815 protein-coding genes, 6 tRNA genes, 5 pseudogenes and 2 riboswitches (2 of these 828 running past the window's edge) are annotated in these 919159 nt (G+C 65.4%); of the genes and pseudogenes, 426 read left to right on the top strand and 400 right to left on the bottom strand.

Going from position 1 to position 919159, the window contains the following annotated elements:
* Window positions 1-22 carry the 5' portion of a TonB family protein gene (locus tag AC1ME3_RS05190; protein ID WP_480955131.1) on the bottom strand. 644 nt of this gene lie to the left of the window's left edge, so only the first 22 of its 666 coding nucleotides appear in the window; it begins with the start codon at window positions 20-22; its stop codon lies beyond the left edge, outside the window.
* 518 nt (window positions 23-540) lie between these two features.
* Window positions 541-1866 carry a glutamate--tRNA ligase gene (gene gltX, locus AC1ME3_RS05185; RefSeq protein ID WP_480955130.1) on the bottom strand — a complete coding sequence of 442 codons (1326 nt, stop codon included), beginning with the start codon at window positions 1864-1866 and terminating at the stop codon, window positions 541-543.
* A gap of 97 nt (window positions 1867-1963) precedes the next feature.
* On the opposite strand from gltX, the gene AC1ME3_RS05180 reads away from it, so the two are divergent.
* Entirely contained in the window at window positions 1964-2902 is a 939-nt protein-coding gene (locus AC1ME3_RS05180; RefSeq protein WP_056064113.1) for a ribose-phosphate pyrophosphokinase, read from the top strand.
* A gap of 185 nt (window positions 2903-3087) precedes the next feature.
* Here the strand turns inward: AC1ME3_RS05180 and AC1ME3_RS05175 are convergent, their stop codons facing one another.
* Window positions 3088-3417, bottom strand: coding sequence for a PilZ domain-containing protein (locus tag AC1ME3_RS05175; protein ID WP_056064110.1), 330 nt, complete (start codon window positions 3415-3417; stop codon window positions 3088-3090).
* Window positions 3418-3757: 340 nt separating this feature from the next.
* Between AC1ME3_RS05175 and sucC the strand changes: the two genes are divergently transcribed.
* The 4 genes from sucC (at window position 3758) to AC1ME3_RS05155 (ending at window position 8083) form a co-directional block, all read left to right on the top strand.
* A complete protein-coding gene (gene sucC / locus AC1ME3_RS05170) occupies window positions 3758-4960 on the top strand; it encodes an ADP-forming succinate--CoA ligase subunit beta (RefSeq protein WP_056053980.1) in 1203 nt (400 codons plus the stop codon).
* Window positions 4961-5194: 234 nt separating this feature from the next.
* Window positions 5195-5941, top strand: coding sequence for an electron transfer flavoprotein subunit beta/FixA family protein (locus AC1ME3_RS05165; RefSeq protein ID WP_056064107.1), 747 nt, complete (start codon window positions 5195-5197; stop codon window positions 5939-5941).
* A complete protein-coding gene (locus tag AC1ME3_RS05160; RefSeq protein WP_480955129.1) occupies window positions 5938-6867 on the top strand; it encodes an electron transfer flavoprotein subunit alpha/FixB family protein in 930 nt (309 codons plus the stop codon). Before AC1ME3_RS05165 ends, AC1ME3_RS05160 begins: the two co-directional genes overlap by 4 nt.
* A gap of 457 nt (window positions 6868-7324) precedes the next feature.
* Entirely contained in the window at window positions 7325-8083 is a 759-nt protein-coding gene (locus AC1ME3_RS05155; protein ID WP_480955128.1) for an energy transducer TonB, read from the top strand.
* 3 nt (window positions 8084-8086) lie between these two features.
* On the opposite strand, the gene AC1ME3_RS05150 is transcribed toward AC1ME3_RS05155, so the two are convergent.
* Complete coding sequence (locus AC1ME3_RS05150) at window positions 8087-9277, bottom strand: acyltransferase family protein (protein ID WP_480955127.1); 1191 nt, start codon at window positions 9275-9277, stop codon at window positions 8087-8089.
* Between the two features lie 3 nt (window positions 9278-9280).
* Here AC1ME3_RS05150 and AC1ME3_RS05145 point away from each other — a divergent pair, with 3 nt between their 5' ends.
* On the top strand, window positions 9281-10510 hold the full coding sequence (locus AC1ME3_RS05145) for a dipeptidase (RefSeq protein ID WP_480955126.1): 1230 nt from the start codon (window positions 9281-9283) through the stop codon (window positions 10508-10510).
* Between the two features lie 162 nt (window positions 10511-10672).
* Here AC1ME3_RS05145 and AC1ME3_RS05140 read toward each other — a convergent pair whose 3' ends face one another.
* The 5 genes from AC1ME3_RS05140 to AC1ME3_RS05120 form a co-directional block, all read right to left on the bottom strand.
* A complete protein-coding gene (locus tag AC1ME3_RS05140) occupies window positions 10673-11905 on the bottom strand; it encodes an MFS transporter (protein WP_480955125.1) in 1233 nt (410 codons plus the stop codon).
* Complete coding sequence (locus tag AC1ME3_RS05135) at window positions 11895-12899, bottom strand: histone deacetylase family protein (protein ID WP_480955124.1); 1005 nt, start codon at window positions 12897-12899, stop codon at window positions 11895-11897. Before AC1ME3_RS05135 ends, AC1ME3_RS05140 begins: the two co-directional genes overlap by 11 nt.
* 91 nt (window positions 12900-12990) lie before the next feature.
* Complete coding sequence (locus AC1ME3_RS05130) at window positions 12991-13548, bottom strand: 2'-5' RNA ligase family protein (protein WP_480955123.1); 558 nt, start codon at window positions 13546-13548, stop codon at window positions 12991-12993.
* A 217-nt stretch (window positions 13549-13765) separates the two neighbouring features.
* Window positions 13766-15331, bottom strand: coding sequence for a lysine--tRNA ligase (locus tag AC1ME3_RS05125; protein WP_480955122.1), 1566 nt, complete (start codon window positions 15329-15331; stop codon window positions 13766-13768).
* A 57-nt stretch (window positions 15332-15388) separates the two neighbouring features.
* Window positions 15389-15694: a hypothetical protein gene (locus AC1ME3_RS05120; protein ID WP_056053958.1), complete on the bottom strand. Its 306-nt coding sequence runs from the start codon at window positions 15692-15694 to the stop codon at window positions 15389-15391.
* Window positions 15695-15917: 223 nt separating this feature from the next.
* Here AC1ME3_RS05120 and AC1ME3_RS05115 point away from each other — a divergent pair, with 223 nt between their 5' ends.
* Window positions 15918-18668: an ATP-dependent DNA helicase gene (locus AC1ME3_RS05115; protein ID WP_480955121.1), complete on the top strand. Its 2751-nt coding sequence runs from the start codon at window positions 15918-15920 to the stop codon at window positions 18666-18668.
* Complete coding sequence (locus AC1ME3_RS05110; RefSeq protein WP_480955120.1) at window positions 18665-19201, top strand: SixA phosphatase family protein; 537 nt, start codon at window positions 18665-18667, stop codon at window positions 19199-19201. The genes AC1ME3_RS05115 and AC1ME3_RS05110 overlap by 4 nt, the downstream gene beginning before the upstream one ends.
* 203 nt (window positions 19202-19404) lie before the next feature.
* Here AC1ME3_RS05110 and AC1ME3_RS05105 read toward each other — a convergent pair whose 3' ends face one another.
* Window positions 19405-19929, bottom strand: a complete 525-nt coding sequence (locus tag AC1ME3_RS05105) for a YceD family protein (protein ID WP_480955119.1) — start codon at window positions 19927-19929, stop codon at window positions 19405-19407.
* Window positions 19926-20432, bottom strand: a complete 507-nt coding sequence (locus AC1ME3_RS05100; protein ID WP_480955118.1) for a ubiquinol-cytochrome C chaperone family protein — start codon at window positions 20430-20432, stop codon at window positions 19926-19928. The genes AC1ME3_RS05105 and AC1ME3_RS05100 overlap by 4 nt, the downstream gene beginning before the upstream one ends.
* A gap of 134 nt (window positions 20433-20566) precedes the next feature.
* Between AC1ME3_RS05100 and AC1ME3_RS05095 the strand changes: the two genes are divergently transcribed.
* The 6 genes from AC1ME3_RS05095 (at window position 20567) to AC1ME3_RS05070 (ending at window position 27276) form a co-directional block, all read left to right on the top strand.
* The gene (locus AC1ME3_RS05095; RefSeq protein WP_480955117.1) at window positions 20567-21070 is read left to right on the top strand and encodes an outer membrane protein assembly factor BamE; all 504 of its coding nucleotides are present in this window, start codon (window positions 20567-20569) and stop codon (window positions 21068-21070) included.
* A 252-nt stretch (window positions 21071-21322) separates the two neighbouring features.
* Window positions 21323-22765 carry a glycosyl transferase family protein gene (locus tag AC1ME3_RS05090; protein WP_480955116.1) on the top strand — a complete coding sequence of 481 codons (1443 nt, stop codon included), beginning with the start codon at window positions 21323-21325 and terminating at the stop codon, window positions 22763-22765.
* Window positions 22766-23031: 266 nt separating this feature from the next.
* Window positions 23032-23763: a hypothetical protein gene (locus AC1ME3_RS05085; RefSeq protein ID WP_480955115.1), complete on the top strand. Its 732-nt coding sequence runs from the start codon at window positions 23032-23034 to the stop codon at window positions 23761-23763.
* Between the two features lie 48 nt (window positions 23764-23811).
* The gene (locus tag AC1ME3_RS05080) at window positions 23812-24726 is read left to right on the top strand and encodes a sulfite exporter TauE/SafE family protein (RefSeq protein ID WP_056487904.1); all 915 of its coding nucleotides are present in this window, start codon (window positions 23812-23814) and stop codon (window positions 24724-24726) included.
* Window positions 24727-24761: 35 nt separating this feature from the next.
* The gene (locus AC1ME3_RS05075; RefSeq protein WP_480955764.1) at window positions 24762-25481 is read left to right on the top strand and encodes a TIGR02186 family protein; all 720 of its coding nucleotides are present in this window, start codon (window positions 24762-24764) and stop codon (window positions 25479-25481) included.
* A gap of 124 nt (window positions 25482-25605) precedes the next feature.
* Complete coding sequence (locus AC1ME3_RS05070; RefSeq protein ID WP_480955114.1) at window positions 25606-27276, top strand: ATP-binding protein; 1671 nt, start codon at window positions 25606-25608, stop codon at window positions 27274-27276.
* Between the two features lie 12 nt (window positions 27277-27288).
* Here AC1ME3_RS05070 and AC1ME3_RS05065 read toward each other — a convergent pair whose 3' ends face one another.
* Together AC1ME3_RS05065 and AC1ME3_RS05060 are read right to left on the bottom strand one after the other, a co-directional pair.
* Entirely contained in the window at window positions 27289-28275 is a 987-nt protein-coding gene (locus AC1ME3_RS05065; protein WP_480955113.1) for an amidohydrolase family protein, read from the bottom strand.
* 152 nt (window positions 28276-28427) lie between these two features.
* The gene (locus tag AC1ME3_RS05060) at window positions 28428-29915 is read right to left on the bottom strand and encodes a M23 family metallopeptidase (RefSeq protein ID WP_480955112.1); all 1488 of its coding nucleotides are present in this window, start codon (window positions 29913-29915) and stop codon (window positions 28428-28430) included.
* 453 nt (window positions 29916-30368) lie between these two features.
* Here AC1ME3_RS05060 and AC1ME3_RS05055 point away from each other — a divergent pair, with 453 nt between their 5' ends.
* The 4 genes from AC1ME3_RS05055 (at window position 30369) to AC1ME3_RS05040 (ending at window position 34495) form a co-directional block, all read left to right on the top strand.
* On the top strand, window positions 30369-32861 hold the full coding sequence (locus tag AC1ME3_RS05055) for a helicase-related protein (protein ID WP_480955111.1): 2493 nt from the start codon (window positions 30369-30371) through the stop codon (window positions 32859-32861).
* A gap of 7 nt (window positions 32862-32868) precedes the next feature.
* On the top strand, window positions 32869-33162 hold the full coding sequence (locus AC1ME3_RS05050) for an RNA-binding S4 domain-containing protein (RefSeq protein WP_480955110.1): 294 nt from the start codon (window positions 32869-32871) through the stop codon (window positions 33160-33162).
* 251 nt (window positions 33163-33413) lie between these two features.
* On the top strand, window positions 33414-33755 hold the full coding sequence (gene fdxA, locus AC1ME3_RS05045) for a ferredoxin FdxA (protein ID WP_031393648.1): 342 nt from the start codon (window positions 33414-33416) through the stop codon (window positions 33753-33755).
* A 206-nt stretch (window positions 33756-33961) separates the two neighbouring features.
* Complete coding sequence (locus tag AC1ME3_RS05040; RefSeq protein ID WP_056053923.1) at window positions 33962-34495, top strand: CarD family transcriptional regulator; 534 nt, start codon at window positions 33962-33964, stop codon at window positions 34493-34495.
* Between the two features lie 135 nt (window positions 34496-34630).
* Here AC1ME3_RS05040 and AC1ME3_RS05035 read toward each other — a convergent pair whose 3' ends face one another.
* Window positions 34631-36919 (bottom strand): TonB-dependent receptor, encoded by a 2289-nt coding sequence (locus AC1ME3_RS05035; protein WP_480955109.1) that lies wholly within the window; start codon window positions 36917-36919, stop codon window positions 34631-34633.
* A 165-nt stretch (window positions 36920-37084) separates the two neighbouring features.
* Between AC1ME3_RS05035 and AC1ME3_RS05030 the strand changes: the two genes are divergently transcribed.
* Window positions 37085-38611, top strand: a complete 1527-nt coding sequence (locus AC1ME3_RS05030) for an alkaline phosphatase D family protein (RefSeq protein WP_480955108.1) — start codon at window positions 37085-37087, stop codon at window positions 38609-38611.
* A gap of 10 nt (window positions 38612-38621) precedes the next feature.
* Here the strand turns inward: AC1ME3_RS05030 and AC1ME3_RS05025 are convergent, their stop codons facing one another.
* The 4 genes from AC1ME3_RS05025 to AC1ME3_RS05010 all read right to left on the bottom strand — a co-directional run bounded on the left by AC1ME3_RS05025 (window position 38622) and on the right by AC1ME3_RS05010 (window position 43430).
* On the bottom strand, window positions 38622-39821 hold the full coding sequence (locus AC1ME3_RS05025) for an AMP-binding protein (RefSeq protein WP_480955107.1): 1200 nt from the start codon (window positions 39819-39821) through the stop codon (window positions 38622-38624).
* A complete protein-coding gene (locus AC1ME3_RS05020; protein WP_480955106.1) occupies window positions 39818-41107 on the bottom strand; it encodes a GGDEF domain-containing protein in 1290 nt (429 codons plus the stop codon). The genes AC1ME3_RS05025 and AC1ME3_RS05020 overlap by 4 nt, the downstream gene beginning before the upstream one ends.
* Before the next feature lie 10 nt (window positions 41108-41117).
* Window positions 41118-41486 carry a phosphonate transporter gene (locus AC1ME3_RS05015; RefSeq protein ID WP_480955105.1) on the bottom strand — a complete coding sequence of 123 codons (369 nt, stop codon included), beginning with the start codon at window positions 41484-41486 and terminating at the stop codon, window positions 41118-41120.
* Window positions 41487-41648: 162 nt separating this feature from the next.
* Window positions 41649-43430 (bottom strand): sensor domain-containing phosphodiesterase, encoded by a 1782-nt coding sequence (locus AC1ME3_RS05010; protein WP_480955104.1) that lies wholly within the window; start codon window positions 43428-43430, stop codon window positions 41649-41651.
* A gap of 253 nt (window positions 43431-43683) precedes the next feature.
* Here AC1ME3_RS05010 and AC1ME3_RS05005 point away from each other — a divergent pair, with 253 nt between their 5' ends.
* From AC1ME3_RS05005 to AC1ME3_RS04970, 8 genes are all read left to right on the top strand, one after another.
* The gene (locus AC1ME3_RS05005; RefSeq protein WP_480955763.1) at window positions 43684-44652 is read left to right on the top strand and encodes a cytochrome c oxidase subunit II; all 969 of its coding nucleotides are present in this window, start codon (window positions 43684-43686) and stop codon (window positions 44650-44652) included.
* On the top strand, window positions 44649-47195 hold the full coding sequence (gene ctaD / locus AC1ME3_RS05000; RefSeq protein ID WP_480955103.1) for a cytochrome c oxidase subunit I: 2547 nt from the start codon (window positions 44649-44651) through the stop codon (window positions 47193-47195). Before AC1ME3_RS05005 ends, ctaD begins: the two co-directional genes overlap by 4 nt.
* Window positions 47192-47593: a hypothetical protein gene (locus AC1ME3_RS04995; protein ID WP_107952930.1), complete on the top strand. Its 402-nt coding sequence runs from the start codon at window positions 47192-47194 to the stop codon at window positions 47591-47593. The genes ctaD and AC1ME3_RS04995 overlap by 4 nt, the downstream gene beginning before the upstream one ends.
* Window positions 47590-48210 (top strand): cytochrome c oxidase assembly protein, encoded by a 621-nt coding sequence (locus AC1ME3_RS04990; RefSeq protein WP_480955102.1) that lies wholly within the window; start codon window positions 47590-47592, stop codon window positions 48208-48210. The genes AC1ME3_RS04995 and AC1ME3_RS04990 overlap by 4 nt, the downstream gene beginning before the upstream one ends.
* On the top strand, window positions 48207-49235 hold the full coding sequence (locus AC1ME3_RS04985; protein WP_480955101.1) for a c-type cytochrome: 1029 nt from the start codon (window positions 48207-48209) through the stop codon (window positions 49233-49235). Before AC1ME3_RS04990 ends, AC1ME3_RS04985 begins: the two co-directional genes overlap by 4 nt.
* 341 nt (window positions 49236-49576) lie before the next feature.
* Window positions 49577-50128: a TspO/MBR family protein gene (locus tag AC1ME3_RS04980; protein ID WP_480955100.1), complete on the top strand. Its 552-nt coding sequence runs from the start codon at window positions 49577-49579 to the stop codon at window positions 50126-50128.
* On the top strand, window positions 50125-50487 hold the full coding sequence (locus tag AC1ME3_RS04975) for a thiol-disulfide oxidoreductase DCC family protein (RefSeq protein WP_480955099.1): 363 nt from the start codon (window positions 50125-50127) through the stop codon (window positions 50485-50487). Before AC1ME3_RS04980 ends, AC1ME3_RS04975 begins: the two co-directional genes overlap by 4 nt.
* Entirely contained in the window at window positions 50484-50981 is a 498-nt protein-coding gene (locus AC1ME3_RS04970) for a DUF427 domain-containing protein (RefSeq protein ID WP_480955098.1), read from the top strand. Before AC1ME3_RS04975 ends, AC1ME3_RS04970 begins: the two co-directional genes overlap by 4 nt.
* A gap of 193 nt (window positions 50982-51174) precedes the next feature.
* Here the strand turns inward: AC1ME3_RS04970 and AC1ME3_RS04965 are convergent, their stop codons facing one another.
* Window positions 51175-51804, bottom strand: a complete 630-nt coding sequence (locus AC1ME3_RS04965) for a TlpA family protein disulfide reductase (RefSeq protein WP_480955097.1) — start codon at window positions 51802-51804, stop codon at window positions 51175-51177.
* 16 nt (window positions 51805-51820) lie between these two features.
* On the opposite strand from AC1ME3_RS04965, the gene argH reads away from it, so the two are divergent.
* From argH to AC1ME3_RS04940, 5 genes are read left to right on the top strand one after another with little or no spacing between them, the layout of a single operon-like run.
* Window positions 51821-53203: an argininosuccinate lyase gene (gene argH / locus AC1ME3_RS04960; protein WP_480955762.1), complete on the top strand. Its 1383-nt coding sequence runs from the start codon at window positions 51821-51823 to the stop codon at window positions 53201-53203.
* Window positions 53200-53442 (top strand): hypothetical protein, encoded by a 243-nt coding sequence (locus AC1ME3_RS04955; RefSeq protein ID WP_056061645.1) that lies wholly within the window; start codon window positions 53200-53202, stop codon window positions 53440-53442. The genes argH and AC1ME3_RS04955 overlap by 4 nt, the downstream gene beginning before the upstream one ends.
* A gap of 11 nt (window positions 53443-53453) precedes the next feature.
* Window positions 53454-54716 carry a diaminopimelate decarboxylase gene (lysA, locus tag AC1ME3_RS04950; protein WP_480955096.1) on the top strand — a complete coding sequence of 421 codons (1263 nt, stop codon included), beginning with the start codon at window positions 53454-53456 and terminating at the stop codon, window positions 54714-54716.
* Window positions 54701-55486 (top strand): precorrin-2 dehydrogenase/sirohydrochlorin ferrochelatase family protein, encoded by a 786-nt coding sequence (locus AC1ME3_RS04945; RefSeq protein ID WP_480955095.1) that lies wholly within the window; start codon window positions 54701-54703, stop codon window positions 55484-55486. Before lysA ends, AC1ME3_RS04945 begins: the two co-directional genes overlap by 16 nt.
* Window positions 55483-56436 (top strand): CorA family divalent cation transporter, encoded by a 954-nt coding sequence (locus AC1ME3_RS04940; protein ID WP_480955094.1) that lies wholly within the window; start codon window positions 55483-55485, stop codon window positions 56434-56436. Before AC1ME3_RS04945 ends, AC1ME3_RS04940 begins: the two co-directional genes overlap by 4 nt.
* 3 nt (window positions 56437-56439) lie before the next feature.
* On the opposite strand, the gene AC1ME3_RS04935 is transcribed toward AC1ME3_RS04940, so the two are convergent.
* From AC1ME3_RS04935 to AC1ME3_RS04850, 18 genes are all read right to left on the bottom strand, one after another.
* On the bottom strand, window positions 56440-56838 hold the full coding sequence (locus AC1ME3_RS04935; RefSeq protein ID WP_480955093.1) for a flagellar export chaperone FliS: 399 nt from the start codon (window positions 56836-56838) through the stop codon (window positions 56440-56442).
* Entirely contained in the window at window positions 56838-58406 is a 1569-nt protein-coding gene (gene fliD / locus AC1ME3_RS04930) for a flagellar filament capping protein FliD (protein ID WP_480955092.1), read from the bottom strand. Before fliD ends, AC1ME3_RS04935 begins: the two co-directional genes overlap by 1 nt.
* Before the next feature lie 57 nt (window positions 58407-58463).
* On the bottom strand, window positions 58464-59606 hold the full coding sequence (gene flhB / locus AC1ME3_RS04925) for a flagellar type III secretion system protein FlhB (RefSeq protein ID WP_480955091.1): 1143 nt from the start codon (window positions 59604-59606) through the stop codon (window positions 58464-58466).
* Window positions 59606-60379, bottom strand: a complete 774-nt coding sequence (fliR, locus tag AC1ME3_RS04920) for a flagellar biosynthetic protein FliR (protein WP_480955090.1) — start codon at window positions 60377-60379, stop codon at window positions 59606-59608. The genes flhB and fliR overlap by 1 nt, the downstream gene beginning before the upstream one ends.
* A gap of 127 nt (window positions 60380-60506) precedes the next feature.
* On the bottom strand, window positions 60507-60776 hold the full coding sequence (gene fliQ, locus AC1ME3_RS04915; RefSeq protein ID WP_055874447.1) for a flagellar biosynthesis protein FliQ: 270 nt from the start codon (window positions 60774-60776) through the stop codon (window positions 60507-60509).
* Between the two features lie 4 nt (window positions 60777-60780).
* Complete coding sequence (fliP, locus tag AC1ME3_RS04910; RefSeq protein WP_480955089.1) at window positions 60781-61695, bottom strand: flagellar type III secretion system pore protein FliP; 915 nt, start codon at window positions 61693-61695, stop codon at window positions 60781-60783.
* On the bottom strand, window positions 61692-61946 hold the full coding sequence (locus AC1ME3_RS04905; protein WP_056054129.1) for a flagellar biosynthetic protein FliO: 255 nt from the start codon (window positions 61944-61946) through the stop codon (window positions 61692-61694). The genes fliP and AC1ME3_RS04905 overlap by 4 nt, the downstream gene beginning before the upstream one ends.
* A gap of 5 nt (window positions 61947-61951) precedes the next feature.
* Window positions 61952-62254, bottom strand: a complete 303-nt coding sequence (gene fliN, locus AC1ME3_RS04900; protein WP_055874438.1) for a flagellar motor switch protein FliN — start codon at window positions 62252-62254, stop codon at window positions 61952-61954.
* Window positions 62251-63213 carry a flagellar motor switch protein FliM gene (locus AC1ME3_RS04895; RefSeq protein ID WP_480955088.1) on the bottom strand — a complete coding sequence of 321 codons (963 nt, stop codon included), beginning with the start codon at window positions 63211-63213 and terminating at the stop codon, window positions 62251-62253. Before AC1ME3_RS04895 ends, fliN begins: the two co-directional genes overlap by 4 nt.
* A 3-nt stretch (window positions 63214-63216) precedes the next feature.
* Window positions 63217-63846: a flagellar basal body-associated FliL family protein gene (locus AC1ME3_RS04890; RefSeq protein WP_480955087.1), complete on the bottom strand. Its 630-nt coding sequence runs from the start codon at window positions 63844-63846 to the stop codon at window positions 63217-63219.
* Between the two features lie 19 nt (window positions 63847-63865).
* Window positions 63866-65005, bottom strand: coding sequence for a flagellar hook-length control protein FliK (locus AC1ME3_RS04885; protein ID WP_480955086.1), 1140 nt, complete (start codon window positions 65003-65005; stop codon window positions 63866-63868).
* 33 nt (window positions 65006-65038) lie between these two features.
* Window positions 65039-65464: a hypothetical protein gene (locus tag AC1ME3_RS04880; protein ID WP_480955085.1), complete on the bottom strand. Its 426-nt coding sequence runs from the start codon at window positions 65462-65464 to the stop codon at window positions 65039-65041.
* 1 nt (window position 65465) lies between these two features.
* On the bottom strand, window positions 65466-66791 hold the full coding sequence (locus AC1ME3_RS04875) for a FliI/YscN family ATPase (RefSeq protein WP_480955084.1): 1326 nt from the start codon (window positions 66789-66791) through the stop codon (window positions 65466-65468).
* Entirely contained in the window at window positions 66785-67522 is a 738-nt protein-coding gene (locus AC1ME3_RS04870; protein ID WP_480955083.1) for a FliH/SctL family protein, read from the bottom strand. The genes AC1ME3_RS04875 and AC1ME3_RS04870 overlap by 7 nt, the downstream gene beginning before the upstream one ends.
* The gene (fliG, locus tag AC1ME3_RS04865; RefSeq protein ID WP_480955082.1) at window positions 67515-68525 is read right to left on the bottom strand and encodes a flagellar motor switch protein FliG; all 1011 of its coding nucleotides are present in this window, start codon (window positions 68523-68525) and stop codon (window positions 67515-67517) included. The genes AC1ME3_RS04870 and fliG overlap by 8 nt, the downstream gene beginning before the upstream one ends.
* Window positions 68522-70186 carry a flagellar basal-body MS-ring/collar protein FliF gene (gene fliF / locus AC1ME3_RS04860; protein WP_480955081.1) on the bottom strand — a complete coding sequence of 555 codons (1665 nt, stop codon included), beginning with the start codon at window positions 70184-70186 and terminating at the stop codon, window positions 68522-68524. Before fliF ends, fliG begins: the two co-directional genes overlap by 4 nt.
* Window position 70187: 1 nt before the next feature.
* On the bottom strand, window positions 70188-70550 hold the full coding sequence (gene fliE, locus AC1ME3_RS04855) for a flagellar hook-basal body complex protein FliE (protein WP_120299622.1): 363 nt from the start codon (window positions 70548-70550) through the stop codon (window positions 70188-70190).
* Window positions 70547-71860 (bottom strand): sigma-54 interaction domain-containing protein, encoded by a 1314-nt coding sequence (locus AC1ME3_RS04850; RefSeq protein WP_480955080.1) that lies wholly within the window; start codon window positions 71858-71860, stop codon window positions 70547-70549. The genes fliE and AC1ME3_RS04850 overlap by 4 nt, the downstream gene beginning before the upstream one ends.
* A 281-nt stretch (window positions 71861-72141) precedes the next feature.
* Between AC1ME3_RS04850 and AC1ME3_RS04845 the strand changes: the two genes are divergently transcribed.
* Together AC1ME3_RS04845 and AC1ME3_RS04840 are read left to right on the top strand one after the other, a co-directional pair.
* Window positions 72142-73080 carry a flagellin N-terminal helical domain-containing protein gene (locus AC1ME3_RS04845; protein ID WP_480955079.1) on the top strand — a complete coding sequence of 313 codons (939 nt, stop codon included), beginning with the start codon at window positions 72142-72144 and terminating at the stop codon, window positions 73078-73080.
* Window positions 73081-73408: 328 nt separating this feature from the next.
* Window positions 73409-73816: a VOC family protein gene (locus tag AC1ME3_RS04840; protein ID WP_480955078.1), complete on the top strand. Its 408-nt coding sequence runs from the start codon at window positions 73409-73411 to the stop codon at window positions 73814-73816.
* Window positions 73817-73818: 2 nt separating this feature from the next.
* On the opposite strand, the gene AC1ME3_RS04835 is transcribed toward AC1ME3_RS04840, so the two are convergent.
* The 8 genes from AC1ME3_RS04835 to AC1ME3_RS04800 form a co-directional block, all read right to left on the bottom strand.
* Complete coding sequence (locus AC1ME3_RS04835; RefSeq protein WP_480955077.1) at window positions 73819-74568, bottom strand: FliA/WhiG family RNA polymerase sigma factor; 750 nt, start codon at window positions 74566-74568, stop codon at window positions 73819-73821.
* Window positions 74565-76625: a flagellar biosynthesis protein FlhA gene (gene flhA, locus AC1ME3_RS04830; RefSeq protein WP_480955076.1), complete on the bottom strand. Its 2061-nt coding sequence runs from the start codon at window positions 76623-76625 to the stop codon at window positions 74565-74567. The genes AC1ME3_RS04835 and flhA overlap by 4 nt, the downstream gene beginning before the upstream one ends.
* A gap of 3 nt (window positions 76626-76628) precedes the next feature.
* Window positions 76629-77474 (bottom strand): lytic transglycosylase domain-containing protein, encoded by an 846-nt coding sequence (locus AC1ME3_RS04825; RefSeq protein WP_333923407.1) that lies wholly within the window; start codon window positions 77472-77474, stop codon window positions 76629-76631.
* Between the two features lie 210 nt (window positions 77475-77684).
* The gene (locus AC1ME3_RS04820) at window positions 77685-78002 is read right to left on the bottom strand and encodes a flagellar protein FlgN (RefSeq protein WP_107963439.1); all 318 of its coding nucleotides are present in this window, start codon (window positions 78000-78002) and stop codon (window positions 77685-77687) included.
* Window positions 77989-78285, bottom strand: a complete 297-nt coding sequence (gene flgM / locus AC1ME3_RS04815; protein ID WP_480955075.1) for a flagellar biosynthesis anti-sigma factor FlgM — start codon at window positions 78283-78285, stop codon at window positions 77989-77991. The genes AC1ME3_RS04820 and flgM overlap by 14 nt, the downstream gene beginning before the upstream one ends.
* A 100-nt stretch (window positions 78286-78385) precedes the next feature.
* Window positions 78386-78880 carry a flagella basal body P-ring formation protein FlgA gene (locus AC1ME3_RS04810; RefSeq protein WP_480955074.1) on the bottom strand — a complete coding sequence of 165 codons (495 nt, stop codon included), beginning with the start codon at window positions 78878-78880 and terminating at the stop codon, window positions 78386-78388.
* Complete coding sequence (locus AC1ME3_RS04805) at window positions 78877-79398, bottom strand: hypothetical protein (RefSeq protein WP_480955073.1); 522 nt, start codon at window positions 79396-79398, stop codon at window positions 78877-78879. The genes AC1ME3_RS04810 and AC1ME3_RS04805 overlap by 4 nt, the downstream gene beginning before the upstream one ends.
* Window positions 79395-80057 carry a motility protein A gene (locus AC1ME3_RS04800; RefSeq protein ID WP_480955072.1) on the bottom strand — a complete coding sequence of 221 codons (663 nt, stop codon included), beginning with the start codon at window positions 80055-80057 and terminating at the stop codon, window positions 79395-79397. The genes AC1ME3_RS04805 and AC1ME3_RS04800 overlap by 4 nt, the downstream gene beginning before the upstream one ends.
* Window positions 80058-80567: 510 nt before the next feature.
* Here AC1ME3_RS04800 and AC1ME3_RS04795 point away from each other — a divergent pair.
* From AC1ME3_RS04795 to AC1ME3_RS04735, 13 genes are all read left to right on the top strand, one after another.
* On the top strand, window positions 80568-80906 hold the full coding sequence (locus AC1ME3_RS04795; RefSeq protein ID WP_279628692.1) for a flagellar basal body rod protein FlgB: 339 nt from the start codon (window positions 80568-80570) through the stop codon (window positions 80904-80906).
* Between the two features lie 18 nt (window positions 80907-80924).
* A complete protein-coding gene (gene flgC, locus AC1ME3_RS04790) occupies window positions 80925-81320 on the top strand; it encodes a flagellar basal body rod protein FlgC (RefSeq protein ID WP_107952494.1) in 396 nt (131 codons plus the stop codon).
* 2 nt (window positions 81321-81322) lie between these two features.
* Window positions 81323-82006, top strand: coding sequence for a flagellar hook assembly protein FlgD (locus AC1ME3_RS04785; RefSeq protein ID WP_480955071.1), 684 nt, complete (start codon window positions 81323-81325; stop codon window positions 82004-82006).
* A 28-nt stretch (window positions 82007-82034) separates the two neighbouring features.
* Complete coding sequence (locus AC1ME3_RS04780; protein ID WP_480955070.1) at window positions 82035-83303, top strand: flagellar hook protein FlgE; 1269 nt, start codon at window positions 82035-82037, stop codon at window positions 83301-83303.
* Between the two features lie 24 nt (window positions 83304-83327).
* A complete protein-coding gene (gene flgF, locus AC1ME3_RS04775; RefSeq protein ID WP_480955069.1) occupies window positions 83328-84080 on the top strand; it encodes a flagellar basal-body rod protein FlgF in 753 nt (250 codons plus the stop codon).
* Window positions 84081-84093: 13 nt separating this feature from the next.
* Entirely contained in the window at window positions 84094-84882 is a 789-nt protein-coding gene (flgG, locus tag AC1ME3_RS04770) for a flagellar basal-body rod protein FlgG (RefSeq protein ID WP_480955068.1), read from the top strand.
* 38 nt (window positions 84883-84920) lie between these two features.
* Window positions 84921-85562 carry a flagellar basal body L-ring protein FlgH gene (locus AC1ME3_RS04765; protein ID WP_480955067.1) on the top strand — a complete coding sequence of 214 codons (642 nt, stop codon included), beginning with the start codon at window positions 84921-84923 and terminating at the stop codon, window positions 85560-85562.
* A gap of 179 nt (window positions 85563-85741) precedes the next feature.
* The gene (locus AC1ME3_RS04760) at window positions 85742-86848 is read left to right on the top strand and encodes a flagellar basal body P-ring protein FlgI (RefSeq protein WP_056061566.1); all 1107 of its coding nucleotides are present in this window, start codon (window positions 85742-85744) and stop codon (window positions 86846-86848) included.
* The gene (locus AC1ME3_RS04755) at window positions 86845-87174 is read left to right on the top strand and encodes a rod-binding protein (RefSeq protein ID WP_426282793.1); all 330 of its coding nucleotides are present in this window, start codon (window positions 86845-86847) and stop codon (window positions 87172-87174) included. The genes AC1ME3_RS04760 and AC1ME3_RS04755 overlap by 4 nt, the downstream gene beginning before the upstream one ends.
* A complete protein-coding gene (gene flgK, locus AC1ME3_RS04750) occupies window positions 87171-88517 on the top strand; it encodes a flagellar hook-associated protein FlgK (RefSeq protein ID WP_480955066.1) in 1347 nt (448 codons plus the stop codon). Before AC1ME3_RS04755 ends, flgK begins: the two co-directional genes overlap by 4 nt.
* Window positions 88518-88522: 5 nt before the next feature.
* On the top strand, window positions 88523-89443 hold the full coding sequence (locus AC1ME3_RS04745) for a flagellin N-terminal helical domain-containing protein (RefSeq protein WP_480955065.1): 921 nt from the start codon (window positions 88523-88525) through the stop codon (window positions 89441-89443).
* A 110-nt stretch (window positions 89444-89553) separates the two neighbouring features.
* Window positions 89554-90417, top strand: coding sequence for a flagellar motor stator protein MotA (gene motA / locus AC1ME3_RS04740; RefSeq protein ID WP_056061555.1), 864 nt, complete (start codon window positions 89554-89556; stop codon window positions 90415-90417).
* Between the two features lie 4 nt (window positions 90418-90421).
* Complete coding sequence (locus AC1ME3_RS04735; protein ID WP_056061553.1) at window positions 90422-91327, top strand: flagellar motor protein MotB; 906 nt, start codon at window positions 90422-90424, stop codon at window positions 91325-91327.
* Between the two features lie 86 nt (window positions 91328-91413).
* On the opposite strand, the gene AC1ME3_RS04730 is transcribed toward AC1ME3_RS04735, so the two are convergent.
* Entirely contained in the window at window positions 91414-91917 is a 504-nt protein-coding gene (locus AC1ME3_RS04730; RefSeq protein ID WP_136189090.1) for a Ros/MucR family transcriptional regulator, read from the bottom strand.
* Window positions 91918-92253: 336 nt separating this feature from the next.
* On the opposite strand from AC1ME3_RS04730, the gene AC1ME3_RS04725 reads away from it, so the two are divergent.
* Window positions 92254-93735 carry an O-antigen ligase family protein gene (locus AC1ME3_RS04725; RefSeq protein WP_480955064.1) on the top strand — a complete coding sequence of 494 codons (1482 nt, stop codon included), beginning with the start codon at window positions 92254-92256 and terminating at the stop codon, window positions 93733-93735.
* On the opposite strand, the gene AC1ME3_RS04720 is transcribed toward AC1ME3_RS04725, so the two are convergent.
* Complete coding sequence (locus AC1ME3_RS04720) at window positions 93719-95659, bottom strand: acyltransferase family protein (RefSeq protein WP_480955063.1); 1941 nt, start codon at window positions 95657-95659, stop codon at window positions 93719-93721. The two genes, AC1ME3_RS04725 and AC1ME3_RS04720, sit on opposite strands and share 17 nt — an antisense overlap.
* Window positions 95660-95782: 123 nt before the next feature.
* Between AC1ME3_RS04720 and AC1ME3_RS04715 the strand changes: the two genes are divergently transcribed.
* The 11 genes from AC1ME3_RS04715 (at window position 95783) to AC1ME3_RS04665 (ending at window position 109535) form a co-directional block, all read left to right on the top strand.
* Window positions 95783-96955 carry a glycosyltransferase family 4 protein gene (locus tag AC1ME3_RS04715; RefSeq protein ID WP_480955062.1) on the top strand — a complete coding sequence of 391 codons (1173 nt, stop codon included), beginning with the start codon at window positions 95783-95785 and terminating at the stop codon, window positions 96953-96955.
* Window positions 96952-97962, top strand: coding sequence for a glycosyltransferase family 2 protein (locus AC1ME3_RS04710; protein WP_480955061.1), 1011 nt, complete (start codon window positions 96952-96954; stop codon window positions 97960-97962). Before AC1ME3_RS04715 ends, AC1ME3_RS04710 begins: the two co-directional genes overlap by 4 nt.
* Window positions 97959-99308, top strand: a complete 1350-nt coding sequence (locus AC1ME3_RS04705; RefSeq protein ID WP_480955060.1) for an oligosaccharide flippase family protein — start codon at window positions 97959-97961, stop codon at window positions 99306-99308. Before AC1ME3_RS04710 ends, AC1ME3_RS04705 begins: the two co-directional genes overlap by 4 nt.
* Window positions 99305-100474, top strand: coding sequence for a glycosyltransferase (locus tag AC1ME3_RS04700; protein WP_480955059.1), 1170 nt, complete (start codon window positions 99305-99307; stop codon window positions 100472-100474). The genes AC1ME3_RS04705 and AC1ME3_RS04700 overlap by 4 nt, the downstream gene beginning before the upstream one ends.
* On the top strand, window positions 100471-101598 hold the full coding sequence (locus tag AC1ME3_RS04695; protein ID WP_480955058.1) for a glycosyltransferase: 1128 nt from the start codon (window positions 100471-100473) through the stop codon (window positions 101596-101598). Before AC1ME3_RS04700 ends, AC1ME3_RS04695 begins: the two co-directional genes overlap by 4 nt.
* 9 nt (window positions 101599-101607) lie before the next feature.
* The gene (locus AC1ME3_RS04690) at window positions 101608-102978 is read left to right on the top strand and encodes an O-antigen ligase family protein (protein WP_480955057.1); all 1371 of its coding nucleotides are present in this window, start codon (window positions 101608-101610) and stop codon (window positions 102976-102978) included.
* A complete protein-coding gene (locus AC1ME3_RS04685) occupies window positions 102978-104579 on the top strand; it encodes a hypothetical protein (RefSeq protein WP_480955056.1) in 1602 nt (533 codons plus the stop codon). The genes AC1ME3_RS04690 and AC1ME3_RS04685 overlap by 1 nt, the downstream gene beginning before the upstream one ends.
* A gap of 187 nt (window positions 104580-104766) precedes the next feature.
* Window positions 104767-105522 (top strand): WecB/TagA/CpsF family glycosyltransferase, encoded by a 756-nt coding sequence (locus tag AC1ME3_RS04680; RefSeq protein WP_480955055.1) that lies wholly within the window; start codon window positions 104767-104769, stop codon window positions 105520-105522.
* Between the two features lie 37 nt (window positions 105523-105559).
* The gene (locus AC1ME3_RS04675) at window positions 105560-107977 is read left to right on the top strand and encodes a WD40/YVTN/BNR-like repeat-containing protein (protein ID WP_480955054.1); all 2418 of its coding nucleotides are present in this window, start codon (window positions 105560-105562) and stop codon (window positions 107975-107977) included.
* A 335-nt stretch (window positions 107978-108312) separates the two neighbouring features.
* Complete coding sequence (locus AC1ME3_RS04670) at window positions 108313-108597, top strand: hypothetical protein (RefSeq protein ID WP_480955053.1); 285 nt, start codon at window positions 108313-108315, stop codon at window positions 108595-108597.
* A gap of 422 nt (window positions 108598-109019) precedes the next feature.
* The gene (locus tag AC1ME3_RS04665) at window positions 109020-109535 is read left to right on the top strand and encodes a Ros/MucR family transcriptional regulator (RefSeq protein ID WP_056490139.1); all 516 of its coding nucleotides are present in this window, start codon (window positions 109020-109022) and stop codon (window positions 109533-109535) included.
* 68 nt (window positions 109536-109603) lie between these two features.
* On the opposite strand, the gene AC1ME3_RS04660 is transcribed toward AC1ME3_RS04665, so the two are convergent.
* From AC1ME3_RS04660 to rpmF, 5 genes are all read right to left on the bottom strand, one after another.
* On the bottom strand, window positions 109604-109963 hold the full coding sequence (locus tag AC1ME3_RS04660; protein ID WP_480955761.1) for a MerR family transcriptional regulator: 360 nt from the start codon (window positions 109961-109963) through the stop codon (window positions 109604-109606).
* Window positions 109964-110075: 112 nt separating this feature from the next.
* Window positions 110076-110375 (bottom strand): integration host factor subunit alpha, encoded by a 300-nt coding sequence (locus AC1ME3_RS04655; RefSeq protein ID WP_056063634.1) that lies wholly within the window; start codon window positions 110373-110375, stop codon window positions 110076-110078.
* Window positions 110376-110469: 94 nt separating this feature from the next.
* Window positions 110470-111438: a beta-ketoacyl-ACP synthase III gene (locus AC1ME3_RS04650; protein WP_480955052.1), complete on the bottom strand. Its 969-nt coding sequence runs from the start codon at window positions 111436-111438 to the stop codon at window positions 110470-110472.
* A complete protein-coding gene (gene plsX / locus AC1ME3_RS04645; protein WP_480955051.1) occupies window positions 111435-112463 on the bottom strand; it encodes a phosphate acyltransferase PlsX in 1029 nt (342 codons plus the stop codon). The genes AC1ME3_RS04650 and plsX overlap by 4 nt, the downstream gene beginning before the upstream one ends.
* A 41-nt stretch (window positions 112464-112504) precedes the next feature.
* Entirely contained in the window at window positions 112505-112684 is a 180-nt protein-coding gene (rpmF, locus tag AC1ME3_RS04640; protein WP_056054400.1) for a 50S ribosomal protein L32, read from the bottom strand.
* A 237-nt stretch (window positions 112685-112921) separates the two neighbouring features.
* Between rpmF and AC1ME3_RS04635 the strand changes: the two genes are divergently transcribed.
* Window positions 112922-113365, top strand: coding sequence for an MAPEG family protein (locus tag AC1ME3_RS04635; protein ID WP_480955050.1), 444 nt, complete (start codon window positions 112922-112924; stop codon window positions 113363-113365).
* The gene (locus AC1ME3_RS04630; protein ID WP_480955049.1) at window positions 113362-114987 is read left to right on the top strand and encodes a M28 family metallopeptidase; all 1626 of its coding nucleotides are present in this window, start codon (window positions 113362-113364) and stop codon (window positions 114985-114987) included. Before AC1ME3_RS04635 ends, AC1ME3_RS04630 begins: the two co-directional genes overlap by 4 nt.
* Window positions 114988-115252: 265 nt before the next feature.
* Here AC1ME3_RS04630 and AC1ME3_RS04625 read toward each other — a convergent pair whose 3' ends face one another.
* Window positions 115253-115930, bottom strand: a complete 678-nt coding sequence (locus AC1ME3_RS04625; protein WP_480955048.1) for an MBL fold metallo-hydrolase — start codon at window positions 115928-115930, stop codon at window positions 115253-115255.
* An 80-nt stretch (window positions 115931-116010) separates the two neighbouring features.
* Here AC1ME3_RS04625 and pabB point away from each other — a divergent pair, with 80 nt between their 5' ends.
* The 4 genes from pabB to msrA all read left to right on the top strand — a co-directional run bounded on the left by pabB (window position 116011) and on the right by msrA (window position 120242).
* Window positions 116011-117771, top strand: a complete 1761-nt coding sequence (gene pabB, locus AC1ME3_RS04620) for an aminodeoxychorismate synthase component I (protein ID WP_480955047.1) — start codon at window positions 116011-116013, stop codon at window positions 117769-117771.
* Window positions 117772-117821: 50 nt separating this feature from the next.
* Window positions 117822-119021 carry a pyridoxal phosphate-dependent aminotransferase gene (locus tag AC1ME3_RS04615; RefSeq protein ID WP_480955046.1) on the top strand — a complete coding sequence of 400 codons (1200 nt, stop codon included), beginning with the start codon at window positions 117822-117824 and terminating at the stop codon, window positions 119019-119021.
* A gap of 347 nt (window positions 119022-119368) precedes the next feature.
* Window positions 119369-119518, top strand: coding sequence for a hypothetical protein (locus AC1ME3_RS04610; protein WP_165895481.1), 150 nt, complete (start codon window positions 119369-119371; stop codon window positions 119516-119518).
* A 64-nt stretch (window positions 119519-119582) separates the two neighbouring features.
* Window positions 119583-120242: a peptide-methionine (S)-S-oxide reductase MsrA gene (gene msrA / locus AC1ME3_RS04605; RefSeq protein WP_480955045.1), complete on the top strand. Its 660-nt coding sequence runs from the start codon at window positions 119583-119585 to the stop codon at window positions 120240-120242.
* 156 nt (window positions 120243-120398) lie between these two features.
* Here msrA and pdeM read toward each other — a convergent pair whose 3' ends face one another.
* Window positions 120399-121061, bottom strand: a complete 663-nt coding sequence (pdeM, locus tag AC1ME3_RS04600) for a ligase-associated DNA damage response endonuclease PdeM (protein ID WP_192975211.1) — start codon at window positions 121059-121061, stop codon at window positions 120399-120401.
* Between the two features lie 125 nt (window positions 121062-121186).
* On the opposite strand from pdeM, the gene AC1ME3_RS04595 reads away from it, so the two are divergent.
* Window positions 121187-123160, top strand: coding sequence for a potassium transporter Kup (locus AC1ME3_RS04595; RefSeq protein WP_480955044.1), 1974 nt, complete (start codon window positions 121187-121189; stop codon window positions 123158-123160).
* 199 nt (window positions 123161-123359) lie between these two features.
* On the opposite strand, the gene AC1ME3_RS04590 is transcribed toward AC1ME3_RS04595, so the two are convergent.
* The 3 genes from AC1ME3_RS04590 to AC1ME3_RS04580 form a co-directional block, all read right to left on the bottom strand.
* On the bottom strand, window positions 123360-124769 hold the full coding sequence (locus tag AC1ME3_RS04590; RefSeq protein ID WP_480955043.1) for a M20/M25/M40 family metallo-hydrolase: 1410 nt from the start codon (window positions 124767-124769) through the stop codon (window positions 123360-123362).
* 60 nt (window positions 124770-124829) lie between these two features.
* Window positions 124830-125828 (bottom strand): aspartyl protease family protein, encoded by a 999-nt coding sequence (locus AC1ME3_RS04585; protein ID WP_480955042.1) that lies wholly within the window; start codon window positions 125826-125828, stop codon window positions 124830-124832.
* A 203-nt stretch (window positions 125829-126031) separates the two neighbouring features.
* A complete protein-coding gene (locus AC1ME3_RS04580; RefSeq protein ID WP_480955760.1) occupies window positions 126032-128455 on the bottom strand; it encodes a ligase-associated DNA damage response DEXH box helicase in 2424 nt (807 codons plus the stop codon).
* 91 nt (window positions 128456-128546) lie between these two features.
* On the opposite strand from AC1ME3_RS04580, the gene AC1ME3_RS04575 reads away from it, so the two are divergent.
* Window positions 128547-129152: a hypothetical protein gene (locus AC1ME3_RS04575; RefSeq protein WP_480955041.1), complete on the top strand. Its 606-nt coding sequence runs from the start codon at window positions 128547-128549 to the stop codon at window positions 129150-129152.
* A 91-nt stretch (window positions 129153-129243) separates the two neighbouring features.
* Here AC1ME3_RS04575 and lepB (AC1ME3_RS04570) read toward each other — a convergent pair whose 3' ends face one another.
* Complete coding sequence (lepB, locus tag AC1ME3_RS04570) at window positions 129244-130182, bottom strand: signal peptidase I (protein WP_480955040.1); 939 nt, start codon at window positions 130180-130182, stop codon at window positions 129244-129246.
* A gap of 92 nt (window positions 130183-130274) precedes the next feature.
* Here lepB (AC1ME3_RS04570) and AC1ME3_RS04565 point away from each other — a divergent pair, with 92 nt between their 5' ends.
* Window positions 130275-131273, top strand: a complete 999-nt coding sequence (locus AC1ME3_RS04565) for a ligase-associated DNA damage response exonuclease (protein WP_480955039.1) — start codon at window positions 130275-130277, stop codon at window positions 131271-131273.
* 11 nt (window positions 131274-131284) lie between these two features.
* Here AC1ME3_RS04565 and AC1ME3_RS04560 read toward each other — a convergent pair whose 3' ends face one another.
* The 6 genes from AC1ME3_RS04560 to AC1ME3_RS04535 form a co-directional block, all read right to left on the bottom strand.
* Window positions 131285-132676 carry a DUF418 domain-containing protein gene (locus AC1ME3_RS04560; protein WP_480955038.1) on the bottom strand — a complete coding sequence of 464 codons (1392 nt, stop codon included), beginning with the start codon at window positions 132674-132676 and terminating at the stop codon, window positions 131285-131287.
* A 61-nt stretch (window positions 132677-132737) separates the two neighbouring features.
* On the bottom strand, window positions 132738-134237 hold the full coding sequence (gene rpoN, locus AC1ME3_RS04555; protein ID WP_480955037.1) for an RNA polymerase factor sigma-54: 1500 nt from the start codon (window positions 134235-134237) through the stop codon (window positions 132738-132740).
* A 153-nt stretch (window positions 134238-134390) separates the two neighbouring features.
* Window positions 134391-135173: an LPS export ABC transporter ATP-binding protein gene (gene lptB, locus AC1ME3_RS04550; RefSeq protein ID WP_107963957.1), complete on the bottom strand. Its 783-nt coding sequence runs from the start codon at window positions 135171-135173 to the stop codon at window positions 134391-134393.
* Between the two features lie 134 nt (window positions 135174-135307).
* Window positions 135308-135856, bottom strand: a complete 549-nt coding sequence (locus AC1ME3_RS04545; RefSeq protein ID WP_480955036.1) for an LptA/OstA family protein — start codon at window positions 135854-135856, stop codon at window positions 135308-135310.
* A gap of 5 nt (window positions 135857-135861) precedes the next feature.
* Window positions 135862-136518: an LPS export ABC transporter periplasmic protein LptC gene (gene lptC / locus AC1ME3_RS04540; RefSeq protein WP_480955035.1), complete on the bottom strand. Its 657-nt coding sequence runs from the start codon at window positions 136516-136518 to the stop codon at window positions 135862-135864.
* Entirely contained in the window at window positions 136515-137135 is a 621-nt protein-coding gene (locus tag AC1ME3_RS04535) for a ribonuclease D (protein ID WP_056063589.1), read from the bottom strand. The genes lptC and AC1ME3_RS04535 overlap by 4 nt, the downstream gene beginning before the upstream one ends.
* A 302-nt stretch (window positions 137136-137437) precedes the next feature.
* Between AC1ME3_RS04535 and AC1ME3_RS04530 the strand changes: the two genes are divergently transcribed.
* On the top strand, window positions 137438-138307 hold the full coding sequence (locus tag AC1ME3_RS04530) for a cold-shock protein (protein WP_480955034.1): 870 nt from the start codon (window positions 137438-137440) through the stop codon (window positions 138305-138307).
* 67 nt (window positions 138308-138374) lie between these two features.
* Window positions 138375-139172, top strand: coding sequence for a glutaminyl-peptide cyclotransferase (locus AC1ME3_RS04525; protein WP_480955033.1), 798 nt, complete (start codon window positions 138375-138377; stop codon window positions 139170-139172).
* A gap of 366 nt (window positions 139173-139538) precedes the next feature.
* Here the strand turns inward: AC1ME3_RS04525 and AC1ME3_RS04520 are convergent, their stop codons facing one another.
* From AC1ME3_RS04520 to AC1ME3_RS04500, 5 genes are all read right to left on the bottom strand, one after another.
* The gene (locus AC1ME3_RS04520; protein ID WP_480955032.1) at window positions 139539-140312 is read right to left on the bottom strand and encodes an AcvB/VirJ family lysyl-phosphatidylglycerol hydrolase; all 774 of its coding nucleotides are present in this window, start codon (window positions 140310-140312) and stop codon (window positions 139539-139541) included.
* Window positions 140313-140382: 70 nt separating this feature from the next.
* Window positions 140383-141975 (bottom strand): cisplatin damage response ATP-dependent DNA ligase, encoded by a 1593-nt coding sequence (locus AC1ME3_RS04515; protein ID WP_480955759.1) that lies wholly within the window; start codon window positions 141973-141975, stop codon window positions 140383-140385.
* Window positions 141976-142242: 267 nt separating this feature from the next.
* Complete coding sequence (locus AC1ME3_RS04510) at window positions 142243-142740, bottom strand: Dps family protein (protein WP_056063578.1); 498 nt, start codon at window positions 142738-142740, stop codon at window positions 142243-142245.
* 61 nt (window positions 142741-142801) lie between these two features.
* Window positions 142802-143368, bottom strand: coding sequence for a TMEM165/GDT1 family protein (locus AC1ME3_RS04505; protein WP_480955031.1), 567 nt, complete (start codon window positions 143366-143368; stop codon window positions 142802-142804).
* A 3-nt stretch (window positions 143369-143371) separates the two neighbouring features.
* Entirely contained in the window at window positions 143372-143704 is a 333-nt protein-coding gene (locus AC1ME3_RS04500) for a hypothetical protein (RefSeq protein WP_480955030.1), read from the bottom strand.
* 193 nt (window positions 143705-143897) lie between these two features.
* Between AC1ME3_RS04500 and rpmG the strand changes: the two genes are divergently transcribed.
* Complete coding sequence (rpmG, locus tag AC1ME3_RS04495; protein ID WP_055881863.1) at window positions 143898-144065, top strand: 50S ribosomal protein L33; 168 nt, start codon at window positions 143898-143900, stop codon at window positions 144063-144065.
* A 388-nt stretch (window positions 144066-144453) separates the two neighbouring features.
* Here the strand turns inward: rpmG and AC1ME3_RS04490 are convergent, their stop codons facing one another.
* A complete protein-coding gene (locus tag AC1ME3_RS04490) occupies window positions 144454-144816 on the bottom strand; it encodes a response regulator (protein WP_480955029.1) in 363 nt (120 codons plus the stop codon).
* Window positions 144817-144852: 36 nt separating this feature from the next.
* On the opposite strand from AC1ME3_RS04490, the gene AC1ME3_RS04485 reads away from it, so the two are divergent.
* The 4 genes from AC1ME3_RS04485 (at window position 144853) to AC1ME3_RS04470 (ending at window position 147752) form a co-directional block, all read left to right on the top strand.
* On the top strand, window positions 144853-145137 hold the full coding sequence (locus AC1ME3_RS04485; protein WP_056054478.1) for a DUF3572 domain-containing protein: 285 nt from the start codon (window positions 144853-144855) through the stop codon (window positions 145135-145137).
* Complete coding sequence (locus AC1ME3_RS04480) at window positions 145134-145760, top strand: HAD family hydrolase (RefSeq protein ID WP_480955028.1); 627 nt, start codon at window positions 145134-145136, stop codon at window positions 145758-145760. The genes AC1ME3_RS04485 and AC1ME3_RS04480 overlap by 4 nt, the downstream gene beginning before the upstream one ends.
* A gap of 200 nt (window positions 145761-145960) precedes the next feature.
* Window positions 145961-146425 (top strand): RidA family protein, encoded by a 465-nt coding sequence (locus AC1ME3_RS04475; RefSeq protein WP_120300634.1) that lies wholly within the window; start codon window positions 145961-145963, stop codon window positions 146423-146425.
* Between the two features lie 178 nt (window positions 146426-146603).
* A complete protein-coding gene (locus AC1ME3_RS04470) occupies window positions 146604-147752 on the top strand; it encodes a GNAT family N-acetyltransferase (protein WP_480955027.1) in 1149 nt (382 codons plus the stop codon).
* Here AC1ME3_RS04470 and AC1ME3_RS04465 read toward each other — a convergent pair.
* Both AC1ME3_RS04465 and AC1ME3_RS04460 read right to left on the bottom strand, forming a co-directional pair.
* Window positions 147712-149301: a hypothetical protein gene (locus AC1ME3_RS04465; RefSeq protein WP_480955026.1), complete on the bottom strand. Its 1590-nt coding sequence runs from the start codon at window positions 149299-149301 to the stop codon at window positions 147712-147714. The two genes, AC1ME3_RS04470 and AC1ME3_RS04465, sit on opposite strands and share 41 nt — an antisense overlap.
* A 123-nt stretch (window positions 149302-149424) precedes the next feature.
* Window positions 149425-150669: an argininosuccinate synthase gene (locus AC1ME3_RS04460; RefSeq protein ID WP_480955025.1), complete on the bottom strand. Its 1245-nt coding sequence runs from the start codon at window positions 150667-150669 to the stop codon at window positions 149425-149427.
* Between the two features lie 160 nt (window positions 150670-150829).
* Here AC1ME3_RS04460 and AC1ME3_RS04455 point away from each other — a divergent pair, with 160 nt between their 5' ends.
* Window positions 150830-151219: an EF-hand domain-containing protein gene (locus AC1ME3_RS04455; protein WP_175518309.1), complete on the top strand. Its 390-nt coding sequence runs from the start codon at window positions 150830-150832 to the stop codon at window positions 151217-151219.
* A 165-nt stretch (window positions 151220-151384) separates the two neighbouring features.
* Here AC1ME3_RS04455 and AC1ME3_RS04450 read toward each other — a convergent pair whose 3' ends face one another.
* The 3 genes from AC1ME3_RS04450 to AC1ME3_RS04440 are packed head-to-tail and all read right to left on the bottom strand — an operon-like array spanning window position 151385 to window position 154166.
* The gene (locus AC1ME3_RS04450) at window positions 151385-152611 is read right to left on the bottom strand and encodes a class I SAM-dependent methyltransferase (protein WP_480955024.1); all 1227 of its coding nucleotides are present in this window, start codon (window positions 152609-152611) and stop codon (window positions 151385-151387) included.
* A gap of 50 nt (window positions 152612-152661) precedes the next feature.
* A complete protein-coding gene (locus AC1ME3_RS04445; protein ID WP_136188557.1) occupies window positions 152662-153423 on the bottom strand; it encodes a molybdopterin-dependent oxidoreductase in 762 nt (253 codons plus the stop codon).
* Window positions 153420-154166 carry a cytochrome b/b6 domain-containing protein gene (locus AC1ME3_RS04440; RefSeq protein ID WP_480955023.1) on the bottom strand — a complete coding sequence of 249 codons (747 nt, stop codon included), beginning with the start codon at window positions 154164-154166 and terminating at the stop codon, window positions 153420-153422. Before AC1ME3_RS04440 ends, AC1ME3_RS04445 begins: the two co-directional genes overlap by 4 nt.
* 51 nt (window positions 154167-154217) lie before the next feature.
* On the opposite strand from AC1ME3_RS04440, the gene AC1ME3_RS04435 reads away from it, so the two are divergent.
* Window positions 154218-154835, top strand: coding sequence for a flavin reductase family protein (locus tag AC1ME3_RS04435; protein ID WP_480955022.1), 618 nt, complete (start codon window positions 154218-154220; stop codon window positions 154833-154835).
* A 62-nt stretch (window positions 154836-154897) separates the two neighbouring features.
* Window positions 154898-156073, top strand: coding sequence for an MFS transporter (locus AC1ME3_RS04430; protein ID WP_480955021.1), 1176 nt, complete (start codon window positions 154898-154900; stop codon window positions 156071-156073).
* A 317-nt stretch (window positions 156074-156390) separates the two neighbouring features.
* Here the strand turns inward: AC1ME3_RS04430 and AC1ME3_RS04425 are convergent, their stop codons facing one another.
* Window positions 156391-157722 (bottom strand): MFS transporter, encoded by a 1332-nt coding sequence (locus AC1ME3_RS04425; protein ID WP_480955020.1) that lies wholly within the window; start codon window positions 157720-157722, stop codon window positions 156391-156393.
* Window positions 157723-157935: 213 nt separating this feature from the next.
* On the opposite strand from AC1ME3_RS04425, the gene AC1ME3_RS04420 reads away from it, so the two are divergent.
* The 11 genes from AC1ME3_RS04420 to AC1ME3_RS04370 all read left to right on the top strand — a co-directional run bounded on the left by AC1ME3_RS04420 (window position 157936) and on the right by AC1ME3_RS04370 (window position 168214).
* Window positions 157936-159165, top strand: a complete 1230-nt coding sequence (locus AC1ME3_RS04420) for a COX aromatic rich motif-containing protein (protein ID WP_480955019.1) — start codon at window positions 157936-157938, stop codon at window positions 159163-159165.
* 10 nt (window positions 159166-159175) lie between these two features.
* A complete protein-coding gene (cyoB, locus tag AC1ME3_RS04415; protein WP_480955018.1) occupies window positions 159176-161176 on the top strand; it encodes a cytochrome o ubiquinol oxidase subunit I in 2001 nt (666 codons plus the stop codon).
* A gap of 4 nt (window positions 161177-161180) precedes the next feature.
* A complete protein-coding gene (cyoC, locus tag AC1ME3_RS04410) occupies window positions 161181-161819 on the top strand; it encodes a cytochrome o ubiquinol oxidase subunit III (protein WP_480955017.1) in 639 nt (212 codons plus the stop codon).
* Window positions 161816-162199, top strand: a complete 384-nt coding sequence (cyoD, locus tag AC1ME3_RS04405) for a cytochrome o ubiquinol oxidase subunit IV (RefSeq protein ID WP_056063531.1) — start codon at window positions 161816-161818, stop codon at window positions 162197-162199. Before cyoC ends, cyoD begins: the two co-directional genes overlap by 4 nt.
* The gene (locus AC1ME3_RS04400; protein WP_480955016.1) at window positions 162199-162921 is read left to right on the top strand and encodes an SURF1 family protein; all 723 of its coding nucleotides are present in this window, start codon (window positions 162199-162201) and stop codon (window positions 162919-162921) included. Before cyoD ends, AC1ME3_RS04400 begins: the two co-directional genes overlap by 1 nt.
* Window positions 162918-164246 carry an ATP-binding protein gene (locus tag AC1ME3_RS04395; protein ID WP_480955015.1) on the top strand — a complete coding sequence of 443 codons (1329 nt, stop codon included), beginning with the start codon at window positions 162918-162920 and terminating at the stop codon, window positions 164244-164246. Before AC1ME3_RS04400 ends, AC1ME3_RS04395 begins: the two co-directional genes overlap by 4 nt.
* A 20-nt stretch (window positions 164247-164266) precedes the next feature.
* Window positions 164267-164800, top strand: a complete 534-nt coding sequence (locus AC1ME3_RS04390) for a response regulator transcription factor (protein ID WP_056490014.1) — start codon at window positions 164267-164269, stop codon at window positions 164798-164800.
* Window positions 164801-164836: 36 nt separating this feature from the next.
* The gene (locus AC1ME3_RS04385; protein ID WP_480955014.1) at window positions 164837-165904 is read left to right on the top strand and encodes a spore photoproduct lyase family protein; all 1068 of its coding nucleotides are present in this window, start codon (window positions 164837-164839) and stop codon (window positions 165902-165904) included.
* Between the two features lie 76 nt (window positions 165905-165980).
* Window positions 165981-166775: a DODA-type extradiol aromatic ring-opening family dioxygenase gene (locus AC1ME3_RS04380; RefSeq protein WP_480955013.1), complete on the top strand. Its 795-nt coding sequence runs from the start codon at window positions 165981-165983 to the stop codon at window positions 166773-166775.
* 10 nt (window positions 166776-166785) lie between these two features.
* Window positions 166786-167358 carry an NADPH-dependent FMN reductase gene (locus AC1ME3_RS04375; protein ID WP_480955012.1) on the top strand — a complete coding sequence of 191 codons (573 nt, stop codon included), beginning with the start codon at window positions 166786-166788 and terminating at the stop codon, window positions 167356-167358.
* A 1-nt stretch (window position 167359) separates the two neighbouring features.
* The gene (locus AC1ME3_RS04370) at window positions 167360-168214 is read left to right on the top strand and encodes a pirin family protein (RefSeq protein ID WP_480955011.1); all 855 of its coding nucleotides are present in this window, start codon (window positions 167360-167362) and stop codon (window positions 168212-168214) included.
* Here AC1ME3_RS04370 and AC1ME3_RS04365 read toward each other — a convergent pair.
* Window positions 168211-169068 (bottom strand): peptidylprolyl isomerase, encoded by an 858-nt coding sequence (locus AC1ME3_RS04365; protein WP_480955010.1) that lies wholly within the window; start codon window positions 169066-169068, stop codon window positions 168211-168213. The genes AC1ME3_RS04370 and AC1ME3_RS04365 overlap by 4 nt on opposite strands.
* An 88-nt stretch (window positions 169069-169156) precedes the next feature.
* On the opposite strand from AC1ME3_RS04365, the gene AC1ME3_RS04360 reads away from it, so the two are divergent.
* Window positions 169157-169247, top strand: a tRNA-Ser gene (locus AC1ME3_RS04360).
* 507 nt (window positions 169248-169754) lie between these two features.
* On the top strand, window positions 169755-171029 hold the full coding sequence (locus AC1ME3_RS04355) for a methyltransferase family protein (RefSeq protein WP_480955009.1): 1275 nt from the start codon (window positions 169755-169757) through the stop codon (window positions 171027-171029).
* Between the two features lie 110 nt (window positions 171030-171139).
* Here AC1ME3_RS04355 and AC1ME3_RS04350 read toward each other — a convergent pair whose 3' ends face one another.
* The 3 genes from AC1ME3_RS04350 to AC1ME3_RS04340 all read right to left on the bottom strand — a co-directional run bounded on the left by AC1ME3_RS04350 (window position 171140) and on the right by AC1ME3_RS04340 (window position 173689).
* Window positions 171140-172513 carry a glutamate--cysteine ligase gene (locus tag AC1ME3_RS04350; RefSeq protein ID WP_480955008.1) on the bottom strand — a complete coding sequence of 458 codons (1374 nt, stop codon included), beginning with the start codon at window positions 172511-172513 and terminating at the stop codon, window positions 171140-171142.
* 73 nt (window positions 172514-172586) lie between these two features.
* The gene (locus AC1ME3_RS04345) at window positions 172587-173336 is read right to left on the bottom strand and encodes a 16S rRNA (uracil(1498)-N(3))-methyltransferase (RefSeq protein ID WP_480955007.1); all 750 of its coding nucleotides are present in this window, start codon (window positions 173334-173336) and stop codon (window positions 172587-172589) included.
* Window positions 173337-173527: 191 nt separating this feature from the next.
* The gene (locus tag AC1ME3_RS04340) at window positions 173528-173689 is read right to left on the bottom strand and encodes a hypothetical protein (RefSeq protein WP_480955006.1); all 162 of its coding nucleotides are present in this window, start codon (window positions 173687-173689) and stop codon (window positions 173528-173530) included.
* An 82-nt stretch (window positions 173690-173771) separates the two neighbouring features.
* Here AC1ME3_RS04340 and ubiA point away from each other — a divergent pair, with 82 nt between their 5' ends.
* The 3 genes from ubiA to AC1ME3_RS04325 are packed head-to-tail and all read left to right on the top strand — an operon-like array spanning window position 173772 to window position 176877.
* Window positions 173772-174713 carry a 4-hydroxybenzoate octaprenyltransferase gene (ubiA, locus tag AC1ME3_RS04335; protein ID WP_480955005.1) on the top strand — a complete coding sequence of 314 codons (942 nt, stop codon included), beginning with the start codon at window positions 173772-173774 and terminating at the stop codon, window positions 174711-174713.
* 9 nt (window positions 174714-174722) lie between these two features.
* Window positions 174723-176069 carry a TldD/PmbA family protein gene (locus tag AC1ME3_RS04330; RefSeq protein WP_480955004.1) on the top strand — a complete coding sequence of 449 codons (1347 nt, stop codon included), beginning with the start codon at window positions 174723-174725 and terminating at the stop codon, window positions 176067-176069.
* A 43-nt stretch (window positions 176070-176112) separates the two neighbouring features.
* The gene (locus AC1ME3_RS04325; RefSeq protein ID WP_480955758.1) at window positions 176113-176877 is read left to right on the top strand and encodes a 3'(2'),5'-bisphosphate nucleotidase CysQ; all 765 of its coding nucleotides are present in this window, start codon (window positions 176113-176115) and stop codon (window positions 176875-176877) included.
* A gap of 130 nt (window positions 176878-177007) precedes the next feature.
* Here the strand turns inward: AC1ME3_RS04325 and AC1ME3_RS04320 are convergent, their stop codons facing one another.
* From AC1ME3_RS04320 to AC1ME3_RS04305, 4 genes are all read right to left on the bottom strand, one after another.
* Window positions 177008-177481 carry an NUDIX domain-containing protein gene (locus AC1ME3_RS04320; protein ID WP_480955003.1) on the bottom strand — a complete coding sequence of 158 codons (474 nt, stop codon included), beginning with the start codon at window positions 177479-177481 and terminating at the stop codon, window positions 177008-177010.
* A gap of 105 nt (window positions 177482-177586) precedes the next feature.
* The gene (locus AC1ME3_RS04315; RefSeq protein WP_480955002.1) at window positions 177587-178048 is read right to left on the bottom strand and encodes a VOC family protein; all 462 of its coding nucleotides are present in this window, start codon (window positions 178046-178048) and stop codon (window positions 177587-177589) included.
* 510 nt (window positions 178049-178558) lie between these two features.
* Window positions 178559-179266, bottom strand: a complete 708-nt coding sequence (locus tag AC1ME3_RS04310; protein ID WP_480955001.1) for a hypothetical protein — start codon at window positions 179264-179266, stop codon at window positions 178559-178561.
* 5 nt (window positions 179267-179271) lie between these two features.
* Window positions 179272-180483 (bottom strand): toxic anion resistance protein, encoded by a 1212-nt coding sequence (locus AC1ME3_RS04305; RefSeq protein WP_480955000.1) that lies wholly within the window; start codon window positions 180481-180483, stop codon window positions 179272-179274.
* Between the two features lie 152 nt (window positions 180484-180635).
* Between AC1ME3_RS04305 and AC1ME3_RS04300 the strand changes: the two genes are divergently transcribed.
* The 3 genes from AC1ME3_RS04300 (at window position 180636) to typA (ending at window position 185000) form a co-directional block, all read left to right on the top strand.
* Entirely contained in the window at window positions 180636-181649 is a 1014-nt protein-coding gene (locus AC1ME3_RS04300) for a zinc-binding alcohol dehydrogenase family protein (protein ID WP_480954999.1), read from the top strand.
* Window positions 181650-182087: 438 nt separating this feature from the next.
* Window positions 182088-183065 carry a DUF2268 domain-containing putative Zn-dependent protease gene (locus AC1ME3_RS04295; protein WP_480954998.1) on the top strand — a complete coding sequence of 326 codons (978 nt, stop codon included), beginning with the start codon at window positions 182088-182090 and terminating at the stop codon, window positions 183063-183065.
* 90 nt (window positions 183066-183155) lie between these two features.
* Complete coding sequence (gene typA, locus AC1ME3_RS04290) at window positions 183156-185000, top strand: translational GTPase TypA (protein WP_480954997.1); 1845 nt, start codon at window positions 183156-183158, stop codon at window positions 184998-185000.
* A 427-nt stretch (window positions 185001-185427) separates the two neighbouring features.
* Here the strand turns inward: typA and AC1ME3_RS04285 are convergent, their stop codons facing one another.
* The gene (locus AC1ME3_RS04285) at window positions 185428-186087 is read right to left on the bottom strand and encodes a L,D-transpeptidase family protein (protein ID WP_480954996.1); all 660 of its coding nucleotides are present in this window, start codon (window positions 186085-186087) and stop codon (window positions 185428-185430) included.
* Between the two features lie 220 nt (window positions 186088-186307).
* Here AC1ME3_RS04285 and AC1ME3_RS04280 point away from each other — a divergent pair, with 220 nt between their 5' ends.
* A complete protein-coding gene (locus tag AC1ME3_RS04280) occupies window positions 186308-186712 on the top strand; it encodes a hypothetical protein (protein WP_480954995.1) in 405 nt (134 codons plus the stop codon).
* 108 nt (window positions 186713-186820) lie between these two features.
* On the top strand, window positions 186821-187141 hold the full coding sequence (locus AC1ME3_RS04275) for a DUF3297 family protein (RefSeq protein WP_480954994.1): 321 nt from the start codon (window positions 186821-186823) through the stop codon (window positions 187139-187141).
* A gap of 122 nt (window positions 187142-187263) precedes the next feature.
* Here the strand turns inward: AC1ME3_RS04275 and AC1ME3_RS04270 are convergent, their stop codons facing one another.
* The 6 genes from AC1ME3_RS04270 to ligA all read right to left on the bottom strand — a co-directional run bounded on the left by AC1ME3_RS04270 (window position 187264) and on the right by ligA (window position 198725).
* Window positions 187264-189132: an ABC-F family ATP-binding cassette domain-containing protein gene (locus AC1ME3_RS04270; RefSeq protein ID WP_056051982.1), complete on the bottom strand. Its 1869-nt coding sequence runs from the start codon at window positions 189130-189132 to the stop codon at window positions 187264-187266.
* 405 nt (window positions 189133-189537) lie between these two features.
* Window positions 189538-190554: a cell wall hydrolase gene (locus tag AC1ME3_RS04265; protein WP_480954993.1), complete on the bottom strand. Its 1017-nt coding sequence runs from the start codon at window positions 190552-190554 to the stop codon at window positions 189538-189540.
* 295 nt (window positions 190555-190849) lie between these two features.
* Window positions 190850-191647 (bottom strand): LytR/AlgR family response regulator transcription factor, encoded by a 798-nt coding sequence (locus AC1ME3_RS04260; RefSeq protein ID WP_031393111.1) that lies wholly within the window; start codon window positions 191645-191647, stop codon window positions 190850-190852.
* Window positions 191644-192789, bottom strand: a complete 1146-nt coding sequence (locus tag AC1ME3_RS04255; RefSeq protein ID WP_480954992.1) for a sensor histidine kinase — start codon at window positions 192787-192789, stop codon at window positions 191644-191646. The genes AC1ME3_RS04260 and AC1ME3_RS04255 overlap by 4 nt, the downstream gene beginning before the upstream one ends.
* Window positions 192790-192926: 137 nt before the next feature.
* Window positions 192927-196397, bottom strand: coding sequence for a TonB-dependent receptor (locus AC1ME3_RS04250; protein ID WP_480954991.1), 3471 nt, complete (start codon window positions 196395-196397; stop codon window positions 192927-192929).
* Window positions 196398-196601: 204 nt separating this feature from the next.
* Window positions 196602-198725 carry an NAD-dependent DNA ligase LigA gene (gene ligA, locus AC1ME3_RS04245; RefSeq protein WP_480954990.1) on the bottom strand — a complete coding sequence of 708 codons (2124 nt, stop codon included), beginning with the start codon at window positions 198723-198725 and terminating at the stop codon, window positions 196602-196604.
* 113 nt (window positions 198726-198838) lie between these two features.
* On the opposite strand from ligA, the gene AC1ME3_RS04240 reads away from it, so the two are divergent.
* Together AC1ME3_RS04240 and AC1ME3_RS04235 are read left to right on the top strand one after the other, a co-directional pair.
* Window positions 198839-199810 (top strand): SDR family oxidoreductase, encoded by a 972-nt coding sequence (locus AC1ME3_RS04240; RefSeq protein WP_480954989.1) that lies wholly within the window; start codon window positions 198839-198841, stop codon window positions 199808-199810.
* A gap of 124 nt (window positions 199811-199934) precedes the next feature.
* Entirely contained in the window at window positions 199935-200279 is a 345-nt protein-coding gene (locus AC1ME3_RS04235) for a hypothetical protein (protein WP_480954988.1), read from the top strand.
* A 129-nt stretch (window positions 200280-200408) separates the two neighbouring features.
* Here the strand turns inward: AC1ME3_RS04235 and recN are convergent, their stop codons facing one another.
* Window positions 200409-202073 (bottom strand): DNA repair protein RecN, encoded by a 1665-nt coding sequence (recN, locus tag AC1ME3_RS04230; protein ID WP_480954987.1) that lies wholly within the window; start codon window positions 202071-202073, stop codon window positions 200409-200411.
* Between the two features lie 63 nt (window positions 202074-202136).
* On the bottom strand, window positions 202137-203036 hold the full coding sequence (locus AC1ME3_RS04225; protein ID WP_480954986.1) for an outer membrane protein assembly factor BamD: 900 nt from the start codon (window positions 203034-203036) through the stop codon (window positions 202137-202139).
* A 244-nt stretch (window positions 203037-203280) separates the two neighbouring features.
* On the opposite strand from AC1ME3_RS04225, the gene AC1ME3_RS04220 reads away from it, so the two are divergent.
* Both AC1ME3_RS04220 and AC1ME3_RS04215 read left to right on the top strand, forming a co-directional pair.
* Window positions 203281-204105: a class I mannose-6-phosphate isomerase gene (locus AC1ME3_RS04220; protein WP_480954985.1), complete on the top strand. Its 825-nt coding sequence runs from the start codon at window positions 203281-203283 to the stop codon at window positions 204103-204105.
* A 313-nt stretch (window positions 204106-204418) separates the two neighbouring features.
* Entirely contained in the window at window positions 204419-205588 is a 1170-nt protein-coding gene (locus AC1ME3_RS04215; RefSeq protein ID WP_480954984.1) for a glycosyltransferase, read from the top strand.
* 145 nt (window positions 205589-205733) lie between these two features.
* Here the strand turns inward: AC1ME3_RS04215 and AC1ME3_RS04210 are convergent, their stop codons facing one another.
* From AC1ME3_RS04210 to yajC, 4 genes are all read right to left on the bottom strand, one after another.
* Complete coding sequence (locus AC1ME3_RS04210) at window positions 205734-206108, bottom strand: Mth938-like domain-containing protein (protein WP_480954983.1); 375 nt, start codon at window positions 206106-206108, stop codon at window positions 205734-205736.
* Window positions 206109-206226: 118 nt separating this feature from the next.
* Window positions 206227-207201, bottom strand: coding sequence for a protein translocase subunit SecF (gene secF / locus AC1ME3_RS04205; protein ID WP_056066739.1), 975 nt, complete (start codon window positions 207199-207201; stop codon window positions 206227-206229).
* Between the two features lie 14 nt (window positions 207202-207215).
* Window positions 207216-208820, bottom strand: coding sequence for a protein translocase subunit SecD (gene secD, locus AC1ME3_RS04200; protein WP_107954621.1), 1605 nt, complete (start codon window positions 208818-208820; stop codon window positions 207216-207218).
* Window positions 208820-209164: a preprotein translocase subunit YajC gene (gene yajC, locus AC1ME3_RS04195; RefSeq protein WP_056066746.1), complete on the bottom strand. Its 345-nt coding sequence runs from the start codon at window positions 209162-209164 to the stop codon at window positions 208820-208822. Before yajC ends, secD begins: the two co-directional genes overlap by 1 nt.
* A gap of 170 nt (window positions 209165-209334) precedes the next feature.
* On the opposite strand from yajC, the gene AC1ME3_RS04190 reads away from it, so the two are divergent.
* Together AC1ME3_RS04190 and AC1ME3_RS04185 are read left to right on the top strand one after the other, a co-directional pair.
* The gene (locus tag AC1ME3_RS04190) at window positions 209335-209643 is read left to right on the top strand and encodes a putative quinol monooxygenase (RefSeq protein WP_480954982.1); all 309 of its coding nucleotides are present in this window, start codon (window positions 209335-209337) and stop codon (window positions 209641-209643) included.
* Window positions 209644-209736: 93 nt separating this feature from the next.
* Window positions 209737-209813, top strand: a tRNA-Pro gene (locus tag AC1ME3_RS04185).
* Between the two features lie 141 nt (window positions 209814-209954).
* Here AC1ME3_RS04185 and AC1ME3_RS04180 read toward each other — a convergent pair.
* Window positions 209955-212237: an NADP-dependent malic enzyme gene (locus AC1ME3_RS04180; protein ID WP_480954981.1), complete on the bottom strand. Its 2283-nt coding sequence runs from the start codon at window positions 212235-212237 to the stop codon at window positions 209955-209957.
* 519 nt (window positions 212238-212756) lie between these two features.
* On the opposite strand from AC1ME3_RS04180, the gene AC1ME3_RS04175 reads away from it, so the two are divergent.
* From AC1ME3_RS04175 to AC1ME3_RS04155, 5 genes and pseudogenes are all read left to right on the top strand, one after another.
* Window positions 212757-213293, top strand: coding sequence for a glycoside hydrolase family 108 protein (locus AC1ME3_RS04175; protein ID WP_480954980.1), 537 nt, complete (start codon window positions 212757-212759; stop codon window positions 213291-213293).
* Between the two features lie 87 nt (window positions 213294-213380).
* A pseudogene (locus AC1ME3_RS04170) lies at window positions 213381-213614 on the top strand (3TM-type holin); the annotation flags it as partial.
* A 163-nt stretch (window positions 213615-213777) separates the two neighbouring features.
* Window positions 213778-214320: an ATP-dependent protease subunit HslV gene (gene hslV, locus AC1ME3_RS04165; protein ID WP_056066793.1), complete on the top strand. Its 543-nt coding sequence runs from the start codon at window positions 213778-213780 to the stop codon at window positions 214318-214320.
* 120 nt (window positions 214321-214440) lie between these two features.
* Window positions 214441-215736, top strand: a complete 1296-nt coding sequence (hslU, locus tag AC1ME3_RS04160) for an ATP-dependent protease ATPase subunit HslU (protein ID WP_121904380.1) — start codon at window positions 214441-214443, stop codon at window positions 215734-215736.
* A gap of 120 nt (window positions 215737-215856) precedes the next feature.
* Window positions 215857-216522, top strand: coding sequence for a nitroreductase (locus tag AC1ME3_RS04155; RefSeq protein WP_480954979.1), 666 nt, complete (start codon window positions 215857-215859; stop codon window positions 216520-216522).
* Window positions 216523-216745: 223 nt separating this feature from the next.
* On the opposite strand, the gene AC1ME3_RS04150 is transcribed toward AC1ME3_RS04155, so the two are convergent.
* From AC1ME3_RS04150 to AC1ME3_RS04135, 4 genes are all read right to left on the bottom strand, one after another.
* Window positions 216746-217012, bottom strand: coding sequence for a hypothetical protein (locus tag AC1ME3_RS04150; protein ID WP_480954978.1), 267 nt, complete (start codon window positions 217010-217012; stop codon window positions 216746-216748).
* Window positions 217013-217069: 57 nt separating this feature from the next.
* The gene (locus AC1ME3_RS04145; RefSeq protein WP_480954977.1) at window positions 217070-218506 is read right to left on the bottom strand and encodes a DEAD/DEAH box helicase; all 1437 of its coding nucleotides are present in this window, start codon (window positions 218504-218506) and stop codon (window positions 217070-217072) included.
* 225 nt (window positions 218507-218731) lie between these two features.
* Entirely contained in the window at window positions 218732-219466 is a 735-nt protein-coding gene (locus tag AC1ME3_RS04140; protein ID WP_480954976.1) for a Crp/Fnr family transcriptional regulator, read from the bottom strand.
* Window positions 219467-219643: 177 nt separating this feature from the next.
* On the bottom strand, window positions 219644-219874 hold the full coding sequence (locus AC1ME3_RS04135) for a DUF6894 family protein (protein ID WP_480954975.1): 231 nt from the start codon (window positions 219872-219874) through the stop codon (window positions 219644-219646).
* Between the two features lie 151 nt (window positions 219875-220025).
* Here AC1ME3_RS04135 and AC1ME3_RS04130 point away from each other — a divergent pair, with 151 nt between their 5' ends.
* The 5 genes from AC1ME3_RS04130 (at window position 220026) to AC1ME3_RS04110 (ending at window position 225184) form a co-directional block, all read left to right on the top strand.
* The gene (locus AC1ME3_RS04130) at window positions 220026-221045 is read left to right on the top strand and encodes a fumarylacetoacetate hydrolase family protein (RefSeq protein WP_480954974.1); all 1020 of its coding nucleotides are present in this window, start codon (window positions 220026-220028) and stop codon (window positions 221043-221045) included.
* A 139-nt stretch (window positions 221046-221184) separates the two neighbouring features.
* On the top strand, window positions 221185-222474 hold the full coding sequence (locus tag AC1ME3_RS04125) for a thiamine pyrophosphate-dependent enzyme (protein ID WP_480955757.1): 1290 nt from the start codon (window positions 221185-221187) through the stop codon (window positions 222472-222474).
* A gap of 56 nt (window positions 222475-222530) precedes the next feature.
* Window positions 222531-223538: an alpha-ketoacid dehydrogenase subunit beta gene (locus AC1ME3_RS04120; RefSeq protein ID WP_480955756.1), complete on the top strand. Its 1008-nt coding sequence runs from the start codon at window positions 222531-222533 to the stop codon at window positions 223536-223538.
* Window positions 223538-224953 (top strand): dihydrolipoamide acetyltransferase family protein, encoded by a 1416-nt coding sequence (locus AC1ME3_RS04115; RefSeq protein ID WP_480954973.1) that lies wholly within the window; start codon window positions 223538-223540, stop codon window positions 224951-224953. Before AC1ME3_RS04120 ends, AC1ME3_RS04115 begins: the two co-directional genes overlap by 1 nt.
* 6 nt (window positions 224954-224959) lie before the next feature.
* Window positions 224960-225184 (top strand): hypothetical protein, encoded by a 225-nt coding sequence (locus AC1ME3_RS04110; protein WP_480954972.1) that lies wholly within the window; start codon window positions 224960-224962, stop codon window positions 225182-225184.
* A gap of 128 nt (window positions 225185-225312) precedes the next feature.
* Here AC1ME3_RS04110 and AC1ME3_RS04105 read toward each other — a convergent pair whose 3' ends face one another.
* Both AC1ME3_RS04105 and AC1ME3_RS04100 read right to left on the bottom strand, forming a co-directional pair.
* A complete protein-coding gene (locus tag AC1ME3_RS04105; protein ID WP_480954971.1) occupies window positions 225313-226089 on the bottom strand; it encodes an SDR family NAD(P)-dependent oxidoreductase in 777 nt (258 codons plus the stop codon).
* A gap of 146 nt (window positions 226090-226235) precedes the next feature.
* Window positions 226236-227432, bottom strand: a complete 1197-nt coding sequence (locus AC1ME3_RS04100; RefSeq protein WP_480954970.1) for a thiolase family protein — start codon at window positions 227430-227432, stop codon at window positions 226236-226238.
* Between the two features lie 123 nt (window positions 227433-227555).
* Between AC1ME3_RS04100 and AC1ME3_RS04095 the strand changes: the two genes are divergently transcribed.
* The gene (locus tag AC1ME3_RS04095) at window positions 227556-228344 is read left to right on the top strand and encodes an enoyl-CoA hydratase/isomerase family protein (RefSeq protein WP_480954969.1); all 789 of its coding nucleotides are present in this window, start codon (window positions 227556-227558) and stop codon (window positions 228342-228344) included.
* An 80-nt stretch (window positions 228345-228424) separates the two neighbouring features.
* On the opposite strand, the gene gorA is transcribed toward AC1ME3_RS04095, so the two are convergent.
* The 3 genes from gorA to pgi all read right to left on the bottom strand — a co-directional run bounded on the left by gorA (window position 228425) and on the right by pgi (window position 231900).
* Window positions 228425-229798: a glutathione-disulfide reductase gene (gene gorA / locus AC1ME3_RS04090; protein ID WP_480954968.1), complete on the bottom strand. Its 1374-nt coding sequence runs from the start codon at window positions 229796-229798 to the stop codon at window positions 228425-228427.
* A gap of 106 nt (window positions 229799-229904) precedes the next feature.
* Window positions 229905-230282, bottom strand: coding sequence for a DUF4174 domain-containing protein (locus AC1ME3_RS04085; protein WP_480954967.1), 378 nt, complete (start codon window positions 230280-230282; stop codon window positions 229905-229907).
* A 127-nt stretch (window positions 230283-230409) separates the two neighbouring features.
* Window positions 230410-231900, bottom strand: a complete 1491-nt coding sequence (gene pgi, locus AC1ME3_RS04080) for a glucose-6-phosphate isomerase (protein WP_480954966.1) — start codon at window positions 231898-231900, stop codon at window positions 230410-230412.
* 125 nt (window positions 231901-232025) lie between these two features.
* Between pgi and lepB (AC1ME3_RS04075) the strand changes: the two genes are divergently transcribed.
* From lepB (AC1ME3_RS04075) to era, 3 genes are all read left to right on the top strand, one after another.
* Window positions 232026-232835: a signal peptidase I gene (lepB, locus tag AC1ME3_RS04075; RefSeq protein WP_480954965.1), complete on the top strand. Its 810-nt coding sequence runs from the start codon at window positions 232026-232028 to the stop codon at window positions 232833-232835.
* Complete coding sequence (gene rnc, locus AC1ME3_RS04070) at window positions 232832-233494, top strand: ribonuclease III (RefSeq protein ID WP_480954964.1); 663 nt, start codon at window positions 232832-232834, stop codon at window positions 233492-233494. The genes lepB (AC1ME3_RS04075) and rnc overlap by 4 nt, the downstream gene beginning before the upstream one ends.
* A gap of 252 nt (window positions 233495-233746) precedes the next feature.
* A complete protein-coding gene (gene era / locus AC1ME3_RS04065) occupies window positions 233747-234664 on the top strand; it encodes a GTPase Era (protein ID WP_480954963.1) in 918 nt (305 codons plus the stop codon).
* Window positions 234665-234840: 176 nt separating this feature from the next.
* Here the strand turns inward: era and AC1ME3_RS04060 are convergent, their stop codons facing one another.
* Entirely contained in the window at window positions 234841-235542 is a 702-nt protein-coding gene (locus AC1ME3_RS04060; RefSeq protein WP_480954962.1) for an NAD-dependent deacylase, read from the bottom strand.
* Between the two features lie 204 nt (window positions 235543-235746).
* Between AC1ME3_RS04060 and AC1ME3_RS04055 the strand changes: the two genes are divergently transcribed.
* From AC1ME3_RS04055 to AC1ME3_RS04040, 4 genes are all read left to right on the top strand, one after another.
* Window positions 235747-236541 carry a hypothetical protein gene (locus AC1ME3_RS04055; RefSeq protein WP_480954961.1) on the top strand — a complete coding sequence of 265 codons (795 nt, stop codon included), beginning with the start codon at window positions 235747-235749 and terminating at the stop codon, window positions 236539-236541.
* Between the two features lie 217 nt (window positions 236542-236758).
* On the top strand, window positions 236759-238276 hold the full coding sequence (locus AC1ME3_RS04050) for a fumarate hydratase (RefSeq protein WP_480954960.1): 1518 nt from the start codon (window positions 236759-236761) through the stop codon (window positions 238274-238276).
* Window positions 238273-238947, top strand: coding sequence for a hypothetical protein (locus tag AC1ME3_RS04045; RefSeq protein WP_480954959.1), 675 nt, complete (start codon window positions 238273-238275; stop codon window positions 238945-238947). The genes AC1ME3_RS04050 and AC1ME3_RS04045 overlap by 4 nt, the downstream gene beginning before the upstream one ends.
* 70 nt (window positions 238948-239017) lie before the next feature.
* Entirely contained in the window at window positions 239018-239500 is a 483-nt protein-coding gene (locus AC1ME3_RS04040; RefSeq protein WP_480954958.1) for a DUF2501 domain-containing protein, read from the top strand.
* A 789-nt stretch (window positions 239501-240289) separates the two neighbouring features.
* Here the strand turns inward: AC1ME3_RS04040 and AC1ME3_RS04035 are convergent.
* Window positions 240290-240871, bottom strand: coding sequence for a hypothetical protein (locus AC1ME3_RS04035; RefSeq protein ID WP_480954957.1), 582 nt, complete (start codon window positions 240869-240871; stop codon window positions 240290-240292).
* A gap of 112 nt (window positions 240872-240983) precedes the next feature.
* Here AC1ME3_RS04035 and AC1ME3_RS04030 point away from each other — a divergent pair, with 112 nt between their 5' ends.
* Window positions 240984-241361 (top strand): PRC-barrel domain-containing protein, encoded by a 378-nt coding sequence (locus tag AC1ME3_RS04030; RefSeq protein ID WP_480954956.1) that lies wholly within the window; start codon window positions 240984-240986, stop codon window positions 241359-241361.
* Here the strand turns inward: AC1ME3_RS04030 and AC1ME3_RS04025 are convergent.
* From AC1ME3_RS04025 to uvrB, 3 genes are all read right to left on the bottom strand, one after another.
* Window positions 241358-241678 (bottom strand): HigA family addiction module antitoxin, encoded by a 321-nt coding sequence (locus tag AC1ME3_RS04025; RefSeq protein ID WP_480954955.1) that lies wholly within the window; start codon window positions 241676-241678, stop codon window positions 241358-241360. The genes AC1ME3_RS04030 and AC1ME3_RS04025 overlap by 4 nt on opposite strands.
* Window positions 241647-241934, bottom strand: coding sequence for a type II toxin-antitoxin system RelE/ParE family toxin (locus AC1ME3_RS04020; RefSeq protein ID WP_480954954.1), 288 nt, complete (start codon window positions 241932-241934; stop codon window positions 241647-241649). The genes AC1ME3_RS04025 and AC1ME3_RS04020 overlap by 32 nt, the downstream gene beginning before the upstream one ends.
* A 112-nt stretch (window positions 241935-242046) precedes the next feature.
* A complete protein-coding gene (gene uvrB, locus AC1ME3_RS04015; RefSeq protein ID WP_480954953.1) occupies window positions 242047-244245 on the bottom strand; it encodes an excinuclease ABC subunit UvrB in 2199 nt (732 codons plus the stop codon).
* Between the two features lie 276 nt (window positions 244246-244521).
* Between uvrB and AC1ME3_RS04010 the strand changes: the two genes are divergently transcribed.
* The gene (locus AC1ME3_RS04010; protein WP_060526489.1) at window positions 244522-245352 is read left to right on the top strand and encodes a ferredoxin--NADP reductase; all 831 of its coding nucleotides are present in this window, start codon (window positions 244522-244524) and stop codon (window positions 245350-245352) included.
* A 171-nt stretch (window positions 245353-245523) separates the two neighbouring features.
* The gene (locus AC1ME3_RS04005; protein WP_480954952.1) at window positions 245524-245913 is read left to right on the top strand and encodes a VOC family protein; all 390 of its coding nucleotides are present in this window, start codon (window positions 245524-245526) and stop codon (window positions 245911-245913) included.
* Between the two features lie 273 nt (window positions 245914-246186).
* Here the strand turns inward: AC1ME3_RS04005 and AC1ME3_RS04000 are convergent, their stop codons facing one another.
* The 7 genes from AC1ME3_RS04000 to AC1ME3_RS03970 all read right to left on the bottom strand — a co-directional run bounded on the left by AC1ME3_RS04000 (window position 246187) and on the right by AC1ME3_RS03970 (window position 254416).
* Window positions 246187-247365: an MBL fold metallo-hydrolase gene (locus AC1ME3_RS04000; RefSeq protein WP_480954951.1), complete on the bottom strand. Its 1179-nt coding sequence runs from the start codon at window positions 247363-247365 to the stop codon at window positions 246187-246189.
* Window positions 247366-247427: 62 nt separating this feature from the next.
* Entirely contained in the window at window positions 247428-247850 is a 423-nt protein-coding gene (locus AC1ME3_RS03995) for a DUF4345 domain-containing protein (RefSeq protein WP_480954950.1), read from the bottom strand.
* A complete protein-coding gene (locus tag AC1ME3_RS03990; RefSeq protein ID WP_056065567.1) occupies window positions 247847-248305 on the bottom strand; it encodes a DUF2721 domain-containing protein in 459 nt (152 codons plus the stop codon). Before AC1ME3_RS03990 ends, AC1ME3_RS03995 begins: the two co-directional genes overlap by 4 nt.
* 128 nt (window positions 248306-248433) lie before the next feature.
* Window positions 248434-250761: a TonB-dependent receptor gene (locus AC1ME3_RS03985; protein WP_480954949.1), complete on the bottom strand. Its 2328-nt coding sequence runs from the start codon at window positions 250759-250761 to the stop codon at window positions 248434-248436.
* 88 nt (window positions 250762-250849) lie between these two features.
* Window positions 250850-252097 (bottom strand): MFS transporter, encoded by a 1248-nt coding sequence (locus AC1ME3_RS03980; RefSeq protein WP_480954948.1) that lies wholly within the window; start codon window positions 252095-252097, stop codon window positions 250850-250852.
* A 361-nt stretch (window positions 252098-252458) separates the two neighbouring features.
* Window positions 252459-253526 carry an LLM class flavin-dependent oxidoreductase gene (locus AC1ME3_RS03975; RefSeq protein WP_480954947.1) on the bottom strand — a complete coding sequence of 356 codons (1068 nt, stop codon included), beginning with the start codon at window positions 253524-253526 and terminating at the stop codon, window positions 252459-252461.
* Window positions 253523-254416 carry an aldo/keto reductase gene (locus AC1ME3_RS03970; RefSeq protein WP_480954946.1) on the bottom strand — a complete coding sequence of 298 codons (894 nt, stop codon included), beginning with the start codon at window positions 254414-254416 and terminating at the stop codon, window positions 253523-253525. Before AC1ME3_RS03970 ends, AC1ME3_RS03975 begins: the two co-directional genes overlap by 4 nt.
* Window positions 254417-254458: 42 nt before the next feature.
* On the opposite strand from AC1ME3_RS03970, the gene AC1ME3_RS03965 reads away from it, so the two are divergent.
* The 3 genes from AC1ME3_RS03965 to AC1ME3_RS03955 all read left to right on the top strand — a co-directional run bounded on the left by AC1ME3_RS03965 (window position 254459) and on the right by AC1ME3_RS03955 (window position 258773).
* Window positions 254459-255535: a Gfo/Idh/MocA family protein gene (locus AC1ME3_RS03965; protein WP_480955755.1), complete on the top strand. Its 1077-nt coding sequence runs from the start codon at window positions 254459-254461 to the stop codon at window positions 255533-255535.
* Window positions 255536-255668: 133 nt separating this feature from the next.
* Complete coding sequence (locus tag AC1ME3_RS03960) at window positions 255669-256388, top strand: alcohol dehydrogenase catalytic domain-containing protein (protein WP_480954945.1); 720 nt, start codon at window positions 255669-255671, stop codon at window positions 256386-256388.
* A gap of 363 nt (window positions 256389-256751) precedes the next feature.
* Window positions 256752-258773 (top strand): putative bifunctional diguanylate cyclase/phosphodiesterase, encoded by a 2022-nt coding sequence (locus AC1ME3_RS03955; RefSeq protein ID WP_480954944.1) that lies wholly within the window; start codon window positions 256752-256754, stop codon window positions 258771-258773.
* 103 nt (window positions 258774-258876) lie between these two features.
* On the opposite strand, the gene AC1ME3_RS03950 is transcribed toward AC1ME3_RS03955, so the two are convergent.
* On the bottom strand, window positions 258877-259503 hold the full coding sequence (locus AC1ME3_RS03950; RefSeq protein WP_480954943.1) for a TetR/AcrR family transcriptional regulator: 627 nt from the start codon (window positions 259501-259503) through the stop codon (window positions 258877-258879).
* A 105-nt stretch (window positions 259504-259608) separates the two neighbouring features.
* Here AC1ME3_RS03950 and AC1ME3_RS03945 point away from each other — a divergent pair, with 105 nt between their 5' ends.
* Together AC1ME3_RS03945 and AC1ME3_RS03940 are read left to right on the top strand one after the other, a co-directional pair.
* Window positions 259609-260811, top strand: coding sequence for an MFS transporter (locus AC1ME3_RS03945; RefSeq protein WP_480954942.1), 1203 nt, complete (start codon window positions 259609-259611; stop codon window positions 260809-260811).
* Between the two features lie 34 nt (window positions 260812-260845).
* Complete coding sequence (locus AC1ME3_RS03940) at window positions 260846-261859, top strand: zinc-dependent alcohol dehydrogenase family protein (RefSeq protein ID WP_480954941.1); 1014 nt, start codon at window positions 260846-260848, stop codon at window positions 261857-261859.
* Between the two features lie 149 nt (window positions 261860-262008).
* Here the strand turns inward: AC1ME3_RS03940 and AC1ME3_RS03935 are convergent, their stop codons facing one another.
* Both AC1ME3_RS03935 and AC1ME3_RS03930 read right to left on the bottom strand, forming a co-directional pair.
* On the bottom strand, window positions 262009-262521 hold the full coding sequence (locus tag AC1ME3_RS03935) for a hypothetical protein (RefSeq protein ID WP_480954940.1): 513 nt from the start codon (window positions 262519-262521) through the stop codon (window positions 262009-262011).
* A gap of 493 nt (window positions 262522-263014) precedes the next feature.
* Window positions 263015-263089 (bottom strand) — tRNA-Thr (locus tag AC1ME3_RS03930).
* 89 nt (window positions 263090-263178) lie between these two features.
* On the opposite strand from AC1ME3_RS03930, the gene AC1ME3_RS03925 reads away from it, so the two are divergent.
* The gene (locus AC1ME3_RS03925) at window positions 263179-263316 is read left to right on the top strand and encodes a hypothetical protein (protein WP_480954939.1); all 138 of its coding nucleotides are present in this window, start codon (window positions 263179-263181) and stop codon (window positions 263314-263316) included.
* On the opposite strand, the gene AC1ME3_RS03920 is transcribed toward AC1ME3_RS03925, so the two are convergent.
* Window positions 263309-265108 (bottom strand): aminopeptidase P family protein, encoded by a 1800-nt coding sequence (locus AC1ME3_RS03920; protein WP_480954938.1) that lies wholly within the window; start codon window positions 265106-265108, stop codon window positions 263309-263311. The two genes, AC1ME3_RS03925 and AC1ME3_RS03920, sit on opposite strands and share 8 nt — an antisense overlap.
* Window positions 265109-265574: 466 nt before the next feature.
* Here AC1ME3_RS03920 and AC1ME3_RS03915 point away from each other — a divergent pair, with 466 nt between their 5' ends.
* Window positions 265575-267629, top strand: a complete 2055-nt coding sequence (locus AC1ME3_RS03915; protein ID WP_480954937.1) for a S9 family peptidase — start codon at window positions 265575-265577, stop codon at window positions 267627-267629.
* Window positions 267626-268018: an acyl-CoA thioesterase gene (locus AC1ME3_RS03910; RefSeq protein WP_480954936.1), complete on the top strand. Its 393-nt coding sequence runs from the start codon at window positions 267626-267628 to the stop codon at window positions 268016-268018. The genes AC1ME3_RS03915 and AC1ME3_RS03910 overlap by 4 nt, the downstream gene beginning before the upstream one ends.
* Before the next feature lie 112 nt (window positions 268019-268130).
* Here AC1ME3_RS03910 and ppc read toward each other — a convergent pair whose 3' ends face one another.
* The 3 genes from ppc to AC1ME3_RS03895 form a co-directional block, all read right to left on the bottom strand.
* Window positions 268131-270806, bottom strand: a complete 2676-nt coding sequence (gene ppc, locus AC1ME3_RS03905; protein WP_480954935.1) for a phosphoenolpyruvate carboxylase — start codon at window positions 270804-270806, stop codon at window positions 268131-268133.
* A 105-nt stretch (window positions 270807-270911) separates the two neighbouring features.
* Entirely contained in the window at window positions 270912-271286 is a 375-nt protein-coding gene (locus AC1ME3_RS03900) for an EF-hand domain-containing protein (protein WP_056065595.1), read from the bottom strand.
* A 25-nt stretch (window positions 271287-271311) separates the two neighbouring features.
* Window positions 271312-271878, bottom strand: a complete 567-nt coding sequence (locus tag AC1ME3_RS03895; RefSeq protein ID WP_056052248.1) for an HNH endonuclease — start codon at window positions 271876-271878, stop codon at window positions 271312-271314.
* Between the two features lie 89 nt (window positions 271879-271967).
* On the opposite strand from AC1ME3_RS03895, the gene gluQRS reads away from it, so the two are divergent.
* The gene (gene gluQRS / locus AC1ME3_RS03890) at window positions 271968-272801 is read left to right on the top strand and encodes a tRNA glutamyl-Q(34) synthetase GluQRS (RefSeq protein ID WP_480954934.1); all 834 of its coding nucleotides are present in this window, start codon (window positions 271968-271970) and stop codon (window positions 272799-272801) included.
* Between the two features lie 311 nt (window positions 272802-273112).
* Here the strand turns inward: gluQRS and AC1ME3_RS03885 are convergent, their stop codons facing one another.
* Complete coding sequence (locus AC1ME3_RS03885) at window positions 273113-273463, bottom strand: DUF3147 family protein (protein ID WP_480954933.1); 351 nt, start codon at window positions 273461-273463, stop codon at window positions 273113-273115.
* Between the two features lie 83 nt (window positions 273464-273546).
* Between AC1ME3_RS03885 and AC1ME3_RS03880 the strand changes: the two genes are divergently transcribed.
* From AC1ME3_RS03880 to egtD, 4 genes are all read left to right on the top strand, one after another.
* Complete coding sequence (locus tag AC1ME3_RS03880; protein ID WP_056052241.1) at window positions 273547-273777, top strand: twin transmembrane helix small protein; 231 nt, start codon at window positions 273547-273549, stop codon at window positions 273775-273777.
* 148 nt (window positions 273778-273925) lie between these two features.
* Entirely contained in the window at window positions 273926-274510 is a 585-nt protein-coding gene (locus AC1ME3_RS03875; protein WP_480954932.1) for a cob(I)yrinic acid a,c-diamide adenosyltransferase, read from the top strand.
* A 48-nt stretch (window positions 274511-274558) separates the two neighbouring features.
* Complete coding sequence (egtB, locus tag AC1ME3_RS03870) at window positions 274559-275827, top strand: ergothioneine biosynthesis protein EgtB (protein WP_480954931.1); 1269 nt, start codon at window positions 274559-274561, stop codon at window positions 275825-275827.
* Entirely contained in the window at window positions 275827-276804 is a 978-nt protein-coding gene (gene egtD / locus AC1ME3_RS03865; protein ID WP_480954930.1) for an L-histidine N(alpha)-methyltransferase, read from the top strand. Before egtB ends, egtD begins: the two co-directional genes overlap by 1 nt.
* Before the next feature lie 20 nt (window positions 276805-276824).
* On the opposite strand, the gene AC1ME3_RS03860 is transcribed toward egtD, so the two are convergent.
* From AC1ME3_RS03860 to AC1ME3_RS03815, 10 genes are all read right to left on the bottom strand, one after another.
* Window positions 276825-277511: a FadR/GntR family transcriptional regulator gene (locus AC1ME3_RS03860; protein WP_480954929.1), complete on the bottom strand. Its 687-nt coding sequence runs from the start codon at window positions 277509-277511 to the stop codon at window positions 276825-276827.
* Window positions 277508-278254: a helix-turn-helix transcriptional regulator gene (locus AC1ME3_RS03855; RefSeq protein WP_480954928.1), complete on the bottom strand. Its 747-nt coding sequence runs from the start codon at window positions 278252-278254 to the stop codon at window positions 277508-277510. Before AC1ME3_RS03855 ends, AC1ME3_RS03860 begins: the two co-directional genes overlap by 4 nt.
* A 67-nt stretch (window positions 278255-278321) precedes the next feature.
* Window positions 278322-279614 (bottom strand): MFS transporter, encoded by a 1293-nt coding sequence (locus AC1ME3_RS03850; protein WP_480954927.1) that lies wholly within the window; start codon window positions 279612-279614, stop codon window positions 278322-278324.
* On the bottom strand, window positions 279611-281011 hold the full coding sequence (locus tag AC1ME3_RS03845) for an FAD-binding oxidoreductase (RefSeq protein WP_480954926.1): 1401 nt from the start codon (window positions 281009-281011) through the stop codon (window positions 279611-279613). Before AC1ME3_RS03845 ends, AC1ME3_RS03850 begins: the two co-directional genes overlap by 4 nt.
* 4 nt (window positions 281012-281015) lie before the next feature.
* On the bottom strand, window positions 281016-283196 hold the full coding sequence (locus AC1ME3_RS03840) for a TonB-dependent receptor (protein WP_480954925.1): 2181 nt from the start codon (window positions 283194-283196) through the stop codon (window positions 281016-281018).
* 129 nt (window positions 283197-283325) lie between these two features.
* Window positions 283326-284087 (bottom strand): SDR family NAD(P)-dependent oxidoreductase, encoded by a 762-nt coding sequence (locus AC1ME3_RS03835; protein ID WP_480954924.1) that lies wholly within the window; start codon window positions 284085-284087, stop codon window positions 283326-283328.
* 13 nt (window positions 284088-284100) lie between these two features.
* Window positions 284101-285594, bottom strand: a complete 1494-nt coding sequence (locus AC1ME3_RS03830; protein WP_480954923.1) for a carboxylesterase/lipase family protein — start codon at window positions 285592-285594, stop codon at window positions 284101-284103.
* Between the two features lie 99 nt (window positions 285595-285693).
* Window positions 285694-285996: a Rap1a/Tai family immunity protein gene (locus AC1ME3_RS03825; RefSeq protein ID WP_480954922.1), complete on the bottom strand. Its 303-nt coding sequence runs from the start codon at window positions 285994-285996 to the stop codon at window positions 285694-285696.
* Between the two features lie 48 nt (window positions 285997-286044).
* Window positions 286045-286767, bottom strand: coding sequence for a hypothetical protein (locus tag AC1ME3_RS03820; RefSeq protein ID WP_480954921.1), 723 nt, complete (start codon window positions 286765-286767; stop codon window positions 286045-286047).
* A 102-nt stretch (window positions 286768-286869) separates the two neighbouring features.
* A complete protein-coding gene (locus tag AC1ME3_RS03815) occupies window positions 286870-287169 on the bottom strand; it encodes a hypothetical protein (protein WP_353465457.1) in 300 nt (99 codons plus the stop codon).
* A 682-nt stretch (window positions 287170-287851) separates the two neighbouring features.
* Here AC1ME3_RS03815 and AC1ME3_RS03810 point away from each other — a divergent pair.
* From AC1ME3_RS03810 to uxuA, 3 genes are all read left to right on the top strand, one after another.
* Window positions 287852-291049, top strand: coding sequence for a TonB-dependent receptor (locus AC1ME3_RS03810; RefSeq protein ID WP_480954920.1), 3198 nt, complete (start codon window positions 287852-287854; stop codon window positions 291047-291049).
* Between the two features lie 153 nt (window positions 291050-291202).
* Entirely contained in the window at window positions 291203-292000 is a 798-nt protein-coding gene (locus AC1ME3_RS03805) for a FadR/GntR family transcriptional regulator (protein ID WP_480954919.1), read from the top strand.
* A gap of 114 nt (window positions 292001-292114) precedes the next feature.
* Entirely contained in the window at window positions 292115-293281 is a 1167-nt protein-coding gene (gene uxuA, locus AC1ME3_RS03800) for a mannonate dehydratase (RefSeq protein WP_480954918.1), read from the top strand.
* Window positions 293282-293290: 9 nt separating this feature from the next.
* On the opposite strand, the gene AC1ME3_RS03795 is transcribed toward uxuA, so the two are convergent.
* The 7 genes from AC1ME3_RS03795 to AC1ME3_RS03765 all read right to left on the bottom strand — a co-directional run bounded on the left by AC1ME3_RS03795 (window position 293291) and on the right by AC1ME3_RS03765 (window position 304734).
* Window positions 293291-294091, bottom strand: coding sequence for a FadR/GntR family transcriptional regulator (locus tag AC1ME3_RS03795; protein WP_480954917.1), 801 nt, complete (start codon window positions 294089-294091; stop codon window positions 293291-293293).
* Between the two features lie 145 nt (window positions 294092-294236).
* A complete protein-coding gene (locus AC1ME3_RS03790) occupies window positions 294237-296324 on the bottom strand; it encodes a right-handed parallel beta-helix repeat-containing protein (protein WP_480954916.1) in 2088 nt (695 codons plus the stop codon).
* 150 nt (window positions 296325-296474) lie between these two features.
* Complete coding sequence (gene xylA / locus AC1ME3_RS03785; protein ID WP_107951986.1) at window positions 296475-297785, bottom strand: xylose isomerase; 1311 nt, start codon at window positions 297783-297785, stop codon at window positions 296475-296477.
* Window positions 297786-297791: 6 nt separating this feature from the next.
* Window positions 297792-299237 (bottom strand): xylulokinase, encoded by a 1446-nt coding sequence (xylB, locus tag AC1ME3_RS03780; protein WP_480954915.1) that lies wholly within the window; start codon window positions 299235-299237, stop codon window positions 297792-297794.
* The gene (locus tag AC1ME3_RS03775) at window positions 299237-300370 is read right to left on the bottom strand and encodes a glycoside hydrolase family 43 protein (protein WP_480954914.1); all 1134 of its coding nucleotides are present in this window, start codon (window positions 300368-300370) and stop codon (window positions 299237-299239) included. Before AC1ME3_RS03775 ends, xylB begins: the two co-directional genes overlap by 1 nt.
* Window positions 300371-300520: 150 nt before the next feature.
* Window positions 300521-302164 carry a glycoside hydrolase family 43 protein gene (locus AC1ME3_RS03770; protein WP_480954913.1) on the bottom strand — a complete coding sequence of 548 codons (1644 nt, stop codon included), beginning with the start codon at window positions 302162-302164 and terminating at the stop codon, window positions 300521-300523.
* An 8-nt stretch (window positions 302165-302172) separates the two neighbouring features.
* Window positions 302173-304734: a glycoside hydrolase family 9 protein gene (locus AC1ME3_RS03765; protein WP_480954912.1), complete on the bottom strand. Its 2562-nt coding sequence runs from the start codon at window positions 304732-304734 to the stop codon at window positions 302173-302175.
* Between the two features lie 217 nt (window positions 304735-304951).
* Between AC1ME3_RS03765 and AC1ME3_RS03760 the strand changes: the two genes are divergently transcribed.
* From AC1ME3_RS03760 to AC1ME3_RS03725, 8 genes are all read left to right on the top strand, one after another.
* The gene (locus tag AC1ME3_RS03760) at window positions 304952-306607 is read left to right on the top strand and encodes a carboxylesterase/lipase family protein (RefSeq protein ID WP_480954911.1); all 1656 of its coding nucleotides are present in this window, start codon (window positions 304952-304954) and stop codon (window positions 306605-306607) included.
* Between the two features lie 34 nt (window positions 306608-306641).
* A complete protein-coding gene (locus tag AC1ME3_RS03755) occupies window positions 306642-307562 on the top strand; it encodes an alpha/beta hydrolase (protein WP_480954910.1) in 921 nt (306 codons plus the stop codon).
* A gap of 22 nt (window positions 307563-307584) precedes the next feature.
* Complete coding sequence (locus tag AC1ME3_RS03750) at window positions 307585-308310, top strand: acetylxylan esterase (RefSeq protein ID WP_480954909.1); 726 nt, start codon at window positions 307585-307587, stop codon at window positions 308308-308310.
* A 13-nt stretch (window positions 308311-308323) separates the two neighbouring features.
* Window positions 308324-309775 (top strand): family 43 glycosylhydrolase, encoded by a 1452-nt coding sequence (locus tag AC1ME3_RS03745; protein WP_480954908.1) that lies wholly within the window; start codon window positions 308324-308326, stop codon window positions 309773-309775.
* A 188-nt stretch (window positions 309776-309963) separates the two neighbouring features.
* Window positions 309964-311502, top strand: coding sequence for an alpha-N-arabinofuranosidase (locus AC1ME3_RS03740; RefSeq protein ID WP_480955754.1), 1539 nt, complete (start codon window positions 309964-309966; stop codon window positions 311500-311502).
* Between the two features lie 7 nt (window positions 311503-311509).
* Entirely contained in the window at window positions 311510-313858 is a 2349-nt protein-coding gene (locus AC1ME3_RS03735) for a glycoside hydrolase family 95 protein (RefSeq protein ID WP_480954907.1), read from the top strand.
* 55 nt (window positions 313859-313913) lie between these two features.
* The gene (locus AC1ME3_RS03730) at window positions 313914-314936 is read left to right on the top strand and encodes an alpha/beta hydrolase (RefSeq protein WP_480955753.1); all 1023 of its coding nucleotides are present in this window, start codon (window positions 313914-313916) and stop codon (window positions 314934-314936) included.
* A complete protein-coding gene (locus tag AC1ME3_RS03725) occupies window positions 314933-316498 on the top strand; it encodes a glycoside hydrolase family 43 protein (protein ID WP_480954906.1) in 1566 nt (521 codons plus the stop codon). The genes AC1ME3_RS03730 and AC1ME3_RS03725 overlap by 4 nt, the downstream gene beginning before the upstream one ends.
* Before the next feature lie 308 nt (window positions 316499-316806).
* Here the strand turns inward: AC1ME3_RS03725 and AC1ME3_RS03720 are convergent, their stop codons facing one another.
* From AC1ME3_RS03720 to AC1ME3_RS03700, 5 genes are all read right to left on the bottom strand, one after another.
* Window positions 316807-318714 (bottom strand): NPCBM/NEW2 domain-containing protein, encoded by a 1908-nt coding sequence (locus AC1ME3_RS03720; protein ID WP_480954905.1) that lies wholly within the window; start codon window positions 318712-318714, stop codon window positions 316807-316809.
* Window positions 318711-321383: a glycoside hydrolase family 3 C-terminal domain-containing protein gene (locus AC1ME3_RS03715; RefSeq protein WP_480954904.1), complete on the bottom strand. Its 2673-nt coding sequence runs from the start codon at window positions 321381-321383 to the stop codon at window positions 318711-318713. The genes AC1ME3_RS03720 and AC1ME3_RS03715 overlap by 4 nt, the downstream gene beginning before the upstream one ends.
* 64 nt (window positions 321384-321447) lie before the next feature.
* Complete coding sequence (locus tag AC1ME3_RS03710) at window positions 321448-323400, bottom strand: sialate O-acetylesterase (RefSeq protein WP_480954903.1); 1953 nt, start codon at window positions 323398-323400, stop codon at window positions 321448-321450.
* A gap of 18 nt (window positions 323401-323418) precedes the next feature.
* Window positions 323419-324960: a tryptophan halogenase family protein gene (locus AC1ME3_RS03705; RefSeq protein ID WP_480954902.1), complete on the bottom strand. Its 1542-nt coding sequence runs from the start codon at window positions 324958-324960 to the stop codon at window positions 323419-323421.
* A 64-nt stretch (window positions 324961-325024) separates the two neighbouring features.
* On the bottom strand, window positions 325025-327994 hold the full coding sequence (locus AC1ME3_RS03700; protein ID WP_480955752.1) for a TonB-dependent receptor: 2970 nt from the start codon (window positions 327992-327994) through the stop codon (window positions 325025-325027).
* A gap of 324 nt (window positions 327995-328318) precedes the next feature.
* On the opposite strand from AC1ME3_RS03700, the gene AC1ME3_RS03695 reads away from it, so the two are divergent.
* Together AC1ME3_RS03695 and AC1ME3_RS03690 are read left to right on the top strand one after the other, a co-directional pair.
* Window positions 328319-329002: a SapC family protein gene (locus AC1ME3_RS03695; protein WP_480954901.1), complete on the top strand. Its 684-nt coding sequence runs from the start codon at window positions 328319-328321 to the stop codon at window positions 329000-329002.
* Window positions 329002-330015, top strand: a complete 1014-nt coding sequence (locus AC1ME3_RS03690; protein WP_480954900.1) for a cupin-like domain-containing protein — start codon at window positions 329002-329004, stop codon at window positions 330013-330015. Before AC1ME3_RS03695 ends, AC1ME3_RS03690 begins: the two co-directional genes overlap by 1 nt.
* A gap of 25 nt (window positions 330016-330040) precedes the next feature.
* Here AC1ME3_RS03690 and AC1ME3_RS03685 read toward each other — a convergent pair whose 3' ends face one another.
* The 3 genes from AC1ME3_RS03685 to AC1ME3_RS03675 form a co-directional block, all read right to left on the bottom strand.
* Complete coding sequence (locus tag AC1ME3_RS03685) at window positions 330041-330970, bottom strand: alpha/beta hydrolase (protein ID WP_480954899.1); 930 nt, start codon at window positions 330968-330970, stop codon at window positions 330041-330043.
* 31 nt (window positions 330971-331001) lie between these two features.
* A complete protein-coding gene (locus tag AC1ME3_RS03680; protein WP_480954898.1) occupies window positions 331002-334088 on the bottom strand; it encodes a TonB-dependent receptor plug domain-containing protein in 3087 nt (1028 codons plus the stop codon).
* Window positions 334089-334274: 186 nt separating this feature from the next.
* Window positions 334275-335321, bottom strand: coding sequence for a LacI family DNA-binding transcriptional regulator (locus AC1ME3_RS03675; RefSeq protein WP_480954897.1), 1047 nt, complete (start codon window positions 335319-335321; stop codon window positions 334275-334277).
* A gap of 261 nt (window positions 335322-335582) precedes the next feature.
* Here AC1ME3_RS03675 and AC1ME3_RS03670 point away from each other — a divergent pair, with 261 nt between their 5' ends.
* From AC1ME3_RS03670 to AC1ME3_RS03660, 3 genes are all read left to right on the top strand, one after another.
* Window positions 335583-337670, top strand: coding sequence for an alpha-L-arabinofuranosidase C-terminal domain-containing protein (locus AC1ME3_RS03670; RefSeq protein ID WP_480954896.1), 2088 nt, complete (start codon window positions 335583-335585; stop codon window positions 337668-337670).
* A 135-nt stretch (window positions 337671-337805) separates the two neighbouring features.
* Window positions 337806-339047, top strand: coding sequence for an MFS transporter (locus tag AC1ME3_RS03665; protein WP_480954895.1), 1242 nt, complete (start codon window positions 337806-337808; stop codon window positions 339045-339047).
* The gene (locus AC1ME3_RS03660) at window positions 339044-340660 is read left to right on the top strand and encodes a glycoside hydrolase family 43 protein (protein WP_480954894.1); all 1617 of its coding nucleotides are present in this window, start codon (window positions 339044-339046) and stop codon (window positions 340658-340660) included. The genes AC1ME3_RS03665 and AC1ME3_RS03660 overlap by 4 nt, the downstream gene beginning before the upstream one ends.
* Window positions 340661-340713: 53 nt before the next feature.
* On the opposite strand, the gene AC1ME3_RS03655 is transcribed toward AC1ME3_RS03660, so the two are convergent.
* Window positions 340714-341712, bottom strand: coding sequence for an LLM class flavin-dependent oxidoreductase (locus tag AC1ME3_RS03655; protein ID WP_107954719.1), 999 nt, complete (start codon window positions 341710-341712; stop codon window positions 340714-340716).
* A gap of 195 nt (window positions 341713-341907) precedes the next feature.
* Window positions 341908-344241 carry a S8 family peptidase gene (locus tag AC1ME3_RS03650; RefSeq protein ID WP_480954893.1) on the bottom strand — a complete coding sequence of 778 codons (2334 nt, stop codon included), beginning with the start codon at window positions 344239-344241 and terminating at the stop codon, window positions 341908-341910.
* A gap of 136 nt (window positions 344242-344377) precedes the next feature.
* Here AC1ME3_RS03650 and AC1ME3_RS03645 point away from each other — a divergent pair, with 136 nt between their 5' ends.
* From AC1ME3_RS03645 to AC1ME3_RS03625, 5 genes are all read left to right on the top strand, one after another.
* On the top strand, window positions 344378-345055 hold the full coding sequence (locus AC1ME3_RS03645; RefSeq protein WP_480954892.1) for a pyrimidine 5'-nucleotidase: 678 nt from the start codon (window positions 344378-344380) through the stop codon (window positions 345053-345055).
* The gene (gene dapD / locus AC1ME3_RS03640) at window positions 345052-345870 is read left to right on the top strand and encodes a 2,3,4,5-tetrahydropyridine-2,6-dicarboxylate N-succinyltransferase (RefSeq protein WP_480954891.1); all 819 of its coding nucleotides are present in this window, start codon (window positions 345052-345054) and stop codon (window positions 345868-345870) included. The genes AC1ME3_RS03645 and dapD overlap by 4 nt, the downstream gene beginning before the upstream one ends.
* Before the next feature lie 61 nt (window positions 345871-345931).
* On the top strand, window positions 345932-346903 hold the full coding sequence (glpX, locus tag AC1ME3_RS03635; RefSeq protein ID WP_056065803.1) for a class II fructose-bisphosphatase: 972 nt from the start codon (window positions 345932-345934) through the stop codon (window positions 346901-346903).
* 242 nt (window positions 346904-347145) lie between these two features.
* Entirely contained in the window at window positions 347146-347877 is a 732-nt protein-coding gene (locus tag AC1ME3_RS03630; RefSeq protein WP_480954890.1) for a CPBP family intramembrane glutamic endopeptidase, read from the top strand.
* Window positions 347878-347929: 52 nt separating this feature from the next.
* Entirely contained in the window at window positions 347930-349780 is a 1851-nt protein-coding gene (locus AC1ME3_RS03625) for a CocE/NonD family hydrolase (RefSeq protein WP_480954889.1), read from the top strand.
* Window positions 349781-349916: 136 nt separating this feature from the next.
* On the opposite strand, the gene AC1ME3_RS03620 is transcribed toward AC1ME3_RS03625, so the two are convergent.
* The 5 genes from AC1ME3_RS03620 to AC1ME3_RS03600 form a co-directional block, all read right to left on the bottom strand.
* A complete protein-coding gene (locus tag AC1ME3_RS03620; protein WP_480954888.1) occupies window positions 349917-350678 on the bottom strand; it encodes an ABC transporter permease in 762 nt (253 codons plus the stop codon).
* The gene (locus AC1ME3_RS03615; RefSeq protein ID WP_480954887.1) at window positions 350675-351604 is read right to left on the bottom strand and encodes an ABC transporter ATP-binding protein; all 930 of its coding nucleotides are present in this window, start codon (window positions 351602-351604) and stop codon (window positions 350675-350677) included. The genes AC1ME3_RS03620 and AC1ME3_RS03615 overlap by 4 nt, the downstream gene beginning before the upstream one ends.
* A gap of 144 nt (window positions 351605-351748) precedes the next feature.
* A complete protein-coding gene (locus AC1ME3_RS03610) occupies window positions 351749-352459 on the bottom strand; it encodes a DsbA family protein (protein WP_480954886.1) in 711 nt (236 codons plus the stop codon).
* Complete coding sequence (locus tag AC1ME3_RS03605; protein ID WP_480954885.1) at window positions 352456-353811, bottom strand: M48 family metalloprotease; 1356 nt, start codon at window positions 353809-353811, stop codon at window positions 352456-352458. The genes AC1ME3_RS03610 and AC1ME3_RS03605 overlap by 4 nt, the downstream gene beginning before the upstream one ends.
* Window positions 353812-354385: 574 nt before the next feature.
* A complete protein-coding gene (locus AC1ME3_RS03600; protein ID WP_480955751.1) occupies window positions 354386-357352 on the bottom strand; it encodes an Rne/Rng family ribonuclease in 2967 nt (988 codons plus the stop codon).
* Between the two features lie 552 nt (window positions 357353-357904).
* Here AC1ME3_RS03600 and AC1ME3_RS03595 point away from each other — a divergent pair.
* Both AC1ME3_RS03595 and AC1ME3_RS03590 read left to right on the top strand, forming a co-directional pair.
* On the top strand, window positions 357905-359146 hold the full coding sequence (locus AC1ME3_RS03595) for an N-acetylmuramoyl-L-alanine amidase (protein ID WP_480954884.1): 1242 nt from the start codon (window positions 357905-357907) through the stop codon (window positions 359144-359146).
* Between the two features lie 161 nt (window positions 359147-359307).
* Entirely contained in the window at window positions 359308-361281 is a 1974-nt protein-coding gene (locus AC1ME3_RS03590; protein WP_480954883.1) for an OPT family oligopeptide transporter, read from the top strand.
* 339 nt (window positions 361282-361620) lie between these two features.
* On the opposite strand, the gene AC1ME3_RS03585 is transcribed toward AC1ME3_RS03590, so the two are convergent.
* The 3 genes from AC1ME3_RS03585 to queF all read right to left on the bottom strand — a co-directional run bounded on the left by AC1ME3_RS03585 (window position 361621) and on the right by queF (window position 365844).
* Entirely contained in the window at window positions 361621-362904 is a 1284-nt protein-coding gene (locus tag AC1ME3_RS03585; protein ID WP_056051630.1) for a glycoside hydrolase family 130 protein, read from the bottom strand.
* Window positions 362905-362968: 64 nt separating this feature from the next.
* Complete coding sequence (locus tag AC1ME3_RS03580) at window positions 362969-365239, bottom strand: glycosyltransferase family 4 protein (RefSeq protein ID WP_480954882.1); 2271 nt, start codon at window positions 365237-365239, stop codon at window positions 362969-362971.
* A gap of 146 nt (window positions 365240-365385) precedes the next feature.
* Window positions 365386-365844, bottom strand: coding sequence for a preQ(1) synthase (gene queF, locus AC1ME3_RS03575; protein WP_056411723.1), 459 nt, complete (start codon window positions 365842-365844; stop codon window positions 365386-365388).
* A gap of 20 nt (window positions 365845-365864) precedes the next feature.
* On the opposite strand from queF, the gene AC1ME3_RS03570 reads away from it, so the two are divergent.
* The 5 genes from AC1ME3_RS03570 (at window position 365865) to AC1ME3_RS03550 (ending at window position 371204) form a co-directional block, all read left to right on the top strand.
* Window positions 365865-367421: a cryptochrome/photolyase family protein gene (locus tag AC1ME3_RS03570; protein ID WP_480954881.1), complete on the top strand. Its 1557-nt coding sequence runs from the start codon at window positions 365865-365867 to the stop codon at window positions 367419-367421.
* Window positions 367422-367445: 24 nt separating this feature from the next.
* Complete coding sequence (locus tag AC1ME3_RS03565) at window positions 367446-368276, top strand: sulfurtransferase (protein ID WP_480954880.1); 831 nt, start codon at window positions 367446-367448, stop codon at window positions 368274-368276.
* Window positions 368273-369469, top strand: coding sequence for a cystathionine beta-lyase (metC, locus tag AC1ME3_RS03560; protein ID WP_480954879.1), 1197 nt, complete (start codon window positions 368273-368275; stop codon window positions 369467-369469). Before AC1ME3_RS03565 ends, metC begins: the two co-directional genes overlap by 4 nt.
* A gap of 18 nt (window positions 369470-369487) precedes the next feature.
* Window positions 369488-370135, top strand: coding sequence for a 5,6-dimethylbenzimidazole synthase (gene bluB, locus AC1ME3_RS03555; RefSeq protein WP_480954878.1), 648 nt, complete (start codon window positions 369488-369490; stop codon window positions 370133-370135).
* Between the two features lie 220 nt (window positions 370136-370355).
* Window positions 370356-371204 (top strand): TorF family putative porin, encoded by an 849-nt coding sequence (locus AC1ME3_RS03550; protein ID WP_480954877.1) that lies wholly within the window; start codon window positions 370356-370358, stop codon window positions 371202-371204.
* 333 nt (window positions 371205-371537) lie between these two features.
* Here the strand turns inward: AC1ME3_RS03550 and AC1ME3_RS03545 are convergent, their stop codons facing one another.
* The 4 genes from AC1ME3_RS03545 to AC1ME3_RS03530 all read right to left on the bottom strand — a co-directional run bounded on the left by AC1ME3_RS03545 (window position 371538) and on the right by AC1ME3_RS03530 (window position 376529).
* On the bottom strand, window positions 371538-371951 hold the full coding sequence (locus tag AC1ME3_RS03545; RefSeq protein WP_056065856.1) for a DUF3035 domain-containing protein: 414 nt from the start codon (window positions 371949-371951) through the stop codon (window positions 371538-371540).
* Window positions 371944-372447, bottom strand: coding sequence for a signal peptidase II (gene lspA / locus AC1ME3_RS03540; protein ID WP_056065859.1), 504 nt, complete (start codon window positions 372445-372447; stop codon window positions 371944-371946). Before lspA ends, AC1ME3_RS03545 begins: the two co-directional genes overlap by 8 nt.
* Window positions 372440-375421, bottom strand: coding sequence for an isoleucine--tRNA ligase (locus AC1ME3_RS03535; protein WP_480954876.1), 2982 nt, complete (start codon window positions 375419-375421; stop codon window positions 372440-372442). The genes lspA and AC1ME3_RS03535 overlap by 8 nt, the downstream gene beginning before the upstream one ends.
* A gap of 184 nt (window positions 375422-375605) precedes the next feature.
* Window positions 375606-376529, bottom strand: coding sequence for a bifunctional riboflavin kinase/FAD synthetase (locus AC1ME3_RS03530; RefSeq protein ID WP_480954875.1), 924 nt, complete (start codon window positions 376527-376529; stop codon window positions 375606-375608).
* 240 nt (window positions 376530-376769) lie between these two features.
* Between AC1ME3_RS03530 and AC1ME3_RS03525 the strand changes: the two genes are divergently transcribed.
* The 12 genes from AC1ME3_RS03525 to mdoH all read left to right on the top strand — a co-directional run bounded on the left by AC1ME3_RS03525 (window position 376770) and on the right by mdoH (window position 392547).
* Window positions 376770-378164, top strand: a complete 1395-nt coding sequence (locus AC1ME3_RS03525) for an FAD/NAD(P)-binding protein (protein ID WP_480954874.1) — start codon at window positions 376770-376772, stop codon at window positions 378162-378164.
* A complete protein-coding gene (gene nhaA, locus AC1ME3_RS03520; protein WP_480954873.1) occupies window positions 378140-379285 on the top strand; it encodes a Na+/H+ antiporter NhaA in 1146 nt (381 codons plus the stop codon). The genes AC1ME3_RS03525 and nhaA overlap by 25 nt, the downstream gene beginning before the upstream one ends.
* A 297-nt stretch (window positions 379286-379582) precedes the next feature.
* Complete coding sequence (locus tag AC1ME3_RS03515) at window positions 379583-380431, top strand: TorF family putative porin (protein WP_480954872.1); 849 nt, start codon at window positions 379583-379585, stop codon at window positions 380429-380431.
* A 113-nt stretch (window positions 380432-380544) separates the two neighbouring features.
* Window positions 380545-380634 (top strand): K(+)-transporting ATPase subunit F, encoded by a 90-nt coding sequence (kdpF, locus tag AC1ME3_RS03510; protein ID WP_480954871.1) that lies wholly within the window; start codon window positions 380545-380547, stop codon window positions 380632-380634.
* Between the two features lie 12 nt (window positions 380635-380646).
* On the top strand, window positions 380647-382350 hold the full coding sequence (kdpA, locus tag AC1ME3_RS03505; RefSeq protein ID WP_480954870.1) for a potassium-transporting ATPase subunit KdpA: 1704 nt from the start codon (window positions 380647-380649) through the stop codon (window positions 382348-382350).
* A gap of 14 nt (window positions 382351-382364) precedes the next feature.
* Window positions 382365-384395: a potassium-transporting ATPase subunit KdpB gene (gene kdpB, locus AC1ME3_RS03500; protein WP_480954869.1), complete on the top strand. Its 2031-nt coding sequence runs from the start codon at window positions 382365-382367 to the stop codon at window positions 384393-384395.
* 322 nt (window positions 384396-384717) lie between these two features.
* Window positions 384718-385299 (top strand): potassium-transporting ATPase subunit KdpC, encoded by a 582-nt coding sequence (kdpC, locus tag AC1ME3_RS03495; RefSeq protein ID WP_480954868.1) that lies wholly within the window; start codon window positions 384718-384720, stop codon window positions 385297-385299.
* Window positions 385296-387956, top strand: a complete 2661-nt coding sequence (locus AC1ME3_RS03490; RefSeq protein WP_480954867.1) for a DUF4118 domain-containing protein — start codon at window positions 385296-385298, stop codon at window positions 387954-387956. The genes kdpC and AC1ME3_RS03490 overlap by 4 nt, the downstream gene beginning before the upstream one ends.
* Window positions 387953-388642: a response regulator transcription factor gene (locus tag AC1ME3_RS03485; protein ID WP_426279749.1), complete on the top strand. Its 690-nt coding sequence runs from the start codon at window positions 387953-387955 to the stop codon at window positions 388640-388642. The genes AC1ME3_RS03490 and AC1ME3_RS03485 overlap by 4 nt, the downstream gene beginning before the upstream one ends.
* 267 nt (window positions 388643-388909) lie before the next feature.
* Window positions 388910-389155 (top strand): hypothetical protein, encoded by a 246-nt coding sequence (locus tag AC1ME3_RS03480; protein WP_480954866.1) that lies wholly within the window; start codon window positions 388910-388912, stop codon window positions 389153-389155.
* Between the two features lie 90 nt (window positions 389156-389245).
* Window positions 389246-390739 (top strand): OpgD/OpgG family glucan biosynthesis protein, encoded by a 1494-nt coding sequence (locus tag AC1ME3_RS03475; protein WP_480954865.1) that lies wholly within the window; start codon window positions 389246-389248, stop codon window positions 390737-390739.
* The gene (mdoH, locus tag AC1ME3_RS03470) at window positions 390739-392547 is read left to right on the top strand and encodes a glucans biosynthesis glucosyltransferase MdoH (RefSeq protein ID WP_480954864.1); all 1809 of its coding nucleotides are present in this window, start codon (window positions 390739-390741) and stop codon (window positions 392545-392547) included. The genes AC1ME3_RS03475 and mdoH overlap by 1 nt, the downstream gene beginning before the upstream one ends.
* Before the next feature lie 136 nt (window positions 392548-392683).
* Here mdoH and AC1ME3_RS03465 read toward each other — a convergent pair whose 3' ends face one another.
* The 13 genes from AC1ME3_RS03465 to AC1ME3_RS03405 form a co-directional block, all read right to left on the bottom strand.
* Window positions 392684-394183: a DHA2 family efflux MFS transporter permease subunit gene (locus tag AC1ME3_RS03465; RefSeq protein ID WP_480955750.1), complete on the bottom strand. Its 1500-nt coding sequence runs from the start codon at window positions 394181-394183 to the stop codon at window positions 392684-392686.
* Entirely contained in the window at window positions 394180-395571 is a 1392-nt protein-coding gene (locus tag AC1ME3_RS03460; RefSeq protein WP_480955749.1) for an efflux transporter outer membrane subunit, read from the bottom strand. The genes AC1ME3_RS03465 and AC1ME3_RS03460 overlap by 4 nt, the downstream gene beginning before the upstream one ends.
* A gap of 146 nt (window positions 395572-395717) precedes the next feature.
* Window positions 395718-396620 (bottom strand): efflux RND transporter periplasmic adaptor subunit, encoded by a 903-nt coding sequence (locus AC1ME3_RS03455; RefSeq protein WP_480954863.1) that lies wholly within the window; start codon window positions 396618-396620, stop codon window positions 395718-395720.
* Window positions 396617-396823, bottom strand: a complete 207-nt coding sequence (locus tag AC1ME3_RS03450; RefSeq protein WP_056065737.1) for a DUF1656 domain-containing protein — start codon at window positions 396821-396823, stop codon at window positions 396617-396619. Before AC1ME3_RS03450 ends, AC1ME3_RS03455 begins: the two co-directional genes overlap by 4 nt.
* Window positions 396820-398862, bottom strand: a complete 2043-nt coding sequence (locus AC1ME3_RS03445) for an FUSC family protein (protein ID WP_480954862.1) — start codon at window positions 398860-398862, stop codon at window positions 396820-396822. The genes AC1ME3_RS03450 and AC1ME3_RS03445 overlap by 4 nt, the downstream gene beginning before the upstream one ends.
* A gap of 10 nt (window positions 398863-398872) precedes the next feature.
* A complete protein-coding gene (locus AC1ME3_RS03440) occupies window positions 398873-399325 on the bottom strand; it encodes a MarR family winged helix-turn-helix transcriptional regulator (RefSeq protein WP_480954861.1) in 453 nt (150 codons plus the stop codon).
* A 212-nt stretch (window positions 399326-399537) separates the two neighbouring features.
* The gene (locus tag AC1ME3_RS03435) at window positions 399538-400335 is read right to left on the bottom strand and encodes a TOBE domain-containing protein (RefSeq protein ID WP_480954860.1); all 798 of its coding nucleotides are present in this window, start codon (window positions 400333-400335) and stop codon (window positions 399538-399540) included.
* A gap of 13 nt (window positions 400336-400348) precedes the next feature.
* On the bottom strand, window positions 400349-402799 hold the full coding sequence (locus tag AC1ME3_RS03430; RefSeq protein ID WP_480954859.1) for a TonB-dependent receptor: 2451 nt from the start codon (window positions 402797-402799) through the stop codon (window positions 400349-400351).
* Between the two features lie 210 nt (window positions 402800-403009).
* The gene (locus AC1ME3_RS03425) at window positions 403010-403669 is read right to left on the bottom strand and encodes a dTMP kinase (protein ID WP_480954858.1); all 660 of its coding nucleotides are present in this window, start codon (window positions 403667-403669) and stop codon (window positions 403010-403012) included.
* 19 nt (window positions 403670-403688) lie between these two features.
* Complete coding sequence (mprF, locus tag AC1ME3_RS03420) at window positions 403689-406235, bottom strand: bifunctional lysylphosphatidylglycerol flippase/synthetase MprF (RefSeq protein WP_480954857.1); 2547 nt, start codon at window positions 406233-406235, stop codon at window positions 403689-403691.
* Between the two features lie 4 nt (window positions 406236-406239).
* Window positions 406240-406626 (bottom strand): DUF2147 domain-containing protein, encoded by a 387-nt coding sequence (locus AC1ME3_RS03415; RefSeq protein ID WP_107954708.1) that lies wholly within the window; start codon window positions 406624-406626, stop codon window positions 406240-406242.
* 10 nt (window positions 406627-406636) lie between these two features.
* Window positions 406637-407338: an AcvB/VirJ family lysyl-phosphatidylglycerol hydrolase gene (locus tag AC1ME3_RS03410; RefSeq protein ID WP_480954856.1), complete on the bottom strand. Its 702-nt coding sequence runs from the start codon at window positions 407336-407338 to the stop codon at window positions 406637-406639.
* 296 nt (window positions 407339-407634) lie between these two features.
* The gene (locus AC1ME3_RS03405) at window positions 407635-407928 is read right to left on the bottom strand and encodes a chorismate mutase (protein ID WP_480954855.1); all 294 of its coding nucleotides are present in this window, start codon (window positions 407926-407928) and stop codon (window positions 407635-407637) included.
* 149 nt (window positions 407929-408077) lie between these two features.
* Between AC1ME3_RS03405 and AC1ME3_RS03400 the strand changes: the two genes are divergently transcribed.
* Window positions 408078-409106, top strand: coding sequence for a polyprenyl synthetase family protein (locus AC1ME3_RS03400; RefSeq protein ID WP_480954854.1), 1029 nt, complete (start codon window positions 408078-408080; stop codon window positions 409104-409106).
* A gap of 5 nt (window positions 409107-409111) precedes the next feature.
* Here AC1ME3_RS03400 and AC1ME3_RS03395 read toward each other — a convergent pair whose 3' ends face one another.
* From AC1ME3_RS03395 to AC1ME3_RS03380, 4 genes are all read right to left on the bottom strand, one after another.
* The gene (locus tag AC1ME3_RS03395) at window positions 409112-410629 is read right to left on the bottom strand and encodes a lipopolysaccharide biosynthesis protein (RefSeq protein WP_480954853.1); all 1518 of its coding nucleotides are present in this window, start codon (window positions 410627-410629) and stop codon (window positions 409112-409114) included.
* A 133-nt stretch (window positions 410630-410762) separates the two neighbouring features.
* Complete coding sequence (polA, locus tag AC1ME3_RS03390; protein ID WP_480954852.1) at window positions 410763-413537, bottom strand: DNA polymerase I; 2775 nt, start codon at window positions 413535-413537, stop codon at window positions 410763-410765.
* 346 nt (window positions 413538-413883) lie between these two features.
* Window positions 413884-414840 carry an isopenicillin N synthase family dioxygenase gene (locus tag AC1ME3_RS03385; RefSeq protein ID WP_133029502.1) on the bottom strand — a complete coding sequence of 319 codons (957 nt, stop codon included), beginning with the start codon at window positions 414838-414840 and terminating at the stop codon, window positions 413884-413886.
* Window positions 414841-414970: 130 nt separating this feature from the next.
* Entirely contained in the window at window positions 414971-415483 is a 513-nt protein-coding gene (locus tag AC1ME3_RS03380; RefSeq protein ID WP_480954851.1) for a hypothetical protein, read from the bottom strand.
* 128 nt (window positions 415484-415611) lie between these two features.
* On the opposite strand from AC1ME3_RS03380, the gene AC1ME3_RS03375 reads away from it, so the two are divergent.
* On the top strand, window positions 415612-416871 hold the full coding sequence (locus AC1ME3_RS03375; protein WP_480954850.1) for a multidrug effflux MFS transporter: 1260 nt from the start codon (window positions 415612-415614) through the stop codon (window positions 416869-416871).
* A 79-nt stretch (window positions 416872-416950) separates the two neighbouring features.
* The gene (locus AC1ME3_RS03370; RefSeq protein ID WP_480954849.1) at window positions 416951-417295 is read left to right on the top strand and encodes a DNA primase; all 345 of its coding nucleotides are present in this window, start codon (window positions 416951-416953) and stop codon (window positions 417293-417295) included.
* A gap of 36 nt (window positions 417296-417331) precedes the next feature.
* Here AC1ME3_RS03370 and AC1ME3_RS03365 read toward each other — a convergent pair whose 3' ends face one another.
* Window positions 417332-417541: a hypothetical protein gene (locus AC1ME3_RS03365; protein WP_480954848.1), complete on the bottom strand. Its 210-nt coding sequence runs from the start codon at window positions 417539-417541 to the stop codon at window positions 417332-417334.
* A gap of 308 nt (window positions 417542-417849) precedes the next feature.
* Between AC1ME3_RS03365 and AC1ME3_RS03360 the strand changes: the two genes are divergently transcribed.
* On the top strand, window positions 417850-418515 hold the full coding sequence (locus tag AC1ME3_RS03360) for an outer membrane protein (RefSeq protein ID WP_480954847.1): 666 nt from the start codon (window positions 417850-417852) through the stop codon (window positions 418513-418515).
* Window positions 418516-419050: 535 nt separating this feature from the next.
* The gene (locus AC1ME3_RS03355) at window positions 419051-419854 is read left to right on the top strand and encodes a thermonuclease family protein (RefSeq protein ID WP_480954846.1); all 804 of its coding nucleotides are present in this window, start codon (window positions 419051-419053) and stop codon (window positions 419852-419854) included.
* 2 nt (window positions 419855-419856) lie between these two features.
* Here AC1ME3_RS03355 and AC1ME3_RS03350 read toward each other — a convergent pair.
* The 3 genes and pseudogenes from AC1ME3_RS03350 to AC1ME3_RS03340 form a co-directional block, all read right to left on the bottom strand.
* Window positions 419857-421302 (bottom strand): annotated as a pseudogene (locus AC1ME3_RS03350) (P-loop ATPase, Sll1717 family).
* A 5-nt stretch (window positions 421303-421307) separates the two neighbouring features.
* Window positions 421308-422360 (bottom strand): ribonucleotide-diphosphate reductase subunit beta, encoded by a 1053-nt coding sequence (locus tag AC1ME3_RS03345; RefSeq protein WP_480954845.1) that lies wholly within the window; start codon window positions 422358-422360, stop codon window positions 421308-421310.
* Between the two features lie 62 nt (window positions 422361-422422).
* On the bottom strand, window positions 422423-422626 hold the full coding sequence (locus tag AC1ME3_RS03340; protein WP_480954844.1) for a hypothetical protein: 204 nt from the start codon (window positions 422624-422626) through the stop codon (window positions 422423-422425).
* Window positions 422627-422682: 56 nt separating this feature from the next.
* Here AC1ME3_RS03340 and AC1ME3_RS03335 point away from each other — a divergent pair, with 56 nt between their 5' ends.
* Window positions 422683-422943, top strand: coding sequence for a DUF2171 domain-containing protein (locus AC1ME3_RS03335; RefSeq protein ID WP_056055125.1), 261 nt, complete (start codon window positions 422683-422685; stop codon window positions 422941-422943).
* A gap of 138 nt (window positions 422944-423081) precedes the next feature.
* Here AC1ME3_RS03335 and AC1ME3_RS03330 read toward each other — a convergent pair whose 3' ends face one another.
* From AC1ME3_RS03330 to AC1ME3_RS03300, 7 genes are all read right to left on the bottom strand, one after another.
* On the bottom strand, window positions 423082-424968 hold the full coding sequence (locus AC1ME3_RS03330; protein WP_480954843.1) for a ribonucleoside-diphosphate reductase subunit alpha: 1887 nt from the start codon (window positions 424966-424968) through the stop codon (window positions 423082-423084).
* Window positions 424969-425673: 705 nt separating this feature from the next.
* Window positions 425674-427779 (bottom strand): hybrid sensor histidine kinase/response regulator, encoded by a 2106-nt coding sequence (locus AC1ME3_RS03325; RefSeq protein ID WP_480954842.1) that lies wholly within the window; start codon window positions 427777-427779, stop codon window positions 425674-425676.
* A gap of 105 nt (window positions 427780-427884) precedes the next feature.
* Entirely contained in the window at window positions 427885-428610 is a 726-nt protein-coding gene (locus tag AC1ME3_RS03320) for a haloacid dehalogenase type II (protein WP_480954841.1), read from the bottom strand.
* 281 nt (window positions 428611-428891) lie between these two features.
* On the bottom strand, window positions 428892-431546 hold the full coding sequence (locus tag AC1ME3_RS03315) for an EAL domain-containing protein (RefSeq protein WP_480954840.1): 2655 nt from the start codon (window positions 431544-431546) through the stop codon (window positions 428892-428894).
* A 133-nt stretch (window positions 431547-431679) separates the two neighbouring features.
* Window positions 431680-433272, bottom strand: a complete 1593-nt coding sequence (locus tag AC1ME3_RS03310) for an efflux transporter outer membrane subunit (protein WP_480954839.1) — start codon at window positions 433270-433272, stop codon at window positions 431680-431682.
* Window positions 433269-436562, bottom strand: a complete 3294-nt coding sequence (locus tag AC1ME3_RS03305) for a multidrug efflux RND transporter permease subunit (RefSeq protein WP_480954838.1) — start codon at window positions 436560-436562, stop codon at window positions 433269-433271. Before AC1ME3_RS03305 ends, AC1ME3_RS03310 begins: the two co-directional genes overlap by 4 nt.
* Window positions 436563-436568: 6 nt before the next feature.
* Window positions 436569-437804, bottom strand: coding sequence for an efflux RND transporter periplasmic adaptor subunit (locus AC1ME3_RS03300; RefSeq protein WP_480955748.1), 1236 nt, complete (start codon window positions 437802-437804; stop codon window positions 436569-436571).
* Between the two features lie 459 nt (window positions 437805-438263).
* Between AC1ME3_RS03300 and rpiA the strand changes: the two genes are divergently transcribed.
* The 14 genes from rpiA (at window position 438264) to AC1ME3_RS03230 (ending at window position 453002) form a co-directional block, all read left to right on the top strand.
* The gene (gene rpiA / locus AC1ME3_RS03295; RefSeq protein WP_480954837.1) at window positions 438264-438944 is read left to right on the top strand and encodes a ribose-5-phosphate isomerase RpiA; all 681 of its coding nucleotides are present in this window, start codon (window positions 438264-438266) and stop codon (window positions 438942-438944) included.
* Between the two features lie 69 nt (window positions 438945-439013).
* Window positions 439014-441104, top strand: a complete 2091-nt coding sequence (tkt, locus tag AC1ME3_RS03290; protein ID WP_480954836.1) for a transketolase — start codon at window positions 439014-439016, stop codon at window positions 441102-441104.
* Window positions 441104-442228 carry a transaldolase gene (gene tal, locus AC1ME3_RS03285; RefSeq protein ID WP_480954835.1) on the top strand — a complete coding sequence of 375 codons (1125 nt, stop codon included), beginning with the start codon at window positions 441104-441106 and terminating at the stop codon, window positions 442226-442228. Before tkt ends, tal begins: the two co-directional genes overlap by 1 nt.
* Before the next feature lie 127 nt (window positions 442229-442355).
* The gene (gene gnd, locus AC1ME3_RS03280; protein WP_056060803.1) at window positions 442356-443339 is read left to right on the top strand and encodes a phosphogluconate dehydrogenase (NAD(+)-dependent, decarboxylating); all 984 of its coding nucleotides are present in this window, start codon (window positions 442356-442358) and stop codon (window positions 443337-443339) included.
* Window positions 443336-444151: an HAD family hydrolase gene (locus AC1ME3_RS03275; RefSeq protein ID WP_480954834.1), complete on the top strand. Its 816-nt coding sequence runs from the start codon at window positions 443336-443338 to the stop codon at window positions 444149-444151. The genes gnd and AC1ME3_RS03275 overlap by 4 nt, the downstream gene beginning before the upstream one ends.
* Window positions 444148-444891: an HAD-IIB family hydrolase gene (locus AC1ME3_RS03270; protein WP_254685397.1), complete on the top strand. Its 744-nt coding sequence runs from the start codon at window positions 444148-444150 to the stop codon at window positions 444889-444891. The genes AC1ME3_RS03275 and AC1ME3_RS03270 overlap by 4 nt, the downstream gene beginning before the upstream one ends.
* Before the next feature lie 4 nt (window positions 444892-444895).
* Window positions 444896-445363 carry a GreA/GreB family elongation factor gene (locus AC1ME3_RS03265; RefSeq protein ID WP_480954833.1) on the top strand — a complete coding sequence of 156 codons (468 nt, stop codon included), beginning with the start codon at window positions 444896-444898 and terminating at the stop codon, window positions 445361-445363.
* Entirely contained in the window at window positions 445363-445545 is a 183-nt protein-coding gene (locus tag AC1ME3_RS03260) for a hypothetical protein (protein ID WP_055881387.1), read from the top strand. Before AC1ME3_RS03265 ends, AC1ME3_RS03260 begins: the two co-directional genes overlap by 1 nt.
* A gap of 514 nt (window positions 445546-446059) precedes the next feature.
* Complete coding sequence (locus AC1ME3_RS03255; protein ID WP_480954832.1) at window positions 446060-447232, top strand: BaiN/RdsA family NAD(P)/FAD-dependent oxidoreductase; 1173 nt, start codon at window positions 446060-446062, stop codon at window positions 447230-447232.
* Window positions 447233-447288: 56 nt separating this feature from the next.
* Window positions 447289-449058 (top strand): DEAD/DEAH box helicase, encoded by a 1770-nt coding sequence (locus tag AC1ME3_RS03250; protein ID WP_056055171.1) that lies wholly within the window; start codon window positions 447289-447291, stop codon window positions 449056-449058.
* Between the two features lie 164 nt (window positions 449059-449222).
* Entirely contained in the window at window positions 449223-449693 is a 471-nt protein-coding gene (locus tag AC1ME3_RS03245) for a YaiI/YqxD family protein (protein ID WP_480954831.1), read from the top strand.
* 296 nt (window positions 449694-449989) lie between these two features.
* The gene (locus AC1ME3_RS03240; protein ID WP_480954830.1) at window positions 449990-451288 is read left to right on the top strand and encodes an Hsp70 family protein; all 1299 of its coding nucleotides are present in this window, start codon (window positions 449990-449992) and stop codon (window positions 451286-451288) included.
* Window positions 451285-451947, top strand: coding sequence for a spermidine synthase (locus AC1ME3_RS03235; protein ID WP_480954829.1), 663 nt, complete (start codon window positions 451285-451287; stop codon window positions 451945-451947). Before AC1ME3_RS03240 ends, AC1ME3_RS03235 begins: the two co-directional genes overlap by 4 nt.
* Window positions 451944-453002, top strand: coding sequence for an AbrB family transcriptional regulator (locus tag AC1ME3_RS03230; RefSeq protein WP_353465591.1), 1059 nt, complete (start codon window positions 451944-451946; stop codon window positions 453000-453002). The genes AC1ME3_RS03235 and AC1ME3_RS03230 overlap by 4 nt, the downstream gene beginning before the upstream one ends.
* Window positions 453003-453163: 161 nt before the next feature.
* Here the strand turns inward: AC1ME3_RS03230 and AC1ME3_RS03225 are convergent, their stop codons facing one another.
* Window positions 453164-454489: a sigma-54-dependent transcriptional regulator gene (locus AC1ME3_RS03225; protein ID WP_480954828.1), complete on the bottom strand. Its 1326-nt coding sequence runs from the start codon at window positions 454487-454489 to the stop codon at window positions 453164-453166.
* Window positions 454486-456270, bottom strand: a complete 1785-nt coding sequence (locus AC1ME3_RS03220; protein WP_480954827.1) for a sensor histidine kinase — start codon at window positions 456268-456270, stop codon at window positions 454486-454488. The genes AC1ME3_RS03225 and AC1ME3_RS03220 overlap by 4 nt, the downstream gene beginning before the upstream one ends.
* A 204-nt stretch (window positions 456271-456474) precedes the next feature.
* Between AC1ME3_RS03220 and AC1ME3_RS03215 the strand changes: the two genes are divergently transcribed.
* The 4 genes from AC1ME3_RS03215 (at window position 456475) to AC1ME3_RS03200 (ending at window position 461934) form a co-directional block, all read left to right on the top strand.
* Window positions 456475-457821, top strand: a complete 1347-nt coding sequence (locus AC1ME3_RS03215) for a dicarboxylate/amino acid:cation symporter (protein WP_480954826.1) — start codon at window positions 456475-456477, stop codon at window positions 457819-457821.
* A 51-nt stretch (window positions 457822-457872) separates the two neighbouring features.
* Window positions 457873-459411: an alginate export family protein gene (locus AC1ME3_RS03210; protein WP_480954825.1), complete on the top strand. Its 1539-nt coding sequence runs from the start codon at window positions 457873-457875 to the stop codon at window positions 459409-459411.
* Window positions 459412-459650: 239 nt separating this feature from the next.
* Window positions 459651-460847 carry an acyl-CoA dehydrogenase family protein gene (locus AC1ME3_RS03205; protein WP_480955747.1) on the top strand — a complete coding sequence of 399 codons (1197 nt, stop codon included), beginning with the start codon at window positions 459651-459653 and terminating at the stop codon, window positions 460845-460847.
* A gap of 4 nt (window positions 460848-460851) precedes the next feature.
* Entirely contained in the window at window positions 460852-461934 is a 1083-nt protein-coding gene (locus AC1ME3_RS03200) for an acyl-CoA dehydrogenase family protein (protein ID WP_480954824.1), read from the top strand.
* A 123-nt stretch (window positions 461935-462057) separates the two neighbouring features.
* Here AC1ME3_RS03200 and AC1ME3_RS03195 read toward each other — a convergent pair whose 3' ends face one another.
* Together AC1ME3_RS03195 and AC1ME3_RS03190 are read right to left on the bottom strand one after the other, a co-directional pair.
* On the bottom strand, window positions 462058-462405 hold the full coding sequence (locus tag AC1ME3_RS03195; protein WP_480954823.1) for a hypothetical protein: 348 nt from the start codon (window positions 462403-462405) through the stop codon (window positions 462058-462060).
* A gap of 53 nt (window positions 462406-462458) precedes the next feature.
* Window positions 462459-463376 carry a LysR family transcriptional regulator gene (locus tag AC1ME3_RS03190; protein ID WP_480954822.1) on the bottom strand — a complete coding sequence of 306 codons (918 nt, stop codon included), beginning with the start codon at window positions 463374-463376 and terminating at the stop codon, window positions 462459-462461.
* Between the two features lie 106 nt (window positions 463377-463482).
* Here AC1ME3_RS03190 and AC1ME3_RS03185 point away from each other — a divergent pair, with 106 nt between their 5' ends.
* The gene (locus AC1ME3_RS03185; protein ID WP_060527230.1) at window positions 463483-465009 is read left to right on the top strand and encodes a CoA-acylating methylmalonate-semialdehyde dehydrogenase; all 1527 of its coding nucleotides are present in this window, start codon (window positions 463483-463485) and stop codon (window positions 465007-465009) included.
* A 93-nt stretch (window positions 465010-465102) separates the two neighbouring features.
* Here the strand turns inward: AC1ME3_RS03185 and AC1ME3_RS03180 are convergent, their stop codons facing one another.
* The gene (locus tag AC1ME3_RS03180; RefSeq protein WP_480954821.1) at window positions 465103-465387 is read right to left on the bottom strand and encodes a GIY-YIG nuclease family protein; all 285 of its coding nucleotides are present in this window, start codon (window positions 465385-465387) and stop codon (window positions 465103-465105) included.
* Window positions 465388-465524: 137 nt separating this feature from the next.
* Here AC1ME3_RS03180 and AC1ME3_RS03175 point away from each other — a divergent pair, with 137 nt between their 5' ends.
* The 4 genes from AC1ME3_RS03175 (at window position 465525) to mmsB (ending at window position 469674) form a co-directional block, all read left to right on the top strand.
* Window positions 465525-466670, top strand: coding sequence for an acyl-CoA dehydrogenase family protein (locus AC1ME3_RS03175; RefSeq protein WP_480954820.1), 1146 nt, complete (start codon window positions 465525-465527; stop codon window positions 466668-466670).
* A gap of 68 nt (window positions 466671-466738) precedes the next feature.
* Window positions 466739-467782, top strand: coding sequence for an enoyl-CoA hydratase/isomerase family protein (locus AC1ME3_RS03170; protein ID WP_480954819.1), 1044 nt, complete (start codon window positions 466739-466741; stop codon window positions 467780-467782).
* Between the two features lie 116 nt (window positions 467783-467898).
* Entirely contained in the window at window positions 467899-468672 is a 774-nt protein-coding gene (locus tag AC1ME3_RS03165) for an enoyl-CoA hydratase (protein ID WP_480954818.1), read from the top strand.
* Between the two features lie 132 nt (window positions 468673-468804).
* Complete coding sequence (mmsB, locus tag AC1ME3_RS03160; protein WP_480954817.1) at window positions 468805-469674, top strand: 3-hydroxyisobutyrate dehydrogenase; 870 nt, start codon at window positions 468805-468807, stop codon at window positions 469672-469674.
* Between the two features lie 24 nt (window positions 469675-469698).
* On the opposite strand, the gene AC1ME3_RS03155 is transcribed toward mmsB, so the two are convergent.
* The 9 genes from AC1ME3_RS03155 to AC1ME3_RS03115 form a co-directional block, all read right to left on the bottom strand.
* Complete coding sequence (locus tag AC1ME3_RS03155) at window positions 469699-470094, bottom strand: MAPEG family protein (protein WP_480954816.1); 396 nt, start codon at window positions 470092-470094, stop codon at window positions 469699-469701.
* A 36-nt stretch (window positions 470095-470130) separates the two neighbouring features.
* A complete protein-coding gene (locus AC1ME3_RS03150) occupies window positions 470131-470349 on the bottom strand; it encodes a hypothetical protein (protein ID WP_480954815.1) in 219 nt (72 codons plus the stop codon).
* 85 nt (window positions 470350-470434) lie between these two features.
* A complete protein-coding gene (locus AC1ME3_RS03145; protein WP_480954814.1) occupies window positions 470435-471808 on the bottom strand; it encodes an MATE family efflux transporter in 1374 nt (457 codons plus the stop codon).
* A 343-nt stretch (window positions 471809-472151) separates the two neighbouring features.
* Complete coding sequence (locus AC1ME3_RS03140) at window positions 472152-473270, bottom strand: extracellular catalytic domain type 1 short-chain-length polyhydroxyalkanoate depolymerase (protein WP_480954813.1); 1119 nt, start codon at window positions 473268-473270, stop codon at window positions 472152-472154.
* A gap of 98 nt (window positions 473271-473368) precedes the next feature.
* Window positions 473369-474622: an adenosylmethionine--8-amino-7-oxononanoate transaminase gene (locus tag AC1ME3_RS03135; protein WP_480954812.1), complete on the bottom strand. Its 1254-nt coding sequence runs from the start codon at window positions 474620-474622 to the stop codon at window positions 473369-473371.
* The gene (gene bioD / locus AC1ME3_RS03130) at window positions 474619-475236 is read right to left on the bottom strand and encodes a dethiobiotin synthase (protein ID WP_480954811.1); all 618 of its coding nucleotides are present in this window, start codon (window positions 475234-475236) and stop codon (window positions 474619-474621) included. Before bioD ends, AC1ME3_RS03135 begins: the two co-directional genes overlap by 4 nt.
* Window positions 475233-476354, bottom strand: coding sequence for an 8-amino-7-oxononanoate synthase (locus AC1ME3_RS03125; RefSeq protein WP_480954810.1), 1122 nt, complete (start codon window positions 476352-476354; stop codon window positions 475233-475235). The genes bioD and AC1ME3_RS03125 overlap by 4 nt, the downstream gene beginning before the upstream one ends.
* A gap of 56 nt (window positions 476355-476410) precedes the next feature.
* A complete protein-coding gene (locus tag AC1ME3_RS03120; RefSeq protein WP_480954809.1) occupies window positions 476411-477043 on the bottom strand; it encodes a 2-dehydro-3-deoxy-6-phosphogalactonate aldolase in 633 nt (210 codons plus the stop codon).
* Window positions 477040-477903, bottom strand: coding sequence for a 2-dehydro-3-deoxygalactonokinase (locus AC1ME3_RS03115; RefSeq protein ID WP_480954808.1), 864 nt, complete (start codon window positions 477901-477903; stop codon window positions 477040-477042). Before AC1ME3_RS03115 ends, AC1ME3_RS03120 begins: the two co-directional genes overlap by 4 nt.
* Window positions 477904-478062: 159 nt before the next feature.
* On the opposite strand from AC1ME3_RS03115, the gene AC1ME3_RS03110 reads away from it, so the two are divergent.
* From AC1ME3_RS03110 to AC1ME3_RS03100, 3 genes are all read left to right on the top strand, one after another.
* The gene (locus AC1ME3_RS03110) at window positions 478063-478788 is read left to right on the top strand and encodes a FadR/GntR family transcriptional regulator (protein ID WP_107954384.1); all 726 of its coding nucleotides are present in this window, start codon (window positions 478063-478065) and stop codon (window positions 478786-478788) included.
* 31 nt (window positions 478789-478819) lie between these two features.
* Entirely contained in the window at window positions 478820-479761 is a 942-nt protein-coding gene (locus AC1ME3_RS03105) for a Gfo/Idh/MocA family protein (protein WP_480954807.1), read from the top strand.
* 82 nt (window positions 479762-479843) lie between these two features.
* The gene (locus AC1ME3_RS03100) at window positions 479844-483026 is read left to right on the top strand and encodes a TRCF domain-containing protein (protein WP_480954806.1); all 3183 of its coding nucleotides are present in this window, start codon (window positions 479844-479846) and stop codon (window positions 483024-483026) included.
* 10 nt (window positions 483027-483036) lie between these two features.
* Here AC1ME3_RS03100 and AC1ME3_RS03095 read toward each other — a convergent pair whose 3' ends face one another.
* A complete protein-coding gene (locus AC1ME3_RS03095; protein ID WP_480954805.1) occupies window positions 483037-483882 on the bottom strand; it encodes an N-formylglutamate amidohydrolase in 846 nt (281 codons plus the stop codon).
* 110 nt (window positions 483883-483992) lie between these two features.
* On the opposite strand from AC1ME3_RS03095, the gene cpdR reads away from it, so the two are divergent.
* Both cpdR and AC1ME3_RS03085 read left to right on the top strand, forming a co-directional pair.
* A complete protein-coding gene (cpdR, locus tag AC1ME3_RS03090; RefSeq protein ID WP_056065257.1) occupies window positions 483993-484370 on the top strand; it encodes a cell cycle two-component system response regulator CpdR in 378 nt (125 codons plus the stop codon).
* Between the two features lie 44 nt (window positions 484371-484414).
* Window positions 484415-484489, top strand: a tRNA-Val gene (locus AC1ME3_RS03085).
* Between the two features lie 24 nt (window positions 484490-484513).
* Here the strand turns inward: AC1ME3_RS03085 and AC1ME3_RS03080 are convergent.
* The 19 genes from AC1ME3_RS03080 to AC1ME3_RS02990 form a co-directional block, all read right to left on the bottom strand.
* Window positions 484514-485758: a hypothetical protein gene (locus AC1ME3_RS03080; RefSeq protein WP_480954804.1), complete on the bottom strand. Its 1245-nt coding sequence runs from the start codon at window positions 485756-485758 to the stop codon at window positions 484514-484516.
* A gap of 144 nt (window positions 485759-485902) precedes the next feature.
* Window positions 485903-486190 carry a hypothetical protein gene (locus AC1ME3_RS03075; protein WP_480954803.1) on the bottom strand — a complete coding sequence of 96 codons (288 nt, stop codon included), beginning with the start codon at window positions 486188-486190 and terminating at the stop codon, window positions 485903-485905.
* The gene (locus tag AC1ME3_RS03070) at window positions 486187-486348 is read right to left on the bottom strand and encodes a hypothetical protein (RefSeq protein WP_480954802.1); all 162 of its coding nucleotides are present in this window, start codon (window positions 486346-486348) and stop codon (window positions 486187-486189) included. Before AC1ME3_RS03070 ends, AC1ME3_RS03075 begins: the two co-directional genes overlap by 4 nt.
* Window positions 486345-486956 (bottom strand): hypothetical protein, encoded by a 612-nt coding sequence (locus AC1ME3_RS03065; protein WP_480954801.1) that lies wholly within the window; start codon window positions 486954-486956, stop codon window positions 486345-486347. Before AC1ME3_RS03065 ends, AC1ME3_RS03070 begins: the two co-directional genes overlap by 4 nt.
* Before the next feature lie 259 nt (window positions 486957-487215).
* The gene (locus AC1ME3_RS03060) at window positions 487216-487419 is read right to left on the bottom strand and encodes a hypothetical protein (protein WP_480954800.1); all 204 of its coding nucleotides are present in this window, start codon (window positions 487417-487419) and stop codon (window positions 487216-487218) included.
* Complete coding sequence (locus AC1ME3_RS03055; protein ID WP_480954799.1) at window positions 487416-487694, bottom strand: hypothetical protein; 279 nt, start codon at window positions 487692-487694, stop codon at window positions 487416-487418. Before AC1ME3_RS03055 ends, AC1ME3_RS03060 begins: the two co-directional genes overlap by 4 nt.
* A gap of 311 nt (window positions 487695-488005) precedes the next feature.
* Window positions 488006-488671, bottom strand: coding sequence for a hypothetical protein (locus tag AC1ME3_RS03050; protein WP_480954798.1), 666 nt, complete (start codon window positions 488669-488671; stop codon window positions 488006-488008).
* Complete coding sequence (locus tag AC1ME3_RS03045) at window positions 488668-489693, bottom strand: recombinase RecT (protein WP_480954797.1); 1026 nt, start codon at window positions 489691-489693, stop codon at window positions 488668-488670. Before AC1ME3_RS03045 ends, AC1ME3_RS03050 begins: the two co-directional genes overlap by 4 nt.
* Entirely contained in the window at window positions 489693-490631 is a 939-nt protein-coding gene (locus AC1ME3_RS03040; RefSeq protein WP_480954796.1) for a PD-(D/E)XK nuclease-like domain-containing protein, read from the bottom strand. The genes AC1ME3_RS03045 and AC1ME3_RS03040 overlap by 1 nt, the downstream gene beginning before the upstream one ends.
* Window positions 490628-490882, bottom strand: a complete 255-nt coding sequence (locus AC1ME3_RS03035; protein WP_480954795.1) for a hypothetical protein — start codon at window positions 490880-490882, stop codon at window positions 490628-490630. The genes AC1ME3_RS03040 and AC1ME3_RS03035 overlap by 4 nt, the downstream gene beginning before the upstream one ends.
* Window positions 490879-491544, bottom strand: coding sequence for a hypothetical protein (locus tag AC1ME3_RS03030; RefSeq protein WP_480954794.1), 666 nt, complete (start codon window positions 491542-491544; stop codon window positions 490879-490881). Before AC1ME3_RS03030 ends, AC1ME3_RS03035 begins: the two co-directional genes overlap by 4 nt.
* A 148-nt stretch (window positions 491545-491692) precedes the next feature.
* On the bottom strand, window positions 491693-491905 hold the full coding sequence (locus AC1ME3_RS03025) for a hypothetical protein (RefSeq protein WP_480954793.1): 213 nt from the start codon (window positions 491903-491905) through the stop codon (window positions 491693-491695).
* Complete coding sequence (locus tag AC1ME3_RS03020) at window positions 491905-492144, bottom strand: hypothetical protein (protein WP_480954792.1); 240 nt, start codon at window positions 492142-492144, stop codon at window positions 491905-491907. Before AC1ME3_RS03020 ends, AC1ME3_RS03025 begins: the two co-directional genes overlap by 1 nt.
* A gap of 152 nt (window positions 492145-492296) precedes the next feature.
* On the bottom strand, window positions 492297-492509 hold the full coding sequence (locus AC1ME3_RS03015) for a hypothetical protein (RefSeq protein WP_480954791.1): 213 nt from the start codon (window positions 492507-492509) through the stop codon (window positions 492297-492299).
* The gene (locus AC1ME3_RS03010; RefSeq protein WP_480954790.1) at window positions 492506-492781 is read right to left on the bottom strand and encodes a hypothetical protein; all 276 of its coding nucleotides are present in this window, start codon (window positions 492779-492781) and stop codon (window positions 492506-492508) included. The genes AC1ME3_RS03015 and AC1ME3_RS03010 overlap by 4 nt, the downstream gene beginning before the upstream one ends.
* On the bottom strand, window positions 492778-493020 hold the full coding sequence (locus AC1ME3_RS03005; RefSeq protein ID WP_480954789.1) for a hypothetical protein: 243 nt from the start codon (window positions 493018-493020) through the stop codon (window positions 492778-492780). The genes AC1ME3_RS03010 and AC1ME3_RS03005 overlap by 4 nt, the downstream gene beginning before the upstream one ends.
* Entirely contained in the window at window positions 493017-493352 is a 336-nt protein-coding gene (locus AC1ME3_RS03000; protein WP_480954788.1) for a hypothetical protein, read from the bottom strand. The genes AC1ME3_RS03005 and AC1ME3_RS03000 overlap by 4 nt, the downstream gene beginning before the upstream one ends.
* Complete coding sequence (locus AC1ME3_RS02995) at window positions 493349-493774, bottom strand: hypothetical protein (protein ID WP_480954787.1); 426 nt, start codon at window positions 493772-493774, stop codon at window positions 493349-493351. Before AC1ME3_RS02995 ends, AC1ME3_RS03000 begins: the two co-directional genes overlap by 4 nt.
* Window positions 493775-493919: 145 nt before the next feature.
* The gene (locus AC1ME3_RS02990) at window positions 493920-494564 is read right to left on the bottom strand and encodes a helix-turn-helix domain-containing protein (protein ID WP_480954786.1); all 645 of its coding nucleotides are present in this window, start codon (window positions 494562-494564) and stop codon (window positions 493920-493922) included.
* Between the two features lie 29 nt (window positions 494565-494593).
* Between AC1ME3_RS02990 and AC1ME3_RS02985 the strand changes: the two genes are divergently transcribed.
* Window positions 494594-494869: a hypothetical protein gene (locus AC1ME3_RS02985; protein ID WP_480954785.1), complete on the top strand. Its 276-nt coding sequence runs from the start codon at window positions 494594-494596 to the stop codon at window positions 494867-494869.
* Window positions 494870-494914: 45 nt separating this feature from the next.
* Here AC1ME3_RS02985 and AC1ME3_RS02980 read toward each other — a convergent pair whose 3' ends face one another.
* A complete protein-coding gene (locus tag AC1ME3_RS02980) occupies window positions 494915-495211 on the bottom strand; it encodes a hypothetical protein (RefSeq protein WP_480954784.1) in 297 nt (98 codons plus the stop codon).
* A 98-nt stretch (window positions 495212-495309) separates the two neighbouring features.
* Here AC1ME3_RS02980 and AC1ME3_RS02975 point away from each other — a divergent pair, with 98 nt between their 5' ends.
* From AC1ME3_RS02975 to AC1ME3_RS02790, 38 genes are all read left to right on the top strand, one after another.
* Window positions 495310-495702, top strand: a complete 393-nt coding sequence (locus tag AC1ME3_RS02975; protein WP_480954783.1) for a hypothetical protein — start codon at window positions 495310-495312, stop codon at window positions 495700-495702.
* 244 nt (window positions 495703-495946) lie between these two features.
* Window positions 495947-496357, top strand: a complete 411-nt coding sequence (locus AC1ME3_RS02970) for a hypothetical protein (protein WP_480954782.1) — start codon at window positions 495947-495949, stop codon at window positions 496355-496357.
* The gene (locus AC1ME3_RS02965) at window positions 496354-496620 is read left to right on the top strand and encodes a DUF6378 domain-containing protein (RefSeq protein WP_480954781.1); all 267 of its coding nucleotides are present in this window, start codon (window positions 496354-496356) and stop codon (window positions 496618-496620) included. Before AC1ME3_RS02970 ends, AC1ME3_RS02965 begins: the two co-directional genes overlap by 4 nt.
* Entirely contained in the window at window positions 496617-497354 is a 738-nt protein-coding gene (locus AC1ME3_RS02960; protein ID WP_480954780.1) for a hypothetical protein, read from the top strand. The genes AC1ME3_RS02965 and AC1ME3_RS02960 overlap by 4 nt, the downstream gene beginning before the upstream one ends.
* On the top strand, window positions 497351-497515 hold the full coding sequence (locus AC1ME3_RS02955) for a hypothetical protein (RefSeq protein ID WP_480954779.1): 165 nt from the start codon (window positions 497351-497353) through the stop codon (window positions 497513-497515). The genes AC1ME3_RS02960 and AC1ME3_RS02955 overlap by 4 nt, the downstream gene beginning before the upstream one ends.
* The gene (locus tag AC1ME3_RS02950; RefSeq protein WP_480954778.1) at window positions 497512-497838 is read left to right on the top strand and encodes a hypothetical protein; all 327 of its coding nucleotides are present in this window, start codon (window positions 497512-497514) and stop codon (window positions 497836-497838) included. Before AC1ME3_RS02955 ends, AC1ME3_RS02950 begins: the two co-directional genes overlap by 4 nt.
* On the top strand, window positions 497835-499217 hold the full coding sequence (locus AC1ME3_RS02945) for a DEAD/DEAH box helicase (protein ID WP_480954777.1): 1383 nt from the start codon (window positions 497835-497837) through the stop codon (window positions 499215-499217). The genes AC1ME3_RS02950 and AC1ME3_RS02945 overlap by 4 nt, the downstream gene beginning before the upstream one ends.
* Window positions 499214-499543 carry a hypothetical protein gene (locus AC1ME3_RS02940; protein WP_480954776.1) on the top strand — a complete coding sequence of 110 codons (330 nt, stop codon included), beginning with the start codon at window positions 499214-499216 and terminating at the stop codon, window positions 499541-499543. The genes AC1ME3_RS02945 and AC1ME3_RS02940 overlap by 4 nt, the downstream gene beginning before the upstream one ends.
* Complete coding sequence (locus AC1ME3_RS02935; RefSeq protein ID WP_480954775.1) at window positions 499530-500714, top strand: virulence-associated E family protein; 1185 nt, start codon at window positions 499530-499532, stop codon at window positions 500712-500714. Before AC1ME3_RS02940 ends, AC1ME3_RS02935 begins: the two co-directional genes overlap by 14 nt.
* Window positions 500715-501016: 302 nt before the next feature.
* On the top strand, window positions 501017-501253 hold the full coding sequence (locus AC1ME3_RS02930; protein WP_480954774.1) for a hypothetical protein: 237 nt from the start codon (window positions 501017-501019) through the stop codon (window positions 501251-501253).
* 178 nt (window positions 501254-501431) lie between these two features.
* The gene (locus tag AC1ME3_RS02925) at window positions 501432-501767 is read left to right on the top strand and encodes a hypothetical protein (RefSeq protein WP_480954773.1); all 336 of its coding nucleotides are present in this window, start codon (window positions 501432-501434) and stop codon (window positions 501765-501767) included.
* 8 nt (window positions 501768-501775) lie between these two features.
* Window positions 501776-502000, top strand: coding sequence for a hypothetical protein (locus AC1ME3_RS02920; protein ID WP_480954772.1), 225 nt, complete (start codon window positions 501776-501778; stop codon window positions 501998-502000).
* A gap of 288 nt (window positions 502001-502288) precedes the next feature.
* Entirely contained in the window at window positions 502289-502585 is a 297-nt protein-coding gene (locus tag AC1ME3_RS02915; protein ID WP_480954771.1) for a DUF5681 domain-containing protein, read from the top strand.
* Window positions 502578-503792, top strand: a complete 1215-nt coding sequence (locus tag AC1ME3_RS02910; RefSeq protein ID WP_480954770.1) for a PBSX family phage terminase large subunit — start codon at window positions 502578-502580, stop codon at window positions 503790-503792. The genes AC1ME3_RS02915 and AC1ME3_RS02910 overlap by 8 nt, the downstream gene beginning before the upstream one ends.
* Window positions 503793-503883: 91 nt before the next feature.
* Entirely contained in the window at window positions 503884-505983 is a 2100-nt protein-coding gene (locus AC1ME3_RS02905; RefSeq protein WP_480954769.1) for a portal protein, read from the top strand.
* 46 nt (window positions 505984-506029) lie between these two features.
* Window positions 506030-506233 carry a hypothetical protein gene (locus AC1ME3_RS02900; protein WP_480954768.1) on the top strand — a complete coding sequence of 68 codons (204 nt, stop codon included), beginning with the start codon at window positions 506030-506032 and terminating at the stop codon, window positions 506231-506233.
* Window positions 506230-507048 carry a hypothetical protein gene (locus AC1ME3_RS02895; protein ID WP_480954767.1) on the top strand — a complete coding sequence of 273 codons (819 nt, stop codon included), beginning with the start codon at window positions 506230-506232 and terminating at the stop codon, window positions 507046-507048. The genes AC1ME3_RS02900 and AC1ME3_RS02895 overlap by 4 nt, the downstream gene beginning before the upstream one ends.
* Before the next feature lie 60 nt (window positions 507049-507108).
* On the top strand, window positions 507109-507402 hold the full coding sequence (locus AC1ME3_RS02890) for a hypothetical protein (protein ID WP_480954766.1): 294 nt from the start codon (window positions 507109-507111) through the stop codon (window positions 507400-507402).
* A 140-nt stretch (window positions 507403-507542) separates the two neighbouring features.
* Window positions 507543-508838, top strand: a complete 1296-nt coding sequence (locus AC1ME3_RS02885) for a P22 phage major capsid protein family protein (RefSeq protein ID WP_480954765.1) — start codon at window positions 507543-507545, stop codon at window positions 508836-508838.
* A 12-nt stretch (window positions 508839-508850) separates the two neighbouring features.
* A complete protein-coding gene (locus tag AC1ME3_RS02880) occupies window positions 508851-509306 on the top strand; it encodes a hypothetical protein (RefSeq protein ID WP_480954764.1) in 456 nt (151 codons plus the stop codon).
* Between the two features lie 62 nt (window positions 509307-509368).
* Window positions 509369-509758 (top strand): hypothetical protein, encoded by a 390-nt coding sequence (locus AC1ME3_RS02875; RefSeq protein WP_480954763.1) that lies wholly within the window; start codon window positions 509369-509371, stop codon window positions 509756-509758.
* Window positions 509759-509923: 165 nt separating this feature from the next.
* Window positions 509924-510238, top strand: coding sequence for a hypothetical protein (locus AC1ME3_RS02870; protein WP_480954762.1), 315 nt, complete (start codon window positions 509924-509926; stop codon window positions 510236-510238).
* On the top strand, window positions 510235-511512 hold the full coding sequence (locus AC1ME3_RS02865; protein ID WP_480954761.1) for an SGNH/GDSL hydrolase family protein: 1278 nt from the start codon (window positions 510235-510237) through the stop codon (window positions 511510-511512). The genes AC1ME3_RS02870 and AC1ME3_RS02865 overlap by 4 nt, the downstream gene beginning before the upstream one ends.
* Window positions 511513-511554: 42 nt before the next feature.
* Window positions 511555-512109 carry a hypothetical protein gene (locus AC1ME3_RS02860; RefSeq protein WP_480954760.1) on the top strand — a complete coding sequence of 185 codons (555 nt, stop codon included), beginning with the start codon at window positions 511555-511557 and terminating at the stop codon, window positions 512107-512109.
* On the top strand, window positions 512109-512555 hold the full coding sequence (locus AC1ME3_RS02855; protein ID WP_480954759.1) for a packaged DNA stabilization gp4 family protein: 447 nt from the start codon (window positions 512109-512111) through the stop codon (window positions 512553-512555). The genes AC1ME3_RS02860 and AC1ME3_RS02855 overlap by 1 nt, the downstream gene beginning before the upstream one ends.
* Window positions 512555-513943: a packaged DNA stabilization protein gene (locus AC1ME3_RS02850; RefSeq protein ID WP_480954758.1), complete on the top strand. Its 1389-nt coding sequence runs from the start codon at window positions 512555-512557 to the stop codon at window positions 513941-513943. Before AC1ME3_RS02855 ends, AC1ME3_RS02850 begins: the two co-directional genes overlap by 1 nt.
* Window positions 513940-514461, top strand: a complete 522-nt coding sequence (locus AC1ME3_RS02845; RefSeq protein WP_480954757.1) for a hypothetical protein — start codon at window positions 513940-513942, stop codon at window positions 514459-514461. The genes AC1ME3_RS02850 and AC1ME3_RS02845 overlap by 4 nt, the downstream gene beginning before the upstream one ends.
* Before the next feature lie 78 nt (window positions 514462-514539).
* On the top strand, window positions 514540-515181 hold the full coding sequence (locus AC1ME3_RS02840; RefSeq protein WP_480955746.1) for a hypothetical protein: 642 nt from the start codon (window positions 514540-514542) through the stop codon (window positions 515179-515181).
* Window positions 515181-517004 (top strand): hypothetical protein, encoded by a 1824-nt coding sequence (locus tag AC1ME3_RS02835; protein WP_480954756.1) that lies wholly within the window; start codon window positions 515181-515183, stop codon window positions 517002-517004. Before AC1ME3_RS02840 ends, AC1ME3_RS02835 begins: the two co-directional genes overlap by 1 nt.
* Window positions 517004-519499, top strand: coding sequence for a hypothetical protein (locus AC1ME3_RS02830; protein ID WP_480954755.1), 2496 nt, complete (start codon window positions 517004-517006; stop codon window positions 519497-519499). The genes AC1ME3_RS02835 and AC1ME3_RS02830 overlap by 1 nt, the downstream gene beginning before the upstream one ends.
* 25 nt (window positions 519500-519524) lie before the next feature.
* On the top strand, window positions 519525-520121 hold the full coding sequence (locus AC1ME3_RS02825) for a hypothetical protein (RefSeq protein WP_480954754.1): 597 nt from the start codon (window positions 519525-519527) through the stop codon (window positions 520119-520121).
* Between the two features lie 447 nt (window positions 520122-520568).
* Window positions 520569-522362, top strand: a complete 1794-nt coding sequence (locus tag AC1ME3_RS02820) for a hypothetical protein (protein WP_480954753.1) — start codon at window positions 520569-520571, stop codon at window positions 522360-522362.
* On the top strand, window positions 522359-522772 hold the full coding sequence (locus AC1ME3_RS02815) for a hypothetical protein (protein WP_480954752.1): 414 nt from the start codon (window positions 522359-522361) through the stop codon (window positions 522770-522772). The genes AC1ME3_RS02820 and AC1ME3_RS02815 overlap by 4 nt, the downstream gene beginning before the upstream one ends.
* A gap of 51 nt (window positions 522773-522823) precedes the next feature.
* Window positions 522824-523135: a hypothetical protein gene (locus tag AC1ME3_RS02810; protein WP_480954751.1), complete on the top strand. Its 312-nt coding sequence runs from the start codon at window positions 522824-522826 to the stop codon at window positions 523133-523135.
* Entirely contained in the window at window positions 523132-523452 is a 321-nt protein-coding gene (locus AC1ME3_RS02805) for a hypothetical protein (protein ID WP_480954750.1), read from the top strand. Before AC1ME3_RS02810 ends, AC1ME3_RS02805 begins: the two co-directional genes overlap by 4 nt.
* Window positions 523449-524000 (top strand): glycoside hydrolase family 108 protein, encoded by a 552-nt coding sequence (locus tag AC1ME3_RS02800; protein WP_480954749.1) that lies wholly within the window; start codon window positions 523449-523451, stop codon window positions 523998-524000. Before AC1ME3_RS02805 ends, AC1ME3_RS02800 begins: the two co-directional genes overlap by 4 nt.
* On the top strand, window positions 523997-524290 hold the full coding sequence (locus AC1ME3_RS02795) for a hypothetical protein (RefSeq protein WP_480954748.1): 294 nt from the start codon (window positions 523997-523999) through the stop codon (window positions 524288-524290). The genes AC1ME3_RS02800 and AC1ME3_RS02795 overlap by 4 nt, the downstream gene beginning before the upstream one ends.
* Window positions 524287-524418 (top strand): hypothetical protein, encoded by a 132-nt coding sequence (locus AC1ME3_RS02790; RefSeq protein WP_480954747.1) that lies wholly within the window; start codon window positions 524287-524289, stop codon window positions 524416-524418. Before AC1ME3_RS02795 ends, AC1ME3_RS02790 begins: the two co-directional genes overlap by 4 nt.
* Here AC1ME3_RS02790 and AC1ME3_RS02785 read toward each other — a convergent pair.
* The 10 genes from AC1ME3_RS02785 to AC1ME3_RS02740 all read right to left on the bottom strand — a co-directional run bounded on the left by AC1ME3_RS02785 (window position 524415) and on the right by AC1ME3_RS02740 (window position 530828).
* Entirely contained in the window at window positions 524415-524561 is a 147-nt protein-coding gene (locus AC1ME3_RS02785) for a helix-turn-helix domain-containing protein (RefSeq protein WP_480955745.1), read from the bottom strand. The genes AC1ME3_RS02790 and AC1ME3_RS02785 overlap by 4 nt on opposite strands.
* A gap of 466 nt (window positions 524562-525027) precedes the next feature.
* A complete protein-coding gene (locus tag AC1ME3_RS02780) occupies window positions 525028-525300 on the bottom strand; it encodes a hypothetical protein (RefSeq protein ID WP_480954746.1) in 273 nt (90 codons plus the stop codon).
* The gene (locus AC1ME3_RS02775) at window positions 525297-525536 is read right to left on the bottom strand and encodes a hypothetical protein (protein WP_480954745.1); all 240 of its coding nucleotides are present in this window, start codon (window positions 525534-525536) and stop codon (window positions 525297-525299) included. Before AC1ME3_RS02775 ends, AC1ME3_RS02780 begins: the two co-directional genes overlap by 4 nt.
* The gene (locus tag AC1ME3_RS02770) at window positions 525523-525774 is read right to left on the bottom strand and encodes a hypothetical protein (RefSeq protein ID WP_480954744.1); all 252 of its coding nucleotides are present in this window, start codon (window positions 525772-525774) and stop codon (window positions 525523-525525) included. Before AC1ME3_RS02770 ends, AC1ME3_RS02775 begins: the two co-directional genes overlap by 14 nt.
* Window positions 525771-525935, bottom strand: coding sequence for a hypothetical protein (locus AC1ME3_RS02765; RefSeq protein ID WP_480954743.1), 165 nt, complete (start codon window positions 525933-525935; stop codon window positions 525771-525773). Before AC1ME3_RS02765 ends, AC1ME3_RS02770 begins: the two co-directional genes overlap by 4 nt.
* A gap of 207 nt (window positions 525936-526142) precedes the next feature.
* Window positions 526143-526328: a hypothetical protein gene (locus AC1ME3_RS02760; protein ID WP_480954742.1), complete on the bottom strand. Its 186-nt coding sequence runs from the start codon at window positions 526326-526328 to the stop codon at window positions 526143-526145.
* Entirely contained in the window at window positions 526325-526981 is a 657-nt protein-coding gene (locus AC1ME3_RS02755; RefSeq protein WP_480954741.1) for a hypothetical protein, read from the bottom strand. Before AC1ME3_RS02755 ends, AC1ME3_RS02760 begins: the two co-directional genes overlap by 4 nt.
* Entirely contained in the window at window positions 526978-527391 is a 414-nt protein-coding gene (locus AC1ME3_RS02750; RefSeq protein WP_480954740.1) for a GIY-YIG nuclease family protein, read from the bottom strand. The genes AC1ME3_RS02755 and AC1ME3_RS02750 overlap by 4 nt, the downstream gene beginning before the upstream one ends.
* Before the next feature lie 306 nt (window positions 527392-527697).
* Window positions 527698-528780, bottom strand: coding sequence for a catalase family protein (locus tag AC1ME3_RS02745; protein ID WP_480954739.1), 1083 nt, complete (start codon window positions 528778-528780; stop codon window positions 527698-527700).
* An 8-nt stretch (window positions 528781-528788) separates the two neighbouring features.
* The gene (locus AC1ME3_RS02740) at window positions 528789-530828 is read right to left on the bottom strand and encodes an L-dopachrome tautomerase-related protein (protein WP_480954738.1); all 2040 of its coding nucleotides are present in this window, start codon (window positions 530826-530828) and stop codon (window positions 528789-528791) included.
* Window positions 530829-531038: 210 nt separating this feature from the next.
* Between AC1ME3_RS02740 and AC1ME3_RS02735 the strand changes: the two genes are divergently transcribed.
* On the top strand, window positions 531039-531500 hold the full coding sequence (locus AC1ME3_RS02735; protein WP_480954737.1) for a hypothetical protein: 462 nt from the start codon (window positions 531039-531041) through the stop codon (window positions 531498-531500).
* A gap of 59 nt (window positions 531501-531559) precedes the next feature.
* Here the strand turns inward: AC1ME3_RS02735 and msrB are convergent, their stop codons facing one another.
* On the bottom strand, window positions 531560-532009 hold the full coding sequence (msrB, locus tag AC1ME3_RS02730) for a peptide-methionine (R)-S-oxide reductase MsrB (protein ID WP_107961427.1): 450 nt from the start codon (window positions 532007-532009) through the stop codon (window positions 531560-531562).
* 16 nt (window positions 532010-532025) lie between these two features.
* Window positions 532026-532787: a meso-2,3-butanediol dehydrogenase gene (gene budC, locus AC1ME3_RS02725; protein WP_480954736.1), complete on the bottom strand. Its 762-nt coding sequence runs from the start codon at window positions 532785-532787 to the stop codon at window positions 532026-532028.
* A gap of 161 nt (window positions 532788-532948) precedes the next feature.
* Between budC and AC1ME3_RS02720 the strand changes: the two genes are divergently transcribed.
* The 7 genes from AC1ME3_RS02720 (at window position 532949) to alr (ending at window position 541928) form a co-directional block, all read left to right on the top strand.
* Window positions 532949-533413, top strand: a complete 465-nt coding sequence (locus AC1ME3_RS02720) for a DUF4126 domain-containing protein (protein ID WP_480954735.1) — start codon at window positions 532949-532951, stop codon at window positions 533411-533413.
* 48 nt (window positions 533414-533461) lie between these two features.
* Window positions 533462-535525, top strand: coding sequence for a TonB-dependent receptor (locus tag AC1ME3_RS02715; protein WP_480954734.1), 2064 nt, complete (start codon window positions 533462-533464; stop codon window positions 535523-535525).
* A gap of 322 nt (window positions 535526-535847) precedes the next feature.
* A riboswitch (cobalamin riboswitch) is annotated at window positions 535848-536063 on the top strand.
* Between the two features lie 116 nt (window positions 536064-536179).
* A complete protein-coding gene (locus AC1ME3_RS02710; RefSeq protein WP_480954733.1) occupies window positions 536180-538078 on the top strand; it encodes a TonB-dependent receptor plug domain-containing protein in 1899 nt (632 codons plus the stop codon).
* Window positions 538075-538875, top strand: a complete 801-nt coding sequence (locus tag AC1ME3_RS02705; protein WP_480954732.1) for an ABC transporter substrate-binding protein — start codon at window positions 538075-538077, stop codon at window positions 538873-538875. Before AC1ME3_RS02710 ends, AC1ME3_RS02705 begins: the two co-directional genes overlap by 4 nt.
* 157 nt (window positions 538876-539032) lie before the next feature.
* On the top strand, window positions 539033-540001 hold the full coding sequence (locus tag AC1ME3_RS02700) for a FecCD family ABC transporter permease (protein ID WP_480954731.1): 969 nt from the start codon (window positions 539033-539035) through the stop codon (window positions 539999-540001).
* Window positions 539992-540771 (top strand): ABC transporter ATP-binding protein, encoded by a 780-nt coding sequence (locus tag AC1ME3_RS02695; protein WP_480954730.1) that lies wholly within the window; start codon window positions 539992-539994, stop codon window positions 540769-540771. The genes AC1ME3_RS02700 and AC1ME3_RS02695 overlap by 10 nt, the downstream gene beginning before the upstream one ends.
* Before the next feature lie 128 nt (window positions 540772-540899).
* Window positions 540900-541928 carry an alanine racemase gene (alr, locus tag AC1ME3_RS02690; protein ID WP_480955744.1) on the top strand — a complete coding sequence of 343 codons (1029 nt, stop codon included), beginning with the start codon at window positions 540900-540902 and terminating at the stop codon, window positions 541926-541928.
* On the opposite strand, the gene AC1ME3_RS02685 is transcribed toward alr, so the two are convergent.
* The 4 genes from AC1ME3_RS02685 to AC1ME3_RS02670 form a co-directional block, all read right to left on the bottom strand.
* Complete coding sequence (locus AC1ME3_RS02685) at window positions 541921-542892, bottom strand: 2OG-Fe(II) oxygenase (RefSeq protein ID WP_480954729.1); 972 nt, start codon at window positions 542890-542892, stop codon at window positions 541921-541923. The genes alr and AC1ME3_RS02685 overlap by 8 nt on opposite strands.
* A gap of 88 nt (window positions 542893-542980) precedes the next feature.
* The gene (locus tag AC1ME3_RS02680; protein WP_480954728.1) at window positions 542981-546151 is read right to left on the bottom strand and encodes a TonB-dependent receptor domain-containing protein; all 3171 of its coding nucleotides are present in this window, start codon (window positions 546149-546151) and stop codon (window positions 542981-542983) included.
* 270 nt (window positions 546152-546421) lie between these two features.
* Window positions 546422-547609 carry an acetyl-CoA C-acetyltransferase gene (locus AC1ME3_RS02675; protein WP_480954727.1) on the bottom strand — a complete coding sequence of 396 codons (1188 nt, stop codon included), beginning with the start codon at window positions 547607-547609 and terminating at the stop codon, window positions 546422-546424.
* A 33-nt stretch (window positions 547610-547642) separates the two neighbouring features.
* Window positions 547643-548590: an alpha/beta fold hydrolase gene (locus AC1ME3_RS02670; protein ID WP_480954726.1), complete on the bottom strand. Its 948-nt coding sequence runs from the start codon at window positions 548588-548590 to the stop codon at window positions 547643-547645.
* A 125-nt stretch (window positions 548591-548715) separates the two neighbouring features.
* On the opposite strand from AC1ME3_RS02670, the gene phaR reads away from it, so the two are divergent.
* Together phaR and AC1ME3_RS02660 are read left to right on the top strand one after the other, a co-directional pair.
* Entirely contained in the window at window positions 548716-549258 is a 543-nt protein-coding gene (phaR, locus tag AC1ME3_RS02665; RefSeq protein ID WP_056065197.1) for a polyhydroxyalkanoate synthesis repressor PhaR, read from the top strand.
* A 12-nt stretch (window positions 549259-549270) separates the two neighbouring features.
* Complete coding sequence (locus tag AC1ME3_RS02660; RefSeq protein ID WP_480954725.1) at window positions 549271-549459, top strand: hypothetical protein; 189 nt, start codon at window positions 549271-549273, stop codon at window positions 549457-549459.
* A gap of 72 nt (window positions 549460-549531) precedes the next feature.
* On the opposite strand, the gene AC1ME3_RS02655 is transcribed toward AC1ME3_RS02660, so the two are convergent.
* Together AC1ME3_RS02655 and AC1ME3_RS02650 are read right to left on the bottom strand one after the other, a co-directional pair.
* Window positions 549532-550752: a pepsin/retropepsin-like aspartic protease family protein gene (locus AC1ME3_RS02655; protein ID WP_480954724.1), complete on the bottom strand. Its 1221-nt coding sequence runs from the start codon at window positions 550750-550752 to the stop codon at window positions 549532-549534.
* 435 nt (window positions 550753-551187) lie between these two features.
* Window positions 551188-552732 carry a TadA family conjugal transfer-associated ATPase gene (locus tag AC1ME3_RS02650; RefSeq protein WP_480954723.1) on the bottom strand — a complete coding sequence of 515 codons (1545 nt, stop codon included), beginning with the start codon at window positions 552730-552732 and terminating at the stop codon, window positions 551188-551190.
* 144 nt (window positions 552733-552876) lie between these two features.
* On the opposite strand from AC1ME3_RS02650, the gene AC1ME3_RS02645 reads away from it, so the two are divergent.
* Window positions 552877-554379 carry a S1C family serine protease gene (locus tag AC1ME3_RS02645; RefSeq protein WP_480954722.1) on the top strand — a complete coding sequence of 501 codons (1503 nt, stop codon included), beginning with the start codon at window positions 552877-552879 and terminating at the stop codon, window positions 554377-554379.
* Here the strand turns inward: AC1ME3_RS02645 and ada are convergent.
* The gene (gene ada, locus AC1ME3_RS02640) at window positions 554355-555401 is read right to left on the bottom strand and encodes a bifunctional DNA-binding transcriptional regulator/O6-methylguanine-DNA methyltransferase Ada (RefSeq protein WP_480954721.1); all 1047 of its coding nucleotides are present in this window, start codon (window positions 555399-555401) and stop codon (window positions 554355-554357) included. The genes AC1ME3_RS02645 and ada overlap by 25 nt on opposite strands.
* A gap of 113 nt (window positions 555402-555514) precedes the next feature.
* Between ada and AC1ME3_RS02635 the strand changes: the two genes are divergently transcribed.
* Window positions 555515-556360 (top strand): oxidoreductase, encoded by an 846-nt coding sequence (locus AC1ME3_RS02635; RefSeq protein ID WP_480954720.1) that lies wholly within the window; start codon window positions 555515-555517, stop codon window positions 556358-556360.
* A 270-nt stretch (window positions 556361-556630) separates the two neighbouring features.
* On the opposite strand, the gene AC1ME3_RS02630 is transcribed toward AC1ME3_RS02635, so the two are convergent.
* Window positions 556631-557308: a dienelactone hydrolase family protein gene (locus tag AC1ME3_RS02630; RefSeq protein ID WP_480954719.1), complete on the bottom strand. Its 678-nt coding sequence runs from the start codon at window positions 557306-557308 to the stop codon at window positions 556631-556633.
* Between the two features lie 332 nt (window positions 557309-557640).
* On the opposite strand from AC1ME3_RS02630, the gene AC1ME3_RS02625 reads away from it, so the two are divergent.
* The 5 genes from AC1ME3_RS02625 to AC1ME3_RS02605 all read left to right on the top strand — a co-directional run bounded on the left by AC1ME3_RS02625 (window position 557641) and on the right by AC1ME3_RS02605 (window position 562622).
* Entirely contained in the window at window positions 557641-558195 is a 555-nt protein-coding gene (locus AC1ME3_RS02625) for a F0F1 ATP synthase subunit delta (RefSeq protein ID WP_480954718.1), read from the top strand.
* A 4-nt stretch (window positions 558196-558199) separates the two neighbouring features.
* A complete protein-coding gene (gene atpA / locus AC1ME3_RS02620) occupies window positions 558200-559729 on the top strand; it encodes a F0F1 ATP synthase subunit alpha (RefSeq protein ID WP_480954717.1) in 1530 nt (509 codons plus the stop codon).
* A gap of 124 nt (window positions 559730-559853) precedes the next feature.
* The gene (locus AC1ME3_RS02615; protein ID WP_056065178.1) at window positions 559854-560747 is read left to right on the top strand and encodes a F0F1 ATP synthase subunit gamma; all 894 of its coding nucleotides are present in this window, start codon (window positions 559854-559856) and stop codon (window positions 560745-560747) included.
* 17 nt (window positions 560748-560764) lie between these two features.
* Window positions 560765-562246, top strand: a complete 1482-nt coding sequence (gene atpD, locus AC1ME3_RS02610) for a F0F1 ATP synthase subunit beta (protein ID WP_480954716.1) — start codon at window positions 560765-560767, stop codon at window positions 562244-562246.
* A gap of 121 nt (window positions 562247-562367) precedes the next feature.
* On the top strand, window positions 562368-562622 hold the full coding sequence (locus AC1ME3_RS02605; protein ID WP_056065173.1) for an ATP synthase F1 subunit epsilon: 255 nt from the start codon (window positions 562368-562370) through the stop codon (window positions 562620-562622).
* Between the two features lie 6 nt (window positions 562623-562628).
* On the opposite strand, the gene AC1ME3_RS02600 is transcribed toward AC1ME3_RS02605, so the two are convergent.
* The 5 genes from AC1ME3_RS02600 to AC1ME3_RS02580 all read right to left on the bottom strand — a co-directional run bounded on the left by AC1ME3_RS02600 (window position 562629) and on the right by AC1ME3_RS02580 (window position 567413).
* Window positions 562629-562907: a hypothetical protein gene (locus AC1ME3_RS02600; RefSeq protein ID WP_480954715.1), complete on the bottom strand. Its 279-nt coding sequence runs from the start codon at window positions 562905-562907 to the stop codon at window positions 562629-562631.
* Window positions 562904-563113 (bottom strand): hypothetical protein, encoded by a 210-nt coding sequence (locus AC1ME3_RS02595; RefSeq protein ID WP_480954714.1) that lies wholly within the window; start codon window positions 563111-563113, stop codon window positions 562904-562906. Before AC1ME3_RS02595 ends, AC1ME3_RS02600 begins: the two co-directional genes overlap by 4 nt.
* A 2-nt stretch (window positions 563114-563115) precedes the next feature.
* Window positions 563116-563406, bottom strand: coding sequence for a hypothetical protein (locus AC1ME3_RS02590; protein WP_480954713.1), 291 nt, complete (start codon window positions 563404-563406; stop codon window positions 563116-563118).
* Window positions 563407-563738: 332 nt separating this feature from the next.
* On the bottom strand, window positions 563739-565910 hold the full coding sequence (locus tag AC1ME3_RS02585) for a primosomal protein N' (RefSeq protein ID WP_480954712.1): 2172 nt from the start codon (window positions 565908-565910) through the stop codon (window positions 563739-563741).
* A 42-nt stretch (window positions 565911-565952) separates the two neighbouring features.
* Window positions 565953-567413 (bottom strand): sensor domain-containing diguanylate cyclase, encoded by a 1461-nt coding sequence (locus AC1ME3_RS02580; RefSeq protein WP_480954711.1) that lies wholly within the window; start codon window positions 567411-567413, stop codon window positions 565953-565955.
* A gap of 93 nt (window positions 567414-567506) precedes the next feature.
* Here AC1ME3_RS02580 and AC1ME3_RS02575 point away from each other — a divergent pair, with 93 nt between their 5' ends.
* Window positions 567507-568382, top strand: coding sequence for a tyrosine recombinase XerC (locus AC1ME3_RS02575; RefSeq protein ID WP_480954710.1), 876 nt, complete (start codon window positions 567507-567509; stop codon window positions 568380-568382).
* On the opposite strand, the gene AC1ME3_RS02570 is transcribed toward AC1ME3_RS02575, so the two are convergent.
* From AC1ME3_RS02570 to rsmI, 4 genes are all read right to left on the bottom strand, one after another.
* Window positions 568379-568978 carry a DedA family protein gene (locus AC1ME3_RS02570; protein WP_480954709.1) on the bottom strand — a complete coding sequence of 200 codons (600 nt, stop codon included), beginning with the start codon at window positions 568976-568978 and terminating at the stop codon, window positions 568379-568381. The two genes, AC1ME3_RS02575 and AC1ME3_RS02570, sit on opposite strands and share 4 nt — an antisense overlap.
* A gap of 230 nt (window positions 568979-569208) precedes the next feature.
* Window positions 569209-570162: a glutathione synthase gene (gshB, locus tag AC1ME3_RS02565; protein WP_480954708.1), complete on the bottom strand. Its 954-nt coding sequence runs from the start codon at window positions 570160-570162 to the stop codon at window positions 569209-569211.
* Between the two features lie 64 nt (window positions 570163-570226).
* Window positions 570227-570580, bottom strand: a complete 354-nt coding sequence (locus AC1ME3_RS02560; RefSeq protein WP_056488495.1) for a YraN family protein — start codon at window positions 570578-570580, stop codon at window positions 570227-570229.
* Between the two features lie 123 nt (window positions 570581-570703).
* Complete coding sequence (gene rsmI / locus AC1ME3_RS02555) at window positions 570704-571552, bottom strand: 16S rRNA (cytidine(1402)-2'-O)-methyltransferase (protein WP_480954707.1); 849 nt, start codon at window positions 571550-571552, stop codon at window positions 570704-570706.
* 10 nt (window positions 571553-571562) lie between these two features.
* Between rsmI and AC1ME3_RS02550 the strand changes: the two genes are divergently transcribed.
* A complete protein-coding gene (locus AC1ME3_RS02550; protein WP_480954706.1) occupies window positions 571563-572765 on the top strand; it encodes a penicillin-binding protein activator in 1203 nt (400 codons plus the stop codon).
* A 125-nt stretch (window positions 572766-572890) separates the two neighbouring features.
* On the opposite strand, the gene hemW is transcribed toward AC1ME3_RS02550, so the two are convergent.
* Window positions 572891-574075, bottom strand: coding sequence for a radical SAM family heme chaperone HemW (hemW, locus tag AC1ME3_RS02545; protein WP_480954705.1), 1185 nt, complete (start codon window positions 574073-574075; stop codon window positions 572891-572893).
* Between the two features lie 31 nt (window positions 574076-574106).
* Here hemW and AC1ME3_RS02540 point away from each other — a divergent pair, with 31 nt between their 5' ends.
* On the top strand, window positions 574107-574664 hold the full coding sequence (locus tag AC1ME3_RS02540; protein WP_480954704.1) for a CAP domain-containing protein: 558 nt from the start codon (window positions 574107-574109) through the stop codon (window positions 574662-574664).
* Window positions 574665-574818: 154 nt separating this feature from the next.
* Window positions 574819-575529: an EAL domain-containing protein gene (locus tag AC1ME3_RS02535; RefSeq protein ID WP_480954703.1), complete on the top strand. Its 711-nt coding sequence runs from the start codon at window positions 574819-574821 to the stop codon at window positions 575527-575529.
* A 129-nt stretch (window positions 575530-575658) separates the two neighbouring features.
* Here the strand turns inward: AC1ME3_RS02535 and rdgB are convergent, their stop codons facing one another.
* On the bottom strand, window positions 575659-576294 hold the full coding sequence (rdgB, locus tag AC1ME3_RS02530; RefSeq protein ID WP_480954702.1) for an RdgB/HAM1 family non-canonical purine NTP pyrophosphatase: 636 nt from the start codon (window positions 576292-576294) through the stop codon (window positions 575659-575661).
* Window positions 576291-577007, bottom strand: coding sequence for a ribonuclease PH (gene rph, locus AC1ME3_RS02525; protein WP_056055360.1), 717 nt, complete (start codon window positions 577005-577007; stop codon window positions 576291-576293). Before rph ends, rdgB begins: the two co-directional genes overlap by 4 nt.
* 202 nt (window positions 577008-577209) lie before the next feature.
* Between rph and hrcA the strand changes: the two genes are divergently transcribed.
* The 4 genes from hrcA (at window position 577210) to AC1ME3_RS02505 (ending at window position 580644) form a co-directional block, all read left to right on the top strand.
* Window positions 577210-578253 (top strand): heat-inducible transcriptional repressor HrcA, encoded by a 1044-nt coding sequence (gene hrcA, locus AC1ME3_RS02520; RefSeq protein WP_480954701.1) that lies wholly within the window; start codon window positions 577210-577212, stop codon window positions 578251-578253.
* A gap of 25 nt (window positions 578254-578278) precedes the next feature.
* A complete protein-coding gene (grpE, locus tag AC1ME3_RS02515; protein ID WP_480954700.1) occupies window positions 578279-578836 on the top strand; it encodes a nucleotide exchange factor GrpE in 558 nt (185 codons plus the stop codon).
* A 238-nt stretch (window positions 578837-579074) separates the two neighbouring features.
* The gene (locus tag AC1ME3_RS02510) at window positions 579075-580298 is read left to right on the top strand and encodes a threonine synthase (RefSeq protein ID WP_480954699.1); all 1224 of its coding nucleotides are present in this window, start codon (window positions 579075-579077) and stop codon (window positions 580296-580298) included.
* 106 nt (window positions 580299-580404) lie between these two features.
* Window positions 580405-580644: a hypothetical protein gene (locus AC1ME3_RS02505; RefSeq protein ID WP_480954698.1), complete on the top strand. Its 240-nt coding sequence runs from the start codon at window positions 580405-580407 to the stop codon at window positions 580642-580644.
* Window positions 580645-580681: 37 nt separating this feature from the next.
* Here AC1ME3_RS02505 and AC1ME3_RS02500 read toward each other — a convergent pair whose 3' ends face one another.
* From AC1ME3_RS02500 to AC1ME3_RS02490, 3 genes are all read right to left on the bottom strand, one after another.
* Window positions 580682-580912 (bottom strand): hypothetical protein, encoded by a 231-nt coding sequence (locus AC1ME3_RS02500; RefSeq protein ID WP_480954697.1) that lies wholly within the window; start codon window positions 580910-580912, stop codon window positions 580682-580684.
* On the bottom strand, window positions 580909-581397 hold the full coding sequence (locus AC1ME3_RS02495; RefSeq protein WP_480954696.1) for a hypothetical protein: 489 nt from the start codon (window positions 581395-581397) through the stop codon (window positions 580909-580911). Before AC1ME3_RS02495 ends, AC1ME3_RS02500 begins: the two co-directional genes overlap by 4 nt.
* A 74-nt stretch (window positions 581398-581471) precedes the next feature.
* On the bottom strand, window positions 581472-581909 hold the full coding sequence (locus AC1ME3_RS02490) for a copper chaperone PCu(A)C (RefSeq protein ID WP_480954695.1): 438 nt from the start codon (window positions 581907-581909) through the stop codon (window positions 581472-581474).
* Between the two features lie 168 nt (window positions 581910-582077).
* Here AC1ME3_RS02490 and dnaK point away from each other — a divergent pair, with 168 nt between their 5' ends.
* On the top strand, window positions 582078-583985 hold the full coding sequence (gene dnaK, locus AC1ME3_RS02485) for a molecular chaperone DnaK (RefSeq protein WP_480954694.1): 1908 nt from the start codon (window positions 582078-582080) through the stop codon (window positions 583983-583985).
* Window positions 583986-584106: 121 nt separating this feature from the next.
* Complete coding sequence (gene dnaJ / locus AC1ME3_RS02480) at window positions 584107-585240, top strand: molecular chaperone DnaJ (RefSeq protein ID WP_480954693.1); 1134 nt, start codon at window positions 584107-584109, stop codon at window positions 585238-585240.
* 39 nt (window positions 585241-585279) lie between these two features.
* On the opposite strand, the gene AC1ME3_RS02475 is transcribed toward dnaJ, so the two are convergent.
* From AC1ME3_RS02475 to purB, 3 genes are all read right to left on the bottom strand, one after another.
* Window positions 585280-586293, bottom strand: a complete 1014-nt coding sequence (locus tag AC1ME3_RS02475; protein WP_480954692.1) for a hypothetical protein — start codon at window positions 586291-586293, stop codon at window positions 585280-585282.
* Between the two features lie 204 nt (window positions 586294-586497).
* Window positions 586498-586716: a hypothetical protein gene (locus AC1ME3_RS02470; RefSeq protein WP_480954691.1), complete on the bottom strand. Its 219-nt coding sequence runs from the start codon at window positions 586714-586716 to the stop codon at window positions 586498-586500.
* 116 nt (window positions 586717-586832) lie between these two features.
* On the bottom strand, window positions 586833-588131 hold the full coding sequence (gene purB, locus AC1ME3_RS02465; RefSeq protein WP_480954690.1) for an adenylosuccinate lyase: 1299 nt from the start codon (window positions 588129-588131) through the stop codon (window positions 586833-586835).
* 231 nt (window positions 588132-588362) lie between these two features.
* On the opposite strand from purB, the gene AC1ME3_RS02460 reads away from it, so the two are divergent.
* On the top strand, window positions 588363-588791 hold the full coding sequence (locus AC1ME3_RS02460) for an EF-hand domain-containing protein (protein ID WP_480954689.1): 429 nt from the start codon (window positions 588363-588365) through the stop codon (window positions 588789-588791).
* 75 nt (window positions 588792-588866) lie between these two features.
* Here AC1ME3_RS02460 and AC1ME3_RS02455 read toward each other — a convergent pair whose 3' ends face one another.
* From AC1ME3_RS02455 to radC, 3 genes are all read right to left on the bottom strand, one after another.
* Window positions 588867-589250 (bottom strand): BLUF domain-containing protein, encoded by a 384-nt coding sequence (locus AC1ME3_RS02455; protein WP_480954688.1) that lies wholly within the window; start codon window positions 589248-589250, stop codon window positions 588867-588869.
* A gap of 84 nt (window positions 589251-589334) precedes the next feature.
* Complete coding sequence (locus AC1ME3_RS02450; RefSeq protein ID WP_244186988.1) at window positions 589335-589544, bottom strand: hypothetical protein; 210 nt, start codon at window positions 589542-589544, stop codon at window positions 589335-589337.
* Window positions 589545-589626: 82 nt separating this feature from the next.
* Window positions 589627-590331, bottom strand: a complete 705-nt coding sequence (gene radC, locus AC1ME3_RS02445) for a RadC family protein (RefSeq protein WP_107961467.1) — start codon at window positions 590329-590331, stop codon at window positions 589627-589629.
* Window positions 590332-590417: 86 nt separating this feature from the next.
* On the opposite strand from radC, the gene AC1ME3_RS02440 reads away from it, so the two are divergent.
* The 20 genes from AC1ME3_RS02440 (at window position 590418) to AC1ME3_RS02345 (ending at window position 606663) form a co-directional block, all read left to right on the top strand.
* On the top strand, window positions 590418-593585 hold the full coding sequence (locus AC1ME3_RS02440) for an intermembrane phospholipid transport YdbH family protein (protein ID WP_480954687.1): 3168 nt from the start codon (window positions 590418-590420) through the stop codon (window positions 593583-593585).
* Between the two features lie 47 nt (window positions 593586-593632).
* On the top strand, window positions 593633-593809 hold the full coding sequence (locus AC1ME3_RS02435) for a YnbE family lipoprotein (RefSeq protein WP_132738250.1): 177 nt from the start codon (window positions 593633-593635) through the stop codon (window positions 593807-593809).
* A gap of 1 nt (window position 593810) precedes the next feature.
* On the top strand, window positions 593811-594191 hold the full coding sequence (locus AC1ME3_RS02430) for a YdbL family probable chaperone protein (RefSeq protein ID WP_480954686.1): 381 nt from the start codon (window positions 593811-593813) through the stop codon (window positions 594189-594191).
* A 451-nt stretch (window positions 594192-594642) separates the two neighbouring features.
* A complete protein-coding gene (locus tag AC1ME3_RS02425) occupies window positions 594643-594963 on the top strand; it encodes an AtpZ/AtpI family protein (RefSeq protein WP_056488546.1) in 321 nt (106 codons plus the stop codon).
* A gap of 70 nt (window positions 594964-595033) precedes the next feature.
* Window positions 595034-595792: a F0F1 ATP synthase subunit A gene (locus AC1ME3_RS02420; protein ID WP_060527334.1), complete on the top strand. Its 759-nt coding sequence runs from the start codon at window positions 595034-595036 to the stop codon at window positions 595790-595792.
* Window positions 595793-595832: 40 nt separating this feature from the next.
* Window positions 595833-596060, top strand: coding sequence for a F0F1 ATP synthase subunit C (locus AC1ME3_RS02415; protein ID WP_055873230.1), 228 nt, complete (start codon window positions 595833-595835; stop codon window positions 596058-596060).
* 54 nt (window positions 596061-596114) lie between these two features.
* Window positions 596115-596609 carry a F0F1 ATP synthase subunit B family protein gene (locus AC1ME3_RS02410; protein ID WP_056065115.1) on the top strand — a complete coding sequence of 165 codons (495 nt, stop codon included), beginning with the start codon at window positions 596115-596117 and terminating at the stop codon, window positions 596607-596609.
* 37 nt (window positions 596610-596646) lie between these two features.
* Window positions 596647-597219, top strand: coding sequence for a F0F1 ATP synthase subunit B family protein (locus AC1ME3_RS02405; RefSeq protein ID WP_480955743.1), 573 nt, complete (start codon window positions 596647-596649; stop codon window positions 597217-597219).
* A gap of 155 nt (window positions 597220-597374) precedes the next feature.
* The gene (locus AC1ME3_RS02400; RefSeq protein ID WP_480954685.1) at window positions 597375-597695 is read left to right on the top strand and encodes a DMT family transporter; all 321 of its coding nucleotides are present in this window, start codon (window positions 597375-597377) and stop codon (window positions 597693-597695) included.
* Between the two features lie 348 nt (window positions 597696-598043).
* On the top strand, window positions 598044-599969 hold the full coding sequence (gene uvrC / locus AC1ME3_RS02395; protein ID WP_056055419.1) for an excinuclease ABC subunit UvrC: 1926 nt from the start codon (window positions 598044-598046) through the stop codon (window positions 599967-599969).
* 155 nt (window positions 599970-600124) lie between these two features.
* Window positions 600125-601102 (top strand): polysaccharide deacetylase family protein, encoded by a 978-nt coding sequence (locus AC1ME3_RS02390; protein WP_480954684.1) that lies wholly within the window; start codon window positions 600125-600127, stop codon window positions 601100-601102.
* Window positions 601103-601173: 71 nt separating this feature from the next.
* Complete coding sequence (gene recO, locus AC1ME3_RS02385; RefSeq protein ID WP_136190996.1) at window positions 601174-601905, top strand: DNA repair protein RecO; 732 nt, start codon at window positions 601174-601176, stop codon at window positions 601903-601905.
* Between the two features lie 41 nt (window positions 601906-601946).
* Window positions 601947-602993, top strand: a complete 1047-nt coding sequence (gene leuB / locus AC1ME3_RS02380; protein WP_480954683.1) for a 3-isopropylmalate dehydrogenase — start codon at window positions 601947-601949, stop codon at window positions 602991-602993.
* A complete protein-coding gene (locus AC1ME3_RS02375; RefSeq protein WP_480954682.1) occupies window positions 602968-603390 on the top strand; it encodes a glycosyltransferase in 423 nt (140 codons plus the stop codon). The genes leuB and AC1ME3_RS02375 overlap by 26 nt, the downstream gene beginning before the upstream one ends.
* Window positions 603366-603485: a hypothetical protein gene (locus AC1ME3_RS02370; protein ID WP_480955742.1), complete on the top strand. Its 120-nt coding sequence runs from the start codon at window positions 603366-603368 to the stop codon at window positions 603483-603485. Before AC1ME3_RS02375 ends, AC1ME3_RS02370 begins: the two co-directional genes overlap by 25 nt.
* A complete protein-coding gene (locus AC1ME3_RS02365) occupies window positions 603470-603640 on the top strand; it encodes a hypothetical protein (RefSeq protein ID WP_480954681.1) in 171 nt (56 codons plus the stop codon). The genes AC1ME3_RS02370 and AC1ME3_RS02365 overlap by 16 nt, the downstream gene beginning before the upstream one ends.
* A gap of 74 nt (window positions 603641-603714) precedes the next feature.
* Window positions 603715-604920, top strand: coding sequence for a trans-sulfuration enzyme family protein (locus AC1ME3_RS02360; protein ID WP_480954680.1), 1206 nt, complete (start codon window positions 603715-603717; stop codon window positions 604918-604920).
* A complete protein-coding gene (apaG, locus tag AC1ME3_RS02355; protein ID WP_480954679.1) occupies window positions 604917-605315 on the top strand; it encodes a Co2+/Mg2+ efflux protein ApaG in 399 nt (132 codons plus the stop codon). Before AC1ME3_RS02360 ends, apaG begins: the two co-directional genes overlap by 4 nt.
* Window positions 605312-606094: a LysR family transcriptional regulator gene (locus AC1ME3_RS02350; protein ID WP_480954678.1), complete on the top strand. Its 783-nt coding sequence runs from the start codon at window positions 605312-605314 to the stop codon at window positions 606092-606094. The genes apaG and AC1ME3_RS02350 overlap by 4 nt, the downstream gene beginning before the upstream one ends.
* Before the next feature lie 41 nt (window positions 606095-606135).
* Complete coding sequence (locus AC1ME3_RS02345; protein WP_243643223.1) at window positions 606136-606663, top strand: GNAT family N-acetyltransferase; 528 nt, start codon at window positions 606136-606138, stop codon at window positions 606661-606663.
* Between the two features lie 165 nt (window positions 606664-606828).
* Here the strand turns inward: AC1ME3_RS02345 and AC1ME3_RS02340 are convergent, their stop codons facing one another.
* Entirely contained in the window at window positions 606829-608100 is a 1272-nt protein-coding gene (locus AC1ME3_RS02340) for a serine hydrolase (RefSeq protein ID WP_480954677.1), read from the bottom strand.
* Window positions 608100-608954, bottom strand: a complete 855-nt coding sequence (locus tag AC1ME3_RS02335; protein WP_480954676.1) for an ABC transporter permease — start codon at window positions 608952-608954, stop codon at window positions 608100-608102. Before AC1ME3_RS02335 ends, AC1ME3_RS02340 begins: the two co-directional genes overlap by 1 nt.
* 65 nt (window positions 608955-609019) lie before the next feature.
* Here AC1ME3_RS02335 and AC1ME3_RS02330 point away from each other — a divergent pair, with 65 nt between their 5' ends.
* Entirely contained in the window at window positions 609020-609784 is a 765-nt protein-coding gene (locus AC1ME3_RS02330) for a GcrA family cell cycle regulator (RefSeq protein ID WP_480954675.1), read from the top strand.
* Window positions 609785-610240: 456 nt separating this feature from the next.
* Here the strand turns inward: AC1ME3_RS02330 and AC1ME3_RS02325 are convergent, their stop codons facing one another.
* Window positions 610241-611098, bottom strand: a complete 858-nt coding sequence (locus tag AC1ME3_RS02325) for an outer membrane protein (protein ID WP_253071021.1) — start codon at window positions 611096-611098, stop codon at window positions 610241-610243.
* A 159-nt stretch (window positions 611099-611257) separates the two neighbouring features.
* Here AC1ME3_RS02325 and parE point away from each other — a divergent pair, with 159 nt between their 5' ends.
* From parE to queE, 7 genes are all read left to right on the top strand, one after another.
* Window positions 611258-613267: a DNA topoisomerase IV subunit B gene (parE, locus tag AC1ME3_RS02320; protein ID WP_480954674.1), complete on the top strand. Its 2010-nt coding sequence runs from the start codon at window positions 611258-611260 to the stop codon at window positions 613265-613267.
* A 163-nt stretch (window positions 613268-613430) separates the two neighbouring features.
* Entirely contained in the window at window positions 613431-614621 is a 1191-nt protein-coding gene (locus AC1ME3_RS02315) for a hypothetical protein (protein WP_480954673.1), read from the top strand.
* 151 nt (window positions 614622-614772) lie between these two features.
* The gene (locus AC1ME3_RS02310) at window positions 614773-615963 is read left to right on the top strand and encodes an acetylornithine transaminase (protein ID WP_480954672.1); all 1191 of its coding nucleotides are present in this window, start codon (window positions 614773-614775) and stop codon (window positions 615961-615963) included.
* Between the two features lie 187 nt (window positions 615964-616150).
* Entirely contained in the window at window positions 616151-617068 is a 918-nt protein-coding gene (gene argF / locus AC1ME3_RS02305) for an ornithine carbamoyltransferase (protein ID WP_480955741.1), read from the top strand.
* A 32-nt stretch (window positions 617069-617100) separates the two neighbouring features.
* On the top strand, window positions 617101-618018 hold the full coding sequence (gene hslO / locus AC1ME3_RS02300; protein ID WP_480954671.1) for an Hsp33 family molecular chaperone HslO: 918 nt from the start codon (window positions 617101-617103) through the stop codon (window positions 618016-618018).
* Window positions 618019-618326: 308 nt separating this feature from the next.
* Window positions 618327-619031, top strand: a complete 705-nt coding sequence (gene queC / locus AC1ME3_RS02295) for a 7-cyano-7-deazaguanine synthase QueC (RefSeq protein ID WP_107954448.1) — start codon at window positions 618327-618329, stop codon at window positions 619029-619031.
* Between the two features lies 1 nt (window position 619032).
* The gene (gene queE, locus AC1ME3_RS02290; RefSeq protein WP_480954670.1) at window positions 619033-619665 is read left to right on the top strand and encodes a 7-carboxy-7-deazaguanine synthase; all 633 of its coding nucleotides are present in this window, start codon (window positions 619033-619035) and stop codon (window positions 619663-619665) included.
* 160 nt (window positions 619666-619825) lie between these two features.
* Here queE and AC1ME3_RS02285 read toward each other — a convergent pair whose 3' ends face one another.
* From AC1ME3_RS02285 to lipB, 4 genes are all read right to left on the bottom strand, one after another.
* Entirely contained in the window at window positions 619826-620536 is a 711-nt protein-coding gene (locus AC1ME3_RS02285; RefSeq protein ID WP_480954669.1) for a hypothetical protein, read from the bottom strand.
* A complete protein-coding gene (locus AC1ME3_RS02280; protein ID WP_480954668.1) occupies window positions 620533-620769 on the bottom strand; it encodes a hypothetical protein in 237 nt (78 codons plus the stop codon). The genes AC1ME3_RS02285 and AC1ME3_RS02280 overlap by 4 nt, the downstream gene beginning before the upstream one ends.
* 64 nt (window positions 620770-620833) lie before the next feature.
* Window positions 620834-621115 carry a hypothetical protein gene (locus AC1ME3_RS02275; protein WP_056065069.1) on the bottom strand — a complete coding sequence of 94 codons (282 nt, stop codon included), beginning with the start codon at window positions 621113-621115 and terminating at the stop codon, window positions 620834-620836.
* 103 nt (window positions 621116-621218) lie between these two features.
* Window positions 621219-621872 carry a lipoyl(octanoyl) transferase LipB gene (lipB, locus tag AC1ME3_RS02270; RefSeq protein WP_480954667.1) on the bottom strand — a complete coding sequence of 218 codons (654 nt, stop codon included), beginning with the start codon at window positions 621870-621872 and terminating at the stop codon, window positions 621219-621221.
* A gap of 118 nt (window positions 621873-621990) precedes the next feature.
* On the opposite strand from lipB, the gene AC1ME3_RS02265 reads away from it, so the two are divergent.
* Together AC1ME3_RS02265 and AC1ME3_RS02260 are read left to right on the top strand one after the other, a co-directional pair.
* Entirely contained in the window at window positions 621991-622851 is an 861-nt protein-coding gene (locus tag AC1ME3_RS02265; protein ID WP_480954666.1) for a hypothetical protein, read from the top strand.
* Complete coding sequence (locus AC1ME3_RS02260; protein ID WP_480954665.1) at window positions 622848-623588, top strand: hypothetical protein; 741 nt, start codon at window positions 622848-622850, stop codon at window positions 623586-623588. Before AC1ME3_RS02265 ends, AC1ME3_RS02260 begins: the two co-directional genes overlap by 4 nt.
* Window positions 623589-623746: 158 nt before the next feature.
* Here the strand turns inward: AC1ME3_RS02260 and AC1ME3_RS02255 are convergent, their stop codons facing one another.
* The 3 genes from AC1ME3_RS02255 to AC1ME3_RS02245 all read right to left on the bottom strand — a co-directional run bounded on the left by AC1ME3_RS02255 (window position 623747) and on the right by AC1ME3_RS02245 (window position 625833).
* On the bottom strand, window positions 623747-624346 hold the full coding sequence (locus AC1ME3_RS02255) for a GNAT family N-acetyltransferase (RefSeq protein ID WP_480954664.1): 600 nt from the start codon (window positions 624344-624346) through the stop codon (window positions 623747-623749).
* Between the two features lies 1 nt (window position 624347).
* A complete protein-coding gene (hemF, locus tag AC1ME3_RS02250) occupies window positions 624348-625190 on the bottom strand; it encodes an oxygen-dependent coproporphyrinogen oxidase (protein ID WP_480954663.1) in 843 nt (280 codons plus the stop codon).
* Window positions 625191-625383: 193 nt separating this feature from the next.
* Window positions 625384-625833, bottom strand: a complete 450-nt coding sequence (locus AC1ME3_RS02245; protein ID WP_480954662.1) for a tRNA (cytidine(34)-2'-O)-methyltransferase — start codon at window positions 625831-625833, stop codon at window positions 625384-625386.
* A gap of 203 nt (window positions 625834-626036) precedes the next feature.
* On the opposite strand from AC1ME3_RS02245, the gene petA reads away from it, so the two are divergent.
* From petA to AC1ME3_RS02220, 5 genes are all read left to right on the top strand, one after another.
* On the top strand, window positions 626037-626603 hold the full coding sequence (gene petA / locus AC1ME3_RS02240) for a ubiquinol-cytochrome c reductase iron-sulfur subunit (protein ID WP_056489394.1): 567 nt from the start codon (window positions 626037-626039) through the stop codon (window positions 626601-626603).
* 10 nt (window positions 626604-626613) lie between these two features.
* Window positions 626614-627945, top strand: a complete 1332-nt coding sequence (locus AC1ME3_RS02235) for a cytochrome b (RefSeq protein WP_480954661.1) — start codon at window positions 626614-626616, stop codon at window positions 627943-627945.
* A 21-nt stretch (window positions 627946-627966) separates the two neighbouring features.
* Window positions 627967-628809: a cytochrome c1 gene (locus AC1ME3_RS02230; protein WP_480954660.1), complete on the top strand. Its 843-nt coding sequence runs from the start codon at window positions 627967-627969 to the stop codon at window positions 628807-628809.
* A gap of 147 nt (window positions 628810-628956) precedes the next feature.
* Entirely contained in the window at window positions 628957-629505 is a 549-nt protein-coding gene (locus AC1ME3_RS02225; RefSeq protein WP_480954659.1) for an adenine phosphoribosyltransferase, read from the top strand.
* A 252-nt stretch (window positions 629506-629757) separates the two neighbouring features.
* Entirely contained in the window at window positions 629758-630507 is a 750-nt protein-coding gene (locus AC1ME3_RS02220; protein WP_480954658.1) for a hypothetical protein, read from the top strand.
* Between the two features lie 99 nt (window positions 630508-630606).
* Here AC1ME3_RS02220 and AC1ME3_RS02215 read toward each other — a convergent pair whose 3' ends face one another.
* The 4 genes from AC1ME3_RS02215 to AC1ME3_RS02200 form a co-directional block, all read right to left on the bottom strand.
* Window positions 630607-631068 (bottom strand): MaoC family dehydratase, encoded by a 462-nt coding sequence (locus AC1ME3_RS02215; protein WP_480954657.1) that lies wholly within the window; start codon window positions 631066-631068, stop codon window positions 630607-630609.
* 11 nt (window positions 631069-631079) lie between these two features.
* Window positions 631080-632390 (bottom strand): alkaline phosphatase family protein, encoded by a 1311-nt coding sequence (locus AC1ME3_RS02210; protein WP_480955740.1) that lies wholly within the window; start codon window positions 632388-632390, stop codon window positions 631080-631082.
* Between the two features lie 278 nt (window positions 632391-632668).
* On the bottom strand, window positions 632669-634306 hold the full coding sequence (locus tag AC1ME3_RS02205; RefSeq protein WP_480954656.1) for a hypothetical protein: 1638 nt from the start codon (window positions 634304-634306) through the stop codon (window positions 632669-632671).
* Window positions 634307-634357: 51 nt separating this feature from the next.
* A complete protein-coding gene (locus AC1ME3_RS02200) occupies window positions 634358-634711 on the bottom strand; it encodes a hypothetical protein (RefSeq protein ID WP_480954655.1) in 354 nt (117 codons plus the stop codon).
* Between the two features lie 124 nt (window positions 634712-634835).
* Here AC1ME3_RS02200 and AC1ME3_RS02195 point away from each other — a divergent pair, with 124 nt between their 5' ends.
* The 4 genes and pseudogenes from AC1ME3_RS02195 to AC1ME3_RS02180 all read left to right on the top strand — a co-directional run.
* Entirely contained in the window at window positions 634836-635075 is a 240-nt protein-coding gene (locus AC1ME3_RS02195) for a hypothetical protein (protein ID WP_480954654.1), read from the top strand.
* A 124-nt stretch (window positions 635076-635199) separates the two neighbouring features.
* Window positions 635200-635424, top strand: coding sequence for a hypothetical protein (locus AC1ME3_RS02190; protein WP_480954653.1), 225 nt, complete (start codon window positions 635200-635202; stop codon window positions 635422-635424).
* A gap of 107 nt (window positions 635425-635531) precedes the next feature.
* Window positions 635532-635717 carry a hypothetical protein gene (locus AC1ME3_RS02185; RefSeq protein ID WP_480954652.1) on the top strand — a complete coding sequence of 62 codons (186 nt, stop codon included), beginning with the start codon at window positions 635532-635534 and terminating at the stop codon, window positions 635715-635717.
* A 107-nt stretch (window positions 635718-635824) separates the two neighbouring features.
* A pseudogene (locus AC1ME3_RS02180) lies at window positions 635825-635932 on the top strand (excalibur calcium-binding domain-containing protein); the annotation flags it as partial.
* Window positions 635933-635955: 23 nt separating this feature from the next.
* Here the strand turns inward: AC1ME3_RS02180 and ychF are convergent.
* Window positions 635956-637053 (bottom strand): redox-regulated ATPase YchF, encoded by a 1098-nt coding sequence (gene ychF, locus AC1ME3_RS02175; RefSeq protein ID WP_056047251.1) that lies wholly within the window; start codon window positions 637051-637053, stop codon window positions 635956-635958.
* Between the two features lie 329 nt (window positions 637054-637382).
* On the opposite strand from ychF, the gene AC1ME3_RS02170 reads away from it, so the two are divergent.
* The gene (locus AC1ME3_RS02170; RefSeq protein WP_480954651.1) at window positions 637383-638447 is read left to right on the top strand and encodes an NAD(P)-dependent alcohol dehydrogenase; all 1065 of its coding nucleotides are present in this window, start codon (window positions 637383-637385) and stop codon (window positions 638445-638447) included.
* 307 nt (window positions 638448-638754) lie between these two features.
* Here the strand turns inward: AC1ME3_RS02170 and AC1ME3_RS02165 are convergent, their stop codons facing one another.
* From AC1ME3_RS02165 to AC1ME3_RS02150, 4 genes are all read right to left on the bottom strand, one after another.
* Window positions 638755-639360: a TIGR02466 family protein gene (locus AC1ME3_RS02165; protein WP_133020586.1), complete on the bottom strand. Its 606-nt coding sequence runs from the start codon at window positions 639358-639360 to the stop codon at window positions 638755-638757.
* A complete protein-coding gene (gene pth / locus AC1ME3_RS02160) occupies window positions 639357-639926 on the bottom strand; it encodes an aminoacyl-tRNA hydrolase (protein WP_120301056.1) in 570 nt (189 codons plus the stop codon). Before pth ends, AC1ME3_RS02165 begins: the two co-directional genes overlap by 4 nt.
* Window positions 639927-640132: 206 nt before the next feature.
* Window positions 640133-640831, bottom strand: a complete 699-nt coding sequence (locus AC1ME3_RS02155) for a 50S ribosomal protein L25/general stress protein Ctc (RefSeq protein WP_120301055.1) — start codon at window positions 640829-640831, stop codon at window positions 640133-640135.
* A gap of 455 nt (window positions 640832-641286) precedes the next feature.
* Window positions 641287-642198: a TraB/GumN family protein gene (locus AC1ME3_RS02150; RefSeq protein WP_480954650.1), complete on the bottom strand. Its 912-nt coding sequence runs from the start codon at window positions 642196-642198 to the stop codon at window positions 641287-641289.
* 186 nt (window positions 642199-642384) lie between these two features.
* Between AC1ME3_RS02150 and AC1ME3_RS02145 the strand changes: the two genes are divergently transcribed.
* The 3 genes from AC1ME3_RS02145 to ppdK all read left to right on the top strand — a co-directional run bounded on the left by AC1ME3_RS02145 (window position 642385) and on the right by ppdK (window position 648551).
* Entirely contained in the window at window positions 642385-643224 is an 840-nt protein-coding gene (locus tag AC1ME3_RS02145; protein ID WP_480955739.1) for a glycine--tRNA ligase subunit alpha, read from the top strand.
* A gap of 232 nt (window positions 643225-643456) precedes the next feature.
* The gene (glyS, locus tag AC1ME3_RS02140; RefSeq protein ID WP_480954649.1) at window positions 643457-645796 is read left to right on the top strand and encodes a glycine--tRNA ligase subunit beta; all 2340 of its coding nucleotides are present in this window, start codon (window positions 643457-643459) and stop codon (window positions 645794-645796) included.
* A gap of 91 nt (window positions 645797-645887) precedes the next feature.
* Window positions 645888-648551, top strand: a complete 2664-nt coding sequence (ppdK, locus tag AC1ME3_RS02135; RefSeq protein WP_480954648.1) for a pyruvate, phosphate dikinase — start codon at window positions 645888-645890, stop codon at window positions 648549-648551.
* A gap of 39 nt (window positions 648552-648590) precedes the next feature.
* Here the strand turns inward: ppdK and AC1ME3_RS02130 are convergent, their stop codons facing one another.
* Both AC1ME3_RS02130 and AC1ME3_RS02125 read right to left on the bottom strand, forming a co-directional pair.
* Window positions 648591-650732 carry a GDSL-type esterase/lipase family protein gene (locus AC1ME3_RS02130; RefSeq protein ID WP_480954647.1) on the bottom strand — a complete coding sequence of 714 codons (2142 nt, stop codon included), beginning with the start codon at window positions 650730-650732 and terminating at the stop codon, window positions 648591-648593.
* Between the two features lie 36 nt (window positions 650733-650768).
* On the bottom strand, window positions 650769-652892 hold the full coding sequence (locus AC1ME3_RS02125; RefSeq protein ID WP_480954646.1) for an alpha-glucuronidase family glycosyl hydrolase: 2124 nt from the start codon (window positions 652890-652892) through the stop codon (window positions 650769-650771).
* A gap of 154 nt (window positions 652893-653046) precedes the next feature.
* Here AC1ME3_RS02125 and AC1ME3_RS02120 point away from each other — a divergent pair, with 154 nt between their 5' ends.
* From AC1ME3_RS02120 to AC1ME3_RS02080, 9 genes are all read left to right on the top strand, one after another.
* Window positions 653047-655416: a glycoside hydrolase family 3 N-terminal domain-containing protein gene (locus tag AC1ME3_RS02120; RefSeq protein ID WP_480955738.1), complete on the top strand. Its 2370-nt coding sequence runs from the start codon at window positions 653047-653049 to the stop codon at window positions 655414-655416.
* 10 nt (window positions 655417-655426) lie between these two features.
* On the top strand, window positions 655427-656638 hold the full coding sequence (gene manD / locus AC1ME3_RS02115) for a D-mannonate dehydratase ManD (protein ID WP_277984441.1): 1212 nt from the start codon (window positions 655427-655429) through the stop codon (window positions 656636-656638).
* Window positions 656639-656646: 8 nt separating this feature from the next.
* A complete protein-coding gene (locus AC1ME3_RS02110; RefSeq protein WP_480955737.1) occupies window positions 656647-657918 on the top strand; it encodes an MFS transporter in 1272 nt (423 codons plus the stop codon).
* Window positions 657915-659327: a glucuronate isomerase gene (gene uxaC / locus AC1ME3_RS02105; RefSeq protein WP_480954645.1), complete on the top strand. Its 1413-nt coding sequence runs from the start codon at window positions 657915-657917 to the stop codon at window positions 659325-659327. The genes AC1ME3_RS02110 and uxaC overlap by 4 nt, the downstream gene beginning before the upstream one ends.
* Window positions 659328-659696: 369 nt before the next feature.
* Window positions 659697-662891 carry a TonB-dependent receptor gene (locus tag AC1ME3_RS02100; protein WP_480954644.1) on the top strand — a complete coding sequence of 1065 codons (3195 nt, stop codon included), beginning with the start codon at window positions 659697-659699 and terminating at the stop codon, window positions 662889-662891.
* 337 nt (window positions 662892-663228) lie between these two features.
* Window positions 663229-663963: a SapC family protein gene (locus AC1ME3_RS02095; protein WP_480954643.1), complete on the top strand. Its 735-nt coding sequence runs from the start codon at window positions 663229-663231 to the stop codon at window positions 663961-663963.
* 23 nt (window positions 663964-663986) lie between these two features.
* Entirely contained in the window at window positions 663987-664508 is a 522-nt protein-coding gene (locus AC1ME3_RS02090; protein ID WP_480954642.1) for a cupin-like domain-containing protein, read from the top strand.
* Entirely contained in the window at window positions 664505-665995 is a 1491-nt protein-coding gene (locus AC1ME3_RS02085; protein WP_480954641.1) for a tryptophan halogenase family protein, read from the top strand. The genes AC1ME3_RS02090 and AC1ME3_RS02085 overlap by 4 nt, the downstream gene beginning before the upstream one ends.
* A complete protein-coding gene (locus AC1ME3_RS02080) occupies window positions 665988-667031 on the top strand; it encodes an SMP-30/gluconolactonase/LRE family protein (protein ID WP_480954640.1) in 1044 nt (347 codons plus the stop codon). Before AC1ME3_RS02085 ends, AC1ME3_RS02080 begins: the two co-directional genes overlap by 8 nt.
* A 139-nt stretch (window positions 667032-667170) precedes the next feature.
* On the opposite strand, the gene AC1ME3_RS02075 is transcribed toward AC1ME3_RS02080, so the two are convergent.
* The 3 genes from AC1ME3_RS02075 to AC1ME3_RS02065 all read right to left on the bottom strand — a co-directional run bounded on the left by AC1ME3_RS02075 (window position 667171) and on the right by AC1ME3_RS02065 (window position 672411).
* On the bottom strand, window positions 667171-670140 hold the full coding sequence (locus AC1ME3_RS02075) for a TonB-dependent receptor plug domain-containing protein (protein ID WP_480954639.1): 2970 nt from the start codon (window positions 670138-670140) through the stop codon (window positions 667171-667173).
* Window positions 670141-670343: 203 nt separating this feature from the next.
* Complete coding sequence (locus AC1ME3_RS02070; protein ID WP_480954638.1) at window positions 670344-671075, bottom strand: FadR/GntR family transcriptional regulator; 732 nt, start codon at window positions 671073-671075, stop codon at window positions 670344-670346.
* Complete coding sequence (locus AC1ME3_RS02065) at window positions 671065-672411, bottom strand: GntP family permease (RefSeq protein ID WP_480955736.1); 1347 nt, start codon at window positions 672409-672411, stop codon at window positions 671065-671067. Before AC1ME3_RS02065 ends, AC1ME3_RS02070 begins: the two co-directional genes overlap by 11 nt.
* Window positions 672412-672692: 281 nt before the next feature.
* On the opposite strand from AC1ME3_RS02065, the gene AC1ME3_RS02060 reads away from it, so the two are divergent.
* Both AC1ME3_RS02060 and AC1ME3_RS02055 read left to right on the top strand, forming a co-directional pair.
* On the top strand, window positions 672693-672950 hold the full coding sequence (locus AC1ME3_RS02060; RefSeq protein WP_480954637.1) for a helix-turn-helix domain-containing protein: 258 nt from the start codon (window positions 672693-672695) through the stop codon (window positions 672948-672950).
* A 226-nt stretch (window positions 672951-673176) separates the two neighbouring features.
* Window positions 673177-676206 carry a glycosyl hydrolase family 28-related protein gene (locus AC1ME3_RS02055; protein WP_480954636.1) on the top strand — a complete coding sequence of 1010 codons (3030 nt, stop codon included), beginning with the start codon at window positions 673177-673179 and terminating at the stop codon, window positions 676204-676206.
* Between the two features lie 17 nt (window positions 676207-676223).
* Here the strand turns inward: AC1ME3_RS02055 and AC1ME3_RS02050 are convergent, their stop codons facing one another.
* The 4 genes from AC1ME3_RS02050 to AC1ME3_RS02035 all read right to left on the bottom strand — a co-directional run bounded on the left by AC1ME3_RS02050 (window position 676224) and on the right by AC1ME3_RS02035 (window position 679744).
* A complete protein-coding gene (locus tag AC1ME3_RS02050; RefSeq protein WP_480954635.1) occupies window positions 676224-677429 on the bottom strand; it encodes an MFS transporter in 1206 nt (401 codons plus the stop codon).
* A 97-nt stretch (window positions 677430-677526) separates the two neighbouring features.
* A complete protein-coding gene (locus AC1ME3_RS02045; RefSeq protein ID WP_480954634.1) occupies window positions 677527-678954 on the bottom strand; it encodes a deoxyribodipyrimidine photo-lyase in 1428 nt (475 codons plus the stop codon).
* A 111-nt stretch (window positions 678955-679065) separates the two neighbouring features.
* Window positions 679066-679209 (bottom strand): hypothetical protein, encoded by a 144-nt coding sequence (locus AC1ME3_RS02040; protein WP_156362367.1) that lies wholly within the window; start codon window positions 679207-679209, stop codon window positions 679066-679068.
* Window positions 679210-679342: 133 nt separating this feature from the next.
* Window positions 679343-679744 carry a GNAT family N-acetyltransferase gene (locus AC1ME3_RS02035; RefSeq protein ID WP_480954633.1) on the bottom strand — a complete coding sequence of 134 codons (402 nt, stop codon included), beginning with the start codon at window positions 679742-679744 and terminating at the stop codon, window positions 679343-679345.
* 185 nt (window positions 679745-679929) lie between these two features.
* On the opposite strand from AC1ME3_RS02035, the gene AC1ME3_RS02030 reads away from it, so the two are divergent.
* From AC1ME3_RS02030 to AC1ME3_RS02010, 5 genes are all read left to right on the top strand, one after another.
* Window positions 679930-680265, top strand: a complete 336-nt coding sequence (locus AC1ME3_RS02030) for a hypothetical protein (protein WP_133020572.1) — start codon at window positions 679930-679932, stop codon at window positions 680263-680265.
* Window positions 680266-680564: 299 nt separating this feature from the next.
* Window positions 680565-680674: riboswitch (TPP riboswitch) on the top strand.
* A 149-nt stretch (window positions 680675-680823) separates the two neighbouring features.
* On the top strand, window positions 680824-683037 hold the full coding sequence (locus AC1ME3_RS02025; protein ID WP_480954632.1) for a TonB-dependent receptor: 2214 nt from the start codon (window positions 680824-680826) through the stop codon (window positions 683035-683037).
* 1 nt (window position 683038) lies between these two features.
* Window positions 683039-684169: a phosphotransferase enzyme family protein gene (locus tag AC1ME3_RS02020; protein WP_480954631.1), complete on the top strand. Its 1131-nt coding sequence runs from the start codon at window positions 683039-683041 to the stop codon at window positions 684167-684169.
* Window positions 684169-684726, top strand: coding sequence for a nicotinamide riboside transporter PnuC (gene pnuC, locus AC1ME3_RS02015; protein WP_480955891.1), 558 nt, complete (start codon window positions 684169-684171; stop codon window positions 684724-684726). Before AC1ME3_RS02020 ends, pnuC begins: the two co-directional genes overlap by 1 nt.
* 25 nt (window positions 684727-684751) lie before the next feature.
* Window positions 684752-685105, top strand: coding sequence for a hypothetical protein (locus AC1ME3_RS02010; protein ID WP_480955890.1), 354 nt, complete (start codon window positions 684752-684754; stop codon window positions 685103-685105).
* Between the two features lie 47 nt (window positions 685106-685152).
* Here the strand turns inward: AC1ME3_RS02010 and AC1ME3_RS02005 are convergent, their stop codons facing one another.
* From AC1ME3_RS02005 to AC1ME3_RS01970, 8 genes are read right to left on the bottom strand one after another with little or no spacing between them, the layout of a single operon-like run.
* Window positions 685153-685545, bottom strand: a complete 393-nt coding sequence (locus AC1ME3_RS02005; RefSeq protein ID WP_480954630.1) for a hypothetical protein — start codon at window positions 685543-685545, stop codon at window positions 685153-685155.
* Window positions 685546-685599: 54 nt separating this feature from the next.
* The gene (locus AC1ME3_RS02000; RefSeq protein WP_480954629.1) at window positions 685600-686592 is read right to left on the bottom strand and encodes a type II secretion system F family protein; all 993 of its coding nucleotides are present in this window, start codon (window positions 686590-686592) and stop codon (window positions 685600-685602) included.
* A gap of 10 nt (window positions 686593-686602) precedes the next feature.
* Entirely contained in the window at window positions 686603-687568 is a 966-nt protein-coding gene (locus AC1ME3_RS01995; protein WP_480954628.1) for a type II secretion system F family protein, read from the bottom strand.
* A 46-nt stretch (window positions 687569-687614) separates the two neighbouring features.
* Window positions 687615-688904 (bottom strand): CpaE/TadZ family protein, encoded by a 1290-nt coding sequence (locus AC1ME3_RS01990; RefSeq protein ID WP_480954627.1) that lies wholly within the window; start codon window positions 688902-688904, stop codon window positions 687615-687617.
* Window positions 688904-689536: a CpaD family pilus assembly protein gene (locus AC1ME3_RS01985; RefSeq protein WP_480954626.1), complete on the bottom strand. Its 633-nt coding sequence runs from the start codon at window positions 689534-689536 to the stop codon at window positions 688904-688906. Before AC1ME3_RS01985 ends, AC1ME3_RS01990 begins: the two co-directional genes overlap by 1 nt.
* 47 nt (window positions 689537-689583) lie before the next feature.
* Window positions 689584-691194 (bottom strand): type II and III secretion system protein family protein, encoded by a 1611-nt coding sequence (locus tag AC1ME3_RS01980; protein ID WP_480955889.1) that lies wholly within the window; start codon window positions 691192-691194, stop codon window positions 689584-689586.
* A gap of 23 nt (window positions 691195-691217) precedes the next feature.
* Window positions 691218-692258: a Flp pilus assembly protein CpaB gene (cpaB, locus tag AC1ME3_RS01975; protein ID WP_480954625.1), complete on the bottom strand. Its 1041-nt coding sequence runs from the start codon at window positions 692256-692258 to the stop codon at window positions 691218-691220.
* A 49-nt stretch (window positions 692259-692307) separates the two neighbouring features.
* Window positions 692308-692781, bottom strand: coding sequence for an A24 family peptidase (locus AC1ME3_RS01970; RefSeq protein WP_480954624.1), 474 nt, complete (start codon window positions 692779-692781; stop codon window positions 692308-692310).
* A gap of 79 nt (window positions 692782-692860) precedes the next feature.
* Between AC1ME3_RS01970 and AC1ME3_RS01965 the strand changes: the two genes are divergently transcribed.
* Both AC1ME3_RS01965 and AC1ME3_RS01960 read left to right on the top strand, forming a co-directional pair.
* Window positions 692861-693808: an alpha/beta fold hydrolase gene (locus tag AC1ME3_RS01965; RefSeq protein ID WP_480954623.1), complete on the top strand. Its 948-nt coding sequence runs from the start codon at window positions 692861-692863 to the stop codon at window positions 693806-693808.
* The gene (locus AC1ME3_RS01960) at window positions 693796-694896 is read left to right on the top strand and encodes an NAD(P)/FAD-dependent oxidoreductase (protein ID WP_480954622.1); all 1101 of its coding nucleotides are present in this window, start codon (window positions 693796-693798) and stop codon (window positions 694894-694896) included. The genes AC1ME3_RS01965 and AC1ME3_RS01960 overlap by 13 nt, the downstream gene beginning before the upstream one ends.
* A 2-nt stretch (window positions 694897-694898) precedes the next feature.
* Here AC1ME3_RS01960 and rnhA read toward each other — a convergent pair whose 3' ends face one another.
* The 3 genes from rnhA to ispH are packed head-to-tail and all read right to left on the bottom strand — an operon-like array spanning window position 694899 to window position 697268.
* The gene (gene rnhA, locus AC1ME3_RS01955; RefSeq protein ID WP_056064977.1) at window positions 694899-695363 is read right to left on the bottom strand and encodes a ribonuclease HI; all 465 of its coding nucleotides are present in this window, start codon (window positions 695361-695363) and stop codon (window positions 694899-694901) included.
* The gene (gene thrB / locus AC1ME3_RS01950) at window positions 695360-696310 is read right to left on the bottom strand and encodes a homoserine kinase (RefSeq protein WP_480954621.1); all 951 of its coding nucleotides are present in this window, start codon (window positions 696308-696310) and stop codon (window positions 695360-695362) included. Before thrB ends, rnhA begins: the two co-directional genes overlap by 4 nt.
* Before the next feature lies 1 nt (window position 696311).
* The gene (gene ispH / locus AC1ME3_RS01945) at window positions 696312-697268 is read right to left on the bottom strand and encodes a 4-hydroxy-3-methylbut-2-enyl diphosphate reductase (RefSeq protein ID WP_480954620.1); all 957 of its coding nucleotides are present in this window, start codon (window positions 697266-697268) and stop codon (window positions 696312-696314) included.
* Window positions 697269-697425: 157 nt separating this feature from the next.
* Here ispH and AC1ME3_RS01940 point away from each other — a divergent pair, with 157 nt between their 5' ends.
* Window positions 697426-698028 (top strand): hypothetical protein, encoded by a 603-nt coding sequence (locus AC1ME3_RS01940; protein WP_480955888.1) that lies wholly within the window; start codon window positions 697426-697428, stop codon window positions 698026-698028.
* An 81-nt stretch (window positions 698029-698109) separates the two neighbouring features.
* Here AC1ME3_RS01940 and AC1ME3_RS01935 read toward each other — a convergent pair whose 3' ends face one another.
* Window positions 698110-698718: a Dps family protein gene (locus tag AC1ME3_RS01935; RefSeq protein ID WP_056488739.1), complete on the bottom strand. Its 609-nt coding sequence runs from the start codon at window positions 698716-698718 to the stop codon at window positions 698110-698112.
* Between the two features lie 165 nt (window positions 698719-698883).
* Between AC1ME3_RS01935 and AC1ME3_RS01930 the strand changes: the two genes are divergently transcribed.
* From AC1ME3_RS01930 to AC1ME3_RS01920, 3 genes are all read left to right on the top strand, one after another.
* Window positions 698884-699798 carry an ROK family protein gene (locus AC1ME3_RS01930; RefSeq protein WP_056488750.1) on the top strand — a complete coding sequence of 305 codons (915 nt, stop codon included), beginning with the start codon at window positions 698884-698886 and terminating at the stop codon, window positions 699796-699798.
* A gap of 87 nt (window positions 699799-699885) precedes the next feature.
* Window positions 699886-701796, top strand: a complete 1911-nt coding sequence (locus AC1ME3_RS01925; RefSeq protein WP_480954619.1) for a putative bifunctional diguanylate cyclase/phosphodiesterase — start codon at window positions 699886-699888, stop codon at window positions 701794-701796.
* Window positions 701796-703646: an ATP-binding protein gene (locus tag AC1ME3_RS01920; protein ID WP_480954618.1), complete on the top strand. Its 1851-nt coding sequence runs from the start codon at window positions 701796-701798 to the stop codon at window positions 703644-703646. The genes AC1ME3_RS01925 and AC1ME3_RS01920 overlap by 1 nt, the downstream gene beginning before the upstream one ends.
* 2 nt (window positions 703647-703648) lie before the next feature.
* Here the strand turns inward: AC1ME3_RS01920 and dinB are convergent, their stop codons facing one another.
* Window positions 703649-704734, bottom strand: coding sequence for a DNA polymerase IV (gene dinB / locus AC1ME3_RS01915; protein ID WP_480954617.1), 1086 nt, complete (start codon window positions 704732-704734; stop codon window positions 703649-703651).
* Between the two features lie 100 nt (window positions 704735-704834).
* Between dinB and AC1ME3_RS01910 the strand changes: the two genes are divergently transcribed.
* Window positions 704835-706271 carry a phospholipase D-like domain-containing protein gene (locus tag AC1ME3_RS01910; RefSeq protein ID WP_480954616.1) on the top strand — a complete coding sequence of 479 codons (1437 nt, stop codon included), beginning with the start codon at window positions 704835-704837 and terminating at the stop codon, window positions 706269-706271.
* Window positions 706272-706327: 56 nt separating this feature from the next.
* Here the strand turns inward: AC1ME3_RS01910 and ctrA are convergent, their stop codons facing one another.
* From ctrA to AC1ME3_RS01890, 4 genes are all read right to left on the bottom strand, one after another.
* Entirely contained in the window at window positions 706328-707029 is a 702-nt protein-coding gene (ctrA, locus tag AC1ME3_RS01905; RefSeq protein WP_056064964.1) for a response regulator transcription factor CtrA, read from the bottom strand.
* Window positions 707030-707181: 152 nt separating this feature from the next.
* Complete coding sequence (locus AC1ME3_RS01900; RefSeq protein ID WP_480954615.1) at window positions 707182-708273, bottom strand: AI-2E family transporter; 1092 nt, start codon at window positions 708271-708273, stop codon at window positions 707182-707184.
* A 363-nt stretch (window positions 708274-708636) separates the two neighbouring features.
* The gene (mqo, locus tag AC1ME3_RS01895; protein ID WP_480954614.1) at window positions 708637-710373 is read right to left on the bottom strand and encodes a malate dehydrogenase (quinone); all 1737 of its coding nucleotides are present in this window, start codon (window positions 710371-710373) and stop codon (window positions 708637-708639) included.
* A gap of 232 nt (window positions 710374-710605) precedes the next feature.
* Window positions 710606-711511: a LysR family transcriptional regulator gene (locus AC1ME3_RS01890; RefSeq protein WP_480954613.1), complete on the bottom strand. Its 906-nt coding sequence runs from the start codon at window positions 711509-711511 to the stop codon at window positions 710606-710608.
* Window positions 711512-711769: 258 nt separating this feature from the next.
* Between AC1ME3_RS01890 and AC1ME3_RS01885 the strand changes: the two genes are divergently transcribed.
* The 3 genes from AC1ME3_RS01885 (at window position 711770) to AC1ME3_RS01875 (ending at window position 713835) form a co-directional block, all read left to right on the top strand.
* Window positions 711770-712489, top strand: a complete 720-nt coding sequence (locus AC1ME3_RS01885) for a pirin family protein (RefSeq protein ID WP_480954612.1) — start codon at window positions 711770-711772, stop codon at window positions 712487-712489.
* 117 nt (window positions 712490-712606) lie between these two features.
* Window positions 712607-713209: an NAD(P)H:quinone oxidoreductase gene (gene wrbA, locus AC1ME3_RS01880; RefSeq protein ID WP_480954611.1), complete on the top strand. Its 603-nt coding sequence runs from the start codon at window positions 712607-712609 to the stop codon at window positions 713207-713209.
* A gap of 110 nt (window positions 713210-713319) precedes the next feature.
* A complete protein-coding gene (locus AC1ME3_RS01875) occupies window positions 713320-713835 on the top strand; it encodes a YciE/YciF ferroxidase family protein (protein ID WP_056489424.1) in 516 nt (171 codons plus the stop codon).
* A 62-nt stretch (window positions 713836-713897) separates the two neighbouring features.
* Here AC1ME3_RS01875 and AC1ME3_RS01870 read toward each other — a convergent pair whose 3' ends face one another.
* From AC1ME3_RS01870 to AC1ME3_RS01845, 6 genes are all read right to left on the bottom strand, one after another.
* Window positions 713898-714278 carry a hypothetical protein gene (locus AC1ME3_RS01870; protein WP_235524733.1) on the bottom strand — a complete coding sequence of 127 codons (381 nt, stop codon included), beginning with the start codon at window positions 714276-714278 and terminating at the stop codon, window positions 713898-713900.
* Between the two features lie 100 nt (window positions 714279-714378).
* Window positions 714379-716637, bottom strand: a complete 2259-nt coding sequence (locus tag AC1ME3_RS01865; RefSeq protein ID WP_480954610.1) for a glycosyltransferase family 4 protein — start codon at window positions 716635-716637, stop codon at window positions 714379-714381.
* Window positions 716634-717734, bottom strand: coding sequence for a zinc-dependent alcohol dehydrogenase (locus AC1ME3_RS01860; protein WP_480954609.1), 1101 nt, complete (start codon window positions 717732-717734; stop codon window positions 716634-716636). Before AC1ME3_RS01860 ends, AC1ME3_RS01865 begins: the two co-directional genes overlap by 4 nt.
* A complete protein-coding gene (locus AC1ME3_RS01855) occupies window positions 717727-719799 on the bottom strand; it encodes a glycosyltransferase (protein WP_480954608.1) in 2073 nt (690 codons plus the stop codon). Before AC1ME3_RS01855 ends, AC1ME3_RS01860 begins: the two co-directional genes overlap by 8 nt.
* Window positions 719796-721994 (bottom strand): UDP-galactopyranose mutase, encoded by a 2199-nt coding sequence (gene glf, locus AC1ME3_RS01850; RefSeq protein WP_480955887.1) that lies wholly within the window; start codon window positions 721992-721994, stop codon window positions 719796-719798. Before glf ends, AC1ME3_RS01855 begins: the two co-directional genes overlap by 4 nt.
* Window positions 721995-722174: 180 nt before the next feature.
* The gene (locus AC1ME3_RS01845; protein WP_480954607.1) at window positions 722175-723365 is read right to left on the bottom strand and encodes a glycosyltransferase family 4 protein; all 1191 of its coding nucleotides are present in this window, start codon (window positions 723363-723365) and stop codon (window positions 722175-722177) included.
* A gap of 341 nt (window positions 723366-723706) precedes the next feature.
* On the opposite strand from AC1ME3_RS01845, the gene AC1ME3_RS01840 reads away from it, so the two are divergent.
* Window positions 723707-726535: a DUF2339 domain-containing protein gene (locus AC1ME3_RS01840; RefSeq protein ID WP_480954606.1), complete on the top strand. Its 2829-nt coding sequence runs from the start codon at window positions 723707-723709 to the stop codon at window positions 726533-726535.
* Window positions 726532-727881 (top strand): DUF3999 family protein, encoded by a 1350-nt coding sequence (locus AC1ME3_RS01835; protein ID WP_480954605.1) that lies wholly within the window; start codon window positions 726532-726534, stop codon window positions 727879-727881. Before AC1ME3_RS01840 ends, AC1ME3_RS01835 begins: the two co-directional genes overlap by 4 nt.
* A 68-nt stretch (window positions 727882-727949) precedes the next feature.
* On the opposite strand, the gene AC1ME3_RS01830 is transcribed toward AC1ME3_RS01835, so the two are convergent.
* A complete protein-coding gene (locus AC1ME3_RS01830) occupies window positions 727950-728792 on the bottom strand; it encodes an alpha/beta fold hydrolase (protein ID WP_480954604.1) in 843 nt (280 codons plus the stop codon).
* 309 nt (window positions 728793-729101) lie between these two features.
* Between AC1ME3_RS01830 and AC1ME3_RS01825 the strand changes: the two genes are divergently transcribed.
* Window positions 729102-729704 (top strand): TMEM175 family protein, encoded by a 603-nt coding sequence (locus AC1ME3_RS01825; protein ID WP_480954603.1) that lies wholly within the window; start codon window positions 729102-729104, stop codon window positions 729702-729704.
* 31 nt (window positions 729705-729735) lie between these two features.
* On the opposite strand, the gene AC1ME3_RS01820 is transcribed toward AC1ME3_RS01825, so the two are convergent.
* The 10 genes from AC1ME3_RS01820 to AC1ME3_RS01775 form a co-directional block, all read right to left on the bottom strand.
* A complete protein-coding gene (locus AC1ME3_RS01820; RefSeq protein WP_480954602.1) occupies window positions 729736-731319 on the bottom strand; it encodes a phospholipase D-like domain-containing protein in 1584 nt (527 codons plus the stop codon).
* A 124-nt stretch (window positions 731320-731443) separates the two neighbouring features.
* A complete protein-coding gene (locus AC1ME3_RS01815) occupies window positions 731444-731587 on the bottom strand; it encodes a hypothetical protein (protein ID WP_156348916.1) in 144 nt (47 codons plus the stop codon).
* Between the two features lie 171 nt (window positions 731588-731758).
* Window positions 731759-732652 carry a hypothetical protein gene (locus AC1ME3_RS01810; RefSeq protein ID WP_480954601.1) on the bottom strand — a complete coding sequence of 298 codons (894 nt, stop codon included), beginning with the start codon at window positions 732650-732652 and terminating at the stop codon, window positions 731759-731761.
* A 38-nt stretch (window positions 732653-732690) separates the two neighbouring features.
* Window positions 732691-732942: a hypothetical protein gene (locus AC1ME3_RS01805; protein ID WP_480954600.1), complete on the bottom strand. Its 252-nt coding sequence runs from the start codon at window positions 732940-732942 to the stop codon at window positions 732691-732693.
* Window positions 732939-734471, bottom strand: a complete 1533-nt coding sequence (locus AC1ME3_RS01800; protein ID WP_480954599.1) for a PAS domain S-box protein — start codon at window positions 734469-734471, stop codon at window positions 732939-732941. The genes AC1ME3_RS01805 and AC1ME3_RS01800 overlap by 4 nt, the downstream gene beginning before the upstream one ends.
* Before the next feature lie 4 nt (window positions 734472-734475).
* Window positions 734476-734841: a CsbD family protein gene (locus AC1ME3_RS01795; protein ID WP_480954598.1), complete on the bottom strand. Its 366-nt coding sequence runs from the start codon at window positions 734839-734841 to the stop codon at window positions 734476-734478.
* 41 nt (window positions 734842-734882) lie between these two features.
* Window positions 734883-735212 carry a hypothetical protein gene (locus AC1ME3_RS01790; protein ID WP_056488860.1) on the bottom strand — a complete coding sequence of 110 codons (330 nt, stop codon included), beginning with the start codon at window positions 735210-735212 and terminating at the stop codon, window positions 734883-734885.
* A gap of 122 nt (window positions 735213-735334) precedes the next feature.
* Window positions 735335-735508 carry a hypothetical protein gene (locus tag AC1ME3_RS01785; protein ID WP_480954597.1) on the bottom strand — a complete coding sequence of 58 codons (174 nt, stop codon included), beginning with the start codon at window positions 735506-735508 and terminating at the stop codon, window positions 735335-735337.
* Between the two features lie 185 nt (window positions 735509-735693).
* Window positions 735694-737619, bottom strand: a complete 1926-nt coding sequence (locus tag AC1ME3_RS01780; protein WP_480954596.1) for a CocE/NonD family hydrolase — start codon at window positions 737617-737619, stop codon at window positions 735694-735696.
* A gap of 73 nt (window positions 737620-737692) precedes the next feature.
* Window positions 737693-740038, bottom strand: coding sequence for a GH92 family glycosyl hydrolase (locus AC1ME3_RS01775; protein WP_480954595.1), 2346 nt, complete (start codon window positions 740036-740038; stop codon window positions 737693-737695).
* A gap of 360 nt (window positions 740039-740398) precedes the next feature.
* Here AC1ME3_RS01775 and AC1ME3_RS01770 point away from each other — a divergent pair, with 360 nt between their 5' ends.
* The 6 genes from AC1ME3_RS01770 to AC1ME3_RS01745 all read left to right on the top strand — a co-directional run bounded on the left by AC1ME3_RS01770 (window position 740399) and on the right by AC1ME3_RS01745 (window position 752413).
* Complete coding sequence (locus AC1ME3_RS01770; RefSeq protein ID WP_480954594.1) at window positions 740399-741598, top strand: ROK family transcriptional regulator; 1200 nt, start codon at window positions 740399-740401, stop codon at window positions 741596-741598.
* Between the two features lie 369 nt (window positions 741599-741967).
* The gene (locus tag AC1ME3_RS01765; RefSeq protein WP_480954593.1) at window positions 741968-745039 is read left to right on the top strand and encodes a TonB-dependent receptor; all 3072 of its coding nucleotides are present in this window, start codon (window positions 741968-741970) and stop codon (window positions 745037-745039) included.
* Between the two features lie 83 nt (window positions 745040-745122).
* Window positions 745123-746217, top strand: a complete 1095-nt coding sequence (locus AC1ME3_RS01760) for a glycoside hydrolase family 43 protein (RefSeq protein ID WP_480954592.1) — start codon at window positions 745123-745125, stop codon at window positions 746215-746217.
* A 125-nt stretch (window positions 746218-746342) separates the two neighbouring features.
* The gene (locus tag AC1ME3_RS01755; RefSeq protein ID WP_480955886.1) at window positions 746343-748604 is read left to right on the top strand and encodes a GH92 family glycosyl hydrolase; all 2262 of its coding nucleotides are present in this window, start codon (window positions 746343-746345) and stop codon (window positions 748602-748604) included.
* 14 nt (window positions 748605-748618) lie between these two features.
* A complete protein-coding gene (locus AC1ME3_RS01750; RefSeq protein WP_480954591.1) occupies window positions 748619-750064 on the top strand; it encodes a glycoside hydrolase family 125 protein in 1446 nt (481 codons plus the stop codon).
* Between the two features lie 21 nt (window positions 750065-750085).
* Entirely contained in the window at window positions 750086-752413 is a 2328-nt protein-coding gene (locus AC1ME3_RS01745; RefSeq protein WP_480954590.1) for a GH92 family glycosyl hydrolase, read from the top strand.
* Window positions 752414-752495: 82 nt separating this feature from the next.
* Here the strand turns inward: AC1ME3_RS01745 and AC1ME3_RS01740 are convergent, their stop codons facing one another.
* Together AC1ME3_RS01740 and AC1ME3_RS01735 are read right to left on the bottom strand one after the other, a co-directional pair.
* Window positions 752496-754883, bottom strand: a complete 2388-nt coding sequence (locus tag AC1ME3_RS01740) for a GH92 family glycosyl hydrolase (RefSeq protein WP_480954589.1) — start codon at window positions 754881-754883, stop codon at window positions 752496-752498.
* Between the two features lie 157 nt (window positions 754884-755040).
* A complete protein-coding gene (locus AC1ME3_RS01735) occupies window positions 755041-756054 on the bottom strand; it encodes a LacI family DNA-binding transcriptional regulator (protein WP_480954588.1) in 1014 nt (337 codons plus the stop codon).
* A gap of 161 nt (window positions 756055-756215) precedes the next feature.
* Here AC1ME3_RS01735 and AC1ME3_RS01730 point away from each other — a divergent pair, with 161 nt between their 5' ends.
* Genes AC1ME3_RS01730 through AC1ME3_RS01690 form a run of 9 tightly spaced genes read left to right on the top strand, consistent with a single transcriptional unit; the run spans window position 756216 to window position 764905 of the window.
* Window positions 756216-757430 (top strand): MFS transporter, encoded by a 1215-nt coding sequence (locus AC1ME3_RS01730; RefSeq protein ID WP_480954587.1) that lies wholly within the window; start codon window positions 756216-756218, stop codon window positions 757428-757430.
* Window positions 757427-758491, top strand: a complete 1065-nt coding sequence (locus tag AC1ME3_RS01725) for a sugar phosphate isomerase/epimerase family protein (RefSeq protein ID WP_480954586.1) — start codon at window positions 757427-757429, stop codon at window positions 758489-758491. The genes AC1ME3_RS01730 and AC1ME3_RS01725 overlap by 4 nt, the downstream gene beginning before the upstream one ends.
* 17 nt (window positions 758492-758508) lie before the next feature.
* Window positions 758509-759633 carry a Gfo/Idh/MocA family protein gene (locus AC1ME3_RS01720; RefSeq protein WP_480955885.1) on the top strand — a complete coding sequence of 375 codons (1125 nt, stop codon included), beginning with the start codon at window positions 758509-758511 and terminating at the stop codon, window positions 759631-759633.
* Window positions 759630-760016, top strand: a complete 387-nt coding sequence (locus tag AC1ME3_RS01715) for a c-type cytochrome (RefSeq protein WP_480954585.1) — start codon at window positions 759630-759632, stop codon at window positions 760014-760016. Before AC1ME3_RS01720 ends, AC1ME3_RS01715 begins: the two co-directional genes overlap by 4 nt.
* Before the next feature lie 13 nt (window positions 760017-760029).
* A complete protein-coding gene (locus AC1ME3_RS01710; protein WP_480954584.1) occupies window positions 760030-760941 on the top strand; it encodes a hydroxypyruvate isomerase family protein in 912 nt (303 codons plus the stop codon).
* An 11-nt stretch (window positions 760942-760952) separates the two neighbouring features.
* Window positions 760953-761771: a 3-keto-disaccharide hydrolase gene (locus tag AC1ME3_RS01705; RefSeq protein WP_480954583.1), complete on the top strand. Its 819-nt coding sequence runs from the start codon at window positions 760953-760955 to the stop codon at window positions 761769-761771.
* Window positions 761768-762349, top strand: coding sequence for a gluconate 2-dehydrogenase subunit 3 family protein (locus AC1ME3_RS01700; protein WP_480954582.1), 582 nt, complete (start codon window positions 761768-761770; stop codon window positions 762347-762349). The genes AC1ME3_RS01705 and AC1ME3_RS01700 overlap by 4 nt, the downstream gene beginning before the upstream one ends.
* Complete coding sequence (locus AC1ME3_RS01695) at window positions 762346-763179, top strand: sugar phosphate isomerase/epimerase family protein (RefSeq protein ID WP_480954581.1); 834 nt, start codon at window positions 762346-762348, stop codon at window positions 763177-763179. Before AC1ME3_RS01700 ends, AC1ME3_RS01695 begins: the two co-directional genes overlap by 4 nt.
* 49 nt (window positions 763180-763228) lie before the next feature.
* Window positions 763229-764905, top strand: coding sequence for a GMC oxidoreductase (locus AC1ME3_RS01690; RefSeq protein WP_480954580.1), 1677 nt, complete (start codon window positions 763229-763231; stop codon window positions 764903-764905).
* A 34-nt stretch (window positions 764906-764939) separates the two neighbouring features.
* On the opposite strand, the gene AC1ME3_RS01685 is transcribed toward AC1ME3_RS01690, so the two are convergent.
* On the bottom strand, window positions 764940-766703 hold the full coding sequence (locus tag AC1ME3_RS01685; protein ID WP_480954579.1) for an aspartyl protease family protein: 1764 nt from the start codon (window positions 766701-766703) through the stop codon (window positions 764940-764942).
* A 457-nt stretch (window positions 766704-767160) separates the two neighbouring features.
* Between AC1ME3_RS01685 and AC1ME3_RS01680 the strand changes: the two genes are divergently transcribed.
* On the top strand, window positions 767161-770172 hold the full coding sequence (locus tag AC1ME3_RS01680; protein WP_480954578.1) for a TonB-dependent receptor domain-containing protein: 3012 nt from the start codon (window positions 767161-767163) through the stop codon (window positions 770170-770172).
* 332 nt (window positions 770173-770504) lie between these two features.
* Here the strand turns inward: AC1ME3_RS01680 and AC1ME3_RS01675 are convergent, their stop codons facing one another.
* The 4 genes from AC1ME3_RS01675 to AC1ME3_RS01660 form a co-directional block, all read right to left on the bottom strand.
* Entirely contained in the window at window positions 770505-771830 is a 1326-nt protein-coding gene (locus tag AC1ME3_RS01675; protein WP_480954577.1) for an MFS transporter, read from the bottom strand.
* A gap of 205 nt (window positions 771831-772035) precedes the next feature.
* Window positions 772036-773832 (bottom strand): alpha-amylase family glycosyl hydrolase, encoded by a 1797-nt coding sequence (locus AC1ME3_RS01670; RefSeq protein WP_480955884.1) that lies wholly within the window; start codon window positions 773830-773832, stop codon window positions 772036-772038.
* A 20-nt stretch (window positions 773833-773852) separates the two neighbouring features.
* The gene (locus AC1ME3_RS01665) at window positions 773853-776351 is read right to left on the bottom strand and encodes a TonB-dependent receptor domain-containing protein (protein WP_480954576.1); all 2499 of its coding nucleotides are present in this window, start codon (window positions 776349-776351) and stop codon (window positions 773853-773855) included.
* Window positions 776352-776450: 99 nt separating this feature from the next.
* On the bottom strand, window positions 776451-777434 hold the full coding sequence (locus AC1ME3_RS01660; RefSeq protein ID WP_480954575.1) for a LacI family DNA-binding transcriptional regulator: 984 nt from the start codon (window positions 777432-777434) through the stop codon (window positions 776451-776453).
* Between the two features lie 229 nt (window positions 777435-777663).
* Here AC1ME3_RS01660 and AC1ME3_RS01655 point away from each other — a divergent pair, with 229 nt between their 5' ends.
* The gene (locus AC1ME3_RS01655) at window positions 777664-780057 is read left to right on the top strand and encodes a membrane-bound PQQ-dependent dehydrogenase, glucose/quinate/shikimate family (protein ID WP_480954574.1); all 2394 of its coding nucleotides are present in this window, start codon (window positions 777664-777666) and stop codon (window positions 780055-780057) included.
* Between the two features lie 180 nt (window positions 780058-780237).
* On the opposite strand, the gene AC1ME3_RS01650 is transcribed toward AC1ME3_RS01655, so the two are convergent.
* A complete protein-coding gene (locus tag AC1ME3_RS01650) occupies window positions 780238-780630 on the bottom strand; it encodes a barstar family protein (protein WP_480954573.1) in 393 nt (130 codons plus the stop codon).
* A 296-nt stretch (window positions 780631-780926) separates the two neighbouring features.
* On the opposite strand from AC1ME3_RS01650, the gene AC1ME3_RS01645 reads away from it, so the two are divergent.
* From AC1ME3_RS01645 to AC1ME3_RS01610, 8 genes are all read left to right on the top strand, one after another.
* The gene (locus AC1ME3_RS01645) at window positions 780927-782210 is read left to right on the top strand and encodes an NAD(P)/FAD-dependent oxidoreductase (RefSeq protein ID WP_480954572.1); all 1284 of its coding nucleotides are present in this window, start codon (window positions 780927-780929) and stop codon (window positions 782208-782210) included.
* Between the two features lie 759 nt (window positions 782211-782969).
* Window positions 782970-783923: a helix-turn-helix domain-containing protein gene (locus AC1ME3_RS01640; RefSeq protein ID WP_480954571.1), complete on the top strand. Its 954-nt coding sequence runs from the start codon at window positions 782970-782972 to the stop codon at window positions 783921-783923.
* Window positions 783924-784258: 335 nt separating this feature from the next.
* Window positions 784259-794008 carry an Ig-like domain-containing protein gene (locus AC1ME3_RS01635; protein ID WP_480954570.1) on the top strand — a complete coding sequence of 3250 codons (9750 nt, stop codon included), beginning with the start codon at window positions 784259-784261 and terminating at the stop codon, window positions 794006-794008.
* A 484-nt stretch (window positions 794009-794492) separates the two neighbouring features.
* Window positions 794493-795788, top strand: coding sequence for a TolC family protein (locus tag AC1ME3_RS01630; RefSeq protein WP_480954569.1), 1296 nt, complete (start codon window positions 794493-794495; stop codon window positions 795786-795788).
* Window positions 795785-797509 (top strand): type I secretion system permease/ATPase, encoded by a 1725-nt coding sequence (locus AC1ME3_RS01625; RefSeq protein WP_480954568.1) that lies wholly within the window; start codon window positions 795785-795787, stop codon window positions 797507-797509. The genes AC1ME3_RS01630 and AC1ME3_RS01625 overlap by 4 nt, the downstream gene beginning before the upstream one ends.
* A 14-nt stretch (window positions 797510-797523) precedes the next feature.
* A complete protein-coding gene (locus AC1ME3_RS01620) occupies window positions 797524-798825 on the top strand; it encodes an HlyD family type I secretion periplasmic adaptor subunit (protein ID WP_480954567.1) in 1302 nt (433 codons plus the stop codon).
* 416 nt (window positions 798826-799241) lie between these two features.
* A complete protein-coding gene (locus tag AC1ME3_RS01615) occupies window positions 799242-800072 on the top strand; it encodes a 23S rRNA (adenine(2030)-N(6))-methyltransferase RlmJ (RefSeq protein WP_480954566.1) in 831 nt (276 codons plus the stop codon).
* Between the two features lie 664 nt (window positions 800073-800736).
* A complete protein-coding gene (locus tag AC1ME3_RS01610) occupies window positions 800737-801051 on the top strand; it encodes a transposase (RefSeq protein ID WP_480955883.1) in 315 nt (104 codons plus the stop codon).
* Window positions 801052-801122: 71 nt separating this feature from the next.
* Here AC1ME3_RS01610 and AC1ME3_RS01605 read toward each other — a convergent pair.
* A pseudogene (locus AC1ME3_RS01605) lies at window positions 801123-801404 on the bottom strand (MFS transporter); the annotation flags it as partial.
* 128 nt (window positions 801405-801532) lie between these two features.
* A complete protein-coding gene (locus AC1ME3_RS01600) occupies window positions 801533-801958 on the bottom strand; it encodes an MFS transporter (RefSeq protein WP_480954565.1) in 426 nt (141 codons plus the stop codon).
* Between the two features lie 357 nt (window positions 801959-802315).
* Here AC1ME3_RS01600 and AC1ME3_RS01595 point away from each other — a divergent pair, with 357 nt between their 5' ends.
* The 3 genes from AC1ME3_RS01595 to AC1ME3_RS01585 all read left to right on the top strand — a co-directional run bounded on the left by AC1ME3_RS01595 (window position 802316) and on the right by AC1ME3_RS01585 (window position 804903).
* Window positions 802316-803227, top strand: coding sequence for a hypothetical protein (locus AC1ME3_RS01595; RefSeq protein ID WP_480954564.1), 912 nt, complete (start codon window positions 802316-802318; stop codon window positions 803225-803227).
* Window positions 803228-803246: 19 nt separating this feature from the next.
* The gene (locus AC1ME3_RS01590) at window positions 803247-804233 is read left to right on the top strand and encodes a hypothetical protein (RefSeq protein WP_480954563.1); all 987 of its coding nucleotides are present in this window, start codon (window positions 803247-803249) and stop codon (window positions 804231-804233) included.
* Window positions 804234-804411: 178 nt separating this feature from the next.
* A complete protein-coding gene (locus AC1ME3_RS01585; protein ID WP_480954562.1) occupies window positions 804412-804903 on the top strand; it encodes a hypothetical protein in 492 nt (163 codons plus the stop codon).
* A gap of 885 nt (window positions 804904-805788) precedes the next feature.
* On the opposite strand, the gene AC1ME3_RS01580 is transcribed toward AC1ME3_RS01585, so the two are convergent.
* Window positions 805789-806682, bottom strand: coding sequence for a restriction endonuclease (locus AC1ME3_RS01580; protein ID WP_480954561.1), 894 nt, complete (start codon window positions 806680-806682; stop codon window positions 805789-805791).
* A gap of 544 nt (window positions 806683-807226) precedes the next feature.
* On the opposite strand from AC1ME3_RS01580, the gene AC1ME3_RS01575 reads away from it, so the two are divergent.
* Together AC1ME3_RS01575 and AC1ME3_RS01570 are read left to right on the top strand one after the other, a co-directional pair.
* The gene (locus tag AC1ME3_RS01575) at window positions 807227-808900 is read left to right on the top strand and encodes an alkaline phosphatase family protein (protein WP_480954560.1); all 1674 of its coding nucleotides are present in this window, start codon (window positions 807227-807229) and stop codon (window positions 808898-808900) included.
* A gap of 111 nt (window positions 808901-809011) precedes the next feature.
* Window positions 809012-809233: pseudogene (locus tag AC1ME3_RS01570) on the top strand (sigma factor); the annotation flags it as partial.
* Window positions 809234-809411: 178 nt separating this feature from the next.
* Here AC1ME3_RS01570 and AC1ME3_RS01565 read toward each other — a convergent pair.
* Together AC1ME3_RS01565 and AC1ME3_RS01560 are read right to left on the bottom strand one after the other, a co-directional pair.
* A complete protein-coding gene (locus AC1ME3_RS01565) occupies window positions 809412-812063 on the bottom strand; it encodes a glycoside hydrolase family 3 C-terminal domain-containing protein (protein WP_480954559.1) in 2652 nt (883 codons plus the stop codon).
* Window positions 812064-812133: 70 nt separating this feature from the next.
* The gene (locus tag AC1ME3_RS01560; RefSeq protein ID WP_480954558.1) at window positions 812134-814149 is read right to left on the bottom strand and encodes a glycoside hydrolase family 97 protein; all 2016 of its coding nucleotides are present in this window, start codon (window positions 814147-814149) and stop codon (window positions 812134-812136) included.
* Window positions 814150-814319: 170 nt separating this feature from the next.
* On the opposite strand from AC1ME3_RS01560, the gene AC1ME3_RS01555 reads away from it, so the two are divergent.
* The gene (locus AC1ME3_RS01555) at window positions 814320-815102 is read left to right on the top strand and encodes an IclR family transcriptional regulator (RefSeq protein ID WP_056484400.1); all 783 of its coding nucleotides are present in this window, start codon (window positions 814320-814322) and stop codon (window positions 815100-815102) included.
* On the opposite strand, the gene fucP is transcribed toward AC1ME3_RS01555, so the two are convergent.
* From fucP to AC1ME3_RS01540, 3 genes are read right to left on the bottom strand one after another with little or no spacing between them, the layout of a single operon-like run.
* Window positions 815090-816388 carry an L-fucose:H+ symporter permease gene (gene fucP / locus AC1ME3_RS01550; protein WP_480954557.1) on the bottom strand — a complete coding sequence of 433 codons (1299 nt, stop codon included), beginning with the start codon at window positions 816386-816388 and terminating at the stop codon, window positions 815090-815092. The genes AC1ME3_RS01555 and fucP overlap by 13 nt on opposite strands.
* 41 nt (window positions 816389-816429) lie before the next feature.
* Window positions 816430-817443, bottom strand: a complete 1014-nt coding sequence (locus AC1ME3_RS01545) for an aldo/keto reductase (RefSeq protein WP_480954556.1) — start codon at window positions 817441-817443, stop codon at window positions 816430-816432.
* A gap of 12 nt (window positions 817444-817455) precedes the next feature.
* Complete coding sequence (locus AC1ME3_RS01540; RefSeq protein ID WP_480954555.1) at window positions 817456-818466, bottom strand: zinc-binding alcohol dehydrogenase family protein; 1011 nt, start codon at window positions 818464-818466, stop codon at window positions 817456-817458.
* 98 nt (window positions 818467-818564) lie between these two features.
* On the opposite strand from AC1ME3_RS01540, the gene AC1ME3_RS01535 reads away from it, so the two are divergent.
* From AC1ME3_RS01535 to AC1ME3_RS01485, 11 genes are all read left to right on the top strand, one after another.
* Entirely contained in the window at window positions 818565-819398 is an 834-nt protein-coding gene (locus tag AC1ME3_RS01535) for an amidohydrolase family protein (protein WP_480954554.1), read from the top strand.
* On the top strand, window positions 819395-820156 hold the full coding sequence (locus tag AC1ME3_RS01530) for a mannitol dehydrogenase family protein (RefSeq protein ID WP_480954553.1): 762 nt from the start codon (window positions 819395-819397) through the stop codon (window positions 820154-820156). Before AC1ME3_RS01535 ends, AC1ME3_RS01530 begins: the two co-directional genes overlap by 4 nt.
* Window positions 820153-821649 (top strand): UxaA family hydrolase, encoded by a 1497-nt coding sequence (locus tag AC1ME3_RS01525; protein ID WP_480954552.1) that lies wholly within the window; start codon window positions 820153-820155, stop codon window positions 821647-821649. The genes AC1ME3_RS01530 and AC1ME3_RS01525 overlap by 4 nt, the downstream gene beginning before the upstream one ends.
* Window positions 821650-822115: 466 nt before the next feature.
* Window positions 822116-825127 (top strand): TonB-dependent receptor domain-containing protein, encoded by a 3012-nt coding sequence (locus AC1ME3_RS01520; RefSeq protein ID WP_480954551.1) that lies wholly within the window; start codon window positions 822116-822118, stop codon window positions 825125-825127.
* Between the two features lie 67 nt (window positions 825128-825194).
* Window positions 825195-827279, top strand: coding sequence for a beta-galactosidase (locus tag AC1ME3_RS01515; protein WP_480954550.1), 2085 nt, complete (start codon window positions 825195-825197; stop codon window positions 827277-827279).
* Window positions 827280-827318: 39 nt separating this feature from the next.
* Window positions 827319-829985 (top strand): glycoside hydrolase family 31 protein, encoded by a 2667-nt coding sequence (locus AC1ME3_RS01510; RefSeq protein WP_480954549.1) that lies wholly within the window; start codon window positions 827319-827321, stop codon window positions 829983-829985.
* Window positions 829986-830372: 387 nt separating this feature from the next.
* The gene (locus AC1ME3_RS01505) at window positions 830373-830543 is read left to right on the top strand and encodes a hypothetical protein (protein WP_480954548.1); all 171 of its coding nucleotides are present in this window, start codon (window positions 830373-830375) and stop codon (window positions 830541-830543) included.
* A gap of 37 nt (window positions 830544-830580) precedes the next feature.
* Complete coding sequence (locus tag AC1ME3_RS01500; RefSeq protein ID WP_480954547.1) at window positions 830581-832326, top strand: chloride channel protein; 1746 nt, start codon at window positions 830581-830583, stop codon at window positions 832324-832326.
* Between the two features lie 194 nt (window positions 832327-832520).
* Window positions 832521-833738: a trypsin-like peptidase domain-containing protein gene (locus AC1ME3_RS01495; protein ID WP_480954546.1), complete on the top strand. Its 1218-nt coding sequence runs from the start codon at window positions 832521-832523 to the stop codon at window positions 833736-833738.
* A gap of 65 nt (window positions 833739-833803) precedes the next feature.
* Window positions 833804-834481 (top strand): winged helix-turn-helix domain-containing protein, encoded by a 678-nt coding sequence (locus AC1ME3_RS01490; RefSeq protein WP_480954545.1) that lies wholly within the window; start codon window positions 833804-833806, stop codon window positions 834479-834481.
* Window positions 834482-834483: 2 nt separating this feature from the next.
* Complete coding sequence (locus tag AC1ME3_RS01485; RefSeq protein ID WP_480954544.1) at window positions 834484-835833, top strand: sensor histidine kinase; 1350 nt, start codon at window positions 834484-834486, stop codon at window positions 835831-835833.
* 229 nt (window positions 835834-836062) lie between these two features.
* On the opposite strand, the gene AC1ME3_RS01480 is transcribed toward AC1ME3_RS01485, so the two are convergent.
* The 7 genes from AC1ME3_RS01480 to AC1ME3_RS01450 form a co-directional block, all read right to left on the bottom strand.
* Window positions 836063-836332: a hypothetical protein gene (locus AC1ME3_RS01480; protein WP_056483526.1), complete on the bottom strand. Its 270-nt coding sequence runs from the start codon at window positions 836330-836332 to the stop codon at window positions 836063-836065.
* A gap of 90 nt (window positions 836333-836422) precedes the next feature.
* A complete protein-coding gene (locus AC1ME3_RS01475; protein WP_480954543.1) occupies window positions 836423-837436 on the bottom strand; it encodes an AI-2E family transporter in 1014 nt (337 codons plus the stop codon).
* A complete protein-coding gene (locus tag AC1ME3_RS01470) occupies window positions 837433-838302 on the bottom strand; it encodes a YihY/virulence factor BrkB family protein (RefSeq protein ID WP_480955882.1) in 870 nt (289 codons plus the stop codon). The genes AC1ME3_RS01475 and AC1ME3_RS01470 overlap by 4 nt, the downstream gene beginning before the upstream one ends.
* 603 nt (window positions 838303-838905) lie before the next feature.
* Entirely contained in the window at window positions 838906-839724 is an 819-nt protein-coding gene (locus tag AC1ME3_RS01465; RefSeq protein WP_480954542.1) for a YncE family protein, read from the bottom strand.
* Window positions 839724-842321 carry a TonB-dependent receptor gene (locus AC1ME3_RS01460; RefSeq protein ID WP_480954541.1) on the bottom strand — a complete coding sequence of 866 codons (2598 nt, stop codon included), beginning with the start codon at window positions 842319-842321 and terminating at the stop codon, window positions 839724-839726. Before AC1ME3_RS01460 ends, AC1ME3_RS01465 begins: the two co-directional genes overlap by 1 nt.
* Before the next feature lie 86 nt (window positions 842322-842407).
* Window positions 842408-843943 (bottom strand): alkaline phosphatase D family protein, encoded by a 1536-nt coding sequence (locus AC1ME3_RS01455; protein WP_480954540.1) that lies wholly within the window; start codon window positions 843941-843943, stop codon window positions 842408-842410.
* A 481-nt stretch (window positions 843944-844424) separates the two neighbouring features.
* Window positions 844425-844811, bottom strand: a complete 387-nt coding sequence (locus tag AC1ME3_RS01450) for a winged helix-turn-helix transcriptional regulator (RefSeq protein ID WP_480954539.1) — start codon at window positions 844809-844811, stop codon at window positions 844425-844427.
* 90 nt (window positions 844812-844901) lie between these two features.
* Here AC1ME3_RS01450 and AC1ME3_RS01445 point away from each other — a divergent pair, with 90 nt between their 5' ends.
* Complete coding sequence (locus AC1ME3_RS01445) at window positions 844902-845507, top strand: FMN-dependent NADH-azoreductase (protein WP_480954538.1); 606 nt, start codon at window positions 844902-844904, stop codon at window positions 845505-845507.
* Between the two features lie 261 nt (window positions 845508-845768).
* Here AC1ME3_RS01445 and AC1ME3_RS01440 read toward each other — a convergent pair whose 3' ends face one another.
* The 4 genes from AC1ME3_RS01440 to AC1ME3_RS01425 form a co-directional block, all read right to left on the bottom strand.
* Window positions 845769-846509, bottom strand: a complete 741-nt coding sequence (locus AC1ME3_RS01440) for a site-specific integrase (protein WP_480954537.1) — start codon at window positions 846507-846509, stop codon at window positions 845769-845771.
* Between the two features lie 72 nt (window positions 846510-846581).
* On the bottom strand, window positions 846582-847421 hold the full coding sequence (locus tag AC1ME3_RS01435; RefSeq protein ID WP_480954536.1) for a hypothetical protein: 840 nt from the start codon (window positions 847419-847421) through the stop codon (window positions 846582-846584).
* Window positions 847422-847677: 256 nt separating this feature from the next.
* Window positions 847678-847752 (bottom strand) — tRNA-Glu (locus AC1ME3_RS01430).
* Window positions 847753-847835: 83 nt separating this feature from the next.
* Window positions 847836-849209 carry a class II 3-deoxy-7-phosphoheptulonate synthase gene (locus AC1ME3_RS01425; RefSeq protein ID WP_480954535.1) on the bottom strand — a complete coding sequence of 458 codons (1374 nt, stop codon included), beginning with the start codon at window positions 849207-849209 and terminating at the stop codon, window positions 847836-847838.
* A 205-nt stretch (window positions 849210-849414) separates the two neighbouring features.
* Here AC1ME3_RS01425 and AC1ME3_RS01420 point away from each other — a divergent pair, with 205 nt between their 5' ends.
* Window positions 849415-849579 (top strand): hypothetical protein, encoded by a 165-nt coding sequence (locus AC1ME3_RS01420; protein ID WP_480954534.1) that lies wholly within the window; start codon window positions 849415-849417, stop codon window positions 849577-849579.
* Here the strand turns inward: AC1ME3_RS01420 and AC1ME3_RS01415 are convergent.
* Window positions 849573-850511 carry a D-2-hydroxyacid dehydrogenase gene (locus AC1ME3_RS01415; RefSeq protein ID WP_480954533.1) on the bottom strand — a complete coding sequence of 313 codons (939 nt, stop codon included), beginning with the start codon at window positions 850509-850511 and terminating at the stop codon, window positions 849573-849575. The genes AC1ME3_RS01420 and AC1ME3_RS01415 overlap by 7 nt on opposite strands.
* Window positions 850512-850754: 243 nt before the next feature.
* Window positions 850755-852188 (bottom strand): cysteine--tRNA ligase, encoded by a 1434-nt coding sequence (gene cysS / locus AC1ME3_RS01410; protein WP_480954532.1) that lies wholly within the window; start codon window positions 852186-852188, stop codon window positions 850755-850757.
* A gap of 177 nt (window positions 852189-852365) precedes the next feature.
* Between cysS and rpsU the strand changes: the two genes are divergently transcribed.
* Together rpsU and AC1ME3_RS01400 are read left to right on the top strand one after the other, a co-directional pair.
* A complete protein-coding gene (gene rpsU / locus AC1ME3_RS01405; protein WP_055878578.1) occupies window positions 852366-852572 on the top strand; it encodes a 30S ribosomal protein S21 in 207 nt (68 codons plus the stop codon).
* Window positions 852573-852699: 127 nt separating this feature from the next.
* Window positions 852700-853296: an FKBP-type peptidyl-prolyl cis-trans isomerase gene (locus AC1ME3_RS01400; protein ID WP_480954531.1), complete on the top strand. Its 597-nt coding sequence runs from the start codon at window positions 852700-852702 to the stop codon at window positions 853294-853296.
* Window positions 853297-853907: 611 nt separating this feature from the next.
* On the opposite strand, the gene AC1ME3_RS01395 is transcribed toward AC1ME3_RS01400, so the two are convergent.
* Together AC1ME3_RS01395 and AC1ME3_RS01390 are read right to left on the bottom strand one after the other, a co-directional pair.
* A complete protein-coding gene (locus AC1ME3_RS01395) occupies window positions 853908-854141 on the bottom strand; it encodes a hypothetical protein (protein ID WP_176501462.1) in 234 nt (77 codons plus the stop codon).
* A gap of 199 nt (window positions 854142-854340) precedes the next feature.
* A complete protein-coding gene (locus AC1ME3_RS01390) occupies window positions 854341-855126 on the bottom strand; it encodes a metallophosphoesterase family protein (protein ID WP_480954530.1) in 786 nt (261 codons plus the stop codon).
* A 68-nt stretch (window positions 855127-855194) separates the two neighbouring features.
* On the opposite strand from AC1ME3_RS01390, the gene AC1ME3_RS01385 reads away from it, so the two are divergent.
* Window positions 855195-856328 (top strand): M48 family metallopeptidase, encoded by a 1134-nt coding sequence (locus AC1ME3_RS01385; protein ID WP_480954529.1) that lies wholly within the window; start codon window positions 855195-855197, stop codon window positions 856326-856328.
* Here the strand turns inward: AC1ME3_RS01385 and wecC are convergent.
* Both wecC and wecB read right to left on the bottom strand, forming a co-directional pair.
* On the bottom strand, window positions 856285-857604 hold the full coding sequence (gene wecC / locus AC1ME3_RS01380) for a UDP-N-acetyl-D-mannosamine dehydrogenase (RefSeq protein WP_480954528.1): 1320 nt from the start codon (window positions 857602-857604) through the stop codon (window positions 856285-856287). The genes AC1ME3_RS01385 and wecC overlap by 44 nt on opposite strands.
* Window positions 857588-858712, bottom strand: a complete 1125-nt coding sequence (gene wecB / locus AC1ME3_RS01375; RefSeq protein ID WP_480954527.1) for a non-hydrolyzing UDP-N-acetylglucosamine 2-epimerase — start codon at window positions 858710-858712, stop codon at window positions 857588-857590. Before wecB ends, wecC begins: the two co-directional genes overlap by 17 nt.
* 109 nt (window positions 858713-858821) lie before the next feature.
* On the opposite strand from wecB, the gene galU reads away from it, so the two are divergent.
* Window positions 858822-859694, top strand: coding sequence for a UTP--glucose-1-phosphate uridylyltransferase GalU (gene galU, locus AC1ME3_RS01370; RefSeq protein ID WP_480954526.1), 873 nt, complete (start codon window positions 858822-858824; stop codon window positions 859692-859694).
* Window positions 859695-859718: 24 nt separating this feature from the next.
* Here galU and AC1ME3_RS01365 read toward each other — a convergent pair whose 3' ends face one another.
* The 8 genes from AC1ME3_RS01365 to AC1ME3_RS01330 all read right to left on the bottom strand — a co-directional run bounded on the left by AC1ME3_RS01365 (window position 859719) and on the right by AC1ME3_RS01330 (window position 867546).
* Window positions 859719-861104, bottom strand: a complete 1386-nt coding sequence (locus AC1ME3_RS01365) for an exopolysaccharide biosynthesis polyprenyl glycosylphosphotransferase (RefSeq protein ID WP_480954525.1) — start codon at window positions 861102-861104, stop codon at window positions 859719-859721.
* A 169-nt stretch (window positions 861105-861273) separates the two neighbouring features.
* Window positions 861274-862041 (bottom strand): HesA/MoeB/ThiF family protein, encoded by a 768-nt coding sequence (locus AC1ME3_RS01360; protein WP_480954524.1) that lies wholly within the window; start codon window positions 862039-862041, stop codon window positions 861274-861276.
* Window positions 862038-862463, bottom strand: a complete 426-nt coding sequence (locus AC1ME3_RS01355) for a hypothetical protein (RefSeq protein WP_480954523.1) — start codon at window positions 862461-862463, stop codon at window positions 862038-862040. The genes AC1ME3_RS01360 and AC1ME3_RS01355 overlap by 4 nt, the downstream gene beginning before the upstream one ends.
* Window positions 862460-862897, bottom strand: a complete 438-nt coding sequence (gene dut, locus AC1ME3_RS01350) for a dUTP diphosphatase (RefSeq protein ID WP_480954522.1) — start codon at window positions 862895-862897, stop codon at window positions 862460-862462. Before dut ends, AC1ME3_RS01355 begins: the two co-directional genes overlap by 4 nt.
* A complete protein-coding gene (gene coaBC, locus AC1ME3_RS01345; RefSeq protein WP_480954521.1) occupies window positions 862894-864081 on the bottom strand; it encodes a bifunctional phosphopantothenoylcysteine decarboxylase/phosphopantothenate--cysteine ligase CoaBC in 1188 nt (395 codons plus the stop codon). The genes dut and coaBC overlap by 4 nt, the downstream gene beginning before the upstream one ends.
* A gap of 10 nt (window positions 864082-864091) precedes the next feature.
* Window positions 864092-865237, bottom strand: coding sequence for a hypothetical protein (locus tag AC1ME3_RS01340; protein ID WP_480954520.1), 1146 nt, complete (start codon window positions 865235-865237; stop codon window positions 864092-864094).
* A 4-nt stretch (window positions 865238-865241) separates the two neighbouring features.
* Window positions 865242-866774: a 2-polyprenylphenol 6-hydroxylase gene (ubiB, locus tag AC1ME3_RS01335; protein WP_480954519.1), complete on the bottom strand. Its 1533-nt coding sequence runs from the start codon at window positions 866772-866774 to the stop codon at window positions 865242-865244.
* A gap of 7 nt (window positions 866775-866781) precedes the next feature.
* Window positions 866782-867546 carry a class I SAM-dependent methyltransferase gene (locus tag AC1ME3_RS01330; RefSeq protein WP_056051226.1) on the bottom strand — a complete coding sequence of 255 codons (765 nt, stop codon included), beginning with the start codon at window positions 867544-867546 and terminating at the stop codon, window positions 866782-866784.
* Between the two features lie 56 nt (window positions 867547-867602).
* Between AC1ME3_RS01330 and mutM the strand changes: the two genes are divergently transcribed.
* The 3 genes from mutM to dnaA all read left to right on the top strand — a co-directional run bounded on the left by mutM (window position 867603) and on the right by dnaA (window position 870718).
* Window positions 867603-868418 carry a bifunctional DNA-formamidopyrimidine glycosylase/DNA-(apurinic or apyrimidinic site) lyase gene (gene mutM, locus AC1ME3_RS01325; protein ID WP_480954518.1) on the top strand — a complete coding sequence of 272 codons (816 nt, stop codon included), beginning with the start codon at window positions 867603-867605 and terminating at the stop codon, window positions 868416-868418.
* 94 nt (window positions 868419-868512) lie between these two features.
* Entirely contained in the window at window positions 868513-868776 is a 264-nt protein-coding gene (gene rpsT / locus AC1ME3_RS01320) for a 30S ribosomal protein S20 (protein ID WP_031394736.1), read from the top strand.
* A 427-nt stretch (window positions 868777-869203) separates the two neighbouring features.
* Window positions 869204-870718 carry a chromosomal replication initiator protein DnaA gene (dnaA, locus tag AC1ME3_RS01315; RefSeq protein WP_480954517.1) on the top strand — a complete coding sequence of 505 codons (1515 nt, stop codon included), beginning with the start codon at window positions 869204-869206 and terminating at the stop codon, window positions 870716-870718.
* Between the two features lie 215 nt (window positions 870719-870933).
* Here dnaA and trpS read toward each other — a convergent pair whose 3' ends face one another.
* The 3 genes from trpS to secB are packed head-to-tail and all read right to left on the bottom strand — an operon-like array spanning window position 870934 to window position 874054.
* The gene (gene trpS / locus AC1ME3_RS01310; RefSeq protein ID WP_480954516.1) at window positions 870934-871941 is read right to left on the bottom strand and encodes a tryptophan--tRNA ligase; all 1008 of its coding nucleotides are present in this window, start codon (window positions 871939-871941) and stop codon (window positions 870934-870936) included.
* A gap of 8 nt (window positions 871942-871949) precedes the next feature.
* Window positions 871950-873515, bottom strand: a complete 1566-nt coding sequence (gene murJ, locus AC1ME3_RS01305) for a murein biosynthesis integral membrane protein MurJ (protein ID WP_480954515.1) — start codon at window positions 873513-873515, stop codon at window positions 871950-871952.
* 26 nt (window positions 873516-873541) lie between these two features.
* Window positions 873542-874054, bottom strand: coding sequence for a protein-export chaperone SecB (gene secB / locus AC1ME3_RS01300; RefSeq protein WP_056062172.1), 513 nt, complete (start codon window positions 874052-874054; stop codon window positions 873542-873544).
* A 168-nt stretch (window positions 874055-874222) separates the two neighbouring features.
* Between secB and AC1ME3_RS01295 the strand changes: the two genes are divergently transcribed.
* The 3 genes from AC1ME3_RS01295 to AC1ME3_RS01285 are packed head-to-tail and all read left to right on the top strand — an operon-like array spanning window position 874223 to window position 876844.
* Window positions 874223-874867, top strand: a complete 645-nt coding sequence (locus AC1ME3_RS01295) for a Tim44/TimA family putative adaptor protein (protein ID WP_480954514.1) — start codon at window positions 874223-874225, stop codon at window positions 874865-874867.
* Between the two features lie 11 nt (window positions 874868-874878).
* Window positions 874879-876240 (top strand): murein transglycosylase A, encoded by a 1362-nt coding sequence (gene mltA, locus AC1ME3_RS01290; RefSeq protein WP_480954513.1) that lies wholly within the window; start codon window positions 874879-874881, stop codon window positions 876238-876240.
* The gene (locus AC1ME3_RS01285) at window positions 876215-876844 is read left to right on the top strand and encodes a Smr/MutS family protein (RefSeq protein ID WP_480954512.1); all 630 of its coding nucleotides are present in this window, start codon (window positions 876215-876217) and stop codon (window positions 876842-876844) included. Before mltA ends, AC1ME3_RS01285 begins: the two co-directional genes overlap by 26 nt.
* Window positions 876845-877013: 169 nt before the next feature.
* On the opposite strand, the gene dapE is transcribed toward AC1ME3_RS01285, so the two are convergent.
* The 10 genes from dapE to AC1ME3_RS01235 all read right to left on the bottom strand — a co-directional run bounded on the left by dapE (window position 877014) and on the right by AC1ME3_RS01235 (window position 885369).
* The gene (gene dapE, locus AC1ME3_RS01280; protein ID WP_480954511.1) at window positions 877014-878129 is read right to left on the bottom strand and encodes a succinyl-diaminopimelate desuccinylase; all 1116 of its coding nucleotides are present in this window, start codon (window positions 878127-878129) and stop codon (window positions 877014-877016) included.
* Window positions 878126-878797, bottom strand: a complete 672-nt coding sequence (locus AC1ME3_RS01275) for a glutathione S-transferase (protein ID WP_426280895.1) — start codon at window positions 878795-878797, stop codon at window positions 878126-878128. The genes dapE and AC1ME3_RS01275 overlap by 4 nt, the downstream gene beginning before the upstream one ends.
* Before the next feature lie 10 nt (window positions 878798-878807).
* Entirely contained in the window at window positions 878808-879824 is a 1017-nt protein-coding gene (locus AC1ME3_RS01270) for a phosphatase PAP2 family protein (protein ID WP_480954510.1), read from the bottom strand.
* 150 nt (window positions 879825-879974) lie between these two features.
* Entirely contained in the window at window positions 879975-881426 is a 1452-nt protein-coding gene (locus AC1ME3_RS01265) for a S41 family peptidase (protein WP_480954509.1), read from the bottom strand.
* Window positions 881427-881607: 181 nt separating this feature from the next.
* A complete protein-coding gene (gene yihA / locus AC1ME3_RS01260) occupies window positions 881608-882276 on the bottom strand; it encodes a ribosome biogenesis GTP-binding protein YihA/YsxC (protein WP_480955881.1) in 669 nt (222 codons plus the stop codon).
* A gap of 20 nt (window positions 882277-882296) precedes the next feature.
* Complete coding sequence (gene yidC / locus AC1ME3_RS01255; RefSeq protein WP_480954508.1) at window positions 882297-884006, bottom strand: membrane protein insertase YidC; 1710 nt, start codon at window positions 884004-884006, stop codon at window positions 882297-882299.
* Window positions 884003-884248: a membrane protein insertion efficiency factor YidD gene (gene yidD, locus AC1ME3_RS01250; protein WP_133018837.1), complete on the bottom strand. Its 246-nt coding sequence runs from the start codon at window positions 884246-884248 to the stop codon at window positions 884003-884005. The genes yidC and yidD overlap by 4 nt, the downstream gene beginning before the upstream one ends.
* Window positions 884249-884428: 180 nt before the next feature.
* A complete protein-coding gene (gene rnpA / locus AC1ME3_RS01245; protein ID WP_480954507.1) occupies window positions 884429-884788 on the bottom strand; it encodes a ribonuclease P protein component in 360 nt (119 codons plus the stop codon).
* 56 nt (window positions 884789-884844) lie between these two features.
* Complete coding sequence (rpmH, locus tag AC1ME3_RS01240; RefSeq protein WP_031393806.1) at window positions 884845-884979, bottom strand: 50S ribosomal protein L34; 135 nt, start codon at window positions 884977-884979, stop codon at window positions 884845-884847.
* A gap of 87 nt (window positions 884980-885066) precedes the next feature.
* Window positions 885067-885369, bottom strand: coding sequence for a hypothetical protein (locus tag AC1ME3_RS01235; RefSeq protein WP_480954506.1), 303 nt, complete (start codon window positions 885367-885369; stop codon window positions 885067-885069).
* Window positions 885370-885499: 130 nt separating this feature from the next.
* Between AC1ME3_RS01235 and AC1ME3_RS01230 the strand changes: the two genes are divergently transcribed.
* From AC1ME3_RS01230 to AC1ME3_RS01220, 3 genes are all read left to right on the top strand, one after another.
* Window positions 885500-887008, top strand: a complete 1509-nt coding sequence (locus AC1ME3_RS01230) for a YifB family Mg chelatase-like AAA ATPase (RefSeq protein WP_480954505.1) — start codon at window positions 885500-885502, stop codon at window positions 887006-887008.
* 57 nt (window positions 887009-887065) lie between these two features.
* Window positions 887066-887150: transfer RNA gene (locus tag AC1ME3_RS01225), tRNA-Leu, on the top strand.
* Between the two features lie 87 nt (window positions 887151-887237).
* On the top strand, window positions 887238-887909 hold the full coding sequence (locus tag AC1ME3_RS01220) for a cell wall hydrolase (RefSeq protein WP_480954504.1): 672 nt from the start codon (window positions 887238-887240) through the stop codon (window positions 887907-887909).
* 9 nt (window positions 887910-887918) lie between these two features.
* Here the strand turns inward: AC1ME3_RS01220 and AC1ME3_RS01215 are convergent, their stop codons facing one another.
* Window positions 887919-888506: a DUF1989 domain-containing protein gene (locus AC1ME3_RS01215; protein WP_480954503.1), complete on the bottom strand. Its 588-nt coding sequence runs from the start codon at window positions 888504-888506 to the stop codon at window positions 887919-887921.
* The gene (gene gntA, locus AC1ME3_RS01210) at window positions 888499-889185 is read right to left on the bottom strand and encodes a guanitoxin biosynthesis heme-dependent pre-guanitoxin N-hydroxylase GntA (protein ID WP_056051135.1); all 687 of its coding nucleotides are present in this window, start codon (window positions 889183-889185) and stop codon (window positions 888499-888501) included. The genes AC1ME3_RS01215 and gntA overlap by 8 nt, the downstream gene beginning before the upstream one ends.
* Window positions 889186-889316: 131 nt before the next feature.
* On the opposite strand from gntA, the gene AC1ME3_RS01205 reads away from it, so the two are divergent.
* From AC1ME3_RS01205 to AC1ME3_RS01190, 4 genes are all read left to right on the top strand, one after another.
* A complete protein-coding gene (locus tag AC1ME3_RS01205) occupies window positions 889317-890033 on the top strand; it encodes a Crp/Fnr family transcriptional regulator (RefSeq protein ID WP_480954502.1) in 717 nt (238 codons plus the stop codon).
* Between the two features lie 53 nt (window positions 890034-890086).
* Window positions 890087-890269, top strand: coding sequence for a hypothetical protein (locus AC1ME3_RS01200; protein WP_480954501.1), 183 nt, complete (start codon window positions 890087-890089; stop codon window positions 890267-890269).
* A 103-nt stretch (window positions 890270-890372) separates the two neighbouring features.
* The gene (locus AC1ME3_RS01195; RefSeq protein WP_480954500.1) at window positions 890373-892505 is read left to right on the top strand and encodes a M3 family metallopeptidase; all 2133 of its coding nucleotides are present in this window, start codon (window positions 890373-890375) and stop codon (window positions 892503-892505) included.
* On the top strand, window positions 892505-893794 hold the full coding sequence (locus tag AC1ME3_RS01190; RefSeq protein ID WP_480954499.1) for an MFS transporter: 1290 nt from the start codon (window positions 892505-892507) through the stop codon (window positions 893792-893794). Before AC1ME3_RS01195 ends, AC1ME3_RS01190 begins: the two co-directional genes overlap by 1 nt.
* Window positions 893795-893898: 104 nt before the next feature.
* Here the strand turns inward: AC1ME3_RS01190 and AC1ME3_RS01185 are convergent, their stop codons facing one another.
* The 5 genes from AC1ME3_RS01185 to AC1ME3_RS01165 all read right to left on the bottom strand — a co-directional run bounded on the left by AC1ME3_RS01185 (window position 893899) and on the right by AC1ME3_RS01165 (window position 899113).
* The gene (locus AC1ME3_RS01185; protein WP_480954498.1) at window positions 893899-895245 is read right to left on the bottom strand and encodes a sensor histidine kinase; all 1347 of its coding nucleotides are present in this window, start codon (window positions 895243-895245) and stop codon (window positions 893899-893901) included.
* A gap of 10 nt (window positions 895246-895255) precedes the next feature.
* Window positions 895256-895975, bottom strand: a complete 720-nt coding sequence (locus AC1ME3_RS01180; RefSeq protein ID WP_056062218.1) for a response regulator — start codon at window positions 895973-895975, stop codon at window positions 895256-895258.
* Between the two features lie 68 nt (window positions 895976-896043).
* Window positions 896044-896541: an EF-hand domain-containing protein gene (locus tag AC1ME3_RS01175; protein ID WP_480954497.1), complete on the bottom strand. Its 498-nt coding sequence runs from the start codon at window positions 896539-896541 to the stop codon at window positions 896044-896046.
* 113 nt (window positions 896542-896654) lie between these two features.
* Window positions 896655-897431, bottom strand: a complete 777-nt coding sequence (locus AC1ME3_RS01170) for a thioesterase family protein (RefSeq protein ID WP_480954496.1) — start codon at window positions 897429-897431, stop codon at window positions 896655-896657.
* 89 nt (window positions 897432-897520) lie between these two features.
* On the bottom strand, window positions 897521-899113 hold the full coding sequence (locus AC1ME3_RS01165; RefSeq protein ID WP_480954495.1) for a class I adenylate-forming enzyme family protein: 1593 nt from the start codon (window positions 899111-899113) through the stop codon (window positions 897521-897523).
* 74 nt (window positions 899114-899187) lie between these two features.
* Between AC1ME3_RS01165 and AC1ME3_RS01160 the strand changes: the two genes are divergently transcribed.
* Both AC1ME3_RS01160 and AC1ME3_RS01155 read left to right on the top strand, forming a co-directional pair.
* A complete protein-coding gene (locus AC1ME3_RS01160) occupies window positions 899188-899802 on the top strand; it encodes a glutathione S-transferase family protein (protein WP_480954494.1) in 615 nt (204 codons plus the stop codon).
* Window positions 899799-900596, top strand: a complete 798-nt coding sequence (locus AC1ME3_RS01155; protein WP_480954493.1) for an SDR family NAD(P)-dependent oxidoreductase — start codon at window positions 899799-899801, stop codon at window positions 900594-900596. Before AC1ME3_RS01160 ends, AC1ME3_RS01155 begins: the two co-directional genes overlap by 4 nt.
* Before the next feature lie 286 nt (window positions 900597-900882).
* Here the strand turns inward: AC1ME3_RS01155 and AC1ME3_RS01150 are convergent, their stop codons facing one another.
* A complete protein-coding gene (locus AC1ME3_RS01150) occupies window positions 900883-901026 on the bottom strand; it encodes a hypothetical protein (protein ID WP_480954492.1) in 144 nt (47 codons plus the stop codon).
* A gap of 602 nt (window positions 901027-901628) precedes the next feature.
* On the opposite strand from AC1ME3_RS01150, the gene AC1ME3_RS01145 reads away from it, so the two are divergent.
* Window positions 901629-902930: a spinster family MFS transporter gene (locus AC1ME3_RS01145; protein WP_480954491.1), complete on the top strand. Its 1302-nt coding sequence runs from the start codon at window positions 901629-901631 to the stop codon at window positions 902928-902930.
* Window positions 902931-903014: 84 nt separating this feature from the next.
* Here the strand turns inward: AC1ME3_RS01145 and AC1ME3_RS01140 are convergent, their stop codons facing one another.
* Both AC1ME3_RS01140 and AC1ME3_RS01135 read right to left on the bottom strand, forming a co-directional pair.
* Window positions 903015-903416: a hypothetical protein gene (locus AC1ME3_RS01140; protein ID WP_480954490.1), complete on the bottom strand. Its 402-nt coding sequence runs from the start codon at window positions 903414-903416 to the stop codon at window positions 903015-903017.
* 95 nt (window positions 903417-903511) lie between these two features.
* Window positions 903512-904756: a TetR/AcrR family transcriptional regulator gene (locus AC1ME3_RS01135; RefSeq protein WP_480954489.1), complete on the bottom strand. Its 1245-nt coding sequence runs from the start codon at window positions 904754-904756 to the stop codon at window positions 903512-903514.
* Between the two features lie 156 nt (window positions 904757-904912).
* Between AC1ME3_RS01135 and AC1ME3_RS01130 the strand changes: the two genes are divergently transcribed.
* The 6 genes from AC1ME3_RS01130 (at window position 904913) to AC1ME3_RS01105 (ending at window position 910947) form a co-directional block, all read left to right on the top strand.
* The gene (locus AC1ME3_RS01130) at window positions 904913-906196 is read left to right on the top strand and encodes an acyl-CoA dehydrogenase family protein (RefSeq protein ID WP_480954488.1); all 1284 of its coding nucleotides are present in this window, start codon (window positions 904913-904915) and stop codon (window positions 906194-906196) included.
* A 188-nt stretch (window positions 906197-906384) separates the two neighbouring features.
* Window positions 906385-907467 (top strand): Zn-dependent alcohol dehydrogenase, encoded by a 1083-nt coding sequence (locus AC1ME3_RS01125; protein ID WP_480954487.1) that lies wholly within the window; start codon window positions 906385-906387, stop codon window positions 907465-907467.
* 17 nt (window positions 907468-907484) lie between these two features.
* Window positions 907485-908528, top strand: a complete 1044-nt coding sequence (locus tag AC1ME3_RS01120) for a phosphotransferase family protein (protein WP_480955880.1) — start codon at window positions 907485-907487, stop codon at window positions 908526-908528.
* 125 nt (window positions 908529-908653) lie between these two features.
* Window positions 908654-909418 (top strand): SDR family oxidoreductase, encoded by a 765-nt coding sequence (locus AC1ME3_RS01115; protein ID WP_480954486.1) that lies wholly within the window; start codon window positions 908654-908656, stop codon window positions 909416-909418.
* A 15-nt stretch (window positions 909419-909433) separates the two neighbouring features.
* Entirely contained in the window at window positions 909434-910231 is a 798-nt protein-coding gene (locus AC1ME3_RS01110; protein WP_480954485.1) for an SDR family NAD(P)-dependent oxidoreductase, read from the top strand.
* A gap of 101 nt (window positions 910232-910332) precedes the next feature.
* Complete coding sequence (locus tag AC1ME3_RS01105; RefSeq protein ID WP_480954484.1) at window positions 910333-910947, top strand: superoxide dismutase; 615 nt, start codon at window positions 910333-910335, stop codon at window positions 910945-910947.
* A 121-nt stretch (window positions 910948-911068) separates the two neighbouring features.
* On the opposite strand, the gene AC1ME3_RS01100 is transcribed toward AC1ME3_RS01105, so the two are convergent.
* From AC1ME3_RS01100 to AC1ME3_RS01085, 4 genes are all read right to left on the bottom strand, one after another.
* Window positions 911069-911686 (bottom strand): septation protein A, encoded by a 618-nt coding sequence (locus AC1ME3_RS01100; RefSeq protein WP_480954483.1) that lies wholly within the window; start codon window positions 911684-911686, stop codon window positions 911069-911071.
* 181 nt (window positions 911687-911867) lie between these two features.
* The gene (gene ftsY / locus AC1ME3_RS01095) at window positions 911868-912803 is read right to left on the bottom strand and encodes a signal recognition particle-docking protein FtsY (RefSeq protein ID WP_056051078.1); all 936 of its coding nucleotides are present in this window, start codon (window positions 912801-912803) and stop codon (window positions 911868-911870) included.
* The gene (mtaB, locus tag AC1ME3_RS01090; protein WP_480954482.1) at window positions 912800-914047 is read right to left on the bottom strand and encodes a tRNA (N(6)-L-threonylcarbamoyladenosine(37)-C(2))-methylthiotransferase MtaB; all 1248 of its coding nucleotides are present in this window, start codon (window positions 914045-914047) and stop codon (window positions 912800-912802) included. Before mtaB ends, ftsY begins: the two co-directional genes overlap by 4 nt.
* Window positions 914048-914338: 291 nt before the next feature.
* A complete protein-coding gene (locus AC1ME3_RS01085) occupies window positions 914339-915964 on the bottom strand; it encodes a putative bifunctional diguanylate cyclase/phosphodiesterase (protein ID WP_480954481.1) in 1626 nt (541 codons plus the stop codon).
* 388 nt (window positions 915965-916352) lie between these two features.
* Between AC1ME3_RS01085 and ffh the strand changes: the two genes are divergently transcribed.
* The 4 genes from ffh to rimM all read left to right on the top strand — a co-directional run.
* Entirely contained in the window at window positions 916353-917909 is a 1557-nt protein-coding gene (gene ffh / locus AC1ME3_RS01080; protein WP_480954480.1) for a signal recognition particle protein, read from the top strand.
* 123 nt (window positions 917910-918032) lie between these two features.
* Window positions 918033-918479 (top strand): 30S ribosomal protein S16, encoded by a 447-nt coding sequence (gene rpsP, locus AC1ME3_RS01075; RefSeq protein ID WP_107961785.1) that lies wholly within the window; start codon window positions 918033-918035, stop codon window positions 918477-918479.
* A gap of 197 nt (window positions 918480-918676) precedes the next feature.
* Complete coding sequence (locus AC1ME3_RS01070; RefSeq protein ID WP_156362298.1) at window positions 918677-918820, top strand: hypothetical protein; 144 nt, start codon at window positions 918677-918679, stop codon at window positions 918818-918820.
* A protein-coding gene (rimM, locus tag AC1ME3_RS01065) for a ribosome maturation factor RimM (RefSeq protein WP_480954479.1) crosses the window boundary here: on the top strand, window positions 918798-919159 show its 5' portion. It continues 139 nt past the right edge of the window; only the first 362 of its 501 coding nucleotides appear in the window; its start codon is at window positions 918798-918800; its stop codon lies off the right edge, out of view. The genes AC1ME3_RS01070 and rimM overlap by 23 nt, the downstream gene beginning before the upstream one ends.

Below are 919159 nucleotides of genomic sequence, written 5' to 3'. Positions count from 1 at the left end.
GGTTCAGTCGATCCGCGTACATTTTCCGTCTCCCCTGTTTCTCCTCGAGGATGGCGGCGAGATAGGTACCGCCAGTTGGGATGGTACATCATTACATTCCAGGGGCAAGGGGTTTGGAGGGCGACGCGTGTGCTGTCTGACCGGCGTCTGATCTGCGCCAGCGAACTTCGCGACGCGGCGGACGCAGCGGGCAGGTTTGATGTTCCGGTTCGACCAGTTGCATCCCTAGTGGAAACATCCACCACCCCGGCGGAGGCCGGGGCCCAGTTGGGGGACGTTGCTAACTGAAGCCGGCGCTTCGTCACTGCGGCCTTTCCAACTGGGCCCCGGCCTCCGCCGGGGTGGCGGCGTTGGGAAAGGTGGGAGACTTTTTCCGAGCGCGGGCAAAGTGACCGCCAGCAAAGTATAGTCTGCAACTATCGGATCGACTGAAGCCCGTCCTTACTTTGTTCTCCCGCGAAGGCGGGAGCCCAGACTGGACTCCCGCCTTCGCGGGAGAACATGCTTTCCACGGGTCGAACTTCGTCCGGAACCGCGAGATTAGCGTGCCGCTAATCGCTCCAAAGCCCGTTCCCGTCCGATCAGCGGCAGCAGCGCCGCCATGTCCGGCCCATGATCGCGCCCGGTCAGTGCCCGCCGCAGCGGCAGGAACAAAGTCTTCCCCTTGCGCCCGGTCTCCGCCTTCAAACGCGCCGTCAGCGCGTGCCAAGGATCGCTCGACCAGTCGATCTCACCCGCCGCAGCCAGCGCCTGATTAAGATACTCGGCCTCCACGTCGCCCTCGACGGCAACCGGCCCCTCGATCACGCCCCACCAGTCCACCGCATCCGCCAGCGTCACGAGGTTCGGCCGCACCGCCTCCCACGCCGCGACGTCCATACCCTCGGGCAGCCGATCGGCTACCGCCTCGAACGGCAGCGCATGCAAAATCCGCGCGTTCAACGCTGCCAGTTCCGCCTCGTCGAACCGCGCCGGCGCGCGCCCGAACCGCGCAAAGTCGAACCCCGCGATCAGCGGCGCTACGTCGGCGATCGGCTCGACCGGATCGCTTGTCCCGATCCGCGCCAGCAGCGCACGCACCGCCTGCGGCTCGATCCCGACCTCGCGGAAATGATCGACGCCGAGCGAGCCGAGTCGCTTCGACAGCTTACCCTCCGCGCCCGTCAGCAAAGCCTCATGCGCAAACCGCGGCGGCGCGACGCCCAACGCGGCGAACATCTGCAACTGGAGCGCGGTGTTCGACACATGATCCTCGCCGCGCACCACGTGCGTCACCCCCATCTCGGCATCGTCGATCGCCGACGGCAGCATATACAGCCATGACCCATCCGCACGCCGGATCACAGGATCGCTCATCGTCTTCGCCTCGAAATGCGCCGCGCCGCGGATCAGGTCGTCCCACGCGATCGCCGAGTCGTGATCGAGCTTGAACCTCCAATGCGGCTTCACGCCGTCCGCCTCCAGCTTCGCCCGCGCATCGTCGTCCAACGCCAGCGCCGCGCGGTCGTAGATCGGCGGCAACCCGCGCCCGGCCTGGATCTTCCGCTTCAGGTCGAGTTCCTGCGTCGTCTCGTACGCGGGATACACGTGCCCGCTCGCAACGAGCGTCGCGAACCGCGCCTCGTACAGAGCGAACCGCGCCGACTGCCGTTCCTCCGCATCCGGCGTCATCCCGAGCCAGTCGAGATCGGCACGGATCGCGTCGACGAAGCGCTCTTCGCTGCGTTCTGGATCGGTATCGTCGATCCGCAGCACGAACTTGCCGCCATTGGCCCGCGCGAACATCCAGTTGTGGAGCGCGGTGCGGATGTTGCCGACATGCAGCCGGCCGGTGGGCGAGGGGGCGAAACGGGTGATCACGGTCATCCCGCCGCTGTACGGAGCGGCGCGGCGGCGGGCAAACCCTTCCACCAACGGGAAGCTGCGCCTAAGGGGTGCGCACTATCGAGCGGGAAATAGCTTCATGAAACTGATGACCGGCAATTCGAACCTGCCGCTGGCGCAGGAAATCTCCGCGTATCTGGAGATCCCGCTGACCGACGTCAGCGTGCGCCGCTTCGCGGACGAGGAGGTCTTCGTCGAGATCAACGAGAACGTCCGCGGCGAGGACGTGTTCGTGATCCAGTCGACCGGTTATCCCGCCAACGACAACCTCATGGAATTGCTGATCATGATCGACGCGCTGAAGCGCGCGTCGGCGCGGCGAATCACCGCGGTGATCCCGTACATGGGTTACGCTAGGCAGGACCGGAAGCCCGGCCCGCGCACGCCGATCTCCGCCAAGCTGGTCGCCAATTTGATTACGGTTGCGGGCGCCAACCGCGTGCTGTCGGTCGACCTGCATGCCGGCCAGATCCAAGGCTTTTTCGATATCCCGACGGACAATCTCTACGCGGCGCCGGTGATGTCGGCGGACATTCTGGCGCGGTTCAAGGGCAAGAACCTGATGGTGGTGTCGCCCGACGTCGGCGGCGTCGTCCGTGCGCGCGTTCTCGCCAAGCGACTCGACAACGCACCGCTCGCGATCGTCGACAAGCGTCGCGAGCGCGCGGGCGAATCGGAAGTGATGAACATCATCGGCGAGGTCGAGGGGCGCTTCTGCATCCTGGTTGACGACATCGTCGATTCGGCGGGAACGCTGTGCAACGCGGCGGCGGCGTTGAAGGAAGCGGGCGCCGAGGACGTCGTCGCCTATGTTACGCACGGCGTGCTGTCGGGTGGCGCGGTAGCGCGTGTTGAAGGCTCGGAACTCCGTGAGCTGGTGATCACCGATTCGATCGGGAATCACGAAGTGATCAAGGACGCCCACGGCAAGATCCGCCATCTCCAGATCGCGCCGTTGCTCGGCGAGGCGATCAAGCGGATTGCGGACGAGACGTCGGTTTCGAGCTTGTTCGACTAAGAGAGAAGTTTGTTTCCCCGTGAAGGCGGGACCCAGACTGGGCTCCCGCCTTCGCGGGAGAACACATTAAGGCAAGTTCACGTCGGCAAAGCCGCCGTCGGATGGGTTCGCTTGGAGCGACCCACCGGCCGAGCCTGCGATTGCGCATCGCTAACGCTCGCGCACCGACGCGGACGTAGCCGCGCCTATCGCTGACTTAGCGCCACGATATGCTCGAACACCGCCGGATGCAGCGGCTTGGCGAACGCACAGCCATATTTGAACTTGTCGCGCCACGCGACCACCGCCTCGAGCGCCGCCAACCCCGGCAATGTCAGCCATACGACCGTCCCCGGCCACAACGTAAAGCTCGTCTCCGCGCGAAATCCCGAGAGCGACAAATCCGTCACCTCGATCTCGAATCGCGTCTGGCCCCGGTCGCGCAGGTGGGCGCGCATCTTGACGGCCTTGCGTAGCGCCTGACGGAGCTCCTCGCCGGTCGGTTCGGCGGGGGGGATGGGGACGGGCTGTGTCATGTCCGGAACACTGCTCCCCAAGTGGTTACTAATCTCCAAACGCCCTACGATTCGGCCGCTTGAGGTTTGGCCGCGCTTGGCTGGACGAATGTACCATCGGCACCGGCCAGGTAACTGCGGAACGCGATGATGCGGAGTCGGATCGTCATGGTACTACTGTAGAGGCGGCGGAGCGGGACGCACAAGGAATTGCCTTAGATCAGGCCATTCGCGGTCGTTAAATCGGTTTAATGATAACGACACGCAACTGCAAATGCCTTAAGGGTGGATTTGCTGGCCGCCCTGTGCTTTACGCCCAACCAATTCCCGAGTTTCCTAAAAATTGCGTGGAGCCTTCCCGATGAACATCCATGAATACCAGGCCAAGGAACTGCTGGCCAAGTTCGGCGTCCCCGTGCCTGCCGGTTTCGCGGCACTGACCGTCGAGGAGGCCGTCGAGGCCTCGAAGAAGCTTCCCGGACCGCTCTATGTCGTCAAGGCGCAGATTCACGCCGGCGGCCGCGGCAAGGGCAAGTTCGTCGAGCTCGGCCCCGATGCCAAGGGCGGTGTCCGCCTCGCCAAGACCGAGGATGAGGTTCGCGCGGCGGCGACCGACATGCTCGGCAACACGCTCGTCACCATCCAGACGGGCGACGCCGGCAAGCAGGTCAACCGCCTCTACGTCACCGACGGTGTGGACATCGACAAGGAATTCTACCTCGCCCTAACCCTCAACCGCACCACCGGCCGGGTGATGATGGTCGTCTCGACCGAAGGCGGCATGGACATCGAGGCGGTTGCGCACGACACCCCCGAGAAGATCCAGTCGATCGACATCGACCAGGCGACCGGCTTCATGCCGCATCACGGCCGCGCGGTCGCTGCCGCGCTGAAGCTGACGGGCGATCTCGCCAAGCAGGCTGCGAACACCGCGTCGAAGCTGTATGACGCGTTCATGGGCACCGATGCCGAGCAGATCGAGATCAACCCGCTCGCCGTCACCAACGACGGCAAGCTGATGGTGCTCGACGCGAAGGTCGCATTCGACGGCAACGCGCTGTTCCGCCACAAGGACCTGCTCGAACTGCGCGACGAGACCGAGGAAGATCCCGCCGAGCTCGAAGCGTCGAAGTACGATCTGGCCTACATCAAGCTCGATGGCGACATCGGCTGCATGGTCAACGGCGCCGGCCTCGCGATGGCGACGATGGACATCATCAAGCTGAACGGCATGTTCCCGGCCAACTTCCTCGACGTCGGCGGCGGCGCCAACAAGGAGAAGGTGACGGCCGCGTTCAAGATCATCCTCGCGGATCCGAACGTTAAGGGCATCCTTGTCAACATCTTCGGTGGCATCATGAAGTGCGACATCATCGCCGACGGCATCGTCGCCGCGGCGAAGGAAGTGAACCTCTCGGTACCGCTGGTCGTCCGTCTCGAGGGCACGAATGTCGAAAAGGGCAAGGAGATCCTCGCGAACTCCGGCCTGGCGATCGTTCCAGCGAACGACCTCGGCGATGCGGCCAAGAAGATCGTAGCAGAGGTGCAGAAGGTCGCAGCGTGACCGCTACCGACTTCGCATACTGATTCTGCGAAAAACGGGGCTCGGGCGGAAACGTCCGGGCCCTTTTTCGTTGATCTCGCACGCTACTCGGCAGGTGGTCCGGCCGGCATCTCGTCGTGACGCTACGGCACAGCGATGATTCCGTACCGCACTTGCGAAAACGGCTCGAAACGGCCATCTGTCCGGCCAACGCCGTAAGGCGAAAAGACGATATCGACCTTGGAAGGAACCCCGATGAAGGTGCTGGTGCCGGTCAAGCGCGTGCTTGACTACAACGTGAAGCCTCGCGTGAAGGCGGACGGAACGGGCGTCGATCTGGCGAACGTCAAGATGAGCATGAACCCGTTCGACGAGATCGCGGTCGAAGAGGCCATCCGCCTCAAGGACAAGGGCGTGACCGAGATCGTCGTCGTCTCGATCGGCGAGCAGAAATCGCAGGAAACGCTCCGTACCGCGCTCGCGATGGGTGCAGACCGCGCGATCCTCGTCGTCAGCGAGACCAAAGTCGAGCCATTGGGCGTCGCCAAGATCCTTGCGAAGATCGTCGAGGAAGAGAAGCCCGACCTCGTGATCCTCGGCAAGCAGGCGATCGACGACGATAACAACCAGACCGGGCAGATGCTCGCCGGCCTTCTCAACTGGGGGCAGGGCACGTTCGCCTCGAAGGTCGAGATTGCCGACGGCTCGGTCAACGTGACGCGCGAAGTCGATGGCGGTGCGGAGACGGACACGCTCAAGCTGCCCGCGATCATCACCACCGATCTTCGCCTCAACGAACCGCGCTATGCTTCGCTGCCGAACATCATGAAGGCAAAGTCTAAGCCGATGGCGCAGAAGACGCCGGCCGATTTCGGCGTCGACGTGACGCCGCGCCTGACCACGCTGAAGGTGGTCGAGCCCGCCAAGCGCTCGGCCGGGATCAAGGTCGCCGATGTCGACGCACTGGTCGGCAAGCTCAAGGAAATGGGAGTCGCCAAGTGAAGACGCTCGTCTGGGTCGAACATGACGGTCAGGCCGTCAAGGATGCCACGCTGTCGGCGGTGACCGCCGCTTCGCAGCTCGGCGAAGTCCATCTGCTGGTCGTCGGGCAGGGCGTCGACGGCGTCGCTGCCGAAGCCGCGAAGATCGCCGGCGTCGGCAAGGTGCACGTCGCAGACGATGCTGCGTTCGCGCATGCGCTCGCCGAGAACGTTGCGCCGCTGATCGTCGAGTTGATGGGCAGCCACGATGCGTTCGTCGCGCCGTCGACCACGCACGGCAAGAACATCGCGCCCCGCGTGGCGGCGTTGCTCGACGTCATGCAGATCAGCGACATCCTGTCGGTCGAGAGCGAAGACACGTTTACGCGCCCGATCTACGCTGGCAATGCGATCGCAACCGTCCAGTCTTCGGATGCCAAGAAGGTGATCACGGTCCGTGGCACGGCGTTCGCCAAGGCCGCGACCGAGGGCGGTTCGGGCGAGATCGAGGCGGTCGCGTCGACCGGCGACAAGGGTCTGTCGACCTTTGCCGGCTCGGAGATTGCCAAGAACGAGCGTCCCGAGCTGACCAGCGCGAAGATCATCGTCTCGGGCGGCCGTGCGCTGGCCTCTAGCGACCAGTTCCACGCACTGATCGATCCGCTGGCGGACAAGCTGGGCGCCGGCGTCGGTGCTTCACGCGCTGCGGTCGACGCGGGCTATGCGCCGAACGACTATCAGGTCGGCCAGACCGGCAAGATCGTCGCCCCGGAAGTGTATGTCGCGGTCGGCATTTCGGGCGCGATCCAGCATCTCGCCGGCATGAAGGACTCGAAGGTCATCATCGCGATCAACAAGGACGAGGACGCCCCGATCTTCCAGGTCGCGGACATCGGCCTGGTCGGCGATCTGTTCAAGATCGTACCGGAGTTGACGGCGAAGCTGTAAGCCTGAGCGAGGCGTGCAGCAGCACGCCGCTGCGAACCAGCGAAGCGCAGGTTCGCACGCGAAAGGCCGGCCGGCGGCGCTCCAGCGCCGACCTACGACGCGGGATTTACTCCCGCGGCGCGTGCCACGAACGGGCGGTGTGATTTAGGTCGCACCGCCCGTTCCTGTGTCTGCCGAACACGAAGGTCGGCGGATTTCGAACCGATACGCTGACAAACCGAGATCTATCTCATCCAGAGTGACCACCTCCCCGGCGCAGGCCGGGGCCCAATTGGGAAACGGCGGTAACGACGGACGGTCCTTCGTTACATTGACCTTTCCAATTGGACCCCGGCCTGCGCCGGGGAGGTGCACCTACCGAAGCGGGATACGTACTGAATACGTCCGCAGTACCGAGATCGTTCTTGCGCCCTCATGCGCAGTTGCCTCCCACCGCACGCCTCCCCAATTGACCAGCATGTACGGCGTCCACTCGAACCCGCGCGACCGCCTGATATCCGCGGCCAGCGCGGCGATACTCTGCGCCGTCATCGGCTACGCGCTGATCCTCGGGCTCGGCGTCAGCATCCCCACCGCTATCCCAGATGCGCTGAAGACATTCGTGGTCGGCCCGAAACCCCCTCCACCGCTGCCTGACCAGATCATTCCCCGCCCCGCGAAAAGCCACCGCCCCGAAGGCGCCGCGTCCCCCGCCAACCTCCTCTCGAAGGTGACCGAACTCGTCGTCCCGAAGCCGATCGTCCCCCCGATCGTTCCACCGCCCCCGGTTATCGCCACACTGAACCCAGGCTCCGGCAGCGACGCCACCACCGGCGCCGCGCCCGTCCCCGGACCTGGCACCGGGGCCGGCGGCGAAGGGAACGGCACCGGTAGCGGGCGCTCCGGAAATGGCGACGGCGACGGTGGCGACGAGACTCGGCCTCGTCTCATCAAAGGCCGCTTCAAGAACAAGGATTTCCCCAACGCCGAAGCCATAATCGGCGCGGGCGGGATCGTCGGCGTGCGCTACACCGTCGAGACCGACGGCAGCGTCACGCACTGCATGGTCACGCGCTCCAGCGGCAACGCGGTGCTCGACGCGACCACCTGCCGGCTGATCGAACTGCGCTTCCGCTATCGCCCCTGGCTCGACGTCGCGGGGAAACCGGTCCGATCGACCGTCGTCCACAACCAGGAATGGGTGAACCGGCTCGGTCCGCCATCACGCGGTAACTGAAGCCTACCGCCCCAGCCGCCCGCCACTAAGCATACGCGCCACCGCCGGCGAAACCGTCATCAACCCCCGCCCCAGAACGATCGTGACCCCGAGCACCAGCAGCGGCTGCACCAGAAGATAGGCCGGATACAACCCCGCCCCCAGCGCGCCGGTCGCCAATCCGATCATCGGCCCGAACAGCCACAGCAGCACCAGATGATCGCAGAACGCGAGAAATCCGTACCGCTCGATCCCGCGCAATCGGTCCGCAACGTTGCTCCCAGCCAAGCCCCAGGCTAGCCGCCAGAACAGCACCGCGGAGGCCAATCGAAACACGATATCGAATGCCGCCATCAGATGCGGATGTGCGTCGAAGAACGCGTTCCCCAGTAGCGCGGTCCACAGCCGCGGCGCGATCAGTGCGACGAATGGCAGCGCGCATAGGGCGACAGGCCAGCCCGCCACCCGCTCCGCCACGCCAAACCGTCGCACGGCGACTCCCGCGGTAAAGAACAACAGGATCTGCGGTCGCAGCAATAGCGGAACGTGTACTCCGGACACGCTCCACACGACCACTATCGATGCGACCAGCGCCAGCCGGGCATTCGACGCGCGTACCAGACCGGGCGCGAGCATCATGCAGACGAACAGGTCGCGCAGGAACGGCATCTGCACGTTGACGTCGTTCGCCTGCACGAGCGGCACCAGTTCGTTGAGCGTCCAACCGATACTCGTCGGCGTCGGCGCCTTCAAATCGCCGAACGTCGCCGCCGCCCCCACCAGCAGGATCGCGATCGCGTTCCACAGAACCATCGGCAGCAGGATCGTCCGCGCCTTGCCGAGCAGGAACGGGCCGTAGTCCTGGCGCGTCGCGGTCGAGACGACCAGCCAGCCGGAGATCATCCCGAGCAGCGGCACCGCGCTGCGCCCGAACACCTCGCCGAGCGCCGTTCGCAGCACCGCCTGCCAACTGAACGCCACCGCCGCCAATTCCTCGGCAGTGCGTCCGGTCCAGGCGTGGACGTAGACGATTCCCATGATCCCGATCAGCCGGGCGATCGCGATCGCGGTGGAGAGCCGGCTATCCGCCTCGCGCGCCGGTTCGACCATTCCCGTATACAATTCTGACCTCTTCTCACGTTCGGCGAGCGCCTTACCCGGCTTGTCGCGCGCGAACACCTCCTTCAGGATGGAGCGGACGCCATGGGGGACCAAGACATGATCGCCGCATTCCTGCTGCTGGCCGCGCAGGCTAGCCCCGACGCGGCCCTATTGCGACGCGTCGAACGCGTGCTGGAGCGCAGCCCGGTGATCGACGGGCATAACGATCTGGCCTGGGAAATCCGCGAACTGCACGACGCGAAGGTCGAGGCGGTCGATCTTTCCGTTGACACTGCGCGGCTGCCGGACCCGTTGCAGACCGACATTCCTCGCCTGCGCGAAGGTCATGTCGGCGGCCAGTTCTGGTCGGTCTACATCCCCGCCGATGCGCCAGAGCCGGTCAGAACGACGCTGGAGGAGATCGATATCGTACGCCGCTTCGTTGCGGCCAACCCGGCGACGTTCGAACTCGCCACCACCGCCGCGGATATTCGAAGGATCGAGAAGGCCGAGCGGATCGCCTCGCTGATCGGCGTCGAGGGCGGGCACCAGATTGATGGGCGGCTGTCGATGCTGCGCCAATATCGTGGGCTCGGTGTGGCCTATATGACCCTGACGCACGGCAAGAGCCTGAACTGGGCGGACAGCTCGACCGACACTCCGCGTGCCAACGGTCTGAGCGACTTCGGGCGGCAGGTGGTCGCCGAGATGAACCGGATCGGGATGATTGTCGACGTGTCGCACGTGTCCGACGCGACGATGGCGGCGGCGCTGGCGGCGACCAAGGCGCCGGTGATCGCCTCGCACTCCAGCGCGCGGGCGATCGCCGATGCGCCGCGGAATATCCCCGACGACCTGCTCCGCGCGATCGGCGCGAACGGCGGCGTGGTGATGGTGAACTTCTATCCCTCGTTCCTGTCAGGCGAGTGGCGGGCCTGGGATGTCGCACGCTCGGCCTATGCGAAGTCGGTCGGCGTTCCGGCGAACGTTTACGGCGCGAAATCGCCTGTGCCGTTGGCGACCTGGGACGCGGCGCATCCGGAGCCTAAGGTCACTGCCGCGACGGTCGCCGATCATATCGAGCATATCGCGAAGATCGCCGGTCACGATCATGTCGGGATCGGCGGCGATTTCGACGGTATCCAGGGGACCGGGCCGATCGGCTTGAAGGGTGTCGACGGCTATCCGCTGCTGTTCGCCGAACTGGCGCGGCGCGGGTGGAGCGATGGCGACATGGCGAAACTGTCCGGCGGCAACGTCTTGCGCGTCATGGAACGGGCCGAAGCGGTCGCGAAGAGCATGGCAGGTATGCCGCCCATCGACGCGACCGACGTGGCGTCTCGGTAGATCGGGTTCCCGTTCCCAAGTCGGAGCAAAGCCGGACTTCTTCTCCCCTCCTTGGAAGGGAGGGGGCGGGGGTGGGTCTGGTTCCGCGAATACCAGGGCTGATGACTCACACTCGCCAACCCACCCCCAGCCCCTCCCTTTCAGGGAGGGAGAGTTCGCCCTTCAAGGATCCGGCATCCGCTGCGGCACCGGCGGCTCGACCACCAGCGGCGGCACCGTACGCAGCACAAGCCCGATCACCAGCGCGGCCACGCCGAGCAACAGGCAGAATGCCGTCACCCCCGGCCACCCGGCATGCGTCCACGCGAATCCACCTGCCGATCCGAGCACGCTCGACCCCATGTAATAGAAGAACAAATAGAACGCCGCCGCCTGTCCGCGCGAGCCCTGCGCCCGCCGTCCCACCCAGGCGCTCGCGATCGAATGGGCACCGAAGAAGCCGATCGTCACCACCGCGATCCCGGCGATCACTAGCACCAGCGGCGTCATCGCGGTGAGCGCGACGCCGGCGATCAACAGCACGACCGGGATCCAGAATACCTTCCGCCGCCCGAGCCGCCCCGCTAGCGTCCCGAACTTGGCCGAACTCACCGACCCCAGCACGTACAGCAGGAACACCCCGCCGACCGCCGCCTGGCTGAGGCCGTAGGGCGGGCTCATCAACCGGAAGCCCGCGTAATTATAGATCGTGACGAACACGCCCATCAGCAGGAACGCCTCGAGATACAGCAGCGGCATCGCACGATCGGTGAACAGCGATCCGGCACTCCGCAGCAGCGCACCCGGCCGTCCGACGCTTGGCGTGAAATTGCGCGAGAGCGGCGCGAGCCGACGGAATGCCTCCGCCATTGCGAGGCCGGCGACGCCGACTGCGGCGAGTGCCCAGCGCCAGCCTTCGAGATCGGCGACGATGCTCACGACCAGCCGCCCCGCCATCCCGCCGAGTGCGCTGCCCGCGATATACAGCCCCATCGCCGCGCCAACCGCGCCCGCATCGACCTCCTCCGCGACATAGGCCATCGCCACCGCCGGCACGCCCGCGAGCGCGACGCCGGTCAGGAAGCGCAACACGAGCAACCCGCTCCACCCCGGCACGACCGCCGCCGCCAAGGTCAGCGCCCCCGCCGCGAACATCGCCGCGATCATCAGCGGACGCCGGCCGACGCGGTCCGAGACGAACCCCGCGAACAGGATGCCGATCGCGAGCGGTCCGGTCGCGAGCGACACCGCCAGCGACGCAGCTTCCGCAGTCAGGCGATACTGCGCAGCGAACAGCGGCAGCAACGGCTGCACCGAATAGAGCAGCGAAAAGGTCGAGAACCCTGCGAACAGCATCGCCAACGTCAGGCGACGATAGGCGGGCGTGCCAAGAGCGATAGGCGCTTCAGAAGCCACTCAGGAAGCTCGCAACGTTGTGCCCCAGTGCAGCGACCGCGTAGCCGCCTTCCATGACGATCGCGGTCGGCCAGCCCCGTGCGGCGATATCTCTGGCCAGCACCGCATAGTCGGGCATGGTCAGCTTGAAGTGCGAGATCGGATCACCCTCCCACGTGTCCGCGCCAAAGCTGACGACCAGCAGGCCGGGGTCGAACGTGGCGATCGCGTCGAGCACGGTCGTCTGCGCGGCCCGAAATGCATCGATCTGCGTGCCGTGTGGCAAGGGAAGGTTCAGCGTGGTCCCGACTCCTTCGCCTTCGCCGGTTTCGTCGTCGTGGCCCCAGTAGAACGGATAGTCGGTCTTGGGATCGGCGTGGACCGATGCATAGAACACGTCGCTCCGGGCATAGAAGATGTCCTGCGTGCCGTTGCCGTGGTGATAGTCGATGTCGAGGATCGCGACGCGGGCGACACCGGCGTCGCGCGCGGCCTGCGCGGCGATCGCGGCGGTGTTGAGGTGGCAATACCCCCCGCAATAGTCCGCGCCGGCGTGGTGGCCGGGCGGGCGGCACAGCGCGAACGCGGCGCGGTCTCCGTCGAGTACGGCGTGCGTCGCGGCAAGTGCGGATTGCGCGCTGGCATAGGAGGCGGCCCAGGTCTCGGGCGTGATCGGCGTGGTCGCGTCGAAGCTGTGCGCGCCGATCAGCGCGTCGATCCGGGTGAGGTCGAGCGGACGGCGGCCGCGGATCGGGAAGGTGTAGGGGATCGCGTCGCCCTCGCGTCCGGCTTCGCGCCACAGTCGCGCCGCGTCCTTCAGGAACGCGACATAGGCGAACGAGTGGACGGCCAGGATCGGCGCCTCGCCCCGATCTTCCGGCGCCTCGACCGGACCGAGCGCGCGGAGGATCGCGTCGATCCGCGCGGGCGTCTCGGCATAGGCGGTGAACGCGCCATTGTGCAGTTCGCGCGCAGGGGCGTGGGTTCGCTGGGGGTCGTCAAAGAACAGCCGCATGTTTGCTCCTTGGTGCGCGGTCACGAGGGAAGAACCAACCGATCGCGTCCTGGGTCCTACGGGATCTCGCGCGCCCGGCAAATTCGAAGGCTCAGAACAGCGCCAGTTGCCGATCGTCGTCGCCGCTCAGCAGCCAGCGCCCGATCACGTCGTGCCGGGTCCGGCCGACATGGCTGTGGACCAGCACGAACGCATCCACGTCCCAGCCGATCGGCGCAATGGGTTGCGTGAACGACACGCCGTCGCGGTAGCCGAGCGTCATGTGCGGACTGAACCGATAGCCTTCGCGGGCGCGTAGCCCTGCCGCCTCGCGTGCCACCGCAATCCGCTGATGCAGTGCCGCGAGCGAGGCGTTCTTGTGGCGCGGACGCAGGGCGATAGAGCGATCGCTGCCGACCGCGGTATCGAACTGGAGTGCGAATGGCGCCCCTTCGACCGCATCGCCGATCGCTTTCAGGTCGCGTTCCAGCGTGGTCGAGACGCGATCATGGTCGTCGAGGATATCGATCGTCACGTGCAGATGCTCGGGGCGCAGCTTGTCACGGTCGGTCTCGAACCACGACGCTGCGGCGGTGATCTGGCGCGCTAACGGGAGTGGCGGGCGGAGCGCGAAGAACAGGCGGTGACGAGCGAGCGGTCGATGAAACATGCCGGTTTCCGAATTGGGTGAGGCAGGCTTGTTGCTAATATGTTCCACTGCTTTCGTCTAGTTAGCGCGCGCGATCGGAGGGCTCCATCCACACCCCGGCGGAAGCCGGGGCCCAATTGGAAAGGTCATAGTAACAAAGCGTGGAGGCCAGTTAGCAACGTCGCCCAATTGGACCCCGGCCTCCGCCGGGGTGGTGCATCTTTGCTAGCTCGCCCTTCTACCGCGCCAACGCTTCCGCGATCAGTTTCCGCGAGTTCGCGACCCCGTACAGCGCGATGAAGCTCCCCATCCGCGGCCCCTGCTCGGACCCGAGCAACGTCTCGTACAACGCCTTGAACCAGTCGCGCAGGTTCTCGAACCCGCCGGTCTTGCCGATCTCGTAGACGATGTTCTGGATATCCTCCGCGCTCGCCTCAGCCGGCAACGCGGCGAGTTCCGCATCGAGCCGGTCCAGCGCCGCGACCTCGACACCCTCGGGCGCGCGGCGCTTCAACATCGGCGCGACGAAATCGCGACTATAGGCCAACGCATAGCCGATCAGCCGGTCGAGCTCGGGGTATTTCGCCGCCGACGCATCGGGCACATAATTGGCCAGATAGCCCCAGACCTGATCCTTGCTCGCGTCGCCCATCACGCCGACGAGGTTGAGCAACAGTCCGAACGTCACCGGCAACTCGCCAGTCAGCAACTTACCGTCATGAATGTGATGCACCGGATTGCCGAGCTTCTGCTTCAGGTCCTGGCCCGCATAATTGCCGCGGAACTGCCAATATTCGTCTACCGCGCGCGGGATCACGCCCATGTGCAACGACTTCGCCTTCTTGGGCTCGCGGTACGCGTAGAAGGCCAGCGATTCCTCGGGACCATAGGTCAGCCACTGCTCGAGGCTCAGACCGTTGCCCTTCGACTTCGAGATTTTCTCGCCATTCTCGTCGAGGAACATCTCGTAGTTGAAGCCCTCGGGCGGGCGGCCGCCGAGCACGCGCGCGATCTTCGACGACTGGGTGACCGAATCGATCAGGTCCTTGCCTGCCATCTCGTAATCGACGCCGAGTGCGACCCAGCGCATCGCCCAGTCGACTTTCCACTGGAGCTTGGCCTTGCCGCCGAGGACGCTTTGCTCGATCCGCTGGCCCTCATCCTCGAACGCGATCAAGCCTGCTTCGGCATCGATTACTTCGATCGGCACCTGCAATACGATGCCGCTGGTCGGCGAGATCGGCAGCACCGGCGAATAGGTCGCGCGGCGCTCAGCCCGCAGCGTCGGGAGCATCACGTCCTGGATGCCCTGGAAGTGACGGAGCACGCCTTTCAGCGCCTCGTCGAAGCGGCCGGACGTGTAATATTCAGTGGACGACGCAAATTCATAGTCGAAGCCGTAGCGATCGAGGAATTCGCGGAGGATCGCGTTGTTATGCGCCGCGAAGCTCGAATGCGTCCCGAACGGATCGGGGATCTTCGTCAGTGGCTTGCCGAGATGCTCGCGCAGCATGTCGCCGTTGGGAACGTTGTCCGGAACCTTGCGCAGCCCGTCCATGTCGTCCGAAAACGCGATCAGGCGCGTCGGCGTGTCGCTCAGCGCGTGGAAGGCGTTGCGCACCATCGTCGTGCGCAACACCTCGTTGAACGTGCCGATATGCGGCAGGCCCGACGGTCCGTAGCCCGTCTCGAACAGCACCGGGTCGCCCGACTTACCGTTCGGATAGCGCTTGAGGAGTTTGCGCGCTTCCTCGTACGGCCAGGCTTTGGATTCGAGGGCGGCGGTGCGGAGTTCGTCGGTCATGATGCAGCGCGACTAGCGCGTGCACTCCGATCCGTCACCCCCACCGCCGCTCGCGACTCAGCGGCAACGATCCTTTGCGGTGATCGTCCGGTCGACCGCACGGCCACCGAGCGCACCCGCTGCACCGCCGGCCAGCGTGCCGAGCAAGCCGCCGCCGACCGCATTGCCGAGCACTGCGCCACCGACGCCGCCTGCGACGAGGCCGGTCGTGCCGCTCGAATGACGGCAACGCTTGGCGCGATAACGACGGTCATGGCCGCGATATTCGCGCTTCGAGCGGGCTTCGGCCTTGCCCGTGGGGATCACGGCAGCCGCCGGAATTGCGAGCGAGAGCGCGCTCAGCGCCATGAGAAATTTCCGCATGATGATCGTCCCTGCTGATGTAGGTAAAGTTTGGTATCGATGAGTGCGCAACGCACGTGGACCGTGCCGGTTGCGTAACGGCCGATAAGGGTGAGTTTGTTGGTGGAGGTTTGCACAACCGCGAGGGGTGCAGCACATCAGGCTGAAACCGCCGAAAGCGTGTTTCCCCGCGAAGGCGGGGATTCAGACTGGGCTCCCGCCTCCGCGGGAGAACAAGCAGCGAATGGTTGCCCTTTCGTTCTCATTGCAGCAAGGTCGCGCAGTGCTTCGCTATCCTGCCCTCCACGCCAGCCACGCCGGCATCTGGATCGCGAACGCCGAGGGCACGCGTCCGATCGGACGGGGCGAGGCGATCCGGATCGCGGCCGATACGCCGGTCATCATGCTTAATGCGCCGCTAGTCGGGCAGCGACTCGGCTATCCCGACCTGTCGGGGCTCGACCTGCTCGAACTCTACGCGTTCCTCCGCCCCGCACAGTTCGCCGTGCCGACGCCGAAGGGGATTGCGCGGGTTACCGGGCTCGACGTGCCGAGTGAGGATGCTGAGGTTGCACCGTTTCTGCTGCGTGCGGCTGAGGCAATGCTGGCGCTTACTGATGGCGACTGGCCCGAGCGCGAGGGCGCGTGGACCGCGGCGCAGTCGCTGTTCCGCCTCCGCTGGCCCTGGGCGCCGGTCGTTGCCGAGCGATTGAAGAAACCCGCGGTCAACGAACGCTGGCTGTTCTCGTCGCTCCCCGAATGGGAGGAGCACGCGCCGCGACCCGCCCCGCGTACCGTGACGATCGAGCCCGGCGATGCCGAAGCGCGGCTCGTCGACCTCACCGGCCACGGCGCCGAGGAACGTCCCGGCCAGCGCGCCTATGCCGGCGCCGCCACCGCCGCCTTCGCGCCACGGGCGATGCGCGACACGCCCAATCTCGTCCTCGCCGAGGCGGGCACCGGGATCGGCAAGACGCTCGGCTACCTCGCCCCCGCGTCGCTATGGGCGGAAAAGGCCGGCGGCGCGGTGTGGATTTCGACCTACACCAAGACGCTGCAGCGCCAATTGGGCCAGGAAACCGCGCGCCTTTATCCCGACGCCGCTATCCGCAAGGCGAAGGTCGTCACGCGCAAAGGCCGCGAGAACTACCTCTGCCTGCTCAATCTGGAGGACGCGCTGCAAGGCGGGTTCGCAGGCCGCGCGGCGATCCTCGCACACCTCGTCGCGCGCTGGGCCGCGTATAGCGCGGACGGCGACATGGTCGGCGGCGACCTGCCGGGCTGGCTGCCGACGCTATTCCGCCGCAACGGCTCGACCGCGCTGACCGACCGGCGCGGCGAGTGCGTGTATGCCGGCTGCCCGCACTACCGGAAATGCTTCATCGAGCGCGCCGCCCGCGCCTCGTCCGACGCCGACATCGTCATCGCCAACCACGCGCTGGTGATGGTCAACGCCGCACGGGGCCGCGAACTCGCGACCCGGCCGACGCGCTACGTGTTCGACGAGGGCCATCACATCTTCGACGCCGCTGATTCGATGTTCGCGACCGCGCTGACCGGCGCGGAGACGATCGAACTCCGCCGCTGGATACTCGGCCCCGAATCGAGCGGTCGCGGACGCCGGCGGGGGCTCGCCGCACGCCTGTCCGATCTCGCCAGCTATGACGAACAGGGCGCGCGGGCAATCAGCGATGCGGTGACCGCAGCGGGCGCACTGGCGAGTGACGGCTGGCTGCAACGCCTCGGTGAAGGCGCGCCGTTCGGACCGATCGAGACGCTGCTCGCCGCCGTCCGTGGCCTCACCTACGCGCGGGCCGAACAGCCGGGCGACGCAGGATACGGGCTGGAGACCGAACTCGCCGAACCCGATGCGACGCTGATCGAAGCCGCCGCGCCCGCCGCCGCAGCCCTCGACGCACTGGTCCGCCCGCTCGTGACGCTCGGTCGCCGCCTCGAAGCCGTGCTAGCCGAGGCACCCGACTGGATGGACGCGCCGGCCCGAGCGCGAGTCGAGGGCGCGATCGCCTCGATCGGCTGGCGCGCGGAGACGGTGGCGTCGTGGCTGTCGCTTCTCGCGCGCGTCGGTGGACCCGTCGACGGCGATTTCGTCGACTGGCTCGCGGTCGACCGGATCGAGGGCCGCGAGTTCGATATCGGCCTCCATCGCCACTGGCTCGACCCGACCCGGCCGTTCGCCGAGATCGTCCTGAAGCCCGCGCACGGTGCACTGGTTACCTCGGCGACTCTGACCGGCGGCGGCGATTGGGAAGTCGCCGAAGCTCGGAGCGGTGCGCCGCATCTCCTGCGCCCCGCCGCCCGGTTCGAGGCGAAGAGCCCGTTCGATTATACGCGGCAGGCCGAAGTGCTGATCGTCACAGACGTGAAGCGCGGCGATATCGGCGCGCTCGCCAACGCCTATGCGCAGCTGATCGTCGCCAGCCGCGGCGGCACGCTTGGGCTGTTCACCGCGATCCGGCGCCTGCGCGGTGTGCATGGGCGCATCGCCGATCGACTCGCGCGTGAAGGCCTGCCGCTTCATGCGCAACACGTCGATCCGATCGATACCGGCACCCTGGTCGATATTTTCCGCGACGATCCGGGGGCATCGTTGCTCGGCACCGATGCACTGCGCGACGGCGTTGACGTGCCCGGCGAGTCGCTGCGGCTTGTCGTGATGGAGGGCGTGCCCTGGGCGAAACCATCCGTCCTGCATGCCGCACGCAGGCTCGCGGGCGGCGGTTCGGCGTATGACGACCGGCTCGTCCGCGCGCGCCTCGCGCAGGCGTTCGGCCGGCTTATCCGCCGCGCCGACGATTCCGGGGTGTTCGTGATGCTGTCCGCCGCGATGCCCTCGCGCCTGCTAAGCGCGTTCCCGCCGGGCGTGCCGATCGCGCGCGTCACGCTCGAAGAAGCGGTGGCCCGAGTCGCAAGCCGGCTTTCCTCTAGCCCGCGCGTAGGGCATGAAAGCCGCGAACCGGCTCGAGGATTGCCATGAAGACGTTGACGCTGTTGCGCCACGCCAAGTCCGGCTGGGACGATCCGGTCGCGCGCGATTTCGATCGCCCGCTTAACGCCAAGGGCAAGCGTGCCGCGGCGATGGTCGGTCGGCACATGCGATCGCTAGGGCTTACGTTCGATCATGCGATCGCGTCGCCGGCGGTGCGGGTTTCGGAGACGTTGGAGCAGATCGAATCGGGCTATGGTCGGACGATCGCGCCGGACCTGGATCGGCGGGTGTATCTGGCTTCGGCTGCGACGTTGCTGGATGTGGTGCACGGGTTTCCGGCCGAGGCGGACAGCGCGTTGCTGGTCGGGCACAATCCTGGGTTGGAGGATCTGGTGCTGATGCTGGTCGCGGATGGGGCCGATCCGCTGCGCGACGCGGTCGAGGACAAGTATCCGACGGCCAGTATTGCGGAGCTTCAGTTCGAGGGGGAGTGGGGCGATGTTGCGGCGGGTACGGCCCGCCTGACCCGCTTCATCCGCCCCCGCGATCTCGATCCGACTTTAGGGCCCGACGCGGACTAAATCATGTTCCCGGGAGAACAAGGAGGCCGAGGTTGCCCCAAACACGCACCACCCCGTCGAAGGCCGGGGCCCAATTGGAGAGGTGGTTGTAACGGCGGACCGCCCTACCTCACTATCGGCCCCCAATTGGGCCCCGACCTTCGCCGGGGTGGTGCAAGTTTTTGGTAAACTAATCTCGAACAAGTCCGAGACCGCGCCGCCGCTCAGTTCTTCCCCGCCATTCTCGCCTTGAGATCCGAGAACGCATTCGCCGGCCGGAACTCGTCCTCGCTGATCACCCCCGCCGCCGCCAGCGCCGCTGCCGCGTTCGGCCCGCGCGGAAACGGGTTGATCGACAGCGCCAGCGTATCCGCCGCCGCCTCGCCAAGATCGATCGTCCCCCCCTCGATCGCGACCGTATCGAGCGCATCGTCTGACAGTTCGACCTCGTCGCCCTCCGAAACCAGCTGATCGACGAACAACAACGCAACCGGCTCGTCGATCTGCGTATCGAGCGGCTCGTCGGTCACCGAACACGCCTGCACCGCCGCGCCAGTCACGCGCCCCTTCACGACGATGCCACTGTCGGTGCGCTTGATCCCGAGTCGAGCGTCGAGTCGCGTTATCGAGAGCAGCGCAAACCGCTTCGCCAGCGCCGCGCGCTCGTCCTCGGTCGCGGCGATCTCGACGATCCGCTCGCGCTCGCCGATCGTGTCGAGGCGTTCGGGACGGCTGAACTCGGGCTTCACGGCAATTCTCCAGATAACAGATGTGGTAGTGGCGTCGCAGCCAGCCCCGCATGAAACGTCATCACCGACTCGCGGACATGCGTCAGCGCGGCATCGTCGGGCGTCACACCCCGGTACAGGTTGCGCACCAGCGCCGGCGCGATATCGCCCGCCGCCAGCCCGTCGCGATATGCACCAAGACGCCCGCCGAGCATGCTCATCATCTTGCCGATATGCTTGCCGACGATGATGTCGCCGATCCCGATTTCCCGGAGCTGCCCATCCATGTCGTCGACGAAGCGTTCCGCCAGACGCGCCGCGGGTTCGCCGCCAGCGGGCTCCGTCTCGAGCCGCAGCATGACGATCGCCAGCAACGTCGCGATCATGTCGAAGCGACCGTCGACCGTGTCCGGCACCGCGCCCTCCCGATACCAATGCTCCGCACGCGCTCGACCGACGACGGCGTTGTACAGCGGCAGCGCCTCGTCGGGCTTCTCGCCGAGCAGTCTTCCCAACCAGCTCAAAATCTATCGTCCTCAACACGAAGCCGCGCTTCGGCTTGTTTGCCCGCGCATCCTCGCATATCGAGGCGATCGGCGGCCGATGCAATCGCGTGGGACCCGTCACGTGTTTTCGCGTGCCCCGGTTGGGAGTTTATATGAGCGTGTTTTCCGCCCGTACGGGTCTCGCCGCCGCACTTGCGGTCGCCGCATTGGCCAGTGGGGGCTGCACCCAGTTGCGCTCGCACCAGGGCTATGTCGTCGATACCGACCTCGTCAATTCGGTCCAGCCGGGCGTCGACAACCGCCAGTCGGTGCTCGCAACGCTGGGCAAGCCGACGCTCGCCGGCCAGTTCGACCAGGGCGACTGGTATTATCTTGCGCGCGACAGCCGCAACCTCGCGTTCCGCAATCCGCGGCCGAACGCGCAGATCACGCTGCAGATCAGCTTCGACCAGAAGGGCACCGTCACCGCGATTCGCCGCGGCGGGCTCGACCAGGTTGCCTCGATCGCACCCTATGGCAAGAAGACCCCGACGCTCGGACGCGAGCGCGGTTTCTTCCAGGATCTATTTGGCAACATCGGCACGGTCGGCGCCGCGGGTGCGGGCGGTGGCGGCAATGGCAGCAACACCGGCGGCGGCGGTCGCAACCAGCCGTAGCGTATAGGCTTCCGGTGAAACCTTCGGAGGACGGTTAGGCCGCACCGTGTGCCAGAGCAACGGTGCGGCCGGGCCGGGCATCATCGGCGCCGATCCCGAAAGGGGGGAAAGGGATCATCGTCGTAACGCACGTTTGACGCGATGGTTCGCCTTGCGGTGCCGTAATTTGCGAAAACAACAAACATCCGTTCTCGATAAGACTATATCCGTTACGACGGTGACTTTGCGGTACCCTCCGTCCGGGGGTGTGGTTTGGGCGAGTCGCTGTGGATCATCGACGCGTCCGCGCGAGAGATGCTGCTGTTTGCGGGCGTCGGGCTGTTCCTTGGTGGTATCGACGATCTCCTGATCGACCTGATCTATTTCGGTAACAGGATCAGGCATGGTGGCCGGCCTCGCCTGACCCTCGCCACTCTGCCGTCGCCGTGCATCGCAGGACGGATCGCGGTGTTCGTCGCGGCGTGGGACGAGGTCGCGGTGATCGGTGGGATGCTGACGACCGCGCTCGAGCGCTACGACCACGAGTATTACCGCATCTATGTCGGCGCCTATCCGAACGACCGGGGGACGATCGACGCGATTGCCGCGGTTGCCGAACGCGACGCGCGGATCCGGCTCGTAATCGGGCCACGCAACGGGCCCACGACCAAGGCCGACTGCCTCAACACCCTGTGGCATGCGCTGTGTCGCGACGATCTGCGAAACGACGCGGAGGGCGATCGGCCGACCAAGGCGGTCGTTATTCATGATGCCGAAGACGTGGTGCACGCGCAGGAATTGCGCGTCTTCGACAGCCTGATCGAGCAGTATGACGTCATCCAGCTCCCCGTCCTGCCGCTGGTCCACCGCGGTGCGCGGCTGGTGTCGGGACATTATGCCGACGAGTTCGCCGAATCCCATGCCAAGCAGATTGTCGTCCGGACCGCACTGGGCGCCGCGATGCCGCTGGCCGGCACCGGCTGTGCGATCGCACCCGCCGTCCTTGCGAAGATTGCGCAGGCACGGGGCGGCGATCCGTTCGACGCCACCAGTCTGACCGAGGATTACGAGCTGGGTTTGCGGCTCGCCGAGCTTGGCGCACGAGGCATCTTCGCGCGTGTCGCGGCGGACGACGCCGGGACGGTGGTCGCGGTGCGCGCGTATTTCCCGTGCACGCTCGGCGGCTCGGTGCGCCAGAAGACGCGGTGGATGATGGGTATCGCGCTGGCCGGCTGGGATCGTACCGGTTGGGGGCGGCCTCGCGCGGTCGCCGATCACTGGATGCGAATGCGCGATCGACGCGCGCCGCTGGCCGTCGTGATCCTCGCGGTGGGCTATCTGGCGGTGCCGATATGGGTGTTGTCGCTGCTGGCGCATGGCCAAGCCGGCGGGGCGTCGCCCTATGCGAACGGCGCCTACCCGATCGCGTTCTGGCTGCTCGTCGCCAATGGCGCGTTGCTTGCATGGCGGTTGATCGTGCGGATGATATTCACGGGACGCAGTTATGGCATGCGCGAGGCGATCTGGGCGCTGCCGCGGTTTCTCGTGGGCAACCTCGTCTCGCTGATCGCAGCGCCGCGCGCGGTGATCGTCTATATCGGCATGCTGCGCGGTGCCGCGCCGGTCTGGGACAAGACGCAACACGAGTTTCCCGACCTGCCGCCCGACGACGTCGTCACCGTCAACGATTCAGGCCTCGCCGCCGCCGCACGATGAGTGTCGGGCGCCCGCTGCGCTTTCTCGCATTGGCATTAGGCGGATGGGTCATGGTCCGCGTGGCGTTGTTGTTGCCGGAGGTAGCCTCGCTTCCACCGTCGGACATGGTCCCACGGGTTGTCCAAGTGCTAGTGCCGAAAGTTGCCGCAGCAGTTTTCGCGGGACAGCGCGTGCCGCCGCGCCTTGCGATCGTCCCATACGGTGCTGTCGCACCGCCGATGGTCTTCAAGCCGCGACCATGGCAAGCATCAACAGCTATGCCGCCGGTGTCAGTACAGCGAGATCTTCCGGATCTTCCAGCTGCGGCAGAGACACAGACTCAGGCATACGCCATTCCGTCGCCGGTAGCGCCGCCTTTGGTCGCCAACGGGCCAAGTCGTCTCACTGGAAGCGCATGGCTGCTCGCGCGTGGCGGTCCCGCCGGTACGGTGTCGGGCGGGCAGCTCGGCGCATCGCAGGGTGGTTTGCGACTGGCCTACGCGCTCGGCAGCCAGCGCAAGGTCGCGCTGGTGGCGCGCGTCGCCACACCGCTCAAAAGCGCCGGACGGGAGGCCGCACTCGGAATCGAATGGCAACCGACGCGGCTGCCGATCCGCCTCGTCGCCGAGCAACGGTTCGCGCTCGATGGTGGACGTGGCGGACCGACGATCGGCGTAATTGCCGGCTATGGTCCGGGCGACGTCGCACCCGGTCTCCGCCTGGAAGCGTACGGTCAAGCTGGCGCGATCGGGCGAGACGGGATCGAAGGCTTTGTCGATGCCTCTGGACGACTTACGCACCCGATCGGGACGCTCGCCGGGGCAAAGGTCGATGTCGGTGTCGGTGTGTGGGCAAGCGCGCAACGCGACGCCGAACGCTTCGACATTGGCCCCTCGATCGTCGCCGCGCTGCCTGTCGCGCGCAAGACCATCCGCCTGACACTCGACTGGCGCGAACGCATCGCCGGCGGCGCGCGTCCGGGCTCTGGACCGGCCCTGTCGATCGGCAGTGACTTCTGAGCGGTCGAGCCTAGCCCCGCCCGCGCAATCCGGTGTAATGCTGCGGCCGTGGATCTGTATCTCCCCGTCGCCAACCTGTCGGTCAACGCGCTCGTAATCATCCTGCTGGGCGGGGGCGTCGGGCTGTTGTCGGGGATGTTCGGCGTCGGCGGCGGCTTCCTGACGACGCCGCTGCTGATCGTCTACGGCATTCCACCGACCGTCGCCGCTGCCTCGTCCGCGAGCCAAGTGACCGGCGCCAGCGTCTCGGGCGTGTTCGCGCATTTCCGCCGCAAGGGCGTCGATACCAAGATGGGCGGGGTGCTCGTCGCGGGCGGCATCCTCGGCTCGTTCTTCGGGGCATGGCTGTTCCGCCTGCTCCAGCAAAGCGGCCAGATCGATACGGTAATCGCGATCGTCTATGTCGTGATGCTCGGCTCGATCGGCGGCCTGATGGCGAAGGAATCGATCGGCACGATCGGCCGCGCGCGGACCGGCCGGCCTCCGAAGGCACGCAAACGCCGCCATCACCCGCTCGTCGCCGCGCTACCGCTCAGGACGCGCTTCTACGCATCAGGCCTGTATATCTCGCCGCTCGCACCGCTGTTGCTGGGGTTCTTCACCGGCATCCTCACGATCCTGCTCGGCATCGGTGGCGGCTTCATCCTCGTCCCTGCGATGATCTACCTGCTCGGGATGGCGACGTCGGTGGTGGTCGGCACGTCGCTGTTCCAGACGCTGTTCGTGACCGCGGTCGCGACCATGGTGCACGCGACCACCACCAAGGCCGTCGACATCGTGCTGGCGGCGTTGCTCCTGCTCGGCTCGGTGGTGGGGGCGCAGGTCGGCGCGCGGTTCGCGACCAAGTTCCGGCCCGAATATCTTCGCCTTGGACTTGCGGTCATGGTGCTGCTGGTCGGCGCACGCATCCTGCTCGGACTCGTCTGGCGCCCCGAGGAGATCTTCTCGGTCGCGCTGTCGTGAAGCCGGGCTGGTTAGTTCTGCTCGCGCCATTACTGATGGCGCAGGCCAAGCCCGTGCTCGTCCCAGACGTGTCACAACGCAATATCGAGATCGCCTACAGCTTCACCGGTGCCGAGCTGCTGCTGTTCGGTGCGATCCTCTATCCCGGCGGCCGCCTGCCGACCGGTGAGCAACCCACCGACATCGTGGTCGTCGTCAAGGGTCCGACCCAGTCGATCCTGATGCGCGAGAAGGAGAAGGTCGCCGGTATCTGGGTCAACGCCGCGCGCCTGCGATACCGCTCCGCCCCCAGTTTCTACGCGATTGCCTCGTCCAAGCCGATCGACCGCCTCGTCGACGACCGGACGCGCGCGATCTACGAGCTCGGCCTCGACAGCCTGCAATTGTCACCCGCGTCGAGCGCACCGGCGCCGACCCAGGATCGTTTTCAGAAAGGGCTCGTCGACCTCAAGCGCCGCGCCGGCCTGTATTACGAGGCACCCCGCGCGGTCGAGATCACCGACGGCGTGCTCTACCGTGCGCGCGTGTCGATCCCCGCCCGCGTGCCCGTCGGACGATTCACCGCGGAGACGTTCCTGATCCGCGACGGGCGGGTCCTGGCGGCCGCGGTTCGCGACATCGACATTCGCAAATCGGGCTTCGAGCGATTCGTCGCCCGCGCCGCAGACCGTTCGGCGGTAACCTACGGGCTGGTCGCGGTCGCACTGTCGGTGTTCCTCGGCTGGGCAGCAGGCTGGATCGCGCGCAGGGTTTAGCGCGTCGCAGCGACCAAACGCGCACCAACGCACCGGTTTTCTCAGCAAGTTCAACGCCATCGTCATCGGATATTTACAATTATCGCGGCAGGGTCGGTCCGAAATGACTGGAGACCTTGCGGCTATGAGCGACATGCCGGGACCTGGCGCATTTTTGCGCGCAGCACCCCTGACGGGCGGATTCGCGAGCGTGAGCGCCGCAGCGGCACCGGTCGGCGTGGTCTTCGCGATCGCCGGATCGAGCAGCCGCATCCTGCTCGATAGGGCTGCGATCGCGGTGCTGCATGACGATTCCGATCCCGTCGTCGCAGCGGCCGGACAAGTCGGCAGCCAGATCAAGATGCGTGTCGGCGCGACGTGGCTGGTCGCCAACATCCGCTCGCTCAAGCTGGAGGATGCCGCCGGGACCTGCGTCGCGGCGGAGATCGACTATCTCGGCGAAGGCGACGAGGACAAACTCACCGGCAAGCTCTATCGATTCCGCCGCGGCGTGACGCGCTATCCGATGCCCGGCTGCGAGGTGTTCCCGATCACCACGGCCGACCTGCAACAGGTTTATGCCGCCGACGACCGTGCGAACATCACGATCGGCACGGTATATCCGACGACCGATATCCCCGCTGCGCTGTATGTCGATGCGATGCTCGGCAAGCATTTCGCGCTCGTCGGTTCGACCGGCACTGGCAAGTCGACCAGCGCCGCGCTGATCCTGCACCGCATCTGCGAACTCGCGCCGCAGGGGCATATCGTGATGATCGACCCGCATGGCGAATATGCCGCGGCGTTCAAATCGAACGGGGCGATCTACGACGTTTCGAACCTGCAGATGCCGTATTGGCTGATGAACTTCGAGGAGCATTGCGAGGTCTTCCTGACCAGCAGCGGCTCCGCGCGGCAGTTCGATGCCGACATCCTCGCCAAATGCCTGCTCGCCGCGAAGGCGAAAAGCCGCCTCGGACAGGAAATCGCAAAGCTCACCGTCGACGCGCCGATACCCTATATGCTCAGCGACCTGACGACGATCATCAGCGCCGAGATGGGCAAGATGGACCGCGCCGGCGACACCGCGCCCTATCTCCGGCTCAAGGCCAAGATCGACGAGATCAAGGCCGATCCGCGCTACGGGTTCATGTTCTCAGGCATGCTCGTAGCGGACACGATGGCAAGCTTCCTTGCCCGCATCTTCCGCCTGCCCGGCGACGGCAAGCCGATCTCGATCATCGACGTGTCAGGCGTGCCGTCGGATATTACGTCGGTGGTAGTCGCGGTACTCGCGCGGATGACGTTCGACTTCGCGATCTGGTCGCGCAACGAACCGCAGCGGCCGATCCTGCTCGTCTGCGAAGAGGCGCATCGCTACATCCCGGCAGGGCAGGAGGCAAACAGCTCGGTCGGGCGCATTCTCGGCCGCATCGCCAAGGAAGGGCGCAAATACGGCGTATCGCTCGGGCTTATCACGCAGCGTCCGTCCGATCTCGCTGAGGGCGTGCTGTCGCAGTGCGGCACGATCATCGCCATGCGCCTCAATAACGACCGCGACCAGGCCTTTGTCCGCGCGGCGATGCCCGAAGGCGCGCGCGGCTTCCTCGATTCGATACCCGCGCTACGCAATCGCGAATGCATCATCTGTGGGGAGGGCGTGACAATCCCGATCCGCGTGAGCTTCGACGGATTGGAGGAATCGAAGCGACCGGCGTCGGGCGATCCGCTGTTCTCCGAACTGTGGCGCGACGTCGGCGGCGAGGACCAGATCATTGGTCGCACGATCCAGCGCTGGCGGGCTCAGGGCAAGTAGCGGAAAACCGGCCTATCCGTCGGCGCCCGTCAGCCGCTCCCAATTGCCGTGCGCGAAGCCGGCCCGAGTGGCATCGTCGAGCGTTACCTCGTCGAGGAAGCGCCGCGGTGCGCCGCCCTCGCGGTACTGGTAGGGAAAATCGGTCGAGAACAGCAGGCGTTCGGGACCAACGATCTCGAGGCAGCGCAGCAGATACGCTTCGCTCCACATACCGCTGCCCGTCACGTACAGATTGTTGCGCGCATAGTCCGCAAGAGGGCAGCGAAGATCGAGCGCACGTTCGAAGACCGCGGACGTCCGTTCCAGGTAGAACAGCACCACTTCGCCCCAATGGCCGAGGATGATCTGCAGATCGGGGAGTTCGTCGAACACGCCCGCCGCGGCCAGCCGTATCCATTGCAGCCCGGCCTCGTAATGCCAGCCCAGGCCAAACGCCGCGAGCGCGAGATCGGCCTTTTCGCTGATGCCCGAGTAATTGGCGTCGCGGACCGCCGCCAACGGGACCTGCGGATGGATGAACAGCGGAACGCCGAGTTCCGCCGCTTTCGCCAGCATCGGTCGCATGTCGGGATGATCGAGATGGCGCTCACGCGTCCGGCCACAGAGCAGCGCGCCCTTCAGGCCGAGGTCGCGGACCGAGCGTTCCAGTTCGCGCGGCGCCGCGTCGGCATGCGGGGTCGGCAAGGCGGCGAAACCCTGGAAGCGGCCCGGATGGCGAACGCACGTTTCGGCGATCAGGTCGTTGACGCGCTGCGCCATGTCGACGGCGGTAGCGGGCACAAGGTTGTGGAGTCCCGGCGTGGTCAGCGACAGGACCTGCACATCGACGCCCTGATCGTCCATCAGTGCCAGCCGGCCCTCGCTGAGATCGGCAAGGCGGGTGCCGGCCTCGCCGCCATCGGCAAAGGCGGACACCGGGTCATGCGGCGGCGGAGCGGCGCTCCACGCATCGCGCACGGCATGGGGCAGGATATGCTCTTCGATTGCTATCAGACGCATCGGCCATCTCGCGCTGGTGGTACCACGGGCCAACGAGCGATCGGCCGATAGGTTCGTTTCGAGTAGTGAAACGACGCCGGTCGCCTTGGTAGGGCCTACAGTGAATCGACCGCTTGGCCCTCGGCAATGCGACTGCTCTCAACGTGCCTCCGCTACCCGCCCACGCGCACGGCCAGCAATTGCGCCACCTTCGCCTTGAATTCGCACAGTTTCTCGCCAGACAGTTGCGCGACGTTCGCGAACGAGACCGAGCGCGGATTGATAGCCGCGCCGTCTTTCCACACTTCCCAGTGCAGATGCGGGCCGGTCGACATGCCCGTGGAGCCAACATAGCCGATCACCTGGCCGGCGCGCACCCGCGTTCCCGAGGACACTGCGATCCGGCTCATATGGCCGTAGCCGCTTGCCATCCCGCCACCGTGAACGAGCTTGACGAAATTGCCATAGCCGCCAGTCCGCCCGGCGAATTCTACGACGCCATCGGTCATCGCGTGGATCGGCGATCCGTACGGTGCGCCGATGTCGAGGCCCTTGTGCATTCGCGTGAAGCCCAGCAGCGGGTGGAACCGCATGCCGTAGTTCGACGTGATCCGGCCGGTGACCGGCATGCCAGAAACGGCACGGCGTTCGGTCTGCCCGTTCGCATCGAACCAGCCGCCGCGACTCGACTCGTCATCGGTATCGACGGTCGTCGCACCGGGTGCGAACCGCACGAGTTGCACTTTGCGTCGGCCCTGATCGATCCCGGCGAAGAGTAGGTCGCCCATCTGGGTCTCACCGGTTGCGGCACGCTCACGCTCCACGATGACGTCGAAGGTGTCCGCCGCCGTCACGTCGCGGCCGATCGAAAGCCGGGTCGAGATAGCCTTGATGAACGACTCCACGGCCTTTCCGGGAACACCGGCAGCACGCGCGGATCGGTACAGGCTGGAGCCGACCAGGCCCTGGATGCGCAACGGTGTCGTATCGACCGCGATCGGCTTGCGGTTCACGGTCAGCCCGCCCGCGCCGCGCGTCAGCGATAGCGCCAGATCGAACCGCGCGCGGAAATTAAGCTGCTCCAGCGGCCGCGCGACGGTGCGATCCGGCCGCCGCCCGAGCGTCAGCGCGATCCGCGTGCCCGCCGGGATGGCCTTCGGATCGACCGACTGCGCGACCAGCGCCGCCGCAGCCTCGGCGTCGTTCCGGCCAACGCCGGCGCGCATCAGCGCTCGGTCGAACGCATCGCCTTGGCCGAGCGTCGCTGACAGTTCGAGCGTCGGCCGTTCGGGCACGTCGGCGAGCGGCGCGACGAGATCGTTGGCTGCCATCCGCCGCCCGGTAGTCGCGCCTTGGCCGAGCGGCGCAATGCCCTGCGCCCGCGTTTCCTCCCACTCGGCACCAGCGAGCGTCGCTGGCACCGCACCGACCAGCGGTTTGAACCCCGGCGCCAGCATGACGGTCGCGGCACACAGCGCGGTGCAGGTCGCGAGACCGCGCCACCAGTCGCGACTACCGATCCGTGCGCCGAGATCGGGCACCCAGTCGATCCGCGAAGGCGCAGCATTTGGCGCGATATCCGATTGCCGATCGAGCGCACGACCAAAGCCGCGTGCCCCGCCGCCCGCCAGTTCCAGCGCCTGATCCTTCTGCAAATACACGCGTGCCCGCCCTGAAATCGTCCGAATTCTCGTGCGCCGTTTCATCCCCGGCGCGAGCGTCGGGTTGTGGCGAGGACATGCTAAAGTCAAATTAACCGGTGTGATTGTGAGGCTTGGCGGCGGCGGGGCGTGCTCGGGCCGGGGCGGACGAGATTTGGAGACGGATACGCTGACTTTTGACTGTCCGGTTCGAAGACCGACCGATCCTTTCTACCACCCCGGCGAAGGCCGGGGCCTAGTTGGGCAGGCCAAGGTGACGAAGCGCGGCGCTATGTTAATCCTGTTCCCCAACTGGGCCCCGGCCTTCGCCGGGGTGGTGTTGGATATAAGTGAACGCGTCCTCTCCGCTCGCTGGTTCAGCAATCGAGCGCACCCGGCAATTCATCCCATCAACACCCCGCAATTCTACCCAGGTCATTGCGCCAGCCCACTTTACCCCCGATGTTGCCCGCCATGAGCGACGAAGTCTCCGCTGGCGTGACCGCGGTTCTCGGCCCGACCAACACGGGCAAGACGCACCTCGCGATCGAGCGTATGTGCGCGCATTCGAGCGGCATGATAGGCTTCCCGCTGCGCCTGCTCGCGCGCGAGGTCTACGACCGCGTCGTCGCGATAAAGGGCGCGAACCGAGTCGCGTTGGTCACGGGCGAAGAGAAGATCGTCCCGCCCGACGCGCGCTGGTTCCTCTGCACCGCCGAGTCGATGCCCGACCGCGACGTCGCCTTCGTCGGTATCGACGAAGCGCAACTCGGTGCCGATCCGGAGCGCGGCCACGTCTTCACCGACCGGCTGCTGCGTGCGCGGGGGCGCGAGGAGACGATAATCCTCGGCTCCGAGGCGTTGCGGCCGATGATCAAGAAGCTCGTCCCTGGCGCGGAGATCGTCAACCGGCCGCGATTCTCGACGCTGACCTACGCCGGCGCGAAGAAGATCAGCCGGTTGCCCAAGCGCTCGGCGATCGTCGCGTTCTCGGCGGAGGAAGTGTACGCGGTCGCCGAAATGCTGCGGCGTCTTCGCGGGGGTGCTGCCGTCGTGATGGGCGCACTCAGCCCCCGCACCCGCAACGCGCAGGTCGCGATGTTCCAGGCGGGCGAGGTTGATTACTTGGTCGCGACCGACGCGATCGGCATGGGGCTCAACATGGACGTCGCGCATGTCGCGTTCGCCAGCCTCAACAAGTTCGACGGCAAGCGCCAGCGTCGCCTCACGGTGGCGGAGATGGCGCAGATCGCGGGGCGTGCGGGGCGGCATCAGCGCGACGGCACGTTCGGCGCGCTGTCCGACGATGGTCCCGGCGCGTTCCTGCCCGAGGAAGTGCTGGCGATCGAGGAACACCGGTTTCCGCGGCTCGAAAACCTCTATTGGCGGCAGGGCGAGCCTGATTTTTCCAGCATCGACGCGCTGGTGGCAAGCCTCGAAGCGCGCCCGCCCGCTGGCATTTTGCGCGCCGCGCCGCAAGCGCTCGACCTCGGCGTCTTGAAGCGGCTGGCCGAGGAGGGCTGGGTGCGCGAGCGCGCGCGGCATCCGGCGATGGTCGCGCGACTATGGGCTGCTTGCGGCCTGCCCGATTTCCGCAAAGTCGGCCTTGATCCACATGCTCGGTTCGTGTCACGGGTGTTCGGGCATCTCAGCGAGGGACGGGGGCATATCCCGCACCAATGGTTCGCGGACGAGATCGCGCGGCTCGATACGGTGGCGGGCGACGTGCCGGTGATCGCCGGGCGGATCGCGGCGACGCGGATCTGGGCGTATATCGCGCAGCGCGCCGACTGGCTGGCGGAGCCGACGCTCTGGGCCGCGCGCACCGCCGCGCTCGAAGAACGCCTGTCGGATGCGCTGCACGCGAGCCTGACGCAGCGCTTCGTCGACAAGCGCACGACCGCGTTGATGCGCCAGATCGGTGCGGATGCGGGCGCGTTGCCGGTGGTGATCGGGCCCGAGGGCGAGGTGATGGTCGAGGATCATCCGATCGGTCGCCTCGACGGGTTCCGCTTCACCGTCGCCGCGGACGCCCGCGCGAGCGACAAGCGGCTGCTGCTCGCGGCGGCGGAGAAGCGGCTGACCGGCGAGCGGTCGCGGCGCGGGCAATCGCTGGTCGATGCGCCGGACGCCGATATCGCGCTCGACGATGCAGCGCAGATCATCTGGGCGGGTCACCCGGTCGCCAAGCTTGGCGCGGGGCCGTCGTTCGCGCGCCCGAAGCTGATTCTCGACCGGTCGCTCGATTGCCTCGGCAAGCCCGCGCGGGATCGGATCGAGGCGCGGCTGGCGTTGTGGCTTGCGGGAATGCTGAAGCGGCGGATTGCCGTGCTGGTCCACCTCGCCGAATTGAGCCGTGATCCCGCGGCGACGCCGGCGTTGCGCGCGGTCGCCAGTGCGATCGAGGAGGCTGGCGGGATCCTGCCGCGGTTGCCGATGCGGCTCGCGCTCGACGCGATCGATCCCGAGGAGCGCAAGCGGTTGCGGAAAATCGGCATTACGGTCGGCGCGCTCGACCTGTTCGACGCGCGGTTGCTCAAGCCCGAGTCGGCGCGTTGGCGGCGCATCCTCGCGGCGGCTCGCGGTACGACGATAGCCGCCCCGCGAGATGGGGCGACCGTGCTGACGCGTGGCAGCACGGGTGCGGTTCTGGAGGCGGGGTTCCGTCCGCTTGGACTCCAGGCAGTCCGGATCGACCTGATCGAGCGCATCGCGCGGGCCGCGCACGATTCGCGGCAGGGTCGCACGCCGTTCGCGCCCGATCCGGCGCTCGCCACCTCGATCGGCGTCGATGCGGCATCGCTGGAGCGGTTGATGGCCGAACTCGGGTTCAAGGCGCTGGCGGGGGACACACCGCGCTGGGTGTGGCGCGGCCGTCCGCCTGCACGCGCCGTTGCGCCCGCTCCGATCGATCCGTCGCGGCAGAATGCCTTTGCCGGGCTAGCCGCACTGGTCCGCCATGGTTGAAGGCGCGATGCGGATCGATCGGTTCCTGTGGTTCGTGCGGCTCGCGAAAACGCGCAGCGCCGCGCAGGCGATCGCCGAGAAGGGGCACCTGCGCATCGACGGCCGTCCGATCGATCGCGCGCATTGCCCGGTACGGGTCGGCAACGTGCTGACGTTTGCAGTGGCCGATCAGGTTCGGGTGATCCGTGTCGAAGCGCTCCCCTCGCGCCGCGGCCCCGCCCCCGAAGCTCAGGCGTGCTATCAGGACCTGATCGCTGGAAGGACGCCCGCCGGCACGATCCGCGGTCCTGCTTCGGAATAAATTCGATCCCCCCCCGCAAGGGGAAGGTGGCGCCGACGGTGACGGAGGGGGAGGATACGCAACCGAGGTTTTTCCTTTCCTCCCTTTCCGCCTAGTAAGTGCCAGCCACCTCCCCCTGGCGGGGGAGGATACGAGAGTGCAAAGCCTGATAACGTCTCGCAGAAGGCTTGCTATGATTGACGCGAGGGGTAGGCGCGCATAGTCGCTGGCGCGTTCGTCGCCGGAAAGGAATCCGGCCCAGGAGTTCTGCAATGACCTACGTCGTCACCGATGCCTGCATCCGCTGCAAGTACATGGACTGCGTGGAAGTGTGCCCGGTCGACTGCTTCTACGAAGGCGAGAACATGCTGGTGATCAATCCCAGCGAGTGCATCGACTGCGGCGTGTGCGAGCCGGAATGCCCCGCCGAAGCGATCCTGCCCGACACCGAAAGCGGCCTTGAGCAATGGCTCGAGTTGAACACGACGTTCTCGGCGCAATGGCCCAACGTCACGCGCAACGACAACCAGACGCCGCCGGACGCCGACGCGATGAAGGGCGTCGAGGGCAAGTTCGACAAGTATTTCTCGCCGGAGCCGGGCGCGGGCGACTGATTGATCCCAGTTAGGTCAAGCCGTATGCCATGTGCGGCGTACGTGCGGCTGGTAATTTTGTTGCAAAGCTGCTACTCACGTCCGCGACGGGCGCGATGACGATAGTCGTGCGCCTGGCGTGAGTTAGACCTATCCCTCCCCCGATGCAGCAGCGACGAGTCCTTCGTCGAGGCGTCGCGGCGAGGCCTGATCCGGAAAGGCCCCAAATGGCTGCCAAGGCACTGTCCTTCGATGTCGGTGATTTCGTCGTTTATCCCAAGCACGGAGTCGGCCGTGTGATCGAGCTCCAGCGCTCGGAAATCGCCGGCATGACACTGGAACTCTACGTCCTCCGGTTCGAGAAGGAGCGCATGACGCTCCGCGTACCGACCAACAAGGCCGAAAGCGTCGGCATGCGCAAGCTGTCGTCCGACAAGACGATGCGCGAGGCGATGGACACGCTCAAGGGCAAGCCCAAGGTCAAGCGCACCATGTGGTCGCGCCGTGCGCAGGAATATGAAGCGAAGATCAATTCGGGTGACCTCGTGTCGATCGCCGAAGTGGTCCGCGACCTGTTCCGTGCCGACGACCAGCCCGAGCAGAGCTATTCCGAGCGCCAGATCTTCGAAGGCGCGACCAGCCGCCTCGCGCGCGAACTGGCGGCGATGGAAGAGCTCGACGAGCCCAAGGCGCAGGAGAAGATCCTCGACATCCTCCGCGCCGCGGCCGCGATCTACAACAAGGACAAGGTGCCGGCTTAACCGCCGGGCGCTTTGACGAGATGAAAGGGCGGTCCTGCGGGGCCGCCCTTTTTTATGCGTCTCGATCCGGGGATCGAGCGCGACCGCCCCAAAGGGGCACTTGCGATTCGGCCTCCCCGTGCGCTTCCAGGCGCATCAAAAGCGCCGGCGGACCGTCCCGAATATTTGGCGGGGCGACCCCGCCTGCATCGTGTTGTTGAGCGACGCCGCGGTGTTGAAGAACTGGCCCGATCCCAGCGCAGCGATGTATTTCTGGTCGGTGAGGTTCACCGCGTTGACCTGGATCTCTACGCCGGCGAGCGCACTCGTCACCGGGAAGCGATAGCCGACCGCAGCATCGAACAGCGTGTAGCCCTTGACCGTCACGTCGCCGGTATAGGTGACGTTGCGCCGCGAGGTAAAGGCGCCCGCGACGTTCCCGAAGAATACGCCGTCGTCGTAGTTGATCTCGCCCTTGGCGAGATGCGCCGGCGTATCGACGGTGCGCACCCCCTTGGTCGCGACGAAGGCAGCGCCGTTGACGGTGTCGTCGTCATACGTGCTGTCGTTGTACGAATAGGAGGCGATCAGCGCGAGCGGGTGGGCCACCTGATAGGTCGCGCCGACTTCGACCCCGCGGCTGGTCACGCTGCCGACGTTCTGCAGGATGCTGGGGTTGCCGAGAATGTTCGCGCCGCTGAACGCCGCAAGGAGGCGGTTCTTGAACTTGACGTCATAGCCCGCGATCACGCCGCGAAGCTTGCCCAGATCGAACCGCCACCCGCCTTCGATAGTGCGCGAGGTCTCGGGCTTCAGCGTGTCGCGGATCGCCTCGAACCCGACCTGCGTCGTGCCGAACGGCCCGCGGAACGAACTGATATACGCGCGCATGTTCTCGGCATAATTGGCAAAGAACTCCTGCCGACCGAGCTTGTAGGTCGCTCCGACCTGCGGCTGGAACCAGTCCTTGGCGGCGATCTTGCCGTTGATGAACGGTGTGCCGAACGTCGTCGTGATGCCGTTGGCGACGCGCGTGCCCTTGAACCCGCCGGCGACCGTCAGCGCGTCCAGAACTTTCCAGCTGTCGCTGACGAAATACTGGTTCGTGACCGTCGTTAGGTCGGTCAGGAAGTCGCTGCGAAACGGGTTGGTCAGGAAATCGGTGACGTCGGGGCGGTTGTTGAGGCTCGCCGCGTAGTAATTGCGATCGGTACGGGCCTGGTTGTCCTCATGCCAATAACCGACCTGCAGCGTGTGGTCGCCGAGGCGTGCGGTTGCCTTGGCGATGCCGCCGTCGCGGTTGATGCCGTATTCGGTCGTACGCACGGATAGCGCGAAGCCGTCGGGCGAGAACACGGCGGGCGTGTAGATGCCGCCGCTGCCCTTGTCGTAATGATGGTAGTATGTCGCGGTCGCGTCGAGCCAGTCGGCGACCGGCACGTCCAGCGTCATCGCGCCGAGCCAGTCGCGACGCACGCCGCCGCTGTCGTAATAGGTGTCGTTGACGTTGGTGTAGGGCGTCGGGAACACGACCCCGGCGGTCGGGAAGGGCAGCGCGCGCTTGGCGGCGGCGGCGGTCTGGTTCGCGCTGACCTGCGACAGCAGGATCGCGGTCGCATAGTCGGGGCGCAGGAAGTCGAGACCGTAGCCGATCCGCTTGAGAGTCGCGGGCGACAGGTCGGCGTAATTGCGCTCCTTGTGGAGTGAGTAATTGAGCCATCCGGTCAGCGTCGCATCGCCCAGCTTCTGGACGATCTTGCCGTTCACCTTGGTGTCGGACTGGTTGCCGTATCCCTTCCACTTGCTCGCGTCGTGAATCACGCCCGACACCGACAGCAGCGTGCCGGTCGACAATTCGCCGCTGTCGAGCCGGCCGTACAGGTGCACGGTGTCGTACATGCCATAGGTCAGCGCGACCTCGCCGCCGGCCACTTGCGACGGCGCGCGCGAGACGAATTCGAGGTTGCCGCCCAGATTGCTGGTCGAGGCGATGCCGAGCGAGCCGGCGCCCTGCGACACGTCGACGCGGGCGATGTTCTCGGCAGCGATCGCGCGGCTGACGTGGAGACCGTTATGGCCGTTGTAGAACATGTCACCCAGCGGGACGCCGTCGAGCGTATAGCCCATCTGGCTCTGGTTGAATCCGCGCACCGACAGGCGCGTGCCGAGCTCGTAGCTACCGAACGGATCCGAGCTCTGGAGCGCGACACCCGGCAGGCGGGCGACCGCCTTCAGTGGCGAACTGCCCGGCGGCAGGATCTCGATCGCTTTGCGCGACACCGTCTGTTCCTGGCGGACTTTGCCGGTGCCGTAGACGACGATCTCGCCGTTGGTATCGGGCACGTCCTGCGCAGGCGCGGCGGCGGCTGTAACCTGGGCAAAAGCGGAGCCGGCAATGGCCAGCATCGCGCTCGCCGAGGCAAGCAGAAGCGTCTTCGAAATCACTGGAGGGTCCCGCCTGTTGAATATTTGGAGCGTCGCCGCTGGAGCGGCAATCGTTGTCGCCCGCCTAACTGTCGCTCGGGTCGCTTTCGTTACGGTGACGCTACGGAATTGTGACGTTTCGTCGAAGTGTCATGGGCTGGTCATCGGACGGCGATAGGCAACCCCATGACCAAACCCGATTTCCTGTGGCATCGGCGTGCCGTGCTGGGCGCAATGGCCTCGCTTGCCGCGCTTCCCTCGATCACGGTCGACGCCGCCGCGCGCAGCGATGCCGACCCGTTCGCGCTGGGTATCGCGAGCGGCGATCCCGATACCGACGGCTTCGTGCTATGGACCCGGCTGGTCGGCGCTCGCGCAGAGCCGCTCGCAGCATCGGCGGTGATCGTCCGGTACGAAATCGCCGAGGACGCCGCGTTTCGGCACATCGTCCGCTCCGGGCAGGGCCTCGCGCATCCCGAGCGCGCGCATTCGGTCCATGTCGAGATCGTCGGATTGCCTGCGGGACGCCTGTATTGGTACCGGTTCCATGCGCTCGGCGCGACCAGCCCGGTCGGTCGCGCGGCCACCGTGCCGAAGGTCGCGGACCGGCTGCGGCTTGCGGTGACGTCGTGCCAGCATTGGGAGCAGGCACGGTTCGGCGTCTACCGCGACATCGTCGCCGCCGAGCCCGACCTCATCCTGCAACTCGGCGACTACATCTACGAACAAAGCTACCCCGACGGTACGCGCGTCCGCGAGTTTGGAGCACCCGAACCACGCGATCTCGCCGGCTATCGCCAGCGTCACGCGCTTTACAAGACCGACCCCGACCTCCAGGCGGCCCATCGCGCGTGTCCCTGGGTAGTGACGTGGGACGATCACGAGGTGCTGAACGACTATGCCGGGCTCGCCAACCGAGAAGGCCTTCCCCCGGCGCTGTTCGCACCTCGGCGGGCCGCGGCGTACCAGGCATATTTCGAGCATATGCCGATCCGCCCGAGCCTCTGGCGCGGCAAGCGCGAACCGCGGCTGTATCGGGGCGTGGATTGGGCGGACCTAGCTTCGCTGTCGGTGCTCGACACACGGCAGTATCGGAGTGCACCACCCTGTGCCGCGCCGAACGTCGCGCGCAACGTGAAGCTCGACGCGTGCGCAGAGGCTGCGGCCCCGGCTCGGACGATCATGGGGGCGGCGCAGGAACGGTGGCTGTCCGATCGCCTAGCGCGCGAGCACCGGCCCTGGTCGCTGGTCGCGCAACAGGTGTTCTTCGCACCGCTATGGCTGGACGGTGCGCGGCGATCGACCTTCAGCGACCAATGGGACGGTTATGCTGCCAACCGCGAGCGATTTCTCACCGAGATGCGCCGACCGGCGGTACGCAATCCGGTAGTACTCAGCGGCGACGTGCATTCCTTCTGGGTCAACGACCTGGACGGACCCGGCGGCGCGCCGATCGGCAGCGAGATCGTCACCTCGGCACTTGGCGCCGCATCGCCACCCGCCGGGCGGTTCGGCGACGTGGAACGCAACAATCCACACATACGATTCCACGACGTCGATCATGCCGGATGGGTGAGGCTGGATATCGACCGGTCCGCCGTCCACGCGGACCTTCGCATGATCGCCGACCGTACGCGGGCCGACAGCGTCGTTCGGTCCGGAGGGACCTTCACGTCCTCGTCCGGATCGCGGCGGATGACGGCAACAAGCTGAACGCAGTCCCTCAAACCCAGTCCGCCAGCTTGCCCATCTCGCCGCGCGGAAGGCTGCTGCCGTAGCTAAAGCTCTTAGGTCGCTCGGGAGCGGTCAACCTGTCGGCGACCACGCGATCGAGCGCAGCGGACAGGTCGGCCTGGTCTCGCCCATCGACCGGGACGATAAACGCTTTCAACCGACCGTTCGTATCGAGCCGCACCGCGACGTCCGCTACACCGTCGGTATCGCACAAGATCCGGGCGACCCGGTCCGGCCAGACATTATGCCCGCCAACCTGCACGGCCCCGTCACGCCGCCCGATCGGTCGTAGCGTGCGATCTCCCGTTCGGTCGATCCTGTCGGGAAACTCGACCCGTGCACCGTCGCGATCGACGAGGTCCCAGTCGCCATCGTCGCGCGGTGCCAGATGCCAGCGCGGCAACAGGTCGTACGTGGACGCCGGCACCTCGCGGATCGCGATCGCGCTGGTTTCGGACGCGCCGTAGACATCGACGAGACGGGCCAACCCCATCGCCAAAAGGCTGGTCGCTACGTGATCTTCGAGCGCGCCCGCCGAACTGACGCCGACGACATCGTCCGGAAAACGCTTCACGATCCGCGACAGGGCCAGCCACTGCTCCGGTACCGCGATGACGATATCACCCGCCGTCAGGTCGAGCGCCGCGCCGATCGTCCGGACGACGACGGGTATGCCCAGCGTGCCCGGCAACAGCGCAGTCCAGACCATGCCGTACAGATGATGCGCAGGAACCATCGCGACGACCCGTCGCCGATCCGCAAACCGTGCGCCCATACAGGCGGCCTCGTCGAGCAGATCGGCAAGGGCGTGACGGCAAAGACGCGGCGTCCCGGTCGAGCCTGAAGTCGCAACGGTCACCTGGGGGTCGGAAGCGTTTAGGGCTGCAAGAATCCAGTCGATCCATGCACCGACCCGCGCCGGTGGTTCCGTACCGAGCCGGTCGTCGTCCAGGCCAAACGTCTCCGCCAGCGCGCCAAGCGCGCCCAGTTGCTCGATCGAGTCGAGCTCCAGACCCTGGTCGCCGATCGGCATATCCTCGGACCAGTCGACCACCGGCAAACGGGACACGTCGCCAGCGCGCAGACGGCGTATCTCGGCTGCGACGACCGCGCAGGCGATCCGGTGCGCGGCGGATCGTTGGAGCGCGAACACGCCGGCGCGGTCGATGACGCTTTCGTCTGGCGTCACGCCGCGTCGGACTGGGTATCGAAAACCTGGTTCCGACCCGCCCGCTTGGCGGCGTAAAGGCGTTTGTCCGCCAGCGCGATCAGCGCGTCGATCGAGCCATCGGCTTCCTCCAGCGTCGCGCAACCCAGGCTCGCAGTCACATGCAATACACCGGTCGACGTCTCGACCGCGACGGTCGCGATCTCGACGCGCAGTCGCTCGGCAAGCGCCATTGCCTGTTCGAGACGGTAGCGGGGGAGGAGGACGCCGAACTCCTCACCACCCAGGCGCGCGAAGACGCCGCTCGGGGGCAGCAGCGCCGTGCAGACCTCGGCCACCCGGCACAACAGGGTGTCGCCGGCGGGGTGTCCGTGGCTGTCGTTGACGGCCTTGAAATGATCCAGGTCCAGTGCGATCAGCGCCATTGGTTCGCGCAGATCGCGCCAGCGTGCCTGTGCTTTGGCCATCGCCTGACTGAATTGGCGCCGGTTGGCGGCGCCGGTCAGGTGATCGCAAGTGAGCAGTCGCCGCAGATCCCCGGTGGCGGCTTCGCGTCGCGGCACGTCGCGCAAGATGACAGAGAACCGGGGCGGTTTCAGCGGATCGCCAGCGGAGCGCGCGACCACCAGCCGTTGGCACCAATAGCGTTCGCCATCCGCACGTTGCTGCCATCCCTCCTGCAGATGCCAACCCTCCCGACCGGCAATCACCAGTTGCTCGTCGAGACGCATGTCGTCGCCGGCCAAGTCCGTGCTCAACACATCGGCCAGATTATGGCCGGTGACGTCGGCCGGTGCATGCCCCGTCTGCCGCAGGAAACAGCTATTGGCCGATGCGATCTCGCCCTCGGGCGTGATCGTCAGTGCGGCATACCCGTCGACATCGTCCAGCAGCGTGGCAAACCAGGTATCCGCCTGACGCAAGCGGTTCTCCTGGACGACCTGTTGGCTGATGTCGGCCAGCGTCGCCATCAAGCGATCCGGACCCAGCTTGACCAGCGTGCAGGCCAGCACCTTCGGTATCAGGCCCTGCCGCCCCGGCCCGAGCTCGACGAAAATGCGGTGACCATCGCAGATACGACCGGTGGCTGGCACGAACGCCGCTACCATGCTTCGTAATTCCGGTGCGTGCTGTTCGAACGCCGAGAACAGGTTGCTGGCGTCTCTGGCACCGGCGAGCGGCAACAGGTGCTGCATCGCATGCGGGTTCATCAGACTGATCTCGCCCGCCGCGCTGCATTCGATCAGCCCGACTGGACAGGCATACAGAAATTCGAGCAGTTCCTGTTCGCTGGACGTGTCGGTCATGTGCCCGGCCTCAACGTTCGATGAGCACGTAGCGCCGCTGTATCCCGGCTGTCGCTAGCAATCGCAGCCGCACCCTTGTCGGCCGCATGCGCAACGTCAGGACGTACGGAACGATGGCGTCGAGTTCCGGCTCGTCCTCGAACCGCTGCGCCACCATGAAATTGTTCATGCACTGCGCCACCGCTTCGAAGAACGGCACACCGATCACGGTTGCGGCGTCGAGCCCCGATAGCCGAGCCTCTGTCGCATTGTAGGTCTGAACGATCGTATCCTTGGCGAAGCCGACGACCCCGTACGGCAGTGAGTCACGCTCCTGGTCGCTCATGGCGTCTAGATAGCGCAACGGTATCGACTCGAAACTCGCTTCAATCACTGACACGGTTCGTAGCTCCCTGACGACGCGTCATGCCTTCATATCGTTAAATATTGCCTTCGGTTCAACGCTATAAGCCTGACAACATCACGTTTTAAGCAATGCCATGCCCGAACGCTCGCGCCTGAAAATGGGCCCCGCCTTTCTCGGCATCATTCGCGTCGCGGGTCAGATATACTGTGGTTCGGCGACCTCCACGGTTCGTCGATCAGAAAGCCAAGCCGCGAACTGATCGGCTTCCATCGGCCGCGCGAACCAGAAGCCTTGCACCTCCTCGCACCCTAACTGCGTCAGGATCGCCGCCGCCTCCGGCGTTTCGATCCCTTCCGCGACGACACGGTATCCCAGTTTGTGCGCGAGACCGATCATCGTCTCCACCAGCACGAAATCCGGCCCCGTTGCCCGGCTCAGGTTTCGCATGAATGCCTGGTCGATCTTGACAATGCTCGCGGGTAGCCGCTGTAGATAGGCAAGGCTGCTATGCCCCGTTCCGAAATCGTCGATCGCCAGGCAGATACCGGCTTCGGCGAGTTCGCGCAGCATTGCCAGCGCTTGGTCCGGCTGTTCCATAATCGCACTTTCGGTCAGTTCGATCTCCAGCCGTTCCGGTTGCAGGTTCCGCTTCAGCAGCGCCAGCTGGATCCGGTGGATCAGATCCACCTCGGCGAGATTGGCAGCGGAGATATTCACCGACAGTACCGGCAGGATACCCGCAGGTTGCCAGTCGACCAGTTGATCCATCGCCGCGTCGAGGACCCATTGGGTCGTCGGTCGCGCCAGCGACGTCTGCTCGATGATCGGGATGAATTCGGCAGGCGATACGTCGCCCAGTCTCGGATGGCGCCACCGCAGCAGCGCCTCCGCGCCAAGGCAGCGGCCGGTCGCCAGTTCGATCCTCGGCTGGTACATCAGCCGTAACTGGTCGCCCGCCTCGAGCGCCGCCCCGAAATCCTGCAACAGGCCGTATTGGCGGCGGTGCGCAATGTCGTTCGCAGGAGAATGGAGCGCGATAGAGCCGTCCGTGCCGCGTGCATCCTGCGCCGCGCTGGCTGCACCGCGCAGGACGTCGTCGGCCGAAACGCTGCCGACGATGAACGATCGTACGCCGATCGCGACGTTGGTGACGAAGCGGACGGACGACGATGCGTGCATGGCCTCGAAGCTGGATTTAAGCAGCGTCACATAGGCTAGTTGTTCGACTCCGGGCGGCGAGATGAACGCGAATTGGGCGCTGCCCACCTGATACGCGATCCGTCCCGGTCCCAACGTCACGCGGAGCGACTGCGACGCCTCGCGAATGAAGTCGTCGACTCGTGCCAGGCCCAGTGCGCGCGTGATCCGGCTGATCTGATCGTCGCGTGCCATATCGACGACGACGGCGAACCGTTGCTCACCCGGATGGTCTCGCTCGAGATCCATCAGGTCGTCGCGGAACTGGTTCCGGGTCGGCATGCCGGTGACGGGATCGATACGTCCGAACGCGTGCTGTAATTCGATCTGCGCCATGACCATTGCTGCAAGGTCGACGAGCGCGGCCAGTTCGACGTCGGTCGCCTTTCGGGGTTCGGTCCCCAGCACGCATAGCGATCCGAGGCCGTAGCCATCACGCGTGATCAGGGGCGCGCCGGCGTAGAACCGCGTACCGGCACGGCCAAGCACGCTGTCGGCATAGCAAGGGTCGACCTGAAAATCCTCGATGACCAGCAGTTGCGCCGATTCAGCGACCTGCGCGCACGGTGCTTTTTCGCGGGGAATGCTGCAATGCTCGACGCCCACGCGTGACTTGAACCATTGGCGGTCACGGTCAGTCAGCGATACCGCCGCTACGGGGAGCCTAAAGATCTGGCTCGCCATTCGCGTAATGCGATCGAATCCTTCGCTGGGCGGAGTGTCGAGCAACTTCAGCTGATACAGAGCATCTAGCCGGGCTTCTTCGTGATGGTCGCGCACACGATTCCTTTCACGTTCCCCTCTATATTCAGAACCTTAATGGTTTAATCTACATTAGAAAACGAGCGATAAACCTACATTAGGCAGTCTTTACATCGCTGATTTCGCACGGGGCTCGAACAGGGAAAGCGGATCGCGCCGCAGCGCCGCCAAACGATCGACGCCCCCAAACATGAAGAACTTGTCATTTTTGGTTTACCTCGACCCATGACCGCGGCTAGGGAGCGCGCTTCAAAAGGGTGGCAAGGTAATGATGCGGAAGGCTATTTTTCTTTCCGTGGGCGCGTGCCTGCCGCTGTTGGCGGCGTGCAACCGGCACCAGTCGACGCTCGCGCCGTTCGGCGAAGAGGCGGACAAGGTCCTCTCGATCACCATCGTCCTGGTCATCGGCGCGATCATTCTCGCGGGCGGGCTCGCGCTGCTGATGCGCCACGCGATGCGCGCGCCGGAAGGTCGGCTGACGCACAAGGGTGGGATGAAGCTGGTACTGTGGCTCGGCGGCATCGGGCCTTCGATCCTGCTGCTGGGCCTGTTGCTCTACGCCCTGCCCGCGATGCGGCCGCGCGAGGTGGCCAATAGCGACCTGCGTATCGGTGTCGAGGGCGAGCAGTTCTGGTGGCGCGTCCGCTATGCGCCGCCGGGCGGTTCGGTTGTCGAGACCGCGAACGAGCTCCGCCTGCCCGTCGGCCGCACCGTTGAACTGTCGCTCCGCAGCCCCGACGTCATCCACAGCTTCTGGGTGCCGGGCCTCGCCGGCAAGATGGACATGATCCCCGGCCGCACCAACCGGCTGGTCGTTCGCGCGACCAAGGCGGGGACGTACCGCGGCGTCTGCGCGGAGTTCTGCGGGCTCAGCCACGCGCTGATGGCGTTCGACGTAATCGCGATGGAGCCTGCCGCGTTCGAGCGGTGGCTCGCCGAGCAGCGCAAGCCGGCGGTCGTCACTGCGACGCCGGGCGCGCGCCTGTTCGCAAGTTACGGCTGTAGCGGGTGCCACAGCGTCCGCGGCGTCGGCCCGGTCGCGAAGATCGGCCCCGACCTGACGCACTTCGGCTCGCGTCCGACGCTCGCCGCGGGCGTGCTGCCGATGACGCATGCCAATATCGCCGGGTTCGTCCGCGATCCGGGCAAGACCAAGCCCGGCGTGCGGATGCCCGCCTTCCCGCAGATGTCGGCCGCCGAAGCCGACCAGATCGCAAGCTACCTTCAGGGGCTCAAATGACCACCGAGAGCACCCAGTACGTCGCCCCCGACCAGAACGATCCCGCGGTCCGCAAGGGCCAGGAAGATCGTTTGCGTGAAGTCTGGAAGCCGCCCACCGGCTGGTTCTTCCGCTGGACCGACGTCAACAACAACCGGATCGGCGTGTGGTACACGCTGACCGCGTTCGGGTTCATGCTGTTCGCGGGCGTGCTCGCGTTGATCATGCGGACGCAGCTCGCGGTGCCGAACAACGACCTCGTCACGGCGAACACGTTCAACCAGCTGTTCACGCTGCACGGCTCGATGATGATGTTCCTGTTCGCGGTGCCGATGTTCGAGGCGGTGTCGATCATCCTGCTGCCGCAGCTGCTCGGCGCGCGCGACCTGCCGTTCCCGCGGCTGTCGGGGTTCGGCTATTGGAGCTTCCTGATCGGCGGCGTCTTCGTGTCAGGCTCGATCTTCTTCGACGCGGCACCCGATGGCGGCTGGTTCATGTACCCGCCACTGACGACGCGCACCGATCTGAGCGGCCTAGGCGCGGATATCTGGATGCTGGGCCTGAGCTTCATCGAGGTGTCGTCGGTCGCCGCCGCGGTCGAGCTCATCGTCGGCGTGCTGAAATGCCGCCCGCCGGGCATGCGGCTGAACCTGATGCCGCTCTATGCCTGGTACATTCTGGTCGTCGCGGTGATGATCCTGTTCGCGTTCCCGCCACTGATCGCGGGCGACGTGCTGTTCGAGATGGAGCGGCTGCTGAACTGGCCGTTCTTCAACGCAGAGAAGGGCGGCGACCCGCTGCTGTGGCAGCACCTGTTCTGGATCTTCGGCCACCCCGAGGTCTACATCGTCTTCCTGCCGTCGATCGCGCTGTTCGCGATGCTGATCCCGACCTTCGCGCAGCGCCATCTACTCGGCTATCCGTGGATCGTTCTGGCCGCGGTTGGCACTGCGTTCCTGAGCTTCGGGCTTTGGGTCCACCACATGTTCACGACCGGGCTGCCGAAGATCAGCCTCGCCTTCTTCGCCGCGGCGTCGGAAGCGGTGGCGATCCCGACCGGCGTGCAGATCTTCGTGTTCATCGCGACGCTGTGGGCGGGCAACGTCAAGAAGTCGACGCCGCTGCTGTACGCGAGCGGAAGCCTGGCCGTGTTCGTGATCGGCGGGCTGACTGGCGTGATGGTCGCGGTCGCCCCGTTCGACTGGCAGGCGCACGATACGTATTTCATCGTCGCGCATCTTCATTACGTGCTGATCGGTGGCACGCTGCTGCCGCTGTTCGCCGGGCTGTATTATTACTGGCCGTTGGTGACGGGGAAGAAGCTGTCGGACAAGCTCGGGCGGATCGCGTTCTGGATCATGTTCGTCGGTATGAACCTGACCTTCTTCCCGATGCATCTGTCTGGCCTGCTCGGCATGCCGCGGCGCGTGTTTACCTATCCGGAGGAGCTCGGGATTGGTGGGCTTAACCTCGCCTCGACCGCGGGCTCGTACATGTTCGCGCTCGGCGTACTGATCGTCTGCATCGACCTTGCGCTGTCGCCGCGCCGTCCGAAGGCGCCGCGCAACCCGTGGGACGCCGGCACGCTCGAATGGCTCGCGCTGCCCGACGACGAGGACTGGGGCATCCGCTCGGTGCCGCTGATCGAGAGCCGCTATCCGATCTGGGACCAGAAGAACTTCGTCCAGAAGGTCGACGAGGGCCGCTTCTTCCTGCCCGACGCGGAGGAGATGCGGCGCGAGTCGATCATCACCACCGTGCTCGACGCGCGTCCGGTGCAGGTGATCCGCCTCGGTACGCCGAGCGTGAAGCCGATGATGACCGCGGTTGCGCTCGCGGGCGTGTTCATCCTGACGACGTACCACCTCTACATCTGGTCAGCGGTCAGCGGCGTCGCGACGCTTGCCTGCGTGCTGTGGTGGCTGTGGACCGGCACCGCCGAGATCCCCGAAAAGCCGACCAAGCATATCGGCCACGGCATCGAGGTGCCGCTCTATACGTCGGGGCCATCGGCGCCGGGCTGGTGGGCGATGTTCATCACGATGATGGCGGACGCGACCGCGTTCTCGGGGCTCGTGTTCGGCTATTTCTTCTTCTGGACGATCCACAACGACTTCCCGCCGAGCGGGGTCGGGCTCAACGGGCCGGGCGTTTTCTGGCCGATGGTCGCGCTGGCGCTGACGCTCACCGGCTGGGCTGCCACCGTCGGCGCGCGCGAAGTGCACCGCCGCGGCAACGTCGGTGCGGGCCGCGCGCTGCTGGTGGTCGGGATCGTCGCGACGCTGGCGAGCCTGTTCGCCGGGCTCGCGGGACCGTGGTATTCTGGGCTGGATCCCGAACTCCACGTCTATCCGGCGATCGTCTGGACGCTGGCGATCTGGACTGCGGTCCACGCCGCGATTGGGGTCATCATGCAGGCCTACACGCTCGCGCGCAGCCTCGCAGGCAAGATGACGCCGGTCTACGACGCGGACCTGCGCAACATCACCGTGTACCACCATTTCCTCGCGCTGACGGGCATCGTGACGTTCTGCACGATCGGCCTGTTCCCGGGTGTCGCATGACAGAGCCCAAGTCTGACCGGAAGCATTGGGCGCGCGACCTGAAGGTCACGTTGTGGACGCTGATCGTCCCGCCGACGATCTGGGCCGTACATTTCCTGTTCTGCTATCTGTGGGTCGCGGTAACCTGCGCGAAATCGTCGACCCCGGGGACGGCGTTGACCGGCTTCCCGCTCGCGACGCTGATCGCGACGATCGTCGCGCTGCTGGGGATCGTAGCGGCAGGCTATATCGCGCGTGTCCAGTCGGAGACGCCCGGCGATCCGGCGCCGCACGAACAGGGCACCGCGATTGATCGCCTCCGCTTCCTCGCGCTGTCGACGCGGTTGCTGGCGGGACTGAGCTTCGTCGCGGTGATCTTCACGGCGCTACCGGTCATAATGTTCGGCGATTGCCGATGAGACGCGCGAGCCTCGCACTGGGCGCCGTGCTAGTCCCGCTCGGCTGGGCGTTTGCCGCAGCGCCGCTTGGGATGGTCGGCCACATGGCGGGTCACATGATAGCGGTCGCCGTCGCCGCGCCGTTCCTCGCGTACGGGATCGCGGGAAGCCGCTTCGATCCCGCCGAGCGCTGGCCGACGGTCGTGACCCCACTCGCGATGTCGCTCGTCGAACTCGTCGTCGTCTGGCTCTGGCACCTCCCCGCGCTGAGGCTCGGCGTCGACATGCAGCCGCTCGCGCTGCTCATCGAACAAGCCAGCTTCATCATCGCCGGCGTCCTTCTCTGGAGCGCAGTTCTCGGGACCCGCATCGGCGGTGCGACCGACCGTCGCGCGTCGGGTGTGGCAGCGTTGCTGCTGACCTCAATGCACATGACCCTGCTCGGCGCATTGATCGGCCTCGCCCCGCGCCCCCTCTACGCGATGATGGCGATGCACCCGGCGATCCACGGCCTCGACGCACTCGAAGACCAGCAGCTTGGCGGCGTCGTCATGCTGATGGTCGGCGCGGCGAGCTATTTCATCGGCGGGCTCGCGATGCTCGGCGGACTGTTGAAGACACGGAGCGCGACCGCATGACGATCCGGATAACCTGGGCGCGCGCCGCCGCCGCCATCGTCGGACTGGCACTGGCCGGGCTGTTGTTCGCCTGGTCGGGGGTGTTCAACATCGCCGCATCGTCGGGCCATTGGAAGATCACCGACTGGTTCCTCCACTGGACGATGCGCAACTCAGTCCGCACCTACGCCGCGGTCACCACGCCCGACGATCCCAAGGCGAACGAAGGCCTCGTCAGTGCCGCCGGCCTGTTCAAGGCAAGCTGTGCCTCGTGCCACGGCGCCCCTGGTGTGCGGCCGCTGCCGGTGATGCAGGCGGCGACGCCACCCGCTCCGAACCTGTCGATCAACGCGCGCGATTGGACCGACAAGCAGATCTTCTGGATTCTCAAGCACGGCGTCAAATACACCGGCATGCCCGGCTGGGCCGCCAAGGACCGCGACGACGAAGTCCGCCGCATGGTCGCGTTCGTCCGCCTGCTGCCGGAAATGTCGCCCGCGACCTATCGCTCGCTGACCGAAGTGCCCGGCGTCACCGATGCCAGAATCGCCACCTGCGCAGGCTGCCACGGCGCAGATGGGCGTGGTCGCGGCCAGCCTGACATGCCGGTACTGGGCGGCCAGAGCCGCGCGTATCTCCGCGCCGCACTGGAAGCATATGCAACCGGCAAGCGGCAAAGCGCGGTGATGGCAAACGCCGCCGCGACGCTGACGCCGGAAGAGATGGCGCGGCTGGCAGATCACTTCGCGGCGATGCCCGGCATCGGCCGTGCAACACCGTCAGGTTCGCTTGAAGCGGCAAAGATCGATCGAGAAGGCCTGCCCAAGGTCCAGCTCCCCGCCTGCGCAAGCTGTCATGCCCCCGGGAAACCCTACCCGGTACTCGCCGGCCAGCGCGCCAGCTACATCGCACAACGCCTCCGCAACTGGCGCGGCGACGAGACGGTGGTCGACGCACGAAAGTCGCAGTCGACGATGCCGGTCATCGCCCGCCGCATTCCGGAGGACATGATCGATCCGCTCGCACGCTACCTCGCGGGCCGCTGATCCGTCCGGCCGCTCCGTCAGCGACTGCGGTAGTGCTGACGCGCAGCCGGCAGCCCCGGATTGCTGGGCTTTAGGCATCGCCTAGGGACCCAGCGCTTTTCGGGCAGTCGTCGGTAGATTCTATTGATTATGCGGGTGTCCGGCAGGCTTGCAAATTACGCGATGACCGTCGGCCAGGAACCCAACTATGCCGACACGCAGCGTCGCGTCGCCGATGTGGTGGGCGAGCACATCTTTGTACTGATCACGAGTTACCCCCCGGTTCCGGCGCACGGAACGTCGCGGCCGCTGCTTCGCTGTGATGTCAGCGGGCGGCGTGCCCGGGGATGAGGACGGCGAGCATGACCCAGAAACCAAGCGATACGATCACGGATGAGCGTGGCGGTGGCCTGTCCCGTCCAGCTGCGCTGGCGGTGGTCGTGGCGGTGCTCGGCGCGAGCGCGGTGCTCGGGCGCCGCAACGCGCCCGATCCGTCGCACCCCGGTATTCGACGCTGGTACAAGCGGCTCGACAAGCCAGCCTACACGCCGCCCGACGCCGCGTTCGGCGCGGTATGGCCGGTTCTGGAGACTGGCCTCGCGGTCGGCGGCTATCGGTTGTTGCGCCGCCCCGCCGACGCGCCGCGCAACTTGGCGGTCGGACTTTGGCTGCTGAATACGGGGATGGTCGGCGGCTGGACCGAATTGTTCTTCCGTCGCAAGGCACTCGGCCCCAGCGCGGTCGCGTCGGGTGCGATGATCGCCAGCGGTGCCGGCTATGTCGCGGCCGCGGCCAAGGTCGATCGTACCGCGGCGGCCACTGCGGTCCCGTTCGTAGCCTGGCTCGGTTTCGCGACCCTGCTTGCCGAGCGCATCTGGGAGCGGAACCGGTCCGACGGCCCGGACAAGGCATGACTCGCCTGACGGTCTGGCATGATGGCGGATGTCCGCTGTGCCGACGCGAGATCGCGCTGATGCGCCGTCTCGATCGACGTGGCGCCATAGATTTCGTCGATGCCAGCGACGGCGAGACGAGCTGCCCGATCGATCGAGCTGCGATGCTGGCGCGGTTTCATGCGCGCGAAGGGGACCGGATGCTGTCCGGCGCCGCGGCTTTCGCAGCGATGTGGCGCGCCATCCCGCTGCTGCGACCGCTGGGGCTGGCAGCGCGCAACCCGGTCGTCCTGACTGGGCTAGAGCGAGTGTATCGGGCGTTTCTCCACGTCCGACCTCGCTTGCAGTCGTTCGCCCGGAAGGTGGATCGCACCGCATGAGGCCGGTCGTTCCCGATACCGCGCGACCGGGCCAGGAAAGCGTCTGGGATTATCCGCGTCCGGCGATCGCGCAACGCAGCGATCGTCATGTCCTGATCGAGCACCGCGGGGTGACGCTCGCCGACACACGGCACAGCGTCCGCACGATCGAGACCAGCCATCCGCCGAGCTATTATATCCCGCCCTCCGACATCCTGATGTCGGCGCTCCGGCGTTCCACGCGGCAATCCTTCTGCGAATGGAAGGGCAACGCAGTCTATTACGATGTCGAGATCGCGGGCGATGTCCTTCGCGATGTCGCCTGGAGCTATCCGTCGCCGACCGCTGCGTTTGCCGGCCTGCGCGACCACATAGCGTTCTACGCAGGCCCGTTCGACGGGTGCTTCGTCGATGGTGAACGCGTCATCCCACAGCCCGGCGAGTTTTACGGCGGCTGGATCACCGCCGATCTCGCCGGACCGTTCAAGGGCGTGCCCGGTAGCCGCTACTGGTAGGTCGCCGCGCGACGACCCGAATGCGCTCACCCTCCAGTATGGGCGTTACTCGGTTCATCGCATTTCGATGTTGTTTACACCTTTGGCATAGCCGGACGCGTTAGAGGGGTGTGCCGGCTCGCCATCAACCTTTGGCTCGTCACCAAGGCGGGTCGGCACACCCTGTTGAAGATCCCCGAGCCAGATCGACGCGTTACGATGCCTCGGCGATCAGCTTTGCGGCGGCGGGCGTGTTCCATTCATAGCCGCCGGTCATCCGCCACACTTCCTTGCCCGTCGAATCGTACAGGATCGTGGTCGGCAGGTTCGCCTGATAGGCGAGGCTGAGACCGAGCTTCGGATCGAGATACGGCTTCAGCGTCGAGAACTTCTTTTCGGCGAAGAACGGCGTCACCTTCTCCGCGCCCTGCATGTCCTGGCTGACCGCGATCACCTGAACCTTGCCCTCCATCGATTTGGCAGCGGCATCGAGCGTCGGCATTTCCGCTACGCACGGCGCGCACCAGGTCGCCCACATGTTGAGCAGCAACGGCTTGCCCTTGAACGAGGCGAGCATGACGGACTTGCCATCGGGCGCGGTGAAGGCGACCGTCGGGCCGGTCTCGCCCTTGTGGCTGCGGTCGAGCTTTTCGGTGCTGGCGGCAGGGCCGGTGGCTTCGTCGGGCGTGGGGCCGGACGCGACCTCGTCGGCTGACACGGTGTTCGCGGTGACGACGTTTGCTTGCTCCGGCGCGGGTGATTTCCTATCGCAGCCGGCGACCAGCAGGCCCATCCCGACGAAACAGATGATGGGGCGCGAATTGAACACAGGACGCGAAAACATGGACGGTTCCAATTCGATGTGGGGCGGGCGGTTCGCCGAAGGGCCGGCAGCGGTCATGCGCGAGATAAACGCCTCCATTCCCTTCGACAAGCGCCTCTGGCAGCAGGATATTGCCGGATCGAAGGCGCATGTCGCGATGCTCGGTAAGCGGGGCATCGTTTCGGCCGATGACGCGGCGACGATCTCGGCGGGCCTCGACACGGTGGCGGCGCATTATGCCGAGCACGGCGTCGAGGAGGATCTGGTCCTCGAGGATATCCACATGCAGACCGAGGCGCGGCTGGCCGATGCGATCGGTCCTGTCGCCGGGCGGCTGCACACCGCACGCTCGCGCAACGATCAGGTCGCGACCGATTTCCGATTGTGGGTGCGCGATGCGATCGACCAGGCGCTGGCGGCGCTCGCCGAGTTCCAGGCGGCGTTGCTTGCGCGGGCGGAAGAGCATGCGGCGAGCGTTATGCCGGGCTTTACGCACCTTCAGTCCGCGCAGCCGGTGACGCTCGGGCATCATCTGATGGCGTATCACGCGATGATCTCGCGTGACGTCGGGCGGTTCGCCGATGCCCGCGCTAGGATGAACCGCTCGCCGCTGGGGTCGGCTGCGCTGGCGGGCACGGGCTTCCCGATCGACCGCGCGATGACCGCCGAGGCGCTCGGGTTCGACGGGCCGATGACCAACTCGCTCGACGGCGTAAGCGACCGCGATTTCGCGATCGAGTATCTCACCGCCGCGACGCAGACTTCGCTCCATCTGTCGCGGCTTGCCGAGGAGTTCGTGCTGTGGGCGTCGCAGCCGTTCGGCTTCGTCGCTCTCAGCGACCAATGGTCGACCGGCAGCTCGATCATGCCGCAGAAGCGCAATCCCGACGCCGCCGAGCTGGTGCGCGGGCATGCCGGGCGGATCCTCGGCTGCATGACCGCGCTGATGGTGACGATGAAGGGCCTGCCGCTCGCCTATTCGAAGGACATGCAGGACGACAAGCCGCCGGTGTTCGAGGCGCACGACCTGCTCGCGCTGTCGATCGCGGCGATGACCGGCATGGTCGAGAGCGCGACGTTCCGCACCGATCGGATGCGCGGGCTGGCCGAGAGCGGCTTCGCGACCGCGACCGATCTCGCAGACTGGCTGGTGCGCGAGGCCGGGCTGCCGTTCCGCGAGGCGCATCATGTCACCGGGCGTGCGGTGAAGCTGGCGGAGGAGCGCAAGGTCGCGCTCGACGCGCTGCCGATCGAGGACCTGAAGGCAATCGATGCACGGATCGACGAACGCGTGTACGGCATGCTCTCGGTCGACGCGTCGGTCGCCAGCCGGACCAGCTTCGGCGGCACGGCGCCGGACAATGTGCGCGCTGCGATCCGTGCAGCGCGTGCCGAGACAGCTGGGGGAGAGACGGCATGAAACGGCTTTTTGGCATCGTGGGATTGGCACTCGCCCTATCGGGCTGCGGCGCCGCGGACGGGCTCGTCCCGGCCGAGGGAAAGACGCTCCCGATCGCGCCTTACGGTGCGAAAACGCCGCCGACTCCCGAGCAGTTGCTGACCCCCACGACGCAGCAACGCCCTCAGCGCAGTGACGAGCTGCTCACCACGTCCCAGCCGCGTCGCAGCGACGAGTTCGACCTGCCGCCGCCGAATTGAAGATCTGAACCATGGATCATTTCGCCTATCGTGACGGTGTCATGCACGCCGAGGACGTCGCCCTGCCGGCGATCGCCGAGGCCGTCGGCACGCCCGTCTACGTCTATTCGACCGCCACCTTCCGCCGCCACGCACAGGTGTTCCGCGACGCACTGAAGGGCGCCGGGCGCGTTCACCTGGCCTATGCGATCAAGGCGAACCCCAACGTCGCGGTGCTGCGCGTGCTGGCCGACGAGGGATACGGCGCCGACGTCGTTTCCGCGGGCGAGATGCAGCGCGCGCTGGCGGCGGGTATTCCTGCGTCGGACATCGTGTTCTCGGGCGTCGGCAAGACGCGGCGCGAACTGGCGCAGGCGCTCGATGCGGGGATCGGCCAGTTCAATCTGGAGCTGGAAGAGGAGGGCGAAGTCCTTGCCGCGCTCGCCCACGCGCGCGGTGAACGCGCGCCGGCGGTGCTGCGCGTGAACCCCGACGTGGACGCCGGCACGCACGCAAAGATATCGACCGGGCGCAAGGAGAACAAGTTCGGCGTCGCGATCGACCAGGCTGTGGCGATGTTCGACCGCCTGTCGAAGCATGACGGGCTCGACCTGCGCGGTGTCGCGATCCACATCGGCAGCCAACTGGCCGATCTCGCGCCGCTGGAGGCCGCCTATGCGCGGATCGGCGAGCTGGTCGCGGAACTTCGCGCGGCGGGTCACACCATCAGCCGCGTCGATCTCGGCGGCGGTCTCGGCGTACCGTACAAGCCTGGCGACGTACTGCCGAGCCCGGCCGACTATGGCGCGATGGTCGCGCGCGCGACCGCCGACTGGGATGTCGAACTGATGTTCGAGCCAGGTCGCGTGATCGCGGGCAATGCCGGCGTGCTGCTGACCGAGGTGATCTGGGTAAAGCCCGGCGTTGTGAACCCGTACGTCATCGTCGACGCTGCGATGAACGACCTCGCGCGCGTCGCGATGTACGACGCGTATCACGATTTCGTTGCGGTCGAGCCGAGCGGCGATCGGATGACCGCCAACATCGCCGGGCCGGTGTGCGAGACCGGCGACACCTTCGCGATGGGCCGCGACATAGACGCCGTGAAGTCGGGCGATCTCGGCATCTTCCGCACTGCGGGCGCGTACGGCGCGACGATGGCGTCGACCTACAACAGCCGCGCTTTGGTCCCCGAAGTGCTGGTCGATGGCGACCGGTTCGCGGTGGTCGCCGACCGCATCCACCCGGAGACGATCCTGGCCGCCGAACGCGTGCCGGAATGGCTCAAGCGGTGATACTCCAGAGCCTGCCGCTGTTCGTGAGGCTGGCGGGTCGCCCAGTGATCCTGCTGGGCGAGGGCGAGGCGGCGGATGCGAAGCGGCGGTTGCTCGATCGCGCGGGCGCGGACGTCGTCGGCGAGGATGCTTCGGCGTCGCTCGCGATCGTCGCGATCGACGACGAGGACGAGGCACTGGCGGCGGTCGCGCGGTTGAAGGCGCGCGGCATCCTCGTCAACGCGGTCGATCGTTCCGCGTTGTGCGACTTTACGCTGCCCGCCATCGTCGATCGCGCCCCGGTGCTGATCGCGATCGGCACGAGCGGTGTGTCGGCCGGGCTGGCGGCGGCGTTGCGCCAGCGACTGGAGGCACTGGTCCCCGCCGATCTCGGCAAGCTCGCGCTGGCGTTGCAGACGGCGCGCGGCGCGTTGCGGAAGCGCTGGCCCGACATGGGGGAGCGTCGCCGGGCACTCGCCACGGCGATGGGGGCGGGCGGTATGCTCGACCCGCTGTCGCCGACGCATGATGTCGACGCATGGTTGGGCCCAACAGCCGAGCCCGCTGCAAAGCGCGACGTGGCGATAACGCTCGTTCTGCTTTCCGATGATCCCGAGGATCTGACGCTCCGCCAGGCTCGCGCGCTCGCCAGCGCCGACCGGGTCTATCACGGCCCCGACGTACCCGCGGCGATCCTCGACCGTGCGCGCGCCGATGCCGCGCGGCTGTGCAAGGCGATGCCCGCCGATCCCGGCACCGGCCTGTCAGTCGAAGTCGAGATGGCCTTGTGAGCGGTTTTGCGTTCCGGATCGTCGATGGGGAGGCAACGCGTGTCGACGTCAAGGAGGCACTCGATTATACCACCGACCTCGTCTGGGTGCATTTGTCGACCACTGCCGAGCATGCGCAGACATGGCTCCGCGACGAGGCAAAGCTGCTCGACTATGTCGTCGACGCGCTGACCGCGACCGAGACACGACCGCGCTGCGAGGCGGTCGGCGACGGTGCGTTCCTCAACTTGCGTGGGCGATCGAAGGAGGAACTCGATACGTCCGACATGCTCGCGTCGGTGCGGATCTGGGCAGTGAGGGGCCGTGTGTATTCGGTCACACGGAAGCCGTTGATCGCGGTCGCCGAGGTGGAGAAGATGGTCGAGCGTGGTGAGATTCGCGATCCTGGCGACCTGATCGCCGCGTTCGCGACCGCGATCACTGCCGACCTCGACCCCGACGTCGCGCAACTCGGTGACGAACTCGACGATTGCGAGGAGCAACTCGACGCCAACCGCGTATTCGAATTGCGCCGCACGGTCAGCAAGGTGCGCGTCGCGGCGATCGGCTACAAACGCTTCCTCAGTCCGCAACGCGCGGCGCTGGAGAAGCTGGCCGCGCTACCCGGCGACTGGCTGGCGGACGATGATCGACTGCATCTCTCGGCAGCGGCGGATCGCGCGGCGCGGATGGCGGAGGAACTGGAGTCGATCCGCGAGCGCTCGGCGCTGGTCCACGAGACGTTGACCGACCTGCGCGCCGAGCAGATCGACAACCGCTCGCTGATCATCTCGATCGCGGCGATGGTGTTCCTGCCGCTGACGTTCCTGACCGGGCTGTACGGCATGAACGTGAAGGGCCTGCCCTATGCCGAGGAACCGTGGGCGTTCGATGCGATCGCCGGAGCCTGCGTGCTGATCGCGGTCGGTGTCGTGGCCTATTTCTCCATGCGACACTGGTTCAAGCGGTAGCGTTTACGCGGCGCTGGCGGTCCGCCACGCCTGCGCGATCTCGTCCAGCATATCGGCAGCGTCGCGAAACGGTCTCGGGTCATGGCCGATCGAAGCGTTGACGATGGTCTTCCGCGCGCCGCCATAGAGCCGCGAGAGCGTCTCCGACACCTGACCGCCATTCTCGAAATCGAGTCCGGCCTCCAGCGCGAACAGGATCGCGGTCGCCCGCGTGACGCGCTCGCTTTTAATCCCGAACTTGCGGTTTTCACAAGCCCAGCCGGCCGCACGCAGGGCTGCGACCAGTTCCTTGTAGAGCAGTTGCACCAGCGCCGGGCCGTCGGCGGTCGCAGTGCGGCCGACGGCATCGATCTGGCGATAGGTGGCGAACGGGTCGCGCGCGAGGGTGGAAGCGTAGGCCATCAGTCGCTCTTGTTCCACGCTGCGATCTGGTTGGTGAGGAAGGTCTGCGTCGACTTATACGCCGACACGCGGGAGTTCATGCTCGCATATTGCTGGGTCAGCCGCGTCGTCAGCTGATCAGCCTGCGCGGTGATCTTGTCCTGCTCCTTGGCGACATCACTTTGCGCCGCGGTATAGCGCGCGGTCGATGCGCCGAGGCCGGTAGTCGTGCTCGTCGCATTCTTTGCCAACGCGCCCAGAACTACGGACAGCCCGGCCGGATTGCTGGTCGAGGGTGCAAACATCGTCTCGATTCCGGCTGGGTTGGCGTTGATCTGCTTCGCGAGTTGGGCGGTATCGACACGCAGCGTACCGTCGCGGTTGGTCGCTACGCCGATCTCGGCGAGCGTGGTCGGGACGCCCGGTCCCACCCCGGTCGCCAGCGGCTTCAGCGTCAACGCCTTGAGCGACCGCAACAGCGATGCCGCGGCGGGATCGGCGCGCAATACGCCCGTCACCGGATCGGTCTGCTCGTTGATGATCGCAAGGATCTGGTTGTAGGTCTCGACCAAGTCGTTGACCGCCTGCGTCAAGCCATCGGTCGGCGGCGTACTCGACAGCGTGACGGGCGCCTTCGATACCCCGCCGAGCTGAAGCTTCACGCCATCGACCAGATCGCTGATCATGTTGCTCGATCGCTCGACGGGAATGCCGTCGACAGTCAGCTGCGCGTTCAGCGCGCTGCTCGTGATTTGGGTATTGGCGGCGCCAGGGCCGATGTCTATCACGGGGGCCGGTTTCATGCCGTCTGCCGCGGATCCCGTTGAATCCTTGGCAACGCCTTTCAGCGTGAACGCCTGCGCATCGCCGGTTGCACCCTTGACCGAGAGGAAGGCGCCGCCTTTGCCGTCGGACACCACCGATGCCGTCACGCCGCTCTTCGTTGCGTTGATCGCCGCCGCGACCGTATCCATGGTGTCGCTGGCACTTACGGAGATACTGATCGACTTCGCATTTTTCGGGTCGATGCCGTCCCATACCGGCGTACCTTGGTCGGCCGTCGTAGGATTGCCCTTGGCGTCCTCGTAGCGGAAGGATTTAGTGCCGATCGTCAACGTCAGGCCGTCGATGCCAAGTGCCGCCGTGCGGTCCATAGGGACCTTGGTCCCCGCGACCTGAGCGGTCGCGAGGCGCGTGACCGAGATCGTCGACGACAATGCCGATACCTTTGCGCCGCTGATCGCCGTGGCCGAGATCGAACTCGTGTCGGAACTGGTCGGCTGCGTCTGTAGCGTGCCGCCCTTCACGAGGCTGTCGAGCGCGCTGGAGAAAGTGGTGATCGCGCTTTTCAGCGAGCTGACCCCGGAAATCTGCGAGGTAAGTGCGGTCGATTTCGCCGTCAGCGCGGCGGTCTTCGCGGCGAACTGCGCCGTCACCAATGCCGGCACGAGCGCACCGGTATCGATGCCCGACCCGGCATTCAGCGACGTCAGCAGCGACTGCGTTGCCGACTTGACCACGCTTTGCGCATTCGCGGGCGTAGCTGTGGGTGTCGGTGTGGCGGTCGTGCTGGTGGTCGAAGTTACCATCGTGAAATCCCTGCACGTGCGCGCTCGTCTGTTAGAACGGCCACGTGGCGCGAATGTTTAGGCCTGCTTCATGCCGTTTTCGTCGAACCGCGCATCCTTCGGCACGGTGACGAAGGGCTGGACTCCGGGCGTGGTCCCTCCAGCCGCGGCGTTCAGCCCGAACACGAACGCCAGCACGGTCGCGATCGCGGTGTAGAGGTCGTCGCGGACTTCCTGGCCCTCCTTGCTAGTATAATACACCGCGCGCGCCAGCACCGGATATTCGAGGATCGGCACGCGGCCTTCGCCAGCCAGCTCGCGGATCGCCAGCGCGGTCGCACCGCGACCCTTGGCGACCACCACCGGCACTTGGTCCTTGCCACGATCATAGCGCAGCGCCACCGCGAAGTGCGTCGGATTGGTCAGCACGACATGCGCCTCCGCGACCGATTTCCGCAAGCCGCCGCTCGCCATCGCGCGCATCTTGGCCCGCATCTGGCCCTTCGCCTCGCCGTTCCCCTCGGTCGACTTGTGCTCGTCCTTCACCTCCTGCTTCGACATCCGCATCTTGCCCAGGCGTCGGATGATCTGGATCGGCAGGTCGATGCCGGCGATCGCACACAGCCCGAACGCCATCGCGATCAGGATGCCCTTGAAGATTCCACCAAGCGTCGACAGCGCCTGGTTGAGATCTGCGGACGAGGCGAGGCCCATCGTGGAATGCGCGGCGTTCCACAGCATCCAGCCGCCGATCGTGCCGAGCAGGATCACCTTCAGCAACGACTTGCCAAGTTCGATCCAGCCGTTCGCACCGAAGATGCGCTTCAGCCCGGCTGCGGGATCGACGCGGCTGTATTTGGGGGCGAGCAGGCCGCCGTTGAAGCCGAGCGAGCCGAGCCCCGCCTGGCTCAGGATCGCAGCGCCGATGCTGACGATGAACAGCGTGATGAGCGACGGCGCGAGCTTGCCGCCGGCTTCCATCAGCGGGCGCCAGGGGGAGAAATCCTCGACGTCGGCATGCGTGAACTGGAAGCTCGAGCTCATGATCGCCTTGCACGCGGTGATCAGGGTAGGGCCGGCGTAGATCAGCCAGGCGACGCCGGCGAGCATGCTCAGCGCGGTGGCGAAATCGCGCGACTTGAGGATGTCGCCTTTCTCGACCGCATCCTTCTTGCGCTTTGCGGTTGGTGCTTCTGTCTTTTCGCCGCCATCCTCGGACATCAGCCGAGCACCAGGTTTTCGGTGGCGGCGAGGCCTTCGCGGACGATCACGAGCATATAGTCGCCCATCGTCGGGAACGCGATCGCCAGCGTGACGACGCCGACCGCGAGGCTGGCGGGAAGGCCGACCGCGAACAGGTTGAGCGAGGGCGCAGCGCGGCTCAGCATGCCGACGACGATGTTGAGGCAGAGCAGCAGGAAGCCGACCGGGAGCGCAAGCAGCAGGCCGGCGAGAAACGCATAGCCACCGAAGAACGCGATCGCCTTGAGGCGCTCGACGCCGATCCACGCGGCGCCGGGGGGGAGCACGTCATAGCTCTTCACCAGCAGGTCGATCAGGATCAGGTGGCCGTCGACCGAGAGGAACAGCAGGGTGAGCATGATCGAGAAGAACTGGCCAAGCGCGGGAGAGGACTTGCCGTTCTGCGGATCGATCGAGGACGCGAAACCAAGCCCCATCGCGCCGCCGATCACCTCGGCTGCGATCATCGGCGCAGCGAACGCGATCTGGAGCACGAAGCCGAGCGCGAGGCCGACGAGCGCTTCGGCGGCCGCGGAAAGCACGGTGGAGACGGCAAAGATGTTCTGCGGCGGGACGATCGGATGGGCCGCGAGTACGAGGAACCCGATCGCGCCCGACAGCGTGACGCGCACGGTCAGCGGCACCGAGACGGACCCGAACACGGGTGCTGCAATGAACGTCGCACCGATGCGGATCATCACGAACACGAGCGCCCAGAGCTGCGGCTCGATGCTGAGCCCAAAACCCAACACGACTAAATCCCCCTCCCGCTTGCGGGAGGGGTCAGGGGAGGGCGCGACGTACGTACTGGCGTCCGGCCCATGAGGCACGCCCCTCCCCCGACCCCTCCCGCAAGCGGGAGGGGAGCAGCAAGTGCGCTCATTTTACGAGATCCGGAATACGCTCGAAGATCCCAATCGTGAAATCGCTGAGCAACCCCAGGATCAAGCTCCCGAAGATCAGGATCGACACCGCCACCACCACCAGCTTGGGCACGAACGACAATGTCTGCTCGTTGATCGACGTCGCCGCCTGGATCATCCCGAGGATCAGCCCCGCGAGCAGCGCGGGGATCAGGATTGGCGCACTGGCGAGCGCCAGCACCCACATCGTCTGATTGGCGACGGTCAGGAAATATTGCGCGTCCATGCTCTCAGGTCGCGAACGAGTTGGCGAGGCTGCCCATCGTCAGCGCCCAGCCGTCGACCAGCACGAACAGCAGCAACTTGAACGGCATCGATATGATCGTCGGCGACAGCATCGCCATGCCAAGCGACATCAGCACGGTTGCGACGACGAGATCGATGACGATGAACGGCAGGAAGATCAGGAAGCCGATCTGGAACGCGGTCTTCAGCTCGGACGTCACGAATGCCGGCAGTAGTACCGAGAACGGAATGTCGGTCGGCGTCGCATAGGGGCCGGACTTGGCGATCTGTGCGAACATCGTGACGTCCTTGATCCGCGTCTGCTTCACCATGAACGCATGCAGTGGCACGCCAGCGGTCGTTATCATCTGCGTGCCCGCGAGCTGTCCGGCGGCATAGGGCTGGACCGCGGTCGTGTTGATCTGGCTGATCGTCGGCGCCATGATGAAGAAGCTGAGGAACAGCGACAGCCCGAGCAGCACCTGGTTCGGCGGTGTCTGCTGAAGCCCGAGCGCCTGACGCAGGATCGCGAGCACGATAATGATCCGCGTGAAGCTGGTCATCATCAGCAGGATGCCCGGCAGGACCGTGAGCAGCCCCATGATGATGAGGACTTGCAGGCTGAGCGACAGCGAGCCGCTCTGGCCGGTATTGCCCGCGGCCTGGCCGCCGAGCTGGCCGAGTGCGCGATCGACCGCGTCGCCGACGGCGGGGTTGGTTGGGGCGGGGACGCCTTGCGCGAAGGCGGGCATCGCGAGGAAGAGGGCGAGCAGGACCGCGAGGCCTATCCACAGCCATGCGTTTGCGCGCTTGGATCCTGGATTCCCGCGTACGCGGGAAAACGGCTTGGCGGAGGATGCGGCGAACAAGGCAGGACCCGAGCCTTTCCGCGTCACCGTCGGACGAGCGACCGCGCTCATGCGTCGACCTTGTCGATCAGGTGCACGCCGCCACGGCCAACCGAGACGAGCAGCCGGCGGCCCTCGAAATCGATCACCGCGAGGCGCAGGCCCGGCGAGATCATCATCGTTTCCTTGACGCCGATCAGCCGCGTCGAGGGCTTGCCCGGGATCCGGCTCTCGAACTTGCGCCACAGGTACAGGCAGCCGAACATCAGTCCGCACACCAGCGGGAGCAGGATGACGAGCTTGAGGATATAGGTCCAGAGCATCGGGTTCAGCCGCGCCCAACGAGTGATTTGTCGGGCGACACGAGCTCGGTCATCCGCACGCCGAAGCGCTCGCCGACCGTGACGACTTCGCCGCGACCGATCAAAGTGCCGTTGACGAACACGTCGAGCAGTTCGTTGGCCTGGCGATCGAGCTCAATCACGCTGGATTCACCCAGCGCTAGCAACTCGCGAAGCGTCAGGCTGGTCGAGCCGATCTCGACGGTCAGCTTGACGTCGACATCCTGGAGCAGCCGGAAATTGGCGGCGACGGCAGCATCTACGGGGAAGCCTCCGGTCATGTCGTTCATGCTGCAAATCCTTCGTCGAAACTGGTAATCGAGGTGAGCTGGATGGCGGCGAAGCCGTTCGATGTGCCGACCGTGCCGCAGCCGAGCCGGTTGTTGCCGACCATCACCGGCACGTCGCCCGAGATGGTGATCGGGATCACGTCGCCGGGCTTCAGGTCCATCAGCATGGTCAGCTTGACGACCGGCTCGGCGAGCACCGAGCGGATCGGGAAGCGCACGTTCATCGCCGCGCGCGTCAGCTCGGTGCGCCAGGCCGGATCGGGCTCGGCCGACTTGCCGACGACCTTCGCGGTCAGCGACGGCGCATGCGGCTTCAGCGCGGAGACGGGGTAGACGAGATCGAGGAACACCGGCTTCGCGGCGCCCGCGGCGATGCCGAAGCGCGTGACGATCATCGCGTCCTCGCCGTCGAGATCGGCGATCATCGCCGGATTCACCTCGACGCGGGTCGGCAGGAAGTCGAACCGCGCCATCGGCTCCCACGCGGTCTTGAGCGGCGCGGCGATCATCTGGCCGATCCGTGCGACCATCGCCTCGGCGGCGGGCGAGAACTCGGTCGGCAGCGTGTGCGGCGCGGCGCCAGTGCCACCGAAGAACATGTCGAGCATCTCGAGCACGAACTTGCCGTCCATGATGCACAACGCCTGCGCCATCCCCGGCGTCATGATCAGCGGCAGCCACGCGGTCAGCACATCGCTGCGTTCGGCGCGGTAATCGGTGAAGCGCTGGACCACCAAAGGCTCGGCCCAGCAGCGGACCTCCTGGCGCAGCAACGGCTCGAACACGCCGCGCAGACCGCGCGCGAACCGGGCGGAGAGATGCTGCAGCGAATGCAGGTCGCCGAACGGATTGAGCTTGGTCCCGCCGAGCACGCCCTGATGCAGCACGCCGTCCTTGGGCGCGCCGGAGCGGTCCCGGTCGCGTCGCTCGCGCGTCTTTGCTGAGGCCTCGTTAACCATGACTCACTGAACGACGAAACTGGTAAAGTAAACGTTACCGATGCCGCCGAATCCTTCCTTCTGCTTGAGCGTATCGTTGATCGCCTTCGCCAATCGGACCTGCAGCTGGCGCTTGCCGTCGCTGCTCATCACCTGCTCCTCGGTGGTGTCGCCGAGCGCCATCAGGATCGCAGACCGGACCGCGATATCGTTGGTCTTCAGGTTGGTAATGACGGTGTCGTCATACGGCGTGGAGACCGCGACGCCGACCTGGACGAAGTGCACCGAGTCCTGGAGATTCGAGGTGAAATCCTTCTCCAGCGGGTAGTAGGTGGAGGCATATTTATCGCCGCCCTGCCCTGCGGGGGGCTTCATCCCATGGTTTTCGGGGGCTGCTTCCTCGCCGCCGTGACCGCCGCCTTCGCCGCCCTCGGTCGCGTGCTTCTGCTCGCTTTTGGGGACGAGCTTGGGCTTACCGTCCTCGGCTTCGGCGGCATGACTGCCGCCGCCGATCAACCCGGCACTGGACGCATAGACGCCCGCGCCGACGCCGCCGCCGACCAGTACCAGCAGCGCGACGCCGCCGATCAGGATCGTCTTCATCTTGCCCTTTTTCTTCGGGGCGGCGTCGGGCGTTTCTTTTGTGTCGCTCATGATTTCAGGGTCCTTCGGTTCAAGCGATTCGGATGTCGTCGGGCGTGTCCGCGATCACGGTCGAGACCGGCGCGGGGCGATTCGGGGTTTGCGGAGCCGCGGGCGCGCGCTGTTGTTGCGCGCCGCTGTCGCCGAGCGATCCTTGCGCGAGCTTCAACCCGCGCGCCTCGGCGAGTTCGGCGAGCCGTGGCTGCGCGTCCGCCAGCAACGTCCGCGTCGCGGCCTGTTCGGCATTGAAGTGCACCCGCACCGTGTCGCCGTCCGCCTTCACCGAGACGTCGATCGCGCCGAGCGCGTCGGGGACGAGGCGAATGCGCGTGTCGACCGCATCGGCGGCGTCGCGGAGCATCTCGATCCGCTCGATCATCGCGTGCGGCCATCGCTCCTGACGCATGTCGAGTGGCGCCTGCTGCGCGTCGGCGACCTTGATCTCGTGCGTTGCAGTCGTGCCTACCGGAGCCAGTGGCGTATCGGATGGGGCGGCGGGGGTATCCGGCTCGTCGCGCTTCCTGGTTGCCGCCTGGATCGCGGCGCCGAACACCATCGCCGCCGACGCGACCGTACCGGGTTGCGGCTGGGCGATGTCGGGTTGCACGGCGGCGAGGGTAACGGACGCCGTATCGGGCGTGGGCCAACGCGGCGCGTCGGTGGTCGGCGTGTCCACCGGCGTCTGCACGGCCGTCTTTACGGGCGGCATCGCAGCCATGATCGCGGCGGCGAACTGCGTTGCGGGTGTACCGCCGGCTTGGGGCGGTGCGGAGGGCAGGGGCGGTTGAGGCTCTATCGGAATGGGCGTGGCGGCCTGCGGCTGCGATTGCGCGAAGGTCGGTCGCTGCACGCTAGTTGGTTGAATGGTGGATGCATCGGCGATGCGTGCAGCGGGCAGCGAAACGGCTGGGGCAGGGGCAGGGGCTGCAATGATCGGCTGCCACACGAACGCGGCATCGGGCACGACATCCGGGAGCGGCAAGGCGTTGCCGGTCGCGGCGTCGTCCTGCCGGGGCTCGTCTTCCGGCGCTGCGGCGAAAGGTTCGGGTTTCGCGTCGTCGCTGACCTGTTCGAAGGCGCCCGCGAAATCGCCCGACTCGCCGCCACTCTTCGCAGCAGAGGCGCGAGGATGGAGGGGAACGGTACGGGAAAGGGTCGCGGTCTGGATCATTCGGGCACTCGCGTTCGGGCTTCTCCCCGACACTCAGCAAGGATCGTGCCGAACCTTCCGGAAGGCGGGTGCCTCTTCCATCGCGCGGATCGCTTTCAGCACCGCATCGGCGTCGGCGCGCGCGAGCAGCTTCTCGACCGCGCTCTGGTCGCGCTTGGCGGCGCGGGTTGCTTCCGCTGCGCGTTCGACATGATATCCAGCCGCCTGGACGCGCTCGACCGCGGCGTTGGCGGATTGTTGCAGGCGGTCGCGATAATGTGCGGCGGCGCCGAGCGACACGGAGACCTGCGTCTCGTGCACCGGCGCGACGGCTTCGGCGAGCAGCGCGATGCGGCCCGACAACGCCTGTTCGCTGGCGAACTTGTCATGCGCGCGCGCTTCGTCTGCGCGGGTCAGCCCGAGCTGGAGCGTACGGACGCGGTGGATGCGCGCCAGCGTCTTGCTGCGGGCATCCGCCATGTCAGCCGCCGAACACGCCGGTCAGCTCGGCGACCGCGTCGTTCAACGACACGGTCTCGTCGGCGTCCTGGCGGATATATTCCATGACCGCGGGGTGACACGCGATGGCGGCGTCGATCGCCGGATCGGCACCGTGGCGGTAGGCGCCCATCAGCACGAGATCGCGGTTTTCCTCGTAGGTGGCGAGATGGCGGCGGAGCGTCCGCGCAGCCTTGGCATGGTGCGCGGGCACAATGTCGGTCATCACGCGGCTAACCGACGGGCCGATATCGATCGCGGGATAGACGCCGCGCTCGGCGAGGTGGCGGTTGAGGACGATGTGGCCGTCGAGGATCGAGCGGGCGGAGTCGACCACCGGATCGTTGCCGTCGTCGCCGTCCGCCAGCACCGTGTAGATCGCGGTGATCGAGCCGCCGGTGTGGACGTCGACGCCAGCGCGCTCGATCAGGTTCGGCAGCATCGCGATGGCGCTGGGTGGATAGCCGCGCGCGGATGCAGGCTCGCCGAGTGCGAGACCTATCTCGCGACCGGCGTGGGCGACGCGGGTGAGTGAGTCCATGATCAGCAGGACCTTCTTGCCTTCGTCGCGGAAGGATTCGGCGATCGCGTGGGCCCGGAGTGCGCCGCGGATGCGGAGGACCGGGGAGTGGTTGGCGGGGACCGCGACGACGACCGAGCGTTTGCGCGCCGCGCCTGCGACCTTGGTTTCGAGGAAGTCGGCGACTTCGCGGCTGCGCTCGCCGATCAGGCCGATGACGATCACGTCGGCTTGGGCGGCACGGACGATCATCCCGAGCAGCACCGACTTGCCGACGCCCGAACCGGCCATGATGCCGACGCGCTGGCCCTGGCCGATCGTCAGCAGGCCGTTGATCGCGCGCACGCCGACGTCGAGCGGTTCGAGCACGCGGCCACGATCGAGCGGCGACTGGAGCTTGCCGGCCAGCGGCCAGCGGCCGGCACCGCGGATCGGGCCGAGCCCGTCGATCGGCTTGCCGGCGCCGTCGACGACGCGCCCGAGCATGGCTGCGCCGACTTCGGCCTCACCCGGCGCGCCGATCGGCTTGACCGGTGCGCGCGGAAGGAGGGCGGCGGGGCCGCCGAGGTTCATCATCAACGTGCGGCCGTTGCGGAAGCCGATGACTTCGGCCTCGACACTCGCCGCGCCTTCGCCGACCTGGCAGACGGTGCCGACCGGGAGGGTCAGGCCGACCGCTTCCATGAGGAGCCCGTCGAACGAGGCGAGACGGCCGGAGACCTTTGGCTTGGCGACGAAATCTGCGTTGGAGAGGGTTTCGAGATAGTCGGCGGTAAAGCGGTTCAGCATTTGGGCACCGGCACGCGGTCGATCGCCTGCGCGAGTTGATCGAGCCAGAGTTCCGGACCGTCCTCGACGATCGTCGACGCGCTTTCGAGCACGAAGCTGCCGCGCGCGACGTTGGGGTCACCGGCGGCGAAGATCGATTTCGGCAAGCGGCCTTCGAGCAGCTCGACATCGTCCGGGTGGACGCGGAGCAGCGCGGACTCGGCGGAGTCCGACAGGAGTTCGGCGGCGGTCTCGATCCGGCCCGCCAGCACGTCGGGCGCGATGCCGACTTCGCCAACCAGTTTCGAAACGAGGAACAACACCGTCTGGCGGAGCTGCGCCGCAACGCGGTCGCGGTCGATCCGGTCGTTGCCGAGTGCGGTGGTAAGATCGCCGAGCAGCGCGCCGTCGCGTGCAGCCGTCTCCTGTGCGGCCGCGGCCGCAGCGGCGAGGCCTTCCGCATAGCCGGCGGCATGCGCGTCGGCGAGCGGATCGATGAACGACGATTCACTCACCGGATCGAGTGGATCCCAGCCGGCGGTCGGGTTCACGTCCTTGTCCGCCGGGCTGAAGTGGCGTGGCGTGCTCGGCTCCGACGAGAAGTTCGGCGACGCGAAGTTCGCGGGCCGCACCGTCGCCCGCTCTCGAATATCCGCAGCCGCAAACCCGGATGGCGGTGCAAATGCGCTCGCCAGGACGTTCGCCGTCGTCGTGTGGCGCGACGCGAAGCCCGCGGTAAAGCCGTTAGACATAATCGTCTTCCCCCCCGCCCATCTGGATCGTGCCGTCCTTCGCAAGCCCGCGCGCGATCGCGATCATCGCCTTCTGCGCCTCGAGCACTTCGGCGAGCTTCATCGGCCCGCGTGCCTCCATCTCGTCGCGGATGCCGTCGGCCGCGCGTGCAGACATGCAGCCGAGGAAACGGTTGCGGATCGTTTCATCGACGCCCTTCAACGACTTGGTCAGGATCTCGCTGTCGACGTTGCGGATCAGCGTGCCCAGATTCTTGTCGTCGAGTGCGAGCAGATTGTCGAAGACGAACATCGCCTCCTCGATCGCCTTCGCCACTTCGCGGTCGATCTTGAACAGCTTCGGCATGACGCGCTGTTCGGTCGCCTTCCGCGCGCCCGACAGGATCTTGGCCGCCTCGCGCGTGCCGCCGAGCGTGACGCCGACCGAGCCGGGCGCGGCCGTGGTACGGTTGGCGAGCACGGTCTTCAGCGTCTCGACCGCCTCGGGCGTGATCGGACCCAGCCGCGCGATGCGGTGGAGGATGTCGGGCTGGACCGCGTCGGGCAGCAGTTCAAGCACTTGGCCGCCGATCGACGCATCGAGATTGGCGATCAGCACCGCGGCGATCTGCGGGTGCTCCTTCTCGATCATCGCCGCGATCTCGGGTGCGTCGAGCCAGTCGAGCAGTTCGAGTTCGCACGCGGCTTCCGGGGGGGTGATGCGCGCGAGTACGCTTTCGGCTTTCTCGGGCCCAAGCGCGCGGTTCATCACCGCCTCGATCTGAGGGCGCGGATCGAAGCCGATCGCGGTGCGCTCGCGAGCGCGACCGACGAAATCGTCGAGCACGTCCTCGACCTCCTGCTCGCTGACATCGGCGACTTTGAACATCGCCGCGCCGAGCTGGCGCACTTCCTCGGGCTCGAGCTTCTGGAGGATGGCGGCCGCCTCCTCCTCGCCGACGAGCATCATCAGCACCGCGGCGCGCTCGACGCCCGTATAGGTGCGGATTGCAGCCTCGCTCACTTGGCGTCGGCCTTGATCATGTCGCGCACGGCGAGCGCGGCGCGCGTCGGATTGTCGCGGGTGAAGCCGCGGACTGCGCCGATTCGGTCGTCATAGCCGCGCGTGTTCTCGAGCTGGTCGAGGCTGACGGGGGCGGCGACCGCCATGCCGTCGCCGCTCGCCGCGCCGCTTGGCTGGCCGAGCGCAGGGCGAGTGCCGGCGTCGTCGCGCTTCTTCATCAGCGCCTTGGCGATCGGGCGAACGCCGAGCAGCAGCACCAGCAGCGCGATCAGGATCGCGGTGCCGTTGCGCGCGAGCACCGGCAGCCACGCATTGTCGTACCAGGCCGGGCCGCTCGTCGCGGACGCATCGGCGCCGGCGAACTTGCGGCTGATGACCGTGACGTTGTCGTTGCGCGCCTGGTCGAAGCCGACCGCACTCTTCACGAGATCGCTGATCTGGTTGATCTCCATCGCGGTGCGGCGGCCCTTGTCGGGATCGCGTAAGAGGACGGCGACAGACAAGCGCTTGACCCCGCCCGGCGTGGCGCGCGTGACCGACACTTCGCGGCCGAGATCATAGGCGCGCTGATACTGGTCGGACTGCTTCATCGCGTCCGGCGCAGCGCCACCGGCGACCGGCTGAGCGCTGCCCGTCGCGCCGTTAGCGGCTTGCGGCGTCGACAAGGTGCTCGCGGCGGGCGGCGTGTTGCTCAGCGCACCGGGAATACCGCCGGGTGCAGCCGGGCCGTCCTTCTGGTTGCCGGTCCAGTTGCCCGTCTCGGCGCGCAGCACGCCCTGCTTTTCATAGCTTTCGCGCGTCGCCTGGCTCTCGTCGAGATTGACGTCGGCCTGGACTTCGGCGGTAAAATTGCCAGCGCCGACCAACGGCGTCAGCAGCGCAATCAGCTGCGTGCGATACTTGTCCTCGACGCGGCGCTGGATATCGATCCGCGCGTCGCTTGCGGCTCCTGCGCCGTCGTTGCCGCCGGCCTTGGTGAGCAAAGCGCCCATCTGGTCGACGATCGTCACCGCCTCGGGCTTCATCCCCGGCACCGACGAGGCGACGAGGTTGATGATCGAGCTGACCTGCGCATCGCTCAGCGACCGGCCACCCTGCAACTTCAGGATCACCGACGCCGACGGCGCGGCGTTGTCGCGCACGAACACCGACGCTTCGGGCATCGCCAGATGCACGCGCGCCTCGGCGACCGCGTCGATCTCCTCGATCGACTTCGCCATCTCGGATTCACGCGCCTGGCGGAGGCGCTCGCCTTCGACGGCGCGCGAAACGCCCATCGGCAGCTGGTCGAGGATTGCGTAACCACCCGGCGCTGCTTTCGGCAGGCCCTGGCCCGCGAGCAGCATTTTCGCGCGGCTGTAATCGTCTTCGCCAACGGTCAGCGCGCCGGTGCCTTCGTCGATATGGCTCTTGATGTTCGCGGTCGTCAGCGCGGACGTCACCGCAGCCTTGTCCGAATCAGGTAGCCCGCTGAACAGCGTCTTCTGCGTCGGCGTCGACAGGCTCATCCACGCAAGCGCGGCGGCGGCGATCAAGCCGACCATCAGCGCCATCGGCAGCGAACGGCGGACCGCAGGCTGCGCGAACGCGCCCTTGATCTGCTGGAGGGGGTTGGCGAACCGTTCGGTCGCGCCGGATGTGGGGATGAGTGCGGTGCTCATGTCAGACCGGCATGCTCATGATATCCTTGTAGGCGGACAGCAGCTTGTTGCGGACCTGCAACGTCGCCTCGAACCCGACCGACGCCTGCTGGCGGGCGAGCATCACTTTCGCGATGTCGACCGTCTCGCCGCGCTCATAGCTTTCGCTGAGCTTGGCGGCCTGGGTCTGGCCGTCGTTGACGCTCTTCAGCGCGGTTTCCATCGAATCGGCAAAGCTGGTCGGCTTGACCGTCTCGGTCGGCGCCACGTTCCCCGCGGCGCCAGCGCGCGAGAGCGCCTGGTTGCGTTCGAGGATCTGCGAGCGCAGCGCCATGACCCGGTCGACGCTCATCGCGCCCCCACCGATGCCGGATACGCCGCTCATGCCGAAGCTGCCCAGTTATGCACGTTGCCGATATCGTCACCCTGCTCGCGCGCCTTGGCGAGGCGGTAGCGCAGCGTGCGTTCGGAAATGCCGAGGCGCTTGGCGGTCTCGATGCGGCTGCCGTTGCACGCCTTGAGCGTCTCGCGGATCGCCGCGAACTCGCTCATCTGGACGATGTTGCCCAAGGTCCCGGGGGGCGTCTCTGGCTCCGCAGGCGCTGTGATGGGCGTGATCGGCGTCACCACCGCGGTACGCTGGAACGTCATCGTCACCGGGCGGTCGAAGACGATGTGGTTCGCCTCGATCGTATCGCCGCCGCAGAACAGCAGCGCGCGCTGGATCACGTTCTCCAGTTCGCGGACGTTGCCCGGCCAGTCGTGCAGCATCAGCTGCTCGATCGCCGCATGGCTCGGCCAGGGGATGACGTTGCGGTTGCCGGCATGACGCAGGATCAGCGTCGCTGCGAGCGCGGGAATATCCTGCGGGCGCTCGGCCAGCGACTTGGTCGCGAGCGGGAACACGGCGAGACGGTAATAGAGATCGGCGCGGAACCGCCCGGCGGCGACTTCCGCGTGAAGGTCGCGGTTCGCGCAGGCGATGACGCGTACGTCGATTGGCTGCGGCACCGAAGCACCGAGCGGCACGACCTCGCGCTCCTGCAACACGCGGAGCAGCTTTGCCTGCAACTGGAGCGGCATCTCGGCGATCTCGTCCAGCAGGATCGTGCCGCCGTTAGCCGCGCGGAAGAACCCGTCGCCACCGCTCGATGCGCCGGTGAACGCACCCTTCTGGTGCCCGAACAGCAGAGCCTCGAGCATCGATTCGGGGAGCGCGGCGCAGTTGATCGCGATGAAAGGCTTGTCTTTCCGCGCGGAGCCATTGTGGATCGCGCGGGCGAGCACCTCCTTGCCCGTGCCGGTCGGACCGTTGATCAGCACGGTGATGTCGGCGGCGGCGACGCGTTCCGCAAGCGCGAGCAGCGCGAGCGATTCGGGGTCGGCAGCGGTCGGCATGTCGGCGCCACCGATCAGGGCGCGCGCGAAGCCGTTGCCGACCGCAGTGTCCTCTGCGGCGAAGCTGATCCGTGCAGGGGAGCCATCACGCGATGGCGTCACTTCACGCCCTTCGCAGCCGATCACCACGGTGCGCGCGGGCGCGGTGACACCCTCGCCGTCCGCGACTAGGAACAGGTCGTTCGCGCCGGGCTGTGCAGTCTCGAACGAGCCCACGCCGAACCCTTGTGCGCGCAATGACGAAACAAGCGCGTATTTCCGCGAAGTGACTGCAGCCGATGGAAAAATAGAACGCATGGAGTTCCCCCTGAACGATTCGGGGAATGCAGCATTGGTGGTAAACGCGCGGTTAAACCCTGCCGGCCCCGGCAGATTATTTCCGGGCGCGTCTCCGCGGACACATGCGTGTGTGCGAGTGCGCGTATTCGCGCGCGCGAGCACGCGCGCTGGCGTGTGTGAGGCCCGACCCAGGCTGCATTTTTTCGCTTAAGTCCGGTCCGGGGCGGCCGTTACCCACTGTGACGGCTCGGCCCTTCGCCATGGGGGCGGCGGGGAAGCCGGACACACGGAGACCCAACATGACTGTTATTGGTAGCAATCTCTCGTCGCTGCGCGCGTCCAACGCATCGAGCGCCGCATCGATGGCGCTGTCCACCTCGATGGAGCGTCTGTCGACCGGCAAGCGCATCAACTCGGCCAAGGACGATGCCGCCGGCCTCGCCATTGCAACCTCGATGGGCGCGCAGATTCGCGGCATGAACCAGGGCATCCGCAACGCCAATGACGGCATCGCGATGGCGCAGACCGCAGAAGGCTCGCTCAGCGAAGTCACCAACATGCTGCAGCGTGTCCGCGAGCTGACCGTCCAGGCGACCAGCGGCACTTATGGTGCTGACGACAAGAAGAACATCCAGGCCGAAGTCGGTGCTCTCCAGGCGCAGATCACGAGCACGCTGGCTAACACGTCGTTCAACGGCAACAAGCTGTTCGACGGCACGGCCGGTACGGTTACTGCTGCCAGCGCAGGCAGCGCTGGAACTCCCGCTGTTACCGCAGACCCAGCTAACAATATTGCGGGATCGCCCGGAACGCCGGGAACGCCTGCCACTCCGGCCTTCAGCACGGTTTCGATCCAGACCGGCGCGAACACTGCCGACAAGGTCGACATGAAGTTCGCCAAGCTGACCAACGACACGACGATCACCGCGGCGACATCGCTCGATCTCTCGGCCAATGCCACGACCAACACCGCGCTGGACACGGTCGATGCGGCGCTGAAGACGATCAACACCTATCGTGCAAACCTGGGCGCATCGCAGAGCCGCCTCCAGTCGGTCGTGAACACGCAGACCAACAACTCGACCAACCTGGCGGACGCCAAGAGCCGTATCGAAGACACGGATTTCTCGGCCGAGACGACCGCACTCGCCAAGGCGCAGATCCTGAGCCAGGCATCGACCGCGATGCTCAGCCAGGCGAACCAGAGCCAGCAGAGCGTTCTGAAGCTGCTTCAGTAATCCGGACCGGCACCGGCACCGCCCCCCAAGGGTGTCGGTGCCGATCGGACCCGCCTTGCTTCCCAGAAGCGGGGGGCGGAGAAAACCTCGGTGGCGCCAAGCTGCCGGGGTTTTTTGCGTTTCCGTGCAAGAGGCGGAACGCGTTCAGGACTGCGTCGCCAGCCTCGGGTTGAAAATACCCTCGGCACATGGCTACTGGCCGATAGCTTCATGGCGTTACCGGACTTCACGGAACGATCGAGGAGCGAACGCCTGTATGCGGCGGCGTATGGCGCGAAACTTGGGCCTGTGCGTTCCTGCATATGCGCACTTTGTCGGAGACCGGATCGTGATCCTTGATGCCATCGACCACATCGTCTTCAACGTACGTGACGTGGAAGCGTCGGCGAAATGGTACGAGCAGGTTCTGGGCATGGCACGCATCGATGCGCCGTCGGACAGTGGAGCGTTGCGCACCAGCATGACGTTCGGGCCTAACAAGATAAACTTGCGGCCGATCGATGCGTCCCAGGACGAATGGTTCACAGGGGCGACACCGTGCGCTGGCGGCCAGGATCTATGTTTCCTGACAAGCTTTACCCCCGAGGCGGTCGTCGCGCATCTGCGGGCGTGCGACGTCGAAATCGAGATCGGACCAGTTATCAAAAGCGGCGCACGAGGCCCTATCAGGTCTGTCTATGTCCGCGATCCGGACGGGAATCTGATTGAGGTGTCGTCTTACGCGGCCATGGCCTGACGCTAAACCTGGCGGGCGAGCGCCTTCTTCAGTTTCGCGTGCGCGGACGCCTTGATCTGACATACGCGGGCGGAGCCGACGCCGAAGACTTCGCCGATCTCTTCGAGATTGAGTTCTTCGACGTAATAAAGCTGGATCACCTGCGCCTCGCGTTCCGGCAGCGCGGTGATCGCCTTGATCAAGGCCTCGCGCAGGTCGCTGTCGGCGAGCTGCTCGAACGCGTCCGGCGTGTCGTCGGCGAACCAGGGGAGGTCGTCCGCATACATCTCGTCGATCGAGTCGAAGCGGATCGCGTCGGCGGTGACGTAGTCGGTGCGGAGTTTCTCGATCGGAACGCCGATATGCTGCGCGATCATGTCTTCCCCCGGGGCTTTTCCCGTTCGTGCTGTGAGCGTTGAGATGGCGTCGGCGTACTGGCGGCGGCGACGCATCGCGCCTCGCGTGCTCGTGGCCTGGCGGCGGAGTTCGTCGATCATGCTGCCGCGCAGGCGGGTGATGAGGTAGGTCTTGAACGGCATGCCGCGCTCGTCGAAATTCGCGGCGGCTTCGACCAGCGCGACCAGGCCGACCTGGATCAAATCCTCGACCTCGACGCGGCTGCTCATGCTGCCGTGGACGTGCCAGGCGATCCGGCGGACCAGCGGGAGATGCTGTTTGACGAGCTGGTCCGCGTCGCCGCCGGGGCGTTGGTGCGGGCGGTACGTCAGCGGCTGGGCATCGGCGAACGCGCCACGCATCGGGAGCGCGCTCATGCCGCCAGCGCCTGCTGCGAGGCACCGATGACCGCGACGACTTCGACGGCCTTTTCTTCAGGCACCTCGAAGAACGACATCACCGGTGTGTCGGGCAGGCAGGTCTTCACCAGCTTGCGGATCGCGATGCGGATGGTCGGCTGGACGACGAGCGCGAACGGTTTCGCCTCGGCGATCAGCGGTTCGGCGGCGCGCTGCAGCGCCTCGACGATGCGGCGGCCGAGATCGGGTTCGATGACGTGGCGGCGCGATTGATCGGCGCGCATCGCCTGGCCGAGCAGACCTTCCAATTGACCCTCCAACGTCATGACGCGCAGCGGTTCGCGCACGCCGCACAGTTTCTGGATGATGAGCGCGCCGAGCTCGGGACGGATCGTCTCCATGATCTCCTCGGCGTCCTGCGTGCGCTGCGCGGCGACCGCGATCGCGCCGGCGATGCGACGGAATTCCTTGAGCGGCACGTTCTCCGCGAGCAGTCCTTTCAGGACCTGCGTCAGCGTCGTGATCGGCAGCGGTGCGAGTGCTGCGACCAGTTGCGCGGCGCGCTCCTTGAGACCGTCGAGCAGCGCCTGCACTTCGTCCTGGCCGAGCAGCTCGGACGCGTTCTGGCCGAGCAAATGGTTCAGGTGCGTCGCCATCACCGTGCCGGGATCGACCACGAGATAACCCGCACCGGTCGCGGCATCGGCATCGCCCGCATCGACCCAGGTCGCGTCGAGTCCGAAGGTGGGATCCTTGACCTTCTTGCCGAACAGGTCGCCGAACGCCTGGCCGGTGTCGAGCGCGAGCATCTCGTCGGGCGACACGGTGTCCTCGCCGACGACGACGCCGTTGACGAGGATGCGGTAGACATAGGGTGCGAGGTTGATGTCGTCGCGGACGCGGACCTGCGGCACGACGAAGCCGAGTTCCTTCGACAACTGACGACGGACGCCGGTGATCCGCCCCATCAGCGGCGACCCGCGACGCTCGTCGGCAAGCGGCACCAGGCCGTAGCCGATGTCGAGATTGACCTGCATGCCGTCGGTGACTTCTTCCCAGCCGATCTTCGACTGGTCGATCGTCTCGACGGGGACGACGACGGCGGGGGCAGGGCGACGCTCGATCTGGCGGAGCTTCCACGCGGCGAACCCGGCGATCGCCGCGGCGGGCAGGATCACCATGTGCGGCATGCCGGGCAGGATGCCGAGCAGCGCGAGGATGACCGCGACCGGGGTCCAGGTGCGGGGGCTACCGAACTGGCCGCCGATCTGGCCGGCGAGATCCTTGTCGGAGGTAACGCGCGTGACGATCGAGGCGGCGGCGATCGACAGCATCAGGCTCGGCAGCTGCGCGACGAGCGCGTCGCCGATCGCGAGCAGGATGTAGTTATGCGCGGCATCGGCGATCGTCATGCCGTGGCTGACGGGGCCGAGGATCAGGCCGCCGATGATGTTGGCGGCGAGGATCAGCATCGCCGCGACCGCATCGCCCTTCACGAACTTCGACGAACCGTCCATCGAGCCGTAGAAATCGGCTTCGGTGGAGACTTCGACGCGGCGCGCCTTGGCTTCGTCGGGGGTGATGAGGCCCGCGTTCAGGTCGGCGTCGATCGCCATCTGCTTGCCAGGCAGCGCGTCGAGCGTGAAGCGTGCGCTGACTTCGGAGACGCGGCCGGCGCCCTTGGTGACGACGATCATGTTGATGATCATCAGGATCGCGAAGACGAAGATGCCGACGACGTAATCGCCGCCGATCAGGAACGTGCCGAACGCCTCGATCACGTGCCCCGCCGCGCTCTCGCCCTCGTGGCCGTGGACCAGCACGATGCGGGTCGAGGCGACGTTGAGGCCGAGACGGAACAGCGTGGCGAACAGGAGGACGGTCGGGAAGGCGGAGAAATCGAGCGGCTTCTGCGCGTTCAAGGCGACCATCAGCACGGCGAGGCTGATCGCGATGTTCGCCACGAAGAAGATGTCGAGCATGAACGCCGGGATCGGCACGACCATGACGAGCACGAGCAGCAGGATCGCGAGCGGCAGGACCGACGCGCGGGCGTTGGAGAGAATGCGGTTCATCGCTTAGCCGCCCAACCGTGCGAGCATCATGTAGGCGAGGCGCGCGGTATCGGGCGTTGGGCGCAAGATGCTGGCGGCGGCCTGCGTCGTCTTGCCGGTGAACCTGCCCATCGCGGTGGTCGCCCAGGCGAGCGCGTCGTCGGCGCTTTCGTTGTTGCCGGTGATGACCGTGCTGCCGTTCATGTCGAGCGCCTGCGCGGCGTAGTTGGCGGGCGTCGCGGTCGCGCTTGCCCCGGCCGCGGCACCGCCGAGCTTGTCGGCGAACCGGTCGTAGATCGCCGACAGCGTGCGCGGCTGGTTGTTCGAATCGTAAAAGACGTTGTGGTTCGCGCGTGCGGCAGCGGGGAAGAGCGCGGCGCCGCTCGCCTGCGGGTTGGCCTGCATCGTCTTGAGGAACTTGGTCGCGCCACCGAGCCCCATGAAGTGCGCCATATACAGGTCGGTGCCCGACGCGGGACGGTTCAGCGTGCCTTCGAGCGAGGCCTTGTTGTCCGACGCGTATTCGGCGGCCATCAGCGAGGCGGCGTTGGGATCGTTGCGCAGCGCAAGGATTGCCGCCTTGGTGCCGGCATCGCCGACCGAGAGGCGGCCGCTCGACGACTGGCCGATGCTGTTGGCGGCCCACGCCATGCCGTGCTCCGCGCCGTGCTTCTTGACGACGGAGAGCCAGCTCTGTTCTATGAACTGATAGAGCCCCGATGCGCTCGATGTGCCGGCCTTGGCATTGGCGTTGAGCCCGCTCTCGAGCTTCGCTTGGCCCAGCAGATAGTCGAAATCCACGCCCGTCTTGCTGCTCGCAAGCGCGATCGCGGACTGGATCCGGCCGGTAGTGATAGGATTGACGGTCATGCCCGTGTGCGGTGCCCCTGATTCAGGGGATGCTCAGCAAGGGGCGTGCCAGTTTTAATGAGTGCAGGCTGTATTCGCCCGGTGCACAACGATCTCCCCTCCCTGGAAGGGAGGGGCAGGGGGTGGGTAGGCCGGCTTGTGTCTCAGCGGTTCGGAATTCCTGGAAGGCGACCCACCCCCAACCCCTCCCTTCCAGGGAGGGCGCAGAAGTCAGGCGTACGCGGCGCGCAACCCAGGCCGATACCCGGCAACGGCACCGTCGCCGGTCAGGGTTTGCAGGCGGCGGCGGACATTTGCCGCCATCAAGTTGGTGTAGATCCGGCACGTCTCGTTGAGCCGGTTCGCCTCGTCCGCCAGTTCGCGGATCTCGGTACCCGCGGGGCCCGTGCCGAGCAGCGCGACCTGTTCGATCCCGGCGAGCTTGTCCGCGGTCGCGCGCTCCAGGCTGGCGACGTCGTTCGACTTCAGCGCGGCGATCTCGGCGTGCAGCGCGTCGATCACGCGGATCAGGGCTTCACGCCGCTTCATTGGAATTCCAGTCCAGGCGAAGCGCCATCAGCCGATCGGCGATGGTCGCGGGAAGGATCGGAAAGGTGCCCGCGGCGATCGCCTTCTTGATGGCGGCGACGCGGCTCGCATCGATCGGCGGCGAGGCGGCCATCGACTTGGCGAGCGCGATCGATTCCGGCTCCACCGACGGCTGCCTGGGCAGAACCGGCGTCTGGACGACCGTCGCCGGCGCCGCCGCGGCGATGCGCGCGACGGAGCGATCTCCTGCTACTGACGGCTTCGCGCCGATCGAGTCCACCATGTCCGCATCCTCTGGTTTGCGCTGACATCAGGAGAAACGGCTGCACGCAGAAAACCTTTAGCAAAATTAATCTGTTCGTCCGAAATTAGTTCGACCAAGCTTAGTTCGACCAACCGGGAAGCGTCGCGCGACCGGCGTCGACCGCTATGGCCTGGACCGGCGTGCGAGTGTCGTCGACCTTGACCATGAACCGACCGCCAGGCGCGGCATCGCCCATCGCGACGCCTTCACGGCTGATCGAGAAGCCTTCGGTACCGGCCTCGATCACGATCGGATCGCCACGTTTGATGACCGGGGTGGCCTTCGCGACTGGCACGAACGAGGCCGCCACCGCGGCCGGCGCATTGGCCGGGCGGATGACGGGCACGAAGATCCGCCACGCTGGCCCCGCGCACGACACGACGACCGCGTCATGCTGTTCGGAGCGCCACGACAGCGACACCGTAGGACAGGTCGCGAGCCGCAACCGCGCATCGACCGGCGTGCGCGCGCCCCCCTCTGCACCAGTCGGGCGGCCGGTAAACGCGGCGACCGAAGCGTCGAGCGCGGCGGTATCCTGGAAGCTTGCGGCCATGAGCAGAAGCGGGATGATCATTGAGCGGTCCTCAGCGGTTCGCCGACAAAGGCGACAGAGACGATGGCGGCACGGCGGCCGGGCTTGGTGGCGGTGACGATCGCGACGCGGGACGGCGCGACCGCGGCGAGCGCGGCGGCGACGGTGCGCGCGCGGTCGGCGGCGAGGATCGCGGCGCTGCCGGTGACGCGGTCGATATCGGCGGGCGTGCCGTCGGTCGAGCCGGTGACGGTGAGCATTACGCGAGGGTCGCGCGCGGCCTCGCGCGCCCAGGCGACGAGCGCGCCGGGCGTGGTCGGCAGGATCGCCGATCCGGGCGCGAAATCCAGGATGCCGGCGGCGGCGACGGGCATCGGTGTCGGCTCCGCATCGTTCGCGCCGAAGCCTTCGCGGATGCCCTTTGCCAGGTCTTTGCCGCCGATATGTTGCGTGGCTTGCAGGAGCACGAGGAAGCCGACCAGCAACAAGGCGAGGTCGGCGAGCGTGATCAACCAGAGCGGCTTGCCGGCCGGTGCGTCGGGATATTCGCTTGCGTTCACGCGACGGTCGCCAGAACGGGCGCGACATAACCGCGCGGCGTCTCGCGTTCGGCAAGCGCCACGAGCGGCGCTTCGATGCGCGCGCGTTCGAACGCCTCGTTGCGGCCTTGCGCGCGGAGGCGGTTGGCAATCGGCATGAACAGCAGGTTCGCGAACAGCGCGCCGTACAGCGTCGCGAGGAGCGCCACCGCCATCGCGCCGCCGATCGCGCCGGGGTCACTCATCGTCGCGAACATCTGCGCGAGGCCGATCAGCGTGCCGATCATGCCCATCGCGGGCGCTACCTCGGCGGCACCCGCCCAGACGTCAGCGGCTGCGACGTGGCGCTCGATGCGGGCGCGGCGGCGATGCTGGACAAGCGTCGCGACGTCGGTCGCGGAGGCGCCGTCGACGATCGCTGCGATCCCCGCGGCGACGTCCGCATCGGTGACGACCGAGCGATCGAGCGCCATCACGCCGTGGCGCTTGGCGATGCGGGCGAGGGCAGTGATCTGGAGCAGCAGCGGGTCGGCATCGAACCGGCCACGGCCGAGCGTGGTCAAGGCGGCAAGTGCTCTGCCGAGATCGCGAAAGGGGGTGCGGAGGACGACGGCAAGCGTCGTGCCGCCACCGACGATGGCGAGCGCTGCGGGGTCGAGGAGCTGGGCGAGCGTGATCATGCGCCTGGCGTGATGCAAGGGGTGTGCCGGATTGTGAAACTTCTGTTCCCCTCCCTCGTGAAGGGAGGGGGGGAAGGGTGATGCCGGTGGCCACTCAACCGCCACCCCGGCGGAGGCCGGGGCCCAGTTGGGTGACACCGCTAACTGAAGGGTGCGCTTCGTTACTGCGACCTTTCCAACTGGGCCCCGGCCTTCGCCGGGGTGGTGGCAATATGAGAGCGTCGGCACTCACTTCCTTGTTCTCCCGCGAAGGCGGGAGCCCAGGCTGGTCCCCGCCTTCGCGGGGAAACATAGTGGGGGTGGGGGCCAGAAATTCGGTTTGCCGCTCCCGACGATCCAACCGGCAACCCGATTGCCGTCCACCCCTGCAACACCGGCAACCTCTTGCCGCTCACCTTGCCGCCCGCCCACCGCAACCCGGCAAACCACCATCCCCCACCCTCGCCACAAAAACTGGCACGCCCATTGCTTATGTCCGGTTGCGCAATGGGTGCGCCAGGAGACGGGCTTGTGTCAGGCGACACGCTTTTCGGAGTTCACGGGGCGGCACTCGAGGTGCGCTCCCAGCGCATGGGTGTGCTGGCGTCGAACATCGCCAACGCCTCGACGCCGGGCTTCAAGGCGCGCGACATCGATTTCCAGTCGGCGCTCGCCTCGGTCGAGAACGACGGCAGCACCAATGCGGCCACGAAATACCGCATCCCGACGCAGACCTCGATGGACGGCAACACCGTCGAGCTGAGCCAGGAGCAGACCGCGTTCGCCGAGAACGCCGTCCAGTATCAGACGACGCTGTCGTTCCTGAACGGGCGGATTGGCCAGATCACTCGCGCGCTGAAGGGGGAGTAAGCCGTGCCCAACCAGCCCATGACGATATTCCAGGTCGCCGGCCGCGCGATGTCCGCGCAGCTTGTTCGAATGAACACCACGGCGTCCAATCTCGCCAATGCCGGCGGCACCACCGGGTCCGCCGAGACCGCGTACAAGACGATGAAGCCGGTGTTCCGCACCAGCTTCGATGCGGCCAGCGGCATGTCGACGGTCGACGTCGAGCGTGTCGTCACCGCCGGTGAAGCGCCGACCAAGCGCTACGACCCCGACAATCCGATGGCCGACAAGGATGGCAACATCTTCGAGGCGGCGGTCGATGAAACCCGCGAGATGGTCGACATGATGGAGACCGCCCGCAGCTACCAGAACAACATCGAAGTGATGAACACGGCCAAGTCGCTCATCATCGATACCCTCAAGCTAGGCCGCTGATCATGGCAACATCGTTCGATACCACGCTGTCCAATCTCGGCATCACGCGCTCCTCGGCCGCCGCGGCGGCGACCACCACGACCAAGTCGTCCACCGCGCTCGGCCAGTCCGACTTCCTGAAGCTGATGACCGCGCAGATGCAGAACCAGGACCCGTTCAACCCGGTCGACAACACCCAGATGGTCGCGCAGATGGCGCAGATCTCGACCACCTCGGGCATTTCCGAGATGAACACGACGATGAAGGCGATTGCCGACAAGCTCGGCGTCACCAGCACCGGCGAGGCGATGGGCTATGTCGGCAAGACCGTGCTCACCGAGGGCAGCACCGCTTACGGTCGCGCGGGGGGCGGTATCGCCGGATCGGTCGAGCTGGCCGGCGCTGCGACCGACGTCAACGTCACGATCAGTGATGCGAACGGTGCGGTCCTCAAGACCATGTCGCTCGGCAAGCAGGCCAAAGGCACGATCGGCTACGATTGGGACGGCAAGGACGCCGCCGGTGCGGAAGCCGGCAATGGGCCGTTCACCGTGCAGGTCGCCGCGCAGAACGCCGGCACCACGGTCGGTGCGACCAGCCTGGTCTGGGCGCCCGTCCAGTCGGTTTCGACCACCACCGGTGCCGCCATCCTCACGCTTCCCGGCCTCGGCGAAATCCCCGCCAGCGCCGTCCGCCAGATCGGCTGAACCCAGAGTTTCCAGGAGTTAAACCGCCATGTCCTTCTACACTTCGCTCTCCGGTCTCCAGGCGTCCCAGACCGAGATGTCGACGATCTCGCACAACCTTGCGAACGTCGCGACCAACGGCTTCAAGAAGAGCCGCACCGAATTCGCCGATGTCATCGCTTCCAGCGTATCGCTCGCGCCGTCGCAGCAGGTCGGCTCGGGTACGGTCGTCAAGGCCAACCGCCAGCAATTCGCGCAAGGCAATTTGATCCAGTCGTCGAACAGCCTCGACCTCGCCGTGTCGGGCGACGGGTTCTTCGCGGTCAAGCCGAACGCGGAATCGGCAACGGTGAACTACACCCGCAACGGCGGCTTCCTCGTCGACGCCAATCGCTACGTGGTCGACGCGCAGGGCTCGCATCTCCAGGTATTCCCGGTCGATGGCTCGGGCACGGTAGTCGCGACCGGCGTCGATGCCGCGCTGAGCCTTCGCCTGCCCGAGACGAGCGGCGTGCCGCTGCCGACCAAGGCGGTCGGGATGACGCTCAACCTCAACGCCAATTCGGCGATCCCGAAGACCGCGACGTTCGACCGGTTCGACCCGTCGAGCTACAACCAGTCCGCGCAGACCACGGTGTACGACGCCGCCGGCAACGCGATGACCCTGACCAACTATTTCAAGCGCGTGTCCGCCCCGACGACCGGCAACGCCGAGAGCGGTTGGGAAGTCCACAGCTTCGTCGGCGACAAGGAACTGACCGCTGGCGGTACCGCGGGTACGAAGATGACGTTCGACGGGTCGGGCCGGATGACCGCGCCTGCCGGCACGATCAAATATGACGAGTTCACCACCGCGAACTCGACCGCGCCGCAGCAGATCGACTTCACCTTCGGCACCGGCACGACCCAGTTGTCGACCGCGTTCAGCGTCGCCTCGCGCACGCAGGACGGCAAGGCGGTCGGCCAGATCCAGGGCGTCACGGTCGACGAGAAGGGCGTCGTGCAGGCGAGCTTCTCGAACGGCGACACGCAGGCATTGGGCCAGGTGATGCTCGCGAACTTCTCCAATCCCGAAGGCCTGCGCCAGCTCGGCAGCAGCTATTGGCAGTCGACCGGCATCTCCGGCTCGGCGAAGCTCGGCTCGGCCGACACCAACGGGTTCGGCAAGCTGATGTCGGGGACGATCGAGGGATCGAACGTCGACATCACCGAGGAGCTGGTCAACCTGATCGCGGCACAGCGCAATTTTCAGGCGAACTCGAAGGCCTTGGATACGGCCAACCAGATCTCCGAAACCATCTTCAACATCCGCAGCTAAGCACGAGCGAGCAGGGGACCCTGAATGGACAAGCTGGTCTACACCGCGGCGACAGGCCTGCGCGCACACATGGCGGCGCAGGCGGCGATCGCCAACAACATGGCGAACGCGTCGACCACCGGCTTTCGCGCCGATCGCGTGGTGTTCGACCGGCTCAACCTGAAGGGCGACGGCTCGACGATCGAGGCGCGCGCGCCGACGTCGGAAGAGGTGACCGACGCCGATCGTTCGCCGGGCGCGATCCAGTTGACCGGGCGTCCGCTCGACGTCGCGATCACCGGCACGACGGCCTGGCTCGCAGTGCAGGCGTCGGACGGGTCGGAGGCGTACACCCGCCGCGGTGATCTCGAGGTCGCGCCGTCGGGCGTGCTGCAGATCGGCGACGGGCATCCGGTGATCGGCTCGGGGGGGCCGATCACGCTGCCGCCCTATCAGTCGCTGACGATCTCGGCCGACGGGACGATCTCGATCGTGCCGCAGGGCGGCGACGCCAAGGATACGCAGGTGATCGACAAGCTCAAGCTCGCCGACACCAAGGGGTCGGACACGGTCAAGGGCCTCGACAATCTGCTGCGCGTGCGCGGCGGCGGGGCGTTGCCCGAGGACATGGACGCGAAGGTTCAGGGCGGCGCGATCGAGGGATCGAACGTCAACATGACGCAGGCCTTGGTCGACATGATCGAGAACCAGCGGTCCTACGAAGTCCAGGCCAACATGATGAAATCCGCCAAGGAAATCGACGAAAGCGGTGCATCGCTGATGCGCCTGCCGAGCTAGAAGGAACAGACGAATGTCATCCGCAGCCATGCATATCGCGCGCACCGGGCTCGACGCCCAGGACATGCGCATGCGCGTCATCTCGAACAACCTCGCCAACGTGAACACCACGGGCTTCAAGAAGGACCGTGCGGCGTTCGAGACACTCGCCTATCAGACCGTCACGACGCCCGGCACGCAGAGCACCGCCGAGACGAAATACGCGACCGGGCTCAACCTGGGCACCGGCGTCCGCATCCAGGGCACCGCGCGGATCGATACGCAGGGCGCGATGCAGACGACCGGCAACAGTCTCGACCTCGCGCTCGACGGCGACGGCTATTTCCAGGTGCAGATGCCCGGCGGCACGCTCGGCTACACGCGCGCCGGCAATTTCTCGCGCTCCGCCGAGGGCTTGCTGGTCACCAGCGAAGGCTATCAGGTGCAGCCCGGCATCACCGTGCCCGAGGGGACGACCGCGATCACGATCGGCCGCGACGGCACCGTGTCGGCGATGGTCCCCGGCCAGACCGAGGCGTCGCAGATCGGCCAGATCCAGGTCGCGAGCTTCCCGAACGGTGCAGGGCTCCAGGCGACCGGCGACAATTACCTCGTCGAGACCGCAGCCAGCGGCGCGGCGAACGTCGGTGTCGCCGGCCAAGACGGTCGCGGCGGCATCAAGCAGGGCATGCTCGAGGCGTCGAACGTCAACGTCGTCGAGGAGCTGGTCGACATGATCGAGACCCAGCGCGCGTACGAGGTCAATTCGAAGATGATCTCGGCGACCGACGACATGCTCAAATACGTCAACCAGAACCTGTGATGCGCAACGTCTCAACTTCGCTTGCCGCCCTCGCTGCGATGCTCGCTGCATCGTCCGCAGATGCCAGCCTGTTCGGCAAGAAGGCGCCGCCCGAGGATTTCTCGGTTGCGCGGCCCTTGCCGGTCCAGCCGGTGCCGGTCGTCGCGACGGGCTCGATCTTCCAGGCGCAGGACGGTTACGCCGCGCTGTACGAAGGCTGGCGCGCGCGCAAAGTCGGCGATCCGCTGACGATCGTGCTGGTCGAGCGGACTGCGGCGTCGAAGTCGTCTGGCTCGAAGCTCGACAGCAATGGCTCGGGGACGATCACGCCGCCGACCACCGGGCTGCTCAACCTGTTCAACAAGACCGACGCGACGCTCAGCGGCGGGCGGACGTTCAACGGCACCGGCGCGGCCGACCAGGCGAACTCGCTGTCGGGCGAAGTCAGCGTCACGGTCGCCGCGGTCTATCCCAACGGGACGATGCTGGTGCAGGGCCAGAAACGCGTCACGCTCAACCGCGGCGATGAGTTCCTCAAGATCAAGGGCCTGGTCCGCACCGCCGACGTCGACGCGAACAACCGCGTCCTGTCGACCCGCGTCGCCGACGCGCAGATCTCGTACACCGGCAAGGGCGACGTCGCCCGCGCCGGCCGCCAGGGGTGGCTCAGCCGCTTCTTCTCCGTCGTCAGCCCGTTTTGATGCACACCCCCCAGCCGTTCGTCCTGAGTAGAGACCGAGTAGTGCCGAAGGCGCGTATCGAGGGCTCGTATCGAAGGACAGGTTGGCGCGCGGAACCCATGCTTCGATACGCACCCTCGATACGCCGCTGCGCGCCTACTCGGTCGCTACTCAGCACGAACGGCAAAGGACTAAAGACCGTGTTTCGTACTTTCGCAGGTCTCCTCACCACCCTCCTGGCCTCGCTCCTGATCGCCGCGCCGGCCTCGGCCGACCGGATCAAGGATCTGGGCGGGTTCCAGGGTATCCGTTCGAACCAGCTGACCGGCTACGGCATCGTCGTCGGCCTGCCAGGCACGGGCGACGACAATCTCGAATACACTGTGCAGTCGCTGAAGGCCGTCGCGTCACGCTTCGGTCTCCAGCTGCCGCCATCGGCGAACCCCGGCATGAAGAACGCGGCGGTGGTGATGATCACTGCCGAACTGCCGCCGTTCGCCAAGCCCGGTCAGCGCCTAGATATCACCGTCGCCTCGATGGGTAAGGCCAAGTCGCTCCGCGGCGGCAGCCTGATCATGACGCCGCTGCTCGGTGCGGATAACCAGATCTACGCGATGGCACAGGGCAACCTGGCGGTCGGCGGGCTGGGTGCAGAGGGCGCGGACGGGTCGAAGATCGTCGTCAACGTGCCCTCGACCGGGCGCATTCCCGAGGGTGCGACCGTCGAACGCGCGGTCGCAACCGGGTTTGACAGCGCACCGACGCTGACCTTCAACCTAGCGCGGGCGGATTTCACCACCGCGCAGAACGTCGCCGGCGCGATCAACTCGAAGCTCGGCTTCGGCAGCGCGCAGGCGATCGATGCGGTCTCCGTCGCGGTGCGCGCGCCGATCGGTGCCGACATCCGCGCCACGCTCATGTCGACGATCGAGAATCTCGACGTGGTCTCCGCCGAGCCGTCCGCCAAGGTGATCGTCAACGCGCGCACCGGCACCGTGGTCATCAACTCCGCGGTCAGGGTCGGGCCGGCAGCGATCACGCACGGCAAGATGACGGTGCGGATCGACGAGAAGCCGCAGGTCAGTCAGCCAGCCCCGTTCAGCCAGGGCCAGACCGCGATCACGCCGAACAGCCGCGTCGCGGTCGAGGAGGAGCGTCGCCCGATGTTCCTGCTGAACCCCGGCCCCAAGCTCGCCGACATCGTCAAGGCGGTCAATGCGATCGGCGCATCGCCGGCCGATCTGGTCGCGATCCTTGAGGCGCTGAAGGAAGCCGGCGCGCTCAAGGCCGAGTTGATCGTCCTGTGAGCCCGCTCAACGCACCCGCAGCGGCACCGACCACCGGGATCTCGACCGACACGAGCCGCCTCAAGTCGAAGGACAACCTCGACAAGGCAGGCGAGAAGTTCGAGGCGGTCTTCACCGGCATGATGCTGAAGAGCATGCGCCAGGCGAAACTCGCCGACCCGCTGTTCGATTCGAAGGCGATCGACACCTTCACCGACATGCAGGACGGGCTGATCGCGAAGTCGATGGCCGAGCATACGCCGCTCGGCATCGGCAAGGCGATGACCGATTTTCTCGCCAAGTCTCAATCCGATCTTAACCAGGGTGCGGCAGACTCGCCGCCATGAGCGATCTCCTTTCGATCGGCGCCTCGGGCGTGCGCGCGTACCAGACCGCGCTGTCCACGGTGTCGGAGAACATCGCGAACACCGGCAATGCGGGCTATACCCGGCGGACGACCACGCTTTCCGAAGTGTCGTCGGTCAATGGCGGACTGAACGCGCAAAAGTCGGTCAGCAGCAACGGCGTCACGGTCACGGGGATCGGCCGCAGCGCCGACGCATACCGGTCGCAGGCGGTCCGCTCGGCCGGCACCGATCTCGCCAAGACCGAAGCCGGCGTCACCTGGATGAACCGGATCGAGACGGCGCTGGGCAACAACCAGCTCGGCGACCGGCTCACCAGCTTCTTCACATCCGCACAGAAGCTCGCCGCCGATCCGACTTCGGAGCCGGCGCGCGCGGTGATGCTCGAATCGGCCGGCACGGCGGCGGCGGCGTTCACCGCGACCGGCGCGGCGCTCGATACAGCGGCGGCCGATCTCGATTCGACCGCATCGCAGGCGGTGCAGTCGCTCAACGCGCTCGGCACCGCACTCGCCAAGATCAACGACGGCATCGCGCGCACCGCGCCGGGATCGTCGACTGCGGCGCAACTCGCCGACCAGCGCGACCAGATGCTCGAGCAGATGAGCACGATCACCGATATCAACACGTCGTTCGACGATCTCGGGCGGACGACCGTGCGTCTCGGTGGCGCGGCGGGCTCGGTCTTCGTCGCGGGCGGCGAGAGCGCGCAGGCATCCTATGCACGCAACGAAGAGGGTGCGGTCCAGTTCGCGGTGACGCGCGGCAACGTCACGTCTGCGCTGTCGCCGACCGGTGGCGCGCTTGCCGGGTTCGCGGAAGGGGCGCAGCGGATCGCCGCGGCACGCGGGTCGCTGAACGCGATCGCCACCGACTTCACGAGCAAGATCAACGCGGTGCAGGCGCAGGGTCGCGATCTCGACGGCAATGCGGGGGCGGCGATGTTCGCCACTGGTACCACGCCGACTGACATCTCTGTGGCACTCGCCGACGGACGCGGGATCGCTGCGGCGAGCGCGACCGGCGGCAAGCGCGACGCGTCCAATCTCTCCGCGTTGCAGGGAGCCCGCACCAGCGGTGGCTTCGAAACGCGCACCACGACGCTGATCGCCGGCAACGCCGCCGCGCTCGAACAGCGCAAGGTCGTGGCCGATGCGCAGGCCACAATCCGAGACGGCGCGGTGAGCTCGCTTGCGTCCGCGTCGGGCGTCGATCTCGATAGCGAAGCGGTCGACCTGCTGCGCTTCCAGCAGGCCTATCAGGCGTCGAGCCGCGTGATCCAGACCGCGCGCGATACGCTCCAGACCATCCTCGATCTACGGTAACGCCCATGCAGATCGCGACTCGCCTCTTCTACGACCGCGCTTCGGCGTCGATGACTTCGCTCGGCGCCAAGGCGGAGTCGTTGCAGAACCAGATCTCGACCGGGACCAAGTTGTCGGCACCCTCGTCGGACAGCGCCGCCTATCAGCGACTTGCCGGGATCAAGCGCGATGCCGTCGACGACAAGGCGTATGCCGCCAATCTCGGCACCGCCGAGTCGGTGTTGAAACAGGGCGACACCAGCCTCTCCGCGATCACCGACCAGCTGCAGAGCGCAACCGAGCTGGTGACGCAGGCGAAGACGGGGACGCTGAACGCCGCGAACCGCAAGGCGATCGGCGAACAGATCGCCGGCCTCGTCGCGACGCTGACCAATCTCGCCAATGCGAAGGACGCGCGCGGGCAGGCGCTGTTCGGCGGCGCCGACGGTGCGCCCGCGGTCGCTGCGGGCGGGAGCTACGCGCTCGCCTCGAAGCCGGTGTCGGGTATCCCGATCGGTGACGGCCAGACCGTCCAGGCAAACGAGACTGCCGCGCGTATCTTCACCGTCGGCGGCAAGGCCAAGCCCGATGGCAGCATCGAGGGCGGTACCAATACGCTGGTCATGCTCTCGGCGATCGCGACCGCGCTGCAATCGGACGATTTCAAGGCGAGTTCGCTCGATACATCGCTCGCCGACATCAGCGCTGCGTCGGATCAGGTTTCCACGGTGCAGGCCTCGCTCGGCGCTCGCGCGGCGCGCGTCGACCTGGAGGCGTCGCGGCTGACCGATGTCGCGGCCGACCGCGAGGCGACCCGGTCGGGGCTGGAAGATACCGACATCACCACGACGGTGGTCGAGTTGCAGAAGACGATGACGATCCTGTCGGCGACGCAGGCGAGCTTCTCGAAGCTCTCGGCGCTGTCGCTGTTCGATTATCTGCGCTGATCCGAATTTAATCGCGCGCGACGTCGTCTTGGTAACCGGTTGGCTACCAAAGGCGGTTAATTCTGTGGCGACGCAAGTGCCGCTGTCGGCCCTGGGGGAATTCGAACACCATGTTTCCGGTCATCGGCATCGTCGTCCTGCTCGTCATGGTGTTTGGCGGATTCGCGTTCACCGGCGGTGCGCTCGGCCCCGTCATGGAGGCGATCCCGCACGAGATGCTGATCATCGGCGGTGCCGCCGCCGGCGCGCTGATCATCGGCAATTCGGGCAAGGAGCTGAAAGGTCTCGGCGCCGGTCTCGGAAAGGTCTTCAAGGGTCCGAAGTACAAGAAGCAGGATTATCTCGACGTCATCTTCCTGGTCAGCAAGCTGATGAAGATGCTGCGGATGGACGGGCCGATCGCGCTCGAGCCGCATGTCGAGGATCCGCAGTCCTCCGCCGTGTTCGCCGAATATCCCAAGCTCCTGAAGGACAAGGCGCTCGTCAACCTGATCGCCGATACGCTGCGCCTGGTCGTGGTGTCGTCGGGAACTCTCGACGTGCATGCGGTCGAGGAGGTCATGGACCACTCGATCAAGACGCATCACCACGAGGAAGAGGCGGCGCATGGCACGCTCGCGAGCCTCGCCGACGCGCTGCCCGCGCTCGGCATCGTCGCCGCAGTGCTCGGCGTGGTGAAGACGATGGGCTCGATCGACAAGCCACCGTCGATCCTCGGCGCAATGATCGGTTCGGCGCTGGTCGGCACGTTCATGGGCGTGCTGCTCGCCTACGGTATCGTCGCGCCGCTCGCGAACCGGTTGAAGCAGGTGCTCGATGCCGATGCGTCGATCTACGACGTCGTGAAGCAGATCATCATCGCCTCGCTGCACGGTCATCCGCAGCCGCTCGTGATCGAGGCCGCGCGCTCGGGCATCGCGCACAAGAACCAGCCGGGCTTCGCCGAAGTCTTCGACGGACTGAGGGGCAAGTAATCCGGTGGCCGCGCGTGCGCCTCATGGGACGAACCAGCCGCCCAAGGTCATCGTCAAAAAGATCTATATCGAGGGGCATGGCGGCCATCACGGCGGCGCGTGGAAAGTCGCGTACGCCGATTTCGTGACCGCGATGATGGCGTTCTTTCTGCTCCTGTGGATCGTCGGTGCGACCACCGAGAAACAGCGCAAGGGCATCGCCGATTACTTCGCGCCGACCATTCTCAACACGCGATCGCTCGGGATCGGCGGCGGCGGGCTGTTCGGTGGCGAATCGATCCTCGACAAGAATCGCATTGGGCCGAAGCCGGGACAGACCAGCATGGCGCAACTGGCGATTCCGGATGCCGGACTCGGCGGGCCATCGGCGGGGACGGGGCCCAAGGGTTCGCTGAAAAGCCGCGATGCGCTGACCAAGGAAGATCAGAAGAACTTCCAGGCGCTGCGTCGGCGCGTGCTCGGCGAGATGTCGGGCAATGCGAAACTGTCGCGGCTGCAAAACCATGTCCGCTTCGTGCCGACCCAAGACGGCATGCGGATCGATCTGGTCGACGACGCGGACTACTCGATGTTCGCGCTCGGCACGACCGCACTCGATCCGGAGGCGTCGGCGTTGATCGGCATGATCGCGGGCTCGGTGCAGGGCATGCAGAACCCGATCATGATCCGCGGCCATACCGACAGCGTGCCGTATGGCGACCCGCGCGCGATGAACAACTGGATGCTCTCGTCCGGTCGCGCCGAGGCGACGCGGCGGCGGCTGTTGTCGGGTGGCACGCCCGAGCAACGGTTCGAGCGGATCGAGGGCGTCGCCGACCGCGAACCGCTGATCGTGAAAGACCCCGCTGACCCGCGCAATCGCCGCGTCGCGATCACCTTGCTCTACAGGCGTGGGATCTTCGCCAAGTAACGACGCCGCGTTCCCACGGTATGCGCAACAAAAAAGGACCGGTGCCGCGAGGCGCCGGTCCTTTTTGTCGTCACTGGCTGCGTCGCTTATTCGGCGGCGGCGGCAGTGTCCGTCTTGCGCTTGCGCGTCGTCGTCTGCTGGGCAGGCGCCGATTCGGTCTTGCGCGGGCCGGGCTTGCGTCCAAGGCCGATCTTCTTCGCCATCGCACGACGGCTCTCCGAGTAGTTCTCGGCGACCATCGGGTAATCGGGTTTCAGTCCGTAGCGTTCGCGGTACTCGGCCGGCGTCATGCCGTGCGTCGCGAGGTGACGGCGCAAGGTCTTGTACGACTTGCCGTCGATCATCGAGATGATGTGATCCTTCGACGCGAGCGATTTGCGTGCCGTTACGGCAGGCGTGTATTCCGCGGCAGCTTCGACCGGAGCAGCTTCGATCGTGGTGCCGAGCAACGTCGCGACGGTCTCATGCATCTTGCCGAGAAACGCGGGAACGTCATCAGCCGAACTCCGGGTATTCGGGTTGCCGAGCCATGCAATCGTCAGTTCTGTTGCCAGCTCGACGGCATTCAGGTCGGTGGTATCTTCGGCCATAGTATACTCCATTGTCTGCGGACGCCGTAACGGCGTGCGACATCGGGTTCAACCATCCAGATACGGTTTCAGCACATTAAATTGTAAAAATCGACATTGGTAGCGCGAACGCGCGAAGATCGGTTCATTTTGACTGCTCGAAGTTCGAGTTGCCGAGCATGAACAAAGCAAGCACGGTGAAGTTATCATCGGGCGCTGACGGCTGGACGCCTGTCGTCGCGGCGGATAGAACTCACGTGACGATCGCGTGCGTATCGTCGGCCGCGTCGATAGCTATCGTGCAACCTGTTCGGCACGCGTCGTAGCTGCGATGCATCCTATCGAGAGAGTTTCCGCATGCTTTCAGGTCCCGACGGCGCGAACCGATCCGAACGCGCGAACCGATCCGCCGGCATGGGCGGGACTGCGAAGGCGCTTTCGAAGGCGGGCGCCTATTCGGGCAGCGACTGGCTCGCCAAGCTCGGCAAGGGCAATGCGGACGACGACGCGCCGGTGCTGAGAAGCGTCGGCGATCGCCTGATGCCGCTGCGGATCGCGATCGTCGCACTGATTTCCCTGGTGATGCTCGGTCCGATCATGACCAATGTCGAGGGCGGCAATGGCGGCGACGGGAACGCCGTACGACAGATCGGCTATCTTGCGATCCTGGCCGCCACGATCTTCGCGATCCGTCCCTCGGCGAGTCCGAAGTCGCTGGTCGCGTTCACCTGGCCGATGCTGCTGGCGCTCGCATGGTGCTGGATCAGCATATCCTGGGCACTCGATCCGGGCACCGCATTCCGGCGCGTGTTCCTGACGACGCTGGTCGCGTGGATGGTATTCAGCCTGGTCCGGCACGGCGGGTATCAACTGAACGTCGACCTGCTCCGCTACGCGTTGCTCGCGACGATCCTGATTTCCTATCTGGTCGTCGTGCTGGACCCCGTGGTCGGCGTGCACACCGGCGGCGAAGACATGGCGACCGCGCTGCTCGGCAACTGGCGCGGTTTCCTCGGGCACAAGAACTTCGCTGGCGCGGTGTGTGCGCTGTGCATCATCATGTTCCTGTTCGATGCCAAGCGGATACGACCGACGATCCGCATCTTCGCGATCGTCGTGGCCGGGTATTTCCTGTTCAAGTCGCAGTCGAAGACCTCGGGCGGCATGGTGGTGCTGGCCTCGATCGGTGGCATCGTCTTCGAGACGGTCAGCATACGGCTGCGTCGCTACATCATCCCGATCCTGATGATCGTCGGATCGGTCTTCTGGTTCCTGACCAGCGCCTATGCCGACATGGTCCAGTCCAATTTCCTTCAGCCAAAGGCGTTCACCGGCCGCGGCCAGATCTGGGGGACGCTGCTGAACTATGCCAGCGATCATCCCCTGCTCGGCGCGGGCTTCGGGTCGTTCTGGAACATCGAGGCCAACAGCCCCGTCTTCGAATATGGCCAAGGCTATGTCACCAAGATCACCGTCGGCCATTCGGGGTATATCGACCAGCTCGTGACGGTGGGCGTGCCAGGCGTGCTGCTGATGGTCTTCGCGATGGCGGTCTGGCCGCTCACGAAACTGCTCGCGAGCGAGGACGTCGCCAAGGGGCGGGGTGCGCTGGTCTCGGCGATGCTGATGTTCTGCATCGGCCACAACATCACCGAGAGCGGCCTGTTCGAGCGCGACGGCATCGTCAGCACGATCTTCTTCTTCGCGGTCGCGCTCGCGCATTATTGCACGATGGACGACAAGCGGACTGCGCCCGTCAAGCAGGCGGGCGACGACGTGATGCGCGAACTGCGCCGTCGCAAGCGCAAGCATCGCCCGGTGCTTACCGCCGGCGAATGACCGGGTGACGTGCGAGGATTGTCGCCAGCGCGGCCTGTGCGCCGGCGGGCGTGAAGTGCGAATGATCGAAGTGTAGCGGCGTGCCATCGGCGGTGGTCAGGCGGCAGGTCGTGCCGGTACACTCCGTTTCGATGGCAGAGGCGTAATCGGCGCCCGCTGCGCGGACCGGCCCGGCCATCGCGCGATCGAACGCGATACGGTCGGACAGGCGGAACTTGTCCGCGAGCGTCGGGTCGCCGTCCGCGTCCGATCGCACGATCAAGGCGGGCAGGTCCGCGTCGTATTCGACCGACGGGCCGATCACCAGGACCCGCGTTCCTCGCGCCCGTAGCCAGCGGATCGTGTCGAGCAACGCCGGCTGTTCGAAGTCGAGCCAACGTGCGGACAGGATGACCGTGTCGATCCGCTTGAAATCCAGCGTGTCTAACGCGGCGTCCATAGTAGTGCGACAGGTCGGCAAGCCCTTCCCGTGCAGTAGCGGCCGACAGCCCGCCGCAGTCACCTGGATGATGTTCGCCCCTGGCAGCAGCGTGTGCAGCGCTTGCGAGAAATGCGCGCCGTGGCTGTCGCCGAACAGCGCGATGTTGGGCTTGGTCGTCGACAATCGCAGGCAGTCGGGCGAGAAGCCGCGGCCCGTCGGCAGGACGAAGCAGCGATCGGTGCTGAACTGGCGTTCTCCCGCGTCCGTCGAGTCCCAGCCGAGATAGCTGGCGGCCAGCGCCTGGCGCGGCGAGAGCGGGCGGATGTGGTCGGCCTTGGCGGCGATCGTCAGCCCGGCGATCGCCATTGCCGCGAGCAGCACGACTGCGACGGCGTGCGGGACGAGCCCCGATCCGCTGCGCCAGCGCCGGCTCGCCGGACGCTCGATCAGCGCAAAGCTCAGCCATGCCGCACCGAGCGAGGCGCAGAGCAGTCCGACAGTCTCGACCGGCGCGAGCGTCGAGCCGTGGCGGATCTGGTAGAAGGCGATGATCGGGCGATGCCAGAGATACGCCGAATAGGAGATCAGTCCGACCGTCCGCAGCGGCCACGCGCTGAGCAGTCGTGCCGTCGGACCCTCGCCGCCATAGGCCAGCAGCACCGCGGCCGCGACGGCAGAGGGGAGCGCGAAGGGCACGGGAAACGGCCAGCCGCTGCTGATCGCGATGCAGCTCGCGGCGATCACTGCGATGGCGAGAACGCACAGGACCGCGCGGATCGATCGGTTCGCGATCGTCGGTACGGCGCCAAGCGCGACCAGCGCGCCAAGCGACAACTCCCAGATTCGCGCGGGCAGCAGGAAGAACGCAGCGGAAGGATAGGTCGTCGCCAGCCATCCTCCGATAGCGAACGACGTGAGTGCAAGGCCGGCGATCACCTGCGCGAGACGCCGGCTCGACAGGCCACGGAGAGACCAGAGCAACAGGGGGTAGAGCAGGTAGAACTGCTCCTCCACCGCCAGCGACCAGGTATGGACGAGCGGCTTGGCGTCCGATGCCGCCGCGAAATAGTCCGACGTCAGGTAGAAATAGACGTTCGACCCGAACACGCTGGTCGCTGCCGCGCTGCGTCCGAGGTCGCGCAACTGGTTGGGCAGCAGGAGCACGCAGCCGAGCGCTAGCGTGACGATCATAATCACGAGCAGCGCGGGCAGGATGCGGACGATCCGGTGGCGATAGAAGCGCGCGATCGAGAAGCGCTCCTCGGCGATGTCGCGCACCATGATCGCGGTGATCAGGAACCCGGAGATCACGAAGAAGATGTCGACCCCGACGAACCCGCCCCGCAACTTGGTTACACCGCAGTGCAGCAGCAGGATCGGCAGGATCGCAAGCGCCCGCAGCCCGTCGATATCCGGCCGATAGCGGAGCGCGCGTCCGTCCTGCGATGCCGACGTTCGCGTGCCTGCGTGCGCGGCCGACCCTGTCGCTATGCTCTCGCTCACCTGTACCGACGCCCCCACTTGCGCCGTCGGTCTATAGCGGGTGGCGGCATGCTGCTAGGGCCGGCATGGACGCGCCTGCCGGGCGTTGCTACGCGCAGACGGCGGCGGGGGGCGGATCATCTGGTGACGGGTACGAACGACGAGCCTTCGCAAGCGGCAGGAGCACCGCGTCTTCGGGTGATGCACGTCATCACGCATCTCGACATGGGCGGCGCCGAGAATGTCGCGCTGGGATTGATCGATGCCTTGCGCGACCGGGTCGAGTTCTCGCTGTTCGCGGTCCTCCGCCAGTCGCCGCTGAGCAAGGTCGGGCAGGACATGGCCGAGCGGCTGGAACGCTGGCACGTGCCGTTCCGGTTCGGTACGGAGCGCGGGTTCAAGTCGGGCGGCGTGGTCTTCGCGGCGCGGTCGCTCGCCCGCGCGGTAGCCGAGCAGCGACCCGACCTGATCCATGTCCATACCGAGATACCGGAACTGACGCTGGCGGTGGCGGGCCTGATCTCGCGCCGCGTCCGCCGCACGCCGTTGCTGCGTACCGTCCACAATAGCGAGTTGTGGATCGCCTGGGGCGGTGTTGGACGGTGGGTGACGCAGCGGCTCGCCAAGGGCGACGCGGTGGCGGTGTCACGCAATGCCGCCAATGCCGACGCGGGGATCGTCACGCGCGGCCGCCGACCGGTTGCCGACGTCATCTATAACGGCGTGTCGCCACCGGCGGCTTCTCCGATCGGGAGTGCCCCAGGGCCGGTCCGACTGCTGTTCGCAGGGCGGCTCGTCCACCAGAAGGGCGCCGACCTGCTGCCTGCCACCCTCCGCGAGGCCCACGCGCGAACGATGCGCCGCGACGTCGCGGTGACGATCGCCGGCTCCGGCGCGATGCAAGACTTGGTGGCGCAAGGGCTCGCAGACGGCTTGGCGGGCTGGGACGTCCGGATGACCGCGCCGATCGAGCGCCTGTCCCAACGCCTGCAAGAGTATGACGCGGTCCTGTTGCCGTCACGGTTCGAGGGGTTTGCGCTGCTCCCGCTCGAGGTGCTGATGGCAGGCATCGCGCTGGTGACGACCGACGCTCCAGGCCTCGATGAAGCGATCCCGGCCGACTATCCGTTCAAGGCCGCGGTCGACGACGTCGCGGGAATCGGCGCGCAACTGGCGAAGGTGATCGACGATCCCGCGACCGCACGCGTCACTGCGGCTCGCTACGGCGCAGGCCTCGCCCGCAGTTTCAGCCCGGAGGCGATGGCGTCCGCGTATCTGGCACGCTATCGCTCGCGTGGGGATACGGGGGCAGAGTGACGGTCGCAGTCGGGATCAAGGCGCTGAACGAGGCGGCGCATATCGACGCGGCGATCGGCAGTGCGCGCGCCGCGCTCGATCGCGTCGGTGGCGGGCTGGTCGTGCTTGCCGACAGCGGATCGTCTGATGCGACGATAGCATTGGCGCAGGCATATCGTGGCATGCGGATCGCGCAACTCGCCGATCCTGCCGAGCGGTCCTGCGGCGCGGGGGCACAACTCGCGTTCCAGGCCGCGTCCGAGACACTCGGCGTCGACTATTTCTACCTGCTCGACGGCGACATGGTGCTCGACTCCGGCTTCCTCGAAGCAGGCATCGCGTTCCTCGAGGCGAACCCCCGTCACGCTGCGGTCGGAGGCCGCGTGCGCGAGGTCAACACCGACAGCATCGAGTTCGAACTGCGCGCGCGCAACGATCGCGTGAAGGGAAGCGCGGTGGCGGGCGATGTCGACCGGCTCGATTGCGGCGGGCTGTACCGCGTCGCCGCGGTGCAGCGCGTCGGGCATTTCGCCGACCGCAACCTCCACGCGTTCGAGGAATACGAGCTCGGCGCCCGGTTGCGCGCGGACGGCTGGCGACTGGCGCGGATCGACGTGCCCGCGGTCGAGCATCACGGCCACGCGACCGGCGGCTACCAGCTGATGTGGCGACGGTTGCGCACCGGCTATGCCGGCGGCCCGGGCGAAGTGATCCGCGCCGCCTGGGGGCGGCCGCACTGGTCGCAGGTCCTGCGCGGGTTCGCCCAGTTGCGCTACAGCGTGATCGTCTATGGCTGGTGGCTGGCGATGCTCGTCGCGCTCGCGACGGGGCAGGGTATCGCGTTGCTGGCAGTCGTGCTGCTGCCGGTTGCGTTCCTGACGATGCGCCGCCGGAGCCTGCGAGTCGGGATCTACTCGCTGGTGACATGGAACGTGATCGCGATCGGCATGCTCCAGGGCCTCGTCCGCGCGCGCCGCCCCGCCGGTGCGCCCGTTGCCGCGCGCGACCTGTCCGCGCCGGGGCGATGAGCACCGCGTCCGGCTATCTCGGCAAGTTCGTCTGGACCGCGGGCACCTTCGTCGTGTCCGCCGGGCTCAAGTTCGGGCTCAACATCGTCCTCGCCTATTTGCTCGCGCCGGAAATCCTCGGCGTGATGGTGGTCGTCAACGCGATCCGGCTCGGCGTCGAATTGCTGACCGATGTCGGGATCGAGCAGAACATCATCCACCACCGCGACGGGCTCGACCGCCAGTTCCGCGACACCGCCTGGACGCTGCAACTGCTGCGCGGCGTGCTGTTGAGCCTGGTCTTCCTGATCGCCGCGCCGTTCCTCGCGCACGCTTACGGCATCGACGTCCGCATCTTCCTGGTCGCGGCGCTGTCGCCGATGATCGGTGGCGCGCACTCGACCGCGATCTTCGTGCTGGTCAAGCAGATGGAGGTCCGCCGCCGCAACCTGTTCGAGCTGTCGTGCGAGGCGCTGGCGTTCGCGGTGCAGGTCGCGCTGGCGGCGTGGCTGCGCTCGGTCTGGGCGCCAGTCATCGGCCTCGTCCTCGCGGTCGCGATCCGCTCGGCACTGAGCTACCTGCTGCCCGATCCCGGCCAGCGCCTCCGCTTCGACCGCGAAATCGTCCGGCGGATCATCCATTTCGGCAAATGGATCGCGATCACCTCGCTGGTGATGTACGCCGCGACCAATCTCGACCGGCTGTATCTCGGCCGGGTCGCGCCGCTCGCGCTGCTCGGCATCTACGGCATCGCGCGCGCCATCGCCGAGCTGCCGACCACGCTCGCGCGGCGGATGAGCTATCAGATCATCTTCCCCGCGCTTGCCAGCGTTTCCGAAGGCGACCGGGCGGGGCAGATGGCGGCGATCGCCGGCTCGCGCGCGGTGTTCACGCTCGGTGTTTGCGCCGCGCTGGCACTGGCCGCGTCGGTAGCGGATGGCCTGATCCTGGTGATCTACGACCCACGCTACCAGGCGGCGAGCTGGATGCTGTCGGTGTTGCTCGGCGGCGCGGTGTTCGCGGTATTGTCCAACCTCAACGAGGCATTGCTGCTCAGCGCGGGGCGGCCGTTTTATGCAAGCGTCGCCAACATGATGCGGATGGCGACGCTCGCGGTATTGCTGCCGACCGGTCACCGGCTCGCGGGCTTTCCCGGCGCGGTCGTCGCGGTCGCGGTCACCGAGCTGCTGCAATATGGCTATATCGCGGTCGGCCTGCACCGCGTGCGGATGAGCTTCTGGCGGCAGGATGCGCTCGCGATCGGGGCGGCCTGCGCGGTGTTCGCGGTGATGCTCGCGGTGCGCTGGCAGCTCGGGTTCGGCTCGCCGCTCGCGGGGCTGGTGGCGGGGCTGGGGAGGATCGGATGACCCGCCTGCTGATCGTCCATTATGCCGGCGACTACCGCGAAGCCGATCGCCTGCGCCGCGCGACCGGGGGCGAGACCTATTACGGCCACGGCTATGTCCTCGACCAGCTCGCCGCGTGGCAGGCGCAGCACGAGGCGGTCGGGTTCCTGTGCTCGCTCGCGCCGTCCTATTGGGAGACGCTCGACAGCGGCGTGACGGTGATCGGCGCGGACACCAACCCGGACCAGGATCCCGCACCGGTACTGGCGTTGATCGAGCGGTTCGCGCCGACCCACCTGATCGTGTTCGGGCCAATGCTGCATTTGATCCGCTGGGGGATCGAGCACGATGTCCGGCTGGGCGTGATCATGGCCGATTCGTTCGCCAATCCCTATTATCGCTGGGTCAGGTTCCGTCGGCTGCCGAAGCTGCTCAACGATCCCCGCGTGACGCTGGTCGCCAATCACGGTGCCAATGCCGCACGGGCGCTGGTCGGGATCGGTTTGCGCGCGGACAAGGTGCTGGCGTGGGACTTTCCGCATGATCGCACGCCTGAGACTCAGCCCTGCAAGGCGGGTGCGTCGGGGCCGCCGTTCACACTGCTGTTCGTCGGCTCGATCAGCGCGAAGAAGGGCGTCGGCGACCTGGTCCGCGCGGTGGCGTTGCTGAAGGACCGCCTCGACGTTCGGCTCGACGTCGCGGGCCTGGGCGCAACGGACAAGTTCGCGGCGCTCGCGACACGCCTCGGCGTCGCCGACCGCGTCCGGTTCCTCGGGCTCGTCCCGAACGGTGCGATCCCGACGATGATGCAAGACGCCGACGCAGTGATCGTCCCCAGCCGTCACAATTTTCCCGAAGGCCTGCCGCTGACGCTGTTCGAGGGGCTCGCCTCGCGCACGCCGGTGATCGCGTCGGACCATCCGATGTTCGACGGGCATCTGGAGGACGGCGAGAGCGCGCTGGTGTTCGCCGCCGGCAAACCCCGCGCGCTGGCCGATGCGATCGCGCGGCTGATGACCGATCCGGACCTGTATGCGCTGGTGTCGCAAGGGTCGGCAGCGGCGTGGCACCGGATGCAGAACCCGGTCAAATGGGGCGAGATGATCGATCGCTGGGTGCGCGACGATGCCAAGGATCGAGAGTGGCTGTCGGCGCACACCGTCGCGGCACTGGACGGGCCGGCATGACGGCTCGAACCGGCGCGATCCATTTTACGATGACGCATTCGACGGCCGGCGGCTTGCGCGAACTCTGGGACGACATCGCCGAGGGACTGATCGCGCGCGGCCATCCGGTGAAGCGCTTCGTCCTCTATCCGCCGGCCGATGCGGAGGGCGAAGGCGTCGACATGGCGGTCTGGCACCACGTCGCCGACGCCCGCCCGCGATCGGTGCTCGGCGCGGTCCGCACCTTCGCGGCGCTGGTCCGCTACCTGCGCCGCGAGCGACCTGCCGCGGTCGTGTCGGCGATGCCTGCCGCCAACGTGCTGCTCCCGCTCGCGGTGACGATCGCGCGCGTGCGCACCCGCGTGTTCCTGTCGCATCATTCGCCGACCGACACCCATAACCGCCTGCTCGACCGGATCGACGGCTGGACCGGCAGCCTGCCGTGCGTCGCCGGGATCATCAGCGTGTCCGACGCGGTCGGCGCGACGCTGGCGCACAAGCCCGCGACCTATCGTGCGCGGACGCTCACGATCCACAACGCGCTGTCGGAGCGGGTCGAGCGGGTCCTCGACGCCTTGCCGCGGGCAAAGGCGGGGGGCGACCGGCTGTGCGTCGTCGCGCTGGGGCGGCTGTCCTACCAGAAGAACTACCCGATGCTGATCCGCGCCATGGCCCAAGTTCCGGGCGCGGATCTGGAGATCGTCGGCGGCGGCGAGGACGAGGCGGCGTTGCGCGCGCTCGTCGCGGACCTTGGCCTCGACGAGCGCGTGACCTTCGCCGGCCTGATCCCGCGCGACGCCGCGCTCGCCAAGGCTGCGTCCGCCGACGTCTTCGTCCAGGTCAGCCGCTACGAAGGGCACAGCCTCGCGCTGATCGAGGCGGCGCGGCTAGGCCTGCCGCTGGTCGTGTCGGACGTGCCGGTGCAGGTCGAGGGCATCACCGCACGCGACGGAACCCGGTGCGGGATCGTCGTGCCGCTCGACGACCCGGCTTCACTGGCGACCGCGCTCCAGGGATTGCAGGACGATCCCGCACGCCGCTCGCACTGGGCGGAACTCGCCGTGCGGCTCGGCGGCGAGGCCTCGAACGCGCGAATGCTGGATCGGTACGAGGCGGTACTGGCTCCCGCGGCACCGGCGCGATAGGGACAGGTCATGGCGACGGCGATCAACGTAGCGCGACGACCCGCATCGGGGCCGATCACGCCCCAGCAACGCGCGACGCGCCTGCGTACGCGTCGGCGCTACGCCATCGCCAATGCGTGTTTCGTGGTGTTCCTCGCATTGGTGCTGGTCGGCACGTCGGCGTTCCAGGAATGGGCGTTTTCCGGGGCGATCGGCCAGGGCGACGCGGCCAACCAGGTGCTGCACGTCGTCATCTTCGTGATGCTGCTCGCGGGCAGCGGCATGCCAAGCAAGCGTCAACTGTTCTGCATCCCCCTCGGACTTGCACTGTTGCTCGCCTATTGCTTCTTCTCGGTAACCTGGGCGATCGCGCCGTTCATCTCGTTCCGGCGTATTTCGCTGACCGCGCTCGTGGTCTGGGTGACGTTCCGGCAGATCAACGATCTCGGTACCGAACGCGCACTGAAGCTCATTCGCTACGTGTTGATCGCGGTGCTGATCGTCAATTACCTGATGGTGTTCCTGACGCCCTACGGCATCCATTCGGAGGTGTTCGGCGAGGAATCGTCGGTGGTTGGCGACTGGCGCGGGATCATCCCGCACAAGAACGTCGCGGGTGCGGCATGCGCGTTCACCGTGCTGTTCTTTACGTTCGACAACCGGCAGTTCCCGCGAATCGTTTCCGCGCTGGTGATCGCGGCGGCGACGATCTTCCTGTATTATACGCATTCGAGCACGTCGGAATTGTCGCTCGTCCTCGCGCTGGCGATGGGTTTTGCGATCCGGCCCTATGATGCCAGCCACCGCTTCGCCGTCGGGATTTGCCTTGCGATGGTCGTCGGGCTGGCGATGCAGATCCTGTTCGTAAACCTCACGGCGTTGAGCGATTTCGTCAACGATCCCGGTGCCTTGACTGGCCGCGGCGCGATCTGGCCGCTGTTGTTCGAATATGCGCGCGAGCATCTCTGGACTGGCGCCGGCTTCAGTTCGTTCTGGCAGATCGGCCCGGACAGTCCGATCTGGACGCTGACGAGTGGTTGGGTCGCGGTGTATGCCGCGCATGGGCATAACGGCTTCCTCGACCTGCTCGTCACGATCGGCCTGCCCGGCCTGCTATTGGCGATCGTCGTGATGATCGTCTGGCCGTTGCTGCGGCTGTTGCTCAGCCAGTCGATCGGCAAGCCGCGGCGATCGCTGCTGGTGGCGGTCATCATCTTCTGCGCCGGGCATAATCTAGCCGAATCGACGTTGCTGAACACCGCGTCGCTCGTCGAAGTCTTCCTGTTGATCGCGATCGCCATCACCTACCGCGAGTCCGACGCGAGCCCTGGCGCACATCACGCGCTGCGTGGGCGAATGACGCGGTTGTTGCGGAGGCCGGCCCGGTTGTCGCGCCGCTGATGACCCGCGCGATCGGTTCGGCGCGATTGTGGGGACTGGTGGACGGGCTGTTTCCCGCTGAAGATGGCGCCGCTCGACCGCCGGCACGCCATTGGCCGCTACGCCTCCTGATCTTCGTCGCATGGCTCGCGCTCGTCACGTTCCTGGTCGCGCATCACGTGATGTGGCGCGACGAGGTCCGCGCGCTCAGCCTCGCGACGCAAGGGGCGTCGATCCTCGACATGCCGGCGGCGGCGCGCGGTTACGGGCATCCGCTGCTCTGGCATGTGCTGCTGCGGTTCGGCACCGATCTGCTCGGGACGAAACTCGTCCTGCCGGGCCTCGCGCTGGCGATCGGCATAGTTGCGGCGGGCATCCTGGTATTCGTCGCCCGCCTGTCCCCGCCGGTGATGATTCTGACGTTGTTCGGCGGGTTCGCGACGTTCGACTATGTCGTGATGGCGCGGAACTACGGGCTCGCGATGCTGCTGCTGTTGCTCGTCGCCTGTGCCTATCCGCGAGTTCGGGAGCGCGGCCGGTCTCACCCGCTGATCCTCGGCGGCCTGCTGTTCCTGCTGTGCAATGCCAACGTCCATTCGGTCGTGCTGGCTGGCGCGTTCGGTATCTTCTGGTTCGGCGACCTGATCGCACGAGAGGGTTGGGACTGGAGCCGGGCGAAGCGCCAATGGCTCACCGCGATGATCGTCGCCGCTGCGGGCGCCTTGCTCGCATTCGTGTCGGTCTATCCGTCGGTCGAGGACGCACCCGCCGCCGTGCACCGAAGTTTCGGCCAGACGCTGCTCCACCTCATACCCGGCGTCGAGTTCCAGCGAATCTTCGGCAACTTCAACGCGAGCCTGCCGGTCACGATCCTGGCGGCGATGCTCGTCACCGGCAGCGTCGCCGCCTTTGCGCGCCGCCCCGCGGCCCTGGTCGGGGCGATCGCGGCACTGGCTGGGCTGCAACTGCTGTTCGTGTTCGTCTATCCCGGCCACTATCGCCACGACGCGTTGCTGATCGTGTTCTTCATCGTGCTGCACTGGCTGACGGCGAAGGGGTTTGGCGGCTGGCACGACACGGTATTCACCCGCCGCGCAGAGCGGATCGGACGGATCACCTTCCTCGCCTTGCTTGCCGCACAGCTTCCCGCGACCGCGCGCGCCGTCGTCCAGGCGGCGAAGTCGCAGCCGCAGGGCGAGGCGAAGGCGCTGGTCGACCTGCTCGCGACCAAGGGCCTGTCCCGGTCGGTCGTGATCGCTGACCCGGACTTCCTGATCGAGAGCATCGCCTATTATGGCGCGAACCCGACCTGGTCGGTGCGCCGCGATCGGTTCACGTCGCTCGTGCCGATGAGGCTGGCCGAGACCGCGCCGATGAGCCCGGGTCGCCTGCTCGCGACCGCAAAGCGCCTCGCTGCGGCCACGCACAGGCCGGTCGTGATCCTGCTCTCCGCGTCGCTCGACGATATCGGGCAGCGCACGGTCATCGATCGCGGCACGTTCGGGCCGCTGTTCCTCGATCCGGACGACATCGCCAAGTTCCGCGTGGCGACCACCAAGCTCGCGACACTGCGGACTGCGTCGGGCGATGAAGTATACGACGTGTATCGACTGGCACCGTAACGTCGGCAATTGCGGTCCCGGGGTTGCAATCGCTTGGCAGGCCCGCGCATAGCATCCTCAATACAGGTCGGACGTTTGCGGTCTTGTAAGATCTGGACGGGGAGACGAGCCGCTGTTCGAACGCGATCATCACAGTACTGCGCCGAACGCCGTCGATACGTCCGCTAGCGATGGCGACGACGGCCGCGTGCGGACCGCGACGATCGGCGGCATGAAGATCGCCCGGCTGCGGCGCGACGAACTCGCGGCATTGATGCTGGCCGATACGGCGCGCGCGCGTGGCGGGACGCTGGCGGAACCGCGCATCGTCACCTCGGCCAATGGCAGCGTCATCGCCGCCTATAACCGCGACGACGAGTATCGCCGGCTGATCGACGGCGCGGACATCGTCGATGCGGACGGCATGCCGCTGGTGTTCGCCAGCCGGCTGTTGTGCCGCGAACCGCTTGAGGAGCGTATCGCCACCACCGATTTCTTGCTCGACGCCGCCACCATCGCCGCGCGTGACGGCATCCGCTTCTTCTTCCTCGGCTCGCGACCGGGCGTCGCGGCCCGCGCCGCGCAACATCTCCGCAGTCGCTTTCCCGGCCTCAAGGTGGTCGGCACGCGCCACGGGTTCTTCTCGCCCGACGCGATCCCGGACATTTGCGCGAAGGTCCGCGCGTCCGGCGCCGACGTATTGTGGATCGGCATGGGCAGCCCTGCGCAGGAGCGGTTCGCGGTCGACAACCGCCATCTGCTCGGCGGGGTCGCGTGGATCCGGACCTGTGGCGGGCTGTTCGATCATTACGGCGGCGGCGTATCGCGCGCGCCGAGCTGGATGCAGGCGACCGGGCTGGAGTGGCTCTACCGTGCCGCGCGCGAACCGGTACGGCTCGGCTGGCGCTATCTCGTGACAAGTCCGGTCGCGATCTACTATCTGGCAACCAGAACGCATGATTGACAGCCCTCGCGCGGGGCCGGGATCGGCAGGGAGTTCGATGGAACCACATGTACGCCGCACCGTCCGCTACGAGGATTTCGTTCAGCCCCGCCGCCGTCGCTGGCCGTGGATCCTGGGCGCCGTGATGCTGCTCGCGCTCGCCGCCGGGATCGCCGCCTTCTGGCTCGGGGGCGATCACCAGGCGCACGCCGCGCCGCCCGCTTTGTCGCAGGCGGGTGGCCCGGTCGCGTCCGAGGCCTATCAGTGGAAGCACGTCGCGATCGGCGGCGGGGGCATGATCTCCGGTCTGTCGAGCGATGCGTCGGGCAAGACCTTCGTCGCGCGCACCGACGTCTACGGTGCGTATATCTGGGACGCGTCGGCGAACCGTTGGAGCCAACTCGTCACTGCGGCGTCGATGCCCGACAGCATCCGTACGCAGAACGGCGCCGCCGCGGGCGCGTACGAGATCGTCGTCGCCCCCTCGCGCGCGCAACGCATCTACATGGCGTTGCAGGGCCGGGTCTATCGCTCCGACGATACCGGCAGGCACTGGGTCCAGCCCAACGCCGGCAATCCCTTCCCGATGGTGTGGGACGCGAACAGCGAGTTCCGCCTGCACGGCCCGTTCATGGCGGTCGATCCGACCAATCCGGACATCGTCCTGCTCGGCACCCCCGCGACCGGGCTGTGGCGCTCGACCGATGGCGGCGCGCAGTGGACGCATGTCGGCTCGGTTCCGGTCAGCAAGGATCGCAAGTCCGATGCCGGCGCGCAGACGCCCGGCACGATGTTGTGGTTCGAACGACCCGCCGGCGGCAAGCCGACCGGCCGGCTGTTCGCGCTCGCATCGGGTGCGGGCATGTTCGTGTCGAGCGATGCGGGCGCGACGTTCCGTCCGCTTCCGGCGGTCGGGGTGCAGCCTTTGACGCTCCAGCGCGGCGCGTTCGATCGTCGCGGCACGTTCTTCGGCGTCGATGATCTGACCAAGTCGATCTGGTCGTACCGCGACGGACGCTGGCGCGATCTCACCGCGGACCTCGGTCTGACCGTCCGCGAATACGCCGCCGTCGCCGCCAATCCGCATGCCGATCAGGTGATCGTCGTCGATCGCGGCGGGCAGGGCTATGTCAGCAGCGATGGTGGCGCGACCTGGAACAGCGTATCGCACAGCGCGCAGGCGGGGGAGGGCGATCCCCCCTGGCTGCGCGTCGCCAACGCGCCGTTTTTCACGACCGCGGACATGATGTTCGATCCCGTCGTCCCGAACCGGGTCTGGGTCGCGGCGGGCATGGGCGTGTTCCACGCCGACGTACCGCCCGGAACGGGGGCGCTCGACTGGGTCAGCCAGACTCGCGGGATCGAGGAGCTCGTCGCCAACGACGTGATCCAGCCGTCCGGCGGCTCGCCGATCTTCGCGGGCTGGGATTTCGGTATCCACGTGAAGGACGATCTCAACGCCTATTCGACGACGTTCGGCCCCGGCGAGCGCGCCTTGATGACTGTCCCGCAGCTCGACTGGACGCCGGCCAAGCCTGGCTTCGTCGTCAGCAACGCGTCCGATGCGCGGATGGGCTGCTGTTCGGAGGACGGCAATGCGGTGATGGCGGGCACCAGCACAGACGGCGGCCGCAAATGGGCCAAGTTCCCGACGCTGCCGACACCCCCCGGCACCAAGGACGACGATCCCTGGCGAATGTCGTTCGGGACGATCGCGGTCTCGTCCGGCGATCCGCAGAACATTATCTGGGCACCCGCGTTCAACCGCCAGCCCTATTACACCAAGGATGGCGGCCGCAGCTGGACCCCGGTCCGCCTGCCCGGCGCGAGCGGCGATACGCCCGGATCGTTTCAGGCGCAGTGGATGCAACGCAAGACGCTGACTGCGGACAAGGCCATCCCCGGCACCTTCTACCTCTATCATAGCGGCGGTGGCGCAAACGCCGGTCTCCAGGGCCTGTGGCGGACGACCGACGGTGGCGTCGGCTGGGACAAGGTCTTCGACGGCGAACTCGCACCGTCGAGCGAACTCGCGGCAAAGCTCCGTTCGGTGCCCGGCCATCCCGGCAACCTGTTCTTCACCTCCGCCTTCGAGCACACCAGCGATACCGGCCTGCGTCGCAGCATCGACGGCGGCAAGACCTGGCAAATTGTCCCCAGCGTCACCCGCGTCGACGACATCGCATTCGGCAAAGCGGCCAAGAGCAAGACCTATCCGACGCTGTTCCTGTCGGGGCGAGTCGCCGGCGAATACGGGATCTGGCGTTCGGTCGACAACGCCGCCAGCTGGCAGCAACTGACCGACTTCCCGGTCGGCTCGCTCGATCAGGTCAGCGTGGTCGGTGCCGATCCCGACGTCTTCGGCCGGGTCTATCTCGGCTATGTGGGTTCAAGCTGGATCTGGGGCGAACCCGCACCGTGCAAACCTGCCGCCTATCAACCATTGGCGGACCGGCAATGCTCGCTGGTCCGCTGACGCGGTACGGCGATGGCTTTGGCGACATTTTCTTTCGTCTGGTCGTGTAAGGAGGGGCGTAGTGTAACTGCGGCAGGCGCGGCGTGAAATGACTGCAACGGAAGCGTGTTCCAGTCGCATCGGACGGCATGTTGACATCAGCCGTACCGGGTCCAATGTAATGCGCATGTACACGCTGGCGACACATAAGCGTTTCCTCGACCATGCGGGCCAACTCGCCGCACGCGGTTAGCCCGAGCTCGCGGCCGTTCGCCGTTCGAGTTCGGGCTTTATTCGATCTGACCTTTGGGACGTGCTCTGCGCGCCCATGATCTCGAGTAAACGGAAACCGCACAGTGTCGGAACAGAACCCTGATAACGATGGTCGCCCTTTGGCGAATTATGATGCCGAACTTCAGGATCGCGCCTCGCAGCCCTTCCTGAGAATGAGACCGAAGCATTTTTTCTCGAACCAGTTCGAGTTGGAGATCGTAGAAAACGATCCTGCCGATGATGGCGATGGTCGGGTTCGCAGGCAGTCGAACTGGCTGAACCGCTTTATTGACGTGAATCTTGTCCTAATGATCCTCGTGATCGGCGTGCCAATCCTGTTATATTGCATCGTCGCGTCGGCGAAATAGGCGTCGGTCTCACGTTTAAGGACTGTTCGCGACGATGTCGCGGGCAGTCCGCGAGTGACAGAATAGCCGGCGACTTGCCGCAAAATCCGTGTCGATAAACTAGTAACGGTAGTTGCTCACCGGGCTCCCGCGCTGCCTGTCCGTGATAGGTAAGGATGCAATACGTTTAATGCGGCGTGATATCGCCGGGTCGGGCACGCAATTCCGGCGCGTTGCAAAGAAATGATGATCTACTCCGACATCTACGATGTGGCGCCGAAGTTGCGACGAAGCCCAGCCAGTATCAGTCAAACCGATTATATTTATGTCGGACGATGAACAAAATGTAATGATGCACGTATGTTAATCACCTGGTGTTCAATTTCATACAAATATAGTAGGCGCCTGCCAGCAGGGGTGCATTACGAATTCAAGGACATACCGTGACCGATACACTTAATACAGTCGAGCTCGCCGCCGAACTGACGGCAGCATGGCTTGCCAACCCCAATACGCGCACTGCCGCCGACGACGTGCCGGCGTTCCTCGTCGCTATGCATTCGGCCGTTGAGAAGCTGGTCGGCAATGGCGAAGCGGAGCCCGAGGCAACGGCGCAGCCGACGTCCGAGCCAGCCGTTTCGGTGCGCAAGTCGCTGGCATCGCCCGATCACATCATCTCGATGCTCGACGGCAAGAAGTACAAGACGCTGCGTCGTCACCTGTCGACCAACGGCATGACGCCGGAGCAGTATCGCGAGCGCTTCAACCTGAAGTCCGACTATCCGATGGTCGCCGCGACCTATTCGGAAGCGCGCCGTGCGATGGCGAAGTCGATCGGGCTTGGTCGCAAGGCAGGTGCAACGGTCGAGAAGGCGTCGGAAGACGCAGTGAAGACCGTTCGCAAGGGCGGCAAGGCAGCACTGGATGCCGCCAAGAAGACGCTCGGCAGCGAGGATTGAGATCGGCGAGGGGGGAGGGCGCCGTCCTTCCCCTCTCCCCTTTACGATACCCAGTTACACACGGCGCATTATGCGCGCCTGCCGTCCTCGACCAGCGCCTGCGCCAGAAGCGCGCGGATCGCACGGAGTGCCGGTATCACCGGCTCGATCGTGTCAGTCGTGACCGGCGTTGTCTTTTCGGCCGCAAGCAATTGCTGCACGCCGCGGACGGTATAGCCTTCGCGGTTGAGCAACGTATCGATGCGCCGGACCAATACCGCATCCTCGGCACGGTAATAGCGCCGGTTCCCCGCGCGCTGCAGCGGCCGCAGCTGGGGAAAGCGGGTCTCCCAATAGCGCAGGATATGCTGTGGCAGGCCGGTCTCCCGCGAGAGTTCGCCGATCGTCCGGAACGCAGCCCCTGCCTTGCCCGGACCCGCCGTCGCTATACCCACGGCAGCGATGGATGTGCTGCCGTCGTCGGAACCGGGATCGCCCGCTACGTCGATGTCGTCCGTGAAATCGCCACCGGAAGTATCGGCGTCATCGGGCATTACAGGATCAGTCGGCGCCGACGATGCGCTCACGCATCATCTGGCTCGCGCGGAACGTCAGGACGCGGCGCGGTGCGATCGGCACCTCGATGCCGGTTTTCGGATTACGGCCAACCCGCTCGCCCTTGTCGCGGAGCACGAACGTGCCGAACCCCGAGATCTTGACGTTCTCGCCTTCGGACAGTGCGCCGCACATCTCGGAAAGGATCTGTTCCACGATCTTCGAGGAATCCGCACGCGACAATCCTACCTCGCGGTGGAGGGACTCGGCCAGATCGGCGCGCGTCAATGTACCGGTCATCGTCATTCGCAAGCTCCCAGTCTCGGCGCTTCTCTACACAAGCAGGATCGCGACCGGAAGAACTTTTGTTCTACAAGTGAATCGATCTCTTTCTACGAGATTAGAAGCGGATAACCGCCGCGCCCCAGGTAAACCCGCCGCCCATCGCCTCGAGCACGACGATCTGGCCTTGTCGGACACGTCCATCGCGCACCGCGACGTCGAGCGCGAGCGGCACGGAGGCTGCCGAGGTGTTGGCATGCCGGTCTACGGTGACCACCACCTTCCCCGCCGCGAGACCCAGTTTGCGGGCGGTCGCGTCGAGGATGCGGGCGTTCGCCTGGTGCGGCACGACCCAGTCGACCTGGTCCGAAGACAAGCCAGCCATCGCCAGCGACTCGGTCATCACCGAAGCCAGATTGGTGACCGCGTGGCGGAAGACCTCGCGGCCCTTCATGCGCAGCTTGCCGACGGTGCCGGTCGTCGAGACGCCGCCGTCGACATAGAGAAGCTCGTTGTGACGGCCGTCCGCGTGCAGCTTGGTCGTCAGGATACCGCGACCGCCTTCGTCCGCCGTATCCTGCGCCTCCAGCACGATCGCGCCGGCGCCGTCGCCGAACAGCACGCAGGTCGTCCGGTCTTCCCAGTCGAGGATGCGGCTGAACGTCTCGGCACCGATCACCAGCGCGCGCTTGGCGACACCGCTGCGGATCATGCTGTCGACGACCTGGACCGCGTACAGGAAGCCCGAGCAGACCGCCGCCACGTCGAACGCGACGCAATCGTTGATGCCGAGCATCGCCTGCACCTTGGTCGCGCTGGCGGGGAAGGTCTGGTCGGGCGTCGCGGTAGCGAGCACGATCAGGTCGATGCTGTCGGCTTCGATCCCAGCCGCGGTCAACGCTGCGCGGCATGCGTCGGCGGCCAGCGTCGCGGTCGTCTCGTCTTCGCCGGCGATGTGGCGGAAGCGGATGCCGGTGCGCTCGACGATCCACTCGTCGCTGGTGTCGACCTGCGCAGCCAGTTCGGCGTTCGAGACGCGGCGCTTCGGCAGCGCCGAACCCGTGCCCATGACGACAGACCGGATCATGCCGCCTTCTCCACATTGCCGAGATCGTCGGCGATCCGTCGCACCAGGTCGTTGCGGACCATCTTGGCGGCATTGCCGATCGCGGTCGCAACGCCGCGCTCGTTGGCGCCGCCATGACTCTTCACGACGATGCCGTTGAGCCCGAGGAAAACCGCGCCGTTGTGATTGTTGGGATCGAGATGATCGCGCAGCAATTCGGTCGCCGGCCGCGAGATCAGGAAGCCGAGCTTCGAGCGGACCGAGCTGCGGAACGCACGCTTGAGCAGGTCGGCGACGAATCGCGCGGTGCCCTCGGCGGTCTTCAGCGCGATGTTGCCGGAGAATCCGTCGCACACGACGACGTCGACTTCACCGCGCGACAGCCGGTCACCTTCGATGAAGCCGTTGAACTGCATGTCCACGGCCGGCGTCGCGCGCAGTTGAGCCGCCGCATCGCGAATCTCGTCCGTACCCTTCATGTCTTCGCTGCCGATATTCAGCAGCGCGACGCGGGGGTGCGGGATGTCGAGCGCGGTGCGCGCATAGGCGGCGCCCATGATCGCGAACTGGACGAGGTTACGCGCATCGCACTCGGTGTTCGCACCGAGGTCGAGCATCACCATGTCGGTGTCGCCGAGCGTCGGCAGACGCGCCGCGAGGGCCGGCCGGTCGATCCCGGGCAGCATCCGCAACGACAGCTTCGCCATCGCCATCAGTGCGCCGGTGTTGCCCGACGACACCGCGGCGGCGGCGCGACCCTGTTTCACCAGATCGATCGCGATGCCCATAGACGTCTTCTTGGCACGACGAATCGCCTGGGTCGGCTTATCGCTCGACCCGACGACTTCCGGCGCGTGGACGATCTCCGAATGCTGCGACAGGTTCGGATGAGCCTTCAGCCCTTCGCGAATCGCAGCTTCGTCGCCGACCAGCAGGAAGCGCATGCCCTCGAATTGATGACGTGCGCGGGCGACACCGGCGAGCATCACTGCCAGCCCGTCATCGCCACCCATCGCATCGACCGCGATCCAGCCGCTGTCGGGCATCGCTTATCCTTCGTTCAAGTTAGAGGTTCCGGACGGAAGCCTCAGCCCTCGATCGAGAGGATTTCGCGACCGTTATAGTGACCGCACGACCCGCAAAGGTTGTGTGGACGCTTCAGCTCGCCACAGTTGGGGCATTCCTGGAACGACGCGATCGTGAGCGAGTCGTGGCCACGGCGCATGCCGCGCTTGGAGGGCGAGGTTTTTCTTTTGGGGACGGCCATTTCGGCACCTTGTTCAATCTAAAGGTCGGGGCTCCGAGTACGTCCGGACACGGGACACAGGCAACCGACAAGAATGCCGGCCGCCTGAAGCAACCCATGCGGCCTGACGCTCGCGAAGCGTGGCGCTATAGCGATTTCGCCCCGCGTTGCAAGCTTCCGCCCCCCACGTTGCAACCCTTGGCCTCGGGTGGCAGGGCATGCGCCTGACAAAAGACCTGATATTCGAGGGGCAACGCCGTGATATTACCCGTAACGCTGACGATCGCCGCGGCCGCCGCCGTCGTCAACCTGTGGCTCGCCTTCCGAATCGTGCCGATGCGCGTGAAGGAGAGCGTGCTGATCGGCGACGACGGCAACCAGCGCCTGCAGGCGCGGATGCGCGCACACGCCAACTTCACCGAATACGCGCCGTTCATCCTGATCCTGATCGGACTGATCGAGCTCGCGGGTGGATCGACGCTGTGGCTGTGGATCGCCGGCGCAGTCTTCGTGATCGCGCGAATCGCGCACGCGTTCGGGATGGACCGGACGACGTCGAGCGCACCACGGGCAGGCGGCGCACTCGCGACCTGGGCGTTGATGGCGGTGCTGGCCGGGTGGGCGCTGACGATCGCGTATCAGGCGAACAGCGTGCCCACTGCCAAGACCTTCCAGGTCGTGCCGTCGGGTGGCCGGGCATGAGCGCGCTTCGCTATCTTACCGCTGCCGCGCTGCTGACCGCGTCGCCTTCAGTGGCGCAAGTTTCGCCAGAACGACTGTCCGCCGACGTGAAGACGCTCGCCTCCGACTCGTTCGAAGGCCGCGCGCCCGGAACGCCGGGTGAGACCAAGACGATCGCCTGGCTGATCGCACAGTTCAAGGCGATGAAGGCGCAACCCGGCGGCCCGAACGGCAGCTGGACGCAACCCGTGCCGCTCGTCCACACCCGGATGGGCTCGGGCACCGTCCGCGCCGGCGACACCGCGCTGGTGCAGGGCCGTGACGTGTACCTCAGCACCGTCCGCGGCGTCGACCGCGTCGCCATTGCAAGCGCACCGATGGTGTTCGTCGGCTACGGCGTCACTGCGCCGGAGCGCGGCTGGGACGACTTCAAGGGCCTCGACCTCAAGGGCAAGGTCGCGGTGTTCCTCGTCAACGATCCCGACTTCGAGGCGGTCGCCGGCGACGATGCGAAGGGCAAGTTCGGCGACCGGCGGATGACCTATAACGGCCGCTGGACGTACAAATACGAGGAGGCCGCGCGACGTGGCGCGGTCGGCGCGCTCATCGTTCACGACACGGCGGGCGCCGGGTATGGCTGGAACACCGTCACCGCCCCCGCCGGCGAGAATTACGACATCGTCCGGAAAGACCCTGAGTCGCGGGTGATGCTCCAGGGCTGGCTCGAAGGCGACGCGGCGACGCGGTTGTTTGCGGCCTCGGGCCTCGACCTGGCAGCGTTGCGCAAGGCGGCGCGACGGAGCGACTTCCGCCCGGTCGCGCTTAAGCAGGCGTTCACCACCGATCTGCCGGTCAGGCACGACGCCGCCGTGAGCCAGAATGTGCTCGCCAAGTTGCCGGGCACGAAGCATGCGGACGAAATCGTGATGTTCGGCGCACACTGGGACGCCTACGGCATCGGCGCGCCGGATGCGCAGGGCCGCACGATCCGCCCCGGCGCTAACGACGACGGCCTTGGCGTGGCGGGCGTGCTCGAACTCGCGCGCAATTTCGCCAAGGCCCCCCGCACCGACCGCAGCCTCGTCTTCGCACTGTGGAGCGGCGAGGAGCGCGGGCTGCTGGGCTCGGAGACCTATGCGGTGAACCCGGTCTATCCGGCCGCCAAGACGGTCGCCAACCTGACGCTCGACATCCTCCAGACCGCAGGCCCCGCAAAGGACGTCATGCTGGTCGGCGCGGGCCAGCACAGCCTCGAGGACATGCTCGGCGATGCCGCGAAGGCGCAAGGCCGCGTCGTGACGCCGGAAGCGCTCCCCGAACGCGGGCTGTTCTACCGCGCCGACCACTTCTCGGTCGCGCGGCGCGGCGTGCCGACGCTGCTGTTGATGGCGATCAGTGGCGCACCCGACCTGGTGAAGGGCGGCCGGACCGCGGGGCAGGCGTGGCTCGACGGGTATATGAAATGCTATCACCAAACGTGCGACACGTGGGGCGCCGACTGGGACCTGCGCGGTGCGGCGCAGGACGTGGACCTGTTCAAGACGATCGGCACGAAGCTGGCGAACAGCCGGTTGTGGCCTGAGTGGCGCGACGGGTCGGAGTTCAAGTCGGTGCGGGCTGAAAGCGCAAGCGAGCGGAAGTAAGACCAGCCCTCACGCTGGCAACTACCCCGGCGGAGGCCGGGGCCCAGTTGGAAAGGTGGCAATAACGGAGCGCGACGCCAGCCAAACCTCGTCCCCCAACTGGGCCCCGGCCTTCGCCGGGGTGGAGTGATGAGAGGTATCGTTTCTGCTTGTTCTTGTTCCCCCGCGAAGGCGGGGGGCCAGGGGCCAAGCGCCAAGCGCACCACCCTTGATTGAGTCTGGGCCCCCGCCTCCGCGGGGGAACAGCTAGGGTTGCAAGCCAACGCTACCCCGCCAAAGCCCGATCGCTAACGAACATATTCGTCGCCCGCTCATGCGCGAACGTGCTCGCGGGCCCATGCCCAGGAATAAAGCTCGTATCGCTCCCCAGCGGCCAAAGCTTCTCGACGATCGACTTCACCAGCGTCTCATGATTCCCCCCAGGCATGTCCGATCGCCCGACCGAGCCCTGGAACAGCACATCCCCCACCTGCGCGAACTTCGACGGGGCGTGGTGGAAGATCACATGCCCCTCGGTATGCCCCGGCGTCTCGTACACATCGAGTGTCAGGTCCCCGATCAACACCGTGTCGCCCTCGACCAGCCACCGGTCCGGCTCGAAATTGACCCCCGAAATTCCGTATTTCGGGCCGTCCTGGTCGAGCCGCTGCAACCAGAAGCGGTCCGCCTCGTGCGGCCCCTCGATCGGCACGCCGAGATCGTTCGACAGCCGCTTGGCGCCGCCTGCGTGGTCGATATGCCCGTGCGTCAGCAGGATCTTCTCGACCGTGACCCCCGCCTGTTCGACCGCCGCCATGATCCGCGGCAGGTCGCCGCCCGGATCGATCACCGCCGCCTTCATCGTCGCGGTGCACCAGATGATCGTGCAGTTCTGCTGGATCGGCGTGACCGGCACGATGGCAGCACGGAGCGGGGGCGCAGCGCGGAGGGGAGGATTTGTCATGCCCTCGAAATAGGATAGCGCGCCCGTAGGAGCAATCGCCGCTTGCGGTTTGCCTCGCGCTCCGTGCAACAGTCGCGACGATGTGGACCGCGCCCTACGTGTTGCTCGATGACGCCCGCGCGGCAGGCGCCCCGGCGCGATTGTACCGCGACCCGGTCCGGATCGTCCGCGCCGACACGCTAGCCGAGGTCCGCCCTGCGCTCGATGCGTTACGAAACGCCCGCGCGGAGGGCCTGCACGCCGCCGGCTATCTCACCTACGAAGCCGGCGCCGCACTCGCGTCGAAACCCGTCGACGTCCGCACCGAAGGCCCGCTGCTCTGGTTCGGCCTGTTCGCCAAATACCAGACGATAACGCCCGAAGACGTCGCCGCGTTGCTCCCCGACCCCGCCGGCGCCTGGACCGGCGCGCCTGAGCCGATGGTCGACCGCGACACCTACGACGCGAGCCTGTCGCGCGTGCTCGACCTGATCGCGGCTGGCGACATCTACCAGGCCAACCTCACCTTCGCCGCCACCGTGCCGTTCGTCGGCGACCCGCTCGCGCTCTACGCCCGGCTACGGAGTCAAGCGAAGGCGGGATACGGCGCGCTGATCGACACCGGCGAGACGCGCTTCCTGTCGCTCTCCCCCGAACTCTTCTTCGCGCTCGACGGCGACACGCTAACCTGCCGCCCGATGAAGGGCACCGCGCCGCGAGGCGACACGCCCGATCCCGACCGTGCGCTCGCCGAGACGCTCGCCGCCGACCCCAAGCAGCGCGCCGAGAACCTCATGATCGTCGACCTGATGCGCAACGACCTGTCGCGCGTCGCCACCCAGGTCGCGGTCCCCGACCTGTTCACCGTCGAGACCTATCCGACCGTCCACCAGATGACCTCGACCGTCACCGCAACCCTGAAACCAGACTGCGACGCGGTGGACGTCCTGACCGCGCTATTCCCGTGCGGCTCGATCACCGGCGCCCCGAAGCAACGCGCGATGGAGGTCATCGCCGAGGTCGAGCACGCGCGCACGCGCGGCATCTACACCGGCGCGATCGGCCGTTTCGACGCGAACGGCGACGCGATCTTCAACGTCGCCATCCGCACATTGGCGATCCAGGACGGCGCGGCGACGATGAGTCTCGGCTCCGGCATCGTCGCCGACAGCGCAGCCGACGCCGAATGGGACGAATGCCATGCCAAGGGCGCATTCGTCACCGCCGGCCAGCGCCGCTTCGACCTGATCGAGACGATGGCGTTCGATCCCGACGACGGCCTGACCCGCCTCGAAGCGCATCTCGCGCGTATGAAGGCGAGCGCCCAGGCCTTGGGCTTCACCTTCGACCGCCACACCGCGCGCAACGAACTCCAGGCCGCGACCTTTCGGTTGCGCGGACCCCGCCGCATCCGCCTGTTGCTCAGCCCATCGGGCGCGATCGCGATCGAGGCAGCACCGCTCCCGCACTCGCCTGCGCAGGCGACCGTCGCGATCGTTCCGCTGCCGGTCGCCGCGACCGACTTCCGGCTCCGCCACAAGACAAGCGCCCGCGCCTTCTACGACGACGCGCGGAAAGCCGCAGGGACGTTCGAGGTGGTGTTCGAGGACGCGGAAGGCTTCCTCACCGAAGGCAGCTTCACCTCCTTGTTTGTCCCGCGCGGCGAAGCACTCGTCACGCCGCCGCTACGGCATGGCCTGCTCCCCGGGATATTGCGAGCCGACCTCCTTGAATCGGGCCGCGCAACCGAAGCCCCGCTAACCCGAGCCGACCTGACCGCCGGATTCTTCATCGGAAATGCGGTCCGCGGGCTCATTCCCGCCATCGTTACGGTTGCGAATTCGACCAAGCGGAGCGTATAGCGCCGGCGAATTCCGCGGCGACGTTCGCGGACAACCGCAAAGGTTACACCATGCACGCATCCGCCGCGCTCGGCCGCATCAGCCCCTCGCCGACGCTCGCGATCACGTCGCGCGTTCTCGAACTGAAGCGCGCAGGCGTCGACGTGATCGGGCTTGGCGCGGGCGAACCCGATTTCGACACGCCGGACTTCGTGAAAGAGGCCGCGATCCAGGCGATCCGCGACGGCAAGACCAAATACACCAACGTCGACGGTACGATCGAGCTGAAGCAGGCGATCGTCGCCAAGTTCGCGCGCGACAACAACCTCACCTACACCACCGACCAGATCAGCGTGAACGTCGGCGGCAAGCACACCCTGTTCAACGCGATGGTCGCGACGATAGATCCGGGCGACGAGGTCGTCATCCCCGCGCCGTACTGGGTCAGCTATCCCGACGTCGTGCAGTTCGCCGGTGGCGTGCCGGTGATCGTGAAGGCAGGGCCAGAGGTCGGCTACAAGCTCGATCCCGCCGCGCTCGACGCCGCGATCACGCCGAAGACCAAGTGGGTGATCCTCAACTCGCCGTCGAACCCGACGGGGGCCGGCTACACGATCGACGAGCTGAAGGCGCTCGGCGCGGTGCTGGCGAAGCATCCGCACGTGTGGATCTTCGCCGACGATATGTACGAGCACATCGTCTATGACGGCTTCAAGTTCGCGACCATCGCCGAGGCCTGCCCCGAGCTGTTCGAGCGCACGCTGACCGTCAACGGCTGCTCGAAGGCGTATGCGATGACCGGCTGGCGGATCGGCTACGGCGCCGGCGCATCGTGGCTGATCAAGGCGATGGCCAAGCTCCAGTCGCAGTCGACCTCGAATCCGTGTTCGATCGCGCAGGCAGCGGCGGTGGCCGCGCTCAACGGCGACCAGTCGTTCCTCGCCGAGCGCAACACCGCGTTCCAGGGCCGTCGCGACCTGGTCGTGGCGATGCTCAACGAGATCGACGGCATGCACTGCCCGACGCCAGAGGGTGCGTTCTACGTCTACCCGTCGTTCGCCGAGCTGATCGGCAAGACCACGCCGAACGGCCGCCTGATCGACACCGACGAGGCGATGGTCGGCTATCTCCTCGACGATGCCAAGGTAGCCGTGGTGCAAGGCGCTGCGTTCGGCCTCTCGCCGGCGTTCCGGATCAGTTATGCGACGTCCGATGCGCTGCTCCGCGAGGCCTGCACGCGTATCCAGACGGCCTGCGCCGCACTGAAATAAGTTCTGATCCTCCCCCGCCAGGGGGAGGTGGCTGGCCCTTGCCAGACGGAGGGGGAGGTAGGCGACCACGTAGGTTCCGTGTCCTCCCCCTCCGTCACCTTCGGTGCCACCTCCCCCTTGCGGGGGAGGATCGCAAGCTTCGGCAACATTCGAGACACGCGGCGACATCGTCCGGCAACCCTGCCGGGCGATGCCTGCTGCACGATGAACGCATCGGCCACGGCGCGTTAATTGAGAGTTTCTAAAAACGACATTGTGGTTGGCCGGCATCTCTACGACATGCCGGTCCGTAACTGACGCTGACCTATCCGGTCGGCGCCATCACCGGGTTTCATTGGGATCGCATCATGCGCAGCATCGTAAAGTCGAGTTTCTTCTGGCAGTTCAGCGGCGGTTTCGTCCTCGGCGCCATCGGCTTGCTCGCACTGCAGCCCGCCGAGGCTCGCCAGACCTTCGCCAGCCATTTCGAGCATAGCGTTTCCGCCACCGCGCGATAACCGTCCTTCTGATAACTGCGGCAACGGCCTAGCGAAGCGCAAGCGCAACCCCATGTATCAAAACATGAAAAAGCCGCTTCTCGCCACGCTCGCCGCCGTCGGTATCGCCGGTGCTTTTATTGCCACCGGCACCGCGCAAGGCGCCCGCGCCGTCGTCATCCCCGCCGTCAAGACCGACCTTCCCGCAGCGCCCGGTATCCAGACCGCGGTCCTTGCGGGCGGCTGTTTCTGGACGATGGAAGCGGTGTTCGAGCATGTGAAGGGCGTGAAGGCGGTCACGACCGGCTACGACGGCGGCACCAAGGCGACCGCGACCTACGACCAGGTTTCCGCCGAGACGACGAAGCATGCCGAAGCGATCAAGATCGCCTACGATCCTCGCGTGGTCAGCTACGGCACGTTGCTTCGCGTGTATTTCTCGATCGCGCATGACCCGACGACGTTGAACCGCCAGGGCCCGGACAGCGGCACTAGCTACCGCTCGGCGATCTTCCCCCAGTCGCCCGCGCAGGCACAGGTAGCGCGGGCGTACATCGCGCAGCTTGGCGCGACGCATGCGTTTTCCGGGCCGATCGTGACGAAGCTGGAGACCGGTGCGTTCTATCCGGCCGAGGCGTATCACCAGAATTTCTACGACCGGAATCCGACGCATCCGTACGTGGTAATGTGGGACAAGCCGAAGGTAGCCGCCTTTCGCGCGGCGTTCCCGACGATTTCTAGCTGAGGCTGCACCTGCCGTAAGGGCGTTCCACCCCGGCGAAGGCCGGGGCCCAATTGGAAAGGTTGCAGTAACGACGGACGAACCTTCGTTATACGCCGCCTGCAATTGGGCCCCGGCCTTCGCCGGGGTGGTGCTTATTTACATAACTAGCGACAAGCGTCAGGCAGCAACCGGAAACCGCAGCATCCGGTCCGCTACCGGCACCATGGCCTCCGCCCCAACCCCAACCGCACGCACGATCTCCGGATGGTCCACATCCAACCCGCCAGTCAGCGACCCGAACGCCGGCAGTATCAGCTTCGTCGCCGTCGCCACGAAACACCGTCGCGCCACCTGCTTCCCCCGCACGCGCAACCGAAGCTTCGGATGGAAATGCCCCGACAGTTCCGGTCGCGTCTCCGCCCGGTCCGCTTCATGCCGCAGCACCAGCCCGTCGACGACCACCTCGTCCACGACTTCCCCGCCACACCGATCGAGGATCGCCGGATCGTGATTGCCCGTGATCCACGTCCAGCGAGTCCCGTCGGTCATCGCCCGCAACATGTCCTGCGCGCGCTGCGGCAGCCGCTCGCACCCGTCGCTGTCGTGGAAGCTGTCGCCGAGGCACCAGACTTCGCGCGCGCCCGTTGCCGCGACCAGCGCTGTGAGATCCGCCAGCGTCGCGATCGAATCATACGGCGGCAGCATCTGGCCGCGCTTGGCGAACCAGCTCGCCTTCTCGAAATGCAGGTCGGCGACCAGCAGCGCACGCCGCTCCGGCCAGAACAGCGCGCCTTGCGCCAACGCCAGAAGCGCATGCCCGCCGAACGAAAAGGGAACCATCCGCCCGCCATGCCGCCCCCGCCGCACCGAATCAAGCCGCCATCGTCGCGAACCGGGTGGGGCTTGCGCATGCCCCCAATCGGCGTAAAGCGCGCCGTCCCCTCAGGAGGAGCGCTCTTCGCGCCATGACGTCCGTCGCCGGAACACCCCAAACTGCCGCTGTACCGGAAACGCCTGGCGATCTGTCAGCGGCGCATCTGCATCCGCACCCCGCACTCGCCGCGCTGACCGTCGGCGCGATCGGCGTGGTGTTCGGCGATATCGGCACCAGCCCGCTCTACGCGTTCCGCGAGGCACTCGGCCAGACGTCCGCAGGCGGCATTGATCCGACCGAAATCCTTGGCGTGCTGAGCCTCGCGCTCTGGTCGCTGTTCCTCGTCGTCACCGTCAAATACGTCATCTTCCTGATGCGCGCCGACAACCAGGGCGAGGGCGGCGTGCTGGCGTTGGCCGCGCTCGCCCGTCGCGCGCTGGGGATGCGGTCGCGGATCGCGATCGTGCTCGGCGCGGCGGGGGCGTCGCTGTTCTACGGTGATGCGATCATCACGCCCGCCTTGTCGGTGCTCTCCGCGATGGAAGGCCTGCGGACGATCCCGAGCGCGGCGCACATTTTCAACGAAGGCGTCGTCCGCGCGCTGACGATCGGCATCCTGATCGGGCTGTTCCTGATCCAGTCGCGCGGCACGGCGCAGGTATCGAAGCTGTTCGGTCCGGTCTGCATCCTCTGGTTCGTGGCGATCGGTGCGCTCGGCATCTGGCACATCGCCGACGAGCCCTCGATCGTCCGCGTGTTCCTGCCGACCTACGGCATCTCGTTCCTCGCCACGCACGGCGTCACCGGGCTGTTCGTGCTCGGCGCGGTGTTCCTGACCGTCACCGGTGCCGAAGCGCTGACCGCCGACATGGGCCATTTCGGCAAGCTGCCGATCCGGATCGGCTGGTTCTTCCTGGTATTCCCGGCGCTCGCGCTCAACTATCTCGGGCAGGGCGCGTTCGCCTTGTCGCGGCTCGAGGACGCGGCGGCGCGCGGCGTGCCGTTCGTCAATCAGGACTGGTTCTTCCTGATGGCGCCCGAATCGCTGCGACCGGCGTTGATCATCCTCGCCGGCTTCGCGACCGTCATCGCCAGCCAGGCGGTCATCACCGGCGCGTTCTCGTTGACGCAGCAGGCGATCCAGCTCGGCCTGCTCCCGCGCCTGCGCATCCGCCAGACCTCCGCCGTGTTCGCCGGCCAAATCTACCTGCCGGCGATCAACTGGCTGTTGCTGATCGGCGTGCTGGTGCTGGTGATCCAGTTCAAGACGTCGTCGGCGATGGCGGCGGCGTACGGCATCGCGGTGACCGGCACGATGGTCGTCACCACCTTGCTGGCGTATATCGTCGTCCGACACCGTTGGAACTGGTCGCGCCCGCTCGCACTGGCGGCGATCCTGCCGTTCCTGACGCTCGACCTGATCTTTTTCGGCGCGAACATCCTGCGCGTAATCGAGGGTGGCTGGGTGCCGCTGGTCATCGCCGCGGCGATCGGGCTGATCATCTTCACCTGGGTACGTGGCAAGAAGATCGTCAGCGCGTTCGAAAAGCGCCAGAGCATCCCGCTCAGCGATCTCGCCTCGGCGTTGGAAAAGCGTCCGCCCGAGCGCGTGTCGGGGACGGCCGTATTCCTTACGGGCAACCCGCACGCGACTCCGGGTGCGCTGCTGCATAATCTCAAGCACAACAAGGTGCTCCACGAGCGCAACCTGATCGTCAGCATCCGTACCGCGGACCGTCCGTTCGTCGACGAAGCGTCGCGCGCGAAAGTGGAACGCGTCGACGACAATTTCTCGATCGTCGTCCTGACCTACGGCTTCATGGAATCCCCTGACGTGCCCCGCGATCTCGGCGTCGGCAACAAGACCGAGCAACTCGGGCTCGACCCGATGCGCACCTCGTTCTTCATCGGCCGCAACACGCTGAAACCCGATGCGGAAAAGGGCATGCCGCCCTGGCAGGACCGGATCTTCCTTTTCCTGCAAAGGAACGCCAGCGATCCGACGGACTTCCTGAAGATCCCCCCAGGCAAGGTGCTCGAACTAGGCGAACAGGTCACGGTGTAAGCCGAGCGCGGGGCGGACGGTTTCGAAGCGGGAAGCGCGTGCTCCCTCGCCCCTCCGGGGAGAGGGAAGGGGCCCGCGGCGCTTGCCGTGGGAAGGGAGGGGGGCGTTGGGACTCACCGTCTCGAGCCTCACGCCCCTCTCCCTTCCGTCGCCTGCGGCTCCTCCCTCCCTCTCCCCGTAGGGGCGAGGGACGTGGCACTCATCCCGCGAATGCCTTTACCAGATCGAAGAGGTAGTCGCGACCGTCATACAGCGAGGCCACCCGGATCCGCTCGTTGAGGCCATGAATACCCCCCATATCCTTGTCGATAAACACCCCCGGCGCCCCATAGACCGGGATCCCGATCGCCTCGAAGAAAATGCCGTCCGTCGCGCCGGTCGACATCAGTGGGAGAATCGGCAGGCCGGGGAAGTGCTTCGCCGCGACCTTGGTCACCGGCCCCATGATCTTCGGGTCGAGCGTCGGCGGGATCGCAGTCGGCCGCACCGGCTGGTTCGCCGTCACCGTCACCTTCGCCCCCGCCAGTTCCTTCAGCTTGGCGAGCGTGCCCTCGACCGTCTCGCCCGGAAAGATGCGGCAGTTGATGTTCGCAGTCGCCCGCTGCGGCAATGCGTTCTCCGCGTGACCCGCGTTCAGCAACGTCGCCACGCAGGTCGTGCGCAACGTGGAGTGCATCGCCTTGTCGCGACTGACGATCGCATCCGCCGTCTTGTCCTCGGGGTTCGCGAGCAGCTTGGTGATCGCATCCCCCATCTCGCCCGGCATCGCCTTCGCACTCGCCGCGAAGAACGCCTTGGTCGTGTCGGTGAACTTCACCGGGAACTCGTAGCCCTGGACTGCCTTCACCGCGTCGGCGAGTTCGTAGATCGCGTTCTCCGGGATCGGTTGCGAGCTGTGCCCACCGGGGTTGGTCGCCAGGAACGTATAGTTCTGCGCCGCCTTCTCGCCGACCTGGATCGCCAGCAACTGGCGCTTGCCGTTATCGTCGAGCCGCCCGCCGCCGCCCTCGTTCAGCGCGAACTCGGCGGCGATCAGGTCGGGCTTGGACTTCGCCAGATACTGCGCGCCGTTCCACGCGAACGTGGTCTCTTCGCCGCAGGTCAGCGCGAGCTTGATCGTCCGCTTCGGCTTATAGCCGCTAATCTTGAAGCGGATCATCGCGTCGGACCAGATCGCCGCCTGCGCCTTGTCGTCGACGGTACCGCGCGCGTAATAATAGCCGCCTTCCTCGATCAGCTTGAACGGATCGCGCACCCAATCCTCTCGCTTCGCCTCGACCACGTCGAGATGCGCAAGCAGCAGCATCGGCTTGATCGACGCGTCCGACCCCTTCAGCACCGCGACCACCCCGCCGTCCTTGGGATGCTCGGGCACCGAGAAATAGGTGATGTCGGCGTCCGCATAACCCGCTGTCTTTAGCCGCGCGCCGATCTGCGCGGCGGCCTGCGTACAGCTGCCGGCGGACAGCGTCGTGTTAGTCTCGACCAGTTCCTTGTAGAGCCCGAGGAACGCCTTCTGATCGGGCCGCGACTGCGCCTGCGCGGAGAGCGCCGTTGTAACCGGGGTCGTCAGGATTGCCGCCGTGAGTAGCCAGCCAGTCGCGCGCATCGTCGTCCCCTTTTTTCGTTTCCGGCGGGAGAGTTGCAGCGAACGCACCCGGACGCAACCTCAGCGGCGCAGCTCGCCACGACGGCGCGTCTCGCGTGGCAAGGTGAGCCGTACCTCGCGGTTGGCGAAATCGATGTCGACGCGGCGGAACAGTTGCAGCACGTCCATCCCGAGCAGCATCGCGGGCCGCTCGGCAAGACCGAACAGGCGAAACGGCGGTGCATCGACTGCGGTGAACGCCACGGGCAGGTCGCCGAGTGTCAGGCTGCCGATCGTGACGCGGTCGATCGTCGTATAGTCGGCGATCACGGTCTCGCCAGTGACGCCGGTGAGCGACACGGGCTGCGACGCCCCCGCGCTGCCCAGCCCCTTGCGCGTCACCTTCCGGCGGAGTGCGCCGTTGGCCATGCTGACCGAGGTGCCGGTGTCGAGGATCACGCGGATGCGGATGCCGTTGCAATAGGCGTCGGTAACGACGAGCTGCCCGAACAGGCTGCGCGCCCGGATGACGATCTCGTCTGGCCTCGCGCGCTCGCGGCTCTGCCGTTTGCGCGAGGGTGTGACGGTCATCGTGTTGGTGTCGAAGTCGATTCCCACCGCGTGGGCCTGCAACGCATCGATTCCGAGCAGCCCGCGCGCGCCGAGATTGATCGCGCTGATCGCCGGCGCCTCGATCGCCGGCGCCTCGATCGCCGCGCTGCCGATCACGCTGACCTTCAGCGAGGGGATGACGACGGTGCCGATAGCGCTCGATCCGGTCATGCCGGTCACGCGGACGATGCGGCCTGGCGCGAGGCCGAGCGTTGCTGCAAGTTCGCGCGCGATGACGGTCCGCTGGGCGCCGGTATCGACGACGAACGCGAACGGTCCTGCGCCGGCGATCGTGACCGGCACCGTCATGCGGGCCTGGTCGTCGCCGAACAGGAGCGTGGCGGGGTCGGGTTCTGCTGCGGATGCTGCGCTGGACGGAGGTGCAGCATTGGGGCGTGGAGAGGCCGCGTCCTGAGCGCTAGCCTGGGCGGCAATGGCTAGCAGTAGAGGGGCTAGCCACTTGTGCATACTGCAAATGCTGCGCCCGATTTGGTGGATACGCAACGGTCGTTGTTAGGAACGGACGACGCTATAAACCGTACCACCCCGGCGGAGGCCGGGGCCCAGTTGGAAAGGTGGCAATAACTGCAAGCTGACCTTCGTTAGCAGCGTCCCCCAATTGGGCCCCGGCCTCCGCCGGGGTGGTGTGTTTGGGTGGGGTGAGGCGCCCCTCAATCCGGCCGCATCGCGTCGGCGATCATCGCCTCCGCCTCGATCAGCAGCGCGTCGTCCGAACTGTTCGTCGAGATCTTCTCGCGCCCGATCAGCGTTAGCACCGGCACCGCGAGCGGCGTCACGCGCTCCAGGTCGACATGCACCATCGTCGCCGCGGCACGGTCGAGCAGCGACGCCAGCCGCCCGACATCGGTCATGCGCGCCCGCGCGTCCGCCCACGCTGCCTCCAGCAGCAGATGCGTCGGCTCGTACTTGCGCAGCACGTCGTAGATTAGGTCGGTCGAGAACGTCACCTGCTTGCCGGTCTTGCGCTTCCCCGGATGCTGGCGCTCGACCAGCCCGCCGATCACCGCGACCTCGCGAAACGCGCGCTTGAGCAGATGCGATTGCTGCACCCATTCGACGAACTCATGCTCGAGGATATCCGCCGAGAACAGCGACGCAGGATCGACGATCTTCTCCAGCCCGTACACCGCCAGCGCGTAATCATTGGCCACGAAGCCGAGCGGTTTGAGCCCCTGCGTCTCCATCCGCCGGGTGATCAGCATGCCGAGCGACTGGTGCGCGTTCCACCCCTCGAAGCTGTACGCGACCATGTAATGCCGCCCCTCGCGCGGGAACGTCTCGACCAGCAGTTGGCCGGGCTCGGGCATCACCGATCGATACGCCTGCATCTCCAGCCATTCGCGCACGTCGTCGGGGAAGCGCGCCCAGTCGCCCGGATGCGCGAGGAACCCGCGGACGCGGTCGGCGAGGTTGGTCGACAGCGGCATCCGGCTGCCGCCATAAGTCGGGATGCGCGCGGGCTTCGACGTCGCGCGCACGACCAGATCCTCGAGGTCGATCTTCATCACCTCCAGGCTCAATCCGGCGAAGAAGAACGTATCGCCGTGACTCAACTGCGCCGCGAACGCCTCCTCGACCCGTCCCAGCACGCGGCCATTGCCGAACCGCACGTTGAGCATCGTCGCCTCGACGATGATGCCTGCGTTCAGCCGATGCTGGCCGATGAATTTGGGATGGCTGACGCGCCACGTCCCGTCCGCGTCCTTCGTCAGCCGCTTGAACCGGTCATACGCCTTCAGCGAATACCCGCCGTCGCTGATGAAGTGCAGCACGCGCTCGAAAGTCTCGGTCGGCAGCGCGGAGTAGGGGAGCGCAGAGCGAATCTCATCGAGCAGGTCCGCCTCGCGAAACGGTGCCGCGCACGCGCACGCCATCACGTGCTGCGCCAGCACGTCGAGCGCCCCGACGCGGAAGATGTCTGCATCGAGCTCGCCCGCGTCGACCGCGTCGAGCGCCGCGCGGGCCTCCAGATACTCGAACCGGTTTCCCGGCACGACGATCGCCTGCGACGATTCGTCGAGCCGGTGGTTCGCGCGCCCGATCCGCTGCAACAGCCGCGACGATCCCTTCGGCGCGCCCATCTGGATCACGCAATCGACATTGCCCCAGTCGACGCCCAAGTCGAGGCTCGACGTCGCGACCAGCGCGCGCAGTTTCCCCTCGGCCATCGCGTTCTCGACCTTGCGCCGCGCCTCTTTCGCGAGGCTGCCGTGGTGGACGCCGATCGGGAGGTTGCCCGAGTTCACCTTCCAAAGATCCTGGAAGATGAGCTCGGCCAGGCTGCGCGTGTTGCAGAACACGATCGAGGTCTCGTGCGCTTCGATCTCGGCCATCACCTGCGCGGCGGCATAGCGCCCCGAATGCCCCGACCACGGCACGCGGCCCTCGGGCAGCAGGATCGCGATGTTGGGATCCGCACCCGCCTCGCCGCGGACCATCGCGACCTGGTCGATATCGCCGTCAGGCGCGAGCCACGCGCGATAGCCGTCGGCATCAGCGACCGTCGCCGACAGCGCAACGCGGCGCATCCCCGGCGAAATCTTCTGAAGCCGCGCCATGCAAAGCGACAGCAGGTCCCCGCGCTTGCCGGTCGCGAACGCGTGCACTTCGTCGACGACGATCGTGCGGAGGTTTTCGAACATCGTGATGCTGTCCGGGTAGCTGAGTAGCAGCGACAGCGATTCAGGCGTAGTGAGCAGGATCTGCGGCGGCTTGATTCGTTGCCGCGCCTTTCGGTCGGAGGGCGTATCGCCGGTGCGCGTCTCGACGCGGATATCGACACCCATCTCGTCGATCGGCGTCAGCAGGTTTCGCTGCACGTCGACCGCGAGCGCCTTCAACGGCGAGACGTAGAGCGTGTGGAGACCCGTCGTCGGCGCCTCGGTCAGCTCGGCAAGCGTCGGCAGGAACCCGGCCAGCGTCTTGCCCGCGCCGGTCGCCGCCACCAGCAGCGCATGATGCCCCGCACGCCCCTCGATCAGCATCTCCAGCTGATGCCGACGCGGCCGCCACCCGCGCGACGCGAACCAGTTTTCGAGGGGAGGGGGGAGGTCGCTCACGGCCTGTTCACGCATCATCGTCATATGGGGGCGTTGCGCCGCACCGCTATGGACGCGGCGCAAACGGCCGGCACACTGCCAAGCCTCTCTATATGAAAGACGATCGGTGACGCTTCTTCGCTTTCTGCTGCCACTGCCACTGCTCGCTTTTCTTCCCTTCGCCAACGCCAGCGCCGCGACCAAGTCCTTCCTTGGGGCCGGCGGTATGGTCCGGCTGTCCTACCCGTCGGCGCTCACCCCGACGCGCAACTTCGCCGGCCGCGCATTGATGAACGCCGGTTGGCGCCAGATCTGGGACGGCAGCCCGGTCGGTCGCGGCGTCGGCATCGTCCGTTTCTGGCAGGTTGCCAAGCCGAGCGATGGCCAAGGCCAGGTCACAGAAATGGTGCAGGTCGGTTTCAGCCGCAGCGCCGCGGTCGTCGCGACCTGCGGCACCGCGGGGCTGAAGTCGGGAAGCGGTCGGCGCCTGCCCAACCGGATGCTCGGCGGTCACCGCTGGACGGTATATGCCAACGGCGACGCGGGGATGAGCCAACAGGTCAACGCGACGAACCTGCGCACCGTCGTCGACGGCACCTGCTACGTGATCGACCGCGTCACCTACGCGGTCAAGGCGGCAGCAGCGCCGGCACGCAACGCGCCGACCCAGGCGGTAGCCGCGGTCCAGATGGACGCGATCGTCGCGACGATTAAAATAGGCCGCCGCCGCTGATCCGGCGCCCGTCGCTGGGATCTGAAACCGGCGGCATTCCGCAGGTACTTCCGCTTTGGAACACGGGAGCAAGCTCGGGGGCTCGTACCGTCTAGCGGTCGAGCCGATCGCCGATCTTCGCGCGATTGCTGCTCCAATACAGGTACATAGCGCGGCCGATGATCGTCGTCGTCGGCACCATCCCGACGCCTTGTTGCTCGAGCGGCACGCGACTGTCAGCCGAGCGATCGCGATTGTCGCCGAGCACGAAGACATGGCCCGGCGGGACGGTGACCTCGCGCGTGTCGTCGAACAGCGACGTATCCGTGTCGAGTATGCGATTGCTGGAGCGCTCTCCCGGCAGGCGTTCCGTTAGAATCGTTGCAGGATGTTGGCCTTCGATATCGTCGACCATCATCCTGCCTTCTGCATGCTGCGCGACCGGGACCCCATTCACGATCGGCAGGCCAGCGCGCATCGCGATCCTGTCACCCTCGATCGCCGCGATCCGACTGACGCGGACGCTGTCGGCCGCCTGGACGACGATCACGTCGCCGCGACTTGGCGGCCCACGCCGGCGCATGTCGACGACGAACTTGTCACCGCTGCCGATCGTCGGCGCCATGCTGTCGGACGGTGCGTAGAACGGCTTGTAGAAATGGTGCATCATCGGCGGCACGCGTTCCCAAAGGCCCAGCACGACCACGACGATCAGCGCCAGCGCATACCAGCGCGACCACCAACGCGTGGGACCGCGAAGCCTGCTCTTGCGCCATGTGAGCATGATCGGCACGACGTAAACGGCACCGAACAACGCGATGACCAGCACCAGCGCCGCTACCGCGACACCGTAACCTGAGATGAGAAGGTGCCCCAACCCGAACGTCACAAGTGCGGCGAGTGCGAACTGCGCCATGAAAGTCAGCGCGGCCCCGCGCCGATCTCCGACGCGGATCAGCCCAAGTCCGGGCAGGATCAGGTTAAGCGCGGCGACTCCTACCCGTGCTGGCAGGCTTCGCCGGTCGACCGGGTCTTCTATCGTATCGTTCATGCGACATCCCCCCGGTGAGCGCGCACATCGTACGGGATACGGTGCGTTCGGCAATGCTGGCACCGCGGACCCGGTTCACGCGTAGTACTGGCATGGCAAAACTCGGCGACTGGCTCGAACCGCATCCGCACGGCATTCTCGTCAAGCCGATCGACGCCTGGATCGACCCCTCGATCCCGACTGCCAAGGCCCTCGTCACGCACGGCCATGCCGATCATGCCCGCGGTGGCCACGAAGCCGTCTGGGCCACACCCGAGACGCTCGCGATCATGGATGCGCGCTACGGCCCGCAAGCCGGCAACCCGGTCGCATACGGCGAGACGATCCGCATGGGAGAGGTGGATATCGGCTTCGTCCCCGCCGGCCACGTCCTTGGCTCCGCTCAGATCGTGCTCGACTATCGCGGCGAGCGGATCGTCGTTTCGGGGGATTACAAACGCCGCGCGGACCCGACCTGCACCCCGTTCGAACCCGTCAAATGCGACGTCTTCATCACCGAAGCCACGTTCGGCCTGCCGGTCTTCCGCCACCCCGACACCGGCGACGAGATCGACAAGCTGATCGCGGCCCTTCACGCCAACCCCGATCGCTGCGTCGTCGTCGGCGCCTACGCGCTCGGCAAGGCGCAACGCGTGATCGCCGAATTGCGCGAGCGCGGTCATGAAGCACCGATCTACATCCACGGCGCGTTGCAACGTCTCTGCGACCTGTACGCGGAGCAAGGCGTCAGGCTCGGCGAACTCCTGCCGGTCGCCGATGCGAAGAAGGCGGACATGGCGGGACACGTCGTGATGTGCCCGCCCGGCGCGCTCAACGATCGCTGGTCGCGGCGGCTGCCCGATCCGATCACCGCGATGGCGAGCGGCTGGATGCGGGTGAGGGGGAGGGCGCGCCAGAAGAATGTCGAGCTGCCGCTGATCCTCAGCGATCACGCCGACTGGGACGAACTCATCACCACGCTGACCGAGATCGCGCCTCGCGAGGTGTGGGTCACGCACGGCCGCGAGGATGCGCTGGTCCACTGGTGCATGACCCGCCAGATCAAGGCACGCGCGCTCGCACTGGTGGGGTTCGAGGACGAGGACGACTGAGCCCTCCTGCCTCACGCCGGGCGTAATTCTCCGGAGAAGGGCGGCAACGTCGCCTTGCGCCACGGCAGCGCGCGTCCCTCCACCAGCGAGCGCCATGCCCACTCCACCGGGGCGATATCGAACCGCCGCACATAGGCGTTGGCGAGCAGCAACAACGCGATGTTGATCGCCAGCGCGGTCGCCATGAGCCCAGCCCAGCCCAGCGTGCCGTACAATGCCAGGCCGAACGGCGGAAACAGTATCCACAGGCAGACGATCGTCTGGAGGATGTAAATCGACAGCGCAGTCCGCCCGGCGGCAATGAAAGGTCGTAACAGCTTGGCACCGAACCCCGTGCCGAGCAGCAGGCATACCGCACCGACATGGCCGAGAGTCATCGCCTCGCGCGCGACTTCAACGGTTGCCCACATTGTCTTCGGCGCATCGTCGAACCGCGTCTGCTCGATCGCGCCGACGATCCGCAGTGGGATAGCGACCGCATAGGCGAACAGCGTCATGCGCAGGTAGAAGCTGCGCGATCGCAAGCCTTGCAGGATGCCGAGCTTGTAGAGTGCGGCCCCGATCAGCATGACGCTGACGGCTTCCCAGAAGACGATCAGCTCGAACCCCTGCGACTGGAGCGTGACCGTGACGCTCCACTGCATCGCGGCCCATGTCGCAAAGCTGCCGGTACGCGCCTTGTCCTCCGCGACGATCCTCGCATGGCTTTCGGCCTTGCTCTTCGCGCGCTTGGCGTCGTCGGTTGCGGCCTTGGCGAGCAGTTTTCGATCGTCCGCGGTTACCGGTCGACCTGCCGCAAGCGCCTTGCTGACCGCGGCTACCTGCGATCGCTCCTGCAGCGGCTGGTAATAGGCGAAATATCCTGCACCACCGAATTGCGCGACGGCGGCGACCAGCCCGATCGTGATCAGCCAGCGCGGGCGCATGCGCCGGAACAGGAACGCGGCCAACGCGGCGATCGCGTAGCTGTGGAGGATGTCGCCCGGCCACAACAGGATGAAGAGGTGGACGATGCCGAACCCCAACAACAGCACGTTGCGCAGATAATAGCGCTTCATCACGACGCGCTTGCCGAGGCTGAGCGCCGCGCGATCGGTGAGGATCACCATTCCCGCGCCGAACAGCAGTTCGAGCATGCAGCGCGCGGTGCCGTTCGCGATCACTTCGCGGAGCCACCACGCGACCTGATCAGCCTGGGTCCAGCCGAGATTCCGGAAATCGCCGAACACTGCCCAGAGCGAGCCGCCCATGTCGTTGATGTTCATGAACAAGATGCCCAGGATCGCGATCCCCCGGAGGATGTCGAGAACCGCGATACGCGGCGCGCCATCGGGTTCCGTCGCCTGCAATATTGTTGGTTCGGCTGCCGGAGCGCCTAAGTCGCGTGTGGCTTGGTCGTACATCGTTCTGGGCCCCCCCGAGATGACAGGCCCGACGCTAGGCCTATCGCGACGAAAGGCAAGCTTAGCCGGCACCCTCTAATGTACGGGCGCGGCGGCGTTGTACGGAGCTCCCGATCCCCAAGGCTTCACGGTACTTGGCGACGGTCCTGCGCGCGATGTCGAACCCTTTGCCGTTAAGTAACTCCACTAGCGTGTCATCCGACAAGATCTTCGCACCCTCGGTGTCGATCAGCGCCCGAATCGCCGATTTCACCGCCTGCGCCGACACCGCCTCGCCGCCGTCCGCCGACTGGATCGCGCTCGTGAAGAAGTATTTCAGCTCGTACAGCCCGCGCGCGCACGAGACGTATTTGTTGCTCGTCACGCGGCTGACGGTCGATTCGTGCATCTCGATCGCGTCCGCGACCTGGCGCAGCGTCAAGGGCCGCAAGTGCGCGACGCCCTTCAGGAAGAACGCCTCCTGCTGCTTCACGATCTCGGTCGCGACCTTGATGATCGTCCGCTGGCGCTGGTCGAGCGCCTTCACCAGCCAGTTCGCGCTCGCGAGGCAATCGCTCAGCCACGCCTTCGACGCCTTGTCCTGCTGCCCGCCCGACAATTCGGTGTAATAGCTCCGGTTGACCAGCACGCGCGGCAGCGTGGTGGCGTTGATCTCAATCGCCCAGCCCGCCTTGGTCCGCGCTACGAACAGGTCCGGCGTCACCGACTGCGCAGGCTCGCCCCCATAGCGGCACCCCGGCTTCGGATCATAACCGCGCAGTTCGCGGATCATGTCCGCCATGTCCTCGTCGTCGACGTCGCACATCCGCTTCAACCGCGTCAGTTCGCCGCGCGCAAGCAGGTCGAGGTTGTCGATCAGCCGCGCCATGCACGGATCGTAACGGTCCGCCTCGCGCGCCTGCAACGCGAGGCATTCCGAAAGGTCGCGCGCGCCGACGCCGGTCGGATCGAAGGTCTGGATCGTCGCCAGCACGGCCTCGACGCGGACCAGCGGTACGCCGAGCCGATTGGCGATGTCGAGCAGCGACACGGTGAGATAGCCCGCCTCGTCGATCTGATCGATCAGGTGCGCCGCGATGAACGCATCCTCGTGCGGGATTACGGGCCCAGCCTGTGCGAGCAGGTGATCCGCGAGGCTGAAGCTGGTATCCGCGAACGCGTCGAGATCGGGGCCGTCCTCGCCGCCCGCTCCCCCCGCGCTCGCGCCGGTCATCGACAGCGCGCCGTCCATCCCGCTGCCGCCGTCGGCGACGCTGTCCTGCTGGTGGCTTTCGGTGGCGTAGTCGACATCGAGCGTCGGTTCGTCATCTGCGCCGGTACCCGAGACCAGTTCGTCGGCCGCCACGCGCTCATCTCGGACTTCGGCGACAGGTTCGCGATCGGGCGCGTCGCTATCCTCGGCGGCGCTGGCTTCGAGAAGCGGGTTGCGCTCGACTTCCTCGGCGATGAACCCCTCGATCTCCAGGTTCGACAGCGCCAACAGCTTGATCGCCTGCTGGAGCTGCGGGGTCATCACCAGCGACTGCGACTGGCGGATGTCAAGGCGAGGGGCGAGGCTCACTAGATCCTCCCCTGCAAGGGGAGGTGGCGGCGCGAAGCGTCGACGGAGGGGGCTCGCGTCAGACGCGGCGTTTGCGGAAAGCCCCCTCCACCAGCTTTGCTGGTCCCCCTCCCCGTGGCGGGGAGGAATGGATGCGCGAGCTCGTTCATCGGCTTAAAGCGAGAAGCCTTCGCCGAGATACAAGCGCCGGACGTTCGCATCCGCGACCAGTTCCTCGGGCGAGCCGGAGAACAGCACCCGGCCGTCGTAGATGATGTACGCGCGGTCGACGATTTCCAGCGTTTCGCGGACGTTGTGGTCGGTGATCAGCACGCCGATATCGCGGCGCTTGAGGTCCTTCACCAGGTCGCGAATGTCGGCGATCGAGATCGGATCGATGCCCGCGAACGGCTCGTCGAGCAGCATGATCGACGGGTCCGCGGCCAGCGCGCGGGCGATTTCCGCCCGTCGCCGCTCGCCACCCGACAGCGCCATCGCCGGTGCAGCGCGGAGCCGAGTCAAACCGAACTCCTCCAGCAGCGTATCGAGTTTCCGCTGGCGCGCCGCCTTGTCCGGCTCGGACAACTCCAGCACGGTCAGGATGTTCTTCTCGATCGTCAGCCCACGAAAGATCGACGTCTCCTGCGGCAGATAGCCCAAGCCCAGGATCGCGCGCCGGTACATCGGCAGCTTCGTGATGTCCTCGCCATCAAGCATGATCCGGCCCGAATCCGGCTTCACCAAGCCCATCACCGAGTAGAAGCACGTCGTCTTGCCAGCGCCGTTGGGCCCGAGCAGCCCGACGACCTCGCCGCGCCCGACCGAGACCGACACGTCCGTCAGAACGACGCGCTTGTCGTAAGACTTGGCGATCGAGACGACTTGGAGCCCGTTGCTCACCGGCGGCTCGGAAATCGGCTCGACGTTCTCGATCGGGGGCAGCGTGGTGGCATCCATGGGATCAGGCCCTCGCAAAAGTCAGTCGCCGAAAACTCGGCTTTGATGGTGTCGCCGAACAGTCGGCGGGGGTTTGGCAGGAAACATGCATGAGCGCGCCGCTGGAGGGAAGCCCCTCTGGACGACGGACAGGCTCAGTTGCGCTTGGGGACCGAGAAGGTGCCGGTCACGCGGCCGCCGGTCTGCGTAACCGTGCCACCGCTTGCTGTCGATCCGCCCGCGCTGCCAGCTGCAACCGATGACCCGTCGATAACCGAACGCCCGGTGTCGAGGTTCATCGTCAGCCGTCCGCCGTTCACGGTGTTGCCCGCCTGTGTGAGTGTGACCGCGCCGAGCATCGTGATGACGCGCCGGTTGAGATCGTAAATCGCGTACTGGCTGCGTGCGGTCTGGTCCGGACGCTTGACGATCACGCCGCCCGATGCGTCGAGCCGCGAGACCTGCGGGTTTCCGCCAATCACCTGGCCGGTATACGCCACCGTCATCCGCGCCGAATTCAGCGTCATCTCGGCCTGCTTGACCGCGACGTTGCCCGACAGGATGGCGCGGTTCGCCTTGTCCTGGAGTTCGATATGATCCGCGCCGAAATCGATCGGAGCATTGGAATTGTGCGACTGCTGCGCGACCGCGGTCGTGGAGAGCAGAATGGCAGACAAGGCTGCAAATAAGTGAGTGGCGCGCATGACGGTTATTTCGGCCCTCTGGGGATGATCCGCAAGCGCGCATTGCCATCGAGCGTCACGGTGCGCTCTTCCAGGTTCGCGCGCAGCTTGTTCGCGCTGAACGTACCCTGCTGGACGGTGCCGGTCGCCGCCCCGCCGCTTTCGAGTGTGCGCGCCTTCATGTCGATCGTCGCGTTCGTCGTCTTCAGGTCGTAACCGCCAGCCGCGGTGGCGTTCAGCGGGCCGAACAGCTGCACCTTCTCGGTGTCCATGTCGTAGCGGCCGGTGTTCGCCTTGATATTGGCGGGGCCGTCGGTCAGCTGGATCTGTGCGGCGAGCTGATTGAGCTGGACGATCGGCTCGGCCGAGCTCTTCTGGATCGCCGAGGCCGCGTCGAGCGTGAACGCCTGGCCCTTGGTATCCTCGCCGCGATAGCGCGCCGCCTGCGTCTTCATCCGCTCCTGCGCGACGTCGACCTTGTTCTTGTCGAGCAGGAACGACACGTCGCCGCCCGCGGTCAGCGGCGCCATCACCAGGAACGCCGCCAGCACGCCGATCGCGGTCGGCAGGCCGACGCGGGCGATCGCCACGAACCGATCGTGGCTGCCACCGGGCGCGGCCCAGTCCTGGCGCGCGGTCCGCACGCGACGGGCTACCGGAGAAGGCGGCGGGACCTCGATCATGCGTGTGCGAAAATGTCGATTTCGGGCCAGCCGGCGATATCGAGCGCGGCACGAGTCGGCAGGAAGTCGAAGCACGCTTGCGCGAGTTCCATCCGGCCCTCGCGAATCAATCGCTTGTCGAGCTCGGTCCGCAACCGGTGGAGGAAGCGGACGTCCGACGCCGCATAATCCTTCTGCGCCTCCGACAGTTCGGGGCTGCCCCAGTCCGACGACTGCTGCTGCTTCGAGATGTCCTGGCCAAGCAGTTCGCGGACGATTTCCTTGAGACCGTGACGATCGGTGTAGGTCCGCACTAGCCGCGACGCGATCTTGGTGCAGTATACCGGTGCCGCGACGACGCCGAGATAATATTGAACTGCGGCGATATCGAACCGGCCGAAATGATAAAGCTTCACCCGCGCCGGATCGGCCAGCAGGGCCTTCAGGTTGGGTGCATCGTAGCCGGCACCCGCGGCGAATCGGACGAGGTGCTCGTCGGGGCCGCCGTCGGAAAGCTGGACGAGGCACAACCGGTCGCGAGGCGTGATCAGCCCCATCGTCTCGGTATCGACGGCGATCGCGGCGCCGGCCGCGAACAGGTCGGCGGGAATGTCGCCTTCGTGAAGATGAACTGTCATGCGTCGGCCGTAGCCGCCCGAAGCTGAACGCTCAATGCCTCTATCTGCGTCACCGATCCGAATCAGGCAACAAGAAGGCTTTGCGATCGTCGATGCGACGAGTCGTGGCTGGGGCGCGACACTTGCGCCAGTATCGATCCAAATCGAGCGCCCTCGGATCAGAATCTATTCGCGACGGCTTGTATTTTGCGCTAAGGGTCCCCTCAAGGCGCAAAAGGTTTCGCGCTGGAAAACCTGCGTTCGTCGTCCGGCACAAGGGTTTTGAGAAATTTGCGGGCGAACCGGGAAGACGAACAGAGCTTATGGGTTTCGATAAAGGTGGCCGCGGGAACCGTGGCGGGCGTGGCCGCGACAAGCGCGACAGCTTCGGCGGCGGCGACAATGAGTTCGGCGGCGGCAGCAGCTTTGGCGGTGGCGGCGATCGGTTCGGCGGCGGCGGCGGCGGTAGCAGCTATGGCGGCGGCGGTGGCTCGAGCTACGGTGGCGGCGGTGGCAGCAGCTACGGCGGCGGCAGCAGCTTCGGCGGCAGCGGCGGCGGCGGCGGTGGTTACCGCGGCGGCGGTGGTGGCGGCGGCTTCTCGGGCGGCGGCGGCGGCGGCGGTGGTCGCGGCATGCCTCCCCAGGTCGTCGGCGAAGGCACGGGCGTCGTAAAGTTCTTCAACGCGCAGAAGGGCTTCGGCTTCGTCGTTCGCGATGACGGCGGCGAGGACGTGTTCGTCCACATCAGCGCCGTAGAGCAGGCCGGCATGGTCGCTCTCGCTGAGGGGCAGCCGCTCGGCTTCACGCTCGTCGATCGCGGCGGCCGTATCTCGGCAACCGACCTGAAGATCGACGGCGAGCCGATGGCCGTCACCGATCGCGGCCCGCCGCGTGACCGTGATGCCGGCCCGGGCGCGCCCCGTGGTGGCGATCGCGACCGTGACGGTGGTGCAGGTGGCGCCCAGCGTCAGCTCACCGGCGAGAAGGCGACCGGTACGGTCAAGTTCTTCAACGCGATGAAGGGCTTCGGCTTTATCCAGCGCGACGACGGACAGCCTGACGCATTCGTCCACATCTCGGCCGTCGAGCGCGCCGGCATGTCGACGCTGAACGAGGGCGACAAGCTCGAGTTCGAGCTTGAGGTTGATCGTCGCGGCAAGTACGCAGCGGTGAACCTGAGCGCAGGCGGCTGATAGCTGTCTGACCCAGAACGCTGATCGTACCGTGTTCGGTAGGATAATGATTGCGGCCGGTTTCGCTTTGGCGGGACCGGCCGTTCTCGTTTCATCGTCTTCGCTGTCGTCGGTGGCGCAGGCCGGGCAGGGTGCTGTCGCGGCTCCGCGCGAGCCGACCCGCGTGCCGGTGTTCTCGGCGACGATCGTTGCGCGCTACCCGCACGATCGTACTGCGTTCACCGAAGGGCTGCTCTGGCACGATGGCGCGCTGTACGAGAGCACGGGGCAGGAGCGGCAATCCGACATCCGCCGCGTGTCGCTCAAGGACGGCAAGATCCTCGCCAGGGCGCGAATCGACCCCGCGCAGTTCGGCGAAGGCCTCGCGCTGTGGAAGGACCAACTGGTTAGCCTCACCTGGCATGACGGCATCGCGCACCGCTGGGATGTTCGCACGCTCAAGCCCAAGGGGCAGAACCGCTATACCGGCGAAGGCTGGGGGCTGACCAGTGACGGCGTCTCGCTGCTCCAGTCCGATGGCAGTTCCGACATCATCGTCCGCGATCCGCTGACGCTGGCCGAACGCAAGCGCGTCGCCGTAACGATCGACGGCCGCCCGTTACGCGACATCAACGAACTCGAATATGTCCACGGTGCGCTGCTCGCCAACGTCTGGCACACCGGCTTCCTCGTCCGCATCGATCCCAAGACCGGCAAGGTCGGCGCGGTCATCGACCTCCGCCCGCTGGTCGCCGAAATCGCCGCGACCGATCCAGAGGCGGTCCTCAACGGCATCGCCTGGGACGCGAAGGCGGATCGGCTGTTCGTGACGGGCAAATACTGGCCGACGCTCTTCGAGATCAAGATGGCCACCACGCCGCAATAGTTGCGCGTTTCCGTTTCCCCGACAACGCTCCTCCGCTTGTTCTCCCGCGAAGGCGGGAGCCCAGACTGGACTCCCGCCTTCGCGGGAGAATAAGGATACAGGGACGGTCCCTGCGGGACATGGCGACTCACCGCATGCCCGCCCCAACTCCTCGTGCGTCGCCACCCCCCACCCGTCACCCCAGCGAAAGCTGGGGTATCCCGGTTTGGCAGGCGCCGTGCCTCACACGATGAGATCCCAGCTATTGCTGGGATGACGGTTGGTCGGTTGAGCGGCTTGAACGGTTGGGGGAGGGGAAGCTCAGCGCAGTGTCAGGACCTAAGCCGGAAGTCGTGCCGAGGTCACAACTTCACCTATCGCCCAGCCCTAAAACCCATGCCCCGCACCCGGCGCGACCGATTTGATCGCGGCCAGCACATGCCGCAGCAGACCATCCGCATCGTGACGGATGTTATGCCCTCCCGGCATCCCGACCTTGCGCGCGTTCGCGGTCGTCAGCAGCGGACACAGGCTATCCGTTTCCTCCACCCCATAGATGCAGGTGAGCGGCGCCCAGGTCAGCCGGTTCGCCGTCGTCGCGCCCATGCTGTCGGGCGTGCCATGATCGTACAGCAGGCTCGACGGATCGGCGCGATAGAACACCGTGTTCCCCGGCAGGATCAGCACGATCGCGGCGACCCGCGTACGCAATTCGGTCGGCAGGTTGGCGAGCCCGGTCTGGACGATATCCGCGCCGTAGGACTGCCCCATCACCACGATCCGCTTCGCCCCCGTGCGTGCCAGGGCCGTCCGCACGCCGTCCGCGATGATCGCATCGAGCTCCGGTCGCGTCCGATGATGCGCGAACAATGCCGGCGTCGTGATCCCGACGACCGGGATACCGTGCTCGGTCAGCCCTCGCGAGGTCGACGCGCCGAGCAGGAACCGCAGCCCCATGTCGCCCGAGAAGTTCACCACCGCGATCGGCGGCGGTCCCGACGCGTGCACGCCGAGCGCCGGATACACATGCACCGGGTCGCGGTCGAAATAACCGGCGAGGTAGACGAACAGCACGACGATCGCGGACACGATGCCGGTCACCCAAGCGCCGCGCCGCCAGCGTCGTGCCGCTACCGTACGCGGATGTTTCGAACTTTTCACCGGACGATCCTTACGCGTATCAAGATCGGGTCAATACCCTGCACCGCCACCCGCTTCGATGACGCGCGGATTACGTAATCATCCGCTTGAGTGTCTCGATCCGGTCCGCCTCCGCCGCAGGCTTGTCCGTCCGGATCCGCGCGATCCGTGGAAAGCGCATCGCCACGCCCGACTTATGACGCTTCGAATCGTGCAGCGAATCGAACGCGATCTCCAGCACCAGCGTCTTCTCGACTTCGCGCACGGGCCCGAACCTGTTCTGCGTATGGTTGCGCACGAAGCTGTCGAGCATTTTGAGCTCTTCATCGGTAATCCCGGAATACGCCTTCCCGACCGGGAGCAGTTCGCCCTCCTCGGTCCAGCAGCCAAAGGTATAGTCCGAATAATAGGACGATCGCCGCCCCGAGCCCCGCTGCGCGTACATCATCACGCAGTCGGCGGTCAGCGGATCACGCTTCCATTTATACCAGAGCCCGGCACGGCGCCCGCCGACATACGGCGAATCGCGGCGCTTGAGCATCACGCCCTCGATCGCGGCGTCGCGCGAGGCCGCTCGAATCGCCTCCAGCGCCGTGAAGTCGTCCGCCTCGATCACCGCGCTCAGATCGAACCGCTCGGGATCCAGCTGCGGCACGAACGCCCCCAGCCGCGCGCGCCGCTCGGTCCAGGGCAGCGCGCGCAAATCCTCGTCGCCATCGAACAACAGGTCGTAGAGCCGAACGAACGCGGGATAGTCCGCCAGCATCTTCGCCGAGACGGTCTTGCGCCCAAGCCTTTGCTGCAACGCGTTGAAGCTCGCAGCACCGCCGCCATCCTCCAGCGTCCCGCCCTGATGTTCGCCCTTCACCAGCAGTTCGCCGTCGACCGTGCCCGGCGTCCGAAACGCGGCGGCGATCTCCGGGAAGCTGCCCGTGACGTCGTCGCCGGTGCGGCTGTAGAGCCGCGTCTCGCCCGCGACATGGACGATCTGCACCCGGATGCCGTCCCATTTCCACTCGGCAGCATAGTCGGCGAGATCGACGCGCAAGTCTTCGAGCCCGTGCGCCAGCATGAACGGCCGAAACACGGGCACGTCAGCCGGCGTAGGTTGTGCGCCCGTGCCCTCCGCCCAGGCGAACAGGCTCGCATACGGCGCATCGAGCCCGTGCCAGACCTCCTCGACCGCATCGACGTCGAGCCCGAACGCATCGGCCAGCGCCGTCTTCGCCAACCGCGCCGACACACCGATCCGCAGCGCGCCGGTCGCCATCTTGAGCAACGCAAACCGCTCCTCCGCATCCGACCGGTCGAGCATGTCCGCCAGCGCACCCGGTGCATCGGCCCGCGATAACGCCGCCAGCCGCTCGACGACATCGGTAATCGACAGCGGCGTCGGATCGACCGGAACCGTCGGTTCGGGCCAGAGTAGCGCGACCGTCTCCGCGGTATCGCCGACATAATCACGGCTCATCCTGAACAGCACCGGATCGACGCGCTCCTCGATCAGCCCGCGGATCACCGCCGACTTCACGCCTTTCAGATCGAGATCGCCGGTCAATGCCGCCATCGCCCAGCCCCGATCCGGGTCAGGCGTCGCGCGCAAATAATCCGCGATCAGCTTCAGCTTCGCGTTGCGCGACCGCGTGTAGGTGAGTGAATCGAGCAAGGCGGCGAAAGCATGCATCATCGGTAAACGCGCCTGCCACCAGAAGGGATGCACATGCGAAACGACCGCCGCCGGATGGTCCAACGACGGTCGTTTATAAGGTTTGACGGTTACCGGTCGGCCGACAGCAAGCGGGTCTGACAATCCTCCCCCGCCAGGGGGAGGTGGCAGGCGCCAGCCTGACGGAGGGGGAGGCGCCGATCACCGCTGTCCCGTGTCCGCCCCCTCCGTCGCCTAGCGGCGCCACCGCCCAATTGCGGGGGAGGATCGTGCGGTCTGCGTGACTCAACCCTTTCGGCTAGCCTCGAACAGGAACCACGCACGCTCTTCGGCATGATCGGTCCACTCATCGACGATCCCACTCGTCGCGTTGTCCTTGGCCGCATCCGCGGCGTCCTTGACGATGCGGAACTGCTCGACGAGCTTCAGATTGTCCTCGCGCAGTTCGGCGAGCATCTCGGTCGGGCCGACGAACGCCATGTCGTTGTCGGCGATCGTCTGATGCCGCGAGATATCGCCGATCGAGCGCAGCGTCGTGTTGCCGGTCTTGCGCACGCGCTCGGCGATCGCGTCGGTCACGCCGATGATCTGCGCGGACTGGTCGTCGAGCAGCAGGTGATAATCGCGGAAATGCGGCCCCGACATGTGCCAGTGGAAATTCTTGGTCTTGAGATACAGCGCATAGCAATCGGCGAGCGCGGCGTTCAGCGCATCGGCGACCGACTTGGTGCTGTTGCTCGGCAGGTCGGTCGGCGTGTCGAGGGCGGGGTTGATCTCGGCCATGTTTAGCTCCCGTTGAAAAGTCGTCGCGTGAACGATCCGAACGCACACTTGCTCCCGGCCGTCAGACCAAGCGTAACGCGCCGAGCGCCAGGACGATACCGAAGATCAGGAACACGGTGCCGATGGCGATGCGGAGCGGCTTGAGCGGCAGTCTAAGCCACGCTGCCTCGCCCATCAGTGCGGCGGGGACGATCACCACCAGCGAGCCGATCGTCGCGCCGATCGCCGCGAGGGCCGGGACGGGCGTCCGCGCGGCAAGCGTCAGGACGATGAACTGAACGCCGTCGCCGAAAGCCAGAATGAACAGGCCGAGCGCGGTGGTGGCGATCGCGCCGATCTTCCAGCGATCCAGCCGCTCGGGTGCCTTGGCCGGAAAGAACGATCCCCCCCCCTGCAACAGCAACGCGAGCGCGAGCATCAGTTGTTGCGCATTGGGGGCAAGCTTCGGCCCGATCACCGCGCCGAGCGCCGCCGCCAAGCCGCTCGCCGCGAGCAACGCCAGCGCCGCCATCGCGATGACCAGACCCGGTTTTCGGTACCGGTCCGCCAGGATCGCGGTGAGCCACGCGGTACGATCTCCGACCTGCGCGAGCGCTGCCGCGACCAGCGCCGCCATCAAGGCGTCCATGGGTTATCCCGCAAGGCGCACCGAACAGGCAGCGGCGAACGCGTGGCAAGCCTGGACGTCCTGCCGCTCGCACCCGACCGCATCGCGCAGGATCGACAGCCAGCCAAGTACCAGCGCACCATGCTCGCCGCGTGACAGCGCCGAATCGACGAAATGCGCGACGGTCACCGCCGGGTTGAGGCCGTTGATATGCGCTATCACGCGGATCGCATCGATCTCGGTGGCGATGTCGCAGGGGCGGGAATAGGGCGCACGGACATCGATCGCCGCGATTCGCGCCGCGAGATCGGCTTTCACCGCGATCATGTCGTCGATTCGAACCAGCGCCTGCCCCACGATCCCGCTCCTGTCTTTAATCTGACGGTACAATGCGCCCCGGACAGTGAATAGCGGGTTAAATGAACGGTCTCGCCGTGCAACGACGGGGTAAAGCTTGACTTCGTTCCCTACGTCCGCCATGCGCCGCCCCTGATGGAGCGGCGGCGTCAGTTCGCCGCTTTCGCATTTTCAAGCCATAGGAATTGGGCTCATGGCCAAGCCGACCACCGTAAAGATCAAGCTGCTCAGCACCGCTGACACCGGCTTCTTCTACGTCACCAAGAAGAATCCCCGTACCAAGACGGAGAAGCTCTCCTTCTCGAAGTACGATCCCGTCGTGCGCAAGCATGTCGAGTTCAAGGAAGCCAAGATCAAGTAATCTGGTGGGTGGCTCAGGCTGCCGACTGATTGTGAAGATCCGGAAAGCCGCGGGTAACTCCGCGGCTTTTGGCGTTTGTGCTCGAACGCCCGTCATCCCAGCGAAAGCTGGGATCTCTTGCCGCGAGGGTGCGGCCGTGACGGGGAGACCGCAGCTTTTACTGGGTGACGGTGTGGGGCGTGCGCCCCTGGCCCCCTTCCGTTCGTCCTGAGTAGCCATCGAGTAGTCGCCGCAGGCGGCGTATCGAGAGGGCGTATCGAAGGACAGCTTGGGGTGCGGAGCCTGTGCTTCGATACGAGCCCTCGATACGCTCCTTACTGAGCTACTCGGTCTCTACTCAGCACGCACGGCAAGGGGAGGGTAAACGGGACCCGGACGCTTTCCCACCTCAGACCAGCGCCCCGACCGCATCCATAAACCGCGCCAGACTGATCGGCTTGGACACATACGAGTCCGCGCCCGCAGCCCGGATCCGCTCCTCGTCCTCGCGCCCCGCATACGCGGTCACCGCCATCACCGGTATCTCCTTCAACTCCTCGTCCGCCTTCAGTTCGAGGATGATCTCGTAGCCGGTGACGTGCGGCATCTGGATGTCCATGATGATCAGGTCGGGCACGAATTCCCGAGCGCGCGCAACGGCTTCGCGGCCGTCGCGCACGGGTTCGACGGCGAACTGGTGCGCGCGCAGCAGGTCGCAGAATAATTTGAGGTTGAGTTCGTTGTCCTCGACAACGAGCACCTTCTTTGTCACCGCCGCACCTTATCCGGAAAGAAGGCACGATAGGCAATGCGCGACCGCGATTCAAACGAAGACGCCGAAGCGCTCGCCCTGCGCGCGTTGGTATGGACGCTGGTCGAGCCCGATCGCGCTATGCGATTGCTGTCGGTGACCGGCCTTGAGCCGCATGACCTCCGCGCTCGGGCGAGCGACCCGACGGTGCTGTCCGCGGCGCTCGGCTTTCTCGAAAACCACGAGCCGGACCTGATTGCCTGCGCCGAATCGCTGGGTGTGAAGCCAGAGGCGTTGGTCCGCGCCCATGCCAAACTGGACCAGGGGGAGTTTGAAGCATGAGGCCGCTGCTGATCAGCGATTGCGACGAAGTGCTGCTGCACATGGTCAAGCATTTCGGCGTCTGGCTCGACGAGCGCCACGACATCGACTTCGCGATCCAGCACGGCGATTTCTCGACCGCGATGACGCGGCGTGACGGTGGCCCGCCGCCGTCGCGCGAGGACATGTGGGTGATGCTGGGTGAGTTCTTTCCCGGCGAGATGCACCGCCAGACGCTGGTACCGCATGCGGTCGAGGCGCTGGAGCGGCTGGCCCAAGTGGCGGACATCGTCATCCTCACCAACCTCCAGGACGAATGCCGCCAGCCGCGGATCGAACAGCTCGCCAAGTTCGGCATCGAGCACCGCGTCGAGTGCAACCAAGGTGGCAAGGGTACGCCGGTGTCGCGGCTGGTCGAGGAATACGGCTCGCCGGTGACGGTGTTCGTGGACGATCTCGCGGTGCACCACGAGTCGGTCGCCAAGCACGCGCCGGGGGTGCACCGGTTGCACATGGTCTCGGAGCCGACGCTGGCGGTGAATGTGCCGAAAGCACCCGAAGCTCATGCGCGGATCGACGACTGGCGCGAGGCGGCGGACTGGATCGCCGCACGGTTTGAGGCGGGCTTGCCGGCGGACGCCTAATCTCTCGATCCTCCCCCGCAAGGGGGAGGTGGCTGGCCCTTGCCAGACGGAGGGGGAGGTAAGGGAAACCCTTGTTTCGTGTGCCTCCCCCTCCGTCGCCTGCGGCGCCACCTCCCCCTGGCGGGGGAGGATCGCTCGAACGGCGGTTCGTACCCAGGGCCACTTGACCCATCCCCCACCGCTGTGGTGATACCTCCGCCATGACCGATCGTATCGACCGCAAGCTCGAAGAGCTGGGCCTCACCCTCCCGCAGGCTGCCGCACCCGTGGCGTCCTACGTCCCGACCGTGCTGGCGAACGGCATGCTCCACATTTCGGGCCAGTTGCCGTTCAAGGACGGCGCGCTGGTTACCGGTCGCGTCGGAGACGGCGTCTCGCTCGAAGACGCACAGGAAGCGGCGAAGCTCTGCGGGCTGATGCTCGTCGCACAGATGAAGGCGGCACTCGGCACGCTCGGCCGCGTCGAGCGGATCGTGAAGCTTGGCGTGTTCGTCAACTCGACCGGCGATTTCACCGATCAGGCGAAGGTCGCTAACGGCGCATCGGACTTGATGGTTGCGCTGTTCGGCGATGCCGGTAAGCATGCGCGCGCGGCAGTCGGCGTTCCCGTCCTCCCGCTCGGCGCCGCCGTCGAGATCGACGCGATCGTGCAGGTTTCCGCCTGACCTCCTGACATCCTTGTTCTCCCGCGAAAGCGGGAGCCCAGGGTCGCCAAGCGCAGCCCATGTGGTCCTGGGCTCCCGCCTTCGCGGGAGAGCAGCATATGGGATGGACGGCTGTTTTCCTTCGAGATAAGCTGACGCGCCCTTTGCTATCGGCACCCCGCTACCCCAAATGTCGCGGATGAACGCCGTCACAGCCCGCATCGCCCAAGGCGTCACCTCGATCACGGCCGAGGACTGGGAGGCGTGCTCCGGCACCGCCAACCCGTTCGTCGGCCACGCCTTCCTCTCCGCGCTCGAAGCCTCGAAAAGCGTCGGCGGCCGCTCCGGCTGGCAGGCGTTGCCAGTCGTGGTCGATGGCCCCGACGGCAAGCCCGCGGGAATCGCGCCCGCCTACGCCAAGAGCCACAGCCAGGGCGAATACGTCTTCGACCAGGGCTGGGCGGACGCATGGGAGCGGGCAGGGGGGCAATATTACCCCAAGCTCCAGATCGCCGCGCCGTTCAGCCCGGTTCCCGGCCCGCGCTTGCTGCTCCGCGACCGCGAGCAAGCCCCCGCGCTGATCGCCGCGCTGGAGGCGGTAACCGACCAGAGCGGGCTATCCTCCGCGCACGCCACCTTCATCGACCCCGACGAAGTCGCGCTCTTTGAGGCCGCCGGCTGGCTAATCCGCCAGGGCACGCAGTTCCATTGGAAGAACGAGGGGTACGCCAGCTTCGACGACTTCCTCGCCGTCCTCGCCAGCCGCAAGCGCAAGGCGATCCGCAAGGAGCGCGCCGCCGCCGTCGAAGGCCTGACGATCCGCCACCTCGTCGGTACCGAGATCACGCCCGAGCACTGGGACGCGTTCTGGGTCTTCTACCAGGACACCGGCAGCCGTAAATGGGGCCAGCCGTACCTCACGCGCGGCTTCTTCGACCAGATCGGCAAGACGATGGGCGACCGCGTGCTCCTCATCCTCGCAGAGCGTGATGGCGTACCGATCGCCGGCGCGCTCAACCTGATCGGCGACGACACGCTCTACGGCCGATACTGGGGCGCGACGGAGGAGGTGCCGTTCCTCCATTTCGAGCTCTGCTATTACCAAGCGATCGACGCCGCCATCGCGCGCGGCTTGAAGACGGTCGAGGCCGGCGCACAGGGCGAACACAAGCTCGCGCGTGGCTATGCCCCGGTCGCGACCTATTCCGCCCACTACATCCCCGACCCGAGCTTCCGCCGCGCGATCGCCGACTATCTCGCCCGCGAGCGCGAAGCCGTCGCCGAACAGCAGGAGTATCTCGGCGAGCTTACTCCGTTCCGACGGGGCGAGCAGCAGCAGCCCGGTTGACGCGGTACAACAGGCTGGTGCCGTCACGCCGGATCAGCGTCAGGTCGCGGACCAGTTTCGAATCGAACTTCGGCGGGTGGATCAGCCACACGTAATCGAATGCATCGCGCGGGAATTTCTGCAGAGCCACCCCGATCGGCCGCCAGAACTGGCCACGGCACTTGATGTCGCTGACGATCTCCGACGGATCGTGCGCAAACCCCTTCGCCGCCGGATACTGCGTCGTCATCAACTGCGCGCCGGCCATCGACCACTGGTCGTTGGTGAACGCCATCCGCCGCTCCAGCAGCAGCGCGGGGACATGCTCTAGCCGCGAATAGGCCCAGTCGTCGCGACAGCGCCGCCCGACGAACGACACGACCCGCGAGCGCTCGGGCACCGTATCGATCGCCGCGATCGCCTGGTCGTAGCTGCGATCGTACATCAGGTAGCTGACCGTCGTCCCCGCCAGCCGCACGCCGAAGAATGCGAAGCCCAGCACCGCGAGCACCGCCGCGCCGCGCAGCGACAGGCCGTGCCGCGGCCGCAGCGCGATCACCGCGATCCCGAGCATGAACGGCGCGAGCCGCATGTCCGCATAGGCCGACCCGAACACGATCCGCGGCAACAGGATATACACGATCGCGAGGAACAGCGCCGACAGGCTCAGGTTGCGCGAATATTCGATCGTCTGGTCGCGCACGCCGCGGAACAGGATCACGAACAGCACGGTGACCGACGCGATGTCGAACGTCATCCACCGATCGCGCAGGACCATCGTGATCCAGTTCATCTTCCAGCGCCAGTTGAACCAGTCCTGCGTCTTGCCGCCGACATGATCGCCCGATCGCCAGACCACCATCATCACCATCGGCAGCGCGAGCGGCAGGCAGTTCAGCCCCGCCTGGATGCACGCCTTGAACCAGCCATGCGCCCAGCTCTTGGGATCGCTGTCGCGGCGGATGTCGTGCTGGCGGATCAGCTCGGCGGAGAAGGCGAGCACGCCCAGCACGCCCCAGCCGAACGTATGGCAAAGCCACAACAGGCACGAGACCGGCACGAAGATGATGGTCCGCAGCTGCCGCCGGTCGAGCCGCCCCATCCGTAGCCACAGCGCGAACAGGTTGAGCGCGAGCGCCATGCCGAGCGCGAAATTCACGAATCCGAACTGGAACGGATAGCTGTAGGCGAGCGGCAACGCGAACAGCGCGGTCGCGGGGATTCGCCCGTGCACCTCGCGCGCGATCCACAGCAGCCCGGTCACGGTGAGCGCGGGGATCGCCATCACGATCAGCTTCACCGCCAGCTGTAACCCGAAGATCGGTGCGAGCGGCACGATCAGTAGGTCGATGCCGAGGTTGCCGATCATCTGCCAGCGGAAGTTATACCACTGATTCAACCAGGGATTGTCGGCGATCGCCAGCTGGACGCGGTACCGGCCCATATGCCCGGGCAGGTCGACCAGCGGCGGTATTTCCGGCCACAGCAACGGTATGATCGATGCGATCGCAACCGCGGCGACGAATGCGCGCGTCTGCCACCAATGCAGCTTTTCCCCCTGAGTAATCATATCGTCGAACCCTAGGGGCGGGTGGGCGCACTAGACAAGTGCGCGCACGACGAGTTGATGATCTTCCCCGCAAACTTCGGCATGACGACTGAGGTCCGACGGGGAACGGGTTACTGGCCGCCCCTACTGATCGCGCCGTCCGAGCAGCCGCAGCCGCAGTGCATTGAGCTTGATGAAACCCGCCGCATCGCGCTGGTCGTAGGCGCCTTGATCGTCCTCGAACGTCACGACCTTCTCCGAATACAGCGAGTTCGCCGACTTGCGGCCGACCACGTACACGCCGCCCTTGTAGAGCTTCAGGCGAACGGTGCCCGAGACCTTCTCCTGGCTGTGATCGATCGCTGCCTGAAGCATCTCGCGCTCGGGGCTGAACCAGAAGCCGTTGTAGATGAGCTCGGCATAGCGCGGCGCCAATTCATCCTTGAGGTGCGCCGCGCCGCGATCGAGCGTCAGCTGCTCGATGCCGCGATGCGCGAGGTGATAGATCGTGCCGCCCGGCGTCTCGTACATGCCGCGGCTCTTCATGCCAACGAAGCGGTTCTCGACGAGGTCGAGACGGCCGATGCCGTGGCGGCGACCGTATTCGTTGAGCGTCGACAGCAACGTCGCCGGGCTCATGCCCTCGCCGTTGATCGCGACGCCGTCGCCGCGCTCGAAATCGATCGTGATGTACTCCGGGGTATCGGGCGCATCCTCGGGGTTCACGGTGCGCGAGTAGACATAGTCGGGGACCTCGTCCCACGGGTTCTCGAGCACGAGGCCTTCGCTCGACGTGTGCAGCATGTTCGCATCTGTCGAGAACGGCGCCTGGCCGCGCTTGTCCTTGCTGACCGGGATCTGGTGCTGCTCGGCGAACTCGATCAGCTTGGTACGGCTGGTGAGATCCCATTCACGCCACGGCGCGATGACCTTGATGTCGGGCGAGAGCGCGTAATAGCCGAGCTCGAAGCGGACCTGGTCGTTGCCCTTGCCGGTCGCGCCGTGGCTGACCGCGTCGGCGCCGACCATCTTGGCGATCTCGATCTGGCGCTTGGCGATGAGGGGCCGGGCGATCGACGTGCCGAGCAGGTACAGCCCCTCGTACAGCGCGTTCGAGCGCATCATCGGGAACACGTAGTCGCGGACGAACTCCTCGCGCAGGTCGTCGACGAAGATGTGCTCGGGCTTGACGCCCATCATCTCGGCCTTGGCGCGCGCGGGCTCGAGTTCCTCGCCCTGGCCGAGATCGGCGGTGAAGGTCACGACTTCGCAGTTATACGTCTGCTGGAGCCATTTCAGGATCACGCTCGTGTCCAGGCCACCGGAATAGGCGAGCACGACCCGATTGATGCCGGCCTCGCCGGCGGGACGATTGATCTGATCGGTCACGGGCAGAATCCTTCGGGCAATATCCAATGCCCGCGCCCCTATGCGCTGGGGGCCCCTCATGCAACCTGTGCATGCAACCGCGCCATGCAACTCCGGTGTTAATGGCGCGTACAACCGATCCTCGCTATTCGCACCGCAAATCCTCTGGAGTTACCGCACCGTGCTACGCCAAAGCCTCACTCTTCTCGTTCTTGCCGGCCTTGCGACTCCGGCGCTCGCGCAGGAAACCCGCGCGTCCGCCTCGGCCAAGTTCAAGACCGAGTTCGCCGCGTCGGATACCAACAAGGACGGCGTTCTCACGCGCGCCGAGGTTCAGGCACGGATCGGCAACATGAAGGTCGGGCCGGGCCGCCCGGATCCGGTGCACGCCAAGCGCCTCGCCGACCTGTGGTTCACCAGCGCGGACAAGAACAAGGACGGCAAGGTCACGCAGGCCGAAGCGCAGGCGCTGCTCGCGGCGACGTTCGCGAAGTACGACGCGAACCACGACGGCAAGATCGGCGGCGACGAGCGCGCCGCGGCGAAGGCCGACGTGCAGGGCCCGCGCTAACTCCAGTCAGCTAACACCGTTTGTTCTCCCGCGGACGCGGGAGCCCAGCTAAGTACCGTATCCCTGCTTGGTCCTGGGCCCCCGCCTACGCGGGGGAACACAAAAGGTTGACGGGCGGAATCCTGCGCCAAGCCCGACTTGTACCGGGGATGGTATGAGCGCTGGTCAGCCTTCGCGCAACGCGCGCTCGCCCTCGAGCATATAGTCCCGCGTCAGCGGCAGGGTCATCCGGCTCTTCGAAAGCTGGATCTGGTAATTGACCATCCCCCCGGTCCGGAACGCCGCGGCGGCGCCCGCCAGATAGAACGTCCACATCCGGTAGAACCGCTCGTCGTACAGCGCGACGATCGCGTCCTTCGCGGCCACCGTCCGATCATACCAGAGGTCTATCGTCAGCGCGTAATGCACGCGCAGCACCTCGATATCGGTCGGGAACATCCGCAGCCCCTCATACCCCTTCACGATCTCCGACAGCGCCGGATTATACCCGCCCGGAAAGATGTACTTGGTCGTGAACGTGTCGGTAACGCCCGGACCGCCCATTCGACCAATCGTGTGGAGCAGCATCACGCCGTCCGCGGTCAGCAGGTCGCGACACTTGCGGAAGAACGCCTTGTAATGCGCGGGGCCGACATGCTCGAACATCCCGACCGAGACGATCCGGTCGAAACTCCCGGTCAGCGCGCGATAGTCGATCAGCTCGAACTTCACCTTGTCGGCGACACCGGCTTCCTCGGCCCGCCGCCGTGCGACCTTCAGCTGTTCCTCGCTGAGCGTCACACCGAGTACCTCGGCACCCGTCTTCGCGTGCAGGTACAGCGCCATCCCCCCCCAGCCGCAGCCGATGTCGAGCACGCGCATCCCCGGCTGGATCGCAAGCTTGGCCGCAATGTGCGCCTTCTTGTCGTTCTGCGCTTGCTCCAGGCTGTTGCCCGGATCGGTAAAGTACGCGCAGGAATATTGCCGGTCCGCATCCAGGAACAGGTCGTACAACCGGTCCGACAGGTCGTAGTGATGCGCGACGTTCTTCTTCGACCGGCGCGCCATGTTCACGCGGTCGACGCGGTGCACCACCTTGTCGAGCAGCTTGATCGGCAGCGACGGATTGAGCCCGCCGCCCCGCTCCCACGGGCTGTTGCCCTTGAGCAGGTTGACTAGGTCGCGAATGTCGCCGCGTTCGATCACCAGGCGGCCGTCCATGAACGCCTCCGCCGCGCCGAGCGCAGGGTGGCGGACGATCGCGCCGGCGACGCCGGGCTGGGTCAGCCGGATCGTGACCGGGTTGTACGCGGCATCGGGCTTGCCGAAATGCTTGGTCGTGCCGTCCGCGTGGATGAGCGTGAGTTCGCCGGTTTTAACCTGCCGAGCCAGGAAACGATCGAATAGGGCCATGTCGCGTTAGCTAATGACTGGTACGGAATTGCGCTACCCCTCGGGGCGGCTCAGATCCCCGCGTACCAGTCATAATCGACGTTATCTTCCCAATAGCCGCCCTTGCCCTTGCCGATCCCGGCGAGACTGGCGACCGCGTCGATCGCCATGACGTATTTGGCGTGCTTGTACCCAAGCTGTCGCTCGACGCGCAGACGGACGGGCGCGCCGTGCGCGACGTCGAGCACCTGATCGTTCAGCGCCCAGGCAAGAATCGTCTGCGGATGGAACGCGTCGACCAGATCGACCGACTCGTAATAATTCGCGCCGCCGAACAAGTCGGCGCAGGTGAACACGATGTAGCGCGCGGACTTCTGCAAACCCGCAGCGGTCAGCAGCGCGCCGAGCTTCGGCCCCTGCCATTTGCCGATCGCGCTCCAGCCTTCGACACAATCGTGCCGCGTGATCTGCGCACGCGACGGCATCTGGCGGAGTTGCGGGAGCGAGACCGACAGCGGCCGATCGACCAGCCCGCCGACCTTGAGCCGATAATCCGCGAAATTGTTGGCGACCATCGAAGTATACTCCGCGGTCCCCGGATTGCTCGTGCCATTGGAGCGGAAGATCGGCGACATCTGCGCGGGGCTGAACTCGGGTGCCAGCGCGTTGCGGTTGGTCAGCGCACGCTGCAACCCGCGGTTCATGTCCTCGCCCATGAACAGGATCTTCCGCGCCTCCGGGTTCGCGGCGATCTTGTCGCAGCCGGTCAGCAGCGCGCCTGCACCGATGGTCGCGCCCATGACGAGCGAGCGGCGGGTTATCAGCGAACTCATGCGACGTCCTCCGACGTGTGGGCGGGAACCTTCCAACGCCCGGTAATCATCGACCGCACTTCGTTCCAGGTCCCCGCGAGGATTACGAGCGCCAGATGCGCGATGATGAACAGCACCAACCCGGTGGCGGCGATGAAGTGGATCGACCGCGCCGACTGCCGCCCGCCGAACACTTCGAGCAGCCACGGCCACGCCGCATCCATCCCCGGCGACATCGTCAGCCCGGTCAGGATCATCACCGGGATCAGTACGAAAATCGTCGCGACGTACGACAGCTTCTGGAGGATATTGTACGCGCCCGGCTTCTTGGGGTCGTGAAAGCGGAACGCGAGATGCTCCTTCACGTCATGCGCCACTTCGCGCGGCGACAGCTCGGCGGCCCGCACGCGGAGATCACGCTGGAAATGCTTGTTGATCAGGCTGACGATCATGAACCCGAGCAGCGCGAAGGCGAGCACCAGCGCGAACAGCAGATGCCAGCGTCGCGACAGCGCCAGATTATAGCCCGCCGGGATCGTCAGCAGGTTGAGCAGCGACACCAGCCAGCTCGGCCATTGGTCGAGCGTCGTCCACGCGGTATCGAAATTCGCGCCATACCGTCCCCAATACAGCCGCGGATGCGCCTTTAGGATGCCGATGCCGCTGCCGATCATGATGAACATCGTCACCACCGTCACCCAGTGCCAGACGCGCGTCGCCATCCGGTGGCGCTTGATGACAATCGGGGCAGTGGGATCGTTCATGCTCGACCTTCGCTATAGGCAGTCTGACCGTGACCTAGCAGGAATACATGTATGACCGAATGGCATTCTTACGAGCCCACGAACGGCCATCGCCTGCCGCACGATCCGCTGAACGCGATCGTAGCGCCGCGGCCGATCGGCTGGGTCAGCACGGTGTCCGCGGACGGCGTAGCGAACCTCGCGCCGTACAGCTTCTTCAACCTGTTCAACTACACCCCGCCGATCATCGGCTTCTCGTCGATGGGCTGGAAGGACAGCGTCGCCAATATCGAGGCGACCGGCGAGTTCGTCTGGAACCTCGTGACGCGTGATCTCGGCGAGGCGATGAACGCCACCTCGGCGAGCGTGGCGGCGGACGTCGACGAGTTCGCGCTTGCCAAGCTCGATATGGCGCCCTCGACGAAGGTCAAGCCGGCGCGGGTCGCCGCTTCGCGCGCGCAGTTCGAGTGCAAGCTGACGCAGCTGATCCGGCTCGAGACCAAAGAGGGCAATGAACTCGACCAGTGGCTGGTGCTCGGCGAGGCGGTCGCGATCCACATCGACTCGGCGATGCTGGAGGACGGTGTCTACCAGACCGCCCGCGCGAACCCGATCCTGCGCGGCGGCGGCCCCGCGGATTACTTTGCGATCACGGAGGATTCCTTGTTCAAGATGCGACGCCCGGGCTGATAGAGGCGTATGCTGCGGCGCAGCATTCTGCGGCGGCTCTGGCCTTACGAAAGCGATACCCCATGAAACCTGTCGATACGCGCATGGCGTTGCTCGCGCTCGCCGTCGGCGGGTTTGCGATCGGCACCACCGAGTTCGCGGCGATGAGCCTGTTGCCGCAGTTCGCGCGTGGGCTTGGGATCGACGAGCCGACCGCGGGGCATGTCATCAGCGCCTATGCGCTGGGCGTGGTCGTGGGTGCGCCGACGATCGCAGTGCTGGCGGCGAAGATCGAGCGGCGAGTGTTGGTGATCGGGTTGATGACGTTCCTCGGGATCGCCAACGGCCTGTCCGCGCTCGCGCCGACCTATCACCTGATGCTGCTCGCCCGGTTCCTGAGTGGCCTGCCGCATGGCGCGTATTTCGGGGTCGGATCGCTGGTCGCGGCGTCGATGGTGCCGCGCGAGAAGCGGTCACGGGCGGTGTCGCGGATGATGCTGGGGCTGACGATCGCGACGATCGCGGGGGTACCGCTGGCGAACGGCATCGGACAGTGGTTCGGCTGGCGCTGGGGCTTTGGGATCGTCGCGATCATCGCGGCGGCGACGGTCGCGATGCTGTTTCGGTTCGCGCCGGTCCTTCGCCCTGCCAAGGATGCGAGCCCGCTGGGCGAACTCGCGGCATTGCGTAATGGACAGGTGTGGCTGACGCTTGCCATCGGCGCGGTCGGGTTTGGCGGGATCTTTTGCGTCTACACCTATCTCGCCTCGACGCTGACCGAAGTGACGGGCGTATCGTCCGCATTCACGCCGGTGGCGTTTGCACTGTTCGGTGTCGGCATGACGATCGGGACTTTGGTCTGCGCGAAGGCCGCGGACGTGGCGCTGATGCCCGCCGCGGGGATCACCTTGCTGTTCGGGGCAGGGGCGCTTGCGCTTTACGCGCCGGCGACGCCGCATCTTTGGGCGATGTTGCCGGTGGTGGTGCTGATCGGGTGCGGGGGCGGTCTGTCGACGATCCTGCAGACGCGGCTGATGGATGTCGCGGAGGAGGCGCAGACGTTGGCCGCGGCGCTCAACCATTCCGCGTTCAATACGGCCAATGCGCTTGGGCCCTGGCTTGGCGGGCTGGCGATTGCGGGTGGGTATGGGTTGCCGTCGACCGGCTGGGTCGGGACCGCGCTGGCGCTTGGCGGGTTTGCGATCTGGACAGTGTCCTGGGGGCTGGATCGCCGGCGGGTTTCAGTGATGACCCGCTAGCTATTGTTCTCCCGCGAAGGCGGGAGTCCAGGGTTACAGGCGGTGGCGCTGGTGGCTCCTGGACCCCCGCCTTCGCGGGGGAACTGCTCTATTGAGGACGTACCGATCCTACCAAGCTGCCACCACCCCGGCGAAGGCCGGGGCCCAGTTGGGGGACGGTGCTAACTAAGGGCAGCGCATCGTTACAACGACCTTGCCAACTGGGCCCCGGCCTTCGCCGGGGTGATGCAGATGGGTGTGGGTCGCGTTCGTACCGGAACGGGCGGTGTTAATCGTTCGTGAGGGGCCCGCTCGATAAGTCCGTCAGCCCCGACCAATCACCGCGCGATGTCGCGCTTGGCGAGCTGCTTGTTCAGACCCAGTGCGATCAGCGTGAACACCGCGCCCGAGAACAGGTACGCGCCGCTCGCCGCCAGACCCAGCTTGCTCGTCAGCAGCAGCGCCGCCAGCGGGGCAAACCCCGCACCGAACAGCCACGCCAGATCGGTCGTCAGCGCAGAGCCGGTATAACGATGCTGCGGCGAAAGGCTCGAGGCGATCGCGCCTGAGGACTGGCCGAACGACAGGCCGAACAGCAGGAAGCCGACGCCCATGAACAGGCGCTCGCCGATGTCGCCGCCATCGAGCAGCGAGGGTGCGGCGATCGCGAACAGCGCGATCAGCACTGCGATCGTGCCGAGCATCGTGCGACGCCCGAACCGGTCCGCGAGCAGCCCCGACACCAGCATCGCGCCGATCCCGATGATCGCGCCGATCACCTCGACCACGAGGAAGCGACCAGCCGATTCACGCGTGAACAGCACGACCCACGACAGCGGGAACACCGTGACCATGTGGAACAGCGCGAAGCTGGCGAGCGGCACGAACGAGCCGAGCCAGATCGCCTTCCACTGCGACTGCACGGTCTCGACGACCGGTGCCGGCTCCAGCTCGCGCTTGGCGTACATCTCTTCGAACTCTGGCGTCACGACCAGGCGAAGACGCGCGAACAATGCGACGACGTTGATCGCGAACGCCACAAAGAACGGATAGCGCCAGCCCCACGAGAAGAAATCCTCGGTCGGCAACGCAGCGACGAAGAACGCGAACAGGCCGCTCGCGACCAGCAGGCCGATCGGCGCACCCAGCTGCGGCAGCATCGCGTACCAGCCGCGATGCTTCTCGGGCGAGTTCAGGGACAGCAGCGAGGCGAGACCATCCCAGGCGCCACCAAGCGCAATGCCCTGGCCGATACGGAGCAGCGCGAGGATCGCGACCGACCAGTTGCCGACCGAATCATAGCTCGGGATGAAGCCCATCGCGACCGTCGATGTGCCGAGCAGGAAGATCGAAATCGTCAGCTTGACGCTGCGGCCATAGGCGCGGTCGACCGCGATGAAGATGATCGAACCGATCGGGCGGGCGATGAACGCCAGCGCGAACACCGCGAACGAATAGAGCGTCCCCTGCAACCGGTCGACATACGGGAAGACCAGGGTCGGGAACACGAGCACCGAGGCGATCGCGTACACGAAGAAGTCGAAGAATTCCGAGGTGCGGCCGATCACCACGCCGATCGCGATCACGCCGGGCGTGACGTGCTCGCCGTCGCTGTGGATACTGCGAGCGTCGGCTTCGAAGCTCGTCTCGGGGACTGTATTTGCACTCATTCTTCAACTCGCTCTTCAGGGCGCGAACCCGATGATACGCTGTTCCGGCGGATGCGGGCAGATATATTCCGCGCCGATCTCCCGCGCCCAATGCGGGCAGGGGTGATCTATGCTACTCCGGGCGACGATAAAGCCATGCCGATGTTGCAGTGCAGCGCCCATTGGACAAATTGTCCACTGTAGCGCGGCGAAAGCGAGGCGTAGGGGATCCGCATGATCGTTGAGAAAACCGTTTCCCGCGCGAAAAAATGGCTGGCAGTGCTGCCGCTTGCGCTGCTCACCAGCGGCTGCGACTGGGTGGTGATGTCCCCCTCGGGCGATATCGCAGTGCAACAGCGCGATCTCGTGTTGATCTCGACCGGGTTGATGCTGCTGATCATCGTTCCGGTGATCTGCCTCACGCTGTTCTTCGCGTTCCGGTATCGCCAGTCGAACAAGGCGGCCAAGTACGAACCCAACTGGGATCACTCGGTCGGCCTCGAGCTGTTGATCTGGGGCATCCCGCTGCTGATCATCATCGCGCTCGGCGCGCTGACCTGGACCAGCACGCATCTGCTCGATCCGTATCGCCCGCTCGGCCGGATCAAGCCTGATTCTCCGACGCTCGCGAACAACGTGCCGGTCGGCAACCTAGTCGACAAGCAGCAGGCGGGCAACGGTCCGAACGGCGCCGGTAAGCCGCTCGAGGTTCAGGTGGTCGCGCTCGATTGGAAGTGGCTCTTCATCTATCCGGAATACGGCATCGCCACGGTCAACGAACTGGCCGCGCCGGTCGATCGTCCTATCCGCTTCTCAATGACCTCGTCGTCGGTGATGAACGCGTTCTACATCCCCGCGCTCGCCGGCATGATCTACACGATGCCCGGCATGCAGACGACGCTGAACGCGGTGATCAACAAGCCCGGCAACTACGAGGGCTTCTCGTCCAACTATAGCGGCGCGGGCTTCTCGGGGATGCGCTTCCGCTTCCACGGCGTCAGCGACGCGGGCTTCGATGCCTGGATCAACCAGATCAAGCAGCGTGGGGGCGGTCTGAACCGCGCGAGCTATCTCCAGCTGGAGAAGCCGAGCGAGAAGGTCCCGGTCCGCTATTACAATGCGATCGAGCCGAACATGTTCAAGCTGGTCGTCGAACAGTGCGTCCAGCCCGGCAAGGTCTGCATGTCGCAGATGATGCACGGCGGCAAAGGCGGGGGGGACTCGCACGCCGGCATGGCGATGCCGGGCGTAAACGGCGGCAAGGGCCCGCAGGATTCGTCCGAGCGCGTCAAAGGCGCCTTGATGAAGGACGCGAACGAAAAGGGAAGCGGCAACCACTGGACCGCGCCGGCCGACATAAAACAGGACGGCGCCAACAGCGCGCCCGGCTCGCAGTCCAACCGCAATCACACGATGCTGACCCCCTCCACCATGCCGGGCAAGCGCCCCGTCGCGAACGGCTAGAGAAACCATCATGAACGACACCCTGTTGAAGACTATCTTCGGCCGCCTGACCCTGGAGTCGCTGCCGCTGCATGAACCGATCGTCGTCGCCACCTTCGCGATGGTGGCGATCGGCGGGCTCGGGCTCGTCGCCGCGCTGACCTATTTCAAGGTCTGGGGCTATCTGTGGAACCAGTGGTTCACCAGCGTCGATCACAAGAAGATCGGCATCATGTACATCATCCTGGCGATCGTCATGCTGCTGCGCGGGTTCTCCGACGCGATCATGATGCGCGCGCAGCAAGCGATGGCGTTCAACGGGTCCGAAGGGTACCTGACCGCGCACCACTATGACCAGGTGTTCACCGCGCACGGCGTGATCATGATCTTCTTCGTGGCGATGCCGCTGGTCACGGGGCTGATGAACTACGTCGTCCCGCTCCAGATCGGTGCGCGCGACGTGTCGTTCCCGTTCCTTAACAATTTCAGCTTCTGGATGACCGCGGCGGGTGCCGTGATCGTCATGATGTCGCTGTTCATCGGTGAGTTCGCACGGACCGGCTGGCTCGCGATGCCGCCCCTTTCGGGACTGGCGTATTCGCCCGACGTCGGTGTCGATTACTATATCTGGGCCTTGCAGATCGCGGGCATCGGGACACTGCTGTCCGGCGTCAATCTGGTCGCGACCATCGTCAAGATGCGCGCACCCGGCATGACCATGATGAAGATGCCGATCTTCGTCTGGACGTCGCTCTGCACCAACATCCTGATCGTTGCCGCCTTCCCGGTGCTGACCGCGGTTCTCGCGATGCTGTCGCTCGATCGCTACATCGGCACCGCGTTCTTCACGAACGACTCGGGCGGCAACCCGATGATGTACGTCAACCTGATCTGGATCTGGGGTCACCCGGAGGTCTACATCCTGGTCCTGCCCGCGTTCGGCATCTTCTCAGAGGTCACCTCGACCTTCTCGGGCAAGCGCCTCTTCGGCTACAGCTCGATGGTCTATGCGACGCTCGTCATCACGATCCTCGCCTATCTCGTCTGGCTGCACCACTTCTTCACGATGGGCTCGGGCGCGAGCGTGAACTCGTTCTTCGGCATCACCACGATGATCATCTCGATCCCGACAGGGGCCAAGATCTTCAACTGGCTGTTCACGATGTACAAGGGGCGGATCCGGTTCGAACTGCCGATGATGTGGACGATCGCCTTCATGGTGACCTTCACGATCGGCGGCATGACCGGCGTGCTGCTCGCCGTGCCGCCTGCCGATTTCGTGCTGCATAACTCGCTGTTCCTGGTCGCGCATTTCCATAACGTGATCATCGGCGGCACGCTGTTCGGCATGTTCGCCGGCATCAACTACTGGTTCCCCAAGGCGTTCGGCTTCAAGCTGGACAAGAAGTGGGGCACGGTATCGTTCTGGTGCTGGGTTGTAGGCTTCTACTTCGCCTTCATGCCGCTCTACGTGCTCGGCCTGATGGGCGTGACTCGCCGGATGCGCTATTTCGACGATCCGAACCTGCAGATCTGGTTCGTCATCGCCGCCTTCGGTGCAGCCCTGATCGCGGCCGGCATCGGTGCCTTCCTGCTCCAGATCTTCGTCAGCATCCGCAACCGCGAGGCGCTGGCCGATCACAGCGGCGATCCCTGGGGTGGCCGTACGCTGGAGTGGGCGACCTCGTCGCCGCCGCCGGAGTACAACTTCGCGTTCACGCCGATCGTCCACGACCTGGACGCCTGGTACGACATGAAGGATCGCAAGCACGAGCGGCCCGTGACCGGCTTCAAGTCGATCCACATGCCGAGCGGCACCGGCACGGGCGTCGTGCTCGCCGGCCTCAGCGTGGCGTTCGGGTTCGCGATGATCTGGTACGTCTGGTGGCTCGCAGGGCTGGCACTCGCCGGCATCTTCGGCACCACTATCTTCCACACCTTCAACTACAAGCGCGACTTCCACATCCCGGTCGAGGACGTGATCGCCACCGAGAACGCGCGCACCCGCCAGCTCGCGACCCAGGGAGCCTGACGCGATGTCCGCAATACCCATGAAGGATGGCCTGAACGAGACCGAGAAGGTCTCGTTCTACGACATCGACGAGCACGAACATCCGGAAGGCAGCAGCACGATGCTGGGCTTCTGGATGTACCTGATGAGCGACTGCCTCATCTTCGCGGTGCTGTTCGCGGCTTATGCCGTGCTCGGCAACAGCTATGCCGGCGGCCCCAGCCCGAAGGAGATCTTCGAGCTGCCGCTGGTGGCGGTGAACACGGCGATGCTGCTGTTCTCGTCGATCACCTACGGGTTCGCGATGCTGTCGATGGAGGAAGGTCGCCAGCGCGTCATGCAGATGTGGCTGGTCTTCACCGGCCTGTTCGGCCTCGCGTTCCTGTCGATCGAAATGTACGAGTTCGCTAACCTCATCCATGAGGGGGCTGGCCCGACCCGCAGCGCGTTCCTGTCGTCGTTCTTCACGCTCGTCGGCACGCACGGTCTTCACGTCACGATGGGCCTGATCTGGCTCGTCACGCTGATGGTCCAGGTCCAGAAGCACGGCCTGATCGCCGCGAACAAGCGCCGCCTGATGTGCCTCAGCATGTTCTGGCATTTCCTCGACGTCATCTGGATCGGCGTCTTCACCTTCGTCTATCTGATGGGCACCCTGCGATGAGCGACCCCCAAGCACCGGCGAACAATCCGCACGCCGATCACGACCATGACAATGGTGCAGCACACGGCACCCGTGGCAGCTACCTCAAGGGGTTCTTCCTCTCGGTCATCCTGACCGCGATCCCGTTCTGGGCAGTGATGACCGGCGCGTTCAAGGATCCGTCGACCGCCGCGCTCGTCGTGATGGTCTTCGCAGTCGCGCAGATCGTCGTCCACATGATCTACTTCCTGCACATGAGCGGCAAGTCGGAGGGCGGCTGGACGATGATGGCGCTGATCTTCACGATCATCCTCGTCGTCATCACGCTCAGCGGATCGATCTGGGTGATGTACCACATGAACACGAACATGATGCCGATGCAGGCCGCGGCGGACATGTGATGAACACGCGACCGGGCCCTGCCGTCTATGTCGCAGGCCTGGTCGCGCTGCTGCTGTTCGCCGGGTTCATGGCGCTCGGCATCTGGCAGGTCGAGCGCCGCACCTGGAAGCTCAACCTGATCGAACAGGTCGCGGCGCGCTCGCACGCCGCGCCGGTCGCGCCGCCAGGGCCTGCGTCCTGGAACGCGATCACGGCCACCACTGACGCCTATCGCCGCATCCGTCTCGACGGCACCCTCGATAATTCGCGTGAGACGCTGGTCCGCGCCGCCACTGCGCTTGGTAGCGGATATTGGGTCCTGACGCCCTTGCGGACCGCCCAAGGCTTCACCGTCCTCGTCAACCGTGGCTACGTCTCGCCCGAGCAGCGCGTCGCGCATACCAAGCCGACCGGCTCGGTCACGATCACCGGCTATCTCCGCATCACCGAGCCCGGTGGCGGCTTCCTGCGCGACAACGATCCCGCCACCGGCAAATGGTATTCGCGCGATGTCGATGCGATCGCCAGCGCGCGTGGCCTGTCGAACGTCGCTCCCTATTTCGTCGACACGGACAAGTCCGACGCCGCCGCCCCCGTCGGCGGCCTGACGATCATCGCCTTCCCCAACAACCACCTCGTCTACATGCTGACCTGGTTCGCGCTCGCCGCGATGACGATCGTCGCGTTCGTCGTGTTCGTCCGCCAGGATGCGCGGAAGCGGCGGGGGGCGATCGACACATGATGTCGCCGATGGCAGGGCAGGGGGTTGCAAGACAGAGCTGGCAGCGCTGGCTCGCGCTCGCCACCGCGCGCACCGACGCGACCGGCAACGCCAACATGCGCCAGCTCGTCACGCTGCGCTGGATCGCCGTCGCCGGCCAGTTCGTCACGATATTGTTCGCCCGGTTCGCGCTCGGCTTCGACCTGCCGATGGTGCCGATGCTCGCGGCGCTGGCGGCGGGTGTCGGCCTCAACCTCGCCAGCATGCCGCTCTACGGCTGGCGCAAGGGCGCGAACATCCAGCTCCTGCTCGCGCTGCTGTTCGACGTCGGCCTGCTCACCACGCAGCTCTATCTCGCGGGCGGCGCGACCAACCCGTTCATCTCGCTCTACCTGCTCCACGTCGTGCTCGGTGCGGTGCTGCTCGATCGCTGGTCGAGCTGGGCGATTGTCGCGGTTACCGCCGCCTGTTTCGGCGTGCTCACGCTCTATTACCGCCCGTTGATCCTGCCCCCCGACTACAGCGGCGAGTATTTCCTGCTCTACACGATCGGCTCGCTGCTCTGCTTCATGCTGATCGCGACGCTGCTGATGTTGTTCATGACCCGCATCACCGGAAATTTGCGCGCCCGCGACACCCGCCTCGCCGACCTGCGCCAGCAGGCCGCGGAGGAGGACCACATCGTCCGCATGGGCCTGCTTGCATCCGGCGCCGCGCACGAACTCGGCACGCCTCTGGCATCGATAGCCGTGATCCTCGCCGACTGGCGCCGCATGCCTACGCTCGCGCAGGACGCCGACCTTCAGGCCGAGATCGTCGAGATGCAATCCGAGGTCCAGCGCTGCAAGGCGATCGTCACCGGCATCTTGCTCTCGGCCGGCGAAGCGCGCGGCGAGGCCCCCGAGATCATGCCGCTCCACCAGCTCCTCGACGGGATCGTCGACGAATGGCGCGCGGTGCACCCGTCGGTCGATTTCGACTATACCACCCGAGTCGGCGACGATCCGCAGGTCGTCTCCGACCCCGCGCTCAAACAGGTGATCGCCAACGTGCTCGACAACGCCGCCGAAGCCTCGCCGCACTGGGTCGCCTTCCGCGGCGAACGCACCGAGGGCGACCTCGCGCTGATCGTCCGCGACCGCGGCCCTGGCTTCAGCGACGAACGCCTCGCCAGCTTCGGCAAACCCTACCAGTCGAGCAAGCGCGAACCCGGCCACGGCCTCGGCCTGTTCCTCGCGGTCAACGTCATGCGCAAGCTCGGCGGCGGCGTGTCGGTCGTAAACTGTGAAGGCGGCGGCGCCGAAGTCACGATCACCATGCCGCTCTCCGCGATCGCCCTGTCATGAAGGACACCGTGACGGACGCCATAACCGAACCGAAACTCCTGGCGATCGTCGAGGACGACGAGACCTTCGCCCGCACGCTCCGCCGCTCGTTCGAACGCCGCGGCTACGAGGTGATGCAGGCCGCCAGTCACGAGGAACTCGTCGAGCAACTCGCCGAGCGTACGCCCCGTTACGCGGTCGTCGACCTCAAGCTGGGTGGCGCGTCGGGCCTCGTCTGCGTCCAGACGCTCCACGCGCACGACCCCGAGATCCTGGTCGTCGTCCTCACCGGTTTCGCGAGCATCGCCACCGCGGTCGAGGCGATCAAGCTCGGCGCGTCGCACTACCTCGTCAAACCCTCGAACACCGACGACATCGAAGCCGCGTTTGACCGTACGGAGGGCAGCGTCGACACCGAACTCTCCGAGCGCCCGACCTCGATCAAGACGCTCGAATGGGAGCGTATCCACACCACGCTCGCCGAAACCGACTTCAACATCTCCGAGACCGCGCGCCGCCTCGGCATGCACCGCCGCACGCTTGCGCGAAAGCTCGAGAAACGCCCGGTAAAATAACCGCAACGCTTCGCCGAAGGCGCGCGTTGTCGTTCGATGCCAGTGCCCAAACCCTCACGCCTCTGGCAGCCGAAGCGACTGCTCGCGACCCCGTCCGCGCTGACTTGGGAGCACGGTGCCGAGATTGCCGCGCGTGCAACCGCGCTTGGCGTACCCGTCACGACGCTACCGAGCGACCGCCTCAAGCTCGACTTCCCCGCCGATTCCCGCCGCGCCTATGCCGAAGCCAAGGCGACGCTCGCGCTCGTCGTCGCACCACCCTCGAAGCGCAAGCTTCAGCCGATCGCCCCCAGCGCGGACTGGCGGATCGACCTCGCCGAGGGCTGCCCCGCGCATTGCGGCTATTGCTACCTCGCCGGCTCGCTCAAGGGGCCGCCGATCACGCGTGTCTACGCCAACCTGCCCGAGATCCTCGCCGAACTCCCCGCACATCTAGGTCAGGGCACTGTCACCTCGCGCTCGACCGCCCGCGCGCATGAGGGCACCACGTTCGAGGCCTCCTGCTACACCGACCCGCTCGGCATCGAGCACGTCACCGGATCGCTTTCGGCGCTGATCGCGCATTTCGGCGCATGGGAGGCCGACGTGCAGTTGCGCTTCACCACCAAGTTCGACGCGGTCGAGCCGTTGTTGACCCTAGACCACCGCGGCCGCACCTGCATGCGCGCCTCGATCAACCCCGCCGCCTATGCGCGCTTCGAGGGCGGTACCAGCCCCGTCGCCGCCCGGCTGATCGCGCTGCGTAGGATGGCGGACGCAGGCTACAAGATCGGCCTGACGGTCGCGCCGATCATCGCCGCCGAGGGCTGGCGCGAGGCGTATGGCGCATTGCTGGCGGAGGCGGGCAGGGTGCTCGCCGACGTTCCCGACGTGACGATCGAACTGATCACCCACCGCTACACACCCGGATCGAAGGCGGTGCTCGAAACCTGGTACCCCGGCTCGTCGCTCGACCTCAGCATGGCCAACCGCACCGAGAAACGCACCAAGTTCGGCTCGGTCAAATACGTCTACGACGCCGACACGATGCGCGCGCTCCGCAGCTTCTTCCAGGACGAGATCGCCGCCAAGCTCCCGCAGGCGCGCATTCTCTACTGGACCTGACCGCCGCGCCAACCGGCAACGCAGCGTTGCCATTCGCGGCCTTCCGGTCGCCGCCATCGCCGCCTACCTCGAAACCATGACAATTACCCGCCAGCCAACGCTCTTCATCCCGCACGGTGGCGGGCCCTGTTTCTTCATGAACGACCCCGCCGGGAACTGGACCGGCATGGCCGCGTACCTCCGGTCGATCGCCGCCTCGCTGCCCGAAAAGCCCAAGGCTATTCTCGTCGTATCCGGCCACTGGGAAACGCGCGGCTTCGCCTTCACCGGCGCCGCAACGCCGTCGCTGATCTACGATTACGGCGGCTTCCCCGCGCATACCTACGAGTTGCGCTACGACGCGCCCGGTGACCCAGCTTTGGCCGCCCGCGCCGTTGACCTGCTCCGCGGCGCCGGCCTGACCGCCACCGTCGACCCGACCCGCGGCCTCGATCACGGCGTCTTCATCCCCATGAAGGTCGCGTTCCCAGACGCTGACATTCCGGTCGTCGAGATGTCGGTCGACCGCGATCTCGACCCGGCACTCCACACCGCCGCCGGCCGCGCACTCGCCCCCTTACGCGACGAAGGCGTCCTGATCGTCGGCTCGGGCATGAGCTTCCACAACATGCGCGGCTACGGCGACCCCCGCTTCACCGCGCCATCCGAAGCCTTCGACCAGTGGCTGACCGCCGCGGTCGAGGCCGAACCGACCGCCCGAGCGACAGCGCTAGCGGGCTGGGCGGAAGCCCCCGCTGGACGCCTCTCGCATCCCCGCGAAGAGCATCTCCTCCCGCTAATGGTCGCTGCCGGCGCCTCCGATCACCCCGGTACGCAGGTCTACAACGAGCGCGTGCTGCAAACCGCAATCTCCGGCTACCGCTTCAACTAAAGGAATTCCCATGGCTCTTCCCGTTCTGCTCGCGATCTCAGGCAGCCTGCGCCGCGGCTCGTACAATACCGCGATCCTGACCACGCTTGGCGAAGCGATCACCGACAAGGCCGCGCTGACGGTGTTCGCGCTGAACGACGTTCCGCTTTACGATCAGGACGCCGACACCGACACGCCCCCCGCCGCCGTCGCAGCCCTGCGCGCGGCAATCGGCGCGGCCGATGGGATCGTCATCGCCAGCCCCGAATATAACCACGGAATGTCCGGCGTCCTGAAGAACGCCCTCGACTGGGCCTCACGCCCGCATGGCAAGGCGACGCTGACGGGCAAGCCCGCCTTCACTCTGACCTCGTCGCCCGGCGCAGTCGGCGGCGCACGCGCGCACGCGCAACTGAACGAGACGCTCGCCTCGATCGGCGCCCGCACCGTGCTGCGCCCACAAGCTGTCGTCGGCGCGGTCCACGAGAAGATCGCCGACGGCCGCCTGACCGACCAGCGCACGCTCGACTTCCTCGTCGCCGGCATCGACGACCTGCTCGCCGACATCGCCCGCCCCACCGCTGCCGACCGCGAGGCGTCCTGAGATGCGCCACGTCCTCAACCAGCATCCCGCCCAGCGCGATGACATCGCCGACTTGGTGACACGCCGCCCGCTACCGGGTCCCGGCCTGCCGCAGGTCGATCCGTTCCTGTTCCTCAACCATCACGGCCCGCAGACCTATCGTCCCGGCAATAACGGCCTCCCGTTCGGCCCGCATCCGCACCGCGGCTTCGAGACGGTCAGCTTCATCCTCGAGGGCGAGATGACGCATCTCGACAGCGGTGGCCACGAGAGCGTCATCCGCGCGGGCGGCGTCCAGTGGATGACCGCCGGTTCGGGCCTGATCCACGCGGAAATCTCGCCCGCATCGTTCAAGCGCGACGGCGGCCCGCTCGAGATCCTGCAACTTTGGGTCAACCTCCCCGGCCGGCTCAAGATGACCAAGCCCGCCTATACCGGCCTCCAGCGCGAGGACATTCCCGCGATCCCGGTCGAGGGTGGCACCGTGAACCTGATCTCGGGCAGCTTCGGAGACCAGCGCGGCCCGATCGAATCCCTGACCGACGTCGCGATGATGACTGTCGAACTCGAAGCCGGCGCCAAGGTCGACCTGCCAGCCCCAACCGGCCGCGCGGTCTTCTTCTACGTCGTCGCTGGCGCCCCCACGGCTAACGGCACGCCGATCAAGCCGCATCACCTCGCCACGTTCAGCAACGAGGGCGACACGATCACTATCACGACCGAAGCCCCCGCCACGATCCTCTACGGCCACGCCGACCCGATCGGCGAACCCGTCGTCTCCCACGGCCCGTTCGTCATGAACACGCGCGAAGAGATCGTCCGCGCGATCGAGGACTATAACGCCGGCCTGTTCGGCAAGCCGCCCGTCATTCGCTAGGGCGCCTTGCGCACCGGGGGCAGCGCGGCACAGATGTCGGCGCCCCCGGCAGGCACGGTGAAGAACGGCCCCGCCCGGTTCTCCCGCGAGGCGATCCACGCCACGAACCGCGCATTGTCCGCCGCGCGATACTCGAAACGCGGTCGCTCGGCGGCGGGCAGTTCGCTCGCAAGGCGTGCGGACACGATCGGGCTGCGCTCGCCGTCGGTCTTGTAGAACCCCAAATCCTCCGTCCCGCGCGGCAGCGACGACAGCCACTCGACCCCGTCGATCACCCGCCCGACCACCGCGATGTTCCGATCCAGCGCACGCGGCGAATGCCCGATCACGGTATAAAGCTCGGCGCCACTCCCCGTGCTCGGCGCCAGATCGCGCGCGACGCCGACCATACCATAGCAATGCGGCACCCACTCGGTCGCACCATTGCCCGCGAGCGGCCACCCGTCGCGACTATACCCCGCCCATTCGGCATAAGGATCGCGCTGCGACAGCCGCGCCACCGTCGTCGGCCCGGCATGCGAATATTCCGCGGGCGGATTGGCAACGACGCCAGCGACAAGCGGCTTCTTCTCGGTCGCATCGCCCCATTGCGCGACATAATTGTCCTGCAATCGGTAGACGCTCGTCCCAGCATCCCACCAATGCGCCCGCGCCAACTTGCGTATGTTCGCGACGTGCACCGGCGCATAGCGAGGCGCGAGCCGCACGGTAAACCGGTGCCCATTGGCCAGGGTGAAGACCATTAGTTCGTCGTCCGGGACCGCAACCCAGTCCGCCGGCACCGGATCGGACGGGAGCGTCGCGGCGGCCGGAACGGCTTGCGCAAGCATGACAGCGAGAAGGATATTCAACATCCCCGCAGACTGCCCGAGGCCGTCCCCGCACGCAATCGCTTGCGCGCGCGCGAAACCCGCACTAGCAGACCCGCTTCCAGAGCAATGCGGAGCGGTGGCCGAGTGGTCGAAGGCGCTCGCCTGGAAAGTGAGTATACGTCAAAAGCGTATCGTGGGTTCGAATCCCACCCGCTCCGCCACCTATCCGATCGATCGATGCTAGTTCCGGCCGGACGATCCGGTTCGCGGGGACGATCCGGGCCACTGGCAGTGACGTTCGCGCTGTGTGTCGGTCTATAACTGTGTCAGTCCGATTTCTCGATGATCCAGCCTGCGGGGGTGCTGCGCATCGGTGTCCTGCAATAGCGACAGATACTGGTGTCTTCGCCCCTGCCTCTGAAGATCGTATGTCTGCGAGACCGGCGATGTATGCCGATGAGGCATTTTGCACGTCCGATAAGTCTTTGTAACATCGCGGTCTCCTGGACCGGAACGTAACGGCGGACTTGGGGTTCGCGAGTGAATTCGGGGTCATGCAAGTCCCGAAATCGAACAGGTGCGGCCCTATGGTTTGGGCGTCTTTCGCGCTCGTCGTTGCGAAGACAGGGCGGCGACCGAACTGACCAAAATCATCTGGCGGATTACCCGAACATCGGCGGCAACATGTTTCATGGCTTGATTACCAATCCGCGCTACTGATCACCGCCATGGATCAAGACGTTCAGCTTGCCAGTACGGCCGAGACCGACCCTCGTCCGCAGTCGGCGGTCAGTCACGGCGCGGGGGTGTCGGGACTCGTTGGCGTGCTAGTCTGGATCGGGTTCGCGCGACACTACGGCATGGATGGGCCCTATTCGGCGCTGGTCAACGTCGCGGCGTGCGGGCTGCCGATGATCGCCTGGTCTTTGCTGGTCGACAAGGTTCATCGCAATCCCAGTACCGGGATCGACTGGTCCGCCGCCAAGCTCTGGCGCGAAACGCCGGACCTGAGCCTGACGAAGCTCGCCGGGCTGTGGGCGACGTGGGCGGCGATCGCGGTGATCTACGGTGCCGGGCGATTTTATTGGGAAGGCAATTTCGCGTTTGCGATGTGGTGCTTCACCAATGCCGCACCGATCCTGTTCGTCGCGTCGATTCCCTATGTTCTGTGGATCGACCGCTATCTCGTCGAGCCGCGCGATGGCGCTTGGCATCTCGGCGCGTGGCTGACGGGGCAGGCGGGTGTCGACCGCGAGGCGATCTACGGCCATCTGCGCGCGTGGGGGGTGAAGACGTTCTTCCTCGCCTTCATGCTCGCGATCGTCCCGCCGGGCTTCGGTAACTTCGTCCGCGGCGACGTCGCGTCGGTGTTGCGTGATCCGGTCGCGCTGTCGGGTTGGCTGGTGACGTTGATGTTCCTGATCGACGTGGCGTTCGCAACCGTCGGCTATCTGCTCACGTTCCGCCCGCTCGATTCGCATATTCGCAGCGCCAATCCGTTCGCCGCGGCCTGGATGCCGGCGCTCATGTGCTATCCGCCGTTCATTCTGATGACCACGGGTGGGCCGCTCGATTATCATCCGGGCACGTCGGACTGGGCATACTGGTTCCAGGGGCATCCGATCCTGCTGGCGCTGATCGGCGCGATCCTGGTCGGGCTGACCGCGATCTACGCCTGGGCGACGATGGCGTTCGGCTTCCGCTTTTCGAACCTGACCAACCGGGGGATCCTGACGCATGGGCCGTATGCGGTGTCGCGGCATCCGGCGTATCTGTCGAAGAACCTGTTCTGGTGGATATCGACGATCCCGGTGCTGACGCTCGGCAGCATGGTCGACGCGGCCCGTGCGACGCTGCTGATGGCGGCGGTCAGCGGCGTGTATTACTGGCGCGCGAAGACCGAGGAGCGGCATCTGAAGCTCGACCCGGACTATCGCGCGTATTTCGACTGGATGTCGCGCAACGGCCTGGTGCCCCGGCTGTTCGCAAGGTTGCGCGGCTAATCCCCCTCCCGCTTGCGGGAGGGGTTAGGGGAGGGGCTGTTCTACGCCCCTAGCGCGACGTCCGCGGCCAAGCCCTCCCCCGACCCCTCCCGTAAACGGGAGGGGAGCAATCAGAAGCTGGCTTCGTCGTAGACCTTCGAGACGTCACCGTTCCAGGCACCGTTATAGCGCTCCAGCAACACTTCCGCCGGCACCTTGCCGCTGCGGACGATCTCGCGTAGCGGATCGAGGAAGCCGGTCTCGTTGTCGCCCGCCCGGTTGAACCGCGCCCGAGCCGAAAGCCCGGCACCAGCGATGTCGAGCACCTGTCCCGCGATGTCGTGCAGCTTCCCGCCGCCCGCGATCGGCGCGTTCAGCGCGCGCTTCGGCACCGCATCGCGCAACGCCTGGCGCTCGTCGATCGTCCAGTCCTTGACCAGGTCCCACGCCGCATCGAGCGCACCCTGATCGTACAGCAATCCGACCCAAAGGGCGGGCAGCGCGCAGATCCGGTTCCAAGGTCCGCCATCCGCCCCGCGCATCTCCAGAAAGGTCTTCAACCGCACCTCGGGGAACGCGGTCGACAGATGATCGGTCCAGTCGTCGAGCGTCGGCTTCTCGCCCGGCAGCACCGACAATTCGCCCTTCAGGAAATCGCGGAACGAGAGGCCAGCGGCGTCGATATACTTGCCCTCGCGGTAGACAAAATACATCGGCACATCGAGCGCGTACTCGGCGTAGCGCTCGTAGCCGAAGCCATCCTCGAACACGAACGGCAGCATGCCCGTGCGATGCGGATCGGTGTCCGACCAGATATGGCTGCGATACGACAGCATGCCGTTGGGCCGCCCTTCCGTGAACGGCGAGTTCGCGAACAGCGCGGTCGCGAGCGGCTGGAGCGCGAGCCCGACGCGGAATTTCTTCACCATGTCCGCCTCGGACGCGTAGTCCAGGTTCACCTGGATCGTGCAGGTCCGCAGCATCATGTCGAGCCCCATGCTGCCGACGCGCGGCATGTGCCGCAGCATGATCGCATAGCGCCCCTTGGGCATCGTCGGCAGTTCGGCACGCGTCTTGTCCGGCCACATGCCGAGCCCGAGAAAGCCGATGCCGAGCTTCTCGCCCGCCGCCTTCACCTGCTCCAGATGGCGTCCGGTCTCCGCGCAAGTCTCGTGCAGCGAATCGAGCGGTGCGCCGGACAGTTCGAACTGGCCCGCGGGCTCCAGGCTGATGCTGCCGTCGGGCCCCGACATGGCGATTGCGTTTCCGCCCTCCATGACCGGCTTCCAGCCATATTGCTCCAGTTCGCCGAGCAACGCGCGGATGCCGCTCGGCTCGTCATAGGACGGCGCGTGGTGATCGCCGTTCGCATAGACGAACTTCTCGTGCTCGGTGCCGATCCGCCACGCGTCCTTCGGCTTTTCGCCGCCCGCGAAGCTGGCGATCAACTGGTCGCGCGACTCGATCGTCGGGCTGGTCTTTTTCGGAGCGGGAATCGTCGTCATCGCCGCGCCTTACGCGTCGATGAACGAGGGTGCTAGAGGGTATCCGGACCAATCGGTAGCAATGTCGTATCGATCATTCGCCGCGCCAATCTCCCGCCGCCGCCATCCACAAGGCAACGGCCGCCCCTGCCGCGGTTTCGGCGCGAAGGATCCGCGGCCCCAGCCCGATCCCGACCGCATTCGGATGCGCGCGGATCGCCTCGCGTTCGTCCGCATCGAAGCCGCCTTCGGGACCGATTAGGATCGCCGCCGGACCGGGACGCGTCCGCATCGCTTCCAAAGCCGGTACGCCGCCGGTCTCATCCGCAAAGAACAGCGCGCGGTCCCCGGCCCAGTCGCGCAGTAACGCCGCGAGCTTCACCGGCTCGGCGACCTCGGGCAGCGCGGTGCGCCCGCATTGCTCGGCCGCCTCGATCATCTGCGTGCGCAGGCGCTCGGTATTGGGCTTGTCGACGATCGTCCGCCGCGTGACCACCGGCACAAGCCGCGCGACGCCCAGTTCGCACGCCTTCTCCGCCATCCAGTCGACGCGGCCCTTCTTGAGCGGCGCGGCACACAGCCACAGATCCGGCACGTCCTCACGCGGCCGCAGCAATTCGGTGACGTCGAGCATTAGATCCCGCTTCCCGACGCTCGCTGCGACGCCGAGCCATTCCCCGGTTCGATCGTCGAACAGCTTCACCGGATCGCCGATCTTCATCCGCATCACGCCGACGAGGTAATGCGCGGCGGGGTCATCGACGTGAAGCGGACCAGGCGCGAGGAGGCGATCGACGAAAAGGCGCGGCGTGGACTGCGGCGGCCAGGCGGGAGTTGCAGGCATGGGGGCGTCCTAGCAAATCATGTCGCGCCGCGGGAGGGGCGAAGCTCGAGAAGAGTCTTGAGTATACACCTCCCCGGCGGAGGCCGGGGCCCAGGTGGAAAGGCCCTAATGACGGAGCGCGATCTCCGGTTTAGCAACTTTGCCCAACTGGACCCCGGCCTCCGCCGGGGAGGCTAATATGCGGAACTCGCTCACCGTTTACGCCGCACCCACATCTTCCGCGCCACCACCCACGCAACAACCAACACCACAACGCCAAAGATCAACACCCCCGCGACTGCGCCCGCGACGCGAAAAATCCCCCAGAACAATGCCTCGACGAAGCGCCCGACCGCGACCGAAAGGCCGATCATGCGAGAGGGTCTGAAAGCGTCACGCCCCACCGGTACCCGGCAAAGGCTTGCGCGCCAAACCCCGTCTTCCTACGCCTCCGCCATGCAGACCAAGCCGAGCCACGCGGAAATCGTCCCCGACAGCGAGCATAAGGGCTTGGTCGGCCGTCTCCCGCCAACGCTCCGCGGCTTGGCCCTCCTCGCCCGCTTCGACCGCCCGATCGGCTGGTGGCTGCTGTTCTGGCCAGGCGCCTGGGGCGTCGCACTCGCCGGTGGCGCAGTCGAGCGCTGGGACCTGATCCTCTGGCTCCTGCTCGGCAGCATCGCGATGCGTGGCGCCGGGTGCGTCTTCAACGACATCGTCGACCGCGACCTCGACGCGCAGGTCTCCCGCACCCGCGCGCGGCCGATCCCGAGCGGGCTCGTGTCGATAAAGCTCGCCTGGGTCTGGCTCGTCGCGCTCTGCCTGATCGGGTTCGTCGTCCTCCTGCAACTCACCTTCTTTGCCGCGATCGTCGCGCTCGCCAGCCTCGCGCCGGTGGCCGCCTACCCGTTCATGAAGCGCATCACCTGGTGGCCGCAGGCGTGGCTCGGGATTGTCTTCTCCTGGGCGTTGCTGGTCGGCTGGAGCGACATCGCCGGCGCGCTCGATACGCCGATGTGGCTGCTCTACGCCGGGTCGATCGCGTGGGTGATCGGCTACGACACGATCTACGCGCTGCAGGACCGTGAGGACGATGCGATGATCGGCATCCGCTCGTCCGCGCTCCGCATGGGTAGCCATGTGAAGGCCGGCGTCGGCATCTTCTACGTCGCCGCCGTCGCGCTCTGGGCCGCAGCCTTCTGGCAAGTCCGCCCCGACCCGCTCGCGATCGCCGCGCTCGTCCCCGTCGCACTCCACCTCGCTTGGCAGGTCGTCACGCTCAAACCCGACACGCACGAGGGCGCAGGCACCGCCGCACTCGCCCGCTTCCGCGCCAACCGTTTCGCCGGACTGCTCATGTTCCTCGCCTGCGTGGTTGTCGGCACGAGCCTGCATCCTTAAGTCGCTGATATGCTGACCCCAGACCAAGCCCGCGACCGCGCCCACGACATCGTCCAACGCGCGAGGGCGGCGGGTGCCGACGCCGCCGACGCAGTCTTCGCCGCCGACGCCGCGCTCGACGTGTCGATCCGCCTCGGCAAGCTCGAGGATATCGGCCGTTCCGAGAGCGAGGACCTCGGCCTGCGCGTGTTCGTCGGCCAGCGCTCCGCCAGCGTCTCCACCTCCGACCTGTCGACCGCGGCGATGGACGCGCTGGTCGAACGCGCGGTCGCGATGGCGCGCGAAGCACCGGAAGACCCCTGGGCCGGCCTCGCCCCCGCCGACCGCCTCCTCCACGGGATCACCCCGATGCTCGGCCTCGACGACGGCGGCGAAGCCAGCCCCGAGCAACTTCGCGACGCCGCGCTGGAGGCTGAGGATGCCGCCCGCGCCGTCCCTGGCGTCTCGAACAGCGAAGGCGGCGGCGCCAGCGCCTCGCGCAGCGTCTGGGCCTTGGCCACCAGCCACGGCTTCGCCGGCGCCTATGCCGCGACCGGCTACGGCGTGTCGGCCAGCGTGCTTGCGGGTGAAGGCGGCGGCATGCAGCGCGATTACGCGCACAGCAGTGCCCGCCTCCGCGCGCACCTCGAATCGCCCGAAGCGATCGGCCGCCGCGCTGGCGAACAAGCGGTCGCGCGGCTCAATCCGGGCCGTCTCGTCAGCGGCCCCACGACGATCGTATACGACCGCCGCGTCGGCGGATCGCTCGTCGGCCACATGCTGGGCGCGATCTCGGGCCAGGCGATCACGCGGAAGACCAGCTTCCTGCTCGATTCGCTCGGCAGCCAGGTTTTCGCGCACGGCATCACCATCCGCGACGATCCGCACCGTCCGCACGGCCTGCGCTCGCGACCGTTTGACGGCGAAGGCCTGCCCGTCTCGCCGAGCGACATCATCGAGGACGGCATGCTCGAACGCTGGCTGCTCGACTCCGCCTCGGCGCGCCAGCTCGGCCTCGAACCCACCGGTCACGCCGCGCGCGGTGTCGGCGGCGGGCCCGGCGTATCGACCAGCAACGTGTTCATGGAGCCGGGCCACGTACCCCTCGAAACGCTGATCGCCGACATAGAATCGGGCGTCTACGTCACCGAACTCATGGGCGGCGGCGCGAACGGCGTGACCGGCGATTACAGCCGTGGCGCGGCAGGCTTCCGGATCAAGAACGGCCAGATCACCACGCCGGTCGCCGAGTTCACGATCGCCGGCAACGTCAAGGATATGTTCCTCGCGATGACCCCCGCCAACGACCTCGAATTCCGCTACGGCGTCAACGTGCCGACCCTCCGCGTGGAGGGCATGACGGTGGCGAGTGGCTGACCGGTTTCGCGGGCCGGAACGGTCGCCCGAATGGCTGCGCGCGATGGCCGACGCCGTCGCGAAGATCGCCATGGAGGCGGGCGCGATGGCGCACGACCGCTTCGACACCGATTTTCAGCGCTGGGAAAAGACCCCCGGCAGCCCGGTCTGCGAACTCGACATCGCGATCGACCGGATGCTCAAGGCGCGCCTGTCGACTCTGCTCCCCGAGGCCGGCTGGCTCTCAGAGGAAACCGCCGACAACGCCGACCGCCTCGCGCACGACCTGCTCTGGGTGGTCGACCCGATCGACGGAACGCGCGACTATATCCGCGCAAGACCCGGTTGGTGCGTTTCGGTCGCGCTGGTCGACCGTGGCAAGCCGGTGATCGGCATCCTCGAAGCGCCGTCCCGCGACGAACGCTGGCACGCGGTGGCGGGGCAGGGCGCAACCCGCAACGGCGTGCCGTTAAAGGCCGGAAACCGAACCGACTTCCCCGGTAGCCGCACGCCCGTCGACGCCCTCCCCAAAGCCGACCGAGACCTCGTCATGGTCCACAAACCCAATTCGATCGCTCTACGCATAGCCATGGTTGCCGCCGACGAAGCCGACCTCGTCGCCACGCTGCGCTGGGGCAACGAATGGGACATCGCCGCCGCCGTGCTGGTCGCGAGCGAAGCGGGGGCGGTGGTGAGCGACGCGTTGGGTGCGCCACTGGTGTTTAATAAGCCAAGGCCGCAGGCGTTCGGTGTGCTGACCTGTAAGCCTGGAATACAGGCGGCAGCAGTTGAGCGATTGGCGGATCGAGCGCGCACCGTGTTGGCGTGACGGCGATTATGGGAAGGAAGGCAGCCCGTCCGCTTACGCGGAGGCTGATGCCGATAGCTGACATTGTGCGGCGCCGACTTTCCCGAAAATGATCGGGGAATGGGAATCCGGTTCGCCGGAACCCAGTAACCTACCAAGCGCCGCTGCCCGTCGCCCCGGATCGATATTCACCAATGCGACGAACCGTAGCAGCCGACGTGGAAGCGGGTACTTGATCGAGCGGAAACCATCGCGCTTCCTCTATTTCCATGAAATCGGCCTTCGGCAAATTGCTTGAGGCATCTGAAACAGTTCGCGCAGCATAGATGATGATGTGATCGTCCTTTGCCTCGCGTTGACTGTGATAGACGCCAAGCACACGTTCGATCTTTGGGCCTACAACCGCGACCTCCTCTTCGAGTTCTCGAAGCAGTGCTGCTTCGATGCTCTCCCCCTTTTTGACCCCGCCACCTGGAAGATACCAGGCATCGGTGTAGGTATGGCGAACGAGCGCTATGCGGTCGTCTTGATCCAAAAGAACTGCCCGGACGCCGATGGTTCGCGGCTTGGTAACTTTCCAAACGAGGCGAGCCGCCTTGCCGATTAGTCGATGCCGTAACGCCATCACGAGCCTCTTATGCCGATTCTATCTGACGACGAACGGTAGCACCTCCGCAGATTAGCGTCCTCTCGCAAACGATGGTGAAGCGGGAAAACTTCCGCAGGCTCATCAACGGGCCGGCGGCTGCATAAGCTCTATCGTGATATGATCGGGGCCTGAAACGTATGCCACCAACGTACCCTTCCGGGGACCACCCGCGATCGGCAGCGGACTACCCTTGGCCTTCCATCCTGCTGCCTCGACGCGGGTAATAGCCGCATGAATATCCTTCACGGTCAGCGCCAGGTGGGCCGCTCCGATCGTTCCCGCGTTGGAAGGCACCGCCCCGTGCTGGTGGCCTCTTGAATATTGCAACAGTTCGACAACATAGCCGTTTGATGCCCTGACGATCGCCGTTTTCACACTCGGATCATCGACACCTGTCACCTGATGCAGGAAGTCGCGCCCCATCTCCGATTGCCGCTCCAGTGTGAAACCGAGCGCTCCCGTCCAAAACCGAACGGCTTCGTCCAAAGACGAGACAGCGAAACCTGTGTGGTCCACGGCAATTACGTTTGCGGCGTCGTTCATTGCTGCACTCTCACTGGGCGGTGCTTGCGCCCTTTCGGTCTGCGCCCCGGCTGCAACCGACGCCAGCAGCATGCGAACATGATCTTCATAGTGCTTCTTTCACTTTGAACTCTTCTCGGACAGGAACCCTTAGCGGGACAGTCGCCCGGGCGACCGCGCCAACGGTCGCGCGGGGCACCTGCTTTTGCAAAATCTGTTCCCGATTGCCCTTTCCCCAGATTGCAACTCGAAGATCGAAGATCGAAAATCGGGAATCATCTTGTTGAACGAATGTCCGCTTTTGGGCGTGCGAATTGCGTACCGTTACGTCAGCAATTGGGCGATAATTACCGATACGCTAAGAAAACGCGTCTGCCTTTCGTCCGGCTTGTCAGGTGAAAATGCAGGCACCGGTCGCACCGATACGCCCTTAGCGGCACGCGGCCGGTGTTTGCCACCACCAGCGCATCTGCTTCGGAAACGAACCGCGCCTTGCGGCGGCAGACGCTGAGCCGCGTGCGCTTCACCGTCTCAATCCTTGTACTTCATCTCCAGGAAGCGCCCGCGGGTCGACAGATTGTCGAGGTCGCTCTGCGCTAAACGCGCGGTCATCTCGCCGATTTCCTGTTCGATCAGCTTCAGGCCGTCGACCAGCTCGGCGTCGGGCGAGCGACCGTTGCGCGGCGTGGTGCGGAGCGACGCCGGGACCTTCTCGTAATCCTTGACGAACGCCGGCAATTGCTCGCCGATCAGCTTCCGCACGTCGACCGCTTCCTGCGTATTCGCGTCGAGCGTAGCAAGCTGCGGGGTCAGCGTTTCGAGTCGTAAGCCGATCCGGTCGACCAAAGTCATCGCCGGTGCGGGGAGGGCGGGGCGTTGTGCCTCCAGCCAGCGTTCGGTCTGCGCTGGGAGAGCGCGGATGTCGATCGCCGCGAGCCGCTCGGGCGTCGGCGCGCGTTCCGCGGGCCAGACCGCGAACAGCACGGTGGCGGCGACCAGCAGCGCCATCACCAGCATCGCGCCGCCGATCCCGAGCGGCACGATCCAGCCGATCACCATCGCTGCGATCAGGATCGACACGTCGGCGACCGCGATCCGGGTCAGCCGCTTCCCGATCGCCTGCGTCTGCCGTGCGCGCCCCCGCGATGGCGAGCGTGCGATGACGGTGCCCGTCCGGTCGTCGGAAATGCGCGACCAGGAGGCGCGGGCGCTGGCGATGGCGTCGTCGACTTCGCTCACGAGGGTTACATCGCCTCCAGCTTGAACGGGCTGGCCGCAGGTTCGCCGAGCTGGCCTTGGGTGGCCCCTTCAGCACGCGCAATATACCCACGAGATTTATCGACCTCGTTCGACAGCGCGCCGACCGTGACCTTCATCGAATCGAGCGCCTTCAGCTTGAACACGTCGATCGCATCCATCGTGTCGTAGATGTTCTGGAACGCGCGTTGCAGCGTCTCCAGCGGAATCGTCGCCGAGGCGGCCTGTTCATGGATCTGCGCGGTCTGCGATTTGAGCAGCTTGCCGGTCGAATCGATGATGTTCGCGGTCGTCGTGTTGAGCGCGGTGATCTGCTCCAGCACCAGCTTCTGGTTGGTTAGCGCCTGCGCCACCGTCACCGCGGTGCGCAGCGCCGAGACGGTCGTGGTCGAGGCGCGATCGACGCCTTTCACCAGCTCGACATTGTTCTTCTTGACCAGGTCGAGCGCGAGATAGCCCTGCACGGTCACCGCCATCTGCGTCAGCAGGTCCTGCGTGCGCTGGCGCGTATAGAACAGCGCGGTTTCGCGGATCGCCTTCGCCTTGGCGGGATCGCTGTGGTCGAGGTCGTTGGCGACGTCCTCCAGCTTGGCGTCCATCGTCTTCGACAGATGGATCATCTGTTCGAGCCGACCCATCGCCGCCCACAGGTTCGCGCGCTCGGTATCGATCGCGGCATTGTCCATCAGCAGCTCGTCCTTGCCCGAGCCGAGGCTCTTCAGGATCTGCGCGATGTGCGTCTGCGACGATTTATAGCCGTCGAAATAATTGCGCATCTTGCCACCGAACGGGATGATCCCGAACAGCTTCTGCGGCGCGGTGAGGTTGCCCTTCTTGCCGGGATCGAGATCCTCGACGACGCGGCGCAGCTCGGCGAGATCCTTGCCGACGCCGGTCTCCTGATCCATCGCCTTGACCGGGCGATCGAGAAAGCGGTTCGACTGGCCGGCGGCGTCGCGGATTTCCTTCGCGCCCATCGCGGTGATCGCATCGACGCGCTTGCCAAATTCGGGCGAATTGACGTCCTGCGCGACGAGATCGGTGACGAAGCCCGACACGCGCTCCTCCAGTTGCGACTTCACGCCGGCATCGACGGGCACCAGCCCGGACGCCTTCGCGGCCGCAACCGTGGGCACCGGATCGGGCGGGGTCAGCACCAGGCCCGGCTCTTCCGTCAGCGTGTTCGGGGTCGTCGCCATGCTCGTGTCTCCGTTCGGTGGGGCATCGTGGCTGCAACCCGCCCCGCGTTCAAGTGGCGTATATAGATAATACACTCAGGCTTGCCAACAGCTCTCCTTGAAACCGGGCGGCCGCGTGGACAGCTTGTCGGCGACATCACAGGAGTTCCAGCATGCGCGCCATCGGCTATACCAAGTCGCTCCCGATCGACGATCCGCAGTCGCTCGTCGACCTCGACCTCCCCAAGCCCGAGGCGACCGGTCGCGACCTGCTGGTCGAGGTGAAGGCGGTGTCGGTCAATCCGGTCGACACCAAGATCCGCCAGCGTCGCGAGGATCCGGACGGCAAGCCGCAGGTGCTGGGCTGGGACGCATCGGGCGTCGTCGTCGCGGTTGGCCCGGACGTGACCGGGTTCGCGGTAGGTGACGAAGTGTTCTACGCGGGCGCGATCGACCGCCCCGGTACCAATTCCGAATATCATCTCGTCGACGAACGCATCGTCGGCCACAAGCCGACGTCGCTCGACTGGGCGCAGGCGGCGGCGCTGCCGCTGACGTCGGTCACCGCGTGGGAGACGCTGTTCGACCGGCTCGACGTGCGCAAACCCGTCCCCGGTGCGGCGAACGCGCTCCTGATCATCGGCGGGGCAGGCGGGGTCGGCTCGATCACGATCCAGCTCGCGCGGCAGCTCACCGACCTGACGGTGATCGCCACCGCGTCGCGCGACGAGACGCGTGGCTGGGTTGAGGAGCTCGGCGCGCATCACGTGATCGACCACCGCAAGCCGCTCGCCGCGCAGGTCGAGGCGCTCGGGCTCGGCGCGCCGGGGTTCGTGTTCTCGACGACGCATACCGACGAGCACATCGCCGAGATCGGGGAGCTCCTGGCGCCGCAGGGTCGGCTCGCGCTGATCGACGATCCGAAGACGCTCGACATCGTGCCGCTCAAGCAGAAGTCGATCTCGGTGCACTGGGAACTGATGTACACGCGCTCGCTGTTCCAGACCGCGGACATGGGCGAGCAGGGCAAGTTGCTCGACGAGGTCGCCCGGCTGGTGGATGCGGGCACGATCCGGACGACGTTGGCGGAGAATTTCGGGCGGATCGACGCGGCGAATTTGCGGCGGGCGCATGAGCGAATCGAGAGCCACACGGCCAAGGGGAAGATCGTGCTGGAGGGGTTCTGACACCACCCTAGTCATCCCCGCGCAGCCGGGGATCCATACTGGCTGGCCTCGAGATAAAGTCACCAGCCTCCGGAGAATATGGGTCCCCGCCTGCGCGGGGATGACTGGAATTGTCAGCACCACCCCGGCGGAGGCCGGGCCCAGTTGGGGAACGTTGCTAACGGATGGCGGCACGTCGTTATTGCCACCTTGCCAATTGGGCCCCGGCCTCCGCCGGGGTGGTAGAATAGAAGGCGGGGCGTTGCAGGTCGCCGCCACCTCACGATCCTCCCCCGCAAGGGGGAGGTGGCAGGCGTCAGCCTGACGGAGGGGGAGGCACGCGCCAACCTCTGCTCCGTGTCCTCCCCCTCCGTCCCCTTCGGCGACACCTCCCCCTGGCGGGGGAGGATTGCGATATCCGCTCTGGCGCCCCCGCAAACACACGATACGCTGTGCACCATGCTCCGCCCGCTGATCCTCGCGCTCGCGCTCCTCCCCGCGGCCGCGACGAATCGTCCTCCGCCAGCCGACCCGCTCACCGCCACGATCCACACCGAAGACGCCGACCGCTTCGCGACCCTCTTCGCCAAGACCAAAAGCAAGCCCACCGCCGCGCAGCTGAAACGCGAGTATCTCGACAAGGGCAGTTTCGGGATCGGCGTCTTCACCCCCGGCCGGATCGTCGACGCGGACAATCTCGCGCGCGCCATCGCCGCCAACCCCACCCGCTATGCGCAGGCGATCAAGACCTGCCTCCCCGCCGCCAAGGCCGCGACCGCCGATCTCCGCTCGATCTATCTCGGCCTCCACGGCGCACTCGCCGACGTGAAGCTCCCGCAAGTCTATATAGTCTTCGGCGCGAACACCTCCGGCGGCACCGCCAAGCCCGGCGCGCAGGTGCTCGGGCTCGAGGTGCTGTGCCGCATGTCGCCGACGCCCGAGAAGCTCCGCCAGACGCTGCGGCATTTCTTCGCGCACGAGACGGTGCATTCCTTCCAGCAGGACGCTGGCATGACGCTCGCCCGCGACCCGCTGCTCACCGCGATCCTGGTCGAGGGCGCCGCCGACTTCATCGCGCAACTCGTCACCGGCGAGGAGCCCGACGCCGCCCGCGCCGCTTGGGCCACACCGCGCGAAGGGGAACTCTGGCGCCAGATGCTGGCCGACATCGCGCTCACCCGCAAGCTCACCGACAAGGACGACCCCGAGGAAGGCTCGCCCGAAGCCAAGGCGTACGCCCGCTGGATCGGCAACTACTCCACGCCGCCCGCCGGCTGGCCGCCCGAACTCGGCTATTGGATGGGGCTGAGGATCTGGCAGCGTTACTATGCCGCCGCGCCCGACAAACGCGCCGCGCTGAGGGCAATGCTGGCGGTCCGCGATCCTCGTGCTATTCTCGCCGCCGGAACATACAAGCGCCGCGGAGGTTCCCTCTAAAGGTGACGAAATGCCGCTGCGTCTTCCCGCGGCGCAACAATTACGCTATGGCGCGCGCCAACCCCGTTCCTCGATCAAGAGAATACATTCATGAGCCTCCGCAACGTGGCGATCATTGCGCACGTCGATCACGGCAAGACGACGCTGGTCGACCAGCTCTTCCGCCAGTCCGGCACCTTCCGCGACAACCAGCGCGTCGAAGAGCGCGCAATGGATTCGAACGACCTCGAAAAAGAGCGTGGCATCACCATTCTCGCCAAGCCGACCTCGGTCGACTGGACCCCTCCCGGCGAGTCCGAGAGCATCCGCATCAACATCGTCGACACGCCCGGCCACGCCGATTTCGGCGGCGAAGTCGAGCGCATCCTGTCGATGGTCGACGGCGTCGTCCTGCTGGTCGATTCGTCGGAAGGCGCGATGCCGCAGACCAAGTTCGTCACCGGCAAGGCGCTGGCACTCGGCCTGAAGCCGATCGTCGTCGTCAACAAGGTCGATCGTAACGACGCGCGCATCCAGGAAGTGCTCGACGAAGTGTTCGACCTGTTCGTGTCGCTCGACGCGAACGACGACCAGCTCGACTTCCCCGTGCTCTACGCATCGGGCCGCAACGGCTATGCGTCGACCGACATGGACGCGCGCGAAGGCACGCTGATCCCGATGTTCGAGACGATCGTGAAGCACGTGCCGCCGCCCGCCGTGGAAGTCGCGGGCGTGCCGTTCACCTTCCTCGTCACGCTGCTCGACCGCGATCCGTTCCTCGGCCGCGTCCTTACCGGTCGCGTCAATTCGGGTACCGTGAAGACCAACCAGGCGATCCACGCGCTCGATAACGACGGCAAGATCATCGAGACCGGTCGCGCCTCGAAGATCATGTCGTTCCGCGGTCTCGACCGCGTGCCGGTCGACGAAGCCAAGGCCGGCGACATCATCTCGCTCGCAGGTCTCTCGGTCGCCACGGTTGCCGACACGATCGCCGACATCACGGTGACCGAGCCGCTGCACGCGCAGCCGATCGATCCCCCCACGCTGTCGATGCGTTTTGCCGTGAACGACTCGCCGATGGCGGGCCGCGAGGGCAGCAAGGTGACGAGCCGCATGATCCGCGAGCGCCTGTTCCGCGAAGCCGAGTCGAACGTTGCCGTGAAGGTGACCGAGGCGGCCGACAAGGACAGCTTCGAAGTCGCCGGCCGCGGCGAGCTTCAGCTCGGCGTGCTGATCGAGACGATGCGCCGCGAAGGCTTCGAGCTGGGCATCTCGCGTCCGCGCGTGCTGTTCGGCGAGGACGAGAACGGCAAGAAGACCGAGCCGTACGAGACCGTCATCATCGACGTCGACGAGGAGCATTCGGGCACCGTCGTCGAGAAGATGAACACGCGTAAGGCCGAGCTGACCGACATGCGTCCGTCGACCGGCGGCAAGACCCGCATCACCTTCTCGGCACCGTCGCGCGGGATGATCGGCTATCATGGCGAGTTCCTGTCCGACACGCGCGGCACGGGCATCATGAACCGGCTGTTCGAGAAGTACGGTCCGCACAAGGGCGCGATCGAAGGCCGCAAGAACGGCGTGCTGATCTCGAACGGCTCGGGCGAGGCGAACAACTACGCACTGGGTCCGCTCGAAGAGCGCGGCATCCTGTTCGTGGGCCACGGCGAGGCTCTCTATGAGGGCATGATCGTCGGCGAGAACGCCAAGCCGGACGACCTCGAGGTCAACCCGATGAAGACCAAGGCGCTGACCAACTTCCGCGCGAGCGGCGGCAAGGACGACCAGGTCCGCCTGTCTCCGCCGAAGCGCGCAACGCTGGAGCAGGCGATCGCGTACATCGACGACGACGAGATGGTCGAAGTCACGCCGAAGTCGATCCGCCTGCGCAAGCGCTTCCTGGACGCGAACGAGCGCAAGCGGGCTAGCCGGGCTAAGCAGAGCGCCTGAGGCCAGCAAAGGCGAAGCCGGCTGAGCCTAAGGCGCTCGGCCGGCCTCGCTCAAGCGAGGTCCGACGACGCGGCTTTGCCGCGGCGCGCTGGTTCGGAAACGCAGAAGGGCCGGGGGGAAACCTCCGGCCCTTTTCGTTTGTGCTAGAAAGACCGAGGGCAGCACTCACGCTGGCGGCAGTGCGAGCGCTCAGGACTCAAATCGGTGCACCTCCCCGGCGAAGGCCGGGGCCCAGGTGGAAAGGTCGCAGTAACTGGGCCCTGCCCTTCGTCAGCGAAGTCCTCCAACTGGACCCCGGCCTTCGCCGGGGAGGTGCCTAATTTCAGGATATGAGGGCATTCCCAAAATCCTCCCACCGGGAGAGGAAGAGACGCCAAAGGCGGCGAAAGGTGAGGGCACGGCGCGCCACCGCCCAAAACCGCCCCCCTCAAGCAGCAGTAATCCGCCCACCCCGCGCCAACATCTCCCCACTCGTTACAATAACCCGATCCCCAAGCCTAACCTGCTCGAAAATCAGCTTCGCAAAAGCAGTCGGCACGCCAACGCACCCATGCGTAGCGTACTTCCCATCCATCAACGCGCTGCCGTGAATCGAAACCCCATCATTCGTCAGCCGCATCATGTATGGCATCGGCGCCCCGTACAGGTTCGACACATGGTGCGCGTCCTTCTGCGTGATCTTGAACACGCCAAGCGGAGTCGGCTTCTCGTCCGCGCCATAGATCACCGCCGCCGTCCCGATCTCGTACCCGCCGCGAAAGATCGATAAGGTCTGCGCCACCAGGTCGACGGTGATGACGATCGGCCCCTCCGGCACGCCCTCGGTATCCCAGTAATACGCGCCATGCCGCAAAGGCTCCGGCACGTTCAGCACCCGCTTCACGACATACGCGTCGGCCGGTTCCTCCGCAGCGACCGCAACCGGCTTCGGCGCCGCCTTCGCAACCAGCGGTGCCACCGGAGCCTTGGCCACGCGCGCAGCCTCGACCGCCCGCACCTTCACCGGCGACCCGGACAGCGCCAGCCCACCGATCAGCACCGCACTCCCGCCGAGCACGGCAAAGGCGATCGCTCGCGTCGTCATCATCCTGCGCATCGTCGCACCCTATCCGAAACCAGTAAACAAAGCCCAGCAGTGCCGCGCCGCTCGTGTCCCCGCACGGGACCACCTTCGCCAGCTATACCGTGGGTTAACAAGCCGTTCCGAACCAGTTCAGGCCGAATCGCCTAAAACCTGAAACACGGTCGGACACTTATGCGTTTGTCCCAAGCGGACCGGGCGTAACTAGTAACGGAGTTCGGAAGAGATGAACGGATTTTTCAAGAAAGCAGGCCTCGGCGTAGCACTCGCCGCAACGGCTCTGTCGGCAGCAGCACCAGCCGACGCGCAGCGTTGGGGCCGCGGTGGTTATGGGCGCGGCTACGGCGGCGGCTGGCACGGCCATCGTGGCGGCGGCAATGCAGCCGGCGCAGCAGTGCTGGGCGGCATCCTCGGCCTGGGTGTCGGCGCGGCGATCGCCAGCAGCAACAACCGCAATCGGTACTACGACCGCGGGTATTACAACGGCGGCTATTACGCGCAGCCACCGGTGGCCTATTACAACCCGCCGGTACGTACCTACTATCGCGAGGATTACCGCCCGCGGTGCTGGAACGAGTGGCGCGTCGACCCCTATTATGGCGACCGGGTCTCGGTGCAGGTCTGCAGCTGATCCGATCATGAGGTCGCATGGAGGCGTCGGGAGCGATCCCGGCGCCTCTTTTGCGTCCGGTGCCTTTTTTCTGGCGCGTGCCCGGTGCTTGCCGCTAGACGCGCGACCATGACCGACACGCCAAACACCCCCGAGACCGAAGCCGCCGCCACCCCGGCCGCAACCGGCGACACGCCCCCCGATCGCCTGTCGATCAACCAGCGCAGCCCCTTCTTCCAGCAGGAGCTGCTCGAGCGCGGCATCGGCATCCGCTTCAAGGACAAGGTGCGCCACGACGTCGAGGAATATTGCATCTCGGAAGGCTGGATCCGAGTCGCACTCGGCAAGAAGGTCGACCGTAACGGCAACCCTTTGACGCTGAAGCTGGTCGGGCCGGTGGAGGCCTGGTTCGAGCGTCCGGCAGCAGGCGCGGACACCGACGAGGGCTAAGCCCACGTGCATCTACCCTGACACCTACTTCGTCATCCTGGGCTCGACCCAGGATCCAGAGTTACGGGCGCCACCGGCTGTAATCCTGGATCCTGACTTTCGTCAGGATGACGGGGCGGCTGTTAAGCCTCGACGCCTTCCAGCGCCTCGCTAGCCTCCAGCCACTTGGCCTCGCTAGCCTCCAACTTCGCATGCACCTCGGCGCGACGCTTGCTCAGATCCCCCATCGACATCCGCGAGAACCGCGGCTCCGCATTCGCCGGATCGACCATCGCGCGATCCAGAGCATTGCGCTCCTTGGTGAACTTCGCGGTCTGCTCCTCGATCTCGCGCAGAGCCTTCCGCAAAGCCGCGTCATTACTCTTCGCCTCGGCTGCAGCCTTCTTGCCGGCCTTCTTGTCGGCCTTCGACGCCGCATCGCCCTTGCCGCCATCGCCCTTCAGGACGAACGCGATGTAATCGTCGAGGCTGCCGTCGAATTCCTTCGCCGTACCATCGTCGACCAGCACCAGCCGGTCTGCGGTCAGCTCCAGCATATGCCGGTCATGGCTGACCAGCACCACGGCGCCGGTATAGGCGTTAAGCGCCTGCACCAGAGCCTCACGCGCATCGACGTCGAGATGGTTGGTCGGCTCATCGAGGATCAGCAGATGCGGCGCATCGCGCGTGATCAGCGCCAGCGCCAGACGCGCGCGCTCGCCACCCGACAGCTTGCCGACCCGCGTCGTCGCCTTGTCGCCGGAGAACCCAAAGCGCCCCAGCTGAGCACGCACAGCAGCCGGCGTCGCGCCCTTCATCAGATGCGACATATGCTCGATCGGCGAATCGGTCGGATCGAGTTCCTCGACCTGATACTGGGTGAAATACCCGACCTTCATCTTGCCCGACGACGACATCTCGCCGTCCATCGGCGTCAGCTGCGCCGCCAGCAGCCGCGCGAGCGTGGTCTTGCCGTTACCGTTGCGCCCGAGCAGCGCGACCCGGTCGTCGGGATCGAGCCGCATGTTGAGCCGCTTCAGGATCGGCACGTCGGCATAGCCCACCGTCGCCATGTCGAGCGTGATCAAAGGCGGCCGCAGCTCGGTCGGGTTGGGGAAGCCGAACGACAGCGTCGGATCGTTATAGCTCTCGGCGATCGGCTGCATCTTCGACAGCATCTTCTGCCGCGACTGCGCTTGCTTGGCGGTCGAGGCCCGCGCGGAGTTCTTGGCGATATATTCCTGTAGCTTCTCGCGCTGCACCGCCTGGTTGGCGCGTGCCGCCTCGATCTGCGCGAGCCGCTCGGCACGCTGCCGCTCGAACGCGTCGTAGCCGCCCGGATACAGCGTGATCTTGCCGCCCTGCAGATGCAGGATGTGATCGACCACGTTGTTGAGGAAATCGCGCTCGTGGCTGACCACCACGATCGTCGCCTTATAGCCCTTGAGGAAGTCCTCGAGCCACATCACCGCCTCGAGATCGAGATGGTTCGAAGGCTCGTCGAGCAGCAGTAGGTCCGGCTGCGAGAACAGCAAAGCGGCAAGTGCGACGCGCATCTTCCAGCCACCCGAAAAGCTGTCGAGCGTGCGCGCCTGCATGTCCTCGTCGAAGCCGAGCCCGAGCAGGATCTGCGCGGCGCGGGCGGGTGCGGTATAAGCGTCGATCGCGATCAGCCGCTCGTACACGTCGCCGAGCCGGTCGGGATCCTCGCTCGTCTCGCTCTCGATCATCAGCGCGGCGCGCTCCAGATCGGCTTCGAGCACGGTCTCGAACGGGGTCTTCACGCCGTGCGGCGCTTCCTGCGCGAGATAACCGATGCGCGCGCCCTTCGGCATGTCGGCGGAACCGTCGTCCGGCTCCAACTGCCCTGCGATCACGCGCACCATCGTCGACTTGCCCGCGCCATTGCGCCCGATCAGCCCGACGCGCGAGCCCGGCGGCAACGCGGCCGTGGCGCCATCGAGGATAACGCGTCCGCCCAGGCGCACCGTGATATTGTTCAGATTCAGCATGGGCGTCCCGTTAGCAGATGCAGCATGGTTTTGCGAGGGTTGGGGAAGGGGGGCGTTTACGGCCCGATCCCTGATCTATGCGCTCTCGATCCTCCCCCGCCAGGGGGAGGTGGCGCCGAAGGCGACGGAGGGGGAGGACCACGCAACAGACGTTTCGCATGCCTCCCCCTCCGTCTGGCAAGCGCCAGCCACCTCCCCCTTGCGGGGGAGGATCAGATTGCCGATCCGTTCTCTATATAAGCCACCACCCCGGCAAAGCCCGGGGCCCAGTTGGAAAGGTCGTTGTAACGAAGCACAGTCCGCAGTTGGCCACGTCCCCCAACTGGGCCCCGGCCTTCGCCGGGGTGGTGCAGGTATTGGAATAGGGAGCCTATAAAACTCCCTCCCCTTCAGGGGAGGGAGCTATCAGGTTTCGTCCGACACTACCGCGTCGGCGGCGCTACCACTGCCGATCATCGCAGACGCCCGCCCACCAACATGGACCCTCACCCCAGAAACCAACCGCGTCTGCACGACCGCCGCGCCCGCCATCGCCGAGCCGGAGCGCGACACCCCCCGGTGCACCGTCACCCCGTGCAGCGCATCGGCCGGCTCCGCACCCGAGTCCGCAACGTCGTCCCGGTTACCATAATGCACCGAAACACCAGCAACCTGCGCCGCGACCGCCGCCACGCCACCCCCGCTCGCCAAACCAACACCCCGAACCCCAGGCTCGACCCCAGCATAAGCCTGCCGAAACGTCAGCGCCCGCTCCAGCGCCCCCTGCCAGCGATAGAACACATGCGCCCCGACCGTCGTGATCCGCGCGAGACTAGACGCCCACCAAGGCAAAATGCTCGTCGTATGAAACGACGTCGCCGCCCCGACCGGCGCATAGACGCTCCCACCCAGCGCCGCGCTTGCCACCGCCCGCGCGCGATCCCAAGCGCCCGGCTCGCGCGCACGGTTCATCGAGCCGTCGCACGTAAAGCTGAACTGGCACCCGGTCCGCCGCTCGGCGCCTTGATACACGACCCCGCAAACGCTGTTCGGAAAGGCCCGGTCACGCACCCGGTTCAACACCACCTGCGCCACCGCCCGCTGCCCATCCTCAGACTGCGACCGCGCCTCGTAATACACTGCCGCAGTCAGGCACTCCGCAGCGCGGCTCGCATCGTCGACAGAGTTGGAAGTCAGAAACGGCGGTGCGACAAACGGCGCCGCAGCCGCAAACGGCGCATCGGGTGCGGCCGTCGCGGTCTTCGCTGAGATATCGTCGGGCACATGCAACGCCATCCGGCTCAGCAAGGCTCGCGAATTGCGCTCCGGCTGGACTCGAGCGATCGCCGCCGGCCGATCTGCCGGCACGCACGACGTCGCCATCACCAGAGCGGGCAGGCTGATCAGCGCATGCGGATAAAGGCCGTAACCCGACGTCTTCATCCCCCCGCTCTAGGCCGCGGGGTTTAGGGACTGGTTAATGCGGCACGGGAGACGGGGGAAACGCCCGCTAAGGGAGCACACCCCCGTCATCCCGACGAAAGTCGGGACCTCGATCGGCAAGGACGGACGTGGAAGAGCGCGCTCCCGAAAGCTCGCCCCGACCAAACCCCCCGCGTCCGTCATCCTGACGAAAGTCAGGATCCAGGGTAACAAGCGTTGCCCTCAATGACTCTGAATCCTGACTTTCGTCAGGATGACGGGGAGGGCGCGAGAATAAGGGGAAGGGTCCCCTACCTCAGTGAACGAACCGCGCCACCACATCGCGATACGACCGCGAAACCTTCACGCTCGCACCAGAATTCAACACCAGGAAACACTCGCCATTGGTATGCGGCTTAACCTGCTTCACCAAATCGAGGTTCACGATCGTTGACCGATGCACCCGCTGGAACCGCCTTGGATCGAGCCGCTTCTCTAGATCCTTCATAGTCTCGCGCAAAATCAGCGTATTATCGCCGGTATAGATGCACATGTAATCGCCGGCCGCATCGATCCGCTCGATCGTATCGACATCGACGCGGAAGATTTGCCCGCGATCCTTGATGTTGATGAGCTTCTCGAACCGGTTCGCCGACACGGCGTCCCCATCCGGCATGTCCGCCGCTGCATCCGGCGCCACATCGGCAAGCACTTCGCGTAACCGATCGACTTCCTCGACCCCGCGCTTCTCGGACAGACGCTGTCGAACCCGCTCGATCGTATCCGCCAGCCGCGATTCCTCGACCGGCTTCATCAGATAATCGACCGCCTGCGCCTCGAACGCGCGCAACGCATGATCCGAATACGCGGTCACGAACACGAACAAAGGCGGCTCGACCTCCATCAGCCCCTGTACGACGGAGAACCCGTCGAACCCCGGCATCTGGATATCAAGGAAGACCAGGTCGGGCTTGTGCGTCTTGATCGCGCGAATCGCCTCGCGCCCGTTCGAGCATTTTTCGATGATCTCGACGTCTTCATGGGCCTGGAGTCGGAGTTCCAGCCCCTGGATCGCCAGCGGCTCGTCGTCGACGAGAATGGTACGGATGGTCATGCGGCCTCTCTGTTCACGTCTTCAAGCTGATACGGAATCTCGATCTCGACCGAGAAGCCGCCAGCGGGCGTGGAGCGGGTTTCGAAACGGTGGTCGGGCCCATATGCCTGAGCCAACCTGTCTCTAATATTAGCGAGCCCCACGCCTGTGGATTGGCTTGAACCGATCCGGCCCTCGATCAAGCCCGGACCGGTATCGGATACGGCGATCTGCACGCGTTCCCCGGCGAGCCGCACTTCGACGCAGATTTCGGCGCCTTCCTCCTGCGGCGTGACGGCATATTTGATTGCGTTTTCGACGAGCGGTTGCAGCAGCAGCGACGGCAATCGCGCCCGTTCGGCACGCGGATCGATGTCGAACTTCGGCCGCATCCGATCCTCGAAGCGCATCTTCTCGATCTCCAGATACAGCTTCAGCTGGTCCACCTCCTGCGCGACGGTGACATGCGCGGTCGGCTCGTTCGCCAGCGTATAGCGCAGGAACGACGACAGCCGGCTCAGCATCGCGTTCGCCCGCTCGGTCTGCTTGAGCAGCACCAAAGTCGAGATCGAGTTCAACGTGTTGAACAGGAAATGCGGATTGAGCTGATAGCGCAGCATCGCCAGCTGCGCCGACGACGCCTGGTTCTCGAGATGCTCCATCTGGTCGATCTGCTGCTCGACGATCAGGTAGAAGTTGATCCCGAAATACAGCGCCGACCACCCGAACAGCACCGTGAAGGTGACGTACACCGACCCGAGCAGCCGCGTGAGGGTCACCCCCGGCGTCGCGGTCGCGATGAACGAGAAGGTGAACGCGTCGAGCACCGCATACAGGAACGTCGCGGCGGCGAGCGTCGCGATCGTCAGGAAAATGCCGACCAGCCGGTTCATCCGGCGGTACTGGCCGTACATCGTCGAGAGCAGCAGCGTGATGCAGTAACCGACGATCGCCTCGACGATCACCGGGATCACCCCGTCGAGCGACAGCCCGTTCGAGATCGACACGACCCCGCGCAGCAGCAGATACCCGCTCCACCCGACAGCCTGCAGGATCCAGAACGCCCGCGCCTTGTTCTCAAAAAACGGCCGCGCGGTGAAGGGCAGGCGCCGGGTCGAGTTCAAGGCGGACGAGCCGGGGGGCGGGGCGGAAGAATTAGCCATTGGCCCACCGTCTTACACGCCGCGCAAGGCACACGCAAAAGCCGAACGGTCTGGTCGGGGGCAAGGCCGCAAAACGAAAAGACCGCCGCATCCCGAGGGAAGCGGCGGCCAATTCGACCGATTGGGTCAGGCGCGCTTTAGAACGTGAAGCGAGCACCGATACGGATCGAGTAGAGCGACTGGTTCACGTACACCTGGTCAGGCTGCGGCGTGAAGTTCGCGCTGCCGCCGACCGGCGAGTAGCGATACTGGGCGCAAGCCTGTCCGGCGTTGGTCGCCACGGCGCCATAGGTGCCACCGGCAGGATTGGCCGCACCTGGCGCGATGCCGGTCGGCACCGCGGTCTGCAAGCACTGCACGCGGACCACCGGGGTGTTGTACGGGAAGACGTACTCGCGCTGCTGGCCCCAGTTCTTGTTGATGAAGTTCGTGAAGTTCTCGATGTCCGCGAACAGCGTGATGCGCGAGCCGCCGACGAAGGTCGGAATTTCCTGCGCAACGTGAAGGTCGAGACGCGTGAACCACTTCGAGTTGAAGCCGTTGCGCGGCGCAGTCTTGCCACGATATTTGCCGAGACCCGACGAGTCGATGAACGCGTTGACCGCATCGCGGACCGCAGCGCTGCTGTACGAGACCTTCGCATCGTCCAGCGTCGGCACGTACATCAGATAGCGGTTGCCGCCCGTACCGGAGTTCGAGCTGACGCCCGTGGTACCGAATACCGACGCGCGGCCGCTGCCGTTGTTGCCGAAATCCTGGAACGTGTAGCTGAACGGATGACCGATCCGCGATTCGCCGAACAGAGCGAACGTGGTCTTGTAGTCCCCGAAGAAGGCGTGGTCGTAGTTCACGCCGTACTTGAAGAAGTACTTAACCTGATCGTTCGAGATGCCATAGGCGACGTTGTTGGGATCGACGAACGCACCGTTCGAATAGTTCGACCCCGCGGTCGACGACGTCGCCGGCGCTGCGTCCTTGACGTCCTGGTACGTGAAGCTGCCGTTGATGCTCAGCCCCGAATCCCATGCCTTGTCGAGACGCGCGACGGCGATGTAGGCGCGCCCCTTCTTGGTGTTGGTCAGCAGGATGTCGGTGTTGGTGTTGGTGCTCGTCGCACCGCCATCGATCAGGTTCTGGTAACGCTGGCGACCGTCCGGGGTCAGCGAACCGGCGATCGGCACCGAACGGATGTCGGTGAAATACACCTGGTTGCGAACCTTCGAGTACAGCAGGTCGGCACCGAACACCCAATCGTCACCGAGCGGTCCGAGGTTCGCCGTATATTCGCCCGTCAGCGTGGCGCGCCACTGCGACGGGATCTTGAAGTTCGGGTCGAGTGCGTTGACCGTCGCGTTCGCGGGAACCGAACCGTTGGTCAGGAACGTGTTGGCCGCGGTTGGAACCGACGTACCGGTCACGCCGGTCAGGAGGGCCGCGGCGGTTGCTGCCTGCTGGGCAGCCGGAGTGCCGGCGGGGAAGCCGTTGAACCCGGTCGCCGTGCGGCTGACGTTGAACGAATTGGTCAGCACGCCGGTGTTCGAGAAGCTGTTCGACACATAGACGTCGGGGGTGCCGCCGCCGAAGACGCCGCCGCCGCCGCGGATGCTGATGCGCTGCGCAGGCTTCCAGTCGAAGCCGGCGCGCGGCTGGAACAGATCGAACCCGGAGATGTTCGCGCTGTTGTTGTTGATGTTGACGCGCTGGCCGTTGACGATCGCGCCATTGGCATAGCGCGCTGCGAACGCGGCGCTGAGAGGCGGATTGTCATCCATCGCATACAGGTCGTAGCGCGCGCCGAAGCTGACGTTCAGCGTCGGCGTCACCTTCCACGAGTCCATCACGCCGAACGTGTAGCTCTGGTAGCCGAACTGTGCTGCGGCGGCATTGGGATCGAGTGCGGCCAGACCGTTATTGCCCACGATCGCGTTGCCGTACGCAAACGACCCTGCATTGCGGTTCTGCAGGTCTGCGATCGAGTCGAAGTAATAGCTGCCGGCGCTGTTCTGCAGGAACGAGTTGAAGATCGACACGCTCGAGATTTCGGTGAACACGCGAACGTCATGGTCGTTCATGGTCAGGCGAGCCTGGACCAGGCCACCCCATGTTTCGGTGCGCAGTTCGTTGGTCTGGCGCGAGCTGTCCGGACCGAACGACACGGTGCCGGCGTTGTTCTCGCAGGCGGTCGGCGAGACGGTCAGGCCCGCTGTCGCGGCCGTGCTCGTCGGGTTGGTGCAAACACGGAACTGCGCGAAGCCGCGGCCGAGCAACGGATCCTGGATACGCGTGTAGTTCTTGTAGAATCCGCGGACTTCGGTCGAGAAGCTGTCTGACCATTCCGAGTTCAGCTGCGCGACACCGGTGTGCAGGCGGTTGCCCTGGATATAGGCGTTCGACGCCAGGCCCAGACCGGTCGGTGCGGTCGGGAAGGTGTTCTGGAGCAGGTTGATGGCGTCGTTGGCGTAGGTGTAGGTCAACGACAGACGCTGCTTGTCGGTGATGTTCGCATCGATCTTGGCGACGACGCGGTCGTCCTTGTCGCCGAGGTTACGCAGCACGCCGCCGGTGTCGTAATTGTAGACCGACTTCGCGATCGCGCTGATCTGGTCGACCTGCGCCTGGCTGATGCCCAGGATGCTGGTGCCGGCATTGTTGTCGGTCGGACCCTCGGCGATCGGACGGCCACCGCGAAGGCGCTCGCCGGCGACCATGAAGAACAGCTTGTCCTTGATGATCGGGCCGGACAGTTCGGCGCCGTAGTTCTCGGTCTTGAAGTTGGGGACGCTGACGCGCAGGTCCTTGGTGCGCTTGCCGACGAACTCGTCGCGCGACTGCGAGTAGAAGCCGGTGCCGTGGAAATCGTTGGTGCCCGACTTCAGCACGATGTTGATCGCGCCGCCCTGGAAGTTGCCCTGGCGCACGTCATATGGTGCGACCTGTGCCTGGAACTGGCCGATAGCATCGAGCGGGATCGGCGAACGGCGGCTGGGCAGGCCATCGCTGTTCAGGCCGAAATTGTCGCTGACCGACACGCCGTCGACGGTGAAGCGGTTATAGCGCGCATTCTGGCCGGCGAACGAGACCGAACGGCCGCCCGAGGGGCTGTCGTCGAGGCGGGCGAACGGATCGCGACGCTCGAGGTCGCGGATGTCGCGGTTGACCGAAGCAATGTTGGCGATCTGGCGCGCGTTGAGGACGGTCGTCGGCCCCTGGGAGATAGACCGCGCGTTGGGCAGGCTGGCGGCGGTCACGACGATCTCGTCGGCGCCACCAGCAGCGTCGGTGGCCAGATCGATCGGCAGATCGAACGCCTGCGCGACGGTGATGTTGACGTCGGTGACCTGCTTGCTGCCATAGCCGGCTGCTGCGACGGCAACGGTGTAGGGGCCGCCGGGACGCAGGCCGTTGACGTTGAACGTGCCCGATGTGTCGGTGGTCGCGGTCGAGCGCGAACCCGTCGAGGGGCTGGTGATCTCGACAGTCGCGCCGTTAACCGGCGCGCCATTCGCGGTCACCGTGCCGCGGATCGAGGAGGTGGTTTCCTGCGCGGACGCAGTCATCGGGGCGATCAGCGCAATCGCTGCCGCACCCAGGAATAGGTTGTTACGCATTGAAGTTCCCCTTTGAGCTTCTGCTCGAGATCCGCGACTTTTCGTTCGGCCTGCCGCGCCCCTGCACGCGGGATATTTCGGTTCTGTGACATTGGCGAGTCGGGAAGTGTCACAGACACACTCGGTCATGGTGCGTTGCAAAAAAGCAACGGAATCGAACCCTTTCGGGGCAGGTGGAACCAATGCGGAGAGTGTGGTCCGGGCCTAGCTGGCGGCGACTATCGCGGCCCATTCGGCTTCGGTGATCACGCGGATGCCGAGGTCGGTGGCTTTCTTGAGCTTCGATCCTGCACCGGGGCCAGCGATGACGAGACCGGTCTTGCTCGACACCGACGCGGCGACGCGGGCGCCGAGCGCTTCCGCCTGCGCCTTTGCCTCGTCGCGGCTCAGCGTTTCGAGGCTGCCGGTGAAGACCAGGATCTGGCCCGTCACGGGCGACTCGCGGGTTTCGTGCACGACGTCCGCGGGCTTCACTTCGCGCAACAGGTCGAACACGACTCGGCGGTTGTGCGGCTCGGCGCAGAATCCGACGAGCGCGCTGGCGACCTCGGGGCCGATCCCCGCCGTCTCGATCGCACCGACCAGCAGCTTGTCGCGACGGAGCACGAATTTCCGCTCGGGTTCGCCGATGACGGGTTCGATCTGGCTGCGCAGGAACACCGCGTGGCGTAGCACCGTGCCGAGCGCGCGCGCGGACACATAGCGTCGCGCAAGGTCACGCGCGGTAATCTCGCCGACGTGGCGGATGCCGAGCGAGAACAGGAACCGGTCGAGCGGGATCGTCCGCTTGGTCTCGATCGCCGCGATGACCTTCGCCGCCCACACCCGCCCGTCCTTCTTGCGCGCGGCGAGTTGCTCCTCGGTCAGGCGGAAGATGTCGGCAGGCGACTCGATCAGCCCGTCGCAGAAGAACGCCTCGATCAGCGTCTGGCCGAGCCCGCCGATGTCGAACGCGTGACGCGAGGCGAAATGGATCAACCGCTCGACGCGCTGCGCCGGGCAGATCAGCCCGCCGGTGCAGCGATAGACGACCTCGCCTTCCTCGCGCTCTGCCGCGGACCCGCATTCGGGGCAGACATGCGGGAAGACATACGCCTCGCGCTCGGCGTCCGGGGTCAGGTTCTCGACGATCTGCGGGATCACGTCGCCGGCGCGCTGGACCAGCACGCGGTCGCCGGGGCGCACGCCGAGTCGCTCGATCTCGTCGGCATTGTGCAGCGTCGCGTTGGTCACGACGACGCCGCCGACGGTGACCGGCGAGAGGCGCGCGACCGGAGTCATCGCGCCGGTGCGCCCGACCTGGATGTCGATCTTTTCGAGCAAAGTCTGCGCACGCTCGGCCGGAAACTTGTGCGCGATCGCCCAGCGCGGCGCCTTGGCGACCTGACCCAATCGTGCCTGCCAGTCGAGCCGATCGACCTTGTAGACCACGCCGTCGATATCGAACGGCAGATCGGCGCGCTCGGCTTCGATCTTGCGGTACACGTCGAGCGCCGCGACCGTTCCTTCGACCCGCGCGAACCCTTCGGCGATCGGGAAACCCCAGCCGCGCAAGGTGTCGACGACCTCGGCCTGTGTCTCGCCCGGCACGACGCTCGCCTCGCCCCAGCCATGCGCAAGGAACCGCAGCGTCCGGCTTGCGGTGACGCTCGCGTCCTTCTGGCGGAGCGACCCGGCTGCGGCATTGCGCGGATTGGCGAATTGCCGCGCGTCCTTGCCGCTCTCCTCCGCTTCGGCGAGCAGGCGCGCGTTCAAGGCGGCGAAGTCGTCCTTCGCCATATACACCTCTCCGCGAACCTCGAAGATCGGGGGCGCTTCACCCTTCAACTGTTGGGGGATGTCGCCGATGGTACGGACGTTGGCCGTCACGTCCTCGCCGACCTGGCCATCGCCACGCGTGAGGGCCTGCACGAGGCGTCCGTCCTCATACCGCAGCGAACACGACAGCCCGTCGATCTTCGGCTCGGCGGTCAGCGCCACCGGTGCGTCGTCCGCCAGTTTCAGGAACCGGCGGACACGCGCGACGAACTCCTCGACCTCCTCGTCCGCAAACGCGTTGTCGAGGCTCATCATCGCCTTGGCATGCGCGACCTTCGCGAGGTGCCCCGCGGGTGCAGCACCGACGGTCCGGCTCGGCGAATCGGTCCGCACCGCCGCCGGAAATGCCGCCTCGAGCGCCGCATTGCGCCGCACCAGCGCGTCATAGTCTGCGTCGCTGATCTCGGGCGCGTCGTCGGTGTGATAGCGCGCGTTATGATACGCGATCTGCGCGGCGAGCGTCTCCAACTCGGCGGCGGCTTCGATCTCGGTCGCGGGAAGGTCGGGCATCGTGCCGGGTTAGGGGAGGGCGCCACCTTTCGACAAGACCTGGATCAACATGGCGTGAACATTCGCCCGACTTGCGCGCTGACATCCCAAGGCATTTTCAGGGAAACATGATCATGACAGACACCAGCCGTCGAGACCTCTTCAAGGGCGCCGCCGTCACCGGCCTCGCCGCCGCCGCCGCACCCGCATTCGCGCAAGGTGCTGCGCCACTCGCCGATCCGAAGACCAAATATCCCTCGCAACCCTTCCCCGAACAGCGCCAGAAATGGCCCGCGCTCCAGCGCAACATGCACCCGGTTCCGGATTGCGGTGAGGCGAGCTACCGCGGCTCAGGCCGCCTAGCGGGACGCAAGGCACTCGTCACCGGCGGCGATTCGGGGATCGGTCGTGCGGCCGTCATAGCGTTCTCGCGTGAAGGCGCCGACGTCGCGATCAACTACTATCCGACCGAAGAGCCGGATGCGCAGGACGTCGCTAAGTTGCTTCGTGCGGAGGGGCGCAAGGTCGTCCTGATCCCCGGCGACCTGACCGATGCGAAATTCTGCAACGACCTGATCGCGCGCGCCAATCGCGAGCTTGGCGGGCTCGACGTCCTCGTCAACAACGCGGCCTACCAGCAGTCGAAGGACTCGATCGCCGAGATCAGCTTCGAGCAGTTCGATCGCACCATGAAGACGAACGTCTACGCGATGTTCCACCTCTGCAAGGCGGCGATCCCGCTGATGAAGCCGGGCGCGTCGATCATCAACACCGCCTCGGTCAACTCGGTCAGCCCCGAGAAGGAGTTGCTCGATTATGCCTCGACCAAGGGCGCGATCCTGATCTTCACCAAGGCGCTCGCGAAGCAACTCGCCAAGCAGGGCATCCGCGTCAACGCGGTAGGGCCGGGCCCGATCTGGACGCCCTTGCAGGTCGCGGGCGGGCAATTGCCGGGCAAGATGGGTGAATTCGGCCAGGATACGCCACTCGGCCGCGCCGGCCAGCCAGCCGAACTGGCGGGTCTCTACGTTGCGCTGGCGGACCCGAGCGACAGCTACACCACTGGCAGCTTCTTCGGCGCGAACGGCGGCACCGGCGCGTCCTGAATTCGCCCATCATCCTGGCGAAGGCCGGGGCCCAGTTGGCAGGGTCGTTGTAAGGGAGCACCGTGTTCCCCAACTAAACTTTCCCAACCGGGCCCCGGCCTTCCGGGGTGAAATCGGGGGTGCGATGAAAACAGCCGCTATGATGATCACCATGGTCTTTGCCGCCCCCGCCGCCGCCCAGCAGACTCACGTCTCCCCTAAGCCGGCCCCGGCGATTGGATACGACTGGAACGACGATTCGTCCGCCGACGACCGCGTCCAGCAATCGCTATGGCCGCGATCCGACGCCAGTGCCGCCGGGCTCGACGACATGATCCACACCGAACAGGCACCGGTCCGTGCGGTGATCCACGAAGACGGCGCGTTCGGCAGCCGGGCGCTGCACGGCCTGCGCAAAGTCGGCGGCGATTACATCGTCGTGCCAGTGCTGAAGATCCACTTGGGTCACCCGCGGCAGGCGATGCCCTGAGATCAGCCTTTCGCGGCACCGTTCTCCCACGAACGGGGGGGGGCCAGGGTCACGGATGCCGTGGGTGGTATCCTGGCCCCCGCTTTCGCGGGGGAACGATAGTGGTTATTTGGCTTTAACCTGAGCGCGTTAAGCCCGCTCCAGCAGCCGCTCCGCCTGAGCCCGCGCCTCATCCGTAATCTGCGCGCCGGACAACATCCGCGCGATCTCTTCCCGACGCTCCTCCTCGCTCAAAGCCCGCACGCCGGTCCGCGTGACCGTGCCGTCGCTGCTCTTCGCGATCAGCAGATGCTTCGCCCCGCGCGCCGCAACCTGCGGGCTGTGCGTCACCACCAGCAGCTGCGTGCTCAGCGCCAGCCGCGCGAGTCGCTCGCCGATCGCGCTCGCTACGGCGCCACCGACGCCGCGGTCGATCTCGTCGAACACCATCGTCGACGCGCCGCCTTCCTCCGCCAGTGCCACTTTCAGCGCGAGGATGAAGCGCGACAATTCGCCGCCCGATGCGATCTTGGTCAGCGCCGCGAACGGCGCACCCGGATTGGTCGAGATCTCGAACTCGACCCGGTCCTTGCCCGCCGCCGACCAGCCCTCTTCACCAAGCGGCGCCACCACCGTCTGGAACCGAGCTGCGTCCAGCTTCAACGGCGCCAACTCGCCTGCCACCGCCACGTCGAGGCGTTTCGCTGCCGCCAACCGCCGCTTCGTCAAAGCATCCGACGCCGCATCGAATGCCTTCCGCGCCGCCGCCACCCGCGCCTCGATCTTCGCAATCCCGCCTTCGCCCGCATCGAGCCGTTCCAGCCGCGCGCGCATCTCGTCCGCCAGCGCCGCCAGGTCGTCCGGCTGCACGCGGTGCTTGCGCGCCATCGCCCGAAGCTCGAACAACCGCGCCTCGTCATCCTCCAGCGCGCGTGGGTCATACGCCATGTCCGCCCGCGCATCGCGCAAGCTCTCCTCCGCCACCGAAGCCTCGATCACCGCGCGATCGACCGCCGCCAGCGCATTGCCGAGCGCGACATGATCCTCCGCAATGCGCTCGAGCACGCGGGCGGCCTGGCGCAGCTTCGCCATCCCGCCGTCCTTGCCCTCGAGGAAATCGTCGATCGCCGCCAAGTCGTCCGCGATCTTCTCCGCGCGCTGCATCGACCGCCGCGTATCCGCCAGCGTCTCCTCCTCGCCCGCGACAGGCGCCAACGCGGTCAGCTCGGCAACCGTATGCTCGAGCCATTCGCGATCCCGCGCCGCCGTTTCGATATCCGCGCGAGCCGCCGCCAACTCCGCTTCGGCGGCCCGAAACGCAGCGTACGCCTTCCCGGTAGCCCCAGGCTCGGTCCGCCCGAAGATGTCGAGCAGCGCCCGATGCCCGCGCGCATTCAGCAGCCCGCGTTCGTCATGCTGCCCGTGGATTTCGACCAGATGCGGCGCCATCTCGCGCAGCAGCCCCGCCGACGCCGGCTGGTCGTTGACGAACCCGCGACTGCCCCCATCCGCCTTGACGATGCGCTTTACGATCAGCGGTTCGCCGTGCTCGATCTCCAGCCCGTTCTCGTCGAACAACAGCGCGAGTGGCGACTCGGGGGCAGGGGCATCGAACGTCGCGGTCACGACAGCCTGAGCAGCGCCATGCCGCACCAGCCCGCTGTCGCCACGGCCGCCCAGCGCCAGCCCCAACGCGTCGAGCAGGATCGACTTGCCCGCGCCGGTCTCGCCGGTCAGCACGCCGAGTCCTTCGCCGAATCCCAGATCCAGCGCCTCGATAAGCACCACGTCGCGAATGGAAAGGTCTGTCAACATCACGCGCGTCCTAAACCATTCGCATGGGATGTTGATCCCCAATTGTTCTCGTATTCGTCGGGCTCAGGTCCCAGGCGTCGTCCGCGTCGCGCTGCCCGGACCAACCGGTGCAGGCGTCGCAACGCTGCCGGCGCCGGTGCCGCCGGAGTCACCCTTGACCTTGGGAATCTCGATCGGGCCGGTCGCGGGCGCGCCTGCCGTACCGGTCGGCACGGGAACTTCACCCGGCGCCAGCGGTGCGATCGGCTTCACCGGATGGTCCTGCATCAGCTTGTAGGCGTGATCATACCAGTCGGTGCCCGGATAGTTGCGACCCAGCACCGCGGCGGCCTTCTCGGCCTCGATCGGCACGCCGAGCTGTAGATACGTCTCGGTCAGCCGCATCAGCGCCTCGGGCGTGTGCGTGGTCTGCTGGAACTTGTCGATCACGGTGCGGAACCGGCCGTTCGCTGCGAGCCACTGCCCGCGCGTCTCGTAGAACCGCCCGATCTCCATCTCCTTGCCGGCGAGATGGTCGTTGACCAGATCGATCTTCAGCCGCGCATCCGACGCATAGCGCGTGTTCGGATAGCGGCGCATCAGTTCGCCGAGCGAATCGAGCGCCTGGCGCGTAATCTTCTGGTCACGCGTCACGTCGGTGATCTGCTCGTAATAGCCGAGCGCGATCAGGTAATAGGCGTAGGGCGCGTCGCGGTTACCTGGATGCACCGCGAGGAAACGCTGCGCCGAGCTGATCGACGCGGTGTAATCCTTGGCGAGGTAATAGCTGAACGCCGACATGATCTGCGCACGGCGCGCCCAGATCGAATAGGGATGCTGGCGCTCGACCTCGTCGAACAGCTGTGCCGCCTCCTTGTAGCGCCCCTGATCGAGCCGTGCCTTGGCGGTCGAGTACAGCGTTCCCACGTCACGCGCGACGTAAGGAAGGTCGCCCTTGGCGGAACGACCCGCACAACCGGCCATGGGGAGCGCAAGCGCTGCGATGAGCGTGACAGCAAAGGCACGCGACATGCTCGGAAGGGACTGGGGGATACGCATCGGCGTTGTCCTTAGCGTATGCGGGGCTTCGCGAACAATCCCTTTCGCCACCCCCGTTCGGCGCCTTAATACCGGCTCCGCGGTTGCCGACCATGGGGGGTTTCCGTGAGCCGGATCACACGGCAATAGTCGTGCGTTGCCGACCCGTCATTCCAGTCGAGGATATCCCATGCCCGCCACCCTGCTGCATACCCACCGCGTCGAGAAGCCCTGGGGTCGCGACACGCTCTGGCCCGGGTTCGAGGATGCCGCCCCCGGTACGCCGCCGATCGGCGAAGTCTGGTTCCAGGAGCCCGGCAACACCACGCCCGACCTGCTGATCAAATACCTGTTCACCAGCGAGAAGCTGTCGGTCCAGGTCCATCCCAACGACGAACAGGCACATGCTCGCGGCCTGCCGCGCGGCAAGGACGAGTGCTGGACGGTCCTCGCCGCCGAGCCGACCTCGACGATCGCGGTCGGCACCAAGCAGCCGATCTCGAAGGACGAACTGCGTCAGTCGGCGATCGACGGCACGATCGAGGACAAGCTCGATTGGAAGCCGGTCAAGGCAGGCGATTTCCTGTACTGCGCGTCGGACACGATCCACGCGATCGGCGGTGGCGTGACGGTGATCGAAGTCCAGCAGAACTCTGAGACCACCTACCGCCTCTACGATTACGGCAGCGACCGCGAGCTTCACCTCAAGGACGGCATCGAGGTCGCCGACCCCACGCCCTACGTCCCCGTCGCGCCGCCGATCGAAGTCGAGACCGGCCGCACGATCATGGTCGAGGGCCCCAAGTTCGTGCTCGAGCGCTGGAAGGGCGGCGACCACGTCGTCAACCTGCCCGAGGACACGACCGGCTGGGTAATCCCGATCACCGGCTCGGGCGATGTCGCTGGCGTCGCGTTCAAGGCTGGTGAGTGTGCGACGATGACCGGCAGCGAGACGGTCTCGACGAGCGCGGATGCCGACGTGCTGTTCGCGTATCCGCTGGCGAAACGGATCTGAGCGAAGCGCCACGGCTGCCTACGTTGCCCGCACCTCCTTGTTCTCCCGCGAAGGCGGGAGCCCAGTTTGGGTCCCCGCCTTCACGGGGAAACAAGTGGTTGAGGGCAAACGCCACCCCAACCACCACCACCCCGGCGAAGGCCGGGGCCCAGGTGGAAAGGTGGCAATAATGGAGAACCACGCTCCGTTAGCTACGTCCCCCAACTGAGCCCCGGCCTCCGCCGGGGTGGCGTCTTGTGAGCAAGTTCGCGTTCCACGACATCGAGCCCCCAAACTCACCCCGCATTAACCCACCCCCTGTAACCCCCAGACCATGCTCCGCATCCTAACCCTCTCCACCCTGTTCCCGGATGCGACCCGCCCCAATTTCGGCGTCTTCGTCGAACGCCAGACGCTCGGCCTCGCCGCGCACCCCGACGTGTCATTGCAAGCGGTAGCACCGATAGGCCTCCCGCCAGGCCCGCTCCGCCACCTCGGTCACTACGCGACCCTCGCCACGCTGCCGACACACGAACGCTGGAAAGGCATCGACCTCCACCGTCCGCGCTTCACGGTCCGCCCGTTCCTCCAGGGCCGCCATCACGCCGCAGCGTTGCAGCGCGCGCTCATCCCCGTCCTCGACGCGATCCGCGAAGACTTCGCGTTCGACGTCATAGACGCCTCGTTCTTCTTCCCCGACGGTCCCGCCGCGGTCGCACTCGGCGAGCGCTACGGCGTCCCCGTCTCGATCAAGGCGCGCGGCTCCGACATCCACATCTGGGGCAACGCGCCCGCCACCGCCGCGCAGGTCCGCGACGCAGGCCGCAACGCCGCGGGCATGCTCGCAGTCAGCGCCGCGATGAAGGCCGACATGGTCGCGATAGGCTTGCCCGCCGATCGCATCCGCGTCCACCACACCGGCGTCGACCAGGATCGCTTCCATCCCGTCGACCGCGCCGCCGCCAAGGCAGCCCTCGGTGTCGCCGGCCCACTGGTCGTCTCGGTCGGCGCGCTGATCCCGCGCAAGGGCCACGACATCGTCATCGACGCGGTCGCCGCACTCCCCGGCGTCACGCTCTTGATCGCAGGGCAGGGCCCCGCGCGCGCGACACTGGAAGCGCAGATCGCACGCCTCGGCATAGCCAACCGCGTCCGCCTGCTCGGCGCCGTGCCGCATGCCGAAATCTCGAAGCTGATCGCCGCTGCCGATGTCAGCGCGCTTGCCTCCGAGTCCGAAGGCCTGGCCAACGCCTGGGTCGAATCGCTCGCCTGCGGTACTCCGATCGTCATCACCGACGCCGGCGGCGCGCATGACGTGGTGACATCCCCCGAGGCAGGCCGCGTCACGATCGGCGACCCGCTTGCCTTCGCCGCCGCGATCGGCGCCCTACTGGCCGATCCGCCGCCGCCCCATGCAACACGCGCCACAGTCGCCAGCTTCACCTGGGAAGCCAACACCGCCGCGCTCTACGAGCACCTGACGACGCTCGCCGCGAATCACTAAATCTAGAATCCTCCCCCGCCAGGGGGAGGTGGCACCGAAGGTGACGGAGGGGGAGGGCACGGAACGGCGGTTTCACCTTTCCTCCCCCTCCGTCTGGCAAGTGCCAGCCACCTCCCCCTAGCGGGGGAGGATCAGCAGTCTCAGATCACCCCTCGAGCGGGTACAGCGCCGCCACGATCCAGCGACCTTCGCCACGCAGAACCGCCCAAGCCCGAGCGGCAGCACGGCTATCCATAGCCTCGATCCCAAACCCCCGCGCCTCGACCGCCTTCTTGAACGCAAGCGGTGGCTGGCGAAGCGCGGAACCGGTACCCAGCAACAGAAACTCCGGCGGCGGATCGAGCGCCAGCAACACCGCCACGTCCGCCTCGCCGAGAGCCTCGAACGCCGGCGGCTCCCAGCCATCCACCCGCTCGGGACTGATCAGCAGAGCGGTGTAATACCCGTCATCGACCTTGAACCCAGCCCGACCGATCGCCGAGATCATCGGCCCATCGGTCTTCTCGCGGTCCATCCTCATGACAAAACCCCGTCACCCCCGTGAAGGCGGGGATCCATATTGGCAACCGCCAGCGACTCGATCGCGACGCCAGCCACTATGGGTTCCCGCCTCCGCGGGAATGACGAGCGCTCGAAGATCAACGCTCGACCTTCGGACCAACCCGCTCGGCACCGTCCTGCACGCCGCCCTTGCGCGGCGCAGGATCGGCCCGCAGCCCCAGCGTGATCAGCAGCGACGACGACACGTAGATCGACGAGTACGTGCCGACGACGATGCCGAGGATCATCGCCGCGGTGAACCCGCGCAGCACGTGGCCGCCCAGTACCAGCATCGCGACCAGCGCGAGCAGGATCGTCACCGACGTCATCACGGTACGCGGCAGCGTCTCGTTCACCGACAGGTCGATGATCTCGCGCATGTCCATCTTCCGATACCGGCGCATGTTCTCGCGGATACGGTCGTCGATCACGATCTTGTCGTTGATCGAGTACGAGATGATCGTCAGCACCGCCGCGACGATGTTCAGGTCGACCTCGAAATAATCCCGCATCAGCGCGAAAAAGCCGAGCGTCATCAACAGATCGTGGACGATCGCAACGATGGTCGAGACGCCGAACTGCCATTCGAACCGGACGACTGCGAAAAGCGCAATGCCCAGGATCGAAAGGCCGACCGCGAGCAAGCCCTTGGTGATCAGTTCGTCGGAGACCTTGCCCGAGATCGTGTCGTATTTCGAGAACGTCGAGCCTGGGAATTTCGCGACGATGTCGTCCGAAACCTTCTTCACCAGTCGGTTGGTTGCGCCTTCGTCACCGCTTTCCGGCAATGGCAGTCGGATCGACAGCGTCTTGGGATCACTGAACGACTGGATCGATGCCTCGCCGACGCCGAGCCGGTCGACCTCGGTTCGGACTGCCTCGATAGAAGGCGGCGTCGCGAAGTTCTGTTCGATCAGGACGCCGCCGACGAAATCGACACCCATGTTCAGGCCGCGGAATGCGACAAGGCCTACCGCGAGAAGTGAGAGGATCAGGGTCAGCCCGAACGCCCATTTGCGGAGCGAGACGAACTTGAGGTTCGTGTTGTCGGGAACGAGTTTCAGCAGGCGCATTGTTGTCTCCCGCCTCAAATATTGATCGTGGTGGGGCGGTTCTTCCGCAGCCACAGCGCGACCATCATCCGCGTGAACGTGACGGCGGTGAACACCGACGTGCAGATCCCGATCAACAGCACGACCGCGAAGCCCTTCACCGGACCCGAGCCGAGCAGCAGCATGATCACGCCGGTGATGGCGTGCGTCACGTTCGCCTCGAAGATCGTCCGCGATGCTTCCTTGTAGCCTAGCTCGACCGACTGGACGACGCTACGCCCGCGGCGCCGCTCCTCGCGAATACGCTCGTTGATCAGCACGTTGGCATCCACCGCGGTCCCGATCGTCAGCACGAACCCGGCGATACCGGGCAGCGTCAGCGTCGCGTTCAACATCGCCATGACCGCGACGATGACCAGGATGTTGATGACCACCGCGAGGTTCGCATACAGGCCGAACCGTCCGTAGGTGACGAACATGAACACGATCACGAGCAGCGCGGCGACGATCGATGCCAGCACGCCGGCGCGGATCGAATCCTTGCCGAGATCGGGGCTGACGGTGCTCTCGGCGATCGTCTTCAAATTGACCGGCAGCTTGCCCGACCGCAGCGAGATCGCCAGCGCATTCGCCGACTCGACGGTGAAGTTGCCCGAGATCGACGCGCGACCGCCCAGGATCGGCTCGTTGATGTTCGGCGCGGAGATCACCGAATTGTCGAGGATGATCGCGAACGGCTTGTTAGTGTTCTCGGTCGTCACCTTGGCGAAGCGTCGGCCACCGACCGCGTCGAACGTGATCGCCACCTGCGGCGCGTTGGTCTGCGGTTCGAACTCCTGGCGCGCATCGGCGAGCTGGTCGCCCGAGATGATCACCGATCGCTTGACCGCGATGAACGGCACGCCGCGCGGATTGCCCGGATATGGCAGCACCTGGCTGCCGACCGGGGCGATCCCCTTGACCAGGTCGGCCGGATTCGCAGTCTCGTCGACCAGCTTGAACTCGAGCTTGGCGGTCTTGCCGATCAGCTCCTTCAGCGCCTGCGGGTTCTTCAGGCCCGGCACCTGCACCACGATCCGCGTCGCGCCCTGGCGAACGATCGTCGGCTCCTTGGTGCCGAGCGCGTCGATACGACGACGGACGACTTCGGTCGCATCCTTCATCGCGGTGTCGACCGCCTGGGTCAGGCCGGCCTGGGTCGGCTTGAGCACGAACCGGCTCGTGTCGACGACGTTGATGTCCCACTCGCGCTGGCCGCTCATCCCGGCGCCACCGCCGGTGATCGCCAGCAGGCGCTCACGCGCCGCGTCGACCTGGCTCGGGTCACGCAGCAGGAAGGTCAGCTGGCCGCCCCGCGTCGAAATGTCGCCGATCTCGATCCGCGGCGTCCCGTTGCGCATCGTCCCCGCGACGCTGTCGCGCATCGCCTCGATCCGCGTCGCGGCGAGGTCGGCGGTATCCGCCTCGAGCAGCAGATAGCTGCCGCCGGCGAGATCGAGCCCGAGGTTGATGTGCGGATGCGGAATCCGCCCCCATTGGCTCGTGGTGCTCTCGGGGAGGAAGCTCGGGATCGCCAGCAGGCACAATGCCGCCAGCAACCCGATGATCGACCCGATTTTCCAGCGCGGGAAGTCGAGCATCAGTCGTTCGCCGGCTTCGTGTTCGGGCTGGTGATGTCGGTCAGCGTCGCCTTGACGACGCGCACGCGGACATTCGGCGCGATCTCGACCTCGACGACGTTATCCTCGACCTTGGTCACCTTGCCCAGGATCCCGCCCGAGGTCACGACGCTGTCGTTCTTCTTCACCGCCGCGACCGACGCCTGCAGCGCCTTCATGCGCTTTTGCTGCGGGCGGATCATCAGGAAATAGAACACGACGAACACGAGGAAGAGCGGCGCGAGGCTCAGGAACGAGGCGATCCCGCCTCCCGCCGTCGTGGCGGCGCCGTCTGCGGCCTGGGCGTATGCTGGTGAGATGAACATGGAGTTCCGTATCTGTGAAGGGTGGCTCGGTTCGCGCGCCGCGCGGCCGGTCGCATTGGTCCGCCCGCTATCATCGCTTGGTGTCGCGTGCAACTGACGCAGGCGCGGACGGTTCGTGTAGAGACTACGACGAAGTTGCGACGAAACCGGCACGAAACAGGAGAGATGCGATGATTCTGGTAATGGGACATATCAAGCTGGCCGCAGGCGAAGGCGCGAAGATCGCCGATACGCTGATCGCGCACATGGCCGCCTGCGCCGCGGAAGACGGCTGCGAGTTCTACAATCTCGCGCTCGACCTGGTCGATCCCGACCTGATCCGGATATCCGAACGCTGGGCGAGTCCCGAGGCGATCGCCGCGCACGGCCAGGCCGAACACCAGAAGGCATTCGGTCGCGCCCTGCGCGCGTACACCATCGAGCAGGTCAGCGTGAAGGCGTATGACGGCAGCTTCTGGCGCACGCTGATGGGCGACTGAGGCAATTCTTGCGGCCAAGCGGCGTTGCGACTTGCATCGCACGCCGACCCTGCGTAGAGCGCGCGGCTCGGGCTGCTATGCGGCCCGTTCGGTCGGAGCGTAGCGCAGCCTGGTAGCGCACCACACTGGGGGTGTGGGGGTCGCAGGTTCGAATCCTGTCGCTCCGACCATTTTCTTGCATCGATGAACGACAGCCAGCCGATCAGGTCTTGGCAAACCTCCTTGTTCCCTCGCGAACGCGGGGGCCCAGGATCACGAACGCTGCCGCCCGCAACCCTGGGCTCCCGCTTTCGCGGGAGAACCGTTAGAGGTCAGGCAGTCTCGCTCACCGTCGCCGCATGACCGACGGCTACAGCACTCAGATTCACGATCCCCCGCGCCGTCACGCTCGGCACCATCATCTGCAACGGCTTGGCGAGCCCCAGCAGCATCGGCCCCAGCGGCAGCGACTCGGTCGACGCCGACAACAGCGACACCGCGATGTTCGCCGCGTCGATGTTCGGCATCACCAACAGATTCGCCGAGCCGGTCAAAGGACTGTCCGCGACCAGCCGCCGCCGCAGCGCCTCCGACAGCGCCGCATCGCCGTGCATCTCGCCGTCGAACTCGAACTCGGGCGCGAACTCCTTGAGCAAAGCATGCCCCGCGCGCATCTTCTGCGCCGAGGGCGACCGCGACGCACCGAAGCTTGAATGCGACAGCAACGCCGCCTTCGGCTCGATCGCGAACGCGCGCACCGCCTCGGCCGCCAGCAACGTCATCTCGGCGATCTGCTCGGCAGTCGGATCGACCGTCACGTGCGTATCGCAGAAGAAAAGACTGCCGGTCCGCAGGATCACCGCGGACATCGCATACAGACGCGAGACGCCCGGCATCCGCGGGATCAGCGGCATGACGTAGGTCATCTGCGTCCACCAGTCGCCGATGCCACCACACAAGGCCGCATCGACGCGGCCCTCGCGCAGCAGCATCGCCGCCGCCACGCTCGGCCGAGTCCGCAGCGCCCGCTCGGCGCTGTCGGGCGGCGATCCGCGACGGCCGACCAGCGCGTTATACCCGGCGAGCAGCGGATCGAACACTTCGCGATCGGTCCCCGGGTCGAGCACCTCGACGTCGGTGCCGATCGCCATCCGCAACCCGCTCGACTGGATCTTCTCGGCGATCACCTCGCGCCGACCGATCAGCACCGGCCGCCCGATTCCCTCGTCGATCACCGTCTGCACCGCGCGCAGCGTGCGGTCGTCCTCGCCCTCGCCATACGCGATCGAGCGCCCCGCCTGCTTGGCGCGCGCGAAGATCGGCCGCATCAGCTGGCCCGAGCGATACACGAACACTTCGAGATCACGCAGATACGCGTCGAAATCCTCGATCGGCCGCGTCGCCACGCCGGAATCCATCGCCGCCTTCGCCACCGCCGGTGCGACATGCAGGATTAGCCGCGGATCGAACGGCTTGGGGATGATGTAGGTCGGCCCGAACACCGGCGTTGCGCCACCGTAAGCAGTGACAACCACGTCGGACGCGGTCGCGCGTGCCAGGGCCGCGATCGCGTCGACCGCCGCGACCTTCATCGCCTCGTTGATCTCGGTCGCGCCGACGTCGAGCGCCCCGCGGAAGATGAACGGGAAGCACAGCACGTTGTTGACCTGGTTCGGAAAATCCGAGCGGCCAGTGGCGATGATCGCGTCGGGCCGGGTCGCATGGACCAGCGCCGGCTGGATCTCGGGCTCGGGGTTCGCCAGCGCCAGGATCAGCGGATCGGGTGCGAGCAGGTGCAGCCATTCCTGCTTCAGCACGCGCGGCGCCGACAGCCCGAGGAAGATGTCCGCCCCCTCCAGAACGTCCGGCAGGGTCCGCGCGTTGGTCGTCCGCGCGTACCGCGCCATGTTCGGCGGCATCACGTCGCCGCGATCCTTGTGCACGACGCCGGCGATATCGGTCAGCGTGACGTTTTCGGGATTGAGCCCCATCGACACGAGCAGGTCGACCGTCGCGAGCGCCGCCGCGCCGGCGCCCGACGTCACCAGCTTCATCTGGTCGAGCCGCTTGCCGCGTAGTTCGAGCACGTTGCGGACCGCGGCGGCACAGACGATCGCGGTGCCGTGCTGGTCGTCATGGAACACCGGGATATTCATCAGTTCGCGCAGCTTCGTCTCGATCTCGAAGCATTCCGGTGCCTTGATATCCTCGAGATTGATCCCGCCGAAGGTCGGCTCGAGCACGCGGACCGCCTCGATGAACGCCTGCGGATCGAGCTGGTCGATCTCGATGTCGAAACAGTCGATCCCGGCGAATTTCTTGAAGAGCACCGCCTTGCCCTCCATCACCGGCTTCGACGCCAGCGCACCGATCGCGCCGAGCCCCAGCACCGCGGTCCCGTTGGTGATCACGGCGACCAGATTGCCCCGCGCGGTATAGTCGCGCGCCTTGTCCGGATCCGCGGCGATTTCCTCGCACGCGGCGGCAACGCCCGGCGAGTAGGCGAGCGCCAGATCGCGCTGCGTCGCCATCCGCTTGGTCGCCTCGACCGAGAGCTTACCGGGCTTGGGATAGCGGTGATAATCGAGCGCGGCTTTGCGGAAATCGTCTTCCATGGTCTTCCTAACCTGTCGGCCGCGGCGGCGACCGGGTTGAGCGCGCAGACAGAGCCCGCGGCGAATGTTCAAGGGAGCGCATAGCCTTAGGCGCACCAATCCGCCAACCCCGCGCGGACGTAGCGTCGGTTTGGGGTGGGCGGGGGCGGGGGCGACCGCGACCCGGCACCCCACACCACAGCACCATCCCATCGCAGCACCACCCCGGCGAAGGCCGGGGCCCAATTGGAACGTCGGACATAACGAAGCGCCGTCCTCCGTCAGCACCGTCCCCCAATTGGACCCCGGCCTCCGCCGGGGCGGTGCGCAACCCAGCAATCCTCCCCCGCAAGGGGGAGGTGGCACCGAAGGTGACGGAGGGGGAGGCAAGCGGTCACCTGCGTTGCGTGTCCTCCCCCTCCGTCTGGCAAGCGCCAGCCACCTCCCCCTAGCGGGGGAGGATCGAAGAACCGCCAAATTCCCCTGTCCTACAGCGAACCAATATGGTTCGTTCGCCCCCAACAAAACCGGGAGCCAGCCATGACCATCGACCACCTCATCGAAGCAGTCATCGACCGCGAAGGCGGCTATACCAACCACCCGGCAGACAGAGGCGGCCCCACACGCTACGGCATCACCCAAGCGGTAGCCCGCACCAACGGCTACCCCGGAGACATGCGCAACTTCCCCCGCGACCAGGCGGAAACCATCTACTACCGCCTCTACTGGACCCGCCCGGCCTTCGACCAGATCGCCCCCCGAGCCCCGAAAATCGCCGAAGAACTCTTCGACACCGGCATCAACATGGGCCCCGCAGTCGCCACCACCTTCCTTCAGCGCGCGCTCAATGCGCTCAACCGCGGCGCCACCGACTACCCGGACATGATCCTGGACGGCCGCATCGGCTCCGCCACGCTCACCGCGCTCGACTCCTTCCTAGCCCGCCGCAAACCCGGCGGCGAAACCGTGCTCCTGAAAGCGATCGAGGCCCTCCAAGGCGAACGCTACGTCGCGCTCGCCGAGACCCGTCCCGCGAACGAAGCCTTCCTCTACGGCTGGCTCGCCAACCGCACCTGACGCACCGGCGAAACGCTCCCAGCGTCTACACTTCCTATACTTCACTTTTGCCGGAGGCAGCCAATGACCCCGCAACCCCTTGATCCCGCACCAGATCCCTGGATCACCCGAGCCCGACCGACGTTCCTCTACGTGATGTACACCTTGCTGCTCGGCGCGATCCCCGCCGGCCTGATCGCCGCCGTCCGCCCACAAACGGCGCAAGCGATCGCGGCCGGCATGGCGGCGTATTTGAACGCAATCCCCGAACCCCTCTACGCGCTCTTCGGCACCGGCTACCTCGGCTACACGGTCGCCCGGGAATGGGGGAAAGGGCGCTGACCTCCCGCTTCCGTCATCCTGACGAAAGTCAGGATCCAGAGCCAAGAGCGTAGGGGCCCGTTACCCTGGGTCCTGACTTTCGTCAGGTTGACGGAGGAGGGCAGGGCGTTGCGCCCCCAAAACCAAACCCTACATCGCGCCTATGAGCAACGACCCCCACGCCATGCCGACATGGCACGGCACCACGATCCTCTCGGTCCGCCGCGGCGGCAAGGTCGTCGTGATCGGCGACGGCCAGGTCTCGATGGGCCAGACCGTCATGAAACCCAACGCGCGCAAAGTCCGCCGCCTCGGTGACGGCAGCGTCATCGGCGGATTCGCCGGCGCGACCGCGGACGCCTTCACCTTGTTCGAACGCCTCGAACGCAAACTCGAAGCGCACCAGGGCCAGCTGCTGCGCGCCGCGGTCGAGCTCGCCAAGGACTGGCGCACCGACAAGTTCCTCCGCAACCTCGAAGCGATGATGATCGTCGCCGACAAGGACGTCACGCTGATCCTCACCGGTAACGGCGACGTCCTCGAACCCGAAAACGGCGTCGCCGCGATCGGCTCCGGCGGCAACTACGCGCTCGCCGCGGCCCGAGCGCTGGTAGAATACGAGACCGATGCGGAGGTGTTGTGCCGCAAGGCGATGGGCATCGCGTCCGAGCTCTGCGTCTACACCAACGACCGCCTCACGGTCGAAACGATGGATTCGACCACGTAATTCCTTCTCCCGCTTGCGGGAGGGGTTAGGGGAGGGGCTGAAATACAGCCCACCCACGCCTTCCGCTGCTGCCACGCCCTCCCCCGACCCCTCCCGAGCGGGAGGGGAGAAGGTAACAAAATGAACGACCAGCTCACCCCGAAGGCAATCGTAGCCGCGCTCGACGCCCACATCATCGGCCAGGCCGCCGCGAAACGCGCGGTCGCGGTCGCGATGCGCAACCGCTGGCGCCGCCAGCAGCTCAGCGAAGACCTCCGCGACGAGGTCACGCCCAAGAACATCCTGATGATCGGACCGACCGGCTGCGGCAAGACCGAGATCAGCCGCCGCCTCGCCAAGCTCGCCGACGCGCCGTTCGTGAAGGTCGAGGCGACCAAGTTCACCGAGGTTGGCTATGTCGGCCGCGACGTCGAGCAGATCGCCCGCGACCTCGTCGAGGAAGCCATCCGCCTCGAAAAGGAACGCCGTCGCGTCGCCGTCAAGGACAAGGCCGAAGAAGCGGCGATGGGTCGCCTGCTCGACGCATTGGTCGGCAAGGATTCGAGCACCGCGACGCGCGAAAGCTTCAAGCAGCGCTTCCTCGACGGTCATCTGAACTCCGCCGAAGTCGAGATCGAGGTCGAGCAGGCGCCGACCACCCCGTTCGAAATCCCCGGCGGCGCGCCGCAGATGATCAATCTCGGCGAGATGATGAAGTCGTTCGGCGGCGGACAGCAGTTGAAGCGGCGCAAACTGACGGTCCACGCGGCTTGGGACAAGCTCGTCGAGGAAGAGGCCGACAAGCGCCTCGACCAGGACGAGGTCAGCCGCGCGGCGCTGGCCGACGCGGAAGCCAACGGCATCGTCTTCCTCGACGAGATCGACAAGATCGCGGTCTCCGACGGCCGCGGCGGTTCGATCAGCCGCGAAGGCGTCCAGCGCGACCTGCTGCCCTTGATCGAGGGCACCACCGTCGCGACCAAGTACGGCCCGATGAAGACCGACCACATCCTCTTCATCGCCTCGGGCGCGTTCCACGTCGCCAAGCCGAGCGACCTGCTCCCCGAACTCCAGGGCCGCCTGCCGATCCGCGTCGAACTGAAGGGCCTCACTGAGGCTGATTTCGTCGCGATCCTGTCGGACACCAAGGCGTCGCTGCCGCTGCAATACAAGGCGCTGATCGCCACCGAAGGCGTCGGCATCGAGTTCACCGAAGACGGCATCGCCGCAATCGCGCGCATCGCCGCCGAGGTGAACTCCGAAATCGAGAATATCGGCGCGCGGCGCTTGCAGACGGTAATGGAAAAGCTGCTCGAGGAGGTAAGCTACAACGCCGAAGACCGCGGCGGCTCGAACCTCGTCATCGACGGCGCGTACGTCGACAGCCAGCTGAAGGAAATCGCCCGCAACACCGACCTCAGCCGCTTCGTGCTGTAATCATAGGGCGGGGAGCGCCACCCCCCCCCGTTCGTGCTGAGCGAAGTCGAAGCACTTGAGTCTCATGCCCTTCGACTTCGCTCAGGCCGAACGGAGTCGGGGGGTGTATAGGAAACGCTGATGGACGTGACCGAAGCCATAGCCGCTCGCCGCTCCGTCCGAGGCTTCCTCGGCACCCCGGTCAATCCCGCACTCCTCCGCGACCTCGCGATAAAAGCGTCCCGAGCCGCAACCGGCGGCAACCTCCAACCCTGGCACATCGCCATAGTCCAGGGCGACGCGATGACACGGCTCAAGACCATAATGGCCGAAAAACTCGCCACCGGCGCCACCGAAACCCCAGCCTACGACGTCTACCCTCGCGACCTCGTCGCCCCATACCGAGACCGCCGCTACGCCGTCGGCGAAGCGATGTACGCCCACCTCGGCATCCCCCGCGACGACAAGCCGGCGCGGCAGAAATGGTTCGCCCGAAACTTCGATTTCTTCGGCGCCCCCGCCGCCTATTTCTGCACGGTCGACCGGCGCATGGGCCCGCCGCAATGGTCGGACCTCGGCATGTACCTGCAAAACCTGATGTTGCTCGCGGTAGACGCCGGCCTCGCCACCTGCCCGCAGGAATGCTGGGCGATGTATCCGGAAACGGTCGGGAGGGTCTTGGACATGCCCGAAGACCGCATGCCCTTCTGCGGCATGGCGATCGGGTATGAGGACAAGGGCGCACCGGCCAACGCTCTGCGCACAGAGCGCGCGGACGAAGCGGAATGGCTGACGACGATCTGCTGACAGCCCTCGAGCTACCGCAAACCAAGCCCCACCCCGGCGAAGGCCGGGGCCCAGTTGGGAAACGATTGTATCAGATAGAATCGCTTCGTTACGTCGGCCTTGCCAACTGGGCCCCGGCCTTCGCCGGGGTGGTGTGTGAGAGCCGGGTGCAGTCGGCCCCATTTTGTTCACCCGCAAAGGCGGGTGCCCAGACTGGGTCCCCGCCTTCGCGGGGCAACAAGAATTAGAGGACCAACGTCACCGGCTTGGCGCCTTTGATCCCCGCAAGGATCATGGCTTCCCAAACCGCAGGATCACCCGCCGCAGCCATCGCCTTGTCCGGTTCGCGCAACGTCTTCAGCACCGCCAGCGCATCGGGCAGATAATCCGCCCAAGCCGCATCGATCAGCCGCGAAGCCGACTCGGCATCGCCGCCGGCATTCGCGCTGATCCGCTGTCCCGCCAGCACGCGTGCGACGCGTTCGGCGACAGGTGTAGTGGAAACGTCCATGAGCATTCTCCTCGCGGGACCGGTCTACACCAAACCCGCGAGGCGAACGAATGCTCCTTAGCGTGCCGAGCTCGGGCCCGCGCCGCGGCTCAGGCCACGGCCACCGCCGCCACCAGCCGGACGACCACCGCCGCCCTGACCACCAGAACGACCACCGCCCTGCGGACGACCGCCGCCGCCACCCTGGCCGCCGCCACCCTGACCACCACGGCTAGCACCCGCATAGTTGCGCCCGGTCGTACCGGTTGCCCGCGGCGAATGCGTCGCGCGCGGACGTGCCGGATCGCGCGGACGGTCGATCCGGACCTCGGGATCGGCGCCCATCGTCTTGACGCGCGTCTGCTTGATCTGGTTCGACAGGTTCACGAAATCGTCGGGCAGCGACCGGACCTGGACCTTCTGGCGGGTGATCCGCTCGATGTCGCGCAGATAGGCCTTCTCGTCATCCGCGCAGAACGCGACGGCGATGCCGCTGGCGCCTGCACGCGCGGTACGGCCGATGCGGTGGACATACTGCTCGGCGACGTTCGGCAGCTCGAAGTTGATGACGTGGCTGACGCCCGAGACGTCGATGCCGCGTGCGGCGATGTCGGTCGCGATCAGGACCTTGACCTTGCCCTGCTTGAACTCGCCGAGTGCGCGCTCACGCTGGCCCTGGCTCTTGTTGCCGTGGATCGCGTTCGAGGCGATGCCGTTGCCCGCGAGCAGCTTCACGACGCGGTCGGCGCCATGCTTGGTGCGCGTGAATACCAGCGCGCGGTCGATCGCAGGATCGGCCAGCGTGATCGTCAGCAGCGCCTGCTTCTCCGACTGGTTGCAGAAGGTGACATACTGGTCGACGCGCTCGGCAGTGGTCGCAGCCGGCTTCACCGACACTGTCTTCGGGTCGAGCAGGAACTGGCTGGCCAGCTCACGGATCGCGACCGGCATCGTCGCCGAGAAGAACAAAGTCTGGCGCTTCTTCGGCAGCATGCGGACGATCTTCTTCAGCGCGTGGATGAAGCCGAGGTCCATCATCTGGTCGGCTTCGTCGAGCACGAGGATCTCGATCATCGACAGGTTGCAGAAGCCCTGTTCGATCAGGTCGATCAGGCGGCCTGGCGTGGCGACGAGGATGTCGACGCCGCGGCTCAGGTCCTGGCGGTTCTTGTTGATGCTGGTGCCGCCGAACACGGTCGTCACCGACATCTTGCTGAACTGGCCGTAGGCGCGCGCGCTGTCGGCGATCTGGCTGGCGAGTTCGCGCGTCGGCGCGAGCGCCAGCATGCGGCAATGCGTCGGCAGGACGCGCTTCTGGGTTTCGGTCAGGCGCTGGATCGACGGCAGCACGAACGCCGCGGTCTTGCCGGTGCCGGTCTGCGCGATACCGAGCAGGTCGCCGCCCTCGAGCAGGATCGGGATCGACTGTGCCTGGATCGGCGTCGGCTCGGTATAGCCCTTGGCTTCGAGCGCACGGACGAGCGGCTCGGCAAGGCCGAGGTTTGCAAATGACATGAATAGTCTCTCAAATAGATGCCGGGCTCGCGAATCCACACAAGGACGCGCGAGGGGCGGTGGTGTTTTGACACCCCGCGTGAAAAGGGAAGCCCGTTGGAAACGACCGAGGCGGAGCTAAGACCGTAAAGGTCCAATCACGCTGCATTACGCCTCGATAGCGGCCATCTGGCGTATCACTGTCGAAAAGTCAACCTTCGGCCCGTTTCTGCACTCTTGGCTGGGTCAGCGCCGGATCTGACCCAGGTGTAGATAGCGCTCGTTGAACTCGGCGGCATCGCGCAGGCGGGGCCAGTCGATCACGCTCACCTGGCGCTTCTTGCGCGCGATCAGGCCGTCGGTCTCGAGCGATTTCAGCACGCGATTGACGTGGACGGGTGTGAGGCCAAGCGCATCGCCCAACTGCTCTTGCGTCATCGGCAGCTCATACGCCATCGCATCGGCGATCGTCGATTTCTGGAACCGCACCGAGAATTCACACAACAGATGCGCCAGTCGGCTGCGCGCATTGCGCCGTCCGACATTCAACAGCCACTCGCGGTGGATCGATGACTCGACCAGCGCATCGATCCACAAGGCTTGGCCCGCCGCCGGACATGCCTCGATAAAAAGGCGCAGCGCCGCGATCGGTACTTCGGCCAGCGTCAGCCGCGTCAGCGCCTGGATGTCATGGTCGGATTCATCGAGGAACAGGTTCTGCAGATCGACGAACTCGCCCGGCATCAGGATCGACACGATCTCGCGTTCGCCGTTCGGCGTCAGCTTCTGTCGATAGGCCAGCCCGTCGAGAATGAACGCGCAGCGCGTCGGACGCTGGCCTTCGCGCAGCATATAGGTCGACGCATCGATCGTCCGCACCTTGAACGGCAACGCCGCGATCTGCGCGCGATCGTCCGCACCCATCGCCATCCGCGATTCGAATTTCCGTAACACTTTTTCCGTCACGGTGGAGATATCCACGTGCACTCTCCGCATCCGGTGCAGGAGCACTCGTTTCTCGCTGTCACCCTCTCTGAGATAGCGCGTTGCGACACTACGCACCTTATCCCAGGATTGAGCGAGGCGACAAAACCCATGTTATGACAATTACGTGCGCCACCATCGGCAGCGTGGCGGGAAATACGGTCGACCGTTCGGCTAATTCGTTTCGTCGATCGTCACCATGACCGTCAGCAGAACGCTGCCCTGCTCGTTTCGCACCGACACGCTGAACCGGGGGCCGTCGCGTGCGATCCCCGGATGATCACTGAGATAATCACCCGCGAAGATCACCGCCTGGACGCGTGCTTCCTCGTCGTCCGTCAGGTTCGTGCCGTCGTCGTCGTTGACGTGTTTATGGTTGTCGATATCGAAGAAGTATCTGGGCATGCTCACCTTCCTCGACCGTTACGCAAGTTCGAACCTATCAGGTCGACATTGGCTCCGCTCTTACCAAAATCAGGTTTGCTGCACGCTGGATGCTCGACTTGAACTCCGTCACGGGCGTAGGATGCGTGCAAACATATAGAGGATCCGCCCCATGAAACTGGCCAGCCTGAAGCATCCCGACGCAACCCGTGGGCGAGACGGCAAGCTCGTGGTCGTCTCCAACGACCTCGCCTGGTATGCCGATGCGAGCCACATCGCGCCCACTCTGCAGGCTGCGCTCGACGACTGGGACCGACTTTCGATCGATCTCAAGAACCTGTCGACTGATCTCGAGCACGAGATGATCCCGATGCGTCGTTTTCACGAGCACGACGCCGAGTCGCCGCTGCCACGCGCGTATCAATGGGCCGATGGCTCGGCCTACGTGAATCATGTTGCGCTCGTGCGACAGGCGCGCGCGGCGGAGATGCCCGACAGCTTCTGGCACGATCCGTTGATGTACCAGGGCGGCTCGGATGGGTTCCTCGGCCCGCGCGATCCGATCCCACTGGCCGACGAGTCCTGGGGTTGTGACATGGAAGCCGAGGTGGTCGTCGTCACCGGCGACGTGCCACTCGGCGCGAGTCGCGAGGAGGCGCTCGCCGCTATCCTGCTCGTCGGGCTGACCAACGACGTCTCGCTTCGCAACCTGATCCCCGGCGAACTCGGCAAGGGCTTCGGCTTCTTCCAATCGAAGCCGGCCAGCGCGTTCTCGCCGGTCTTCGTCACGCCCGATTCGCTCGGCGACTGGTGGAAGGACGGCAAGCTGCACCGCAAGCTGATGGTCGACCTCAACGGCCAGCCGCTCGGTCGCGCCGAGGCCGGCGAGGACATGACGTTCGATTTCGGCACGCTCGTCGCCCACGCCGCCAAGACCCGGAAACTCGGCGCGGGAACGATCGTAGGCTCGGGCACCGTCTCGAACCGCGGCCCCGATGGCGGCCCCGGCAAGTCGGTCGCCGAGGGCGGCGTCGGCTATTCCTGCCTCGCCGAAGTGCGGACGATCGAAACCATCCAGGGCGGCAAGCCCGTCACGCCGTTCCTCAAGCAGGGCGACATCGTCCGCATCTGGGCTGAGGACGACAAGCGCCATCCGATCTTCGGGGTCATCGAGCAGACCGTCGGCGGCTGATTCCAACACAGGGGGAGAAAAAATCCGCGCGGCACATCGTGAATGCGCAACTCCCCCTCGCAATCTGCGTTGAAATTTAATAACAAGCCTCGGTAAGAGTGTTCCGCGGTCACAGCGGCCTCATGGAGATGGAATGACGATGGCAAGCGAGCATCCGCGCGCCAATTTGCAGCCACTTACGCTGCATATCCCCGAGCCGAAGTTCCGCCCCGGCGACGCGGTGGACTTCGCCGAAGTCGACGTGCCGCCCGCCGGCGAAGCGCGCCGTCCCGACACCGCGGACAAGGCGTCCGACTTCACCGATCTTGCCTACACGCTGGTCCGCGTGCTCGATGACGACGGTAACGCGGTCGGCCCGTGGGACCCCAAGCTCTCGCCAGACGTAATGCGCCGCATGTTGCGCAGCATGGCGCTGCTCCGCGCGTTCGACGAACGCATGTTCCGCGCACAGCGGCAGGGCAAGACCAGCTTCTACATGAAGGCGCTCGGCGAGGAGGCGGTCGCGGTCGCAGCGGCGTACGCGCTCGATTACGAGGACATGTGCTTCCCCTCGTACCGCCAGCAGGGCCTGCTGATCGCACGGGGCTGGAGCCTCGTCGACATGATGAACCAGATCTATTCGAACACGGCCGATAGGCTCGGCGGCAAGCAGTTGCCGATCATGTATTCGGTCAAGGAAGCCGGTTTCTTCTCGATCTCGGGCAACCTCACAACGCAGTATCCGCAAGCGGTGGGCTGGGCGATGGCGTCGGCGGCCAAAGGCGACACGCGGATCGCCGCGACCTGGTGTGGCGAAGGCTCGACCGCCGAGGGCGACTTCCACTCGGCGTGCACCTTCGCCGCGGTCTACCGCGCGCCGGTGATCTTCAATGTCGTCAACAACCAGTGGGCGATCTCCAGCTTCTCCGGGTTCGCTGGCGCCGAGGCGACGACCTTCGCCGCGCGCGCGGTCGGCTACGGGATTGCCGGGCTGCGGGTCGACGGCAACGACGCGCTGGCAGTCTACGCCGCGACCGAATGGGCTGCCGAGCGCGCCCGCACCAACCAGGGCCCGACGCTGATCGAGCACTTCACCTACCGAGCGGAAGGTCATTCGACCTCCGACGATCCCGGCCAGTATCGCAGCGAGGGCGAACCCAATGCCTGGCCGCTCGGCGACCCGATCAAGCGCCTCAAGGATCACCTGATCGCGATCGGCGAATGGGACGAGGAGCGCCACGCGGCACAGGACAAGGAACTCGCCGAGCAGGTCAAGGCCGCGCAGAAGGAAGCCGAGAAGAACGGTATCCTCGGCCACGGCCTGCACCAGCCGCTCGAGTCGCTGTTCGACGGCGTGTTCGAGGAGCTGCCATGGCATCTGAAGGAGCAGCGTCAGCAGATGCTCGACGAGGAAACGGCCAGCGGCCGTCCATGGGATCGCAAGGCATGAGCGACATGACGCAAGCACCCGAGTCCGAGGCAACGGACGCCGAACCCACCACCCGCATGAACATGATCCAGGCGATCAACTCCGCCATGGACATCATGATGGAGCGCGACCCGGACGTGATCGTCATGGGCGAGGACGTCGGCTATTTCGGCGGCGTCTTCCGCGCGACCGCCGGGCTTCAGGCGAAGCACGGCAAGACCCGCGTGTTCGACACCCCGATCACCGAATGCGGCATCATCGGCGTCGCGGTGGGCATGGGCGCGTACGGCCTGCGCCCGGTCCCAGAGATCCAGTTCGCGGACTATATCTACCCCGCGCTCGACCAGCTCGTCTCAGAAGCCGCGCGCCTCCGCTACCGCTCGGCCGGCGAGTTCACCTCGCCGATCACGGTGCGCTCGCCGTTCGGCGGCGGCATCTTCGGCGGCCAGACGCACAGCCAATCGCCGGAGGGGCTCTTCACCCACATGTCGGGTATCAAAACGGTGATCCCGTCGACGCCCTATGACGCCAAGGGCCTGCTGATCGCCGCGATCGAGGACAATGATCCGACGCTCTTCTTCGAGCCCAAGCGCATCTACAACGGCCCGTTCGACGGCTATTGGGATCGCCCGTCGCAGAACTGGTCGAAGCACCCGGCCGGCGAAGTTCCGACCGGCTATTACAAGATCGAGCTCGGCAAGGCGAAGATCGTTCGCGAAGGGCAGGCGCTCACCATCCTCGCCTACGGCACGATGGTCCATGTCTGCGCGGCCGTCGTCGCCGAAGCCGGGATCGACGCCGAGATCGTCGACCTGCGCACGCTCGTCCCGCTCGATATCGAGACGATCGAGGCATCGGTGAAGAAGACCGGTCGCTGCATGATCGTCCACGAGGCGACGCGCACCAGCGGCTTCGGCGCGGAGCTGTCGGCGATCGTCCAGGAACGCTGTTTCTACCATCTCGAAGCGCCGATCGAGCGCGTGACCGGGTTCGACACGCCGTACCCGCATAGCCTCGAATGGGCGTATTTCCCGGGGCCGGTTCGCATCGGCGAAGCCCTGAAAAAGATCATGAAGGACGCATAATGGCTCGCTTCACCTTCAAGCTGCCGGACATCGGCGAAGGCATCTCCGAGGCCGAGATCGTCGCGTGGCACGTCGCCATCGGCGACCGCGTCGAGGAGGATTCGCCGATCGCCGACATGATGACCGACAAGGCCACCGTCGAGATGGAGTCGCCCGTGACCGGCGTAGTCGTCGAACTCGCGGGCGAAGTCGGCGACCAGGTGTCGATCGGCGCTGCGCTCGTGGTGATCGAGACGGACGCGGTGGACACTGCGGACGAAGTCGTCGCAGCACCGCTGACGTCGGCACAGGCCGAGACCGCCGAACAATACGAAGCAGAGAACCCGGGCGTCGAAGAAGTGGTCGAGACACCTCCCTCTCCCCTCCGGGGAGAGGGTCGGGGTGAGGGGCAGCCCCAAGCGGAAACGCCGGCAACTGCCCCAACCCCTCACCCCAGCCCTCTCCCCAACGGGGAGAGGGAGCAGCAAGCACGTGCTCTCCCCGCAGGGGAGAGCGAGCAGAAGGCGCACGCCGTTCCGGCGGCTGAGGCGGAGCACAAGGCGCACGCGCTCGCATCCCCCGCAGTCCGAGCCCGCGCCCGCGACCTCGGCATCGACCTCGCCTCGGTAAAAACCGACTCCGACCGAGTCCGCCACGCCGACCTCGACGCCTACCTCCGCTACGGCTCGGGCGAAGGCTACCACGCCCCGCACGCATCGCGCGCCCGCGAGGACCAGCCCATCAAGGTCATCGGCATGCGTCGCCGTATCGCCGAGAACATGGCCGCATCGAAGCGCGCGATCCCGCACTTCACCTATGTCGACGAGATCGACGTCACCGCCTTGGAGGCAATGCGCGCCGACCTAAACGCCAACCGCGGCGGCCGCCCCAAGCTCACCATGCTGCCGCTGATGATCGTCGCGATCTGCAAGACGATCCCCGACTTCCCGATGATGAACGCGCGCTATGACGACGAGGCCGGCGTGGTCACGCGCCACGGCGCCATCCACCTCGGCATGGCCGCGCAGACCGACGCCGGGCTCACCGTCCCCGTGATCCGCGACGCACAGGACCGCAACGTCTGGCAGCTCGCAACCGAGATCACGCGTCTCGCCGAAGCGGCCCGCGCCGGCAAGCTCGCCCCCAGTGAGATGGGCGGCGGCACGATCACGGTAACCTCGCTCGGCCCGCTCGGCGGCATCGCGACCACCCCGGTCATCAACCGCCCCGAAGTCGCGATCATCGGCCCCAACAAGATCGTCGAGCGCCCCGTCTTCCGTTCTGATGGAAGAGGGGGTGACGAGGTCGTTCGCGCCAAGCTGATGAACCTGTCGATCAGCTGCGACCACCGCGTCGTCGACGGCTGGGACGCGGCAAGCTTCGTTCAGGGCCTCAAGAAGTACCTCGAAACCCCCGTCCTGCTCTTCGCCGACTGAACGCGCATGAAGGGCATGCACCGCGGAGACCTAACGATCGAAGGTAAATTCGAAGGCATGCTCGACGGCACCGCGATCGTCCCGGCCGGCGCCACCGCCGAGATCGCCGGGATGATCGACGGTACGCTGATCGTCGAACCCGGTGCAACGGTGCTCGTCAGCGGCATGGTCGACGGCGAGATCGTCGATCGTGGCGGTCAGATCACCATAACCGGCATGGTCAGCCGCTAACCGCCGGGCGCCCACGCCTTACCAAGTGAAGTGCCAAAACAATCCTCCCCCGCCAGGGGGAGGTGGCAGGCAAAGCCTGACGGAGGGGGCGGCAAGCGAGGCCGATGTTCAGGCCCCCTCAACCCGAGTCACCCCCGAGCCTTCTGCAAGGACCCCGCGATCCGCCGCGCAAGACTCCGCGGCGTAAACCGTATCCCCTCCGCCATCGCGAAGTTCAGCGCACCCGACACCTTCACCGCCCGGTTTGCGGCCAGCGCCGCCAACCCGTCACGCACGACCGCCGCCGGATCGCTCGCCAATCGCTCGAACAGCGCGGTATCGCCAAGCCCCGCAACATCGGCGAACTCGGTCCGCGTCGGCCCGGGGCACAGCGCCGCAACACGCACGCCTTTGCCCTTCACCTCCTCGTGTAACGCCTCGGAAAAGCTCAGCACGAACGCCTTGCTCGCATAATAGACCGCCATCCACGGCCCCGGCTGGAACGACGCGACCGAGGCGAGGTTGAGGATCCCGCCCGACCCACGCGCGATCATCTGCGGCAGCACGGCATGCGTCAGCGCCACCAAGGCACGGCAATTCAGGTCGATCATGCCCAGTTGCAGCGCACTACCCAGTTCCGCGAAATCACCCCGCGCGCCGAACCCGGCATTGTTGACGAGTATGTCGATCGGCAACGCGGCGGCTGCGATGGCAGCAATGAGCGTGTCCGGACCAGCCTGATCCGCAAGATCGGCGGCGAAGACATGCACCGTAACGCCGTGCGCCGCACGCAGTTCGGCCGCCAGCGCCTCCAACCGATCGACCCGACGCGCGGTCAGGATCAGCGCATTGCCCTGAGCAGCAAGCGCCCGCGCAAAGCCTTCGCCCAACCCCGCCGATGCGCCGGTGATCAATGCCGTCGTCATAGCCCCGCACCCCTATCCTAGGAGCCGCGAACCTGCGCCGCCGCCAATGTCTTGGCAACAACCCCCTCTCCCATCGGGGAGAGGGAAGGGGCCCGCGGCGTCTTCGCCGTGGGAAGGGTGAAGGCACGCCCAGACCGGCGCCGGCGTCAAACGATCTCGAACAACCCCGCCGCGCCCATGCCCCCCGCGGTGCACATCGACACCACGACATAGCGCACCCCGCGCTTGCGCCCCTCGATCAGCGCATGCCCGACCAGCCGCGACCCCGTCATCCCGAACGGATGCCCCACCGCGATCGCGCCGCCGTTGACGTTGTACTTCTCCGGATCGATCCCGAGGAAATCGCGACAATAGAGGCACTGCGACGCGAACGCCTCGTTCAACTCCCACAGCCCGATGTCACCAACCGCCAATCCCGCCCGCTCGAGCAGTTTAGGAATCGCGAAGATCGGCCCGATCCCCATTTCCGCCGGGCTGCACCCCGCCGCCTGGAACCCGCGATAAATGCCCAGGATGTCCTTGCCCTCGGCCTCGGCCGTCCTGCGGTCCATCAGCAACTGCGCCGACGCGCCGTCCGACAGCTGGCTGGCATTGCCCGCAGTCACGCTCGATCCCGGCCCGGAAAAGTCGCCGCCCGGCCACACCGTCTTCAGCCCGCGCAATCCCTCCAGCGTCGTCCCCGCGCGAATACCCTCGTCCTGCGACAAGGTGACGCTCTCGATCCCGGCATGCGCGCCCTGCTTGTCGTAGAGTGCCTTCTCGACCGTGATCGGCACGATCTCCTCTGCAAATGCTCCGCTCGCCAGCCCCGCGGCAGCGCGCTGCTGGCTCATCGCGGCGTATGCGTCCTGCGCCTCGCGGCTGATCCCGTATTTCTCCGCGACGATCTCCGCGGTCTCGATCATCGGGATATACGCCGCGGGCTCCTTCGCCACGACGCTCGCATTGACGTAGCGCGACGCGTCCTTCGTCACGGTATAGCTGATCGACTCCATCCCGCCGGCCAGCGCGACATCCGCCTCGTCGCACATGATCGTCCGCGCCGCGAGCGCCACCGCGGTCAGCCCCGACCCGCACTTCCGATCGAGCGTAAACGCCGGCACCGACTTCGGCAGCCCACCCGCAAAGATCGCCATCCGCCCGGCGTTGCCGCCCTGCGTACCCCATTGATTGCCGACACCCCAGAACACCTCGTCGATCCGCGCCGGATCTACCCCTGCGCGCTCGACCACCGCGTTCATCACATGCCCCGCCAGCACCGGCGCCTCGGTCGCATTGAACGCGCCCCGATACGCCTTGCCGATAGCGGTACGGGCGGTCGAGACGATGGCGGCTTCACGCATGCTGGAACCTTTCGAGGATCGGGTATGTAGATGATCTAGGCGGTGGCACGATCGTTTGAAAGTGCTTTGACGCTATCCGGCACGCACGCGGGCGGATATCGAGACGGCTTCGAGGAGAATGCAATGACCGATCAGGCTCGCATAAACGGCGTCGACGTCACCCGCGACGGCCACGTCGCGATAGTCACCTTCACGCGACCTCCGTACAACTTCGCCGATCTCGCGCTGATCGAGGCGATTGGTGCTGCGTTCGCCGCCGCGGATGCCGACCGCGACGTGCGCGCGATCGTCCTGCAATCCGAGGGCAAGGTGTTCTGTGCGGGCGCGGACCTCGTCAACGCCAATCCGGTTGCCGGGGACCGGACCGAGGGGGAACGCAACCCGTTCTACGTCGCCGCCGCCAAGCTGTTCGCGGTCGAGACGCCGGTCGTCGCCGCGATCCAGGGTGCGGCGGTCGGGGCAGGGCTCGGCCTCGCGCTCGTCGCGGATTTCCGCGTGGCCTCGCCCGAGGCGAAGTTCGTCGCCAACTTCGTCCAGATCGGCTTCCACCCCGGCTTCGGGATCTCCGCGGTGCTGGAGCGCGTGATCGGTCGCCAGCGCGCGCTGCTGATGGCCCTGACCGCGCGGCGTATCCGCGCCGAGCAGGCGGAGGCCTGGGGGCTGGCTGATGCAGTCGTTCCGGCGGACCGGTTGCGCGCGGAAGCGCTGTCGCTCGCAAGGGAGATCGCGGCCGGCGCGCCGCTCGCGGTCGGCTCGACGCGAAAGACGATGCGCGGAGACCTGTTCGCGCTGGTCCAGTCACAGACCGATCACGAACTCGCCGAACAGGCTTGGTTGCAGAAAACCAACGACTTCGCCGAAGGTGTCCGCGCCGTCAGCGAGAGGCGGCCGGGAAATTTTACCGGCACCTGAAACGTGTTCCCCCGCGAAGGCGGGGGCCCAGACTGGGCTATCGCCTTCGCGGTAGAACAAGCCTTAAGCGGGGTCGAGCCCTACTTCATCAGTACAAGCTCTTCCGCCATCGTCGGATGCAGCGCAACGGTTGCATCGAAATCGGCTTTGGTCAGCCCCGCCTTCACCGCCACCGCAGCCGATTGCAGGATCTCCGGACAGTCCGGCCCGATCATGTGGATGCCAACCACCCGGTCGGTCTCGCCATCGCAGATCATCTTGTACAGCGACCGCTCGTTGCGGCCCGCCAGCACGTTCTTCATCGGCCGGAAGTCGCTCGAATACACCCTGACCGAGCCGAGTGCTTCCCGAGCCTGCGACTCGGTCATCCCGACACCTGCCATCGGCGGATGGCTGAACACCGCGGCGGGCACGTTGGCATAATCGACCCGCGTCGGCTTGTTGCCATAGAAGGTGTCCGCAAACGCCTGCCCCTCGCGGATCGCGACCGGGGTCAGCTGGATACGGTTGGTGACGTCGCCGACCGCGAAGATCGAGTCGCAGCTCGACCGATTATCCTCGTCGACGATCACCGCGCCAGCCGCGTCCATCTCGACGCCCGCGGTATCGAGCCCCAAGCCCTTCGTATTAGGCAAGCGGCCGGTCGCGAACATCACGAGGTCGACGACGATCGGCTCATGCCCGCTCATCTTGACCGTCAGGCAGCCATCCGAGTCTTTCTCGATGCTCTCGAACGCCGCGTTGAACCGAAAGTCGATGCCCTTGCTCATCGAGATCTGGAGCAGCCGGTCGCGGATCGATTCGTCATAGCCGCGCAGGATCACGTCGGTCCGGTTGACCAACGTCACGTGCGATCCGAACTGGTGGAAGATCCCCGCGAACTCGTTGGCGATATAGCCCGCGCCAGCGATCAGCACGCGCTTCGGCACGTCGTCGAGATGGAACACCTCATTCGAGGTGATGCCGTGCTCGGCGCCGGGGAACTCGGGCACCAGCGGATGCGCGCCGACCGCGATGAGGATCTTCGCCGCCGTCTTCGTGGTGCCGTCAGCGAGCGTGACTTCGTTCGGCCCGGAGACGACCGCACGCTGGTGGATGATGTCGACGTGATTGTTCTGCAGCGTGGTCGTGTAGGCGCCGTTGATCCGGTCGACCTCCTCCATCACGTTGTCGCGCAGCGTCGGCCAGCTGAACGCGCAGTCTTCCGGCACCTGCCAGCCGAACCGCTTGGCGTCCTTCAGATCCTCGGCGAAATGCGCGCCGTAGATCAGCAGCTTCTTCGGCACGCACCCGCGGATCACGCAGGTCCCGCCGACCCGGTACTCCTCCGCGACCGCGACGCGCGCGCCGTGCGCGGCGGCGACACGCGACGCACGCGTCCCGCCCGAGCCTGCGCCGATGACGAACAGGTCATAGTCGAATTGGGTATCGGTCACGGATGTGGTCTCGGTCACGGGCAGTCCTCGTAGGTCGCGCGCCGCGGGGCGGCTTTGCATGCCATCTGGGGCAGGGGGCGCGAGGCGGCAACCCCGACGCGGCGATCACGTTGATCGGCTCAGCCTATCGCTGCCCCGCCTTGCGCATCGGCATCGCGTCAATCGTCGCCTCCAGCGCCGCGGCCGGGAAGGGTTTGGCGCTACGCAGTTTCTCGCCGCCGTCCTTGCCGATCAGGATCGAGGTGAAGGTGGCGGGGAGGCGATATTTGCGGCGAAGCGCTGCGGCCGGATCGCTCGCGCCACGGACAGTGTCACCAACGATTTCGACGACAGTGAGGTCGCGGGCGGCGGCGCTGGTCTTCCAAGCGGTCAGGATACGACGTTGCTCGGCGAGTGCGGGATCATCAGCGGCCGGGGCAGAGACGATCAACACGCGCCGCTCCCACTTCATCTGCGCGATAGTATGCGAGGCGGCGAGCGCGACGGCGAGCATTAGCGGCATTGGGAGACAACGCCTCAACCCCTTTAGTTCTCCCGCGAAGGCGGGAGCCCAGGATCACAAGCGCTGTGGGTGGTATCCTGGGCCCCCGCCTCCGCGGGGGAACAAGAAAGAGGTTTCCCCTCGGAAATTATCCAAACGCGCGCTTGATCAGGTCGTCCGTCGAAGGATCGAACGTCTGTCCGCCCTTCTCCGCAGCCTTCGCCATTTCCTTGCCTAGCTCGACCCCGAACTGATCGAACGAATTGATCCCCAGCAGCACCCCGTTCACGAACACCCGGTGCTCATAAAACGCGATCAGCGCCCCCAGCGTCCGCGCATCCAGATCGTCCAGCAGCAACGTCGAAGACGGCCGATCGCCCGAATAGCTCCGCGCCGGATCCTCGACCTGCTTGCCCGCCATCAACGCAGCGCCCTGCGCAAACGCATTCAGCAACAGCGCACGATGATGCTCCTCGGGCAGCGTGTCACCCGGCTCGATCACCGCGATGAACTCGACCGGCACGAGATGCGTACCCTGGTGGAGCAACTGGAACACCGCATGCTGCGCCTCGGTGCCGACCCCACCCCAGGTTATCGCCGCCGACGGCCGCCCGAGCGGCTGCCCGTCGACCGTCACCGACTTGCCGTTCGACTCCATCTCCAACTGCTGCAGATAGCTCGGCAGCAACCGCAACCGCTCGTCATACGCGAACGGGGCGCGCGTCTCGGCATGGCGGATCTGCGTGTAATACAGGTCCGCGAACGCAGCGAGCGCCGGCGCGTTCTCGTGGAGCGCCGAAAGCCGGAAATGCCGGTCCATCTCGGCTGCCCCCTCGAGCAGTTCCTCGAACCGGTCCCAACCCAGCGCGATCGCCGCCGGGAAACCGATCGTCGACCACAGCGAATACCGCCCACCAACGCTCTCCGCAAACGGCAGGATACGCGTTTCGTCGACGCCCCATTCCATCGCCTTTTCGGGCGACGCGGTCAGCGCGATCACCCGGCCATAGGGGTCCTCGACATTATGCTCGGTCATCCACTGCAGCACGCTTTCGGCGTTCATCAGTGTTTCGGTCGTGGTGAACGTCTTCGACGCGACCACCAGCAACGTCGCCGCCGGATCGAACTTCGCGAACACGTCCTCCAGCGCCACGCCATCGACATTGGCGACGATCGCCACGTCATACCGCTTGTCGTCACGCCCCAGCGCATCGACCAGCAACTGCGGCCCCAGCGCCGACCCACCGATCCCGACATGCAGGATATGCCGCACCGGGCCGAGCGCCTCGGCCTCGATCGCGTCGATCAGAGTCCGCATCCGCTGATGGCTCGCCTGTGCGATCGCGACGCTCTCGGGCTTGCCCTCGCCGCGCTCGGCGGTGTGCTCGACCGCGCGACCCTCGGTGACGTTGACGACCTCGCCCGAGAACAGCGCCTGGCGCTTGCCCGACAGGTCCTGCGTCTTCGCCATTTCCTCGAACGCGGTGACCATGTCCGTCGTCAGGTGAGTCTTCGACCAGTCGAAGTGGATCCCCGCGACGTCGAGGCTCAGCTTCGAGAGACGCTCCGAGTCCGCTGCGAACAGGTCGGTCAGCTTGGTGGCGGGCAGGGCTTCGATCTTGGACCAGTCGGCGGTCATGCTGCTTCTCCGAATAGACGTGCGCGCCGGTCATGCTGCAAGCGCGAGACCGCGACAACGCTCTTTCGGTGACACGTATCCCGCACACGCTTGACGATAGGCGCAGGTTGAGCAAACCCGCGCACATGGCAAATGACGTTAAGACCAAACCCCAGCGCTCGGAAACCAGCGAAACGTTCCGCTTCCTGCTGAAGCTCGCGGTGGTCGTGCTGATCCTGCGCAGCTTCATCTTCGCGCCGTTCAGCATCCCGTCCGAATCGATGCTGCCCCGGCTGCTGATCGGCGACTATCTCTTCGTCTCGAAGTGGAACTACGGCTATTCGCGCTGGTCGCTCCCCGCGGGCATCCCGCTGATCCCCGGCCGTATCTTCGGCAGCACGCCGACCCGCGGCGACGTCGTCGTCTTTCGCGCGCCCGAAGTGCTCGACCACGACGTCATCAAGCGCGTCATCGGCCTCCCCGGCGAGACCGTCCAGATGCGCCAGGGCACCGTCTACCTCAACGGCAAGGCGATCCCGAAGCTCCGCATCGCCGACTTCACGATCCCGCTGACCGAGAATTTCAACGCCGAGAAATGCGGCGCGCCGTACGTCGACGTGGTCGCGAACGTCCAGATCTGCCGTTACCCGCGCTTCCGCGAAACGCTTCCCGGCGGGCGCACATACGAAGTCCTCGACCAGGCCGAACTCCCCGACCGCGACGATACCGGGCTCTACACCATCCCCGCCGGCCACATCTTCGTGATGGGCGACAACCGCGACGACAGCGGCGACAGCCGATTCCCCGCGCCGCAGGGCATGGGCTACGTCCCGCTCGAGAACGTCGAGGGCAAGGCGGTCGTCAACTTCTTCTCGACAGACGGCGATGCCGAATGGTTGAAGCCGTGGACCTGGGTCAGTGCCGCGCGCTGGAGCCGTATCGGGGAAGGCTTTTGAGCGACCTCGCCGGCTGGCTGAAGACGCTCTTCGGCCGCGCACCGACCAACCTCGCCCCCTATGAGCGCGCGCTGACGCACGGCAGCCAGGCCGCGGCGAACTACGAGCGACTCGAATTCCTAGGTGACCGCGTCCTCGGCCTGATCATCGCCGAGTGGCTGTACGAACTGTTCGCCACAGACCCCGAGGGTTCGCTGTCGAAACGCCTCAACGCGCTCGTCACCGGCCCGGTCTGCGCCGACGTCGCGCGCGAACTCGGCGTCCGCGCGCACCTCAAACTCGGCAAGCAGGCCCGCGACGACGGCGCCAGCGACAGCGACAACGTGCTCGGCGACGTAATGGAGGCGCTGATCGGCGCGTGGTACCAGGAAGCCGGCCTAGACGCCGCGCGCAAATTCGTCCGCGGTGCCTGGGGGGATCGCGTCCAAGCCGGCGCAAAAGCCCCGCAACACCCCAAGTCGGCCCTCCAGGAATGGGCCGCCGCGCACAACCGCAAGCCCCCCGAATACACCATCGTCGAACGTACCGGCCCCGGCCACGCACCCAAGTTCACGATGCTCGTCTCGGTCGGCAAACTCGCCGAAGCGACCGCAATGGGCTCCAGCAAACAGGAAGCCGAAACCGCGGCGGCCAAGGCACTGCTCGAGAAGCTCGGCTGAGAAGGCAGTTTTGTTCGCGCGAAGGCGCAAAGGCGCGGAGGGGTTTCGAGCGGTAATCAGGTCTCGCCCCAAACGGCTCCGAGATATTCGGCGGCGCATAATTACGACGCGTACGAGCCCCAGCCACACCACCTCCGCGCCTTTGCGCCTTTGCGCGAACAAAACTGCCTTCTTCGACCTTCTCGCGACGCGATGACGGACGGCCATTTTCCCTGTACAGCCGAACGCAACACCAGTTCGAAAAGAGCATATGTGACTGAAACGAATACCAAGCCCGATACCAAGCATTGCGGCCTAGTCGCCATCGTCGGCGCGCCGAACGCGGGCAAGTCGACGCTCGTCAATGCGCTCGTCGGCCAGAAGGTCGCGATCGTCAGCCCAAAGGCGCAGACGACGCGTGCGAAACTGATGGGCGTCGCGATCGAGGGCGAAACGCAGATCCTGCTCGTCGACACCCCCGGCATCTTCGAGCCCAAGCGCCGCTTCGACCGCGCAATGGTCGCCGCCGCCTGGGGCGGCGCGGAGGGCTCCGACATCATCGCACTGGTGGTCGACGCCAAGGGCGGGATCGGCGGCAAGGTCACGACGATCGTCGAGTCGCTGGTCGGCCGCACCGAGCCGATCTGGCTGATCCTCAACAAGGTCGATCTCGCTGACAAGACCAAGCTGCTGATCCACGCCGAGAAACTGAACGCGCTGCTCCCGTTCGCCGAGACGTTCTTCATCAGCGCCGGCACCGGCGACGGCCTCGCCCACTTCAAGACTCAGCTCGCCAAGGCAATGCCCGAAGGCCCGTGGCATTACCCTGAAGACCAAGTCTCCGACTCAACCGAGCGCGCGCTGGCATCCGAAGTCACGCGCGAGCAGCTGTACCTCCAGCTCCATGCCGAACTGCCCTATGCGAGCACGATCGAGACCGAACAGTATATCGAACGCCAGGACGGCAGCCTCGAAATCCACCAGCAGATCCTCGTCGAACGCCCGACGCAGCGCGCGATCGTGCTCGGCAAGGGCGGCGTCCGCATCAAGGAAATCGGCGCCCGCTCCCGCATCGAACTCTCCTCGATCACCGGCAAGCCCGTCCATCTCTACCTGCACGTGAAGGTCAAACCCGGCTGGGACGAAGACCGCGAAGTCTACCGCGACATGGGTCTCGACTGGGTCGACTGACCTCAACCGGGAGAACAATCTTCCGTCGGTTACGAGGCGCGCCGAAGCCACCAGCCCACCACCACCCCGGCGAAGGCCGGGGCCCAGTTGGGGGACGGTCGTCACGACTGACAGCGCTCCGTTACTCAGACCTTCCCAACTGGGCCCCGGCCTCCGCCGGGGTGGATGCCAGGTACCTAGCCCAACATCTCATCAACCCAAGCCGGCACCAAGACCCCCGCCGCCCCGATCCGCGTCTGCTCGAAAAACATGCTCCCCATCGACGGATCAAGGTTCAGCTCCAGCGTCCGCGCCCCGTGATACGCCGCGGTCTGCACGAACCCCGCCGCCGGATACACCGCGCCCGAAGTCCCGATCGACACGAACAGATCCGCCATCGCCAACGCCGCCTCGATCCGCTCCATTTGGTACGGCATCTCCCCAAAGAACACGATGTCCGGCCGCAACGCCGCCGCCCCGCACGCGCCGCAGACCGACCCCTCCGGCAACAACGCCCCGAACCAAGGCTCGCGCGCCCCACAAACGGCACACAGCGCCGACAGCAACTCGCCATGCATATGCAGCATCCGCGTCGCCCCCGCCCGCTCATGCAGGTCATCGACATTCTGCGTGACGATCAGCAACTCGCCCTTCCAAGCCGCATCCAGCCGCGCCAGCGCGTGGTGTGCGGCGTTAGGCTCGACCGTCGCCAGAGCCGCGCGCCGCAGATCGTAGAACCGGTGCACCAGTTCCGGATCCGCCGCGAGCGCCTCGGGTGTGCAGACGTCTTCGACACGGTGCCCTTCCCACAAGCCACCCGGTCCGCGAAACGTCGCGATCCCGCTTTCCGCTGAAATGCCCGCCCCGGTCAGAACGACAATATTTCTGATATCCTGCATCGCGACGATCTACGCCGTGCGTCGTGGCCCGGATAGTGGCCGTTGCGTCGAGATTCCGTCCATCTGCGTACGGGATAGCGCGATGCGCCCGGTTGCCGTCTCCCAGCGTTGAGCTACACCGACCAAGCCACCTTGGCCGCTGAAAACCCGATCGCCGAGGCCGTTGCGGCATCGCGCGCTCCGATACTCGAAGGATTCGATGCGATGTTGACGAAAAAGCTGATACTGCTGAGCGGTGTGGTTGCGGTCCTTGGCGGCTGTGGTCAGACGACTTCGACGGACTCCAACACCACGACCGCGAACATCGCCATGGGCAACACCAGCGCCGCGGCGAGCGCGACCCCGGCGGTCAACCGGGTCCGCGGCGTGATCACCGCGATCGGCGCCGACGCGCTGACCGTCCAGACCTATGACGGCAAGTCGGCCACCGTGCCGCTCGACGCCAACACCAAGTTCGCCTGGGTCGTGAAGTCCGACCTGTCGACGCTCAAGGACGGCGACTTCATCGGCACCGCGACGACCGGTCCCGACGACGCCCTGCGCGCGGTCGAACTGGTGATCTTCCCCGAGGCGATGCGCGGCACGGGCGAGGGTCATTATCCCTGGGACGTTCCCGGCGCGGTCGCTGCTGCAGGCGGCGGTACGAGCGGCTCCAGCGCAATGACCAACGGCACCGTCGACGGGCAGAGCGCGATGACAAACGGCACCGTCGATGGCCAGAGCGCGATGACGAACGGCACGGTCGCGCAGCAGAGCGGCATGACCAACGGCACCGTTACCGGCGGGGTAGGCAAGCCCGGCGAGACCAAGCTGAGCATCTCGTACAAGGGCGGCAAGGCCCAGGTCGTCGTTCCCGTCGGCACGCCGATCGTCCGGTTCGAGCCGGCCCAGCGCACGGTCCTCGCCAAGGGCCAGAAGCTGTTCGCGATCGTTGCGACCGACTCCAAGGGCGCCAAGTCGATCGCCGTCGGCAAGGACGGCCTGACACCGCCGATGTAATACCACTAACACTCTGATATGAATAGGAAAGGTCGGGGTGGCGCTAAGGCCATCCCGACCTTTTCCGTTTGGTGGCATCGGATACGTGAGGGCATGTTGGTGTGACCTTATCGTGACCTTCGGCCGTTGGCGCTCCGGTCACCGCAACGACCCCGTCTTCAAAAATCGCACGATCGCCGCTAAGACGCTTGCAAACCTGTATCCGTAAGGGCGCTGCATGACCGTCATCACCGAAGCCGACCTGATCGAAAGCGTCGCCGACGCACTCCAGTTCATCAGCTACTACCACCCGATGGACTATATCCGCGCACTGGGCGTCGCGTACGAAGCGGAGCAATCGCCCGCCGCCAAGGATGCGATCGCGCAGATCCTCACCAACAGCCGGATGTGCGCGGAGGGTCACCGCCCGATCTGCCAGGACACGGGGATCGTCACGATCTTCGTCAAATGGGGCCAGGATTGCCGCCTCGACTCGACCCGCAGCTTGCAGGAAGTCGTCGATGAGGGCGTGCGAAAAGCCTATCTCAACCCCGAGAACAAGCTGCGTGCGTCGATCCTCGCCGACCCCGCCTTCACGCGTCGCAACACCAAGGACAACACGCCAAGCGTGATGCATGTCGAGATGGTGCCCGGCAACACCGTCTCGATCGACGTCGCGGCGAAGGGCGGCGGCAGCGAGAACAAGTCGAAGTTCAAGATGATGAACCCGAGCGATTCGATCGTCGACTGGGTGCTCGAGATGATCCCGCAGATGGGCGCCGGCTGGTGCCCGCCCGGCATGCTCGGCATCGGCATCGGCGGCACTGCCGAGAAGTCGATGATCCTCGCCAAGCAGTCGCTGATGGGCTCGATCGACATGGCGCAGTTGAAGGCGCGTGGCCCGAAGAACGATATCGAGGCGCTGCGGATCGAGATCTACGACAAGGTCAACGCGCTCGGCATCGGCGCGCAGGGGCTGGGCGGGCTTTCGACTATTCTCGACGTGAAGATCTTCGACTGGCCGACGCACGCCGCATCGAAGCCGGTGGCGATGATCCCCAACTGCGCCGCCACGCGCCACGCGCATTTCGTGCTCGACGGCTCAGGCCCGGTGTATCTCGAAGCGCCGAAGCTGGAGGAATGGCCCGACGTCAACTGGACGCCAGACAAGGCCGCGATCCGCGTCGATCTCGACACGCTGACGCCCGACGTCGTGCAGACGTGGAAGCACGGCGACCGCCTGCTGCTCAACGGCAAGATGCTGACCGGGCGCGATGCGGCGCACAAGCGGATCAAGGACATGCTCGATGCGGGCGAGCCGCTGCCGGTCAATTTCAAGGGTCGCGTGATCTATTACGTCGGCCCGGTCGATCCGGTCGGCGAGGAAGTCGTCGGACCTGCGGGCCCCACCACGGCGACGCGGATGGACAAGTTCACGCGGATGATGCTCGACCAGGGCCTGCTGGCGATGGTCGGCAAGGCGGAACGCGGCGGCGATGCGACCAAGGCGATCGCGGAAGCCAAGTCGGCGTATCTGATGGCGGTCGGCGGGGCGGCGTATCTGGTCGCGCGCGCGATCAAGGGATCGAAGGTCGTCGGCTTCGCAGATCTCGGCATGGAAGCGATCTACGAGTTCGAGGTCAGCGACTTCCCGGTGACCGTCGCGGTCGATTCTGCGGGCGAGAACGTCCACCAGCTCGCACCTTTAGTCTGGCGCGAGAAGATCGCGCGTGAGGGGTTGCTGAAGCCGGCATGACGACGCGCGCACGCAGAAGGGGGCATGGGTCCGTACGGTGGATCGTAGCCTTCCTACTTCTGCTTGCCTTCGCGGTCATCTACGCGCCGCAGTTGCTGGCGTTTCCGTATGAGCAGCGGATCGGCACCGTCACCGTCTATGCCGAGCGCCCGATCGATCCGCGGATCGCCAGCGAACTGGCGTGCGCGGAAGGGTTGCTGCGCGCCAGTCCGATCTACAGCGGGCCGCTCGATCGGTCGCTGTTCCTGACGGACGGTGGCTGGCGGTGGCGCCTTCTGGCCATCCAGTCGCCGGGCGCCTTCGCGTTCCGCCGGCCGTTCAGTTCGGCGATCGTCTTCAACCGCAGCGGCGTCGCCGCCGACCGCGTGACGAACGGTCGTGCGATCGGCGGCACTCGCACGCTGTCCGGCGTGATCGCGCACGAGACGACGCACATCATGATCGCCAACCATCTTGGCGAAGTGCGCAGTGCTATGCTCCCGACCTGGCAGCAGGAGGGGTATGCAGATCATGTCGCGCGCGAGAGCAGCCTGACGGACGCGGAGGCCGCACGCCTTCGCAAGACCGATCCGGCGGCGCCGGCACTGGTATATTACGATGCCCGCCGACGGGTCGCGGCGGCGTTGGGCGCCAAGCGCGGATCGGTCGACGCGTTCTTCGCGGGCGGCTGAACGATGCCGAGCTCGGAACGCACCCCGGCCAGTCCTGTTGGTAATACGACCTTATCGGAGCACGCTCATCATGCCCAAGACCGCAATCGCCCTCGTCGCAGCCTTCGCACTCGCGACCACGGCCTCGGCCCAGACCACCGCGCCACAATCGGCGCCGACGCAGGGTGGCTTGGGCAGCCTCGGGGGACTCGGCGGTCTGCTAGGTGGCGCGTTGCCGAACGTCGGATCGATCGGCGCGGGCAATGCTGCCGGGTTGCTCGGATATTGCCTGAAGAACAATCTGCTCGGGCAAGACGGTGCGCTTGGCGCCTTAACCGGCGGACGGAATGCACCGCGAGCGGGCAGCGCGAAGGCCCCGGCCACCGGCGCGCAGTCGATCCTCCAGCGTCTGACCGGACGTCAGGGCGTGCAGACTTCGCCGGGCTATGCCGCGGGACAGGAAGGCGAAGTGCAGGCGCCGAACGGCCAGGCGTTTTCACTCGACGACCTCGGCGGGCAGGTGAAGACGCGGATGTGCAGCATCGTCCTCAACCGGGCGAAGTCGTTCCTGTAGGGGCAGTTACGGACCAAGGGCGAGGTTCGGGCAATACGCGTAGCAGATCGAGGTCTTTGCATCAGCAGCCCACTCGGTCCCGACTCTCTCCCGTCATCCTGACGAAAGTCAGGATCCAGAGTAACCAAATGCGGCTCTTTGCGACCCTGGATCCTGACTTTCGTCAGGATGACGGCGGGAGCGGGGCATGCATTTGTGACCTCTCGGCTGCTTCAGCGTCGGCCTATGAGTGCTCGACTTCGGGTGCTTAGCCGTAATGCGGAACACAGAAAATGACCGGTGCGGACGGGAAGCCAGGCACCTACTCAGCCGGCGCCCGCCGACATCGTCAGCTAGTAGGGGCCGGAGTGTTTCGACAACGGCGGACCTGTTCCCCTAGCGCAATGTCGTCTTAAACGGCATAAGGTCGACCACCATCGCCACCCCAACACCCCCCCAACGAAAAGAGGCTGCCGGATCGTCTCCCGACGACCCGACAGCCTCCTGACATGGTCAGCGGCCGGAGAGCTCCAGCCCGGAGGACCATGCGTACCGCCTATCCTATGACACACGCGTTGACTGGGAGAGGATACTCCCCACGCATGTCGGCGGCGTTAGCGGTGCGTCCCCCGAACGAACCGAACCGAACTCACTGCTGAACCATGAGACATCGGATCACCTCCTTTCGCTTGTTGAAACAACGCGGCCAAGCCTGACCGCAAGGCCAATGTGTGCCGACCGCGCCTGCGATACAAGCCTTGTTTTACGGAAGTTTTCGGTCAGTCCTGTGCGACTGCCGGTTCGTCGAAATCAGCCGCGGCAATCCTCGGTGACGCGTTCGATCTCGGCCCAGGCGGGCACGACCAGCGGCGGCAGTCCGGCCTGCTGGACGACGAACCGCCCGCGACTGAACCCCATCGCCTCCAGCAACGAATCGTTCGGCATCAGCGCAGCCGCGACGTAGGGCGGCGTGCCTCCGGTCGGCTGTACGGACACGGCGCGCGTAACGCTCGACGTGCGGATCGTCAGCGGCGTCGGCGTGCTGCCCGCGCGCGAAAGGTAGACCTGGCGCGCCGCGGTGTCGCATCGCACCGTCAGCGACGCATCGGCATTGGCCGGCCCGAACAACGCGATCGAACCGCGCGCATCGCGGCGGTAGACCCAAGTCCCCCGCGAATACGGCCAGTCGCGCCAGTCGGCAGCAATCGGTGCCGGACGCGGCTCCGGGGCAGGGGCCGGGGCCACGGTGCGCGGCGGGGGCGGCGCTTCGGCCCGCGGTGGCGGCACGCAGCCCGCGATCAACGCGAGCGTCGCCAGACCGGCAAGCCGCGCCAGGACGAGAGGGCGGGCAAGCGATCGCAAGCCGACGAGGTGAGGGGACGGTGTGCGCATCGCATCGCTATGCGGCACGCCCGGCGGTCGCTCAAGTACGACGAAGAGCGCCCGGCGGGAACCGCCGCACGGTGATACCGGTTCAACGACGGAAGAAATCAGGAGAACGTCCATGTCCGATACCGCCGCCCAGACGCCCACCCAGCTGCTTGTCCAGTCGAACATCTCCGGCACGATGAAGGTCGAGAGCCGCGACGGCGACAATGTCGGCTCGGTCCACGCGTTCATGGTCCACAAGGGCACCGGCCGTGTCACCCACGCCGTGCTCAGCCTCGGCGGCTTCCTCGGCATGGGCAAGAGCTTCTACCCGCTGCCCTTCGCGCTCCTGCAGTTCGACGCCGTCCGCGATCTCTACGTCGTCACGATCGACAAGCGCGTCCTCGAAGGCGGCCCAAGCTGGGCGAACAACGCACCGGTGTTCGACCAGGCCTATGCCGACCGTGTGGCAAGCTATTACGGGTCGAGCAGCGAAGACCTCGTCATCGGTTAAGCCGCGCGCGGAACGATCCGGTCAAGCGCATCGGCCTCGTTGCGCTTGACCTCTTCGACGTCGTAACTAACTTGGAGGCGCAGAAAAAACCCGTCTGACATTCCAAAATACCGGGTCAGGCGGGCGTCAATCGAAGGGTCAATATCCCTTCTGTTTGCCACGATCTCACGAAGAAGCGCGGGCTCGATCAGAGCGTCCCGAGCAACATCGTCGAACGAAATTTCGCTCCCGATGAGAAAATCCTCGCGCAGGATGTCGCCTGGGTGGACGTTATCCAACCGGTCGTCATCCGCGATGGTAATCCTCGATCCGGACATCGTCCGCGCCTCCGTCGAACCAGTGAAAGGTAATCCGCCACTGATCGTTAATTCGAATACTATACCGCAATGGCGAGCACTGTTTCAACTGCTCAAGCCGATTGCCCGTCGGAATACGTAAATCGTTTAGCTTTGCAACATTATCAAGCTGTCTTAGCTTCCGACGTGCGGTCTGCTGAATATCAGCAGGGAGTTTGCGACTACGCTGTCCGTCATAGATGCGTTCGGATTCGCTGTCGAAAAAACTACGAATCATATCAATCCCCCAAGAATATCTGACTTTTAGAGGTCCGATACTCTGCAATCACAGCTTGCAGGGGGCTGATGGACGAGTAGCATCTATAACCTTGGCGATAGATGTGCAAGCACTACCGCGACCGCGATCCACCCATCCGCATCTTTTGGCTTTTACCGTAACGCGTTTTCCGCGTTCCGGGCTTCCCCTCGTTCGAACGCCCCATGACCGGCGCCTTCTGCTGGTCGACGGGTAGGCCCAGTTCCTCTTTCTCTAACTGCCGGATCTCGTCGCGCAGTCGCCCGGCGGTCTCGAACTCTAGGTCGCTCGCCGCCTTGCGCATCTGCTTCTCAAGATCCTCGATGTACGCGCGCAGGTTGTGGCCGACCATGTGCGGGCGGTCCTCGTCGATCGGGATCGTCACCTGATCCTGGCTCGCCACGTGCGCGATGATGTCGCCGATGTTGCGGCGGATCGTCGTCGGGGTGATGCCGTGTTCGGTGTTGTACGCGACCTGCTTCTCGCGGCGGCGCGACGTCTCGTTCATCGCGCGCTCCATCGATCCGGTGACGCGGTCGGCGTACAGGATCACGCGGCCGTCGACGTTGCGCGCGGCGCGCCCGATCGTCTGGATCAGCGACGTTTCGGAGCGCAGGAAACCCTCCTTGTCCGCATCGAGGATCGCGACGAGCCCGCATTCGGGAATGTCGAGCCCCTCGCGCAACAGGTTGATGCCGATCAGCACGTCATACACGCCGAGCCGTAAGTCGCGGATCAACTCGATGCGCTCCAGCGTCTCGACGTCGCTGTGCATGTAGCGGACCTTGATCCCCGCCTCGTGCATATATTCGGTCAGATCCTCCGCCATCCGCTTGGTCAGCGTGGTGACGAGCGTGCGATACCCTAGCGCCGTGGTCTTGCCGACCTCGACGATCAGGTCCTGGACCTGTTCCTCGACCGGCTTGATCTCGACGGGCGGATCGATCAGCCCGGTCGGGCGGATGACCTGTTCGGCGAACACGCCGCCGGTCTGCTCCATCTCCCAGCTGCCCGGAGTCGCCGAGACATAGGTCGTCGGCGGGCGCATCGCGTCCCATTCGTTGAAGCGCAGCGGCCGGTTGTCGATCGCGCTCGGCAGGCGGAAGCCGTATTCTGCGAGCGTCAGTTTGCGACGGTGATCGCCGCGCGACATGCCGTTGATCTGGCCGATCGTGACATGGCTCTCGTCGACGAACAGCAGCGCGTTGTCCGGAAGATATTCGAACAGCGTGGGTGGCGGCTCGCCCGGCATACGGCCGGTGAGGAAACGGCTGTAATTCTCGATCCCCGCGCAGGACCCAGTCGCCGCAATCATCTCCAGGTCGAAGTTGGTGCGCTGTTCGAGCCGCTGCGCCTCCAGCAGCTTGCCCTCCAGCACCAGCTCCTTCAGCCGCTCGGCGAGCTCGTGCTTGATCGCCTCGCCTGCCTGCTTGAGCGTCGGGCCGGGCGTCACGTAATGCGAGTTCGCGTACACGCGCACCGAGTTCAGCGACGCGACCTTCTTGCCGGTCAGCGGATCGAACTCGATGATCTCCTCGATATCGTCGCCGAAGAACGAGATACGCCACGCGCTGTCCTCGTAATGCGACGGGAAGATCTCGAGCGTATCGCCCTTCACGCGGAAATTGCCGCGCTGGAACGCCGCGTCGTTGCGCTTGTACTGGAGCGCGACGAGCTTTCGCACGATCTCGCGCTGGTCGACCGTCGTGCCTTTCTTGAGGTCGAAAATCATCGCCGAATAGGTCTCGACCGAGCCGATGCCGTACAGGCACGACACCGACGCGACGATGATCACGTCGTCGCGTTCGAGCAGCGCGCGAGTGGCGGAATGCCGCATCCGGTCGATCGACTCGTTGGTCGACGATTCCTTCTCGATGTACGTGTCGGAGCGCGCGACATACGCTTCGGGCTGGTAATAATCGTAATAGCTGACGAAATATTCGACCGCGTTGTCGGGGAAGAACGACTTCATCTCGCCGTAGAGTTGCGCGGCCAGGATCTTGTTCGGCGCGAGGATCAGCGCGGGGCGCTGGACCCGGTTGATGACGCTGGCCATCGTGAAGGTCTTGCCCGAACCGGTGACGCCGAGCAGCACCTGGTCCTTCTCGCCGTCGCCGATCGCGGAGACGAGTTCGGCGATCGCGGTGGGCTGATCGCCGGCGGGTTCGTACTCGCTGACGAGGTTGAACCGCTTGCCGCCCTCGACCTTGTCGGGACGCGCGGTCGGGCGGTGCGGGACGAAGCTTTCGCCGGTTTCGAGCTCGGCGAGACTGGTGCGGATCTGAATAGCCATCAGGGGGAATATGGGGAACATGGCCTGAGTCGGCAACGGTCGGCAATCACGGCAATCCCCATCTCGTTCTCCTGCGAACGCAGGAGTCCAGGGTTACAGAGGACGCCGCGCGTTACCCTGGGCTCCTGCGTTCGCAGGAGAACCGCAGTAAGAAGGGTGCGGTTTGGGGCAGGCCAAGTTTAGCTGTTGTTGACCCGTTCGGCTCACGCCCATAATGCGACCGTTTCGCAAGCCATCGATCCGCCAGCGCCCGCGCGCAGGCCAAGGAATAGACGCATGACCGCCCCGACCGTCGAAGCAACCCGCGCGCCCGCGCTGATCCCCGAGACCCCTGCGTTCCTGAACGCCAAGGTGCTGTGGGTGCGCCACTGGAACGAACATCTGTTCAGCTTCGCGATCGAGCGGCCCTCGACCTTCCGCTTCCGCTCGGGCGAGTTCGTGATGATCGGCCTGCCGCAGGAAGGTGGCAAACCGATCATGCGCGCCTATTCGATCGCCTCGCCACATTATTCAGAGGAACTCGAGTTTCTGTCGATCAAGGTCGAGGATGGCCCGCTGACCTCGAAGCTTCAGCTGATTCAGCCCGGCGACGAGGTGTATCTCGGCAAGAAGCCGACCGGTACTTTGGTGCTCGACGCGCTGCTGCCAGGGAAGCGCCTGTTCATGTTCTCGACCGGCACCGGCCTCGCGCCGTTCCTCAGCCTGATGCGCGATCCCGACGTCTATGCTGCGTACGAGCAGGTGATCGTCGTGCACAGCGTGCGCCGCGTGAGCGATCTCGCCTATCACGACGAGATGGTCGGGCTGCTCTCGGAGGACCCGCTGATCGCCGACGAGGCGCAGACGCAGTTCCACTATATTCCGACGGTGACGCGCGAGCCGTTCCGCACGACGCGGCGGATCGGTGCGCTGATCGAGGACGCGTCGCTGTTCGGCCACCCGGTTCGCGGCGAGCAGAAGCTCAACCCCGAGACCGACCGCGCGATGCTGTGTGGCTCGACCGAGATGATCAAGGAGTTCGCGGTGATGCTCGAGGCGAATGGCTTCGAGGAGGGCGCGAATTCGAAGCCGGGTACGTTCGTGATCGAGCGCGCTTTCGTCGGGTAATCCACGACCGCAACGCTAGCTGTACCCCCGCGAACGCGGGGCCCAGTGATTACATCACTGTCGCATGCCGGGAGGGTTCGGGCCTGGACCCCCGCCTTCGCGGGGGAACAGCTAGTTGCGTCCCCCGCGTAACCCTCCGATATCGCTCCTTATTTATAATAGGAGAGACCCATGATCGGTTACGCGACGCTCGGCACCAACGACATCGACTCGTCGCTGGCGTTTTACGACGCGCTGTTCGCGACGGTCGGCGGCAAGCGCTTGATGCAAATGCCCGACGCGCGCCAGTTGACCTTCTACGGCGCGGGCCCCGACAAGCCGATGCTGGTGATCGGCAAGAAGCCCTATGACGGCGCAGCCGCGACCGCGGGCAACGGCACGATGGTCGCGCTGGCAGCGGATTCGCGCGAGCAGGTCGACCAGATCTACGCCAAGGCGATCGAACTCGGCGGCGCGGACGAAGGCGCTGCCGGCACGCGTGGACCCGAGGAGATGGGCTTCTACGGCGCGTATTTTCGCGATCCGGACGGCAACAAGCTCTGCGTGTTCAAGATGGGGTAAAGCGCGTGCACGATTGAGGGGAATACCACCCCGGCGAAGGCCGGGGCCCAATTGGAAAGGTGGCAGTAACGAGGGGCTGTCCTCCATTAGCAGCCTTCCCCAACTGGGCCCCGGCCTTCGCCGGGGCGGTGGGATGTGGAGCCGGCGTTACGCTTCTCTCTCGTTGTTCTCCCGCGAAGGCGGGAGCCCAGTCTGGGTCCCCGCCTTTGCGGGGAAACAGGCTTACTTGGTCGCAGGGGATACGCGCCGAACAACTCCGGGGTGACGGAAGAATTAACGGAGTGCGCGAACCTGCGGCGTATCGAGACACTGCAACAAGGCCGCCCGAGCCATCGGCGTTACCGTCACCGGCTTTACATACCCCGCAACCTCCGTTGGCTGCCCGATCGCCACCGGCGCAAACCCAGTCTGCCCCGTGCACCGCATCGCCGCCGCCAGCAGTTTCGGCGGCGTATCATACCCCTCGAACGACAGCCGGAACGTCCCCCAGTGGATCGGGATCGCGTGCGCCGCACCGAGCCGGCGATAGACCTCGACCGCGTCGACCGGCCCGATATGGCTACCGGACTCCATCTGGCCATCGACGAACCGAAACGCACCGATCGGGATCAGCGCCAGCCGGATCGGCCCGAGTGCCGCCGCCTCGACCGGCCATTGGCCATCGCCCATCCCGGTATCGCCAGCAAAGAACACGTTCCCGCCCGGCAGCGTCACGACGAAGCTCGACCACAAAGCACGATTGCGATCGGTGAACCACCGGCTGCCCCAATGGTGGTTCCGCGTCACTGTCACAGCCACACCGGGCCTGATCGTCACCCGCTGGCCCCAATCGAGCGCGGTCGCCTGCGCGCCGGTCTGGCCGATCACGCGGTCGTTGCCCAAGCTCGTGACGATGCGCGGCCGATCGCGCTCCCACAGCCGCTTAAGCGTCGCCTTGTCGAGATGATCGTAATGATTGTGGCTCACCAGCACGAGGTCGATCCTGGGCAGCGCATCGAACGCGATCCCCGGCTTGGCGACACGACTAGGACCCGTGCCGAGCGGCCCGGCCTTCTCCGCCCAGACCGGATCGGTGAGGATGTTGAGCCCCTGCGTTTGGATCAGCACGCTGGCATGGCCAACCCAGGTCACGACCATCCGCTCGCCCTCGACGCGGGCGGGTGGTGCGACCCGGTTCACTGCAACCGACTTGGGCCACGCAGGCCGGCCATCGCTGCCGGTGAGATACTTCCAGAAGAAGCTCGCCCGGCCGCCGCCGCTTCCCTTGGGCTGAATCTGCTGCGTATCCGCGTCGCCGTCGGGATTGAAGAACCGCGCACCGTCGAAATGGCTCGACGTCGCCCCACGATAATAGATCCGGTCGAGAAATTGCGGCACGATCGTCACGATCAGCGCACCGATCACGACCAGCAACAGGATCGCACCGCCGACGATCTTCAATAGTCTCGTCACGGCGTTCCTGTCTGCACGGGATTGGATGTCGCCCTAACGCACGCTGGCGATCATCGTTCAGATCAAGCGCGCGATGCGGTCCGCCGCGCGAAATTCCGCCGTGCGAAATTCCATTGCCACAGCATCAGCAACGGCACGACGATCGTCTCCATGCCCAGCCCGAGCACATGACCCTGCGACGGCACGCCGACCGCGATCAACGATATCAGCCGCGACATGCCCCCGACGAAGATCAGCCCACCGAGCAGCCGGAACCGCGGCCCCTTGCGCTCGATACTCGGGATGCAACTCACGAACCCGAGCCCGGTCGCGAAGAATATCCCCGAGATATACCGGAAATGGCTGTCGAGATCCGTCGGCACGTCGGCCAGATGCCCGAATGGCGCCGGGCCGTACAGGATGCCCTGGCCGCCGACGATCAGCGGCAACAGGCACGCCACTGCAATCACCGCCTGCAACAGGCGCTTCTCGATCGAGCCGGTCATGGCAAGGGCCTCAGCAATTCGGGGCGGATACGAAATGCGCGGAGCGAAATCCGCACTTCGAAAATGAACGAAATCAGCGCCGCAATCAGCAGGATCATCGCCAAGATGAAGCACACCGCGACGTAGGTCCCGAAGTGCAGCTTCGCGAGTTCGGCGATGAACAGCAACGCGATCAGGATACACGTCATGATCGCGCTGGAGACCGCGAGGAACAGCGCGGCGTTGATGATCGTCATCCGTCGGTCGAGCAGGCGCAGTTCCCAGACGAAGCGGACATGCTCGGGTCCGGTGCTGCTCGCGTGGAGATGCTCCAGCTTGCGCGCGCGGTCGATCACGCGCGACAGGCGACCGGCGAGCACGTTCAGCAACTGGCCGATACCCGCCAGCATGAACACGGGCGCTAGCGAAAGCTGGATCGTCTGGGCGATCGTCGAGACGGCGGGGATCGTCGGCATGCGGACACCATGTGGTAAAACGCGTTCGATAGGAAGAACGCGCGTACCGCATGGCGCCGCAATTACAGCGGCTTGTCGACCGAAGGGGGCGATCCAGCCACGACAACATCAGCAGGGTCCGGGCTCGGTCAGAAGTCCTTACGCAACAGCAGCCCGGCATAGCGCTTGTCGTCGCGCGGCACGAACCGCACCGTGCCCGCAAACGTGCCCGCGGTGAGGAACGACGAATAGGCGGTGTTCGTCAGGTTCTTCACATACGCGCGCAGCTGCCACCCGGATGTATCACTCAGCACCGCGACGCTCGCATTCCAGATCGCATAGGACGGCTGGATCGTGCTCGGGGTCTCGGCGAGCGAATATTGGACCTTGCTGCTGAACGTCACGTCGGTCTGCAACTCAAGCGCCAGCGTGTCGGTCAGCCCGAACTTGTATGCCGCATTCTCGTACAGCTTGATCTTCGGCGCATAGGGGAGCGGCTGGCCGTTGATGTTGCAGCTCGTCGGCGCGCCGGTCGGGCAGAGGAAGTTGCGCACCGTCGCATCGGTATAGGCAGCGGAGATGTCGAGCGTCAGGCCCTTGGTCGGGCGCAGCGTCACGTCCGCCTCGACCCCGCGTGAGCGCACCGATCCGGCGTTGATCAGCCGGCTGACCTGCGCGCCCGCGACGACGTCATTGAAGCTCGCCTGATAGCCGTCGAAATTGGTCGTGAACGCGGCCAGGCTATAGCTCAGCGCACGGTTCGTGGTGCTGCCCTTCAGCCCGACTTCATAGGAGTTGGACGTCTCCGGGCTCAGCGGCACTTCGTCGAGCGGCGTCGTCGCGTTGAGCGATCGCATGTTGAAATACACGTTGTACGCCGGCCCCTTATAGCCGTGCGAATAGGTGAAATAGGTCTGCGCATGCTCGCCCAGATCGTACTGGAGCCCGAGGCGATAGCTGTCGCCGCGCTTGTCGATCCCGCCGGTCGCGTTGTGATACGCGCGGACGCCGGGGCGATCGAGCGCCGCCGCGCCGGTGTTGAGCGGATCCGCGGTCGAGGTGCGGACGTGGTAGAAATCCAGGCTGTCCCAGGTCGAGCGATAGCCGGCGATACCGCGGAATTTCGGCGTGAAATTGACGTTCGCCTCACCGAACAGTGCGTAATTGTCGTTGGTGATGCCGTAGTTTGCAACGCCCGTCGTCGTGCTCTGCGCGCCACCCGCCGCGAGCGAGGTCAGCGTGCGCTGGTATCGCTCGTCGGTCGTCGCGTGCAGGTAATAGGCGCCGACGACGTAATCGATCAGGCCACCCTTGGGCGAGGTCAACCGCAGTTCCTCGGAGAATTGCTTGGTGTTGACGCTGCCTGCGTCCTGTCCCGACGGGAACGCGGTCGAGAGCGCGGCGACGCTGTCGTAATCCTGGCGCTGGTTGTTGAGCCACTGCCGCCAGCCGGTGATCGAGGTGAGGTGGTAATCGCCGAGCGCGAGTTCGCCGGTGAACGATCCGCCGTAATTCTCGTCCTTCACGTCGGTGATCGCGTTGTTGTTGGTCCGGCGATTGCTCGGCCCCGCGGCGATCCCGCTTGCGCCCAGCGCGGCGGCGAGGTCGGGCGAATTGGTGACGACACCGGTCGGATAGGCCGTGCGGCTGGTGGCGGCATAGACGCTGGTCGGCGTCGTGTCGTGCGAGTTGAGATAGTCGCCGATGATCGTGAACTTCAGGTCGTCGGACGGCGTGAAGACCAGCTTGCCGCGCGCGCCGTAGCGCCGATAGCCGTTGACGTCTTTCCCCTGCGCGACGTTGCGGACGTTGCCCTTATAGTCGTCGTACAGCCCGCCGATCAGGGCCTGCACCTTGCCGGGGACGAGCGCGCCCGAGATGCCGGCCTTGATCCGGTATTCCTCGTCGGAAGTGATGCCCGCCTCGCCGAACGCGCGGAACTCGTCGGTCGGGTTGCGGGTGACGATGTTAACGACGCCCGCCGAGGCGTTCTTGCCGAACAACGTGCCCTGCGGGCCGCGCAACACCTCGATCCGCTCGACTTCGCCGAGGTCGAGCGTCGACTGGCCGGGGCGGGTGAGGACAACGCCGTCGAGCACGGTGGATACCGATGGCTCGACGCCGGGCGAGGTCGTGATCGTGCCGACGCCGCGGATGAAGATCGTGCGATCCTTGTTCGACGCGCCGCTGCGGAAGCCGACCGAGGGGATCGTCGCGGCGATGTTCTCGACCGTGTTCAACTGGCGCTCGGCGAGCGACTGGCCGCTGACCGCGGTGATCGCGATCGGCACCGACTGGAGCGTCTCGTTGCGATAGCGCGCGGTGACGATCACCTCGTCGCTCTGCGCAGCCGGGGCGGGCGCGGTTGTCGGCGCCGTTACGGGCGCGTCCTGGGCCGCGGCCGGCGCGGCGAGCGCGGCGAGTGCAGTGCCGGCGAGCAGCGCGAACTGGCGCCGCTGGGTGCGTGGGTCGATCATGGGTTCCCTCCCCTAAGGTGATGCCGCCTTGTAATTCCCATTCGTGCGATGGGTATAAAGAACGATATGCAGGTGCTTCGTGTCAGCTTTAGCGCGCCTCGACCGGTCGCAGCGTCGGCAGCAGCAGTTGGATCCATCCGACGGCGAGCAGGTACGAGACGCTCGCGAAGAGGAACAGCGGGAGATAGCCGAGGCCCGCAGTGAGCACGAGCCCCGCGACCTTGGCGATCACCATGCCGCCGACATTGCCGCTGAACGATCCGAACGCGGTCACGCGACCGAGCTTGTCCTGTGGCACGACGTCGGCGATCAGCGCGAAGAGATTGGTCGAGAATGCCTGATGTGCGGCGAGCGTCAGTGCCATGAGCCCGATCGTGATCGCGTAATTGCCTGCGTAGAGCACCAGCGGGATCGGCAGCACGCAGAGCGCGGCAACCAACAATATGCCTTTCCGAACCGCGTTGATGCTGTAGCCGAGGCTCAGCAACCGCGTCGAAACCCCGCCGCCGAGCAGCGACCCGACCGCCGCGCCACCATAGGCAATCGCGAGCGGGACGCCGAGCGCGACGCCGGTCAGGCCGTATTGCCGGTGGAAGAAGTCGGGGAGCCAGAACAACAGCAGCCACCAGGTTGCGTCGGACAGGATTTTCGCACCGGCAACCGCCCAGGTCTGGCGGTTGCGGAGGATCGGTCCGTAATCGGTCGGAGGCGCGGCGTCTGTCTCGACCGGACTTGGCGGGGAGAAGGTCACGCGGCGCGTCGCGATCAGCCATACCGCGGCCCAGACAAGCCCGAGCGCGCCCGCCGCGACGAACGTCCCGCGCCACCCGACCAGCAGGGCAACGCCGGGGATTGCCAGCGGCGCCAGGATCGCGCCGATGCTGTTGGCGGCGTTGGTCGCGCCGAACCCGCTTGATCGCCAGTTCTTGGGCAGCACGGACGCGATCGTCTTGATCCCGGTCGGCGTCCCCATCGCCTCGGTCGCGCCTAAGCTGACGCGGATCATCACGAACTCGGTCATCGACCGAGCCCAGCCATGCGCCATCGCCGCGATGCTCCACGCCGCGACGCCGATCGGGTTCGCCCATTTGACGCCGAGCTTGTCGACGATCCACCCGGTAAACAGGAACGCGAACGCCGCGCCGCCCTGGAACCATGCGGCGAGCGTGCCGTAATCGTCATCGCTCCAGCCGAGATCGGTGGCGATGATCGGCTTGAGGACGGAGATGATCTGGCGGTCGACGAGGTTGAGGATGCCGGCGGTGACGACGAGCGCGAATAACAGCGCGCGCGCCCGGGCGCTGAGTTGCGCGACTGTCTTGGTAGGCTTGGTCATACGAGCCTAACATGGACGAGGTGCGCGCGGTGGCCAGCCAGTTTCTCTTCGCCGAGCCGGTTATTTGGTTGCAGCGGGTGGGGCTCAGTGACTCCTCGGATCTGTTCGGCAGTTATCCCACTTGAGCGAGAAAGCTTGTTTCCCCGCGAAGGCGGGAATCCAGACTGGGCTCCCGCCTTCGCGGGAGAACATGGAGGGGGAGGGGGCGGGGAAGGGCCACCGCCAACCCACACCACCCCGGCGAAGGCCGGCGCCCAGTTGGGGGACGGTGCCAACTGCGCGCAGTCTTTAGTTACTGCGACCTTTCCAACTGGGCCCCAGCCTCCGCCGGGGTGGCGCTACCTACCGGGAAAGCCTGCGTTCAAATCATCAAAGGCTCATGCTCGATCCGCGGCAAGACATGCCGCGCGAACAGATCGGCCTCCGCCGCATGCGGATAGCCAGAGAGAATAAACGCATCGATCCCCTCCGCCCGGTACGCGTTCAGTTTCGCCAGTACCTGATCCGGATCGCCGACGATCGCCGCGCCGCAGCCCGAGCGGGCGCGGCCGATCCCGGTCCAGAGGTTCGCCTCCGCATAGCCGTCGTCCGAGTTTTCACGCAGTTCGGCCTGACGGCGGACGCCCGCGGACTGAGAATCGAGCGAGCGTTCGCGGATCGCGCGACCTTCCGCATCGTCGAGTTTCGACAACAGCCGGTTCGCCGCCGCACGCGCTTCCGCCTCAGTCTCGCGGACGACGACATGCACGCGGTAGCCGAACTTAAGCGTGCGCCCATGCTTAGCCGCCCGCGACCGCAAATCCGCAACGATCGCGCGCACCGCATCCATCGTATCCGGCCACATCAGATACACGTCGGCATTGGCCGCCGCCGCATCGCGCGCAGCCTCCGACAGCCCTCCGAAATACAGCGCCGGGCATTTCCCCGAAACCGTCGTCACCCGCGGCGGATCGACCTTCAGCTTCCAGAACTCGCCAGCATGATCGAGCGGCCTGCCGTCGAGCAACGTGCGCAGGATGTGCATCGCCTCGACCGTCCGCGCATACCGCGGCGCGCTCTCCAGCTTCTCGCCCGGTAGGTCGCTCGAGATGATGTTGATCGCCAGCCGTCCGCCCAACATCCGATCGATCGTCGCGATCTGGCGCGCGAGTTGCGGCGGCCAGCTCTCGCCGATCCGCACCGCCATCAGCAACCGCAGGCGCTTCAGCATCGGCGCGATCCCCGCCGCGAACGCGGTCGTGTCGATCCCCAGCGCATAGCCCGACGGCAGCAGGATATTGTCGTAGCCCGCGGTCTCAGCCTGCATCACGATGTCGCGGCAATGCTCCCAGCTCGATTGCAGCGCCGCATCGGGCACGCCGAGAAACTCGTAATCGTCGTCGCACAGCGCGGAGAACCAGCTGATTTCGCAAGGGGGCAGGACCGTCATGGCAAATCTTCACCCATTCCCGCCTGCAGCACCGCATACCATTCGGCCCGCGTCCACTCGACCCTGTAGGCCTCCGCCGACGCAGCGATCCGCGCCGGATTCTGCGACCCGACGATCGGAATGATCCGCGCCGGATGGGCCATGATCCACGCCAGCGTCGCGGTCGCCGCATCGACGCCGTAGCGCGCGCCATGCTCGGCGAGCAGCTTGGCCGCCGGATGATCGCCCTGCGCCAGCCGCCCGCCACCGAGCGGCGACCACGCCATCACCGCGACGTCGAGCCGCATCGCGTGATCGAGCGTACCGTCGAATAGCGGCGCAGTCCGCAACGGCGAAAACTCAGGCTGCGTGCTGACGATCGGCTGGCCCAAGAAAGCCTGCAACGCGTCGAACTCGTCCACGCTGTAGTTCGACACGCCGATACTGCGGATCTTGCCCGCGTCGATCATCCGGGTCAGCGTCTCGGCCACCTCGTGCGGATGCGTGAGGAAATCACGGCGGTGGATCTGGTACAGGTCGACTTGCTCGACGCCGATCCGCGTCAGCGACGCCTCTAGCGCATCGGCCAGATACGTCGCGCTCGAATTATACGGGATGCCGGGACGGATGCCCGCCTTGGTCGCGATCACCATTTTCGCACGCATTGACCGGTCTTCGGCCAGCGCACGCCCGAACAGTTCCTCCGCCGAGCCGAACCCGGCGGGCACGTCGCAGCCATAGATGTCGGCGGTGTCGAAGAAGTTGATCCCGGCCGACAGCGCGGCCTCGATCATCGCGTGGACCGGGGCGACCTCTCCGGCCAGCCGCCACATGCCCCAGGCTATCGGCGAAACAAGGATTTCGCTCTTGCCGAGCGGGCGAAGGTCGTTGGAAAGGCGGATCGTCGTCATGCAGGCGGCCATGGCATAGGGAATGACAGCTTGGTAGCCACGATCAGATACGGCGTCGTCGGAACGGGCATGATGGGCGTCGAACACCTTCGCAACCTGGCGATCCTGCCGGGCGCGGAGATCGTCGCGATCGCCGATCCGGTCGCGACCTCGATCGACTGGGCGACCGATGCGCTCGGCGACCGCGCCGCCACTGTCGCGCGGTTCGACAGCGTCGAGGCCTTAGCAAAAGGCGCCGACGTAGACGCGATCGTCATCGCCTCGCCCAACAACACGCACCGCGAAGTGCTCGAACGACTGTTCGACATGGACGCGGCTATCCTCTGCGAAAAGCCGTTGGCGACGACAATCGACGACGCGCGCTGGATCGTCGAGCGCGCTGCCACTCACGCAAAGCCGTTCTGGACCGGGATGGAATACCGCTTCATGCCCCCCGCCGCCGCGTTCATCGATCAGGTGCGCGCAGGCCGCGTCGGCCGGCTGCAGATGCTCTCGATCCGCGAACACCGCTTCCCGTTCCTCCCCAAGGTCGGCGACTGGAACCGCTTCTCCGCCAACACCGGCGGCACGATGGTGGAGAAATGCTGCCACTTCTTCGACCTGATGCGGCTGATCGTCGGCTCCGAAGCGGTGCGGGTGTACTGCTCGGGCGCGATGGACGTGAACCATCTCGATGAGCGCTATGACGGCCAGCGCCCCGACATCATCGACAACAGCTTCACCACCGTCGACTTTGCCAATGGCGTGCGCGCGATGCTCGACCTCAGCATGTTCGCCGACGGTGCCGAGAACCAGGAGGAGATGTCCGCCACCGGCGATGCCGCCCGCCTCGACGTGCTGATCCCCGCAGGCGAACTCGTCTATTCCCCCCGCGTCGGTTTCCTGAACCCGAAGCAGGTCGAGCGTACCCACGTTGCCGTAGACCCCGCTGCCAAGGCCGCCGGCTCGCACGAAGGCGCGACCTACTACCAGCACGCCGCGTTCGCCGCAGCGGTCCGCGGCGAGGGCCCGGTCCAGGTCACCGCGGAGGATGGCCTGCGCGCCGTCGCGATCGGCACCGCCGCCGAGATCAGCGCCCGCGAACACCGCGTCGTGACGATGGCCGAACTCGGGCTATAGGATCTACTCCGACAGACCATCGCCACGCCGAGGAAGACCGTCATGAAATCGCTGGTTTGCGCCGCGCCGGGATCTCTCATCGTCGCCGACCAGCCGATGCCCCGTCCGCGAGGAGGGCGACGTCCTGATCAGGATGCGCCGTGCCGGGCTCTGCGGGACGGACTATCACATTTATGCCGGGACGCAGCCTTATCTGTCCTATCCGCGCCTGATCGGCCACGAGCTGGCGGGCGAAGTCGTCGAAGCACCGACCGGCTCCCGCTTCACACCCGGACAGATCGTCACGGTCAATCCGTACGGGGCTTGCGGTCACTGTATCGCCTGCCGCTGCAACCGACCGAATTGCTGCGTCAACATCGCGGTGCTCGGCGTCCATACCGATGGCGGCATGTGCGAATGGCTCGCTATTCCCGAGGCATCGGTCGTCGATGCGCAGGGATTGTCGCTGGACCAGGCAGCGATGGTCGAGTTCCTGGCGATCGGCGCGCATGCGGTACAGCGCGCCAAGCCCACACCCGATGCGCGGATATTGGTCACGGGGGCAGGCCCGACCGGTGTCGCCACCGCGCTGTTCGCCCGGATTATGGGCGTCGTGTCGGTCACTTTCCTCGATACGCGTGCAACCCGGCTGGCGTTCGTTCGTGACCAACTGAGTTTCGAGACCATCGTGGTCGCCGACGGCGGCGCGACCGAGGCTCTTCGCACAATGAGCGATGGCGACATGTTCGATGTCGTGTTCGATGCCACCGGCAACATCCACGCGATGCGCGGCGGCCTGATGCACGTGGCGCACGGCGGCACTTATGTTCTGGTCGGACTGTACCTCGAACGTGGGAAGGCTGGGCGGTCATAGCCTTGGTGATCGCGATCGACGCAGTTTTTGCCGGGTAAAGCTCTGACGTCTGGGAACCTTATACCGCCATATTGGACGCGTTGACGAACCCTGCTCAGCTCAGTCGAGTCCGCTTCCCCACATCGCAGTCCGACCCTTTTTAGCCAGCTGCCTTCGCCGGGCGCGCAAGAGACAAGGCCGTCGAGGCATTCGACATGTTCAACGAGGACCCCGTGTTCGCGATGGCTAAGCGCGTTGCAGCGAGCAATGCGACGATCCTCTAACCATAACGTAACGCTTTGGCGTCAAGCGAGGATCAGGGAGAAGCCTGTGCGACTATCCATATCGGCGCGCGTATCCATTGCCTGCATATCGGTCATCGTCATGGCGCTAGCGCTGCTGGCCGTCGGCTTGTCGGTCGGCAACAAGATCCATCAGGCCGATCTGCGCATCACGTCACTCAGCGATGCGCTGGGCCGAGAAGATCGGCTGGATCAGGTACAACGTCGGCTGCGTCAGGATATTGGTCGCCTGACCCGCGATGCGGAACGCGGCTTGAAGGTTCCCGACGCACGCTGGGACACGCTTCGCAATCGGATCTCGGCGTTTAAACGGCAAGGGTCGCTGGGAGCCCAACTACCCGATAGCGGATCGGAAGCGGGATCGGCCCCGATGCAGCAGGTGCAGCAAGCCGAGGCCGTTTTTGCCCTGGCTGCAAACCAGTTGATCGACACCAGCCGGTCTAGACCCGCGGGCATCAAAGCGGCCATGCCACCGTTCCTCGGCGCGCTCACGGCTTTGGAGACACGCCGCAGCGAAGTGCGACAGGCACTGACCTCGGCGGTCAGGAGGGCGGCGGACAAGAACCGCCGGGAGAGCCGTCGGGATATCATCTCGGTGCTACTCGGCGGGCTGGCGATAGTAGCCATCGTATTCAGCATGGCCATCTGGCTTCGTCGAAGACTGGTCTTGCCAATCACGATCATGGCTGCGCGACTGCGTGAGTTCCGGGTCGGTGAAAGCGACGGAGACGTGCCCGGACTGGAGCGGGCAGATGAGCTCGGCGATCTGGCGCGCGGGTTGTACGAATATCGCAATGCCGTTGAGAGCCGCCGGACCGCCGAGCGTCGCGCCGAATTCCTTGCCAACCATGACATGCTGACGGGGTTGGCGAACCGCCTTCTCTTCGAGAACCGTCTCGCTCACGAACTCGCCCGCAGCGCGCGGACCGGGGACGTGGTGGCGGTGTTCGCCGTCGATCTGGACGCGTTCAAGGCGATCAACGATCGATTGGGCCATGCGGGCGGAGACCGTGTGCTCAAGCGCGCGGCACAGCTCTTGTCGTCCTGCGTCCGCAGCGACGACCTGGTTGCGCGCATCGGCGGCGATGAATTCGCCATTATCCAGGTCGCACGTTCGCAACCCGCGGCGACGGAAGCGCTGATCTCACGCATCTTCAAGATGGCCTCGGCCCCGACGGACGAGGGCGTCGCGATCAAGCTGAGCGTCGGAGTAGCGCTTTCGGAATCTGGTCAGACCGGAGACGAACTTCACGAACTCGCGGATCTCGCACTGTATCGCGCCAAGGCCGACGGGAGAAACACCGCACGCATCTACAACAAGCATCTGAAGGACGAGGAAAGCCAGCGCGTCCGGCTCGCCAGGGACCTTGAGAACGCCGTCCCGGCGAACGAACTCCGTCTGGTGTTCCAGCCGATCGCCGACACCGTCTCGCTCGAGATCGTCGCTTACGAGGCCTTGCTCCGCTGGCGGCATCCCAGCCTGGGCGACATACCTCCGGACGTCTTCATACCCATCGCCGAGTCCAGCGGGCTTATCGACACGATCGGGTCATGGGTGATCGATCAGGCGCTCCAGGCTGCATCGACCTGGGATCCGAAGGTCTCGCTGGCCATCAACCTGTCGCCCATACAGTTTCGTTCCATCGGCCTCGCGACCGAGATATGCGATGCCGCACGGCATTGGCGCGTCGCGTTCGAGCGATTGGAGATCGAGGTGACGGAGAGCGCGACCCTGTTGGGGTTTCAGCGCGACAACGTTCTCGCCACGCTCGGGAGGTTGCGCGAGTACGGCGCCAAGCTCGTGATGGACGACTTCGGTACAGGCCATTCTTCGCTCAGCAACCTCAAGGAATTTACCTTCGACAAGATCAAGATCGATCGGAGTTTCGTGGCGACCATGCATAGTCATGCCTCGTCGTCCTCGATCGTCAAGGCGACGATCGGACTGGGCAAGAGCTTGGGCCTCGTCATCGTCGCGGAGGGCGTCGAAACCGAAGAGCAGCTATCGGTATTGCAACATTGGGGGTGCGATCAGGTCCAGGGTTTTCTGATCGGAAGGCCTGCAGCACTGATCGACGTCGCTAGCGCCGAAACGATACGGTAGAGCGGTGGATGGGCTCGGCATGCCGCAAGGTGAGCCTGACGCTTCCGGACATCCGTCAAAAGCTGTAAAGGTTCTTGAGCGTCCAAGCGCGGGTCGATCAGAACTACGAATGGCTGGTCGGGGAAATGTGGCAGCGATCTCCCCACGCGGCCATCGCGTACTTGATCCCCGCGCGAATTGCGTTTGCCGCGACGCCGTCGCGTGCCTGTATCGAGATGCCCAGCACCAACCCGTCATACAGCGCGACCAGCCCCGCCACATCGGCAGCGGGGTCGAGATCGCCGGAGATCACACCAGCGGTAATACACCGATGCAAGGCCTGCCGTGTAACCTCGCGTTCCGAGCGCGTCAGTGCCTGGGTCGACGCACTTGCCGCGGACGAAATCGTTGCCGATAGCGTGACCATGCAGCCCTGTGGATGCGCGAGATCGGTCTGCACCGCGACCGAGCCCAGCAACGCCTGTTCGAGCCGTGCGCGGGGTGGCAACCGTTCGTCGTCGAGTGCGTCGACGATGCTGCCATGCCGATCGAGATATCGCGCAAGCGTTTCCCGATACAGCGCTTCCTTCGAACCGAACGCCGCGTAGAAACTCGCCGACGAGATGTCACCCATCGCGTGGCGAAGGGTCAGCAACGACGCGCCCTCATACCCGTGCTCCCAGAACAGGTGCATCGCGCTGTCCAGCGCCGCATCCAGGTCGAAACCACGCGGTCGTCCGCTCCGTGCCATAAGTCTCCGCTCCAAGCGTTGTGGATTAATCGATGCACTATTCGTTGACAAGCCGCCCTCGGTCGTCGACTGAACCGGATCAGTCGATCCAGAAGTGAGTATTCCGTGCGCCCAAACCATAGTCCGACCGACGCCGGGGCGAGCGAAACGCTGCCGATCTCCGCGCTATTGGCGCTGGCGATGACCGGCTTCACCGCGATCCTGACCGAGACGCTGCCTGCCGGTCTGTTGCCGCACATGGCAGCGGGACTGGACGTATCGGAGTCGCTCGCCGGGCAGACGGTGACGGTCTATGCGGTCGGGTCGCTGCTCGCGGCGATCCCGCTCACGCTGTACACGCAAGGTTGGCGTCGCAAGCCGACGCTGCTGGTCGCGATTGTCGGTTTCCTGATCTTCAATTGCGTGACCGCGGTATCGACCTCTTACGCGCTGACGCTGGTCGCGCGGTTCATGGGTGGGGTCGCGGCGGGGCTCGGCTGGGGAATCATTGCCGGCTATGCGCGGCGGATGGTCGTCGCGCCCTTGCGCGGCAAGGCGTTGGCGATCGCGATGGTCGGTACGCCGCTGGCGCTGTCGATCGGTGTTCCGCTGGGGGCGATGCTGGGCACCACGCTCGGCTGGCGCATGGCGTTCGGGCTGATGTCGATCACGACGCTGGTCCTGATTGGCTGGGTGCTGTGGCAGGTGCCGGATTTCCCCGGACAGCCGGCGGAACAGCGACTGTCGATCGCGCGCGTTTTCCGCACGCCGGGCGTACGGACCGTGCTCGTCACGCTGTTCGCGTGGATCACGGCGCATAATATCCTCTATACTTATATCGCGCCGGTAGCCGCGTTATCGGGTGTGCAAGGCCGGCTCGACCTCGTTCTGCTCGGGTTTGGCGTGGCCGCGCTCGTCGGAATCTGGGTGACGGGCGTGCTGATCGACCGGGCGTTGCGACCATTGATACTCGTCAGCCTTACGGCATTTGCGGCGGTATCGCTGGCGTTCGGACTGTTTGCGGCCAACCCCGTCGTGACGATTGCGGCGACGATCCTGTGGGGCCTGTCGTTCGGCGGCGCGGCGACGCAACTCCAGACCGCGCTGGCCGATGCCGCGGGCGACGGCGTCGATCTGGCGAACGCGATGCTGACAACGACGTGGAATGCTGCGATCGCCGCAGGCGGGATCGTCGGCGGCGTTATGCTCGACCATCTCGGCGCCAGTTCGCTAGCCTGGGCCGTGCTGGCGCCGACGTTGCTGGCGCTCGTAATCGCATCGCGCGCCCACCGCCACGCCTTCAAGCCCGGTCCACGGGCATTCGATTGATGTGCCGGTCGTGCGCCTAACTCAGGAGACTTCGATGAAAGCTTATCAAATTGGCGCGCAGGACGGGATCGACGCGCTCGTCGCGACGACCCTGCCCGAGCCCGCCGCTGGCCCCGGCGAAGCGCTGGTCGCACCGCGTCTCGTCGGGCTTATCAGCCGCGACGTGCAACTGTTACGCGGTACTTACGGTCCTCGCCAGCCTGAGACCCGCATCCCGATGTCCGAAGGCGTCGGCGAGGTCGTCGCGATCGGGGAGGGCGTGACCGAGATCGCCGTCGGCGACCGCGTTGTCTGCGGCCATTTCGCAAGCTGGCTGGACGGCGCGTTCCGGCCGGACGTTTTCGCGCATGATATCGGCATCACGCACGACGGCTGGCTGGCCGAGCGCATCGTCCTGCCCGCGGCGGCGCTCATCCGGGTGCCCGATACGCTGGCCGATGCCGATGTCGCGGGGCTTGCGTCCGCGGCGCTGACGGCCTGGAACGCGCTGGTCGAGATCTGTGACGTCGAGGCGGGCGACACCGTCCTGTGCCTCGGCACCGGCAGCGTCTCGCTGGCCGCGCTGAAGATCGCCAAGGCGCGCGGTGCGCGGGTCGCGATCACCTCGTCCCACGATGCGAAACTCGAGACGGCGCGGACGCTCGGCGCGGACATCATTGTCAACTACCGGACGTCCCCCGATTGGGCAGCCGAGGTGATTGCAAAGACGGACGGCAAGGGCGCCGACATCGTGATCGAAACCGGCGGCGCCGATACGCTGGGCCAGTCGATCGCCGCGTGCGCAGCCAATGCGCGGATCATCGTCGTCGGCGTGTCGCCGGGCGAGGGGCCGGCGATCCCCGATTATCTGTCGCTCATCGTCAAGAACGTGACGCTCCGCGGTATCGCCAACGGCAGCCGCGCGATGTTCGTAGACCTGCTCAACGCGATGGTGGCGGACGGCATGACGACAGTCGTCGACCGGACCTTCGCCTTCGACGACGCACCGGACGCCGTCCGCTACTTCGCCGCCGCCGGCCATTTCGGCAAGGTGATGATCGCGTTCTGATCGTGCGCCGTCGCTAGAGCTTCAATGGCGCCGAGCACCTAGCTCAAAAGTTCAGGTGCCCCGCGTCGTAGTACCCGGCATGTCAGCTACGTGGCGCATGCCTGTAAAACGGCTCGCCGTGGACAACGGATCAGGCAAGGCAGCGTGCACTAGAGTTGTTGAGACAAGTACGGTCCGGCGCGAATCCGGCGGCCGAACGTGCGATGGGGCGCGAAACCGCAGTCATATCGGACAGGGTTCGCGAGATGCGGATGTTCGCTGTGGTCGCCGACCGATGGTTTAGCAGTCATGTTTAGCGCGGCAATCTCAAGAGCGAGAGCGACATCGACAATGTGCTTCGGCGTGACCTCGGGCCGGCATTCTCGAATAAGTCGATCGACGAGATCATCAAGTACGGTGTGTCCATCCGTGTCGCCGATCAGCACGCTGAGCTTGGGATGAAATACTCCTGTCGAGCAGGCGACGGGTTCGATCTCGTAGTCCCGACCAGCCCGGCGCGCTCCCTGCTCACTGAGACCAGCGCATATGCCTTCCGGGTCGGCAAGGATCAGTGCTTCGCGACCACCGCCGCGCAGCAGCGCGTCCAGCAGCACCGCCTCGAAGAACGAGAGGCTGAGCGCGAAGGTCGTGAAAACAGCCCGCTTCCACGGCGCAGCTGCCACCAGATCAAGTGATTCACGCGTGTTCCCCGCAGGAAGAGTCCGGACGAGCGATCAGGTTATCGCCGGTGGGGTTCACGGGCTAGGGCTTGATAGTCCAGCCGCTACAGCCTTCAACGCAATTGCGAATCGCGCCACGTCTCCGTGGTAACCCCTCGTTTGAGACGTGCGTTATCCCAACGAAGCTGACAAGCACCGGGTCGTCGTTGAGACAAGGCGATGGTCTCACTGATGCAGGCCTCGGTCCGCCTGACTTCCGGTGACCCGTGTTCCGAATGTCACATCGGGATGATCCCTAGCGCAGCTGTAAAACAAAAATTTGTGAGTGCGGCGTCTGTCGATTTCTAGCTGGGCTCTCACAGCGGCAATTGCTCACTCGTCGCAAACGTCCAACGCCTCGCCGCATACCTAAGGACTGCCGGATGCCGGTACTGAGTGACCCAATGGTGACCCAGTCAAACGACTTAGGGCGTTTCCGCCCTAAGTCATTGAAAACTGGTGCTGCCGGTGAGGATTGAACTCACGACCTCAGCCTTACCAAGGATGCGCTCTACCACTGAGCTACGGCAGCACTCGCTGGCATCGCTGCCGGCGGAGTGGCGCTAAGAGACGAGGGCGGCGCGGTTGTCAAGGCATCGCGGCCCGATATAGGGCGTATTTATGGACGATCGGGATCGGAAGGCGGCGGAGAAAGCCGAGCGCATGGCCGGCGCGCTGCGCGAGAATCTGCGGCGGCGGAAGGCGCAGGCGCGTGCCGTCGGGGCTGCGCCTGCGATCAAGGACGAGCCTTCTAGCTGAGCGGCGCGCACTTGGCGGTGAGCCAGGCGCGATCCTCCGCGTCGGTCATTTCGGGGGTCAGGACCGCCAGCACCTGCGCGTGATAATCGTCGACCCATTGGCGTTCTGCCGCGGTCAGCAGCGTCGGCTCGATTAGCGTTCGCTCGATCGGGCAGAAGGTGAGCGTCTCGAAGCCGAGCATCTCGCGGTCGGCGCCGGGGATCGTGCGGGGTTCGATCAGGATCAGGTTCTCGATCCGGATGCCGTATTCGCCGGCCTTGTAATAGCCGGGCTCGTTGGAGAGCATCATGCCGGCGCGCAACGGCTCCATCGCCGCGCCGCCGGGGTAGTTGGGCGAGGCGATCCGCTGCGGGCCTTCGTGGACCGCGAGATAGGCGCCGATGCCGTGGCCGGTGCCATGCGCGAAATCGAGGCCGGCTTCCCAGAGCGGACGGCGCGCGAAGGCGTCGATCTGGCCGCCCATCGTGCCGTCGGGGAAGACCGCGGCGGCGATGCCGATATGGCCCTTCAGGACGCGCGTGAAGCGGTCGCGCATCTCTTCGGTCGGTTCGCCGATCGGCATGACGCGGGTGACGTCGGTGGTGCCGTCCGCATATTGGCCGCCGGAGTCGATCAGGTAGAGCTGACCCGGTTCGATCGGCGCGCTGGATTCCTCGGTGACGTGGTAGTGCGGGATCGCGCCGTGCGGGCCGGTCGCGGAGATCGTGTCGAACGATGTGTCCTTCAGGACGCCGGTCTGTTCGCGGAAGGCTAGCAGCTTGGCGGCGGCGCTGAGTTCGGTCTGGCCGCCCTTCACGCACTCGGTCTCGACCCAGCGGAGGAAGCGCGCGAGCGCGGCGCCGTCGCGGGCGGACGCGGCGCGGTGGCCGGCGATCTCGACCGGGTTCTTGATCGCCTTGGCGAGGACGACGGGGTCGCGGAGGGGGAGGATCTTCGCGCCGCCGGCCTGGAGTGCTTGCGTGATTGCAGCGACGGCGCGCTCGGGATCGGCGGCGACGCGCTTGCCGGCATAGGTGGCGAGGGCTGCGGCGAACGCGCTGCGGTCGTGGAGGCGGACCGCGTTGCCGAGATGCTGGCGTACCGCGTCGTCGAGCTTGTCGGGGGCGACGAACAGGTCGGTCGTGCCGTCCGCGCTCACGATCGCGTAGGACAGCGCGACGGGGGTGTGATCGACGTCGCCGCCACGGACGTTGAGTGCCCAGGCGATCGAATCGAGTGCGGTGAGGACGACCGCGTCGGCGTTCTGCTCGGAGAGCCAGTCGGCGATCTTCGCGCGCTTTTCGGCGGAGGAGGCGCCGGTGAACTGGTCGGGCTGGACGGTGAGCTTGGCGGGCGAGGGGGCGGGGCGGTCGGTCCAGATCGCGTCGATGGGGTTGGCGTCGACCGCTACCAGCGTTGCGCCGCGGTCGGCGAGAGCCGTGGTGGCGTCCGCGACCCAGGTGCCGGTGTGGAGCCACGGGTCGTAGCCGATCCGGCCGCCTTCGGGGGCGTGCTTGGCAAGCCAGGCGGCGGGGCTGGTCTGGGGGACATCGGCATAGTTCCACTGCGCGCCGTCGACCTGTTCGCGGACCTGGATGGTGTAGCGGCCGTCGGTGAAGATCGCCGCGCTGTCGGCGAGGACGACGGCGGTGCCGGCCGAGCCGCCGAAGCCGGTTAGCCAGGCGAGGCGCTGCGCGTAGCCGCCGACATATTCGCTCATGTGTTCGTCGGTGAGCGGGATGACGAAGCCGTCGAGGTTTTGGGTGGCGAGTTGGGTGCGGAGGGCAGTGAGGCGGTCGGTCAGCGGGGGCATGTCTTGGGTCTCTCGTTGGGGCCGAAGTTCACAAAGTTCACAGTCTGGCGAGGTTGCGATGCGCGTCCCGTTGGTATTGCAGCGGGGTTTGCCGGGTGATGCCGGGCGTTGTGGCAGAAACGCGGTTTGTAGGACAGCGGCGAGGGGCGACACCTCGCCGGACGCACGTTCGCTGGACTAGCAACCGACTCTACCGACCCCTTGTTCTCCCGCGAAGGCGGGAGCCCAGTCTGGGTCCCCGCCTTCGCGGGAGAACAGGATTGGTGGACGGTCGCTCACACCAATCACCACCCCGGCGGAGGCCGGGGCCCAGTTGGGGGACGGTTGTAACGGAGGACTGTGCGCCGTTACTTCGACCTTTCCAACTGGGCCCCGGCCTTCGCCGGGGTGGTGGTTGTGGCGGGGATCGGTTCTTCCCAATGCCACAGCGTTTGGCTTACACCCGCGGCACGGCTAACACACCCGCATGACCACGCCCCCCATCGCCGAACAGCGCCCGCACAGCTTCACCACGCATGGCGTGACGATCGAGGATCCCTATGCGTGGCTGAAGGATCCGAACTATCCGGAGGTCGATGACGCCGATGTGCTCGCGTATCTCGCTGCCGAGAATGTGTATTTCGAAGAGCAGATGGCGCCGCACGAAGCGCTTACCGACACGATCTACGAAGAGATGAAGGCGCGCATCAAGGAGGACGAATCCTCGGTGCCGCAGAAGGATGGCGATTGGCTGTACTGGACCGCGTACGAGACCGGCGGGCAGTACAAGAAATGGTGGCGGAAACCCGTTGCGGGTGGTGACGACGAGCTGTTGCTCGACGAGCCGGCGCTGGCGGAGGGGCACGAGTATTTCCGGCTCGGCGCGTTCTCGATCAGCAATGACGGGCGCTATCTCGCTTATGCGATCGACGACAATGGGAGCGAGCGGTTCGAGGTTCGGGTCAAGGATTTGGATACCGGCGAGCATCTGCCCGACGTGATCCCGGGGATGCTCAGCGAGATCGTCTGGACCGCGGACGATGCGGGCTTCCTGTACGGTCTGGCGAACGAGCAGTGGCGGACCGACAATGCGCGGTTCCACCGGTTGGGGACGCCGATCTCCGAGGACGTCGTGCTGTTCCACGAAGAAGACGAGGGTTTTCGCGTCGGTGTCGGCGAGACGAGTTCGCGCAAGTGGATCGTGATCGCGACCAGCGACCATGTGACGAGCGAGCTGTATCTGCTGCCTGCGCACGAGCCTCTGGCGGTGCCGATCCTGGTTTCGGCGCGGAAGGTGGGCCGCGAATATGACGTGGACGAGCATGACGGGACGCTGTTCATCCATACCAACGACGTCGATCCGAATTTTCGGCTGTGCACCGCGCTGATCGAGGAGCCGGATGCGTGGAGCGAGCTGATTCCGGCGAGCCCGCATTTCTACATGACCGGGGTCGAGTGCTATCAGGACTTCTTCGTCGTCGATGGGCGCGAGGACGGTCTCGATCAGATCGCGATCCACCGGTACGAGACGCCGACCGAGGGCAAGCGGATCGACTTCCCCGAAGCGAGCTATGTCGCTGGGCTGGGGGATAATCCCGAATACGACATGACGGTGTTGCGGCTTGGGTATGAGTCGATGGTGACGCCTGGCACCGTGTACGACTATGACGTCGATACCGGTGAGCGGACGATGCTCAAGGTGCAGGAGATTCCGAGCGGGTATGACGCGGCGAAATACGCGACCGAGCGGCTCAAGATTACCGCGCGGGACGGGACGGAGATCCCGGTCTCGATCGTGTATCCGGCCGGGTTCGTTCGCGATGGGTCGGCGCCTTTGTTCCTCTATGCGTATGGCGCGTACGGCTATGCGATTCCGCCGGGCTTCTCGACGGGCCGCATGAGCCTGCTCGATCGCGGGTTCGCCTATGCGATCGCGCATATCCGTGGCGGCGACGATCTGGGCCAGCAATGGTATCTGGATGGCAAGCTGGAGAAGCGCGCGAACACGTTCAACGATTTCGTCGATGTGGCGAAGGCGCTGGCCGACGCGCAGTGGACGTCCGCGGGCAAGATCGCGATCGCGGGGCGGTCTGCCGGTGGCGAGCTGATGGGCGCGGTGGTCAATTCCGATCCCGAGCTGTGGGGCGCGGTGATCGCGGACGTGCCGTTCGTCGACGTGCTGAACACGATGCTCGACGAGAGCCTGCCGCTGACGCCGGGCGAGTGGCCGGAATGGGGCAATCCGATCGAGGATGAGGCTGCGTTCAAGCTGATCCAGTCGTATTCGCCGTATGACAACGTGAAGGCGCAGGCTTATCCGCCGATGTTCATCAGCGGCGGGCTCAACGATCCGCGCGTGACCTATTGGGAGCCGGCGAAGTGGGCGGCGAAGCTGCGGCTGATGAAGACCGACGATAACGTGCTGTTGCTCAAGACCAACATGGGCGCGGGGCATGGCGGCAAGTCGGGGCGGTTCGAGTCGCTGCGTGAGGGCGCGGAGGAACACGCGTTCGTGCTGTGGCAGCTGGGCGTCGCGGGGTGAGCCGGTTCACGCTCTCGATCACCGCGCAGGACGCGGATATCGACGAGCTTGGGCATGTGAACAATGCGGTCTGGGTGCAGTGGATCCAGGCCATCGCGACGGCGCATTGGGAGGCCGTGGCGCCACCTGAGCACAAGCTGGCGTATGTGTGGGTCGTGACGCGGCATGAGATTGATTACCGCGGGAGTGTCGTTTCGGGGGAGACCGTTGTTGGTGAGACTTGGGTCGAGGGCGCGCCGAAGGGGGCTCGGTTCGATCGGCATGTTCGGTTTGTCGGGGATGACGGGCGGGTTAAGCTGGAAGCGGTGACGACCTGGGCTTTGCTGGATCGGGGGACCGGGCGGTTGATGCGGGTGCGCGAGGATGTCGCCGCGCCGTTTTATTCGTAATTCCCCTCTCGCTTGCGGGAGGGGTTAGGGGAGGGCGCGACGTACGTACTGGCGCCCGGTCGATGGGGCACGCCCCTCCCCCGACCCCTCCCGCAGGCGGGAGGGGAGCAGATTAGCCGCTGTTTCGCAGGGCGGTGGCGATGGCGTTGATGGATAGGAGGATGCCTTCGCCTATCCGCGGGTCGTCCTCGCCTGCGCGGCGGCGTTTGATCAGTTCTATCTGGAGAAGGTTGAGCGGCTCGATATACGGCAGGCGGAGGCGGATCGAGGCGTCTAGGGCGGGGTGCTTTTCTAGCAGGCGGGACTGGCCTGTTACCGCGAGCAGGCCGTCGTGGGTCTGGTGCCAGCCGTCGCGGATCGTGGTGAAGATCTCGCGGAGCTTGGCGTCCTCGACGAGCCCGGCATAGCGTTCGGCGATACCGATGTCGGACTTGGCTAGCACCATCTCCAGGTTCGCCAGCGCGGAGGCGAAGAGCGGCCAGCCCTGCGCCATGTCCTTCAGCAGCGCCTTGTCCTCGAAATCGGCGATCGCGCGGCCGACGCCGTACCAGCCGGGGAGCATGACTCGTGCTTGTGCCCAGCTGAACACCCAGGGGATCGCGCGGAGGTCTTCGATGCGGTCGGACTTGGTGCGGCTGGCGGGGCGGCTGCCGATCTTGAGGCCGGCGATCTCGGCGATCGGGGTCATCTGGCGGAAGAAGGTGCGGAAGCCCTCCGTGCCATAAACCAAGTCGCGGTAGCTGTGGAATGCGGTGTCGCTGAGCTTGTCCATTGCCGCAGAGAAGCTTGCGTTGTCGGCATTGGAGAGGCGTTCGGGTTCGAGGCTTGCGAGCAACATGGCGGAGGCGATTGCTTCGAGATTGGTCATCGCGGCGTCGCGCGTGCCGTATTTGGCGGCGATGACTTCGCCTTGCTCGGTGATGCGGATGCGGCCCTGGACGGTGCCCGAGGGCTGCGCGCGGATCGCGCGGAAGGCGGAGCCGCCGCCGCGGCCGACCGCGCCGCCGCGGCCGTGGAACAGCTGCATGCCGACGCCGGCGGCTGCGAAGACGGGTTTTAGCGCGGTCGAGGCTTTCGAGAGCTGCCAGGTGGAGGTGAGGTAGCCGCCGTCCTTGTTGCTGTCCGAATAGCCGATCATCACTTCCTGATGGCCGCGTGCCTTGGAGATGGTGGCGATCTCGGGGAGCGCGAACCAGGCGGACATGACGGCGGGGGCGGCTTCGAGATCGCCGATCGTCTCGAACAAGGGCACGGCCATGATCGCCGCGGTCGGGGTTTCGCCGGGGCGGTAGAGGCCGACTTCCTTGAGCAGGAGGTTCACTTCGAGCAGGTCGCTGACCGACTGCGCCATCGAGACGATGTAGTTGGTGATGCACGCCGGGCCGTAGGCGGCGTGCGCGTCGGCGGCGGCCTGGACGATCGCGAGTTCGCCGGCGGTTTCTTCGGAATATTCGGCGAAGCGCGAGGTGAGCGGGCGGGCGTTGGCGAGTTCGCGGCCGAGCAGCGCGACGCGGGCGTCTTCGTCGAGCGCGAGGTAATCGTCCTCGACGCCGGCGACTTTCAGCAGTTCGGCGACGACGCGTTCGTGGACGGCGCTGTTCTGGCGAAGGTCCAGGGTGGCGAGGTGGAAGCCGAACGTCTCGACCGCGCGGATCAGCGGGCCGAGCGCGCCGCCGGTCTTCAGCGCGATGCCGAGGCCATGCGCGAGCGTGACGAGGTCCGCGCGGAAGTCGGCGGGGTTGGCGTAGGGTTCGCCGACGAGCCGGCCGGGGCGGGGGGCGTGCTTGCCGGTGAGTGCGTCGTGCGTCGCGGACAGCCGGGCGTAGATGCCGGAGAGCGCGCGGCGGTAGGGCTCGTCACTGCGGCTGGCGGCGTCGTCGCCGCTGGCGTCGGCGAGCGCCTGCACCGCGGCGTCGGCGGGCGCGTGCTCGGTCGAGATCGAGAGTTCGGCGCCGAGCGCGTGTACGGCGTCGCAATAATAGCCGAGCACGGCCTCGCTCGCCTTCGCTAGCGCGGTCTTGAGCGAATCGGCGGTGACGTACGGGTTGCCGTCGCGGTCGCCGCCGATCCAGCTGCCGGGGCGCAGGAAGCTCGGCGTGCGTTCGCCGAGGGCGCGGTCCCAGCGCTGGTAGAGCGCGGGGAGCGCTGGGAGGAACACGTCGCGCAGGTAGCTAAGCGCGGTGTCGACCTCGTCGGTGACGTAGAGGCGGTCGCGGCGCAGGACGCGCGTCTGCCAGAGCAGCGCGATCTGGCGGAGGATCGCGTCGTCGACGCTGTCGCCGTCGGGCGTGGTGTCGCGGCCGAGATCGCGCAGGCCCATTAGCTCGGCGATGCGGTTGCGGTGGTCGATCATGCTTTTGCGGCGGACTTCGGTCGGGTGCGCGGTGAGCACGGGGGCGATCAGCGCGTGGTCGAGCAGCGTGCGGATCTGGGCGCGGTCGATGCCTTCGGGTTCGAGCTGGGCGATCGCGGAGGCGAGATCGGCGCCGTCTTCCGCGGCGATGCCCTGGCGGTCTTCGGCGAGGTTGGCGAGCATCGAGAAGAGCATGAAGCCGCGGACGAAATCGAGCGTCTCGTCGAGGCTGAGCTTTTCGAGGCTGAGATCGACGGCGCGATCGTCGCCGGGCTTGCCTTCGGAGGCGTCGCGGTGGCGTTCGACCGATGCTTTTCGGATCGTCTCGGTGGCCGCGAACAGACGCTCGCCGCCATAGGCGCGGATGACGTCGCCGAGCAGTTTGCCAAGAAAACGGATGTCGGAATTGTTCGCGATTGCGGGGAGGCTTGCCATGATTCCCTGCTGCGCTGCGGCAGGGATCAGGTCAACCGTGAACGCTAGGCGACACGCTTAAATAGTCGCCCCGACGGACCTCGGAGCGACAGATTGTTGCAGCGATCAGCGCTTCCGCGACTCCGCCCGCTCTTCCGACGTGACCGTGCCGTCATGGTTCAGGTCCATTCTGTCGAACCAGGCGAGCGTGCCTTCGCTCCATTCGATCGCGGTGATGACACCGTCCTTGTTGCGGTCGAACGCCTTGATGCGGGCATTCGGCGAGGGGAGTTCGTCCTTGGTGACCCGATCGTCGCCGTTGCGGTCGAGCGTGCGGAAACGCCGTTCCATGCTGGCGCCGAAGTCGAGCCGCGAGGTCACCGAGGGCGGCACGAAGCCGACCGCGTTGGCGTCGGCCTGCGCGCGCTGCTCGTCCTTGTTGCCGCACGCGGACACCAGAATTCCCGTCGCGGCGAGCGCCGCTACCAGTTTCACCTGCATAGAATCTCCCGTCGTATCGATGCCGTCAGGCCTCGAGTTCGATGTCCCAGTACAGCCAGTCGTGCCACGTGTCGTGCAGGTAGTTGGGTGGGAAGCTGCGGCCGTGTTCCTGGAGGTGCCAATTGGTCGGGCGGATCGCCTCGATATGCAGCGGCATCGCCGCCTGTTTCGGCGTGCGGCCGCCCTTTTTGAGGTTGCAGGGCGAGCAGGCGGTGACGACGTTCTCCCACGTGGTACGACCGCCTTGCGCGCGCGGCACGACATGGTCGAAGGTGAGATCGCGCAGCTTGCCGCAATATTGGCAGGTGAACTTGTCGCGCAGGAACAGATTGAAGCGGGTGAAGGCGGGAAATTGCGACGGTCGGACGAACTGCTTGAGCGCGATCACCGAGGGCAGCTTCAGCGCGAAATTGGCGCTGCGGACTTCGCGTTCATAGGTGGCGACGATGTCGACCCGGTCGAGGAAGACAGCCTTGACCGCGGTTTGCCACGGCCAGACGCTGAGCGGATAGTAGGAAAGCGGCGTATAATCGGCATTGAGCACGAGCGCCGGACAACCATCCGGGTGACGCATCAGATCGGGGTGAAACACGGCTCCTCCCACTCAGGCTTCGCAGAGCGCCCTATGGACGACAGCGATGACAGCGGCATGACAGCACGCCGCGTGGCGGTCGGTCAAGCATGCTGAGCGACGGACCGGTCGTAACGCGGTTCGCGCCGAGCCCGACGGGGCGGTTGCACCTGGGCCATGCGGTCTCGGCGATCCGCGCGCACGATTACGCGCGGGAGCGGGGCGGGCGGTTCCTGCTGCGGATCGAGGATATCGACGGGACGCGGAGTCGGCCTGAGTTCGTCGCTGGGATCTTGGAGGACCTGGCTTGGCTCGGGCTGCGATGGGATTTGCTGGTGTTCCAGTCGGAGCGGCTGGCTACGTATGACGCTGCGCTGGAGCGGCTGAAGGCGCGCGGGCTGGTTTACCCCTGTTTCTGTACGCGGGCGGAGATCGCGGCGAGTGCCTCTGCGCCGCAGGGGGATGTCGGGCCGGTCTATCCGGGCACGTGTCGCCGTTTGAGCGCGGAGGAGGTCGCTGCGCGGGGGGATGTGGCGCATTGCTGGCGGCTCGACATGGCGGAGGCTGTGGCGATTGCCGGCGTGCTCTCGTGGCACGATGCGATTGCGGGAACGGTTGTCGCCGATCCGTTGGCGCAGGGGGACGTCGTGCTGGCGCGGAAGGATGCGCCGGCGAGTTATCATCTGGCGGTGACTCTGGATGATGCGGCGCAGGGGGTGACGGACGTGGTGCGCGGGGTGGACCTGTTCGCGGCGACGGACGTGCACCGGGTGTTGCAGGCTTTGCTGGGGTTGGCGGTGCCGCGCTATCATCATCATCCGATGATTGTGGATGCGGCGGGGCGGCGGTTGGCGAAGCGGGATGGGGCTTTGTCGCTGGCGGAGATGCGGGCTGCGGGGGAGGATGGGGTGGCGTTGGCGGCTCGGGTACGGAGTGGGGGATGATGGCGATCGGCTAGCGGGGGCCGGGTGAGCGCATGACCGGATTGGTGCCAATATCCTTCGAACACGGTGCGGTCGCCAACACAGCGCAGCCTGCACTTCCTTGTTCTCCCGCGAAGGCGGGAGCCCAGTCTGGGTCCCCGCCTTCGCGGGGAAACAAGGAGGAGGGTACGACGCCTGTAACGTGCCACCACCCCGGCAGAGGCCGGGGTCCAGTTGGGGGACGTTGCAACTGAACGCTGCGCTTCGTTATTGCGACCTTTCCAACTGGGCCCCGGCCTTCGCCGGGGGGGCTTTTGCTTGTATGGGATGCGCTAAAGCTCGATCCCCAACCTCGGCGCGGCCCACGTCATCGCCGCGTACAGCGCGATCGTCAGCACGCATCCCGCCACCAGCGACACCCAGAACGACGCACCCTGCCGAAGCATCGCCGGGATCAGCAGGAACATCGGCAGCGACGGCAGCACGTACCAGAACGTCGCGCCGGCATGCGCGGCCATCGTCCGCGGGTCGGGCTTGTCGTGCCAGAGCCAGATCATGCCGAGCACCGACACCAACGGCAGCGACGCGACGAGCGCGCCGAAGCCGGGGTAGCGCTTGGCGATTTCCGAGGCGGCGGCGATAAGTATGCCGGAAATCAGGGCTTTCAGCGTCAAGTATAACATGCAGCATTTGCACGCATCACGAAGGGTTCCGCAACACTGCTACAGCCATTGCTAGCAGCATCTGGTGCGCTTACATTCCTCTCATGAACACATTCCTCGTCATCCTCCTGATCGCGGCGATGATCGCGACCGTCGTGGCCCTGGTGCGGGGCGTCGTGTCGTTCCTGCAGGAGGGGACGGCGCAGGTCCGCGACGGCAACGGCCCGAGCGCGGCGTCGCTCAAATCGAATCGGATGATGCAGCAGCGGATCTTTTTCCAGGCGCTGGCGATCCTGATCGTGGTGGTGATCCTGTTCGCGGCGGGGCGGAACTAGGGTCTGACGCGCTTTCCTAATTACCGTCATTCCAGCGCAAGCTGGGATTTCGATGTTAGGCGGATGTCGCGAGCCACGAGGGATACCCCAGCTTTCGCTGGGGTGACGGGTTTGTGGCAAAGCATGGTCGGGCAGAAGGAATCGGCCGATGGTCAAGCTCAACAAGATCTACACGCGAACGGGTGACGACGGCACGACGGGGCTGGTCGACGGATCACGTGTGTCGAAGGCCAGCGCGCTGATGCAGGCGATCGGCGATGTCGACGAGGCGAACTCCGCGATCGGCGTGGCGGTGGTGGCGCTCGGCGACGATCCGCTCGCCGTGGCGCTGGAGCGGATCCAGAACGACCTGTTCGATCTTGGTGCCGACCTTGCGACGCCTGCAACCGACGACGGATTTGCACCGTCCGAGATGGTGTTGCGGATCGTGCCGGCGCAGGTCGAGCGACTCGAGCGCGAGATCGATGCGATGAACACGCACCTTGCGCCCTTGCGGAGCTTCATCCTGCCGGGCGGGTCGCCGCAGGCCGCCGCACTGCATCTGGCGCGGGCGATTTCGCGGCGCGCGGAGCGATCCGCGGTCGCGGCGACGCACGATATGCCGCTGAATCCCGCGGCATTAGCGTATGTTAACCGGCTATCGGATTTCCTGTTCGTGGCGTCGCGGGCGGTGAACCAAAACGGGGCCGGCGACGTTCTATGGCGACCGGGGGCTACGCGCGCGCAGGCGTGATCGGCGTTCGAGCGTTGCGGTGCTTGGCGACGCATTGAAGGATAATCGATGCCGCAGCCTGTTCGTCCAGATATCACTCCCGCTCATTCGTCGGATTTGAGTGAGCGTTTTTCCGCCGTACGCGCGCTGACGCTGGCGCTCGCCGCGCCGCTGTCGGATGCAGATGCGACGGTGCAGTCGATGGACGACGTGTCGCCGACCAAGTGGCATCTGGCGCATACGACGTGGTTCTTCGAGACCTTCGTGTTGCGTGATCACGTCGCTGGCTATGCGCTGCATGACGAGCGTTTTCCGTTCCTGTTCAACAGCTATTACGAGGCCGAGGGGCGGCGCCATGCGCGCGATCGGCGCGGGATGGTGACGCGGCCGTCGCTCGACGAAGTGCGGGCGTATCGTGCGCATGTCGATGCGGCGTTGCTCGATGCGCTGCCTGGGTTGTCGGCGGATGCGCAGGCGTTGGTTGCGCTCGGGTGTCATCACGAGGAGCAGCACCAGGAATTGCTGGTGACGGACATCCTCCACATGTTTTCCGAGAACCCGCTGGAACCGGCGATGTGGCCGGCGGCGCGGAAAGTGCCGGTCGAGATGCCGGGGTCGATCGGCTGGATCGCGCGCGAGAGCGGGATCGTCGAGGTCGGGCATGACGGCGACGGGTTCGCGTTCGACTGCGAGGGACCGCGTCACGCCGCCTTGCTGGTACCGCATGCGATCGCCGACCGGACCGTGACGAACGGCGAATGGGCGGCGTTCATTGCCGACGGTGGCTACACTGAAGCGCGGCATTGGCTGGCGGATGGTTGGGCGTGGGTGAGGGCCGAGGGCATCGTCGCGCCGCTGTATTGGGAACAGGGCGAGGCGGGCTGGACGCGGTTCGGGCTCGACGGCCGACGCGCGATCGATCCGGCGGCACCGGTGACGCATGTGAGCTTCTTCGAGGCAGACGCGTATGCGAGCTGGGCTGGTGCACGGTTGCCGACGGAGTTCGAATGGGAGGCGGCGGCGGCGTCGCATGATGCGCGCGGCGGCAACCAGATGGACGTCGCGGGGCCGGTCGAGCCTCGGCCTGCGGCGAATGGCCCGGCATTTTTCGGCGATGTCTGGGAATGGACCGGCAGCGCGTACCGCCCGTATCCCGGGTTCGTGACCGCGGCCGGCGCCGTTGGTGAGTATAACGGCAAGTTCATGAGTTCGCAGTTCATCCTGCGCGGTGGCAGTTGTGCCACGCCGCGTGGCCATGCCCGGCCGAGCTACCGCAATTTCTTTTATCCGCACCAACGGTGGCAGTTCACCGGCGTGCGTCTCGCGAAAGATATCTGATGTTGAAGCCTGAGATCGAGGACGGCCAGCAGACGCTCGCCGACCCGCAATTCCGCGCGGACGTGCTGGACGGCCTTGCGCGGCGCCCGCGGGCTATCCCGGCGCGCTGGTTCTACGACCGGCGCGGCTCGGAACTCTTCGAGAAGATCACCGACCTGCCCGAATATTATCCGACGCGGACCGAGCGCTCGATCCTGGAGACGGCCTGTCCCGAGGTGGCGACGTTAGCGGGAGCAGGGCGTGCGGTTGTCGAGTTCGGCTCCGGGTCGTCGACCAAGACGCCGATCCTGCTCGATGCCGTAGCGCCGTCGGTTTACGTGCCGATCGACATCTCGGGCGATTTCCTACGCGAGTCGTCGAAGGTGCTGGGCGATCATTTCCCCGACCTGCTGGTACTGCCGTTCGAGGCGGACTTTATGCGGCCGTTGAGTTTGCCGAAGACAATTGCAGATACGCCCAAGCTGGGGTTTTTTCCGGGGTCGACGATCGGCAATATGATCCCGTTGATGGCGGTCGACCTGTTGCGCGCGATGCGGTCTTCGCTCGGCGTGGGTGCAATGCTGTTGATCGGGATGGACCGGATCAAAAGCGAGGACGTGCTGGTGCCCGCGTATGACGATGCGCAGGGCGTGACGGCGGCGTTCAACCTGAACCTGCTCGAGCGGATCAACCGCGAACTGGACGGCGATATCCCGGTCGACGCGTTCCGGCACAAGGCGGTGTGGAACGACGATCGCGCACGGATCGAGATGCATCTGGAGGCGGTGCGCGATGTCGCGTTTTCGGTCGACGGGCGGCCGTTCGAGATAACGGCAGGCGAGACGATCCACACCGAGAACAGCCACAAATATGGCGCGCGCGATGCACGGATCCTGCTTCGGTCAGGCGGATGGACGCCGATCGCGGCGTGGACCGACCCCGAGGGCTTGTTCGGCGTGTATCTCGCCGAGGCTCAGGTGGAGCGGCCGGCGCCGTGATGGTCGCCGGCATGCGGAGGTCACGCGGCGGTAGATAATATCGCGCTGATCGAATTATCGAAATGCGCCTCCATCAGTAGGGTGGCGGCTTTCGGGGCCCGGTCTGCAATCGCCTCGGCAATGTCCTCGTGAACGCGGAATACCGTAGCGCGCTCCGTATCCGTTTCCCGCGTATCCCACGCAGTTGGGACGGCGATCCGCATCAGCTGTTCGAACGAGCGGACGATCTGGTGGAACAGCGCGTTGCCCCCTGCGCGAGCGATCGCTTGGTGGAACGCGATGTCATGGCCGATGAGCCGATCCAGATCGTTCGCGTGAAACGCCATTTGCCGGGCATGATCGATAATCGTTCTCGCGTCGTCGTCGCTGCGATGGTCCGCGGCCAGAGCGGCAGTACGCAATTCCAGCGTGCGGCGGACATCCCAGACTTCGGTCGTAGTGACCTGTGCGGTAGCGACGGCGTGGTCGATCGAGGCGGCCATCACCGAACCGTCGATCGCGCCGACCCGCGCCTTGCGACCGTTGCCGACGTCGATCAGGCGGAGCGCGGCGAGCGCACCGAACGCTTCGCGCATGACGGCGCGGCTGACGCTGAGCTCAGTGGCGAAGTGCCCCTCGCCGGGCAGGGTGTCGCCGACTTTCAGGTCATGGTCCCGGATATGCGCGCGAACGCGGCTGACGGCCTGATCGACCAGCGAAACGCTCATGCCGCAAGCCGGGTGTTGCGAAGCTGGGTCGGGGCCTGACCGAAGCGACGGGAGAAGGCACGCGTGAAGCTCGCATTGTTGAGATAGCCGCATTTATAGCCGATCGCCGACACCGGCAGGTCGGTCGCCAGCAGCAACTGGCGAGCGCCGCCCAGCCGGCGGTCGGCAATCGCATCGGCAACGCTCATCGCGAACATCGATCGGAAGCCGCGTGTCAATTGCGCGCGGTTGATCCCGCATGCGCGCGAGATCGTCTCGAGCGTCAGCTTCTCGTTCCAGCGCTTGTCGATCAGGTCGCGGGCGGCAGCGATGCGGCGTGCCTCTGATGCGGTCAGCATACCGGTTCCGTCGGCCGGAATCATGCTCCCGTCACCAAGCTGTTCAAAGGTGACGCAGAGGAGCTCGATGCTTTTCGCGACGCGCAACGTCGCCGCGGCGAGGCCGGTGAGGCGACAGTCGCGGACCGCTAGCGCGATGCTCCGCATCTCGCTCGGCATGTGCCACGTCGCAGCCGTGTCGGGCAACATGCCGAACGTGCGCACGCAGGCCTCACGCTTCACGACGAACACGATGTCAGCTGCTGCGAAATCGTCACCGGCACCGGCATCCATGTGGAACGCGCAGATCGCCGGGGAGAATAGGTAGCTGAAACCAACGGACGTTTCGGGCCAGTCCTCGCGCGGGACCATCCCGTCGCCGATGAAGGCGATCATTTCTGGCGATACGTCGATTCGTGCTTTCATGATGCCTCTCTCCCGGTTTCCAGGTAGAGGGGCATCATAACCTATCCGATAGCTGGTGCAAGGGCTTTCAGATAGGTCCGGCCATTGCCGACACGGGGGCGCGTCGCATCGCGATGAAGAAGGCGATCGTCGACAGCAGGCTGGTGAGGATGCCGATCGTCGCCAGACCCTGATCGAGATGGCTTTCGCCGCCGTAAAGGCTGCTCGCGGCGGCGACCAACGTGGGTGCGACGCCGAAGCCGATCAGTCCGGCGATGGCGATGAACGCGCCGATGCACAGCCCGCGAAGCTCGTTGGGGATCAATACGGTCAGCGCGACCGACGTCACGACACCGGTCGCCGCGCCGCAGAGCAGCAACGTGCCGAGCGCTGCGGCGAAGACCGGCACGGACGGCGCGATCGGGAACAATGCGGCGGGGATACCGACGGCCGCCGCGATTACCGCGCCGATCAGGAGACCACCACGCCGTCCGCTCTTCTGGCCCCAGTCCGCCGACAGCCCGCCGAAGATCGCGCCGAGCAAGCCGGCGAAGAAGATCAGCGGTCCCATCCAATAGGCGACCTGATCAGGTTGCAAGTGGAAGCTGCGCGAGAGGACCGGCGCGGCCCAGATCGCCGCGGCGGCATCGGCCATGACGACGCCGACCTGGCCAATGAACAACGGTAGCAGGAATGTCCGGCGTGCCCAGAGCTCGCCTGCGACGACGCGGAACGGAGCGTGCGTACTGGCGGCGACCTCCTGGCGGGCAGGTTCGCGTAGCAGGAACAGCGGTATCATCAGGACGGCGGCGAGGATGCCGAGCATGAGGTGCGCGCTGCGCCACGGTGCCGCGTGCCAGAACCAGTCGGGCGCGCCGCCATGCGCGATCATCCCGAACAATATGCCGGTCAGCCCGAACGCCATCGCCTGGCCAAGTGACTTGCCGAGATTGATGATGAGCAGCGCGCGGCCACGCTGGGTCGGCGCACACAGGTCCGCGCACAGCGACAGCGCGGCGGTCAGCGCACCGGTCGCGCCGATGCCGGTCAGCATCCGCGCGACGAACAAGAGTAGGACGCTGTTTGCGAACGCTGTCAGCACCGTGCCTACGATCACCGTCGCGACGAGAGCGAACATGATCCGGACGCGGTTGTGCCGATCGACCAATATGCCGATCGGGATCGAGAACAGCGCGAGCGGCAAGGCGGCGCTCAATCCCTGGATCAGGCTGAGGCTGTAATCGCTGAGGTGCAGTTCGGCCTTCGCGCCCTCCTGCACGGTACCGAACGAGCCCATCAGCGCGAAGCCGAGCATCATCGCCAGCGCCAGTGTAAACAGCGGCGCGAGCGAGCGGGCGAACGGGGGCGTTGCCGCACTCACAGGCTGAAGATCTTGCCGGGGTTGAACAGGTTCTTTGGATCGAGCGCGCGCTTCAGCACGCGCATCACGTCGACCGCGTCGCCGAGTTCCTTGACCAGCCAGTCCTGCTTGCCGAGACCGATGCCGTGTTCACCGGTACAGGTGCCGTCCATCTCCAGCGCGCGCGCGACAAGCCGGTCGTTGATCGCCTTCACCTCGCGCAGTTCGTCCTGCGAGCTCGGGTCCATCGCGAAGATGACGTGGAAATTGCCGTCGCCGACATGCCCGAGAATGGTCGCAGGCATGCTCGCGCTCGCAAGGTCGTGCTTGGTGGCGGTGATGCACTCGGGCAGGCGGCTGATCGGTACGCACACGTCGGTGGTCCAGCCGACCGCGCCGGGCCGGAGCGCGACGGCGGCGTAATAGGCCTCGTGCCGCGCCTTCCAGAGCTTGGCACGTTCCTCAGGCAAGTTGGACCAGGCAAAATCGCCACCGCCGTTCTCGGCCGCGAGTGCGCTGACCATCTCGACCTGCTCGGCGACGCCGCCGGGCGACCCGTGGAATTCGAAGAACAACGTCGTCACCTCGGGCAGGCCGAGCTTTGACCACGCGTTGACCGCCCGGATCTGCATGTCGTCGAGAATTTCCACGCGGGCGAGTGGCACGCCGACCTGGATCGCCTGGACGACGGTGGTGATCGCGCCCTCCAGGCTTTCGAAGCCGCACACGGCCGACGAGATCATCTCGGGGATCGGATGCAGGCGTAGCGTGACCTCGGTAATGATGCCGAGTGTGCCTTCGCTGCCAACATAGAGCCGCGTCAGGTCGTAGCCAGCCGCGGATTTCCGAGCGCGGCGGGACGTCGTGATGATCTTCCCATCGGGGGTGACGACCTTGAGGCTCAGCACCGCCTCGCGCATCGTGCCGTAGCGGACCGCGTTGGTGCCGCTTGCCCGAGTCGAGGCCATGCCGCCGATCGTCGCGTTCGCGCCCGGATCGATCGGGAAGAACAGCCCGGTATCGCGCAGATGCTCGTTCAGTTGCTCGCGGCGGCACCCGGCCTGTACGGTGCAGTCGAAGTCGTCAGTGTTGACCGCGACGATCTGGTTCATCTCGCCCAGATTGACGCTGACCCCGCCGCGCACCGGTACCGCGTTGCCCTCGATCGAGGTGCCGGCGCCGAACGGCACGATCGGCACGTCGGCGGCGACGCACAGATTGACGAGATCGACCACGTCCTGCGTCGAGCGTGCAAAGACGACCGCGTCGGGAAGCACAACGTCGAAATGTGCCTCGTTCGAGCCATGCTGGCGCAGCATCGCGTCGGTCAGGTGAAGGCTGGTCCCGAACCGGTCTCGCAACCGGTCGAGGAAGGCGGGATCGAGCTCGGCTCGGACGAAGGCGGTATCGAGAAGCATGGGATCAGAACCTGAAGCCGAGGCGGACGCCGATGCGGCGGCGCTCGCCGATGATGCCGAGATCGGAGGCGGGGAGTCCGGCAAGCTGCAACGTCGTCTTTTCGATGTACGCGTCGAAATAGTTCTTCTGCAGCAGGTTGTTGGCGAACACCGCGACTTCGAGCGGCCCGGTGCGATAGGTGATCGCGGTGTTGACCAGCGCATAGCCCTTCAGGAACGTCGGCGTGGTCTGGTTGAGCGTGCCCGCCAGGCGGCGGCCCTTGGCGACGACGCCGCCGGTCAGCGTCACCGAGTCGGTGCCCCCGAGCGGGATGGTGTAGTCACTGTAGATATTGCCGCTGAAGTCCGGCTGGAACGTCAGCCGATCGGACGACAGCAGGCGACCGGTGACCGCGGTGTAGGGCGAAGAGTCCGTGAGGCGTGCGTGGAGGTAGGTGACGCTGCCGTTGATCGACCAGTTCCGGACCGGGCGCACCGTCGCCTCCAGCTCGGCGCCGTAGCTCTCGACGTCGCCGCTGTTGAGGTCGACCGTGACCAACCCGCCACCCGCCGCCGGTGCGATCGAGTTCAGGCCGATATAGTTGGAATAATCGTTGTAGAAGACGTCGCCCGACAGGCTGAACACGCGGTCCGGCGAGACGTATTTCGAGCCGACCTCATAGGTCCAGGCGGAGTCGCCCTTGTAGGTGCGGATCGGCGCGGTCGGGGCGTTGAAGCCGCCGCCACGATAGCCGCGCGCGACCGAGGCGTAGGTCATCAGCTGGCTGGTCCAGTGGCGCGTGATCGACAGCCGTGGCTCGACCTGGTCGGATTTCAGCTTCGCGTTGGTGACGGTGACCGGCAGGTTGGCCGGCCCGACCGAGATCGCGACGTTGCCCTCGGCGCTGCGATCCTCGTGATCGTAGCGCAGGCCCAGCGCGACTTCCCACGCGGGGGACGGCTTCCAGAACAACGTGCCGAACGCGGCATAAGTGTCGGCCTGGGTCGCGTTGTTGGTCAGGCGGGTGAGGTTGGCCGGGACGATCCGCGTCGTGTCGGTCGCGCCGGTGGTCTCGCGGCTGTAAAACAGGCCGACTAGCGAGCTGAATGTGCTGCTGAGCTCGGTATCGAGCCGCGCTTCGACGGTCTTGGTGCGGAGCTTGTCAGTGGTTGTCGAGCGGGCGATGTTGGCGGGGCCGAAGTCGGCGTCAGTGTCGGGCGAGAAGCCGTTGCGCGCGTCGTACGATCCGAGCAGCGTGAACTTCGAATTGATCGCATCGATCGGCGCCTCGAGCCGGGCGCTGAGCCCGCGGTAACGGTATTCGACGCGTGACAGCGCGTTGAACTGGACGATGCGCGAATAATCGGTCGGGCCGGTGACGCGCGAATAGGGCGTGTTCGCGCCGTTCACCCAGTCGTAATAGCCGTTCACCGTCAGCACGACGTCGTCGACCGGCGCGAAACGGATCGTGCCGTTGAGCGAGTCCGTCTTGAACGGGCTGGCATCGGTGCCGAGCAGAGGGTTACGCAGGAAGCCATCCTGCTGACGGTGGCCGGCGGCGATGCGGACCTGCAGCTTGTCCTTGATGATCGGACCGCTGACCGAGGCGGAGGCGAGGATGCTGTCGTCGGGGCCGGCAAAGCTCAAATTGCCACGCGCCTCGACCATGTTCGAAGGCTGGCGGGTGATGACGTTGATCGCGCCGCCCAGCGTGTTCTTGCCGTACAGCGTGCCCTGCGGCCCGCGCAGCACCTCGATCCGGTCGATGTCGAGCAGTGGGTTGTTCAGATACGACGTGTTCGGCTGGTAGATGCCGTTGATGAACAGGCCGACGCCGGGCTGGACCGTCTGCACCAGCGTGACGCCGACGCCGCGGATCGAGACGAACGCGCGACCCGCACCGTCGCTGGTGATGTTCAGGCCGGGCGTCAACGCTGCGGCCTCGCGCACCGAATTGATGCCGCGTTCGGTCAGCGTGTTGCCGCTGATCGCGGTCGCGGCGATCGGCACGTCGAGCAAGGTCTCGGCGCGCTTGCGGGCGGTGACGACGATGTCCTGGTCGCCGGTCTGCGGTGCCGCGGTTGCGGCTTGTCCGGGCGGGGTGGTGGCAGTGGCGTCGGGGGTATTGGCGACCTGAGCCCAGCCGGTCGCGGGCAGCGCGAAGGCAAGTGCGGTGGAGGCAGCAAGCAGGGTGCGAAGGCGCATCGATAATCCTCTCTACGGCTGGCGAGTCTCTGCTCACCTGTCAGAAAGGTTGTGCGCCTAGTCCGACCTATCGGAAAGGATGATCGCTATGCCGATCGGAATCGAGACTTGGCCGGTCGATAGTTCGTTTTACCAGCAGGTATAGCCACCGTCAGCGAGCACGATGCTGCCGGTCATCAGGCTTGCGGCATCGCTCGCGAGGAAGTGGACGACCGAGGCGACCTCTTCTGGTTCGCCGAGGCGACCTTGCGGGGTGCCGTCGATCCAGCGCTTGTACATCGCGCCTTCTTTGTCGGCAAAGGCGTTGAGTGGGGTTGCGATATAGGTCGGCGCGACCGCGTTGACGCGAACGCCGCGCGGCGCCCATTCCGCGGCGAGGCTTTTGGTCAACTGGTGCACCGCCGCCTTCGACGCGTTGTAATAGCTTTGCGGCTGGGGCCGGTTGACGATGAAGCCGGACATCGATCCGACATTGACGATGCTGCCCTTTCCGGCGGCGAGCATATGCTGGCCGAAGGCGCGTGCACACCAGAAGGTGCCGTTGAGATTCACGTCGAGGACGTTGCGCCAGTGTTCGTCGGTGACGTCTTCGGCGGCGGTCTCGCTGCGCGCGATGCCGGCATTATTGACGAGGATGTCGATTACGCCGGCCTGATCGGCGACCTGAGTCACGCGCGCCGGGTCGGTCACGTCGAGGACGACGCCTTCGACGATATGACCTTTTGCACGGAGTGACTCCATCGCGGCGCCGATCGCGTCTGCGTCACGGTCCGCGATCGTGACGCGTGCGCCAGCCTCGGCGAGCGCATCGACGCAGCAATAGCCGATGCCCTGCGCGCCACCCGTGACCAAGGCGGTGCGGCCGTCGAGGCGGAGACGGTCGAGATACATGCAAATGCTCCGGTCAGGGCAGGAAAGGCTGGGCGGGCATCGGCGGCTCGAACTGTGCTTCACCCGCGGCAAGCTTGTAGACCAATCGCGTATCGCGCTCGAACGGCGCCCAAGGCAGCGATCCGTCGCGCGCGAAATCGATCCAGATCCTGTGGGTGCGGGTCGCCAGTTCCTGTGGCGGATTGGTGCCGCACAGGCCGTCCTCGCCGGTGCATGTTGCGAGGCTGTCGAACACGAACGGCAGTTCCATGCCGTGCGACGCGCCGAGCTCTCCATCGAAGCGCGGCGAGCGCCATTCGAACTCATACATATGCGTACGCCCGCGATGCTCCTCGGCGAACCTGCGCGCGGGCCAGCGGAAGACGAGGTCGTTCATCGCATCGGTCAGCGCCTGCCCCGGTGCCTTGTTTGTGCCCATGCCGTACGCCTTGAGCACCGCCCATGCGCGCGGCTGCGACTTGCGCAGGATAAACCAGGCGAGCAGCTTGCCGACCTTGTCGCGCACGCCGCTGGGGATGAGGTAGAGGTTCATCTCCTCGGCGTTGCTGCCGATCAGTAGCTCGACCTCGGCGCCGGCGCCTTGCTTGAGCGCTTCGAGTGGCTCGGTCGGGAGTATCTCGTCGCCGTGGACAGGCACGAATCGGCTGATCCCGAACACCGGCTCGCGTCCGTCGGCCCCGCGCAGGTCGAGCCGTGTCGTTGGAAGCGACACTTTCTCGACCGCGTCCAGCATCGCTTCGCTTGGCTGGATGCTGGCAAACCCGGCCCGATCTGGCGTGATACGCAGGAGCTTCGCGAGCTTGCGGACCAGCCGTTGCGCCACGCCGATTTCGCGAGTCATGCCACCGTGGCCGCTCTGCACGATCGCGCGGCGGAACAGGCCCTTGGCGAGCGGCGACGTGACGAGATCGGCGACCGCCATCGCGCCCGCGCTTTCGCCGAACACCGTGACGTTGCCGGGATCCCCACCGAACGCCGCGATGTTCGCCTGCACCCAGCCGAGCCCCGCGATCATGTCGCGCAGGCCGAGATTGGTCGAGACGCCGGGGATCGGCAGGAAGCCGTCGATCCCCATCCGGTAGTTGAGCGCGACATAGACGATGCCGTCGCGTGCGAAGGTCCGCCCGTCCTGTACCGACGCATCCTTGCTACCGACGACGAATCCGCCACCGTGGATGAACACCATGACGGGCAGGGCGGTGCGCTGATCGTCGGGGCGCAGGACGTCGAGCGTCAGATAGTCGTCGCCCTTCGACCAGCCCGTGCCGATCAGTGGCGCGGCATTTAGTCCCGGCACCTGCCGCGTGCGTTGCGGTGCGTTGGCGCCTCCGTCCAAGGCAGGGCGGACGCCGGTCCACGGGGTGGCGGGCTGAGGGACGGCAAAGCGCTGCTCACCCACCGGCGCGGTCGCGTAGGGGACCGCGCGGTAGATCGAGATGCCGTCTTCGGATCGACTCAGGATATCGCCGGCGGGGAGGCTGACGATGGCGTTGCGTGTTGATACCATGCGCGCATCATGCCGCGCTTTGGACGCGATCGGGTAGTCGCGCGGCTATGCTACGCGGTACGAATGCCATGCATCGCGATCGTAGCGGGTTAGACGCAGCTATTTATGCTTGCAGGGGAATGCCTGTTGCAACGCCTCGCGCACGACGAACGAGGGTGCCCCCGTGCCCGTCGCCTTGGCGTGTTTGCGCAGGTATTTGCGTGTCGTGGCGACGACCTCGATATTCGACGAACGGGTCTGCGATGGGCAAATCTGGCGCGACAGCGACAAGGTGTCGAACGCCGCGATGATGTAGCCGGTGCAGAAATTCGACGTGGGATCGTTGTCCTTACCGCGGCAAAACTCGAGGAGTTGCGCAGTCGTGACGGAACTCACCACGACGGGGCGGTCGGCCGCGGCCAACAGGGCTGCCATCAATATCATCATAACTTTGCCCCTCGGCGATATGGCCTATTTGCTCGCGACCGTGTCGAGATACGGCAACAGGCGCACGCGCGGGAATACCTCGTCGAGCGATTTGGTGTCGGGTAGGATGTAGACCATGCCGCCTTTCCGCTGGAATAGCGGGCGCAACTTCCTGCTGTAGAAACTGGTACCGACGTTGATGCAGCCGAAGCTGATCCGGTTGTCGTCCGGTGTCGGGGACAGCAGTCGCTCGACCCGGTGCTCGGCCTTGTGCGTGGTGATCACCGCGTGGAGTGCGACCGAGTTGGTATAATCGACCCACAAGACGCGCTGGCGACCTAGCGCGCGACCGAACTTGGCGATGAACCGACCCGCCGGCGTGGTCCGTTCGGCAGGACCGATCTCTTCCAGGCTCTTGGCGCCGACGCCCGGAGACGAGTCGTCGCCGATCCCGATGCCGAGAAGCACCGGCGCGTCTCCAAGGAAGTCGCCCTTCGCGCTGAAGAGGAACAACGTCGCCGCCTGTTTGTCGATCACGACATAGGGCAGCATGCCGTTGTCGTGCGCAGCCGCAACCCACGCGATCATGCGGCTCGCCGCCTCCGATCGCACGGTTTGCGCGGCTTCCTCCGCCAAAACGATTGGCGGGGACACCGTTTTCACTGCGGGCGGCTTGCGCTTGCGCACGGGCGCAGCGGCACGCGCGTTCGTATTGGAAGGCGCGGCCAGACTAAGCTGCGGTGCAAGCAACGCGATTGCCAGCATCATGGCCGTGCCAACGCGCAAGACGCGGTGGCACGACCCATCGAGGATCGCGGTGATGGTCAGCAGAATAGTCCGGCCGGGCAATCGATGTGTGCGATGTTGCGCTTAACCGCGGGGCTTGCGCTGCCGCTGCTGCAACTGCTGTTCCATGCCGTCGACACGACCGTTGATCTGATCGATACGCTGGCCGTTCTGCTGAGCCTGACCGGCGGCAGCCTGGGCTTGGGCGAGTGCCTGGCCGGACGTGCCTTCGACCGTGCGGAGGCGACCGTCCATGCCGTCGATGCGCGTGTTGACGGTCGCGATCTGCTCCCGGACGAAGCCCTTCGTCGCGCACCCGCCAAGCGTCGTCGCGCCAACCAGGATGATGGCTGCCGTGTAATATTTAGGAAGATTGGAACGCATGTACTCACCTCTCCGAACGTGGATGATGCCACTCATCCCACGTTCGCCGACACGACAATCGATTTTAGGCAAGGCGTGCGCGTTCTGCGGTGGAGTTCGTTGCCTGATATTTGGTAAAATGCCGCAGATCGGGTTAATCAACTTTCTACGCCGACTACCAAGACTTGGTCTTTGCATACTGTGATTTCCGGCACGCGCGACAAGCAGTGGTTTGCGCGGTGACTTGGCGCGGTGACCTTGCGCGGTGACAAGGCCGGCAACCAGATGCGGTGATGCGAACATGACGCTGCTCGCGCAACGATCGGATTCACGGAAGGGAGGTACTGCCAAGGGCAGTGTGCTGATCGAATGGCGTGCTGATCGAACGGCCGCGATCTTGCTGAAAACCGGTTACCAACTCGTCGGCCAGCGAAGATAAAATTGGCCTAACCGAACAGGCTTGACTCGCTGACCAATAGCAGCAAGATAGCGCTATCAAATGACCTGCATGAGACAGGCGTGACGGGGAACGGGGATGGCTTTCAACGCCTTTGATGTCGCATGCCCATCGGCCGGTCGGTCGAGGTGGTGGAGTGCGTCGCGCAGTACCTAGCGCCCGGCGCCTGACTTTCTTCAAGCTTTCATAACAACGAGACGCTTCCTGCCGCCAGTCGGACAGCGAGGTTCCAAGAGGATCCTGAACATGACGCCTTTCAAAATGGCCCCTCGTCTTACGCGCGCAGCGCTCCTGTGCGCGACGACGATGGTAGCGCTGTCGGCGACCGTTGCAGCGGCGCAGACCATTCCGCCGACGCAGGACCCGGCACCAGCCGCGTCGCAAGGCCCAACGCCCGCCACCGCCGAGCCGACCGCGCCTGCCGCGTCGCCAGCAGCGGCCCTGCCGAACTCCGACCAGACCCCCGGCACGATCGATGCGGCCGACAGCGGCGACATCGTCGTCACCGGCTATCGTTCGAGCCTGGCCAAGTCGACGAACGCCAAGCGCGCAGCGACCGGCTTCACGGATTCGATCTTCGCCGAGGACATCGGCAAGTTCCCCGACACCAACATCGCCGAATCCTTCAACCGCATCCCGGGCATCACCATCACGCGCGACGTGACCGGCGAAGGTACGAACGTCGCAATCCGTGGTCTCGGATCGAACTTCACGAACGTCACGCTCAACGGCGCGACGATCGCGGTTGCGTCGTCGGGCGCGACCGACGCACAGGGAACCGATCGTTCGGTCGACCTCAGCTTCTTCCCGACCGACCTGTTCACCAAGCTGACGGTCAACAAGAGCTATACCGCCGACCTGCTCGAAGGTGGCGCGGCCGGTAACATCGACCTCCGGTCGGCCCGCCCGTTCGATCGCTCGACCTCGTTCCTGGCGTATAACGTGCAGGGTACGAAGCAGTCGCCAGAAGATCGGATCGGTGCCCGCGGCTCAGTGATCGGCAGCTGGCGCGGAGACAAGGTCGGTATTCTGGCGGGTGTGTCCGCCCAGCGCCTGTTCACCGACACGCGCGGGTTCGAGACGATTGGCTATACCAATCCGGCGCTGACGTCGGCGCAGTGCGGCGCTGCTTCGGGCTGCAACACGACGGGTGGCGGCAACTGGACGATCCCGGTCGTGGTGCCTGTTGGCGCCGGTGCGGGGCTGGTAGCCGGTACGCCGATCACCAGCGCGTTCCTGCTCGCGAACAACCCCGGCGCGACGATCCAGCAGATCGACAATGCGCTGCTGCCTCGGCTTGGCCGGTCGACCAGCATCCGCGGTCCGCGCGACCGTATCAACGCGATCGTTAGCGCCGAATGGCAGCCGTCCGATACGCTGCACTTCTACGTTGATGGCCTGTACGGCTACAAGAAGAACGACCTGACGCGCGAGAACATGGCGTGGATCGTCCGCAACGGCGCGATCATCCCGACCAACCTGACGTTCGACAAGGCTGACTGCACGATCGGCTGCGTCGTCACCGGCGGGACGTTCGCCAACGCACAGTTCTTCAACGAATTCCGCCCGTACACCGAGACGACGAAGCTCTTCAGCATCAACCCCGGCGGCGAGTGGGAAATCTCCGACACGCTCAAGCTGAACCTGCAGGGCAATTACGCGCGCTCGACCTTCCACCGCGAGAACCCGTCGGTCGGCCTGACGACCCCGCTGGGTGTCGGCAACACCGTGACCTATTCGAACGACGGCAGCGGCATCCCGACGATCCAGAGCGCACTGGACCTGAACGATCCGGCGAACTTCGGCTGGAATCCCGGCAGCCGCGTCAACATCTCCGACGAACGCCGGCTCAACAAGAGCAAGGGCGCGCGCGGCGACCTGACCTGGGGCAAGCCAGCGCTCAACCTGAAGATCGGCGGCGCGTTCGACGACGTGTCGCGCCGGATCAGCAGCAACGACAATAGCCAGGCGTACCAGAACGCGGTCTGCGGCAATAATCCCAGCGTGTTCGTCGCCTCGCCGAATTCGCAGCCGCCCTGCGAAGGCCTGAATGCGCCGGGCGTGATCCCAGCCGGCTACCCGACCTATCCGGGCTTCGGCACTGGATCGACCGCGGGCATGACCGGCCCGGTAACCTATGGTGGCTCGCTCGTTCCCAACTCGGCGGCCCCAAGCTACCTGACACCAGGGCCAGCCGGTTTCGTGACGGTCGACTGGCCGAAGTTCGCGGCTGCGACCAACTATGACTTCTACCACGACAACTCGCCGGAAAGCGGTGCGTCCACCACGGGCGCAAGCGGCGGCGGCATTCGCGAAGTGGTGAAGTCCGCGTTCGCCACGGTGAACGGCGAGCAGGACCTTGGCGGCAACATGCTGCGGTTCAACGTCGGCGTGCGCTACGTCAACACGATCCAGACGATCACGGGTCGCGTGTCGTTGCCCGATCCCCGCAATACGACCGCGACCGGCGTCGCGTTGCCGGACGGTAGCCGCTATCCGAACCTCGTCAGCATCGTGTCGACGCGCAACGTCTATTCGAAGTGGCTGCCCGCAGCGACCTTCGCCTACGACGTCAGCGAGCACGCGGTAGTCCGCGTCGCCGGGTCGCGTACCATGACGCGTCCCGATCCGTCGGCGCAGTTGCCGGGCGTGAACTTCGGCGCGCCGTCGGCGGATCAGGCGTCGATCGGCAACCCGGCGCTCGAGCCGTACATGTCGACGAACATCGATCTGGGCTTCGAATATTATACCGGCCGCGAAGGCGTGGTCAGCTTCAATGCGTTCCGCAAGTCGATCAAGGGCTTCACGAACACCGCGATCAGCACGGTTCCGTTCTCGAACCTGTCGCAATACGGGATCACCTACGACACGCTGAACCCGACGCAGCAGATCGCGATCAACTCGCGCGGCGGCCCCGGCACCGCGCAGGTCCAGGTCACGTCGCAGATCAACGTGGCCGACAAGCTGACCATCAACGGGCTCGAATTCCAGTGGGTCCAGCCACTTGATTTCCTGACCAAGAACATCGGCATCACCGGGTTCGGCTTCAACGCCAATGCGACGGTCGTCGATCAGACCAGCAAGGGGGCGGCAACCGCGTTCGGCGTGGCGCCGTTTACCTACAACATCACGGGCTATTACGAAAAGCACGGCGTGATGCTGCGGGTGTCGACCACCTCGCGGGAGGGATCGCAGAACAGCGGTGCGGCGCAGAACGGCATTCCGGCAGCGGCATTGTTCGGTACGGACTATACGACCTACGATTTCTCGTCGTCGTTCGACCTGGACAAGATCTTCGGTCTTGCCGGGGCGCCGCAGTTGACGGTCAACGTCGCGAACTTCACGAATGCGACGCTGCGGTCGTACTTCCAGTTCGAGAATGCGACCTTCACGCAGTACAAGCCGGGCCGTCAGTTCCTGGTCGGTCTGCGCGGGACCTTCTAGACGGTGCACGAAAGCGAAGCGGTCGACGGGATCGCTTCGCACCATCTATCTTGCGTTCCGCGTAGGTTTCCCTCGAATAATTCGGCCATGCCCGTTCCACTCGACACGCTGCCGTACTATTATCAATACGCAGACATTAGATTGGTAAGTCCAGTGGCAAAGCCCGCCTCCCAGAACGCGCTGTTCGCGGTCGGAAAATACGACGCTCCCGCGAACGATCGCCTGTACCAGCGGCTGGCGCGGCGGCTGTTCGAGGAACTGGTCGCGGGCACCTATGCGATCGGCGACCGGCTGCCTGCCGAGCGCGAGCTGGCGATCGATTACGGCGCCAGTCGCCCGGCGGTGCGCGAAGCCCTCATCGCGCTGGAAGTGCAGGGTTTTATCGAAGTCCGTGTCGGCTCCGGGGCGTATGTCTGCCGGCTGCCGGGGCAGGGCGAGGAGCCGGGTTTCGCGATCACCGCGTTCGAACTGACCGAAGCGCGGATCATGTTCGAGGGTGAGGCGGCAGCGCTCGCAGCGGTCCAGATCACCGATGCGGAGATCGACCTGCTCGACGGACTGGTCGAGGCCATGACAACCGAGAATTTGCTGACCGAAGTCACCGAGATCGCCGATCGCGATTTCCACATGGCGATCGCCAAGGCCACGCGGAATTCGGGCGTTGTCCGGACGATCGAGGATCTGTGGCATTTGCGCTCGACCTCGCCCGAATGCGCGCTTCTCCATGCCAAGGCGCGCAACGCCAAGGTGCGGCCGGTCGTAGCCGAACATGCTGCAATCGTTGATGCTTTGCGCGCCCGCGACGCGGCGGCGGCGCGGGGCGCGATGCGCGCGCACCTGACGTCGGTGATGGACCACCTCCTGTTCCAGACCGAGGAGATGGCGATGGAACAGGCTCGACTGGCCCTTGCGACGACTCGCCAGCGCTATGGCGGCGTCCCGCAAATTTGATCCATCTGGCGACCACGCGCTTATAGGTTGTCAGACCAATTCGATCGTTGCTATCGACAGTGTGAGCATGTGGCTGCACCGCCATGGGAAAACGGGGATGAGCGGCCAATGAAAATGACCCAGACCATGCGCTGGTTTGGCCCGAACGACCCGGTGCCGCTCGACGCCATCCGCCAAGCCGGCGCGACCGGGATCGTCACGGCGCTGCACGAGGTCGCCAATGGCGATGTATGGACCGTCGACGCCATCGCCGCGCGTCGCGTGATGATCGAGAACGCCGGGCTCGACTGGAAGGTGGTCGAGAGCCTGCCCGTCATCGAGGATCTGAAGCGGCGTTCGGGCGACTGGGATCGATTGATCGAGGCCTATGTCACCAGCCTGCGGAATTTGGCGGGGCAGGGCATCGAGGTCGTGACCTACAACTTCATGCCGTTGCTCGACTGGACGCGGACCGACCTGCGCTGGGCGTTGCCGGACGGCGCACGCGCATTGCGCTTCGAGCTGCACGCGCTTGCCGTGTACGACATCCATATCCTGCGCCGCCCGGGCGCCGAGCGGGATTACGCAACCGATGTCGTCGCTATCGCGGCCGAGCGGTTTGCGGCGATGGACGAGGCCGCGCGTGCGACGCTGGAGCGGACGATCATCGCCGGGCTGCCGGGTAGCGAGGAGAGCTTCAGTTCGCCGCAGTTGCTCGAGCAGATCGAGACCTATGGCGACATCGACGCAGCGCGCCTGCGTGCGAACCATGTCGCGTTCCTGGAGGCGGTGTGTCCGGTCGCCGAGGCCGAGGGCATCCGGCTGGTGGTGCATCCCGACGATCCGCCATTCCCGATCTTCGGCCTGCCGCGCGTGGTCAGCACGGAGGCGGACGTCAGCGCGCTGTTCGCCGCCGTGCCATCCGCCGCCAACGGGCTGTGCTTTTGCAGCGGATCGTTCGGCGTGCGCGCGGACAACGACCTACCGGGGATGGTCCGTCGGCTCGGCGATCGCATCGGCTTCGTGCATCTGCGATCGGTGCAGCGCGAACCCGGTGGCGCGTTTCACGAGGCGGCGCATCTGGAGGGCGATGCGAACATGCCCGCGATCATGACCGAGCTGGTCGCGTTGCAGGCGCGCACGGGCCAGTCGCTGCCGATGCGCCCCGATCACGGGCACCAGATGGTGGACGACCTCAACAAGCGGACCAACCCCGGCTATTCGTTGATCGGGCGGCTGCGTGGGCTGGCGGAACTGCGCGGACTGGAAACGGGTATCGTGCACGGCCGGGGCGCCGCGTAGGAACCGAGCCTACCGCGTCATCGCGAGTTGCGTATCGTCGAGCGCCAGGTCCACGAGCTTGCGCATCGCCGCGTTGGCGGCCGCTGGGTCGCTCGCGGCGATCGCCTCGTAGACGCGGACGTGATCGGGGATCGGGTTGCGCGGCAGCGAGCGGGTGCGCTGCTTGAACTGCGTCGTCCAGCTTACTGCTGCCCCGATGCTCGCGCTGAGCACGACGAGCGCGTCGTTGCGGGTCGCCTGCAATACCGCGTTGTGGAACTCGCGGTCCGCGGCACGTCCGGCTTCGGTGGCCAGCGTGTGGCGGCGCATCGCGGCGAGCGACTCCTTCATCACGGCGAGATCGGCACGATCGCGTCGCTCTGCGGCCAGCGCGGCGGCGGCAGGCTCGACGATCGCGCGCAACTCGAACAGTCCGCGAACGAAGTCGATATCGGGTTCGCCGGCAAAGGCCCAGGCGAGCACGTCGGGATCGAGCAGGTTCCAGCGGCTGCGCGGCAGCACGCGGGTACCGGTTTTGGGTCGACTTTCGACCAATCCCTTTGCCATCAGCACCTGGACCGCCTCGCGGTAGGCGCTGCGCGACACGTCCAGCGCCTCCGAGAACGCGACTTCGCCCGACAATGTATCGCCCGGGAGATACTCGCCCGACAGGATCGCGGTGCCCAGCTTGTGCGCGATCGCGCCGTGCAGCCGCCGTCCCGTACCGCGGGGCGGGCGTGGCGGCGTCGCGCTTTCCGACGGTATCGCCGCGTCCGATGCGCCGGGCGTATCGGACGACGGGCTCGTCTGATCGGGATTGAAGTTCGTCATTGGTAAGCTCCCATCACCGAGGTGATAGCCGCGTGACAATCGCGAGACGATAAGAGATTTTCTGTCCTGGGGCCCAGAAGGCGCGGATTCGGGCCGAAATCGATACATCGCGGCATAGTGCGACATGCGTTGGCGGCCGCGATCGTCAGGGCTGCTTGTCCTCCGGCCGGACGCCGCTGTGGTCGATCACGCTGCGCGCGGCGGCTGGCCAGGCATCGCCCTCGACCTTGATATTGTCGACCGCCCGGTTCTTCAGATAGTCGGTCCACGACCCCTGGAGCCGGCCGGAATTATACCAGTTGCCGATCGCCAGATTGTCCAGCGCGGTGCGTTTCGGCGCGATGAAATCCTGCGAGTTGAGGTTCAGCCAGACGCCGCCGACGCGGTCGATCACGTTGTTGCGGATCGTGACGCAGCGCGATCCCTCGTCGAGATAGATCGCGATCCCGCCAGCACCCGCGACATCGGCGATGTAGTTGTCGGCGATCAGCGCGCCCGGATCGGCGGACAGATGATAGATCGCGCCACCGTCGGGAAACCACTGCTTCACCCGGGTCACGCGGTTGCCGACGACGACCGTGTCGCGCAGCGTCGTCGGCGTGTCGTAGACCAGATTGCCCGGCTGGTCGTAATAGCCGCGCTGTTGCCGCCAATATTCCGCGCTGCCGCCGGGATCGTTCGTTCCCCATCCCCAGCCGATGTCGATCCCGTCATACGGCGCGTCCGACACGTCGTTGTTCGCGATCACCGTCCCCGATGCATGGGTGACGAGGATCGCCGACTGCTCCTTGTAGTCGCGCGACACGCCGGCGATCCGGTTGTCGCGGATCAGGATGTCGCGCAGGCCCATTTCGGGGCGCGAGGGATGGTGCGCGCCGGGTCGGATGCCGCCGACCATGATCGCACCGCCGGCGAGGTCGCTGAAGCTGTTGCGCGTGAGCTCGATCGCCGCCGCGCCAAGCCCGACGCCGCCGCCGTTCGCGTCGAGATTGTTACCGATGCCGAGCGCGACCTGCCCGAGTTGCGAGAACTGGTCGTCGTCGAACACGATACGGGTCGCGGCGGCCACTTGCACTGCGGCGGGCTGCTGGTTCCAGCGGTTGCGCATCGCCTCGAACGCGGGGCATCCCCAGCTGCAATCGCGGATCGGGTCGGCGGGATAACCGGTCACGTCGCCCGCCAGATAGGCACCGCTTTGCTGGCTTGCATAGCCTTGCGGGCCCGAGGGCTGTAGCCAGCTGGTGTGGCGAAACGCGAGGTGGCGGAACTGAAGGTCGCGGACCGGCCGATCATAGCTGCCGCCGATCGAGACGAGCCGTTCGAGGATCGGCATCACAACCTCGGCGCGGCGCATGTCCTCGCCCGGCAACGGCTTGTAATAGAGAAGCCCCGCCTTGGGATCGACATACCATTGGCCGGGCTCGCGCAAGAAGGCGAGCGCATTGACGAGGAACAGGCGCGCGACCTCGGCCGAGACCGGCCGAGCGATCGTGTCGTAGCCGATCAGGTTATTGCGCCAGCCCAGCTGTTGCATGACGATCCGGATTCCTTGGGGCGACACGCCTTCGATTCGGTCGACGACGGCGTGGCGGTGCGTGAACCTGCTCATGCCCTCGATCTCGATACGGCGCTGGTCGGGGAGCGAGGCGAGTTCGCGCCACGCCGGGTCCTTGATGTCGAGGCCCCAGGTCTGGAACGTAACGGCAGAACGCGGAATCTCGATGCGGGCGCGGCTGGCGAGCCGTTCGTTCACCGTCAGTTGCCGCGGATCGGCGCCCTTCGGCACGGTGGCGGACCAGATGCCCTTCGCGCGATCGGCGAGCCGCCACCCGTCGATCGGTATGCCGCCCGACAGGATCGGACGCATGCCGGGCTCGCCTTCCCAGCGGACGGTAAAGCCGTTCTGGCCGCCATCATCGGCGGTGAAACGGAGCGGTGCGGCCAGCCGGTAGGTGCCCGGCGCGATCCGCACGGTGACGTCGTGATCCGGGTTGAGACGTCGCACCGCGGCTTGCGCGCGCGCGGGCGTTGCGAACGGATGCGCGGTCGATCCGTCGCCTGCATCCGATCCGTTCGGCGACAGGTGGAGCACGACCGGCACGGGAGCGGGGCGATTGGGGATGACGATGTGATGGTGCGCAGGCGCTGCGGGCGGCGCGATCACGGGAAAGGTCGGTGGTGGCGGAAGTTGCGCCAGCGCGGGGGGTGGCTGGGTCGCGAACCCCGTCGCCATCAGCATCATCGTCGATACCGCACGTGTCAGGGTCGGCTCGCGTCTCTCCCGGTCGGTCAGAATGCCGCGAGAGCCGGCCGCCGAGGCGCATCACCGCGCTGTCGGGACGTCCCCGATCCCGCGCCGGAGCGCAGGATCGGGCGTCGTCGATCAGAGGACGCGGTTGATGAGGTTCTCGATCCGCTCCTGCTGGCCCGAGACCGGCTTCGGATCGATGCCGCGCTCGATCGCGAGGTCGGCGATCCCGGCGAGGTCTAGCCCACCGATCGCGCCACCGAACTCGCCGTCCCAGCCGGCATAGCGCTTGGTCTTGATCGCATCGATCCGGCCGTCTTCGATCAGCTTGGCGGCATTGAGCAGGCCCTTCGCGACGACGTCGATCGCGCCGACATGACCGTAGAACAGGTCGGCCGGGTCCATGCTCTGGCGCCGCACCTTGGCGTCGAAGTTGAAGCCGCCGGTGGTGAACCCGCCCGCGCGGATGATCTCGAGATTGGCGAGCGTCAGTTCCTCGACCGAGTTCGGGAATTGATCGGTGTCCCAGCCATTCTGCGGATCGCCGCGGTTGGCGTCGATCGAACCGAAGATGCCGAGCGCCGCGGCGGTCGCGATCTCATGCTCGAACGTGTGGCTGGCGAGGGTAGCGTGGTTCGCCTCGATGTTGACCTTGACCTCGTTCTCCAGGCCGTAGCGCTTGAGGAAGCCATACACCGTCGCGGTGTCGAAGTCGTACTGGTGCTTGGTCGGCTCGAACGGCTTCGGCTCGATCAGGATCGTGCCGGTGAAGCCGATCTTGTGCTTGTGCTCGACGACCAGGCTCAGGAAGCGGCCAAAATTGTCCAGCTCGCGCTTCATGTCGGTGTTGAGCAGCGTCTCGTAGCCCTCGCGACCGCCCCAGAGCACGTAGTTCTGGCCACCGAGACGATGCGTCGCCTCGAGCGCGTCGCGGACCTGCATCGCGCCGAACGCGAACACTTCCGGATCGGGGTTGGTCGCGCCGCCGGCGGCAAAGCGCGGGTGGCTGAACAGGTTGGCGGTGCCCCACAGGAGTTTCCGCCCCGACGCGGCCTGGAGCTGTTCGAGATGGTCGACGGCTTCGGCGAAGAACTTGCGGTGCTCGGTGATGTTGGCAGCGTCGGCCATCACATCGACGTCGTGGAAGCAGTAATAGGGCACGTCGAGCGTCTTGAAGAACTCGAACGCGACTTCGCGCTTCATCGCCGCGGCGGCGCTGTCGTTGGCGCCGCGATGCCACGGGCGATCGAACGTGCCGCCACCGAACACGTCGGAGCCGGGCCAGCAGAAGGTGTGCCAGAAGCATGCGGCGAAGCGGAGGTGATCCTCCATGCGCTTGCCGAGGACCATCTTGTCCTTGTCGTAGAAGCGGTACGCCAGCTCGTTGGTGCTGTCGGGGCCCTCATATTTGATCTGGGGGATATCGGCGAAGAAGTCGGACATCAAAGCTTCCTACGATTTGGGGGTGATGCGGGAATAGGCTTGGCGAAACGCGGCCTTCTTCTCGGCGAGCGCCGAGACGAGGGCAGGGTCGGGGACGATGGTGTGCGAGACGGGCGGCGCGACGCAGATCTCGGCAGGGTCGCCGCCGTCGACGCCGAGCTGGGCGAGCCGTGCGGCGCCGAGCGCGGGGCCGACCTCGCCGCCCTGGAGATAGACGAGCTCGACCTCCATCGCCGCGGCGATCACCTCGCCCCAATAGCGCGAGCGGGCACCGCCGCCGATCACCGCGAGGCGCTCGACCGTCGTGCCGGCCTCCCGCAACACGTCGAGACCGTCGGCGAGCGCGAACGCGACGCCTTCGAGCACTGCCTGTGACAGGCGACCGGCGTCGGTGTCATTGTCGAGGCGGAGGAACGCACCGCGCACCTCCGGATCGTTGTGCGGCGTGCGCTCGCCCGAGAGATAGGGGAGGAAGATCTCGGGGCCACTGGCCGGACCAGCGGCCTCGGCGCGCGCGAACAGGTCGGCCGCACCCGCGGCACCGGTGATCCGCGCGATCCAGTCGATGCACGACGCCGCCGACAGGTGAACCGACATCTGGTGCCACATCCCCGGCAGCGCGTGACAGAAGGCGTGAACCGCGCGCGCAGGATTGGGGCGGAAGTCGTTGGTCGCGACGAAGATGACGCCCGACGTGCCGAGCGACAGCAGCGCATCGCCGTCCCTGACGACACCGACGCCGACTGCGCCCGCCGCGTTGTCGCTGCCACCCGCTGCGACCGAGACCTGCGGCATGCCCCAGAGTTCGGCGACCTCGGCGGTAAGCGTGCCGGTGATCTCCGTGCCCTCGTACAGCGTCGGCATCTGCGCCTGCGTCAGTCCGCAGGCGGCGAGGATCTCGTCGCTCCAGCAGCGGCCGCCAACGTCGAGCCACAACGTGCCCGCGCTGTCCGACAGGTCGGACGCCTTGTCGCCGGTCATCAGCAACCGGACATAGTCCTTGGGCAGCAAGACCGTCGCGATCTTCCCAAAGACCACCGGCTCATGCTCGCGGACCCACAGCAGTTTCGGTGCGGTGAAGCCGGGCATCGCGATGTTCCCCGAGATCGTGCGCAGATCGGGAACCGCGCGTTCCAATGCCTCGCATTCGGCAAAGCAACGCCCATCGTTCCACAGGATCGCGGGGCGAAGCGGCTTGTCGTCGGCGTCGAGCAACGTCGCGCCGTGCATCTGGCCGGCGAGCCCGACGCCGCGTACCGAGCGGCGGACGCTCGGGTCGATCGCCTGGACCGCGGCGATCGTCGCCTTCCACCACGCGTCCGGATCCTGTTCGGACCAGAGCGGATGCGGCCGCTGCACGGTCAGCGCGGCGGTGCCTTGGCCCACCACGCTGCCATGCTCGTCGAGCACCACGGCCTTGACACCCGAGGTGCCGATATCGATTCCGAGGAACATCAGTTGACGAACGGATCGATGGTCGGGATCGAGCCGTCGGGCGCGAACTTCAATTCGGTCACCTTGACGTTGCGCAGGTGGTTCTTGTTGCTCATTTGCGTGTCCGCATAGAACAGCCACCATTTCTTGTTCCATTCGACGATCGAATGGTGGCTCGTCCAGCCCTGTACCGGCTTCAGGATATGGCCGCGGTAGGTGAACGGGCCGTACGGGTTGTCGCCGGTCGCGTAGTTCAGGAAGTGCGTGTCGCCAGTCGAGTAGGTGTAGTAATATTTGCCGCCGCGCGTGAAGACCCAGGACGCCTCGAAAAAGCGGCGTTCATGGTCGCCGCCGAGCACGGGCTTGCCGGCCTCGTCGAGGATCTGGACGTCGCGTGGGGTCTCGGCGAAGCTCTTCATGTCGGGGTTGAGCTTGGCGATCTTGCCCGAGAGCGCAGGCTGGTCGTCCTTGCCGAGATCGGTGTCCGAACCGTTGGAGTCGAACTTGCCGTCCTTCCAGCGCTGGAGCTGACCGCCCCAGATGCCGCCGAAATACATGTAGCTCGCGCCGTTCGCGTCGGTGAACACCGCGGGGTCCATTGAGAAGCTGCCGGCGATCGGTTTGGGATCGGCCTTGAACGGACCGACCGGGCTCTTCGAGGTGGCGACGCCGATCCGGAACGTGCCGAGGCCGTTCTTGTCGAGCTGTTTGTCGCGCGCCGGGAAGTACAGGTAATAGGTGCCGTTCTTGTAGGCGGCATCGGGGGCCCACATCTGCTGCGACGCCCAGGGCACGTCCTTCACGTCGAGCGCGACGCCGTTGACCTTCACCGGCCCGCCGATGCGGTCCATGCTCAGGACGCGGTAATCGCGCATCGCATATTGGTTGCCGAGATCGTCGTCCGGGATCTTCACGTCGATGTCGTGGCTCGGATAGATGTAGATCTTGCCGGCGAAGACGTGCGCGGAAGGATCAGCGGTGTAGATGCTGGTGACCAGCGGCTGCGACAGATAGCGCTTGCCGTCGGGGCTGCGCGGTTCCTTGCCAGCGGACGTTTTCGGCTGGGTATTCCCCCCATTGGTCTGGGCGAGGGCGATCGTCCCCGTTGCGGCAAGTGCGGCAATGACGAGCGTAGGCGCGAGGCTGAAACGCATCGGTCCGTGGTCCTTCCTAATGTTCACCATCTGATGTGGTGTCGAGCTTCGATGTGTTTGGGTAGCGCTACCGTACGAAACGTGTCAACTCTTAGCACGCCGGGCGGACGACTGTCGACACGACCTAGGTCGCATGTGAACCTACTCGGCTCACCTTCGCCACGCATAGGGACCGACCAGCGTGCCGACGAACCCGCCTGCGGTCTTGGTGCTGAGAATGCGCGCGTCGACGTCGCGTGCGAGGGTCTTCTTGCCGCCGACACCGTCATAGTCGAACGCCATCGTGCCGCCGTTCGCGCGGATCGTCAGCGTGACGGGGCCCGTGCCGGTGACGGGGGCGGAGGCGACCAGTTGCTCCTTGCCCTTGTCGGCGGTGTAGAGCGCGACGACGGGTTTGCCGGCGATCCGGGTGATGCCGAAAAAAAGGTAGTTCGCGTCACTCTGCATCGCGACAAGGCCGGCGCGGTCGCCATCGGTGTCGGGGGTGAAGCGGACCGTCGTCGACATCGTCGCGAAATGATGCTGCTGACGGCGTCCGACGAACGACGGCACCTTGGAAAGGTCGCCGATGCGTCCGCCGCGGTCGAGGATCAGGTCGCCGTGGTCGAGCCGGTAGAAGGGCGCCTTGGGCGTGCGTACGCCGACCCATTGCATCGCCAGCTTGCTGCCGTCGAAGCTGTCGACATAGCCGAAATCGCCGCTGGTCGAGATGCGGCTCGGCAGGCTTGCGGGCAGCCTGGGCCTGGTGCCGACGAACGGGACCGGCTGGCCCTTCGGCAGGATGATCGGCCAACCGTCCTTCCATGTTACCGGTAACAAGAACGTCTCGCGGCCGGTGTTGTAATAGTCGCCTTCGTATGGCCGCACGCCGAGGAAGGTCGCGTACCAATCGCCGTTCTGCGTCTCGACGAGCTTGGCATGGCCGGTCGAGGTGACCGGGTTGGGACGCGCTGGATCGAGATCGCGCTGAGTCAGGATCGGATTGCCGGCGAACGGGACATAGGGTCCCCGGAGTGATTTCGAGCGCAGTGCGACCTGCGAATGGTTGACGCTGGTGCCGCCCTCGGCTGCGGTCAGGAAATAATAGCCCTCCTTGCGGAAGATGTGCGGTCCCTCGATCCAGACCGGCTTCTTGGTGATGTCGACGCCGCCGTTGATCAGTTGCGTGCTGTCGCCGACCATTTTTCCCGCGCGCCAGTCATATTCCTGGATCCAGATCGCGCGGTGGCCGTCGTAGCGCGGCGGCTCGGCGGGGGCGCGGTTGTTGACGATATACGCCTTGTCGCCTTCCCAGTAGATCGAGGGGTCGATGCCCTCGAACGGCAGCCATGTCGGGTTCGACCACGGCCCCGCGGGGTCCTTCGCGGTGATGACGAAATTGCCTCTGCACTCGACGCACGTGTTGACGATGTAGAAGACGCCGTCGTGATACGAGATGTCGGGCGCGAACACCGCCTGCGACGTGCGCATCCCGGTGAAGTCGAGCTGCTCCGGCCGGTCGATCGCGTTGCCGATCTGGGTCCAGTTCACCAGGTCCTTCGACTTGAAGATCGGCAGGCCGGGATAATGCGCGAACGAGGAGAGGACGAGGTAATAGTCTTCGCCGACGCGCGTTACCGACGGGTCGGGATAATAGCCCGACAGGATCGGGTTGCGGTATTGGTCGGGGCCGACGGTGACCTTCTCCTGCGTGTGGCCGTCATAGCTGAAGCTGCTGAACCGTGGCGCGTCGCTGGCGAAGGCGGGCGTTCCGAGCGCGAGACCGGCGAGCAGTGCGAATTTCTGGATTTTCATGGCGGTTCTCACTGGGTTGCGCTGGCTGTCCGGGCTGGTTTAGATGCAGGCGCCGCGGCGAGTTCCTGCGCGGCTTGCGCGAGTTCGATCCACATCGCGCCTTCGGGGATGACGTATTCGTTTTCCCCCCAGAAGAACGGCCAGTCCTCATGGTTCTCGGGGAAGTCCGGCTTGATGATCAGCACGCCCGGCACGACGCCGCCGGCGATGAACGAGAAGTCGGCGCGGTTGTTGCCGTAGGCGACTTCCTTCGAGACGGTGCCGACGGCGGAGACGAACGACACGTCCGACGCGGGGTGGTTGCCGACCAGGAACTCGAGCCCGCGGAACACCGCGTCGGCAGGCATGATCTCCGGGAATGCCTTGTGCAGCGTGTATGCGTTCATCGCATAGCCGAGCACGGTGCCGCTGCCCGCCCAGCCGCCGGTGGTGATCGGCACGCCGAACGGGTTGGCCTTGGCCGCGGTCTCGGCGGAGGCGGCATAGGCGCGCACCGCCGGGATCATCGCCGCGCGGTAAGCTGACGGCATGAACGGGATCGCCGCGACCGCATCGCGCAGCGTGAAGGCGAACGTCTTTTCCATCGCCGGCCACAGCGACTGGACCGCGGCGGCATAGCGCGGATCGCGGGTCGTGCGGAGCAGCTCGACCGCGGCGGAGAAGCGCTCGGCGTCAAGCGGGCCGCCGGTGGTGTTGCCGTGCTGGTACAGATCGGGCGCGTGCGACTGCTCCTCCGCCCAGGTCCGCGTCGCGATGCCCAGCGCCTTCTTCGACAGTGCCGGATCGACCGCGGCGAGCGCGCGGGATGCCGCCGCGAGCCCGGCGATCGAGCCGTAGTTCAGCGCGGAGGCCTTGGTCGTGAACGCCCAGCGATCGTCGGGCGTCCCGCTGCGGCCGTTCTTTTCCTCGCCGAGCTTCAGCGCAGGATCGTAGACCAGCCCGTCGGTCTTGGTCGAGGCATCGCCGAGGTGCGTGTATTGCGCGACGTCGGGCTCGACGATGCCGTGGATCGCGTGGCCGACCGCGTCGAACTGTGCGACGAGTTGCAGCGTGCCGTGGCGGATCTGCTGGACGAGATCGGGCGTGCCGTCGGGCACGTGGATCTCGGTCTTGCGCCGCGTCCAGTCGATCGCGGTCGTATCGCGCATCGGGTGCCAGCGCTCCCAACTGTCGACCAGCGAGCGGATTACCTGATATTGCGACTGGGTGCGGATGTCATAGTCGCCCGCGTCGAACCATCCGCCGATTGCGAGGCCGGGGATGTGCTCGCCCGACTTGAACTTCGTGTCGGTGGCCGGCCCCTGCGCATAGAGGTCGATATGCTCGTGGCCGGTCGGCGCCTGGCGCGCATCGTCGCGGTGCGCGTCGCCGTGCCAGACTCGGTAGCCTTCGTTGACGAACATATGGTCCATCGCGACTGGGAAATACACGTCGAGCGTCGGGTGCCATGCGCCGGCATAGGCGTCGGCGGCGATCCGGAACGGTGCGGTGCGCGTCGTGCCGTAGTCTATCACATAGGTGCCGGGCTGGCGGACCGCGCTGAAATCGAGTTGCAGATAGCTGTAGCGCAGATAGTCGCCCCAGCGCTTGGCGGGCGCCGTCTGCACCGGCGTCATGCTGCCATCCTCGCCGACGCGGAGCAGGCGTGCGGGCAGCAGGCGGCGATCGTTGCGATCGAGCTCGATCGTCGCGACCTTCCGCGCGTCGGGCGTGTAGCCGAGCTGCGAATGCGCGATCACCGGGGGACGGAGCCAGTCCGGCACGCTGTTGGGCTGGATCGTCCATTCGAGCACGGTGCCGGTGCGCCCGGCCGGGAGCAGCGAGCGGAGGACGAACCAGCCGTTCTGCGCCTGGTTGCGACCGTCGAACAGCTGCACCTCGGCCGTCGATCGGATCGTCACGCGACGGGCCGGGTCCTCGGGCGCGAGCACGAAGCGGCTGCCCTTGGCGATAGCGGTCGGTTCGGCGCCGGGACCTTCCGCGCGCCCGCTTGCCGCGTTGCGCTGCGGCGTCTGGATCATCGCGTCGGCCGGATAGACCGGGAAGGCACCGCTGACGCCGTCCGCCATGTAGCTGTGGTGGAAATAGGCGGCGGGGAGAAATTCGAGGTTGAACCCGGCCTTCCCCGCGAGCGCAGCCGGCACGGGCTGGTCAAGGATCACCGAAACGGCGACCGCCCCGCCACGCTTTTCCGAGCGCACGCGGTAGCGCCATTTATAGTCGGGATATTCGAGCGTGACGGTGATCGCGCCGGTCGCGGCGTCGATCTTGCGGTCTACCAGGCGTCCGATCGCGTCCCATTGGCCGGGCGTGGAGGACAGGCGGACGTCGCCGTTGGTGGCGATGCGTTCGCCCTGCTGGATGATCTCGACGCCGCTGATCTTCGAATCGGCGAACAGGCCGTCATACCAGTTGGAGAAGACGAGCACGTTGGCGGCGGGCGCCTCGTAATAGCCGGCGGCGTTGAGCGTCAGGTCGGTCGACGCGGCGTGCGGGCTTGTCTGAGCGATTGCGGGTGCGGCGCTCGCGAGCAGGGTCGCGATCAGGCAGAATGCGGATTTGGCCGCCATGGTTTTCCTCTCCGGTATCGTCATGCGGCGTTGGATTCGCCTGCTATTCCGGTGACTATAGCGCTAACAATCGCATACGCCACCCGCTGTCACTGTTCGCATATGGACAGGATAGCGGTATCACCCTAATACTCATACAAGGTTGCAAATGGCACGCGACGGTTCCGGTTTCGGGACGTCGGAGAACAGCCTGCACGCAATCGATAGGGAGAAGAGGATGACCGGGCCAACCGTCGATCGTCGTCGCGCGATGCTTGCATCGATCGCCACCGGGGCAGGGCTGATGCTGCCCGCAATCGGTCGCGCGCGTGCTGCGCCTGGACCCTCCGCATCGCGCACCGGCACCTGCTCGACTCCGCAATCGGCGATCGCGCGGACGCAATACGGTCCGGTCCGCGGCTATGTCTCGGACGGCGTCTATACCTTCAAGGGCGTGCCTTACGGCGCGGATACCGGCGGCGAGAACCGCTGGCTGCCCGCCAAGCCGCCGCAGCGCTGGACCGAGACGCGCGACACGCTGTCCTACGGCGCGAACTGCCCGCAGACGCTCCACGATTTTAGTGCTGTAGAGCACACGTTCCTCCAGCAATGGACCGACGGGTTCATTGGCGAGGACATGCTGAAGCTGAACGTCTGGACGCCGTCGCTGTCGGGCAAGCGGCCGGTGATGGTGTATTTCCACGGCGGCGGGTTCGCGTTCGGATCGTCGTACGAGCTCGCCTCGCATGACGGCGCGCAGATGGCGCGGCATCACGACGTGGTGCAGGTGTCGATCAACCACCGGCTCAACGTGCTCGGGTTCCTCGACCTGACCGAGGTCGGCGGCGCGGCGTATGACGAGTCCGTCAACGTCAGCATGACCGACTGCGTCGCGGCGCTGCGCTGGGTGCAGGAGAACATCGCGCGGTTCGGCGGGGATCCCGACACGGTGATGATCTACGGCCAGTCGGGCGGCGGATCGAAGGTGACGACGTTGCTCGGCATGGCGACCGGCAAGCGCCTGATCCACCGTGCGGCGGTGCAGTCGGGCGGCGGCGGGTCGTTGCCGACCGCCGAACAGTCGCGCGATTTCTCGCGGCGCGTGCTGCGCGAACTGAACATCGGGCCGAAGGATCTGGGCGCACTCCAGCGGATCGCGTGGAAGCCGCTGTTCGAGGCTGGCAACAAGGTCGCGACCGAGATCAATGGTCCGCGTGGGCCGATGGGGCCGTCGCTGACACCGCGCGTAGGCTGGAACCCGACGCTCGACGGCAAGGTGATCGACGTCCGCTCATACTCTGACATTGGGCCCGAGGTGTCGCGCGACGTGCCGGTGATGATCGGCAACGTCAGCGAGGAGGGGATGCGCTGGGGCTATAACCCGAGCGAGGCGCAGTGGCGGACCGATCTCACCGCGCAGATAGGTGGCGACAAGGCCGGGCGGCTGATCGCGGCGATGAAGCAGGCGCACCCGGAAAAGGCGGTGCGGACCCTCGCATACGGCGTGCAGGGCCTGCAGAACCGCAACCGCGTGCAGGACATGGTACGGCTGAAACACGCGCAGCGCGGCGCGCCGGTGTACCAATATCTGTTCCAGTGGCAGTCGCCGCAGCTCGGTGGCGTCGCGGGCGCGTGGCACACCGCCGATCTCGCCTTCTGCTTCGACAACACCGCGCTCTGCGACCAGGGCACCGGCAATACGCCAGAGGCGCAGCGCGTCGCGCGTACCATGTCGACCGCGTGGGCGAACTTCGCGCGGACGGGCAATCCGAGCCAACCGGGCTTGGCCTGGACGCCGACCGACCCGCAGCGCTGCCAGACGATGGTGTTCGATACGACGAGCCGCATGGTGGACGATCCCGAGGGCGCGGCGCGGCGTATCCTGTTGTCGTGAGCTTGGTGTGACGGACAATAAGGGGGAGAAGGCGATGCGTTGGTCGATCGGATTTGGGCTGTTTGCTAGCGTGCTGGCACTGGCGACGCCGGCGTTGGCTCAGGACGCGCGGATGACTGCGACGGCGGCTCCGGCCGAGCCGACGGCGATTCCGCTCAACACCGGCGGTGTAAAAGGGCAGGCGGCACCCGAAGCTTGGTTCAGCCAGTACGGGGTGGCGATGACGCGCAACGTCACGTCCGCGACGCTGACGCCGTTCCTGCCCGATCCGGCCAAGGCGACGGGAGCGGCGGTAATCGTCGCGCCGGGCGGTGGTTTCCTGATGCTGTCGATGGAGAATGAGGGCTGGCGTGTGGCGAAGGCGCTCGCCGACCGGGGCATCGCGGCGTTCGTGCTTAAATACCGGTTGAAGCCGACGCCGGCGGACATGAGCGGGTTCGAGCAATCGGTCACGGCGATGTTCGCGGGCGCCGCGCAACCGCAGCGGCGGATGAGCCCGGATGAGGCGATCGCGGGGCTCGCCGACCAGATCGCCGATGCGAAAGCCGCGGTTGCTTTGGTGAGGACGCGCGCGGCCGAGTGGAAGGTCGACCCCGCCCGCGTCGGCATGGTCGGCTTTTCGGCGGGGGCGATGACGACGATGGCGACCGCACTGGCCGCCCCCGACACGCATCTGGCCTTCATCGCGCCGATCTATGGATCGATGGAGGCGGTGAAGGTGCCGGCCGACGCGCCACCTCTGTTCGCGGTGCTCGCCGCCAACGACCCGCTGTTCGCCAACAAGGGATTCGGCCTGATCGAATCCTGGCAGAAGGCGGGGAAGCCGGTCGAGTTCCACCTTTACCAAGCAGGCGGGCACGGCTTCGGGCTGGGCAAGACAGGCACGACCAGCACCGGCTGGTTCGAGGATTTCATGCACTGGCTCGACGCCAACGGCATGCTCGTACGGCGATGACACGATGCAGGGGGAGACGGGAATGACGCGCTTCACGAGGGTTCGGGCGATCGGGCTGCGCGCCGCGCCGCTGCTGGTGTTGGGTGCGCTGGCCGGGATGTCGTCCGGCGCTAACGGGCAGGATACGGCGCAGCCACCGGCGACCGGTCTCGCGCCGTATTTCCAGCCGGTGACGCAAGGCGCCACGACGCCCGACGGCGACGGGTTCCTGCGTCGCTGGCTATTGCTCGAGCCGATCGACAAGCCCAACCGCAGCAATACCGGCTTCACCGCCACCTATGTCCGGCAGGCGCTGACCACGCAGTATTTCCCCGGCCAGTTCACCGCGATCCCGCGCGACGGCCAGGTCGTGAAAGCGGCGCAACCGCTACGCTGGCACGCGCTCGATTCAGGCGCGTTCGACGTCAAGCTGTTCAGTTTCGCCAAGAGCCTCGGCAAGCCGACCTACGGCGTAATCTTCTGGGCGGTGACGATCGTCGACAGCCCGCGCGAGATGCGCGACGTGCGGCTGGCGGTCGGGTCGAACTCGGCGTCGATCTGGTGGCTGAACGGCAAGGAGACGGCCGGGCTGTTCAACGATCGCCGGATGGTGATGGACGACGTGCTGTCGGACCGCGTGACGCTGCGCAAAGGTCGCAAGGTCCTGCGCGGCGCGGTGATCAACGGACCCGGCCTGAGCGACTTCTGCGTGCGCTTCGTCGACGAGACCGGCCGCCCGATCACCGACCTCAAGACCGATGTCCGCTAGCATGGAGACCCTCATGACGCGTCTTGCCGCCGCCACTCTCGGGCTGTCTGCGATCCTGGCCGCCGGCGCGTCTCCCGCCGCCGCGCAGTTGCAGGGCGAGACGTTCATCCACGATCCGTCGACGGTGACCGAGTCCGACGGCAAATACTACACGTTCGGCACGCGCGGCGGAGGCCTGGTCTCGGACGACGGCTGGACGTGGCGCAGCGGCCCCGAGCGTCCCGGCGGCGGCGTCGCGCCCGACGTGATCAAGATCGGCGACCGCTATTACGTTGCCTATGCGGTCGGTGGCGGCGGTATGTCCGGCGGGCATGCGAGCCAGGTCAAGATCATGTGGACGCTGTCGCTCGATCCGAAATCGCCGCGGTTCGAATATCACGACGTCGGCGTGGTCGCGTCGAGCGACGGGGTGGAGACCGCCGACGCGATCGATCCTGCATTCCTGTACGTCGATGGCCGCCTGTGGCTGACTTACGGCACCTATTTCGGGCCGATCCGCATCATCGAACTCGATCCGAAGACCGGCCTGCGCGTCGCAGGCAATCAGCCGGTCGACGTCGCGATCGACATGGAAGCCACCGCGATGATGCACCGCGATGGCTGGTACTACCTGCTCGGCACGCACGGGACGTGCTGCGACGGGCCCAATTCGACCTACCATATCCGCGTCGGCCGATCGCGTAGCCCGCTCGGACCGTATGTCGATCACATGGGGACGCCGTTGCTGCGCGGCGGCGGCAAGTTGGTCGTCAGCGCACGCGGTCGCAATATCGGCCCCGGTCATTTCGGGCTGATCGAACTCGACGGCGGCGTCGAGAAATTCTCGATGCATTACGAGGCGGACATGGATCGCAGCGGCCGCAGCGTGCTGGGGATCGAGCCGCTCCGCTGGACCGATGGCTGGCCGGTTGCGGGGGAGAACGTCGTCCCCGGCACCTATGAAGTCGCCTCCGAACGTAGCGGCTACGCGCTCGGCCTCGCCACCGATGTCGTCAGGATCGCGTTCGACCCGCGCCGCGCCTTCATGGCCAAGCCGACCGATCCGGTCAGCCCGATCCCAAACCAGACACTGGCGCAGGATTCGGCGGGTTGGCCGCAGGGCCGCATCCGCGTCGATCTCGCCGACTATATGAACCGGCCGCACCAATTGTGGACGATCGCGCCGGCGGCGGGCGGCGGCGGGTATTTCGGTGCGCCTTATTACACGATCACGATCGCCGGGACCGCGCGCGTGCTCGCGGCGACCGCGCAGGGCGAGGTCGAGACGGTGCCAGCGTTCACGGGCGCGACCGAGCAGATGTGGCGGATCGATCAGCTGACCGACGGCACCTACCGCATCATGCCGAAGTCCGTACCGGGTGGCCGCGCAAACCTGGCGCTCGTCGCGATCGGCGCCAGCACGCCGACGCTCGCCAAGTTCGATCCGGCCAGCCCCGCCGGGCGCTGGACCTTCAAGCGACCGTAGCCGATATCCGGCCGACGTTGACGCCGGCCGAGATTGAACTACTCCTACAAGTATCGAAAAGATGGGGCTGCCTCATGGTGGCCGAAAGGGAGAGTATGGACCTGTTGACGCAACGCACTTCACAGTCGGGTTCCGGCCAGACGCGCGGGTTCAAGCGCGCGATCGCCGCGCTGACGTTCGCGCCGCTCATGCTGGCGGGGGCCGGCCTCGAGACGCCGGCGGTTGCGCAGGATGCCGCGGCACCGACCGTGACTGCGACGTTGCAGGCGGACAAGCCGGGTGCGGTCGTCCACCGCGACGTGTTCGGGCAGTTCGCCGAGCATCTCGGCCACGGCATCTATGGCGGGATCTGGGTCGGCAAGGGCTCGCGCATCCCCAATGACGGCGGCTATCGTCGCGACGTGCTGGACGCGCTGAAGGCGATCAACGTGCCGATGGTGCGCTGGCCCGGCGGGTGTTTCGGCGACGAATATCATTGGCGTGACGGGATCGGTGCGACAAAGGCGCGCCCGACCAAGGTCAACACCAACTGGGGCGGCGTCAACGAGGACAACGCGTTCGGCACGCACGAATATTTCGGGCTGATGGACCGCCTCGGCGCCAGCACCTACGTCTCCGCCAACGTCGGCAGCGCGCCCCCGTCCGAAACCGCGCAATGGGTCGAGTACATGACCGCCGCGAAAGGCACGACCGTGCTGGCGAAGGAACGCGAGCGCAACGGTCACGCCGCGCCGTGGAAGATCCAGTATCTCGGCATCGGCAACGAGCTGTGGGGCTGCGGTGGCAACATGCGCGCCGAATATGCCGCCGACCTGACCAACCGCTATGCGCAGTTCGCCAAGTCCGCGAACGGCCCGATGCTCAAGATCGCGAGCGGCCCGAGCGACTCGAACTATGAGTGGACCGAGGCGATGATGCGGATCGCCGGCAAGAACATCGATGGTCTGGCGCTGCATTACTACACGCGCCCACGCGACAAGGACTGGAAGGACAAGGGCGCGGCGATCGGCTTTCCCGAGCGCGAATGGGCGTCCACCATGTCGCACACGCTGGAGATGGAGGAATTCATCACCAAGCATTCGGCGATCATGGACAAGTACGATCCGGCCAAGCGCGTGATGCTCGCGGTCGACGAATGGGGCACGTGGTACGATCCGACGCCGGGCAGCAATCCCGGTTTCCTCGAACAGCAGAATTCGTTGCGCGATGCGGTGGTCGCCGGGCTCAACCTCAACATCTTCGCGCATCATGCCGACCGGGTTCGGATGGCGGCGATCGCGCAGATGGTGAACGTGTTGCAGGCGATGCTGCTCACCGACGGCGCGAAGATGGTCAAGACGCCGACCTATTGGGTGTTCGACCTCTACAAGCCGTGGCAGGGCGCGACGTCGCTGCCGATCCAGGTGACCTCGCCCTGGTACCACAAGGACGAGGTGGCGGTGCCTGCGGTCAGTGCGTCGGCGGTGCGCGATGCGGCGGGGCAGGTGCATGTCGCGCTGGTCAACCTCGACCCGAACCGCGCGATGCCGGTGTCGGTCGCACTCGCCGGATTGCAGGCGGCGCAGGCGAGCGGGCGGATCATCACCGGCACCGCGATGGACGCGCATAACAGCTTCGACGCGCCGGATACGGTCGTGCCGCAGCCGTTCACGGGCGCGCAGGTGGCAGGCGGCAATCTGACGCTCACCGTACCGGCGAAGTCGGTGCTGGTCCTCGACCTGCGCTGATTGGGCGATGACCGTCGAACCCACGCGTCGCGACATGTTGGAAGGCGCAGCGGCGGTCGCCGTCGCTGCGCTTGCCGGGTCTGCATCTGTATCCACTTGGGCGGCGGCCCCGGCCGATGGTCCGCGGCTCTGGTATCGGCAGCCGGCGGTTGCCTGGACCGAGGCGTTGCCGGTCGGCAATGGCCGGCTCGGCGCGATGGTGTTCGGCGGGACCGCCAGCGAGCGGTTGCAACTGAACGAGGATACGCTGTGGACCGGGGGGCCGTATGATCCGGTCAACCCGGCGGCGCACGCGGCGCTGCCCGAGGTGCGGCGGTTGATCGACGCGGGCAAGTTCGCCGAGGCGCAGGCGCTCGCCAATGCGCAGGTCATGGGACTGCCCAAGACGCAGATGGCGTACCAGCCGGTCGGCGACCTGATTCTGGAGATGCCCGGCGTGGCGGGCGCGGTCGGTGACTATGTCCGGCAGCTCGATCTCGACGCGGCGGTTGCGACCACCAGTTTCACGATGGGCGGCACGCGGTTTCGGCGCGACGTGTTCGCGTCGCCCGGGGATCAGGTGATCGCGGTGCACCTTGTCGGCGATCGGCCGTTCGACCTGCTGGTTGGGCTCCAGTCGCCGCAACTCGGCGCGAGCGTCTCGGTCGACGGCGCGACGGTGACGCTGGCCGGCCACAATGGCGAGCGGGCTGGGATTGCGGGCCGGTTGCGGTTCGCGGCGCGCGCGCGCGTTTCGACGGTGGGCGGTGTCGTCTCGAACGATGGCGGCCGGGTTCGCATCACCGGAGCACGCGCCGTTACGGTGCTGGTGGCAATGGCGACCAGCTATCGTCGCTTCGATGACGTGAGCGGCAACCCGGAAGCCGCGACTCTCGCCGCGCTCGATTTAGCGAGCCGGCGCGGGGTCGAGCGGATCCGGGCCGAGACGAGCGCCGCGCACCGTGCGCTGTTCCGCCGCGTGACGCTCGATCTCGGACGCACGGGCGCGGCAGACAAGCCGACCGACGAGCGCGTCCGTGCCAATCGCGCCGCCGCCGATCCGGCGCTGGCGACGCTGTATTTCGACTATGGCCGCTACCTGCTGATCGCGTCGTCGCGACCGGGGACGCAGCCGGCGAACTTGCAGGGTATCTGGAACGACGCGATCAAGCCGCCGTGGGAATCCAAGTACACCGTCAATATCAACACCGAGATGAACTATTGGCCGGCGGAAGTGACCGCGCTGGCCGAGTGCACCGCGCCGCTGGTGCAGATGGTCCGTGAACTGGCGATCACGGGTGAGCGGACGGCGCGGACGATGTACGGTGCGCGCGGGTGGGTGTGTCATCACAACACCGATCTGTGGCGCGCGACGGCGCCGATCGACGGGGCGCAATGGGGGCTGTGGCCGACCGGCGGCGCGTGGCTGTGCACGCATTTGTGGGATCGCTACGATTACGGGCGCGACCTCGATTATCTGCGCTCGGTCTATCCGTTGATTCGCGGGGCGGCGTTGTTCTTTCTCGATACGCTGCAGACCGATCCGGCAACCGGCGCGCTGGTGACCAACCCGTCGCTGTCGCCTGAGAACATCCATCCGGCGGGCGCATCGATTTGCGCGGGGCCGGCGATGGACATGCAGATCCTGCGCGACCTGTTCGATCAGGTCGGACAGGCGGCGGCGTTGCTGAAGATCGATGCGCCGTTTGCGGCGGAGGTAGCGGCCGCGCGCGCGCGTTTGGCGCCCGATCATATCGGTGCGCAGGGCCAGCTTCAGGAATGGCAGCGCGACTGGGACGCGACCGCACCCGAGCCTCATCACCGCCATGTCTCGCATCTGTATGGCCTGTTCCCGAGCGACCAGATCGATCTCGACCGGACGCCTGCGCTAGCACAGGCGGCGCGGCGGTCGCTCGAACTGCGGGGCGACGAGTCGACCGGCTGGGCGACCGCGTGGCGCGCGAACCTGTGGGCGCGGTTGCGCGACGGCGATCACGCGCACCGGATCCTCGCCTTCCTGCTCGGCCCCGAGCGGACCTACCCCAATCTGTTCGACGCGCATCCGCCGTTCCAGATCGACGGCAATTTCGGCGGCACGCGCGCGATCGCGGAAATGCTGATGCAGAGCCGCGGCGATGAGATCCTCCTGTTGCCCGCGCTGCCGGGGGCTTGGCCAGCGGGGTCGGTTACCGGGCTGCGCGCGCGGGGGCGGTGTTCGGTCGATCTGCGCTGGCAGGAGGGCGAACTCGTCGAGGCGGTGGTCCGCGGCGAGATACCGGGGCGTCGCTTGATCCGGCTCGGCACGCGGCGGGTCGAGGTCGTGCTGACCCCGGGGGGGGCGGTGAGGCTTCGCGGCAACGCTCTCGCGCGCGCGTGAACAACAAAAGGGGATGTCCGTGAACAAGTTTCTCGCCGCACTCGGCACTGCGTTGATGCTGTTGGCTGTCCCTGCTTCGGCGCAGGTCAAAACGCCCGGACCGCCGCCGGTTGCCGGTGCGAAGCCGGTGACGATCGAGCGGATCACCGTCCACTCGCCTGCGATCGAGGGTAATCTGGAGGGCGAGAGCCCTGATCGCGCGGTGCTGGTGGTCCTGCCGCCGAGCTACCGCGCCAACCCGACGCGGCGCTTTCCGGTGGTCTATGCCCTCCACGGCTATTCGATCGGCGCGGAGCAGTGGATCGGCGAGATTCACGTGCCACAGACGATCGAGGGTGCGTTCGCGAACGGCGCGCGCGAGATGATCGTCGTGATCCCCGACAGCAAGACCGCGCATAACGGCTCCTTCTATTCGAGTTCGGTGACGGTCGGCGATTTCGAGACGTTCGTCGCGCGCGACCTGGTCGGCTATGTCGACGGCCATTACCGGACGATCGCGGACCGTCGCAGCCGCGGGCTCGCGGGACATTCGATGGGCGGCTACGGCACCGCGCGGATCGGCATGAAGCATCCCGATGTGTTCGGCGCGCTCTACATGATGAGCCCGTGCTGCCTCTCGACGCGCGCGCTCGGCACGCCCGATGCGGCGACCGAGACGGCGATCCGCGCGCTGCGTTCGCCCGCGGACAGCGCGACCCTGTCATGGGGGCAGCGCGCACAACTCGCGACGGCTGCTGCATGGTCGCCCAACCCCAAGGCGCCGCCGCTGTACCTTGATCTCCCGGTCAAGGACGGCGTGCCGCAGCCCGACGTGATCGCGCGCTGGGCGGCGAACGCGCCGTTGGCGATGCTCGATCAATATGTCGGAAATCTGCGGCGTTATGCGGCGATCGGGATCGACGTCGGCGACCGCGACGGGCTGAAGGACGATGCCGGCAAGCTCCACGCCGCGCTCGACAGCTACGGGATCGCGAACAGCTTCGAGGTGTATCCGGGCGATCATACCAGCGGTGTCGCGGGGCGCGTGCAGGATAAGATGATGCCGTTCTTCTCGCGCGCGCTGGCGTTCGGCAAATGAGGATCGCGGTGGCGATTACGCTGGGGTTGCTGGCGACCGCCGCGTCGGCGCAGGTGTGGCGATCGGACCAGGGCGACGGGAGCTTCCGCAATCCGGTGCTGTTCGCGGACTATCCCGATCCCGACATCATCCGCGTCGGCAGCGACTATTATTTCGCGACGACGACGTTCGCGAACACGCCGGGCATCACGATCCTGCACAGCCGCGATCTGGTCAACTGGACGCTCGCCTCGCACCTCGTCGATCGGCTGGAGGGCAAGCCCGAATACGACCTGAAGGGTGGCAACGCGTACCGGCACGGGCTCTATGCCTCGTCCTTGCGCTATCACGCCGGCACGTATTATCTCGCCAATACGCCGGTCGGGCAGAAGACGCGGATCTGGTACGCGAAGGATGTGCGCGGGCCGTGGCGCTATCACGAACTGGAGCGCGAGGCGTTCGATCCGGGGCTGTTCATCGAGCCGGACGGTCGTGCGTATCTGGCGACCGCGAGTACCGCGGACGGGACGATCACGCTGCTGACGCTCGACAAGACGTTGGCGCACGTCACCGCGTCGCAGAAAGTGCATTATATCAAAGGCGCGGAGGGGTCGAAGATCATTCGGCGCGGTGCGTATTACTACCTCTTCAACGCACTGCCGCCGCGGCTGGGGCTGACCGTGTCGCGGTCGCGCAGCCTGTTCGGGCCGTGGGAAACGCGCGACCAGATCGACGACAAGACGGGCGGGCACCAGGGTGCGCTGGTCGACCTGCCCGATGGCCGCTGGTTCGGCTTCGTGATGGAGGATAGCGGCGCGATCGGGCGGATGACGAACCTCAGCCCGGTGTTCTGGCAGGACGACTGGCCGGTATGGGGCACGCGCGAGGCACCCGGTCGCGTGCCGCGGCGTGCCGCGAAACCGATCCTGGGTGGGGCCTTCGCGGAGCCGGCGACGTCGGACGATTTCGGGAAGCCGACGCTCGGGTTGCAGTGGCAGTGGAACCACAATCCCGAGTCTTCGCGCTGGTCCTTGTCCGAGCGGCCGGGATGGTTGCGGTTGAGGCCGACGGTCGCGACCGGGTTCTGGAGCGCACGCAATACGCTGGTGCAGAAGGGGCAGGGGCCGGCGAGCCGGGCCGAGGTGAAGCTCGACATCCGCCATCTGGCACCGGGGGATCGCTGCGGGTTCGGGACGTTCGGGCAGTTCAGCGGGAACTTGACGGTGCAGGGCGCGGCGGGCGGTAAGGCGACGCTGGCGATGGAGGTGACCGAAGACACGGTCGCCGGTGCCCGGACCGAGGTTCGCGCCACTGCGCCTTTGCCGCGGACGGAAGCGCTGTGGTTGCGGACCGACATGGACTTTACGACCGATCGTGCGCGCGTGGCGTATAGTGTGGACGGGCGGCGCTGGACCGGGCTGGGCGGCGACTTCCCGCTCGCGTTCGCGTGGCGGACGGGGACGTTCCAGGGCGAGCAGCTTGCGCTGTTCTGCTATGCGCCGGCGGAGAGCCGGGGGTGGCTGGATGTCGACCGGTTCACGCTGTCGGCGTTACCGCCGGGGGCGCCGGAGCGGGTGCGTTAGCGTCCTTTCACACCCTTCCGTTCGTGCTGAGCGAAGTCGAAGCACCGCCCTCAACGGGCGTTCACGCCTGTGGAAAGAGACCCTTCGACCGCGCTTAGGGCGAACGGGAGGGAGGCTTCTCATCACTGTTTGCTGAGCGTGACGTCCGCCCAAGCTGCTGGTTAAAGGTGTGCTGGCATTTGGACTGTCCACACCTCTCCGTTCGTGCTGAGCGAAGTCGAAGCACTGCTCTCAACGGGCGTTCACGCCTGTGGAACGGTACCCTTCGACTGCGCTCAGGGCGAACGGAGAGGGGGGCTCTCCCATCGCTATTTAAGTAACGCAGCGTCAGCCCAAGTCGCAGGTTGCGGCGTCCCGGCATTCGCCGCCGCACCACTCCCCCGCGCCACCAGTTCGACGATCCGCACACCCGTCACCTTCGCCTCCAGCGGTACCGCTGCCTCACCAAACCCCATCGGCCGGGACTTGGCGAGCAGGCGACCGTCGCCCCAGATCTCGAACACCGTCGTGCCCGAGCGCGGTTGGCCGGAATCGTTGATGCCGACCCTGGCCGCGAACCGCGCATAGCCCTGATTGCGGACTTCGAGACGGGAGTTGGCTAGCACGCCGATCCCCGTGTCGAAGTCGGTGCCGGCAACGCGCAACAGCTTGCCGTATGGCGCGCGGTCGGCTTCGGCGCCGCCCCAGCCGCCATATTGCGGGTGCTCGCCGCCGCCGCGGGTGCCCGTCCACGGCGTGATCGACTGGTAGATCGTCGGATCCGGCTGCGGCACGACCACGCCGTCGGTTGCCGTATTGACGCGGCCGGTCTGCTCCGAAAGGTACAGCCCGCCCGGCAACCGCCGCGTGCCGGTCGCGCGAAAGATCAGCGTCTCGTGCGGCGCGAGCGTCACCGCGATCTCCTTACGGAAGCTCTGCTCCTTCTTGGTCCAGAGGTCCTTCAGGCGCACGTCTGCGGTCGGCAACATCTTGAGTTGTTCGGCGGTGAGCACCGCCTTGGCGGGCGAGGCGGTTCGGTTGAACAGTGCGACGCCCTTGCTTCCGTCCGCGAGCGTCTTGACGAAGGTCTGCACCTCCGACGAGTCATAGGCGAGCACCGCCTGGTTGCCCGCCGAATCCTGGTTCAGCGCGACGATATCCGCGTTGCCGAAGATCGCGAGCAGGTCCGGTGTCAGTTTCCGGAGATCGTAGCCGATGATCAGCGGCGCGTTGAGCATCGCCCACAATGCGAAGTGCGATCGCGCCTCCGCGCTGTGCGCCGCGTCGAAATCGCCGGTGCCGACAAACAGCATGTCGGGGTCGTTCCACGATCCCGGATGCGCATAGAGCGCACGGTGCGTGACGGTGTCGAGGTTGGTCAGCATCCGCGGCCAGACCGGCTGGATGTCGTCGCTGGTGCGCGACGTGTTGCCGACGTCCTTTCCCCAGGCGCGCACGTCGCCCGCGCCCCACAGGCACAGCGAATAGACGTAGGGCCGGTCGCCCGCGTGCGTGTGCAGCGCGGTGTGGACCTGTTCGTAGAGGCGGCGGATGCCGGGGATGTCCGATCCGCCCAGCGACTGCATGTCGACGAGGGGCGTGAGGGCGCGGTACAGGCCGGACTTCACGCGCGGTGCGTCGACCGGCAGGCCGCGCGCGCCGCAGCCGTCGACCTTCAGGAAATCGAAGTTCCATTCGGCGAAGAACAGCCGGATGTCCTGGTCGACATGGCCGTACAGCCCGACCTCGCGCTCGGCGACGCTGCCCTCGGGCTGGTTCTTGAAATCGGGGGTGTAGATCTGGCCGCAGCTGTTGCGGCCGATGTCCGAATAGATGCCGACCTTGAGGCCCATCGCGTGGAGCCGGTCGGTGAACGGGCGGAAGCTCGTGTCCGCGCCGGTCGCGGCGGACGGGAAGTGACTAGTGCGGATGAGCAGCCGGCCATCGGGCTGACGACGCTTCAGCCACCAGCCATCGTCGATATTGACGTAGCGATAGCCGATGTCGCGCAACTTGGTGTCGATCAGCGCCTGCGCCGACGCGAGCACCTTCTCCTCGTCGACGTCGCTGTTGAAGGCGTTCCACGAGCTCCAGCCCATCGGCGGCACGGCTGCTGAGCCATCGGTGTTGGCGCTCCATTTGCCGGTCGGGGTCAGCGGATCCGCCAGTGCCGCGATCGGCGTGCAGAGCGCGACCAGCGCGGTGCCGAGCGTCGCGAGTGGCCGGATGCGGCTCACTTCGGCAGCTCCGCCGACTGGCGCGCGGTAAAGCTTGCGGTCTGTCCTGCGACCCCCGTGCCGGGCTGTCCGGCGCCGACCGTCACGCTGTAGGTGCCTGGGGCGACCGAACGTGCACCGTCCAACGCCACCGAGCTCAGATCGCGCGGCGACAGGTCGAACGTCAAACTGCGTGCTTCGCCGGGGCGGAGTGCGACGCGCTGGAACCCGCGCAACGCGATCCGCGGGGTGCCGGGCCGATCGGGGAAGTCGAGATAGAGTTGCGCGACCTCTTCGCCGGGCCGGTCGCCCTGGTTGGTCAATCGCGTGGTGACGCGCAGGCCGTTCTCGGCACCGCCGCGGGCGGGCGTGACGGTCAGCGGCGCATAGCCGAACTTGGTGTAGCTGAGCCCATGGCCGAACGGATAGACCGGCGTGCCCGGGAAATAGCGATAGGTGCGGCCCTTCATCGCGTAATCACCGAACGGCGGCAGGTCCGCGACGCTGCGGTAGAAGGTGAGCGGCAGGCGGCCCGACGGGTTGGTGCGACCGGTCAGGATGTTGGCCGCGGCGGTGCCCCCGGTCTCGCCCGGATACCACGCCTCCAGCACGGCGGCGGCATTGTCCTTCGCCCAGGCGAGGTTGATCGGGCTGCCGTTCATCGTGACGAGCACGATCGGCTTGCCGGTGGCCTTGGCCTGTTCGAGCATCGCGATCTGGTCCGCGGGGAGGTCGAGCGTGGTCTTGTCGCCGCCCGAGAAGCCCGGCACCGTCACGCCGGTTTCCTCCGCTTCCAGGTCGGAGGTGAGGCCGACGACCGCGACCAGCACGTCGGCGGCAGCGGCGGCGCGGCGAAGCTCGGCGGACGGCGCATCCGAAACGCGCTTCCACACCAGGTCGATCCCGCTGCCCTCCGCGCGGATCGCATAGCGCCGGCCGCCTTCGAGTTTCAGCGTCGTCATGCCGGGAAGGTCGTTCCAGCGCGCCTTGCGCCGGTCGGAGATCATCTTGCCGTCGAGCGTTAAAGTGCCGCCCGATCCCGACAGGCCGACGCGGTAGGTGCCGCTTTCGGGCGGCACCAGGAAGCCGGTCCATTCGGTGCGGTGGACGTCGGTGACGCGTGCGAGATCGAGGTTGCGATCGTCGACGTCGGGCTCGATGCGCGTGACCACCGGTTGCGCCTGATACTTGGCGGCGGCAACAAGCTTCTCGCGCGTGCCGCGGGCATATTGCGCGGGCATCGGCGTCGTCGGATTATAGTAGCGCGCGAGCAGGCCGGGCTTGCCGTCGGGCGTAAGCAGCGCGGATGTCGGTACGCGGTCGCCGTCCGTGACGGATTCCCCGAACGGTACGAGCGTGACCTGGCTTGCGCCAAGCGCGGTTTTCAGCCCCTCCAGCACCGATACCGGCTGGCCCGACAGAGGCGACGAATAATTGCCGCGCAGCACGCGCGTCGCATCGCCGAGCGGGCCGATCACGGCGAGCTTCACGCCGGGCTTGAGCGGCAGGATGCCATCGTTCTTCAGCAGCACCATCGATCGCTCGGCCGCGGCCAGCGCCAGCCGCCGATGCTCGGGGGCACCGACCACGCTGGTCGGCAACGCCTTGGGGGCGCCGGCGAGTCCGGGCAGGTCGCCGTTGCGGTACCGTGCGGTGAACAGGCGCACGAGGCTCTGGTCGACGTCCGCCTCGGTGATCAGGTCGCGGCCGAGCGCCTCGCGGTACCGGGTCTCCAGGCCCGCGGTATCGCCCAGCGTCTCGCCGTTGCATTCGTTGTCGACGCCCGCGCGCATCGCGGCGGCGACCGCGGCGGCACTGTCGGGGGCGTATTTATGGTTGTCGGCGATGTCCTTCACCGCGTCGCAATCGGACACGACATAGCCCTTGAAGCCCCACGCACCGCGCAAATGCTCCTTGAGCAGCAGGTCGCTCGCGCAGGCCGGCTGGCCGTCGATGCGGTTGTAGGCGCACATCACCGAGCCTGCGCGTCCGTCGACGAGAGCCGCACGGAAGGCGGGGAGGTAGGTGTCCTCCAGGTCGTGCGCGGAGATGTAGACGTTGGCCTGGTGGCGCGTGCCTTCGGGTCCGCTGTGGACCGCGAAGTGTTTGGGCGTGGCGATCACCTGCGGGCGATCGGGGTTGGGGCCCTGCATCCCGGTCACGAACGCGACGCCCATCGTCGCGGTCAGGAACGGATCCTCGCCATAGGTCTCCTGCCCGCGGCCCCAGCGCGGATCGCGGAAGATGTTGATATTGGGCGACCATGTGTCGAGCCCGGTGCCGATATGCCCGTTCCTGCCGGTCTCGCGGCCGAGCGTATGCAGCCCGCGCACTTCTTCGCTGATTGCGCCCGCGACGTCGTGGACGATCGGCGCATCGAAGCTTGCGGCGAGGCCGATCGGCTCGGGGAAATTGGTGGTCGCAAGCGGTCCCAGCGCGCCGTGGAGCGACTCGGTCCACCAGTTATATGCGGGCACACCGAGCCGCGGGATCGTAGGCGCGACGTTGAGCAACTGCGGCAGTTTCTCGTCGAGCGTCATTCGCGACACCATCGTGCGCGCCATCTGCTCGGCGGGGTCGGTCGCGGTCCGCTGGCTCGGCGCGGCGGCCGGCTCGCGTGCGATCGCGGGGGAGAATGCGAGCGCGAGCCCGGCCGTCGCCAGGGCTTTCGCCTTCATGGTCATGCGCATCGTCAGTCTCTCCCGTTGCGGCGCGCGTTGGCGGCCGTTCTTGTTCTTCGCACCCGTTCGGGGCTTATCGAGCCGGCAGGACCGGCACCTCGAACGTGCCGACGGGCAGCGGTGCGTCGTCGGCGAGGTTGGTCGCCGGGGCGTCGGCCCACGCGTAGCGGACACGTGTGACGGGTTGGCCATCGCCGGGCAGCAGCACCTCGGACCCCGCGACCTTGCCCGGAGCGTAGCGGCAAGTGCCGACCGCGGCGCCGCACAGTTCGAAGCCGATCGCCTGCGCGGCACTGCGGGCATGCAGCGCGCCCGTCACACCGCTGAACCGTACCGTGACGCCGCCATCCGCCGTGCGCGTTGCATCGGCGACGGCAGGGCCGGAGGGCGCGATTTTCTCGCCGTACACCGCGGCGCGCATCACGCGGGCGAGCCTTTGCCCGACCTCGTGCTTCTCGCCGGGATGGATGTCGAGCGCATCGCCGAGGTCGAGCGCGACGGCGATGCCGGCATGGGGGTCCGCCGCGGCGACGCGTCGCTGCGCATCGCGGACGTCGCCCCAGCCGCTCTCGCTCGGGGCGATCGCAGGGCTGCCGTAATTGGCGAGCTGGACGATGCCGAACCCGGTGTCGGGCGTGCCGAAACGGTGGCGCCAGTCGGCGATCAACGCGGTCATCCGGCGGTCGTACCCGGGGATGCCGGTGTCGGACTCGCCCTGGTACCAGGCCATGCCAGCGAACTTCGTAGCACCGAGCGGCGCGATCATCGCATTGTAGAGCGTGCCAGCACCGTTGATGTCGTCCCACGGCACGCGCGGTGCGGCGCCAGCGATCCGCTTGGCGATCGCATAGCGCCAGCCGGTGCCGAGCGGCACGCTGGTCCCGTCGGTAAACGACAGCCGCATCGAATCCGCCGGGCCGGTCATCCCGCCATAGGCATAGACGTCGTCGTCGTTGACGGTGATGACGTTGCGCCCGGCCTTCAGGCTGCCGGCGGGCAGCGCGTAGACGCGCGATTGCGAGGCTAGGCTGCTGCCCCCGACGCCCACGCCGTTGACCCAGGTGCGGTCCGCGTCGTCGACCATGCCCAGCACCAAGGTTGCCGGGCCGCGTGCCTGTTCGGCGGTCAGCTGCACCTCGTGCTGGTACCAGATCATGCCGTTGTAATCGGCGAGTGCGGGGACGCCCCAGGTCTCGAAATTGGTCATCGCGGGCACCGGATGCCAGTCGAGCGCGGCATCGGGCTGCCACGGCTCGCGGCCGGCGGCGTCGCCCGAGCCGTCGCGCCACCAGCTTTCCCAGATCGTCGATGCCTGCCGGTTGGCGGCGGCGGGATCGCGGGCATAGAGCGCGAGCAGGTCCGCGGGGGCGCCGAGCCCGGCCTGGCGCAGCGCAGGATCGCTCATCCACGCGCTGATCCGCGACCCGCCCCAGCTCGAATGCACCGCACCGATCGGTACGCCGGACGTACGGCGCAGCGCCTGGACCATGTAAAAGCACGCCGCCGAGAAGCTGGGCGCGGTTGTCGGACCGGACACTGCCCACGTCGGCTGTTGGGCAAACCGCGCGACCGGTGCGGCGGCGGAGACCTTGGCGATCGTCAGCAGGCGCAGCTTGTCGTCGACTTCCGGGTGCGCGTCGGGAAACAGGCCCTGTCCCTGCTCGACGCGGAGTTCCATGTTGCTCTGGCCCGAACACAGGAAGACGTCGCCGACCAGGATATCGCGCAGGACCGCTGCGCCGCTCGGGGCGGCGATCGTCAGGTCGTAGGGTCCACCGGCGGGGAGGGCGGGGAGGCTCGCCGAAAAACTGCCGTCGCGCGCGGCCTTGGCGGTGACGCTGCGCCCGGCCAGCGTGATCATCACGGTTTCGCCCGCCGCGGCCTGCCCGGTCAGCACGATCGGCTGCCCGCGCTGGATGACCGCGTGATCGCCCATGACGCCGTCGAGGCGCGGAGCCGCCGACGCGGCGGTCGCACCGATGGTTAGGATCGCACCCATGGCCAGGCACGCTGTGACGGTCCGCATGTTGTATTCCCCTGACGGCTAGATCGGCTGGAGGCCGTGGCGTTTGATTCGGTCGATGAGATCGCGGTGGCCGGGCAGGCTGCTCACCAGCCGCTGCGTCTGCACCTGGTTGTCGTGCCGCGCGCGCCGAGCCAGCGCGACATCGTCGTCGATCGACCCCGGCATCACCGCGGTCCGCGCGCCCATGCCGTACAGCACATATTGATAGCTCGCCGACGGGAAGACCTCCTCGGCGCGATCGAATTCGTCATGAACCCAGGGCGACTGGAACCGCCACAACTCCATCAGGCCCGCTAGCCGGTCGGGGATCGACTCCGGGCGGACATTGTCGCGCCAGAACGCGGTGTCGGTCCGCTTCGTCAGCGCATAATGCAGCTTGAGGAAGTCGATGATCCGCCCCCAGCGATAATGCGCCGTGTCGTTGAAGCGGTGCGCGACGACGTCCATCACTTCGCGACACGCGGGCATCTGCTCGGCGATCATCTTCGCCGACAACTCGATCAGGACGATCGCGGAGGCCTCCAGCGGTTCGAGAAACCCTGCGGCGAGCCCGACCGCGACGCAGTTGCGCACCCAGAACTGCTCGCGGTGGCCGGCACGGATCGCCAGTCGACGCGCGGTCAGGTCACGCGCCGCGGGCCCGATATAGTCGCGCAACTCCTGCTCGGCGGCGTCCGCGCTGATGTGGCTGCTGGAGAAGACATGACCTACCCCGCGCCGCGTCGGCAGGCCGATGTCCCAGATCCAGCCGGCGGACTGCGCGGTCGAAATCGTGTGGCTCGCGATCGGTGCGTCGGGCACGTCATAGGGCACCTGCATCGCCAGCGCGGTGTCGCAGAACAATATGTCGGTGCAACTGCGGAACGGCACCTTCATCGCGCCGCCGATCAGCAGCGCGGCGAACCCGGTGCAGTCGATGAACAGGTCGCCCGCGATCGATATGCCCTGTTCGGTATCGAGGCTGGCGATGTCGCCGCTCTCGTCGAGCCGAACCTCGGTGACGTCGGCCTTCACATGGCGGACGCCGAGCGTGTCGCAGCAATGCCGCTGGAGGAAGTGCGAGAATTTGCCCGCGTCGAGGTGATAGGCGTAGTTCGCATGGCCGTCATATTCGGGCGTCGCGATCGTCTTGGGGCCTAGCCCTTCGTCGCAGATCCGGCCCTGCGGCGTGACCGTGTCGCAGAACGTCGCGTTGCCCTCGTCCGCAAGCCAGTGCGGCGCGAGGTTCACCTGCCCGAAGTGCTGCGGGAGCATCAGCGGGTGGTAATAGCCATCGTCCGGCGCACCGGTGGTCCAGCGATTGAACCGTGCGCCCTGCTTGAACGACGCGTCGCACTGCCGGAACAGTTCGGTCTCCGATACGCCCATCTTCTTGAGCGTCGAACGCAGCGTCGGCCATGTTCCTTCGCCGACGCCGATCGTCGGGACGTTGGGCGATTCGACCAAAGTGACGGTGAAGCCGTGTTGGCGTCGCGCCTGGTGCTTGGCCGCGATCACGCCCGCGGTCAGCCACCCTGCGGTGCCGCCGCCGACGATAACGATGTTCTGAATTTCGTGCATGGTGCAGCGTAATCGAAAAAAAGGCGGAGCACGAACAGGTCGTGCTCCGCCAGGGGGAGGGGGATCAGAAGTGGAAGCGGACGCCTGCGGTGTAGCGGCGGCCGTAGTCGAACACGTCGAGCAACTGGTTGTCGTAGCGCCCGTGCGTGCTCTGCTGGTTGTTGTTGACGTTCAACGCTTCGGCGAAGACGCTGAACTGCCTGTTAATGTCGTAGCTCGTCGACAGATCGACCTGGAAGCTCTGGTCGACGAAGGTCGGCTCGGACCCGAACGAGCCGGTATTCTGGTTCTGGCCGAACGCCAGGAGATACTGGTCACGCCAGTTGAGCGCGGTGCGGAACTGGAACCCGTTCTTTTCGTAGAAGCCAACGAAGTTCGCCGAGTTTGCCAACCCGGTAACCGCGAAGCCGGTCTGCGAGATGTTCTTGTCGTCATACGGCCGGTTGGTGTTGACGAAGGTCGCGTTGGCTTGGAACCCGAAGCCCGAGGTGCCGAACACCTGCTGCCAGGCTAGCTCGACGCCGCGGACGGTGGCATCCGGTCCGTTTACCTGCTGCGTGACGGCGAAGCTCGCCAAGGTGCCCGTCGTCGGATCGATCAAGCCGTTGATCGACTGCCGCGTCACGCCGCCAACCACGAAATTGCTGACGTTCTTCAGGAAGAACCCGACCGAGAGATACGAGTTGCGCTGATAATACCATTCGGCCCCGACGTCGAAATTGTCGGCGAGATACGGACGCAGGTTCGGATTGCCGCCGCTGGCTGACAAGGCGCCGATGCGTTGACCATTGCCGACATTGAGCACCGGGTTCAGCAGATTCAACGACGGACGGGTCAGCGTGCGCGAGGCGTCGAAGCGAAGGATCAGGTTGTCGGCGAGTTCCAGCTTCGCATCCATGCTGGGCAACAGATACGAATACGAGCTGTTGCTCCTGACGTCCTGCACGTTCGTGTAGGTCGGGATGCTGAGCAGCGTCCGGTCCGCCGTGCTGGTGACGAGCGCGGTGGGCAGGCGGCCCTGTCCGACAGATGCCAGATTGGTGTTCTCGTTACGCACGCCTGCGTTGAACGTGAACGGCAGGCTGCCGATCTCGGTCTTGAAGTTAACGCTGAAGTACAGCGACCAAGTCCGCTCTCGAATCCGCGCGATGCTCCCGGGATCGACCGCTTCGTCGAACGCACCGGTGAAGCCGGTCACGTTGGCATAATTGAACCCCGGCACGTTCTGTGCCTGCGGATTACCCAAGCTGGACAGGAAGTTTTGATAGGCGATCGGGCTGAACACGAACACCGATGGCGGCAGACTGCCGTTGAAGCCCGGGATGAAGTTGTTGAGGCTGATTGATCCCTGATACAAGTCGGCGGGCAGTGGCGAGATACCGGATGTTCCGCGGGAGGGCCCGCCGTAACCGGCATAGGCCTGCCAGAAATTGTTCGTGAAGGTGCTCGTATTGCGGAAATTGAACGTGTCCTGATAATATTGGCCACCGGCCTTGATCGTCAGGTCATCCTGCTTCCAGGTGGCATTGCCGCGGAACTGCGCGAGTTCGTCGGTATTGCGTTGCGTCTGATTGACCGCGACGTGCGAGCCGATCAACGACTGGTCCGCCCAGCGTGCGCCATCACCGGCGGGACCAAAGTTGCTGATCGTTGGGAAAGCATCGCTGCTTTTGCCATCGACGGTGAAGCGCAGGACATTGCCTAGGGCATTGCCGTAGCCGATGTCGCCATTCTGGCTGCCGATTACGTTGCCGGGGTTCCGCCAACTCTTCGCATAGGAACCGTCTGCCTCCAGCGTGAGGTTTTCGGTTACATCGTATTTGACGTTCAGCCCGGTCTGGTTGGTCTGAAGGATTTCCGTGTTGCGCGCGGCAGTGAAGTCGGTTGGCGTGCCGGTCTGGGTAAAATCTACCGCGGTCCCGTTCTTGTCGAGCGTCACGTTGCGCAAGTCGCCCTGGTTGAACCAGACGCCGAACGCGTAGTTGTTCTGAGTAATTTCCTGACGCGAGAAATTATTGTCGAGCGTTACCATCAGGTCGTCGGTCGGATGATATTGGAATGCGACGCGCGCATCGACACGCTCATCTTTGACGCGCTGCTGTTCGGCGCCATATTGCTGCGGGAACCAGCCTGGCAGGTTCTGCCGGTTGTTCGGATTGGCATAGCCTGCCGACGCAGTGTCGCTGGTCGGGGCGCACGCCCCGGTGCTGCCCGCGAGCTGGCACGGCGCGAAGTTTCCGCCCGGCCAGCCGGACACGTACACGCGGTTGGTATCGGTCTTACGCTGCGTGTAGATCACGTCCGCCAAGACGCCGAACGTTTCATCCTTGTTCGTGCTGCTGATCAGGAGACCAGCGGTCGGCGCGATCTTGCCCGAGCGGTCCTGGATCGAACCAGAACCAGATGCGGCAAGGCGGAAGCCCGGATGATCGAATGGCTTCGGGAACTGGATGTCCACGGTCGCACCGATCGAACTCGATGACAGAGTGACGTCGGGCGTCTTCAGAACACTGAGTTGGCCGATGAAGTCGACGCCGACGGTGCTGAAGTCGATCTGGCGACCGCCGGTCGCGGTCGAGATACGACGACCATCATACAGCGTCGTGTTGAAGTCGTTGCCAAAGCCGCGCACGGCAATGCCCGTGGGTTCACCGCGCGAGCCGGAGCGCTGGATCGTCACGCCAGGCAGGCGCTGCAAGGCGGCCGCGACGTTGGAGTCCGGGAACTTGCCGATGTCCTCGGCCGAGATGACGTCGACGATGCCCGACGACGTGCGCTTCAGGTCGAGGTTGCGCTGGAGCGATCCGCGCAGGCCGGTGACGATGATGTCGTCGCTTTGCGGTGCGCTGCCTTGGACGGTGTTGCCCTGCGACGCGTCGGGTGCGGTGGCGAGGTCCTGTGGCTGCCCGGCCTCCGACGCGGTCGTCGTATTCGCGGTCGTCGGGACAGCTGGCTGCGGCGCGGCCGGCTGCGTCGTCGTGCTGTTCTGAAGATTGCCCTGATCCTGCGCCATTGCCGGGAGCGACCACATCATCGCCAGTACGCTGGTCGCGCAGGCGAGTGCGCTCGATGGGTGGGTCAGGCCTCGAAAGCCGAAAGCGCGCGTATTGGTGGTCACGGTCAAACATCCCCTCATGCGGCGCCGCACCGCCCTTCTTTGGAGAGGCGTTCACGACAAAGTTGCTTCGACGATCGAATCATGCGCGTTTCCGCACCGTCTCGATCGTCTACGGTAGCGCTCACAATAATCACACTGCCGGCCAATGCAAGCAATTGTATGAGTGGTGGCGACGAAGCTTTGCAACCGGCGTCGCATGTGCGATCCCGTCGGCAACAAGACTGCACGGAGGGGAATGGGATGCCGATCTGGGAGATGCTGAGCCATGCGCAGCACGCGGCGTTGCGCGTATCGCGCGCGCATGATGGCGAGCGGCACTTCGCGCAGATCGTCGCCGATGAATTCCTCCAAGCCGCCCCCCATTATGCGATTCTCTTCACAAAGCACCCGGAGACGGGCGCCTTCTACGCCGGGGTCGTGATGGGACTCGAGCCGGGCCGCAACCTGATGGCGGTCAAGGGCACGTTGCCCGATTACCGGCCCGCCGACCTCGAACGGCAGGGCTTCTACATCACAGACGGGCAGTTGGTCGTCGACCGCGAGCATGGCGTTTTCGTGGAGCCAGACGGCCAGCTTTTGTTCGACATGAACGGTGAGGCAGCGCTACCACTCAAGCGCATCCAGCAGGCGCTTCACGTCCTACAGTCGGGCATTCCGGAGACCGATGCGCTGATCGAGCGTTTCCTCGCGCACCGCCTGCTCGAGCCGATCGACGTGACGATGAGCTTCGATGACGGCGAACATCTAACGCTCGAAGGGCTCTACACGATCAGCCTCGATGCGCTGCACACATTGCCCGATGCCGCGGTACTCGACCTGTTTCGCCGCGGCGACCTGCAACTCGCCTATGCGCAGGCTGGATCGATCCGCCATCTGCGGACGCTCGGCCGGATCCGGAACAATCGGCTGGCGGACATCGGCTGATGCTGCACGAGCCACCCGCCGACGCGTTGCGCGATCCGGACACTTTCCAGGCCGAGGTGATGGCGCGGTGCGAGCCCGCGGTGCTGCGCGGTGCGGCGCGGGATTGGGCGATGCTGTCGGGGGCGACGACGCCAAGTGCTGCGCTGGACGGCGTGGTGGCGCAGCTTCGCCGCTTCGATAGCGGCAAGCTCGCGGAGGTGTTCGTCGGCAAGCCCGAGATCGGCGCGCGGTACACTTACGACGCGACGCTCGCTGGTTTCAATTTCGACCGCAGCGCGGTGCCGTTCGGCGAGGCGCTGACGCGCATCCTCGACAGCGCGTCGGACCTCGACCGGGCGAGCATGTACATGGGATCGATGACCGCGGAGACGTATTTCCCCGGTATCGAGGAGACCACCCGCCTGCCGTTCGTACCGCCCGCGGTGCGCCCCCGGTTCTGGGTCGGGCACGCCTCGACCGTCGCCTGCCATTACGACACGATGGACAATGTCGCGTGCGTCGCGGCGGGGCGGCGGCGCTTCACGCTGTTCCCGCCGGACGCGATCCGCGACCTGTATGTGGGGCCGATCGACCACACGCTGGCCGGCCAGCCGATCAGCCTCGCGGTTGGCAGCGAGCCCGGCGACCTGCGCTTCCCCCGCTTCGAAAACGCCCGCGACCGCGCGCTGGTCGTCGAGATGGAGCCCGGCGACGCGCTCTACGTGCCGAAACTCTGGTGGCATCAGGTCGAGGCGGTCGGCGACGTCAACGTCCTGGTCAATTTCTGGTGGGACGGCTTCAGCGCAGGACCGGATCAGCCCTACACCGCGATGCTGCTGTCGCTCCTGACAATCGCCGAACGCCCGCCGGCCGAGCGCGCAGCATGGCGCGCGTGGTTCGATCATTACGTATTCCGCCCCGACGGCCACCCCCTCGCGTTCCTCCCGCCCGAACGCCACGGCGTGCTCGGCGCGTCGAAGGAGAATCACGGGCGCATCCGGACGTTGGTGATGCGCCTGCTGCGCGGCGGTTGAGCGTGCGTTGGGGTAATGTCTGAGGCTAGTCGAAGTGTTTCCGCTCGATTGTGAGCCGCTTGTCCTTGCAGAACCCGCAGTCCTTGCCGATCAAGCGTGCGGCGGCGGTTCGGTCGTTCTTCAGCTGCCAATCCAGCCAGGCGGTCACGACCTCTGCCGCAATACCGCCATGCGGCTGCATGTACGTGCCGCCATGGCCAACCGGTATGTTGACCAGCGCCGCGGGGATGTGATCGATCCGCTGGAAATCGTCGGTGCCGTTCGCGACCGCGATGTCGGTCGGGCCGCCGAGCACATATAGGATAGAGCCGTGCAGCGTTTTCAGCAGTGCCTTGTCAGACACGACGCCGCCGATCGGGTTCGCGCCCTCTGGGAAGAAGCCGCTGTTCATGATCACCGCGGTCGCCACACGCGGGTCCTGCGCCGCCGATAATGCCTGCAAGCCGCCGCAACTCCAGCCGGACGCCGCGATCTCGGTGGTGGCGATCCTGCCCTTGAACGGACTGCCGGCGCGGGCATTCTCGCGCTGTGCCCAGTCGATCGCGTCGGTCAGCGCGCGCGTCGGCGTTGCCGAGGTCAGCTTCGTGCCGGGGGCGGGGGTTGGGCCGGGTTTGGTGGCGGCGTCGGACTTCGGTTTTGGGATCGTGCCCGACGCGATGACGAGATAGCCGTGCGAGGCGATCTCCAGCAGGTGGTTGCGCGAACTCGTACCGTCCGCGCTGCAGCCGCCATTGCCGAAGACGTAGATTCCGAGCTTGGCCCGACCCAGCGCACCAAGATTCGCCGGGCGGTAGACGACATGGTCGGGCAGGTCCGGTCGTTCCTCGAAGATCGCGGGGTACGTGCCCGACCCGCGTTCCAGTGCCGCCGGTTGCGACGCCGCACCGTCAGCGGTCTGCGCGATCGCGGACGAGCCCAGCATCGTGCCGGCAATCAGAAGGGCGAGAGCGCGCATGCTGGATCTCCGTATTGGTAGGCGTGGGGCGTCAGAACGAGAAGCGGACGCCGACACGGTAGATGCGCCCGACGATGTCGTACAAGGCCGGGTTGGCGCTTTGCGGCGACGCGGCCGGGTCGTGATCGAAGACGTTGTCGACCTTGAAATAGCCGGACACCTGTTTGGTGATGGTATACGTTCCGCCGACGTCGAGATAGAAGGCGCCGGGCATGAAGTTGCGGTCGATCGTCGGCGCGGTGGTGGTCGAGAGCGGGCAGGTGCCGGGCGCGCAGACGACGTACTGGTTGCCGTAATTGCCGTCGCTGAACCAGCGTTCCTGCACCGTCAGGCTGAAGCGGTCGTTGCTGAACGCCTGTACCGCGAGCAGCTTCCAGCGCGGGGTGGCGCCGAGGTTCACGCCGGCGCCATCGGTCGAAATCGTCCCCGGCAGGCCGGTATCCGTGACGAACTTCCGAATGTGCGTCGCCAGGCCGCGGAGCGTGAACGTCCCGTCCACACCGAGCGGGCGCCGCCACCGATAGCTTGCCTCGATATCGAAGCCGTCGGTCTTGATCGACGCGAGGTTGAACGCCTGCGTATTGATGAAATTGGGACCGGCGGTGTTGTTGAGATTATACGCGCTGCACGTTTCGGGCAGGATGTTGCGGAAGCACAGATCGACGATCTGCGCCGCGCCAAGGCTGGAGATCACGTCGGTGACCTTGATGTTATAGTAATCGACCGAAGCGCTGAACCCCGGCAGCCAGGACGGATTGGCATAGACTGCACCGACCTCAGTATTGCGCGCGATCTCGGGGGTGAGTGCCGGGTTGCCGATCGCGTTCTGGATCGCCACGACGTTCACGTTGCGCGCAGGGTCGAGGAAGTTGGGCAGCGTCGTCGTCACCGGAGCGGCGAACAGCTCGGACAGATTGGGTGCGCGAACGTCGCGCGAGGTGACGCCGCGCAGGCGAAGTCCGTTGAGCGGCGTGTCCCATGTCCCGCCGATCTTCCACGTCCAGACCCGGCCCGAGGTGCTGTAGTCGGTGATGCGGGCCGCGCCGTTAATGTTGGCCCTGCCCATCATGTCCGACTTGAACAGCGGGACGTCCAGCTCGAGGAACGCTTCCTTGACGTCGTAGGCGCCGGTGCCGTTCTTGTAGTTGCCGGCATACCAGTTGTTGCCGGCCGCGAGCAGGGTCGGGTCGGCAGGGTATTCGCTGGTATAGGGACTGAGCGCGGAAACGCCGGCGCCGTATGCGTCCGCGCGGACCTTGTAGAATTCCTTGCGATATTCGCCGCCGAACGCGACCGACAAGGGACCCGCCCAGAGCTCGACGGGGGTGCCGGAGAAGGCGAGGCTCGCGACGTCCTGCGTCAGGTGAAGGCGCTGGATCGGGCCGTTCTCGGGCTGGACATACCGGCGTGCCGACTCAGAGGGCGTCGCGCCGCCGATGATGTTGAGCGGGATGCAGCCATTGGCGCGCGCGACCGGATTGGCGCAGACGATCGCGCCGTTGAGCGTGATCGCCTGGATCGCCTGGTTGAAATGCGGCGTGAGGACGATGTCGTCGACGTCGATCGCGGTATCGGTGATGCCGCGCTCGTAATAAGCGTCATAGGTCCAGGGCGACCCACCAATATCGAACTTGCCCTTCAGGCCGCCGACGACACGGTATTGGCGGCGGTCGGTATGGACGATGGTGTTCGGCAGGATCGCGACGCTGGCGCCGAACTGGAAGTCCGTGATCCCCGCGGTCGCGCACGCCGCCTGGATCGACGCCGGGACGAACGGGTTGGCGCACTGCAGCCTCAGGCCGGGTCGGTTGGCCCCGTTGGTCGGCTGGTTGTGGGTCTTCACCTGGCCGACGTTGACGCTGACATAGACTTCGTTGTCGGTCGCGAAATCATAGCCGATACGCCCATAGCTATCGAGGCGCTGGATCGCCGACTGCAAGGTGCGGCCGGTATCGATGTTCCCCGACAGGTCGCCGCCGACGCAGAAGCCGGGCAGGCAGCCTCGGACCGCGCCGGAATTGTCACGTGCGGGCACGCCGTTCGAGCCGTATTGGAACTGGAAGGGGCGGCCGCTCTGGTCGAACGCGGTGCCTTGCAGTGGACCGGCGGTGATGAGGCCGTATTTCGTAAAGTTATACGGCTGGGCGAAGTCGCGCAGGACGTATTGCGGCGATCCGTCGTCGACTACGTTGCGGTTGATCATCGTCGTCTGCGTGAACCAGTCGCGACCCCCGGCGAGGTCGGTGCCGAAATCGCCGGGGCCGACACCTGCTTCCTTGGCATATTCGCCGCTGACGACGAGGTGGAGTCGATCGTTCAGGTAGCTCCGTCCCGCGGCAAGCTGGATCAGCCCCTGACCGTCATCGCCGTAGTTGGTGATGCCGCCCTGGATGTTGCCCTTGAAGCCCTGGAAATGGGTGTCGGTGATGAAGTTGACGACGCCGCCGACCGCGTCCGATCCATAGGACGCCGACGCGCCGCCGTTGACGATGTCGACTCGCTTGATCAGCAATTGTGGGAGCAGGCTGACATCGGTGACGCCGGTATAATAGGCGCCGACGACGCGCTGGCCGTCGACCAAGGTGAGCGTACGGATCGTGCCCAGGCCCCGGAGCGAGAACGAACTCAGGCCCTGCTGGCCGCTCGACGTGCTGAACGTGTTGGTCGTCGAGCCGCTCGATCCCTGCAACGACGGCAGCTGCGCGATCGTCGTGAAGACGTTGGGCTGCGCGTTGTTCTGGATGTCGGCTTCGCTGATGACCGTGGTCGGCGTCGGGGCGGTGAAGCCGCTCGACTGGATCCGCGAGCCGGTGACGATGATGTCGGCGGTTCTGACGGCTTCGGGTTCGGCGGGCCTGGGCGTCTCGGCGACCGGCTCTGCGGAGGCGACGGTGTCGGTGGTTTGTGGAGTGGCGGCCTGTGCGAAAGACGGCGCTGCGTATAGCGAGAGGATGAGCGCGGCGATGCTGCTCGATCCGGCGATGAGGGTGCGCAGTTGCCGTGTAGTCGGACTGGAAATGGTAGAAATCGATCGTGGCGCTGCTGCTAAACGCGATGTGTCTTGCGCGCAAACGCTGGCGCGGACGTGAACCGACAGAGTCGTGATTCTGGAAACCATTGCATCCTACCCCCTTTTACGGCGCGCCGATTTACCAGCGTTCCTGCCACGTCATCCCGCAACTCGATGTTGCTGTTTGATAACGTTACCACGCAACAATGCGGCGACATCGTGGAGGAGTCAATACTCATACTATCGGTGCGGTGGAGTGAAGGTCGTCGACGTCCGCAGAAACGGCGGATGGCGTTAAGGCGTGGCGTCGTCCTGCGGCGGCGACGTCGACTGTCGCTTGACGATTGCGTGGTCCAGCACCCGGTCGGCCCGCTTTGCAGGGGTTCTTAGCGGCGTGGCGATCTCCGCGACCAGAAGGCCGAGCGCTTCTGCGGCGAGGCGGCGGACCGGCTGATGTACCGTGGTCAGCGGCGGCCACAGCATCACCGCCGCGGTGGTATCGTCGAACCCGACGACCGTCAGTTCGCGTGGCACGTCCAGCTGTCGCCGATGCGCGACCGACACGACGGCGGCGGCCATGTCGTCGTTGCTGGCGAAGATCGCGGTCGGGGGCGGATCGGCCTGGAGCAGCTGGTCGCCGGCGGCGAGTCCCGAGGCAAAGCTGAAATCGCCTTGCGCGATCGTTGCGCGAACGCCCGGATGTTCGCGCACCGCGGCGTAGAAGCCGTCGAGCCGCTTCAGACTGGCGACCTGGTCGGGGTTGCCGACGACGAACCCAAGCCGGCGATGACCCATCGCGATCAGCTCGCGCGTCATCTCGTACGCCGCGAGACGATCGTCGATACGGACGCAGATCACGTCGTCGACATCGTGCGCGCCGACCGCCGCCACCGGCACGCGCGCCTTGCGCAACACGTCGAGGACCGCCGCGGATTCACTCAATGGCGGCGCGCAGATCATGCCGGAGATACCCGTTGCGACCAGGTTCTCCAGCGCGGCGGGGCTCGGCGGACGGCCGTCCTCGCCCTTGAGCAAAATCAGGCGCGCGCCGCGAGTCGAGGCCTCCTCGAACACGCCGGTGAGGAAGTCGCTCATGAACGCGGCGCTCGGGTTGGCGTAGATCACGCCGATCTTGAGTTCGGTGGACGTGACCAGACTGCGCGCGGCGAGGTTCGGCGTGTAGCCCAGTGCGTCGATCGCATCCTGGACACTGGCGCGCGTGGTCGGATCGACGCTGGCGCGGCCGTTGATGACGCGCGACACCGTCATCGGGGATACCCCGGCCTGCGCGGCGACATCGATGATCGTCGGGCTGCGCGAGCGCCGAGCGCGTTCCTTCACACCGATCCCTTCAACCCCGCCCGACGATCGTCACGTCGAGCCCCTCAATACGAACCATACACGACGAAGCGACCTAGACCTTCGGTCCCGCGATGCAAGTTGGTCGGATCTCGACCAGAGTATGCCGACACGCCGAAAACGCATGTTGACGTTATCATTAGTCTGCGTAATCTATTTCGACATGCGCTACGACATCGGGATCGAACCGGCGCGTCGCGATCATCGCCGGAATGGCGAGCACGCACAAAAGGGGAGAGGTCGATGAAACCGGTCGTCGCAGCGTTCGTCCTGTTCGCGGGTCAAGCCACGGTCTTCGTCTCGGCCGAGGCGCAACGGGCTCAGCCTATCGCCGTCCGGATCGACGCAACGGCGCGGTCTGCGGCCGTCACACCCTATGAATACGGCATGTTCATCGAACCGATCGGCGGACTGGTCGCGCGGACGCTGTGGGCGGAGATGCTCGACGACCGGAAATTCTACTACCCGATCGGCCCTGCGGCGAGCGACGCGCCGCCACCGGTCAATGCCGAAGGGCGACCCGGAATCGTCTACCGCAAATGGCGCCCGATCGGCGGCGATGTGGCCGTCAAGATGGACACGCAGCATCCGTACGTCGGCACGCAGAGCGCGCGGATCGCGGTGTTCGCCGACCATGTCACCGGCATCGGCCAGAGCGGGATCGAGGTCGTCCGCGGCCGGCGGTATGTCGGCAAGCTCAGGCTGAGTGGCGAGCCAGGCGTGTCGGTGTCGGCGGCGTTGGTCTGGGGCGATCGGCCGCAGGAACGGCAGGTCGTGCCGTTGCCGGCGCCCGGCGCGGACTGGAGCGAGGCCAGCTTCGCGTTCACGCCGACCGCGGCGGCGACCGATGCGCGGTTGGAGATCACCGGCACTGGCAACGGCCCTGGCGTCTTTCGGGTCGGCGTGGTGTCGCTGATGCCGGCGGACAACGTCAATGGCTGGCGCGCGGATACGACCGCGATCGCGAAGTCGCTGAACTCGGGCTTCTGGCGCTTGCCCGGCGGAAACTTCCTGTCCGACTGGGATTGGCACGAGGCGATCGGGCCGCGCGACGCGCGCCCGCCGATGTTCGATCACGCCTGGAGCGCGATGCAGCCGAACGATCTCGGCATGGACGAATGGATGGACCTGACGCGTATCCTGGGCGTCGAACCCTATGTCACGGTCAATGCCGGGCTGGGCGATGCGAACTCGGCGGCGGAGGAAGTCGAATATCTCAACGGTGCGGCGACCTCCGGATGGGGCGCGAAGCGTGCGGCGAACGGTCATCCCGAGCCATACCGCGTCAAATGGTGGAACATCGGCAACGAACCGTTCGGCTGGTGGCAGATCGGCAAGACTTCGCTCGATTACTTCATGATCAAGCACAATGAATTCGCGAAGGCGATGCGCGCGAAGGACCCGTCGATAAGGCTGATCGCATCGGGCGCGATGCCCGACCAGTTGCATCCGAAGGGCGTGCAGCAGAACTCGTCGATCGAGAGCATCCAGGCGAAATTCGGTACCGAGGAGGACTGGACCGGCGGCTTCTTCGCCAAGGCATGGGGCAATTTCGACGGCATTACCGAGCATTGGTATGATCGCGCGGAAAAACGGCCCGATGCGCCGGCCGCCGACGAACTGATCGAGTTCGTCCGTTCGCCGTCGAACCATGTTCGCATGGAGGCGGAGGAATGGGCGATCTACGAGACGAAGTTCCCGAAGATTCGCGCCGCCAAGACGTTCCTGTCGATCGACGAATACGCGTACATGGCCGGACCGCCGACGCTCAAATCCTCGCTGGCCTATGCGATGGTATTCCAGGAGATGCTCCGCCACACCGATTTCCTGACGATGTCGGCGTTCACGACCGGCGTTTCGACGATGGACATCTCGCCATCCGCCGCGACCCTCAACGCCACTGGCACCGTATTTAAACTGTACGGCGAGCATTTCGGCGCCGGGACGGTTCCGCTGAAAGTCGATGGCGATGTACCGCAACCAGAGCCAAAGTATCCAGTCGGCCATGCGCATCCCAAGGTGCGCGCGGGCAGCCCGACTTATCCGCTCGACGTGATCGCGGGGCTGTCGCCGGACGGCACCAAACTGCGCCTCGCAGTGGTGAACGCGACGTTCCGGCCGCAGCGACTGAACCTTGCGCTTTCCGGCATGAGGCTGCGAAGCGGCGGCAGACGCTGGGTCATGACCGGCAAGACGGTGGAGGCGGCAAACACGATCGCCTACCCGAACGGCGTGACGATCGTCGGAAGCAAGGTGGCGGGGACACGCACCGTGATGGTACCGGCGATCTCCGCGGCGATCTACGAAATGCCGATCGCGGCGGCGCACTGAGCCGGACCGCGACCGCGCCGCGCGTGGCTACAGTTGCTCTCGACCGCATTTCGACGCGTTTTTGCAGCAGCAATGCTTGCCTAATGCGAGCGTCGGCGTCTACCACGCGATGATAACGTTACCGAGGGGGTGAGGGTGCGGCGTTTCAGGAATATCCGCTGGACCATCATCGGCCTGTTCGTGGTGGCGATGGTCATCAACTATCTTGCACGCAGCGTGCTGGGCGTCGCGGCGCCGGCGATTATGACCGAGCAGCATATCAGCGCCGCCGAATATTCCTGGATCACCGGCGCATTCCAGATCGGCATCATGTTCCAGCCGCTCGCCGGCTATGTGCTCGACGTGGTCGGGCTGAAGATCGGCTTCACGCTGTTCGTCACGGTCTGGTCGCTGATCACGATGGCGCACGGACTGGCGACCGGCTGGATGGGATTCGCCGGCCTGCGCGGCGCGCTGGGGCTGGTCGAGGGATCGGCGCAGCCCGCGGGCATGAAGCTGGTTGCCGAATGGTTTCCGGCACGCGAGCGCGGCGTCGCGGGCGGCATCTATCAGATCGGGGCCTCGTTCGGCGCGGTGTTCGCGCCGCCGCTGGTGGCCTGGGCGGTGCTCAGCCATAGCTGGCACGCGGCCTTCTTCATCGCCGGTGCGCTCGGGCTGGTGTGGGTTATCGCCTGGCTATTCTGGTATGCGCCGCCCGCGAAACATCGACGGCTGTCGCCGGCGGAACGCACGCTGATCATCGAAGGACAGGAGGCATCGCTCGCCACGCACCGCAAGCGTCCGCCGCTCGGCGAACTGCTGCGGCGGCGTAACCTGTGGGCAATCGCGGCGGCGCGGTTCCTCGCCGATCCGGTGTGGGGCATGCTGTCGTTCTGGATGCCGCTATACCTCGTGCAGGTGCGCCATTTCGATCTCGGCCAGATCGCGATGTTCGCGTGGCTGCCGTTCCTGGCGGCGGACCTCGGATGCCTGTTTGGGCCGATCGTGGTGGCGTGGCTGCAACGGCGCGGTGTCGACCTTATCGATGCGCGGCGTGGCGCCTTCACGGTAGGCGCGGTGCTGATGACGGGGATGATGTTCGTCGGCACGGTGACCAGCCCGATCGCGGCGATCGCGCTGCTGTGCCTCGGTGGTTTTGCGCACCAGACGCTGTCGGTGACCGTCATCACGCTGTCGTCGGACCTGTTCCCGCAGGATCAGGTCGCGACCGCGACGGGGATGTCGGGCACCGCCGCCAATCTCGGCGTCCTGATCTTCACGCTGGTGCTCGGCTCGATGGTCGCGGAGGTCGGCTACCAGCCGTTCTTCATCCTGCTCGGACTGCTCGACCTGGTCGGCGCCGCACTCCTCTGGGTCCTGATACGAAAGCCCGCATGACTATTCGAAATCCGATCCTTCCCGGCTTCAATCCGGACCCATCGATCGTCCGCGTCGGCGACGATTACTACATCGCGACCTCGACCTTCGAATGGTATCCGGGCGTCCAGATCCACCATTCGCGCGACCTCGCGAACTGGCGGCTGGTAACGCGACCGCTCAACCGCGCGAGCCAGTTGGACATGCGCGGGAATCCGGACTCGTGCGGAGTCTGGGCGCCGGACCTGAGCCATGCGAACGGTCGGTTCCACCTGATCTACACCGACGTGAAGCGCTACGGCCAGACGACGATCGACGGTGCGCGGGGCGCGTCGCTGCGCGATTTCCACAATTACTGGGTCACGGCGGAGCATATCGACGGGCCTTGGTCCGATCCCGTCCACCTCAACAGCAGTGGTTTCGACCCGGCGCTGTTCCATGACGATGACGGGCGGAGCTGGCTGCTCAACATGCTGTGGGACCACCGGCCGGGCGGGCGGCGCTTTGCCGGGATCGTGGCGCAGGAGATCGACCTCGCGACGGGCGGCATGCTCGGCGACCATAGGATGATCTTCGAGGGCACGTCGCTTGGCTTCACCGAGGGCCCGCACCTCTACAAACGCGACGGCTGGTATCACCTGCTGGTCGCGGAAGGCGGCACCGAGCGCAACCATGCCGTCGTGATGGCGCGGTCGCGGTCGCTGTTCGGACCGTACGAGGTGCATCCGGATGGCCCGGTACTGACCGCGGCGGGCAAGCAGGGCGTGCAGTTGCAGCGGACCGGGCACGGCGATCTGGTCGAAACGCCGACCGGCGAAACCTGGATGGTGTATCTGTGCGGACGGCCGCTGCCCGTCAGCGATCGATGCGTGCTGGGGCGCGAGACCGCGATCCAGCCGATGCGCTGGGGCGAGGACGGCTGGCTGCGGACGCTCGATGGCGACGCGAGTCCGGCGCTGATCGTGGAGGATGGCACGGCGTCGGCCGCTTCCGAACCGCCGCGCGAGCGCAGCGCGTTCGATACCGCGACGCTGCCCGAGGCCTTCCAGTGGCTGCGCACGCCGGATGCCGACCGGTTGTTCAGCCTAACCGCGCGGCCCGGTTATCTGCGCCTCTACGGCCGCGAGACGATCGGGAGCCACTTCACGCAGTCGCTGGTCGCGCGCCGGCAGCAGGCGTTCGCCTATGCCGCTGAGACGCTCGTCACGTTCGAACCGCGTCACTTCCAGCAGGCGGGGGGGCTGGTCTGCTACTATAATTCGACGAAGTTTCATTATCTGCACGTCACCGCCGACGACGATGGCCGGCGCGTGCTGCAGGTGCTGTCGGCGATACCGACCCCGCTCGGCAGCAGCGTGATCACCCAGCCGATCGCGATCGACGCGGGCCCGATCGGATTGCGGGTCGAGGTGGATCACGAAAGCCTTCGCTTCGGATACCGGAATGCGCAATCGAGCGCGTGGACCTGGCTCGCGGACCGGTTCGACGCGAGCATCCTGTCCGATGAGGCGACCTTGCCGGGCCTGCCCAACTTCACCGGCGCCTTTGTCGGGATGGCGTGCCAGGATATGTCGGGATCAGGCGAACCCGCCGATTTCAGCTATTTCGAGTATGTCGAAGCCGGCGGCGACTGAACGGACTGAACGCGGCGTTGATCCCCGTTCAGTCCGTGACCACTGGCCCAGTCTTACGCCGCGATCTTCAAGTCCTGCATCACGTCGGCAGTGATCGACAGGCTGCGCTTGCGCGCTTCGTGGTCGTAAATCGCGCTGGTTACCATGACCTCGTCGACGCCGGTCCGCTCGACGAACGCCGCGATGCCGCGGGCGACCTTGGCCGGGCTGCCGACTGCCGAGCATTGAAGCACGTGGTCGAGGATCTGGTTGCCCTGCGCGCCGAGCGACTCGCGGTAGCCGGCGAGGGGCGGCTTCATCTTGCCGGGGTTGCCCGTGCGGAGCGCGACGAACGACTGTTGCTGCGAGGTGGCGAGCAGTTCTGCCTCCGCATCGGTCTCGGCCGCGAACACGTTGAAGCCGGCCATGACGTGTGGCTTCGACAGGCGCGCAGAAGGGCGGAAGTCACGGCGGTAGATCGCGAGCGCGGCATCGAGCGCGTCGGGCGCGAAGTGTGAGGCGAACGCGTAGGGCAGGCCGAGTGCCGCCGCCAGCTGCGCGCCGAACGTGCTGGAGCCGAGGATCCACATCTCGACGTCCGCGCCTGCGCCCGGGGTCGCGACGATGCCGGTCTGGCCATCGTTGGCGAAGTAGCTCTGGAGCTCCATGACGTCTTGCGGGAAGGCGTTGGCGTCTGTCTCGAGCGTGCGGCGCATTGCGCGCGCGACGCGCTGGTCGGAACCGGGTGCGCGGCCGAGGCCCAGGTCGATGCGGCCGGGGAACAAGGCGTCGAGCGTACCGAACTGTTCGGCGATCGTCAGCGGCGCGTGATTGGGGAGCATGATGCCGCCCGAGCCTACGCGGATGGTCTTCGTAGCGGCAGCGATGTGCGCGATCACGACGGCGGTCGCGGCTGATGCGATGCCGGTCATGCCGTGATGCTCGGCAACCCAGTAGCGCTGGAACCCGACGCTCTCGGCGTGCCGCGCGAGGTCGGCCGCGTTGGCGAGAGATTGGGAGACGGTGCCGCCTTCGATGACGGGGACCAGATCGAGCAGGGAATAGCGTGTCATGCGGCAGAGATAGGTACCGACCGGTAGCTTATCCAGTGTTTTGACGAATTGACCCGTAATCCTCCCCCGCAAGGGGGAGGTGGCGCCGAAGGCGACGGAGGGGGGGGACACGGAGCAGATGTTTCGCTTGCCTCCCCCTCCGTCTGGCAAGAGCCAGCCACCTCCCCCTTGCGGGGGAGGATGAGGGGTCGGCTCTCAGAACCCCAGGCTGTACCGCATCGCCATGCCGTAGTCGTTGGGGAGCGCGGCGAAGTTGCCGGGGTCGCGGCGGTAGAACAGGTTGGTGTCTAGGCCACCGCCGAATGCGCGGACGCCGTAGCGCATCTCGACATCGAGTTCGCGGCCTTGCGGGGCGAGGTTGAGGCGTTGCGTGGTCCAGTCGGTGACGGTGTTGCTGGCATAGTCGAAATAGGTCGGGAGGCCGAGGTCGATCCCGCCGCGCGCTACGCGCAACGGTTGTGCGACGCGGAGGCCGAGCGTGTCGTGACCGAACACGCCGTCCTTGCCGATGTCGGCCGCGAACGCATTGGTGCGGACGAGGCCGTCGCCGCTGAGACCGCCGCGGACGGCGGCGCGGGTCCAGCCCTGGCGCATCGAACCGCCGATGCTCCAGCCGCTACCTGCATCGAACCGCGCCTTGGTATCGACGAACCACGATGCCGCGCGTGTCGCGCCGAGCGCGGCGTCGAACCGCGCGCCGAGGACGGTGTCGCGCTCGTCCATGCGGATGGCCGCGACCATCGTCGACAGCGCGCCGAAGCGTCGGTCGACTGCAAGCGATACCCGGTTGTAGCCGGAGCGCTGCCATCGGTCGCGCAGGCGGAGGTCGCTGTCGCGTTGCGTCAGGACGTCGCCATTCTCGATGCCCGCGGTGAAGCCGAACCCACCGACGCTCTGCCGCATCGCGCTGGAGGCCCGGATGCTGCTGTCGAAGCCCATGCCGCCGGTGTTGGCGATGAGGAAGGCGGGTTCGGACTGGCCGGAAAGCTGTGCACTGAGCGCGCCCGATCCTTGTGCAAAGCCGAAGCCGAACGACAGCGTGCTGCCGAGCTTCTGCGTCACCATTCCAGCGATCGCGCGCGCGCTGGTCGCGTCGGCGGTGGAGAGCGAGGTGCGATCGAGCGCGACGTCGCCGTTCGGGCGTGGGGCGAGCGTCATCGATACGGTCATGTTGCCTTGCGCCAATGCGACCGTGCGGAATCGCGACTGGAGCGCGCCACCGAGCGAGCGTTCCGGGCTGCGGCGGGCGATCGTCTTGGCGAGGTCGATCGCGAACGCGCGGCTGTAGCCGTCGAGAATTACCGCGCCGAGTTCGCCTTGGGTCGCGTCGCCCATCGGCGCGGACAGGCTGGCGTTGCCGCTCATCGAGACGACCGCTTTCGATCCCGCGATCGAGGTCGTGCCGAGCGGCTGGAATGCGCGCGTCAGATCGAGCACACCATTGCCGTAGACCGCGTCGACTCCGGGCGCGCCGACATCGCGTGCGCTTCGAAACAGGATGTCGACGATCTGCGCGCCGGTCAGGTTGGGGAAGGCCTGGGCGAGCAACGCCACCGCGCCGGAAATCTGCGGCGCGGCGAACGACGTGCCCGACCAGAGATAGGCGGTGTCGGTCGCGTCGGGCGCACGGACGCTTTCGCCGACCGCGGTGAGGAAATGCGCAGCGCCGGTTCCCGCGCGGTCGCTGAAGGTGGATATCCCGTCGCTGGCGCCGACCGAACCGGCGATGATCACTTGGTTGCGGCCCTGCGCTTCGCCTGCGACGTTGGTGAACGGATCGGGATTGACCGAACCGTCATTGCCCGCGGCGATCACGACGACCAGCCCGGCGGCAGTCGCGCGGCCGATCGCGTCTTTCAGGCTCTGCGGCATTTCGGAGCCGCCAAGCGAGATGTTGACGACCTTCGCGCCTGCCGTGCGTGCCGCGTCGAGCCCGCGCGTGATCGCGTCGGTGCCGAACTTGCAGCCCGAATCCTCGTCGTCCTTGCTCGCGGTAGCGCAGGTGCCGGGGCGGTCGGCGCGCAGGACGATCAGGGTCGCATCGAACGCCACGCCGTGCGAGCCCGCGCCATTCCTCCGGCCCGCCAGGGTGAAAGCGACCGCGGTGCCATGGCCGCCTTCGTCGTCGATCGAGCTATTGCCGGCGACATCCTGCGAGGCGGACGAGACGCGGGTGCCGAATTCCTGGCTTTGCAGGTCGATACCGCTGTCAATCACGCCGACGCCGATCCCCTTGCCGGTCGCGCCGACGTTGTACGCGGCCAGAGCGTTCATCGAGACCGCGCCGACGGTCGCGCGATATTCGCTGGTGTCGTTGCTGGACGGTGTCGGGGTCGGGGTCGGGGTCGGCGCGGGAGTCGGAGCAGGGGTGGGCGCTGGTGTTGGAAGCGGTGTCGGCGTCGGGGTGGAAACCGTGGGAGGGGCCGGCGTGCTGTTGACGCCGCCACCACCGCCGCCTCCACAGGCGGCGAGCAGCAGGCCGCTTGCCACCGCCGCCGTTCTCAGCAGCCCCGCCTTCGTGCCGCGCATGCATCCCGCCCTTTTGTGATTTTCCGTAACATACTGGAATGCAAAGCCTTACGCGATCGTAAACATCGGTCCTGAAGGTCGTCAGTGTAGCACCCCGCTTGTCGCCGCGTGTCGCGGTCCGTAGAGGTTCCGGCCGATGCTTACCCGCCTTGACCCCCGCCTCGACCATATCCGCAACTGGATATTCGATCTCGACAACACGCTGTATCCGGCGAGCGCGGACCTGTTCGCGCAGGTCGACGCGCGGATGACCGGGTTCATCCAGGACCTGCTCGGGCTCGAGCATGACGAGGCGCGGCGCGTGCAGAAGGGGTATTTCCACAATCACGGCACGACGCTGTCGGGGCTGATGGCCGAGCACCACGTCGATCCGCACGCGTTCCTGGCGCATGTCCACGACATCGAGATGGACGTGATCGAGCACGACGCGCCGCTGGTCGCCGCGATCGCCAAGCTGCCGGGGCGCAAGCTGGTCTTCACGAATGGCGACAAGCCCTACGCGCTGAAGATTCTCGACCGGCTCGGGCTCGGCGAGAGCTTCGAGGCGATCCACGACATCCACGCGATGAACCTGATGCCGAAGCCGCATGCATCCGCCTATGCAGGGTTCTGCGCGGCGTTCGACATCGATCCGCGGGAGTCGCTGTTCGCCGACGACATGGCGCGCAACCTGACGCCGGCCAAGGCGATCGGGATGACCACCGTGTGGATCGACAACGGCTCCGAACAGTCGCCCGACGCGGCGCGCGATCACATCGATTTCACCGTGCCGGTGCTTGCGCCGTGGCTCGAAACCATCCTGGAGACATCATGACCTTGCAGACCATCATCGACGCCGCCTGGGACGACCGCGCGAACCTGGGCCTCGATACCAAGGGCGAGGTTCGCGACGCCGTCGAGTCCGCGCTGGCGATGCTGGACGCAGGGACCGCGCGCGTTGCCGAGCCGACCGCTGATGGCTGGCAGGTCAACCAGTGGTTGAAGAAGGCGGTGCTGCTCTCGTTCCGGCTCAACGACAACGTCGTGATCGACGGCGGTTCGGCGGGGTCCCCGGGGTTCGACAAGGTGCCGTCGAAGTTCTCGAGCTGGGGTGAAGCCGAGTTCCGATCGGCTGGCATCCGCGTCGTTCCTGGCGCGGTCGCGCGGCGCGGCAGCTTCATCGCCAAGGGCGCGATCCTGATGCCGAGTTTCGTCAACATCGGCGCCTATGTCGGCGAGGGGACGATGGTCGACGCCTGGGCGACGGTCGGGTCGTGCGCGCAGATCGGCAAGAACGTGCACCTTTCGGGCGGCGCCGGCATCGGTGGCGTGCTCGAGCCTTTGCAGGCGGATCCCGTCATCATCGGCGACGGCGCCTTCATTGGCGCGCGCGCGGAAGTGGCCGAGGGCGTCCGCGTCGGCGAGGGCGCGGTGCTGTCGATGGGCGTGTATCTGGGCGCGTCGACGAAGATCATCGACCGCGCGACTGGCCAAGTATTTAAGGGCGAAGTGCCGCCCTATTCCGTCGTCGTGCCGGGCTCGATCGGTGGCGGGGACGGCAAGCCGGCCCTGTACTGCGCGGTGATCGTCAAGCGTGTCGATGCGCAAACGCGTTCCAAAACCTCGATCAACGACCTGCTGAGGGACTGATCGGGTCGACAACCCGGCGGGCGCTGCCTATCCGGGTCGAAACATACCGAGGAGATAGACTTTGACCGCTGCCGCCAGCCAGGTTCTCGACCGCGTACTCGTCCTCGAAATGGTCCGCGTGACCGAGGCGGCGGCGATCGCCGCCTCCACGCTCGTCGGGCGCGGCGACGAGAAGGCGGCGGATGCAGCGGCGGTCGAGGCGATGCGCGAGGCGCTCAACTCGCTGTACATGGACGGCACCGTCGTGATCGGCGAGGGCGAGCGCGACGAAGCCCCGATGCTGTTCATCGGCGAGAAGGTCGGCTCGGCGATCGGCAAGGGCCCGAAGATCGACATCGCGCTTGATCCCCTGGAGGGCACGACGATCTGCGCGACCGCGGGGCCGAACAGCCTCGCCGTGCTGGCGATCGCCGAAGAGGGCGGGCTGCTCAACGCGCCCGACGTCTACATGGACAAGATCGCGGTCGGGCCGGGTTATCCCGAGGGGATCATCGATCTCGACAAGACGCCGACCGAGAACATCAACGCTGTCGCCGCCGCCAAGGGCGTTCCGGCGCGCGACCTGATCGTGTGCGTGCTGGACCGGCCGCGTCACGAGGCGCTGATCGCCGAACTGCGCCAGGTAGGTTGCGGGATCATGCTGATCGGTGACGGCGACGTTGCCGGCGTGATCGCGACGTCGGATCCCGAGACGACCGTCGACGTGTACATGGGCTCCGGCGGCGCGCCCGAGGGCGTGCTGGCGTGTGCGGCGCTGCGCTGCGTCGGTGGGCAGTTCAAGGGACGACTGCTGTTCCGGAACGATGACGAGCGTGGGCGTGCGGCGAAGTGGGGGATTACGGACCTCGACAAGCAGTATGACCTTTCGGAGCTGGCGAAGGGCGACTGCATCTTTGCGGCGACCGGGGTTACGGATGGCTCGTTGCTGGCTGGGGTGAAGCGGAAGAAGGGCAAGATGACGACGGAGAGCGTGGTGATGCGCGCGTCGTCGGGGACGGTGCGTTGGGTCAAGGGTGAGCATCGGACTGATTGATCCCCAATACCACCCCGGCGAAGGCCGGGGCCCAATTGGGAAACGTCGCTAACGGCGCGATGCCCTTCGTTACTCCGGACGTTCCAGTTGGGCCCCGGCCTCCGCCGGGGTGGAGCGCTAGGTCAGGGTGGTGAACCAACCACCATGTGTCCCCGCGAAGGCGGGGACTTAGACTTAGCTCCCGCCTTCGCGAGAGAACATAAAGGCCGAGCGGTGGAACGGAGGAGGAGCGAAGTGTCGGCATGATCCTGCCCAACGTCCTCCTCCTCGTCACGATCATGAGCCTCGTCTGGTTTCTCAAGGGCGACCTGCTCGGCTACCGCCGGATCAAGCGCCTCCCCGACACAGCCTCGCGGCAGAAGACCTACCGCCTGTGGATTGCCAAGGCCGCGATCGGCTTCGTCCTGCCGGCGGTGATCGGACTGGCCCTGCTCGGCCGCCTCGACGCGCTCGTCACCGTCCCGCCCGAGTTCGATGACCTCCGCACGCTCCTCCCCAGCTTCGAAGGCTACAGCCGCGTGGAACTGCTCGGCATGATCGGCGGCAGTGCGCTGGGTGGCCTGATCATCGGCGCGGTGCTCGCGACGCGGCGTAACTGGCGCATCCTCAAGACGATCGGCAATGTCGGCTCGCTGCTGCCGCGTAATCGGCCGGAGATCGCGCATGCCGCCGCCATGTCGATCGCGGCGGGCATCTCCGAGGAACTCGCCTTCCGCCTGTTCCTGCCACTGCTGGTCGCGCTCGTATCCGGTAGCGCGTTCGTCGCGTTCGGCGTCGCCGTGGCGGCGTTCGGCGCGATGCATCTGTATCAGGGGCGGGCGGGCGTGATCGCGACCACGCTCGTCGGCGCGCTGATGGCGGCGGTGTATCTGATGACCGGGGAGCTGTGGCTGGCGATGCTCCTGCACGCGCTGATCGATCTCAACTCGCTGGTATTGCGCCCAATACTGACCGGAGTATGGCGCGCGGCTTGACTTCGCAGCCGTGGGTTCGTCCAATCGTGGCACGGTCCACGAAGGGAATTCCATGTCGCGTAACGCTTTCCTGCTCGCGCTTGCAGTCACCGCAGCCGTCCCGGCCGCCACGCTCGCGCAGCCCGTACCGCAAACCGCGACCCAATCCCCCTTTACGTTCGAAGAGGTAATGGTGCCGATGCGCGACGGGGCGAAGTTGCAGACGGTCATCATGCGGCCGCGCGGCATGACCGGGCCGCTGCCGATCCTGCTCCAGCGAACGCCCTACGGCGTGCCCGATGCGCCGTTTCCCACCGCCGATCGCTTCGCGCCGTTGATGAAGGACGGCTATGTCTTCGTCTTCCAGTCGATGCGCGGGCGGTTCAAGTCGGACGGGGTGTTCACGCTCTCGACCGCGGTGCATCCAAACGATCGAAAAGCGGTCGACGAGGCTACGGACGCCTACGACACGGTCGGCTGGCTGGTGAAGAACGTCCCGGCCAACAGTGGCAAGGTCGGCATGTGGGGCGTGTCATACCCTGGCTTCGCTGCCGCAGTGGCGCTGGCGAACCCGCATCCCGCGTTAAAGGCGGTGTCTCCGCAGGCGGCGTGGATCGATTACTGGCAGTCGGACGACCTGCACCGCAACGGCGCGCTGCGGTTGAGCTATGCGACCGACTGGGTGTCGTCGCTGCAACTCGACAAGACGAAGAATTCCGACTTCGCGTATCCGAGCGATACCTACGACTATTTCCTGAAGGTCGGCTCGGCGGAGGCGATCGACCGGAATGTCTTCAAGGGGCGGGTGCCGATGTTCACGTCGCTGCTCGATCACCCCAATCATGATACGTTCTATACTGCGCAACGCTGGACCGATGCGCTCGGCAAGACGACCGTGCCGACGCTGAACGTCGCCGGGTTCTGGGATCAGGAGGATCCCTGGGGATCATGGCAGATCTACGCCAAGCAGAAGCGCAACGATCCGAACCACCTCGCGCAGATGGTGGCGGGGCCGTGGCGGCATGGCGGGTGGCAGGGCGTGGCGGATCATCTCGGGCCGATCCCACTCGGGACGGCGAGCGGCACGCAGTTCCAGGAGCAGATCCAGGCGCCGTTCTTCGCATACTGGCTGCACGGCAAGGGCCCGCGGCCGGACTTTGCGGCGAAGATGTTCCAGTCGGGGTCGAACGTGTGGAAGACCTATGCCGCCTGGCCTCCGACGGGCGCGAAGGCGACCGAGCTGTATTTGCATGCGGACGGCAGCCTGTCGTTCACCGCTCCGGTCGCGGGCGAGGGGTGCCGCGACTACGTGTCCGATCCGGCGAACCCGGTGCCGTTCCGCCGGCGACCGATGTCTGCGACCTATGCCAGCCCGGACTGGGCGTGGTGGGAGGCGGACGACCAGCGCTTCGTCGATCACCGGCCCGATGTGCTGGGGTATGTGTCGGAGCCACTGGCCGCGGACCTGACCGTGACGGGGGCGCTGTCGGCGACGTTGCAGGCGTCGACCAGCGGGACGGACAGCGATTTCGTGGTGAAGCTGATCGACGTGCTGCCCGACGATACCGAGGCGTTCGACAAATCTCAGGCCCGGCCTGGCGATTACGCGAAGACGTTGAACGGCTATCAGTTGCCGATCGCGATGGAGGTGCGGCGCGGACGCTTCCTCGCGAGCGATACGGCGCCGCAGCCGTTGGTACCGGGGAAGGTCGTCGCGTGGGACGTGCCGCTGCGTGACCATGACCATGTGTTCAAGGCGGAGCACCGGATCATGGTGCAGATCCAGTCGAGCTGGTTCCCGATGATCGACCGCAACCCGCAGTCGTTCGTGCCGAACATCGGGCGGGCTAAACCGGGCGATTACGTGAAGGCGACGCAGAAGATCTGTGCGGGATCACGGATCACGTTGCCGGTTATGCGCTAGGGTTTGCGGAACGTTGCCCACCCCGGCGGAGGCCGGGGCCCAGTTGGAAAGGTCGAGGTAACGGAGCGCGGTCCTTCGTAACTACCGTCCCCCAACTGGGCCCCGGCCTCCGCCGGGGTGGTGCATCTCTATCTCGTCAGTTCTTCATTCGCCAACCGGTCTTGAAGATCCACGCGATCGCGATCAGGCACACCGCTAGGAAGCCCGCTGTCACCGCGAGGCTTACCCCGACTGCAACGTCGCCGACCCCGAAGAAGCTCCAGCGGAAGCCGCTCACCAGGTAGACGACCGGGTTGAACAGGCTGAACGTGCGCCAGGGCTGGGGCAGCATGTCGATCGAGTAGAACGCGCCGCCGAGGAACGTCAGCGGGGTGATCAGCAGCGCGGGGACGAAGTTCAGCTGCTCGAAGCCGTTGGCCCAGACGCCGATGATAAACCCGAACAGGCTGAACGCGACCGCGGTGAGGATCAGGAACGCGATCATCGCGAACGGGTGTTCGATCCGTAGCGGCACGAAGAACGAGGCGGTCGCGAGGATGATCAGCCCGAGGATCACCGACTTGGTGGTCGCCGCGCCGACATAGCCGATCACCATCTCCATCGCCGAGACGGGTGCCGACAACAGCTCGTAGATCGTCCCGGTGAACTTCGGGAAGTAGATCCCGATCGATGCGTTCGAGATGCTCTGCGTGAGTAGCGACAGCATGATCAGGCCGGGGACGATGAAGCTGCCATAGGCTACTCCACCGACCTGCTGCATCCGGCTGCCGATCGCACCGCCGAAGACGATGAAGTACAGTGAGGTGGTCAGGACGGGGGTGACTAGGCTTTGCCAAAGGGTGCGCAAAGCGCGCGCCATTTCGAAGCGGTAGATCGCCCAGATGCCGTGCGTGTTCATGCGTGTTCTCCGACGAGATCGACGAAGATGTCTTCGAGGCTCGATTTGCTGGTTTCGAGATCCTTGAAGCCGATGCCGAGCTCGCTGAGTTTGCGCAGCAGCGACGGGATTCCGGTGTGGTCGGCCTGCGCGTCGAACACGTAGCGCAGGCGTTTGCCGTCGTCTTCCAGCGAGACGTCCCAGTCGGCGAGTTCCGGGGGCAGCGCCGTCATCGGGTCCTGGAGCGCGATGTCGAGTTCGCGCTTGCCGAGCTTCTTCATCAGCGACGCCTTGTCGTCGACGAGGAGCAGCTTGCCCTTGTTGATGACGCCGACGCGGTCGGCCATTTCCTCGGCTTCCTCGATGTAATGCGTCGTCAGGATGATCGTCGTGCCGCCTTCGCGCAGGCGGTGGACGAGCTTCCACATGTCGCGGCGGAGCGCCACGTCGACGCCCGCGGTGGGTTCGTCGAGGAACAGGATCTCGGGTTCGTGCGCGAGTGCCTTGGCGATCAGCACGCGGCGCTTCATGCCGCCGGAGAGTTCGCGGATTTTCGCGTCGCGCTTGTCCCAGAGCGAGAGGTCGCGGAGCACCTGTTCGATGTACGCGCTGTGGCCCGAGCGGCCGAACAAGCGACGGCTGAAGGTGACGGTGGCGAGTACCGTCTCGAACATGTCGACGTTGAGTTCCTGCGGCACCAGACCGATGCGGCTGCGCGCCTGCTTATAGTCGCGGATCGCGTCGTAGCCGGCGACCTTGATCGTGCCGGCGGACGGCGTGACGATACCGCAGATTATGCTGATCAGCGTCGTCTTGCCCGCGCCGTTGGGACCGAGGAGGGCGAAGATCTCGCCCTTTTGGATATCTAGGTCGACGGGGTGGAGGGCGGTGGTGCCGCTCTTGTAGGTCTTGGTGACGCCCGCGATGGACAGGATCGGTTCGGTCATTGGCACCCCTTTTTGTGAGGGGAAGATGGGGGTGGGGAGGGGGGAAAGTAAGGGCTCCCGCCCTGTTCTCCTGCGAACGCAGGAGCCCAAGATACCGGGCGTCGCGCTTTGTAACCCTGGGCTCCTGCGTTCGCAGGAGAACGGTTAGCCGGCCCTTGCCGCCGCTACGGCTTTTTGCAGGTCTTCGAGCGGCAACGCGCCGGACAGGACTCGGTCGCCGACCACCCAGCTTGGCGTGCCGGTCATGCCGAGCTTGGCGGCGGTTTCCATGTTCTTCGCTATTTCGGCGTCGGCGGTTTTGGTGAAGTTTGTTTGGGTGGTGTCTACGCCGGCCTTGCTCGCAGCCGCGGCGATCGAGGCGTCGCTGACGGGGCCGGCGGCGTAGAGCGCGTCGTGGAAGGTGGCGAACTTGCCCTGTTGTGCGGCCGCCAGGCTCGCGCGCGCGGCGATGCGGCTTTCGGCGCTGAGGATCGGGAGTTCGCGGAAAACCACGCGGACCTTGGCATCGGAGGCGATCAGCTTGGCGATCATCGGCAGGCTCGCGCGGCAATAGCCGCAATTGTAATCGAAATACTCAACCAGCGTGACGTCGCCCTTGGGGTTGCCGGCCCAGGCGCTGCCGAACGGCGTGACGATCGCGTCGCGGTTCGCGGTGACGGTCTTGCCGGACTCGCGATCGCGCAGTTTCTCCATCGCCTCGGGGAGGATCTCGGGGTGCGCCAAGACATAGTCGTGGACGATCGATTCGACCTGCGCGCGCTCGACGCCGCCGCCTTGGCGATCATAGCCCCAGACCGCGAGGCCTCCAATGACGGCGCCCGCGACGGCAATTGCCGGGAATGTAAGTTTGCTCATTTGCGGCGCTTATACTGCTTGGGATTGTCGTCCATCTCGTTCTGCGCGGCCATCGCGATATCCTGCGCGCGGATCCAGTCGGTGGTGTTCGCGGGGATGTTCGCCAGCGCATATTGCGCGCTCGCCGAGGCGGTCCGCATGTCGCCGCCCATGCTCGCGCGCTCGGCGGTGGCGAGCGCGGCGCGTGCGGTGTCGCCGGTCAGTTCGTAGACGGTGCCGAGTTGCATCCAGGCGAACGGGTTCTGGTCGTCGCGACCGACCGCGGTGCGCAGGACCCTGGTGGCCTCGGGGTAGTTCGCCTTGTTCTCGGTCGCGATCAGCGCGTGGCCGAAGGTGGTGGCGATCAATGGGTTGTTGCGCGAACCTTCGGTGGCTTCGCGTAGGGGAACGAGCGACTCGGTCGGCTTGCCCGCCTCGAGGAGAATCTGCCCCTTGATCTCGAGGAAATACGGGTCGGTGGGTTCGGCCTTTACCAATGCGTTGGCTTCGGCGTCGGCTTTTTCGGGGTAGCCGGCTTTGTGGTACGCGTAGGCGCGGGCGTAGTGGGCGTAGATCGACTGGTTGCTGGGTGGGTAGGCTTGCAGCGTCTGGTCGGCGGGCATGACGTAGCCGGCGAGCTTGGCCTTCACGCGGCGGAAGCGTTCCTCCAGCGCGGCGTCGGGCTTGTTGGCCCAGGCGGGCGAGGCTTGCAGGTCGGCGGTGAGCGTCGCGACGCGTTCGCCGGAGAGCGGATGCGACTGCATGAAGGGATCGATGTTGGCGGTGCCGAAGCGGTATTCCTGCTGCTGCAATTTCTTGAAGAAGCTCAGCATCCCGCGGCCGGAGACGTTGGCCTCGCGGAGGAATTTCGCGCCGGTGGCGTCTGCAGTCGATTCCTGGACGCGGCTGAACGAGAGGTAGCTGCCCATCGCCGCCTGCTGGCCCGCGGCCATGATGCCGGCGCCTGCTTCGCCGCTGCCGGCCGCCATCGCGGCGAGGCCGAGGACCATCGAGAGCAGGTACATGCCCATTGCCGGCTTGGTGCCGCGGTCGGCGAGGACGACGTGGCCGTCGGCGATGTGGCCGAGCTCATGCGCGATGACGCCCTGGACTTCGTTGGCATTGTCGACGGCCTGGATGAGGCCTGAGTGGACGTAGACGGTCTGGCCGCCGGCAACGAACGCGTTGATCGACTCGTCGTTGATGAGGACGACCTTCACGTCGCGCGTTGAGAGCCCGGCCGCCTTGATCAGCGGATTGGACATCTCCGCGAACATCGTTTCGGTCTCGGCGTCGCGGAGGATCGACTGGGCCTGGAGGGGCGTCGTCCAGAGGAGGAGGGCGGTGGCTGCGGCGGCTACTAGGCGCTTCATATTACGGGGTATCGTCGATTGGGGGCGGGGGGGCAATGGTCGTGCGGTCGGGCGTGCGGTAGAGTGAAGTATAGGAAGTGCAGACGCTGGGAGCTGTTTTGCGGTTCGTTGAGAGTGTGAGTGGCATTGGGGGAGGGGAGCAGGGTTTGGGTGTGTAGGACAGGCGTTTGAGGGGGGGGGGCGCGCGCTGCTTCCTCGTGTTTGCCTGCCCTTGCGGGAGTCGGGCCGCCATGATGTGGCACCTCCCCGGCGGAGGCCGGGGTCCAGTTGGGACACGTCGCTAACTGAGGGCGGCGCTTCGTTATTACCACCTTTCCAACTGGGCCCCGGCCTTCGCCGGGGTGGTGGTTTAGGGGGGGGGCTGGGTGGTGCCTCACTAGCGGAACCCAAACACAGCATTGCTCTTCTGTCGTGTTCACCCGCGAAGGCGGGTGCCCAGTCTGGGTCCCCGCCTTCGCGGGGAAACATGCTCTTGTCGGACGGAGCGTTTCACCGGTGGCTTCGGCGCTTCCTCACAAACGAAAACGGGCGCGGCCTTTCGGTCGCGCCCGTTCTTGATGGCTAGGCTCCGGCGTTAGCCGAAGGTGCGCTGCCACCAGCCCCGGCGGGGGGCGCCGTCGGGGTCGTCGTTGGCGCCGTCGTCGGTACGGGGGGTCGCGACGTCCTGGGGCTGGACTTCGGCCTTGGGCGGGGTGGTTGCGATCGGCTCGGCGAGGGGCTCGCTGGTCGGCGCAGCGTCGCCGGCTTCGACGATCGGCGTCTTCCGCGGGCGACCGCGGGGCTTGGCGACCTTGACGGGGGCTTCCTCGACGACCGGGGCTTCGACCGCTGGGGCTTCGACCACCGCGTCCGACGCCTTGCGACGCGCACGCTTGGGCTTGGGCGCCGACGCTTCGATGGTCTCGGCGGGCGTTGCGCTCACCTCGTCCATCGTCGTTTCCGCAACCGCCTCGCGACGGCGACGACCGGGCTTCGGTGCAGCCGGCTCGGCGGCGACAGGCTCCGGAGCGATCGGCGCCGGAACCACTGGCTCCGGTGCAACCGTCTCGGCGTCCGCTTCGACCGCGCGTGGCTTGCGACCACGACGCGCCTTGGGGGCTGCATCGGCCACCGCCTCGGCGATGTTCGCCGCAGCGGCTGCCGCACGGGCACGCGGACGACGGCGCATCTTCGGACCCTCGGCGACTTCCGCCACCGGGGTTTCCTCGACGACCGGCTCAAACGCGGGCTCGTACGGGGGCTCGGCATAGGTCGACTCGACCGGCTCATACGCTTCCGGCTCGGGTGCCTCGGCGATCAGCTGGGCATCATCGATGCTGCTGACGGCGACCGACTGGCCGTTCTCGGCGCCCTGCTCGTTGCGGCGACCGCCACGACGTCCCCGACGACCGCGACGACGACGACCTTCGCCCTCTGCGCCATTGGCCTGCTCGGCAGGTGCACCGGCCTCGACCATTTCGCCACCGCCGACTTCGACGATATCGCCCTCGACCTCGTCGATCTCCTCGACGTTGGTGTCGGCGTCCTCGAAATTACCGTCCTCGTTGACGCCCTCTGCTGCACCTTCCTCACCGGGACGTGCGCGACCGCGACGACCGCGGCGACGACGACGCTTCTTGCCGCCTTCACCGTCCGCATCGCGAGCCTCACGCGGCGCACGCTGCTCGCCATTGCCTTCGCGGGGCTCACGACCGCCCTCACGACGACGCGGCTGCTCGGCTTCGGCCTCCTCGACCTCTTCCTCCTCGATCTCGTCCTCGATCTCCTCGGGGAGGTCGTCCTCGTCTTCCTCGATGATCTGGACGAACTTCGGCGCGTGCGCGGGCGGCGGGCCGCTGGCCTCGACCGTCATGTGCGCGCCTTCCTCGTCCTGGCCGGGGATGATCTCGACGATCACGCCGTAGCGATCCTCGATCTCGGCGATGTCGGCACGCTTGCGGTTGAGGATGTAGACCGCCGCTTCCTGGCTCGCGCGCAGGGTGAGCAGCGAACCGCGACCGCGGGCGGCCTCGTCCTCGATGAGGCGAAGTGCGGAGATACCCGACGACGATGCGGTGCGAACGAGGCCGGTGCCTTCGCAATGCGGGCAAGCACGCGTCGACGCTTCGAGCACGCCGGTGCGCAGACGCTGGCGGCTCATTTCCATGAGGCCGAACGACGAGATGCGGCCGATCTGGATGCGCGCGCGATCGTTCTTGAGCGCCTCCTTCATCGCCTTCTCGACCTTACGGACGTTGGAATTGTTATCCATGTCGATGAAGTCGATGACGACGAGCCCGGCCATGTCGCGCAGGCGGAGCTGGCGGCCGATTTCCTGGGCTGCTTCGAGGTTGGTCGCGGTCGCGGTCTGCTCGATGCTGTGCTCGCGCGTCGAACGGCCCGAGTTGATGTCGATCGAGACGAGCGCCTCGGTCGGGTTGATGACCAGATAGCCGCCCGACTTCAGCTGGACGACGGGGTGGTACATCGCGGCAAGCTGATCCTCGACGCCGGCGCGCTGGAACAGCGGCACGGGGTCGGCGTAATGCTTGATGCGGCGCGCGTGCGTCGGCATCAGCAGGCGCATGAACTCGCGCGCCTGGCGATAGCCGCCCTCGCCCTCGACGATGACCTCTTCGATTTCCTTGTTGTAGATGTCGCGGATCGCCCGCTTGATCAGGTCGCTGTCGCCGTAGACGAGCGCGGGGGCCGACGCCTTGAGCGTGGCCTCGCGGATGCCGTCCCACAGGCGGGCGAGGTAATCGAAGTCGCGCTTGATCTCGACCTTCGAGCGCTGGAGGCCGGCGGTGCGGACGATGCAGCCCATCGATGGCGGCAACTGCATGTCGGCCATGATCGTCTTGAGGCGCTTGCGATCGCCCGCGTTGCTGATCTTCCGCGAAATGCCGCCGCCGTGCGACGTGTTCGGCATCAGCACGCAGTAGCGACCGGCGAGGCTCAGGTATGTGGTGAGCGCCGCGCCCTTGTTGCCGCGCTCCTCCTTGACGACCTGGACGAGCAGCACCTGGCGGCGATGGATTACGTCCTGGATCTTGTAGCGGCGGCGCAGGTTCATGCGACGCTCGCGCAGGTCCTCGACCGCGGCATCGTCGGCGCTCGGCTTGCGCTTGCGACGGGGTGCTTCGCCACCTTCGCCGCCTTCGAGTTCCTCAGCGACGTCGGGATCTACCCCGCCATCGTCCTCGAAGCGCTCGATGTCGTCCTCGTCGTCACCCTCGTCTTCGTCCGAGTCGTAGTCGGCGCGAAGTGCGGCTTCTTCGGCGGCGTGCTCTGCTTCCTCACGGAGCAGCGCGTCGCGATCTTCCTTGGGGATCTGGTAGTAATCGGGGTGGATCTCGCTGAACGCGAGGAAGCCGTGGCGATTGCCGCCGTAATCGATGAACGCCGCCTGGAGCGACGGCTCGACCCGCGTGACCTTGGCGAGGTAGATATTGCCCTTGAGCTGCTTGCGTTCGGCACTCTCAAAATCGAATTCCTCGATCCGGTTACCCTTGACGACTGCGATCCGGGTCTCTTCCCGGTGGCGTGCGTCGATCAGCATGCGCGTTGTCATTATAGATTCTCCGCGCGCGCGCCGGGCCTGTCGGCAGCCGTCGCGCGCTTGATGGTGGTGCGGTCGGGCACGGACGCCCGGACTCGCGGATGGTGTGCGAAACTGCCTCTGCGCGAAGTGCATGCCGCGGGAACTCTCCCTGCGGCGCCCGCACGACCGCGAGTCCGTCGGCGAAGGCCGGTCGGAGTGCGGGGCGGGGGGAATGCGTCATTCGAGCGTCAACCTGAATTGCCGCGCCGGCGAGAATCCGCTGGCGGGCGTCGAGACCGGCGCATCGCTGGTAAAATCCAGGCGACACACGGCTGTACGACAGGACTAGCACTGCATACCCGATCTCGCAACTAGCCCCGGAACCGTCGCTTTCGTGGGCGTTTCGGCTCGAAATAGGGGCAGCGAGGCGCAGACTTGCCGGGGCGGCAGAGCCTTGCCGGCAAATACATGGCAAACGGCAAATTAACCGCACTGCGCAACCGCGTCTTGTGATGCGAGGCGCTATCGCTCGCTCGCAGAGATCGGATGTATCGATCAAAGGGGTGTAGCATGGGTTTTCGCTGGACCAGCGGCAGGGCCGCACGGCAAGGACGCGAGGTGTTGACGGTCATCGCCCTCATCGCCAGCTGGCTGGCGAGCGTCCCCGCCTGGGCGGCGACCGTGCAGAGCGTCGCGATCAGGGACGGGCGGATCGTCATCCGCTTCGACGAGGCGGTCGGCGATGCCGCCAGCCGCGTGCTGACCGGACCGCGCCAGATCGCGGTCGACGTGTCGGGTGCTACGCCGGGGCGGGAGGTCATGGGGCGCGGTCTGGTGACCGGCGTCACGCAGATGCGCAGCGGGCGATCGGGGATGCGGATGGTGTTCGATCTGGCCGAGCCGGCGATCGTGACCGACGGCGGGTTCGACTCCGACGGGCGCGAGCTGACGCTGGCGTTGCGCACGGTCGATTACGATCAGTTCGCGGAGGCCGGGATCGCCGGGCCGCTGAACTTCTTCCCGTTCAATTTCGGGGCTGCGTCGCGGCCCAAGTACAAGGTCTCGGTGCCGGTGCCGCCCAAGGCGCGGGGCATGAAACTGCCGCGCGTGCAGGGCGACGATACGCGGCCGCTGGTGGTGATCGATGCGGGGCATGGTGGCGTCGATCCGGGCGCGATCGGGCCGAATGGGCTGCGCGAGAAGGACGTGACGCTGAAGGTCGCCAAGGCGATCCGCGATGAGTTGCTGGCGTCGGGGCGCGTGCGCGTGGCGCTGACGCGGAACGACGACCGCTATCTGATTCTGCGCGAGCGGTATGGGGTTGCTCGGCGGTTGAAGGGTGACCTGTTCATCTCGATCCACTGCGACAGCACGGGTTCCGAGAACGCGACCGGGGCGACGGCGTACACGTTGTCGGAGGTGGCGTCCGACAAGGAGGCGGCGCGGCTGGCGGCGCGCGAGAACAAGGCGGACGTGATCTCCGGCGTGAACCTCGGCGAGGCGCCCGCGGACGTGTCGTCGATCTTGATCGACCTGACGCAGCGCGAGACGATGAACGCCTCGGCGACCTTCGCGCGGCTGCTGGGGCGCGAGGCCAGGCCGTTGATGCCGTTGAAGGCGAACTTCCACCGGATGGCGTCGCTGATGGTGCTGAAGGCGCCGGACATGCCGTCGATCCTGTTCGAGACGGGGTATATCTCGAACCCGCAGGACGCTGCGTTCCTCGACAGCGAAGAAGGGCGGCACCGGATCGCGGAGAGCGTCACGCGGGCGGTCGAGGTCCATTTCGCGCGGCGTATGGCGGCGCGGTAGGTTTGGGGAGGGGGTGCTCGCTCCTCCTTGTTCTCCCGCGAAGGCGGGAGCCCAGTCTGGACTCCCGCCTTCGCGGGAGAACAGGCTAGTTACGGTCGATACTGTTTCCTCTGATCGCACATCATGCCACAAGTCGCCCGAATTGCTTTGAGGCTGACCAGATGACCGACGCGACGCGGGGCGTAACCGACACGGGCCCCGAGACCAGCATGCGCGAGCTTACGTTTCGCGGGATCGTGCTCGGCGGGATCATCACGCTGCTGTTCACCGCGGCCAACGTCTATCTCGGGCTCAAGATCGGACTGACGTTCGCGACGTCGATCCCGGCTGCGGTGATCTCGATGGCGGTGCTGCGGCTGTTCAAGGATTCGACGATCCTCGAGAACAACATCGTCCAGACGATCGCGTCCGCCGCGGGCACGCTCGCGGCGATCATCTTCGTGCTGCCGGGCCTCGTGATGATCGGCTGGTGGCAGGGCTTCCCGTTCTTCACCACCGCGGCGATCACGATGTTCGGCGGCGTGCTCGGCGTGCTGTTCTCGGTGCCGCTGCGCCGTGCGCTCGTCGTCGACACGGTGCTGCCGTATCCGGAAGGCCGCGCGGCCGCCGAAGTGCTGAAGGTCGGCGCGGGCAGTCGCGAAGGCGGCGAGGAAAGCGCGCGCGGGCTCGGCATCATCGTCGCCAATGCGGTCGTCTCGGCCGGGTTCGCGATCCTGACGCAGACCAAGCTCGCCGCCGCCGAGGCCGCGACGTGGTTTCGCGTCGGCGCGGGCGCGACCGGGATCTCGGGCGGGCTGTCGTTCGCGTTGCTGGGGGCGGGGCATCTGGTCGGCATCTCGGTCGGCATGGCGATGTTCGCGGGCGTGGTGATCGGCTGGTGGATATTGCTGCCGATCCTGACCTCGGGCGGGAGCGTCACCGGCACCGCGGAAGTGATCGCCAACACCGTGTTCCGGTCGGATGTCCGCTTCTTCGGTGCAGGCGTGATCGGCGTCGCGGCGATCTGGACGTTGCTGAAGATCGCCGGGCCGGTGGTCGGCGGTGTGCGCTCGGCGCTGGCGGCTTCGGCGGCGAAGCGCGGCGGCGAAGTGCTGGCTCTCGAAGAGCGCGACATTCCGATCGGGATCGTCGGGATCGGCTCGCTCGCGATGCTGGTGCCGATCGGCATCCTGCTCTGGACGGTGTTGCAGGGCGGACCGCTGGAGGCGTCGGCGGTTGGGCTGATCGCGGGGAGCCTCGTGTTCATCCTCGTCATCGGCCTCGTGATCGCGGCGGTCTGCGGGTACATGGCGGGGCTGATCGGCGCGTCGAACTCGCCGGTTTCGGGGATCGGCATTCTCGCCATTCTCGCCGCGTCGATCCTGCTGGTGTCGTGGTTCGGCCGCGCGGTCGAGCCGGGGACGACGCAGGCGCTGGTCGCCTACGGGCTGATCGTGACGGGGATCGTGTTCGGGATCGCGACGATCTCGAACGACAATCTGCAGGATCTGAAGACCGGGCAGTTGGTTGGTGCGACGCCGTGGAAGCAGCAGGTCGCCTTGCTGATCGGCGTGGTGTTCGGCTCGATTGTGGTGCCGCCGGTGTTGAACCTGCTGGGGAGCACGCTCGGGTTTGCGGGCGCGCCGGGGGCGGGGCCTAATGCGCTGGCGGCGCCTCAGGCGGCGTTGATCTCGGCGCTCGCGAAGGGCGTGCTGGGAGGCAATCTCAATTGGGCGATGATCGGGTATGGGGCGCTTACCGGCGTGGTCGTGATCGCGGTCGACGAGTTGCTCGGCAAGGCGGGGAAGCTGCGGTTGCCGCCGCTTGGCGTCGGGCTCGGCGTGTATCTGCCGATGTCGGTGACGTTGCCGGTCACGATCGGGGCGGTCGTGGGGTTTGCGTATGATCGTTGGGCGGACCGCGCTCGGAATCCTGAACTCGCCAAGCGGATGGGGGTGCTGACCGCTACCGGCATGATCGTCGGGGAGTCGCTGTGGGGCGTTGGCTTTGCGGGGATCGTGTATTTGACCAACAAGGAGACGCCGTTGGCGCTGGTTGGGGATGGGTTTGCTAGCATGGCGCTGGTTGGCGGGACGGTGTTGTTCGCGGTGCTGACGTGGGTGATGTACAGGCGGACTATGGCGGCTTCGCGCTAGGCGCGTGCCCTCAACCTTCCCACCCGGCAAGCGCCGGGCGGGCCCCTTCCCTCTCCCCCGAGGGGAGAGGGGGTAAGCGAGCGTGTTTCCCCGCGAAGGCGGGGATCCAGACTGGGCTCCCGCCTTCGCGGGAGAACAAGTCCCCCTACCGTTCGTGCTGAGTAGAGACCGAGTAGCTGCACTCGCAGCGTATCGAGGGCTCGTATCGAAGCATGGGTTTCGCGCGCCAACTGTCCTTCGATACGCCCTCTCGATACGCTGCAAGAGCAGCTACTCGATGGCTACTCAGGACGAACGGAAGGAGGAGGGTGTCGGAACGTGATCCACACCCACCCCCGCTCACTTCATCGCAGCGAGCATGTCCTTGATCGGCACGAAGGCAAAGCCCACCGAGCTGTCCGCAATCCCGTACGGCATGAAGATCGTATCGCCATGCTTCAGCGCGCCGCAGCTGTAGACGACGTTGGGCACATACCCCTCACGGTCCTGGTCCTTCGCCGCCAAGATAGGCTGGCTCGTCCGGCCGATCACCTTCGACGGATCGTCCTTGTCGAGCAGCACCGCGCCGATCGAGTATTTTCGCATCGCGCCGACGCCGTGCGTCAGCAGCAGCCAGCCCTCGTCGAGCTCGATCGGCGGGCCGCAATTGCCGATCTGCACCAGTTCCCACGGATATTCGGGCGTCAGGATCTTCTCGCCGTCGTCCCAGTCGGTCAGCGTGTCGGACTTGAGCAGGAACAAATTCTCGCCGTCCTGCCGGCCGATCATCATGTACTGGCCGTTCACCTTCCGTGGGAACAGGGCCATGCCCTTGTTCCGCGCGGCGGGGCCGGTCATCGGCACGAGGTCGAACGCGCGGAAATCGCGCGTGCGCATCAGTTCGGACTGGATCACCGAGCCGTTATACGCGGTGTAGGTGCCGATCCACTCGTAATCGCCGTCCTCGTGCTGGAAGCGGACGATGCGGAGATCCTCGAGGCCCTTCGACTGCGCCTGCGTGATCGGGAAGATCACCGTGCCGCTCAGCGTGCTGTCGCGGTGGCGATAGACGGTGACGGGGCCGATCGGCATCTCGTCCTCGCCGCTGCCGACCGCATCCGTGGCCGTCGCGAACGGCGGCTCGGGCGCGAGCTTCATCTGGTTTTCGCAGGTGATGATGCCCTCGCGGAACGCTACGGAGGAGATGTGACCCTCGCCGACGGCGCGCAGGCTCATCAGGATGCGCATCGAGCCCGGCGGCATGCCCGACTGGTCGAAATGCGGCACCGCGCTGGGGTTCATCAGCGCGGCGGCGGCATAGCTGTATTCGTGGCAGAAATAGGCACCGATCAACTGGCGTTTCTCGTCGCCGATCTCCGCGCCGTTCAGCCCGAGCATGTCCTCGATCTGGTCGTAGCGCGTCATGAACACGCGTCGCGTCTGCCAGTGGCGTGCCTCGAAATCCTTCAGCACGACCTCGAGCTGCGCGCGCGCCTGTGCGGGCGACATTTCCAGCACTTCGCCGACGAGCCGCTCGGTGCGGCTCGGTGCGCCGCCATGACCGCCCCAGGCGATATGGAACGGCCGCACGACGACACGCGAAGGGTCCGCGTGCAGCCGCAGCTGGTGGTTGAACAGATCCATCGTAGCAGTGCCCCGCGTCGTTCCACTCAGCGCACCGTCGCCTGTCAGGCTGTCTCTAGCGTGGCTAGGCGACGACGCGCGCCGCTCCTGCCACGCTTTGCGCTGCCTTTGATACCCCTGAAATCGCACAACTTGCGAGTTGGAGCGCCAAAATCGACTCGGCACCCTGGTTTCGGTTGAGCCCGGTCGGCATCAAACCGTCATAGCAACCACCATCCGCGACGCTCGCGAGCGGCAGGTCGAGGTCGTTGACGCCGAGGAACCACCCGTAGGCGCGCAACGCCTCGTCACGCCAGCGCACGTCCCCGGTCGCGTCATACGCTGCGGCGCACGCATCGACGGTTGCCTGCGCTTCCAGCGGCTGCTGGTCGAACTGCAACGGCTCGGCATAAGGCCGGTTGAAGCTTTCCGACCCGACCGCGCGGAAACGACCCTCGGGCGAAGTCTGCTTGGCGACGATCCAGTCGAGCGTGGCGAGGCCACAGTCGATCAGGTCCTGACGCCCGAGCGCCTGGCCTGCGCGGATCAGCGCCTGCGGGAGGCGCGTATTGTCGTAGGCGAGCACGATCTCGAACCACTGCCATTCCGGACGACGCGCCTTGGCTAGCAGGTCGAGATGGACCTTGGGGAAGGCTTCGAGGATCGACAGCGACAGCTGGTGGCCGGGCTTGGCCTCCAGCATCGCCGCAGCGCCGAGCATCGCGAACGCCTGCGCGCGAAGGCTACCGAGTTCGAGCGCCATCGACGCGGTCGAATCGAACATCGCCGTCGCCCAGTCGCGGTGCTTGGCGGCCTGCGCATCGCGCGCGGTGACGCCGAGCGACCAGAGCGTGCGGCCGTTCGAATCCTCCGACCCCGAATCCTCGCACCAGGTGCGATCGAAGTTCATGAAGTTGCGGAACCGGCGCGTGTCCGGGTTCCAGGCGTATTGCACGAATGATGCGTAGATCGTCATCCACTTGTCGCGGGTGACGTCGTCGAGATCGGGCAGTGCGCTCATCAGCATCAGCGCGCGGCAATTGTCGTCGATGCAGTAGCCGTGGCGACGATCGGGGATCGAATAGATCGAATGCTGGAGCATGCCGGTTGAATCGCTCATCCGCTCGACCGCGGCGAAATCAGGCGTCAGCTGCTTCAGCGGGGCTGGAACCTTGGCGAGGCGAAAAGGGCGCGCCGCCACGATCGCACGGATCTCCGTCATCATCGCCTCGGCGAGCTTCGGCCAGATCATCGTGCGGCCGCGCGCATAAGCACGCTCGGCGAGACGGTTGCGATCGCGGTCGTTCGACATCAGCGCATCGATCTCGCGCGCGAACGCGTCGACGTCACCGAACGGGACGAGCACGCCGTGGCCATCCGCGAGGATCTCGGTCGCGTGCACGTACGGCGTCGAGATGACGGGCTTGCCGACGCCGATCGCGTAGCTGAGCGTGCCCGACGTGATCTGCGCGGGGTTGGTGTAGGGCGTCACATAGACGTCCGCCGCCTGGAGATAGTCGAGCAGTTCGCCATGCTCGAGGAAAGCGTCGACGAACGAGACGTTGTCGGCGACGCCCTTCTCGGCGGCGAGCGCCTTCAGCTTGTCGCGGTACTTCTCGCCCTCGTACGCGACGAGGTTCGGGTGCGTCGCGCCGAGCACGACGTACAACAGGTCGGGATGCTTCGCGATCACCGCGGGCAGCGCGTTGATGACCGTCTCGATCCCCTTGTTGGGGGCGAGCAGGCCGAACGTCAGCATGACTTTCCGGCCTTCCCAGCCGAACTTGTCCTTCAGCATGGCCGGATCGAGCAGGTCGCGATCGGGCACGCCGTGCGGGATCATGACGATCTGGCGCGAATTGGCGCCGTAGACGCGCTGGAGGATGTCGCGGCCACGCTCGGCCATGACGACCACGCGGGCAGCCCGACGCAGCAACCCTTCGAGCACGCGGCGCTCGTCGGCGTTGGGCTTTTCGAGGATCGTGTGCAGCGTGACGATGACCGGCAGCGTCGTGCGATCGAGCAGTGCGAGGATGTGCTCGCCGGCCGGGCCACCGAAGATGCCGTATTCGTGCTGGAGCCAGATCGCCTGCGCGCCGCTCGCCTCGATCTTGCGCGCGGTGTCGATATAGGCCGACAGATCGGGCTCGGGGATCGTGCCCGTGACTTCGGCCGGGTAGTCGTATTTGCCGGGATGATCGTCCATCGCATAGACGTCGACCGCGATCTCGGGGAAGCGCGCGCGCATGGCCGTGAAAACGTCGGTCGTGAAGGTGGCGATGCCACACTGTCTCGGCAGGAAATTACCGATCAGCGCCAGTCGCGCGATATTCCCACCGTCCGCCGGTTTCACCATACCCTGTCCCTCGTTTGAGCGCGCACTTCTGGGAAAACCCGGTCGCGCATCCATTTGAACGGTTCAGGTAGCATAAAGTTTCATCACATACTGCAGTGCAGCACGGGAATACTAACAACCCACGTCAAACCGGTTTTATGCGTGCCTCATCCGCGACCGCGATAGGAGGCGACTCCCTGGTCCGGCAGCCACAGATCTTGCGGCGGTGCACTCGATTGCCAGAACACGTCGATCGGGATCCCGCCACGCGGATACCAATAGCCGCCGATGCGCAGCCACACCGGTTTCATCTCGTCGAACAGGCGCTCGCCGATGCCGACGGTGCAGTCTTCGTGGAACCCGGCATGGTTGCGGAAGCTGCTCAGGAACAGTTTGAGCGACTTGGATTCGACGATCGTCTCGCCGGGGACATAGTCGATGACGAGGTGCGCGAAGTCGGGCTGGCCGGTGACGGGGCAGAGCGACGTGAACTCGGGCGCCGCGAACCGCACGAGATACGTCCGGCCCGGCCGCGGGTTCGGAACATAATCGAGCACGGCCTCTTCTGGAGAGGCAGGGAGGGCGCTGTTCTGGCCGAGATGCAATGGGTTCTGGGGAGCGGTCATGTGCCGCCATGTAGGATGCGATGACGCGCAAGAAAACCACACTCGTACCGATCCTCGGCGACCAGCTCACGATCGACCTCGCCTCGCTGCGGGACTGTGATCCCGAAACCACGATCGTGCTGATGATGGAGGTCGACGAGGAGACGACCTATGTCCGCCACCACAAGCGCAAGATCGCGTACATCCTGTCGGCGATGCGGCACCATGCCGAGGCGCTGCGCGAGGCCGGTTGGACGGTCGAATACACGCAGCTCGACGACCCCGACAATGCGGGCAGCTTCACCGGCGAGATCGCGCGTGCGGTCGAGCGGCATGACCCGGAGCGGATCGTCGTCACCGAGGGCGGCGAGTGGCGTGTGATGGCGATGCTCGAAAGCTGGGAAACGCTGTTCGGGATCCCGGTCGAGATCCGCAGCGACGACCGCTTCCTTGCCAGCCATGCCGAGTTCGAGACCTGGGCGGCGGAGCGCAAGTCGCTGACGATGGAGTGGTTCTATCGCCAGATGCGGACGCGCACCGGGCTGTTGATGGCCGCCGGCAAGCCCGAGGGCGATCGCTGGAACTTCGACAAGGAGAACCGGAAGCCCGCGAAGAACGACCTGCTGATGCCGCGCCCGCTGGTCTTCGCGCCGGATGCGATCACGAAGGACGTGCTGGCGCTGGTGGCGGAAAGGTTCGCAGATCATCCGGGGAGCCTCGACGGGTTCGAGTACGCCGTGACCGCGACCGATGCCGAGCGGCAGGCGGCGAATTTCTTCAAGCACGCGCTCGCGCAGTTCGGCGATTACGAGGATGCGATGCTCACGGGCGAGCGGCATCTGTGGCACTCGATCCTGTCGCCGTATATCAATTCGGGGCTGCTAGATCCGCTCGACCTGTGCCGGCGCGCGGAGGCGGAATATCGCGCGGGCCGCGCGCCGCTGAATGCGGTCGAGGGGTATATCCGCCAGATCATCGGCTGGCGCGAATATATGCGCGGGATCTACTGGCGCGAGGGGCCGGAGTACGTCGAACGCAACTTCCTCGACCATCACCGTGAGCTGCCCGGCTGGTACTGGACCGGCGAGACCGACATGCACTGCCTGCGCGAGGCGATCGGCCAGACGCTGGAGACCGCGCACGCGCATCACATCCAGCGGCTGATGGTGACGGGCAATTTCGCGCTGCTGATCGGCGCGGACCCCGCCAAGGTGCACCTCTGGTATCTGGAAGTGTATGTCGACGCGTATGAATGGGTCGAGCTGCCCAATACGCTGGGGATGAGTCAGTTCGGGGATGGCGGGCTGCTCGGGTCTAAGCCGTATATCTCGTCGGGCGCGTATATCGACCGGATGTCCGATTATTGCGGGACGTGCCGGTATAACGTGAAGCAGCGGATCGGGCCCGATGCGTGCCCGTTCAACGCGCTCTATTGGGATCTCCTCGCGCGGCACGCGGACAAGCTCGGGCGCAACAACCGGCTGGCGATGCCGTATCGCAACTGGGCGAAACAGTCCGAGGCGGACCGCGAGGCGACGCGTGCGCAGGCGGCTGGGTTCCTCGCCTCCCTCGACGCGAGCGGCCCGGCTGGATACTGACCGATCGAGCACAAGGAGCCGCATATGGACGCGTTGGTAAGCACCGAATGGCTGGCGAACGAACTGGGCGCGAGTGATCTTCGGATCGTCGACGCGACCTACGCCGAGGGTCGCGATGCGGCGGCGGAGTATGAGGCGGCGCATATTCCCGGCGCGGTGTTCATGAACCTCAGCGAGTTGCGCGATACCGACAGCGACCTGCCGAATACTCTGCCCTCGGCGGAGAAATTCGCGAGCCGGATGCAGACGCTGGGGCTCGGCGATGGCAGCCGGATCGTGCTGTACGACAGTTCGCCCTGGCACACGGCCGCGCGCGCGTGGTGGATGCTCAGGCTGTTCGGTGCGCACAATGTGGCGATCCTCGACGGCGGACTGGCCAAATGGCAGGCCGAGGGGCGCGAGATCGCAACGGGGAAAGAAACGCCGCGGCATCGGCACTTCACGACCTGGGCCGACCTGAAGGGCGTGCGCGATCTCGACCAGATGAAGGCGAACGTCGCAAGCGGTGCGGAGCAGGTGCTCGACGCGCGCTCTGCGACGCGTTTCACCGGCGCTGAGGAAGACCCGCGGCCGGGCACCGCGCCGGGGCATATTCCGGGCTCCAAGAACCTGCCGCAGGGCGCTGTGTTCAACGCGGACGGTACGTGGAAGACGGGCGACGCGCTGAAGGTCGAGTTTGACAAGGCGGGCATCAACCTGGCGAAGCCGATCGTGATGACCTGCGGCTCCGGCATCACCGCGTCGGTCCTTGCGTTCGGCGCGCACCTGCTCGGCAACGACGCGGCGCTGTACGATGGCAGCTGGTCCGAATGGGGCGGCGATCCCGAGACACCCAAGGCGACAGGAACGGCATGAGCGACACGAACAAGCCGGTCGGTGACGCGACTAAGGTCGTCCTCGCCGGCCGTCGCCCGGAATGGACTCAGGGCATCGTCAGCCCGCCGGTCTGGCGCGCCTCGACGATCCTCTATGATTCGGTCGGCCACCTCCGCGAAAGCGCCACGCGCGATACGCATCACCGGCTGTTCTACGGGCGCAAGGGCACGCCGACGCAGTGGAGCCTCGCCGACGCCCTGACCTCGCTCGAGCCCGGCGCGGAGGGGACGTTCCTCTATTGCTCGGGCGTTGCGGCGATCGCGGCGGCGTTGTTGTCGGTGCTGTCCCCAGGCGACGAACTGCTGCTGGTCGACAGCGCCTACGACCCGACGCGCGGCATGGCAGGCGGGCTGCTCAAGCGGTTCGGGATCACCACGCGCTATTACGACCCGATGATCGGCGCGGGCATCGCCGACCTGATCGGCGAGAACACGCGGGCGATCTTCATGGAAAGCCCGGGCTCGTTGAGCTTCGAGGTGCAGGACGTTCCCGCAATCGTCGCCGCCGCCAAGGCGCGCGGCGTGACAACGTTGCTCGACAACACCTGGGCCACGCCGCTGTTCTTCCCGGCGATCGAGCGCGGCGTCGACCTGACGATCCTCGCCGGCACCAAGTACGTCGTCGGCCATTCGGACGTCATGCTCGGCTCGGTCACCGCCGCGCCCGGCCATTTCAAGAAGCTCCGCGAGACGAGTTTTCAGCTCGGCCAGGTCGCGAGCCCCGACGATTGCTGGCTCGGCAGCCGTGGCCTGCGCACGATGGCGATCCGCCTCGCGCAGCACCAGTCGAGCGCGCTGACCATCGCGAAGTGGCTCCAAGGCCGGCCCGAAGTCACACAGGTCCTTCACCCCGCTCTTCCAGATTGCCCCGGCCACGACCTGTTCGTCCGCGACTTCAAGGGCTCCAGCGGCCTGTTCTCGTTCGTCCTCAACGGCGGCGATGAGGCGTCCCGTGCCGCCCTGATCGATACACTCCAGCTGTTCGGCATTGGCTATAGCTGGGGCGGTTTCGAAAGCCTCGCCATCCCCGCCGACCCACACCGCTATCGCAGCGTCACCAAGCGCGAAGCCGCAGGCCCGATGGTCCGCCTCCAGATCGGCCTCGAAGACCCCGCCGACCTGATCGCCGATCTTGAAGCCGGGCTCGCAGCCTTCTCTGCCGCAAAGGTCTAGACGATTTCCGATCGAGGTGTGTCCGCGCAGGAGGCCGACGCACCCATCTTCGGCCTCGCGTTCCAGGCCGAGCTGGACGCGCTGTTCCGCTGGCGCCGCGACGTCCGGCGGTTTCGGCGCGATGCGTTGCCGGCCGGGCTGCTCGACCGGTTGCTGGCGACGGCGAACACCGCCCCGTCTGTCGGACTCAGTCAGCCGTGGCGGTTCGTCACGGTCGACGACCCCGCCCGCCGCGCCGCGGTCCGTGCCGAGTTCGAGGCGTGCAATGCAGCGGCGTTGGCGATGCAGGACGAGACGCGGGCGGCGAACTACGCGCGGCTAAAGCTCGCGGGGCTCGAACAGGCGCCGTGTCATATCGCAGTGTTCGTCGAACCCGACCCGGCGCAGGGCCACGGTCTCGGCCGCCGGACCATGCCCGAAGCCGTCGCCTATTCCGCGGTTATCGCGGTCCATACGCTGTGGCTGGCCGCTCGCGCGCAGGGGATCGGCCTGGGCTGGGTCTCGATCCTCGACCCGTCGCGCATCCGCGCGATCCTCGACGTGCCGGAGACTTGGCACCTCGTCGCGTATCTCTGCATCGGCTATCCCGAGACCGACGCCGTCATCCCCGAACTCGAGCGCGAGGGTTGGGAAAACCGACGGTCGATTAACGTCCTAGCACGCTGAACGCACGTTGGACGCGACGGCTGTCTTTGAAATGAGTGTGGCGGTTGCGCAACATGCGTGCTGTCAAAGCCCGATTGTACGCAAGATTCGCTTGTGCGGCACACCATGGGCTGTCATCGCGGTGTCACCGTTGGAAAGACCGCACTGGGGTTCGGCCCCGAAAGATGCGGCGTTCACGGATGCAGGGCGGACATCGACTTCCGGTATCGAAAGGGAAACGATGCGCTTCACCACACTTCTTCTCGGCGGCATTGCTTTGGCTGCCGCAACGCCAGCGTTCGCGCAGGACGACACCGCACCTCCCAAGGAGGTCACGGTCAGCGGCGCGGTCGGGCTCGTCAGCGACTATCGCTTCCGCGGTGTGTCGCAGTCGGACGAGAACCTCGCCGTCCAGGGCGGCATCACGATCACGCACAAGAGCGGGCTGTACATCGGCACCTGGGGTTCCAACCTCGCAGGCTGGGGCACGTTCGGCGGCGCCAACATGGAGCTCGATCTGATCGCAGGCTACAAGGTGCCGGTCGGCGGCGGCGCACTCGACGTCGGCGCGACCTGGTACATGTACCCGAGCGGCTTCGACAACACCGACTTCATCGAGCCCTATGCCAAGCTGTCGGGCACCGTCGGTCCGGTCGCATTGCTCGCCGGTGTCGCCTATGCCCCCAAGCAGCAGGCGCTCGGGCCGTGGTACACTAACGGTGCCTCGGTGGCGGTCGGCTATGACCGGGTCAATGCCAAGGACGACAACCTGTATCTCTGGGGCGACGTCAGCAGCGGGATCCCGAACACCGGGCTGACCGTGAAGGCGCATGTCGGCTATTCGAACGGCAACAAGGGCCTTGGCCCGTTCGCGACCAGCGTGTCGCCAACGGGCGAGTATTGGGACTGGCTGTTCGGTGCGGACTACGTGATCCCGACGACCCCGCTGACGCTGGGCGTGGCGTATGTCGACACCGACATCGGCAAGGGCGAGTCGGCGTATTTGCAGCCTAGCTTCAGCCGAGGCCAGGACGGCAATGGTTCGATCGCCAACGGCAAGGTGCTGGTGTCGCTGACCGCCGCGTTCTGATCGCCTGAGGAGAGGGCGCGGCGAGCTTTCCGCGCCCATCAACCTGAAAGCTTGTTTCCCCGCGAAGGCGGGGACCCAGTCTGTGCTCCCGCCTTCGCGGGAGAACAAGGAAGGGCGCTCTGAGATTGCATCAGGGCCTTCAACTTTTTGATCGCCCCACCCGACCCGTCATCCTGGGCTCGACCCAGGATCCAGAGCCGCACGCGCCGCGCTCATGGCTCTGAATCCTGACTTTCGTCAGGATGACGGGGGTGGCGGCGGAACGAGCCGTCAGACACGAAGAAGGGCGGCCCCGCGAGGAGCTGCCCTTTTTCGTTAGCCGTTAGGGTTCGATCAGTTTGCGGTGGTCTTCGCGTCCTGGCCATCGCCCTCTGGTGCTGCGACGATGTCGCGCGTCGTCGAACCCTTGTCGACCACCGTCGTGCCGGGATCGCCTGCGCTCGAGCGGATGCCGGGATCGTCGTTGTCGGCGCCCGCATCAGCGACGACACCCGACTCGGCCGGGCTGCGCGCAGCGGCCCCACCGAACAACGCGTCGAGCGTCTGCGCGTTGGCGGCGGTATCCTGCGGGCGGGCGGCACCGGGCTGCGGCGGGACCAGCGCGAAGTCGGGCGGGATCACGAGCGGCGCCTGGCGCGCGACGGCGAACTCGTCCGGGCGTGCGCGATCGAGGCTACGGCCTGCCCCGCAACCACTGAGCAGCGCGACGCAGGTGAGGCCGGCGGCCAGGGGTACGAACTTACGCATGGGAATTCTCCACAGGGGGCTTCTCGCGCACGAGGAGCGCCCGAACAAGCAGGACGAGCACGCCGACAGTAATCGCTGCATCGGCGACATTGAAGACCAAAAACGGACGCCACTCGCCGATATGCAGGTCGCAGAAATCGACGACATAGCCGAGCCGGATCCGGTCGAGGATATTGCCGATCGCCCCGCCAAGCACGAAGCCGAGCGCGACCTGATCGGCGGGGTTCTTCTCACGCGTCATCCACACGGCCACACCGACCGCGATCGCGCCGGTCAGCAGCACCAGTGCCCAGCGGGTGAGGTGGCCGTCGGCGGGGAGCAGCCCGAGCGAGATGCCGATGTTGGGGACGAAGCGCAGGTCGAAGAACGACGTGATCGTCTGCGAATCGCCGAGCGAGTCGATCCCGAGCGGCTTGGTCACCGCCCATTTGCTGAGCTGGTCGGCGAGGAACAGCGCGATCGCCGCGCCGAACCCGGCCTTGGGCAGATTACGCATCGGCCACTACCTCGTCGCATCGGTTGCAGAGTTCGCCATCGACGGTCACCTCGGGGAGGTGGCGCCAGCAGCGGCCGCATTTGTGGAAGTCGGTGCGCGTTACGGTGACCGCGTCGCCCGGCGTGACCTTGGCGACGATGAAGGCTTCGGCCAGTTCCGCAGCTTCAGTTGGCGCGAGAGGCGACATCGATTTGATTGTGACCTCTGCCTCCAAACTCGAACGCACGGTCTTTTCCCGACGCATTGGCTCGATCGCTTCGGTAACCGTTTCGCGAAGTGCACGGATCTGCGTCCACTTCTTCCCGACCTCGACGCCGTCCTCCACCTCTGGCAGCGCCGGCCATTCGAGATAGTGTACCGAGCTGTCGTCGTTGGGGAAGCGCGACTGCCATACCTCTTCCGCGGTGAAGCAGAGGACGGGCGCAGCGTAGCGGACCAGTGCGTGGAACAGCACGTCGAGCACCGTGCGGTACGACCGGCGCTTGATGTCGCCCGGCGCGTCGCAATAGAGCGAGTCCTTGCGGATATCGAAGAAGAACGCGGACAGGTCCTCGTTCGCAAAGTCGGTCAGCAGGCGTGTGTAGCGGTTGAACTCGTACGCTTCCGCCGCCTGGCGCAGTTCGGTGTCGATCATGCCGAGGCGGTGGAGCACGTAACGCTCGAGTTCGGGCATGTCGGACACGGCGACGCGCTCGGACTCGTCGAAGTCTTCGAGCGCGCCGAGCATGTAGCGGAACGTGTTGCGCAGCTTCCGATACGCGTCGGAGGCGGTGGCGAGCACTTCCTTGCCGATCTTCACGTCGTCGAAATAGTCGGTCGAGGCGACCCACATGCGCAGGATGTCGGCGCCGGACTCGCCGATGATCTTGAGCGGATCGACGACGTTGCCGAGCGACTTCGACATCTTGCGGCCCTGGCCGTCGAGCGCGAAGCCGTGCGTGAGGACCGCGTCATAGGGCGCGCGACCGCGCGTGCCGCAGCTTTCGAGCAGCGACGACTGGAACCAGCCGCGATGCTGGTCGGAGCCTTCGAGATACAGGTTCGCGCGCGTTCCCTCGCCGTAGCGTGCTTCGACGGTGAAGACGTGCGTGCAGCCAGAGTCGAACCAGACGTCGAGAATGTCCTTCACGACCTCATAGTCGGCGAGGTCGTAGTCGGGGCCGAGCAGCGCCTGGTGGCCGTCCGAATACCACGCATCCGCGCCGTTCTGGCGGAAGGCTTCGACGATGCGTGCGTTGACGGCGGGGTCGTTGAGGTACTGGCCGGTGGCGCGGTCGACGAACAGCGCGATCGGCACGCCCCAGGCGCGCTGGCGCGAGATGACCCAGTCGGGGCGGCCCTGCACCATCGACGTGATCCGGTTTTCGGAGCGTGCGGGGATCCAGGTGGTCGCGGCGATCGCATCAAGCGCGATTTCGCGGAGGGTGGCGCCGTTGCCAGCTTCTGACTCCCTCTTCCCGTCGGGGAGAGGGCTGGGGTGAGGGGTCGTTCCAAGCGCAGCATTGCTGGGCTGCCCCTCACCCCGACCCTCTCCCCGGAGGGGAGAGGGAGCAGGAGCATCCATCGGGATGAACCATTGCGGGGTCGCGCGGAAGATCACTTTCGCCTTCGAACGCCACGAATGTGGGTAGCTGTGCTTGAAGTCGTCGCTCGCCGCGAGCAACGCGCCGGCATCGCGCAGGTCAGTGCAGATCGGGCCGTCCGCGCTCACGAACTTCTTGTTGATGACGCTGCCCTGGCCGCCGAGCCATGCCCAGTCCGCGCGGTACATCCCGGCGCCGTCGATCGCGAAGACCGGGTCGATGCCGTATTGCTTGCAGAGTTCGAAATCGTCCTCGCCGTGGTCCGGCGCCATGTGGACGAGCCCGGTGCCCGCATCGGTCGTGACGAACTCGCCGGGGAGGAACGGCCGCGGCTTCGCGAAGAACACGCCGAGTGCGTGCATCGGGTGCCGTGCGGTGGCGTCGGCGAGGTCGGAGCCCTTCCCGCGCCAAAGGATCGCAGCGCCATCTTCCTCCCCGTCACCCCGGCGGAGGCCGGGGCCCACCTCACCGCGGTCTCCCTCGTTGGTAAGTGGGTCCCGGCCTCCGCCGGGATGACGGGAGGGGAGGGTACGGGCAAAAAAGCTGTCGATCAGCGCATCTGCGATCAGGTAACGGCGATCGCCGTCTGCCAGCAGAACATACTCGATCTCAGGACCATAGCTCAGCGCCTGGTTCACCGGGATCGTCCACGGCGTGGTCGTCCAGATCACCGCATGCGCGCCGACCAGTTCGGGCGCGTTCGGCGCAGAGTCGATCTCGAACGCGACGTCGATCTGTGTGGAGACGATGTCCTCATACTCGACCTCGGCCTCGGCGAGCGCGGTCTTCTCGACCGGCGACCACATCACCGGCTTGGCGCCGCGGTACAGTTGCCCGCTCTCGGCGAACTTCAACAGCTCGCCGACGATCGCGGCTTCCGCCTCGTACTTCATCGTCAGGTACGGATCGGCCCAGTCGCCCATCACGCCGAGCCGCTCGAACTCGGCCTTCTGCACGGCGACCCATTTCTCGGCATAGGCGCGGCATTCGGCGCGGAACTGGTCGACCGGCACGTCGTCCTTGTTGAGCTTCTTCGCGCGATACGCTTCCTCGACCTTCCACTCGATCGGCAGGCCGTGGCAATCCCAGCCGGGGACGTACGGCGCGTCCTTGCCCATCAGCGATTGCGAGCGGACGATGATGTCCTTGAGGACCTTGTTCATCGCGTGGCCCATGTGGATGTCGCCGTTCGCGTAGGGCGGGCCGTCGTGCAGGATGAACCGCTCGCGCCCGAGCCGCTGTTCGCGCAACCGGTCGTAGATGCCGAGCTTGGCCCAGCGCTCCAGGATCGCCGGCTCCTTCGCGGCGAGGCCCGCCTTCATCGGGAAGTCGGTCTTCGGCAGGAAGACGGTGTCGCGGTAATCGCGGGCGGGCGCGGGAGTATCGGTCATAAGTACGGCGCACTTAGCCGAGCGCGACGCACGTTGCCATCCCCTCTCCCTCGGGGAGAGGGGCAAGCTGCGAAGCGACGCGGGCGAGGGCACGGGCGGAGAATTCAGCCGTTTTGGGCTGGCGTGCCCTCACCCTCCCACGCTTCGCGCGGGCCCCTCCCTCTCCACTGAAGGGAGAGGGGTTTTACGCCAGTATCTCTCTTGCTCGCGCGCAGTCGGCATCCATCTGCGTCGTCAGCGCTTCGAGGCTGTCGAACTTCGCCTCCGGCCGAAGATACTCGACCAGCAAAACCTCGACGCGGCGGCCGTACAGGTCCTCCGAGAAGTCGAAGAAATACGGCTCCAGCAATTCCTTCGGCGGATCGAAACTCGGGCGGATGCCGAGGTTCGCCGCGCCCTTGAGTACGCGGCCGTCATCCAGCCGCCCGGTCACGGCATAGATCCCGTACGCCGGGCGGAGGTAATTCCCCATGTCGAGATTGGCGGTCGGATAGCCGATCGTGCGACCGAGCTTGTCGCCGTGCTGCACCACGCCCTCGATCGTGAACGGCCGCGTGAGCAGCCGCGTCGCGGTCGCCATGTCGCCGCTGCGCAGGGCGTCGCGGATCCGCGTGGACGAGACGGTCTCGCCGTTCAGCGCGACCGCGCCGACGGTCTCCGCGCGAAAACCGTGGACCGGGCCCCGCGAGGCGAGCGTGTGGACGGTGCCGGCCTTGCCCTTGCCAAAGGTGAAGTCCTCGCCGGTGACGACGCCGCCGATGCGGAGATTGTGCTCGAGCCGCTGGGCGATGAATTCTTCGGCGGTCAGCGCGGCAAGATCGCCATCGAAATGGAACACCACCATCGCGTCGGCGCCGGCGTCGGCGAACAGCCGCTCGCGCTGGTCGAGCGTGCTGAGGCGGAAGGGTGCCGTGTCGGGGCGGAAATGCCGCACCGGGTGCGGATCGAACGTCGCCACCAGCGCGGGCCGGCCCTCGGCTTTGGCCCAGGCGATCGCGCGCGCGACCACCGCCTGGTGACCGAGGTGGAATCCATCGAAATTGCCCAGCGCGACGATCCCGTTCGCGAGATGCGAAGGAATGGACGCGCCGCCGTCGAGCCGCTGCATGCGCGGTTCATTAAAGAGGCGCTGCGGAAGGCGATAGTCCCTCCGTATCGATGCCTCATCGCACGGCCGCCTCTCTGGCGACGACTAAAGTCCGGCCTTGGCACACAGCGCGACGCGCCCGCGTGACCGTTGCATCGCGCTGCATATAGTAGCGGGTGGAACCAAACTCTGCGGGGCAGGGGGTAGGCTAGTCGCTGCCGATGGGGCATGGCGTCCGCGTCTAACGAGGTGAGCTAGCAGATGGACGACCGAGCGACGATGCCGCGGATCGCGGGGCCCGAGGATCATGTCGTCGTCGTCGGGGGCGGGTTCTCCGGCGCGCTGTTCGCGGTCAATCTGATGCGGCACGAGGGGCCGCGCGTGACCTTGATCGAACGGCGAGACCGGCAGCTCGCGCGGGGCGTCGCGTATAGTGCCGCGCATCCCGATCACCTGTTGAACGTCCGTGCCGGCAACATGAGTGCGCTGCCCGACGATCCCGATCACTTCGTCCGCTGGCTGGAGGCGCACGGCAAGGGCGACCGCAAGACCTTCGTCCCGCGCACCACCTATGGCGCGTATCTGCGCGAATTGCTCGATGCGGCGATCGCGGCGTCGGACGGCCGGCTGGTGCATGTCGAGGGCGAGGTCTGCGCGATCGATCCGGTCGAAGACGACGGGGTGACGCTGACGATGGCGGACGGGCGCAAGATCGCCGCCGATACCGCGGTGCTCGCACTCGGCAACCTGCCACCGCACACGCCGCCGGGGTTGAAGCCGGACGCGCTGCCGGCCGGTGTCTATTACGCGGACCCCTGGGCGGCCAACCTCGCCGAGGGGCTGGGCGCGGACGATACCGTCGTGCTGGTCGGGACGGGGCTGACCGCGATCGATGCGGCGTTGCTGCTCGATGCGCAGGGGTTCGCCGGAAACATCCTGGCGATGTCGCGACGCGGGCTGTCGCCGCGGCGGCATGTCGATGGTGCTCCGGCGCATCGCGGTGTTTCGGACAAACCGCAGGGTGGGCTGACCGACCTCGTCCGCCATGTTCGTGCACGCGCTGCGCAGGAAGGGTGGCGTTGCGCCGTCGACGAGCTTCGTCCTGTCACGCAGATGCTGTGGGCAGCAGCGTCGCAGGAGGTGCGCGGGCGCTTCCTTCGTCATCTACGGCCCTATTGGGACGTCCATCGCCACCGCCTCGCACCGGCCGTTGCCGACCGCGTAGAAGCACTCGTCGAGACCGGGCGGCTGAGCTTCGCAGCGGGGAAGATCGTCTCGGCCGAAGCCGACGGGACCCAGGCAAAGCTGACGTGGCGACCACGGGGCGAGACCGACCCGGTCGTCACGCGCGCGGCGCGGATCGTGAACTGCACCGGGCCGCAGGGTGACCTCTTGCGGTCGGAGGAACCGCTCGTGAAGCACCTGCTCGCGGCCGGTGCGATCCGCCCCGATCCGCTTCGGCTCGGCGTCGACGTCGATGCGCAGTCACGCACGATCCGTACCGCTGGGACGCCCGACGACCGGATCCACTGCATTGGGCCGATGACCCGCGGCGGATTGTGGGAAGTCGTCGCGGTGCCCGATATCCGCGTACAGAGCTGGGATCTCGCGCGCCGCCTGTCCAACGCGCAATGGGTCGGCGGCGAAGGTCTTTGACCGCGATCCGGCGCTTTTTCTCGAGTGATGCCGCGGGCGCCATCGTGCTGCTCGCGGCGGCGATAGCGGCATTGATCGTTGCAAATTCACCCCTCGCATCAACGTACTTCGCGACGTTGCACCACGTAGTCGGCGGGATGAGCGTCCATCACTGGATCGACGACGGTTTGATGGCGCTGTTCTTCCTGCTGATCGGGCTGGAGGTAAAGAGCGAGTTCGTCTCGGGGCATCTCTCGACCTGGGACGAGCGCATCATGCCCGGGGCGGCGGCGCTCGCGGGCATGGCGGTGCCGGCGTGCATTTACCTGCTGGTCAACGTCGGTACGCCGGAGAACCTGCGCGGCTGGGCGATCCCGGCGGCGACCGACATCGCGTTCGCGCTCGGCATCCTGGCCCTGCTCGGGTCGCGTGTGCCGACCTCGTTGAAGGTGCTGCTGACGGCGATCGCGGTGATCGACGACCTGCTCGCGATCCTCGTCATCGCGCTGTTCTATACCGGTCATATCGCGCTGCTGCCGCTGCTTGCGGCGGGCGCTGGGCTCGGCGTTCTCGTCATCCTGAACCTGTCGGGCGTGCGGTCGCTGGTGCCGTATCTGCTGATCGGCGCGGGGATCTGGTACGGTGTCTTGCTGTCGGGTGTCCATGCGACACTCGCCGGCGTGGCGGTTGCGATGACGATCCCGCTACGGACCGGGGACGGCCAGCCACCGCTCAAACGTCTCGAGCACGCGCTCCAGCCCTGGTCGAGTTTCCTGATCGTGCCGGCGTTCGGGTTCGCCAATGCGGGCATCGCGTTCGGCGGGATGGTGGCGGCGGACGTGATCTCGCCGCTGCCGGTCGGGATCATGCTCGGGCTGTTCCTCGGCAAGCAGATCGGCATCTTCGCGACGATCCGCGGTCTCGTGACGTTCCGGCTGGCCGAGGCGCCCAAGAACGCGAGCTGGACGCAGGTGTACGGCATGGCAGTGCTGTGCGGGATCGGTTTCACGATGAGCCTGTTCATCGGCGGGCTCGCCTTCGCCGGCGCACCGCACGCGATGGACGCGGTGAAGGTCGGCGTTTTCGCGGGCTCGATCCTGTCGGGCATCGCGGGCTGGCTGATCCTTCGCCGCACCGTATAGTAAGTCGGTAATGCTGATCGGCACTGAGCCGGCATCACCCCGGCGGAGGCCGGGGCCCAGTTGGGCGACGTTGCCATCGGCGTGTGCGCTTCGTCACAACGACCTTATCACCTGGGCCCCGGCCTCCGCCGGGGTGGTGCATCTCGGCCAGTACGGTAGCCGTCGATAATTCCGACAATACTACGCGAAACATATGCTCCGGCACGGCAATCGATCTCGAATTGCTACGTCGCCGGAGCCTAATTGCCAGTCCTCGCGAACCGCCATCCTTCCGGCGGCGCGCGCATGGGGACCGCAATGCACATTCTTCGTTTCACCGCCGCCGCTAGCCTGATCGCTGGCCTCGCCACGCCCGCGTTCGCACAGGATACCGCGCCGCCGTCACCCGTGACCGTCAGTGGTTCGGCGACGCTCGCGACCGACTATCGCCTGCGCGGCGTGTCGCAGTCGGACAAGGACGGCGCGATCCAGGGCGGGCTGACGATCACGCATCAGAGCGGCGTGTATGTCGGCGCCTGGGGCTCGAACCTGTCGGGCTGGGGCACGTTCGGCGGCTCGAACATGGAGCTCGACCTGATCGGCGGCTACAAGCACAAGCTCGCCGACAACGCGACGATCGACGTCGGCCTGACCTGGTACATGTATCCGGGCGGCGCCTCGAAGACCGATTACGCCGAGCCCTATGTGAAGCTCAGCGGCACCACCGGCCCGGCGACGCTGACCGCCAGCGCCTTCTATGCGCCGAAGCAGCAGGCGCTCGGCAAATGGTATCGCACCGGCGCCGATGCCGCCGCGGGCGTCTATACCGATGCGGGCGACAAGGAGGACAACCTCTACCTCACCGGCGACGGCGCGTTCGCGATCGCAGGTACGCCGGTTACCGCCAAGGCGCATATCGGCCATAGCTGGGGCAATGACGGGCTCGGCCCCAACGCGACCAGCGCCGCGCCGACCGGCGACTATTGGGATTGGTCGCTCGGTGCGGACACTACGTATCGAAACCTCACCTTCAACGTGAGCTATGTCGACACCGACATCACGCGTCGCAGTGCCGCGTATCTCCAGCCTAGCTTCAGCCGCGGCCAGGACGGAACCGGATCGATCGCCGACGGCACGATCGTCGCCTCGCTCACCGCCGCCTTCTGAAGGATCAACCGATGCAGGATCTACTCTGGATAGCGTTCATGGTCGGACTGGTGGCGGCGACGCTCGCCTATGTCCGCCTGTGCGACAACGCTTGAGCCCATGAGGACATCATCATGACCCTCGACCTCTGGCTCGCCGCGATCGTCGCGCTCGGGCTGCTGTTTTACCTCGTGGCGGTGCTCGTCCGTCCCGAACGCTTTTAGGAGCGCGCGCCCATGACATTCGAAGGATGGATCCTCATCCTGGGCTTCGTCGGCATATTGCTGGCGTTGACCAAACCCGTCGGCCTGTGGCTGTTCGCCTTGTACGAAGGCCGCCGCACCCCGATCCACGCAATCCTCGGACCGGTCGAGACCGGCTTCTACAAGCTCAGCGGCATCGATCCGAAACAAGAGCAGGGCTGGCGCCGCTACGCCCTGCACATGATCGTGTTCAACGCCGTGCTGATGGCACTGACCTACGCGGTGCTGCGTCTGCAGGGCGTGTTGCCGGGCAATCCGCAGGGCCTCGCGGGGCTCAGCCCCCATCTCGCGTTCAACACCGCGATCAGCTTCACGGCGAACACCAACTGGCAGAGCTATGCCGGCGAGACTTCCATGTCGAACTTCAGCCAGATGTTTGGGCTGACGATCCACAACTTCCTGTCGGCGGCGACCGGCATCGCGCTGGCGTTCGCGCTGTTCCGCGGGTTCGCTCGGCGCTCGAGCGCAACGATCGGTAATTTCTGGGCCGACATGACGCGCGTCACGCTCTACGTGCTGCTGCCGATCTGCGTCGTTGTGACGCTCTTCTACATCGCCAGCGGCGTGCCGCAGACGATGGCCGGCACGGTGGACATCTCCACGCTCGAAGGGCTCAAGCAGACGCTGGTCCTCGGTCCGGTGGCGAGCCAGGAAGCGATCAAGATGCTCGGCACCAATGGTGGCGGCTTCTTCAACGCGAACTCGGCGCATCCGTTCGAGAACCCGACCGCGCTGGTCAACCTCGTGCAGATGCTGTCGATCTTCGTCGTCGGCTTCGGCCTGACCTGGACGTTCGGCAAGGCCGTCGGCAACACCAGGCAGGGCTGGGCGATCCTCTCGGCGATGCTCGTGCTATTCCTCGCCGGCGTCACCGTCACCTATTGGCAGGAAGCCGCGGGTAACCCGATCCTCCACAACATCGGTGTCGCGGGCGGCAACATGGAAGGCAAGGAGGTCCGCTTCGGGATCGCCGCGTCCGCGCTGTTCTCGGTCGTCACCACCGCCGCGTCGTGTGGTGCGGTCAACAGCATGCACGACAGCTTTACGGCGCTGGGCGGCATGATTCCGTTGCTCAACATGCAGCTCGGCGAAGTCGTCATCGGCGGCGTCGGCGCGGGCATCTACGGCTTCCTGCTGTTCGCCATCCTCGCCGTGTTCGTCGCCGGCCTGATGGTCGGCCGCACGCCCGAATATGTCGGGAAGAAGATCGAGAGCCGCGAAGTGAAACTGGCGGTGCTGGCGATCGCCATCCTGCCGCTCGTCATCCTCGGCTTCACCGCGCTCAGCGCCGTGCTGCCCGACGGGCTGGCGGGGCCGCTCAACAAGGGGCCGCACGGGTTCAGCGAGATCCTCTACGCCTTCACCAGCGCAGTCGGGAACAACGGGTCGGCCTTTGCCGGGCTCACCGCCAACACGCCGTATTACAACGGCCTGCTGGGGGTCGCGATGTGGCTCGGGCGCTTCTTCATCATCGTGCCGATGCTCGCCATCGCCGGTGGTCTCGCGGCCAAGAAGTACACGCCCGAAAGCGCAGGTTCGTTCCCGACGACGGGTGCGCTGTGGGTCGGCCTGCTGGTCGGGATCATCCTGATCGTCGGCGGCCTGACCTTCCTGCCGAGCCTCGCGCTCGGTCCCATCGCCGATCATCTTGCGATGATCAGCGGCAAAACCTTCTGACGGGACAAGCCAAAATGGCACGCACCCCTACCAAGTCGCTGTTCACGGCCGACTTGATCGTACCGGCGATCAGCGACGCTTTCCGCAAGCTCGATCCGCGGCAGTTGATCCGCAACCCGGTGATGTTCGTCACCGCCGTCGTCGCCACGCTGTTGACGATCCTCGTCAATGTCGGCGGCGACGGGCTCTCGGTCGGCTTCAAGATCCAGCTGGTGATCTGGCTGTGGCTGACCGTGCTGTTCGGCACCTTCGCCGAAGCGCTCGCCGAAGGCCGCGGCAAGGCGCAGGCCGCGTCGTTGCGCGCGACCAAGGCCGAACTGACCGCCCGCCGCATGAAGGGGGACCAGGTCGAGTCCGTCCCCGCCAGCATGCTCCGCGCGGGCGACATCGTCCTGGTGACGATGGGCGACCTCATCCCGGCGGACGGCGAAGTCGTCTGGGGTGTCGCCTCGGTCAACGAAGCGGCAATCACGGGCGAGAGCGCGCCGGTGATCCGCGAGGCGGGCGGCGATCGCTCGGCGGTGACGGCGGGCACGCGCGTCATCTCCGACGAGATCCGCGTGAAGGTCACGGCCAACCCCGGCGAAGGCTTTCTCGACCGGATGATCGCACTCGTCGAGGGCGCCGAGCGGCAGAAGACGCCGAACGAGATCGCGCTGACGCTGCTGCTCGTCGGCCTGACGATCATCTTCCTGATCGCGGTCGGCACGATCCCCGGGTTTGCCAGCTATGCCGGCGGTCGGGTGCCGGTCGCGATCCTGGCGGCGCTGCTGATCACGCTGATCCCGACGACGATTGCGGCGTTGCTGTCGGCGATCGGGATCGCGGGGATGGACCGTCTGGTGCGCTTCAACGTGCTGGCGAAGTCGGGCCGTGCAGTCGAGGCGGCGGGCGATATCGACGTGCTGCTGCTCGACAAGACCGGCACGATCACGATCGGCGATCGTCAGGCGAGCGAATTCCGCTCAGTCGGCGGCACGCGTGACGAGGACCTGGCCGAGGCAGCCTTGCTCGCCAGCCTCGCCGACGAGACGCCTGAGGGCCGCTCGATCGTCGTGCTGGCGCGCGAGAAGTTCGGCGTGACGACCAGCGAACTGCCGGGCGATGCGGAGGTCATTCCGTTCACCGCGCAGACGCGCATCTCGGGCGTGATCGTCGGGGGTTCGCTGATCCAGAAGGGGGCCGTGGATTCGATCCTGAAGGCCAATCCGGGGGCAGGGGCGACCGCCGCCGCGACCGAATTGCGCCGGATCACCGACGAGATCGCGCGCGCTGGCGGTACGCCGCTGGCAGTCGCCCGCGATGGTCGGTTGCTCGGCGCGATCTTCCTCAAGGACGTCGTGAAGGCGGGCATTCGCGAGCGGTTCGGCGAGCTGCGCGCGATGGGCATTCGCACGGTGATGATCACCGGCGATAACCCGCTCACCGCCGCCGCGATCGCCGCAGAGGCCGGCGTCGACGACTTCCTCGCGCAGGCGACGCCCGAGGACAAGCTCGACCTGATCCGCAAGGAACAGCAGGGCGGGCGGCTGGTCGCGATGTGCGGCGACGGCACCAACGACGCGCCGGCTTTGGCGCAGGCGGACGTTGGCGTGGCGATGAACACCGGCACGCAGGCCGCGCGCGAGGCGGGCAACATGGTCGACCTCGACAGCGATCCGACCAAGCTGATCGAGATCGTCGGTCTCGGCAAACAGCTCCTGATGACCCGCGGTGCGCTGACCACCTTCTCGGTGGCGAACGACGTGGCGAAGTATTTCGCGATCATCCCGGCGATGTTCGTCGCGCTCTATCCGGGGTTGGGGGTGCTCAACGTGATGCGGCTCGGCTCACCGGAGAGTGCGATCCTGTCGGCGATCATCTTCAATGCGATCATCATCCCGATGCTGGTACCGCTCGCGCTCAAGGGCGTGGCGTACAAGCCGATGGCCGCGGGACCGCTGCTGGCGCGCAATCTGGCGGTGTATGGGCTGGGGGGGCTGATCGCGCCGTTCGTGGGGATCAAGCTGATCGACCTTCTGGTCGGCGCGCTGGACCTCGCATGATGATCCAGACCAGTCCGTTGCGCGCACATGCACCCTCGCACCGACCCCCAACACCACCCCGGCGAAGGGCGGGGCCTAGGTGGAAAGGTCGCAGTAACGAAGCGCATCCGCAGTTAGCAACGTCACCCAACTGGACCCCGGCCTTCGCCGGGGAGGTGCTGGGCGGGCGAACGCAAGCTCCGGTGCGCTCTGGGCGTGACACCACCACCACCCAACCCAACCCCGTCACCCCAGCGAACGCTGGGGTCTCCCTCCCCGAAGTGCGCCGTGCGCGGCACGATACCCCAGCGTTCGCTGGGGTGACGGCAGAAGGAAGCATCCAATGACCTCCGATTTCACCTCCGCCCTCCGCCCGGCGTTCGTCATGACGATCCTGTTCGCGCTGCTGCTCGGGATCGTCTACCCCCTCGCGATGACCGGCATCGGACAGGCCATTTTCCCCGCGCAAGCGAACGGCAGCCTTGTCATGGCCAACGGCAAGGCGATCGGCTCGACCGTCGTCGGACAGGCCTTCACCACCGACCGCTATTTCCAGACGCGCCCCTCGGCCGCCGGCAAGGGCTATGACGGCCTCGCGTCGTCGGGATCGAACCTCGGCCCAACCAGCCAGGCGCTCGTCGATCGCACCAAGGCCGACGTCGCCAAGCGCCGCGCGGAAGGCGTGACCGGGCCACTGCCAGCCGATCTCGCCACCGCCTCGGGTTCAGGCCTCGACCCTGACCTGTCGCCAGCCTCGGCCTACGCACAGGTCGCCCGCGTCGCGCGTACCCGTGGCTTGCCCGTCGACAAGGTCCGCGCGCTGGTTGCCGCCAACGTCGACGGCCCGCTGCTCGGCATCCTCGGCGAGCCCCGCGTGAACGTCTTCGCCCTCAACCGCGCGCTGGACGCAACGGGCGCACGTTGAACGACGACACGCGACCATCCCCCGAGGCCCTTCTGCGACAGGCGTCGCAGGAGGGTCGCGGCCGTCTGAAGATCTTCCTCGGCGCCGCCCCCGGTGTCGGCAAGACGTACGAGATGCTCTCTGAAGGCGCCGAACGCCGTCGTGCGGGCGTCGATGTCGTCATCGGCGTGGTCGAGACGCACGGTCGCGTCGAAACCGAAGCGCTCACGCGGGGCCACGAGATCGTCCCGCGGAAAGCGATCCCGTACGAAGGCCGCACGCTGGACGAGATGGACCTCGACGCCATCCTCGAACGCGCGCCGACGCTCGTCCTCGTCGATGAACTCGCCCACACCAACGCGCCCGGCAGCCGCCACCCGAAACGCTACCAGGACGTCGAGGAGCTGCTTGCCGCGGGCATCGACGTCTATTCGACGATCAACGTCCAGCACATCGAGAGCCTCAACGACGTCGTCGCCTCGTTCACGCGCGTCCGCGTCCGCGAGACCGTCCCCGACAGCATCGTCGAAGCCGCCGAGATCGAAGTCGTCGACATTCCGCCGGACGAACTGATCGAGCGGCTGAAGGCGGGCAAGGTCTATCTGCCCCAAGAGGCCACTCGCGCCCTCTCGCATTTTTTCTCGAAGTCCAACCTGTCGGCATTACGCGAACTCGCGCTCCGTCGCGCCGCGCAGGCCGTCGATGCGCAGATGCTCGAACACGTCCGCGCGTTGGGGGTCGGCGGCACCTGGGCGGGCGGCGAGCGGATCGTCGTCGCGATCAGCGAACTGCCCGGCGCGCTCGGCCTGGTCCGCGCCACCAAGCGGATCGCCGACGCGATGCACGCGCCCTGGACCGCGGTCTATATCGAGACGCCGCGCGCGCAGACCTTCGGCGAGCCCGAGCACCGCCAGCTCGCCGCGGTCTTCAACCTCGCGACGCAACTCGGCGGCGACGTCGCGACCGTGCCCGCGACGTCGGTGGTCGACGGCCTCAAGACCTTCACGACCGAGGCGCGCGCGACGCAGCTGGTGGTCGGCAAGTCGACCCGCTCGCGCTGGTTCGAACTCCGTCACGGCTCGGTCGTCGACCAGATGGTCCGCGAGTCACCGGGGATCGCCGTCCATGTCCTGCCGATGGACCCACCCACCGCGCCCCGCGGCACACGCGTGCGGACCGGCGGATGGGGCAGCAAATCCGGCTACGCCTGGACGACGGCGATGGTCGCGGGTGTCACCGGCGTGGCGAGCGCGCTGTTCCATATCCTCAACCTGGGCAACGTCGCACTGCTCTATTTGCTGCCGGTGATGGCCGCGGCGAGTCTGTTCGGCCTGCGTACCGGGCTGTTCGCAGGCGTGGTTTCGTCGATCGCGTACAACTTCTTCTTCCTGCCGCCGACCGGCACGCTGACGATCAACAATCCCGAGAACGTGATCTCGATCCTCGTGCTGCTCGGCATAGCGTTCGTGACGAGCCAGCTCACGTCACGAGTCCGCGCGCAGGCCGACATCGCCGCCGCCAGCGCGCGCACCAACGCCGCGCTCGCGGGGTTCCTTCGCCAATTGACCTCGCTCAACGAGCCGGTCGCGCTGGGTCGTGCGATCTGCGAGGAAATCGGCCGGTTGTTCGGCGTGCGTGCCGTCATCCTCGTTGCGGAGGACCCCGGTCTCGCGGTGCAGGCGGCGAACGGCGCGGATTACCGGCTCGAAACGATGGAGATGGCCGCCGCGCAATGGGCCTATGATACGGGCGCGCCGGCGGGGCGTGGGTCGAGCACGCTGGCGGCGTCGGAGTGGTTCTTCCAGCCGTTGCGCTCAAGCGAGCGGACGCTGGCGGTGCTTGGGTTGGCTCGGGAAGCGGGTGGGGATCCGGTGCGATCGGACCAACTGCCGTTGCTGATGAGCCTGGTCGATCAGGCGTCGCTGGTGCTCGAACGCGCGCGACTGGAGGTCGAGATGCGCGATGTCGACGCGGTGCGCGAGCGTGATCGGTTGCGGCAGGCGTTGCTGTCATCGGTGAGCCACGACCTGCGCACGCCGCTCACATCGGTGATGGCGGCGGCGGCGGAACTGCACCGCGGCGTCACGCCCGAGCTGATCGACACGATCGAGACCGAGGCGGCGCGGCTCAACCGCTTCGTCGGCAATCTGCTCGACATGGCGCGGGTCGAGGCGGGTGCGCTCCGGTTGCGGCTCGAACCGACCGACCTCACCGACGCGGTGGCGGGCGCGGTGCACGACACGAAGCGTGTACTTGAGGGCCATGCGATCGAACTCGACGTCGCGCCGAACCTGCCGCTGGTCCGCGTCGACCCGCAGTTACTCCACCATTGCCTGCTCAACCTGCTCGACAATGCCGGCCGCTATGCCGACCCGGGGACGCCGATCGTGGTGCGCGCGGAACACCGGTTCGGGATGCTGCGGCTGTCGGTAATCGACCAGGGACCGGGCCTGCCACCCGGCCGCGAGAAAGAGGTGTTCGAGACGTTCCGCCGGCTCGAAGGCTCCGACCGCGCGATCGGCGGCACCGGGCTCGGGCTTGCGATCGTGAAAGCGTTCGCCGAAGCGATGAGGATGACCGTCGAAGCCAGCAACCGCGAAGACCTGACCGGAGCACGGTTCAGCCTGTGCTTCCCCGTGGCGCTGCTCGTCCGCGACACCGACGGAGCGAACATATGAGCACACAAACGGTCCTGATAGTGGACGACGAACTGCACATCCGCCGGTTGTTGAAGAACACGCTGGAACGCGCGGGGTACGGCGTCGAGGAGGCGGTCGACGCACGCGAGGCGCTACGGATCGCGGGGAGCCGGCCGTTGACCGCGGTACTGCTCGACCTGGGGCTGCCCGATCGCGACGGGCTGGAACTGGTGCCGCTGCTGAAGAAGCTCGGCGATCCGATCATCCTCGTCGTCTCCGCGCGCGAGGCGACCGACCAGAAGGTCGCTGCGCTCGATCTTGGAGCCGAGGATTATGTGACGAAGCCGTTCGACACGGAGGAGTTGCTCGCCCGGTTGCGGGTGGCGTTGCGGGGGCGCGGCGAAGCGACGTCTCGGCCTACGGTTTTGCACGCGCATGGGGTGGAAATCGATTTCGAGCACCGGCTCGTCCGCCGTGGGAACGAGGAAGCGCATCTGACGCGCAAGGAGTTCGACGTGCTCTCGGCGTTAGCGGCGCATCCGGGGCGGGTGGTGACGCACCAGCGGATCCTCGAGGCAGCGTGGCCGACCGATCACGATCGCCGGATCGAGTATCTCCGCATCGTCGTGCGTAACTTGCGGCAGAAGCTGGAGGGGACGGGGGGAGTCGGAACGGTCATCGCGAACGAACTCGGCATCGGGTACCGCTTGCTCGTCGACGCCTGAACTAAAAAGCTTGTTTCCCCGCGGAGGCGGGGACCCAGACTGGGCTCCCGCCTTCGCGGCAGAACAAGGAAGCAGGCGGTTCGCTGGTAAATGCACGCAGCCAACCATCACCCCAGTAAATGCTAAGGTTTCCAGCCACGCGTCGCCCCTGCCGCTCGAGGTCCCGGCTTTCGCCGGGATGACGGGGTTGCGCACTATGTGAACACTATGGCTCCCCCTGTTATCGATCTCGAACGCATATGCGGCAGGCGATAGCTGGAGTGTCGCATGACCGACGCTCACCGCCTCCGCACCGATCTCAGCCTCCGCACCAGTGGTGTTCTGTCGCTTGCGATTGCCATTACCACGGTCCACGCGCTCGCTCGCCTTCACTCGGCAGCCGGCTCGTTCGCGTTCCTGCTCGCCACGATCGGCTTCGTTTGCGCGAGTGCCGGTGCAATGCTGGTCTTTGTCGGCGGACACATCCACGACCCGGTCAGGATCAGCGCCCGCTGGCGACGCGCTGCGCGATAGGCTGCGCCGGCGGCGGGACCTGTCGACGCGCGCCCGCGCCGTCACTATGCTACCGCATTGCAGCATGATGACGACAAGGGAGCGCTCTGCATGATCGGTCGACGCGAAGTAGTAACCGCGCTGGGGCTGTTGGGGGTCCTCCCACAGGCCGCCGCCGCAATGCGTGCAGCGCCCGGCAAGGCAGAGCCGTTCTCTTGGGACGCGCTCCAGCAGCGCGCCGCGACGCTCGCTACCAAGCCATACAGTGCCCCTGCCAAAGTCGCCGCCGCCGCCGCGATCGATTACGACAAAGTCGGCAGCATCCGCTTCCGCGCCGACAAGACTCTGGCGGGTGGTATCCGCCTGTTCCCGCTCGGCCGGTATGCGCCGATGCCGGTCGCGATCAACGTCGTCGAGAACGGGCAGGCGCGTCGCATCGAGTTCTCGCGCGACCTGTTCGAGGCGGAAGAGGGCCACGCCGCCGCGCTGGGCATCGCCGGATTCCGCGCGATGGCACCGGGCGGCACCAGCGACTGGATGGCGTTCCAGGGCGCATCCTATTTCCGCACCGCCGGCGCGCAGGACCAATATGGCCTGTCCGCGCGCGGGCTCGCGATCAATACCGGGCTGCCCGGCCGCGAGGAATTTCCCGACTTCACCGAATTCTGGATCGAGCGGACCGGCGCGGACGCGTACACGATCTATGCGCTGATGGACGGCGCCAGTGTCACCGGCGCGTACCGCATCCAGTCGCGGCACGTCGCGGGCGCGGGGGTCGAGCAGCAGGTTTCGTCCGTGCTCAACGTCCGCCGCGACATCGAACGGCTCGGCGTCGCGCCTGCGACCAGCATGTTCTGGTACGGCGAAGGCAACCGCGCCGCCGCGATCGACTGGCGTCCCGAAATCCACGATTCGGACGGTCTGGCGCTGCTCACCGGCGCCGGCGAACGCATCTGGCGTCCGCTGAACAATCCGCCGCATGATACGCTGGACAGTTTCGCGGATCAGGCGCCCAAGGGCTTCGGGCTGATCCAGCGCGACCGGAACTTCGACCACTACCAGGACGACGGGGCGTTCTACGATCGCCGGCCGAACCTGTGGGTCCAGCCGCAGGGCGATTGGGGCAAGGGCGCAGTGATGCTCTATGCGTTCCCGACCAACAGCGAGACGGTCGATAATGTCGTCTCGTTCTGGACGCCGGCAACGCCTGCGAAGGCGGGGCAGCGGTTGCAGTTCGACTACTCGCTGTCATGGAAATCGACCGATCCGACTGCCGTCGCCGCGACCGCGCATGTCGTCGATTGCTGGCAGGGCGCCGCCGGCCGACCGGGCGCCGAGCCGGTGAAGGGCGCGCGGAAACTCGTGGTCGATTTCATCGGCGACGGTCTCGCCGGGCTCGACCGGCAGAGTAGCGTGACCGCCAAGATCGACGTCGTCCGCGGCAAGGTGCTCGCCAACGCAGCTTATCCCGTCGTCGGCCAGAAGAACCGCTGGCGCGTGACCGCCGACGTCGCGCCCGACGCACATGGCCCCGCCGACGTCAGGTTGTTCCTCACGCGCGGCGGTCTCGCGCTCAGTGAAACCGTCCTGACGCCGATATTCTGATGCCCGCCCTTCCTGCAATGATGCCGGGCGAAACACCGATCGAGATGCCCCCTCAGCGTTTCGACGGCCCGCCGCCGCCCTGGTCCGCGCCCGAGCCCGGCGCCGGCATGGTCGTCTCCTCGGACGACATGCTCGCGCGCCGCATCCTCCTCGTGCTGATGACCGGGTTGCTGGCAACCGCGGCGTCGTCGGCGGTGCAGGAATCGCTGCTCGCCGACGGACTGAGCTTCTGGGACGCGGCGTTGCTCGCGCTGTTCTGCCCACTGTTCGCCTGGATCGCGTTCGGCTTCATGAATGCGGCGATCGGCTTCGTGCTGTTGATGACCGGGGGGCATCCGGGGTTCGTCCCGACGCCGCGCCAGTCAGAGCCGCTCGAGGGTCGCACCGCGATCCTGATGCCGGTCCACAACGAGGACATCGATGCGGTGTTCGAGCGGATCGCCTGGATGGCGCGCGCGATCGCCGCCGGTGGCGTCGCCGACCGGTTCGACATCTTCATCCTGAGCGATTCGGTTGAAGCGGCGGAAGCGGCCGAGGTCGCGGCGTGGGAGCGCCTCGCGCCGACGCTCGACTGCGCGCTCTATTACCGGCGCCGCACCGTGAACGTCGGCCGCAAACCCGGCAACGTCGCGGAGTGGATCCGGCGGTTCGGTGGCGGCTATCGCTACATGCTGATGCTCGACGCGGACAGCCTGATGGGCGGCAACACGATCATCGGCATGGCGCAGGTGCTCGAACGCCGCCCCGCGGTGGCGCTGCTCCAGACCGTGCCGGCGGTGATCAATGGCGTGACGTTCTTCCAGCGCTGGATGCAGTTCGCCAGCCGGTTGTACGGTCCGATTTCCACCGCCGGGCTGGTCTGGTGGTCGGGCTCGGAGGCGACCTTCTGGGGGCATAATGCGCTGATCCGGATCGAGGCGTTCGCTTCGAGTTGCGGGCTTCCCGATCTCCCCGGCCGCGCGCCGTTCGGCGGCGTCATCATGAGCCACGACATGGTCGAGGCGGCGCTGTTGCGGCGGCGCGGCTGGCGCGTCCATATGCTGATGACCGAGGAGACGTTCGAGGAATATCCGCCGACGCTGATCGATGCGGCGGTACGTGACCGGCGCTGGGCGCAGGGGAATATCCAGCATCTCAGCCTGCTGACGTCGTCGGGGTTCCATTGGATCAGCCGGCTGCAATTGCTGATGGGCGCATCGGCGTTCATCACGTCGCCGGTGTGGCTGCTGATGATCGCGACGAGCGTGGTGCAGGCGCTGATCGGCGAACGCAACATCGTCGAGGCGCAGACCTCGCTGCAGGTGCTGTTCGTCACGTTGCTGCTGCTGTTCGGGCCGAAGCTGCTGAGCGTGATCTGGGCGTTCTCGAATGCAGAGCGGCGTGCGGGGTTCGGCGGGCGGCGCGGGATCGTCAGATCGGTGCTGGTCGACGTACCGTTCTCGATGCTGTCCGCGCCGGTGATCGCGCTGACCCAGACGATGGACCTCGCGGGAATCCTGATGGGCCGGAAGTCCGGTTGGGCGCCGCAGAACCGTGACGCGCACGAACTGTCGCTGGCGGACGTGATGCCGCGGTATCGCTGGCATGTCGGAGTGGGGGTGGCGTTGTTGCTCGTGACGCCGTTCGCGCCGGTCACCGCGGCGTGGCTTGCGCCGGTGACGCTGGGGTTGTTGCTCAGTCCGTTCCTGACGATGCTGACGGCGAGCGAGAAGGCGGGGCGGTGGGCGCTGTCGCACGGCATGTTCGTCGAGCCGGGCGAGCATGTATCGGTGCTCTCGCGGCCTTCGCTGCCGGCGACGCAGGTCTGACGCTTTCTACTTCCCCCCTTCCTGGAAGGGAGGGGCCTGGGGTGGGTTGGTTTCCGTATCGCCGAACGGTCGCGGCACAAGCTGGCCAACCCACCCCTAACCCCTCCCTTTCAGGGAGGGGGGCAGGTTGGTCCTGCTACGCGCGGTGTCCGCTTAACTCCGCACCCGCATTCACCGCAAATCGCCGGTTCCAGATCGTTGCTGACGCCGACACCGCGGTCACCACTAGGAACGCCAGCGTGAAGTCCGTCAGCGCCGGCCGGGTCGCGCCCGTTCGCAGCATCCCGACATGCAGCGACGCCGCCCCCACGCAGATACCGAGCGACAGCATCAGTTGCTGAAACGTCGCGTAGAAGCTGGTCGCGCTGCTCATCCGCGACGACGGGATCTCGTCATACGCGATCGTGTTGTACGCCGAGAACTGGAACGACATGAAGAAGCCCGAGATCATCAGCACGCCGAAGATCGCGGGGATGGGCCAGTCGGGGCGGAAGAGGCCGGCGACCGCATAGCCCGAGCTTGCGCAGAGGCCACCGACGATCAGGCTGTTGCGGAACCCAAAGCGCCGGAGCACGCGCGGGGCGAGCCCCTTCATTCCCAGCGAGCCGATCGCGCCGGCGATCGTGATCGCGCCGCTCGCCGCCGCGGTCATGCCGAAGCCCAATTGGAGCATCATCGGCAGCAGGAACGGCTGCGCGCCCTGCGTGATGCGGGTCAGCGATCCGCCGATTACCGATAAGCGGAACGTGGGAATGTGCATCAGCGACAGATCGAGGATCGGATCGCTGCAATGTTTTGCGTGGCGGATATAAGCGACGCCCGCGACGATCCCGACCGCGATCAGGACGATCGCACGCGACAGTTCGCCGGTGCGGCTGGTCATTTCGAACCCGAACAACAGACAGCCGAGCGACACGCCCGACAGGATGAAGCCGGGCACGTCGAACCGCGCGGGTTTGTCCTCGCGGACCTCGCCGATGAAGCGCGTTACCAGGATCACGCCGAGCAGGCCGATCGGCACGTTGAGATAGAAGATCCAGCGCCAGTCGAGATAGGTGACGATCGCGCCACCGACCGGGGGGCCCAAAATAGGTCCGATCAGCGCGGGCATGATGAGCCACGACATCGCCTGGACCATGTCCTCCTTGGCGACGCTGCGGAGCAGGACGAGGCGGCCGATCGGGATCATCATCGCGCCGCCGAGCCCTTGCAGGAAGCGCGCGACCATCATGAACGGCAGGCTGGTTGCCTGGCCGCACAGCATCGACCCGCCGACGAAGATCAGGATTGCGGCGCGAAAGATCGTGCGCGAGCCGAACCGGTCCGCGAGGCGCCCGCTGGCGGGGATGAAGATCGCGAGCGCCAGCAGGTAGGAGGTCAACGCCGAACTCATGCTGGTCGCGGGTACGCCGAAATCGCGCGCCATCGTCGGCAGCGCGGTCGCGAGCACGGTCGAGTCCATCTGCTCCATGAACAGCGCGCAGGCGATGATCAGCGCGGTGACGCGGTAGTTGCTCGGCGTATGCGGCAACGCGTCCGGGTCCTTGGCGACGCGCGCGATCGTGTCGGCGGCGGGCATGATGCCATCGCGGATTTCGCTGTTGATCGACGCCAGCCCGCGGCGACGCAGCCTCAAGTCTGCCACCCCCCGCCGAGCGCCTTGAAGACGTCGACCTGGCGATCGACCAGCAGCGCATCGGACGCGGCGAGGTTGGCTTGCGCGGTGGTCAGCGCCGCTTGCGCGGTAAGCAGCGAGAGGAAGTCGGTGCGGCCGAAACGGTAGAGCGTCCCGGCCTGATCCGCGGCGCGTGCGGCGCTGGATTGCGCGCGGCGGAGGGCTGCGTTGCGGTCGCCTTCGCGGGCATAGGCGGAGAGCGCGGTCTCGGTCTGGCGGAGCGCCTCGAGTGTGGTCGAATCGAACTGCGCGAGCGCCTGGTCCGCGCTGGCGCCCGCTTGCGCGATCTGCGCGCGGATGACCGGGCGGTTGGGGAAACTCCAGCTGATCAGCGGTCCGAGCCCGAGATGGAACGCGTTGGTCGAGCCGAGCGACGAGACCGGCCCGGTGAACCCGGCCGAGCCGCCGAGGCTGACCTGCGGATAGAGGTTGGCGGTAGCGACACCGATCCGCGCGGTCGCAGCGGCGAGCGTGCGTTCGGCGGCGCGGATGTCGGGGCGGCGGAGGATCAGCGCGCTGCCGTCGCCGATCGGCAGCGGGCGGGTGAGTGAGGGTGGCTTCGCGCAAATCGCGACGTCCTTGGGATAGTCGGCGGGGGCGCGGCCCATCAGGGTCGCAAGCCGGTAGAGCGCGGCGGTGCGCGTCGCAATCTGCGACGGGATCAACGCCTCGCTTTGGTCGACTGCGGTTCTTGCGCGCGTTACATCGAACGCGGTGCCGCGACCGCCGCGTTGCAGGCGCTGCGTCACGTTCAGCGTCTGGCGTTGCAGCGCGAGGATGCGATTGTTCGCAGCCAGCACCGAGTTCGCGGTGCAGGCGGTGGCGTAGCTGCGCGCGGTTTCCGCGGCGACGGTGACGCGGACGTTGTCGCGTGCGGCGGCGACCGCCTCGGCGTCGCCTTGTGCCGCTTCGATCGCGCGGCGGATGCGACCCGACAGGTCGAGCGGGTAGGCTAGCGTGATGCCGAGGTTGTAGTCGAGCGTGCCGGGTAGGCTGCCGCCGGTCGTGTAGGGGCGGTCGAGCGAGGTGCCACCGCCGAGCACGGTCGACAGCGTTCGGCCCGCGGCGACTTCCGCGACGACTGCGTCGGCGCGGCGGAGGTTGGCGTCGGCGGCGCGGAGATCGGTGTTGGCGGCGAGCGCTTCGGTGACGAAGCCGTCGAGGCGGGCGTCGCCGTAGAGTTGCCACCAATGGTCGGGGAGCGGGGCGTTGGCGAACGCCTTCTCGTGGCCGCTGTCGAATGCGCCCTGGGCGGAGGGGCGGTTGACGACGGCGGACTCGGGGAGGGCGTAGTTAGGGCCGGCGGTGGTGCAGGCGGCGAGAGCGAGCGCGAGGATACTTGCGGCGATACCGCGGCGACCTTTACGCTCGCGTTGCCCCACACCGTCATGCTGACGAAAGTCAGGACCCAGAGCCACGTAGGACATCGCTTGTAACCCTGGGTCCTGACTTTTGTCAGGATGACGGCGGGGGGTGGGGCGGATGGAAGCGCGCATCATGCCGTCGTCCCCGACGCGATCCGCGGCACCACCGTTACAGTCGCTGTGCGGCCTACGATCAACTGCGTCCCCTTCGGCACGCTGGTCAGCTTCACCCGCACCGGGATACGCTGTGCCAGTCGCACCCAGTTGAAGGTCGGATTCACGTTCGGCAGCAGGTTCGTCGTGTTGGTCCGCTCGCTGTCGTTGATCCCCGCGGCGATGCTGTCGACGCGGCCGTGCAATGCCTGCGGTTCGCCCATCAGGTGAACGACCACCGGATCGCCGACCCGGATGCTGCCAAGCTTGGTCTCCTCGAAATAGCCCTCGACGCGGAGTGAGTCGGTGTCGACCAGCGCCATCGCCTGCGCGCCGGTCGCGATATAGTCGCCGGGGTGGAGATCGAGGTTGGTGACGATGCCGTGCACCGTCGCACGCACCGTCGTCCGCGCAAGGTTCAGCGCCGCGGTCGAGCGGGCGCTCTGGGCTTGGGCGAGGGCGGCCGACGCAGTGGCGACGCGCGCGACGTTCTGCTCGTGCGTTTCTTTCGCGACCAGATCGCCGAGCGCCAGGTCGCGCTGTGCCTCGCGGCGGGCCTGCAACAGCGTCGCGCGGGCGCTCGCGATCGACGCGTCGGACTGCGCCAGCGTCAGCTGAAAGCGCGGGCGATCGACCACGAACAGCACGTCGCCAGGCTTCACCGCCTGGTTGTCGTGCACCGCGACCTGCGTGACGAGCCCCGCGACGTCGGGCGTTACGCGGACGATGTCGGCGCGGATATGCCCGTCGCGCGTCCACGGATCGGTCTCGTACCGCTTCCATAGCCACAGCGCGACCAGCACCGCGAGCGCGACGATGATCAGCGTGACGGCCGAGCGACCCAGCGGGGCGAACAGCGACTTGAGGCGGGAAGAGGTCATGCGGAAGGTCCGGTCAGCAGGGCGAGCAGCCCGAGGATGAGGATGAACAACGCGAGGTCGACGAGCGGTCGATACGTCACCACGCGGTAGGCGCCGGCGAACGCGAGCAACCGCGTGGCGATGCCGGTGAGGATGACGGCGGCGACCGCGAGCAGCAGGATGCTCGGCAGATATACGCCGCCGATCGAGATTTCGCCGGTCATGCCGGTGCTCCGTAGGCTGGCGCTTGCGGGAACAGGTTGCGGCGTAGCGAGGTCAGCGCGAGTACGCCGGTGCGGTGGCGATCGGGCGTACTGGTCGCGAAACCGGTCATCGCTGCGTCGATACCGGCGAGCAGATCGGGTTCGGGTGGCGCGGGCTCATCCGGACGTAACGCACGGTAATGCGCGCCGATACCACGAAGGACCGGCGTGATCACCGCGGCCTCGTCGACCGAGCCATCCATCCGCAACTGCTTGAGTTCGCCGACAGCGACGCCGACGCGCAGGTCGGTCAACGCGTCGAGCAGCGGCTTGCCCGGATCCTCACCCTGCAACGCGAGGCGCGGCGCGAGCAGGCCGATGCGGTCGAGCATCCGGGCGATCCAACCCGCGGCATCGGGGCGGCTCATCGAATCGCTGCGCGCTGCCAGTTCGCGCCAGCCTGCGCGGATCAGTCGCCGCGCGCTGGTATCCGCGCCAATCGTCTGGAACAGGCCGACCGTTACGACCGCGAACAACGTGCCGATCAACTGGGCGATGCCGCCATTGAGGAACGCGTCGAAACTGCCGCCGAACCGGTCGTTGAGGCCCACCGTGTTCAGCGCGCCGAGGAGTCCGCCGAGCGTCATCAGCAAGGTTGCCGGACGGGCCAGGAACATCCCTCCGATCAGCATCGGCGGTGCGAGCACCGCGGCGAGCGTCACGAAATCGGTCACGCGCGGCAGGATGGCGAAGGCGTAGACGGCGGATATTACGAGCCCGATGATCGTGCCGTAGAAAAACGCCAGGATCGATGGTGCGGGGTCGTCGCTGTTGCCGAATAGCGCGCAGCACACGCCCGCGATCAGCACCGCGCCCGCCCCGTCCGCCCAGCCCGTGCCGATCCAGAAGACGCAGCCGAGCAGGATGGTCGCGACGGTGCCGGCGGCGGCGCGGAGTGCGATACCGCGATCGCGGTGCAGTGGTCGCTTGGCGATCCGGGCGAGCAGCCGTGCGACCGCAGGCGTGACCGGCGCGCGCGACGGCGAGCGCATCTGGTCGCGCAGGTCGCGCGCGTTACGGTGCGCGTCGACCAGTTCGCCGAGCCGCGCGAGCAGGCTGAGCCGCAGCGCATCACGCCAGATGAGCGTATCGCCCACCACCGGTTCGAGGACGCGGGCGCGTTCGATCAGTGCGTCCGCTGTCGGACCACGCTCCGCCACGGGCGGTGGATCGCGCAGCCATTCGCGGACGTCCTCGATCAGCGCGAGCGCCTCGGGGCGGGGCGCGTCGGCGCCGCGCTTCAGCTCGACGATCCGGTCGTCGACCGCGCTCGCCAAGGGCAGCAGCATCGACAGTTCGGCCTGGAGCGCGCGCAGGGTCCGCGTACGCGGCAGCAGGCGCGCAGTGTCGAACGGCAGGTGGATGGACAGCTGGTGAAGCTCGTTGATGTCGAGCGCCAGGCGACGGCGATCGCGGTCGAGCGCAGCATCGGATGCGCCCGCCAGCGAATCCCGCGACCAGCGCTCGGCATCGGCCAGGATCGCGTCGATCCGCGCGAGCAGCGTCGCGGTCACGGTCTGCGGGAAGACGAAGCCGTGGATCAGGCTCCCGCACAAGATGCCGATCGTGATCTCCTGCACGCGCAACGCAGCGATCGTGAACACCGCACCCGGAGTCGTGACCGACGGAAATCCGATGATGCTGGCCGTATAGCCTGCGAGCAGGAACAGGTACGCACGCGGCGTCCGGTCGAGCAGCGAGATATACAGGCAAAGCCCGAGCCACAGCGCGAGGCCGAGCGAGAGAAGCTCGGGCGCGTTGACCAGGTTCGGCACCAGCACCACCGCAGCGGCCGCGCCGAGCACCGTGCCGGCGACGCGGAACACCGCTTTCGACAGCACCGCGCCCGCCAGTGGCTGCGCTACGATGTACGACGTCGTCACTGCCCAATAGGGACGCGTCAGCCCGATCCTGAGCGCGATGTAATAGGCTAGGAACGCGGCGATCAGGCATTTGACCGAGAAGAGCGCTTCCTTCCCGCCGAACCGGGTGAGGTTCATCGTGCCGGGCTCATCGGGCGTGATCCGCGGTGAACCGTGCGCCGAGCCGCTCCGCGACGTGCAACGCCGTGGTGAGATCGTCGTCGGACACGTCGTCGAGCATCCCCGCGCGCAGGCTGGCGAATTTCGCCTCGATCGTGGTGACAAGCGCACGGCCGTGATCGGTCAGGCGGATACGGCTGACGCGCGCGTCGGCGGGGTCGCGGCGACGCTCGACGAGGTTGGCAGCCGACATCTGGTCGATCGAGCGCACCAGCGACGCCTGCGTCACGTCGAGCTGCTGCGCGAGGTCGGTTTGGCGCACGTCGTCGCCGAGCCTCCCGACCTGGACGAGCGCCCAGCCGGTCGACGCCGACACGTTCATGTCGCGCAACGCCCGATCTGCTGCCCGCCGCCACATCTTTGCGAGCGGCAGAAGGGTGCGAGCGTAGGACGACTCGAGAATGGCGCGGGGGGAAGTCATTAGCTTGCTAAGTAATGGCGATTTTGTATGCTGCAATGCGGAATCGGATCATGACGGAAATGTTAGAAACCGGTCCCGCTAACTGGCACCACCCCGGCGGAGGCCGGGGCCCAGTTGGCGAGGCCGACGTAACAGGGGGCAGTGTGTAGTTGGCGACGTCTCCCAATTGGGCCCCGACCTCCGCCGGGGTGGTGCCGCTCAACGGAAAGGTCTTACTCGACCGCCAGGATTACATGGCTGGCCTTGATCAACGCCAGTGCGCGCGTGCCGATCTGCAGGTCGAGCGCGTCCGCACTTTCCTTCGTCAACGTTGCGGTCAGCGTCTTACCGAGCGTCAGTTCGAGCGTCACCTCGCTGGAGATCGCGCCGTCTTCGCGCGCGATCACCGTTCCCGCTAGCGTGTTGCGAGCCGACGTCCGCAGGCTCTCGTCACCGCGCGCAAGGATCACGAAGCTCGACTTGATGAGCGCCAGCGCGGTCGCGCCCGGCACCAGTCCCAGATCCTCTGCACTGCCGCGCGTGATGGTCGCGACGATCTCCACGCCGTCCGCCACCGCCAGCGCAACCTCGGCATCGATCGTCCCCGGCGTCACGCGCGACACGGTGCCGCGCAACACGTTGCGTGCGCTCGTCTTCATTCCGATTCCCCATAGCAACGGCTTCAGCGACAGCCCGTTCGACACGCTCGCCTCGATCCGTGCCATCGCGCTGGCGAGTTCGGCCTCCGCGACCGCATAGCCGTCGAGCACCGCCACGCCCGCCTCGGTGATCGGGCTCGCGCCACCGTTCTTGCCGCCCGCCGCAGGGAGCACGAGCGGGCGGTCGAACAGGTTGTTAATCACCTGAACCGCGTCCCATGCCGCCTTGTAGCTGAGCCCCACGACCTTCGCCGCGCTGGTGATCGAGCCGCCTTCGCGGATGGCGCGGAGCAGCGCGATCCGGTCGGCGCCAACGCGGCCCGTCTGGTCCTTGGCGAGCAGGATCGTGGCGTGGAGGGCGGGGTCGGTCATCCCCGCTTCATAGCTACTGCTTGATGCGGAAGGTAAGCCCGATCGTGCGCGGATCGCTCGGCGTGGCGAGGATCAGGCCCGAATTGCCCGCCTGGATCGTCACGTTCTGGATGTAGTCCTTGTTCAGCAGGTTGCGTGAGAACACGGCGAGTTCCCAGCCGTCCTTCGAGCGGAAGCCGATGCTGCCGTTGACGATCGTGTAGCCTTCGATCACCGTAAACGCCGAACCTGAGGGATCGCCGAACTGCCGCGTGCGGGTGTTCGAGTCGACGTGGACGAAACCGCTGCCGATGTCGGCGATCGGCTGGTTGTAGTCCGCGCCGAGCGTGTACGACCAGCGGGGCAGGCTGGACAGGCGCTGGCCGCTGAGATCGCAGAAGGCCGCGGTGTTGAAGATCCGCTCGATCGGGCAGGGGGCCGCCGGGTAGGAATTGAACTTGCCGTCGGCGTAGGCGACGCTGCCGCGCAGCGACAGGTTGCGCGTGACGAGCGCGGTCGCGTCCGCCTCGAAGCCGCGGACGGTGACCTTCGGGATATTGGCGAGGTAGGTACGCAAAGCGGCGGCGGCGCGGGTGTCGGTGACGTTCGACTGGAAGTCTGTGACGCGCGTGTAATAGCCGTCGACGTTGAAGATCAGGCGGTTGTCGAACAGCTGCGTCTTCAGGCCGATCTCGTACGCGGTGTTCTTCTCGGGGCGGACGACGGCCGTGCCGATCGCCGGCTGGTTCTGGTCGTTGAGCGGGAGGCCGGACATGTTGATCCCGCCCGACTTCTCGCCGCGCGCGTAGCTGGCATAGGCTAGGACGTTATCGGTCGCTTGATACGCGATGTTGGCGCGGCCGGTGAGTGCGCCGTCCTTGTCGCTGGCCGCGTAGTTCTGGCCGCGCAGGATCGAGAGCTTGGCCGCGTTCAGCGCCGCGTTGGTCGTCTGCAAGCCGCCGAAGGTGAAGGTGTCGTACGTCCCTTCCTTTTCCTCGTAGGTATAGCGGAGCCCGCCGGTCAGGGTGAGACGATCGACCGGCTTCCAGTTCACTTCGCCGAACGCGGCATAGCTGTCCGAGCGGAAATCGGTGCGGCCGTCGGTGCCGTAGCCGTCGAGCAGGTTGCTTGGCACGGCGGTCGCAGCGGCGCCTGTCCCGGTGGTTGTGCCGATCAGGTAGCGCGCGGCGGCGGGGCCGTAGATCGAGATCGGGCGGCCGATCACGCGCTGGCGGAAGAAATACAGCCCGCCGACATAGCTCAGTTTGTGGTCGCCGTTCGAGGCGAGGCGCAATTCCTGGCTGTACTGATCCTGGCGCGACGGAATGTGCTGTTCGGTCTGGATCGGGATGCCGGTATAATCGCGATCGTTGTCGGCATCCCAGTTCCAGAATCGCCACGCGCTGACCGAGGTGAGCGTCGCACCGCCCAGGTTCCAGTCGGCGATGACGCCGACGCCGCCCTCGTTGGTATCGACACCGAGCGCCGCGTCGATGTCGGTCTTGCGGTCGTACGGATTGGTGCTGGGCGGGGCGTAGTTGAACTGCGCGGCGAGGCCGGTCGGGCCGCCGAACTGGCGCGTGGCGGTGCGGAACAGGCGGCCGTCGGTGCCACTGCCGGGGCGAGTGGCGACGTTGTAATAGACCTGCGTGCAGCAGTTGCTCTGGAAGTTGGTGAAGTCCGCGCTGACCTTCACTTGGAACACTTCCGAAGGGCGGAACAGTAGCTGCCCGCGGATCGCCTGGTTGCCGATGGTGTTCTGGTCGCGGCCGGTGACAACATTGTCGATCACGCCGTCGCGGCGCGTGCTGACCACCGACACGCGGCCGGCGAGCGTGTCGCCGACGATCGGGCCTGAGACGGCGCCCTTCACCTGGAGGAAGTTGTAGCTCGCATAGCTGACCTCGGCCTCGCCTTCGGTTGTGAAGGTCGGCGCTCGCGTGGTGATGTTGATCGCGCCGGCGGTGGAGTTCTTGCCGAACAGCGTGCCTTGGGGGCCGCGCAGCACCTCGACCTGCTCGATGTCGCTGAAGTCGAAGGCGGCGGTGGCGGGGCGCGCGTGATAGACCTGGTCGACATAATAGCCGACGCCGGGTTCGAGCCCATCGTTCGCCTGGCTGACCGCGACGACGCTGCTGCCGAGCCCGCGGATCGTGAACGCGGTGTTGCGGGGATTGGCCGAGCTGTAGTTCAGCGCGGGGACGAGCTGCGCCAGTTGCTGTGTGTTCACCGTGTAGGAGCGGTCGAGCAACGCGCCGCCGACGACGGAGAGCGACCCGGGGATCTTCTGCGCGTTTTCCGCGCGGCGGCGGGCGGTGACGATCACTTCCATCGAGGTGTCGGGGTCGGCGCTCGGTAGAGCCGTGGTGCCCTCAGCGCGTGTCTGTTCCGGGTTGGCGGCGCTGGTCTGCGCGTCTGCCATCATCGGCAGGCACGTCGTCGCCAGCAGCACGGCACTCAGCCGCGCGAAATCATGTCCCCGCATTGTCGTCACCCCTTCGTTATATAGCTGGGCTACATAACGAGAAGTTTGAAAACGAATAGAGGGATTTGCGAACGCGCACGTGCCGATACATGCACCACCCCGGCGAAGGCCGGGGCCCAATTGGGGGACGACGCTTGGCGAGCGTCGCGTGCCCTTACTGTGACCTTTCCAATTGGGCCCCGGCCTTCGCCGGGGTGGAGGGCAGCGGCGTTAAGCGAGGAGGGCGACGATCTCGGCGGCGATCTCGGCCGGCAAGCGCGATGCACCGTCAGCTACCGTCGACACCGTCGCCCAGCGCCCCAGCAACCCAGCCTTGGCCATCGCCGCGTAATTCGTCCGCACCCGATCCTGCAGTCCGGTATCCGCCTCGTACGCATCGAACGCATCGTCGGTGTAGGACCGCTTCCGCTTCTTCAGGATCAGCCCGCGCGCGATCGCGGCCGGGGTGTCGAGATATACCGACAGGTCTGGCTTCGGCAGCGCGAACGACCCTGTCTCCAAATCTGCGATCCACGCCATCATCGCGTCCGCTTCGTCAGCCGGAACCTGCGCCGCCTGATACGCCATGTTCGAGGCGATATAGCGGTCGAACACGACCACATCGTTCGCCGCCATCGTCGCCAGCAGATGCTCACGCGACTCCATCCGGTCGAGCGCATACAGCACCGCCGCCGCCCTGGGCGACGTGTCACGCGGCAGTGTCCCCGCGAGCATCGCGCCCAGCGCCCAGCCGCCGACCGTCTCGGTATAGCGCGGGAACGACACGACGTCGGCGGTGCGACCAGCGGCGCGCAGCTGCTCGACCACCAGTGCCGAGGCGGTGGCCTTGCCCGCGCCGTCGGCGCCTTCGATTGCCAGGAGGAAGCTCATGTGCGAGCCCTAGCAAGGCTTACCCGCTCACCAAAGCCCGCAAATCGATCAGTCCGCGCAACAGCGACGTGCCGCCCGGCGAGGCGATATAACGCGGCGTCCAGTTCGGGCGGAACTTCTCCTTGTACGCGCGCAGGCCGGCGAACCCGTAGAACCGCTCGCCGTGGCGGAACAGGAACGCCGCCACCTTCGACCAGGTCGGCGACAGCCGCCGCGCCTCGATCCCGGACAGCGGCGCCATCCCGAGCGAGAAGTTGCGATAGCCATGCTCGTGCCCCCACAGCATCAGCCGCGTGAACAGGAAATCCATGCCACCCTGCGGCATGTCCTCGGCGTGGCGCATCAGGTCGACCGACAGCTCCTGCCTGTTCGGAGTGCCCCAGACGTTGGCGAAGGCGACGATTCTGCCCTCGATCCGCACCACCGCGCAGTCGAACTTCGCCATGTATCCCGGCTCGAACCGACCGACGCTGAAGCTCTTCTCGGCATGATCCTTGTCGGCCAGCCACCAGTCGGAGATCGTTTGCAGTTCTGGGATGATCGCGGGCATCTCGGCGGCCGGGACGACGGCGAACTGCGCACCGGCGCGTTCGGCGACACGGCTGGCCTTCCGGACGCTGCGCATCTCGGGCGTCTCCAGCGTGAAGCCGTCGAGCTCGACCGTCGCCTCTTCGCCGTATTTGACGAGCTTCAGCCCCATCTCGATCGCGATCGGCACGATCCGAAGGCCGATCTGGTACAGCAGCAGCCGCCCCTGTGCGGCGTCGGCGCGGGCGCGGATCGCCCATAGCAGTTCCGACCATGCCTCGCTCGGGCCCACCGGATCGCCGAGCACGATCCAGCTCGCGCCCTTGACCTGGTACATCAGGAACGCGTCGCCGCTGTCCGAGACCAGGAAGCGCTTGTCGCCAGTAAAGGCGAGCATCGCGTCGGTGCGGTCGGCATGCGCGAGCGCGGCGGTCGCGACGTCGTCGGGCAGCATGTCGTGGATCATCGGCACGGGTGCCGCGGCGAACAGTCGCCAGATCGCCGCACCGATCAGCAAGAGCCCGACCGCGAGGCTGGTGCGCAGGAAACGCGAGGCGTTGGCGTTGGTCTCGAACTGCCACCACAGGTCGCTCGAATAGCCAACGCGGCGATAGGCGAAGAAGCCGATCAACACCGACAGCCCGATCGCGGCACCTACGCCAACCAGCCATTCCGGGGACAGCGGCTCCGCGGTCAGTCGCGTCCGCCGGTAGAACGCGGCGCGCGTCCATTGGAGCGCGGCGGCGGTGAGCAGCAGGATCGTCGCTTCCTCGTAATCGAGGCCCTTGGCGATCGACAGCAGCGCGCCTGCGACGAGCAACGTCCGCGCCGCCCAGAACGCGCCGTCGAGCCGCCGGTACAGGCCAAGTGCGACCAGCAACAGCATCACGCCGACGAGGCTCGCCGCGACGTGCGCCATCTCGCTGATCGGCAGCGGCAGGATCGTCGCCAGGGTGTCCATGCGACCAGGGGCCGCGGGCAGCGCGCCCGATACGAGTAGCATCGCACCGCTCAGGAACACCAGCACGCCCAGCAACAGCGGTGCCAGCGGCAGCGCGATCGCCAGCGGATCGGTGCCTCGCCCGCGCCACTGACGCCCCTCGTGGAACGCCATCAGTACTGCGGCGAGGATCAGTGGGGCGACATAATAGATGATCCGGTAGGCGAGCAAAGCTGCGAGGACCGTCGCATTGTCCTGCGGCATCGTCGCTATGATCACCGCCTCGAACACGCCGAGCCCGCCCGGCACATGGCTGATCAACGCAACGACGATCGCCACCGCGTAGCCGAGGAACAGCACCGGATAGAGTTCGGGCGAGGCATTGGGGAGCAGCACGAACAACGCCGCACTCGCTGCCGCGAGATCGACCGTCGAGACCAGCAGGAGCGCGAGCGCCTGCCGCCAGTTCGGCAAGGGGAGTCTCCAGCCGAGCAGCCCGATCGATCCGCCATGGCGGTGACGCAGGACGATCCCCAGCATGACGAGCGGGATGACGATGCCGACGGTGCGCTCCAGCAGAGGCGGCATCGTCCACTTCACGATCGGCAGCGTCCCCGGATGGATCGCCATCGACAGGCACGCGACCGTGATGACCCCCGCCCAGAACGTCACGCCGGCTATCAGCACGACGCGCGCCACGGCGGCTTCGTCTAGCCCGGCGCGGCTATACACGCGGTATCGCGCCGACCCGCCGGTCAGCATGGCCAGCCCAAGGTTGTGGCTGATCGTGTAGCTGGTGAACGACGCGACTGCAGCCGTCCGCCACGGCAGTGGATGGCCGATCACTTTCAAAGCGATCGAATCGTAGAAGGTCAGCGCGATATAGCTGACGACGGTCAGCCCGATCGCCACCGAGAGCTGCGACCAGCCGAGCGCGGAGAACGCGGCGCGCACTTCGGACAGGCGGATTTCGGCGGTCAGCTTGTGGATCGCAGCGAAGCCAAGCACCGCGACGATGAGCACCGCCAGCGCGATCAGTGTGCCCCGGCGATGCGCGATCCAGTCGCGGGTCCGGATGATCAACGGACGAGTCGTCATCGGGTCAACCGCGGTGCCAGGTCTGCGTCTTGCACAGGAACCCGCCGATCAGGCAGCCTTTCACGTCGATCGTATTCGCGTCGACCAGCGTCAGCGTCGACCCGAAGGTGCGGCCCATGTCGGGGACGAAGATCTGGCCCGACCATTTCCTGCGGCCGCTCGGGCGATATTCGCGAAGCAAGGCGGTGCCGATCAGTTTCGGCGTGCCGCCATCGCGGGCGTCCGCCTGCGCCTCGTCGCTGGCGCGCACGACCCAGCCGCACAGCCTGTCCCCGCAGGCGCCTGTCTTCACGGCCACGCTGTTCTTCGGATTGTGCCAGGTGCCTTCCACGGGGGAAGCAGGGGCCGGGCTGCCCACGGCCATCGCGAGCGCCATTATCACAGGAATCATCGGTCGATCCTCAATCCGCGAAAACGAACCGCGCCAGCACCTCGTAGAGCGCATCGGCGTCGCGGTGAAGCGGGTGTCCGCCCGGCAACGCGATCCGCGTCGCATTGGCCTGGGTCAGCAACGGGCACAGACTGCCGACTTCCTCCGCGCCCTGCACGCATAGCAAAGGCGCCCAGGTCAGCTGGCGCGCGGTCGGCATCGCGTCGACGGTCGGGGTCCAGAGATCGAAGACCTCGCTTGGCGACGCGCGGAACTGGACGTTGTCCTCCGGTACGATCAGCGCGATCTTGGCGATCTTGGCGCGCAATTCGGGGGCGAGGTCGACCAGTCCGACATGCAGCATGTCCGCGCCGAACGATTGGCCGATCAGCACCACCCGGTCGGTGTGGCCGAGGCGCAGCGCGCGCTGTTCGGCGCGTGCGATCAGCGTCGTGATGTCCGCCGGCGTCCGCGTCGTGCGCAGATAGGTCAGCGTATTGACCGCGACCACCGGCACGCCGTCCGCCGCCAACCGCCGTGCGATCTGCGGCGCCATGCCGATCTTGTAGCCGAGATCGCCGGTGAGAAGCACGGCGGCGAACAGCTGTTGCGGCTTGGTAGGATGGACATCGGTGAACAACGGCCCACCGAAATAGCCGAGCCAGCCCATGAAGCCGGCCGCGGCAATAGCGGCCAGGACCAGCGCGAGCAGAGATCGGTAGAGCCACGTCATCCGCGACCGATTGCACCGGGGCGCGTGATCGGCACGTGGAACAAGGATGACGTTTTCGTCATGCACTGCTGAGTCGTGCCGCAGGTCGCTGACGCGCAGAGATGCTTAGCGACGAAGCACCACCCCGGCGAAGGTCGGGGCCCAATTGAAAAGGCGTTCGTGACAGCGCCCTACGCCTCGTGATCGCCGTCCCCCAATTGGGCCCCGGCCTTCGCCAGGTGGTAAGTTTGTGGTGGCGTGAATTTGCTGCGGCAGTAAGTTTACCGAGAGGTAATCGATACGCTTGGCTCGTCGCCTCACACCTCGTCGGGATCGTGCGCCAACCGCTCATGGTGACGGATCACCTCGTCGATGATGAAGCGCAGGAATTTTTCCGAAAACTCGGGATCGAGCTGCGCCTCCGCCGCGAGGTGCCGCAGTCGTGCGATCTGGCGCTCCTCGCGGCCCGGATCGGCGGCAGGCAGGCCGTGCGTCGCCTTGTGCCGGCCCACCGCCTGCGTCACCTTGAAGCGCTCCGCGAGCATGTGGATCAGAGCCGCATCGATGTTGTCGATGCTCTGGCGGTATCCGGTCAACAGGTCGTCAGCCACCAAAATACCCTTTCGTTGGTTCGGCGCGCCTTTTGCGGCGACGTGGCCGGATCGGCAAGGCGTTGCACGGCAGATTGGGGCGAGCCGGGGCAGGCCGACGCCCGGCAAGGGTTGCTTTGCAGGGGCATAGGCGTCAGAGGCTCGGGAAGATGAGCGCCACCGTCCACCGCCTCGACACCCTTCGTCCCACGCCCGAGTCCCAGCCCTCGCTGGACCCGATGGTCAAGCTCGTCCGTGGCGACATGGACCAGGTCAACGCGGTGATCCGCGGCCGGATGGAGTCCGAGATCCCGCTGATCCCCGAACTCGCGGGTCACCTGATCGCGGGTGGCGGCAAGCGGATGCGGCCGATGCTGACGCTCGCGAGCGCGCAACTGATCGGCTATGCGGGTACGCAGCATCATCTGCTCGCGGCCGCGGTCGAGTTCATCCACACCGCGACGCTGCTTCACGACGACGTCGTCGATGGCTCGGACCTGCGCCGCGGCAAGCGCACCGCCAACATCATCTGGGGTAACCCCGCCAGCGTGCTGGTCGGCGATTTTCTGTTCAGCCGCAGCTTCGAACTGATGGTCGAGGCGGGCAGCCTGAAGGCGCTGAAGATCCTGTCCTCTACCAGCGCAGTCATCGCGGAAGGCGAGGTCAATCAGCTCACTGCTGCGCGCCGCGTCGATCTCGGCGAGGAACGCTATCTCGACATCATCGGTGCGAAGACCGCGGCGCTGTTCGCGGCGGCGTGCCGGATTTCGGCGGTCGTCGCCGATCGTCCCGAGGCCGAGGAGGCTGCGCTCGACGCCTATGGTCGCAATCTCGGCATCGCGTTCCAGCTGGTCGACGATGCGATCGATTACGTCTCCGATGCTGATACGATGGGCAAGGATGCGGGCGATGACTTCCGTGAGGGCAAGATGACGCTTCCGGTGATCCTCGCCTATGCGCGTGGTTCGGTCGAGGACCGTGCGTTCTGGAAGGATGCGGTCGAAGGTCGCCGTGACAGCGAGGCCGATCTGCAACACGCGATCCGCCTGATCCGCTCCACTCGTGCAATCGACGACACGTTCGCGCGCGCCCGGCATTACGGCCAGCGCGCGATCGACTCGATCGCCGGCTTCCCGAACGGCGCCGCCAAGGACGCAATGATCGAAGCCGTCGAGTTCGCGGTCGCCCGCGCATACTGATCGCGCTAGCGGATCGGTGATCCGGCATTCGGCAGCGTCGCCTCGCCAACCGGCGTCGATTTGCCGAACAAGGCGCGGTCCGTAGGGCCGAACGCGTATTTCCACAGGATGTAGAGATAGGTGGCCGCGATCGCGGGTTCGCCGATCGCGAGCTCTACCCACTCGTAACGCTTGGGTAGCGTCGTGAACGCGCCACCGACCACGATCGCGGCGAGCGCGGCCCAGATCAGCGGCCAGCGCCACGGTGAGACGCTTGTCCCCAGCAGATGGCCAAGCAGCTTCGACTTGATGATCGAGGTCAGACCCACCGACAGCATCAGCGCGATCGCCGGGCCTGCAGCCTGGTAATTGACGGGGTAGCCCAGTGCCCGGATTGTAAAGATCAGTGCGAAACTGAGGCCGACCTGGAACGCGAGCATCGCGGCCGAGATCATCAAATTGCGGTGGCGGGCGATGTAGACGAGTGCGGATTCGCTGACCGCGCCGGTCGACGCGAGCACTTCGGCGGTGAGCAGGAATGCGAGCGCGGCAGTGCCGGCGACGAACTGCGGTCCGACCACGCCCATCACCGCTTCGCCGGGGATCGAGCCCATCAGCGCAAGGCCGCCTTGCGCCGCCATGATCCAGAACGCGACCTGCCGCACCTGATTGGCGATTGCCGTGCGGTCGTTGATCGCGAGACTGTGGGTGATGACGGGACCGAGGATCGGGTCGAAGCTGGTCTTGAGCTTCTGCGGCAGGCTCGCGACCTGTTGGGCCATGTAGTAGATGCCGACGACCTTGGGCTCGAACATCACGCCGAGGATGAAGCGGTCGACGTTGCGGCTGCCCCATTCGAGGATGTCCGCACCGGCGAGCGGCACGTTCGCGCGAGCGAGCGCGTACAATGGACGGAGCTGGGGTTTCCAGCCGCGCGGGATGCCATAGCTGCGCAGGAACGGCACGAGGCTGGCGATCAGCGCCGCGGTCATCGATGCGACGTAGCTTAGCACGAGGCCGTCGCGGATCGTGAAATAGGAGAACGCCCAGGCGGCGATCGAGATCGTCCACGGCTCGACCACCGCGCGCGCCGTGACCGCGGCCTTGACGTTGAGGCGATAGGCGAGCGCGGCGAGGCTGACGTCGGACCAGGCGATCGCGACGATGATCAGCGGCAGGAATCGGTCGAGCCCCGTGATCGCGCTGTTCGGATACATGATCTGCGGGAAGGTGCAGAGCACGGCACTGGCGATGAGCGACGCGACGAACGCGACCGCCATCGCGTCCCACACGACGTTGGCGTGGGGGCGGTCGGCGCTGCTGAGCGCCTGGGCGAGACCGCGCTTAAGGCCGAGCGTGGCAAGGAGCGCGGCTAGTTCGACCACCACGACCGCGATTGCAAAGCGGCCGACGAGGTCAGGGCCGTAGATACGGCCGGCGATGAACAGGAACGGGATACGCGCGGCGAGGCGGAGGACGAAGCCGGCGATGTTGGTCCGACCACCCTTGGCGAGCGTGTCGATATCCTGCGTGGCCTCGGTCACGCTTTTCGGCTCCCTGGAAGGGAGGGGTAGGGGGTGGATTGGCTTATGAGGTTCGGTTGCACCTGCCCCAGGCCGACCCACCCCCGGCCCCTCCCTTTCAGGGAGGGGGGAAGGTTTTCGGGCAGTTTCTCGCTCAATGCGCTGCGCCCCAGCTCAGGCCGGTGCCGATCTCGATTCCGAGGGGTACGTCGAGCGTCACCGCGGGTTGCGCCGCGGTTGCCATGACACGTTCGATCACCGGCTTGGCCGCTTCGACGTCGCCCTCGGGGAGTTCGAACACGAGTTCGTCGTGCACCTGAAGGAGCATGCGGACGTTCGGGAGGCCCGCTTCGAGCAACGCCGGCCCCATGCGAACCATCGCGCGCTTGATGATGTCGGCGCTCGTCCCCTGGATCGGCGCGTTGATCGCGGCGCGTTCGGCGCCCTGCCGCTCATGCTGGATCTTCGAACGGATGCGCGGGAAGTGCGTTTTGCGGCCGAACAGCGTAGTGGTGAAGCCGCTCGCGCGGACGCTCTCGGTGGTCTCGACGATGTAGTTCGAGATGCCGGGGAAGCGATCGAAATAGCGGTCGATCATCGCTTGCGCTTCGTCCGCCGACACGTCGAGCCGACCCGCCAGCCCCCAGCGCGAGATGCCGTAGAGGATCGCGAAGTTGATCGTCTTCGCGCGGCCGCGGGTGTCGCGGTTGACTTCGCCGAACAGTTCCTGCGCGGTGAGGCTGTGGATGTCGTCGCCGTTTGCGAACGCGGCCTTCAGCGCGGGAACGTTCGCCATGTGCGCGGCCAGCCGCAGCTCGATCTGCGAGTAATCGGCGGCGAGGATGACGTTGCCGGGCTCGGCCACGAACGCGTCGCGGATCTGGCGGCCGATCTCGGTGCGGATCGGGATGTTCTGGAGGTTGGGATCGGTCGACGACAGCCGCCCCGTCTGTGCGCCGGTCAGCGAGTAGGACGTGTGGACGCGGCCCGTCGCCGGATTGATCTGCGCCTGCAACGCATCAGTGTAGGTCGATTTCAGCTTCGACAACTGGCGCCAGTCGAGCACTTTGCGTGCGATCACTGCGCCCGGTGAATCCTTGTCCGCGGCGATGCGCTCGAGTTCGTTGACGTCGGTCGAATAGACGCCGGATTTGCCCTTTCGGCCGCCCTTGATGCCCATCTTCTCGAACAGGACGTCGCCCAATTGCTTGGGACTGCCGATCGTGAAGGGCGCGCCGGCGAGCGCGTGGATTTCGGTTTCGAGGCTCGCCATCTGGCCGGCGAACTCGGTCGAGAGCTTCGACAGTTTCGCGGCGTCGACCTTGATCCCGTGCATTTCCATCTGCGCGATGACGGGGACGAGCGGGCGGTCGACCATCTCGTAGACGCGCGTCGAGCCCTCCGCGGGCAGGCGGCGCTTGAACCGGCGCCAGAGACGGAGCGTGACGTCGGCGTCCTCGGCGGCGTAACGCGTGGCGGCCTTGAGGTCGATTTCGTTGAAACTGCGCTGCGTCTTGCCGGTGCCGACGACGTCCTTGAACGCGATGCAGCTGTGCGAGAGGTGCGTAGCGGCGAGTTCGTCCATGCCGTGGCCGTGCAGCCCGGCGTCGAGATCGAAGCTCATCACGATCGTGTCGTCGAACGGCGCGATGGTCACGCCGCCGGCCGACTCGTAAGCACGGCCGAGGACGATCATGTCGTATTTGAGGTTGTGGCCGATCTTCAGGACGCTCGGATCCTCCAGCAACGGCTTCAGTTTCTCGAGCACGAGCGCGCGATCGAGCTGGACCGGGTTTTCCGCGAGCAAATCCGTTCCGCCATGTGCGATAGGTATGTAGCAGGCGAGGTTCGGATGCAGCGCCATGCTCACCCCGACGAGGTCCGCGCGCGTCGCGTCGATGCCGGTGGTCTCGGTGTCGATCGCGATCCAGCCCTGGTGCTTGGCGACGGTGATCCAGCGATCAAGCGCGGCTTCGTCGACGACGGTTTCGTAATCGTCGTGCTTGCACGGTTCGTCCTCGTCGAACTCGGCCGTGCTCGCCGGTTCCGCGACGGGGGCCTCGGCGACCGCGGAAAGCTTCGCGATCAGCGACTTGAAGCCGTGATGTTCGAGGAACGCGCGAAGGGGGGCGTCGGGGATGCCCTTGAGTTCGAGATCTTCGAGCGGTTCGGGCAGCGCGACGTCGCATTTGAGCGTGACGAGCACCTTCGACAGCCGCGCCATCTCGGCATGCTCGATCAGATTGTCGCGCAGCTTGCCCTTCTTCATGCCGTCGGCGGCGGCGAGCACGGCTTCGAGATCGCCGTGTTCAAGGATCAGTTTCGCCGCGGTCTTGGGGCCGACGCCGGGGACGCCGGGGACGTTGTCGACGCTGTCGCCCATCAGCGCGAGCACGTCGCCGAGCTGCGCGGGGGATACGCCGTGGAATTTCTCCGCGACATGCTCCGCGCCGAGCCGGCGGTTGTTCATCGTGTCGTACATGTCGAGCCCGGGCTCGATCAGCTGCATCAGATCCTTGTCGGAACTGACGATCGTGACTTCCCAGCCTTGGGCGAGTGCGGCCTTTGAGTAACAGGCGATGATGTCGTCGGCTTCGAGTCCCTCGGTCTCGATGCAGGGCAGCGAGAAGGCGCGCGTGGCGTCGCGGATCATCGGGAACTGGGGGACGAGATCCTCGGGCGGCGGCGGACGCTGCGCCTTGTACTTGTCGTAGAGATCGTTGCGGAAGGTCTTCGACGACTTGTCGAGGATGACCGCCATGTGGGTCGGGCCGTCGGCGGCGTGAACCTCGTCAGCGAGCTTCCACAGCATCGTCGTATAGCCGTACACCGCACCGACGGGCTCGCCATGCTTGTTGGTGAGCGGCGGCAGCCGGTGATAGGCGCGGAAGATATAGCCGGAGCCGTCGACGAGATAGAGATGGGGCATCGCGCGCGGTCTAGCGGATGCGGGGGCGCGCACCAATGGGCGATGCGTGGTTGTTGGGTATCAGGTGGGGAGAAAAGCGGTGGGGTGTTTGCCTCGCTTCACTTTCCCGAGAGAGGCACCACCCCGGCGAAGGCCGGGGTCCAGTTGGAAACGTGATCGTAACGGCGCGCCGCGCTTCGTTATGACCGTCCCCCAATTGGGCCCCGGCCTCCGCCGGGGTGGAGGTGTGGTGGAAGATACTTGTCCCACCAAGCTCCCTCCTTGTTCTCTTGCGAAGGCGGGAGCCTCCCCGCCTTCGGGGAAACATGCTTCTTCGGTTCGAGGGGGAGTATGAGGTTGAAGCCTCCTACTTCTTGATCAGCCCGATCTCGACCAGTCGCTCGTACAGGTAATCATGCGCGGTGATAGGGTTTGGATAGCGGTTCGCGTTGTCCGGCGTGATCGTCCCGGGCAGCGTCTCGATCAGGAAGTCCGGCGCGGGGTGCAGGAAGAACGGCATCGAGTAGCGCGAATGGCCGCGGCGTTCGGGAGGCGGGTTGACGACGCGGTGCGTGGTCGAGGGCAGCACGTTGTTGGTCAGTCGCTGGAGCATGTCGCCGACGTTGACGACCATCGCGCCCTCGGGCGGCTTGATCGACAGCCAGCGGCCGTTCGCGCGGTCGAGCAGTTCGAGGCCCGCTTCCTCGGCACCAAGCAACAGCGTGATGAGGTTGATGTCTTCATGCGCGCCGGCGCGGACGCCTTCCGCATCGGCGGGGATGGGCGGGTAGTGGAGCAGACGAAGTATGCTGTTGCCGTCCTTCACCGCGGGATCGAACCAGTCGGGCTTGAGCTTCAGGTGACGCGCGATCGCGGACAGCAGCTTGTCGCCGGCGCGGTCGAACGCGGCGAAGAGTTCGAGGAAGACCGGCTTGAAGCCCTCGGGCCGCGTCGGCCAGACGTTCGGCGCCATCGTGTCCGCATAGCGATGACCCTCGGGCAGCTCGCGGCCGACGTGCCAGAATTCCTTGAGGTCGACGACCTTGGCGTCCTTGGCGATCTCGGTCTTGAACGGCGTGTAGCCGCGCGCGCCGCCGCCGCCGGGGATGTGATAGCCGCGCTTCTCGTCTTCGGGCAGGTCGAACAGGAGTTTCGTCTCGGCCCAGGCGCGCTCGATCAGGTCGGCGGGGATGCCGTGATCGGCGACGATCGCAAAGCCGTACCGCTCGAACGATTCGCCGAACGCGGCGGCGAAACCGTCGGGGTCGGAATCCTGCGTGGCGAGGCTGAGCGTCGGGACCTGGGCGGCGGGGGTGTCGAGCATGAGGTGCGTGTCCGGATTGGGGGACGCCCGATATAGGGGATTGGGGGTGCCGTGCCAAATGCTTGGGTTAGGGTTGGTCTGGATTTGGAATCTGTAATGATCCTCCCCCTTGCGGGAGAGGATCGTCGACTTATCCGCTGATGACGATCGTGCCGGTCGCCTTGTCCTTGCCATCTGGGGCGAGTTCGAGGCGGAAGGGTTTGTTCTCGTCGGTCGTGCCGATCAGATTCGCGCCTTCGCCGTGCACCTTGTAGCCGACCTTGCCCAAGCGCTGCGCGAACCAGTCACGGACGATTAGCGGAGTCGCCGGGCTGGTAAATGCAACACGTAGGCCGCTTCCTGCATCGCTACCGTTGTTTTCGTTACCGACGATGTTCAGGTTCTTGATCGACGACCCCGGATACAGCCGCACGCCGTTGAGATCGAAATTGCCCGTATCGATCTTGATCTTCGGCAGCTTTACCGAGCCCTGGAAGCCGGGCACGTCGATCTTCATCTCGCCGGTCTCGCCATTGATCGCGCCGAGCACGTTGCCGCCATCGGCGTTGATCGAGACCGACGCGCCCTCGTTCGAGCGATCGCAGGCGGACAGGGCAAGCACGCTGGTGAGACCGACAGCAGCGAGCAAATACGGGCGGATCATGATCATCTCCGAAGTGTGTTGTTCTGGCAATACAGATAGGGGTCGTCGGCGCACTGCGCAATCGTCGCATAGCTGCGCCGGTTAGCGGGTTCCGCGCGATCGCACGAGCGGGTACAGGGCCACGCATCATGCAGACCCAGGATCCACAATCCGACGCGCCAGCGATGCGCGGCGCGCCGATCGGCTTCGTCGAGTTCGTCGCGCTCGTCGCCTCGCTGATGTCGCTGACCGCGCTCGGCATCGACTCGATGCTGCCAGCGCTGCCGGCGATTGGCAACTCGCTCGGTGTCGCGACCGAGAACGGGCGGCAGTTCGTCGTAACCGCGTTCGTGATCGGGTTCGGCGTCGCGCAGCTCGTCCACGGGCCGCTCGCGGATCGGTTCGGGCGGCGGACGGTGCTGCTGTGGTCGCTCGTCCTGTACATCATCGCCAACGTCGCCTGCGCGACCGCGGGCAGTTTCACGCTTTTGCTGGCGGCGCGCGCATTCGGTGGCGCGGTGATCGCAGCGGCACGCGTGGCGACGATCGCTTTGGTCCGTGACTGCTATCACGGGCGGCCGATGGCGCGGGTGATGTCGATAGCGTTCATGGTGTTCATGATCGTGCCGATCCTGGCGCCGACGTTCGGCTGGACGGTGCTCCAGTTCGGCGATTGGCGCGCGATCTTCTGGACGGTTGCGGTGCTGACGCTGGGGGTGCTGGTCTGGTTCTACCTGCGGATGCCTGAGACGCTGGCGCCCGAGAACGTCCTGCCGATTACGCCGGAGCGGATCCTCAGCGACTGGCGGCAGACGCTCGGCGATCGCAATTCGCTCGGCTACACGCTCGCCTCGACCGCGTTGCTCGGATCGCTGTACGGCTATCTCAATTCGATCCAGCAGATCATGGCGGACGTGTTCCACAAGCCGTCGCTGCTCGCGCTGATCTTCGCGACGACGTCGGTGACGATGGCGATCTGCAATCTGCTCAACTCGCGGATCGTGATGCGGCTGGGGACCCGGCTGATCAGCCATGGCGCGCTGTCGCTGATGATCCTGGTCTCGCTCGTCCATCTGTTCGCGATCGAGGTCGGGTTCGAGACTTTGGTCAGCTTTGCCGTCTTCCAGGCGCTGACGCTCGGGTGTTTCGGGCTGGCGACGTCGAACTTCTCGGCGATGGCGATGGAGAATATGGGGCGGATCGCCGGTACCGCGTCGAGCGTGCAGGGGTTCCTTAGCGTTACGATCGGTGCGGTGTTCGGCGCATTGATCGGCCAGGCCTTCAACGGCACCACCGTGCCGCTGGTCGGCGGGTTCCTGCTCGCCGGACTCGCAGCACTCCTGTCGATCCTAGTGACCGAACGCGGTCGGCTGTTCCGGCCCGCATCGACGACGCCCGTCCGCGCTTGAAGGAACCACCGCGCACGTCCACCGTTCGCATCTGGTAGGCCTGCAAAACGCGGGCGTCCTGGAACGAGGGAGTTTGACCATGGGCGGACATCAGGTGCCGAGTGCCGGTTCGGGCGACGACGGTTATGACGAAGAGGGCTATGACGAGAGCCAGCGCGCCGAGATCCTCGAGGCCACGCGGAACGGGCCGAGCGACGGCATCATCCTGACCGACCTCGAACCCGATCTGGGCGAGGATGACACCGACGACGAGTCGATCGACGAGACCAAGATGGATTCGGAAGAGGTCGGCGAGACGGACTCAACGGTGACGATGGACGAAGCCGACATGGACGAGGACGACGTCCAGGACGAACTCGACGACGACACGATCGACGACGACGAAGACCTGAAGGACGCTGACGACGTCGCGCTGAAGCCCTGAACTATCCGCGGCGCGCCTGTACCGGGCGCGTCGCTCTCAGTCGGCGGCGTTGGCGAGGATTGCGAGATCGTCCGCGTTGAACGCGGCGCCGGCGGCGTGGGTCGGTTGTTCCACCGTGTTACCCGAAGACGCGTTTGTTGGGGCCGGTTCCGGTGCATCGCTGGCCACGTCATAGGCCGTCCACACGATCCCCGCCGACCAGAAGAGCGCCGCCCAGCGGCTGCGGAACAGGCGTGAAAACCCCATCGATGCTGCATCGCACACTGTTTGTCACCAGAGGGTAAACAGACGGCGTTAACACCAGCCGCGGCTGCTTTTTGCCGCTTTTCCGCTGTATTCCTGCCTAGTCCGCCCCGCAGCGGCCATGGTTCGTTCATCCAAATGACAGGAACCGTTGCTGTAACGCAACACAGCGGAACAGTTCCCTGCCAGTTCTCTGAATGTGACGTTTTTTGTGCAACCATGTGCTCGCCGACCGGTTTGGCTTGCCTGGACCGAACCGACGCACCGTGCAGTCGGCGATCCACGCAACAACACGGTATAAGGTCAAACTCATGCGTAAGCTTTCCCTGGCAATCGCCCTCGCCGCCGCAACGGTCGCAGTTCCCGCCTTCGCGCAGGACATGTCGGCACCGGCACCCGTCGACAACAGCGCACAGCCCGGCGAAGCAGCAGCGCCCGACGGCTCGAAGGCATTCGGCATCGAGCCATATTTCGGCGTGATGGGCGGCTGGGAGCAGTTCGACAACGAGCGCGGCCACGGCATCCCGCAGGCGCTGAACGCCGACAACTCGCTCCGCCGCGGCTACAAGCCATCGGGCTCGCTGGTCCAGGGTGTGCTCGGCGTGAACGTACCGCTCGGCCCGGTCTTCGTCGGCGCAGAAGGCAACGTGATCAAGGGCATCGATGGCAACATCGATTGGGAATACGGCGCAGCAGGCCGCTTCGGCTTCCGCGCTGGCGACAGCGGCCTGATCTACGGCAAGGTTGGCTACCAGTGGGTCAACTTCGACCATTTCTCGGCACGCTCGACCAACGGCGGCGACACCGGTCGTGACTACAGCGCGATCACCTACGGCATCGGCGCAGAAGTCGGTCCGCAGAGCATTGGCCTGAAGGGCATCACCGGCAACGCAGGCTTCCGTATTCGCGCCGAGGTCAACACCTTCGGCGACGCGCAGAGCTTCCGTCCGATGCTCGGCATCATCACGCACTTCTAAGCCTTTGCCTCGCAAGAGGTTCAAGCTGGACGCGTAACGGGGGCGGGGAGTGGCTAGGGCCATTTCCCGCCCTTCGTGTGTCCGGCGTTTCCAGTGGGTTGGCGAGTGAAGTATAGGAAGTGCAGACGCTCGCGCGATGATCGCGGGACGGGCCAAGGCCGTGAGATGGGCAGGGGGGGGCAGCACTTTCCTGCCCGTCGTGCGTCTGGCGCCTGCGGGTGTCAGAAAGTGAAGTATAGAAAGTATAGACGCTCGCCCGATGATCGCGGGAAGGCGCGCGCGTGCAAGTTGCGAGGGTGCGTGCACGTTGCGCTGGACTGAAGTGAGGGCTGGCACGTGTCGAACGGGGCATGCCGGCCCCGTGTAGGACATCGAAATCTCGTGCCCGTGCGAGGGTGCATTGCTGATCCGATGCATCCGAGACGTGCTGTGCACGATGTTCACGATGCGTTCGCCTCGTTTCCGACTCCGCTCGCCGCAAGACCGGGTCGCGCCAAGGTGACTTCCGTGGGCGCGCGCGTAGGCGCGAGCGGTGATGGAGTATGTGTTTGATTTCATGCGGTTGCTTGGCGGCGACCGCGCTGGTGCCACGCGTGGCCGTGGGGGCTCGGCGCGCAGCACCAAGCCGGGAGTCCTGCTGCAGCTCCGCCTGGTGTTCTACGGCGTGCTGCTCGGGCTGATGATGCCGGTGATCCGTCAGATCGACTGGGCGGCGCTGTTACCGCCCGGCTTGAAGATCGAATGGCCGACCGGGTTCGGTATCGCCTGGCCTGCCGGGCATCTGCGTGTGCCGGGCGGCTGGGGTTGGGGTGCGAACGCTGCCAAGACGGAGGGGGCGTCCGCTGCTGCTGCCGGAGCGGCGACCACGGCCGGTGCCGTCACCACTGCCACCGGCGCGCTGGCGACCGCGGCGGGAGTCGCCAGCGCTGCGTCGACCGTCGCGGCGGTGTCGTCCGCGCTGTCGGGCGGCAAGGCGGTCTCCGCGCGCTTCACGATCTGCGGCCACGCCAAGCGGATCAACTGCATGGTCGACGGCGACACGTTCTGGATGGCGGGCACCAAGATCCGTATCGCCGACATCGACACGCCGGAGACCCACCCGCCGCGCTGCGCCCGCGAAGCGCGGCTGGGGCAGGCGGCGACGCTGAAGATGCAGGCGCTGCTCAACGCCGGCCCCTTCACGCTGACCCCGATCAAGCGCGACGTCGATCGCTATGGCCGCAAACTGCGCATCGTCGAGCGAGGCGGGGAGTCACTGGGAGCGGTACTGGTCCGCCACGGACTCGCGCGCGACTATGGCGGCGGCAAGCGTTCGCCTTGGTGTGGAAAGTCGTCGTGAAACTACCCGTTTCGCTCTTCCCGTAGTTTAGCAAACTCCTTCAACCCGAGATGTACTTTTAAAAGGGACGCCCCGTTATCCCAACCAGCGTGTGAGTCGCTATACTGAAATACCCACCCACTTCCGCCTTTGCCTATCCCTCTGCGATAGCCAACCACCGAGAACTGATAAAGCAATTCTAAAGCATCATCTGCAGTTACCAAGTTCTTTGCTGACTTTCGACGATTATATGCCTCTACAAACCCATCTCGGGAGAAAGTTATAGTTGCTAGCTCTGAGCATGCTTGGAGAGCCTCGCTCCAACGCTCCCAGTGTGGTCCTAACTCATCATCGAGTTCCTGCTTCAAGTACCGCGAATACGGTTCTCGAGCAGACTGGATATCGTCATTATCGAAGAAGTTTGAATCAGCGTTGCGGCTAATGCTTACTGAAAGGGCACAATTTAGAAATTTAATAACATCGCGAGGGCGTAAAAACGTCCTCGCTATCACGTGGTTCCATTTAGATTGTGATCCCCTCATAAGGGCCTCATCTTCGATATCGGTCCACGTAAGATTTTTACCGAGTTTTGCTTTGATTCATTCGTTTATCAAATCAAGTAAAGATTCTGGATCCCATTCTAGTAGTACTGCCGAAGACTGGGAAATCTTATTTTTATCCGAAAATCTTAATTCGTCCCAGATGTCAGTTCTGAGAAATATAACGGGAGAGATTGTAGCACTTGTTAGTCTGTACTTCCTGTATGAGCGAGCGGCAAGTATGAGGCCAACGATCATCTGCTCATGTTGACTATTTAAAATTGACAAACCTTGGTCAAGTTCATCAAAATTAAGGAGTATCTTCTTAGTCGCCGTCTGCGAGCAAATAGTTAAAGCGCAATTTATCAGTACCTCGGTAAGAGCGTCCAGTTCTGGCGCAATTCCGCCGTCCTTGGTTTCAAACTCAACCCCACCTAAAGAGTTTCCCATTACAGACGGTAAAAATGATGTTTTGCTGAGCTTAAGTCGTTTAGGCCTCAAGATATCAGACAGAGTTGGGCTTTGCCCTCCGTAATTATCATATAAAAACTGATGGGCCGACCGCTGCGCATCAGTTTGTAATTTCATGCCCTTCTCATTTATAAGAAGCGAAAGTGTCTTTACGGCGATAAGATATCGCCATGAACTGACGTACGTCTCGATCTCGGACGCACCGGTATTTCGTCTCTTTTCATGAAGCGACCAAGGGTAATCACGGAGGCTTAGAGATGTGGAAAGGTAATTATTCGTCGATGCGCCGAAATACTTAGCTAAAGCAGTTTTACCTGATCCCTTCCGACCCAGAACGACGATCGTGTCGCCAGACTCAATTTGGGATACCGCGTCAGTCTTTAAAAAATACGAGAGTACTGAGTCATCCTCCTCAGCAGCAACATCGCCGAATGTTCCAATATCTGCGTGGTATCCCATTTAGGTTACTCCGCTGCCACCGATTCGCTGAACATGTCCCGAACCTCACTCATATCCACATTCGCGGCAGGCCCCTTCTTCGCGGTCTGGCGCTTGTCGAACGAGTCCCAGACGTCGTTCCACTGGCCCTTGGTCGCGGCCTTCGAATACTCCGTTGCGCGCTGTTCGAAGAAGTTGGCGTGCTCGACGCCGTTGAGCATCGGGGCGAGCCAGGGCAGTGGGTGCTCGTCGATCATGTAGATCGGCTTCAGGCCGAGCTGAGTCATGCGCCAGTCGGCGATGAAGCGGATGTACTTCTTGATCTCCTTGGGGGTCATGCCGTTGACCGGGCCCATCTCGAAGGCGAGGTCGATGAAATTGTCCTCGAGGCGGATCGTCGTCTGGCAGACGTCGGCGATGTCGTCCTTGACCGCCTTGGTCAGGCACTGGCGCTCCTGACAGAAGGTGTGGAACATCTTGATGATGCCCTCGCAGTGCAAGGACTCGTCGCGGATCGACCAGGTGACGATCTGGCCCATGCCCTTCATCTTGTTGAAGCGCGGGAAGTTCATCAGCATCGCGAACGACGCGAACAGCTGGACGCCCTCGGTGAAGCCGCCGAACATGGCCAGCGTGCGCGCGATGTCCTCGTCGTTGTCGACGGTGAACTGCTGCATGTAATCATGCTTTTCCTTCATCTCGGCATATTCGAGGAAGGCGCCGTACTCGCTCTCGGGCATGCCGATGGTGTCGAGCAGATGGCTGTAGGCGGCGATGTGGACCGTCTCCATGTTGCTGAACGAGGTCAGCATCATCTTGATCTCGGTCGGCTTGAACACACGGCCATACTTTTCGTGGTAGCAATCCTGCACCTCGACGTCGGCCTGCGTGAAGAAGCGGAAGATCTGCGTGAGCAGGTTGCGCTCGTGATCGCTGAGCTTCTGCGCCCAATCGCGGCAATCCTCGCCCAGGGGCACTTCCTCGGGGAGCCAGTGGAGCTGCTGCTGGCGCTTCCAGAACTCGAACGCCCAGGGGTATTCGAACGGCTTGTACTGCTTGGAGGCGTGAAGGAGGGACATGGGGTAAGCCTTTCGGAAGATTGGTTTTATATCGAGAAACTGGGGGGATCAGGTCGCGTGTTTCATGTCTCGGTGCTCCATTGCCACATCGCGGCGGCGGACATCGCGAGAACGATCGCGGCGGAGGTGAGCATGATGCCGATCATGCGGAACGCGTAGGTCTGTTGCTCGGTGATGCTCGGGCTGCGCAAACGGAGCAGCATCGTGGTGCCGACGATTCCGAGCACGCCTGCGACCACGAACATGATAGCTGAACCATACGTCATGCGACCAACTCGCCCGGCGCGCGTTCAGCACCCGAACCCAACACAGGAGAACGACCATGGTCGATGCAACCAAGATCCAGGAACATGCCGAAGTCATCGGCGCGGACGGCGTCCATGTCGGCACCGTCGACAAGGTCGAAGGCAACCGCATCAAGCTGACCAAGAAGGACTCGGGCGCGCAGGTCGTCGAGGGCACGGGCAGCCATGAAGGGCATCATCACTTCATCTCGCTCGGGCTGGTTGCGGATATCGAGGACGGCAAGGTCCGGCTTTCCGCCAACGCCGACGTGGCGGTGACGTTCGAAGAAGAGGCCTGACGCGAACGCGGTTCGCATCGAGCGCGCCGCATAGCCAGCCCGAACCCCGGTCCGCTTCGCGCGGGCCGGGGTTTTTGCGTCAGGCGCGCCCCGGTCCGTGATTGACGGTTCGGGGTCATGCTTGAACGCCGAGAGACCTTACTGGCAGGCAAGGCACTCATCGTAATCCTTCGACTCGACGTCGATCTGGCGCAGGTCGATGGTGTTGTCCGCCTCGACGCCGCCAGCGAAGCCCGCGCGCTGGACCGACTTCGAACGCAGGTAATAGAGCGACTTGATGCCGAGCTCCCACGCGCGGAAGTGGAGCATCAGCAGGTCCCACTTCTCGACGTCCGCCGGGATGAACAGGTTCAGCGACTGCGCCTGGTCGATGTACGGCGTGCGATCGGCGGCGAGTTCGAGCAGCCAGCGCTGGTCGATCTCGAAGCTCGTCTTGTAGCAGTCCTTTTCCTCGACCGAGAGGAAGTCGAGATGCTGAACGCTGCCACCCTGTTCGAGGATCGAGTTCCACACCGCGTCCGAGTTCTTCGACTTCTCGCTCAGCATCTTTTCGAGATACGGGTTCTTGATCGAGAAGCTGCCCGACAGCGTCTTGTGCGTGTAGATGTTCGCCGGGATCGGCTCGATGCACGCCGACGTGCCGCCGCAGATGATCGAGATCGAAGCCGTGGGCGCGATCGCCATCTTGCAGCTGAAGCGCTCCATCGCGCCGACGTCGGCGGCATCGGGGCAGGGGCCGCGCTCGATCGCGAGCTGCATCGAGGCTTCGTTGGCCTGGCTGCTGATGTGCTTGAACATGCGCAGGTTCCACGACTTCGCCATCGCGCCCTCGAACGGGATGCCGCGCGCCTGAAGGAACGAGTGGAAGCCCATCACGCCGAGACCGACCGACCGCTCGCGGCCCGCGCTGTAGGCGGCGCGTTCCATGCCGGGTTCGTGGCGGTCGATGTAATCCTGCAGCACGTTGTCGAGGAAGCGCATGACGTCCTCGATCAGACCCTTCTCGTCCTTCCACTGATCCCACGTCTCGAGGTTCAGCGACGACAGGCAGCAGACCGCGGTACGCTCGTTACCGAGGTGATCCTTGCCGGTCGGCAGCGTGATCTCCGAGCACAGGTTCGAGGTCGAGACCTTGAGGCCCAACTCGCGGTGATGCTTGGGCATCGCCTTGTTCACGTGATCGGCGAAGACGATGTACGGCTCACCGGTCTGGAGACGTGTCTCGACGAGCTTCTGGAATAGCGAGCGCGCGTCGACGGTGGCGCGGATCGCCTGGTCCTTCGGCGAGCGGAGATGCCATTCCTCGCCGTTGCGGACGGCTTCCATGAAGTCGTCGGTGATCAGCACGCCGTGGTGCAGGTTGAGCGCCTTGCGGTTGAAATCGCCCGAGGGTTTGCGGATTTCGAGAAATTCCTCGATCTCGGGGTGCGAGACGTCGAGGTACACGGCGGCCGAACCGCGACGCAGGGACCCTTGCGAGATCGCGAGCGTCAGCGAATCCATGACGCGGACGAACGGGATGATGCCGCTGGTCTTGCCGTTGAGGCCGACCGGCTCGCCGATGCCGCGGACGTTGCCCCAATAGGTGCCGATGCCGCCGCCGCGCGAGGCGAGCCAGACATTCTCGTTCCAGGTGTCGACGATCCCGCCGAGGCTGTCGGGGACCGAGTTGAGGTAGCACGAGATCGGCAGGCCGCGACCGGTGCCGCCGTTCGAGAGAACGGGGGTGGCGGGCATGAACCAGAGCTTCGAGATCGCATCGTAGAGCCGCTGCGCGTGGCCGGCATCATCGGCGTACGCGGAGGCGACGCGGACGAACAGGTCCTGGTAGCTTTCGCCCGGGAGCAGGTAGCGATCCTTGAGCGTGTCCTTGCCGAACTCGGTCAGCAGCGCGTCGCGGCTGTGATCGACCTCGACCGGGTAGATCTGCGCGCGCACGGAGTGGCTGTCCTGCGCCTGGCGCGGGGCCTTGGGGGCCTCGGCTTCAGGCGTGGCAGTGGTTTGTTCGATCGTGTCTGTGGTCATGTCGCTATCCCGGCTGCTGTCTCTGAAATCCATCGAAACCGCTCCTAGTGTTCTGTATTCGTTCGAATCGGCGTCATGTCGCCATGCTACCATCGGACGGCCCCTAACGGGAGAACAAAAAGTGACCATCGCGGCGGTGGAAGGCGCGCTTACGGTCATATCGCATATGGCTATGCGAGGGTTGTTCTACCAGCGATTGGGTCCGCCCCCGAACGCAACCCCAAGAGATTGTGCCAAAGCGCGAAGAGACGCAAGGGGGTGCGGGGGTGGTCGGGGGCTCGGTTCGTCGCGTTCGCGTGCGGGTTGGCCGGGCGGGATATTCGCGACGCGTGGACTTCTGCGGGGTTCGTGAAGCGCAAGGGGGCGAAGGGGGAACGAAAAATTATTTAAGGGCGGAAGATGGCAAATGTTGCTTCGAAGGGAGGTGTGGGAGTGGGGCACTGGATATGGGGTGGGACCGCTCTAGTTCCCCCGCGAACGCGGGGGCCCAGACGCCACGAACGTCGTCCTACTTGATTCCTGGACCCCCGCCTTCGCGGGGGAACCGTGGTGATGCGAAGATAACCTCAAATCACACCACCCCGGCGAAGGCCGGGGCCCAGTTGGGGGACGGTGCCAACTGAGCGATGCGTGCCGTTACTACGACCTTTCCAACTGGGCCCCGGCCTTCGCCGGGGTGGTGGTGATTGGCGAAGGCGGTCCGCCTTACCCCTCGATCATCGTCCGGATGTGCGTCGCCAACGCCTCCATCGCAAACGGCTTGGTGATCATCGACATCCCCGGCTCCAGGAAGCCCGACGCCAGCGCGGCATTCTCCGCATAGCCCGTCATGAACAGCACGCGGAGCCCCGGACGCAGCGCACGGCCCGCATCGGCGACCTGGCGGCCGTTCAGTCCGGGTAGGCCGATGTCGGTTACGAGCAAGTCGACGCGCTCCATCGTCCGCAACCTCTCAAGCCCCGCCGGGCCATCATGCGCCTCGACCGCCCGGTAACCAAGTTCGCCCAATACCTCGACGATCAGCGCGCGGACGACCGAATCGTCCTCGACCACCAATACGATCTCGCCCGCATCGGTGACGTGGTCCTGCGTCAGTCCGGGCAGCACCTCGTCCTGCTCCGCTTCGCCGTAATGGCGCGGCAGATACAGCTTGATCGTCGTGCCCTGGCCGAGCTCGCTATAGATCCTCGCATAGCCCTCGGACTGGCGCGCGAAACCGTAGATCATCGACAGGCCGAGCCCCGTTCCCTGGCCGATCGGCTTGGTGGTGAAGAACGGCTCGAATGCCTTGGCGATCGTGTCGGCGGACATGCCGGTGCCGGTGTCGGACACGCAGATACACACGTAGTGGCCGGGCCGGACGTCGCGCTGGCTGGCGGCGAAATGGTCGTCGAGGTGCGCGTTGCACGTCTCGATCGTTAGCTTGCCACCGTGCGGCATCGCGTCGCGCGCGTTGATGACGAGGTTGAGCAACGAGTTCTCGAGCTGGTTGGGATCGCACAGCGTCGTCCACAGACCACCGGCGAGCACCATCTCGAGTTCGATCTGCTCGCCGGTGGTGCGGCGGAGCAAGTCCTCGAGCGAGGCGACCAGCGGGTTGACCTTGACCGGGCGCGGATCGAGCGGCTGTCGGCGCGAGAACGCGAGCAAGCGGTGGGTCAGCGAGGCGGCGCGGTTGGCGGCGGTGGTCGCGCCGGTGATGAAGCGATCGAGCTCGCCGACACGCCCTTGCGCGACGCGGCGCTGGACGATCTCAAGGCTACCGGTGATGCCTTGCAACAGATTGTTGAAATCGTGGGCGATGCCACCGGTGAGTTGCCCGACCGCCTCCATCTTCTGCGCCTGGCGGAGTGCTTCCTGCGCCTCGACCAGTTCCTGCGTACGATCGCGGACGCGTTGTTCGAGGTCGGCGTTGAGCGATTGCAGGTCGCGTTCGAGCCGCTTGCGGTCGGTGACGTCCGCGCCTTCGACGAAAATGCCGACGACCGCACCGGTCGCGTCGCGGATCGGCTGGTAGACGAAATCGACGTAGCGGTCGTTGACCGAACCGCCGGGTTCAGCCTGAACCGCATAGAGCATGCCCACCGCCGTGAACGCTTCGCCTGTCGCATACACATCGTCGAGCAGGTCCAGAAACCCCTGTTCGACCGCGTCGGGCAACGCCTCGGCAACGGTTCGACCCAGCATCTCTCGGTGGCCGACCAGCTTGTCGTAGCCGGGGTTGGTTAGCTCGAACCGGTGCTCGGGCCCGCGCAACATCGCCATGAAGGTCGGCGCCTGCGCGAACATCTGGCTCATCCGTTCACGCTCGTCGCGCAGCGCGCGTTCGGTCTGGACGCGCTCGGTGCTCTCGTAGGTCGAGCAGAACATGCCCGCGATCGCGCCGCTCTCGTCGCGCACGGGCGAGTAGGAGAAGGTGAACCAGGCATGCTCGTCATAGCCCTTCCGGTCGGTGACGAGCGGCAGATTCTCGAAGAACGACGCTTCGCCCGTCAAGGCCTTGTCGACCAGGGGGCTGATATCGCTCCAGACATCCGCCCACACGTCGGCGAACCGCTGGCCGAGCGCCTGCGGGTGCTTGTCGTGCATGATGCGCGCGTAATGGTCGTTGTAGAGGAAGCCGAGCTCAGGCCCCCATGCGAGGCACATCGCGAACTCCGAGGCGAGCATCAGTGACACGATCGAGCGGAGCGACTGAGGCCAGCGGTCGATCGGGCCGAGTGGCGACGACGACCAGTCGTGCGCGCGGATCATCGCGGCCATCTCGCCGCCACCGGTCAGGAAATCGGCTTCGGCCGTCTGTGTGGTCATCTCAAAGTCCTGCCGGGTCGCACGCCGGGCCGAATTTTACGCCGGTGCGCGTTCGATACGGGGACGCGTCGCGCGTTTCCACCTGTTCGCGGGCAGGTCGCCGGGTCATCGGCACAGTTCGTCCGCCAGGCGCGTCAGGCTGTCGACGCAATAGTCCCACTCCTGCACGGCATCCGCGTCGGGCGCGGGCCCGCCGCCATATTCGTGCGGGCGGTCGACATAGGCGGTCTGCAGGCCAGCGGCGCGCGCCGCGGCGAGGTCGCTGTGGTGCGCAGCGACGAGGCAGAGTTCGCCGGGAGCAATATCGAGAAACCGCGCGGTGGCGAGGTAGGATTCGGGAAGCGGCTTGTAGACGCGGCTGACTTCCGCTCCGAGGATCGCATCCCAGGGCAGGCCGGCGCGGCGGGCCATTTCCAGCATGAGTGCGATGTTGCCGTTGCTGAGCGTGACGACCGGGTAGCGGGTCTTGAGGCGGGTGAGACCCTCGACCGAGTCGGGCCAGGGATCGAGCCGGTGCCAGGCGTCGGTCAGGTCGGTGAGCGTATCTTCGTCCAGCGCGGCGGGGTCGATGCCGTGGTGACGGAGCAGGTCTTCGAGCGCCTCGCGGTGGAGCGTGTCGAGAATGACGAACGGCCGCCGTCCGCTGCGGACCTCCTCGAGCGCTGGCTGATAGCGTTTGCGCCAGCCGTCGGCGAAGCGGTGCGGGTCGATATCGGTGCGGTCGAGGCGCGCGAGGATCGGCGCGGCATCGCGCGCGATGCCCGAGCGCCAGTCGACCACGGTGCCGAACACGTCGAACGCGAGGGCTTTGATCGGGGCGCGATGTACCATGATGGTGAGACGGTGGGAGGCGGCGGTTGGTTCCCGGGAATGGGGGACTTCCGGGCCTTTGCGCAGGCCGCCGTTGAGCGGGGAACTCGGCAATTCATCCCACCATCCTAGGAGATTACACACCACCCCGGCGGAGGCCGGGGCCCAATTGGGAAACGTGGATTGGCGAACGCCGTCTGCTGTTACGACGACCTCTCCAATTGGGCCCCGGCCTTCGCCGGGGTGGTGGCCTTTTACCGGTCTCCCGCAAAGTCGGACTGACTGTCGCTCGGCCGCCTAACTCACCCAGTCCGGCGAAGACGCGCGGAGTGGCCCTGGTTCAGTCGTTCCAGATTGAACGCCTCGTGGAACTCGATGCCCGCCTTGCCGGCGCGGGCCCAGCGGATGCGGGCGCCGAACATCTGGTCCTCGACCAGTTCGATCTCCAGTTCGACGCCGTCGGGGTTGCCGTCGATCCGCAGCCCGTCGAGCATCGCGCCCGACGTCGATATGTCGCGGATGCGGACGTCGCCGCGGACCCCGTCGATCGCGATCCGGGCGGAGCGCAGCATCTTGGTGCGCGGCGCGCGACTTACCTTGAAGCCGCTCGCGGCGGCGGTGCCGTTCTCGACTCCCAATTGCCGCAACGCCTCGTCCGCGCGGACCGGGCGGCCATAGACATAGCCCTGGATATGGCTGCACCCTAGGTCGCGGATCAAGTCGATCTCGTCCTGCACCTCGACCCCCTCGGCGGTCGTCTCCATCCCGAGCGTGTCGGCGAGCGTGACGATCGCCTTGATGATCGCCGCGTTGCGGTTGCCCGGCTCGGCCGCACCGCGCACGAACGACTGGTCGATCTTGATCTTGTCGAACGGCGCGTTGCGCAGATAGCCGAGCGACGAATAACCGGTGCCGAAATCGTCCAACGCAAGCCGCACGCCGATCCCCTTCAGCGCCTTGAACATCTGTTCCGACGAGCGCGTCTCGTCGAGGAACACGCCTTCGGTGATCTCCAGTTCGAGCCGACCCGCGGCGATTCCCGACTGCGCGAGCGCGCTGGTGACGAGCGCGGGCAGAGCGGGGTTGGCGAACTGGATTGGCGAGACGTTGACCGCGACGCGCACCGAGCCCGGCCAGCGCGCCGCCTCCAGGCACGCGGTCCGCAGCACCCATTCGCCGATCGCCTCGATCAGCCCGCATTCCTCCGCGACCGGGATGAAGTCGGCGGGCGAGACGAGTCCCCGCGTCGGGTGGTTCCAACGGATCAGCGCTTCGTAGCCGACGATCTGCGCCGATTTCGTGCTGACGATCGGCTGGTAGCAGAGGTGGAACGCGCCATCTGAGATCGCCGCGCGCAGATCGTCCTCGAGCAGTTTCCGCGTGCGCGCGCCGGTCAGCATGTCGTCCGAATAGAAGCGGTGGACGCCGCGGCCATCGGCCTTGGCGGCGTACAGCGCGAGATCGGCGTTACGGACCAGCGTCTCGGCATCGTCGCCATCGTCGGGTGCGATCGCGATGCCGATCGAGCAGCCGATCGTGACCGACGTCCCGCTGATGAAATAGGGTTCGGACAGCGAGGCGATGACTTCGCGGGACAGCGCTGCGAGCGTATCGCGGTCGGCGATGCCGGGCAGCACGACCTGGAACTCGTCGCCACCCAGCCGCCCGACCAGCCCCGCATCGGCGATGCCGCGCTGGAGCCGTTGCGCGACCTGCTTCAACAGCGTGTCGCCCGCCTGGTGGCCCAGCGTATCGTTGACCGCCTTGAACCGATCGAGGTCCATCAGGAACAACGACGTCGCGCGGTAGGGACCGGTCTTCTGCGCCAGCGTCTTGTCGAGCGACGAGCGCATCCGCTGGCGGTTGGCGAGTCCGGTGAGCCCGTCGAACAGCGCCAGCCGGGTGATCTCGGCTTCCGACTTGCGTTGTTCGGTCAGGTCGCGGCCCGAGCCGATGAAACCCTGGAAGCGCCCGAGGTCGTCGACCACCGGCCTCCCCGAGATCGACCACCAGCGTTCGCAATCGGGCGAGGTCGCGGCGCACACCGAATAGTCCGAGAACGACGTGCGCGAGGCGATGTGGAAGGCGAGCGTGCGCTCGGTGCCCGGCGCGTCGTTGTCCATGCGGAACAGGTCGGTGAGCGGTTGCCCGACCGCGTCGTCGGCGAGGCCGAGTTCGTCGGTCACCTTGGCGGACAGATAGGTCAGGCGGCCCTGGCGGTCGGCTTCCCAGAACCAGCCGGTACCCTGGTCCTCGAATTCGGCGACCATCCGGATCGCGAGCTGGCCCTCGTTCGCGGTCTCGGCGCGGTGCAGTTCCTGCGCGACGTCGATCCGCGCGAGGCGGTGCGCGACGATCCCCAGACAGCCGAGGAAGACGATCGCGACCACCAGCGGCGCGCCGATTCCCGCGCAGACCGCGAGCATCACGACGATCCCGACGCCGAGGCCGAGCGTCGCCGCGCGAACCGCATGGACGCTAACCGCCGTAACCGCGATCATCCCCAGCACCGCGACGCAGCAGGCGAGTTGCAGCGACCCCGACGGCGCGCGCGCAACGGCCCACAATAGTGACAGCGACAGCGCGGCGACTCCCGCGACACCGACGGTAAGCGCGCGGTTACGCTTATAGGCAGGCCATTCGCGCAATCCCGGCAGTCGCAATACGCCGAACACGCCTGCGGACAGCGCCGCCAGGATCGCGGCATGGATGCCGATCGATGGGACGATCGTTCCAAGACCGGCGGCAGGCGGCGCGATCAGCGCAAGCGCGACGATGAGGGCGCAGCCGACCATCTGCGTGGCAACCGCGATCGGCCAGGTTTCCGCGACCTGCGCGAGCTTGCGATCGAGGAGTTCGGCAACCTGTTCGCGCGCATCCTCGCCAAGCCCGAACACGGCGGGGGCTGGCGATCGATCGCGCGCGCGGCGATCCGCGACGGGGAGGGGGGCGTACATCCAACCGTTCTGACTGGAATATCTTGCTGATACGGTAAGATTGGCGGGACGCGAAAAAAACTTCGTCCACTCAGTGCGTTATAAAGGCGGAGGGAACGGAGTTGCGCCTGGCTCTTCCGTTCCCTCCGACGCGTCAGTCCGTTTCCGGCCGCGGTGCGCCGCTCATCGTCACGGGTTGTGGCCCGCCGGCGGTGGCTTCGAGCGTCGAATCGCCGCCGAGTACCCGGTACAGCGTCACGCGGTTGCTCGCGCCGACGAGCTGCGTCGCGACGAGGTTGCGCTGCGCGGTGTAGAGCGAGCGTTGCGCGTCCAGTGAGTTGAGGAACGTGTCGATCCCGCCGCGATAGCGCGCGTCGGACAGGCGGTATGTATCGAGGGCCGCTTCCGAGAAATTCTGGTTCGCCTTCAACTGGTCGGCGATCGTGCCCTGGCGTGCGAGCGCGTCGGCGGTTTCCTGGAACGCGGTCTGGATCGTCTTCTCGTAGGTCGCGAGCGCGGCGTCGCGCTGCGCCTTCGAATAGGCGACACCGGCGATCCCGGCCCCCGCGCGGAAGATCGGGTAGCTGACCGAGGGCGCGACCGAATAGTTGAACGCGCCGCCGCTGAACAGCGAGGTGAGCGACGTGCTGGCGAACCCGAGTATCCCGGTCAGCGAGATCTTCGGGAACAGTTCCGCACGCGCTGCGCCGATCTCGGCATTGGTGGCGCGGAGCTGGTATTCGGACTCGACGACGTCGGGGCGGCGTAGCAGGATGCTGCTGTCGAGCCCTGCGGGCAGCGTGGCGACGGTCGGCAGCGCCTGCTCGATCGAGGTGGGCAACAGGCTGGCGTCGACCGGCGCGCCGACGAGCAGTTGCAGCGCGTTGACGTCCTGCGCGAGCGCGGTGCGTTGCTGCGCGAGGTCGGACTGCGCGGTGAACAGGATCTGCTGCGCCTGGCGGAGATCGGTGCGCGGGGCGACGCCGCCGCGCAGCCGCGCATTGGTGAGCGTTACGCTGCGCTGCGAACTCGTCACCGTGTCCTGCGCGATCTTTAGCAGGCTCTGGTCGGACGCGTAGGTGAGCCACGCATCGGCGATGTCGCCGACGAGCGTCAGGCGGGTCGTTCGCGCAGCGGCTTCGGTCGCGAAATAGCGATCGAGCGCAGCGCTGGTCAGCGAACGGATGCGGCCGAACAGGTCGAGCTCGAAAGCGGTCGTGCCGAGATCGACCGAGAAGGCGCTGTTCGAGCTGGAAGAACTGACGACCGATCCGGTGCCGGCGCCGGTGCCTGTCCCGGTGCCGCCTGTGCCGGTGCCGCCAGTCCCAGTGCCAGTTCCGGTGTTACCCGTTCCTGTTCCCGTACCGCCAGTTCCACCACTCGTAACGGTGTTGCGGGTGCCGTTGCCACCACCCGAATAGGTGTAGCGGCCGCTGGCATCGACTTGCGGCAACAGGTCGGCGCGCTGGATGCGGTATTGCGCGCGGGTCGACGCGATGTTGGCGGCGGCGACGCGGAGATCGCGGTTGTTGGCGAGCGCCTGGACGATGATCTGCTGGAGCCGCGGGTCCTTGAAGACGTCGCGGTAGGTGATCGCGGGCAGCGCCGCCTCGGACTGGCGCAGATACGCGTCGCCGACCGGGAGGGACGGCGGCACGGGAAGTTCGGTCCGCGCGTATTTCGGCGCGAGCGAGCAGCCGGCGAGTGCGGTCGACGCGGCGAGGATCAGGACTAGCGAGCGCATCATGCGGGCTCCGGCCGGTGAGGGCCCTGTGGTTCGGGTGGTCCGAGCGGTTCGTTGTGATCCCCATCAGATCCATGGCCGTCAGGGCCGTGGCCGTCATGGCCCTGGAAGCCGGTCGGCTTGCCCCGCAGCTTGGCGATGCCGTCACGCGCGCCGCGGCGGACGAGGACGAAGAACAGCGGGATGTAGAAAATCGCGAGAATCGTCGCGGTCAGCATGCCGCCGACCACGGCCGTCCCGATCGCGATACGGCTGTTCGCGCCGGCACCGGTCGACAGCGCCAGCGGGAGCACGCCGAGGATAAACGCGAACGACGTCATCAGGATCGGGCGCAACCGGATCTTCGCAGCCGACAATGCCGCCTCGATGACGCGCTTGCCCTTCTTCTCCTCCTGCTCGGCGAACTCGATCATCAGGATCGCGTTTTTCGCGGCCAGACCCATCGTCGTGAGCAGGCCGATCTGGAGATATACGTCGTTGATCAGCCCCCTCAGCGTCACCGCGAGGATCGCGCCGACGAGGCCGAGCGGGATCACCAGCAGCACGGCGATCGGGATCGACCAGCTCTCGTACAGCGCGGCGAGGCACAGGAACACGACCAGCAGCGACAGGCCGTAAAGGATGGGCGCCTGACCCGAGGACAGGCGTTCCTGATACGACAGGCCGGACCAGGCGACCGAGGTGCCGGGAATCTGCCCAGCAAGCTCGGCGATCCGGTTCATCGCGTCGCCCGAGCTGACGCCCGGCGCGCCCGAGCCCTGGATTTCGTACGAGGCGATGCCGTTGAATCGCGACAGCGTCGTCGGCGCCTGGCCCCAGCTGGTTTTCGCGAACGACGAGAACGGCGCCATCTGGCCGTTCGATCCGCGGACGAACCACTGGCTCAGGTCCGATGGCTGCGCGCGGAACTGCGCGTCGCCCTGGACATAGACGCGCTTGACGCGGCCACGGTCGATGAAGTCGTTGACGTACTGGCCACCCCAGGCGGTCGACAGCGTCGAGTTCACGTTCGCCTGCGTAAGGCCTAGCGTGGACAGCTTCTGCTGGTCGGCATCGACGCGCAGCGTGGCGACGTCGGGCAGCTCGGTGAGGCGGATCGCGGTCAGCGACGAGTCGGCGCGGGCGAGCGCGAGCAGCTTGTCGCGCGCGGCGTTGAACTCGACCTGGCTAAGCCCGCCGGCGTTCTGCAACTCCATCGTGAAGCCGTTCGACGAGCCGAGACCGCGTACCGCCGGTGGCACCAGCGAATAGACCTGCGCGTCACGGAAGCCGGCGAACGCCTTCGATGCGCGACCGGTGATCGCTTCCGCGGTGTTTTCCTTGCCCTTGCGATCGTCCCACGGTGCGAACGCGATGAAGCCTTGCCCCGTGTTCTGGCCGCTTGCGCCGCCACCGCCGCCACCGCTGACGGTGAACATCGTGCGGACGTTGGCCTTCTCGTTGGTGTAGTAATATTGCTCGATCTGCTTCTGCAGCGCGAAGGTGCGGCCTTGCGTGGCGCCCGCCGGAAGCTGGAACTGGACGATGCCCGAGCCCTGGTCCTCGGTCGGCAGGAAGCCCGTCGGCAGCCGCAGGAACAGCACCGCGAGCACCGCGACGATCACCGCGTAGATCAGCAGGAACAGCCACTTGCGGTCGATCACCGACTGGACCGCACTCGTGTATTTCTGCGTGCCCTTCTCGAACCCGTCGTTGAACTTGTCGCCGGCGCGCGTGAAGAAATGCGCCACCTTGGGGAATTTGCGTTCGCCCCAGCTCTTCTCGGTGTTGCCGTCGGCGTCCTTCTGCTTCTGCTTGAGCAACGTCGCGGTGAGGGCTGGGGAGAGGATCAGCGCGACCAGCACCGACAGGACCATCGCCGACACCATCGTCAGCGAGAACTGGCGGTAGATCACGCCGGTCGATCCGCCGAAGAACGCCATCGGCAGGAACACCGCCGACAAAACGAGCGCGATCGCGACCAGCGCGACGGTGATCTCGTTCATCGACTCGATCGTCGCCTCCCGAGGCGTCATCTCGGGATTTTCCTCCATCAGGCGCTCGACGTTCTCGACCACGACGATCGCGTCGTCGACCAGCAGGCCGATCGCGAGCACGAGCCCGAACAGCGTCAACGTGTTGATCGAGAAGCCGGCGAGATAGAACACGCCGAACGTGCCCAGCAGCACGACCGGGACCGCGATCGTCGGGATCAGCGTCGCGCGCCAGCTTTGCAGGAACACGAACATGACGATGACGACGAGGATGACGGCCTCGATCAGCGTCTTCACGACCTCGTCGATCGACAGCTTGATGAAGTCGGTGGTGTCGTTGGCGTAGGCGAACTTCAGGCCGGGCGGGAAGCTCTTGGCGGACTTGGCGACGAACGCCTTGACCAGCTCGGCGGTCTTGAGCGCGTCGGCGCCCGGCGCGAGCAGCACCGCGATGCCGGCGCCGGGATGCGCGTTGACGCGGCTACGCGCGTTGTAGTTCTCCGCGCCCAGCTCGATGCGGGCGACGTCGCGCAGCTTGACCACCGCGCTGTCGTTGGTGGTCTTCAGGATGATGTTGGCGAACTGCTCGGGCGTCTGGAGGCGCGACTGCGCGGTGACGGTCGCGTTGAGCATCTGCGTGTCGGGCTGAGGTTGCCCGCCGAGTTCGCCCGCCGCGACTTCGGTGTTCTGCGCCTGGATCGCAGTCGTCACGTCGCTCGGGATCAGCTGGTAGCTCGCGAGCTTGTTCGGGTTCAGCCAGATCCGCATCGCGTATTGCGCGCCGAACACGTTGCTGTCGCCGATCCCGGGAATACGGCCGAGCGGATCCTGCAGGTTCGAGACGAGATAGTCCGAGACGTCCTGATTGGTCAGCTTGTCGGTCTCGTCATAGACGCCGACGATCAGAAGGTTGTCCGGGTTCGATTTCCGCACCACGAGGCCCTGTTGCTGGACCTGTTGCGGCAGGCGGGACAGCGTCTGCTGGACCTGGTTCTGGACCTGGACCTGCGCGATGTCGGGATCGGTGCCCTTCTCGAACGTCACGGTGATCGTCACCGAGCCGCGCGACGACGAGGACGAGCTGAAATAGATCAGCCCGTCGATACCCGTCAGCGACTGCTCGACGACCTGCGTGACGCTGTTCTGGATGGTCTGCGCATTGGCACCCGGGAAGGTCGCGCGGACGGTCACCTGCGGCGGCGCGACGTCGGGGTACTGCGCGATCGGCAGGCTCATGATCGCGCCGATGCCGCCGAGCATCACGATGATCGCGAGCACCCAGGCGAAGATCGGGCGATCGATGAAGACACGGGACAACATAAGGGCTTAGCCGGCCTTTTTCTGGCTGGAGTCGCCGCCGGAGGACCCGTCATCAGAGGTGCCCTTGGGCGCTTCGATCTTTTGCGCGGTGTTTTCCGGCACCGGCTTCACGCCCTGGTTCGGGGCGATCTTCGACAGGCCCTGCGTAATGATCCTGTCCCCGGGGTTGAGCCCGCTGGTGACCACCCAGAACGCGCCCTGCGTGCGGTCCGCCTTGATCTTCTTCTGGACCGCCTTGTTGTTCGCATCGACGACATAGACCGTCGCATTGCCCTTCGCGTCGCGCGACACGCCCGCCTGCGGCACGAGGAACGCGCGCTGGTTGATCGCCTGCGCAAACTTGGCCTGGACGAACATGCCGGGGAGCAGCAGTCCTTGCGGATTGGGGAAGCGGGCACGCAGCGTCACGGTGCCGGTCTCGGTGTTGACCAGCGCTTCGGCGAACTCGACCGTGCCGGTCGCGCCATATTCGCTGCCATCCTCGAGCGTCAGGCGGACTTCGGCGCGGGTCGCGACGATGCCGTTCTGGCCGAGCGACCGGCGCAGCGCGAGCAGGTCGCCGGAGGATTGCTGGATATCAACGAACATCGGATCGAGCCGCTGGATCTGCGCGAGCGGATCGGTCTGCGTTGCCGAGACAAGCGCACCGACGGTGAATAGCGACCGCCCGATGCGCCCGGTGATCGGCGCGGGGACGGTGGTGAACTTGAGGTTGATCTGCGCGGTTTCGAGCGCCGCGCGCGTCTGCGCGACCGAGGCGGTGGCCTGGCGCGAGGTGGCGACCGCGTTGGTGTAATCCTGCTTGCTGATTGCCTCCATCTCGGCGAGCGGCTTGTAGCGCTGTGCGAGGATGGTTTGCGCCTGCTGGTTGGCGCGTGCGCTCTGGAGGTTGGCCTGCGCCTCGTTGGCGGCGGCGCGATAGAGACGCGGGTCGATCTCGTAGAGCGGCTGGCCTTTCTTGACGAGCGTGCCCTCGGTGAAGAACCGCCGGCGGATGATGCCGGTGACCTGCGGGCGGACGTCCGAGCTTTCGAATGCGGTGGTGCGGCCGCTGAGTTCGGTGGTCATCGCGACGCTGGTCGGCTGGACGACGACATAGCCGACGGTCGGCGTGCCCTGGCCCGGTTGGCCACCGCGCCCGGCCTTGCCTTGCGCCTTGTCGTCGCCGCCGGAGCAGGCGGCGAGCGCCAGTGCGGGCACCAGCAGGATGGCGCACTGCCGCGCAGAAAATCGTGTGGCTATCAAGTTTGGTATCCGCTCGCGATCGGTGGTGGCAGCTGTTGGTCGGCCTAAACCACGAGGATGTACCAGAAGTATGTCAGTTGAAAAGCGCGGGTGAGAAATAGGGAAGAAAGAGTAACCTGTTTGATTGTTTGGGGGTGTTTTGTGCGACGTAAGGCCCGCCAACGTCCCAAGAATGTTTCCCCGCGAAGGCGGGGACCCCGACTGGGGCCCCGCCTTCGCGGGAGAACAAGGAAGGGGCGGGCGCCCCAACCACACCACCACCACCCCGGCGAAGGCCGGGGCCCAGTTGGGGGACCTTGCTAACGGAGCGCGGTCCGTCGTTACTGCGACCTTTCCAACTGGGCCCCGGCCTCCGCCGGGGTGGTGCTTCTTGTGCGGGTCCTCCAAACTAAATCCTCTGGGATGTGTTGAAGCGTGGATGCCGGAACTAGCCCGGCATGACGGAAGGGTGGGCCGATGGCTTCGATCGATGACGACAAGAAGGCTGCCGCCGTTGCCGCCGTGGCGGAAGTTCAAGACGGGATGCTCGTGGGACTCGGCACCGGATCCACTGCGGCGTTCGCAATCCAGGCGCTCGGCGACCGGGTCGCCGAAGGCCTGCAAATCCACGCCGTCGTCACCTCCGAAGCCTCCGGCAAACTCGCCCGCGAACTCGGCATCGAGATCCTCGACTTCGCCACCGTCGCCCATGTCGACCTCACGATCGACGGCGCAGACGAAATCGACTCGCGGTGCTTCGCCATCAAGGGCGCAGGCGGCGCGATGTTGCGCGAGAAGATCGTCGCCGCAAGCTCGGCACGGATGGTCGTGATCGCCGACGGTTCCAAGCGCGTCGACCAGATCGGTGTCGCCAAGCTGCCGGTCGAGGTGCTACCGTTCGCCATCGCCTATGTAATGCGGGTGCTGTCAGACATGGGCGCCGCCCCAAAGATCCGCGACAACTACCGGACGGACCAAGGCAATCTCGTTATCGACTGCCACTTCGCTGCCCTCGACGACCCCCGCGCGACCGCCGCCACGCTCGCCGCGATCCCCGGCATTCTCGGCCACGGCCTGTTCCTCGACGAGGTCAATGCCGCATATATTGCAACGAACGGCGTCGTTACGCGACTGGAACGGATGGGTGCATCCGACTAAAGGCATCCTATGTTGGCAACCAGATCGGATGCGCGGCGTTCGGTCACCGTCTAGAGCGAGGCTTCTTCCATGACCGATACCGCAACCGCCCCCACCAAGGCGGACCCTATGCTGCACGAGGACGGCTCCCCCGAGCGTCTGGCGATCGATACCATCCGCACGTTGTCGATGGACGCCGTGCAGAAGGCCAATTCGGGCCACCCCGGCACGCCGATGGCGCTCGCGCCGGTCGGCTACACGCTCTGGTCGAAGTTCCTGCGCTACGATCCCAAGCACGCCGACTGGCCCAATCGCGATCGCTTCGTGCTGTCGGTCGGCCATGCGTCGATGCTGCTCTATTCGCTGATCCACCTCGCCAAGATCGAAGAGATCAACGCGGACGGTAACAAGACCGGCAAGGAGGCCGTCAGCCTCGCGGATATCGAGCAGTTCCGCCAGCTGTCGTCGAAGACGCCGGGCCATCCGGAATACCGCCACACCACTGGCGTCGAGACCACGACCGGGCCGCTTGGCCAGGGTTGCGGCAACTCGGTCGGCATGGCGATCGCCGAGCGCTGGCTCGCGGCGCGCTACAACAAGGACGGCTTCACGCTGTTCGACCATGACGTCTACACGATCTGTGGCGACGGCGACATGATGGAGGGCGTTTCGGCCGAGGCTGCGAGCCTCGCCGGCCACCTCAAGCTCAGCAACCTGTGCTGGATCTACGACAGCAACCACATCTCGATCGAGGGCGCGACCGATCTCGCATTCGACGAGGATGTGGGTCTGCGCTTCGACGCGTATGGCTGGAACGTTATCCACATCGACGACGCGAACGACACCGCCGCGCTCAGCCGCGCGATCGAGACGTTCAAGGCGACCAACGACAAGCCGACCTTCATCGTCGTGCATTCGGTGATCGGCTACGGCAGCCCCAAGGCAGGCAGCGAGAAGGCCCACGGCGAGCCGCTCGGCGAAGAGAATATCCGCATCACGAAGAAGGCTTATGGCTGGCCCGAGGACAAGTCGTTCTTCGTGCCGGACGGTGTAATCGAGCATTTCAACGGTGCGATCGCCGAGCGTGGCGCCAAGCTGCGTGACGAATGGGTCGCGCTGACCGACAAGTATCGCACGGCATATCCCGAGCTGTCGGCCGAACTCGACCTGTTGCTCAAGGACGAGTTGCCCGAGGGCTGGGATGCCGACATCCCGAAATTTGAAGCGGATGCCAAGGGCGTTGCCAGCCGCGACTCCGGCGGCAAGGTGCTCAACGCGATCGCCGCGAAGGTGCCGTGGCTGATCGGTGGTTCGGCCGATCTCGCGCCGTCGACCAAGACCGACATCAAGGGGCAGCCCTCGTTCGAGGCGGAGAACTACGCCGGCCGGAACTTCCACTTCGGCATCCGCGAACATGGGATGGGCGCGATCGTCAACGGCATGGCGCTGTCGCACCTGCGCTCGTACGGCTCCACCTTCCTGGTGTTCGCCGACTACATGCGCGCGCCGGTGCGCCTGTCCGCGATCATGGAGGTCGGCGCGATCTGGGTGTTCACGCACGACTCGATCGGTGTCGGCGAGGACGGCCCGACGCACCAGCCGATCGAGCATCTCGCCACGCTGCGTGCGATCCCCGGCCTCGACACGATCCGTCCGAGCGACGCGAACGAAGTCGTCGCCGCATGGAAGGCGGTCCTCAAGGACGCCAGCACGCCGGCCGCGCTGATCATGTCGCGCCAGGCCCTGCCGACGCTCGACCGGACCAAGTATGCGAGTGCAGACGGGCTCGAAAAGGGCGGCTATGTCCTCGCGGATAGCGATGGCACGCCCGACGTGATCCTGATCGCGACCGGCAGCGAAGTGTCGCTGGTCGTCGACGCGCACGAGAAGCTCAAGGCGGACGGCGTGAAGAGCCGGGTCGTGTCGATGCCGAGCTGGTATCGCTACGAACTGCAGGACGCCGCGTACAAGGAAAGCGTGCTGCCGCGCGAAGTGCGGGCGCGCGTTGCGGTCGAGATGGCCGGGTCGATCGGTTGGGACCGCTATGTCGGTCTCGACGGCGCGACCGTGACGATGTCGACCTTCGGCGCTTCGGCGCCGCTCGCCAAGCTGCAGGACAAGTTCGGGTTCACCGTCGACAATGTCGTCAAGGTCGCCCGCCAAGTGATGGAGACCAAGTGATGGGTGCGCTCAACGATCTCGAAGGCTTCGGCCAGGCGGTATGGCTTGATTTCGTCGATCGGAAGTTCCTGGAGGCCGGTGGTCTCCAGAAGCTGGTCGACGAGGATGGGCTGACCGGCGTCACGTCGAACCCTTCGATCTTCGAAAAGGCGATGGGTCACGGCGATGCCTATGATTCGACGCTCGCCGAATACGACAAGCAGCATGCCGGCGCGGCGACGATCGACCGCTACGAGCATCTCGCGATCCAGGACATCAAGGCGGCGGCGGAGACGTTGAAGCCGGTCTATGACAAGCTCGACGCGAAGGATGGCTATGTCAGCCTTGAGGTGTCGCCGTATATTTCGGACGATACCGACGCGACGATCGCCGAGGCGAAGAAGCTGTGGGGGATGGTCGACCGGCCGAACCTGATGATCAAGATTCCGGGGACGCTCGCGGGCGGTCCGGCGATCTCGTCGACGATCGCGAGCGGGATCAACGTCAACGTCACGCTGCTGTTCGCGCTCGACGCCTATATTCGCGTTGCCGAGGCGTATGCGGCGGGGCTCGAGGAGCGCGTCAAGCAGGGGGAGCCGATCGACAAGATTGCCAGCGTCGCGAGCTTCTTCGTCAGCCGGATCGATTCGTCGATCGACAAGGAGATCGATGCGCGTCTTGAGAAGGGCGATGCCGAGGCCGATGCGCTGAAGGCGGTCCGCGGCAAGGTCGCGATCGCCAACGCGAAGATGGCATATCAATGGTATCTCGATTTCCTGAAGTCGGATCGCTGGCAGGCGCTCGCCGCCAAGGGTGCGCAGCCGCAGCGTCTGCTGTGGGCATCGACCGGCGTGAAGGATCCGAGCTATCCCGACACGCTGTATATCGACACGCTGATCGGCAAGGATACGGTCAACACGATGCCGCCGAAGACGATGGATGCGTTCCGCGACCACGGCACCGCGGCGGAGACGATCACGCAGGATGTCGAGGGCGCGAAGCACACGCTCGCCGAAGCCGAGCGGCTGGGTCTCGACCTCAACGGCGTGACCGGCAAGCTGGTCGAGGAGGGCGTCGCCTCGTTCGTCAAGGCGTTCGACGACCTGCTCGGCTCGATCGCCAAGAAGCAGCCGGCGACGGCGTAAACGTCTGCTCCCTCTCCCTTTCGGGGAGAGGGTCGGGGTGAGGGGCGCCGCGAGCGCTGCCCTCCCCAACTGCCCCTCACCCCAACCCTCTCCCCGGCGGGGAGAGGGGGTAAGCAAGGAATTCCCCATGAAGATCGGACTGATCGGCCTCGGCCGGATGGGCGGCAACATCGCGCGCCGGTTGATGAAGAACGGCCACGAGGTCGTCGCGTTCGACCGCGATGCCGAAGCCGTCAAGAAGCTCGCCGCCGACGGTGCGATCGGTGCGGACTCGCTCGACGACATGCACGCCAAGCTCGACACCCCGGCGATCTGGTGGGTCATGGTGCCCGCGGGCGAGCCGACCGAGAGCACCGTCCAGGCGATCGCCGCGAAGTCGAATTCGGGCGATATCATCATCGACGGCGGCAACAGCTTCTACAAGGACGACGTCCGCCGCGCAAAGGAACTGGCCGAGAAGGGCATCCACTATGTCGACGTCGGCACGTCGGGCGGCGTGTGGGGGCTGGAGCGCGGCTATTGCATGATGATCGGCGGCGACAAGGAAACGGTCGACCTGCTCGATCCGATCTTCGAGACGCTCGCGCCGGGCATGGGAACGATAGTCCGCACGCCGGGCCGCGTCGAGGGTCAGGCCGATCCGCGCGCCGAGAAGGGCTATATCCACGCAGGCCCCTCGGGCGCCGGCCACTTCGTCAAGATGGTCCATAACGGCATCGAATACGGCTTGATGCAGGCCTATGCCGAGGGTTTCGACATCCTCAAGGGCAAGTCCGGCGAGCATGTCGTCGAGGAGGAGCGCTTTGACATCAACCTGACCGACGTTGCCGAAGTCTGGCGTCGCGGCAGCGTGATTTCGTCGTGGCTGCTCGACCTGTCGGCGATCGCGCTGGCGAAGGACGGTACGCTCGAAGGGTTCAGCGGCAGCGTCGCGGACTCGGGCGAGGGCCAGTGGACGATCGACGCGGCGATGGAGGAGAAGGTGCCCGCCAACGTGCTGAGCGCGGCGCTGTATGCGCGCTATCGCAGCCGCGTGGACCACACGTTCGGCGACAAGCTGTTGTCGGCGATGCGCTATGGCTTTGGCGGTCATGTCGAGATGCCGCAGTGAGCGCTGATATCAAGCTCCTCGTCTCCGATGTCGACGGCACGCTCGTCGACAAGGAGAAGAAGGTGACGCCCGCGACCGTCGATGCGGTCAAGCGGTTAAAGGCGGCGGGCCTCGGCTTCACGATCATCAGCGCGCGGCCGCGCTCGGGGATGATGCCGATCGCGGAATTGCTCGGCATCGACGAGCCGATGGGAGCGTTCAACGGCGGGATCGTGTTCAAGCGCGACGGCACCGTGATCGAGCACCACATGATCGACGTCGATGTCGTCCGCGGCGCGATGGAGATCATCGGCGACGCGCCGGTCGATACGTGGTTCTTCGCGGACGACGTCTGGTACGCCAGCACCGATCAGGGCGGGCATGTCGGCAGCGAGAAGAAGGCCTCCGCGCAGGACCCGGTGATCGTCTCCGACTTCACCGACCTGCTCGCCAAGGCCGACAAGGTGACCTTCGTCAGCGATGACGAGGATCTGTTGCGCGACCTGCACGCGAAGGTCGCAGCGAAGTTCGATACGCAGGCGACGATCGTCCAGAGCCAGACCTATTATCTCGACATCACGCCCGTCGCTGGCAACAAGGGCAGCGGGATCGAGGAACTGGCGGACGCGTTCGGCATCAGCTTGACGCAGACCGCGGCGATCGGCGATCAGGCCAACGACATCGCGATGCTCAAGCGCGCCAAGCTGGCGATCGCGATGGGCAATGCGCCACAGACTGTCCGTGACGTCGCGCACGAGATTACCAGCGCGAACGATGCCGACGGCGTCGCCCACGCGATCGACACCTTCATCCTTACCGGAGTTTCCGCATGAAAGACCTCGTTGCCTTCGACCTCGATGGAACGCTGGCCGAGAGCAAGCAGCCCCTGCAGGAGCCAATGGGTGAGGCGTTGGCGAACCTGCTCGACGTCGCGCATGTCGCGGTGATCTCGGGCGGCGACTGGCCGCAGTTCGAAAAGCAGGTCGCGTCGCGGCTGCCCGAGCGGGCGGACCGTACCAAGCTCTGGCTGATGCCGACGACCGGGACGAAGCTGTACCGCTTCGATGGCGAATGGCGCGCGGTGTACGCCGAGCTGTTCGAGGAGGACGAGAAGCAGAAGATCCTCAAGGCGTTCGACGAGTCGCTGGAAGCTACCGGGTTCGTGCCGGAGAAGACCTGGGGCGAGCGGATCGAGGATCGGGGCAGCCAGATCACGTTCTCCGCGCTCGGTCAGGAAGCGCCGATCGATGCCAAGCACAGCTGGGATCCGGACTTCGCCAAGCGCAAGGTGATCCAGGCCGATCTGCAGAAGCGCCTGCCGGGTCTGTCGATCAACATGGGCGGCGCGACCTCGATCGATATCACGCGCGAGGGTGTCGACAAGGCGTACGGGTTGAAGAAGCTCAACGAGGCTAGCGGCATCGCGCTCGACAAGATGATGTTCATCGGCGACGCGATTTTCCCGGGCGGGAACGACTATCCGGCGGAGCAGCTTGGGCTGGACGTCGTGAAGGTGAAGAACGTCGATGGCACGCTGGCGGCGATCGCCGGAATCGTCGCGTGCTTGAAGTAAGGGCATGAGCGTCGCCTTCCGTCGCGAGAGTGACGAGGAACATCTCGAGCCGAAGTTCGAACAGCCGATCGCGCCAGGGCCTAATCTGGTCACGGCGCGGGGGTTGCGGTTGCTCGGCGAGCGGGTGACCGAAATCGAGGCTGCGGTTGCGGCGGAGACGGATGAGGAAGCGCGGAAGCTGCTGCTGCGCGACCTCCGCTATTGGCACACGCGCCAGACGACCGCCGAACTCGCGCCTTCGCCCGAGGATGACGAAGTTGGAATCGGTTCGCGGGTTCGGGTTCGGATGAACGGGGTTGAGCGGGTGATCGCGATCGTTGGTGGTGACGAGGCCGAGCCCGGCGAGGACAGGCTGGCGTTCTCGGCACCGTTGGCGCGCGCGCTGATGGGCGCGGCGGTTGGCGAGACGGTCGCGTTCGCGGACAAGGCGGACGCGATCGAGGTTCTGGCGATCGACAAGGATGAGGGCTGATGGCTGAGGCGAAATTCGAACGGCACCGTCAGGCTTGGACTCAGGACGAGATCCAGAAGCTGCATACGCTGGCGAAGAAGGGCATGGCGTTGAAGGCGATCGCCAAGGCGCTGACTCGGAGCGAGGAGTCGGTGAAGGTTCGAGCGAAGGAAGACTCGTTGAATATCGCGAAGCTGCGGTAATTTGTGGGTCCTGAGCCCTCTCCCCTCCGGGGAGAGGGTTGGGTGAGGGGCTGTTCTTGGCGGTGCATTGCTTGGCTGCCCCTCACCCCGACCCTCTCCCCGGAGGGGAGAGGGAGGAAAAGGGGGCGTTATCGTACTCCACCAGACCATCGGACGTTTTGGCTTCTCCATTTGGCGCCACTCCGAATGGCGCCACCGCGAGAGACACCACCCCGCCCAAATGGCACCACCCCGGCGAAGGCCGGGGCCCAATTGGAAAGGTCGCAGTAACGGGGCGCAACTTGCGTCATTGCCGTCCCCCAATTGGGCCCCGGCCTCCGCCGGGGTGGTTATAGATCGAGCGCGGGTGTGGCTGACGGATATGCGGGTTACCTCCTATGTGGCCCCGCCCGAACACGCTACAGCGGCCACCCCTTGTTCTCCCGCGAAGGCGGGAGCCCAGTCTGGGTCCCCGCCTTCGCGGGGAAACATTCTTGACTAGCGGCTCGCCCAACCAAGCCGCACGGAGCTACACTTGTCCGAATACGACGCGATCATCCTCGGAGCCGGTGCCGCCGGCCTCATGTGCGCCGCCGTCGCAGGCCAGCGTGGCCGGAAAATCCTGCTCGTCGACCACGCCGACCAAGCGGGCAAGAAGATCCTGATCTCCGGCGGAGGACGGTGCAATTTCACCAACGTCCACACCGCCGCCGACCGCTACATCTCCGCCAACCCGCATTTCGCCAAGTCCGCGCTCGGCCGCTACACCGCGCAAGATTTTCTCGCGCTCGTCGAGTCCTACGGCATCGCGTGGCACGAGAAGACGCTCGGCCAACTGTTCTGCGACGGCTCCGCGAAGCAGATCGTCGAGATGCTCCTAGACGAATGCGACAAGGGCCGCGTCGACCTGTCGCTCGGCCGCGCGGTCACCGGGGTCGACCACGCAGACGGCCGCTACCGCGTGTCGCTCGACGGCCGCACCGTCACCGCGCCCGCTTTGGTCATCGCCACCGGAGGCCCGTCGATCCCCAAGATGGGCGCGACCGGGTTCGCCTATGATCTCGCGCGGCAGTTCGGGTTGAAGGTCGTCGAGCCACGCCCCGCGCTCGTCCCACTGACGCTAGGCGGCGACGAGACGCTGTTCCGCGAACTGTCCGGTGTCGCCGCCGAAGTCGTCGCCACCGCCGGCAAGACCGCATTCCGCGAGGCCGCGCTCTTCACGCACCGCGGCCTGTCCGGCCCGGCGATCCTCCAGGCGTCGTCCTATTGGCGCAACGGCCAGCCCGTCGGCATCGATTTCCTCCCCGATCGCGAGTCCGGCTGGCTGCCCGCCGCCAAGCGTACCACGCCGCGCGCGACTCTCCGGAAACTGCTCGGCAGCACGCTCCCGGACCGACTCGCGGAGACTTTGAGCGAGCGATTGGGCATGACGAGCGAGATTTCCACGCTCACCGACCGCAAGCTCCAGGACGCCGAACGCGCGCTAAGCCATTGGCAATTCACGCCGAATGGCTCCGAAGGCTATGCCAAGGCCGAGGTCACCGCAGGCGGAATCAGCACCGCGGAACTGTCATCGCAAACAATGCAAGCCAAACGCGTACCAATGCTGTATGCAGTCGGCGAAGCGGTCGATGTCACAGGGTGGCTCGGCGGCTACAACTTCCAATGGGCATGGTCGAGCGGGTGGGCCGCGGGTCAAGTCCTGTAGGGACCACCACGCCAGTGCCTTGCCGTTGCGTAAGCCGGCCACCAATTAGGACGTACATGCCTTTTACAAATATTCCGTCGCTTCTTTCCGAGGCGCTCGAAGCGCGCGGCTATACCGCGCTCACCCCCGTCCAGGCTCATGTGATCGAGGACAATGCGATCGGTCGCGATCTCGTCGTGTCGGCGCAGACCGGCTCGGGCAAGACCGTCGCGTTCGGCCTGGCGATGGCCGGCGAACTGCTCGGTGAAGCCGGCGAGGACGGCGTCCAGCGCCTGCCCGCGCCGCACAAGCCGCTCGTCCTCTGCATCGCGCCGACTCGCGAGCTCGCGCTTCAGGTCAGCCGCGAGCTGATGTGGCTCTATGCCAAGGCTGGTGCGCGCATCTCGACCTGCGTCGGCGGGATGGATGCCTCGAAGGAGCGTCGTTCGCTCGCGCACGGCGCGCATATCGTCGTCGGCACGCCGGGCCGTCTGCGCGATCACCTCGAGCGTGGCGCGCTGGACCTGTCGGCCCTCAAGGTCGCGGTACTCGACGAGGCCGACGAGATGCTCGACATGGGCTTCCGCGAGGACCTCGAGCAGATCCTCGATGCGTCTCCCGAAGCGCGTCGCACGCTGTTGTTCTCGGCAACGATGCCGCGGCCGATCGTCGCGCTCGCCAAGCGTTACCAGAAGGATGCGCTGCGGATCTCGACCGTCGGCGAGGACCGCGGTCATGGCGATATCTCGTACCAGGCCGTCACGGTCTCGCCGTCCGAGATCGAGCATGCGGTGATCAACCTGCTGCGCTTCCACGAGGCGGAGACGGCGATGCTGTTCTGCGCGACTCGTGACAATGTGCGCCATCTGCATGCCAGCCTCGTCGAGCGTGGCTTTGCCGCCGTCGCGCTGTCGGGCGAGCATTCGCAGAACGAGCGTAACGCTGCGCTTCAGGCTCTGCGTGACCGTCGCGCGCGCGTCTGCGTCGCAACCGACGTTGCCGCACGCGGTATCGATCTGCCGACGCTGTCGCTGGTCGTGCACGTCGAGCTGCCGCGCGATGCCGAGACGCTCCAGCATCGCTCGGGCCGTACCGGTCGTGCGGGCAAGAAGGGTACGGCCGTCCTGATCGTGCCGTTCCCGCGTCGCCGTCGCGTCGAGATGATGCTCCGTGGTGCGAAGATCAACGCGGAATGGGTCAACGCCCCGACCGCGGAGGACATCCGCAAGAACGATCACGAGCGGCTGATCGGCATGCTGTTGCAGCCGGTCGAGGTCGAGGAGGAGGATCGCGCGCTCGCCGTCCGCCTGATGGCCGAGAAGACGCCGGAGGACATCGCTGCCGCGCTGGTGCACATGCACCGCGCGACGATGCCGCAGGCCGAGGATCTGATCGACCAGAGCAAGCAGCCGACTCAGGACGAGCGTTCGCAGGGTCCGCGCGCGGGCTTCGAGGACACCGTCTGGTTCCGCATGGACATCGGTCGTCGCCAGAACGCCGATCCGCGCTGGATCCTGCCGCTGATCTGCCGTCGTGGCCACATCACCAAGTCGGAGATCGGTGCGATCCGGATTGGGCCGAACGAGACGGCGTTCGAGATTCCGCGCGCCGTAGCGTCGCGGTTCTCGGCGGCGATCCAGCGTACGGCACAGGCTGGCGAGGAAGAGAGCGGCGTGGCGATTGAGGCGATGCAGGGCGCGCCCGAGAGCGGTGCTCGGCATGACGGCGGCGGCGGTGGTCGCAGCAATGCGAGCGGCCCCCGCTCGACGCTGCACCGTGCGGCCCCGCGTGGCGGGCCGGCTCCTGCGCGCAAGCCCCCGTACCGCGGCAACCGCGAGCGGAGCTGAGGGACTCGCGCGTTCTTCCTACTAGGGAAGGGCGCGTGGCCCACAGAACTCCGTCATCCTGACGAAAGTCAGGATCCAGAGTAACGAACGCCGCCCTGCTTGATCCTGGATCCTGACTTTCGTCAGGATGACAGGAGTGAGTGGGGCGGTTTGGGATGTGTACGATGACGAACGTATCTTCCAGCGCGGTCCGCATCCTCGTCGACGCCGACGCATGCCCCGTCAAAGACGAGATCTACAAGGTCGCGTGGCGCCACGAAGTCCCCGTGACGATCGTCGCCAACAGCCATTTCCGCATCCCCGTCCATCCGCTGATCTCGCGCGTCGTGGTCAGCGACGGCTTCGACGCCGCCGACGACTGGATCGCCGAACAGGCCGATGCGAAGTCGGTCGTGATCACCGCCGACATCCTGCTCGCCGATCGCTGCGTGAAGGCCGGCGCGACCGTGTTGGCCAATACCGGCAAGCCGTTCACCACCAGTTCCATCGGCGGCGCGATCGCAACGCGCGCGATCATGGCCGACCTGCGTGCGGGCGGCGACGTGATCGGCGGGCCGGCGCCGTTTTCGAAAGCGGACCGGTCGAGCTTCCTCTCCGCGCTCGATGCGGCGCTGGTACGGTTGAAGCGACTTTAGGACCGACCGTCATCGATCTCCCCTCCCTGAAAGGGAGGGGCTGGGGGTGGGTTGGCCGGCTTGTGACGCTGACGGTCGATGATACGGAACCCGACCCACCCCCGACCCCTCCCTTTCAGGGAGGGGAGTGGAGAGTTGTGCGGACGCGGTGGGATTTATCGATCCGTCCTGACTACGCAGACCAGGCGTCTCCAAGGCTGCTGATTATGCTCTCGTCCGTTGTCGCACTTTGCCCGCACGGGGTTGCCATCACGCACCTCGTATCGCCATAGGCGCGCGTTCACGGAGAACATGCGATGCACACGAACGCTGGCGGCCCCGCTTTGGGGCTGGATTTCGGCACGACCAACAGTGTCGTGGCGCTCGGGACGAAGGGTGGCACGCCGGAACTGGTGACGTTCGCCGCCCCTGCCGAGACTAGCCCGGTGTTCCGCTCGGCACTGTGCTTCTGGCAGGACGACAGCGGCAAGGGGCTCGCGTCGGATGCTGGGCCGTGGGCGATCGCCGAATATATGGAGTATCCGCTCGACAGCCGGTTCATCCAGTCGTTCAAGTCGGTCGCGGCGATGAAGACGTTCGAGCAGGCGTCGGTCTTCGACAAGCGCTATCGCTTCGAGGAGATGGGCCAGCTGTTCCTCGAAAAGCTGATTTCGCACGCGGGCGGCAAGCTCGACACGCGGCCGCACCGGATCGTCGTCGGCCGGCCGGTCGAATATGCCGGCGCGCGACCCGACGAGGCGCTCGCACGCACGCGGTATGACGCGATGTTTAAGGGTTTCGGGGCGGAGATCCATTACGTCTACGAACCGCTCGGCGCGGCCTACAGCTATGCGACGCGGCTGACCGAGCCGGCGACGATCCTTGTGGCGGATTTCGGCGGCGGGACGAGCGACTTCTCGGTGGTGCGTGTGGCCGAGCCGGGGGCGGCGCGGCGCTGTACGCCGCTTGGGCATGCTGGCGTCGGGATCGCCGGCGATCGGTTCGATTACCGGATCCTCGACCGGCTGGTGCTGCCGATGCTGGGCAAGGGTGGCGCCTACAAGTCGTTCGGCAAGGAACTGGAAATTCCGCGCGCGTATTTCGCCGACTTCGCGGACTGGTCGCGCCTCGCGCTGATGCGCAACCGCAAGACGATGACCGAGCTCGAGCGGTTGCAGAAGACCGCCGTGGATCCCGACGCGATCGGGCGGATGATCGCGGTGATCGAGAACGAACTTGGCTATCCGCTGTACGATGCGGTCGGGTCGCTCAAGCGCGCGCTGTCGAGTGGCGAGGATGCGCATTTCCACTTTGCGGGTGCGGGGCTGGAGATCGAGGCGGACGTGACGCGGGCGCAGTTCGAGGGTTGGATTGCGGACGACGTCGTGCGAATCGAAGCGGCGGTCGACCGGGCCTTGGAGGTCGCGAACGTCGGTGGCGGCGAGATCGACCGGGTGTTCCTGACCGGCGGATCGTCGCTGATCCCGCGCATCCGGCAAATCTTCGTCGAGCGGTTCGGCGAGGCGGCGATCATGAGCGGCGGCGAACTGACCTCGATCGCGCATGGGCTGGCCTTGATCGGCGAGCAGGACGATATTGCGGCTTGGTCGGCATGATTCCTCGGGTTCTACTCGGGACGGCGCAGGTGCCGGGTGGGGGTGAGCTTCGCTTGCTTCAGCGTGGCGCCGAGTTCTCGATCATGCTCGGTGCGAACGAGTTGATGAACAGCCGGCTGAGCGGATCGGAAGAGGCGCTGGCGGAGCAGGCTTGCGACCGGATCGGGGGGCGGCCGGGTGTTCGGATGCTGATCGGCGGGCTTGGGATGGGGTTTACGCTTCGCGCTGCGCTGGCCCAGCTTGGGCCCGATGCGGAGGTGGCGGTTGCGGAGATCGTACCGGCGGTGATCGAATGGGCGCGCGAGCCGATGGCGGTGCTGCACGGCGACAGCCTGACCGATCCGCGGACGCGGATTTTCGAAGGCGATGTCGCCGCGGCGATTGGCGAGGGCGAGTGGGACGCGATCCTGCTCGACGTCGACAACGGCCCCGACGGGATTTCTCGGCCGGGTAACGATCGACTTTACGGGGCGCGTGGATTGTCTCTGGCGCGAGCGGCTTTGCGGCCGGGCGGGGTGCTTGCCGTGTGGTCGTCGGCGCCGAGCAAGCCGTTCACCACCCGGCTTGCCGAAGCGGATTTCGCGGTGGACGAAGTAATCGCGCGGGCGACGCGCAAGGGCGGCGCGCGGCACACGATCTGGTTCGCCACCAAGCCATGATCTGGCGGTGGGCCGTCTTGACCGCGCTGTCGGCGGTGATCGCCGCGCTGCTCGAAGTCGTCGGGCTGCCTGCGGGGTTGCTGCTCGGGCCAATGGTCGCCGCGGTCGTGCTGGCGGTGCGGGGATGGTCTTTGAGCGTGCCGACTTCGGCGTTTCGCGGGGCGCAGGCGGCGGTCGGAACGCTGATTGCGGGGTCGATCACCACGGGGATCGTCGCGACGGTGGCGGATCACTGGCCGGTGTTCCTGATGGTCAATTTCGTCACACTCGCTGCCAGCAGCGTGCTCGGGTATTTGCTGAGCCGGTGGCAGGTGTTGCCGGGGACCGTCGCGGTGTGGGGATCGACGCCGGGCGCGGCGAGCGCGATGGTGTTGATGGCGCAGGCGTATGGCGCGGACTCGCGGCTGGTCGCGGTGATGACGTACACGCGGGTCGTGAGCGTGGCGGTGGTCGCGTCGGTGCTGGCGGCGGTGATGGTCGGTGGCGGGAGCGGGCATCATGTCGCAGCCACGTGGTTCGCCTCCGTGGACCCCCCGGTCGTGCTGCGGACGATCGCGATTGCCGGTGTCGGTGCGAGTGTTGGCGTCGTACTGAAGTTGCCCGCCGGCGCGCTGCTCGGGTCGCTGGTCGCGGGGGCGGCGCTCAACGTCACTGGCGTCGCGCAACCGGTGTTGCCGCAGTGGCTGCTCGCGATCAGCTATGCGGTGGTCGGGTGGCGGATCGGGCTGTCGTTCACGCGCGATACGTTGCGGGTGGCGGGGAAGGCTATGCCGCGCATCCTGTTGTCGGTCGCGTTGCTGATCGCGTTCTGCGGCGGGATCGCGGCGGCGTTGACGCGCTGGTGGGGGATCGATCCGGTTACCGCGTATCTGGCGACTAGCCCGGGTGGGATGGACTCGGTCGCGATCATCGCTGCATCGAGCCCGGTCGATGTGCCGTTCGTGATGGCGCTTCAGGTGCTGCGGTTCCTGGGGGTGTTGCTGATCGGGCCACCGCTCGCGAAGTTCGTGGCCACGCGGCAGGGCGGTGTGCCGCCGCCGGTCATTCCGACTTAGCGCTGCGCTTGCCGCCGGAGCGAACTCGTGATCCTCCCCCGCAAGGGGGAGGTGGCTGGCACTTGCCAGACGAAGGGGGAGGTAAGAGACAACCCCGGTTCCGCGTCCTCCCCCTCCGTCACCTTCGGTGCCACCTCCCCCTGGCGGGGGAGGATCACAAGTCACCCCTTGGTCGGGCGATACGCCTCGACGTCGATCTCGTGGCGCTTGAGCTTGTCGTAGAACGTCTTTCGCGGGATTCCGAGCGCGGCCAGCGCAGACCGCACGTCGCCACTTACCTGTTGGAGCACGGCGCGGATCGTCGCTTCCTCGAACTTGTCGACGCGGGCGGGGAGGGGGATGTCGCTGTCTTCGTCGACCGACTCTTCCGCCTCGACCCGGAGCACGAGACGTTTCGCCAGGTTGTCGAGTTCGCGCACGTTGCCGGGCCAGTCGTGTTGGCCGAGATACGCTAGCGTCGCGGTGTCGATCGTCGGGACCTCGCGGCCGAACCGTTCGGCGGCCTGATGAAGCAGATGGCCGAACAGCAGCGGAATGTCGTCGCGGCGTTCCCTCAGCGGAGGGATACGCAGGCGGACCGCGTCTAGCCGGAACAGCAGATCGGCGCGGAACCTCCCTTCCTCGACCGCTTGTTCGAGGCCGGGTTTGGCGGCGGCAATCACGCGGAGGTCGAGCGCGCGGGGCAGGTCGCCGCCGACCGGCATCACCTCGCGCTCCTCCAGTACCCGCAGCAGTTTGGCCTGGAACGCCGGCAGCGTGCTCTCGATCTCGTCGAGGAACAGCGTACCACGGTTGGAGGCCTCGATCCGGCCGGTGCGCGGCAGGCGGGAGTCGCCGTCGTGGCCGAACAGCTCGAGCTCCGCGACCGCCTCGGGCAGCGCGGCGCAGTTGACCGCGACGAACGGACGCGAGCGGCGGTTGCTCCAGCGGTGGAGGAGGACTGCGACGAGTTCCTTGCCGGTGCCGGTCTCGCCTTCGACCAGTACGTCGATATCGGCTTGGGCGATCTGGCGCATTGTCTCGCGGAGGCGGACCATCACCGGGGTCTCGCCGATCAGCGGTTCGGCGCCGATCGTTTCCTCGGCGGCGGCGCGGAGGCGGCGGTTGTCGAGGACGAGGCGGCGCATTTCGAGCGCCCGGCGCGCGCCTGCGATCAAATGGTCCGTCGCGAAGGGTTTCGGGATGAAGTCGAACGCGCCGTTCTTCAGTGCAGCGACCGCCATCGCGACGTCGCCGTGGCCGGTCATCAGCAACACCGGGATCTCGTGGTCGATTGCGGCGATCCGGCGGAAGAGTTCGAGGCCGTCCATCTTCGGCATGCGAATGTCGGATACGACCGCGCCGTCGAACCCGGCGGTTACGCGGGCCAAAGCGACGGTCGGATCGCGCTCGGCGATCACCGCGATGCCGGCGAGTTCGAACGATTGCTCCAGCGCCCCGCGCAACACGTCGTCGTCGTCGACGAGCAGAACCGCCTGCTCGCTCATGCCTTCACCAGGATCATGCGGAAAATGGCGCCTTCTGGAGCGGGGACGAGGTCGAGCGTGCCGCCGAACTCGGTCATGATGTCGCGCGCGATGCCGAGGCCGAGCCCGAGGCCGTCCTTCTTGCTCGTCGCGAACGGGGTGAAGAGGTGGTCGGCTATGTCGGCCTCGATACCGGGACCGTTGTCGGCGACGGTCAGTACGACGTCTCGGCCTTTACGCCCGACGGTGACGCTTACGCGGGCAGCGCGACGGTCGGCGACCGCGTCGAGCGCGTTCTGGAGGAGGTTGACCAGCACCTGCTCCAGGCGGACGCGACCGGCGATCACCGTCAGTCGCGCTTCCGGACCGTTCGGCAGGTCGAGCGTCACGCCCTTCGCGCGGAAGCGGTCGCCTATCAGCAGGCGGACGCCGTCGATCGCCTCGTCGAGCGCGACGGGGCCGATCGAGCCTGCGCCGCGCCGGGCATAGCGCCTGAGCCCGGCGGTGATCGTGCCGATCCGGCTGGTGAGGTCGACGATCGACTGGAGATTGGTCGCGGCGCGCGCCGGTTCGCCGCGGTCGAGGAACGCCGCGGCGTTGTCGGCGAAGGTGCGGATCGCGGCGACGGGCTGGTTGATCTCGTGCGCGACGCTGGCGGTGATCGTGCCGATCGAGCCGACGCGGTTGGCGTGCGCGAGTTCCTCGCGGGCCTGGCGGAAGCGCTGGTCGGAGGCCTCGCGCTGCTCGACCTCGATCTGGAGGCGATCGGCGGTGGCGCGGAGTTCGGCGGTGCGGCGGGCGACCTCCGCCTCCAGTTCCGCGCGCGCGCCGACGTTGCGCTTGCGCCGCTCGTATAGCCACCATGCGCCGAGGATCGCCGCGATCGTCAGCATTGCGGCGATCGCGGTGGCCCAGCGCGTGCGCGCCGCGGCGGTGCGCAGGGCGTCGTCGAGCGGCTCCATATGCACCAGCCGCCAGCCCGAGATCGGTACTGGCAGCGACACGGTGATCGCAGGCGATCCGTCGGGCAAACGTGACACCCCGTCGGCTAGCGTTAGTGGGGCGGGGGCCAGTGGCGACGTCCCGAACTGGCGCGTCTCGACCAGCTCGGCGCGACGCGAACGCGAGAGCGGACGGGTGGTGCGGAATTCGAGCTTCGGATCGCTGGAGATCAGGATGACGCCGTCGGGATCGATGACGAAGGTCGCCATCCGGTCCTGAATCCACGCGCGTGCGATCTTCTCGAACTCGACCTTGACCACGACCACGCCGAGCGGTCGGCCGGCGCGGTCGATCCTTCGCGACAGGTACAGGCCCGGCCGCCCGCTGACGCTGCCGAGCGCGAAGAACTCGGTCGCGCCCGACGCCATCGCCTTGGTGAAATAGTCGCGGAACCTGTAGTCGTGGCCGAGGAAGCTGTCGGTGCGGCCGGCGTTCGAGGCGGCGATCGTCATGCCCTGCGTGTCGAGCGCGTAGATCACCGGGGCGCCGGTTCGTTCCGCCAGCAGCGCGAGCTTGGTGTTGAGCGCCGGGTCGACCTTGCCCGAGGCCAGCGCCGCGCGGACGTCGGGATATTCGCCGAGCATGATCGGTAGCAGGCGATAGGTCTGCAACTCGGCTTCGAGCAGGCGAAGGTTGCTCCGAGTCTGCTGGACCGAGCGCATCCGCACGCCCGCGCGCGCGTCTTCGGCGGCGCGCTGGCCGTAGATCGAGGCGACTCCCGCGATGATCACGCCAAGCGCCGCGAATGCCATCAGCACCGTCAACGCGGTGACGAAAAGGGGAGATCGGAGTCGCGTCATTTTGTGCGGATTATCACACACCGGGCGGCCGCGCCATTGGTGAAATGCGGCGATTTCCGCACGTCCGAACAATGGGTATGCTGCTAAATGGCTAAAAACCAACGTTTTAAGCGCTGAAGGGGCTACTCTTGTAGTCCTGGGTTCGGCCCGGCATTACCGTCGCACACAACGTCCCGCGTGAGTGGACGAGGATAGCAGGAGGCGATGTTGACCCTACCCACCCAGACATATGGCGTCGCGGAAACGCCCGCGCGGAAGCGCTGGAGCGGCCAGCTCTATATCCAGGTCCTGATCGCGATCGCGCTCGGCGCGGCGCTCGGACATTTCTATCCGGCGTACGGCGCGGCGCTGAAGCCGCTCGGCGATGCGTTCATCAAGCTGGTGAAGATGATCATCGCACCGGTGATCTTCCTGACGCTCGTCACGGGTATCGCCGGCATGAAGGAGCTCGGCTCGGTCGGCCGCGTCGCGGGCAAGGCGTTCGCGTATTTCCTGTTCTTCTCGACGCTGGCGCTGATCGTCGGGCTGATCGTCGCCAACGTCGTCCAGCCGGGCGCGGGGATGAACATCGACGCCGCCACGCTCGATACCAAGGGCATCGCCGACTACACCGTGAAGGCGCACGAGACGACGATCACCGGGTTCCTGATGAGCATCATCCCGGACACGATGGTCAGCGCGTTCACCGAGGGCAACATCCTCCAGATCCTGCTCGTCGCGATCTTGTTCGGCATCTCGCTGAGCCTGGTCGGCGAGCCTGCCAAGCCGGTGCTGAACTTCCTCGAGCGCCTCAGCCTGATCGTCTTCAAGCTGGTCGGCATCCTGATGCGCGCGGCGCCGCTCGGCGCGTTCGGCGCGATCGCCTTCACGATCGGCAAATACGGGATCGGCAGCCTTGCCAACCTCGGTGCCTTGGTCGCCACCTTCTATCTGACGGCTGCGCTGTTCGTCATCGTCGTGCTCGGCACCGTCGCGCGGCTCACCGGCTTCTCGATCTTCAAGCTGATCCGCTATCTCAAGGCCGAACTGCTGCTGGTGCTCGGGACGTCGTCGTCGGAAGCCGCACTGCCGAACCTGATCCAGAAGATGGAAGCGGCAGGCTGCGAGAAGTCGGTGGTCGGGCTGGTCGTGCCGACGGGCTATTCATTCAACCTCGACGGCACCAACATTTACATGACGCTGGCGGCGTTGTTCATCGCGCAGGCGACCAACACGCACCTGACGCTTGGGCAGGAATTACTGCTGCTGGTCGTCGCGATGATCTCTTCGAAGGGTGCGGCGGGCGTTACCGGCGCGGGCTTCATTACCCTGGCCGCGACGCTGTCGATCGTGCCGACCGTGCCGATCGCGGGGATGGCGCTGATCCTGGGTGTCGATCGCTTCATGAGCGAGTGCCGCAGCCTGACCAACTTCATCGGCAACGCGGTCGCGACGATCGTCGTCGCCCGCTGGGAGGGCGGTCTCGACCGCGACAAGCTTGATGCCGCCTTGTCGGGCAAGCTTCCCGAGTTCGTGCCGGCGGCGATCCCCGCCCCTGCTACCGCCCACTGACGCGTACGGGGCCGGTTCGCCGGTCCCGCGTCCTGTACCGGATATTTGCTTATGACCTCGATGACGATCCGCCGCATGGCGTATGCGGCCGGCTTTGCCGCGTCCGCACTTTCGACCCTGGCCTTTCCGAGCGCGGCGATGGCGCAGGCCGAAGCGCCGCCCTCGCGACAGGCGAATGCCGGCGCCAAGGACGTGTCGAGCACCGCCGAAGCCTCGCCGATCGCCGAGAGCTATCCCAACGCCGCGATCGGCGACGGTACGACGACGGGTGGCTACAACCAGTCGCGCTGGGCGGAGGACTGGTCGAAGCTGCGCGATCCGAAGAAGCGCAAGGACATCGTCGACCAGCTGAAGTTCATCTCGATCGCGGGTGATGGCGACGTGTACCTGACGCTGTCGGGCGAGGCGCGGTTCCGTGTCAACGAGACGACCAACCCCAATCTGCGCAATGCCGAGGCACAGCGACAGGACATTCTCCGCCTGTTCGGTGGCGCCGATTTGCATGTCGGTCAGCATCTCCGCTTCTATGGCGAACTCGCGCACGGCACGCTGGAGGGGCAGAATCTCGGGACCGCGCTGCCGAACCTGCGCAACAAGCTGGCCGTGCAGCAGGCGTTCGTCGACCTGACCGGGACGGTCGCCGATGTCGACGTCGGCGTGCGCTATGGCCGCCAGACGTTTGCGGACGGTCCCAACCTGCTGGTCGTGCCGCGCGACAACAACACGCTGTTCTTTGGCTTCAACGGCTTCCGCGCCTGGGCGCGCACCGCTGGCGTCCGGGCCGACGTGTTCGACTTCAAGCCGACCGCGTATGGCAATGGCGGTACACAGGACGACAACGCGGAGAGCGCGCGGCGCTTCTCGGGTATCTCGACGGGCATCGTCGTGCCAGAGACGCTGTTCGGGGGCTCGAAGCTGTACGTCGATCCGTTCCTCTGGCGCCTGCGCAACCGCGCGGCGGTATGGGGCACGGACAATGCGCGCGAAGTCCGCAACTTCTACGGCCTCCACGTCTGGGGCGATGCGGGGCCGGTCAATCTCGACTGGACGATCAATTACCAGGGCGGTTCGTATGACAACCGCTCGATCAAGGCGTGGCTGATCCTGCTGGCGCAGACCTACAAGCTCGGCGAGGGCAAGTCCGCGCCCCGCGTCGGTTTCCACGCCGATTATGCGAGCGGCGGCGGCGCCTATGGTACGGGCACGCTGCGCAACTCGTTGGCGCCGTTCGGCAACAACATCTATTACAGCTATCAACTGTTCGCGACGCCGACCAACCTGGTCGCGCTGGCGCCCAACGTGACGTTCAGCGTGTTCGACAAGCTGCGACTGACCGCGGAGTATCAGCGCTCGTGGCGCGATACGACGAGCGATGCGGTGTACCGTGCGAACGGCTCCGCGTTTGCGGGCACGCAGAATTTCGGGGGCAAGAAGATCGCCGATACGCTGCGATTCCAGGCGGTGTACCCGTTCACCTCGCGGCTGTCGTTCACCGGGCGGTACGAGCATTTGATCGCGGGGCCTGCGCTGACGAATGCGGGGTATAAGAACTCCGACTTCCTCGCCGGCTGGATCAGCTACCGGTTCTGAAGGGGCGATCGCCCCACTCCACTCCGTCATCCTGACGAAAGTCAGGACCCAGGGTCACGGGCGCTAACGTTCTTGGCTCTGGGTCCTGACTTTCGTCAGGATGACGGGAGGGGCCGCGATACCGTCCGGATTAACCTGCGTCGTTCGGCACTGCGTTTTCTTCGTTTCGGACCATACCGGTCCTTCAATTCTCCGGTCGACTGTGGCACACAGGCTCCAACATCAGGAGTCACATGGCCATGGATCTCAGCTTCACGCCCGAGGAAGAAGCCTTCCGCGAGGAAGTCCGCAGCTTCTTCCGCGACAAACTTCCCGCTCGCCTCTCGACGCTGGTTCGCGAAGGGAAACGCCTGCGCAAGTCGGACATGGAGGAATGGCACGCGATCCTCAACGAACGCGGTTGGCTGGCGAACCACTGGCCCGAGCAATGGGGCGGACCCGGCTGGAGTGTGATCCAGCGGTTCATCTTCGACAATGAATCCGCGCTCGCGCACGCGCCCCGCGTCGTGCCGTTCGGGGTGAACATGCTCGGGCCGGTGCTGATCAAATACGGCTCGGAGGAGCAGAAGAAGCAGTGGCTGCCGCGGATTCTCGACGGCTCCGACTGGTGGTGCCAGGGGTATTCGGAGCCGGGTGCGGGGTCCGATCTCGCGGGTCTCAAGACCACCGCTGTCCGGAAGGGCGACGTCTATGTCGTCAATGGCCAGAAGACCTGGACGACGCTCGGCCAGCATGCCGACATGATCTTCTGCCTCGTCCGTACCGACGCGACCGCGAAGAAGCAGGAGGGCATCTCGTTCCTGCTGATCGACATGAAGTCGCCCGGCATCGAGGTCCGCCCGATCACGCTGATCGACGGCGAGCAGGAGGTGAACGAGGTGTTCTTTACCGACGTCGAGGTGCCGGTGGCGAACCTCGTTGGCGAAGAGAACATGGGCTGGACCTACGCCAAGTATCTGCTGACCTACGAGCGCACCAACATTGCCGGCGTCGGCTTCTCGATCGCGTCGTTCGAGCGGCTGAAGGAAGTCGCGCAGATGCAGAAGAAGGGCGGGCGCTCGCTGGCGGAAGATCCGTTGTTCGCGGCACGGATGGCGCGGGTCGAGATCGATCTGGCGAACATGCAGACGACCAACCTGCGCGTGCTCGCGGCGGTCGCGGGCGGCGGTGCGCCCGGCGCGGAGAGTTCGATGCTCAAGATCAAGGGCACCGAGATCCGCCAGGAGATCACGTCGCTGACCCGTCGCGCCTACGGCTCCTACGCGGCGCCCTACATACCCGAAGCTCTGGAGGCCGGGTGGAACGGCGAGGATGTCGGCCCGGAGGACGCGGCGATGGCGGCGCCGAGCTATTTCAACAATCGGAAACTGTCGATCTTCGGCGGGTCGAACGAGATCCAGAAGAACATCATCTCCAAAGCCATCCTGGGTCTGTGATACCATGAACTTCGAACACACCGACGACCGCCGCATGCTCGCCGACACGCTCGTTCGGGCGCTGCGCGACGGCTATCCGATCGAGACGCGCAACGCGGGCGCGTATGGCGAGGCGGGGTATGACGCGGGCGTCTGGCAGCAGTTGACCGAACTCGGTATCGTCTCCGCGCTGTTCGACGAGGCGGCAGGCGGCTTTGGCGGCAGCGGGTTCGACATCATGGTGGTGTTCGAGGCGCTCGGCCGCGCGCTGGTGGTCGAGCCGTTTCTGGGCGCGCTGATGGCGGGGCGGGCGCTGGCGAAGGCTGGCGGGCATGACGAGACGCTGGCCGCAATCGTTTCCGGCGAGATGATCTCCGCGTTTGCGCATGATGACGGCGCGACGCCGGTGACCGCGACGAAGAGCGGCGACGGTTGGGCGCTTAGCGGGACGAAGGCAGTCGTTTCGCAGGCTGGTGCGGCATCGGTGTTCGTCGTGACCGTCGAGCAGGTTGGTGATCCTCTCGTGTTCCTCGTGCCGGCGGATACGGCGGGGGTATCAGTCCGCAGCTTCAACGTCGTCGAGGGTGGTGCGGCCGGTGACGTGACGTTCGAGGACGTGACGCTCGGCGCCGATGCGCGTGTCGGTGGCGAAGAGCAGGGGCAGGCGATCGTCGATGCGGCGGTCGGGGCAGGGTTGCTCGCGCTGTCCGCCGAGGCGGTCGGCGCGATGGAGTTCGTCAAGGAGGCGACTCTCGGCTACCTCCGCGACCGGAAGCAGTTCGGCGTGCCGATCGGGAAGTTCCAGGCGCTCCAGCACCGCATGGCGACCGTTCTTTTGGAGATCGAGCAGGCGCATTCCGCGGTGATCAACGCGGCCTCGGCGTTCGACGGCGACGACGCACGCGCGCGAGACCGTGCCCTGTCTGCGGCGAAATACACGATCGGGCGGACCGGCGCGCTTGTTGCGGAAGAAACGATCCAGCTGCACGGCGGAATCGGCATGACGTGGGAATACGCCGTGTCGCACTACGCCAAGCGCCTAGTGATGATCGACCACCAGCTCGGCGACGAGGACTACCATCTGCATCGGTATATCGAACTGGGCTGAGACGCGCCTTATTCCGTCATCCTGACGAACGTCAGGACCCAGAGCCACAAACGACGACGCCCGTAACTCTGGGCCCTGACTTTCGTCAGGGTGACGGAGTGTGTCAGGATGACGGGCAGTGGATTATGAAGCGGTGTCGTCCCGCACCGGTTCCACCGTCGTCCGCGGCCGGATCATCGGCCGCAACCTTACCCCAAGGCAGATGACAGTCGGCCACAGCAACGTATTGACGATGTCCAGCGAGGTATCCTCCCACCGCCATGATCCGAAGTTCAGCCGATCCATGATCTCGTTGAACGCCTCGCCGGCGACGACCACCCACCACGGAATGAACGTCCCGAACGACCGCCGCGTGATCAGGCGGGCGATCATCAACAGCGCCATGCCGGCGTGGATGTGCAGGATGATATCGGGGAGGCCGGTGCCGTCGCCGATCGCGTCGATCATCTGATGATAGAGTTTGGGGATCAACGCGCTGCTCCAGGCCCGGCGATGCTGCCATGCAACATCGATCTATACGGGCCTCACTCTGGGGCGGCAATTGGTGGGGACGACACGCCCATCATCAGCGGCTTCAGGTCGCCAATGGTCGAGTCCAGCCAGGCGATGAACCGGTCGATCCGCGCGATCCGGCGGACGTCGCGGTGGACGACGAGCCAGAACGAGCGCTGAATATCGACGGCGTCGGGCAGCACGCGCACCAATCCCGGTACTCCGTCGCCGATGAAGCATGGAAGAATCCCGCATCCCGCCCCCGCCGCCATAAGTTCGGCTTGCGCGACGATGCTCGAACTACGGATCGAGGCATCGAGCCTACCGTCGATCTCGGCCAGATAGCGGAGTTCGGGCGCGTAGATCATGTCGGGCACATAGCCGATCAGCCGGTGCCGCATCAGGTCTGCGGTGGTTGCGATCGGCCCCGTCCGCGCGAGGTGATCCGGGTGCGCGTAGAGGCCGAGATGATAGTCGGTGAGCTTGCGCGCGACCAACGGCCCGCTCTTGGGGCGTGCGAGCATCACCGCGATGTCCGCCTCTCGCCGTGAGGGATTGAGGAACCCGGTCGACGCGATCAGGTCCACCGCGATCCGCGGATGCTGGTTGGTGAACGACGCGAGACGCGGCGCGAGGATGCGGCTGCCAAAGCCTTCCGAGACGCTCAACCGGATCGGGCCGGCGAGCACGCCCGCGTCGGTGCCGACCACTTCCTGGATGCCGAGCGCAGACGCCTCCATCGTCTCGGCGTGGTCGAGCAGCGCTGCGCCGCGTTCGGTCAGCGCGTATCCCGCCACGGTCTGTTCGAACAACGTCGTCTGGAGTCGCCTCTCCAACCGCTGCAGGCGCCGCGAAACCGTCGTCGCGTCCTGTCCCAACAGTTTTGCGGCTGGCCCAAGCCGGTGCGTGCGCGCCAAAGCGAGGAAATACCGGACGTCGTCCCAATCCATGAACGCCTCACCCTATGCTGCATATTCGCAGAGCGATTCTGCAAACAACCCCGCTTGGCTGCGAAACGCTTATGCCCGACGGTGCGTGCAACAAGAAGAGGATGCCATGCGGACTATCGAGAATTTCGTTAGCGGTGCGGCCAGCACGGCGGAGCGCTTCGGCGACGTGTTCGACCCGAATTCGGGCGAGGTGCAGGCGCGCGTGCGGCTGTCGGGCGCAACCGATCTGGACCGTGCGGTCGCCGCAGCACAGAAGGCGCAGCCGGGCTGGGCGGCGACTAACCCGCAGCGTCGCGCGCGCGTGATGTTCGAGTTCAAGCGGCTCGTCGAGGCGAACATGGACGAACTCGCGCGGCTCCTGTCGTCCGAGCACGGCAAGGTGATCGCGGATTCGAAGGGCGATATCCAGCGCGGGCTCGAGGTGATCGAGTTCTGCTGCGGCATTCCGCACATCCTCAAGGGCGAATATACGCAGGGCGCCGGGCCGGGGATCGATGTGTATTCGATGCGCCAGCCACTCGGCATCGGCGCGGGGATCACGCCGTTCAACTTCCCGGCGATGATCCCGCTGTGGATGTCGGGCGTCGCGATCGCCACGGGTAACGCGTTCATCCTGAAGCCCAGCGAGCGCGATCCTTCGGTGCCGGTGCGACTTGGCGAATTGTTCGTCGAGGCGGGGCTGCCCGAGGGGATCTTCCAGGTCGTCCACGGCGACAAGGAAATGGTCGACGCGATCCTCGATCACCCGGCGATCTCCGCGGTAAGCTTCGTCGGATCGTCCGACATCGCGCATTACGTTTATCGGCGCGGCGTCGAGGCGGGCAAGCGCGTCCAGGCAATGGGCGGCGCGAAGAACCACGGCATCGTCATGCCCGACGCGGACCTCGACCAGGTGGTCGCCGACCTGTCGGGCGCGGCGTTCGGGAGCGCCGGCGAGCGCTGCATGGCGCTGCCGGTGGTGGTGCCGGTCGGCGAGAAGACCGCCATCGCGCTGCGCGAGAAACTGATCCCGGCGATCGCGGCGCTGCGCGTCGGCGTGTCGACCGACAATGACGCGCACTACGGGCCGGTTGTGAACGCGGCGCACCGTACCCGGATCGAGAACTGGATCCAGACCGGCGTCGACGAGGGCGCGGAACTGGTCGTCGACGGGCGCGGGTTTGCGTTGCAGGGGCATGAGAAGGGCTTCTTCATCGGGCCGTCGCTGTTCGACCACGTGACGACGGAGATGTCGGCGTACAAGGAGGAGATCTTCGGGCCGGTGCTCCAGATCGTCCGCGCTGCCGATTTCGAGGAGGCGGTGCGGCTGCCGAGCGAGCATCAATACGGCAACGGCGTCGCGATCTTCACGCGCAACGGCCACGCGGCGCGCGAGTTCGCGGCGCGGGTGAACGTCGGGATGGTGGGCATCAACGTGCCGATCCCGGTGCCGGTCGCGTATCATACGTTCGGCGGCTGGAAGCGCTCGGCGTTCGGCGACACCAATCAGCACGGCATGGAAGGCGTGAAGTTCTGGACGAAGGTCAAGACGATCACGCAGCGCTGGCCGGACGGGTCTGCGCTGCCGGCGATGGCCGAGGATGGCGGTCCGGCGCGCAATAACGACGCGTTCGTCATCCCGACGATGGGGTGATTGGGTGCGGTCTGCCTCCTCCGTCATCCTGGACTTGATCCAGGATCCAGAGCCATCAGCGGCGACGCCTGTGGCTCTGGATCCTGACTTTCGTCAGGATGACGGGAGGGGATCGAAACCCCAGTCTTCGGCCAGATTGCGCCACGTAGGATTGTCGGTTTCGATCAGTTCTATCTTCCAGGAGCGCTTCCACACCTTGAGCTGTTTCTCGCGCGTGATGGCGGCTTCCATCGTGTCGGCCATCGCGAACCACACCAGTTGGTCGACCCTGTATCGCTTTGTGAACCCAGCGAATGTGCCCTCGCGATGCTGAACGATCCGCGCCATGAGGTCGGATGTCACGCCGATGTAGAGCGTTCCGTTGCGCCAGCTTGCCATGATATAGACCGCTGGTTGCCTAGCCACATCATTCCCCCAAGTCGTCATCCTGACGCACGTCAGGATCCAGAGCCACTAGTTTCGCCGTTCCTGGCTCTGGATGCTGGGTCGAGCCCAGCATGACGGAAGAGAGACCTATGACCAACCAGTTCGACCTCACCGACGACCAGCGCGAGATCCAGGAACTCGCGCGCCGGTTCACCGCAGACCGGATCACTCCGCATGCGGCGGAGTGGGACGAGAAGCACATCTTCCCGCGCGAGACGATCAAGGCCGCGGCCGAACTCGGCTTCGCGGCGATCTACGTCAGCGAGGAGAGCGGCGGGATCGCGCTCGGGCGGCTCGAGGCGGCGCTGATCATGGAGGCGATGTCGTACGGCTGCCCGTCGACGTCGGCGTTCATCAGCATCCACAACATGGCGGCGTGGATGATCGACCGGTTCGGATCGCAGGCGGTGAAGGACAAGTACCTCCCCAGCATGGTGACGATGGACCGGCTCGGCAGCTATTGCCTGACCGAGCCGGGGTCGGGTTCCGACGCGGCGGCTCTGAAGACGCGCGCGGTTCGCGACGGCGACGACTGGATCGTCACGGGCTCGAAGCAGTTCATCTCGGGCGCGGGTGAGAACGAGGTGTACGTGACGATGGTCCGCACCGGCGAGGACGGGCCGAAAGGCATCTCGTGCCTCGTGATCGAGAAGGACATGCCCGGCGTGTCGTTCGGCGCGAACGAGAAGAAGCTCGGCTGGCATTCGCAGCCGACGCGGCAGGTGATCTTCGATGGCGTCCGCGTGCCGGGGGAGAACATGGTCGGCGGGGAGGGCGAGGGCTTCCGGATCGCGATGATGGGCTTGGACGGCGGGCGGCTGAACATCGGCGCGTGCTCGCTTGGCGGTGCGCAGCGGTGTCTCGACGAGGCGATCGCGTATACGAAGGATCGGAAGCAGTTCGGGAAGGCGATCGCGGACTTCCAGAACACGCAGTTCATGCTGGCGGACATGGCGACCGAGTTGGAGGCGGCGCGCGCGTTGCTGTACATGGCAGCGGCGAAGGTGACGGCGAACGCGCCTGACAAGACCAAGTTCGCGGCGATGGCGAAGCGGCTTGCGACGGATACGGGGTCTTCAGTGGTCGACCGTGCGTTGCAGCTGCATGGCGGCTATGGGTATTTGCAGGATTACCCGATCGAGCGTTTCTGGCGCGACCTGCGCGTGCATTCGATCCTGGAGGGGACGAACCAGGTCATGCGGATGATCGTCGGCCGAGAGCTGACGCGGCAATAGCATGTTCTCCCGCGAAGGCGGGGGTCCAGACTGGGCTCCCGCCTTCGCGGGAGAACAAGGAAGAGCGAATGACCGAAGACGTGATCACGACCGTTGAGGGCCCGATTGGCCGGATACGGCTCAATCGCCCCAAGGCACTGCACGCGCTGAATCTTGGCATGTGCGAAGGTGTGCTTGAGGCGCTGGAGGCGTGGCGCGGTGACGCGGCGGTCGAGGCGATCGTGGTCGATCACGCGGAAGGGCGTGGGTTCTGCGCTGGCGGGGATATCCGCATGCTTGCAGCCTCGGGCGCGACCGATGGCGTCGAGGCGCGGGCGTTCTTTCATGCCGAGTACCGCATGAACCATCGACTATTCACCTATGCCAAGCCGATTGTGGCGTTCATGGACGGGATCACGATGGGCGGCGGCGTTGGCCTGGCGCTGCCGTGCCGGTTCCGCGTCGCGACCGAGAACACCAAGTTCGCGATGCCGGAGACGGGGATCGGCCTGTTCCCGGACGTCGGTGGCGGCTGGTATCTGTCGCGGTTGCCGGGGCGGATCGGGCAGTATCTCGCGCTGACCGGGCACCGGATCAACGGTGCCGATTGCTTGGCGTTGGGTCTGGCAACGCACTATTTGACGAGTGGTCGTCTCGAAGGCGTGAAGGATTGGATCGTCGAGCGTCCGCGCGAGATCGACCTGATCCTCGCAGGTTCGTCCGACGTACCAGACGATGCGGAGATCATGACGCACCGGGACGACATCGACCGACTGTTTGCTTCGGACGTGCTGGAGGACATCTACGCCGCGCTCGAAGCCGATGGCGGCGAGTGGGCAACGCAGACGCTCGCGACACTGAAGACCAAGTCGCCGCAGACAATGAAGGTCTCGCTTCGTCTGCTCCACGAAGGCGCCGCGATGGCGAGTTTTGCGGACGAGATGCGGCAGGAATATGCGATCGGTGCGCATGTCGTGCAGCGGCATGACTTCATCGAGGGCGTGCGCGCTGTGATCGTCGACAAGGACAACGCGCCGCGCTGGGATCCGGCGACGCCCGAGGATGTGACCGATCACGTGATCGACCAGATTTTCGCGCCGTTGCCTGAAGCGGAGGCGTGGACGCCGGGCTGATACGTCTAAATGTTCTCCCGCGAAGGGTTTCCCTTCAAAGTACTACTTTGAAGGGGCCCCGAAGGCGGGAGCCCAGACTGGGTCCCCGCCTTCGCGGGGATACAAGGAGTAAGTGAATGACCTACGAAACGATCCTCGTCGAGCAGCGCGGTGGCGTCACGCTCGTCACGCTGAACCGGCCCCAGGCGCTGAACGCGCTCAATTCGCAGGTGCTCGCCGACCTGATCGCCGCGTTCGCCGCGTTCGATGCGGATGCGTCGCAGGGCTGTGCGGTACTGACTGGTAGCGCCAAGGCGTTCGCGGCGGGGGCGGACATCAAGGAGATGCAGTCGCAGGGCTTCGCGGAAATGTACGCGAGCAACTTCTTCGCGGGGTGGGAGAATTTCACGCGCACGCGCAAACCGATCATCGCGGCGGTCGCGGGCTATGCGCTCGGCGGCGGGTGTGAGCTGGCGATGATGTGCGACTTCATCCTTGCCGCCGATACCGCCAAGTTCGGCCAGCCCGAGATCAAGCTCGCCGTGTCCCCCGGCATGGGCGGATCGCAGCGGCTCACGCGCGCGGTCGGCAAGGCCAAGGCGATGGAGATGTGCTTGACCGGGCGGATGATGGACGCCGCCGAAGCCGAACGCTCGGGCCTCGTGTCGCGGATCGTGCCGGCGGATGAGCTGGTCGAGGAGGCGGTGAAGACGGCGACCACGATCGCCGCGATGGCGCCGCTGGCCGTGCTGGCGAACAAGGAAATGGTCAACGCTGCGTTCGAGACGGGGCTCGCGATGGGCGTCCAGTTCGAGCGACGGTTGTTCCACGGGCTGTTCGGGACCGCGGACCAGAGCGAGGGGATGGCCGCGTTCGTTGAGAAGCGCGCCGGGACCTGGACGGGGAAATGATCACCATTCCCCTCCCGCTTGCGGGAGGGGTCAGGGGAGGGGCCTGCCGCGACCACGCGCGACGTATTTGCGGCACCGCCCTCCCCCAACCCCTCCCGTAAACGGGAGGGGAGCAAGATTAGGAGAGAGAACATGGCACGGATCGGTTTCATCGGGCTCGGCAACATGGGCGGCGGAATGGCGGCGAACCTCGCCAAGAAGGGCCACGACGTTCGCGCGTTCGACCTGAGCGCCGACGCGCTGGGCAAGGCCAAGGCCGCCGGATGCCTGCCGGTCGCGTCCGCCGCCGAAGCCGCAGACGGTGCCGAGGCGATCGTGACGATGCTCCCCGCCGGCAAGCATGTCGCGGAGGTCTATGACATGCTGTTCGGGGTCGCGTCGCTGTCCGCGATCCTGATCGACTGCTCTACGATCGACGTCGCGACCGCCAAGCAGGTCGCCGCAGCCGCGCAGGCCAAGGGCCTCGTTGCGGTCGACGCGCCCGTCTCGGGTGGGATCGGCGCGGCGAATGCAGGCACGCTCACCTTCATGGTCGGTGGCTCGGCGGAGGCGTTCGACCGGGCGCAGGCTATCCTCGCCGACATGGGCAAGGCGGTCATCCACGCGGGCGGGAACGGCGCGGGGCAGGCGGCGAAGATCTGCAACAACATGATCCTCGGCGCGACGATGATCGCGACCTGCGAGGCGTTCGTGCTGGCGGAGAAGCTCGGGCTCGATGCGCAGGCGTTTTACGACATCGCCAGCGTGTCGTCGGGGCAGAGCTGGTCGATGACTACCTATGCACCGCTGCCTGGCATCGGTCCCGATACGCCCGCGGACCACGACTATCAGGGCGGCTTCGCGGCGGCGCTGATGCTCAAGGACCTGCGGCTCGCGATGGCGGCGGCGAAGGACACTGGTGCCGATACGCCGATGGGCGCGAAGGCGGCCGAGCGTTACGAGGCGTTTGCCGAGGCCGGGCAGGGCGGGCTCGACTTCTCGGCGATCATCCGCACACTTTGAGACAAGCGGGGGCGAGACTGCTTCTCAAAGGAAGCGGACCAGCATCAGCAGCAGGCCGAGGATCGACACCGTCCAGCACAGGCTGCGCACATATCTGATGCCGAACAGATAGAGCGGGATGTAGGCGATCCGCGCGCCGAACCAGAGCCATGCGCCGATCGCACCAAGCCCGCCAGTGCGATCGGTCACCGCCAGCCCTAGCGCGAGTGCGATGAAGACGGGATAGGTTTCCTGGAAATTCTTGAGCGCACGTTCGGCGCGGCCGGCCATCTCGCCGAGCGGCTTCTGCTCGCCGTCGCGCGGCCCAGCGTTCCAGTCTAGCCCTCGATCGCGCGTCGCTGTCTGCCCCTGGATCATGACGTACGCGAACAGCAGGACCGTCGACCAGCCCAGCAACAGCATTTCGGTAGGTAGCGTCATTAACGATCTCCGCAGCGCAGCGGGTTTCGAACGCCGCTATCCGCGCGAGGTTGCGCTCTGTCTCAGAGGAATGGCAAGCTGCTGGGCATCGCGGGCGCGGTGGAACGCCCGGTCTGCGTCGTCGATCGCGCCAAGCAACGCGCCGAAGCACGGCATCTCGTCGAGCGGATAGACGCGCGACAGGTCGTGGCCGAGCGCGAAAACGTCGCGCTGCGTGAGCAAACCGATCGCAACGATGCGGTCTTGATCAGGCATATGTCAGGCTCCGATTGTGTAACACACGTTAACACACTGGAGCGGTTATGTATCATTCTTGTCGGACAAAGAGACCAAGCGAGCCTTAGCCGAGGCCGAGCCGTTCGCGTGCTTGCCACCGGGCGATCATCAACACCGATACTACCGCCAATCCGGTCGCAAGCCCGGTCCAGATGCCGACCCCGCCCCAGCCGCGGGCAAAGGCGAGCCACGCGCCGACGCCGATGCCGATCCCCCAATAGCCGATCGCGGCGAAGATCATCGGCACCGTGGTATCCCCCAATCCGCGCAACATGCCTGCGCCGATCACCTGCGCGCCGTCCACCACCTGAAATATCGCAGCAACCGCGAGCAGAGAGATCGCGAGCGCGACGACCGGTGCGTTCGCAGGCGCATCGACGTCGAGGATGATGCCGATCAGCATTTGCGGGGCGAGGATCAGCAGCGCGGCGGTCAGCACCATGAAGCTCTCGCCGATCGCGAACGCTGCCCAACCTGCGCGCCCTATGCCAGCACGGTCGCCACGCCCTGACGCCAGGCCGACGCGGATCGTCGCCGCCTGCGCGATGCCGAGTGGGACCATGAACGTGACGCTGGCGATCTGGATCGCGATCGCGTGCGCCGCGAGCGGCACGGTGCCGAGCAGGCCCATCAGGAACACCGCGGCGATGAACACGGTGGATTCAAACCCGAGCGTAATCGCGATCGGCAGGCCGAGCTTCCAGACCGCGCGATATCGTGGCCAGTCGGCACGCCAGAACCGGCCGAGCAGGCGATAGCGACGGAACGGCTTGGCGTAGACGATGACCGCCGCCATTGCGACGAAGCTCAGGCCGTTGGCGATGCTGCTCGCCATTCCCGAGCCGAGCAGGCCGAGCGCGGGAAGGCCTGCGTGGCCGAAGATCAACAGCCAGTTGAGCCCGGCGTTGACGAGCAGCAGCCCGACCATCACGACCAGCGACCAGGCGGGTTTCTCGAGCGCGGCGACGAACGCGCGGAGCACGAGGAAGCAGAGGCTGGGCAGCATTCCCCACATTACCGCGCGCACGAACCTTGCGGCTTCGTGCGCGAGCAGCGGATCCTGGTCGAGCAGGTGGACGAGGATCGGCTCGGCGTTCCACAGCACGATCCACGATGGCAGGCAGAGCGTCGCGGCAACCCAGATCGTCTGGCGCACGGTCCGCCGGATATCGCGTACCGCATGCGGCCGCGCACCCCGCTCGCGCGCGATCATCGGGACGGCGGCGGTGGTGAGGCCCATCCCGAAGATCAGGAAGACGAGGTATAGGTTGAGGCCGAGCGTTGCTGCCGCCAGCGTGTCCGACCCGAGCCGCCCGAGCATCGCGACGTCGGTCGCGCCGACCAGCGCTTGGGCTAGGTTGGTCGCGACGAGTGGCCAGGCGAGTTTCAGCGTGGCGGCGAACTCGGTGCGCCAGGGGCGGGGCGGGGTGGACGTCATACGCTGGCTTTAGCCGGGTTGGGCGGCTTGTCGATTGCTCGCGTCGATCCCCGTGCTGGTAGAAGGCGACGCATGGGAGGACATGCAACGGATGTCGTCCATTCCTCCCCCTCCGTCAGGCTGATGCCTGCCACCCCCCCTGGCGGGGGAGGATCGATAGGGTGGACTATGGCGCGTAGATTGCGCGGTTGAGGCCGTCGAGGTTCTCACCAACTCCGTCATCCTGACGAAAGTCAGGATCCAGGATAACGAACGTCGTCCAATTTGGCTCTGGATCCTGACTCGGCAGGATGACGGGTGGAGTTTGGCGCGCGCTGACGTCCGACCCCCGCTAATCTCAATCCTACCGCATCAACCCAGCAGCGCGAAGGGCGTTCTCGATCGTCGCCTGAATACCGGCGGGGGCTTCGGCGCGGGGTTTCGATGTTGTCTTTGGCGAGACGGGGATAGCGATCTTCGCCACGCCTTCGACTCGTGCTGGCTTGACCGCAGTTTCCGCCTTCGCCGCCGCAATAAGACCCCAGGACTTGGCGATCACCGCCGTGCTCGAAATCCCGACGTCGAGCATGAAAGGCCCCACAGCCCCCAGTCGTTCGCCACGCAACGGATCGATTGGCGTGCCGTGGCCCATGCCGGGCACGGTCCAGTCCTCGACGACATCATGCCCCTCCGCGTCCGACCAGATGCGGTGGACGGTGGTGCCTAGGCGCTCCGTCCGCACGGCCTTCGCATCGACGCCGTGGACGCCGCGCCATTGCCGCGCGATCGTGTCCGCGTTCGCCACGCTCACCGTCGCGTCCGCGCCGCCGTGCCAGATCGCGAGCGTCGGCCAGCATCCGTCATGCCCGCGCGCGCCGCTGCGGACCATGTCGACCAGAGCGGTATCGCTGGTGTCGCCGTGCCCGCGCATCCGGTCGAGCGCCTGCGACACGCCGGTCGCGGTACCGTAGGCGAGCCCGCCGATCACCGCGCCACCCGCGAACAGGTCCGGGCGCGTGACCAGCATCGCCATCGTCATCGCGCCGCCCGCCGACAGCCCGGTGACGTACACGCGCCTGCGATCAAGGCTATGGCGCGTGATCATCGCCTCCGTCATCTGCGCGATCGATTCCGCCTCGCCGCCCGCTTGCGCGGTGTCTTCCGACGCGAACCAATTGAAGCAGAGGTTAGGGTTGTTCGCACGCGTCTGCTCGGGGAATACCAGCGCGAAGCCCGCGCGATCGGCGAGCTTCGACCAGCCTGATCCGTGGTCATAGCCCGCCGCGGTCTGCGTGCAGCCGTGCAGGACGACGACTATTGGCGCGCCCGGTGGGAGGTCGGCGGGAACGTAGCTGAAGCCCAGCAGTGCACCTGGATTGGTCCCGAACTCGGTCAGTGGCGTCAGGCGGCTGGGCGCAGTGTCGCGCGGGGTCGGTGCTCCGGCGCGCGCCATGCGGGCGAGGGTATCGGCGATGTTTCTCACGGTAATCGAGCCTTTCGTCGCCAGCGTACTCGGCCGCGATCTTATCTCAACGTCGCACGTACATCGTTTGTTGCTGCAGTGCAGCAAGAACGTCAGGATCAATGCCGGATTGCATCGCACGCTTCGGCGATCGCCGCGTAGATCCAGTCGAGATCGGGATCGTCGATGCAATAGGGCGGCATGACGTAGACGGTGTTGCCGAGCGGCCGGAGCAGCAGGTCGCGGTCGCGGAAGAAGGCGAGCAATTGCGGGCCGATTTGCGACAGATAGCCGTCCTCGCCGCGGAGTTCGACCGCGGTAAGGGTGCCGATCTGGCGCGCGTTGGTGATGCGGGGGTGGCGAGCGAGAGCTTCCAGCCGCGAGGTTTGGCGTGTGGCGAGGTCGGCGATCCGCTCGCGAACCGGCTCGTCGCGCCAGATCGCGAGGTTCGCGTTAGCGGCGGCGCAGGCGATCGGGTTTGCGGTGTAGCTCGACGAGTGAAAGAACATCCGCGCGCGGTCGGTGCCGTAATGCGCCTGGTAGATCGCCTCGGTCGCCATCGTCACCGCGAGCGGGATCGCGCCGCCGGTCAGCCCCTTCGACAGGCAGAGGATGTCGGGCACGACGCCCGCCTGTTCGCAGGCAAGCAAGGTCCCGGTACGACCCCAGCCGGTCATCACCTCGTCGGCGATGAACAGGACGTCGTGCGCTGCGCAGATCCGCCGCATCTCGGCGAGGATGTGCGCGGGATAGATGTACATCCCGCCCGCGCCGAGCAGCAACGGCTCGACGATAAACGCGGCGGGGTGTGCGGCGCAGGCGGCCTCGAGCGCGTCGAGCGTCGCCTGTTCGTGTCCAACGGCTGGGAAGGGGATGGTGCCGACGTCGAACAACAACGGCGCGTAGGCGCGGTTGTAGACGCCGCGCGCGCCGACCGACATCGCGCCGATCGTGTCGCCGTGATAGCCGTGTTCGAGCACCAGGATGCGGTGGCGATCCTCGCCGCAGTCGAGCCAGTAACCGAGCGCCATCTTCAGCGCACACTCGACGCTGGTCGAGCCTGAGTCCGAAAAGAACACGCGGGTCAATTCCGGCGGCATGATCGCGGTCAGGCCGCGCGCGAGGTCTTCCGCAGGCTGGTGCGTCCAGCCGGCGAAGATGATTTGGTCGAGCTTGCCCGCCTGTTCGGCGATGGCGGCCATGATCTTCGGGTTGGCGTGGCCATGTGTGGTGACCCACCAGGATGAGATCGCATCGACGATCCGCCGTCCGTCCGACGTGTAGAGCGCGGCGCCCTCGGCATGCGTGACGAGCGGGATGGGTTCGCGCAGGCCGTGTTGCGTGAAGGGGTGCCAGACGGGGGAGTTGCTCACCGGAACGCCTCCAAGTCGAAGTTCGCTGCGAATGCCTCGGCCAGGGTGGCGGCGTTGAGCGGATCGAGGCGAGGCAGGCGGCCGAGGCGGCGGACTTTCCCGAGCGTGGCGATGGTCGCCTCGCTATCCTCGACCGGATCGCCGACGAAGGCGATTCCGAGGATCGGGACGCCGCGGCTGCGCAGCGCCTCGATCGAGAGCAGGCTGTGGTTGATCGTGCCGAGCCCAGTGCGCGCGACGAGCACGACCGGCGTGTTCCACCGCGCGAACAGGTCTGCGAAGATCAACTCGCGCGTGACGGGGACCATCACGCCGCCCGCGCCCTCGACCACCAGCGGACCATCGACTTCAGGTAGCGCAAGCCGGTCCGGATCGATCGTCACACCGTCGATCTCGGCAGCGAGATGCGGCGAGCACGGCGTCGTCAGCCGGTATGCTTCGGGCAGGACGTGCTCCGCGGGAACGCCGAGTGTCACGACGGAAGCTGCGTCGCTGCCGTCCGCGAGCCCGGCCTGCACCGGCTTCCAGTAGCGCGCGCCGAGTGCCGCGGTAAGCCCGGCGGCGAACACGGTCTTGCCGATATCGGTGTCCGTTCCGGTAACGACGATCGTCATTGCAGCGCTTCCCCCATGACCTCGGCCAAAGCCTCGATATCCGCGACCGTCGCGTTCAGCGTCAACGAAATCCGCAACCGCGATCCGCCCTCGGGCACGGTCGGCGGCCGTATTCCGCGCACGTCGAACCCCGCCGCCTGGATCGCACCGGCGACGCGCATTGTCCGCGCGGCATCGCCGAGAATCAGCGGCAGGATCTGAGACCCCGTCGCCACGACGCCGTATGGTGCAAGCACGCGCTCCGCCGTGGCAACCAACGTCCAGAGCCTATCCCGCCGTGCCGGCTCGTCCGCCACGATCCGCAACGCTTCGCCGACCGCGAGCGCCATCAGCGGCGACGGTGCGGTCGAGAAGATGAACCCGCGCCCGCGATTGACGATGAACTCTCGCATCACAGCGGGCCCGCACAACAGCGCGCCCTCGCACCCCAGCGCCTTGCCGCAAGTCCGCAAGGTAATGACGTTCTCGCGCCCGTCGAGCGCTTCGGCCAGCCCGCGGCCGTCGGTGCCGAACACGCCTGTTGCGTGCGCCTCGTCGATCAGCAGGACGGCGTCGTGGCGGTCGGCAATCTTGGCGAGCGCTGCGAGCGGGGCCTGGTCGCCGTCCATGCTGTAGAGGCTCTCGATCGCGATCCACACGCGGCCGGTGCCGCCCGACGCGCGCCACGCGGTGATGGCGTCCTCGAAGGCGTCGGCATCGTTATGCGCGGCGGCGACGAAGGTTGCTCGGGTGAGCCGCATGCCCTCGTGCGCGCTGGCGTGGATCAGCGCGTCGTGGACGATCAGGTCGCCGCGTTGCGGCAGCGTCGCGAACAGGATCGTGTTGGCGACATAGCCGCTCGCGAAGAACAGCGCGGCCTTAGTCCCGAAGAACTGCGAGGCGTCCGCCTCCAGCGCCTCATGCTCGGGCGCATTGCCGCGCAGCAACCGCGACCCGCCCGAACCGACCGCGACGCCGCGCTGCAACGCATCGGTCATCGCGCTACGCAGCCGGTCCGATCCGGCGAGTCCGAGATAGTCGTTCGAGGCGAAGTCGACGCCCGTACGCGGCCGGAGCGATCGGTACCGGTCGGCAGCCGTAAGTCTGGCGAGGTCTCGTTCCTGTTCGGCAAACATCATCCCGCCGCCCTAAACCCTGCGCGCCGCGAAGACGATCCCTGTGTCCAGTCTTGGGTCTAACCCGCGTTCCACGTCTCGATGAACGTCTTCGCGCGTGCGCCGACGTCCGCTGCGGACATACCGGGTGCGAACAGGGCCGAGCCCAGCCCGAAGCCAGCCGCGCCGGCCCTGCGCCAATCCGCCATCAGTTCCGGCGCGATCCCGCCGACCGGCAGCACGCGCGTTTCCTTGGGGAGGATCGCCCGCATTGCCTTGAGCACAGCAGGACTGGCGGCTTCGGCGGGGAACAGCTTCAATGCGGCTGCGCCGGCGTCGAGTGCAGCGAATGCCTCGGTCGGCGTGGCGATGCCGGGGAGCGCGACATAGCCACGCTCCGCCGCTGCGGCGATCACGCGTACGTTCGCGTTGGGGGCGATGATCAGCGTGCCGCCCGCGGCGCCGACCGCCTCGACGTCCTCGACGCGCAACACTGTGCCCGCGCCGACGACCGCGCGGCCCTCGAACCGGCGCGCCAGTCGGGCGATGCTGTCGAGCGGGTCGGGCGAGTTCATCGGCACTTCGAGGATCGTGAAGCCCGCCTCGACCAAAGCCTCGCCGATCGCCTCGACCTCGTCGGGCTTCACCCCGCGGAGGATCGCGATCAGCGGGCATTTCGCGAAGGCGTCGTCAAAGGCTTGGCGGTTGGTCATGCGGCGAGATCCTGGATGCGGGTGATGCCGGCCACGAACGCGGCCTGACTGTCTATATGGTGCGACGTGCCGCCGAGCGCATCGATCGCGCTGGCGTACAGCGCGCCGAGGGCCGGGTCGGCGAGAATGTGGACGGTCGCGCCGGCCTCGATACGCGCGGCGGTGTCTGCGCCGATCAGTAGCCCGCTCGCGAACGAGGCGGCGTGCGCATCGTCGGCAAGTCCGAGTACGCCGCGCGCGCGGATCGCGAACAGGCTGGCGGCAAGATCGCGTTTCGCGCCTTCCGCGACACCTTCGAGAAAGGCGGTGCCCGGCTCGACTGGATGGCCGAGCTGGCGCGACAGGACACCGTGCGCGCGGAGCAGGGCGAACAGCTCGCCGGTCATTGCCGTGGTGAACTGCGTGATCCTGCCGCCCCCGACGGTCGCCCATTTGCAGTGCGTGCCGGGCTGGCAGAGCAATGCGTCCGTCGGTACCAGCCCCGCGGCAACCGCCCCCAGCAGCTGCACCTCCTCGCCGCGCATCACGTCGGCATGCAACCCGTCGCGGTACGACAGTCCGGGGACGATCGCGGTCCAGTCGTCGATCCGGTCGAGCGCGGCGGCAACGTCTGCAAGTCCTGCGGGGGCGGCGACATAGGGCACGCTACGCCAGCCGATGTTCGATCCGACCATCCCCGCGAGCAGCATCGGCAGGTCGCCCAGCCGTTCGCGGATACCCGCAACCTCAGCATCGTACTCGCCGGCCGCTACGGTCGCGGCCCCGCGGTCGTCGCGCTCGGTCACGACGACCGTACCGTCCTCGATCCGGAACGCGCGCCGATTGGTGGTGCCCCAGTCGACTGCAATGAAAGGCTGCATAACTCTACCTCGACGTCGTCGCGAGCTTGACGGTTTCACCTGTATCCGCCCGCATTGTCGCTAATTGTACGATGAATGCGGCAAGCCTTCCACCGGATATCGTTGCGGCGCGTTGCAAGACGCGTGACACCAGGAGCGCGTTGCGCCAAAACCCGGCCGATGGCGACCGATACGACAGACACCGACGTTCTTCCGGCCACCGCGATCTTGGGCCGTAATCTGACGCATGGTATGCTCGACACGCTAGGCCGGGCGATCGTCACCGGACGCTATGAAAACCGTCCGTTCCCGACCGAAGCGGAGATCGCCAAGACGCATGGCGTGAGCCGATCGGTGACCCGGGAGGCGGTCAAGATGCTGACTGCGAAGGGCCTGGTCAGCGCACGTCCCCGGCAGGGGACCGTCGTACAGCCGGCGAGCTCATGGAACCTGTTCGATACCGACGTGCTACGCTGGACGCTGGAGCGCAAGTTCTCGGTCGAGTTGTTGCGGCACTTCAACCAGTTGCGCGTCGCGATCGAACCGGAGGCCGCTGCCTTGGCGGCGCGGTTCGGCGACGCCGCGGACGAGGCGGCGATCCGCAACGGGCTGGCGCAGATGGAAGCCGGCGAGGCGGGAACGACTGATCCGCTCGAGGCCGATATCGCGTTTCACATGGCGATCCTGCGCGCGTCGAAGAACCCGTTCTACGCGCAGTTCCAATCGGTGGTCTCGACCGCGCTGCGGACGTCGATCCGCTTCACCAACCGGATCAAGGGCCGTTCCGCCAATATCCCCGATCACGCCGCGGTGGCGGACGCGATCATCGCACGTGACCCCGCCGCGGCGCGGATCGCGATGACGCGGATCATCGGCGACGTGCTGACGCTGATCGGCGACGAGTAAGCACCGTTATACTGTAACTGAGAGGGTTTTAATGGCGACCGAGGCAAAGTCCGCAAAGCCGATCCGGCTGGCGATCATTGGCGTTGGCAAGATCGCACGCGACCAGCATCTGCCGGCGATCGCGAACGATCCGCGCTTCGAACTGGTCGCGGCGGTCAGCCGTAATGCGGTGGTCGACGGCGTCGACAATTATCACGACATCGCCGAACTGCTCGCGGCCGGGCATGACCTCAATGCCGTGTCGATCTGCACGCCGCCGGTCGGACGGTCGGCGATCGCGATGGCGGCGCTCGATGCCGGACTGGACGTGATGATGGAAAAGCCGCCTGCCGCGACGCTGTCCGAGGTCGCGCGTATCGAGGCGCATGCGGTTGCCGCTGGCCGCTCGCTGTTCGCAACCTGGCATTCGCGCGAGGCGGCCGGCGTCGCGCCGGCGCGCGCATGGCTCGCCGATCGCGCGGTCGAGCGCGTCACCATCGCATGGCGCGAGGATATCCGGCGCTGGCACCCCGGCCAGGACTGGATTCTGGAAGCGGGCGGGTTCGGTGTGTTCGATCCGGGCATCAACGCGCTGTCGATCGTGACCGAAATCCTCCCCGGCGACTGGGTCGTTCACCGTGCGGACCTGCAGGTGCCGGAAGGCCGCATGTCGCCGCTGGCTGCCGATATCGATCTCACCTGTGGCGACATCCCCGTCACGGCGGCGTTCGACTTCCTTCACGAAGGCCCGCAGCAATGGGACATCATCGTCGAGACTGACGGTGGTACGCTCAAGCTGAGTATGGGCGGCGCGATCCTGGATATCGACGGCACGGTCACCGAGGCCACGGATGCCGAATATCCCGGGCTCTATGCCAAGTTCGCGGCACTCGTCGGTTCGCGCTCCAGCGATGTGGACGTCACGCCGCTGCGTCTCGTGGCGGACGCGTTCCTGGTCGGACGGCGTACGATCGTTCCCGCCTTCGAATGGTGATCGAATACCCTGATCGAGGATAGTATCGCCGGAACGCACGCTGCCGACATCACGTTCATCCTCGAAAGAAGGATGCGTGTCGGTGCTTCAGGTCAGTCAAGACGTCGAGAATATGGATATTGCGCCAGCGATTGCGGCGAAGCCTAGCGCAGTGGCACCGCTGGCGGCGGCTATCGTCGAGCGCTTGTCTGACGGGAACCTCGTCTACGTCGCGGCGGACGATCAGCGTGCGACCGAGATCGCGACCATCGCCGCGGCGCTTGCGCCCGATGCGCTGGTCGTCCACGTGCCGTCGAGCGATGCGCTGCCGGGCGACGACGCGCCGGCATCGCCTGCCAATGTCGGACGTCGCGTGGCGGCGTTGCGGCGGCTGCGCGCGGGGGCCGAGATTAAGGCGGCACCGATCCTGGTGGTGACGACCGCCGAGGCGACTGCGGTACGCTATCCGCCGCCACCGATGTTCGACGTGGCACCACCGCGGCTGCAGGTCGGCGATCCGATCGACATCGAGGCGTTTGCCGCGATCGCCGAGGAGGTCGGCTACCTGACCGACGATCGGATCGACGAACCCGGCGAGATCGCGGTACGCGGTGGCGTGATCGACGTGTTCCCCGCCGATCGCGAAACCCCGGTCCGAATCGAATTCGCCGATGGACGCATCACGGGGTTGCGTGATTACGATCCGGTGTCGCAGCTCGGCCTGGGCGACGTCGACGTCGTCGAGATCGGTCGCGCGACCGAACCCGCGGTCGAGAAGGGCGTGACGATCCTCGCGCACCTACCGGATGCGGCGGTCGCGTTCGACCGGGATGCGGAAAAGCGGCGCGATCGGTTTCTTGCCATCGCCGCGGATGGCCTACCCCGACGTCGTGCCTCCGCCGATCTGGTCCTCGACAAAGTCTGGGCAACCGAAATCTCGAAACGTGAAACGGCCGCGTTCGACGTCGGTAATGAAATGCCCCCGCGATTCATCGAACGGCGCGATCCGGCGCGTGCGTTCGCCCGGTTTGCCAAGGACGCGCTCGCGGATGGGCGTCTGCTCGTCGTGGGATCGCCGCGCGACCTGCGGTTCCTCCAGCCCAGGCTCGAGCGGGCGGCGAAGGTCACCTTTACGTCGGTCGATCGCTGGACGGATGTCGTTTCGGCCAAGCCCGGCACCGCGATGTTGCTGGTCGCCCCGGTCGATCGCGGGTTCGTCGCGAGCGGGACCGCGGTCGTTGCCGGCGCGGACCTGCTCGGTGGGCGGGCGCGGGGTGACGAGATCGCAGGCGGCAGCGCCGGCATGCTGCCGGGACTGACGAGCGAGCTGCGATGCGGCGACGTGATCGTCCACGAGGAGTTCGGGATCGGCGTCGTCCGCGGGCTCGAGATGCTGCCGGGGACCGACGGCGACGCGATCATCCTCGAATATGCGAAGGAAGGCCGCCGCCTGGTGCCGGTGCGCGAGGCCGACCGGATCTGGCGGTATGGCGCGGAGATCGACGCGGTCACGCTCGATTCGCTCGACGGCGCATCGTGGCAGAAACGGCGTGGCGCGATCGATGCCGCGATCGCCGAAAGCGCGCGGGATCTGGCCGCGATCGCTGCGGAACGCGACGCACGGACGACCGATCCGATCGAGCCCGACCGCGCCCGCTACGAGAAATTCGCCGCCGGCTTCGCCTTCACCGAGACGCCGGATCAGGCAAAGGCGATCTCGACGACGCTGGCTGACCTTGCGAGCGGCAAGCCGATGGACCGGCTGATCATTGGCGATGTCGGCTACGGCAAGACCGAGGTCGCGTTGCGAGCCGCTGCTGCGGTTGCGCTGGCCGGGCGCCAGGTGGCGATTGCCGCACCAACGACGGTGCTGGTCCGCCAGCATATCGAGACGTTCTCGAAGCGCTTCGAGGGGACCGGCGTGGCCGTCGCCGGCCTGTCGCGGCTGTCGAGCACTGCGGAGAAGGCACGGGTTCGGGCGGGGCTTGCGGACGGATCGATCGGCGTCGTGATCGGCACGGGGGCGATCGGCGGCAAGGGCGTCGCATACAAGGATCTCGCGCTCGTCGTGATCGATGAGGAGCAAAGGTTCGGCGCGGCTGACAAGGCCAAGATGCATGCGCTGGGGGCGGGGCACGTCCTGACGCTGAGCGCGACGCCGATCCCGCGCACGCTGCAATCCGCGATGATCGGGTTGCAGGGCTTGTCGGTCATCGCCACCCCGCCGGCACGTCGCCAGCCGATCCGCACGTCGGTCGCGCAGTTCGACGATGCGACGGTGCGCGCGGCGCTGCGTCGCGAGCGGGCGCGCGGCGGACAGAGCTTCGTCGTGGTGCCGCGGATCGACGACATGGCGCCGCTAGCCGCCAAGCTGGCCAAGCTCGTGCCCGAACTCGGGCTGGTGCAGGCGCACGGGAAAATGCCGGCGGGGGAGATCGACGAGGCGATGGTCTCGTTCGCGGCGGGCGACGGCGACGTGCTGCTCGCGACCAACATCATCGAGGCCGGGCTCGACGTGCCGCGCGCGAACACGATGATCGTGCATCACGCGGACCGGTTCGGGCTGTCGCAGCTGCATCAGTTGCGAGGGCGGGTCGGCCGCAGCGGACGGCGGGGGCAGGTGATGCTGCTGACCGACGGCGAGGCGACGATCGCCGAGGCAACGCTGAAGCGGTTGCGGACGCTGCAGGCGTTCGACCGCCTGGGCGCGGGCTTTGCGATCAGCGCGCGTGACCTCGATCTGCGAGGTGCGGGCGATCTGGTCGGCGAGGCACAGGCGGGTCACATGAAGCTGATCGGGATCGACCTGTACCAGCATCTGTTCGGCCGCGCGTTGCGGCTGGCGCGGATCGACCGCGAAGGCGGTGCGCCGATCGACGACTGGACTCCCGAGCTGCACCTCGAACTGGGCGGCAGCCTTCCCGAAGCGTGGATCCCCGAAATGGAGGTCCGGATGTCGCTCTATGGCCGGCTTGCGCGGCTTGAGGATGTCTCGGCGCTCGACCTGTTCGAGGCCGAGCTGGATGATCGATTCGGCAAGGCGCCCGAGGCGGCGCTGCGACTGTTGCAGGTGGCGCGGATCCGGATGATGGCGCGTGAGGCGGGCGTACGACAGATCGACGCGGGTCCTGCGGCGATCGCGTTCACGCCGCACGACCGGACTGCCGCAAAACCGCTCGACGACCTGGTCGAGAAGAACGGGCGCTGGATCGCCGCCGAGGGCATTGCCGACCCGATCACGCGGGCAGGGCGGATCGAGGAGCTGCTGGACGCGCTGATCGGCTAGGCGCGTCCGGTTATTCGGCGGCGGCGGCGAGCGGGACGGGCAAAGCCTCGTCGGTGAGCGCCGCCAGGATCGCGCGCACCAGGTCGACCACGCGCGCGAATCCGGCGCCGGGCACGTGGAGCTTGCGATCGAGGTACAGCGTGCGGTCCAGTTCGAACTGGATCGCATGAACGTTTGCGGCCGGGCACGCATGGCGTTCGAGGATATGGCCCCCCGCATAGGGCGCGTTGATCGCGGTCGAGAAGCCGCGCGCGACACACTCCGCCTCGATCCGCGCAACGAAGCGTGGCTCGGCGGAATGGCCGAACCGGTCACCGATCACGATTCGCGATCCACCCGGTCCGAGCGGCGGCATCGAATGCACGTCGAGCAACACCGCCACGCCGAATCGGCCGTGCGCCGCCTTCAACGCCGCCGCGAGCGCCGCATGGTAAGGGCGGTGATCGTTGGCGATCCGCGCGGTGACGTCGGCATCGGTGAACCTGCGCGCCCAGAGGTCGCCCGCCCCCGATGCGCGGCGTGGGACGAGCCCGAGCCCGCTGCGCAGCTTGGCGGATTGCTGGGCGAGCGGCATCGACGGCGCACCCTCGTCGAGCAGCGGATCGCGCTCGTCCTCGCGCCGGTTGAGATCGATCCAGGCGCGCGCGCGGGTCTGGACGATCGTCGTCTGGTCCGTCCTTGCGGCACGCGCCACCGCATCGACGAGCCGGTCCTCGAGCGGCAGCAGCCCGGCAAGCGGCACGCGCAACGCCGTCTTGAGCGCGAGCGGATAGTCCCGGCCTGCGTGCGGGACGGACATCACCACCGGGCTCACGGGCGGCATTGCGCCCAGGCGCTCGAAGGAAGAAGACTGCATCGCATCACGCTAGGGCCAGCACCGGGCATGGGCAATCGACCTGGATATGTTAACCATTTTCAGGCTAGGGCGACCGCGGAATGTGCGTGTGAAAACGGGACTTTAGATCGATGTTACGAATTCTGCTGGCCGAGGACGATCAGGTCATGCGCGAGTATCTGACTCGGGCGCTCGAACGCTCGGGCTATGCCGTGACCGCGGTCGACCGCGGGACGGCGGCGATTCCGTTGCTCGAAACCGAGACGTTCGACCTGCTGCTGACTGATATCGTCATGCCCGAGATGGATGGCATCGAACTGGCGCAGAAGGCGGGCGAGATGTGCGCGGACCTGCGCGTGATGTTCATCACCGGCTTTGCGGCGGTCACGTTGAAGGCCGGGCGGGCGATGCCGCAGGCGCGCGTGCTGTCCAAGCCGTTCCACCTGCGCGACCTGGTCGCCGAGGTCGACCGGCTGTTCGAGATGGATAATGTGACGGGCATGCATTGAGGGCTTGCACGCCGCGAAGAGCGCGGCTAGTGGAGCCCTCCGGCGGGCGTGTAGCTCAGTGGTAGAGCACTGTGTTGACATCGCAGGGGTCGCAAGTTCAATCCTTGCCACGCCCACCAGGGTTAAGCCTCGGGAAGTGTTCATTATTTGACACTCCCGAGGCGAACTACCACCCCAGCATCTGCGGTAACGGAGCGGTAAAACGCTCCGCTACAGCCTATTTCGATTTCCTCGATCAGCGATTCGATGACCGGCAAAGCGCGCCGCAGATAGTCCGGGCGGAAGGGTGCATAGAGGTCCGACGTGTCATCGAACTTGTCGTGGCCTAGGAACATCTCGAGTTCGCCCCAAGCCTCGGTCGGCAGGCGTTCGCGCACGATGTTGGCGACCGAGCGCCGGATCAGCTTCAGTCCGCCCTGCCCTTCGCCGGGTAGCCCGATCTCTGCGGCCATCGACTCCCATGCCGACTTCACCGACGCGACCGGGATTAGCGGGCCTTTCACGTCGGCGAGCAACGCAGCCATCTGACGGGCGAGCGGGACGACGGCGCGATACTTCTTCGTCTGGCGGCGCATATGCGGGTTGAGCGCGAGAACCAGGTTGTCAGGGTGCCACTGGCGGCGCTTTGGATCGGTGGACACGTCTAATGCCGCATCCGGCCGCGCCAACGTCGCAACGCTAATTCGCAGGAACGACAACAGGTGCTGGCGTTCACGCATCCGCCGCGCGCGCTCCTTGTCCGACCGACCCTTGGGTTGCAGGCAATAGGCGAACATGGCGATCAGCGTTTTCAGGTTCGCCCGATACGTCGGAGTTTGGTTGACCTCCTTCATCTGAATCGACTTGAACTTGGGCTCGACGCCTCCGCATTTGTTGATCGCTGCGGCGAGCTGGAGCACGCTGTTCTCGATGGTCGATAGCGAGCGCGGGCGCACCTTGCCGTACTTCGACACGATCGGTTGCGTCGCGAGCCACTTCCGCATGCCAGCGATCCAGTGCTCGTCGACCTGGCCGGTTCGTGTGCCTGCGCGGTGCGTGGCGATCAGGTAGTTCAGGACATGCTGCAAACGCGGCCGCAGCGCCTTCTCCTGCTCGGTGTCGTGGTGCAGGGCGAGATAGTCGGCAATCGCCGCGGTGACGTAGACCCCGGCATTGTTGCGAGGTTGACCACACTCAGGACAGAACGCATCGCCGCCTGTCCGCTCTACATAGAGGTTGTCGAGCTTCGATTTGGCGGTCTGCTCATCCGCTGTGCCCGCAGTAACGCTTCGCTCTCGCTTTCGTTGGGTGTCGTAGAAGACGATCTCAAAGTTCGCGCGGCCTTCTCGCCGGTAGAGCTTGTACGTCCCCCGTTGATAGAGCGGCTTGTCGCGCTTCTGTGCAGGCATTGCGTCCTCTGTGCTTCTGCTACGGCCTCGCGGAATTTTGCGTAGGCGCCGGTCGTAACGAATAGGTCTAGGTCTTCGGATGTAAGCTGGATGCCCTTGCCGCTTTCGAGCTTACGCGAAAACCGGCGGTCCAGGTCTGCGAGGCTACCCACCAGCCGCCTCCTTCCCCCCAACAACCCCCGCCGTCGCCCCCTGCTCAAGGTGCTGGCGGACTGATAGGCCGCGATCGTTCAGCATGACGCCCGACCAAACGGCTGTAGCAAGTTGCGCTTTGACCAAACCCTTGCCGACTGGAACGCTGATAAAGCGCGCGAAGTACCTTCCGAGATTGCCGTCGAGTTCGGCCCGCAAGAGCGCCGCCCGCTGCGCCTTCGTCAGCTTCGCCGCCACGTCTGCAACAGCCCCCGCCTCGGTGTTGGTGGTCGGGTTCATGACAGCACCTTGAGGCTAATCATCGCGAGCCCGGAGGCCCAGACTGCCACCGCGGCATACGAAACCTTGATGCCGATGTTGGCCCAACCCTTGGCGGACCAGATCGCGGAAACGAATGCCAGCATCAAGGCGACGATCACTAGAAATACGTTGGTCATGATGAAGCCCCTTCGTGTTGCGAGCGTGAGGTGGCGAGAGGCGCACCAGCATCGAGCCATTCGTGCCCCTTTTCGGTCCAGCCTTTGCTGCGAGCCTTCCCCACTCCCTGCGACAAGAGACGGATGGCGGCAGTGGCGCGTCGAACATCAGCAACCGTGACAGGGATCAGGATTGCGCTGGCGCCTGCCTCGTTCTTGTGCGGATGAACTCGGGTGAAAGGTTCCAGCGCCTCAATCGCCGTCCTCGCCACCCCCTCGTCATTCGCTGCCGCAACGGTGGCGAGGGTGGAGGTATGGATTACGTCAGGGTCAAATTGCTCTTTTTCGAGACCGTAATATCGCCCGAAATCAAGCCATGCATCAAAGAAGGCATTCGGTGTCAGTTCCAGATTATACAGGGCCTGAGCGAAGCCGGCGATGTACGCCTCCCGAAGCTCCACCTCCCCCGGCGCTGGCAGTGTCTGCGAGAGGGCGGCAAAGTGGCTTCGGATGCGGTCGAAGAGGATGTCTCGGACTTCCAAAGGCGTCCGGTTCTCCATGCCGATGATAGGCCGCGTCAGCTTCTCGACAGCGGCAAGCAACTCGGGGCTCGGGTTGGGATTGGTCATAGCGAATGCCCCATCCGGATAGCAGCGGACTTAACCGCCAAGCCGAAACCATTGAGAGCGAAAACACGCACCCCGTCTTGGCGCGAAACGATCGTCAGGGCGGGTCGGCGCTTCGTTGGGATTGCGAGCCTTGCCGCCACACCTTCCGCGCATCCAAGCTGGCACGGGTCATCTGACAGACCCAGGACGGTGCGCAATTGCGACCCCAGCAGGCGAAGGACGATTTCCTCTGCGGTTAGGCTCGGGTTGGGATTGGGGGTCATGCGGAGGGCTCCTGTTGAGCGCGGGCGACGACGCGTGCATTATGCTCGCGGACGGCGTTGAGCTTGTTGCCGCACGGCCCGAGGTAGTTGCAGTCCTCGCACTCGACGTGCCAGTCGTAGGGTTGCCAGTCGCCGTAGCCGAACATCGACATATCGGTGTTGCCGCAATCCGGACACGGCTTGATCTTGGGGAGCGTCATACCCCACCTCCGGCGTTGAGGGCGGCGGGAAGGGGCCAGAACCGCTTGGGCTCGTCGCATTCATCGTAGTTGGCATCCTCCCAATACCAGCCGCTAAAGTCTGACCTCCACATAGCGACCGCCACCAAGGTTCCGTTGGTAGCCATCACACGCAACAGCGCCGGGATTGCCGCCGATATCGGATAGCCGTCTGTTGGCACGTCCTGCGCTTCTCGCGTCTGGGTGGCATCGAAAATCGCGTCCGCCAAAGCTGTTGAGTAAGCTTCGGTACGCAAGGCATCCTCGTCGCACCAATGGCTAGGCATGTGCCCTCGAATGATTTGCGCAATCCTCTCCCGAGCAGCACCTTCGCCCGACTTGCAAGGAAGGGAGGCGAGGCGGTGGCGTTCTTCCGGCTCCCACGATACCGGGCCGGTAGGGTTATGTTCGCGGTCGATCGGGGTGCCACACCGCTCGCAAGTCGGCATCAGCGCGTTGTCCTGAAACCAATGCCGGTGGCACAAGCGCCCCATCAGTGGACGCCAGCACCGATGCTCGCTAAGAGGTCGCTCCTGCGCAACCGGCACCGCTTGCTGTTCTGATGTCGTCACTGGGCGGACTCCAACTTGGCGCGGGCATAGTCGAGGTCAGCCTCCTCCTTGAGAATCGGCTGCATGCCTTCGAGCGGCGACCAGGGCGCGGTGGTGATCGTATAACCTTCGGCTTCGAGCTTGCCGCGTTGGCCGGCGTAATCTGGCAGCGACAGGTAGAACGTGTCCTTGAGCCAGCCGACGTTAGCGACCTCGAAGAACCCGAGACGCTGCGTTCCGCTGCATGGCTTGTCGCCGCCACGCTCGTAGCTGATAACCAGCGGGTAGCCGATCGCTTTGCAGATGCGGTCAGGCGTCGGCAGCAACGGCAACGCCATGATTGCCGCCAGAGCCGCCTTGCCGACCTTCGAGCGCTTGTCAGGAAACGCCGATGTCTGTCCCGGCTTCATGCCCTTCATGCTCGACCAGTTGCGACGCTTCCACCCTTCCGGCAACGCGCCGTCGAAGATGATCGCGTTAACCGGTAGCGCGTTGCCGACGTTCTCAGTGTTGCCGCTGTATAGCCCGACAGCACCGATGCTCTTTGCGAAGTCCCAGTGCGCGTCCGACACCGCCTGCTTAGCCTGGCGATACATCTCGCACGCGTCCCAGCATGGGCCGTCGACCACCCGGTAATGCTTGCGCTTGAACCCGGTAAACTGCTCGTCGGTGAAGCTGGTCACTGCCCGTCTCCCATCGCAGCAACAGCCTCAAGCCGGGCATTCGCGACGGTTAGGTCGTCCTCCAGCCCCATCGTCCGCGCCGCTTTGTCAGCGTTCAGGATCTCGACCATAGACGTTGCCGCCTGGTAAAAGCCGATCACCTCATCAACATCGGTGCGTTCGCCCTGATCGTTGTCGTCGCGGCCTTCGGTGGCGTTGGGGTTGTCGTTCGCTAGGGTGCCGTCCCCAAGCAGAGCCTGCGCCGTCAGCGGAACCGGGCGAGCGGGCGGAGCGTCACCGTTCGCGCCGAGCAAAGCGGCGGTCGCCTGGAACTGCGCCGTGTCGTCGCGAGTGAATGCCGCCTCGATGTCAGTCGACTGCGGCAGCACCTTGGCGATATGCTTGATGACGGTCTTAATCGCCATCTCATCCGGCCACGCATCCCAGACGTACTTCGTCTTGGCGACCGCCTTCGCCTTCTCGATACGCCACCAAGGCATGTAGTCGCGGACCTTAAACCCGTCCTTGAGCGCAACGATGCAGTAGGCACCCTTGATCTTCCCGGGCTGGCCTTGCGTCGGCTTGTGGTGAATTTCCTCGTGGTCGCCGAGGATGTAATCGAACTCGTCGTTTTCGTAGACCGCGTGTGCCGAAATGCTTGCGATCTCACCCGACTGGCGGATCTTCTTGAGGATGCCGGCAACCATCGGCATCCACTGGACTGCCTCGATCCACTCATCGCGGCCGTCGACCTTTTTCTTCACCTTGTAGATGACGAGCGCGCCCTCGCGCTTATCCGGCAACAAGCCGTCCTGCGCAGCCTTGGTAAGCGACTGGTACAGCGATTCCCGATCGGCGTTCAGCAGATCCGGGTTCATGGCGATGGCGGTCATCGCGACGCGCTGGAACTTGGAAATGTCGATGTGCGACGGCAGCACCGACTTGAGCTGGTTGCCCATCTTCGCGATGCGCTCTTGCACCTCGCGCTGGGGCGAAAGCTGGCGGGCGGGCTGCTCTTCGATATTGGCGATCTGCGTAGCCATTATGCTTCCTTCTCGATTGCGTCATCAATGGATCGCCGTGCCCAGCCAGTGAGGCCGCACAGCGTTGGTTCGTTGGAATATGCTGGCCAGCGATCCGCGCTCAGGCAGTCGGCGAACTTGCGGATGGCCTGGCGGTTCAGCCAGCGGCCGCGCGCGACATCATCCTCGGGCAGCTCGTAGAGAGATACCGAGTAGGGCGCCTCCTTCTCGACCACGATGTGCAGCCGATTAGTCGGAGCGTGTCCGTAGATCGCCTTGAGCGCGTCCGCGTAAAACGCCGCGCTTTGGTGGAACCCGAAGTTGCCGACTGCGCGCGAGAAGCCATCGGGACTGCAATGCGTCGGTGCCATGAACTTCAGGTCGACGTCGAGCCGCACCGCGCCGCCCGTCGTTATCGTATTGGAGCGGAAGTCGGGACGCGCCCGCAACCACACGCCAGTCTCAGGATCGACGTGCGCCAGCGTTTCTTCGGTCACGCCATTCTTGAGCGCCGCGACGACCAGCGGGTTAGCGCGCAGGACCGCGGCGACCTTGCGCACCGTCTCGGCGTCATCGGCCTTGAGCAGGCACAGGCCAGATTCTTGCGCGGCGTTGGCGGCTGCGATCTCGTCCGCCATCATCTTCGTCTTGTTCCAGGCGAACCCCTCGGGCAGCTCGTAATACGCCTCGGGGAACCGGTCTTCGAGCAGCAGCAGATCGTGCGCGGCCTTGCCGACCGCGAAGTGCGACTTGTCCTCTTCCTCCGGGCGATCCGGGTTCAGCGGGCTATCGTACCAGTAGTGAAGCGGCGACTGCGCGAGGATCTTCTTGGCGCCGGACGACGACAGCGAGGGACCGGGGAGGAGGTTCGGGTTGCGGTGATAATCCTCGTTTTCGATGTCGGGATACGCGCCGGCCACCTGGATCAATGGCACCTGGATAGGGCTGAACGCGTTCAACGGACGTTCTCCACACGAGGAAGGGGAGTGGCGGGGGTGCGCATGAAGTCGCGAGGGGCCACGGTGACGACGGTATCGCCTTCGATGACGAGCTTCTGACCGGTGCCGATGCGGACGACGTGCGCGCCGAAAGCTATGGCCGTCTCAATGGCGCTGGTGTGCGCTGCGATGGCGGACCGGGCTTGGCTGACGGTCAGGGCGGGGTTGACGCGTTCGACCCAGCGCTCGGCTGCGTGCATGGTGACGATCATGCGACCTGCTCCAACTTGGCGCGGGCATAGTCGAGGTCAGCCTCCTCCTTGAGAATCGGCTGCATGCCTTCGAGCGGCGACCAGGGCGCGGTGGTGATCGTGTAACCTTCGGCTTCGAGCTTGCCGCGCTGGCCCGCATAATCTGGCAGCGATAGGTAGAACGTATCCTTGAGCCAGCCGACGTTTGCGACCTCGAAGAACCCGAGGCCTTGCGTTCCGCTGCATGGCTTGTCGCCGCCACGCTCGTAGCTGATAGCCAGCGGGTAGCCGATCGCTTTGCAGATGCGGTCAGGAGTCGGCAGCAACGGCAACGCCATGATTGCCGCCAGAGCCGCCTTGCCTACCTTCGAGCGCTTGTCAGGGAACGCCGATATCTGACCCGACTTCATGCCCTTCATGCTCGACCAGTTGCGGCGCTTCCAACCTTGGGGCAGCGCGGCGTCGAAGATGACCGCGTTGACCGGCAGCGCATTGCCGACGTTCTCGGTATTGCCGCTGTAGAGGCCAACTCCGCCGACACTCTTGGCGAAGTCGAAGTGCGCGTCCGACACCGCCTGCTTGGCCCGGCGATATGTCTCGCACGCGTCCCAGCACGGGCCATCGACCACCCGATAATGCTTGCGCTTGAACCCGGTGAATTGCTCTTCGGTAAATCCGGTCATGCTGCCAAATCCTTGCTAGAATTGCGCTCAGCAGCCCGCTCAGCCCAAGTCCGACCGTCTGCACAGCGCAGAGGGAAGGGCGAGACGTAGGCGCCGGGGATGAAGGGGCGGGCGCGGGTCAGGGCCTTCGTGGATGCGGGGACGGTCATCACAGAGCCTCCAGCGCTTCGATCATGTGATCGATCGGCTTCTTCGTCGGCAGGAAATGCCCCTTGGCATCCCGAGCGCGGGGTGCCGTGAAGACGGCGAGGCGGGCGCGGATCTTGCCGTTCTCATGCAGCGCACCTTCATGGGCGCTCATCAGCCCGGCAATCTCAGCATCCTTCGCCGCAACAACCGCGGCGTGCGTTTTGGTCAGCATCAGCATGGGGTGGACTCCTGGGTGCGGGCGGCAAGGTTGCGCAGAGCCGCAGACATCAGCGCGAGCGTGGGGGAGGGTGCGTAACCCTCAGCGTCACCAACAACCGCGCATGGCCCAGCCAGAGGATGATCCTCGACACGCCAATGGTAATCACCGACGAGTGTAAGGGCCGCGTCGAGTGATCCAGTATATTCCGGCACGACGATCAGCCGGCCGTTCTCGCGCGTCTCGTCGATCACGCATTCCTTGCCAGTCGGTTTGTGCGTGTACCGAAGCTCGTTGCGTGTCGTGCCAGGTACGCAAACTAACCAGATAGCGGCGTCTAGCTCGCGGCACGGTCCATCAGATAGCTCGCAGCGCTCAGCCATCGCCGTCAGTTTATCGCGGTCCATCAGATATACCCCAGCTTGGCGAGCGCAGCATCACGGTGCGCGTCGAAATGAGCATGTGCTTTGGCGCGGTTTGCATCGCGCTCGGCATCGAACGGCGCCGGATCGCGCCAGTAAGCTTCGACCGTCGAAAACTGCGGAAACTGGACGTGCCACGCCGCAATCTGCGCGCCCGTATCGACCATGTTGGCGGGGTTCAGGAACGGGGTGATCATGCGCCGGTCGCCTTTGCAATCACGGCTTCGGCAGCGTCGATGATGTGACCGGCGCCGGGGCAATGCTCGTTCATGAACGAAACACAGCTTTGCAGATGGGCCAGCAAATCGGGAGCGGCAGCGGCAAGAAAGCCGTTTGCGATATTCTCCTGCGCCGAAATCTCAGGCACGCCGGCGTGATGAATGTCGGTGCCTTCTGAGACGATGTAGCCAAGGCCGTCCTTATCAATCTGGCGGAAGGACCACGGAGCGGGACTATGCTTGGGGATCACGCTGCCACCTGCCAACCATGCAGAGCACGGTCCTCGCAGTAATCCATTTCGCGCGACTGAGACTGCAACGACACCAGCGCGCACTCAGCGCGGTCGATCTCGTCGCCGTCCATCCTGTTGAAGTCGCGACCGTTCAGCACGGCCAGCATCAGCGTGATTTGCGCCGTCACCGGCAGCGACATCACGATCGCCGTCACGTCCTGCGCGGACTGAGGCGTGAGCTTCTGGTGCGCGCTCATGCGACCGACTCCGGCTTGCCGTGAAGGGCGCCGATGCTCGCCGCGAGGGCGTTGCGCGCTTCGACAACGATCGCTTCCTGGGCGGCAGTGATCGGCGTTCCCGCAATCGCGAGAAGCTGGATCAGGATGCTACGAAGGCGTGGCGCGGTCGCGATCAGATGCTCGTGATCGCCGAAAACGTGGGCGACCAGATCACCGGGTCCGCCGTCTTCGTTCGTCTCGTAAATCTCGCCGTAGCCAAGACTATCGCGAACAAGCTGCCACTTGAGCGGTTCGTATTCGCCAGAACCCGTCACGTCCTGCGCGTTGGCGGTGGGGGAGGGGGTGATCATGCCGACACCTGCGCAACCTGCATCGGGCAATACGTCACAGGCGGATTGGCACCCGCGCAATCACCGCCGCAGACTTCGCAGACGCCCGATACGGTAGGTAGAACGTTAACAGCGGCGAGGTGCGCGTCTTCGTCGGCATCGGCAGCGATCCGCATTTCAGCGTAGGACTGCGCACCCGACTTGCCGTATTCGAACAGCCGGTGAGCCGTGATGTCATGGCCAAACAGGTGCTGCATCAGATGCGCGGCTGTCTCGTTCGCGACCTGATGCGAGACACCCGACGCATCCATGATCGGCACTGCGATGTTGCAGAGCACCGACCATGCGTATTCGGAGCTGGCGGCGATCTCTGCCGAAAGAGTGGCGAGGCCCGTTACTGCGGGCGGGGTCTTTGCGAGAGTGGTGTTCGGGGTCTGGGACATAACGCCTCCAAATCAGCGACTGGCCGGATGCCGTTGCTGTCTGGAAGCTTTATCCGCTTATCGGATAACTATGTCAATCCGGTTTTCGGATATTTCTGCATCAGGCATGGCAAAGCCACTATCCGATGCGCATTCGATCTTTTCCTTACAAACCGCTGGTATTGCCGTAGCTGACGACTCGACCGATCACCGTGTATGGCATTCCGTCCAGCGTGAAGGCTTCATGAGCAGGGTTGTTCGATACTGGTTCGAAGCGCGCTGGATCGCCGCAGTAACGTTTAACCGTCGCCTCGTGATCGTCGTTCTGTATGAGGTAAACGCGACCGGCGAACAATGTTCGCTGGTCAGGGTCAATTACAGCCCAACCTCCTTCAGGCAGCAACAAGTTCATGCTGTCGCCTTTGATGACTACGCCGAATGATCGATTTCCGCCCGTTCCTTTGGGCACTGGGAAAGTACGCATAGGTGTGTGGATAGCCTCCTGCCACGCTCCGGCCGAAGCTAGGCCGATGACGGGTATCCACTGTACCTGAGGTTCGTCGACTATACCAAGAAAGTCTTTGATCGCATTGGCTTCGTCGATGGAGAGCTTGCGAATGCCCTTAAAGACGTTCGACATCGCCGACTGAGAAGGCAGGCCAGCGACCTGCGCCAGGGCCGTTTGCGTGACTTTTTGGGCCTTTGCCGTATCGGCAATGCGCTCGATCATCTCGTCGTATGTCATGAGAGTATATAGCCGCGCGTCACGGATGCGCGCTCCGGCTAAATCCGGATATTTGATGTATTGCATATTATCCGAATACCGGATAATTAGAGTGAATGAGCCCAGTAGCTGAAATCTTCGCCGCCTTCGACGATAGCCCGACCAAGCTCGCAAGAGCAATCGGCGCGAAGGTCCAAACCGTTTTCGACTGGGGCCAAGACCCGGCCAACATCCCGGAGTGGCGACGAGCGGCTGTTCTTGATGCGGTGAAGGTCAAGGCGAAGGAAACCGGCAAGCCAATCTCCTCCGACACGCTCGCATACCTACGCGCGCCAGCTCCCAAGCGCACCCGGAAGCCCGCCGACGCTACGAGCGATCGGGTGGCGGCATGAGCACCTCGATAAACCGCGTCCTGACATCGCTGGCCTATTGCCGTCTCATCGATCGTCCCGTTCCGACCGGATTTGCCGCGCTGCTTGCCGCAGAGACGCAAATTGTGGGGCGAGCCAAGCGTCCAACGACGCCCAGATCTGCTCAAGCTGTTCGACTTTCCGATCTGAGAGACCGTCTGCCGCTCGGAAAGCAGCTTCGTAATGGCTGAGCGCATCCTCAATATCGTCGGGCCCGATGGCTCCAACTTTCGCGAGGCCGACCAGCGTGCGCATCTGCATAGCCATTCCGGCAAGGTGCAGACGCATGGTAATCTCGTTAATCGGCGTGAACTCGTCGGCCATAGTTTCAGCCCTTCGTCGGTGTGTGGAAACACGACGATAGCGAGCGGGGAGGGCGTGTCTATCGCTCTCCCCCAGCCCGCCGACGTGCAGGCTGCGGCATGAGCGGGCCTCACAATGCTTCACCCGATGGTAAAGCTTCGGATCGGAACGGGCTTACGAAGCTTTGCGCTGACAAGATCAACGAGGTTTTTGACGGCTTTGGGTCCTGCGTCGTGGGTGAACATGCGCAGGAATTCCAGTCCGCGCTCAACGTTGCCGTCGATTCTGATTTTGCTGCTGATGACGGTGTTGTTGGCGAAGAATGTCTCGCCCCCACCGTATTCAAAAACAACGCGTTCGAAGGTGCACCCGTCGAATGTGTTGTCATCGAGTCTGACGGTGCAATCGGTAAACGTCTCGCCCTTGTGGTCCACGGCAACAAATTCCTTCCTGATGACAAGGAAGGGTCGCCCGACTCCGTAAGCGAGTCAATCTCTGGCACCGCCGCATGACCATCGAGACTGACACTCGCTGCACGTCCTGCGGTCGCTGCTTCCTCTGGTGCACCTGCATTGGGACGTTCGCCATCCCATGCGTCGACACCCCAAGCCCCTGCGAACGCGACGCTCAGGATGGGCGCGGTGAGGCGGGAGAAGCTGAGTTCCGTACAATTCATAATGAGGGGATTAGCTCGTGAATCCGGCTAACGTCTTGTCTCGCCGTTCGCGGCCGACAACAAAATCCTACCGCAGTGCAGTGAAGTCGATCATTGTCGGCATTCAGGGCGCGCACCACCTGAACGACCCGGAATTGGCTGAGCGCCTCGGCTGCTCGGCTGGCACGATCAAGAACGCGCGCAACGAAGCGGGCAACCTCGACGGCGTTACGCTGATGAACGTCGAATACGAGTTCGGCCCGTCGGCGCTGGATCCGGTTCTCGCGCTTGGTGGTTCGCGGTCGGTGCCGCTCAACGTCGCTGCTGACGACACCGTTAGCGCCACGATCGAGCTTTCCGAGGTGTTGCACCTCTTGATCGCCGCGCAGTCACCGGCAAGCGAGGGTGGCGTTGCCGTCACTCCGACAGAGCTGACTCGCATCCTTCCGCAGCTTCGTGATGCTCGGCAAGCGCTCGACGTGCTGATCGACCGGGCGAGGTTCGCGGCATGAGCGTCGAAGCAACCCTAGCCGATCGCGGTGTCTCGTACGGCGAGTACACAGACGGCGCCAAGATCGCGATGGACCTTTTTGGCATCGTCCAGGCTACCCCGTCGTACGGCAGCATGTCGGAAGACAAGCAGTACGCGATGTTCATGTTCTGCGCGAAGATGGCGCGGCTGCTGAACGGTGACGCTAACCACAAGGATTCGTGGCACGACATCGCCGGCTACGCGACCCTTGCGCATGACCGTTGCGTCGAGGTGTCGGCATGAAGCCCGCGACCCTCACCCCCGCCGAACAGGCAGCAGTCCGCGCCCGCATCGCAGCCGGCGACACCGCGCGGGAAATCTCGGAATCGCTCGGCATCGTCCGCAAGACACTGCTGGCGGCGGTCAAGCGCTACGACCTGGGGCCGTGGCTGGTGCTTGGTTCCGAACGCCGCGACGCTCCCGCCGACTTCGCCGAGATGGCAGCGAAGATGAGCAACCCGCAGCTCGCCAAGCATTACGGTTGCGGCACGTGCCTCCCCGGGCGTTGGCGCAAGGAGCTTGGCCTGGGCGAACCTCCGCGGATGAAGAGTGGGCCTGCGCCGCGCGACATTCCCGACGACTTCAAGACATGGGCGGTGGGCAAGAGCCTGCGTGCGATCGCAGCCCGTTACGGCATGTCGCACGAAATGGCCCGCCGGTTCCGCGTCCAGATCGGTGTGCAGCCTAATCCGGTCGGCAAGCACGTCACGCCGGACAAGCCCGCGCACCTCGTCCGCAATGCGTACATGACCACGCCGGTTGATCGCGCCGTAAAGGATGGTTCGCGCGGCGGGCTCGCTGCTGATTTTCTCCGCAAGTTCGGGCCGGTCTACAAATGCAACGATCGCGGTAGCCCTGACATCGCCGGTAGTCATTGGCGCCGCGGTTCGTCGATCCTGACTGACGCCGACATCATCGAGCGGGCCGAATATAATGGCTGGTCGCATGACGCTTGGAAGCAGGTGCGGGCAGCATGACCGACACCCCGAAAGCCGCCCGCAACGCCAATCAGGTCCGCGACGTGTTCAAGCGCCTCGCGTCCACCACGACAAACCCGCGCACCATGACCGCGGCCCTGTCGATGGTGTTCGCCGATGATGCCGACCTCGACGTCGTGTTCCGGTCGATCGCGATATGACCGCTGCGGTCCGCACCAACGTCGTACCGCTGCGTGCAGTCCCCGACATGGAGGCTGCGTACCGGTCTGCGATCAGCATTCACTACCCGAACTGCGACCCTCTTTCGATGGCGACGCGGGTCGAGATCATGGGGCTGCGGGATCGCGCGTCTGCAGCGCTGCGGCGGGCCAATCCAGAGGCGCAATCGATCCTGGCTGAGGCGGCGCGCATAGCCACGCTGGCCGCACTCTCGAGCGCGGACGCTCAGACCCTCGCTTTCACCCGGGTGGCGATCGAGTCCCTGATCTTCTCGGCTGACATGATGCGGAGGGCTTACGCGTGATCGAGCTCAGGCCATATCAACAGAACCTCATTGCCGACATCCGCACGCAGTTCCGCAGCATGGATCGCACGGTGCTGGTGCAACTCGCAACCGGGGGCGGCAAGACCGTCACGTCGGCGTACATGGTCAAGACCGCCGCTGAGCGCGGTCGCCGATGCTGGTGGGTCGTCCACCGCCGCGAGATCATCCTACAGGCCAGCCGCACGTTCTGGTCGATGGAGATACCGCACTCGCTCGTCATGGGCGGGTCGATCGGCGATCCCGACGCGATGGTGCAGGTCGGCTCGGTGCAGACCCTTGCGCGCCGGCTCGGCAAGCTTCCCCCGCCTGACCTGATCATCTTCGACGAGTGCCACCACATGGGCGCCGCGCAGTACCAGGCAATCTACGAAGCCTGTCCGCGCGCGCAGATCGTCGGCCTGACCGCAACGCCCTGGCGTCTCGACGGTCGCGGGCTCGGCACATGGTTCGATAGCATGGTGCAGGGGCCATCGGTTGCCGACCTCATGGAGCAGGGGGCGCTGTGCGATTACCGGCTGTACGCGCCGGCGATGTCGACCGACGTGTCGCGCGTCGCATCGCAGGGCGGTGACTTCAAACGCGACGACCTCGCCAAGATCATGGACAAGCCGTCGATCGTCGGCGACGCGGTGTCGCACTATCAGCGCCTCGCCGCGGGCAAGCGCGCGATCGTCTTCGCCGTCTCAATCGAGCATAGCCGGAACATCGCCCAGCAGTTCCGCGACGCCGGGATCGCGGCCGCGCACGTCGACGGCAGCATGGACAGCGGCGCGCGAGACGCAATCGTATCGGACTTCACCAGTGGCGCGATCACTGTCCTGAGCAACGCTGACCTGTTCGGCGAGGGCTTCGACGTTCCCGCAGTCGAGGCCGTTATCCTGCTGCGGCCCACGCAATCGCTATCGCTTCACCTCCAGCAGATCGGCCGCGGGCTTCGACCCGCCGAGGGCAAGCCTCACGCGATCATCCTTGATCACGCCGGCAACGCTATGCGCCACGGCCTGCCCGACGATGATCGCGAATGGACCCTGGACGATCGCCCGAAGAAGAAGCGTGGCGAGAAATCCGAGGTGCCGGTCAAACAGTGCCCGAAGTGCTTCCTGATTCACGCACCGCAACCAGAGTGCCCCGGCTGCGGTCACACCTACGCAATCCAGAGCCGTGAGATTGAGCAGGTCGAAGGCGAGCTCGAGGTGGTTGATCTCGACGCCATCCGCGCCCGCAAGAAGCATGAGCTCAAATCCGCCCGGACACTCGAGGAACTGATCGCGCTCGGGAAGGCCCGCAACTACCGCAACCCGGTCGTGTGGGCTCAGCATCGGCATCGCGAACGCCAGTCGTGGAGGGCGCGCGCATGACGCATTCGGATTTAGTCAACTCGATCCTGCTTGATCTCAGCCCGTCAGGGTACGTTGCCAAAAACGACACTCCCGGCCTTGTTTACGACCGCAAGGGGAACCCGTTGAAACTCGGGGTTTCCGGTGCCGCTGATATTCTTGGCTGCATTGCTGGTCGCGCGATCGCGGTCGAGGTGAAGACTGGCACAGGCAACCTTCGTACTAACCAACGGCGCTGGCGTGATGCCTGGATCAAGGCGGGTGGAGCATGGGCCAAGGGCCGCTCTGTCGAACAAACGCGCGCCGACCTTATAGCCCAAGGAGTGTCTCTAAATGGGCGCAGTTGAAGCCATCCCGCTGAATGCGTGGCGTAGCCGCCTGCAGATCGGTCAAAAAGGCGAGAGGAAAACCCTCTATAATCTGATGCAGTATATGCGTCATTTGCCCGGCCTAGGTTCGGCGCTGCGGCATAACGACCTGACGGGCGCGATCGAATGGCGCGGGCAACCGCTTCGCGATGCCGATTATGTCGATATCCAGATGCTGATCGAGCAGGCCGGTTTTCAACCGTCAAAGTCGGATATCCCCCCGACGGTGCAGCGAGTCGCGCTCGACAACTCATACAACCCGATCACCGATTATCTAGACGGCCTCGTATGGGATCAGCGGCCGCGCCTTCATAGGTGGATGCAGACCCTTTTAGGCGCGCCGGACACAGCCTTCGTTCGCGCGGTTGGGCCCAAAACACTGATCGCTGCCGTCGCCCGCGCGCGTGATCCAGGGTGCAAGGTCGACACAGTTCTAGTGCTTGAAGGCGAACAGGGTATCCGGAAGTCCAGCGCGATCGCCGCACTGTTTGGCGACGAGTACACCGCGGAATCAGTCAGTCTGTTCGACCAGCACAATAAGATGGTCATGCAGATGCTCGGCGCGTGGGTGGTCGAGCTCGCCGAGTTCGTCGCGATCGCGCGAAAGGACCATGCATCGGTCAAGGGCCTCATCTCGATGCGCGCTGACCGCGTCGTGTTGCCCTATGCGAAGCTCGCCAGCACACACCCTCGCCGCTGCGTTTTTTTCGGGACGATCAACCCCGAGGATTTCGGATACCTGACGGATAGCACCGGCAATCGCCGCTACTGGCCTGTCACGGTGACGAAGATCGACATCGAGGGCATCCGCAAGCGGCGGGATCAATTGTGGGCTGAAGCGCAGCACCTCTACCGCGAGGGCCACCCCTGGTGGCTGGAAGCCGGCCAAGAATACATGGCCGAGGAACAGACCGCCGATCGCCAGGAACAGGATGCCTGGGAACCAATCCTCAAAGAGAAGATTGCGGGCGCCCGAGAGGTCACGCCAGCCGGTGCCATGCAGATGCTCGGCATCCCTTACGAGCGCATGGACCGCCGTGCGCAGATGCGTGTCGCCGCGGTGCTCAAGTCGCTCAACTTCAAGCGCATCGACGCGAAGGACGCGAACCGGAAAACGGTCACGATCTGGCGGAGGATGCCCGATGCGTAGGTTCCGCCAGATCGTCGAAAAGGTCCCGGACATCAGCTTGTCCGGAACCTCTGTAAATTTCGGCCGCGAAACTCGCCTCCCGCTGAGGTCCCGGACAACTCCTGTCCGGAACGTGAAAAGGGAGGTTCCGGACGGTTCCGGACATAAGCAATTACAAGCACTTAGCCACCATGTCCGGAACCTTTCTTCCTTTTATATAAAAGAGGGAAAAAGAGGGAGGGAAGAGGGGTGCCGGTCACTCTTGCCAGAAAGTTTGGCGTTTCCCCCCGGACGTTCCGGACAACATCTCGAAAGGGCTCAACATGACACCATCCGACGACATCGAATTGAACATCTCCGCGCAGGCCGAGGCGGGCTCCGGTGCTCATGCAATCGCCTACGCGATCCTGCAGCTGGCACGCGAAACGTCGCAGCTACGGCAAGACCTCTGCTTGGGCACGAGCTCGGGAGATGGGGCTGCACCGGGCGCGCTGGAGATGATCGCTATCCATCTGGGCGAGATGGTCGAGGCGATCTCATCGGGACGCGAGGATCCATGAAATTCCCCCTCACCGACTTCATCATCGCCATGCTGCGTGCGGACCCGGCAGCGATCAGACGCGCGGATCCCACGAAGATGGCCGCCAAGTACGACATCAGCCCAGATCACGCCGCTGGGTATCTCGCCCACCACTGCGGATCGCCAATGTCCCCCGTTACGAATGAAGGAGCAGGAAGATGAGTGAGCTGGCAATGTTCGCGCCAATCCGGGTAACCGTCGAGTTTGCGCTGACTGATGGCAAACAGGTCGCAAAGGCTGGGTTCGAATGCCCGCCCGGTGAACTCCCGACCGCTGACCGCCTCGCAAAGGCCGCTGCGAGCGTGCTGGAGCAGGTTCAGGCACAACTCGGGGAGCAATTCACATGGCAGACTCGTCATGGCTTCCTGAGCGATGAGATGGCCGATCGTTCGGGCGGCGTTCGGTTCGCTGTTCCCGGACCTGACGAGTGGAAGGCTGACTGGGCCCTCGCCACCACCCCCGCCCGCAACACATCGCAAATTGGAGAAGGATGATGAGTGAGATGGAAAAGGCATTGGTCGAAAAGTACCGCGGCACCGACGAATATGGCGAAGGCTATGTCGATGGCCTGAATGGCAAGCCTATTGGCTTCATCAACGAGGCTTACGACGTCGGCCATCGCGCTGGCGTTAGAGCTGCTGGTCTATTCGCCGCGCATGGCATGAAGCGCACGGCCGATGGCGCTTTCAGCATTTCCGCCCTCGCCATTCCGGCCACCTCCGCATGACGCTTCATCTTTGTTTTGGGTTGGGGGAGTAGGCCGTGAGAGCTGAAGATATCGCAGTCGCATTCGCCGAGCGGTTGGGCTCGCTACGTGCACTTACAACAGAGGAAACCGATATGCTTATGGCGGTGGTTGCGACCAGGCGGCGTGAATGGACGCCGGATGAGATTGAGACGTTGCGACGGGGCAGGGCATCGCGGCGCCTGATGCCTGCGATCGCGCGAGACATTGGTCGTTCACCGGCTGCGGTTCGGACGATGTGGCGGGATATTAAGCGGAAGGAGCGGGTGAATGTCTGATCTTACAGAGGTTAACAGGGCCAACCTGTTTCAACCTGGGCAGTCTGGCAACCCAGCAGGCAGGCCGAAAGGAGCGCGCGCTAAACTAGGCGAGGCGTTCCTGACCGCCATGCAGGAAGACTTCGCAAAGCACGGCATAGATGCTGTCCAATCCGTGCGCCTTGAAAAGCCCGACCAGTACCTGAAGGTCATCGCGTCGATCCTGCCGAAGGAGATCGATATGGGAGACGAGACGGTACGGGCCATGGTGCGCGTGATGTTCCGCGGCGTCGAGCAACCTGGTGGCTGAGATCGAACTGCCATCCTGGGCAAAGCGCCTGTGGGAGCCGTCACGCTTCAAGGCGATGTACGGTGGGCGTGGGGCAGGCAAGTCGCGCTCCGTGGCCTCCGCGCTGGTCCTGATGGCCGCTGAGAAGCCCGAACGCATCCTTTGCGCCCGTGAGGTCCAGAACAGCATCAAAGACTCTGTGAAGCGCCTCTTGGACGACGAGGTGGAACGTATGGGTCTGACGTCGTTCTTCACTACGACCGAGCGCGAGATCCGAGGGCGTAACGGGTCGCTGTTCATCTTCGCTGGCTTGCGCGGCAATGCGGCCGGCATCAAGTCGCTCGAGGGAGTGACTAAGGCATGGGTCGAGGAAGCGCAGACAATCAGCCAAGGCTCGCTCGATACGCTGGTGCCGACGATCCGTGCGCCGGGCTCTGAACTGTGGTTCACCTGGAACCCTGACCTTGCGACTGATCCGATCGACGCGATGTTCCGTGGCGAGACGCAACCGCCAGGCACGATGCTGCTGCCGGTCGGGTATCAGGATAACCCGTGGTTTCCCGACGAACTGCGCGTCAGCATGGAATATGACCGCACGCGCGATCTGGATAAGTACCTGCACGTATGGGAGGGCAAGTACCGCCAGAACAGCGAGGCGCGCGTGTTCAAGAACTGGACGGTCGACAGCGCACTTGCCGCGCCGGCTGGTGCCGAGTTCCGCCTTGGCGCTGACTTCGGGTTTTCGATCGATCCGAGTTGTGCGCTGCGATGCTGGATCGAGGGCAAGCGCATCTGCATCGATTACGAGGCGTGGGGGCTTGGTGTCGAGATCGTCAACCTGCCGAACCTTTTCATGGAGATACCAGAGGCTGAGAAGTGGTGGCTTACCGCGGACAGCAGTCGGCCTGAGACGATCAGCCATCTGCGTACCAACGGTTTCCCGCGCATCCGTCCAGCCCTGAAGGGCGCGCGATCGGTCGAGGAAGGCGTCGAGTGGCTAAAGTCGTACGACATCATCGTCCATCCGCGTTGCCAGCACCTGATCGACGAGCTGACCATGTATTCGTACAAGACCGACAGCCTGACCGGTGACGTGCTGCCGGTGCTGGAGGACAAGAACAACCACATGATCGACGCTCTGCGGTATGCCTGCGAGGGCGCGCGGCGTGCGCTGGCGAATAAGCCGGATACGACGACGATTTACGTGCCCTCATTGGCGCGCAGTTGAGTGTCCGAGAATGCATATTATCGGACACAACTAGCCACCCTCAACCTTCCCTCAACCCACCGCGCGCACGTCGTGGCTATGACCATCCGTCATGCTCGACCACGACGCCGCACTGGATGACGATACCGCGGACACCGACGCAAACGCGGAGGTGCACGACGAGGCGATGATCCGGTTCGACGAGGCGGTGCTGCCTCAGATCGAGGTTCGCGAGCAAGCATTGACTGCTCGCCAGTTCGTGACGATCCCCGGTGCGCAGTGGGCGGGCGCATATGGCGAGCTGTTCGGCAACGCGATCCGGATGCAGGTCGACAAGATCGGCCGCTCGCTCCGCAAACTTGAGAACGACTACCGGCAGAACCGCATCGTTCCCGATTTCCGCCCGTCAGGCGGCAACAGCGACGGCGACACGGCAGACACGTTGGACGGGCTGCACCGCGCGGACAGCCGCACGTACGGCGCTCAGGCAGGGCGTGACAATGCATTCGCCGAGATGGTCCGCGGTGGCATGGGTGCTTATCGCCTGACCAACGAATGGGCCGACCCGCTCGACAAGGACAGCGACGAGCAGCGCATCAACCCCGGCAGCATGATCGTGGACGCGGATCAGTCCGTGTTCTTCGACCCTGACGCAAAAAGCTACGACAAGCGCGACGCCAGGTTCGCGTTCGTGATTGTCCGGATGAGCCGGCGTGCGTTCGAGGAAGCATACCCCGACGCAAGCTGCACCGATTGGCCTGAGGGTATCTCGCGCCGCGACTATCCGTGGTTCGTCGGTGACCAGATCGCGGTCGCCGAGTATTACCTGATCGAAGAGACGGACGAGGATGTCCTGATCTTCACGCTTGCTGCCACCAGCGAGGAACAGCGGCACTGGCGCAAGGAACTGACCGCGGACGAGCGGCAGGATCTACTCGACCAGGGCTGGACCGAGCGTAAGCGCCGCGCCAAGCGTCGCCGCTGCCGCAAGTACGTGCTGTCTGGTGCCGAAGTGTTGGAGGATCGCGGCTTCATCGCCGGCGCCAATATCCCGATCGTGCCGGTGTACGGCAACCGCCATTACGTCGGCGGTGTTGAGTGGTTCACGGGCCACGTGCAGTCCAAGATGGACGCGCAGCGCGGATTGAACGGTGCCATATCGCGTGTCGCGCGTATCGATGCGACCAGCGGGTTCGAGAAGCCCGTGTTCGCGCCCTCGCAGATGCCGCCAGCGATTGCGAACCTCTGGGCGCGTAACCACGTTGACGACCTGCCGTACCTGCTCGCCATGCCGTTGCTGGACCCGCTGACGGGCGCAATGGTCACGCCAGGCCCGATCGATCGCGTAAAGCCCGCGTCAGTGCCAGACACGACCGCCGCGCTGATCCAGATCCACAACACGAACCTCACCGAAGACGATCAGGACGGCGCGGACCAGGTCGTCGCGAACACGTCGGCGGATGCAATGGACATCGCCGCGGCCCGTGTCGATGCGAAGTCGGGCATCTACCTCGACAACATGCGCCAGTCAGTGCAGCGCGAGGGCGAAATCTACCTCGACATGGCAACTGCCGTGTACGTCGAGCCGGGCCGCGTCGTCGAGACGATGACCGATGACGGCGACGATGGCGAGGCCACGCTGCACGAGCCGTATTACGACGGGCCGACGCTCAAGACGCGCAACGATTTCGCAGCCGGTAAGTACAAGGTCATCGCGGACGTCACCGAAGCGACCGCCACGCGCCGTGACCGCACCGTCAAGCAGATGCTGAACAGCGCGCAGATTCATATCCAGGCGCAGGACATGGAGGGCGCACAGGCCGCGCTCATCACCGCCGAAGCGAACATGGACGGCGAAGGGCTCGAGGACTTCCTCGCCTGGAACCGCAAGCGCGCGCTGTCGATGGGTCTCGCCAAGCCGAACGAGGACGAGCAGCGCGAGATGGCTGAGCAGGCGGAAGGCGAGCAGCAGAAGCCTGATCCTGCCGCTGTGGTCGCTGAGGCTCAGGCCAACGCGCTCAATGCTGGTGCCGAGAAGGACAAGGCGCTCACGGTCAAGGCTGTTGCCGATACGAAGGTGTCTGAGGCGACTGTCACCGAGAAGCAGGCACGCGCCAACGATCTCAACGCGCAGGCAGGGTTGCGGCCGATCCAGGCGGCGAACGACCAGCACAACCAGACCATCAAGTTCGGACGCGATCTGGCGCAATAGCGCGCCAACGGTAGCCACCCGACCGCAACGGGTGAGAGGATGACAGATGCGGGAATATCCCAAGATGCTCTATCGCGCGGGCGAACTGCGCGACCACCACCTCAACGCCGAGCCGATCAAGATCGCCAATCAGTACGACGCGGAAACGCTGATTGTGGCTGATGCCGACGAGGAACTGGCTGCACTGGAGACGGGCTGGCACATCACGCTTGCCGCTACCGTGCCTGTGAAGAAGGGGGCTGCGGCATGAACGGCGAGAACGAACACGAAGACGACGTCCTGATCCTCGACGACGAGATCGACGAGCAGGAGCCCGAGCAGCAGGAAGGCGAAGAGCCGGAAGAGCAGCACGAAGACGAGCCCGAGCAGATCGGTTTCGACGACGAGGACGACGACAAGCCGAAGTCCGAGAGTGAGCTGATCCGTGTCCTGCGCCAGCAGCTGAAGGCGCAGCGCAAAGACTTCGCCGAGCAGCGCCGCGCGCCCGAGGATGCGCCGATCGTGGTCGGTGACAAGCCGACGATGGAAGCGTGTGACTACGACGAGGATCGCTACACCGCGCAGCTCGACGAATGGCACGACCGCAAGCGCCAAGCTGAAGAGCGCGAACGCCGGCAGACGGATCAGCAGACGCAGCAGCAGCAGAAGTGGCAGCAGGTCACGGATCGCTACAACACCGGCAAGGCGGCGCTTCCGTACCGCGACAAGGACGAGGCCGAAGAGGCAGCGTTCGCCGTCCTGCCCGACACTGCGCGCGCCATCATCGCTAAGGTCGCAGATGACCCGGCCAAGATGATCTACGCGCTGGGCCGATCGCCGGGCAAGCTGGCGGAACTGGCGAAGATCGATGACCCGCTCGAGCTGGTCAAGGCAATCACGAAGATGGAGGCGAAGGTGACGACGAAGACAGGCAAGCGGCCCCCCGATCCCGATCGCCCGCTGAAGGGCGGCGTCGTAACCGCGACCAAGGCCGACAAGGAGTTGGAACGGCTGGAGAAGGAGGCCGACCGGACCGGCGATCGCAGTGCGCTGGCGAAGTACCGGGCGTCGAAGCGCGAGAAGTAACTGACGCGGATCGCGTGACGCTGCCTATATTGCGCGGCGTCACCGATTCGGGAGATTATTATGTGGGCCGCACTGTTCTTGCTCGCGGGGCAAGCTACGACATGCACGACGACCGGGAACATCACGCGCTGCGTCGATGCCAAGCCACCACTCGATAACCAGGCGCTGCTTGAGCGAGGCATGGCGATGGTGCCGCAATACCGCCGCCCGGATCGTCAGCAGCAGGTTCGCACGCGGGTTGCCAACTTCATTCGATCCGGTCGTTGCGATGACGCCAAAAACGCCGCGCTGGAGATCGGCGACTTGGATCTGGCCGAGCAATCGCAACGCTTGTGCACGCCAGCCACGAAGTAACCTCAACCTTCCCTCAATTGACCCTCGCCCCTTCGCGCGCGTAGCCACAGGGCAGCGCAAACCAGGGGCCTCCGCCTGAGACAGGAGCGAACGCGCCAGCGGCCCCGAGCCGTGTTCGCAAACCTGTCTCAGGAGTTACTATGGCAACCTCGTTCACGCGCGAAGAGCGGGTCATGTTCGATGACATGATCGACGGCTTCGAAGATCAACTCGTCTACGCCAAGATGGCGCGGAAATACGAACCCCTCGACGCTGAAGGCATGGTGCATACGCGCGATCGCGTCTGGGTGCCGGCGCCGATGATCGGCTCGAGCTATGACGGCTTCGACCAGACCAGCAACTTCGACGGCCTGACCGAGCTTTCGGTTCCCGTCTCGGTCGGCTTCCACAAGTCCAGCCCGAAGATCATCTCGGCGAAGAACCTGCGCAACAAGACCGCGCTGTCGAATTACGGCGAGGCCGCGAAGGTCAAGCTGGCAGCGGACATCAACGGCGAACTGCGCAACCGCGTGGCGCTCGAAGGTTCGGTGTTCGTCAAGCGCACCGTCGCCCCGACCGGCTTTGACGACGTCGCACTCGCCAACGCTGCGATGACCGAGATCGGCGTGCCGCTCGACGACCGCAAGTACATGGTCGGCATTCGCGCATCGATCGGCATGGCCTCTAACCTCGCCGGTCGCGCAGAAGCCACGACCCGTTCGTCGGACGCCTACAGCAAAGCGATGATCAACTCGAATGTCGCCACGTTCGAGGTGTTCCAGGACGATCAGCCCATCCGCCTCGCTGCGGCTGGTGGTGGTGCCACGACCGTCAACGGCGCAAACCAGTTCTGGGAGCCCGCCGCAACGTCGGACGCTGCTGGCGCTGCTGCCGTTCAGGGTTCGGCTGGCGAAGCAACGAACCGCGACAACCGCTATTCGCAGCTCGTCGTCACCGCCACCACGATCGCCGCCATCAAGAAGGGTGATGCCTTCACGATCGCGGGCGTCAACTCGGTGCACATGATCTCGAAGAAGGACACGGGCCAGCTCCAGACCTTCCGCGTGATCGCCGTGAACACCGCGAACAACACACTGACGGTCGCTCCTGCGATCATCTCGAACGGTGGCAACACCATCGGCGGGCGAGAGTATCAGAACGTCACCGCAACGCCGGCAAGCGGTGCTGCGATCACGTGGCTGAACACCACGACTGCAGAGCTGAACCCGTTCTTCCAGGGCTCGGGCCTCCTGCTCCTGCCGGGAACGTTCGCGGTCGATCCCGAGGATGGTTGGAACACGATGCGCGCGACCACGCCGAAGCTCGGCATCGCGATCACCTACACCCGCCAGGGGGCGATCAACGACCTCAGCGTCAAGACCCGCTGGGACGTCGATTTCGGTACCGCGCTGCTCAATCCGCAGTTCGCCGGCGCCGAGATGTTCGGTCAGGCATAAGGGAGAATCGATATGACGAAGGCAACCACTGACGCATCGGGCGCGCAGATCAAGGACAACGCACCGGACGGCCTTGCGCTGTCCGATAGCGAGGCGAAGACCGCGCGCCACGAGGGTGCCAAGGATGCTGTGAAGGACGCCGCCAAGGACAGCTATACCGCGCTGACCGATGGCGTCCTCCCCGGCGCACCCCCGAGCGAGCATGAATACCCCGGCAGCAGCGAGAGCCAGCAGTACGCCGGGCTGATCGAACTGGACGTCGCGCGCTTCGAGAAGCTGGCGGCATCCGACGAGATCACCGACACGATGGCGGCGGGGCTGCTGAAGCTTGAGCGCGCGGGCCAGAACCGCACGCCGTACGTCAAGGCGCTGATGAAGCGTCTGAAGCTCAAGGGCGAGGATCTGTTCAAGGTCACGACCGCGGGCCCCAGCTACACGAACGACGTGACGAATATCACCTCGCTCTGACCCTGTTCGGGGTGGCGGCTTCCCCGGTCTGCCACCCCGGCACCTTATGAAAGGCGACGGCGATGCGCTCTGGCATTGGTAACGACCCACGCGATCCGATCTTTACCGTCGCCGTCAGTGGCACCCGTAACGCAGACGGCTCCTTCACGCCCGGTAACTCCAGCGGCGGTTCGGCGGTCTACCAACTAGCCACCAACGCCACGATCAACGCAACCACCGGCACCGCGCCCGTAACTGGCGTCCAAGGCGGCTCATACCTCTGGGACGTGCAGATCGGAAGCGGTACAAGCGTTATCCTCCAGGCGCTAGGCTCTGACGGCACCACATGGCGCAACGTGGCCACCGCGACCACCAGCGGCACGGTCGGCGTAGTGATCGGTCAGAACGCCACGCTGCGGCTGTTCAACCCGAACGGCACTGCTGACACCGGCGTCTATTCGAGTATCAGCTGATGGCGCTCCCAAAGCGATACGGGATCGAGCGCGGGTGGCCGATGGGGCCGGGTCAGTTGCCGCCAGTTAGCGGCATCCCCTCGAACGCGCTCCTGTCCCGCATCGACAACCAACCCCTGACCAGCCGCATGGACGGCTCGGTCGTCCTATCAAGGGTCGCCTAACATGCCGTATTTCACACAGGCTGAAGCCGACGCCGCCACTGCCGCTGGGGTTGTGTTTGCTGATGGGGTGGCTCGGGGGGCGATGTCAGGCGGTCCTCTCCTGAACGGTGTCTGGGTCAAGCTTCCCGGTATCTACAAGCTCCTGTTAGGCGGAACCGGCAACGTCACCCTCGCCACCCGTACCCGCGACGGCACGGTTACGGCCAACGCAGAGTTCTACAGCACGACCGGTCCCACCGAAGACTACCCCTATTTAGACAGCGCCTACGAGGTCCGTGCGACCCTTACCGGCACTGCAACTGCGGAGATCGTATGATGGCTAAGGGTTTCCCAGTTCAGGCTGTCGGTTACGGTTCGCTAATCGAGCAGCTTAACCGCGAGGGCGACCCGCTGTCGCAATTTGGGGAAGTGCGGCTAACCGACATGGTGGGTTCTGGTCCTTCTGGGACCGGCAAACAGGCAAGCGTCGCGGTGCCTAGCCCCGGTGGCGGGCGTGCTATTTTTGTGCAGTCTCTCCATTTTAGCTGCCGCACCCCTATCATGGGGCGGGTTACCATCGGCCCAACTCCTGGCGCTTATCCGGGCACTGGTTCTACCAAGTTTCAGGACGTGATGTACGAGTGCGGTCCCGGTTATACGTCGGGTGACAAGCCTATCAACACGTTTGTAAGCAATGCGGCGAAGGGGGTAATCGGCGCAGGTATCAGAAGGTTTTTTGACCCAGCCGGGTTCAATGCATCCCTAACTGTTGCAACAACCACGTCCGGTACGCCCAACCTAACCAACGTTACGGGCGCTGCGCTAGTCGTTGGTCAACTAGTCGAGGGAACTGGGATCGCGAACAACGCCTATGTGACAGGGGTCAACGGGACTTCTGCCACAATCAGTACGAACGCAACCGCGACAGGTACTGTGACCGTAGCTGCGCCGATATTCTCATGTGGGGGTACGGCGTTCGAGCTTGCGGATAGCATTAACTTCGACGCAAAGAAGGTCATCCTCGCGATCGGCAACAGCATTTGGGGCACAACCAGCGCGACTACCTCGCTTGCACATGAGCCGTGGCTGATTAACCAGTTCTATCGTGATGCGGGTATCAGCAGTCGTTATATCCTCAAGGCATACGGCGGTTGGGATAGCCGGGGTCATGAGACGAAGCGGCGTGCGGGCGATTACAATTTTCCGCAGATCGACGCCATCGTCTACGATGTGATGGTCAATGATGCGCAGTTTGCAGTTACGCCCGCGGCGTTTGTCGCGAACGTGGATTTGCTCGTTCAGTGGAAGCGGAAGTTTTACCCGAAGGCCCCTATCGTCTTGATGGGGGGCACCCCGCTTCTCGACAACCCGAACGAAGCCAAGCAGGTTCTCCTTCGCCAAGCACTGTCTGATTATGTTATCGCTCAGGCTGATCCCTTGGTGAAATATTACAGCCAAGCCAACGCTTTCGATCGCACGGTAGCGAGCAATTATCTCAGCAATGATGGCATCCATCCCAACGACGCAAGCCATCTTCTGAATTGGAACGGGGGCTACAATTCAAACGCTGGTCTGAAGGCGTGGCTCGCTGTCAACCTGCCCACGATCTAACCCCACCCATCACCCCAGGCGCATCGCAGGCGGGAGAATACCATGACTGGAATTGCTGTATCTCCAGGGGCGTCGCAGGCTAGCGTGGATGCGCTGGCGCAGGCGATGCCGAAGCCGGCGACCAGTGCGCCGCAACCTGAGAAGACCGGGGCTGCGATCGGTGCGCAGCCGGCGCGGTATGCCTTGGAGGATCACCAGCACGGCCGTTTGACATCGGTTGTGGTGGGATCAGTGACGTCGGGCAACATGGCGACCGTCAGCTTCACGCGGAGCTTCACAGCAGAGCCGGGTATCGATTATCAGGAACTGCCGGCCAGCGGAACCACGACGGCACCTCCGACTGCCGACACTGACGCAAATGCACAGCCGACAAGCTGCAAGGTGATTGCCTGGACTAAGGGGCCGACCACGCTGGTACCTGACGCTGCTGCTACTGCCTTCACCGGCTGTACGGTACGGATATGGCGGTCCCAGACTGTCCCCCAGAACCTCGTCAACCTGCTGCTCGGCGGTGTCTTTAACCTGTTCGCTGCCAGTGTGGTCGGTACGCGGTTCTCGTTGATCGCCGTCGCTCGTTCTGATGTGGGGAGCAACTGATGACCGTCCTAATCACAATCCCAACCGGGCGCCCCAAGCGCGACATCATCGAGCTAGCGTTCGACGACTGCGGCCTGGCGGGATACGAGTTCGACCGCACGCCGGAAGAGCAGACGATGGCGCTACGCAAGCTCAACGCGCTGATGCTGGAGTGGCCGTGGAACAAGCTGGGCTACAACCAGCCGGATTACGGCGTGGGGCTCGCTGAGGGGGCTAGCGGGCTACCCGACGAGGCTATCAGCGGGACGGCGCAGTATCTGGCCATGCGGATCGCGCCAGGTATCGGGAACACGATCTCGCCGGAACTCAAGGCGACGATGGCGCGGGCGCTTGCGAACATCGAGGCGCTGACGGCTACCATCCAGACGATCGATCCCGCACCCGGTACGGCTGTCGGTGCGGGGAATCGCTACGGCTACGGGTTTACCGAACAGAGGTATACCTGATGCAGGTCCCGTTGCTGTTCGGGATCGTGGCCAGCGAGACGGCAGAGTTTGTGCCAAGCTACCCGCTAAACCTAGAGCCGGTCGTCGTCGCGTCAGGTATCTCGAAAGGCCAGCTTCGTAGCGCGGCCGGCGCGATCCCGTTCGCGACTGGCCCCGGCGTCGATCGCGGCGGGATCGAATGGAACGATGTTTGCTACCGGGCTATGGGACCGTACCTCGTTAGTGTGTCGGCGCAGAAGGTCATCACCACGCTTGGCACGATCGGAGGCGAGGGGCCTGTCCGGTTCGATTTCTCGTTCGATAAGCTGATCATTCGCAGCGGGAAGAGCTTGTTCTATTGGGACGGGACCGCACTCAAGCAGGTGACTGACCCCGATCTCGGTGTCGTTCTCGACGCGCTATGGGTCGATGGCTACACCATGACGACGGACGGGCAGTACGTCCTCGTGACGGAACTGAACGATCCGTATCAGGTCAAGCCGCTCAAGTACGGCTCGGCCGAAGCTGACCCGGATCCGATCGTCGGGCTAGAGAAGGTACGCGGCGAGGTATACGTCCTTGGGACGAACACGATTCAGGTGCTGAACAACATCGGCGGTAACGGCTTTCCGTTTGCCACGGTACCGGGTGCAACCATCGCGACGGGCTGCGTGTCTGCATCCGCCAAGACGCTGTTCGGCGATACATTCGCGTTCGTCGGCTCGGGGCGTGGTGACGCGCTCGGGGTGTACGTCGCAGGTAGCGGGACGGCCACGAAGATCAGCAGCCGCGTGATCGATGACGCACTGTCGCGCGAGGAAGACCCGACCAAGATCGTCCTGGAGCGCCGCGTTTCGCGTGACGAGCTGCGGCTGATCGTCCACCTCGCCGGGCAGTCGTGGTGCTTCATGGCGAAGGCCAGCAACGCCGCGGGAGAACCGGTCTGGTATCGGCTTGGCTCCGGTGTGGGGCAGCCGTATCGCCTTCGCTCACCGGTTATGGTCTACGGCCGTACGCTGGTCGGCGACACTGCCTCGTCAGCGATCGGCGAGCTGTCCACCGACGTCAGCACGCATTTCGGTGACGCGGTCGAATGGTCGTTCGACCTCGGCATGATCTACAACGGCGCCAAGGGTGCGATCGTCGACACGATCGAGATGACTGGGCTACCCACGCGCGGCGATGACAGCGCGGGCAACACGATGTTCCTCTCACTGACCCGCGACGGTGCTACGTTCACGCAGGAGCGCACGATCTCGATGGGCGTCCGCGGGCAGCGAACGAAGCGCATGCAGGCCCGTCCGCACTTCCGCATCCGCAACTACATGGGGATGCGGTTCAGGGGCTATAACAAGGCTTTGGCGGGGTTCGCCGCATGTGAGGTCAACGCCAGGCCGCTGACGCTGTGACGCCGCTCCAGCGCCTTCCTCGCGATGCCATGTACAAGGCGTTCAACGGCGATGCCCGGCTGGTTGGTGCGTTCGAGGCACAGGCGGATGTGATCAGCGAAACGCAAGCCGTGGTTGTCGGCAACGTCGATGCCACGGATGCGCTTCAGGACGCCACGGTCCTGACGCTCTCGCCGAACGCGACGTTCAATAACGAGCGAGTGCTGCGCTTGGGCGAGGGGATCACCGCCACAGACGACGGAACGTACCTAACCCTGTCCGTCACAGATACGGTGGCGCATGTCGCGGGCGGGTTCAGGCTGGCGCTCACGGTTGAGGCGGACACGACGCTGGTCCTTCCGCTCGCTGGGGTTCTATCGACGCGGGACGGTCCGGAAACGTTGACAGGCAAGACGTTAGCTAGCCCGATCGTGACCGGGTTGGCGGACTATGCTGACGATGTAGCTGCCGCGGCTGGCGGGGTGCCGGTGAGCGGGCTGTACCGCACTGGATCAGCGCTCAAAGTTAGGGTCGCGTAACCTCAACCTTCCCTCAACGCGCGTCCTGCCGTCGTTCGCTACTGTCCGCGCAACACAAGCGCGCCACAGGAGGTAGCGATCGGCCTCTTTTCGTTCATCGGCGGTATCCTCGGCGGGAATGCGCAGAAGAAGGGTTCGCAGAAAGCGACCGACGCGACAGTCGCGGCGCTGAACCGTGGTATCGACACCCAGAACGCGTTCGCTCAGCAGACCCGCTCCGATTACATGCCGTACACGACGGCCGGTACGGGCGCGGTCGGTCAGCTTGGCGACCTTGTCGGCTTGAACGACCCCCAGAGCACGCAGGAGGCGATCGACCGGATCATGAAAGGCCCGCTGTATGGGTCGCTGTACAATAATGGCGAGGAAGCACTGCTCCAGAACGCTTCGGCGACTGGCGGTATTCGCGGAGGCAACACGCAGCGCGGTCTCGCGGACTTTGGGTCCGACACGCTGGCTAAGGTCTATCAGCAAACGCTCTCCAACCTCGGCAGCGTCGCCAATCTAGGTCTCGGCGCACAGGGCGTTGTCACCGGCGCAGGCCAGAACACCGCCAACAACGTAATGACCGCGCAGACCGACATCGGGCGCGCTCAGGCGGGTAACTACCTGACGAAGGCTGGAATCAACGCGGCGAACTTCAACAACGCAGGCGGCATGCTCGACAGCGCCATCTCGGCGTTCGTGCCGGGCGGCGGTGGCTTCAAGAGCCTGTTCTGATGGCGGATATCAATCCCGTCGATTTCGCAACACCTCTGGCCCGCGCACAAACGCTGGTGCCGGATTACGTGCAGCAGCAATTGCAGCGTAAGCTCGGCGCGCTCCAGACGCAGAACTTCGCGTTGCAGAACACGCGCGCCCAGCAGCAGATCGACGAGGCCAACAGCCAGGCGCAGAACGAAACGGCGTTTGAGACGGCTATTTCGGATCTCGGCAGCAATCCCACGCCTGATCGATACCGCGCGCTCGCTGCTCGGTTCCCGAAGTTTGCGCCCGGCATTAACCAGGCAGCGAAGGGCATGGAGGACAGCCAGCGTACGAAGACGCTGGGCGACCTCGCGCAGGTCCATTCCGCGCTCGGTGCCAACCGGCCCGAGCTGGCGCGCGCTATCATCCAGCGCCACACTGATGCCGACAAGGCTGCGGGCCGCGAACCCGATCCGTCCGACGTCGCATTGCTCGCCATGATCGATAGCGGCGATCCCGCGCAGATGAAGGCCGCGCGTGGGTTTGCGTACAGCACCATGAACGCGATGGACCCGTCTGTTGCCAAGAACCTCACGGAGGCAGGCATCGCTGGCGGCGTGAAGGGGCAGGTCGTTGGTCGCGCGATTGGGCATTACAACGACGAAGGTGTCTGGACGACCGATTACCGGGACCCAGAGCCGACCGAGTACAAATCAGTAGGCGCCGGCGATACGCTGGTTGCCGTTGGTGGGGAAGGAGGTGGTCAAGCATCTGGCGGTGCCGGGGCGGCTGGCGGTAACAGTGCAGCGCCCCGCAGCGTCCGAAACAATAACCCGGGAAACCTGAAGGCCAGCAGCTTCACGAAGGCGCTACCCGGGTTCTCGGGCGTGGATAGCGGTGGCTTCGCGATTTTCGACTCCCCGCAGTCCGGAGCATCGGCGCAAGGCGCTTTGCTCGGCAGCTACATCGACCGCGGCTTCAACACCGTCGACAAGATCATCAATCGGTGGGCGCCGGCTTCGGACAACAACGACACCAAGGCATATGTGGCGACGGTAGCTAAGGCTCTTGGCGTCAATCCGACCGACACGCTTAGCAAGGCTTCTATTCCGCGCTTGCAGTTGATCATATCGCGTGTGGAGGGCGGGCCTAGCTCGTCGTCTGGTGGAGCGACTGGCGCTGCTACGATGGGCGGCGCACGTATCGTAGCACAGGGCGCGCCAAAGCCCGGCTACCAGATGCTGACGCCCGAAGAAACCGCGTCACAGGGCCTTGACCCGAACGTGAAGTACCAGCGCGCGCCTGACGGTCAGATCACCGCGTTGGGCGGTCAGAGCAAGGCCCAGTTGAAGCAGATCCCGACGAGCGCCGTGACAAGCATCCAGGAGAATATCTCGACTGGTCGCGAGATTGACCGCGCGCTGACGGTGCTGAAGAAGCGCCCGAACTCGATCGGCCCTGGCACCGGCGCGCTCGGCGACACCTTTACCCAGTTTCATGATCCCGACGGCACCGACGCGCGTGCGGCAATCGGCAAGATCGGCGGGCAGATCATTCACGACGTCTCGGGCGCGGCGGTCACGCTGTCCGAAGAGCCGCGCTTCCGTCCCTATGTGCCGACGATCACGGATCGTCCCAGCATCGCGATCGCCAAGCTCAAGCGCCTCAAGCAGCTCACGCAGAGCCGCCTCGACGAGCAAAAGGACTATTACAGCGAGCCCAACGGCTACCGCCCATATTCGTCGGGTTCGACCAATGGCGGTGGGATTGCGACCGTCCGCTCGATTCAGCAGGCTCAGAAGCTCGCTCCCGGCACGCTGTATCGCGCGCCCGATGGCAAGGTGAGGCGCCGCTAATGGCAAACTGGCCCGGTCAGATCGTCAACGAGGACGAGTTCACGCAGATGCCTGCGTTCGCGTCGCAGAACCAGCAGCAGCCCGTTGCGCAGCCTGCCGAGCAAGTCGCGCCGGTCGCGCAGAAGCAAGACGGCGCGTTCCCCGGCGAGGTCGTTGACGCGGCCCCTGAAGCTCAGCTTGTCGACACCCGAGTAGGAGGTTTCGCTGACGAAGCACCAACAGAGGCGGCAACCCAGCTCACGCCAGAGCAGACCGCGCAGTTCTACGCGCTTGTTAAGGACCCGAAGTCGACGGCGCAGACGCTGATCGATTTCGCCGGTTCGCACGGCATGGCGCTCAACAACGCTGCTGAGATCATCGCGGGCCGTCAGCAGGGTGTTCCGATTGGTGACCAGCCTCAGTATGACTTGCCCGAAGTTGGCAGCGACAGCGCGGCCGGCGCGGCAGGTCGTGGTGTTCTCGATACACTGACATTCGGAACGGCGCCCAAGGTCGGCGCGGTCATCGGCGGGCTGGAGCGCTCGCTGGCTGGTGATGGCTCGTTTTCCGAGGGTTACAACCGTGTCCTCGACAACAACAACGCAGCAACCGCGGCGGACGAGAAAGAGCATCCGTGGATGCGGATCGCCGGGCAGTTGCTGGGCGGGCTTGCCCTGCCGAGCGGGCTTGAAGGTGTCGGGCTGAAAGCGGGAACCGAAGCGCTCAAGGTGGGCGCTACGATGCAGGAGGCTCGCGCGGCTGCGACGATCGCGGTTCGCAACCGTATGGCGGCTGTGGGCGCTGGATACGGTGCCGCGCATGGCGCTGGTTCGGCTGACAACCTGTCCGACGCTGCCACAGGCGCGGGTGTAGAGGGCGCGATGGGCGCTGGCGCGGGGCTCGCCCTCGGTGCCGTAGGGCAAGCCGTTGCACCCCGCATGGCGGCTAAGGCTGCTGCCGCTCGCGCAGCGCCTGTCGAAGACCGCATACTCTTCGGGCAGGCGGCGGAACGCCAGGGCCTCGATTACCTGCCTGCTGACGTCCAGGGCGACGGTATGCGCCAGATCGCCACGCGCATGGCCTCGGGCGTGGCAAACGTCACGCTTGGCGGCATCCCGCTTTCCGAAGCGGCCGCTCGGATCGTCGAAAAGGCGAAAGCGGGCCGCGATCGCATTGCGCAGGCGGTTGGCGTGGTCACCGACAACGCGGGTGTGGGTCAGGCTGTGCAGCGTGGCGCGAACCGCTTCATGTCGGCGTCTGAAAAGCGCGGGGCTGAACTGTACGAAGCCATCCCGATCGAAGGGTCTACCGACGCCGTTCTGACCAATACCCGCACCGCGCTTCGTGAGTTGACTGCGGGCATGAAGAGCAACCCCCAGCTGTCGAAGCTGGTCGCCGAGAACCCACGCCTAAAGCAATTCCTTGACGCCCTGACGCCGAAAGAGAAGATCGAGCCAGCCGTTCCCGAGCAGCAGGGCGGTATGGGGTTCGGCGTCGATGTCGACCCTGTGCCCGGTGCGCCTGCTCGCCCGACCGGCGAGATGGAGGGTGGAAAACTCTCATGGGAAGATCTCAAGCGCTTCCGCACGATCATCGGTGAATTTGCAGGGCAGCCCACGCTGTCAGCCAATCTCCCTACGAAGGCCCTTCGCAAGGTCTATGCGGGGCTCAGCGAGGATATGCGCGAGACGGCGGAGAAAACCGGACCGCGGGCCCTCACGCAGTTCAACCGTGCAAATCAGTACTGGCGCGGGCGCGAGGGGCGGATTGATGGCGTCCTTAGCGCCGTGCTTGGCAACGACTTGCAAAAAGGTGCGGAGAGCGCAGCCCGCCAGATCAACACGTGGGCGAACACAAACACTGCTGATACCGGACGCCTTGCCCGCCTGATCCGCAGCCTGCCCGACGACGAAGCTGGAACCGTGCGCGCATCGCTAATCTCGCGCATTGGACGAGCGACTGCCGGGCGCCAAGACCAAGGTGGCGATGTATTCTCGCCTGCAACATTTGGCACCGAGTGGGCCAAGCTGGATCCGCGTGCGAAGAACATCCTTTTCCAAGGCGAGCATCGTAAGGCGCTCGAGGACTTTGCTCGCGTGATGTCAGGCATGAAGGCGTCGTCGCAGTTCGCCAACACGTCGAAAACGGCGCTGGGTGGTAACGCCATCGCGCTCGTGGCTGGCGCGTTCGCAAGCCCTCTTGGCGCGGCTGGGATCGCCGGAAGCCAGATCGCCGCGGGCAAGCTCCTGTCCAACGTTCGATTCGCTCAGTGGCTAGCCTCTGCCGCCAAGAAGCCGAACTCGCCCGCGTTCCTGTCGCACGTAGACCGGCTTAGCGTCGTGGCTCGCTCCGAGCCTGCGATCGCCAACGAAGTGCTGCAACTGCAGGCCCGTCTTGCCGACGCTTTCGCTTCAACGCCGGCACGAATGGCAGCTCAGGAACCCTCGAACGAAGCCAGTCGGGCTCAGGGGAACGCAGGCCAGCAGCAACCCGAACAGCAGAGCCCGCAACCATGACCGCATCCTCACTAGGTAGCAGCAAATGACACGCCTGACCAACCCGCAGCCCCTGTTCCTGAACGCGCGCGGCAACCTGCTGGACGCGGGCATGATCTACGTCGGCGTGGCGAACGCGGACCCACAAGACCAGCCGGTGGCAGTGTTCTTCGACGCAGCGCGCACGATCCCCGCGATGCAGCCACTTGCCACGCAGGGCGGCAAGATCGTGAACGGCGCAACGCCGGTGCAGATATTCGTCGCAGAGCCGGACTATTCGTTGCGCGTGCTTGACGCTGACGGCGGGCTGGTGTCGTACGAGCCCACCAGCTTTCCGATCGGGGCCGACTTCCAACCGCTGGACTCGGATCTGTCCGCGATCGCCGCGCTTTCGACGACTGAGTTCGGGCGCACATTGCTGACGCTTGCGAATGCTGCGGCACTCAAAACGGCGACTGGTATCGCGGACTGCTTGCCGTTGACGGGTGGCACTGTGACCGCGAACATCACGCGTAGCGGGGCTGGAACGCACGCCTATTGGAACGACCCGGCTCTGACGAGCGGGCGTCGTTTCATCACGGCAGCGGATGCAGCAGATCCTACGTCGCTGCCCGGTGATGAATGGTTGAAGCGCAGTGCATAACGTCCGCACTACAACCGATGTAGCGGCGATCGGGGCTGTGTCTGTCCGTACTGCTGCGGGCTTGGTCTCAATCGGCGAGCGCTGGGTACGCGACGCCTCGAACGCGCTAGTTCAGGTGTTCTCTTCGGCTGCCTCGGCGTTCACTACGGCTGCGGCACCTGATAGCGTTTACGGGGCGTCATCTCGCCCTGGTGGCGCAGTGGTTACGACTAATTCGTCCACCGTTACCGTGACGGGCGGCAAAGCGCCCTACACCTACGCATGGGTGTCAGACGGTGAGGTGGTTGCGACTGCGCCGGCGTCTCAAACGACAGCATTCCGGGCGACCGTCGCCTCAGGGGACAGCCTGTCGTCGACGATCGTCTGCACGGTAACCGACGCAACGGGGCGGACTGCCGATTCAAACGGCGTCATCGCAACCGTCAGCAACTACGGGAAGGAACTGTCATGACCGCGACGTACACCGAGAACGTCGTTGAAGGTGAATACCGGCGCCCGGTGAAAGGCGCTGACGTCTTCCTGTTGAACGAAGATGGCAGCCTCGCGACGACGGTAGGTGCGAATCCGACGGTAACTGACGGCTTCGGCTTCTTCACGTTCACCACGGAAGACGGTGTCTATCTGCGCGAAGTGCGAGTTTCTGGCGTTTCGTATGCGCGGGACTCTATCATCATCGGTAGTCCTCCGCAGCTCACCGGCGCGACCGGCCCCGCCAACAGCACCTACCCCAACCTAACCGCCCTCAAGGCCGCGGACCCGACCAACCTGTCGTTCATCCTGACGACTGCGACCGGCCCCATCACCTACGCCTACGTAACCGGCAACTTCACCGGCGCCGACGACGAAATCAACGTCGTAAAGCTGAATGACGTTCCCCTGACGACCGGCGCGCTTGTGCGGCAGAGCGGGCAAGGCGTCAGCTATCAGCTACCAGCACCCGACACGAAGCCGACCAGCGTTGCTGCTGCTGTTGCGCGCGTGCCTAGTGTCGCGGACTGGGGCGCTACGCCCGACAATCCAGATTGCGGGGCTGCATTCACCAAGGCGCTGCTCTGGCTCGATCAGCAGCGCGCCGCATCTGGCGGCATGACTCCGCAGCTGGAGGTTCCGACCGGAAAATATCGCTACGAGAACTCGCCGAATTTCGGGGTCGCCAATGCAGCCCTGGTTTGCAAGCCGGGGGTAGCGTTCCAGCACACGGGCTCCGGCGTTGGCTTCCTGATCGACGGCGGGGTGGTGGCTGACCCGGCCGATCTGTTCCGCTTCCACCTGCTCGGGCAACCGATCATTCGCGGTAACGCCAATACGACTTACGCCGTCGACATTCGCGCGACGCATCATTCCGAGCTTAGCTTCGACGCAGGTGACGCAGCGTTGGCGGCGGTACGCGTTCGCTTTGCGGTCTGCACCAATTTCAACAACATCCGGGTCACCGGGGTTGGTCGCGGCGGCTTTACGATCATCCCGAAGGACGGCTTAATCCTGGATAAGCGCAACGCAGGGGAAAGCGTTAGCGCCTGCTCTTTTATCAACCCTATCATTGAGCAAGCTTCTAACGTCGGCATCCGGATGATCGATGCCAGCCAGAATACTTTCTATGGAGGCACGTCGGAAGCGAACGGCATCGGCAACCTGAACATCGACGTTCCATGTGTGAGCAACACATTCCTCAACATGGATTTCGAATTTGCGTCCATGTACGATGTTGCATGCTACGGTAAATTCAACCGGCTTATCGGGATATTGTCGGACAAGGTTGTCGCTATTTATGGCGACAACAACGTTGTCGACGGTCACTCCGTCAATGACGTGTCCTGTAGTGGCACAGACAACAGCTTCCTCAATTTCCGCTTTGGTATTGCAGGCGGTACATTTGCCGATGGCGGAACGCGTACCCGAACGCACAATCTCTACGAAAACCCCGCCTTCGCACCTTACGCAGACCAGGTGATTTTGCCTCGGAGCAAGTGGCTAAAGGATCAGGCAGGCAACGAGCGTCTGTATTACGGCCTTGGCGATAACCGCTCCAAATCACCGAACGGCCAGTTAATCGTGCTGAACGGCGTCGATCAGCAATGCGGGTTCCTTGGATCGGATACCGGCTTCCAAAGCGACTCTGTTCTAAAGATCGCGGGCACGAAGGTTCTAGGACTGCAGCGCCCGGCTATCCCTGATGGTGGGGATGCTACAACGCTGTCCATTCTCGCCGCACTCCGCTCACATGGGTTGATCGCGTCATGATGATTGAAGCACCCGCGGGTCTGACACTCGACATGCAACACGTCCAGTTCGACGGCGCTACACAAATCACAGTCGATGGCGAGCAGGTTGCGGCGCCTGACGGTGCCAGTGTCTTGCGCCTTGCGCGTCGCCGCTACGGCGATTGGTACGCCGAGTTCATTATCGGCTGGATGGCATGTTCGGCGGTAGCGAGTTCACGTTTTGAAGCCGTCCGTAGCGCGGCATTGGCGGCTCCCGTGGGTGACCCTGAGTTTCTCGCGGCGCTCATGACAGCGGACGCGCAGGCTGATGCGGCGGAGGCGCAAAATCAGGAACAACGGGCGGCCCATCGCCTGGCGCTACTCGAAGAGGACGCTGCCGAAAACGCTGCCGAGGATGCTGCCATGGCGAGCAGTGGGGACGAGCCATGATCCTCGTCCGGTTCGCCAACGCCTCGAACGACGGGCGGGAGCCTCATGCGCGTGGATGATCAGAGTTATATCCTGCGATACGGGTATGTCGCGCTGGCGGCGTTGTCGGGAGCGTTCACCGCGCTCGGCTTCGTCAAATGGCAGCAGCTATCCCGCGCCGAACTCCTGATGACGCTGGTCGGCGGGTTCTCGTTCGCCATCTTCGTCACGCCGTGGGTCGCGCACGAATGGCTTGGCGTCGCGGAAACGAACACCCGCGCTATCGCAGCGCTCACCTACGTCTTCGGATCCGGCAGCAACATCCTGCTGCCGACGATCATCCGGTCCGTGAAGCGCTTGCTCGGCACGGGAGACGCGGCATGACGTTCGACATCATCAACTCGCTGGCCCGCGCGATCGTGACGTTCGTGTGCGTCTACAAGCTGTACCGCTTCCACGATATGATGATCCCCGCAGAACGTATGGGCCTCGGGTTCATGGCGTCGGGCTCGCTGATGACGGTCCCGATCATCTGGCAGGGGCACCACAGCCCGTTCGATGGCTGGGCGGTATCAGTGATGACGATTGGCCTGGCGGTGTTCCTTGCCGGCCGCACGTGGCGCGATCGTCGGCACCAGCGCGCGAACGATCGACAGATTCAATACTGGGAGGCTCACAAGGCCGGGAAGCGTGGGATATGACAATCCAAACCATCATCGACGGCGTAATCGCGGTAGAAGGCGGCTTTGTCGATCACCCCTCAGATCCAGGCGGTGCTACCAATATGGGTATCACCCAAGCCACAGCGCGCGCGAACGGCTTCCTCGGCGACATGCGCGTCCTGCCGCGGTCAACGGCCTACTCGATCTACTACACCCGCTTCGTCGTCGGCCCGAACTTCGATGATGTACTGGCGATCGATCCCAAGGTCGGTGAAGAGCTTATCGACAGTGGCGTGAACGCTGGCACCGATCGCGCGGCCAAGTGGTTCCAGCACGCTCTCAACGGGCTCAACGAGCGCGGCAAGGCGTATCCGAACATCAACGAGGACGGTGACATCGGTCCCGGCACGATCAAGGCATTCACAGCCTTCCGCAGCCGACGCGGGGCCAACGCCACCCGTATCATGATCCGCGCGCTCGATGCGCAGCAGGGCGCGCATTATCTCTCGCTCGCGCAGGACGACAGCAAGTTTGAGGACTTCCTTGCGGGGTGGCTGCTCAACCGGGTCGGGAATGTGCTGGCATGAACATCCCCAACATCCGCGTCGTCATCGGCGCATGCCTGGTCGCGGTCGTCGGCTACCTCGTATTTAGCGTTTACGCCGTGATGTGGCTGCGGGATGCAACCATGACCGGCGACGTGATCGGGACATGGAAGTCGTTTGCCGTCGCCGCGTTCGCGTTCTGGCTGGGCTCGTCATCGGGCGGGAAGGCCAAGCTCGAGGCGCCGATGCCTGAGGACGCCAAGCAAGCCGCCCGCCAGACAGCCGATGCAGCAAGCGAGCGAGCCGGCCAAATCGAAGGAACCACGCCATGAATCTCGGCAAGCTACTCAAGATCGCGGTAAAGGTGGTGAAAGCTGCCCCGGCCATCGTCGCAGTTGTAAAGCCGATCCTGCGGAAGAAGAAGCGGGAAGTCGATGCAGCAGACAGCGCCGGCGCCTAACCCTTCCTAAGCGCATGCATCACAGTCGTATGATGCCGCCCGACAGCCTGACCGATAGCGTACATGCTGAACCCGTCGTCGTATAACCGCCGCCAGACCTGACAGCGGGCGCGTACGAAGGAAACGGTGCGCGCGGTGCCCATCACGTCGTCAGGGTGCAGATCGTTGGCCGCTGCGGCTTCTGCGGCGTATTGGGCGACTCGGGAGGGTGACGGGGAACGCGACATGCCTGCCTGATAGAACAGGACGGGAACGGATTGCTAGCCCCGCATCGTCACCCATCGCGCTTCGATTGCAACCCGATTCGCGCGGTGGTAGGGTGCTCAAGTCTGAGGCGGCGTGGATGGACACGCTAGAGCAACGTGCAGGCCGCACGAAAACGAGGTGAAAGACCCTCCACTGCTCGAAGAAAGTGGCCAGTCGGTGTCGAGTCCGGCCCTCAGTCCAGTTTCAGGTCCCCGCTCTGCTTCGGCATCGGGCTAGGGTCGGCGGGGTTGGTGTTCGTAGAGCGCCGCCCCGCTGGCTACCGACGATCCCACTCCATGCCGACCGCGTAGGCCGCGGTGATCAGCGCCGCCATGATAAGCATGATCTGCTGGTATTCGGGCATTATGCTTCCTTCTCGTCTAGCGCTGCTTGGATCATGGCACGGTACGAGTCCGCAAAGATGTGCTGGTCATCCTCGCGTATCATCGCAGCCAAGGCCGCAGCGGTCACCATGCGCGCGTCTGGTTCCAGCATAGCGGTTAGGGCGGCTCGGGCGTCATCCTCGTAGTCTCGCCAGCTATGATCGACCATAATCTTGCCGAGTGTGTCCTCTGCGCCAGTCGCGACGTGCCGCGCCGCCATCGACCGCGCCATTCGTTCGATCATCGTAGTCATGTGTCCGATCCCTTCGACAGAGCGAGGGGGCCGTAAGTCGTGGTAAGGTAGCCATGACCATCTGGCTCAACGCCTTTCCATGTCCAGATGCCCTTGCGAACCAACTCCATCACATGCCAGCCCGGCGTTCCGTAAGCCACGTTCGTCAGGCTGTGCAGAGTCGCGCTGCCCTTCTCGACGTACTGTTGCTGCTCGATCGGCAAGTCATGCACGGCTAGCTCTTCAAACAATCCCATCGTCGGCTCCTGCTGGTGGGGGTGGGGTGAAACAACGGCCCATGAGCGCGCTGAACTTAGCTTTGAGGCTGACCTTGCCGCGGTCGAACAGCGCCGACTTGAACCAGAAGTTAGATGGCCATGCGCGCGGCTTCATGCGGCGCTTGAACCGAACTCGACGCGGCTTGCGGACCTCGATGCGGCCGATCGGCTGGCTTGCTGGAATGTGGTAGCGCTGGCGTTCGTTGATCCTGCTCATGCTTCATCCTGGCGGGCGTTCGAGGCGGGGTGGGTGGCCTTCAAGTGCTCGAGTGCGTGGCGTGCTTGTATGCGAGCGAGGCGGCGGACGATCGGCATGGCGCCATCCTTGGTTGCCTCCATCATGCTTTCGAGGGCGCGCGTGACGATATCGCTATCCACGTGGTTTCTCCCGTCCAATTGCGTTGATCGCCGCGGTCACTTTGGCCTGCAACTCGTCATGAATTTCGACGCCACACGGATGCATCTTCTCGCGCGTCGTGATGAAGATGCGCGTCGATTGGAGATGCAGTTCGACCTCCGCGAGCAACATGGCTTGTTCGCGCACGGCTTCTGACGTGTTGACCCAGCTATCGACACACACCCCGCTCATACCCCCACCCCGCCAAGCTGGTCGGTCTCGGAGGTGGGGGTGGGATCAAGGTGACGTTGCGCGAATTCGACGAGCGTATCGACGGCCTTCCACTGATCCGGTGACAGCTCGTAATCACCGAAATACTTGTACTCGGTAGCCTTGATCGCGGTTCGCAGCGCTTCGGCTTCATCCTCGCTCATGCTGCTTGCTCCAATTGGGTGAGGGGGGAGGGGGAATCGGGATAGTCCGCAGCGCGCTCAAGCCGCCTCCGGCAGGGCGCAATCCAACGCAGCCGGGTATCGTTCTCGCCGTCGATCCAAACCAGCCACGCATAGGCGGTCGCGGTCGATCCCTCCGGTGCCAGCCGCCCCTTGTGCATCACCACGCGCTCGGTGAACTGGAGGATGTAGGCGGGCGGGGTGCGCGAGAACAGACGCTCGAATCGTCCCTGTCCTTCAAGGAAAGCGGCGCGCACGATGACAGCAACGCCGGTGCTGGTCTCGAGCGCGCGTTCTATGAACTGCTCGGCAAGGCGGAACGGCGGGTTGGTGATCGTCCAATCCACGTCATCGGGAATCGGCCCGAACAGATAGTCGTTCTGCGGGAACCCGGCGCCATAGTCGTGGATGTCCGCCGCCTCGACGCTGGCGAAGGACTCGGCCAACGGCTTGACCATGTGACCACGATTCGCGGCTGGTTCGCGACAAGTGCGATCGGCTAAGTCCTGATCGACCGTCGCCTGGATCCACTCGCATAGCGCGCGGGTTGCCCAAGGCGGTGTAGGGAAGTCGTCGAGCGAATCGTGCACTTCGACGCGGCGCTGCATAACAGCGGTGGAGCGGTTCTGGCTCATGCCGCCTCACTCCGCTCAACGAGGCGCGCGATCTCGGCTTCGATCTCTGGCGTGCGCGTGAACCACTCGCCGTGCAGGCGAGCGCTGGCGAAGCGGCGGTGGTATTGGCGCTCAAGGCATGGCGGGCCTTCGATGGTCGCCCAAACCTCCAGCGGATAGGCGTTTGCGAGACGTAAATCCTTCAGTCGAACAGCGACCCGGCTCGCGTAACCGATCTTGATCGGCCCATCCCTCGGGCCAATGAAATAGATCGTCGCTTTCGCAGGCGTTGGATTTAGGAACCGGGATGGCGCGTCAGTCGACGCCGGCCACGTAAAGCCGGCCATCGCCGGTTGCCTCAGGAACTCAGCAAGGTCGATCGATGCGCCCTCGCTAACGGTAGATGGATTTTGTATGCGCTTCTTTGCCATGTCGAACCTTTCCCGTTCGGTGTGGTGGGGCTCGTCCGGCAGCAACTGGGCGGGCCCTTTTTGCGTGCGGTAATGACGCGGTAAACACTCGTCAGAATCACGCTTCGTTCTACCACTGTTCAAGGCTGGAACATACGAAAAACCGCAGTTTTCTGCGGGTTTCGCTACACAGCCCTTCGTTGACATCGCAGGGGTCGCAAGTTCAATCCTTGCCACGCCCACCATTGAAAACCCCGCTAGTCCCATGGACTAGCGGGGTTTTTATTTGCCTGGAGCGCAAGCGGGATCCCCGAAGGGATCCTCGTCTCAGACAGGTATCTGGTCGATCGTAGCGGTGTTTTCGGCCTTGATGCCGTTCTCGCCATGCCGCAGCTTCGACAGCGCGTGATAGACCTGCAAACGGGCGCGCATCACCGAACCCAGCGGGCGATGCGCCGCGAGTGCGTGCGCGGGGCGGAACGTCATCACATCGTCGAAATAGCGGACGCGCGCGGCGCTATAGGCCTCCTGCCGCGGGATGCGGATCGTCGCGACGGTCAGGTAGCGGCTCTCACCCTCGGGCCAGTCGACCGACGTATCCTCGATCGGCTGCGTGTCGGCGTTCGCCCAGAGCTGTACGCACAGTTCGAAGACCACTTCGTGTTCGGCGAAATGGCGGACGGCGGCGTGGCGGAAACCGTTTTCGTCCGCTTTCGCGTCGAGTTCCCAACCCTTTAGCGCGGCCTGTTCGGGCGAGGCGGGGAAGGCGCCGAGCTTGGCGACGTAATCGCCGTAGCGGATCGGACATTGGCTGAAATACGGTTCGGCGAGCGGATGACTGAAGGGATGACCGAAAAAGTCCGCCTTGGGGCTTTCGGTGCCGACCGCGTGCAGTGCCTTGTTCACGTTGCGCGCGAGGCTCGACACCGCGCTCTTGAAGCCCTCCGGCAACGGCACTGCCGCACCGATCTTCTTGGCGTCGCTCAGGAAGCCCTGCGCGGTGCCGGACGGAAAGGTCGTGCCCGTCGCGAACACGAAATCCTGCGTGTCGGCATCATGACCCGACAGCTTGTCGCCGAGTACGTCGAAGATCTTGATCGCCATGCCGCGGTGTGTCGAGACGCGGTCGCCGAGCGTCTCGCCGGGCCCTTGCGCGAAGCGGATCGCGACGGGGTGCGTGCCGGGCGTTGCAAACACACCTTGTGCGAGTTCGGGTGGCAGGCCGGGCGCGATCGTCAGTTCGCCGATCACGCACGCCGAACTCTTCGCGTGGCTCGCACGGACCGCATGGCCCTCGCGCTTCTCGACGGTTTGCGTCTGCTGCGACATGCCCTGGATGATGCCGTCGATCGATTTCTGCTCGTCGGGCTGGATGGTCTCGATGTCATCGCTGTAGCGGAGATAGGTCATGTCGGACCTCACTTTGCGGGTGCGAACGAGAACAGCTCGGTCTTGAGCGACGCGGGCGCACCGGGCTTGAACCAGTTGGTGTCCTGGATGTGGCTGGCGGTGACGTAGATGCGGCCGTCGGCACCTTCCGAGAACGTGTCAGGCCAGCGCAGGCGGGCGTCGGTCAGCACCGGCTCGACATGATCGCCGACGAGCCGGGTGATGCCGTTGTTCACCGGCGACGTCAGGTAGAGCGTGCCCGCCTTGCTCATCCACAGGCCGTCGGCGACGTGCGTCTGCGCGACCGTCTTCACGCCCGCGGCCCGCGTCGCCTCGCTGACGCCATCACGCAGCAGCGCGGTGTCGATCGAGTAGAGCGTCTTGCCGGTAAGCGCCTGGTAATAGAGCGTCTTGCCATCGTTGGAGATCGCGATGCCATCCGCGGCAAAGGCGGGCTGGCGACCGTCGGGGCGGACAAGCGGCTTGCCGTCGGTCATCACCTTCACGGTCTTGTCGATCTGCGTCGAGCCGTGCCCGTCGAGCGCGCGGAAGCCCTTGCCGGTTTCGAGATCGATGACGATGATCGCGCCGCGCGTCCCGGAATCGGTGATGTAGCCGGTCTTGCCGTCGGGCGAGAAGCGGATGTCGTTGAGGTAGGTGCCCTGAAGCGCGACGTCGAGCGGCACCTTGATGACCTTGGTCACGCGGTTGGTGGCAAGGTCGATCTTGACCAGCTTGGGCGCACCTTCGAGGATCTTTTCGTTACCGGGCGCGCCGGGATCGAGCACCCAGAGGTTGCCATGGCCGTCGGGGACGATCGACTGCACGCAGACGAAATAGTCGCCGACCGGCATTTCCGCCGACTTCGCGTTGCGCCAGCTGTTCCACTTGGCGTCTGGATAGGCCTTGAGCGAGCCGTCCTTCATCACTTCGGCGACCGAGATCGGCGCGTCGTCGGTCCAGCGGGGGAAGTTGACGAAGCGGCGGCCGTCGGCGGTGACGGCGACGCCGGTCGCCTGGTGATCGAACTGCGCGACCTGGGTGAGCGGGCGACCGCTGGTCTGCGAAGCGGTCTGCGCGCTGGCAACGCCGATCGCCGTGGCGGCGACGACGGCGATCGCGGCAGCGCCGGCGAGGAAGGGCTTGGTCTTGGACATGATAAGGCTCCGGTCGGTGGTGTCGGACAGGTCGGCGGGATTGCCGGTGAAAAGCTGGATGAGATGGCGCGCGACCGCGTCGGGGGCTTCGCGCTGGATGAAATGGCCGACGCCGTTGAGCGTCACGAACGCGAACGGGCCGGTGAACTTGGCCGGCACCGATGCGCTCGCCGATGGCGGATTTACGCCGTCGACCGCGCCCTGGAAATACATCGTCGGCAGCGAGAGCGTCTTGGTCGCCTTCACCTTGTCCTCGAGCCACTGGCTGCGCGGATCGGGCTCGGCCTCGTTCCAGCGCGCGCGGTAGCTGTGCAGCGTGACGTCCGCCCAGTCGGGGTTCTCGAACGATCGTGCGACGCGGGCGAAAGTCGCTTCGTCGAACCAGCCGGAGGGCGACCAGTTGACCCAGTGGATGTGCGCAAAGCCCTTGTGGTCGTCGCGAACGGCCTGCGCACCACGCGCGGTGGCCATGAACCAGTGGTACCATTGGCGCTGCGCCTGCTCGAACGGCGGCGTCGGCATGCCGCCGAGACGGGGCGGGGTGGCGAGCATCGCCATCCGCTCGACGCGATCGGGCCAGCCGACCGCGAGCGCCTCCGCAGTGTTCGAGCCCCAATCATGCCCGGCGACCATGAATGTCTCGATCCCGAGCGCGTCCATCAACGCGATCATGTCCATCGCCAAGATCGCGCTGTTGCCGGTGCGCGGTGCATCGCGCACGAACCGGGTTTCGCCGAAGCCGCGCAAGGTCGGCACGATGGTCCGCAATCCGGCTGCATTGAGCGCGGGGACGACGTCGTCCCAGGTCGATGCGTCGTCGGGCCAGCCGTGGATCAGCAGGACCGGCTGACCGTCGCGCGGCCCGGTATCGGCATAGGCGAGTTCGAGATCGTCGGTGGTCTGGATCGGCATGATGGTCCTCGGTGGATCAGGCGTCGGGCTCGTGGTGGAAGCTCACGGTGGAGCGGGCCGACGCGAAAGGGTCCTGGTATCGAAACAGTCTCGGGAGGCTGCTGTTCCGGCGGCTAAGCCAATGATTCGCAAAGGCGATCGGGCGGCGCGACGTGGTGGGCCGATTTGCGATCCGCGCGTTGTGGACGGCAGAACTTCAAGAGCACGACGATGGATTCACGACGTATGGCCGGTGCGGTCGCAGGTGGCCTGGTAGCCGGGCTGGGCATTACCGCGCTGCTGATGGCGGGCGAGCGCAAGAGCGGCGAACCGTCCGAGATCGTCACGCTCGAACGCAAGACGGCTGAGAAGCTCGGCATCGACATGCCCGCCGCGGCCGCCCTGCCGTCGTTACGCGAGCAGACCGTAACGCAGGGCGGTCACCTGTTGCTGTCTGCGGCGGCGGGTGCGGTCTACGCCGCGACTGTCGACGAGGAAGCGTCGGTCGTTGGATCGGGCCTGGTGTTCGGCGCGGCGTTCTATGCGGCGATGCATTGGATCACGGGGCCGTTGCTTGGCGTAAAACCGCCGGAGTGGCAGGCCGATGCGAAGACGATCGGCATGCACAGCGTGAACCACGCGGTGTTCGGGCTGATCACGGCGCTGGGTGCGAAGCTCGCGACCCGGCGCTGAAGAGAAGTCTCGTCAAGACGTGACGGTGTGTCCGTGCGGCACACCGTCACGCGCCATCGTCAGCCTGCCGCGTCGACCTGCGGCAGGTAAGCGGCATACCCGTTGGCTTCCATCTCGGCGCGCGGGACGAACCGCAGCGACGCCGAGTTGATGCAGTAGCGCAGGCCGCCCTTGTCCTGCGGGCCATCCTCGAACACGTGGCCGAGATGGCTGTCGGCACCCGCCGAACGGATCTCGGTGCGGACCATGCCGTGGCTGCGATCGTGTAGCTCGGCAACGTGCTCGGGCGTGATCGGCTTGGTGAAGCTCGGCCAGCCGCAATGCGAATCGAACTTGTCGGCGGACGCGAACAGCGGCTCGCCAGAGACGATGTCGACGTACAGACCGGGTTCGCGCGTGTTGAGATACTCGCCGGTGCCGGGCCGCTCGGTGCCGCTCTGCTGCGTGACGTGGAACTGCTCGGGGGTGAGCTTGGCGATCGCCTCGTCGGTTTTCTTATAGTCGGTCATGGTGATCCTCTTGCGCTCAGGAGAGCGCTGGTTGGCCGTTCGAGGCGGACAGGCCGCCGTCGACCGGCAGGTTGACCCCGGTTATATAGTGCGCGTCGGCGCTAGCCAAAAACGCGATGGCGCCGGCGATGTCTTCGGGCTGTGCGCCGCGTGCCATTGGGATGCGTTCCTCGAACTTCGCGATCAGGTCGGGCTGGTCCTTCATGCCCGCGGTCAGCGCGGTGTAGGTCAGCGACGGGTTGACCGCGTTGACACGGACGCCGTGCTTCGCCTCGTCCATCGCGAGCGCGCGGGTGAAGTTGGTCACCGCGCCCTTGGCGGCGCAGTAGAAGCTGTGGTTCCAGTCGCCGCCGAGGCCCGATACCGACGAGACGTTGACGATGCAGCCCTTGTTCGCGCGCAGCGTGGCGATCGCGGCGCGGCTCATGTGGACGACGCCGTAGAGGTCGGTTTCGATGACCTTGGTGAATTGGGAGAGGTCGCCCTCGTCGAGCTTGCCGAGATGGTCGACACCGGCGTCGTTGACGAGCACGTCGATGCGGCCGAACTTGTCGTTCGCATGCGCTACCAGCGCCTCGCAAGCGGCCATGTCGGAGACGTCGGTTTCGAGCGTTTCGACGGTCGTGCCGTCGAGGCTGGCCGCGACCTTCGCGAGGCCGTCCGCGTCCTTGTCGCCGAGTACCAGCGTCGCGCCCTCCGCGGCGAAACGACGCGCGGCACCTTCGCCGATGCCGGAGGCGGCACCGGTGATCACCACGATCTTGTCATCGAATCTCATCGATCTGTGTCCTGAAGCTTTGGGGGGATACCGCGATGAACGACCGACATGCGTCCGGGTTTCCGTGCTGAATCAAGGAGATCGCCCGTTCTCCCCAACGGCGGACCCTGGCCGGTCTCGCGTGCGTTGATGCGCTCGAACCTGCTTTCCCGGAGATCATCATGCTCGCATCCTTCCTGATGGGCCTTGTCGGTGGCCAGCGCGCGATGACGCCGCTCGCCGCAGTCGCCATCGCCGCCGCTCGTGACGAACTGCCCGCCGACCATGGTGCGCCGAAGCTGCTGTCGCATCCCGTCGTCGCGGCGGGTGCGCTGGCACTCGCGATCGGCGAGATGGCGGGGGACAAGCAGAAGACCGCGCCCGACCGGATCGTCGCGATCGGTCTGGCCGCGCGGTTCGTCACGTCAGCGATCGCGGGCGCGTCGCTCGTCCCGCGGCGGCAGCGGTGGATCGGCGCCGCGGTCGGTGGACTGACGGCGGTCGCGGCGTCCTATCCCGGCTGGCGTGCGCGGATGGCGGCGATGTCGCAGTACGGCCAGACGCCGACGGGGTTCGTCGAGGATGCGGTGGTTCTTGGCGGCGCGGCGGCGATTGTGCGCAACGCGGCGAAGCTCGGCGCGGCCTGACGTCGGAGGCGTATTCCGGGCGGGCGGAAAAGCTGCCATGCGGCGGCGATGATCCGTATCTCGCTCTCTACGCTCGCCTTCGTGTTGATTTCGTCCGGTGGCGCGGTCGCGCAGACGACCGTCGCGCCTGGCGACCAGCCGGCTGACATCGTCGTCACCGGGCGCGGGCTAGCCGATGCGCCCGGCGATCGTGCGTACGACGTCGTCACGATCGATCGCGCACGGATCCAGGCGAACGCGAGCAATCGGCTGGAGAGCGTGCTGGCCGACGTCGCGGGGCTCCAGCAGTTCCGCCGGTCGGATTCGCGCAGTGCCAACCCGACTAGCCAAGGCATTTCGCTGCGCGGGATCGGCGGCAATGCGTCGAGCCGCGCGCTGCTGATCTTCGACGGTGTGCCGCAGGCGGATCCGTTCGGCGGCTGGGTCGCGTTCCCTGCCTATGCGACGGGGCGGCTCGGGCGCATCCGTGTGACGCGCGGCGGCGGTAGCGGGTATCAGGGGCCGGGTGCGCTGGCCGGGACGGTCGAGCTCGAGAGTGCGACGCCGGACCGGGCGGCGCCTTTCCAGGGCAGTGTCGCGTATGGCAGCCGGGATTCGGTCGATGCTCAGGGGTCGGCTGCACTGGTGCGCGGGTCGGGGTTTGCGACCCTGTCCGGCGCTTACGCGCGGGGGGATGGCTTCACCCCGACCGTCGAGGAGAGCCGGGGGATCGTCGATCGCGCCGCGCCGTACGAGCAGGCGTCGGGGGCGTTGCGGACCGTGGTCGGGATCGGTGCGAAGACCGAATTACAGATGAATGCGAGCGCGTTCACCGATCGGCGCGACCGGGGCAGCGACTTCACCGACAACAAGAGCGAAGGCGCGGATGCGAGCGTCCGGCTCGTCGGGCGCGGGCGCTGGGGCTATTCAGCGCTGGCATATCTGCAGACCCGGGCGTTCGCGAGCAGCTTCAACAGCATCAGTGCCGCGCGGACGACCGCGATCCAATCGTTGAATCAGTATAATACGCCCGCGACCGGGCTTGGCGGACGGATCGAGATCGCGCCGCCGCTGGGCGAGAGCATTACGCTCCGTCTGGGCGCGGATGTTCGCGATGTCAGCGGCAAGACGCAGGAGCTGTACACGTTCGTCAACGCAGCGCCGACGCGGCGGCGCGAGGCCGGCGGGCGCACGACGACGACGGGTGTGTTCGCGGATGGGAGTCTTCTCGCGGGCGACTTCACGTTCAGCCTGGGTGGCCGGGTCGACTGGTGGTCGATCGACGGTGGCTATCTGTCCGAACGGCCGCTGGCGGGCGGCGCTGCGTTGACCAATCTGCGCTATGCCGATCGCGATGGCAGCGAGACGACCGGCCGGGCGGGCGTAGCGTATCAGCCGGTCGAGGCGATCACGTTGCGCGCGGCCGGGTATCGCGGGTGGCGCCTGCCGACGCTCAACGAGCTGTATCGGCCATTCCGCGTCGGCAACGATGCGACCGCGGCGAACGCACTGCTGTCGCCGGAGCGGCTGACCGGGGTCGAGGGCGGGGTGACGCTGACGCCTGCGCCGGGCGTGAGCATTGCCGCGACCTATTTCTACAACCGGCTGAAGGATGCGGTGGCGAACGTCACGACGACCAATCCGCCGCAGGTGTTGCCGGGTGTCACCACCTACCGTGTTCGCCAGAACCTCGACGCGATCCGCGCGCATGGGTTCGAGCTGGATGCGGCGTATCGACCCGGTCCGATTGGCGTGCAGGCGTCGTGGTCGCATACGAATTCGACGGTCGAGGGTTCGGGGATCACGGCTGCGCTGGACGGCTTGCGACCGGCGCAGACCCCGCGCGATCAGGTATCGGGGACGGTCGACTGGCGGCGCGACGCGGCGGCGCTGTCGCTGACGGTGCGGCATATCGGCCAGCAGTTCGATGACGACCAGAATACGCGGGTGCTCGATCCGGCGACCACGCTGGATGCGTATGCGGCGCTGCCGATCCTGCGATCGCTGGTGGCTGAACTGCGCGGAGAGAATCTGTTCAATGAGCGCGTCGAGGCAGGGATCAGCGGCGCGAACATTGTCGAGCGCGCCATGCCGAGGACGATCTGGGTCGGGCTGCGATACGGGCTTCGGTAAGAGTCAATCCGCCCGCAGCCAGGGAAAGAAAGACAGCATGTTTCCCCGCGAAGGCGGGGACCCAGACTGGGCTCCCGCCTTCGCGGGAGAACAAGGAAGGGAAAGCGACGTCCCGACTAACACGCCACCTCCCCGGCGGAGGCCGGGGCCTAGTTGGCGAGGTCGCAGTAACGACGGACCACGCGCAGTTAGCGACGTTTCCCAACTGGGCCCCGGCCTCCGCCGGGGAGGTGCGATGGGCTGTGCCAACCCTACCTCAGCGCGCGCTATCGCGGGTCGATGCTCCTTATCCCCCGCGTTGACCCGTGTCTGGCGCACGACTAATGCCACCCCCGTGAAGGGTTCCCGGCAACGGGATCAAAAGGGAAGTCGGTGCGCGGCCGGGTCGTCACGATCCAAATCCGCAAGACCGGCGCTGTACCCGCAACTGTGACCGGATAGCGGCCACCCCTAATATGCCACTGGGTCTCGACCTGGGAAGGCGGGGTGGGCGCGGCGACCCGGAAGCCAGGAGACCTGCCCCTCACGGTCGATCCACTGCGCGGGCGGGTGTCCGGCGCGGACGAGTGCTCCGGTCTTGCCGGGTTTCCTCGAGCGAGAGACGTCTGGCCGCCCGGCGAATGGTCGCTGGCGGTTCTGGTTAGGACGCAGCCGATGACGAAATTCTTCCTTCTCCTGAGTGCCGCGGCGATCGCATCGCCCGCCTATGCGCAGGACATTCCCGACGCCGACGCCCCCGAAATCGTCGTCACCGCGACCCGCGCGGCGCAACCGCTGAGCGAGATCGGCCAAGCCGTGACCGTGATCGACCGCGCCGAGATTGAGCGCCGCCAGACCACCATCGTCTCCGACCTGCTCGCGACCACGCCCGGCGTCACTGTCACGCGCAACGGCACAGTCGGCGCACTGACCAGCGTCCGCATCCGCGGTGCCGAGGCGGACCAAACGCTCGTCGTGATCGACGGCGTGCGCGTCAACGATCCGTCGTCGACCGGCGGCGGATTCAACTTCGGCAACCTCCTGTCGAGCTCGGTCGAGCGGATCGAAATCTTGCGCGGCCCGAACTCTGTGCCGTGGGGCAGCCAGGCGATCGGCGGCGTCGTCAACATCATCACCGCCGCGCCGACCGAAGGCGTGCAGGCGCGCGCCAACGCCGAATATGGCTATGCCGACAGCGTGTTCGCGAGCGCGGGCGTGTCGGGCAAGTCGGGGCCGGTGTCCGGATCGCTGACCGGCGGATATCTGCGCACCGATGGCATCTCGTCCGCGGCCAGCGGCACCGAGCGCGACGGCTATCGCCAATATGGCACGACCGGGCGGGTCGGCGTCGAGTTCGCGCCGGGCATCGGCCTCGACCTGCGCGGCTATTTTGCCGACAGCAAGGTCGACATCGACGACGGTTTCGACCCGAAGACGTTCGTGGTCGCGGACAGCCTTGCCTACGGCACCACGCAGGAGCTGTACGGCTATGCTGGCCTACATGCGAACCTCGCCGATGGCCGGTTCAACAACCGCGTGGCGTTCACGATCGCCGATATCAACCGCGACAATTACTCGCAGCCCGGCGGGGATGTGACGTTTCTCGGCCGCGGCCGCAGCGAACGCTACGAGTATCAGGGCGACTTCCGTCCGCTCGACCAGATGCGCGTCGTCGCCGGCGTCGAGCGCGAGAACAGCCGCTTTAACGACGGCTTCACCTTCGCGCATACCGGCATCACCAGCGTCTACGGTCAGCTGATCGTCAAGCCGCTCTCCATCCTCACGATCACGGGCGGCGTCCGCAACGACGACCATGACGATTTCGGCAGCCACACGACGTTTGGCGCGAACGCTGCACTGGCGTTGCGCACCGGCACCACCGTCCGCGCGAGCTATGGCGAGGGCTTCAAGGCACCGACCTTGTACCAGCTCTTCTCCGAATACGGGAACCGTGGCCTCGCTCCAGAGACCGCGCGCAATTTCGATATCGGCGTCGAACAGGCGTTCCTCGGCAACCGGGTCCGCACAGGCGTCACCTATTTCAATCGCCGCACGCGCAACCAGATCGACTTCCGCGATTGCAGCCCGACCGAGCTGGAGACGCCCAATTCGATCTGCGCCAAGCGCCCGTTCGGCGTCTACGACAACGTCGCGCGGGCCGAAGCGGACGGCGTCGAATTCACGCTCGCGCTGCGCCCGGTCGACGCGCTGACGCTGACCGCAAACTACAGCTATATCGATACGGAGAACCGCTCTATCGGGGACAATTTCGGCAATGATCTCGCGCGCCGCCCCAAGCAGACCGCGAGCGTCGACGCCGATTACCGGTTCGCGTTCGGCCTCTCCGTTGGCGGCACCGTGACGATGGTCGGCGACAGCTTCGACGAGGCGAGCAATACCACGCGTCTCGACGGCTATGCGCTGGCCGGCGTGCGTGCGGAACTGCCGATCGGGGAGCGGTTCGCGGTCTATGGCCGCATCGATAACCTGACCGACTCGCGGTACGAGACGATTGCGGGCTACGGCAATTACGGCCGCGCGGCCTATGGCGGCGTGCGGTTGCGGCTGAAGTGAGGCGTGGGGCGATCCTCCTCGCGCTCCTGCTCGGGGGCTGCGCAAAACCCCCTGGCGCGGGAGTAGGCGGGGGGATCGTCTCGACCAATCCGTGCGTGGATTCGGTGCTGGTCCGCATCCTGCCGCCTGCACGGATCGCCGCGATCAGCCATTATTCGCAGGATCCCTCCGCGACCTCGATCTCGATCGCCGTCGCGCGCAGGTTTCGCGGGATCGCCGGGACCGCGGAGGAGGTGATCGCGCTCCACCCCGATCTGGTCATCGCCAGCACCTACACGCCGCCCGCGACGCAGGCGGCGTACGCGCGCGCCGGTTTGAAGACGTTGCTGGTCGGCATCCCCGACTCGATCGCGGAGAGCCAGGCGCAGGTCACGCAGATCGCCCAAGCGGTCGGTGCGCCCGTGGGCGGAGCGCGGATCAACGCGGAAATCGACCGGGCGGTGACGCGCTGGAGCCGCGAGGACGGCGCTTCGCCGAGCGCGTTGCTCTATATCAGCGGCGATCTCGCGACCGGGGGGAGCACGTTGCTGAACGACATGATGACGCGCGTCGGCTTCCGCAACGCCGCCGCGAGCTACGGCCTGACGCACACCGGCACGCTATCCGCCGAGACGATCGTGACGCAGCCGCCCGCCGTCGTGATGGCCCCTGAACGCGCCAGCCGTGGCACGACACTGCGCCGCCGCCTGCTGCCGAACACGCCGCAAGCCGTCTTCCCGCGCGTCCTGATCAATTGCGGCGGGCCTACCATCGCGCCTGCGCTCGAACGCCTCGCCGCGATCCGGGCGGGGCTGTGATGCGACACGCATACGACAACCACCCCGGCGGAGGCCGGGGCCCAATTGGAGTAGCCGAGGTAACGGAGTGCTGCGCGCCGTCACGACCGTCCCCCAATTGGGCCCCGGCCTGCGCCGGGGTGGTGGCGGTGGTTGGTATGGGCGAGGAGGCGCTCTTATGACACGCACGCCTAAACTCCTCGCGCTCGGCCTGCTCGTAGTCTTTCTGTTCGTCCTGTCGCTGGGTTGCGGGAAAGTATGGGTGCCGCTCGACGCCTGGTTCTCGATCGACCCGCGCTGGTGGATCATCATCGAGCTCCGCCTGCCGCGCGCAGTGCTCGGGCTCGCGCTCGGCGCAACGCTCGGCCTGTCGGGGGCGGTGCTGCAAGGCTATCTCCGCAACCCACTCGCCGACCCGGCAGTCGTTGGCGTATCATCGGTCGCGGCGCTCGCAGCGGTTGCGGCGATCGTGTTTGGGCTCGGCTCCGGCCCCGCGATCTTCGCCGCCGCGATGCTCGGCGCAGGCGGCGCGGTCGCATTGCTCGCCGCGCTGACGTGGCGGTCGCCGAGCGCGATCACCTTCATTCTCGCGGGCACGGTGCTGTCGAGCCTCGCCGGCGCGCTGACCGCGTTCCTGATCTCGATCGCGCCGAACCCCTATGCGGTCGCCGAAGTGATCGACTGGATCATGGGCGCGCTGACCGATCGCGGCTGGGATGACGTGACGCTCGCGCTGCCGCCAATGGCGGTCGGTGCGGTGCTGCTGTTGCTCACTGGCCGCTCGCTCGATGCATTGGCGCTGGGCGAGGCGGCGGCGCGGTCGCTCGGGACACGCATGGGCCGTGTTCGGTTGCTGGTCGTGCTCGGCACCGGCCTCGTCGTCGGTGCAGGGGTCGCAGTTACCGGCGTGATCGGGTTTGTCGGGCTGGTCGTACCGCACCTCCTGCGGCCGATCTTCGGCCACCGCCCGAGCGCCTTGCTACTCCCCTCCGCGCTCGGTGGAGCGGCGCTCGTGCTCGCTGCCGACAGCCTCGTCCGTCTTGCCCCCGGTGCTGGTGAAATCCGGCTCGGCGTCGCGATGGCGATGATCGGCGCGCCGTTCTTCCTCGGATTGCTGGTCAGGGAAAGAGGTCGCGCATGGATCTGATCATCGACGCACTGGGCGTGAAGCTCGGCAAGCGCGCTGTTCTTAGCGACGTCTCTGCACATCTCCGCCCCGGCCGCGTCACCGCGATCCTCGGCCCCAATGGCGCCGGCAAGAGCACGCTCATCAAGGCGGCCGCCGCGCTCGTCGATCGCAGCACCGGCAGCGTCCGCCTCGATGCGCAGGACGTCGCCAGTATGGACCCGCGCGCCCGAGCCCGTTCGGTCGGCTATCTCCCGCAGGACGCGACCGTGCATTGGAACATCGTAGCTCGCGACGTCGTCGCATTAGGCCGCCTGCCACATCTCGGCGCGCATGCTGCTCCATCGCTCGAAGATCATGCCGCCGTCGACCGCGCGATGCACGATACCGAGACGATTCATTTCGCGGATCGCCCGGTCGGCGAACTCTCCGGCGGCGAGCGCGCCCGCGTCCTGCTTGCACGCGTATTGGCCGGCGAACCGCGCTGGTTGCTCGCCGACGAACCGCTCGCGAGCCTAGACCCCTCGCACCAGATCGGTCTGCTCTCCCGCCTGCGCGCTTATGCGGCCGGCGGGGCAGGGGTGGCGATAGTCCTCCACGACCTCGTCCAGGCACAGCGCGCGGCAGACGATGCGCTGGTGATCGCAGAGGGGCGGTGCGTTGCATTCGGTCCGGTCGCCGAGGTGATGACCGCGGACATGCTCGCCCACGTGTTCGGCGTCCGCGTCGCCCCGTTAGACGATGGAGGCCGGAACTTGCTGGTCCCGGTCGGCCGCGTCGCGGCCGGCTGAACCAAGCGATCCCGCGGCCGCGTCAAGGCCGGCTAGACCGGGCGACCCCGCGGTCGAGCCGAGGCGTGGCGGATGAAAGGTCATCGACGCGCCGCGCCCGCGGCACTATTCCGCGCCGGGTGATCGACATTCCTGCCCCCCTCCGCCTGCGCCTAGACGGCGACGCTCTCGTCCAGAACTGGCGCACACTCGACCGCATGAGCGGCACCGCAGCGTGCGGCGCCGCGGTGAAGGCGAACGGCTACGGCCTCGGCGCGATCGAAGTCGCGCGGCGGTTGGCGGGCGCAGGCTGCCGAGATTTCTTCGTCTCGAACTGGCAGGAAGCCGCCGAACTCGCCCCGCTGGGCCTGACGGTTTCCGTCCTCCACGGCGTCCGCGAAGACGACATGCCCGCCGCGGCCGCCGGCTTCGCCCGACCGGTCCTCAACACCCCGACGCAAGTCGCGCGCTGGAAAGCAGCCGGTGGCAGCGTGTGCGACGTGATGGTCGACACCGGCATGAACCGCCTCGGCATCTCGGCGGATGACGTCGCAAGCGGTCTGCTCGACGGCCTCCAGATCGAAACGCTGATGAGCCACCTGGCCTGCGCCGACGAGGACTCGCCGATGAACGCGGTGCAGCGCAACCGGTTTGCGGCGTTGGTCGGTAGGACGACGGCTAAACGCATGAGCCTCGCAAACTCCGCCGGGATCGCGCTCGATGGCTATGCTTTCGATCTCACGCGGCCGGGGCTGGCGCTTTACGGTGGTGTTCCCCGAGACGAACTGAATGTGATCCAGCAAGTCGTTCGCCCCGAGGCACAGATCCTACAACGTCGTCGTGTCGAGGCTGGCGGGAGCGTCGGCTATAACGCGCGATGGACTGCCAGTACGGAAACCGAAGTCGCAATACTCAATCTCGGCTACGCAGATGGATATCGACGGCATTTCACCAATGTCGGCGCGGCGCTGGCCTCAGGAAGCGTCTTGCCCGTCCTGGGCAGGGTCTCGATGGACCTCGTCGCGATAGCCGTCGACGCTGCCAAGGATCTCGCCGAGGGCGACTGGGTCGTGCTGGACTATGCTCTGCCGACCAGCGCCGCAGCCTCCGCGCTCTCGCAATACGAACTGTTGACTGGTCTTGGCCAACGGTTCGATCGGCTATGGTCGTCTAGCTGATCGTCCACGGATCAATCGGTTCCGCACGAATCCAGCGCGTAGCCAGCCATTTGGCTCCCTGCGTGACGGGCAAGCCCGCGTGCTGGCTGGATTGGTCGATCGCGCCGTCCTTGGTCAGCGTCTTGAACATGATCGCGTCGCCACCCCGTGGCGTAACCTTGAGGTTACTGGCGGGAAAATGCGTTTCGCCGCCGCGATACCCTTCGTTCAGATAGATCAGCACGGTTGTGATGCGTTGGTTCACGGCACCCTGGATCGTGTCCAGATGAAGACGGTATTGTTGTCCGGGCCGATACCGCAACACGGTAAGCGGTTCGCCCTGTGCGATATCCGTACCGCTCGCGGTGGCGATGCGCTGGTTCAGCGCGCGAACGACAAGGTCCTCGCGCGCTGGCCCGATCGCGGTTCCATCCGATGTCCGGATGGGATGCGCGATCCAGCGGCCAGTGCGGGGATCGATGACGCGTGCGGGCTCCAGCATCTCTGCTGCGACACCGGCGAGGTGCGCGCACTCCGCCGGAGTGAAGAATTTTGGAAAGCGGATCACGTCGGGCGTCTCACTAAGCGTTTCCGACACGGGCATCGCGACCGGTGCGCCCGCGGCGTCGATGGCCATGGCCTGGATCAGCGTCAATTGCGCCGCTGCAACCGGATCGTGGAGCGCGGCAGTTCGCAGCAGAGCCACTGCCGTCGGCCAGTCCGATTGGCCGCCGCTACCGTTGGCCGTCAACGCAATTTCCATTAGCGCGGCATCGACATGGCCGATCGAAACGGCTTGAGTCAGTAGCGCGCGGGCGCGGACGAGGTCTCTGGGGACGACGTCACCGATAAGATGCCACACCGCCAGCTGCATCACCGCATCGACGTCGCGTCGACGTGCGGCCGTGTTCAGCAAGGCAAGTGCATCCGTGACTGCACCCGATGCAACAAGACGATTCGCTTCGGCGACAGCTGTGTGTGGCATCGTGAACCTTATCCGTTATCTACGGCAAAAAAAGAACCGGGAGCATCGCCCCCGGTTCTCTTTCATCAGAAATCGGCGTTCGATTAAATCAGAACTTCGCCGATACACCCGCGTAGAAGAAGCGGCCACGGTTGTCGTAGATACCCGAGCCTGCGCCGACGCCGGTAAGGCCATAAGGCGGCTTCTTGTTGCCGATGTTGTTCACGCCCACATTGAAGTTGAACTTCTCGTTCACATCATAGCCCGCGCGAACGTCGCTGTAGGTGACGATGGGATACTGCTTGAGATCCGCATAATCGGGGTTCTGTGCAGGCTCGCCATTGACCGAGTTATAGTCCTCGAACGTGTTCAGGTACATTTTGTCGAGCCAGCGGAAGGTGTAGCCGACCGAGAACCCACCGAACTTAGCGTCGGCACCGATGTTGAACGCGTCCGAAGGGTCGCCCAGTTCGCCGGTGATGACGTTCTTGAAGTTGGGACGTGCCGGATCGGTGAAGCTGTCGCGCTGGATAACATGCGTCCAGACGCCCTTCACGCTTGCCTGCATGAACCCGAAATCGCGATCGAACGAGATGTTCGTGTCGATCCCGCGCGCCTTCAGCTTGGCGTAGTTCTGCGGCGAATCCTGGTATGACCCTTCCAGGATACGGAATGCCTGCTCGCCGCGCGGCCCACCGTCGGCACCGGCACGCTTAAAGAGTGCGCAGAACTGATTGTCGAGCGACGCAGCGTCATAGCACGCATTCAGTGCCTGCTGGACGGTCGGCGAGGTGATCACGTCGTCGACGGTGATGTCGTAATAATCGACCGATACCGACAGGCCGCGGAGATAGCTCGGACGATACACGCCGCCGAGAGTCAGCGACTTCGAGCTTTCCGCCTTCAACGCGCGATTGCCGCCGCTGACGATCTCGAGCGACGAGGTGTAGACATAGTCGTAGTTCGCTGGACGCCCTTGCGCGGCGCAGTTGGCCGCACGGGTCGCCGATCCAGTGTTGATGTTACGCGTCGAGCAGGGATCGTTTGGCGCCGGGGTGAAGTTCTGGCCGGGCACCGAATAGGTTTCCCCCAGGTATGGCGAACGGACGGCCTTCGAATACGACCCGCGGAGCAGCAGGTCGTTCATTGGGCGCCACGAAACGTCGCCGCTATAGGCGTACACGGTACCCACCGAGCCCTTATAGTCCGCGACGCGGCCCGAACCGTGAAGCGTCAGTTCCTTCAGCAGGAACACGTCCTTGACCAGCGGCACCGAGACTTCGCCGAACGCTTCCTTCACTTCGAAGGCAGGCGAGGAGAACGAGGGCAGGGCATTGTAGAAGGCGTAGCCGGCCTGGGTGAAGGGATCCAGATCGTAGGAAAGCGTCTCGCGACGGTATTCACCACCCAGCGAGAAGGCGATCGGGCCACCGGGTAGCTCGAACAACTGCCGCAAATTGCCCGACACATAGCCGCTGGCAACGAACTGCGTAGCCTTGCCGTCGGCCGTTGTCGGCGTGACCAAATAGGCCTTGGTGGCATCGCTGACGCTGCCCTGGCCGAACGGGTTGAGCGGAACGCAGGCGGCGATGTCCGCGGCGAGCTGCGCCGGGTTGCCACCGCGATCGGTACCCGCATAGGCCGGGTTGATCTGCGAACGGCAGACGATCTGGCCCGCCGCATTCAGCGCGGTATCGTTCGCTAGCAGGAAGCGCTGACGGTTGACGTTGCCGGAGATGACGTTGCGCTCTTTATGCTCGCCATAGTTCGCCGAGATCTCGTAGTTCCAGTCGGTGTTGAATTCGCCGCGAACGCCGACAACGGCCCGATACGTCTCGCGCTTGATGCGCTCGTCACGCGTGCCGAGATCGAGATAGTTGCGACGCAGGGAGAACCGATACGTTCCCGCGGCGATCTGCGCGAGCGACAAATTGCGGTTGGCGATTCCCGCTGCTGTCGTCCCATAGGCGGTTCCCGTGTTCGGATTGACGCCCGAATTGACGGCAGCGGTCAGCTGCGACGTCAACGTCGCGCGGGCTTGCGCGTTCAGATACGGGTTGTCGAGGCGGATGCCTTCGCGATTAACCGTGCCCGACGCAGTGCCAGTGCCCGATCCGTACGAGCGGTCGTTGAGCCCCGCGACGGAGATGCCATCGGCCAGCGTCTGCCCCTGTGAAAAGAACGGGCCGCTTTGTGAGCCGAAGGCATCCGTCCGAACATATTTCGCTTCGATGAACGGGACGAAGGCAGGAGAAATCTCGTAATGACCGATCGCGTTGAACGCATAGCGCTTGACGTCGGGCGACAGCACCAGAAGACGGTCTTCGCGGCTGGTCGTGCCGTTGCCGCCGATGAAGCTGCCGTTCGGGCCGAGACCAACCCGCAAGCCGGTCTGGTTGGCTAGGGTGCCGTTCGGCTGGAACAGCGAGGAGCAAGTGAAGGACGAGCCGACCGCGTCGACGCCGCAGGGCGCGTTTGCCGTGTTAGCGTACCGGACACCAACCTGACCACCGAGCGAAATCGTCGAACTGCGGATGTCGCGGTAGAAGACGCGATCCTTCACATCGTCCGACGACGCGCCGACATCGGTATCGACGATGACGAAGGCGTCGTTCTGGCGGATGTTCGGACGACCCGACCCATAATAATCCTGCTGGTGCGCAAATTCCGCGTTCACCGCGAAATTACCGCGACCATCGGCAAAGTTGGTGCCGGCGACTGCGGCGATATACTGGTTGCCGGCATCGCCATATTTGCTGATGCCGCTCTGGCCATGCAGCTTCAGGCCTTCGAAATTGTCCTTTAGGATAAAGTTGACGACGCCGGCGATCGCGTCCGATCCGTAGATCGACGAGTTACCGCCGGTAACGATGTCGACGCGATCGATCAGATCGGTCGGCAGCGTATTGATGTCGACGGCGTTACCGTTGTTGATGATGTCTGCAGTGACCTGACGGCGCCCGTTGATCAGCACGAGCGTGCGTGACCGACCCAGGCCACGAAGATCAAGGAAATTCAGGCCGCGGGTACCGATGCCCGACGTCGAATTCTGCGAACCCAGCGAACTCCGCAACTGCGGCAAGTCGTTAAGCACGTCACCCACCGAAATGCGCCCGCTCTGGAAGATTTCTGCCGCCGATACGGTTGTGATCGGAACGGGGGAGTCGTCGTTCGCCCGGCGAATACGCGAGCCCGTTACAAGGATCTCCTCGCTGGTCGAGTCAGCTTTGTCCTGAGTCGGGGTGATTGCCGTCGTTGTGGTCGCAGGGTCTGCGCCCACCTGAGCGAAGGCCGATGCCGGCAACAAAACCGCGCCCGTCGCGAGGATCGTGGCAGATAAAAAGTCGCGTGTTCTAGACAATTAATGTCCCCCGTTTACCGGCACTTTTGCCGTTATGGGTGACATACAGCCCGCATTGGGGCGAACTCGCAAGCCTGTGTTCAGGTTCAGGCAGTCCACCTTGTACGTTTGCAATCGGATGTGACAAAATCGTCACAATTCATCACACGCGAAAGCGCTATCGATACAAAATTACGCGATTCTGGGGTCTTACCGCTCGATACACATGGCAATCCCCATTCCGCCGCCGATGCACAGCGTCGCCAGCCCGCGTTTCGCATCGCGCTTTTGCATCTCGTAGATCAGCGTCGTCAGGACGCGAGCGCCGCTGGCGCCGATCGGGTGGCCGATCGCGATGGCGCCGCCGTTGACGTTGACCTTCGATGCGTCCCAGCCGAGTTCCTTGCCGACCGACAGCGCTTGGGCGGCGAAGGCTTCGTTAGCCTCGATCAGGTCGAGGTCGGCGAGCGTCCAGCCGGCCTTCTCCAGCGCGCGCCTTGTGGCGGGGACGGGGCCGATGCCCATGATCGACGGGTCGACGCCGGCCGAGGCCCAGCTCTTGATCGTCGCGAGGATGGTCGAGCCGCGGCGTTCGGCTTCGTCGCGGCGCATCATCACGAGCGCGGCGGCGCCGTCGTTGAGGCCGCTCGCGTTGGCGGCGGTGACCGTACCGTCCTTCTTGAACGCGGGTTTCACGCCCGAGACGCTCTCGATCGTCGCGCCGGCGCGGATGTATTCGTCGTCGGTGACCACGGTGTCGCCCTTGCGGCCCTTGATCGTGACGAGCGCGATCTCGTCCTTGAAGCGCCCCGAACCGCGCGCGGCCTCGGCCTTGTTCTGCGAGGCGACCGAGAAGGCGTCCTGCTCGCCGCGCGTGACCTGGTATTGCTCGGCCAGGTTCTCGGCGGTGATGCCCATGTGATAGCCGTTGAAGACGTCGGTCAGGCCGTCGCTGACCATCGTGTCGACGAGGCTGAGATTACCCATCTTCTGGCCGCCGCGGATCGACTGCGCGTGCGCGGAGAGCGACATCGATTCCTGGCCGCCCGCGACGACGATGGTGGCATCGCCGGTCTGGATCGCCTGGGCGGCGAGTGCGACGGCGCGAAGGCCCGAGCCGCAGACCTGGTTGACGCCCCAGGCGGGGATTTCCTTGGGCACGCCGGCGGCCATCGAGGCCTGGCGGGCGGGGTTCTGGCCTTGGGCCGCGGTAAGAACCTGGCCGAGGATCACTTCCGAGACGTCTTCGCCGGCGACGCCCGCCTGTTCGAGCGCGGCTTCGATTGCGATGCGGCCGAGCTCGTGCGCGGGTACGCTCGCGAACGCGCCCAGGAAGCTGCCGACGGGGGTGCGCTTGGCGGCGGTGATGACGACGTCGTGGGGGTTCAGGTCGGTCATGTCGGGATCCTCTATGGTTGGACCCCATGTAGGTCAGCCGAGCGCGGCGATCCAGTTGGCGAGCGGTTCCCACAGGCGCGAGCGAGCGGAGCGGCCGACGATCATGCCGACATGGCCTGCGCCGAGATCGCGGCGGTCGGCGAGACCGATCGCGGTGGCGGCGGGGACGATGCGGTCGCTGAGCGAGACGAACTCGACCGTGGGGCAGGCTAGTGTGAGCGGATCGACGGGGGTGCCGGCGATGACCCAGCCGCCTTTGCCGGGCAGGTCGTTGGCGATGCAGTCCTCGAACAGCGAGGCGGCGGCGGCGTAGGGGAGGGGGGCGCCAGCGTTCGCCCAGTCCTCGAGCCGGACGAATGCGCGTGCTGCGTCGCTGTCTGGGGCGAGATCGGCGAAGGCTTCGTATTTGGCGATCGTGCGCGCAGGGTCGAGTTGCCAGAAGCCGGCTTGGAGCACTTCCATCGGGAGGACACCGAGCATCGCCGCGGCGGGCTGGACCGCAGCCCAGGTCGCGGCGAGCGTGGGGCGGCCCTCGCCGTAGCCTTCGAAGTGCCAGGGGGCGGCGATCGTCGCGACACCGGGGGTGGGCGTGATCGCAGCGGCGCCCAGTGCGAGCGTACCGCCGAGGCAATAGCCGACCAGTACCGGCGGCTCGGGGAGTGCCTGGAGCAGCGGGACGAGCAACCGCTCGACATGCGCCGCCAGATCGAGGTCGCGGTCGGCGTCGCCGGGTGATCCCCAGTCGACCAGCCAAACGTGGAATCCTTGCTGGGCGGTCCATTGCACCAGCGAAGACTCGGGCGAATGATCGAGGATATCGGGCGGGTTTATCAACGATGGGACGAACACGACGGGTCGCCCTTCGCCGCCATAGTCGCGCAACGCGACCCGGCCAGCGCGGTGGATCGCAGGCCGCGGAACGGGGCGTTCCCCTCGCGGTGCCCCCTGATAAGCGCGCAATCCCGCTAGCGCGCGGGCCATGCGTTCCGGCGATGCTGCAGTCTCGTTGCGCAGCACGGAAAGGAACAAGGGTAAGGGCCTCGGACCTTGTTGCGGTGCGTCATCAAAGACTGTAGCCTCCGTTTCAAACATAAGACGGGGGATCCATGAAGAAGCAAAAGGCTGCCGACGGAATCGTCATCATCAAGAAGTACGCCAACCGGCGGCTCTATAACACCGAGTCGTCATCCTACATCACGCTCGATCATCTCGCGACGATGACTCGCGAGGGGCGCGACTTCAAGGTGGTCGATGCGAAGACCGACGAGGACATCACGCACAACGTCCTGACGCAGATCATCATGGAGGAGGAGAGCCGCGGCGAGACGATGATGCCGGTGAACTTCCTGCGCCAGCTGATCTCGATGTACGGCGATTCGATGCAGACGATGGTGCCCGGCTATCTGGAGGCGTCGATGGACAGCTTCCGTCGCAATCACGACCAGTTCAAGTCCGCAGTCGAAGGCGCGTTCGCGAACTCGCCTTTCGCCGACATCGCCAAGCGCAACCTCGAGATGTTCGACGCCGCAACACAGGCGATGACGCCGCCCGCACCTGCGCCTGCACCCGCCGCCAGCAAGGACGACGAGATCGCTGCGCTGCGCAACGAACTCGCCAAGTTGCAGGAAAAGGTCGAGAAGCTCGGCTGAACGATTGGACTGATGGGGGCGTCGGTGTTGTGGGGTGCGAGCGGTGGCTTGGCGGCGCTGGCGGTGATCGCGGGACTTGGTGAGCGTCGCAGGCGACGGCGGCGCGATCCGGATTCGGTTGGCTGGGTCGACTGGCCGACGGTCCAGATGCTGGCGTTGATCGCGTTGGCGATAACGGTCGGGCTGGCGATCAAGAGCTGAGGCTTGCCCTGACGCTGTGCTACTCGGTCACCCAATACCATGACGCGACCAGTTTTATACCGGCGGATGGGTTCAGTAGAAGCGTCGCAGGGTAAGTTCCCGTGTCGTGCCGTCGCACAGGCCGAGCGAAACGACGCGGCCGGGCGTGCCCGCAGACCATGACGCGATCGGGTTCGATGCATATTCGCTTGTGACGGGCGTGCCGTCGATCGTGCAGATCAGGTCGCCGTCCTTCCAGCCGGCTGCGGCCGCCGGTCCGCCGCGCATGACGTGGAGGATCTTCAGCCGATCCTTCTCGATGCCGAGGAGCAATCCGCTGGTCGACCGGAGAGGCGGCCGATCGGCTTTGGGGCCCGGGTCGAGCACCATCCGGCGCGCACCGGGATCGAGTAGGACGCGGTAGTTCTGCAGGAAGCCCGAGCCGATCCGGCCGGCGGCACCGATCGACTGCGAGAAACCGCCGGCGGGTTCGATCCGAACTTCGACCGAGCGTGCCGTCATCGCGCCGACGTGGAGATCCGGGACGATCGCGAGGCCACTGACTGCTGCGCCTGCGAGCCCGAACGCGATCGCCGTGGTCGATGGCACTCCCATCGCGGCGGCCTTCCAGCCGGCCTCGGTGACGGTGATCGAGGAGCCATCGCCGGTGTCGACGATCATTGGCGCCAGTCGCCGGTCGCCGAGCGTGGCGGCGCTTTCGTACACGCTGCGCTCGGACGAGAGGCGCAAGGGGGCCGTCGCACCCTTGAACGGCAGGCGGCCCGAGCGGATCAGGCGAAAGCGATGCGCGGCGTAATCTATGTCAAGCGCATGCCCCGCCAGCAGGTCCGCGCCGACGAGCAGGTCGACCGCCGACACGCTGCCGGTCGCGAGCGCGGGGAGGTCGGTGACGGTCACGCCGCCGCCGGTTCTTGCGAGGCCGCCGATCGCAAGGGTGCGGGTCGGCATCCAGTCGAGCTCGACCGATCCGCCGATCGCCTGCGCGCTGCCACCGGCGACGAGTTTCGCGGCATCGACAGCCGGAGAGGCCTTGGCGAGCAGCGTGTAGCTGACTCCGGTGTCTAGGATCGCGGTCACGTCGCGGCCGTCGAGCTGCATCGTGAAGCGGATCTGGTTGCCGGGGGTGAGGTCGAACGGAATCCAGCGCGCCTCCGCATCGGTCGCGAGATGGTAGACGCCGCGGTCGCGTGCGGCGGGGGAGATGGCGGCGGCTGGTGTGGCTTTCGAGGGCTCGCGCGCCGAAACGAAGAGGACCGCGATCAGCGGAACGAGGGTGAGAAGGGCGCGACGCATGTGGCACTGTCCCTAGCGCGTCGGGGGACTGGTACAAGCGGGGCTTTGCAGGGACGGGGTGGGGATCGGTGTGGAATGGTCGCTTGCCGGGCAGTATCCGCTCGGCACTGCCGTCTTTATCTTTATCCCATTCGGCCGGTCTCAGGGGAGCAATATTTGGTCTCCCGCGAACGCGGGGGGCCAGGGTCACAAGCGGGGGGTGTTCGTGACTCTGGACCCCCGCGTTCGCGAGGAAATGGTAGGAGGGCGTGCAGTGGCTTGAACCAGTCTTGCAATCAACTCGACGAACTCGCGTGCCTAGACCAGCCTAGCGAACAGTTCGGGACGCACTCAACGTTCGCAACGGCCGCCTCCGCCGGGGTGGTGACCTACGCCCGGATGATCGGCTTAACAGGGACGGTAACAGTCGGGAGGTCGGCGCAATCAGCGACGCCCCTACAGGCATGCCTCCAAATACGCCTGGTCGAACCCGAACTGCTTTGCTTTCTCCAGCGTATATGGTCGCAGCCCCATCGACCGGTATTCGCCCAGGATTTTCCCGTCGGCCGACTCGTCCATATATTCGAACTTGAACAGCTCCTGCGTGACGATCACCGGGCCTTCCATGCCGATCACCTCGGTGATGTTGGTCACCCGGCGCGAACCGTCGCGGAGGCGCTTCACCTGGATGATCAGCTCGACCGAATCGGCGATCTGGCGCGAGATCGCTTCCTTGGGCACCTTGATGTCGGACATCATCACCATGTTCTCCATACGCGCGAGCGCCTCGCGCGGGGAGTTGGCGTGGAGCGTGCACATCGAGCCGTCGTGACCGGTGTTCATGGCGGCGAGCATGTCAAAACACTCGGAGCCACGAATTTCGCCCAGGATGATCCGGTCCGGCCGCATGCGCAGCGCGTTCTTGACCAGATCGCGGATCGAGATCTCGCCCTGGCCCTCCAGATTAGCGGGGCGCGTTTCGAGCGGGAGCCAGTGCGGCTGTTGCAGGCGAAGTTCGGCGGCGTCCTCGATCGTCAGCACGCGCTCGCCGGGGTCGATCATCTTCGACAGCGCGTTGAGCATCGTCGTCTTGCCCGAGCCGGTACCGCCCGAGATGACGACGTTGAACCGCGACGCCCCGGCGATCTTCAGCGCGGTCGCCATCTTCGGCGACATGCTGCCGAACCCCGCCATCATGTCGAGCGTGATCGGTTTGGCGGAGAATTTACGAATCGAGATCGCGGTGCCGCGCAAGCTCAGCGGCGGCACGATCACGTTGACGCGCGAGCCGTCCTTCAGGCGCGCATCGGCAAGCGGTGAGGTCTGGTCGACGCGACGGCCAACCGAATTGACGATGCGTTGCGCGATCTGGAACAGATGCTCCTCGTCACGGAACTGGATCGGCGCGAGTTCGAGCTTGCCCTTGCGCTCGACATAGGTCTGGTCGGGGCCGTTCACCATGATGTCGGTGATGTTCGGATCGGCCAGCAATTCCTCGAGCGGCCCAAGCCCGAGCAGTTCGTCGACCAGCACCTTCTCGAGCGCAAACTGTTCGCGGCGGTTGAGCGTCAGCTTCAGTTCGGCGAGCACCTCACCGATGATCGGGCGGAATTCCTCGGCGAGCTCGTCCTTACCGAGCGTCGCCGCAGCCTCCGGATCGACGCGTTCGAGCAGGCGCGGGAGGACCTGTTCCTTGATCTTGTGGATCGACTGTTCGAAGCCCTCGACCTTGCTGTTGCCGGCCTCGCCGCTCGCGTTCTGTCGATCCGACAGTCGCTGCATGGCGTCGAGCTGTCCGGCGGGCATCGTGCCCGAGGCGAATCCGTCGGTTTCCCCCGGCATTGGCAGCGAATCGATCGGCGGGAATTGGGCACCCCCCTCGGGTTCCGCGCGCGCCACGGGATTGCTGCCCGAGCTTCCCTGCATCGGACGCGCGACGCCGAATGCGGGACGGGCCGACTGCCCCCCGCTGATGCCATTACGACGCCCGAATGCGCTCATGCCTGTATCCCTGGATGAATGCCGACCGGGTTAGGCGCCAAGCCTTGATAATTTGCTAACCAAAACAGGCGTGTGAAAGGGCCGCTGTCGCGCGGTGCGATGGTCAGGGTTGATCGCCGCCGCGAACTCCCCGAAGGCAGGCACATGATCCGCCTGCTGCTTCTTCTCGCGCTCACCTTCGGGTTGGCGAGCTCCGCATCTGCGGACGACATCGCCGCCACCGGGCGCGGCGTCGTGCGCGTCGTGACGATCGCGGTGGTCGACGACCAGGTGGTCGGCTTCGGCCATGGCAGCGGCTTTGCGATCGCGCCCAACCGGATCGTCACCAACGCGCACGTCGTCGATCTCGCCGAGCGCTATCCAGACAACGTCGTCGTCGGCATCGTCCCGACCGAGGGCAGCAAATCCTACCAGGGCAAGGTGATCGCGTATGATTCGCAGCGCGACCTGGCGCTGATCGAGTTCACCGGTGCGCGCCTGCCGCCAAGCGCGCTGTATACCGGTCCGATGACCGAGGGCGATCCGGTGGTGTCGCTCGGCTTTCCGGGGAACGTTGACCTGGCGACGGCGCGGTCGGCGGCGGATTATATCCGGCCGATGACGCCGGTGCGGTCTGAGGGCGTGCTCTCCGGGCGCCGTGTGTTAAGCAGCGTCGAGGTGCTTCTTCACACGGCGAGCATCGCACGCGGCAATTCGGGTGGGCCGCTGCTCGACCGGTGCGGGCGGGTGATCGGGGTGAACTCGGCGATCACGCGCGGCGAGGAGGGCGACTCGACGTTCGGGTTCGCGATTGCGGATACCGAACTCGCGGGCTTCCTCCACGATGCAAAACAGCCTTACGCGTCGATCGGGACGGGGTGCACCTCGATCGAGGATCGCTTGCGGCAGGACGCCGACGCGGATGCGCGGGCGACCGCCGATGCGGCATCCGCCAAGCGCGATGCAGCGACGCAGGATGCGATGACACGCGAGGTCGCACTGGAGAAGGCGCGGACCGAGGCCGGGCGGGCGCGGGAGAACGTCATGGCGCTTGCCGGGCTGCTGCTGGTGGCAGGAGCGCTGGTGATCGGGAGCGCGGGGCTGCTCGAATCGCGTGGGCAGAGACGGCAGGCGGTTTGGGCGCTGGGTATCGGCGGGCTAAGCGTGCTGGTCGCGATCGTCGTGTTCGTGCTGCGGCCCTCGGGTGAGGTCGACGTGCCGCTGTCCGCGCTGCCCAAGACGCGGATATCGACGCCCGATGCGGCGCTCGGCAAGCTGATGTGCACACTGATCCCCGAGCGGAGCCGGATCACGATCTCGTCGAGTGAGGATGTGCCGATCGACTGGGGCGCGAAGGGGTGTGTCAACGGCAAGACGCAATATGTCGGCGCGAATGGCCGGTGGGACCGCGTGCTGGTGCCCGATGCCGAGCAGACCGTCTCCGTGCTGTCGTTCGATCCGGCGACGCGCGTCTATTCGAACACGCGCTATCTGATGTCGGCGGCGGGGATGGAGGCGGCGCGGACCGCGCGCGGCGTCGTGCCGAACGTGTGCAACATGGATGAGGCGGCGTTGAGTCGTCTCGCGGGCCAGCAGGCTGCGGTGCGCGCGGTGTTGCCGCCGCTGCCGAACGAGAAGCTGGTCTATTCCTGCAAGTCGGCGCGCTGAGCTTCGGAGGCTAGGAGAGCACGCTTGCGGTCGAGCCCGTAGGCGTAGCCGCCGAGTGCGCCGCCGATGCGTTGCGCGCGGTGGCAGGGGATGACGATCGAAACCGGGTTCTGGCCGCACGCGGTGCCGGCGGCGCGGACCGCGGCGGGGCGGCCGGCCAAGGCTGCGAGTTCGCTGTAGGTGCGGGTTTCGCCGATCGGGATGGTGCGTAGGGCTTGCCAGATCGCCTCCTGGAACGCGGTGCCGCGGACGTCTAGCGGGAGGTCTTGGTCGCGCTCGGGGGATTCCACCGCCGCGACGACTTGCGCCGTCAGGTCCGCGAGGGCTTCGTCGCCGAGCTCGATCGTGGCGTTGGGGAAGCGGCGGCGGAGTTCGTCCGCGTCTTCGTCGAACGACACGCGGCACAGCCCCTTGTCGGTGGCGGCGACGAACAAGGCGCCCAGGCTCGTGTCGGCGGTGGTCCAGCGGATCGTGACGCCTTCGCCGCCGCGCGCCCAGGCGCTGGGGGCCATGCCGAGCCGTTTGGCGTCGACCTCGTAGAAGCGGCTGGGGGCGGAATAGCCGGCTTCGTAGATTGCTTCGGTCACGGTCGAGTCCTCCGATAAGGCGTTGGCCGCGCGGCTGGTGCGGAGCGCCCGCGCGTAGGCGGCGGGGGTGACGCCGGTGGCGCGCTTGAACAGGCGGTGGAAATGGTGCGGGGCGTAGCCGACTTTCGCGGCGACCTCGTCCAGCGAGAGGCGGTCTTCTTCAGCTTCGAGCAGCGCGACGGCGGCGGCCACGGCGACGCGGTCGCGGCCCACTTCGTCGGGGGTGCAGCGCAGGCATGCGCGGAAGCCGGCGGCGCGCGCGCTTGGCGGATCGGGGTGGAAAGTGACGTTCTCGCGCTTTGGGTGACGCGCGGGGCAGCTTGGTTTGCAGTAGATGCCGGTGGTTTTCACGCCGACGACGAACCGGCCGTCCCACGCACGGTCGCGGGTTTCGAACGCAGTCCAGGCGGTTTCGGTGTCGGGGGCGATGCTCATTGGATCGGTATAGCCGGTCGCGACGCGTGCGCATCCCGTGGCTTGCGGTCAAAGCGGAGCCAATCGGCGGTCCGGCCGTTCTTTCGTGCATACCCCATAACGAAAGATGTCTCATGGCCTCCGACACGCCCGTCTGGTTCATTTCCGGCTGCTCGACCGGTTTCGGTCGCGAACTCGCCAAGCTCGTGCTTGCGCGCGGTTGGCGTGCGGTGGTTACCGCGCGGGATGCGGATCGCGTCGCCGATCTGGCGGAGGGCGCCGAGGATCGTGCGCTCGCGCTGTCGCTCGACGTGACGGAGCAGGCGCAGATCGACGATGCTGTCGCGCAGGCCAAGGCCAAGTTCGGGCGGATCGACGTGCTCGTGAACAACGCGGGCTACGGCTATCAGGCGTCGGTCGAGGAGGGCGAGGAGGCCGAAATTCGCGCGCAGTTCGATGCGAACGTGTTCGGGTTGTTTGCGCTTACGCGGACTGTGCTGCCGATCATGCGGGGGCAGAAGAGCGGCAATATCATCAACATCACGTCGGTCGCGGGTCAGGTCGGGTTCCCCGGGTCGGGCTATTACGCCGCGTCGAAGCATGCGGTCGAGGGTTGGTCCGATGCGCTGCTGGCGGAGGTGAAGCCGCTTGGGATCGACGTGACGTGTGTCGAACCGGGGCCGTTCCGGACGGACTGGGCGGGTCGGTCGCTGAAGCAGACGCCGGTGAAGATCGCCGACTATGCCGATACCGCGGGCAAGCGGCTCGATGGTACGCGGGAGGTTAGCGGGACGCAGGCTGGTGACCCGGTGCGGGCGGGCGAGGCAATGATCGCGCTCACCGAGAATGCGAACCCGCCGCGGCATCTGGTGCTCGGGGCCTGGGGGTATGATGCTGTGACGAAGAAGCTGGCTGATCGGCTGAAGGAGATCGAAGCGCATAAGGCGGATAGCCTTGGGGCTGATTTCCCGGGGGAGTAATCTCGACCGAGCGAAATAGAATTGTTTCCCCGCGAAGGCGGGGACCCAGACTGGGCTCCCGCCTTCGCGGGAGAACAAGGAAGCAGGGGCTGCTTTCACGTTTGTAGCGCCAGCCTGCACCGACGCCTTCTACCACATCCACCACCCCGGCGAAGGCCGGGGTCCAGTTGGAAAGGTGGTAATAACGAACGGCCGTCCTCCTTTAGCAACGTCCCCCAACTGGGCCCCGGCCTTCGCCGGGGTGGCGTTAGGGTTGGGGAAGGGCGGTGATCACCCGCCGTTGGCGCGGAACAGGTCCAACGTCCGCTGCTTCGCCAAATCCGCGCTAGGCTCGTGATAATCCTTCCGCCGGTCCGAATTGAACCCGTGGCCCGCCTCGTAGACGTACACCGTCGCATTCGGCCAATCCTTCGCGATCACCTGCTCGACGCCCTCCATCGGAATGCCGTGATCGTGGCGACCGAAGTGGAGGATCACCGGCACCTTCGGTTCCTCGTCCGCCGCCGCCGGGATCATGCTGCCATAATAGCCGCTCGCCGCCGCGACGCCGTGCATCTTGGTCGAGGCGAACCACGCGACCGAGCCGCCGTAGCAATAGCCGACCACGAACACCGGCCCGGCGGGGGCGAGCATGTCGATGCAGGTCTGGACGTCCTTGAGCGACAGGTCGAACGGGTGGAGTTGCCGCGCCAGCTCGACGCCGCGGGCGAGACCGCCGCCCGAATAGTCCGCCTCAAAGCCGGGATGCTCGCGGTCGAACAGGGCGGGGGCCAGGACTTCGTAGCCGTCGGCCGCGTACTCGTCGCAGAGGTCGCGGATGTGGTCGGTCACGCCGAAGATCTCCTGAACCAGCACGAGGCCACCGCGACGCTCGCCGGTCGGCTGCGCGTGATAGACCGCGACGGTCGCGCCGTCGGACATCGTCATCGTTTCCATCGTGCCGGTCATTCTCTCGTCCTCGTCGGTTGGTCGTTACGCCTGCTAATACCGTCATTCCCACGGAGGCGGGAACCCATAGTGGCGGGCCGTGTGGCGAAAGCGCCGGGTCCGGAGGATATGGATCCCCGCCTGCGCGGGGATAACGGGGAGGGGCGTAATCGTAACCTTCCAACCTTCGATCAATGACAAAACAGTCACAAACCCGCCGCCATCACCCTCCCGCCGGGTTGCCAATCCGCGAACCCGATGCTACCCGCGCCACGTCCCATGAGAGGTGCTTTCGCGCCCTCTTCCCCCGCGGGACGGCACTATTTCGGTTTCAGGCGAGGATTGACAGGTCCGTGGAGACATCCGGCGGTATTCAAGCGAGCTTAGGCGGGCGTTATGCGCTGGCCCTGTTCGAACTCGCGCGTGACGCGAAGACGATCGACGCGGTCGAGTCTAGCCTGGCGAACGTGCGCGACGCACTCGCGCAGTCCGAGGACTTCCGCAATCTGACGGTGAGCCCGATGGTGTCGCGTGGCGCTGCCGTGAAGGCGGTCTCCGCGGTCGCCGACGAACTCAGCGTCGACGCGACCACCAAGAGCTTCCTCGGCGTCCTCGCCGAGAACCACCGGCTGGGCGCGCTGCCGAAGATCATCAAGGCTTTCCGGACACTTGCCGCGCAGCATCGCGGCGAGATCGCGGCCGAGGTGACGTCCGCGCATCCGCTGACCGACGAGCAGGTGATCGAGCTGAAGCATCAGCTCCGCCAGCGCGTCGGCCGTGAAGTTTCCGTCGACCTCAGCGTCGACCCATCGTTGCTGGGTGGACTTGTCGTCCGCGTCGGCAGCCAGATGATCGATTCGTCGATCAAGACGCGTCTCAACACTCTCGCGCACGCGATGAAGGGCTAAGCTAATGGATATCCGCGCCGCAGAAATCTCGAAGATCATCAAGGATCAGATCGCCAATTTCGGCACCGAGGCCCAGGTTAGCGAGACCGGCCAGGTGTTGAGCGTCGGCGACGGCATCGCGCGCATCTTCGGCCTCGACAACGTCCAGGCCGGCGAGATGGTCGAATTCTCGAACGGCGTGCAGGGCATGGCGCTCAACCTCGAGGCCGATAACGTCGGCGTCGTGATCTTCGGGAGCGATTCCGAGATCAAGGAAGGCGACATCGTCAAGCGCACCGGCACGATCGTCGACGTGCCGATCGGCAAGGAGCTGCTCGGCCGCGTGGTCGATGGCCTCGGCAACCCGATCGACGGCAAGGGCCCGATCCACACCACCGAGCGCAGCCGCGTCGAAGTAAAGGCACCGGGCATCATCCCGCGCCAGTCGGTCAGCGAGCCGGTCCAGACCGGGCTCAAGGCGATCGACGCACTCGTTCCCGTCGGCCGTGGCCAGCGCGAGCTGATCATCGGCGATCGCCAGACCGGCAAGTCCGCCGTCGCGATCGACGCGTTCATCAACCAGAAGATCGCCAACGCCGGCGACGACGAGTCGAAGAAGCTGTACTGCGTCTACGTCGCGATCGGCCAGAAGCGCTCGACCGTCGCACAGCTAGTCAAGACGCTCGAAGAGAACGGCGCGATGGAATACACCATCGTCATCGCCGCGACCGCGTCCGACCCTGCACCGCTCCAGTATCTCGCACCCTATACCGGCGTCGCGATGGGCGAGTATTTCCGCGATCGCGGCATGCATGCGCTGATCTGCTACGACGATCTTTCGAAGCAGGCCGTCGCGTATCGCCAGATGTCGCTGCTGCTGCGTCGTCCTCCCGGCCGTGAAGCGTATCCGGGCGACGTGTTCTATCTCCACAGCCGTCTGCTTGAGCGTGCGGCGAAGATGTCGGACGCGAACGGCGGCGGCTCGCTGACCGCGCTGCCGATCATCGAGACGCAGGCGGGCGACGTTTCGGCGTACATCCCGACCAACGTGATCTCGATCACCGACGGCCAGATCTTCCTCGAGACCGATCTGTTCTTCTCGGGCGTGCGTCCGGCGATCAACGTCGGCCTGTCGGTGTCGCGCGTCGGTTCGGCCGCACAGACCAAGGCGATGAAGAAGGTGTCGGGCTCGATCAAGCTCGAGCTGGCGCAGTACCGTGAGATGGCGGCGTTCGCGCAGTTCGGGTCGGATCTCGATGCGTCGACGCAGAAGCTGCTGAATCGTGGTGCTCGTTTGACCGAGCTGCTGAAGCAGGCGCAGTTCTCGCCGCTGCCGTTCGAGGAGCAGACGGTGTCGATCTTCGCCGGCACCAGCGGCTATCTCGACAAGGTTCCGGTCGCCCACGTGACGCGCTACGAGCAGGCGCTGCTGGCCGACATGCGTGCGAACCATGCCGACGTGCTGACGCTGATCCGCGATACCCGCGACCTGGGTAACGAGGCGAAGGACAAGCTGAAGGCAGCGCTCGAAGCGTTCGCGAAGACTTTCGCTTAAGTAAAACTCCCTCTCCCCGCTGGGGAGAGGGTCGGGGTGAGGGGTAGTACCGCGAGGTGCCGCTCCTGTGGCAGCCCCTCACCCCAACCCTCTCCCCGGAGGGGCGAGGGAGCAGGAAGAGAAGATGGCATCACTTAAGGCCCTCAAGATCCGCATCGGCTCGGTGAAGTCGACGCAGAAGATCACCAAGGCGATGAAGATGGTCGCCGCTGCGAAGCTGCGCCGTGCGCAGGACGCGGCGGTCGCCGGGCGTCCGTATGCCGAGCGTCTCGAAGCGGTGATGGCGAGCCTCGCGGGGCGCGTCGGCATCGCGCCGGGCGCATCGCCGCTGCTCGCGGGCACCGGCAAGGACCAGGTCCACCTGATCGTCATCGCGACGTCGGAGCGCGGCCTCGCGGGTGCGTTCAACACCAACATCGTCCGCGCCGCGCGCCGCAAGGCCGAGGAGCTGATCGCGGCGGGCAAGACCGTGAAGTTCTACGTCGCCGGCAAGAAGGGGCGCGTGATCAAGCGCTTCTTCCCGAACGACATTCTCGCCGATCACGAAATGGGCCAGATCAAGCGGCTCGCGTTCAGCGATGCGCAGGAAATTTCCGAAGACCTGATCAAGCGCTTCGGCGAGGGCCAGTTCGACGTCGCGCACCTGTTCTACGCGAAGTTCGTGTCGGCACTGGTGCAGGTCCCGACGGGCATCCAGATCATCCCGATTCCGCTGTCGGCGATCCCCGGTGCGGAAGCCAAACCGGGCGCGCCCGCCGAAGCCGTGGTCGAGTACGAACCCGACGAGGAAGCGATCCTCGCCGATCTTCTGCCGCGCAACGTCGCGATCCAGATTTTCCGCGCGCTGCTCGAAAACGCGGCGTCTGAGCAGGGCTCGCGCATGAACGCGATGGACAACGCCACGCGCAACGCGGGCGACATGATCACGCGTCTCTCGATCCAGTATAACCGTACCCGCCAAGCCGCGATCACGACCGAGCTGGTCGAAATCATCTCGGGCGCCGAAGCGCTCAAGTAAGTCCAAGGAAGCAGACAATGGCAACCGCCCCAGAGACCCTCGGAACCACGCTCGCCCCCAAGGCCACCAACAACACCGGCCGCATCTCGCAGGTCATCGGTGCGGTCGTCGACGTGCATTTCCCCGACAATTTGCCCGCCATTCTGTCGGCGCTCGAAACCGACAATAACGGCAACCGGCTCGTCCTCGAAGTCGCACAGCATCTCGGCGAGAACACCGTTCGCACGATCGCGATGGACGCCACCGAGGGTCTGACCCGCGGCCAGACCGTCACCGACACCGGCTCGCAGATCCGCGTTCCGGTCGGCCCGAAGACGCTCGGCCGCATCCTCAACGTCATCGGCGAGCCGATCGACGAGCGCGGCCCGGTCGGCGCAGAGACGACCGCCCCGATCCATGCCTCGGCGCCGCTGTTCGTCGACCAGTCGACCGAGAGCGCTATCCTGGTCACCGGCATCAAGGTCATCGATCTGCTGGCGCCATACGCGAAGGGCGGCAAGATTGGTCTGTTCGGCGGCGCCGGCGTCGGCAAGACCGTGCTGATCCAGGAGCTGATCAACAACATCGCCAAGGGTCACGGCGGCACCTCGGTGTTCGCCGGCGTCGGCGAGCGTACCCGCGAGGGTAACGATCTCTACCACGAGTTCCTCGACGCAGGCGTCATCGCCAAGGATGCCGACGGCAATCCGCAGTCGGAGGGCTCGAAGGTCGCGCTCGTGTTCGGCCAGATGAACGAGCCGCCAGGCGCGCGTGCACGCGTCGCGCTGTCGGGCCTGACGATCGCCGAGTATTTCCGCGACGTCGAAGGCCAGGACGTGCTGTTCTTCGTCGACAACATCTTCCGCTTCACGCAGGCGGGCGCAGAGGTTTCGGCCCTGCTCGGCCGCATCCCGTCGGCAGTGGGTTACCAGCCGACGCTATCGACCGACATGGGCGCGCTGCAGGAGCGCATCACGTCGACCAACAAGGGCTCGATCACCTCGGTGCAGGCCGTGTACGTGCCGGCCGACGATCTCACCGATCCGGCACCGGCGACCTCGTTCGCGCATCTCGATGCGACGACCAACCTCAACCGCGCGATCTCGGAGCTGGGCATCTACCCGGCGGTCGATCCGCTAGATTCGACCTCGCGTCTGCTCGAGCCACGCGTCGTCGGCCAGGAGCATTACGACACCGCACGCGCCGTTCAGTCGACGCTGCAGAAGGACAAGTCGCTGCAGGACATCATCGCAATTCTCGGCATGGACGAGCTCAGCGAAGAGGATAAGCTCACCGTCCAGCGGGCGCGGAAGATCCAGAAGTTCCTGAGCCAGCCGTTCCACGTCGCCGAGGTCTTCACCGGCATCAGCGGCAAGTTCGTCCAGCTCGAGGACACGGTCCGGTCGTTCAAGGCAGTGGTCGAGGGCGAGTATGATCACCTGCCCGAGGCCGCGTTCTACATGGTCGGCGGCATCGACGAAGCCGTCGCCAAGGCCGAGAAGATGGCTTCCGAGGCTTAAGCCTTTCTAGCTCCCTCTCCCCTCCGGGGAGAGGGTTGGGGTGAGGGGACAAGCGCCTTCGCCCGGTACTGCCCCTCACCCCGACCCTCTCCCCGCAGGGGAGAGGGAGAAGGCGAACAAGATGCTGCATTTCGAACTCGTCACGCCAGAAAAGCTCGTCCGCTCGGAGGAGGTCTACATGGTCGTTGTCCCCGGCACCGAAGGCGATTTCGGCGTCCTCGAAGGCCACGCGCCGTTCATGTCGACGGTCCGCGATGGCGGCGTGCAGATCTTCCGCACGCAGAACGGCACCCCCGAGGTGATCGCGATCAAGGGCGGTTTCGCCGAGGTCAACGCCAAGGGCCTGACCGTCCTCGCCGAGCACGCCGGCGAGTAACGCCTGTCAGGCGAGCGCCGGTGCCCGCCTGATCGATACCGACGGCCGACGCCGCAACCGTGCTAGCAGCGGCCGCTCGATCCACCGATGCACCGCCAATCCCAGCATCGTCGACGCGACGATGAACGCCAGCGCGAACGGATAGGGCGACATGGTTGGGGCATAGCCTCCGACCATCCAGAGCAGCGCGGTCAGGCAGGGATGGGTGAGGTACGTCGAATAGGACGCATCGCCGACGCGTGCGACGATCCGTTCGGACCGTCCCCCCGCCGGTATGTCGATCACTCCGACCACCAATAGCGCCCAGGGAATGCCCCACGTCCGGGTTCGCGCGAGGCCAGAGGTCCGGCAACGGCAACTTCGATCTGAAGCGAGAGCGGGACGCCTAGTCCGAAGGCGATCCCGACCACCAGCAGCATGGTCCCGATGACGAGCGCAGGCGTCGTATAGCGTGCGCTGATCCCGCTGCGCCAAGCCATCCACACACCCACGCCTAGCGCAATTCGAGCAGGAGCGGGTTCAGCAGCACCCTCAAAGGCGCCCAGCCGGGATGAACGACGCTGCCGATCAGCGCCAGTGCCACCGTGAGGGCCAGCAGCATTTCGGCACGGCGCTGCGGCGCCCGCATGGCAACCGCCACGATGGCATAGAACGCGAATTCGAACCCGAGCGTCCAGCCCGGATACAGCGCGGGAACATGGTAGCCCGCTCCGTCGTGAACGGGCAGCACGGTGATCGACATCCACGCCGCCAGCACGGTCAAGGGGGCGTGCATGATCACCATGTAGACTGCGCTGACGCACGCGAATCCGCAGCCACCGCTTCGCCAGGAATCGCCACGAATCAGCGTCCGCGGTCGCCAGCGACTGCGCCATGACGAACCCGCGGATGACGAAGAACAGGTCGACCCCGCTCGCACCGAACATCGAGAGATTGGGGACAGACGTACGAACTAGCCGGTCGGCGCGACTGGTCCGGAATCGATCATGTCGGACGTGTACATCGGCAACACGAGCGTCGCCGCGAGTGCGCGAAGCCACTGGATGGGTGCGATGCGGGACGGCGTCATCCGGCACGCATACCGGGCCGGGCGTTAGGGCCGCGTTGCCCGTGCGTTCAAAGAAAATTATACGGGTCGACGTCCACCGTCACCCGCGCCTTGGATGGCCATTCCAGCTTCCCCAGCCAGTCCCGTATGACGTCCTGCACGTCCAGTGCGCGCCGCGCATGGACGAGCAGTCGGTAGCGATGCCGGCCGCGTAGCATCGCCAGCGGGGCGGGGGCGGGACCGTAGACGTGCATGCCGTCGACTTCGGGCGCACTGCGGCCGACGAGTTTGGCCGTCTCGTGTGCGCAGGACTGGTCCTCCGACGACACCACGATCGCTGCGTACCGACCGAACGGCGGCGCGCCCGCATCCTTCCGCGCGTCTGTCTCCGCAGCGTAGAACGCGTCGGCATCGCCGGTGATGAGCGCCTGCATCACCTGTGCGCCGGGGCTATGCGTCTGGATGAACACGTGGCCCGGCTTCTCGCCACGCCCGGCGCGCCCCGACACCTGCCGGATCTGCTGGAACGTGCGCTCCGCAGCCCGCAGATCGCCGCCGTCTAGCCCCAAGTCTGCATCGACCACGCCGACCAGGGTGAGGTTCGGAAAGTGATACCCCTTCGTCACGAGCTGCGTGCCGACGACGATGTCGATATCCCCCGCCTCCATCCGCCCGACGAACTCCGCCGCCTTGGCCGGGGACCAGATCGTGTCCGATGTGACCACTGCCGTCTTCGCCTCGGGGAACAGCGCCGTTACCTCGTCAGCAATTCGTTCGACGCCGGGTCCGCAGGCGACCAGCGTGTCCTCGCCCTTGCACTCAGGGCACACGCGCGGCGTCGGTTCGGCATGGCCGCAATGGTGACACGCCAGCCGGCGCGTCAGGCGGTGCTCGACCATCCAGGCTGTGCAGTTCGGGCACTGGAACCGATGCCCGCATGTCCGGCACAATGTCAGTGGTGCGTAGCCACGGCGGTTGAGGAACAGCAAGGATTGTTCGCGCCGCTCCAACGTCGCTTGAATCGCCTTCACGAGCCTTGGCGCGAGCCAGCGACCCCGTTCGGGCGGTTCCTTGATCAGGTCGATCGGTTCGATTGTCGGCATCTCCGCCGCCCCGAACCGGCCGGGCAGCTTCAACTCCGCGTAGCGCCCGGTCGCGACCTGTTGCCGCGTCTCGATCGCCGGCGTCGCGGAGGCGAGGATCACCGGACACCCCTCGAACTTGCCGCGCATCACCGCGACGTCGCGCGCATGATAATGCACGCCCTCTTCCTGCTTGAAGCTGGTTTCGTGCGCCTCGTCGACGACGATCAGCCCGAGGTCGCGGTAGGGCAGGAACAGTGCCGAGCGAGCGCCGACCGTCACCAGCGCCTCGCCGCTCGCGATCGCGCGCCAAGCGCGACGGCGTTGGGTCGAACGAAGCCCCGAATGCCACGCGATCGGCTCGCAGCCGAAGCGGTCGTGGAAGCGCTTCAGGAACGGCTCGGTCAGCGCGATCTCGGGAAGCAGCACCAGCGTCTGGCGGCCGTCGCGGATAGCCTGGGCCACCGCCTCGAAATACACCTCGGTCTTGCCCGACCCGGTGACGCCGTCGAGCAACGTCGGGTGGAATGCATGCTCGGCCACGCCAGCGACTAAGACATCGGCCGCCGCGCGCTGGTCTTCCGAGAGCGTCGGCTCGTAATGCGCTGGATCAGGGACAGGGTAGGGGCTGTCGAGGCTGACCTCGACCGCCTCGATCGCGCCGACCTTCACCAACCCGCGGATCACTGCGTCGCTGACGTCGGCAGTCGTCGCCAGTTCGCGGATCAGGCCCTGGCGATCGCCAATCCGTTCCAGCGCCTGCTCGCGCTGGGGGGTAAGCCGCGGTGGCACGACCCCGGTAGAGCGATACTCGACGGCGGTCCGGGCGCCCTCCAGCGCCGAGGTCGAGGCGAGCGTCATCCGCAACACCGACGCCGCCGGCGCGAGGTAATAGTCCGCGGTCCATTCGACGAGGCGCCGCAACGGCGCCCCCAGCGGCGGCACCTCCGCAACCGCCAGCAGGTTGCGCAACCGGTTGTCGCCGACCTCCGCATCGGACGGCATCCGCTCGGCTTCCCATACCACGCCGAGCAATTGCCGCGGCCCCAGCGGCGCGACGACGACCGAGCCCGGCTCAACGCTCATGCCGGCGGGCACGCGGTAGTCGAGCGGCCCGAGGGCGGCGTTGAGGATCAGGACACGGGCACGGGACGACATCGTGTCGGTATATGGGGACAGATCGACTCCGCGTGAACCGCTTTAGGCAGCGCTTCGTCGGTCCGTCCGTCGGCGCTCACCCACCCGGGCGCGCTTGGCCTGGTACAGCACCGTATCTGCCCGGTGGACGAAATCGCGGATCGAATGACAATCCGGTGCCAATGCAGCGATACCGACGGTGCCGGCACTGACCATCGCGAGGCCGTTCATGGCGATCGGAAACCGCAGGGATTCCTCAAGTCGTGTGCAGGTCTGTGCGGGCGCGGCGGCGAGTGCTGGATCGTCGATGAGCACGGCAAACTCGTCGCCGCCGAGCCGCGCGACGAAACTGCCCATCAGCCACCGCGCCTGCAATTCGCGGCCGACGCCGCGAAGTACATCGTCTCCGGCAGTATGCCCGAGAGTATCGTTGATTGCCTTGAACCCGTCGAGATCGACCAGGGCAAGCAGCAGCGGGGTGTCATCGGTGTGCGCGCGGGTCATCGCGGTATCGAGCGCCCGGTCGAAAGCAGCACGGTTGGCGATACCCGTCAGCGAATCTGTGTCGGCCGTCCGCCGCAACGTGGTTTCAAGGGCATGCCGCTCGGTAACATCTTGAAAAACACCGACAAATCCTATTGCCGTACTTTCATCGAGCTCAAGTTCGCCCAACACGCGTACGCGACGTGCCTCGCCCCCAGCAGTCAGGAAATCTACCTCGATATCGAACGGCCTACCCGTCTCCAACGTCGAGGCCAACGAGTCCGTCAGCGTGTCCCGAGCGTGCGGTGGGTAGAAGCCCATCGCGATTTCCATTTCCGGCACGGGCCCCACGGGCAGGCCGTAGATATGGAAAACCCCATCCGACCAAGCCATCTTCTGATGATCGAGCGAGGCTTGCCACGATCCCATCGCCGCCATCCGTTCCGCTTGGCGAAAGATCCGGTCCTGTCTCTCCAGTGTTGCAGCCTGTCGATCGGCGATGGTCGCGATCGCAATTGCCTGATGCGCGGCAGCCCTTGCCGCGATAGTCGCCTCGGCGAGCGTGGCGAGATGGGTCAGCGCGCGACGACCTGCTTCGTTCAGGGTGCGTGGCACCGTATCGATGACGCATATCGTACCGATCGCGTGACGTTCGCCGCTGTCATCAACCGCGTGGATCGCAGCCCCTGCATAAAACCGCGCGGGCCGCTCCGCCATGACCAGCGGATTCTGGAAAAACCGCGAATCGGTATCGAGATCTTCGATGACGAGGGGATGCTCGTTCTGGATCGTGTAGGCGCACATGCCGATATCGCGGCTGATCTCGCCGCGTTCGCCGCCAGCCGCGGCCTTGATCCACAGCCGGTCGCTGTCGACCAGCGTCATCAACGCGGTCGGGCAGTCCAGCATTTCTGCCGCGAGCGCGACAAGCGCGTCGAATTCACGTTCCGGCTCGCTGTCGAGCAGCGCGAGCGCATGAAGCGCAGCGACCCGCCGAGCTTCATCAACAAATACGCTAGACAGGCGATCGGCGGGGGACATGGCACTCACTATCCCGACGGGGGTTAATTTTCTTTTGTCGCTGGAACGCGTTACTATCTTACGATGGAATGTAACACAGGTTTGCCGGCTTCTATGCTTTGGGCCGACCATCTCTCGCGTGATCGACGGCGATCAGTTCATACGGTGCGGGCGTACCGGGCGTCGGCCGAGCGGCTGACGGCATTCCTGGTGGGGCACTGGGGTGAGCGGATCGATCGGGCGGCTCTCGCGCGAGTGACCGCGACGGACCTGCGGGCGTATCTGGCGCAGCGTCGCGAGGCGGGGTTGGGCAATGCATCCGCGGCGCGCGAATTATCGGCGGTGCGGGGGTTTCTCGCCTGGGCGAACGAAGGTGCGGAGCAGCCGCGGATGCGGGGGCCGCGCGTGAAGGCGGGCGTGCCGCGACCGATCTCGCCGGCCGAGGCGGTCGCACTGGCGGAGGAGGTGGCCGACGATGCCGCCGAGCCGTGGATCGGCGCGCGCGACTGGGCGGTGTTGATGCTGCTGTACGGCGCAGGCTTGCGAATCGGCGAGGCGTTGACGTTGCGCGGCGATATCCTGCCGCTCGGCGAGACGATCCGGGTGACGGGCAAGCGCGCCAAGACGCGTATAGTGCCTTTGCTGCCGCAGGTTCGTACGGCGATCGAGGCGTATGTCGCGCAGACGCCTTGGCCTGTCGCGCGCGACGAACCGTTGTTCCGTGGGGCTAAGGGCGGGGCGTTGTCGCCGGTGATGATCCGCCGGGCGGTTCAGTCGGCACGCGCACGGCTTGGGCTGGGCGATCGGACGACGCCGCATGCCCTGAGGCACAGTTTCGCGACGCATCTGCTGGGGCGGGGGGCGGACCTGCGCGCGCTTCAGGAGTTGCTCGGTCATGCGAGCCTAAGTTCGACGCAGGTCTATACGCAGGTCGATGCCGCTCATCTGATGGACGTCTATCGCAACGCCCACCCGCATGGCGGCGTCTAGCCCTTCGGTTTCCAGGTCAGCACGCGCCAGCCATAGCCGATGATGATCACCACGAACGTCGCCACTGCGACCGGCCCGACATAGCGGTCGAGTTCTTCGAAATGCGAGCCGAGCAGGATGCCGGCATAGGTGAGCACGGTGTTCCAGATCGCGCTGCCCGCCGCGGTCCAGATCACGAACTGCCAGATCGGCATGCGTGTCATCCCGGCGGGCAGCGAGATGACGGTGCGGAAGGTCGGCATGAATCGAAATACGAAGATCACCCAGCCGCCGCGCTTCACGAAGAAGCGGTGGATCTTCTCGACGTCGGACCATTCCATCGTCAGCCATCGGCCGTTGCGCTCGATGAACGGGCGGAAGCGCTCGTAGCCGATGTTGCGGCCGATATAATACCAGAAGTAATTGCCAACGACCGAGCCTGCGGTTCCCCAGGCGATCAGCGGCACGACGCTCATGTCGCCGCGCGCGACCGCCATGCCGCCGAGCCCCATGATGACTTCGGACGGCACCGGCGGCACGATATTCTCGAGCGCCATCAACAGGAAGATACCGAAATATCCGCCCCAGGCGATGAGATCGAGGATGAATTCGGTCATGGGTATGAGATACTGCCGGGACGCCGGATGGGTTCCTCGAGGTACCGTTATGAGCGGGACACTCCCGACCTAACGATGTCACCACCCCGGCGGAGGCCGGGGTCCAGGTGGGAGACGTCGATAACGAAGGGCAACGCTCCGTTACTGCAACCTTGCCAACTGGGCCCCGGCCTTCGCCGGGGTGGTGGTCTTCCAACGGTTGGGCGTATCAGCGACAGTTCGCGCTGAAATTACCGAGCCGCCACCTTCGCTTCGATCGCATCCCAGATCATGCCGGCGACATCGGTCCCATCGAAGTTCGAGATCGCGACGATCCCGGTCGGCGAGGTCACGTTGATCTCCGTCAGCCACGTGCCGCCGATCACGTCGATCCCGACGAACAGCAGCCCGCGCTTCTTCAGCTCCGGCCCGAGCACCGCGCAGATCTCGCGCTCCTTGTCGGTCAGCACCGACTTCTCCGCCGAGCCGCCGACCGCGAGGTTCGAGCGGATCTCTCCTTCGCCCGGCAGGCGGTTGATCGCGCCTGCGACTTCTCCGTCGATCAGCACGATGCGCTTATCGCCCTTCGCGACGTCGGGGAGGAATGCCTGGACCATGTGCGGCTCGCGCCACGTCATGTTGAAGACCTCCATTAGCGCCGACAGGTTCGCGCCGTCCGACTCGACCTTGAAGATCGCCTTGCCGCCATTGCCGTGCAGCGGCTTGATGACGATCGCGCCGTGCTCGGCGAGGAATTTGCGTGCCTCGTCGAGCGAGCGGGTGACGAGCGTCGGCGGCATGAACTGCGGATAGTCGAGCACGAACACCTTCTCGGGTGCGTTCCGTACCTGCGCGGGATCGTTCACGACGAGCGTCTTGTCGGCGATCCGCTCGAGCAGGTGCGTCGCAGTGATGTAGCCGAGGTCGAACGGCGGATCCTGGCGCATGAGCACGACGTCGGCCTCGTCGCCGAGGTCGAGGTTCACGGACTCGCCGACGCTGAAGTGATCGCCGACGACGCGCTGCACGGTGACCGGATGCGCCTTCGCCCAGACCCGGCCGTCGCGGTAGTTCAGGTCCTCGGCCGAGTAATGGAAGAGCGTATGGCCACGGTCCTGCGCGGACAGCATCAGCGCGAAGGTCGAATCGCCGGCGATGTTGATGCTGTCGAGCGGGTCCATCTGGACGGCGACGGTGAGGCTCATGCGTCTTCCTTCTGTTCGGTCGAGCGCATGTAGGCGCGGGCGGACGCGAAGTCACCGGGCGGCGTCACCCGATCCAGGCATTCTCGATATGCCGCGGGCGGGTCCCGGGGGCGAGCAGGATGACGTCGACGCGGATATCGTCGCCCGGCCCGGCATAGCGCGGCATCAGGTATTCTGCCGCTGCGGCGACGCGGGCGAGGCGACGTTCGTCGATCGCGAAGTCAAGTTCGGCGGCGGTCGCGCGGGTTTTTACTTCGACGAATGCGACGAGGTTGCCTTTGCGGGCAACGAGGTCGACCTCGCCGGCGGGCGTGCGGACTCGGCGATCGAGGATGCTCCAGCCCTTCAACCGCAGCCACCACCCCGCCAGCCGCTCGCCGCGACGGCCGGCGATCTCCGCGGAACGGCGGTCACGCATTCCTGCTCCCATCCCCGAAAGGGAGGGGTTGGGGGTGGGTAGGCCCATTGGCTGGCGATGCGGACCCCAAGCTGCCGACCCACCCCCGGCCCCTCCCTTCCAGGGATGGGGGAAGAAGGGGCGTCACCCTTTCTCCGCCTTCAATTCCAGCGCCCGCGCATACAACGCCTTCCGGTCGAGCCCGAGCTTCTTGGCCACCTCGCTCGCAGCTTGCCCGGTCGACAGTCGCGTCAACGCCTCCACCAGCGCGGCATCCCCATCCTCGAGACTCGCCGGCGGCGCCTCGCCCGGCGGCGCGACGACGATCACGATCTCCCCCCGCGGCGGCGCATCCGCATAACGCGCGGCTAGCGTGGAGAGGGTCCCCGTCACGGCCTCCTCGAACTTCTTGCTGATCTCGCGCGTCACCGCCGCCTCTCGGTCGCCGAGCCCTTCGAGCAGCGCCGCCAGACACGCCCCCAACCGCGGCCCCGACTCGTACATCACCAGAGTCGCGCGGATCGTGGCCACCTCCGCAATAGCCTCCGCTCGCGCGTGCATCTTCGACGGCAGGAACCCCACGAACAGGAACCGATCGGTCGGCAACCCTGCCAGCGTCAGCGCCGCCACCGCCGCGCACGGCCCCGGAATCGTCACCACCAGATGCCCCGCAGCCCGCGCGTCGCGCACCAGCTTGAACCCGGGGTCCGAGATCAGCGGCGTCCCCGCGTCCGATACCAGTGCCACCGCCTGCGTCGCCATCCGCGCGATCAGCGCGGGGCGTACCCCCTCCGCGCTGTGGTCATGATACGGCACCATCGGCGTCTTCGTGCCGATGTGGCGGAGCAGACCGGCGGTGACGCGGCTGTCCTCGACCGCGATCACGTCGGCACGGCGGAGGATGTCGGCGGCGCGCGGCGACAGATCGCCAAGATTGCCGATCGGGGTCGCGACGATGTAGAGGCCGGGATCGAGAAGAGTTTCAGGGTTCATGGGGACGGTCATGGCAGACGCGACGACGATAGGGCAATCCGCACGTACTGCAGGGCGATGGGCGACCCTTGTCGCGGCGTGCCTGCTCGGCGCGTGCCAGACGATCGTCCCGCGTGGTCCCGTCGAGCCGTCGCAGCAGCGCCCGACCACGCGGCCCGTCGATCGCCCCGAGATTGGCGTCGAGACCGGCATCCCGCGCGATGCCGAGCGTAACCGCGTCGCGCTGCTCGTGCCGCTGTCGGGCAGCAACGCGGGCGTTGGCACCTCGATCGCCAACGCGACGATGCTGGCCTTGCTCGACACGCAGAACCAGCGTGTCCGGATCACCAACTACGACACCGCGACCGGCGCCGCCGCCGCCGCCCAGCGCGCGATCGCCGAGGGCGCACAGCTGATCCTCGGACCGCTGCTTGCCGACGACGTCCGCGCAGTGGCGCCGATCGCGCGCGCCGCGAACATTCCGGTGCTGAGCTTCTCCAACGATCTCGGCGTGGCGGGCAACGGCGCCTACCTGATGGGCTATGTCCCGACCCAGTCGATCGCGCGCGTCGTCGATTTCGCGAAGGAGCGGGGCGTCAGCAACTTCGCCGGCCTCGTCCCCAACGGATTGTACGGCGAACGTGCCTCGACCGCATTCCTCCGTGCGGTCGAAGGCGCGGGCGGGCAGGTCGTGTCGCTCCAGACCTACGCGCGTGGTCCCGGCGGTATCGCCGGTGCCGTCACGCGGCTCGCGGCGAAGGCGCCTTATGACGCGGTCCTGATTGCCGATGGCGGCGCGAACGCAGCATCGGCGGCGGCGATGGTCAAGCGCGGCAGCGGCGCATCGACGCGTATCCTCGGCACCGAGCTCTGGAATTCGGACGCTGGGATCGCCGCCAAGCCTGCGCTCTCAGGCGCTTGGTATGCGAGCGTTTCGGACACGCTTTACCGCCAATATGCCGCCAAATACCGCGCGCGGTTCGGGGCGGGGCCGTACCGCCTGTCGAGCCTCGGTTACGACTCGGTCCTGCTGACGGTCCGCATCGCGCGTGACTGGAAGCCCGGCACGCCGTTCCCGGTCAATCGCCTGCGCGACGGCGACGGGTTTGCGGGCATCGACGGCGCGTTCCGCTTCGGCAAGGACAGCGTCGCCGAGCGCGCGCTGGAGGTGAAGGAAATTCGTGGCGGTACGACAACGGTGGTCTCGCCCGCACCGGCCGGGTTCGGAAAGTAAGCCTCCCCCCTCCCTGAAAGGGAGGGGTAGGGGATGGGTCGGTATGGGACGGGCGCACCGATAGTCAACTGGCCGACCCACCCCTAACCCCTCCCTTTCAGGGAGGGGGATGATCGAGCATCAGCCTACGCGGTGACGATTTCCGGCAGAATCGCGTCCAGGAGTAGCGCTCCAGCTTCGGTAACACGCAACCGCCCCGGCGAGTGCACGATCAGCCCCAACGCTTCCAACCGAGCCACCGCAGCCAGATCCACCGGCACCGCACCCGCGTTCAGCTTGGTGATCCGGTCGAGATCCACGCCTTCCGCCAACCGCAACCCCATCAGCAAAGCCTCGGTCGCCCGCGTCGAGGGCGTCAGCGAGTCCTCCACCTCCATGCCGTGGCCGTTGCGCTCGATCGCAGCCAGCCAGTTCTCCGGCTTCTTCCGCCGCACCGTCGCCAGTCCGCCGCGTCGCCCATGCGCGCCCGGCCCGATCCCCGCGTAATCCTGGTACCGCCAGTAAGCGAGATTGTGGCGGCTCTCCGACCCCGGCCGTGCATGGTTCGACGTCTCGTACGCTGGCAACCCCGCCGCGGCGGTATCGGCGCGTGTCGCCTCGAACAGATCGGCGGCCGAATCGCCATCCGGGATCACGATCCGCCCCGCCAGCGCCTCGGTCGCGAACCGTGTGCCGGCTTCGATCGTCAGCTGATACAGCGAGAGATGTTCCGTCCCCAGGCTCAGCGCACGCGCAAGTTCCGCGCGCCAGTCATCGAGCCGCTGGCCGGGCAGCGCGTAGATCAGGTCGAAACTGACGCGCGGAAACACGCTCTGCGCAGTCGCCAGCGCGGCTTGCCCCTCGTTTACGTCATGCGCACGCCCCAAAAAATTCAGCGCCTGATCGTCAAGCGATTGCAGCCCCAGCGACACCCGGTTCACCCCGGCACGCGCCAGATCCGCAAACCGCGCCGCCTCGACCGAAGACGGATTGGCCTCCAGCGTGATCTCGATCCCCTCGGCGAACCCCCAGGCCTTCTCCGCCGCATCCAGCACAGCGGCGACGGTTGACGGCGGCATCAGCGACGGCGTGCCGCCCCCGAAGAAGATCGACTGCAACTTGCGCCCCGGCAACACCCGCGCCTCATGCGCGAGGTCGGTCAGCAGCGCATCCCGCCACGCCGCCTGGTCCACCTCCTCGCGAACATGGCTGTTGAAGTCGCAATACGGGCATTTCGACACGCAGAACGGCCAGTGGACGTAGAGCGCAAGGTCGCCGGGGGAATCGGAGCGGGGGCTTGGTGTTTCGAAGACGGGCATTATCTCGCGCATATGGTCGCACGGGGCGGCCGAAGGAAGCGCAATGACGGCACGGATGGGTTTGGCGATCGCCGGGGCGCTTTTGCTGGCAGGTTGCGCGCAGGGCCCCGAGCGTGTCGTCGAGCGCCGCGATACCATGGCGCCGGCACCGCGCGGTGCGAGCCTGCTCAAGACCGCCATGATGGACGGGCACAACGCCGCGCGCGCCGCCGTCGGCGTGGCGCCTCTCACCTGGAGCGATACGCTGGCAACGACCGCGCGCGCCTATGCCGAGGACCTGGCGCGGACCGGCAAATTCGCGCACGCCCCGCAGCCCCAGGGCATGTCGCGCGAAGGCGAGAACCTCTGGACCGGCACGCGCTATGCCTATGCGTATACCGAGATGATGGGGCACTGGGTCGCCGAGAAGCGCGATTTCATCAACCAGCCGACCCCCGGGTTCAGCCGCACCGGCAAGTTCGAGGACGTCGCGCACTATACGCAGATCGTCTGGCGCGGCTCGACCCAGGTCGGTTGCGCGATGGCGAGCAACAAGACCGACGACTATCTGGTGTGTCGCTACTCGCCCCCCGGCAACGTTTTTGGCGAGCGCGCCTATTGATCTAGGTCAAGCGGTTAGCCCCAAAGTGGTGGCACTTTCTTAAGCGGTCGTCGCTTAATCTGGTTGAATGATACCAGTATCCAAACCTGATGGCTCTCGGCCCACTGGCTGCGTCGGATGCCGAGACGGCGCCGGCCTGTCCTTCGCCTTCTCGATGGCGTTCCAGCCGATCGTCGACGTCGAGACCGAGACCGTCTTCGCCTACGAAGCGCTCGTGCGCGGTCCCGAAGGCCAGTCGGCGGCGAGCGTGCTGGCTCAGGTCGATGCCAAGAATCTCTACGCGTTCGATCAGCAATGCCGGGTGCGCGCGATCGAGGCGTCGGTGAAGGCCGGGCTGCTCGATACACCCGCGCGGCTGTCGATCAATTTTCTCCCGAACGCGGTGTATTCGCCGGCCGCGTGCATCCAGTTGACGCTGAAGACCGCGGCGGCGGTGGGCATGCCGACCGACCGGCTGATCTTCGAGTTCACCGAGAACGAGGAGATGCTCGATCCCGCGCATGTCGCGAACATCATCGCGACGTATCAGAAGATGGGGTTCGGCACCGCGCTCGACGATTTCGGCGCGGGGCATGCCGGGCTCAATCTGCTCGCGCGGTTCCAGCCGGATATCATCAAGCTCGATATGGAGCTGATCCGCGACATCGACACGAGCCTGCCGCGGCGGATGATCGTCGAGGGCATGCTGCGGATGTGCACGGGATTGGGGATCACGGTGATCGCCGAGGGGGTGGAGACACGGGGTGAGTTCGACGCGCTGCGGGGGCTCGGCGTGCGGTATATCCAGGGGTATCTGCTGGCGAAACCGGCGTTCGAGGCGCTGCCTACGGTGACGTGGCCGGTGAAGCAGGCGATCGCAGTCTGAACTACACCTGCTCCGTCATCCTGACGAAAGTCAGGATCCAGAGCCATTAGGGGCACCGCCCGTTATCCTGGATCCTGACTTTCGTCAGGATGACGAGAAGCTGGCGGCAGGTTCCCCGCCGCCAGATTTTCAGAACACCGCGGCTTCCAGCAACTTGAACGCCTCGTTCCGGTGGCTGATCGCGTTCTTCGTCTCGTGCGGCAGTTCGGCATAGGTCTGGTCGTAGCCCAGCGGCACGAACACCGGATCGTACCCGAACCCGACATCCCCACGCGGCGGCCAGACGAGCGTCCCCTCGGCACGCCCCTCGAACCACTCGACATGACCATCCGGCCACGCCAGCGCCAGCACGCTGACGAAATGCGCGCCGCGCGTCGCGTCCGGACCCTTTGCGACGACCGCGTCCTCGACCTTCTGCATCGCCATCATCCAGTCGCGACCGGTCGGCGTTTCCGCCCAGTCGGCGGTGTACACGCCCGGATCGCCGTTCAGCGCGTCGACGCACAGCCCGCTATCGTCCGCGAGGGCGGGGTAGCCCGACAGGTCGGCCGCCGAGCGCGCCTTCAGCTCCGCGTTCGCGAAGAAGGTGGTGCCCGTCTCGATGGGTTCCGGCAGGTCGAGTTCGGCGGCGGAGACGACTTCCAGCCCGCGCCCTTCGAGCAACGCGGCGATCTCGCGGACCTTGCCCTTGTTGTGGCTGGCGATGACCAGCTTGCCCGACTGGAGCTTGCGGATCGCCTGCGGTTCCTTGCCCTCGCCGCTCACTTGGCCACCGCTTTCGCCTGTGCCGCGAAGATGTCGGTGCAGCCGATCCGCGCGAGGCGCAGCAGGCGGAGCAACGCCTCCTCGTCATACGTCGCGCCCTCGGCGGTCGCCTGCGCCTCGGCGATGTTGCCGTTTTCGAGCAGCACGAAGTTCGCGTCCGCATCCGCGCCCGAATCCTCGATATAGTCGAGGTCGAGCACCGGATTGCCCTGGTAGATCCCGCAGCTGATCGCGGCCACCTTCTGCGTCAGCGGGTCGGCGGTCAGCTTGCCGCTCGCCAGCAGGCCGTCGATCGCGAGCCGCAGTGCGACCCAGCCGCCCGAGATCGACGCGGTGCGCGTGCCGCCATCCGCCTGGATCACGTCACAATCGATCACGATCTGGCGCTCGCCGAGCAGCTTGAGGTCGACGACGGCGCGCAGGCTGCGACCGATCAGCCGCTGGATTTCCTGCGTGCGGCCCGACTGCTTGCCCTTGGCGGCTTCGCGGTTGTTGCGCGTGTTGGTGGCGCGCGGGAGCATGCCGTATTCGGCGGTCACCCAGCCTTCGCCCTTGCCGCGCATGAACGGCGGCACCTTCTCCTCGACGCTGGCGGTGACGAGCACTTTCGTGTCGCCGAAGCCGATCAGGACGGAGCCCTCGGCATGCTTGGTGAAGCGCGGCTCGATCGTGATCGCACGCATCTGGTCTGGGGCGCGGCCGGATGGGCGCATAGCATATTCCTAAAATTCTTCCGTTCGTCCTGAGTAGCTGCTGAGCTTGTCGAAGCGGCGTATCGAAGGATCGGCCCGCTTGGGGCACATCCTTCGATACGGGCCTTCGACTGCGCTCAGTCCCTACTCAGGACGAACGAGTGGTGGGCAATATGGTGTGCCTAGCCTTTCGCATTCCCGCTCGCCAGCCTAGATCAAAGCGATGGCCACGCCCCCCGTCACCGAACTGACCGATCGCGCGCGCGACATTTTTCGTGCGGTGGTCGACAGCTACCTGGCGAGTGGCTCGCCCGTGGGGTCGAAGACGATCGCGCAACTGACCGGCCTCAGCCTCTCGCCCGCCTCGATTCGCGGCGTGATGGGCGAGTTGGAAGGCCTCGGCCTGCTCGCCAGCCCGCATACCAGCGCCGGCCGCATGCCTACCGACCGGGGCTTGCGACTGTTCGTCGACGGCATGATGCAGGCGATGGAGCCGTCGTTCGAGGAGCGCCAGACGATCGAGGCCCGTGCCGGCGTCGGTGGCCCGGTCGAGGAGGCGCTCGCTGCGACCACGCTCGCGCTGTCGGGGCTGTCGGCGTGCGCGGGGCTGGTGATGGTCCCCAAGCGCGAGTTGAAACTCCGCCAGATCGCGTTCGTCGCGCTGTCGCCGGAACAGGCGCTGGCGGTGCTGGTGAGCGAGGACGGCTCGGTCGAGAATCGCGTGATCGCTCTGCCCAAGGGCATGTCGCCGTCCGCGCTGGTCGAGGCGGGCAATTACATGTCGGCGACGCTCGGCGGCCTGACGCTGGCCGATGCGCGGACCCGGATCGAACGCGAACTGGCGGACGGTCAGGCAGCGCTCGACGGAGCGGCGCGGACGCTGGTCGAGCGCGGCATCGCGGTGTGGAGCGAAGATGCCGATCGCCGCCCGGTGCTGATCGTCCGCGGGCAGGGGCGGCTGATCGACGCCGCCGCCGCCGCCGATCTCGACCGGGTCCGCGACCTGCTCGACGATCTGGAGGGAAAGCAGGAAGTCGCATCGCTTCTGGACAGTGCGCGAGCCGGCGATTCGACGCGGATTTTCATCGGTGCGGAGACCAAATTGTTCGCGTTGTCAGGGTCTTCGGTGATAGCTCGACCGTTCCGTGGATTGGACGGCCGGGTGGTCGGCGTGGTCGGAGTGATCGGGCCGACGCGGTTGAACTATGCGCGCGTCGTGCCCATGGTGGATTTCACGGCTGCAACGCTCGCCCGGTTGATGGGTTGAGCCGGCCCAAATTATAGGGAAAACCATGTCCGACATCGACCAGAACACGCCTGCAGACCTGCGCGAAGAGACCGGCCTTCGTGAGGAAACAGCCGGGGCCGCGCCCGAAGTGGCCTCGAACGACCGCGTCGCCGAGCTCGAGAACCAGCTCGCCGAAGCCAAGCAGAACGTCCTCTACGCGCAGGCCGAGATCCAGAACGTCCGCCGCCGCGCCGAGAAGGAAGCGCAGGACGCGCGCGCCTATGCCGCGACGGCGTTCGCGCGCGACGTGCTGTCGGTTGCCGACAACTTGTCGCGCGGCCTGTCGGCGATTCCGGCGGACCTGCGGGCTGATGAGAAAATGAAGGGGCTCGTGACTGGCCTCGAAGCGACCGGCCGCGAGCTGGAGAGCGTGTTCCAGCGCCACGGCATCACCAAGATCGCCGCGGAGGGCCAGATGCTCGATCCGAACAAGCACCAGGCGATGCTCGAAGTGCCCAGCGATCAGCCTGCCGGGACGATCGTGCAGGAGATGCAGGCGGGCTACATGATCAAGGACCGCCTGCTGCGTCCCGCCATGGTCGGCGTCGCCAAGGCTGGGTGAGCAAGGCAACAAAGCTTTTGATCGGTGTTGCCGTGGGCGCGGTATTACTCGTGGTCGGCGCTGTTGGTGTGATCGTTCATGCGGTCATGACTAGCACCGACCTTTAGCCTCAACTGTCATGCCGGGCTCGTTCCGGCATCCACTGTGCCGCACATTCACGACCGGTTGGTTTGCGGAACGGTGGACCCCGGAACAGGTCCGGGGTGACGGGGGTTTTGCGGCTCGTCAGGATGAAAAAATGAATCAGAACCTCACGACCGATCGCCAGACCTTCGTCACGCATCTCGAATGCTCGATCACCGGCGAGCGGTACGAGGCGGACCAGCTTCATGGGCTGTCGCGCGCCGGGCGGCCTTTGCTCGTCCGCTACGACCTCGACGCGGTGCGGTCCGCGGTTTCTCGCGACACGATCGAGGCTCGCCCGACCGATCTGTGGCGGTGGCGTGAGCTGCTCCCCGTGCGGCATACTTCCAACATCGTCAGCCTCGGCGAAATCGAGACGCCGTTGGTGCCGCTGACCAAGTCCGGCGGCCCCAACGTGCTTGTGAAGGACGAAGGCCGCCTCCCGACGGGTAGCTTCAAGGCCCGAGGCCTCGTCATGGCTGTCGCGATGGCGAAGGAGCTTGGCGTCACGAAGATCGCGATGCCGACCAATGGCAATGCGGGAGCGGCGCTGGCAGCCTACGCGACCCGTTGCGGGATCGAGACGATCGTGTTCTGCCCGGACGACACGCCCGAGATCAACGTCCGCGAGATCGCGATGCAGGGCGCACGCGTCTGGCGGGTCAACGGGCTGATCGACGATTGCGGCGCGATCGTCGGCAAGGGTGCGGCAGAGGGCCGCTGGTTCGATTTCTCGACGTTGAAGGAGCCCTACAGAATCGAGGGCAAGAAGACGATGGGGCTCGAACTCGCCGCGCAGTTCGGCTGGAAATTGCCGGATGCGATCTTCTATCCTACCGGCGGCGGCACCGGGCTGATCGGCATGTGGAAGGCGTTCGACGAACTCGAGAAGCTCGGCTGGATCGGCTCGGAGCGCCCGAAGATGTTCGCGGTGCAGGCGAGCGGGTGTGCGCCGATCGTCCGTGCGTTCGAAGCGGGCGAGGAGCATGCCGAGCGTTGGGAGGATGCGAGCACCGTGGCGGCGGGCATCCGCGTCCCTAAGGCGGTCGGCGACTTCCTGATCCTCCGCGCGGTTCGCGAAAGCGGTGGGCAGGCGCTAGCGGTCGGCGATCCCGCGATCCTGAAGGCGGTCGATGCGGCGGCGAAGCAGGATGGGCTGCTGCTGTGTCCCGAGGGCGGCGCGACGCTGGCGGCGTATCATCAGGCGCTGAACGCCGGGCTGGTCGACGAGGACGACCGGGTCGTTCTTTTCAACTGCGCGACCGGCCTGAAATATCCGATGCCCGAAGCGCCGCAAGCGCTTGATAGAACACGACCTATCGATTTCAACGCGCTCTAAACTGCGGATTTCTGCCGATCGGGTAGATCGCGATCTACCAGATCGGTAGTTGAAATTGATCCATGTTGGCTGCAACGGGGCGCCCTTCTTTACATAGGGGTCCTTAATGCAGAAAATCGTCCAGGTCGTTTGCGTCATGCTCATCGCGGCCGCGGTGATGTTCGGTGGCCGCTGGTACATGTACGTCGCGCGTGGCTCGAGCCCGTATGACGAGGTCGGCATCGCGCTGAACGGCTACGCGCCGGGGCCGATGCGCGCGTGGGGCTGCCACAAGATTCAGGCGCGGTTCCCCGGCCAGCTGCCGCCATATGGCTGTGCCGGAGCGGATGGTCGTAGCTGGCTCTGACCAACGCCGGTCACCCGGCTCTCGTGGGATGACGGTCTCAGCCTGCGATGCGCGCTTCGAACTTGCGCCATTGCAGGCTTAGCACCGCGTACAGGATTACCGCGACGACGATCAGCGCTACCGTCTGGACGGTCTGCGTCGCGGCGGACTGAGGGGGTGTGTTCGGTGCATAATCGCCACCGAACAGGCCAAAGCCGATGGTCGTGACAAGCCACCAATAGGTGCCGCTGGCCAATGCGCCGACGATCGCAAGAAGGAATCGTTTCACTGCGATTTCCCCGGGAGAAAGGTGATCACACGCTCATAATCGGCTTTCGATCCTGTCCCGCGCGTCGGTTGCGCATGGTGGATCAGTTTGAAATAGTCCTCGACGATCGACGCCTGCTGCTCGATCAAGAAACCAGCGATCGTCCGTTTGGTCTGCGACAGGTCGCCATAGTCGTATTTCCGGTGAAGCAGGCCCTGCGTTCGTACCCACATGCCATGCTGGTGCTGATACACATGGGTCAGTTCGTGTACCAGCCAGGCTGCATCGCCAACTGTCTTCGAAAAGTCCGCCTTGTAGGATGACGGCGGAAAATACACCTCGCCGTTCGGTGTGATCGCGGTGTCTGCAGGCTGGAAGAAATACGCCTTGCGATTGTGGATCAGAACCCGGCCGTAATCGATCGAAATGCCGAAGATCGTTGCCGCTATGCGCTGCTCACCGGGTGTCAGGCCACGCGAGATCGCTTCGTCGGTATTGCCGGCCATGCCGATGCTCCACTCTGACGGTCCGTCGTCTCGCCGGACTTACCCGCGTCGCGAAGCCCGGACAAGAATGCGGATCACTTCCCTACAGGGGTTCCCGCCGCGACCACGGTCGCGTTGTTGATGATCCGCGTCCCATCGGCAAACGCGAACGTCAGCGTCACGCGATCGGCGGGCTTGATCCCCGAGTTCATGTCGAACAGCATCACGTGCCGCCCACCCGGCGCGAACGCCACATCCGTATTCGCCGGAACCTCGACCTTCGCAAGCGGCGTCATCGTCGACATGCCGCCCTTGTCCATCGTCTCGTGCATTTCGGACCTGATCGCGACGTCGGTGGTGGCCGAGATCAGCGTCGCCGGCGTGGGGCCGCCATGGACCGTAAAGTACGCCGCCGCGGGCCGTCCGGTCACCGCGCCGAGCCGCACCCAGGCCCCGTCGACGGACAGTTCCTTGGGCGGCGAGCACGACGCCAGTGCCATCGCGGCAACACCCAGTCCGAAAACGATACGCATAGGTTACTTTTCTCCGGGCCCGACCACTTGCGCATCCTATGACCGGTACAATCTTGCGGCAAGCGCGAGGCCACCTATATCGCGCCCATCATCAGAAAGGTTCCACTGCCGTAACGGGGTGGAACCAGTTTCGTATTTTCGTTTCAAGTGAGGGGCTAATCAGAACTCATGGCTAAAGTAATCGGTATCGATCTCGGCACGACCAACAGCTGCGTTTCCGTCATGGAAGGCGGCAAGCCGAAGGTCATCGAGAATTCCGAGGGCGCGCGCACCACGCCGTCGATCGTCGCGTTCGCCAAGGATGGCGAGCGACTGGTCGGCCAGCCGGCCAAGCGCCAGGCAGTGACGAACGGCGACAACACCATCTTCGCGGTGAAGCGCCTGATCGGCCGTCGTTTCGACGATCCGATCACCAAGAAGGACACCGAGCTGGTCCCGTACAAGATCTCGCGCGGGCCGAACGGCGACGCATGGGTCTCGGCCGGCGGCAAGGATTACTCGCCGTCGCAGATCTCGGCGTTCACGTTGCAGAAGATGAAGGAAACCGCCGAGTCGTATCTCGGCGAGACGGTCACGCAGGCGGTCATCACCGTGCCGGCCTACTTCAACGACGCACAGCGCCAGGCGACCAAGGACGCCGGCCAGATCGCCGGCCTCGAAGTGCTGCGTATCATCAACGAGCCGACTGCGGCGGCGCTGGCCTACGGCCTCGACAAGCAGGACGGCAAGACGATCGCTGTCTACGATCTCGGCGGCGGCACGTTCGACATCTCGGTGCTGGAAATCGGCGACGGCGTGTTTGAGGTGAAGGCCACGAACGGCGACACCTTCCTGGGTGGTGAGGATTTCGACAACAAGATCGTCCAGTACCTCGCCGACGAGTTCAAGAAGGCCGAGGGCATCGACCTCGCCAAGGACAAGCTGGCGCTCCAGCGTCTGAAGGAAGCGGCGGAGAAGGCGAAGATCGAGCTGAGCTCGGCGCAGTCGACCGAGGTCAATCTGCCCTTCATAACCGCGGACCAGAACGGCCCGAAGCACCTGGTGAAGTCGATCACCCGCGCCGACCTGGAGCGGATGGTCGAGGACTTGGTCAAGCGCACGCTCGAGCCTTGCCGCAAGGCGCTCGCAGACGGCGGCCTGAAGCCCGAGGACATCTCCGAAGTCGTGCTGGTCGGCGGTATGACGCGCATGCCGCGCGTTCGTGAAGTCGTGAAGCAGTTCTTCGGCAAGGAGCCGCACACCGGCGTCAACCCGGACGAGGTCGTCGCGATGGGCGCCGCGATCCAGGCCGGCGTGCTGCAGGGCGACGTCAAGGACGTGCTGCTGCTCGACGTGACGCCGCTGTCGCTGGGCATCGAGACGCTGGGTGGCGTGTTCACCCGGATGATCGATCGCAACACGACGATCCCGACCAAGAAGTCGCAGACCTACTCGACCGCCGATGACAACCAGGGCGCGGTGACGATCCGCGTGTTCCAGGGCGAGCGCGAGATGGCGGCCGACAACAAGATGCTCGGCAATTTCGATCTCGTCGGCATTCCGCCCGCACCGCGCGGCGTGCCGCAGATCGAAGTGACGTTCGACATTGATGCCAACGGCCTCGTCAGCGTTTCGGCCAAGGACAAGGGCACCGGCAAGGAGCAGCAGATCCGCATCCAGGCGTCGGGTGGTCTTTCGGACAACGACATCGACCAGATGGTCCGCGATGCCGAGACCTTCGCCGAGGAGGACAAGAAGCGTCGTGCCGGCGCCGAGGCGAAGAACAACGCCGAGTCGCTGGTCCACACCACCGAGCGTCAGCTGGCCGACAACGGCGACAAGGTCGACGAGTCGATGAAGACCGAGATCCAGGCCGCGATCGACGCGACCAAGGCTGCGGTCGAGAGCGGCGATGCGGACGCGATGACCGAGAAGAGCACCGCGCTCGCTCAGGTTGCGATGAAGCTCGGTCAGGCGATCTACGAGAAGCAGGCCCAGGCGGACGCTTCGCCGTCGGCTGATGGCGATGCGGCGAAGAAGGACGACGACGTCGTCGACGCCGAGTTCTCGGAAGTCGACGACAACCCGAAGGCGTAACCGAAACTCCCTCTCCCCTCTGGGGAGAGGGCCGGGGTGAGGGGCAGTTCCGCGCGCTGCCGTGTGGAATGGCCCCTCACCCAACCCTCTCCCCGGAGGGGAGAGGGCTAAGAGGGCCGCTATGAGTACCCAGACAGATTATTACGAACTGCTCGAATGCGAGCGGACCGCGGATGCGGGGACGATCAAGTCGTCCTACCGCAAGCTCGCGATGAAGTATCACCCGGACAAGAATGCCGGCTGCAAGGATTCCGAGGCGCAGTTCAAGGCGGTCAGCGAGGCGTACGAGTGCCTCAAGGACCCGCAGAAGCGTGCGGCCTATGATCGCTTCGGCCATGCCGCGTTCCAGAACGGCGGCGGCGGTAGTCACGGAGGCGGCGCGCAGGATTTCGGCGGCTTCAGCGACATCTTCGAAAGCGTCTTCGGCGAATTCATGGGCGGCGCACAGCGCGGCGGCGGTCGCTCGGCGGCCCGGCGTGGCGCGGACCTGCGCTATGACATGGAGGTCAGCCTGGAGGAAGCGTTCCACGGCAAGACGACCGAGATCACGATCGACGTCTCCGCGCTCTGCGACACCTGCGACGGCTCGGGCGCGAAGGCCGGTACGCGGGCTAAGACCTGTCAGCATTGCGGCGGTCACGGCAAGGTGCGCGCGCAGCAGGGCTTCTTCGTGGTCGAGCGCGCTTGCCCGGTCTGCAACGGCGCGGGCGAAGTCATTGCTGATCCATGCCCCGATTGCCGCGGCGAAGGTCGCGTCGAGAAGACCAAGACGCTGTCGATCAACGTCCCCCCCGGTGTCGACGAGGGCACGCGGATCCGCATGTCGGGCGAAGGCGAGGCGGGTGCCCGCGGCGCGCCGTCCGGCGATCTCTACATTTTCCTCCACGTCACCAAGCACAATCTGTTCGAACGCGAAGGCACGACTTTGTTCGCGCGCGCGCCGATCAGCTTCACGGTCGCATCGCTCGGCGGGGCGCTGTCGATCCCCGGCCTCGACGGTCGTACGCACGAGGTGAAGATCCCCGCCGGCATCCAGTCGGGTAAGCAACTCCGCCAGCGCGGTGCCGGCATGCCCGTCCTCCAAGGCCGCGGCCACGGCGACCTCGTCGTCCAGATCGACGTCGAAACCCCCACGCGTCTCAGCAACCGCCAGAAGGAACTGCTCGAGATGTTCCGCGAGACGGAGACGGGTGACGAATGCCCGGCGAGCCAGGGCTTCTTCGCCAAGCTTAAGGGCGTGTTCGCGGGCGAGTGATGTAAGGCGGGCGAGGAGCGTGTCCTCGCCCGCGGCGCTTCAGGATAGAGCCGGGATCAGTGGCACGCTGATAAGGGTCGTCTTACCCTTCATGCCGGGAGTGCCCTCGTTTCCGGCCGATGCGGCGGCAGGGGTGCTGCCTGCGCTGCCGCTGTTGCCTCCGTGACAATAGTGACTGCCGTGGCCGCCTGGGCCGCCACCGCCGGGACGACCAGCGTTTCCGGCCGCACCGCCCATGCCGCCTGCGCCACCCTGGTTCTGGATCGATGCATAGCCGAACTGGCTCACCCCGAGCCCTGTCGACACAAAGGTCAGCGAACCGCCCCTCGTACCTTGGGCGCCGTCTCCGCCAGTGCCGCCGATCGCACCATCGCCGCCCTTCCCACCGCGGCCGGCACCGTGCTTGCAGCTGTGAAAATTGTCGGATCCCTTATGCCCGCGTGCGCCGCTACCGCCGTCCCCACCGGCGCCGCCCGCCCCACCGATGCCGCCCGCGATGCCGGTAAGCTTCATCGCCAAGTTGATCGACCGTGGTGCCGGGTCATTGGCCACGGAGAAATGATCAACCACGAAATAGACATGGGGCAGGAACTGTCGCGCGCCTGGCCCACCACTCGTGCCGGCCGATCCGCCCGCGCCTGGGTGCCCGGTGAAATCGGTTTCTCCCTCCCCATCGGGGCCACGCGCACCGCCCACGCCAGCATTGCCCTGCGGCGCGACGACGTTGTCGAAACGTACGCGGTAGCTCGATGTCGCATCGGGGAATTTTACCTCCCGCGCGGCGATGACGATGTATGGCGTAGTGACGTTGTGCAGGACAAGCTCGCTGTCGCGCGAGAAATTGATGACATCCGCCTTCAACACGTTGCCGGCAAAGGGCTCAGAGCCGTTGACCGGGAACAGCGAATGGACGGTCGTAACGCTAGCCAGCAACTGTCGCACCTCGTCGGGCAGTGCGGCCTCTAGCGACGGCAGGGACTGTGGGGCCGCATCCTGCGCTCGCGCGGGAACCGCAAAGAGGGCCGATGTGATCAAGAATTGCCGCAGGCGCATGTCCGTCTCTCCCGTTGTAGCGGAGCAGGTCTATGCCCAGCTGACGGAATATTGAGAGCACATCGGTCAAACCGCCACCGCGGGCGCAACCGTTTCGATGGCAAGCGCGGGACGATTGATCCACTTCGGACCTGCACTCAACGCCGATAGGGGGAACCTTGGCCTAGCCGCGCCCCCTCGGGAGGGGGCGGGCGGGCCGATGGATCATAAGGCGGTGATGACCACCCCAACCACCAGCGCTTGAGCCGCGATCGCCAGCATGGTGCTGGTCACGGTTTCGAACATGCGCATGGATAGGTCTCCGATGCCGGAACAATATCCGGCAAGCGGCATATGACCATAGTTGCGCGTTTCCGCAATTTTGTAACATGTAATCGCAATTGCATTGCGTGCAATTGGGACAGTCTTGGGGCGGTCCACCATCCAGCTCTACCCGTCATCCTGACGAAAGTCAGGACTCAGGATAACGAGCGCTGCCCTGCTTGGCTCTGGGTCCTGACGTTCGTCAGGATGACGGGGTGAGGGCTGGCGGGGACGCCTCAGGCTGCGTCGAACACGCGCGCGAAGATCGTGTCGACGTGCTTGAGGTGATAGCCAAGGTCGAACTTGTCCTCGAGCTCGGCATCCGACAGCGTCACTTCTGGGTCCGCCTTCAGCAACTCGAGCAGCGACAGCGCGCCGTCCGAATCCCACACCTTCATCGCGTTGCGCTGGACCAGCCGATACGCGTCCTCGCGGCTCACGCCCGCCTGCGTCAGCGCCAGCAGCACGCGCTGCGAATGGACGAGGCCGCCCATCTTGTTGAGGTTCTTCAACATTCGCTCGGGGTACACGACCAGCTTGTCCATCACCCCGGTCAGCCGCGCGAGCGCGAAGTCGAGCGTAATCGTCGCATCCGGCCCGATGTAGCGCTCGACCGACGAGTGCGAAATGTCGCGCTCATGCCACAGCGCGACATTCTCCATCGCCGGCGTGACATACCCGCGCACCATCCGAGCAAGACCGGTGAGGTTCTCGGTCAGCACCGGGTTGCGCTTGTGCGGCATCGCCGACGAACCCTTCTGACCGGGCGAGAAGAACTCTTCCGCCTCGAGCACTTCGGTCCGCTGCAAGTGACGCACTTCGGTCGCTAGCCGCTCGATCGAGCTGGCGATCACCCCCAAGGTCGCAAAGAACATCGCGTGACGATCGCGTGGGATGACCTGCGTCGAGACCGGCTCGACCGACAGCCCGAGCTTGCCCGCGACATACTCTTCCACGAACGGATCGATGTTAGCGAACGTCCCCACCGCACCCGAGATCGCACACGTCGCGACGTCCTCGCGCGCCGCTACCAGCCGGGCGCGGTTGCGCGCGAACTCGGCATGCGCCTGCGCGAGCTTCAGCCCGAACGTCACGGGTTCTGCGTGGATGCCGTGGCTGCGGCCGATCGTCGGCGTCATCTTGTGCTCGCGCGCACGGCGTTCGAGCACCACGAGCAGCGCGTCGAGATCGGCGATCAGGATGTCGCTCGCCTTCGCCAACTGGACCGCCAGGCAGGTATCGAGCACGTCGGACGAGGTCATGCCCTGGTGCATGAAGCGCGCTTCGGGGCCAACGTGCTCGGCGACATTGGTCAGGAAGGCGATGACGTCGTGCTTGGTCTCGCGCTCGATCTCGTCGATCCGGTCGACCTCGAACGCGCCCTTTTCCCAGATCGCGGCGGCGGCTTCCTTGGGGACCACGCCGAGTTCGGCAAGCGCGTCGGTGGCGTGTGCCTCAATCTCGAACCAGATCCTGAAGCGCGCTTCGGGCGTCCAGATCGCGACCATGTCGGGGCGGGAATAGCGGGGGACCATCGGGTTTCCTCGGGAGCGTGAAGGGTAGGGCGCGTCGCGTGCCGTTCGGCCCGCGGCTGCTCGCGAAACGCGGTAGCAGGACGCAGGGGAAGGTTCAAACACCCGTCGCGAGGTATAAATCCAGCGATGTGGCGCGTATATAGTGAGCAAGCGGATCGCTATGCCGAGTATGTATCGGGCATGGTCGCAACATCGCTTAGTAGACGCGTAGAACACTACCGGAGAGACGCAATGTTGAAAAATGCTATGCTGGCCGGCGCGGCACTGGTTGCTGCACCCGTACTGGCACAGACGACCACGACATCCCCGCAGACTTCGGCGCCAGGCAGTGCTGCTGCCGGGCAGGCCACCCCATCTGGTACGCTAACCGATGCCGTCCCGATGCAACCCGCCGCGCGCGAGCAGCCTGCGACCGGCAGCCAGGTCGCACAGGTCGTCGACACCGAGTTCCCGACCTACGACAAGAACGGCGACGGCAAGCTCAGCGCGACAGAATTCGGTGGCTGGATGGTCGCGCTGAAGAGCAAGACCGATCCGTCGACCAAGCCGGACGCGCCCGAGACCAAGAAATGGGTCTCCGCCGCCTTCGCGCAGGCCGATACCGACAAGAGCAAGTCGCTCACCAAGACCGAGGTCACCAGCTTCCTGTCGCAGGGCTGACGGCAACGGCACGTCCGCAAAGTACCATCGCACGGATCAAGGTCGTCGGGTTCGCGCCCGGCGGCCTTTGTTACGTCAGCCGTCCAGCGAACCCGTCGCCATCAGCGCGAGAAAGGGATCGCGTACCCGCTGCGACGCGCCGTTGAGCAGGCGCCGCATGCGCGCATCATACGCATCGACAGGATCGTCCGCACGCCTGTGTGCCATCGTCCAGGTACCGAACTGCCGTTCATGGATCGAGATATTGTGCTGGAGCGACAGATCGTAATGACGATCGTCCTGCGCAATACGGCCGAACGTCGCGTCGACGAATGCGGTAGGCCCCTCGATGACCTGCAAAAAATGCGTGCCGTCCGACCACAACAGCCCAGTGATGTCATGCAGCGCGTTATTGTGCCGGGACTGCTGCAATATTCCCACGAGATCGGCCTTGTCGCCGGCTATGGTACTCGAACTCATGTATAGAATTTTGGCGCATCGCGTCTCCGGTCGACAGTTGCGCATATCGCTACTATAGATCGGAGAGGGGCGACTTGCGATAGATCAGTCGGCCTTGCGCACCCGATCTTTCGCAATGCGGGTCTCCGCCAGGATCTGCCCCTGCGCCTCGACGGCGGCATTGAGCAGCCGATCCGAGGTTTCGGCCGCGGCGTCGGGCGTCAATGATACCGCGACCCCGTCTGGCCCGTCGACCATGACCTGACCATGCTCGGCGGTTACCTCCGAGGCTTCGTCGTGCAACTTGTTATCCACATGCAATTCCTTCGCCCTGACAACGAAGATACGACTGAAAAGGCACGAGGAGTTTCGGATGTTTCTCCTTTATCTGATTGCGTCAGATCAACCCCTGTGCACGCAGGCTGACATGGCCGCCGGTACCCATCACGATATGGTCGTGGACGGTGATGCCGAGCCGCTTGCCTGCCTCCGCGATCGTCCGCGTGATGTCGATATCGGCGCGGCTGGGGGAGGGGTCCCCGCTCGGGTGGTTGTGGACGAGGATGATCGACGCGGAGCCGAGGTCGATCGCGCGGCGGATGACCTCGCGGACGTATACGGCGGCTTGGTCGATCGAGCCCTTGCTCATCACCTCGTCGCGAATCAGCATGTTCTTGGTGTTGAGGTGCAGCACGCGGAAGCGCTCGATCGCGTGGTGCGCCATGTCCGCGCGGAGATAATCGAGCAGCGCCTGCCAGTTGGCGAGTACCGGGCGGTCGCTGACGTGCGATTGCAGCAGGCGGATCGCGGCGGCGTGTGCGATCTTGATTGCCGCGGTCGAGATCTCGCCCATGCCCTTCACCCGGCCGAGCGCCTCGGCATCCGCGGTCAGCACGCCGCCGATCCCGCCGAACTCGCGCATCAGCGCCTTGGCGAGCGCCTTGGTGTCGCCGCGGGGAATGGCGATCGCGAGCAGATATTCGATGAGTTCGTGATCGAGCAGCGCATCGCTGCCGCCTTCGAACAGGCGTTTGCGGAGGCGGCCGCGATGGCCCTTCAGATCGTCCCCCCGGACGTCAGCGTCTTCGTCCGGATCGGCCATTTTGCGATGCTAGCACATCCCTGGGCAATTGCATGACGCCCTCGCTCCCGCCTATGCAGAGACCTCGAATATGGCGGAGTGCGTTGGTGAGCGAGACGAGCGAGACGGGGGCCGACCCCGGGGCCCATCCTCGCCGTCTTGCGACTGCTCGCCGCGTTGCGCTGGGGATCGCGCTGCTCCTGATCGCCGCGCTGGTCGTGCTGTGGCTGGTGCGGAAGCCGATCGCCGAGGGGTTTATCGACCGCGAGCTTGCCAAGGCCGGCGTGCCTGCGCGCTATGACATCGCGGACCTTGCCCTGGGTGGCCAGCGACTGACCAACGTCGTGATCGGCGATCCGGCGCATCCCGATCTGGTCGCCGACTGGGTCGAGACGCGGACTGGCGTCGGCTTGTCCGGGCCGTATCTGGAGGGCGTACGCGCCGGGAAGGTCCGGCTGCGCGGGCGGCTGGTCGACGGCAAGGTCTCGCTTGGCGCGATCGACAGGTTGCTGCCAGCGCCGTCGGGGAAGCCGTTCGCGTTGCCGGCGCTCGACGTATCGGTCGCCGATGGGCGGATGCGGCTGGAGACCCCGCAGGGGATCGTCGGACTGAAGCTGGCGGGCTCCGGCAAGCTCGACGACGGGTTTCGTGGATCGCTGGCGGCGATCAGCGAGCGGCTCGATGTCGGCGGGTGCGGGATTGATCGGCTCGCGGCGACGGTGAAGCTGCGGATCGACGCGGCGAAACCGACGATCACTGGGCCGGTCCGTGTGTCGCGGCTCGCCTGCGGGACGACGCAGGCGGAGCGGATCGTGGCCGATCTGGACGTCGGACTCTCCGCGGCGCTCGATCGCTGGCAGGGCAAGGCGACGCTCAAGACGGGCGCGGCACGGACGCCGGGTGCGACTTTGGCTGGTGTCGGATGTACGATTGAATTCACCGGAACCGCGGCGGCGACTGGCGGCAAGGCGAACATCGCCGCCGATACCGTTCGCACCACCGAGGGCGGCGCGCGCCGGGTTGCGCTCGCGGGCGCCTACCGGATCGGCCAGCAGATCGCGTTCGACGGGCGCGTCCAGGCGAGCGGGGCGGCAGTGGCGCAGAAGCGACTCGCGGGGTTGGCTGGCATCGGTGGTGCGGCCGCAGGGACGCCCGTCGCGCCGTTGGCGGCCGCGGTGACCCAGGCGGTCCAGAAGTCCGGCCGCGGATTTGCCGCGGACGCCGACCTTCGCGTGCTGATCGATGGCGGACGCGGCAAGGCCGTGCTGTCGCGCCTGGCGCTTGCCTCCGCAAGCGGTGCGCGCGTGGCGCTCGGCGGCGGGACCGGGGTCGCGTTCGGTTGGCCGAACGGCGGCGTCCGGCTCGACACGGTACTAGCGATGCGCGGCGGCGGCTTGCCCGAGGCACGCGTGTCGCTGGCGCAGGCGAAACCGGGCGCGGCGATCCGCGGCGTGGCCAGCATCGCGCCCTATGTGGCTGATGGCGCGCGACTGGCGCTGACGCCCGTCACCTTCAGCGCGACGCCGGGCGGGGCAACCTCGATCGCGACGCGCGTCACGATCGGGGGACCGATCGCTGCGGGCGGTCCCGGCAACCGGGTCGACGGGCTGTCGATGCCGGTATCTGCGGTTTGGAACGGTCGTGGGCGGCTGGTCGTCAACACTGGTTGCGTGCCTTTGGCAGTCCAGCGCTTTGCGATCTCCGGCCTCGTGCTCGATGCGTCACGGCTGACCTTGTGCCCGATTAATGGCGCGCTGGTGCAGATCAACGGCGCGCGGGTCAGCGGCGGCGCGAAGATCGCCGCGGCCAAGCTGGGTGGGCGAATCGGCACTACCTCGATCACGCTGGCGACCGCGGGAGCGACCGTGCGGCTGGCGGATCGCGGCTTTGCCATCGACGGCGTGCAGACCCGCATCGGCGCGCCGGAACGTGTCACGCGACTCGACTTCGCCACCGTCACGGGCCGCATGACGGGCCAGGGCGTGGCGGGTGCGTTCACGGGTGGCTCGGGACAGATCGCCAACGTGCCGCTGTTGCTCGGCGAGGCTGCCGGCGACTGGACGCTCGTCAATGGCGCGCTCAACCTCACCGCCGCGATGCGCGTGTCCGATGCCGCGCCGACGCCGCGGTTCAAGCCGCTCGCCGCCCGCACCGTGACGCTTCAACTGGTCAACGGCACGATCACCGCGGCGGGCACGCTGTTCGAGCCGACCACCAACACCAAGGTCGCCGACGTCACGCTGACCCACGCTCTCGGCGCGGGGGCAGGGAAGGCCGACCTCGCCGTCCCTGCGATCGCGTTCGCCAAGGACAAGCTGCAACCCGACGCACTCACCCCGCTTACGTTCGGCGTGATCGCCGACGTCAACGGATCGGTCAGCGGCGAGGGGCATATCGCCTGGAACCCCGACGGGGTGACGAGCACCGGCGTGTTCCGCACCGCCGGCACCAATCTCGCCGCCGCATTTGGCCCGGTCACGGGAATCGTCACCGAGATCCGCTTCACCGACCTGCTCAATCTCCAGAGCGCGCCGGGGCAGGTGGCGACGATCCGCACGCTCAACCCCGGCATCCCGGTCAGCGACGGCACGATCCGCTACCAGACGCTGCCCGGCGCGCGCGTGCAGGTCGAGGGCGGGCGGTGGCCGTTCGCGGGGGGATCGCTGACGCTCGACCCGACGCTGCTCGACTTTTCCGCGCAGTCCGAGCGGCGGATGACGTTCCACGTCGTCAACATGGCGGCCGACCAGTTCCTCCAGCAGTTCGATTTCAAGAATCTCGACGCGACCGGCATTTTCGACGGCGTGCTGCCGATGATCTTCGACGAAACGGGCGGCCGGATCGAAGGTGGCGATCTGCTGGTGCGCAAAGGCGGCGGCACGCTCGCCTATGTCGGCGATCTCAGCCAGAAGGATCTCGGCGTCTGGGCGAACATCGCGTTCCAGGCGCTGAAGTCGCTCCGCTACCAGTCGTTGCGAGTCGGCATGAACGGGCCGCTCGCGGGCGAGATGGTCACCGACGTGCGGTTCGCCGGGATCAGCCAGGGTGAGGGGGCAAAGGCGAACTTCATCGTCCGTCGTCTGCAGAAACTGCCGTTCATCTTCAATATCCGCATCAAGGCGCCGTTCCGCGGGCTGCTCGATTCGGCGCAGAGCTTCTACGATCCGAAGCGGCTGATCCAGCGCAACCTGCCGGCGTTGCTGCAACAGCAAGCCGCGCCGCCGGCTCCTAAACCCCCGACCATTCAGCCTCCCGCAAGCAGGATCGTGCCATGACCGAAACAGGATTGAAGAAGCTGGAGCAAAGGCCGATCTTGCAGAAGATGACGAGGACGATCGCGATTATCGGGCTGTTGGCCGCCCTGCCGGGCTGCATCAACGTGTCGGCGCCCGACAAGCCGATCGAGATCAACCTCAACATCAACGTCACGCAGGAAGTGGTCTATCGTCTCGATGGCGAGGCGAAATCGTTGATCCAGCAGAATCCGGGGATATTCTAAGATGAAGACCAAGGTCCTTATGATGGTTGCCGCAGCGGCGGCTCTCGGTGGCCTGTCTGTCGCGGTGACCGCGCAGCGCGATCCGGCATATGCCGCAGCGCGTGCCGGGGGCGAGGTCGGCGAGCAGCCCGACGGCTATCTCGGCCTGGTCGGCGCGGCGAGCGGCGATCTGCGTGCGCTGGTCAACAACATCAATATCCAGCGCAAGTCGGCGTACACGGCGAAGGCGCAGGCGAGCGGCGCGACGGTCGAGCAACTCGCCTTCACCAGTGGCTGCAACCTGATCATGCAGACCAACCCCGGCGAGAAGTACAAGACGCCGAACGGTGTATGGAAGACCCGCACCGCCGGCGCTCCCGAACGCGATTCGCGCTGCGTTTGACCTCTCGTCATGCCGGGCTCGTTCCGGCATCCACCGTTCCGCGTATTCGATAGTCGTGAGCGTGCGGAACCGTGGACCCCGGACCAAGTCCGGGGTGACGTAGAAGGAGGGGCGTGCCCCTGTGGCGCGAGGTCCCGGCTTTCGCCGGGATGACGAAGAGCGCGGCCGTTCCGACGCCCATCACTAAAATCCTCCCCGCCAGGGGGAGGTGGCTGGCCCTTGCCAGACGGAGGGGGAGGCATGCGAAACGTAGGTTCCGTGTCCTCCCACTTCGTTGCCGCGCGACACCTCCCCCTGGCGGGGGAGGATCGTAAGATGCCCCCCCATTAATGACACCCCTGTCACACCGGTTGACTTGCACCCCCCCCTTTTCTAAACGGACCGCGCCTTGGCGGGATCGCTCGTCGCTGCTTGCTTCCTCCCCGATGCGAAATCAGGTGGAGGAACGTGCGTGGCGGAGATCGAACCCGGACAGGACCCCCAGGGTGTTGAAGATCCGCGACTTTCCGCGCTCGATGAGCGGTTGCGAGAGGCGCAGCATCGGGAAACGCTCGCAAAGGGGCAGAAGGGGGCGGATGCCGAGCGGGGGTACTCGCAAGGCAATCGCGTCATTTCCGCTCTCATCGGGAGTCTCGTCGGCAGTGCGCTGATCGGGTGGTTGATAGACCATTGGTTCGGCACTGGCCCATGGGGGCTGATCGTGCTGCTGTTCCTCGGGATAGCGGTCGCGTTCAGGCAGATCATTCGAATTTCAGGCGAACGCCCGGAGTAACCGGGCGTTTGTCGTATCAAGACGACAGGGATTCCACGTGGCGGCAGAACAGGGCGGCAAGATCGATCCGATGCACCAGTTCCTGATCGAGCCGGCGTTCGGCTCGCACTGGATCGTAGGTGGCTATGACCTGTCGTTCACCAACTCCGCATTGTGGATGGTGGTGACGCTGGTCGCGCTTTGGGCGTTCATGATCGGTGGCATGAAGCGTGAGCTCGTCCCCGGTCGCTGGCAGATGGCGGTCGAGGGCTTTACCGGCTTCATCTCGGGCATGCTCGAGCAGAATGTCGGCCCCGGTGGCAAGCGCTTCGTGCCCTATGTGTTCTCGCTGTTCATGTTCATCCTGTTCGCGAACATTATCGGGCTCCTGCCGTTCGGCATCGTCCCCGGCGTGCATCCGTTCACCGTGACCAGCCACATGACCGTCACCGGCGTGCTGGCGCTGATCAGCTTTGCGATCGTGCTGCTCGTCGGCTTCGGCAAGCACGGCTTCCACTTCTTCTCGCTGTTCGTGCCGAGCGGCACGCCAGCGCTGATGATCCCGCTGATCTTCGTGGTCGAGCTGATGTCGTTCCTGGTGCGTCCTTTCTCGCTCGGTCTGCGACTGTTCGTCGCGATGACCGCGGGGCATATCCTGCTCAAGGTGCTGGCCGCGTTCGTGATCAACGGCCTGAACCTCGGTGGGATGTATATCGGCCTGGTGACCGCGCCGAGCATGTTGCTGATGATCGGCATCACGCTGCTCGAGCTGCTGGTCGCCGCGATCCAGGCATACGTGTTCGCGTTGCTGACGTCGGTCTATCTGAACGACGCGGTCAATCTTCACTAAGTTTTTCCATTACCTAACTGATTTTCAAAGGGAATTTACCATGGACGCACAAGCAGCAAAGATGATCGGTGCCGGCCTCGCAGCGATCGGCATGGGCCTCGCAGCACTCGGCGTGGGCAACGTGTTCGCACAGTTCCTCGCCGGCGCTCTGCGCAACCCGGGCGCAGCCGACAGCCAGCAGGGCCGTCTGTTCATCGGTTTCGCAGCAGCCGAGCTTCTCGGCCTGCTCGCCTTCGTCACGATGATCATCCTCGTGTTCGTCGCCTAACAACTCGCTGAATTGGCCGGGCGACCGCGCCCGGCCGTTTCACGAAGGACCGACATGCCCCAGATTTCCCAGATAGCCGCTACCTACGCCTCGCAGATCTTCTGGCTGCTCCTCACCTTCGGCATCCTGTATTTCGGGATTGGCAAGGGAATGGTGCCAAAGATCGTGTCCAACGTGGACTCGCGCGAAGGCCGAATCGCGGGCGATCTGGCGGCAGCTGTCGCTGCCCGTACGCAGGCCGATACGGTCCAGGCGAACTGGCAGGCTGAAATGGACGCGGCCCGCGTCGCGGCGCAGGCCGAGACCGCGGCAGCAGCCAAGCGCGCGGCGACGGCGTTTGAGCAGCAGGTCCATGCGGCCGACGCCGAACTCGCCGAGCGTTTGGGTCATCACGATCTGGCGGTAGCGAACGCTAAGGCCGAGGCGCTCTCGAACTTGCAGGGTGTCGCCGCCGAAGCAGCACAGCAATTGGCCGCCAAGGTAGCCGGCCTCCAGGTCAGCCTGGACGCGGCGACCGACGCGGTACGCAGGACGACGGCGCATGGCTAATCCAGATTCGGCCGCAAAGGTCATCCACGGCGAGGGCATGGCGCCCGAGGGTGCGATCGACAACCAGGGCCTCCAGGGTCACACGGCTGCGCCCGGCGGCGTCGAGCATGTGCCCGATCCAACCGCCCTCGGCCTGACCTCGACCGGCTGGGTCGCGGTGGCGATGATCGTCGTCATCTTGCTGATGATCTGGAAGAAGGTTCCAGGGATGATCGGCAAGATGCTCGACACGCGCATCGCCGGCATCCGTACGCAACTCGACGAAGCCAAGGCGCTCCGTGCCGAAGCCGAAGCGATCCGCACCGAGTATGAGGCGAAGGCGAAGACCGCACACGTCGAAGCCGAAGCCATGAAGGCCCACGCTCACCACGAAGCCGCGGCGATCATCGCCAAGGCCAAGGCCGGCGCCGAAGATCTCATGACCCGCCGCGTCAAGATGGCCGAGGACAAGATCGCTGCCGCCGAGCGCGCCGCGATTTCCGAAGTCCGTGCCCGGGCCGCGGATGCCGCGACGAAGGCTGCCGGCATGCTCATCGCGGAGCACCACGACGCAGCCGCCGACCGCATGATGGTCGACCGCTCGATCTCCGGCCTTAGCCGCCTAAACTGATCCTGCTCCTCTCCCCTCGGGGAGAGGAAGGGGCCCGCTGCAAAGCAGTGGGAAGGTGAGGGTACGCCCCTCCCACGACCCATCATTATTGACGGCCGTCTCTTCCCGGGTTTCCGGCGGCCGAGTCTCCAATCTGAGCCCGTTGGAGAACATTCATGTCTTGGCTCATCCTCGCTATCGCCGTCGTCACGGAAATCTGCTGGGCGCTCAGCCTGAAATGGGCGGCCACGGTCGCCACGTGGCAGGCCTCCAGCGTCCCGATCATCCTCAGCTTCGTCAACATGGGCCTGCTCGCGCTCGCGATGCGCGGCCTGCCCGCCGGGACTGCCTATGCGATCTGGACAGGCGCCGGCGCGATCGGCGTCATCATCGGCGGCGTCATCCTGTTCGGCGACAAGGTCAGCGGCATCCAGGCCTGCTTCATGGCCCTGACCGTCGTCGGCATCGTCGGCACCAAGGTCTTCGCCCAAACCTGACCCGTTGCTTTCGCCCGCAGGGCGCAGAAGATTGATTCACGCGAGGGCGCAAAGGCGCGAAGATTAAGTGAGATTGTTTCGCGCAGAGGCGCAGAGGCGCAGAGGCGCAGAAAGCGCGGAGGTGTTGCGCTTCGGGCAGATGTACCGGCTGGGCCAAGGATCGAGAGCCTCCGGCGGTTGGAGAGCGGACGCCGACCCCAATCGACCCTTCTCTCAGCGTCCTCTGCGCCTCTGCGCGGGAACAATCTTCTCTTCGCGCCTTTGCGCCTTCGCGTGAACCATCTCTTCTGAAACCCGGCAAAGACGATCGCTGGCATAACCCCCTCGCACTCCCTAGATTCCTTAGCGATGTCCTCCCCCAATTCCCCCGACCGGTTCAACGAAGACAAGTCCACATTCGCCGTCCGCGGTGGTGGTGAAGCGCCAGACCTCGCCGCCGGCGTGGCGGCAATCCGCAATGTGCTCGACACGCTGCCGATCCGCCCCGGCGTCTACCGGATGCAGGACGCGCGCGGTGACGTGCTTTACGTCGGCAAGGCACGCGCACTCCGGAACCGCGTCGCCAACTACGTCCAGGTCGAGCGGCTGACGAAGCGCCTCCAGCGGATGGTGTCGCAGACCCGCTCGATGACGATCGTCACCACCAACAACGAAGCCGAAGCGCTGCTGCTCGAATCGCAGCTCATCAAGCGCTATCGCCCCGCGTACAACGTGCTGCTACGCGACGATAAGAGCTTCCCCTTCATCCTCTTGCGCGACGACCACGCCTTCCCGCGCGTCCAGAAACACCGCGGCGCGCGCCGGGCAAAGGGCAATTACTACGGCCCGTTCGCGAGCGCCGGATCGGTCAACAACACGCTCAACGCGCTGCAGAAGCTGTTCCTCCTGCGCAGTTGCACCGACAGCTTCTTCAAGACCCGCGACCGGCCATGCCTGCTCTATCAGATCAAGCGCTGCTCCGCGCCGTGCGTCGGCCGGATCGACGAGGCCGCGTACCGGGAACTGACCGAGGACGCGAAGGCGTTCCTCGGCGGCAAGTCGACCGGCGTGCAGGCCAAGCTCGGCGCGCAGATGCAGGCCGCTGCCGAGAACATGGACTTCGAACTCGCGGCGCTGCTCCGCGATCGTCTCCGCGCGCTCACCTTCATCCAGGGCACGCAGGCGATCAACGCGGAAGGGGTTGGCGACGCCGATATCTTCGCGATGGCGTGCAAGGACGGCCTGATCGGCATCCAGGCGTTCTTCATCCGCGGCGGTCAGAACTGGGGGCATCGCAGCTTCTTCCCGCAACACACCAACGACGTTCCCGAGGACGAGGTGCTGACCAGTTTCCTCGGCCAGTTCTACGAAGAGGTCCCGCCCCCCAAGCAGATCCTGCTCGACCGAGAACTGACGGAAGGTGCACTGCTGGCGGAAGCACTAGGCGAGCGCGCCGGCTACAAGATCGCGTTGCAGGTCCCGCAGCGCGGCGACCGCCGCCGCCTGATGGACCAGGCCAAGCGCAACGCGATAGAGGCGATCGAACGCAGGCAAGCCGAATCGACCACGCAGGCAAAACTCCTGCGCGAGGTCGCCGACCTGTTCGACCTAGCCGAGCCGCCCGAACGCATCGAGATCTACGACAACAGTCACATCCAGGGCACCGCCGCGACCGGCGCGATGGTCGTCGCGGGGCCGGAGGGTTTCCGCAAAGGTCAGTATCGAAAGTTCAACATCAAGAACAAGGATACCGCGCCGGGCGACGATTTCGCGATGATGCGCGAGGTCTTCACCCGCCGGTTCTCGCGTGCGCAAGCCGAGGACCCCGATCGCGATTCGGGCGACTGGCCGGACCTGGTGCTGATCGACGGCGGCAAGGGACAGCTCAACACGGTGAAGGCCGCGCTCGAGGAGATCGGTGTCGAGGACGTGTGCCTGGTCGGGATCGCCAAGGGGCCGGAACACGGCCGCGATGGTCGCGAGGTGTTCCACATGCTCGACGGCCGCGAGTTCCAGCTCCCGGTCAACGCCCCGGTGCTGTTCTACCTCCAGCGGCTGCGCGACGAGGTCCATCGGTTCGCTATCGGCGTCCACCGCGACAAGCGCAGCAAGGCGATCGGCGCCAGCCCACTCGACGAGGTCCCCGGCATCGGCCCCGCGCGGAAAAAGGCGCTGCTGATGCACTTCGGGACCGGCCGCGCGGTGCGCAACGCGAGCTTGCAGGATCTGCAACAGGCACCCGGCGTATCGGCAGGCGTCGCCCAGCAGGTCTACGACTTCTATCATTCACGGTAGCCGCATGGACTTTGCCGTCGATCGAGGACGCACAGATCGTCATGCGGGCCTGAAGATGATGACGTCCCGGATCGGGAAAAATTTATAACCCAAATCAAGTTGATTTGTATAAAATCACAACGCCATTTTCACTACTGATTGTTACATACTAATCTGTGACTACGCCTGTCTTCCTGACCATCGATACCGAGTTCGCGTGGCGCCACCATGCCGCCGGTCTGGATTGCGACGCGATCTATGCGCGGTCGCTGGAACCGGCCGGGGTAGGCCTGGGCTATCAATTGGCCGAACTCGCGCGGCATGGTCTGAAGGCGTGTTTCTTCGTCGATCCGATGCCCGCGATCACGTTCGGACCGGCGCCGATCAGGCGGATGATCGATACGATCCTGAACGCCGGCCAGGAGGTCCAGCTCCACCTCCACCCCAACTGGACCAGCGCGCGAGCGGGCGATCGCGGCGTCGCGCACGACCGGTTCCAGCTCTACATGTACAGCCTCGCCGAGCAGACCGACCTGCTCGTTCGCGCGACGGAACTGCTGGTCGAGGCCGGCGCGCCGCACCCGATCGCGTTTCGCGCGGGCAGCTATGCCGCCAACGACGACACGCTGACCGCGCTCGAAAGCCTGGGCTTCGCCTATGACAGCAGCCACAACGGCTCGGAGGCGCCGCACACCAGCCGCATATCGCTGCCTGCACGCCAGATCGCCCCGGTCCGGCGTTCACACGGCACCGGCATCACCGAAGTCCCGGTGACAGTGATCGAGGACCTCCGCGGCCGGATCCGCACGTTCCAGCTCTGCGCCTTGTCCGCGGGCGAGAGCTACGACGCGCTCGAACATGCGGCGGTGTCGCACCATGCCGCGGTGACGATCGTCAGCCACGGATTCGAACTCGCCAACCGCCGCGGCACGCGCGCCAACGCGGTTCATGTCCGCCGCTTCCAGGCATTGTGCACCATGCTCGCCGAGATGCGCGACGTGTTGCCGACCACGCATTTCACCGATCGTCCCGTGCTCGAACTCGATCGCGTGGACGTGCCGCTTGGCCCCGATCCGGTGCGCACGCGCTGGCGACAGGCCGAACAGCTCTGGTCGAACTGGATCTCAGAGCGGCCTAGACCACGGCGCCTCTGACGTCCGTGTCGCTGGCGTCGCTCGTACCACGAGGGAGTTGCGTCCGGCCAAACGAGGCTCGATGAACACCCATGCATCTCCGCGCCTCCGCCATCGTCGTCGCCGTTCGCCAGCATGGCGAGCATGGCGCGATCGTGCGCGCGCTGACCCGGAACGACGGCGTGCAGCCCGGCTACGTTCGCGGCGGGCGGTCGCGCGCGATGCGGCCGGTGCTGCTGCAGGCGAACGTCATCCAAGGCGAGTGGCGTGCGCGGACCGGCGAGCAACTGGCCTCGCTGACCGCCGAGCTGATCCACAGCCGCGCGACGCTTCACGGCGAGCCGCTCGCCGCCGGTGCGCTCGAATGGGCGACTGCGCTGGCCGCCGCCGCTCTTCCCGAAGCACAGCCCTATCCGCAGATCCACGACGCGCTCGACGGCGTGCTGGGTGCGATCGAGAGCGCTCCATCCGCCCGCGGCTGGGCGGCGGCGCTGGTCCGGTACGAATTGCTGGTGCTGGCGGAACTGGGGTTCGGACTCGATCTCGACCGCTGCGTCGCGACCGGAGCGGAGGACGATCTCGGCTTCGTGTCGCCCAAGAGTGGCGCAGCCGTCTCGCGCGGGGCGGCGTTCGGGTATGAAGGCAAGCTCCTGCGATTACCCGATTTCCTGCTGGCAGGCGGTGAAGCGGCATGGCCGGACATCTTCGACGGCCTGCGGTTGACCGGTCACTTCCTCGCCCGCGACATCCTCGTCGACCGTCGCGCCGATCCGTTGGCGGCGCGCGACCGGCTGGTCGATCGCCTCAAAAGGGCGGTTGCGTGAGCGCGCACCGCCCGGCAAGGGGCCGCGCAGGAGAAACGCACATGCCCTTGATCGCGATACTGGCCGGCGACGGCATCGGACCCGAAGTCACGGCGGAGGCGCGTCGCGTGCTCGATACGCTCGGCCTCGACCTGACCTATGAGGAAGGCCTCGTCGGCGGCGCCGCGTACAAGGCGGTCGGCCATCCGCTGCCGCCCGAGACGCTCGACCTAGCCCGCCGTGCCGATGCGATCCTGTTCGGTGCGGTCGGCGATCCCGACTGCGATGCGCTCGAACGCCAGTTCCGCCCCGAGCAAGCCATTCTCGGCCTGCGCAAGGACCTCGGCCTGTTCGCCAACCTGCGTCCCGCCAAGCTGTTCGCCGGCCTCGAGGACGCCTCCGCGCTCCGCCCCGAGATCGCCCGGTCGATCGACATGGTCATCGTCCGCGAACTGACCGGCGACGTGTATTTCGGCGCGAAGGGCATCCGCACGACCGCCGACGGCCTGCGCGAAGGCCATGACGAGATGCGCTACGACGAGACCGAGATCGCGCGCATCGCCCGCGTCGGCTTCGAGACCGCGCGCACCCGCAAGGGCAAGCTGCTTTCCGTCGACAAGGCCAATGTGCTCGAAACCTCGCAGCTGTGGCGCAATGTCGTGATCGAGGTGTCAGCCGACTATCCCGACGTCGCACTCAGCCACATGTACGTCGATAATGCGGCGATGCAGATGGTGCGCAACCCCGGGCAGTTCGACGTGATCGTCACCGGTAATCTGTTCGGCGACATCCTGTCCGACGAGGCGTCGATGTGCGCAGGCTCGATCGGCATGCTGCCGTCTGCCGCGCTCAACGGTTCGAACAAGGGCATGTACGAGCCGATCCACGGCAGCGCGCCCGACATCGCGGGACAGGGCAAAGCCAACCCGTGTGCGGCGATCCTGTCCGCGGCGATGATGCTGCGTCACTCGCTCGACCTGCCCGAAGCCGCGGACCGGATCGAGGCTGCCGTCGCGGCGGCGATCCTCGGCGGCGCCCGCACGCCAGATCTCGGTGGCACGCTGTCGACCCGCGAGATGGGTGATGCGGTACTGGCCAAGCTTGGTTGAGCGCTTGGTGAACGGCGGCCTGCTCGAACTCGGGATCGTCATCCCGACGTTCAAAGAGTCGGCGAATGTCGCGACGTTGATCGGCAGGCTCGACCGCGCGCTGGCGGGGCGCAACTGGGAGGCGATCTTCGTCGACGACGACAGGCCCGACGATACGGCCGGCGCCGCGCTCATGATTGCCCGGCACGATCCGCGGGGCCGCGTGATCCAGCGGATCGGCCGGCGGGGGCTGTCCTCGGCGTGCATCGAGGGGATGTGCGCGACCGCCGTGCCGTTCGTTCCAGTCATCGACGGCGATCTCCAGCATGACGAGACGCTGTTGCCGGCGATGCACGCTCGTCTGCAGGTCGCGCCAGGTTCCTCGCAAGCGAGATCCTCGCGATACTGGCCGCGCTGACGTTCAACTTCTTCCTCAACAACGCGCTGACGTATCGTGATCGGCGGTTGAAGGGTGGCGACAGCTGGTCGACGGCTGGGTGTCGTTCGCGGTGATCTGCTCGGTCGGCGCGGTCGCCAACGTCGGCATCGCCGCATTCCTGTACAAGACGCGCGACGGGGCCGGGGCGGTCTCAGCACTGATCGGCGTGCTGGTCGGCGCGGTCTGGAACTACGCTATGTCGTCGAAATTCACCTTGGGACGATACTAGGGGCCGCGGCTCACGCACCCGCAAGGCTTGCCCCGGGCTTGTCATCGCGGCTCCCCCCCGGCAAAGCGGCGCGCATGAAGCGCAAGACCGGCCAGGATCGTTCGATCACTCAGAATTGGCGTCCCGCGACGCGCGCCATCCGCGGCGGCACCGCCCGCAGCGAATATGGCGAGACGTCGGAGGCGTTGTTCCTCACCTCGGGCTATTGCTACGACAAGGCAGGCGACGCCGCGGCGCGCTTTGCCGGCGAGCAGGAGGGGATGACCTATTCCCGGCTGCAGAACCCGACCGTGCAGATGCTCGAGGAGCGGATCGCGCTGCTGGAAGGCGCCGAGGCGTGCCGGACGATGGCGACCGGGATGGCGGCAATGACCGCGTCGCTGCTGTGCCAGCTCCAGACCGGCGATCATCTCGTCGGCGGCCGCGCGGCGTTCGGATCGTGCCGCTGGCTCACCGACACGCTGCTCCCGAAGTTCGGGATTGCCACGACGATCGTCGACGCGCGCGATCCGCAGGCGTTCCTCGACGCGGTCCGCCCGGAGACGAAGGTGTTCTTCTTCGAGACGCCCGCCAACCCGACGATGGATATCGCCGACCTCAAGGCGATCTGCGACATCGCGCGCGAGCGCGGCATCACGACCGTGGTCGACAACGCGTTCGCGACGTCGGCCTTGCAGCGGCCGATGGAGTTCGGCGCGGACGTTACCGCGTACAGCGCGACCAAGATGATGGACGGGCAGGGCCGCGTGCTTGCCGGCGCCGTCTGCGGCACCGAGGATTTCATCACGAACACGCTGTTGCCGTTCACGCGCAACACCGGCCCGACGCTGTCGCCGTTCAATGCGTGGGTGGTGCTCAAGGGCCTGGAGACGCTCGACCTGCGCATCCACCGTCAGTCCGAGAACGCGATGAAGGTCGGTGAATTCCTCGAAGGCCGCGTGCCCCGCGTGCTGCACCCCTTCCTGCCGAGCCATCCGCAGCACGAACTGGCCAAGCGCCAGATGGACGCATGCGGACCGATCTTCGCGTTCGAGGTCGAGGGTCGCGAACAGGCGCACGCTCTGCTCGACGCGCTGGAGCTGGTCGACATCTCGAACAACATCGGCGACTCGCGCTCGCTGATGACGCATCCGGCCTCGACGACGCACGCGAGCGTCTCGCCCGACAAGCAGATTGAGATGGGCGTGACCGAGGGACTGCTGCGGATCAACGTCGGGCTCGAGGATGCGCAGGACGTGATCGACGACCTCGACCAGGCGCTGCGCCAGGCGGGCCTGTGAAAGCGCTGTTCCCCAACGCGGCGACGACCGATGGGGTGACGGTGCGCGTGTCGGTCAGCTATTTGCCCGAACAGTCCGAGCCGGAGTGCGGCCGCTGGTTCTGGGCGTATCACATCCGCCTCGAGAACGAGGGCACCGAGACCGTCCAGCTGCTCACCCGCCACTGGGTGATCACCGACGGCCGCGGCGCGCGCCACTCGGTCGAGGGCGAAGGCGTGGTCGGCGAACAGCCGGTGATCGAACCGGGTGCTAGCTTCGACTACGTCTCGGGCTGCCCGCTCGCGACCCCGTCGGGTGCGATGCAGGGGAGCTACCAGATGGTCCGCGAAGACGGCGCGGTATTCGCGGTAGAGATCCCCCGCTTCTCGCTGTTCGCCCCCGCGGTGCTCAATTGAAGCGCACGCATCTCCCACTCAACGGCCTGCGCGTGCTCGATGCGGCGGCGCGGCATCTGTCGTTTACGCGTGCTGCGGACGAGTTGGCGGTGACGCCGGCGGCGGTCGGCCAGCAGATCCGCGCGTTGGAGGATACGCTCGGCGTTGTGCTGTTCCGACGTACCACGCGCGGGCTCGAACTAACGCCTGAGGCGGAAGCGGGGCTCGGCGCGCTGCGTGGCGGGTTCCTCCAGTTCGAGGAAGCCGTGCGCGCGATGCAGGCCGGGCAGTCCTCCAAATCGCTGACGATCGCCGCGCCGCGCGACCTGACCGAGAAGTGGCTGATGCCCCGTCTCGCGCAGATCGCCGAGGCGGATCCGGAACTCCGCTTCGTGCTGATCACCGCGGACGAGAATGTCGACTTCACCGAAGCCAATCTCGATCTCGCGATCCGCTGGGGCGATGGTCCCGGCGAGCATGAGGGCGAGGCGCTCGAATCCGAGGGTATGGTGACGATCGTCAAGCCCGGCACCGACACTGAGGCGTCGATCGCATGGTCGGGTGAGGACGGCGTCGCGCTGGTCCGCGTCACCGACGCCGGGCTCGCGATCGACGCGGCGGCGGCTGGTCTTGGTCGCGCGACGGTGCCGGAACTGCTCGCCCGCCGCGATCTCGCGCAGGCCCGCGTCCGTCTCATCGGCGAGTCGCAGCCTTCGAAGGGCGGCTATTGGCTCGTCGCCCCGCTCCCGCAGTGGCGCCAGAAGAAAGTCCGCGCGCTTGTGGATGCCCTGACCGCGTGAGGCAACCCGGACGCAGACCACGGCGTGCCGGCGTATCGCCGGTGCTGAAGACGCGACGGTTGCGATTGCGGCCGCTCGTCGAGGGCGACGCGACCGCGTTGCACCCGATGCTCGCCGACGCGGAGCTGATGGCCTATTCGGCGGACGGCCCCTTGGGCTCGGTCGACGACGTCCGCACCTACCTCGCCGAAGAAGCTGCGCCGGGCAACCAGCGCACCTGGGCGATCACCCGCACTGGCGACGACCGCGCGATCGGTTGGGTCTCGGGGAGCGAGGCGGACGGGGCAGGGGTGACGGAGATCGGTTTCATCCTCGCGCGGGAAGCTTGGGGGCGGGGGATCGCGCGCGAGGCTGTGTCGGCAGTGATCGATCGCTTGTTCGCCGAAGGCCGGAGCCGTGTGTTCGCCGACGCGGATACCGAGAATACTGCGTCGATCCTGTTGCTGGAGCGCCTCGGTTTCCGCCGCGAGCGCCTGCTGCGCGACGAGTGGGAAACGCATCTGGGATTGCGCGACAGCCTGATCTACGGGCTCTGCGCCGATAGCTGGCAGGCTGCCGGGCGGGCCTAGTCGCCGCTGCTTTTCCCACAGATTACGCCACCCCGGCGAAGGCCGGGGTCCAGGTGGAAAGGTGGTCGTAACAGCGCCCCGTCCTCAGTTGGCTACGTTCCCCAACTGGGCCCCGGCCTCCGCCGGGGTGGTGGCACGAGTTAGTGGCTCTTCAGATAAGCGAACCTACCGCGCCGCCAACAACGCCAGCGCCCGCCCCATTAGCCCCGCAAACCGAACCTCGTTCACGCCATCATCAGCTCGGTGCCAGTTCCCGGTCGCCGCATACCAGCGCCCGTCCTTCGCCTGCACCAGATAGTTCAGCGTCAGCACCCCAGGCTCGCCACCTCCCTTGAACCCGACATACCCAAACCGCTTGGCGATCGCCGGATCAACTCCCGCATTGACCGCCAGCACCGCCCGAGTCGTAGCGTCCGCTCCCCGCAGCGCGTTCAGCACCACAGCCATCGCCGCCGGGCTCGAAAACCATTCGACGCTGTCGATCGCCACCGGCTTCCCCGCGAACACCGTCGGATCGAGCTTGGCAGTGGAAATCCTTACCGCATTGTCCACCAGCAGCGCCCGCCGCTCGTCCACCGACCCAGCCGCCCAAGCCTTGGTCAGCGCGGGATCCCCCTTCAGCGCAAACATCTCGCGCGTCGTCATCACCGGCACGCTGCCACCCGCCGTCTTCGCCATCGCATCGACCTTCGCACGTCCGAGCGTCGTCAGCAGCGTATCCGTCGCGGTATTGTCGCTGACCGAGATCATCATCGTCGCGAGCGTCTGCACGGTCACCGGCGATCCGGCGGGCCAGGTCTGCAACACCCCCGACGGCAAGGATGGCGCCCCGAGCTTCACGACGTCATCCCAATGCCGCTCGCCCGCCGCAACCTGATGCGCCAGTTCCGCCAGCACCCAGAGCTTGAACGCCGACCCGAGCGGTGCCGCGACGTCTGCGCGGTATTCTAGGATCGGCTCGGGCTTACCCTCGGCGAGCGCGTAAAGCCCGAACCCGCTAGCCCCCGGCAGCGCGCGAAACTCCGCCTCGACCTTGGCTAGGCTATCGTCCCGCGCACCCGTACCGGTAATCAGCAACCCGGTCGCGGCATGCGGCGCCGCGGGGTCGATCACGAGCCGAACGCTCGCCGTTCCCCGCGCATAGCCGACCACCAGATCTCCGCTCCATGCCGACGTCGCCGTCAGCGACTCGATCTTCTGCGGCGCGCCGAGCGTGGTCTTCAGCTTTTCGGCTATCACCGAGAACTGCGCCTTCGGCACCTTCTCGCGGAAGCTCGCGGCGAAATACGCGTCATACACGCCGCGCCCATCGAGGATCGCGACCAACGCATCCGCCTTCGCGCGCAACGCCGGGTCCGCCACAGCGCTCTGCGCCACCGCACCAACCGGCAGCAAGGCCACCGCCAACACCACCAGCCAAAGCGCGAGGCCCCGCATCAGTTCTTCAGCTTCCAACCACTCTTCAGCAACCGGTAGCACAGCGTCGCCAGCACCAGGTCGATCACCAGGATCACGATCCCGCCGATCATCACCGGCGAGTCGGCGATCCCCAGGAACCCGTATCGGAACCCCGAGATGATATAGAAGAACGGGTTCGCATGGCTGAACGCGCGGAACGCCGGCGCCAGCTTGTCGACCGAATAGAACGTCCCCGACAACAGCGACAACGGCGCGATCACGAAGTTGGTGACCGCCGCGGCATGATCGAACTTGTCCGCCCAGATCGACGTCAGCACGCCGAGCAGCGCGAGGAACGTCGCGCCCAGCAACCCGAACCAGATGATCGCGAGCGGCGCATGCGGCGTCACGTGCACACCCGGATACAGCGCCATCGCCGCCCACACGACGACTCCGACGATGACCGCGCGTGTCACCGCGCCGGCGACCAGCGCGCCCAGCAGCTCACCCGTCGACAGTGGCGGCTGGAGATAGTCGACGATCGTGCCCTGCATCTTGCCGACCAGCAGCGAGAAGCTCGCATTGGCGAACGCCGGGCCCATCATGCCCTGCGCGATGATCAGCCCCGGCGCGATGAAATCCGCGAACGCGACGATCTGCCCATCGACCGGAACCGGGCTTTTCGCGCCGGTCGCGATGGTAAACACGATCAGAAACAGCAGCGTCGTTATCGCCGGCGCCCACACCGTCTGAAGCTGCACCTTGAAGAACCGGCGCACCTCCTTGATATAGAGGGTTCGCAATCCCTCCCAGTTCACGCTCTTTATGACGGGAACGCCGGGGGCGGAATGCACCGCCGAATGGATTTCACCGATTGGGGGCTGGCTGCTCATAGGCGTTGCGGGTAATCGCTGCCGCTGCCGCCCGCAACCCGGCTGAGCAAGACTAAGGAACGAACATGTCCTGGACCGACGAGCGCATCGCGACGCTCAAGACGATGTGGGAGGCCGGCCAGACCGCCAGCCAGATCGCCGAAGCACTGGGTGGCGTCAGCCGCAACGCCGTCATCGGCAAGGCCCACCGCCTCGAGCTGCAGGCGCGCCCGTCGCCGGTGAAGCCGAACGATCCCGAGGCTAAGGCGGCTGCTGTGGCTGAGGCGTCGGCGTCGGCAGCAGCGGCGGCGCCCGAGCCGGTCGCGGCACCGGAGCCGGTCGAGGTCGAGGCCCCCAAGCCCGCCCCGGTCGCACCGCCGGTCGTGGCAGCGGCCAAGCCTGCTGCACCGGTCGAGCCGGATCCGGTCGCTGAAGAGCCTGAGGACGACGAGGACGAGGACGAGGACGAGGACGAGGCTGCTCCGGTGGTCGCCGCGCCCGTCCGCGCGCCGCAGCCGATTCTGCGTTCGGTCGGCCCAGGCGGTTTCCTCCGTCAGGCACCCGGCGAACAGCAGCCGCCCAGCACGCCGGCCCCGCCGCGTCGCCTCGTGCCCGCTAAGCCGTCGGCCGAGATGGCGAACAAGACGAGCCTGCTTGAACTGAACGACCGCATCTGCAAATGGCCGCTCGGCCATCCCGGCGAGCCCGATTTCCACTTCTGCGGCAAGGCGGTGAACCCTGGCTTCCCGTATTGCGTCGATCATTGCGGCCATGCGTACCAGGCGCAGCTCCCGCGCCGCGATCGGCGTCCGACTCCGCCGCTGCCGTTCGGCGGTCCGCGGCCGCGATAAGGCGCAGGGCGGCCTGCGCCAACTTGGCGCAGGACTCGCCTAAGCCCGGCCGGCGCGGTTCACCGCGGCCGACGACATGGGCTTTGCCCATGGCTAGCGTGATATAGAAAAGGCCGTTTCCTCGGGCGAGGAAGCGGCTTTTTCTCTAACTGCTACCACCCCGACGAAGGCCGGGGCCCAGTTGGAAAGGTAGCGGTAACTAAGCGCAGCGCGCGTTTAGCAGCGTTGCCCAACTGGGCCCCGGCCTACGCCGGGGTGGCGCTTCTTGTAGCTCAAATGCCTACCGCCCCTTACTTGTTCTCCCGCGAAGGCGGGAGCCCAGACTGGATCCCCGCCTTCGCGGGGAAACAGAAAAGGCCGCTTCTCCGTGTGAGGAAGCGGCCCTTTCTATATCAGCTAGCCATGGGCAAAGCCCATGTCGTCGGTCGCGGTGAACCGCGCCGGCCGCCCTTCGCCTCAGAACCTAAACGCAACCGTGCCGCGCAGGCTGTGCCAACGGAAGTTGTCGTCCGAACGCTTGAACGCCGTCCCAGCCGTATTCGGCGCGAGCACGAACGGGTTGTTCGCAGGCTGCGTGCCACGCGTCACGAGAACGCGCGCGTCGTCGTCCTGATACTGGTGGAACATGTATTCCATGCCGACCGAGATGTTCTTGCCGAGCTTCTGCTCGATGCCACCGCCGCCGGTGATGCCGAACTGGTTCTTCTTGCCGCTCTGCGCATAGGCGTTGGCCGTGTTGCTCGAATAGAAGTCGCGGTTGATGCGTGCATAGCCCGCACCGAACGTGCCGTAGAAGAGCGTCGTGTTGACCGCATAGCCGGCGCGGCCGCGGATCGAGGCTTCCCAGTCGAGGTCGCGCGTCATCGTGTAGAAGGCGGGGGTGGTCGAGAAGGCGGTGACGCTGTCGCGGATGTTCGACTTGCCGAACTCGCCGACGACGCCGACGACGATGTTGCCACGCTGCTGGTCGATGCCGACGCGCGCGTAATAGGCGGTATTGTCCTTGTCGTTGCGGCAGCCACGGCCACCGACGGCGGGAGCGGTGCTGCTCCGTGCGGCGCCGTTGCAGAAGCCTGGCGAGAATGCGTTTGCGCCAGCGGCGGTCGTGACGGCATCGCCGAAGCGGCCGTCGAGGTTGCGGTCGAACAGGATCGACGAACCCTCGTCGTTCGGCTGCACGTCATAGCCGCCCGCTGCACCGAAATAGATGCCGCTGAACGGTGCGTCTTCGGTGATCTCCTGCGCCGCGACAGGCATTGCGGCAAAACCCAGCGTAGCGGCGCCAGCAAGCGCCACCATCATCGTCTTAGTCATATTCACTCCCGGAAACTTCATGACAGGTTTTTCATAAACTGCCGGTCCCGCGAAAGTTATCCCCCCAAAGCAACAATCTATATCAATGTGACTTTTCGATCACAGGGAGAACAAACGGAGCCTGTGGCTTTGTCCGACGCCTGCGGCTAGGTTCCTGCCATGGCTGAAGATCTGTTCGCGTCCCCCTCGACGCCCGGCGCCGGCAAAACCGCCGCCAACACCTATGACGCGTCGTCGATCGAGGTGCTCGAAGGCCTCGAACCCGTACGCCGCCGCCCTGGCATGTATGTCGGCGGCACCGACGAGCGCGCGCTGCATCACCTCGCCGCCGAAGTGCTCGACAACGCTATGGACGAGGCAGTTGCCGGCCATGCCACGCGGATCGAAGTCACGCTCGAAGCGAACAACCGCCTGACGATCGTCGACAATGGCCGCGGCATCCCGGTCGATCCGCATCCGAAGTTTCCGGACAAGTCCGCGCTGGAGGTGATCCTCTCGACGCTCCACTCGGGCGGCAAGTTCGCCGGCAAGGCCTATGCGACATCGGGCGGCCTGCACGGCGTCGGCATCAGCGTCGTCAACGCGCTCTCGTCCGATACCGTCGTTGAAGTCGCGCGCGATCGACAATTATACCGCCAGCGCTTCGCCAAGGGCCTGACGCTGGGGCCGATCGAGCATCTCGGCGCCACGCCTAACCGTCGCGGCACCAGCGTCGCGTTCACGCCCGACACTGAGATTTTCGGCACCGAACTGAACTTCAAGCCACAGCGCCTCTACAAGCTCGTCCGCTCGAAGGCGTATCTGTTCGCGGGCGTCGAGATTCGCTGGCACTGCGCCACCGACCTGATCGCCGACGACACCCCCGCTCAGGCCGTTTTTCAGTTCCCCGGCGGTCTCGCCGACCACCTCCGCGACCAGATCGCCGGCCGCGAATGCGCGACGTCCGACTTCTTCTCCGGCTCGCAGGATTTCCCGAGCGCGAACGGCGAAACCCAGGGCCGCGTCGAATGGGCGGTCGCATGGCCGCTGTGGAGCGACGGCTCGTACAGCTGGTATTGCAACACCATCCCGACCCCCGACGGCGGCACGCACGAACAGGGCCTGCGCCAGGCGCTGGTCCGCGGCCTGCGCGCGTTCGGGGATCTGGTCGGCAACAAGAAAACCAAGGATATCAGCGCGGACGACGTGATGGTCGGCAGCGAACTGATGCTGTCGGTCTTCATCCGCGAGCCGCAATTCCAGAGCCAGACCAAGGATCGCCTGACCAGCCCCGAAGCCGCCGGCCTCGTCGAGAAGGCGGTGCGCGATCATTTCGACCATTTCCTCAGCCACAACATGGAGCGCGGCAAGGCGCTGCTGAATTACGTGCTGGAGCGGATGGACGAGCGCCTGCGCCGCAAGCAGGAACGTGACGTCAAGCGCAAGACCGCGACCTCCGCGCGGAAACTCCGCCTGCCCGGCAAGCTCACCGACTGCTCGGCGAACTCGCCTGAAGGCACCGAGCTGTTCATCGTCGAGGGCGATTCGGCAGGCGGATCGGCCAAGCAGGCGCGTGATCGAAAGACGCAGGCGATCCTTCCGATCCGCGGCAAGATCCTCAACGTCGCGTCGGCCACCAGCGCGAAGATCTTCGCCAACCAGGAAATCGCCGACCTCACGCTCGCGCTGGGCTGCGGCACGCGGAAGGACTGCACGCCGGATACGCTGCGCTACGAACGCATCGTCATCATGACCGACGCCGACGTCGACGGCGCGCACATCGCCACGCTGCTGATGACGTTCTTCTTCCAGGAGATGCCCGAACTCGTCCGCCGCGGGCACCTCTACCTCGCGCAGCCGCCGCTCTATCGCCTGACCGTCGGCACCAAGAGCGTCTACGCGCGCGACGACGCGCACCGCGCCGAACTCGAGCGCACCGTGTTCAAGGGCAAGAAGGTCGATGTCGGCCGCTTCAAGGGCCTCGGCGAGATGAACCCGAGCCAGCTCCGCGAAACCACGATGGACCCCGCCACCCGCGGCATGCTCCGCATCACGCTGCCCCAGGAATACGAAGAGCGCGCCCAGGTGAAGGACCTCGTCGACCGCCTGATGGGCAACAACCCCGCACATAGGTTTGCCTTTATCCAGGAGAATGCCGGCCGGATGGACGAGGAGGCGATCGACGCTTGAGTAGAGGCGGGGAGCGCAACGTGGAGAACCATGTCTCGATCGACCGCAACATTGCGGAAACATCGAATTCCGATGAAACGATTATATTGCATCGATAAGACGCTTGCATACACTACGCTATATTCGAAGCGATCAGGGCTTCGAAAGATAGGGGTATCGTTAAATGATCCCGTTGGCTTTCCTCCTTCTGCAATCGACCTTGCCCACTCAACCTGCCGTTTCTCCGCCGGCAACAATCTCTCCGCCGGTTGCGCTCTCGATCGGCGATGAGGAGAAGACCATCGTGGTCGTTGGCCGCCGTATCGAGGACAGCGAGCGTTTGCTGGCGGCCTGTATCGCCCGGCATTGTCCCCCCAAGGAGGAGATCGACGCATCGCTGGCGCATGCCGAAAACCAGTTTCTCGCAGGCGACTATGTCGATGCACAACGGACGTTAGACAAAGCACGCGGGCGCAACATGAAATACAGGAAGGAGTTCCCCGTTGACGTCGGCGACCTGCTGCGGGCGAGTGGCCGCATGCTCGCGCTCAACGGCCGCAACGATGCGTCGCGGATCACGGCAATCGACTCGCTCGACGCACTCAAGAGCGGCCTCCCGTCGACCGATCGTCGTATCTTGATCCAGCGGCTTGCCGTTGGCGATGCATTCGCAAAGGATGGTCGCTTCATCGCTGCGCGGGACGTCTACACCAAAGTCGCCAAGCAGGCTGCCGCGACCGGCGATGTTCGTGTCAAAGGCTATGCGCTGTTCCGGGTCGCCGGCCTGTATACTGCAATCGCGCAAAAGCGACCGGACTATCGTCAAACCGCCTTTGAATCGTTGCGTCGCATTGAAGAAACGACCGAGCCGGATCTTGCGCCGTTTCGGGATGCCGCGAAGGTGCTGCGGTGTCGCATGCAAGACATTCGTGGGGGTGAGATTGGGCGCGCCTGTGCGCGAGCGATCGGCAGCGAGCGCGTTGCCACCGCTGAACTTGTCTACGCGCCGCCTATCGATCTGAAGAATTGGCGGCCGCCGAGCACGTCGTCCAATCTGGTCATGCACGGCGATGCGACACCGCAATGGGCGGATATTGCGTTCTGGGTGGCACCGGACGGGACGGTGCAAGACATCGAAACCGTGCGCGCGTCGCCCAATGCCAGCGGGGAATGGCTGAAAATCGTGATCGAGGCGCTGAGCAAGCGGGTGTATCGACCACTCAAGCTGGCGCCGTCCGATCCGGGCCTTCGTCGGATTGAGCGGTATTCCTTGGTTTACGATATCGCCGCCGTCAAAGGGACTCGGATACTTGTGAGATCGACCATCTCGCACGTTGAAGCACTCGATCTGACGGTCGAGCCGGGAATGAGCTGACCGATCACAATGTCCGCATGTAAATCTGCTGCGGGTACGATACTCGATCGTTAGCTCGTTCACTGGTGTTGCCCCCGGCTTCATGCGCTCGTATCAGGCGGTTCGGGCGGCCGATAAGGGTCGCCCTCGCTGTTTGAAGGAGCTTGCCGTCGTGACCATCACCCCGCTCATGCCCGTCTACCCGCGGTGTGGCGTGCGTCCGGTCCGAGGCGAGGGCGCGTACCTCTTCGGCGAGGACGGCCAGCAGTATCTCGATTTCGCCAGCGGCATCGCGGTCAACGCACTCGGTCACGGCCACTCGCATCTGACCAAGGCGATCGCCGATCAGGCCGCGACGCTGATGCACGTGTCGAACCTGTATGGGTCGCCGCAGGGCGAGCATCTTGCGCAGCGCCTCGTCGACAACAGTTTCGCCGACACGGTGTTCTTCACCAATTCGGGTGCGGAAGCGGTCGAGTGCGCGATCAAGACCGCGCGGCGCTATCACTTCGCCAACGGCAATCCGCAGCGGCACACGCTGATCACGTTCGACACCGCGTTCCACGGCCGTACGCTCGGCGCGATCTCGGCGACCAACCAGGCGAAGATGCGCGACGGGTTCGAGCCGCTGTTGCCGGGGTTCGCCTATGCCAAGTTCAACGATCTCGAAGGCGCACTGGCGCTGATCGACGACAACACCGCGGGCTTCCTGGTCGAGCCGATCCAGGGCGAGGGCGGTATCCGCCAGGCGAGCCACGAGTTCCTCACCGGCTTGCGCAAGGCGTGCGACGAGCACGGCCTGCTGCTGGTGCTCGACGAGGTCCAGTGCGGCTATGGGCGTACCGGCAAGTTCTTCGCGCACGAACTGTACGGCATCACGCCGGACATCATGGCGGTCGCCAAGGGTATCGGCGGCGGCTTCCCGCTCGGCGCGTGCCTCGCGACCGAGGAAGCGGCCAAGGGCATGGTCGCCGGCACGCACGGCTCGACCTATGGCGGCAACCCGCTGGCGATGGCGGCGGGCGAGGCCATCCTGGACGTGATGCTGGAGGACGGCTTCCTCGACAACGTCACCGCGATGGGCGATCGGTTGCGGCAGGGACTCGAGCAGATGATCCCCAACCACGATCATTTGTTCGACAGTGTTCGCGGCACCGGGCTGATGCTCGGGCTGAAGCTCAAGAGCGACAGCCGCGCGTTCGTCGCGTTCGCGCGCGACAATCACAATCTGCTGCTGGTTTCGGCGGGCGAGAACGTCGTCCGAATCCTGCCGCCGCTGGTGATCGACGAGAGCCACATCGCCGAGTGCATCGACAAGCTGTCGACCGCCGCGCGTGTCTACGTGCCCGCTGCCGACGATTGAAATCTTCCGCTCATCCTGAGTAGCCATTGAGCGAAGCCGAAATGGCGTATCGAAGGGCCCGCCGATACCGGGCGCGACCTTCGGCACCAGACCCTTCGATACGGGTCTTCGGCTTCGCTCAGCCCCTACTCAGGACGAACGGTTTTACCGAATAACGGCCTGCATGACTGGAGCCGATGCCTTGACCATCCGCCATTTCCTGGATCTCACCGACGCCGGAGCCGACGGCATCGCCGCGATGCTGTCCGATGCACTCGACCGCAAGGCGGCGCGCGCCGGCTTCCCCAAGGGCCGCACCGATGCCGATGCGCCGCTTGCCGGCCACACGCTCGCGATGGTCTTCGAGAAGAGCTCCACCCGCACGCGCTTCTCGTTCGATATGGCGATCCGCCAGCTCGGGGGCATCTCGATCGTGTCCGACGGCGGCTCGATGCAGCTCGGCCGCGGCGAGTCGATCGCCGACACCGCGCGCATCCTGTCGGGCTATGTCGACGCGATCATGATCCGCACCGACGATCACGCCAAGATCGAGGAGATGGCGCATTACGCCTCCGTCCCGGTCATCAACGGCCTGACCGACGCGTCGCATCCGTGCCAGATCATGGCCGACCTGCTGACGATCATCGAGAGCGGAAAGGCGCTGCCCGGGCTCAAGGTCGCATGGCTCGGCGATGGCAACAACGTGCTCGCCTCGATCGTCGAGGCCGCCGGGCTGATGCAGTTCGACGTCGTCGCGGCCTGCCCGCAAGGGTTCCAGCCTGAGGAAGAGGCGATCGTCCGCGCGTCGGGCCGCGCCCGCGTCGTGGCCGATCCGCGCGAGGCGGTCGAGGGCGCTGACATCGTCGTCACCGATACCTGGATCTCGATGGGGCAGTCGCACGCCGAGGCGAAGCTGAAGGCGCTGACCCCGTACCAGGTCGACGCCGCGCTGATGGCGATGGCCAAGCCCGACGCGAAGTTCCTTCACTGCCTGCCGGCCCACCGCGGCGAGGAGGTTACGCCCGAGGTGATCGACGGCCCGCAGTCGCTGATCTGGCAGGAAGCGGAGAATCGCCTCCACGCGCAGAAGTCGGTCCTGCGCTGGTGCTTCGGGCAGATCGGTTGACCTGAACGGGCAGGGTCACCATCTGGCGGACGATGAACGATACGCCAAAATTCGACCCCAATGTGACCGATCTCGACCGCGCGCTGGCTTTCGCGATCCCCACGCGGAGTGCGCGCGGCCGGATCGTCCGGCTCGGCACCGCGCTCGACGAAGTGCTTGCCGCGCACGCCTATCCGCCCGCGATCGAGAAGTTGCTCGCCGAAGCGCTCACGCTTGCCGCGCTTATCGGTTCGACGCTCAAGGATTCGAGCGGCCAGCTGACGATGCAGACGCGCACCGACAACGGCGTCGTCCAGCTGCTCGTCTGCGATTACCGCGGCGGCGAGGTGCGCGGCTATATCGAATACGACGCGGACAAGCTCGCCGAGGCCCCCGCCGAGCCGTCGCTGTTCGCGCTGTTCGGCGCTGGCTATCTCGCGATCACGTTTGACATGGCGACCAGCAACGAGCGCTATCAAGGCATCGTGCCGCTCGACGGCGATACGCTGTCGCAAGCCGCGCAGAGCTATTTCACGCAGTCCGAGCAGATTCCGACGATGATCCGCACCGGCATGGCGAAGGGCCCCGACGGTCGCTGCATTTCCGGCGGGCTGTTCCTCCAGCATCTCCCCGAGGGCGAGGACGGGCGCGAGCGCCTTCACACCAAGCTCGATCATCCGGAATGGGAGCATGTCGCCACGCTCGGCAGCACGATGGGCGTCGACGAACTCACCGATGCGACGTTGCCGCTGGAAACGCTGGTGTGGCGCCTGTTCAACGAGGAGGAGGACGTCCGCATCCTCGCCGACATTCCGATCATGCGCGGCTGCCGCTGCGATCCGGATTATATCCGGGGTGTGATTTCGAAATTTCCCTTGGAGGAGCGCCAGTCGATGGCGGACGAGACCGGCTTCATCATCGTCGACTGTGCGTTCTGCGCGAAGAAATTCCCGGTGCCGGTGGAGGCGTAAAACCCTCTCCCTGCAGGGGAGAGGGAGGGGCCCACGCGAAGCGTGGGAGGGTGAGGGGCGTGAGGCTTGGTACACCAGTCCCAACTACCCCTCACCCTCCCGCAACCAAGGGGCTGCTCCTTCCCTCTCCCCCAAGGGGAGAGGGCAAACAGGCGTTAACGGCGTTTTTACGCCTCACCCTTACCACTGGTCACGTGCTCTTATTCAGCACGTTTCTCCCTTGTGGCGCGCGTCCGCGCCAAACTCGGGGCCGCTCCGCCGGGCGGCCCCTTTCTTTTTTGCGCTCGCTGGCCTAGCGAACACGCATCATGACATCCCCTGCTCCCTTTGCGGTCGCCCTCGTCTCGGGCGGGCTCGACTCGATGGTATCCGCCGCGCTTGCGCGCGAAGCCGGCCAGCGCGTGCTCGCGCTGTCGTTCGACTATAACCAGCGTCACCGGATCGAGCTCGATGCCGCACGCCGCGTCGCCAGCGCACTCGGTGCCGAGCGCCACATTGTGTTGCCGATGGACCTGTCCGCGTTCGGCGGCTCCGCGCTGACCGCCGATATCGATGTGCCGAAGGACGGCGCGGGTACCGAAGACGGCGGCGGCATTCCCGTCACCTACGTCCCGGCGCGCAACACGATCTTCCTCAGCCTCGCGCTCGGCTGGGCTGAGGCGGCAGGCGCGCGCGACATCTATATCGGCGTCAACGCGCTCGATTACTCCGGCTATCCCGATTGCCGACCGGAGTTCATCGCCGCGTTCGAAGGCTTGGCCGAACTCGCCACAAAGGCCGGCGTCGAAGGCGAACCGTTCCGCATCCAGGCACCGCTCCAGATGATGACCAAGGCGGATATCGTCCGCGAAGGTACGCGTCTCGGCCTCGACCTCGGTTTGAGCTGGTCGTGCTACGATCCGACGCCTGCCGGTGAGCATTGCGGCGAGTGCGACAGCTGCCGCCTGCGTTCGCGTGGCTTCGACGAGGCGGGGATCGCTGACCCGACGCGCTACGCCGTCAAGCCGGCCTGACATGAGCTACGCCGTCAAGGAAATGTTCCTCACGTTGCAGGGCGAGGGCGTCAACGCCGGTCGCCGCGCAGTGTTCGTCCGGTTCGCTGGCTGCAACCTGTGGTCGGGCCGCGAACAGGATCGCGCGACCGCGGTCTGCAAGTTCTGCGACACCGAGTTCGTCGGCACCGACGGGCTCGGCGGCGGCAAGTTTGCCGATGCGCAGGCTTTGGCGTCAGCGGTAGCGGGCTTCTGGGGAGAAGGGGTGCACGATCGATTCGTCGTCCTGACCGGTGGCGAGCCGATGCTCCAGATCGATGACGCGATCGTCGATGCGCTGCATGCGTACGGCTTCCGCATTGCGATGGAGAGCAACGGTACGATCCCGGCGCATCCGGGAATCGACTGGATCTGCATCAGCCCCAAGGCCGGCAGCATCGTCGTCCAGCGCGCCGGGCACGAGCTGAAGCTCGTCTGGCCGCAGCCGGGCAGTGACATTGAGGAAGTTGAAACCTGGGACTTCGCAAACTTCCTGCTTCAGCCGCTCGACGATCCGCGGGCGGATGCGAACCGCGAGGCGTGCGTAGATTTGGTGATGGAACGCCCGCAATGGCGACTGTCGCTCCAGACGCACAAGCTGCTCGGTCTGCGCTAACCCTAGCCTCACGCACCACTCCAGCTCTCGCGTGGGTATCGCGTAACGCTAGGTGATCAGGATGTTGAACAAAGGGAAGGCCCGGCGGCCGGTTGCCAGGTGCGAAGGGTGAGGACTGGGAGGTACTTCTCCACATCACTCAACCCCCGAGCCAACCCTCTCAGCGAGTCGCCATACCCAAACCGACCGGCGGCCAGTTCTGCGCGCCGCATTTCTTCACGACCCATTCGCCCTTCTTGTTCCAGCAGATCGGATCGAGGCGGATCATCATCGGTGCCCCCCGTTCGCGACCGATGTACCGGGGAAAGCGCTGCTCGCCCCACGGAATCAGGCTGTTGCGCAACTCGCGCGAACGCGACAGCGCGACGTCGGCGAAATGCCCACGCGGTGCGAACACCGCATCACGCCCGATCGACCCTGCGGTCTGGCAAAAGCCGTATTGCGCCGCCACGGTCGCAAAGCTCGAATACGTCCGCGTGCCGAACTGATCGAGCGCGGTCTGCCCCGCCTTGGGACCCGCCGCCTTGTTAACGCGCAAGAAGTATTTGGTCAGCGTGTCGAAGGCCCCCTTCAACTCGTCGCCGTGATCAGCCAGGATCGAGTTATAATTCGGCACGGTCAGCAACGTCGGTTCGAACTGGCACTGCAACGCCGCGACGTTGAGCGCCGCACGCATGTGCCAGACCAGCGCCGCCCGCATTTCCGCCGACGTCGCGCCGGGCAGGGCCTGGCCAAGGTCGGATTCTTCGCCGGTGACGGCTGCGCCCGAGAAATCGCGCGACTGTAAAAAAAACTGCGCCGACGCCGACTGCGCCACAGCGAGCCCGCTCGACGCCACGCAGAGCGCGAGCGCGGTACGCAACACCTTCATTCCAACCTCCCCAGGGCATTCCAAGTGATCGAATCTAAAGCGTTTCCATGAAACCCCCAAGCGATTTTAACCTTTTCGACCCGTCGTTCGGCGCCGTTGTCAGGTGGGAACGTCAGAAATCCGTCGGCGCCGAAACGATCGCCCGACGACGATGCCGTGGGGGTGCCGTAGAGTGCCCAATAGAGGGTGCGGCCGCACGCGCTGCGATCGCCGAAATTATCGCGCGCCGCCAATAACGAAAAGGGCCGCCCGGTTGCCCGGGCGGCCCTCCACAACGTCGTAGTTCCCTTGCGGAAATTACATTGCGTTGGTGGTCATCGCGTTGTTCGTCATCATGGTGTCGTTCGACATCATCGTGTCGTTCGCCATCATGGTGTCGTTGGCCATCATGCCACCGTTCGACGCGCCGTCGACTGCGGTCATGTTGTCGGACATCGTGTCCATGCCCTCAGTGGCGTTCATGTCGGTGACCATCGTGTTGTCGGTCGTGGTCTCGGTCTTGGGACCGCAAGCCGAAACAGCGAGTGCTGCGCTGGCGATCAACGAACCGGTCAGAACCTTGGAAATGAGTGCACGCATGTGGAAGCTCCCTAGATAGAGGATTTGGCTGGCTGCTCGCCCTTAATACCCAAATCGTAGTGGACATTAATCCGATAACGCTTTGCCCTCAAGCCTCGTTTTCTCAAGGACAAGAAACTGTTTCAAGGAAAGCATCGGCCGTCAACGCCAGGGCTGCGTCGAAAGTTGCAAGGTCAGCCGGAATGCCGAGCGATTGCAGGCTGGTAACGCCGTATTCCGGCAGGCCGCAGGGCACGATACCACCGAAGTGCGACAGGTCCGGGGCGACGTTCACCGAGAAGCCGTGGAGCGTTACCCAGCGCTTCACCCGCACGCCGATCGCCCCGATCTTGGCCTCGCGTCCCCGGTCGAGCGTCCAGATGCCGACCCGGCCATCGACCGCGAATGCCTCGACGCCGAGTTCGCCCAAGGCCGCGATCACCCAGGATTCGAGCGCGTGGACGTAGCACCGCACGTCGCGCCCGCGCTTGGTCAGGTCGAGCACGACATAGCCGATCCGCTGCCCCGGCCCATGATAGGTGTATTTGCCGCCGCGTCCGGTCGGGATCACCGGGAATCGCGCGTCGATCAGGTCGCCCGGCTCGGCGCTGGTGCCCGCGGTATAGACCGGCGGATGTTCGAGCATCCACAGCAGTTCGCGCGCGTCCCCGGTGCCGACTGCGACCGCGCGCGCCTCCATCTCGGCCAGCGCGTCCGCATAGGGGGTCAGGCCGGCGCTGGTCCGCCATTCGATATCGGAGAGGGGAGGAGTGGTCACCGAACCCAATTGCGCACCCGCATCCGAAGTTGCAACCGCGACGAGCGTTTCAACCATGTGGTCAAGTACGGGGGCTTGGGCTAACCCGCGCAGGAACGGGAATGGCGGGAGCACAGGCATGGCGACGACAGGCGCGACGACGGGCATAGTCAACGCACGCGTGAAGATGGGAACGGTCTGGGATCGCACGATCGAGGTGCTCAACGGACGTACCGGGATGATCGCACGGATCGCGGTGCTCGGCATGTTGCTGCCGACCGTCGTGCGGGACGGATTCGTCGCGTTCACCTCGCGCGCAAATCCGGTTTCGATGCTGGTCGGCGCAGTCCTGACGATCGGCGCGCTGTTCGCGTTGATCTGGGCACAACTCGCGATCGTCGCGATCGCGACCGATCCCGCTGTCGATGCGGCATCCGCCCGTCGCCAGGGAAGCGCGCGCGTCCTGCCCGCGTTCGGCATCACCGTCCTGCTGACCATCGTCGCCGTCCTGCTCGCGATGCCGCCGATCGTCGTTCTGGTGCAGTCCGGTTTCGACTTCGCCGCCGCCGCGAACGGAACGAGCGTCCAGATGACGCCGCCCAGCGTCGGTGCCGCCAGCTTCACCGCACTCTACGGGCTCGCCTATCTGCTCGTGCTGCTCTGGATCGGCGCGCGGTTGGTGCTGCTCAACCCGGTCATTCTCAACGAACGCCTCGGTGTCGGTGCGATCCGTCGCTCGATCCAGCTGACCAAGGGGATGACGTCGCGGATCATCGGCGTCCTGGTGCTGTTCTGCATCGTGCTGTTGGTAGCGACCGGCGCCGCGCAGTCCGTCACGGGTATCGTCTTCCGTCTCGTGCTAGGCGCGGACTCCGTCGCAACGGCGGCCTTCCTTGCGGGGGTTGCGGGCTCGATCGTCACCACCGCCTTCACGGCGCTCGCCGCCGTCTTCACCGCGCAGCTCTACGTCGCGACCAGAGAGAAACACGCCGTCCCATGAAGCTTGATTTCGCGACCGTTCTCACCGACGCCTGGACGCTGTTCAAGCGCGACCGCGACCTGCTGCTGCGGATCGCCGCGCCGTTCCTGTTCCTCCCCGCCTTCGCGCTCGCGCTGGTCGTCCCCGATCCGCCAATGCCGGACGCGGCGGCGGGTAATAACGAAGCGCAGGCGATGATCTGGGCCGACGCGGTGCAGACCTGGGCGGCGGCGCATGGCGGCTGGTACCTGCTCGCCTATGTGATGAGCTTCTTCGGGACGTCGCTGTTCTACGCGCTGTATCTAGACCGCGAGCATCTCGACTTGCGGCAGGCGTTGACGCGCTGCCTACGGATCTTCCCGCGCTTCCTGCTGGCGATGGTGATCGTCTCGCTGCCGGCCGGGGCAGGGCTGTTGCTGTACGCGATCCCGGGTCTCTACATCCTCGGCCGGACGATGCTGACCGGCCCGGCAATGTTCGCCGAAGCCCCGCTTGGCGCCCTCGGCGCGATCCGCCGCAGCTTCACGCTCAGCCGAGGCTCGGGGCTCCCGCTCATGGGATTGGCCGCGTTCAGCTACATCAGCGGCTGGCTCGTCGGTGCCCCCTTCATGATGGCCGACAAGGCGTTGCGCGACGGCGGTCAGGGCAATCCGGTAGCACTCGCGATCGTCGATGCCGGCGCCGCGGTGGCGGCAATGGCGGCGGGTATCGCGATGGCCCTGATCGCGATCTCCGCCTATCGGCGCTTGGCAAGGTAAGAGGCCGTCCGCCAAGTAGAACAGCACCTCCCCGGCGGCGGCCGGGGCCCAGTTGGAGAGGTCGCAGTGACGACGCGCCACCTTCGTTAGCACCGTCCCCCAACTGGACCCCGGCCTGCGCCGGGGAGGTAAAGCTGGACTAGGCGTGATCGAGTGCATTAGTCCTCAGGACTCTTCCCCAGATACGGGATCTGCGGCGCCGTCTCCTGCGGCAGCAACCCAGACGCCCGCGGGTCCGGAAACGTCTCGATCGTCCGCTTCACCACCACGAACCCCTGCGCCCGATAAAACCCCAACGCGCTCGGATGATCGAGCGTGCAGGTATGCAGCCAGACCCGCTCCACCCCCTTCGCCCAGGCCCGAGCGCAAGCCTCGGCCATCAGCCACCGCCCATGACCTTGCCCCGCCAACTCCGGGATCAACCCAAAATACGAAATCTCGCACGCCCCCGCCTCGCGGAAATCGAGTTCGAGCATTCCGACCTCGATCCCCGCCGGATCGATCACCGCATACACCGCGATCCCCGGATCATGCACGATCGCCGACAGCGCATCGTCCGCCATCACCAGCCGCGAGAACCACAGCCACGGGCTCCCGACCCGCCGGAACAGTGCGCGATACTTATCCAGCGCGGGTCGCTCCCACTTCACCAGCCGCAACCGCGACCCCGGACTTGGTCGCAGCGGTGGCCGCGTCCGCATCTCCAGCGTCGTGACGATCGTCGCGAGGACGTCGTCGGCAACCGGGATCAGCGCCACGTTACGACCAAGTCGCGCGCGGCGGCAGGCTCATCAGGATCGCGTCGATGTTGCCGCCGGTCTTCAACCCGAACAGCGTCCCGCGGTCGTACACAAGGTTGAACTCGGCATAGCGCCCGCGCCATTCGAGCATCCGCGCCTCGTCGGCCGCATCGAACGGTGTATCCATCCGCCGCCGCACGATCCGCGGGTACGCATCTAGAAACGCCTCGCCGACATCGCGCGTGAACGCGAAGTTCGCGTCGAAATCGCCATCGAGATGGTCGAAGAAGATGCCGCCCGCGCCGCGGCTCACTTTCCGGTGCGGGATGTAGAAATAGGTCTCCGCCCAGTCCCTGAACCGCTCGTAATGCGCCGGATCGTGCGCGTCGCACGCCGCCTTCATCGTCGCGTGAAAGTCGGCCGTATCCTCTTCGATCGGCAGCGGTGGATTGAGATCGCCGCCACCGCCGAACCAGCGCTTGGTGGTGTTGAGGAAGCGGCAGTTCATGTGCACCGCGGGGACGTGCGGGTTGGTCATGTGCGCGACCAGGCTGATCCCGGTCGCGAAGAATCGCGGGTCGTCGCCCGCACCGTGGATCGATTTGGCGAAGTCGCCCTCGAACGTGCCGCCCACGGTCGAGACGTTGACGCCGACCTTCTCGAAAACCTTGCCCTTCATGACGCCGCGGACACCACCGCCACCCGGTTCACCCGACGGATCGATCCGGTCCCAGGGCGTGTACTCGAAGCTGGCGTCGGAACCGGCCTCCCGCTCGATCGCCTCGAACTCCGCGCAGATACGATCGCGTAGGGATTCGAACCAGGTGCGGGCGGCGGCTTGCTGGGGGTCGAGTTCGGTCATGGAGGTGTCTCTACCAAATCTGTGGCGGGGCGGGGAGGGGGGGCTAGCCTGGATCGACATCCGCCTAGCGATCCTCCCCGCCAGGGGGAGGTGGCGCGAAGCGACGGAGGGGGAGGACACGGAACGGCGGTTATCCCTTACCTCCCCCTCCGTCAGGCGTGCGCCTGCCACCTCCCCCTGGCGGGGGAGGATTCTAGTCTGGCCAGCCGCCCGTCTGCCGCAGCGCCTCCGCCGCAACGATCCCCGTCGCCACGGAAATGTTCATCGACCGCAACCCAGGCCGCATCGGGATCAGCACCCGCACATCGGCTCGCGCATGCACGTCCTCAGGCACCCCAGTCCCCTCGCTCCCCATCAGCAACACGTCGTCCTCGCGAAATTCCGCGACATCCAGTCGAACCGCGCCCTTCGTCGTCAGCAACACGATCCGCCCCTGCACCTGCGCCAGGAACGCGTCCCAATCGACATGCCGCACCACGTCGACCGCGCCGACATAATCCATCCCCGAGCGCGCCACCGCCTTCTCGCTCCAGGTGAATCCCATCGGTTCGATCAGGTCGACGCCGATCCCCATGCACGCGGCGGTCCGCAGGATCGCGCCGACATTTCCGGCAATATCGGGCTGAAACAGGGCAATTCTCATGCCCGATCCCTTAGCGCGCCGGGGGCCGGGTGGTAACCCAAAGCAAAATGCAGTTGGCAAACCCGCGCCCCGCCGTCTATCAAAGCGCAGCCTCCGTGGGGACGGTCGGACGGATTGGGGATATGGTTTCGTGAAACCGAAAGCCCAGCCCGTCACGAAAAAAATAACGTGCAAGGGCGAGATGAATGGCGACAGTCGACGACATGGTTCCTCCCGGCGAATCGCCAGAGCCGTTTCACGAAGAGGCCCATGATCCTCGCCGCCGTGATTTTATCAACATCGCCGCCGTCTCCTTTGCAGGTGTCGGCGCAGTCGCGATCGTCCTGCCGCTCATCAACCAGATGAACCCCTCGGCAGACGTGCTCGCACAGTCGACCACCGAGATCGACCTCTCGAAGATCCTCCCCGGCCAGGCAATCAAGACGTCGTTCCGCAAGCAGCCGCTCTTCGTGCGCAACCTAACGCCGAAGGAAATCTCGGAAGCCGACGCGGTCGACATCTCGACGCTGCGCGATCCGCAGACGCTGGAGCAGCGCACCAAGGCGGGCAAGAAGAACTGGCTGATCACGCTGGGCGTTTGCACGCATCTCGGCTGCGTTCCGCTCGGTGCGGGCGAGGGTGAGAACAAAGGTCCGTTCGGCGGCTATTTCTGCCCGTGCCACGGCTCGGCCTACGACACCGCCGCGCGCATCCGCAAAGGCCCCGCTCCGTCGAACCTCCACGTTCCGGACTATGCCTTCAACTCCGACACCGTCGTCACGGTAGGCTGAGGAAAACGACATGAGCTTTCCCTGGGCCAAGCAATACGAACCGAAGCTGCCGCTGACGCGGTGGCTGGATGAGCGGCTTCCCGTTCCCCGGCTCGTTTATAATTCACTCGGCGGCGGCTATCCCGTCCCGCGCAACCTCAATTATTTCTGGAACTTCGGCGTGCTCGCCGGCGCCGCGCTGGCGATCCAGATCATCACCGGCATCGTGCTCGCGATGCACTATGCCGCCAACGGCGCGGTCGCGTTCGACTCGGTCGAGAGCATCATGCGCGACGTCAACGCCGGCTGGTTCCTGCGGTACGCACACGCCAATGGCGCCTCGATGTTCTTCATCGTCGTCTACACGCACATCTTCCGCGGGCTCTATTATGGCTCGTACAAGGCACCGCGCGAGATGGTGTGGCTGCTCGGCGTCGTCATCTTCCTGCTGATGATGGCGACCGCGTTCATGGGCTACGTGCTTCCCTGGGGCCAGATGAGCTTCTGGGGCGCGCAGGTCATCACCGGGTTCTTCTCGGCGATCCCGCTCGTCGGCGATACCATTCGCATCTGGCTGCTCGGCGGATTCGCACCCGACAACGCCGCGCTCAACCGCTTCTTCTCGTTGCATTACCTGCTGCCGTTCGTGATCGCGGGCGTCATCATCCTGCACATCTGGGCGCTGCATATCCCGGGCTCGAACAACCCGACCGGCGTCGACGTGAAGGGCGAGCAGGACACCGTCCCGTTCCACCCCTACTACACCGCGAAGGACGGCTTCGGGCTCGGCATCTTCATGCTGATCTTCGCCGGCCTGCTGTTCTTCTTCCCGAACTATCTCGGCCACCCGGACAACTACATCCCGGCGAACCCGCTCTCGACGCCCGCGCACATCGTCCCCGAATGGTATTTCTGGCCGTTCTACGCGATCCTGCGCGCCTTCACCGCGGACTTCATCCTGCCCGCCAAGCTGTGGGGCGTGCTGGCGATGTTCGGCTCGATCCTGCTGCTGTTCTTCCTGCCCTGGCTGGACAGCTCGCCGGTCCGTTCGATGAACTACCGTCCCAAGGCGCGGATCGCGTTCTGGGTGCTGGTCGCGGACATCTTCGTGCTCGGCTATTGCGGTGGCGCCCCGGCCAACGCGTTCTACGTGATCCTCAGCCAGATCTGCGCGGCCTATTACTTCGCGCATTTCCTGATCATCCTGCCGCTCATCTCGCGCTCCGAGCGTCCGCGGCCGCTGCCCAACTCGATCACCGAGGCCGTGCTGAACAAGCATGGCGGCACCAGCCCGGCCCACACCGCGCTGTCGACGGCGCCCACGTCGCATGGTGCGCCCTCCGCGCCGCACGCCGCGCACTGATACGAACTCGAGGACACACACATGGTTCGTCTCATCGCCTCCATCGTCGGCGCGGCCTTCGTGCTGGTGCTCGGCATCGCGCTTTTCGGCAGCGTGTCGGGGGTCATCACCGACCCCGTCGCGCCGACCGCGGAAAGCGTCGCGCACAAGCACCCCAAGGAGCTCGAGCTCGCCTCCAACGGCGTGTTCGGCAAGTTCGACCGTCGCCAGCTGCAGCGCGGGTTCCAGGTCTACAAGGAAGTCTGCTCAGCCTGCCACTCGCTGCGGCTGGTGTCGTTCCGCGACCTGACCAAGATCGGCTATACCGACCCCGAGGTTAAGGCGATCGCCAACCAGTGGGTGATCGAACAGCCGTCGATCAACCCGGAAACCGGCGAGCCGGCGACGCGTAAGAATATCCCGTCGGATCGTTTCCCGTCGCCGTTCGCCAACGAGATCGCCGCCCGCGCCGCGAACAACAATGCGCTGCCGCCCGATCTCTCGCTGATCACCAAGGCGCGCGAGGACGGCACCGCCTATGTCCATTCGCTGCTGACCGGCTACACGACGCAGCCCGCCGCGCTGCTGAAGGAGTTCCCGGACATCAAGACGCCGACCGGGCTCCACTACAATCCGTATTTCGCGAACCTCAACATCGCGATGCCGCCGCCGCTGACGTCGGATGGCCAGGTCGCCTATGCGGACGGGACCAAGGCAACGAAGGAGCAGATGTCGACCGACGTTTCCGCGTTCCTGACCTGGACCGCCGAGCCTAACCTCGAGGCGCGCCATGCCGCCGGATTCGCGTCGATCATCTTCATCCTGATCTTCTGCGGCCTCGCCTGGGGCGCGTACCAGAACGTCTGGCGCGACGTTAAGCATTGATGATGGCCCGGCTCCCGCAGTAAGGGCGCACGGATAAAGGGAGCGGCGGACGGGCAAACAGCCTGATCCGCCGCTTTCGTTTTGGCCGTCGCGCAGCACCGCGTCTCGGTACGTCCGCCGCCCCTGCGCGGAGAGAAGGGAACGCCCATGTCCGATACCGACGCGCGCAACGCCGACCTGAAGGCGCTGATCCGCACCATCCCGGACTTCCCGAAGCCCGGCATCCAGTTCCGCGACATCACCACCTTGCTGCTCGACCCGAACGGCTGGTCGACCGCGATCGAGCGGATGGTCGCGGCGGTCTCCGGTCCCGTCGATCTGGTAGCCGGCATCGAAGCCCGCGGCTTCCTCTTCGCCGCTGCGCTCGCCGCACCGCTTAAGGCCGGCGTCCTGCTGATCCGAAAGGACGGCAAGCTCCCAGGCGCCACGATCGCCGAGGACTACGCCCTAGAATATGGCACCGATCGCATCGCAATCCACGCCGATGCGTTTGCCCCCGGCGCCCGCGTCCTGCTGGTCGACGACCTGATCGCCACCGGCGGCACCGCCCGCGCCGCCGTCCGCCTTCTCCACAAGGCCGGCGCGGTCGTCACGCAAGCCCAGTTCCTGGTCGACCTGCCGGACCTAGGCGGTGCGGACGCACTGCGCGCGGACGGCATTGAAGCAACCGCGCTGATCCACTTCCCCGGCCACTGATGGCTCGGAAGACATAACCACATAGCCGTTCCCCCGCGGACGCGGGGGCCCAGCTAAATACCGTAGTGCACTGCTTCCCTGGACTCCCGCGTTCGCGAGGGAACAGCAAAGGGAGTGCGCCTCACCCGCACATGCGCTCACCACCAGACGAAACCCCGTCAGACCCCATTCATGGAACTTGCGACATACCGACTCCGTTATGCGATGAATGGCGGCGCGTTGTGTCCGCTCTCCATGTACGGGAGAATTTCCATGTTTCTGAAGCGCTTCGGCATTATCGGCCTAGCCTTGGGTCTCGGACTAGGTGTCGCAGGCTGCACTGATGGTTACGGCTATGGCGGCGCAGGCGTCGGCTATGCCAGCGATCCCTATTACGGTGGTGGCTACGGCGACGGCTATTATGGCGCAGGCTACGGCGGCGGCTATGATGGCTTCGCAGGCTATGGCGGCCTGAACTCCTACTACGGCTGGAGCGGCGATTATTATTATCCCGGCTCGGGCGTGTACGTCTACGACCGCTACCGTCGCCCGCACCGCTGGAACGGCAACCAGCAGCGCTATTGGCAGGGCCGCCAGCAGTATCGGGGCAACCACAACGACGGCGGTCGCGGCAACTGGGGCGGGTTCGGCAACCGCGGCAATGGCGGCCGAGACGGCGGCTGGCGTGGCAATCGTCCAGGCTACCAGGGCAACCCCGGCACCCCCGGTCAGGGCCAGTTCGGCAACGGCCGTCCCGGGCGAGGTCCCGGCCAAGACTGGGATCGTGGCCGTGGCCGTGGTCCCGATCGCGGCCAGTTCGGTCAACCCGGCCAGCCCGCGCAGCCCGGCCAGGTCACCAACCCGCAGCAGCCCCAGGCCCAAGGCGGCTTCCGCGGCAATCGCGGCGACGGCGCGTTCCGAGGCAATCGCGGCGGCGGCGGCCAGCGGTTCGGCGGTGGACAGCGCTTCGGTGGCGGACGTCAGGGCGGTGGCAACCGCGGCGGCGGTCGTCCGGCGCAGTAATTAGAGCAGATTGGTTCACGCGAAGGCGCAACGTCTTCGCGTGAACCTTTACTGCATTGGGAGGGCCGTCAGCCGCCCGTCAGGGCAACGGCTCGGCAATCAGCCCACGTTGGCGTCCGTGGGGCGGGTCGCGACGAGGCCGTTGGAAACGAACGTCATCACCATCACGTCGTCCTGATTGAACACCCGCATCCGGCTCTTGAAAATCCCCATCTCCGGCCGACTCGCCGACACGCGTTTCTCCAGAATCTCGGTCTCGCAGCGCAGGGTGTCCCCCGGATACACCGGCTTCACCCACTTCAACTCGTCGATCCCCGGCGACCCGAGCCCAGCCTGCTGGTTCTCCTTCAGGTTCGCGACCACCATCGACATTACCATCGCGCACGTATGCCAGCCGCTCGCCGACAGCCGCCCGAAATGCGTCTGCGCGGCCGCCTCGTCGGACAGGTGAAACGGCTGCGGATCGTATTTCGCGGCGAAGTCCATCACCTCCTCGCGCGTAACGGCGTAGGAACCGAACGACGCGGTCCGACCGACCTCGATATCCTCGAAATACTGCACAACCTCTCCTCTTATCGTTGCAGCACCTTCTGGAAGGGTGCGTCGGTGCCGTCCAGCCCCGCCTCTGCCGGCAACCCGATCAGATCACGCAGCAATGGCTCGATGGTAACGTTGTCGAAGCTCGCAATCGTCTTGCCGCGCGCAAACGCCGGCCCGTTGGCGATGAACAGCGCGCGCATCTCCGGCGCCATGTTGTCATAGCCGTGCATCCCACCGACCGAAGCCTTGGTCGGCGCACTCGGATCTACCCGCCAGCCGACATCGGCAAGGCACAGATAGCTCGGCACGCGCGGGTTGCGCCCATAATGGAACCGCGCCGGGATCTCCCCCTTGCGCCAGCATTGCAGATGATCGTGGCGGGTCAGCAGCCGCGCCTCCAGCGCCGCCTCATGCCCCGGCACCGCGAACAGGGTCGCATACGGCCCGGTCTCGACGGTGCGATAGTCCGCCTTGTCCGCAATCGCGTCGAGCGCCACCACCCGCGTGCTGCTCGTCGCCGCCATGCCGTGATCCGCGACGATCACCAGGTTCGCCCGCTGCCCCAGCGCGGCCAGCCCATCGACCAGCGCGCCGATGCTCGCATCGACATCCGCCACCGCCTGCGTCACGCCCGCGCTGTCCGGCCCACCCGCATGACCCGCGCTGTCGACCGTATCGAAATACAGCGTCACCAGCTTCGGCCGGATCGCGGCCGGCCGCCGCATCCAGTCGAGCACCGCGTTGACCCGCTGCGTCCCCGAGACCTGCTGGTTGAACTGCTGCCAGTCCTCCGGCCGCGTACCGCCCACGATCGCGCCGTGGCTGTCGGGCTTGACCTTGCCCCCGACCGCGACGTTCGCGCCCGGCCAGAACATCGTCGCCGTCCGGATCCCCGCCTTCTCCGCATCGACCCAGATCGGCGAACTCTCGTTCCACCAGAACGGATCGTCGGTCGCCATCGTGAACGTCTCGCCCGGCCGGGCGGGATCCTCCATCTTGTTCCCGACAATCCCGCTGCGATCGGGGCGCAGGCCGGTCACCAGCGTCCAGTGATTGGGAAAGGTGATGCTCGGAAACGACGGCCGCATGCTCGCGAACACCCCGCCCGCGCGCAGCCGGTTGAGATTGGGCGTCACGCCACGGTCGAGATAATCCGGCCGGAAGCCATCGATCGACACGAGAATCGTAACCGGCGCGCGAGCCTCACCCGGCATCGCCGCCGCCGACATCGTGCTCGGAGCGGGCGCAGTGATCGGCGCAAGGGCAGGGGGCGTATACGGATACGCACACCCGGCGAGCGTCAGCCCGAGTGCCGAACCGAGGAGAGCCAGCGCGTTCTTCATCATAACCGTTCGTCCCAAGCAGGTGGCTACTTCGCGCGATCCCTACTCGGCACGAACGATGAGCGAAAGCGACCGTTTGCATGGGCTAGCTGGCCGTCCAACGAACAGCACCACCCCGGCGAAGGCCGGGGCCCAATTGGGGGACGTCGCTGATCGGCGTTGCGCTTCGTTACTGCCGCCTACCAAACTGGACCCCGGCCTCCGCCGGGGAGGTAAAGGAGGTGCTGAGGACGGAAAGCTGAGGTGGCCGCCCGCAACACTCAGCACTAGCCGTCGGCCTACAACCCCACAGCCAGCTTGCTGAACAAAGTCCAACTCACCGGCGTCTTCCCATACGCCGCCTCCAGCGCCGCCGGCTTTGCATACGCCGCCACGGTCCCCCCGAGCGCCAACCCAAGCGGCCCCACGATCGGCAGCCGGTACGCATACCCGACCTCAGCCTTCGTCACCCGGAACTTCCGGTCGTGCAGCGGATCGCCCTCGTCCGGAAAAAGCTCGTCGTTCGCCACGTTCTCAAGCCTGCCGAACACCGCATGCCGCGCCGAAAGCTCATACGTAGCCTCCGCCAGGAACGCGCTCAGCTTCTCCCCCGGCACGCGATCCTTGAGACTATACGCAAACGTCGTCGCCAGCCCGCCCCGCGCATATTGCACGCTGGCCGTCGAGCGGTTCTCGTCCTCGCCCGGATGCTGCACCTCGGGCTCCTTCAGCCGACCATGGCTAACCTGTACCGCCCAGAATGGCGACGGCGTCCACGTCCCCCGCACGCTCCACGAGTCCAGCCGTGGCGTCTCGATATTCCAGCGATGCTCGTCCGGCTCGCGCCCCTTGAACGCCGAGGCCTCCAGCTGGAACGCGGGCGTCGCATACCCCGCCGTCACCACGCCATAGGTGATGTGCGTCGAATCGAACCAGTGATGCGTGATCGGCGACATCGGCTGATACCGCGCCGACCCGCGGTGCATGAACGCGCTCGGCCCCAGCGCCGGCTCGCCGACCGGTCCGCCATACAGAAAGACGCTCGCGCCGTTCCCCAGCCGGTAATCGAGCTTGGCGGCAAGCTCCATGAACAGGTCGTGCGGATGCTGCCGATCGACCAGCGGCCGGTCGTTCGCCAGTTCGCCAGTCGCAAACAAGTTCGTGTAGCCCCGCGCGCCCATCAGCGGCTCGAGGCTGTTCATCGTCCGCAGCTGGATATGGAACCGGTCGCCCAGGTCGCGATCCGCCATCAGCATCGCCATCGACTGCACGAACGCCTCGCTCTTCCCGCGCGGGCCCCCCTGGTCGGTCGCGACGCCCCACGCATAGCCATGCGCCATCAGCATCCACTCGCCGACCTGCGCCATATACCCGCGCATCGGCCCCTCGGCCGCCGGCAGCCGCGACGTCCCGCTCCCCTGGCTGTAGAACCCGGCCGACGTCCCCATCGCCATCCCCGCCATCGCCGAACCCGCCGGCATCTTTGCCAGTGCCGCATCGGATGCCGCGCGGTAGGCGGGGTCGGCGATCATCGCATGCCCCATCGCGCCATGATCCATCGCCATCCCAGGCATCGCCGAATGATCCATCTGCGCATGATCCATACCGGGCATAGCCTCGGGCATCGCAGACGGCGTGGCTGGGGTCGGAGGAGCGACCGGATCTGGGTGGCCCATCGCCGAATGGTTCATCGTCGAATGATCGACGGTACCCCCAGACTGCGTCGTGTCAGCCGCCCGGGCAGCCGAACGCTTAACCACCGGCCGCGGCTTGGCCTTCTTCACCGTCTTCTTGGGAACTGCATCCGGCATCGTCATACCCGGCATGGCCATGGAATGTTGCGCCACCGCGCCAACGGGCAGCACCGCCGCCACGACGCCGCCCGCAAGCAGCATCGCCCTCACGGCCACAGCCGCGAGAAACTTCGATCGAGTCATCGTTATATCCTTGGAAAAGCCTGAAAATCACGGTGCCTCAGCACCCGAAGATCACGCCTTCCGCGGAGGCCGCAAAGCCGGCGCGACGCCAGCCCCAAGATCCAGCACCGCCGCCCGGTCGGTCACCATAGCCGGCTCCCGCAACGCCACGCCGAGCACCCGGGCGGTATTCCAGTTCGAAGGCGGCACGCATCCGATGCACCCATGCAGCGGCGTAGCCTTCCGGTGGGGCGCCTCGTGATCCGGCCGATGGCCCGATATCGCCGCGTGCGTCCCGCCCATCGCCGCCATGTCCATGACGACGTCATGCCCCCGCGAAGCAGACGCATCATGACACGCCGCCGGCGCCACCGCAGGAAACGCAAACGCAGCAAGGAGCAAAGCCAGGATCAGGCGCGCGAGCATGCCGCCGGTCTAACCCCCCGCACGACCCGCCACAACCTCGCAGTCGTTGCTCGAACCCGCCAAAGCCACAGCCGCACCAAATCGGCGACTTGCCCGAAAGCCGTGAAAGGTTCAGCCTCGGCGCATGAAGACCCCAACGCACCCCGAACGAACCAAAACCCCGAGCGCCCCCGCCGCCAAAGTCTCGATCCGGATCGGCAAGCGCACCACCTTCGACGCCTCGGTAACAACCGTCGGCCTGCTATCGGTCGGTGCCCTCGTATCCAGCATCCTCCTGTCCAGCGCCGTCATCGTCGCCGCTGCAGGTCGCAAAGCCGCAAGACGGCCGCTGGCCTTGCCTGACCATACCAAGACCGACGGCTAGCGCCCAATGGCTGACGTTGCGCGGGGCGAAAGATTTAGGCACAATCTGTCAAATGAGCTTTTCGCCGCCAGTCTTCCGGCCCTTCGTGCCACCAACTGCTCCAAGCCGATTAGGAGAACGGGCAATGGCGACTTTCAGCATCATTTCGTTCGGCGCGTTTATAGCGCTGTGGTTCTACGTTGCTTTTCCCTTGGACCTACCGCAGGCGCTACCGGCTTTCCTGCCGATGTTAATCATGCCGCTTGGTCTCGCGTGGGCATGGCAAGATGCAAAGAAGAAACGCCTTGCTGCCGAGGCAGAAGTTGAGCGCTATCGCGCCAGTTTGCGGCAAGCGTTCGCTACACAGTAAATGTCCGCTACCCTCTCCATAGCAGACATCGCGTCTTTGCTGTCTCGCCCCTGAGGCGGCAACCACCGATAAATATTCGTCAACCAGTACGCCCGTATAGTGGCGTCATGGAGCGTTCCTTTATCGCGGTCACGGCGATCGCCTCGACATTGATGTTTGCCGGTGTCTGGAAAGCCACTGAGCCGCAGCCGATTCCTGCCCCGGCTATCGTCGATACCAAGGCGGTCCCCGATATGGTGATTGCCGCGCCGCCGGTGGTGCGGCGGCACGCGTCGCGCCTGCACGACGCGTAGCAGACGCCGAGCCCTACAACGTCGTTCGACCGGCTTTTGGATCATCGCCACCGGCCCGCCCTTCAACCAGCTCCCAGTCGGAAAGCTCGGTATTCTACCGCGGGTGCCGCGAAGTGCGGGCGGCAGGGGCCTCGCCGCTCCACCGTGGCCAGCCGGGCTATCGTGCCGGCATGGACGGTGACGGCGACGGGATAGCCTGCGAAAATTATCGCTGAGCTAACCCGCCGCCGCCGAACCCTCAGCTATGCAGGAAGTGCATCACGTCGCCGTCGTGGACGACATACGCCTTGCCTTCCGCGCGCAGTTTGCCCGCTTCACGCGCCTTCGATTCCCCACCCAGCGCGATGAAGTCGTCGAACGCGATCGTCTCGGCGCGGATGAAGCCCTTTTCGAAATCGCCGTGGATCTCGCCCGCGGCCTGCGGTGCGGTCGCGCCCTCGTGGACGGTCCAGGCGCGCGCTTCCTTCGGGCCGACCGTGAAGAACGTCAGCAGGTGGAGCAGCTTGTACCCGGCGGTGATGACGCGCGCGAGACCGGTCTCTTCCAGCCCCAGTTCGCCAAGAAACTCGCCGCGATCCTCCGCTGGCATCGTCGCGATTTCCGCCTCGATCGCCGCGGATACGACGACCGCTTCCGCCCCCTCGGCCTTCGCCTTCTCGAACACCCGCGCCGACAGCGCATTGCCGTTCGCCGCATCGCCCTCGTCGACGTTGCACACGTACAGCACGGGTTTCGCGGTCAGCAGCTGCGCCTGCGCGAACACGCGCGCCTCGTCCTCGTCCTTCGGCACGGTCAGCCGCGCAGGCTTGCCTTCGCGGAGCAGTTCGAGCGCCTGGCCGAGTACGGCGGCGCCGATCTTGGCTTCCTTGTCGCCCTGCATGCCCTTCTTCGCGAGGTTCGGTACGCGCTTCTCGAGGCTCTCCAGGTCGCTCAGCATGAGCTCGGTGTCGACCGTCTCGGCGTCGGCGATCGGATCGACCTTGTTGTCGACATGCGTCACGTCGCCGTCTTCGAAGCAGCGCAGCACGTGGACGATCGCGTCGACCTCGCGGATGTTGCCGAGGAACTGGTTGCCGAGCCCTTCGCCCTTCGACGCGCCGCGCACGAGGCCGGCGATGTCGACGAAGCCCAGCTGCGTCTCGATGATCTTCTGCGATCCGGCGATCTTGGCCAGCGCGTCGAGCCGCTTGTCGGGCACGCCGACGTTACCGACGTTCGGCTCGATCGTGCAGAACGGATAGTTCGCCGCCTGCGCCGCGGCCGTCTCGGTCAGCGCGTTGAAGAGAGTGGACTTGCCGACGTTCGGCAGCCCCACGATGCCGCAGCGAAAACCCATGATATGCCCTTGGTATAAGAATGTGGTGGCGCTTTAGGGCAGGGCGGTGCGGAAGGCCAGCAAGGACGCCTCTTCCTTAATCCTCCCCCGCCAGGGGGAGGTGGCAGGCACTTGCCTGACGGAGGGGGAGGCCCGCGCAACCGACGTGGCAGGTTCCTCCCCCTCCGTCGCTTCGCGCCACCTCCCCCTCGCGGGGGAGGATCAGCTAGCCTCGACCTGATCGAACCACTCGATTGCCGCAACGCAGCAAAATTATCATACCGCTCGGTAGAGATGTCGCCGGTCGATGGTTATCATGTGCTTCTCCCCCAAAAATCCCCAGGAAATCCATGACCACGACCGCCCACGGCTACGCCGCGCAATCCCCCGAAACCCCGCTCGCCCCGTTCAGCTTCGAACGCCGCGAACCCGGCAAGACCGACGTCGCGATCGACATCGCGTTCTGCGGCGTCTGCCATTCCGACCTCCACACCGCCAAGGGCGAGTGGGAAGGCACGCTCTACCCTTGCGTCCCCGGCCACGAGATCGTCGGCCACGTCACCGCGGTCGGCAGCGAAGTCACCAAGTTCAAGGTCGGCGACGTCGTCGGCGTCGGCTGCATGGTCGACAGCTGCGGCGAATGCCCGTCGTGCAAGGACGGCGAGGAGCAATATTGCGAGACCACCGGCTTCGTCGGCACGTATAACGGCCCCGATCCCGTGCTCGGCGGCCACACCTTCGGCGGCTATTCGGACAAGATCGTCGTCGACGAAGGCTTCGTGCTGAAGGTCTCGCATCCCGAAGCCGACCTCGCCGCGGTCGCGCCTTTGCTGTGCGCCGGCATCACCACCTATTCGCCGCTGAAGCACTGGAAGGTCGGCCCCGGCCAGAAGGTCGGCATCGTCGGCCTCGGCGGTCTCGGCCACATGGGCGTCAAGATCGCCAACGCGATGGGTGCCGAGGTCTACGTCTTCTCGACCTCGCCCAACAAGCGCGACGATGCCAAGCGTCTCGGCGCGAAGGACCTGATCGTGTCGAAGGACGAGGCCGCGATGGCCGAACACGCCAACAGCTTCGACTTCATCCTGAACACCGTCGCAGCGAGCCACAACCTCGACACGTTCACGGCCTTGCTGAAGCGCGACGGCACGATGACTTTGGTCGGTGTCCCCGAGCACGCGCATCCGTCGCCCTCGGTCGGCAACCTGATCTTCAAGCGCCGCGCGATCGCCGGCTCGCTGATCGGCGGCATCGCCGAGACGCAGGAGATGCTCGATTTCTGCAACGAGCACGGTCTGGTGTCGGACATCGAGATGATCCGCATGGACGAGATCGAACCCTCGTATCAGCGCATGGTGAAGAGCGAAGTAAAGTACCGCTTCGTCATCGACATGGCCTCGATGAAGGCGGCCTGACCGAGCAGGGGCGGCGTGCGCGTTGGGTGCCGCCCTACTGCTCCCTCCCCTTCAGGGGAGGGTCGGGGTGGGGCAGTGCCACGAAAGCTAACCTATGAGGCCGAGCCCCACCCCAACCCTCCCCTGAAGGGGAGGGGGTAAGAAGGTTTCGAACACTTCTACAAATCTAACCACCCCGGCGAAGGCCGGGGCTCAGGTGGGAAGGCTAATCTGATGCGGGGCAGTCCTCCGTTAGCGACGTTTCCCAACTGGGCCCCGGCCTTCGCCGGGGTGGTGCCTTTTGAAGCACAGCGCCCGTCCGACCCAATCACCACCGATAATTGAAACTGATACTAATCCGCTCGCCCTTGGCAGCATTCGGCACAACCTCATGCCGCAACCAGCTCTCCCACAAGAACACACTCCCCGGCTTAGGCTCGGCATAAACGAACGTCCGAAGATCCTCCGCAGCATCCTCCAGCCGCGTCGGCGCCGCCATCATCATCGGCAACCGAGGATCCTCCAGCTTCAGCGCCCCGGCCCCCTCCGGGATCGCCACATACATCGTCCCCGACACGACGCTATGCGGATGGATATGCCCCGAATGCGCGCCCCCAGGCTTCAGTACGTTCACCCAAAGGCTATCCAGCTTCAGCTTCCGCCCGCCGAGATCGAACGCGCAATCCTTCGCGAATTGCGCGACATGTTTGTTCAGCACCCGAACCAGATCCCCGAACCGCGGATCGCGCAACGGCAGGTCGTTCAGCGACGCGTACGACGTGTACCCGCGATACCCATGCGCCTTCGACCATGCGACCCCGGCGCGATCGGCCTTCGCCAGTTCGAGCGCGGCGTCCTCGAGTTCCTCGACCAGATCGTCGTCGCCGAGATCAGCCTCATAGAACCGCGTGGCAAACAAGGAACGGGTGGTCATGGCTGCATCCTCAACGCGACATCGTTCATGAAGCGGACGTCGTCGCCTTCCGCCAGCCACTTGGCCTCCGCCGCGACCGCGCCGAGCATGTCGCTCAACGGCTCGATCTCGGCCTTCGCATAATTCCCGAGCACATAGCCGGTCACGCGATCCTTGTGTCCCGGATGTCCGATCCCCAGCCGCACGCGCCGAAACTCAGGCCCCAGATGCTGGTCGGTCGAGCGCAAGCCATTATGTCCCGCGGTCCCGCCGCCGGTCTTCACCTTCACGCGGAACGGCGCGATATCGAGTTCGTCGTGGAACACCGTCAGCGCCTCGACGCCGAGCTTGTAGAAGCGCAGCGCCTCGCCGATTGCACGGCCGCTCTCGTTCATGAAGGTCGCCGGCTTCAGCAGCAGGATCCTGGTCGACCCGATCCGCCCCTCCTGCGTCCAGCCCTGGAACTGCTTCTTGACCGCGCCGAAGCCGTGCACCTCGGCGATGGCGTCGGCGACCATGAACCCGACATTGTGCCGGTGCATCGCATATTGCGCCCCCGGATTGCCGAGTCCCGCCCAGATCTGCACGTGTGATTCTCCAAAAGACCGCGTCGGCCACGTAACCGTGTTCTCCTGCGAACGCAGGAGCCCAGGGTAACGGGCGGCGGCGCTGCTTGATCCTGGACCCCCGCGTTCGCGAGGGAACAGTAAGGGGCAGCCCCATAAAACGAAACGGGCGGGAAAGCCCTAGCTTTCCCGCCCGCCAGATCATCCTAAGACGAAGGGCTGAACCTTCAGTCCTTCTTCTGCGGCGTGATCTTGTCGTCGTCGTTGTTATCGTCGTTCGGCTCAACGACCGGCTCTTCGTCCGAAGCAGCCTCGGCAGCTTGTGCCTCGGCGACTTCAGCCTCGAGCTCTTCGTCCTCGACGGTCGGCACGGTCGGCGGCACGATCGTGGCGATCGCGAAGTCGCGGTCGTCGATCGCGGGCGTCGCGCCCTTGGGCAGCTTCACGTCGCTGATGTGGATCGAATCACCGATCTCCAGACCGGCGAGCGAAATCGTGATCTCGCTCGGGATGTCCGAAGCGTCGACGACCAGTTCGATCTCGTGACGCGTGATGTTGAGGACGCCCTTGCCCTTCTTGATGCCCGGTGCGTCGTCCTCGTCGGTGAACGCGATCGGCACCGCGACGGTGACGGTCGAATGCTCGCCGATGCGCAGGAAATCGACGTGGATCGGACGATCCGAAACCGGGTGGAACGAGACGTCCTTCGGCAGCGTGCGCACGCCGTTGACCATCACCACGGAATTCATGAAGTGGCCGGTCATCAGCGCCTTCATCAGCGCCTTTTCCTCGAGGTGAACCGAGGTTGGTTCCTGGTTCAGGCCGTAGATCACGGCAGGCACGCGGCCATCACGACGCAGCGCCCGGGAGGCTCCCTTGCCAACCCGGTCACGCGTCTCGGCTGCGAGCGTCAACTGGTCGCTCATCAATATTCTCCGAAACTCGTTTGTTGTCCTTCCCGCCCACGCCTCCAGGGATGACCATGGACCGGAAGCGCGGGCGCATAGCGGAGATTCGTGCAAAAAACAACGGTTGCGGGGAAGGTGCCTGCATCCTGCCGATACCTGCTACGCTTTGACCGCTGGCAATCTCGCCAGTTCTCGAGGAGCACAACCATGACGTTTGGCGACGTGTGCGTCTTGCTTATGGTGCTGTTTGCTTTTGCGACCCTCATACTGAAGGTCGTCGAAGTGAATCGCCACAAGTAAACGTGCCGGGAGGAGGTCGGGCTGACACTCGGCCTCCGAACGCCAGATTTCCAAAACAATTGAACCCCCGCCACTGACATGACGGGGGTTCGTATCTCAAGGTAGAAACCATGACGTTTGGTTAGATATATATACGCTCGATTCGTTGATTGATCAACAACCGGCGGCGCGATTCAATACCGAACCCGCTCCGCCTTCACCCCAAGCTTGGCCAACTGCGTCTGCACGCTATCCTTGCCCGCCAGATGCCCCGCACCGACCGCGATAAACACCGTCCCCGGCGACTTCATCCGGTTGGCGACCCATTCGGCCCACCGCGCATTGCGGTCCACCAGCAGCACCTTCGCCACCTCCGGCGAGTCCTTCAAGCTATCGTTCATTTCCTTAGCGAGGGCTTCGGGATCCCCCTTCGCCCACTCGTCGACCATCGTCGCCATCGTCGTCTCCAGCTTCGGCAACTCGTCGATCGTGCTCCCCAGAAACTGGATCTGCGCGGACTGCGACAGCCCGCCGAAATACCCGAGCTGCTGCTCCGCCGTCTCCAGCCCGATCACCGGCTTCCCTGCAGCCTTGGCCGCCGCCGTAATCACCTGCTCGGGCCCGTTCGCCGCATCATAGCCAAGCTTCGACAGCGGCGCGATCGACAGGTTGGTCGCCGCCAGCCAAGGCTTGAACCGATCGAACGCATTCGCCGGCAGCCCGAGATCGGTCACCGCCTTCGCATACGCCGCACGCTTGTCCGCGGGCAGCTGCTCGGTCAGCGTCGGGCCGTCCTTAGACACCCCCGTCGCCATCACCAGCGACTGCATCTTGGCAGGATCGGGCATCACCAGTTCCAGCACCACTTGGTTCGAGCGATCGAACGCGGTCTTCACCGCCTCGTCGAACCACGTCATGCCCGGCTTCAACACATGGATCGTCCCGAACAGGTAGATCGTCGTGTCCTCGTCTTTCACCACCCACAAGGCCGGATCGGCATCGTTCGCGGCCTGAGCCGCAGGCTTAGGCGCAGTCTGCGCACAGGCGGGGAGGGCAAGGGATAGGGCCAACGCCGAAAGCGCGGCGCGAATGGGAGCAAGCTTCAACGAACGTCCTTCTGTGGGATATGATGCGCAACAAACGCTACATATGCATACATGGTGCGATCTACAGCCCTTAGCTGTTGCGCAACAAACCCCACGCCAACCTACAGCTACCTTGCCTCCTCGCCGCTCTTGAGCCAAAGCCCGCGCGTGACCCAATCCGTGACAAAGCCTCTTAGCTTCCAGCGCATGATCCTCACGCTCCACGATTACTGGAGTGAACACGGATGCCTGATCCTGCAGCCCTACGACATGGAAATGGGCGCAGGCACCTTCCACACCGCCACGACGCTCCGCGCGCTCGGCCCGAAACCGTGGAACGCCGCGTTCGTCCAGCCCTGCCGCCGCCCGACCGACGGCCGCTATGGCGAGAACCCCAACCGGCTCCAGCATTACTATCAGTATCAGGTCATCCTGAAACCGAGTCCCGCCAATCTCCAGGAACTCTACCTCGGCAGCCTCGCGGCGATCGGCATCGACATGCTGAAGCACGACATCCGCTTCGTCGAGGACGACTGGGAGAGCCCGACGCTCGGCGCCTGGGGTCTCGGCTGGGAGGTCTGGTGCGACGGCATGGAGGTGACGCAGTTCACCTATTTCCAGCAGATGGGCGGCTTCGACATGAAGCCCGTCGCCGGCGAACTCACCTACGGGTTGGAGCGCCTCGCGATGTACATCCAGGACAAGGACTCGGTCTACGACCTGGCCTTCAACGACGCCGGGGTCACTTACGGCGACGTATTCCTGGAGAACGAGCAGGAGATGTCGAAGTGGAACTTCGAGATCGCCGACACGGACTCCTTGTTCGACCAGTTCCGCAAACACGTAGCGGAATGCGAGAACAGCCTCTCCGCCAAACTCCCGATCCCCGCCTACGAGCAAGCGATCAAAGCCAGCCACATCTTCAACCTGCTCCAAGCCCGCGGCGTAATCTCCGTAGCCGAACGCCAAGCCTATATGGGCCGCGTCCGAGACCTCGCGAAGGGCGCCTGCTCCGCCTGGATGGACAAGCACGGATGGGCGGCGTGATGGCTGTTCGTCGACAAGAAGGTTTTTGCGCGCAGAGGCGCAGAGGCGCGGAGCAGAAGGCAGGGCCGTCGGTATATCGACCGGCAATCCGGCTTCGGCATGTTCAAAGACGCCTGCGGCGTCACTTGGTCGCGCGCAGCGCAACCGCTCCAACCTTCTCTTCTACCCTTCTCCTCCGCGCCTCTGCGCCTCTGCGCGAAACCCCTTCTCTCTTCTTCGCGTGCGAACCCAAATGACCGACTTCCTCCTAGAACTCCGCTCCGAAGAAATCCCCGCCCGGATGCAGTCCAAGGCGCGTGAAGACCTCGCAAGGCTGTTCACCGCCGAGCTCGCCAAGGCCGGCATCGCCACCAGCGCCATCGTCACCTACGCGACCCCGCGTCGCCTGACGCTGATCGCGCGCGACCTGCCGCTCGAGACCGCCGCCGTCTCCGAGGAAACCAAGGGCCCCAAGACCTCCGCACCCCCGCAGGCACTCGAAGGCTTCCTCCGCAAGACCGGCCTAACCCGCGAGCAACTGATAGACCGCAATGGCACGCTCTTCGCGGTCACCGAGAAGCCCGGCCGCGCCACCGCCGCCGTTCTGGCCGAGGCGATCCCCGCGATCGTCCGCGCGTTCCCGTGGCCGAAGTCGATGCGCTGGGGCGATGCCTCCGCCAGCACCGAATCGCTCCGCTGGGTCCGCCCGCTGCAAGGCATCGTCGCGTTGCTCGGCGAAGAGATCGTGCCGTTCGAGATCGCCGGCATCGCCAGCGGCGCCGCCACGCTCGGCCACCGCTTCCACCACCCGTACCAGATCACCATCGGCGGCGCGCACGACTATGTCGAGAAACTGCGCGCCTGCCACGTCATCGTCGACCACGACGAACGCGCCACGCTGATCCGCGATCACGCCCGCGAAGCAGCCGCGCAGGCCGGCCTCGAACTGATCGAGGACGAGGGACTCGTCGCGGAGAATGCCGGCCTGACGGAATGGCCGATTCCCCTGCTAGGCCAGTTCGACCCCGCGTTTCTCGACGTCCCGCCCGAGGTGATCCAGCTCACGGCGCGCGTGAACCAGAAATATTTCGTCTGCCGCGGGGCCGACGGGAAACTGGCGAACGCGTTCGTCTGTACCGCTAACATCGCCGCGCACGACGGCGGCGCGAAGATCGTCGAGGGCAACCGCAAGGTCCTCGCCGCACGGTTGTCGGATGCCAAGTTCTTCTACGACACCGACCTCAAGGTCCCGCTCGAAGAGCAGGCGGACAAGCTGTCGAAGATCGTCTTCCACGAAAAACTCGGCACGGTCGCCGACAAGGTCGACCGCGTAGCGAAGCTCGCCCGCTGGCTGGTAGAAGAGGGCATAGTCACTTCTGCTCCCTCTCCCCTACGGGGAGAGGGCCGGGGTGAGGGGCTGCCAAGCAGCGCCACCCCCGGAACAGCCCCTCACCCCAACCCTCTCCCCGCAGGGGAGAGGGAGCAGTTGGCTACCCACGCAGACCGCGCAGCCCGCCTCGCAAAAGCAGACCTCGTCACCGGCATGGTCGGCGAGTTCCCCGAGCTGCAAGGCCTGATGGGCGGCTACTACGCCGCAGCGCAAGGCGAGCACCCATCCGTCGCCACCGCCATCCGCGACCACTACAAGCCGGTCGGCCAAGGCGACGACGTCCCCACCGACCCGGTAACGGTGGCGGTAAGCTTGGCGGACAAGCTTGATACGCTAATAGAATTTTTCGAAGTCGAGCTTTTGCCAACCGGCTCGAAGGATCCATTTGCTCTTCGGCGTGCAGCACTAGGCGTACTATCGATCGCAGAATCGAACAATATAAGGCTGCCGCTATTCAAAATAATTGGTGCCCGTTTTCAAATTGAGCATAGCCTTCTCTTAAGCGCATCTCGTCATGAGAAGGGCAACGTGCTTTCTGGTGACTATCTGCCAAACTCGATAGAGGTCGCGAGCCGAGTTTCAAGAAATATGAAACTCCTCGACTTCTTCGCCGACCGCCTCAAAGTCCAGCAACGCGAAGCCGGCGTTCGTCACGACCTGATCGACGCGGTGTTCGCGCTCGGTGGCGAGGACGATCTCGTCCGCCTGCTCGCGCGCGTCCATGCGCTCCAGGCGTTCGTGACCACCGAGGACGGCACGAACCTGCTCGCCGGCTACAAGCGCGCCGCCAATATCCTCAAGAAGGAAGCCCCTTCTGCTCCCTCTTCCCTGCGGGGAGAGGGTAGGGGTGAGGGGCTGCCAAGCAATGCAGCGCCCGGTACTGCCCCTCACCCCAACCCTCTCCCCGCAGGGGAGAGGGAGCAGGAGCAGGAAACGCTGTCCTACACCCCCGAACCCGCAGAGACCGCGCTGATGACCGTGCTCGACTCCGCCGAACCCCGCGCCACGGCCGCGATCGCACGCGAGGATTTCGCCGCCGCGATGGCCGCGCTCGCGTCGCTGCGCGCGCCGATCGACGCGTTCTTTGATAGCGTTATCGTCAACGATTCCGATCCCGCCAAGCGATCCGCTCGTCTCGCGCTACTTGAGCGAGTCCGCGCCGCAGTGCACAACGTCGCGGATTTCTCGAAGATCGAGGGGTGATTTGAGGCGAAGTGCAGATGCTCCCAGCGTCTGCACTTCGTGCACTTCCGCGCCGTCTTGCGGGTAAAAACAAACACTTAGAGGACCGACCATGACCCAATATGTGTATCGCTTCGGCGGCGGTGTTTCGGATGGCGGCAAGGGCGACAAGAACCTGCTCGGCGGCAAGGGCGCGAACCTCGCCGAGATGGCGTCGATCGGCCTGCCGGTCCCGCCGGGCTTCACGATCTCGACCGATTTCTGCGCGGTCTATTACGACGAAGGCGGCCAGTTCCCGCAAGGCCTGCGCGATGAAGTCGCCACCGGCCTCGCGCACATCGAGGGCGTCACGGGGAAAAAGTTCGGCGATCCCGCCGACCCATTGCTCGTCTCTGTCCGGAGCGGCGCCCGCGCCTCGATGCCGGGGATGATGGACACCGTTCTCAACCTCGGCCTCAACGACCAGACCGTCGAAGGCCTCGCCGCCAAGTCCGAGGACGCGCGCTTCGCCTGGGACAGCTATCGCCGCTTCATCCAGATGTACGCCGACGTCGTCCTCGAACTCGATCACGGCGCGTTCGAGGAAGCGCTGGAGATCGCCAAGGAAGACCAGGGCTTCACGCTCGACACCGAACTCTCGGCCGACGATCTCCGAAAACTCGTCGCGGAGTATAAGGGCCTCGTCGAGAAGCTCTGGGGCAAGCCCTTCCCGCAGGACGTCCACGACCAGCTCTGGGGCGCGGTCGGCGCCGTCTTCGGCTCGTGGCAGTCCGAGCGTGCGAAAGTCTATCGCCGGCTCAACGACATCCCCGGCGGCTGGGGCACCGCGGTCAACATCCAGGCGATGGTGTTCGGCAACATGGGCGACACGTCGGCGACCGGCGTCGCGTTCACGCGCGACCCGTCGAAGGGCGACCGCGCCTATTACGGCGAATTCCTGATCAATGCGCAGGGCGAGGACGTCGTCGCCGGCATCCGCACGCCGCAGTATCTGACCAAGACCGCGCGCGAAGACGCCGGCGCCAAGCCCGCCTCGATGGAAGAGGCGATGCCCGAGGTCTATCACCAGCTCGCGGATGTGTTCGACACGCTCGAAAACCACTATCGCGACATGCAGGACATCGAGTTCACGGTCGAGAAGACCAAGCTCTGGATGCTCCAGACGCGCGCCGGCAAGCGCACCGCCAAGGCTGCGCTCAAGATCGCCGTCGACATGGCCAACGAAGGTCTGATCACCCGCGAGGAAGCGATCCTGCGCATCGAGCCGATGGCGCTCGACCAGCTGCTCCATCCGACGCTCGATCCCAAGGCGCACCGTGACGTGCTCACCAAGGGCCTCCCCGCCTCGCCGGGTGCAGCCTCGGGTGCCGTCGTGTTCGACGCCGATGCCGCCGAGAAGAAGGCCGCCGATGGCGTGGCCGTGATCCTCGTCCGCACCGAGACATCGCCCGACGACATCCACGGTATGCACGCAGCGAAGGGCATCCTGACCGCACGCGGCGGGATGACGAGCCACGCGGCCGTCGTCGCCCGTGGCATGGGCCGTCCCTGCGTTTCCGGCGCCGGCACGCTCTCCATCGACGCCAAGGCGAAGATCATGCGCTGCGGCGGCCGTGAGGTGAAGGAGGGCGACCTGCTCACCATCGACGGCACCACCGGCGAAGTGATGATCGGCGCGGTCGCGACCGTGCAGCCCGAGCTGTCGGGCGATTTCGCGACGCTGATGGTGTGGGCCGACGAGGTCCGCCGCCTGAAGGTCCGCGCCAACGCCGAGACCCCCGAGGATTGCCGCGTCGCCCGCGAATTCGGCGCCGAGGGCGTCGGCCTGTGCCGCACCGAGCATATGTTCTTCGAGAGCAGCCGCATCACCAACGTACGCCAGATGATCCTGGCCTCGGACGAGAAGGGCCGCCGCGTCGCTTTGGAGAAGCTGCTCCCCGAACAGCGCAAGGACTTCACGGAGATACTCGAGGTCATGGCCGGCCTGCCGGTGACGATCCGCCTGCTCGATCCCCCGCTCCACGAGTTCCTGCCCCACGAGGAGTCCGAGTTCGCCGAAGTCGCGACCGCGGCGGGTGTCGACGTCGACACCCTCAAGCGTCGCGCGGCGGAACTGCACGAGTTCAACCCGATGCTCGGCCACCGTGGCTGCCGTCTCGGCGTGACCTATCCCGAGATCTACGAGATGCAGGCCCGCGCGATCTTCGAGGCGGCGGTCGACGTCGCGGAGAAGTCCGGCGCGGCCCCGATCCCCGAAGTCATGATCCCGCTGGTCGCCACCCGCCGCGAGCTGGAACTTATGAAGGTCGTCGTCGACAAGGCTGCCCAAGCCGTGTTCGCCGAAAAGGGCCGCATGATCGAGTATCTCGTCGGCACGATGATCGAACTTCCGCGCGCAGCACTGCGGGCCGGCGAGATCGCGGAAGTCGGCGAGTTCTTCTCGTTCGGCACCAACGACCTGACGCAGACCACCTTGGGCGTCAGCCGAGACGACGCCTCGCGCTTCCTCGGCGCCTATGTCGAGCAGGGCATCTACGCCAAGGACCCGTTCGTCAGCATCGACGTCGAGGGCGTCGGCGAACTGATCGAGATTGCCGCAGAACGCGGCCGCAAAACGCGGGCCGGCATCAAGCTCGGCATCTGCGGCGAACACGGCGGCGACCCGGCGAGCATCGCGTTCTGCGAAAAGGTCGGCCTCGATTACGTCTCGGCCAGCCCCTACCGCGTCCCGATCGCCCGCCTTGCGGCGGCGCAGGCGGCGCTCAACAAGAAGTGACGCAAACCCCTCTCTCCCGATCCGCGGGAGAGAGGGTAGTCAGCTACACAGACCCGCCGGCGGACCTACCAGCGTGGGTATGGTAGGCGGACCGGCGAGCGACGGCGTCGGCCCCGGCCTCGAAAGGTCGATCGCCCGCGCATAATAGGGATCGGCTTCCGCCTCGGGCAGCGTCACGAAACGGAACCCCATCTCGCGGTACAGCGCGAGCAGCTTCGGCAACATCCGCGCATCGAACGCCCCGACATGCATCAGCAGGACATAGGGTATATCCCGTCCCACCTGAGCCTTGGCCCGCGCCCGTGCCGCCAACGCCGCAGCCCGCGCATCGCCGAGAAAGCTAGCCTCCAGCTTGGCGATCGCACCCACATCCCGCTTGACCGAGCAAGCAGCATAAACCGGGTTCCAGTTGAAATCGCTGAAGCTCATCGTCACCGCCGCCGCCCGATAACCCCGAGCGTGCAGGTCGGCGCGGGCAGCGTCGCGCATCGCCGGCGAACTCCCTTCCGAAAGGAACGGATACCGAAACCAGTGCCAGTCGGTCCCCTTCGCCGCGGCGGCAAGCGGCCCCTCGTTCCGCACGACATCGGCGGCAAACGCAGTCGCGCCGACCTTGTCGAGGTTGGCATGCGAATAGGTGTGATTGCCAAGCGGTAGTCCGGCAGTGCGCCACGCCGCTATCGCCCTCGCAGCATCGTCCGGCGCATCGAGCCCGAACCCCGCGTTCAGAAACCCAAACGCCGGCGCCTTCGCCGCTGCTAGCGCCCCGGTAATCGCCCGGATCACATCCACCCGAGTCTGTCCGGGCACCAGCGGCCCATGAGCAGGAATATCGTCGAAGGTGATCGCAATGGCAGGACGTTTGTCCGCGCGGTTCGAGGGGCCGACCGGCACCGGCGCCGCAACGCCGATCACCGATCGAGACCGGTTCGACGCGCGGGAATTACCGAACAGGCTCAGCGGTACGGCCTCGCCCATCGTCCGATATCCAGCCTCCGACGGGTGCAGATGGTCACCGGAGTCATACGCGGGGGACAGCCGGTCGGGATGCGCCGGGTCGCGCATCAACCGGTCGAAATCGATGACGGCGTCGAACACCCCGGACGTGCGGATGAACGTGTTGACCGCCTGCCGATCTGTTTCGTTCTCCGCAGTGGGATGATAATAGGTGTTGCCGCCGAACGGCATCACCGTCCCGCCGATCACCTTGATCCCGTGAGCATGCGCACGCGCGACGACCTGCGCAAAGCCGGCTGTGATCTGCGCGACGATCGCGGCATGTTGCGAAGGCGTGGCGGGTACCTCGCGGGTCAGGACGCCAAGGTCGTTGATGCCTTCCAGCACGATCGCCCATCGCACGCCGCTGCGCGCGATCACGTCGCGATCGAAACGCGCGAGGAGATTTGGGCCAAGTCCGTCGAGCAGAACGCGATTGCCGCCGATCCCCGCATTGACGACGCCGATCGCGCGTTTTGCCGTAGTTCCGCGAAGCCTCTGCGCGAGCACGTCGGTCCAGCGAGTGTTGCGCTCGGGCTTCACGCCGTAACCGTCGGTGATCGAGTCGCCGATCGCCACGATCGTACCCGCCGTCGGTGCCGCGGCGACCTCGACGTCCGCGAGCGCATACCAATGCGTCGTCGGCGTCGCGCCCGCCAGCGTCGCATCCGCCACCGCGTTGCCTGCCAGCGTGAAGCTCGTCGCGCGGGAGCCGGGGTGGCCGGTTTGCGGGCTGGCAGCGTCCGGCAAATACAGACTGATCGCAAGATCGGCACCGCCCGCGACGGGGAACGCGACCAGGTCGCTATAGATCTCCGCGCCAGCCGGAATTACCGCGTCGCTCCGCCCCGAGAAGGTCAGCCGGGCGCCGCCTTCGATCCGTGGCGTGCCAGGAGCGACCGGCCGGGCAAGGTGCGCCCCACCGATCGCCAGTGGGCGCGTGCCGAACGCGTTGGAGAGCCGGATGCGTACGCGTTCGCCGCCGGCGGAGACCCGTACCACCTGGCGCAGCGTGATCGCACCGGCCCGATCGGCAGGGAGCGCATTGTCACCCTCGGCGATCATCTGCGACGATCCCCATGTCGCGATCCAATGCGCGTCTCGTGCGGGCGCAGCGTCCCGTGCGCCCGCACCCGTCACGATCAGGGCGCCCAACACCAGCGCTACCGGCCACCGTCTCATCATCGCATCCTCGTCCTCTTATCCAGTGTCAGCGCGCAGCTATTGCGGGTTGCCGGGCGCGTACGGAAAGCGCTGCGCTTTGTACCATGCCAGGTCATGCGCTGGCGCCGCGGCCCCTGCCGGGAGCGGCAGGCCGTTGACCGACATCCAATAGGCAAGGCTGGCATCGCGCCACCAGCGCGCCTCGCGCTCCTGGACCGCTAAATACGTCGCGGTCTTTGCCCAGCGCTCGGCATCGACCTCGGTCTTCACGCCGTCCCACTGCCGACGCATGCCGGCCACGTAGCCCACGCCCGCATCGTAATCATGGACCATTTCCGCCCACACCGATCGCCCCGAGTTCGTCCGGTACGTCCAAGGCACATGGTGGAACCACAGCAGGTCGCGCTCAGTGGTAGTCGCAGGGGCGGCCAGTTTGCGGGCAAGCTCGGGGGCGTATTGCGCAACCGCGTTGCTCCCGGTCTTGGTCCGGTCGAAGCCGATCCCCGCCTTGTCGGCACGGTGGTAATAGACCGGGTTCCATTCCGGACGCTTGAGGTCGGCTACCCACGGACCGGGGCCGTAATGATGGCCTGTCGCCATGACGTGCGCGAGGCCGAGCGGTGTCATGTAGTCGACTACCGCCTCGCGCGATCCCATCATCATCGCGACCACCGGATCGACGACGACGGGGGAGGGCGCGAACGTCATCGCCGCCCATTCGCGCGCGACGGGTGCGGCGCCGAGCGTCGGATCCCACGCCATCCGTCCGAACACGTACCAGTTCGCCTGGTTGAAGGTGGAGCCCGCCCAGTCGCGGTCGCGGCCGATATTCGCCACGCCCGCCATGCCGGTAAGTCTATGACCTTCCACCGAACCGTCGACGACCTTCGCCACGGTTTCGCCGGGCGTCCGCATCGTCTCGCTGCCGAGCGTCTCGGCGAACAGCGGCCCGAGATAGGCGAGGTGCGTCGCGAAGCCGAGATACTCCTTGGTGATCTGGAACTCGATCATCAGCGGGGTCTTGGGCATCGCGCCGAACAGCGGGTGGAACGGCTCGCGCGGCTGAAAGTCGATCGCACCGTTCTTGACCTGAACGATGACGTTCGGCGCGAACTTGCCGTCGAGCGGCTTGAATTCGGTATAAGCCTGCTTCGCGCGGTCATCGGGGTCGGTCTCGGCATAGACGAATGCGCGCCACATCACGATCCCGCCATGCGGTGCGACCGCGGCGGCGAGCATGTTGGCGCCGTCCGCGTGGCTGCGGTGGTAATCACGCGGGCCAGGCTGCCCCTCGCTGTTCGCCTTGACCAGGAAGCCGCCGAAATCGGGAATGCTGCGATAGATCTCGTCGGTCTTCGCCTTCCACCACGCCGCGACTTGCGGATCGAGCGGATCGGCGGTCTTGAGGCCACCGAGTTCGATCGGCGCCGAGAACCGTGCCGACAGATATACCTTGATCCCGTACGGCCGGAACACGTCCGCCAGCGCAGCGGCCTTGGCAATATACGGCGCTGTCAGGCTCTCCGCCTTCGCGTTGACGTTGTTCAGGACGGTGCCGTTGATCCCGATCGAGGCGTTGGCGCGCGCGTAGTCGGTGTAGCGCGGGTCGCGGAAATCGGGGAGCGTCCACCAGTCCCACAGCGACGCGCCGGCATAACCACGCTCGACCACCCCATCTAGATTGTCCCAGTGATTGAGCACGCGCAGCTTCACGCGCGGGGTCGAGGTCACGTCGATTCGGTCGACGCTGCCGCCGGTCTGGAGATGTCGCAGCAACGCGAAGCTGCCATAGAGTACGCCGCGATCGGTGTTGGCGGTGACGAGCAGCACGCGGCGGGACCCGAGTGTGACTCGTCCGACGCGGTATCCCTCTTCGCCGAGCGCTGCCACTGGCAGGCGGAGCGCGGCGACTTCGCGATCTTTGGCGGTAGCTAAGAGGATCGGCAGCGTGCTGGTGCCGAACAGACCCATTCCGCGCCGTAATTCTGCCGCTGCCGCCTTGAGCGTAGGCGTATCGCCGCGCGCCTCGATCGTGGTTGCGCCGCGCGCACCTGTCGTCGCCAAAGTCGGATATCGCAGCCAGAGATCATAACCGTCCTCAGCCTGCGCGGGTCCGGTCAAACCAATTATCGCTCCCAGCAGAAGCACGAACTTACCGATCCATCGGCCGAATATCGTCATAATCCTCTCCCGCCGTTCCGCACCACATTGACAGGATCGCGGATGATCAGCCATGTTATCGCTATCACGACGACGGCTTCGACAGCAATGCCGCGTTTCACAATAGGAGATAATCTTGGCCGGTACGAAGACAGCAGGGAGCGCGCCGACCATGATGCCGACCCGGCGCGACCTTTTCGGCCTGCTCGGCTCGGTATCCATTACAGGGCTCATTCCCGGCGTTGCGTACGCCGCTACCGTATCACCCACCTATCGCGATCCCCGCGCGCCGATCGATCTTCGGGTCCGCGACCTGATGGCGCGGATGACGCTGGAGGAGAAAGTTGGCCAGACCATTTCTTTATGGGCGACCAAGGCGGACGTGATGGTGCCGGGTGGGCTCGATTTCGATCCGGCGCGCACGACCGCGGCGTATCCGGCGGGCTTCGGGCAGGTCACGCGACCGTCCGACAAGCGCGGCGGCCCGTCGGTCGCGGTGACGGCCGGCGGCACCGGGGCCGCGTGGCGCGGGACAGCCTCGACGATTGCGTTCGTCAACGCGGTTCAGCGCTGGGCGCGGGGGACGCGGCTTGGCATCCCGATGATCTTCCACGAGGAATCGCTGCATGGCTACATGGCGCCCGACGCGACGATGTTCCCGCAGGCGATCGGCATGGCAGGCAGCTTCGACCGCGACCTGATGCGCCGCGGACAGGCGATTATCGGCCGCGAAGTGCGCGCGCACGGCAGCCACCTCTCGCTGTCGCCGGTCGTCGATATCGCGCGCGACCCGCGCTGGGGACGGATTGAGGAGACGTTCGGCGAGGACCCGTATCTGTGCGGCGAGATGGGGGTCGCCGCGGTCGAGGGGCTGCAGGGCGACAGCACGACGCTGGCACCCGGCAAGGTCTTCGCGACGCTAAAGCACATGACCGGCCACGGTCAGCCCCAGGCGGGCAACAATATCGGTCCCGCTCCGATCGGCGAGCGCGAACTGCGCGAGAGTTTCTTCCCGCCGTTCCGCGCGGTTGTGACGCGGACCGGGATCGGCGCGGTGATGCCATCGTATAACGAGATCGACGGCGTGCCGAGCCATGCGAACCACTGGCTGCTCGGCGACGTGCTGCGTGGCGAATGGGGATTTTCGGGAGCGATCGTCAGCGATTACGGCGCGATCGAGGAGCTCGACACGATCCACCACGTCGCGCGCGATTTGAACGGGGCGGCGAAACTGGCGCTAGCGGCGGGCGTTGACAGTGCGTTGCCCGATGGCCTGGCCTATCGCACGCTGCCCGCGCAGGTGCGGGCGGGGACGGTGCCGATCGCGCAGGTCGACGCCGCCTGCGCGCGCATGCTGGCCTTGAAGTTCCGTGCCGGCCTGTTCGAGGAGCCGGTGGTCGATCCCCGCGCCGCCGCTCGTCTGACCGGTAACGCGGAAGCGCGCGGCGTTGCGCTGGAGGCCGCGCGGCAATCGATGTGCCTGCTGACCAACGATGGCACGCTGCCGCTTGCGCCGAAGGGCAAGATCGCGGTGATCGGCCCGAATGCGGCGATCGCGCGGCTCGGCGGCTATTCCGCGCCGCCGAGGCAGACGGTGTCGCTGCTCGAAGGCGTGCGTGCACTGGTCGGCGGCGCGGCGACGATAGTCCATGCGCAGGGCGTGTTCATCACGCAGAGCGAGGACCGGTCGCAGGACGCGGTGCTGCTCGCCGATCCTGCCAAGAACCGCGCGCTGATCGCCGAGGCGGTCGAGGTCGCGCGCGGGGCCGATACGATCATTCTCGCGATCGGCGATACCGAGCAGACCAGCCGCGAGGGGTTCTCGGCCAATCATCTCGGCGACCGCACCACGCTGGACCTGCTCGGTGAGCAGAACGCGCTGTTCGACGCGCTGCATGTGCTGGGCAAGCCGATCGTGATCGCGGCGATCAACGGCCGTCCGCCGAGTTGGCCTAACGTGATGGCCAAGGCAAACGCGGTGCTCGAATGCTGGTATCCGGGGCAGGAGGGCGGCACCGCAATGGCCGAGGCGCTGTTCGGGCGGATCAATCCGGGCGCCAAGCTGCCCGTGACGGTGGTGCGCGAAGTCGGGCAGGTGCCGTTCTATTACAATCGCAAGCCGTCGACGCAGCGCGGCTATCTGTTCGCGGAGACGGCGCCGCTGTTCCCGTTCGGGCACGGGCTCAGCTACACGCGCTTCGACGTGAGCGCACCCCGGCTGTCGGCGGCGAAGATCGGGATCGCCGGTAGCGTCGGGGTCGAGGTCGACGTCGCCAATATCGGCCAGCGCGCCGGGGACGAGGTCGTGCAGGTGTACGTGCGCGACCAAGTGTCGTCGGTCGCACGACCGGTGATGGAGTTGAAGGGGTTCGAACGCGTAACACTCGCGCCCGGCGAGCGGCGGACGTTGCGCTTCACGCTCGGCCCCGACGCGTTCGCGCTGTGGGACGTCGACATGCGCGAGGTCGTCGAGCCGGGCTTGTTCACGATCATGGCCGGGCCGAGTTCGGCACAGCTGAAATCCGCCATCCTCGAAATCGCCTGAAGGACCCGCGATGCCCAAGATCGTTTCCGCCCGTGTCATTGTCACCTGTCCGGGGCGCAATTTCGTCACGCTGAAGATCGAGTGCGACGATGGCACCACCGGGCTCGGCGACGCCACGCTCAACGGCCGCGAGTTGAGCGTCGCCAGCTATCTGACCGATCACGTCGTGCCGTGCCTGATCGGCCGCGACGCTCACCGGATCGAGGACGTCTGGCAGTATCTCTACAAGGGCGCCTACTGGCGCCGAGGGCCGGTGACGATGGCGGCGATCGCCGCGGTCGACACCGCGCTCTGGGACATCAAGGGCAAGCTTGCGGGCATGCCGGTATACCAGTTGCTCGGCGGCGCGGCGCGCGATGCGTGCATGGTCTACGCGCACGCCAACGGCACGACGATCGAGGACACGATCGCGGTCGCGAAGGCGGAGCAGGCCAAGGGCTACAAGGCGATCCGGCTGCAGTGCGGCGTACCGGGGCTCGCCTCGACCTACGGCGTCGCCAAGCACGGCGCGCGCTACGAGCCCGCCGATGCCGACCTGCCGAGCGAGAGCGTGTGGTCGACCGAGAAATACCTCCGCGTCGTGCCCGAACTGTTCAAGGCGGCGCGCGAGGCGATGGGGTGGGATGTTCACCTGCTGCACGATATCCACCACCGGCTGACGCCGATCGAGGCGGGGCGGCTCGGCAAGGCGCTCGAGCCGTATAATCTCTTCTGGATCGAGGACCCGACGCCGGCCGAGAACCAGGAGGCGTTCAAGCTGATCCGGCACCATACGACGACGCCGATCGCGGTGGGTGAGGTGTTCAATTCGATCTGGGACGCGAAGGACCTGATCCAGAACCAGCTGATCGACTATATCCGCGCGACCGTCGTGCATGCCGGCGGCATCACTCACCTGCGACGGATCGCGTCGCTCGCCGACCTGTACCAGGTGCGGACCGGCTGTCACGGCGCGACCGACCTGTCGCCGGTGGCGATGGCGGCGGCGCTGCATTTCGGGCTGTCGGTGCCCAATTTCGGCGTGCAAGAGCATATGCCACACACCGACGAGACCGATGCGGTCTTCCCGCATGCGTACAGCTTCGACGACGGCATGATGCATCCGGGGGAGGCGCCGGGGCTAGGCGTCGACATCGACGAGGATCTCGCCGCGACCTACGATTATAAACGCGCCTATCTTCCGGTCGCGCGTCTTGAGGATGGCACGCTGTGCAACTGGTGAGCGCGGCCATGCCAGCAGCCGAGAAACCGCGCGGCAAAGTGCGGTGGATTGTCTGTGCGCTGCTCTTCGCCGCGGTCGCGCTCAGCTATATCGACCGGCTCGTGCTGCCGGTGCTGAAACCCGAACTCCAGGCACGCTATAACTGGAGCGAGCAGGGCTATGCCGATCTCGCGATCGCATTCCAGGCGGCGTACGGCATCGCCTATGTGCTGTTCGGACGGTTCGTCGACCGGGTCGGCGCGAAGATCGGCTATGCGGTCGCGGTGACGCTGTGGACGATCGGGCATGTCGCGCATGCGCTGTTCACCAGCGCCGGCATGATGATCTTCGCACGCATCCCGCTCGCGATCGGCGAGGCCGGTGCATTCCCCGCCGCGCTCGCCGCGGCCAACGAATGGTTTCCGCAACGCGAGCGTGCGCTGGCGATCGGCATCTTCAACGCGGGCTCTAACGTCGGTGCGATCCTCACGCCGTTGATCGTGCCTGTGATCGCGGTAACGTTCGGCTGGCGGATGGCGTTCATCGTGACCGGCGCGCTGACCGTACTCTGGCTGGTCGCCTGGCTCACCTTCTACCGCTCACCGCGCAAGCATCCGCGCGTGACGCCCGAGGAACTGGCATGGATCGAGGCCGATCCCGTACCCGCCGCCAAACCGGTCCGCTGGCGCACGCTGCTGCGGCTGCGACAGACCTGGGCGTACATGCTCGGTCGGTTCCTGATCGATCCGGTGTGGTGGACCTTCCTGTTCTGGCTGCCCGACTTCTTCAACCGGCAATACGGCGTGAAGATGCTCGATTTCGGTCCGCCGCTGGTCGCCGTCTACGTGCTGGCCGATGTCGGATCGGTCGCGGGCGGCTGGTTCTCGTCGCGGTTGCTGGCACGCGGCCAGACCCCGAACCGCGCACGGAAGACCGCGTTGTTCGCCTGCGCGCTGTTCGCCCTGCCGATCATCTTCGCCGCGCAGGCACCCGGACTCTGGTGGGCGGTCGCGGCGATCGGCCTGGCGTGCGCCTGTCATCAAGGCTTCTCCGCCAACGTGTACGCGATCCCCGGCGACCTGTTCCCACGTGGGATGGGCGGATCGGTGATCGGTCTCGGCGGACTGGCGGGTGCATGCGGCGGCATGCTGATGGCCAAGTTCGCCGGCACTATCCTCGCCGGCGTCGGCAGCTACGGCCCGATCTTCGCGGTCGCCGGATGCGCCTATTTCGTCGCGTTGCTGGTTATCCACCTGCTCGTACCGCACTATACCCCCGTCGATCCGGAACGCCTCGCATGACCCATCCGCTACGCCTCCACCCCGACCGCCTGTTTCCCAGCGAAGGCCGTACCCGTGACATCGCCCGTGCGCTTCATGCGGGGGTGAAGGACCTGCCGATCGTCAGTCCGCATGGTCACACCGATCCGGCATGGTTCGCGCGGAACGAGGCGTTCAGCGATCCCGCCTCGCTGCTGATCGTGCCCGACCACTACGTCTTCCGGATGCTATACAGCCAGGGTGTGCCGCTTGACGCGCTCGGTGTGCCGACGGTGGATGGGAGTGCGACCGAGACCGATCCGCGCGCGATCTGGAATATCTTCGCGGCAAACTACCATCTGTTCCGCGGCACGCCGTCGCGGATGTGGCTCGACTGGGTGTTCGCCGAGGCGTTCGGCATCGACGTCCGCCTCGAACCCGCGACCGCCGACCTGTATTACGACACCATCGACGCCGCATTGAAGACGCCCGACTTCCGCCCGCGCGCGCTGTTCGACCGGTTCGGCATCGAACTGATCGCGACGACCGAAAGCCCACTAGACCCGCTCGACCACCACGCCGCGATCCGTGCGAGCGACTGGAACGGCCGCGTCGTAACGGCCTATCGCCCCGATCCCGTTGTCGATCCCGACACGCCGGGCTTCATCGCCAACGTCCGCCGCTTCGGCGAAACCGCGGGCGAAGATGTCGGCAGCTATGCGGGCTATCTCGCCGCGCATCGTTTCCACCGCGCGCGCTTCCGCGACGCCGGCGCGACCTCGACCGATCACGGTCACCCGTCGGCGGCGACCGCTGACCTGTCGCCCGCCGAAGCCGACGCGCTCTACGCCCGTGTCATGGCCCAGCCGAGTGCCGCCGACGCGGAGCTTTTCCGCGCGCAGATGCTGACCGAGATGGCGGCGATGTCGGTCGAGGACGGTATGGTGATGCAGCTCCACCCCGCCGTCTCGCGCAGCCACAACGCTTCGGTGCTGGCGCGCTTCGGTCGGGACAAGGGTGGTGACATCCCGCTCCCCGGCGAGTTCGTCCGCGCACTGAAACCACTGCTTGACCGGTTCGGCAACAACCCGGCGCTGACGCTGATCCTCTTCACGCTCGACGAGGATACGTATTCCCGCGAACTCGCCCCGCTTGCCGGCCATTACCCGTCGTTGCGGCTCGGCCCGCCCTGGTGGTTTCACGACAGCCCGGAGGGCATGCGCCGGTTCCGCGAACGCGCGACCGAGACCGCCGGCTTCTACAACACGGTCGGCTTCAACGACGACACCCGCGCCTTCCTCTCGATCCCTGCGCGGCACGACGTTGCGCGGAGGATGGACTGCGCGTTCCTGGCGAAACTCGTCGCTGAACACCGGCTCGAAGAGGACGAGGCGCATGAGGTTGCCCGTGCGCTTGCCTATGACTTGGTCAAGCAAGCCTATCGGCTGTGAGGCATCTGCGCGCCGGGCTCTGAAGATATAGTCTCGGGCTTCGTGTGCGATTCGCCTACGATTCAATACCGGCACGAAACAAGACTTAAGTCGATATGGTTTAGATTTTGCAATGGTGTAGCAAAAATAACACAACGGTTTCGAACGGTTCGCCCGTGCTAATTTGATTGCTACTCCAAGGCTTTGGCAAGTTCAGAGTAAGGTCAGAGACCGTTTTGGCGGGCTTTAATACAGCCGGGATACCACGCCTCTACTACTTCAAGATGCTTGCCAACGCCCTTCAAGGGAATATGTTAGCGCTCGCACAGTCGGCAACGATCGACGTGAGTTTTCCGCGGGCATCAGGGCCGCGATCAAGGGGGGATGAACATGAAGGCTGATAGTCTTTCGTCGGCGCTCGCGCGCTCGGTATCCGTTTTAGCAGTGGCTAGCTGTCTTGCCGTGTCGGGGACGGCGTTTGCGCAAACCCAGACGGGTGCTGAAGCGACGAATGCTCAGCCGACGACGGCACCCGGCACGACGGCGGACCCTGCTGCGGCAGCCGGTCAGTTGACCCAACCGCAAACCGCACCGTCGTCCGAATCCGCCCTGCCTGCGGTCGACAATGAGATCGTCGTCACCGGCGTCCGCGCCAGCCTCGAACGGTCGATCGCGATCAAGCGCAACTCGACCGGAATCGTCGACGCGATCTCCGCGGAAGACATCGGCAAGTTCCCCGATACCAACCTTGCCGAGTCGTTGCAGCGGATCACCGGCGTCTCGATCAATCGCACCAATGGCGAAGGCGCGCTCGTCACCGTTCGCGGCTTCGGCCCGAGCTACAACCTCGTCACCTTGAACGGCCGACAGCTTGCGACCGCGAACGTGCAGGTTGTCGGCGGCGATCAGAATTCCGACAGCGCGCAGGGCGCAAGCCGCTCGTTCGACTTTTCGAACCTCGCCTCGGAAGGCGTCCGTACGCTAGAAGTCTACAAGACTGGACGTGCATCGGTTCCCACCGGCGGCATCGGCGCGACGATCAACGTCGTCACGCGCCGCCCGCTGGACGGCAAGGGTGGCCTGACGGGCAGCATCGGTGCGAAGGGCGTCTACGATACCAGCACCAATGGTTGCCTCGATTGCGGATCTAAGGTCACGCCCGAATTATCTGGCGTGCTCAGTTGGGCCGATCCGACTGACCGGTTCGGCGTCTCGCTGTTCGGCAGCTACCAAAAGCGCAACTTCACATCGATCGCCGCGACGTCCAACGACTGGAACGTCCAGTCGTACGCTGACTTCTTGGCGGGTGGTTTCGTCAAGGGTGATGGCAGCACGAAGATCACCGGCGCGCCGAGCAACCCGAACCAGCTCGTCTCCTTCCCGAACGATAGTCGGTATCATTATGCGGAAGGCAGCCGCGAACGCATCAACGGCCAAGCTGTCATCCAGTTCAAGCCGATCGAGACACTCACGCTGACGGCGGATGCGCTATTCGCGCAGAACACGCAGAAGGAAATCCGTTCGGATCTGTCCAACTGGTTCAGCCGGCCGTTCGACGAGGTCCGGTTCGATGCCAACCCCGTGGTCGCCACCGCAAACTATCTGCACGAGACGATCAATGGCGCCAAGGACGAAGGGTTCGAAGCGCAAAACCGCGGTCAGAAGAGCCGGATCCAGGATTTCGGCCTGAACGGCAAATGGGAGATCACCGACAACTTCACGTTCAATCTCGACGGCCACTACAGCAAGGCATCCAGCCGTCCGGACAACCCCAACGGGAACAGCTCAACGCTGGTCGGCATGGCTGCCAACGTCGTCACCGCGCATTCGGTCGATTACTCCGGTGCTATCCCGGTTCAGGACGTGACGCTCAACGGCCCCCTGACGGTGAACGAGGTAGGCTCGCAGATCGGCCGCACCTACGCGTCCGCGCAGGATCAGCGCGTGAAGGAACTGCGCGGCGATTTCGGCTGGGACCTCGGCGGCGGCAGCCGCTTCGATTTCGGCGGCAATCTGCGCAATACCAACATGCATCAGACCCGGGTTTCCACCCAGCAGGTTCTGGGCGACTGGGGCATCACCAACCCGGGTGACGTCGAACGGCTGGCACCCGGAGCGCTGCAGTCCTTCTGTCTCGTGTGCAAGTTCAAGCATTATGACCCGGGCAATGATCCGGAATCGCAGACGGCGTTTCGCGGCGATGCCGCAAACATCTATTCGATCCTGTCGCCGTTCTACAGCAAGGCCGGCAACGTCGTCGGTACCACCGCCACCGAAGACAACCGCGTCCGCGAGAAGATCTGGTCGGTATATGGTCAGGTGACGTGGAAGGGCGATCTCGGCTCATTGCCAGCAACACTCGTCGCTGGTGTGCGCTACGAGCAGACGAAGTCGACGTCGAAGTCTCTCGTCGCCGTACCGGCTGCGATCAACTGGGTCTCGGACAATGACTACACGATCACGATCTCGAACCAGAGCAGCTTCCTCACCGATACGGGCAAGTACAATAATTTTCTGCCGTCGATGGATTTCCAGGTCGAACTCAAGACCAACCTGATTGGGCGTCTGTCGTTCAGCAAGACGATCGCCAGGCCCGAATATGGCAATTTGTTCACCTCGACCAGCGTCGGCGGACCATCGCGGCCGATCGCCAATGGCGGTGTAGCGACCGGATCGTCGGGCAACGCGAAGCTGATCCCGCTGGAGTCGGACAACCTCGATGCGTCGCTCGAATGGTACTATAAGCCAGACAGCTATCTGTCGTTCGGCGTGTTCGACAAGCGCGTTCGCAACTTCATCGGTAACGGCCAGACCTCTACCACGTTGTTCGGGCTGAGGGATCCAAGCTCGGGTGCGCCGGGAACGCGGTCGGGCCAGGCCAAGGCGGCGTTGCAGGCGCTGGGTGCCGACCAGAGCGACGTCAATCTGTTCGCGCTGACGGCGTTGCTCGACCAGACCGGCTCGATCGGTGCGGCGACCACGGTCTTCCAGGCGAATTACAATGCCACCACGCGCTCGCTGAACGATGATTTCGTCAAGCAGATCAACAGCAGCCGGGACGTCATCGCCAACGGAACGGACGTTCTCTACCAGTTCCAGCTGACCCAGCCGATCAACAACAAGGATGCCGAGATCTACGGCTTCGAAGCCGCGGGGCAGCATTTCTTCGGATCGACCGGCTTCGGCGTCAGCGCGGCCTATACGCTGGTGCGCGGCGATGTCGGGTTCAATATCGGGGCACCCACGACCGAGAACCAGTTCGCGCTGCTCGGCCTGTCCGATACGTTCAACGCGACGCTGATCTTCGACAAATACGGTCTTTCGGCGCGGATCGCGTATAATTGGCGCGACAAGTTCCTGTCGGGAATCAATCGCGGTAATTCGAAAAATCCGGAGTTCACCAAGCCGTTCGGTCAGTTGGATGCGAATATCAGCTACGATATCACGCCGAACTTCGCGGTATCGATCGAAGGTATCAACCTTACCGAAACCAAGCTTCGCACCTATGGCCGGGACGAGAGCGAACTCTGGTTTGGCCAGGAGCTTCGCCGCCGCTTCCTGCTCGGCGGTCGCTTCCGCTTCTAGGCTGATGCGGTGCCCGACAAGCGGCGGCGCCCCCTCTCCTGCTGGGGAGGGGGCGCCGCTGCCTAACGGGATAGTGAACTGCGAGCGTCGTGCAGCATCACCCAGACGACAGGGCATTTGCTCCTTGCAGGCTACTACGTGTTTTCATTGATCGCGGACCCTGATGTCGGGATAGGCACACCGGTGAGATCCAAGGCTGGGCGGGAAACGCCCTCGACAGCAGTCGCGCAGTCGCGCGTCGTAGCTGCAATCTCGCCGACGCCGGATTGCCTGCCGTGACGACGCTCTGCATGATGCTGCCGGTGGTTCCGGACACATGGATTTCGAAAGGCGAAGCGTGACGAATATTGTCCTTTTGAACAACGTCGATCACCAGCATCTGACCGTCGTAACGGGCCATGGTCCCGAATTCGGCGACGCCGTGAACCAGGTGCTGGTGTTTCCGACCGAATGGCAGGATCTGCAACGCGAGTACCCGATCCTGTTTCGTCGCGCCGAGGATGGGCGGTTCCAGTCGGTCGCCCTTGTAGGGCTCGATCGTGACGAGAATCTGTTCCTCGGCGATGGCGCATGGCAGGCACGCTACATCCCGGCACTCCATCAGCGCGGACCCTTCTCGATCGGCGTGGCCCGCAATGAAGACGGCAGTGACGGCGAACCGATGATTCACGTCGATCTCGATTCCCCGCGCATTGCTCTTGAAGCCACGGGTGTTGCGGGGCTGCCCGTATTCATGCCGCATGGGGGCAACAGCCCGTATCTCGATGCCGTGTCGAACGTGCTCGGCCGCATCCATGATGGGGTGATCGCGAACGACGCGATGTTCGAAGCCTTCCAGACGGAGGGGCTGATCGAGCCCGTCGCGCTCGAGATATTCCTCGACGAAACGCATAAATACACGCTCGAAGATCTCTACACTATCTCGGTCGAACGGCTGGCCGCGCTGGATGGCAAAGCCTTGTCGCGCCTTCATTCGCGCGGATTTCTTCAACTCGCGGTCTTTGCGGTCGCATCGATTGGAACCGTTTCAAGCCTTATCGAACGCAAGACTAGCCGGCTCGCGACACAGTGACCCAACTCGCTACCCTGTCGTTTGTGCGTACGATAAAGAATGCGAAGCGCGGTGAGATCGACTTCGCCGCGCTGATCGAGGTTGGCGAACCGGCCGCGCTGAAGGCAGTGGCAGCCGACTTGCCGCTGGCCAATTATCTCGACCGGACCCGCGTGGGTATCGCTGGAGACGAGGCGCCATCGGTCTCTCTCGGCTTGACCGACGTCGATACGTTCTTCCCCGGTTTGTGCGGCGAGAACCCCGTTGTGGCCGAGGGCGACCTGCCCGGTTCCGGCACGCCGCCCGCCAGTCTCTGGATCGGCAACCGGACGACCGTGGCGGCGCACTGGGGCATGTCGAACAACATCGCCTGCCCGGTGGCTAGTGGGCGCCGTTTCACGGTGTTCCCGCCCAATCAGGTCGCGAACCTGTATCCGGGGCCACTCGAACCGACGCCGGGCGGGCAGGTCGCATGCGCGCGGTGCATTGGCGACGCTGGACGACTGTGCAGCGCGGCACTTGCGGGCGCAGGTCCTGCAACGTCTCAACAGATAGGATGGCCATGACGGACACACAGCGGAGCCGCGTCGTGATCGCGGGCGGCGGCACCACCGGCTGGCTCGCCGCCGCCGCCCTTGCGCAGCAACTCGGCGCGCTGGTCGACGTCACGCTCGTCGAATCCGAAGAGATCGGCACGATCGGCGTCGGCGAGTCGACCATCCCGACGGCACGCGCGTTCCACCGGCTGATCGGGATCGACGAGCAGCAGTTCATGGCCGAGACCGGCGCCACCTTTAAACTCGGCATATCGTTCGAGAACTGGGCGCGGATCGGCGATCGCTACATCCACGCGTTCGGCGAAACTGGCCAGTCGACCTGGATGGGTGCGTTCCACCATTTCTGGCTACAGGCGCGCGAGGACGGTTTCGGCGGCGACCTGGGCGACTATTGCCTCGAACTCCAGGCGGCCAAGGCGGAGCGGTTCGCGATCGGCGGCAATGCACCCGAGCTGAGCTATGCCTATCACCTCGACGCGGGCCGCTATGCGCAACACCTGCGCACATTGGCCGAGGGTGCAGGCGCGCGCCGCATCGAAGGGTTCATCGACCGTGTCGAACAGGACGGCGAGAGCGCTGACATCGCCGCGCTCGTGCTGCGCTCGGGGGAGCGGATCGAGGGCGATCTGTTCATCGACTGCACCGGGTTCCGCGCGATGCTGATCGGCCAGACTTTGCGATCGCCGTTCGAGAATTGGCGGCATTGGTTGCCGACCGACAGCGCGGTCGTCACGCAGACGCGCTCGGTCGGGCCGGCGATGCCGTACACGCGCGCGATCGCGCACGGTGCGGGGTGGCGCTGGCAGATCCCGCTCCAGCACCGTGTCGGCAACGGGCTCGTCTATGACAGCCGGCACCTCTCCGCAGATGAGGCCCACGCGCAATTGCTCGCCGAAGTCGAAGGCGAAGTCCTGTTCGATCCACGCCTGATCCGCTTCCAGCCCGGCCGTCGCCAGGACGTCTGGCGCGGCAATTGCATCGCGCTCGGACTGGCGGGCGGGTTCGTCGAGCCGCTCGAGTCGACCGCGATTCACCTCGCGATGATCGGCATCACGCGCTTGCTCCAGGTATTCCCGTTCGGCGGAAACCACGCGGCGACGGCCAAGCGCTTCAACGAACAGGCGGCCGCCGATATCGAACGGATCCGCGACTTCATCGTGCTGCATTACGTCCTGACGGAGCGCGACGACACGGCGTTCTGGGGTGCATGCCGGACGATGACGATACCGGAAACGCTGAGCGACCGCATTGCGCTGTTTCGCGAAAGCGGCATGGCGTATCAGGACGGCGAGGAGATCTTCCGCGTCGCGTCCTGGGCGCAGGTCATGACGGGTCAGCGGCTGTCTCCCCGCCAGCATCACCGGATGGGCCGGATCATGGGTAAGCCGCGCTTGCGACAGGTTCTGGGGGACATGAAGACGAACATCGCCAGACAGGTTGCGGTCCTGCCGACACATCAGGACTTCCTGCGCACCTATTGTCCCGCCGATGTTTGAGCGGACCGCCAAGGACGCGTTCTGGCCGGGACGGCGCGATATTCTGGTCGGGGCGGTGGCGATGGTCGCCGCGCCAGCTTTTGGCACTAGCCCCGACGCCGAGCCGCGCATCCAGCGGATGTCGCCGGCGTTCGACCGGATGGTCGCGCCCGGCACTCGGGTCGAGACGATCGCGACCGGCATTCGCTGGGCGGAGGGCCCGGTGTGGGTCGATGCCGGGCAGTATCTGCTGTTCTCCGATCCACCCGCCAACATCGTTCGTCGCTGGCGCAAGGGTGGCCCGGCCGTGCCGTTCCTCGATCCGTCGGGGGCAGGAGGCACCGATCCGAAGCTTATCCGCGAGCCGGGTGCAAACGGACTGACGCTCGACCGTGAAGGCCGCCTGTTGATCGCGAATAGCGGCGGACGTTCGATCGACCGCGTGGATCTGGGCACAAGACGGCGCGAGACGGTCGTCGATCGGTACCAGGGAAAGCGGTTCAACAGCCCGAACGACATGCACGTCGCGCGCGACGGGACGATCTACTTCACCGATCCGCCGTATGGGCTGACCGAAGACGATACGTCGCCGCTGAAGGAACTGGCGGTGAACGGCGTCTATCGGCTGCGGCCCGGCGGTACGGTCGAACTGCTGGAGGGAGGCCTGACCCGACCGAACGGCATCGCGCTATCGCCTGACGAAACGCGACTTTACGTGTCGGTGTCGGATGAAACCGCGCCGCGGATCATGGTCTACGACCTAGATGCGAAAGGCGTGCGCAACGCTCGGGTGCTGCTGGATGCCACGGCGATGAAGGCGCGGGGCGGGGCAGGGCTGCCCGACGGCATGAAGGTCGCGCGCGACGGGATCTTGGTGTGCTCGGTGCCCGGCGGCATGATGTTCATGACGCCCGATGCCGAGCCGCTCGCGTTGGTGACGACCGGTGCGCCGATCGCCAACTGCGCGTTCGGGGAACGAGGTCGAGCATTATACATGACCGCCAACGACCGCGTCCTGCGCCTGCCGCTGCGTCCGGGTTGGCAAGGCGAGGGCTGATCGATCTTCGTTCGACACGGACCGTTCAGCCCTTCGCCGTGTGGGGTTTTACGACCGGCACGAGTTAAATATTCGCGATATTAAATGGTCTTGGAACGGTGCACTCCCCCGGCAACGGCCGCTACCGGGGGAAAGGCCGTCAGAACCTGGCGCGAACGCCTACGCGGTAGATGCGGCCGAGCGTGTCATACAGCGCCGGGTTCACGTCGAGTCCGGTATTGGTCTGTGGTGCGGGCGCCGGATCGTGATCGAACAAATTGTCGACCTTGAAGAACATGCTGGCCTGCTTGGTCACGTTCACCGATCCGCCGAGGTCGATGTAGAACGCACCCTTCATCTTGTTATAGTCGATGGTCGGGTGGTTGGCGGTCGAGACCGGGCAAGCGGTGGTGCAGACGACATATTGATTGCCGAACACGCCGTCCGAGAACCAGCGCTCCTGTAGGTTGAGGCTGAAGACGTCGTTGTCGTAGCTCTGCGTCGCCAGCCACTTCCAGTCCGGCGTCGCGCCGTTGTTGGCCCCGGCTTGGTCGACCACGTCAACGCCAGCTATCCCAGCGTCGACAAGGAACTCCTTCACATGCGTGCCGAGCACGCGGAGCGTGAAGTTGCCGGGGATGCCGAGCGGCTTCTTCCACTGGTAACTCGCCTCGATGTCGAACCCGCTGGTCTTCCACGATGCCAGATTGAACGGCTGGACGTTGATGAAATTGCCGCCCTGGGTCGGGCTGTTCAGCACGAAGCCGCCGCAGAACGCTTGATTGCCCTCGAAGCAGAAGCGGACGATCTGGTCGGGCGACAGTGTCGAGACGACGCCGTCTAGCTTGATCTTGTAATAGTCGAACGACAGACCGAGACCCGGTGCCCATGACGGGTGCGACAGGACGATACCGACCTCGGTGTTGCGCGCGATTTCCGGCTTCAGATCGGGGTTGCCGACGGTGTTCTGGAACGCCTGCACGCCGCTACCGGAAAACGGATTGGTAAAGTTGGGCAGCGTGGTGACGGTCGGTGCGGCGAACAGTTCGGACAGGTTCGGCGCGCGGACGTCGCGCGACGTGACGGCGCGCAACCGGATGCCGTCGAGCGGCGTATCCCAGGTGCCGCCGGCCTTCCACGCCCAGACCGTGCCCGACGTGCTGTAATGCGTCACGCGGCCCGCGCCATTAAGGTTGGCGCGGCCGATGGCCTCGCTGTTGAACAAGGGCAGGTTGAGTTCGAGGAACCCCTCATACACCTCGTACTTGCCGCGGCCGTTCTTGTAGTTGCCGGCTGCCCAGTTACTGCCCAGCGCGGAATTCAACAGCGGATCGGCGGGATAGGCGGTGCTGTTCGGGCTGAGCGCGGTGACGCCCGCACCATAGGGGTCGCCGTGGACGCGGTAGAATTCACGGCGATACTCACCACCGAAGGCAACCGCCAACGGCCCGGCCCACAGGTTGAGCGGCTCGCCGGAGAAGTTGAGGCTGGCGACGTCCTGCGTCAGCTTGGTGCGCTGGAGCGGGCCGTTGGCAGGCGTGACATAGGCGAGCGCCGATGCCGACGGCACCGCACCGCCGAAGATGTTGATCGGCTGGCATCCGGCGGCGCGCGCGGCCGGATCGGCGCAGACAATCGCGCCGTTCAGCGTGATCGCGTTGGTCGCAGCGACATAGCGGGGCTGCAACACGGTGTTGTCGACGTCGATCGCCGCCTTTGTGATGCCGTGCTCGTAATAGGCATCGTAGGTCCACGGCGTGCTGCCGATCTCGAATTTGCCCTTCAGCCCGCCGACGAAACGGTATTGGCGACGGTCCGTCTGGACCAGCGGATCGGGGAAGTTGCCGTTGCTGGTACCGAAATTGAACTGCGTGATGTTGGCGGTCGCGCAGCGATCGCGGACCAACTGCGGCAGGAAGGGGTTGGCGCACTGCACGGTCAGGTTCGGGCGGTTGTACCCCGGGCTCGGCTGGTTGCTGGTCTTTACCTGTGCGACGTTGACGGTGACATAGGCCTCGTTGTTCTCGGCGAAGTCGAAGCCGATCCGCCCAAAGCCGTTGAGCCGTTCCAGCGAAGATTTGAGCGATGCGCCCGAGCCCGGCGCGCCCGACAGGTCGCCGCCGACGCAGAAGCTGTTGGCGGGGAAGCAGTTGGTGACGCCGCCGGTGCCGGTCGGACGACCGTTCGAGCCATAGTTGAAATTATACGGCGCGCCGTTCTGGTCGAACGCGATGCCCTGCAACGGGCCGTTGTTGATCAGGCCGAAGCGCGCATATTGATAGGGCTGGGCATAGTCGCGGTAGTTGAACTGCGGCAGGCCGTTGTTGGTCTGGCCGGTGTTGACGAGCGTGGTCGCGCGGTACCAGTCGCGTCCCTTGGCGAGGTCGGTGCCGAAATCGCCCGGGCCGACGCCGTCCTCGTCGTCATATTCGCCGCTGACGATCAGGTGCAGCTTGTCGCCGAACAGTGAGGTGCCGAACGCGGCCTGGACCAGGCCCTGCTTGTCGTCGCCGTAGTTGGTGATGCCGCCCTGGACGTTCGCCTTGAAGCCCTTGAAGCGCGTGTCGGTGATGAAGTTGACCACGCCGCCGACGGCGTCCGAGCCGTAGGAGGCGGATGCGCCGCCGGTGACGACGTCGACGCGCTTGACCAGCAACTGCGGGAACATGCTGATGTCGGGTACGCCGGAGACGTTGGCGCCGACGACGCGCTGGCCATCGAGCAGGGTCAGCGTACGGATCGGGCCAAGCCCACGCAGCGAGAAGGAGCTCAGTCCTTGCGTACCGCTGGACGTGCTGAACGTGCCGGTGGAGGCGCCGGTCGAGCCCTGCAGCGACGGCAGCTGCGCGACCGCGTTGAAGATATTGGGCTGGGCGTTCTTGAGGATCTGGTCCTCGCCGATCACGGTCGTGGGCGTCGGTGCGTTGTAGCCGCTCGAGACGATGCGCGATCCCGTGACGACGATGTCCTTGTCCGGCGCGGCCTGCTCTTCTGCGGCGGTCTGCGGGGTCAGCGTCTGGGGCGGCGCCGCCGGATCGGCCGATTGGGTCGAGGCGGGCAGGTCGGACGGCGGGGCAATAGTCTGGGCCGCGGCAGGGGCGCAGAGCAATGCGGTGGCCAGCACGATCATGCTGGTTGCGTTAACATCGAAAGATCCGACTGAGCGTCGACCGCGCGTAACCTTGTTCATCCGTCCATCCCCTTGTCGCACGTGGCGCGTGCCGTGGTCCGGCCTGGCGACGTGTCATTCTTGTCGTTCTCTACGATATACTGGGCGCGGTATCATCTACGACCATGGTCGCAGGTGCGGCGCGTGAGCCGAACCCTGACGCGTCAGGGCATCAGGCGCTTGCGGCCCTGCGACAGATGCCAGCGCATCGCCAGCGCGGCGCCGTCCGCATCCTGCGCACGGATGGCTTCGACGATCGCGTCGTGCTCGTCCATCATCGCCTTGATCACTTCCGGCGCGCGCGACCGCGAGATGTCGACACCGGCGCGCAGGATCCGCATCACCGCGTCCTGGAGGTGATCGAAGACGGGCAGGAACGCAGCGTTGGCAGTCGCCTCGGCGATCGTGCGGTGCAGCACCCAGTCCTCGTCATGCGCCGGCGCGTTCGACAGCAACGCGGTCCGCAACGCCTCCAACGCGTGTTCGATCGCGTCCATCTGGTGGTGCGACCGGCGTTGTGCCGCGAGCCGCGCCGCCTCCGCTTCCAGTACGAAGCGCACTTCGTAGGTGCCGAGCGTCGCCGCGATGTCGGCCATCGGCATGTGCGACCCGAGCCGCTCCGACGGGCGCCGCTTGACATAGGACCCGGCACCGCGCCGTGCCTGCGTGATGCCGTCGGACGCGAGCCTCGCCAGCGCCTCGCGGACGATCGTGCGGGACATGCCGAACATTGTCGCCAGCTTGTCCTCGGCCGGAAGCCGGTCGCCGACCGCGAGCTGTTCGTCGAGGATGATCTGGACGATCGCGGTATAGGCGCGGTCCGCCAGCCTGATGCCGTTCGCGGCGGGCTTGTCCGGAACGATCGGCGGCGGGGTGCTCGGAGACTCAGACGACATGGCTGAGCGCCAGGACGAACGCGAGGCCGACGACCGAGATCGACGTCTCCAGCATCGACCAGGTGCGGAACGTGTCCGCGGTGCTGGTGCCGACATAGCTCTTGACCAGCCAAAACCCCGGATCGTTGACGTGGCTGAAGAATACGGAGCCCGCGCCGATCGCCAGCACGACCAGCTCCGGCGACACGCCCGAGCTGGCGACCACGCCCGGCATGATGCCGACCGCGGTAATCGTCGCGACCGTTGCGGACCCAGCCGCGAGGCGGATGCCGACGGCGACCAGCCAGCCGAGTAACAGCGGCGAGATCGAATACATCAGCACGGTGCGCGCGAGCAGGTCGGACAGGCCTGCGGTCACCAGCACCTGCTTCAACGCGCCGCCCGCTCCGATCGCGAGCAGGATCGCCCCCGCGGCGCCCATCGTCTCGTGCCACACCGCGTTCTGGATCGCAGCCTCACGAAGCCGCCGGCCGAACAGCAGCGGGAGCGCGATGAGGTTGGTCAGCAACAACGCGACGACAGGGTTGCTCGCGGCGACCAGCCATGCGGTACCTTTCATGCCCGGGATCATCTGGCCCAGCTCGCCGGTCGCGATCATCAGCACCGGCAGGAGCACGATCAACAGCGACCACAGCCGCGGCGGCGGGGCGATGCCGAGCCCCGGATCATGCAACACCGGCGCTTCCAGCCGAACGCCGCGCGTCGTGAACTTCGCGAGCAGCGGCCCGGATATGATCGCCGTCGGAATGGCGATCGCGATGCCGTAGAGCATCGTCTTGCCGAGGTTGGCGCCCAACGCCTCGACCGCGAGCAGCGGGCCGGGATGGGGCGGGACCAGCGCGTGGACCACGCCGAGCCCTGCCAGCGCGGGCATGATCAGCCTCAACTTGGCGGCATCGCGTTCCGCGCCGTCCTTGCCGGTCATCTCCTCGGCGGCCGCGACGACGATCGGCAGCAGCAGGACGAGGCCGGTCTCGAAGAACAGCGGAAGCCCGACGATGATCGCGATGCCCAGCGTCGCCCAGGGTGCGGCCTGCTTGCCGGTCAACTGCAACGCCCCTTTGGCCAGCGACGCCGCGGCCCCCGACAGATGCAGCATCGCGCCGAGCGACAGGCCGAGTGCGACGACCAGCCCCGTGCCGCCGATGATGTCGCCTACCCCCTTCTGCACCGCCTTGGCGACATCGGGGAGGGGGAGTCCGGCAAGCAGGCCGACGGTGAACGCGCCGCACAACAGGCCGATAAAGGGGTGGAGTCGACCGCGAACGATCATCAGGACGGCGAGGAATATCCCCGCAAGTGCAGCGATCACGAGTCGCATGTCGGGGCTGATCATCGGCATGCGGGTCGCAGTTGCGCGCGCTCGTCCAGTGCTCGTGACATCACGCCCCTCCCGTTGGTCGGCGGCGCCTTCGCCTGCCGATATGATGGCAGATCTGTACGACAGGTCTTTTCGATCTGACAACAAAAAAGGCTTGATTGCGTGCGATCTCACGGCCCATAGTCAAAATCTGTCCAACCGAATCCGCGTAACGGATCACTGGATCAACAGCGACAGCCACCCCGTCTCGGCCATTGGCCGCTACGACTTCGGCCGGCGCACAGGGAGGGATGACCATGGAACGGCCCGGATACGATACGCACCAACCTTCGGTCGCGACCACCGCCGCTACGTGCGCCGCGTCGCCGCGCCTGACGCCGACGCAGATCAGGGTCCTTCGCGGCGTCCATTCGGGTTTGCTGAACAAGCAGATCGCGTTCGATCTGGGCATCGCCGAGGCTACCGTGAAGGTCCACATGACCGCCCTGATGCGCAAGCTGAACGTCCGCAACCGGACGCAGGCCGCGATCGTCGCGCAGACGCTGGCGATCTGAGTCCTCCCCTTTCGATCCTCCTCCGTCAGGGGGAGGTGGCGCCGAAGGCGACGGAGGGGGAGGACACGGAACATCGGTTTCCCTTTCCTCCCCCTCCGTCTGGCAATAGCCAGCCACCTCCCCCTTGCGTGGGAGGATCGAAAGGGCTCCGAATACGACCTTCGTCGCAGATGAAGCGGACCTCCACGAACGGTAGGACTGCTGTCCTGATAACGGGAGACGGACGATGGTTGCGAAATGGCTGCTCTGCGGAACGGCGCTTCTTGTCGCCAGCCCGGCTTTTGCAAAGACCGTGGCTGCAAAGACGGCGGCGCCAACCAAGTCGGTCTCGGTCTATCTCAGCCAGCCCAACGATCCGCAGGCGATAACCGTCAAGGGCGTCGGCGACGGCCGTGCAGACGATAGCGCTGCGATTCAGCAGGCGATCGATGCGGCGGCGGCTGGTGGTCATGGCGGCGTCGTGTTCCTGCCGTCGGGACGCTACCGGATCACCCGCACGATCTTCATCCGGTCCGCCGTCCGCGTCTTCGGCGTCGGCGCGACTCGCCCCGAGATCGTCCTCGCCGACAACAGCGCGGGCTTCGGGTCCGGCGTGGCGGCGATGGTCAGCTTCACCGGCGAGGATCAGTACCGTGTCGGCAAGGCACCCGTCCCGCCGCGTACCAGCGTGCCGTTCGATCCGGCGATCTTCGATGCGACCTCGAGCACCTTCTATTCCACGCTGTCCAACGTCGATTTCCGGATCGGCGATGGCAATGCCGGCGCGGTCGCGGTGCGCTTCCGCGTCGCGCAGCACGGCTATCTGCGGCACATCGACTTCCACATCGGCTCGGGTCTTGCCGGCGTCTATCAGGCGGGCAACGAGTTCGAGAATCTGCGATTCTTCGGCGGTCGCTACGGCCTAATGTCGGAGAAGACCTCGCCGGCGTGGCAGTTCACGCTGCTCGACTCAGAGTTCCAGGGTCAGCGCGACGCGGCGATCCGTGAGCATGAGGTCGACCTGACCCTGGTCAACGTCGCAATCCGCGATACGCCGGTCGGCATCGAGATCGACCGCGGCTATTCGGATTCCTTCTGGGGCAAGGACGTCCGGTTCGAGAACGTATCGCAGGCGGGCATCGTCGTCTCGGCCGAGAACAGCGTCTTCACGCAGATCGGCTTCGACAACGCGGTGGCGAGCAACACGCCGACCTTCGCGCGCTTCCGCGACAGCGGCAAGACCGTCGCGGCGGCGGGGCCAACCTACCGGGTCGCCGACTTTTCCTACGGTCTGAAGCTGGCGGGACTCGGTACGATCGGCGAATATGCGACCGACGTCTCGATCGCGCCGCTGTCACGACTGCCCACTCGACGTGCGCCGGCGATCCGGGCAATGCCTGCGGTGCGCGAATGGGCGAACGTGCATGATTTGGGTGTCAAAGGTGACGATACCACCGACGATACCGCAGCCTTGCAGCGCGCGATCGATACACACCGCGTGCTGTACCTCCCGGTCGGCCGCTACCGCGTCACCGACACGCTGAAGCTGCGGCCCGACAGCGTTCTGATCTCGCTGCACCCGAGCCTCACGCATCTCTATCTGCCCGATGAGACGCCGGCCTATATGGGCGTGGGCGGTCCGAAGGCTCTGCTGGAAAGCGCGAGGGGCGGCAACGCGATCGTCTCCGGCCTCGGGCTGTGGACCGGTGGCGTCAACCCGCGCGCGACCGCGTTGCTCTGGAAGGCCGGCGAGGGGTCGATGGTCAACGACGTCAAGATCCAGGGCGGGGGCGGAACCGTGCTGACCAAGGGCAGCCCGATCGGCTTCGGTGACCCGCGCGCGCGCTTCGACGGCCAATATCCGAGCATCTGGGTGACCGACGGCGGCGGGGGTACGTTTGCGGCGATCTGGTCGCCGAACACGCTGGCCTCGGCGGGCTTCCACGTCTCGAACACCAAGACCCCCGGCCACGTCTACGAACTCTCGGCCGAGCATCATTATCGCGCCGAGATCGTTCTCGATAACGTCGAGAACTGGGAATTCCTCGCGCCGCAGACCGAGCAAGAGGTGCGCGACGGCGTCGATGCGATTTCCACCGAGATCCGCAATTCGCGCAACATCCTGTTCGCCAATTATCACAGCTACCGCGTCACGCGGTCGATCAAGCCGATGGACGCGGCGGTAAAGCTCTACAACTCGGGCGATATCCGTTTCCGCAACGTCCATGTGAACGCCGAAAGCGGGTTCGCGAGCTGCGATGCGAAGGGCTGCGGCACGTATCTGCGCGCCAGCAAATTCCCGTTCGAGAACACGATCAAGGACATGACGCGCGGTCAGGAAGTGCGCGAGCTCGAATTCGCCAAGCTCGACGTGCCGGCCGCACTCGCGACGGCAGGTCGAACCCCGATACCGCTCACGCCCGGTGTCGAAAAACTCGCCGACGGTTTCTATTCGATCGCCGGTGGCGCGGTCGATGCGCAGGGCAAGCTGTACTTCATCGATCGCCGCTTCCAGCGGATTCATGGCTGGTCGAAGACCGAAGGCCTGTCGATCGTCGCGGAAGCGCCGCTCGATGCGGTGAACCTCGCGGTCGACAAGTCCGGCGATCTGCTGGTGCTGTCGTCAGCCGGGCGAGACGGGACTGTCTACAGCATCGACCCGACCAAGCCCTCCGACGTCAAGGTCATTGCGCCGACCCTAGCCAAGGCGCGACGCGGTGCGGCGACGGTGCTGCCCGTCAACGTCTGGGCGAACGGCGAGTTCGCTGACCGGATCGATCCGACGACGTACCAATATCCACCGCTCGCCGATTTCTTCGCCAGCAAGATGGGCGAGCCGAAGGCGCAGGAATATGTCTCGCCCGACGGTTCGCTGGTGCTGCCGGCGTTCCGCGTGTGGAACCAGGGGCCGGACGATCATCAGGGTTGGCGCTGGTCCGATACGCTCGATTCCTATGGGTTCGTCACGGCGCCCCCCGGCGAGCGCGTGGTGCTGACCAACGGATCGGAGAACCGCACGTATAGCGGTCTGGTCGGCGACAATGGCCGGGTGACGGACCTCAAGGTCGTCGCACCACGCGGCGGCGAGAGCGCGACGCGCGATGCGGCTGGCAACCTGTACGTCGCCAACGGACAGGTGTTCGTCTACCGGCCGGACGGCTCGCTGTTACGCCGTATCGACGTCCCGGAACGTCCGCTGCAACTCGTCATCGGTGGCGCGGATCGTCGTACGCTGTTCATACTGGCGCACCACGCACTCTACTCTATCGGACTGTAAGCGCGTCGGGCGGTCGGTCAGATCGCCCGCTTGCGCCGCACCAGGCTGACCGTCTGGATCAGCGTCGCCAGTGCGGTTAGTACGATGCCGAGCATGGTCACGCCGGACCAGCCGGCCGCGGCCCAGGCCTGCGTCGCCGCGGCGGACCCGACCGCGCCGCCCAGGAACATGCCGCCCATGAAGATCGTGTTGAGCCGCGCCCTCGCTTCGGGGCGCAGCGCGTAGACGATGTGCTGGTTGGACACGAGCGCACTCTGGACGGCGAAATCGAGCACGATGACGCCGACGACCATGCCTGCGATCGACGTCCACACGCCGAACAGGATCCACGACACCAGCGTCAGCGCTGCGCCGAGCGCGATCACCGTGTGCGGGCCCTTTCGATCTGCGTAGCGCCCGGCGATCGGTGCGGCGAAGATGCCGACTGCGCCGACGATGCCGAACAGCCCCGCTACATCGGCACCCATCGCATAGTGCGGCTCCTGAAGGCGGAGCGCGAGGATCGTCCAGAACGCGGTGAACGCGGCGAAGATCAGCGATTGGGTGACGGTCGCCAGCCGCAATGCGCCGAACTCGCGCCACAGCCCGACGAGCGAGCGAAGGAGGCCGCCATAGGATAGCGTCGCGGCTGGCTGGCTGCGGGGCAGCTTGATCGCCATCCAGAGGCCGACGGCGAGCGCCATCGGCACGCCGAGCCAGAACATCTCGCGCCAGCCGGCATGCGTGGCAACGAAGCCGGCGAGTGTCCGGCTCAGCAATATGCCGCACAACAGGCCCGACATGACCGTGCCGACGGTCGCCCCGCGGCGGTCCGGGGCGGCGAGGTTGGCGGCTAGCGGGACGATTTGCTGCGCGACCGTGGAGGCGATGCCGACCAGGAGCGACGCAGCCACGACCAGGCCTGCGGTGGGCGCAATCGCGGCGGCGACCAGCGCGGCGGCGAGGACGGCGAACTGGATCACGATCAGGCGCTTGCGCTCGATCAGGTCGCCGAGCGGCACGAGGAAGAACAGGCCCGCAGCGTACCCCAACTGCGTCGCGGTGGGGATCAGCGTGGACAGCTTGCCCGGCAGATCCTTCTCGATCACGCCGAGCATCGGTTGATTATAATAGATATTGGCGACCGCGACGCCGGCAGCGGCCGCCATCGCGAACGTCACGCTGCTCGTCAGGACATAGCCCGTCGTACGAGGTTCCGGGCGGTCTTGCGCAGTCGATGTCATGGTCAATTCCGGTGTACGGCGCTGCGCCTGACGGGCGCGCCATGCTTGCAGGTGAATGGGTCGGGCTGTCGGTAGCGGGCGGCGACGCGCGCTCGGGTTAGATGGGCAGTTCGCCCGTAAGGTAAAGTGCGGACGGCAGGCTCGACGGCAGCGTAGGTTCGGGCGCGGTACGCGTCGCAGCGGCGTGAAGCCACTCCGGGCCACCGTCGCGGTGTCGGGTCGAGCCATCCGACCGCGTCGGCACCTTGCCGTAGATCGGCGGCCCGTCGCGGCCGGGCGATCCTGCGCCGAACGACGCCGCGATGTTGCCGTAGGTCGACGGATCGCGCCCGTCGAGACTGAGCCGGTCGTTCAGGTAGCAGGCGGTCGCCCACGCGGTCTCGGGATCGGGCGTCAGGGCGATGATTCGCTTGGCCCAGTACATGCGCAGATTATTGTGCATCCAGCCGTCGACCAGGAACTGGCGCTGGCACGCGTTCCAGGTCTCGTCACGAGTGGTGCCGTTGAGCAGGTCGGCGAGCGTTTCCACTTCCGGACGCGGGTCAGAAGCGTGCGCTGCGAGCGTTTCGCGGGCCCATTCCGAGACGCGGTCGTAGCGTTCGGGCGAGGGAAGCGCGCGAGCCTGGTAGTGGAACCATTCGCGCCATGTCAGTAGTTCGTCGGCGAATTTGGTCTTGGCGGCAACTGGCGCATCGGCGGCTTCGACGGTGGCCATGACTTCGCGCGGGCCGATCACGCCGAAATGCAGATAGGGCGAGAGCATGCTCGCACCGACCGGCTTGGTCGCGTCGTTGCGGGTCGTCGCATAGGTCGGCAGCACAATGTCCATCAGCCGTTCGAGCTTGCTTAGCGCACCGTCGCGACCGGCCGGGAAGTCCGGACTGAGCACAAGCGAATGGTCGATCGCCGTGTTCTCGACCAGCCGGTCCAGGTCGGCGTCGCTGCAGGATTCGAGACGATCGGACGTGAAGGGCAGGGGGCCGTCATACGCGGCAACGCCCGCCTGAAGGCCGTCGGTCGCCAGCCAATCCGCACGCACTGCCTCGTGCTTGCGCCGGAACGCGGTGGTCGAGCCGATGCCGTCGCCGAGCAGCGCGGGGGGTACCAAGCATGCGGCGTTGACCGCGAACATCGCGGCTTCGGTGCGGGCGGCGACACGGTCCGACTGCAAGCGTGCGACGAAGGTCGGCTGGTCCTCGACGAACACCGCGGCGCTGTCGGCGGCGAGACGGTAGACCAGGCCTTTCTCGCGCGCGTCGGCGTGGTCGACATGCTGGACGCAGGCGAGGCCGCGCTGTCGGCAGTCGCGCGCCAGATCGCGGCTCGCACCCAGAATGAAGCGGTGCAGGCGATCGGACGCGTAGGGGTAGTCTTCGCGCAGTCCGTGGTAGACGAGGACCGGCAGGCCAAGATCGTTGCCGAGACAAATAGCCGCGTCGATCACCGGATTGTCGCGGGCACGCAACGCCTGTTGCAGCCAGCAAAGGACGTATCGCTTGGTCGGTCGGACTTCTGCCGCGTTCATTCGGCGTATGCGAGCTGCCTCAGCCCAGGAATCCAGCGATTCTACGGTCGAAGGTTGCGAGAGCGACGTTACCATGATGGCCTAACACACGGGGCGGTCGCGACGATCCCTTCAGGGGCGGACGTATGCCAAAGCGTCGAGTGCCTCGGATATCAATGCGGCGACGACCGTCTGGCCGAGCGCATCAGCCTCCGCCAGCGCATCCTCGAGATGCTCGCGAAGCCGTTGATCGGGATTGAGCATCCGTTGGGGCATGTCTGAGTTATATCGCCGCAAACGTTTGGCGATACAAGTCGGTCCCTCGACTAGTCGCAAAAATGTCTCGACCTGCCCGCTTAACTCCGGGAGAACTGATGTTGGTAGTAAACATCAAGGGCAATGTCGCGACTCAGAGGTCTCGGTAGTAAAAGATTTCCGCCTCGTCTGCAGGGCGTAAGCCAACGATCTGGCCGGCTGGTTGCCAATTGGTGCGTGTCAACAGTCCGACAGCGGCGCTGTTATCAACACCGGTCGAGATGAAGACTCTGCCATTTAGGACAAATTTCAGTTCGGCTATCAACGATTGGGCGATCCCGTGGCGACGATAGTCCGGATCGACGACCAGTTTGTTCACATAGTCCTTGCCGATGCATCCGCCGGTCTGCCACGCGATATAGCCTGCGATGACGCCGTCCACTTCGGCTACAAGCATGCGGCGCTCGACGATCTCCGCGATCCGGTCTCCGGGGAAGGAATCGAATGCTATCAACCGGGAAAGGTCATACGGTTCGGCGGCTCGGATCGCGGTCATGGTCTCTCCCAACTGCAACCGATCGCTGGTTCCAGGTCGGCGGCTTGAAGGGCAGAACGGACGTTCCGGCTGGAAGTCTCACGAGTTGCTCTAGATTATAGAGATTCCTGGTACGTTCCTGCTCCGTGCGCCGGTCGTGCGCGAACGAGTTGCCTGGACCGTGTTCGCGCGGATAAGCTGCCGTCATGGAAAACACCGCACCGCAGCTCGACCTGTTCACCCGCCTCGAAATCGCGATCGAGGAGCGCAACGAGGCCGCCGAAGCCTTCGACGTCTTCAAACAGGATGCCGTGATGGCACACGCGCCGGCCGCCGGAGCGGAGCCGGCCGTGACGAGCGAGGACGCCGCCGATGCCGCCGCGGGCGAGGTCGACGACTTCAACGCCGAGGTGAACGCGCTGTTGCAGGGCGCGACGGACGCGGAGCTTGCCGGCGCATACGACCAGTCGGGTGGCGAGGTCGGCAACCCGGTGGCCGAGGCGCTGTTGGGCGAGATCAAGCGTCGCGAGGGTCGCGCCTGACCCTTCGACGCCGCCGTTAGCCCAGACATTTCACGGCACGATGAGTCTAAATGCCGCGCTGCAACGTATTTGTCATACCGTTGCGGCGTCGGCATTCCCTTGTCGACCTGGACGGTGCTCGTTGATCGAGCTGCCGAGGCGGTCGGCCTACCTTGTTTTCACAGCATGTTTTCTGGGTAGGCCGGCCGCTGCGCGCCGTTCTTGGGGAGGGGCTGGAGGTTTGCCGGTGTCGATCGCGAGGCATACCAGCCAGATCAATGCGATAGCGCTTTCCACCACACGCCCAACCCCCTAAGCGGCACGTATCCCCGGGGGGCCGCTGATGTGCGGCTGAGAGGTGGGCAACAGCCCATGACCCGCTGAACCTGATCCGGCTTATACCGGCGTAGGGAGGGTCTGCGGCTGGCCCGTCGTCCCTCCGATTGGAGTGGACGTGACGTTTTTTAGTGCTGGTTTTTCGTTGTGACGCGCGCGTTGATAGCGCGCGGCCGCCCTGCTTTCCGGGTAGCGCTGACCCTTTCGGCGAGCCTTGCCGCATCCTCTGCAAGTGCGCAGGTCGTGTCCGAGCCGGTCGAACCCGCCGAGATCCGGGTGGTCGGTAAGCAGGACCCAGCCGGTCTGCTCCCCGACCAGAAGGTGCCGCGCGCGCAGAGTGCGATCTCCGCCGACTTCATCGTCAAGCAGGGGCCGACGCTCAACGCGTTTCAGTTGGTGACATTGCTGCCCGGCGCGAACGTCGCGTCGAGCGACCCGTACGGCCTGTCGACGAGTTCCAGCCTGACGCTGCGCGGGCTAGGCCAGGACGAGATCGGCGTGCTGATGGAAGGCGCGCCGCAGAACGACATCGGCTATTATTACGCCTATCCGTCGCAGTTCGCCGACCCCGAGAATTTGAAGCGTATCTCGCTCGCGCAAGGCTCGGTCGATATCGATTCACCGACGCTCGGCGGGGCAGGCGGTCTGTTGTCGCTGTCGCTCGACGATCCGAAGGCGCGTCCCGGTGCGCTCGTCGACCTGTCGCTCGGCAGCTACGCGGCGCGGCGCGGCTTCTTCCGGGTCGATAGCGGGACGATCGGCAATACCGGGCTGAAGGCGTTCCTGTCCTATTCGAACACTCGCGCCGACAATTGGCGAGGTGCCGGTTTCGACACGCGCCAGCATATCGACGCCAAGATTCTGGGCGAATGGGGTGCCGGCAACCGCGCCAGCCTCGCGCTGTCGTACAACGACGCGAACTCGTCGAGCTATCCGAGTCCGACGCTCGCCGAATGGAACGCGCAGGGTCGCGACTTCAACTACGACAAGAATTACACGGCCGGGAGCACAAACTACTGGCGGCTGTACCGCGCGCCATTCCGCAACCTCTATGCCTCCGCGCCGGTGCATCTGGTACTGAACGATCGGCTGGCGCTCGACACCACCACCTATCTCCAGTTCGGTTATGGCAACTCGCCCTACGGGACGCAGCTGACCACGGAAGGGAATTTCCTCGGCACTGAGGAACTGGCACAGCCGATCGCGCTGCCCGGTGCGGTTGACGGCGTGGCGACCGTGCTCGGCAACTACACCGGCGACCAGATGCGGACCGGCAACGTCAGCAAGCTGATCTTCAAGACCGGCGCGCATACGCTCACCGCTGGGCTATGGTTCGACTACGGCACCGACCGCGTCACGCAGTCCTACACCTCGATCGACGCCGATGGGCAGCCGTTCGACCGCTGGGGCTACCGCGCCATGGCGATCCGTACCGCCGACGGTCGCCTGCTCGCTTATGAGAACCAGCGTACCGTGACGGTGACGAAAGGCTTTTTCCTCGCCGACAGTATCGCGCTGACGCCGCGGCTGACGATCGACGCGGGGTTCAAGGGTGTCAACGTTCTGCGCAACGGCCGCAATTATCTGCCTGGGCCGCAGGACAAGGTGCGCAACGACAGCTTCGCCGCGCTCCCCCGCGCGGCGATCCACTACCGGATCGACGATCGCCAGCAGCTGTTCGCCAACATCACCACCAACTTCCGCACGCCCAACGAGTTCACGCTCTACAACAGCTATTACGGCGGCGAAGTGGTCGTGCAGGGGACGAACGCGCTAAAGAACGAATATTCGGTGTCGCAGGAGATCGGCTACCGCTTCATCGGCGAACAGCTCTCGGCCTCGGTAACCGGCTTCCACTACAAGTTCCGCAACCGCCAACTCGCCACCGTGATCGACCAGGGCGGCGCGCAGGTCAACGCGACGCTCAACGCCGGCGGACAGACCTCGTACGGCGTCGATGCGGAGATTGATTACCGCCCGGTCGCGGGTGTCAGCCTGTATCTTTCCGGCGAATACCTGCGCGCGCGGATCGACAACGACCTGCCGGTCGGCGCGGACTTCCTGCCGACCAGGGGCAAGCATGCTGTCTCCAGCCCGACCGTCCAGTTCGGCGCCGGCGGGATCTATGACGACGGTCGCTTCTTCGGCAGTGTCGCGTCGAAATATATCGGCCGGCAATATGCGAGCTTCATGAACGACGAGCGGATCAAGGGCTATGCGACGCTCGACCTGTCGGTCGGCATGCACCTCGCCGACTGGCTCGACGGCAAGCGGACCGACCTGCGCGTCAACGCGATCAACGTCACCGATCCGCATGTCCTCGCCGGCGTCCAGTCGGTCAGCACCAATGCGCAGGACACGATTGGCCGAGGCGGCACGGTCATCGCCGGCGCGCCGTCAGCCTACTACATCAGCAGCGGCGCGGCGGTCATGGCGACGATCTCGCGAGCGTTCTGAGGTGGCGTCGCAGCTAAAGCATCTCGTCCACGGCATGGGCACCGCGATGGAGGCGCCGACCTGGCCCGCCATCGCTGCGGACGAGGCCGAGGCGGTGTTTGCGCATTTTCCGGCGGCGGGGCGAATGACCGGGCTGCACTGGCATTCCCCGCGCCCCTTCTCCGCCGCGACGTTGGTGCACACGACGAACGGTGCGTTCCTGTTGAAGCGCCACCATCACCGCGTCCGCACGGTCGAAGGTCTTGCCGAGGAACACGCATTCATCGCGCATCTCGCCGGCGCGGGCGTGTCGGTGCCCGAAGTGATGGCGACCGCACAAGGGGCGAGCGGCGTCGCGATCGGTCCATGGTCGTACGAACTGCACCGCCAGGCGCCGGGGGAGGATTTGTATCGCGACCGGCTGTCGTGGACGCCGTTCCTGTCGCTCGACCATGCCCATGCTGCCGGCTTGGCGTTGGCGAAATTGCACGTCGCGGCGCGCGGGTTCGATGCGCCTGCGCGACGCCGACAACCCCTGGTCTCAAGTTTCACGATACTTCCTGCCGCCGATCCGCTGGCTGCGGCGAGCGCATATATCGCCGCCCGCCCGGCGCTGACCGCATTCCTTTCCGCCCGGCCGTGGCAGGCGCAACTCGCGCGATTGTTCGAGCAGGCCGATAGCGACCTGTCGTCTCTTCTCGCGAAACAGACGCCGTTGTGGACGCACAACGACTGGCATCCTTCCAACCTTCTCTGGACGCGAGAGGGCGCGGTGCGGACCGTGTTCGACTTCGGGTTGGCTGATCGCACGAACGCCGTTCACGACATCGCGACGGCGATCGAGCGGACGTCGGTGCGGTGGCTGGATCTGGGGCAGGGGGCTGACGATGCGATCGCCGATCCCGAGACAGCACTCTCGTTGCTCGCAGGTTATGCCACCGTCCTGCCGCTGAGCCATGAGGAGATCGCCGCGGTCGTGTCGCTGTTGCCGTTGGTCCATGTCGAATTCGCGCTGTCAGAGGCCGATTACTTCACCACCGTCGTGGCGGACACCGCGTCCGCCGCCATGGCTTGGGGTGGGTATCTGATCGACCATGCGGCATGGTTCTTCTCGCGTCCGGGCCAGGACTTCCTGCGCCGGATCGCGCCGTGATGACGCCGCTCGAGGTCATCGCGGTCGTCGTGAGTTTTGCCGGGATATGGCTGACCGCGAAGCGCAACATGCTGTGCTGGCCGGTCAATTTCGTCGCCTGTGCGCTCTACTTCAAGCTGTTCCTCGACGTGCGGTTGTACGCGGACATGGTGCTCCAGGCGCTGTTCGCGATCGCCATTGTCTATGGCTGGCTCGCCTGGGCGCGCGGCAAGGTCGATAGCGGCGATGTCGTCGTCGAGCCGTTGCGGCCATCGCGTGCGCTCGCCGGTCTCGGCGCGGGGGCGGTCGGGGCGTTCGTGATCGGCTGGTTCATGAGCCGTTACACCGACGCGGCATTGCCCTGGGCCGACGCAACGCTCAGCAGTTTCAGTCTGGTCGCGCAATATTGGGTCGCGCGACGTCATGCGGCGAACTGGCTGCTGTGGATCGCCGTGGACGTCCTGTATGTCGGGATGTTTGCCTATAAGGGGCTGACGCTTACCGCCGGACTGTACGCGGCGATGGTCGTGCTGGCCGTGATCGGATATCGGCGCTGGCAGGCGCGCTCCGCCGGCTAGCGCGCGAAACGGAGGTTGGGCGTTGGTGGACAAAAAGGACTGGGACTGCGACGCGGTCCGCAAATGGCTGGACGCACGGGGGATTGCCGCACGCTCCGAGCAGGTTGTAGCCGAGCGTGGCGGCCGTGAATTGCAGGATGACTGCGACAAGGCGTCAGCCGAGGAAATGGTCTGTGCGCTGATGAGCCGCAAAGGCGTCGCGGACAGCCAAGCGACGTTTACCGCCGCGCTTGCTGTGATACTGGACCGCGACGAGTATATCTGGCGCGGCGTCTACAACGATACGCGCTTCGACCGGCACGTGCGGTCCTACGCTAGAAAGCTGGTCAAAATGGCGAAGACGAATACGGGGTTCGAGAACGTCGCGCATTACCAATAGGCATTGATGAGGCGGCCCTCTCGATGGAGAGCGAGCCGCCTTCAGTGTTAGCGACGGTCGAAGTCGAACCATCCGCGCTTCGTGCCATCATTATTGTACGCGGGACGTGCCGACGATGCCGCGACTGGACGCGTATTCGGCGAGGTGAAGATCGAGCGATCCTCGACCGGCGCACGGGTCGTCGTCACAGGGGCGACTGGCGCCACCGGCGTGGCCTTCGCGAGCCGCACATTCTCATGCTCAGCCTCGACCGCGCGCTTTTCGGCAGCGGCGGCGCGGATATCGGCGTCCTTCTTTGCGACCGCGTGCGCGTCACGTTCGGCGTGATAGCGCGCCTTCCACTTCTTGCCGCCGGGATGACTCGCCAATCCGAACAGCCAGCCGGCGATGAAGATCAGCGCGAGCGCGGCGAACTGCGTGGGCGTGGAAAACAACGGCATCTTGGAAACCCTCCTGTTACGGGGGCTTAACGATCCGTGCGCGTTGCGGTTGCCTTAGCCCTTTATCAGCGTGTCGGAGATCGAGCAGGCGGCCGGGCCGAGAATGACCACGAAGAGGACCGGCAGGATGAACAGGATCAGGGGGATCGTCATGATCGCGGGCAGCCGTGCGGCCTTTTCTTCAGCGCGCATCATGCGTTCGTTGCGGAATTCGCCCGACAGGACGCGCAGCGCGGAGGCGAGCGGCGTGCCGTATTTCTCGGTCTGGATCATCGTCGTGACGACGCCTTTTACCGCGTCCAGCTTGACCCGCATTGCGAAGTTTTCGAACGCGCTGCGACGATCGGTTAGGAAGCCCAGTTCGATCGCGGTGAGCGTGAATTCCTCGCCCAGTTCCGGATAGGCACGACCGAGCTCGCGGGCGACGCGGTGGAAGGCGGCATCGACGGTCAGGCCGGCTTCGGCGCAGATCACGAGCAGGTCGAGCGCATCGGGAAGACCTTTGCGGATCGCCTCAGAGCGCTTTTTTATCTTGTTGTCGAGATACAGGTCCGGCGCCTTGTAGCTCAGGATGAAGCTCGTCGCGACGAGCCCGTATTTCTTGAGCGGGCCCCAGGTCGCAAAGCCGTCGGTGCCGTAAACCCAGTAGAGCATCGCCCCGCCGATCACGATCGGCAGGACGAGGCGGCCGAAGATCACTGCCGGCGCCCATTCCTTCGAACGGATGCCGGCCTGCATCAGCTTGACCTGAACCGCCTTGACCTGGCTGTCCTGGAGCACTTTCATCGACGAAAGAATGCCGCGCATCCGGTCCGCCGTATCGTTGCGCGTGACCAGTTTCGCGCGGCGCTTGGTCGAGGCCGTAATGCCGGCCTTCAGCTGTTCGCGGCGGTCGTTCAGCGCCTTGACGCGCTTCGCCATCGGATCGTGAACCGTCGTCACCGCATAGATCGCGATCATCACCGCGAACGCGGCAACGCCCGACAGGATCGTCGCGACCCAGAGTATGTCGATCCCCAGCAGGGTAGGTCCGGCGGTCTCGCCCATCGTCAGTCCCTTAGATTTCGAAGCTGATCATCTTGGACATGATGAAGGCACCGATCGCCATCCACACCATGCCGCCTATCCCGATCAAGATCAGGCGCTCGTCGACGAAGAACCGCTGCATGTAGCTGCCGTTGATGAACCAGATCAGCCCGAACACGATGAACGGCAGCGCGCCGATGATGTACGCGGACGCCTTGGATTCGGACGACATCGCCTTGATCTTCAGCTTCATCTGGCCGCGCATGCGCAACACGTTGGCAAGGTTCGCCAGCGTCTCCGCAAGGTTGCCGCCGGTCTCGCGCTGGATCGCGATGGTGATGACGAAGAACTGGAATTCTGGCGTGCCGAGGCGGTCCGCGGTTTCCTGAAGCGCGGCGTCCATCGTCCTGCCGATCTTCATCTTGTCGCTGACCGAGCGAAACTCCACACCGACCGGGCCGTCGAGCTCCTGGCCGACGACGCCGATCGTCTCGCTGATCGGCAGGCCCGAACGCAGGCCCCGCACCAGCAGCTCGATAGCGTCGGGAAACTTCGCAGTGAACTTGCCGACACGGCGCTTGATCGCCTTACCGACGACCAGATGCGGCACGCCGATACCGACGAACAGGCCGAACAGCAACGCGAGCAGGAAAGGCATGCCCTTGAACAGCATTAGCGCCGCGACGACCAAGGCGATGCCGGCGGTCGCCATGCCGTATTGACCGACCGTCCAGTCCTTGCCCGTCATGGCGAGCCGCTTGGCAAGTTGTACGGGGTTGGGCAGAACGCGGCCGAATGCCAGGTCCATCTTGGTGTCGCGTGCATGCGAAATACGCCGCATGTGCGCGCTCGCCACGGTGACTGCGTCGCCGTGCCGTTCGCGCACCGCCACGAGCCGTCGCGATTTCGCACGGCCCGCAGAGGGCCCGGCGAACGCGAACACGATCATTCCCAGCACGATGCTCGCGCCGGTCATCACGAGCAGAAGCGGCGCCATGCCGGTCATCGTGCGACGCGCGTCATGTTGGCGTGAACAGATACGGTCATTTCGCTTTTGCCGGCTTCAGCGTGCGCTTCGTCATCAGCCCGCGGAGTTCGCCGAACTTGCCCATCAGCGACCGGCCCCTCGACGCCTTGGCGCCGTCGATGCCGCAATCCGCGACCGCCGTGGCGAGCGCGCCGGCTAGCGCGACGATCGGCGCGATAGTCTTGCTGGTCTTGCCAGCCTCGACGATCGGCTTGCCGAGCTTGGCCGCCTGCGCCGCGAGCTTCTGGTCGAACGAAACGAGGTAATCGATCTTACGCTCGATCGAACCCTCGAAATCCTTGCGGCTGATTTCGAGATTGCCGCCGGTGTGCACGCGGTTGGCGAGCACGAACAGTTCGATCTGCGGCGCATTCGTCTTCAGCCACGACAGGATACGGATCGTATCGCGCGCCGCCGCCAGAGTCAGGTCGGTGACGATCACCGCGAGCTTCACGTCACTGATCAGATGCGGGTGCTGGATCATCATCGCCCGCGGCAGGTCGACGACGGTGCATTCGAACGCCGCGCGCATCTCCTCCTGCAGCTGATAGAAGGCGGAGCCGTCGGTGATCACCGGCGAACTGATCGGGGCTTCGGCGCTGAGCACCGACAGGTTCTCCGTCGCCTTGACCATCGCGCGTTCGATGAACAGCCCGTCGATGCGGCTCGGGTTCTCGATCGCGTCGGTGAGGCCGCGGCCGGGCTCGAGATCGAGGCTGAGCGCACCCGTGCCGAAATGCACGTCGAGATCGAGCAACGCGGTCGATCGCTTTTCCTTGTCGGCGAGCAACCACGCGATCGAGGTCGCGATCGTCGATGCGCCGACGCCGCCGCGCGTGCCGATCACGCCGACCGAGCAATGCGGACGCTCCGGCGACAGGTCGACGGGCTTCGGTGCGTTGAGCATCATCTGCGCATGGACGAACGCCTCGCGCAGCATGTCGGGATGAAGCGGCTTCAGGAGGTAATCCTGGATACCGCTCGCGACGAGGTCACGGTACAGGCGGACGTCGTTCACCTGGCCAGCGGCGATCACCACGGTGCCGGGCTCGCAGACTTCGGCGAGCGCGTGGATGTCATTGAGCGGATCGCCTGACTCTGCGAGATCGACGAACAGGATCTGTGGTGATGCGGCAACCGACAGAGACTGGATCGCGTTGCGCAGTCCGCCCTTGTAGATCTTGTCGACCGACCAGCCGAGTTCGGTCGCGATCGGGCGCAATGCCGCCGCAGTCGTCTCGTCGCAGACATAGGCGGTGAAGGGATCGCGACTGGCGGCGCCAGCGGGCTTCCACGGAGCGTTCATCACTTGCCTCCCGGCGTGGCTACCGCGAGCGCGCCGGCACCGGTCGGCGTCTTCTTGCGGTATGTGTCGATCGCCTTGTACGAGGCAGCGGTATCGGTGGTTTCCGCCCCTTCCTTGCCGCGTACCAGGTCGGCGGGATTTGCGATCATCGCCGCGAGGTTGCTGTTGATCGCGCAGCCGTAATTCGACGACGTATTGGCTTCGAAATCGTTGGTCGAGTCACGCGACCAATCCGCGCAGCGTGGCACCTGCGCCCGCATCCGGCTGACGACCACGCGGATCGAACCCGGCGTGACAGCGGCCGGCGTGACCGGCGCGTCATCGCTCAGCAACAGGCCGTAGGTCGCGACCACCGCAGCGACGTCGCCGCGCGCGGCAGGGCCTTCACCTGAGGGATCGTCGATCGCGACCCGGTCGCCATAACCCAGCCGCATCGCGTTCACCCAGCCCGCGAGCCGTCGCTGTTCGCCCGGCGCCAGTGAACCGCCCGAAACGCCGAGATCGAGCGCGTAGTCGGACCGGCTGACGACCGGCTGGTGGACCGATTCAAGGCCGCGATTCTCGGTCCCCATGCAGCCGCCGAGCAATAACGCGGGGACGAGGGACGCTAGCAGGATCGACTTGGTGCTCATCGGGAATCCTTGATGCGGTGGTCGCGAGCGGCGGGGCAGGGGCCGGCTCAATTCGAGAAGCCTGGCGCAGGCACGGCGCCCTTCTTGGTCTTGGTGCCTTTCGCGTTGGCAGGGCGCGCGGCCATATCGTCCTCGCTATGGCGGACGTCGCTCCGCGGCATCGGCAAGACCGGGGCGGCGGCACCGATCGCCGGTGAAACATAGGAAGGCCGCGCGATCGTCGGCACGGGTCGCTTTTCGCCGCCGCTGGCGCTCAGCGTTCCCAGCAGCACGCGGTCTAGATCAGTGGGCGCGCGCGCCCCGTCGGTCGGCAACGCGATGTCGCTGGCGTTGTTGACCGGTTTCACCAGGTACGGCGTGATGACGATCACGAGTTCGGTCTCGTTGCGCTGGAACGCGTTGGAGCGGAAAAGCGCGCCGATGATCGGCAGGTTCGCGAGCCCCGGCGTCTTGTCGTAGCTGTTGTTGTTGTTGTTCGACAGCAGTCCGCTGATCATCATGCTCTGACCCGAGCCGAGTTCGACCGTTGTCTCGGTTCGGCGAGTCGTGAGGCCGGGCACGCGCGTCCCACTGAGCGTGATCGCATTGTTGTAGTCGAGCTGCGACACTTCGGGGCGGACCCGAAGCGAGATCCGGCCATCCGACAGGACCGTCGGCGTGTAGGCGAGGCTGATGCCGTATTGCTTATACTCAACCGAAATCGTGCCGAGCGCCTGGGCAAGGGGAATCGGAATTTCGCCGCCCGCTAGGAACGTCCCCGTCTCACCCGACAAGGCCGTCAGGTTCGGGTTGGCGAGCGTAGTCACCTGACCAATTGTCTCACCCAGATCGATCGCGCCAATGAGGTCGAGCCCGAGCAGCTTGCCGGCAAGACCGAAGGTAGAGCCTAACGTCGATTGCGTGATCACGCTTTGAGAGGATGAGGTAAAGCCTGTCGACAGCGCGCCCCCTGGCGCGAACTGCGTGCTGGCGCCGCGGCCTTGAGCAACGCCGAATTTGAAGCCGCCCGTACTGTCTCTGCTTTGGATGTTCACCCCGATGTTCTTCACGAAACTCCGGCTAACCTCAGCGATCCGCACCTGAAGGTTCACCTGCAGAGGCGTTGCCGTCTTCAGTCGCGACAGTACCTTCGTGGTGTCGCCGACGAACGCCTGCACCAGGCGCTCGGCTTCGGCTGCGTCCTCGGGTGCGGCGACCGTGCCGGTGAGCAGGATCAACCCGTTCATCGGTGTCGCGACGACCTGCGCTTCGGGCATTGCCAGCCCAAGCATCTGCTGCACCGAATCTAGGTTGTTGCCGACGCGGATCGTCGAGGCATAGACGACCGCGCCACCCTTTGCGGTCGCCGAGATCGTCGTCTCGCCGGTCTTCTTCCCGAAGATATAGAGTTGGGTCGGCGAGCGGACCTGGACGTCGGCGATAGTGTCATCGGCGACGAACAGGTCGCTCATGGGCCGCGTCAGCGTCACAAGACGGCCGCGCCCCGTATTGACCTGCACTACGGGCAATCCCGAGGGGGCGACCTGCGTCCGAGCCTGTCCGCGTTGGGCGAGGGCGGGAACGGAGGGGGCGGCGGTTGCGGCGACCAGAGCGACCGCGAGCGGCCAGCCGAACTGGCGCCCGATCTGCTGCCCGAGCTGCTGCCCGATCTGGGGCATGCGGCGCGTCATCGAGATACGCATCAATTCTTCCCCCCGACCGGAACCATGGTCACTACATTGCCGCGGGCGACCCGGACGGCCGGGCCCTGGATCACGACGCTGCCACCGCTACCCGACTGCGGGCCGTTCATGGCCTGCATCGGCCGATTGTCGCCGCCGTTTTCCGGTGGCCTGCCGGGCACCGTGCTGCGCTGATACCGCGAGATGTCGGCGCCCGTCTGATAGCTGGATCCGCCGGAAATCGGCTGGCTGGCGACGCGGACCAGCATCGCCTTCTCCGCCTTGGGATCGGTGCCGTCGGGGACCTTGACCGCGCCCGACGCGATCGCCTCCTCGAGCTCGGCCGAGTTGTCCGCGATCGACCGCAGCGACAGCGACAGCGAGCCGACCGTCTGCGCGAGCGCGACCTGTTCGGCCATCTTGGGCGTCGCCTCGATCGTCACGTTCGAGAACGTCTTGACCTCGGTCTTGCCGTCCGCGCCGACCAGATTGTCGGTCCGCTGATCGGTGGCAAGCACGCGCATGTTGCGCATGATCGTCTCCGACACCTTGAGGGGGTCGCCGTCGCCACCGCCCTTGACCTCCTGCGTCAGGACGAGATCGATCCGGTCGCCGGGAAAGACGAACCCGGCGACCGCGGCCTGGGCAGAAACGGGGACGGTGACCGCGCGCATGCCGGGCCCGAGCGCGGCGGCGAGGAAGCCGCGATCGCCGGGCTTCACCAGCGCGCCCTGCGTCACCGGCTGTCCGGCGGTGATGATGCTGCGCACCACCGTGCCCTGGAGCGATTTCAGGTCGGTCTTGTCGCGGAGGTAGTAGGCGTTGTCGACCAGCTCCTTCGGCCAGGGCTGAAACTTCAGCGCGGTGGCGTCGAGGATCGTGCCGACCGGAAGCGAGCGGGTCGCGACCAGCACTTCGGGGCCGTCGATGACCGGCGCGGCGACGACAACGGCGCCGGCCTGCGGCGCGGAACTGCCGGTGATCAGCGTACGGGCAAAGAATGCCGTGACGGCTGCGACTATAAGTGCGCCGACCAGCAAAATGATCTTGCGTGTATCCATGACTAGATCGTGCCTTTCAGGCGCCGCGAATGTACTTCGCCGTTAATCATCACTGAAACTGGTTAAGGAGTGGTTCGCAAAGCGCGAGAAGGCCGGCGATTGCTATGGCGACGCCGTAGGGAACCTCGATCTGTCCGGGGCTTTTCTTGGTACGATGCTCGATCATCATGATGAGCGTGACGATGCCGCCGACGATCGACATCACCATCAGCATTGACAGGAACACCGGGAACGGCAGCCACAACGCGAGTGCAACGATCAACTTCACGTCGCCACCGCCCATCATGCCGAAATGGAAGGCGACCAGGAACAGCGCGAAGACGATGACCGCAATGCCGACCTGCAAAGCCATGCCAGGCCACGGATCAAGGCCGTTCGCATACCACCAGACCGGCGCCAGCAACGCGACCGTCGCTGTCTTCCAGTTCGCGATCTCCCGCGTCCGCGCATCCTGGATACCCGCCGAGACCAGCAGGCCGCCGAGCACCAGAAGCAAAATTGAAAGAGCAATGTTCCATCCCATCGGCTAGTCCCTAACGGACATGGCTTTCGAAAAAGTAACCGTGCTTGGAGGAATTTCGAATGATGCCACGGGTTTGCGCATGACGATCGATCCGGCAGCCATGCGTCGGACGATTCCCGACGAGGCGCTCGTCGGCTATTGGACCGCACCCGACGGCTGGAAGCTGCGCCGATTCGACTGGCCTGCGCAGGCGGCACGAGGGCGGATGCTGTTCCAGACGGGGCGCGGCGATATCTTCGAGAAGTATCTCGAGACGTTCGCGCATCTGCACGCATCGGGGTGGTCGGTGACGGCGTTCGACTGGCGCGGGCAGGGCGGGTCCGGACGTTTGTCGAGCGACCCGCATGTCGGCCATGCGAGCGACTACCGGGTGTTCGATGCCGACCTTGCGGCGTTCTGGTCGGATTGGAGCGCGGAGGACGCGGACCACGGCCTGCCACGGGTAATACTCGGCCATTCGATGGGCGGGATGATGGTGATGCGGGCGCTCGCCGATCGCACGATCGCGCCCGATGCGGCGATCCTGGTCGCGCCGATGATCGGGTTGAAGGCGCCGTTCGGTCCCGCGTTCAGTGCAAGGATCGCGCGTTGGATTGCCGGCCGCGGCGATTCCGCACGAGCGGCGTGGCGCAGCAACGAGCGGCCGGGATCGATCGCTTCGCGCCAGTCGCTGCTGACGCATGACGCCGATCGCTACAGCGACGAGGGATGGTGGCAGACGGAGCATCCCGAACTCGTGCTGGGGCCACCGAGCTGGGCGTGGCTCGCCCAGGGGTTCGCTGGCGCTGCGGGGCTTGCGACCGATCCGCGGGTCGAGTCGATCGATACGCCCGTGCTGATGCTGATCGCGGAGGCCGACAAGCTGGTCGATCCGCGTGCGGCGCTCCGGCTGGCGGCGCGACTGCGCAATGCGCAGGTCGTTCGGTTCGGTCCGGAGTCCGCGCATGAGATTCTGCGCGAGGCGAATGGGGTGCGAGATCGAGCGATGTCGGCGATCGATTCGTTCCTGGCTGCGTGCGTGGCCTGACGGTGACGGGCGTGTACGACATCGCGATCGTCGGCGCGGGCATGGCGGGGGCAAGCCTGCCCGCGGCGATCGGGTCGCAGGCGCGGGTGCTCGTCCTGGAGGCAGAGGAAACGCCGGGCTATCACGCGACGGGTCGCTCGGCGGCCTTTTGGTCGGAAACTTACGGCGGGCCGGATATCCAGCCGCTAACCACCGCGTCCGGGCCATTGTTGCGTGCAGCCGGTCATCTTGCTCCGCTCGGTTCTCTGCACATCGGCCGCGCTGAGGACGAAGCGGCGATGAACACGTTCCTTGCCGAGTTTGCAGATAGCGAGGTGCGTCTGGACCAAGTCGATCCTGCTGCTTTCGTGCCTGGGCTGCGTTCCGATTGGACGCTTGGCGTGCAGGAAGCGACCTGTGCCTATATCGACGTCGCCGCGCTCCACGCCGAAAGCATTGCCACTGCCCGGCGTGCCGGTGCGGACTTCGTCACCGATGCCGCGTTTGCCGGAGCGACGCGCGCTGGCGGGATCTGGACGATCGAGACGACGGCCGGCACGTTCCACGCGCGGACCCTCGTCGACGCAGCGGGCGCCTGGGCCGATGACGTCGCGTTACGTGCGGGCGTGCGCCCGCTCGGCTTGCAGGCGTATCGCCGGACCATGGTGCAACTCCGCACCGATCCCGGTGCGCCCGACGGGATGCCGCACGTCGCCGACCTCGGCGGTCGCTTCTATTTCAAGCCCGAGCCCGGTGGCCGGTTGTGGCTGAGCCCGCATGACGAGACGCCGACCGACCCGTGCGACGCCGCCCCTGAGGAGATCGATGTTGCGATCGCGATCGACCGGTTCGAGCAGGTCGTCGACTGGCGAGTCGCAGCGGTCGAGCGCCGCTGGGCGGGCCTGCGCACATTCGCGCCCGATCGCCTGCCGATCTATGGTTTCGACCGCGACGTGCCCGGCTTCTTCTGGTGCGCGGGGCAGGGCGGCTTCGGCATCCAGACCGCCCCTGCGGCTGCGCTGCTCGCCGCCAGCCTGTTGCTCGGCGTCAGTCCCGACCCTGCGGTCGCAGCGATCGACGCCGCACGCTATTCGCCCGCGCGGTTCTAGGTCTACTTGCGTCCGGCCGCGACGGCGGCATCGCTCGCCAGCTTGTCCGCGCGCTCGTTCTCCGGGTGGCCCGCATGGCCCTTGACCCACTGCCACTCGATCTTGTGCCGCGCGACCGCTGCCAGCAGCGCGTGCCACAGTTCGGCGTTCTTCACCGGTTTCTTGTCGGCGGTCTTCCAGCCGTTGCGCTGCCAGCCCTTCACCCATTTGGTGAGGCCGTCCATCACGTATTTGCTGTCGGTATACAGCGTCACCGCACACGGCCGCGTCAGCGCGTTGAGCGCTTCGATCGCCGCGGTCATTTCCATCCGGTTGTTGGTCGTCGGCGTCTCGCCGCCCGACAATTCCTTCTCGTGCGCGCCCATGCGGATCACCGCGCCCCAGCCGCCGGGCCCCGGATTGCCCTTGCACGCGCCGTCGGTGAAGATCTCGACCTTGGTGATGGAAACGGGAGCTTCGTCAGTCATGCAAACAGGTCGTCCTTGAGATACGTCTCGAGCCGCCGCCAATAGGCCAGCGGATCCTTGCGCGTCACCAGCGCATCGGCAGGCGTGTTCAGCCAGTCCCACGCGCGCGTCAGCAGGAACCGCAGGCATGCCCCCCGCGCCAGGATCGGCAGCGCGGCGCGCTCGGCGTCGGACAACGGAAAGCGGCTGGCATAGCCGTCGATCAGCGCCTTGCCGATCGCCGGGTCGTAATTCTCGCCATTGCCGTCGAACGCCCACGACGTGTGCATCACCGCCAGATCATAGGCGCGGACGTCGGTGCAGGCGAAATAGAAGTCGATCACCCCGGTCACGCGGTCGCCGAGCATCAGCACGTTGTCGGGGAACAGGTCCGAATGGATCGCCGCCATGGGCAAGTCGCGCGGCCATTCCGCCAGAACCGCCGTCAATGCCGCCTCGGTCCGGTCGAACAGCCCCGGTTCGATCGTGTCGATGTCGCGGCCGCAACGCTCAAGGAACGGTCGCCACGTATCCGCGCCGAGCGGGTTGGCGCGGACCTGGTCGAACCCGGCGAGGCTGTTGTGCATCTGCCCCATCGCCGCACCCGCCGCAAACGCCTGCCCCGCGGTTGGATGCGATACCGAAACCCCGGTCAGGAACTCGATCAGGCATGCCGATCGTCCGGCGAGCTGCTGGATTGCCACGTCGTCACGATCGGGCAATGCGCGCGGTACCGGATTGCCGTCGGCCGCAAGATGATCGAGCATGTCGAGGAAGAACGGCAGGTCGTCGGTCGACGTCCGTTCCTCGTACAGCGTCAGGATGAAGCGGTCGGCGGTCGTCTCGACGAGGTAGTTGCTGTTCTGCACGCCCTCCGCAATGCCCTTGGCGGACAGGAGTTCGCCCCGATCGTACCGCGCGAGGAACGCGCCCAGCGCCTCCGCCGACACCTGCGTATAGACCGCCATGCTAGGCGGCCGCCTCCAGTCCGCGTGGCAGCTTGAACGCGATCGTCTCGCGGTTCGTCTCGACCTCGCGCTCCGTCACCGTGAAGCGCTCCGACAGCCGATCGACCAGTTCGCGCACCAGCAATTCAGGGGCCGACGCGCCAGCCGTGATCCCCAGCGTGCCGACGCCCGCCAGAAAATCCCAGTCGAGTTCGCTCGCCCGCTGGATCAGCATCGCCGGCGTCCCCTCACGCTCGGCGACCTCGACGAGACGCACCGAGTTGGACGAGTTCGGCGCGCCGATCACGAGCACCGCGTCGACGCTATGCGCGATTGCCTTGACCGCGGTCTGGCGGTTCGACGTCGCGTAGCAGATGTCCTCGCCCCGCGGCGGCAACATCTGCGGGAAGCGGCGCTGCAACGTCGCCACGACCGCGGCGGTATCGTCGACCGACAGCGTTGTCTGCGTCAGGAAGGCAAGGTTGGTATGATCGATCGGCATGAACACCTCGGCGTCCTCGACCGTCTCGATCAGCGACATCGCGCCCGCAGGCACCTGCCCGAACGTGCCGATCACTTCGGGGTGCCCGGCATGGCCGATGAACACGATATGCCGACCTTGCGCGACCAGCCGCTCGGCCTGGCGGTGGACCTTCGATACCAGCGGACACGTCGCGTCGAGATATTCGAGCCCGCGATTCTGCGCATCGAGCGGCACCGACTTGGGTACGCCGTGCGCGGAGAACACCACCGGGGCGCCATCGGGCACCTCGTCAAGCTCCTCGACGAAGATCGCGCCCTGCGCCTTCAGCGTGTCGACGACGAACTTGTTGTGGACGATCTCGTGGCGGACGTAGACCGGCGCCCCGTGTTTCTCGATCGCCAGTTCGACGATCCGGATCGCGCGGTCGACGCCTGCGCAAAAGCCTCGGGGTGCTGCGATCAACAGTTCGAGCGGCGGCTTGTCGATTGGGCTCATGATGCCACGCCTCTACGCGATTGCTTGCCTGGACGATAGCCGGTTCCTATGGTGCGCCGCGACAGGGGCCGCTTGCGACATGCGGTGGCCCTTTCGCTCGTTCGAGAAGGTAAGCGTCGCCGTGAAAGCCCCTATCCTAGCCGTTTCTGCGTGTGCGATCTTGTTGAGCGGGTGCGCCGGCAAGGGCGAAGTCGATGCGACCGGCGGCATTTCCGCAGTCCGCTCGGTCTGCCCGCCCGTGGCGATCCCGGCAGCGACCGGCGACATCACGCTGTTCGATCCGGTCACCAGCCGCGATCAGTCGGCGATCGACGTCGCCGCGTTCATGACCAACGTCCGATCGACCTGCGCGGATGCGACGGATCAAGTCGTGACCAACGTGACCTTCGACATCCGCGCTCGCCGGACGCGTACTGAGGCGGCGCGCGACGTGACGTTGCCGTATTTCATCACGGTCGTGCGGGGCGGCAGCGCGGTCGTCGCCAAGCGCGTCGGCCGTGTGACGTTGCACTTCGCCGCCGGACAGGCGCTGGCTTCGGCGTCGGGCACGACGACCGCAACCGTGTCACGCGCTGCGGCCACCTTGCCTGAAGACGTTCGGGAGAAACTGACCCGCAAGCGCAAGGCAGGCGATCAGGACGCTGCGGTCGATCCGCTGAGCACGCCGGAAGTTCGCCAGGCCGTGCTGCGTGCGAGCTTCGAGGCGCTGGTCGGGTTCCAGCTCACCGACGATCAATTGAAGTATAACGCCACGCGCTGAGCACGTCGGGCGGGCTATCGCCCATGGCATTGCCGGAACGAAAGTACGGCCCCCTCTTCGCATGAAGAGGAGGCCGTAATCTTACTTGTCGCTGCGGACCAGTTCGGTCGCGGCGAGGTGCTCTGCCAGGAACCACACCTGCGGTTCGTGCGTGCGGATGATGTTGCTCACCAGCAGATCGTTGGTGCCGTCGTCGCCCGATTCGTCGGCAGCTTCGGCGCCTTCATGGGCCTGACGAAGGATGATCTCATGCGCCTCGAGCAGGCGCGCGAGCTGCGTGGGGACGTCTTCGCGACCCTTGGGCGGGCGGGGGATGGTCGTCATCTCCGCGACATCGTGCGACATCGCGATCGAGATACCGCCAAGCGCCATGATGCGTTCGGCGATGAGATCGACGAGTGCAGCCTGCTCCTCGTAATGCTTGTCGAGCAGCAGATGCAGTTGATAGAAGGTCGCGCCCGACATCTGCCAGTGATGCTTCTTGTACATGTCGCGGATCGTCATCGTGTCCGCGAGCACCTGGTTCAGCGTCGCGACGCTCTGGGCGCGGGCATTGTCCTCGAGTGCGATCGGGAGTTTCTTCAGCGTCCCATAAGGCTGGATCTCGCGATATTCGACCTTGTACTGGGGCTGTGCCTCGACCGATACATCGGTGTCCGCCTTGATCAGCTTCGCGGGTTTCTTCGCCATTCGGAATTCCTGTCTGTTCGGGTGAACTCGACCGGCATAACGCACGAACGGACGGATCGACAGCAGATCAAATCCTCGTTCAGCGTGATCGTCAGAACCGACCTGCTCTTGACTGCACGGCGTCGGCGAAGGAAGCGGGCGCGGTAAACGTGTTGGGAGTTGAGGATGACGGAAGCACCGCTGGTCGCAGGTATCGAACTTGGCGGCACCAAATGCATCTGCATTCTTGCGCGCGGACCCGACCAGATCGAGGAAACCGTGCGGATTCCAACGACCCGCCCTGAAGAGACGCTGGCCGCGATCGAGGCGGTGCTCGACCGGTGGAGCGGGTTCGTGGCGATCGGTATCGCGAGCTTCGGGCCGGTTTCGATCGATCGCCATTCGGGCGATTACGGCCATATCACCTCGACGCCCAAGCCGGGCTGGGCCGGGACCGATATCGCGGGACGGCTGAGCCGCCGTTACGGCGTGCCCACGGGTTTCCATAGCGACGTGGTCGGCGCGGCGCTGGCCGAGGCATTCTGGGGGGCGGCGAAGGGCCTGCCGGACATCGCCTATGTCACGGTCGGCACCGGCGTCGGCGCCGGCATGATTGCGGGCAATCGGCCGGTCGATGGGCTGACGCATTCCGAACTCGGGCATATCCGCCCCGCTCGTTTTCAAGGTGACGACTGGATCGGCAATTGTCCGTTTCATGGCGCCTGCATCGAAGGCTTGGTAGCCGGACCCGCCATCGCGGCACGGATCGGATTTCCCGCCGACGAAGCGCCTGCCGAGCATCCGGTCTGGGATAACGTCGCCGACGCGCTCGGGCAGCTTTGCCACACGCTCGTGCTGACCGGCATCCCGCGCCGCATCGTGATGGGCGGCGGCGTGATGGGGGCATCGCACCTGTTCCCGCGGGTCCGTGCCGCGATGACGCGGAGCCTTGGCGGATATATCACGCTGCCCGAGGTCGCGCTCGTCGATACGTTCATCGTGCCGCCTGCGTTAGGCAACAACGCTGGGCCGCTTGGCGCAATCGTGCTGGGCGCTCAAGCACTTGGACATAAGTTACAAACATCGTTCACAGCGTCTTAACTGCTTTAGGTTACTATCCTTCACAACGATGAAGGCACTTGGCGTACCGCAAGGCACGGATGCGGTGGCCAGTGAGGAACTGTATCGATGCGCATTCTGATCGTGGACGACGAGCCAGCGATGCATGACAGCTACCGGCGCAGCTTCGCCGGTCAGCGATCGGAGGGCGGGGAGGCGCTCGGCGCGATGGCGGCGGACCTGTTTGGCGGGAACGCCAGTGAGCTCCGGCGCGGGGACATCGCCGGCTTCGCGCTGACGCATGCACATCAAGGCCTGGACGCGGTTGCCGAGGTCGCGCGTGCCTTGGCGGATCGCGAACCGTTCGCAGTCGCGTTCATCGATATCCGCATGCCACCCGGTATCGACGGGCGCGAGACGGCGCAGCGCATCCGGGCGCTCGACCCGGAGATCAACCTCGTCATCGTCACCGGATTTTCCGATTTTTCGCCGATCGAAATCAGCAAGGTTGCAGGACCTGCCGACAAGATCTTCTACATCGCGAAACCGTTCGAGGTCGCCGAGGTCACGCAGACCGCGACGGCGCTGGCGAAGCGATGGGAAATCGATCGCGAGTTGAAGGCGGCCCGCGTCACGCTGGCCGCGCAGGTTGTTCAACTCGAAGAGCAAAGCGCCGAGCTTGCGGCGAACGAGAGTCGCGCGGTGCATATGGCGACGCATGACTCGCTGACCGACGCGCCGAACCGGCTCGCGTTCCTGCGCGCGCTTGCCGAGCGGACGCGCGCGGCGGGACTGTTCGCGACGGTCATGGTTGATCTGGATCGCTTCAAGCTGGTCAATGACACGCTGGGCCATCTGGCGGGCGACGCGCTCATCCGTGAGATCTGCACGATCCTGCAACGATCGGCGCCGGAGGGAGCATTGGTCGCCCGGCTTGGCGGGGATGAGTTCGGCATCTTGTTCGAGACGTCCGGCGAGGCGGCGGGTGTCATGGCGTGCGAGCGAGTCGTCGCGGCGTGCTCGGTCAGCCTGCAGGTGTTCGGCAATTCTGTGCAAGGCGGGGCGTCGGCGGGCGTGGTCGTCAGCGAAGGCGGGCAGGGCCGCGATCCGGTCGACGTCATGCGACGGTCCGACTTGGCGCTCAACGACGCCAAGCGCGGCGGTCGCGGCATCGTTCGCTTGTTCGACGAGAGCATGGACGAAGGCATCCGTTTTCGCCGGCGGGTCGAGGGTGGGCTGAGCCAGGCGATTGCGAAGGGCGAATTGAGTTTGGTCTATCAGCCGATCGTATCACGCGACGCGGTCGAGGTGATCGGTTTCGAGGCGCTCATCCGCTGGAACACCGACGAATATGGCGCAATGAGCCCGAGCACGTTCATCCCGATCGCCGAGGAATCGAACCTGATTCACGAATTGGGCGACTGGGTACTGGGCGAAGCGCTCGACGTCCTGAAGCAATGGCCCGGTCAGTATGTGTCGGTCAATTTCTCGCCGCGCCAGTTTCGCCGTCACAATTTCGTCGGGCACATCATGGAGAGCGTCGAGCGCGCCGGGATCGAGCCTGCACGATTGCAGATCGAGATTACCGAAACCGCGATCTTCGACGATGCCGAACGCGCGGCGGAGACGCTCTACAAGCTGCGCCAGATGGGGTTTCGGATCGCGCTCGACGATTTCGGAACGGGCTATTCGAGCCTCTATAACATCCGCAAGTTCGCACTCGATTGCCTTAAGATCGACCGCTCGTTCATCGACGGGATGGGCCGGGAGCGCGAAAGCGCAGCGATCGTGCATTCGATCATCCACCTCGGTCGCGCGCTGGGACTGGGCGTGATTGCGGAAGGCGTCGAGACCGACGCGCAGGTCCAGGCGCTCAAGCTGGCCGGGGCGAGCCATTTCCAGGGCTATTTTTACTCGCGACCGGTTGCGGCGGATGTCGCACTCGGCATGGCAAACGCGCGCTATCTCGGCGGCGAAGACGATGTGGCGGGTGACGGACCGACGGCACCGCGGCAATTGGGCAACGGAATGCTGAACTAGTGCCGACTGTCGGGATGGGTCGCGTCCCGGCGACGCTGGGGCGGCAATTCGGCAAGATGCGGCGACCTGCGTCGCTTGGTGCGAAACTCGTGCTGATCATGACGGGCGTGGCGCTGTGTGGGACGGTCGCGATCACGGTGTTGCTGGCGTCGATCATCACGCCGAGCTTTACCAAGCTGGAAGACGCGGCGATCGCGGGGCAAGTCGAACGGACGCGCGCGGTGCTGTCGAAATACGCTGCCGGGGTCCAGGCGGAAGCGCGAGATCGCCGCGATGCAGCGGGGTTATCCGAGGCAAGGCTTGCGCCTGGTAGTCGCGCTATGCCTGCGACGCGATCACTCCCCGCCGATGGCATTGCCGTAATCGCAACAAACGGCCGTATTGCCCGCGCGAGTTGGAACGGACTGCCGGGCTCGACCTTGTCGCAACAATGGATTGATTTGCTCGATCGTACGGACTTCGCGCACGTGCTTGGTCCGCGTCGTTCGGCGCGGTTCTATACGCGGCTGGGGAATAGTGTCGCAGCGGTAGGTGTCGCGCGAATGGCGGCCGCGAGCGGCGCGGATACCGGGCGGGGCTATATCGCGATCGCGCGCTTGATAACCGCCAAGCAGATTTCCGAAGCTTTGGGTGTCGATGCGACGTTAGACGTCGGTTCCAGCAGTTCGGGGGTGGCAACCTATCGAGGGTCGAGAGCGGCAATTGCCGTGCCACTGATCGGCGCCGATGGGCGCGCCGTGGCCACCGTTCGGTTTGCCGTGCCAAGTGATGCGACGCGGCTCGGCAGGCGCGTGCTGGTGTTTGCGATCGCAGGATCGATTGTGCTTCTGCTGTTCGTGCTCATCGTGCTGCGTCGCCTCATAGCGCAACTCGTGCTGCGTCCGTTGCTGCGCATCGAAAACCATATGCGTCGAGTTCGCGCGTCGGGATCGCTTACGCTGCTCGAAGAGGACGAGCGGCGCGACGAGATCGGCTCGCTCGGGCGCAACTTCAACGCGATGTTGCAGCAGTTGAAGGATCTACGCGAACAGATCGGCGTGCAGTCGTTCGATCTTGGGCGGAGCGAAAGTGCGGTGGCGGTGATGCACAACGTCCGCAACGCGCTGAACCCGATCAGCACGATCCTCAGCCGCGAGATTGCGCAGGCGCCGCCGATCGACCGCGCTACGCTCGATCGGGCAATCGACGAACTGGCGCGAGGCGATGTTTCCGACGAACGCCGCGAGAAGCTGGCCGCGTTCGTCACCGCGGCGATCGACGCGGAAGCCGCCAATCGCGAATCCACCCGTCACGAACTCAGCATCGGCCGCGAGGCGATGGGTCATGTGCTCGAGATCATCGGGCAGCAGCAGCAGGGCGCGCACGAACGTCCCGCGCTGGAGATATGCGACGTCACCGCGATCATCGCGCGCAATTCGACGATCGTCCGCTATCTAGACGGCGCTTCAATCGCGTTCGGGTTTCCCGCGGGACCCAATCTGGTCATGGCGAACCGGCTGATCCTGAGCCAGGTGATCGGCAACCTATTCGCCAATGCGGCCGAATCGATCGTCGCGCGGGGAACCGGCAGCGGATCGATCGTTACCGCCATCGAGCAGGGCGACGGCCGTGTGACGATCGAGATTCGCGACGATGGCGAGGGGATCACGCCTGAGGTCGCGGCGACGCTGTTTCACCGGGGCTTCTCGACGCGCGCGCACAAGTCGGGCGGGCTGGGACTGCACTGGTGCGCCAATTCGGTGAACGCGATGCAGGGTTCGCTGCGTTTGGAAAGCGAAGGGCCGGGACAAGGCGCGGTTGCGATCCTGACGCTGCTGGCGCCCGATGCAGGGGGCGCCGACGCCAGTTGAACCTACAACAGGCTAGGCTGTATTTCGTCGTCTTCGCCCATGATGCCCGACAACGTGAGCCCTAGCAGGCGCACGCCGTCCGGCACGGGCAGTTGCGCCATCAGCAGGTCGAGGCCCGCCGCCAGGAATGCAGCCTTGTCCGTGACCGGCGCCTGCGACGATCGTGCACGCGTGATCGTGCGGAAGTCCGCGTGGCGCAGCTTGAGCGTGACCGTGCGACCGCGGGTGCCGTGCCGTTCGATCCGCACCCAAGCCGCATCCGCCACTCGGTGCAGCGCCGCCCGCAAATCCTCCGCGGTCGTCAGGTTCGTCTCGAACGTCCGTTCCGCGCCGACCGACTTCGCGGCCCGGTTGACGCGCACGGGCCGGTGATCGATGCCGCGTGCCGCACCGTAGAGATAGTCCGCATAGCTGCCGAAATGCGCCTGCAGGAACGCGAGCGTCATGCCGTAGAGGTCCGCGCCGGTGAGGATGCCGAGCCGTTCCATCTTCTGCGCGGTCACTGGCCCTACACCATGGAAGCGCTTCACCGGTAGTGACTGGACGAACGCCGCGCCGCGCTTCGGCGTGATGATGCAGATGCCGTCGGGCTTGTTCTGGTCCGAGGCGAGCTTGGCGATGAACTTGTTGTAGCTGACCCCGGCGGACGCGGTGAGGCCGGTATCCGCCTTGATCCGCGCGCGGATTTCCTCCGCGATCGCGGCGGCCGTGCCGAGCCCGCGGATATCTTCGGTGACGTCGAGATACGCCTCGTCGAGCGACAGCGGCTCGATCAGGTCGGTATAGTCGGCGAAGATCGCGCGGATGCGGTCCGAGACTTCGCGGTACACGTCGAACCGGGGGGGCACGAACACGAGGTCGGGACATTTCCGGATCGCGGTGACCGACGGCATCGCGCTGCGCACGCCGAACGCACGCGCCTCGTAGCTTGCCGCCGCCACGACGCCCCGCGCACGCGACCCGCCGACCGCCACCGGGCGGCCCTTGAGCGAGGGGTCGTCTCGCTGTTCGACCGACGCGTAGAAGGCGTCCATGTCGACATGGATCACCTTGCGCTGTGCCGGCGGCTGGGTAGGAAGAGCGGCCATCGTCATCCCAGATAGGGCGGCAGGGCGCGACGATACAGGGCGTTTACGCAACCAAACCGCGCGCCGCGCATATCTTCCGGCAACGGACGAAGGGATACCGATGCAGGTTGGGACGGAGTGCTGGCGGATCGAACGCGCCGAGCGGATGGCGGTGATCGTCGATGCGGCGGACTATTTCCGGACCGCGCGCGTCGCAATGCTGGGGGCCAAGCGCCGCATCCTGCTGATCGGCTGGGACTTCGATGCGCGTATTTCGCTCGAGCCCGGCGTCGATCGGCCGGGCGAACCCAAGACGCTGGGTGCGTTCATGCACTGGCTGGTCGAGCGCGAACCCGACCTCGAGATCTTCGTGCTGCGCTGGGATACCGGGGCGATCAAGTCGCTGTTCCGCGGGTCCACGCTGTTCACGATGCTCAAGTGGATGCGGCACAGGCGGATTCATACCAAGCTCGACGGGCATCATCCGACCGCCGCGTCGCATCACCAGAAGATCGTCATCATCGACGATGCGCTGGCGTTCTGCGGCGGGATCGACATGACCGGCGATCGCTGGGACACGCGTGAGCACCGCGATGGCGATCCGCACCGCGTGCAGCCATCTGGCAAGCCGTACAAGCCATGGCACGACGCGATCAGCGCGGTGCAGGGCCCCGTCGCACATACGCTGGGGGAGCTGTTCCGGCGTCGCTGGCGACTGGCGGGGGGCAAGCCGATGGCGGCAGGCGTGCCGGGCGGGACGTTCTGGCCCGAGGGGCTTGCGGTCGATTTCCGTGACGTCGACGTCGGCATCGCGCGGACCGAGCCGGAGATGTCGGACCAGGCGCCGGTGTACGAGAGCGAGGCACTGTTCCTGGGGCAGATCGCCCGCGCGAAGAAGCATCTGTATATCGAGAGCCAGTATTTCGCGTCGCGGAAAGTGGCGGAGGCGGTGGCGAGGCGGCTCGACGAGGCGGACGGGCCGGAGATCGTCATCATCAACCCGACCGTGGCGCAGGGGTGGCTGGAGCCGCTGGCGATGGACACGGCGCGGGCGCGGTTGATGGAGGCGCTGCACCGGCGGGACACGCACCGGCGGCTGCGGATGTATCATCCGTACACCAAGGACGGCGCGCCGATCTATTGCCACGCCAAGATCCTGATCGCGGACGACGACGTGTTCCGGTTGGGGTCTTCGAACGTCAACAATCGGTCGCTGCGGCTCGATACGGAGTGTGATCTGGCGATTCGGGCTGCCGACGCGGCGACTACGGAGGGGATTGCGGCGATCCGGGACGGGTTGATGGCGGAGCATCTCGGTGTCGCGGTCGAGGTGGTCAGTGCGATGATCGCCGAGACGGGCTCGTTGATCGAGACGATCGAACGGTTGCGGCAGGATTCGGTCGGCGTGAGCAAGACGCTGCGGTGTTACGAGGTGCCCGACCTGACTGCGGTCGAGGCTTGGCTGGCGGATAACGAGGTGCTCGATCCGGAAGGGCCTCAGGAGATGTTCGAGTCGCTTAGCAAGCGGGGGCTGTTCCGGCGGTGGCGGCGTAAATAGGAAAGGCCGCGGCACCCCCCGATGCCACGGCCTTCATGCTCCCGGATACTGGGGAGTTACGCGACCTGGGATTCGAGCACTTCGTCGGGCTCGCGCAGCACGTAGCCGCGACCCCAGACGGTCTCGATATAATTTTCGCCGTCGCACGCGAGGCTGAGCTTCTTGCGGAGCTTGCAGATGAAGACGTCGATGATCTTCAACTCGGGCTCGTCCATCCCGCCGTAGAGGTGGTTGAGGAACATTTCCTTGGTCAAGGTCGTGCCCTTGCGGAGCGAGAGCAGCTCCAGCATCGCATATTCCTTGCCGGTCAGATGAACGCGGCTGCCGTTCACTTCGACCGTCTTGGCGTCGAGATTGACCGCCAGCTTGCCGGTGCGGATGACCGACTGGCTGTGACCCTTGGAGCGACGGACGACGGCGTGGATGCGCGCGATCAGTTCCTCGCGGTGGAACGGCTTGGTGACATAGTCGTCGGCGCCGAAGCCGAAGCTGCGGACCTTCGAGTCCATCTCGTTGACGCCCGACAGGATCAGCACCGGCGTCGCGACACGGGCGACGCGCAGGCGTTTCAGCACGTCATAGCCGTGCATGTCGGGCAGGTTGAGGTCGAGCAGGATGATGTCGTAATCATACAGCTTGCCCAGATCGAGGCCTTCTTCCCCGAGATCGGTGATGTAGACGTTGAACCCTTCTGTCGTCAGCATCAGCTCGATAGCCTTGGCCGTCGTCGGCTCGTCCTCGATCAGCAGCACTCGCATGCGTCGTCCCCTGTTCGCGAGACCGCCCGACACCCCATGTCAGCAGCTCGACTTCCATTCATTAACCACACAACATCTGAAGGCAAAAGGTTAATTTCGAACTAAGGTTGACGCGGCGAATCGGACTGTTGGCCAGCGAGCGGTTGAATTCCTTACAAATCTTCGGCCGGGGGGCTCGGCGTCAGGTCGGGGCCGAGCAACGTCCGGTGGACCGTCTTCGGGATATCCTCGCCGAGAACCTCGCGCAGATACAGGCTGCGGACGAGCGTGAAGATCACCACCAGCAGCGCTGCTGAAAAGAACAAGCCGAACAGGCCGAAGATCGTACCGATGCCGATGATTGCGAAAACCGTGATCGCGGGCGGGATCGAGATCACGCGGTTCTGGACGTACGGCGTGATGAAATTGGTCTGGACGAGCCGAACGACCGCATAGGTGACGAGCGTACCGACGATCGACGAGGTGCCCTGCGTGGCGGCGAGTCCGAGCGCCGGGATCATCGCTGCGGTGGGGCCGATATACGGAATGAACTCGGACAGTCCGGCGAGCAGGCCGAGCGCGGCGGCGCTGGGGACGCCCGACAACCAGAGCCCGATGCCGACCAGGATGCCCATCGTCGTCATCAGGATCAGCGACGAGCCGAGCCACAGCCGGAGCGTCGAGCCGACGTCGAACAGCGCATCCTCGACCGCGGCCCGCTTCGAGCGCGGGATCAGCAACAGGAAGCCGCGTTCGTACACCTTGGGATCGGCGGCGAAGAACAGCGCGCCGACCAACAGCAACAGGCAGTTTAGGACGAGTTCGCCCGCCCCCGTCACGAGGCCGCCGACATCCTGCGCGACCTTCGACCCGGCATAGGCCTGTTGTACGGCGTCGACGAGCTTCGCGCCGACCGCGCTTTGCGAGAGATAGGCGGCGAGCTGGTCGAGCAGCGCCGGCGTCTGCGCGATCAGGACGTTGACCTGGCTGCGGAACTGCACACCGAACAGCCAGACGAGGAAGGCGATGACGCCGAGCACGGTGGCGATGCCGAGGCCGAGCGCGGGCTTGCGCGGAACGCGGAGATGGTCGCGGTAGAGATCGGCGATTGCGTGGATGACGATCGCGCCGAGCATCGATCCGAAGGCGAGGATGAGCAGGTCGCCGGCCTTGTAGAGTGCGGCGACGACCGCGACGATTACGATGGTCAGGATGACGCGGCGGATGAAGCGCGAATCGTCTGCATCGGGGGCCAGGCGGTTCACGCTGCGGCCCGCCGAAAAGCCGGAAGTTCACAAAGTGCACGCGCTGGCGCGGTTTGCGCGGACTGTGCACTTCCGGCCTTCGGAGCCGATCTGCGGCTGGATTGGTGGTGATTTTGCGAGGAGGGCGGGGCAATCATCTTGCGACCGTGGCAGATCGTCGCAGCGTAGGACAGCCGTTCCAAGGACTTAAGGTACGTTCCGGAAACGACACTCGCTGATCCTCCCCCGCCAGGGGGAGGTGTCGCCGAAGGTGACGGAGGGGGGACTCGCAACGGCCGTCATCGCCTGCCTCCCCCTCCGTCTGGCAAGTGCCAGCCACCTCCCCCTGGCGGGGGAGGATTGTAGAATGGACGTCGGAATAGCTTACAGCGCGAGGTCGGGGCTGCGGTCTGGCTTTACGCGCATCGCCGCGGGGCGTGGGCCGGCTGCGACGCCGACCGTGGGCGAGGGGATCGCGAGTTGCAGCGTGTCCGCGGTTGATGCCCAATGCTCGGCGAGGACGTCCGGGGTCTCGTTGAGCATCACGCCGTAGGTCGGCACGATCTCGCGGATCTTCGCCTGCCAGCCGGCGGTGGCGAGGTGGTTCGGGAACACCTTCTTCAGCAGGTTGAGCATGATCGACGGCGCGGTCGAGGCACCTGGCGAGGCGCCGAGCAGTGCGGCGATCGAGCCGTCCTTCGACGCGACGATCTCGGTGCCGAGCCGCAGTACGCCGCCCTTTTCCGGATCGCGCTTGATGATCTGGACGCGCTGGCCCGCCTGCCACAGGCGCCAGTCGCCGTCCTTCGCACCCGGGAAATACTCGCGCAGGGCATCCATCCGGTCGCTGTCCGACATGATGAGCTGGCCTGCGAGATATTCGACGAGGTCGAAATCGTCCCAGCCGACCGCGAGCATCGGCCGGAAATTGTCGAGCGTGACCGACGCCGGAAGATCGAAATACGAGCCTTCCTTGAGGAACTTGGTCGAGAAGGTCGCGAACGGGCCGAACAACAGCGCTTGCTTGCCGTCGAGGAACCGTGTGTCTAGATGCGGCACGGACATCGGCGGCGAGCCGACCGCGGCCTTGCCGTATACCTTGGCGAGATGGCGGTGCGTGATTGCGGGCTTGTCCGCGACGAGGAACGAGCCGCCGACGGGGAAGCCGGCATAATCGTCGGCCTCGGGAATGCCGGACTTCTGGAGGATCGGCAGCGCGCCGCCGCCTGCGCCTGCGAACACGAAGCGCGCCTTGATGACCTGCTTCTCGTCGGTCTTCATGTCGCGCGCGGTGACGCGCCAGCGCGCCTTCTTGCCGCCGATCATCTCGCGTTCGAGCGAGCGGACCTCGTGGCCCGTGGTCAGCGTGAAATTGTCCTGCTTGGCGAGCGACGCGATGTACTGGCGCGTGACCTCGCCCCAGTCGCAATCGGTGCCGAGCGGCGAGCGCGTCGCGGCGAGCTTGGTGCCGGGCGCACGGCCTTCCATCATCACCGGCACCCACTGCGAGATTTGCTTCGGGTCGGTGGTGAATTCCATGCCGGAGAAGAGCGGGCTCGCCTGGAGCGCGGCGTGGCGCTTTTGCAGGAAGGCGACGTTGGCATCGCCCCACACCAGGTTCATGTGCGGCGTCGAATTGATGAACGAGCGCGGGTTGGCGAGGATGCCGGTATCGACCTGGTGGCTGAGGAACTGGCGCGTGACCTGGAACTGTTCGTTGATCTCGACCGCCTTGGCGATCTCTACCTTGCCGTCAGCCTTGTTGACCGGCGTGTAGTTCAGTTCGCACAGCGCGGAGTGGCCGGTGCCGGCGTTGTTCCAGCCGTTCGAGCTTTCGTCGGCGACCTTGTCGAGACGCTCGACCATCTCGATCGTCCAGGTCGGCTCGAGTTCACGCAGAAGGACCGCGAGCGTCGCGCTCATGATGCCGCCGCCGATCAGCAGGACGTCGACCGTCCGCTCGGTGGTCGCGGCGTCGGCGTGCGCGATCGGCAACGCCGCTGCACCGCCAGCGACGATCGCCGAGCCGAGCAGGTTGCGGCGGGTCACGCCGGTATTGGATTTTGGGGAGATCGTGTCGTTAGCGTCTGGCCGCATGGTGATGCCTTTACGTTTCGGCATGGTCCGCTGTCCCGACACAGGCCGAAGACGACGAAAATCCATGACCGGATTATCGGGTCAGCCACGCGAAAATTGCGTAAAATCGATACAATTACTACCGACTGAGCGCGGCCGCTGCTCAAAGTCCTCATCCCGGTATCGGGTGTCGTTGGGATCGCGCTGGGGTGCAAACTCGAGCGTCTATCCAGCCTCTTACATGGCATCCGGCCCGGTTTTGCGCAAGGTGGCCGCTTTACGCTTGCCCGGCGTTCGGATCGCGGAGGCGTGCGGCGAGGAAGTCTATGAGTGCCTCGACGCGGGCCGGGCGGAGGGGACTTGGCGGGGTCAGGAGGTGGAGACCGATCTTCGCTGGCGCCCAGTCTTCGAGGATCGTGACGAGTGCGCCGGACGCGATATGCCGGTCGACGATGAAGTCGGGCAGGCGCGCGATGCCGAGCCCGGCGATCAGCGCGGGGACGATCGCTTCGCCGCTGTTGGCGGTGAGCTGGCCTTGCAGGCGGACCGAGACGTCGGCGCCGCCGGGGCCGTGGAAGCGCCACGGGCCGACGACGTTCGAATAGCCGACCAGCTGGTGCTCGCCGAGCTGTGCCGGGTGTGTCGGGGTGCCGTGCTTGACGAGGTAGCTGGGTGCGGCGACGGTGTGCGCCTGGATGCTGCACAGGCGGCGGGCACGGAGCGAGCTGTCAGGGAGCTCGGCGATCCGCAGCGCGACGTCGAAGCCTTCCGCGACGATGTCGACGCGCGCGTCGGAGAGGTGGAAGTCGACCTCGATTCCCGGGTGCGCGACGAGGAACTCGGCGAGGATCGGGGCGACGTTGGTGACGCCGAAGCTCATCGGAGCGGCGAGGCGGACGCGGCCGGTATGCGCGCTGGCGGCGTCGTGTGCGGACTCCTCGGCGGCGCGGGCTTCGGCGAGGATCCGCGCGGCGTGCTCGGCGAGCGGCTTGCCGGCTTCGGTGAGCGCGAGGCGGCGCGAGGTGCGGTGGAAGAGCGACTGGCCGAGATGCGCTTCGAGGCGGGTGATCGCCTTCGACACGGTCGCCTTGCTGAGCCCGACCGCGTCGGCGGCGGCGCTGAACGAGCGGTGCTCGACGACGCTGGCGAAGATCGCCCAGGCTTCGAGATCGGGCAGGCGCATGTGGGTCTCCGATATTAGAGCCGTACTGGATTTACCACCCCGGCGGAGGCCGGGGCCCAGTTGGAAAGGTGGTCGTAACGACGGACCGCACTTCGTTACCAACGTTCCCCAACTGGGCCCCGGCCTCCGCCGGGGTGGTGCACTCTATGGGTGCTCTACTTTGAGGCCACGTTACCAACCGAAACGATCGGTTTCCAGCGTTTCTATTTACGGCGTAATCGCAGCGCCTATCTTGGGGTCAACCAGTGGAGACCTATCATGACGACCACGACCCTTTCCAAAGTAGACCGCCGCCCCTTCGACAGCCTTGGCCATGCCGATCATGGCTGGCTGAATGCGCGGCATCATTTCTCGTTCGCGAGCTATTACGATCCCGCCCGGATGGGCTGGGGCGCGATCCGCGTCTGGAACGACGACCAGATCGCCGCGAACTCGGGCTTCCCGCCGCATCCGCATCAGGACATGGAGATCATCACCTATGTCCGCAGCGGGGCGATCACGCACCAGGATTCGCTCGGCAACAAGGGCCGCACCGAGGCTGGCGACGTGCAGGTGATGAGCGCGGGGACCGGCGTGCGGCATGCCGAGTATAACCTCGAGCCCGAGACGACGACGATCTTCCAGATCTGGATCGAGCCGTCGCGAAAAGGTGGCGCGCCGAGCTGGGGTGCCAAGCCGTTTCCGAAGGGCGAGCGTTCGGGTCAGTTCGTGACGCTGGCCAGCGGGTTCGAGGGTGACGGCGATGCGTTGCCGATCCGGGCGAATGCGCGGGTGCTGGCGGCGACGTTGAAGGCTGGCGACAGCGTCGACTATGCGGTCGGCGAGGGACGCCATGTGTACCTAGTGCCGGCGACCGGTGCGATCACGATCGGCGACGACGCCTTCGGGGCGCGCGACGGAGCGGCGCTGCTGGGCGGCCAGACGGTGACGATCACGGCTCAAGAAGACGCCGAGATCGTTCTGGTGGACTCGGAGTAAGACTCCCCTCCCGCTTGCGGGAGGGGTCGGGGGAGGGGCTTCCTTTCTCGACCTCGCCCGGAACTGCCCTCCCCTAACCCCTCCCGCAAGCGGGAGGGGAACTCGAAGGAAATGCCCATGACCAAGGTTCTCGTGCTCTATTACTCGTCCTATGGCCATATCGAGCAGATGGCGGATGCCGTCGCCGAGGGCGCGCGCGCCGGCGGAGCCGAGGTGGACATCCGCCGTGTCGCCGAAACTGCACCACAGTCGGTGGTGGAATCCGCGCACTTCAAGACCGACACCGCGCATGCCGAGATCGAAGGCCCCGCCGCGCTCGAGCAGTATGACGCGATCATCGTCGGTGCGCCGACCCGCTTCGGCCGGATGCCCGCGCAGATGGCGCAGTTCTGGGATACGACCGGCGGGCAGTGGTTCTCGGGCGCGCTGATCGGCAAGGTCGGCGGTGCGTTCACCTCGACCGCGAGCCAGCATGGCGGCCAGGAAACGACGTTGTTCTCGATCATCACCAACCTGATCCATCACGGCATGACGATCGTCGGGCTCGACTACGGCTTCCAGGCGCAGATGGGCGTCGACACGGTCAAGGGCGGCTCGCCCTACGGCGCGACGACGATCTCGGATGGCGACGGCAGCCGGATGCCGAGCAAGGACGAGCTCGATGGCGCGCGCTACCAGGGCAAGCGGATCGCCGAGACGGCGGCCAAGCTGAAGGGCTGATCCCCCGACGCTCCGGTGGTTGGGGAGACGAAACTTACCCCGCGGTAAGGGCGTTTCACCACGACCGGAGCATTTCGCTTCGCGTGCACCAGCTATGCGAGGATATGATCATGGGCCTGTTTTCCAAGGACATCGCGACGTTCGAAGACCTGTTCCTGCACCAGTTGCAAGACGTGTATTATGCTGAGCACCAGATCACCAAGGCACTGCCGAAGATGACCGACAAGGCGACCGCGCCGGGTCTGAAGGCCGGGTTCGAAACGCATCTGCGCGAGACCGAGGGACAGATCGTTCGGCTCGAGCGGATCTTCGAGCTGCTCGGCGAGAAGGCAAAGGCGGTGACCTGCCCGGCGATCGACGGGATCATCAAGGAAGCCAACGAAGTCGCGGGCGAGATCGCCGACAAGGCTGTCCTCGACGCGGCGCTGATCGCGTCGGCGCAGGCGGTCGAGCATTACGAGATTACGCGCTATGGCACGCTGATCGCGTGGGCGAACCAGCTTGGTCGCAGCGAGATCGCGGCGATCCTGAAGGAAACGCTCGACGAGGAATATGCGACCGACGACAAGCTGACCGCGATGGCTACGTCGAAGGTCAATCCGAAGGCCGAGGCGGTTACCGCCTGAGGTTTTCGCGACGTAACTAAGGAAACGGGCCGGCGATCATGCGATCGCCGGCCCGTTTTCGTTCAGGCCTTCTTGCGCGCGCGCTTGGGAGCGGCGGCGGCGGCGACGTCCTCTTCCTCGTCCGGTGCGTCCTCACCGGCTTCGGTCAGTGCCTCGCCGAGGGCCTTCAGCTTGTCCTGCGACTTGTCGGCCTTGTCGGCGATCTTGGTCGTCGCGGTGCCGAGGCGGTGGAGCAGCGCGTGGACGCGGTCGGCGTCGGGCGTGTCCTTCTCCAACTGCTTGCGCAGCGAGCCGAGATCGCGAAGGATGCCCTTGGCGCCGGAGACGTCGGTATCGGCCAGCGCGGCTTCCCAATCCTCGACCATGTCGGCACCCTTGGTGGGCTTGGTCGCGTCGAGCCCGCGATTGATCGCGTTCATCGTTCCTGCAAATTTAATGGCCATGTGATCTCTCTCCGCATGCCTTGTTGGCAATCGTCAACGCGACGTGGCGGCGGAAATGTCCCCTCGATCGTATCGACTTCGATCAGTATCGGGGCCCAAGTTAACGCAGGATATCGAGCCCCTCCGCCTGCCGGATGACGTCGGCAAGCGCGGCGTTCGGCACGCGGTCCGCGAGGACCGGCGAGCAGGCGAGCAGGCCGTTGGGGCAGTAGCGATCGTCGTCCCAGCCGGGGTGGTCTAGGATCGGGTAGAGGCACACGCCCTCGACCGGCACGCCGAGCGATTGGGCGATCTTCACCTCGCGCAGGATCATGCGGAGCCAGGCGGGGCGGGCACTACCCTCGATACCGGTTTCGGCGATGAAGATCGGGCGGCCGTAGCGGGCGTAGGCGTCGGCGAGGATCGCGTGGAGCGGGCGGCTGAGGGGATGGTCGTAGGCTAGCGGTGGTCCGCCGTGGATCCACTGGTTGTTGTGGTAGAAATTGACGCCGACGATATCCAGCAATGGCGCGCGGCCGCCGATCTGGGGCCAGGCCTTACCCGCGATCATGTCCCACGCCTGGTATTGCGCGAGGCGGTGGCCTTCGGCGGCGGGGGCGTCGTTCGGGCGGGCGGGGTCGGTGATGACGTTGATGACCGGGTCGGCGTGGACGAACCTTGCGGCGGGGTCGACCGCGAGGATCGCCTCCATCGCGGCGATCGAGGCGCGCGCGAGTTGGACCTTGAGTTCGTAGCCGCGGCCTCGGGCGAACGGGTTGAGGTAGGCTGCGTCGCCGCCGCCCCAGGCGAAGAACGATATCTCGTTGACGGGGGCATAGAAGCGGGTCTCGCCGGGCGCGGCCGGGCCGATATGGCGCGCGGCGGCGGCGGCGAAGGCCGCAAAGCGGGTGACGAAGGCGGGCGTCCAGATATCGATGTCGTCGGGCCAGCCGTAATGGAGCAGGTCCCAGATGACTTCGGTGCCGATCGCCTTGGCGGCGTCTAGCTGGCGATCGAGGCTGGACCAGTCGTAGATGCTGGGTTCGCGCTCGATCAGATGCCAGCGCAGGCCGTCGCGGACGGTCAGGATGCCGAGCTTGGCGAGTTCGCTGTAATCATGCGCGGCGAGGGTGTCGTGATGGCTTGCGGCGATGACGTCGACGCGCTTGCGGTCGTGCGCGCGGCGGTGGGTGGAAGATTCGAAGCCGCCTTGCAGGAAGCTTCGGAAGAGTCCGGTTGGGTGGGGTAGGGGCGGCCGGTCGGAAAGGACTTCGGCGAACAGGGTTTCCCAGCGGGGGACGACGGCGGCGATGGCGTAGTCAGTGTCGACCTTGGCGCGGAGGGCAGTGCCGAGGCGGGTTCGGAGTGCCGGGTCTTCGATGAGTTTCGTGATGGCGGTAGCGACCGCGGACGGGTCTTCGTGGGGCACGAACAGGCCGCTGACTCCGTCGACGATCTGTTGTTCCGAGCCGTTGTCTTGCGTTGCTATGACGGGGAGGCGGGCGGCGCCGGCTTCGGCAATGACGTGCGGCATGCCTTCGCCGCGGGAGAGCCAGACGAAGATGTCGAGCGCGGCAAGCAGGTCGGGCACGTCGTCGCGGTCGCCGAGGAAGGTCAGGGCGGTGTCGAGGCCGAGTGCGCGCGCTCGGTTGCGGAGGGCGGCGGCGTATTCGGGGATGAAGGCGTCGGGGCCGCCGATCACGACGAAGCGCGCGCGGGGGTGTCTGGCGTGGACGAGGGCCGCGGCCTCGATGAAGTCCTCGACGCGCTTCTTCGGGTCGAGTCGGCCTAGCCAGCCGATCAGCGGTACGTCTTCGGCGATCCCTAGTGTCGCACGGACCGGCGCGCGGCGCGCGGGGTCGAAGGCGCGCGTGTCGACCATCGACGGGATCTCGACGGCGTGGTGTTCGCGGCCGGGCATGCGGCTGGCGGCGGCGTCGCGGATCGAGGCGCAGACGCCGACATAGCGCGCGGTGAAATGCTTGGGGCCGGCGAGCGCTTCGGAGACGAGGCCGCCATGCTCAATCAATGGCGGGCGGAGGTGCATCCGTTCGAGCGCGGGATATATGTCGGCGACGTTCTGGCACGAGACGACGACGTCGTACGCGGGCAGCTTGCTCGCGAGGTAGGCGACGGTCTCGTCGAAGCCGAGCGCGTAGGGTGTGCGATCTACGGGCACGCCGATCGCTTCCAACTGCGCGTGCGTCTGCTCTGGCATGCCGTCTTTTCGGAAGCACGCGACGACCTCGATCCGGTAGCGCGTCGGGTCGAGCGCCTGGGCGAGCAGCCGCACCTCCGTCTCCTCGCCGCCGACGACGAGCCAGGCGAAGACGAACAGGATGCGGATCGGGCGGGCGTCGGCAGTGAGTGCGGTGCTCAATCGCCGACCTTGAAGACGATCTGGAGGAATTCGGGCCGCTCGCCGACCAGCCGCGCAATGAAGGCGGGGGCGTCGTCATAGGGCACGACATGCGTGATGAGTTGCGCCCGGATCTCGGGGCCGCGGGCGAGCAACAGCTTTACCGTCTCGTTCGCAAGGCGGCGGCGGTCCCATTGGAAGCCGAGCCCGCGGGGGACGCGGTTGATCTGGGCGCAGCGGAGGTTGAGGCCGTTGTGGTGGAACTCCTCGCCGAGCCGGAGCCGGTCCGCGCCGCCCTGGTAGAAGGCGAGGTCGATCACCGTGCCCTGCGGTCTCAGCGCGCGCATCGCGGCGTGGAGGCTGGCGGCGTCGGCGCGGGTCTGGAACACGACGTCCGCGCCGCGATCGTCGCCGCCGTGGAGCCAGCGTGCCTTGGCATAGGCCCATGCCTGATCCTCGGTCATCGCGGTGATGCCGAGGCATTCGGCGCGCAGGCGGCGGAAGGGGGACGGGTCGGCGATCACGACTTCGCTCGCGCCGGCGGCTTGCGCGAACAGGGCGGTCAACATCCCGACGATGCCTGCGCCGAATACCAAAGCGGGGCGGCCTCGGATGCCGTCGCCGAGGTTGACGACGTTGGGTCCGAGTAGCTCGACGTCTGCGTGAAGAATGCCGTTGGCGGCAATCGGACCCATCTGGCCGATATAGATGCCGAGGATCGGATCGAGCTCGGGCGGGAGCTTGGTCAGCAGGTCGTTGAATGGGTCTGCGGTGTGACCGGTCTTGTGCCCGAACACCGTGCCGACGACGTCGCCGTTGGCGAAATCGTCGACCCGGCTGTCGCTGACGCGCGCGCATTCCATGTAGCCGAGGAACGGCACGGGGTAGTGCGCGCTCGGTTCGCCGGGGACGAACACGCCACGGCCTGCGTCCCAGCGCGAGTGGAGATACGGGTTGCTGTTCTTGACGAAGGTGAGCTCGGTGCCGGCGGAGAACCCGGTGTAGAGCAGGTCGAGGCGGACCTGGCCGTCGCCTGGGGGCGCTTCGTCATAGCCGAAGAAATAGGCTTGGCCGGGACGTTCGACGCCGAGCGAGCGGACGTGGCGCCACTCAGACATGGATCACCTCCCGCTCGCGGACGTCGATCGCGCGGCCTTCGACGGCGGAGCGTTCGATCGCCAGCGCGAGGCGGAGCGTTTCGAGCGCGGCGGGATAGGGGCAGCGGATTCGGTTCTCGCCCCCACGGACCGCGTCGATAAAGTCGCGATCCTCGAGCACGACCGGATCGCTGCCGGTGCCGCGGACCGGGCGGCCGCGGCCGATGTCGATCATCACGTCGCGATCGGTCAGTTCGATCGCGAGGCCTTCGCCGAAGAGGTGCAGGCCGACGCGGTGGTTCCAGTTGAGCAGGCAGGTGGACGCGAAATTGGCGATCGCGCCGCTGGCGAAGGTGAGCATCGCGGTGCTGGTGGTGGCGACGTCGAGACCGGGGAAGGCGGCGCGGTCGATATGGCCCGACTGGCCGTAGACGCGGACGACGTCGCCGACGAGGTAGCGCGCGAGATCGACGAGATGCGTCGTCTGTTCGAGCATCTGGCCGCCCGACGCGTCCTTCTTCCACCACCAGCGCGGCGGCGGCGTGGAGTCGAGCCAATAGCCGGAGAGGAGGCGTGCGGGGGTTGCCGAGAGGAGCGCCTTCACCTCGTCCACCGTGTCGAGATAGCGCCAGTGATAGCCGACCGCGGTGACGAGGCCGAGCCGGTCGACTGCGGCTGCGACGTCCTCCGCGGTGCCGAGATCGAGCGCGACGGGCTTCTCGACGAAGAACGGGAGCTTGTGCTCGATCGCTAGGCGTTCGGGTTCGCCGTGCGCGAACGGCGGCACGCAGATGTAGAGCGCGTCGAGGTCGACTGCGGCCAGCATCGCCGCGGCATCGTTGAACGCGCGCGCGCCGAAGCGGGCGGCGGCTTCGGTCGCGCGCGCCATGTCGACGTCGGCGACCGCGACGATCGCGACGTCGTCGAACTGCTCCAGAACGCCGAAGTGGCGATTGGCGATGCCGCCTGCGCCGATGAACCCGATCCGTGTCCGCTCCACGCCGTCTCCCTTTGGTTGTCTATCTGTCTGGTCTTGCACGGCGGCGTAGACCGCGCGGGTGTCGGCGATCATGCGATCGGCCGAGAATAGGTCCTGCTGGCGCTCGATCGCGGCGCTGGCCATTGTTTTCAGGCTGTCGCGGTCGGCGAGCAGCGTGACGATCGCATCGGCGAAGCTGGCCGGGTCCGGAGCGGTCAGGCGACCCGTGACGCCGTCCTCGATCGCTTCGGCATTGCCGGGTGCGACGGTGGCGACGACGGGGAGCCCGGCGGCCATCGCTTCGAGCGCGACCAGCGGCAGGCCTTCGAATGCTGAGGGGAGGACGAGCAGGTCGGCGAGCGTCATCAGGTCGGCGACGTCGCTGCGGGTGCCTAGCATGCGGACGGTGCCGGCCAGCCCTCTGGCGGCAATGGTGCGTGCGGTCTGGGTGAGGAGGGGACCTTCGCCGGCAAGCAGCACGATGACGTCGGGGTGCGCGGCGCGGATTGCGGGCAGCGCGTCGAGCAGGAGCGCGTGGCCCTTCTGCTCGGCAAGGCGCGCGACCATCAGCAATACCGGCGCGTCGACGACACCCCATTCGCCGCGCAACGCCGCGCGCGACCGTGACGGCCGGTGCGGGCCGACACCGTTGTGGATCGTCTCGACCAGCGCGGGATCGACACCCGCCGCGCGGTAGCTGGCGCCAACCGCATCCGAGACGCAGATCAGCCGCGCGAGCGCCGACGCCGTATCGCGGTGCTCGTCGCACTGCGCCGCATCGGTCAGCAGATAGGGAAGATGCTCGGTGCGGACGACGGGTACGCCCGCGGCCTGCGCGGCTCGGACCGCGGCATGGCCTTCCCAGCCGATCCCGGCATGGACATGGACGATATCCGGTGCGGATCGCCGCATCCAGCGCGTCAGTGCTGCATCGTCGTCGAGCACTTTTACCGCGAAACCCTTGGCGGCGGCGCGTTCGAGCAACCCGGTGGCAGGACGTCCCGCAACGACGACATCGTCGCCTGCAAGGCCCTCCGCCAGCGTCATCATGTGCGCGCCGACGCCGGACGGGGCGAGGCTGTCGGTCAGCAGGCAGATGCGGGTCATTCGGCGGCCATCACGGGGGTTTCGAGAACGGCCGACTTTGCGACCATGCGGCGATAGGTGGCGAGCGCCTGGCCGACGACCTGGTCCATATTGTAGTAGCGGTAGGTCGCGAGCCGGCCGACGAAGGTCACGCCCTCTTCGGCATCGGCTAGAGCCTCGTAGCGTTTGAACAGCGCCTGGTTTTCGGGGCGGGGGATGGGGTAATAGGGATCGCCCTCCGCGCTTGGGAATTCGTAGCTGATGCTAGTCTTCGCGTGGAGCTGGCCGGTCAGATGCTTGTACTCGGTGATGCGCGTCTGCGGCACGGCTTCGTCCGGATAGTTGACGACCGCGACGGGCTGAAACTGCGCGACGTCGTGCGTTTCGTGGTGGAACTGGAGGCTGCGATAGGGGAGCTTGCCGAAGCGGAAGTCGAAATACTCGTCGATCGGGCCGGTGAAGACGATGTGGTCGACGTCGACGCGGTCGATCACGTCGCGATACTCGACGCCGAGATCGAGCGTGATGCCGGGGTGGTCGAGCATCGCCTCGAACATCCGGGTGTAGCCGTTGGCGGGCATCGCCTGGAAGGTGTCGGTGAAATAGCGGTCGTCGGTCGAGGTGCGCGTCGGCACCCGCGCGGTGACGGCGCGGTCGAGTTCGGACGGGTCGAGGCCCCATTGCTTACGCGTGTAGCCGCGGAAGAACGTCTCGTAGAGATCGCGGCCGACCGCGGCGACGACGACGTCTTCGGAGGTGCGGATGGCCTCGACCGATTCCGCGCGGCTGGCGAGGAAGGCGGCAGCTTCCGCGTCGTTCTCGAGCGACAGGCCGTAAAGGTCGTTGAGCGTGGTGCGGTTGATCGGCATCGGCACGAGCTTGTCGTCGACGCTGGCGAGAACGCGGTGTTCGTACGGGCGCCACTCGGTGAAGCGCGAGAGGTAGTCGAACACGTCGGCGGAATTGGTGTGGAAGATGTGCGGGCCGTAGCGGTGGATCAGCACGCCGGCCGCGTCGTGCTCGTCATACGCGTTGCCGCCGATGTGCGGGCGGCGGTCGACGACGAGGACGCGCTGGCCGCTGTCGCTGGCCAGGCGTTCGGCGAGGACCGCGCCGGCGAACCCTGCGCCGACGATCAGCGTGTCGTAGCGTTCGCGTTTCGGGGTGGGAGCGTATTTTTTACCGTTTAAGACGCGGTCGATCTCGGTGGCCATGGCGGTTTGCGTGCGGTCCCAGGATTGCGTGGCGAGCAGGCGATCGGCTTCGTCGCGCCATGCGCCTTCGCGGGGGAGGGCGAGCGCGGCCTCGCACGCGGTGACGAACGTTGACGCGTCGGAAGCTATCGAGACGGCTGCTGCGTCGCCATAGTGGCGGATCACGTCGACGATCGGTGTCGAGACGACGGGCAGGCCGCCGGCGAGATATTCGGGCGTCTTGGTCGGGCTGATGAAGCGCGTCGCGGCGTTGATCGCGAAGGGCATGAGCGCGACGTTCCAGCCGGAAAGGTATGCCGGGAGTTCGTTGTAACCGCGTCCGCCGAGCCAGTGGATGTTGGCGCGGCGTGGCAGGTGCGCGGGGTCGATCTTCACGACCGGGCCGATCATCACGAACGACCAGTCGGGTCGCTGAGCGGCGACCGCGTCGAGCAAGGCAAGGTCGATGCGTTCGTCGATGACGCCGAAGAAACCGAGCTTCGGGCCGGGGATATGGCGCTGGTCTTCGGGTTCGACATTACCGGCGCGGGCTTGGGCGAAATGCGCGACGTCGACCGCCGAGGGGAAGGCGTGGACGTCGCGGTGGCGACCGCGCTTGGCTTCGTAGAGGCTGTAGCCGCCGGTGAAGACGAGGTCGGCGCGCGCGAGTAAGCGGGCTTCGCGATCGAGCAGGGCGGGGTCGGCGAAGCGGAACGCTGACAGCTCGTCCATGCAGTCGTAAACGACCGCGGCGGCGTCCAGATGCTCGGCGAATGGGAGCATCATCGGCGTGTAGAACCAGAGGACGGGCTTTGCGCGAATGCTCGTCGCGACCAGCATGTCGAGGAGTTGTCGCAAGCCTGCCTCGATCTGCTCGGCGTTCCACCAATGCGGGAGCCGCGGGCGCAGTGCGATCACGTTGTCGGCGGGAAACGGGTGGTGTTCTAGGAAGGGCAGCGGATGGTCGCAGGGGATGTGCTCTTCCCAGACGAACACGCTCTGGGCCTGTGCGAACCGCTTCATCAGATGCTGCGGGCGCTGCGTGACGAAATCCCAGCGGAGATGCGAGAAGCAGATCAGCGGCGGCGGCGGGCTCGTATCGTCGGTCGTGGCGAGGGTGGGAGTAGGTCCGGTACCGTGCACGCTCTTCCAATCCGCGAATCCGCGGTCATCCGCGTTGTTGATCGAACCTAAGCCCACGCCTCAGACCTGACTATGCAAATGTAATTGCTTTGCATCATGTATTTGCTGGATAATCGCACCCAAACGCACAACGCTATGTTGCCAAGTCCAACGCTCCAATACGGCGTCGCGGGGCCGGAATTCGGCGTAGGTTTCACGCATTGTAAGGATCGCATCGGCAAACCCGGTCGTCGAAGCAGTCATGCCGGTCTCGGGCAGGATGAACTGCAATCCGCAGCGTAATCCCGCGTTGGCGAGCACCGGCAGGCCGGCGAGCATGTATTCGGTAAGGATCGCCGGCGCGCCGTCGTCGATGCCGCAGACGACGCCGAACCTGGCGCGGTTCATCAGGCGGTTGACCTCGTCGACAGGCACGCCCGGTGGTCCGACGAACTCGATCGAGAGGTTCTGGTCGCGTGCGCGTTGGCGGAGTGCGTCGGCATCCTCGCCGTATCCGAACACGCAGAGCGCGCGGACGTCGCGCTTGAGTTGCGCGAGCGCGTCAAACAGGATGTCGTGGTGCTTATACGGTTGCGCCGCGGCGACGTAGATGAGGTCGACGTCCTTGGGTGTGCCGAGCGGGCGGAACTGGTCGATCGCGGCGAATTCGGGACCGACCGGCAGGATCGCGGTGCGCATGCCAGGGTGGCGCGCCTCGACCTCGTCCGACTGCCACTGCGCGCCGGTGATGACGAGATCGAAATACTCGCTGACTTCGGGCGGCACGCGCAACGAGGGCGCGTCGATCGAATTGTAGAGGATGATGCTGTTCGCACAGAGCGCGAGGAGTTCGGGCGCGACGCCTAGCCCGAACACGACGAGGATGTGTGGCGCGCCAAAAGTCCGCACGAAGTCGATCATCTCGGAGGAGGCGAACGGTGCGTGGTCGTGGTCGAGGCGGAAGGCGCGGCGCGCGAGCACCGGGCTGTCGCGGTGGAATGGCGGGTCGCCTTCGCCGCGCCAGTGATGCCAGATCTCGGCCTGCTCGACGATGCCGGCCGCGACGAGCGCGAGTGGAAGGCGTTCGAGATACCCGCCGGTAACAGGCTCGCGGTGGTCGGCGGCACCCGTCCAAGGTCGGCTCGCGGGATCGAGCGCGCGCCATGCCGATCCGTCGCGAAGAGGCGTTGCGGCGGAGGGATCCGCGGGAGGCCAGCCGTCGACCCAGTCGCTGATGACGACGACCGATCGCCGTTCGCTCAACGCCACCATCCACGCATCCCCTGCATCGGTATCTCCCCTGGTCTTGCACCCTTTCGTTGCAGGGCAGGCACTTAACGGGCGAAATCGAGAAACGGGATCATGCAGCTTAAATTTAGTCGGCGCGCGTATTCGCAATCACGCTCGACCGGCGGCGGGGCTTGCGCCATGTTAGTGCAAAGACGTCCATGAGTAGGTGGGGCGATGACTAGGCGGGGGCAGCGCGAACGATGCTAATCTGGATGGCGATAGTCGGCGCTTTGCTCGGCTGGGTGCTCGGAAGCTTTTCAGAAACCGCTTTATTCTTGGGCGGGGCGGTTGGCTTGTGCATCGGCTGGGCGTTGCGGCGGGCGATGCGGATCGAGATCGTGCGCGAGACGGCGGTACTGAGCGCCGAGGTCGCCTTGTTGCGGGCCCACGTCAACGAACTGATGGACGCGCCGCGTTATCGTGGGGACGGTGTCGCCGATGCGCCCGAGGTCCGCACTACGCCGCGCTCGATCGAGCCGTTGGTCGCCGAGCCGTCGATCGCGACGGTTGCACCGGAGGTCGTATCGCAACGTGAAGCACCGACCGACTTCGATACCGCGACGGACGGCCTAGCGGCAGCGGACAGGCGCTGGCGCTCACCGCCTTCGGGTGATCGTGCGCCTGCGTCTGTACCTGCGCCCGCCGAACCGCGTGAGCCGGGCTGGCTGGCGAGCGGCGTGGCGGCCGCGCGCGGCTGGCTGTTCGGCGGCAACACGATCGTCCGGCTCGGGCTCGTCATCCTGTTCGTCGGACTGTCGTTCCTCGCCAGCTATGCGGCGGCGGCGGGGCTGTTCCCGATCGAGTTCCGTCTCGCGGTGGTCGGCCTGTTCGGCATCGCGCTGCTCGGCATCGGCTTTCGGACACGGACCAAGCGTCCGGATTTCGCGCTGGCGTTGCAGGGCGGTGGCGTCGCGATCATCTATCTGACGCTGTTCGGGGCGGCGCGCTTCTACGACCTTGTACCGTTGTCCGCGGCGTTCGTGCTGATGATCGCGGTCTGCGCGCTGGGTTGCGCGCTGGCGCTGTTGCAGCGATCGCAGGCCTTGGCGGTGACGGCGTTCGCGGGCGGGTTCGCGGTGCCGTTACTGCTGGGCGGGGAGGGCGGCAATGCGCTCGGCCTGTTCGGGTACGGGACGATCCTGAACCTCGCGATCCTGTTCATCGCGCGGGCGCGGACATGGCGCGTGCTGAACCTGGTCGGGTTCTTCGCGACCTTCGGGATTGCGAGCCTGTGGGGCGCGACCGCGTATCGGCCCGAGCATTTCCTGATCGCGCAGATATTCCTGATCGTCTCGGTGCTGATCTACGTCGTGACCGCGGTGCTTTATACGCGGGCGACGCCGGGCAAGTTCGGCAATGCGGTCGATACGACGCTGTTGTTCGGGCCGGCGCTGGCGGGGTTCGGGCTCGAGGTCGCGCTGATCGGCGACCGGCCGTTCGGCAGCGCGTTTGCGGCACTGGGCTTTGCTGCACTGTATATGGGTGTCTCGCTGGTGGCGCGGCGTCGACAGCGTGGGGGACAGCAAGAGGGGCTGCGCGTGATGAACGAGGCGATGCTGGCGATCGGCATCGGCTTCGTCACGATGGCGATCCCGCTTGCGCTGGGCGCGCGCTGGACCTCGGCGGCGTGGGCGCTGGAAGGCGCGGGCGCGTTCTGGGTCGGGATGCGGCAGGCACGCTGGATGCCGCGGCTGTTCGGGCTGGCGCTGCAGGTCGTCGCGACCTTGCTGTATCTCGGCACGCTCGACGACAATATCGCGGCGTTGCCGTTCGCCAATCCGGCGTTCGTCGGTGCGATCCTGGTGGCGCTCGGCTGGTTCGCGACGGCGTGGTTCGCGCGGGAGACGATCGCGCGGGAGACGATCGCGCCTGGGGAGACGCGGCTTGCGCGGGCCTATGCGCGGGGCGAGGCGGTAATCGCGACGCCAGCGTTCCTGACCGGGTTTGCGGCGTGGTGGATCGGCTGGCTGATGGAGGCGACGCGACTTCATCCGGCGGTCGAGCGATCGCTGTCGCCTGTGCCGGTGTTCTCGACGAACGTGCAGATCCTGTTGGCAATGCTGGCGTATCTGGTCAGCGCAGCGGCGTTTCAGACGATCGCGCGGCGTCGCGACTGGCCGGTCGCGGCGTGGCCGGCGCGCGTGAGCGTGGGCGCGTTGTGGATCGGCTTCGTCGCGCAGGCCGATCGGGGCGGGACGGTGTTGTCGTCGCCGGGCTGTTTCCTGTGGATCGTCGCGCTCGCGGTGCATGGCTGGATGTTGTTCCGCAGCGACCGTGACGGCGTCGAGACACCGGGCACGCGGGCGGTGGCGTCGGCAAGCCATGTCGCGGGCGTCTGGCTGGCGGTGGTCCTGCTCACCGACATGCTGTGGTACGGGATCGATCGCGCGGCACTGTGGTCGACTGCGTGGAACGAGGTGACGTTCCTGGCCGGCGCAGTGGCGGTCCTGGCGGGCCTCACCTTGTGGGCGGGGCCCGCGTTGCGCGGCGACCGGGCTGCAACGCGTTGGCCGCTCGATCGCCATGCCCTGCACTATGCGTGGACGGCGGCGGTGCCGATCGCGCTGGGCATCTTCAGTGGCGCCGCGGCAATCGCGCTGTTTTCGTCGGGCGATACCGCGCCGTTGCCGTTCGTGCCGGTGCTCAACCCGGTCGACGTGATGGTCGCGCTGGCGGCGGGTGTGCTGTTGCTGTGGCGGCGTACGGTGCTCGCCGCGGATATTGTACCGGCGGGCGCGGCACTGTTGGCGAGCAAGCGCATCTGGCTGCCGATCGCCGCGCTTGGTTTCGTTGCGGCGAACGGTGCGTGGTTGCGGACGGCGCATCATCTGGCGGGCGTCGCATGGGAGGCGGATACGCTGCTCGGCAATGCGCTGGTAGAAACCGGGATCGCGATCCTGTGGACGGTGATCGCACTGACGCTGATGGTCGTCGCGCATCGGCGTGCGACGCGCAGCCTTTGGCTGGCGGGGGCGAGCCTGTTGGGCGCGACCGTCGTCAAGCTGCTGGTGGTCGACCTGTACGCGACCGGCGGCGGCGCGCGGATCATCGCCTTCATCGCGGTCGGGATGCTGATGCTGCTGGTCGGGTATCTGGCGCCGCTGCCACCCAAGGTCGCGCCGGATGATACGAAGCGCGGGGCGGTGGCATGAGCGGGGTTCGGTGGCGGTTGGGCGCACTGGTCGGCGCGGTACTGTTGGTCGGTGCGGCGCCAGCGGGGTCGGATGGCGAGCCGGACGGCTATGCGCTTCGCCTGCCGCTGTCGGTGGAGGCGGGCGCGAAAGTCCAGCGGCTGGCGTTGCCGGCCGCGGTGCTGGCAGGATTGCAGACTCGCGACGGGCATGATGTGCGCGTGTTCGATGCGAAGGGGCGGGCGATGCCGATCGCCCGTGCAGGCGCGTCCGCGGTGGTCGGCCATGTGTCGCTCGATCCGATGCCGATCCTGGGCGCGCCCGATGCGCTGAAGGTGTCGGGCGTGTCGTTGAGGCTCGATGGGCGCGGGGCGGCGCAGGTTGCCGAAGTGCGCGGCGAGCCTGTTGCCGCCGGCGGCGCGCCCGTGCTGCTCGGCGTGCTGCTCGATGCGCGGGGCGTGTCGGGCGCGGTCGAGCGGGTTGCGGTTGCCGCGGACTTGCCGGTCGGCCAGCCGGTGACGTTGACGGTCGAGGCCAGCGCGGACCTGCGCGAGTGGCGGCGGTTGGGCGAGGCGACGGTCTATCGGCGCGCTGGCGAGGCGGTGCGGTCGTCGATCGTCGCGTTGGACGATGCCGCCGTGACGCGGGAGTATCTGCGGATCACGTGGAGCGCGGGGTCTCGGTTGCTAGCGCCGGTCGCGATCCGTGGCGCCGTGCTCGACGTGCGGCCCGACGGTGCGGCGGCGTCGGAAACGGTCGAGGCTCAGGCGCCCGCGCCGACGTCCGGTAACGCGCGTGTCGTCGATTTCGCGGTGCCGTTCGCGACGCCGATGGCGAGCTTGCGGGTGATACCGGTCGAGGGCGATGGCGTCGTTCCGGTTCGGATATTGGGGCGGGACGACCGCGAGCAGCCCTGGACCTTGCTGGGGCAAGGGGTCGCGCGCAGCGATGGCGGGCGCGACATCACGCTGTCCGGCGACGCGCCGCGTGCGATCCGGATCGAGGCCGATGCGCGCAGTGCGGGGTTCACCGTCGCGCCGCGTCTGCGGATCGGCTTTGCGGACCGCGGCGTGATCTTCCTCGCCAGCGGCACCGCGCCGTTCACGCTGGCGGCCGGGCGCGCTGCGCCGAAGGACGTGTTCCTGTCGTCCGCCGATCTTGCCGATGGACAGGGCAGGCCGGGGGAAGCGCACCTGGTGTCGGTGCCGTCCGCGACGGTGACACTGTCGGCGCTCGGCGATGCGGGGGCGCCGACGCGGAATGTCGTCCTGTGGGCGGTGCTGCTTGCGGCGACGGCAGTGCTGGCCGGGGTGGCGTGGATGCTGTGGCGGCAACAGGCGACGCAAGCACCGCGCGATCCGAGCTGAGGTCGTGCTCCAAGGGAACGGCCCGCAGCGGGATTTAGATCACGCTGCGGGCCGGTCGTGGCGGGTGGTCAGCTTTTCACGAACGCCAGCAGATCTGGGTTGAGGACCTCGGCGTGCGTCGTCAGCATGCCGTGCGGAAAGCCCTTGTAGATCTTCAGCGTCGCGTTTTTGAGCAATTTCGCCTGCACGAGCGAGGCGTCTTCATAGGGGACGATCTGGTCGTCATCGCCCTGCAGCACCAGCACCGGCACGGTGATCGCCTCCAGATCCGCGGTCTGGTCGGTCTCCGAAAACGCCTTGATGCCGTCGTAATGCGCGAGCGCGCTGCCCATCATGCCCTGCCGCCACCAATTCCGGATGACGCCGTCCGAGACGACGGCGTTCGGACGGTTGAAGCCGTAGAACGGCCCCGATGCGACATCGAGGAAGAACTGCGCGCGGTTCTCGGCGAGCGCCTTGCGGAACCCGTCGAATACCGCGATCGGCGTGCCGCCGGGATTGGCGTCGGTCTTGAGCATCAGCGGCGGGACCGCGCTGACGAGGACGGCCTTGGCGACGCGACCCTGGGGCTGGCCGAACTGCGCGACATAGCGGGCGACTTCGCCGCCGCCGGTCGAGTGGCCGATATGCACCGCGTTGGTCAGGTCGAGATGCTCGGCGACGGCGGAGGCGTCGGCGGCATAATGGTCCATGTCGTTGCCGGTTTCGGCCTGCGACGAGCGGCCATGCCCGCGGCGATCATGCGCGACGACGCGGTAGCCCTCGGCAAGGAAGAACAGCATCTGCGTGTCCCAGTCGTCCGACGACAAGGGCCAGCCGTGGTGGAACACGATCGGCTGCGCGTCCTTCGGTCCCCAATCCTTGTAGAAGATGTCGACGCCGTCTTCGGTCTTGATGAAGCCGCTGCTCATTTCGGTAACTCCGTCTTGTCATGGAAGTGCAAGGAAGCGTGCGATTCAGGGTCAAGTCTCTCCGAACACAGGTTTTCCTGATCTGCCGGGCGCTTATTGCGTCTACAGTTGGCAAACAGAAACTGCGTCGTCGGATGAATGACATGCCGAGACGCGATGTTAAAGCCCGGATCGGACTAGGACAGATCGGTCGATCGTTTATAGGTCATAGTATCGCAACGGCCGAGACCGAGCCGGTTTATTGCAAGATACTGAGTTCACATTTCTTATTGTGGCCAAGCTCACGGTGAGAGCTGGCGGGGGGCGGCTATGAGCGGACGACGACTGGGGCCGGGGAGAGTCGAGGCCTTCACCGACGGCGTGGTCGCGATCATCATCACGATCATGGTGCTGGAACTGAAGGTACCGGAAACGGGCGACCTGCACGCGTTGATCGGCAGCGCGCCGGTGCTGCTGGCGTATGTGTTGAGCTTCGTGAACGTCGGGCTGTTCTGGAACAATCACCACCACATGTTTTCCGCTGTCGAGCGCGTCGACGGGCGCGTGATGTGGGCGAATCTGTTCCTGCTGTTCTGGCTGAGCCTGGTGCCGTTCGTGATCCGCTGGCTCGACGAGAGCGAGTTCGCGGCGGGGGCGACGGCAGCGTACGGCATCGTCCTGACGCTCGCGGCGATCGGCTATTCGCTGACCGAACGCGCGATTATCGCCTGCAACGGCAAGGAGTCGGCGGTCGCGCGCGCGATCGGTTCGGACTGGAAGGGGTGGGGCAGCATCGCGCTCTATCTTACCGGCGTGCCGCTCGCGTTCGTGAGGCGCTGGTTCGCGATCGCGTTGTACGTGGGGGTGGTTGCGCTGTGGCTGATCCCCGACCGGCGGATCGTACGCGCGTTCGAGGATGAGTTGCGGGGCTGAGTCCTCCCCCCGAGGGGGGAGGATTCGCGCATCATTTCCTGGTGCGGAGGCCCCATAGCATCGTGCCGACCAGCGCGAGGCCGGCCGCTGTGCCGCCGACCGCGACTGCGGCCATGACCGGCGAGATGCTGCCGTCGGCGCGGTGGAGGTGCGGGCGTAGGTTCTTGAGCAGCGGCTTGCGGCCCGACAATCCCTCGAACATCTCGCCCGGACCCTCGGGATCGAGGATCTTGTTGTCGGCCAGCCACTCGCGCACGGAGTCGAGTTCGGGAACCTCGTACGGGCGGAGCGAGCGGCCGTCGCCACGCAGTCGTTCGATGGTTTCGATCAGCGAGCCGGTCTCCGCGATCGACGTCTCGATCGTCGCCACGTCGGTGTCGAGATGTTCGGCGAGCAGGCCGTTGCGGATGCTGGCGATCGTGTTGCGCTCACCGGCGTTGCGATCGCGCGCGGCATCGATGACGACGTCACATTCGCTGTCGAGCCGCAGCGAGCGGTTGTTGAAGTTGGACGAGCCGACGCGGAGCACTTCGTCGTCGACCACCGTCACCTTGGCGTGGACGTAGATCGGCTGCCCACCCGCGGTGAAGGGGTGATAGAGCCGCAGCCGGTTATGCGGATCCTGTTCGTGCAAGGCCTCGACCAGTCGTGCACGCGCGGAGTCCATCGCGATCGGTTCGAGCCAGCCTTCCGCGGTGGTCGGGTGGACGATCACGAACTCAGGACCGTCGGGTTCGCGCAACCGCTTGCCGATCGCCTCGGCTACTTTGCGGGAGGCAAAATACTGGCTCTCGGCGTAGAAGAAGCGCTTCGTCCGCGCGATCAGGTCGACGTACAGCGCCTCGATGTCGTGGCGGGGCTCCTGCTCGGCCATTTCTGGGATCGTGAGCGCGATGCCGACTTCGACGTCGGTGAAATCGGCCTTCACATGATCGGGCCAGCAGTCGGCGCCGTCGGTCACCGGCTCCAGTGCGCCACCGCCGGACACTTCCCAGCGGCCACGGCACATGTCGCCCAGCGCGCGCGCGACCGGGCCTTGCAGGATCGTGGTTGCGTCGTGCCAAGGACCGTAGGGCGAGCCGTCGGGCTCGATCCGGCGCGGTTCGTCGTCGGCATGCGCGCGCGTATCCCAGCGGTCGACGGTCATGTCGATCCCGCCGCAGAACGCGACGTCGTCGTCGATCACGACCACTTTCTGGTGATGCGAGCCGGCGGGGGGATGATGGCCGTCGAGCCGCAGATGGATCTGCGGGTCGCGGATCCACTTGGCGATCCTCAACAGCGTCTGGCCGTGGAACAGCGTCTTGATCGCGCCGGTATCCCAGCGGAGGATGTGGATGTTGAGCCCCGGCGTGCGACGTGCAAGCCAGGTGACGAATTCGCCGACGCGCTCGGGACCGCCATCGTCGTCGTCCCCACCGCTGTCACCGCCACCGAAGCGGATGCGCGCGTCGAAATCCCAGCCGACGAGCAGGATCTGCTTCTTGGCCTTCATCATCACCGCGCGGGCGGCTTTGAAATAATCGTCGGCGTCGACGATGACGGTGGCCTGCTTTGCAGGTTCGATCCGCCAGCAGTTGCGACCGGGCTCGAGCAGTGTTCCGTGAGAATTCATGATGCTGCCATCGCAGGCTTGGCGCGATCAGCCAACCCACGGAGGCGCGTTTTGCCGCTCAATTGACGAGCGGCCGACGGCATTCATTATAAAATGTTCGTGGCGCGCACGCACCATGGGTATCTTATTCGGACAGCTCGTTCTCGGCTGCGTCGAGCGCCTGCGCCAGCAAGGCCGCCACGAGATGGTCGTCCTGGGCGTCGGCAAGTTGCAACGCGCGGACGATGGCAATGCGAAGCGAACGGCGATCCTGTTGCGACGTGGTCATCTCGGTACCCTTGGATTTCTATCAGGTCCTCGCCGCGGGTCCTTACCCGGTCGGCAGCGACGATGTAACCTGTTTGACGAACGAACGGCCGCGCGATTGCGCGGCCGTTCGCCGAATGGGATGCCGTCCCGTTACGCGGACGACGCCCGTTACACGAACCGATCGGCCGTATCAGGCGGCGTCGGTGTAGACGCGGCGGCGGGCGGCGGTGGTCGCACCGAAGCCTGCTGCGGCAGCGCCGATGAGCAGCGCGATCACGATCATGAACGACGTACCTGCGGCTGCACCGGCGGCGGTGTCGGTCGCCGACTTGGCGGTCTCGATCGTCTTGTTCTTGGTCTGGACGAACTGAGCCTTGGCGCGCGTCACCTGGGCCTGGGCCTCCGGACGGCTGATCTTGCGCTGGGCCGCGACGATGTCGACGATGCGGCTTTCAGCCTGTGCGCCGTCCTGGCCACCCTTTGCGAGTGCTGGCAGTTCCTTGGCGATTTCCTTCTGCGCCTGCTCCGGCGTCATCTGCGCGGGATCCGACGGTGCGTCCGACAGATACTGAGCAGCTTCGGCGCGAACGTCGGTGACGTCGACATTGGCGACGTCGGCAACCTTCGGGGCTGCTGCGCCGATGCCGGTGCCGGCTGCCGATGCGACCGAACCGACGGTGCGGAATGCGCCGCCGATGATGCCGCCGACGGCCGAGGTGAGCAGGTACATGGTGAGGATCAGGGTGACGCCCCAGACGACCAGGCCGTGGATCAGGCCGTCGAACCGGTCATGCACGCCGGCGCCGCGTGCTGCGGCATAGCCGCCTGCGCCCAGTGCGATGATCGTCGTGATAATCCAGTAGATCCCCGCGCCAATGCCGAAGCCGGTCGCGCCGGGGGTCGTGCCCTCGACCGGATCGACCAGGCTGAGGCCGATGCCGGTGCCGAGGATGCCGAGCACCAGCTGAATCGCGATGGCGATGACGACGCCGGCGAAGATTGCGCCCCACGAGATGCGGGTCGGGGTCTTCACGCGACGGAAGTCGTCCGTCGGCAGGACGCCGGGATTTACATGGTTAGCCATAATTCACTCCTGTTATTCACGAAATTCGAGGGACGGCGTCAGTTTTTGCCGTGCCTATCGATGGGTGTGTCGATCTGTTTGTCGGCCTTCGCGGTTCCGGCCTTCGAGGCTTTGCCAGCCTTGGAGGCTTCGTCGGCCTTGGCGTCGCGTGCGCCAGTTTCGCTTTCCTGCGAGCCGCGCTCTTCGATCGCGGGGTCGCCGATGATCTTGCCGATCGCCTCCTGGATGGAGCCCTTCGCCTGGCGGGTGCGGGCTTCGTCCTGGTCCGATTTGTCCTTGTCGCGCGTCATGCTGCGAGCTCCTTCGAGGGCGATTTTGTGTGGAGCGCGTGCGGGATGGAATCGCCGTCGAACCCCCGCGCGCGCGCCCAGGCGGCGGCGGCGTTGCGACGGTTGACGCCGATCTTCGAATAAATCCGCGCGACATGGTTGCGCACGGTGTTGCTGGAGACGTCGAGCGTGCGCGCGATCGACTTGTCGTCGAGCCCGCGACAGATCAGCGCCAGCACCTCGCGCTCGCGTTGCGTCAGTTCGTCGAGCCCGACGCCGACCGGCTCGGCGTTCGGCGTGCGGATCCGCGCAAGCTTTTCCATGATCGACCGGCTGAGCCAGCTCGTGTCCTTCATCACCGCCTCGATCGCGTTGACGAGTTCGCGCTCGGACGCTTTACGCGTGCTGATGTCGCGCATTGCCCACAGCACGCAGGCTTCGTCGTCGAGCTGGATCGGTTCGGTCGAGACGATGCAGTCGATGACGTCGCCGTCCTTCCCGCGGATGCGGACTTCGCGGTCGCGGATCGGTAGGCCGGCGTCGATGTCGGCCTCGATCGCATGGCGCAGCGCGGGCGTTTCCCACAGGTCGACGTCGCCGAGCGGGCGACCGATGATCTCCGCCGAGGAATAACCGGTGAGGCTGGTGAAAGCCTCGTTGACGTCGCACAGCCGGTGACCGTCGCGCGCGCCGATCGCGAGCGCGACGGGTGCGAGCGAGAAGGTCCGCATGAAGCGCTCCTCGCTATGACGCAGCTGCGTTTCGGCTTTCCGGCGCGGTTCGAGGTCGGCGAAGGTGAACAGCATGCACGGCTGCTCGCCCATGTCGATCGGCTGGCCAGCGACGATCACGAGCTTGGTCTCGCCGTCGGGCAGGCTGAGCTCCGCCTCCATCTGCGGGATGGTGCGGCCCTCGGCGAGGCGCTGCTTGCCGAGATCGCGCTTCTCGCCGCGTTCGAGGACGTCGATATCGTATACCGTGCGCGACAGGACGGCGTCGCGGTCGTGCCCGGTCATGTCGATGAAGCCCTGGTTGACCTTCACGAAACGGAGATCGCACAGCCGACAGATGACCGCTGGCGCCGGGTTGGCGTTGAACGACTGTTCGAAGCGATCCTCCGCCTCGAATTGTGCGGACACGTCCTGGATGATCATGACGAGGCATTCGGGCTCGTCCTCGTCGTTGGTCAGGACGAGGCTGCGCACCTGATGCACCCAGCGAGGTTCGTCCTCGCCGGCGACCGCGACCTCTACCACGACCTCCGAGAACGCCTCGCCCGAGACGACCCGTTCGATCGGGTAATCGGCGTCATTGAGCTTGTGGTTGTTCCGGTAGCGCAGCTGGAAACGCTGGCGGTAATCGTCGACCGTGGCACCAAGATCCTCAACCGAGTCGACCCCGTGCATCCCGAGTGCGGCCGTGTTGGCCCACAGGATGTCCTGGTCGGGATCGACGAGGATGACGCCTTCGTCCAACCCCGCGATGATCTGGCGCAGGTGGCGCAGATCGGGGGAGTCACGAAGCGACTTGAGGGGCGGCGCCACGGTCATGCGATCAGTCGCGCTGGCCGTGAACGAGCCATGCGAGGCCGTAGCCGACCGCAGCGGCGCCGAGCGCCCAGAGGACGGGCGCGTCCTTGGCCGATGCCTGCGCGGTCGAGGCCGCACGACGAGCGGCGTCGGCGGCACGATCGCCGGCTTCTCGCGCCTCGCTGCCGATCTTGTCGGCGAGTTCGGGGGCACCGTCGACGGCATCCTCGATCGCCGACTTGGCGCGGCCGTACAGGTTCTGCGCACCGCCGGCGACCTGGTCGACGACGCCGTCGACCTGCCAGTCGCGGCTGTTCACGGTATCGCCAACGGCCTTCTCGACCTTGCCGCCGACATAGCGGGCGCCGCCCTGGAATTCGTCCTTGTTCATGTCAGATCCTTACGTTTGGAATTGGGTGGAGAAGGCTCGGGTTACGGCAGCACGCCGCAGCCCGCGGCGGCCTTGCCGACTTCCAGCGCGATCTTCGGATCGCGGAGTTCGGAGGCGACGCGGATGAGATCGGACGGGGTGAGCACGCCGGGCGTGGTGTCGCCCTGACGGTACGCGGCGGCGGCTTTGCCGAGACGCTGCAGCTGACCGAGCGAGAGGTTCGCCTGAAGCCGACCGCCGACGCAATCTGAGCGCGACTGATCGAGCCCATAGCGCTGGAGCCCAGACGAAATGCGCGTCGCGGGCGCGGCGCAACCGGCAATGGACGCCAGCAGGGCCAAGGCCCCGGTGGCGGACGTCATGCGCTTCATGTGAGCAGCTCCAGTATCTTGCCGCACGCGGGGTATCGCGACGGGACTGGACGCATAAACCTAGCAGTAACTACTTGGTTCCTGGTAGTTTTGTGTAGGACTACTAGCTGTAATGTACCATATCAGGACGTCGCGCGCGCCGCATAGAGCCGCGCGAACCGCAGATGCAGCGACCGTGTGCTCGAATCCTCGGCGACTTCGGCGCGGCCTTCATGCCACTCGGCTCGACGCTGAAAATAGCTCGAATCGTCGCTATCGTCGGCGGGGAAGCGGGTGTCGTCTTGATCCGTCGTCATGGCATTGCCTTTGGTAACCTGCGCCTTCAGTACGAAATTGCAGGCGGCCGCGCGTGATCGGAAACGACTAGGCGATGCGGTAGTATGATCAGTCTGGCGTCAGGGGGCACGACGCTGCAGGGACGCCGCCGCGGCCGAGTTGGCCGGGCGACGATGCCGTCCTTATGTCGCCCTGGTTCGATCGATTACTTGGCCATTGCCGCGGACTGGTCGAGCGGGACGACCGGCAACCAGACCGCGCTCGCCGATGTTCCGCCGCGAACGATCGTGACCGTCGCCGCCTTATAGTCCGCTTTCTTGGCGAGGAAGATGTTCGGCACGAACGTCTGCGGGTTGCGGTCGTAGAGCGGGAACAGGCTCGACTGGACCTGGATCATGATCTTGTGGCCCGGCTGGAAGACGTGGTTCACGGTCGGGAGGCGGAACTTGTATTCCTGCACCTTGCCCGCCGGGATCGCCGTCGGCTTGGCGAAGCTCTGGCGATAGCGACCGCGGAAGATGTCGAGGCTGATCGGCAGCTCGTAGCCGCCCATCTTCGGATCGCTCGCGTTCTCCGCCGGGTAGACGTCGATCACCTTGACGACGAAATCGCCGTCGGTGCCGGTCGTCTTGGCAAAGATGTCGGCGATCGGCGCGCCCGACACGCGGACGGGCGTGGTCAGCGCCTCGGTGGTGTAGGTCATCACGTCGGGACGGCCATCGACGCCGCGCTGGTCACTGACGAGCCAATCGCCCCAGCGGCCGTCGCCGAAGTTCACCGGGCGCGGCAAATGCGGCACGGGCTTCGACGGATCGGAGACATAGCTGTCACCGCCGGTCGCCGCCTTGCCGAAGCCGAGCGCACCGCCCTCCTGCAGGTAGATCGGCTTGAGCGGCGATGTGCATCCCGTCTCGCACGCGAGCGGCCACGTTGCGAACTTGTCCCAGTGGTTCTCGCCGGTGTTGTAGATCGCCGCGGCGGGCAGCGTGACGGGCGCGCCATCCTTCAGGTACTGGTTGAAATAGGGGAGCAGCATGTCCTCGCGGAATTGCTGTGCGGTGTCGCCATTCCACTGGAACGGCCCGAGGCTGCGGCCTTCGCGGTTGATCTGGCTGTGGCGCCACGGACCCATCACGAGGTGGTTGTTGCCGAGCTTGCCCTTGGCTTTCAATGCCTCCCATGCGGTGATCGCGCCGTACATGTCCTCCTGGTCCCACAGGCCCTGTTCCCAGATCGTCGGCACGTTCGACGGGTTGGCGGCGAGCAGCTTGTCGAGCGCCTGGTCCTGCCAGAAGCCGTCATAGGCAGGGTGCGACACCATCCGCTGCCAATAGGGAAGCTGGTCGTAGCCGGACTTCTTCGCCCAGTCGCCGGCCGAGCCGACCTCGCGGAAATTCTCGTAATCGTCGTAGCCGCCGGTAGATGGCGCCTTGCCCGCGCCCTTGTAGCCGGTCTGGCTGCCGAGCCACGCGATGTTGGCGAGACGGAACGCGCCGTAATGGAACCAGTCGTCGCCCATCCAGCCGTCGATCATTGGGCTCTCGGGCGCGGCGACCTTCAGCGCGGGGTGTGGGGCGAGCAGCGCCATCGCGACCGTGAAGCCCTCGTAGGACGAGCCGATCATGCCAACGCGGCCGTTGCTCTCGGGGAGGTTCGCCTTGTTCACCAGCCAGTCGATCGTGTCGTACGCGTCGGTGACGTGATCGACCTTGGTCTGGTTGAGCGGGCCGATGACGGGGCGTGTGACGACGTATTCCCCCTCCGAGCCGTATTTGCCGCGGATGTCCTGATAGACGCGGATATAGCCCGCCTTCACGAACATCTCGTCGGCGAGCGGCAGCGTGGCGAGGATGCTCGCACTGTCCGAACGGTTCGCGCGACCCTTGGCGTTGTAGGGTGTGCGGGTGAGCACGATCGGCGCGTTTGCGACGCCCTTGGGATAGACGATGACGGTGTAGAGCTTCGTCCCGTCGCGCATCGGGATCATCACCTCGCGCTTCACGTAGTCCTGCGCGGCGGTCGGCGGCACGAACTTGGCGGGGATGTCGCCGCCGACCGGCGCGGTCTTGTCCTGCGCGATTGCAGTGGTGGCGAGGGCGATCGAGGCGAGCAGGACGAATTTGACAGACATGGCGAAGGGCTCCGGAAGCGTTGGGGCGAAGCTAGGCGCAACCGGGGCGCGGGGGCAATCGGTCTGACAGACTTTAGTGGCGCGGCATGGTCGACGGCGCGGTCGAGGACGAGAACGGCCGGGCCTTCGCGCCCTTGCCCCAGAGTTTGTTCGGTTTCGCGGCCATCACGAAGCGAAGCTCGCCGCCCTGGCGGATCTCATCGTCGCGCAGATAGCTGCGGGTGAGGGGCGTGCCGTTGAGCGTGACCGAGCGGATATAGGGGTTGGCGTCCGACAGATTGTCCGTCCGGATCGCGAACTGCTTGCCGCCCGGGAGCGCGAGCGTCGCCTGTGACAGGAACGGGCGGCCGATGACATATTCGTTCGATCCCGGCGCGACCGGGTAGAAGCCGAGCGCGGTGAAGACGAGCCATGCGGACATCTGGCCGAGATCGTCGTTGCCGCTCAGCCCCTCCGGTTTGGCGCCATATTGGCTCCGCACGATCTGGCCGAGCCGCTCCTGCGTCCGCCACGGTGCGCCGGCGTAATTGTAGAGATAGGCGACGTGGTGGCTCGGTTCGTTGCCGTGGATATATTGGCCGATCAGCCCGGCGATATCCTCCGCGTGGCTGTAATCGACCTTCGAATTGTCGAAGTCGAACATCGCGTCGAGTTTCCTGACGGTCTTCGCGTCGCCGCCGAGTAGACGGAACAAGCCCGCCTGATCCTGCGGCACGAACCAGCTATATTGCCACGCATTGCCCTCGGTATAATCGGAGCCGTAGTTGATCGCGGTCGGATCGAAGGGCGTGCGGAACGCGCCGTTCGCGAGCCTTGCGCGCAGCCAGCCGGACTTCGCATCGAAGCTGTTGCGCCAGTTGCCCGCGCGCTTCTCGAACCGCTCGGCGATCGCGGTCTTGCCCATCCGCCGCGCCATCCGCGCGATCGTCCAGTCGTCATAGGCGTATTCGACGGTCTTCGACGCGGCCTCCGGCTCCTTGTCGATCGGGACGTAGCCGCGCCGGATATACTCGCCGAGCCCGCCGTAGGAGGCGTGGTCGGCGCTCGCGACCATCGCCTGCAACGCGGCGTCCGCGTCGAAGCCGCGAATGCCCTTCATATACGCGTCGGCGATGACGGGGACGGCGTGATAGCCGATCATCGTCCACGTCTCGCGCCCGGCGAATTGCCAGACCGGAAGGATGTTATCGGGGCTGTGTTGCTGACTGGCGATCAGCGAGCGGACGATGTCGCTATTGGTCTTCTCGGGCTGGATCAGCGTCAGTAGCGGGTGTTCGGCGCGGAACGTGTCCCAGAGGGAAAAGGTCGATCGGACGGTGAAGCCATCGGCCTGATGCACCTGGTCGTCGGGTCCCCGGTAACGCCCGTCGCTGTCGCTCCACACGCTGGGGGCGAGCAGGCTGTGGTAAAGCGCAGTCGCGAAGATGCGGCGCATCGGTGCGGGCGCCTCGAACTTGACGGCGCCGAGTGCGGTATCCCAGTCGCCCTGCGTCCTGGCGCGCACGGTGTCGAAACCGCCGGGTTCGCTGTCGAGGTTGGCGAGCGCACCGGCTTCGTCGACACCGGAGATCCCGACCTTCACTTCTAGCGGAACGTCGAGCGGGCCGAAATCCAGCCGCGCCTCCAGCGCTTGGCCGAGCTTTTCCGCGAGCGCATCACTGCCGCGGCCTGGGCCCTGGAACCCCTTGTACGGGATATCCTTCTCGCGGTTGACGAGCGCGTGGCCGACCAGCGGCGCGGAGAACCGCATCGCGAAGTAGAGCTTTCGCCCGGGCGCCCAGCCGCGTGTCTCGCGGAAGCCGGTGAGCACGCCGTCGTCGCGCAGGTGCAGCCCCGACCACAGGATCTTGCCGGGGTAATTATAGAGTGACGACCGGAGATCGACGACGAGGTGCGCGGCCTTGCCCTTCGGGAAGCTGTAGCGATGCACGCCGATCCGGGTGCCCGCCGTCATCTCCGCGCGTACGCCGGGCCCGTCGAGCGTAACGGCATAATAGCCAGGCTTGGCGACTTCGCTGGCGTGGGAAAAGCGCGAGCGATAGCCGGGTGCGGCGGGCGTGCCGGGGTCCATCGACACGGCGTCGCCCGATACCGGCATGACGAGGATGTCGCCGAGATCGGAATGTCCCGCGCCCGAGAAATGCGTGTGGCTGAACCCCTCGATCGTCGGATCGTCGTAGCGATAGCCGGCAGCATGGCCGTAGCAGGTACGGATCACGCAGGAGGTATCGGTGTCCGGCGACAACTGGACCATGCCGAACGGCGCGACCGCGCCGGGGAAGGTGTGCCCTTCGCCGCCCGTGCCGATGAACGGATCGACCGCATCGCTCGGTTTGGCGATATCCTGCGCGAAGGCGGTGCCGGCGAGGATCGTGGTGAACAGTGCACCCGCGAGGCACGATCGTGTGAAGATGGACATCGAGGTCACCCGTTCGGAGGGAAATAGGCGGGGAGCTTGCCGGGTGCCAGGTGAACCATATCGCGCGCGTCCCCTCTATTCGTTCGGGTGCCAGACTGGCTTCATCGCCAGCTCTTGCGCAACCGCAGAAGTGGATTAGAACATCAAATTGGATAATTCAAACGAACAGTTTGGAAGCGGGGGGATGCGGAAGATGGTCTTCAGACCGGGCCGATGTGCCATGCGTTCACTGAACGCCAATAGTGTGCGCTTGCCAAGCCTTCGCAATCGCGGGATCACTTCGTCGCCAACGCTGACGTCGCTATGTTGCAGCGCAGTACGGCTTCGTCTTCTGTTCTCCAGCCTGGATGATCGGTCCGCATGACTCTTCAAACGCCGCCGCGTCTGTCGGGAACCAACCTCGAGCGCGCCGCCGACCACAACCAGCGCGTGACGCTGCATGCCATTCGCCTCGGCGGATCGCTGACGCGGATCGACCTTGCGAGGATCACCGGGCTGACCGGGCCGGCGATCGCCAACATCACGCGGCGGCTGTTGCAGGAAGGGATGATCGAGGAGGCGGGCCAGCGCCGCGGCGGGCGCGGCCAGCCGCCGACCAAGCTCGTCGTCCGGGCCGACGCGTGCTATTCGATCGGCGTCAATATCGACCGCGACCACATCACGATCGTGCTGGTCGATTTCCTCGCGCAGATCCTCGCGCGCAAGTCGATCGAGATCAGCTTTGCGCTGCCCGACGACGTCCGCGATCTCTTTCGGCGCTCGGTACGCCAGATGCTGAAAAGCGCGAAGGTCGATCCCGCCAAGCTGGTCGGCATCGGCGTGGCGCGACCCGACGACCTCGCGCTGGTCGCGATGCCGGGCCGTCCGGCCGCCTATGCGGCGTGGGACGGGATTGACATGGCGACGCTGTTCGACAAGCCGCTGTCGCTGCCGGTGTTCGTCGAGAACGATGCCGCCGCCGCCGCGATGGGCGAGATGCAGCTAGGCTTCGGACAGAATTACAGCAGTTTCTTCTACATCCTCGTGTCGTCGGGGCTGGGCGGCGGCTTCGTTGCGGATGGCGCGTATGTTCGCGGCACGCACGGGCGCAGCGGCGAGCTGGGGTTCATGGCGGCCGGCGGCGGCAAGCGGGGACGCGAGACCGTGCAGAAACTGGTATCGCTATCCGGACTCGCCGAGCATCTGGCGAATTCAGGTTTCGACATCGGGCAGGTTCTGCATCAGGCCGATTGGGCGCCGGATGTCGAGCTTTGCCTGGAGGAATGGGTCGAGAGGGCGGCGCACACGCTCTGCACGCCCCTCGACGCGATCAACTGCCTGATCGATCCGGCGGTAATCCTGATCGGCGGGCGCCTGCCGAGCCGGTTGGTTGAACGGGTCGCGGAGCGCGTCAACGCGTTGATCCGGGACGCGACCGATGCGCCCGCGATCGCGCCGGTCCGCCGTGCCGCGCTGTCGGAGGATGCGCCGGCGGTCGGTGCGGCGATCCTGCCGTTCAGTCATTTCCTGCTGCCCAAGGCCGCTGCGCTCTGGAAGGATTCCGGCGCGGCAGCCGACTGACGCCGGTAATCGGTTTCGGTACCGCTACCTTGGCATGTGAGGCCTCTGTGCGCTTGGCGTTCCGGAGTGCGGGCTGTTGTCCTCGTTTACGTACGAATACGCGACGGCAGGCGTGAATCCTCGCGGTGTCTTCCCCCAGACTATCGGCGCATCAAAGGGTATTCGCCGAGTTACGTCCGCAACGGTCCAAAACTAGCGCAACAATCTATTTGACAATTTGCTTTTACAATTGGCAAATAGACGGGTCGAGACTGCACGCCGACAGGATCCGATGCAACCGGACAGCCCAACCGAAAACGGGGGCAGGCGCGCTATTCGCAGGGGTAAGTGAGGGGGCGCAGGCATCCTCACGAGGAAGAGGAAAGTCTGATGACCGCAAGCATAGAATCATGCTCGATCGTGGCGCGTCGCCATCGTCCGTTGTCGTTCCTGTTGGCCACGGTCAGTCTTACTGCTGCGTTGGCCGGTGCCGCGCAGGCTCAACAGGCCGCGCCTTCCGCTATGCCTCCCCAGAGCGCGACGCCGTCCGACCAGGCGCAGCCCGCCTCGACTGCTACGGCGGAGTCCGGGCAAGCCGCGGGCGCGACACAGCCAGATGGGTCGGCGCAGGACACTGGCGACATCGTCGTTACCGGGTATCGGCGCTCGATCGAGAAGAGCCTTACCCAGAAGCGCGAGGCGAACGCGTTCGTCGACGTCATCACCGCCGAAGACGTCGGCAAGTTTCCCGACAAGAACGTCGCCGATGCGTTGCAGCGCGTGCCGGGCGTGGTCATCACCCGCGACGGCGGCGAAGGTAGCCGCGTCAGTATCCGCGGCCTTCAGTCGGGCCTGACGCTCACCTTGCTCAACGGCAATTTTCTGGCCGGCGCCGACAGTGGCGAGCCGCAGCGATCGTTCAACTACGTCCTGCTGCCGTCGACCTTCATCGCCAGTACCGAGGTCTATAAGTCGCCCGAAGCGCGGCTCGAAGAGGGCGGCGTCGGCGGCACGATCATCCTCAACACGCGGCGGCCGTTCGACGTGCCGGCGTGGTCGGGCTTCGTCTCCGCCGAGGGTACGTATTCGGACACGACCGAGAAGTACGAACCGCAGCTTGGCGGGCAGGTGTCTTGGAAGAACAAGGAGGAGACGTTCGGCCTGCTGGTCGGCGGCGTCTGGCAGAAGCGCACCAACCGCGAGCTGCGTAGTTCGTCCGAGAGCTGGCTGTGGTGGAGTGACCGCGACGCACAGGGCAACGTCCGGAAGCCAGCGACCGACGTCAACGGCAAGACATTCGAGAATAACGACGCGATTTCCTACTGGCCGGGCCAGGGCACGACCGCGCGCGATGGCACGCATTATTCGGGCTATTGGGCACCGCAGTCGGTCAACGCCGAAGTCTTCGACCAGGAGCGCGAGCGGTACGGGATCCAGGCGACCGCACAGTTCAAGCCGTTCGAGTCGGTCACGGTCACCGCGAACTATTTCCGGTTCGGCTATAGCAGCAACTTTACCTCTAACGTGTTGAAGATCCCGGAATGGGGTTACGACAATTTCTTCACCGGCGCGACGTTCGACAAGAGCGGCACGATCTTCCAGTCGGCCAATTTCGCGGTACCGGCGGCGGGAACGGGCTGCCTCGCGCGCCCGACCCCGTGCACGATGGAGACGCCGCAGATCGCCGGCACGTACAGTCGCGAGAAACAGGTTTCGAACACCTTCGAGACCGAGGTCAAATATAGCCAGGATCGCTTCGACGCCGTCCTGAAACTGGGCAAGACCAAGTCGAGCGGTGGCCCTTCGGTGCGCTTCAGCGTTGCCGCCAAGCCCCGCCTGACGACGCCCGGCCGGGAGCAGAACGGCAATCTGGTGAGCAACTGGAACATCTCTGACGGCATCGCCAATTTCGAGTTCTCGCCCGAACTGCAGAACAACATCCGCAACGGGATCGCGCAGATCGACGTGGGCTCGACCAACTCGAGCTTCGTCAACAGCGATCTCGGCCAGCGTTATGCGCAGCTCGACCTGACAAGGCGGTTCGACGGGTTCCTGAAGTCGGTGCAGATCGGCGGCAAGTGGCGCGACCTGAAGATCGGCCGCGAGACCGGCCGCAATGACTGGTATGCCGATCCGGCGACGTTGCTCCGTTATCAGGATACTGCCGCTGGCGCCGTCGCGCGGCCTGAATTCTTTTATGCGAACCAGATCGGCAACATCAACGGCGGCTTCAACGCGAACGTCGTGCCGGGCATCAATTTCGACGAATATCTGAAGTATCTGAATTCGACCTACGGCCAGGCGGTGCGGGTGTACGAACCCGACTTCGTCTATGCGCTGGGGGAGCGGGTCTTCGCCGGTTACGCGCAGGTGAACTTCGGGACCGGTGGTCTTCGCGGTAACGTCGGCCTCCGCATGGCGAACACGAAACAGTCGGGCAATACCTCCGACCGACTGCAATATCTCAACGACTATTGCGTCAACGGCCCCGGCGGGGCGGCCGATCCCAACCGTCCGCTCGGCCCCGATGGCAACTGCCAGGTGCTGCCGCTCAGCGTGCGCGAGACGATCGTCAACACGCGTGCCGACCAGTCGAAGACGTACACGGACTGGCTGCCGAGCTTCAACGTATCGTACGAAGTCACGCCTGGTCTCCTCGTTCGCGGCGCCGTCGCGAAGGTGATCGCCCGACCATCGTTCGAGAATCTGGGGTCGCAGCGGTCGTTGACGTTCCGCTCGGACGCCTATGCGTTCGATCGTGGCCAGTTCGGCGAGTTTGCCGGCTGGTCGGGCAGCGGCGGCAATTCGGACCTGAACCCGTTCTCGGCGTGGCAATATGATCTCGGCATCGAATGGTATTTCCACCGCGGTTCGGTGCTCGGCGCGACCTTCTTCCGCAAGGACGTGTCGGACTTCGTGGTGCCGTTGGTGCTCAACGTCACCCGCGACGTCAACGGAACGCAGCAGCTGATCCAGCCGTATTCGACGGTCGCAAACGGGTCGAACGCACGCTCGCAGGGTGTCGAGCTGTACGCGCAGCACACGCTGTCGTTCGGTCTCGGCGCGCAGGTCAACTTCACCTACAACGACACCTCGGTGGCGGACGTGACGCTCGACGGGCGGAAGGTCGGCTTGTCCGCGTTGGTCGGCAGCGCCAAGACGCAGGTCAACGCGTCGGTCTTCTATGAGCACGGCAAGGTGCTGATGCGCGCCTCGTACAACCGGCGCGGCGAAGTCGTCGGCGGGTTGCAGTCGGGCCTGAACGAATACACCGATCCCTATGCGCAAGTCGATCTCAACGCGGCCTATGCGCTGACCGACCGGTTGAACCTCACCGCCTCGGTGATCAACCTCACCAAGGCCGAGGAAAGCCGCCATCTCGGCAACGATACGAAGGACCGCTTCACCTACCGGAATTACTTCGGGCGGCGGGCCTATGTCGGCGTGTCGTTCAACTTCTGATGACCTGGTTTGATCGGCTTGTCTCTCGGGTGGCGCCTTCGCGGCGCTACCCTCCCTTTTCTCGCAGCGTCGCGTCACCGCATGTGGGCGAAACGCGCGGACGGCGCGGGGTTCGGATCGCGCTGACCGCGTCGGCGCTGATGATGTGCGGGTTGGCGAGTGCGTCGAACCCGATCGTTCCCGGCTGGTATGCCGACCCCGAGATCCGCGTGTTCGCCGGCCGCTACTGGATCTATCCGACCTATTCGGATCACTACGGCAAGCCCGACGTCACCAGTCGTTTCTCAGCCGCGCAGAAATTAGCGCGGCAACGCAAGACGGTGCGTCCGTCCTACGGCATGCAGACCTTCTTCAATGCGTTCTCGTCACCCGACCTGGTGCACTGGACCAAGCATGGCCACGTGTTCGACGTGCGGAACGCCGCCTGGGCGGCCTATGCGATCTGGGCGCCATCGGTGATTCAGGCGAACGGGCGCTATTACATGTTCTTCAGCGCGAACGACATCCAGAGCGATGCGGAGGTTGGCGGGATCGGCCTCGCGGTGAGCGAGCGGCCCGGTGGTCCGTTCAAGGACGCGATCGGCAAGCCGCTGGTCGGCGCGTTCCACAACGGCGCGCAACCGATCGACCCGTTCGCGTTTCGCGATCACGATGGCCAGGTCTATCTGTTCTACGGCGGCTGGAAGCATTGCAACGTCGTCCGGCTCAGCCCCGACCTCAAGCGCATCCTGCCGTTCGCCGATGGCTCGACCTACAAGGAAGTGACGCCACCCGGCTATGTCGAGGGCTCGTTCATGATCGAGCGCAAGGGCGTCTATTACCTGATGTGGTCGGAGGGCGGCTGGACCGGTCCGGACTATAGCGTCGCCTATGCGACCGGGCCGGGACCGACCGGTCCGTTCACGCCGCGCGGCAAGATCCTGTCACAGGACCTGCGCATCGCGCGCGGGGCGGGGCATCACTCGGTGGTCAACGTGCCGGGTACCGACGACTGGTACATCGCGTATCACCGCCGCCCGCTCGACACCGATCGCGGCGAACACCGCCAGATCGCGATCGACAGGATGGTCTTTGCCGCCGATGGTCGGATCGAGCCGGTGGTGATGACCGATGCGGGCGTGAAGCCGCGACCGATCGGCGTGCAGAAGCCGACACGAAATTCAGGGAGAGCGATGTGAGAAACAGGGTGATCGCCAATTTGCGCGGCACGGTAGCGGCGGTCGCGTCGCTCGCTCTCGTCGCGCCCGCGCCGACACTGGCCCAGACTAGGGCTCCGACGGCCGCCGCGTCGGCCAACGGCGCGATGCAGCCGCAAGACCAGCCTTCGGTCGATCTGGTCAACCCGCTGATGGGGACCGATTCCGACTACACCTTGTCCTATGGCAATACCTATCCCGCGGTGGCTGTGCCGTGGGGGATGAACTTCTGGACGCCGGTCACCGGCAAGACCAACAGCGGCTGGGGCTACACCTATGACGCGAACAAGATCAACGGCATCAAGCAGACGCACCAGCCCAGTCCCTGGATGAACGACTACGCTGCGTTCTCGCTGATGGCGACGACCGGTGCGCTGAAGGTGAAGGAGGACGAGCGCGCGTCCTGGTACAGCCACAAGGCGGAGGACAGTCGGCCGTACAGCTACAAGGTCTATCTCGCCGATTACGACGTGACCGCGGAGGTCGCGCCGACCAACCGCGCCGCGCAGTTCCGATTCACCTTCCCGCAGAGCAACGACGCGCACATCATCCTCGACGGCTATGCCGGCGGCTCAATGGTCTCGATCGACAAGGTCAAGCGGCGCATCACCGGCTATGTCCGCAACAACCACGGCGGCGTGCCGGACAATTTCCACAATTACTTCGTCGCCGAATTCGACCACGACTTCACCGTCAGCCAGACCTGGGACGGCAAGGGCCAGGTCAGCGCGACGCCGACCCGCGAGGGCGATCATGTCGGCGCGGTCGTCAGCTTCAAGACGCGCAAGGGCGAGCAGGTCGGCGTCAAGGTCGCGTCGTCGTTCATCAGCCTGGAACAAGCCGAGCGCAATCTGCGCGGCGAGATCGGCGGCGACGGGTTCGAGCAGACCAAGACCAAGGCGAAGGCGATCTGGCAGCGCGAGTTCGACCGCGTCCAGGTTACCGATCCCAACCTCGACAACCGCCGCATCTTCTATTCCGCGCTGTACCGCATGCTGCAGTTCCCGCGGATGTTCCACGAGGTCGATGCCAAGGGCCAGACCGTCCACTACAGCCCGTATGACGGCAAGGTGCACCCGGGCTTCCTCTATACCGACAACGGTTTCTGGGACACGTGGCGCGCGGTCTTCCCATTCTTCGCGCTGATGTATCCCGAGCGCGACAGCGAGATCATGCAGGGGCTGGTCAACACCTACAAGGAGTCCGGCTGGCTGTCCGAATGGGCCAGCCCCGGCCACCGCGACGTGATGATCGGATCGAACTCGGCGAACCTGATCGCCGACGCGTATCTGAACGGCGTGCGTGGGTTCGACGTCGAGACCTTGTACGAGGCAATGGTTAAGAACGCGACGACATCGCAGGGCCGCCCGGTCGACAAGAAGGGCAAGGTCGTCGGCGCGGTCGGGCGCGAGGGCGTCGAATACTACAACCGCCTCGGCTATGTGCCCTATGACGTCGGCATCAACGAGAATGCCGCGCGTACGCTCGAATACGCCACCGCGGACTTCTCGATCTCGCGGCTTGCGGCGGCACTCGGCAAGACCGAGGATGCGAAGCTCTACGCCACCCGCGCGCAGAATTACCGTAAGCTCTACGACACGCAGAGCGGCTGGATGCGCGGTCGTAACAAGAACGGCAGCTGGTCGACGCCGTTCAGCCCGTACAAATGGGGCGATGCCTTCACCGAGGGCAATGCGCTGCATTACAGCTGGTCGGTGATGCAGGACGTGCAGGGGCTGGCCGACCTGATGGGTGGGCGCGAAGCGTTCGTGAAGCGGCTCGATTCGATCTTCACCACGCCGCCGATCTTCGACGACAGCTATTACGGGCAGACCATCCACGAGATCCGCGAGATGCAGATCGTCGACATGGGGCAATATGCGCACGGCAACCAGCCGATCCAGCACATGACCTATCTCTACGACTGGGCGGGCGCACCGTGGAAGACGCAATATCACGTCCGCGACGTGATGAAGAAGCTCTACTCGCCCGCGCCCGACGGCTATCCCGGTGACGAGGACAACGGCCAGACCTCGGCATGGTACGTGTTCTCCGCGCTCGGCTTCTACCCGGTCACGCCTGCGGTCGGGCAATATGCGATCGGCAGCCCGCTGTTCCAGACCGTGAAGCTGACGATGCCGGGCGGCAAGATCCTGACGATCGAGGCGGCGAACAACGGCCCCGGCAATGTCTACATCCAGTCGGCGAGCTTCAACGGCACCCCGCACGACAAGCCCTGGCTGACGCGCGCGGCGTTGCAGCAGGGCGGCACGCTGCGGTTCGTGATGGGGCCGACGCCGAACACCGCCTGGGGATCGGCAAAGGCGGATGCGCCGTTCTCAATGAGCGCACCGGTGGCGGGACGTTGACCATGGAGACCGGAATGCGCCTTCGTCGACGCGACGTCATGACGGGTGCCGCCGCGTTGGCCGTCACCGCGAGCGTGCCGCGCGCCGCCGCCGCCGCCGCACCACGCGTGAGCAAGCGACCGCCACGCGGCCAGCGCCGCTTCGTCAGCCCCGCGGTCGAGGCCGAGATCGCGCGCGTGAAGGCGAAGATCGCCGACCCCGAACTCGCCTGGCTGTTCGAGAATTGCTATCCCAACACGCTCGACACCACGGTCAAGATCGGCACGGTCGATGGCAAACCCGGGGGCAAGCCTGACGCGTTCGTCATCACCGGCGATATCGAGGCGCTGTGGCTGCGCGACAGTTCGGCGCAGATGCAGACCTATGTGCACCTCGCGCCGAAGGATGCCGGCCTGCGCCGTGTCTTCACCGGGCTGATCGCGCGGCAGGCGCGGTGCATCCTGATCGACCCTTATGCCAACGCGTTCATGGAGGATCCGACCGCCAAGTCGAACCTCGGCGCGCGGACCGACCAGACCGACATGAAGCCGGGCGTCGCCGAGCGGAAGTGGGAGATCGATTCGCTCTGCTACCCGTTGCGGCTCGCGCACGGCTATTGGACCGCGACGCGCGACAAGACGCCGTTCGACGATCTGTGGGCGAAGGCGATGCGCCGCGCGGTCGCGACTTTCCGCGAACAGCAGCGCAAGGACGGCAAGGGCCCGTATCATTTCCAGCGCCTGAACGTCTCGCCGACCGAGACGCTGATGTTCGAGGGCTACGGCGCCCCGACGCGGAAGGTCGGCCTGATCCATTCGATGTTCCGCCCGTCGGACGATGCGTGCCTCTATCCGTTCCTGATCCCGTCGAACCTGTTCGCGGTGTCGGCGTTGCGCATGCTGGCGACGGTCCAGCGCGAGGCGCGCGGCGATATGGCGGGCGCGACCGACAGCGAGGCGCTGGCGACCGAGGTCGAGGCGGCGTTGCGCAAGCATGGCAGGATGCCGGACGGGCAGGGCGGCGAGGTCTGGGCGTATGAGGTCGATGGCTTCGGCAACGCGATCTTCATGGACGACGCCAACGTGCCGAGCCTGTCGGGCCTGCCGCTGCTCGGCGCGGCGGATCGCAGCGACCCGCTGTTCCGCCGCACCGCCGCGCTCGCGTGGAGCGATCGCAACCCGTATTTCTTCACCGGCACCGCCGCGCGCGGGATCGGCGGCCCGCATATCGGGCTCGACATGATCTGGCCGATGTCGATCATCACGCACGCGTTGAACAGCGACGACGACTCCGTGATCCGCCAGTGCCTCGCATGGCTGAAGACCACGCACGGCGGCACGGGGTTCATGCACGAATCCTTCCACAAGGACGATCCGGCCAAGTTCACGCGCAGCTGGTTCGCCTGGGCCAATGGATTGTTCGGCGAGCTGATCCTCGACCTCGAGCGCCGCAAGCCTGCCTTGCTGGCCGCCCGCTACTGATATGAATTCCGGGAGATACACATGACCACCGCCAACCGCCGCCAGGTGCTCGCCGGCACCGGGCTCGCGGGCCTCGCCGCCGCGTTGCCCGTCACCAATGCCGCGGCCGCGCAGGCGCCGGTCGCGGGCAAGCCAGACCTGTTCGTCGGTACCGGCGGGCACGGCCATACCTATCCCGGTCCATCGCTGCCGTTCGGGATGGTCCAGCTTGGCCCCGACACCGACAACAGCCGCTGGGACGCGTGCTCGGGCTATCACCAGGACGATGGCTCGATCATGGGCTTCAGTCACACGCATCTGTCGGGCACCGGGATCGGCGACATGCTCGACGTGCTGGTCGTGCCGACGCGCGGACCGTTGCAGCTGAAACCCGGCGCGCTCGGCAAACCCGAACAGGGGTATCGCCAGCGTTTTACCGACGAGCTAGCAGAACCCGGCTATTACCGCGTGAAGCTCGAATCGGGCGTGCTCGCGGAACTGACCGTGACGGAGCGGACCGGCCACCACCGCTACAGCTTCCCGCAAGGGCCGGGGCACATACTGGTCGACTTCGCGCACATGATCCTCGATGTCTGGGACAAGGGGACGTTGATCGACGAGGCATCGCTGGCAATCTCCCCCGACGGGATGCTGACGGGCAGCCGCCGCGTCCACCGCTGGGCGAAGGGCCGGCGCATCCATTTCGCGATCCAGCTCTCGCGCAAACCCGACCGCGTCCAGTTCTTCGGCGACGACGACGCGGCTGCACCCGCGGGCGCTAAGGGCGTCACCGGCAACCGCCTGAAGGTCGCGTTGTTCTTCGACCAGGCGGGCGGCGCGCCGATCCTGATCAAGACCGGCATCTCCGCGGTCGACGTCGCCGGCGCCAAGGCTGCGCTCGACGGCGAGGCGGCAGGGTGGCAGTTCGACGCGCTGCGGCGCTCGGCGGCGCGCACGTGGCAGGCCGAACTCGACCGCGTCCGCGTCGATGGCGGCACGCCCGAACAGCGCACGATCATGGCAAGCGCGCTGTACCACGCGTTCCTGTCGCCAACGCTCTTCACCGACCGCGACGGCCGCTATGTCGGGCTCGACCGCAAGGTGCACCAGACGACCGCCGCCGAACCCGCGTTCAGCACCTATTCGATGTGGGACACCTACCGCGCGCTGCATCCGCTATTGACCCTCGTCCAGCCCGACAAGGCGGCGCAGTTCACGCGGGACCTCGTCCGCCAGACCGTGCAGAGCCCGACCGGATCGCCGGTTTGGCCGCTGCAGGGCGTCGAGACCGCGTGCATGATCGGCTGGCATTCGGTGTCGGTGCTCGCCGAAGCCTGCGCCAAGGGGATCAAGGCGGATTACGCCGCGGCGTGGCCGCAGATCCGCAGCCGTGCGTTCGATCGCAGCTTTCCGGACGTCGACAGCACGCTTGGCCGCGGCTTCTATTACGACCTCGGTTTCGTGCCTGCGGACAAGACCTGGGAGTCGGTCAGCCGCACGCAGGAATATGCCTATGACGACTGGGCGATGGCGGTGCTCGCCGACGCGGCTGGCGCTAAGGCCGACGCCGCCGCACTGCGCAAGCGCAGCCTCAACTACCGCAACGTCATCGACCCCAGGATCGGCTTCGCCCGGCCGCGCTTCGCCGATGGCAGCTGGTGGGCCGATTACGATCCGATCCAACTTGGCCACAATCCCGAGAAACAGCGCGACTATACCGAGGCGAACGGGTGGCAGGCGACGTTCCTCAACCAGCACGACGTCTATGGCCTGATCGGTTTGTTTGGCGGCGATGCGGGGTTCGTGACGAAGCTCGATGCGCTGTTCACCGCGCCGTCGACGCTCCCCAAGAATGCGCCGCCCGACATCACCGGGCTGGTCGGGCAATATGCGCACGGCAACGAGCCGGACCAGCACGCCGCCTATCTCTACGCCTATGCGGGCGCGCCGTGGAAGACGCAGGCGATGGTCCGTCGCCTGCTGACCGAGATGTACAAGGCCGAGCCAGACGGCGTCATCGGCAACGACGATTGCGGCCAGATGAGCGCGTGGTTCATCCTGTCGGCGCTCGGCTTCTACCCGGTCGACCCGGTCAGCGGAGTTTATGTCTTCGGCTCGCCGCTGTTCGACACGGCACAGGTCGATCTCGGCCAGGGACGCACGTTGCGCGTCGTCGCGAAGGGCAACGCGCCGGCCAGCCCCTATGTCCAGTCGGTCCGCTGGAACGGCAAGCCCTGGTCACGGAACTGGATCGCCCACGCTGACATCGCGCGCGGTGGCGAACTGGAATTCACGATGGGACCGAAGCCGTCGTCGTTCGGCACGGCCAAGGCCGACCGCCCGCCGTCGTTCGAGCCTAAGCGGCGATAGATAAAAAGACGCCTCGGGAACGACGTTCCCGAGGCGCTGAACCGTTCGCCGACAAGGGGGGGAGCCGACGAACACCCCCTCGCTAAGACGCGGGTGGGGACAAGGACGGGGGCGCATCCGCAACGGCGCTCCCCCAATTCGGATTGGGTCTGGCTCCCATGATCAACTCCAGCCGGGCGCCATCCTTGACGTCAGCGTGGCTGAACCAGGACTTCGTCCACGGCTTGCCGTTCAGCGTCGCCGACTGGATGTAGATGTTGGTCGGCGAGTTGCCGCGGGCGACGATCTCCAGCGTCCGGCCGTTGCCGAGACGGAGCGCGACCTCGTCGAACACCGGACTGCCCAGGACATAGACGTCGCTCGACGGATCGACCGGATAGAAGCCCATCGCGCTCAGCGCATACCAGGACGACGTCGCGCCCTGGTCGTCCATCCCGGGATAGCCATAACCCGACGCATCGCTGCCATAGAGCGTGTCGAGGATACGCCGCGTCAGCGCCTGCGTCTTCCACGGCTGGCCGCTCCACACATAGAGGTACGGCGCGTGCTGGTCGGGCTGGTTGCCCTGCACGTACTGGCCGATCATCCCGGTGCAATCGCGGCAGATACCGGTCGGCGTATAGGGCGTCGCGAAGAACCGATCGAGTTTCGCGTCGAACCGCGCGCGACCACCCAACGCAGCAGCCAGCCCCTGCACGTCGTGCGGGACCAGCCACAGGGTCGACCAGCCCGACGCCTCCTTCATCATGTAATTGTAATACGGCTCCTGCGGATCGAACGGCGCGATCCACGTGCCGTCGGCGGTGCGGCCCCGGACGAAGCCGATCGACGGATCGAACACGTTGCGCCAGTTGGACCCGCGCGTGCGGAACAGCTTTGCGTCGTCGGTCTTGCCGAGCCGCTCGGCGAAGTCTGCCATCGCATGGTCGTCCCACGCATATTCCAGCGTCGTCGCCGCGCCGGCCTTGCCGCCAGCATAGGGCGGGCTGGGATTGCCCGGCGGAATCTCGTCCGCGATCCAGCCGTTGCGCTGATATTCCGCCAGATAGCCGCGCGGGCCCTTCGGATCGACCGCGTTGCGCCGGAGGAACGCGTACGCCGCGGCATAATCGAACGCGATGCCGCGCTTCCACGCGCCGAGATACAGGAACACCGCGTTGTCGCCGTGGAACGAGGTGTTCATGTACCCCCGCTCGCGCGCCATATCGAGTTCGGAGCGCATCACGTTCTGGACCAGCGCTGGCTCCATCAGCTCGAGCAGCACGATCTGGTTGCGCCCGGTATCCCAGAACGGCACCGGCCCGTACCGGTCATAGGTGGCCGTCTGGATCTTGCCGTTGGTATCGGTGAAGCGCTCGCCCTTGTGCGCCAGCAAACGCGGGCTGGCGAAGGACTGGAAGAGCGTCGAGTAGAACAGCATCCGCTGTTTCGGCGTACCGCCCTTCACCTGCACGCGGTTCAGCAACGCGGCCCATGTGTTCGCCGCGGCCTGGTGGACGCCCTCGAAATTCCACCCCGGCTGTTCCTGTCGCAGGCGTCGTTCGGCGTCAGCAAAGCTCTGGCCGTGCGCGATCTTCACCAGCACCGTCTCATCCTGGCGGGTGGTGAAATTCAGATAGGTGCCGGCGAAGCTGCCGGTGATCGTGCGCGATGCGGGGACGACGTCCTTGTCGCCGATGCCGTAGCCGCGGCTGGTGCCGGGCGACTTGCGGAACGTGCCATAGCCGCTGAACGGCTTGGAGAATTGCGCGACGAAATAGCGGCCGTCGCGCGCATCGTCGTCGCCGCGCTCGGCGGCGATACCCCGCACCTGGTTGTTGCCGACGACCTCGACCTCGCCGCCGCGGCCGGGCAGGTTGAGGATCAGGTGCGATCGCTCGCTGGCCGGAAAAGTGAACCGCATCAGGCTGGTCCACTGCGTCGCGGTCAGTTCCGCCCGAGTCCGGAAGGTGTCGAGATAGACCGAATAATAGCCCGGTCGCGCGACTTCCTTCGCCTTGTCGTAATAGGCCTGGGTATAGGCGGGAGGCACCGTCCAGTCGCCGACCACCGGCATGATGATCGGTCGCGCGCGCGCGCCATAGGATGGCCCGCCGCCACCGGTGAAGCCGATCATTGTCGGGCTTGGATAATGATAGGGCGTCGCGACCCCGGTCGGATAGGTCGCCTCGACGTTGACGTTGACCGGCGCCGCCTCGACCGAGCTGTTGGGCAGTCGCGCACCGGGCGAGGTGATCCCCGAATAGACCGGTTCGCCGGGCGGCGGCGCGTTGCCGATCAGTTCGGGACGATCGAGCGGCGCGGTACCGACCAGGGGGTTGGCTTCCTCGACCGGCGACTTGATCGATTGCTGGCCATGGACCGAACTCAACGGCGTCAGCAACAGCATCGTGGTCGCCGCCAAAGTCCCCGCCAAAGCCGATGGACGATGCGCACGCGCGGGAGAGGCAGGGCGTATGGTGTCCGGCACGGTGCAATCCTCCTCCGCCGCCGGGTCTCTGTACGAACCGCGTGCTGCACCCCGATACTTTATTAAACTAATTTGATTGTCAATAAGGACAGGAGCCCTGGTGCAAGTTCGGTGTCCGGTTCGCGGTCTGGTTTACGCGCGTCGTCGCTGCGCCGGGTCAGTTTGCGCCGTGTCTCGTCGGCGGCGCCGTACTGCTTCGCACGATGAGTTCGTGCTGCAGCGTGACTTGTCGGGACGTGCTGTCGATGCCGCGAAGGATGTCGACGAGCAGATCGACGGTGCGGCGACCGATCATGCCCTTGGGCTGCGCGATCGTCGTTAGCGGCGGCTGGAAATAGCGCGCGAGGGGAAGATCGTCGAAGCCGATCACCGAGACGTCCTTCGGGCATTTGAGCCCTGCGTCGCCGATCACGCTGAGTGCGCCCATCGCCATCTCGTCGCTGAAGCAGAAGATCGCGGTGACGTCGTTGTCGATCAGGTCGCGCGTGTGGCCGATGGCCGAGCCGGCGGAATAGTCGCCGATCCGGATGGAGAGACTGTCGCGCAGCCCAGCGCGGGTCATGGCGTCGATTGCGCCGGCGAGGCGGTCGCGGCTGATCGGGCTGATCTCCGGGCCGGTGATCACGCCGATCCTGCGGTGGCCAAGGTCGATCAAATGCTCGATCGCGTCGACGCTCGCCGCGGCATTGTCGATATGGACGCTGGGGACGCCGAGGTCGGGGCTGTATTCGCAACCGTTGACGATCGGTGCGGCGGTGCCTTTGCGCGCCAGCAGCGGCGCGAGGCTGGCGGGCAGGCGGTGGCCGAGGAAGATTAGCCCGTCGACCTCTCGGCGCGAGAGCATGTCGGCATATTGGTCCTCGACTTCCGGATCGTGCCGCGTGTCGCCGACCACGACCGAATAGCCGGCGTCACGTGCGGCTTCTTCGGCGCCACGGATGACGCTGGCGAAAAACGCGTTGGAGATGTCGGGGACGGTCAGCAGGATCTTGGCGGCGCGCAACGTCCGCAAGCTGCGTGCGGCGACGTTGGGCGTGTAGCCGGACTCGCGAACGACCTCCAGGACGCGTCGCCGCGTTTCCTCGGACACCTGTTCGGGGCGGCTGAGAACGCGCGAAACCGTGGCGGTCGAGACGCCTGCGAGAGCGGCCACTTCGATGATCGTCGGCATAAGGCCGTCATGTATCCGGTCGTCGGCACTGTCGATCTATATCCGATGTAATCCTTTACATTCGATTGGAGGCTCCGTAGCTTCATGTCCGACAAGCAGTAAAACTGCGATCGGAGAGGTGGCGAATGGCCGTTGCGGACACTGCACAATATCCAAAAAGCATGGCCCAGTCGGGTGGTCTGCTGACAGGTCGCTTGAGCGCGATGATGTTCATGCAGTTCTTCGTATGGGGCGCCTGGACCGTCACGCTCGGCCTCGTGATGCAGACCGTCGGGATCGGCAACCTTATCGGCAACGCCTTCTCGGTCGGGCCGATCGCGTCGATCGTCGGCTCGTTCCTGCTCGGCATGGCGGCGGCGCGGTACGTCAGCCCACGGATGCTGATGGTCATCCTGCATCTGGTCGGCGGGGTGCTGTTGTTCGTACTGCCGTCGCTGGTGACACCGGAGAATGGCGGGACCTTCGTCTGGCTACTGCTCTGCTACATGATCCTCTACATGCCGACGGTCGGCCTCGCGAACACGATCGCGCTGAAGAGCTTTGGCGAGCGGACCGACAAGTTCCCGTTCGTCCGTGCGTTCGGCACGCTCGGGTGGATCACGGCGGGGTTGATCATCGGTTGGGCGGGGCTGTCGGCGAGCCCCGAGATCTTCCGCGTCGCGGCGGTCGTCTCGATCGCGCTGGGGCTCTACAGCTTCACCTTGCCGAACGTCACTGCGGACGCGCCGCGCGACGAGAGTGTGCTCCGGCAGGTGTTCTGCGTCGAGGCGTTCGGGTTGCTCAAGCAGCGCTCGTTCCTGATCTTCATGACCTGCGCGACGCTGATCTCGATCCCGCTGGCGATGTATTACGCCTATGCCTCGCCCTATGTCGGCGCGACCGGGATCAGCAACGTCGGCGGCACGCTCGCGATCGGGCAGATGTCCGAACTCGTCTTCATGTTCTCGATGCCGTGGCTGTACCGCCGGTTCGGCGTGAAGCCGCTGCTGCTCGTCGGCATGGCGGCATGGGCGCTGCGCTATGCCTTGTTCGCGATCGGCGATGGCGGATCGTCACTGTGGGCGGTGTATCTCGGCGTCGCGCTGCACGGCGTGTGCTATGATTTCTTCTTCGTCGCCGGCGCGATCTACACCGGCACGATCGCCACGCCGAAAGGGGTGAACGCGCAGGCGCAGGGCATGCTGACGCTGTTTACCTACGGCGTCGGCATGCTGCTCGGATCGCAGATCGGCGCGCTGTTGTATGCGCAATTGCCCACATCGCCGACCATCGCCGACTGGCAGCATATGTGGTGGTATCCCGCCATTGCCGCGGCCGTGATCGCGCTGCTGTTCCAGTTCACGTTCCGCGACGACACCAGGAAGATCACAGCATGACCGGCGTGAAGGGCCCCGGGATATTCCTCGCCCAGTTCCTTGGCGAAGAAGCGCCGTTCGACACGCTCGACGGTCTGGCGGAATGGGCGGCGGGGCTCGGCTATGTCGGCGTCCAGATCCCCTGCAACGCGCAACTGATCGACCTGAAGCTCGCCGCCGAGAGCAAGACCTATTGCGACGACCTCCGGGGTAGCCTTGCCAAGCACGGCATCGAAGTCACCGAGCTGTCGACGCATCTGCAAGGCCAGCTCGTCGCGGTGCACCCGGCGTACGACACGCTGTTCGACGGCTTCGCGCCCCCCGAGGTCCACGGCAAACCTGCCGAGCGCCAGCTGTGGGCGGTCGAACAGGTCAAGCTCGCCGCGCGCGCCAGCGCCAATCTGGGCCTGTCCGCGCATGCCACCTTCTCTGGCGCACTGGCTTGGCCGTACGTCTATCCATGGCCGCAACGGCCCGCCGGGCTGATCGAGGAAGCGTTCGCCGAACTCGCGCGGCGCTGGACTCCGATCCTCGACGTGTTCGAAGAGGTGGGCGTCGATTGCGCGTTCGAGGTCCATCCGGGCGAGGACGTCCATGACGGCGCGACCTGGGAGCGGTTCCTGGCGGCCGTCGACAACCATCCGCGTGCACGGCTGTTGTTCGATCCGTCGCATTTCGTGTTGCAGCAGCTCGACTATCTCGACTTCATCGACCGCTATCACGACCGGATCTCTTGCTTCCACGTCAAGGATGCCGAGTTCAATCCGAACGGGCGCACCGGCGTCTATGGCGGCTACGAGAACTGGGTCGACCGCGCCGGCCGGTTCCGTTCGCTCGGCGACGGGCAGGTCGATTTCTCCGCGATCTTCAGCAAGATGGCGCAATATGGCTATGAGGGTTGGGCGGTGCTTGAGTGGGAGTGCGCGCTGAAAAGGTCCGACGACGGAGCCTGCGAAGGCGCGCCGTTCATCCGCGACCACATCATCCGCAAGACCGAGCGCTCGTTCGACGATTTCGCCGCCAGCGGCGTCGACCGCACCGCGATCCGCACGCTGCTCGGGCTGCTTGAGGAGCGGCCGTGACCCGGCTTCGTCTCGGCATGGCTGGTGGTGGGGAGGGCGCGTTCATCGGCGCGGTCCATCGGATGGCGGTTGCGCTCGACGGCGACTGGGAGTTGGTCGCGGGCGCGTTCAGCACCGATGGCGGGCGGAATACGCGGACCGGCGACGTGCTTGGGCTCGATCCGGCGCGCGTGTATCCGTCGCTCGACGCGTTGATCGCGAACGAACGCGCATTGCCCGCGGACGAGCGCATTGAGGCGCTCGCGATCGTCACGCCGAACCATTTGCACGCGCCCATGGCGATCGCCGCGCTCGACGCCGGCTTCCACGTGTTCTGCGAAAAGCCGATGGCGATGAGCGTCGTCGAGGCGCAAGCGATCGCCGCCGCGGCCAAGGCCAGCGGTCGCCATTTCGCGCTGGCGTTCACCTACAGCGGCTATCCGCTGGTCGAAGAGGCGCGCGCTCGGGTCGAACGCGGTGATCTCGGCGCGATCCGTCTGGTCCAGGTCGAATATCTGCAAGGCTGGCTCAGCCAATCGATCGACACCGGCGGCAACAAGCAGGCCGAATGGCGCACCGATCCCGCCCGCGCGGGGCTCGGCGGCTGCCTCGGCGACATCGGCACGCACGCGTTCCAGATTGCCGAGCATGTCTCCGGCCTGTCGGTGCAATCAGTCTCGGCGGATCTCACCACGCATGTCGAGGGCCGGCGGCTCGACGACGACGTCAGCGCATTGCTCCGTTTCGAGGGCGGCGCGCGCGGCGTGCTCAAGGCGAGCCAGGTCGCGGCGGGCGAAGAGAACGGGCTGCGGTTGCGCATCCACGGCGAACGCGGCGGGCTCGACTGGTCGCAGTTGGAGCCGAACACGCTGACGCTGCGCTGGCTCGACCGCCCGGCCGAGATCGTGCGGACCGGCGGCCCCGGCATGCTCGACGCCACCGCCACGGTGGTGCGGACTCCGGCGGGGCATCCCGAGGGCTATATCGAAGCCTTCGCCAACCTCTACCGCGCATTCGCCTCAGCGATCCGCGGCAATGGCAACGACCGTTGGTTTCCAGGCGTGACCGATGGACTGCGGACGATGCGCTTCATCGAAGCGGTGATCGCCAACGCCGCGTCGGACCAGAAATGGACTTCAGTAAATCCGGGAGAGAATGAATGAAGTTGCTCATAGCCTTGGTCGCGGGAAGCATCGCGGCGGTTGCGGCGGTCACGATATCCGTGCCGACCACCGCGCAATCGACTGCAGCCTCGCCCCCGGCGTTCGCCGCCTGCCGCGCCTGTCACACCGTCGTGAAGGGCGGCCGCAACGGCATTGGCCCGAACCTGTACGGCGTGGTCGGCCGTGCCGCCGCCGCGACACCCGGCTTCAACTATTCGGCTGCGATGAAGGCGTCGAGGCTGCGCTGGGACGAGCAGACGCTGAACGAATATCTCGCGGCCCCCCAGAAGAAGGTGCCGGGCACGCGGATGCCGATCGCGACGCCCGATGCCGCCAAGCGCGCTGTGATCATCGCGTACCTCAAGGCGGAGGGCGCGAAGTGATCGCGCCGCGCGCATGACGCTCTCGCGCCGTACCTTGCTCGCCGCCGGTGCGGCGGCATCGCTGGTCCCCGCCGGGATCGCCGCCCAGCGCCGCGGCAGCAATGCCGCACGGTTCTCGCTCGGCTACGCGCCGCACGAGGGCAGCTTCGCCAGTCGCGGGGGACGGATTGAGCAGATCGCCTACGCCGCCGACCAGGGCTTCACCGCCTGGGAGGATAATGAGGCCGCAACGCGGTCGGTGGCCGAGCAGGAGCAGATGGCCAAGGCTTTGGCGCAACGCGGCATGACGATGGGCGTGTTCGTCGCCAGCATGCCCAAATGGGCGAAGTCGCGGCCGCTCCTCGGCGCTAACGACGGCGCCGAGCGCGAGGCGTTCCTCGCCGATATCCGCGCCTCGCTCGACGTCGCCAAGCGATTGAACGCGAAGCGGATGACCGTCGTCACCGGCTTCATGGACCCGAAGGTACCGGTCGATATCCAGACCGCCCGCGTGATCGACGTGATGCGCCGCGCGGGCGACATCGTCGCGCCATCGGGCACGGCGATGGTGATGGAGCCGCTCAACACGCGGACCAACCATCCCGGCGTCTATATGCAGACGATTTCGCAGGGCTATGCGGTCGCGCGCGGTGCGAACAGCCCGGCGGTGAAAATCCTCGCCGATCTGTATCACGAGCAGATTCAGTCGGGGAATCTGATCCCGACGCTGGCCACCTGCTGGAGCGAGATCGGCTACATCCAGTTCGGCGACAATCCTGGTCGCAACGAACCGTCGACCGGCGAGATCAACTTCGCCTCGATCGTGAAGTGGCTGAAGGCAAAACACTACACCGGCGTGATCGGCATGGAGCACGGCAATTCGATCGCGGGACGCGCAGGCGAGGATCGCCTGATTGCCGCGTACCGCGAGATTGACGCAGCATGAGGGGGATGGGGATGAAGACGGTTTTGATGGCGAGCGTCATCGTGGCGCTGGCGGGGCCAGTTGCGGCGCAGGAGAGGCCCGGCTTCAAGGACACGCCGATGCTGCCCGGCGGCCAGTGGCACGTCCACGACGCCGACCGCCCCGCACCGATCGTGGTTGCGCCGGCCGCCACCCCCGGCGGTGCGCCTGCCGACGCGGTCGTACTGTTCGACGGCCGATCGCTCGACGCCTGGAAACCCGATCGCATCGCTTGGCCGATCGCCAACGGTGCGCTCACGATCCCCTCGCGCGCGAAGAGCGGCGGCGAGAACAATCTCGTCTCGAAGCAGAGCTTTGGCGACGTGCAGATGCACCTCGAATTCCGCTCGCCCAACCCGCCGACGAAAAGCTCGCAGGATCGCGGCAACAGCGGCATCTGGTTCATGCAGCGCTACGAACTGCAGATCCTCGATGGCTCGCAGAATCCGACCTACGCCGATGGCACCGTCGGCGCGGTCTATGGCTGGAAGCCGCCACTGGTGAACGCCGCGCGCCGTCCCGGCGAATGGCAGACCTACGACATTGTGTTCGAGCGGCCGCGCTTTGCCGCCGACGGCAGCCTGCTCCGTCCGGCCTATGTCACCGCGCTGCTCAACGGCGTGCTGGTCCAGAACCACCAAGCGATGCTCGGCACCACGATCTGGCGCAAGGTGGCCAGTTACACCGCGCACGCTGATGCCGCACCGATCCAGCTCCAGGATCACGACTCACCGGTGTCGTTCCGCAACATCTGGGTCCGTCCGTTGACCGAAGCGGCGATTGCGCAGGACCTGAAGAAGGACGGTAAATGATCGACCGCAGAACAGCACTCGCCGGTGTCGTCGCCATGTTCGGCTCGGCTTTGTATGCGCCGATCGCACGCGCAGCCGGGGTCGCGGCAACACCGGGCGCAGCGGCGGGGATCCCCGTCATCAGCGAAGGTCCGCCAAGTGTCGCGGTCTTCACGGCCCCCCAGCGCGCGCTGATGACCGCGCTCAGCGAACGCGTCCTGCCGACTACCGATACGCCAGGCGCGATTGCGGCCGGCGTCCCCGCGTTTATCGAAAAGCTGCTCGCCGACTGGGCCGCACCCGCCGATCGCGTGCCGATCCTCGCCGGCCTCGACGCGATCGAGGCGCGTAGCTTGGCGGACTACAAGGTCCCCGGCGCAAAGGCGACCGCGGCACAGCACGACGCGCTGCTCACGCTGGCGATGAACGACCAGATCCCGTCCGGCGGCGTTTTCTTCGAGGCGTTCCGCCAGCTCGTCGTCACCGGCTATTACACGTCGGAAATCGGCATGACGCAGGAGCGCGAATATCTGCCGGTGCCGGGCGAGTATAACGGCGCATTCCCCTATTCTCAGGTCAACAAGGTGTATTCCGCATGATCCTCAGCCGTAGAAACCTGCTCGCCGGCTCCGGCGCGGTCGCAGCGCTCGCATTCGTGCCGACGGCCTCCGCGGCACAGTTGAAGGCGATCGGCCTGCAACTCTACACGATCCGCGACATCTTCTCGAAGGACCCCGTCGGCACGCTCGGGCAGGTCGCGAAGATCGGCTACCGCGAGGTCGAGTTCGGCGGTGGCGGCTATGAGGGCATGGATCACGCGATGCTGCGCCGGACGATGGACAAGCTCGGCCTGACCGCGCCGTCGGTGCATATCGGCTACGACGCGTTGCTGCAGCGGTTCGATCAGTCGGTAACGATGGCCAAGACGCTTGGTGCGACCACGGTCGTGCTGCCGTACATGACCGACGAACATCGCAACGAAGCGGGCTGGACCGCGGCACTGCCGAACTTCAACCGGTTCGCCACCGATCTAAAGAAGGCCGGGCTGGGCTTCGCGTATCACAACCACGATTTCGAGTTCACCACCAAGCCGGGTGGCGTCAGCCTGTACGAGCGGCTGCTGAAAGAGACCGATCCCGCGCTCGTGAAGCTCGAGCTCGATCTATACTGGGCGCTGCATGCGGGCGAGAACCTGACGACGCTGATCGAACGCCTGTCGCAGAGAATCTACGCCTATCACGTCAAGGATATGCGCCCCGATCGCAGCATGGCGGCGGTCGGCGCGGGCACGGTCGATTTCGCCGCGCTGTTCCAGTTGAAGGGCAGCGCCGGCGTCCGGCATTTCTACGTCGAGAACGACCAGGCCCCCGCGCCGTACCTGCCCGACATCACCACGAGCTTCCGGACGTTGCGCGCGCTTCGTTTCTGAGCGGCTGCTGCTGAACGGGCGCGTTTCTAAGTATTAGGAGAGGAAGATCATGGCCGAGACCAACAGGTTCGACGCGATCGTAATAGGTTCGGGCGTCAGCGGCGGTTTCGCTGCGAAGGAATTAACCGAGAAGGGCCTCCGCGTCCTGATGCTCGACCGCGGCAAGATGGTCGAGCACGGCGAGGGCTACACCTATGACGGCAAGCCCGCCTACGAGGTCCCCGCGCGTAACATCATGCCCAAGCCATTGGTGGACAGCGACTATTTCATCGCCAAGCACGGCTATGTCCAGCCCAGCAACCGCGAGTTCCACAACGACGACCGGCTGAACCCGTACGCCTATGACGAGGGCAGCAAATTCTACTGGATCCGGCCGGGCGCGGTCGGCGGCAAGTCGCTGATCTGGGGCCGCTGGTGCTTCCGCTGGAGCCCCGAGGATTTCGAGGCGAACAAACGCGACGGCCTCGATGGCGACTGGCCGATCCGGTACGACGACGTCGCGCCGTGGTACAGCTATGTCGAGAAATACATCGGCGTGTCCGGCTCGCGCGAGAACCTCGCGTATTTGCCAGACAGCGAATTCCAGCCGCCGATGCCGATGAACGTTGCCGAGAAGTGGTTGAAGCAAGGTCTCGAATCCAAGTTCCCCGGTCGCAAGCTGATCAACACGCGGCTGTCGAACATGACCGAGGACAAGCCCGACCAGAACCGCACGAAATGCCAGTTCCGCAACCAGTGCGGCAATGGCTGTTCGTTCGGTGCCTATTTCTCGACCCAGGCGGTGACCTTGCCCGCCGCCCGCGCGACCGGCCGGCTGACGCTCAAGTCGGACTCGGTCGTAACGAACCTCGTGTACGACCCGGCGCGTAAAAAGGTCACCGGCGTCCGCTATATCGATGCCAAGACCGGCCAGGCGGAAACGGTCAACGCCGATCTCGTCTTCCTCTGCGCGTCGGCGATCGCCTCGACGCAGATCCTTCTGAACTCGCGCGCACCGGGCAGCGACCGCAGCTATTTCGACGAGAGCGGCACGCTCGGCCGTTATGTCATGGATCACATCTTCCGCGTCGGGATCGAAGGCGACATTCCCGGCATGGAGGATTTCATCGAGTTCGGTCGCCGTCCGGGTGGCGTCTATGTCCCGCGCTTCCGCAACATCGGTGGCGACGAGGGCGTCGACTTCAAGCGCGGCTATGGCTATCAGGGCAGCGCGTATCGCAATCCCGCCGCCCCAGTGGGCTTCGGCGCATCGATGAAGCAGGGCATGCGCAAATACGCGCCGTGGCGGTTCAGCATGGGCGCGTTTGGCGAGTGCCTCCCCTATGCCGACAACAAGGTTTCGCTGCACGCCAGCAAGGTCGACCGGTTCGGCGTGCCGCTGGTCCGCTTCGACGTCCGCTTCCGCGACAACGAACTGAAGATGATGACCGATGCGCGAGCGCAGGGCGAGGCGATGCTGAAAGGTGCAGGGCTCACCAACGTCAAGAGTTCGGAGAGCGAGCACGTCCCCGGCGACGCGATCCACGAAATGGGCGGCGCGCGCATGGGCCGCGACCCGCGCACCTCGGTGCTGAACGAATGGAGCCAGGCGCATGCGGCGTCGAACCTCTACGTCACCGACGGCGCGCAGATGGCATCGATCTCGTGCGTGAACCCGTCGCTGACGTTCATGGCCCTGACCGCGCGCGCGGCGGATCATGCGGTGAAGTCGCTGAGGAAGGCGTAACGACGGGCGGGGCGGGCGTTGAGCCCCCCCGCGCTCAGCCGTCCAGGCCGTACCGGGCCGCGCGTTTCGCGACGTTCGGGTTGATCGCGAGCGCGGCTTTACGGTCGGCGTCCGCCGCCTCGATCTTGCCCGCGCGTCGTTCGGCGATCGCGCGGGTGTAGAGCGACCAGGCGTTGCGCGGGTTCGCTTTGACCGCAGCGTCATAATCGGAGAGCGCCGTGTCGAGCTTGCCGAGACGGAGGTTCACGAGCGCGCGGCTATCGAGATAAGAGGCATAGCCTGAGCGGAGCTTGAGGGCGGTGTTGCAGTCGGACATGGCGCGATCGAGATCGCGGTTGAGCAAGGCGCGCGCCCAGCAGCGTCCGTTATAGGCGGTGGGACGGGCGGCGTCCTCGGGATGCATCTTCAGCCAGGCATCGTAATTGACGATCGCGAGCTCGGGCTGGTCGAGATTTTCGTACAGGCCGGCAAGCTGGAGCCGGCGATCCGACCCGGCTGGCAGCGCGCGATCGGCGACCTTGGCATCTTCGCCCGCGCCATCCGGATCGCGGCTCATCAAGCGGAGGCGTGCGCGCAGCAGGCGGACGTCGGTATTGTCCGGCATGAGCGTCACGGCCTTGTCGAGGTCTGCCGCGGCGAGCAGGAGCTGGCCGTGCGCGAGCCGGGCCTGCGCGCGCTGATACACGTAGCGGCCTTCGGTCGGCGCCATCGCCACCGCCTTGTCGAGATCGGCGAGCCCCTCCTCGATCCGGCGCTTCGACAGGAAGACCGCGGCGCGTCGGCTGAATCCCTCGGCATCGGTCGGCACGGCGGCGGTGTCGGTCAGGTCGAGCTTATCGCCCGCGGTGGTGCGCGCGCCGCTTGGCGCCAGCCCGAAGACCGGGCCGCCTTCGTAGGTCATGTACAGCAGGTGGTTCGCGTTCGACACGAAAATGCGGTGCGTCAGGAAGAAATCGAACCCGATCAGCATGTCGCCGTCGATCCGGATGTCGGCGATCTGGAATTTCGGGTGCGGCACGATCTCACCGCCGAGGTCGATCGTATCGAATGGGGCGCGCCAGGTCGCGAGCTGCTTCGAGCCGATGCCCGAGTTCAAGCCGACCGCGGTCACGCCGGGACTGGTCGGGGTGATGCCTGCGCGCTTGGCCGCGGCGAGCGTCATGACGGTGGTCTGCGCGCCCGAATCGAACACCGCGCGCATCTTGACCCCGTTGACCAGGACGGTGCCGATCGTGTGCGGCTTCCACGGTCCGGTGCCGCCGCGTTCGAGCGGGATCGTCGAAAACGGTTTCCCCGCGGCCCAATAGGCCAGCCCGACATTGCCGCAGCCATCGACCCGGATCAGCCGCACCGCGCTGTGCGGCAGGTCGTATTCGACATCGGCGAGGCCGAGGATGTTCTGGCCGAGTAGGCCGGCCGTCCCCGTATCAGTGCCGCCGACGATGAAGCTGACTCGCGGGATCGGCAGGCCCGCGAGCGAGAAATCCTTTGCGCTGGCGATCGCTGCGGACGTGTCGCCGTTGACACCGCGCAGCCGGAACCAGGGGGGAGCCGGTTCGCTCGACAGACCGAACTCCGCGGCCGACGCGCGCGACACTGTACTGTAGAAGGCGCCGCTATCGACGATGAACCGCGTGTCGTGCGTGCCGAACTTGGCATCGACCATCGCGCGTCGACCGGCCAGGGTCACGGGTAGCTCGGCGATCTTGCTGACTTTACACGCGGCGATCGCCGGACCCGCCGTCACCAGACCCAGCAAGGCGACCGCACCCAGCCGAACCCGTGCCAATCCGCGCATGCAAGTCTCCAGTATTTGAGTCTCTGTTCCCTCGAACGCTATCCAAACGTGAGCAGCATGCAAGGGACGATCTTGCGCGGTTCGTCGTAACTTGGCCGCCGGGCGTTCAGCATCGCACGCAACGACCTGTTCGATCGTCCCCACCGCCTCGCGATCCGATCCAGGTTTCGTTCTTCACCGAGCAGCCACTGACGGGCACGGTTCTCACGAATGCCGTATCGATTTTTGCGTACCAAGGCCTTTGCCGCCCGGTCTGCCAAAACGAGCAGCCTCTGTAGCGGCGTAGATTACCATTGTTGCGAAAAGGCAACAAATCGTAACAAAATTACCTCTGCATCGCCCAACAATTTACAATGCTTTCTGCATTCGTCACTTACGCCGCACAAAGGCACCGGGGGGTGTCTGTTGCGTGTCGTTTCTGCCGGCCGCAATTTTAATATCCGGGGGAATATATTCTATGCGTCCGTTCAACCGCGCCATCGCGACACGTCTGTGCTCCGGCGCCGCGCCACTCGCCATTCTGCTGAGTTTGAGCAGCCCGACTTTCGCGCAGACCGTACCCACCGGTACCGTCTCGGCGACGACCGACCAAGCGGAGGAGCCGGCGCAGGATATCGTCGTCACGGGTTCGCTGTTCCGCCGGACCAACACCGAAACGCCGTCGCCCGTTACGGTGCTGACCGCGGACAGCTTGGCCAAGGCCGGTATCACGACGGCCGCCGAAGCGATCCGCTCGGTCTCGGCTGATAGCGGCGGTTCGATCGGCGTCGGCTTCCAGAGCGGCTTTTCGGCTGGCGGCGTCGCCGTATCGCTCCGCGGCCTCGGTGTCTCGTCGACGCTGGTGCTGGTCGACGGCCTGCGCTCGGCCAATTTCCCGATCAACGACGACGGCCATAATTCCTACGTCGATCTCAACTCGATCCCGTTCAGCCTGATCGAGCGCGTCGAAGTGCTGAAGGACGGCGCCTCGTCGACCTATGGTGCCGACGCGATCGGCGGCGTGGTCAATTTGATCCTTAAGAAGCAGTTCACCGGCATTGCCGGCACGGTCGAAGCCGGTGCCAGCAGCCACGGCGACGCGGCTCGTCAGCGCGCCAACTTGACGATCGGCTACGGCGATTACGCCGACAAGGGCTTCAACGTCTATCTGAACGGCGAATTCCAGCAGGACGGTCGCGTCAGCAACCACAGCCGTGGCTTTCCGTACAACAACCGCGATCTGACCTCGATCGGCGGCAACGACAATAACGGTGCGGACAATTCGCTGACCACCCCGACGCCGAATGCAGTGGTGGTGCGCACGACACAAACCGATCTCAACAATCCGTTGAGCGGCGGTACGGCGATCGCCAACGCCAACTATACGACGCTTAATCTCGGAAACTGCGCGCGCGGCACGTTCACCCAGACCGGGGTCGCCAACGGCGTCGGCTGCAAGCACAATCTGGAAGACGAGTATTTCCAGCTCGCTCCGTTCCAGCGCAAATATTCGATCAACGGACGGATCAGCGTGCGTTTGGCTGACAACGTCGAAGGCTACCTGACCGGCAGCTATTCTAACAGCTACGTCAGCATCAACAACGCGCCGCGCGGCCTGCGGAACACGCAGCCGTATGGCGGCGTACCATCCCTGGCATCGAACAACCCGGGCATCGTTCTGCCGGTCTATATCTGCACGGCGGGCATCAATTGCGCGGTTCCCGGCGCACCGGGTCGCCAACTCAACCCCAACAACCCGTACGCCACGGCATTCGCCAATACCCCTGCAGCCGGCGCAGCACGCATCTATTACTCGTTCGGCGACATCGACGCCGGCAGCGACCGTACCAACGAAGTGTACCGCTTCGCCGGTGGTCTACACGGCTCGGTCGGCGACGATTGGACGTGGAAAGTCGACGGCGTTTATGCCCGCGACAACCTGGAGATCGTCCAGCGCGGGTATCTGAACATCGCCAACACGCTTAATGCGATCAACACGGGCGCTTACAATTTCGTAAATCCGACGCAGAATTCGCAGGCGGTGCGCGACTTCGTTTCGCCGGACAAGATCACGCCGTCGCATTCCGAAATGTACTCGCTCGACGCGGCCATCACCAAGAAGCTGTTCGATCTCCCCGGTGGCCCTTTGATGGTCGCTGTCGGCGGCCAAGTGCGGCGTGAGTCGCTGGTCAACAATAACCAGAATGCCTTGCTCGACACCTATAACCTCACGACCTCGTCGGCCTTTGGCAAGCACACCGTCTCGGCGGGTTATTTCGAGATCCAGGCACCCGTGCTCGACATTCTCGAGATCAACGGTTCGGGTCGCTACGATCATTATTCGGAAGGATTTGGTCGCTTCTCGCCTAAGGTCGGCTTCAAGTTCACGCCGATCCGCCAGTTCGCGGTTCGCGGGACCTATTCGCAAGGTTTCCGCGCGCCGACGTTCGCTGAGGCTGGTCCGCGTTCTCAGTATGCGGGCTTCGTTAACTACCAGCCTCCCGGCAACTTCTGTGCGGCGCATGGCGGCGCGGTCAGTGGGAACAACGTCTGCTTAACAGGGGGCAATCCGTACAACCTCAACTATTCGGTCGGTCGCGGCTTCGTCGGTAATCCGGACCTGAAGCCGGAGACGTCGCGGAGCTTCACTGGTGGCATCATTGTCGAACCAACATCATGGTTCAGCGCAACGGTCGACTATTACAACGTTAAGAAGTCGAACCTGATCGCCAACGGCCCACTTTCCGGCGACGCCATCGCCGCCTACTACCGACAGTCGAACCTTGCTGCTGCGACCGCTGCCGTGGCGGCGGTCGGGCCGGGCTATTCGGTCAACACGGTCGACGGCATCGATCCGGCGTTCCCGAACGCGCTGCCGCGGCTGCTGATCCTCAACGCACCGTTCGTGAACGTGAACTTCGACAAGACGTCGGGTCTGGATTTCTCGGCGACCGCGCGTATCCCGCTTGGTGAAGGCATTCGCTTCACCAGCCGGGTCGAGGCGACCTATATCATCCAATATGATCGCCATACGGCGCAGGGCGTGCAGAAATATGCTGGCACGATGGGCCCGTATGACCTGTCGTCGGGCAACGGCACGCCCAACTGGCGTGGCAATTGGCAGAACACGCTTGCGGCCGGCAAGTTCTCGCTGACCGCAACCGCCTATTACGTCGGCAAGATCAAGGCGGTCGCAACCGACCAGGGCAGCCTTGATACGTCGTGTGCCAACAGCCTCTACAAGTCGTCGCAGGCCGGCGTGCCCGTCGATCGGTTCTGCTACGTCAACAGCTTCATCAACGTCGACCTGAACGCGACGGTAGCGGTGAATGACGACTTCTCGTTCTTCGGTAACGTCGGCAACATCCTCGGTGCACGCGCACCGATCGCACCGGCCTCCTACGCCAGCTCGCCAAACTATCTGACCACGTGGCATTATGCCGGCCTGATCGGTCGGACCTTCCGCGCAGGTGCGAACTTCAAGTTCTGATCGCTAAACATCGCGACGGAAGGGGGCGGCTTCGCAAGAAGCTGCCCCTTTTTCGTATCGTGGCGGGGTCGCAGGAGAGGCTCCGACAACCGAGTTCATCCGCATTCGGAGGCGTTACACCAAGGTGTCCAAACCGACTCGCGCGGGACGGCGCGCATTGCTGGATATTATTCGCCCGCCAAAGTGATGTGGAGGTGCAGATCCGGCAACTTCAGGTTGACCGACCCGTAGCACCGCTACCAGGCGATGCGTCCGATCGATACCTCAGTCGCGGATGGACCGTGGCGCCTCGGTTTCGGCGCAGGTCAGCCTGGGTCTTCCAGGCCGAAGTTTCAGGCGGCAGGCGAGGGTTCACGCATCGTGACGCGAGTCGTAGCTATAGCGCCCAGCACCATCAGCGCGCCGCCGAGGTACAGGATGTTGCGCGGTTCGCCGCCCATCAGCGAGTGGTAGAACAGCGGCACGGTCAGGCTCTCGATGATCATCGGGATGACGATGAACATGTTGAAGATGCCCATATAGACGCCGTTGCGCTCGGGCGGGATCATGTCGATCAGCATGATGTACGGATTGCCCATCATGCTCGCCCAGCCGATGCCGATGCCGAGCATCGCCACGAACAACGCCGCCTCGGTGCGCAGGCCGGGGATCGCCAGCATCGCCACGCCCGATGCGAGCAGGCACGCGGCGTGTGCGCTCTTTGCGCCCCAGCGGCGGGCGAGCGGAACCAGCGCGATCGCCGCGACGAACGCGACCGCATTGTAGAACGCGCCGAGCTGGCCGACGGTGAGCACGGTATCGCGGAAAGCCTCGCTCTTGGCGTCCGACGTACCATGCAGCGACCGTGCGACCGCGAAGGTGATGAACTGCCAGTAGGCGAACATCGCGTACCACTGGCACAGCATCGCCAACGCGAGCTGTCGCATTGGCTTTGGCATCTCGACCAGCGCAGTCTTGAGCTCGCGGAGCGTGCCGCCGAGGGTCAGCGGTTCCTTCGCCAGCCGGGCCTTCTCCTCCTCGGGCAGCGGCAGTTCGGGGACGCGGACGACCGACCAGACGATTGTTGCCAGCGACAGCACCGCCCCGATCAGGAACGCGATGCGCGTGATGTCGGGGATGCCGTTGCCATCCACGGCGTCTTTGTTGAAGCCGATCCACACCAGCAGCGATGGCGCCAGATACGACAGCGTCTGCGCGAGGCCGGTGAACGCCGACTGCGTCAGGAAGCCGGCGGCGCGCTGGTCGTCGGGTAGGCGGTCGCCGACATAGGCGCGGTACGGCTCCATCGTCACGTTGTTGGCGGCGTCGAGCACCCACAACAGGCTGGCCGCCACCCACAGCGTCGGGCTGTACGGCATCGCCAGAAGGCACAGGCTGCACAGCACCGCGCCGACGAGGAAATACGGCGTGCGGCGGCCGATCCGGGTCGAGGTCCGGTCGCTCATTGCGCCGATGAGCGGCTGGATGAGCAGCCCGGTCATCGGCCCGGCGAGCCACAGCAGCGGCAGGCTAGCCTCGTCCGCGCCGAGATAGCCGTAGATCGGCGCCATGTTGGCCTGTTGCAGACCGAACGAGAATTGCAGCCCGAGGAACCCGAGGTTCATCTCGATAAGACGCATCAGCGAGAGGCGGGGTTTGGTCATGAGGCCGAGGTTCATCAAAATGCCCCTTGTTCGAGCCCGCGAGGCGTGGACCGGTCGATCCTCCCCCGCCAGGGGGAGGTGGCTGGCACTTGCCAGACGGAGGGGGAGGAGAGGGTAACCGCTGTTCCGTGTCCTCCCCCTCCGTCACCTTCGGCGCCACCTCCCCCTTGCGGGGAAGGATTGTAAGATCGCACGCCGCTCGGGGTAGGTGTAGCAGGGGTCATGCCCCCGGGCCTGCCCAGATGACGCCCCAGGGTTCGACGGCGAGCGTGTGACCGCAAGGCTGTTCGGACAGGCGATCCTGCCAGCCCGCCAAGCCATCCACCTGCACGGGAGCGCCAGAAAAGTTCAGGAACACCCGGTCGCTGCCGCAACCGATCCCGAGCAGTGCAGGGGAACCCGTCGCGATCGTCGTGGGAGAACCCGCGCCGCCGCTCGCAATCCGCGCCGCCCGCAACGCTTCCAGGTCGCCGCTGATCCGCCGTGCGACCGCGCCATCGAGCACCGTCCAATCCATCTCCGGCCGGTGCAGCCAGCGGCCTTCATGCGCGCGCTCGGGGTCGTCCAGATAGCTCGCGTCGTTGAGCAGCCCCGCCTCGTCACCCATGTACGTCGTCGCCAGACCGCCGCTCGCGATCGACAGCGCGTTGAGCAGTGCGATCCGCCGAAACGCCATTTCCCGCGCGTCATCGTCTGCCGCGGCTTCGAGACCGGCCAGCGATGCCATCGTCCCGTTCGAGCCATGAAGTACCGACCCGTCCGACTGGAACGGCGCGCCGCGTGCCCAACTGCCGTCACCGCCTTCGAGGAAGCGCGCCGCTACCTTGAGCCGCGCGACCGGGTCGGGATCGATCCCGGCGAGGTCGCCGATCACTGCACCCCAGCCAATATCGTCATGGCACCGCGCGTAGCTCAGCCAGTTGGCGCCGCGAGGCAGGCCGCCGCTTGCCTCGACAATCGCGTGGGGGAGGGTGGCGGACTGTTCAGCCAGCGCGACCCAGCCGGCGACCATCAGCGAATTGTTATATACCAAGTGGCATTCGGGCTCGAATCCGCCGTCCCAGTCCGCGCCTTCGTCGGCGCCGAAGTACGGTGGCACGAGCGCGGTCGGGACGATCGCCTCCGCCTTGAGCAGCGTCGCCGGTGCGACGATGTCGAGCGCCGCGCGGAGCGCGCGGACGATGAAATGCGCCTCGGGACGGTTGCGGCAATCGGTGCCGATCTGCTTCCACAGGAACGCAATCGAGTCGAGCCGGAAAGCCTCGAAACCATGGTTCGCCAGTCGCAGCATCGTGTCGACGATCGCGAGCATGACTTCGGGATTGGACCAGTTGAGGTCCCACTGGAATGGATAGAAGGTCGTCCAGACCTGCCCGCCCATCGCCGGCACTTCGGTGAAGTTGCCCGGCGCGGTCGTCGGGAACACCTGGGGAAGGTCGGCTTCGTAAGTCTGAGCCTCGTCCTCGCCCAGAACATGATAAAAGGCACGATAGTGCGGATCGCCCGCGAGCGCAGCCTTCGCCCAGGCGTGATCGTCCGCAGTGTGGTTGAGTGCAAGGTCGACGCACAAGCTGATCCGCCCCTCGCGGAGCCGCGCGGCGAGGCGCTCGACATCGGCCATCGTCCCTAGCCGGGGCTCGATCGCGAGATAATCCGCGACCGCGAACCCGCCATCGCTATCGCCCTCGCGTGCCTTGAGCAACGCGAGCAGGTGGAGATACCGAACCCCGAGCGATTCGAGATGGTCGACGCGGTCGATCAGCCCGCCGACGGTGCCGGCGAACCGATCGACATAGGTCGAATAGCCCAGCATGTCGGGCGCGACGAACCAGTCCGGATCGTCCAGCCGCGCTTCGTCGAGCGCGACCATCGCCGCCGGGCGCTCGGCCGCCCGGTCGCGGAGGATCGTCTCCATCCGCGGCCAGAGCGTCGCCAGTCGATCGGTACCGTACAGCCGTTCGAACTGGCGTTTGAGGAGGGGGGCGAGCGCGTCGAGACGGCGCTCGGTGGAGGTCATAGTCACGCTCACCCGCCCGATCAGAAGCCGACGCGGACCGCGGCGGAGATCGTCCGGCCGGTGATCGAGCGCGCGCGGACGATGCCGTTGGTCGGGATCGCGCCTTCCTCGGCTTCGGTGATGCCCTTCACGTCGAACAGGTTGTTGCCGTTGACCGACAGCGTGACGTTCTCGGTCGGGTGCACCGACACGAACGCGTTGACCTGCGTGTAGCCTGGCATCTTCAGCCCGTTATTGTCCTGCGCGAAGCTGTCGGTGGTGCCGATCACGTTCGCGCCGACGGTCAGACGGCCGACATCGACCTGCGGGGTCGCCTGGAAGATGAACTTGGCCTGGCGACGCGGGCGGTTGCCCTCGACTGCGGGGTTGAGAACGTCCTTGGTGATCTCGGCATCGGTGTAGGTGCCGCCCGCCGACAGCGAGAACGGCCCGCGTGCGATCCGGCCCTCGAGCTCGACGCCTTTCGCTTCATATTCGCGGTTAAAGAAACGCTGCGTCGTCGCCTCGAAATTCTGCTCCTCGGTGCGCGCCCAGAAGCCGGTGGCATAGAGCGAGAGACCGTTCTGGCGGAACTTGAACCCGCCCTCGAGCTGGCGGACGAAATCGACCGCTGCGCCCTCGTCGGTCAGCCCGCCGGTGGTCGTATTGATCGAGGGGCCGAACAACAGGCGATCGGCGTTGGCGCGACCGCCGCGGCTGTAGCGGGCGAACACCGCGGTGCTGTCGGTCAGGCGATAGTTCGCGCCGCCCGAGTAGGACAGGTAATCATAATTGTAGTTGAGTGGCGAGCGGCGCGTCGGGATGATCGCGACCTGACGCTCGGGTGCCGAGATCACGCCATTGCCGTTGATGTCGAAAGTCGTGATGCCGCTGCCGAAGCCTGCACCCAGATCGGCGCCGGCGACGCTGCCCCGTGCCCGACCGAAATCGTAACGCAGCGAGCCGTCGATGTTGAAGCGGCCGATCTCCAGACCGAGCTGCGCGAACGGTGCGTAGGTCGTGTAGTCGAGATCGTACGACCGGCGGCAGCAATTGCCGAAGCCGAATGCCGAATACCCCGGCGTGCCGTTCTGCGTGACCGGAACGCCCGCCGCGGTGCGGACGTCGACCAGCTGCGAGCGGCCGTCATCGGCGACGGTCTGGACGAACGAGTTCCACAGCCAGTCGCTCTTGATGTCCTGGCGCGAGGCGTAGAAGCCGCCGGTGATCGCCAGCGTACCCGAGCCAAGCGGCACCGAGCCGTTGAGGCGAATGTCGTTGGTGATGTTGTTGAGGCTCTTCAGGTCGACGTCGAACAGCACGACGTTCGCCAGCAGGCCATTGCCGTTGAGCGACGCGGGATTGGTGATCCGCTGACCGTTCTGCGGTCCGCTCGCGTAGAACAGCTGCGACCCGGCGCCGCCGATGCCGTTGGCGATGGTCTGCGCCGAGTCCACGGCTGCCGGGAAGGGGGAGGTAAAGCCGCCCGAGATATCCGAATAGCGGAACCGCTCGACCACGTTCCAGCCATCCGCGACGGGGATCTGCGTCTCGAGACCCGCCGAATAGACGACCGGGTGCTGGCCGTCGCGGATCGAGCGCGTGACGAGCTGGTTGTTGCCGTCGAGCGTCTGCACGGTGCGGATATCGGCGCTGTGCAGCGTGCCGTTGTTGATCGAGAAATTGGTGATGTTGCTGTAGGTCGGATCGCTGTTGGTGCCGCTCACCTGTACCGGGTTCGGGAGGTAGCCGATCGCGCGGTCGTCGAGATACTTGCCGTACAGGCGGACATAGCCGCCGTCGCCGAACGACTTGGTGATGTTCCCCTTCAACTGGCCGCCCTTGACGCCATCGAATCCGACTTCGCGCTGGCCGTCACCGATCCGGTAGAAACCGCCGAAATGATAGGTCAGCGTGTCGGACAGCTTGCCGCCCTGGTCGAAATCGACGCGGAACTCGCGGTAGTCGAGCCCGCTACTCAGCTGGAACGCGCCGCCTTCCTGCTCGCCGGTCTTCGAGATGAAGTTGATGACGCCGCCGGGCGAGTTCGACGCGAAGGTCGAGGCCGAGCCACCGCGGACCGACTCGACCGTCCGCACGTTGAAATCGGCGCGCAGGAAGATGTCGGCATTGCCGAACGTGATGTCGCCGAATTCGAGGATCGGCAGGCCGTCTTCCTGGAGCTGGAGGAACTTCGAGCCGCCCGATGCGACCGGCAGGCCGCGGACCGAGATGTTCGCGTTGCCGTCGCCGCCCGATGCCTCGACCCGGATGCCGGGGAGGTTGCGGAGGAGTTCACCCGAGGTGCGCGGTGCGAGCTGGATCAGCGCGTCCGAGGTGATCGAGCTGGTCGTGATCGACGTGTTGAGCTTGTTCGTGCCGCGTGCGACCGCGGTTACGACAATGTCGTCCTGCGGGACGTCGGCAGCGGGAGCAGCGGGCGTTGCAGCCGGATCAGCCTGCGGTGCGGTCTGTGCGGCCCCTGCGGTGGCGAACGATGCGGCGGCGATGCCAGCCAGCAATGCGTGACGTACTTTCATGCGACTCTCCCTGCGCGACGGCTTTCTGAGAAGCCCAAGGCCGCCTCCTACGCGTCTCACAATCGATTGCAACGCGGATTCTGCAATCGATTGCGAAAATTAGGCCGACTGTCTCGTAATGAGCACAGGCGGTACGATCGCGGACTCCGCAGGCTCACCCGCGATTCTCTTGAGCAGCCGGTCGACCATTAATTCCGTTCCGATCTCAAGGTCCTGGCGGATCGTCGTCAGCGAAGGCGAGGTATGCGCGGCGAGCGTCACGTCGTCATAGCCGATCACCGCAGTCGTACCCGGAATATCGATCCCGGCCTCGGTCAGCGCGCGCAGCACGCTCATCGCCGCAACGTCGGACGCCGCGAATATCGCATCGGGGATCGCACCGGTGGCGAGCCGCGCGGCAACCGCAGCATGCACCACTTCGGGCGTCATCGGTGTCGCCAGGACCTCGCACGGAAGGCCCGCTTCGTCGGCCGCTGCCGCGAACCCGGCTAGCCGGTCCGCGAACTCGGGCGGGGCGGGATCGCCGACGAACAGCAGCCGTTTGCGCCCCTGCGCGATCATGTGCCGCGCCGCCATCCCGCCGCCCGCAAGATTGTCGGATCCGATCGTCAGGTGATGCTGCCCCTCGCGGTGCGCGCCCCATACCACCAGCGGGCGATAGCGTTGGGCGACGCGTTCGATCACGCCGAACTGGTCCGATTGCCCGACCAGCAACAGCCCGTCGATCCGTCCGCTGTCGATGACGCGTTCGAGCCAGTCGTCGGCATCGGGAATGACCCGCGACAACAGGATGTCGTAGCCGCGCTCAACCAGCAGGTCGGCCAGGAACCCGAGCAGCGACAGGAAGAATGGGTCCGTCAAATGCTGCGTCCGAGCATGGCCCAGCGGCAGCACAAGGCCGATTGCCCCCGTGCTCTTGAGCCGCAGATTGCGTGCCAGCTGGTTCGGCCGGACATCGTGCTCGCGCGCTAGCACGCGAATCCGTTCCCGTGTCTGTGCATTGACGGACGGATGCCCTGCCAGCGCACGCGATACCGTCGCGGTCGAAACGCCTGCGAGCTCGGCCAGGTCGGCAAGTTTCATGGCTGGGTAGATCCTCGTCGGGACGGGTGATGGGGCAGGGCGTACGAGCAGCGTTGCGTGGCCGCAATTGCGATGGCGTAGGTAACGTCGCATCGGCAGCCAGGATCGGCGCCGACCCAATGCCGATCCGACATGACCTGATCTCGACACGAGTATCATGAAAACGCCGTCATGAAGCAGCGGGTTCTCTTATCATGCGTTAACACGCCAATGGCGGCGGGAGCAGACAATGATGCGCAGTAACCTTGCACGGGCTCTCGGCTGGAGTATCGCGCTGCTCGGTGGCTTTTTTGCCGTCGCCGGCGCGGTGCTGCTGTCGCTTCACGGATCGCCCTATTATCTCATCACCGGGATCGCAATGGTCGCGAGTGGTGGGCTGATCGGCCGGGAGGATGCGCGTGGGCACTGGCTGTTCCTGACGATCTGGATCGGCACCTTGATCTGGGCGGTCTGGGAGGTCGGGCTTGACGGCCTGCAACTCGTGCCGCGTGTCGTCGCCCCTACCGTCCTGCTGGTATTGGTCCTGCTTCTTGGATGGCGCCGCGGCACGGCGGAGCGCCGGCCCTCCGGCTTCTCACGCGCGGCCCCCTCCCTGGCGGCCGGCATTGCGGTCGTGTTCGTCGGCATGCTGGCGTTGCGTGGTCGCGATGTCGAGGCGCAGGCTCCGACGAATGCGACGCCTCCAGGTGCAACCGGCGCGGCCCGGACTGCGGGTGAAGCCGACGACGACTGGAAAGATTATGGCGGCACCGCCTCGGGGCGACGCTATTCGGCTTTAGCCGACATCACGCCGGCCAATGTCAGCGGCCTGACGCTCGCCTGGACTCAGCGCACCGGCGATCTTCCGGTTGCGGCGGAGACGACCGAGCACAAGCGCGAATATCATTCCGAGGCGACGCCGATCCACATCGGCAACACGCTGTACACCTGCACCCCGCATTCGTTCGTCCAGGCGATCGACGCGACGACGGGGCATACCAGGTGGAGTTGGCACGAGACGGCCAATGTGAAGGGCAACAACTATCTCGTCTGCCGCGGGGTTGCGTATTTCGAGGCACCCGCTGGAACGCCGTGTCCACATCGGATCTTCGCGCCGACCTTCAACGCACGTCTCGTCGCGCTCGACGCGGACACCGGACAAGTCTGCAAAGGCTTCGGCCAGAACGGCAGCATCGACCTGCGTGCGAACATGGGCGTGTCGACCGCATCCGACCAGATCGGCACGTCGCCGCCAATGGTGGTCAACGGACGGCTTATCATCGGCGAGCGGATCATCGACAACGTCAACCGCAATATTCCGAGCGGCGTCGTGCGCGCTTATGATCCGGTCTCGGGCCAGCCGGTATGGGCCTGGGACGTCGGTCGTTCGCAAGATGCGATCGCGCCGCTGCCTGCCGGACAAGTGTACACGCGTGGCACGCCGAACGTGTGGGGCGCGATCACGGCCGACGCCGCGAACGGTATCGTCTATCTCGGTACGGGCAACGCCTCACCGGATTACTGGATCGGGTACCGCCGGCCGTTCGACGACCGGTTCGGCACGTCGATCGTCGCGCTGGACGTGGCGACGGGGAAGCTGCGCTGGAGCCGTCAGCTGGTCCACCACGATATGTGGGACATGGATCTGCCGATCGGACCGTCGCTGTTCGATTATCGGGCGCCCGACGGGCGGACGATCCCCGCGCTGCTCCAGACGACCAAGATGGGTCAGGTGTATTTCCTCAACCGCCTTACCGGTGCGCCGATCGCGGCCGTGGCGGAGCGTCCGGTCCGCACCGACGGCGCAACCCCGGGTGTAAAAGTGTCGCCGACCCAACCCTTCTCGGTAGGAATGCCGTCGTTCAGCCCGCCGGCACCAAGCGAGAAGACGACTTGGGGCGCGACGCCGATCGACCAGCTCATGTGCCGCATCGATATCCGCCGGTCGCAAGGGGCGGGCATGTACCAGCCGATCGGACTGAAGCCGATCATCGGCCATCCGGCCTTCGACGGTGTTACCGACTGGGGTGGCGCCGCGGTCGACCCCGTGCGCGGCATCATGACCGTCAACACCATGGAGATGCCGTTCAAGCTATGGCTGATGCGCCGGGACGATCCGCGTGTCGGGCCGTTGATGGCGCAGAAGCAGGGTGGCGAGAACGCGCGTCAGGCACAGCTGCAGACTCAGTACAACACACCCTACGTCGCGGTCGTCCAGGCATGGATCGGAATCTTCGGTGCACCGTGCAACGCCCCGCCCTGGGGGCATCTGACCGCGGTCGATCTGAAGACTAGGAAGGTCCTGTGGCGCGAAGTGCTCGGTACCGCGCGCGATACCGGACTGTTCGGCTCGCACTTGGGCGTGCCGATCAAAACCGGCGTGCCGAATCTGGGCGGGTCGATCGTAACGGCAGGCGGGCTCGCCTTTATTGCCGCGACGACCGACCAATATCTGCGCGCGTTCGACCTGAGGACTGGCAAAGTGGTCTGGAAGGTCAGGCTTCCGGCGGGGGCACAGGCAACGCCGATGACGTATCGCGGGGCCGATGGGCGTCAGTATGTCGTGATCACCGCCGGTGGTCACGGCGCGCTCGGGACGCGGTATGGGGATTACACGCTGGCTTATGCCTTGCCGCGCTCATGAGGCAATTGGGGAGGAAGGCTTTACGTCGCCAAGCACGGCGTAGGTTTGCAGATATGACTTGGCAGTCCCCGACACCCAGACATGAGTTCGGGACGCCAAGACGTTGCGCTGTCCGCAAGCATAACCAACACGCCAGTTGTTACGCTCTACCTCGACTTATAGACGCATGAGCCCATCGCATCATGCCGACACAAGCTGGATGTCTGGATGGTCGCCAATGATCTCGAGGATGATGTCGAAATAGGTTTGTCCCCTACCGCCCTCCAGGGCGTCCAGCTGCCGACCAATCAGGTCCACATTGAACACATCGGGGCGCTGCAACTTGCCGGCGAGAAACGCCCGTGTTGCCTCCAGGCCGAGTGCCATTCTGCTTGCAGCCATGTCATGCCAGACGATCCGAACCGGCTCTCGTCCGCTGATCGCGCCATAACCACCATGGAGCATGTCGTTCAACGCATCGAGGCTATCGCCCAGTTGAAATTCTGCTCCGGTCATGAACACCCGGTTGATTTCGACATAGAAGCTCGGGATGTCGCGGATGTTCTGACCGATGATGGTGAGCGTTTTCGTCATCGCCCCAAGACCTAGCCTTTCCCCGCGCTTGCCCGCAACAGCGACCATGGAAGTTAGGCCCTGGTAATTGGGCTGGGGAACAGGGGGCAGACTATCTCGTCGGACCCGTCGGTGCGAACTGGGCTGCGCTCGGCATCCCGGCGTCCCTTTTTTCCTCACATACGATTCTTTCCGCTCCACAGCGATTTTGTCAGGGCGTCGAGGGGACGCGTGTTCGGACAACCGCGACCGGCAATCGCATGGCCCCAACTAGCGATCGACCGAGGATTGCCGCAAAATTGGGGTGGCAGCCGGCGATGTGCGCGGATACTCCGCTGAAGATGAGCATGCCCGACACCGAACATTACGACGTCCTCATAGTCGGCGCTGGCCATGCCGGTGCCCAGGCGGCAATCGGTCTGCGCCAGCGCAAGTATGACGGTACCATCGCGCTTCTTGGCGAAGAGCCATCCCTTCCGTACGAGCGCCCGCCTTTGTCGAAAGACTATCTGTCGGGGGACAGGCCGTTCGAGCGTATGCTGATACGCCCCGGCCCCTTCTGGGTAGATCGCGCTATCACGTTGCGACTGGGCCTGACCGTCACGACCGTCGATGCCGACGCGCATCGCGTGACGACCGCCACCGGCGACGTCATCGGGTATGGCACGCTGATCTGGGCAACGGGCGGTGCACCGCGACGACTGACCTGTGCCGGTCATGATCTGACGGGTGTCCACGGCGTCCGGACACGCGCCGACGTCGACAAGATGATCGCGGAACTGCCTGCGGTGGACAATGTCGTAGTGATCGGGGGGGGCTATATCGGACTCGAAGCCGCTGCCGTTCTGACTAAACTGGGCAAGCACGTAACGGTTCTCGAAGCGCAGGATCGCGTGTTGGCGCGTGTCGCGGGTGAGGCGCTCTCGCGGTTCTACGAGGCCGAACACCGCGCGCACGGCGTGGATGTGCGGACTGGCGTCGCGGTATCGTGCATCGAGGCGGCGAACGGGGCGGCATGCGGGGTCCGCCTTGCTGACGGAGGCATACTGGCCTGCGAGATGGTGATCGTTGGCATCGGCATCGTTCCGGCGGTCGCGCCGTTGCTGGCTGCGGGTGCCGAAGGCGGCAACGGCGTGACGGTTGATGACCATTGTCGCACGACCTTGCCCGACGTCTTCGCGATCGGGGACTGCGCGGCACATATTAATGCGTTCGCCGACAGCGCGACGATCCGTCTGGAATCGGTGCAGAACGCGAACGATCAAGCGATGACCGTGGCGAAAGTCCTGACTGGGGCGCCCGAACCATATCATGCGGTGCCGTGGTTCTGGTCGAACCAGTATGATCTGAAGCTTCAGACCGTCGGATTGTCGACGGGTTACGATGACGCGATCCTACGAGGCGATCCGTCCGAACGCAGCTTTTCGCTGGTCTACCTGAAAGCTGGCCGCGTGATCGCGCTCGACTGCGTGAACCGTGTGCGCGACTATGTACAGGGCCGCGCATTGGTCGTCGGGGCGTTGCGGGCTGATCCTAGGCTACTGGCGGACCTGACGATCGATCTCAAGACGATCACGGGTGCTGGTGGCGCCGGGTTGTGATCCAGATCATTCCCCGCGCTTGATTGGAGGGTTAACGTAAACCCTTTGCGGTCTTCTCTCGAAGAGCAATTCGCGCACTGCAAGTTTAAAACAAAGCGCCTTCCAGGATACCCTCGCTGCCGGAGGTTGGCAGCACCATCGCTGCATATGCTTCGTATTCGTCGGGGAGCGCTGGTATAACCGATTGGTCGCCAAAGGGATTAGGAACGGCAGCTAAGCCGCACATCTTGCCATCAACGTGGATTGCCGACGCATCCATCCGACATGAAAGAATATTCTGAGTGGTGGGTGGGAACTGCGGCTGAGCGTTTGGAACTGGGTTGTTCCTAAGATCGGATCAGCGTCAACATGCCATGTCGATACGATGACGCTGTAAGCCTGTTTGGTCGTCCGTTCAGCGGAATTACTGACGGCTGACGACATGATGGTCTTTGAATGAAACTTGGAGTTCCTAGCCGTTGGTGCTCAACGGCGCGTTCCTTGGCGTTCAAACAATCGGCGAACAGAACCGCGACTGACCGGCAGGCAGTGTCAGATACCGTGCGGTCGGACTTGTGATATAGGGTTACGCAACGGGGAAAGCAGGCTCGCGGTAGCTGTAATGAAATCATTACATTTTTTCGGCATCAGGTACGCTTGGCGCTCAGTTGCATATGTGAGGTAATGTCCGGCAGCGCGTGGTTGGATGCGGTTCGACACGACAAAAACGGCCGTCTGCCTTTTCGGTTATAGACGCGTCATAGGGAATGAATAGGGCGAATGACGATTGAAACGATCGCGATGTCGTATCTTGATACCGGTACGCTCGACCCGAACCTGCAAAAAAACGCCTATGAAGCGGCGATCGATCATACGTTGAAGACGGTATTTTTATCGGAACCCATCTATGCCCATATCGCATCATGTTATTTGGGGCCGCTTCACCTGATCAAATGCGTCGCGTCGCCGCGGCGGTCAGAGCGGACGTCGACACGGATCATAGAAGACCGGCATGACGGTATCAGCGTCCAACTGGCAATCTCGGGGGCGAGCCGGGGCGAGGCTGCTGGACGCAAGGTGGAAAGTAACGCGGGTACGATTATGGTTCTCGATTTCGGGCAACCATTTTGTATGGTTGATCTAGAAGAGCGCTCGATCATCAATGTCTCAATCCCACGTGTCTTGTTGGCGCGATATGTCGACGATGTTCGTGCAATTCATGGTCTGGTTCTCGACGCAGAGGCTAGCGCTCTGCTCGCGGCTCATCTTCAGGCACTAGCGCCGCGACTTAAGCGACTGCCCGTGCACAGTGCTCTGGTGCTTGGCGATATCATTCTACAGCTTTTTGTGATCGCAATCGGCTACAATCCCAAGGCGATCACCACGCCGCCAAGCGACCGCCGGACCGCTCTAGTAGGTCGCGCCAAACGGATCATCGACAGCCGTCTAGGCTCCGAGGACCTAACACCGGAATGGCTAATGGCGAAACTCAACGTCTCGAGGTCAGAGTTGTATGCGGCGCTCGATCAGTTCGGCGGTGTCGCGCGTTTTATCTGGCGGCGGCGCCTGGACGGCGCCCATGCGGCGCTGATTGATCCCCATGATACACGTCGTATTGGAGCGATCGCCTTCGCCTTCGGGTTTTCGAGCGAGGCCCATTTTGCGCGCGCCTTTCGTACGGCGTTCGGCAATACGGCTACCGAAGTCAGGCGACAGAATGGTCAGGGCGCCTAAACCCTTGTCATTTGTTGTTTTTTACAAAGCTACGGCCAGTCAATAAATTTGGATCTTCAGGCAATGGCGGCTACGCGGAGTCGGCGTATTGGTCCGCATCGGAATAATTCCGGCCGGTTGTCGGCCGGGTCGTCCGGGCGAGGATGAGGAAGCTCCTTTTAAGGAGCTAACTTGATTGGGGGCGGGCGGGCCGGGGGGCTTCGTCAGTCAGGATAGATCACCACATCGTGCGTGCACGGTGGGGTCGATGTCATCCTTTTGGTTCGCGAACGGCGCGTTCGCGACACTAGCCGTCGTGCATCCATCGTCCTGGCAGCCGTTGCTGGAGATGTAGAATGACAAGCCCGACCAACACCGACCAAACGATCATCGGTACCAACAAGTCGAACATTCTCGCCGGCGGCAACGGCAACGACCGGATCCTTGGCAACGACGGCAACGACCTGATCGATGGCGGCAACGGCAACGACTATATCGACGGCGGCGCGGGTAATGACACCATTTTCGGCGGAGCTGGCAACGATACGATCCTGGGCGGCGACGGCAACGACGTCCTGCACGGCGATGACGGAAGTGATTACCTCGACGGCGGCACCGGCACCGACCTGGTGTTCGGCGACTGCGGCAATGACACGCTCGCGTTCCGCCTCGCCGATCACGGCGCGCCCTCGACCGCCTTTCTGCATGCCAATTCGGTTCTGGACGGCGGCACGGACACCGATACGTTCCGGTTGATCCTGACCCGTGACGAGTGGCTGCGTGGCGATGTCCAGGCGGACGTCGCGCGCTATGTCGCCTTCCTCGATGCAGAACCCGGCAAGTTCTACAACTTTGCCAACCGCCTGTTTGGCAACACCGATTTCAACGGCAGCTTCGCGTTCAATATCGCCGACCTGGTGGTCGCGCGCGTCGAGAAGTTCGAAGTCGTCGTCGACGGCCTCGTGCTCGATCCGCGCAACGAAGCCGTGATCGCTCGCGCCGACGCCATCACCACCGATGAGGATCACGCGAGCGTCGCGTTCAACCTGCTGGCGAACGATTCGGTGCCAGATCTGGTAAAGTCGGTCAGCGTCGGCACCGCCGCACATGGGGCGGTCGTGCTGGTGCAGAACTATGCCGATCCGGCCAAGCCCGTCGCGAGCGTTGTCTACACGCCGAACGCCACCTATTATCAGTATCTTGCCGCTGGCGAGACCGCCATCGACAGCTTCAGCTACACGGTAACCGACGCGAACGGCGATACGTCGACCGCGATCGCGACCGTGACCATCACCGGCGTCAATGACGGTCCGCTGATCGTGTCGGGCAGCTATGCAGGCGCGGTCGTTGAGGATGCGGCGGCGACGTTGGCAAGCAGCGGGGCGATCACGTTCAGCGATGTCGACCTGACCGACAGCCACACCGTTTCGGTCGGCGCGGCTAAGGTTACCGTCGCGAACGACACTGCCACCGGCATCGCGCCGACGGGTGGCTTCGGCACGCTGAAGGCCGTGGTGGTCGAGAACACCACCGATCAGAACAACCAGGGCACGATCAACTGGAGCTTCACGGCGGATAACGCGACGCTGCAGCGCCTGGCGGTCGGCCAAACCGCGACGCAGGTCTATGCGCTGACGCTGACCGACAAGAACGGCGCGAGCGTCACCCAGAACGTCACGATCACGCTGACCGGCACCGAAGATGCGCCGACCATCACCTCGGCGGTTGCGAGCGGCGCAGTCACCGAGGACGCGACGACCGCGGTGCAGGGCAACATCGCCTTTGCCGATGTCGACCTGATCGACACGCACAGCGTCGCGTTCACGCCGCAGGCCTCGGGCTATCTCGGCACCTTTGCGACGATCGTCGACAAGCCTGCTACCGGCACGGGAGCCGGCACCGTGAAATGGACCTTTGCGGTCGACAACACGCTGATCCAGAATTTGGCGCAGGGCGAGACGCTGACGCAGAAGTACACGGTCACTGTCGCCGACAACCATGGTGGCACCGTTCAGCAGGTCGTAACCGTCACGATCACCGGCACGAACGATGCGCCCATCGCGATCGCCGACGTGGCAACCCCGGCGACCGAAGATGGCGCGGTCGTCACCGGCAGCGTCGCCACCAACGACAGCGACGTCGATCACGGCGCTGCCCTGACATACAAATTGAACGCCCCGGTGGCCGGCCTGACGCTTGCCGCCAACGGCAGCTACAGCTTCGATCCGTCGAACGCCGCGTATCAGGCGTTGGCCGCCGGCGAAGTGCAAACGATCGTGGCCGGCTACACGGTTATCGATGACAAGGGCGCCACCGCGACCACGACGCTGACGATCAAGGTCACCGGCACGAACGACGCACCCGTCGCCGTCGCAGACGTGGCAGCCCCCTCGATCGAGGACGGCACGATTGTCACCGGCAGTGTCGCGACCAACGACAGCGACGTCGATCACGGCGCCGTGTTGACCTACAAGCTAAACGCACCGGTTGCCGGCCTGACTCTGAACAGCAACGGCAGCTACAGCTTCGATGCGTCGAACGCGGCGTACCAGGCGCTCGCGGCCGGCGAAGTCCAGACGGTCGTCGGCAGCTACACCGTCACTGACGACAAGGGCGCGACGGCAACCACCACGCTGACGATCACCGTTACGGGTACCAACGACATACCCGTCGCCGTCGCAGACGTGGCAGCCCCCTCGATCGAGGACGGCGCGGTCGTCACAGGCAGTGTCGCGACCAACGACAGCGACGTCGATCACGGCGCGGTGCTGACGTACAAGTTGAACGCACCGGTCGCGGGCCTCACACTCGGCACGAACGGCAGCTACAGCTTCGATCCGTCCAATCAGGCCTATCAGGCGCTTGCGGCGGGCGAAGTTCAGACGATCGTCGCGAGCTACACCGTCACCGACGACAAGGGCGCGACGGCAACCACCACGCTGACGATCACCGTTACGGGTACCAACGACGTACCCGTTGCCGTCGCAGATACCGGCGCGGTCGCCGAGGATAGCGTCCTTACGGGCACTGTCGCAGCCAACGACAGCGACGTCGATCACGGCGCGGCGCTGGCTTATACGCTGAACGCCCCGGTTGCCGGCCTGACGCTTGCCGCTAACGGCAGTTACAGCTTCGACGCGTCCAACGCAGCGTATCAGGCGCTTGCGGCTGGCGAAGTCCAGACCGTCGTCGCCAGCTACACGGTCACCGATGACAAGGGTGCGGCCACGAGCACGACGCTGACAATCAAGATCACCGGCACGAACGATGCGCCCGTCGCCGTCGCAGACACCGGCGCGGTCGTCGAGGACAGCGTTCTAACGGGCAGCGTCGCGACCAACGACACCGACGTCGATCACGGCGCGACGCGTACCTTCGCGTTGAACGCCCCGGTTGCCGGCCTGACGCTGAATGCCGATGGTGGATATGTCTTCAACGCCGCCGATGCCGCCTATCAGGCGCTCGCCAAGGGCGAGATCCAGACCGTCATCGCCAGCTACACAGTGACCGACGACAAGGGCGCGACCGCCACGACGACGCTGACGATCGTCGTCACCGGCACCAACGATGCACCCGTCGCCAACGCCGATATCGGCGCGGTCACCGAGGACAAGGTCCTGAACGGTACGGTTGCGACAAACGACAGCGACATCGACCACGGCGCCAAGCTTGGCTACGCCCTCGACGCACCGGTTGCTGGTCTGACCATCAACCTGGACGGCAGCTACAGCTTCAACGCTGGCGATGCCGCGTACCAGCACCTTGCCCAGGGCGAGACGGCCGTCGTCGTCGCGCACTACACCGTCACCGACGAATATGGCGCGGTCGCGCAATCGGCGTTGACCGTCACCGTCACCGGCACCAACGACGCGCCGATCGCGACCGCCGATGTCGGCGCAGTCGCGGAGGACGCCGTCCTGAACGGGACGGTCGCGGTGAACGACAGCGATGTCGATCATGGCGCCGTGCTGCAGTACACCCTCGACGCACCGGTTGCCGGCCTGACGATCAACGGGGACGGCAGCTATGCGTTCAACGCCGCCAATGCCGCCTATCAGAGCCTCGCACTTGGCGAGACATTGTCCGTCGTCGGCCATTACACCGTCACCGACGAGTTTGGCGCGACCTCGCAGTCGACGCTGACCATCACGGTAACGGGCACCAACGATGCACCGGTAGCGGTTGCGGACACGCTGTCCGCTGTCGAGGACCAGTTGCCCGTCACAGGCAGCGTCGCGACCAATGACAGCGATGTCGATCACGGCGCGACGTTGAGCTACACGCTCGACACGCCCGTCGCGGGCCTCACCTTCAATGCGAACGGCAGCTACAGCTTCGATCCGTCGAACGTCGCATACCAGGCGCTGGCGAAGGGCGAGGTTCAGACGATCGCCACGACCTATGCCGTCGTCGACGATCATGGCGCGACCACCCACACCACGCTGACCATCACCGTCACCGGCACCAACGACGCGCCCGTCGCGATGGTCGACGTGGCCGCCGCGATCGAGGATGGCACAGTCGTCCGCGGCTCCGTTGCCACCAACGACTTCGACGTCGATCATAGTGCGACCCTGACCTATGTGCTGCCGGTCGCGGTTGCCGGCCTGACGCTGGCATCGGACGGCACCTACGCGTTCGATCCCCACAACGCGGCCTATCAGGCTCTTGCAGTCGGCGAGGTCCAGACCGTCGTGGCGACCTACGCGGTGACCGATAACGAAGGCGTCACGGCCTATTCGGCCCTGATCGTCACCGTCACAGGTACCAACGATGCGCCGGTCGCGGTCGCCGATACCGCCGTGGCGGTCGAGGATGGCGCGCACGTCGCCGGATCCGTCGCGACCAACGACTATGACGTCGATCATAATGCGATACTGAGCTACGCGCTCAACGCGCCGGTCGCCGGTCTGACGCTGAATGCGGCGGGCGGGTATGACTTCGATCCGTCGAATCCGGCCTATCAGTCGCTGGCGCAGGGCGAATTGCTCAATGTCGTGGCAACCTACACCGTCACCGACCAGTCGGGCGCTACGTCGACCTCGACGCTGACGATCGTGGTCGCCGGGACGAACGACGCGCCGACCGCGGTCTCGAACATCACCACCGTTACCGAAGAAAGCCTGATTTCGGGCAGCGTGGCTGTCACTTCCGGCGACGTCGATCACGGTGCGGCACTGAACTACACGCTCGACAGGCCGGTTCCCGGGCTGAACATAGCCTATAACGGCAGCTATACGTTCGATGCGGCGGACGCCGCCTATCAGGCGCTGGCACAGGGCGAGGTGCAGGTCGTCACGGGCAATTACACCGTCACCGACCAGTTCGGCGCGGCGGCGAATGCAACGTTGACGATCGCCGTCACGGGCACCGACGACGTGCCAGTCGCCGTCGCCGATACGAACGCAGCGGCCGAGGACAGCGTGATCATCGGCAGTGTCGCGACGAACGACAGCGACGTCGATCACGGTGCGGTGCTGGCCTACACGCTCGATACGCCGGTCGCAGGGCTGACGATCGGCGCGGATGGCAGCTATGCCTTCAATGCCGGCAATGCGGCTTACCAGTCACTGGCGCAGGGTGAGACCCTGACCGTGGTCGGCCACTACACCGTCACCGATGAATTCGGCGCGACGTCGCAGTCCACGCTTACGGTCGTCGTCACGGGTACCAACGACGTGCCGATCGCGGTCGCGGATCTTGCCGCCGTCAACGAGGATAGCGTGGTGGCCGGGTCGGTCGCGAGCAACGACGGCGATGCCGATCATGGCGCTATTCTCGCCTATGCGTTGAGCGCACCGATCGCCGGTCTCACCTTCAATGCCGACGGCAGCTACAGCTTCAACGCGGCCGACGCCGCGTACCAGGCATTGGCGCAAGGCGAGGTACAAAACGTCGTCGTCGGCTATACCGTGACCGATCAGTTCGGGGCGACCTCGCCATCGACGCTGACGATCACGATCACGGGCACGAACGACGCACCGGTCGTTACCGGTCCGCTGACCGCCGCTGCGACGGAGGATGGCGCGGTCGTCACGATCGATGCCTTCGCAAAGGCAAGCGACGTCGACCATGGCACCAGCCTGACGGTGGTTGGCCTGCCGACCACGCTGCCTGCGGGTATCACCTATGACGTCGCGACACACAGCTTCGCACTCGATCCGTCGGCCGGCGTCTTCCAGGCGCTTGCCCAGGGCGAGGCGATCACCACGACGGTGTTCTACAGCGTGTCGGACGGTATCGCATCGGTCCCGACCAGCGCGAGCTGGACGGTGACCGGCACCAACGACGCCCCCGTCGCCAAAGCCGATGTTGCGGCCGTACTGGAGGATAGCGCCGTCAGCGGATCGGTCGCGACCAACGATACCGATATCGATCATGGCGCGGTGCTGACCTATGCGCTGAACGCGCCGGTCGCCGGCCTCACGTTCGGTGCCAACGGCGCTTATACGTTCAACGCGGCGAACGCCGCGTATCAGCCGCTGGCTCAGGGCGAGGTGCAGAACGTCGTGGTCGGCTATACCGTCACCGATCAGTTCGGCGCATCGTCCAACGCTACGCTGACGGTCACCGTCACGGGTCGCAACGACGGCCCGGTCGCGGCGGTCGATACGGCGACGGCGATCGAGGACGGCGCCATCGTCAAGGGCAATGTCGGGGCGAACGATACCGATATCGATCACGGTGCGGTGCTGACCTATGCCGGGACCAACACGATCGCCGGCCTGTCGATCGCCGCGGACGGCAGCTACAGCTTCGATCCGTCGAACGTCGCCTACCAGAACCTGGGGGCCGGCGCGACGCGGACCGTGGTCGGCACCTACAAGGTCACCGATCAGTTCGGCGCGGTGGCGAACTCCACCCTGTCGATCACGGTCACTGGTACCAACGATGCGCCGGTCGTCGGCAACGTGGTGCTGGTCGCCAACCGTCTGGGCAATGGCGGGTTCGACCAGACCCCGGACTTCACCGGCTGGACGGTCCAGACCGGATCGACCGGGACCACCGGGACGTTCAGCAGCACCGCGGTCATCAATCGCACGGGAACGCTGATCGCCGGGGACAATGCCGTCGCCGATCTGAACTACAGCGCAACGACCCCCGCTGGCTATGGCACCGGCTATGGCCCGCGGATCACCAGCACCGCGTTTGCGGGGAATGCGGGCGACACGGTGAAGTTCGTCTACCTTCTGTCGTCGGGCACCGATCAGGCGGTCGGCACCGGCTATATTCGCGATGCGGCGACCGGCGCGATCGTGCAGACGATCTTCAATTACCAAGTGCCGTTCATCGGCAGCACGGGCGTCCAGACGGTCAACCTGACGCTGGCGACGTCGGGCACCTACACGATCGACTTCCAGCTCGGATCCTATGATGCGACCGGCGGGCGGGCGATCGGCGCGCGCCTCGAGATCGGCTTTGCCGGCATCCTGGCGAACGGCATCGGCGAGGACGTCCCCTTCACCTTCAGTGGCGGCAAGGCGCTGCTGCTGGCGAACGCGACCGATGTCGATGTCGGCGACGTGCTGACCGTGAACCCGTTTGCAGCGACCAGCATGATGGGCGCGGTCGTTACCCTGAACGCAGCCGGGGCGCTGGTGGTCGATCCAACGCTGTCGCCGCTGATCCAGGCGCTGAAGCAGGGCGAGTCCGCGACCGACAGCTTCACGTATCAGGTGTCCGACGGTCATGGCGGCCTGACCACGGCCACCGCCAGCTACACGCTGACCGGCGCCAACGACGCCCCCGTCGCGATTGCGGATACGGCTTCGGCGATCGAGGGCGGGACGGTCGTGACCGGAACGGTCGCGGCGAACGACAGCGACCTCGATCACGGCGCGGTCCTGTCGTTCAAGCTGAATGCGGCGGTTGCCGGCCTGACGTTCAATCCGAACGGCACCTACAGCTTCGACGCCACCAACAGCGCCTATGACAGCCTCGCGGCGGGTGCGACCAAGCAGGTTGTCGCCAGCTACACCGTTACCGACGAATTCGGTGCGACGGCCACGTCCAACCTGACGATTACCGTCACCGGGACCAACGATGCGCCGGTCGCGGTGGCCGACACCTTCACGGTCGGCGAAGACGGCTCGCTGACATTGGCGTCCACCGCGTTCGTCGCCAACGATACCGACGTGGATGGCGATACGCAGACCGTCTCGGCGATCAACACAACGGGTACGCTGGGTACCGCGTCGCTTTCGGGCGGGGTCGTAACCTACACCGCCGGCAGCGCGTTCCAGTATCTGAAGGACGGCCAGACCGCGGTCGACCACTTCACGTACACCATTTCCGACGGGCATGGCGGCTTCTCGACCGCAATCGAAACGGTCATCGTTACCGGCGCCAATGACGCGCCGACGGCGGTGGGCGACGCGGTCCAGGCGTTGGCCGGCACGACGACGACCTTCGCGGTTCTCGGCAACGATACCGATCCGGAGAACGACACGCTCAGCATCGCCAGCGTCACCAACGGTGCGCACGGCACCGTGGCCATCAATGCCGATGGCACGCTGAACTATAGCGCGGCGGCGGGCTATGGCGGTACCGACAGCTTCACCTATACCGTGAAGGACCCCGGCGGCCTGACATCGACGGCCACGGTATCGGTCTACGTCGATCGTCCGCCAGTCGCGGTTGCCGATGCGTACACGATCAACAGCGGCGGCAACGTCAAGCTGGCGGTCGCGACGAACGACACCGATCCGGACAATGATGCCCTGAAAGTCATCAGCGTGGGCACGGCAGCGCACGGGACGTTGACCATCAATGCCGACAACACGGTCAACTATGCGTCGACCAACGGCTATGTCGGCGCGGATAGCTTCCAATACACTATCTCGGACGGGCATGGCGGCACCGCGACGGGCGCCGTAAGCCTGACGGTAAAGACGCCCGAAACCGCTGTCGCGCCGACGCTGGTGGTGGGATCCAGCACGGCTTACCAGCCGACGAATGGATCGGCGATCATGACGACGGTGGCGCTGCATGCCGGCGATGTCGTCAGCTTCGATTGGAATTTCTCCAGCGGCGATTACCTGCCGTTCAACGATTTCGCGTTCGCGACCGTGAACGGAGCGGTCTTCACCCTCTCCAATACGCTGTATACCGGAAACTACGGGGCGACGGGGTGGCAGACCTTCACCTATGTCGCACCGGCGGACGGCGTGTACACCGTCGGGCAGGGGGTCATGAACAATGGCGATACGGGGCTCGACTCGCATCTCGGCATCGATGCGTTGCGTATAAACGGCGCCATCGTGCAGAGCTTCGAAAACGGGTTTGGCGCAACGACGATCAGCGGCAATGCCGTCGTCAATGGCGGGTTGGCGAACATCATGCCGACCAACGGCACGTCGGAAGCGTATCTAACCTCCTCTCCGAGTTCCGAATCCGCGATCGAAAGCTTCCTGGGTATCGCGCAGGGCAAGCTGGTGACGCTCGGCCAGGCGAATGGCGCTGAATTCAAACCGGTCACGGTGCCGATCGGCATCGCCCTGTCGCCCAGCGCTCATCCGGACGCTACTTTCGTCACCATCATCGGAGCACCGGTCGGATCGACCTTCAATCACGGTGTCTATGACGCTGCGACCAATAGCTGGAAGGTCGACGCGGGAGATTTGGGGGGGAACCTGACGATCACGACGCCGTCCAACTATGCCGGCACGTTCGCGCTGGCGGTGACCGCCACCAGCGTCGTCTATGGCAGCAACACGTCGGCTACGACGGCACCGCAATATCAGTCGGTGACGGTCAATCCGGCGTCGGTCGAGTTGCTCGCCAATGCGGCAGGCAGCACGCTGATCGGCGGGACGCTGGACGACATCCTGCACAGCGGCACCGGTAACGATACGCTGACCGGCGGCACTGGCGCCGACGTGTTCGACTTCGGCAAGATGTTCGGCAAGGACACGATCACCGACTTCCACGCCGGCCAGGACTCGATCCATATCAGCAGTTCGGTGTTCGCAACCGGCGCCGACGCGCTGAGCCATTCGGCGCAGGTCGGGTCGAACGTCGTCATCACCTATGATGCGAACAACACGGTCACTCTGACGGGCGTAAATCTGGCGGACCTGCATGCGACGGATTTCCAGATCGCATAAGGTCTCTCGTTACCCCCTGGCGTAACGCGTCGGGGTTGCCGGGGTGTCGGACGGGTTCGCCCGCCGGCACCCCGATCTTCGTTGTTCGCCGAACGGCATTCCGCCCTTCGCTCATGTGACGCTTGCGTATCCGATGACACGATCGATCGACATTCGACCTTACCGTTACCTCACATGGATGGCGGGTCTGACGCTGTGTCCCTGCGTCGCTATCGCGCAGGCGGGGCCGCCGCCGTCCTCGCTTATGCAGAATCCCCAACAAGGCGCGACTCCGCGTCCGTTGCCGACACCGGCGGCGCCGGCCGCGCCGATCCAACAAGCGCCGGTCCGGTTGGCGCCGGCGCCCCCGATCACGTCAATCGACCGTGCCCCCGAGATGCCGGTGCTGCCGCATGGCAGCGTCCTTTACGGCCCACCGGCCCGTCAGACCGAGGGTTTGTGGAAGGCAGTGCCAGGGGGACTTCCGACACCGACCGATGACCCGATGAAGATCGATGCCGCGACCGATCCAATCCTGCGGCTGGCGCGGGAAGAAACGCCGCAGCCGCCGTTCCGGGCGGCGATCGAGGCGGCGGTCCGACACAATCCGGCGCTCGACGAATCGATCGCGCAACGTGACGAGGCAGAAGCCGTCCGTAACGAAGCGCGGGCACGGGAATATCCGGTCGCGGATCTGGCGGTGACGGGATATCATACGCTGTCGCGCACCTTTTCGAACGATCCGGGCAATGTTCTGGAACGATCGCGTCCGCGTGGGCGCACCGATGCGACGCTGCGGGTTCAGCAGGCAGTAATCGATTTCGGAGCGATCGGCCAACGCATTGCGGCGGGCAACGACCGGCTGACCGCGGCAACGGCAGGCATCGAAGATGCGAGTGCGCAGATTGCCCTGCGAGCGATCGCTGCCTGGTATAACGTCTTCGGCTACCGGGCGATGGTGCGCCTCGGCGAAGCCTTTGCCGAATCGCAGCGTGACCTTCATGAGCGTATCGAAACGCGTGTGGCGCAGGGCATGGCAGCACCCGGCGACATCGCGCAGGTCGACAGCTACATTGCTGCATCGGACGCGCAGCTCGCCGATTTTCGGCGTTCGCTCGCCAATGCCGAAGCGCAATATGTGGGCATCGTCGGGGTACCAGCGCCAGTCAACTTGGGGAGGGCACCGGCCCCGGATCTGCGCGGAATCGCGCCGGCGGGCCTCAACAAGGACGTCGCTGGGTTGCCGCTGGTTCGCCAGGCCAAGGGAAGTGCCGATGCCGCCGGCCGCGACGCCGCTGCGTTGAAGGCCGACGCCCATCCTCAACTCACCGCCGGGGTCGACGCCGGCCGTTACGGCGTGCTTGAGAATACCAGCGATTACGACATCCGCGCCAACCTTACGCTCAGCATGCGGATCGGCGGTGGCGCCAAGCAGCGTATCGATCAGGCGCTGGCCCGCGCCGACGGTGCCGATGCACGATACCGCCGCACGGTCACGGAGGCGCAGCGCGATGCGACCATTGCCTGGAGTGACCTGGCGGCGCTCAATGACGCGAAGCACGCGATCGAGGCGAACTACATGGCCAGTCGCCGGTCGCGCGACGTGCTGGTCGAACGCTTCCGCGTCTCGCGCGGTACGTTGTTCGACGTGCTGAGCGCGCAGAGCAATTATTTCGGCGTTGCCGCACGCTATATCCAGACTGTTACCGAACTCGACACAAGCCGCTACGTCCTGCTCGCCCGTACCGGGCATTTGCTGGCCGTTCTGGCGATCGATCCCTCTACCTTGGACGCGCGATGAGCGAGATGACGATTCCGGAACCAGCCCCGCGGTTCGCGCCGTGGCTGATGGAGCCGATGCGGCGTAATCGCGCGGTGTACCTGAAGGTCGGCATGGCGGCCGCAATGATCAACATCTTCGGGCTGATCACGTCGCTGTTCACGATGACGGTCTATGACCGCGTCGTGCCGAACAACGCGTTCTCGTCGTTGACCGCTCTGTCGATCGGGTTGGTGATCGTGGTCGTGTTCGATTTCGTGCTACGGGTGCTGCGTGCCTATTTCGTCGATCTGGCAGGCGCGGACATAGACCACGACATTGGCGGACGCGTGTTCCAGCGAATGGTGAACATTCGTCTCGATCTGAAGAAGGGATCGACCGGCGCGCTGACCGGAATGATGCGTGAACTGGAAACGCTGCGCGACTTCTTCGCGTCGGCGACGATGACCGCGCTGGTCGACGTGCCGTTCATAGCGATCACGCTGATCTTCATCGCGCTGATCGGCGGCTGGGTGGTGTTCGTGCCGCTGGCGGCAATTCCCATCGTCATCGGCGCCGGATGGCTGACTCGTCCCGCTCTCGACCGGCTGTCCGCGCGGTCGATGGGGGAGGGGCTGAACAAGCAGAGCGTGCTGGTGGAGACCATCGGCGCGCTGGAAATGGTCAAGACTTCGGGGGCCGACGTGCTGCTCGGTCGCCGCTGGACGCGCGCCAATCGCCAGCATTCGGATAGTTCGATGCGGCAGCGGCTCGTCTCGACTATCGCCGTCACGGTGGCGGCATCGGCCAACACCTTGTCCTATGCCGGCACGGTCGTCGCCGGTGTATTCCTGATCGCCGATCACCAGCTGACGACGGGCGCGCTCGTCGCGTGTTCGATTTTGTCCGGCCGCGCCGTTCAGCCGCTGGCGCAGATTGCGACGTTGCTCACCCGGCTATCGGCGACCCGCACCGCCTACAAACAGATCAATGGCATGATGGAGATGCCGTCCGAAGGTCCGGTCAGCGGTGCGCTAAGCCCCGCGGGGTTCAAGGGTCGCATCGAACTGCGCGGCGTCGAGTTTCGCTATCCGGGCGCCGCCGAAAAGACGCTCGACGGGCTGAACCTTACGATCGCTGCAGGGGAACGCGTTGCCCTGCTCGGGCGGATCGGCTCGGGCAAGTCGACGATCGCGCGCCTCATCCTCGGTCTCTACCCCCCTCAGGAGGGGTTGATCATGATCGATGGTACCGACATCCGCCAATATGATCCGCGCGTGATGCGGGCGCAGATCGGCACCGCGCTGCAGGAAAGCGTCCTGTTGAGCGGCACGGTGCGCGAGAATATCATCCTGGACCGCACGATCGTGGACGATGCCGAAATGTTGCGCGCTGCCGAACTGTCGGGCACGCACAGCTTCATGGGGCAGATCGCCAATGGCTACGACCTGGTGCTGACCGATCGTGGCGAGGGGTTGTCAGGCGGCCAGCGCCAGTCGATCTCGATCGCCCGCGCGCTTGCCGGCAAACCTTCCTTATTGATCTTCGACGAGCCGACGAGTGCGATGGACCAGACTACCGAGACGCAGCTGATCGATCGGTTGATGACCGAACTGAAGGGCCGGACGTTCGTGATCATCACCCACCGCCCCGCCCTCTTGCGGTTGGTCGAGCGGGTCGTCCTGATCGACAAGGGCCGCGTCATCAACGACGGGCCGCGAGACGTCGTCCTTCAGCAACTCCAGCGCACCAGCGTCGGCTGAGCGGAAACCGGATCATGACCGAAACCCATCTCGAAGATCTCGCCGATCGGATCCGCCCGCGTACCGCGTCAAATCTACTGCTGTGGATGATCCTCGGGTTCGTCGCGCTGTTCGTGATCTGGGCGAACGTGGTGAAGCTCGACCGTACGATCCACGCGGCGGGACGGGTCGTACCAACCAGCCGGTTGCAGGTGCTGACCAACCTGGAGGGCGGGATCGTCGCGGCGATCCTCGTGCATACCGGCGACGTCGTACGGCAGGGGCAGGCGCTGATCCGGCTGGATCAGACCCAGACCGGCGCGGAATTGGGCAGCAGCGAGATCACCGTCGATGCGTTGATCGCCAAGATCGCCCGATTGGAGGCGGAGATCGCGGGCCGCGACCCGGTCTATCCCGTCGCACGCAATGCCGCCGTGGCCGAGCAGATCCAGATCGAACGATCGCTGCACGCCGCACGGATGAGCGATCTCGCGAGCTTGACCTCCGCGGCCGCCGCTCGCGAGGCTCAGGCGCAGCGTGCCGTCGCGGAAGCCGAGGCGACCTATCAATCCCGCGTCTCAGCCCGCGAGTCCGCAAGGCGTCAACTCGACCTGATCCGCCCGCTGGTGGAACGCGGCATCGAACCGCAAATGTCTCTGGTCCAGATCGAAAGCACGGCTGCCATCGCGTCGAGCGATGCCGCCGCCGCCGCCGCATCGATCGCGCGTGCCCAATCCGGCGTTGCCGAAACGCGCGCCACGATATCGCAGGTGCGTCAGGCGTGGCGATCACAGGCCGGAACGGATCTTGCCGCGGCTCAGGCCGAGATGGCGGCACGGCGTCAGGCGATGCCGGCGCTGGCGGACCGTGTTCGTCGGTCGGTGGTCGCGTCGCCCGTCACGGGCCGCGTGAACCGCGTTCTGGTCTCCACGGTCGGTAGCTCGATTGCACCGAACCAGCCGATGATCGAGGTCGTTCCGAGTGCGGATGCGCTGACGGTCGAGGCAATGGTATCGCCGCGCGATATCGCGTCGGTCCGCATCGGCCAGCGGGCGCGGATAAACGTCACCGCTTATGAGTCAGCCATCTATGGCGGCATGGATGGCTTCGTCGCAAGCATCTCGCCCGACGCCACCGTCGAGGAGCGTACCGGCGAAAGCCACTACATCGTCCGCGTCCGCGCCGATGCGAAGCGGTTCCGCGATCTGCAGGGACACCGCCTGCAGATCGGGTCGGGCATGACGGCCGACGTCAACCTTCTCGGGGACAAGCGGTCGGTCATGTCCTATATCATGACCCCCTTTACCCGCCTGAGCGAAAGCGCGTTCCGCGAATAATCGTGGCGGCAAGGGTGCGGTTGAACCACACTGGGGCGGAACGGGGGGCTCGGGTAGCAGCCGCATACGCCTTGCGTGGCGAGCCCAGCGTGTCGGGGATGCAGCGACCACCGCTAGCTTGCGGAACAATCGGACGCAGGTCGTTGGTTCGCGTTCCCGCGATATTCGTCCGACTGAAAGCTGGGGCTGGGGGCTGGCGGCTAAAGCATTGCCGAGGTTGAGCTTTGTGGTCAGCCCCTTCCTCAGTCAGGCGTCTTGCCTTGGTGACGACCGCTTATGCAGGCTGCGCCCAGATGTGCGTTGAAGGTTTCCGTTCGCCTTTATAATAGCACCGCATCAGCTACTTCGGCGGCCTCGCGCGCGGCAACCGCGCCCAGCACCACGCAAAAGGCAGATCGTCAGGATTTTGTGTCGCAATGAATTATCGCCATTCCTTCCATGCCGGCAACAGCGCCGATGTCGTGAAGCACAGCCTATTGATCGCCCTCGTGCGCGCCATGCAGCAAAAAGAGGGCGCGCTGACCCTTATCGACACCCATGCCGGTTGCGGGCTGTATGATCTTGGCGGCGAGGATGCCCGGCGCACCGGCGAGTCCGCACAGGGCGTGTTGCGAGCCCTTGCCGACCCGAACCCTTTGCTGAGCGACTACCGCACCGCTGTGCAGGCTGTGAACACTGGCGGCGAGCCGCACGTCTACCCCGGATCGCCGCGGATCCTGGCGAGTCTCCTGCGCCCGCAGGATTTCCTGATCCTGAACGAAAAACATCCCGAGGACGCCTATACACTGCGCGGCGTGATGCGCGGCACATCCGCTGCCGTGCACGAACGCGACGCCTACGAGCTTTGGCTGGCGATGCTGCCGCCCCGAACTTCGCGCGGCGTGGTGGTGGTCGACCCGCCGTACGAGCAGCCCGATGAGCGCGAACGTATCACAGCCACTCTCGCCGCTGCTCACCGCAAATGGGCGCATGGCGTGACGGTGATCTGGTATCCGCTGAAAGACCGTGCCACGCATTGGCGGTGGAAGGAGCAGCTACGCAAGCTCGGCCTCCCGAAATTGCTGGGGGTGGAGCATTGGTTGTACGATGACGACCAGCCCGGCATCTATAATGGCGCAGGTCTTTTCATCGTCAATCCGCCCTATGCCTTCACGCAGGCGCTGCCGCCTCTGCTGGAAGCCTTGCGCGCCGTGCTGGCGCCGGAGGGGCACAGGGGCGAAATCACAGCCGATTGGCTGGGTTATTAAAGCAAACCCTCGTCGTGCCCTTTTCCGACAGGAGGAATGGCCTCGGCGGCGGGGGGCGCTGGGAGGTGGTTTTTGGCAAAGCAAGCGACCGCCGAACGTCCGGAACTGGGCATTTACCCTGCGCGCGCGACGACCTGCACCGTAGGGTAAGTAAGACTGCAACGGTCGTCGATTGAGAAACGGATTTCACTGATCCGGCATGCCGCCGCGAGGCATCCTGATGCCCACCTCGGGTCGTTCGCGACGTCCACCTCAGCGTGATCCCGTCGCACCCCATAGGGGCTCTGGAGTCTCCTTCCGCTGGATGAACCGATGTCGTGGCGAGAATGGTGACCCCTACGAGACGACAAACTAAGAGCGAGTAAGTAGTTGATATAGGACAAGCCGTGTTCTGGTTGTCTCACGACGCATGGAAGGCGATCGAGCTGCCTTGCCGAAGAACCAGCCTGGCGCCCGGCGGGTCGATGACCGGCGAGTGATTTTGGACATTATCCACGTCCTCAAAGTAGGATCTTGATGGTGTGACTGCCCGGCTGATTACTGTCCGTCGACGACGATCTACAATCGCTTCAACCGCTGGTCGCATCGGGGGTTTGGGAGCAATCGCTTGCCGCGCTGGTCGACGCGGGCGTGGTGACAAGAAGCACGGCGATGGACACCACGTATATCAAGATCCAACGCACTGCATTCGGCGCAAAGGGGGCGCTCGGCGCAAGCGATCGGGCGGTCCCGGGGCGGCTGGATCACAAAGATCCATACGCTGACCGACGTCGTCGGCCGCCCCTACGCGCTGATGCTGACGCCGGGCAATATCAGCGACATCAAGGCCGCGCCCGCCCTCCTCGAACACGCCGGTCGCGTGCGATACCTGCTCGGTGACCAAGGCTACGATGCCGATAGCCTGCAGTTCACTCCGTCAGGCAGGCGCCATCCCGGTCATTCCTGGACGCAGCAACCGGAAGCGAGGCATTTGCTGTGACAAACAGCGATACTGCGGCCGCCACCTCGTTGAGAATGCCTTCGGCCGCCTGAAAGACTTCCGCCGCGTCGTTAGCCGTTACGAATTGCGATCATTGACATGCAAATGCATGTACCAACCGATCCGACGATCAGCAAAGAGCGTCGTCCCACCCGGTCGATGATCGCCATCGCAATCATCGTGAAGATGAGGTTGATCATGCCGATCGCAACAGCCTGCGAGTCACCCGATACCTTGCCGAAGCCGGCCTTCGCAAATATATCGTTGATATAGTATAGTGTTGGGTTGATGCCGGAGAACTGATTGAACAAAGCCAGCGTGATCGCAAGCATTGCGGGAATGCGGTGGCGCCGCGCAAATAGCGGTTGATTCCCGCTGCCCGGTCACTCGCGAGTGAACGCTTGATTTGAGATAGTTCTTGTGCTGCGGTAGCCCCGGCTATTCATGTCAATACTTCGCTCGCTTCTTCTGTATGCCCTTGTCAACAAGCCATCGAGGGCTGCGTGGCACGCGAAATAGCATGGCAAGGAACAGTAGAGCCCGGCAGCGCGGAAACGCCGATCTTCCATCGCCATTCATCCGCGCCAAGACCGAATGTGCCAACTACGTAATTGGAGAGGTAGGTAATCACGATGCCAAAGACGATATTCAGCTGGAATGATCCTACCATCCGGCCTCGCCGTTGAGCAGGCGCAATCTCGGCAATGTACATCGGTCCGACCACCGAGAATGCACCGATGGCAATACCGGCGATGAAACGGAAGACGAGGAATGATAGCCAGTCCCACGCTAAGGCACAGCCCAGCGACGACACGATAAAGAGGATCGCTAGCCCGCGTAGGCTGTCACGCCGTCCAAACCGGTCGCCAGCATAACCCCCGCCTGCAGCCCTACGATGGTTCCCCATAACGCAATAGCAACGGTGAACCCTAGCGATGACGGCGAAAGCGCATAGGTCGCTGATAGCGCGCTTGTCAGGCCTGAGATCACCGCCGTGTCAAAACCGAACAGGAGTCCCCCGAGTGCAGCGGCGATGGTACATTCGATCACGGTCCGCGTTGGTCGTCCGATCGGACTAGACGAGGCTTCGCTCGCGAACACTGATACTGACATATGCCAGACGATGCGACGAGCGAGGTACTGCGCTTTGGACTCGACGCTTGCGATCTTGTCGCGATGCTGGGTGGTGATGCCGAGCGTCTTGCCGTGGCACTGGCTCCGGCGATGGCGACGAGCGGGAGAACACCGAGGAGGCATCAAAATCTTGGCAGACGAGAAAATCGACTATCTTGTCGGGTTGGCGAAGCTGTTGCTCCCGATCGATCCTGCAGCTGCTCGCTACTGCTTCGACGCCGCGATGAGCGCGGCCGGCGATGTCGATTATGACACGCTGCACGCCCTGTCGGTGACCGCAGCGCTCGCGACGCGCGGCAGGCCGGCGATGCTCGATGATGACGCCGTACGCGTGGCTCTCCGTCTCGCTGCGGTGCATCAGGATGCTGCGATCCTCTTGGGCAGCGCTGATCAATTCCCTTGGACGGACGTGGCGGTTTCGCTGTCTGCACTCGCGCCCAGTATCGCGCTGGCGTCGGTAGCCCGCTTTGCCGAACTCGATTTGACCAACGGGTCTTCGATGCTCGCCAAGACGCTCTTCCAATGCGCTGCGGACAAGACGCTCGACGATACGGTGTTGGCGGTCTTCCTGCCGATCCTTGGCGAGGATGGCGGGCGTCTCGCGACGCGGCTGTTCGAACATGCTTGTGCAAGCGGGGACGGTCGCCTCGCCGAGGTGGTCGCGAACCACTTATTGCGCGAGCTTTGTGGCGACCGTGCGCGACAGCCGCTGCGGTCTTGCCATTGGCCAGGGTTGGTCCGGCCGTCAGCGATTTCATCGCCGCCGCACATTTCGAGGCGGCACTTCCCCAGCATCAGCCGGACTATGCGCGGTACGATTCGCCGGCCAGCCCGGCGGCGGGCTCTGGGCCGATCGACCCAGCGCTGCTGTCGGTTAGCGGCATTAATGGCACCGCATCGTTCAGGGCGCGGATCGACGCCATCGTTGCTTCTGAGAAGAGCCTGTATGCATCGCGCACTTCAATCGCGAACCGCTTGCTGGTCACGTTCAACCACCCGGAAGCGCCTTTCGATTTCTGGGCAGCGAAACTATGGTTCATGATGGCTGTCGCACGCACTGCGTGGGAAACCCCGACTGTATCCAAGGCTTTCGCGACTGGCTGTTCGCCGAGGCCGAAAGCACTACTTTTCCGCATTTGCTGGTGCGCGCCTCAGCAAAACAGGTCTTGCAGGGGCTGGTGCGCGCCTCAGCAAAACAGGCCTTGCAGGGGCTGGAACATGCCGATCCGAAACGGTTTAGCGACACCGAGCGCGCACGCATTGCGGCGATCAACACCAGCCGGCTGGTTGCGCAACAATCGATTACAGAGAGCTGGCAGAAGGGGTTCGATCGCCATCGTCCGCTGGGCGAGGAGGGGCGTAGATTTCGCTTCGACAGCCTAGATACGCTGCCGTATTGGTATACACCGCTCATGCGCGGTTTTGCCTGGCCTTTGGCGGCCGACGCAGAAGAAGATTCGTGGGACAATTTTGACCACTGGCTTTCTCGGCCGGGTCCGACGCTCGCACCGGCTTGGCTCGGCGATCTGCGCGGGCCAAAACCGCTTGAAGCGCTTGCCTGGCAGGCACCGCCGTTGGACGGCTGGCTGAAGACGCCGGACGTCGATGCATTTCGTCGTGCGCTTGGGCTGGATCGTCCTGACTGGCTGGTCGTAAGTGCATATCGTTCGCTGCAATATGGCGACGTCTCGGGGTCGACGCGGATAGAGCGCGCGCTGGTGTCGCGCGATACGGCGACTACGCTGCGTCTGGCGCTCGAAGCCAGCGAGAATAGCCACGACTATCGTCTCGCGGTGAATGACGATGACAGTCTTGAGATCGCGTCGGGAAGATTTGTGCTTAAGTCGCTGCTCGTCGACAACCATGGCGATACCGAACTCGATATCCACGATCTCTTGCGCGGTGAGGTTTCCGCTTCCGGCCAATCGCCGCACCCGCGGATCGTCGCCCTGCTCGGTTTGGTGCGTGATCCATCCGGGCTGCCGGTGTGGCGCGATCCGAGCGGTGTCGTCATCACTCACCGGATCGCCTGGAGCGACCCGAAGTAATTAGACGAGCGCGCTTCCTGGCATTTTGCCGAAGGCAAAGAGCTATTGTTCCGACGATCGGCAATCGCACAAATTCTCGAGACGTACGGACTCGATCTTATCACCGAAATCGATTTCAACCGGCGAATTGGCGAAGCGAGCTATGCCCTCAAAAAAGACAAAAAGCGCGAGCGTGAATATGACCGGATCATCCTCTACCGGGACGATGGCAAAATCGAAGCGAGCACGCGAGGTCTCGGTCGTTGGACGTGAGATCGAAGCCGCGCTGGGATTGGGGCGCAGTGCTGATGTTCTGACGCGCTGGATGGCATTCCGCCTCGCCGAAGTGCGCGCGGCCGTCGACGACGCGCCGATTGCTGCGGCCCGCAAAGCCGTGCTTGCCGAGCATGACGCGCTGATTATGGCGTTGTGGAACCAGCGGGGTACGCTTCCTGAACCGCTCGGCGTCGATCGTCGTACCGGACTCGCGGCGCAAATCATTTGGCAACTTGTCAATGACACGAGCGTGTGGATCCGGCCGGACACGCCCCGTAATGCCGTCGACGCTTGGCGGCCTGCGCGATCACTGAGCCTATCTGCTCTCAGCAGCAGCCGTGCTGATCTACAAGCGGGAGGCGACCGCGCTCGGGCCGGAAGATCCCGATTTCCCACTAACCGACGAAGGACGTGAAGAGCGCAGGCAATGGGTGGAGATTTCCCAAAGGGTCCTACGCGACGTTCGCATGCGGGAAGGATCGCTGTGCCGCGAGACCGAGCCATCGGATGCGGACGCGGTCGTGAAACTCGAACAGGATGTTGGCAAGACAATCGTCATATTGCGTGCCCATCTCGAAACGCTGGAGACGATGTTACTTCAGACATCCAGAAGGCCCCTCCCAAAAAAAGCACGGCTAAATGAACGGCGGTCTCCGTTTTCGCTAGGTGATCCACCTCGATCAGCCTCACTTGCTCCTAGACGTTACCTGACCGCACCGGTGCCAGCTGTCGGTCGCGATCCGCACTGCGCTCATTCAACCGAGCATATGCCTTTCCTGGTAGGTGCGAGGTTGTCGAAATGAGAAGCGGGAAATAGACTCGGAGCGCCTGCTTTTCGGTATAGCATTGTCGGCGCTTGGACGACTGCGGGTCCGCTCCGCTTTATCCAGTCCTCAAATCTGCCAGTCAGCTACCGGCCCAGCTTCTGTCGCTGTGCGATAACACTCAGGATATCGCCGAATGTCCGTTCCAAACGAGAGCTGACGTTCCGGCCGACGCTTTCGAACGGCATGAAAGTCCCGGTTGGCTCCGTTCCGCGTCATCGGCAATCCGCTTACGGCGAGCGGATCAAACTATATGAATGAACACCCGAAGCTGGGAAGCGAGCAGGTCGGCCTGAACGTCCGCAACTGGGTCACTTTCTGACGCGCCGAACCTTCCCATTGTACGACCGCCTTACGCCCAAGATTTCCGGAAAGGGGCCAGGCCGCAGGCGGCCCAGTAGCTGTCGTTGTCGCGCTTGCGGCGCTGATTGGCTGAAAGTTTGCCTGCAGCTTTCAAGCGAAATAGGAGCCAAAACTCATCGCGCTAGCGACATCAGCAAGTCGTCACGCCTTGCGAATAGCGGCTTTTCATATTCGTCGCCGGTGTCAAATTCGTGCAGCATGCTGCAAAACTCTTCGAGATCGAGGCACAGGATGAGCTTGCCCTGGTCGCGAAGCGCCCCGCGGACCGTCCGGCTTGCGTTTTCCGAATAGCCATTTCGCGCGATGACGATTGCCACCGAGCGCAGTGCCGTGGCGTATAGATAACGTTCGGTGGTGTAGATCTGGTCTTGGCCGATCGGGTCGGTGTAGTTCTTGAACTCGAAGACGATATAGCGCGCGCGAAAATCGGCCGACAAAGTCGTCCAAAATGCGCTCCGCACGGGTTGCAGGCGTCCGATTAAATCGACCCGCTGATAGCCATTTTCGATCGCCGATTGGCGCCGCCAGCCGAGAAGTTCGGTGCCGAACAGGAGAATGAGCGCCTCCTCGCACAATTTCTCGAAACTCTGGGCGGCACCATCCTTGTTGCCTGGCTTGATCGACTTAAGCGCGCTGGCGATCCGCGCGCCTTCACCTGGCGGTGGCAGCTCTTGGCCGGCGTCCTCGAGCATCGCGACCGTGGTGGCGTTGCTGGGTACGCTTTCGGCGCCGATCTGGAGGGCACGCAGTAGGTCGGCAAACCGCCGGCTCAAGTTCGGGAAGCGCGTTACGTGCTGAACCAGCAGGTCCAAATCCCAAAGTTCAATCCTGTCGCCGGACACGTCAGCGAAGGCGCGCCGGGCCTCTCTCGTGATCCGCTGTGGGATGATCAGAATGCCCCGCTCAGCATCGCGGGCCTTCATCATCGCGAGCAGATCGGACGTAGCGTTGTGGATGAGCGCACGCGAAGCTAGGCCGGAGCGCATCAGCTTGAGCTCGACCAGCACGTGCGACCCGCGCTCAATGATCGACACGTCAAGCTCTTCGCGAGAGGCGGTGCTGACATCCTTAGCAAGCACATCTTAGCCGTCCCGCGCGAACAGGTCTGCCAGGAACTCGATCCAGGTCTGTTCAAGGTTCATCAAATCGATGTGAAGATCACTCGTTCGACTCACGCCGCATTCCTTCACTGACCCGTATTGCCAGTATCGCTGCTATCAACAATGAGGGTACAAACCAAGAAACCTTCCCGGTTAGCAGGTCTGGGGGCACCGAGCTGGTTGGCGCAACGGTGGCAGCGCTTTTCGGGACATTGGGTGTCGGAACTTTCGCGTCGCGCGATAGATCGCGCGGGTCCGCACTCACAGACCCTATGCCTACCCCAGTGGAACCGCTGAGAGCAGACGCCGTGCTGAGATGAACGAGCGTCTGAAGCTGGGGCTCGGGAAGAAGGGTCTGAACGGCTGCTTCTGGGTCTAGCGCTCGGTAGTAGCCCATCTTGTTCGAGCCTAGCCATCTGCCACCGTAACGACCATGCCATAAACCACGTCCATGGCTGCGCGTCTCGCATTGGGCGGGTGCGAGGAAACGATGCTGAAGACGCTGCTGGCTGCGGCCGTGCTTGTTACCGCGATGGTGCCGGCCAACCTGTTCGCCCAGACTGAACCAGCCAAGGCGACCGCGACGCCGCCTACGCTGATCGTCGCCATCTCGGTCGATCAGTTTTCTGCTGATCTGTTCGCGGAGTACCGCAACCACTTTACTGGCGGCTTTGCCCGGTTGCTGAACGGCGCGGTATTCCCGAGCGGCTATCAGAGCCATGCGGCGACCGAAACCTGTCCCGGTCATTCGACGCTGGTGACCGGAATGCGGCCGGAGCACACCGGGATCGTGCTCAACAATTGGGTCGATTTGAAATCGCCGCTTGCCGACAAGACAATCTATTGCGTCGAGGACGAAGCCGTGCCGACGAACACCCATGAACATTATTCGGTGGCGGCGACGCACCTGCTGGTGCCGACACTGGGCGAACGAATCAAGCGGGTCTTTCCGGCGAGCCGGAACGTCTCGCTGTCCGGCAAGGACCGTGCCGCGGTGATGATGGGTGGCCACGCGACCGACGAGATCTGGTGGTGGAACGGCGACACGAAGGGCTTCAAGAGCTTCGCGGGTCGGCCGATGCCGGCGGTGGTCCGGCAGGCTAATGCATCGATAGGCACTAATCTTGGCAAGGGCCGGCCAGCGCTGCCTATGCCCTCCTATTGCGTGCCCAGAAGCCGCGCGATTGCCGTGGGCGAGCAAACCGTGGGCGCAGGGCGTCTCGCGCGCGCGGCCGGCGATGGCGAGGCTTTCCGTACCTCGCCCGACGTCGACAATGCGACATTGGCGCTGGCCACCGGGCTGGTCACATCAATGAAGCTCGGTCGGCGCGCAACGCCCGACCTGCTCAACGTCTCGCTGTCGGCGACGGACTATATCGGGCATTCGTACGGCATGCAGGGCAGCGAGATGTGCGTTCAGCTTGCCAGCCTGGACCAGCATCTCGGCGCGTTCTTCACGGCGCTGGACGCGACCGGCGTCGATTATGCGGTCGTGCTCAGCGCCGATCACGGCGGCATCGACCTGCCGGAGCGCGGGACCGAGCAGGGATCGGCGACCACCCGCCGCAGCCGGTTCGACATGCCCGCGGTCATGCGGCAGGCCAGCGCCGCAGCCGGCGTCCCGGCGAGCGCGCTGCGCGCCCAGGATTCGAACGTCTATATTGACCCGGCGATCACCGGTCCGCAACGCACCCGACTGCTCTCGGCCGCCCGCGACGCGATCCTGGCCCAGCCCGATGTCGCCGCGGTCTTCGCCGCCGACGAGATCGCAGCTTCGCCCGAGCCGAACGGTCCGCCCGAGACCTGGCCGCTGCTGATGCGTGCCAAGGCCAGCTTCTACCGGCCGCGGTCGGGCGACCTGATCATCGCGCTTCAACCGCGCGTCGTGTCGCGGCCGACCGGGCCCGGCTATGTCGCAGGGCATGGCAGCTTTTGGGACTATGACCGGCGTGTGCCGATCCTGTTCTGGCGGCGCGGCATGCCCGGCTTCGAGCAGCCGCTGTCGGTCGAGACCGTCGACATTGCACCGACGCTGGCGGGCTTGCTGAATCTGCCGCTCGCCGCACCGACGATGGATGGTCGCTGTCTCGATCTCGACCCCGGCCCGGCGACCACCTGTCGCTGAGGCCAAAGGCCTCGATCGAAAAGACGAAGCGGCGACACGGGACCGTCACGGAACGTCCCTAGTCGGACCGTAGCGCGACGTGATCCGTCGCGCCGAGCATGAGGATATGTCGTGTCTTACGCAGCACCATCGGCCGAGCGCGGGCAGCCGCGCGATGCGCCCGACGATGTCGCCACGCCGCGCGCATGTCACCCGATCGAGGCGCATCGCTCCGCGCTGCAGAATTACCTGCACCGCCGGCTGCGCGCGCACGAAGATCCCGAGGATTACGTCCAGGAAGTCTATCTGCGCGTGCTGGCCGCGGACCCCGGGCAAAACAAAGTGCAGAACCTGCGGGGTTTTCTCTTCCGTGCTGCGTCGAACCTGATGATAGACAAGCATCGCAGGAGAGGGACATCGAGTGCGGCCGCAGTGCCGACAGACCGCTTCAATACGCTCCGACGGCTGAGTTTGCTGGCGTCGTTGATGTCCTGCACTCCTTACTTGCGGCGGCTGTCGAGTGAGCTGACGGTCACTTGGGCAGATCTATTGTCTTGCGGACAGCATACGCTGCGTACGACCCAGGAATGCCTGCCGCGGGCTGTCCAGATCCGACGGTCAGTCGATACTCTCCGGGGATCAGTCGGCGATCGCCTTCGGCCGTGACGAAGCTCAGGTCGCGCGGCGACAAGGCGATGGTGATCCGCTTCGTCTCGTGCGGGTTCAACGACACCCGTTCGAAGCCGCGTAGCGCGTGGCGCGGAGCACCCTGGAAGCCCGGTGGCGTGATATAGGCTTGCGCCACCTCGTCGCCGGCGCGGTCGCCTGTGTTCGTGACGTCGACCGTGGCGGTCAACCCGTTCTCGATACCGCCCGACGCCGGATCGATCGACAACTTGCCATAGCGGAAGCTCGTGTAGCTCAGGCCATGGCCGAACGGATAGACGGGCGTCCCTTTGAAGTAACGGTACGTACGGCCGGCCATGCTGTAGTCGGTGAATGCGGGCAGGTCGGCGACGCTCTTGTAGAAGGTCAGTGGCAGGCGGCCGGCAGGGTTGACCTTGCCGGTCAGCACGTTGGCGACAGCGAGACCGCCCGACTGCCCGGGATACCAGGCCTCGACGATCGCGGCGGCGTTGTCCTTTGCCCAGGACAGGTCGATCGCGCTGCCGTTCATCGCCACCACGACCAGCGGCTTGCCCAGCGCCCTGGCCCGTTCCAGCAGCGCGCGCTGGTCCGCAGGGATATCCAGCGTCGTCTTGTCGCCGCCCGAGAAGCCTTCGATCTTGATCGGCATTTCCTCGCCCTCCAGATCGGAGGTGAGACCGACCACGGCGACCACGACGTCCGCGCTTGCCGTGCCGGCTTTCAAGTCGCGATCGAGATCGTCGGTGATCCTCTTCCAGAAGATCTGGGCGGGCGGCGCAATATCGCTCTCCCCCTGCAAGTCGATCGCTACCCGATCGCCCTTCCTTAGCTGCGCGTCGACCAGCTGCAGCGGCTCGGCCCAGCGGGAGTAGCGTTTTGCCTCGACCAGCGGCTTGCCGGCAAGTGACAGCGTGCCCTTCACGCCGGTCAAGGCGAGACGGTAGAGTCCGGTCTCGGGGACGACGAGCGAGCCGGAGAACAGGACCCTGTACTTGCTCGCGACCTGACGGAATTCCGACGCGCGCGAGACGATGCTGGGCTCCACGCTGCTCAAGACCGGCTTGACTGCGAAGCGCCGCTCCGCCCCGGGCGGGACTGCATTCTCGTCCAGAGCATTGAAATATTCGGTGCGGATGCCCGGGCGACCGTCGGGGGTGACCAGCACCGAGCCCGGTACGGGATCGCCATCGGTGACAGAGGCGGTGAACGGCACGACCGTCACGTCCGCGCCGGGCATCGCTTGCCTCAAACCGTCGGCGACCGAGATCGGGGGAGCGCTCCGCGTCGAGGAGTAATTGCCGCGCAGTACGCGGGTGGCGTCGGACAACGGCCCGATCAGCGCTACCCTTGTGCCTGGACGGAACGGCAGCGCGCCGTCGTTCTTGAGCAGGACGAGGCTCTTTTCCGCCGCCGCGAGCGCCAAAGCGCGGCTTTCCGGCGTGTCGATCGCACTGACCGATGTCGCGTTGGGCTTGCGCGCGGACAGACCGGGAAGGTCGCCGTTGCGGTAGCGAGCCGAGAAAAGGCGGACGAGCGCCGTGTCGATGTCCTCCGTGCGGATGTAGCCGCGTCGCAGGGACTCCGTATAGCGATCGCCCAGATCCATGCGGCCGCCCAGCGTGGCGTTGTTGCACTCGTTGTCGACGCCGTGCGTCAGCGCCACTGCGACGCCGGTCGCAGCGTCAGGCGCGTATTTGTGATGCTCGTAGATGTCGACCACCGAGTCGCAGTCCGACACGACATAGCCCTTGAAGCCCCACGCGCCGCGGAGATAGTCCCGCAGCAATAGCTGGCTACCGCATGCCGACTGGCCATAGACGCGGTTGTACGCGCACATGATCGAACCTGCCTTCGCATCGACGATCGCTGCGCGGAACGCCGGGAGGTAGGTGTCCTCCAGGTCATGGGCCGTCGGGTAGATGTTGTCCACGTGGCGGCTCTGTTCCGGGCCGCTGTGCACCGCGAAATGCTTCGGTGTCGCCACGACGTTCGGTAGATCGGGATTGTCGCCCTGGATGCCGTTGACGAACGCCACGCCGATCCGCGCGGTCAGGAACGGGTCCTCGCCATAGGTCTCCTGTCCGCGGCCCCAGCGCGGATCGCGGAAGATGTTGATGTTGGGCGACCACGTGTCGAGCCCGGTACCGATGCGCCCCAGGCGCCCCGTCCGTCGGCCGAGCGTATGCAGTCCCTGCACCTCCGTACTGATCACTTCAGCCACGCGGCGGACAAGGGGCGCGTCGAACGTGGCTGCCAGGCCGATCGGCTCGGGAAAGTTCGTCGTCGGCACGCCGCCCATCGCGCCATGCAGCGATTCCGTCCACCAATTGTAGGCGGGAATGTTCAGACGGGGGACGGCCGGCGCGGTGTTCAACAACTGCGCCACCTTCTCGTCCGTCGTCAGCTTGCCGACGATCTCGCGCGCCTTTGCATCGGCTTCCGCCCGCGCGCCGGCTTGCGCGTTCGCCGGTGCCGCGACGATGGCAACAGCGAGAGCCAGCGACGAACCGGTGGCTGTGATCAGCGATTTCAGCATGGGTAGCCTTTCCATTGCGCTTTCGCGCAGCACGTATCCGTTAGCGTTCCGGCGATTCTATTCGCGGGTGTCATTCGGAGTTCAGGATCGCCACCGCACCGCCGGAGGGCGCTAGGGTAAGCGAGATCGACCGTCCTCCTCCGACGCGCGTGGAGAGGGTCCGCAGGCTGTTCATGGTGGCGCCATCCTGCCAGACCCGCGCCCGCCAGTTGCGATTGTCTTTTGTCAGGAACGACAGCGGGACAGTAATTTTGCGACCGGTCTCGTTCGTCATCGCGCCGACGTACCAGGTTCCGCCCTTGCGCCGGGCCACCACGATGTACTGGCCGATCTCCCCGGTCAGAAATCGCGTCTCGTCCCAGCTTGCTGGCACCTCGCGCAGGAAGTCCGCGCCTTCCTTCAGCGTGCCGTCGGCCGCGACGTAGCTGTCCGGGCTATCCGAAAGCATCACGACCGGGCTGTCGTAGACGACGTACATCGCCAGCCCGTGGCCGCGTGTCGTCATCACATACGGACGCAGCGAACGGAACTGCGTCGCGAACTCGGCCGGCGGCAACGCGCGGAACCCGCCCGGCGTGTAATCCATCGGTCCCAGTAGTCCGCGCGTGAAAGGCAGCGTCACATTGTGGCTGGCGGTGATCCGCGTCCCGAACTTGTTGTATTCGGCACCGAGCACACCTTCCTGCGTGACGAAGTTCGGCCAGGTGCGCGTCAGTCCGTCGGGCGGATAGGCGCCGTGCAGATCGACCATGAGGTGATGCTCGGCCGCCTTCTTGAGCAGGCGGTGATAGAAGGCGACCATCTCCTGATCGTTGCGGTCCATGAAATCGACCTTGATCCCCTTGATGCCCCATGACGCGTAAAGCGGGATGGCGGCGTCGAGCTGCCGTTCGAGCTGCTTCCACTGCAGCCACACCCACACGCCGACGCCGCGCTCGGCGCCATATTTGACGACGCCGGGGATATCGACTTCGGGTTTGGGCACGGTGACGTCGGCCGGAGCCGGTCCTTCCGAGCTCCCCTTGTACCAGCCTTCGTCGATCAGGGTGTATTCCAGCCCCAGCCTCTGCGCGAAGTCGATGTACTTCTTGAACGTCGTGGTGTTGACGCCCGCATTGGGCACGTCGACGGCCCAGCCGTTCCACCAGTCCCACGCGGACTTGCCCGGCTTGATCCAGCTCGTGTCAGCGATGCGGGACGGCTCCGCCAGGAGTTGGATCAGATTGGACGGTATAAGATCGCCCGCCGTATCGCCAAGCATGACCACCCGCCATGCGGTGATCAGCGGCCCTTCCAGCAATGAGGCGTGAACGGCGGTCTTGAATCCGGTACCGTCCTGCGCATTGTCCGGCCTGGTCGTCAGGCTGATGTTGACTCCGAGCCCGCCGTCGCCGCGGCCGCGCAAGTAGGCTCCAGCATAGTCGCGCTTGTCTGACTCCGCGATCGCGAAGGTCGTGCCCTTGCCCGTCGCGCACAGGAGGGGAGCGTCGTATAGGTGGAAGGTGCGCATCTTCGACGCCTGCACAGAATCGAACTCGAACTCATGACTGTTGACGTAGGTGCCGGCGTTGGCACCCCAGCAGCCATAGTCCGCCGGAAAGTAGAAACCTGTAGTTTCCCAATAGACGTCGAGTGACTTGAACCGGTCCTGGGCGGGCACGACGAAGCGGAACGCAACGCCCTCCGAATAGGAACGGACAATTAGGTCGAAGCGGACGCCGTCACGCTTGCGAAGCAGGTGAAGCGTAAGCTGGTTGTAGCTGTCGGGTACCTGAGATGCCTTGCCCACTACGGGGCGGTATACTTCGCTGACTGACGTTCGATCGGTACCCGTTACCTCCACTCCGTCGCTGCCGAGCGCACCCTGATCAGTGAACAGGCCGACCGGGGAGGGCGCGAGCACGGCCTTGCCGTCTCGCGTTACCGTGAAGCGCAGCTTTCCGCCGTCCGCCGTCACCTCGATGCGGTTGCGCCGGTCCGGAGAGACCGCATCGGTCGGCGTCTGGGCGGCCGCGACGCCGAGCAACGACGAAAGAGCGAAACCCGCCAGCACCATGCCGATCCTCAGCCGATTCCGTTCGACCATCCGCATGCCATCCCTTTCACATTCTATTTGCGCCAGACTAGCCAACCTCTCGTACCGAGGCCATCGCTTTTTCGCAGGTGAGTGCCAGTTCTCATTAACAAAAACGAACTGGCTTTGCGCTGCGGTGTGATCCGCCATAGTGTGAAGCGAACGAAGGTCGGGGTAGGTCGGTGGAACGCAAAGACGTCAAAGGCACTTATGCCGCTCCTGCGCTGGAGAAGGCTTTCGAGGTCATCGAGCATCTGGCCGAATACCCGCAGGGCATGCTGCTCAGCGAAATGGCGGCACGGCTCGGGCGTACCGTCGGTGAACTGTTCCGCATCGTTATTGTGATGGAGCGTCTCGGCTACCTGCGTAAATCGGCGACGACCGATCGTTATACCGTCGCCTACAAGCTGCTCGACGTGGCGATGCGCGCTACGCCAGCCCAGCATCTGGTCCGCGCTGCGACGCCGGTGATGCAGGGGCTGGCGCTCGCAGCCGGGCAGTCGTGCCATCTGGTGGTCGCGAACGGCGGCCATGGCCTCGTCGTTGCCTGTGAGCAGCAGCCGGGAACGCGCGGGTTCTCGCTGCGCGTCGGGGCCCGGATCGACATGATCGTCAGCTGTTCGGGGCAGGTGATTCTCGCATTTTCCGGCGAGCAGCGCGCGCATCAGATTGTCGCCGCCGTCGAGCAGGAGCGGACGGCACCGGTGGACCAGCGGGCGCTAACCCACAGCTTGGCGGTCATTCGCGAGCAAGGGTATGACAGCCGCAGGAGCCCGATCACCTACGGCGTCACCGACATCAGCTTTCCGGTGCACGGCTTCGATGGCAACGTGGTCGCGGCGCTGACAATTCCATTCCTGGAATTAATCGACGGATCGCAGAAGGTCGGGCTTGATGCGGCACGGGGGCTGCTGCGCGAGGCGGTCGCCGCGATTTCCGACGCGCTCGGCTATCAAGCCGGGTGAGTCAATTCCGGCTTGATCCGCCGGGCATAGATCGCGATCGCGGCGAAGCAGACAAGCGGTAGCAGCATCGCGATCGGCACTCCGCCCGCCCGTACCGCGACCAGGCCCATCAGCGGGGGAAAGATCGCCCCGCCGATGATCGCCATGATGATGAAGGATGAGCCGAGCGGCTTGGCCGGCCCTGTCCCTTCGATCCCGAGTGCAAAGATCGTCGGGAACATGATCGACATGAAGAAGCTGGAGACCATCAGCGCGCCGACCGCGATCCACCCGCCTGCGACCGCCGCGACCGCGCACAGCATGACGTTGGCGAGCGCATAGCCGCCGAGCAGCCGCGCCGGTCGCACACGTGCCATTATGGCGGTGCCGCTGAACCGGCCGATCATGAACAGCACCAAGCTGGCCGACAAGAGAAAGGCCGCGTTCCGCTCCGTCACCGACGGCGTCACGTCCTTCACGAAATCGATGAAGTAGCTCCAGATTCCGACTTGGGCGCCGACGTAGAAGAATTGCGCGATTACTGCGCCAACGAGCGGCCGGTGACGGGCGAGGCGGCGGAACTGGTCGCCCAGGCTCGCGCCATCGTGCGGGTGGGCGGCGGGGAGGCGGGTCACCGCCACCGCGCCGGCGACGACCAACGCCGCCAACGCGAGGAGGGTATAGGGAAGCTGCACTGTGCTCGCCTCGCTCACGCGATAGGCGGCGAGGGCGGTGGGGCTCATGGCGTCTACGGTCGCGGCGGAATGTTCCACGCCCGAGAAGATCAGCATCGCGCCTAACACCGGCGCCAGGCACGCGCCCAGACCGTTGAAAGCCTGCGCCAGGTTCAGCCGCTGCACCGCAGTTCCGGGATCGCCGAAGGAACTGGTATATGCGTTTGCCGTCGTCTCCAAACACGCCGCCCCCGCCGCGATCATGAACAACGCGAACAGGAACGCGCCATAGCTGAGCATGAGGGAGGCAGGAAAGAACAGCAGCGCGCCGCATGCATACAACAGCAGGCCGGTAAGGATTCCCGCTTTGTACCCGAAGCGCCGCATGAGGAGTCCGGCCGGCAGCGCGACAACGAAGTAGCCGATGTAGAAGACGAATTGAATGAAGCCAGCCTGCGCTCGATCGAGACCCAGCGACTTCTGGAATTGGCGGATCAAGATGTCGTTGAAGTTATTCGCCAGCGCCCAAAGGAAGAACAGGCTGATGATCAGCACGAAGCCGAACCGGTAGGCTGGCGTGATGAAGGAACCGACCGCTTCGGCGGGTTCATTCGGCCCGGTATTTCCAGTCATCGCCGTCCTGCTCCCTGTACGGTGATCGTTGTGGCTCATGCTCAGGCGGATGGTGTCGGACAGTCTCCGCTGACCAGACTCTTAGCGCGCAGTGCCTCCCAGAACGCGTTGGGGATCGGTAGCTGGATGAGATTGGCCGCCTGCTTGATCCGGTCGGGACTTCCTGTGCCAAGCACCACGGTCGCGATCGCAGGATGCGCGGCGGCGAACTGAAGCGCTGCTGCCGGTAGCGGCACGCTGAACTGCTCACAGCAACGCTCGATCGCAGCGACCCGGCCGATCACTTCCTCAGGGGCCACGTGGTAGTCATAATGCGCGGGTCCCCCTCGCGTGCCGGTGGCAAGGATACCGGAGTTGAAGACTCCGGCGCCGATCAACCCGATCCCCTGCGCGGCGCACCGCGCGAGGAAAGGCTCCGCCTCCTGCTCGAGCAGGGTGTAGCGACCGGCGATCATCAGCAGGTCGAGATCGGCGTGCGCGAGGCTGGCCTCGCAGATCGCGATCTCGTTGACACCCAGCCCGATCGCCGAGACGACGCCCGCGTCGCGCAGATCCGTCATCGCGCGGAAGCCGCCGCCCACCGCCTCGGCGAAGGTGCGGTCGTGATCGGCGCCGTGGGTCAGGCGGCCGAGATCGTGCATCAGCAACACGTCGATCCGCGCTAGCCCTAGCCGGTGCAGGCTCGCCTCGACCGAACGCATGACGCCATCGTAGCTATAATCGTAGACCGGATCGAACGACATCGGCGAGTGAAAGCCGAACCGCTCCTCGGCCGCGGCACCGGGTACCAGAAGCCTTCCGACCTTGGTCGACAATATGAACGCATCGCGAGGCCGCTCGCGCAAAGCATCGCCCAGCCTGCGCTCGCTGAGGCCGAAGCCATAAAAAGGTGCGGTGTCGAAATAGCGAACACCTTGGTCCCAAGCGGCGTCCACCGTGGCGCGCGCCTGGTCGTCATCGATCCGGCGGTAGAGGTTGCCAAGCGTCGATGCGCCAAAGCCGAACGGACCGCTTGCCGCTAGGCGTTGGAGAAAGGCTGGGCGAGATGGTTTCATAGGACCGGGCCGTCAGAAGCTGGCGATTGCCTTCACCACATGGTCCGCCTCGGCGATCAGGTCGGGCAGGCGCTGTGGCAGGTCATCGGCAATAAGGCTGTGGGTATGCAGCGCCGCCGTCGGAATCTCGCCGGCGAGGATCGCCTCGCGGACGCGTTCGAAATCCGATGCGTGTGCGTTGCGGCTGGCGAGCAGGGTGGTCTCCCGCTTGTGCAGTTCTGGATCAGCCAAGACCAGGTCACCCGGAGCAACCCCAACCAGCACCAGTTTCCCGCCGTGCGCGACGTAGCCGAGGCTCTTCGCCATCGCAGCCAGCGAGCCCGTGGCGTCGAACACCGTGTCGAACATTTCACCTCCGGTTCGCTTCGCAAGCAACCCCGCTAGGTCGGCCGTCGCATCCACCGTGTTGTCGAAGCCCAGCCGCTCGCGGGCATAGGCCAGTCGCGGCAGGCGAGTGTCGGTAAGGGTCACTTCCGCACCATTGGAACGCGCGAACAGCCCGCAGGCGATGCCAATCGGGCCAGCGCCCACCACCAGCACGCGCTCCCCTGCCATCACTGCCGCGCGTGCGACTGCGTGCGCGCCGATCGCCAGGAATTCAATCATTGCCGCCTGATCGAGCGTCAACCCGGTTGCGTCGAGCAGCGCGCTTTCGGGAACGGCGAGCAGCTCGACCATACCGCCGTCGATGTGGACGCCGAGCACCTGGATGTTGACGCAGGCATTGGGCTTGTCCTTCCGACACGCGATGCATGTCCCGCAAGTAAGGTACGGGTTGATCGCGACTCGCTGGCCGACGTGGAAAGCCGATATGTTGGAGACACGCGCTACCTCGCCGGCAAGTTCGTGGCCCATGACGCGCGGATAGGATAGAAACGGATGCCGTCCGGCGTAGATATGATAATCCGTGCCGCACAACCCGACGCGGCGGATGCGGACGACCACCTCCCCCGGCGCCGCCTGGGGCGCAGACCGCTCCTCTATTGTCAGCTTATACGGCTCTCGACAGACGACCGCTTTCATTGCGCTTCTTTCCGTTCAACCTAGCCACCGAACTAGACGATCATTCTCATATGTGCAAGCTAGCTCTCACCCTTGAGACATAAGGCCGACCTTTGCAAATGCGGATCGATGCGCACCACCATCTCTGGCGATACGAGCCCAACTCGTTCGGCTGGATCAAGCCCGGCTCTGCAATTGCAAGGGATTTCGCCGCGGAAGATTTGCGATCTGTACTAGACGATGCCGGGCTCGATGCGGCGATCGCGGTGCAGGCGCGGCAATCGCCAGAAGAAACCTGCTTCTTGCTCAGCGCCGCCCGGCGGGAGTCCGCCATCATCGGCGTCGTTGGCTGGATCGATCTGCGCGCGCCCAATATTGCAGCGCTACTGGACGAGCACACCGATCCGCTGGTCGTCGGCTATCGCCACGTGGTGCAGGACGAGGACGAACCCAACTTCCTTCTTGCCGGCACGTTTATCGATGGTGTCCGCGCGGTAGTGGAGCGGGGGTTAACGTACGACCTCCTCGTGAACCACGGGCAGCTCGAAACTGTGCCGCATTTCCTCGACAGGGTGGGCGAAGGCCGCTTCGTGCTCGATCATGCCGCCAAACCCGACATTGCTGGGCAGGGATGGCAGCCTTGGGCGGACCGTATCTCCGCTGTCGCCGAGCGGCGGGACGTGTGGTGCAAAGTGTCGGGGCTGGTGACCGAGGCCGATCACACCGCGTGGACGCCGGATGACGTCGAGCGCTACCTTGATCATGTGCTGGCGGTGTTCGGTCCCGAGCGGCTGATCTGGGGGTCGGACTGGCCGGTATGCCTGCTCGCCGCCTCTTATGACCGCGTGGTTGATCTGGTCGCAGACTGGGTCGCGCGATGCTGCCCGGACGCGGAGGCGGCGATCTTTGGCGGTAATGCGCTACGCGCCTATGCGATCGCGCGCGCGCGATGATCCTCCAGTTTGGCACCAGCCGTTTCCTTCAGGCGCATGTCGACCTATTCGCTTCCGAGGCTCGCGACAACGGTCAGACTGTCGCCGACATCGTGATCGTGCAGGTGAGCGACGACCCGGTGCGCGCGCGGCGGCTGGTCGCGTTCGACGACGTCGCGGGTTTTCCCGTCGTGATCCGGGGGCTGGAGGGTGGAGTGCCGGTCGAGCGTACCGTGCAGGTGCGCAGCGTCGTGCGGGGTTTGGCGGCTGCGCACGACTGGTCGGAGCTCTGTGCGCTGTTCGTCGGGGCGGTTACCCATGTCGTGTCGAATACCGGCGATCATGGTTATACGGTTCCGCCAGAGGATCGCATCATGCTTGCCGGCGATCAATCGCCGCGCAGTTTTCCCGCAATCTTGCTTGCGCTGCTCCATCGCCGCTGGCAGTTCGGCGGGGCAGGGGTGACGATCCTGCCTTGCGAGCTGGTTGTCGGCAACGGCCAGACTCTGCGAGCGACGGTGCTCGATCTCGCAGAGCAGTTGCGCCTGCAGCCCGCGTTCGTCGACTGGCTCGGCGCCGCCTGTCTGTGGGTGGGGAAGACGATTGATCGGTTCGCCAACCCGTTCATCGAACACCGCCTCGCCGACATCTACACCAGCCATGCGGCCAAGGTTGCCAAACGCGTCGGCGGGTTTGTCGACTGGGTCGACGCAAGCGGCAGCGCAATTCCTATGCCGGAACTGCGTGCGCTCGCACAACGCTATGAGGTGAAGAAATGACAGTGCGCGCGCTACGCTTATCAGACCGTGACGACGTCGCGGTGCTTATCGATGCTGCATCGCCGGGCGATCCCGTTCTGGGAATCACCGCGCGCGACGCCATGCCCGGCGGACACAAGATGGCGCTCCATCCGCTTGCTGCGGGCAAGGTAGTTCGAAAATACGGCTACCCAATCGGCATCACCACTCGCGACGTCCTGGCGGGCGAGCATGTCCATGTGCACAATCTGGCGCTACCCGAACACAAGCTTGCCGAAGCCGTCGCCGGGAAAGCGCACGCGCCCGCCACCGTTCGGCCAGGGGCAACGTTCGAGGGATATCTGCGCGCCGACGGCAGCGTCGGTACGCGTAATGCGATCGGGATCATAGCTAGCGTCAACTGCTCCTCTACGGTGGTTCGTCGGATTGCGCGCGGGTTCGAGGACTGCCTGCCGACGGGGATCGATGCTGTGGCGCCGTTCACGCATTCAAGCGGGTGCGGCATGTCACGCTCGGGCGACGGGTTCGACACCTTGGAGCGCACCCTCGCTGGCTACGCCCGCCACCCGAACTTCGGCGGCGTGCTGCTCGTCGGTCTTGGCTGTGAGGTGGCGCAGATCGACGACATGTTGGCGCGTCACAATCTGTCGCCCGGAGTGCGGCTACGGACGCTGACCATCCAGGAGGCGGGCGGTACGGCGGAAGCGATCGCCCGCGGTAGTGCGATCGTAGCCGAGTTGATCGAGGAGGCGTCGGCCGATCGCCGTACGACCCGCCCGGCGGCCGATCTGGTACTCGGGCTGCAGTGCGGTGGGTCCGACGGCTGGTCCGGCGTGACCGCGAACCCGGCACTGGGCGCGGCGGCTGACCTGCTAGTGGCGGAGGGCGGCACCGCCATCCTATCCGAAACACCAGAGATCTACGGGGCGGAACATCTACTGCTCGCGCGCGCCGCGTCGCCCGAGGTCGCGGCGCAACTCTCGGCGCGGATCGCCTGGTGGGAGGATTACGCTACACGCCACGGTGCCAGCCTCGACAACAATCCGTCGCCAGGCAACAAGGCAGGTGGGCTCACGACCATCTACGAGAAGTCTCTTGGCGCAATTGCAAAGGCTGGGACGGCACCGCTCGCCGATGTGCTGCTCTATGCAGAGCAACACAAGCGGCGCGGGCTCGTGTTCATGGACTCTCCAGGATATGACCCGTGCTCGGCCACTGGTCAGATTGCCACGGGCGCAAATCTACTCGCCTTCACGACCGGACGAGGTTCGGTATTTGGAGCGCAACCCACGCCCTGCCTCAAGCTGGCGTCCAATCCCGTGCTCGCACAGTCGATGGCAAACGACATCGACGTAGACTGCTCGCTGATACTGGATGGGGCAACGCCTAAAGAAATTGGTCAAGTTATTTATCAAAAAATGCTCGAGACGGCATCTGGTAAGCAGACCAAGTCCGAAGGACTTGGTGTCGGTGACTTCGAATTTGTGCCATGGCAGCTAGGCGCTTGGATGTAAGTGCCGGTACAATCAAAGTGAGCACAGATTGCCTTATAGTATCCAGGTTGAAGCTTTGACGTCACCAGTGTGTCAACAGGATAGCGAAGGATTTCATGACGAGGGAGTTGTCTTTCGCGTATGGCATGTCGCTGCCCTCTGTCCCATCAGCGAATAAACTTGATTTTATCAATATCAACACTGTGTTTACCAAAATGCTTACAGTGTTATATCGTTGACTGCTTACGGTGCTCTGTCGCGTATGCTTCGCACAAGAACGATCATGCCCTCGATCCGCCATCCCCATAAGACAACGCATTTTACTAGAAGAATCCCAGTTGCATAAATGAAAACAACAGGGCACGTTAGCGTCGCGTTGTACCAAGATATGGCAAGGAGAGGTTGCGCGAACGAGCGCACCCCCTTCCGCGGCTGAGAAGAAGATAACGTTACCAGGAAAAAGCTGGGCGGTTGGGAGAGGATCATAATGGCAATCGAGTTTAGAACGTTGCGTACGCACAAGCTGCAGATTGGGGCGACGAGTCTCATGGCAATCGCTGCTTGCCTGCATGCTGTGCCTGCCTTGGCACAAGCGCAGGACGTGCCCGCCGCGTCATCGCGCGTCGCACCCGAGGGCACTATCACCACGGCTGCTCCTCAACAGTTAGCGCCTGCTGCGCCGAATCCCGCGACCGGTGAACCAGCGTCGACGGACATCGTCGTTACCGGATCGCGCATCACGACCGGTGGTTTCACCGCGCCCACGCCGACAACCGTGATCGACGCCAATGCCATTGCCGCCAATGCACAACCAAACGTCTTCACGACCATCGCTCAGTTGCCGTCGTTGCAGGGATCGACCGGCACGAGCACCGGCACGTTCAGCACATCGAGCGGCGCCCAGGGGCTTAGTTCTTTCTCGCTGCGCGGCGTTGGTGCGATCCGTACCCTAACCTTAATCGATGGCCAGCGCGTCGTCGGTGCCAACGTCACCGGCGTACCCGACGTAAGCCTGTTCCCGCAGATACTCATCAAGCGCGTCGATGTCGTCAACGGCGGTGCCTCGGCTTCCTACGGGTCCGACGCGGTTGGCGGGGTCGTGAACTTCATTACCGATACCCGGTTCAAGGGTCTGAAGGGCAACGTTCAGGGCGGCATCACCACGTACGGTGACAACGAACAGGTCCTTCTCCAGCTTGCCGGCGGAACGAGTCTACTTAACGATCGCCTCCATATCGTCGGGAGCACCGAATACGCGCATGAAGACGGTATCAAGGGAGGAGGTTTGGGCACCGACCTTGCAAGCGGGCGGGACTGGTTCCGGCAGACTACCTTGATCAATCGAAACGTCTTCAATGACGGATCACCCCAATACCTCGTCCGGGACTACTCCCAGCAATACAGCTATACGAAATTCGGGCTGATCACCGCTGGCCCGCTGCAGGGCACGGCCTTTGATCAGTCTGGCAACCCGTTTCAGTTTCAGTATGGCTCAAATGGCGTACCATCACGTAACGCGTCAGGTTCCGTAATTGGCTGTTTCCCCGGAAGTTGTCTTGGAGGCGACCTATCGGGAAATGTTGATGTGGGGCGTTCGCTTCAGTCACGGTTGCAACGGGTGGCCAATTATGGTCGCATCGGTTTCGACTGGGCGCCCGACAACGAGGTCTACTTCACTGCAAACATTGGTCAGGTGAAAACCAACAACCAGCCGATCGGAGGTATGAACCGGCCGAACCTGACGATCCAGTGCGCCAATCCGTTCGTACCTGCGTCGGTTCAGGCTGCCTGCACCACCGCAGGGATCACAAGCTTCATATACGGTACGAGCAACGCCGCCTTGGGGAACACCCAAGTCTATACCGATCGCCGTCAGTATCGTTTCGTCGCCGGTGCCAAGGGCCGCCAATCCGTCGCCGGGTCCGACTGGACCTACGACATGTACTTCGAACACGGCACCAACTATTCCAACATCGACGTCAACAACGTCATGCTGTCGAACCGTTTCAACCAGGCGATCAATGCGACCACGGTGAACGGAGCGATAGTCTGTGCCAATCCGGTTGCGCGTGCGAACGGGTGCCAGCCTCTCAACATTTTCGGTGGCAATCCGTCGCAGGGGGCGCTCGGCTACATCATGCCCGACAACGGTCCGTACCAGCGGACCCGCCAGACCCAGGACGTGATCAGCGTCAACTTCTCGGGTTCTCCGTTCAGTCTGTGGGCGGGGCCCGTCTCGTTCGCGTTCGGCAGCGAGTTCCGACATGAATTCTATACCGTCCGCGCCGATTCATACGGCGCGGGTACCAGCGCCACCCCGAACACGGCCGACTACCCCGCCGATCCCACGTTGCTGCCCGGGGGCAACAACTGGTATGCCGGCAACTACAAGAACGGCACCGGCGCCTACAGCGTCAAGGAGGCCTTCGTCGAAACCAACGTGCCGATCCTAAATTCGGAAGCGACCGGACGCGCGGCGATAAACGGCGCGATCCGGGTAACCGACTACAGCACGTCGGGCACCGTTTGGGCGTGGAAGATCGGTGGCACCTGGGACCTTCCGATCGACGGATTGCGTTTGCGCGGCGTGACCTCTCGCGATGTTCGGGCACCGAACCTGTCGGAACTGTTCGCCGCACCGACGACTACGACGCTACCTGGATTTTTCGATCCGTTCCGTAACGTCAACGTACTCGCAATCCAGAATACGATCGGCAACTCCGCCCTCACGCCCGAGATCGCACGTAACACCACCGCTGGCATCGCCTTTTCAGGCTCCTCCTGGCTGCCTGGTCTCAGCCTCTCGGTCGATTACTACCACATCAAGATCAAGGACGTGATCTCGAGCCTTGGCACCGGGGACATCGTCAACCTCTGTTTCCAGAACATCCTTCCCGAGACCTGCAGCGCGTTCAACCTCAACAACCCCGCCGGGCCCAACTTCATCAACGTTCAGGCGTTCAACCTCGCCTCGATCGACACCAACGGGCTGGATATCGAGGCAAGCTATCGCTGGCGGCGTCCGCTCGGTCTGCCGGGCAGCTTCACGCTGCGCGCGCTTGCGACCAACATCCGCAAGTTCGCGACCGATACGGGCCTGCCAGGAACGATTCCGATCGACAGCGCAGGCGTCAATTCCGGAAACACGCCCGACTGGAAATGGCTGGCGACGCAGACCTATGCCAATGACAACTTCTCGCTGTTGCTGCAGGAACGCTGGTTCAGCGACGGGGTGTTCGGTAGCCAATATGTGGAATGCTCGGCTGGTAATTGTCCCGTGTCGACGAACAACCGACCGACGATCGACAATAACTTCATGCCGGGGGCCTTCTACATGGACGTCGGCGGCACGTACAACGTCACCAAGCAGGTCACCGGCTATTTTAAGGTCGACAACGTGTTCAACAAGGAGCCGCCGGCGTTCCCAAATTTCGTGAACCCGGCGCTGTATGACATCGCCGGTCGGACTTTCCGGATCGGCCTCCGTTTCAGCATGTGATGCAGGGTCGCGCCGTCAGCCTGAAGCGAAACGGCGCGAGAAGGACTTGGTAGTGGAAGGCAGGAACATGCAGCGGTTTGCAAAAGCACTCGCACTGGCCGCGGTGGCGCTACCGTCGGTCGCCCAGGCGCAAATGCCCGATACCATCCTCTACGGCGTCGCCTATTACGACGAGTACACGCCGGTCGATCGGGTCGACGAGGACGCGAGGATGATGAAGGCGGCCGGGATCAGCGTCGTCCGCATCGCGGAGTCGACATGGGGCACGCTGGAACCGCAACCCGGGGTGTTCGATTTCAGTCATGTCGATCGCATGCTCGCCGCGATGCACAAGCAAGGCATCAAGGTGATCGTCGGAACCCCGACCTACGCGATACCGACATGGCTCGCACGGCAGCATCCCAATGTGCTCGTCGTCGGTCGGGACGGCGTACGCGCGCAATACGGTACCCGGCAGAACATGGACATCACCAATCCCGACTACCGGGCCGCGGCCGAGCGGGTGATCGTCGCGTTGGTGGACCATGTGAAGGATCATCCCGCGGTGATCGGCTACCAGCTCGACAACGAGACCAAGCCCTATGGCACCAGCGGTCCGGCGGTGCAGGCGGGATTTGTCCAGTCGTTGAGGGCGAAATGGCCAAGCCTCGATGCGCTGAACCAGGCGTGGGGCCTGAATTACTGGTCGAACCGCATCAACCGCTGGGAGGACTTCCCGTCGACCAACGGCTCGATCAACGCCAGCATGTCCAACGCCTTCGCCGCCTACCAGCGCAGCCTCGTCACCGACTTCCTCGCGTGGCAGGCCAAGCTCGTGCGCGCCCATGCCAAACCCGGCCAGTTTATGACGCAGAACTTCGACCTGGGCTGGCGTGATGGCTCCTACGGCATTCAACCCGAAGTCGATCACTGGAAGGCGGCAAGGTCGCTCGATATCGCCGGCATCGACATCTATCATCCAACTCAGGACAAGCTGACCGGCGCGGAGATCGCGTTCGGTGGCGACGAGGCCCGCTCGATCCGCAACGGGCAGAATTATCTGGTGCTGGAAACAGAGGCGCAGGGGTTCCCCCAATGGACGCCCTATCCGGGCCAGCTTCGTCTGCAGGCGTTCAGCCATCTCGCGTCGGGCGCCCAAATGGTCGAATATTGGCACTGGGCGACCACCGCCAACGCCGTCGAAACCTATTGGCGCGGGCTGCTGTCGCAGGACTACAAGCCCAATGCGGAGTATGCGGCGGCAAAGGTGATCGGCGCCGAGATCGCTCGCCTCGGTCCCAAGCTGGCAGGCATGACGAAGCACAATCAGGTCGCCGTCTATGTCAGCAACGCCGCCCAGACCGCGTTCAATTCGTTCAAGCCGACGGGCATCGAGTATAATCAGGTGATGCGGCCGTTCTACGATGCGCTCTACCGGATGAACGTCGAGGCCGACATCGTGTCGCCCGACAGCACGCAGAAGCTCGATGATTACAAGCTCATCGTCGTGCCGGCGCTGTACGCGGCGAGCGACGCCGAGATCGCGCGGCTGAACGACTATGCCAAGCGCGGCGGGCATCTGCTCTACACGTTCAAGAGCGGCTTTTCGGACGAGAATACGAAGGTCCGCTATGCTTCACAGCCGGGTGCGATCGCCGAAGCAGCCGGCGTCACCTACCAGGAGTTCACGATCCCCGAGGGAGTCACGCTGGCGGGCAATCCGTTCGGAGTTTCGGATGCCGACAACGCGCCGCGCTGGTGGATGGAGATGTTGAAGCCAACCACTGCCGAGGTCGTGGCGCGCTATCAGCATCCGTCATGGCCGGCTGCCGCCGCGATGACCCGCAACCACTGGGGCAAGGGTGAGGTCAGCTATGTCGGCTTCATGCCGAGCGACGCGCTGGCCGAGAAGATCGTCGCCGCCGAAGTCATGCGTGCAGGTGTCGCGCCATCGGTTGCGGGCGTACAATTCCCGCTGATCGTGCGCGGCGGCACATTGAAGAACGGTCACAAGGTCCGTTACGTGCTCAACTATTCTGCAGTCCCGCAGCACCTGGCGGCTCCGGCCGCAGGCACCGAACTGTTGCATGGGCGCAAGGTGAAGCGCGGCGAACCGATCGATCTTGCCGCGTGGGACGTGGCCATCATCGAGGAAGATGGACGATCCCACTGATGGCCGCGTTTTGCGGAAACGAAGCGAACGGGAGGTTGCATGAACCAAAACAAAGCGCCGCGTAGCATGGCCATCACCCGGCGGGCGTTGCTCGGAAGCGGTGCGGGCGCGGCATTCGTGTCGAGTGGCCTGGTGCAAGCCGCGGCAAGGATTGCTTCTCCGAATTTCGTGATCCGCTCGGGCGACCTCTCGATTGCCGTCACGGCACTCGGCGACCGCGCGTTCCGCGTCCGCGTCGCGCCCGTTGGAGCGCCCCCCGCGACGCCAGGCGAAATGCTGGCGCCCATCGCGAAGCCGCCAGTCCCCAGGCGGATACGGGAGGGCAGCCGAACGCGTCTGACGCTCCCGCAGGCGCAGTGCGTATGGGATGAAGCGACCGGATGCCTCTCGTTCCATGACGGCGCCGGCAACCTGCTGCTCAGCGAAGCTCCCGGATCGCGCCACGTCGCCCAATCGACGATCGGAAACGAGCCGACCCTGGCGGTGACGCAAGGCTTCGTCAGCCCGGCCGACGAACGCCTCTACGGCACGGGCTGTTTCCAGGACGGCCATCTCGATATCCGGGGCCTGCCACGTCGCCTGACGCAGGTGAATACGCAGATCAGCCAGCCGTTCGTGCTGTCGAGCAATGGCTATGGTCTGCTGTGGCATAATCCCGGCATGGCGGAACTGAACCGGCCTGACCGGCCGATCGCGTTGACCCGGCAAGCGGCAGCGGGCGACGCGCGCATGGCTGATGTCACCACATCCACCGGTAATGCCCGCGTCGAGCGCCGCGATGCCGTGTTCACGGGAAAGTTCACGGTCCCGCAGGGGGGGCGCTACGCGTTCCTGCTCGATCTAGGGCGTAAGATGTCGTCGCGCCATTATGTGGAGATCGACGGCAAAGCGCTGACGGATCATACCAATCTCTGGCTGCCACCGACCGCCAGCTTCATCGGCGAGCTCGCCACCGGAGAGCACAGCGTGCTGGTCAGGGCGGGTGACGAAGACACGCCGGTGCTCAATTTTGCGCCTGTCGAAGATCGCACGACCTGGTGGTCGCCGGTATCCGAGGGCATCGATTACGTCGTGATCGCCGGGCCTACGGCGGCGGAGGTCATGGCCGGCTATCACGCCTTGCTTGGGCCGCAGCCGATGATGCCACTCTGGGCGCTCGGCTACATCCACTGTCGCGAGCGGTTTCACTCGTCGGATGAGATCATCGCGACGGCACGCGAATTCCGCGCGCGCAAGCTCCCCTGCGACATGATGGTGCAGGACTGGCAGTATTGGGGGAAATACGGCTGGAACGCCATGCGCTTCGACGAGGAGCATTACCCCGACCCCGCGGGCCTCGTTCGCGATCTGCATGCGACGGACATGCGCCTGATGCTGTCGGTCTGGTCCAAGGTCGGCAAGGAAACCGAGCTGGGCAAGGAAGTGGCAGCGAAGGGCTTCTACATTCCGGGCACGGAATGGATCGATTTCTTTAATCCGGTCGCCGCCCGCTTCTATGCCCGACAGCAGAACCAGAAGCTTGCCTCGCTCGGCATAGACGCATGGTGGCAGGACGCGACTGAACCCGAGAACGACGATCTGGTCGGACGGCCGATTTACGCCGCACCGGGCCGGACCCAGCCGGGCGAGAAGCGTCGTAATCTCTATCCGCTGCAGGTCAGCCGAACGGTGTATGGGGAACAGCGGCGGGCCTATCCGGACAAGCGGGTGATGATCCTCACCCGATCGGCAGCACCGGGCCAGCAACGCTATGGTGCCGCGACATGGTCGGGCGACATCGGCCACGACTGGGAGACGCTTAAACGGCAGATCCCGGCTGGTCTGAACATGGCTGCGGCGGGCCAAGCCTGGTGGACCGTCGATGCAGGGGGCTTCTTCCGGCCGGGCGAGGGGCAATATACGGACCCTGCCTATCAGGAACGGTTCCTCCGCTGGTTCCAGTTCGCGACGTTCCTGCCGTTGACGCGCGTCCACGGCTACATGACGGATACAGAGTTTTGGCGATATGGTGAGACGGTGGAGCGCATCGCCCGTTCCTATCTCGAACTTCGCTATCGCTTGCTGCCGTACACCTATGCCCTGGCGGCCGAGGCTTCAGCGGTCGGAATGCCGCTGATCCGGCCGCTGGTGTTCGACTTTCCACACGATCCAAAGGCGCTCGATCAGGTTCATGCGTACATGTTCGGCAGCGCGATCCATGTCGCGCCGGTACTGGCTGCAGGCGTGAAGACCTGGGACGTCTACTTGCCGGTTTCGGAGGGCGGCTGGCACGATTTCTGGACAGGCGAGCGTCGTGAGGGCGGCCGGACGTACGCCGTCCCGGTGACACTGGACCGCATTCCGCTTCACGTACGGGCTGGTAGCATCCTGCCGCTGGGGCCGGTCGGCCAATCGACGGCCGGGCTGCTCGGTGGGGCGCTCGATCTTCTGGTCTATCCAGGTCGGAACGGCGCCGCCTCGTTGTACGAGGATGACGGGCTCACCTATCGTTACGAGCAAGGGGCCTCAGCGCAAACGACGTTGGAGTGGGAGCAGGCAACAGGCGTGCTCACTCTAGGTTCGCGGCGGGGCACTTATCTTGGCATGACGAATAGTCGCGTGATCCGCGCTCACTTGATGCGGGCTGGGAGCTCTGCGATGTCAGTAAGCCAGGGTGTGGAAGTCGGTTATGTCGGACGGGCTAAGAAAATGATCCTTCGGAATTAGCTGATATAAATTCCTCCTCCATCGACTGCGCGGTACGACGAATTCGAAAGGAACGGATCTGACCCAAGAGGTCCACCACTTTTCTGAGCAGGGCCGGCCGTCGCATCAACTCCTACGGGCCAGATGATTCGCATGCCGCGCTTCCGGCCGTCACCGTGCTCGGAACGCCTAGCGGGGCACCAATTCGTTGCTTCCATCATAGCCAATTGACTAATAAATCGATCGCAATTGCGATATGAACGAATGGCAGAAGTTGGGGGAACGCGGATTGCCGGCTTCGCCCCGCAGCACACTCGGCTCGGCGCAGGATATTGGATCCGTCTTCCGCGAAATCGCCATCGTCGAGATCGGCCTAGCGGGGACAAGCACTTGGGTTTAACCGGCGCCATGCGTCTGCCTCGCTCTCGTTTCTTTGTACCGTTGCTCATCCTAGTGTTGCTGGTGAGCATCACCGGTGCCGGATGGGCGACGACGTGGATCGGCTCCGTGCTCCTGTGGATACTGAGTGGCGCCATCGCTCTGGTCCTGTTCGCCGCGCTACTGCGTGACTCCGAATGAATCGCAACGCCGTATTTCGGACCGTGGGCTCGTGAGCGTGGACGTTACAGCCATACGCTCGGCCACGTCATGGATACGCCAGCGTCTGCGCGCGAGCGAAGCGGTCCTGATCTTGCTGGCGGTCGCGATCGGTGGTGCTGCCGGTTTGCTGAGCGTCGTTCAGGGTGCGATAGCGCGGACGATCCAGCATCTGCTTTTTGCCCTCCCGAGCGGTGAGCGATTGAGCGCGACACCGGCATTACCTTTGCTTGCGCTGCTCGCCCTGCCGCTCGGCGGTGTCGTGCTGGCAATCTTCTCCTGGATCACGAAGGCGCGAACGCGACACATGGTGGACGCCGTCGAGGCGAATGCGTTGCACGGCGGTCGCATGTCGAGAAGCGACAGCCTCGTCATCTCTGGCCAGACGATCATCTCGAACGGGTTCGGCGCATCGGTGGGGCTTGAGGCGGCCTATGCCCAGCTTGGCGGTGTCGTCGCCTCGATCGCGGGTGGTTGGTTCCGGCTGCGACGTGCCGACCTCCGGATACTGGTCGGTGCAGGCACGGGTGCCGCAATCGCGGGAGCCTTTGGCGCGCCGTTGGCCGGGGCGTTCTATGCATTCGAGATCGTCATCGGGGCCTACACGCCCGCTGCGATCGCGCCCGTCGCCGCGGCATCACTGTCTGGCGTGCTCGTCGCTCAAGCGTTCGGCGCCGAGGCGTATCTGGTCAACGCGACTGTTGCCGAGCAGGTGCAGACGCACCATTACCTCATCTACGCCGGTCTTGGCGCCGTCGCCGCGGCATTCGGCATCCTCCTGATGCGCGCGGTTGCCGAGGTCGAGTCACTGACGCGCCGCATGCCCGTTCGCATGGCTTGGCGACCAATCGTCGGGGGCGTGCTGCTGACCCCTCTCGCATGGCTGACGCCGCAGGTCCTCTCGGCAGGACACGGCGCCCTGCACATAGACCTCGAATATGGTGTCCCTCTCACGATCCTTGCCGCCATTCTCATCATGAAGAGTGCCGCTTCGGTTATCTCGCTCGGCTTTGGTTTCCGGGGCGGGCTGTTTTTTGCCTCGTTGTTCCTCGGCAGCCTGCTCGGCCAGCTTTATGCAGGCGGGTTAGGGTGGATTGCCGGTCAAACGCTGGTCGAACCTGAGAATGCCGCGCTGGTGGGAATGGCGGCACTGGCGGTCGCGGTCGTCGGCGGACCGATGACGATGGCCATGCTCGTGCTGGAGGCGACGCACGATTTCTCGCTCGCTGGCGCAACGATCGCCGCGTCGCTGGTGTCCTCCACCATCGTCCGCGAGACGTTCGGCTACTCGTTCTCAACGTGGCGGCTTCACCTTCGTGGCGAGACGATCAAAAGCGCCCGTGATGTAGGCTGGGTACGGATGCTGACCGCCGGACGCATGATGCGAAAAGTGGAACGGCCGACGTCTGCACGGGTCACCGTTGCCGAGTTTCGCCGCAAGTTTCCTTTAGGATCGACCAGTCGCGTCGTCTTGGTCGATGAGCAGAATCGCTACGCCGGCGTGGTCCAGACCGCCAGCGCCTTTGCCGAAGGTGTCGCGTTGTCCGATCCGGTCGGCACGCTGGCAATTCACCGGGAAGAGGTTTTGTCACCCGACGCCGACATAAAGGCCGTTATGTCCGCCTTCGACACAGCGGGTGCAGACGAAATGGCCATCGTCACCGAAGACGGCGATGTACTTGGCGTCCTGTCGGAATCCCACGTTCGACGACGCTATGCCGAGGAGCTGGACAAGTCCCAGCGCGAGTTGTTCGGAGAAGCGTAACCCGTAAAGGGCAGTTTGGTGAGTATGGGGGAAAGTGACTCGCGGTTCGCCACGCTAAGCAGACAGTGCGTAATTCTCCCAGTCACAGCTCCGATATGACGCTTTAACGTTACACCGATTTAATATTCGCAACAGGCGGCGCTCATCGTCCGGTTCCAAAAGGAGCATATGCTCACAGGACAAGGATAAATACCGTGATACTCAACCGTCGCATGACCGTACGCCCGATGATCGCTGCCGTCGCGTTGGGAACCACGGCACTCGTCGGTGTTGCTGGCGGGGCGATCGCCGCGGATGATGGTCGCACCAGCATCGCCGAGCGATTCACCGCGCCCGGGCCCGCTGCCGTCGCGTCGACAGGGGTGCATGCCTCGCTATCGGACATGGTCGAGGCCGTCGGACCGAGCGTCGTTCAAATCCAGGTCAAGCCCGCGTCTGCGCAGGAGCAGCAATTCGAACCGACGCAGTTCGGATCGGATGACGGCGAACTGGCCGATCGACTGGGTCAGCTGTTCGGGTTCGGCATGCAGGATCGCGGTGGGCAATCCGAGGCGCCACAACAGCAGCAAGGCCCGCAGCGTGGATCGCTTGGATCGGGGTTTATCGTCGACGCATCCGGGATCGTCATCACAAACAACCATGTCGTCAACGGTGCCGACCGCGTCACCGTCCAGATGTCGGACGGTCGCGAGTTCGCCGGTCGCGTCCTGGGGCGTGATTCCAAAATCGATGTCGCCGTGGTGAAGATTGAAGGGCAGGGTAAGTTCACCCCGATCAAATGGGGCGACAGCGACCATATTCGCGTCGGAGACAGCGTGTTTGCCGTTGGCAGTCCGTTCGGCCTTGGAAACACCGTGACATCAGGCATCGTTTCCGCACGCGGCCGCGAGATCGGAGCAGGGCCTTACGACGATTTTCTGCAGGTCGATGCTGCGATCAACAGCGGCAACTCGGGTGGTCCACTGTTCGATAGCGCGGGCCGGGTCGTCGGTGTGAACACCGCGATCTTCTCCCCGACTGGCGGCAACGTGGGCATCGGGTTTGCGATACCTGCCGCCATGGCGCGGAAGGTCGCGCTTCAGATTGCGCAAACCGGCCATGTGTCGCGTGGCAGGATCGGCGTCTCGTTGCAGGACCTGACACCAGAGATCGCCAGCGCGATGGGTTCGAACGCCACCAAGGGCGCGTTGATCGCTGAGGTCGAAGAGGGCGGGGCAGCCGCGCGGTCAGGCCTGCAACGCGGCGACGTCGTTCGGCGCTTCGGATCCAGGCCGGTCGATAACGGGCGCGACCTTGCCCGCGCCGTAGCAGAGGCTCGGATAGGTTCGATCGTTCCGACACAGGTGCTGCGTGACGGCCGCCAGGTTTCCCTGAACCTGCGCATCGCCAGCGAAGCGATAGGCCAGTCCTGAGCCCATGGAACCGGGGGGCGGTACACGCGTCCGCTCCCTGACACCTCGAATGGAACGGTCCGACTTTGAAGCTGCTCCTGATCGAAGACGACGCACAGACCGCAGACTATGTTCGCCGCGGGCTGGTAGAGCTTGGCCACGTCTCCGATCACGCCGCTACCGGCATCGACGGCCTCACCGCCGCAATCGTTGGCCGATATGACGCGATCATTCTCGACCGGAACCTGCCCGAGCTCGATGGACTGTCGGTGCTGAAGGCATTGCGTGCGAAAGGTGATCGGACGCCTGTACTGCTTCTATCGGCACTCGGGCAGGTGGATGACAGGATCGCGGGCCTTCAGGCTGGCAGTGACGATTACTTGGCCAAGCCCTTCTCGTTTGGCGAACTCGTTGCACGCCTGGAGGCGATAGTCCGTCGCCACAGCGACACCGACACGACGCAAGGTACCCGCCAGACGGGCTCGTTGACGCTCGACTTGCTCGGCCGCACGGCCACACGCAACGGCAGGCGTATCGAACTGCTCAACAAGGAGTATCAATTGCTCGACTATCTGACCCGCCATGCCGGGCAGGTGGTGACACGCACGATGCTGATCGAGGCGATCTGGGACTACAACTTCGATCCGGGGACGAACGTCATCGACGTTCATGTCAGCCGCCTACGCGCCAAGATCGACGGTCCAGACGATAGTCCGATGATCCGAACCGTCCGCGGCTCGGGCTATCGGCTGGATGCTGTCTGACGATGCGCTGGCCGTCGACAGCCGCGTTGCGGGGTGCGCTCTGGATCACGCTGATCGCGCTGATCGCCACCGGGATCGCCCTGAGCGTGCAATATGTCCAGACGGTACGCTTGCTCGACGCCCGCGCGCAGGCAACGGTCGACGACGAGACGGCAGGACTTATTGAGCGGTATCAGAGCGAGGGGCCATTTGCAGTCGCACAGTCCGTGTCGCGTGCGGTCGGGCGCCCGCGCGTTACAGATTTCATCTATCTCATGACCGACGCTTCGGGCCAGCCGGTCGCGGGCAATCTCGCCAAATGGCCCAACGAGATCGACCGTACCGGGTATCGTACGTTCGATACGCAGGTCGCGACGACGCGGGGCACGGTCATCGAGCGACAGGTCGCCGCGCGTACGGTGCTTCTCGGCAACGACTATCGGCTGCTCGTCGGCAGCCTCTCGGACGATCGCCGCCTGCTGCATGACCGCTATATCTCCGCACTGGCCTGGTCGCTGATGGCTACCGGCGTGATCGGCCTGCTGTTCGGCTTCTGGTACAGCCGGCGCGGGCTCGCCTTTCTCGATGCTGCCAGCACCGCCGGCGATCGTTTTCGCGCCGGGCATCTGGACGAGCGCTTGCCCGTGACGGGGCGAGGCGATGAATATGACCGCCTTGCAGCGACACTGAACCATAGCTTTGCGGAGATCGAACGCCTCGTGGATTCGCTGCGAACCGCGACCGATGCGCTTGCTCATGATCTGAAGACGCCGCTGACGCGGATCCGGTCTCGGCTCGAACTTGCGGCCCTTGGCGGGAATCAAAATGATGCGATGTCGGATATGCGCAGTGATCTCGATGCCCTGCTCCGGACGATCGACGACACGCTACGACTGGCTAGAGCAGAAACGACGATGGCCAGCGAGTTCGTTCCAGTGGATCTGGCGGCAATCGTCAGCGAGGCCGTTGAACTGTTCGAACCCGTAGCAGAAGATCGGGGGCTCTTACTGAATGCCAAAGTATCGCCGGCGATAGTCAGCGGTGTGCGATCGCTTCTCGGACAACTCGTCACGAACTTAATCGACAATGCGATCAAATATACGCCCCCAGGTGGTCTCGTGTCAGTCAGCATCGACCACCGTCGTGACGGGCTGTGGTTCATCGTGTCCGACACCGGGCCGGGGATACATCCGGATCAACGCGAGCATGCCCTGTCCCGGTTTGTCAGGCTCGACGCTAGCCGCAATTCCGAAGGCAGTGGCCTTGGCCTCAATATCGCGCTCGTTGCCGCAAGGGTTCACGGTGCCGGCCTTGCGTTGGTTGACAACACCCCAGGGCTAAGAGTCGAAGTTCATTTCCCAAACGCACTGTAAGATCGTTTCATCTGCAGCGCTGATAAGTCTCTGCATAGGTTCATAACCGCCCCTGAAAAGGCACCTGCATTCACCGATATCGGCCTTTTAAGATGGAAGGCCGGGATTTCTGGGTCTGCCTTGAAGTCAGCTTTAAGAGGGCGAGGAACGGAAAAGGGCGCCCAATATTACTTGGACGCCCCTCCAGAGCGAGCTGTGCTTGGGAGCGGCTCGTCCTGTCTCGTAAAAATTACATGCCGTTCGACAGGTTCGTGTCGGGATCATTCGTTCGCATGTCTTCAGCCTGGTTTTGACCGGTTGCACGAACGGCGTCGGCCTTATTCTCCAGGCGATCCTCAACAGCTTCGTTATCGACCCGATCGGCAGCATCCTCAAGATTATCCGCAACCGCTTCGGTGTTGGATTCGATCTTGTCTGCAGCCTGTTCGCGTGGGCTGGAGTTGCAGGCCGAAAGCGAAGCGAGCCCTGCTGCAATCGCGATTACGAATGTCTTCTTCATTTTCGATCCCCTGTTTTTGACTGCGAGTTCTTGTGGCGTAATCGCTGACCGGAGGCTTTGTTCCTGTTCATTGGGCTTTTCTACTCGTCGTTACGACGACAACAGCTTGGCGATCCAGCGGCTGCGATCGAACTGGCCGCAGATCATGACGATCGCCGCGGTCAGCGGGACCGCGATCAGTGCTCCGGCGATGCCCCATACCCAGCTCCAGAACGTCATCGCGACGATGATCGCCAGCGGCGACAGCGACAGCTGCTTGCCCTGCAGGATCGGGTAGACGACGTTGCTGATCGTCATCTGCAGAACAACGAACCCTGCGAACACCAGCAACGGCATCTGCCACCCGCCGAACTGGATAAACGCGAAGAGCACGGGTGGGACGATACCGACGATGTTGCCGATGACCGGGACGAAGTTGAGCAGAAAGTTGAGGATGCCCCAGACCAGCACCAGCTCGAGCCCCGTCATCCACGACCATAGGGACGATGCGACGCCGGTCAGGATGCTGGTCGCAAGCGTGGTGCCGAGATAGCGGCGGATCTGGCCGGAAATCTCCTCGCCGACTTCGAGCATGTCGCGTCGCGCTCCACCCTCGAACATCTCGTACAGCTTGCGCCGAAGCCGCGGCACTTCGGGGAGGCCGAGCATCACGACTATGCCGATGAATCCAACATAGGTGACGAAGGCGTAGACGCCGCTCGCCAGCATCTGGACCAGCATCGTGATCCGCTGCCGGTTGATCGTCCCGGCGATCGGCACGCCGCGATCCGCCGCCCAGGTGGCGAGGTGGTTGTATCCGCGCTCGAGGCCCGCCCATTGCGACGCCACCGCGCCGATCACCTGGCCGACCGAGAGGTACACCGCGGCGGCGAACGCTCCGAGGATCATGACCAGCGACAGGAGAGTCAGCGTGTAGGCGATCCAGGAGGGCATGAACCGCGCCAGCCAGCGTTTCAACGGCCAGAGCGCGGCGACGATGATCGCGGCAAAGGCGATCGGCATGATGACCGCAAAGCCGATCCGTAGCGCGGCGATCAGCAGGATCGCCGTGATGATGCCGAGCAGGCGGTTGCGATAGCGGTCCTGCACGGGGATGTCGGTCATTCGGCACGTTCCTTTATGTGTTCGCCGGCATGGCACATGGCTTCGGCATTGAGGCGCGCGCCCAGCAGAAGGGCCCAGGCCGACACCATCAGCCAGAGCATCAGCACCACGACCGCGGACAACGAGCCATAGGTGTCGTCGAAGCGCGCGAACCGCGCGACATAGGCGCGAAACATCATCGTCGCGGTCAGCCACAGGGCGACGCCGGCGATCGTGCCGGGCAGGGCGCTGCGCCACGCGATCGCCTCCGACGCCGGGGCATAGCGATACAGGATGATCAGGCCGCCACCTGCGCCGAGCGTCAACGAACCAAACAGTGTGATTGCCGACGCCAGCCGGGCACCCGGCAGTCCGTCGGGAACATAGCTCTGGAGGAAAGTGAGGACGGACAGTGAGATAAGCGCCGTCAGTACAAGCGCGGCGCAGCCCAGGACTACGATCGTCGACACCAGTTGTCGACGCAGTCCGCTACGCTCGCGTTCGATCCGATAGGCAAGGTTGATTCCGTGAAGCAGCGACCGTCCCGCACGACGCGCACTGAACAGCGCGATGCCGAGCGACACGATTAGCGTAACGATCCCGTCGCGACCGCTGGCAAGCCCGCGGTTCAGGTTCGCCGCCACCAAGTGCCGCGCGCTGACCGGCAGGATAGCGACGATCTTGTCCATATTATCGGCGACCGCGGTTGGTGGAACCACCATGCCATAAACGCCCGAAATGACGCCAGCGAGCGGGATCATCGCTAGAAAAGCGGCAAACGCAATTGAACTCGCTGCGATCCCGAAATCGTCGCGTAGCGCGCTGCGGACCGTTCGGGCCAATAACACAGCCCACAGCCCGATCCGACCAAGCGCTTGGGTAGACATCTTGAAGCGCAGCAGACGAACACCGGCACGAAGGGCTTGGCCACCCTTCCAGTCCGTAGCCATCATGGGTCGGTATTTCCGGTCCAGGGATGAGCCGTGAAGCCGCGGCAGGAAAGATCGATCACGGTCAGCTCCACGTTGCTCCGGCATACCGTTCGAGGTGGGGACGGGGTTCCGCGCAATCGTCAGCATCGTCGATCATCTACCGCAGTCCATCTGTGAGGATGGCCAGAGTTGTTCGCGGGGTGCAACGAGCCCCCGTGAGCTGACGGTCGCGTCGGAAAACAACGTTCGCGGAATCAGCCCGCGGTCGATGCGCCGAAGGGGCGGTCGATGCGTCGCCTAGTCGCGTATTCCGTGACTGTTATGTGGTCGGCGCGCCTGGAAGCGGAGATCAGACAACGAGTATGACTATGTCAGTCACGGCCACGGGGAGGGGACCGAGACGGATAAATGAACTCCGCCCCGAAGCTGATCGGGCGGTTGGTCTATTGTCGTAAAGATTGGTTGCCGACGACAGCTATAGACATGAATGAATGGCAGAAGTTGGGGAGGCAAAGCTCCCAGCGGAATGTCCGCATCTGGGTCTCCTCAAATGCTGCCTTACGGCGTGATGATGGGAATCCGGCTCGCCACCACGTTCTTCGTCTGGCGGTCAAGCGACCACAGCATACGCGGCTTCGAGCGATCCCACGCGATTGCCTGACCGCCGGTGGATAATGAGATCGTCGCGACGTGCTCAAGTACGCTGCCAGCTTCCGGGAGGCGCAGCGCGTAGAGTTCCGGGCGGTCGTGGCCGGTGACGTAGAGCAGGCCATCGTCGCCCCACGATCCGCCTGAGCAGCTCATCGGTGCAAAGCGTGCCAGAACGCTTTCGGGGAAATGCCACGATCCGGTGCTGCGGAACTGCGCGTCGAAGCGGACCAGCAGCGTCCAGCGATGATCGTGACCCGGCTCGCCGCCGCGCGCTTCGGGATAATTGGCGTAGCCTGCGAACCAGACGTCGCCATGCCGTTCGATCCAGGTCAACGACCCCGGTATCGGTGGCAGGCTAACGCTGCGGAGGTGGCGCAGTGTCCGTGTGTCGAATATTTCGACCGCACTGGACATCGGTACCGCGGGATAGTTGGACGCGGCGCAGACGAGTTCGGCGCCGTTGACGACGCACGAGTTCATATGCGGATAGAGCGCGCGCGGCCCCTCCCATTGGGCGACCCGCTTGCCGGTCTTCTTGTCGTATTTGCCGATGCGGTTGTTGCTCATCGGGTAGAAGAAGCGCGCATCGACCGCGACGCCCTGCCGAGCTTCCTCGGCGACGAAGCGCGATACGACGGTTGCGGGGGCGAGTATCGGGACGGTGTCCTGTGCGCTGCCGGCCGTAGCCAACAGCGCGGTCGAGATGAGGGTGAACGCGGTGCGCATCAGAACTTCACCGATACGCCACCGTAGAACGTCCGGCCATAGCGTTCGTTCTGGATGATCCAGTCCTTGCGGTTACCCTGATACTGGCGGGTCGGCGCGTCGGTCAGGTTCTGCGCCTCGGCGAACAGCGTGACGTTTTGAAGCAGCGCGAAGCTCGCCTTGGCATCGAGCCGCTTGAGGTCGTCGTTCGACTGGTCCTGATAGTCGAGCGCACCGACCGCGAGCAGCGCGTGACCGGTATTGTGATAGGCGACCGACGCTTCGACCGGCCCGCGCTGGTAGAACAGTTCTGCGCCGTAGAGATATTCCGACTGGCTCGGGAAGGTCGAAGTGCGGCCGGTCGGCAGCCGCAGGGTCGAATTCGTCAGCGTTCCCGTCAGTTGGACGCCCAACCCGGACAGCGCGCCCGGCAGGAATGTGAACTGCTGCTGGAACTGCGCTTCGATGCCGACGATGTCGCCTTTGTCGGCGTTGAACGGCTGCGCGATCGTTAGCGTCGCGTAGTTCACGCCGTTGTAGACGGTGTTAGTGAGCGTGGTCGTCTGCGTGAAGATCGGGTTCTTGATGAGCTTGGCGAACACGCCGACGCTAAAAAGCCCGCCGCGCGCGAAATACCATTCGCTCGAGACGTCGAAATTGTCCGCGCGATACGGTTTCAGGTCGGGATTGCCGAGCGTGACGATGCCGTTGCCGGTGTCGATCGAGCCGCCCGGGGAAAGCGAATTATACTCGGGACGGCCGAGGCTGCGCGAATAAGAGGCGCGCAGGACGGTTTCTTCGTTCGGCCTGACCCGCACGATCAGCGACGGTAGCCAGTCGTTGTAGTCGGTCTTGCGGGTCAGCGGCACGACGGTCGCGGTATTCTGCAACTGATAGCCGGTGACGTTCAGTCGGGTATGTTCGAAACGCAGCCCGGGCGTGACGGTGATCGCGCCGAACGCCAGATTGGCCATCGCATAGCCCGAGCCGACGTCTTCCTTCAGCTGGAAGTCGCTGATCGTGTCGTTGGTCAGCGAGGTCGCGCGGTTCAGCACGAACAGATTGCCGGCGAGCTGCGCCGCGGTGAACGCCTTGATCGCGGCCGGGTCGATGAGCGGGGTGTTCACATAGCCCTTGTCGGTATCGGTGTTGTCGGGATGCACCGTCACCGACCCACCCTGGAGGTTGTACTGGCCGAGCGTGAAGCGGGTGGCGGCATTGGCGCCGCGATCGTAGACCGGGTTGCTCTGGTCGAAGTCGCGGTCGGAGGTGCGGTATTTCGCGCCGACCTTGAAGAAGCTCTCGCCGCCCAGGTCGTAGGTCGCGTCGAGCTTGCCCTGCCAGATCTTCTCGACGCCGCGCTGCGTCTGCTGGTTGTACTGGCGGAACTGCAACTGGTTGGCACTGCATTCGGTGATCGGCGCAGCGGTGTAGATCGTGTCGGTGAAGTCGAACCTGACCGGGCCAGGGTTGCATCGGAACTGCCAGGTGCTGAAGCGGTCGAGTACGGTGTTGCGACTGCGGGAGCCGGCATATTCCAGCTTGAGCTTGTCGATCTCGGTCGAGCCGCCGACCATCGCGGTCGCGATCGTCTTCACCTTGTAGTCGAGCCGCAGGTCCTGGCGCCGTTCGGTGCCGGTGCCCGCCACGCCGGTCTGCGAGCTGGGCGTGCCCGGTGCGGAACCGGTCAGTCCGTTGGCATCGAACGTGAACGGCGTGCTGGTGAAATCGAGGCGGTAGCGGCCGCGCACCTCGTCCTCGATGAACTTCGAATATACGCCGCGGACGTAGAAGGTCTGGTGGTCGCCCGGGTGCCAGTCGAGCGAGCCGGCGCCGCCGATGCGCGTGCGGGTGAGGTTGTACTCGGTGTATTTGATGTTGGTTGGGACGCCGCCGCGCGCCGCGCCCGCGACCGGGCGCCAGTCGTCGGGGTAGAAGCCGTCGCTGGTGAAGTCGCGCTTCGAATAGCTGCCGCCGAGCACGATCCCGAACTGTTCGTTGGCGCCGAAGCGTTTCGCGATGCTGGCGTCGGCCTGGTACGGGACCTTGCCGTTGAGCTCCTGGTACCCGGCCTTGGCGGTGGCGGCGAGCGCGAAGGGCTCCTTGAAGTCGAATGCGGTCTCGGTGACCAAGTTGATCGTGCCGCCGATGCCCTGGCCGTCCATGTCCGCGGTCTTTACCTTCGCGACCTCGACCCGGTTGACCAACTGGCCCGAGACGATGTCGAGCGGCAGGGCACGCGTTGTGCCGTCGGGGTTGCCGATCTCGAGCCCGTTCAGTGTGTAGCCGTTGAGCGTCGAGGGCACGCCGCGGACCGACGCGTAGCGGCCTTCGCCTTGGTCGTAGGTGACGCCGACGCCCGGAAGATGCTCGATCACCTCGGCGACGTTGCGGTCAGGCAGGCGGCCGATATCGTCCGCTGCGGCGACGTCGATCACGCCGATCGCGTCGCGCTTGGCGGCCAGCGCACGCGCCTGGCTGGCCCGCTGGCCGGTGACGACGATCTCGGCTTCGGGGGCGTCTTCGGTCGGCGGGATGGTCTGTGCCTGGAGGGTCGTGGCGGTGGAGAGCGCGAGCAGCGACGCGGTCAGCGATATGGCGGTACGGAGGCGGTTCATGATGGTCCCCTTTGGAACGGCGCACGCTTTCGGCTGCCGGTCAGATGTCGGTGATGCGTGAGGCGTCGCCGGGTTGGCGCGCCTGATCAGGCCGCCTGCATCCTCGGCCTGCGGTCTTCGACGACGTATCTGGTCAGGTCGTACGCCTCGGTCCGCGCATCGAGCGGGTTGCGGAGTGCGCGGAAGGCGACGTCGCACTGCGTCGGCGTCACGTCGATGCGGCCATAGCCACGGACGTCGTTGCGCGCGAAACGATAGGCCGGCAGGTCGGCGGTGTTCTGCACCAACAGCTTGTCCCCCGCCTGCGTGGTGATCGACCCGCCGACGAAGCAGGGCGCGAGTGCCTTGCCGCGATAGCTGATGTCGCTGGCAACGAAGGCGTGGATGTCGCCGCCGATTACCAGCGGGTTCGACACATTGGCATCCTGCCAGCGCGCGAACAGGCGATTGCGCGAGGCCTGATAGCCCTGCCAAGTATCGACCGTCTGCATGTCGGCGGGGCCATCCGGATGCGCCGGGTCACGGCGCGGATAGGGCGTGATCTGCGTCTGTTGCGTCAAGATGTTCCAGCGCGCCTTGGTCCCCGACAGGGTATCCAGCAGCCATTTCTCCTGCGGCATGCCGAGGATCGAGGCCTTCGGATCGTGAAGGTCTGGGCAGTCCTTGACGACCGACACCGACATCTCGCCGCGGACATGCGTCTGGCAGCCACGCGGCGAGCGATATTGCCGGTCGTCGAGCACCTGGAACTGGGCGAGCCGGCCCCAGTCGCGCGTCCGGTACAGCCGCATGTCGGGGCCGTGCGGACGCGAATAGGCACGCAGCGGCATGAACTCGTAATAGGCCTGGTATGCCGCCGCCCGCCGCCGCGCCATGATCGCGGGATCGCTGTTGTGCTGGTCGGCCAGGTCGGCATAGTCGTTGATGACCTCGTGGTCGTCCCACGTCACGATCCACGGCGCGATCGCGTGTGCCGCCTGCAACAGCGGATCGAGCCGATACGTCGCATAGCGCACGCGGTAGCCGTCGAGATCGACCGGCGCGGGATTGAGATGGACCCTCGGCGTGCCGACCGAAGGATCCTCCTCGTAGATGTAATCGCCCAGGAAGACGATCAGGTCGGGATCCTCGGCGACGGTGTTGGCCCAGGCGCCGAACTGCCCGTCCTCGTATTTCTGGCATGATCCAAAACAGAAGCGCAGCCGCTCGGGCATCGCGTGGCGGGCAGGGGCGGTGCGCGTGCGTCCGATCGCGCTCGCTTCGCCCCCGGCGATGAAACGGTACCAATAGGGGCGGCCCGGCTGCAGCCCGTTCACCTCGACATGCACCGAATGCCCCCAAGCTGGGTCGGCGACAGCATCACCGGCGCGCACCAGACGGCGTCCGCCGTCGTCGTCATAGATTTCCCACCGCACCGGCACGCGGGCAGTGCCCATGCCACCGTCCCCGGCGAGCGGCCGCGTGGCAAGACGGGTCCACAGCACGACGCCGTCGGGCGTCGGATCGCCCGACGCGACGCCGAAGCTGAACAACTGCTCGGATGTCAGCGCATTCGCCCGTCCGAAGCCGAGTAGGGCAGGGGCGGCGGCGGCCGCGCCGATGATCGTGCGCCGGGTGAGCATGATACTTCACTCCCATTGATCAGGTATCGGCGCGTATCGCTGCCGGTCTGCCGTTGCATGTCGCTGATCGGCGACACCGTGATGACGGTCGCGGCAGTCCACTGGCTGTATTGCAGGCTCAGCTGAATCGCCTCGGCGAACAACCGCGTCCGTACATCGCGTCCGGGTGGCCTTAACCGGTTAGCGTATCGCGGTGTGGTTTACCTCTGACGTGGCGCACGCGGTGATCGGGGTAGAGACGTCTATCTCCGGGCGGACCGGGCCGCGATCAATAATCAACCCTACCTGTAACGTAACAAGGCGGCAGCAAGTTCGTGTTGGCGGCGTCGCGCAAGCTGCGGCCGACATGCGAGGGCACATTCCGAAAATGAGACGTGAATGAATGGCCGAAGCTGGGAAGCAAAATAGCGGGCGTGAACGTCTGATTGTGGGTCGTCTCGCCGCTGGGTAGCAATGCCGCCAAGGTTCGGTACCTGCGGGTTTAGGCGGGCTGTTGGCTGTCTCTCGCCTCGTCAAACGCTGACCGGTTGCCTTCGATTTCCGCGATGTGTGCGCCGGCCCAGTATCCGAGTTCGCGGATCGGATCGGCTAATGATCGGCCAAGGGCGGTAAGGGCGTACTCTACCTGAGGCGGCACGGTTGGGTGGACGGTGCGGGCCACCATGCCATCGCGTTCAAGCGCACGCAGCGTTCGGGCGAGCATCTGTTGGCTAATGCCGCCGATGGTGCGCTTGATGTCATTGAAGCGCCGCGGCCGCTCCGTGAGCGTCATCACAATCATGACGGTCCACTTGTCGCCGATGAGGCTGAGAACACCGCTGAACCGTTTGCATTCGACGTGAATCGGCTCGGGGGTGGTCAGCTCCATGTGACTAGGTCCTGCGAAAATGCCTTCTTGGCGGGGGGCTTGAGGTTACATAGCTGGTCTAGGTCACTTTTCCAGACCGGAGCTGAACCTATGAACATTCTGCACATCGATGCCAGTGCGAGCAAAAGCACTATCTCGCATACACGCCGCCTCTCCAATGAACTCGTCGAGCGGCTCAAAACCGCCAATCCCGGCGCAACAATCGTGTACCGCGACCTCGTCGCCAACCAGCTTCCCCACGTGGACATGACGATCCGGCATGCCTGGACGGCCGAGAACACCGGCGACACCAAGCTGGCCGAAACGATGAGCCGATCAAAGGCGCTGGTTGACGAGCTCAAGGCGGCGGACGTGGTGGTGGTCGGCTCGCCCATGTACAACTTTACAGTGCCCTCGACGTTAAAGGCGTGGGTCGACCATGTAGCGATCGCCGGGCAAACCTTCAGCTACACGGCCGAGGGGCCACGCGGCTTGCTGAGCGGCAAGGTCTATCTCGTCCTCTCATCGGGCGGAGTTTATTCCGAAGGACCGTTCGCCGCGTACGATCATCTGTCGACTTACCTCGAGGCGATATTCAACTTTCTTGGCATCATGGACGTCGAGGTGATCCGAGCGGAAGGCATCGCTTACGGACCGGAGCAGGATCAAGCCGCGATGGCGAGCGCAGCTCAAAAAATAGAGGCGATTGCTGCCTGACTAGGTCGACAGAAGCCAGCCACGGAGATCGGGCCGTGGCTGGCCACCCGATTGGAACTTTGGAATAGACCTGAACAAACGGCCGGTTCTGGAGCGCAGCGAGTCCACTCTGAATGACGGGTTCTGGGTCCTTAGCGGCACACATCCGTGCCTCCCGAGCAAGACTAGCAGCACTTCGAGCTTGGATGCTTAACTGTTGCACGGTGGTGCTTGTGCAGGCCCGTATAAGTTTGTTCGGAAAAGCATATTTCGCTCCCTGTTTTAGGAATGCCTCTTTGCTCTGGGGTCTATGGCTGTAACAAGTGTGTCCCACTTAACTTTCTGGCTCGCCGTAACGAACTGGTTCCAATCGAGAAATGACCAGTCCAGGCGATGCAGCTCTCGGTTGAGGACCGTCAGGCGAACGCCCTGGCCGTATTTGCCGCCGACGGTCGTCGGTGCATGTCCACATATCTGATCGACGATCCGCTCCAGGATGCCTGCCTCAAGCGCCAGATCCTTGAAACCGTGTCGAAAACTGTGAAAGACGAGCCGAGCATCCTTGGAAACGTAGCGGTCGATAATCCTATTGGCGATGCGCGACGCTTCCTTCGTGCGCTTGTCGAACTGGTTAGATATGAGGTCCGGAAACAGGCGCGTATGACCGGCAGCGATCAAGGCTTTCAGGTAACTGTCGAAGCCGAGGCGCAATAGATTTGAATGGATCGGCACGAGCCTTTGCGAGGTCCCGGTCTTAATCGATTTGTCTTCGTCGTCGGTAGCTGCGTAATCGTCGATGTCGATATACGTAATGGTATCGTCGGTCTTGACGTTTGCGACCATGGCTTGGCCAATCTCTTCGAGGCGCGCTGCGGTCGTAAGTCCAAGAAGAAACAGCCAGTAAAGCCTCATGTCGCCCGCGGCACGATCTTGCTTCCAGAGCAGGGGGGGGCGTGAACAAGCGGCTGGTGAACAGCAGGCGAAGCTCGTCCTCCTGGAACGTTTGCCGCGATAGCGGTTCATTTTTCGTGTAGCCCACGACCGGTACGTCACGGCCCTCGTTGCGGCTGATCCACTTCTGGCCTTTGCCGAAACTCAGCAGAGCCTGAATACCACCGATCCGCTTCTTGAGCGTTGGAGCTCCAATGCATGCCGTGTCTGAGCGGCGATGACGATCAAGCCGCTCGGTGAAAGAAAGAGCGCGATCAGCCTTGGCCGTAGTCGAGAATAGGTGGCGAGCCTCGTCGCGATAGTCGAGAAGATCGTTCTGCTCGCTGTCTTCGACCGGAAGTCCCCTAGGAAATCAACGAAGTCCCGCGCCGCGCCCTCGTACTCATGTGCGGTCTGCAGCGTCGGCTGCATCACCAGCTTCCAGCTGTCAAACAACTTCATCAGCCGCAGGTCGGGGCGGAGACGGCCGGTTGCGGTTCGGCGTTTTCGCGTGTTCGGAACCTCTACGGGTGTCGAATCGAGATAAGCGATAGCTACATCAGTGATGGGCGCCGGCAGGTCCCGGCGCTCCATATCATGGTGACGCGCCACCTGTTCGAGAAGGCGTTCGATCTGCTTCGCCTTCGCCTGCGGTTGAAAGGAGTCGTCGCTCCATCGCCATATCGATCCGGGCGTATGTCCCTGCGGTGGCCGACGCGTGCCGCCATGGTCACGAAACATCGCGGCGTTGTTTGCAAGTGCCCACCACTGATCGAGACTCAACTCCGCAACCGGGGAGCACCCGGTGGGCGTCATGTTCCAAAGTCCGCGGTCGATCTCCGGGCGAGCCAGGAGAAGGCGTTCCGTGCCATCCAAACCACCTGCATCGCGCTCGGGGCCCTGAAAGTACGCAGCGATCATCTCGCCGTCCCGATCACGCTGTGAAGGAAGCGGTTCGCCAGTTGTCTTGATCCGAACCCGGATCTCCTCGAACTGCTGCTCCAACGCTACGTTGGCCTGAAGGAACAGAATATTTGCTTCGGCTGCGCTTTATGTGTTGAGCGACCTTCCATAGCGCCTTACCCGGCGAATGCCGGACGCATCTTTCCGGGTATCTGCCGACGCAGATAAAAAAACCGGTAGTCGGGTGCTTCCAGGGTGTCGCCATGAGTGCCATTTTCGGTGCTCGCTGTACCAGGTTGCTGTACCAGCGAAGAGCAAAGAATGACTTAACCGCACGTTCCCGCCAAAAAGTGGTGGTTGGTGACCCCTACGAGAATCGAACTCGTGCTTACGCCGTGAGAGGGCGTCGTCCTAACCGCTAGACGAAGGGGCCGTTACCAGATGCGGGCGTCTACGGAATGGGGTGGCAGGCGTCAAGACGGTTGCCGCACATTCCTGAGACGCCCGTGCATTTTTTCAGGCGGCGACCTTTTTGCGCTCGGCCATTTCCTCGTTGAGCATCTCGGCGAGCAGGAAGGCAAGCTCGAGGCTCTGGCTGGCGTTGAGGCGCGGGTCGCAGTGCGTGTGGTAGCGATCGGCGAGGCTCTGCTCGGTCACGTCCACCGCACCGCCGGTGCACTCTGTCACGTTTTGCCCGGTCATCTCGGCATGGATGCCGCCCGCGTGCGTACCTTCCGCGCGGTGGACTGCAAAGAAGCCGCGGACCTCGGCGAGGATGCGATCGAACGGCCGCGTCTTGTAACCATTGGCGGCCTTGACGACGTTGCCGTGCATCGGGTCGCAGCTCCAGACCACCGGATGGCCTTCGCGCGTGACGGCGCGGACGAGGCGGGGCAGGTTCGCCTCGATCTTGTCATAGCCATAGCGCGTGATCAGCGTCATCCGGCCAGGGATGCGGCCTGGGTTGAGGGTGTCGAGCATCCGCAGCAGCGCGTCGGGCTCGAGGCTCGGGCCGCACTTGATGCCGATCGGGTTGCCGATACCGCGGAGGTATTCGACGTGGCTGGAGCCCTCGAAGCGGGTACGATCGCCGATCCACAGGAAATGCGCGCTGGTGTCGTACCAGTCGCCGGTCAGCGAATCCTGCCGCGTCAGCGCCTGCTCGTACTGGAGCAGAAGCGCCTCGTGGCTGGTATAGAAATGCGTCTGCGCGAGTTGCGGCACAGTCTCTGGATCGATGCCACACGCGGCCATGAACTCCAGCGCCTCGCCGATCCGGTCGGCCGTCTCGGCATATTTCTTCGACCACGGGCTGCGGCCCATGAAGTCGTGCGTCCAGCGGTGGACCTGGTGGAGGTTCGCATAGCCACCCTGTGCGAACGCGCGCAGCAGGTTGAGCGTCGCCGCCGACTGCGAATAGGCGCGGATCATCCGCTGCGGATCGGGTGCGCGCGATTCCGCGGTGAAGGCGATGTCGTTGACGTTGTCGCCGCGGTACGACGGCAGCTCGACGCCGCCGATCGTCTCGGTATTGGTCGAGCGCGGCTTGGCGAACTGTCCCGCCATGCGACCGAGCTTCACGACCGGGAGCTTCGAGGCGAAGGTGAGCACGACGGCCATCTGCAGAATGACCCGGAAGGTGTCGCGAATGTTGTTCGCACTGTGCTCCGCGAAGCTCTCGGCGCAATCGCCACCCTGGAGCAGGAACGCCTTGCCGGCTGCGACTTCGGCGAGCGACGCGGTCAGGTTGCGCGCCTCACCGGCGAAGACGAGTGGCGGGAACGTGGCCAGCTGATCGGTTGCGGCGGTCAGCGCTGCGGCGTCGGGATAAGTGGGGAGCTGTCGTGCTTCGTGACGCGTCCAGCTGTCGGGGGCCCAGTTCGCGGCCATATCATGTCGTCCGATTGGTGAATTGTGACGCTAGCCATGCGCGAAAACGCCTTTTTGCGCAACGAAGTAAAGCTTGGGAGGCCGCGGCGAAATGCTGCGTAAGCGGGTTCGACCGGATATGGAGGATAACTCCATTCATACTAGATTAAAAAAATATATGGCGTCTTCGCTGTCCAATCGGCATGGTCGCCACATGGACATGCCAATGCGTATCATCATCGCACTTTCGATCATCGGCGGGGGCATCTTGGTCGGCGTACCGATCCTGATCATGTACTCGCGCCGCCGCCGTGCCGACAAACTGCGCCGCCGGGGGATCAAGAGCTATAATCACAGCCCCCGCCCGGCCACGACCCAGACCGGTCAGTAACCCGCGTCGAGATCGGCGACGTTCTTCATCGGGCGACCGGCGAGGAACGCGGCTAGGTTGTCGAGGAACAGCGTCGCCCCGCGAGCGAACATCGTCGTCTGGCTGCGGCCCGACAGGTGCATCGTGACGATCGCATTGGGAGCCGACCAAAGCGGATGATCCGCGGGCAGGGGCTCTGGATTGGTCGGATCGAGCACGGCGCCGGCGATCGAACCCTCTGTCAGCGCCGCGATCAGCGCATCGTCGTCGATCATGTTGCCGCGAGCAATGTTGATCAGCCAGGCGGACGGCTTCATCCGGTGTAACTCTTCGCGACCGATCATCGCGTGCGTCGCGTCGGTCGAGGGCGCGGCGAGGATCACCCAGTCGAACGCGTCAAGCCGATCGCGCCAGGCATCGGGCGTGATCGTGCCATCGCGGCCGGTGCGCGTCACGCCGGTGACCTCGACCCCGAATGCAGTCAAGCGGTCGCCGATCATCTTGCCGATCGTACCATACCCGATGACGAGCGCCTTAGTGCCGGCCAGTTCGATCTTGCCGGGCGCGTCTTTCAGCCAGTCGTGGCGATCCTGCGCGCGGACGACGGTATCGAAGCGCTTGGCGGCGACGAGCACCGCCATCACCGCATATTCGGCGACCGCGACGGCGTTGATGCCGGCACCATTGGTCAAAGTGACGCCGTTTTTGCGCAGGGTGTCGAGCGGGAACGCGTCGAGCCCGGCATAGATCGTCGAGACCCATTTGAGGTTCGGCCCGGCATGGCGGATCGCGTCGGCGACGAGTTCGGTCGGCTGCATGTCCACCCAGGCGATATCCGCGTCTGCGATCATCGCGTTGGCCTCGTCCGGCTTGGCGAACCAGGCGACGTCTAGGTCCGTGGGCAGATGCGGTTCGAGGAGCGGGCGGGCGGCGGCTGGGAGGACGGCTTTCATGGTTCGAACATCGGCGTGCGGCGGGGCATGTCAAGTTGTGCCGCGCTCTGCGACGGGTCGGTCCCGCGTTTCCCTGCAGTAACACGCCGCCACAATGGTCTCGTCATCCCCCCGCAGGCGGGGATCCATATGCTCAAAGGCTCGCGATCTAACCGTGAGGCTTGCCAGTATGGGTTCCCGCCTCCGCGGGAATGACGATCGGAATTCCCCTGTGGCCTTAGTTCTTGGACCTACCCGGCGTGCTCAAACCGCGGCGATCTTCCAGTCCCAGCCTAGCGAGTCGCCGTCCATCACCTCGACACCCGCGGCGGCGAGTTCGTCGCGGATCGCATCCGATCGCCCGAAGTCCTTCGCGGCGCGCGCATCGCGACGATCCGCCAGCCGTGCGGCGATCGCATCCTCGTCGATCGTCGCCGTGACCGGCCGGATCCGCAGATCCTCGCGGCGGATCGTCGCCAGGTCCAGCCCCAGTACCGCGTCGAAATCGTCCAGCGCAACGACACGGTCCGCAGGCGCGATCCGCTTGTCCGTAAGAAGTTCGTCGAGAATCGGCAGCGCGCGCGGCGTGGCGAGATCGTCCGACACTGCCTCCTCCAGCCGATCAGCATAGGCATGCGCGCTACCCGACGGGCCGCCGGGCTCACGAGCCCGCAACGTCTCGACCGCTTGCACCATGCGCTTCAGGCGGATCGCTGCCGCGGCCAAATTCTCCCAGGAGAATTCCAGCTCGCTTCGATAATGCGCCTGGAGGCACATCAGCCGGTAGGCGAGGGGGTGGAAGCCGCGGTCGACGATCGTCTGCATCGTCGTGAACTGGCCGGTCGACTTCGACATCTTGCCCGCGCGCTCGACCAGGAAGTTGTTGTGCATCCAGACGCTCGCGCCGGTATCCGCGCAGTCGCAATGCGCCTGATTTTGCGCGATCTCGTTGGGATGGTGGATCTCGCGGTGGTCGATCCCGCCGGTGTGGATGTCGAAATGCGCGCCGAGGTAATGCTTGCTCATCACCGAGCATTCGAGATGCCAACCTGGCGCCCCGCGACCCCAAGGCGAATCCCATTCCATCTGGCGATTCTCGCCGGGCGTGGACGTACGCCAGATCGCGAAGTCCTGCGGGTTGCGCTTGCCGGCGACCGGCTCGATCCGACTTTCGACATCATCGGTCGCAGCCCGTGCGAGGCGACCATAGTCCGGGACAGTCGCCACATCGAAGTACAGCCCGCTGTCGAGCGTGTAGCAATGCTTCGGCGCGATCTGTTCGGCGAACGCGATCATCTCGGCGATGTGATCCGTCGCGACCGCCCAGCGGGCCGGCGGCACGATGTTGAGGCGCGCGACGTCGCGTTTGAACACGTCGGTATAATAGGCCGCGATCTCCCAGATCGAGCGCCCTTGCGCAGCGGCGGCCTTCTCCATCTTGTCGTCACCGACATCGGCGTCGGAGGTCAGGTGGCCGACATCGGTGATGTTGATGATGTGGGTCGTCGGCCACCCCTTCCACCGCAGCACGCGACCCAGCGTGTCCGCGAACAGGAACGCGCGCATGTTGCCGATATGCTGGTAATTATAGACGGTCGGCCCGCAGGTGTAGAGCCCGACATCGGTCGGATCGATCGGCTGGAAGGTCTCGAGCTGGCGCGAGAGGCTGTTATACAGTGTCAGGGGTATACGGGTCATGGGCTGCTCTTAGCGCTGCATGGGCCCTCCCGCAAAGGCGCTCACATGTCGGGCAGACCCGCCGGAATACGTGGTTTGGCTTGAAACGACGGCGCTCCGCTGATAGGGGGCCCAGTTCATGCGGCGCGGACCTGTTCGCGACGGCAAAAATCTATTCGTCCGGAGCTTATCGGGTTTATGCAGATCATCGTACGCGACAACAACGTCGACCAGGCCCTTCGCGCGCTTAAGAAGAAGCTGCAGCGCGAGGGCGTGTATCGCGAGATGAAGCTGCGCCGGCATTACGAGAAGCCGTCCGAGAAGCGCGCACGCGAGCGTGCCGCAGCGATCCGTCGCTCGCGCAAGCTCGACCGCAAGCGCGCAGAGCGCGACGGCGCACGGTAAGATTTGGTCGGTCGTGCCCGTTAAGCGGGTGGGCCGATAACCGGGGGTGTCGTGATCGGCACCCCCATTTGTTTTCCAACGGCACGCGCGGCGCTCCGGCGTGACCAGATGACCGGGGCCTGATCCGATGTCGACCGTCACCGCAGTGCCGCTGCAGCCAACCAAGCGCAGCTACCTCGTCTATCTCTGGGTCGGTATCGCGCTTGCGCTGATCGCCGCAGTTGCGCTCGCGCGTCAGGGTGATGATCCCTTGGCCCGCAATGCGCGCGCGCGGGGCGTGGTCGTTACCGCATCCGGCCTGCAGTACAAGGTGATCGCGCCCGGCAAGCCCGGTGCGGCCAAGCCGACCGACGCCGATGTCGCGCTGGTGAATTACGAGGGCAAGCTGCTCAACGGCACGACCTTCGACAAGTCGCAGCAGCCGACGCCGATGCCCGTCACCGGCGTGGTCCCCGGTTTCTCCGAGGCGCTGAAGCTGATGCCGAAGGGGTCGAAGTACCGCTTCTGGATGAAGCCGGCGCTTGGTTACGGCGACAAGGCCACTGGCCCGATCCCGGCGAACTCGACACTGGTGTTCGACGTCGAACTGCTCGACTTCCTGCCGCAGAGCGTGGTGCAGCAGATGCAGGCACAGGCCCAGATGGGTCGCGGCGTTCCTGGCGGTATGCCAGGTGGCGCGCCGGGCGGCATGCCCGGTGGCGCGCAGACGCCGCCGTCTCAGTAAGCGGGGCAGCGGTATTGGGTCGAACCCGTACCGCGATAGAATATCGGATTTGCAACGCGTCTCGCTTCATTGCGGGGCGCGTTCTGCGTTCAGGTCAGGCGTCGTGCCGTTATGCGCGAGCCTGTGATGAGCTTGCTCGTTCGGTCGGCGGAAAAGTGGGCTACCCGGTAGAAGGTTGACTGATCCGGTAGAGGATCGGCCGCTCTTGAAGTGCAATCCATTCGCAGCTGAGGATGGCGTAGAGGGCATTAGGCTGACCTGTATGGCAGTCGGGTGCTGCGAGGTCAGTAAGTTCAAACGTCGTTCGGATGAGCAACGCAGCGATACGTCGTCGCAGGTATTGTTTCGGCTTCCGGTGCTAAGGCTGATGCCACTTCATGCTCAGCCATCCTGAGAAAGTGCGGGTTCTAGTCCGCTCTGCACGGAATCGCAGCCGGAGCCTACCGGATGCCTTTGGCCATCGACGGTATGGAGCAGATCGGGAGCTGAGTTCTAAGCGTGACACGGCAGCACATTGTGCTTCGGCATGCGCTGGACGGCCTGTCCCAAGAACGGCAGGCAAAAAAATAGCGGCCCGAAGACCGCTATTTCTCGAACTAAAGTCGTAAGACTTAGTTGCTGTCCGAATCGTCGTCGTTGTCTGCAACGATAACGATACCGGCGATAACTGCAGCTGCTGCGAGAACCGCAACGATGATGCCGCCGCCAGCGAGCTCGTTCTTGTCAGCCGAAACCGAACCCGAACGGACCGAATGTGCAACCGACAGATTTGCCGGTGCTGCCATGGCCGGAGCAACTGCCATCGTGGCTGCTGCTGCGGTCAGGAGATACTTCCCAAGACGCATGATGAACTCCCTTTGTGCTCGTCGCGGCAGGCAATGGCATAAAACCTTACCCAACGCAACTAAGGCCCTTTGTAACAACGCGAAGAGGCTCGCACTGTTGCGGCAGTGCAACACACACTTCCGCCGTTTCTCTATAGCGGAGGCGCGGCACGAAGAAAGCGTTCGCGTGCCAACCGCATGATATTCGCGGTGAGATGCGTCAGTTCGTCTTCGGTCCGATGGTGGTGCCGGTCTGAAGCGTCCAGGTTTCGGCACCTTCCATGCCTAGCGCGGTCAGGCGGCCCGACGCGTAGGCGCCGGTGTCGATTCCGATTCGGTGCCCGCGCCGTTCGATCTCGTCGGTCATGGTGTGGCCGTGGACGATCGTCTTTTCCAACGTCGAGCGATGATCGAGGAAGGGATCACGAATCCATCGCAGGTCCGACGTGCGCTGAAGATCGAGCGGCGTATCGGGGCGTACGCCTGCATGAACGAACGCGTAGTCGCCGATCACGATCATGTCCTCGAACTTGCGCAAGAACTCGCGGTGTTCGTCTGGAACGAGGGTTTCGAGCCGTTGCACCAGCTCTTCATAGTCAAGTCGCTCATATTCCGCGGCCTCCATGCCGTAGCTCAGCACGGTCTCGCGCCCGCCGATGCGGCAGAACAACCGGAGTGCCTTGGGTTCGCCGTCGAGCGCACCGAGGAAGATCTCCTCGTGATTACCCAGCAGGAAGCGGACGTCGGGGCGGGCATGGGCAAGCCCGCGCAACCGATCGATCACTGCCGCCGAGGCGGGGCCCCGGTCGACGATGTCGCCGAGGAATATCAAGGTCGTTTCCGCTGCACCGCGTTCGCGTTCATCCGCCTCGATCAACCCGATCAGTTCGTCGAGCAGATCGGCGCGGCCGTGAATGTCGCCGACGGCATAGACGCGGCGACCGGGAGGAACCTGCGGTTGGGTCGGCTTGGCAACGCTACGGGACTTGAAAAGCTTTGAAATCATGCTGCAATCGATGTGGGGAGGAAGATGTACGGGACCTGATCGAACGCGTCACTCGATCGCGCGGGCGCATGCGATCGCATAGGATGTTCCTGCAGGCGTCGCAACGCATCGCCGCGATAGGGCGCGCGGGGCTTGCGGTCGTGCAGCATGACGCGGGGGCGCACGACGGCTATGGGGACGCCATGTCGATGATCTCCCGCTTCGCGCCGTTCCTGATGCTCACGGCCGCTACGCCCACGGCTTTGCCTGCCGCACCGATGCCCGTAGCGGATGCGCCGCCGACGGCTGCGTTCTTCGACACGTTGCGCGCTGCCGATCTCCGGCTGGCGACGATCGCCTACCGGCTGACTACTGGCAATGCGGCGTTGTGTGACCGCCTCCAGCCACAGATCGGCATGCCGATCCATGCGCTGACGCAATATGGCCCCGGCGCGCGCAAGGCCGCAGCGGCCACCTTCGGGTTCCAATCGACGATCGGTGTCGAGGCGGTCGTCGCTGGCGGTCCAGCTGACCGCGCGGGAGTTCGTCCCAACGATTCGATCGTCGCGATCGACGATCGCCCGCAACCCGGCCTGCCGTCCGCCGATACGCCGGAAAGCGCGGCAGTGCGCGATGCTGCGGAAGCGGTCATCACCGAGGCGCCGGTCGGAAAGCCGTTGCGACTGACGGTGCTGCGCGACGGCAAGCGCGTGCCGATCACGATGACCCCGGTGACCGGATGCCGGTCGCGGTTCGAGATCCTGCTGGGCAGTGGCTTGGACGCGAGCGCGGACGGTTCGATCGTGCAGCTCGGCGAGCGGTTCTTCGAGGGCTATACCGACGAGGAGATCGCGGTCGTCGTCGCGCATGAACTGTCGCATAACATCCTACATCATCGTGCGCGGCTCGATGCGGCGAAGATCAATCGCGGCCTGCTGGCGGAACTCGGTCGCAACGGCCGCCTGATTCGCCAGACCGAGGATCAGGCGGACCTGCTCGGCATCTACCTGCTCGCCAACGCCGGTTACGATCCGATGTCGGCCCCGAAATTCTGGCGAAGCAAGGGCGGCGCGATCGACGGGGGGCTGTTCCGCAGCCGCACGCACGCATCGTCCAAGGCGCGTGCCGAAGCACTGGAAGCCGCCGCGCGTGACATTGCGGCGACCCCGACGCGGCCGATCATCCCGCCAGTCGTTGCGACTCGAAACGTGCCGTTGCGCTGACCGCGGGCAGCGACGCGCGCGGTTGATCCGGCCAGATACCGCGCGTGTCGAGCACCGCCTTGTCGACGCGCTCCTCGAGCGGGATCGACTTGAACACGTCGTGGTCGACCAGCACGATCATGATCGAACACGTCTCGATCGCGGTATCGACGTCGATCAGCGTCGCGCCGGTATCCGCCAGCACCGCCGGCAGCGTTTGCGCATAAGGCTCGACGATCCGCACCCGGTCCCCGAACTGCCGCGCGACCGCTTCGGCGACCTTGAGGGCAGGGCTCTCGCGGAAGTCGTCGATGTTCGCCTTGAACGCCAGACCCAGGCACGCGACCGTAGCGTCGGGTGACGCCTCGACCATCGCCGCGACCTGCGCGATGACGTGGTCGGTCTTGCCGTCGTTGACCTCGCGCGCGGTGCGGATCAGCGGCGTCTGGTCCGGGGCGGCGTGGACCAGGAACCAAGGGTCGACCGCGATGCAATGGCCGCCGACGCCTGGGCCGGGTTGCAGGATGTTGACGCGTGGATGGCGGTTGGCGAGGCGGATCACCTCCCACACGTCGACGCCCATCGTGTCGGCGATCAATGACAGCTCGTTGGCGAACGCGATGTTCACGTCGCGGAATGCGTTCTCGGTGAGCTTCGTCATCTCCGCCGCGCGCGCGGTCGTGGTCACGCAGGCGCCGCGGACGAAGCGACGGTAGAAGGTCAGGGCTTTTCGCGCGCACCGTGGCGTGATCCCGCCAATGACTCGGTCGTTGTCGATCAACTCGACCAGAATGCGGCCGGGCAGCACGCGCTCCGGGCAATAGGCGATCGCGATATCCGCCTGGTCGCCGGTCTTGCCCGGTACGCGCAGGTCGGGGCGCAGGCTCGCGAGCAGGTCGCGGACCTTCTCGGTAGTGCCGACCGGCGAAGTCGATTCCAGGATGATCGTGTCGCCCGCCTTCAGCACGCTCGCGATGGTCGTAGCGGCATCGAGGACATAGCGGATGTTAGGTGCGTGATCGGCATCGAACGGGGTCGGCACCGCGATGACGAAGACGTCCGCGGGCTCGATCGCGGTCGAGGCGCGCAACGTGCCACGCGCGACGACGCCCGAGACGAGGCCATCGAGATCGACCTCCTCGATATGCACGCGGCCGGAATTGACCGTTTCCACGACCGATTCGGTAACGTCGACGCCGAGCACCTGCGCGCCCGTCCGCGCGATGATCGCGGCGGTGGGAAGGCCGATATAGCCGAGCCCGAGGACGACGACGGTGAGGTTAGAGTCCGACAGCATGCGCAACGACCTTTGCGATTTTGGCGGCGGCATGGCCATCCCCGAACGGGTTATGGGCGCGGGCCATCGCGGAGTAGCGCGACGTGTCGTCGAGCAGGGTGAAGATTTCGGAAACGATGCGGTCCTCGTCGGTGCCGATCAGCCTCGCGGTGCCAGCCGCGACGCCCTCCGGCCGCTCGGTGGTCTCGCGCATCACGAGGACCGGCTTGCCGAGCGCAGGTGCCTCCTCCTGCACGCCGCCCGAATCGGTCAGGACGATGTCCGCCATGCCGAGCGCGCGGACGAAGTGCGGGTAATCGAGCGGCTCGATCCGCGCGACGTTGGCGCGGGTACCGAGGATCGCGTCCATCACCGATACGACGTTCGGGTTCGGGTGGACCGGGAACAGCACCGCGACGTCATCGCGCTCCGCAATACGCCCGATCGCGCGCGCGATCGCGGCCATGCCGTCGCCGAAATTCTCGCGGCGATGCGTCGTGACGAGGATGATCCGCTTGCCCGCGAAGCGCGCGGCGATCGGGTCGAGCCCGGCGGCGAGCGACGGGTCCGCCGCGACGCGGTCCGCGGTCCAGTGCAGCGCGTCGATCACGGTGTTGCCGGTGACGTGGATCGTGTCCTTGGCGATCGTCTCGCGCCGCAGTGCCTCCGCGGCAGTGTCGGTCGGCGCGAAATGCAGCCTGGCGATCGGCGCGACGATGCGACGGTTCACCTCCTCGGGCCAGGGATGGTAGATGTCGCCCGACCGCAGCCCGGCCTCGACATGCGCGACCGGCACCTTCCGGTAATACGCGGCAAGCGCACCCGTCATCGCGGTCGCGGTGTCGCCCTGCACGATGACGAGGTCGGGCCGTTCGGCGTCCATGACGTCGCCGAGCCCGACCAGCAACCGCGCGGTGAGGCGATCGAGCGTCTGCCCCGGTTCCATCAGGTCGAGATCGATATCCGGCACGAGGTCGGCGATCGCGAGCACCTGATCGAGCAGCCCCCGGTGTTGCGCGGTGACGCAGGTGCGGACGGTCAGGCCGGGGATCGCAGCCAGAGCCCGGATCACCGGGAAGAGTTTGATCGCTTCGGGACGCGTGCCGAAGATGACGAGAACTTTGGGCATGATGCAGTCCCTAGATCAACGTCTTTAACGACGCGCTAATTCAATGCGACAATTTGCGCGCAGGCGTAACGATCGGTAGACGGTCCCGCGAGATCAAAGGGAGCATCGAATGACCATAAAGCCGCTGCGCAAGGCCGTGTTTCCGGTCGCAGGACTGGGTACGCGCTTCCTTCCGGCCACCAAGGCCATGCCGAAGGAAATGCTCACCGTCGTCGACAAGCCGCTGATCCAATATGCGGTCGAGGAAGCACTCGAGGCCGGGATCGAGCAGATCATCTTCGTGACCGGGCGCGGCAAGGGCGCGCTCGAGGATCATTTCGACATCTCGTACGAGCTCGAGGATACGATGCGGTCGCGCGGCAAGTCGCTGGACGCGATCAGCAATATCCGGATGAAGCCGGGCTCGCCGGTCTATGTCCGCCAGCAGGAACCACTCGGCTTGGGCCATGCGGTGTGGTGCGCGCGCGAGATCGTCGGCGACGAGCCGTTCGCGGTTCTGCTCCCCGATGAGCTGATGGTTGGCAAGCCCGGCTTCATGAAGCAGATGGTCGAGGCGTATAACCAGGTCGGCGGCAATGTGATCGGCGCGCTCGAAGTACCCGATTCGGAAACCGACAAATACGGCATCATCTCGCCGGGCGCGATCGACGGTCGACTCACCGAAGTGACCGCACTCGTCGAAAAGCCCAAGCGCGGCACAGCACCGTCGAATTTGATGATCCCCGGACGCTACATCCTCCAGCCAGAGGTGATGCGGATTCTGGAGACGCAGGAAAAGGGCGCGGGCGACGAGATCCAGCTGACCGACGCGATGGCGCAGTTGATCGGCGACCAGCCGTTCCACGGCTTCACCTTCGATGGCCAGCGTTATGATTGCGGCGACAAGGCTGGCTACATCCAGGCCAATCTGGCAATCGCATTGGCCCGCGACGACATCGGACCGGTGGTTCGTGAGTTCGCCAAGGGTCTGCTGGCAGGCTGATCGATCAGCCCGCTCACCGGAACGTCAGAAGGCGTTCCGGTGTAGCAGGACGCGGAACGTCAGGAGGATGATCTTGATGTCGCGCCAGATCGACCAATGCTCGAGATACTCCAGGTCAGCCTGGAGCCGGTTGCGCAGGTCGTCCTCGTACAACGTCGCACCGCGATAGCCGCGAACCTGTGCAAGTCCGGTCAGGCCGGGCTTGGCGGCATGGCGATGCCAGTATCGCTGGTCGACTTCCCAGAATAATTTGTCCGCGGCGCGCGAGCCGAGTGCGTGCGGGCGCGGGCCGACGATGCTCATGTCGCCCTTGAGGACGTTCAGCAACTGCGGGAGTTCGTCGATGCTGGTACTGCGGATGATCTTGCCGACGCGCGTGATCCGATCGTCGTCGCGCGACGTCGAGCGCGCGCCTGTACCATCGCTGTGGTCGACGCGCATGCTGCGAAACTTCATCAGGCGGAACATCTGGTTGCTGCGACCGATCCGTATCTGGCTGAAGAAGATCGGTCCGCGCGAGTCGAGCTTCACCGACAGCGCGATCAGGATCCAGACCGGCATCAGCGTCACCAGCGCACAGCTTGCGAGCAGCACGTCGAAGCTGCGCTTTACGAAGCGGTCGAACAGGACCAACGGGCCGTTGGCAATGATGACCGTCGGGGTATCGCCGTGTGCGCTGATGCCGAGCGGCGCGAGCGCGTTCAGCTCCGGCATGAAGATCTCGCTCTGGATATTCGCGCCCTTCAGCGCCTGTGCCCAGGCGAGCCGCCGCTCGGGACTGCACGCGACGATCACCCGGTCCGCACCCGACAGCGACTGCGCGAGGCGGTCGTACATCACGGGATCATGGTGGTCGGGGTCGAAATAGGAGTCGGCGGCGATGACGACCGAGAAGTCGCCGCGCGGGATCGGCTGGCCGGAATCGTAGAGCAAGACGATGCTGAACGGATTCCCGCCGATGATCGCAGGCATGTGCCGGACGAACAGGAATCGTCCTAACGCCAAGGAAACAATGGCGAATGCCGAACCGGTTGCGACGACAAGACGCGAAAACGTATCGCTCGCCTTCAGACAAAAGGCGATGAAGATCACCGCGGAGATCGCCAGCGCATAGGCCTGCAATCCCCGCGCGACGGATCGGAAAGGATCGCGCAAATTTGCGGCTGCATAGCTGTCGTTATTGAGCGTCGTAATAACAAAAACCGGGATCAGCATCGCAAGGATTACGATCCAGGCGGTGTCGTTCGCGAAGACCCCCCGCAAAGCCGCCGCCGCCAGATAACTGACAATAATGCACGTGGTATCTATCGTGAGCATGCCGAGGATCAGGCGAACGCGCAGCGAGGACGCGCTTGGCCGCCAGGTCCGCGCAGGCTTCTTACCGCGCGAATGGGCCGTAGCGCGGCTCAAAACACCGCTTTCTACATTCATGAACTTGTCGGACGCACGTGCAGTCCCCCCTGCGCAAAGCGATACCGCGAAATGCCGCAATGCAAAAGAACTACTGTTCGCCGATCGCTAAACTTTAGTTGTTATTTTTCCAATTTCGCGTGCGAGGAAATAAAAACTTGCGGTTAACTCACCGCGAAGTCCCGCTTTTGGTGCAAGTCGTACACCCTGGATCCTTGGGTAGGCGGATCGTGCGAAAACGCAGTGCAAGCAGGTCGATTAGCAGCAATTTGCCGGCCGGATCGTCGCCGAACGGCGCAATGGTCCGTAGTACCTCAAGCGCAGCCAGGCTGCCGATGACGCCGGTGACGGGGCCGAGCACGCCGTCCTCCGCGCAACTGGTTTCTGCGCGCTCTGGGTCTTCACCGACGAAACAGCGGTAGCATGGCTTGTCGGCTTCCCAGCCGCGATAGGTGGCGAGCTGTCCCTCGAACTGGCCTACTGCGGCCGAGATGAGCGGAATCTCCATGGCATGTGCGGCATCGGCGACACAGAAGCGCGTCGCGAAATTGTCGCAGCCGTCGAGCACGACATCGGCACCCGCGAGCAGGTGTGCTACGTTCGAAACGTCGATCCGAACGCCGTGGGTCTCGACCGAGACGTGCGGGTTGATCCGCTGTATGGCGGCGGCGGCGGCGTCGACCTTGGCGATCCCGGTATCCGCCGTCGTGAAGATCGTCTGGCGCTGAAGATTGGAGGGTTCGACGGTGTCGTCGTCGATCAGGATCAGGCGACCGATACCGGCAGCGCCGAGATACTGGATCGCGGGCGAGCCGATGCCGCCTGCGCCGACGACCGCGACGGTCGCCGCCTTCAACCGCGCCTGTCCCGTGCCGCCGAATTCCTTGAGGACGATATGCCGCGCATACCGGGCGAGTTCGTCGTCGGAGAGGATCATGCGCCCCAGGCGAACGTCAGGCTGGTGCGATACCAGGTGTCGGCATCCGCATCGACGACATCGATCGAATCGCGTGCGCCCAGGATTACGCCGGCAGCATATTGCTCGACCGTCGGGCAGTCGATCGCACGCGGCGTTACTCGGCGGACCCTGCCATCGGGGGTGATGAGCACGGCGAGGTCGACGGTCAGCGCCCAACCCTGCGTCGTGCGGACGACGTGGGCGCAACGACCGGCTACGACTTCGCCGTGGACATAGGCGGAGGTGTTGGCGATCGTGGTCGCCTGTCCCCGGATGCGCAGGACCGGCAGCATGCTCCAGTCCTGTGGCGGCAGCGGGCTTGCCACCGGCGGCGTCGGTGCGGCGGGAACCGGAAGCGGCGGCGCAGCGGTCTGGAGCAGGAGGAGAAGAGCGGCGATCATCGGCCGGTCGATCCGAAACCGCCAGCGCCGCGCGAGGTGTCGTCGAGCGTCGCGACTTCGTCGAGCGTCGCGCGGAGCACGACTGCGGGGACGAGTTGCGCGATCCGGTCGCCGCGCGCGATCGCGAACGGTTCCTGGCCGAGGTTGACGAGAATCACCTTCACTTCGCCGCGGTAGTCGCTGTCGATCGTGCCTGGCGTGTTGAGGCAAGTGACGCCGCGCTTCAGCGCGAGGCCGGAGCGCGGACGGACCTGGACCTCATGGCCGGCGGGAATGGCGATCGCAAAGCCGGTCGCGACGGCGGCGCGTGCGCCGGGGGCGAGCGTCAGTTCCTCGGCAGCGACGACGTCCATCCCGGCGGCACCTTCGGTAGCATAGGCAGGCAACGGCAGGCCCTCGCCGTGCGGCAGGCGCTTCAGTTCGATACGGATCATGATGCGGCTTCTAGCGCATCGGCGACGCGGTCCGCCAGTCGCGTGGCGACCGCGTCCTTGGGCAGGCGTTCCCAGCTCTCGACGCCGGCCTGCGTAACGAGGTGGACGCTGTTGTTTGCGCCGCCCATCACGTCACCCGATACATCGTTGGCGACGATCCAGTCCGCGGTTTTGCGCACGCGCTTGGCGATGGCGTGTTCGATCACGCGCTCGGTCTCGGCGGCGAACCCGATCAGCAGGCGAGGACGGTGCGGGCTGCGCGCCAGGGTCGCGAGAATGTCGGGATTTTCCGCGAGCGTCAGCGTCGGCGTGGCGTCGCCCTTCTTGATCTTCTGCGGTACCGACTCGACGTGCCAGTCCGCGACGGCGGCAACCATGATGGCGGCGTCTACGGGCAGCGCTTGCGCGACGGCGTCCGCCATTTCCCGTGCAGTCTCGACGTCGATCCGGTCGACATTCGACGGGGTCGGCAGCGTCACGGGGCCCGCGATGAGCGTCACGCGGGCGCCGAGCCGTGCCAGTGCTGCGGCGATCGCGAAACCCTGTTTGCCCGACGAGCGGTTGGCGATGTAGCGGACCGGGTCGATCGGCTCGTGCGTTGGCCCGGCGGTGACGAGGACATGACGTCCCGCCAGGCGCTTCGGCGGAGTGGGGGCGAGCATCGCCTCGATCGCCGCGACTATCGCGGGCGGCTCGGGCAGGCGGCCGGGGCCGTATTCGCCGCACGCCATGATGCCCTCGTCGGGCGTCATTACCGTCACGCCGTCGGCACGCAGTTGCGCCACGTTGCGAGCGGTCGCGGCATGGCCCCACATGCGGACGTTCATCGCCGGCGCGACGAGCACCGGTGTGTCGGTCGCGAGCAGCAGCGTCGTCGCAAGGTCGTTCGCGAGGCCCGCCGTCATGCGCGCCATGAGATTCGCGGTGGCAGGCGCGACGACGACCAAGTCGGCCTCGCGGCTGAGCTGGATATGGCCCATCTCGGCCTCGTCCTTGAGGTCCCACAGCGTCGTATAGACCTTGTCCTCGCTCAGCGCTGCGAGCGTCATCGGCGTGACGAAATGATGCGCCGCCTCGGTCATCACGCACCGCACCGCGTACCCGCGCGTCTTCAGCAGGCGGATCAGTTCGGCGGCCTTGTAGGCGGCGATCCCGCCACCGACGATCAGGAGGATGCGTTTCATGCTCGCAGCTCTAGCGGATTACGCGCGTCACCGTAATGCGCCGCGTATCGCTCGCGGCAGCGATCATGTCGCGCAGGCCGTCGACCGCGAACACCAGCCCGACCAGCAGCACCGGCGTGGTCATCAGCGCCCAGTAGAAATTCTCGCTCCGCGCGAACAGCGAGATCAGCGCGGCATAGGCGGCGAACACGACGAGCGCGCGCGTCGCGATCGCATCGCGCCACGCGAGCCAGCCGAACAGCGCTGTGCCAAGAACGAGCGAGGCGAGCCACTGCGGCAGGATGTCGAGCCCCGACGAGATCGTCGCGAGCCTGACGTAGAACCCGAACCCTTCGAGCCCGCTCCACCCTTGCGACACGCGGTCGAGCGGACCACCGACCAGCGACACCGCGTGCGCATGGGCGGCAAGCACCACGGCGAAGACCCCGATCGCCCCAAGCCACCCCAGCGTCTCGCGCCGCTCGCCCTCGACCCACGCGAACACCGCCATGATCGCGACGTACAGCAACGCCGTCTCGCGGATCAGCATCGCCGACAGCCCGAACGCGACTGCGGGCAGCCAGTGGCCGGGGCGGCGCAACGCGAGGGATAGTGCGATCAGCGGACCTGCCCAGATTTCGTGGAACACTGCGAAGCTGGGGTCGAGATTCACGTAGAGCCCGGCGACCACCAGCAGGCCCGCCGCACCGAGCGGAACGACGCCTGCCGTTTCCGGACGAAGCCGGGCGACCCAGGCCAGGACCGTGCCGACGCACAACGCCAGCAGTAGCAGGTTGACCAATATTGAAGGCAAGGTCGCCTCGACAACGGCCAACGTCGGCAGCCGAACCGCGAAAAACGGTTTTAGCGGGTAATGGCCGATGCGCTGCGTTTCGGCAGCGACGGCGTAATAGGGTGATCCGCTCCGGACGCCGGCAACGATGGTTTCGTACAGCAGCAGATCGGTCTGCCCTGGTGGCGGGCCATCGGATGCGACCGAGGTTGATGCGGTGCCTCCGTCGATGCTCGGTCTCGGGCCGGGCGAGACGATCGCGCTGAGGCAGGCCGCCAGTAATACCAGGAACAGCACGAGCCCGATCCGCGCCTGCGCCGACGGCATGCCCGCGAACCGGGTCGCGCGGGTCGTCCATAATGGAGCGCCGCGACGCGTCTTCACGCCCTCAACCAAACAGCAGCGTAGTCACGACCCCGGCGGCGGCCGCGAGCACCGCGACCAGGCCGTAACGCCACCCCCCACCGATCCGGATCACTTCGATCTCGCGCAACGGCATCGTTGGTGGAGCCCCACCGGGGGCGGGGTAATGCGCCTCGATCCGGCGGACCAGTTCGGGAAGCCGGGTCAGCGTGCGAAAGTCCTCGATCAGGCGGTCGGCGATCATCGCCTCCGGTCCAAGCTCGCCACGGATCCAGTCGCGGACGAACGGCTCGGCGGCTTCCCACAAATTGATGTCGGGGTTGAGACTGGTCGCCACGCCCTCGACCATCACCATCGTCTTCTGGAGCAGCAGGAGATGCGGCTGCGTCACCATGTCGAAATCGCGCGTGATCGAGAACAGGCTGTCGAGCATCATGCCGATCGACATGTCCTTGACCGGCAGCCCCCGCATCGGCTCGCCGACCGCGCGCAGCGCGGTAGCGAATTCGGCGACGTCGTGGTGCGCGGGGACGTAACCCGCCTCGAAATGGATCTCGGCGACGCGCTTATAATTGCCGGTGATCAGGCCGTAGAGGATTTCCGCGAGCCAGACGCGTGCACGACGGTCGATGCGGCCCATAATGCCGAAGTCGATCGCGGCGATGCGATTGCCGGGAAGCGCGAACAGGTTTCCCTGGTGCATGTCGGCGTGGAAGAACCCGTCGGCGATCGCCTGACGCAGGAACGCGCGGACCAATGTCTGCGCGAGCGCGGGGAGGTCGTAGCCGGCGCCGACCAGCGCCGCGCGGTCGGACAGCTTGATGCCGTCGATCCACTCGATCGTCATGACCTTGGCTGTCGAGCGCGCCCAGTCGATCGCGGGGATGACGAAATCGGGCTCGGCGGTCATGCCCTCCGCGAGTTCGGAGGCGGAGGCGGCTTCGCGGCGGAAGTTGAGCTCGCGCAGGGTCCAGCGCTTGAACGTCTCGATCGTGAGGCGGGGGCGGAGGCGCATGGCTTCGGGGCTGAGCGCCTCGAGCTGCGCTGCGGCCCAGCTATAGGTGTCGATCGCGCGCGCGAAATCGTCCTCGACGCCGGGGCGGAGAACCTTGACCGCGACCTGGCGGCCATCGGTGGTGACGGCGCGGTGGACCTGCGCAATCGACGCAGCGCCGACCGGGATCGGTTCGATCCACGAGAACAACGTCTCCAACGGCTTGCCGAAGCTCGCCAGCATCGCCGACTCGATCGTCTCGTAGGGGACTGGGGAAAGCTGGTCCTGAAGCCGCAGCAAGTCATGGGCAGCATCCTCACCGACGAGATCCGGCCGCGTCGCGAGCGTCTGTCCCAGCTTGATCGCCGCAGGCCCGATCGCCTGGAACGCATCGGCGTAGCGCGGCACGGCGGGCACGCGCGCACCGAACCGGGCGATCCGTGCGAGACGGCGGACGGGTGCGGGCGTGTTCGGGTCGCGCTCGATCCCGCGCAGCGCGCCGTGGCGTGCGAGAATGCGACCCCATTTGAGGAGGCGCCAGACGTGCGTGGTTGAAGCCGTCACAGTTGGATCAAATCTTCCAGCCGCTGTGGATCGCAACGAGCCCGCCCAGCAACGGCTCGACCTTGGTCTGCACGAAGCCGGCATCCGCGATCATGCCCTTGAACTTGGGCATGTCCGGAAAGCGGCGTATCGACTCGATCAGGTAGCGGTAGCTGTCGGCGTCCTGGGCGAGCAGCTGGCCAAGCTTCGGGACCATCTTGTGCGAGTACGCATCGTACACCTCGGCGAATCCGGGCCACACGGTCGTCGAAAATTCGAGGCAGTAGAACCGCCCGCCGCGGCGCAGGACGCGGTGGGCTTCGCGCAAGGCCTTGGGAATGTCGGTGACGTTACGGATACCGAACGCGATCGTGTACGCGTCGAAGAACTTGTCGGGGAAGGTCAGCGTTTCCGCATTGGCTTCGGTCCAGACGAGGCCGTCGATCCCGCGCTTCTGCGCGCGCTGCATGCCGACTTCGAGCATCTGGGGGTTGATATCGGCGACCGTGATCGACGCGCCCGACGGCTCCATGCGGAACGCGATGTCGCCCGTGCCGCCGGCCATGTCGAGAATCTGCTCGCCTTCGCGCGGCTTCACGCGGCGGACGAAGCGGTCCTTCCACAGGCGGTGCATGCCGCCCGACATCGCATCGTTCATCAGGTCGTACTTGCCTGCGACGTTCGAGAAGACACCGCCGACGCGGGCGGTCTTCTCGGTGGCGGGGATGTCTTCGTAGCCGAAGGAGACGGTATCGGGCGTGAGTGCGGGCGCGGGCGCGATCAAGTCGTTCATATCCTGCGCTCTAGCCGCGCCTTGTGGCGCGAGCAAACGCAACCTAGCTGCAAACCGTGCCAGAATTACCAGAAGTCGAAACCACCGTGCGCGGGCTGGAGCCCGTGCTGAAGGGCCAGCGCCTGACCTCGGTCGAGCCGCGTCGTGCCGACTTGCGCAAAGCGATCCCGGTCGACCTGCGCCAGCGGATGACCGGGGCGACCGTTACGCACTTGGGCCGCCGCGCCAAATACGGCCTGATAGATACCGATCGCGGCGATACGCTCGTCTTCCATCTCGGCATGTCCGGGCGCTGGCGAGTCGATCCGAGCGAACTGCTGGCGCACGACCACCTGCTGATCGGGACGGCGGCGGGGCGGACGGTCGCGCTCAACGATCCCCGGCGATTCGGCTTTCTCGATCTTTGGGCGACCGAGGACATCGCCCATTACCCGCCATTCCTCAGCATGGGGCCGGAGCCGCTCGGCCCCGACCTGACCGCGGCCTATCTGCTGGAGGCGCTCGAAGGGCGGGGGGCGTCGATCAAGGCGATGCTGCTCGATCAGCGAATCGTCGCGGGTCTTGGCAACATCTATGTGTGCGAGGCGCTACACATGGCAAAGATCGCGCCGTCACGCGCGGCGGGGCGGATCTCGCTGTTTCGACTCGAGCGACTCGTCGAGGCGATTCGGACGGTGCTGACCGCCGCGATTCTAGCCGGCGGATCCTCACTGCGCGATTACGTGCGGCCGGACGGCGAGCTCGGCTATTTCTCCAAGCAATGGCGCGTCTATGGACGCGAGGGCGAGCCGTGCGAATGTGGCGCTACCGTGAAGCGGCGAACGGAGGGCGGGCGCTCGACGTTCTGGTGTCCGAAGTGCCAACGCGGTTGACGATCCAGGACAAAGTGAGTAGGGCCGCGGCTTCGAGAGGGCGTAGGAGCAATCCGGCGCCCCTTTTTATTCATTCGAACATCCAGAGGGCTTCATGGCGAACACGCCGCAGGCGAAAAAGCGTATCCGTCGCAACGACCGTCGCGCGGAAGTGAACGGCAACCGCGTCGGCCGTATCCGTACCTTCATCAAGAAGGTCGAGGCCGCACTGGCTTCGGGCGACAAGGGCGCCGCGACCACCGCACTCGCAGCGGCACAGCCTGAGCTTCAGCGCGGCGTCGCCAAGGGCGTGCTGCACAAGAACACCGCGAGCCGCAAGTTCGCGCGTCTGACCAAGGCTGTGACCGGGCTCGCCTAAGCGACCAATCATTGTCGAAGCTGATCACCCGTCGGGACCTTCCCGGCGGGTTTTTTGCGTCTGCGAAGGGAACCGGCGGGGAGTCCGCATAACTCTAGGATTCGCCACGATTCGTGTGGTCGAGAATCACGTCACGCAATCGCGGAAATTGCAAAAAATGCGTAAAGACAGCGACTTATAAAAATATCGACGCATTTCCGCGGCTTGATCAAGTCAACCCGCTTTATTTCGAAAATGTGACGCCTCGGGGCCTTGCTAGGATCGTCGATCGCTTCATAACGGGGCTCACAGCGACGGTGGTTTCCACCGCTGCATCAACAAACAGGGCGAAGATGCCGGATGACCCTTTGGGTCGTCAGGGGGACCATTTTCTGTCGGGACTATTTCACCCGCGCGAGCAATCTCGCGGGGTCGGAGAAGTGTGCGCGTGACGAAGTGGCAAGGATCTGTGACGCATGCGAGCGAGGCTGAAAAGGCCTGGGCCCGCGTTCGTACGTCCTTGCGCGAATCGGCGGGCGCGCGGTTGTTCGAACAATGGTTGAAGCCGATCGAGCTGATCCCGGGCGAGGACCGTGACACGATCCGTCTCGCGCTGCCGTCGGCGTTCATGACCAACTGGGTCCGCAATCACTACGCCGACCGGCTGGTGCTCGAGTTCAAGCAGATCCTGCCCAATGTCCGCACCGTCCAGATCGAGACCCGGGCACCGGGTCGCGCAGCCGTCGTGCTGGCGATCGAACCGGTGGCTGATGCCATTCCGGCCAAGCCCGTTGCCGATCCGCTACCGGTCGAAACCACGCCGACTCCCAAGCCGGTAGCCGACCCTGTGCAGGCAACGATGAAGTTCGGCGTTGATCCTTCGCTGAAGCCAGCGCCGGCGCCCGTCGTGACGTTGGCCCCGGTCGGCGTGCCCGCTGAACGTCCGCCGCTCGACCCGCGCTACACCTTCGCGCGATTCGTCGTCGATCCGTCCAACAAGGTCGCGTTCAACGCGGCCAAGGTACTCGCCGAGCCGGGCCCTGTCCGGTTCAGCCCGTTGTTCCTCCACAGCGGCACGGGGCAGGGCAAGACCCACCTCATGCACGCGATCGGTCACGCGTTCCTCGAGCATAATCCGCACGCGATCGTGCTGTGCATGTCCGCCGAGCGGTTCATGTACGACTTCGTCGCGTCGATGCGCGCGCGCGATACGCATGCCTTCAAGCAGCGCCTGCGCGGTGCCGATCTGCTGCTGATCGACGACCTCCAATTCATTGCCGGCAAGGACGCGACGCAGGAAGAATTCTTCCACACGGTCAACGAGATCATGGCGGCGGGCAAGCGGCTGGTGATCTCCGCCGATCGCTGCCCGCAGGCGCTCGAAGGCGTCGAGGCGCGGATCGTCAGCCGGATGTCGGTTGGCCTCGTCGCGGACATCAAGGCGCCCGATCTGACGCTGCGCCGGACGATCCTCGACCGGAAGCTGGTCGACCTGCCCGACATGCGCGTGCCGACTGACGTGCTCGACCTGCTCGCCGCACGCATCCATGCGAACATCCGCGAGCTGGAGGGCGCGCTGAACCGGGTGGTGGCGTATGCGCAGCTGACGGGCGACACGATCGACCTCGACTTTGCGGTCGCGACGCTCGGTGAGGTTCTTCGTGGCGCGCAGAAGCGCGTGACGATCGACGAGATCCAGAAGCTGGTGTCGGCGCATTTCGAACTGAAGCCGCTTGATCTGATTTCGGCGCGGCGCGCACGCGCGGTGGCGCGGCCGCGGCAGATCGCGATGTATCTGGCGAAGCGTCTGACCACGCGTTCGCTCCCCGAGATCGGGCGGAAGTTCGGTGGGCGCGATCACTCGACGGTGATCCATGCGGTGCGGAAGATCGAGGAACTGCGCGATTCGGACCGCGATATCGATGCAGCGGTGCGCGTGCTAATGCGCGAGCTTGAAGGCTAGTCTTCCCTCGCTGTTCCCCCGCGAAGGCAGGTGCCCAGACTGGACCCCCGTCTTCGCGGGGGAACACGCTAGTGCGCGCGATATCGCGGCATGTAGCCGCGTGACCCGGCACACCAAAAACTCCCCGTCATCCTGACGAAAGTCAGGATCCAGAGTCACCAGCGTTGCCCTTTATGCTCTGGATCCTGACTTTCGTCAGGATGACGGAATAGGGGTTAGACCTGCAGCCCCATCGCGTCCTGCGTCTGCTTGAGCACCGGTGCCGCCAGCGCGCGCGCCTTCTCCGCGCCCGCCTGCAACACCGCCGTCACCGCGCTGCGATCATCGAGCAGCCGCACCATCTCGTCACGGATCGGCCCAAGCTTTGCCACCGCCAGATCCGCGAGCGCAGGCTTGAACGCGCCGAAGCCTTTCCCGCCGAACTCACCGAGCACCGTTGCGATGTCGCTATCCGCCAACGCCGCATATATCGTCAGCAGATTACGTGCCTCGGCCCGATCACCCAGATCCTCGACCGTCGCCGGCAAAACGTCGGGATCGGTCTTTGCCTTGCGGAACTTGTCCGCGATCGTGTCGTCGCTGTCGATCAGCTTGACCACCGACTGCTCGGACGGGTTCGACTTCGACATCTTGGCCGACGCATCGCGCAACGACATGATCCGCGGCGCCGCCTTACTGATCAGCGGCGCGGGCAACGTGAACAGGTCGACGCCGTAGTCGCCGTTGAACTTGGTCGCGATGTCGCGCGCGAGTTCGAGATGCTGCTTCTGGTCCTCGCCGACCGGCACGTGCGTCGCGTTGTAGAGCAGCACGTCGGCCGCCATCAGCACCGGATAATCGTACAGCCCGACGCTCGCGCCCTCGCGGTTCTTGCCCGCCTTGTCCTTGAACTGCGTCATGCGGTTGAGCCAGCCGACCCGCGCGACGGTGTTGAGCAGCCACGCCATCTCGCTATGCGCCGGCACGCGCGCCTGATTGAACAGGATCGACTTCGCTGGATCGATTCCCGCCGCGATCATGGTCGCGGCGACCTCGATCGTGTGCGACGAGAGCTCGGCAGGCGCGATCCACTCGGTCGGCGCGTGGAGATCGGCGATGAAGAACATCGACTCGCCACCCTGCGCCGCCACGTCGTCCTGCAGCGTCACCCACTGCTTCACCGCCCCCAGGTAATTGCCGAGATGGAGATTACCGGTGGGCTTGATGCCGGAAACAACGCGCATTGAAAGACCTATCGTGAACGACGCAGAAGCGTGGAGATGTCGCCCAGCCGGAACGCGCCGGTGAGCAATGTCGCGATCGCATAGACGACGCCGCCGGTCGCGACCAGCACCAGCATTGCCCCCCAGCGCTCGACGCTGGCACCCGTCACGAACGGCTGGAACAGGTCGTTCAGGAAATACATTACCACGCCCATGATTAGTGCGGCGACGAGCAGCCGCCACGTCCGCCGGCGCAGCCGCGCGTCCGGCGTGAAGTGTCCGCGCCGCACCAATGTCCGGTAGAGCATCGCGACGTTGACCGTGCTCGCGATCGCAGTGGCGAGCGGCGGGCCCATGTGGCCGAGCGGCTTGATGAAGGCGAGGTTGAGCACGAGGTTCACGACCATCGACATCGTCGCATAGCGCACCGGCGTGCGCGTGTCGGAGCGCGCGTAATAGCCCGGCGTCAGCACCTTCACGAGGATGTACGACGGCAACCCGATCGAGAACGCGGCCAAGGCCTGCGCGGTCAGCACGCTGTCCTCGAGCGCGAACTTGCCGTGTTGGAACAGCGCCCCGACGATCGGCACCCCGCACACGATCAGCGCGACCGTTGCGGGGAGCGTGAGGAACAGCGCGAGCTCCATCCCGCGGTTCTGCGTCGCCATCGCCTCCGCATCCTCACCGCGGCCGAGCTGGCGCGAGATGGTGGGAAGCAGGACGGTGCCGAGACCTATGCCGATCAACCCGAGCGGAAGCTGGTTCAGGCGGTCGGCAAAATAGATGTACGAAACCGACCCGGCCGGCAGCAACGCGGCAGCGAGCGCGGTCGAGACGACGAGGTTGATCTGCACTGCGCCAGCGCCGGCGGCGGCGGGCCAGATCAGCGACATGAGCTTCTTCACGTCGGGGTTAAGCTGCGGACGCTTCAGCCGAAGCTTTACGCCCGACGCCCGGCACGCGTAGATCAGCCATCCGAGCTGCAACGCCCCCGATATCGTCACCGCGATCGCTTGGTTGCGCGCGGTCAGCAGTGGCTGGTGCTCGTGGAACAGCAACAGCGCGGCGATCAGCGTCGCGTTAAGCAGGATTGGCGCAGCCGCGTTGATCCAGAATTTGTGCAGCGAATTGAGGATGCCGCCGAGCAGCGAGACAAGGCTGATCAGCGGCAGGTAGGGCAGCATGATCCGCGACAGGTGGACGACATAGTCGAACCGCTCAGCGCTCGCGCCGTTGAACCCGAAGGTCAGCAGCCACGTCATCGGCCACGCCGCGAGTTCGAAGATCACGGTCATCAGGATCAGCGTCGGCAGCAGCACCGACAGCGCGTCCTCGGCGAAGGCGATCCCGTCCGGCAGCCCGCGACCATCCTTGTCGCCGACCTTCCTGTTGAACATCGGAATAAAGGCGGCGGAGAAAGCGCCCTCCGCGAAGAGCGCACGGAACATGTTGGGGAGGCGGAACGCGATCAGGAACGCGTCCGAAGCGAACCCCGCGCCGACGAACCGCGCGAACAGCGAGTCGCGCACCAGCCCCAGGACCCGGCTGGCAAGCGTCAGCCCGCCGACCGATCCCAGCGCCTTGGTAAGATTCATCTAAGCGCGCTCCGCCCCCGTGTCGTTCAGGCCTGGCCGAAATCGCCGACGTTGGGCTGGATGCCCTGCTGCTCGGACTGCTGGAGGTACAGCTGCGAGAAGTCGATCGGCTCGAGGAGCAGCGGCGGGAAACCACCGTCACGGACCGCATCCGACAGTACGCGGCGTGCGAACGGGAACAGCAGGCGGGGTGCTTCGCCCAGCAGGAACGGCTGGACGTGCTCGGCCGGAATGTTGCGCAGCCCGAACAGGCCCGCGTACGAAAGATCGACGATGAACGCGACTTGCCCCTCGCTCTCGGCGCGGACGTCGATCTTGAGCACGACCTCATGCACTTCGTCGCCGACCTGCGCCGCGCCGATGTTGAACTGCACGTCGATCGCCGGCGGGGTCTGGTTCTGGTAGACGGCCGGCGCGTTCGGGTTCTCGAACGACAGGTCCTTGACGTATTGCGAGATCAGCCCGGCAGCGGGGACCGTGTCTTCACCGTTCGCGAGAGCTTGGTCGGGCATGGTGAAGCCGTTGTCCTGATCATCCATTCGTCGTGTCCTTAGAGAATAAGCGGAAAATTGGGACCGAAGCGGACCGCTTGCGCGTTCTGTTCGATCGAGGTGGTGCGAGTAGCAGTGCCGAAGGGGCGTTTCAACGGGCGCGGGTTTGAATAGCTGCGGGTTTGCCCTATGTTGAAGCGAAGATCGGAGGCACGGTTGTTTTACGTAGTTCTTCTCGCGATGGTTGCAGGCTTCTTGGCGATGCGACTCTACAGCGTGCTCGGTAAGCGGACAGGGCATGAGCAGCCCCTGCCGCGTGCGGCCGAGGACCGTCCTGCGCTCGCCGCCGTGCCGCGAACCGTCGAGGCGGTTCCCGATGCGCGCGAAGTCGCCAACCGCAACCTCGAGCCCAAGGCCGAGCCCGGTCTGCGGGCGATCGTCGCCGGCGAGCCCGGCTTCGATGTCCCGCGCTTTCTAGAAGGTGCGCAGGCTGCGTATCGCATGGTGCTCGAGGCGTTCTGGAAGGGTGACGAGGATGCGCTGGCCGATCTCGCAGTCGACGATGTCCGTGCTGCGTTCGTGGAGGCGATCGAAGCGCGGCGCGAGGCTGGCGAAGTGCTCGACAACCGTCTTGTGTCGATCGAGCGCGCACTGATCGCGGATGCAATCCTTACGGGTCGCGATGCGCGTATCACGGTTCGTTTCGACGCGGACATCGCGGCCGTCACGCGCGACGCGGAGGGCAATGTCCTTGCGGGGTCGCTGACCGACGCGGTCGAGACGCACGACGTCTGGACGTTCGCTCGGACGCTGAAGAGCAGCGATCCGAACTGGAAGCTTGCGGACACCGACGAAGCCTGATGGGTCGGGGCATGGGGGGAAGGCTCGGCGGTCTAGGACTGCCGATGCTGATGGCGACGTTGTTGAGCGCGTGCGTCGGTGGTGTCGAACCGCCACGGTCGGGTCCGACACCGGTGGACCGGACAAACGATCGATCAGATGATCGACCAAGCGAACCCGGTCGCGTGCATCCGTCGCGCGACACCGGTGCATCCCCTAACATTCGCGGGATTCAGTCGCCCGCCCGGATCGTCGGCGCGGTGCCGATGCTCGCGTCGCCGGTCATGCCGGCGATCGAACCTGCGAATGCTGCGGCTGCCGGTGTGATTCCGGGTCCACCGATCGCGAGCCTCCCGATCGACGATGCACAGGCGCAAGCGGCGTTTGCGGCGTTCGTCACGAGTTGCCCGTCGCTGGTGCGTCGTAACGACGCTTCCGGGCTGACGCGCGGCGCGGATTGGCAGCCGGCCTGTACCGCAGCGGCGTCGACCGATCGCCGCAATGCTCGGACGTTCTTCGCGCAGTGGTTCGAGGCCGCGCAGATTGGCGACGGCAAGGCGTTCGCGACGGGCTATTACGAGCCCGAGATCGCTGGTTCGCTGGAGCGGCGTGATGGTTATGCGCCGATCTATGCGCGTCCGAACGACCTGATCGACGTCGATCTCGGCGCATTCTCGACCAGTCTCAAGGGCAAGAAGGTGCGCGGTCGTGTCGATCGCAGTAACCTGGTGCCCTATTACGATCGCACCGCGATCGAGCAGGGTGCGCTGTCGGGCAAGGCGCCGATCCTCGCCTGGGCGCGCGATCCGGTCGAGCTGTTCTTCCTACAGATTCAGGGTTCGGGGCGGCTGCGGTTGCCCGACGGCGAGATACTGCGGATCGGTTATGCGACGCAGAACGGCCGCGACTATACCGGTATCGGCGCGCTGATGAAGTCGCGCGGGCTGCTCCAGCCGGGCCAGACCTCGATGCAGGGCATCGTCGCGTGGCTTCACGCGCATCCGGCGGAGGGACAGGCGATCATGCGCGAGAACAAGAGCTTCGTGTTCTTCCGCGAACTCGAGGGCGCACCCCTTGGGGCACTTGGCCTGCCGGTCACCGGCCAGGTCAGCGCGGCCGCCGACGTCAAGTTCGTGCCGCTCGGCGCGCCCGTGTTCCTGTCACTCGACCGGCAGGACGCGAGCGGTTTGTGGATTGCGCAGGATACCGGCGGCGCGATCAAGGGCAGCAATCGTTTCGACACGTTCTGGGGGGCGGGTGCTGCGGCCGAGGCTACCGCCGGCGGCATGGCCGGACGCGGCACGGCGTATCTGCTGCTGCCGATCGGTACCGTGGCGCGCCTGAACGGCCAAGCGAATGGGGCGCGATATGGCGGGCCGTCCGCTCAACCCTGATGAGGCGCAGCTCTGGGCGCGCGTGATGGCGAGCGTGCGTCCGATGCGTGCGGTCACCGTGCGTATCCCGGAGCGCGCGCCGCCGCTGCCGCCTCCACCCAAGCCGATCATCGGTCCCAACGGCAAGATCGTGCCCGCACCGCCTGCGCCGATGGGGCGGGTAAAGCCGCTCGTCCGTACCGTGGTCACGCCGTACGCGGCGCGGGCGGGGGCCAAGCCCGTGGTCGCCCGGCCGGTCGCCAAACCGATCACCGCCAACACACTCGATGGCGGCTGGGACAAGAGGCTGACGCGAGGGGTGGTGAGTCCCGATAGTTCGATCGACCTGCATGGCCACACGCTGGCGTCCGCCCACGCACTGCTCGACGTCGGCCTCGGCCGGGCGATCGCGCGCGGCGACCGCGTATTGCTGCTGGTGACGGGCAAGCCCCCCCGCCCCGAAAGCGAACGCCCGCATGCGCGAGGCGCCATCCGGTCCGCAGTCACCGACTGGCTGGCCGGCTCACGGCATGCGGACTCGATCGCTGCGGTACGCGGAGCGCATCCGCGACACGGCGGACAGGGCGCATTGTACATCGTCCTGAGGCGCGGGCGGGAGGGGTAGCGGGCCCTTCTCCGGCCGAAGCTCTCCACATCCCGTCATACACCGCAGCCCGTCATCCCAGCGGAAGCTGGGATATCTCACGATACGCGCGTCGTCTGCCTGACGGGGAGACCCCAGCTTTCACTGGGGTGACGATGGTTGTGCATTGATAGACGACTAGCGAGGCCGCTTACTTCAGCGCCCGCCTGATCACGTCCGCATAAATATCCGTCAGCGTCCGCAAATCCTCGACCGCGACCGCCTCGTCGACCTTGTGCATCGTCGCGTTGATCAACCCGAACTCGACCACCGGGCAAAGCTTCGACAGGAAGCGCGCATCGGACGTGCCCCCGGTGGTTGACAGTTCCGGAGTGATCCCGGTTGCGCCTGCGATGGCGTCCGACAACAGCGTCGAGAAGGCACCGGGCTCGGTCAGAAACGCTTCGCCCGACACCTTGCCCGTCACCACCACGCCGGGCGCATGACGCTCGGAGATCGCGCGGAGACGCTCAATGAGGTCCGCCCCGCGGTGCTGGTCATTGAACCGGATGCTGAGCCGCGCGGAAGCCTTGGCCGGAATGACGTTGTGTGCCGGGTTGCCGACGGTGATATCGGTGACCTCGATGTTCGACGGCTGGAACCAGTCGGTGCCCTTGTCGAGTACCACGGTCTCGATCTCGGCTAGGATCGCGATCAGCCGGGGGATCGGATTATCGGCCAGATGCGGGTAGGCGACATGTCCCTGCCGCCCCGGCACCTCGATCCAGATGTTGACCGAACCGCGCCGTCCGATCTTCACCATATCCCCCAGCCGCGCGGTCGAGGTGGGTTCGCCGACTAGGCACAGGTCGGGCACGATCGCCCGCGCTGCCATCCGCTCCATCAGCGCGACGGTGCCGTAGGTTGCAGGTCCCTCTTCATCACCGGTGATGATAAGCGAGAGCGTCCCGGCGTCGTTGCGACTGGCGGCAGCGACAAACGCTGCGACTGCGCCCTTCATGTCGACCGCGCCGCGTCCGTAGAGCAACCCGTCTTGAACCTCACCGGACCAGGGCGAACCCGTCCACCCTTCGCCGGGAGGGACGACGTCTACATGCCCGGCAAACGCCAGATGCCGCGGTCCATCGCCGCGCACGGCCAGCAGATTCTCGACCGGGCCGTCGGGCGCCTCGCCGACCGTGAACCGATCGACCGCAAATCCCAGCGGGCCGAGCGCCGTCTCCAGAACATCGAACACCGCACCCCGCGCGGGCGTGACGCTATCCGCGCGGAGCAGCGCCTGCGCGAGCGCGACGGGATCGCTCATGCGGTCGCAGGGACCGGCTGCTCGAATTGCTCGAGGACCCATTCCTCTTCCTGCGCCGCCGCGATCCAGTCTTGCATGAACGGATGTTCGAACATCGCCTGCATATACCCCGCCGCAAACCGCGCGATCGGCAACTGGTACGTGACGATCCGCGTGACCAGAGGCGCGAACATTATATCTGCTGCTCCAAACTGGCCGAACAGGAAATCTCCCCCGCCACCGAAGCGTGCGCGCGCCTGCGCCCAGATTTCCATGACCCGCTGCAACTCGAGGAGCACGTCGTCGTCGGGCGTGCTTGCCGGGAACACCTGGCGCACGTTCATGCTGTGCTTGCGACGCAGCGCGGCAAAGCTCGAGTGCATCTCGGCTGCCATCGACCGCGCCATCGCCCGCGCGGCATTGTCCTCGGGCCAGAAGCGCTCGCGCCCGACCTTGTCGGCGAGATAGTCGACGATCGCCAGGCTGTCCCAGACCACGGCGTCGCCGTCCCACAGGATCGGCACCTTGCCGGACGACGGCGCGAACTCGTCGCCTGAGCGGCGCTTTTCCCAGTCGGAATCGTACATCGGCACGACCACTTCCTCGAAGGGGAGCCCGGATTGCTTGCAGGCGAGCCAGCCGCGGAGCGACCAGGACGAATAGGCCTTGTTGCCGATGATCAGTTTCATGAGCGGTGGATTAGCGGGGCAGGTGAGCCGCGGCAATGTGGTTGGCAACGGGCCGGCGGGTGATACTACGCGGCATGAGACGGTGCAGCGTCGCGATCGCCGCCAACGCGACGATCGTGCCGAGCAGGATGTCGATCAGGTAATGCGTGCCCTCGACGGGTGTCGCCAACAGCATTGCCGCATTCAACGCGAGCACCGGCCAGCGCAGCCGTGGCATGCGCCACGCCGCGTTGATGTAGAGCGTCGCGGCGGCGGCATGGAAGCTTGGTGCCGAGACGATGCCGCGCAGATGGCCAAGGTCGACCACCCGCACGCTGTGATCGCGGAGTGCAGGTATCAGACCCTGCTGCCACTGTTCGCTTTCAGGCATGTAGGCAATGCTGGTGTGCCATAAATACGAGAACGGACCGATCGCGGGCATGAACGTGTAGAGGATCAGCGTGCCGATCGCAGTCAGCCAGAACGTCGCGAGGAACCGGTGCGCGGCGACCCGGTCTTCCGTGAAGGCAAACGTCGCGAACAGGATCGCGGGCGTCAGGTAGATGCTGCGATACGCCGCGAGACCGAGTGTTTGCAGCACCGGACTTGCCGCAACAAGCCGGTACCAGGCGAGCCAGTCGAAATGGAGCAGCGCATCGATCCGCTGCAGAGCCGCATCGTGGAAGCCGTGCGTCAGCGCCGCGACCGGATAGCTTGCGACCGCGCCCATCAGCGCGAGCATGGTGAAAACGCCGAAATATTCGGCGCAGTCGGCGATCGCGTGCGCATGACGCCAGGGGCGGTCGCGGAGGCCGAAGCGCAACGCCAGCAGGACGACTCCGCTAACGTAGAACGGGATATTGTCTGCGTCGTACGGATCGATCGACAGGCCGGCGACGTGCATCATTACAGTCAACGTTGCCAGGCTGAGGATCATCCCGCCGCCGATCCACCACCCGTAATCGGGCACAATGGCGGTTGCGGGCAGCGCCCCGCGGTGGATGTCGGCGGGCAGCCGCGGGGTAGTTGCAATCGAAACGTCATTCATGGTCTGCGAACGCGTATCACATACGGGGAAACAAGCGACCCTCGTCGGCTGGATCGGCTTTCGCTTGGCTGAACGGTAACGAACGACGAGCGTTGCCCTGCCGTAGGACGACGCCCGCTATAGCCGCGGTTTTACGGTCAGTCGCTGGCTTCAGAACGAGCCGGGGACCATCCGCTGGGCGGTGGTCGGCGCTGCGGGGATCAGCAGGTCTTGACGGGTGCTCGCGGTGGTTCGTGCAGACTGCGCGCTGACATCGCTGGTGATCGCCGAGCAGCTGCGGCCCGCCAGGAAGTCGAGCGCGCGACGCGTCGACGCTTCGCGCGCGTCGCCGAGCGGGAAGCCGATATCGTCGGTCGCGCGACAGGTTGCCTCCACGGTCGACGCGAGGCCATCGAAGTAATTGCCGTTGCGCGCCGCGTTCTGCGTCGCGAACGCGATCACACGCAGACGATCGTCGCAGGCTGGCTTGTCGAGGGCGATTTGCCCGACGGGCTTGCCGTAGGTGTTGGTTCCGATCAGCGCGGAATTGCCGTGCAGATACGGCGTGAACGCATTGATCAAAAGTTCGCTCGCCGATGCGGTGCCGCCGCTACCGATGAATGCGATCCGCGTCGGCGCGATCGATTCGGGTTGTGGCGCGAAGAAGCGAGTCTCGTTGTTCGAGGCCTTCTCCGTGCGGAACGTCGTATAGTCGAACACCTCGGACGTTGATCGCCCCCCACCAAGGAGGTCGCCGAGATACTCCGACGTCGCGACAAGGCCACCGCCATTGTAGCGCAGGTCGATGATGACCTTCGTCACGCCCTGCGCACGGAAATTCGCGAACGCTGTTTTCAGCGCGGGTTCGGCCGTGGAGATGAACGTGCGCAAGTTAATGTAACCAACGCGCTGACCGCTATCCTCGATGATCTTCGCGCCGTACCGCGACGAGACCGGCAGCAGCGAGAAATCGGCCTTGGCGACGGTCACGTCCCGCGTACCGGCAGCGTCCGAGACTCGGAACACGCGCGCCGTCCCGGTCGTGTCGGGACCGAATGCGGTGGTCAGCCCGGCCGTGCCCTCGGCACTGATGATGGCGCTGACGGTCCGCAGGTTGCTAGATGTCGTACCGATCGCGAGGATCTCGGCACCGCGGTCGATCCCGGCGGCAAGGGCGGGCGCGCCTTCGAACGACTCGGCTGCGAACAGGCGTTGGCCGGTCTGGTCGAGCGCGAACCGGATGCCGAAACCGGCACTCGATCCAGAGGTGTAATACGCCGTCTCTTCCTTGATCGACGTCAGATACGTGAAATACCGATCCTTGCGCTGCGCTCGCGCGGTCGCGGTCAGCGCGTCGATATAGCTGTCGACCGTCGTGTACCCAGCAGGGCTCAAGGTCGCAGGCAGCGTATCGGGGAACAGATACCATTCGCGAAGCTGTGCGGCAGCCCAGTCCTGGCGTTCGCGCAACGAACAGCCCGCGGTTGCGGTCGGCGTGGGTGTCGGCGTAACACCAATAGCACCACCGGTACCGCCACCGGTCGAGTTCGTGTTGCCGTCGCTACCCCCGCAGCCCGACAGCATCGCCGCCATCGCCAGCATCGCCCCAAACCGTACCCGCATTACGTAATCTCCACCCTTCCGACGGAGGCTACGGAATTCACCGTACGATGCCAGCAGGAAATCGTAGATTGATCCGATCTCGGTGGATTTTGGCAGGGCGGCCGGCAGTATACCTGCCAGCGTCACCTGCCATCGTCAGAATGACGGGGTAGGAGGGGTGCGAGCCCGCAGGCCAAGCCCGTTAGCTGACCGCTTCGACCACTGCCGCGCGGAGCTCGGGGATGCCCATGCCGTACTCGCTGGACGTGACGAGGATGTCGGGATGTGCGGCAGGCCGCTTGCGCGCCTCGATCGCGGTGCGCTCGGTGACTTCGACCAGTTCGGACGCCTTGATCTTGTCCGCCTTGGTCAGGACCATGCGGTAGCTGACCGCGGCCTTGTCGAGCATCTCGAGGATCTCGCGGTCGACGTCCTTGATGCCGTGGCGCGAGTCGATCAGCACGAGCGCGCGCTTGAGAACGTCACGCCCGCGTAAGAAGTCGTTGATCAGGAAGCGCCATTTCTTGACGACGTCCTTGGGCGCCTTGGCGAACCCGTAGCCGGGCATGTCGACCAGCCGGAACGCGAGCGGCGCTCCGACGTCGAAGAAGTTCAGCTCCTGCGTACGGCCCGGTGTGTTCGACGTGCGCGCCATCGAGTTGCGCCCGGTGAGCGCATTCAACAGCGACGACTTGCCGACGTTCGAGCGACCGGCGAACGCTACTTCCGGCACCGACGCGTCGGGCAGGAACTCGAGCGTCGGTGCCGACTTTAGGAAGCCCACATGCCCTGCGAACAGCTTGCGTGCATGCTCCAGCATCTCCGGCGTGAACGGCGCGTCGGTCTGCTCGAGGTCGGGACCCAGATCCATGCCGGGGTTGGGGACGTCGTTCACTTGGTCACCGGCACTTTCAGGCCCGGATGGCGGGCGTAGAGCAGCTTCTGCTGGATGATGGTCAGGCAGTTCGACGTGATCCAGTACACCTGGAGACCGACCGCGAACGGCGCCATCACGAACATCAGCACCCATGGCAGCAGTTTGAACACCTGCTTCTGCGTATCGTCCATCGGCGTCGGGTTCAGCTTGAACTGGAAGTACATGCTGATGCCCAGGATGATCGGCACGATACCGATCGCGATCATGTGCGGCGGCGTGAACGGCAGCAGACCGAACAGGTTGAGCGGCGTCAGCGGATCGGGCGCAGACAGATCCTTGATCCACGCGACGAATGGCTGGTGACGCATCTCGATCGTCAGCATTAGCACCTTGTACAGCGCGTACATGATCGGGATCTGCAGCAGCGTCGGGGCGCAACCGGCGAGCGGGTTGACGCCCTCGGTTTTGTAGAGCGCCATGACCTCCTGCTGCATGCGGACCTTGTCGTCCTTATGCTTTTCCTGGATCGCCTTCATCTTCGGCTGGACGGCACGCATCGCGGCCATCGACTTGAACTGCCGCTGGGCGATCGGGAACAGCAGGCCGCGGATCGTCACGGTCAGCAGGATGATCGCAACGCCGAAATTACCGACCATGCGAAACAGCCAGTCGAGATAATAGAAGATCGGCTTCTCGACGATCCGGAACCAGCCCCAGTCGATCGCGTAATCGAGCTTGGCAACGCCGCCGGCCTGGTCGGTGTAGCGATCGAGCAGGCGGACTTCCTTGGCGCCCGCGAAGAAGCGCGAAGTCTGCGTGATCGCCTGGCCGGGTGCGACCTGCTTGGGCTGGAGTGCGTAGTCGGCCTGGTACGCCTTGTTAGCACCCGCGCGGAACTGGCCGTCGAACGCCTGGCCCTGGTCGGGGACGAGTGCGGTCAGCCAGTATTTGTCGGTGAAGCCGAGCCAGCCGCCGGTGGTCGTGAACTTCTGCGCGGCCTCGTCGATGTCCTTGTAGTTCGGACGGTAATGCGCGCCGCCATTGTCGACCGACATCGGCCCGACATGGATCGTCATCGACGACGGATCCTTCGAGATGCCGACGCGGTTGACGAGGCCGTAGGTGGCAACGGGCACGGGCGCGGTGCCGGCGTTGAGGACGGTCTGGCGAACCGTGAACATGTAATCCTGGTCGACCGCGATCTGGATGCGGAAGCGCTGGCCGGTGGCGTTGGTCGCATCGAGCGTGACGGGCGTGGTCGGCGTCAGCGTGGTCGCGCCCGAGGGCGTCCAGACGGCGTCGGCGGCGGGCGGGGTCAGGCCCTGTGCACGCCAGCCGAAGCTTGCGAAATACGCGTCGGGCGCACCGGCTGGCGACAGCAGGCGGATCGGCGGCGAGTTCTTCGCGACGGTCTCGTCATAGCCCTTGAGCACGAGATCGTCGATCCGCGCGCCCTTCAGGTTGATCGAACCGGACACGCGCGGGGTCTCGATGCGGACGCGCGGTGTGCTGGCGATCACGGCGTTGCGATCGCCGATCGCAGCGGCGCCGTCAGCGGCCGGATCGGCCGCGGGGTTGGCGATGGCTTTCGTCTTGCCGCCCTCGATCTTCGTGACCGGCGGATTTGCGGTCGGGAAGAACTTGCCCTGGATCAGCGGCCATCCGAACAGGATCAGCGCCGCGATCACCGCGAACAGCACGAAATTCTGCTTGTCGTCTTTCACAGGGCGGCGTCTTTCAGTTTCTTGTCGATGTCTGGGACCGGATCGGGGCCGTACCCGCCCCACGGATGGCACCGCGCGATACGCTTCGCCGCCAACCAGCCCCCCTTGAGCGCGCCATAGCGCCCAACGGCCTCGATTGCATAGGCGGAACACGAAGGATCGTAGCGGCAGCTCGACGGCAGAATGAGCGAGGGCCCGAGTTGCCAGCCGCGGGCGATGAGGATGAGGAGGCGGGCTAGCATGTCAAAACCGACGTCTGTCCACGCCACAAGACTGTTTCCCCGCGAAGGCGGGGATCCAGACTGGGCTCCCGCCTTCGCGGGAGTACAAGGAAGGGGGAGAGGCGTACCGACTAAGACCGACCACCCCGGCGAAGGCCGGGGCCCAATTGGGGAACGTCGGTAACAAGCCACTGCTCTTCATCACGACCGCTTTCCCAATTGGGCCCCGGCCTTTGCCGGGGTGGCAGCGTTCGCATGGTTGGGAGAGTTTGCCGGGGTGATGTCGGAAGTGGACTGCGGCGTCACCTTGCGGAAAGCCTTCCCAAGCTCAGTCCGCAACAACGCGTAATCCCGCTCGACTCCGCCGTTGCGCCCGATCAGCACATGATCGGCCCCGGCAACGCCGCGCTCCGCCAACAGTTCACGCGCCAACGCCCGCAACCGCCGTTTCATGCGGTTCCGGACGACGGCGTTGCCGATCTTCTTGGTGACGGTGAAGCCGATTCGCATCGTCTCGTCACCGTCATCGCGGAGGCGCATGAGCAGGACGAATCCCGGCATCGGTGCGCGCTTCCCCGCATTCGCCGCGAGAAAATCGCGGCGTTTGTCTAGAATGGTTAGGCCGACAGCTTCTTGCGACCGCGGGCGCGGCGTGCGTGGATCACTGCCCGGCCGCCGACCGTCGCCATCCGTGCGCGGAAGCCGTGACGGCGTGCGCGTACCAGGTTGCTCGGCTGAAAGGTCCGCTTCATTGGTCATTCCCTAGGTCATCAAATAGAAAACGGCCGCCACGGGGACGGCCTTGATGGCTGGGCGCTTACGGAAAGGGCGGCAGTAAGTCAATTCGCACCCGTCGTAACGGTCGTGTTTTTGGCAGCCTTGGCACGCTCGTGCCGTCGCATCGCACTCTGCCGCCGCATAACTCGATCGACGAACTGCCCGGTGCGTGGCCAACGCCGCTTCAGCCGCGCCCATTTGAGCCGCGCCCAGCGTGAATTGCGCAAGACGAGAACCATTCCACCCGCGAACAGGAAGATACCCGCAGGCCCCGGCAGCGGCGCGAGCAAGGGCGCACTCAGGATCAACACTATCCCGAGCACCAACTGGCCGAAGCGAAGGACGGGGGAGCGGACTGCTTTCACGGAAGGCATGTGGGTCCGGTGTATTAGGTTCACAAGACGGCGTGATCGGATAGTTCCGGGCCGCGTGTCCTTGCAGACATGGCAAATCGGGTATGAATAAGGCGTGACGTCGTGTCGCGGGAGAGCGGGCATGGCGGCGATCGTAGCGACGGTGGCGTATCTCGGACTGGAGGCACGCGCGGTCGAGGTGCAAGTCCAACTGATTCCAGGACTTCCCGCGTTCAACGTTGTCGGCTTGGCAGACAAGGCGGTCGGCGAAAGTCGTGAACGCGTGCGCGGTGCGATAGCCGGAATGGGGCTTTCCCTTCCGCCGAAACGCATCGCCGTGAACCTGTCGCCAGCCGATCTCCCGAAAGAAGGGTCGCATTTCGATCTTCCTATCGCGCTGGCGTTGCTGGCGGCGATGGGCGTGGTCGATGCCGAAGCGCTGGCCGATTACGTGATCGTTGGCGAACTCGGGCTCGACGCGCGGATCACCGCATCGCCGGGTGTTCTGCTGGCGGCGCTGCATGCATCGGAAGTGGGGAAGGGGCTCGTCTGTCCGGCGGCGCAAGGATCTGAAGCGGCATGGGCAGGCGAGATCGAGGTCATCGCCGCGCCGGATCTGCTTTCGTTGCTCAACCACTTCAAGGGCCACGGCCTGCTCAGCCCACCCAAGCCGGGCATCGCAGAGCACGCCGACCACGGTCCGGACCTGCGGCAGGTGAAGGGACAGGAGACCGCGAAGCGCGCGCTGGAGATCGCTGCTGCCGGATCGCATAATCTGCTGATGGTTGGGCCGCCGGGCTCCGGCAAGTCGCTGATGGCGTCTTGTCTTCCCGGGATCCTGCCGCCGCTCGACCCGGCGGAAGCGCTAGAAGTATCCATGGTCCAGTCGGTCGCTGGTACGCTGACAGGCGGTCGCCTGACCCGCACGCGACCCTTCAGAGCGCCACACCATTCTGCGTCGATGGCGGCACTCACCGGGGGCGGGCTGAAGGTAAAGCCGGGCGAGGTGAGCCTCGCGCATCTCGGCGTGCTCTTCCTCGACGAACTCCCGGAGTTCCAGCGCGCCGTCCTCGATTCGCTTCGCCAGCCGCTGGAGACGGGTACGGTCAGCGTCGCCCGAGCCAACGCGCACGTCACCTTTCCTGCGCGCGTACAGTTGATCGCCGCGATGAACCCGTGTCGGTGCGGCCACCTCGGCGACGCGAGCCTGGCCTGCGCGCGAGCCCCGAAATGCGCAGCGGACTATCAAGCGAAGGTGTCCGGCCCGTTGCTGGATCGAATCGATCTGCACATCGACGTCCAGGCGGTCAGCGCTGCCGACCTGATTCTCCCGCCGCCAACCGAGGGCTCGGCCGAGGTTTCCGCTCGCGTCGCCGCAGCCCGCGCGATCCAGACCGAGCGCTACCGCAACCACCCGGTTCGTACCAATGCGGAGGCGGATGGCGCATTGCTCGACGCCGTTGCCACGCCCGACGAAGCCGGCCGCAAACTCCTCGCCCAAGCCGCCGAAGCGATGCGCCTGACCGCGCGCGGCTACACCCGCATCCTCCGCGTCGCTCGCACCATCGCCGACCTCGCGGGCAGCGATACCGTCGGCCGTATCCACATTGCCGAGGCGCTAAGTTACCGCCGCCAACCGCCCCGCAACTAAAGGCGCAACTAAACGCGCTTGCGGCGGACGAAAGCTTCGTCTAGCCAACCCGCCGCTGCCCCTGTGGCGAAATTGGTAGACGCGACCGACTCAAAATCGGTTGCCGCAAGGCATGCTGGTTCGATTCCGGCCAGGGGCACCATCTCTTTACAACGATCGCGCTTCGACCCTCGGGGCGGGCGGCACAGTGATCGTTTCCTTGCGAAAATTTCGCCGGTAAGGTCGCGGGATGGCGAAGCGACCGGTCCGATATGTCTCATCGCGGCGGCGCAATCGATCCGGCCCAAGGCCGTCTTCCGAGCATTGGCTACTCCTGCTCGGCGCAGTGGTCGCGTTCGCGGCGATCTTCGGGTCGCTGACCGATCTGCCCTGGCCGACCGAAACCACCACGGATCACCGCAAGCCCCGGCTGACGATGGCCCAGGCGCGCGCGTCTAATGCACTGGTCCCGATCGTTGCTGACAAACGCAAGCGCGCGGAGCCATTCCGGTTTCGCGGTGGTCCTGCGGCGCGCCTCCAGGCGACCGAATGCCTCGCGACCGTCGCCCTCTACGAAGCTGGCACCGATCGCGACGGACAGCGCGCCGTCATCCAGGTGGTGCTCAACCGGGTCGGTGCGCGAGGCTTCCCCAAGACGGTCTGCGGAGTCGTCTATCAAGGTGCGAACCGCAAGACGGGGTGCCAGTTCTCCTTCGCCTGCGACGGCTCGCAGACACGACGGCCCGAGCATGACGGCTGGAAACAGGCACGACACGCGGCACGGCGGGCGATGAACGGCTACGTCTATACGCCGGTCGGCCGCGCGACACATTACCATACCGACTGGCTCGTACCGTACTGGCGCAGTTCGCTCGTCAAGGTGGCGACCGTCGAGTCGCACATCTTCTATCAGCGTCGCTAGCCAATCCGTTCAGTCGATCCGGTACTGGATCGGCTTGAAGCTGCCGCCATTGGATTGCAGCGCCGAACACGCGGTCATGCCGATGACGAGGTCCATGGCAGCGCGGAAGACGATGGTGTCGCCGGCCTTGCTCAGCGGCGGTTCGACCGTGAACGTGCCCGTCTCGCCGTTGATCGGCACGTTCATGAAGCAGTTGAACGCCACGGGGACCTGGTCCGGCTCGATGTTCCAAGGGGCGAGCGCTTCCGCGAGATTGCCGAAGCAGCCGCGATGGGGGTCGGTGTCGCCATAGATGATCGCGAAGGTTTCCTTCGAACACGGCGTCAGCAGGAAGTCGTGCCGGCCGACATCGTCCGAAACGATCTCCAGCATCACGTTGCTGCGGTTCGAATAGAGCAGGTCGCCGGTCGTCAGGTACAGTCGGCTCGCATAATCGAGCGTCCGCCCCGACGAGATCACTTCGCGAACGTCGGCGCGATTGTATGCCAGCAGGTCCGATACCTGACGACCCTCCGGATCGATCACGGTGAGCGTTTGCCCCTTGTCGAGCGTGAACCCGGCTCCCGAGCGTGGCGGGATCGTCTTGATGTCAGCCACGGGCTTCGCCTCGCTTGAAAGGACATTTCCAGGATTCGTCGACGACGCGTCCGCTATATTGTCGCGCTTCGCTCGATTCACCGTGGCGCGCCAGCATTGGGTTCATCGAGCCGGCATATTCGAGATCCCGCGCCAGGATCGACGAGCGCAACTTGTCGTAGCGTTGCTGGTCGCGCAGCACCTCGAACTGGTCGTGGAGGTTGAAGACCATCGCCGGCGATTCGAACTTTCGCGCCGGACGGCTGGCATTGGGATGCAGGCCGACCACGAAGAATGCCTCGCCCGCAAAGCTCAGCGAAAAATGCGGATCGTCCGGATCGCTGCTGACCGAAGGGTCTGGGCGGTAGCCAAGCCACTCGTCCTTGTCGCTAAGTGACTGAGCCCGTGCCCAAAGATGCGCCTCGAACTCTTCTTCCGACAGCAAAGCAGGCGCTTCGAACAATATGATAAGCGTCCGAAAGATCGCGCGATCTTCGCGGTATTTGCGGACGGTCTCGCCAAGCGCCGGAGAGATTCTCATGTCATCCCAAGCGGATCGCACGTCGCGAGCGACGAGAATGTCCATCTGCCCCTTGGCGAGCGCCGATTTTGCGCCGACGCAGGGGAATTGCGGAGCCTGCACAGTCTCGATGAACTTGCGCGCGAGCGGGTGGTCGTTCTGGAAAATTGGCTGGTACATGGTCGGGGAGGAACCCGCGAACCGCGGCAATGTTTCGCGCCCGACATAACCTTTGATATTGATCAGTACGAATCCCGATCTGTTCTTCTATCGCCAAGGGCGGTACGAGGCCGGTTGATGAAGGGGTGTCGATGATCTCGGAAAAATTCCTCATGGGCCGTGGTCGCCATGAGTTGAGCAACGAAGAAAAGCAGGTGCTGGAGGACGGCATCGAATCCGTGCGGCAGGTGCCCGGGCGCAAGCAGATCGTCCGGGCGGGCGACCTCATCGAGACGAGCACGCTGCTGATCGAGGGGTTCGTGTGTCGCTACATGGACGACCGCGAAGGTCAGCGTCAGCTGGTCGCCGTGCACGTACCGGGCGATTTCGTCGATCTACACGCCTTCCCGATGAAGCGGCTCGATCATGACATCGCCACGCTTGGGCCGGTCAAGATCGCCTGCTTCGAACATCGTACGTTGCAGTCGATCACCGAGCGTTATCCGCACCTGACGCAGAAACTGTGGTTCAGCACGCTGCTCGACGCGGCGATGCACCGCGAGTGGATCTTCCGGCTGGGGCGGCTCGGCGCGGAAGGCCGCGTCGCGCATCTATTCTGCGAACTGAACGCGCGGCTGGAGATGATCGGGATGGCGGAGGAGGGGCGGTTCATGCTGCCGATGACGCAGCCCGATCTGGCGGAAGCGACCGGGTTGACCGGGGTGCACGTCAACCGCGTTCTGAGAGCGCTGCGCGAGAAAAATCTGCTGACGTTCAAGGCTGGCGAAGTAAATATCCTGGATCGTAAAGCACTTGCAGCCGTTGCTGAGTTCGAACCACAATATCTGTACGGTTCCAGAGGCGAGTGACGGATACCGATCGCACGACGCCTGATGGCACTACCAGTCGGGAGAGTGAGACCATGATGACACCGGAATCCATCGCAGGCACCGCTGCCGCCGAGAACGGGCTCGTGACACTGGACGGACCCGATGGCCTGGCGATCACCTTCACGCCGGAGGCTGCCGCCGAGACGGGACGGCGGCTGATCGCGGCTGCGGAAGTCGCTGCGAGCCAGCCTCGCGACGATCGATCCGGTGACTAATCTCAAGGCGCGTACGACCAACTCTACGCGCTGATCGGTGGCGACGCCTTCCGCATTGTGACTTTATCACTATGCTACCCGGTACATTGACCGGGAGATCCATGTGCAGTTTCTATACCTCGCCGCCAGCGCCGTTGCGCTGATGGCGTCTACGTCGATCGTCGCGCAGACGGGTGCGACGTCCACGACACCCGCCGCGAACCCCTTGCTAGCTGACTGGACCGGTCCGCTGGGCGGAGTGCCGCCCTGGGACAAGGTTCGCCCCGAACTGTTCCCGCAGGCGTTCGAGACGACGCTCGCCGAACGGACCACCGAATACCGCAAGATCGCCGACAATCCGGCCAAGCCGACCTTCGCCAACACGATCGTGCCGATGCAACTGGCCGGCAAGCGTTACGGCCAGGTGATGACGCTGTTCGGGGTGATGACCGGCAACATGAACACCCCGGCGTATCAAAAGCTCGACCGCGAATGGTCGCCCAAATTCTCCGCGGCATCGGACGCGATCACGTTCGACAAGCCGTTGTTCGCGCGCATCCAGGCGATCTACGCAGGCCGCAACTCCAGCGGCTTGAATGCACAGCAGATCCGGCTCGTGACGCGCATCTACGACAGCTATGTGCGGCAGGGCGCCAAGCTGACCGATGCGCAGAAGACGCAGCTCTCGCAGTATAACCAGCAGCTCGCGACCGCATTCTCGACGTTCGGCGAGAAGCTGCTCGCGGATGAGAGCAAGGCCATCTCGGTTACCGACGAGGCGCAACTCGCCGGCTTGCCCGATAGCGTGAAGGCGGTTGCCAAGGCTGCCGCCGCTGAGCGGAAACTGCCGGGCTTCGCGATCGTCAACACGCGGTCGGCGGTCGATCCCGTGCTGACCTACGCCACCGACCGTGCGCTCCGCGAGAAGGTGTGGCGTGCGTTCGTCAACCGTGGCGACAATGGCGATGCGAACGACACGAACGCGACGATCGCGCAGATCGTCAAGCTCCGCGCCGACCGCGCACATCTGCTCGGGTTCAAGACGCATGCCGACTGGCGGATGCAGGACACGATGGCCAAGACGCCCGCCGCGGCGATGGACCTGATGATGCGCGTCTGGCCTGCCGCCAAGGCGCGCGTGGCCGAGGAAGTCGCGGACATGCAGAAGGTCGCCGGCACCTCGCTGACGATCGAGCCATGGGATTACCGCTTCTACCAGGAGAAGGTCCGCAAGGCGCGGTACGACCTCGATCAGGCGCAGCTGAAGCCGTATTTCGAGCTCGGCAACATCATCCAGGGTTCGCTGTACGCGGCCAACCGGCTGTACGGGTTGAACTTCAAGGAGATCACCGGCACCGTTCCCGTGTTCGAGCCGAACATGCGCGTGTGGAGCGTCACCGACAAGAACGGCAAGGATGTCGGGCTGTTCTACCGCGACGATTTCGCGCGGACCGGCAAGCGATCGGGTGCGTGGGCGAACACCTATCGGGGGCAACGTGGGCTCGCCCCGGCGCAGCTCGTGCTGTCGTCGAACAACAACAACTTCGCCAAGGGCGCGCCCGGCGAGCCGATCCTGATCAGCCTCGACGATGCGCAGACGCTGTTCCACGAGTTCGGCCACGCGATCCACGCGATGCTCCAGAACGTCTATTATCCGGGGCTCGCAGGCACGCCGCGCGACTTCGTGGAATATCCGAGCCAGGTGAACGAGCATTGGCTGCTCACCCGCGACGTGCTCGACAAGTATGCGCGGCATTACCAGACCAAGGCGGCGATGCCGCAGGCGTTGCTCGACAAGATCGAGCAGTCGAGCAAATTCAACGAAGGCTTCAAGACCGCGGAATATCTGTCCTCGGCGATCGTCGACATGAAGATCCACACCGTGCCCGACGGCGTGATCGATCCGGACAAGTTCGAGGCCGCGACACTCGCCGAAATCGGCATGCCGAAGCAGTTGGTGATGCGTCACCGCGTGCCACAGTTCCAGCATCTGTTCGCGTCGGACAGCTATTCGGCGGGCTATTACAGCTACCTTTGGTCCGAGACGATGGACGCCGACACCTTCGCGGCGTTCGAGGAGGCGGGCAGTCCGTGGGACAAGGCGACGGCGGACAAGTTCGCGAAGATCCTGTTGTCGACCGGCAACGAGACCGATCGTGCCGAGGCGTATCGCGCGTTCCGCGGGCGTGATCCCGATGTGAACGCGCTGCTCAAGAAGCGCGGCTTTCCGACACAAGCGCCGCAGGGGACGAAGTAATGGCACCCGATCAGAAAACGCGCCTCAAGGCGATCATCGGTGGATCGACCGGCAATCTGGTCGAGTGGTTCGACTGGTACGTCTATTCCGCCTTCACCCTGTATTTCGCGCCGCATTTCTTTCCGTCGACCGATCGCACCGCGCAGTTGCTCAGCACCGCGGCGGTCTTCGCGGTCGGCTTCCTGATGCGGCCGATCGGCGCATGGATCATGGGCATCTATGCCGATCGCCACGGGCGCAAGGCCGGGCTGACGGTGTCGGTCACGCTGATGTGTGCCGGCTCACTGATCATCGCCTGTACGCCGGGATACGAGACGATTGGCGTCTTCGCACCAACGATGCTGGTGATCGCACGGCTGATGCAGGGGCTGTCGGTCGGCGGCGAGTATGGCGCGTCGGCGACATACCTGACCGAGATGGCGGGCAAGAACCGCCGCGGCTTCTTCTCGTCGTTTCAGTACGTCACGTTGATCTCGGGCCAGCTGCTCGCGATCTGCGTGCTGCTGATCCTGCAATCGACGATGAGCGAGGCGGCGCTCGATTCCTGGGGCTGGCGCATTCCGTTCGCGATCGGGGCTGTGCTCGCCGTGGTCGTGTTCTACATCCGTCGCGGTCTCGCCGAGACGCAGAGCTTCGAGAATGCCAAGGCCGACGCGAGCGACGGCAAGCCGAAGTCGGGCTTCATCCAGCTGATCACCAAGCATCCGCGCGAGACGATCACGGTGATGCTGCTGACCGCGGGCGGTACGCTCGCCTTCTACGCCTACTCGATCTACATGCAGAAGTTCCTGGTTAACACCAGCGGGTTCAGCCGCGAAGTGGCGAGCCAGATCAACGCTGCGACGCTGTTCGTGTTCATGCTGTTGCAGCCGATCGCGGGCGGGCTTTCAGATAAGATTGGGCGGAAGCCACTGATGGTCGGGTTCGGCATTGCCGGGGTGCTGTTCACCTATCCGATCTTCACCGCGCTGGAGACCGCGACCAACCCGATCTATGCCGGGTTGCTGGTGATGGCGGCGCTGGTGATCGTGACTGGCTACACGTCGATCAACGCGGTCGTGAAGGCGGAACTGTTCCCGGCGCACATCCGCGCGCTGGGCGTCGCCTTGCCCTATGCGCTGGCGAATACGCTGTTCGGCGGGACCGCGGAGTTCGTTGCGTTGAAGTTCAAGGGCGCGGGCTTCGAACGCGGTTTCTACTGGTACGTGACGGCGATGATCGCGGTGTCGCTGGTCGTGTATCTGCGCATGAAGGACACGCGGACGAACAGCCAGATCGTCGAGGATTGACCTTCTGCTCCCTCTCCCCTGCGGGGAGAGGGCTGGGGTGAGGGGCTGTTCCAGTGGCTGCCCCTCACCCCGACCCTCTCCCCGGAGGGGAGAGGGAGAAGGAATTAGCGCGGCAGCTCGATGATGGCATCGAGCCCACCAGCCGCGCGGTTGACCAGCCGAATCTCGCCACCAGCCTCCCGCACGATCGCGCGGGCCAGCGCCAGGCCCAGGCCGATCCCGCCCGTCTCCCGGTTTCGCGAGCTCTCCAAACGGGTAAACGCGTCGAACACGTCGCCCATTCGATCCTCCGGGATACCAGGCCCGTGATCCGCTACGACGATCGCCACGGTTCTCGCACCCGCCTCGACACGCACTTCCGCCGACACGCCGTATTTGATGGCGTTCTCGATCAGATTGCGGACCGCGCGACGGATCAGCGACGGCCGCAGATGCATCCGCAGCCGTTCCGTCTCGACGAAGCTGACATCGCTGCCGATATCGCGGAAATCCTCGACCACCGCATCGACGAGCGCCGCAAGGTCGACGTCGGTCAGCGGTTCGCTTGGTCGCCCGAGCCGTGCCAGCGAGAGAATGTCGTCCAGCGTGCGGTTCATCTCCGCCACCGTATCGATCATCCGCGCCCGATCGACATCGTCCTCCACCGACTCGATACGGACTCGCAGAGCGGCCAGCGGCGTGCGCAGGTCATGGCCGATCGCCCCGAGCATCCGATCCTTCTCGTCGAGCATTCCCGTCACGCGCAATCGCAAAGCGTTGAACGCCGCGATCAGGGCAACGACGTCGTCAGGCCCATGCGGCGGCATCGGCGCGCCCGGATCGCCCGGCCGAAAGCTTTCCGCCGCGCGCCGCAGATCCTGGAGCGGGCGCGAGATCCGTCGAACGATCCACAACACGGGCAGCAGCACGATGATGTACAGGATCGCCGTCTGCGTCAGCACCGCGAGCAACAGCCGCCAGCCGGGTTGCGGCCAAGGCGCGGTGACTGCCAGCCATCCGCGTCCGGGCTGCTCGATCGCGATCAGCAGCGTCGCGCCCTGCCGATCGCCGCGCCGCAGCCCGTCGCGGCGATGCGCGTCGCTCGTCTCGTCGGTGGCGGGGCGAAGGCCGGTATCGATCCGCCCGACCGTCAGCCCTAGATCGGCAAATTGCCGGCGCAGTTCGGTGGCGACCTCGGGATGGCGCTCGAACATCGCTGGCGGGATCGGATTGGTCGGCAAACGGCGGACGCGGCCTCGCTCGGCGCTCAGCGCGCGGCCGCCATGCGCCTCACGATCCAGCGCATCCGCGATTCGGGTCGCCACTGGTCGCGTCGCCTGGGCAAGGCGGAACTCAGACCGATCGTGCAGGATCATGCCGAAGTTTATGACCTGTGCCATCAACAGCGCGAGCGCGATCAGCAGTGCCATCTGGCCGGCCAGACTGCGCGGCCAGGGCTTGAACCGCGTCATACGGACCGGATCACAGGCGCGTGACTTCAGCGGCGAGCGTATAACCGCCGCCCCAGACCGTCTTGATCAACTCGGGCGTCTTCGCATCCGCCTCGATCTTGCGCCGCAACCGACTGATCTGGTTGTCGATCGCACGATCGAACGCCGCCGCCTCGCGACCCTGGGTCAGGTCGAGCAACTGGTCTCGCGTGAGCACCTGCCGCGGCCGGGTCACCAGCGCGAGCAGCAGGTTGTACTCGCCGGTCGACAGTGGCACGGAGACGCCCTCGCGGTCGATCAGCGCACGCTCGCCCGATTTCAGCACCCAACCGGCGAACCCGTACGAACTGCTCTCCGGCGCATGCTGCCGCGAACCGCCCGCGGTCGCGCGCCGCAGCACCACTTTCACGCGCGTCGCCAGCTCGCGCGGCGAAAACGGCTTCACGACATAATCATCCGCGCCCATCTCGAGCCCGACGATCCGGTCCGTCTCCTCCGCGCGCGCGGTCAGCAGGATCACCGGCACGTCGCTCGTTGCCGCGATGTGGCGACAGAGCGACAACCCGTCCTCGCCCGGCATCATGATGTCGAGGATGACGAGATCGATCGCATAGGCCGTCAGCCGCGTCCGCGCCGCCTCGGCATCGCCCGCCTGCGTGACGCGAAACCCCTGCTTGGTGAGGTAAACGGCCAGCGGCTCGCGGATCGAGCGCTCGTCGTCGACGAGCAGCAAATGCGGCATATCTCCCATCGGGGCAGTGTCTAGCATGGCGGCTGTCCAGGGGAAGCACCGACGCCCGATGCTTCCCCTCCTCCAAATTATCGAGCAGGCGCGGGTGGAGTGACGCCGTCGCGGCGTTCGCGCCGGTCGACGTGGCGCATCTCGGCGGCGTTGGCGCGCTCGGTCGCGTCGATCGTGCCGTCGTGATTGGCATCCATCCGGTCGAACCGCTTGAGCGCGCGCGCCTCGAACTCCTCGCGCGTCACGCTGCCGTCGCCGTTCGGGTCCATCCGGCGACCCATGCCGTCATGCTTGCGACCGCCCGGCGGCGGCACGGGGACGTCGCGACCGCTGGCCACCATCCGGTCGTGCAACGCCTCGCGATAGGCGCGCATCTCGCCGGCGGTGATCCGGCCGTCATGGTCGGTATCCATCTGCGCAAACCGAGCGTCGGCCTGCGCAATTGCTTCCGCGCGCGTCGAAACGCGGTCGGTACCTTGACGCGTTGGCGCAGGTGGCGTGGCGGGTGTTTGCGCGCCAGCGACGGACGTGATCGCGCTGGCGGCGAGCATCAGGGTGAGGACGGTCTTGCGCATGTCGGTCTCCAGCGGAGTGGGACGAATTCCCATCGAATGACCGTCGTTCTAAACCCAGGTTGTCGCAGGGTGTTGCCGCCCCTCTACCAATGTGTCGCAAGATATGTCAGTGGTCAGGCGAAGATCGCGACGCTCTGCATCTGTTCGGCGACCGGTGTGCCGTCCGCGTTCCAGATCGCCATCTGCTGGCTCGAACTGCCGTCACGCACGTAATCGGTGGTCGCGCGGAGCAACCACCAGCCGTCGCGCGTCACCGGTTGCGGGCCAAGGATGTTGAGCAACCACGTCATCGAACTGAGCGGGGCAGGGCCACCCAACAGTTTCAGCGCGGACGGCGGTAGGCAGTCCGCGACCGCGATAAGCTCGATCATCGGATCGAGCCCGTCACGCTCGGCCAGCCGCGCCCAGCGCAGCCATTCCGCCGGTCCGACGCCGTCATCGCGCCGATCGAGAAGGTCGAAGTTCCGCGAGAACGCCACCGCACTGTGGCCACGGAACGTCTGCGTCTCGGGCCCGGGCATCGGGAAATCCGGTGCGCTGCTGGCCTGGTGATCGACGCGCGAGACGACCGCCCCCATGAACACGAACGTGGCGCGTAGCCCGAGCCCGGCCTCGCTCTCGACATCGGCCTGCACGAACGCGGCGTTGCGCCCGCGCCGCAACCGCCTCGCACGGATGACGATGTCGCCGGAGAGGGGTCCGATGAAGGATACCTGCGCGGACCGCAGCGGCGGCAGATCCACGTCCGACTTCTGCGCAGCATGCAGAGCGAGCGAGGCCGAGAATCCGCCATATGCGGTACGGCCCTGCAACCAATTCTCCGGCACCGTCCCGCGCCAGCCATCCTCGATCGGCTCGAGCGCGTCGATCGCCTGTTTGAGACTTCTCATGATGTTCCTTTAATCTCCGTCATCCTGGGCTTGACCCAGGATCCAGAGCCAAGCATCGCAGCATTCGTGGCTCTGGATCCTGACGTTCGTCAGGATGACGAGAGGGAGGCCGCCAGCCGGTCGCGGAGCTCGCGCTTCAGGACCTTGCCGATCGCACTGCGGGGTAGTTCGTCCGCGACATGGAGGGCGGATAGTCGCTGGGTCTTGCCGACCTGTGCGTTTGCCCAGCTTAGGATCGCGGATGCATCCTCCGTCGCATTGGCCCGCGGGACGTAGAAGCCTACCGGCGTCTCACCCCATGCCTCGGATGACACGCCGATCACCGCGCAGTCCGCGACCGCCGGGTGCCGCGCCAAGACCGCCTCCAGGTCCGAAGGATATATGTTGAAGCCGCCCGAGATGATCAGGTCCTTCTTCCGGTCCATCAGCGTCAGGAAACCGTCCTCGTCGAACCGCCCGACATCGCCGTGGCGGATGTAGCGGTTGCCATCCTCGTCATGCCATTCGGCGTCGCGCGTCGCATCCGATCGGCCGTGATAGCCATTCATCATCGCCGGGCTGCGGCCGACGACCTCGCCCATCTCGCCGGGTGCGACCTCGACGCCGTCATCGTCGATCAGGCGTATCTCGTGGCCCGGCATCGGCTGGCCGACGGTGTGGAGCTTGGTCGGGTTGGCCGTGGCGTTCAGCGCGCAGCTCGCACCGCCCTCGGTCATGCCGTAGAATTCGACGAGCACGCCCGGCCAGCGTGCGACGACGTCGGCCTTCAGTGCGGCGGAGAAGGGCGCACTGGTGCTGGTCTTGAAGCGGAACGCCGACAGGTCGAAGCTGTCGAAGTCGGGCAGCGCCATGATCCGTTGATACTGCACGGGCACCAGCATCGTGTGCGTCGCGCGGTATTTCTGCGCAAGTTCGAGATACGCGTGCGCGTCGAACTTGCCCATCAGCACGACAGTGCCGCCCCAGCCGAGCGTCGGCAGGAAGCTGACCAGCGTGGTGTTCGAATATAGCGGCGTCGCGATCATCGTGACGGCGGTGTCGAACCCGGCGGCGGTGTTGCGCGCGATATGCGCCCAACGCATCGCGTGGCTCTGGACGATGCCCTTGGGCGTGCCGGTCGTGCCGGACGAGTAAATGATGTTGAACGGGTCTTCGGGAGCCATCTCGACGGGGGTTGGCTTGGTCTCTGGAGGAGCGAGCCAGTTCTTGAAACGGTAGAAAGCTTGTTCCCCTGCGAAGGCGAGGGCCCAGTCTGGCCCCCCGCCTTCGCGGGGGAACATGATAGGCAGGGCTGCAAGGGCTTGCCCTTCCAAAGCTCGGGCATTCTCCGCGTCGAGAAACACTACCGGCGCGCCACTATCCGCGATCATCGCCGCAATCGCAGCCGGCGTAGCGGACGGTGCGATCGGCGTCGCAACACATCCTGCGCGTACCGCACCAAGGAATACCGCCGCATAGTCCGTCGTCGGCGCCGCGACGATCGCAACCGCCGTCCCGGGCGCCACCCCATCACGCTGCAACGCCGCTGCGACCCGGTCCATCATGGCATCGAGCATCTGATAATCGATGCTACCCTGCGCGTCGGCAACGGCGACACGATCTCCGCGTTCCAACGCATGCGCACGGATCAAATCGGGGAGGGTGGCAAAGCCCGTGGCGAGCATGTCTGCAGCGGTCGTCATGCGACGCATCGCTAGGCGAACGCGTTCGGCAATGCCATACGGTATATTCGAAAACCGATGTCGAGGAGACGCCTTTGCTGTTCTACGATAGCGCACTGCCCGCGCCCAATCCGCGCCGCGTCCGCATCTTCCTCGCCGAAAAGCATGTCCGCGTGCCGATGGCGCAAATCTCGATTCCCAAGGCCGAGCACAAGGCGGAGCCGTTCCTTGCGGTCAACCCGCTCGGCCAGACGCCTGCGCTCACGTTCGACGACGGCCGCGTGCTAACCGAGAGCGTTGCGATCTGTCGCTACTTCGAAATCCTTCATCCCGACCCTCCGATGTTCGGCCACGGCGCGCACAACATCGCCGAGATCGACATGTGGACGCGACGGATCGAACTCCGGCTGATGACGCCGTTGTCGATGGTGTGGCTACACACGCATCCCTGGACCGCGCGGATCGTTCAGCCGCAATATACGGAGTTCGGTGAGAGCCAGCGCCCGCGCGTGCTCGCCGCGATGGCGGAGTTCGATCGCGCGCTCGCCGGTCGCGACTGGCTCGATAGTGAACGCTATACGATCGCCGATATCGTCCTGCTCACGACGGTCGACTTCGCGAAGTTCGTCGGCATTGTGATGCCAGACGACCTCGGCCATTTGCGCGACTGGCACGCTCGCGCCTCCGCCCGCCCGAGTGCGCAGGCATGAGCGCCAGTATCGAAGGCGCCGTCGCGATCGTCACCGGCGGTGGTACCGGCATCGGCGCGGCGGTCGTGCGACGACTGGCGGCGCGTGGTGTCCGCTGTGTCATCAACTACGCGACCAGTCGTGACGAAGCGGAGGCGCTTGCCGCCGAAGTGGGGCAAGCCGCGATCGCGGTGCAGGCCGACATCGTCGAGGACGCCGCCTGCCGCATGCTTGCCGGGGCTGCGACCGAGGCGTTCGGGCGGATCGATTTCCTCGTCAACAACGCCGGCAGGACGAAGTTCGCAGCCCACGAGGATCTCGATGCGCTCGACGCGGAGGACTTCGTCGACATCTACCGGCTCAATACGGTCGCGCCGTTCCAGATGGTCCGCGCCTGTGTCCCCGCAATGCGAGCAAGCCCGTTCGGAGCGGTCGTCAACGTGGCGAGCGTCGCGGGCGTGTTCGGGATGGGCTCATCGGTCGCCTACGCCGCCTCGAAAGGCGCGCTCGTGACGATGACCAAGAGCCTCGCGCGCGTCCTGGCACCGGAGATCCGCGTCAACGCGGTTGCGCCGGGCTATGTCGCGACCGGCTGGTACGAGAAGCGGCTTGGCGACGAGGGGTTCGCCAAGCTGAATGCGAAGGTCGCGGCGTCGGTGCCGATGGGGTTCGCCACCGGACCCGACGATGTCGCGTGGCCGATCGAGATGCTGCTCGACCCGATGAGCCGGGTGATGACGGGCGAGGTGCTGTTGCTGGATGGCGGCGGGCATCTGGATGTCGCGCTGTCGCGGCGACCAGGGCGGGAGGGGTGAACTTTCCCCCGTTGCGCTGGCCGCCGTAAACGAAAGCTCACTTCGAAAAGGCGTATCGCCTGAGCCGCTGGTCGGACAGAAAAACCAGCCACCCCGTCGGAGGTCGGGGTCCAATTGGTGAGGCTATGGTAACGGAGCGGGAGCCACCATTGGGCGACGTCCCCCAATTGGGCCACGGCCTTCGCCTGGGCAGTACCGTGAAGCGCGGCACAGGTCTCCCGGCGTTATCAGGAAGACGTAGAAAGCACTCCTACGCTTACTCCGTCCTTACTCCGTCCAAACGCCACTAGCGCGTCGCCGCAGTCTTCCCGAACAGCGTCTTCTTCGCCTCTTCGGCCATCGGCGCGCTGGAGCCGTTGATCGCCGTGCCCTTCTCAAAAGCCGCGATCGTCGCAGGCCGGGTTGCGGTCATCTCGAAACAGCGCTTCAAATTCCGGATATCCTTGAGCCGCTGTCCCTGAGCTTGATGTGGCAACGGTCATGGATACGCGGCCTGTCGGCGATCGAGTACTCGCCCGCAACAAAGTCTCCGCGTTCGAGCCGGCGGTGCCGTTCGGCGTGGCCCGGTAAAACAGATCGATCGTCGGAATGCTCCCACGTTGGTGTCGTACCGCAGATGTGTCGGGGCGAGGTCGACGAGAAGCAAGCCGCTTGCCGGAAACTCACATCCGATGAACGCAAAAGGCAAAAGACCCTTTGCATCGCCGTGGATCTATGCGACAGGGCCGCATACCCGGTATTCAGATTGCCCGGACGCTTACTCTGTCGATGATATCGAGATGAGCCCGGTGACGACGTTGGAGAGGGGATAAGGCGGAAGAGCGACCTGAGAGAGGACGCATCTTCCGCCGTCCTTCCCACGAAACACCGGTAACGCCTTCAAACCCATAAGACATTGCGTCGCAGCGGTAATGTCGCTCGTCTACACATGCCGTTGGCTCGTCGCAGGTCGGCCAGGAATGCAGCTTTAGCTTGTCTGGTACGCCTCAATTGACCTAGCCTAAGGCCTGTTTAGATTTCGAGGTATTGCCGATGGCCGCAGCGTATCAGTCCCATCCCGAGATCGCCGACGCGTTGGCGATGAAGCGACGGGGCCTGACGCTCGCGCTGCTCACCTTAACCTATTTCTTCAGTTACATGGACCGCCAGATCCTCGCGATCCTGCTCGAGCGGATCAAGGCGGACCTGCTGCTGACCGATACGCAGCTGGGGCTGCTGTCCGGACTCGTGTTCGCGATCTTTTACGCGACGTTGGGCATTCCGGTCGCACGGCTGGCCGATCGGACCAGCCGCCGTAACATCATTGCCGCCAGCCTCACGATATGGAGCGCCATGACCGCGCTGTGCGGGCTCGCGCAGAACTTCACGCAGCTGATGCTGTTCCGGATCGGCGTCGGTATCGGCGAGGCGGGGTCAAGCCCGCCCAGCCATTCGATCATCGCCGATCTCTACCCGCCCGAGAAGCGCGCGAGTGCGATGGCGGTGTATTCGCTCGGCGTGGTGCTCGGTGCAGGGTTCGGTACGCTGATCGGGGGCGTTGTCGCACACTCTTATGGTTGGCGGATTGCGATGATGACCGTCGGCCTGCCGGGGATCGTGCTCGCGCTGCTGGTGCGCCTGTTCATGGTCGAGCCCCGCCGCGGATTGTCCGATGCTGCGCGCGCAGTGGCGACGCCGATGCCGAGCGTCGCCCAAGGGTTTGCGTCGATGTGGGCGAGTGCACCGGCGCGGCATCTGGTCGTCGGCGTGACGTTGACCTCGATGATCGGCTACGCGCTGACCGGATGGGGTCCGAGCTATATCCAGCGGTCGCTGGGTATTTCGATGCTTGATATCTCACGCTACATCGCGTTGCCGGGTGCGTTGTTCGGCGCGATCTCTGCGCTCGCAGGCGGCAAGATAGCCGACGTGCTCGCCAAGCGTCACGGGCTCCACGTCCAGGCCTGGGTCGTCCTCGTGATGAAGGGCTTGTCGCTCCCGTTCGCGCTCGCCTTCTACCTGATCGACGCGCCGGTAATCGCGATCGGCAGCTATTTCGTCTCGCTGATCTTCGCCAATTCGTATCTCGGGCCAAGCTTCGCGTTGATCCAGCATCTCGCGCCGTTGCAGATCCGCGCGATGTGGGCGGCAATCACGTTGCTGGTAATCAATCTCGTCGGGTTGGGGCTCGGGCCGACGTTGGTCGGCTGGCTCAGTGATCTGTTGAAGCCCGGATTCGGAGAGGATTCATTACGTTATGCGCTGATTATCATCGTGTTGATGACGCCGTGGGCGTTGTTTCACTACTGGCGCGCCGGGGTCCTGCTCAAGCGTGCCGAGGACGCTGCGAGGTAACTGTCCCTTCCCTCGTCATCCTGACGAAAGTCAGGACCCAGGGTCACAAGGGACGGTGTTTGTAACTCTGGGTCCTGACGTCCGTCAGGATGACGGAGGGCGGCGGTTGCGTCGGGTGGACCGACCCTGCTCCAACATCCACGCCAGCGCCGTTTCGCGGTCGTCGAACACCGCCATGTCGTCGCGCACCGATGCGATCCGCTTGACCTGCAGCCGCGCGAGCTTGCCGTCGGTATACAGCGCCACCTTGCGCGATTTCAGCCGCATCGACACAGCGACGCGTTGCAGCATCGCGATCACCTCTTGCGGCTGGATCGCGGACTTGGAGAAATTGCAGAGCAGCATGTGGCGCTTGCCCGTCGCCAGCATGCGCAGTCCCTCGCGCTCCAGGTCACGCAGGAAATCCTCGACATGCGCGATCGTCCAGAACCCGCACGCGTCGACCTCGATGATTCCCGAAGCCAGATCGGTCGTGATGGTGTGCATCCCGCTTCCGTAGAGGCTCAGGATCTACGGTCGGCAGTTAACGCGGCGTAACCAAACCGTTCTCGATGCATCCCGCACCAATCTGGGGAGGGCGCTTAGGCCTTCGCGATTCGATCGTCGAACAAGCCGTACATCAACGTCGAGGCATACATCGCGATCGCCCGCTCGCGCGGCATCGTCGACGCCCACTTCCGCATGTCGAACGCCGCGTTCTGGAGCGCCATCAGCGCCTGCGCCGCGATCAGCGCATCGACCGCCCGGATCGAGCCTTCGCCGATGCCGTCCATCATCATGCCCGCATAACGCCGCGCGATGCCGTTCGAGCGATCGACCATCGCATTGCGCACACCGACCGGCAGGCCGCTCAGCGCCGTGGTGCGCAGCAGCGGGCCACGCTCGGCGAACTGTACGTCGAGCAAGGTCGCGACAGTGCTCGACAATTTGTGCCAGTAGCTGCCGCCCTCGGCTTCGCCCCGGCTTTGCGCATCGGCGATCGTGTCGAAGCTGCGGCGGTAGCACGCGATGACGAGATCGTCCTTCGCATCGAGGTGGTGGTAGAAGCTGCCCTTGGTTACGTTCAGCTCGGACGCGATCTTCTGCACCGAGGCGCCGCGATAGCCGAGTTCGTTGATCAGGCGCGTCGCAGCGAGCAGGAACGCCTCGCGCCCCGGCTCCGTCTCGTCATGGCTAAGATCGAGCAGGGTCGGGGACCATTTGGCGTCCTTGCCCGCGATGCCGTGCGCGAACACGTCCATCAGCCGTTCCTCGACACGGCCATATTGATCGGGCTCGTACCGCGTCAGCCAGATCGGCAGCCAGAACGTATTCTCGAGCAGCACATGGGCGCGCGCGCCGTTCAGATCGGTCTGCGCGCGCGTTGAGGTAGGACCCCACAGCAATCGCGTGCGGCGGAACACCTCGCGCCAACCAGCCATCAACCGGCCGCGCATAGGCTCCTCGGTCGCGCGCAGATCGGACAGGACCGCGAACGCCTTCTCCTCGCCGCGCTGGATCCGCCCGAGGCGGTCCATGTTGAGTGCGAGATAGCGCCGAACACGGTCCTCCGGCGTTGCCTCTTCCGCCGCGACGTCGAGCATCGCGATCAGCGATTCGAGCGTGTTCTCGAACGCCGCCGCCGCGAGGTCTTCCTTGCGCTTGAAATAATAGGTAACGCTGGTCGTGTTGAGCCCGACGCGCCGCGCCACGTCCGCGAACGTCATGCCCTTGGCACTCTGTTCGTTGATCGCTTCTGCCGCCGCGGCGAGGATCGCGTCACGCTTCGCACGGAAGCGCTTGGTCCCCTGTTCGCTCTCGTCGCTGGCCTCTGCCGGAACCTTCATCGAAACACCCTAACAGCTTCGATTTGAAGATACAGTGCTTTTTAGGCGCTTTCAGGGCGGACTTGAAAACCTGCTTTCCGGACCGCTCCACACGCTTTACCGAATGTGCGGTATGGTCTACCCTGCCTCCAAAGCGACGACGAACGGAGAGCCCGCATGGATTTCACGCTGAGCGAACGAGAGACGTATTTCCGCGATCGGGTCCGGGATTTCATCGACCAGAATATTCGCCCGCGACAAGCCGATTACGACCAGCAGGCGCATGAAGGCGAGCGCTGGAAGGTCATCCCGGTGATCGAGGAGATGAAGGAGAAGGCCAAGGCCGCCGGGCTCTGGAATTTCTTCATGCCGCCGCATTCCGGCCAGACGCACGTCGACGATTCGTTCGAGTTCGAAGGTACGCAACTCACCAATCTCGAATATGCGTTATGCGCGGAAGAGATGGGCAAGGTCGGCTGGGCGAGCGAGTGCTTCAACTGTTCGGCGCCCGATACCGGCAACATGGAGGTGTTTCACCGCTATGGCACGCGCGAGCAGAAGGACAGGTGGCTCGGCCCCCTGATGCGCGCCGAGATCCGCTCGGCGTTCCTGATGACCGAGCCCGCGGTGGCCTCGTCGGACGCGACCAACATCGAGACGTCGATGGTGCGCGACGGCGATCACTACGTCATCAATGGCACCAAATGGTGGTCGAGCGGCGTCGGCGATCCCCGCTGCAAGATCGCGATCGTGATGGGCAAGACTTCGTTCGAGGGCTCGCGGCACCAGCAGCAGAGCCAGATTCTCGTGCCGATGGATACGCCCGGCGTGACGATCAAGCGGATGCTCTCCGTCTATGGCTATGACCACGCGCCGCATGGGCATGGCGAAGTCGTGCTGGAGAACGTCCGCGTGCCGGTCGAGAACGTGCTGCTCGGCGAGGGGCGCGGGTTCGAGATCGCGCAGGGGCGGCTTGGGCCAGGGCGTATCCATCACTGTATGCGGACTATCGGTGTCGCCGAGACCGCGATCGAGGCGATGGCGCGGCGGTTGCTCGACCGGGTCGCGTTCGGCAAGCGGATCGCGGACTTCTCGGTGTGGGAAGAGCGCATTGCGACCGCACGGATCGACATCGAGATGACTCGGCTGCTGTGCCTCAAGGCGGCGGACATGATGGACAAGGCCGGTAACAAGTCCGCGCAGATTGAGATTTCGATGATCAAGGTCGCCGCACCGAACATGGCGCTGCGGATACTCGACGACGCGATCCAGGCGCATGGCGGCGGCGGCGTGTCTGGCGATTTCCGGTTGGCGCACGACTGGGCGGCGATGCGGACGCTGCGGTTCGCGGACGGTCCGGATGAAGTCCACAATCGCTCGATCGCGCGCAACGAGTTCGGGAAATACGGCGACTTCCGCAAGGGCGGCGTGTCCAGCGGGGATGTCGGGGTGAGCCGGTAAACCCCGGTAGCATCTCACTCCCGTTCGTCCCGAGTAGGCATCGAGCTTGTCGAGATGACGTATCGAAGGACCTCTAGCCGCGAGGCGGTCCTTCGATACGGGTTCTCGACTTCGCTCGACCCCTACTCGGGACGAACGGCGATATTTGTAACGGTGTTTTTCACGGCAGTGTTTCCGGAGCTAAGTACATGAAAGCCGCAGTCCTTTTCGAAGCCAACACCCCGCTCAGCATTGAGGATGTCACCATCTCGAAGCCGACGGCACACGAAGTGCTGATCCGCACGGTCGCGGTTGGCGTGTGCCGGTCCGACCTGCATTTCGTCGACGGCGCCTATCCGCACGCGATGCCGACCATTCCGGGGCATGAGGCTTGCGGCGTGGTCGAAGCAGTCGGCGACGAAGTGCGCGGCGTGAAGGTCGGCGACCATGTCGTGACCTGTCTCTCGGCGTTCTGCGGCCAATGCGAATTCTGCGTCACCGGGCGGATGTCGCTGTGCATAGACGCCAGCGTTCGCCGTCCCAAGGGCGCCGCACCGCGCCTCATGCTCGGCGACCGACCGATCGCGCAGATGCTCAACCTCAGCGCCTACGCGGAAATGATGCTGGTCCACGAACACGCGTGCGTCGCGATCGACCGCGACATGCCGATGGACCGTGCGGCGCTGCTCGGCTGCGCGATTACCACCGGCGCTGGCGCGGTGTTCAACACTACGGATGTGACGCCGGGCGAGACGGTCTGCGTGGTCGGCTGCGGCGGCATCGGGCTTGCGGCGGTCAATGCGGCCAAGATCGCGGGCGCGGGAAAGATCATCGCGCTCGATCCGGTCCCCGAAAAGCGCGCGATGGCGGAGAAGCTCGGCGCGACGCACAGCATCGACGCGCTGTCCGAGACCGCAGCGGACGAGGTCGTCGCGATCACCAAGGGCGGCGTGCATCATGCGATCGAGGCGGTCGGGCGTGCGCAATCGGCGGCTACTGCGGTCAGGGTCCTGCGTCGTGGCGGCACCGCGACGATCCTCGGGATGATGCCGCTCGGCGAGAAGGTCGGGCTGTCGGCGATGGACCTGCTGTCGGGCAAGCGCTTGCAGGGCGGCTTCATGGGCTCGAACCGGTTCCCGGTCGATATCCCGCGGCTGGTCGAATTCTACATGCGCGGTCTGCTCGATCTCGACACGATCATCGCCGACCGGATGCCGCTGGAACGGATCAACGATGCGTTCGACGAACTCCGCCGCGGCGACACGACCCGTAGCGTGATTACCTTCTCGTGAGTGACGCATCGACCAGCATGGTCGGCACGATCGAGGTCGGCGACAAGGACCGTCTCAACCTCGACACGCTTGGCGCATGGATGACGGCCAACGTGCCCGGCTATGCCGGCCCGCTGACCTACGCGAAGTTCGCCGGCGGCCAGTCGAACCCGACCTACCGCCTCGACACGCCGGAGCGCGCCTACGTGCTGCGCCGGAAACCGTTCGGCCCGATCCTGCCGAGCGCGCACGCCGTCGACCGCGAATACCGCGTGATTGCGGGCCTCCATCCGACCGGCTTCCCGGTGCCTCGGCCCTATGGTCTCTGCGAGGACGCGGCGGTCATCGGTTCGGCGTTCTACGTCATGGAGATGGTCGAAGGGCGGACGATCTGGGACGGCGCGATGCCCGGTGCGACTCCGCCCGAGCGTACTGTGCATTACGAGGCGATGGTCGACACGCTCGCAGCGCTCCACAACACCGATTACGCGGCGGCGGGGCTCGGCGAATACGGCAAGCCCGGCAATTATTTCGAGCGCCAGGTCGGCCGCTGGACCAAGCAATACCGCGCGGCCGAGACCGAGCATATGGAGACGGTCGAACGCCTGATCGAGTGGTTGCCAAGAACGCTCCCCGAGCAGACGCGCACGGCGATCGTCCACGGCGACTACCGTATCGACAACATGATCTTCGCGCCCGCCGAGCCGAAGGTGATCGCGGTGCTCGATTGGGAGTTGTCGACGCTCGGCGATCCGCTCGCGGACTTCTCGTACCTGTTGATGAGCTGGGTGACCGAACCCGAAGGCCGCTCGGGCGTACTCGGCATGACCGGCTCGGAGACGGGCATTCCGACGATCGAGCAGGTCGTCGCGCGCTATTGCGCCGCCACCGGCCGCGACGGCGTCCCCGATCTCAACTGGTATTTCGCCTACAACCTCTTCCGCCTGACCGGCATCGTCCAGGGCATCAAGAAGCGGATCGTCGATGGCACCGCCTCGAGCGCGCAGGCGGAGAAGACGGTCGCAAAGATCCACGGGCTCGCGGACGCTGCCTGGAAGTTTGCGGTGAAGGCGGGAGCCTGATTCATCCCTCTCCCGCATGCGGGAGGGGCTAGGGGTGGGCTCGCGCTCACCATTTTGCACGCCGTTTGTGGAAGGCCGGGCGCCCACCCCCGACCCCTCCCGCATGCGGGAGGGGAGAAGCAAGAATGTCGCAGTTCGACCTGACCGGCATGGTCGCTATCGTCACCGGCTCCTCGCGAGGGATCGGCTTGGCCTCCGCGCGGGAACTGGCAGTCCACGGCGCGAAGATCGTGATCTCCAGCCGCAAGCAGGACGCCTGCGATACCGTCGCGGCGGAACTCAATGCCAGACACGGCGACGGCACCGCGATCGCCATCGCCGCCAACATCTCCGACAAGGCGGGTCTCCAGAACCTTGTCGACCAGACCCGCGCCCAGCTCGGCCGCATCGACATCCTCGTCTGCAACGCCGCCTCGAACCCGTATTACGGCCCACAAGCCGGCATCGCCGACGACCAGTTCCGCAAGATCCTCGACAACAACATCGTCTCCAACCACTGGCTGATCCAGATGGTCGCGCCCGAGATGCTGGAGCGCCGCAGCGGCAGCATCATCATCATTTCCTCGATCGGCGGGCTGCGCGGCTCGCCGGTGATCGGCGCCTATTGCATCAGCAAGGCCGCCGACATGCAACTCGCACGCAACCTCGCGGTCGAGTTCGGCCCGTCCAACGTCCGCGTGAACTGCATCGCCCCCGGCCTGATCAAGACCGACTTCGCGCGCGCCCTGTGGGAAGACCCGCAGCGGATCGAGGCAGCGAACACCAGCGTGCCGCTCCGCAGGATCGGCGAGCCCGAGGAGATCGCGGGCGCGGTCGTCTTCCTCGCCTCGCAGGCCAGCGCCTTTATGACCGGCCAGACGATGGTCATCGACGGCGGCGTTACGATCTAACTGAAGGACCATGCGATGCGCTTCACGGACAAATCCATCATCGTCACCGGCGCAGGTTCCGGCATCGGCCGTGCTGCCGCGCTCCTGTTCGCTAGCGAAGGGGGCAGGGTCGTCGTCGCCGACAAGACCGAGGGCGCGGACGAGACCGCACACCTCATCACACAAGCCGGCGGCACGGCCACGGCGATCCGCATCGACGCGGGGCTCGAAGAGGGCGTGATCCGCACGATCGCGCTCGCCTGCGACAGCTTCGGCGGGCTCGACGTTATGTTCGCCAATGCGGGTATCTCGGGTGGCATGGCCAACCTGTTCGACACCGACGTCGCGCTGATCACCGAAGTGCTGCGCGTCAACCTGATCGGCCCCTTCCTTGCGATCAAGCACGCCGCCCCGCGGATCGCCGAGCGAGGAAAGGGGGCGATCGTCCTCACTGCCAGCGTCGCCGGCATCCGCTCTGGTGCCGGCTCTCCCGCCTATTCCGCGTCGAAAGCCGGCGTCATTAACCTCGCCGCGGTCTCGGCGCAGCAACTCACCGGCTCGAACGTCCGCGTCAACGCGATCTGCCCCGGCCTCACCGAGACCGGCATGACCAAACCCGTCTTCGACTACGCACGCGAGGCGAACAAGATGGACCGCGTCGGACGGCTCAACCCGCTCCACCGCGGCGCGCAGCCCGAGGAACTCGCCAAGGTCGCGTTGTTCCTGGCCTCCGACGACGCCAGCTACGTCAATGGCCAAGCGATCGCGGTCGATGGCGGCCTCTCGTCCAGCCATCCCGTGACACGGCAGGAATACGGCAAGACCGCCGCCTGATCCCGCTCGCGAAGACGCGGGGTACGCTTGCGTAACGACTTCGCGGGGAGCATTTGGAGCCTGCGGGCGTTGAGCGTCCGACCCGATAAAGGAGAACCCCCATGGCTTTCGAACTCCCACCGCTGCCCTACGCTTACGATGCGCTCGAGCCGGTGATCGACCAGGAAACGATGAAGTTTCATCACGACAAGCATCACGCGGCGTACACCGCGAAGCTGAACGAAGGCGTCGAGAAGGACTCCGCGCTGGCGGGCAAGTCGATCGAGGACATCCTCGGCATGATCTCGTCGCAGCCGCCGCTGATCCGTAACAATGGCGGTGGTTTCTGGAACCACGATTTCTTCTGGAAGACGATGGCGGCCAAGAACGGCCAGGCGCCGTCGGGCAAGCTCGCCGAAGCGATCGATCGCGACTTCGGCGGCCTCGACAAGCTGAAGGAAGAGTTCAACACCAAGGGTGCGGGGCAGTTCGGCTCGGGCTGGGCATGGCTGATCGCGGATGCGGGCGGCAAGCTGAAGGTGACGAGCACGCCGAACCAGGACAACCCGTTGATGGACGATGCGAAGGAGCCGGGTACGCCGCTGCTCGGTAACGACGTCTGGGAGCACGCCTACTACCTGACGTATAAGAACGATCGTCCGGGCTATCTGAAGGCCTGGTGGGACATCGTTAACTGGGATGTCGTCGGCGAGCGCTACACTAAGGTCGCTGGCTGAGCCAGTCCCCCTTCCGCTTGCGGGAGGGGCTAGGGGAGGGAGCGACGTACCTACTGGCGTCCGGTCCGTTTGGTCAGGCCCTCCCCCGACCCCTCCCGTGAACGGGAGGGGAGCAGTAGAGTTACCCTTCGGGCGGCAGGTCGGTCACGGCTTTGTCGCCCGTCTGCAATCCGTGCTTCAGCAGCATCGGTATGTTGGCGAACGCGAAGAGCAGCGTCAGCGGGATCGCGCCCCACAGCTTGAAGCCGACCCAGAAATCCCAGGTCGTGTTGCGCCACACCGCCTCGTTCAGCACCGCCATGAACACGAAGAACACCGCCCAATTGCGCGTGAGCTTGCGCCAGCCATCGGCGGACAGGCCGGGGTAAGCGGTGGCGAGCAGCGACTGAAGCAGCGGGCGGCCGGTGACGAGCCCGAACGTCAGGATCGCCGCGAACATCGCGTAGATGATCGTCGGCTTCATCTGGATGAAGCGCTGGTCGTGAAAATAGATCGTCAGACCGCCGAACACGACGATCAGCGCGCCCGACAACCACAGCATCGGCGAGATATGGCCCGTCTTTACCTTCGACACGATCATCGCGGCGATCGTGGCGATGATGAACGCGGTGGTCGCGGCGACGACGCGGACGATCGGCAGGCCCGGCGTGAGGAAGTTCACCGCGAAGAAGATCGCTAGCGGGCCGTAGTCGACGGTCATGCGGAGGCCGGGGGATAGGGGGGGCTTGGTTGGGGTCACTGGGTTTTCGCTTCCTGGGGGCGGGTGCGTGCGGGCATGTACCTCGATACAGGCTCTCGACAAGCTCGATCCTTACTCGGCACGAACGGGGTGGTTCGGGAGGGCGTCTGTCAGCCCACGCCGTTCGTCCCGATTAGACGTCGAGCTTGTCGAGATGGCGTATCGAAGGACATTCCGAGCGTTACTTCCGGACGCTCTCCACGCCGGCGATGATCCGACTCACCTCGTTCGCATCGAACGGGCGCAGGTCGGTCATCCCCTCGCCGATGCCGATCGCGTGGATCGGCAGGCCGTATTTCTCCGCAGCCGCCACGAGAACGCCGCCGCGCGCGGTACCGTCGAGCTTGGTCATCACGAGACCGGTGACGCCAGCGACTTCCTTGAAGACCTCAATCTGCTGGAGCGCGTTCTGGCCGGTCGTCGCATCGAGCACCAAGACGATATCGTGCGGGCTCTCCGGATTGATCCGCCCGAGCACGCGGCGGATCTTCGCCAGTTCGTCCATCAGTTCGCGCTTGTTTTGGAGACGGCCGGCGGTGTCGACGATCAGCACGTCGATGCCGGTTTCGGTCGCCTTCTTGACCGCGTCCCAGACCACGCCCGCCGCGTCGCCGCCCTCGGGACCGGTCACGATCGGCACGCCGACGCGCTCGGCCCAGGTCCGGAGCTGGCCGATCGCGGCGGCGCGGAACGTGTCGCCGGCGGCCAGCATCACGCCGTAATCCTGCTCCATCAGCAGATGCGCGAGCTTGGCGATGGTGGTGGTCTTGCCAGAGCCGTTAACGCCGATGACGAGGATCACCTGCGGGCGTGGGAAGGCGTCGATCTCGATCGGTTTCGCGACTGTGGCGAGGACCTTCTCGACCTCCTCGGCGACGATCACGCGGATGCCGAGTTCCTCCATGTTGCGTTCGAAGCTGCCCTCGGACAGGCGGCGGCGGATGCGGCCGGCGGTCTCGGGACCGAGATCGGAGGCGATCAGCGCTTCCTCGATGTCGTCGAGCGTCGAATCATCGAGCCGCGCGCCGCCGAGGCCGGCGAGGTTGCCGACGAGCCGGTCGGAGGTGCGCTTGAAGCCGCCGATCAGCTTGTCGTGCCAGGTGGGGGTGGTGCTCATGATGGTTCTCGTGTTGCGCTGAGGCGGTCGGACGTGGCGCCGGTGATCGTGATGCGGACGATGTCGCCGGGTATGGCGGGCTCGTCCAGCAGGACTTCTGCGAAATTGCCGATATGGCCGCGGTCGCCGGGGCGTTCGACGAGCAGACCCTGCGACGTGCCTACCAGCGTTTGCAGCCAGTTCGCGCGCGATGTTTCGCCGGCCTCGCGCAGGAGGGCGGCGCGCTGGCGGCGGACCTCGGGTTCGACCTGCGGCATCCGCGCGGCGGGGGTGCCAGCGCGGGGCGAATAGGGGAAGATGTGCGGGTGGACGATGTGGCAGTCGTCGATCAGCGCGCGCGTGTTGGCGAACATCGTCGCGTCCTCGGTCGGGAAGCCGGCGATCAGGTCCGCGCCGATCGCGATGTCGGGGTGGGCTGTCTTGAGGCGCTCGACGAGGGCCACGCTTTCCGCGCGTGAATGGCGTCGCTTCATGCGCTTGAGGATCATGTCGTCGCCGGCTTGGAGCGAGAGATGGACGTGGGGCATGATCCGGGCCTCCGTCGTCAGCAGCGCGAAAAGGCGGTCGTCGATTTCGATACCGTCTAGGGACGAGAGACGCAGGCGTTCGAGCGCGGGTACGTGGTGCAGGATGCGCTCGACGAGGTGGCCTAGCGTCGGCGCGCCGGGGAGGTCGGGGCCGTAGCTGGTGAGGTCGACGCCGGTGAGGACGATCTCGCGGTGGCCTGCGTCGACGAGGCCCGCGATCCGGTCGACGACCGCGCCCGCGGGCACGGAGCGGCTCGGGCCGCGGCCGAACGGGATCGCGCAGAAGGTGCAGCGGTGGTCGCAGCCGTTCTGGACTTCTACGAACGCGCGGGCGTGCGCTGAGAAGCTGGCGGCGAGGTGGGGTGCGGTCTCGCGGACTTGCATGATGTCGGAAACGACGACCGGGGCGTCAGTCTGCCAGGTTTGCGACGTTAGCTTGTCGGCATTGCCGATGACACGGTCGACTTCGGGCATCGCGGCGAAGCTCGCGGGGTCGATCTGAGCAGCGCAGCCGGTGACGACGATCTGCGCGTCCGGCCGATCGCGTTTGGCCCGGCGGATCGCGACGCGCGTTGCCTTCACCGCGGCGTTGGTGACGGCGCAACTGTTGACCACGACCATGTCCCGCCCGGCGACGAGCGCACGGATGGTCTCGCTTTCGGCGATGTTGAGGCGGCAGCCGAGGCTGATCACCTCTGGCTGCGGGGCAGATGGCATGTGGCGCGATTTAGGAGGGGCGGGGGGGGAAGTCCACGGTTTGCGTCATGCGGCGGCCGACATGGTGTTCTCCTGCGAACGCAGGAGCCTAGGGTACCGGACGGAGCGCTGCTTGGTCCTGGGCTCCTGCGTTCGCAGGAGAACGGATCGGGGAGCGACCATTTACCTATTCCACCCCGGCGGAGGCCGGGGCCCAGTTGGGGGACGATCATTGGGAAGGACGGTGCGCGTAACTGCAACCTTCCCAACTGGGCCCCGGCCTTCGCCGGGGTGGTGTTTTGTGAATCGGCCTCAGCCCGCCAACCGCGGTGCAATGCCGCGCGGCGGTGGCACGCTCCGGTCGGGGCGCTGGGCCAGCAAGCGTTTCTCCGCCAGCAACCGCCGGACCTGCGCGGCACCCAGCGGGCGCCCGTACAGATACCCCTGACCCTTCGCACATCCCATGCCGCGCAACCGCTCCTCGATCGCAGCGTCCTCGATCCCTTCCGCGGTCGTCGGCAGGTTGAGGCTGTCCCCCAGCCGCACGATCGTGTTGACGATCGCCATGCTCTCCGGATTGTCCAGGATCGACGAGACGAAGCTCTTGTCGATCTTGATCCGGTCGAACGGCAGCGCGCGCAGATGCGCCAAGCTGGAATAACCGGTGCCGAAATCGTCGAGCGCGAGGCGGATGCCCTGGTTCTTCAGGCTCCCCACGATCGACTGCGCGAGGGGAAGATTGTCGAACAGCGCGCTCTCGGTGATCTCGATCTCGAGCCGGCTGGCGGGAAAGCCCGTCTCGACCAGCGTCTTGATGATCTTCTGCGCGAGCCACGCGTCGCGCAACTGCAGCGGCGAGACGTTGACCGACAAGGTGAGCCCGGCATCCCAATCCCGCGCGGCAGCGAATGCCTGGCGCATGATCGACAGCGACAGGTCGCCGATGAGTCCCGTTTCCTCCGCGATCGGGATGAACACGTCCGGCGCGATCATGCCGCGCGTCGGATGTTCCCAGCGCGCCAGCACCTCGAAGCCGGTGATGAGGCCGGTGGTCAAATCGACCTGCTGCTCGAAGTACGGAACGACCTCCTGCGCCGGGATCGCGCTGCGGAGACCCGCTTCGAGCTCGCCGCGTAGTTGCAGCGATCGCTCCATCGACGTGTCGAACCACGCGTGACGACTGCGCCCGGCGGTCTTCGCCGCGTGGAGCGCGATGTCGGCGTTGCGCAGCAAGGCGTCGACCGACGCGCAGTCTCGATCGGACCGGGCGATGCCGATCGAGACGCTGGTATGGATATCGACGCCGTTGGTGCGGAACGGCAAGGCGAGGCCAGCGACCATGCGCTCGGCAATTCGGTCGGCGACGTTCTCGTGCGCGGAGTCGAAGACGAATGCGCAGGCGAACTCATCTGCGCCCAGCCTAGCGAGCAGGCTGGTACCGGGCGCGATCGCCGCGATCGTCTCCGCGACATGACCGAGCAACAGGTCGCCGACCGCATAGCCGTGCAAGTCGGTGACGCTCTTGAAGTGATCGATGTCGATCGTCAGCATGGCCATCGCCTTGCCACGGCGGCGGGTACTGGCGAACAGTGCTGCGCCGTCTTCGGACAAGCTGCGGCGATTGAGGAAGCCGGTGAGCGTATCGCGCTGCGCCAGCGCGTGGGCGTGGCGGCCGGCGTCGGACAGGGTGCTCAGCTCTTCCGATATGGCCCGGTACCGGAACCAGCCGAACAGGATCAGCGCCGCATTCAACAACAGCGCCGCGACCAGACCGTGATCGATCACCGCATCGCTGCCGTGCCAATGTGCCAGTGCCTTGACGACAGCGGTGCCCGCGGTGCCGACGAATAGAAGCAGTGCGGCGCCCGTAACGGCGCCGGTCATGAATTCCCGACTGATGTTGCGGAGCGAAAATGTCGCCGCCGACTTTACGGTCATGGGGTTGGCCTGTTCGGTCTCTTGCTTGGGTGGCGGTGTGGCATGCGACACGTGTAGGATATGTTAAGAAGCCGTATAGGCGGGACGGGGCGAGCCGCGGGAGCGATTGGCTGCGCTGCTATTGGGTGCTGTATCCGCCAAAGAAGCAGAGTGTTCTCCCGCGAAGGCGGGAGCCCAGACTGGACTCGCGCCTTCGCGGGAGAACAATTGGGCGGCGTCTTATTGCGCGCTCGGTGACCCGTCTTGCATCCCGAACCGCATTCCAGTAGGTGGCAGCCCACGTTCCGTTACGGGGCGCATTGGACGAGCATCCAAGGATGCACGCTGGCCGGCGAGGTTTCGCCCGCCGGCGCTTTTGCGTTTGGTAACGGTGTATGGGAGTATTTCGATGTTCGAAAGCCTGAGCGATCGACTTGGCGGCGTCTTCGACCGCCTTCGCGGCCGGGGTGCGCTGACCGAAGCGGACGTGCGCGCAGCGATGCGCGAAGTGCGCGTTGCGCTGCTCGAAGCCGACGTCGCGCTGCCCGTCGCGCGCGAGTTCGTCGAGAAGGCGACCGAGAAGGCGATCGGCCAGAACGTCCTGCGCTCGGTCACGCCGGGGCAGCAGGTCGTCAAGATCGTCAGCGATGCGCTGGTCGAGATGCTCGGTTCGGATGCCGTCGAGCTCGAGCTGGGCGTCACGCCACCGGCCGTGATCATGATGGTCGGCCTTCAAGGGTCGGGCAAGACGACCACGACCGCCAAGATCGCCAAGCGTCTGGCGGCGGGGCAGGCCAATTTCGGACAGGCCGGCCGCGAGCGTAAGAAGGTGTTGATGGCGTCGCTCGACGTCAATCGCCCGAACGCGCAGGAGCAGCTGGCGACGCTCGGCACGCAGATCGACGTCGCGACGCTGCCGATCGTGCAGGGCCAGCAGCCGGTCGACATCGCCCGTCGCGCGATGCAGGCGGCGAAGCTCCAGGGCTATGACGTCCTGATGCTCGACACCGCGGGTCGACTCCATGTCGACCAGGCGTTGATGGACGAGATGAAGGCGGTTGCCGACGTCGCGAACCCGGCCGAGATCCTGCTCGTCGTCGACTCGCTGACCGGTCAGGACGCGGTCAACGTCGCGCAGAACTTCTCGGACCAGGTGCCGCTGACGGGTATCGTGCTGACCCGCATGGACGGCGATGCCCGCGGCGGCGCGGCGCTGTCGATGCGCGCGGTCACCGGCAAGCCGATCAAGTTCGCGGGCACTGGCGAGAAGCTGGATGCGCTCGAGGCGTTCCATCCGGAGCGTGTCGCTGGGCGTATCCTCGGCATGGGCGATGTCGTCAGCCTGGTCGAGCGCGCTGCGGAGTCTATCCAGGCCGAAGACGCCGAGCGCATGGCCGCCAAGATGGCCAAGGGTCAGTTCGACATGAACGACCTGCGGGCCCAGCTGGCGCAGATGCAGCGGATGGGCGGGCTCGGCGCGCTGGCGGGGATGATCCCCGGCATGAAGAAGGCGCAGGGCGCGGTCGAGTCGGTCGGTGGCGAAAAGGTGCTGGTGCACATGGACGCGATGATCGGATCGATGACGATCAAGGAGCGCAACAAGCCCGAACTGATCAACGCCAAGCGCAAGATCCGCATCGCCAAGGGCTCCGGGACGACCGTCCAGGAGGTCAACAAGCTGCTCAAGATGCACCTCGAAATGTCGACCGCCATGAAGAAGATCAAGAAGATGGGCGGCATGAAGGGCATGATGGCTATGCTCGGAAAAGGTGGTCTTGGCGGCGGTCTTGGCGGCATCGGCAACGCGATCGGCGGGCCGCAGATGGGCGACATGCTCAACAAGGCCGGTGCGGGTGGCCTGCCGGGCGGTGGCGGCGGTATGGGCGGCGGCGGTCTGCCGGGGCTTGGTGGCCCCAAGATGCCGCAGATGCCTGCCGGTTTCGACGATTTTCTGAAGAAGAAATAACCAACCCAACCTCTGACCGTCATCCCAGCGAAAGCTGGGATCTCCCGGTGAGAGTGCGGACCCTGACAACCACAAGACCCCAGCGTTCGCTGGGGTGACGTTTAGATCCAGAAGGAAAATATCATGGCAATCAACATTCGCCTCGCGCGCGGTGGCTCCAAGAAGCGTCCTTACTACAAGATCGTCGTTGCCGACGCGCGTTCGCCGCGTGATGGCCGCTTCATCGAGAAGATCGGCAACTACAACCCGCTCCTCGCCAAGGACAACGAGCAGCGCGTGCAGCTCGACGCCGATCGTGCGAAGCATTGGCTGAGCGTCGGCGCGCAGCCGACCGACCGCGTCGCGCGCTTCCTCGACCAGGCTGGCGTGCTCGAGCGTTCGGCGCGCAACAACCCGAACAAAGGCAAGCCTGGCGAGAAGGCCACCGAGCGCGCCGAAGAGCGTGCGACCAAGGCGGCTGAAGCTGCCGAGGCTGAAGCTGCTGCGAAGGCCGCACCTGCTACGGGCAGCAACGAAGAGACCGAGCAGGTCGTCGCTGCCGAAGTCGAAGACGCAACGAGCGCTTCGTAAGACCTGGGGCGGTCGGGACATCCCGGCCGCCCTTGTTCCGTCATTCCAGCGAACGCTGGGATCCAGAGCCGGGGACGACAACGTTCGTGGCTCTGGATCCTGGGTCGAGCCCAGGATGACGACGAGGGTAGCGGACCTGCTCCGCACCCGATCGGCGCGTCACGCGTTCTCCTGTAGGTAACCCCGAACAGGAGCGCATGATGGCCCCCGAAACCGACCCCCGTACAGCCCCCGCACCCGAGGACATCGAAGATGCCACCAACCAAGGCGTCTCCGCCGACGACCCCGCCGAAGGCTCCGACGACACCCCCGGTCGCGATGAAGGGTCCGCGCAAGGCTGACGTGACGCTCGCTGTCGTCATCGGTGCGCACGGCATCGGTGGCGAAGTGCGGCTGAAGGTCTTCGCCGAGAATTTCGGCAGCTATAAGAGCTTCAACAACGGCGCGCTGTTGCTGAAGTCCGCCCGCAACGGCAACAACGGCATGATCGCGCGCTTCGCCGAGGTCGCCGATCGCAACGCCGCCGAGGCTATGCGCGGGACCGAACTGACTGTGCCGCGGTCGTCGTTGCCGCCGTTGGAAGACGGTGAGTATTATCACACGGATGTGATCGGGCTCGACGTCGTGTCGACCGACGGTGAGGCTATTGGACGCGTGGTCGCTATCGATAATTTCGGTGC

The sequence above is a fragment of the Sphingomonas sp. BL2 genome, assembly GCF_056680015.1.
This window is presented reverse-complemented; position numbering and strand designations above follow the sequence as displayed.

Excerpts from the sequence above, each read along its gene's own strand:
- AC1ME3_RS02995 (WP_480954787.1), bottom strand. The coding sequence starts at position 493,774 with ATGTCCCAGACCCCGAACACCACTCTCGCAAAGACCCCGCCCGCAGTA.
- dnaK (WP_480954694.1), top strand. The coding sequence starts at position 582,078 with ATGGCTAAAGTAATCGGTATCGATCTCGGCACGACCAACAGCTGCGTT.
- AC1ME3_RS03610 (WP_480954886.1), bottom strand. The coding sequence starts at position 352,459 with ATGAGCAAACTTACATTCCCGGCAATTGCCGTCGCGGGCGCCGTCATT.
- rpmF (WP_056054400.1), bottom strand. The coding sequence starts at position 112,684 with ATGGCCGTCCCCAAAAGAAAAACCTCGCCCTCCAAGCGCGGCATGCGC.
- polA (WP_480954852.1), bottom strand. The coding sequence starts at position 413,537 with ATGCCCCATCTCTATCTCGTCGACGGCTCCGGCTATATCTTCCGCGCC.
- AC1ME3_RS04345 (WP_480955007.1), bottom strand. The coding sequence starts at position 173,336 with ATGCCTGCAACTCCCGCCTGGCCGCCGCAGTCCACGCCGCGCCTTTTC.
- nhaA (WP_480954873.1), top strand. The coding sequence starts at position 378,140 with ATGGGTCGGCGGCGAAGGTCTTTGACCGCGATCCGGCGCTTTTTCTCG.
- AC1ME3_RS04510 (WP_056063578.1), bottom strand. The coding sequence starts at position 142,740 with ATGGCCGAGATCAACCCCGCCCTCGACACGCCGACCGACCTGCCGAGC.
- AC1ME3_RS01780 (WP_480954596.1), bottom strand. The coding sequence starts at position 737,619 with ATGTCTGTCAAATTCGTCCTGCTCGCCTCGATCGCCCTCGCCACCACT.
- ligA (WP_480954990.1), bottom strand. The coding sequence starts at position 198,725 with ATGCCCGACCTTCCCGCGACCGAGATCGAAGCCGCCGCCGAGTTGGAG.
- AC1ME3_RS04905 (WP_056054129.1), bottom strand. The coding sequence starts at position 61,946 with ATGCTCTGGACCTATATCCTCAAGCTCGTCATCCTGCTCCCGCTGGTG.
- AC1ME3_RS04430 (WP_480955021.1), top strand. The coding sequence starts at position 154,898 with ATGAAACCTGTCGATACGCGCATGGCGTTGCTCGCGCTCGCCGTCGGC.
- AC1ME3_RS01600 (WP_480954565.1), bottom strand. The coding sequence starts at position 801,958 with ATGGGGAACCATCGTAGGGCTGCAGGCGGGGGTTATGCTGGCGACCGG.
- AC1ME3_RS01540 (WP_480954555.1), bottom strand. The coding sequence starts at position 818,466 with ATGAAAGCGGTCGTCTGTCGAGAGCCGTATAAGCTGACAATAGAGGAG.
- cyoC (WP_480955017.1), top strand. The coding sequence starts at position 161,181 with ATGTCCGCAATACCCATGAAGGATGGCCTGAACGAGACCGAGAAGGTC.
- dinB (WP_480954617.1), bottom strand. The coding sequence starts at position 704,734 with ATGGCCGCTCTTCCTACCCAGCCGCCGGCACAGCGCAAGGTGATCCAT.
- AC1ME3_RS05020 (WP_480955106.1), bottom strand. The coding sequence starts at position 41,107 with ATGACCGACACGTCCAGCGAACAGGAACTGCTCGAATTTCTGTATGCC.
- AC1ME3_RS02780 (WP_480954746.1), bottom strand. The coding sequence starts at position 525,300 with ATGACTACGATGATCGAACGAATGGCGCGGTCGATGGCGGCGCGGCAC.
- AC1ME3_RS02755 (WP_480954741.1), bottom strand. The coding sequence starts at position 526,981 with ATGAGCCAGAACCGCTCCACCGCTGTTATGCAGCGCCGCGTCGAAGTG.
- ada (WP_480954721.1), bottom strand. The coding sequence starts at position 555,401 with ATGAGCATCGCCCCCGACACCGAAACCGCCTGGACTGCGTTCGAAACC.
- AC1ME3_RS02410 (WP_056065115.1), top strand. The coding sequence starts at position 596,115 with ATGCCCCAGATTTCCCAGATAGCCGCTACCTACGCCTCGCAGATCTTC.
- rpsP (WP_107961785.1), top strand. The coding sequence starts at position 918,033 with ATGGCAATCAACATTCGCCTCGCGCGCGGTGGCTCCAAGAAGCGTCCT.
- AC1ME3_RS01630 (WP_480954569.1), top strand. The coding sequence starts at position 794,493 with ATGAAGATCGATGCCGCGACCGATCCAATCCTGCGGCTGGCGCGGGAA.
- AC1ME3_RS03880 (WP_056052241.1), top strand. The coding sequence starts at position 273,547 with ATGAACACATTCCTCGTCATCCTCCTGATCGCGGCGATGATCGCGACC.
- parE (WP_480954674.1), top strand. The coding sequence starts at position 611,258 with ATGGCTGAAGATCTGTTCGCGTCCCCCTCGACGCCCGGCGCCGGCAAA.
- rpmH (WP_031393806.1), bottom strand. The coding sequence starts at position 884,979 with ATGAAGCGGACCTTTCAGCCGAGCAACCTGGTACGCGCACGCCGTCAC.
- AC1ME3_RS04150 (WP_480954978.1), bottom strand. The coding sequence starts at position 217,012 with ATGGACGTTTCCACTACACCTGTCGCCGAACGCGTCGCACGCGTGCTG.
- recO (WP_136190996.1), top strand. The coding sequence starts at position 601,174 with ATGCATCTCCGCGCCTCCGCCATCGTCGTCGCCGTTCGCCAGCATGGC.
- rsmI (WP_480954707.1), bottom strand. The coding sequence starts at position 571,552 with ATGAACCCTGAAACTCTTCTCGATCCCGGCCTCTACATCGTCGCGACC.
- AC1ME3_RS01875 (WP_056489424.1), top strand. The coding sequence starts at position 713,320 with ATGGGCCTGTTTTCCAAGGACATCGCGACGTTCGAAGACCTGTTCCTG.
- yihA (WP_480955881.1), bottom strand. The coding sequence starts at position 882,276 with ATGGATCTGGGTCCCGACCTCGAGCAGACCGACGCGCCGTTCACGCCG.
- rpmG (WP_055881863.1), top strand. The coding sequence starts at position 143,898 with ATGGCCAAGCCGACCACCGTAAAGATCAAGCTGCTCAGCACCGCTGAC.
- AC1ME3_RS03400 (WP_480954854.1), top strand. The coding sequence starts at position 408,078 with ATGAGCGCCACCGTCCACCGCCTCGACACCCTTCGTCCCACGCCCGAG.
- AC1ME3_RS01885 (WP_480954612.1), top strand. The coding sequence starts at position 711,770 with ATGACGACCACGACCCTTTCCAAAGTAGACCGCCGCCCCTTCGACAGC.
- AC1ME3_RS03995 (WP_480954950.1), bottom strand. The coding sequence starts at position 247,850 with ATGACCGGCTCGATCGAGAAGCGCCTGTTGCAGGCGGTGATTGCAGTG.
- AC1ME3_RS04105 (WP_480954971.1), bottom strand. The coding sequence starts at position 226,089 with ATGACGACGGCATTGATCACCGGCGCATCGGCGGGGTTGGGCGAAGGC.
- lspA (WP_056065859.1), bottom strand. The coding sequence starts at position 372,447 with ATGCGTAATCTGCCCAAGGCCGGGTTCGGCGCGGCGATCGCGCTGTTC.
- AC1ME3_RS02850 (WP_480954758.1), top strand. The coding sequence starts at position 512,555 with ATGCAGGTCCCGTTGCTGTTCGGGATCGTGGCCAGCGAGACGGCAGAG.
- AC1ME3_RS04560 (WP_480955038.1), bottom strand. The coding sequence starts at position 132,676 with ATGTACGACCAAGCCACACGCGACTTAGGCGCTCCGGCAGCCGAACCA.
- AC1ME3_RS03415 (WP_107954708.1), bottom strand. The coding sequence starts at position 406,626 with ATGATTCCTGTGATAATGGCGCTCGCGATGGCCGTGGGCAGCCCGGCC.
- AC1ME3_RS03190 (WP_480954822.1), bottom strand. The coding sequence starts at position 463,376 with ATGGATTGGGACGACGTCCGGTATTTCCTCGCTTTGGCGCGCACGCAC.
- flgM (WP_480955075.1), bottom strand. The coding sequence starts at position 78,285 with ATGGTGGACTCGATCGGCGCGAAGCCGTCAGTAGCAGGAGATCGCTCC.
- AC1ME3_RS03365 (WP_480954848.1), bottom strand. The coding sequence starts at position 417,541 with ATGGGGTTTTCACGCCTGTTCCGCAGCCGCTGGGCGGCGCTCTTCTGG.
- AC1ME3_RS02495 (WP_480954696.1), bottom strand. The coding sequence starts at position 581,397 with ATGGCCGGCAATACCGACGAAGCGATCTCGCGTGGCCTGACACCCGGT.
- AC1ME3_RS02190 (WP_480954653.1), top strand. The coding sequence starts at position 635,200 with ATGGCGACTTTCAGCATCATTTCGTTCGGCGCGTTTATAGCGCTGTGG.
- secF (WP_056066739.1), bottom strand. The coding sequence starts at position 207,201 with ATGCGCCTGCTGAAACTCGTTCCCGACAACACGAACCTCAAGTTCGTC.
- AC1ME3_RS01155 (WP_480954493.1), top strand. The coding sequence starts at position 899,799 with ATGAGCGCCAGTATCGAAGGCGCCGTCGCGATCGTCACCGGCGGTGGT.
- gluQRS (WP_480954934.1), top strand. The coding sequence starts at position 271,968 with ATGCTGAGCGACGGACCGGTCGTAACGCGGTTCGCGCCGAGCCCGACG.
- AC1ME3_RS04350 (WP_480955008.1), bottom strand. The coding sequence starts at position 172,513 with ATGACGACGATTCCCGCTCCGAAAAAGACCAGCCCGACGATCGAGTCG.
- AC1ME3_RS02750 (WP_480954740.1), bottom strand. The coding sequence starts at position 527,391 with ATGGCAAAGAAGCGCATACAAAATCCATCTACCGTTAGCGAGGGCGCA.
- AC1ME3_RS04095 (WP_480954969.1), top strand. The coding sequence starts at position 227,556 with ATGACCGATCAGGCTCGCATAAACGGCGTCGACGTCACCCGCGACGGC.
- AC1ME3_RS01390 (WP_480954530.1), bottom strand. The coding sequence starts at position 855,126 with ATGATTTCAAAGCTTTTCAAGTCCCGTAGCGTTGCCAAGCCGACCCAA.
- AC1ME3_RS01765 (WP_480954593.1), top strand. The coding sequence starts at position 741,968 with ATGACCGCAAGCATAGAATCATGCTCGATCGTGGCGCGTCGCCATCGT.
- AC1ME3_RS04690 (WP_480955057.1), top strand. The coding sequence starts at position 101,608 with ATGGCGACGGCGATCAACGTAGCGCGACGACCCGCATCGGGGCCGATC.
- AC1ME3_RS04010 (WP_060526489.1), top strand. The coding sequence starts at position 244,522 with ATGACCGCCCCGACCGTCGAAGCAACCCGCGCGCCCGCGCTGATCCCC.
- AC1ME3_RS01860 (WP_480954609.1), bottom strand. The coding sequence starts at position 717,734 with ATGTCTGAGTGGCGCCACGTCCGCTCGCTCGGCGTCGAACGTCCCGGC.
- AC1ME3_RS01820 (WP_480954602.1), bottom strand. The coding sequence starts at position 731,319 with ATGAATTCTCACGGAACACTGCTCGAGCCCGGTCGCAACTGCTGGCGG.
- AC1ME3_RS01810 (WP_480954601.1), bottom strand. The coding sequence starts at position 732,652 with ATGGCTAACCATGTAAATCCCGGCGTCCTGCCGACGGACGACTTCCGT.
- AC1ME3_RS02975 (WP_480954783.1), top strand. The coding sequence starts at position 495,310 with ATGAGCGGGCCTCACAATGCTTCACCCGATGGTAAAGCTTCGGATCGG.
- AC1ME3_RS03015 (WP_480954791.1), bottom strand. The coding sequence starts at position 492,509 with ATGATCACCCCGTTCCTGAACCCCGCCAACATGGTCGATACGGGCGCG.
- AC1ME3_RS03855 (WP_480954928.1), bottom strand. The coding sequence starts at position 278,254 with ATGAAAGCACGAATCGACGTATCGCCAGAAATGATCGCCTTCATCGGC.
- AC1ME3_RS02505 (WP_480954698.1), top strand. The coding sequence starts at position 580,405 with ATGCAGAAAATCGTCCAGGTCGTTTGCGTCATGCTCATCGCGGCCGCG.
- AC1ME3_RS04440 (WP_480955023.1), bottom strand. The coding sequence starts at position 154,166 with ATGAACGATCCCACTGCCCCGATTGTCATCAAGCGCCACCGGATGGCG.
- AC1ME3_RS03480 (WP_480954866.1), top strand. The coding sequence starts at position 388,910 with ATGACCGACGCTCACCGCCTCCGCACCGATCTCAGCCTCCGCACCAGT.
- AC1ME3_RS03900 (WP_056065595.1), bottom strand. The coding sequence starts at position 271,286 with ATGCAGGTGAAACTGGTAGCGGCGCTCGCCGCGACGGGAATTCTGGTG.
- AC1ME3_RS02650 (WP_480954723.1), bottom strand. The coding sequence starts at position 552,732 with ATGAGCGCATTCGGGCGTCGTAATGGCATCAGCGGGGGGCAGTCGGCC.
- AC1ME3_RS02925 (WP_480954773.1), top strand. The coding sequence starts at position 501,432 with ATGAGTGAGCTGGCAATGTTCGCGCCAATCCGGGTAACCGTCGAGTTT.
- AC1ME3_RS04135 (WP_480954975.1), bottom strand. The coding sequence starts at position 219,874 with ATGCCCAGATACTTCTTCGATATCGACAACCATAAACACGTCAACGAC.
- AC1ME3_RS03615 (WP_480954887.1), bottom strand. The coding sequence starts at position 351,604 with ATGACCGAACCGATCCTGTCCATCGCGGGCGTCACCAAGACCTACAAG.
- lysA (WP_480955096.1), top strand. The coding sequence starts at position 53,454 with ATGGATCATTTCGCCTATCGTGACGGTGTCATGCACGCCGAGGACGTC.
- AC1ME3_RS03760 (WP_480954911.1), top strand. The coding sequence starts at position 304,952 with ATGACCGGGCCAACCGTCGATCGTCGTCGCGCGATGCTTGCATCGATC.
- AC1ME3_RS02875 (WP_480954763.1), top strand. The coding sequence starts at position 509,369 with ATGCGCTCTGGCATTGGTAACGACCCACGCGATCCGATCTTTACCGTC.
- hslO (WP_480954671.1), top strand. The coding sequence starts at position 617,101 with ATGAACGATACGCCAAAATTCGACCCCAATGTGACCGATCTCGACCGC.
- AC1ME3_RS04945 (WP_480955095.1), top strand. The coding sequence starts at position 54,701 with ATGGCTCAAGCGGTGATACTCCAGAGCCTGCCGCTGTTCGTGAGGCTG.
- AC1ME3_RS03475 (WP_480954865.1), top strand. The coding sequence starts at position 389,246 with ATGATCGGTCGACGCGAAGTAGTAACCGCGCTGGGGCTGTTGGGGGTC.
- AC1ME3_RS05125 (WP_480955122.1), bottom strand. The coding sequence starts at position 15,331 with ATGACCGACGAACTCCGCACCGCCGCCCTCGAATCCAAAGCCTGGCCG.
- AC1ME3_RS04305 (WP_480955000.1), bottom strand. The coding sequence starts at position 180,483 with ATGGCGACGACCCCGAACACGCTGACGGAAGAGCCGGGCCTGGTGCTG.
- AC1ME3_RS03915 (WP_480954937.1), top strand. The coding sequence starts at position 265,575 with ATGACCACGCCCCCCATCGCCGAACAGCGCCCGCACAGCTTCACCACG.
- AC1ME3_RS01575 (WP_480954560.1), top strand. The coding sequence starts at position 807,227 with ATGGCTGCGCGTCTCGCATTGGGCGGGTGCGAGGAAACGATGCTGAAG.
- AC1ME3_RS02335 (WP_480954676.1), bottom strand. The coding sequence starts at position 608,954 with ATGAGCAGCCAGCCCCCAATCGGTGAAATCCATTCGGCGGTGCATTCC.
- AC1ME3_RS01790 (WP_056488860.1), bottom strand. The coding sequence starts at position 735,212 with ATGAAGCGCATGACGTCCGCCACCGGGGCCTTGGCCCTGCTGGCGTCC.
- AC1ME3_RS03065 (WP_480954801.1), bottom strand. The coding sequence starts at position 486,956 with ATGACCAATCCCAACCCGAGCCCCGAGTTGCTTGCCGCTGTCGAGAAG.
- AC1ME3_RS04890 (WP_480955087.1), bottom strand. The coding sequence starts at position 63,846 with ATGAGCGACACAAAAGAAACGCCCGACGCCGCCCCGAAGAAAAAGGGC.
- AC1ME3_RS03305 (WP_480954838.1), bottom strand. The coding sequence starts at position 436,562 with ATGTTGTCCCGTGTCTTCATCGATCGCCCGATCTTCGCCTGGGTGCTC.
- AC1ME3_RS01125 (WP_480954487.1), top strand. The coding sequence starts at position 906,385 with ATGAAAGCCGCAGTCCTTTTCGAAGCCAACACCCCGCTCAGCATTGAG.
- AC1ME3_RS01560 (WP_480954558.1), bottom strand. The coding sequence starts at position 814,149 with ATGGTCGAACGGAATCGGCTGAGGATCGGCATGGTGCTGGCGGGTTTC.
- msrB (WP_107961427.1), bottom strand. The coding sequence starts at position 532,009 with ATGACCGACTATAAGAAAACCGACGAGGCGATCGCCAAGCTCACCCCC.
- AC1ME3_RS03715 (WP_480954904.1), bottom strand. The coding sequence starts at position 321,383 with ATGCGCATGACCATGAAGGCGAAAGCCCTGGCGACGGCCGGGCTCGCG.
- AC1ME3_RS02895 (WP_480954767.1), top strand. The coding sequence starts at position 506,230 with ATGAACGGCGAGAACGAACACGAAGACGACGTCCTGATCCTCGACGAC.
- AC1ME3_RS03250 (WP_056055171.1), top strand. The coding sequence starts at position 447,289 with ATGCCTTTTACAAATATTCCGTCGCTTCTTTCCGAGGCGCTCGAAGCG.
- AC1ME3_RS05095 (WP_480955117.1), top strand. The coding sequence starts at position 20,567 with ATGAGCGTGTTTTCCGCCCGTACGGGTCTCGCCGCCGCACTTGCGGTC.
- AC1ME3_RS04535 (WP_056063589.1), bottom strand. The coding sequence starts at position 137,135 with ATGACAGTTCATCTTCACGAAGGCGACATTCCCGCCGACCTGTTCGCG.
- AC1ME3_RS04300 (WP_480954999.1), top strand. The coding sequence starts at position 180,636 with ATGCGCGCCATCGGCTATACCAAGTCGCTCCCGATCGACGATCCGCAG.
- AC1ME3_RS04325 (WP_480955758.1), top strand. The coding sequence starts at position 176,113 with ATGGCCGACGCCGTCGCGAAGATCGCCATGGAGGCGGGCGCGATGGCG.
- AC1ME3_RS01145 (WP_480954491.1), top strand. The coding sequence starts at position 901,629 with ATGGCCGCAGCGTATCAGTCCCATCCCGAGATCGCCGACGCGTTGGCG.
- radC (WP_107961467.1), bottom strand. The coding sequence starts at position 590,331 with ATGGCCGATCCGGACGAAGACGCTGACGTCCGGGGGGACGATCTGAAG.
- AC1ME3_RS02360 (WP_480954680.1), top strand. The coding sequence starts at position 603,715 with ATGAAGCGCAAGACCGGCCAGGATCGTTCGATCACTCAGAATTGGCGT.
- AC1ME3_RS01665 (WP_480954576.1), bottom strand. The coding sequence starts at position 776,351 with ATGAAAGTACGTCACGCATTGCTGGCTGGCATCGCCGCCGCATCGTTC.
- AC1ME3_RS03735 (WP_480954907.1), top strand. The coding sequence starts at position 311,510 with ATGACCGTCGAACCCACGCGTCGCGACATGTTGGAAGGCGCAGCGGCG.
- AC1ME3_RS02065 (WP_480955736.1), bottom strand. The coding sequence starts at position 672,411 with ATGATCAGCCCCGACATGCGACTCGTGATCGCTGCACTTGCGGGGATA.
- AC1ME3_RS03375 (WP_480954850.1), top strand. The coding sequence starts at position 415,612 with ATGCAGACCCAGGATCCACAATCCGACGCGCCAGCGATGCGCGGCGCG.
- AC1ME3_RS03045 (WP_480954797.1), bottom strand. The coding sequence starts at position 489,693 with ATGGCTACGCAGATCGCCAATATCGAAGAGCAGCCCGCCCGCCAGCTT.
- AC1ME3_RS01985 (WP_480954626.1), bottom strand. The coding sequence starts at position 689,536 with ATGAGCACCAAGTCGATCCTGCTAGCGTCCCTCGTCCCCGCGTTATTG.
- AC1ME3_RS03705 (WP_480954902.1), bottom strand. The coding sequence starts at position 324,960 with ATGCACGAAATTCAGAACATCGTTATCGTCGGCGGCGGCACCGCAGGG.
- AC1ME3_RS04395 (WP_480955015.1), top strand. The coding sequence starts at position 162,918 with ATGATGTCGCCGATGGCAGGGCAGGGGGTTGCAAGACAGAGCTGGCAG.
- AC1ME3_RS03745 (WP_480954908.1), top strand. The coding sequence starts at position 308,324 with ATGACGCGTCTTGCCGCCGCCACTCTCGGGCTGTCTGCGATCCTGGCC.
- AC1ME3_RS04370 (WP_480955011.1), top strand. The coding sequence starts at position 167,360 with ATGCGCCACGTCCTCAACCAGCATCCCGCCCAGCGCGATGACATCGCC.
- AC1ME3_RS03990 (WP_056065567.1), bottom strand. The coding sequence starts at position 248,305 with ATGCCGACGATCCCCGCCGTCTCGACGATCGCCCAGACGATCCAGCTT.
- AC1ME3_RS02675 (WP_480954727.1), bottom strand. The coding sequence starts at position 547,609 with ATGACCGACCTGAACCCCCACGACGTCGTCATCACCGCCGCCAAGCGC.
- AC1ME3_RS02710 (WP_480954733.1), top strand. The coding sequence starts at position 536,180 with ATGACGAAATTCTTCCTTCTCCTGAGTGCCGCGGCGATCGCATCGCCC.
- AC1ME3_RS03975 (WP_480954947.1), bottom strand. The coding sequence starts at position 253,526 with ATGACGGTCCTGCCCCCTTGCGAAATCAGCTGGTTCTCCGCGCTGTGC.
- AC1ME3_RS03265 (WP_480954833.1), top strand. The coding sequence starts at position 444,896 with ATGAGCGTCGCCTTCCGTCGCGAGAGTGACGAGGAACATCTCGAGCCG.
- cpdR (WP_056065257.1), top strand. The coding sequence starts at position 483,993 with ATGTTACGAATTCTGCTGGCCGAGGACGATCAGGTCATGCGCGAGTAT.
- AC1ME3_RS01755 (WP_480955886.1), top strand. The coding sequence starts at position 746,343 with ATGCAGCCGCAAGACCAGCCTTCGGTCGATCTGGTCAACCCGCTGATG.
- AC1ME3_RS03590 (WP_480954883.1), top strand. The coding sequence starts at position 359,308 with ATGACCGACGCGACGCGGGGCGTAACCGACACGGGCCCCGAGACCAGC.
- AC1ME3_RS02470 (WP_480954691.1), bottom strand. The coding sequence starts at position 586,716 with ATGGTGGACCGCCCCAAGACTGTCCCAATTGCACGCAATGCAATTGCG.
- AC1ME3_RS03830 (WP_480954923.1), bottom strand. The coding sequence starts at position 285,594 with ATGGTATCAACACGCAACGCCATCGTCAGCCTCCCCGCCGGCGATATC.
- AC1ME3_RS03425 (WP_480954858.1), bottom strand. The coding sequence starts at position 403,669 with ATGAGCTTCCTCCTGGCAATCGAAGGCGCCGACGGCGCGGGCAAGGCC.
- AC1ME3_RS04515 (WP_480955759.1), bottom strand. The coding sequence starts at position 141,975 with ATGCATGCTTTCGCCGCCTTGCTCGATTCACTCACCTACACGCGGTCG.
- AC1ME3_RS04215 (WP_480954984.1), top strand. The coding sequence starts at position 204,419 with ATGCTCCGCATCCTAACCCTCTCCACCCTGTTCCCGGATGCGACCCGC.
- AC1ME3_RS04780 (WP_480955070.1), top strand. The coding sequence starts at position 82,035 with ATGTCCTTCTACACTTCGCTCTCCGGTCTCCAGGCGTCCCAGACCGAG.
- wrbA (WP_480954611.1), top strand. The coding sequence starts at position 712,607 with ATGACCAAGGTTCTCGTGCTCTATTACTCGTCCTATGGCCATATCGAG.
- dnaJ (WP_480954693.1), top strand. The coding sequence starts at position 584,107 with ATGAGTACCCAGACAGATTATTACGAACTGCTCGAATGCGAGCGGACC.
- AC1ME3_RS01470 (WP_480955882.1), bottom strand. The coding sequence starts at position 838,302 with ATGTCTACCCAAGCGCTTGGTCGGATCGGGCTGTGGGCTGTGTTATTG.
- AC1ME3_RS05070 (WP_480955114.1), top strand. The coding sequence starts at position 25,606 with ATGAGCGACATGCCGGGACCTGGCGCATTTTTGCGCGCAGCACCCCTG.
- AC1ME3_RS01825 (WP_480954603.1), top strand. The coding sequence starts at position 729,102 with ATGAGCGGACGACGACTGGGGCCGGGGAGAGTCGAGGCCTTCACCGAC.
- AC1ME3_RS04355 (WP_480955009.1), top strand. The coding sequence starts at position 169,755 with ATGGATCAAGACGTTCAGCTTGCCAGTACGGCCGAGACCGACCCTCGT.
- AC1ME3_RS02585 (WP_480954712.1), bottom strand. The coding sequence starts at position 565,910 with ATGTCGTCCCGTGCCCGTGTCCTGATCCTCAACGCCGCCCTCGGGCCG.
- lptB (WP_107963957.1), bottom strand. The coding sequence starts at position 135,173 with ATGGATGCCACCACGCTGCCCCCGATCGAGAACGTCGAGCCGATTTCC.
- bioD (WP_480954811.1), bottom strand. The coding sequence starts at position 475,236 with ATGACGATCGTCGTTACCGGAACGGACACCGATATCGGCAAGACCGTG.
- AC1ME3_RS04180 (WP_480954981.1), bottom strand. The coding sequence starts at position 212,237 with ATGGAAGACGATTTCCGCAAAGCCGCGCTCGATTATCACCGCTATCCC.
- lepB (WP_480955040.1), bottom strand. The coding sequence starts at position 130,182 with ATGAACGATACGATAGAAGACCCGGTCGACCGGCGAAGCCTGCCAGCA.
- AC1ME3_RS01105 (WP_480954484.1), top strand. The coding sequence starts at position 910,333 with ATGGCTTTCGAACTCCCACCGCTGCCCTACGCTTACGATGCGCTCGAG.
- AC1ME3_RS03645 (WP_480954892.1), top strand. The coding sequence starts at position 344,378 with ATGCTTACCCGCCTTGACCCCCGCCTCGACCATATCCGCAACTGGATA.
- AC1ME3_RS04935 (WP_480955093.1), bottom strand. The coding sequence starts at position 56,838 with ATGGCCTACGCTTCCACCCTCGCGCGCGACCCGTTCGCCACCTATCGC.
- AC1ME3_RS03660 (WP_480954894.1), top strand. The coding sequence starts at position 339,044 with ATGACTATTCGAAATCCGATCCTTCCCGGCTTCAATCCGGACCCATCG.
- AC1ME3_RS04480 (WP_480955028.1), top strand. The coding sequence starts at position 145,134 with ATGAGGCCGCTGCTGATCAGCGATTGCGACGAAGTGCTGCTGCACATG.
- AC1ME3_RS02575 (WP_480954710.1), top strand. The coding sequence starts at position 567,507 with ATGCTTTGGGCCGACCATCTCTCGCGTGATCGACGGCGATCAGTTCAT.
- AC1ME3_RS04955 (WP_056061645.1), top strand. The coding sequence starts at position 53,200 with ATGAAACGGCTTTTTGGCATCGTGGGATTGGCACTCGCCCTATCGGGC.
- AC1ME3_RS02185 (WP_480954652.1), top strand. The coding sequence starts at position 635,532 with ATGGAGCGTTCCTTTATCGCGGTCACGGCGATCGCCTCGACATTGATG.
- AC1ME3_RS02815 (WP_480954752.1), top strand. The coding sequence starts at position 522,359 with ATGATGATTGAAGCACCCGCGGGTCTGACACTCGACATGCAACACGTC.
- AC1ME3_RS03220 (WP_480954827.1), bottom strand. The coding sequence starts at position 456,270 with ATGACGCGACTCCGATCTCCCCTTTTCGTCACCGCGTTGACGGTGCTG.
- AC1ME3_RS04615 (WP_480955046.1), top strand. The coding sequence starts at position 117,822 with ATGCACGCATCCGCCGCGCTCGGCCGCATCAGCCCCTCGCCGACGCTC.
- uvrB (WP_480954953.1), bottom strand. The coding sequence starts at position 244,245 with ATGGCTATTCAGATCCGCACCAGTCTCGCCGAGCTCGAAACCGGCGAA.
- AC1ME3_RS03310 (WP_480954839.1), bottom strand. The coding sequence starts at position 433,272 with ATGATGCGCTCGCTAGTCCTGATCCTCGCCGCGTCGACCGCACTCGCC.
- AC1ME3_RS01650 (WP_480954573.1), bottom strand. The coding sequence starts at position 780,630 with ATGACGAAAACGCTCACCATCATCGGTCAGAACATCCGCGACATCCCG.
- AC1ME3_RS04235 (WP_480954988.1), top strand. The coding sequence starts at position 199,935 with ATGAAAACAGCCGCTATGATGATCACCATGGTCTTTGCCGCCCCCGCC.
- AC1ME3_RS01510 (WP_480954549.1), top strand. The coding sequence starts at position 827,319 with ATGAACCAAAACAAAGCGCCGCGTAGCATGGCCATCACCCGGCGGGCG.
- AC1ME3_RS03170 (WP_480954819.1), top strand. The coding sequence starts at position 466,739 with ATGACCGAAGACGTGATCACGACCGTTGAGGGCCCGATTGGCCGGATA.
- AC1ME3_RS03600 (WP_480955751.1), bottom strand. The coding sequence starts at position 357,352 with ATGCTGATCGACGCACGCCACCGGGAAGAGACCCGGATCGCAGTCGTC.
- AC1ME3_RS02830 (WP_480954755.1), top strand. The coding sequence starts at position 517,004 with ATGGCAAACTGGCCCGGTCAGATCGTCAACGAGGACGAGTTCACGCAG.
- fliF (WP_480955081.1), bottom strand. The coding sequence starts at position 70,186 with ATGAGCACCGCACTCATCCCCACATCCGGCGCGACCGAACGGTTCGCC.
- AC1ME3_RS04465 (WP_480955026.1), bottom strand. The coding sequence starts at position 149,301 with ATGATTACTCAGGGGGAAAAGCTGCATTGGTGGCAGACGCGCGCATTC.
- AC1ME3_RS05005 (WP_480955763.1), top strand. The coding sequence starts at position 43,684 with ATGCGGAAGGCTATTTTTCTTTCCGTGGGCGCGTGCCTGCCGCTGTTG.
- lepB (WP_480954965.1), top strand. The coding sequence starts at position 232,026 with ATGGCAAATGACGTTAAGACCAAACCCCAGCGCTCGGAAACCAGCGAA.
- AC1ME3_RS03030 (WP_480954794.1), bottom strand. The coding sequence starts at position 491,544 with ATGACCGGATTTACCGAAGAGCAATTCACCGGGTTCAAGCGCAAGCAT.
- AC1ME3_RS02670 (WP_480954726.1), bottom strand. The coding sequence starts at position 548,590 with ATGGCCCGCGCGCTAGCGGGATTGCGCGCTTATCAGGGGGCACCGCGA.
- AC1ME3_RS01620 (WP_480954567.1), top strand. The coding sequence starts at position 797,524 with ATGACCGAAACCCATCTCGAAGATCTCGCCGATCGGATCCGCCCGCGT.
- AC1ME3_RS04240 (WP_480954989.1), top strand. The coding sequence starts at position 198,839 with ATGACAGACACCAGCCGTCGAGACCTCTTCAAGGGCGCCGCCGTCACC.
- AC1ME3_RS02870 (WP_480954762.1), top strand. The coding sequence starts at position 509,924 with ATGCCGTATTTCACACAGGCTGAAGCCGACGCCGCCACTGCCGCTGGG.
- AC1ME3_RS03360 (WP_480954847.1), top strand. The coding sequence starts at position 417,850 with ATGCGTAAGCTTTCCCTGGCAATCGCCCTCGCCGCCGCAACGGTCGCA.
- AC1ME3_RS02435 (WP_132738250.1), top strand. The coding sequence starts at position 593,633 with ATGACGAGGACGATCGCGATTATCGGGCTGTTGGCCGCCCTGCCGGGC.
- queE (WP_480954670.1), top strand. The coding sequence starts at position 619,033 with ATGAGCTACGCCGTCAAGGAAATGTTCCTCACGTTGCAGGGCGAGGGC.
- AC1ME3_RS02685 (WP_480954729.1), bottom strand. The coding sequence starts at position 542,892 with ATGCCACACACAGCTGTCGCCGAAGCGAATCGTCTTGTTGCATCGGGT.
- AC1ME3_RS01205 (WP_480954502.1), top strand. The coding sequence starts at position 889,317 with ATGATCTCGGAAAAATTCCTCATGGGCCGTGGTCGCCATGAGTTGAGC.
- AC1ME3_RS03955 (WP_480954944.1), top strand. The coding sequence starts at position 256,752 with ATGGCGCTAGCGCTGCTGGCCGTCGGCTTGTCGGTCGGCAACAAGATC.
- purB (WP_480954690.1), bottom strand. The coding sequence starts at position 588,131 with ATGGTCCCCCGCTATTCCCGCCCCGACATGGTCGCGATCTGGACGCCC.
- AC1ME3_RS04485 (WP_056054478.1), top strand. The coding sequence starts at position 144,853 with ATGCGCGACCGCGATTCAAACGAAGACGCCGAAGCGCTCGCCCTGCGC.
- AC1ME3_RS03550 (WP_480954877.1), top strand. The coding sequence starts at position 370,356 with ATGCGCTTCACCACACTTCTTCTCGGCGGCATTGCTTTGGCTGCCGCA.
- AC1ME3_RS04315 (WP_480955002.1), bottom strand. The coding sequence starts at position 178,048 with ATGAACGACGCCGCAAACGTAATTGCCGTGGACCACACAGGTTTCGCT.
- secD (WP_107954621.1), bottom strand. The coding sequence starts at position 208,820 with ATGCTCGACTTCCCGCGCTGGAAAATCGGGTCGATCATCGGGTTGCTG.
- AC1ME3_RS02035 (WP_480954633.1), bottom strand. The coding sequence starts at position 679,744 with ATGACCGCGATCCGAGCCGCCGAACCGTATGACCTTTCCCGGTTGATA.
- AC1ME3_RS04025 (WP_480954955.1), bottom strand. The coding sequence starts at position 241,678 with ATGTCCGGATCGAGGATTACCATCGCGGATGACGACCGGTTGGATAAC.
- AC1ME3_RS02760 (WP_480954742.1), bottom strand. The coding sequence starts at position 526,328 with ATGAGCGAGGATGAAGCCGAAGCGCTGCGAACCGCGATCAAGGCTACC.
- AC1ME3_RS01910 (WP_480954616.1), top strand. The coding sequence starts at position 704,835 with ATGCAGGTTGGGACGGAGTGCTGGCGGATCGAACGCGCCGAGCGGATG.
- AC1ME3_RS03925 (WP_480954939.1), top strand. The coding sequence starts at position 263,179 with ATGGACGATCGGGATCGGAAGGCGGCGGAGAAAGCCGAGCGCATGGCC.
- AC1ME3_RS01070 (WP_156362298.1), top strand. The coding sequence starts at position 918,677 with ATGATGGCCCCCGAAACCGACCCCCGTACAGCCCCCGCACCCGAGGAC.
- AC1ME3_RS02950 (WP_480954778.1), top strand. The coding sequence starts at position 497,512 with ATGACCGCTGCGGTCCGCACCAACGTCGTACCGCTGCGTGCAGTCCCC.
- AC1ME3_RS02260 (WP_480954665.1), top strand. The coding sequence starts at position 622,848 with ATGAAGCTTGATTTCGCGACCGTTCTCACCGACGCCTGGACGCTGTTC.
- AC1ME3_RS03795 (WP_480954917.1), bottom strand. The coding sequence starts at position 294,091 with ATGACGAACTTCAATCCCGATCAGACGAGCCCGTCGTCCGATACGCCC.
- rnpA (WP_480954507.1), bottom strand. The coding sequence starts at position 884,788 with ATGCCGGGATTCGTCCTGCTCATGCGCCTCCGCGATGACGGTGACGAG.
- AC1ME3_RS02920 (WP_480954772.1), top strand. The coding sequence starts at position 501,776 with ATGGAAAAGGCATTGGTCGAAAAGTACCGCGGCACCGACGAATATGGC.
- AC1ME3_RS01800 (WP_480954599.1), bottom strand. The coding sequence starts at position 734,471 with ATGACCGTGGCGCCGCCCCTCAAGTCGCTTCGTGACTCCCCCGATCTG.
- AC1ME3_RS01930 (WP_056488750.1), top strand. The coding sequence starts at position 698,884 with ATGACGGAAGCACCGCTGGTCGCAGGTATCGAACTTGGCGGCACCAAA.
- AC1ME3_RS03545 (WP_056065856.1), bottom strand. The coding sequence starts at position 371,951 with ATGCGTAAGTTCGTACCCCTGGCCGCCGGCCTCACCTGCGTCGCGCTG.
- AC1ME3_RS04800 (WP_480955072.1), bottom strand. The coding sequence starts at position 80,057 with ATGATCACGCTCGCCCAGCTCCTCGACCCCGCAGCGCTCGCCATCGTC.
- AC1ME3_RS02855 (WP_480954759.1), top strand. The coding sequence starts at position 512,109 with ATGACCGTCCTAATCACAATCCCAACCGGGCGCCCCAAGCGCGACATC.
- AC1ME3_RS03685 (WP_480954899.1), bottom strand. The coding sequence starts at position 330,970 with ATGCGCGCTCTCGCCCTTCTGATTGCCGGCACGATGCTGGGCTCGTCC.
- AC1ME3_RS04975 (WP_480955099.1), top strand. The coding sequence starts at position 50,125 with ATGACTCGCCTGACGGTCTGGCATGATGGCGGATGTCCGCTGTGCCGA.
- AC1ME3_RS04995 (WP_107952930.1), top strand. The coding sequence starts at position 47,192 with ATGACAGAGCCCAAGTCTGACCGGAAGCATTGGGCGCGCGACCTGAAG.
- fliQ (WP_055874447.1), bottom strand. The coding sequence starts at position 60,776 with ATGGACGCGCAATATTTCCTGACCGTCGCCAATCAGACGATGTGGGTG.
- AC1ME3_RS04970 (WP_480955098.1), top strand. The coding sequence starts at position 50,484 with ATGAGGCCGGTCGTTCCCGATACCGCGCGACCGGGCCAGGAAAGCGTC.
- AC1ME3_RS02510 (WP_480954699.1), top strand. The coding sequence starts at position 579,075 with ATGAATCAGAACCTCACGACCGATCGCCAGACCTTCGTCACGCATCTC.
- AC1ME3_RS02110 (WP_480955737.1), top strand. The coding sequence starts at position 656,647 with ATGCCAGCAGCCGAGAAACCGCGCGGCAAAGTGCGGTGGATTGTCTGT.
- AC1ME3_RS02155 (WP_120301055.1), bottom strand. The coding sequence starts at position 640,831 with ATGAGCGACCAGTTGACGCTCGCAGCCGAGACGCGTGACCGGGTTGGC.
- AC1ME3_RS02165 (WP_133020586.1), bottom strand. The coding sequence starts at position 639,360 with ATGACCACCCGTTCCTTGTTTGCCACGCGGTTCTATGAGGCTGATCTC.
- AC1ME3_RS04175 (WP_480954980.1), top strand. The coding sequence starts at position 212,757 with ATGACCATCGACCACCTCATCGAAGCAGTCATCGACCGCGAAGGCGGC.
- hslU (WP_121904380.1), top strand. The coding sequence starts at position 214,441 with ATGAACGACCAGCTCACCCCGAAGGCAATCGTAGCCGCGCTCGACGCC.
- AC1ME3_RS02890 (WP_480954766.1), top strand. The coding sequence starts at position 507,109 with ATGTGGGCCGCACTGTTCTTGCTCGCGGGGCAAGCTACGACATGCACG.
- AC1ME3_RS03225 (WP_480954828.1), bottom strand. The coding sequence starts at position 454,489 with ATGAGCGAGCAGGCGGTTCTGCTCGTCGACGACGACGACGTGTTGCGC.
- AC1ME3_RS03755 (WP_480954910.1), top strand. The coding sequence starts at position 306,642 with ATGCGTTGGTCGATCGGATTTGGGCTGTTTGCTAGCGTGCTGGCACTG.
- AC1ME3_RS03340 (WP_480954844.1), bottom strand. The coding sequence starts at position 422,626 with ATGACGTATGGTTCAGCTATCATGTTCGTGGTCGCAGGCGTGCTCGGA.
- AC1ME3_RS03950 (WP_480954943.1), bottom strand. The coding sequence starts at position 259,503 with ATGGCACGGAGCGGACGACCGCGTGGTTTCGACCTGGATGCGGCGCTG.
- AC1ME3_RS04445 (WP_136188557.1), bottom strand. The coding sequence starts at position 153,423 with ATGAGTTCGCTGATAACCCGCCGCTCGCTCGTCATGGGCGCGACCATC.
- AC1ME3_RS02785 (WP_480955745.1), bottom strand. The coding sequence starts at position 524,561 with ATGGGCACCGCGCGCACCGTTTCCTTCGTACGCGCCCGCTGTCAGGTC.
- AC1ME3_RS02145 (WP_480955739.1), top strand. The coding sequence starts at position 642,385 with ATGATCCTCACGCTCCACGATTACTGGAGTGAACACGGATGCCTGATC.
- AC1ME3_RS04450 (WP_480955024.1), bottom strand. The coding sequence starts at position 152,611 with ATGGCCCTATTCGATCGTTTCCTGGCTCGGCAGGTTAAAACCGGCGAA.
- AC1ME3_RS02940 (WP_480954776.1), top strand. The coding sequence starts at position 499,214 with ATGACGCATTCGGATTTAGTCAACTCGATCCTGCTTGATCTCAGCCCG.
- pdeM (WP_192975211.1), bottom strand. The coding sequence starts at position 121,061 with ATGGTTCCCTTTTCGTTCGGCGGGCATGCGCTTCTGGCGTTGGCGCAA.
- AC1ME3_RS01355 (WP_480954523.1), bottom strand. The coding sequence starts at position 862,463 with ATGATCGCCGCTCTTCTCCTCCTGCTCCAGACCGCTGCGCCGCCGCTT.
- mdoH (WP_480954864.1), top strand. The coding sequence starts at position 390,739 with ATGCCCGCCCTTCCTGCAATGATGCCGGGCGAAACACCGATCGAGATG.
- AC1ME3_RS03845 (WP_480954926.1), bottom strand. The coding sequence starts at position 281,011 with ATGCTTCTCGATACCGCCTTCGTCCGAGCCGAGCTCGATCCCGCCTTC.
- petA (WP_056489394.1), top strand. The coding sequence starts at position 626,037 with ATGGTTCCTCCCGGCGAATCGCCAGAGCCGTTTCACGAAGAGGCCCAT.
- AC1ME3_RS01515 (WP_480954550.1), top strand. The coding sequence starts at position 825,195 with ATGCAGCGGTTTGCAAAAGCACTCGCACTGGCCGCGGTGGCGCTACCG.
- AC1ME3_RS03970 (WP_480954946.1), bottom strand. The coding sequence starts at position 254,416 with ATGACGACGATCCGCCTTTCCAACGACCTTCGCCCGCTCGGCAAGAGC.
- flgF (WP_480955069.1), top strand. The coding sequence starts at position 83,328 with ATGGACAAGCTGGTCTACACCGCGGCGACAGGCCTGCGCGCACACATG.
- AC1ME3_RS04020 (WP_480954954.1), bottom strand. The coding sequence starts at position 241,934 with ATGATTCGTAGTTTTTTCGACAGCGAATCCGAACGCATCTATGACGGA.
- secB (WP_056062172.1), bottom strand. The coding sequence starts at position 874,054 with ATGGATGATCAGGACAACGGCTTCACCATGCCCGACCAAGCTCTCGCG.
- AC1ME3_RS01525 (WP_480954552.1), top strand. The coding sequence starts at position 820,153 with ATGACAGTGCGCGCGCTACGCTTATCAGACCGTGACGACGTCGCGGTG.
- fliP (WP_480955089.1), bottom strand. The coding sequence starts at position 61,695 with ATGAGCGCGGTCGCTCGTCCGACGGTGACGCGGAAAGGCTCGGGTCCT.
- AC1ME3_RS04400 (WP_480955016.1), top strand. The coding sequence starts at position 162,199 with ATGAACACGCGACCGGGCCCTGCCGTCTATGTCGCAGGCCTGGTCGCG.
- AC1ME3_RS04040 (WP_480954958.1), top strand. The coding sequence starts at position 239,018 with ATGCCCAAGACCGCAATCGCCCTCGTCGCAGCCTTCGCACTCGCGACC.
- AC1ME3_RS04380 (WP_480955013.1), top strand. The coding sequence starts at position 165,981 with ATGACAATTACCCGCCAGCCAACGCTCTTCATCCCGCACGGTGGCGGG.
- AC1ME3_RS04585 (WP_480955042.1), bottom strand. The coding sequence starts at position 125,828 with ATGCACAAGTGGCTAGCCCCTCTACTGCTAGCCATTGCCGCCCAGGCT.
- AC1ME3_RS02195 (WP_480954654.1), top strand. The coding sequence starts at position 634,836 with ATGAAGACCCCAACGCACCCCGAACGAACCAAAACCCCGAGCGCCCCC.
- AC1ME3_RS02050 (WP_480954635.1), bottom strand. The coding sequence starts at position 677,429 with ATGACATCGACTGCGCAAGACCGCCCGGAACCTCGTACGACGGGCTAT.
- AC1ME3_RS04580 (WP_480955760.1), bottom strand. The coding sequence starts at position 128,455 with ATGCGTGAACAGGCCGTGAGCGACCTCCCCCCTCCCCTCGAAAACTGG.
- motA (WP_056061555.1), top strand. The coding sequence starts at position 89,554 with ATGTTTCCGGTCATCGGCATCGTCGTCCTGCTCGTCATGGTGTTTGGC.
- AC1ME3_RS01440 (WP_480954537.1), bottom strand. The coding sequence starts at position 846,509 with ATGAACCGCTATCGCGGCAAACGTTCCAGGAGGACGAGCTTCGCCTGC.
- AC1ME3_RS01660 (WP_480954575.1), bottom strand. The coding sequence starts at position 777,434 with ATGAAACTTGCCGACCTGGCCGAGCTCGCAGGCGTTTCGACCGCGACG.
- AC1ME3_RS02475 (WP_480954692.1), bottom strand. The coding sequence starts at position 586,293 with ATGCGCCTGCGGCAATTCTTGATCACATCGGCCCTCTTTGCGGTTCCC.
- AC1ME3_RS02490 (WP_480954695.1), bottom strand. The coding sequence starts at position 581,909 with ATGCGTATCGTTTTCGGACTGGGTGTTGCCGCGATGGCACTGGCGTCG.
- AC1ME3_RS02965 (WP_480954781.1), top strand. The coding sequence starts at position 496,354 with ATGAGCGTCGAAGCAACCCTAGCCGATCGCGGTGTCTCGTACGGCGAG.
- AC1ME3_RS01720 (WP_480955885.1), top strand. The coding sequence starts at position 758,509 with ATGGCTGGTGGTGGGGAGGGCGCGTTCATCGGCGCGGTCCATCGGATG.
- AC1ME3_RS03455 (WP_480954863.1), bottom strand. The coding sequence starts at position 396,620 with ATGACCTCTTCCCGCCTCAAGTCGCTGTTCGCCCCGCTGGGTCGCTCG.
- AC1ME3_RS04870 (WP_480955083.1), bottom strand. The coding sequence starts at position 67,522 with ATGTCTAACGGCTTTACCGCGGGCTTCGCGTCGCGCCACACGACGACG.
- AC1ME3_RS01275 (WP_426280895.1), bottom strand. The coding sequence starts at position 878,797 with ATGAAACTGATCATCGGCAACAAGGCCTATTCGTCCTGGTCGCTCCGC.
- AC1ME3_RS05130 (WP_480955123.1), bottom strand. The coding sequence starts at position 13,548 with ATGTTTCATCGACCGCTCGCTCGTCACCGCCTGTTCTTCGCGCTCCGC.
- AC1ME3_RS04365 (WP_480955010.1), bottom strand. The coding sequence starts at position 169,068 with ATGTTGAATATCCTTCTCGCTGTCATGCTTGCGCAAGCCGTTCCGGCC.
- fliE (WP_120299622.1), bottom strand. The coding sequence starts at position 70,550 with ATGAGCGGCGTATCCGGCATCGGTGGGGGCGCGATGAGCGTCGACCGG.
- AC1ME3_RS04990 (WP_480955102.1), top strand. The coding sequence starts at position 47,590 with ATGAGACGCGCGAGCCTCGCACTGGGCGCCGTGCTAGTCCCGCTCGGC.
- AC1ME3_RS02885 (WP_480954765.1), top strand. The coding sequence starts at position 507,543 with ATGGCAACCTCGTTCACGCGCGAAGAGCGGGTCATGTTCGATGACATG.
- AC1ME3_RS05075 (WP_480955764.1), top strand. The coding sequence starts at position 24,762 with ATGGCGCAGGCCAAGCCCGTGCTCGTCCCAGACGTGTCACAACGCAAT.
- AC1ME3_RS02415 (WP_055873230.1), top strand. The coding sequence starts at position 595,833 with ATGGACGCACAAGCAGCAAAGATGATCGGTGCCGGCCTCGCAGCGATC.
- msrA (WP_480955045.1), top strand. The coding sequence starts at position 119,583 with ATGAAAAAGCCGCTTCTCGCCACGCTCGCCGCCGTCGGTATCGCCGGT.
- pgi (WP_480954966.1), bottom strand. The coding sequence starts at position 231,900 with ATGACCGCCGACTGGTCCAAGATCGAAGCCCTGCCCGCCACCAAGCTG.
- AC1ME3_RS05055 (WP_480955111.1), top strand. The coding sequence starts at position 30,369 with ATGAGCGACGAAGTCTCCGCTGGCGTGACCGCGGTTCTCGGCCCGACC.
- AC1ME3_RS04625 (WP_480955048.1), bottom strand. The coding sequence starts at position 115,930 with ATGACAAATCCTCCCCTCCGCGCTGCGCCCCCGCTCCGTGCTGCCATC.
- AC1ME3_RS05180 (WP_056064113.1), top strand. The coding sequence starts at position 1,964 with ATGAAACTGATGACCGGCAATTCGAACCTGCCGCTGGCGCAGGAAATC.
- AC1ME3_RS01705 (WP_480954583.1), top strand. The coding sequence starts at position 760,953 with ATGAAGACGGTTTTGATGGCGAGCGTCATCGTGGCGCTGGCGGGGCCA.
- AC1ME3_RS02325 (WP_253071021.1), bottom strand. The coding sequence starts at position 611,098 with ATGACTAAGACGATGATGGTGGCGCTTGCTGGCGCCGCTACGCTGGGT.
- AC1ME3_RS02235 (WP_480954661.1), top strand. The coding sequence starts at position 626,614 with ATGAGCTTTCCCTGGGCCAAGCAATACGAACCGAAGCTGCCGCTGACG.
- xylB (WP_480954915.1), bottom strand. The coding sequence starts at position 299,237 with ATGTTCCTCGGAATCGATATCGGCACCTCGGGTGTCAAGGCCGTGGTG.
- AC1ME3_RS04590 (WP_480955043.1), bottom strand. The coding sequence starts at position 124,769 with ATGCGCGCGACTGGCTGGCTACTCACGGCGGCAATCCTGACGACCCCG.
- AC1ME3_RS04255 (WP_480954992.1), bottom strand. The coding sequence starts at position 192,789 with ATGGCTAATTCTTCCGCCCCGCCCCCCGGCTCGTCCGCCTTGAACTCG.
- AC1ME3_RS02860 (WP_480954760.1), top strand. The coding sequence starts at position 511,555 with ATGACTGGAATTGCTGTATCTCCAGGGGCGTCGCAGGCTAGCGTGGAT.
- AC1ME3_RS01830 (WP_480954604.1), bottom strand. The coding sequence starts at position 728,792 with ATGAGCAGCGGCTTCATCAAGACCGAAGACGGCGTCGACATCTTCTAC.
- AC1ME3_RS01655 (WP_480954574.1), top strand. The coding sequence starts at position 777,664 with ATGATGCGCAGTAACCTTGCACGGGCTCTCGGCTGGAGTATCGCGCTG.
- AC1ME3_RS03875 (WP_480954932.1), top strand. The coding sequence starts at position 273,926 with ATGGTCAAGCTCAACAAGATCTACACGCGAACGGGTGACGACGGCACG.
- AC1ME3_RS01640 (WP_480954571.1), top strand. The coding sequence starts at position 782,970 with ATGACGATTGAAACGATCGCGATGTCGTATCTTGATACCGGTACGCTC.
- AC1ME3_RS03240 (WP_480954830.1), top strand. The coding sequence starts at position 449,990 with ATGCACACGAACGCTGGCGGCCCCGCTTTGGGGCTGGATTTCGGCACG.
- AC1ME3_RS04030 (WP_480954956.1), top strand. The coding sequence starts at position 240,984 with ATGTCCGATACCGCCGCCCAGACGCCCACCCAGCTGCTTGTCCAGTCG.
- AC1ME3_RS01475 (WP_480954543.1), bottom strand. The coding sequence starts at position 837,436 with ATGACCGACATCCCCGTGCAGGACCGCTATCGCAACCGCCTGCTCGGC.
- AC1ME3_RS01680 (WP_480954578.1), top strand. The coding sequence starts at position 767,161 with ATGCGTCCGTTCAACCGCGCCATCGCGACACGTCTGTGCTCCGGCGCC.
- AC1ME3_RS01530 (WP_480954553.1), top strand. The coding sequence starts at position 819,395 with ATGATCCTCCAGTTTGGCACCAGCCGTTTCCTTCAGGCGCATGTCGAC.
- AC1ME3_RS04250 (WP_480954991.1), bottom strand. The coding sequence starts at position 196,397 with ATGCGTAACAACCTATTCCTGGGTGCGGCAGCGATTGCGCTGATCGCC.
- glf (WP_480955887.1), bottom strand. The coding sequence starts at position 721,994 with ATGAAGCGGTTCGCACAGGCCCAGAGCGTGTTCGTCTGGGAAGAGCAC.
- AC1ME3_RS02100 (WP_480954644.1), top strand. The coding sequence starts at position 659,697 with ATGAAGGCTGATAGTCTTTCGTCGGCGCTCGCGCGCTCGGTATCCGTT.
- ctrA (WP_056064964.1), bottom strand. The coding sequence starts at position 707,029 with ATGCGAGTGCTGCTGATCGAGGACGAGCCGACGACGGCCAAGGCTATC.
- AC1ME3_RS04050 (WP_480954960.1), top strand. The coding sequence starts at position 236,759 with ATGACCGTCATCACCGAAGCCGACCTGATCGAAAGCGTCGCCGACGCA.
- AC1ME3_RS03690 (WP_480954900.1), top strand. The coding sequence starts at position 329,002 with ATGCTGCACGAGCCACCCGCCGACGCGTTGCGCGATCCGGACACTTTC.
- AC1ME3_RS04530 (WP_480955034.1), top strand. The coding sequence starts at position 137,438 with ATGGGTTTCGATAAAGGTGGCCGCGGGAACCGTGGCGGGCGTGGCCGC.
- cpaB (WP_480954625.1), bottom strand. The coding sequence starts at position 692,258 with ATGGATACACGCAAGATCATTTTGCTGGTCGGCGCACTTATAGTCGCA.
- AC1ME3_RS01535 (WP_480954554.1), top strand. The coding sequence starts at position 818,565 with ATGCGGATCGATGCGCACCACCATCTCTGGCGATACGAGCCCAACTCG.
- AC1ME3_RS02660 (WP_480954725.1), top strand. The coding sequence starts at position 549,271 with ATGGGGGCGTCGGTGTTGTGGGGTGCGAGCGGTGGCTTGGCGGCGCTG.
- AC1ME3_RS02075 (WP_480954639.1), bottom strand. The coding sequence starts at position 670,140 with ATGATCGTGCTGGCCACCGCATTGCTCTGCGCCCCTGCCGCGGCCCAG.
- queC (WP_107954448.1), top strand. The coding sequence starts at position 618,327 with ATGACATCCCCTGCTCCCTTTGCGGTCGCCCTCGTCTCGGGCGGGCTC.
- AC1ME3_RS01785 (WP_480954597.1), bottom strand. The coding sequence starts at position 735,508 with ATGACGACGGATCAAGACGACACCCGCTTCCCCGCCGACGATAGCGAC.
- glyS (WP_480954649.1), top strand. The coding sequence starts at position 643,457 with ATGACCGACTTCCTCCTAGAACTCCGCTCCGAAGAAATCCCCGCCCGG.
- AC1ME3_RS03695 (WP_480954901.1), top strand. The coding sequence starts at position 328,319 with ATGCCGATCTGGGAGATGCTGAGCCATGCGCAGCACGCGGCGTTGCGC.
- AC1ME3_RS04470 (WP_480955027.1), top strand. The coding sequence starts at position 146,604 with ATGAACGCCGTCACAGCCCGCATCGCCCAAGGCGTCACCTCGATCACG.
- AC1ME3_RS03585 (WP_056051630.1), bottom strand. The coding sequence starts at position 362,904 with ATGGATCTGTTCAACCACCAGCTGCGGCTGCACGCGGACCCTTCGCGT.
- AC1ME3_RS01870 (WP_235524733.1), bottom strand. The coding sequence starts at position 714,278 with ATGGCCATTAAATTTGCAGGAACGATGAACGCGATCAATCGCGGGCTC.
- AC1ME3_RS03215 (WP_480954826.1), top strand. The coding sequence starts at position 456,475 with ATGTTGACCCTACCCACCCAGACATATGGCGTCGCGGAAACGCCCGCG.
- AC1ME3_RS02835 (WP_480954756.1), top strand. The coding sequence starts at position 515,181 with ATGGCGGATATCAATCCCGTCGATTTCGCAACACCTCTGGCCCGCGCA.
- AC1ME3_RS02070 (WP_480954638.1), bottom strand. The coding sequence starts at position 671,075 with ATGTCGTCTGAGTCTCCGAGCACCCCGCCGCCGATCGTTCCGGACAAG.
- fucP (WP_480954557.1), bottom strand. The coding sequence starts at position 816,388 with ATGACTGGAAATACCGGGCCGAATGAACCCGCCGAAGCGGTCGGTTCC.
- AC1ME3_RS01180 (WP_056062218.1), bottom strand. The coding sequence starts at position 895,975 with ATGGGAGATATGCCGCATTTGCTGCTCGTCGACGACGAGCGCTCGATC.
- AC1ME3_RS03580 (WP_480954882.1), bottom strand. The coding sequence starts at position 365,239 with ATGGTGAAACCGGCGGACGGTGGGAATATCGCGCGACTGGCGCTGATC.
- AC1ME3_RS01445 (WP_480954538.1), top strand. The coding sequence starts at position 844,902 with ATGAACATTCTGCACATCGATGCCAGTGCGAGCAAAAGCACTATCTCG.
- AC1ME3_RS04695 (WP_480955058.1), top strand. The coding sequence starts at position 100,471 with ATGACGGCTCGAACCGGCGCGATCCATTTTACGATGACGCATTCGACG.
- AC1ME3_RS04730 (WP_136189090.1), bottom strand. The coding sequence starts at position 91,917 with ATGGCCGAAGATACCACCGACCTGAATGCCGTCGAGCTGGCAACAGAA.
- egtD (WP_480954930.1), top strand. The coding sequence starts at position 275,827 with ATGTTGAAGCCTGAGATCGAGGACGGCCAGCAGACGCTCGCCGACCCG.
- AC1ME3_RS03450 (WP_056065737.1), bottom strand. The coding sequence starts at position 396,823 with ATGACCGGCGAAATCTCGATCGGCGGCGTATATCTGCCGAGCATCCTG.
- AC1ME3_RS01990 (WP_480954627.1), bottom strand. The coding sequence starts at position 688,904 with ATGAACGCTCCGTGGAAGCCCGCTGGCGCCGCCAGTCGCGATCCCTTC.
- AC1ME3_RS02000 (WP_480954629.1), bottom strand. The coding sequence starts at position 686,592 with ATGGGCGAGACCGCCGGACCTACCCTGCTGGGGATCGACATACTCTGG.
- AC1ME3_RS04270 (WP_056051982.1), bottom strand. The coding sequence starts at position 189,132 with ATGCTGAATCTGAACAATATCACGGTGCGCCTGGGCGGACGCGTTATC.
- AC1ME3_RS01670 (WP_480955884.1), bottom strand. The coding sequence starts at position 773,832 with ATGACCTCCACCGAGCGCCGTCTCGACGCGCTCGCCCCCCTCCTCAAA.
- AC1ME3_RS05145 (WP_480955126.1), top strand. The coding sequence starts at position 9,281 with ATGATCGCCGCATTCCTGCTGCTGGCCGCGCAGGCTAGCCCCGACGCG.
- kdpF (WP_480954871.1), top strand. The coding sequence starts at position 380,545 with ATGACCCTCGACCTCTGGCTCGCCGCGATCGTCGCGCTCGGGCTGCTG.
- AC1ME3_RS04340 (WP_480955006.1), bottom strand. The coding sequence starts at position 173,689 with ATGATCGGCCTTTCGGTCGCGGTCGGGCGCTTCGTCGAGGCATTGTTC.
- hslV (WP_056066793.1), top strand. The coding sequence starts at position 213,778 with ATGCCGACATGGCACGGCACCACGATCCTCTCGGTCCGCCGCGGCGGC.
- AC1ME3_RS04280 (WP_480954995.1), top strand. The coding sequence starts at position 186,308 with ATGAACGGATTTTTCAAGAAAGCAGGCCTCGGCGTAGCACTCGCCGCA.
- AC1ME3_RS02005 (WP_480954630.1), bottom strand. The coding sequence starts at position 685,545 with ATGCCGTTGTTTTCCACGCCCACGCAGTTCGCCGCGCTCGCGCTGATC.
- AC1ME3_RS02960 (WP_480954780.1), top strand. The coding sequence starts at position 496,617 with ATGAAGCCCGCGACCCTCACCCCCGCCGAACAGGCAGCAGTCCGCGCC.
- AC1ME3_RS04980 (WP_480955100.1), top strand. The coding sequence starts at position 49,577 with ATGACCCAGAAACCAAGCGATACGATCACGGATGAGCGTGGCGGTGGC.
- AC1ME3_RS04110 (WP_480954972.1), top strand. The coding sequence starts at position 224,960 with ATGAAGGGCATGCACCGCGGAGACCTAACGATCGAAGGTAAATTCGAA.
- AC1ME3_RS03200 (WP_480954824.1), top strand. The coding sequence starts at position 460,852 with ATGAACTTCGAACACACCGACGACCGCCGCATGCTCGCCGACACGCTC.
- AC1ME3_RS01675 (WP_480954577.1), bottom strand. The coding sequence starts at position 771,830 with ATGAACCTCGGCCTCATGACCAAACCCCGCCTCTCGCTGATGCGTCTT.
- AC1ME3_RS01175 (WP_480954497.1), bottom strand. The coding sequence starts at position 896,541 with ATGCGCAAGACCGTCCTCACCCTGATGCTCGCCGCCAGCGCGATCACG.
- AC1ME3_RS03725 (WP_480954906.1), top strand. The coding sequence starts at position 314,933 with ATGAGGATCGCGGTGGCGATTACGCTGGGGTTGCTGGCGACCGCCGCG.
- AC1ME3_RS03325 (WP_480954842.1), bottom strand. The coding sequence starts at position 427,779 with ATGACCACACAGACGGCCGAAGCCGATTTCCTGACCGGTGGCGGCGAG.
- AC1ME3_RS03150 (WP_480954815.1), bottom strand. The coding sequence starts at position 470,349 with ATGCCTGATCAAGACCGCATCGTTGCGATCGGTTTGCTCACGCAGCGC.
- AC1ME3_RS04330 (WP_480955004.1), top strand. The coding sequence starts at position 174,723 with ATGCTGACCCCAGACCAAGCCCGCGACCGCGCCCACGACATCGTCCAA.
- AC1ME3_RS01425 (WP_480954535.1), bottom strand. The coding sequence starts at position 849,209 with ATGGCCGCGAACTGGGCCCCCGACAGCTGGACGCGTCACGAAGCACGA.
- AC1ME3_RS04565 (WP_480955039.1), top strand. The coding sequence starts at position 130,275 with ATGGCAAAACTCGGCGACTGGCTCGAACCGCATCCGCACGGCATTCTC.
- AC1ME3_RS04705 (WP_480955060.1), top strand. The coding sequence starts at position 97,959 with ATGAGCACCGCGTCCGGCTATCTCGGCAAGTTCGTCTGGACCGCGGGC.
- AC1ME3_RS03730 (WP_480955753.1), top strand. The coding sequence starts at position 313,914 with ATGCTGTTGGCTGTCCCTGCTTCGGCGCAGGTCAAAACGCCCGGACCG.
- AC1ME3_RS02205 (WP_480954656.1), bottom strand. The coding sequence starts at position 634,306 with ATGACTCGATCGAAGTTTCTCGCGGCTGTGGCCGTGAGGGCGATGCTG.
- AC1ME3_RS03815 (WP_353465457.1), bottom strand. The coding sequence starts at position 287,169 with ATGCGTTCCAATCTTCCTAAATATTACACGGCAGCCATCATCCTGGTT.
- AC1ME3_RS01165 (WP_480954495.1), bottom strand. The coding sequence starts at position 899,113 with ATGACGACCGCTGCAGACATGCTCGCCACGGGCTTTGCCACCCTCCCC.
- AC1ME3_RS03485 (WP_426279749.1), top strand. The coding sequence starts at position 387,953 with ATGAGCACACAAACGGTCCTGATAGTGGACGACGAACTGCACATCCGC.
- cyoB (WP_480955018.1), top strand. The coding sequence starts at position 159,176 with ATGAACGACACCCTGTTGAAGACTATCTTCGGCCGCCTGACCCTGGAG.
- AC1ME3_RS03185 (WP_060527230.1), top strand. The coding sequence starts at position 463,483 with ATGCGGACTATCGAGAATTTCGTTAGCGGTGCGGCCAGCACGGCGGAG.
- AC1ME3_RS05030 (WP_480955108.1), top strand. The coding sequence starts at position 37,085 with ATGACCAAACCCGATTTCCTGTGGCATCGGCGTGCCGTGCTGGGCGCA.
- AC1ME3_RS04190 (WP_480954982.1), top strand. The coding sequence starts at position 209,335 with ATGATTCTGGTAATGGGACATATCAAGCTGGCCGCAGGCGAAGGCGCG.
- AC1ME3_RS03335 (WP_056055125.1), top strand. The coding sequence starts at position 422,683 with ATGGTCGATGCAACCAAGATCCAGGAACATGCCGAAGTCATCGGCGCG.
- AC1ME3_RS02055 (WP_480954636.1), top strand. The coding sequence starts at position 673,177 with ATGGTTGCGAAATGGCTGCTCTGCGGAACGGCGCTTCTTGTCGCCAGC.
- AC1ME3_RS03270 (WP_254685397.1), top strand. The coding sequence starts at position 444,148 with ATGAAAGACCTCGTTGCCTTCGACCTCGATGGAACGCTGGCCGAGAGC.
- AC1ME3_RS03650 (WP_480954893.1), bottom strand. The coding sequence starts at position 344,241 with ATGCGCGGCACGAAGGCGGGGCTGCTGAGAACGGCGGCGGTGGCAAGC.
- AC1ME3_RS02540 (WP_480954704.1), top strand. The coding sequence starts at position 574,107 with ATGACGGCACGGATGGGTTTGGCGATCGCCGGGGCGCTTTTGCTGGCA.
- AC1ME3_RS03820 (WP_480954921.1), bottom strand. The coding sequence starts at position 286,767 with ATGATGCTGGCAATCGCGTTGCTTGCACCGCAGCTTAGTCTGGCCGCG.
- AC1ME3_RS02210 (WP_480955740.1), bottom strand. The coding sequence starts at position 632,390 with ATGAAGAACGCGCTGGCTCTCCTCGGTTCGGCACTCGGGCTGACGCTC.
- AC1ME3_RS05135 (WP_480955124.1), bottom strand. The coding sequence starts at position 12,899 with ATGCGGCTGTTCTTTGACGACCCCCAGCGAACCCACGCCCCTGCGCGC.
- AC1ME3_RS04685 (WP_480955056.1), top strand. The coding sequence starts at position 102,978 with ATGACCCGCGCGATCGGTTCGGCGCGATTGTGGGGACTGGTGGACGGG.
- sucC (WP_056053980.1), top strand. The coding sequence starts at position 3,758 with ATGAACATCCATGAATACCAGGCCAAGGAACTGCTGGCCAAGTTCGGC.
- AC1ME3_RS02635 (WP_480954720.1), top strand. The coding sequence starts at position 555,515 with ATGGCCTCCGACACGCCCGTCTGGTTCATTTCCGGCTGCTCGACCGGT.
- AC1ME3_RS04060 (WP_480954962.1), bottom strand. The coding sequence starts at position 235,542 with ATGCAGGATATCAGAAATATTGTCGTTCTGACCGGGGCGGGCATTTCA.
- AC1ME3_RS03165 (WP_480954818.1), top strand. The coding sequence starts at position 467,899 with ATGACCTACGAAACGATCCTCGTCGAGCAGCGCGGTGGCGTCACGCTC.
- AC1ME3_RS04505 (WP_480955031.1), bottom strand. The coding sequence starts at position 143,368 with ATGGACGCCTTGATGGCGGCGCTGGTCGCGGCAGCGCTCGCGCAGGTC.
- gntA (WP_056051135.1), bottom strand. The coding sequence starts at position 889,185 with ATGTACCAGCCAATTTTCCAGAACGACCACCCGCTCGCGCGCAAGTTC.
- AC1ME3_RS05165 (WP_056064107.1), top strand. The coding sequence starts at position 5,195 with ATGAAGGTGCTGGTGCCGGTCAAGCGCGTGCTTGACTACAACGTGAAG.
- AC1ME3_RS04210 (WP_480954983.1), bottom strand. The coding sequence starts at position 206,108 with ATGAGGATGGACCGCGAGAAGACCGATGGGCCGATGATCTCGGCGATC.
- yidD (WP_133018837.1), bottom strand. The coding sequence starts at position 884,248 with ATGCTAGCCCGCCTCCTCATCCTCATCGCCCGCGGCTGGCAACTCGGG.
- AC1ME3_RS04675 (WP_480955054.1), top strand. The coding sequence starts at position 105,560 with ATGGAACCACATGTACGCCGCACCGTCCGCTACGAGGATTTCGTTCAG.
- AC1ME3_RS03790 (WP_480954916.1), bottom strand. The coding sequence starts at position 296,324 with ATGGCGACGGGGTTCGCGACCCAGCCACCCCCCGCGCTGGCGCAACTT.
- AC1ME3_RS04610 (WP_165895481.1), top strand. The coding sequence starts at position 119,369 with ATGCGCAGCATCGTAAAGTCGAGTTTCTTCTGGCAGTTCAGCGGCGGT.
- AC1ME3_RS02570 (WP_480954709.1), bottom strand. The coding sequence starts at position 568,978 with ATGACCGAATTCATCCTCGATCTCATCGCCTGGGGCGGATATTTCGGT.
- AC1ME3_RS01270 (WP_480954510.1), bottom strand. The coding sequence starts at position 879,824 with ATGAATGACGTTTCGATTGCAACTACCCCGCGGCTGCCCGCCGACATC.
- rpsT (WP_031394736.1), top strand. The coding sequence starts at position 868,513 with ATGGCGAACACGCCGCAGGCGAAAAAGCGTATCCGTCGCAACGACCGT.
- AC1ME3_RS04005 (WP_480954952.1), top strand. The coding sequence starts at position 245,524 with ATGATCGGTTACGCGACGCTCGGCACCAACGACATCGACTCGTCGCTG.
- AC1ME3_RS01400 (WP_480954531.1), top strand. The coding sequence starts at position 852,700 with ATGTCGACCGTCACCGCAGTGCCGCTGCAGCCAACCAAGCGCAGCTAC.
- argH (WP_480955762.1), top strand. The coding sequence starts at position 51,821 with ATGTGGGGCGGGCGGTTCGCCGAAGGGCCGGCAGCGGTCATGCGCGAG.
- AC1ME3_RS02535 (WP_480954703.1), top strand. The coding sequence starts at position 574,819 with ATGGCGTTCCAGCCGATCGTCGACGTCGAGACCGAGACCGTCTTCGCC.
- flhB (WP_480955091.1), bottom strand. The coding sequence starts at position 59,606 with ATGTCCGAGGATGGCGGCGAAAAGACAGAAGCACCAACCGCAAAGCGC.
- AC1ME3_RS04145 (WP_480954977.1), bottom strand. The coding sequence starts at position 218,506 with ATGTCATTTGCAAACCTCGGCCTTGCCGAGCCGCTCGTCCGTGCGCTC.
- trpS (WP_480954516.1), bottom strand. The coding sequence starts at position 871,941 with ATGCGCGTTGTTTCCGGCATCAAGCCCACCGGTAATCTCCATCTCGGC.
- AC1ME3_RS02455 (WP_480954688.1), bottom strand. The coding sequence starts at position 589,250 with ATGAGTTCGAGTACCATAGCCGGCGACAAGGCCGATCTCGTGGGAATA.
- AC1ME3_RS03230 (WP_353465591.1), top strand. The coding sequence starts at position 451,944 with ATGATCTGGCGGTGGGCCGTCTTGACCGCGCTGTCGGCGGTGATCGCC.
- AC1ME3_RS05115 (WP_480955121.1), top strand. The coding sequence starts at position 15,918 with ATGGTTGCCCTTTCGTTCTCATTGCAGCAAGGTCGCGCAGTGCTTCGC.
- kdpA (WP_480954870.1), top strand. The coding sequence starts at position 380,647 with ATGACATTCGAAGGATGGATCCTCATCCTGGGCTTCGTCGGCATATTG.
- AC1ME3_RS02720 (WP_480954735.1), top strand. The coding sequence starts at position 532,949 with ATGCTCGCATCCTTCCTGATGGGCCTTGTCGGTGGCCAGCGCGCGATG.
- pnuC (WP_480955891.1), top strand. The coding sequence starts at position 684,169 with ATGACGCCGCTCGAGGTCATCGCGGTCGTCGTGAGTTTTGCCGGGATA.
- AC1ME3_RS01645 (WP_480954572.1), top strand. The coding sequence starts at position 780,927 with ATGTGCGCGGATACTCCGCTGAAGATGAGCATGCCCGACACCGAACAT.
- ppc (WP_480954935.1), bottom strand. The coding sequence starts at position 270,806 with ATGGCAAGCCTCCCCGCAATCGCGAACAATTCCGACATCCGTTTTCTT.
- AC1ME3_RS02265 (WP_480954666.1), top strand. The coding sequence starts at position 621,991 with ATGGCGACGACAGGCGCGACGACGGGCATAGTCAACGCACGCGTGAAG.
- AC1ME3_RS02825 (WP_480954754.1), top strand. The coding sequence starts at position 519,525 with ATGACACGCCTGACCAACCCGCAGCCCCTGTTCCTGAACGCGCGCGGC.
- AC1ME3_RS02045 (WP_480954634.1), bottom strand. The coding sequence starts at position 678,954 with ATGAACGCGGCAGAAGTCCGACCGACCAAGCGATACGTCCTTTGCTGG.
- AC1ME3_RS03080 (WP_480954804.1), bottom strand. The coding sequence starts at position 485,758 with ATGCCTGCACAGAAGCGCGACAAGCCGCTCTATCAACGGGGGACGTAC.
- AC1ME3_RS02405 (WP_480955743.1), top strand. The coding sequence starts at position 596,647 with ATGGCGCCCGAGGGTGCGATCGACAACCAGGGCCTCCAGGGTCACACG.
- AC1ME3_RS01465 (WP_480954542.1), bottom strand. The coding sequence starts at position 839,724 with ATGCGCACCGCGTTCACCCTCATCTCGACCGCGCTGTTGGCTACGGCC.
- AC1ME3_RS03620 (WP_480954888.1), bottom strand. The coding sequence starts at position 350,678 with ATGAACACGCACGGCATCTGGGCGATCTACCGCTTCGAAATGGCGCGC.
- AC1ME3_RS03245 (WP_480954831.1), top strand. The coding sequence starts at position 449,223 with ATGACGAACGTATCTTCCAGCGCGGTCCGCATCCTCGTCGACGCCGAC.
- flgG (WP_480955068.1), top strand. The coding sequence starts at position 84,094 with ATGTCATCCGCAGCCATGCATATCGCGCGCACCGGGCTCGACGCCCAG.
- AC1ME3_RS02745 (WP_480954739.1), bottom strand. The coding sequence starts at position 528,780 with ATGACCTATCTCCGCTACAGCGATGACATCGAGACCATCCAGCCCGAC.
- AC1ME3_RS02460 (WP_480954689.1), top strand. The coding sequence starts at position 588,363 with ATGTTGAAAAATGCTATGCTGGCCGGCGCGGCACTGGTTGCTGCACCC.
- AC1ME3_RS04125 (WP_480955757.1), top strand. The coding sequence starts at position 221,185 with ATGGCAAGCGAGCATCCGCGCGCCAATTTGCAGCCACTTACGCTGCAT.
- AC1ME3_RS03430 (WP_480954859.1), bottom strand. The coding sequence starts at position 402,799 with ATGCGGGGACATGATTTCGCGCGGCTGAGTGCCGTGCTGCTGGCGACG.
- AC1ME3_RS04420 (WP_480955019.1), top strand. The coding sequence starts at position 157,936 with ATGATCGTTGAGAAAACCGTTTCCCGCGCGAAAAAATGGCTGGCAGTG.
- AC1ME3_RS03570 (WP_480954881.1), top strand. The coding sequence starts at position 365,865 with ATGACGCGCAAGAAAACCACACTCGTACCGATCCTCGGCGACCAGCTC.
- AC1ME3_RS05040 (WP_056053923.1), top strand. The coding sequence starts at position 33,962 with ATGGCTGCCAAGGCACTGTCCTTCGATGTCGGTGATTTCGTCGTTTAT.
- manD (WP_277984441.1), top strand. The coding sequence starts at position 655,427 with ATGCCCAAGATCGTTTCCGCCCGTGTCATTGTCACCTGTCCGGGGCGC.
- AC1ME3_RS01995 (WP_480954628.1), bottom strand. The coding sequence starts at position 687,568 with ATGGCGCCGCTTCTGCTCGTGATGACCGGCGCGAGCATCGTGCTGGGA.
- lptC (WP_480955035.1), bottom strand. The coding sequence starts at position 136,518 with ATGATCGAGGTCCCGCCGCCTTCTCCGGTAGCCCGTCGCGTGCGGACC.
- AC1ME3_RS03710 (WP_480954903.1), bottom strand. The coding sequence starts at position 323,400 with ATGCGGACCGTCACAGCGTGCCTGGCCATGGGTGCGATCCTAACCATC.
- AC1ME3_RS03810 (WP_480954920.1), top strand. The coding sequence starts at position 287,852 with ATGACGCCTTTCAAAATGGCCCCTCGTCTTACGCGCGCAGCGCTCCTG.
- AC1ME3_RS01805 (WP_480954600.1), bottom strand. The coding sequence starts at position 732,942 with ATGACGCGCGACAAGGACAAATCGGACCAGGACGAAGCCCGCACCCGC.
- rph (WP_056055360.1), bottom strand. The coding sequence starts at position 577,007 with ATGCGCCCATCCGGCCGCGCCCCAGACCAGATGCGTGCGATCACGATC.
- AC1ME3_RS03025 (WP_480954793.1), bottom strand. The coding sequence starts at position 491,905 with ATGCTGACCAAAACGCACGCCGCGGTTGTTGCGGCGAAGGATGCTGAG.
- AC1ME3_RS01710 (WP_480954584.1), top strand. The coding sequence starts at position 760,030 with ATGACGCTCTCGCGCCGTACCTTGCTCGCCGCCGGTGCGGCGGCATCG.
- wecB (WP_480954527.1), bottom strand. The coding sequence starts at position 858,712 with ATGCCCAAAGTTCTCGTCATCTTCGGCACGCGTCCCGAAGCGATCAAA.
- AC1ME3_RS03840 (WP_480954925.1), bottom strand. The coding sequence starts at position 283,196 with ATGCGCCTTCGCACCCTGCTTGCTGCCTCCACCGCACTTGCCTTCGCG.
- AC1ME3_RS03835 (WP_480954924.1), bottom strand. The coding sequence starts at position 284,087 with ATGTATCTCGACCGTCTCCGCCTCGACGGCCGCACCGCCTTGGTCACG.
- AC1ME3_RS02715 (WP_480954734.1), top strand. The coding sequence starts at position 533,462 with ATGATCCGTATCTCGCTCTCTACGCTCGCCTTCGTGTTGATTTCGTCC.
- AC1ME3_RS04045 (WP_480954959.1), top strand. The coding sequence starts at position 238,273 with ATGACGACGCGCGCACGCAGAAGGGGGCATGGGTCCGTACGGTGGATC.
- AC1ME3_RS03775 (WP_480954914.1), bottom strand. The coding sequence starts at position 300,370 with ATGCGTTTCAGCCTCGCGCCTACGCTCGTCATTGCCGCACTTGCCGCA.
- AC1ME3_RS02220 (WP_480954658.1), top strand. The coding sequence starts at position 629,758 with ATGTTTCTGAAGCGCTTCGGCATTATCGGCCTAGCCTTGGGTCTCGGA.
- recN (WP_480954987.1), bottom strand. The coding sequence starts at position 202,073 with ATGTTGACAGACCTTTCCATTCGCGACGTGGTGCTTATCGAGGCGCTG.
- AC1ME3_RS04155 (WP_480954979.1), top strand. The coding sequence starts at position 215,857 with ATGGACGTGACCGAAGCCATAGCCGCTCGCCGCTCCGTCCGAGGCTTC.
- flhA (WP_480955076.1), bottom strand. The coding sequence starts at position 76,625 with ATGAACCGCATTCTCTCCAACGCCCGCGCGTCGGTCCTGCCGCTCGCG.
- AC1ME3_RS03940 (WP_480954941.1), top strand. The coding sequence starts at position 260,846 with ATGAAAGCTTATCAAATTGGCGCGCAGGACGGGATCGACGCGCTCGTC.
- AC1ME3_RS02230 (WP_480954660.1), top strand. The coding sequence starts at position 627,967 with ATGGTTCGTCTCATCGCCTCCATCGTCGGCGCGGCCTTCGTGCTGGTG.
- AC1ME3_RS03435 (WP_480954860.1), bottom strand. The coding sequence starts at position 400,335 with ATGACCGACCCCGCCCTCCACGCCACGATCCTGCTCGCCAAGGACCAG.
- AC1ME3_RS04825 (WP_333923407.1), bottom strand. The coding sequence starts at position 77,474 with ATGACCGTCAATCCTATCACTACCGGCCGGATCCAGTCCGCGATCGCG.
- AC1ME3_RS04820 (WP_107963439.1), bottom strand. The coding sequence starts at position 78,002 with ATGAAGCGGCGTGAAGCCCTGATCCGCGTGATCGACGCGCTGCACGCC.
- AC1ME3_RS04275 (WP_480954994.1), top strand. The coding sequence starts at position 186,821 with ATGACCGACACGCCAAACACCCCCGAGACCGAAGCCGCCGCCACCCCG.
- AC1ME3_RS01625 (WP_480954568.1), top strand. The coding sequence starts at position 795,785 with ATGAGCGAGATGACGATTCCGGAACCAGCCCCGCGGTTCGCGCCGTGG.
- egtB (WP_480954931.1), top strand. The coding sequence starts at position 274,559 with ATGCCGCAGCCTGTTCGTCCAGATATCACTCCCGCTCATTCGTCGGAT.
- tal (WP_480954835.1), top strand. The coding sequence starts at position 441,104 with ATGGGTGCGCTCAACGATCTCGAAGGCTTCGGCCAGGCGGTATGGCTT.
- AC1ME3_RS01840 (WP_480954606.1), top strand. The coding sequence starts at position 723,707 with ATGCGGATCGAGATCGTGCGCGAGACGGCGGTACTGAGCGCCGAGGTC.
- AC1ME3_RS01330 (WP_056051226.1), bottom strand. The coding sequence starts at position 867,546 with ATGAACGACTTGATCGCGCCCGCGCCCGCACTCACGCCCGATACCGTC.
- AC1ME3_RS02645 (WP_480954722.1), top strand. The coding sequence starts at position 552,877 with ATGATCCGCCTGCTGCTTCTTCTCGCGCTCACCTTCGGGTTGGCGAGC.
- AC1ME3_RS03175 (WP_480954820.1), top strand. The coding sequence starts at position 465,525 with ATGACCAACCAGTTCGACCTCACCGACGACCAGCGCGAGATCCAGGAA.
- AC1ME3_RS02200 (WP_480954655.1), bottom strand. The coding sequence starts at position 634,711 with ATGCTCGCGCGCCTGATCCTGGCTTTGCTCCTTGCTGCGTTTGCGTTT.
- AC1ME3_RS04985 (WP_480955101.1), top strand. The coding sequence starts at position 48,207 with ATGACGATCCGGATAACCTGGGCGCGCGCCGCCGCCGCCATCGTCGGA.
- phaR (WP_056065197.1), top strand. The coding sequence starts at position 548,716 with ATGAAGAAGCAAAAGGCTGCCGACGGAATCGTCATCATCAAGAAGTAC.
- AC1ME3_RS02590 (WP_480954713.1), bottom strand. The coding sequence starts at position 563,406 with ATGGTGATCATGCACGCCCCCTTGACCGTGCTGGCGGCGTGGATGTCG.
- cysS (WP_480954532.1), bottom strand. The coding sequence starts at position 852,188 with ATGACCCGTATACCCCTGACACTGTATAACAGCCTCTCGCGCCAGCTC.
- AC1ME3_RS04375 (WP_480955012.1), top strand. The coding sequence starts at position 166,786 with ATGGCTCTTCCCGTTCTGCTCGCGATCTCAGGCAGCCTGCGCCGCGGC.
- AC1ME3_RS04055 (WP_480954961.1), top strand. The coding sequence starts at position 235,747 with ATGTTGACGAAAAAGCTGATACTGCTGAGCGGTGTGGTTGCGGTCCTT.
- AC1ME3_RS03260 (WP_055881387.1), top strand. The coding sequence starts at position 445,363 with ATGGCTGAGGCGAAATTCGAACGGCACCGTCAGGCTTGGACTCAGGAC.
- AC1ME3_RS03565 (WP_480954880.1), top strand. The coding sequence starts at position 367,446 with ATGGACGCGTTGGTAAGCACCGAATGGCTGGCGAACGAACTGGGCGCG.
- AC1ME3_RS03205 (WP_480955747.1), top strand. The coding sequence starts at position 459,651 with ATGGATCTCAGCTTCACGCCCGAGGAAGAAGCCTTCCGCGAGGAAGTC.
- AC1ME3_RS01415 (WP_480954533.1), bottom strand. The coding sequence starts at position 850,511 with ATGAAAGCCGTCCTCCCAGCCGCCGCCCGCCCGCTCCTCGAACCGCAT.
- ychF (WP_056047251.1), bottom strand. The coding sequence starts at position 637,053 with ATGGGTTTTCGCTGCGGCATCGTGGGGCTGCCGAACGTCGGCAAGTCC.
- AC1ME3_RS01615 (WP_480954566.1), top strand. The coding sequence starts at position 799,242 with ATGAATTATCGCCATTCCTTCCATGCCGGCAACAGCGCCGATGTCGTG.
- AC1ME3_RS02550 (WP_480954706.1), top strand. The coding sequence starts at position 571,563 with ATGGCAGACGCGACGACGATAGGGCAATCCGCACGTACTGCAGGGCGA.
- AC1ME3_RS03115 (WP_480954808.1), bottom strand. The coding sequence starts at position 477,903 with ATGCAGCCTTTCATTGCAGTCGACTGGGGCACCACCAATCGGCGCGCG.
- AC1ME3_RS01835 (WP_480954605.1), top strand. The coding sequence starts at position 726,532 with ATGAGCGGGGTTCGGTGGCGGTTGGGCGCACTGGTCGGCGCGGTACTG.
- AC1ME3_RS04225 (WP_480954986.1), bottom strand. The coding sequence starts at position 203,036 with ATGGCCGGTTGTGCGGGTCGTTCCGCCAAGGGCGACCTTCCTTACGTC.
- AC1ME3_RS04785 (WP_480955071.1), top strand. The coding sequence starts at position 81,323 with ATGGCAACATCGTTCGATACCACGCTGTCCAATCTCGGCATCACGCGC.
- AC1ME3_RS01115 (WP_480954486.1), top strand. The coding sequence starts at position 908,654 with ATGTCGCAGTTCGACCTGACCGGCATGGTCGCTATCGTCACCGGCTCC.
- AC1ME3_RS04295 (WP_480954998.1), top strand. The coding sequence starts at position 182,088 with ATGCTCCGCCCGCTGATCCTCGCGCTCGCGCTCCTCCCCGCGGCCGCG.
- AC1ME3_RS03235 (WP_480954829.1), top strand. The coding sequence starts at position 451,285 with ATGATTCCTCGGGTTCTACTCGGGACGGCGCAGGTGCCGGGTGGGGGT.
- AC1ME3_RS01395 (WP_176501462.1), bottom strand. The coding sequence starts at position 854,141 with ATGCGTCTTGGGAAGTATCTCCTGACCGCAGCAGCAGCCACGATGGCA.
- AC1ME3_RS01220 (WP_480954504.1), top strand. The coding sequence starts at position 887,238 with ATGGCGAAGCGACCGGTCCGATATGTCTCATCGCGGCGGCGCAATCGA.
- AC1ME3_RS03960 (WP_480954945.1), top strand. The coding sequence starts at position 255,669 with ATGCGCCGTGCCGGGCTCTGCGGGACGGACTATCACATTTATGCCGGG.
- AC1ME3_RS03885 (WP_480954933.1), bottom strand. The coding sequence starts at position 273,463 with ATGTTATACTTGACGCTGAAAGCCCTGATTTCCGGCATACTTATCGCC.
- AC1ME3_RS02935 (WP_480954775.1), top strand. The coding sequence starts at position 499,530 with ATGGGCGCAGTTGAAGCCATCCCGCTGAATGCGTGGCGTAGCCGCCTG.
- AC1ME3_RS01690 (WP_480954580.1), top strand. The coding sequence starts at position 763,229 with ATGGCCGAGACCAACAGGTTCGACGCGATCGTAATAGGTTCGGGCGTC.
- AC1ME3_RS01140 (WP_480954490.1), bottom strand. The coding sequence starts at position 903,416 with ATGCACACCATCACGACCGATCTGGCTTCGGGAATCATCGAGGTCGAC.
- AC1ME3_RS01965 (WP_480954623.1), top strand. The coding sequence starts at position 692,861 with ATGACGATCGATCCGGCAGCCATGCGTCGGACGATTCCCGACGAGGCG.
- AC1ME3_RS02130 (WP_480954647.1), bottom strand. The coding sequence starts at position 650,732 with ATGATGAGACGGTGGCCGGTAGCGCTGGTGTTGGGCGCCCTGATCGTG.
- AC1ME3_RS02655 (WP_480954724.1), bottom strand. The coding sequence starts at position 550,752 with ATGCGTCGCGCCCTTCTCACCCTCGTTCCGCTGATCGCGGTCCTCTTC.
- AC1ME3_RS04810 (WP_480955074.1), bottom strand. The coding sequence starts at position 78,880 with ATGATCATCCCGCTTCTGCTCATGGCCGCAAGCTTCCAGGATACCGCC.
- AC1ME3_RS04285 (WP_480954996.1), bottom strand. The coding sequence starts at position 186,087 with ATGATGACGACGCGAGCGATCGCCTTTGCCGTGCTCGGCGGGAGTGCG.
- ffh (WP_480954480.1), top strand. The coding sequence starts at position 916,353 with ATGTTCGAAAGCCTGAGCGATCGACTTGGCGGCGTCTTCGACCGCCTT.
- uvrC (WP_056055419.1), top strand. The coding sequence starts at position 598,044 with ATGTCCTCCCCCAATTCCCCCGACCGGTTCAACGAAGACAAGTCCACA.
- AC1ME3_RS03515 (WP_480954872.1), top strand. The coding sequence starts at position 379,583 with ATGCACATTCTTCGTTTCACCGCCGCCGCTAGCCTGATCGCTGGCCTC.
- AC1ME3_RS02915 (WP_480954771.1), top strand. The coding sequence starts at position 502,289 with ATGTCTGATCTTACAGAGGTTAACAGGGCCAACCTGTTTCAACCTGGG.
- AC1ME3_RS02245 (WP_480954662.1), bottom strand. The coding sequence starts at position 625,833 with ATGAGAATTGCCCTGTTTCAGCCCGATATTGCCGGAAATGTCGGCGCG.
- AC1ME3_RS02775 (WP_480954745.1), bottom strand. The coding sequence starts at position 525,536 with ATGGGATTGTTTGAAGAGCTAGCCGTGCATGACTTGCCGATCGAGCAG.
- AC1ME3_RS01200 (WP_480954501.1), top strand. The coding sequence starts at position 890,087 with ATGATGACACCGGAATCCATCGCAGGCACCGCTGCCGCCGAGAACGGG.
- dapD (WP_480954891.1), top strand. The coding sequence starts at position 345,052 with ATGACCTTGCAGACCATCATCGACGCCGCCTGGGACGACCGCGCGAAC.
- murJ (WP_480954515.1), bottom strand. The coding sequence starts at position 873,515 with ATGAATCTTACCAAGGCGCTGGGATCGGTCGGCGGGCTGACGCTTGCC.
- AC1ME3_RS01565 (WP_480954559.1), bottom strand. The coding sequence starts at position 812,063 with ATGCTGAAATCGCTGATCACAGCCACCGGTTCGTCGCTGGCTCTCGCT.
- AC1ME3_RS02820 (WP_480954753.1), top strand. The coding sequence starts at position 520,569 with ATGACCGCGACGTACACCGAGAACGTCGTTGAAGGTGAATACCGGCGC.
- AC1ME3_RS02990 (WP_480954786.1), bottom strand. The coding sequence starts at position 494,564 with ATGCAATACATCAAATATCCGGATTTAGCCGGAGCGCGCATCCGTGAC.
- AC1ME3_RS04850 (WP_480955080.1), bottom strand. The coding sequence starts at position 71,860 with ATGCGTTCTATTTTTCCATCGGCTGCAGTCACTTCGCGGAAATACGCG.
- AC1ME3_RS03110 (WP_107954384.1), top strand. The coding sequence starts at position 478,063 with ATGGCGACCGATACGACAGACACCGACGTTCTTCCGGCCACCGCGATC.
- AC1ME3_RS05050 (WP_480955110.1), top strand. The coding sequence starts at position 32,869 with ATGCGGATCGATCGGTTCCTGTGGTTCGTGCGGCTCGCGAAAACGCGC.
- cyoD (WP_056063531.1), top strand. The coding sequence starts at position 161,816 with ATGAGCGACCCCCAAGCACCGGCGAACAATCCGCACGCCGATCACGAC.
- gnd (WP_056060803.1), top strand. The coding sequence starts at position 442,356 with ATGAAGATCGGACTGATCGGCCTCGGCCGGATGGGCGGCAACATCGCG.
- AC1ME3_RS03680 (WP_480954898.1), bottom strand. The coding sequence starts at position 334,088 with ATGGTTTCCAGAATCACGACTCTGTCGGTTCACGTCCGCGCCAGCGTT.
- AC1ME3_RS03095 (WP_480954805.1), bottom strand. The coding sequence starts at position 483,882 with ATGCAGTCTTCTTCCTTCGAGCGCCTGGGCGCAATGCCGCCCGTGAGC.
- AC1ME3_RS03750 (WP_480954909.1), top strand. The coding sequence starts at position 307,585 with ATGACGCGCTTCACGAGGGTTCGGGCGATCGGGCTGCGCGCCGCGCCG.
- AC1ME3_RS03210 (WP_480954825.1), top strand. The coding sequence starts at position 457,873 with ATGACCTCGATGACGATCCGCCGCATGGCGTATGCGGCCGGCTTTGCC.
- AC1ME3_RS02615 (WP_056065178.1), top strand. The coding sequence starts at position 559,854 with ATGGCATCACTTAAGGCCCTCAAGATCCGCATCGGCTCGGTGAAGTCG.
- AC1ME3_RS03180 (WP_480954821.1), bottom strand. The coding sequence starts at position 465,387 with ATGGCAAGCTGGCGCAACGGAACGCTCTACATCGGCGTGACATCCGAC.
- AC1ME3_RS02275 (WP_056065069.1), bottom strand. The coding sequence starts at position 621,115 with ATGCGTGCACTCATTTCCAAGGTTCTGACCGGTTCGTTGATCGCCAGC.
- AC1ME3_RS03355 (WP_480954846.1), top strand. The coding sequence starts at position 419,051 with ATGGAGTATGTGTTTGATTTCATGCGGTTGCTTGGCGGCGACCGCGCT.
- AC1ME3_RS02560 (WP_056488495.1), bottom strand. The coding sequence starts at position 570,580 with ATGCGTGACCGCCGTTCCGCGGAGATCGCCGGCCGTCGCGGCGAGCGG.
- fdxA (WP_031393648.1), top strand. The coding sequence starts at position 33,414 with ATGACCTACGTCGTCACCGATGCCTGCATCCGCTGCAAGTACATGGAC.
- AC1ME3_RS02740 (WP_480954738.1), bottom strand. The coding sequence starts at position 530,828 with ATGCCGATCCAGACCACCGACGATCTCGAACTCGCCTATGCCGATACC.
- AC1ME3_RS02330 (WP_480954675.1), top strand. The coding sequence starts at position 609,020 with ATGTCCTGGACCGACGAGCGCATCGCGACGCTCAAGACGATGTGGGAG.
- AC1ME3_RS04260 (WP_031393111.1), bottom strand. The coding sequence starts at position 191,647 with ATGACCATCCGTACCATTCTCGTCGACGACGAGCCGCTGGCGATCCAG.
- AC1ME3_RS02340 (WP_480954677.1), bottom strand. The coding sequence starts at position 608,100 with ATGCGGGGCCTCGCGCTTTGGCTGGTGGTGTTGGCGGTGGCCTTGCTG.
- AC1ME3_RS03330 (WP_480954843.1), bottom strand. The coding sequence starts at position 424,968 with ATGACCACAGACACGATCGAACAAACCACTGCCACGCCTGAAGCCGAG.
- AC1ME3_RS01980 (WP_480955889.1), bottom strand. The coding sequence starts at position 691,194 with ATGCCCCAGATCGGGCAGCAGCTCGGGCAGCAGATCGGGCGCCAGTTC.
- AC1ME3_RS01545 (WP_480954556.1), bottom strand. The coding sequence starts at position 817,443 with ATGAAACCATCTCGCCCAGCCTTTCTCCAACGCCTAGCGGCAAGCGGT.
- AC1ME3_RS03070 (WP_480954802.1), bottom strand. The coding sequence starts at position 486,348 with ATGACCAACGTATTTCTAGTGATCGTCGCCTTGATGCTGGCATTCGTT.
- AC1ME3_RS05155 (WP_480955128.1), top strand. The coding sequence starts at position 7,325 with ATGTACGGCGTCCACTCGAACCCGCGCGACCGCCTGATATCCGCGGCC.
- AC1ME3_RS03625 (WP_480954889.1), top strand. The coding sequence starts at position 347,930 with ATGTCGCGTAACGCTTTCCTGCTCGCGCTTGCAGTCACCGCAGCCGTC.
- AC1ME3_RS02955 (WP_480954779.1), top strand. The coding sequence starts at position 497,351 with ATGACCGACACCCCGAAAGCCGCCCGCAACGCCAATCAGGTCCGCGAC.
- AC1ME3_RS01385 (WP_480954529.1), top strand. The coding sequence starts at position 855,195 with ATGCGATCGCATAGGATGTTCCTGCAGGCGTCGCAACGCATCGCCGCG.
- AC1ME3_RS03985 (WP_480954949.1), bottom strand. The coding sequence starts at position 250,761 with ATGATCGACCCACGCACCCAGCGGCGCCAGTTCGCGCTGCTCGCCGGC.
- AC1ME3_RS02580 (WP_480954711.1), bottom strand. The coding sequence starts at position 567,413 with ATGTCCCCCGCCGATCGCCTGTCTAGCGTATTTGTTGATGAAGCTCGG.
- AC1ME3_RS01970 (WP_480954624.1), bottom strand. The coding sequence starts at position 692,781 with ATGGGATGGAACATTGCTCTTTCAATTTTGCTTCTGGTGCTCGGCGGC.
- AC1ME3_RS01230 (WP_480954505.1), top strand. The coding sequence starts at position 885,500 with ATGGCGGCGATCGTAGCGACGGTGGCGTATCTCGGACTGGAGGCACGC.
- uxuA (WP_480954918.1), top strand. The coding sequence starts at position 292,115 with ATGACCCAGACCATGCGCTGGTTTGGCCCGAACGACCCGGTGCCGCTC.
- AC1ME3_RS02630 (WP_480954719.1), bottom strand. The coding sequence starts at position 557,308 with ATGACCGGCACGATGGAAACGATGACGATGTCCGACGGCGCGACCGTC.
- AC1ME3_RS02795 (WP_480954748.1), top strand. The coding sequence starts at position 523,997 with ATGAACATCCCCAACATCCGCGTCGTCATCGGCGCATGCCTGGTCGCG.
- rpsU (WP_055878578.1), top strand. The coding sequence starts at position 852,366 with ATGCAGATCATCGTACGCGACAACAACGTCGACCAGGCCCTTCGCGCG.
- AC1ME3_RS03535 (WP_480954876.1), bottom strand. The coding sequence starts at position 375,421 with ATGACCGATACTCCCGCGCCCGCCCGCGATTACCGCGACACCGTCTTC.
- AC1ME3_RS01110 (WP_480954485.1), top strand. The coding sequence starts at position 909,434 with ATGCGCTTCACGGACAAATCCATCATCGTCACCGGCGCAGGTTCCGGC.
- AC1ME3_RS01925 (WP_480954619.1), top strand. The coding sequence starts at position 699,886 with ATGCGCATTCTGATCGTGGACGACGAGCCAGCGATGCATGACAGCTAC.
- AC1ME3_RS03595 (WP_480954884.1), top strand. The coding sequence starts at position 357,905 with ATGGGTTTTCGCTGGACCAGCGGCAGGGCCGCACGGCAAGGACGCGAG.
- AC1ME3_RS02700 (WP_480954731.1), top strand. The coding sequence starts at position 539,033 with ATGACACGCACGCCTAAACTCCTCGCGCTCGGCCTGCTCGTAGTCTTT.
- AC1ME3_RS03105 (WP_480954807.1), top strand. The coding sequence starts at position 478,820 with ATGGCGACCGAGGCAAAGTCCGCAAAGCCGATCCGGCTGGCGATCATT.
- AC1ME3_RS04435 (WP_480955022.1), top strand. The coding sequence starts at position 154,218 with ATGACCGAATGGCATTCTTACGAGCCCACGAACGGCCATCGCCTGCCG.
- kdpB (WP_480954869.1), top strand. The coding sequence starts at position 382,365 with ATGGCACGCACCCCTACCAAGTCGCTGTTCACGGCCGACTTGATCGTA.
- AC1ME3_RS01285 (WP_480954512.1), top strand. The coding sequence starts at position 876,215 with ATGGCGGGCCGTCCGCTCAACCCTGATGAGGCGCAGCTCTGGGCGCGC.
- fliD (WP_480955092.1), bottom strand. The coding sequence starts at position 58,406 with ATGGTAACTTCGACCACCAGCACGACCGCCACACCGACACCCACAGCT.
- flgC (WP_107952494.1), top strand. The coding sequence starts at position 80,925 with ATGACGATATTCCAGGTCGCCGGCCGCGCGATGTCCGCGCAGCTTGTT.
- AC1ME3_RS02060 (WP_480954637.1), top strand. The coding sequence starts at position 672,693 with ATGGAACGGCCCGGATACGATACGCACCAACCTTCGGTCGCGACCACC.
- typA (WP_480954997.1), top strand. The coding sequence starts at position 183,156 with ATGAGCCTCCGCAACGTGGCGATCATTGCGCACGTCGATCACGGCAAG.
- AC1ME3_RS04845 (WP_480955079.1), top strand. The coding sequence starts at position 72,142 with ATGACTGTTATTGGTAGCAATCTCTCGTCGCTGCGCGCGTCCAACGCA.
- AC1ME3_RS04545 (WP_480955036.1), bottom strand. The coding sequence starts at position 135,856 with ATGCGCGCCACTCACTTATTTGCAGCCTTGTCTGCCATTCTGCTCTCC.
- AC1ME3_RS01130 (WP_480954488.1), top strand. The coding sequence starts at position 904,913 with ATGGATTTCACGCTGAGCGAACGAGAGACGTATTTCCGCGATCGGGTC.
- AC1ME3_RS02315 (WP_480954673.1), top strand. The coding sequence starts at position 613,431 with ATGATCCCGTTGGCTTTCCTCCTTCTGCAATCGACCTTGCCCACTCAA.
- uxaC (WP_480954645.1), top strand. The coding sequence starts at position 657,915 with ATGACCCATCCGCTACGCCTCCACCCCGACCGCCTGTTTCCCAGCGAA.
- AC1ME3_RS01520 (WP_480954551.1), top strand. The coding sequence starts at position 822,116 with ATGGCAATCGAGTTTAGAACGTTGCGTACGCACAAGCTGCAGATTGGG.
- tkt (WP_480954836.1), top strand. The coding sequence starts at position 439,014 with ATGACCGATACCGCAACCGCCCCCACCAAGGCGGACCCTATGCTGCAC.
- AC1ME3_RS04100 (WP_480954970.1), bottom strand. The coding sequence starts at position 227,432 with ATGCGTGAAGCCGCCATCGTCTCGACCGCCCGTACCGCTATCGGCAAG.
- AC1ME3_RS04655 (WP_056063634.1), bottom strand. The coding sequence starts at position 110,375 with ATGACGATGACCGGTACATTGACGCGCGCCGATCTGGCCGAGTCCCTC.
- AC1ME3_RS01505 (WP_480954548.1), top strand. The coding sequence starts at position 830,373 with ATGCGTCTGCCTCGCTCTCGTTTCTTTGTACCGTTGCTCATCCTAGTG.
- AC1ME3_RS03035 (WP_480954795.1), bottom strand. The coding sequence starts at position 490,882 with ATGATCGTCACCATGCACGCAGCCGAGCGCTGGGTCGAACGCGTCAAC.
- AC1ME3_RS03920 (WP_480954938.1), bottom strand. The coding sequence starts at position 265,108 with ATGCCCCCGCTGACCGACCGCCTCACTGCCCTCCGCACCCAACTCGCC.
- AC1ME3_RS03075 (WP_480954803.1), bottom strand. The coding sequence starts at position 486,190 with ATGAACCCGACCACCAACACCGAGGCGGGGGCTGTTGCAGACGTGGCG.
- AC1ME3_RS02790 (WP_480954747.1), top strand. The coding sequence starts at position 524,287 with ATGAATCTCGGCAAGCTACTCAAGATCGCGGTAAAGGTGGTGAAAGCT.
- galU (WP_480954526.1), top strand. The coding sequence starts at position 858,822 with ATGACCATAAAGCCGCTGCGCAAGGCCGTGTTTCCGGTCGCAGGACTG.
- AC1ME3_RS01700 (WP_480954582.1), top strand. The coding sequence starts at position 761,768 with ATGATCGACCGCAGAACAGCACTCGCCGGTGTCGTCGCCATGTTCGGC.
- AC1ME3_RS02770 (WP_480954744.1), bottom strand. The coding sequence starts at position 525,774 with ATGAGCAGGATCAACGAACGCCAGCGCTACCACATTCCAGCAAGCCAG.
- metC (WP_480954879.1), top strand. The coding sequence starts at position 368,273 with ATGAGCGACACGAACAAGCCGGTCGGTGACGCGACTAAGGTCGTCCTC.
- AC1ME3_RS01775 (WP_480954595.1), bottom strand. The coding sequence starts at position 740,038 with ATGTCCATCTTCACACGATCGTGCCTCGCGGGTGCACTGTTCACCACG.
- AC1ME3_RS02985 (WP_480954785.1), top strand. The coding sequence starts at position 494,594 with ATGAGCCCAGTAGCTGAAATCTTCGCCGCCTTCGACGATAGCCCGACC.
- AC1ME3_RS04765 (WP_480955067.1), top strand. The coding sequence starts at position 84,921 with ATGCTCGCTGCATCGTCCGCAGATGCCAGCCTGTTCGGCAAGAAGGCG.
- AC1ME3_RS05120 (WP_056053958.1), bottom strand. The coding sequence starts at position 15,694 with ATGCGGAAATTTCTCATGGCGCTGAGCGCGCTCTCGCTCGCAATTCCG.
- AC1ME3_RS04425 (WP_480955020.1), bottom strand. The coding sequence starts at position 157,722 with ATGAGTGCAAATACAGTCCCCGAGACGAGCTTCGAAGCCGACGCTCGC.
- AC1ME3_RS02430 (WP_480954686.1), top strand. The coding sequence starts at position 593,811 with ATGAAGACCAAGGTCCTTATGATGGTTGCCGCAGCGGCGGCTCTCGGT.
- AC1ME3_RS02905 (WP_480954769.1), top strand. The coding sequence starts at position 503,884 with ATGCTCGACCACGACGCCGCACTGGATGACGATACCGCGGACACCGAC.
- AC1ME3_RS02375 (WP_480954682.1), top strand. The coding sequence starts at position 602,968 with ATGCGGTACTGGCCAAGCTTGGTTGAGCGCTTGGTGAACGGCGGCCTG.
- AC1ME3_RS03155 (WP_480954816.1), bottom strand. The coding sequence starts at position 470,094 with ATGACGCTACCTACCGAAATGCTGTTGCTGGGCTGGTCGACGGTCCTG.
- AC1ME3_RS03410 (WP_480954856.1), bottom strand. The coding sequence starts at position 407,338 with ATGACGTGGCTCTACCGATCTCTGCTCGCGCTGGTCCTGGCCGCTATT.
- AC1ME3_RS04595 (WP_480955044.1), top strand. The coding sequence starts at position 121,187 with ATGACGTCCGTCGCCGGAACACCCCAAACTGCCGCTGTACCGGAAACG.
- AC1ME3_RS04115 (WP_480954973.1), top strand. The coding sequence starts at position 223,538 with ATGGCTCGCTTCACCTTCAAGCTGCCGGACATCGGCGAAGGCATCTCC.
- AC1ME3_RS04130 (WP_480954974.1), top strand. The coding sequence starts at position 220,026 with ATGAAACTGGCCAGCCTGAAGCATCCCGACGCAACCCGTGGGCGAGAC.
- AC1ME3_RS02865 (WP_480954761.1), top strand. The coding sequence starts at position 510,235 with ATGATGGCTAAGGGTTTCCCAGTTCAGGCTGTCGGTTACGGTTCGCTA.
- AC1ME3_RS01120 (WP_480955880.1), top strand. The coding sequence starts at position 907,485 with ATGGTCGGCACGATCGAGGTCGGCGACAAGGACCGTCTCAACCTCGAC.
- AC1ME3_RS03385 (WP_133029502.1), bottom strand. The coding sequence starts at position 414,840 with ATGCTCGACACCCCCGCCGCCCAGGTCCCGACGCTCAGCCTCGCCACG.
- AC1ME3_RS02735 (WP_480954737.1), top strand. The coding sequence starts at position 531,039 with ATGGATTCACGACGTATGGCCGGTGCGGTCGCAGGTGGCCTGGTAGCC.
- AC1ME3_RS03630 (WP_480954890.1), top strand. The coding sequence starts at position 347,146 with ATGATCCTGCCCAACGTCCTCCTCCTCGTCACGATCATGAGCCTCGTC.
- AC1ME3_RS03605 (WP_480954885.1), bottom strand. The coding sequence starts at position 353,811 with ATGAAGCGCCTAGTAGCCGCCGCAGCCACCGCCCTCCTCCTCTGGACG.
- AC1ME3_RS04120 (WP_480955756.1), top strand. The coding sequence starts at position 222,531 with ATGAACATGATCCAGGCGATCAACTCCGCCATGGACATCATGATGGAG.
- AC1ME3_RS04725 (WP_480955064.1), top strand. The coding sequence starts at position 92,254 with ATGCTTTCAGGTCCCGACGGCGCGAACCGATCCGAACGCGCGAACCGA.
- AC1ME3_RS04835 (WP_480955077.1), bottom strand. The coding sequence starts at position 74,568 with ATGAGCGCGCTCCCGATGCGTGGCGCGTTCGCCGATGCCCAGCCGCTG.
- AC1ME3_RS05110 (WP_480955120.1), top strand. The coding sequence starts at position 18,665 with ATGAAGACGTTGACGCTGTTGCGCCACGCCAAGTCCGGCTGGGACGAT.
- yajC (WP_056066746.1), bottom strand. The coding sequence starts at position 209,164 with ATGTTCATCTCACCAGCATACGCCCAGGCCGCAGACGGCGCCGCCACG.
- AC1ME3_RS04745 (WP_480955065.1), top strand. The coding sequence starts at position 88,523 with ATGCAGATCGCGACTCGCCTCTTCTACGACCGCGCTTCGGCGTCGATG.
- AC1ME3_RS01745 (WP_480954590.1), top strand. The coding sequence starts at position 750,086 with ATGACCACCGCCAACCGCCGCCAGGTGCTCGCCGGCACCGGGCTCGCG.
- AC1ME3_RS01685 (WP_480954579.1), bottom strand. The coding sequence starts at position 766,703 with ATGCGCGGATTGGCACGGGTTCGGCTGGGTGCGGTCGCCTTGCTGGGT.
- AC1ME3_RS02040 (WP_156362367.1), bottom strand. The coding sequence starts at position 679,209 with ATGCCCCAACGGATGCTCAATCCCGATCAACGGCTTCGCGAGCATCTC.
- kdpC (WP_480954868.1), top strand. The coding sequence starts at position 384,718 with ATGACCTCCGATTTCACCTCCGCCCTCCGCCCGGCGTTCGTCATGACG.
- AC1ME3_RS04265 (WP_480954993.1), bottom strand. The coding sequence starts at position 190,554 with ATGAAGACGTCGGGTTACGGCCTTTATCCGCATGCGCTGATCAGCCTG.
- plsX (WP_480955051.1), bottom strand. The coding sequence starts at position 112,463 with ATGCCCGACAGCGGCTGGATCGCGGTCGATGCGATGGGTGGCGATGAC.
- AC1ME3_RS01190 (WP_480954499.1), top strand. The coding sequence starts at position 892,505 with ATGGCACCCGATCAGAAAACGCGCCTCAAGGCGATCATCGGTGGATCG.
- gshB (WP_480954708.1), bottom strand. The coding sequence starts at position 570,162 with ATGAGCCTCACCGTCGCCGTCCAGATGGACCCGCTCGACAGCATCAAC.
- AC1ME3_RS01085 (WP_480954481.1), bottom strand. The coding sequence starts at position 915,964 with ATGACCGTAAAGTCGGCGGCGACATTTTCGCTCCGCAACATCAGTCGG.
- AC1ME3_RS03440 (WP_480954861.1), bottom strand. The coding sequence starts at position 399,325 with ATGACTTCCCCCCGCGCCATTCTCGAGTCGTCCTACGCTCGCACCCTT.
- AC1ME3_RS01795 (WP_480954598.1), bottom strand. The coding sequence starts at position 734,841 with ATGAACAAGGACGAATTCCAGGGCGGCGCCCGCTATGTCGGCGGCAAG.
- AC1ME3_RS03345 (WP_480954845.1), bottom strand. The coding sequence starts at position 422,360 with ATGTCCCTCCTTCACGCCTCCAAGCAGTACAAGCCGTTCGAATACCCC.
- AC1ME3_RS02400 (WP_480954685.1), top strand. The coding sequence starts at position 597,375 with ATGTCTTGGCTCATCCTCGCTATCGCCGTCGTCACGGAAATCTGCTGG.
- AC1ME3_RS02085 (WP_480954641.1), top strand. The coding sequence starts at position 664,505 with ATGACGGACACACAGCGGAGCCGCGTCGTGATCGCGGGCGGCGGCACC.
- AC1ME3_RS03700 (WP_480955752.1), bottom strand. The coding sequence starts at position 327,994 with ATGATGTGGTCGCTCCCGGCAATGGCGCAGGATCAGGGCAATCTTCAG.
- AC1ME3_RS03740 (WP_480955754.1), top strand. The coding sequence starts at position 309,964 with ATGCTGGCGGGGGCCGGCCTCGAGACGCCGGCGGTTGCGCAGGATGCC.
- AC1ME3_RS04650 (WP_480955052.1), bottom strand. The coding sequence starts at position 111,438 with ATGATCCGGTCTGTCGTCATGGGCACGGGTTCGGCGCTGCCGAAGCGC.
- AC1ME3_RS02170 (WP_480954651.1), top strand. The coding sequence starts at position 637,383 with ATGACCACGACCGCCCACGGCTACGCCGCGCAATCCCCCGAAACCCCG.
- pabB (WP_480955047.1), top strand. The coding sequence starts at position 116,011 with ATGTGGACCGCGCCCTACGTGTTGCTCGATGACGCCCGCGCGGCAGGC.
- AC1ME3_RS02980 (WP_480954784.1), bottom strand. The coding sequence starts at position 495,211 with ATGGCCGACGAGTTCACGCCGATTAACGAGATTACCATGCGTCTGCAC.
- AC1ME3_RS01730 (WP_480954587.1), top strand. The coding sequence starts at position 756,216 with ATGGCCCAGTCGGGTGGTCTGCTGACAGGTCGCTTGAGCGCGATGATG.
- AC1ME3_RS02805 (WP_480954750.1), top strand. The coding sequence starts at position 523,132 with ATGACGTTCGACATCATCAACTCGCTGGCCCGCGCGATCGTGACGTTC.
- AC1ME3_RS03000 (WP_480954788.1), bottom strand. The coding sequence starts at position 493,352 with ATGATCACCCCCTCCCCCACCGCCAACGCGCAGGACGTGACGGGTTCT.
- dut (WP_480954522.1), bottom strand. The coding sequence starts at position 862,897 with ATGATCCGTATCGAACTGAAGCGCCTGCCGCACGGCGAGGGCCTGCCG.
- coaBC (WP_480954521.1), bottom strand. The coding sequence starts at position 864,081 with ATGAAACGCATCCTCCTGATCGTCGGTGGCGGGATCGCCGCCTACAAG.
- atpA (WP_480954717.1), top strand. The coding sequence starts at position 558,200 with ATGGATATCCGCGCCGCAGAAATCTCGAAGATCATCAAGGATCAGATC.
- AC1ME3_RS01935 (WP_056488739.1), bottom strand. The coding sequence starts at position 698,718 with ATGGCGAAGAAACCCGCGAAGCTGATCAAGGCGGACACCGATGTATCG.
- mmsB (WP_480954817.1), top strand. The coding sequence starts at position 468,805 with ATGGCACGGATCGGTTTCATCGGGCTCGGCAACATGGGCGGCGGAATG.
- AC1ME3_RS03445 (WP_480954862.1), bottom strand. The coding sequence starts at position 398,862 with ATGAACCTCACCCGGTTCGGCGGGAAGGAAGCGCTCTTCTCGGTCAAA.
- AC1ME3_RS04700 (WP_480955059.1), top strand. The coding sequence starts at position 99,305 with ATGACCCGCCTGCTGATCGTCCATTATGCCGGCGACTACCGCGAAGCC.
- grpE (WP_480954700.1), top strand. The coding sequence starts at position 578,279 with ATGTCCGACATCGACCAGAACACGCCTGCAGACCTGCGCGAAGAGACC.
- AC1ME3_RS03980 (WP_480954948.1), bottom strand. The coding sequence starts at position 252,097 with ATGACCAAGCCTACCAAGACAGTCGCGCAACTCAGCGCCCGGGCGCGC.
- mprF (WP_480954857.1), bottom strand. The coding sequence starts at position 406,235 with ATGACGACTCGTCCGTTGATCATCCGGACCCGCGACTGGATCGCGCAT.
- AC1ME3_RS02225 (WP_480954659.1), top strand. The coding sequence starts at position 628,957 with ATGTCCGATACCGACGCGCGCAACGCCGACCTGAAGGCGCTGATCCGC.
- gltX (WP_480955130.1), bottom strand. The coding sequence starts at position 1,866 with ATGACCGTGATCACCCGTTTCGCCCCCTCGCCCACCGGCCGGCTGCAT.
- ispH (WP_480954620.1), bottom strand. The coding sequence starts at position 697,268 with ATGAGCCCAATCGACAAGCCGCCGCTCGAACTGTTGATCGCAGCACCC.
- AC1ME3_RS01450 (WP_480954539.1), bottom strand. The coding sequence starts at position 844,811 with ATGGAGCTGACCACCCCCGAGCCGATTCACGTCGAATGCAAACGGTTC.
- AC1ME3_RS04885 (WP_480955086.1), bottom strand. The coding sequence starts at position 65,005 with ATGATCCAGACCGCGACCCTTTCCCGTACCGTTCCCCTCCATCCTCGC.
- AC1ME3_RS03060 (WP_480954800.1), bottom strand. The coding sequence starts at position 487,419 with ATGACGCTCCCCAAGATCAAGCCGTGTCCGGATTGCGGCAACACCGAT.
- ftsY (WP_056051078.1), bottom strand. The coding sequence starts at position 912,803 with ATGAGCACCACCCCCACCTGGCACGACAAGCTGATCGGCGGCTTCAAG.
- AC1ME3_RS03670 (WP_480954896.1), top strand. The coding sequence starts at position 335,583 with ATGAAACCGGTCGTCGCAGCGTTCGTCCTGTTCGCGGGTCAAGCCACG.
- fliN (WP_055874438.1), bottom strand. The coding sequence starts at position 62,254 with ATGAACGACATGACCGGAGGCTTCCCCGTAGATGCTGCCGTCGCCGCC.
- AC1ME3_RS02880 (WP_480954764.1), top strand. The coding sequence starts at position 508,851 with ATGACGAAGGCAACCACTGACGCATCGGGCGCGCAGATCAAGGACAAC.
- AC1ME3_RS02605 (WP_056065173.1), top strand. The coding sequence starts at position 562,368 with ATGCTGCATTTCGAACTCGTCACGCCAGAAAAGCTCGTCCGCTCGGAG.
- AC1ME3_RS03860 (WP_480954929.1), bottom strand. The coding sequence starts at position 277,511 with ATGAGCGTTTCGCTGGTCGATCAGGCCGTCAGCCGCGTTCGCGCGCAT.
- AC1ME3_RS04630 (WP_480955049.1), top strand. The coding sequence starts at position 113,362 with ATGAGCGCGCTTCGCTATCTTACCGCTGCCGCGCTGCTGACCGCGTCG.
- hemW (WP_480954705.1), bottom strand. The coding sequence starts at position 574,075 with ATGCGCGAGATAATGCCCGTCTTCGAAACACCAAGCCCCCGCTCCGAT.
- mqo (WP_480954614.1), bottom strand. The coding sequence starts at position 710,373 with ATGCCGAAACGTAAAGGCATCACCATGCGGCCAGACGCTAACGACACG.
- AC1ME3_RS05175 (WP_056064110.1), bottom strand. The coding sequence starts at position 3,417 with ATGACACAGCCCGTCCCCATCCCCCCCGCCGAACCGACCGGCGAGGAG.
- AC1ME3_RS04880 (WP_480955085.1), bottom strand. The coding sequence starts at position 65,464 with ATGGCGGATGCCCGCAGCAAGACGCTGGCGCGCATCCACCGCGTCCGT.
- AC1ME3_RS02695 (WP_480954730.1), top strand. The coding sequence starts at position 539,992 with ATGGATCTGATCATCGACGCACTGGGCGTGAAGCTCGGCAAGCGCGCT.
- AC1ME3_RS01890 (WP_480954613.1), bottom strand. The coding sequence starts at position 711,511 with ATGCGCCTGCCCGATCTCGAAGCCTGGGCGATCTTCGCCAGCGTCGTC.
- atpD (WP_480954716.1), top strand. The coding sequence starts at position 560,765 with ATGGCAACCGCCCCAGAGACCCTCGGAACCACGCTCGCCCCCAAGGCC.
- AC1ME3_RS04035 (WP_480954957.1), bottom strand. The coding sequence starts at position 240,871 with ATGCGCACACCGTCCCCTCACCTCGTCGGCTTGCGATCGCTTGCCCGC.
- AC1ME3_RS01265 (WP_480954509.1), bottom strand. The coding sequence starts at position 881,426 with ATGCGGGTACGGTTTGGGGCGATGCTGGCGATGGCGGCGATGCTGTCG.
- AC1ME3_RS02125 (WP_480954646.1), bottom strand. The coding sequence starts at position 652,892 with ATGACGATATTCGGCCGATGGATCGGTAAGTTCGTGCTTCTGCTGGGA.
- AC1ME3_RS03380 (WP_480954851.1), bottom strand. The coding sequence starts at position 415,483 with ATGATCCGCCCGTATTTGCTCGCTGCTGTCGGTCTCACCAGCGTGCTT.
- AC1ME3_RS01135 (WP_480954489.1), bottom strand. The coding sequence starts at position 904,756 with ATGAAGGTTCCGGCAGAGGCCAGCGACGAGAGCGAACAGGGGACCAAG.
- AC1ME3_RS04875 (WP_480955084.1), bottom strand. The coding sequence starts at position 66,791 with ATGCTGAACCGCTTTACCGCCGACTATCTCGAAACCCTCTCCAACGCA.
- AC1ME3_RS02900 (WP_480954768.1), top strand. The coding sequence starts at position 506,030 with ATGCGGGAATATCCCAAGATGCTCTATCGCGCGGGCGAACTGCGCGAC.
- AC1ME3_RS03370 (WP_480954849.1), top strand. The coding sequence starts at position 416,951 with ATGGGCGGACATCAGGTGCCGAGTGCCGGTTCGGGCGACGACGGTTAT.
- hemF (WP_480954663.1), bottom strand. The coding sequence starts at position 625,190 with ATGACCGAACTCGACCCCCAGCAAGCCGCCGCCCGCACCTGGTTCGAA.
- AC1ME3_RS01845 (WP_480954607.1), bottom strand. The coding sequence starts at position 723,365 with ATGGTGGCGTTGAGCGAACGGCGATCGGTCGTCGTCATCAGCGACTGG.
- AC1ME3_RS03315 (WP_480954840.1), bottom strand. The coding sequence starts at position 431,546 with ATGTACGCCCCCCTCCCCGTCGCGGATCGCCGCGCGCGCGATCGATCG.
- AC1ME3_RS01770 (WP_480954594.1), top strand. The coding sequence starts at position 740,399 with ATGACTCTTCAAACGCCGCCGCGTCTGTCGGGAACCAACCTCGAGCGC.
- AC1ME3_RS02080 (WP_480954640.1), top strand. The coding sequence starts at position 665,988 with ATGTTTGAGCGGACCGCCAAGGACGCGTTCTGGCCGGGACGGCGCGAT.
- AC1ME3_RS02800 (WP_480954749.1), top strand. The coding sequence starts at position 523,449 with ATGACAATCCAAACCATCATCGACGGCGTAATCGCGGTAGAAGGCGGC.
- budC (WP_480954736.1), bottom strand. The coding sequence starts at position 532,787 with ATGAGATTCGATGACAAGATCGTGGTGATCACCGGTGCCGCCTCCGGC.
- AC1ME3_RS01170 (WP_480954496.1), bottom strand. The coding sequence starts at position 897,431 with ATGAGAAGTCTCAAACAGGCGATCGACGCGCTCGAGCCGATCGAGGAT.
- AC1ME3_RS03145 (WP_480954814.1), bottom strand. The coding sequence starts at position 471,808 with ATGACGTCCACCCCGCCCCGCCCCTGGCGCACCGAGTTCGCCGCCACG.
- AC1ME3_RS01855 (WP_480954608.1), bottom strand. The coding sequence starts at position 719,799 with ATGACCCGCATCTGCCTGCTGACCGACAGCCTCGCCCCGTCCGGCGTC.
- AC1ME3_RS01635 (WP_480954570.1), top strand. The coding sequence starts at position 784,259 with ATGACAAGCCCGACCAACACCGACCAAACGATCATCGGTACCAACAAG.
- AC1ME3_RS01735 (WP_480954588.1), bottom strand. The coding sequence starts at position 756,054 with ATGCCGACGATCATCGAAGTGGCCGCTCTCGCAGGCGTCTCGACCGCC.
- AC1ME3_RS02930 (WP_480954774.1), top strand. The coding sequence starts at position 501,017 with ATGACACCATCCGACGACATCGAATTGAACATCTCCGCGCAGGCCGAG.
- AC1ME3_RS02030 (WP_133020572.1), top strand. The coding sequence starts at position 679,930 with ATGGAAAACACCGCACCGCAGCTCGACCTGTTCACCCGCCTCGAAATC.
- AC1ME3_RS04475 (WP_120300634.1), top strand. The coding sequence starts at position 145,961 with ATGACCGATCGTATCGACCGCAAGCTCGAAGAGCTGGGCCTCACCCTC.
- AC1ME3_RS01695 (WP_480954581.1), top strand. The coding sequence starts at position 762,346 with ATGATCCTCAGCCGTAGAAACCTGCTCGCCGGCTCCGGCGCGGTCGCA.
- AC1ME3_RS04085 (WP_480954967.1), bottom strand. The coding sequence starts at position 230,282 with ATGCCGCTAATGCTCGCCGTCGCGCTCGCCGCCTCGCATACTATCGCG.
- AC1ME3_RS03770 (WP_480954913.1), bottom strand. The coding sequence starts at position 302,164 with ATGAAAATCCAGAAATTCGCACTGCTCGCCGGTCTCGCGCTCGGAACG.
- mtaB (WP_480954482.1), bottom strand. The coding sequence starts at position 914,047 with ATGCCATCTGCCCCGCAGCCAGAGGTGATCAGCCTCGGCTGCCGCCTC.
- AC1ME3_RS03120 (WP_480954809.1), bottom strand. The coding sequence starts at position 477,043 with ATGACCAACCGCCAAGCCTTTGACGACGCCTTCGCGAAATGCCCGCTG.
- AC1ME3_RS02285 (WP_480954669.1), bottom strand. The coding sequence starts at position 620,536 with ATGAAGGTGTTGCGTACCGCGCTCGCGCTCTGCGTGGCGTCGAGCGGG.
- AC1ME3_RS03765 (WP_480954912.1), bottom strand. The coding sequence starts at position 304,734 with ATGGCGGCCAAATCCGCATTCTGCCTGATCGCGACCCTGCTCGCGAGC.
- AC1ME3_RS03530 (WP_480954875.1), bottom strand. The coding sequence starts at position 376,529 with ATGCAGCGGCTCGACGGCGGCGCGTCCATTCCTTCGCATCTCGCGAAC.
- AC1ME3_RS04965 (WP_480955097.1), bottom strand. The coding sequence starts at position 51,804 with ATGTTTTCGCGTCCTGTGTTCAATTCGCGCCCCATCATCTGTTTCGTC.
- AC1ME3_RS02420 (WP_060527334.1), top strand. The coding sequence starts at position 595,034 with ATGCACCAGTTCCTGATCGAGCCGGCGTTCGGCTCGCACTGGATCGTA.
- leuB (WP_480954683.1), top strand. The coding sequence starts at position 601,947 with ATGCCCTTGATCGCGATACTGGCCGGCGACGGCATCGGACCCGAAGTC.
- hrcA (WP_480954701.1), top strand. The coding sequence starts at position 577,210 with ATGGCCACGCCCCCCGTCACCGAACTGACCGATCGCGCGCGCGACATT.
- AC1ME3_RS01725 (WP_480954586.1), top strand. The coding sequence starts at position 757,427 with ATGACCGGCGTGAAGGGCCCCGGGATATTCCTCGCCCAGTTCCTTGGC.
- AC1ME3_RS01815 (WP_156348916.1), bottom strand. The coding sequence starts at position 731,587 with ATGACCACGTCGCAACAGGATCGCCGTTCGCTTCGCATTGCCATCGTC.
- AC1ME3_RS04220 (WP_480954985.1), top strand. The coding sequence starts at position 203,281 with ATGCCCGCCACCCTGCTGCATACCCACCGCGTCGAGAAGCCCTGGGGT.
- AC1ME3_RS01185 (WP_480954498.1), bottom strand. The coding sequence starts at position 895,245 with ATGACGCGGTTCAAGCCCTGGCCGCGCAGTCTGGCCGGCCAGATGGCA.
- ctaD (WP_480955103.1), top strand. The coding sequence starts at position 44,649 with ATGACCACCGAGAGCACCCAGTACGTCGCCCCCGACCAGAACGATCCC.
- AC1ME3_RS01485 (WP_480954544.1), top strand. The coding sequence starts at position 834,484 with ATGCGCTGGCCGTCGACAGCCGCGTTGCGGGGTGCGCTCTGGATCACG.
- flgK (WP_480955066.1), top strand. The coding sequence starts at position 87,171 with ATGAGCGATCTCCTTTCGATCGGCGCCTCGGGCGTGCGCGCGTACCAG.
- AC1ME3_RS04320 (WP_480955003.1), bottom strand. The coding sequence starts at position 177,481 with ATGGCGTTACGGCATCGACTAATCGGCAAGGCGGCTCGCCTCGTTTGG.
- AC1ME3_RS01715 (WP_480954585.1), top strand. The coding sequence starts at position 759,630 with ATGAAGTTGCTCATAGCCTTGGTCGCGGGAAGCATCGCGGCGGTTGCG.
- dapE (WP_480954511.1), bottom strand. The coding sequence starts at position 878,129 with ATGAGCGATCCCGTCGCGCTCGCGCAGGCGCTGCTCCGCGCGGATAGC.
- AC1ME3_RS02120 (WP_480955738.1), top strand. The coding sequence starts at position 653,047 with ATGCCGACCCGGCGCGACCTTTTCGGCCTGCTCGGCTCGGTATCCATT.
- AC1ME3_RS04895 (WP_480955088.1), bottom strand. The coding sequence starts at position 63,213 with ATGGTTAACGAGGCCTCAGCAAAGACGCGCGAGCGACGCGACCGGGAC.
- mltA (WP_480954513.1), top strand. The coding sequence starts at position 874,879 with ATGGGGGGAAGGCTCGGCGGTCTAGGACTGCCGATGCTGATGGCGACG.
- AC1ME3_RS03655 (WP_107954719.1), bottom strand. The coding sequence starts at position 341,712 with ATGACACGCTATTCCCTGCTCGATCTGGTCCCCGTCATCGAAGGCGGC.
- AC1ME3_RS01455 (WP_480954540.1), bottom strand. The coding sequence starts at position 843,943 with ATGCTCACCCGGCGCACGATCATCGGCGCGGCCGCCGCCGCCCCTGCC.
- thrB (WP_480954621.1), bottom strand. The coding sequence starts at position 696,310 with ATGGCGGTCTATACGCAGGTGTCGGCGGAGGCGCTGGGCGCGTTCCTC.
- AC1ME3_RS03125 (WP_480954810.1), bottom strand. The coding sequence starts at position 476,354 with ATGATGTTTGCCGAACAGGAACGAGACCTCGCCAGACTTACGGCTGCC.
- AC1ME3_RS03525 (WP_480954874.1), top strand. The coding sequence starts at position 376,770 with ATGGACGACCGAGCGACGATGCCGCGGATCGCGGGGCCCGAGGATCAT.
- AC1ME3_RS05065 (WP_480955113.1), bottom strand. The coding sequence starts at position 28,275 with ATGCGTCTGATAGCAATCGAAGAGCATATCCTGCCCCATGCCGTGCGC.
- AC1ME3_RS01750 (WP_480954591.1), top strand. The coding sequence starts at position 748,619 with ATGCGCCTTCGTCGACGCGACGTCATGACGGGTGCCGCCGCGTTGGCC.
- AC1ME3_RS01480 (WP_056483526.1), bottom strand. The coding sequence starts at position 836,332 with ATGAAGAAGACATTCGTAATCGCGATTGCAGCAGGGCTCGCTTCGCTT.
- rnhA (WP_056064977.1), bottom strand. The coding sequence starts at position 695,363 with ATGACTGACGAAGCTCCCGTTTCCATCACCAAGGTCGAGATCTTCACC.
- queF (WP_056411723.1), bottom strand. The coding sequence starts at position 365,844 with ATGACCGCTCCCCAGAACCCATTGCATCTCGGCCAGAACAGCGCCCTC.
- AC1ME3_RS01585 (WP_480954562.1), top strand. The coding sequence starts at position 804,412 with ATGACCGGATCATCCTCTACCGGGACGATGGCAAAATCGAAGCGAGCA.
- wecC (WP_480954528.1), bottom strand. The coding sequence starts at position 857,604 with ATGCTGTCGGACTCTAACCTCACCGTCGTCGTCCTCGGGCTCGGCTAT.
- AC1ME3_RS03005 (WP_480954789.1), bottom strand. The coding sequence starts at position 493,020 with ATGAGCGCGCACCAGAAGCTCACGCCTCAGTCCGCGCAGGACGTGACG.
- rpiA (WP_480954837.1), top strand. The coding sequence starts at position 438,264 with ATGGCTTCGATCGATGACGACAAGAAGGCTGCCGCCGTTGCCGCCGTG.
- AC1ME3_RS01420 (WP_480954534.1), top strand. The coding sequence starts at position 849,415 with ATGCGTATCATCATCGCACTTTCGATCATCGGCGGGGGCATCTTGGTC.
- AC1ME3_RS01460 (WP_480954541.1), bottom strand. The coding sequence starts at position 842,321 with ATGAACCGCCTCCGTACCGCCATATCGCTGACCGCGTCGCTGCTCGCG.
- AC1ME3_RS01360 (WP_480954524.1), bottom strand. The coding sequence starts at position 862,041 with ATGATCCTCTCCGACGACGAACTCGCCCGGTATGCGCGGCATATCGTC.
- AC1ME3_RS03320 (WP_480954841.1), bottom strand. The coding sequence starts at position 428,610 with ATGGTACATCGCGCCCCGATCAAAGCCCTCGCGTTCGACGTGTTCGGC.
- ubiA (WP_480955005.1), top strand. The coding sequence starts at position 173,772 with ATGCAGACCAAGCCGAGCCACGCGGAAATCGTCCCCGACAGCGAGCAT.
- ppdK (WP_480954648.1), top strand. The coding sequence starts at position 645,888 with ATGACCCAATATGTGTATCGCTTCGGCGGCGGTGTTTCGGATGGCGGC.
- AC1ME3_RS04385 (WP_480955014.1), top strand. The coding sequence starts at position 164,837 with ATGCCAGTGCCCAAACCCTCACGCCTCTGGCAGCCGAAGCGACTGCTC.